Origin of the sequence: Brevundimonas nasdae (genome assembly GCF_019395145.1) — a bacterium.
Lineage (GTDB): Bacteria > Pseudomonadota > Alphaproteobacteria > Caulobacterales > Caulobacteraceae > Brevundimonas > Brevundimonas nasdae.
Window position 1 is genome coordinate 395403 of record NZ_CP080034.1, and the last position, 895648, is coordinate 1291050.

864 protein-coding genes, 17 tRNA genes, 1 other RNA gene, 6 pseudogenes and 2 riboswitches (1 of these 890 running past the window's edge) are annotated in these 895648 nt (G+C 65.2%); of the genes and pseudogenes, 469 read left to right on the forward strand and 419 right to left on the reverse strand.

Translation table 11 applies throughout. From position 1 onward, the window contains the following. Positions 1–130: 130 nt before the first annotated feature. The 7 genes from KWG56_RS01945 (at position 131) to KWG56_RS01975 (ending at position 7020) form a co-directional block, all read left to right on the forward strand. Positions 131–751, forward strand: coding sequence for a flagellar basal body-associated FliL family protein (locus KWG56_RS01945; RefSeq protein WP_219353526.1), 621 nt, complete (start codon positions 131–133; stop codon positions 749–751). Between the two features lie 2 nt (positions 752–753). Next, on the forward strand, positions 754–1800 hold the full coding sequence (gene fliM, locus KWG56_RS01950) for a flagellar motor switch protein FliM (protein WP_201097000.1): 1047 nt from the start codon (positions 754–756) through the stop codon (positions 1798–1800). After that, complete coding sequence (locus tag KWG56_RS01955; RefSeq protein WP_219353527.1) at positions 1800–2378, forward strand: DUF6468 domain-containing protein; 579 nt, start codon at positions 1800–1802, stop codon at positions 2376–2378. The genes fliM and KWG56_RS01955 overlap by 1 nt, the downstream gene beginning before the upstream one ends. Positions 2379–2395: 17 nt before the next feature. Continuing rightward, on the forward strand, positions 2396–3271 hold the full coding sequence (locus KWG56_RS01960) for a MotE family protein (protein WP_219353528.1): 876 nt from the start codon (positions 2396–2398) through the stop codon (positions 3269–3271). A gap of 90 nt (positions 3272–3361) precedes the next feature. Beyond that, positions 3362–3601, forward strand: a complete 240-nt coding sequence (locus tag KWG56_RS01965; RefSeq protein WP_201097005.1) for a DUF3297 family protein — start codon at positions 3362–3364, stop codon at positions 3599–3601. 90 nt (positions 3602–3691) lie between these two features. Further along, positions 3692–5131, forward strand: a complete 1440-nt coding sequence (locus KWG56_RS01970; RefSeq protein ID WP_219353529.1) for a M28 family peptidase — start codon at positions 3692–3694, stop codon at positions 5129–5131. Positions 5132–5736: 605 nt separating this feature from the next. Continuing rightward, entirely contained in the window at positions 5737–7020 is a 1284-nt protein-coding gene (locus KWG56_RS01975; protein WP_201097010.1) for a sugar MFS transporter, read from the forward strand. A gap of 84 nt (positions 7021–7104) precedes the next feature. Here KWG56_RS01975 and KWG56_RS01980 read toward each other — a convergent pair whose 3' ends face one another. Both KWG56_RS01980 and KWG56_RS01985 read right to left on the reverse strand, forming a co-directional pair. Next, positions 7105–8163, reverse strand: coding sequence for a LacI family DNA-binding transcriptional regulator (locus KWG56_RS01980; RefSeq protein WP_244999604.1), 1059 nt, complete (start codon positions 8161–8163; stop codon positions 7105–7107). Between the two features lie 79 nt (positions 8164–8242). Next, entirely contained in the window at positions 8243–9676 is a 1434-nt protein-coding gene (locus tag KWG56_RS01985; protein WP_219353530.1) for a sugar porter family MFS transporter, read from the reverse strand. Between the two features lie 199 nt (positions 9677–9875). Between KWG56_RS01985 and KWG56_RS01990 the strand changes: the two genes are divergently transcribed. Further along, positions 9876–11078: a winged helix-turn-helix domain-containing protein gene (locus KWG56_RS01990; protein ID WP_219353531.1), complete on the forward strand. Its 1203-nt coding sequence runs from the start codon at positions 9876–9878 to the stop codon at positions 11076–11078. Positions 11079–11108: 30 nt separating this feature from the next. On the opposite strand, the gene KWG56_RS18870 is transcribed toward KWG56_RS01990, so the two are convergent. The 4 genes from KWG56_RS18870 to KWG56_RS02010 all read right to left on the reverse strand — a co-directional run bounded on the left by KWG56_RS18870 (position 11109) and on the right by KWG56_RS02010 (position 15871). After that, positions 11109–12854 carry a M56 family metallopeptidase gene (locus KWG56_RS18870; RefSeq protein ID WP_219353532.1) on the reverse strand — a complete coding sequence of 582 codons (1746 nt, stop codon included), beginning with the start codon at positions 12852–12854 and terminating at the stop codon, positions 11109–11111. Beyond that, positions 12851–13225, reverse strand: a complete 375-nt coding sequence (locus KWG56_RS02000; RefSeq protein ID WP_219353533.1) for a BlaI/MecI/CopY family transcriptional regulator — start codon at positions 13223–13225, stop codon at positions 12851–12853. The genes KWG56_RS18870 and KWG56_RS02000 overlap by 4 nt, the downstream gene beginning before the upstream one ends. A 128-nt stretch (positions 13226–13353) precedes the next feature. Further along, positions 13354–14397, reverse strand: a complete 1044-nt coding sequence (locus KWG56_RS02005) for an oxidoreductase (protein WP_219353534.1) — start codon at positions 14395–14397, stop codon at positions 13354–13356. Between the two features lie 49 nt (positions 14398–14446). Further along, entirely contained in the window at positions 14447–15871 is a 1425-nt protein-coding gene (locus KWG56_RS02010) for a helix-turn-helix domain-containing protein (protein WP_219353535.1), read from the reverse strand. A 131-nt stretch (positions 15872–16002) separates the two neighbouring features. On the opposite strand from KWG56_RS02010, the gene KWG56_RS02015 reads away from it, so the two are divergent. The 9 genes from KWG56_RS02015 (at position 16003) to tdh (ending at position 27518) form a co-directional block, all read left to right on the forward strand. Beyond that, positions 16003–17538 carry an acyl-CoA carboxylase subunit beta gene (locus KWG56_RS02015; RefSeq protein ID WP_219353536.1) on the forward strand — a complete coding sequence of 512 codons (1536 nt, stop codon included), beginning with the start codon at positions 16003–16005 and terminating at the stop codon, positions 17536–17538. Positions 17539–17541: 3 nt separating this feature from the next. Further along, the gene (locus tag KWG56_RS02020) at positions 17542–17862 is read left to right on the forward strand and encodes a low molecular weight protein tyrosine phosphatase family protein (protein WP_219353537.1); all 321 of its coding nucleotides are present in this window, start codon (positions 17542–17544) and stop codon (positions 17860–17862) included. A 72-nt stretch (positions 17863–17934) separates the two neighbouring features. After that, on the forward strand, positions 17935–19926 hold the full coding sequence (locus KWG56_RS02025; protein WP_219353538.1) for an acetyl-CoA carboxylase biotin carboxylase subunit: 1992 nt from the start codon (positions 17935–17937) through the stop codon (positions 19924–19926). 166 nt (positions 19927–20092) lie between these two features. Further along, positions 20093–21547, forward strand: a complete 1455-nt coding sequence (locus KWG56_RS02030) for a methylmalonyl-CoA mutase family protein (RefSeq protein ID WP_219353539.1) — start codon at positions 20093–20095, stop codon at positions 21545–21547. Then, positions 21544–23703 carry a methylmalonyl-CoA mutase gene (gene scpA, locus KWG56_RS02035; protein ID WP_219353540.1) on the forward strand — a complete coding sequence of 720 codons (2160 nt, stop codon included), beginning with the start codon at positions 21544–21546 and terminating at the stop codon, positions 23701–23703. Before KWG56_RS02030 ends, scpA begins: the two co-directional genes overlap by 4 nt. After that, positions 23700–24122, forward strand: a complete 423-nt coding sequence (gene mce, locus KWG56_RS02040; protein ID WP_219353541.1) for a methylmalonyl-CoA epimerase — start codon at positions 23700–23702, stop codon at positions 24120–24122. Before scpA ends, mce begins: the two co-directional genes overlap by 4 nt. 53 nt (positions 24123–24175) lie before the next feature. Next, the gene (locus tag KWG56_RS02045; RefSeq protein ID WP_219353542.1) at positions 24176–25105 is read left to right on the forward strand and encodes a DUF4232 domain-containing protein; all 930 of its coding nucleotides are present in this window, start codon (positions 24176–24178) and stop codon (positions 25103–25105) included. A 43-nt stretch (positions 25106–25148) separates the two neighbouring features. Further along, positions 25149–26339, forward strand: a complete 1191-nt coding sequence (locus tag KWG56_RS02050; RefSeq protein WP_219353543.1) for a glycine C-acetyltransferase — start codon at positions 25149–25151, stop codon at positions 26337–26339. A 126-nt stretch (positions 26340–26465) separates the two neighbouring features. Further along, positions 26466–27518, forward strand: coding sequence for an L-threonine 3-dehydrogenase (gene tdh, locus KWG56_RS02055; protein WP_219353544.1), 1053 nt, complete (start codon positions 26466–26468; stop codon positions 27516–27518). Between the two features lie 60 nt (positions 27519–27578). On the opposite strand, the gene KWG56_RS02060 is transcribed toward tdh, so the two are convergent. Both KWG56_RS02060 and KWG56_RS02065 read right to left on the reverse strand, forming a co-directional pair. Beyond that, positions 27579–29960 (reverse strand): TonB-dependent receptor, encoded by a 2382-nt coding sequence (locus KWG56_RS02060; RefSeq protein WP_244999718.1) that lies wholly within the window; start codon positions 29958–29960, stop codon positions 27579–27581. 131 nt (positions 29961–30091) lie between these two features. Continuing rightward, a complete protein-coding gene (locus KWG56_RS02065; RefSeq protein WP_219353546.1) occupies positions 30092–31114 on the reverse strand; it encodes a DNA topoisomerase IB in 1023 nt (340 codons plus the stop codon). Positions 31115–31207: 93 nt separating this feature from the next. On the opposite strand from KWG56_RS02065, the gene rlmJ reads away from it, so the two are divergent. From rlmJ to KWG56_RS02080, 3 genes are read left to right on the forward strand one after another with little or no spacing between them, the layout of a single operon-like run. After that, positions 31208–32023, forward strand: coding sequence for a 23S rRNA (adenine(2030)-N(6))-methyltransferase RlmJ (rlmJ, locus tag KWG56_RS02070; protein WP_219353547.1), 816 nt, complete (start codon positions 31208–31210; stop codon positions 32021–32023). Between the two features lie 22 nt (positions 32024–32045). Further along, a complete protein-coding gene (locus KWG56_RS02075) occupies positions 32046–32777 on the forward strand; it encodes a type 1 glutamine amidotransferase (RefSeq protein WP_201097029.1) in 732 nt (243 codons plus the stop codon). A 1-nt stretch (position 32778) separates the two neighbouring features. Then, on the forward strand, positions 32779–33867 hold the full coding sequence (locus KWG56_RS02080) for an FUSC family protein (RefSeq protein ID WP_219353548.1): 1089 nt from the start codon (positions 32779–32781) through the stop codon (positions 33865–33867). Here the strand turns inward: KWG56_RS02080 and KWG56_RS02085 are convergent. Then, positions 33833–34945, reverse strand: a complete 1113-nt coding sequence (locus KWG56_RS02085; RefSeq protein WP_219353549.1) for a YeiH family protein — start codon at positions 34943–34945, stop codon at positions 33833–33835. The two genes, KWG56_RS02080 and KWG56_RS02085, sit on opposite strands and share 35 nt — an antisense overlap. A 24-nt stretch (positions 34946–34969) precedes the next feature. Here KWG56_RS02085 and KWG56_RS02090 point away from each other — a divergent pair, with 24 nt between their 5' ends. Continuing rightward, positions 34970–35845 carry a LysR family transcriptional regulator gene (locus KWG56_RS02090; RefSeq protein ID WP_219353550.1) on the forward strand — a complete coding sequence of 292 codons (876 nt, stop codon included), beginning with the start codon at positions 34970–34972 and terminating at the stop codon, positions 35843–35845. Here the strand turns inward: KWG56_RS02090 and hemF are convergent, their stop codons facing one another. After that, a complete protein-coding gene (hemF, locus tag KWG56_RS02095) occupies positions 35846–36727 on the reverse strand; it encodes an oxygen-dependent coproporphyrinogen oxidase (protein ID WP_219353551.1) in 882 nt (293 codons plus the stop codon). A 27-nt stretch (positions 36728–36754) separates the two neighbouring features. Then, a complete protein-coding gene (locus KWG56_RS02100; protein WP_219353552.1) occupies positions 36755–37204 on the reverse strand; it encodes a tRNA (cytidine(34)-2'-O)-methyltransferase in 450 nt (149 codons plus the stop codon). Positions 37205–37398: 194 nt separating this feature from the next. Between KWG56_RS02100 and petA the strand changes: the two genes are divergently transcribed. From petA to KWG56_RS02125, 5 genes are all read left to right on the forward strand, one after another. Continuing rightward, entirely contained in the window at positions 37399–37947 is a 549-nt protein-coding gene (petA, locus tag KWG56_RS02105) for a ubiquinol-cytochrome c reductase iron-sulfur subunit (protein WP_201097035.1), read from the forward strand. A gap of 16 nt (positions 37948–37963) precedes the next feature. Next, positions 37964–39268 (forward strand): cytochrome b, encoded by a 1305-nt coding sequence (locus KWG56_RS02110; RefSeq protein ID WP_219353553.1) that lies wholly within the window; start codon positions 37964–37966, stop codon positions 39266–39268. Between the two features lie 5 nt (positions 39269–39273). Further along, positions 39274–40146 carry a cytochrome c1 gene (locus tag KWG56_RS02115; protein ID WP_201097037.1) on the forward strand — a complete coding sequence of 291 codons (873 nt, stop codon included), beginning with the start codon at positions 39274–39276 and terminating at the stop codon, positions 40144–40146. A 146-nt stretch (positions 40147–40292) separates the two neighbouring features. After that, entirely contained in the window at positions 40293–41960 is a 1668-nt protein-coding gene (locus tag KWG56_RS02120) for a M28 family metallopeptidase (protein ID WP_219353554.1), read from the forward strand. 70 nt (positions 41961–42030) lie between these two features. Beyond that, positions 42031–43680 carry a M28 family peptidase gene (locus KWG56_RS02125; protein WP_219353555.1) on the forward strand — a complete coding sequence of 550 codons (1650 nt, stop codon included), beginning with the start codon at positions 42031–42033 and terminating at the stop codon, positions 43678–43680. 185 nt (positions 43681–43865) lie between these two features. Here KWG56_RS02125 and KWG56_RS02130 read toward each other — a convergent pair whose 3' ends face one another. Together KWG56_RS02130 and KWG56_RS02135 are read right to left on the reverse strand one after the other, a co-directional pair. Further along, a complete protein-coding gene (locus KWG56_RS02130) occupies positions 43866–44879 on the reverse strand; it encodes a DUF6607 family protein (protein ID WP_244999605.1) in 1014 nt (337 codons plus the stop codon). Between the two features lie 5 nt (positions 44880–44884). Beyond that, on the reverse strand, positions 44885–47092 hold the full coding sequence (locus KWG56_RS02135) for a TonB-dependent hemoglobin/transferrin/lactoferrin family receptor (RefSeq protein ID WP_219353556.1): 2208 nt from the start codon (positions 47090–47092) through the stop codon (positions 44885–44887). Positions 47093–47201: 109 nt separating this feature from the next. Between KWG56_RS02135 and KWG56_RS02140 the strand changes: the two genes are divergently transcribed. Further along, the gene (locus tag KWG56_RS02140) at positions 47202–47813 is read left to right on the forward strand and encodes a hypothetical protein (protein WP_219353557.1); all 612 of its coding nucleotides are present in this window, start codon (positions 47202–47204) and stop codon (positions 47811–47813) included. Here the strand turns inward: KWG56_RS02140 and KWG56_RS02145 are convergent. From KWG56_RS02145 to KWG56_RS02190, 11 genes and pseudogenes are all read right to left on the reverse strand, one after another. Then, complete coding sequence (locus KWG56_RS02145) at positions 47746–48777, reverse strand: immunoglobulin domain-containing protein (RefSeq protein ID WP_219353558.1); 1032 nt, start codon at positions 48775–48777, stop codon at positions 47746–47748. The genes KWG56_RS02140 and KWG56_RS02145 overlap by 68 nt on opposite strands. Positions 48778–48779: 2 nt before the next feature. Further along, positions 48780–49454: a hypothetical protein gene (locus tag KWG56_RS02150; RefSeq protein ID WP_201097044.1), complete on the reverse strand. Its 675-nt coding sequence runs from the start codon at positions 49452–49454 to the stop codon at positions 48780–48782. Between the two features lie 285 nt (positions 49455–49739). Further along, positions 49740–50834 carry a redox-regulated ATPase YchF gene (ychF, locus tag KWG56_RS02155; RefSeq protein ID WP_201097045.1) on the reverse strand — a complete coding sequence of 365 codons (1095 nt, stop codon included), beginning with the start codon at positions 50832–50834 and terminating at the stop codon, positions 49740–49742. A gap of 70 nt (positions 50835–50904) precedes the next feature. After that, on the reverse strand, positions 50905–51396 hold the full coding sequence (locus tag KWG56_RS02160; RefSeq protein WP_219353559.1) for a copper chaperone PCu(A)C: 492 nt from the start codon (positions 51394–51396) through the stop codon (positions 50905–50907). A 14-nt stretch (positions 51397–51410) separates the two neighbouring features. Next, on the reverse strand, positions 51411–52760 hold the full coding sequence (locus KWG56_RS02165) for a PepSY-associated TM helix domain-containing protein (protein ID WP_219353560.1): 1350 nt from the start codon (positions 52758–52760) through the stop codon (positions 51411–51413). Continuing rightward, entirely contained in the window at positions 52760–54823 is a 2064-nt protein-coding gene (locus KWG56_RS02170) for a TonB-dependent receptor family protein (protein ID WP_219353561.1), read from the reverse strand. The genes KWG56_RS02165 and KWG56_RS02170 overlap by 1 nt, the downstream gene beginning before the upstream one ends. An 81-nt stretch (positions 54824–54904) precedes the next feature. Then, positions 54905–55291: a hypothetical protein gene (locus KWG56_RS02175; RefSeq protein ID WP_219353562.1), complete on the reverse strand. Its 387-nt coding sequence runs from the start codon at positions 55289–55291 to the stop codon at positions 54905–54907. A gap of 126 nt (positions 55292–55417) precedes the next feature. Then, on the reverse strand, positions 55418–56026 hold the full coding sequence (gene pth, locus KWG56_RS02180; RefSeq protein ID WP_219353563.1) for an aminoacyl-tRNA hydrolase: 609 nt from the start codon (positions 56024–56026) through the stop codon (positions 55418–55420). A gap of 86 nt (positions 56027–56112) precedes the next feature. Further along, the gene (locus tag KWG56_RS02185; protein ID WP_201097053.1) at positions 56113–56730 is read right to left on the reverse strand and encodes a 50S ribosomal protein L25/general stress protein Ctc; all 618 of its coding nucleotides are present in this window, start codon (positions 56728–56730) and stop codon (positions 56113–56115) included. 137 nt (positions 56731–56867) lie between these two features. Then, positions 56868–57344, reverse strand: coding sequence for a response regulator (locus tag KWG56_RS18695; protein WP_244999719.1), 477 nt, complete (start codon positions 57342–57344; stop codon positions 56868–56870). Between the two features lie 3 nt (positions 57345–57347). Then, positions 57348–59018 (reverse strand): annotated as a pseudogene (locus KWG56_RS02190) (ATP-binding protein); the annotation flags it as partial. 302 nt (positions 59019–59320) lie between these two features. On the opposite strand from KWG56_RS02190, the gene KWG56_RS02195 reads away from it, so the two are divergent. From KWG56_RS02195 to KWG56_RS02225, 7 genes are all read left to right on the forward strand, one after another. Next, entirely contained in the window at positions 59321–60736 is a 1416-nt protein-coding gene (locus KWG56_RS02195) for a sensor histidine kinase (RefSeq protein WP_219353564.1), read from the forward strand. A gap of 149 nt (positions 60737–60885) precedes the next feature. After that, positions 60886–62316 (forward strand): phosphate ABC transporter permease subunit PstC, encoded by a 1431-nt coding sequence (gene pstC / locus KWG56_RS02200; RefSeq protein ID WP_219353565.1) that lies wholly within the window; start codon positions 60886–60888, stop codon positions 62314–62316. Continuing rightward, positions 62309–63610 carry a phosphate ABC transporter permease PstA gene (gene pstA / locus KWG56_RS02205; protein ID WP_219353566.1) on the forward strand — a complete coding sequence of 434 codons (1302 nt, stop codon included), beginning with the start codon at positions 62309–62311 and terminating at the stop codon, positions 63608–63610. Before pstC ends, pstA begins: the two co-directional genes overlap by 8 nt. A gap of 4 nt (positions 63611–63614) precedes the next feature. Then, positions 63615–64550: a phosphate ABC transporter ATP-binding protein PstB gene (gene pstB / locus KWG56_RS02210; RefSeq protein WP_201097057.1), complete on the forward strand. Its 936-nt coding sequence runs from the start codon at positions 63615–63617 to the stop codon at positions 64548–64550. Then, positions 64550–65281: a phosphate signaling complex protein PhoU gene (phoU, locus tag KWG56_RS02215; protein ID WP_201097058.1), complete on the forward strand. Its 732-nt coding sequence runs from the start codon at positions 64550–64552 to the stop codon at positions 65279–65281. Before pstB ends, phoU begins: the two co-directional genes overlap by 1 nt. Before the next feature lie 20 nt (positions 65282–65301). After that, positions 65302–65994 (forward strand): phosphate regulon transcriptional regulator PhoB, encoded by a 693-nt coding sequence (gene phoB, locus KWG56_RS02220; protein WP_201097060.1) that lies wholly within the window; start codon positions 65302–65304, stop codon positions 65992–65994. A 96-nt stretch (positions 65995–66090) separates the two neighbouring features. Beyond that, positions 66091–66810, forward strand: coding sequence for a CPBP family intramembrane glutamic endopeptidase, BDIM_20840 family (locus tag KWG56_RS02225; RefSeq protein ID WP_219353567.1), 720 nt, complete (start codon positions 66091–66093; stop codon positions 66808–66810). A gap of 33 nt (positions 66811–66843) precedes the next feature. On the opposite strand, the gene KWG56_RS02230 is transcribed toward KWG56_RS02225, so the two are convergent. Beyond that, entirely contained in the window at positions 66844–67767 is a 924-nt protein-coding gene (locus KWG56_RS02230) for an Hsp33 family molecular chaperone (RefSeq protein ID WP_244999720.1), read from the reverse strand. A gap of 185 nt (positions 67768–67952) precedes the next feature. On the opposite strand from KWG56_RS02230, the gene KWG56_RS02235 reads away from it, so the two are divergent. The 3 genes from KWG56_RS02235 (at position 67953) to KWG56_RS02245 (ending at position 73356) form a co-directional block, all read left to right on the forward strand. Then, positions 67953–69398, forward strand: coding sequence for an SDR family oxidoreductase (locus tag KWG56_RS02235; protein WP_219353569.1), 1446 nt, complete (start codon positions 67953–67955; stop codon positions 69396–69398). A gap of 118 nt (positions 69399–69516) precedes the next feature. Continuing rightward, positions 69517–71409, forward strand: coding sequence for a phosphoglycerate dehydrogenase (gene serA / locus KWG56_RS19015; protein WP_219353570.1), 1893 nt, complete (start codon positions 69517–69519; stop codon positions 71407–71409). 141 nt (positions 71410–71550) lie between these two features. Then, the gene (locus KWG56_RS02245) at positions 71551–73356 is read left to right on the forward strand and encodes an autotransporter domain-containing protein (protein WP_219353571.1); all 1806 of its coding nucleotides are present in this window, start codon (positions 71551–71553) and stop codon (positions 73354–73356) included. A 22-nt stretch (positions 73357–73378) separates the two neighbouring features. On the opposite strand, the gene KWG56_RS02250 is transcribed toward KWG56_RS02245, so the two are convergent. Then, complete coding sequence (locus tag KWG56_RS02250) at positions 73379–73933, reverse strand: GGDEF domain-containing protein (RefSeq protein ID WP_244999721.1); 555 nt, start codon at positions 73931–73933, stop codon at positions 73379–73381. Between the two features lie 212 nt (positions 73934–74145). On the opposite strand from KWG56_RS02250, the gene purE reads away from it, so the two are divergent. Together purE and KWG56_RS02260 are read left to right on the forward strand one after the other, a co-directional pair. Next, positions 74146–74637 carry a 5-(carboxyamino)imidazole ribonucleotide mutase gene (purE, locus tag KWG56_RS02255; protein ID WP_219353572.1) on the forward strand — a complete coding sequence of 164 codons (492 nt, stop codon included), beginning with the start codon at positions 74146–74148 and terminating at the stop codon, positions 74635–74637. A 1-nt stretch (position 74638) separates the two neighbouring features. Continuing rightward, the gene (locus KWG56_RS02260; protein ID WP_219353573.1) at positions 74639–75733 is read left to right on the forward strand and encodes a 5-(carboxyamino)imidazole ribonucleotide synthase; all 1095 of its coding nucleotides are present in this window, start codon (positions 74639–74641) and stop codon (positions 75731–75733) included. Positions 75734–75879: 146 nt separating this feature from the next. On the opposite strand, the gene KWG56_RS02265 is transcribed toward KWG56_RS02260, so the two are convergent. Next, entirely contained in the window at positions 75880–76527 is a 648-nt protein-coding gene (locus tag KWG56_RS02265; RefSeq protein ID WP_219353574.1) for a COQ9 family protein, read from the reverse strand. Positions 76528–76714: 187 nt separating this feature from the next. On the opposite strand from KWG56_RS02265, the gene rpsU reads away from it, so the two are divergent. Continuing rightward, positions 76715–76957, forward strand: coding sequence for a 30S ribosomal protein S21 (rpsU, locus tag KWG56_RS02270; RefSeq protein ID WP_087120183.1), 243 nt, complete (start codon positions 76715–76717; stop codon positions 76955–76957). Between the two features lie 109 nt (positions 76958–77066). On the opposite strand, the gene KWG56_RS02275 is transcribed toward rpsU, so the two are convergent. The 4 genes from KWG56_RS02275 to KWG56_RS02290 form a co-directional block, all read right to left on the reverse strand. Further along, positions 77067–77591 carry a hypothetical protein gene (locus tag KWG56_RS02275; RefSeq protein WP_219353575.1) on the reverse strand — a complete coding sequence of 175 codons (525 nt, stop codon included), beginning with the start codon at positions 77589–77591 and terminating at the stop codon, positions 77067–77069. A 6-nt stretch (positions 77592–77597) separates the two neighbouring features. Then, the gene (locus tag KWG56_RS02280; RefSeq protein ID WP_219353576.1) at positions 77598–78959 is read right to left on the reverse strand and encodes an ABC transporter permease; all 1362 of its coding nucleotides are present in this window, start codon (positions 78957–78959) and stop codon (positions 77598–77600) included. Further along, positions 78956–79891: an ABC transporter ATP-binding protein gene (locus KWG56_RS02285; RefSeq protein ID WP_219353577.1), complete on the reverse strand. Its 936-nt coding sequence runs from the start codon at positions 79889–79891 to the stop codon at positions 78956–78958. Before KWG56_RS02285 ends, KWG56_RS02280 begins: the two co-directional genes overlap by 4 nt. 66 nt (positions 79892–79957) lie before the next feature. Beyond that, positions 79958–80395 (reverse strand): VOC family protein, encoded by a 438-nt coding sequence (locus tag KWG56_RS02290; RefSeq protein ID WP_219353578.1) that lies wholly within the window; start codon positions 80393–80395, stop codon positions 79958–79960. 90 nt (positions 80396–80485) lie between these two features. On the opposite strand from KWG56_RS02290, the gene KWG56_RS02295 reads away from it, so the two are divergent. Then, positions 80486–81382 (forward strand): LysR substrate-binding domain-containing protein, encoded by an 897-nt coding sequence (locus tag KWG56_RS02295; protein WP_219353579.1) that lies wholly within the window; start codon positions 80486–80488, stop codon positions 81380–81382. Here the strand turns inward: KWG56_RS02295 and KWG56_RS02300 are convergent. The 4 genes from KWG56_RS02300 to KWG56_RS02315 all read right to left on the reverse strand — a co-directional run bounded on the left by KWG56_RS02300 (position 81379) and on the right by KWG56_RS02315 (position 83497). Next, positions 81379–82014 carry a M23 family metallopeptidase gene (locus KWG56_RS02300; protein WP_219353580.1) on the reverse strand — a complete coding sequence of 212 codons (636 nt, stop codon included), beginning with the start codon at positions 82012–82014 and terminating at the stop codon, positions 81379–81381. The two genes, KWG56_RS02295 and KWG56_RS02300, sit on opposite strands and share 4 nt — an antisense overlap. A gap of 159 nt (positions 82015–82173) precedes the next feature. Further along, positions 82174–82398: a YdcH family protein gene (locus tag KWG56_RS02305; protein ID WP_219353581.1), complete on the reverse strand. Its 225-nt coding sequence runs from the start codon at positions 82396–82398 to the stop codon at positions 82174–82176. 35 nt (positions 82399–82433) lie between these two features. After that, positions 82434–82898: a TIGR02444 family protein gene (locus KWG56_RS02310; RefSeq protein ID WP_219353582.1), complete on the reverse strand. Its 465-nt coding sequence runs from the start codon at positions 82896–82898 to the stop codon at positions 82434–82436. Beyond that, positions 82898–83497 carry a UbiX family flavin prenyltransferase gene (locus tag KWG56_RS02315; RefSeq protein WP_219353583.1) on the reverse strand — a complete coding sequence of 200 codons (600 nt, stop codon included), beginning with the start codon at positions 83495–83497 and terminating at the stop codon, positions 82898–82900. Before KWG56_RS02315 ends, KWG56_RS02310 begins: the two co-directional genes overlap by 1 nt. 116 nt (positions 83498–83613) lie before the next feature. Between KWG56_RS02315 and KWG56_RS02320 the strand changes: the two genes are divergently transcribed. After that, on the forward strand, positions 83614–83787 hold the full coding sequence (locus KWG56_RS02320) for a YdcH family protein (protein WP_201097088.1): 174 nt from the start codon (positions 83614–83616) through the stop codon (positions 83785–83787). A gap of 85 nt (positions 83788–83872) precedes the next feature. On the opposite strand, the gene KWG56_RS02325 is transcribed toward KWG56_RS02320, so the two are convergent. Then, positions 83873–84535: a DUF1013 domain-containing protein gene (locus tag KWG56_RS02325; RefSeq protein ID WP_219353584.1), complete on the reverse strand. Its 663-nt coding sequence runs from the start codon at positions 84533–84535 to the stop codon at positions 83873–83875. A 220-nt stretch (positions 84536–84755) separates the two neighbouring features. Here KWG56_RS02325 and KWG56_RS02330 point away from each other — a divergent pair, with 220 nt between their 5' ends. Continuing rightward, the gene (locus tag KWG56_RS02330; RefSeq protein WP_244999606.1) at positions 84756–85598 is read left to right on the forward strand and encodes a beta/gamma crystallin-related protein; all 843 of its coding nucleotides are present in this window, start codon (positions 84756–84758) and stop codon (positions 85596–85598) included. Positions 85599–85649: 51 nt separating this feature from the next. Here the strand turns inward: KWG56_RS02330 and KWG56_RS02335 are convergent, their stop codons facing one another. Further along, a complete protein-coding gene (locus tag KWG56_RS02335) occupies positions 85650–86621 on the reverse strand; it encodes an NAD(P)H-quinone oxidoreductase (protein ID WP_219353585.1) in 972 nt (323 codons plus the stop codon). A gap of 92 nt (positions 86622–86713) precedes the next feature. On the opposite strand from KWG56_RS02335, the gene KWG56_RS02340 reads away from it, so the two are divergent. Continuing rightward, positions 86714–86917: a DUF1192 domain-containing protein gene (locus tag KWG56_RS02340; RefSeq protein WP_109348180.1), complete on the forward strand. Its 204-nt coding sequence runs from the start codon at positions 86714–86716 to the stop codon at positions 86915–86917. A gap of 92 nt (positions 86918–87009) precedes the next feature. Beyond that, positions 87010–87540: a protease adaptor protein RcdA gene (rcdA, locus tag KWG56_RS02345; RefSeq protein WP_370874281.1), complete on the forward strand. Its 531-nt coding sequence runs from the start codon at positions 87010–87012 to the stop codon at positions 87538–87540. A 166-nt stretch (positions 87541–87706) separates the two neighbouring features. On the opposite strand, the gene KWG56_RS02350 is transcribed toward rcdA, so the two are convergent. Then, positions 87707–89272 (reverse strand): L,D-transpeptidase family protein, encoded by a 1566-nt coding sequence (locus KWG56_RS02350; protein WP_219353586.1) that lies wholly within the window; start codon positions 89270–89272, stop codon positions 87707–87709. 167 nt (positions 89273–89439) lie between these two features. Continuing rightward, a complete protein-coding gene (rpmE, locus tag KWG56_RS02355; RefSeq protein ID WP_201097096.1) occupies positions 89440–89664 on the reverse strand; it encodes a 50S ribosomal protein L31 in 225 nt (74 codons plus the stop codon). Positions 89665–89796: 132 nt separating this feature from the next. Here rpmE and KWG56_RS02360 point away from each other — a divergent pair, with 132 nt between their 5' ends. Beyond that, complete coding sequence (locus tag KWG56_RS02360; RefSeq protein WP_219353587.1) at positions 89797–91656, forward strand: ABC transporter transmembrane domain-containing protein; 1860 nt, start codon at positions 89797–89799, stop codon at positions 91654–91656. A 6-nt stretch (positions 91657–91662) separates the two neighbouring features. On the opposite strand, the gene KWG56_RS02365 is transcribed toward KWG56_RS02360, so the two are convergent. The 6 genes from KWG56_RS02365 to KWG56_RS18700 form a co-directional block, all read right to left on the reverse strand. Beyond that, positions 91663–92694, reverse strand: coding sequence for a glycerophosphodiester phosphodiesterase (locus tag KWG56_RS02365; protein WP_219353588.1), 1032 nt, complete (start codon positions 92692–92694; stop codon positions 91663–91665). Between the two features lie 90 nt (positions 92695–92784). Further along, positions 92785–93591, reverse strand: coding sequence for an inositol monophosphatase family protein (locus KWG56_RS02370; protein ID WP_201097103.1), 807 nt, complete (start codon positions 93589–93591; stop codon positions 92785–92787). A gap of 115 nt (positions 93592–93706) precedes the next feature. Next, a complete protein-coding gene (gene efp / locus KWG56_RS02375; RefSeq protein ID WP_201097105.1) occupies positions 93707–94273 on the reverse strand; it encodes an elongation factor P in 567 nt (188 codons plus the stop codon). Between the two features lie 103 nt (positions 94274–94376). Beyond that, the gene (locus tag KWG56_RS02380) at positions 94377–94940 is read right to left on the reverse strand and encodes a tryptophan-rich sensory protein (RefSeq protein ID WP_219353589.1); all 564 of its coding nucleotides are present in this window, start codon (positions 94938–94940) and stop codon (positions 94377–94379) included. 67 nt (positions 94941–95007) lie between these two features. After that, positions 95008–95508, reverse strand: coding sequence for a bacterioferritin (bfr, locus tag KWG56_RS02385; RefSeq protein ID WP_201097109.1), 501 nt, complete (start codon positions 95506–95508; stop codon positions 95008–95010). 144 nt (positions 95509–95652) lie between these two features. After that, a complete protein-coding gene (locus KWG56_RS18700; RefSeq protein WP_244999607.1) occupies positions 95653–95838 on the reverse strand; it encodes a (2Fe-2S)-binding protein in 186 nt (61 codons plus the stop codon). A 119-nt stretch (positions 95839–95957) separates the two neighbouring features. On the opposite strand from KWG56_RS18700, the gene thiE reads away from it, so the two are divergent. From thiE to KWG56_RS02400, 3 genes are all read left to right on the forward strand, one after another. Continuing rightward, positions 95958–96611: a thiamine phosphate synthase gene (gene thiE / locus KWG56_RS02390; RefSeq protein ID WP_219353590.1), complete on the forward strand. Its 654-nt coding sequence runs from the start codon at positions 95958–95960 to the stop codon at positions 96609–96611. A 65-nt stretch (positions 96612–96676) separates the two neighbouring features. Further along, positions 96677–98365, forward strand: coding sequence for a sensor histidine kinase (locus tag KWG56_RS02395; protein ID WP_219353591.1), 1689 nt, complete (start codon positions 96677–96679; stop codon positions 98363–98365). 42 nt (positions 98366–98407) lie between these two features. Continuing rightward, positions 98408–99418, forward strand: coding sequence for a hypothetical protein (locus KWG56_RS02400; protein WP_219353592.1), 1011 nt, complete (start codon positions 98408–98410; stop codon positions 99416–99418). A gap of 3 nt (positions 99419–99421) precedes the next feature. Here the strand turns inward: KWG56_RS02400 and KWG56_RS02405 are convergent, their stop codons facing one another. From KWG56_RS02405 to KWG56_RS02420, 4 genes are all read right to left on the reverse strand, one after another. Then, positions 99422–99760: a VOC family protein gene (locus KWG56_RS02405; protein WP_219353593.1), complete on the reverse strand. Its 339-nt coding sequence runs from the start codon at positions 99758–99760 to the stop codon at positions 99422–99424. Between the two features lie 188 nt (positions 99761–99948). Next, entirely contained in the window at positions 99949–100368 is a 420-nt protein-coding gene (locus tag KWG56_RS02410) for a GNAT family acetyltransferase (RefSeq protein ID WP_219353594.1), read from the reverse strand. After that, on the reverse strand, positions 100365–101450 hold the full coding sequence (gene aroC / locus KWG56_RS02415) for a chorismate synthase (protein ID WP_219353595.1): 1086 nt from the start codon (positions 101448–101450) through the stop codon (positions 100365–100367). Before aroC ends, KWG56_RS02410 begins: the two co-directional genes overlap by 4 nt. Before the next feature lie 80 nt (positions 101451–101530). Continuing rightward, a complete protein-coding gene (locus KWG56_RS02420) occupies positions 101531–102265 on the reverse strand; it encodes a DnaJ C-terminal domain-containing protein (RefSeq protein WP_219353596.1) in 735 nt (244 codons plus the stop codon). Positions 102266–102381: 116 nt separating this feature from the next. On the opposite strand from KWG56_RS02420, the gene pdxH reads away from it, so the two are divergent. Continuing rightward, on the forward strand, positions 102382–103056 hold the full coding sequence (gene pdxH / locus KWG56_RS02425; RefSeq protein ID WP_219353597.1) for a pyridoxamine 5'-phosphate oxidase: 675 nt from the start codon (positions 102382–102384) through the stop codon (positions 103054–103056). A gap of 223 nt (positions 103057–103279) precedes the next feature. Here pdxH and udk read toward each other — a convergent pair whose 3' ends face one another. Beyond that, positions 103280–103927 (reverse strand): uridine kinase, encoded by a 648-nt coding sequence (gene udk, locus KWG56_RS02430; RefSeq protein WP_219353598.1) that lies wholly within the window; start codon positions 103925–103927, stop codon positions 103280–103282. Positions 103928–104085: 158 nt separating this feature from the next. On the opposite strand from udk, the gene KWG56_RS02435 reads away from it, so the two are divergent. Then, a complete protein-coding gene (locus tag KWG56_RS02435; RefSeq protein ID WP_219353599.1) occupies positions 104086–105723 on the forward strand; it encodes a long-chain-fatty-acid--CoA ligase in 1638 nt (545 codons plus the stop codon). Positions 105724–105738: 15 nt separating this feature from the next. Continuing rightward, positions 105739–106419, forward strand: a complete 681-nt coding sequence (locus KWG56_RS02440; RefSeq protein WP_219353600.1) for a DUF1499 domain-containing protein — start codon at positions 105739–105741, stop codon at positions 106417–106419. Here KWG56_RS02440 and KWG56_RS02445 read toward each other — a convergent pair. Continuing rightward, the gene (locus KWG56_RS02445) at positions 106416–107318 is read right to left on the reverse strand and encodes an MBL fold metallo-hydrolase (protein WP_219353601.1); all 903 of its coding nucleotides are present in this window, start codon (positions 107316–107318) and stop codon (positions 106416–106418) included. The genes KWG56_RS02440 and KWG56_RS02445 overlap by 4 nt on opposite strands. Positions 107319–107538: 220 nt before the next feature. Continuing rightward, on the reverse strand, positions 107539–108069 hold the full coding sequence (locus tag KWG56_RS02450; RefSeq protein ID WP_219353602.1) for a hypothetical protein: 531 nt from the start codon (positions 108067–108069) through the stop codon (positions 107539–107541). Positions 108070–108344: 275 nt separating this feature from the next. Between KWG56_RS02450 and KWG56_RS02455 the strand changes: the two genes are divergently transcribed. Together KWG56_RS02455 and KWG56_RS02460 are read left to right on the forward strand one after the other, a co-directional pair. Then, positions 108345–111299: a TonB-dependent receptor plug domain-containing protein gene (locus tag KWG56_RS02455; RefSeq protein WP_201097130.1), complete on the forward strand. Its 2955-nt coding sequence runs from the start codon at positions 108345–108347 to the stop codon at positions 111297–111299. Between the two features lie 133 nt (positions 111300–111432). After that, on the forward strand, positions 111433–111999 hold the full coding sequence (locus KWG56_RS02460; protein WP_219353603.1) for a hypothetical protein: 567 nt from the start codon (positions 111433–111435) through the stop codon (positions 111997–111999). Positions 112000–112038: 39 nt separating this feature from the next. Here KWG56_RS02460 and metH read toward each other — a convergent pair whose 3' ends face one another. From metH to KWG56_RS02480, 4 genes are read right to left on the reverse strand one after another with little or no spacing between them, the layout of a single operon-like run. Next, on the reverse strand, positions 112039–114705 hold the full coding sequence (gene metH, locus KWG56_RS02465; protein ID WP_219353604.1) for a methionine synthase: 2667 nt from the start codon (positions 114703–114705) through the stop codon (positions 112039–112041). Continuing rightward, positions 114705–115799, reverse strand: coding sequence for a homocysteine S-methyltransferase family protein (locus KWG56_RS02470; RefSeq protein WP_219353605.1), 1095 nt, complete (start codon positions 115797–115799; stop codon positions 114705–114707). The genes metH and KWG56_RS02470 overlap by 1 nt, the downstream gene beginning before the upstream one ends. Then, entirely contained in the window at positions 115799–116755 is a 957-nt protein-coding gene (gene metF / locus KWG56_RS02475; RefSeq protein WP_219353606.1) for a methylenetetrahydrofolate reductase [NAD(P)H], read from the reverse strand. The genes KWG56_RS02470 and metF overlap by 1 nt, the downstream gene beginning before the upstream one ends. Next, the gene (locus KWG56_RS02480) at positions 116755–117714 is read right to left on the reverse strand and encodes an ArsR/SmtB family transcription factor (RefSeq protein WP_201097143.1); all 960 of its coding nucleotides are present in this window, start codon (positions 117712–117714) and stop codon (positions 116755–116757) included. Before KWG56_RS02480 ends, metF begins: the two co-directional genes overlap by 1 nt. Before the next feature lie 119 nt (positions 117715–117833). Here KWG56_RS02480 and KWG56_RS02485 point away from each other — a divergent pair, with 119 nt between their 5' ends. Then, positions 117834–118244 carry an EF-hand domain-containing protein gene (locus KWG56_RS02485; protein WP_219353607.1) on the forward strand — a complete coding sequence of 137 codons (411 nt, stop codon included), beginning with the start codon at positions 117834–117836 and terminating at the stop codon, positions 118242–118244. 2 nt (positions 118245–118246) lie between these two features. Here KWG56_RS02485 and KWG56_RS02490 read toward each other — a convergent pair whose 3' ends face one another. The 4 genes from KWG56_RS02490 to KWG56_RS02505 form a co-directional block, all read right to left on the reverse strand. Beyond that, positions 118247–119173: a 2-hydroxyacid dehydrogenase gene (locus KWG56_RS02490; RefSeq protein WP_219353608.1), complete on the reverse strand. Its 927-nt coding sequence runs from the start codon at positions 119171–119173 to the stop codon at positions 118247–118249. Positions 119174–119202: 29 nt separating this feature from the next. Beyond that, positions 119203–120870: an energy-dependent translational throttle protein EttA gene (gene ettA / locus KWG56_RS02495; protein ID WP_201097146.1), complete on the reverse strand. Its 1668-nt coding sequence runs from the start codon at positions 120868–120870 to the stop codon at positions 119203–119205. Positions 120871–121238: 368 nt separating this feature from the next. After that, positions 121239–122165, reverse strand: coding sequence for an alpha/beta hydrolase (locus KWG56_RS02500; protein WP_219353609.1), 927 nt, complete (start codon positions 122163–122165; stop codon positions 121239–121241). Positions 122166–122235: 70 nt separating this feature from the next. Then, entirely contained in the window at positions 122236–122847 is a 612-nt protein-coding gene (locus tag KWG56_RS02505) for a TIGR02466 family protein (RefSeq protein ID WP_219353610.1), read from the reverse strand. A gap of 116 nt (positions 122848–122963) precedes the next feature. On the opposite strand from KWG56_RS02505, the gene KWG56_RS02510 reads away from it, so the two are divergent. The 3 genes from KWG56_RS02510 to KWG56_RS02520 all read left to right on the forward strand — a co-directional run bounded on the left by KWG56_RS02510 (position 122964) and on the right by KWG56_RS02520 (position 126391). Then, positions 122964–124970, forward strand: a complete 2007-nt coding sequence (locus KWG56_RS02510; protein ID WP_219353611.1) for an ATP-binding protein — start codon at positions 122964–122966, stop codon at positions 124968–124970. Between the two features lie 102 nt (positions 124971–125072). Next, complete coding sequence (locus KWG56_RS02515) at positions 125073–125933, forward strand: DUF5694 domain-containing protein (protein WP_219353612.1); 861 nt, start codon at positions 125073–125075, stop codon at positions 125931–125933. A 59-nt stretch (positions 125934–125992) separates the two neighbouring features. Beyond that, complete coding sequence (locus KWG56_RS02520) at positions 125993–126391, forward strand: DUF1489 family protein (RefSeq protein ID WP_219353613.1); 399 nt, start codon at positions 125993–125995, stop codon at positions 126389–126391. A gap of 6 nt (positions 126392–126397) precedes the next feature. Here KWG56_RS02520 and KWG56_RS02525 read toward each other — a convergent pair whose 3' ends face one another. After that, on the reverse strand, positions 126398–127291 hold the full coding sequence (locus KWG56_RS02525) for a LysR family transcriptional regulator (protein ID WP_219353614.1): 894 nt from the start codon (positions 127289–127291) through the stop codon (positions 126398–126400). 105 nt (positions 127292–127396) lie between these two features. Between KWG56_RS02525 and KWG56_RS02530 the strand changes: the two genes are divergently transcribed. Both KWG56_RS02530 and KWG56_RS02535 read left to right on the forward strand, forming a co-directional pair. Then, positions 127397–128812: an aldehyde dehydrogenase family protein gene (locus KWG56_RS02530; RefSeq protein ID WP_219353615.1), complete on the forward strand. Its 1416-nt coding sequence runs from the start codon at positions 127397–127399 to the stop codon at positions 128810–128812. Positions 128813–128935: 123 nt separating this feature from the next. Next, entirely contained in the window at positions 128936–130291 is a 1356-nt protein-coding gene (locus KWG56_RS02535) for an MATE family efflux transporter (protein WP_219353616.1), read from the forward strand. Between the two features lie 68 nt (positions 130292–130359). Here the strand turns inward: KWG56_RS02535 and KWG56_RS02540 are convergent, their stop codons facing one another. Then, complete coding sequence (locus KWG56_RS02540; RefSeq protein ID WP_219353617.1) at positions 130360–131148, reverse strand: alpha/beta fold hydrolase; 789 nt, start codon at positions 131146–131148, stop codon at positions 130360–130362. Between the two features lie 231 nt (positions 131149–131379). Between KWG56_RS02540 and metG the strand changes: the two genes are divergently transcribed. Then, positions 131380–133086 carry a methionine--tRNA ligase gene (gene metG, locus KWG56_RS02545; protein WP_219353618.1) on the forward strand — a complete coding sequence of 569 codons (1707 nt, stop codon included), beginning with the start codon at positions 131380–131382 and terminating at the stop codon, positions 133084–133086. A 94-nt stretch (positions 133087–133180) separates the two neighbouring features. Here the strand turns inward: metG and KWG56_RS02550 are convergent, their stop codons facing one another. Genes KWG56_RS02550 through rlmB form a run of 3 tightly spaced genes read right to left on the reverse strand, consistent with a single transcriptional unit; the run spans position 133181 to position 135262 of the window. Beyond that, entirely contained in the window at positions 133181–133525 is a 345-nt protein-coding gene (locus tag KWG56_RS02550) for a rhodanese-like domain-containing protein (protein ID WP_201100561.1), read from the reverse strand. Further along, positions 133522–134346 carry a YjbE family putative metal transport protein gene (locus tag KWG56_RS02555; RefSeq protein ID WP_244999609.1) on the reverse strand — a complete coding sequence of 275 codons (825 nt, stop codon included), beginning with the start codon at positions 134344–134346 and terminating at the stop codon, positions 133522–133524. The genes KWG56_RS02550 and KWG56_RS02555 overlap by 4 nt, the downstream gene beginning before the upstream one ends. Positions 134347–134377: 31 nt before the next feature. Continuing rightward, the gene (gene rlmB / locus KWG56_RS02560) at positions 134378–135262 is read right to left on the reverse strand and encodes a 23S rRNA (guanosine(2251)-2'-O)-methyltransferase RlmB (RefSeq protein WP_219353619.1); all 885 of its coding nucleotides are present in this window, start codon (positions 135260–135262) and stop codon (positions 134378–134380) included. Between the two features lie 148 nt (positions 135263–135410). On the opposite strand from rlmB, the gene KWG56_RS02565 reads away from it, so the two are divergent. From KWG56_RS02565 to KWG56_RS02620, 13 genes are all read left to right on the forward strand, one after another. Beyond that, positions 135411–135494, forward strand: a tRNA-Tyr gene (locus KWG56_RS02565). A gap of 81 nt (positions 135495–135575) precedes the next feature. After that, positions 135576–135649 (forward strand) — tRNA-Gly (locus KWG56_RS02570). Positions 135650–135701: 52 nt separating this feature from the next. Next, positions 135702–136892 carry an elongation factor Tu gene (tuf, locus tag KWG56_RS02575; RefSeq protein ID WP_201100531.1) on the forward strand — a complete coding sequence of 397 codons (1191 nt, stop codon included), beginning with the start codon at positions 135702–135704 and terminating at the stop codon, positions 136890–136892. A 217-nt stretch (positions 136893–137109) separates the two neighbouring features. Further along, positions 137110–139131, forward strand: coding sequence for a DUF3857 domain-containing protein (locus KWG56_RS02580; RefSeq protein WP_219353620.1), 2022 nt, complete (start codon positions 137110–137112; stop codon positions 139129–139131). 122 nt (positions 139132–139253) lie between these two features. Next, positions 139254–140819, forward strand: a complete 1566-nt coding sequence (locus tag KWG56_RS02585; RefSeq protein WP_219353621.1) for a PAS domain-containing hybrid sensor histidine kinase/response regulator — start codon at positions 139254–139256, stop codon at positions 140817–140819. A gap of 94 nt (positions 140820–140913) precedes the next feature. Continuing rightward, positions 140914–141048 (forward strand): hypothetical protein, encoded by a 135-nt coding sequence (locus KWG56_RS18875; RefSeq protein ID WP_257903734.1) that lies wholly within the window; start codon positions 140914–140916, stop codon positions 141046–141048. A gap of 95 nt (positions 141049–141143) precedes the next feature. Further along, complete coding sequence (locus KWG56_RS02590; RefSeq protein WP_201100557.1) at positions 141144–142478, forward strand: hemolysin family protein; 1335 nt, start codon at positions 141144–141146, stop codon at positions 142476–142478. A 95-nt stretch (positions 142479–142573) separates the two neighbouring features. Further along, a tRNA-Trp gene (locus tag KWG56_RS02595) sits at positions 142574–142649 on the forward strand. Between the two features lie 70 nt (positions 142650–142719). Continuing rightward, on the forward strand, positions 142720–143037 hold the full coding sequence (gene secE / locus KWG56_RS02600; RefSeq protein ID WP_201100556.1) for a preprotein translocase subunit SecE: 318 nt from the start codon (positions 142720–142722) through the stop codon (positions 143035–143037). A gap of 31 nt (positions 143038–143068) precedes the next feature. Next, positions 143069–143644, forward strand: coding sequence for a transcription termination/antitermination protein NusG (gene nusG, locus KWG56_RS02605; protein WP_201100555.1), 576 nt, complete (start codon positions 143069–143071; stop codon positions 143642–143644). Positions 143645–144008: 364 nt separating this feature from the next. Then, positions 144009–144440: a 50S ribosomal protein L11 gene (gene rplK, locus KWG56_RS02610; RefSeq protein ID WP_054765996.1), complete on the forward strand. Its 432-nt coding sequence runs from the start codon at positions 144009–144011 to the stop codon at positions 144438–144440. A gap of 3 nt (positions 144441–144443) precedes the next feature. Continuing rightward, positions 144444–145133, forward strand: coding sequence for a 50S ribosomal protein L1 (gene rplA, locus KWG56_RS02615; protein WP_201100554.1), 690 nt, complete (start codon positions 144444–144446; stop codon positions 145131–145133). Positions 145134–145270: 137 nt separating this feature from the next. After that, positions 145271–145906, forward strand: coding sequence for a hypothetical protein (locus KWG56_RS02620; RefSeq protein WP_219353622.1), 636 nt, complete (start codon positions 145271–145273; stop codon positions 145904–145906). Positions 145907–145977: 71 nt separating this feature from the next. Here the strand turns inward: KWG56_RS02620 and KWG56_RS02625 are convergent, their stop codons facing one another. After that, a complete protein-coding gene (locus KWG56_RS02625) occupies positions 145978–146487 on the reverse strand; it encodes a nuclear transport factor 2 family protein (RefSeq protein WP_219353623.1) in 510 nt (169 codons plus the stop codon). Between the two features lie 12 nt (positions 146488–146499). Further along, positions 146500–147108, reverse strand: coding sequence for an NAD(P)-dependent oxidoreductase (locus KWG56_RS02630; RefSeq protein ID WP_201100551.1), 609 nt, complete (start codon positions 147106–147108; stop codon positions 146500–146502). Positions 147109–147220: 112 nt separating this feature from the next. Here KWG56_RS02630 and KWG56_RS02635 point away from each other — a divergent pair, with 112 nt between their 5' ends. The 6 genes from KWG56_RS02635 (at position 147221) to KWG56_RS02660 (ending at position 151518) form a co-directional block, all read left to right on the forward strand. Further along, complete coding sequence (locus KWG56_RS02635) at positions 147221–147574, forward strand: winged helix-turn-helix transcriptional regulator (RefSeq protein ID WP_244999610.1); 354 nt, start codon at positions 147221–147223, stop codon at positions 147572–147574. Positions 147575–147641: 67 nt separating this feature from the next. Further along, complete coding sequence (locus tag KWG56_RS02640; RefSeq protein ID WP_219353625.1) at positions 147642–148724, forward strand: AI-2E family transporter; 1083 nt, start codon at positions 147642–147644, stop codon at positions 148722–148724. Positions 148725–148823: 99 nt separating this feature from the next. Next, positions 148824–149468 (forward strand): DUF47 domain-containing protein, encoded by a 645-nt coding sequence (locus KWG56_RS02645; RefSeq protein ID WP_219353626.1) that lies wholly within the window; start codon positions 148824–148826, stop codon positions 149466–149468. 5 nt (positions 149469–149473) lie between these two features. After that, entirely contained in the window at positions 149474–150475 is a 1002-nt protein-coding gene (locus KWG56_RS02650) for an inorganic phosphate transporter (protein WP_219353627.1), read from the forward strand. After that, a complete protein-coding gene (locus KWG56_RS02655) occupies positions 150472–150924 on the forward strand; it encodes an NUDIX hydrolase (RefSeq protein WP_219353628.1) in 453 nt (150 codons plus the stop codon). Before KWG56_RS02650 ends, KWG56_RS02655 begins: the two co-directional genes overlap by 4 nt. A 69-nt stretch (positions 150925–150993) precedes the next feature. After that, positions 150994–151518, forward strand: a complete 525-nt coding sequence (locus tag KWG56_RS02660; protein ID WP_219353629.1) for a DUF2059 domain-containing protein — start codon at positions 150994–150996, stop codon at positions 151516–151518. Positions 151519–151521: 3 nt separating this feature from the next. Here KWG56_RS02660 and KWG56_RS02665 read toward each other — a convergent pair whose 3' ends face one another. Further along, the gene (locus tag KWG56_RS02665) at positions 151522–152229 is read right to left on the reverse strand and encodes a glutathione S-transferase (protein ID WP_219353630.1); all 708 of its coding nucleotides are present in this window, start codon (positions 152227–152229) and stop codon (positions 151522–151524) included. 319 nt (positions 152230–152548) lie between these two features. Between KWG56_RS02665 and rplJ the strand changes: the two genes are divergently transcribed. Together rplJ and rplL are read left to right on the forward strand one after the other, a co-directional pair. Continuing rightward, the gene (gene rplJ / locus KWG56_RS02670; protein ID WP_201100543.1) at positions 152549–153064 is read left to right on the forward strand and encodes a 50S ribosomal protein L10; all 516 of its coding nucleotides are present in this window, start codon (positions 152549–152551) and stop codon (positions 153062–153064) included. Between the two features lie 62 nt (positions 153065–153126). Next, positions 153127–153510, forward strand: a complete 384-nt coding sequence (rplL, locus tag KWG56_RS02675; protein WP_201100542.1) for a 50S ribosomal protein L7/L12 — start codon at positions 153127–153129, stop codon at positions 153508–153510. Positions 153511–153839: 329 nt separating this feature from the next. Here rplL and KWG56_RS02680 read toward each other — a convergent pair whose 3' ends face one another. The 5 genes from KWG56_RS02680 to KWG56_RS02700 form a co-directional block, all read right to left on the reverse strand. After that, complete coding sequence (locus KWG56_RS02680) at positions 153840–155816, reverse strand: M61 family metallopeptidase (protein ID WP_219353631.1); 1977 nt, start codon at positions 155814–155816, stop codon at positions 153840–153842. A gap of 273 nt (positions 155817–156089) precedes the next feature. Beyond that, complete coding sequence (locus KWG56_RS02685; RefSeq protein WP_244999611.1) at positions 156090–158063, reverse strand: M61 family metallopeptidase; 1974 nt, start codon at positions 158061–158063, stop codon at positions 156090–156092. Positions 158064–158130: 67 nt separating this feature from the next. Continuing rightward, on the reverse strand, positions 158131–158697 hold the full coding sequence (gene bamJ, locus KWG56_RS02690; protein WP_219353632.1) for a BamJ family beta-barrel-assembly machinery protein: 567 nt from the start codon (positions 158695–158697) through the stop codon (positions 158131–158133). Between the two features lie 37 nt (positions 158698–158734). Then, the gene (locus KWG56_RS02695; RefSeq protein WP_219353633.1) at positions 158735–159580 is read right to left on the reverse strand and encodes an alpha/beta hydrolase family protein; all 846 of its coding nucleotides are present in this window, start codon (positions 159578–159580) and stop codon (positions 158735–158737) included. Between the two features lie 68 nt (positions 159581–159648). After that, a complete protein-coding gene (locus tag KWG56_RS02700) occupies positions 159649–161205 on the reverse strand; it encodes a thioredoxin family protein (RefSeq protein ID WP_219353634.1) in 1557 nt (518 codons plus the stop codon). Between the two features lie 391 nt (positions 161206–161596). Between KWG56_RS02700 and rpoB the strand changes: the two genes are divergently transcribed. From rpoB to KWG56_RS02715, 3 genes are all read left to right on the forward strand, one after another. Next, a complete protein-coding gene (gene rpoB, locus KWG56_RS02705; RefSeq protein ID WP_201100537.1) occupies positions 161597–165712 on the forward strand; it encodes a DNA-directed RNA polymerase subunit beta in 4116 nt (1371 codons plus the stop codon). 104 nt (positions 165713–165816) lie between these two features. Beyond that, on the forward strand, positions 165817–170013 hold the full coding sequence (gene rpoC, locus KWG56_RS02710) for a DNA-directed RNA polymerase subunit beta' (RefSeq protein WP_201100536.1): 4197 nt from the start codon (positions 165817–165819) through the stop codon (positions 170011–170013). A 123-nt stretch (positions 170014–170136) separates the two neighbouring features. Continuing rightward, complete coding sequence (locus KWG56_RS02715; protein WP_219353635.1) at positions 170137–170277, forward strand: hypothetical protein; 141 nt, start codon at positions 170137–170139, stop codon at positions 170275–170277. 4 nt (positions 170278–170281) lie between these two features. On the opposite strand, the gene KWG56_RS02720 is transcribed toward KWG56_RS02715, so the two are convergent. Both KWG56_RS02720 and KWG56_RS02725 read right to left on the reverse strand, forming a co-directional pair. Next, positions 170282–171070 (reverse strand): hypothetical protein, encoded by a 789-nt coding sequence (locus KWG56_RS02720; protein WP_219353636.1) that lies wholly within the window; start codon positions 171068–171070, stop codon positions 170282–170284. 29 nt (positions 171071–171099) lie between these two features. Beyond that, positions 171100–171786, reverse strand: coding sequence for a hypothetical protein (locus tag KWG56_RS02725; protein WP_219373674.1), 687 nt, complete (start codon positions 171784–171786; stop codon positions 171100–171102). A gap of 452 nt (positions 171787–172238) precedes the next feature. Between KWG56_RS02725 and rpsL the strand changes: the two genes are divergently transcribed. The 5 genes from rpsL (at position 172239) to KWG56_RS02750 (ending at position 178485) form a co-directional block, all read left to right on the forward strand. Then, positions 172239–172613 carry a 30S ribosomal protein S12 gene (gene rpsL, locus KWG56_RS02730; RefSeq protein WP_021697983.1) on the forward strand — a complete coding sequence of 125 codons (375 nt, stop codon included), beginning with the start codon at positions 172239–172241 and terminating at the stop codon, positions 172611–172613. Between the two features lie 93 nt (positions 172614–172706). Further along, the gene (rpsG, locus tag KWG56_RS02735; RefSeq protein ID WP_201100533.1) at positions 172707–173180 is read left to right on the forward strand and encodes a 30S ribosomal protein S7; all 474 of its coding nucleotides are present in this window, start codon (positions 172707–172709) and stop codon (positions 173178–173180) included. A 151-nt stretch (positions 173181–173331) separates the two neighbouring features. After that, complete coding sequence (gene fusA / locus KWG56_RS02740; protein ID WP_219353637.1) at positions 173332–175410, forward strand: elongation factor G; 2079 nt, start codon at positions 173332–173334, stop codon at positions 175408–175410. Positions 175411–175520: 110 nt separating this feature from the next. Further along, positions 175521–176711: an elongation factor Tu gene (tuf, locus tag KWG56_RS02745; RefSeq protein ID WP_201100531.1), complete on the forward strand. Its 1191-nt coding sequence runs from the start codon at positions 175521–175523 to the stop codon at positions 176709–176711. Between the two features lie 178 nt (positions 176712–176889). Beyond that, a complete protein-coding gene (locus KWG56_RS02750; RefSeq protein WP_219353638.1) occupies positions 176890–178485 on the forward strand; it encodes a carboxylesterase/lipase family protein in 1596 nt (531 codons plus the stop codon). A 169-nt stretch (positions 178486–178654) separates the two neighbouring features. Here the strand turns inward: KWG56_RS02750 and KWG56_RS02755 are convergent, their stop codons facing one another. Both KWG56_RS02755 and KWG56_RS02760 read right to left on the reverse strand, forming a co-directional pair. Next, complete coding sequence (locus KWG56_RS02755) at positions 178655–179707, reverse strand: L,D-transpeptidase family protein (protein WP_219353639.1); 1053 nt, start codon at positions 179705–179707, stop codon at positions 178655–178657. Positions 179708–179753: 46 nt separating this feature from the next. After that, positions 179754–179915: a hypothetical protein gene (locus tag KWG56_RS02760; protein WP_219353640.1), complete on the reverse strand. Its 162-nt coding sequence runs from the start codon at positions 179913–179915 to the stop codon at positions 179754–179756. A 170-nt stretch (positions 179916–180085) separates the two neighbouring features. Between KWG56_RS02760 and KWG56_RS02765 the strand changes: the two genes are divergently transcribed. The 3 genes from KWG56_RS02765 (at position 180086) to KWG56_RS02775 (ending at position 183174) form a co-directional block, all read left to right on the forward strand. Continuing rightward, positions 180086–181246 (forward strand): GNAT family N-acetyltransferase, encoded by a 1161-nt coding sequence (locus tag KWG56_RS02765; protein WP_219353641.1) that lies wholly within the window; start codon positions 180086–180088, stop codon positions 181244–181246. Positions 181247–181259: 13 nt separating this feature from the next. Continuing rightward, a complete protein-coding gene (locus KWG56_RS02770; RefSeq protein ID WP_219353642.1) occupies positions 181260–182168 on the forward strand; it encodes a cupin-like domain-containing protein in 909 nt (302 codons plus the stop codon). Between the two features lie 112 nt (positions 182169–182280). Next, positions 182281–183174 carry a head GIN domain-containing protein gene (locus tag KWG56_RS02775; RefSeq protein WP_219353643.1) on the forward strand — a complete coding sequence of 298 codons (894 nt, stop codon included), beginning with the start codon at positions 182281–182283 and terminating at the stop codon, positions 183172–183174. A 148-nt stretch (positions 183175–183322) separates the two neighbouring features. On the opposite strand, the gene KWG56_RS02780 is transcribed toward KWG56_RS02775, so the two are convergent. Beyond that, positions 183323–184099: an outer membrane beta-barrel protein gene (locus KWG56_RS02780; RefSeq protein WP_201100524.1), complete on the reverse strand. Its 777-nt coding sequence runs from the start codon at positions 184097–184099 to the stop codon at positions 183323–183325. Positions 184100–184349: 250 nt separating this feature from the next. Further along, a riboswitch (cobalamin riboswitch) is annotated at positions 184350–184554 on the forward strand. 304 nt (positions 184555–184858) lie between these two features. On the opposite strand from KWG56_RS02780, the gene KWG56_RS02785 reads away from it, so the two are divergent. The 31 genes from KWG56_RS02785 to KWG56_RS02935 all read left to right on the forward strand — a co-directional run bounded on the left by KWG56_RS02785 (position 184859) and on the right by KWG56_RS02935 (position 202482). Next, positions 184859–185638: an acyl-CoA thioesterase gene (locus KWG56_RS02785; RefSeq protein ID WP_244999612.1), complete on the forward strand. Its 780-nt coding sequence runs from the start codon at positions 184859–184861 to the stop codon at positions 185636–185638. Positions 185639–185897: 259 nt separating this feature from the next. Then, positions 185898–186203 (forward strand): 30S ribosomal protein S10, encoded by a 306-nt coding sequence (gene rpsJ / locus KWG56_RS02790; protein ID WP_003164367.1) that lies wholly within the window; start codon positions 185898–185900, stop codon positions 186201–186203. Positions 186204–186224: 21 nt separating this feature from the next. Next, the gene (gene rplC, locus KWG56_RS02795; RefSeq protein ID WP_201100523.1) at positions 186225–186974 is read left to right on the forward strand and encodes a 50S ribosomal protein L3; all 750 of its coding nucleotides are present in this window, start codon (positions 186225–186227) and stop codon (positions 186972–186974) included. Then, positions 186974–187612, forward strand: a complete 639-nt coding sequence (rplD, locus tag KWG56_RS02800) for a 50S ribosomal protein L4 (RefSeq protein WP_201100522.1) — start codon at positions 186974–186976, stop codon at positions 187610–187612. The genes rplC and rplD overlap by 1 nt, the downstream gene beginning before the upstream one ends. Then, on the forward strand, positions 187612–187914 hold the full coding sequence (locus tag KWG56_RS02805) for a 50S ribosomal protein L23 (RefSeq protein ID WP_087119318.1): 303 nt from the start codon (positions 187612–187614) through the stop codon (positions 187912–187914). The genes rplD and KWG56_RS02805 overlap by 1 nt, the downstream gene beginning before the upstream one ends. Positions 187915–187918: 4 nt before the next feature. Then, positions 187919–188755 (forward strand): 50S ribosomal protein L2, encoded by an 837-nt coding sequence (gene rplB, locus KWG56_RS02810; RefSeq protein WP_201100521.1) that lies wholly within the window; start codon positions 187919–187921, stop codon positions 188753–188755. A 2-nt stretch (positions 188756–188757) separates the two neighbouring features. Further along, on the forward strand, positions 188758–189036 hold the full coding sequence (gene rpsS, locus KWG56_RS02815) for a 30S ribosomal protein S19 (RefSeq protein WP_007442184.1): 279 nt from the start codon (positions 188758–188760) through the stop codon (positions 189034–189036). A 3-nt stretch (positions 189037–189039) separates the two neighbouring features. Next, positions 189040–189420, forward strand: a complete 381-nt coding sequence (gene rplV, locus KWG56_RS02820) for a 50S ribosomal protein L22 (RefSeq protein WP_201100520.1) — start codon at positions 189040–189042, stop codon at positions 189418–189420. Continuing rightward, positions 189420–190175 (forward strand): 30S ribosomal protein S3, encoded by a 756-nt coding sequence (rpsC, locus tag KWG56_RS02825; RefSeq protein ID WP_201100519.1) that lies wholly within the window; start codon positions 189420–189422, stop codon positions 190173–190175. The genes rplV and rpsC overlap by 1 nt, the downstream gene beginning before the upstream one ends. Positions 190176–190178: 3 nt before the next feature. Continuing rightward, complete coding sequence (rplP, locus tag KWG56_RS02830) at positions 190179–190616, forward strand: 50S ribosomal protein L16 (protein ID WP_201100518.1); 438 nt, start codon at positions 190179–190181, stop codon at positions 190614–190616. Then, positions 190616–190813 carry a 50S ribosomal protein L29 gene (gene rpmC / locus KWG56_RS02835; RefSeq protein WP_201100517.1) on the forward strand — a complete coding sequence of 66 codons (198 nt, stop codon included), beginning with the start codon at positions 190616–190618 and terminating at the stop codon, positions 190811–190813. Before rplP ends, rpmC begins: the two co-directional genes overlap by 1 nt. A 10-nt stretch (positions 190814–190823) precedes the next feature. After that, positions 190824–191066: a 30S ribosomal protein S17 gene (rpsQ, locus tag KWG56_RS02840; protein WP_017506051.1), complete on the forward strand. Its 243-nt coding sequence runs from the start codon at positions 190824–190826 to the stop codon at positions 191064–191066. Positions 191067–191084: 18 nt separating this feature from the next. After that, positions 191085–191453, forward strand: coding sequence for a 50S ribosomal protein L14 (gene rplN, locus KWG56_RS02845; RefSeq protein ID WP_003164378.1), 369 nt, complete (start codon positions 191085–191087; stop codon positions 191451–191453). 1 nt (position 191454) lies between these two features. Further along, complete coding sequence (gene rplX / locus KWG56_RS02850; protein ID WP_201100516.1) at positions 191455–191763, forward strand: 50S ribosomal protein L24; 309 nt, start codon at positions 191455–191457, stop codon at positions 191761–191763. After that, on the forward strand, positions 191763–192323 hold the full coding sequence (rplE, locus tag KWG56_RS02855) for a 50S ribosomal protein L5 (protein WP_201100515.1): 561 nt from the start codon (positions 191763–191765) through the stop codon (positions 192321–192323). The genes rplX and rplE overlap by 1 nt, the downstream gene beginning before the upstream one ends. Before the next feature lie 19 nt (positions 192324–192342). Next, complete coding sequence (rpsN, locus tag KWG56_RS02860) at positions 192343–192648, forward strand: 30S ribosomal protein S14 (protein ID WP_201100514.1); 306 nt, start codon at positions 192343–192345, stop codon at positions 192646–192648. A gap of 15 nt (positions 192649–192663) precedes the next feature. Then, positions 192664–193062, forward strand: a complete 399-nt coding sequence (gene rpsH, locus KWG56_RS02865) for a 30S ribosomal protein S8 (protein WP_008262310.1) — start codon at positions 192664–192666, stop codon at positions 193060–193062. 1 nt (position 193063) lies between these two features. After that, the gene (rplF, locus tag KWG56_RS02870; protein ID WP_201100513.1) at positions 193064–193597 is read left to right on the forward strand and encodes a 50S ribosomal protein L6; all 534 of its coding nucleotides are present in this window, start codon (positions 193064–193066) and stop codon (positions 193595–193597) included. 3 nt (positions 193598–193600) lie between these two features. Then, a complete protein-coding gene (rplR, locus tag KWG56_RS02875; RefSeq protein ID WP_201100512.1) occupies positions 193601–193957 on the forward strand; it encodes a 50S ribosomal protein L18 in 357 nt (118 codons plus the stop codon). Positions 193958–193969: 12 nt separating this feature from the next. Next, positions 193970–194578 carry a 30S ribosomal protein S5 gene (gene rpsE / locus KWG56_RS02880; RefSeq protein ID WP_201100511.1) on the forward strand — a complete coding sequence of 203 codons (609 nt, stop codon included), beginning with the start codon at positions 193970–193972 and terminating at the stop codon, positions 194576–194578. A 2-nt stretch (positions 194579–194580) separates the two neighbouring features. Continuing rightward, a complete protein-coding gene (rpmD, locus tag KWG56_RS02885; RefSeq protein WP_201100510.1) occupies positions 194581–194769 on the forward strand; it encodes a 50S ribosomal protein L30 in 189 nt (62 codons plus the stop codon). 144 nt (positions 194770–194913) lie between these two features. After that, positions 194914–195507 (forward strand): 50S ribosomal protein L15, encoded by a 594-nt coding sequence (gene rplO, locus KWG56_RS02890; RefSeq protein ID WP_201100509.1) that lies wholly within the window; start codon positions 194914–194916, stop codon positions 195505–195507. Positions 195508–195637: 130 nt separating this feature from the next. Continuing rightward, a complete protein-coding gene (gene secY, locus KWG56_RS02895; protein WP_219353644.1) occupies positions 195638–197017 on the forward strand; it encodes a preprotein translocase subunit SecY in 1380 nt (459 codons plus the stop codon). Between the two features lie 41 nt (positions 197018–197058). Continuing rightward, a complete protein-coding gene (locus KWG56_RS02900; protein ID WP_219353645.1) occupies positions 197059–197619 on the forward strand; it encodes an adenylate kinase in 561 nt (186 codons plus the stop codon). Between the two features lie 51 nt (positions 197620–197670). Next, positions 197671–198402, forward strand: coding sequence for an energy transducer TonB (locus KWG56_RS02905; protein WP_219353646.1), 732 nt, complete (start codon positions 197671–197673; stop codon positions 198400–198402). Positions 198403–198530: 128 nt separating this feature from the next. Continuing rightward, the gene (rpsM, locus tag KWG56_RS02910; RefSeq protein ID WP_201100569.1) at positions 198531–198899 is read left to right on the forward strand and encodes a 30S ribosomal protein S13; all 369 of its coding nucleotides are present in this window, start codon (positions 198531–198533) and stop codon (positions 198897–198899) included. Positions 198900–198913: 14 nt separating this feature from the next. After that, positions 198914–199303 carry a 30S ribosomal protein S11 gene (gene rpsK / locus KWG56_RS02915; protein WP_201100505.1) on the forward strand — a complete coding sequence of 130 codons (390 nt, stop codon included), beginning with the start codon at positions 198914–198916 and terminating at the stop codon, positions 199301–199303. Positions 199304–199394: 91 nt separating this feature from the next. Continuing rightward, positions 199395–200414, forward strand: a complete 1020-nt coding sequence (locus KWG56_RS02920) for a DNA-directed RNA polymerase subunit alpha (protein ID WP_201100504.1) — start codon at positions 199395–199397, stop codon at positions 200412–200414. Positions 200415–200519: 105 nt separating this feature from the next. Then, a complete protein-coding gene (gene rplQ / locus KWG56_RS02925; protein ID WP_201100503.1) occupies positions 200520–200939 on the forward strand; it encodes a 50S ribosomal protein L17 in 420 nt (139 codons plus the stop codon). Between the two features lie 76 nt (positions 200940–201015). Then, the gene (locus tag KWG56_RS02930) at positions 201016–201381 is read left to right on the forward strand and encodes a DUF4180 domain-containing protein (RefSeq protein WP_244999613.1); all 366 of its coding nucleotides are present in this window, start codon (positions 201016–201018) and stop codon (positions 201379–201381) included. 183 nt (positions 201382–201564) lie between these two features. Then, positions 201565–202482 carry a LysR substrate-binding domain-containing protein gene (locus KWG56_RS02935; protein WP_219353647.1) on the forward strand — a complete coding sequence of 306 codons (918 nt, stop codon included), beginning with the start codon at positions 201565–201567 and terminating at the stop codon, positions 202480–202482. Here KWG56_RS02935 and KWG56_RS02940 read toward each other — a convergent pair. Continuing rightward, a complete protein-coding gene (locus tag KWG56_RS02940; protein WP_219353648.1) occupies positions 202454–203311 on the reverse strand; it encodes an ABC transporter permease subunit in 858 nt (285 codons plus the stop codon). The genes KWG56_RS02935 and KWG56_RS02940 overlap by 29 nt on opposite strands. Further along, complete coding sequence (locus KWG56_RS02945; RefSeq protein WP_219353649.1) at positions 203301–204212, reverse strand: ABC transporter ATP-binding protein; 912 nt, start codon at positions 204210–204212, stop codon at positions 203301–203303. Before KWG56_RS02945 ends, KWG56_RS02940 begins: the two co-directional genes overlap by 11 nt. Positions 204213–204310: 98 nt before the next feature. On the opposite strand from KWG56_RS02945, the gene KWG56_RS02950 reads away from it, so the two are divergent. From KWG56_RS02950 to bla, 4 genes are all read left to right on the forward strand, one after another. Further along, entirely contained in the window at positions 204311–205555 is a 1245-nt protein-coding gene (locus tag KWG56_RS02950; RefSeq protein WP_219353650.1) for an alkaline phosphatase family protein, read from the forward strand. Positions 205556–205631: 76 nt separating this feature from the next. Next, positions 205632–206942, forward strand: coding sequence for a TCR/Tet family MFS transporter (locus KWG56_RS02955; protein WP_219353651.1), 1311 nt, complete (start codon positions 205632–205634; stop codon positions 206940–206942). Between the two features lie 56 nt (positions 206943–206998). After that, positions 206999–208402 carry a Do family serine endopeptidase gene (locus tag KWG56_RS02960; protein ID WP_219355389.1) on the forward strand — a complete coding sequence of 468 codons (1404 nt, stop codon included), beginning with the start codon at positions 206999–207001 and terminating at the stop codon, positions 208400–208402. Positions 208403–208488: 86 nt separating this feature from the next. Then, positions 208489–209364 (forward strand): subclass B3 metallo-beta-lactamase, encoded by an 876-nt coding sequence (gene bla / locus KWG56_RS02965; protein ID WP_219353652.1) that lies wholly within the window; start codon positions 208489–208491, stop codon positions 209362–209364. Here the strand turns inward: bla and KWG56_RS02970 are convergent. Next, entirely contained in the window at positions 209361–209786 is a 426-nt protein-coding gene (locus KWG56_RS02970; protein ID WP_219353653.1) for a VOC family protein, read from the reverse strand. The two genes, bla and KWG56_RS02970, sit on opposite strands and share 4 nt — an antisense overlap. A gap of 72 nt (positions 209787–209858) precedes the next feature. Here KWG56_RS02970 and KWG56_RS02975 point away from each other — a divergent pair, with 72 nt between their 5' ends. Next, positions 209859–211178 carry a replication-associated recombination protein A gene (locus tag KWG56_RS02975; RefSeq protein WP_219353654.1) on the forward strand — a complete coding sequence of 440 codons (1320 nt, stop codon included), beginning with the start codon at positions 209859–209861 and terminating at the stop codon, positions 211176–211178. A gap of 64 nt (positions 211179–211242) precedes the next feature. Further along, positions 211243–211680: a hypothetical protein gene (locus tag KWG56_RS02980; protein ID WP_219353655.1), complete on the forward strand. Its 438-nt coding sequence runs from the start codon at positions 211243–211245 to the stop codon at positions 211678–211680. A 5-nt stretch (positions 211681–211685) separates the two neighbouring features. Here KWG56_RS02980 and dprA read toward each other — a convergent pair whose 3' ends face one another. Both dprA and plsY read right to left on the reverse strand, forming a co-directional pair. Next, positions 211686–212759, reverse strand: a complete 1074-nt coding sequence (dprA, locus tag KWG56_RS02985) for a DNA-processing protein DprA (protein ID WP_219353656.1) — start codon at positions 212757–212759, stop codon at positions 211686–211688. After that, positions 212756–213394, reverse strand: a complete 639-nt coding sequence (plsY, locus tag KWG56_RS02990) for a glycerol-3-phosphate 1-O-acyltransferase PlsY (protein WP_219353657.1) — start codon at positions 213392–213394, stop codon at positions 212756–212758. Before plsY ends, dprA begins: the two co-directional genes overlap by 4 nt. 127 nt (positions 213395–213521) lie before the next feature. Between plsY and KWG56_RS02995 the strand changes: the two genes are divergently transcribed. Then, a complete protein-coding gene (locus tag KWG56_RS02995) occupies positions 213522–214454 on the forward strand; it encodes a glycerophosphodiester phosphodiesterase family protein (RefSeq protein ID WP_219353658.1) in 933 nt (310 codons plus the stop codon). 6 nt (positions 214455–214460) lie between these two features. Here the strand turns inward: KWG56_RS02995 and pyrC are convergent, their stop codons facing one another. From pyrC to ruvX, 4 genes are all read right to left on the reverse strand, one after another. Next, positions 214461–215735, reverse strand: a complete 1275-nt coding sequence (gene pyrC / locus KWG56_RS03000; RefSeq protein WP_219353659.1) for a dihydroorotase — start codon at positions 215733–215735, stop codon at positions 214461–214463. After that, positions 215732–216715 carry an aspartate carbamoyltransferase catalytic subunit gene (locus KWG56_RS03005; protein ID WP_201100487.1) on the reverse strand — a complete coding sequence of 328 codons (984 nt, stop codon included), beginning with the start codon at positions 216713–216715 and terminating at the stop codon, positions 215732–215734. The genes pyrC and KWG56_RS03005 overlap by 4 nt, the downstream gene beginning before the upstream one ends. Positions 216716–216785: 70 nt before the next feature. Beyond that, positions 216786–217709: an AEC family transporter gene (locus KWG56_RS03010; RefSeq protein WP_219353660.1), complete on the reverse strand. Its 924-nt coding sequence runs from the start codon at positions 217707–217709 to the stop codon at positions 216786–216788. Further along, the gene (gene ruvX / locus KWG56_RS03015) at positions 217706–218185 is read right to left on the reverse strand and encodes a Holliday junction resolvase RuvX (protein WP_201100485.1); all 480 of its coding nucleotides are present in this window, start codon (positions 218183–218185) and stop codon (positions 217706–217708) included. Before ruvX ends, KWG56_RS03010 begins: the two co-directional genes overlap by 4 nt. A gap of 51 nt (positions 218186–218236) precedes the next feature. On the opposite strand from ruvX, the gene KWG56_RS03020 reads away from it, so the two are divergent. The 3 genes from KWG56_RS03020 (at position 218237) to gatA (ending at position 220586) form a co-directional block, all read left to right on the forward strand. Then, entirely contained in the window at positions 218237–218749 is a 513-nt protein-coding gene (locus KWG56_RS03020) for a hypothetical protein (RefSeq protein ID WP_219373675.1), read from the forward strand. A 69-nt stretch (positions 218750–218818) separates the two neighbouring features. Continuing rightward, positions 218819–219106 carry an Asp-tRNA(Asn)/Glu-tRNA(Gln) amidotransferase subunit GatC gene (gene gatC, locus KWG56_RS03025; protein ID WP_219353662.1) on the forward strand — a complete coding sequence of 96 codons (288 nt, stop codon included), beginning with the start codon at positions 218819–218821 and terminating at the stop codon, positions 219104–219106. 1 nt (position 219107) lies between these two features. Then, positions 219108–220586 carry an Asp-tRNA(Asn)/Glu-tRNA(Gln) amidotransferase subunit GatA gene (gene gatA / locus KWG56_RS03030; protein WP_201100482.1) on the forward strand — a complete coding sequence of 493 codons (1479 nt, stop codon included), beginning with the start codon at positions 219108–219110 and terminating at the stop codon, positions 220584–220586. A gap of 39 nt (positions 220587–220625) precedes the next feature. Here gatA and KWG56_RS03035 read toward each other — a convergent pair whose 3' ends face one another. Continuing rightward, positions 220626–220970, reverse strand: a complete 345-nt coding sequence (locus KWG56_RS03035) for a hypothetical protein (RefSeq protein ID WP_219353663.1) — start codon at positions 220968–220970, stop codon at positions 220626–220628. Between the two features lie 97 nt (positions 220971–221067). Here KWG56_RS03035 and gatB point away from each other — a divergent pair, with 97 nt between their 5' ends. Further along, on the forward strand, positions 221068–222570 hold the full coding sequence (gene gatB / locus KWG56_RS03040; protein WP_219353664.1) for an Asp-tRNA(Asn)/Glu-tRNA(Gln) amidotransferase subunit GatB: 1503 nt from the start codon (positions 221068–221070) through the stop codon (positions 222568–222570). Positions 222571–222738: 168 nt separating this feature from the next. Here gatB and KWG56_RS18880 read toward each other — a convergent pair whose 3' ends face one another. Next, positions 222739–223626 carry an RcnB family protein gene (locus tag KWG56_RS18880; protein ID WP_280638392.1) on the reverse strand — a complete coding sequence of 296 codons (888 nt, stop codon included), beginning with the start codon at positions 223624–223626 and terminating at the stop codon, positions 222739–222741. Between the two features lie 47 nt (positions 223627–223673). Here KWG56_RS18880 and KWG56_RS03055 point away from each other — a divergent pair. After that, a protein-coding gene (locus KWG56_RS03055; RefSeq protein ID WP_219352846.1) for an IS5 family transposase occupies positions 223674–224431 on the forward strand; the annotation gives its coding sequence in 2 pieces (ribosomal slippage) (positions 223674–223995 and positions 223995–224431; 759 coding nt in all). Between the two features lie 444 nt (positions 224432–224875). Here KWG56_RS03055 and KWG56_RS03060 read toward each other — a convergent pair. Then, positions 224876–225385, reverse strand: coding sequence for an RcnB family protein (locus KWG56_RS03060; protein ID WP_201100479.1), 510 nt, complete (start codon positions 225383–225385; stop codon positions 224876–224878). A 177-nt stretch (positions 225386–225562) separates the two neighbouring features. On the opposite strand from KWG56_RS03060, the gene KWG56_RS03065 reads away from it, so the two are divergent. Together KWG56_RS03065 and KWG56_RS03070 are read left to right on the forward strand one after the other, a co-directional pair. After that, complete coding sequence (locus KWG56_RS03065; RefSeq protein ID WP_219353665.1) at positions 225563–226288, forward strand: glutathione S-transferase family protein; 726 nt, start codon at positions 225563–225565, stop codon at positions 226286–226288. 173 nt (positions 226289–226461) lie between these two features. Further along, a complete protein-coding gene (locus tag KWG56_RS03070; RefSeq protein WP_219353666.1) occupies positions 226462–226773 on the forward strand; it encodes a sel1 repeat family protein in 312 nt (103 codons plus the stop codon). A 7-nt stretch (positions 226774–226780) separates the two neighbouring features. Here KWG56_RS03070 and KWG56_RS03075 read toward each other — a convergent pair whose 3' ends face one another. Further along, on the reverse strand, positions 226781–227566 hold the full coding sequence (locus KWG56_RS03075; protein WP_219353667.1) for a polysaccharide biosynthesis/export family protein: 786 nt from the start codon (positions 227564–227566) through the stop codon (positions 226781–226783). Positions 227567–227690: 124 nt separating this feature from the next. Between KWG56_RS03075 and KWG56_RS03080 the strand changes: the two genes are divergently transcribed. Together KWG56_RS03080 and KWG56_RS03085 are read left to right on the forward strand one after the other, a co-directional pair. Next, positions 227691–229133, forward strand: a complete 1443-nt coding sequence (locus tag KWG56_RS03080) for a GumC family protein (protein ID WP_219353668.1) — start codon at positions 227691–227693, stop codon at positions 229131–229133. A 39-nt stretch (positions 229134–229172) separates the two neighbouring features. Beyond that, the gene (locus KWG56_RS03085; protein WP_201100474.1) at positions 229173–229874 is read left to right on the forward strand and encodes a P-loop NTPase family protein; all 702 of its coding nucleotides are present in this window, start codon (positions 229173–229175) and stop codon (positions 229872–229874) included. Here KWG56_RS03085 and KWG56_RS03090 read toward each other — a convergent pair. From KWG56_RS03090 to KWG56_RS03105, 4 genes are read right to left on the reverse strand one after another with little or no spacing between them, the layout of a single operon-like run. Beyond that, entirely contained in the window at positions 229871–230815 is a 945-nt protein-coding gene (locus KWG56_RS03090) for a glycosyltransferase family 2 protein (RefSeq protein ID WP_219353669.1), read from the reverse strand. The two genes, KWG56_RS03085 and KWG56_RS03090, sit on opposite strands and share 4 nt — an antisense overlap. Position 230816: 1 nt before the next feature. Next, on the reverse strand, positions 230817–231749 hold the full coding sequence (locus tag KWG56_RS03095) for a glycosyltransferase family 2 protein (protein ID WP_219353670.1): 933 nt from the start codon (positions 231747–231749) through the stop codon (positions 230817–230819). Further along, a complete protein-coding gene (locus tag KWG56_RS03100) occupies positions 231746–233191 on the reverse strand; it encodes a lipopolysaccharide biosynthesis protein (protein WP_219353671.1) in 1446 nt (481 codons plus the stop codon). The genes KWG56_RS03095 and KWG56_RS03100 overlap by 4 nt, the downstream gene beginning before the upstream one ends. Before the next feature lie 11 nt (positions 233192–233202). Beyond that, positions 233203–234735 (reverse strand): exopolysaccharide biosynthesis polyprenyl glycosylphosphotransferase, encoded by a 1533-nt coding sequence (locus tag KWG56_RS03105; protein WP_308384586.1) that lies wholly within the window; start codon positions 234733–234735, stop codon positions 233203–233205. 87 nt (positions 234736–234822) lie between these two features. On the opposite strand from KWG56_RS03105, the gene KWG56_RS03110 reads away from it, so the two are divergent. From KWG56_RS03110 to KWG56_RS03120, 3 genes are all read left to right on the forward strand, one after another. Further along, a tRNA-Ser gene (locus tag KWG56_RS03110) sits at positions 234823–234914 on the forward strand. A gap of 198 nt (positions 234915–235112) precedes the next feature. Next, positions 235113–235718, forward strand: coding sequence for a DUF4102 domain-containing protein (locus KWG56_RS03115; protein ID WP_280638393.1), 606 nt, complete (start codon positions 235113–235115; stop codon positions 235716–235718). After that, positions 235719–236144, forward strand: coding sequence for a BLUF domain-containing protein (locus KWG56_RS03120; RefSeq protein WP_219353673.1), 426 nt, complete (start codon positions 235719–235721; stop codon positions 236142–236144). It abuts the gene before it with no gap. A gap of 88 nt (positions 236145–236232) precedes the next feature. On the opposite strand, the gene KWG56_RS03125 is transcribed toward KWG56_RS03120, so the two are convergent. From KWG56_RS03125 to KWG56_RS03140, 4 genes are all read right to left on the reverse strand, one after another. After that, positions 236233–236538, reverse strand: coding sequence for a hypothetical protein (locus tag KWG56_RS03125; RefSeq protein WP_219353674.1), 306 nt, complete (start codon positions 236536–236538; stop codon positions 236233–236235). Between the two features lie 493 nt (positions 236539–237031). Next, a complete protein-coding gene (locus KWG56_RS03130) occupies positions 237032–237241 on the reverse strand; it encodes a hypothetical protein (RefSeq protein ID WP_219353675.1) in 210 nt (69 codons plus the stop codon). A 193-nt stretch (positions 237242–237434) separates the two neighbouring features. Next, positions 237435–237764 carry a hypothetical protein gene (locus KWG56_RS03135; RefSeq protein WP_219353676.1) on the reverse strand — a complete coding sequence of 110 codons (330 nt, stop codon included), beginning with the start codon at positions 237762–237764 and terminating at the stop codon, positions 237435–237437. A 234-nt stretch (positions 237765–237998) separates the two neighbouring features. Continuing rightward, positions 237999–238586, reverse strand: coding sequence for a lysozyme (locus KWG56_RS03140; protein ID WP_219353677.1), 588 nt, complete (start codon positions 238584–238586; stop codon positions 237999–238001). Positions 238587–238854: 268 nt separating this feature from the next. Between KWG56_RS03140 and KWG56_RS03145 the strand changes: the two genes are divergently transcribed. Then, positions 238855–239097, forward strand: coding sequence for a hypothetical protein (locus KWG56_RS03145; RefSeq protein WP_219353678.1), 243 nt, complete (start codon positions 238855–238857; stop codon positions 239095–239097). Positions 239098–239168: 71 nt separating this feature from the next. After that, positions 239169–239300 (forward strand): hypothetical protein, encoded by a 132-nt coding sequence (locus KWG56_RS18885; protein WP_257903735.1) that lies wholly within the window; start codon positions 239169–239171, stop codon positions 239298–239300. Between the two features lie 67 nt (positions 239301–239367). Here KWG56_RS18885 and KWG56_RS03150 read toward each other — a convergent pair whose 3' ends face one another. From KWG56_RS03150 to KWG56_RS03205, 13 genes are all read right to left on the reverse strand, one after another. After that, positions 239368–239835, reverse strand: a complete 468-nt coding sequence (locus KWG56_RS03150) for a hypothetical protein (RefSeq protein WP_219353679.1) — start codon at positions 239833–239835, stop codon at positions 239368–239370. A 110-nt stretch (positions 239836–239945) separates the two neighbouring features. Continuing rightward, positions 239946–240323: a hypothetical protein gene (locus tag KWG56_RS03155; protein WP_219353680.1), complete on the reverse strand. Its 378-nt coding sequence runs from the start codon at positions 240321–240323 to the stop codon at positions 239946–239948. Beyond that, complete coding sequence (locus KWG56_RS03160) at positions 240316–240804, reverse strand: hypothetical protein (RefSeq protein WP_219353681.1); 489 nt, start codon at positions 240802–240804, stop codon at positions 240316–240318. The genes KWG56_RS03155 and KWG56_RS03160 overlap by 8 nt, the downstream gene beginning before the upstream one ends. A 56-nt stretch (positions 240805–240860) precedes the next feature. Next, positions 240861–241181: a hypothetical protein gene (locus KWG56_RS03165; RefSeq protein WP_219353682.1), complete on the reverse strand. Its 321-nt coding sequence runs from the start codon at positions 241179–241181 to the stop codon at positions 240861–240863. 11 nt (positions 241182–241192) lie between these two features. Continuing rightward, the gene (locus tag KWG56_RS18890) at positions 241193–241321 is read right to left on the reverse strand and encodes a hypothetical protein (RefSeq protein WP_257903736.1); all 129 of its coding nucleotides are present in this window, start codon (positions 241319–241321) and stop codon (positions 241193–241195) included. A 13-nt stretch (positions 241322–241334) separates the two neighbouring features. Then, positions 241335–242225 carry a hypothetical protein gene (locus KWG56_RS03170; protein ID WP_219373676.1) on the reverse strand — a complete coding sequence of 297 codons (891 nt, stop codon included), beginning with the start codon at positions 242223–242225 and terminating at the stop codon, positions 241335–241337. Between the two features lie 28 nt (positions 242226–242253). Beyond that, positions 242254–243564, reverse strand: a complete 1311-nt coding sequence (locus KWG56_RS03175; RefSeq protein WP_219353684.1) for a hypothetical protein — start codon at positions 243562–243564, stop codon at positions 242254–242256. Positions 243565–243566: 2 nt separating this feature from the next. Beyond that, a complete protein-coding gene (locus KWG56_RS03180; protein ID WP_219353685.1) occupies positions 243567–244061 on the reverse strand; it encodes a DUF6950 family protein in 495 nt (164 codons plus the stop codon). 1 nt (position 244062) lies between these two features. After that, positions 244063–244638 carry a hypothetical protein gene (locus KWG56_RS03185; RefSeq protein WP_219353686.1) on the reverse strand — a complete coding sequence of 192 codons (576 nt, stop codon included), beginning with the start codon at positions 244636–244638 and terminating at the stop codon, positions 244063–244065. 325 nt (positions 244639–244963) lie between these two features. Then, entirely contained in the window at positions 244964–245557 is a 594-nt protein-coding gene (locus KWG56_RS03190) for a hypothetical protein (RefSeq protein WP_219353687.1), read from the reverse strand. Next, a complete protein-coding gene (locus KWG56_RS03195) occupies positions 245557–247704 on the reverse strand; it encodes a hypothetical protein (protein ID WP_219353688.1) in 2148 nt (715 codons plus the stop codon). The genes KWG56_RS03190 and KWG56_RS03195 overlap by 1 nt, the downstream gene beginning before the upstream one ends. Continuing rightward, positions 247677–248072: a hypothetical protein gene (locus tag KWG56_RS03200; protein ID WP_219353689.1), complete on the reverse strand. Its 396-nt coding sequence runs from the start codon at positions 248070–248072 to the stop codon at positions 247677–247679. Before KWG56_RS03200 ends, KWG56_RS03195 begins: the two co-directional genes overlap by 28 nt. A gap of 60 nt (positions 248073–248132) precedes the next feature. Next, entirely contained in the window at positions 248133–248357 is a 225-nt protein-coding gene (locus KWG56_RS03205; protein WP_219353690.1) for a hypothetical protein, read from the reverse strand. A 132-nt stretch (positions 248358–248489) separates the two neighbouring features. Between KWG56_RS03205 and KWG56_RS03210 the strand changes: the two genes are divergently transcribed. From KWG56_RS03210 to KWG56_RS03235, 6 genes are all read left to right on the forward strand, one after another. Then, the gene (locus tag KWG56_RS03210; protein WP_219353691.1) at positions 248490–248900 is read left to right on the forward strand and encodes a hypothetical protein; all 411 of its coding nucleotides are present in this window, start codon (positions 248490–248492) and stop codon (positions 248898–248900) included. 1 nt (position 248901) lies between these two features. After that, complete coding sequence (locus KWG56_RS03215; protein WP_244999614.1) at positions 248902–249384, forward strand: hypothetical protein; 483 nt, start codon at positions 248902–248904, stop codon at positions 249382–249384. Then, complete coding sequence (locus KWG56_RS03220) at positions 249381–249800, forward strand: thermonuclease family protein (protein WP_219353692.1); 420 nt, start codon at positions 249381–249383, stop codon at positions 249798–249800. The genes KWG56_RS03215 and KWG56_RS03220 overlap by 4 nt, the downstream gene beginning before the upstream one ends. After that, positions 249797–249988: a helix-turn-helix domain-containing protein gene (locus tag KWG56_RS03225; protein ID WP_219353693.1), complete on the forward strand. Its 192-nt coding sequence runs from the start codon at positions 249797–249799 to the stop codon at positions 249986–249988. The genes KWG56_RS03220 and KWG56_RS03225 overlap by 4 nt, the downstream gene beginning before the upstream one ends. Positions 249989–250301: 313 nt before the next feature. Further along, entirely contained in the window at positions 250302–250736 is a 435-nt protein-coding gene (locus tag KWG56_RS03230; protein ID WP_219373677.1) for a hypothetical protein, read from the forward strand. Between the two features lies 1 nt (position 250737). Then, positions 250738–251268: an AprI/Inh family metalloprotease inhibitor gene (locus KWG56_RS03235; protein ID WP_219353696.1), complete on the forward strand. Its 531-nt coding sequence runs from the start codon at positions 250738–250740 to the stop codon at positions 251266–251268. A 66-nt stretch (positions 251269–251334) separates the two neighbouring features. On the opposite strand, the gene KWG56_RS03240 is transcribed toward KWG56_RS03235, so the two are convergent. Beyond that, complete coding sequence (locus KWG56_RS03240) at positions 251335–252756, reverse strand: YncE family protein (protein ID WP_219353697.1); 1422 nt, start codon at positions 252754–252756, stop codon at positions 251335–251337. A 17-nt stretch (positions 252757–252773) separates the two neighbouring features. Beyond that, on the reverse strand, positions 252774–254831 hold the full coding sequence (locus KWG56_RS03245; protein ID WP_244999615.1) for a TonB-dependent receptor domain-containing protein: 2058 nt from the start codon (positions 254829–254831) through the stop codon (positions 252774–252776). Positions 254832–255206: 375 nt separating this feature from the next. Here KWG56_RS03245 and KWG56_RS03250 point away from each other — a divergent pair, with 375 nt between their 5' ends. Then, positions 255207–256178: a LysR family transcriptional regulator gene (locus tag KWG56_RS03250; RefSeq protein ID WP_244999616.1), complete on the forward strand. Its 972-nt coding sequence runs from the start codon at positions 255207–255209 to the stop codon at positions 256176–256178. Here the strand turns inward: KWG56_RS03250 and KWG56_RS03255 are convergent. From KWG56_RS03255 to KWG56_RS03265, 3 genes are read right to left on the reverse strand one after another with little or no spacing between them, the layout of a single operon-like run. Next, positions 256091–257308, reverse strand: coding sequence for an MFS transporter (locus tag KWG56_RS03255; protein ID WP_219353700.1), 1218 nt, complete (start codon positions 257306–257308; stop codon positions 256091–256093). The two genes, KWG56_RS03250 and KWG56_RS03255, sit on opposite strands and share 88 nt — an antisense overlap. Positions 257309–257366: 58 nt before the next feature. Next, on the reverse strand, positions 257367–258761 hold the full coding sequence (locus KWG56_RS03260) for a sensor histidine kinase (RefSeq protein ID WP_219353701.1): 1395 nt from the start codon (positions 258759–258761) through the stop codon (positions 257367–257369). Further along, the gene (locus KWG56_RS03265; RefSeq protein WP_275945263.1) at positions 258739–259410 is read right to left on the reverse strand and encodes a response regulator transcription factor; all 672 of its coding nucleotides are present in this window, start codon (positions 259408–259410) and stop codon (positions 258739–258741) included. The genes KWG56_RS03260 and KWG56_RS03265 overlap by 23 nt, the downstream gene beginning before the upstream one ends. A 192-nt stretch (positions 259411–259602) precedes the next feature. Between KWG56_RS03265 and KWG56_RS03270 the strand changes: the two genes are divergently transcribed. From KWG56_RS03270 to KWG56_RS03325, 12 genes are all read left to right on the forward strand, one after another. Further along, positions 259603–260805: an isochorismate synthase gene (locus KWG56_RS03270; protein ID WP_244999617.1), complete on the forward strand. Its 1203-nt coding sequence runs from the start codon at positions 259603–259605 to the stop codon at positions 260803–260805. Beyond that, positions 260802–262436, forward strand: a complete 1635-nt coding sequence (locus KWG56_RS03275; protein WP_219353703.1) for a (2,3-dihydroxybenzoyl)adenylate synthase — start codon at positions 260802–260804, stop codon at positions 262434–262436. Before KWG56_RS03270 ends, KWG56_RS03275 begins: the two co-directional genes overlap by 4 nt. Continuing rightward, on the forward strand, positions 262433–263080 hold the full coding sequence (locus KWG56_RS03280; protein WP_219353704.1) for an isochorismatase family protein: 648 nt from the start codon (positions 262433–262435) through the stop codon (positions 263078–263080). Before KWG56_RS03275 ends, KWG56_RS03280 begins: the two co-directional genes overlap by 4 nt. Next, a complete protein-coding gene (locus KWG56_RS03285; protein WP_201100458.1) occupies positions 263077–263328 on the forward strand; it encodes a phosphopantetheine-binding protein in 252 nt (83 codons plus the stop codon). Before KWG56_RS03280 ends, KWG56_RS03285 begins: the two co-directional genes overlap by 4 nt. 3 nt (positions 263329–263331) lie before the next feature. Then, positions 263332–267237 (forward strand): non-ribosomal peptide synthetase, encoded by a 3906-nt coding sequence (locus KWG56_RS03290; protein WP_219353705.1) that lies wholly within the window; start codon positions 263332–263334, stop codon positions 267235–267237. Beyond that, positions 267234–268004 carry a 2,3-dihydro-2,3-dihydroxybenzoate dehydrogenase gene (locus tag KWG56_RS03295; protein WP_219353706.1) on the forward strand — a complete coding sequence of 257 codons (771 nt, stop codon included), beginning with the start codon at positions 267234–267236 and terminating at the stop codon, positions 268002–268004. The genes KWG56_RS03290 and KWG56_RS03295 overlap by 4 nt, the downstream gene beginning before the upstream one ends. Before the next feature lie 127 nt (positions 268005–268131). After that, positions 268132–269403 carry an O-acetylhomoserine aminocarboxypropyltransferase/cysteine synthase family protein gene (locus KWG56_RS03300; RefSeq protein ID WP_219353707.1) on the forward strand — a complete coding sequence of 424 codons (1272 nt, stop codon included), beginning with the start codon at positions 268132–268134 and terminating at the stop codon, positions 269401–269403. A 251-nt stretch (positions 269404–269654) separates the two neighbouring features. Next, on the forward strand, positions 269655–270956 hold the full coding sequence (locus KWG56_RS03305) for an efflux RND transporter periplasmic adaptor subunit (protein WP_219353708.1): 1302 nt from the start codon (positions 269655–269657) through the stop codon (positions 270954–270956). Then, a complete protein-coding gene (locus KWG56_RS03310) occupies positions 270859–274077 on the forward strand; it encodes an efflux RND transporter permease subunit (protein WP_280638394.1) in 3219 nt (1072 codons plus the stop codon). The genes KWG56_RS03305 and KWG56_RS03310 overlap by 98 nt, the downstream gene beginning before the upstream one ends. Continuing rightward, positions 274074–277262, forward strand: coding sequence for an efflux RND transporter permease subunit (locus KWG56_RS03315; RefSeq protein ID WP_219353709.1), 3189 nt, complete (start codon positions 274074–274076; stop codon positions 277260–277262). Before KWG56_RS03310 ends, KWG56_RS03315 begins: the two co-directional genes overlap by 4 nt. Next, entirely contained in the window at positions 277259–278647 is a 1389-nt protein-coding gene (locus KWG56_RS03320) for an efflux transporter outer membrane subunit (RefSeq protein ID WP_219353710.1), read from the forward strand. The genes KWG56_RS03315 and KWG56_RS03320 overlap by 4 nt, the downstream gene beginning before the upstream one ends. A 73-nt stretch (positions 278648–278720) precedes the next feature. After that, positions 278721–278879, forward strand: a complete 159-nt coding sequence (locus KWG56_RS03325; protein WP_201100450.1) for a hypothetical protein — start codon at positions 278721–278723, stop codon at positions 278877–278879. A gap of 11 nt (positions 278880–278890) precedes the next feature. Here KWG56_RS03325 and KWG56_RS03330 read toward each other — a convergent pair whose 3' ends face one another. From KWG56_RS03330 to KWG56_RS03375, 10 genes are all read right to left on the reverse strand, one after another. After that, the gene (locus KWG56_RS03330; protein WP_201100449.1) at positions 278891–279628 is read right to left on the reverse strand and encodes an energy transducer TonB; all 738 of its coding nucleotides are present in this window, start codon (positions 279626–279628) and stop codon (positions 278891–278893) included. After that, a complete protein-coding gene (locus tag KWG56_RS03335; RefSeq protein ID WP_219353711.1) occupies positions 279625–280233 on the reverse strand; it encodes a biliverdin-producing heme oxygenase in 609 nt (202 codons plus the stop codon). Before KWG56_RS03335 ends, KWG56_RS03330 begins: the two co-directional genes overlap by 4 nt. Before the next feature lie 8 nt (positions 280234–280241). After that, positions 280242–283166, reverse strand: coding sequence for a TonB-dependent receptor (locus KWG56_RS03340; RefSeq protein ID WP_244999618.1), 2925 nt, complete (start codon positions 283164–283166; stop codon positions 280242–280244). Positions 283167–283300: 134 nt separating this feature from the next. Beyond that, entirely contained in the window at positions 283301–284272 is a 972-nt protein-coding gene (locus KWG56_RS03345; protein ID WP_219353712.1) for a FecR family protein, read from the reverse strand. Continuing rightward, entirely contained in the window at positions 284272–284799 is a 528-nt protein-coding gene (locus tag KWG56_RS03350; RefSeq protein ID WP_219353713.1) for an RNA polymerase sigma factor, read from the reverse strand. Before KWG56_RS03350 ends, KWG56_RS03345 begins: the two co-directional genes overlap by 1 nt. A gap of 96 nt (positions 284800–284895) precedes the next feature. Next, the gene (locus tag KWG56_RS03355) at positions 284896–286158 is read right to left on the reverse strand and encodes a dicarboxylate/amino acid:cation symporter (RefSeq protein ID WP_219353714.1); all 1263 of its coding nucleotides are present in this window, start codon (positions 286156–286158) and stop codon (positions 284896–284898) included. A 140-nt stretch (positions 286159–286298) separates the two neighbouring features. Further along, positions 286299–288611, reverse strand: coding sequence for an ABC transporter permease (locus KWG56_RS03360; RefSeq protein WP_219353715.1), 2313 nt, complete (start codon positions 288609–288611; stop codon positions 286299–286301). Continuing rightward, complete coding sequence (locus tag KWG56_RS03365) at positions 288608–289630, reverse strand: HlyD family secretion protein (RefSeq protein ID WP_219353716.1); 1023 nt, start codon at positions 289628–289630, stop codon at positions 288608–288610. Before KWG56_RS03365 ends, KWG56_RS03360 begins: the two co-directional genes overlap by 4 nt. Further along, positions 289627–291111 carry a TolC family protein gene (locus KWG56_RS03370; RefSeq protein ID WP_219353717.1) on the reverse strand — a complete coding sequence of 495 codons (1485 nt, stop codon included), beginning with the start codon at positions 291109–291111 and terminating at the stop codon, positions 289627–289629. Before KWG56_RS03370 ends, KWG56_RS03365 begins: the two co-directional genes overlap by 4 nt. Before the next feature lie 161 nt (positions 291112–291272). Further along, positions 291273–292154: a hypothetical protein gene (locus tag KWG56_RS03375; protein WP_219353718.1), complete on the reverse strand. Its 882-nt coding sequence runs from the start codon at positions 292152–292154 to the stop codon at positions 291273–291275. Positions 292155–292492: 338 nt separating this feature from the next. Between KWG56_RS03375 and KWG56_RS03380 the strand changes: the two genes are divergently transcribed. From KWG56_RS03380 to KWG56_RS03405, 6 genes are read left to right on the forward strand one after another with little or no spacing between them, the layout of a single operon-like run. Then, a complete protein-coding gene (locus tag KWG56_RS03380) occupies positions 292493–293488 on the forward strand; it encodes a 3-oxoacyl-[acyl-carrier-protein] synthase III C-terminal domain-containing protein (protein WP_219353719.1) in 996 nt (331 codons plus the stop codon). Beyond that, positions 293488–294471 carry an NAD-dependent epimerase/dehydratase family protein gene (locus KWG56_RS03385; RefSeq protein ID WP_219353720.1) on the forward strand — a complete coding sequence of 328 codons (984 nt, stop codon included), beginning with the start codon at positions 293488–293490 and terminating at the stop codon, positions 294469–294471. The genes KWG56_RS03380 and KWG56_RS03385 overlap by 1 nt, the downstream gene beginning before the upstream one ends. Beyond that, on the forward strand, positions 294468–295313 hold the full coding sequence (locus KWG56_RS03390; protein WP_219353721.1) for an MBL fold metallo-hydrolase: 846 nt from the start codon (positions 294468–294470) through the stop codon (positions 295311–295313). The genes KWG56_RS03385 and KWG56_RS03390 overlap by 4 nt, the downstream gene beginning before the upstream one ends. Beyond that, positions 295303–296559: a cell division protein FtsA gene (locus tag KWG56_RS03395; protein ID WP_219353722.1), complete on the forward strand. Its 1257-nt coding sequence runs from the start codon at positions 295303–295305 to the stop codon at positions 296557–296559. The genes KWG56_RS03390 and KWG56_RS03395 overlap by 11 nt, the downstream gene beginning before the upstream one ends. After that, entirely contained in the window at positions 296549–297709 is a 1161-nt protein-coding gene (locus KWG56_RS03400) for an ATP-grasp domain-containing protein (RefSeq protein ID WP_219353723.1), read from the forward strand. The genes KWG56_RS03395 and KWG56_RS03400 overlap by 11 nt, the downstream gene beginning before the upstream one ends. Next, a complete protein-coding gene (locus KWG56_RS03405; protein WP_219353724.1) occupies positions 297706–298719 on the forward strand; it encodes an aromatic ring-hydroxylating oxygenase subunit alpha in 1014 nt (337 codons plus the stop codon). The genes KWG56_RS03400 and KWG56_RS03405 overlap by 4 nt, the downstream gene beginning before the upstream one ends. On the opposite strand, the gene KWG56_RS03410 is transcribed toward KWG56_RS03405, so the two are convergent. After that, the gene (locus KWG56_RS03410) at positions 298716–299144 is read right to left on the reverse strand and encodes a hypothetical protein (protein WP_219353725.1); all 429 of its coding nucleotides are present in this window, start codon (positions 299142–299144) and stop codon (positions 298716–298718) included. The two genes, KWG56_RS03405 and KWG56_RS03410, sit on opposite strands and share 4 nt — an antisense overlap. Positions 299145–299346: 202 nt before the next feature. Between KWG56_RS03410 and KWG56_RS03415 the strand changes: the two genes are divergently transcribed. The 4 genes from KWG56_RS03415 to KWG56_RS03430 all read left to right on the forward strand — a co-directional run bounded on the left by KWG56_RS03415 (position 299347) and on the right by KWG56_RS03430 (position 301347). Next, complete coding sequence (locus KWG56_RS03415) at positions 299347–299886, forward strand: TetR/AcrR family transcriptional regulator (protein ID WP_219353726.1); 540 nt, start codon at positions 299347–299349, stop codon at positions 299884–299886. A 110-nt stretch (positions 299887–299996) separates the two neighbouring features. After that, positions 299997–300464 (forward strand): hypothetical protein, encoded by a 468-nt coding sequence (locus tag KWG56_RS03420; RefSeq protein WP_219353727.1) that lies wholly within the window; start codon positions 299997–299999, stop codon positions 300462–300464. Then, positions 300461–301153, forward strand: coding sequence for a hypothetical protein (locus KWG56_RS03425; RefSeq protein WP_219353728.1), 693 nt, complete (start codon positions 300461–300463; stop codon positions 301151–301153). The genes KWG56_RS03420 and KWG56_RS03425 overlap by 4 nt, the downstream gene beginning before the upstream one ends. Then, a complete protein-coding gene (locus tag KWG56_RS03430; RefSeq protein WP_219353729.1) occupies positions 301150–301347 on the forward strand; it encodes a hypothetical protein in 198 nt (65 codons plus the stop codon). Before KWG56_RS03425 ends, KWG56_RS03430 begins: the two co-directional genes overlap by 4 nt. Before the next feature lie 166 nt (positions 301348–301513). Here KWG56_RS03430 and KWG56_RS03435 read toward each other — a convergent pair whose 3' ends face one another. Next, positions 301514–302221, reverse strand: a complete 708-nt coding sequence (locus tag KWG56_RS03435) for a lysozyme inhibitor LprI family protein (RefSeq protein ID WP_219353730.1) — start codon at positions 302219–302221, stop codon at positions 301514–301516. A gap of 9 nt (positions 302222–302230) precedes the next feature. Then, positions 302231–302494, reverse strand: coding sequence for a hypothetical protein (locus tag KWG56_RS03440; protein WP_219353731.1), 264 nt, complete (start codon positions 302492–302494; stop codon positions 302231–302233). A 219-nt stretch (positions 302495–302713) separates the two neighbouring features. Here KWG56_RS03440 and KWG56_RS03445 point away from each other — a divergent pair, with 219 nt between their 5' ends. The 4 genes from KWG56_RS03445 to KWG56_RS03460 all read left to right on the forward strand — a co-directional run bounded on the left by KWG56_RS03445 (position 302714) and on the right by KWG56_RS03460 (position 305094). Next, entirely contained in the window at positions 302714–303211 is a 498-nt protein-coding gene (locus tag KWG56_RS03445; protein ID WP_219353732.1) for a hypothetical protein, read from the forward strand. 16 nt (positions 303212–303227) lie between these two features. Beyond that, a complete protein-coding gene (locus KWG56_RS03450) occupies positions 303228–303923 on the forward strand; it encodes a hypothetical protein (protein ID WP_219353733.1) in 696 nt (231 codons plus the stop codon). 14 nt (positions 303924–303937) lie between these two features. Then, positions 303938–304432, forward strand: a complete 495-nt coding sequence (locus tag KWG56_RS03455) for a hypothetical protein (protein WP_219353734.1) — start codon at positions 303938–303940, stop codon at positions 304430–304432. A 65-nt stretch (positions 304433–304497) separates the two neighbouring features. Next, positions 304498–305094, forward strand: coding sequence for a hypothetical protein (locus KWG56_RS03460; protein WP_219353735.1), 597 nt, complete (start codon positions 304498–304500; stop codon positions 305092–305094). Positions 305095–305100: 6 nt separating this feature from the next. On the opposite strand, the gene KWG56_RS03465 is transcribed toward KWG56_RS03460, so the two are convergent. Beyond that, positions 305101–305343, reverse strand: a complete 243-nt coding sequence (locus KWG56_RS03465; RefSeq protein WP_219353736.1) for a DUF2164 domain-containing protein — start codon at positions 305341–305343, stop codon at positions 305101–305103. Then, positions 305340–307229 carry an ABC-F family ATP-binding cassette domain-containing protein gene (locus KWG56_RS03470; RefSeq protein WP_219353737.1) on the reverse strand — a complete coding sequence of 630 codons (1890 nt, stop codon included), beginning with the start codon at positions 307227–307229 and terminating at the stop codon, positions 305340–305342. The genes KWG56_RS03465 and KWG56_RS03470 overlap by 4 nt, the downstream gene beginning before the upstream one ends. A 147-nt stretch (positions 307230–307376) precedes the next feature. On the opposite strand from KWG56_RS03470, the gene ndk reads away from it, so the two are divergent. After that, positions 307377–307796, forward strand: a complete 420-nt coding sequence (ndk, locus tag KWG56_RS03475; protein WP_201100422.1) for a nucleoside-diphosphate kinase — start codon at positions 307377–307379, stop codon at positions 307794–307796. Between the two features lie 135 nt (positions 307797–307931). Here ndk and KWG56_RS03480 read toward each other — a convergent pair whose 3' ends face one another. From KWG56_RS03480 to purM, 3 genes are all read right to left on the reverse strand, one after another. Then, positions 307932–309986 carry a M13 family metallopeptidase gene (locus KWG56_RS03480; RefSeq protein WP_219353738.1) on the reverse strand — a complete coding sequence of 685 codons (2055 nt, stop codon included), beginning with the start codon at positions 309984–309986 and terminating at the stop codon, positions 307932–307934. An 87-nt stretch (positions 309987–310073) separates the two neighbouring features. Then, complete coding sequence (gene purN / locus KWG56_RS03485; protein WP_219353739.1) at positions 310074–310658, reverse strand: phosphoribosylglycinamide formyltransferase; 585 nt, start codon at positions 310656–310658, stop codon at positions 310074–310076. A 4-nt stretch (positions 310659–310662) separates the two neighbouring features. Next, positions 310663–311700 carry a phosphoribosylformylglycinamidine cyclo-ligase gene (purM, locus tag KWG56_RS03490; protein ID WP_201100419.1) on the reverse strand — a complete coding sequence of 346 codons (1038 nt, stop codon included), beginning with the start codon at positions 311698–311700 and terminating at the stop codon, positions 310663–310665. Positions 311701–311779: 79 nt separating this feature from the next. Between purM and rnd the strand changes: the two genes are divergently transcribed. Continuing rightward, the gene (gene rnd / locus KWG56_RS03495; RefSeq protein ID WP_219353740.1) at positions 311780–312931 is read left to right on the forward strand and encodes a ribonuclease D; all 1152 of its coding nucleotides are present in this window, start codon (positions 311780–311782) and stop codon (positions 312929–312931) included. Here the strand turns inward: rnd and KWG56_RS03500 are convergent. The 7 genes from KWG56_RS03500 to KWG56_RS03530 form a co-directional block, all read right to left on the reverse strand. After that, positions 312928–313293 (reverse strand): VOC family protein, encoded by a 366-nt coding sequence (locus KWG56_RS03500; RefSeq protein WP_219353741.1) that lies wholly within the window; start codon positions 313291–313293, stop codon positions 312928–312930. The two genes, rnd and KWG56_RS03500, sit on opposite strands and share 4 nt — an antisense overlap. A gap of 50 nt (positions 313294–313343) precedes the next feature. Next, a complete protein-coding gene (locus tag KWG56_RS03505) occupies positions 313344–314831 on the reverse strand; it encodes a Ppx/GppA phosphatase family protein (protein WP_219353742.1) in 1488 nt (495 codons plus the stop codon). Further along, the gene (locus KWG56_RS03510; RefSeq protein ID WP_201100415.1) at positions 314831–317047 is read right to left on the reverse strand and encodes an RNA degradosome polyphosphate kinase; all 2217 of its coding nucleotides are present in this window, start codon (positions 317045–317047) and stop codon (positions 314831–314833) included. Before KWG56_RS03510 ends, KWG56_RS03505 begins: the two co-directional genes overlap by 1 nt. Before the next feature lie 292 nt (positions 317048–317339). Then, on the reverse strand, positions 317340–317852 hold the full coding sequence (locus KWG56_RS03515; protein WP_201100414.1) for a DUF3617 domain-containing protein: 513 nt from the start codon (positions 317850–317852) through the stop codon (positions 317340–317342). Between the two features lie 128 nt (positions 317853–317980). Next, positions 317981–318676, reverse strand: coding sequence for a P-loop NTPase family protein (locus KWG56_RS03520; RefSeq protein ID WP_219353743.1), 696 nt, complete (start codon positions 318674–318676; stop codon positions 317981–317983). Between the two features lie 87 nt (positions 318677–318763). After that, entirely contained in the window at positions 318764–319051 is a 288-nt protein-coding gene (locus tag KWG56_RS03525) for a YciI family protein (RefSeq protein WP_219353744.1), read from the reverse strand. Positions 319052–319062: 11 nt separating this feature from the next. Next, positions 319063–320046, reverse strand: coding sequence for a hypothetical protein (locus KWG56_RS03530; RefSeq protein ID WP_219353745.1), 984 nt, complete (start codon positions 320044–320046; stop codon positions 319063–319065). 145 nt (positions 320047–320191) lie between these two features. On the opposite strand from KWG56_RS03530, the gene aspS reads away from it, so the two are divergent. Further along, complete coding sequence (aspS, locus tag KWG56_RS03535; protein WP_219353746.1) at positions 320192–322024, forward strand: aspartate--tRNA ligase; 1833 nt, start codon at positions 320192–320194, stop codon at positions 322022–322024. Between the two features lie 63 nt (positions 322025–322087). On the opposite strand, the gene KWG56_RS03540 is transcribed toward aspS, so the two are convergent. From KWG56_RS03540 to KWG56_RS03550, 3 genes are all read right to left on the reverse strand, one after another. After that, positions 322088–322963, reverse strand: a complete 876-nt coding sequence (locus KWG56_RS03540) for a pentapeptide repeat-containing protein (protein WP_244999619.1) — start codon at positions 322961–322963, stop codon at positions 322088–322090. 82 nt (positions 322964–323045) lie between these two features. Beyond that, a complete protein-coding gene (locus KWG56_RS03545; protein WP_219353747.1) occupies positions 323046–323540 on the reverse strand; it encodes a pentapeptide repeat-containing protein in 495 nt (164 codons plus the stop codon). A 57-nt stretch (positions 323541–323597) separates the two neighbouring features. Next, positions 323598–326147: a TSCPD domain-containing protein gene (locus KWG56_RS03550; RefSeq protein WP_219353748.1), complete on the reverse strand. Its 2550-nt coding sequence runs from the start codon at positions 326145–326147 to the stop codon at positions 323598–323600. 218 nt (positions 326148–326365) lie between these two features. Here KWG56_RS03550 and KWG56_RS03555 point away from each other — a divergent pair, with 218 nt between their 5' ends. Both KWG56_RS03555 and KWG56_RS03560 read left to right on the forward strand, forming a co-directional pair. Continuing rightward, positions 326366–326758 (forward strand): NADH:ubiquinone oxidoreductase subunit NDUFA12, encoded by a 393-nt coding sequence (locus KWG56_RS03555; protein WP_201100408.1) that lies wholly within the window; start codon positions 326366–326368, stop codon positions 326756–326758. Continuing rightward, positions 326755–327417, forward strand: coding sequence for a DUF2155 domain-containing protein (locus KWG56_RS03560; protein WP_219353749.1), 663 nt, complete (start codon positions 326755–326757; stop codon positions 327415–327417). Before KWG56_RS03555 ends, KWG56_RS03560 begins: the two co-directional genes overlap by 4 nt. Here the strand turns inward: KWG56_RS03560 and aat are convergent. From aat to aroQ, 4 genes are read right to left on the reverse strand one after another with little or no spacing between them, the layout of a single operon-like run. Next, positions 327414–328121 carry a leucyl/phenylalanyl-tRNA--protein transferase gene (gene aat / locus KWG56_RS03565; protein WP_219353750.1) on the reverse strand — a complete coding sequence of 236 codons (708 nt, stop codon included), beginning with the start codon at positions 328119–328121 and terminating at the stop codon, positions 327414–327416. The genes KWG56_RS03560 and aat overlap by 4 nt on opposite strands. After that, the gene (gene accC, locus KWG56_RS03570; RefSeq protein WP_219353751.1) at positions 328091–329443 is read right to left on the reverse strand and encodes an acetyl-CoA carboxylase biotin carboxylase subunit; all 1353 of its coding nucleotides are present in this window, start codon (positions 329441–329443) and stop codon (positions 328091–328093) included. Before accC ends, aat begins: the two co-directional genes overlap by 31 nt. Positions 329444–329452: 9 nt before the next feature. Beyond that, the gene (accB, locus tag KWG56_RS03575) at positions 329453–329941 is read right to left on the reverse strand and encodes an acetyl-CoA carboxylase biotin carboxyl carrier protein (protein WP_219353752.1); all 489 of its coding nucleotides are present in this window, start codon (positions 329939–329941) and stop codon (positions 329453–329455) included. 46 nt (positions 329942–329987) lie between these two features. Continuing rightward, positions 329988–330434 (reverse strand): type II 3-dehydroquinate dehydratase, encoded by a 447-nt coding sequence (gene aroQ / locus KWG56_RS03580; RefSeq protein ID WP_219353753.1) that lies wholly within the window; start codon positions 330432–330434, stop codon positions 329988–329990. 339 nt (positions 330435–330773) lie between these two features. On the opposite strand from aroQ, the gene thiS reads away from it, so the two are divergent. Together thiS and KWG56_RS03590 are read left to right on the forward strand one after the other, a co-directional pair. Beyond that, positions 330774–330974, forward strand: a complete 201-nt coding sequence (thiS, locus tag KWG56_RS03585; RefSeq protein WP_219353754.1) for a sulfur carrier protein ThiS — start codon at positions 330774–330776, stop codon at positions 330972–330974. 59 nt (positions 330975–331033) lie between these two features. Continuing rightward, a complete protein-coding gene (locus KWG56_RS03590; protein WP_219353755.1) occupies positions 331034–331816 on the forward strand; it encodes a thiazole synthase in 783 nt (260 codons plus the stop codon). Positions 331817–331922: 106 nt separating this feature from the next. On the opposite strand, the gene KWG56_RS03595 is transcribed toward KWG56_RS03590, so the two are convergent. Genes KWG56_RS03595 through KWG56_RS03605 form a run of 3 tightly spaced genes read right to left on the reverse strand, consistent with a single transcriptional unit; the run spans position 331923 to position 336940 of the window. Then, positions 331923–332702, reverse strand: a complete 780-nt coding sequence (locus tag KWG56_RS03595) for a DsbA family protein (RefSeq protein ID WP_201100400.1) — start codon at positions 332700–332702, stop codon at positions 331923–331925. A 31-nt stretch (positions 332703–332733) separates the two neighbouring features. Then, complete coding sequence (locus tag KWG56_RS03600; RefSeq protein WP_219353756.1) at positions 332734–334134, reverse strand: M48 family metalloprotease; 1401 nt, start codon at positions 334132–334134, stop codon at positions 332734–332736. Between the two features lie 58 nt (positions 334135–334192). Further along, positions 334193–336940, reverse strand: coding sequence for an Rne/Rng family ribonuclease (locus tag KWG56_RS03605; RefSeq protein ID WP_219353757.1), 2748 nt, complete (start codon positions 336938–336940; stop codon positions 334193–334195). 514 nt (positions 336941–337454) lie between these two features. Here KWG56_RS03605 and KWG56_RS03610 point away from each other — a divergent pair. After that, positions 337455–338624 (forward strand): N-acetylmuramoyl-L-alanine amidase family protein, encoded by a 1170-nt coding sequence (locus KWG56_RS03610; protein WP_219353758.1) that lies wholly within the window; start codon positions 337455–337457, stop codon positions 338622–338624. 10 nt (positions 338625–338634) lie between these two features. On the opposite strand, the gene KWG56_RS03615 is transcribed toward KWG56_RS03610, so the two are convergent. Continuing rightward, positions 338635–339303 carry a J domain-containing protein gene (locus KWG56_RS03615; RefSeq protein WP_219353759.1) on the reverse strand — a complete coding sequence of 223 codons (669 nt, stop codon included), beginning with the start codon at positions 339301–339303 and terminating at the stop codon, positions 338635–338637. A 45-nt stretch (positions 339304–339348) separates the two neighbouring features. Between KWG56_RS03615 and KWG56_RS03620 the strand changes: the two genes are divergently transcribed. From KWG56_RS03620 to KWG56_RS03650, 7 genes are all read left to right on the forward strand, one after another. Then, entirely contained in the window at positions 339349–339645 is a 297-nt protein-coding gene (locus KWG56_RS03620; protein ID WP_201100804.1) for a BolA family protein, read from the forward strand. 88 nt (positions 339646–339733) lie between these two features. Continuing rightward, positions 339734–341557, forward strand: a complete 1824-nt coding sequence (locus tag KWG56_RS03625; RefSeq protein ID WP_219353760.1) for a response regulator — start codon at positions 339734–339736, stop codon at positions 341555–341557. Positions 341558–341681: 124 nt separating this feature from the next. Continuing rightward, complete coding sequence (locus KWG56_RS03630; RefSeq protein ID WP_219353761.1) at positions 341682–342149, forward strand: RcnB family protein; 468 nt, start codon at positions 341682–341684, stop codon at positions 342147–342149. Positions 342150–342258: 109 nt separating this feature from the next. Continuing rightward, entirely contained in the window at positions 342259–343956 is a 1698-nt protein-coding gene (locus tag KWG56_RS03635; RefSeq protein WP_219353762.1) for a cisplatin damage response ATP-dependent DNA ligase, read from the forward strand. A gap of 45 nt (positions 343957–344001) precedes the next feature. Beyond that, positions 344002–344925, forward strand: a complete 924-nt coding sequence (locus tag KWG56_RS03640) for a mechanosensitive ion channel family protein (protein ID WP_219353763.1) — start codon at positions 344002–344004, stop codon at positions 344923–344925. After that, a complete protein-coding gene (locus KWG56_RS03645; RefSeq protein WP_219353764.1) occupies positions 344925–345941 on the forward strand; it encodes a threonine aldolase family protein in 1017 nt (338 codons plus the stop codon). The genes KWG56_RS03640 and KWG56_RS03645 overlap by 1 nt, the downstream gene beginning before the upstream one ends. 151 nt (positions 345942–346092) lie before the next feature. Next, positions 346093–347937, forward strand: a complete 1845-nt coding sequence (locus tag KWG56_RS03650) for an ABCB family ABC transporter ATP-binding protein/permease (RefSeq protein ID WP_244999723.1) — start codon at positions 346093–346095, stop codon at positions 347935–347937. On the opposite strand, the gene KWG56_RS03655 is transcribed toward KWG56_RS03650, so the two are convergent. The 4 genes from KWG56_RS03655 to KWG56_RS03670 form a co-directional block, all read right to left on the reverse strand. Further along, positions 347925–348401, reverse strand: a complete 477-nt coding sequence (locus tag KWG56_RS03655; RefSeq protein WP_219353766.1) for a chemotaxis protein CheE — start codon at positions 348399–348401, stop codon at positions 347925–347927. The genes KWG56_RS03650 and KWG56_RS03655 overlap by 13 nt on opposite strands. Further along, positions 348398–348952, reverse strand: a complete 555-nt coding sequence (locus KWG56_RS03660; RefSeq protein ID WP_219353767.1) for a response regulator — start codon at positions 348950–348952, stop codon at positions 348398–348400. Before KWG56_RS03660 ends, KWG56_RS03655 begins: the two co-directional genes overlap by 4 nt. Positions 348953–349031: 79 nt before the next feature. Continuing rightward, complete coding sequence (locus tag KWG56_RS03665) at positions 349032–349979, reverse strand: acetyl-CoA carboxylase carboxyltransferase subunit alpha (protein WP_219355396.1); 948 nt, start codon at positions 349977–349979, stop codon at positions 349032–349034. 88 nt (positions 349980–350067) lie between these two features. Next, the gene (locus KWG56_RS03670) at positions 350068–350970 is read right to left on the reverse strand and encodes a tyrosine recombinase (RefSeq protein WP_219353768.1); all 903 of its coding nucleotides are present in this window, start codon (positions 350968–350970) and stop codon (positions 350068–350070) included. Positions 350971–351095: 125 nt separating this feature from the next. On the opposite strand from KWG56_RS03670, the gene KWG56_RS03675 reads away from it, so the two are divergent. The 3 genes from KWG56_RS03675 (at position 351096) to KWG56_RS03685 (ending at position 353872) form a co-directional block, all read left to right on the forward strand. Beyond that, positions 351096–351662 carry a shikimate kinase gene (locus KWG56_RS03675; RefSeq protein WP_219353769.1) on the forward strand — a complete coding sequence of 189 codons (567 nt, stop codon included), beginning with the start codon at positions 351096–351098 and terminating at the stop codon, positions 351660–351662. Next, the gene (gene aroB / locus KWG56_RS03680) at positions 351659–352771 is read left to right on the forward strand and encodes a 3-dehydroquinate synthase (RefSeq protein ID WP_219353770.1); all 1113 of its coding nucleotides are present in this window, start codon (positions 351659–351661) and stop codon (positions 352769–352771) included. Before KWG56_RS03675 ends, aroB begins: the two co-directional genes overlap by 4 nt. 516 nt (positions 352772–353287) lie before the next feature. Further along, positions 353288–353872 (forward strand): GNAT family N-acetyltransferase, encoded by a 585-nt coding sequence (locus tag KWG56_RS03685; RefSeq protein WP_219353771.1) that lies wholly within the window; start codon positions 353288–353290, stop codon positions 353870–353872. A gap of 214 nt (positions 353873–354086) precedes the next feature. On the opposite strand, the gene KWG56_RS03690 is transcribed toward KWG56_RS03685, so the two are convergent. Together KWG56_RS03690 and tadA are read right to left on the reverse strand one after the other, a co-directional pair. After that, positions 354087–354512, reverse strand: coding sequence for an MliC family protein (locus KWG56_RS03690; protein ID WP_236261426.1), 426 nt, complete (start codon positions 354510–354512; stop codon positions 354087–354089). 41 nt (positions 354513–354553) lie between these two features. Continuing rightward, positions 354554–355012: a tRNA adenosine(34) deaminase TadA gene (gene tadA / locus KWG56_RS03695; RefSeq protein WP_219355397.1), complete on the reverse strand. Its 459-nt coding sequence runs from the start codon at positions 355010–355012 to the stop codon at positions 354554–354556. A 12-nt stretch (positions 355013–355024) separates the two neighbouring features. Here tadA and KWG56_RS03700 point away from each other — a divergent pair, with 12 nt between their 5' ends. The 3 genes from KWG56_RS03700 to rsmD are packed head-to-tail and all read left to right on the forward strand — an operon-like array spanning position 355025 to position 357665. Beyond that, positions 355025–356638, forward strand: coding sequence for a pseudouridine synthase (locus KWG56_RS03700; RefSeq protein WP_219353772.1), 1614 nt, complete (start codon positions 355025–355027; stop codon positions 356636–356638). A 22-nt stretch (positions 356639–356660) separates the two neighbouring features. Next, positions 356661–357086, forward strand: coding sequence for a GFA family protein (locus tag KWG56_RS03705; RefSeq protein WP_244999620.1), 426 nt, complete (start codon positions 356661–356663; stop codon positions 357084–357086). Positions 357087–357089: 3 nt separating this feature from the next. Next, on the forward strand, positions 357090–357665 hold the full coding sequence (rsmD, locus tag KWG56_RS03710) for a 16S rRNA (guanine(966)-N(2))-methyltransferase RsmD (RefSeq protein ID WP_219353773.1): 576 nt from the start codon (positions 357090–357092) through the stop codon (positions 357663–357665). On the opposite strand, the gene KWG56_RS03715 is transcribed toward rsmD, so the two are convergent. The 3 genes from KWG56_RS03715 to KWG56_RS03725 all read right to left on the reverse strand — a co-directional run bounded on the left by KWG56_RS03715 (position 357648) and on the right by KWG56_RS03725 (position 359195). Beyond that, the gene (locus KWG56_RS03715; protein ID WP_201100732.1) at positions 357648–357923 is read right to left on the reverse strand and encodes a YjhX family toxin; all 276 of its coding nucleotides are present in this window, start codon (positions 357921–357923) and stop codon (positions 357648–357650) included. The two genes, rsmD and KWG56_RS03715, sit on opposite strands and share 18 nt — an antisense overlap. A 175-nt stretch (positions 357924–358098) precedes the next feature. Further along, positions 358099–358680 (reverse strand): hypothetical protein, encoded by a 582-nt coding sequence (locus KWG56_RS03720; protein ID WP_219353774.1) that lies wholly within the window; start codon positions 358678–358680, stop codon positions 358099–358101. Next, positions 358677–359195 carry an RNA polymerase sigma factor gene (locus KWG56_RS03725; protein ID WP_219353775.1) on the reverse strand — a complete coding sequence of 173 codons (519 nt, stop codon included), beginning with the start codon at positions 359193–359195 and terminating at the stop codon, positions 358677–358679. Before KWG56_RS03725 ends, KWG56_RS03720 begins: the two co-directional genes overlap by 4 nt. Positions 359196–359306: 111 nt before the next feature. Between KWG56_RS03725 and KWG56_RS03730 the strand changes: the two genes are divergently transcribed. Next, a complete protein-coding gene (locus tag KWG56_RS03730) occupies positions 359307–359597 on the forward strand; it encodes a hypothetical protein (protein WP_219353776.1) in 291 nt (96 codons plus the stop codon). Here KWG56_RS03730 and KWG56_RS03735 read toward each other — a convergent pair. After that, on the reverse strand, positions 359578–360039 hold the full coding sequence (locus tag KWG56_RS03735) for a low molecular weight protein-tyrosine-phosphatase (protein WP_219353777.1): 462 nt from the start codon (positions 360037–360039) through the stop codon (positions 359578–359580). The genes KWG56_RS03730 and KWG56_RS03735 overlap by 20 nt on opposite strands. Before the next feature lie 73 nt (positions 360040–360112). Between KWG56_RS03735 and KWG56_RS03740 the strand changes: the two genes are divergently transcribed. After that, on the forward strand, positions 360113–361645 hold the full coding sequence (locus KWG56_RS03740; RefSeq protein WP_219353778.1) for a KAP family P-loop NTPase fold protein: 1533 nt from the start codon (positions 360113–360115) through the stop codon (positions 361643–361645). Between the two features lie 15 nt (positions 361646–361660). On the opposite strand, the gene mutL is transcribed toward KWG56_RS03740, so the two are convergent. Next, a complete protein-coding gene (mutL, locus tag KWG56_RS03745; protein WP_219355399.1) occupies positions 361661–363565 on the reverse strand; it encodes a DNA mismatch repair endonuclease MutL in 1905 nt (634 codons plus the stop codon). Between the two features lie 136 nt (positions 363566–363701). Between mutL and KWG56_RS03750 the strand changes: the two genes are divergently transcribed. The 9 genes from KWG56_RS03750 to gmk all read left to right on the forward strand — a co-directional run bounded on the left by KWG56_RS03750 (position 363702) and on the right by gmk (position 372132). Continuing rightward, positions 363702–364400 (forward strand): YceI family protein, encoded by a 699-nt coding sequence (locus KWG56_RS03750; RefSeq protein WP_201100738.1) that lies wholly within the window; start codon positions 363702–363704, stop codon positions 364398–364400. 69 nt (positions 364401–364469) lie between these two features. Beyond that, on the forward strand, positions 364470–365777 hold the full coding sequence (locus KWG56_RS03755) for a YceI family protein (RefSeq protein WP_219353779.1): 1308 nt from the start codon (positions 364470–364472) through the stop codon (positions 365775–365777). A gap of 82 nt (positions 365778–365859) precedes the next feature. Then, complete coding sequence (gene fabD, locus KWG56_RS03760) at positions 365860–366816, forward strand: ACP S-malonyltransferase (protein WP_219353780.1); 957 nt, start codon at positions 365860–365862, stop codon at positions 366814–366816. Between the two features lie 83 nt (positions 366817–366899). Beyond that, a complete protein-coding gene (gene fabG, locus KWG56_RS03765; protein WP_219353781.1) occupies positions 366900–367640 on the forward strand; it encodes a 3-oxoacyl-[acyl-carrier-protein] reductase in 741 nt (246 codons plus the stop codon). Between the two features lie 171 nt (positions 367641–367811). Beyond that, positions 367812–368051 (forward strand): acyl carrier protein, encoded by a 240-nt coding sequence (locus tag KWG56_RS03770; RefSeq protein ID WP_008264317.1) that lies wholly within the window; start codon positions 367812–367814, stop codon positions 368049–368051. Positions 368052–368189: 138 nt separating this feature from the next. Beyond that, positions 368190–369461 (forward strand): beta-ketoacyl-ACP synthase II, encoded by a 1272-nt coding sequence (gene fabF, locus KWG56_RS03775; protein ID WP_219353782.1) that lies wholly within the window; start codon positions 368190–368192, stop codon positions 369459–369461. A gap of 1 nt (position 369462) precedes the next feature. Beyond that, positions 369463–370620, forward strand: a complete 1158-nt coding sequence (gene mltG / locus KWG56_RS03780; RefSeq protein ID WP_201100743.1) for an endolytic transglycosylase MltG — start codon at positions 369463–369465, stop codon at positions 370618–370620. Then, positions 370617–371501: a YicC/YloC family endoribonuclease gene (locus KWG56_RS03785; RefSeq protein ID WP_219353783.1), complete on the forward strand. Its 885-nt coding sequence runs from the start codon at positions 370617–370619 to the stop codon at positions 371499–371501. Before mltG ends, KWG56_RS03785 begins: the two co-directional genes overlap by 4 nt. Continuing rightward, entirely contained in the window at positions 371491–372132 is a 642-nt protein-coding gene (gene gmk / locus KWG56_RS03790; RefSeq protein ID WP_201100745.1) for a guanylate kinase, read from the forward strand. The genes KWG56_RS03785 and gmk overlap by 11 nt, the downstream gene beginning before the upstream one ends. Before the next feature lie 12 nt (positions 372133–372144). Here gmk and KWG56_RS03795 read toward each other — a convergent pair whose 3' ends face one another. Together KWG56_RS03795 and tyrS are read right to left on the reverse strand one after the other, a co-directional pair. Beyond that, positions 372145–373278 (reverse strand): pyridoxal phosphate-dependent aminotransferase, encoded by a 1134-nt coding sequence (locus tag KWG56_RS03795; protein ID WP_373274040.1) that lies wholly within the window; start codon positions 373276–373278, stop codon positions 372145–372147. A gap of 64 nt (positions 373279–373342) precedes the next feature. Further along, positions 373343–374596 carry a tyrosine--tRNA ligase gene (tyrS, locus tag KWG56_RS03800; protein ID WP_219353785.1) on the reverse strand — a complete coding sequence of 418 codons (1254 nt, stop codon included), beginning with the start codon at positions 374594–374596 and terminating at the stop codon, positions 373343–373345. 63 nt (positions 374597–374659) lie between these two features. Between tyrS and KWG56_RS03805 the strand changes: the two genes are divergently transcribed. The 5 genes from KWG56_RS03805 to ahpF all read left to right on the forward strand — a co-directional run bounded on the left by KWG56_RS03805 (position 374660) and on the right by ahpF (position 379187). Continuing rightward, complete coding sequence (locus KWG56_RS03805; protein WP_219353786.1) at positions 374660–374953, forward strand: hypothetical protein; 294 nt, start codon at positions 374660–374662, stop codon at positions 374951–374953. 80 nt (positions 374954–375033) lie between these two features. Next, a complete protein-coding gene (locus KWG56_RS03810; protein ID WP_219353787.1) occupies positions 375034–375597 on the forward strand; it encodes a DOMON-like domain-containing protein in 564 nt (187 codons plus the stop codon). Continuing rightward, positions 375594–376796: an exo-beta-N-acetylmuramidase NamZ family protein gene (locus KWG56_RS03815; protein WP_219353788.1), complete on the forward strand. Its 1203-nt coding sequence runs from the start codon at positions 375594–375596 to the stop codon at positions 376794–376796. The genes KWG56_RS03810 and KWG56_RS03815 overlap by 4 nt, the downstream gene beginning before the upstream one ends. 105 nt (positions 376797–376901) lie before the next feature. Then, complete coding sequence (ahpC, locus tag KWG56_RS03820) at positions 376902–377465, forward strand: alkyl hydroperoxide reductase subunit C (RefSeq protein WP_201097979.1); 564 nt, start codon at positions 376902–376904, stop codon at positions 377463–377465. 135 nt (positions 377466–377600) lie between these two features. Then, the gene (ahpF, locus tag KWG56_RS03825) at positions 377601–379187 is read left to right on the forward strand and encodes an alkyl hydroperoxide reductase subunit F (protein ID WP_219353789.1); all 1587 of its coding nucleotides are present in this window, start codon (positions 377601–377603) and stop codon (positions 379185–379187) included. A gap of 3 nt (positions 379188–379190) precedes the next feature. On the opposite strand, the gene KWG56_RS03830 is transcribed toward ahpF, so the two are convergent. From KWG56_RS03830 to KWG56_RS03850, 5 genes are all read right to left on the reverse strand, one after another. After that, complete coding sequence (locus KWG56_RS03830) at positions 379191–379469, reverse strand: hypothetical protein (protein ID WP_219353790.1); 279 nt, start codon at positions 379467–379469, stop codon at positions 379191–379193. A gap of 163 nt (positions 379470–379632) precedes the next feature. Continuing rightward, positions 379633–379986: a GNAT family N-acetyltransferase gene (locus KWG56_RS03835; protein ID WP_219353791.1), complete on the reverse strand. Its 354-nt coding sequence runs from the start codon at positions 379984–379986 to the stop codon at positions 379633–379635. A gap of 73 nt (positions 379987–380059) precedes the next feature. Next, positions 380060–380797: a transporter gene (locus KWG56_RS03840; protein ID WP_219353792.1), complete on the reverse strand. Its 738-nt coding sequence runs from the start codon at positions 380795–380797 to the stop codon at positions 380060–380062. Between the two features lie 173 nt (positions 380798–380970). Continuing rightward, a complete protein-coding gene (locus KWG56_RS03845) occupies positions 380971–382245 on the reverse strand; it encodes an NAD(P)/FAD-dependent oxidoreductase (protein ID WP_219353793.1) in 1275 nt (424 codons plus the stop codon). A 34-nt stretch (positions 382246–382279) separates the two neighbouring features. Next, the gene (locus tag KWG56_RS03850; protein WP_201097968.1) at positions 382280–382930 is read right to left on the reverse strand and encodes an alpha/beta hydrolase; all 651 of its coding nucleotides are present in this window, start codon (positions 382928–382930) and stop codon (positions 382280–382282) included. 157 nt (positions 382931–383087) lie between these two features. Between KWG56_RS03850 and KWG56_RS03855 the strand changes: the two genes are divergently transcribed. From KWG56_RS03855 to KWG56_RS03895, 9 genes are read left to right on the forward strand one after another with little or no spacing between them, the layout of a single operon-like run. Further along, on the forward strand, positions 383088–383576 hold the full coding sequence (locus KWG56_RS03855) for an Rrf2 family transcriptional regulator (RefSeq protein WP_201097966.1): 489 nt from the start codon (positions 383088–383090) through the stop codon (positions 383574–383576). Then, positions 383573–384712 carry a cysteine desulfurase family protein gene (locus KWG56_RS03860; protein ID WP_219353794.1) on the forward strand — a complete coding sequence of 380 codons (1140 nt, stop codon included), beginning with the start codon at positions 383573–383575 and terminating at the stop codon, positions 384710–384712. The genes KWG56_RS03855 and KWG56_RS03860 overlap by 4 nt, the downstream gene beginning before the upstream one ends. Then, entirely contained in the window at positions 384712–386178 is a 1467-nt protein-coding gene (sufB, locus tag KWG56_RS03865; protein ID WP_219353795.1) for a Fe-S cluster assembly protein SufB, read from the forward strand. The genes KWG56_RS03860 and sufB overlap by 1 nt, the downstream gene beginning before the upstream one ends. A 9-nt stretch (positions 386179–386187) precedes the next feature. Next, the gene (gene sufC / locus KWG56_RS03870; RefSeq protein WP_219353796.1) at positions 386188–386937 is read left to right on the forward strand and encodes a Fe-S cluster assembly ATPase SufC; all 750 of its coding nucleotides are present in this window, start codon (positions 386188–386190) and stop codon (positions 386935–386937) included. Next, complete coding sequence (gene sufD, locus KWG56_RS03875; protein WP_219353797.1) at positions 386934–387956, forward strand: Fe-S cluster assembly protein SufD; 1023 nt, start codon at positions 386934–386936, stop codon at positions 387954–387956. The genes sufC and sufD overlap by 4 nt, the downstream gene beginning before the upstream one ends. Then, complete coding sequence (locus KWG56_RS03880; protein ID WP_219353798.1) at positions 387935–389173, forward strand: aminotransferase class V-fold PLP-dependent enzyme; 1239 nt, start codon at positions 387935–387937, stop codon at positions 389171–389173. The genes sufD and KWG56_RS03880 overlap by 22 nt, the downstream gene beginning before the upstream one ends. A gap of 4 nt (positions 389174–389177) precedes the next feature. Then, on the forward strand, positions 389178–389567 hold the full coding sequence (locus tag KWG56_RS03885; protein WP_219353799.1) for an SUF system Fe-S cluster assembly protein: 390 nt from the start codon (positions 389178–389180) through the stop codon (positions 389565–389567). Beyond that, the gene (locus KWG56_RS03890; RefSeq protein ID WP_219353800.1) at positions 389567–389956 is read left to right on the forward strand and encodes a HesB/IscA family protein; all 390 of its coding nucleotides are present in this window, start codon (positions 389567–389569) and stop codon (positions 389954–389956) included. The genes KWG56_RS03885 and KWG56_RS03890 overlap by 1 nt, the downstream gene beginning before the upstream one ends. A gap of 1 nt (position 389957) precedes the next feature. Beyond that, the gene (locus KWG56_RS03895) at positions 389958–390326 is read left to right on the forward strand and encodes a TfoX/Sxy family protein (RefSeq protein ID WP_219353801.1); all 369 of its coding nucleotides are present in this window, start codon (positions 389958–389960) and stop codon (positions 390324–390326) included. Between the two features lie 9 nt (positions 390327–390335). Here the strand turns inward: KWG56_RS03895 and KWG56_RS03900 are convergent, their stop codons facing one another. From KWG56_RS03900 to KWG56_RS03915, 4 genes are all read right to left on the reverse strand, one after another. Further along, positions 390336–391088 (reverse strand): lysophospholipid acyltransferase family protein, encoded by a 753-nt coding sequence (locus KWG56_RS03900; protein ID WP_219353802.1) that lies wholly within the window; start codon positions 391086–391088, stop codon positions 390336–390338. Between the two features lie 32 nt (positions 391089–391120). After that, complete coding sequence (locus KWG56_RS03905) at positions 391121–392170, reverse strand: GGDEF domain-containing protein (protein ID WP_219353803.1); 1050 nt, start codon at positions 392168–392170, stop codon at positions 391121–391123. A gap of 70 nt (positions 392171–392240) precedes the next feature. Continuing rightward, on the reverse strand, positions 392241–393809 hold the full coding sequence (locus KWG56_RS03910; protein WP_219353804.1) for a DEAD/DEAH box helicase: 1569 nt from the start codon (positions 393807–393809) through the stop codon (positions 392241–392243). A 210-nt stretch (positions 393810–394019) separates the two neighbouring features. After that, positions 394020–395189: an MFS transporter gene (locus KWG56_RS03915; RefSeq protein WP_219353805.1), complete on the reverse strand. Its 1170-nt coding sequence runs from the start codon at positions 395187–395189 to the stop codon at positions 394020–394022. Positions 395190–395307: 118 nt separating this feature from the next. Between KWG56_RS03915 and KWG56_RS03920 the strand changes: the two genes are divergently transcribed. Beyond that, complete coding sequence (locus tag KWG56_RS03920; RefSeq protein WP_219353806.1) at positions 395308–396204, forward strand: LysR family transcriptional regulator; 897 nt, start codon at positions 395308–395310, stop codon at positions 396202–396204. Here KWG56_RS03920 and KWG56_RS03925 read toward each other — a convergent pair whose 3' ends face one another. Next, entirely contained in the window at positions 396205–396387 is a 183-nt protein-coding gene (locus KWG56_RS03925; protein WP_047413801.1) for a DUF3606 domain-containing protein, read from the reverse strand. A 116-nt stretch (positions 396388–396503) separates the two neighbouring features. After that, the gene (locus tag KWG56_RS03930; RefSeq protein WP_219353807.1) at positions 396504–397043 is read right to left on the reverse strand and encodes a hypothetical protein; all 540 of its coding nucleotides are present in this window, start codon (positions 397041–397043) and stop codon (positions 396504–396506) included. Between the two features lie 187 nt (positions 397044–397230). Here KWG56_RS03930 and KWG56_RS03935 point away from each other — a divergent pair, with 187 nt between their 5' ends. Beyond that, positions 397231–398097 (forward strand): 50S ribosomal protein L11 methyltransferase, encoded by an 867-nt coding sequence (locus KWG56_RS03935; protein ID WP_219353808.1) that lies wholly within the window; start codon positions 397231–397233, stop codon positions 398095–398097. On the opposite strand, the gene budC is transcribed toward KWG56_RS03935, so the two are convergent. Beyond that, on the reverse strand, positions 398098–398856 hold the full coding sequence (gene budC / locus KWG56_RS03940; protein ID WP_219353809.1) for a meso-2,3-butanediol dehydrogenase: 759 nt from the start codon (positions 398854–398856) through the stop codon (positions 398098–398100). A gap of 116 nt (positions 398857–398972) precedes the next feature. On the opposite strand from budC, the gene KWG56_RS03945 reads away from it, so the two are divergent. Genes KWG56_RS03945 through KWG56_RS03955 form a run of 3 tightly spaced genes read left to right on the forward strand, consistent with a single transcriptional unit; the run spans position 398973 to position 401849 of the window. Further along, positions 398973–400778, forward strand: coding sequence for an aminopeptidase P family protein (locus tag KWG56_RS03945; RefSeq protein ID WP_219353810.1), 1806 nt, complete (start codon positions 398973–398975; stop codon positions 400776–400778). Positions 400779–400791: 13 nt separating this feature from the next. Further along, complete coding sequence (locus KWG56_RS03950) at positions 400792–401160, forward strand: CidA/LrgA family protein (RefSeq protein ID WP_236261117.1); 369 nt, start codon at positions 400792–400794, stop codon at positions 401158–401160. Continuing rightward, entirely contained in the window at positions 401157–401849 is a 693-nt protein-coding gene (locus KWG56_RS03955; RefSeq protein WP_219353811.1) for an LrgB family protein, read from the forward strand. Before KWG56_RS03950 ends, KWG56_RS03955 begins: the two co-directional genes overlap by 4 nt. Here KWG56_RS03955 and KWG56_RS03960 read toward each other — a convergent pair. Further along, positions 401815–403581 carry a patatin-like phospholipase family protein gene (locus tag KWG56_RS03960; protein ID WP_201097925.1) on the reverse strand — a complete coding sequence of 589 codons (1767 nt, stop codon included), beginning with the start codon at positions 403579–403581 and terminating at the stop codon, positions 401815–401817. The two genes, KWG56_RS03955 and KWG56_RS03960, sit on opposite strands and share 35 nt — an antisense overlap. Positions 403582–403628: 47 nt before the next feature. Then, entirely contained in the window at positions 403629–405101 is a 1473-nt protein-coding gene (locus tag KWG56_RS03965) for a D-alanyl-D-alanine carboxypeptidase (protein ID WP_219353812.1), read from the reverse strand. Positions 405102–405393: 292 nt separating this feature from the next. Here KWG56_RS03965 and KWG56_RS03970 point away from each other — a divergent pair, with 292 nt between their 5' ends. Next, entirely contained in the window at positions 405394–405888 is a 495-nt protein-coding gene (locus KWG56_RS03970; RefSeq protein ID WP_201097921.1) for a phasin family protein, read from the forward strand. A gap of 109 nt (positions 405889–405997) precedes the next feature. Here the strand turns inward: KWG56_RS03970 and KWG56_RS03975 are convergent, their stop codons facing one another. Continuing rightward, positions 405998–406510 (reverse strand): nuclear transport factor 2 family protein, encoded by a 513-nt coding sequence (locus KWG56_RS03975; protein WP_219353813.1) that lies wholly within the window; start codon positions 406508–406510, stop codon positions 405998–406000. Positions 406511–406685: 175 nt separating this feature from the next. Here KWG56_RS03975 and clpS point away from each other — a divergent pair, with 175 nt between their 5' ends. The 3 genes from clpS to KWG56_RS03990 all read left to right on the forward strand — a co-directional run bounded on the left by clpS (position 406686) and on the right by KWG56_RS03990 (position 411134). Further along, complete coding sequence (gene clpS / locus KWG56_RS03980) at positions 406686–407015, forward strand: ATP-dependent Clp protease adapter ClpS (protein ID WP_201097917.1); 330 nt, start codon at positions 406686–406688, stop codon at positions 407013–407015. Between the two features lie 13 nt (positions 407016–407028). After that, positions 407029–409335: an ATP-dependent Clp protease ATP-binding subunit ClpA gene (clpA, locus tag KWG56_RS03985; RefSeq protein WP_219353814.1), complete on the forward strand. Its 2307-nt coding sequence runs from the start codon at positions 407029–407031 to the stop codon at positions 409333–409335. A 101-nt stretch (positions 409336–409436) separates the two neighbouring features. Then, positions 409437–411134 carry a class I SAM-dependent methyltransferase gene (locus KWG56_RS03990; RefSeq protein WP_219353815.1) on the forward strand — a complete coding sequence of 566 codons (1698 nt, stop codon included), beginning with the start codon at positions 409437–409439 and terminating at the stop codon, positions 411132–411134. On the opposite strand, the gene KWG56_RS03995 is transcribed toward KWG56_RS03990, so the two are convergent. Both KWG56_RS03995 and KWG56_RS04000 read right to left on the reverse strand, forming a co-directional pair. Beyond that, positions 411131–412264, reverse strand: a complete 1134-nt coding sequence (locus KWG56_RS03995) for a GNAT family N-acetyltransferase (protein WP_373274068.1) — start codon at positions 412262–412264, stop codon at positions 411131–411133. The two genes, KWG56_RS03990 and KWG56_RS03995, sit on opposite strands and share 4 nt — an antisense overlap. Positions 412265–412272: 8 nt before the next feature. Further along, the gene (locus tag KWG56_RS04000) at positions 412273–412731 is read right to left on the reverse strand and encodes a RidA family protein (protein ID WP_219353816.1); all 459 of its coding nucleotides are present in this window, start codon (positions 412729–412731) and stop codon (positions 412273–412275) included. Between the two features lie 103 nt (positions 412732–412834). Between KWG56_RS04000 and KWG56_RS04005 the strand changes: the two genes are divergently transcribed. Beyond that, positions 412835–413731 carry a hypothetical protein gene (locus KWG56_RS04005; protein ID WP_219353817.1) on the forward strand — a complete coding sequence of 299 codons (897 nt, stop codon included), beginning with the start codon at positions 412835–412837 and terminating at the stop codon, positions 413729–413731. A 145-nt stretch (positions 413732–413876) separates the two neighbouring features. Here the strand turns inward: KWG56_RS04005 and KWG56_RS04010 are convergent, their stop codons facing one another. From KWG56_RS04010 to KWG56_RS04030, 5 genes are all read right to left on the reverse strand, one after another. Next, positions 413877–414620: a polysaccharide deacetylase family protein gene (locus KWG56_RS04010; RefSeq protein ID WP_219353818.1), complete on the reverse strand. Its 744-nt coding sequence runs from the start codon at positions 414618–414620 to the stop codon at positions 413877–413879. A gap of 36 nt (positions 414621–414656) precedes the next feature. After that, complete coding sequence (locus tag KWG56_RS04015) at positions 414657–416000, reverse strand: nicotinate phosphoribosyltransferase (protein ID WP_244999621.1); 1344 nt, start codon at positions 415998–416000, stop codon at positions 414657–414659. 62 nt (positions 416001–416062) lie between these two features. Next, complete coding sequence (locus tag KWG56_RS04020; protein WP_219353819.1) at positions 416063–416638, reverse strand: C15 family peptidase; 576 nt, start codon at positions 416636–416638, stop codon at positions 416063–416065. Positions 416639–416714: 76 nt separating this feature from the next. Next, entirely contained in the window at positions 416715–419351 is a 2637-nt protein-coding gene (locus KWG56_RS04025) for a coiled-coil domain-containing protein (RefSeq protein ID WP_219353820.1), read from the reverse strand. A 105-nt stretch (positions 419352–419456) separates the two neighbouring features. Next, positions 419457–419639 (reverse strand): hypothetical protein, encoded by a 183-nt coding sequence (locus KWG56_RS04030; RefSeq protein ID WP_201100762.1) that lies wholly within the window; start codon positions 419637–419639, stop codon positions 419457–419459. 164 nt (positions 419640–419803) lie between these two features. On the opposite strand from KWG56_RS04030, the gene KWG56_RS04035 reads away from it, so the two are divergent. Further along, on the forward strand, positions 419804–421279 hold the full coding sequence (locus KWG56_RS04035) for a phospholipase D-like domain-containing protein (protein ID WP_219353821.1): 1476 nt from the start codon (positions 419804–419806) through the stop codon (positions 421277–421279). Here KWG56_RS04035 and KWG56_RS04040 read toward each other — a convergent pair. From KWG56_RS04040 to KWG56_RS04060, 5 genes are all read right to left on the reverse strand, one after another. Continuing rightward, positions 421264–422001 carry an endonuclease/exonuclease/phosphatase family protein gene (locus KWG56_RS04040; protein WP_201100764.1) on the reverse strand — a complete coding sequence of 246 codons (738 nt, stop codon included), beginning with the start codon at positions 421999–422001 and terminating at the stop codon, positions 421264–421266. The two genes, KWG56_RS04035 and KWG56_RS04040, sit on opposite strands and share 16 nt — an antisense overlap. Positions 422002–422067: 66 nt before the next feature. Beyond that, positions 422068–422754, reverse strand: coding sequence for a TPM domain-containing protein (locus tag KWG56_RS04045; RefSeq protein WP_244999622.1), 687 nt, complete (start codon positions 422752–422754; stop codon positions 422068–422070). Further along, positions 422754–423602, reverse strand: a complete 849-nt coding sequence (locus KWG56_RS04050) for a TPM domain-containing protein (RefSeq protein WP_244999623.1) — start codon at positions 423600–423602, stop codon at positions 422754–422756. Before KWG56_RS04050 ends, KWG56_RS04045 begins: the two co-directional genes overlap by 1 nt. Positions 423603–423612: 10 nt before the next feature. Beyond that, the gene (locus KWG56_RS04055; RefSeq protein ID WP_219353823.1) at positions 423613–424299 is read right to left on the reverse strand and encodes a LemA family protein; all 687 of its coding nucleotides are present in this window, start codon (positions 424297–424299) and stop codon (positions 423613–423615) included. Positions 424300–424358: 59 nt separating this feature from the next. After that, positions 424359–425282, reverse strand: coding sequence for a bifunctional methylenetetrahydrofolate dehydrogenase/methenyltetrahydrofolate cyclohydrolase (locus KWG56_RS04060; RefSeq protein ID WP_219353824.1), 924 nt, complete (start codon positions 425280–425282; stop codon positions 424359–424361). Between the two features lie 94 nt (positions 425283–425376). Here KWG56_RS04060 and KWG56_RS04065 point away from each other — a divergent pair, with 94 nt between their 5' ends. The 4 genes from KWG56_RS04065 (at position 425377) to KWG56_RS04080 (ending at position 430515) form a co-directional block, all read left to right on the forward strand. Continuing rightward, positions 425377–427248 carry a PPC domain-containing protein gene (locus KWG56_RS04065; protein ID WP_219353825.1) on the forward strand — a complete coding sequence of 624 codons (1872 nt, stop codon included), beginning with the start codon at positions 425377–425379 and terminating at the stop codon, positions 427246–427248. Between the two features lie 20 nt (positions 427249–427268). Next, positions 427269–428300, forward strand: coding sequence for a type 2 isopentenyl-diphosphate Delta-isomerase (gene fni, locus KWG56_RS04070; RefSeq protein ID WP_219353826.1), 1032 nt, complete (start codon positions 427269–427271; stop codon positions 428298–428300). A gap of 113 nt (positions 428301–428413) precedes the next feature. Further along, on the forward strand, positions 428414–429721 hold the full coding sequence (locus KWG56_RS04075) for a cation:proton antiporter (RefSeq protein WP_244999624.1): 1308 nt from the start codon (positions 428414–428416) through the stop codon (positions 429719–429721). Between the two features lie 51 nt (positions 429722–429772). After that, positions 429773–429938, forward strand: a riboswitch (yybP-ykoY riboswitch). 4 nt (positions 429939–429942) lie between these two features. Beyond that, positions 429943–430515 (forward strand): manganese efflux pump MntP, encoded by a 573-nt coding sequence (locus KWG56_RS04080; RefSeq protein WP_219353827.1) that lies wholly within the window; start codon positions 429943–429945, stop codon positions 430513–430515. A gap of 8 nt (positions 430516–430523) precedes the next feature. On the opposite strand, the gene hutH is transcribed toward KWG56_RS04080, so the two are convergent. Together hutH and hutU are read right to left on the reverse strand one after the other, a co-directional pair. Further along, positions 430524–432056 carry a histidine ammonia-lyase gene (gene hutH / locus KWG56_RS04085; protein ID WP_219353828.1) on the reverse strand — a complete coding sequence of 511 codons (1533 nt, stop codon included), beginning with the start codon at positions 432054–432056 and terminating at the stop codon, positions 430524–430526. Positions 432057–432060: 4 nt separating this feature from the next. Next, on the reverse strand, positions 432061–433728 hold the full coding sequence (gene hutU / locus KWG56_RS04090) for a urocanate hydratase (protein ID WP_219353829.1): 1668 nt from the start codon (positions 433726–433728) through the stop codon (positions 432061–432063). 91 nt (positions 433729–433819) lie between these two features. On the opposite strand from hutU, the gene KWG56_RS04095 reads away from it, so the two are divergent. The 4 genes from KWG56_RS04095 to KWG56_RS04110 are packed head-to-tail and all read left to right on the forward strand — an operon-like array spanning position 433820 to position 439730. After that, a complete protein-coding gene (locus KWG56_RS04095; protein WP_201100773.1) occupies positions 433820–434545 on the forward strand; it encodes a histidine utilization transcriptional repressor HutC in 726 nt (241 codons plus the stop codon). Positions 434546–434547: 2 nt separating this feature from the next. Then, on the forward strand, positions 434548–435438 hold the full coding sequence (locus KWG56_RS04100) for an agmatinase family protein (protein WP_219353830.1): 891 nt from the start codon (positions 434548–434550) through the stop codon (positions 435436–435438). Continuing rightward, on the forward strand, positions 435438–436640 hold the full coding sequence (gene hutI / locus KWG56_RS04105; RefSeq protein WP_373274069.1) for an imidazolonepropionase: 1203 nt from the start codon (positions 435438–435440) through the stop codon (positions 436638–436640). The genes KWG56_RS04100 and hutI overlap by 1 nt, the downstream gene beginning before the upstream one ends. 54 nt (positions 436641–436694) lie before the next feature. Beyond that, on the forward strand, positions 436695–439730 hold the full coding sequence (locus tag KWG56_RS04110; protein ID WP_219353832.1) for a class I SAM-dependent DNA methyltransferase: 3036 nt from the start codon (positions 436695–436697) through the stop codon (positions 439728–439730). 67 nt (positions 439731–439797) lie between these two features. Here KWG56_RS04110 and KWG56_RS04115 read toward each other — a convergent pair whose 3' ends face one another. Further along, positions 439798–439944, reverse strand: a complete 147-nt coding sequence (locus KWG56_RS04115) for a hypothetical protein (RefSeq protein WP_219373678.1) — start codon at positions 439942–439944, stop codon at positions 439798–439800. Between KWG56_RS04115 and KWG56_RS04120 the strand changes: the two genes are divergently transcribed. Beyond that, a complete protein-coding gene (locus tag KWG56_RS04120) occupies positions 439943–440092 on the forward strand; it encodes a hypothetical protein (protein WP_219373679.1) in 150 nt (49 codons plus the stop codon). The two genes, KWG56_RS04115 and KWG56_RS04120, sit on opposite strands and share 2 nt — an antisense overlap. Positions 440093–440096: 4 nt before the next feature. Here KWG56_RS04120 and KWG56_RS04125 read toward each other — a convergent pair whose 3' ends face one another. Further along, on the reverse strand, positions 440097–440474 hold the full coding sequence (locus KWG56_RS04125; RefSeq protein ID WP_219353834.1) for a response regulator: 378 nt from the start codon (positions 440472–440474) through the stop codon (positions 440097–440099). 249 nt (positions 440475–440723) lie between these two features. On the opposite strand from KWG56_RS04125, the gene KWG56_RS04130 reads away from it, so the two are divergent. After that, a complete protein-coding gene (locus KWG56_RS04130) occupies positions 440724–442271 on the forward strand; it encodes a carboxylesterase/lipase family protein (protein WP_244999625.1) in 1548 nt (515 codons plus the stop codon). Positions 442272–442276: 5 nt separating this feature from the next. Here KWG56_RS04130 and gor read toward each other — a convergent pair whose 3' ends face one another. Together gor and rpiA are read right to left on the reverse strand one after the other, a co-directional pair. Then, positions 442277–443659, reverse strand: a complete 1383-nt coding sequence (gene gor / locus KWG56_RS04135) for a glutathione-disulfide reductase (RefSeq protein ID WP_219353835.1) — start codon at positions 443657–443659, stop codon at positions 442277–442279. 133 nt (positions 443660–443792) lie between these two features. After that, complete coding sequence (rpiA, locus tag KWG56_RS04140) at positions 443793–444479, reverse strand: ribose-5-phosphate isomerase RpiA (RefSeq protein WP_201100780.1); 687 nt, start codon at positions 444477–444479, stop codon at positions 443793–443795. 105 nt (positions 444480–444584) lie between these two features. On the opposite strand from rpiA, the gene KWG56_RS04145 reads away from it, so the two are divergent. Next, positions 444585–445280: an SseB family protein gene (locus KWG56_RS04145; RefSeq protein WP_219353836.1), complete on the forward strand. Its 696-nt coding sequence runs from the start codon at positions 444585–444587 to the stop codon at positions 445278–445280. Between the two features lie 6 nt (positions 445281–445286). Here the strand turns inward: KWG56_RS04145 and glmU are convergent, their stop codons facing one another. Beyond that, a complete protein-coding gene (gene glmU / locus KWG56_RS04150; protein ID WP_219353837.1) occupies positions 445287–446639 on the reverse strand; it encodes a bifunctional UDP-N-acetylglucosamine diphosphorylase/glucosamine-1-phosphate N-acetyltransferase GlmU in 1353 nt (450 codons plus the stop codon). 64 nt (positions 446640–446703) lie between these two features. Here glmU and KWG56_RS04155 point away from each other — a divergent pair, with 64 nt between their 5' ends. From KWG56_RS04155 to KWG56_RS04180, 6 genes are all read left to right on the forward strand, one after another. After that, complete coding sequence (locus KWG56_RS04155) at positions 446704–447417, forward strand: HAD-IA family hydrolase (RefSeq protein ID WP_219353838.1); 714 nt, start codon at positions 446704–446706, stop codon at positions 447415–447417. Between the two features lie 113 nt (positions 447418–447530). After that, a complete protein-coding gene (locus KWG56_RS04160; RefSeq protein ID WP_219353839.1) occupies positions 447531–448820 on the forward strand; it encodes a dicarboxylate/amino acid:cation symporter in 1290 nt (429 codons plus the stop codon). Positions 448821–448876: 56 nt separating this feature from the next. Then, positions 448877–448951: transfer RNA gene (locus KWG56_RS04165), tRNA-Val, on the forward strand. Positions 448952–449541: 590 nt separating this feature from the next. Then, the gene (locus KWG56_RS04170; protein WP_219353840.1) at positions 449542–450639 is read left to right on the forward strand and encodes a membrane dipeptidase; all 1098 of its coding nucleotides are present in this window, start codon (positions 449542–449544) and stop codon (positions 450637–450639) included. Between the two features lie 158 nt (positions 450640–450797). After that, positions 450798–453692: a TonB-dependent receptor gene (locus KWG56_RS04175; protein ID WP_219353841.1), complete on the forward strand. Its 2895-nt coding sequence runs from the start codon at positions 450798–450800 to the stop codon at positions 453690–453692. Positions 453693–453704: 12 nt separating this feature from the next. Then, complete coding sequence (locus KWG56_RS04180) at positions 453705–455072, forward strand: lanthionine synthetase LanC family protein (RefSeq protein WP_219353842.1); 1368 nt, start codon at positions 453705–453707, stop codon at positions 455070–455072. 29 nt (positions 455073–455101) lie between these two features. Here KWG56_RS04180 and KWG56_RS04185 read toward each other — a convergent pair whose 3' ends face one another. Continuing rightward, positions 455102–456619 carry an MFS transporter gene (locus KWG56_RS04185; protein ID WP_219353843.1) on the reverse strand — a complete coding sequence of 506 codons (1518 nt, stop codon included), beginning with the start codon at positions 456617–456619 and terminating at the stop codon, positions 455102–455104. Between the two features lie 125 nt (positions 456620–456744). On the opposite strand from KWG56_RS04185, the gene KWG56_RS04190 reads away from it, so the two are divergent. After that, a complete protein-coding gene (locus KWG56_RS04190; protein ID WP_219353844.1) occupies positions 456745–457593 on the forward strand; it encodes a LysR family transcriptional regulator in 849 nt (282 codons plus the stop codon). Between the two features lie 163 nt (positions 457594–457756). Here the strand turns inward: KWG56_RS04190 and KWG56_RS04195 are convergent, their stop codons facing one another. After that, on the reverse strand, positions 457757–458506 hold the full coding sequence (locus KWG56_RS04195) for a GntR family transcriptional regulator (RefSeq protein ID WP_219355405.1): 750 nt from the start codon (positions 458504–458506) through the stop codon (positions 457757–457759). A gap of 145 nt (positions 458507–458651) precedes the next feature. On the opposite strand from KWG56_RS04195, the gene KWG56_RS04200 reads away from it, so the two are divergent. The 11 genes from KWG56_RS04200 (at position 458652) to KWG56_RS04250 (ending at position 475401) form a co-directional block, all read left to right on the forward strand. Next, positions 458652–460799, forward strand: a complete 2148-nt coding sequence (locus KWG56_RS04200; RefSeq protein ID WP_219353845.1) for a beta-N-acetylhexosaminidase — start codon at positions 458652–458654, stop codon at positions 460797–460799. Continuing rightward, positions 460796–461665: a GDSL-type esterase/lipase family protein gene (locus KWG56_RS04205; protein WP_244999627.1), complete on the forward strand. Its 870-nt coding sequence runs from the start codon at positions 460796–460798 to the stop codon at positions 461663–461665. The genes KWG56_RS04200 and KWG56_RS04205 overlap by 4 nt, the downstream gene beginning before the upstream one ends. A 187-nt stretch (positions 461666–461852) precedes the next feature. Then, positions 461853–464141 carry a TonB-dependent receptor gene (locus KWG56_RS04210; protein ID WP_219353846.1) on the forward strand — a complete coding sequence of 763 codons (2289 nt, stop codon included), beginning with the start codon at positions 461853–461855 and terminating at the stop codon, positions 464139–464141. Positions 464142–464471: 330 nt separating this feature from the next. Continuing rightward, positions 464472–465728, forward strand: coding sequence for a glycoside hydrolase family 1 protein (locus KWG56_RS04215; protein ID WP_244999628.1), 1257 nt, complete (start codon positions 464472–464474; stop codon positions 465726–465728). Beyond that, positions 465725–466414 (forward strand): TetR/AcrR family transcriptional regulator, encoded by a 690-nt coding sequence (locus KWG56_RS04220; protein WP_219353847.1) that lies wholly within the window; start codon positions 465725–465727, stop codon positions 466412–466414. Before KWG56_RS04215 ends, KWG56_RS04220 begins: the two co-directional genes overlap by 4 nt. Then, the gene (locus tag KWG56_RS04225; protein WP_219353848.1) at positions 466411–468717 is read left to right on the forward strand and encodes a beta-glucosidase family protein; all 2307 of its coding nucleotides are present in this window, start codon (positions 466411–466413) and stop codon (positions 468715–468717) included. The genes KWG56_RS04220 and KWG56_RS04225 overlap by 4 nt, the downstream gene beginning before the upstream one ends. Positions 468718–468719: 2 nt before the next feature. After that, positions 468720–470321 (forward strand): carboxylesterase/lipase family protein, encoded by a 1602-nt coding sequence (locus tag KWG56_RS04230; RefSeq protein WP_219353849.1) that lies wholly within the window; start codon positions 468720–468722, stop codon positions 470319–470321. Positions 470322–470345: 24 nt separating this feature from the next. Then, positions 470346–471941 (forward strand): carboxylesterase/lipase family protein, encoded by a 1596-nt coding sequence (locus KWG56_RS04235; RefSeq protein WP_219353850.1) that lies wholly within the window; start codon positions 470346–470348, stop codon positions 471939–471941. A 55-nt stretch (positions 471942–471996) separates the two neighbouring features. Further along, positions 471997–472926, forward strand: a complete 930-nt coding sequence (locus KWG56_RS04240; protein ID WP_219353851.1) for a sugar phosphate isomerase/epimerase family protein — start codon at positions 471997–471999, stop codon at positions 472924–472926. Next, a complete protein-coding gene (locus tag KWG56_RS04245; RefSeq protein WP_219353852.1) occupies positions 472923–474425 on the forward strand; it encodes a M20 family peptidase in 1503 nt (500 codons plus the stop codon). Before KWG56_RS04240 ends, KWG56_RS04245 begins: the two co-directional genes overlap by 4 nt. After that, entirely contained in the window at positions 474415–475401 is a 987-nt protein-coding gene (locus tag KWG56_RS04250) for an alpha/beta hydrolase (RefSeq protein WP_219353853.1), read from the forward strand. The genes KWG56_RS04245 and KWG56_RS04250 overlap by 11 nt, the downstream gene beginning before the upstream one ends. Positions 475402–475459: 58 nt before the next feature. On the opposite strand, the gene KWG56_RS04255 is transcribed toward KWG56_RS04250, so the two are convergent. Continuing rightward, entirely contained in the window at positions 475460–477574 is a 2115-nt protein-coding gene (locus KWG56_RS04255) for a GumC family protein (protein WP_201096396.1), read from the reverse strand. A 174-nt stretch (positions 477575–477748) separates the two neighbouring features. Here KWG56_RS04255 and KWG56_RS04260 point away from each other — a divergent pair, with 174 nt between their 5' ends. Both KWG56_RS04260 and KWG56_RS04265 read left to right on the forward strand, forming a co-directional pair. Beyond that, on the forward strand, positions 477749–478447 hold the full coding sequence (locus tag KWG56_RS04260) for a polysaccharide biosynthesis/export family protein (protein ID WP_219353854.1): 699 nt from the start codon (positions 477749–477751) through the stop codon (positions 478445–478447). Further along, the gene (locus KWG56_RS04265) at positions 478444–479715 is read left to right on the forward strand and encodes an MATE family efflux transporter (protein ID WP_219353855.1); all 1272 of its coding nucleotides are present in this window, start codon (positions 478444–478446) and stop codon (positions 479713–479715) included. The genes KWG56_RS04260 and KWG56_RS04265 overlap by 4 nt, the downstream gene beginning before the upstream one ends. Here the strand turns inward: KWG56_RS04265 and KWG56_RS04270 are convergent. Next, the gene (locus KWG56_RS04270) at positions 479712–481058 is read right to left on the reverse strand and encodes an O-antigen ligase family protein (protein ID WP_219353856.1); all 1347 of its coding nucleotides are present in this window, start codon (positions 481056–481058) and stop codon (positions 479712–479714) included. The genes KWG56_RS04265 and KWG56_RS04270 overlap by 4 nt on opposite strands. Then, positions 481055–481858: a WecB/TagA/CpsF family glycosyltransferase gene (locus tag KWG56_RS04275; RefSeq protein ID WP_219353857.1), complete on the reverse strand. Its 804-nt coding sequence runs from the start codon at positions 481856–481858 to the stop codon at positions 481055–481057. The genes KWG56_RS04270 and KWG56_RS04275 overlap by 4 nt, the downstream gene beginning before the upstream one ends. 101 nt (positions 481859–481959) lie before the next feature. Between KWG56_RS04275 and KWG56_RS04280 the strand changes: the two genes are divergently transcribed. The 9 genes from KWG56_RS04280 to KWG56_RS04320 all read left to right on the forward strand — a co-directional run bounded on the left by KWG56_RS04280 (position 481960) and on the right by KWG56_RS04320 (position 489337). Next, entirely contained in the window at positions 481960–482634 is a 675-nt protein-coding gene (locus tag KWG56_RS04280) for a sugar transferase (RefSeq protein WP_244999629.1), read from the forward strand. Then, complete coding sequence (locus KWG56_RS04285; RefSeq protein WP_219353858.1) at positions 482631–483581, forward strand: glycosyltransferase family 2 protein; 951 nt, start codon at positions 482631–482633, stop codon at positions 483579–483581. The genes KWG56_RS04280 and KWG56_RS04285 overlap by 4 nt, the downstream gene beginning before the upstream one ends. Then, positions 483578–484546: a glycosyltransferase family 2 protein gene (locus tag KWG56_RS04290; protein ID WP_219353859.1), complete on the forward strand. Its 969-nt coding sequence runs from the start codon at positions 483578–483580 to the stop codon at positions 484544–484546. Before KWG56_RS04285 ends, KWG56_RS04290 begins: the two co-directional genes overlap by 4 nt. A 109-nt stretch (positions 484547–484655) precedes the next feature. Continuing rightward, the gene (locus KWG56_RS04295) at positions 484656–485411 is read left to right on the forward strand and encodes a transaldolase (protein ID WP_219353860.1); all 756 of its coding nucleotides are present in this window, start codon (positions 484656–484658) and stop codon (positions 485409–485411) included. Positions 485412–485413: 2 nt separating this feature from the next. Then, complete coding sequence (locus KWG56_RS04300) at positions 485414–485971, forward strand: D-glycero-alpha-D-manno-heptose-1,7-bisphosphate 7-phosphatase (RefSeq protein ID WP_219353861.1); 558 nt, start codon at positions 485414–485416, stop codon at positions 485969–485971. A 7-nt stretch (positions 485972–485978) separates the two neighbouring features. Further along, entirely contained in the window at positions 485979–486593 is a 615-nt protein-coding gene (locus KWG56_RS04305; protein WP_219353862.1) for an SIS domain-containing protein, read from the forward strand. 10 nt (positions 486594–486603) lie between these two features. After that, positions 486604–487611, forward strand: coding sequence for a GHMP family kinase ATP-binding protein (locus KWG56_RS04310; RefSeq protein WP_219353863.1), 1008 nt, complete (start codon positions 486604–486606; stop codon positions 487609–487611). Next, positions 487608–488669 carry a GHMP family kinase ATP-binding protein gene (locus KWG56_RS04315; RefSeq protein ID WP_219353864.1) on the forward strand — a complete coding sequence of 354 codons (1062 nt, stop codon included), beginning with the start codon at positions 487608–487610 and terminating at the stop codon, positions 488667–488669. Before KWG56_RS04310 ends, KWG56_RS04315 begins: the two co-directional genes overlap by 4 nt. Continuing rightward, positions 488666–489337 carry a sugar phosphate nucleotidyltransferase gene (locus tag KWG56_RS04320; RefSeq protein ID WP_219353865.1) on the forward strand — a complete coding sequence of 224 codons (672 nt, stop codon included), beginning with the start codon at positions 488666–488668 and terminating at the stop codon, positions 489335–489337. The genes KWG56_RS04315 and KWG56_RS04320 overlap by 4 nt, the downstream gene beginning before the upstream one ends. Positions 489338–489628: 291 nt before the next feature. On the opposite strand, the gene KWG56_RS19020 is transcribed toward KWG56_RS04320, so the two are convergent. Together KWG56_RS19020 and KWG56_RS04330 are read right to left on the reverse strand one after the other, a co-directional pair. Beyond that, positions 489629–489940 carry an excalibur calcium-binding domain-containing protein gene (locus KWG56_RS19020; protein WP_165116450.1) on the reverse strand — a complete coding sequence of 104 codons (312 nt, stop codon included), beginning with the start codon at positions 489938–489940 and terminating at the stop codon, positions 489629–489631. A gap of 66 nt (positions 489941–490006) precedes the next feature. After that, positions 490007–490315 carry a hypothetical protein gene (locus KWG56_RS04330; protein ID WP_165113659.1) on the reverse strand — a complete coding sequence of 103 codons (309 nt, stop codon included), beginning with the start codon at positions 490313–490315 and terminating at the stop codon, positions 490007–490009. 143 nt (positions 490316–490458) lie between these two features. Between KWG56_RS04330 and KWG56_RS04335 the strand changes: the two genes are divergently transcribed. From KWG56_RS04335 to KWG56_RS04355, 5 genes are read left to right on the forward strand one after another with little or no spacing between them, the layout of a single operon-like run. Then, positions 490459–492012, forward strand: coding sequence for a recombinase family protein (locus KWG56_RS04335; protein WP_244999630.1), 1554 nt, complete (start codon positions 490459–490461; stop codon positions 492010–492012). After that, entirely contained in the window at positions 492009–492887 is an 879-nt protein-coding gene (locus KWG56_RS04340) for a plasmid partitioning protein RepB C-terminal domain-containing protein (protein ID WP_165116454.1), read from the forward strand. Before KWG56_RS04335 ends, KWG56_RS04340 begins: the two co-directional genes overlap by 4 nt. Next, the gene (locus tag KWG56_RS04345) at positions 492887–493273 is read left to right on the forward strand and encodes a ParB N-terminal domain-containing protein (RefSeq protein ID WP_244999631.1); all 387 of its coding nucleotides are present in this window, start codon (positions 492887–492889) and stop codon (positions 493271–493273) included. The genes KWG56_RS04340 and KWG56_RS04345 overlap by 1 nt, the downstream gene beginning before the upstream one ends. Beyond that, positions 493221–493814: a hypothetical protein gene (locus tag KWG56_RS04350; RefSeq protein WP_219373680.1), complete on the forward strand. Its 594-nt coding sequence runs from the start codon at positions 493221–493223 to the stop codon at positions 493812–493814. The genes KWG56_RS04345 and KWG56_RS04350 overlap by 53 nt, the downstream gene beginning before the upstream one ends. Further along, positions 493780–494757 carry a hypothetical protein gene (locus KWG56_RS04355; protein ID WP_219353867.1) on the forward strand — a complete coding sequence of 326 codons (978 nt, stop codon included), beginning with the start codon at positions 493780–493782 and terminating at the stop codon, positions 494755–494757. The genes KWG56_RS04350 and KWG56_RS04355 overlap by 35 nt, the downstream gene beginning before the upstream one ends. Positions 494758–494806: 49 nt before the next feature. Here KWG56_RS04355 and KWG56_RS04360 read toward each other — a convergent pair. Next, a tRNA-Lys gene (locus KWG56_RS04360) sits at positions 494807–494882 on the reverse strand. 157 nt (positions 494883–495039) lie between these two features. Here KWG56_RS04360 and KWG56_RS04365 point away from each other — a divergent pair. Together KWG56_RS04365 and KWG56_RS04370 are read left to right on the forward strand one after the other, a co-directional pair. Beyond that, positions 495040–496455, forward strand: a complete 1416-nt coding sequence (locus KWG56_RS04365; protein WP_201100786.1) for an amino acid permease — start codon at positions 495040–495042, stop codon at positions 496453–496455. Beyond that, positions 496455–496808: an Hpt domain-containing protein gene (locus tag KWG56_RS04370; protein ID WP_219353868.1), complete on the forward strand. Its 354-nt coding sequence runs from the start codon at positions 496455–496457 to the stop codon at positions 496806–496808. The genes KWG56_RS04365 and KWG56_RS04370 overlap by 1 nt, the downstream gene beginning before the upstream one ends. On the opposite strand, the gene KWG56_RS04375 is transcribed toward KWG56_RS04370, so the two are convergent. Next, a complete protein-coding gene (locus KWG56_RS04375) occupies positions 496805–497137 on the reverse strand; it encodes a chorismate mutase (protein WP_219353869.1) in 333 nt (110 codons plus the stop codon). The genes KWG56_RS04370 and KWG56_RS04375 overlap by 4 nt on opposite strands. 40 nt (positions 497138–497177) lie before the next feature. Further along, a complete protein-coding gene (locus KWG56_RS04380) occupies positions 497178–498020 on the reverse strand; it encodes a ferredoxin--NADP reductase (RefSeq protein ID WP_219353870.1) in 843 nt (280 codons plus the stop codon). A gap of 106 nt (positions 498021–498126) precedes the next feature. Between KWG56_RS04380 and KWG56_RS04385 the strand changes: the two genes are divergently transcribed. Beyond that, positions 498127–500370, forward strand: a complete 2244-nt coding sequence (locus KWG56_RS04385) for a S9 family peptidase (protein WP_219353871.1) — start codon at positions 498127–498129, stop codon at positions 500368–500370. 73 nt (positions 500371–500443) lie between these two features. Here KWG56_RS04385 and KWG56_RS04390 read toward each other — a convergent pair whose 3' ends face one another. Together KWG56_RS04390 and KWG56_RS04395 are read right to left on the reverse strand one after the other, a co-directional pair. Further along, positions 500444–500839 (reverse strand): nuclear transport factor 2 family protein, encoded by a 396-nt coding sequence (locus KWG56_RS04390; RefSeq protein ID WP_219353872.1) that lies wholly within the window; start codon positions 500837–500839, stop codon positions 500444–500446. 32 nt (positions 500840–500871) lie between these two features. After that, on the reverse strand, positions 500872–501732 hold the full coding sequence (locus KWG56_RS04395; RefSeq protein ID WP_219353873.1) for an SDR family oxidoreductase: 861 nt from the start codon (positions 501730–501732) through the stop codon (positions 500872–500874). Between the two features lie 109 nt (positions 501733–501841). Between KWG56_RS04395 and KWG56_RS04400 the strand changes: the two genes are divergently transcribed. From KWG56_RS04400 to egtB, 4 genes are all read left to right on the forward strand, one after another. Then, a complete protein-coding gene (locus KWG56_RS04400; protein WP_219353874.1) occupies positions 501842–502261 on the forward strand; it encodes a winged helix-turn-helix transcriptional regulator in 420 nt (139 codons plus the stop codon). 252 nt (positions 502262–502513) lie between these two features. Next, positions 502514–502819, forward strand: a complete 306-nt coding sequence (locus KWG56_RS04405) for an SCP2 sterol-binding domain-containing protein (RefSeq protein WP_201100793.1) — start codon at positions 502514–502516, stop codon at positions 502817–502819. Positions 502820–502925: 106 nt separating this feature from the next. Then, positions 502926–504137: an acyl-CoA dehydrogenase family protein gene (locus tag KWG56_RS04410; protein WP_219353875.1), complete on the forward strand. Its 1212-nt coding sequence runs from the start codon at positions 502926–502928 to the stop codon at positions 504135–504137. Between the two features lie 137 nt (positions 504138–504274). Next, positions 504275–506413, forward strand: a complete 2139-nt coding sequence (egtB, locus tag KWG56_RS04415; RefSeq protein ID WP_219355410.1) for an ergothioneine biosynthesis protein EgtB — start codon at positions 504275–504277, stop codon at positions 506411–506413. Positions 506414–506495: 82 nt separating this feature from the next. Here the strand turns inward: egtB and KWG56_RS04420 are convergent, their stop codons facing one another. After that, positions 506496–506708: a con-10 family general stress protein gene (locus KWG56_RS04420; RefSeq protein WP_201100795.1), complete on the reverse strand. Its 213-nt coding sequence runs from the start codon at positions 506706–506708 to the stop codon at positions 506496–506498. Between the two features lie 143 nt (positions 506709–506851). Beyond that, complete coding sequence (locus KWG56_RS04425) at positions 506852–507004, reverse strand: hypothetical protein (protein WP_219353876.1); 153 nt, start codon at positions 507002–507004, stop codon at positions 506852–506854. A gap of 113 nt (positions 507005–507117) precedes the next feature. Here KWG56_RS04425 and KWG56_RS04430 point away from each other — a divergent pair, with 113 nt between their 5' ends. Further along, positions 507118–507408, forward strand: a complete 291-nt coding sequence (locus tag KWG56_RS04430) for an ElaB/YgaM/YqjD family protein (RefSeq protein WP_219353877.1) — start codon at positions 507118–507120, stop codon at positions 507406–507408. Here KWG56_RS04430 and KWG56_RS04435 read toward each other — a convergent pair. Further along, a complete protein-coding gene (locus tag KWG56_RS04435; protein WP_280638397.1) occupies positions 507405–508106 on the reverse strand; it encodes an MBL fold metallo-hydrolase in 702 nt (233 codons plus the stop codon). The two genes, KWG56_RS04430 and KWG56_RS04435, sit on opposite strands and share 4 nt — an antisense overlap. Positions 508107–508298: 192 nt before the next feature. Between KWG56_RS04435 and tig the strand changes: the two genes are divergently transcribed. The 4 genes from tig (at position 508299) to KWG56_RS04455 (ending at position 511813) form a co-directional block, all read left to right on the forward strand. Then, positions 508299–509645 (forward strand): trigger factor, encoded by a 1347-nt coding sequence (gene tig / locus KWG56_RS04440; RefSeq protein WP_219353878.1) that lies wholly within the window; start codon positions 508299–508301, stop codon positions 509643–509645. Positions 509646–509757: 112 nt separating this feature from the next. Further along, the gene (locus KWG56_RS04445; RefSeq protein WP_219353879.1) at positions 509758–510654 is read left to right on the forward strand and encodes a hypothetical protein; all 897 of its coding nucleotides are present in this window, start codon (positions 509758–509760) and stop codon (positions 510652–510654) included. A gap of 117 nt (positions 510655–510771) precedes the next feature. Beyond that, positions 510772–511419, forward strand: a complete 648-nt coding sequence (locus KWG56_RS04450; protein ID WP_201100799.1) for an ATP-dependent Clp protease proteolytic subunit — start codon at positions 510772–510774, stop codon at positions 511417–511419. A 73-nt stretch (positions 511420–511492) separates the two neighbouring features. Continuing rightward, positions 511493–511813 carry a hypothetical protein gene (locus tag KWG56_RS04455; RefSeq protein ID WP_201100800.1) on the forward strand — a complete coding sequence of 107 codons (321 nt, stop codon included), beginning with the start codon at positions 511493–511495 and terminating at the stop codon, positions 511811–511813. 4 nt (positions 511814–511817) lie between these two features. Here the strand turns inward: KWG56_RS04455 and KWG56_RS04460 are convergent, their stop codons facing one another. Next, the gene (locus KWG56_RS04460) at positions 511818–512465 is read right to left on the reverse strand and encodes an HAD-IB family hydrolase (RefSeq protein ID WP_219353880.1); all 648 of its coding nucleotides are present in this window, start codon (positions 512463–512465) and stop codon (positions 511818–511820) included. 194 nt (positions 512466–512659) lie between these two features. Here KWG56_RS04460 and clpX point away from each other — a divergent pair, with 194 nt between their 5' ends. The 6 genes from clpX to KWG56_RS04490 all read left to right on the forward strand — a co-directional run bounded on the left by clpX (position 512660) and on the right by KWG56_RS04490 (position 522116). Continuing rightward, the gene (clpX, locus tag KWG56_RS04465; protein WP_201100802.1) at positions 512660–513928 is read left to right on the forward strand and encodes an ATP-dependent Clp protease ATP-binding subunit ClpX; all 1269 of its coding nucleotides are present in this window, start codon (positions 512660–512662) and stop codon (positions 513926–513928) included. A 591-nt stretch (positions 513929–514519) separates the two neighbouring features. Then, complete coding sequence (gene lon / locus KWG56_RS04470; RefSeq protein WP_219353881.1) at positions 514520–516931, forward strand: endopeptidase La; 2412 nt, start codon at positions 514520–514522, stop codon at positions 516929–516931. Between the two features lie 117 nt (positions 516932–517048). Next, positions 517049–517125, forward strand: a tRNA-Val gene (locus tag KWG56_RS04475). A 600-nt stretch (positions 517126–517725) separates the two neighbouring features. Next, entirely contained in the window at positions 517726–520059 is a 2334-nt protein-coding gene (locus KWG56_RS04480; protein WP_244999633.1) for a glycoside hydrolase family 3 N-terminal domain-containing protein, read from the forward strand. Between the two features lie 79 nt (positions 520060–520138). Next, positions 520139–520888: an endonuclease/exonuclease/phosphatase family protein gene (locus tag KWG56_RS04485; RefSeq protein WP_219353882.1), complete on the forward strand. Its 750-nt coding sequence runs from the start codon at positions 520139–520141 to the stop codon at positions 520886–520888. Positions 520889–521027: 139 nt separating this feature from the next. Then, positions 521028–522116, forward strand: coding sequence for an ABC transporter ATP-binding protein (locus tag KWG56_RS04490; RefSeq protein ID WP_219353883.1), 1089 nt, complete (start codon positions 521028–521030; stop codon positions 522114–522116). 14 nt (positions 522117–522130) lie between these two features. Here KWG56_RS04490 and KWG56_RS04495 read toward each other — a convergent pair whose 3' ends face one another. The 13 genes and pseudogenes from KWG56_RS04495 to KWG56_RS19100 form a co-directional block, all read right to left on the reverse strand. Next, complete coding sequence (locus tag KWG56_RS04495; protein WP_219353884.1) at positions 522131–525337, reverse strand: discoidin domain-containing protein; 3207 nt, start codon at positions 525335–525337, stop codon at positions 522131–522133. Positions 525338–525355: 18 nt separating this feature from the next. Next, a complete protein-coding gene (locus tag KWG56_RS04500) occupies positions 525356–526138 on the reverse strand; it encodes a carbohydrate ABC transporter permease (RefSeq protein ID WP_244999634.1) in 783 nt (260 codons plus the stop codon). 29 nt (positions 526139–526167) lie between these two features. Beyond that, positions 526168–527100 carry a carbohydrate ABC transporter permease gene (locus KWG56_RS04505; protein ID WP_219353886.1) on the reverse strand — a complete coding sequence of 311 codons (933 nt, stop codon included), beginning with the start codon at positions 527098–527100 and terminating at the stop codon, positions 526168–526170. Then, the gene (locus tag KWG56_RS04510; RefSeq protein WP_244999635.1) at positions 527097–528275 is read right to left on the reverse strand and encodes a sugar ABC transporter substrate-binding protein; all 1179 of its coding nucleotides are present in this window, start codon (positions 528273–528275) and stop codon (positions 527097–527099) included. The genes KWG56_RS04505 and KWG56_RS04510 overlap by 4 nt, the downstream gene beginning before the upstream one ends. 101 nt (positions 528276–528376) lie before the next feature. Then, on the reverse strand, positions 528377–529819 hold the full coding sequence (locus KWG56_RS04515) for a glucoamylase family protein (RefSeq protein WP_244999636.1): 1443 nt from the start codon (positions 529817–529819) through the stop codon (positions 528377–528379). Positions 529820–529919: 100 nt separating this feature from the next. After that, positions 529920–533054, reverse strand: a complete 3135-nt coding sequence (locus KWG56_RS04520; RefSeq protein ID WP_244999637.1) for a TonB-dependent receptor — start codon at positions 533052–533054, stop codon at positions 529920–529922. Further along, the gene (locus KWG56_RS04525) at positions 532976–534049 is read right to left on the reverse strand and encodes a LacI family DNA-binding transcriptional regulator (protein WP_219353890.1); all 1074 of its coding nucleotides are present in this window, start codon (positions 534047–534049) and stop codon (positions 532976–532978) included. The genes KWG56_RS04520 and KWG56_RS04525 overlap by 79 nt, the downstream gene beginning before the upstream one ends. Positions 534050–534238: 189 nt before the next feature. Further along, on the reverse strand, positions 534239–534901 hold the full coding sequence (locus tag KWG56_RS04530; RefSeq protein ID WP_219353891.1) for a DsbA family protein: 663 nt from the start codon (positions 534899–534901) through the stop codon (positions 534239–534241). A 122-nt stretch (positions 534902–535023) separates the two neighbouring features. Further along, the gene (locus KWG56_RS04535) at positions 535024–535548 is read right to left on the reverse strand and encodes a TlpA family protein disulfide reductase (RefSeq protein WP_244999638.1); all 525 of its coding nucleotides are present in this window, start codon (positions 535546–535548) and stop codon (positions 535024–535026) included. Positions 535549–535599: 51 nt separating this feature from the next. After that, the gene (locus tag KWG56_RS18710) at positions 535600–535818 is read right to left on the reverse strand and encodes a hypothetical protein (RefSeq protein ID WP_244999639.1); all 219 of its coding nucleotides are present in this window, start codon (positions 535816–535818) and stop codon (positions 535600–535602) included. Beyond that, on the reverse strand, positions 535815–536435 hold the full coding sequence (locus KWG56_RS18715) for a thioredoxin family protein (RefSeq protein ID WP_244999640.1): 621 nt from the start codon (positions 536433–536435) through the stop codon (positions 535815–535817). The genes KWG56_RS18710 and KWG56_RS18715 overlap by 4 nt, the downstream gene beginning before the upstream one ends. A gap of 94 nt (positions 536436–536529) precedes the next feature. Then, positions 536530–536691: pseudogene (locus KWG56_RS19095) on the reverse strand (cytochrome c biogenesis protein CcdA); the annotation flags it as partial. Between the two features lie 76 nt (positions 536692–536767). Beyond that, a pseudogene (locus KWG56_RS19100) lies at positions 536768–537145 on the reverse strand (hypothetical protein); the annotation flags it as partial. On the opposite strand from KWG56_RS19100, the gene KWG56_RS19025 reads away from it, so the two are divergent. Continuing rightward, positions 537077–537310 (forward strand): hypothetical protein, encoded by a 234-nt coding sequence (locus tag KWG56_RS19025; protein ID WP_280638400.1) that lies wholly within the window; start codon positions 537077–537079, stop codon positions 537308–537310. The pseudogene KWG56_RS19100 and the gene KWG56_RS19025 sit on opposite strands and share 69 nt — an antisense overlap. A 56-nt stretch (positions 537311–537366) precedes the next feature. Then, positions 537367–537558, forward strand: a complete 192-nt coding sequence (locus KWG56_RS19030) for a histidine kinase dimerization/phospho-acceptor domain-containing protein (protein WP_219353892.1) — start codon at positions 537367–537369, stop codon at positions 537556–537558. 392 nt (positions 537559–537950) lie between these two features. Here the strand turns inward: KWG56_RS19030 and KWG56_RS04555 are convergent, their stop codons facing one another. Further along, a complete protein-coding gene (locus tag KWG56_RS04555) occupies positions 537951–541088 on the reverse strand; it encodes an autotransporter domain-containing protein (RefSeq protein WP_219353893.1) in 3138 nt (1045 codons plus the stop codon). 326 nt (positions 541089–541414) lie between these two features. On the opposite strand from KWG56_RS04555, the gene KWG56_RS04560 reads away from it, so the two are divergent. Then, complete coding sequence (locus tag KWG56_RS04560) at positions 541415–542665, forward strand: glycosyltransferase (protein ID WP_219353894.1); 1251 nt, start codon at positions 541415–541417, stop codon at positions 542663–542665. Positions 542666–542807: 142 nt separating this feature from the next. On the opposite strand, the gene KWG56_RS04565 is transcribed toward KWG56_RS04560, so the two are convergent. The 3 genes from KWG56_RS04565 to KWG56_RS04575 all read right to left on the reverse strand — a co-directional run bounded on the left by KWG56_RS04565 (position 542808) and on the right by KWG56_RS04575 (position 544771). Then, positions 542808–542884 (reverse strand) — tRNA-Asp (locus tag KWG56_RS04565). An 81-nt stretch (positions 542885–542965) separates the two neighbouring features. Next, positions 542966–543042, reverse strand: a tRNA-Asp gene (locus KWG56_RS04570). Between the two features lie 172 nt (positions 543043–543214). Then, a complete protein-coding gene (locus KWG56_RS04575; RefSeq protein WP_219353895.1) occupies positions 543215–544771 on the reverse strand; it encodes an AbgT family transporter in 1557 nt (518 codons plus the stop codon). 217 nt (positions 544772–544988) lie between these two features. On the opposite strand from KWG56_RS04575, the gene KWG56_RS04580 reads away from it, so the two are divergent. The 27 genes from KWG56_RS04580 (at position 544989) to KWG56_RS04710 (ending at position 568278) form a co-directional block, all read left to right on the forward strand. Further along, a complete protein-coding gene (locus KWG56_RS04580; RefSeq protein WP_201097652.1) occupies positions 544989–545366 on the forward strand; it encodes an NADH-quinone oxidoreductase subunit A in 378 nt (125 codons plus the stop codon). Beyond that, positions 545336–545980 (forward strand): NuoB/complex I 20 kDa subunit family protein, encoded by a 645-nt coding sequence (locus KWG56_RS04585; RefSeq protein ID WP_219353896.1) that lies wholly within the window; start codon positions 545336–545338, stop codon positions 545978–545980. The genes KWG56_RS04580 and KWG56_RS04585 overlap by 31 nt, the downstream gene beginning before the upstream one ends. Continuing rightward, positions 545977–546606, forward strand: coding sequence for an NADH-quinone oxidoreductase subunit C (locus tag KWG56_RS04590; protein ID WP_201097647.1), 630 nt, complete (start codon positions 545977–545979; stop codon positions 546604–546606). The genes KWG56_RS04585 and KWG56_RS04590 overlap by 4 nt, the downstream gene beginning before the upstream one ends. An 89-nt stretch (positions 546607–546695) precedes the next feature. Beyond that, complete coding sequence (locus tag KWG56_RS04595; RefSeq protein ID WP_219355412.1) at positions 546696–547874, forward strand: NADH-quinone oxidoreductase subunit D; 1179 nt, start codon at positions 546696–546698, stop codon at positions 547872–547874. Continuing rightward, complete coding sequence (locus tag KWG56_RS04600) at positions 547871–548206, forward strand: nuclear transport factor 2 family protein (RefSeq protein ID WP_201097646.1); 336 nt, start codon at positions 547871–547873, stop codon at positions 548204–548206. The genes KWG56_RS04595 and KWG56_RS04600 overlap by 4 nt, the downstream gene beginning before the upstream one ends. A 3-nt stretch (positions 548207–548209) precedes the next feature. Next, on the forward strand, positions 548210–548887 hold the full coding sequence (gene nuoE / locus KWG56_RS04605) for an NADH-quinone oxidoreductase subunit NuoE (protein WP_201097644.1): 678 nt from the start codon (positions 548210–548212) through the stop codon (positions 548885–548887). Then, positions 548887–549156, forward strand: coding sequence for a hypothetical protein (locus KWG56_RS04610; RefSeq protein WP_201097642.1), 270 nt, complete (start codon positions 548887–548889; stop codon positions 549154–549156). The genes nuoE and KWG56_RS04610 overlap by 1 nt, the downstream gene beginning before the upstream one ends. Positions 549157–549161: 5 nt before the next feature. Continuing rightward, entirely contained in the window at positions 549162–550475 is a 1314-nt protein-coding gene (nuoF, locus tag KWG56_RS04615) for an NADH-quinone oxidoreductase subunit NuoF (protein ID WP_219353897.1), read from the forward strand. A 2-nt stretch (positions 550476–550477) separates the two neighbouring features. After that, positions 550478–550963, forward strand: a complete 486-nt coding sequence (locus KWG56_RS04620; RefSeq protein ID WP_219353898.1) for a hypothetical protein — start codon at positions 550478–550480, stop codon at positions 550961–550963. Next, positions 550963–553008 (forward strand): NADH-quinone oxidoreductase subunit NuoG, encoded by a 2046-nt coding sequence (gene nuoG / locus KWG56_RS04625; protein ID WP_219353899.1) that lies wholly within the window; start codon positions 550963–550965, stop codon positions 553006–553008. The genes KWG56_RS04620 and nuoG overlap by 1 nt, the downstream gene beginning before the upstream one ends. 3 nt (positions 553009–553011) lie before the next feature. Next, a complete protein-coding gene (gene nuoH / locus KWG56_RS04630) occupies positions 553012–554088 on the forward strand; it encodes an NADH-quinone oxidoreductase subunit NuoH (RefSeq protein ID WP_201097634.1) in 1077 nt (358 codons plus the stop codon). Then, positions 554089–554307 carry a hypothetical protein gene (locus KWG56_RS04635; RefSeq protein ID WP_201097632.1) on the forward strand — a complete coding sequence of 73 codons (219 nt, stop codon included), beginning with the start codon at positions 554089–554091 and terminating at the stop codon, positions 554305–554307. It begins immediately after the preceding gene. Further along, positions 554304–554519 carry a hypothetical protein gene (locus KWG56_RS04640; RefSeq protein ID WP_201097630.1) on the forward strand — a complete coding sequence of 72 codons (216 nt, stop codon included), beginning with the start codon at positions 554304–554306 and terminating at the stop codon, positions 554517–554519. Before KWG56_RS04635 ends, KWG56_RS04640 begins: the two co-directional genes overlap by 4 nt. Continuing rightward, positions 554519–555010, forward strand: coding sequence for an NADH-quinone oxidoreductase subunit NuoI (gene nuoI / locus KWG56_RS04645; protein ID WP_201097627.1), 492 nt, complete (start codon positions 554519–554521; stop codon positions 555008–555010). Before KWG56_RS04640 ends, nuoI begins: the two co-directional genes overlap by 1 nt. A gap of 75 nt (positions 555011–555085) precedes the next feature. Then, positions 555086–555712 (forward strand): NADH-quinone oxidoreductase subunit J, encoded by a 627-nt coding sequence (locus KWG56_RS04650; protein WP_219353900.1) that lies wholly within the window; start codon positions 555086–555088, stop codon positions 555710–555712. Then, positions 555712–556020, forward strand: a complete 309-nt coding sequence (nuoK, locus tag KWG56_RS04655; RefSeq protein WP_201097624.1) for an NADH-quinone oxidoreductase subunit NuoK — start codon at positions 555712–555714, stop codon at positions 556018–556020. The genes KWG56_RS04650 and nuoK overlap by 1 nt, the downstream gene beginning before the upstream one ends. Before the next feature lie 8 nt (positions 556021–556028). Further along, positions 556029–558119, forward strand: a complete 2091-nt coding sequence (gene nuoL / locus KWG56_RS04660; protein WP_219355413.1) for an NADH-quinone oxidoreductase subunit L — start codon at positions 556029–556031, stop codon at positions 558117–558119. A gap of 4 nt (positions 558120–558123) precedes the next feature. Continuing rightward, complete coding sequence (locus KWG56_RS04665) at positions 558124–559608, forward strand: NADH-quinone oxidoreductase subunit M (RefSeq protein ID WP_219353901.1); 1485 nt, start codon at positions 558124–558126, stop codon at positions 559606–559608. Between the two features lie 9 nt (positions 559609–559617). Then, positions 559618–561060 (forward strand): NADH-quinone oxidoreductase subunit NuoN, encoded by a 1443-nt coding sequence (nuoN, locus tag KWG56_RS04670; protein ID WP_201097620.1) that lies wholly within the window; start codon positions 559618–559620, stop codon positions 561058–561060. Positions 561061–561064: 4 nt separating this feature from the next. Further along, positions 561065–561829: a biotin--[acetyl-CoA-carboxylase] ligase gene (locus KWG56_RS04675; protein WP_219353902.1), complete on the forward strand. Its 765-nt coding sequence runs from the start codon at positions 561065–561067 to the stop codon at positions 561827–561829. Then, positions 561826–562605, forward strand: coding sequence for a type III pantothenate kinase (locus KWG56_RS04680; protein WP_201098187.1), 780 nt, complete (start codon positions 561826–561828; stop codon positions 562603–562605). The genes KWG56_RS04675 and KWG56_RS04680 overlap by 4 nt, the downstream gene beginning before the upstream one ends. Then, positions 562606–564279, forward strand: a complete 1674-nt coding sequence (locus KWG56_RS04685; protein ID WP_219353903.1) for a ribonuclease J — start codon at positions 562606–562608, stop codon at positions 564277–564279. It begins immediately after the preceding gene. Between the two features lie 9 nt (positions 564280–564288). After that, positions 564289–564627: a DUF3088 family protein gene (locus KWG56_RS04690; RefSeq protein WP_201097613.1), complete on the forward strand. Its 339-nt coding sequence runs from the start codon at positions 564289–564291 to the stop codon at positions 564625–564627. A 9-nt stretch (positions 564628–564636) separates the two neighbouring features. Further along, positions 564637–564903, forward strand: a complete 267-nt coding sequence (locus tag KWG56_RS04695; protein WP_219353904.1) for a DUF1467 family protein — start codon at positions 564637–564639, stop codon at positions 564901–564903. A 78-nt stretch (positions 564904–564981) separates the two neighbouring features. Further along, complete coding sequence (gene proS, locus KWG56_RS04700; protein WP_219353905.1) at positions 564982–566298, forward strand: proline--tRNA ligase; 1317 nt, start codon at positions 564982–564984, stop codon at positions 566296–566298. Beyond that, complete coding sequence (locus KWG56_RS04705) at positions 566295–567581, forward strand: lipoprotein-releasing ABC transporter permease subunit (RefSeq protein ID WP_219353906.1); 1287 nt, start codon at positions 566295–566297, stop codon at positions 567579–567581. Before proS ends, KWG56_RS04705 begins: the two co-directional genes overlap by 4 nt. Then, on the forward strand, positions 567574–568278 hold the full coding sequence (locus tag KWG56_RS04710; RefSeq protein ID WP_219353907.1) for an ABC transporter ATP-binding protein: 705 nt from the start codon (positions 567574–567576) through the stop codon (positions 568276–568278). Before KWG56_RS04705 ends, KWG56_RS04710 begins: the two co-directional genes overlap by 8 nt. A 17-nt stretch (positions 568279–568295) precedes the next feature. Here KWG56_RS04710 and KWG56_RS04715 read toward each other — a convergent pair whose 3' ends face one another. Continuing rightward, a complete protein-coding gene (locus KWG56_RS04715) occupies positions 568296–568670 on the reverse strand; it encodes a hypothetical protein (protein ID WP_219353908.1) in 375 nt (124 codons plus the stop codon). A 343-nt stretch (positions 568671–569013) separates the two neighbouring features. On the opposite strand from KWG56_RS04715, the gene KWG56_RS04720 reads away from it, so the two are divergent. From KWG56_RS04720 to KWG56_RS04810, 19 genes are all read left to right on the forward strand, one after another. Next, positions 569014–569601: a response regulator transcription factor gene (locus tag KWG56_RS04720; protein ID WP_244999641.1), complete on the forward strand. Its 588-nt coding sequence runs from the start codon at positions 569014–569016 to the stop codon at positions 569599–569601. A gap of 270 nt (positions 569602–569871) precedes the next feature. Continuing rightward, positions 569872–573330: a DNA polymerase III subunit alpha gene (gene dnaE, locus KWG56_RS04725; protein ID WP_219353909.1), complete on the forward strand. Its 3459-nt coding sequence runs from the start codon at positions 569872–569874 to the stop codon at positions 573328–573330. A 79-nt stretch (positions 573331–573409) separates the two neighbouring features. Further along, positions 573410–574006 (forward strand): DUF4142 domain-containing protein, encoded by a 597-nt coding sequence (locus KWG56_RS04730; RefSeq protein WP_219353910.1) that lies wholly within the window; start codon positions 573410–573412, stop codon positions 574004–574006. A 226-nt stretch (positions 574007–574232) separates the two neighbouring features. Then, the gene (rpsB, locus tag KWG56_RS04735; protein WP_219353911.1) at positions 574233–575093 is read left to right on the forward strand and encodes a 30S ribosomal protein S2; all 861 of its coding nucleotides are present in this window, start codon (positions 574233–574235) and stop codon (positions 575091–575093) included. Positions 575094–575220: 127 nt separating this feature from the next. Then, positions 575221–576162 carry a translation elongation factor Ts gene (tsf, locus tag KWG56_RS04740; RefSeq protein WP_219353912.1) on the forward strand — a complete coding sequence of 314 codons (942 nt, stop codon included), beginning with the start codon at positions 575221–575223 and terminating at the stop codon, positions 576160–576162. A gap of 127 nt (positions 576163–576289) precedes the next feature. Beyond that, positions 576290–577024 (forward strand): UMP kinase, encoded by a 735-nt coding sequence (pyrH, locus tag KWG56_RS04745; RefSeq protein ID WP_201097593.1) that lies wholly within the window; start codon positions 576290–576292, stop codon positions 577022–577024. 41 nt (positions 577025–577065) lie between these two features. After that, complete coding sequence (gene frr, locus KWG56_RS04750) at positions 577066–577623, forward strand: ribosome recycling factor (protein WP_201097591.1); 558 nt, start codon at positions 577066–577068, stop codon at positions 577621–577623. A gap of 37 nt (positions 577624–577660) precedes the next feature. Next, a complete protein-coding gene (gene uppS, locus KWG56_RS04755) occupies positions 577661–578440 on the forward strand; it encodes a polyprenyl diphosphate synthase (RefSeq protein ID WP_219353913.1) in 780 nt (259 codons plus the stop codon). Further along, positions 578440–579258 (forward strand): phosphatidate cytidylyltransferase, encoded by an 819-nt coding sequence (locus KWG56_RS04760; RefSeq protein WP_201097587.1) that lies wholly within the window; start codon positions 578440–578442, stop codon positions 579256–579258. Before uppS ends, KWG56_RS04760 begins: the two co-directional genes overlap by 1 nt. Then, positions 579255–580451, forward strand: a complete 1197-nt coding sequence (gene dxr, locus KWG56_RS04765) for a 1-deoxy-D-xylulose-5-phosphate reductoisomerase (RefSeq protein WP_219353914.1) — start codon at positions 579255–579257, stop codon at positions 580449–580451. The genes KWG56_RS04760 and dxr overlap by 4 nt, the downstream gene beginning before the upstream one ends. Before the next feature lie 24 nt (positions 580452–580475). After that, positions 580476–581693 carry a M50 family metallopeptidase gene (locus KWG56_RS04770; protein WP_201097584.1) on the forward strand — a complete coding sequence of 406 codons (1218 nt, stop codon included), beginning with the start codon at positions 580476–580478 and terminating at the stop codon, positions 581691–581693. Between the two features lie 29 nt (positions 581694–581722). Next, positions 581723–584152, forward strand: coding sequence for an outer membrane protein assembly factor BamA (bamA, locus tag KWG56_RS04775; protein ID WP_219353915.1), 2430 nt, complete (start codon positions 581723–581725; stop codon positions 584150–584152). Positions 584153–584184: 32 nt separating this feature from the next. Continuing rightward, entirely contained in the window at positions 584185–584760 is a 576-nt protein-coding gene (locus KWG56_RS04780) for an OmpH/Skp family outer membrane protein (RefSeq protein ID WP_219353916.1), read from the forward strand. Positions 584761–584785: 25 nt separating this feature from the next. Further along, positions 584786–585799: a UDP-3-O-(3-hydroxymyristoyl)glucosamine N-acyltransferase gene (gene lpxD / locus KWG56_RS04785; protein WP_219353917.1), complete on the forward strand. Its 1014-nt coding sequence runs from the start codon at positions 584786–584788 to the stop codon at positions 585797–585799. 2 nt (positions 585800–585801) lie between these two features. Then, positions 585802–586266, forward strand: a complete 465-nt coding sequence (fabZ, locus tag KWG56_RS04790; RefSeq protein WP_201097577.1) for a 3-hydroxyacyl-ACP dehydratase FabZ — start codon at positions 585802–585804, stop codon at positions 586264–586266. Next, the gene (gene lpxA / locus KWG56_RS04795) at positions 586266–587054 is read left to right on the forward strand and encodes an acyl-ACP--UDP-N-acetylglucosamine O-acyltransferase (protein WP_219353918.1); all 789 of its coding nucleotides are present in this window, start codon (positions 586266–586268) and stop codon (positions 587052–587054) included. The genes fabZ and lpxA overlap by 1 nt, the downstream gene beginning before the upstream one ends. Continuing rightward, positions 587051–587890, forward strand: a complete 840-nt coding sequence (lpxI, locus tag KWG56_RS04800) for a UDP-2,3-diacylglucosamine diphosphatase (RefSeq protein ID WP_219353919.1) — start codon at positions 587051–587053, stop codon at positions 587888–587890. Before lpxA ends, lpxI begins: the two co-directional genes overlap by 4 nt. Beyond that, positions 587887–589065 (forward strand): lipid-A-disaccharide synthase, encoded by a 1179-nt coding sequence (gene lpxB / locus KWG56_RS04805; protein ID WP_219353920.1) that lies wholly within the window; start codon positions 587887–587889, stop codon positions 589063–589065. Before lpxI ends, lpxB begins: the two co-directional genes overlap by 4 nt. A 2-nt stretch (positions 589066–589067) precedes the next feature. Then, complete coding sequence (locus KWG56_RS04810; RefSeq protein WP_219353921.1) at positions 589068–590060, forward strand: FUSC family protein; 993 nt, start codon at positions 589068–589070, stop codon at positions 590058–590060. A 78-nt stretch (positions 590061–590138) separates the two neighbouring features. Here KWG56_RS04810 and gltA read toward each other — a convergent pair whose 3' ends face one another. Continuing rightward, on the reverse strand, positions 590139–591440 hold the full coding sequence (gene gltA, locus KWG56_RS04815) for a citrate synthase (protein ID WP_201097567.1): 1302 nt from the start codon (positions 591438–591440) through the stop codon (positions 590139–590141). 63 nt (positions 591441–591503) lie between these two features. Then, positions 591504–592919: a glutamate--tRNA ligase gene (gene gltX / locus KWG56_RS04820; RefSeq protein ID WP_219353922.1), complete on the reverse strand. Its 1416-nt coding sequence runs from the start codon at positions 592917–592919 to the stop codon at positions 591504–591506. Between the two features lie 193 nt (positions 592920–593112). On the opposite strand from gltX, the gene KWG56_RS04825 reads away from it, so the two are divergent. Next, positions 593113–595104 carry a ComEC/Rec2 family competence protein gene (locus tag KWG56_RS04825; protein WP_244999642.1) on the forward strand — a complete coding sequence of 664 codons (1992 nt, stop codon included), beginning with the start codon at positions 593113–593115 and terminating at the stop codon, positions 595102–595104. Here KWG56_RS04825 and lexA read toward each other — a convergent pair. From lexA to KWG56_RS04845, 4 genes are all read right to left on the reverse strand, one after another. After that, positions 595085–595786 (reverse strand): transcriptional repressor LexA, encoded by a 702-nt coding sequence (lexA, locus tag KWG56_RS04830; RefSeq protein WP_201097560.1) that lies wholly within the window; start codon positions 595784–595786, stop codon positions 595085–595087. The genes KWG56_RS04825 and lexA overlap by 20 nt on opposite strands. A gap of 123 nt (positions 595787–595909) precedes the next feature. Continuing rightward, positions 595910–596704: an indole-3-glycerol phosphate synthase TrpC gene (gene trpC, locus KWG56_RS04835; protein ID WP_219353924.1), complete on the reverse strand. Its 795-nt coding sequence runs from the start codon at positions 596702–596704 to the stop codon at positions 595910–595912. Next, on the reverse strand, positions 596701–597738 hold the full coding sequence (gene trpD / locus KWG56_RS04840; RefSeq protein WP_219353925.1) for an anthranilate phosphoribosyltransferase: 1038 nt from the start codon (positions 597736–597738) through the stop codon (positions 596701–596703). The genes trpC and trpD overlap by 4 nt, the downstream gene beginning before the upstream one ends. Before the next feature lie 2 nt (positions 597739–597740). After that, entirely contained in the window at positions 597741–598331 is a 591-nt protein-coding gene (locus KWG56_RS04845) for an anthranilate synthase component II (RefSeq protein WP_201097554.1), read from the reverse strand. A gap of 88 nt (positions 598332–598419) precedes the next feature. Here KWG56_RS04845 and KWG56_RS04850 point away from each other — a divergent pair, with 88 nt between their 5' ends. Beyond that, on the forward strand, positions 598420–598623 hold the full coding sequence (locus tag KWG56_RS04850; protein WP_244999643.1) for a peptidoglycan-binding protein: 204 nt from the start codon (positions 598420–598422) through the stop codon (positions 598621–598623). Here the strand turns inward: KWG56_RS04850 and trpE are convergent. Both trpE and KWG56_RS04860 read right to left on the reverse strand, forming a co-directional pair. Continuing rightward, entirely contained in the window at positions 598620–600137 is a 1518-nt protein-coding gene (gene trpE / locus KWG56_RS04855; protein ID WP_219353926.1) for an anthranilate synthase component I, read from the reverse strand. The genes KWG56_RS04850 and trpE overlap by 4 nt on opposite strands. Next, positions 600134–602047, reverse strand: a complete 1914-nt coding sequence (locus tag KWG56_RS04860) for a peptidylprolyl isomerase (RefSeq protein ID WP_219353927.1) — start codon at positions 602045–602047, stop codon at positions 600134–600136. The genes trpE and KWG56_RS04860 overlap by 4 nt, the downstream gene beginning before the upstream one ends. 139 nt (positions 602048–602186) lie before the next feature. Between KWG56_RS04860 and tpiA the strand changes: the two genes are divergently transcribed. The 4 genes from tpiA to KWG56_RS18900 all read left to right on the forward strand — a co-directional run bounded on the left by tpiA (position 602187) and on the right by KWG56_RS18900 (position 605443). Further along, complete coding sequence (gene tpiA, locus KWG56_RS04865) at positions 602187–602936, forward strand: triose-phosphate isomerase (protein ID WP_219353928.1); 750 nt, start codon at positions 602187–602189, stop codon at positions 602934–602936. A 76-nt stretch (positions 602937–603012) separates the two neighbouring features. After that, positions 603013–603438 (forward strand): preprotein translocase subunit SecG, encoded by a 426-nt coding sequence (gene secG, locus KWG56_RS04870; RefSeq protein ID WP_373274041.1) that lies wholly within the window; start codon positions 603013–603015, stop codon positions 603436–603438. A 123-nt stretch (positions 603439–603561) separates the two neighbouring features. Beyond that, entirely contained in the window at positions 603562–605214 is a 1653-nt protein-coding gene (locus KWG56_RS04875) for a CTP synthase (RefSeq protein WP_201097544.1), read from the forward strand. Positions 605215–605314: 100 nt separating this feature from the next. Further along, complete coding sequence (locus tag KWG56_RS18900; RefSeq protein WP_257903738.1) at positions 605315–605443, forward strand: hypothetical protein; 129 nt, start codon at positions 605315–605317, stop codon at positions 605441–605443. A gap of 26 nt (positions 605444–605469) precedes the next feature. Here the strand turns inward: KWG56_RS18900 and KWG56_RS04880 are convergent, their stop codons facing one another. Then, complete coding sequence (locus KWG56_RS04880) at positions 605470–606024, reverse strand: GNAT family N-acetyltransferase (protein WP_219355195.1); 555 nt, start codon at positions 606022–606024, stop codon at positions 605470–605472. Positions 606025–606029: 5 nt separating this feature from the next. Next, entirely contained in the window at positions 606030–608198 is a 2169-nt protein-coding gene (locus tag KWG56_RS04885; RefSeq protein WP_219353930.1) for a S9 family peptidase, read from the reverse strand. An 88-nt stretch (positions 608199–608286) separates the two neighbouring features. Between KWG56_RS04885 and KWG56_RS04890 the strand changes: the two genes are divergently transcribed. Then, positions 608287–609117 carry a trypsin-like serine peptidase gene (locus KWG56_RS04890; protein WP_219353931.1) on the forward strand — a complete coding sequence of 277 codons (831 nt, stop codon included), beginning with the start codon at positions 608287–608289 and terminating at the stop codon, positions 609115–609117. Between the two features lie 24 nt (positions 609118–609141). Here KWG56_RS04890 and KWG56_RS04895 read toward each other — a convergent pair whose 3' ends face one another. After that, positions 609142–610926, reverse strand: a complete 1785-nt coding sequence (locus KWG56_RS04895; protein ID WP_219353932.1) for an acyl-CoA dehydrogenase — start codon at positions 610924–610926, stop codon at positions 609142–609144. A gap of 119 nt (positions 610927–611045) precedes the next feature. Between KWG56_RS04895 and KWG56_RS04900 the strand changes: the two genes are divergently transcribed. Together KWG56_RS04900 and KWG56_RS04905 are read left to right on the forward strand one after the other, a co-directional pair. Beyond that, complete coding sequence (locus KWG56_RS04900) at positions 611046–611597, forward strand: cytochrome b (protein WP_219353933.1); 552 nt, start codon at positions 611046–611048, stop codon at positions 611595–611597. Then, positions 611594–612511, forward strand: coding sequence for an L-threonylcarbamoyladenylate synthase (locus tag KWG56_RS04905; RefSeq protein ID WP_219353934.1), 918 nt, complete (start codon positions 611594–611596; stop codon positions 612509–612511). Before KWG56_RS04900 ends, KWG56_RS04905 begins: the two co-directional genes overlap by 4 nt. Here the strand turns inward: KWG56_RS04905 and KWG56_RS04910 are convergent. From KWG56_RS04910 to KWG56_RS04950, 9 genes are all read right to left on the reverse strand, one after another. Next, a complete protein-coding gene (locus tag KWG56_RS04910) occupies positions 612508–613575 on the reverse strand; it encodes a patatin-like phospholipase family protein (RefSeq protein ID WP_219353935.1) in 1068 nt (355 codons plus the stop codon). The two genes, KWG56_RS04905 and KWG56_RS04910, sit on opposite strands and share 4 nt — an antisense overlap. 33 nt (positions 613576–613608) lie before the next feature. Next, a complete protein-coding gene (locus KWG56_RS04915; protein WP_236261109.1) occupies positions 613609–614466 on the reverse strand; it encodes a 3-hydroxybutyrate dehydrogenase in 858 nt (285 codons plus the stop codon). A gap of 54 nt (positions 614467–614520) precedes the next feature. Then, complete coding sequence (yaaA, locus tag KWG56_RS04920) at positions 614521–615291, reverse strand: peroxide stress protein YaaA (protein ID WP_219353936.1); 771 nt, start codon at positions 615289–615291, stop codon at positions 614521–614523. A 284-nt stretch (positions 615292–615575) separates the two neighbouring features. After that, positions 615576–616988: an FAD-binding oxidoreductase gene (locus KWG56_RS04925; protein ID WP_219353937.1), complete on the reverse strand. Its 1413-nt coding sequence runs from the start codon at positions 616986–616988 to the stop codon at positions 615576–615578. A 49-nt stretch (positions 616989–617037) separates the two neighbouring features. After that, positions 617038–619122, reverse strand: coding sequence for a DNA topoisomerase IV subunit B (locus tag KWG56_RS04930; RefSeq protein WP_219353938.1), 2085 nt, complete (start codon positions 619120–619122; stop codon positions 617038–617040). After that, positions 619097–620440, reverse strand: coding sequence for an O-antigen ligase family protein (locus KWG56_RS04935; RefSeq protein WP_219353939.1), 1344 nt, complete (start codon positions 620438–620440; stop codon positions 619097–619099). The genes KWG56_RS04930 and KWG56_RS04935 overlap by 26 nt, the downstream gene beginning before the upstream one ends. A 23-nt stretch (positions 620441–620463) precedes the next feature. Continuing rightward, entirely contained in the window at positions 620464–622899 is a 2436-nt protein-coding gene (locus KWG56_RS04940) for an ATP-binding protein (protein WP_219353940.1), read from the reverse strand. A 347-nt stretch (positions 622900–623246) separates the two neighbouring features. Continuing rightward, a complete protein-coding gene (locus KWG56_RS04945; protein WP_219353941.1) occupies positions 623247–623879 on the reverse strand; it encodes a LysE family translocator in 633 nt (210 codons plus the stop codon). 66 nt (positions 623880–623945) lie between these two features. Next, the gene (locus KWG56_RS04950; protein ID WP_219353942.1) at positions 623946–624776 is read right to left on the reverse strand and encodes an NAD(P)H-hydrate dehydratase; all 831 of its coding nucleotides are present in this window, start codon (positions 624774–624776) and stop codon (positions 623946–623948) included. A gap of 114 nt (positions 624777–624890) precedes the next feature. On the opposite strand from KWG56_RS04950, the gene KWG56_RS04955 reads away from it, so the two are divergent. Both KWG56_RS04955 and glnA read left to right on the forward strand, forming a co-directional pair. After that, entirely contained in the window at positions 624891–625229 is a 339-nt protein-coding gene (locus tag KWG56_RS04955; protein ID WP_054765773.1) for a P-II family nitrogen regulator, read from the forward strand. Between the two features lie 84 nt (positions 625230–625313). After that, a complete protein-coding gene (glnA, locus tag KWG56_RS04960) occupies positions 625314–626723 on the forward strand; it encodes a type I glutamate--ammonia ligase (protein WP_219353943.1) in 1410 nt (469 codons plus the stop codon). A 68-nt stretch (positions 626724–626791) separates the two neighbouring features. Here glnA and KWG56_RS04965 read toward each other — a convergent pair whose 3' ends face one another. The 4 genes from KWG56_RS04965 to KWG56_RS04980 all read right to left on the reverse strand — a co-directional run bounded on the left by KWG56_RS04965 (position 626792) and on the right by KWG56_RS04980 (position 628959). After that, on the reverse strand, positions 626792–627190 hold the full coding sequence (locus KWG56_RS04965; RefSeq protein ID WP_219353944.1) for a hypothetical protein: 399 nt from the start codon (positions 627188–627190) through the stop codon (positions 626792–626794). Positions 627191–627287: 97 nt separating this feature from the next. Then, positions 627288–628175: a twin-arginine translocase subunit TatC gene (tatC, locus tag KWG56_RS04970; protein ID WP_236261099.1), complete on the reverse strand. Its 888-nt coding sequence runs from the start codon at positions 628173–628175 to the stop codon at positions 627288–627290. Then, the gene (tatB, locus tag KWG56_RS04975) at positions 628172–628717 is read right to left on the reverse strand and encodes a Sec-independent protein translocase protein TatB (RefSeq protein WP_219353945.1); all 546 of its coding nucleotides are present in this window, start codon (positions 628715–628717) and stop codon (positions 628172–628174) included. Before tatB ends, tatC begins: the two co-directional genes overlap by 4 nt. A gap of 23 nt (positions 628718–628740) precedes the next feature. Beyond that, on the reverse strand, positions 628741–628959 hold the full coding sequence (locus tag KWG56_RS04980; RefSeq protein WP_201097354.1) for a twin-arginine translocase TatA/TatE family subunit: 219 nt from the start codon (positions 628957–628959) through the stop codon (positions 628741–628743). A gap of 111 nt (positions 628960–629070) precedes the next feature. Between KWG56_RS04980 and rnhA the strand changes: the two genes are divergently transcribed. Beyond that, the gene (rnhA, locus tag KWG56_RS04985) at positions 629071–629523 is read left to right on the forward strand and encodes a ribonuclease HI (protein WP_201097356.1); all 453 of its coding nucleotides are present in this window, start codon (positions 629071–629073) and stop codon (positions 629521–629523) included. Here rnhA and KWG56_RS04990 read toward each other — a convergent pair. The 7 genes from KWG56_RS04990 to kdsA form a co-directional block, all read right to left on the reverse strand. Further along, positions 629520–630929, reverse strand: a complete 1410-nt coding sequence (locus KWG56_RS04990) for an MFS transporter (protein ID WP_219353946.1) — start codon at positions 630927–630929, stop codon at positions 629520–629522. The two genes, rnhA and KWG56_RS04990, sit on opposite strands and share 4 nt — an antisense overlap. A 45-nt stretch (positions 630930–630974) precedes the next feature. Further along, on the reverse strand, positions 630975–631433 hold the full coding sequence (locus KWG56_RS04995) for an NfeD family protein (RefSeq protein ID WP_201097360.1): 459 nt from the start codon (positions 631431–631433) through the stop codon (positions 630975–630977). 15 nt (positions 631434–631448) lie between these two features. Further along, a complete protein-coding gene (locus tag KWG56_RS05000; RefSeq protein WP_201097362.1) occupies positions 631449–632447 on the reverse strand; it encodes an SPFH domain-containing protein in 999 nt (332 codons plus the stop codon). A gap of 71 nt (positions 632448–632518) precedes the next feature. Further along, on the reverse strand, positions 632519–633625 hold the full coding sequence (locus tag KWG56_RS05005; protein WP_219353947.1) for a DUF3089 domain-containing protein: 1107 nt from the start codon (positions 633623–633625) through the stop codon (positions 632519–632521). Further along, positions 633625–634626 carry an ADP-glyceromanno-heptose 6-epimerase gene (gene rfaD, locus KWG56_RS05010; RefSeq protein WP_244999645.1) on the reverse strand — a complete coding sequence of 334 codons (1002 nt, stop codon included), beginning with the start codon at positions 634624–634626 and terminating at the stop codon, positions 633625–633627. The genes KWG56_RS05005 and rfaD overlap by 1 nt, the downstream gene beginning before the upstream one ends. After that, complete coding sequence (gene rfaE2 / locus KWG56_RS05015; protein ID WP_219353948.1) at positions 634623–636077, reverse strand: D-glycero-beta-D-manno-heptose 1-phosphate adenylyltransferase; 1455 nt, start codon at positions 636075–636077, stop codon at positions 634623–634625. The genes rfaD and rfaE2 overlap by 4 nt, the downstream gene beginning before the upstream one ends. A gap of 18 nt (positions 636078–636095) precedes the next feature. Then, positions 636096–636974, reverse strand: coding sequence for a 3-deoxy-8-phosphooctulonate synthase (gene kdsA / locus KWG56_RS05020; protein WP_244999646.1), 879 nt, complete (start codon positions 636972–636974; stop codon positions 636096–636098). A 95-nt stretch (positions 636975–637069) separates the two neighbouring features. Between kdsA and KWG56_RS05025 the strand changes: the two genes are divergently transcribed. Together KWG56_RS05025 and sseA are read left to right on the forward strand one after the other, a co-directional pair. Beyond that, the gene (locus KWG56_RS05025) at positions 637070–638536 is read left to right on the forward strand and encodes a cryptochrome/photolyase family protein (RefSeq protein WP_219353949.1); all 1467 of its coding nucleotides are present in this window, start codon (positions 637070–637072) and stop codon (positions 638534–638536) included. A 90-nt stretch (positions 638537–638626) separates the two neighbouring features. After that, on the forward strand, positions 638627–639451 hold the full coding sequence (gene sseA / locus KWG56_RS05030) for a 3-mercaptopyruvate sulfurtransferase (protein WP_219353950.1): 825 nt from the start codon (positions 638627–638629) through the stop codon (positions 639449–639451). A gap of 2 nt (positions 639452–639453) precedes the next feature. On the opposite strand, the gene KWG56_RS05035 is transcribed toward sseA, so the two are convergent. Next, on the reverse strand, positions 639454–640782 hold the full coding sequence (locus tag KWG56_RS05035; protein WP_244999647.1) for a dicarboxylate/amino acid:cation symporter: 1329 nt from the start codon (positions 640780–640782) through the stop codon (positions 639454–639456). A gap of 35 nt (positions 640783–640817) precedes the next feature. Beyond that, a complete protein-coding gene (locus tag KWG56_RS05040) occupies positions 640818–641909 on the reverse strand; it encodes an amino acid ABC transporter substrate-binding protein (protein WP_244999648.1) in 1092 nt (363 codons plus the stop codon). A gap of 82 nt (positions 641910–641991) precedes the next feature. Between KWG56_RS05040 and metC the strand changes: the two genes are divergently transcribed. Next, the gene (gene metC, locus KWG56_RS05045; RefSeq protein WP_219353951.1) at positions 641992–643155 is read left to right on the forward strand and encodes a cystathionine beta-lyase; all 1164 of its coding nucleotides are present in this window, start codon (positions 641992–641994) and stop codon (positions 643153–643155) included. Here metC and KWG56_RS05050 read toward each other — a convergent pair whose 3' ends face one another. The 10 genes from KWG56_RS05050 to KWG56_RS05095 all read right to left on the reverse strand — a co-directional run bounded on the left by KWG56_RS05050 (position 643156) and on the right by KWG56_RS05095 (position 653069). Continuing rightward, positions 643156–644775 carry an acyl-CoA dehydrogenase family protein gene (locus KWG56_RS05050; protein WP_219353952.1) on the reverse strand — a complete coding sequence of 540 codons (1620 nt, stop codon included), beginning with the start codon at positions 644773–644775 and terminating at the stop codon, positions 643156–643158. 97 nt (positions 644776–644872) lie between these two features. Beyond that, the gene (locus tag KWG56_RS05055) at positions 644873–648226 is read right to left on the reverse strand and encodes an autotransporter domain-containing protein (protein WP_244999649.1); all 3354 of its coding nucleotides are present in this window, start codon (positions 648224–648226) and stop codon (positions 644873–644875) included. A 532-nt stretch (positions 648227–648758) separates the two neighbouring features. After that, positions 648759–648835: transfer RNA gene (locus KWG56_RS05060), tRNA-Arg, on the reverse strand. 21 nt (positions 648836–648856) lie between these two features. Beyond that, positions 648857–649162 carry an ETC complex I subunit gene (locus KWG56_RS05065; protein ID WP_219353953.1) on the reverse strand — a complete coding sequence of 102 codons (306 nt, stop codon included), beginning with the start codon at positions 649160–649162 and terminating at the stop codon, positions 648857–648859. Between the two features lie 75 nt (positions 649163–649237). Continuing rightward, positions 649238–649314 (reverse strand) — tRNA-Pro (locus KWG56_RS05070). 45 nt (positions 649315–649359) lie between these two features. Continuing rightward, complete coding sequence (locus tag KWG56_RS05075) at positions 649360–649839, reverse strand: DUF192 domain-containing protein (RefSeq protein ID WP_219353954.1); 480 nt, start codon at positions 649837–649839, stop codon at positions 649360–649362. A gap of 23 nt (positions 649840–649862) precedes the next feature. Further along, positions 649863–650384, reverse strand: coding sequence for a cold-shock protein (locus KWG56_RS05080; RefSeq protein WP_201098165.1), 522 nt, complete (start codon positions 650382–650384; stop codon positions 649863–649865). Positions 650385–650587: 203 nt separating this feature from the next. After that, positions 650588–650662, reverse strand: a tRNA-Glu gene (locus tag KWG56_RS05085). 89 nt (positions 650663–650751) lie between these two features. Further along, positions 650752–652569 carry a single-stranded-DNA-specific exonuclease RecJ gene (gene recJ / locus KWG56_RS05090; RefSeq protein ID WP_219353955.1) on the reverse strand — a complete coding sequence of 606 codons (1818 nt, stop codon included), beginning with the start codon at positions 652567–652569 and terminating at the stop codon, positions 650752–650754. Between the two features lie 38 nt (positions 652570–652607). Continuing rightward, positions 652608–653069 carry a hypothetical protein gene (locus KWG56_RS05095; RefSeq protein WP_244999650.1) on the reverse strand — a complete coding sequence of 154 codons (462 nt, stop codon included), beginning with the start codon at positions 653067–653069 and terminating at the stop codon, positions 652608–652610. Between the two features lie 83 nt (positions 653070–653152). Here KWG56_RS05095 and phaC point away from each other — a divergent pair, with 83 nt between their 5' ends. Next, on the forward strand, positions 653153–655117 hold the full coding sequence (gene phaC, locus KWG56_RS05100; RefSeq protein WP_219353956.1) for a class I poly(R)-hydroxyalkanoic acid synthase: 1965 nt from the start codon (positions 653153–653155) through the stop codon (positions 655115–655117). Then, complete coding sequence (locus KWG56_RS05105) at positions 655114–655494, forward strand: hypothetical protein (RefSeq protein ID WP_219353957.1); 381 nt, start codon at positions 655114–655116, stop codon at positions 655492–655494. Before phaC ends, KWG56_RS05105 begins: the two co-directional genes overlap by 4 nt. Here the strand turns inward: KWG56_RS05105 and msrB are convergent. The 5 genes from msrB to KWG56_RS05130 all read right to left on the reverse strand — a co-directional run bounded on the left by msrB (position 655491) and on the right by KWG56_RS05130 (position 659342). Continuing rightward, the gene (msrB, locus tag KWG56_RS05110; RefSeq protein ID WP_219353958.1) at positions 655491–655994 is read right to left on the reverse strand and encodes a peptide-methionine (R)-S-oxide reductase MsrB; all 504 of its coding nucleotides are present in this window, start codon (positions 655992–655994) and stop codon (positions 655491–655493) included. The two genes, KWG56_RS05105 and msrB, sit on opposite strands and share 4 nt — an antisense overlap. A gap of 53 nt (positions 655995–656047) precedes the next feature. Further along, entirely contained in the window at positions 656048–656983 is a 936-nt protein-coding gene (gene argC, locus KWG56_RS05115; protein ID WP_219353959.1) for an N-acetyl-gamma-glutamyl-phosphate reductase, read from the reverse strand. A gap of 100 nt (positions 656984–657083) precedes the next feature. Beyond that, a complete protein-coding gene (rpsI, locus tag KWG56_RS05120) occupies positions 657084–657575 on the reverse strand; it encodes a 30S ribosomal protein S9 (RefSeq protein WP_201097390.1) in 492 nt (163 codons plus the stop codon). Positions 657576–657577: 2 nt separating this feature from the next. After that, complete coding sequence (gene rplM / locus KWG56_RS05125) at positions 657578–658051, reverse strand: 50S ribosomal protein L13 (RefSeq protein WP_201098169.1); 474 nt, start codon at positions 658049–658051, stop codon at positions 657578–657580. A gap of 199 nt (positions 658052–658250) precedes the next feature. After that, positions 658251–659342: a COX15/CtaA family protein gene (locus tag KWG56_RS05130; protein ID WP_219353960.1), complete on the reverse strand. Its 1092-nt coding sequence runs from the start codon at positions 659340–659342 to the stop codon at positions 658251–658253. A gap of 146 nt (positions 659343–659488) precedes the next feature. On the opposite strand from KWG56_RS05130, the gene KWG56_RS05135 reads away from it, so the two are divergent. Beyond that, positions 659489–659740 (forward strand): transglycosylase, encoded by a 252-nt coding sequence (locus KWG56_RS05135; protein WP_201097394.1) that lies wholly within the window; start codon positions 659489–659491, stop codon positions 659738–659740. Further along, positions 659740–659934: a DUF2842 domain-containing protein gene (locus KWG56_RS05140; RefSeq protein WP_219353961.1), complete on the forward strand. Its 195-nt coding sequence runs from the start codon at positions 659740–659742 to the stop codon at positions 659932–659934. The genes KWG56_RS05135 and KWG56_RS05140 overlap by 1 nt, the downstream gene beginning before the upstream one ends. A 71-nt stretch (positions 659935–660005) precedes the next feature. Here KWG56_RS05140 and KWG56_RS05145 read toward each other — a convergent pair. The 7 genes from KWG56_RS05145 to KWG56_RS05175 all read right to left on the reverse strand — a co-directional run bounded on the left by KWG56_RS05145 (position 660006) and on the right by KWG56_RS05175 (position 664138). After that, positions 660006–660082, reverse strand: a tRNA-Pro gene (locus KWG56_RS05145). 60 nt (positions 660083–660142) lie between these two features. Then, on the reverse strand, positions 660143–660550 hold the full coding sequence (locus KWG56_RS05150) for a MerR family transcriptional regulator (RefSeq protein WP_219353962.1): 408 nt from the start codon (positions 660548–660550) through the stop codon (positions 660143–660145). Between the two features lie 2 nt (positions 660551–660552). Then, positions 660553–660861, reverse strand: a complete 309-nt coding sequence (locus KWG56_RS05155) for an integration host factor subunit alpha (protein ID WP_201097402.1) — start codon at positions 660859–660861, stop codon at positions 660553–660555. A gap of 73 nt (positions 660862–660934) precedes the next feature. Next, positions 660935–661912 carry a beta-ketoacyl-ACP synthase III gene (locus KWG56_RS05160; RefSeq protein WP_219353963.1) on the reverse strand — a complete coding sequence of 326 codons (978 nt, stop codon included), beginning with the start codon at positions 661910–661912 and terminating at the stop codon, positions 660935–660937. Further along, positions 661909–662985, reverse strand: a complete 1077-nt coding sequence (gene plsX, locus KWG56_RS05165) for a phosphate acyltransferase PlsX (RefSeq protein ID WP_219353964.1) — start codon at positions 662983–662985, stop codon at positions 661909–661911. Before plsX ends, KWG56_RS05160 begins: the two co-directional genes overlap by 4 nt. 106 nt (positions 662986–663091) lie before the next feature. Then, on the reverse strand, positions 663092–663610 hold the full coding sequence (locus KWG56_RS05170; RefSeq protein WP_219353965.1) for a YceD family protein: 519 nt from the start codon (positions 663608–663610) through the stop codon (positions 663092–663094). Between the two features lie 3 nt (positions 663611–663613). Next, positions 663614–664138, reverse strand: a complete 525-nt coding sequence (locus tag KWG56_RS05175) for a ubiquinol-cytochrome C chaperone family protein (RefSeq protein WP_219353966.1) — start codon at positions 664136–664138, stop codon at positions 663614–663616. 91 nt (positions 664139–664229) lie between these two features. Between KWG56_RS05175 and KWG56_RS05180 the strand changes: the two genes are divergently transcribed. After that, positions 664230–664709: an outer membrane protein assembly factor BamE gene (locus KWG56_RS05180; RefSeq protein WP_201097412.1), complete on the forward strand. Its 480-nt coding sequence runs from the start codon at positions 664230–664232 to the stop codon at positions 664707–664709. Positions 664710–664782: 73 nt separating this feature from the next. Here KWG56_RS05180 and KWG56_RS05185 read toward each other — a convergent pair whose 3' ends face one another. From KWG56_RS05185 to KWG56_RS05235, 11 genes are all read right to left on the reverse strand, one after another. After that, entirely contained in the window at positions 664783–666930 is a 2148-nt protein-coding gene (locus KWG56_RS05185) for a sodium-translocating pyrophosphatase (protein ID WP_219353967.1), read from the reverse strand. 185 nt (positions 666931–667115) lie between these two features. Beyond that, positions 667116–667547: a hypothetical protein gene (locus tag KWG56_RS05190; RefSeq protein ID WP_219353968.1), complete on the reverse strand. Its 432-nt coding sequence runs from the start codon at positions 667545–667547 to the stop codon at positions 667116–667118. Positions 667548–667589: 42 nt separating this feature from the next. After that, entirely contained in the window at positions 667590–668579 is a 990-nt protein-coding gene (gene thiL, locus KWG56_RS05195; RefSeq protein ID WP_219353969.1) for a thiamine-phosphate kinase, read from the reverse strand. Further along, positions 668579–669103, reverse strand: coding sequence for a transcription antitermination factor NusB (nusB, locus tag KWG56_RS05200; protein ID WP_201097423.1), 525 nt, complete (start codon positions 669101–669103; stop codon positions 668579–668581). Before nusB ends, thiL begins: the two co-directional genes overlap by 1 nt. Further along, positions 669100–669561 (reverse strand): 6,7-dimethyl-8-ribityllumazine synthase, encoded by a 462-nt coding sequence (gene ribH / locus KWG56_RS05205; protein ID WP_201097425.1) that lies wholly within the window; start codon positions 669559–669561, stop codon positions 669100–669102. Before ribH ends, nusB begins: the two co-directional genes overlap by 4 nt. Then, the gene (ribB, locus tag KWG56_RS05210) at positions 669558–670691 is read right to left on the reverse strand and encodes a 3,4-dihydroxy-2-butanone-4-phosphate synthase (protein WP_219353970.1); all 1134 of its coding nucleotides are present in this window, start codon (positions 670689–670691) and stop codon (positions 669558–669560) included. Before ribB ends, ribH begins: the two co-directional genes overlap by 4 nt. Beyond that, positions 670691–671281 (reverse strand): riboflavin synthase, encoded by a 591-nt coding sequence (locus KWG56_RS05215; RefSeq protein ID WP_219353971.1) that lies wholly within the window; start codon positions 671279–671281, stop codon positions 670691–670693. The genes ribB and KWG56_RS05215 overlap by 1 nt, the downstream gene beginning before the upstream one ends. 69 nt (positions 671282–671350) lie before the next feature. Continuing rightward, complete coding sequence (ribD, locus tag KWG56_RS05220) at positions 671351–671977, reverse strand: bifunctional diaminohydroxyphosphoribosylaminopyrimidine deaminase/5-amino-6-(5-phosphoribosylamino)uracil reductase RibD (RefSeq protein WP_219353972.1); 627 nt, start codon at positions 671975–671977, stop codon at positions 671351–671353. After that, positions 671977–672447, reverse strand: coding sequence for a transcriptional regulator NrdR (gene nrdR, locus KWG56_RS05225; protein WP_201097434.1), 471 nt, complete (start codon positions 672445–672447; stop codon positions 671977–671979). Before nrdR ends, ribD begins: the two co-directional genes overlap by 1 nt. 8 nt (positions 672448–672455) lie before the next feature. After that, entirely contained in the window at positions 672456–673739 is a 1284-nt protein-coding gene (glyA, locus tag KWG56_RS05230; RefSeq protein ID WP_201097436.1) for a serine hydroxymethyltransferase, read from the reverse strand. Between the two features lie 77 nt (positions 673740–673816). Beyond that, on the reverse strand, positions 673817–674224 hold the full coding sequence (locus KWG56_RS05235; RefSeq protein WP_219353973.1) for a hypothetical protein: 408 nt from the start codon (positions 674222–674224) through the stop codon (positions 673817–673819). A 146-nt stretch (positions 674225–674370) separates the two neighbouring features. On the opposite strand from KWG56_RS05235, the gene KWG56_RS05240 reads away from it, so the two are divergent. Both KWG56_RS05240 and KWG56_RS05245 read left to right on the forward strand, forming a co-directional pair. Beyond that, complete coding sequence (locus KWG56_RS05240; RefSeq protein ID WP_219353974.1) at positions 674371–675159, forward strand: hypothetical protein; 789 nt, start codon at positions 674371–674373, stop codon at positions 675157–675159. 21 nt (positions 675160–675180) lie between these two features. Next, positions 675181–676236 carry a linear amide C-N hydrolase gene (locus tag KWG56_RS05245; protein WP_244999651.1) on the forward strand — a complete coding sequence of 352 codons (1056 nt, stop codon included), beginning with the start codon at positions 675181–675183 and terminating at the stop codon, positions 676234–676236. Positions 676237–676290: 54 nt separating this feature from the next. Here the strand turns inward: KWG56_RS05245 and KWG56_RS05250 are convergent, their stop codons facing one another. The 3 genes from KWG56_RS05250 to KWG56_RS05260 form a co-directional block, all read right to left on the reverse strand. Further along, positions 676291–676488, reverse strand: coding sequence for a DUF6898 family protein (locus KWG56_RS05250; RefSeq protein WP_219353975.1), 198 nt, complete (start codon positions 676486–676488; stop codon positions 676291–676293). A gap of 9 nt (positions 676489–676497) precedes the next feature. Then, complete coding sequence (hemA, locus tag KWG56_RS05255; protein WP_219353976.1) at positions 676498–677724, reverse strand: 5-aminolevulinate synthase; 1227 nt, start codon at positions 677722–677724, stop codon at positions 676498–676500. 131 nt (positions 677725–677855) lie between these two features. Then, entirely contained in the window at positions 677856–678656 is an 801-nt protein-coding gene (locus KWG56_RS05260; RefSeq protein ID WP_244999652.1) for a class I SAM-dependent methyltransferase, read from the reverse strand. A gap of 148 nt (positions 678657–678804) precedes the next feature. On the opposite strand from KWG56_RS05260, the gene hemB reads away from it, so the two are divergent. Both hemB and KWG56_RS05270 read left to right on the forward strand, forming a co-directional pair. Continuing rightward, positions 678805–679806, forward strand: a complete 1002-nt coding sequence (gene hemB / locus KWG56_RS05265; RefSeq protein WP_219353977.1) for a porphobilinogen synthase — start codon at positions 678805–678807, stop codon at positions 679804–679806. 36 nt (positions 679807–679842) lie between these two features. After that, the gene (locus KWG56_RS05270) at positions 679843–680454 is read left to right on the forward strand and encodes a peptidylprolyl isomerase (RefSeq protein WP_219353978.1); all 612 of its coding nucleotides are present in this window, start codon (positions 679843–679845) and stop codon (positions 680452–680454) included. Here KWG56_RS05270 and KWG56_RS05275 read toward each other — a convergent pair. Then, positions 680451–681317: an NAD(P)-dependent oxidoreductase gene (locus tag KWG56_RS05275; RefSeq protein ID WP_219353979.1), complete on the reverse strand. Its 867-nt coding sequence runs from the start codon at positions 681315–681317 to the stop codon at positions 680451–680453. The two genes, KWG56_RS05270 and KWG56_RS05275, sit on opposite strands and share 4 nt — an antisense overlap. Positions 681318–681445: 128 nt before the next feature. Here KWG56_RS05275 and KWG56_RS05280 point away from each other — a divergent pair, with 128 nt between their 5' ends. Beyond that, positions 681446–682345, forward strand: coding sequence for a flagellar motor protein MotB (locus KWG56_RS05280; protein WP_201097515.1), 900 nt, complete (start codon positions 681446–681448; stop codon positions 682343–682345). Positions 682346–682459: 114 nt separating this feature from the next. Next, positions 682460–683194: an arginyltransferase gene (locus KWG56_RS05285; protein ID WP_219353980.1), complete on the forward strand. Its 735-nt coding sequence runs from the start codon at positions 682460–682462 to the stop codon at positions 683192–683194. Between the two features lies 1 nt (position 683195). On the opposite strand, the gene KWG56_RS05290 is transcribed toward KWG56_RS05285, so the two are convergent. The 3 genes from KWG56_RS05290 to parC form a co-directional block, all read right to left on the reverse strand. Beyond that, positions 683196–684242: a M48 family metallopeptidase gene (locus tag KWG56_RS05290; RefSeq protein WP_219353981.1), complete on the reverse strand. Its 1047-nt coding sequence runs from the start codon at positions 684240–684242 to the stop codon at positions 683196–683198. A gap of 6 nt (positions 684243–684248) precedes the next feature. Next, positions 684249–684818, reverse strand: coding sequence for a LemA family protein (locus KWG56_RS05295; protein WP_219353982.1), 570 nt, complete (start codon positions 684816–684818; stop codon positions 684249–684251). Positions 684819–684905: 87 nt separating this feature from the next. Beyond that, positions 684906–687110 (reverse strand): DNA topoisomerase IV subunit A, encoded by a 2205-nt coding sequence (gene parC, locus KWG56_RS05300; protein WP_219353983.1) that lies wholly within the window; start codon positions 687108–687110, stop codon positions 684906–684908. A gap of 145 nt (positions 687111–687255) precedes the next feature. Here parC and KWG56_RS05305 point away from each other — a divergent pair, with 145 nt between their 5' ends. Further along, positions 687256–688986 (forward strand): cytochrome c biogenesis protein DipZ, encoded by a 1731-nt coding sequence (locus tag KWG56_RS05305; protein ID WP_219353984.1) that lies wholly within the window; start codon positions 687256–687258, stop codon positions 688984–688986. 17 nt (positions 688987–689003) lie between these two features. Here KWG56_RS05305 and recO read toward each other — a convergent pair whose 3' ends face one another. Together recO and KWG56_RS05315 are read right to left on the reverse strand one after the other, a co-directional pair. Next, a complete protein-coding gene (recO, locus tag KWG56_RS05310; protein WP_219353985.1) occupies positions 689004–689735 on the reverse strand; it encodes a DNA repair protein RecO in 732 nt (243 codons plus the stop codon). Then, positions 689735–690211, reverse strand: a complete 477-nt coding sequence (locus tag KWG56_RS05315) for a nuclear transport factor 2 family protein (RefSeq protein ID WP_219353986.1) — start codon at positions 690209–690211, stop codon at positions 689735–689737. The genes recO and KWG56_RS05315 overlap by 1 nt, the downstream gene beginning before the upstream one ends. 144 nt (positions 690212–690355) lie before the next feature. Here KWG56_RS05315 and scpC point away from each other — a divergent pair, with 144 nt between their 5' ends. After that, on the forward strand, positions 690356–691867 hold the full coding sequence (gene scpC / locus KWG56_RS05320) for a succinyl-CoA:acetate CoA-transferase ScpC (RefSeq protein ID WP_219353987.1): 1512 nt from the start codon (positions 690356–690358) through the stop codon (positions 691865–691867). On the opposite strand, the gene KWG56_RS05325 is transcribed toward scpC, so the two are convergent. The 11 genes from KWG56_RS05325 to folK all read right to left on the reverse strand — a co-directional run bounded on the left by KWG56_RS05325 (position 691868) and on the right by folK (position 701576). After that, positions 691868–693004 carry a serine hydrolase domain-containing protein gene (locus KWG56_RS05325; RefSeq protein WP_244999653.1) on the reverse strand — a complete coding sequence of 379 codons (1137 nt, stop codon included), beginning with the start codon at positions 693002–693004 and terminating at the stop codon, positions 691868–691870. A 128-nt stretch (positions 693005–693132) separates the two neighbouring features. After that, positions 693133–694080, reverse strand: a complete 948-nt coding sequence (era, locus tag KWG56_RS05330) for a GTPase Era (protein WP_219353989.1) — start codon at positions 694078–694080, stop codon at positions 693133–693135. Beyond that, positions 694077–694787: a ribonuclease III gene (rnc, locus tag KWG56_RS05335; RefSeq protein WP_219353990.1), complete on the reverse strand. Its 711-nt coding sequence runs from the start codon at positions 694785–694787 to the stop codon at positions 694077–694079. Before rnc ends, era begins: the two co-directional genes overlap by 4 nt. After that, on the reverse strand, positions 694787–695626 hold the full coding sequence (lepB, locus tag KWG56_RS05340; protein ID WP_219353991.1) for a signal peptidase I: 840 nt from the start codon (positions 695624–695626) through the stop codon (positions 694787–694789). Before lepB ends, rnc begins: the two co-directional genes overlap by 1 nt. Positions 695627–695684: 58 nt before the next feature. Further along, positions 695685–696086 carry a holo-ACP synthase gene (acpS, locus tag KWG56_RS05345; RefSeq protein ID WP_219353992.1) on the reverse strand — a complete coding sequence of 134 codons (402 nt, stop codon included), beginning with the start codon at positions 696084–696086 and terminating at the stop codon, positions 695685–695687. After that, the gene (locus KWG56_RS05350; protein WP_201100922.1) at positions 696083–696826 is read right to left on the reverse strand and encodes a pyridoxine 5'-phosphate synthase; all 744 of its coding nucleotides are present in this window, start codon (positions 696824–696826) and stop codon (positions 696083–696085) included. The genes acpS and KWG56_RS05350 overlap by 4 nt, the downstream gene beginning before the upstream one ends. A 15-nt stretch (positions 696827–696841) precedes the next feature. Then, positions 696842–697426, reverse strand: a complete 585-nt coding sequence (pyrE, locus tag KWG56_RS05355) for an orotate phosphoribosyltransferase (RefSeq protein ID WP_219353993.1) — start codon at positions 697424–697426, stop codon at positions 696842–696844. A 52-nt stretch (positions 697427–697478) separates the two neighbouring features. Beyond that, complete coding sequence (locus KWG56_RS05360) at positions 697479–698237, reverse strand: LOG family protein (RefSeq protein ID WP_236261451.1); 759 nt, start codon at positions 698235–698237, stop codon at positions 697479–697481. Beyond that, positions 698237–700393 (reverse strand): RelA/SpoT family protein, encoded by a 2157-nt coding sequence (locus KWG56_RS05365; protein WP_219355204.1) that lies wholly within the window; start codon positions 700391–700393, stop codon positions 698237–698239. The genes KWG56_RS05360 and KWG56_RS05365 overlap by 1 nt, the downstream gene beginning before the upstream one ends. A 131-nt stretch (positions 700394–700524) precedes the next feature. Further along, positions 700525–700884, reverse strand: coding sequence for a DNA-directed RNA polymerase subunit omega (gene rpoZ / locus KWG56_RS05370; RefSeq protein ID WP_219353994.1), 360 nt, complete (start codon positions 700882–700884; stop codon positions 700525–700527). An 89-nt stretch (positions 700885–700973) separates the two neighbouring features. After that, entirely contained in the window at positions 700974–701576 is a 603-nt protein-coding gene (gene folK / locus KWG56_RS05375; RefSeq protein ID WP_219353995.1) for a 2-amino-4-hydroxy-6-hydroxymethyldihydropteridine diphosphokinase, read from the reverse strand. On the opposite strand from folK, the gene KWG56_RS05380 reads away from it, so the two are divergent. Both KWG56_RS05380 and KWG56_RS05385 read left to right on the forward strand, forming a co-directional pair. Continuing rightward, the gene (locus KWG56_RS05380; RefSeq protein ID WP_201100926.1) at positions 701575–702117 is read left to right on the forward strand and encodes a LabA-like NYN domain-containing protein; all 543 of its coding nucleotides are present in this window, start codon (positions 701575–701577) and stop codon (positions 702115–702117) included. The two genes, folK and KWG56_RS05380, sit on opposite strands and share 2 nt — an antisense overlap. Next, entirely contained in the window at positions 702114–702752 is a 639-nt protein-coding gene (locus KWG56_RS05385) for a uracil-DNA glycosylase (protein WP_201100927.1), read from the forward strand. Before KWG56_RS05380 ends, KWG56_RS05385 begins: the two co-directional genes overlap by 4 nt. Positions 702753–702775: 23 nt before the next feature. Here the strand turns inward: KWG56_RS05385 and smpB are convergent, their stop codons facing one another. Beyond that, positions 702776–703249, reverse strand: coding sequence for an SsrA-binding protein SmpB (smpB, locus tag KWG56_RS05390; RefSeq protein WP_201100928.1), 474 nt, complete (start codon positions 703247–703249; stop codon positions 702776–702778). Beyond that, positions 703249–704133 (reverse strand): 4-hydroxy-tetrahydrodipicolinate synthase, encoded by an 885-nt coding sequence (gene dapA, locus KWG56_RS05395; RefSeq protein WP_219353996.1) that lies wholly within the window; start codon positions 704131–704133, stop codon positions 703249–703251. The genes smpB and dapA overlap by 1 nt, the downstream gene beginning before the upstream one ends. Positions 704134–704254: 121 nt before the next feature. On the opposite strand from dapA, the gene KWG56_RS05400 reads away from it, so the two are divergent. Beyond that, positions 704255–706315 (forward strand): lytic transglycosylase domain-containing protein, encoded by a 2061-nt coding sequence (locus tag KWG56_RS05400; RefSeq protein WP_244999654.1) that lies wholly within the window; start codon positions 704255–704257, stop codon positions 706313–706315. A gap of 3 nt (positions 706316–706318) precedes the next feature. Here the strand turns inward: KWG56_RS05400 and KWG56_RS05405 are convergent, their stop codons facing one another. From KWG56_RS05405 to KWG56_RS18725, 5 genes are read right to left on the reverse strand one after another with little or no spacing between them, the layout of a single operon-like run. Continuing rightward, positions 706319–707071, reverse strand: a complete 753-nt coding sequence (locus KWG56_RS05405; protein ID WP_244999655.1) for an ABC transporter ATP-binding protein — start codon at positions 707069–707071, stop codon at positions 706319–706321. Next, a complete protein-coding gene (locus KWG56_RS05410) occupies positions 707068–708057 on the reverse strand; it encodes a FecCD family ABC transporter permease (RefSeq protein WP_219353998.1) in 990 nt (329 codons plus the stop codon). The genes KWG56_RS05405 and KWG56_RS05410 overlap by 4 nt, the downstream gene beginning before the upstream one ends. Beyond that, positions 708054–708860 carry an ABC transporter substrate-binding protein gene (locus KWG56_RS05415; protein WP_244999656.1) on the reverse strand — a complete coding sequence of 269 codons (807 nt, stop codon included), beginning with the start codon at positions 708858–708860 and terminating at the stop codon, positions 708054–708056. Before KWG56_RS05415 ends, KWG56_RS05410 begins: the two co-directional genes overlap by 4 nt. Then, the gene (locus tag KWG56_RS05420; RefSeq protein ID WP_244999730.1) at positions 708857–709477 is read right to left on the reverse strand and encodes a TetR/AcrR family transcriptional regulator; all 621 of its coding nucleotides are present in this window, start codon (positions 709475–709477) and stop codon (positions 708857–708859) included. The genes KWG56_RS05415 and KWG56_RS05420 overlap by 4 nt, the downstream gene beginning before the upstream one ends. 23 nt (positions 709478–709500) lie before the next feature. Continuing rightward, on the reverse strand, positions 709501–709824 hold the full coding sequence (locus KWG56_RS18725; RefSeq protein WP_244999657.1) for a hypothetical protein: 324 nt from the start codon (positions 709822–709824) through the stop codon (positions 709501–709503). Here KWG56_RS18725 and KWG56_RS05425 point away from each other — a divergent pair. The 3 genes from KWG56_RS05425 to KWG56_RS05435 are packed head-to-tail and all read left to right on the forward strand — an operon-like array spanning position 709795 to position 712715. Beyond that, positions 709795–710979 (forward strand): glycosyltransferase, encoded by a 1185-nt coding sequence (locus KWG56_RS05425; protein WP_244999658.1) that lies wholly within the window; start codon positions 709795–709797, stop codon positions 710977–710979. The genes KWG56_RS18725 and KWG56_RS05425 overlap by 30 nt on opposite strands. 18 nt (positions 710980–710997) lie before the next feature. Next, positions 710998–711909 (forward strand): class I SAM-dependent methyltransferase, encoded by a 912-nt coding sequence (locus KWG56_RS05430; RefSeq protein WP_219354001.1) that lies wholly within the window; start codon positions 710998–711000, stop codon positions 711907–711909. Then, positions 711906–712715 carry a TrmH family RNA methyltransferase gene (locus KWG56_RS05435; RefSeq protein ID WP_219354002.1) on the forward strand — a complete coding sequence of 270 codons (810 nt, stop codon included), beginning with the start codon at positions 711906–711908 and terminating at the stop codon, positions 712713–712715. The genes KWG56_RS05430 and KWG56_RS05435 overlap by 4 nt, the downstream gene beginning before the upstream one ends. On the opposite strand, the gene KWG56_RS05440 is transcribed toward KWG56_RS05435, so the two are convergent. Next, positions 712712–713998 (reverse strand): MFS transporter, encoded by a 1287-nt coding sequence (locus tag KWG56_RS05440; RefSeq protein ID WP_219354003.1) that lies wholly within the window; start codon positions 713996–713998, stop codon positions 712712–712714. The genes KWG56_RS05435 and KWG56_RS05440 overlap by 4 nt on opposite strands. A 61-nt stretch (positions 713999–714059) precedes the next feature. Continuing rightward, positions 714060–716495, reverse strand: coding sequence for an ATP-dependent helicase HrpB (gene hrpB / locus KWG56_RS05445; RefSeq protein WP_219354004.1), 2436 nt, complete (start codon positions 716493–716495; stop codon positions 714060–714062). 148 nt (positions 716496–716643) lie between these two features. On the opposite strand from hrpB, the gene KWG56_RS05450 reads away from it, so the two are divergent. Continuing rightward, on the forward strand, positions 716644–718188 hold the full coding sequence (locus tag KWG56_RS05450; RefSeq protein WP_219354005.1) for an amino acid permease: 1545 nt from the start codon (positions 716644–716646) through the stop codon (positions 718186–718188). A 63-nt stretch (positions 718189–718251) separates the two neighbouring features. Here the strand turns inward: KWG56_RS05450 and KWG56_RS05455 are convergent. Both KWG56_RS05455 and KWG56_RS05460 read right to left on the reverse strand, forming a co-directional pair. Beyond that, positions 718252–718336: transfer RNA gene (locus KWG56_RS05455), tRNA-Leu, on the reverse strand. Positions 718337–718647: 311 nt separating this feature from the next. Next, complete coding sequence (locus KWG56_RS05460; protein ID WP_219354006.1) at positions 718648–718818, reverse strand: hypothetical protein; 171 nt, start codon at positions 718816–718818, stop codon at positions 718648–718650. A 411-nt stretch (positions 718819–719229) separates the two neighbouring features. Between KWG56_RS05460 and KWG56_RS05465 the strand changes: the two genes are divergently transcribed. Next, a complete protein-coding gene (locus tag KWG56_RS05465) occupies positions 719230–720549 on the forward strand; it encodes an Hsp70 family protein (protein WP_219354007.1) in 1320 nt (439 codons plus the stop codon). Here KWG56_RS05465 and KWG56_RS05470 read toward each other — a convergent pair. From KWG56_RS05470 to KWG56_RS05490, 5 genes are all read right to left on the reverse strand, one after another. Then, positions 720546–721205, reverse strand: coding sequence for an OmpW/AlkL family protein (locus tag KWG56_RS05470; RefSeq protein WP_219355207.1), 660 nt, complete (start codon positions 721203–721205; stop codon positions 720546–720548). The genes KWG56_RS05465 and KWG56_RS05470 overlap by 4 nt on opposite strands. Positions 721206–721333: 128 nt before the next feature. Further along, the gene (gene hemN, locus KWG56_RS05475; protein WP_219354008.1) at positions 721334–722710 is read right to left on the reverse strand and encodes an oxygen-independent coproporphyrinogen III oxidase; all 1377 of its coding nucleotides are present in this window, start codon (positions 722708–722710) and stop codon (positions 721334–721336) included. Continuing rightward, positions 722697–722846 carry a cytochrome bd-I oxidase subunit CydX gene (cydX, locus tag KWG56_RS05480; RefSeq protein WP_017504187.1) on the reverse strand — a complete coding sequence of 50 codons (150 nt, stop codon included), beginning with the start codon at positions 722844–722846 and terminating at the stop codon, positions 722697–722699. Before cydX ends, hemN begins: the two co-directional genes overlap by 14 nt. 19 nt (positions 722847–722865) lie before the next feature. Then, entirely contained in the window at positions 722866–724014 is a 1149-nt protein-coding gene (gene cydB / locus KWG56_RS05485) for a cytochrome d ubiquinol oxidase subunit II (RefSeq protein WP_219354009.1), read from the reverse strand. A 26-nt stretch (positions 724015–724040) separates the two neighbouring features. Next, entirely contained in the window at positions 724041–725621 is a 1581-nt protein-coding gene (locus KWG56_RS05490) for a cytochrome ubiquinol oxidase subunit I (protein ID WP_201100984.1), read from the reverse strand. Between the two features lie 197 nt (positions 725622–725818). Here KWG56_RS05490 and cydD point away from each other — a divergent pair, with 197 nt between their 5' ends. Both cydD and KWG56_RS05500 read left to right on the forward strand, forming a co-directional pair. Next, positions 725819–727429, forward strand: a complete 1611-nt coding sequence (gene cydD, locus KWG56_RS05495) for a thiol reductant ABC exporter subunit CydD (protein ID WP_219354010.1) — start codon at positions 725819–725821, stop codon at positions 727427–727429. Next, positions 727429–729075, forward strand: coding sequence for an amino acid ABC transporter ATP-binding/permease protein (locus KWG56_RS05500; RefSeq protein WP_219354011.1), 1647 nt, complete (start codon positions 727429–727431; stop codon positions 729073–729075). Before cydD ends, KWG56_RS05500 begins: the two co-directional genes overlap by 1 nt. On the opposite strand, the gene KWG56_RS05505 is transcribed toward KWG56_RS05500, so the two are convergent. Continuing rightward, positions 729072–729809, reverse strand: a complete 738-nt coding sequence (locus KWG56_RS05505; RefSeq protein WP_219354012.1) for a cyclic nucleotide-binding domain-containing protein — start codon at positions 729807–729809, stop codon at positions 729072–729074. The two genes, KWG56_RS05500 and KWG56_RS05505, sit on opposite strands and share 4 nt — an antisense overlap. Positions 729810–729916: 107 nt before the next feature. On the opposite strand from KWG56_RS05505, the gene KWG56_RS05510 reads away from it, so the two are divergent. Continuing rightward, positions 729917–730327: a hypothetical protein gene (locus KWG56_RS05510; RefSeq protein WP_219354013.1), complete on the forward strand. Its 411-nt coding sequence runs from the start codon at positions 729917–729919 to the stop codon at positions 730325–730327. 4 nt (positions 730328–730331) lie between these two features. Here KWG56_RS05510 and KWG56_RS05515 read toward each other — a convergent pair whose 3' ends face one another. Together KWG56_RS05515 and KWG56_RS05520 are read right to left on the reverse strand one after the other, a co-directional pair. Then, positions 730332–730694, reverse strand: a complete 363-nt coding sequence (locus KWG56_RS05515) for a hypothetical protein (protein ID WP_244999659.1) — start codon at positions 730692–730694, stop codon at positions 730332–730334. Between the two features lie 78 nt (positions 730695–730772). Then, entirely contained in the window at positions 730773–731288 is a 516-nt protein-coding gene (locus tag KWG56_RS05520) for a Dps family protein (protein WP_244999660.1), read from the reverse strand. 507 nt (positions 731289–731795) lie between these two features. On the opposite strand from KWG56_RS05520, the gene KWG56_RS05525 reads away from it, so the two are divergent. Continuing rightward, entirely contained in the window at positions 731796–733424 is a 1629-nt protein-coding gene (locus tag KWG56_RS05525; RefSeq protein WP_219354015.1) for a hypothetical protein, read from the forward strand. Between the two features lie 203 nt (positions 733425–733627). Then, entirely contained in the window at positions 733628–734866 is a 1239-nt protein-coding gene (locus KWG56_RS05530; RefSeq protein ID WP_219354016.1) for a hypothetical protein, read from the forward strand. Between the two features lie 238 nt (positions 734867–735104). On the opposite strand, the gene KWG56_RS18730 is transcribed toward KWG56_RS05530, so the two are convergent. After that, a complete protein-coding gene (locus KWG56_RS18730) occupies positions 735105–736973 on the reverse strand; it encodes a hypothetical protein (RefSeq protein WP_244999661.1) in 1869 nt (622 codons plus the stop codon). 416 nt (positions 736974–737389) lie between these two features. On the opposite strand from KWG56_RS18730, the gene KWG56_RS05540 reads away from it, so the two are divergent. The 4 genes from KWG56_RS05540 (at position 737390) to KWG56_RS05555 (ending at position 740788) form a co-directional block, all read left to right on the forward strand. Beyond that, positions 737390–738742 carry a DNA sulfur modification protein DndB gene (locus tag KWG56_RS05540; protein ID WP_219354017.1) on the forward strand — a complete coding sequence of 451 codons (1353 nt, stop codon included), beginning with the start codon at positions 737390–737392 and terminating at the stop codon, positions 738740–738742. A 276-nt stretch (positions 738743–739018) separates the two neighbouring features. Then, entirely contained in the window at positions 739019–739204 is a 186-nt protein-coding gene (locus KWG56_RS05545) for a YjzC family protein (protein ID WP_219354018.1), read from the forward strand. 197 nt (positions 739205–739401) lie between these two features. Then, positions 739402–739668, forward strand: coding sequence for a DUF3892 domain-containing protein (locus KWG56_RS05550; protein ID WP_219354019.1), 267 nt, complete (start codon positions 739402–739404; stop codon positions 739666–739668). A gap of 136 nt (positions 739669–739804) precedes the next feature. After that, a complete protein-coding gene (locus tag KWG56_RS05555; protein WP_219354020.1) occupies positions 739805–740788 on the forward strand; it encodes a hypothetical protein in 984 nt (327 codons plus the stop codon). A 192-nt stretch (positions 740789–740980) separates the two neighbouring features. On the opposite strand, the gene KWG56_RS19035 is transcribed toward KWG56_RS05555, so the two are convergent. After that, positions 740981–741391: a nuclear transport factor 2 family protein gene (locus KWG56_RS19035; RefSeq protein ID WP_219354021.1), complete on the reverse strand. Its 411-nt coding sequence runs from the start codon at positions 741389–741391 to the stop codon at positions 740981–740983. A gap of 75 nt (positions 741392–741466) precedes the next feature. Continuing rightward, on the reverse strand, positions 741467–741694 hold the full coding sequence (locus tag KWG56_RS05565) for a response regulator transcription factor (RefSeq protein ID WP_219354022.1): 228 nt from the start codon (positions 741692–741694) through the stop codon (positions 741467–741469). A 461-nt stretch (positions 741695–742155) separates the two neighbouring features. Here KWG56_RS05565 and KWG56_RS05570 point away from each other — a divergent pair, with 461 nt between their 5' ends. The 4 genes from KWG56_RS05570 (at position 742156) to KWG56_RS05585 (ending at position 749138) form a co-directional block, all read left to right on the forward strand. Further along, positions 742156–742644 (forward strand): RNA polymerase sigma factor, encoded by a 489-nt coding sequence (locus KWG56_RS05570; RefSeq protein ID WP_219354023.1) that lies wholly within the window; start codon positions 742156–742158, stop codon positions 742642–742644. Positions 742645–742647: 3 nt separating this feature from the next. Beyond that, positions 742648–743649 (forward strand): FecR family protein, encoded by a 1002-nt coding sequence (locus KWG56_RS05575; RefSeq protein WP_219354024.1) that lies wholly within the window; start codon positions 742648–742650, stop codon positions 743647–743649. Positions 743650–743809: 160 nt separating this feature from the next. After that, the gene (locus KWG56_RS05580) at positions 743810–746677 is read left to right on the forward strand and encodes a TonB-dependent receptor (RefSeq protein WP_219354025.1); all 2868 of its coding nucleotides are present in this window, start codon (positions 743810–743812) and stop codon (positions 746675–746677) included. Positions 746678–747014: 337 nt separating this feature from the next. Next, positions 747015–749138: a S9 family peptidase gene (locus KWG56_RS05585; RefSeq protein ID WP_219354026.1), complete on the forward strand. Its 2124-nt coding sequence runs from the start codon at positions 747015–747017 to the stop codon at positions 749136–749138. Here the strand turns inward: KWG56_RS05585 and KWG56_RS05590 are convergent. From KWG56_RS05590 to KWG56_RS05600, 5 genes are all read right to left on the reverse strand, one after another. Continuing rightward, positions 749025–750578, reverse strand: a complete 1554-nt coding sequence (locus KWG56_RS05590) for an asparagine synthase-related protein (protein ID WP_219373682.1) — start codon at positions 750576–750578, stop codon at positions 749025–749027. The two genes, KWG56_RS05585 and KWG56_RS05590, sit on opposite strands and share 114 nt — an antisense overlap. Positions 750579–750742: 164 nt before the next feature. Continuing rightward, positions 750743–751375 (reverse strand): lasso peptide biosynthesis B2 protein, encoded by a 633-nt coding sequence (locus tag KWG56_RS05595; RefSeq protein WP_219354028.1) that lies wholly within the window; start codon positions 751373–751375, stop codon positions 750743–750745. A gap of 36 nt (positions 751376–751411) precedes the next feature. After that, positions 751412–751534, reverse strand: coding sequence for a hypothetical protein (locus KWG56_RS18905; RefSeq protein ID WP_257903739.1), 123 nt, complete (start codon positions 751532–751534; stop codon positions 751412–751414). 78 nt (positions 751535–751612) lie between these two features. After that, on the reverse strand, positions 751613–751747 hold the full coding sequence (locus KWG56_RS18910) for a hypothetical protein (protein ID WP_257903740.1): 135 nt from the start codon (positions 751745–751747) through the stop codon (positions 751613–751615). A gap of 73 nt (positions 751748–751820) precedes the next feature. Beyond that, positions 751821–752501, reverse strand: a complete 681-nt coding sequence (locus KWG56_RS05600) for a GntR family transcriptional regulator (RefSeq protein WP_219354029.1) — start codon at positions 752499–752501, stop codon at positions 751821–751823. A 200-nt stretch (positions 752502–752701) separates the two neighbouring features. On the opposite strand from KWG56_RS05600, the gene KWG56_RS05605 reads away from it, so the two are divergent. From KWG56_RS05605 to KWG56_RS05675, 15 genes and pseudogenes are all read left to right on the forward strand, one after another. Further along, the gene (locus KWG56_RS05605) at positions 752702–753184 is read left to right on the forward strand and encodes a helix-turn-helix domain-containing protein (RefSeq protein WP_219354030.1); all 483 of its coding nucleotides are present in this window, start codon (positions 752702–752704) and stop codon (positions 753182–753184) included. 81 nt (positions 753185–753265) lie between these two features. Further along, positions 753266–753577: a helix-turn-helix domain-containing protein gene (locus tag KWG56_RS05610; RefSeq protein WP_219354031.1), complete on the forward strand. Its 312-nt coding sequence runs from the start codon at positions 753266–753268 to the stop codon at positions 753575–753577. Positions 753578–753597: 20 nt separating this feature from the next. Next, positions 753598–754008, forward strand: a pseudogene (locus tag KWG56_RS18735) (lytic transglycosylase domain-containing protein); the annotation flags it as partial. Positions 754009–754213: 205 nt separating this feature from the next. Beyond that, on the forward strand, positions 754214–754513 hold the full coding sequence (locus tag KWG56_RS05620) for a TrbC/VirB2 family protein (protein ID WP_219354032.1): 300 nt from the start codon (positions 754214–754216) through the stop codon (positions 754511–754513). A 159-nt stretch (positions 754514–754672) separates the two neighbouring features. Further along, positions 754673–755008 (forward strand): VirB3 family type IV secretion system protein, encoded by a 336-nt coding sequence (locus tag KWG56_RS05625; protein ID WP_219354033.1) that lies wholly within the window; start codon positions 754673–754675, stop codon positions 755006–755008. Continuing rightward, positions 755001–757373 (forward strand): VirB4 family type IV secretion/conjugal transfer ATPase, encoded by a 2373-nt coding sequence (locus tag KWG56_RS05630; RefSeq protein WP_244999662.1) that lies wholly within the window; start codon positions 755001–755003, stop codon positions 757371–757373. The genes KWG56_RS05625 and KWG56_RS05630 overlap by 8 nt, the downstream gene beginning before the upstream one ends. Next, entirely contained in the window at positions 757370–758101 is a 732-nt protein-coding gene (locus tag KWG56_RS05635) for a type IV secretion system protein (protein WP_219354035.1), read from the forward strand. The genes KWG56_RS05630 and KWG56_RS05635 overlap by 4 nt, the downstream gene beginning before the upstream one ends. Before the next feature lie 54 nt (positions 758102–758155). Next, entirely contained in the window at positions 758156–759076 is a 921-nt protein-coding gene (locus tag KWG56_RS05640; protein WP_219354036.1) for a TrbL/VirB6 family protein, read from the forward strand. 1 nt (position 759077) lies between these two features. Then, a complete protein-coding gene (locus KWG56_RS05645; RefSeq protein ID WP_219354037.1) occupies positions 759078–759281 on the forward strand; it encodes a hypothetical protein in 204 nt (67 codons plus the stop codon). Continuing rightward, on the forward strand, positions 759278–759961 hold the full coding sequence (locus KWG56_RS05650) for a VirB8 family type IV secretion system protein (RefSeq protein WP_219354038.1): 684 nt from the start codon (positions 759278–759280) through the stop codon (positions 759959–759961). Before KWG56_RS05645 ends, KWG56_RS05650 begins: the two co-directional genes overlap by 4 nt. Beyond that, the gene (locus tag KWG56_RS05655) at positions 759958–760797 is read left to right on the forward strand and encodes a TrbG/VirB9 family P-type conjugative transfer protein (protein ID WP_219354039.1); all 840 of its coding nucleotides are present in this window, start codon (positions 759958–759960) and stop codon (positions 760795–760797) included. The genes KWG56_RS05650 and KWG56_RS05655 overlap by 4 nt, the downstream gene beginning before the upstream one ends. Beyond that, on the forward strand, positions 760794–761900 hold the full coding sequence (virB10, locus tag KWG56_RS05660) for a type IV secretion system protein VirB10 (RefSeq protein ID WP_219354040.1): 1107 nt from the start codon (positions 760794–760796) through the stop codon (positions 761898–761900). Before KWG56_RS05655 ends, virB10 begins: the two co-directional genes overlap by 4 nt. Continuing rightward, complete coding sequence (virB11, locus tag KWG56_RS05665) at positions 761897–762907, forward strand: P-type DNA transfer ATPase VirB11 (protein ID WP_219354041.1); 1011 nt, start codon at positions 761897–761899, stop codon at positions 762905–762907. Before virB10 ends, virB11 begins: the two co-directional genes overlap by 4 nt. Then, entirely contained in the window at positions 762873–764729 is a 1857-nt protein-coding gene (locus KWG56_RS05670; RefSeq protein WP_219354042.1) for a type IV secretory system conjugative DNA transfer family protein, read from the forward strand. The genes virB11 and KWG56_RS05670 overlap by 35 nt, the downstream gene beginning before the upstream one ends. Next, positions 764726–765337: an LPD7 domain-containing protein gene (locus KWG56_RS05675; protein ID WP_219354043.1), complete on the forward strand. Its 612-nt coding sequence runs from the start codon at positions 764726–764728 to the stop codon at positions 765335–765337. The genes KWG56_RS05670 and KWG56_RS05675 overlap by 4 nt, the downstream gene beginning before the upstream one ends. Here the strand turns inward: KWG56_RS05675 and KWG56_RS05680 are convergent, their stop codons facing one another. From KWG56_RS05680 to mobC, 5 genes are all read right to left on the reverse strand, one after another. Beyond that, positions 765338–766078 carry a DUF3307 domain-containing protein gene (locus KWG56_RS05680; RefSeq protein ID WP_219354044.1) on the reverse strand — a complete coding sequence of 247 codons (741 nt, stop codon included), beginning with the start codon at positions 766076–766078 and terminating at the stop codon, positions 765338–765340. Between the two features lie 86 nt (positions 766079–766164). After that, positions 766165–766833, reverse strand: coding sequence for a hypothetical protein (locus KWG56_RS05685; protein WP_219354045.1), 669 nt, complete (start codon positions 766831–766833; stop codon positions 766165–766167). Between the two features lie 2 nt (positions 766834–766835). After that, positions 766836–767207: a hypothetical protein gene (locus KWG56_RS05690; protein WP_219354046.1), complete on the reverse strand. Its 372-nt coding sequence runs from the start codon at positions 767205–767207 to the stop codon at positions 766836–766838. A gap of 97 nt (positions 767208–767304) precedes the next feature. Further along, on the reverse strand, positions 767305–768294 hold the full coding sequence (locus tag KWG56_RS05695; RefSeq protein WP_219354047.1) for a relaxase/mobilization nuclease domain-containing protein: 990 nt from the start codon (positions 768292–768294) through the stop codon (positions 767305–767307). Continuing rightward, a complete protein-coding gene (mobC, locus tag KWG56_RS05700; RefSeq protein ID WP_219354048.1) occupies positions 768291–768821 on the reverse strand; it encodes a plasmid mobilization relaxosome protein MobC in 531 nt (176 codons plus the stop codon). The genes KWG56_RS05695 and mobC overlap by 4 nt, the downstream gene beginning before the upstream one ends. 223 nt (positions 768822–769044) lie before the next feature. On the opposite strand from mobC, the gene KWG56_RS05705 reads away from it, so the two are divergent. Continuing rightward, positions 769045–769908 carry an SDR family NAD(P)-dependent oxidoreductase gene (locus KWG56_RS05705; protein WP_219354049.1) on the forward strand — a complete coding sequence of 288 codons (864 nt, stop codon included), beginning with the start codon at positions 769045–769047 and terminating at the stop codon, positions 769906–769908. 11 nt (positions 769909–769919) lie between these two features. Here the strand turns inward: KWG56_RS05705 and KWG56_RS05710 are convergent, their stop codons facing one another. The 6 genes from KWG56_RS05710 to KWG56_RS05735 all read right to left on the reverse strand — a co-directional run bounded on the left by KWG56_RS05710 (position 769920) and on the right by KWG56_RS05735 (position 772950). Continuing rightward, positions 769920–770093: a hypothetical protein gene (locus KWG56_RS05710; protein WP_219354050.1), complete on the reverse strand. Its 174-nt coding sequence runs from the start codon at positions 770091–770093 to the stop codon at positions 769920–769922. A gap of 76 nt (positions 770094–770169) precedes the next feature. After that, positions 770170–770373 carry a hypothetical protein gene (locus KWG56_RS05715; protein WP_219354051.1) on the reverse strand — a complete coding sequence of 68 codons (204 nt, stop codon included), beginning with the start codon at positions 770371–770373 and terminating at the stop codon, positions 770170–770172. Positions 770374–770485: 112 nt separating this feature from the next. Then, positions 770486–771379, reverse strand: a complete 894-nt coding sequence (locus KWG56_RS05720; protein ID WP_219354052.1) for an ArdC family protein — start codon at positions 771377–771379, stop codon at positions 770486–770488. 74 nt (positions 771380–771453) lie between these two features. After that, on the reverse strand, positions 771454–771747 hold the full coding sequence (locus tag KWG56_RS05725; RefSeq protein WP_219354053.1) for a DUF736 domain-containing protein: 294 nt from the start codon (positions 771745–771747) through the stop codon (positions 771454–771456). Positions 771748–772097: 350 nt separating this feature from the next. Further along, a complete protein-coding gene (locus tag KWG56_RS05730; protein ID WP_219354054.1) occupies positions 772098–772670 on the reverse strand; it encodes an SOS response-associated peptidase in 573 nt (190 codons plus the stop codon). Between the two features lie 58 nt (positions 772671–772728). Continuing rightward, on the reverse strand, positions 772729–772950 hold the full coding sequence (locus tag KWG56_RS05735; protein ID WP_219354055.1) for a hypothetical protein: 222 nt from the start codon (positions 772948–772950) through the stop codon (positions 772729–772731). A 242-nt stretch (positions 772951–773192) separates the two neighbouring features. Here KWG56_RS05735 and KWG56_RS05740 point away from each other — a divergent pair, with 242 nt between their 5' ends. Together KWG56_RS05740 and KWG56_RS05745 are read left to right on the forward strand one after the other, a co-directional pair. Then, entirely contained in the window at positions 773193–773948 is a 756-nt protein-coding gene (locus KWG56_RS05740) for an ImuA family protein (protein ID WP_219354056.1), read from the forward strand. Next, positions 773863–775380 carry a Y-family DNA polymerase gene (locus tag KWG56_RS05745; RefSeq protein WP_219354057.1) on the forward strand — a complete coding sequence of 506 codons (1518 nt, stop codon included), beginning with the start codon at positions 773863–773865 and terminating at the stop codon, positions 775378–775380. The genes KWG56_RS05740 and KWG56_RS05745 overlap by 86 nt, the downstream gene beginning before the upstream one ends. 13 nt (positions 775381–775393) lie before the next feature. Here KWG56_RS05745 and KWG56_RS05750 read toward each other — a convergent pair whose 3' ends face one another. The 4 genes from KWG56_RS05750 to KWG56_RS05765 form a co-directional block, all read right to left on the reverse strand. Beyond that, a complete protein-coding gene (locus KWG56_RS05750) occupies positions 775394–775852 on the reverse strand; it encodes a hypothetical protein (RefSeq protein WP_219354058.1) in 459 nt (152 codons plus the stop codon). A 75-nt stretch (positions 775853–775927) separates the two neighbouring features. Beyond that, positions 775928–776998 (reverse strand): DNA polymerase IV, encoded by a 1071-nt coding sequence (gene dinB / locus KWG56_RS05755; RefSeq protein ID WP_219354059.1) that lies wholly within the window; start codon positions 776996–776998, stop codon positions 775928–775930. 87 nt (positions 776999–777085) lie between these two features. Further along, positions 777086–777436: a hypothetical protein gene (locus KWG56_RS05760; RefSeq protein WP_219354060.1), complete on the reverse strand. Its 351-nt coding sequence runs from the start codon at positions 777434–777436 to the stop codon at positions 777086–777088. Positions 777437–777493: 57 nt separating this feature from the next. After that, the gene (locus tag KWG56_RS05765) at positions 777494–778168 is read right to left on the reverse strand and encodes a hypothetical protein (RefSeq protein ID WP_219354061.1); all 675 of its coding nucleotides are present in this window, start codon (positions 778166–778168) and stop codon (positions 777494–777496) included. 128 nt (positions 778169–778296) lie between these two features. Here KWG56_RS05765 and KWG56_RS05770 point away from each other — a divergent pair, with 128 nt between their 5' ends. Further along, positions 778297–778641, forward strand: coding sequence for a helix-turn-helix domain-containing protein (locus tag KWG56_RS05770; protein WP_219354062.1), 345 nt, complete (start codon positions 778297–778299; stop codon positions 778639–778641). A 139-nt stretch (positions 778642–778780) separates the two neighbouring features. Here the strand turns inward: KWG56_RS05770 and KWG56_RS05775 are convergent, their stop codons facing one another. Beyond that, a complete protein-coding gene (locus KWG56_RS05775; protein ID WP_219354063.1) occupies positions 778781–779128 on the reverse strand; it encodes a hypothetical protein in 348 nt (115 codons plus the stop codon). A gap of 394 nt (positions 779129–779522) precedes the next feature. On the opposite strand from KWG56_RS05775, the gene KWG56_RS05780 reads away from it, so the two are divergent. From KWG56_RS05780 to KWG56_RS05800, 5 genes are all read left to right on the forward strand, one after another. After that, positions 779523–782777, forward strand: coding sequence for an error-prone DNA polymerase (locus KWG56_RS05780; RefSeq protein ID WP_219354064.1), 3255 nt, complete (start codon positions 779523–779525; stop codon positions 782775–782777). A gap of 121 nt (positions 782778–782898) precedes the next feature. Continuing rightward, positions 782899–783993 carry a DUF4238 domain-containing protein gene (locus KWG56_RS05785; RefSeq protein WP_219354065.1) on the forward strand — a complete coding sequence of 365 codons (1095 nt, stop codon included), beginning with the start codon at positions 782899–782901 and terminating at the stop codon, positions 783991–783993. A gap of 371 nt (positions 783994–784364) precedes the next feature. Beyond that, positions 784365–785798 (forward strand): hypothetical protein, encoded by a 1434-nt coding sequence (locus KWG56_RS05790; RefSeq protein ID WP_219354066.1) that lies wholly within the window; start codon positions 784365–784367, stop codon positions 785796–785798. A 135-nt stretch (positions 785799–785933) separates the two neighbouring features. Next, entirely contained in the window at positions 785934–787325 is a 1392-nt protein-coding gene (locus KWG56_RS05795) for a toll/interleukin-1 receptor domain-containing protein (protein ID WP_219354067.1), read from the forward strand. Then, positions 787322–788836 (forward strand): argonaute/piwi family protein, encoded by a 1515-nt coding sequence (locus KWG56_RS05800; protein WP_219354068.1) that lies wholly within the window; start codon positions 787322–787324, stop codon positions 788834–788836. The genes KWG56_RS05795 and KWG56_RS05800 overlap by 4 nt, the downstream gene beginning before the upstream one ends. Before the next feature lie 81 nt (positions 788837–788917). Here KWG56_RS05800 and KWG56_RS05805 read toward each other — a convergent pair whose 3' ends face one another. Then, the gene (locus tag KWG56_RS05805; RefSeq protein ID WP_219354069.1) at positions 788918–789838 is read right to left on the reverse strand and encodes a HEPN domain-containing protein; all 921 of its coding nucleotides are present in this window, start codon (positions 789836–789838) and stop codon (positions 788918–788920) included. 202 nt (positions 789839–790040) lie between these two features. Between KWG56_RS05805 and KWG56_RS05810 the strand changes: the two genes are divergently transcribed. Further along, positions 790041–790235 (forward strand): hypothetical protein, encoded by a 195-nt coding sequence (locus KWG56_RS05810; RefSeq protein WP_219354070.1) that lies wholly within the window; start codon positions 790041–790043, stop codon positions 790233–790235. A gap of 144 nt (positions 790236–790379) precedes the next feature. Here KWG56_RS05810 and KWG56_RS05815 read toward each other — a convergent pair whose 3' ends face one another. The 3 genes from KWG56_RS05815 to KWG56_RS05825 are packed head-to-tail and all read right to left on the reverse strand — an operon-like array spanning position 790380 to position 793727. After that, entirely contained in the window at positions 790380–791240 is an 861-nt protein-coding gene (locus tag KWG56_RS05815) for a plasmid partitioning protein RepB C-terminal domain-containing protein (RefSeq protein ID WP_244999731.1), read from the reverse strand. A 40-nt stretch (positions 791241–791280) separates the two neighbouring features. Continuing rightward, positions 791281–792165: a plasmid partitioning protein RepB C-terminal domain-containing protein gene (locus KWG56_RS05820; RefSeq protein WP_219354072.1), complete on the reverse strand. Its 885-nt coding sequence runs from the start codon at positions 792163–792165 to the stop codon at positions 791281–791283. Beyond that, the gene (locus tag KWG56_RS05825) at positions 792162–793727 is read right to left on the reverse strand and encodes a recombinase family protein (protein ID WP_280638403.1); all 1566 of its coding nucleotides are present in this window, start codon (positions 793725–793727) and stop codon (positions 792162–792164) included. Before KWG56_RS05825 ends, KWG56_RS05820 begins: the two co-directional genes overlap by 4 nt. A gap of 76 nt (positions 793728–793803) precedes the next feature. On the opposite strand from KWG56_RS05825, the gene KWG56_RS05830 reads away from it, so the two are divergent. Then, the gene (locus KWG56_RS05830; protein WP_219354074.1) at positions 793804–794187 is read left to right on the forward strand and encodes a hypothetical protein; all 384 of its coding nucleotides are present in this window, start codon (positions 793804–793806) and stop codon (positions 794185–794187) included. 22 nt (positions 794188–794209) lie between these two features. Here KWG56_RS05830 and KWG56_RS05835 read toward each other — a convergent pair whose 3' ends face one another. Beyond that, positions 794210–795091, reverse strand: a complete 882-nt coding sequence (locus KWG56_RS05835; RefSeq protein WP_219354075.1) for a 3'-5' exonuclease — start codon at positions 795089–795091, stop codon at positions 794210–794212. Between the two features lie 347 nt (positions 795092–795438). On the opposite strand from KWG56_RS05835, the gene KWG56_RS05840 reads away from it, so the two are divergent. The 10 genes from KWG56_RS05840 to KWG56_RS05885 all read left to right on the forward strand — a co-directional run bounded on the left by KWG56_RS05840 (position 795439) and on the right by KWG56_RS05885 (position 808314). After that, positions 795439–796269 carry a hypothetical protein gene (locus KWG56_RS05840; RefSeq protein ID WP_219354076.1) on the forward strand — a complete coding sequence of 277 codons (831 nt, stop codon included), beginning with the start codon at positions 795439–795441 and terminating at the stop codon, positions 796267–796269. Continuing rightward, positions 796266–797360: a DGQHR domain-containing protein DpdB gene (gene dbpB, locus KWG56_RS05845; protein WP_219354077.1), complete on the forward strand. Its 1095-nt coding sequence runs from the start codon at positions 796266–796268 to the stop codon at positions 797358–797360. The genes KWG56_RS05840 and dbpB (KWG56_RS05845) overlap by 4 nt, the downstream gene beginning before the upstream one ends. Continuing rightward, complete coding sequence (gene dpdA / locus KWG56_RS05850; protein ID WP_219354078.1) at positions 797357–798643, forward strand: tRNA-guanine transglycosylase DpdA; 1287 nt, start codon at positions 797357–797359, stop codon at positions 798641–798643. Before dbpB (KWG56_RS05845) ends, dpdA begins: the two co-directional genes overlap by 4 nt. After that, positions 798640–799737, forward strand: a complete 1098-nt coding sequence (dbpB, locus tag KWG56_RS05855; RefSeq protein ID WP_219354079.1) for a DGQHR domain-containing protein DpdB — start codon at positions 798640–798642, stop codon at positions 799735–799737. The genes dpdA and dbpB (KWG56_RS05855) overlap by 4 nt, the downstream gene beginning before the upstream one ends. A gap of 47 nt (positions 799738–799784) precedes the next feature. Beyond that, complete coding sequence (locus tag KWG56_RS05860) at positions 799785–800153, forward strand: 6-pyruvoyl trahydropterin synthase family protein (RefSeq protein ID WP_219354080.1); 369 nt, start codon at positions 799785–799787, stop codon at positions 800151–800153. Then, entirely contained in the window at positions 800150–800848 is a 699-nt protein-coding gene (queC, locus tag KWG56_RS05865) for a 7-cyano-7-deazaguanine synthase QueC (RefSeq protein WP_219354081.1), read from the forward strand. Before KWG56_RS05860 ends, queC begins: the two co-directional genes overlap by 4 nt. A 144-nt stretch (positions 800849–800992) precedes the next feature. Then, positions 800993–803494 carry a DEAD/DEAH box helicase gene (locus KWG56_RS05870; RefSeq protein WP_219354082.1) on the forward strand — a complete coding sequence of 834 codons (2502 nt, stop codon included), beginning with the start codon at positions 800993–800995 and terminating at the stop codon, positions 803492–803494. A gap of 77 nt (positions 803495–803571) precedes the next feature. After that, positions 803572–804369, forward strand: coding sequence for a hypothetical protein (locus KWG56_RS05875; protein WP_219354083.1), 798 nt, complete (start codon positions 803572–803574; stop codon positions 804367–804369). Next, positions 804362–807622 carry a hypothetical protein gene (locus tag KWG56_RS05880; RefSeq protein WP_219354084.1) on the forward strand — a complete coding sequence of 1087 codons (3261 nt, stop codon included), beginning with the start codon at positions 804362–804364 and terminating at the stop codon, positions 807620–807622. The genes KWG56_RS05875 and KWG56_RS05880 overlap by 8 nt, the downstream gene beginning before the upstream one ends. Beyond that, positions 807619–808314, forward strand: coding sequence for a hypothetical protein (locus KWG56_RS05885; protein WP_219354085.1), 696 nt, complete (start codon positions 807619–807621; stop codon positions 808312–808314). Before KWG56_RS05880 ends, KWG56_RS05885 begins: the two co-directional genes overlap by 4 nt. Here the strand turns inward: KWG56_RS05885 and KWG56_RS05890 are convergent. Together KWG56_RS05890 and KWG56_RS05895 are read right to left on the reverse strand one after the other, a co-directional pair. Next, complete coding sequence (locus KWG56_RS05890) at positions 808311–814667, reverse strand: AAA domain-containing protein (RefSeq protein ID WP_219354086.1); 6357 nt, start codon at positions 814665–814667, stop codon at positions 808311–808313. The genes KWG56_RS05885 and KWG56_RS05890 overlap by 4 nt on opposite strands. Next, positions 814664–816946, reverse strand: a complete 2283-nt coding sequence (locus KWG56_RS05895) for a hypothetical protein (protein ID WP_219354087.1) — start codon at positions 816944–816946, stop codon at positions 814664–814666. The genes KWG56_RS05890 and KWG56_RS05895 overlap by 4 nt, the downstream gene beginning before the upstream one ends. 235 nt (positions 816947–817181) lie before the next feature. Here KWG56_RS05895 and queE point away from each other — a divergent pair, with 235 nt between their 5' ends. Continuing rightward, on the forward strand, positions 817182–817817 hold the full coding sequence (queE, locus tag KWG56_RS05900; protein ID WP_219355210.1) for a 7-carboxy-7-deazaguanine synthase: 636 nt from the start codon (positions 817182–817184) through the stop codon (positions 817815–817817). Here queE and KWG56_RS19040 read toward each other — a convergent pair. From KWG56_RS19040 to KWG56_RS05925, 5 genes are all read right to left on the reverse strand, one after another. Then, positions 817814–818239, reverse strand: a complete 426-nt coding sequence (locus KWG56_RS19040; RefSeq protein WP_219354088.1) for a thermonuclease family protein — start codon at positions 818237–818239, stop codon at positions 817814–817816. The two genes, queE and KWG56_RS19040, sit on opposite strands and share 4 nt — an antisense overlap. A gap of 58 nt (positions 818240–818297) precedes the next feature. Further along, the gene (locus KWG56_RS05910) at positions 818298–818873 is read right to left on the reverse strand and encodes a hypothetical protein (RefSeq protein WP_219354089.1); all 576 of its coding nucleotides are present in this window, start codon (positions 818871–818873) and stop codon (positions 818298–818300) included. Next, a complete protein-coding gene (locus tag KWG56_RS19105; RefSeq protein ID WP_219354090.1) occupies positions 818874–819311 on the reverse strand; it encodes a PD-(D/E)XK nuclease family protein in 438 nt (145 codons plus the stop codon). Between the two features lie 410 nt (positions 819312–819721). Continuing rightward, positions 819722–820198 carry a hypothetical protein gene (locus KWG56_RS05920; RefSeq protein WP_219354091.1) on the reverse strand — a complete coding sequence of 159 codons (477 nt, stop codon included), beginning with the start codon at positions 820196–820198 and terminating at the stop codon, positions 819722–819724. Beyond that, positions 820186–821382, reverse strand: coding sequence for a hypothetical protein (locus KWG56_RS05925; RefSeq protein WP_219354092.1), 1197 nt, complete (start codon positions 821380–821382; stop codon positions 820186–820188). The genes KWG56_RS05920 and KWG56_RS05925 overlap by 13 nt, the downstream gene beginning before the upstream one ends. Positions 821383–821807: 425 nt before the next feature. Between KWG56_RS05925 and KWG56_RS05930 the strand changes: the two genes are divergently transcribed. Further along, entirely contained in the window at positions 821808–823529 is a 1722-nt protein-coding gene (locus KWG56_RS05930; protein WP_219354093.1) for a hypothetical protein, read from the forward strand. A gap of 125 nt (positions 823530–823654) precedes the next feature. After that, positions 823655–823744, forward strand: a pseudogene (locus tag KWG56_RS19045) (hypothetical protein); the annotation flags it as partial. Between the two features lie 39 nt (positions 823745–823783). Here KWG56_RS19045 and KWG56_RS18740 read toward each other — a convergent pair. Next, positions 823784–823921 (reverse strand): hypothetical protein, encoded by a 138-nt coding sequence (locus KWG56_RS18740; protein WP_244999663.1) that lies wholly within the window; start codon positions 823919–823921, stop codon positions 823784–823786. Positions 823922–824129: 208 nt separating this feature from the next. Here KWG56_RS18740 and KWG56_RS19050 point away from each other — a divergent pair. Next, positions 824130–824885, forward strand: a pseudogene (locus tag KWG56_RS19050) (tyrosine-type recombinase/integrase); the annotation flags it as partial. 181 nt (positions 824886–825066) lie between these two features. Here the strand turns inward: KWG56_RS19050 and KWG56_RS05940 are convergent. Then, positions 825067–825140: transfer RNA gene (locus KWG56_RS05940), tRNA-Gln, on the reverse strand. A gap of 198 nt (positions 825141–825338) precedes the next feature. Between KWG56_RS05940 and KWG56_RS05945 the strand changes: the two genes are divergently transcribed. Then, a tRNA-Pro gene (locus KWG56_RS05945) sits at positions 825339–825415 on the forward strand. Between the two features lie 52 nt (positions 825416–825467). Here the strand turns inward: KWG56_RS05945 and ilvC are convergent. Beyond that, positions 825468–826487 carry a ketol-acid reductoisomerase gene (gene ilvC, locus KWG56_RS05950; RefSeq protein ID WP_219354094.1) on the reverse strand — a complete coding sequence of 340 codons (1020 nt, stop codon included), beginning with the start codon at positions 826485–826487 and terminating at the stop codon, positions 825468–825470. On the opposite strand from ilvC, the gene KWG56_RS05955 reads away from it, so the two are divergent. The 6 genes from KWG56_RS05955 to KWG56_RS05980 all read left to right on the forward strand — a co-directional run bounded on the left by KWG56_RS05955 (position 826486) and on the right by KWG56_RS05980 (position 831339). Further along, complete coding sequence (locus KWG56_RS05955; RefSeq protein WP_219354095.1) at positions 826486–827028, forward strand: DUF924 family protein; 543 nt, start codon at positions 826486–826488, stop codon at positions 827026–827028. The genes ilvC and KWG56_RS05955 overlap by 2 nt on opposite strands. Before the next feature lie 79 nt (positions 827029–827107). Further along, a complete protein-coding gene (locus KWG56_RS05960) occupies positions 827108–828421 on the forward strand; it encodes an SH3 domain-containing protein (protein ID WP_219354096.1) in 1314 nt (437 codons plus the stop codon). A 167-nt stretch (positions 828422–828588) separates the two neighbouring features. Then, entirely contained in the window at positions 828589–829446 is an 858-nt protein-coding gene (locus KWG56_RS05965) for a thymidylate synthase (protein ID WP_219354097.1), read from the forward strand. Next, positions 829443–830291 carry a nucleotide-binding protein gene (locus KWG56_RS05970; protein WP_219354098.1) on the forward strand — a complete coding sequence of 283 codons (849 nt, stop codon included), beginning with the start codon at positions 829443–829445 and terminating at the stop codon, positions 830289–830291. Before KWG56_RS05965 ends, KWG56_RS05970 begins: the two co-directional genes overlap by 4 nt. Next, positions 830288–830587 (forward strand): nucleoside triphosphate pyrophosphohydrolase family protein, encoded by a 300-nt coding sequence (locus tag KWG56_RS05975; RefSeq protein ID WP_236261456.1) that lies wholly within the window; start codon positions 830288–830290, stop codon positions 830585–830587. Before KWG56_RS05970 ends, KWG56_RS05975 begins: the two co-directional genes overlap by 4 nt. A gap of 80 nt (positions 830588–830667) precedes the next feature. Beyond that, positions 830668–831339, forward strand: coding sequence for an aquaporin (locus KWG56_RS05980; RefSeq protein ID WP_201100956.1), 672 nt, complete (start codon positions 830668–830670; stop codon positions 831337–831339). Positions 831340–831382: 43 nt separating this feature from the next. Here KWG56_RS05980 and KWG56_RS05985 read toward each other — a convergent pair whose 3' ends face one another. Then, positions 831383–831967: a DUF2846 domain-containing protein gene (locus KWG56_RS05985; RefSeq protein WP_219354099.1), complete on the reverse strand. Its 585-nt coding sequence runs from the start codon at positions 831965–831967 to the stop codon at positions 831383–831385. Positions 831968–832024: 57 nt separating this feature from the next. On the opposite strand from KWG56_RS05985, the gene KWG56_RS05990 reads away from it, so the two are divergent. Together KWG56_RS05990 and KWG56_RS05995 are read left to right on the forward strand one after the other, a co-directional pair. Further along, a complete protein-coding gene (locus KWG56_RS05990) occupies positions 832025–832552 on the forward strand; it encodes a dihydrofolate reductase (RefSeq protein WP_219354100.1) in 528 nt (175 codons plus the stop codon). 9 nt (positions 832553–832561) lie between these two features. Continuing rightward, entirely contained in the window at positions 832562–832882 is a 321-nt protein-coding gene (locus KWG56_RS05995; protein ID WP_219354101.1) for a YbjQ family protein, read from the forward strand. Positions 832883–832906: 24 nt separating this feature from the next. On the opposite strand, the gene KWG56_RS06000 is transcribed toward KWG56_RS05995, so the two are convergent. Continuing rightward, positions 832907–834004 carry an NADH:flavin oxidoreductase gene (locus tag KWG56_RS06000; protein ID WP_219354102.1) on the reverse strand — a complete coding sequence of 366 codons (1098 nt, stop codon included), beginning with the start codon at positions 834002–834004 and terminating at the stop codon, positions 832907–832909. An 81-nt stretch (positions 834005–834085) separates the two neighbouring features. Further along, on the reverse strand, positions 834086–835168 hold the full coding sequence (locus KWG56_RS06005; RefSeq protein ID WP_219354103.1) for an Mrp/NBP35 family ATP-binding protein: 1083 nt from the start codon (positions 835166–835168) through the stop codon (positions 834086–834088). An 84-nt stretch (positions 835169–835252) separates the two neighbouring features. On the opposite strand from KWG56_RS06005, the gene miaA reads away from it, so the two are divergent. The 3 genes from miaA (at position 835253) to KWG56_RS06020 (ending at position 837108) form a co-directional block, all read left to right on the forward strand. Next, a complete protein-coding gene (gene miaA, locus KWG56_RS06010) occupies positions 835253–836125 on the forward strand; it encodes a tRNA (adenosine(37)-N6)-dimethylallyltransferase MiaA (RefSeq protein ID WP_219354104.1) in 873 nt (290 codons plus the stop codon). A 26-nt stretch (positions 836126–836151) separates the two neighbouring features. Further along, positions 836152–836521, forward strand: a transfer-messenger RNA (tmRNA) gene (gene ssrA / locus KWG56_RS06015). Between the two features lie 113 nt (positions 836522–836634). Next, positions 836635–837108 carry an SspB family protein gene (locus tag KWG56_RS06020; RefSeq protein WP_201100963.1) on the forward strand — a complete coding sequence of 158 codons (474 nt, stop codon included), beginning with the start codon at positions 836635–836637 and terminating at the stop codon, positions 837106–837108. Between the two features lie 3 nt (positions 837109–837111). Here KWG56_RS06020 and KWG56_RS06025 read toward each other — a convergent pair whose 3' ends face one another. Continuing rightward, entirely contained in the window at positions 837112–837480 is a 369-nt protein-coding gene (locus tag KWG56_RS06025) for a RusA family crossover junction endodeoxyribonuclease (RefSeq protein WP_201100964.1), read from the reverse strand. 59 nt (positions 837481–837539) lie between these two features. Between KWG56_RS06025 and fumC the strand changes: the two genes are divergently transcribed. Then, positions 837540–838931 carry a class II fumarate hydratase gene (fumC, locus tag KWG56_RS06030; RefSeq protein ID WP_219354105.1) on the forward strand — a complete coding sequence of 464 codons (1392 nt, stop codon included), beginning with the start codon at positions 837540–837542 and terminating at the stop codon, positions 838929–838931. Positions 838932–839000: 69 nt separating this feature from the next. Here the strand turns inward: fumC and KWG56_RS06035 are convergent, their stop codons facing one another. Both KWG56_RS06035 and KWG56_RS06040 read right to left on the reverse strand, forming a co-directional pair. Beyond that, positions 839001–839387: a YccF domain-containing protein gene (locus KWG56_RS06035; RefSeq protein ID WP_219354106.1), complete on the reverse strand. Its 387-nt coding sequence runs from the start codon at positions 839385–839387 to the stop codon at positions 839001–839003. A gap of 101 nt (positions 839388–839488) precedes the next feature. After that, positions 839489–839728 (reverse strand): DUF2171 domain-containing protein, encoded by a 240-nt coding sequence (locus KWG56_RS06040; protein ID WP_201100967.1) that lies wholly within the window; start codon positions 839726–839728, stop codon positions 839489–839491. 167 nt (positions 839729–839895) lie between these two features. On the opposite strand from KWG56_RS06040, the gene KWG56_RS06045 reads away from it, so the two are divergent. Together KWG56_RS06045 and KWG56_RS06050 are read left to right on the forward strand one after the other, a co-directional pair. Continuing rightward, on the forward strand, positions 839896–841152 hold the full coding sequence (locus tag KWG56_RS06045) for a patatin-like phospholipase family protein (protein WP_219354107.1): 1257 nt from the start codon (positions 839896–839898) through the stop codon (positions 841150–841152). Between the two features lie 3 nt (positions 841153–841155). Then, positions 841156–841332: a DUF4169 family protein gene (locus KWG56_RS06050; protein WP_219354108.1), complete on the forward strand. Its 177-nt coding sequence runs from the start codon at positions 841156–841158 to the stop codon at positions 841330–841332. A 3-nt stretch (positions 841333–841335) separates the two neighbouring features. Here KWG56_RS06050 and KWG56_RS06055 read toward each other — a convergent pair whose 3' ends face one another. Next, positions 841336–842232: a DMT family transporter gene (locus tag KWG56_RS06055; protein WP_244999664.1), complete on the reverse strand. Its 897-nt coding sequence runs from the start codon at positions 842230–842232 to the stop codon at positions 841336–841338. Between the two features lie 105 nt (positions 842233–842337). Here KWG56_RS06055 and KWG56_RS06060 point away from each other — a divergent pair, with 105 nt between their 5' ends. From KWG56_RS06060 to KWG56_RS06075, 4 genes are all read left to right on the forward strand, one after another. Next, entirely contained in the window at positions 842338–842760 is a 423-nt protein-coding gene (locus tag KWG56_RS06060) for a YbaY family lipoprotein (protein WP_201100971.1), read from the forward strand. After that, on the forward strand, positions 842757–842981 hold the full coding sequence (locus tag KWG56_RS06065; RefSeq protein WP_201100972.1) for a ribbon-helix-helix domain-containing protein: 225 nt from the start codon (positions 842757–842759) through the stop codon (positions 842979–842981). The genes KWG56_RS06060 and KWG56_RS06065 overlap by 4 nt, the downstream gene beginning before the upstream one ends. 27 nt (positions 842982–843008) lie before the next feature. Beyond that, positions 843009–843725 carry an SIMPL domain-containing protein gene (locus tag KWG56_RS06070; protein ID WP_219354110.1) on the forward strand — a complete coding sequence of 239 codons (717 nt, stop codon included), beginning with the start codon at positions 843009–843011 and terminating at the stop codon, positions 843723–843725. 138 nt (positions 843726–843863) lie between these two features. Then, a complete protein-coding gene (locus tag KWG56_RS06075; RefSeq protein ID WP_373274042.1) occupies positions 843864–846215 on the forward strand; it encodes an ATP-dependent helicase in 2352 nt (783 codons plus the stop codon). Between the two features lie 3 nt (positions 846216–846218). On the opposite strand, the gene KWG56_RS06080 is transcribed toward KWG56_RS06075, so the two are convergent. The 14 genes from KWG56_RS06080 to lipA form a co-directional block, all read right to left on the reverse strand. Continuing rightward, a complete protein-coding gene (locus KWG56_RS06080; RefSeq protein WP_219354111.1) occupies positions 846219–847373 on the reverse strand; it encodes a low temperature requirement protein A in 1155 nt (384 codons plus the stop codon). Positions 847374–847456: 83 nt separating this feature from the next. After that, positions 847457–848875, reverse strand: coding sequence for a dihydrolipoyl dehydrogenase (gene lpdA / locus KWG56_RS06085; protein ID WP_219354112.1), 1419 nt, complete (start codon positions 848873–848875; stop codon positions 847457–847459). A 2-nt stretch (positions 848876–848877) separates the two neighbouring features. After that, positions 848878–849357 (reverse strand): glutathione peroxidase, encoded by a 480-nt coding sequence (locus tag KWG56_RS06090; protein ID WP_219354113.1) that lies wholly within the window; start codon positions 849355–849357, stop codon positions 848878–848880. Positions 849358–849372: 15 nt separating this feature from the next. Next, positions 849373–850671, reverse strand: a complete 1299-nt coding sequence (locus KWG56_RS06095) for a pyruvate dehydrogenase complex dihydrolipoamide acetyltransferase (protein ID WP_219354114.1) — start codon at positions 850669–850671, stop codon at positions 849373–849375. Then, entirely contained in the window at positions 850671–850988 is a 318-nt protein-coding gene (locus tag KWG56_RS06100) for a DUF5076 domain-containing protein (protein WP_219354115.1), read from the reverse strand. Before KWG56_RS06100 ends, KWG56_RS06095 begins: the two co-directional genes overlap by 1 nt. Next, positions 850985–852343, reverse strand: coding sequence for a pyruvate dehydrogenase complex E1 component subunit beta (locus KWG56_RS06105; RefSeq protein WP_201097459.1), 1359 nt, complete (start codon positions 852341–852343; stop codon positions 850985–850987). The genes KWG56_RS06100 and KWG56_RS06105 overlap by 4 nt, the downstream gene beginning before the upstream one ends. A gap of 3 nt (positions 852344–852346) precedes the next feature. Continuing rightward, entirely contained in the window at positions 852347–853375 is a 1029-nt protein-coding gene (gene pdhA / locus KWG56_RS06110) for a pyruvate dehydrogenase (acetyl-transferring) E1 component subunit alpha (RefSeq protein WP_201097461.1), read from the reverse strand. A gap of 134 nt (positions 853376–853509) precedes the next feature. Continuing rightward, on the reverse strand, positions 853510–853809 hold the full coding sequence (locus KWG56_RS06115) for an FtsB family cell division protein (RefSeq protein WP_201098172.1): 300 nt from the start codon (positions 853807–853809) through the stop codon (positions 853510–853512). Between the two features lie 138 nt (positions 853810–853947). Beyond that, on the reverse strand, positions 853948–855225 hold the full coding sequence (eno, locus tag KWG56_RS06120; protein WP_201097463.1) for a phosphopyruvate hydratase: 1278 nt from the start codon (positions 855223–855225) through the stop codon (positions 853948–853950). Between the two features lie 105 nt (positions 855226–855330). Then, positions 855331–855921 carry a hypothetical protein gene (locus KWG56_RS06125; RefSeq protein WP_219354116.1) on the reverse strand — a complete coding sequence of 197 codons (591 nt, stop codon included), beginning with the start codon at positions 855919–855921 and terminating at the stop codon, positions 855331–855333. 113 nt (positions 855922–856034) lie between these two features. Next, positions 856035–856217 carry a 50S ribosomal protein L32 gene (rpmF, locus tag KWG56_RS06130; protein ID WP_201097467.1) on the reverse strand — a complete coding sequence of 61 codons (183 nt, stop codon included), beginning with the start codon at positions 856215–856217 and terminating at the stop codon, positions 856035–856037. Between the two features lie 256 nt (positions 856218–856473). Continuing rightward, entirely contained in the window at positions 856474–857586 is a 1113-nt protein-coding gene (locus tag KWG56_RS06135) for an NAD(P)/FAD-dependent oxidoreductase (protein ID WP_219354117.1), read from the reverse strand. Then, the gene (locus KWG56_RS06140; RefSeq protein ID WP_201097471.1) at positions 857583–858035 is read right to left on the reverse strand and encodes a type II toxin-antitoxin system RatA family toxin; all 453 of its coding nucleotides are present in this window, start codon (positions 858033–858035) and stop codon (positions 857583–857585) included. Before KWG56_RS06140 ends, KWG56_RS06135 begins: the two co-directional genes overlap by 4 nt. Positions 858036–858042: 7 nt before the next feature. Continuing rightward, on the reverse strand, positions 858043–859005 hold the full coding sequence (lipA, locus tag KWG56_RS06145; RefSeq protein WP_219354118.1) for a lipoyl synthase: 963 nt from the start codon (positions 859003–859005) through the stop codon (positions 858043–858045). A 183-nt stretch (positions 859006–859188) separates the two neighbouring features. On the opposite strand from lipA, the gene KWG56_RS06150 reads away from it, so the two are divergent. Then, the gene (locus KWG56_RS06150) at positions 859189–860742 is read left to right on the forward strand and encodes an AMP-binding protein (protein ID WP_201097475.1); all 1554 of its coding nucleotides are present in this window, start codon (positions 859189–859191) and stop codon (positions 860740–860742) included. A gap of 18 nt (positions 860743–860760) precedes the next feature. Here the strand turns inward: KWG56_RS06150 and ygiD are convergent, their stop codons facing one another. The 3 genes from ygiD to KWG56_RS06165 all read right to left on the reverse strand — a co-directional run bounded on the left by ygiD (position 860761) and on the right by KWG56_RS06165 (position 862953). Further along, positions 860761–861564 (reverse strand): 4,5-DOPA-extradiol-dioxygenase, encoded by an 804-nt coding sequence (gene ygiD / locus KWG56_RS06155; protein WP_219354119.1) that lies wholly within the window; start codon positions 861562–861564, stop codon positions 860761–860763. A gap of 76 nt (positions 861565–861640) precedes the next feature. Then, positions 861641–862120 (reverse strand): hypothetical protein, encoded by a 480-nt coding sequence (locus KWG56_RS06160; protein ID WP_244999665.1) that lies wholly within the window; start codon positions 862118–862120, stop codon positions 861641–861643. Continuing rightward, on the reverse strand, positions 862096–862953 hold the full coding sequence (locus tag KWG56_RS06165; RefSeq protein WP_219354120.1) for a D-alanyl-D-alanine carboxypeptidase family protein: 858 nt from the start codon (positions 862951–862953) through the stop codon (positions 862096–862098). Before KWG56_RS06165 ends, KWG56_RS06160 begins: the two co-directional genes overlap by 25 nt. A gap of 140 nt (positions 862954–863093) precedes the next feature. Between KWG56_RS06165 and KWG56_RS06170 the strand changes: the two genes are divergently transcribed. Genes KWG56_RS06170 through KWG56_RS06180 form a run of 3 tightly spaced genes read left to right on the forward strand, consistent with a single transcriptional unit; the run spans position 863094 to position 865918 of the window. Then, positions 863094–864458, forward strand: coding sequence for an MFS transporter (locus KWG56_RS06170; protein ID WP_219354121.1), 1365 nt, complete (start codon positions 863094–863096; stop codon positions 864456–864458). Then, a complete protein-coding gene (gene mazG / locus KWG56_RS06175; protein WP_280638404.1) occupies positions 864455–865249 on the forward strand; it encodes a nucleoside triphosphate pyrophosphohydrolase in 795 nt (264 codons plus the stop codon). Before KWG56_RS06170 ends, mazG begins: the two co-directional genes overlap by 4 nt. A 9-nt stretch (positions 865250–865258) precedes the next feature. After that, positions 865259–865918 (forward strand): HAD family hydrolase, encoded by a 660-nt coding sequence (locus KWG56_RS06180; RefSeq protein ID WP_219354122.1) that lies wholly within the window; start codon positions 865259–865261, stop codon positions 865916–865918. Positions 865919–865921: 3 nt separating this feature from the next. On the opposite strand, the gene KWG56_RS06185 is transcribed toward KWG56_RS06180, so the two are convergent. From KWG56_RS06185 to dusB, 7 genes are all read right to left on the reverse strand, one after another. Then, positions 865922–867562, reverse strand: coding sequence for a Na+/H+ antiporter (locus KWG56_RS06185; RefSeq protein ID WP_219354123.1), 1641 nt, complete (start codon positions 867560–867562; stop codon positions 865922–865924). Between the two features lie 3 nt (positions 867563–867565). Beyond that, complete coding sequence (gene hflX, locus KWG56_RS06190; RefSeq protein WP_219354124.1) at positions 867566–868879, reverse strand: GTPase HflX; 1314 nt, start codon at positions 868877–868879, stop codon at positions 867566–867568. Then, entirely contained in the window at positions 868880–869125 is a 246-nt protein-coding gene (hfq, locus tag KWG56_RS06195; protein WP_003164861.1) for an RNA chaperone Hfq, read from the reverse strand. It abuts the gene before it with no gap. 103 nt (positions 869126–869228) lie between these two features. Then, positions 869229–870092, reverse strand: coding sequence for a D-amino-acid transaminase (locus tag KWG56_RS06200; protein WP_201097491.1), 864 nt, complete (start codon positions 870090–870092; stop codon positions 869229–869231). Further along, positions 870092–871498 carry a nitrogen assimilation response regulator NtrX gene (gene ntrX / locus KWG56_RS06205; protein ID WP_201097493.1) on the reverse strand — a complete coding sequence of 469 codons (1407 nt, stop codon included), beginning with the start codon at positions 871496–871498 and terminating at the stop codon, positions 870092–870094. The genes KWG56_RS06200 and ntrX overlap by 1 nt, the downstream gene beginning before the upstream one ends. A 9-nt stretch (positions 871499–871507) precedes the next feature. Further along, positions 871508–873757, reverse strand: coding sequence for a sensor histidine kinase NtrY-like (locus tag KWG56_RS06210; protein ID WP_244999666.1), 2250 nt, complete (start codon positions 873755–873757; stop codon positions 871508–871510). A gap of 17 nt (positions 873758–873774) precedes the next feature. Then, complete coding sequence (dusB, locus tag KWG56_RS06215) at positions 873775–874830, reverse strand: tRNA dihydrouridine synthase DusB (protein ID WP_219354126.1); 1056 nt, start codon at positions 874828–874830, stop codon at positions 873775–873777. Between the two features lie 110 nt (positions 874831–874940). Here dusB and KWG56_RS06220 point away from each other — a divergent pair, with 110 nt between their 5' ends. Continuing rightward, the gene (locus KWG56_RS06220) at positions 874941–876089 is read left to right on the forward strand and encodes a bifunctional 2-C-methyl-D-erythritol 4-phosphate cytidylyltransferase/2-C-methyl-D-erythritol 2,4-cyclodiphosphate synthase (protein WP_219354127.1); all 1149 of its coding nucleotides are present in this window, start codon (positions 874941–874943) and stop codon (positions 876087–876089) included. Here the strand turns inward: KWG56_RS06220 and KWG56_RS06225 are convergent. After that, positions 876086–878377, reverse strand: a complete 2292-nt coding sequence (locus KWG56_RS06225) for a fused MFS/spermidine synthase (RefSeq protein ID WP_219354128.1) — start codon at positions 878375–878377, stop codon at positions 876086–876088. The genes KWG56_RS06220 and KWG56_RS06225 overlap by 4 nt on opposite strands. On the opposite strand from KWG56_RS06225, the gene KWG56_RS06230 reads away from it, so the two are divergent. Together KWG56_RS06230 and KWG56_RS06235 are read left to right on the forward strand one after the other, a co-directional pair. Continuing rightward, on the forward strand, positions 878376–878906 hold the full coding sequence (locus KWG56_RS06230; RefSeq protein ID WP_373274043.1) for a CinA family protein: 531 nt from the start codon (positions 878376–878378) through the stop codon (positions 878904–878906). The genes KWG56_RS06225 and KWG56_RS06230 overlap by 2 nt on opposite strands. Then, positions 878903–879157 (forward strand): sulfurtransferase TusA family protein, encoded by a 255-nt coding sequence (locus KWG56_RS06235; RefSeq protein WP_219354129.1) that lies wholly within the window; start codon positions 878903–878905, stop codon positions 879155–879157. Before KWG56_RS06230 ends, KWG56_RS06235 begins: the two co-directional genes overlap by 4 nt. Here KWG56_RS06235 and KWG56_RS06240 read toward each other — a convergent pair. Next, a complete protein-coding gene (locus tag KWG56_RS06240; RefSeq protein WP_236261107.1) occupies positions 879111–880058 on the reverse strand; it encodes a YihY/virulence factor BrkB family protein in 948 nt (315 codons plus the stop codon). The two genes, KWG56_RS06235 and KWG56_RS06240, sit on opposite strands and share 47 nt — an antisense overlap. A gap of 200 nt (positions 880059–880258) precedes the next feature. Between KWG56_RS06240 and KWG56_RS06245 the strand changes: the two genes are divergently transcribed. Next, on the forward strand, positions 880259–881566 hold the full coding sequence (locus KWG56_RS06245) for a diguanylate cyclase domain-containing protein (RefSeq protein ID WP_219354130.1): 1308 nt from the start codon (positions 880259–880261) through the stop codon (positions 881564–881566). Positions 881567–881586: 20 nt separating this feature from the next. Here KWG56_RS06245 and mfd read toward each other — a convergent pair whose 3' ends face one another. Both mfd and KWG56_RS06255 read right to left on the reverse strand, forming a co-directional pair. Beyond that, the gene (gene mfd / locus KWG56_RS06250) at positions 881587–885033 is read right to left on the reverse strand and encodes a transcription-repair coupling factor (protein ID WP_219354131.1); all 3447 of its coding nucleotides are present in this window, start codon (positions 885031–885033) and stop codon (positions 881587–881589) included. Continuing rightward, positions 885033–885326: an FAD assembly factor SdhE gene (locus tag KWG56_RS06255; protein WP_219354132.1), complete on the reverse strand. Its 294-nt coding sequence runs from the start codon at positions 885324–885326 to the stop codon at positions 885033–885035. Before KWG56_RS06255 ends, mfd begins: the two co-directional genes overlap by 1 nt. A 143-nt stretch (positions 885327–885469) precedes the next feature. Between KWG56_RS06255 and recG the strand changes: the two genes are divergently transcribed. After that, complete coding sequence (gene recG / locus KWG56_RS06260) at positions 885470–887557, forward strand: ATP-dependent DNA helicase RecG (protein ID WP_219355215.1); 2088 nt, start codon at positions 885470–885472, stop codon at positions 887555–887557. Positions 887558–887813: 256 nt separating this feature from the next. Here recG and KWG56_RS06265 read toward each other — a convergent pair whose 3' ends face one another. Genes KWG56_RS06265 through KWG56_RS06285 form a run of 5 tightly spaced genes read right to left on the reverse strand, consistent with a single transcriptional unit; the run spans position 887814 to position 891883 of the window. Further along, the gene (locus KWG56_RS06265; protein WP_219354133.1) at positions 887814–888608 is read right to left on the reverse strand and encodes an MBL fold metallo-hydrolase; all 795 of its coding nucleotides are present in this window, start codon (positions 888606–888608) and stop codon (positions 887814–887816) included. Beyond that, positions 888605–889387, reverse strand: coding sequence for a TatD family hydrolase (locus KWG56_RS06270; protein ID WP_219354134.1), 783 nt, complete (start codon positions 889385–889387; stop codon positions 888605–888607). The genes KWG56_RS06265 and KWG56_RS06270 overlap by 4 nt, the downstream gene beginning before the upstream one ends. Further along, on the reverse strand, positions 889388–890380 hold the full coding sequence (locus tag KWG56_RS06275; protein WP_219354135.1) for a DNA polymerase III subunit delta': 993 nt from the start codon (positions 890378–890380) through the stop codon (positions 889388–889390). Continuing rightward, the gene (gene tmk / locus KWG56_RS06280) at positions 890377–891009 is read right to left on the reverse strand and encodes a dTMP kinase (RefSeq protein ID WP_219354136.1); all 633 of its coding nucleotides are present in this window, start codon (positions 891007–891009) and stop codon (positions 890377–890379) included. The genes KWG56_RS06275 and tmk overlap by 4 nt, the downstream gene beginning before the upstream one ends. Before the next feature lie 37 nt (positions 891010–891046). Further along, the gene (locus tag KWG56_RS06285) at positions 891047–891883 is read right to left on the reverse strand and encodes a septal ring lytic transglycosylase RlpA family protein (RefSeq protein WP_244999667.1); all 837 of its coding nucleotides are present in this window, start codon (positions 891881–891883) and stop codon (positions 891047–891049) included. A 128-nt stretch (positions 891884–892011) separates the two neighbouring features. Between KWG56_RS06285 and KWG56_RS06290 the strand changes: the two genes are divergently transcribed. Then, positions 892012–892101 (forward strand) — tRNA-Ser (locus tag KWG56_RS06290). Between the two features lie 22 nt (positions 892102–892123). Here the strand turns inward: KWG56_RS06290 and KWG56_RS06295 are convergent. Further along, positions 892124–892279 (reverse strand): hypothetical protein, encoded by a 156-nt coding sequence (locus tag KWG56_RS06295; protein WP_219354138.1) that lies wholly within the window; start codon positions 892277–892279, stop codon positions 892124–892126. Between the two features lie 190 nt (positions 892280–892469). Between KWG56_RS06295 and KWG56_RS06300 the strand changes: the two genes are divergently transcribed. The 4 genes in view from KWG56_RS06300 to KWG56_RS06315 are tightly spaced (each overlapping or abutting the next) and all read left to right on the forward strand, a layout consistent with a single transcriptional unit that may run on beyond the window. Further along, positions 892470–893096 (forward strand): DUF4129 domain-containing protein, encoded by a 627-nt coding sequence (locus tag KWG56_RS06300; RefSeq protein WP_219354139.1) that lies wholly within the window; start codon positions 892470–892472, stop codon positions 893094–893096. Next, the gene (locus KWG56_RS06305; RefSeq protein WP_244999668.1) at positions 893093–894319 is read left to right on the forward strand and encodes a DUF4350 domain-containing protein; all 1227 of its coding nucleotides are present in this window, start codon (positions 893093–893095) and stop codon (positions 894317–894319) included. Before KWG56_RS06300 ends, KWG56_RS06305 begins: the two co-directional genes overlap by 4 nt. Then, the gene (locus KWG56_RS06310) at positions 894306–895262 is read left to right on the forward strand and encodes an AAA family ATPase (RefSeq protein ID WP_219354140.1); all 957 of its coding nucleotides are present in this window, start codon (positions 894306–894308) and stop codon (positions 895260–895262) included. The genes KWG56_RS06305 and KWG56_RS06310 overlap by 14 nt, the downstream gene beginning before the upstream one ends. Beyond that, positions 895259–895648, forward strand: the 5' portion of a protein-coding gene (locus tag KWG56_RS06315) for a DUF58 domain-containing protein (protein WP_219354141.1). It continues 927 nt past the right edge of the window; only the first 390 of its 1317 coding nucleotides appear in the window; it begins with the start codon at positions 895259–895261; its stop codon lies off the right edge, out of view. The genes KWG56_RS06310 and KWG56_RS06315 overlap by 4 nt, the downstream gene beginning before the upstream one ends.

Genomic DNA, 895648 nt, shown 5'->3' on the forward strand with positions numbered 1-895648 from the left:
AATCCAGGCGGCATGGGGGTTTCAGCGGCGTTGCGGAGATAGGCGCCCGGCAAAACCTGCCCATTGTAAACGCGGCGTTAACCAAACTGGGCTGATCCTGACCGCCATATTCGTCGGGGCGATCAACCGCATGTTCAAGCTGGGCAAGAAGAAGGGCGACGCCGCCGGGGACGCCGCCAATCTGCCTGCGGTCGCGGAAGGCGAGGGCGTTGAAGGCGACGCCGCGCCCAAGAAAAAGAAGCCGCCCCTGCTGCTGATCATCATTCCGGCGGCGCTCGTGGTGCTGGGCGGCGGCGGGGCCGCCGCCTTCCTCATGATGAAGCCCAAATCCGCCGAGGCGCATGGCGAAGCGCCCGCAGCGCCGGCTGAAGGCGGCCATGGCAAATCCGACAAGAAGGGCGGCGAGATTGATCCGGCGCTGGGCAAGGTCGCCGCCGGGCCTGACGGGGTGACCTTCTACACCCTGCCGGACATGGTCATGAACATCCAGTCGGCGGATGGTCGTCCGACCTTCCTGAAGCTGAAGCTGACGCTGGAGATGAAGGACGCCCGCGTCGCCACCCGCCTGCAGTCTGAAATGCCCCGCCTGCAGGACATGTTCACCAGCTTCATGCGCGAACTGCGTCCCGAAGACCTGAGCGGGTCGGCGGGAACCTATCAGCTGCGCGCCGAGATCCTGCGCCGCGTCAACCTGATCGCCGCGCCCGGCAAGGTGGACGCCGTGCTGATCGAAGAAATGCTGGTGCAGTAGGCATGACCGACACCACGGCGGCCAATCCTTTCGGCGACCTGAGCGGCGGCATCGAAGAGCCCCTGTCCGAACGCGTCCTGAATCAGGATGAGATCGACAGCCTGCTGGGCTTTGACATGGGCGACGACGACGGCTCTGAGCGGTCGGGCATCCGCGCCATCATCAACTCGGCTTTGGTCAGCTATGAGCGGCTGCCGATGCTGGAGATCGTGTTCGACCGCCTGGTGCGGTTGATGACGACGTCTCTGCGCAACTTCACCTCGGACAACGTCGAAGTGTCGCTGGACAACATCTCGTCGATCCGGTTCGGCGATTATCTGAACTCGATCCCGCTGCCGGCGATCCTGGCTGTGTTTCGCGCTGAGGAGCTGGACAACTACGGCCTGCTGACGGTCGATTCCAACCTGATCTATTCGATCGTCGACGTGCTGCTGGGCGGGCGTCGCGGCACGGCGGCGCTGCGGATCGAGGGGCGGCCCTACACCACTATCGAACGGGCCCTGGTGCAGCGGATGGTCGAGGTGGTGCTGAACGATGCGCGCCAGGCGTTCGAGCCGCTGACGCCCGTGCATTTCAACCTGGACCGGCTGGAGACCAACCCCCGCTTCGCCGCCATCGCGCGCACGGCCAACGCCGCCATCCTGATCAAGCTGCGGATCGACATGGAGGATCGCGGCGGACGGATCGAGCTGCTGCTGCCCTATGCGACGCTGGAGCCGATCCGCAAGATGCTGCTGCAGCAGTTCATGGGCGAGAAGTTCGGGCGCGACAATATCTGGGAAGGCCACCTGGCCACCGAAATCTGGACCACCGACACCGAAGTCAGGGCGGTTCTGGACGAACAGCAGCTGCCCCTGTCGAAAGTGTTGGACCTGAAGGTCGGCGACACCATGATGCTTAATGCTACGCCTGACTCGGAGGTTTCGATTCGTGCGGGCTCCATCCCGCTGACCACCGGCCGCATGGGCCGTAAGGGCCAGCATATCGCCATTCGTATCGAGGCGCCGGTGAACCCAGAGGTCGCCGCCCGCATGAAAGGACCACGCTGATGACCGGCATGATCATGGACGCGGTGCTTATGCTGCTGCTGGTCGCGGCGATCGGCTATGGCGTCAAGCTAGAGCGCAAGCTGACGGCCCTGCGTGCGGGACAGCTGGCCTTCGCCAACGCCGTCAGCGAACTGAACTCCGCCGCAGGCCGTGCAGAGACGGCGCTGGCGACGTTGCGGGCCTCGGGGCAGGAGACGGATCTGCTGCACGACCGCATCATCAAGGCCCGCGAAGTGAAGGCGCAACTGGAATCCCTGATCGCACGCGCGCCCGTCGGCGTGCCGAAACGTGAAGAAGCGCCCCACCACGTCGAGCCGCTAACCCTTCGTCAGGTCGCGCCGCCGGTCGCCGAGCCGACCGAGGACGAAGCCCGCGCCCGTCGAATGGCCGCATTGGCTGAGCGTATTCAAGGGATTGCGTCCCCGTCCGCCACGCGCCACCCGGCGCCGTCTGCGGGGCGTGACAATGTCGCCGCCATCGTCCAGGCCTTGAGCGCGGGCAAGTCCGCTAACCAAGCCGCCAAACAAAGCCTCAATGCTGCGCGTCGTAATCTCGACGACGACCTGTTCGCCGCCTGATTTCCGGAACCTGCTGAATGGCCCGCATACCTCGCCTTCTGCCCCTCATCGCCGTCGCCATCGGCGGGGTGGTGGCCGTGCGCGCCGTCGGCGCGGCGCCGGAGCTTTTCCAGGGGGCCAAGGCCTGGGCTGAGGATTCCATGCCTGCCGCCTCAGTGGCCGATGTCGCGGGCAAGCCGGCGCTGTCCGGCGCCTGCGCCCTGTCGCCTGAACAACTGGCTCAGCAGGCGGGGATCTCTCCCGCCGAGTTGAAGATCATCCAGTCCCTGTCGCAACGGCGCACACAGCTGGATGCGCGTGATCAGGACTTCGCCACCACCTTGCCGCTGATGGTCGCCGCCGAACAGAAGCTGGACGCCAAGATCCAGGCCATGGAAGCCCTGAAGTCCGAGATGCGCCAGTTGGTGGGGCAGGTGGGCGAGCGCGAGAAGGAAGAAACCGACCGTCTGGTCCAGGTCTATTCCGCCATGCGTCCCAAGGACGCCGCCCCGGTCATGGCGTCGTTGGAGGACCGGGTGCGCCTGCCCGTCGCCGCCGCCATGCGCCCGCGCACCCTGGCCGCCGTCATGGCTCAGATGACCCCCGCCCAGGCCAAGGAGCTGACCGAGAAACTGGCCGCGCGCTTCCAGGCGCAGCAGATGGCCGCCCGCGCCGTCGCCGCCGAAGCCGCCACGCCTGCGCCCGCGCCGACGTCGGCGGTTCAGCCCGCCCCCGTCGCTCGCCCTGCCGCGACTCCCGCCGCCGCAGCCGGAGAGGCCAAGCCTGAAGCCACGTCCGAGGCGCCGCGCCCGGCGACGCGCGCGCCCGTGCGCCGTCCGGCGGCGCGCCCTGCCGCACCCGCCCCGCAGCCCGCTCCGGTTCCTGCTGCGACGCCCCGCCAGACGGTGCAGTAACGGCGTAGGGGCGGCGCCAATCCGTCGCGGCGGTTGGCAGATGGCGCGGGTGAGGCTATCACCGCGCCTTTCCAAGATCCGAGCCGCCTCATGTCCGACACGCCCCCCGACCGCCTTTCGGTTGACCCGTCCAGCCCGCACCACGATGCAGACGTGCTGCAGCGCGGCGTCGGCATCCGATTCAAGGGCGAAGAAAAGACCAACGTCGAAGAATACTGCGTTTCCGAAGGCTGGGTCCGTCTGGCGCTGGGCAACCGCGTGGACCGCAAGGGCAAGGCCCTGACCGTCAAGCTGCAGGGCGTGGTCGAGCCCTATTTTCAGAATAACTGATCTGCCGGCCTCATAACTGGCTTTCCGGGGACGGTGAGGCGGGACTAGGGTCAGGCCGGTTTTGAAACGGGTCTGATTCCGGAGCTGCTGATGTCCCTTCGTCTGTTGACCGTCAGCGCGCTGGCGCTTGGCCTTGTCGCCGCACCAGCCGTCGCCCAGGACGCCCGAACAGAGGCCCAAGCCGCCGTCATCCGCGATGCGGCGCTGAAGTCCAATGTGGCGCTGGATTACGTCACCCAGATCACCACCCGGTTCGGGCCGCGTCCGGCCGGGTCGCGTTCGGAGCAGCAGGCCGCCGCCTGGGCCGCCGACTATCTTCGCGCCCAGGGTTTCCAGAACGTCCGCATCGAAGAATTCCCGCTGGTCGGGTGGGAGCGGGGGGAAGATTCCGGCGCGATCATCGGCGCCCATCCCCAGCCGTTGGTTCTGGCCGCTCTGGGCCATTCGCCCGCCACGCCGCGCGGCGGGATCGAGGCCGATGTGGTCCGGTTCACCACTCTGGACGACCTGCGCGCCGCACCTGACGCCTCGGTGCGCGGCAAGATTGTCTATGTCGACCTGGGCCAGATGCATCCGATGCAGGACGGCTCCGGCTATGGCCCCCAGACGCGGGTGCGCGGCGCCGGGCCGGGGGTTGCGGCGGCCAAGGGGGCGGCGGCCTTCATCCTGCGCTCGGTCGGGTCCGACGAAAACCGCCTGCCGCACACCGGCACGACCCAGTATGTCGACGGCAAGGCCACTGTGCCGTCCTTCGCCCTGTCGGCGCCGGACGCCGATCAGGTCAGCCGCCTGATCGCCCTGGGCGAGCCGGTGCGTCTGCGGTTGTCGTCCACCGCCCGCACTTATCAGACCCACAGCCAGAATGTGATCGGCGACCTGCCCGGAGCGACGCGGCCGGATGAGATCATCGTCCTGGGCTCGCACATGGACAGCTGGGATCAGGGCACCGGCGCCATCGACGACGCAGCGGGCGGGGCCATCACCATCGCCGCCGCCAAGGCCATCGCCGCCAGCGGCCAGCGCGCCGCCCGCACGATCCGCGTCGTCCTGTACGGATCGGAAGAGGTGGCCCAGCCGACGCGTGAGACCGGCAACGGCGGCGGGGTTTACGCCCGCAATCAGGGCGCGGCGGTCGAGAAACACGTGATCGCCGGCGAAAGCGATTTCGGCGCTGACCGCGTCTATGCCCTGCGCCTGCCTGCGGGCGCGCAGGGGTCAGATTTCCAGAAGGCCGCGAACCGGGTCCTCTATCCGATCGGCGTCCTGTCCTCGTCGCAGGTGGAGACGGAGGGCGGCGTCGACGTCGGGCCTCTGGGGCCGCTGGGCGTGCCCTTCTTCGGGCTGGCGCAGGACGGGACGCGTTATTTCGACCTGCACCACACGGCCAACGACACCCTGGACAAGATCGATCCGGCGCAGCTGAGCCAGAACGTCGCCGCCTGGGCGGGACTGGTCTGGCTGATCGCCGATTCGGACGTTGATTTCCGGGCCCTGCGTCAGGCCGCCGCGGCGGCGCCCAGCGCCCGCTGACCGGTCGAATGCAAAGCCGACGGTTGCGGGATGGCGTGATTTCAGCCTTCGCTGTGGTTGTCGGCCATGCTTGGCATTGGCTCTCCGCGCAGGGGCCGCTATAGAGCCGGTTCGGCCTGCGGGCGTGGCGGAACTGGTAGACGCAACGGACTTAAGCTGAAGGATTGAGTGCGCCGGGGGAAATCCCGGACGTAGAACCGCTCAAATTCGGGGAACCCTGTAAAATGGCGATCCCGAGCCAAGCCCGTCCCTGTGACGGGAAGGTGTAGAGACTAGACGGGCGGCGCCTAAAGCCTTCGGGCCATGGCGAAGGGATAGTCCAGACCACGAACGTCCCATGGGCGGCGGCGAAAGCCGAAGTGGTATGAAAATCCGTCGGGCGTACGCCCGTGCCGGTTCGATTCCGGCCGCCCGCACCACAATACCAAATTCGGCTGATGTAACGGCGCAAGTCGTGACCGCTAACATCACGGTTTGCTACAGCGTTTAAAACAGCGCCGCCGCTGCGTTGTCTCTATGGATAATTTATGTTCAATGAAGTCGCCGTGGCTATGCGCCGGCGCAATGAAACTGCGCGTCACGATGCAGTTCGTAGGGGGACCATCATGAATACATCCGTCGGCGGCAAGGGCAACGGCCTTGCGTTCGCCTATGTCACCAGCCTTTTCTTCGCCTGGGGCTTCGTCACTTCGCTGATCGATCCGCTGATCGCCGCCGTGCGTCGCGTGTTCGACCTGAGCCTGGCGGAAGCCATGCTGACGGCCTCGGCCTGGTTCATCGCCTATGGCCTGGCCTCGCTGCCCGCGGCCTGGCTGCTGTCCAAGCTGGGCTACAGCCGCGCCATCATCGCGGCCCTGGGGACCATGGTTCTGGGTTGTTTGCTGGTGCCGGTGGCGACCATCGTCGACGTCTATCCACTGGTGCTGCTGTCGCTGTTCATCATCGCTTCGGGCGTGACTCTGCTGCAGGTTGCGGCCAACCCGCTGTCGGCCTCTCTGGGCGCGCCCAAGACGGCGCACCTGCGTCTGACCTTCTCGCAGGCCTTCAACTCTCTGGGCGCGACCCTGGGTCCGGTCATCGGTTCGACCATCCTGCTGACGGGCGGCGTCTTCGCCGCTGATGCGGTGGTGACGGCCTCGACGCGTGGGGAATCCCTGCGGTCGATCGACTTCGCCTTCCTGGCCGTGGGCGCCTTCTTCGCCCTGGTCGCCATCTTCATCTGGACCGCCCGCAAGCGCATCGACGCCGCTGTCGAGAGCAAACAGTCCACGGGCGTCGTTTCGCCTTTCACCGCCTTCAAATCGCGCTGGGCTGTGTTCGGCGCCGTGGCCATCTTCTTCTACGTCGGCGCAGAAGTGACCATCGGCACCCTGCTGATCCCCTTCCTGCATTCGGCCGAAGGTCTGGGACTGGCCGAGCATGAGGCCGGTCATATGGTCGGTTGGTACTACTGGGGCGCCGCCATGGTCGGCCGCTTTGTGGGCAGCGCGCTGCTGACGCGCGTCCGTGCGGGCGTCCTGCTGTCGATCTGCACCATCGTCGCCGCATCCCTGGCCGTCGTCGTCACCCAGACGGAAGGCGCGACCGCCGCCTACGCCGCCCTGGGCATCGGCTTCTTCAACTCGATCATGTTCCCGACCATCTTCAGCCTGACGCTGGAGCGGTCCAGCGCCTCGCCTTCGGCCACTTCGGGTCTGCTGGTCTTCGGCATCATCGGCGGCGCCATCCTGCCTCCGATCGCCGGTTTCATCGCCGACAAGGCGGGGGCTGTCAGCCCGGCCTTCTTCGTGCCGGTGGTCGGTTATCTGGTGCTGGTGGCCTTCGCCCTGGCCTGCGCCCGCACCCGCGCCCTGAACGCGGATGCGCCTGGGACTGCTGCAGGCCACTGATCGGGCTGCAACAAAGGCAAGCTTCATGAAGGCGGGGGAAACCCCGCCTTCAGTCGTTTCAGGGGTGTGAAAGCCGTGGGGCTGTCAGATGACAGGCGGCGGGCCGTCCGACTGGCGCTGGATCAGGGTGAAGTCCAGCAGTTCACGCGCGCCAGGCGACGGCTCGTCCGAGCGGCGGCGGATCAAGTCGATGAGGATCGAGACGGCCTGACGCGACATGTCCGACACCGGCTGGCGGATCGTGGTCAGGGGTGGCCAGACGGTGGTGGCCAGGGCCGTGTCGTCAAAGCCCACGACGGTCAGGTCGCGCGGCACGTCCAGGCCGCGCCTGTGGGCCACGGCGATGGCGGCGGCGGCCATGTCGTCGTTGCTGGCGAAGATGGCGGTGGGGGGCAGGGGCAGCGACAGAAGCTGATCCGCTGCATCAAGCCCGGAATGATAGGTGTAGCTGCCCTGAACGATCAGGCTGTCGTCCGTGGCGATGCCGCGCTCGGACAGGGCCTGCAGCCAGCCCTGGCGGCGCAGGGCGGCGGAGGCGTGATCCGAAGGTCCCTGCACGAAGCCGATGCGGCGGTGGCCCAGCTCCAGCAGATGCAGGGTCATGGCGCGGGCGGCGGCGGCGTCGTCGATGCCGATCGCCGACAGGCTGTCGTCCGGCTGGCTGGAAGCGATGGCCACGCCCGGAAGACCGGCTTCGTCCAGCCATTGCAGGATGGCGGCTGAATCACACAGGGGGGCGGGCAGAAGCACGCCGTCGACGCCGCTGGACAGCAGGCGGTCGAGAGCCTCGGCCTCGGCGTCCGGTTCGCACTTCTCGACCACCAGCTGGGCGCCGGCCTTGCTGGACTGATCCAGACCGCCCAGCAGCACCTCGCTGAGATAGGCGGCGGACGGGTTGTTGTAGAGCAGGCCGATCTTCAACGACTGGGCGCTGGCCAGACTGCGCGCGGCCTGATTGGGGGCGTAGTCCAGGACGCGGATCGCCTCGATCACGCGCTGGCGCGTCGCGTCGCGCACATTGGGGCCGTCGTTGATCACCCGTGAGACGGTCATGGCGGAAACGCCTGCGTGGCGGGCGACGTCGCCGATTGTGCTGGCTGCCCCTTTGCGTCGGGCCGGCCTGCGCTGCAGTCTGTCATTCATGTGGCGAGCCTTAGCCTCGTCTGGGGGCAAGCGTAAGTGCGGGGCGGCGATGAAACGCCGCCCCTTGGCGCCCGCAGGCTCAGTTCGTCATGTCTTCCAGTTCGCGCCCGCGCGTTTCCCTGATCCAGGCCTGGACCAGGAAGAAGGAGATCAGGGCGTTGACGGCGTAGAAGCCGTAGGTCGCGACCAGGCCCAGGTTCGCCGCCATCCAGGGGAAGCTGACCGAGATGGCGAAGTTGGCGATCCACTGGGCGAACCCGGCGACGGCCAGGGCCGAACCGCGCATCTGGTTGGGGAACATCTCGCCCAGCATGACCCACATGACCGGTCCCCAGCTGGCGTTGAAGAAGACCACATAGGCGTTGGCCGCAATCAGGGCGGTCAGGCCGGTCTGGTCGTCCAGATGCAGCGAGCCGTTGACCAGGGTCGCCTTGGAGAAGCACCAGGCGACGGTGGCCAGGGTCACGAACATGCCGCCTGAACCGACCAGAAGCAGGGGTTTGCGGCCAATCTTGTCGATGACCGAGATGGCCGCCAGACAGGCTGCGATCGACAGGACGCCGGACAAGATGTTGATCTTCAGCGCGTCGTTTTCAGAGAATCCGACCGTCTGCCACAGCACCGCGCCGTAGTAGAAGACGATGTTGATGCCGACCAGTTGCTGGAAGACGGCGATGATCAGACCGGCCCAGACGATGGGGCGGATGTTGCGGGTCACCGGGTCTAGCAGGTCCGAGAACTTGGGTTTGTGGTCTGCGGCCAGAGAGGCGCGGATTTCGGTGACCTTGCGCGCGCCGGCGTGGGCGCCGAACAGCTTGGTCAGCACGGCCTCGGCCTGGGCGTCCTTCTTCTTGACCACCAGGAAGCGCGGGCTTTCAGGGATGACCAGCAGGGCGATCAGATAGATGGCGGCGGGAATGACCTGCAGCCAGAACATCCAGCGCCAGGCGGGGAAGCCCATCCAGAACTCGGCCGTCGATCCGCCCGCCGTGCGGGCCAGCGCATAGTTGGCGACGAAGGCGCCGGTCAGGCCGATGATGATCATGATCTGCTGCACCGAGGTCAGGCGGCCGCGGATCGAGGCGGGGGTGACTTCGGAAATATAGGCGGGCGACAGGACCGAGGCCGCGCCGACGCCCAGACCGCCGATGAAGCGGGCGATGATGAAGTGAGCCGAACTGTCGGCGGCGCCCGCCCAGATGGCCGAGATGATGAACATGACGGCGGCGATCTGCATCACCGTGCGACGACCGATGGCGTCCGCCAGACGTCCGGCGATGAAGGCGCCGAAGGCGCAGCCCAGCAGAATGGCGCCGACGTTGAAGCCGGTGCCCAGCGCCGACAGGTTGAAGGCCTGCTCCAGTCCGTCCTGCGTGCCGTTGATGACGCCGGAATCATAGCCGAACATGAAGCCGCCGATGGTGGCGACCGCCACGATCAGGGCGATGAAGGCGAAGTTGACGCGGTCGTCGCCCGCGATGCCGGGACCGGAGTCCCCCGTTGGTCCTGCCATTTGGTTATTCCCTCCGATTCTCGTCTAGCGCGAGAGTGAACGTTCACAAAGCCCCATCACGAAGCAGTCTGCACCAATTTTCGACAGGCTGTAATCAAACGTGCGCAGGTTGTTGGGCGGGGCTGTGGCCTTGCCCGCTGCGGGCGGATGCCCAAGTGTGACGCTCGCGGCCCGAGCCGAGATTCCTGACGGAGCGTCCATGACCGAAACCCTTAGCGCCAATGCGGCGCGCCGCATCGCCCTGGCGGCGCAGGGGTTCGGAAGGCCGCATCCGGCGACGGCGGGACGTCGGCAGGTCAGGGATCTGGCGGGGCGGCTGGGCGTGATCCAGATCGACAGCGTCAATGTGGTCAGCCGCACCCACTATCTGCCGCTGTTCTCGCGGCTGGGCGACTATCCGCGCGAGCACCTGGAGGCGGAGGCATGGGGGGCGAAACGGTCGCTGTTCGAATACTGGGGTCATGAGGCGTCGCTGATGCCGATGGAGACCCAGCCGCTGTTGCGCTGGCGGATGGCGCGGGCGCGTGACGGCGAGTTGTGGACGGGTCTGGCCCGGTTCGGGCGCGAGCGGCGCGACTATATCGAACAGGTGCTGGCCGAGATCGAGCGGCGCGGGCCCGTGACAGGGGGTGACTTCGCTGAAGGGCCGCGCGGCGCACCCGGCTGGTGGTCCTGGTCGGACGGCAAGCGGGCGCTGGAATGGCTGTTCTGGTCCGGCTTCATCACGACGAAGACAAGGCGCAATTTCGAGCGGGTCTATGATCTGACGCAGCGGGCGCTGCCGGAAGCCGTGGTCAATGCGCCGACGCCGGATCACGACGAGGCGCAGCGGCGACTGATGATGATCGGCGCGCGGGCGATGGGCGTGGCGACGCTGGCGGATCTGCGCGACTATTTCCGCCTGCCTGCCGATGACGCCCGGGCGCGGCTTGGGGAATTGGTCGAGGCGGGCGAACTGACCCCGGTGACAATCAGGGACTGGCGACATCAGGCCTATCTGGTCCCGGATGCGCGTAGGCCCCGCAAGATCACGGCGCAGGCGCTGTTATCGCCATTCGATAATCTGATCTGGCATCGCGACCGGACGGAGCGGCTGTTCGGTCTGAAGGTGCGGCTGGAGATCTACACGCCTGCGCACAAGCGGCTGCACGGCTATTATGTGCTGCCCTTCCTGCAGGATGAGGCCCTGACGGCGCGGGTCGATCTGAAGTCGGATCGGCAGGCGGGCGAACTGCGGGTGCAGGCGGCGTGGCGCGAGCCGGAGGCGGACGCCGACACTCCAGCGCGGCTGGCGCATGAGCTGAAGCGGATGGCCGGATGGCTGGGCCTGTCGGGCGGAGTGACGGTCGCCGGACGCGGCGATCTGGCCGAGGCGCTGGAAGCCGAACTGCGCCGGGCCTGATCCGCGTGTTTCAGGCCCGGCGCGTCACGATCAGGCCGGGGTGCGGCCGCGCTGCTCCATCGTGTCGGCGTTGCGCTCCATTTCTGCGGCCCGGGCGGGCAGGGTGCGGGACAGTTCGATCAACTGGGCGTGGGTGACGATATTTCCGCGCGCGCGGTTTTCAACGATCTTCTCGGCGCGATAGGCCGGACTTTGCAGGCGCACCGCCTCGCGGCGCATTTCGGCGGCTCCGGTCCGCATCTGGACTGCGCCGTTGCGCATTTCGACGCGGGCCTGGACCATGTGGCGTTCAGCCTCGGCGCGGGCGCGTTCGCCCAAGGCCGCCGCCTGGGTCGCCGTGATGCGGGCAGCGGTGGCGAGACTGTGTTGGCGGGCGGCTTCGGCGCGGGCCCGCGCGGCCTCTTCACGGCGGGCCTGCGCTTCAATGCGCTGGACCTGAGCCTCCGCCCGGGCGGCGTCGGCGTCACGACGGGCCTGTTCAGCCTCACGGCGGGCCTGTGCGCGGGTCTCTGAAGGCTCGTCGATCGTCGCGTTATAGACGTACCTGTAGCTGTAGCCGGGCGCGCCGGGGGGCGGAGGGGCAGGCGGCGCCGGGGGAACAGGCGCCGCGGGCGGCGCAGGCGGGGCAGGCGGGGCGGGCAGGGCGGCCCATGTCATCGGGGCGGGCGGGGGCGCAGGCGGTGCGGGCGGTACGGGCGCTGACGGCGCCAGGGCGGCAAGTGTCAGATGAGCGGGCGGGGCGGGGGGCGTCTGCGGCGCAGGCGGAACTGGGGGAGCGGGAGGCGCGGGCGGTGCAGCCTCTACCCAGGTCTGACGACTGATCTCCAGCGCCGCCAGCGGTGTGGCGACGACGGCGAGGGCGGCGACCGTCAGCGCGACGGTCATCGGGCGGCGGCGAGCGGACGTGTCGGACATGATACAGGCGATCCTCTTTTTCAGGGACTTGGCGTCCGCCGCCATGGCTGTCGAAGCCTGGGCGGTCATGGCGCGGGGCGAAGGGTGGGCGGCCAGGCGAACCAGGGCCTTGGCGTAGAGATGACGATCCACGGTCTGAAGGGCGGCGGCGTCTGCGGCCTCTTCCGACCGGGCCGACAGGTCGGCGTGCAGACGCCAGACCAGCGGGTTGAACCAGAACAGGGCCAGGGTCAGGCGCGACAGGACCAGAAACACCCAGTCATGCCGCCGCAGGTGCGCCAGTTCGTGGGCCAGGATGGCGGGTGCGGCCTGACGCTCGACCAGACTGGCCGGGTCGATCAGGATGACGCCGGGCGCCGTGCCCCAGCTAAGCGGACTGGCGGCGTGGTCGGTCGAGACCAGCGTCGGTCTGGCGCCGCGCGTCAGGCGCTCCAGGTGTCTGAGCCAGGTGGGGCATTGGACGGCGCGGCCCTGGCGGGTCCAGCGGTCCAACGTCAACACGCCCAGCGCCAGCCGTCCCGCGATCAGCACCACGCCCAGCAGCCAGACGGCGGCGGCCAGATGCAGGGGCGAGGGCCAGGGCAGACTGCCGGACACCTCGACACCGGGCAGGGGCGTGACCTCGCCCTGCCACATGGGCAACGGCAGATTGGTTGTCGGCGCGACAGGCGGCAGAACCGCCAGATTCAACGCCGGGAACAGGGCGGTGATGACCGGCAAGGCCAGCAGCAGGCAGATCGTGGCGCGCAGAATGTCCACGCGCTCGGCCGGGCGGCGGGTCAGCAGGTGCGAACAGGCAAGGCCAGCGCCTGCGATCAGGCTGGACTTCACCAGCATGGAGATGAAGACGGTCCCGATCATGATTTGCGTCCCAGGGCTTCGTCGATGGCGCGTTCCAGCGCCTCGGCCTCGTCAGCGGTGATCTTGCCGCCCATGCCCAGCAGAGCGGTCGCGGCGTTGGCGGCGGACCCGGCGAAGAAGGTGTCGACCATCCGCTGCAGAGCGCCCGCCGCCACCGCCTCGGTGCGCGGGACGGGGCTGTAGTGGACGCCGTCGACGCCGTTGGCGCGTTCGACCAGCCCCTTGGTCTCCAGCCGGGCCAGCAGGGTTCGGATGGCGGAGTCGCTGAGCGTGTCGGACAGGGCGGCGCGGACGCCGGCTGTGGTCGCCGATTCCAGTCGGCACAGGGTCTCGAAGACTTCGCGTTCTCGTCGGGGCAGGGACTCGATCACGGCCTTCTCCATGTTCGCTACATTTGTAGCGCTACATGTGTAGCGGATTGAGGCGCGAATGAGGCGAAGACATGAACTCGCGGTAGGGTGGACGCCTCGATTCGCCTGAATGACGAAAGAACAGGCGGTTAGACCTCGATCCGCCGTCCCTCGGCCGTGCTGCGCTCACCCACGTCGATGATGCGCATGACGGTCAGGGCCTGATCCAGCGTCACCGGCGGCGGGGCGCCGGTGGTGATGGCGTCGCGGACGCCGGCGTAGAAGCGGACATAGTCGCCGCGCTCGGGCGTCACGGTCTGGCGCGTGGTTTCGCCGTCGATCTGGCGGATCAGTTCGCCGGGGTTGGGATCGACGCCCCAGTCGGCGTCGCCGGGGCGCAGCCCTGCCTTGGACTGGCCTTCCTGAGCATCCAGTCCGCGCTTGATGAAGCTGCCGCCCGTGCCGTGAACGGCGTAGCGCAGGGAAGCGTCGGCGGCGACATGCCCTGCCTGAACAATGACGCGCAGCCGCTCATACTGCAGCACGACGTGGAACCAGTCGGTGGCGTGGGCGCCGGGGCGCTGACGGGCCATGTCGGCCAGCACCGACTGCGGCGCGCCGAACAACTGAACCGCCTGATCGATCAGGTGCGGGCCGAGGTCGGCCCAGACGCCGCCGTCGCGCCGGTCCTTCCACCGGTCGGTCACCTGGGGGCGGAAGCGGTCATAGTGGCTTTCGAACACGGCGATCTCGCCCAGTTCGCCGTCGGCGATCAGCCGCTTCAGCGTCAGGAAATCCGCATCCCAGCGCCGGTTCTGGAACACGCTGATGACGCCCCGCGACCGGGCGGCGACGGCGGCGACCTGTTCGGCCTGCTCCAGCGTCTGGGCGAAGGGTTTGTCGACGACCACGTTGCGGCCCGCCTCAAGCGCGGCGATGGCCTGTCCGGCGTGCAGGGCGTCGGGCGTGGCGACGACGATCAGGCCGATGTCGTCGCGCGACAGGGCGGCGTCCAGATCAGGCAGGATCTCGACCTGGGGCCAATCAGCGTGCACCGCTGCGGGGCGGGACGAAACAACGGCGCGCAAAGCCAGGCCCGGCGTCGCGGAAATCAGGGGGGCGTGGAAGGTCTGGCCCGCCAGGCCATAGCCCACGACGGCGACGCCGATCGGATCGGAGGAGGGGGAGGTCATGACGCGATTTTCCCGCCGCCCGCGCGGCTTGTCGAGGCCGGATCGCCGGTCAGTAACGATCCGTGCGCGGGCCATCCAGCGTGTAGGGCACCACGCCGCGCTCGTTTTCCGGCACGTGCAGGGCGCGGTCGATGGGCGGGAAGGCGCGCTGGGTGCAGTCGGTGCGCTCGCAGATGCGGCAGCTGACGCCGATGCGTGTGGCGGGGCCGTTCAGGTCCAGACCCGCCGCATAGACCAGGGCCGAGGCGTGTTCGACCTCGCACCCCAGCGACAGGGCGTAGCGTCGGTCGTTGGCGAGGTATGAGCCGCTGGGCTTGGACACGCTGCGGGCGATGGAGATGTAGCGCGATCCGTCCGGCATTTCCGCCAACTGCACCCCGATCCGATCCGGCGCAGCGAAGGCCTCGTGCACGTTCCAAAGGGGGCAGGCGCCGCCGAAACGGGCGAACTGGAACCGCGTCGCGCTGTGGCGTTTGGTGATGTTGCCGGCCATGTCCACGCGGGCGAAATAGAAGGGCACGCCGCGCCAGCCCGGCTTCTGCAGGGTCGAGAGGCGGTGGCAGACCTGTTCGAAACTGACCTGGAAACGGGTCAGCAGCCGGTCGATGTCATGCTTCTCCTCACGCGCCGCCTCAAGGAAGGCGCGATAGGGCAACAGAAGCGCGCCCGCCGCATAGTTGGCCAGACCGACGCGCGCCACGTCGCGCGCCGCCTCGGTTCGGAAAGCAGCCTGATCCAGCTCGCTCTCAATCGTGTCGCGAAAGGACAGCAGGGACAACTGGTGCGCCAGTTGGAACGAGCGGGTCGCCCCCGGCAGCCAGGCGTCCAGCGTCAGTACGCGGCTGGCCGGATCATAGCGGCGCAGGGCCTTCTGGCCCGCCATATAGACGACGCGCACGCCATGGATGTCGGAAAGGGCCGTCTCCAGCGCCCGTTCGACCTGACCCTCCTGCGGCAGGGTCGCGGCAAGCGCCTCGGCCGCCGTGTCCAGCGCGTCGATGTAGTTGTCGCGGTAGTGGAAGAAGTCGCGCACTTCTTCATAGGGCAGCAGGGCCACGCTGGCCCCGTGTTCGTCACGGCCCAGGGTGTCGTCCAGCGCCTTCACCCGCTCGTCCAGACGGCGGAAAGTCTGGTGAAGGGCCAGGAACTGGCGCGCCAGACGCGGGGTGTTGGCGACGGCCTGTTTCAACTCGGCGGCGGTGGGCGGCTCGGCCTGACCGGCGATGTCGGTGGTGGCTTCGCGCAGGTCGGCGATCAGGCGAGCATCGCCCTCCAGATCAAACAGGCTGGCGTCGACATGGAAGGCGCGCGTCAGGGCGATCAGCACCCGCGCGGTGGCGGGGCGCTGGTTGGTTTCGATCTGCGAAAGATAGGACGGCGACAGGCCCAGACGCTCGGCGCAGGCCTCCAGAGTCCAGCCGCGCGCCTCGCGCAGTTTTCGCAGCTTGGCGCCAAGGAAAAGCTTCTCAGCCATTTGCAACTTTGCAGATCATCAAGACGTCCTTTGCAAGTCGGCGCAGTTCCACACTTTTTGCAAAGTTGCGTTTGCGTATTTGCGATGAAGCCGCCACTCCTTCCTCCACGAACAAGAGGCGTAAATCCATCATGACTCAAGCCATCCTTGAAGAACTGGAGCGTCGTCGCGCCGCCGCGAAACAGGGCGGCGGCGAAAAGCGTATCGCCGCACAGCACGCCAAGGGCAAGCTGACGGCGCGCGAACGCATCGACGTTCTGCTGGACGAGGGCTCTTTCGAAGAGACCGACATGTTCGTCGAGCACCGCAGCCACGACTTCGGAATGCAGGATCAGCGCATCCCCGGCGACGGCGTGGTGACGGGGCGCGGCACCATCGGCGGGCGTCTGGTCTATGTCTTCTCCAAGGACTTCACGGTGTTCGGCGGGTCGCTCTCGGGCGCCCATGCGGCCAAGATCGTCAAGCTGCAGAAGATGGCCCTGACGACAGGCGCGCCGATCATCGGCCTGTTCGACGCAGGCGGGGCGCGGATTCAGGAGGGCGTCGAGAGCCTGGCCGGATACGCCGACATCTTCCTGCAGAACACATTGGCCAGCGGCGTCATTCCCCAGATCAGCGTGATCATGGGGCCGTGCGCGGGCGGCGATGTCTATTCGCCCGCCATCACCGACTTCATCTTCATGGTGAAGGACACGAGCTACATGTACGTGACCGGCCCCGACGTGGTGAAGACCGTCACCAACGAGGTGGTCAGCCACGAGGACCTGGGCGGCGCCCGCGTCCATGCGGGCAAATCGGGCGTGGCGGACGGCGCGTTCGAGAATGATCTGGAGGCCCTGTCCGAGGTCCGCCGCCTGATTGGCTTCCTGCCCCTGTCGAACCGCGAAAAGCCGCCGGTGCGCGAGAGCTATGACGAGCCGGATCGCGACGAGCCGTCGCTGGACACCCTGATCCCGGCCAATCCGAACCAGCCCTATGACATGAAGGAGCTGATCCTGAAGACGGTCGATGAGGCCGATTTCTTCGAGATCGGCGCCGACTTCGCCAAGAACATCATCACCGGCTTCGGGCGGCTGGACGGCCAGACGGTCGGCATCGTCGCCAACCAGCCCCAGGTTTTGGCGGGCGTGCTGGACATCGATTCAAGCCGCAAGGCCGCGCGGTTCGTGCGCTTCTGCGACGCCTTCCACATCCCGCTGGTGACCCTGGTGGACGTGCCGGGCTTCATGCCGGGCACCAAGCAGGAGTACGGCGCCCTGATCAAACACGGGGCCAAACTGCTGTTCGCCTATGCCGAGGCGACGGTGCCGAAACTGACCCTGATCACGCGCAAGGCCTATGGCGGCGCCTATGACGTGATGTCGTCGAAACACCTGCGCGGCGACGTCAACTACGCCTGGCCCACCGCCGAGATCGCGGTCATGGGCGCCAAGGGCGCGGTCGAGATCATCTTCCGCAAGGAGGCCGGCGATCCGGCGGCGCTGGCCGCGCGCGAGGCCGAATACAAGGAACGGTTCGCCAACCCCTTCGTCGCGGCGGGCCTGGGCTACATCGACGACGTCATCATGCCGCACGGGACGCGGCGGCGGCTGGTGAAGGCCCTGCGGACGCTAAAGAACAAGGTCCAGGAGAACCCCTGGAAGAAGCACGACAACATCCCGCTTTAGGTGATGAAACACATCCTCTTCATCTGCTCGCGCAATCGTCTGCGCAGCCCCACAGCCGAACAGGTGTTCGCCAACTGGCCGAATGTCGAAGTGGCTTCTGCGGGGCTGGCGCCGGATGCTGAGGAGTTGCTGACGGGTGAGATGGTCGAGGACGCTGATCTCATCTTCGTGATGGAGAAGCAGCATCGGGCGAAGCTGGCGCGGCGGTTCAAGCCGCAACTCAAACACGCCCGCGTCGTCTGCCTCGATATTCCCGATGACTACGCCTTCATGCAGCCCGAACTCGTGGCCTTGCTGAAGACGAAGGTGACGCCGTTTCTATGAGTGGATTTCATAAAAGCGCCCGATGGGCGCAGCCGGAACCGCAGGGTTCTGGCGAAGGTTGCAGGGACTGAAATGTTCAAGAAAATCCTCATTGCCAACCGGGGCGAGATCGCGGTTCGGATCATCAAGACCTGCCGCAAGATGGGCATCAAAACCGTGCAGGTCTATTCGGAGGCTGACGCCGGGTCGCTGGCGGTCGAGATGGCCGACGAGGCGGTGCTGATCGGGCCGGCGCCGGCGGCGCAGTCCTATCTGCTGGCCGACAAGATCGTCGAGGCGGTGCGCCAGACGGGGGCGCAGGCCGTGCATCCCGGCTTTGGCTTCCTGTCCGAGAACGCCGGCTTTGCGCGGCGGTTGAAGGCCGAGGGCATCGCCTTCATCGGGCCGAACCCCGAAGCGATCGACGCCATGGGCGACAAGATCACGTCCAAGAAGTTCGCCGCCGAGGCGGGCGTCTCGACCGTGCCGGGCCACATGGGCCTGATCGAAACGCCGGACGAGGCGGTGAAGATCGCGCGCGAGATCGGCTATCCGGTCATGATCAAGGCGTCTGCGGGCGGCGGCGGCAAGGGCATCCGTGTGGCCCATTCCGACGAAGACATGGCCGAAGGGTTCGCGGCGGTGAAGGCTGAGGCGCTGAACGCGTTTGGCGACGACCGGGTCTTCCTGGAGAAGTTCATCATCGACCCACGCCACATCGAGATCCAGGTGCTGGGCGACAAGCACGGCCATGTAGTCCACCTTTTCGAGCGTGAATGTTCGATCCAGCGCCGAAACCAGAAGGTCATCGAAGAGGCGCCGTCGCCTCTGCTGGACGAAGCCACCCGCGCCGCCATGGGGGCGCAGGCCGTCGCCTTGGCACAGGCGGTGAACTATGATTCAGCGGGCACGGTCGAGTTCGTCGCGGGTCAGGACAAGAGCTTCTACTTCCTGGAGATGAACACCCGGCTGCAGGTCGAGCATCCGGTGACAGAGCTGATCACCGGCGTCGATCTGGTCGAACAGATGATCCGCTCGGCCTGGGGCGAGAAGCTGGTCTTCGAACAGAAGGACCTGTCGATCAACGGCTGGGCCATCGAGAGCCGCATCTATGCCGAAGACCCCTATCGCGGCTTCCTGCCTTCGATCGGACGCCTGGTCCGCTACGAGCAGCCGGAGGAGGGCGAGCACTTCGGCTCCGACGGCAGCTATATCGTCCGCAACGATTCCGGTGTCCGCGAGGGCGACGAGATCAGCATGTTCTACGACCCCATGATCGCCAAACTGTGCGCCTGGGGCGAGACGCGGGCGGATGCGGTCGAGGGCATGGCCCGCGCGCTGGAGGACACTCACCTGTCGGGCCTGGGCCACAATGTGCCCTTCCTGGCGGCGGTGATGGATCAGGATCGCTTCAAGTCGGGCAATCTGTCGACCAGCTATATCAAGGACGAGTTCCCGGACGGCTTCCACGGTCTGCGGCCCACGAAGACGCAGGAGCGCATCCTGATCGCCTCGGCCCTGGCGATGCATGAGGTGATCGCCGAACAGGACGGCGACCCGTCGGAGCGCACCGACTGGATCGTGATGATCGACAAGACTCCACACGGCGTCGGCCTGTCCTATGACGAGGACGAGGAGATGATCCTGACCCTGACGGGCGGGGGCGACATCCGCCTGTCGGATATCGACTGGCGGCCCGGTCTGGCCCAGTTCAAGGCCGATTTGGATGGCGAGGCATTTACGGCTGAGGTGAAGCGCGTCGCCGACGGCTTCGACATTCGCCACCGCGCGGTCAAGGCGCGGGTGCGGGTGCTGAGGCCCCACGTCGCCGAACTGTATGCGCGCCTGCCGGAGAAGGCGGTGGCGGACACGTCGAAACTGGTGCTGTCGCCGATGCCGGGGCTGGTGGTGTCGATCCCGGTGGTGGTGGGCCAGGAGGTCAAGACCGGCGAGACGGTGGCGATCATCGAGGCCATGAAGATGCAGAACATCCTGAAGGCCGAACGCGACGGCGTGGTGAAGGCCGTCGGCGCCAAGGACGGCGACCCGGTGGCGGCGGACGACGTGCTGGTGGAGTTCGGGTGATGGATGCGTTTTTCACTCCCGTCATCCTCGGGCTTGACCCGAGGACCGGGCGTCGGGCGGGCTCTGCGTCCCACTTCAACGCACAAGCGGCGGATCGTCCGATCCTCGGGTCAAGCCCGAGGATGACGCTGAGAGGGTGCGAGATGAAGGGGTTAGGGGGCGTCACATGAGTTTCCCCATTCCCACGCCGCTTGAATGGCGTGAGGCGGCCCAGAAGGCGCTGAAGGAGCGGCCGATTGAATCGCTGCTGCATCTGGACGCCGACCAGTTGGTGACGCGGCCGCTATATGCCGGGGCGACCGGGGTGCATCCGGTGTTCGCGCCCCGCCCATCGGACGCAGAAGGCCGGGCGTGGGATCTGCGGACGCAGGTCGAAGGCGACGACGCGGAAGCGGTGAACGACGCCATTCTGACCGACCTGCAGGAAGGCGCGGCCTCGGTGCTGCTCAGCGGCGGCGTGCTGGCGGACGCGGCGACGTTGGAGCGGGCGTTGGACGGCGTGGCGATGGAGCTGGCGCCGGTGGCGCTGGACGCCGGGTTCGCAGGCATCGAGGCGGCAGACGCCCTGGCGGCTGTGGCCAAGGGCTCGCCCCGCGCCATGCTGCGCTTCCATCTGGATCCGATCTCGGCCTTCGCCCAGGCGGGCGGATCGCCGCGTGGGATTGACGATGATCTGAACGCAGCGGCCAAGGCGGCCGTGCGCCATTCGGGGGTCTATCCCGACGCCAGCCTGTTCCTGGCCAGCGGGCGCGTGGCGCATGAGGCGGGCGGATCGGCGGCGCAGGAACTGGCTTTCGCGGCGTCCAGCGCGGTCGCCTATGTGAAGGCGGCGGTCGCGGCGGGTTTGTCGGTCGAGACGGCGCTGAAGGGCGTGGTCATCGGCCTGTCGGTCGATCAGGAATATTTCGATGCTCTGGCCAAGGTTCGCGCCATGCGGTTGATCTGGGCGAATCTGTCGCGTGCATTCGGCGTGGAGACGCAGGCGATCATCGAGGCGCGGTCGTCGCGACGGATGCTGTCGGCGCGCGACCCGTGGCCCAATCTGCTGCGTCTGACGGCGGCGGGATTTGCGGGCGCGGTCGGGGGCGCGGACGTGGTGGTGCTGGACGGCTTCACCCGCGCGACCGGGCGGCCCGACGCCTTTGCGCGCCGACAGGCGCGCAACACCCAGCTGGTTCTGATGGAAGAGGCGAACCTGGGCCGCGTCGATGATCCGGCGGCGGGCAGCTGGTATCTGGATGCGCGGACCCATGATCTGGCGCAGGCGGGCTGGGCCGAGTTCCAGACCATCGAAGCAGAGGGCGGGATCATCGAGGCGCTGAATGGCGGGGTGATCCAGCCGCGCATCGCCCGCGCGCGCGCCGTGCGTGAAGCGGCGCTGAAGAACGGTGCGGCCCAGATCATCGGCGTGACGAAGTTCGTCGATCCTGACCCGCGTCAGGCGCCGGTTGAATCTGATCGTCCTTCCGGGGCGCTTGAAGAGCGAACCCGAAACCCAGGACAGCATTTCGACCTCCTGGGTTCCGGGTTCTCCGCTGCGCCTAGCCCCGAAATGACGGATCGGGTGGAGCCGCTGACGCCGATCCGCTTCGCCGCAGCCTTCGAGGAGGCCGGGCAATGAGTTTCCCCAATTTCAGCAACATCGCCTTGGATTTGAATGCGACAGGGCAGGGACCGACGCGCGATCCGTGGCTGACGCCCGAGGGGCTGACGGTCGAGACGGCCTATGACGCACGCGCGCTGGAAGGGCTGGATCAGTTGCATGGCCTGCCGGGGTTCGCGCCCTTCATGCGCGGGCCGTATCCGACCATGTATGCGGGCAATCCGTGGACGATCCGCCAGTATGCGGGCTTCTCCACCGCCGAGGAATCCAACGCCTTCTATCGCCGCAACCTGGCGGCGGGGCAAAAGGGCCTGTCCATCGCCTTCGATCTGGCGACGCACCGGGGTTATGACTCGGACCACCCACGGGTGAAGGGTGACGTCGGCATGGCGGGCGTGGCCATCGACAGTATCTATGACATGCGCACACTGTTCGACGGCATTCCGCTGGACCAGATGTCGGTGTCGATGACGATGAACGGGGCGGTGCTGCCGATCCTGGCGCTCTATGTCGTCGCTGCCGAAGAACAGGGCGTGCCGCACGCCAAGCTGACCGGGACCATTCAGAACGACATTCTGAAGGAGTTCATGGTCCGCAACACCTACATCTATCCCCCCGAACCCTCGATGCGGATCATCGCCGACATCTTCGCCTGGACGGCGCAGGAGACGCCCAAGTTCAACAGCATCTCGATCTCCGGCTATCACATGCAGGAGGCGGGGGCGTCGGCGGATATCGAACTGGCCTACACCCTGGCGGACGGGATCGAATATCTGCGGGCGGGCGTGGCGGCGGGCATGCCGATCGACCGGTTCGCGCCGCGTCTGAGCTTCTTCTGGGCCATCGGCATGAACTATTTCATGGAGGTGGCCAAGATGCGGGCCGGGCGCCTGCTGTGGGCGGAGGCGGTGCGCAAGGAAGGCGGGGTCGATCCCAAGTCGTTGTCATTGCGCGCGCACTGCCAGACTTCCGGGTGGAGCCTCGCCGCGCAGGACGTCTTCAACAATGTGTCGCGCACCATGGTCGAGGCCATGGCGGCGGCGGGCGGCCAGACCCAGAGCCTGCACACCAACGCCCTGGACGAGGCCCTGGCCCTGCCGACCGATTTTTCGGCCCGGATCGCGCGTAATACCCAGATCCTGTTGCAGCAGGAGACGGGGCTGACGCGGGTGATCGACCCGTGGGGCGGCAGCTATTACGTCGAACGTCTGACCCACGAACTGGCCGAACGGGCGCGCGCCCACATGGCCGAGGTCGAGGCGTTGGGCGGCATGGCCAAGGCTATCGAGGCGGGCATTCCCAAGCTGCGGATCGAGGAATCCGCCGCCAAGACCCAGGCCCGGATCGACACTGGCCAGCAGACGGTGGTGGGGGTGAACAAATATCTGAACCCCGTCGTCGACGATATTCCGATGCTGAAGGTCGACAATGCGGCGGTTCTGGCCGCGCAGATCGACAAGCTAAAGCGCCTGCGGGCAGAGCGGGACCAGACGGCGACCGACGCGGCGCTGGAGGCCCTGACCCACGGCGCGCGGGGCGATGCGAACTTGCTGGAACTGGCCGTGCAGGCCGCCCGCGCCAAGGCGACGGTGGGTGAGATTTCTGATGCGCTGGAGGCCGCCTTCGGGCGTCATGTGGCCACGGTCCAGACGGTGTCGGGGGTTTACGCCAAGGAAGCGGGCAAGGATCCGCGCTTCGCCCGCGCGCGCGACATGGTGGCGGCCTTCGTGGAGAACGACGGCGGGCCGCCGCGCATCCTGATCGCCAAGCTGGGCCAGGACGGACACGACCGGGGCCAGAAGGTGGTCGCCACCGGCTACGGCGACCTGGGCTTCGAGGTCACGGCGGGCAGCCTGTTCCAGACGCCGTCGGAAGCCGCGCGCGATGCGGTCGAGAAGGGCGTTCATGCGGTGGGCGCCTCGTCGTTGGCGGCGGGGCATCTGACGCTGGTGCCAGAGCTTAAGGCCGAGTTGGAGCGGTTGGGCCGACCGGACATCATGATTGTGGTCGGCGGGGTGATCCCGCCGTCGGACGTGCAGCCCCTGTTGAATATGGGGGCCGCCGCCGTCTATCCGCCCGGCTCGGCCATTGCCGACACCGCCGTGGACCTGATCGAGAAGCTGAACCAGCGTCTGGGTTACGCCCAGCCTGCGCCCAACAAGGACAAGTCATGATCGGCGCACTGAACCATGTCGGCGTGGCGACGCCGTCCATCGCCGACTCGATCCGGCTGTACCGCGATGTGCTGGGCGCGACCCGGATCGGCGAGCCATTCGACCTGCCGGCGCAGGGGGTGAAGGTCTGTTTCGTCGACACCCCGACGGCTCAGATCGAACTGATCGAACCCTATGACGACACCAGCCCGATCACGGGTTTCCTGGCCAAGAATCCCAAGGGCGGCCAGCATCACGTCTGTTTCGAGGTCGCCGACATCCACGCCGCCATCACCGAGATGCGGGCCAAGGGGGTGACGATCCTGGGCACGGGCGAGCCGCGCATCGGGGCGCACGGGACGCCGGTGGTCTTCCTGCATCCGCGCGACATGGGCGGGGTGTTGATCGAACTGATGGAGACGCCGACCGGCGATCACTGAAGCGGAGCCTTTCGGCGGCGACGTCGTTAAGGGCCAAAGGGGAGAGCCTGACCATGCTGCATCGACTGACCGCCTTCGTCGCCGTTACCGCCCTGATCGGCGTCAGCGCCTGTCAGCAGGCAGCGCCAGACCAACCCACGGCGCCCGATGACGGGCAGGCGCAGGCGCCGTCCGAAGCTTTGGCCGTCAACTATGCCTGCGACAGCGGCGTGACCATCGAAGCGCGCTATCCCGACAAGACCTCGGCCCAGATGACCTACAAGGGGCAGGACTATGTGTTGCGCAACGTCCAGGCGGCCAGCGGGGCGCGCTACATCGGATCGGGGGTGGAATGGTGGACCACCAGCCGCGACGGGCGCGAGGTCGCGACCCTGAGCCTGTTGTCGCCCAATGAAGAGGTCGCCGTGTCGGTGCTGGAGCAATGCGCGCGCCCGCTGACCGCAGCAGCGCCTGATCTGACCAGCGGCATCACGCCGCCGCAGCCGATGCCTCAACCGACGCCCATTCCGGCTCAGGGCGGGGTGCTGCCTGCATCCGCGCCCTGCAAGGGGCCGCAGTTGAAGATGGCGGCGGAGGACGGGGATGCGGGGGCGGGGAACCGGGTGCGGAATTTCAGCCTGCAGAACGTGGGCGCCAGCGCCTGCACCCTGATCGGTTATCCGGGGGTGACGCTTCTGGATGGACGTGGACAGGCGGTGACGTCGGTGCGAGCGGACCAGAGCCCCGGCAGCTATTTCCGTCAGGGCCAGGCGCCGACGCCGGTCGATCTGGCGCCCCAGGCCAGGGCCTATTTCGAGGTGGCGTGGAACGTGGTGCCGAACGAGGCGGCGGGTCAGAAGACCTGTCCCGAGGTTGCGACCCTGCGCGCAACGGCGCCGGGCGACAGCGCCGCGATCGGCCTGGCCTTCGCCTTCCAGCCCTGCGGCGGCAAGATTCGCGTCAGTCCGATCCGAAGTGCGTCAGCCGTTCAACCTGCGACCTGATTGAAGGTGGAAACGTGCGTGATTTGGGCGTAGGGCGGACGTCATGACCCAATCCTTCTATGACCGCGTCGCCGGTGAATTGAACGACATCGACGCCCAGGGCCTGACCAAGCCTGAACGGGTGATCGCCTCGCGGCAGGGGCCGGTGATCCAGGTCGCCGGGCGCGATGTGCTGAACTTCTGCGCCAACAACTATCTGGGGCTGGCGGGCGACGAACGAGTCTCGCAAGCCGGGATCGCCGCGCAGCAGAAGTGGGGGGCGGGCACCGCCTCCGTGCGCTTCATCTGCGGCACGCTGGAGATTCACAAGGAGTTGGAAGCGGCCATCGCGGGCTATCTGGGTTTCGAGGACGCGATCCTGTTCGCCGCCGCGTTCGACGCCAACGGCGGCATCTTCGAGCCTCTGTTCGGTGAAAACGACGCCATTGTTTCGGACAGTCTGAACCACGCATCAATCATTGATGGCGTGCGCCTGTGCAAGGCCAAACGCTATCGGTTCGCCAACTCCGACATGGACGAACTGGAAAGCCGCCTGAAGGAAGCCCGCGAGGCTGGCGCGCGCGAGATCATCATCGCCACCGACGGCGCCTTCTCGATGGATGGCTATATCGCCAAACTGAATGAAATCCGTGTCTTGTCGGACAAATATAATGCTTTGATCATGGTGGACGACTGCCATGCGACAGGCTTCCTGGGGCCCAAGGGACGCGGATCGTTCGCCCATCACGGGGTCGAGGTCGACTTCGTCACCGGCACCTTCGGCAAGGCGCTGGGAGGGGCCATGGGCGGCTTCATCTGCGCGCGGAAATCGGTGGTCGAACTGCTGAAGCAACGGGCGCGCCCCTATCTGTTCTCCAACGCGCTTTCGCCCGCCGTCTGCGGCTCCAGCCTTGAGGCCATCCGCATCGCGCAAGGGTCTGAGGGCGACGCCCTGCGTACGCGCCTGTCGGCCAACGCCCATCGCTATCGCGGCGCGATGGCGGATGCGGGCTTCACCCTGCTGGACGGCGAACATCCGATTATTCCGGTCATGCTGGGCGACGCCAAGCTGGCGCAGGATTTCGCCGCACGGGCTCTGGAGCTGGGCGTCTATGTGATCGGGTTTAGCTTCCCCGTGGTGCCGCGCGGCCAGGCCCGCATCCGCACCCAGATGTCGGCGGCGCATACGTTTGACCAGATCGACCAGACGGTCGCGGCCTTCACCAAGGCCGGTCGCGAGTTGGGCGTCATCTAGCCGTCATTGGACGTCACCCTCGGGCCTGGCTCGAGGGTCATCGTTCCGTCGCGCGATGGCCGGATTAAAGCGACGGGAGTTTTTTCTGGCGAGCGGCGTGGGGCCTCTGCCACGAGGAGTGATCTGATGACCGATACGATGAAAGCCCTGGCCAAGACTGCGCCCGGCATCGGCCTTGAGCTGATCGATGCGCCGATCCCCGAGGCGGGGCCGGAGGATGTGCTGATCCGCGTGCACCGCACCGCCGTGTGCGGCACCGACATCCACATCTGGAACTGGGACGAGTGGTCCCAGAAGAATGTCCCGACCCCGATGATCACCGGCCACGAGTTCGCCGGCGAGATCGTGGCCATCGGCAAGGACGTGGATCGCCCGCTGAAGATTGGACAGCGTGTCTCGGCCGAAGGTCATGTCATCGACCTGAACTCCGAAGCCGCCCGCGCCGGGCATTTCCACCTGGACCCGCATACGCGCGGCATCGGCGTGAACCGTCAGGGCGCCTTCGCCGAGTTCGTGGTGGCCCCGGCCTTCAACGTGATCGAACTGCCTGACGACGTGCCCTATGAGATCGGCTCGATCCTGGACCCGTTCGGCAATGCGGTTCACACTGCGCAGCAGTTCGACCTGCTGGGCGAGGACGTGCTGGTCACGGGGGCTGGTCCCATCGGCATGATGGCGGCCGCCGTGGCGCGTCATGCGGGCGCGCGGACGGTGGTGCTGACCGACATCAACGATTTCCGCCTGGACCTGGCGCAGAAGGTGGCGCCGGGCGTCCGCACCGTGAACACGACCAAGGAAGACATCCACGATGTCATGAAGGAACTGGGCCTGAAGGTCGGCTTCGACGTGGCGCTGGAGATGTCGGGCTCGCCCGTGGCCTTCAAACAGTGTGTCGACACCCTGATCATGGGCGGCGGCATGGCCATGCTGGGCATTCCCGGTAAGCCGATGGAGACCGACTGGGGCGCGATCATCCTGAAGGCCCTGACGATCAAGGGCGTCTATGGGCGTGAGATGTTCACCACCTGGCGCAAGATGCTGGGCCTGCTGAAGGCCGGTCTGGACCTCAGCCCGCTGATCACCCACCGACTGGGCTATGCCGACTATCGCGAAGGCTTCGAGGCCATGAAGTCGGGTCAGTCAGGCAAGGTGGTTCTGGATTGGGACAGGGCGGCCTGAGCCCTATCAGCCATGGATTGGAAAAGGGCGGCCGAAGGGCCGCCCTTTTTGTTTGGCGGTTCAGTACCGCGCCCGCAGAGTGATCCCCACGGTGCGCGGATCGCCGGGGTTGCCGATGACCAGGCCCGAGTTGCCGGACTGGACGCTGACGAACTGGAGATAGTTCTCGTCCAGCGCATTCTTGACCCAGACGAAGGCCTCCCACCCGTTCTCGGCGCGGAAACCGGCGCGCAGGTTCAGGATCGTGTAGCTGTCGATCTGGGTGTAGCGCGAAACCGAGGCGTCGGAGTTGTAGGACGAGCGATAGCTGGCGTCGACGCCGCCATAGAGTTCGCCCGACTGGCCCAGGAAGCCGCCTTTGCCGTGCACTTCCGCCCCGACCGAGGCCGCCCAGGGCGAGACGCCGGGCAGCTTCTTTCCTGACAGGTCGCAGGCCACGGTGGAGGCGCCGATCAGCTCCAGCGGGCAGGGGCCGTTGGTGAAGGAATCATATTTGGCGTCCGTCCACGCCGCGTTGGCGTAGAGGTCGAGATTCCGGTTCGGACGGGCGAAGGCGTCCAGCTCGACGCCCTGAATGACCACCTGATCGGCATTGGCCAGATAGCCGCGCAGGGCGCCGGGGCCGCTGTCGACGACATTGGCCTGATAGTCCTTCACGTCGGTGCGGTAGGCGGCCAGGTTGGCGGTGACGCGCCGGTCGAACAACTGGGTCTTGAGGCCCAGTTCGTAGGTGGTGACCACCTCCGGCTTGACCACGGCGTTGGTCAGGGACGGCTGGCCGTTCGGCAGATTGGGGATGCCGGCCATGTTGATGCCGCCCGATTTGTAGCCCCGCGCGACGCTGGCGTAGGTCAGGACATCGTCGGTGACGTCATAGGCCAGGGACACCTGACCGGACAGGTCGTCGTCCGACAGGCTGGCGTCATAGGCCTGGGGCCGGGCGATGCCCAGGCGGCGGGTGATCAGGGCAGGGTCAGTGGTGACCAGACCTCCGGCCGTTGTGGCCTGATACCAGCCGGACTTGTCCTCCTTGGTGTAACGCAGGCCTGGCGTCAGGTGCAGCCGGTCGGTGATGTTCCAGGTCAGCTGGCCGAAGACGGCGTAGGAATCCGTCTCGATCCGGCTGTCGTTGAACACTTTGTATCCGTCCAGAAGGGCGTCGGGCACGTTCGGCAGATTGGGGCCGATCAGCCAATAGACCGCGTCCTTGCCGTACTCGGTGACGCCGTGCGTCTCGACCGCCTGATGGAAGGCGTACAGGCCCACGGTCCAGTCGATGCGGTTCGAACCGTTGGACGACAGGCGCAGTTCCTGGCTCCACTGATCCTGCCACGACGGGTTGGCCGACTGGCGGGTGATGTCCAGCGCGGTGTAGTCGCGGTCGTTCTTTGGTCCCCAGTCCCAGGCCCGCCAGGCCGAGACGGAGGTCAGGGTCGCCCAGCCGAAATCATAGTCGATGATGGCCGAGACGCCGCGATGGATCTGGTCGGCCTGAATGGCGCTGTCGACATCGGCGATGCGGGCGTAGGGATTGGTGCTGGCGGGGGTGTAGCCGCGACCGGCGGCCAGAGCAGGAAACTGCTGGGCCGCAGGCTTCAGCGTCTGGCCGACGGTGACATAGACCTGGGTGCAGCAGTCGGGCGTCAGGTCGGCGTAATCCGCGAACAGCCGAACCCGCAACTGGTCGTTCGGCTGGAACAGCAACTGCCCGCGCAGGCTGATCGCGTCCTGGGAGTTCTGCTTCCTGCCGACGGTCACATTGTCCAGCAAACCGTCGCGACGGGTCGAAACGACCGAGAAACGGGCCGCCAGTTTGTCGTCGATGATAGGGCCGGAGAAGGTGGCCTTTGCCTGCAGGAAGCCATAGTCGCCGAAGCTGAGTTCGGCCTGACCCTCTGGCGTGAAGGACGGCGTCCGGGTGGTGATGTTCAGGGCCCCGGCGGTGGTGTTCTTGCCGAACAGAGTGCCTTGCGGCCCGCGCAGGATCTCGATGCGGTCCAGATCGACGAAGTCCAGCGTCGCGGTGGCGGGGCGGCCGTAATAGACCTGATCGACATAGATGCCGACCCCCTGTTCCAGACCGTCATTGGCCAGACCATAGCTGGCGCCCAGTCCCCGGATGGTGATGGCGGTGTTGCGGGGGTTTGAGCTGAGCAACTGCACGCTGGGCGCCAGTTGGGTGATCTGACCGACATTATAGGCGCCGGTGCGGTCCAGAAGCTCCTCGTTCACGACGGTCAGGGCGATGGGCACGTCCTGGGCGCGTTCGTCGCGGCGGCGGGCGGTGACGACGATGTCGCCGACGCTGGCCACGCCCTGCGTGGCGTTTGAGCGTGAGGACTGGGATTGCGGGTCGTCCTCGGCATGGGCGAAGGTCGGCGTGGCGATGCAGGCCGCGATGGCGGTGGCGGATAAGAGGCGGCGTACTGTCGGCGTGGGCATGATGGTCAATGGATCCCCTCCAGCGCGAAACGGCGCGCTGTGAGATGGGGGGATTAATGCCTATCGCTCAAATGGGTTTTTCTGCGTTTTGTTGATAGAAACGCTGCAACTGAAGCGGGAATTGATCTGTCTCAGGGCCGGGATAGAACCCTGACCAGAGTGCGTTCAAAGGCTTGTGCGTTCGGACCGGGCAACTGCTCAGCCAATAGCCCCGCTTCAAACAGATCGAACACGCGCGGGTGGATGTATGAACTGCGGCAGACGGCGGGGGTGTTTCCCAGAAGGCCGGACACCGCCTTTATGCAGCGGGTGATGGTGCGCCGGGCGTCGGTGGGCGAGGTCGGGGGCGTCTCGACACGCAGCGCCCTGGCGGCGGAAACCGTTCCGGCCCAGGTGCGAAAGTCCTTGGCTGAGAACTGTTCGCCCATGGCGGCGTGGATATAGGCGTTCACATCGTCGGAGGTGATGGGGCACAGGTCGCCGTCCGCCGCGCGGTATTTGAACAGCTGCTGACCCGGCAGGTCCTCCAGCGCGCGCAGGATCCGGGCCAAGCGGCGGTCGTTGACGCTGACGCAGTGGTCCTTGCCGCTCTTGCCGCGAAACTCGAAGGTCAGGGCGGCGCCGTCCACATCCAGATGACGCTTGTGCAGGGTGGTCAGGCCATAGCTGCGGTTCTGACGGGCGTATTCGGCGTTGCCGACGCGGATCAGGGTGATCTCCAGCAGGCGCACCGCGGTGGCCAGCACCTTGGGCTTGCAGACGCCGCGCAGGCCCAGGTCGTGCTCGATCTGGGCATGGAGTTTGGGCAGGGCGCGGCAGAAGGCGGGCAGGCGGTCGAACTTGTTTTCGGACCGGGCCGTGCTCCAGTCGGCGTGATAACGGTACTGTTTGCGGCCCTTCACGTCGCGGCCCGTCGCCTGGATATGGCCGTTTGCCCTGGGGCAGATCCACACGTCGGTCCAGGCGGGCGGGATGGCCAGGGCGCGGATGCGCGCCAGGACGCGGGCGTCGTTCACGACCTGACCCTTGGCGTCGCGATAGGACCAGCCCTTGCCCGCGCGACGACGGCTGAGACCGGGGTTGTCGTCGCTGCACCAGCTGAGGCCGGGCGGAACCTCGACGGCGACATCGAACCTCTGTGATCCGTCGCCCATCGAAACCCTCCTTATGCCCAGACCAGCGACGAACGCGGCGTGTCGGCGGCGAGTTCCCCTTGACCCAGTGGGCCGGGCGGGAGACGAGGCAGGATGAATTATCGCCACAGCTTTCACGCCGGAAACTTTGCCGATCTGGTCAAGCACGCCCTGGTGCTGTGGCTGCTGAAGACGCGCCAGAAGGCGGGGCCGGTCACGGTGTTCGACACCCATGCCGGGGCGGGTCTGTATGACCTGTCGGGCGACGGGGCGCGGTCCAGGGAGGCCGAAGCCGGGGTCGCCAAACTGATGACGGCGGAGGGGCGCACCCCCTTGATGGATGCGCTGGCGGCGGAGGTGGAGAAGCTGAACCCGGATGGCGGCGTGCGCTTCTATCCGGGATCGCCCCTGCTGATCGCCGACGCCCTGAGCGAGGGCGGACGCTATGTCGGGTTCGAGCTGAACCCACCGGTGCGAGAGATGCTGGCCGAGGCGCTGACGGGGCGCGCGAACGCCCAGGCGCGTGAGGGCGACGGCTATGAGACTGTGACGACTGAGGCGGGCAGGGTGCGCGGGCCGCTGGTCCTGATCGACCCGCCGTTCGAAAAGCCTGACGACTATATCCGCTCGGCCGAGACGGCGGTCGCCATCGTGCGTCGCGACCCGTCGGCGACGGTGGCGATCTGGACCCCGCTGAAGGATCTGGAGACCTTCGACGCCTTCATCCGCAGGCTTCAGGGCAAGGCGGGACCGACGCTGGTGGCCGAGGCGCGGCTAAGGCCCCTGACCAATCCGATGAAGATGAACGGCTGCGCCATGGTGGTGGTCAATCCGCCAGCGGGCGCCGAGGCGGCGGCGGATGAAATCTGCGGCTGGGTGGCGAATGCGTTGGGCGACACGGGCGGGCGGTCTGAGGTCTGGACCTTCTGATGCGGCGCATTAGGGTGACGGCATGACCCGTATCGCGATCCTGGAAACCGGCCATCCGCCGGAACACCTCAAGGATGATTTCGACGACTATCCCGCACGTTTCCGCGCCCTGCTGGGCGAGGGGGTGCCGACGACGCGGTTCAATGTTCAGGCGGGTCATTTGCCGGATGATCCGTCCGCGTTTCAGGGAGCCATCGTCACCGGATCGGCGGCGGGGGTCTATGACGATCTGCCGTGGATTCCGCAGTTGGTGGACTGGCTGAAGGCGGCGCGGGGACAGACCCGTCTGGTGGGAATCTGCTTCGGCCATCAGGTGCTGGCCCATGCCTTCGGCGGGGTGGTCGAGAAATCGCACAAGGGTTGGGGCGTGGGCCTGCATCGCTACGACGTGCAGGCGACGGAGCCTTGGATGCACCCACGCGCGCGCACCATCGCCATTCCTGTCTCGCATCAGGATCAGGTGGTGGCGGTGTCGCCCGATGCACGGGTTCTGGCCTCCAGCGCCTTCACCCCCTACGCCGGACTGGCCTGGGGCGAGGACGCGATCTCGTTCCAGTGCCATCCCGAGTTCCAGCCCGAATACGCCGCCGCCCTGATCGAGGGACGGCGCGGCGAACGCATCCCGCATCCCATCGCGGACGAGGCGATCGACAGTCTGAAACGGCCCAACGACCGGGCTGTGCTGACGGCGTGGATCCGGGCTTTTCTGCTTCTGACCCCGCCGCCGGTCGAGGATCAGGGCAGCGGCATCTGACATGCGGATTTCGGCTGTCGCCAAGCGGACCTTGCGTCACTGGCGTCCCTTCTATTGGCGCGAGGCGGCCCTGTGCATGCCCGCCATGCCGATCCTGCTGGCGGGCGGCGTGTTGCTGGGTCTGCCGACCCAGGGGGCCATTGCGGCGGGGGCGGCGCTGGTCGTGGGGCTGGCGGCGTCGCGCGACCTGGTCGGGCGTCGCTGGGGCGCGATGATCGGCACGGCGCTGGGCCTGATGATCGCAGCCCTGGTCGGGACGCTGGCGGGGCAGGTTCCGTGGCTGCTGCTGACGCTGGGCTGCATAGGGGCGGCGGTCTGTGCGGCCATCGCCCTGTTCGAAGAAGACGTCTGGTGGGTGGTGCTGCAGGGCGTCACCGCCATGCTGATCGCGGGCTACTACGCCGGTCCGCTGGATCAGGCCCTGTTGCGCGGAGTCGGGGTGCTGGTCGGCAGCGCGGCGCAGATCGGTCTGGTCGTGTTGCTGGCGTGGATATTCCCCAAGGCTGCGGCGCGTCTGCCCAGCATGCCTGCTCCCCCGCCGCCCGGAAGCAAGCTGTTAATCAGCCACATGGCGCGGGCCGCCGCCGCCGTCGGCATCAGCATGGCTGTGGCCTGGGCGGTGGATCTGCAGAACTGGGCTTGGGCGCCGATGACGGCCATGATCGTGCTGAAGCCCGGTCTGATGGAGACCCAGACGCGCGGCGCCCAGCGGGTGCTGGGGACGCTGCTGGGCTGCGCCGCCGCCACCGTGTTCGCGATCCAGGTCGGATCGGCGCATCCGTGGCTGATCGCTGCGGCGGGGGTGACGGCCTTCGCCTCGTTCGCCCTGCAGCAGGCGCATTTCGCCACCCTGACGGCGGCCATTACCGCGACAGTGGTTCTGCTGGTGTCGCTGGGTTACGGCGGGGTGCTAGCCAATGCCGAGCATCGGCTGATCGCCACCATCATCGGCGGGCTGACGGCGCTGGTCGTGGCGCGGATTGCCCCGCACCGAGGCAGGCTGAACGGGGTGCAGGAGGACCGGGTGGGCGAGAACCCGCCGGTCGTCCCGCCGGTCAGAGCCCCAGCAGCCGGATCAGTCCCAGGCTGAGCAGGACCAGCGCCCCCAGCGACACGACGACGGCGGCAATGACCTTGCCGCCCGCGCGGGCCACGGCGCGAATGTCGGTCTGCAGGCCCAGCGCCGCCATGGCTACGACGGTCAGCAGACCAGACGCCGCCGACATAGGGGGCAGCGCCGCCTGCGGGATCAGGTCGAACGACCGCAGACCGATCATCGCCAGGAAGCCGATGATGAACCACGGCAGCAGGCGGTGCAGGCCGGGGCCTTTCGCATCCGGCGCCTTGCGGCCTGCGATCAGGGACAGGGCCAGAATGACCGGACCCAGCATCAGCACTCGCACCAGTTTGACCACGGTGCCGGTCTGGGTGGCGGCTGCGCCGAAGGGAGCAGCGGCGGCCAGCACCTGCGGCACGGCATAGACGGTCAGGCCCGCCAGCGCGCCGTACTGAAGTTCGCTCATATGGATCAGGCCGCCCAGCAGCGGCAGGGCCAGGACCACGATCACGCCCAGAACGGCGGTGAAGGCGATGGAGGCGGCGACCTCTTCGCCATCGGCGTTGATGACGGGGGCGACGGCGGCGATGGCCGAGTTGCCGCAGATGGCGTTGCCGCACGCGACCAGCAGGGCCATGCGCTGGTTCAGCCCCAGCACGCGCCCGACGCCGAAGCCGACGATGATGGCCAGCGCCACCAGGGCGAAGATGCCGAACACGAACGGCAGGCCCAGCGCCGACAGCGTCGCCGCGCTGACCGATGCGCCCAGCAGTACGACGGCGATCTCCAGCAGGGTCTTGGCGCTGAAATCGACGCCGGCCTTGAAGCGCGCGTCCGGCGTCCAGGCCGTGCGGACCGCCGCGCCCAGCAGGATGGCCAGCACCAGAGGCTCCAGCCAGACGTGACCGATCAGGTCGCGCTCGATGCTGGTCAGACCGATCGCCGCCAGCGTCACCAGCAGGCACAGCAGCAGGCCGGGCCGGATCGAACGCGCGAACGCCATCGCAGACTCGAAACGCGGCGTGGATTCAGGCGTGGGCAGGGCGGCGGACTTCATTCCCATGCTGATGCGCCCCGCATCGACAGCGGTCCAACGGATAGTTATGGTCATTTCAATCCGATTTGGAGATTAATCATGACCCTGGAACGCCTGCGGATCTTTGTCGCGGTGGCTGAGCGTGAGCATGTTACGGCGGCGGCGCGGGCGCTGAACCTGACGCAGTCGGCGGTGTCGAACGCCATCGCCGCGCTGGAGACCGAACATGACGTGCATCTGTTCGACCGGGTCGGGCGGGGCGTGGTGTTGAACCAGACGGGCCGCGCCTTCCTGCCGGAAGCCAAGGCGGTGCTGGCCCGTGCGGCGGCGGCTGAGGCGGCGCTGGCGGACATGAGCGCCCTGCGGCGCGGGCGCCTGACCATTTTCGCCAGCCAGACCATCGCTAGCGCCTGGTTGCCGCGCCGATTGGCGGCCTTTCATGCGGCCTATCCGGGCGTCGAACTGGACGTGGCCATCGGCAATACGCGCGAGGCGGCGCAGGCGGTGCTGAGCGGGGCGGCGGAACTGGGGTTGGTCGAGGGCGAGATCGACCAGCCGATGCTGGATCAGACGGTGGTGGGATCGGACCGGTTGGCGGTGCTGGTGACGCCGGACCATCCGTGGGCGGGCGTGCGGCGGCTGAACGCGGCGACGCTGGCGACCCAGGCCTGGGTTCTGCGTGAAGCCGGTTCCGGCACCCGCTCGACGCTGGAGGCCGCGCTGCGGCGGGCGGGCGTGGAGCCTGAGACCCTGTCCATCGCCATGACGCTGCCGTCGAACGAGGCGGTGCTGGCGGCGGCGGAGGCGGGGGCAGGGGCGACGGCCCTGTCCGAAAGCGTGGCCTATGCCTCCGTGGCGGCGGGACGGCTGGTGATGGCGGACTTCACCCTGCCGGAGCGGCCCTTCCGCCTGCTGCGGCACAGCGAGCGTTATCGCAGCAAGGCGGGCGATGCATTTGTGGAGGCGGTGGGGTGACTACGGCCACTTCACCACGGGGGGCATGGAGCTGAGGATCGACTCCACGTTTCCGCCCGTCTTCAGCCCGAACATGGTGCCGCGGTCGTAGAGCAGGTTGAACTCCACATAGCGGCCGCGACGGACCAACTGCTCCTCGCGCTCCTGCGGCGTCCAGGCCTCGCCCATCCGCCCGGCGACGATCTTGGGATAGATGCCCAGGAAGGCCAGGCCCACGTCGCGGGTGAAGGCGAAGTCCTTGTCGTAATCGCCGCTGTCGTGGTGGTCGTAGAAGATGCCGCCGGTGCCGCGCGGCTCCTTGCGATGCGGCAGATAGAAGTAGTCGTCGCACCAGGCCTTGTACTTGGCGTGCCAGTCGGGGTCGTGCGCGTCGCAGGCGGCCTTCATGGCGGCGTGAAAGGCCAGGGTGTCGGGGTGGTCCTGACGCCGATCCGCATCCAGCACCGGCGTCAGGTCGCCGCCGCCGCCGAACCAGGCCTTGGTCGTGGCGATGAAGCGGGTATTCATGTGAACAGCCGGAACGCGCGGGCTGACCGGGTGGCAGATCAGACTTATGCCTGTGGCGAAAAAGCGCGGGTCTTCGGCGGCGCCCGGCACTGACCTGGCGTAGTCGGCGGGGAAGGTTCCGTGAACCGTCGAAACATGGACCCCGACTTTTTCGAACAGTCGGCCGTGCATCATGCCCATGACGCCGCCGCCGCCCTCAGGACGATCCCATGCGGTGCGGACGAAACGACCGGGCTCGCCGGGGAACAGATCGGCGGGGGCTGCGTCCTCCAGCGCCTCGAAGGCGGCGTGGATCTGGTCACGCAGATGTTCGAACCAGGCGCGGGTCTCGACCTTTTTCAGGTCCAGCGGATCGGAGAAGGAAGCGTCGCTCATGACGCGCTCCTAGACCGACTGGGGCGTTCAGCCAACCTGCCCGGTCTGCCTGAGGCCTTCCCACAGGGCGATTCCGGCGGTGACCGACAGATTGAGCGACCGCGCCTCGGGCCGCAGCGGGATCACGACGCGCGCATCGGCGGCGGCGTGGACATAGTCGGGCGCGCCCGCACTCTCCTTGCCGAACAACAGAACGTCGTCGGGCCGGAAGACAAAGTCGGGCAGGGGCGTGGCACCCTTTGTCGTGAACAGCACCAGCCGTCCGGGCGCGCGATTCTGCTGGAAGGCCTCCCAGTCCGCATGGCGCGTCATGTGCGACAACGGACCATAGTCCAGCGCCGCCCGCTTCATGGCGCGGTCGTCGAAACGGAAACCCGTCGGCTCGATCACGTGCAGATCGACGCCGAAACAGGCCGACAATCGGATGCAGGCTCCGACGTTCTGAGGAATGTCAGGTTGAAAAAGGGCGAGACGCATTCTAAGGCCTGACATACGCGCGGCCAGGGGGTTTGTCGCGGTCTGTTTTGCGAGCGTTTCGCAAGAAACGTCAGCAGCTTGCGCCGAGGGGGCGTGGGTCGAACAGCCGTAGGGAATTCCCGGCTTCGTTCTTTGTTCGTGCCGTGGCGAGGGTGGGCCCCCAGGTCTGTTCAGCGGCGTTCGAGAGGTGAAACGTGGCCGAATCGGTCGTGCATACTGAAAGCCCAGAAGGCGGCGATCCTAACCGCCGTGACTTTATCCACATCGCTGCGGGCGCCGCTGCGGTGGGCGCTGGCGCGATGATCGCCTGGCCGTTGATCAACCAGATGAACCCGGCCGCCGACACCCTGGCTCTGGCGTCGATCGAATTTGATCTGACCAAGGTTCAGGAAGGTCAGCAGGTCGTCATCAAATGGCAGGGCAAGCCGGTGTTCGTGCGCTATCGCACCCCGGCCGAGCTGCAACGCGTCATCGCCGATGACCATGCGCCCGACCTGAAGGAACCCCAGACGGACGCCGAGCGCACCAAGCCGGGCCACGAGAAATATCTGGTGGTCGTCGGTTCCTGCACCCACCTGGGCTGCGTTCCGACCTTCGGCGCAGGCGACTACGGCGGCTGGTTCTGCCCCTGCCACGGCTCGCACTACGATGCGTCCGGCCGGATCCGGAAGGGGCCCGCGCCTCTGAACCTGGTCGTGCCGAACTACGATTATTTGTCCGACACCCGCGTAAAGATCGGTTGAGGGCCAGGGGAGGATCATGAGCGATCACGAGAGCACCTACGTCCCTAAAACGGGCGTTGAAAAGTGGCTGGACACCCGTCTGCCCATCATCCGCTTCGGCGCCGACTACATGTCGCTGCCGACGCCGCGCAACCTGAACTACTGGTGGACCTTCGGCGGCATTCTGGCGATCTGCCTGATGACGCAGATCATCACCGGCATCGTTCTGGCCATGCACTATACGCCGCACGTCGACCTTGCCTTCGCCTCGGTCGAGCGCATCATGCGCGACGTGAACGGCGGCTGGCTGATCCGTTATGTTCACGCCAACGGCGCGTCGATGTTCTTCATCGCCGTCTATCTGCACATGCTGCGGGGCCTGTACTACGGCTCCTACAAGGCGCCGCGCGAGATGATCTGGATCATCGGCTGCGTGATCTTCTTCCTGATGATCGCCACCGCCTTCCTGGGTTACGTCCTGCCCTGGGGCCAGATGTCCTTCTGGGGCGCTGAGGTCATCACCAACCTGATCGGCGCCATTCCCGGCGTCGGCGAGCCGATCCTGATCTGGCTGCGCGGCGGCCCGGCGATCGACAATGCGACGCTGAACCGCTTCTTCTCGCTGCACTATCTGCTGCCGTTCGCCATTCTCGGCTGCGTCGTGCTGCACCTGTGGGCGCTGCACGCTGCCGGTCAGAACAACCCGGTCGGCATCCTGATCCCGAAGGACCGCGCCAAGAAGGACCTGCTGCCCTTCCACCCGTACTTCACGGTCAAGGACGGGTTTGCGATCATCCTGTTCATGATCCTGTTTGCGATCTTCGTCTTCTATCAGCCGAACGCCTTGGGCCACGCCGACAACTACATCCCGGCCAACCCGCTGCAGACGCCCGCGCACATCGTGCCCGAGTGGTACATGCTGCCCTTCTACGCGATCCTGCGCGCCATCCCCGACAAGTTCGGCGGCGTGGTGGCCATGTTCGCCGCGATCGGCGTGCTGTTCGTCCTGCCCTGGCTGGATACGTCCAAGGTGCGCTCGATGCGCTACCGTCCGACGATGCGGACCTTCTTCATCATCTTCCTGGTGGTGGGCGTGGGTCTGGGCTGGTGCGGTGGTCAACTGCCGGATTCGCCTGTCATCGGTTCGTTCAAGACCTTCACGCTGTTTGACGGCGACCTGAACTCCTACCTGTGGCTGACGCGTCTGTTCACGGCCTACTACTTCGCGTTCTTCTTCATCATCATGCCTCTGGTGGGTCTGAAGGAAACGCCGTTGCCCATCCCCGCGACGATCTCCGAGCCGGTGTTGACCGGTGCGGACGCCGCCGAGCAGAAGGGCTGAGCGTCATGACGATTGGAATGAAGACCGTGTCGATCAAGACCATCATCGCCTCGGCCGCCGTTGCTGTCGGTCTGATGGCTGCGGCTCCGGCCCTGGCTTCCGGGGGCGCCGCCCATCCGCGCTCGGGCGGGTTCAGCTTCGACGGGCCGTTCGGAACCTATGATCAAGGCCAGCTGCAACGCGGCTATAAGGTCTATCACGAGGTCTGCGCCGCCTGTCACAGCATGAACCTGATGCACTACCGGAACCTGGGCGACGCCCATGGTCCGTTCTGGAACCCGAAGTATCCGAACCCGAACGACAACCCCGTCGTGAAGGCTCTGGCCAAGGAAATCCAGATCGCTGACATCGACAGCGAAACCGGCGAAGCCATCCAGCGCGACGGCACGCCTGCCGACAAGTTCCGCAACCCGTATCCGAACGCCACGGCGGCGGCGGCGGGCAACGGCGGCGCCGCGCCGCCCGACCTGTCGGTGATGGCCAAGGCCCGCCACGGCGGCGCCGACTACATCTACTCGCTGCTGTCGGGTTACAAGGATGCGCCTGCGGGCGTGACCATCCGTGACGGCCAGCACTACAACCCCTACATGGCCGGCGACCTGACGCCGTTCTGGACGGGCGATCCCAAGCATGTTCCGCCCGGCGGCTTCATCGCCATGCCGCCGCCGCTGCAGAACGGCCAGGTGACCTATGACGATGGTTCGCCCCAGACGGTCGACCAGTACGCCAAGGATGTAGCGGCCTTCATCGCCTGGACGTCCGAGCCGAAGATGGTCGAGCGCAAGCAGGCCGGTTTCGGCGTGATCATCTTCCTGCTGATCTTTGCGGGCATCACCTACGCCAGCTACCGCCGCATCTGGAAAGGCGTGGCCCACTAAGGTCCGCCGACAGACGAAATGCTCAAACCCGCTGGAGTTCGCTCCGGCGGGTTTTTGTTTACGTCGAAAGCTGCGCTGCGGAATCGACACGGCCGAACTCGACCCCTAGGGTTCACGCCTCGTTCATGGCTGTGGGGCCTGTCTTTATGCGTATCGCCACTTCTCTTGCTGTCGTCCTGATGGCGGGCGCGGCCTTGTCCGCCTGCGCTACGTCGCCCAATCCGGCGGCGGTGCATCGCCAGGCCGCCTTTGACGCCGCGCGCATCTCGGAGGACATTCGTGTCCTGTCCGACGACAGCTTTGAAGGGCGTGGCATCGCCACCCCGGCTGAAGCCAAGGTCATCGCCTATCTGAGCCAGCAGTATGAGGCTGCGGGCCTGCAGCCGGGCGGCCCGAACGGTCAGTGGACCCAGGACGTGATCCTGAACCGCTTCGTCCAGTCCAACATCCACGCCTCGCTGAAACTGGGCGACTGGACCCTGCCGTTGACGCAGGGGCGCGAGGTGGCGATCTCGACCCGCCGCCCTGCTGACCATGTCAGCCTGAAGGACGCGCCGCTGGTCTTCGTCGGCTATGGCATCAAGGCGCCCGAGCGGAACTGGGACGACTTCAAGGGCCAGGATCTGCGCGGCAAGATTCTGGTGGTGCTGGTCAATGACGCCGACTTCGAAGACCCGTCGCTGAACACCTTCGGCGGCAAGGCCATGACCTATTACGGGCGCTGGACCTACAAATACGAAGAGGCCGCGCGTCAGGGCGCGGCGGGCGTGTTGATCGTCCACGAAACCGCGCCTGCATCATACGGCTGGCAGACAGTGGCCAACTCGTGGGGCGTGCCGCAGTTCGACATCCTGCGCCAGAACGCCGCCGCAGAGCGGGTGTCGATGGAAGGCTGGATCCAGCGTGACGTGGCGGTCGACCTGTTCCGTCGCGCCGGTCTGGATTTCGAAGCCCTGAAGGTTCAGGCGCGCAGCCGTGACTTCCAGCCGGTGACCCTGCCGGGCGCCAGCTTCTCGACCGAGTTCGACGTCAAGACCGACCGGATCACCTCGCACAACGTCATCGCCCGCCTGCCGGGCACGACCCACCCGGATGAGACGGTCCTCTACACCGCCCACTGGGACCACATCGGCATGGGCGAACCTGACGCGACCGGCGACCGCATCTTCAACGGCGCCGTCGACAATGCATCCGGCACAGCGGGTCTGCTGGAACTGGCCCGGATGTTCGGCACCTCGCCGCCCACTGAACGCTCGGTCGTCATGATCAGCTTCACCGGCGAGGAAAGCGGCCTGCTGGGTTCCGAATACTACGCCGCCAATCCGGTCTATCCGCTGGCCAAGACTGTCGGCGGGTTCAACATGGACTCGATGAATGTCTATGGCCGGGTCACGGGCCTGGGCGTCACCGGCTATGGCCAATCGGACTTTGACGAGCGTCTGGCGGCGGCGATCCAGCCGCAGGGCCGCACCCTGATGCCTGACTATGAGAATGCGGCGGGCACATACTACCGCTCCGACCACTTCCCGTTGGCAAAGCGCGGCGTGCCGATGGCCTATGCCGGCAGCCGAGGGGACTTCCGTGATGAACCCATCGCCCAGCGTGAAGCGGCGCGCGCTGAATATGGCGCCAAACGCTATCACCAGGCGGCGGACGAATGGTCGCCGGATTGGGACTACAGCGGCATGATCGAGGACCTGCAGGTCTTCTATAATGTCGGTCGCGCCCTGGCGAATGACCGTGACTGGCCGAAGTGGAAGCCGGGTTCCGAGTTCGGGCCTGTGCGTTCGGAAACCGACGCCCAGCGTCGCTGACGCCGCCGCCAAACGAAGGGGCCGGGTCCGATCCGGCCCCTTTTTCCATCCTGCGTTTCGAGCCTGCTTCATGACCCTTCGTCGTTCGCCCCTTATCGCCATCGCCGCGCTGGTGCTGGCCGCCTGTGCGTCTGCCCCCGCGGTTGCGCCAGTCGCCCACACCGACGCCTTTGCGACGGCGTCAGCGGCCCGTCCGCAGTTCAGCGCGCAGAACTTGTCGGACCACATCAAATATCTGGCTTCGGATGAGTTGGAGGGGCGGTTCCCCGGCCTGATCGGCGAACGTCTGACCCTGGCCTATCTGCAACGCCAGTATGAGACCCTGGGGCTGGAGCCAGGCGGGCGGGACGGATCCTGGCTGCAGCCGGTCGATCTGGTGCGGTTCCGGCCTGAGCGCGCGCCGACGGCGACCTGGACAGGGGCGGACGGCGTCGCCCACCCCCTGGTGTCGGGTGAAGACATCACGCTGCGCGCGGGGCCTGCCGATCCTGTGTTCAAAATCGGGAATGCGCCGCTTGTCTTTGCCGGATACGGCGTCGTGGCGCCCGAGCGGGGCTGGGATGACTATGGTTCGACGGACCTGACCGGCAAGGTCGTGGTGGTGCTGCGCGGCCAGCCCGCCGTGATGGGGGAAGACCCGAACTTCTATGGCTCGTCCACGCACAAGACGCAGGAGGCGCTGGAGCGCGGGGCGGTCGGCGTGATCACCTTGCAGACCGATGACGGTCGCTGGCGGCGTTCTGTGGGCGGCGCAACCCGCGCGCAGATGACGATCAAGGGCGCCAAGGACGCGCGCTTCACTGGCGCGATCAACACACAGACGGCGACGGCCATAGCGGGCGCCGGTTTCGCCGATGTGCTGGCGCGGGCGCAGACGGCGGGGCTGGGCGGAGCCTTCGACATGAACGCCCGTCTCAGCGTCGACATCGCCGAGACGACCGAGGTGATCCATTCCAACAACCTGCTGGCCAAGATCCCCGGCACGCAGCGACCCGACGAATACGTCATCTATTCCGCCCACTGGGACCACGTCGGCAAGGCGTCCCAGCCGGATGCGAACGGCGACGACATCTACAACGGCGCCTGGGACAATGCGTCGGGCACCGCTGGCCTGATCGAGATGGCCCGCGCCTTCAAGACCGGCCCGGCGCCGGAACGCACCGTGGTCTTCCTGCATGTGACGGCGGAAGAGCAGGGCCTGCTGGGTTCAGAGGCCTATGCCGCCGATCCGGTCTATCCGCTGGCCAAGACGGCGGCGAACATCAACATCGACATGCTGCCCTTCACCCCTGCGACGCGGGACGTGGCCGTGTTCGGCGTCGGCAAGTCAGAGCTGGAGGATATTCTGGGCCGGTTCGCCGCCGTGCAGGGACGGGTGGTCACCGGCGACGGATACCCGGAAGAGGGGTTCTATTACCGTTCCGACCACTTCAACTTTGCAGCGGGCGGGGTTCCGGCCCTGATGCCCTGGACGGGCCGCGATTTCATCAAGGGCGGGATCGCGGAGGGCAAGCCTTACTACGAGGGGCAGATGGCGCGGTATTATCACCAGCTGTCGGACGAATGGCGCGCTGACTATGACTTCACAGCGGCCTTGCAGAACCTGGACCTGCTGTATCGGCTGGGGCTGACGGTGGCGGACAGCACGGACTGGCCTGCATGGAAACCGACGGCCGAGTTCAACGCCATCCGCAACGCCACGGCTGACCAAAGGCGCTGAATCAATCGATATTCAATTTAGAGCCGTCTTTCCGGGGCGTCCGAAGGACGAACCCGGAACCCAGGAGGCTCGCATCCGGCATCGACTGCGTTCAGCGGCGCGACCGTGGCCCTGGGTTCCGGGTTCTTCGCTCCGCTCAGCCCCGGAATGACGAGGCGATAGGTCGGGCAACCGAAAGCCGGAGCCTATCGAGCCGTGGCCTGGGCGATGATAGTACGGCCCTGGGCGATGGCGGCGGCCTCGGTCAGTTCGCCACTCGACACCTTGTCCGCCAGGGTCATCAGCGGGATGCCGGTGACCGACCCGGTGTCGCCGACCTCGGCCACATGGACGCCGTTGCCGGCGGCGATGGCGGCGTCCCAGGCATCGCGGATCGCGGCCCAGAAGCCTTGCGTCTTGGCCCAGTAGTCGTCGCCTGCCTTGGTCGAGAAGTTGGTCGACCGGTCATAGGTGTTGATGACGTCTTCCTGCACGATGGCGACGGGTTCGCCGCCGTTCCGGCCCGACATCTTCACATTGTCCTGGATGTGGACCCAGCCTGCGGGCGTCAGGGCGTGGCGGTTCGTGCCCAGATAGCGGTCATAGATCGGATTACGCACTGCGTCGCGGCGGGCCAGAGGCCGCCACGTCGCATTCGAGGTCCAGACCGATAGGCCGTTGTCATAGGTCCAGTGACCCACGCCGCCGTAACGGGGTGAATCGTCCGTCTGCCACACGGTCTGGGACCATGCGCCGGTGCGCTGGTCAGCCGGAACGGGCGTCAGAGTCCACTGGTTCGGCCCGGCGTAGGTCAGCACGGTCTGGGGCTGATAGACCCAGTCCTGGCGCCAGTGTTTGACGACGATGGACTGGCCTTCATGCTCCATGACCAGGATGTGCTGCAGGCTGATGCGGTCGCCGTGGTCGTACACCACGCGCACGATCTCGCTGCCGCCCGACAGCTTCTCCTCCAGCGGATCATAGTCGGCGTTGAAGCTGACATTTTCGCGCATGTCGAAGTGGACGCGGTACTGGCCCGCCTGAGCCAGGATCGACTGGCGATCCCGTTCGAAGGCGTTGGCGGGCGCGGGGGCGGCGGTTGCGACGGCGGGGACCGCAGCCTGCTGGGCCAGGGCGGCGGGCGCCGTCGTGGTCAGCAGGGCGGCGGCGATCAGGATGGCGCGCATGGGGCGGACCTTCTTGGGTGTGTTGGCGGCCATGAGGATCACAGACGCAGGGTCAGGGACAGGCCGAAGTTGCGGCCCGGCTGGGTGTAGGCGTCCTTGACGGTCGAGGCCGCGCCCAGACCGCGCACATCGCTCCACCAGCCATAGGTCTGGTCAAAGACGTTGAAGGCGCCGGCCCGCAGCGTGGCGCGCTCGGTCAGGTTCCAGTAGGCGGTGACGTCCAGAAGGGTGAAGCTCTCACCCAGATAGCAGGCCGTTCCGCACGACAGGTTGTAGGTTCCCGCGTCCTTCTTGCCCGACCAGGTGACCGTGGCCGAACCGCCCCAGACGCCTGACGGAGCAGCATAGTTCAGGCCCGCCACGATCTTGAGCGGATCGACGCTGCCCAGGTCGGTGCGACGGCCGTCGGTGGTCTGTTCACCCTCGGCATAGGCGGCCGAGCCGATCAGGCTGAAGCCGTTGTCCCAATAGATGTCGGCGCGGGCTTCCAGACCCTTGATGTCGACCTCGGTCAGGTTGACGTACTGATAGATCAGCGGATCGACGCCGGGGACGCCCGTGCCGCTGACGACGACCTGGTCGATGAAGTTGTCATAATGGGTGGCGAAGGCGGTCGTGTTCAGGCGAAGCTGCCCGCCCGCGAAGTCGATGTCGCGCAGCCGGAAGCCGGCCTCGAAGCTTTCGCTGGTTTCCGGCTTCAGGTTCGGGTTGGGGATCGACTCATAGCCGAAGACCGGGTTTTCGAAGAAGTTGTTCACCTGCATCGGCGACGGGGCGCGGAAGCCCAGGCCGTAGTTGGCGAAGACGCCCAGATGCTTGCCTGCCCAATAGACGACGCCCAGCTTGGGCGAGATGTGGTCATCGCTCTGGCCCGTCGCCGCTGCGGGGAACAGGGCGTCGACTTCCGGCGACAGGTCGTACCAGTCATAGCGGACGGCGGGGATGATGCTTAGCGCGCCGCCCAGCATTTCGATTTCGTCCTGAACAAAGACGCCCGCCAGTTGGTAGTCGGTCTTGGGGAAGGCGCGGGTGGGGAAGCTTTCGCCCACGGGCGGGGTCACGCCGTCGCGCACGCCTTCCTGAGTGGTTTTGGACCAGTCGGCGCCGAGGGTGACGCGGTGCTGCATCGCGCTGCCGGCGCCAAAGACGCGGGCCGCCTGGGCGGCGACGCCATAGACGGTGTTGTCGAAGGTGACGTCGCGGCTGCGGTCCACGGCGGGGATGCGGTCTTCAAAGGTGTACTGGCGAGTGGTCGAGTCCTGCCAGTAGGCGCTGATCGAACCGTCAGCGAAGCCAGCGAAGTCCGAGAAGCGCCATTCGCCGCTGACGCGGTCGCGCTGGGTCTCGTCGTGTGCGGTGACGGCCAGAACCGTGGCTGAGCGGCTGCTCAGCGCGTCGCCGTCCATTTCGGAATCGAGGTGATCATAGGCCAGGCGCAGGGTGTGGCCCGGCGCTACGTCCCAGACCACCTTGCCCAGGATGGCGTTCGACGAGAAGTCCTGAGGATTGGGCTCGGTGCGCGTCGCGCCGACGCCGCCGACATTGGCCTTGTTTTCGGTCTCCTGGTAATCGCGGCGCGTGTAGGCCAGCAGGCCCGAGACCGAGCCGGTGCGCCCAGCGAAGGCGACGCCCTCGGTCCAGCCCTCATCCGCGGACCCATAGGCCACACGGGCGCGTGCGCCGAAGTTTTGACCGCTGGACAAGAAGTCGGACGGGTCCTTGGAGGTGAAGGCCACGGCTCCGGCGATGCCGTCCGAGCCGTACAGGGCCGACGCCGGGCCACGCAGGATTTCGACCGACTTGATCAGGTCCAGATCGTTATAGCCGCCGCGCCCGACCGCCTGGGCGCCGAAGCTGAAGCCGCTGGGCAGACGCACGCCGTCGTTGATGATCAGCACACGGTCGCCGCCCATGCCGCGAATGGTGAAGCCGGAGTTGCCGTCACGGCCGGCGCCCGACAGGGCCAGGCTGAAGCGGGAAGGCGAGGTGGGAACGCTGACGCCTGGCTCGAACCGGATCAGGTCCTTGATGTCCGTGGCCAGATTGGCCTCGATCTGGTCGCTGGTGATGACGCTGACGGTGCCGGGGGTCTGGGACGCCAGGCGCGCCGAACGGGTGCCCAGGACAATGATGGGATCGACGTCGGTCGCGGCGACCTGGGTCGTGTCGTCGGCAAAGGCGGGCTGGGCGGCCAGGACGGCGCTGAAGGCGGTTGCGGCGGTGGTGAGGAGGAGGAGGTTACGCATTATGGCCCCGATGGGTGATTTGCGCGGTTGTTAGTGCGAACGATTATCAGAATCAACCGCACTTAGCGCATGGGTTTGAACCCAAGCTGGGCCTTGGCGTTCAGCCAGGATGAAAACTGCAATTTTCCCGCTACTTGCCGCCGCCGCTTTTTTGACGGCCTGCAGCAATGGCGACGTCAATCCGCCGACGGAACCGGCCGAGCCGCTGCGGACGCCTGAGGCGATGCAGCAGGTGCAGCCCAAGGGACCATCGTCGCTGGCGTCACGCGGGCCGAGAAGTTTCGTGGGAATCTGGGCCGCCAATCTGCGCTGGTGCGACCAGCCGCAGGGGGCCAACAGCCCCTACACCATCACGCCGCTGCGGTTCGACGGGCATGAACACAGCTGTGAGATCGCTTCGATCCGCGAGACCGGAAGCGGCTATGCCGCCAGCCTGTCGTGCATCGCGAACGGCCAGCCGCGCACCGAACGGGTGCATATGGCCGCGACCGGTGATGTGATGAACCTGACCTATGTGGAGCAGGACATGGCGACGGTGAAGCTGGTCCGTTGTCCCGGTTCGCCGCGCGCGCCCGATCCGGGAAATCCGCTGGAGAAGATGCTCAAGGGCGGTGGCGACACCGAAACGCCGCCGTCCGCCTCGCCGACAGAGCCTAGCGGGGCCCCCGCAACTGCATCGCCATCATCAGGGTCAGGAACTCCTCCCGCGTCGGGGGAGTGAGCAACAGGGTGCGACCGGCGGGAAGGGCGGAAACCAGTTTCGCGCGGGCCTTTCCGTCAATGCCGACACGGTCGACTTCGATAATGATCCCGCGCGCGTCCGAGTAGCGACCGCGACCTTCCTTATCCAGTTGGACCATCAAGGGCGCGACGATGTCCAAGCCGTCGCTGGGTTCGGTCTGAGCGGGCTGGACGAGAATATTGCCGGTCGGAGCGGGGCGCATGACGCCGGGGCCGGTCAACAACTGGAACTCGACCACACCGTCCACCAACTGGCCGTCTGAGCCGATCCGCGCGCTTCCAGGACCGTCGTAGCGGATCACGACCTTTTCCGCGAAATCCTCGTGTCCGCCAAGCCGATAGGAGATCGTGTCCGTAAGGCGTTCGTCGCGGCCAAGATCGGTGAACTGAAACCGGCTGAGACCCAGGCTGTCCTCTGGCGTATCGTTCCTTTTGGCGACATCGAAACGACCATCGTTGTCGGTGTCGCGGTAGCAGTAGATGTCTGACGGCGTCGTCCAGTTCGGATAGCGATCGCCATTGCGCCAGCACCACCAGTCGCCGTCGCCATTGATCCCGGCCCATAGAACGGCGCCTGCCGGTCCGTATTTGCGTATGTTGCGGGCGGGCGTTTCGATGGTCGCAAAGGCGGCAGGCCGCGCGACCTGTCGGCTGAGGACGTCGCCATGATCCAGGAGGCGGAAGTCAGTGTCGGCAGGCGCGGGCGCTTCAATGGTCAGAACCGCCTGCGGGGCGGGCTTGCTGAGGATTTCGTCAACCTGGGCCTTGGCTTCATCCGATAAACCGGCCCAGAGGCGCGCGCCGATGCTGCGCACTTCGGACGGGGCGACGTCTTGGGCGGCGTCTTGCTCGGCGGGTTCAGGCACCTCGGCAGGGGCGGAAGGCGGCGCGGCGGCCTGCAGGCTGAGCGCAGCGGCGAGGGCCGTGAAAAACATCAACGACATGATCAACCTGGAATGAAAATCGGCACGACGGTGGTGCGGGTCGTGACGCCCATGGTGATGCGCTGCACCTGGGCGGGCGTGGGCTTGAGGACCCGGAAGCGGATGGTGTTGTCTTCACTCACGTCGAGAATCTCGATCTCGGCGCCCATCAGATTGATGAGAGCGGTTTTGCCAGGCTCGAACTGCGCGCTCTGGCTCCAGCCGCCGATGGAGGTCGGCACGGAATTGATGTCCTGTCGAAAGCCGCCCTTCAGGGTGACGGCCGTGACAGCGGGCAGCGAGGCGTCGCGTGTCCGGGGACGCTGAACCGCGGCTGTGATGACATAATCCACCGCCGGGCCATCTTCTGGCGCTAGGATCGTGTAGGGGGCCGGTTGGGGCAGCGGCTGTTTGCGGCCCAACTGGAAGACAAACAACGGGACGCCCAGGAACGGTGCGCCGGAGTGCATGGCGGTTTCGAATTGACCGTCATTGTCGGCATCTTCGTAGCAGACGAACTCATCGCCCGCCCACCATGCCGCCGTCGTTTCAGCGACGGCGCAATAGGCCCAGCCCGTCGCCGAATAGACGCCGAACATCGACGATCCTGCCGCAAAGGTCTTGGTCTTGCGGAAACCGGCGAGGGAGGGGGTGTCCGCATCCAGCCGGGCCGCGCGGATCGAGGTGGCATGTTGCACGATCAAGGCCTGCCCACGAGGCGCAGTCGCTTCGACGCCGATCCCCGGACCGGCTGTAATCGCGTCATGGATTATGAAGGGGGTGGATTCACGCCGCTGAGTCTGGGCGGACGCCGCGTTCGGCAAGACGAAGAGCACCGCGATTGCAGCGCTCAGAATTCGCAAAGATGACATGCCCGATTTCACCCCCGTGCAGATCGCACGATGCACGCTTGTCGCCTATTGCGTGCAGGGTCAAGTGGGAGCTTGAGGCGTCGTCCCTTCCCGGACGACGCCTTGAGAAGGTCAGCTGAACAGGAAGTTCATCACGTCGCCGTCCTTGACGACGTAGGACTTGCCCTCGGCGCGCAGCTTGCCGGCTTCACGCGCCTTGGCTTCGCCGCGCAGGGCCACGAAGTCCTCGTAGGCGATGGTTTCGGCGCGGATGAAGCCCTTTTCGAAGTCGGTGTGGATCACGCCTGCGGCCTGGGGGCCGGTGGCGCCGACAGGGATGGTCCAGGCGCGGGCTTCTTTCGGGCCCACGGTGAAATAGGTCTGCAGCCCCAGCAGCTTGTAGGCTTCGCGGATCAGGCGGTTCAGGCCGGGCTCTTCGAGGCCGAGGGTCTCCAGGAACTCCTTCTGCTCCTCGTCGTCCAGGACGGCGATCTCGGATTCGATCTGGGCGGAGATGACGACCGAGTTGGCGTTGTCCTGGGCGGCGCGGGCGGCGACCTTGTCGGACAGCTCATTGCCCTTGTCGGCGTTGCCTTCCTCGACGTTGGAGACATAGAGGGCGGGCAGGGCCGTCAGCAGCTGCAGCATGTCCCAGGCCTTCTTGTCCTCCTTGGACACCTCGGCGGTGCGGGCGGGCTTGCCCGCGTGCAGTTGGGCCAGAGCCAGATCGACCAGCTTCAGCGTCAGGCCGGAGTCCTTGTCGCCGGTCTTGGCGCGCTTCTCCAACTGCGGGCGGCGGCGCTCCAGGCTTTCCATGTCGGCCAGCATCAGCTCCGTCTCGATGATCTCCAGATCAGCGATGGGGTCGATGCGGTTTTCGACGTGGGTGATGTCGTCGTCGACGAAGCAGCGGGCCACGAAGGCCACGGCGTCGCAGTCGCGGATGTTGGCCAGGAACTGGTTGCCCAGACCCTCGCCCTTGGAGGCGCCGCGCACCAGGCCGGCGACATCGACGAAGGTGATGCGGGCGGGAATGATTTCCTTGGACCCTGCAATCTCGGCCAGGGCGTTCAGGCGCGCCTCCGGCACGGCCACGTCGCCGGTGTTCGGCTCGATGGTGCAGAACGGATAGTTGGCGGCCTGGGCCGCCGCCGTCTTGGTCAGGGCGTTGAACAGGGTGGACTTGCCGACATTGGGCAGGCCGACGATCGCGACTTTAAGGGCCATGGGTATCCTCTTGAGGCGCGAGCCTTTACCCGGTTCGAACCGGTTTGTCAGGCTCGCGCTTCAATACGGCTTAATGAGCGCCGTGTCCGTCGTTGATGGAGGGGCGCTGACCCACGGTCGCCTCGACCGTCACGGCGGGAGCGGCGGCGAACTCCATCGTCAGGGGAACCGTCTCGCCGGCGACCAGAGGCGCCGTCAGGCCGATCAGCATCAGGTGGGCGCCGCCGGGCGCCAGCATGACCGCCTGACCCTGTTTCAGATCCATGCCGGTCATGATCTGGTTCATCTTCATGACGCCGTTTTCGGTCTTCATCTCGTGGACCTGAAGTTCGCTGGCGCGCGGGGTCTTGCCGCCCATCAACTTGTCATTCGCTTCCGAAATCAGGGTGACGTAGCAGGCGCCCGCCTGCGCGCCGTTCGGCGACGGGCGGCACCAGGCGTTCGAGACGGTGACCTCTGCGACGGGCTTGGCCTCGTCGGCGGTCGAGCGGGCGGGCTCCTGGCTGCAGGCGTTGATCAGCAGCAGGGCGGGCAGGGCGCTGAGGATTGCGATGCGTTTCATGTCGGAAGGTCCTTTCAGAAAGTCGCGGGTCGGGCCGCAGCAGCCAGCCTGCGCACGATCCAGTCGAGCAGCAGGGCGGCCAGGAGGCTCAGTCCCGTCAGGGGATAGAGGATGGAAAGGGGAATGACGATCCCCAGAACCGCGGTGCGGACGCGGGCGCCGGGCGGAGCGGTCGGCGCGCCCAGTCGTGCGGGCTTCAGTCCGGGCGGACGGCGTTTCCACCACATGACCAGACCGCTGATCGCCAGCACCCAGACGCCGATGCAGCCCGCCAGCATGATGATGCGGTTGACCTGGCCGTACTGCATCCCCTGATGGACGGCGATGCCCCATTCAAAGGCCTTGGCGCCGAGGCCGAACTGGCTCCAGCGGACGTCGGCCAGGACGGCGCCGGTCTGGCCGTCCACATACAGGCTGCGGGCGTCCTCGGCCTTTCGTGTCTGGCGGGCCACGGTCCAGGCCAGATCGGACGTGGAGGGAATGTTGACGACATAGGGACGCGCCAGTTTCTGCGCCTCGGCCGTGGCCATGACGCGCGCCAGACTAGGGTCATCGGCGGCATGGCCTTGCAGGACTGCGTTCTGCAGGGTCCAGCTGACGCCGACGGGCGCCTCGTTGTGTTTGGCGTGGCTCCACGGATTGGCGGCGGCGGGGGCAGGCGGGCGGCCCAGACCTGTCTCGCGCACCACAGTCATGAAGCGGTCGCCCCAGACGGCGGACCAGGGCATTCCCGTCACCGCCAGAAACAACACCACCCCGCCCACATAGAAGCCGGTCAGAGCGTGCAGGTCGCGCCAGAACGGAAGGCGCTGCACATCAACGGTCGTGGGCTTGAGCACCGCGACCGCCCGCCCGCGCGGCCACCATAGATAGATCCCCGTGGCGAACAGGATGATGGTCCAGCCCGCGACGATCTCGACCAGGATGTTCATGGCCCGTCCGAACAGGCTGAGGGAATGCAGGCCCTTGATCGTCTCCATCACGCCGCCATAGGCGGTGACGCCGGTGACCCGGGCCGTATGGGGATCGACGAAGACGGTTTTCTGCGAGCCGTCGGGACGATCGACGCGGACGCGAACCGCCTGATCCCCGCGAAGGGGGACCAGGACATTGGCTGCAAGGCCTTCACCCGCCCCTGCCGCCGCCGCCAGCCAGGCGTCGGGCGGGGCCTGACCGGGCCCATCCGCAACCTGGATCAATGGGCGGTAGACGGCCTGATCGATCTCGTCCTTGAACAGGTACAGAGCCCCCGTCAGGGCCAGCAGCATCAGGAAGGGCATGACCAGCACGCCCGCGTAGAAGTGCCAGCGCCAGACCGCGCGATAGGCCCCGGACAGCGGAGCGGGAGATGACCGCGTCACCATCAGTAAGCCATTCTCAGGCCGACGAAGAGGGCGCGCCCCTCGCCGGGGTAGAAGACGGCGGTGGAGGCGAGGCGGGCGTCGGTGATGGCCGAAAACTCGCCCACATACCGTTTGTCGGTCAGGTTGCGCGCATCGGCGAAGATGGTCAGGCCCCGGGCGACCTCCCATCCCGCATTCAGCCCGAAGACGGCGTAGTCAGGCGATTTCAGTGTGTTGGCGTAGTCGACGTAAGGTGCGCTGATGCGCCATTCGATGGACGGGGTCAGGAAGACGCCCGACGGATGCCGCCACGTCAGTTCGGCCCGATAGGCGTGCTCGGGCACGACCGGCAGGCGGTTGTCGCCCCAACGCGCGTCGCCGTCGAAGCGGAAATCGCTCCAGGCGTAGGTCTGGCGCAGCAGCAGGCCGCCGTCCGCCAGTTCGAACGGCAGGCGCCAGTCCAACCCCGCCTCTATTCCTTGATGAATGGTCTGGTCGGCGTTGAAGGTGGCGGCGGGGATGTCAGGGCCGGTGATGAAGTTCAGCATCTCGCCCTTGATGGCGCTGCGATAGGCGGCGATGTCCCAGGCTAGGGGACCTCGCCGCCCGCGTGCGCCGATTTCGCCGGTCCAGGCGTCCTGAACCTTCACGGGGGTGAAGCCGGTCAGCGGGGCCTGCACCAGCGCCCCGTAGGTCGGCGGTTCGACCGAGCGGGTGACATTGGCGTAGACCTGCGCGCCATCATCCGCCTGCCACAACAGGCCCAGACGCGGCGAGAACCAGTCATAGGTGCGGTCCGCGTCATTGGCGCCGTTCAAACGGTCCTGATAGTCGCGCGTCGCCCTTCCATAGGAACCGCCCGCCACCACGGCCAGATGGTCCTGCACCCACAGCCGTCCCTCAGCGAAAACGTCCAGCGCCGTGGCCTGCTGACGGCCGTTGGCGGTCAGGTCGCCGCGATAGCCGCGCACATTGACATAGCGCAGGGCGTCCAGATCCCCGTCGCGATAGCTGAAGCCATAGAAGGCGTCGGCCTTGAGACCCCATGCCGAACCATTCCAGTCGATGCGGCCAAAGGCGCCGCGTGTCTGGCTCTCCTGATCCACGACCTGGAAGATCGGGTGATACAGCGACTTCTCCCAGCCCCAGATCGCGCCTTCGAACAGGGTGGACTCGTTGAAGCGCCAGCGGGTCTGGAGCGTGACCCGCTTCAGCGTCTGGTCGCGGGCGTTGTCATTGGTGATGCTGCTGGCCGAGGTCAGGCGCGGGTTTTCCAGTGCGTCCTTCAGGGACAGGGCGCTGGGGACCGACTGCTGGATGTCGGCGGCCTGGAAGATCAGCCGCACTTCACGGTCCTGACCGAACGACCGGCCCAGGTTCAGGGTCAGGCGGCCCTGGCTCTGGTCGCTCTGCTGGCGATAGCCGTCGCTTTTCAGGCCGGTGACGGCGACGAACCCGTCCCAGTCGTCGTATTGGCGCGACAGTTCGACATGGCCCCGGACGGCGCCGAACGAACCGCCCTCCAGCTGATACAGGTTTTCGAAGGCGGCGGTGCGGCCGTTCGTGGTGGCCAGGTTGATCGCCCCGCCCAACTGGGCGCCGCCGAAGCGCAGGGTGTTGGCGCCCTTATAGACCTCGATGTAACGGGCGCTGAGCGCATCTATGCCCTGGAAGTCGGAGAAACCGTCCGCATCGGCGAAGGGCACGCCGTCCTGCGCGAACAGAACGCCGCGCTGGTGAAAGCTCTGGGCGATGCCCGAACCTCGGATCGACAGGCGGCTTTCCTCGCCGAAACGCTTCTGGGCCAGAACGCCCGGCACGTTGCGCAGGGTGTCGGAAAAGCCCTGAGCAAAGCGGTTCTCATAGCTTTCGGATGAGACGACGGCGACAGCGCCGGGGGTGCGGCTGAGCAGGGCGCGGGCGTCGGCGACGACGGCGGGGTCTTCGGGGTTGCGCCGTCCGGTGACGATGACGCTGTCCAGAACGACAGGGTCTGTTTCCGCCGGGGCGGCATAGGCGAAGGCGGGGCTGGCGACAGCGGCCAGCAGCAGGGCGCACGGCGCCGCAGCAGTGTTGAGAGACATGAATAGGGTCCTGAAATCAGAAGAATCGGACGCAGCCGGTCAGGCCGAAGCCTTGCGGGCCGACTGCGGGATGGTCTGGTTTCAGGCGATGGGCGGGGCGGTTGACGGCGGACGCGGCGGGGCGCGCGCCGGAGGCGGCGGGCTGACGCTTACCGGCGTGTAGCGGATCGTCTCGATCTTGCGGATGATCCGCGGAGGCTCAGGGACCGGCGGGCAGGGCAGGGCCGAGGCCAGGGGCATGACGCAGGCGGCGCATTTGGCCCCTACGTGCTTGCTGGCCGGGCCGTCCACGCCGCCGCTCTGGATCGTCTGCGGCCCCTCGGCCGAACAGATGACGATGGCATGGCCGGGCTGGACCGCCGCCAGGGCCGCAAACGGCAACAGCGTGCCGAGCGCCAGCGCAAACACCGCCGCCAGGAAGGCGAGGGATTTGGCAAGCGACCAATTGTCAGCCTGGGAACGGGTCACGGACCGCGTGTAGGCGGTTTTGCGAATGGGCGACAGTGGAACAGTTGCCGCGCTCTCTTATGTCGCGCGCCTGACGTCGCACCCTCTTCGTCATCCTCGGGCTCGGCCCGAGGATGACGGGGGGCGTTAAAGCTCCCCGCGCGCCGCCTGGCGGGGACTGAACTTGGGTGCGGGGGCCAGACGCATGACCTCGCCCTGATAGCGTTCGTCGTCGCCGGCGACGGCGAAGGGCAGGGCGTCGGCGCAGGCCTGGAGCAGGGCGTCCAGCCATGGCTGCTCCGCCTTGTGGAAGTCGCCCAGGACGTGCGGCATGACCAGTTCCTTTTCGCCCGGATGGCCGATGCCCATGCGCCCGCGACGGAAGTCGGCGCCCAGGTGGCTGATCAGCGAACGGATGCCGTTCTGGCCCGCCGCCCCGCCGCCGGTCTTCATGCGGAAACGGCCCGGCGCCAGGTCGATCTCGTCATGGAAGATGATGATTTCGCTGGGCTTGATCTTGTAGAAGCGCGCGGCCTCGCCGACGGCGCGACCGCTCTCGTTCATATAGGTCTGGGGCTTCATCAGCAGGACCTTGGTCCCGTCGACCTCGCCCTCGGAGATGATCGACTGGAACTTGGCGCGCTGGGGGCCGAAGCGCCAGCGGCGCGCGATCTCGTCTGCGGCCATGAAGCCGATGTTGTGACGGTTCTTTTCGTATCTTCCGCCCGGATTGCCGAGCCCCGCGATGATGATCATGGCGTCCTCATGCCGGTTGCAGCGGACAAAGAAAAGCCCCGCCAGGCAAACCGGGCGGGGCCAAATCCTGTCGATGACGCGAAGGCTTAGCCTTCAGCCTCAGCGGCGGCGGCTGCTTCATCAGCGGCTTCCGATTGGGCGGCCGACGAGACCTTGATCGTGGCGATCACGAAATCGCGGTCGGTGATCGTAGCCGAAGCGCCCTTGGGCAGCTTGATGTCCGACATGCGGATGGTGTCGCCGATTTGCGAAGCGGTCAGGTCCACAACCAGTTCTTCCGGGATCTTGTCGGCGCGAACGGCGATTTCGACTTCGTGGCGAACGACTTCAAGCGAACCGCCCTGACGCGAGAACGGCGCTTCGTCAGCGTTCTTGAAGTGAACCGGAACCGAGATCTTGATCTCGCCCTTGGCGTCGACGCGCATCAGGTCGAAGTGGACGGGACGGTCCGACACGGGGTCGAACTGGATGTCCTTGGCGATGACCGGCTGGGTCTCTTCGCCGTACTTCAGCGTGACCAGGTGGCCCAGCAGCTTGCCGGTGTAGAGCGACTTCTTGAAGTCCTTCTCGTTCACCGAAATAGCGACGGGGGCTTGCTCGCCGCCGTACAGGATGCCCGGCACGGCGCCTGCACGACGAACGGCGCGCGCGCCGCCGGTGCCGGTGCCTTGACGAACGTCAACGTTCAGAATGATCTCGGCCATCTGGCTGCCTCAACAAACAACGGAAACGCCGCGCTGACGAAAGGGCCCGCGCGGCGGGGGTCATGAACCCTCGAATTCAAGAGCGCGGGCTATTACACGCATCAGGCACGGGGCGCAACCGCATTAAGGCTCGGCTTTCAGGCTGCGGCGACCTGATCCTTGAGCAGGACGGAGGGATCAGCCGTCAAGGCCAGCAGTTCCGCCGCGTTGAAAGGCTTGGCCAGATGGTGGTCCACGCCAGCCGCGCGTCCTGCCGCGACATGCTCCGGCATGGCGTTGGCCGTCAACATGATGATGGGCGTGCGGGCGCGGCCCTCGGTCAGCTCCAGCAGGCGAATCTCCTGTGTGGCGGTCAGGCCGTCCATGACGGGCATCTGCATGTCCATCAGCACAAGGTCGAAATGTCCGGCGCGGAAGGCGTCCAGCGCCTCAACCCCGTTTTCGGCCATGATGGTCTCGACATCGGCCTGGGTCAGAATCAGTTCGATGACGCGGCGGTTGACCGGGTGGTCGTCCGCCACCAGCACCCGTCGGCGAAGGTGATCTGCGCCATCGACCGGAAGGGCGGGTTTGGGCTCCTTGTGAGCGGGCGCGTCGCATTGGATCAGGGGCATGGTCAGGATGAAGGCTGATCCGCCGCCGGGTTCGCTTTCGCAATCCAGCGCGCCGCCCATCATTTCGGCCAGATGGCGGCAGATGGACAGGCCCAGGCCCGATCCGCCGAAGCGTCACGTGATGGCGCCGTCCGCCTGTTCGAATCGCTGGAACAGGCGTGTGCGGGTCGCCGCGTCGAAGCCGATGCCGGTGTCCTCCACCGTGAAACGGACGGTCGGCACGCTGTTCTGGTCCGGCCCGTATTGAACCGTCAGGCTGACGAAGCCCTCGGCCGTGAACTTGACGGCGTTGGAGATCAGGTTGGTCAGCACCTGTTTCAGGCGCACGGCGTCGCCACGGACCCACAGCCCCTCTTCGATGTCGATGTCGACGTGGAAGCTCAGGGCCTTTTCACGGGCGATCTCGGCATAGAGTTGGGCGGCTTCACGCGCGGCGGCGGCCAGGTGGAAGGCGTCTTCAGTCAACTCCAGCTTGCCCGATTCGACCCGCGCCAAATCCAGGATGTCGCCCAGCAGGGTCTGCAGTGTCTGGCCCGACGACTGCATCAGATCCAGCATCTCGCGCTGAGTCGGCGTCAGTTCAGTTTTGGCCAGGGCCTGGGCCAGGCCGATCACCCCGTTAAGGGGGGTGCGAATCTCGTGGCTCATGTTGGCCAGGAAATGGCTCTTAGCGACATTGGCCTCTTCGGCGGCGTCGCGGGCCTCGGCCAGGGCTTGGGCGTCGCGTTTCAGAATGGTGATGTCGTTGCACACGGTGACGATGCCGCCTTCGGACGTGCGGCGGTCCTGAATCCGCAGCCAGCGGCCGTTCGACGTCTGCTCCTCGCTGCTGCTGGACAGTTGGCGGCGCGCGGTCAGGCGTTCAGTGATCCAGGCCTCCTCACGGCCCACCGCGTCGAGGTAGCGCCCCTCGTTGATGCCGACCATCAACAGGTCGCGATAGGGCGTTCCGACCTGAAGATAGGGTCCCATCTCCGGGTTCACCTCGGCATAGCGGGCGTTCCACAGCACCAGCCGGTCGTTGAGGTCGAAGAAGCTCAGCCCGTCCGGCATGGCGTCCACCGCCTCGCGGATGCGGCGCAGGGCTCCGGCACGCGACGAATAGGCCATATAGGCCAGGCTGGCTGCGATGCCGCCGACGGTGGCGGCGATGGCGGTGGCCACGGCCTGCATGGTGGCGGGCGAAAGGCCTCCATGCACGGTGTAGGTCGGGTCGGGCGTGATGTTGAGCGCCGCCATGCCGAAGAAATGCAGCACGATGATCGCCAGGGCCCCGCCGACGCCGGCGACGATCAGCCGGACCAGCCCTGCGCGCTTATAGAAGAAACCTGACAGTCCGGCGATCAGCAGGCTGCATCCGATGGAGGCCGCGACCAGCCAGGGCTCCCAACTGATATGGGCCGCAACCTTCAAGGCCGCCATGCCGGTATAATGCATGGCGCCGATGCCGGAGATGGCGATCAGCACCCCCATGGTGCGCCAAAGGCGGCTGAACCCGGCAATAAGGATACAGGACGCAAAGGTGACCGTGATCACGGCGACGCCAAGCGAGACGACCGTCAGCATGATGTCGTAGGTCAGGGGGACGCCTGCAATGAACCCCTGCATGGCGACGAAATGAGTGGCCCAGGCGGACAGGGCGGCGGTCAGGCCCGAAGCTATGGCCAGACGCATCCGGCGGGGGCCATCGGCGATGCGCGCCCGTTCGATCAGGCGAATGGCGCCGCTGATGCCCACTACGCAGATGATGGCGGCCAGGATGGTGATCCGCCAGTCGTGCGCATGAACGATGCAGTTGAATAACCGGTCCACGACACTCCCCTTTGAAGCGCAGCTTGCCGCCAACTTCTAAAGAAACCGTGGGTGAAGCGCTTTTCGCGTCAGGGTGTCATTCGGATCGGTCCACTGTCGGCACGCCGTCACAGAATCCGTGCAAGGATAGGATTCGAACGGCTTCCGCCGCAGATTGCTTCGACATGCCCTACGAAATCTCTCCGTCTCCGGTCGCGCCGACCTTCACGTCCCGCCTGTGGACGGTGGGAACCAGTGTGGCGATTTCGCTGGTGGTGATGATCGGTCTGGCCTTTGTTCACCCCGAACTGGCGGTCTGGCTGATCGGCGGAGCGGTGCTGATTGCTGGGTCAGCCTGGTTGCTGAATATGCCGTCGGCGCCCGAGCCGAGCGAGCCTGTGCTGGATGGCGGGCAGGTCGAGCTGCAGCCCAACCTGATCGGCGGCGACCTGCTGGACCGGGTGTTCGAGGCGCTGGATGATCCGGTCCTGATCATCAGTGGCGGCGAGCCGGATGACATCGCCGGGCGGCGTATCATCATGGCCAATCATGCGGCGCGCGAACTGATGCGGATTCAGCGTCAGGGGGCCCTGCTGGTGCAGGTGATCCGCGAACCCGGCGTGCTGGAGGCGGTGGATGAGGCGCTGTTCGGCGGCGTGTCGCGCACCACGGACTATACGACCGGCGGTCAGCGCGACCGGCGCTGGCGCGCCTGGACACGTCCGCTGGAACAGGCGTCGGGCAGCGATCCGCTGGCGCTGGTGATCCTGCGTGATGAGACGGATGCGCGGCGCACCGAGATGATGCGCGTGGATTTTCTGGCCAACGCCAGCCACGAACTGCGCACTCCGCTGGCGTCGCTGAGCGGCTTCATCGAGACGCTGAAGGGCCATGCGCGCGACGACGCCGTGGCGCGCGACCGGTTCCTGGACATCATGGCTGCCCAGGCGGACCGGATGACGCGGCTGGTGGCGGACCTTCTGTCGCTCAGCCGCATCGAACTGAACGAGCATATTCCGCCTTCGGGCCGGGTCGATCTGGATCGTGCGGCCGCTGACGTCGTCGATGCGGTCAGTGTTCTGGTCAAGGAAAAGGCCATCTCGGTCGTTCTGGATCAGGGGGAGGCGAGGGCCTCCATCAACGGCGACCGCGACGAAATCGTTCAGGTGGTTCAGAACCTGCTCGACAACGCCGTCAAATATTCGTCGCCGGGTGGCGTGGTCGAGATCACCGTCGTTTCGGACCTGGGGTTCGACGAGGCGGGCGCGGCCCGGATGGCGGGGGCCACGCGCCTGCCGCTGGTGTCGCCGGATCGCGCGTCAGGCGTCTTCTATGCGGCGGTCACTGTGCGCGACCACGGGCCGGGCATGGCGCGAGAGCATCTGCCGCGCCTGACTGAGCGATTCTATCGCGTTGAAGGTCAGAAAAGCGGCGAACGACTGGGCACCGGTCTGGGTTTGGCCATCGTCAAACATATCGTCAATCGTCACCAGGGCGGCCTGCTGGTCGAAAGCGCGCCCGGCATGGGGGCGGCCTTCACGGCCTGGTTCCCGATGGTGGTCGAACGTCGGGACGTTCGCACGACGCCGCTCGCCGACTGAGACTCCATTTCGCGGCGGGCCGTCGCTGTAATGGAACTGTCACGGACCCGTCGTAATCCGCTGACCATTAACGGGCAGAACTCGCGCCGCATCGCTCCCGCTGTTGCGGGCCGCTGTGCCGATTCGCCTTCGCTCCTTTCGGACACCGAATGATCTGGATCTATCTGCTCGTCATCTTCGCGCTTGGCGCGGGCGCCTATGTGGGCGGCCGTGAACTTGCGCGCCGTCGCGCAGTCGGCGCCCGTCCGCATTCGCGCCCCGGCCAGCATGGCGCCTACGCCCTGATCTGGGTTGCGGTTCCGGCTCTGGTGGTGGTCATCCTGTCCGGCGTCTTCTCGGGGCCGTTGGAGCGTCAGCTTATCGCGGTGGACACGCCCGATTCCGTCACCGCGCTTGAACCCTTCCGCCGCCAGGCCTTCTTCGCAGACGCGCAGCGCGTCGGCCACGGCCAGCCCGCCCTGCAGATCTGGGAGCGCCCGCTGGCCGAGCAACTGCCCATCGAGGCGCGCCGCATGGTCAGCATCGAGCGCACCCTGCAATGGGGTTCGGGTCTTGCGGCCCTGCTGGCGGCCATTCTGGGCGGCCTGTTCGTCTCCACGCAGATTCGCCCCAAGACCCGCGCTAGAAACCGCGTTGAGGGTTGGATCTGGGGTGCGCTGTTCGTCTGTTCGGTGGTCGCCATCCTGACGACGGTGGGCATCATCGCCTCCCTGGCCTTCGACAGCTTCCGGTTCTTTGAAAAGGTGCCGGTCTTTGACTTCCTGTTCGGGACCAAGTGGAGCCCGCAGATCGCCATTCGCGCCGATCAGGTCGGATCGTCGGGCGCCTTCGGGGCTGTGCCTCTGTTCGCAGGCACTTTCCTGATCATGATCATCGCCATGTGCGTGGCTGCGCCCATCGGCCTGATGTCGGCTATCTATCTGTCGGAATATGCGGGCCGGAACACCCGTTCGATCATCAAGCCGGTGCTGGAGATTCTGGCCGGGGTGCCGACCGTGGTTTACGGCTTCTTCGCCGCCCTGACCGTCGGGCCAGCTTTGCGCGTCTTCTTCAATGAGATCGGCCTGTTCCTGATGGGCGGGCCGCTGGACGGCCTGGGCCAATATCTGGCGCTGGTGCAGAACCAGATGGCTCTGACCGCCGGCGCCGTCATGGGGATCATGCTGATCCCGTTCGTTTCCTCCCTGTCCGACGACATCCTGAACGCCGTGCCGCAAAGCCTGCGTGACGGGTCGTTCGCCATGGGCGCCACCAAGTCGGAGACGGTGAAGCGGGTTCTGTTGCCTGCCGCCCTGCCGGGCATTGCGGGCGCACTGCTGCTGGCCGTGTCGCGCGCCATCGGCGAGACGATGATCGTGACCATGGCGGCGGGCCTGGCCGCCAATCTGACGCTTAATCCGCTGGATACGGTGACGACGGTGACCGTGCAGATCGTGACCCTGCTGACCGGCGACCAGGAGTTCAACAGCGCCAAGACCCTGTCGGCCTTTGGTCTGGGCCTGACCCTGTTCCTGGTCACCCTGCTGCTGAACATCATCGCCCAGCGCATCGTCCAGACCTACCGAGAGCAGTATGACTGACGCGACCCCCGAACAGATCGGCGCGGCCGCTGACGCTCGGCTGGAACGCCTGCGCGCAGGCCTGAAGCGCCGCCACGCCCGTGAGACCCGGTTCAAGCTGTACGGCCGTCTGGCGATCGGCGCGGCCGTGGTCTTCCTGGTGATCCTGCTGGCGCGCATCGTCGAGCAGGGGCACACGGCCTTCTACACCCACACCGTCACCGTGCCGGTCTATCTGGACCCGGCGCGCGTTGACCGCGCCTATCCGCAGGGAACGAATTTCGAGCAACTGGCCGCCGAGCAGCAGTTGGCGCGCTGGGGAATTCAGGACGACGAGGCGGGCAGCAAGGCTGCCCAGATGCGCCGCCTGTTCTCGTCGGAGCTCAAGTTCGTCGCCGCCGATCTGGTGGCCAAACGCTCTGACGTGATCGGCGAGACGGTGCCCATCGCGGCCCCCCTGTCGGATGACGCCGACCTTTATCTGAAGGGGGAAATCTCCAAGGAGACGCCCGAGGATCAACGCCGCCTGTCGAACCAGCAGATCGACTGGCTGGAGCGGATGCAGCGCGAAGGCGTCGTCGGCTCTCACTTCAACACGGCCCTGTTCACCAATGGCGACTCGACCCAGCCCGAGCTGGCGGGCGTGCTGGGCGCCGTGGTCGGTTCGGCCCTGATGCTGCTGGTCACCGCCCTGATCGCCATTCCGCTGGGCGTCGGGGCCGCCGTCTGGCTGGAGGAGTTCGCGCCCAAGAACCGCTGGACCGACATCATCGAGGTCAACATCAACAATCTGGCCGCCGTGCCGTCGATTGTTTACGGCCTGCTGGGTCTGGCGCTGTTCATAAACTGGATGCACCTGCCCCGGGCCAGTCCGATTGTCGGCGGTCTGGTTCTGGCCCTGATGGCCCTTCCGACCCTGATCATCGCCACGCGCTCGTCACTGAAGGCGGTGCCGCCGTCGATCCGCGAGGCCGCGCTGGCCATGGGGGCGTCACGGACCCAGACCGTGTTCAGCCACGTCCTGCCGTTGGCCATGCCCGGCGTCATGACCGGCGCCATCATCTCGATGGCCCACGCCCTGGGCGAGACCGCGCCCCTGCTGCTGATCGGCATGGTCAGCTTCGTGCCGGGCGTGCCGCACGCGATCGACGAACCCGTGGGGGCGCTGCCGTCGCTGATCTACATCTGGGAGAACGCCTCGGAGCGGGCGTTCCACGAACGTACCGCCGCCGCGATCATGGTGCTTCTGGCCTTCATGATCGTGATGAACGCGGCGGCCATCATCCTGAGGCGGCGCTTCGAGCGTCGGTGGTAAGAGAATGAAATTCCGTATTTTCCGCTCCGCCGAAGACCAGACAGGCGCAGGCCCGGCTGAGGCCGCCGAGACGCCGCGCATCCTGCCCCAGATCAAAATGGGCAAGGCCGACGTGTCCGAAGGCCGTCTGGAAGACGCCGAGCCGGTCACAGGTCCCGCCGTTGTCGACAGTCCGCCGGTCGGGCCGATCAAGATCGCCGCGCGCGATGTGGGCGTCTTCTACGGCGACAAACAGGCGCTGTTCGACGTGTCGCTGGACATCCCGGACAAGACCGTCACGGCCCTGATTGGCCCGTCGGGTTGCGGCAAGTCGACCTTCCTGCGGACCATGAACCGCATGAACGACACCATCGCCGGATGCCGGGTCACCGGCCGGATCGCGATGGACGACGAGGACATCAACGACCGGTCCATCGACCCGGTGCTGCTGCGCGCGCGCGTCGGCATGGTGTTCCAGCGTCCGAACCCCTTCCCGAAGTCGATTTACGAGAACGTCGCCTACGGCCCGAAAATCCACGGCCTGGTCAGCGCCAAGTCCGAGATGGACGGCGTGGTCGAAAGCGCCCTGAAGCGCGCGGGTCTGTGGGACGAGGTCGCCGACCGCCTGCAGTCGTCGGCCATGGGTCTGTCGGGTGGTCAGCAGCAGCGTCTGGTCATCGCGCGCGCCATCGCGGTGAACCCGGAAGTCATCCTGATGGACGAACCCTGCTCGGCGCTGGACCCCATCGCCACCGCGCGGATCGAGGAACTGATCGACGAACTGCGCGAGCGGTTCTGCATCGTCATCGTCACCCACTCGATGGCCCAGGCCGCGCGGGTGTCGCAACGCACCGCCTTCTTCCACATGGGCCGACTGGTCGAGACCGGGGATACGGAAGACATCTTCCAGAATCCGCGCGAACGCCGCACGCTGGACTACATCACGGGACGCTTCGGCTAATGAACCAGCATACGGTCAAGGCTTACGGCGACGAACTGAACCAGATCACGGCGGAGATCGCCCGCATGGGCGGCCTGGCCGAGGCCCAGGTCGCGGACGCCATCGATTCCGTCGCCCGCCGCGATGTGGCACTGGCCCGCGCGGTGGTCGAGCGTGACCTGAAGCTGGACGCGCTTCATCGCGACGTCGAGAAGAAGGCTATCCGCCTGATCGCCCTGCGCCAGCCGGTCGCCAGCGACCTGCGCCGCACCCTGGGGGCCATGAAGATCGCCACCGATCTGGAGCGCACCGGCGACCTGGCCAAGAATATCGCCAAGCGCGCCCTGATCCTGGCCGACAGCGAGCCGATGCAGCCCCTGACCCGCTCCATCGAGCGTATGGGACGGCTGGTCTCGACCCGCCTGCGTGACGTGCTGGACGCCTATACGGCCTCTGAACTGGATCGCGCCGTCGCCGTCTGGCAGACGGATGACGAGGTCGACGAGCACTACAACGCCTTGTTCCGCGAACTGCTGACCTACATGATGGGCGATCCGCGCACGATCGGCGCCTGCACCCATCTGCTGTTCATGGCCAAGAACCTGGAGCGGATCGGCGACCACGCGACCAATATCGCCGAGACCGTCCACTACGAGATCACGGGCGAGGACATTGTGGGCGAACGCCCGCGCGCCCAGCCGACGGCCGAGGACTCTGATCCGACGCCGAATATTTCGACCCACACGCACTGAGCCGAGACCGGAGACACGACGTGCAGCCCTATATCCTTGTGATGGAAGACGAGGACGCCCTGGCGACCCTTCTTCAGTACAATCTCGAGAAGGAAGGCTACGACGTCACCGTCGCCGCCGACGGCGAAGAGGGGATGCTCCAGATCGACGAGCGCCAGCCTGATCTGGTGTTGCTGGACTGGATGCTGCCCAAGCTGTCGGGCATCGAGGTCTGCCGCCGCATCCGGGGCAAGGCCGAAACGCGCAACCTGCCGATCATCATGCTGACGGCGCGCGGCGAGGAAAGCGATCGGGTGCGCGGCCTGGACACCGGCGCCGACGACTATCTGACCAAGCCTTTTTCGATGGTTGAACTGATCGCCCGCATCCGCGCGGTGCTGCGCCGTATCCGTCCGGGTCTGGCTGACGACCGCCTGAATCACGGCGACATCATCATCGACCGCGTCTCGCACCGGGTGAAGCGCGACGGCAAGGAGGTCCACCTGGGCCCGACTGAGTTCCGCCTGCTGGATCACTTCATGCAGCATCCGGGCCGGGTGTTCAGCCGTGAGCAACTGCTGGACGCCGTATGGGGCTCTGACGTCTATGTCGAAGCCCGCACCGTGGACGTCCACGTCGGCCGCCTTCGCAAGGCCCTGGCCATCGCCGACGAAAGCGCCAACCCGATCCGCACGGTGCGCTCAGCCGGCTATTCGCTGGACCTGGAAGGCTGATCCGGCGCTGATCAGCGCGAGTTTTCGTTAAATTTCAGCAATGTGCATCTGACCGGCGCGGTCGGGGCCTCCATGACACAGAATATGGAGGGGCATATGCCTGATGCGATAATTGCGACGCTGGCCTGGGTCGGCGCGGTTGGGGCCGTCGCTCTGGCGGGCGTGCTTCTGGCAAAAGGGCGGATCGGCTGGGGCTGGTTCGTCGCCGCCCTGGTGCTGATGGTCGTCTATGACGCCGTGCTGACGCGCGGATACGGCCACATCCCGTTGAGCTTCTGGCCGTCCAAGTGGAACTGGGAAGGCAAGACGCTGGCGGTCGTCCTGTCGCTGGCTGTCGCCAGCCTGCCGGTTCTGGGCTGGAAGCGGGTGGGCCTGACTCTGACACAGGACCGGAAGGGACTGCGGGGCGCGCTGATCCTGTCGGGGCTGTTGGCGGCGCTGTTTCTGGGACTGGCGCTGTATTTCCCCGGCGAGGGCTTCGACATCGACAGCCTGGCCTTCGAGATGACCATGCCGGGATTTGACGAGGAGTTGTTCTATCGCGGCGTGCTGCTGCTGATGTTGAACGAGGCGTTCGGCAAGCCGGTGCGGGTGTTGGGGGCGCAGATGGGCTGGGGCGCGGTGGTGTCGTCCGTGGCCTTCGGCCTGATGCATGCGCTGGGCTATTCGGACGGGGGCTTCAGCTTCGAACCGGTGTTGATGGCGACGACCGGCGTGTCGGCCCTGCTGCTGGTCTGGCTGAAGGAAAAGACCGGAAGCCTGCTGCTGCCGATCGTAATGCACAACTTCGGCAATGTGATCTTCATGCTGGTCTGACGTGTCGCCACGCCAAACCAGCACAGGAACGGCTCAGATCTGTTCCGCCACGACTTCGTCGGGCGTCAGTTCATAGACGGTGGCGCAGTATTCGCAGGTGACGCGGATCTGGCCGTCGTCCTCGACCATGTCGGCGCGCTCGGCCGGGTCGAACGAGGCCAGGACGGCGGCGATACGGTCCTTGGAGCAGCGGCAGACGGCGGTCAGGGCCTTGGCGTCTTCCAGCCGCACGCCGTCCTCGTGGAACAGGCGGAACAGCAGGGTTTCCGGCGAGATGGTCGGGTCGATCAACTCGTCGTCAGCCAGGGTGCCGAACAGGGCGCGGGTGCGGTCCCAGACCTCTTCGGTCGAGCCGCGGGTGGTGTCGCCGGCGATGATCTGGATCATGGCCCCGCCCGCACGCCATTGGGCGCCCGAAGCGGTCTGTACCGAACCGACCGCCAGACGCACCTTGGTCGGCACCTGTTCGGACTGTTCGAAATAGTGTTCGGCGCACAGCGACAGGCTTTCGCCCTCGATAGGGGTGATGCCCTGGGTGCGTTCGAAGTCGGCGCCGCGGTCCAGCGTCATGACGAAGACGCCCTTGCCCAGCAGGGTCTGGGCGCCGGGACGCGCAAACCCCTTGGACACCTCGGCGACTTCATCGGCGTCATAACGGCAATAGCCGCGCAGCGTCCCGTCGGTGCCGTAGTCGGCGACGACATAGCGCACGGGACCGTCGCCCTGGGCCTGAACCATCAGGCGTCCGTCGAACTTCAGGCTGGAGCCTATCAGGGCGGCCAGCGCGCAGGCTTCGCCCAGCAGGGCGGCGACCGGCTCGGGATAGGCGTGGGCCGCCAGGATCTTGTCGATGGCGGCGCCCAGGCGGACCAGACGGCCGCGCACGGGCCAGCCTTCGATCTGGAAGGCGGCGGCCAGGTCGTCTGAAACGGCGTTGTGAGGCGCGTGATCGGTCACGGCGGTGTCCTTGGGGTTCGTCATTTCGGGATCGGGGCTATGTAGGCGCCCGAGCGTCGGTTGATAAGGGGGTATGAACGGGCCGCAAATGGGGCGTCGCCTCGGCTTCACAAACCTGTAAGCTTGGCTGCAGAAACATCGACAATCGGCCCCCTGGATTCTCCAGGGATGTAAATGAGGCCCGCATGAGCGCGAAACCGACCCTGAAGCCGCTGGCCCAGCAATCCATCGTGGTCACGGGCGCCACGTCCGGCGTGGGTCTGGCGACGGCGCGGCGGGCGGCGCGGGCCGGGGCCAAGGTCTTCCTGATCGCGCGCGACGAAAAGGATCTGCGGGCCCTGTGCGAAGAGCTTCAGGCGCAAGGCGCGCGCGTCGCCTGGGCCGTGGCGGATGTCGCCAATCACGCCTCGCTGAAAGCGGCGGCTGAAAAGTGCCAGCGCCTGTTCGGCGGTTTTGACACCTGGGTCAACAATGCGGGCGTGGGCCTGTTCGGCGCCATCCGCGAGACGTCGTTGGAGGACCAGAGACGGCTGTTCGAGACCAACTACTGGGGCGTGGTCAACGGTTCGGTGGTGGCGGCCGAACATCTGCGCGAGCGTCCGGGCGGCGGGGCCATCGTCAATGTCGGTTCGATCCTGTCGGACCTGCCCCTGCCGGTTCAGGGCGTCTATGCGGCGTCCAAACATGCGGTGAAGGGGTTCACAAATGCGCTGCGCATCGAACTGCTGCGTGAAAAGGCGCCTGTGACGGTCAGTCTGGTGAAGCCGGGCGCGATCGACACCCCCTACAGCCGCCATGCCCGAAACCTGACGGGGCAGGCGGTCCACAATCCGCAGCCGGTCTATGCGACCCACGTCGTCGCCGACACCATCCTGTACTGCGCCACCCACCCGATCCGCGAGATCACGGTTGGCGGGACAGGGCGCGCGATTGCATCATTTTATGCAGCTTTGCCGGAGATTGCGGAACCACTTCTTGCGCGGTTCGCTCCTTCGCTGATGCGGGACCGCCGTTCCGCCTATCAGCCGTTCGACGATGGGCTCTATGACCCGACGGACGACGGCCTCGATGAAGAGGTTCACTATCCTATGGTTCGTAATTTCAGCGCCCTGGCCGAAGTCCGCAAACATCCCGGCGTCACCGCCGGCAGTCTGGCCCTGATCGTGATCGGCGCCGCAGCCGCCGTCTATCTGTCGCAACGCAGCGGCCCGACCCGTTATCAGCGCATCAAAACCCGCATCGATCCACGCGGTTGGGTCGATACGGACGCCCTGCGTCATCGGTTCGAGGACGCCGTCGACGCCTTCCGCCACGGCGCTGAGGATTTCGGCGGCCGGGCCAGCGAGTTTTCTCGCGACGCACGCGATCGCGCCTATGACGCCGTGGACGATGTGCGCGACCGGGCCGACGGCTGGTTCCGTTCGGCGCGCAAGGACGCCAGGAAGGCGGCCAAGAAACACGGCAAGACCGCGCGTCACTATGCCGATGAGGCCGTGGACTATGCGCGCGATCACCAACGTGAAGGCGGCGCGCTTCTGGCCGTCGCAACCCTGGCGGCGGTGATCGGGGCTGCGGTTCTGGAAAGCCGCCGTCCAGACAGTCACGTGCGCCGCATCGCCCGCTTCCGCTAAATTCTTGCCGCCCGTCCTGTGAAAACCGGGGCGGGTGGCAAGGTTTAAGCGCAACTGGCGGCGATCATCAGCACGACTTGTCTTTGCTGCGCCAGCGAAGGGGGCTAAGACGCCGCGCATGAGCGCGCGCCCCACACTGATCTTCGACTTCGATTCGACCCTGGTTGATTTCGAGACCCTTGAAGCCCTGGCCGACATCGCCTTGGCGGACTCGCCCGATGCGGCCAAGACGCGGGCCGAGATCGCCGCCCTGACCGATCAGGCGATGGGCGGTCAAATCGGTTTTGGCGAGGCGCTGCGCCAGCGTCTGGCCCTGCTGCCGCTGACGCGTGAACACATCGCGACCCTAGCGCAACGGGCGCCGGACCACCTGACCGCGTCGGTGCGGCGCAACCTGAACTTCTTCCAGCAGAACAAGGGCAAGGTGGTCATCCTGTCCGGCGGCTTCCGCGAGGTGATCGCGCCGGTGGCCGAAGATCTGGGCGTGTCGCCGGACCGGGTGCTGTGTAACGATCTGATCTATGACGAAACCGGGCGGGTGATCGGCGTCGATCAGACCAATCCCCTGGCCGAGGCGGGTGGAAAGCCAAAGGCCATCCATGATCTGAACCTGTCGGGCCGCGTGGTCATGATCGGCGACGGCTGGAACGACGCTGAGGTCAAGCTGGCCGGGGCCGCCGACGCCTTCTACGCCTTCACCGAGGTTGTGCGTCGCGCGCCGGTGGTCGAGGTCGCGGACGCCGAGGCCGCATCTCTGGACGAGGTGCTTCACGCCGAGGGACTGGTCGGGCGCTGGTCCTTCCCGCGCAGCCGGATGAAGATGCTGCTGCTCGAAAACATCCACCCCGCCGCCGTCGAGCGGCTGGAGGAGGCGGGCTATTCGGTCGAGACCCAGAAGGGCGCGCTGGACGAGGATGATCTGATCGCCGCGATCAAGGGCGTCCATGTGCTGGGCATCCGCTCCAAGACCACGGTGTCGCGGCGGGTGCTGGAAGAGGCGGACAAGCTGATGGCCGTCGCCGCCTTTTGCATCGGCACCAACCAGATCGATCTTGAGGCCGCCTCGGACCACGGGGTTGCGGTGTTCAACGCCCCCTATTCGAACACCCGTTCGGTGGTCGAACTGGCCATCGGCTTGATGATCGTGCTGATGCGCGACGTGACGGACAAGTCGGCGGCCATGCATGTGGGCCAGTGGAACAAGTCTGCGACGGGCTCCAAGGAACTGCGCGGCAAGACGCTGGGCATCGTCGGATACGGCGCCATCGGCAGTCAGTTGTCAGTACTGGCCGAGAACCTGGGGATGCGGGTCCTGTTCTATGACCTGTCGGAACGGCTGGCGCTGGGCAATGCGCGGCGGATGCGTTCGCTGGACGCCCTGCTGGCCGAAAGCGACGTGGTGACCCTGCACGTCGACGGCCGCAAGGAGAACAGCGCCATCTTCGGCGCGGCCCAGTTCTCCAAGATGAAGGAAGGGGCGCTGTTCCTGAACCTTTCGCGTGGCCATGTCGTCGATGTCGGCGCCCTGTCGCAGGCCATTGGCTCGGGGCGGGTCGCAGGCGCCGCCGTGGACGTCTTCCCCGAAGAACCGCGCACCAATTCTGATCCGTTCGAAAGCCCGCTGCAGGGGCTGAAGAACATGATCCTGACGCCCCACATCGGCGGTTCGACCGAAGAGGCGCAGGAAGCCATCGCCGAGTTCGCGGCCGAGCGGCTGCTGGGTTACCTGAACCGGGGCGACACGACCTTCAGCGTCAACCTGCCCAATGTTCAGTTGGCCGAGGTGTCGGCCTCGCACCGCATCCTGCACATCCACAGGAACCAGCCGGGGGTTCTGGCCGAACTGAACCGCGCGCTGGCGTCGGCGGGCCTGAACATCCTGGGCCAGCACCTGAAGACGGACGAACGCACCGGCTATGTCATCACCGACGTGGATCACGACTATGACCCCGAAGCCTTGCGGGAGCTGAAGTCGGTGCCGGGAACGCTGAAGTTCCGCACGCTGCATTAAACGGGGAAACGACGGCTGCGGTTGTGGTGTCACAGTCGTCGATATCTTCCGAATACTGACGTAACGGCATCTTGCGCTTGGCGCTGGCTGGCGCATCCTCCTGTTGAACGGTCGCAATCACGACGGCCGCGGGAGGAATCTATGTCGCGCTTTCTCACAGGCGGCGCCGTCGCCGCCCTTGCCCTGGCCGCCTGCGCATTCGCCGGTTCCGCCTCAGCCCAGACCTACAGCCGCCTGGTCGTGTTCGGCGACAGTCTGAGCGATAACGGCAATCTGTATTTGATTTCGGGCGGCACGCAGCCGCCGTCGCCGCCCTATTATCAGGGCCGGTTCTCCAGCGGTCAGGTCTGGACGGAACGGCTGGGCTTCAACGCCGCCAACTTCAACGGCTCGGTGACCGGCAGCATCAACTATGCGTTCGGCGGTTCACGCACCGACACCTCGGCCGGCGTGCCGTTCGGGATGCTGAATCAGTTGGCGCGCTATACGGCGGCTGGTGGCAAGTTCGGCGCGACCGATCTGGTGACCGTGTTGGGCGGGGCCAATGACATCTTCCAGGCCCTGCCGGCGGCGGGGGCTTCGGCCAGCCCGGTGGCGGCCATGACGCCGGTGGCGACCGGGGCTGCGGCCAACGTCAACAGCCTGGTCAACAGCGTGGCGGGCGCGGGCGCGGGCACGATCCTGGTGTCCAACCTGCCTAAGCTGAGCATCACGCCGCAGTTTAGGGGCACGCCCGCCGCGCCCCTGGCCGACTATTCGGCGACGACCTTCAACACCGCGCTGCAGACCGGCCTGAATGCGGTCGCCGCCGCGCGGCCGGGGTCGAACATCATCATGATGGACCTGTTCAAGATCGGGGACACCATCACCGCCAATCCAGGCCAGTTCGGCGTCAGCAATGTCACAGCGGCCTGTTTCAACGGCGTCAGCGTCTGCGCCGACCCGTCCAGCTACTTCTATTTCGACGGGGTTCACCCGACCGCCACCGGTCATATTCTGATCGCCAAGCTGGCGACGGACTACCTCTACTACGCCGACATCGGCGCCCAATCGACGCTGCAGGGCGAGACGACCTATCGCCACCGCGAAGAGGCGCTGGAGGCGGCCAGCGAAGCCCTGTCGGGACGCGCGGCTTGGGAGCAGGGCGTTTCGATCACCACCTCGGCCAACTACAACAACACCAAGACCGACGCGCGCGGTTCGGTGCGGTCATCGACCTCTGACGGATGGGGCGGGCGGATCGCGCTGGAGGCGGGGCCGTCGGCTTCGTGGCGGTTCGGCATGGCGGGTTCAGCCCAGAAGGCGGACGTCGACAGCGATGCGTTCAAGTTCTCGGTCGAAAGCTTCGGGCTGGATCTGTACGGCGGCTGGCGCGCGGACAATGTCTTCGTCAACGCGGCGGTCGGCGTGGCGCGCGATAACATCAACGACATCAAGCGCACCACCAGCCTGGCCCCGATCGTCCACACGGGCGACACGCGCGCGGTCAGCACCGGCGCCCGTCTGCAGGGTGGGATGTGGTTCGACATGGGCGGCTTCGCCCTGTCGCCGCGTGCAGCCCTGGCCTATGTCGCCAGCGACGTGGACGGCTACTACGAGCAGGGCGTCGCCGCCCAGTATCAGTACGGCGATCGCACGGTGAAGGCCCTGACCGGCGAAGTGTCCCTGCGCGCCGAGGCGGAAATGGGCGGGTTCGGGCTGTTCGCCGAGGGCGGCTATCGTGATGCGTTGGACGACAGTTCCGATCCGGTGCGCGTCGGCATCTTCAACAACCCGGCGCAGGTGTTGTCGCGCGAAATCGATGATCCGTTCGGCGGTCAGTTCCTGGCGTCTGCGGGCGTCGAGGGTCTGGTTGGGCCGGTGAAGGTGACCGTCGGCTATCGCGGCCGGTTCGGCGACCACGCCGACAGCCACACGGGCGGCATTCAACTGCGGTTGCCGCTGTAAGCGTGAAGCGCGGGGAGGGGGCTCAGCGCCCCTTCTTGCGCACCCACATGGCGGCGTCCGCCTCGGTCAGCCAGACTTCCGGGTCGGTATGACCGTCCAGTGCCCGAACGCCGAAGGAGCCGCCCAGTTCGGTCTTCTGGCCGTCCCAGACGAAGCCCTCTTCCTTCAGCGCCGCGTCCAGCTGGCGGGCCTTGGCGCGACCTTCCTCAAGCCCGGCGTGCAGCATCAGAAGCCCGAACTCGTCGCCGCCCAGGCGGCCGACGGAATCCGATTCGCGCAGGTTCCGCAGGAACAGCTTGGCCACCGCGATCAGGGCGGCGTCGCCCGCCGCATGGCCCAGGGTGTCGTTGACGCTCTTGAACCCGTCCATGTCCAGATAGAGCAGCACAGCGGGAACGTCGTGGCGCTGGCAATAGGCGATGGTGCGCGACATGGCGCCGATGAAGCCGCGCCGATTCAGCGCCGGGGTCAGGACGTCGTGGTCTGCCAGGGCCTCGGCCATTGCGGCGCGCTGCTTCCACGTCTCCAGTTCGGCGCGCAACCGGGCCAACTCGGCGTTCAGGTCGTGATCGGCCACGTCGGTCAAGGCGGCGGAAGGCTCCGGGGCGCGCGGCAGAATCGGGCGCGCAATCAGGCGATGTTAGAGCCTGATCTCACGACATTGAAGGTGGCGCGGCGCCGAAACCGGCGTGAGAACGGGCGGAAATGGCAGCTTGGCGCACCCTGTTCGGTTGCGGGCGTCGTCTGCGTGCTGTAACGGGCGGCCTTTCCGCGAGGGGCCTTACAGACATGGCGACTTCCGCAACGCCGGTGGCGATCATCATGGGCAGTCGATCCGACTGGCCGACGATGAAGCTGGCCGCCGACAAACTGGATCAACTGGGCGTGGCCTGGGAGGCCAAGGTCGTCAGCGCGCACCGCACGCCGGAGCGGCTGGTTCAGTTCGCCACGGGCGCCAAGGCCGCCGGATACAAGGTCATCATCGCAGGTGCGGGCGGCGCCGCCCATTTGCCGGGCATGGCCGCATCCATGACCGAACTGCCCGTGCTGGGCGTGCCGGTGAAGTCCAAGGCGCTGAAGGGCATGGATAGCCTGTTGTCCATCGTGCAGATGCCCGCGGGCGTGCCGGTTGCGACCCTGGCCATCGGCGAGGCGGGCGCCGCAAACGCCGGCATTCTGGCCGCGCAGATACTGGCCCTGTCGGACGAGGCCCTGGCGGAACGCCTGGCCGCCTTCCGCGTCGCCCAGACCGAATCCGTCGCAGAATCCGTCGAGGACTGACGTGCCCAGCCTTCCGCTTCCCCCCGGTTCGACCCTCGGCATCATTGGCGGAGGCCAACTGGGCCGGATGCTGAGCCAGGCCGCGTCGCGTCTGGGCTTTGACGTCGTCATTCTGGACCCTGAGGCCAACAGCCCGGCGGGCCGGGTGTCGGCGCGCCAGATCGTCGCCGCCTATGACGATCCCGAGGCGCTGACGGCGCTGGGCCGAGCCGCCGACGTGGTGACGTTCGAGTTTGAAAACGTGCCCGCCGCATCCATCGAACGTCTGGCCGAGGCCGGGGCTCTGGTCGCACCGGGACCGACGGCGCTGCGGGTGTCGCAGGACCGGGTGGATGAAAAGACCTTCCTGAACGCCGTGGGCGCGCCGACGGTGCAGTTCGCGGTGGTGGACACGCTGTCAGACCTGATCGACGGGCTGACGGTTCTGGGCGTTCCCGCCCTGCTGAAGACCCGCCGTGAGGGTTATGACGGCAAGGGCCAGGTCTGGATCCGCGACATCGCCGATGCGGCGGATGCGCTGGAAAGCCTGGGCGGCCGTCCGGCGATCCTGGAGGCCAAGGCCAGCTTCGTGCGCGAACTGTCGGTCATCGCCGCGCGCGACTGGGACGGCCATATGGCGGTCTATCCGCTGGGCGAGAACAGCCACGAGGGCGGGGTCCTGCGCACCACCCTGGCGCCTGCGACGGTGGACGAGAAAACTCAGGTCCGCGCTCGCGCCATCGCCGAGGCGATTCTGGACGGGCTGGATTATGTCGGGGTGCTGGGCGTCGAACTGTTCGACATTCCCGTTCCTGGGGGCGACGACGTCCTGCTGGTCAATGAGATCGCGCCGCGCGTCCACAACACCGGCCACTGGACCCAGGATGGCTGCGTCTGCGATCAGTTCGAACAGCATATCCGCGCCGTGACAGGCTGGCCCCTCGGCCCCACGACCGCCCACGCCCGCGTCGAGATGACCAATCTGCTGGGTGACGAGGTCGACCAGTGGCGCGATCTGGCCGGCAAGGCTGACGAACGCGTGCACCTGTACGGCAAGGCCGAGGCGCGCGCAGGCCGCAAGATGGCGCATGTGAATCGGGTGTTGGGAGCAGTTTAAGGCTTCTCCCTGTTGAATTCTTAGGCTTCGTCATCCTCGGGCTTGACCCGAGGATCGGACGTTGTGCTGACTGTGCGTGTATTCCCGCGCAATGCGGCGGATCATCTGATCCTCGGGTCAAGCCCGAGGATGACGAGGATAGGGCGTTAAGCCCGCGCCCCGTAACGCATCCGACTCAGCACGTCCGACACCTTCCTGAAGGGGGCGTCGAAATCCTTGCCGGCTTTCCATTTTTCGAAGGCCATGACGTTTTCGATGCGGCGGGCGACGAATTCTTCCGCCGCCTCACGACCGTCGAACCAGCGCATGGTCAGGGCGGGAATCAGGATGCCCGACAGGATGGTGCGCTTGGAATAGTGGTTCCAGTCGGTGGCCTCGTCCCCGGCCCAGCGCCACAGATGATCGGCGCTTTCCCAGGCCAGTTTCAGCCCCAGGTCGGCATTGACGGGCAGGGCCAGGAAGGCGGCGCAGCGGCGCGTGGCCTCAAGGTCGGCGGCGCCCGCCTCCATGCGCTCGGAGACGGCGCGGGCGATTCGTTCGCGAATCTTCAATGACTTGGCGTCGATCTGGCCCAGAGCGTCCAGAGCGCGGGCGTCATGACGGCGCGACAACAGGACGGCCAGATCGCGCGCGCCGTTGGGCAGCAGCAATTCTTCGTCGCCAACGGACAGGCTGCTGGCCTCGCACGCCTCGCGCACCAGGCGCGCGTTCCAGCCCAGGACGGGCGCACGGACAATGGCGGCGTCCAGCACGGTCTGCTCGGTGCGGTCGGCCCAATCAGGGTTCTGTGTCATGGGGGGAACATACGCCTGTCGCGCGGGGGTTTCGAGCCTTCAAGAATGGTCGCGTTGAACTGGACAGGGCAGGGTGGGTCGTGTATCAGCGCGCCTTCATCCGAGAGGCTCGCTTCCGGAAGACGATTTTATTTTGTTCGCCCGTCTCCCTCACAGGACGCGGCGGGCGGCCAAAGGAGAGTTTAACCTGGTTCAGATTTTCGTCCGCGACAACAACGTCGATCAGGCGCTGAAAGCCCTGAAGAAGAAGATGCAGCGCGAAGGCAGCTTCCGTGAAATGAAGCGCCACGTGCATTACGAAAAGCCGTCGGAAAAGCGCGCTCGCCAAAAGGCTGAAGCCGTCCGCCGCGCCCGTAAGCTGGCTCGCAAGCGCGCTCAACGCGAGGGCCTGCTGCCCGCGCCGAAGCCGCGCGTGCCCGGCGGTCGTTAAGACCCGCCCCGCAAGGGACCTGGCGAAAGCCAAAAGATTTGAGGCCGCTTCCGAAAGGAGGCGGCCTTTTTCTTAGTTCGCGTGTCGTCTTCTGGCGATGAGGGCTGGTCTAGCCAGGCATGCAGTAAATAGCGGCGCCGTCACCGTGCTCGGAAACGCCGATGTTGAGGCCCATAACGGCGCCCTCTCGGTATTCACTGCCGGATGGAGGAAGGCCGAAGCCGAGCCGGTTTGCCGTCGCCAGAACCTGTGCGCGATCTGCGTCAAACAAAAGTTCGAAGCCCTGTTCGCTTTCGACCCAACCGACGACCGCGACCGATCGGAGAGGCAGGTTGTGCCAGACGCCGTGAAGCGGAAGCGTCGCTCGGTATTCGTTCCCGTTGGTCTTCAAATGCGGGGTTCCGATCATGCCGCTGAATTCCGGGGGAATCTGAGGTGTTTTCAACGCCGGAGTGTAGCTGACGCCTGATGGCTCGAAACTGACCAGGCTGTTCAGGAGTGCGTCGAAGGTTTTGTCCGGTTCACAGCTCTTGGGATCGACAAAGCTAATCAGCCGATCAAACGAAGGGGAAGCTGATGTGCAACCCAACCCTAATGATACACATGCGACAGCGGCGATCTGACGATATGTCATGTCATCTCACCCCCGCCCGGTGATCGCCCGCCCGAACGACTTCCAACTCAGTTTCACATCCGACAGCGCGCCAGCCCGGAACGCTCGCCCGGCGATCCAGACCATCAGGGCTGCGGTGGCGAACATGCCGATCAGGGTCAGGATGATCTCGATCAGGGGCGGATCACTGGGCGCGCGGGCGCTCATCAGGAAGGGGGTGAAGAAGGGTATCCACGACAGGATCTTCACCACCGGGGCGTCCGGGCTGGTCAGGGCCATCTGCATGACCATGATCGGCACGATCAGCACCATCATGATCGGCCCCATCAGCGTCTGGGCGTCGCGGGGCGTCTCGCAGAAGGCGCCGATGGCGGCGAACAGCACGGCGTACATCAGGTATCCGCCAACCATATAGGCGATGAAATAGAAGACCAGACCCTGGTGCAGCAGCACCTGGCCCACCTGTACGGCGGTCTGGGGCGCAGCGGATAACAGGACGAAGGCGCCTAGCCCGCCCCAGGTCGCCAACACGGTCAAGGTCAGGAAGGCCACGCCCAGCACCTTGCCGGTCAGGATTTCGGTGGCCGAAGCCGAGGACAGCAGCACCTCAAGGATGCGGTTCGACTTTTCCTCCATCACGCTGTTCAGCAGGATGGAGGCGCCGGTCAGAACAAGCGACCACAGCAGGAACCCGGCGCCCAGGCCGATGAAGGAGGGCAGGCGGTCGCGCATCGACACCTCGCCCCCGCTGGCGGCGTTGGGCGAGAAGGCCTTCACGTCCGGGCGGAAGGATTCTATCTGCTCGACCAGGGCGGGCGCGACCCCGGCGGAGACCAGCATCTCCTCGCGATAGCCGGTGCGCAGGGCGCTGCGGACGAAGTCGCCGACGTCGGAATCATTGGCGCGTCCGGTCCAGACCTGGGCTGAGGGGCGGCCATCCTGGCGGGTCAGGAAGACGACGGCGTCCAGGCGTTGGTCGTCGGGCGTGCTCTTGTCCAGCGCATGACGAATCGCTTCGTCACGCGATGGTCCCGCCGATGCGTCAGCGATAGCGGCGGGGGCGGGAACCAGACGAATCTTTGGTCCGCCCAGAGAGGCGACGGCGCGTCCGGCGCCTGCCTGGCCCTTGGCGGCGGCGTCCTGCGCGCGCTGGTTGATGCGGTCCTGCTCGGCCTTGAGCGCGGACTGGACGACGGCGGCCAGGCCGGAGGCGTGTGGCCCTTCCTCGACGATGGCGACGGCTTTGATCGGTTCGGCGGAGCGGATCAGCAGGGGAATGCCCCCGCCCAGCACAGCGAACAGGGGAAAGGCCAGCAGCGACAGCCAGAAGCCGACGGTCTTGGCATAGGCGACATATTCGCGTCGGGCGATCAGCAGGGTGCGCTTCATTGGGCGATCTCCCGAATGGCGGGCTGGTCCGGGTGGTCGCCGGTCAGGCCGATGAAGGCGTCGTGCAGGGTCGGCTCCTTCAGGGCGAAGCGGCGCACGTCCAGGCCGCCCAGGAAGGCGGCCTTCAGCGTCTCCTGGCCTGCCGCGCCGGGCAGAAGGGCGACCTTCAGTCGGCCGTCAGCCAGGGTTTCGACGTTGGCCACGCCCGGCAAGGCGGCGGCGGCCTCTGCGGTGATGTCGCCTTCCAGATCCAAAAAGCGGGGCGAGGTGGAGCGGGCCTCGTCCACCGAACCTTCGAACGCCTTTCGCCCGCGCGCCAGCAGCACGACCTTGTCGCACAGGCGTTCGGCGTGCTGCATCACATGGGTGGAGAACAGGACCGTGGCGCCGTCGGCGGCCAGACCCCGGATCATCTCTTCCAGACCCTGCTGGTTCATGGGGTCCAGGCCCGAAAAGGGCTCGTCCAGAATGACGAACTCTGGCCGGTGCACGACCGAGGCGATCAACTGCACCTTCTGGGCCATGCCCTTGGACAGTTCCTTCATCTTCTTCTTTTGCGACGCGCCCAGGCCCTGCTGCTCCAGCATCACCTTCGCGCGCTTCTTGCCCTCAGCAATGGGCAGGCCCTTCAGGGCGCCGAAAAAGGCGATGGCCTCGACCGGGGTCATCTTCTTGTAGAGGCCGCGCTCTTCGGGAAGGAAGCCGATGCGGTCGCGCACCAAACGCCCGTCCGACGCGCCCAGAATGTCGATCCGCCCGCTGGTCGCCGGCTGCAGCCCCAGGATCATGCGCAGGGTCGAGGTCTTGCCCGCGCCATTGGGCCCCAGGAAGCCGCAAATGGACCCCTTGGAGACCGCGAAACTGAGGTCGCGAACAGCTTCGAAATCGCCGTATCGCTTGGTCACGCCCTCAAGCGTCAGTGCCGCTGTCATGCCGCCTCCCGTTTCTTGACCTTGAGCCTAGCAAGGGTTCGGGAGGCGGCGCCAGCGGGAAGGGAATCAGGCCTCTGGATTAAGGCGCTGGGCGTCCTCGATGGTGAAGGCAATGGCCTGACCATGCGACAACTCCAGCGTATTGCCGTCAGGATCGGCGATATAGGTCCAATAGCCGACGGGCGGACCGCTGTCGGTCGGGGCCTTGCGCAGTATGCCCTCGCGCGCGGCCTGTTGCGCCAGACGGTCCACGTCTTCGCGGCGGGCGCAGGCGACGCCCAGATGGCCGAACGGACCCAGCGGGGTGTCGTCCAGCGCCTCGGACTCCACCAGCACCAGGGCGAATGGGCGCGAGAAGTCGGTCAGCCAGGCGACGGCGCGGATGGCGCCGCCAGCCTCGCGGCGATGGATCACCGTCATGCCCGCATAATGTTCGTAGAAGCTGATGCTGCCCTCCAGGTCTTTGACCACGAAGGCGATGTGCGAAAGGCCGGTGTCGTTCATCGGTCATCTCCTTGCTGCGTTGCAGACGTGGAGGTGAGCCATAATTGTGAATGTTGGAAATCGTCATTTCTAACGACTAATATTCACCAGATGAATGATCTCGCTGCGCTGGACCTGAACCTTCTGGTCGTGTTGGAGGCCCTGTTCGCCGAGCGACATGTGTCACGCGCGGCGCTGCGGCTGAATAAAAGCCAGCCCGCCGTCAGCCAAGCGCTGGGGCGGCTGCGGCAGACATTCGACGATCCCTTGCTGATCCGTGGCGCGGACGGCTGGGAGCTGACGGCGCGGGCGCGCGAGATGGAGCCGATGCTGGCCGAAACCCTGGCCGCCGTGCGGGGGCTGGTGCGACCGGCGCCCTTTGATCCGGCGCAGACCCGCCGGACCTATCGCCTGACCATGTCAGACTATGCGTCGGCCATGCTGGCGCCGCGCCTGCTGCCGGTGCTGAGGAAGCAGGCGCCGGGGGTGCGGCTGTCGATCACGACCCGCAGTCGGGACGCAGCCATGGCGGCGTTGGTGGACGGCGACATCGATCTGGCGCTGGGGGTGTTCCCCGATCGCCCGGCCGAGGTGCGCGAGGGCCTGTTGCTGGAAGAGCGGTTTGTCTGCGTCATGGATCGCTCGACCCTGGAGCCGGGGTTTGATCTGGCGGCCTATCTGGCGCGGCCGCACGTATCGGTCGCTGTGCAGGACGGGCGCGTGGATGAGGTGGATGGGGCGCTGGCGCGTCTGGGCCAGTCGCGGGACGTCGTGGCGACCTTGCCGCACTGGAGCGTGGCGCAGGACCTGATTGCGGGGACGGATCTGGTGCTGACCATCGCCAGCCGAAGCCTGCGCGAACCGCTGGACCCGCGTCTGGCGGTCATGTCGCCGCCGTTCGCCCTGGCGCCGTTCCGCTTCGTCCAGACCTGGCACGCGCGGCGAGACGGTGATGTCGGGCTGCGCTGGCTGAGAGAGCGGCTCAACCACTGCGTGGTCGAGACCTAGGTGTTGGCCTTAACCGCAACTTCGAAATTGCGGCCGACAACGCGTGTGGGGTTCACCTGATCGCCGTTGCGGCGGACTTCAAAATGCAGATGGGGGCCGGTGGAATAGCCGGTGGAGCCGACCAGGCCGATGCGTTGCTCGGGCGTGACCCTGTCGCCCGTCGCCACGTCGATGCGGCTGAGGTGGCCGTAGATGGTGGTCATGCCGTTGGGGTGGGCCACTTCGATGAAGTTGCCGTATCCGCCCGCGTCATAGCCGGTGCGGATCACCTCGCCCTCAGCCGCGGTGAAGACCGAGGTTCCTTTGGGGGCGGCGATATCGACGCCCTTGTGGGCGCGGGCGCGGGCCTCGATGGCCAGCTTACGAATGCCGAAGTCGGAGTTGATGGCGTATCCGCGCACCGGCATCTGGAAGGCGATCTGGCGCATGACAGGACCGGCGGCTTCGACCTGGGCCTGAACGGGTGGTGCGACGGGGGCGGAGGTGGCGTCGATCAGGGTCGGGGAAGCCGTCACGGCGGGTGCGGCGGCGGCGGCCAGCACGGCGACCGTGACCAGGGCGGCGGTCTGACCCGAATGGATCAATACGGATTTCGCCCGCGACAGGGGGGCGATCGGAAGCAGGCGTCGCATTCGGCGGCGTCTCCGGCATCTGGCGCTCTTTGAGCGTTGTGTGGGGACGCGACGCGAGAGAACGCTGCGGACACCCGGCGGGGAGGCCGGGCTTATGCCTGCTGCATGGGGCGACTTTTGGACCCTGAAGGGGCGGCGCAGGGTCGCAAATGTCGCAGGTTAGGCGATGATGTCCGGCAGGATGCGGTCTTCGATCTTAACGATCTCGTCCTTCAGTGCCAGTTTCTTGCGCTTCAGACGGGCGATCATAAGCTGGTCGGGAATGGCCGCCTGGCCCAGGGCCTCGATGGAGGCGTCCAGGTCCGCGTGCTCCTGGCGCAGCAGTTTGACGCGGGCGTGCAGCGCCGCCTCTTCTTCGCTGATGTCTGGAATGTCGTCGTTCATCGCAGGGTCCCCACGGCCTTATACGCCAGCGAATTTCAGGCCGGAAGGGCGTCGGCCAGGCGGATCAGCGCCGGGCGCGGCGTGACGCGTGACCAAACCCGCGTCGTGGCCGCCAGTCCGTCGATGGCGGGGCGCGACGCGCCGGCGGGCGGCGGGGCCAGGGCCTCCAGCGCCTCAAGCAGATGTTTCTCGGCCTCCAGCTCCAGCGCCTTGATGCGGTTGCGCACGCTTTCGCGCGGACCGTCGTCGATGTCCGGCACAGGCGCCTTCAGGGTGCGGCGCACGGCGCGCAGGGGGGCGACCACCACCCCGTCCCAGGCGCGGGCGGTGTCGCAGGCGGCCTCTATCGTCTCCTCGTCAGGACGGCGACCGGTCTGGGCGACCCAGGCGGACCACAGCAGCAGGGGGACGTTCTGGTCGTGGTGATCCTGCAGCGACAGGCAGGCGTCGGCCACGTCCGGAGCGGCATAGGCGGCGACCGCCCAATCCCAAAGCGACATTATTTCATTCCATCCCAACGCTTCACCGCCGACCAGTCCAGACCGAACAGGTCCAGCGCCCGGCCGACCGATTGATCGACCATCTCCATGATGGAGGCGGGCCTGGCGTAGAGGGCGGGCAGGGGCGGGGCGATGACGGCGCCCATTTCGGTCAGGGCCGTCATGGTGCGCAGGTGACCAAGATGCAGCGGGGTCTCGCGCACCATCAGAACCAGCGGGCGGCGTTCTTTCAGTGTCACGTCTGCTGCGCGGGTCAGCAGGGAAGAGGTCACGCCGGTGGCGATCTCGCTCATCGTCTTCACGGAGCAGGGCGCGACGATCATGCCCAGGGTGCGGAAGGAGCCGGAGGCGATGGTCGCGCCGACGTCGCCCAGTTTGTAAACCACGTCCGCCTTGCCGGTCAGATCGTCGGGGGACATCTCCGTCTCCTGCGACAAAGTGAGCAGGGCGGCCTTTGTCACGACCAGATGGCTCTCAACGCCCAGGTCTTTCAGCGCGTCCAGCACGCGGGCGCCGTAGATGACGCCGGAAGCCCCTGAAATCCCGACCACTATTCGCGCGGGTGGGTTTCTTATGGCTCCGTTCACAACATCGACCATTTTGAGGGTCAGCCTCCGTGGGGTCCGGCGAGGCGGGCCGTCACTGGAATGTGATTCCACAGCCTGCCGATCCGGGCGCTCACTCTAGTGGTCCCTAACCAACGGAGGCGCAAGCCATGACCATCGAGGCTCGTATTCGCGAACTGGGTAATCGTCATCGCGTTCTGGATCAGACGATCCAAAAGGAGTTGACCCGCCCGTCCGTGGACCCGCTGCAGGTCAGGGAGCTGAAGCAGAAGAAGCTTAGGCTGAAGGAAGAAATCACCAGTCTGGAGGCGCGAGCGACCTAGCGCCGCTCACGACCTCCCGAAAATGACGACGGCCCCGGAGAGCGATCTCCGGGGCCGTTTAGCATCTGTGCGACGCGAAGCGAGATCAGTCGCGCTTGCCGAAGACCGACTCGGCGGTGGGTTCGGCGCTGGGGCGTTCGCGGGCCTCGGGAACGAACTCGGGCTCCGCCTCTTCAACGACGGCCTGGATGGTGCCGCCGCCGTTCTTGAGGTCGTCCTTGGCCTTCTTGTCAGCAGCCTTCTTGACAACTTCGTCCAGAACCAGCTGGCCGACCAGACCCAGGGTCACCGGATCGACCGGCTTGATGTTGGCCGAGTTCCAGTGAGTGCGGTTGCGCACGCTCTCGATCGTGGACTTGGTGGTGCCCAGCAGCTTGGCGATCTGGGCGTCGGCGACTTCCGGGTGGTTGCGCACGAACCAGGCGATGGCGTCCGGGCGGTCCTGGCGACGCGAAACAGGCGTGTATTTCGGCGCAGGCTTGGCGGATTTCAGCAGTTCGGCGTGACGGCTGACGATAGCCTTCATCCGATAGTTTTCGTTGGCCTGGGCCTTGTCCAGTTCTTCGCGGGTCAGTTGGCCGCCGGTGACGGGGTCCACGCCGCGAATGTCGCGCGCCACGTCGCCGTCCGCGATGCCGCGCACTTCCAGCGGGTGCAGGCCGCAGAAGTCCGCGATCTGCTCAAAGCTGAGGGAGGTGTTGTCGACCAGCCAGACCGCAGTGGCCTTGGGCATCAGAATGTCGCTCATGGGGCGTTCGTCCCGGTATGATTTTGCAGCCGAAGGGGCCTTCGGCAGGCGTTGGATACGACGGCGCCCGGCCTTTCGACCGGGCGCTTATGGTTTCGATATAGGCCTATTCGCGTGAAAAGAAAACGCTGACCGACAATGCTATACAGCGACGGTTCATGTTCGTCGGTCTAGTTCGGCCAACAAGAGGCGTCGCCTCGTTCTGGAGAGGAAGAACACAATGTCCATTCTGCTTGGCGCCGCCATGTTTGCGGCGATGGCTTCGGGTCAAGACTTTTCGGTGCAGCGTGTCGCGCCGCGCGGCAGCTACGCCCAGACCTGCGCGAACGCCTACACGAACCAGGGGCGCCTTTATGCCGACTGTCGCGACGAGCGGGGCCAGATTCGCGGCACCTCGATCGAACTGGCGCGGTGCAGCGGCGACGAAATCGTCAACAACAACGGCCTGCTGGTCTGCGGCCGCACCCGTGGCGACTATGAGGATCGTGGTCCGGGACGTCCCGGCCAGGGCGGCGCCAACGGCGGGGGCTGGGGCAATGGCGGCGGCTGGGGCAATGGCCGCACCCCGCAGGGCAGCTACACCGGCAGCTGCAACAATATCTCGGTGCGTGGCGATCAACTGACGGCGACCTGCCGTGACACGCGCCGCAACGAACGCACCAGCACCCTGAACATCAGTCGCTGCGGCCGTGCGGACATCAGCAATGACAACGGCCTGCTGGTCTGCGGACCGCAGCGCGGCCAATGGGTCGGCGGCGGCAACGGCGGCGGCTGGGGCGGCTGGGGCGGAAACAATGGCGGCGGCTGGGGGCAGACCTCGATCACCGTTTACGACAACGCCAACTTCCGCGGCTCTTCGCGCCAGTTTGTCGATGAAGACCGCAACCTGGGCCGCACGCCGTTCAATGACCGGATCGTTTCGATCCGCGTCCAGGGCCGTTGGGAAGTCTGCACGGACGCCGACTTCCGGGGCCGCTGCCGCATCATCGACCGCGACGTCAGCCGTCTGGACGGCGACTTCTACCGCAGCATCTCTTCGGTGCGCCCGGTCGGCCGTCGCTAGGCTGTAAGAAGGAGGATCCGGGGACGGCCTGCCGCCCCGGATCAGACGGCCTCAGGTCGTCAGCATGATCTTGCCCACATGATCCCCCGCTTCCAATGCGCGATGGGCGTCGGCGGCTTTCTCCAGCGGGAAGGTCGCGTGGATCGGCGGCCTGACCGCGCCGGATGCGATCCATGGCAGGGCGGTCGTTTCGACAGCCGCCGTCAGGCGGGCCTTCTCATCCGCATGGCGCGCGCGCAGGGTCGATCCCGTCAGGGTCAGGCGTTTGACCATGATCCGCATCAGGTCGACCTCGGCTAGCGATCCCGTCAGGGTGGCGATCACCACCCAGCGTCCGCCCGGCTTGAGGGCCTTCAGGTTCAGTTCGGCGTAGTCGCGTCCCACCATATCCAGAACCACGTCAGCGCCGCCGGCTTCGGCGATGGCGGCGGCCAGGTCATCGGTTTTGGCGTCCAGACTGATGTCGGCGCCCAAAGCCTTGGCGGCGGCGGCCTTTTCAGCCCCGCGCGAGGTGGCGATGACCTTTGCGCCCGCCGCCTTGGCCATCTGGATGGCCGTGACGCCGATGCCGCTGGTCGCGCCGTGGATCAGCAGGGTCTCGCCCGCCTTCAGACCGCCTGCCTCGAAGACATTGGTGAAGACGGTGAACACGGTCTCGGGCAGGGCGGCCGCCTGGACGAAATCAAGCCCCTCGGGGATCGGCAGGACGTGACGAGCATCCACAACCGCCTTGTCGGCATAGCCGCCGCCGCCCAGCAGGGCGAACACGCGGTCGCCGACCTGCCAGCGGCTGACGCCGTCGCCGACCGCTTCGATCTCGCCCGACACTTCCAGCCCCAGCACCTCTGACGCGCCGGGCGGCGGGGGATAGGCGCCGATGCGTTGCAGCAGATCAGGACGGTTCACCCCGGCGGCATGGACGCGGATCAGGACCTGGCCCGGTCCCGGCGTGGGATCAGGGCGTTCGGCCAGGGTCAGGGCTTCCGCCGGGCCTGAGCCGCCGTCGATGGTGATGATGCGCATGAGGGCTCCGCTTGCAATCGTCCGTGTCCGGGCGCTCTCATATGGGTTTGAGGCCGTGTCAGGCCAGTGCAACAGAGGCAGAAAGGGACGCCATGTTTGAGGACCTCGAACCCCGCCCCCAGCGCGGCGAGGCGCTGACCGCATTGTCGCGGGAAGATCTGGATCTGGTTTCGGTGGGTGATCTGCAGGAGCGGATTGAGGCGCTGGAGCGTGAAATCGCGCGCAGTCGTGCGGCCATAGAGGCCAAACAATCCAAAAAGAACGCAGCAGACGCCCTGTTCAACTTCGGATCGTGAATCGTCCGTTAAGGGAAATCATGGCATGACGGTTGCAGGCTTGACGCAACAGGCGCCGTCATGGGCCCATTTCAGGACCAATCCTAGATCCGATGATGATGTCTGATACGACCCCGCACTCGGCACAGACCTCGGCGGCCGCGCTGGAGCGTGGACGCACGGTGCGTGACTTCGCGCGTTCCGAACTGTTCGACCGCACCTTCCGCGAAGGCATGGAGTTGGTCGAGGAGACGGCCGCCTATCTGGACGGCGAGGGACGGCGCGATTCCAAGATCCTGTCGCGGGCTGCGGCCCTGGCCTATGCCGCCGAGAGCATGAAGCTGACGACGCGCCTGATGCAGATTGCGTCCTGGCTGCTGGTGCAGCGGGCCGTGCGCGAAGACGACATGACGCCTGAGGCCGCCTGCGCGCCGCGCTATCGTCTGAACGCCCGCAAGGTCGAGACGGAGCCCAGTCACGCCGAGCTGCCCATCGCCCTGATCGAATATGTGGTGCGTTCCGAAAAACTGTTCGACCGCGCCCTGTATCTGGACCGGCGCATGTATCTGGATGGTCAGGACGAGACGCCTGAGAACCCGGTGCTGAGCCAGTTGGGCATGTTGGAAGCGGCGTTCAGAGAGTAGAGGGCGCGATTTCCTTCTCCCGTTGGGAGAAGGTGGCCCGTGGGGTCGGATGAGGGTTCTGTTCGCCGAAGTGACGTCGCAGTCGTGACCCTCACCCTTTCACGCAAGAACGATCGCTGGCGCTCTCGTGCGTTCAAGCCCTCTCCCAATGGGAGAGGGTTGTCTTTTACGGTCCGACGTCGCTGGCGTCGCGGCGGCCGCCGTCGTCGATGGGCTTGGGCAGGTTGACGGCGATGCCCAGCGCCTGGGCCAGCTTGTCGTCGCGGCCATAGCCGTCCTCGCGGAACGCCACGCGCCCCTGACCGTCCACGAAGGCGGTCCAGTACAGCAGGCGCACCGAGATTTCGCGGCCTGTGGTGACACGGGTCGTCTCACGGCTGTCCTGGGCGGCGTCGAACTGGTTCAGCTTGGTCGGGTCGGGCGACAGCAGCAGGCGTGCGAACTCCACCGCATCCTGAACCCGGACGCAGCCGTGACTGCGCTGGCGCATGGACAGGTTGAATGCGCCCTTGGACGGCGTGTCATGCAGGAAGATGGCGTAGCTGTCGCGCAGTTCGAACTTCACATAGCCAAGGGCCGAGCGGGGGCCGGCGCGCTGAATGACCGTGCCGTTCTGAACATACATGTCGTTGGCGGCCAGATAGCCCGGACCCTTTGGCAGGATTTCGCGGCGCGCGATGCCGGCGGGCACATACCAGGGCGGATTGGCGACGACCGAGGCGAACGGTTTTTCCAGGCTGGGCGTCTGGTTGTCGGCGGATCCCACGACGACGCGGTTGGAGTGGACCGGTTTGCCGTCCTTCCAATAGACCATGATGGCGGCGGCGGTGTTGACCTCGATCCGCTCAGGCGCGACGTCGCGTTTCAACCAGCGTCGGCGCTCCAGGTTCAGGGCGATTTGGCGGGCGCGCGTCTCGGCCGTGGCCGACAGAGAACGCTGTGTGCCCGGGCCGACACGACCGTCTGCGCCCAGGCCGTGACGAACCTGGAAGCCCTCGACCGCCTTTTGCAGTTCGGAGCTGTAGGTCAGGCCCTGGGCCTTCAGGCGCGCGCCGTCAGCAGACGTCAGATCGCCCTCGGCGACCAGACGGTCGATCAGCGCGGGGATGCGACGGTCGCTGGCGTTCGGTTCGATGGTCGGCCCGGCGGGGAAGGCGGGCCAGCCGCCCTGCGCCGCGATCCGGCGATAGCGGACATAACCGGCGGACAGGTTCTGATAGCCGATGTCGGTCGGGGCCAGGCCTTCGAACCAGTCCAGCAGAATGTTGCGGCTCAGGGCGTCTGACAGGCCGCGCGGCAGGTCGACGCGGTTCTTCTGCATCTCCCACAGGTCTTCGACCGTTTCGGGACGAACCTTACCCAGAGCCAGCGCACGGCCATAGCCGAGGGCCGCCGCCGTCGTGCGCAGATCGGACGATGCCGGGTCGGCGGCAAGGCCGACGAAATCGAAGAAATCGTTGGACGCCAGGCCGTGACGTTCCGACCGTTGGGCGACGGCGTTCAGAGCCCGGATGCGTTCGGCGTTCCACACCGGACGCCAGCCGTTCATTTCATAGAAGGCCCGGACATCAGGCTGTTGCGCTTGCGGCAGGCGGCCGATCTGGTCGTTGAAACTGTTGTAGAAGGCGGTCGCCTCCGGGGTCCGCTGCACATAGACCTGTTGTGCGCGCGCCGTAGAGCCGAGGGCCATGGTCGCGGTCGCGACGCCCAGACCCAGTTCCCGTCTATTCATAACCAGTCTGCTTCTCGATCAGTTCGACCCCCGTGGATCGACGCCTTGCTTTGCCTTACCCCGAACGCCCGTATGTTATCGGCGTTCCAGACAAACAAAAAGCGCCGGTCCTGCGACCGACGCTCTTCGTGACCATAATGCTGCAGTATGCCGCAGCCTTAAGGGTCTTACTTCTTGATGAAGCCGGCGAACTTGTTGTTGAAGCGCGAAACGCGGCCGCCCCGGTCCAGCAGGTGGGCGTTGCCGCCGGTCCAGGCCGGGTGCGTCGACGGGTCGATGTCGAGCGCCAGCTTGTCGCCTTCCTTACCGTAGGTCGAACGGGTCTGGTAGGTGCTGCCATCGGTCATCACGACGGTGATGAAGTGGTAGTCGGGGTGCGTGTCGGGCTTCATGGTGGCGTCCGGTCTCTGGCGCGATGACGATGCCGACCGTCTGTGCGCATGAAATGAGAAACCCGCCGATGAGGGCGGGAATGAGCGGCGGCGTTTACACCGGGGGGCGTTCCGGGGCAAGAGGCAGGCGCAATGACTGATCTTCCTCCTGCCGCATCCCATCATTCCGCCCGGGCCGAGCTGGAGGGCCGCCCCAGCGCGGGCGCTCTGCTGGCCGAACAAATGTCCGAGGCGGGCGAGAAACGCGCCAAGCGCCGCGACATCCGTCCGCTGGCGCGACTGATTCCCTATGCGCTGCGTCACAAGGGCCATGCCCTGATGGCGGTGTTCTGGCTGCTGTTGTCGACCTCGGCGTCGCTGGGGCTGACGGCGCTGGCGCGCGGGGCCATCGACCATGGGTTCGAGGCAGGTGGCGCGAACCTGAACATCTGGTTCCTGCTGCTGGGCGCTAACGCCCTGTTCCTGGGGCTGGCCACCGCCGCCCGCTATTATTACGTCACCCGCACGGGCGAGCGCGTGATCGCGGATCTGCGCAAGGGTCTGTTTGGGCGCATCCTGACGCTGGACCCGTCCTTCTACGCCCATATGCGCACGGGCGAGGTGCTGTCGCGCCTGACCACGGACATCGCCTTGGTCGAGACGCTGATGACCACGTCGGTGTCCTATGCGCTGCGCAATTTCCTGACGCTGATCGGGGGCGTGGCCCTGTTGTTCTTCGTCAGTCCCAAACTGACCGGACTGGTGCTGCTGATCGTCCCGTTCTTGCTGGGGCCGATCTTCATCTTCGGGCGCCGGGTGCGCAAGCTGACCGTCACCTCGCAGGATCGGTTCGCCAACGCCGTCGGCTTTGCAGGCGAGAGCGTGGACGCCATCGAAACGGTGCAGGCATTTGGCCGCGAGCGCAGCGCCATCAACCGGTTCGGCGCAGCGGTGGAGGACGCCTTCAACGCGTCGCTGACCCGCATGGCCGCGCGGGCCTGGATGACGGCCCTGATCATCGTCGTCATGTTCGGCGGTGTGACCCTGGTGCTGTGGCTGGGCGCGCAGGATGTGGTCGCAGGCGTGATGTCGCCCGGCGCCCTGCTGCAGTTCGTGCTGCTGTCGGTGTTCGCGGCGGGCGCCGTGGGCGCGCTGGGCGAAAGCTGGGGCGACGTGCAGAAGGCCGCCGGCGCCATGGAGCGGATCGAAGAACTGATGCAGGCCGTGCCGGATATTTCGCCGCCTGCCCACGCCACCGCCCTGCCTCAGCCGCCGCGCGGCGAGGTGTCGATGTCGGCGGTCGGCTTCTCCTATCCGGGACGTCCTGACCTGCCCGCGCTGAAGGGCTTCAGCCTGACTGTGCGTCCGGGCGAGACGGTGGCTCTGGTCGGGCCGTCGGGCGCGGGCAAGTCGACGGTCTTCCGTCTGCTGTTGCGCTTCTACGATCCGCAGACGGGGCTGGTGTCGGTGGACGGGGTGGATGTGCGTGAGGCCGATCCGGTCGCTGTGCGCAACCGTTTCGCCTGGGTGTCGCAGGAGACGCCGCTGTTTTCGGGTTCGGCGCTGGAGAACATCCAGTTCGGGCGCGAGGAAACGACGCTGGACGAAGCGCGCATCGTCGCCGAGAAGGCCCAGGCGCTGGGCTTCATCGACGCCCTGCCGGAAGGCTTCAACACGCCTCTGGGCGAACGCGGCAAAAGCCTGTCGGGCGGTCAGCGTCAGCGTCTGGCCATCGCCCGCGCCTTGGTCCGCGACGCGCCGATCCTGTTGCTGGATGAGGCGACCAGCGCCCTGGACGCCGAGAGCGAACGTCTGGTGCAAGTCGCGCTGGATCAGGCGATGGAGGAGCGCACCACCCTGGTCATCGCCCACCGTCTGGCCACCGTGCTGCGCGCCGACCGCATCGTGGTGATGGACGACGGCCGCGTGGTCGAAGAGGGCACGCACGATCAACTGGTGGCGCAGGGCGGCCTGTATGCGCGTCTGGCGGAGCTGCAGTTCCGGGGGACGTAGGGGGCCTTAACGCAGCCCTTCGCGCGCTAGTCCGGGAAAGTCGCTGAAGATGGCGTCCACGCCTGTGTCCGCCAAATCGCGGACATAGCCCGCCATGTCGCCATGGACGGCGGGCAGGGCGCTGGAACGGTGCTCCAGCGGCAGGAAGATGTTTTCGGCGCGAACGGTCCAGACCACGATTTTCAGCCCGGCGGCGTGGGCGTCCGCCACCAGGGTGGAGGGCGCGGTGGAGCGGCCCTGGGCGTCGCGGGGCATGACCAGCGTCACATCGGGCGCGACCCAGGCGGCGTAGCGGGCGACAGCTTTCAGGCCTTCCGGCGTGATCATCCGGGCATAGGTCAGGTCGGGCCGGTCTTCGGGCGCGCCGCCCGCGCCGACCAGCTGCGCCAGCGGGGTCTTGATGCGGTGCGACAGCCGCTCCAGCGGGCCGACTTCGAAACACTGGATGATGATCGGCGCGTCGGCGCCTGTCAGGTCCAGCCGCTCCAGTTCGGCGACGAAGGCGTCCTCCATCGGCAGACCGATCCCGGCGAAATAGGTCGGGTGTTTCAGCTCGGGTGCGACGGCGATGGTGCGACCGGTGCGCGCTGAGGCCTCACGCGCGATGGTGACCACTTCATCGAAGGTCAGGATCGGATCGCGGCCGTCATAGGCGACATTGCCGGTGCGGACCTGGGGCAGGCGCTCGCGGGCGCGCAGGGTCTTCAGCTCGGCCAGGGTGAAGTCTTCGGTGAACCAGCCGACGGTCACGACGCCGTCGATGGTCTTGGTCGTCTTGCGGTCGGCGAATTCCGGGCGGCTGGCCACATCTGTCGTGCCGCCGATCTCGTTTTCATGCCGGTCGATGAAGACGCCGTCCTTGGACATGACCAGATCGGGCTCGATCACGTCCGCGCCCTGTTCGATGGCCAGCTCATAGGCTGAACGCGTGTGCTCGGGCCGTTCGCCGGACGCGCCGCGATGGGCGATGATCAGGGGCTGGGCCACGGCTGGGGCTCCCGTGAACAGGATCAGGGCGGTCAGGATGGCGCGGATCATGGCCGCTGGATAGGGCCGGGACGCGACGGGGGCGTGACAGTGCCGGATGCTCTCCCTCTCCACGCAGGAGAGGGAGAGGCTTTGTGCGTCTTACGCGCCCTGCAGCACCTTGCGCAGTTGCGGGTGCAGTTCGGTGTTGGAGGCCAGGATGGTCGAGCCGGTCTTGGGATCGCCGTCGTTGTCGATGGTGGTGACGCGGCCGCCCGCCTCGGTGACGAACAGGATGCCCGCCGCCACGTCCCAAGGCTTCAGGTTGCGTTCGTAATAGGCGTCATAGCGGCCTGCCGCGACCCAGGCGAAGTCCAGGGCGGCGGAGCCCAGGCGGCGGATGCCCGCAACGCGCTGGCCCACGGCGTGAATGTCCTTGATCGCCTGGGCGTGGCCCGACTTGCCGATGAAGGGCAGGCCGGTGGCGATCAGGCTTTCGGAGAGGTCGCGACGACCCGCAACACGGATGCGCTGGTCGTTGAGATAGCAGCCCTTGCCCTTTTCGGCCCAGAACAGCTCGTTCATGACGGGGTTGTAGGTGACGCCCGCGACGATCTCGCTGGAGCCGTCAGGCGCGCGGCGCTCCAGACCCACCGTGATGGCGAAGTGGGGCATGGCGTGCATGAAGTTGGTGGTGCCGTCGATGGGGTCGACGATCCAGGTGTGCGACTTGTCGGTGCCTTCGACCATGCCGCGCTCTTCGCCCAGGAAGCCATAGCCGGGGCGGGCCTTCATCAGCAGTTCGAACAGGGTGTCTTCGGCCCGCAGGTCGGCGGCGGTGACGAAATCACCGGGGCCTTTGCGGGAAACCTGAAGCTGGGAGACTTCGCCGAAGTCGCGCATCATCGGACGGGCGGTCTTGCGGACCGCATCGGTCATGACTTGAAGAAGGGCGGAGGCGAGAGCCATGGGGGAATCTCCTGGTCCGCATGTCCTGACAAGGCCCATTCTTTTTGGGATGGGGGCCCGGAGATGCGGAGAAGTTCAAGAAAGGAAACGGCCCCCGAAGGGGCCGTGGGACGTCTTAGTCTGCGCGGCGGACGTATTCGCCGGTCGCCGTATCGACGACGATCTTCTCACCCGCCGACATATAGGGCGGGATCATGATGCGCACGCCGTTGTTGGCGATGGCGGGCTTGTAGGACGACGAAGCCGTCTGGCCCTTAACGGTCGGCTCGGTTTCGGCGACTTCCAGAACCACCTGGTCCGGCAGCTCCAGGCCGATGGGGCGATCTTCATGCGACTCGATGATGACCTTCATGCCTTCCTGCAGGTAGGGGATGCGCTCTTCGCCCACCCACCCCTTTTGCAGTTCAATCTGCTCGTAGGACTCGTCGTCCATGAAGACCAGGCTGTCGCCGTTGTCGAACAGGTAGGAGTAGTCGCGCTGCTCAAGCGTGACGCGCTCGACCTTGTCTTCCGACCGGAAGCGCTCGTTCAGCTTGTTGCCGGTTTCGAGGTTCTTGGCCTCGACGTTGGCGAAGGCGCCGCCCTTGCCGGGCTTGACGTGGCTGGCCTTGGTCACGACCCACAGGCCGCCATTGTGCTGCAGGACCATGCCGGGCTTGATGGTGTTGCCGTTGATCTTCATGGGGTCACATCGGAATTGGGGTTGCGCTCACGCAGCCGGTCCGGAGCGTGGCGAAGGGCGCGACCCGTAAAGGAAGCCCCGCAAAAGCACAATACGGGCTGGCTTAATGCAGGGTGCGGAACCGTTCGCCGACCTGGCTGGCCTTGCGATGGATGTAGTTGCCGACGCGGACCCCGGCGCCTGTGGGCGCGGCCATCTTGCCGGCGCCCTCATTCAGCTTGCGGGCCTCATGGGCGAAGGCGGCGGCCAGACCGGCGGAGGACATGGCCGCGAACACCTGTTTCCACATCGATGCGGGACGCAGCCCCAGCCAGACCGCGTTCACCGTCTGGGCGGCGACCCACAAGCCAAGAGCGGCGGTGCGTTCGCGCGCGGGCGGCGCGTTCCAGACCCGAACCGCTGATAATGTGGTGGCGGAAAAGACGGCGGGCAGGATCAGGCTGAAGGCGCCCTGCGGTTTTTCGGTAATGGGCAGGTCGCGATTGCGGAAACGCTTCAGCGACCGCTTCGGCCTCAATGCGCCCGAGGCGATGCCGCTGGCCAGAAGGGCGAAGCCCGCCGTGATGATGATGCCCGCCACGACATGGCTGGCGCTGCGGCCCTCGCTGTTCAGAAAGTCCGTCGCCGCATCGCGCACGTCGTCGATGGCTTCGTCGATGTCAGTCATGGTCCGCTCCAGCTTAGCCCCAGGAATGTCCTGCAAAAGCAAATGGCCGGAGCGGATCAGGGTTCCCTCAGCCGCCGGTCGCGGCGCCGTCGGTGACGATTTCCTTCATGGCGGACTGCAGATAGTTCTGCGCGCCCATCAGTTCGATCAGCTTGTGCTGGTTCTCGAGGAAGTCGATGTGCTCCTCGGTGTCGTTGAGGATCTTCATCAGCAGATCACGGCTGACATAGTCGCGGGTCTCTTCACACTGGGTCACGGCGGCGGCGGTCGTGGCGCGGCTGTCGATCTCCAGCTGCAGGTCGGCGCCCAGGCATTCGATGGGGTCTTCGCCGACCTTCAGCTTGTGCAGGTCCTGCAGGTTGGGCAGGCCGTCCAGGAAGAGGATGCGTTTGATCAGCATGTCGGCGTGCTTCATCTCGCCGATCGATTCTTCGTAGATCACGTTGCCAAGGTGCGACAGGCCCCAGCTTTCGAACATGCGCGCATGCAGGAAATACTGGTTCACGGCCGTCAGTTCGTTGGTCAGCACTGCGTTCAGCGTGCGGATGATTGCGGGGTCGCCCTTCATGGCCATGGTCCTTGGTCTCGCCACGGCGTGTTCGCCGTTTGTTGAGCGATGCAATACCACAGTAAAACCCGCGTTGTTTATTTGCGAGTTTTTATCAGTACATTGATAGTGCGAGTGATTTTCGCCCGCGATGGGCGGCGCTGACTACTCGGCTGCGAGTGCGAATGCTTCGCGGCTGTCCTGGATCATCTGGCGCATTTCGCAGACGCACTTGGCGCACTGGGCCTGGCATTGGTGGCTGGCGAAAATATCGCGCGGGCGGCAGGCACCAGCCTCGATCGACTGGGCGACATCACGCTTGCGAAGGCCATTGCAGTTGCAGACGTACACGAGGGTTCTACGCGATCCACTGACTGAGAATGGTTCGCTATAGCATTCCTTGAGGCGATTGCAAGTCGTTCTCAGGCTTGGGCCGTTGACGGATCGTCGCGGGAGAGGGAAGGACGGGCATGGCCAGAACTCCCACCGTCCCCGACCGTCCGCCCTGCCGACTGTATCTGATCACGCCGCCGTCGATCCCCGATCTCGACGCCTTCGCTGCGACGCTGGACCAGGCATTGGCCGCCGGCGACGTGGCGGCGCTGCAGATCAGGCTGAAGCCCGCTGATGATGCGGCTATCCGCGCGGCGGTCGAGGTGCTGGCGCCCATCGCGCGACAGCATGACGTAGCCGTGCTGCTGAACGACCGGCCTGATTTGGCCAAGGCGACGGGCTGCGACGGGGTTCACATTGGTCAGGAAGACGGATCGCTGGCCGAGGCGCGACGCATTCTGGGGCCGGACGCCATGATCGGCGTCACCTGCCATGACGACCGCGACCTGGCCTGGGACGCGGCGGAAGGCGGGGCTGACTATGTGGCCTTTGGCGCCTTTTACCCGACCGACACCAAGGAGACGGTGCATCGTCCGCCTCTGGAGCTTCTGACTGTCTGGCAGGAGACGGTCGAGGTGCCTTGCGTCGCCATCGGCGGCATCACCATCGATAATGCGGCGGAGGTCGCCAGGGCGGGCGCGGACTTCATCGCCGTCAGCGCGGGCGTGTGGAGGCATCCCAAAGGCGCAGCCTTTGCGGTTGCAGCGTTCAACCTATTGGTGAATCCTTAGTTTCAGGGGATATTAGGAACCTCTCCTATAGTCTCGGCTGTCAGTTCCAGTCCGAGATTATCGCCATGAGCCGTGCGCTCGACATCGAAACGGGCGCCGCGCGAAAGTCTGATGCGCAGGCACAGCCGCGTCGGGCCGTCAGGGACGAGGGCCGCGACGCCGTCCGCGCCTTTGAACACCCGTTGACCTTGATCGCCACCGGGCTGATCGTCGCCATCCTGATCGTGCTGTCGATCATGTTCACGCGTTCGTCGGGACTGGTTGCGGGTCTTTGGGGCGGGGGCGGCGTCGCCATCGCCATCTGGCTGAGAAACAGCAGCAGCCGAAAGGAAGACGCCGCCTTCATCGCCGTCCTGACGATCAGCATGCTGATCGGCGAGATACTGGCCGGCAATGCGCCCGGTTACGCCCTGTTGTTCGCCTTCGCCAATATTCTGGAGATCACCGTCGCCGTCGTGCTGGCGCGTCGCATCGCGCCCGGTCAGAATATGTCGAGCGCCACCATGTCCGGGCGTTTCGTGTTTGCAGCGGCCCTGATCGCACCGATCCCGGCGGGAATCCTGATCTCCAGCGTCCTGACCCTGAGCGGGCAGGGTGGTTTCCTGGCCAACTTCCAGACGTGGTGGTTCGGCCATGCGATGGGGATCGCCATCCTGGGCTGTCTGGGGCTGGCGGTGACGCGCGCCAGCCTGGCGCGGTTGATGCGCCCGGTGCGCCTGATCGAGTTCTGCGCCCTGATGATGGCCATCGGCGTGGTCTATACCGCTATCTATGATGGGCGGCTGACGTTCGGTTTCGTGTTGCTGCCGCTGTTGATGCTGGCGTCGGCGCGACTGGGCGTGATCGGTGCGGCGACCAGCCTTTTGATCGTCGCCGTTCTGGCGGTCGGGTCAGCGATGAACGGCATGGGGCCCTATCTGCGGGATGAGCCGGTGGCGGAACAGGTCTTGGCCGCGCAGTTGCTGGTGCTGATCGGCTATGTGCCCATGATCCTGCTGGCCTCATTGCTGGAAGATCGCAATCGGCTGGCGGCGCGGGCGAAGGCGGGGCAGGCGCGGGCTGAGCGCGTATCGGAAGCCAAGTCACGCCTGCTGGCCAACGTTGCCCACGAGATCAAGAGCCCCGTCGCGGGCATCATCGGCATCGGCGATCTGTGGAAGAACGGGCAACTGGGCGCCATCACGCCGCAGCAGGCCGAGATGGCGGACATGCTGGTGCGCACGGCGCGCGAGGTAGAGGCTCTGGCGCATGACCTGCTGGATGTCGCCCGCGCCGAGGCAGGAGCGATCAAGGTGGACGTGCGGCCCACGGATGTTGCGGGCCTGCTGGAGGATACGCGCCGCGCAGCCCTGTTGCGTCCCGAGGCCCGCGATCTGGTCATTGATATTGAGGCCGAGGGCGAGGCGCTGACGGTGCTGGCGGATTCCCAGCGTCTGGCGCAGGTGATCGGAAATCTGACCTCCAATGCGCTGAAATACGGCGCATCGGGCGGGCGGGTCGTTCTGCGCGCCGCCCGGTCGGGCGAAGGCGTGAGGATCGAGGTGGTGGACTTCGGCCCGGGGCTTAGCGTCGAGAAACAGGCCCAATTGTTCGAACCCTTCAACCGCCTGGGGCTGGAGCGTTCCAGCATCGAAGGTCACGGCGTGGGCCTGGCCCTGGCCAAGCGTCTGGTCGAACTGCAGCAGGGAACAATCGGCGTCGTGTCCGAGCCCGGCAAGGGCGCGGCCTTCTGGGTGCTGATGCCCAAGGCCTGATACGGTCTTGCCGTCAGCGCGTGTGAGCGTAATGGTCGGCGCATGTCGATGATCGCACTCGCCGCCGCCGCCCTGTTGTCCGGGCAGACGACCCCGCCCGCCCAGCGTCCGGGATCGGATCTGACGCGCGATCTGAACAGTCTGCCGCCGTCGGCCTCGGCTGGCGCAGCGCCGGTGCCGGTGCTGCAGCCGACGCCTGCGCTTGCTGCACGTCCGGCGTCCGCACCCGCACCCGCTGCCGCCGCGCCGACATCTCGACCTGCGACGCCCGCGCCTCAGACGCCCAGGCCCGCCGCAGCGGCCGCACCAGCCTCATCCCTGACCCATGATCTGAACAGTTTGCCGCCGTCAGCGACGCGGCCAACCGCTGCAGCGCCGACTGCAGCGGCCCCGCCCGTCAGCACGCCCGCGACACCGGCGACTTCAGCGACGGCGACTCCTGCACAGGCCAGGCCTGCGGCCGCCCCGCCCCGTCAGGCTGCACCTGCGCCGACGCCAACCGTGACGCCGCCTGCAACTGCTCCGGCCACGCCTGCTGCGACAAGCCCCAATTTAAGGCCGTCGCCGCCCGCCGCTGTGCCGCCCCGTCCGGCGACGGCGCCGCCTGTTGCGACACCAGCGCCCGCTCAGAGCCCTGCATCGGTCGCACCTCAAGCGACGTCGCCAGCGACGAATCCGGCGACGGCGGCGCGCGCCCTGACGCCTGATGAGATTGCGGCCCTGCCGTTCTCGGTCGATCTGCAGAGCGGATTCAGCATCGTGCGCATGCCTGCCGGGACGGACGGGAACGTCTATTCCGTGCGGCGGGGCAGCCAGACTCTGCTGATGATCTATGCGGGACCAGCGTCGCAGTTTCCGATCTATGATGGCGAACAGGTCTATGCGGCCGGCCGCGCCTCCATCGTCGTGACAGAGGGCGGGCGGCGCCTGGCGCTGGAGCATCTGTTCCAACGCCAGACCGCCCCGCGTGAAATCCACGTCTGGGTCGCCAGCGTCGAGGTTGCGGACCGGGACCTGGCTGAACGGATCGGCCAGTCGGTCGACCTGCGCTAGAGGCTAGGTCTCGGACCAGACGGCCATTTCGGTTCCTGCCGGATCGGCGAAGTGGAAACGACGCCCGCCGGGGAAGCTGTAGATCGGCTTCAGCACCGTGCCGCCCGCTGCCTCGACCTTGGCCTGCATGGCTTCAAGATCGTGGGCGTAAAGGACGGGCAGGGGCGTCTTCGTGCGCTCGGCGTCCGCGTCGAAGCCGCCGTCCAGCCCCTGATCAAAGGCCGCGTAGGTCGGGCCGTAGTCCACGAAGGTCCAACCGAACGCCTTGGTGTAAAAGTCCTTGGTCTGGGCCATGTCGGTCGCGGGCAGTTCGAGATAGTCCAGCTTGCCGTCTTCACGCACGGTTGATCTCCTGAGGTTTACGCCACCGACCATCCCCTCTTGCATGCAGCCGAAACATGCGCAAACCTGCAAACGGTTCGCAGTTGCAGGAGTCGATCCATGATCGTGATGACGACGGGACTGTCGGGCCTGATGGCCCTGATGCGCCAGGATGAACGGCCCGTGGAGAGCCGGTCGGCGCCGGAAGCCTATCGCCCGTCCAGCCTGCGGCCCAGCACTACGACGTCCTGCCGCTCCAGGCCCAGCCGCTCGTAAAAGCCCAGCGCCGCGGCATTGTCCGCGCGCACCATCAGTTGAAGTTTCGGCGCACCCTGAGCTTTCAGCCAGGCTTCCGCCGCCGTCATCAGCAGGCGCCCCAGACCTGCGCCGCGATGCGCGGGATCGACCGCCAGATAATAGACCCAGCCCCGGTGTCCTTCGAACCCGGTCATGACCGTGCCGATGATCCGGTCGTCACCCGTCGCCACCAGAATGGTAGCGGTCGCGGTGTCGCGCGCCAGGCGCAGATCCTGCGCCGGATCATTCCACGGACGGGTCAGGCCGCAGGCGGACCACAGGGCGATGACGGCGGCTTCGTCGCCGTCGGCGATGGGGCGGATCAGGTTCATCCGACCTGGGCGCGGTGCCTCAGGAAGGCGTCGGCCAGGACACAGGCGGCCATGGCCTCGACCACCGGAACGGCGCGCAGGGCGACACAGGGGTCGTGGCGGCCCTTGGTGCGCAGATCGGTTTCCTCGCCGTCGCGGGTGATGGTCTGGCGCGTGGTCAGGATGGAGGAGGTCGGCTTGAAGGCCACCCGCGCCGTGACCGGCTGGCCCGTCGAGATGCCGCCCAGGACGCCGCCCGCCTTGTTGGACAGGAAGACCGGCTGCCTGTTCAGGTCCAGACGCATTTCGTCGGCGTTTTCTTCACCTGACAGTTCGGCGGCGCCGAAGCCCGCGCCGATCTCGACCCCCTTGGCCGCGTTGATCGACATCAGGGCGGCGGCCAGCTCAGAGTCCAGCTTGCCGTACAGCGGCGCGCCCCAGCCAGCGGGGACGCCCGTGACCTCCAGCGCGACGACGGCGCCGATGGATGAGCCAGCCTTGCGGACGCCGTCCAGATAGGCCTCCCACTCGGGCACGACGGCGGTCGATGCGGCGAACAGCGGATTGGTGTGAACGGCGTCGAAGTCGATCTGCTCGGCCTCAATCCGGTGCGGACCGATCTGGACCACGCCTGCGCGGATTTTGACGCCGTCGCCCAGAAGCTTGCGGGCCACGGCGCCGGCCGCGACGCGGCTGGCCGTCTCACGCGCCGAGGAGCGTCCGCCGCCGCGATAGTCGCGCACGCCGTATTTGGCCTGATAGGCGTAGTCGGCGTGGCCAGGGCGATAGGCGCGGGCGATCTCGCCATAATCCTTGGACCGCTGGTCCTCGTTCTGGATCATGATCGAGATGGGCGTCCCGGTGGTCACCGGGCCGTCGCCGTCATCAAACACGCCCGACAGGATGCGGGCCGTGTCGCTTTCCTGACGCTGGGTCACGAAGCGCGAGCCGCCGGGCTTGCGCTGGTCCAGCCAGGGCTGAAGGTCGGCTTCGGTCAGGGGGATCAGCGGCGGGCAGCCGTCGACGACGCAGCCGATGGCCGGGCCGTGGCTCTCGCCCCAGGTGGTCACGCGAAACAGATGGCCGAAGGTATTGTGCGACATGGGGCCGACTTAGAGCATGATCGTTTCAGACGGAACCGCTGATGGCGTTCCGGTGCGCGCGAAACATGCGGAACTGCGTCTCAGGCGGCCAGTCTTTGCGGCGTCCAGACGCGGTTGAAGCGCAGCAGCAGGTCTTCCGCCGCCGAGGGTGCGTCCTCACACGGCGTCAGGGTGACGAACAGGTGGCCTGCGGACCGGCTGCCGCGCGCCGGCAGGCCCAGGCCGCGCAGGCGCAGACGCACGGGCTCGGGCGCATCCGGCATGATCCACGCGGACCGGACGCCGATGTGGGTCTCGATCTCGACGCGCCCGCCTTCGCTCAGGGTGCGGGGGCTGGTGGATGCGGTCATGAACAGGTCGTCGCCCAGCACCGACAGGCCGCCTGCGGGCCGGATCAGCACGGGCAGGTACAGGTCCGCCCCGTCCTCGCCGCCGCCGCGCAGACGCAGGTGTTCGCCGGTGCGCAGACCGGCGGGGGCTTTGACCCGCATGGTGCGGGCGCCCAGCCGCAGGTCGATCTGGGCGCCGTTGATCGCCTGCATCGGGGTGATGGCCAGCACAGGTGCGGGAGCGGGCTTGATCTTGGGCGCCTCAAGCGCGGGCAGGGCGCCGCCGCTGGCCTGGATAAGGCGATAGGCGGCGATCACGCGGCGGAAACGGTCGTCATCGCCGCCCGGCTGATCTGGACGGGCCGACTTCACAGCAGCCCGGAAGGCGGCGCTCAGGGAGGCGGCGTCCACGGCGCCGTGCAGACCCAGAATCGACAGGGCCTCGCGAACGGAAACAGCATCAGAACGGGAACGGATGGCGCTCATGCCCCCTACCGTTCCCCAATCATGGTCAAGAGCGGGTTAACTGTGATTCGTTTTTTGCGGCCTGTGACTTGATCTCGATCATTTGCAGCGGCGCTTGCGGGGCGTAATCAGGCGGCATGACTGCTCCTGTGATCCCGCCCAGCCCGTCGCGTGAGGAATACGCCCGCGACTATGCCGCAGCCCTGGCCGCCAATGGCGACGAGAGCATCTTCGCCCGACCCGAGCCGATCAGCCTGTTCATCGAGTGGCTGGCCGATGCCGGCGCGCATGAGGTCAATGATTCCAATGCCATGACCCTGTCGACCGTGGATGCGGACGGATTGCCGGATGCGCGGATCGTGTTGCTGAAGGACGTGGATCAACGGGGTTTCACCTTCTACTCCAACCGCGAAAGCGCCAAGGGGCTGGAGCTTGCGGCGCGTCCGGTGGCGGCCCTGACCTTCCACTGGAAGTCGCTGCGTCGCCAGGTGCGGGTGCGCGGCGCCGTCGAGCCGGTGACGGTGGAGGAGGCGGACGCCTATTTCGCCAGCCGCGCCCGCGAAAGCCGGATCGGCGCCTGGGCCTCGGACCAGTCGCGGGTTTTGGATGCGCGCGAGACGCTGGAGGCCGCCGTGGCGCGCGAGACGGCGCGGTTCGACGGCCATGAGGTTGACCGGCCCGAGCGCTGGACCGGCTGGCGTGTCATGCCGCAGTCGGTGGAGTTCTGGCGGGATCGCCCGTTCCGCCTGCACGACCGGCTGCGTTTCCTGCGGGCAGGGGATGGCTGGGCGTCGGAGCGTCTGTGGCCCTAGACCAAATCGACAGTTAGCAAAAAGCCGTCATTCCGGGGCGTCCGCAGGACGAACCCGAAACCGAGGGGGCGGTATCAGGCGTCGAATGCGTCTAGCGGCATGACTGCGCACCTGGATTCCGGGTTCTTCACTTCGTTCAGCCCCGGAATGACGAGCCGAGAGATCGATCAACTAAATGTCGATTGGCTCTGAGCTTCCTTATTGCCTTTGCCGAAGGCGAGGCTCAGCGCCCCAGGAAGCCCTGCAACAGCGGGTGCGCCAGCACCGGCGCGGCGAGGCGCACCACGGCCTGCGGGTCTTCCAGACGCACAGCCGCCGTCGCATCGGCGACAACGAAATCGGCGTGGACGCGGGACGGTTCGGTCAGGCGCTCATGGCCGGGGCGCACGGTGGCCAGATATTGCGACACGATGGAATCAGCCGAGCGGCCGCGTTCGGCCTGATCGCGCAGCAGTCGGCGGATGAAGCGGATGTCGGCAGGCGTATCGACGAAGACGCGGATGTCGAACAACTGGGTCAGTTCGGGCGTGCAGAGCAGGTGAATGCCCTCGACCACCACCACCTCGGCGGCGGGGATCGGTTCGCCTTCAGGCTCTCGCCCGTGATGGATGAAGGAATAGACGGGAGCGGTGACGGCGCGGCCGTCCTTCAACGCTTTCAGGTCGGCGATCATCAGGTCGTGGTCGCGGGCGGCTACGTCATCGAAGTCGAAGGTGTCGGCGTCGAAATCCGGCACCGAGGCGGCGTCGCGGTAATAGGAGTCCTCGCGCACCAGAACCGCGCCTCCCTGCGGCAGGGATGAGACGAGGGCCTCAGCCAGGGTGGACTTGCCGGAGCCAGAGCCCCCCGTAATCGCGATCAGTATAGCCATGCGCGGCTTCTAGAGCGCGTCGCCGTTTTGCGCCACTGGAGACGATCCGCCGCGTCAAAGCTTACCTTTGGTCACGTTGCTTAACATTGATAACGAATATAGCGTCTTGCCAAGCGCCGCATGTAGAGCAGGCGCATCCAAGGGACAGGAACGATACGATGCTGGGCTTGATGCAGGACTGGCCGCTGACGGTCGACAAGATCATCGACCACGCCAAAAACTGGCATGGCGACCGCGAAGTGGTGACCCGTTCGGTCGAAGGGCCGATCACGCGCACCACCTATGGCCAGATCCACGACCGCGCCAAGCGCGTCTCCAACGCCCTGAAGGACTGGGGCGTCAAGCCGGGCGACCGCGTCGCCACCCTGGCCTGGAACAACGACCGTCATATCGAGACCTGGTATGGAGTCATGGGCATCGGCGCCGTGTGCCACACCCTGAACCCGCGTCTGTTCCCCGAGCAGCTGGTCTACATCATCAATCACGCCGAAGACCGCATCATCTTCGTCGACCTGACCTTCGTGCCGCTGCTCGAAGCCATCCTGCCGCATATTCCCAAGGTCGAGCGGGTGATCGTCATGACTGACGAGGCCCATATGCCTGCGACTAAACTGCCCAAGGCCGAAGCCTATGAGCGGGTCGTGGCGGGCCAGTCGGCGGATGTGGTCTGGGGCGATTTTGAGGAAAACACCGCCTGCGGCCTCTGCTACACTTCGGGCACGACGGGTAACCCCAAGGGGGTGCTGTATTCGCACCGCTCCAACTTCCTGCACACCTTTATGGCCATGCAGTCGACGGTGGTCGGGGCCAAGACGACCGAGGTGATCCTGCCAGTCGTGCCGATGTTCCACGCCAATGCCTGGGGCATCGCCTTCGTCGGCCCGGCGTCGGGCGCCAAACTGGTCATGCCAGGACCGAAGATGGACGGCGCATCCATCTATGAACTGCTGGAGACGGAGAAGGTCACCTTCTCCGCCGCGGTGCCGACCGTCTGGCAGGGCCTGCTGACCCATATGCGGGAGAACAACCTCAAACTTTCGAGCGTGACCCGTGTGCTGATCGGCGGCGCCGCCGTGCCGGAAAGCCTGATCCGCGCCTTCAACGACGAGTTCGGCATCGAGGTGCTGCAGGGTTGGGGCATGACCGAGACCTCGCCCATCGGCACCCTGTCCAACATGACGCCCGAGACGGCGAACATGCCCTATGACGAGCAGATCAAGTACCGCATCAAACAGGGCACGCCGCCGCTGGGTGTAGAACTGGAGCTGAAGAGCGACGCGGGCCAGATCCTGCCGCATGACGGCCGAACCTATGGGCACCTGCTGGTCAAGGGGCCGACCGTGGCGCGCGCCTATTTCCGTCAGGATGACGCCATTCTGGACCACGACGGCTTCTTCGACACTGGCGACGTGGCCACGGTCGACGAACTGGGCTTCATGCAGATCACCGACCGCTCCAAGGATGTGATCAAGTCAGGCGGCGAGTGGATCAGCTCTATCGAGATCGAGAACATCGCCGTCGGCCACCCCAAGGTCGAACTGGCCGCCGTCATCGGCGCCGCCCACAAGAAGTGGGATGAACGTCCGGTCCTGCTGCTGAAGCTGAAACAGGGCGAGACGCTGGACAAGCAGGAGCATCTCGACTTCCTGCAGGGCAAGATCGCCAAATGGTGGATGCCTGACGACGTGGTGGCGGTGGACGAAATCCCGCTGGGCGCCACCGGCAAGATCGACAAGAAGCTTCTGCGCGAGCGGATGAAGGACTACCGTCTGCCGGAAACCACGCCTTCCGCCTGATCCCCATAGGTCCAGATGCCGTCCAGAAAGCCTGTTCCCGCCGTTCTGCCCTGGCTGGCCGCCCTTGCGGCCGCGCCAGGGGTTCTGATCGTGGCGGCGATTGCGGCGACGCGGTTCGGCGGTCTGGACCTTTCGATCAGCTATGACCTGCTGACGTGGACCGTGGCGCGTGGGCTGGCTTGGATCGGTCTGGCAGGGGCGCTCGTCGCGGTGGTGCTGGCGCTGCGGGATCTGAAGGGCAGGGGCGTTTACGCCGCCATCGCCCTGATCCTGTCGGGCATGACGGTCGGCGGCTTCCTGTGGCAGCAGAATCAACTGTCGAAAGACACTCCGCGCGACGTCTCAACCAATGTGGAAGAACCGCCCGCGGCGCAGTTGGCCGATCTGAACCGCCATTCGACCTTCACCGACCCGGCCGCCTGTCCGGCAGCCCGGTCGATCCCCAGCCAGGTCCTGGCCCAACAAGCCAGTTCGGCCCTTGTTGATGCCGGCTTCCCCGTCACGCGCGCCACCACCTTCCAGGTCGAGGGTGTGCATGAGGGGGCCTGGTTCGGCTTCGCCTATGACGCCGTTATCCGCATCCGACCGGGCCGCACCGATATTCGTGTGGTCGCTCGGGATGCACGTCCGGACGGCGGCGCCACCTGCCGTCTGACAGCCAAGATCGTCGAGGCTCTGGAAGCCGAGGTTCGCTAGATCAGGCGAAACTCAGCCGATAGGGCAGGAGCCGGAGAAGCCGCGACCACCCCGTCCTCAACCAGCTTGATCAGATGCGCCAGAACCGACAGTGAAGCGGCGGGCCACAGCCGCTGATCCACGGCGGCGTAGAGCACCGGCACCATGTCGGCGATGGTGCGGTCGCCCGCCCTCAACCGCGCCAACACCTGCGCCTCGCGATCCAGTCGGTGCGCGCGATAGGCCTCCAGGAAGAGCCTGACCTCTGTGATCGGCGGACCATGTGTCGGCCAGAGGGTCGTGAACTCACGCGCGATGACCGTATCCAGGCTTCTCAAATAGTCGCGCATATTCCCGTCCGGCGGGGCCACCACAGTGGTTGACCAGCCCATGACGTGGTCGCCGCTGAACAGGGCGTTTTCCTCATGCAGCGCAAACGCCATGTGGTTGGACGCATGGCCGGGCGTGAAGACCGCCTCCATCGTCCAGCCGTCGCCCGCCATGACCTCTCCGCCGCTCAGGACGACATCGGGCGCGAAGTCGGCGTCGTCATCCTCATCCAGCGCGCCAGAGGCATGGGTGTCGCGCGCAGGCGGCTGGGCCGCCAGAATCGTCGCCCCCGTCGTAGCGGCGAAGGGGCGGGCCAACGGCGCGTGATCGCGGTGTGTGTGGGTGACCAGCACATGACTGACGGTGCGGCCCTCGACCGCCGCCAGCAGGGCCGCCAGATGGGCGTCGTCCAGCGGCCCCGGATCAATCACCGCCACGGCCGCACCAGCCTCCGGTTTGCCGACGATATAGGTCCCCGTGCCGGTGAAGGTGAAGGGGCCCGGATTATCCGCAATCACCCTCTGGATCAGCGGTGAAACCTGATCGCGCCGTCCATAGGCGAAGTCGAACTGGCGCACATAGGGAATCATAGCGGGGCGCTCCAATCGTGGCTCAGGCCTTGCGTTAAGGTCTCGGTAACCTGTCCCGGAGTGCTCATTGTGGCCCGCACGCTCACCTACGCTGTCTCAAATCGGCTGCAACCGATAGCCGCCGCCATAATCTGTCTCATGGCGGCGCAACTGATCACAGCCTCCTGCACGCCGGAACCTGCGCCTTACGCCAGTCGCGTGGCGGTTGAGCGATAGTCTATTACTGCCGACGAACCCGCACGGCCCGACTGTTGCCCGCGACAAGCTGATAGCTTCCAAGCGCAGCGCGTCGAATGCGAATTTGTATTCCCTCCTGATTGCGAAAACGCACGGGATCAGAGTCTATTTGGCGCCATTCCGAGCCATCGGCGAGCTTGAACACCCACTTTCCATCGCCCCCTTGGACTGCGGAAGTGAGCGACGTCTCAATGGCGTCAATTGGGGCCTCAGCTTGATGGCCCGCGAAAATGTCTGGCATGGAGCCAAGCTCGAATCCGAACAGCTGGCGTCTAGCCTGGCGGATTTGACTGCGATCAACGACAACCACGTCTCCGGTTCGTTGCGCCGTTTCGAATGTTGAAGCGCGCTGATCAAAGCAGGCGAGTCGTTCTGTGTCATTCGCTATCGTGCGACACGCTGCGAGCTGTTCAAATAACACAGATTTTTGATCTGAAGCTTGTCGCGCCGCAGAGGTAGCGATGGGCATGTTGATGCCTATCATCAGGGTTGCAGCCGCAATTGTGAACTTCATCTGGGCTCCATGGGTAAAAAAATGACCCTAATTTCGGGCGCTCATCATCAACTACATCAAAGCTTAGCGTTGGGGTAATGTGGCTAAGGAGTGACAGTGTGGTGCCATGATCGTGGCTAATATGTAATTTCCATGGCGAGTTTATGATGTGCGTGCCTAACCTGCCAGTGTGAATGCGCCATAAAAATCTGGCGGGCGCTTCAACTTAACAATAGCAGCTAAGCCTTAGTTATATGGTTGCTGGAATCTCAGGAGGGTGGGTTTTGAAGAATCGGATGAAACGCGAGTTCTTGCTCGCATCTACGATCATCGCGGGGATCACCCTCGTTGGTCTAGCTGCGCCAGCAATGGCGCAATCCACGACGGGTACTGCACAGGTCGAAGACATCGTCGTGACGGGGTCGCGTATTCCTCAAGCGAATCTGAAAACCACCAGCCCGGTGACCCAGGTTACCGGAGAGGATATCAATGTTCAGGGCGTTACCCGCGTTGAAGATCTGATCAACCAACTGCCCCAAGCGTTTGCTGCTCAAAACTCAACTGTCGCCAATGGCGCGTCGGGCACTGCTACGGTCGATCTCCGGGGGCTTGGCTCGGACCGTACGCTGGTTCTGATCGACGGTCGCCGCATGGGTTATGGTTCGCCTAATGATACGGCTGCCGACCTGAACCAGATTCCGGGTCAGTTGGTTGATCGTGTGGAAGTCCTGACGGGCGGCGCAGCAGCTGTTTATGGCTCTGACGCCATCGCCGGCGTGGTCAACTTCATCATGAAGAAAGACTTCGAAGGGCTGCGGATCGATGCCCAGTACGGCTTCTATCAGCATCACAACGACTATGACGGTCCAGGCAACCTGCGCAGTGTCATTGAAGGTCGTGCGGCTGGCAACCCTTCACAGTTCAAGCTGCCGGATGACAATGTGATGGACGGCTTTAGCCGTGAAGTCACCATTATCATGGGGGTGAACGCCCCGGATGGACGTGGCAACCTCACAGCTTACGCAGGCTATCGCAAGAACAACAAGATCCTGGGTCGTGATCGCGACTATTCCTCTTGTTCGCTGGGTGGCGAGAATGCAGGCAGCTTTGTATGCGGCGGCTCCAGCACCAATGCGACCGGGCGGTTCAACTCATTGGAGAATGGCGCCAACCTGACTGTCGCCAGTGGCGGTGGTTTCCGCAACTATACGGGTGACGACGCCTATAATTTTGGCCCGCTGAACCACTATCAGCGCCCTGATGAACGCTACACCCTGGGCGCCTACGGGACCTACAAGGTCAATGATAAGATTGAAGCCTTCACCAGCCTGAGCTTTAGCGATTACAGCACCGTCGCTCAGATCGCTCCTTCCGGTGTATTCTTCGGCGGCGGCACGTCGGCAAACGGCGGCTACAACATCAGCTGTGACAATCCTCTTCTGTCGGGCGCTCAGGCGACTGCGTTGGGTTGTGCTCCAGGTGTTGATACGGTTGAAGTGCTGATTGGTCGTCGTAACGTCGAAGGCGGCGGTCGTCAGGATTCCATTGGTTCCCAGAACTATCGCGGGGTCGTCGGCATCCGCGGTGATTTGAGCGACACTTGGAGCTACGATCTGGCCGCCAGTTATTCGAAGGTCAGCCTTAGCCGCACTTATCTGAACGATTTCTCGAACCAGCGTATTGGACGTGCGCTTGATGTGGCGATCGACCCCGCAACGGGCAAGGCTGCTTGCGTTTCGGCGATCGATCCCGACGGCCCAACCGGTCCGTTGGCTGCCGTTGATGCCGCCTGCGTTCCTTACAACATCTATTCGCCGGATGGCGTCACGCCGGAAGCCTTGGCCTATCTCCAGACCCCGGGCCTTCAGCGCGGGGCCACGGAACAGCAGGTTATCACGCTTGCTGTGACGGGCGATCTGAGTTCGTATGTCAGCAGCCCATGGGCTGATGGCGGCCTGCAAGTCGCTTTCGGCGCCGAATATCGTCGCGACAAGCTTGTCGCAACTTCGGACACCTCGTTTGAAACGGGTGATCTGGCCGGGCAAGGCGGACCCACGAAGAGCGTGGCTGGTTCTGTTCAGGTCTATGATCTGTTCGGCGAATTCCGTCTGCCGCTCATCGAGGGGCGTCCCTTTGCAGACCAGGTGTCGATCAACGGCTCGTACCGCCATTCGACCTACGACAAGTTCAAGTCTGACGCCTACGGGTTTGGCATCGACTGGGCCCCTGTCTCGGATCTTCGTTTCCGGGCCAGCTTGGCGCGAACGACGCGAGCGCCGAATGTTATCGAACTGTTCCGCCCGCAAGGCCTGAACCTGTTTGATGCGGATGGCGACCCTTGCGGGCCGAATCCGACAGCGACGCTTGCTCAGTGCGTAGCAACCGGCGTTCCGTCCGCTCAGTACGGCCTGGTCGGCGGTTTGTTGGAAAGCCCAGCCGGGCAGTACAATTACTTGCAGAGCGGTAACCCGGACCTCGCGCCTGAAACGGCGGACACCTACACGTTCGGGGCAGTGTTCGCTCCTTCGTTCGTGCGTGGCCTCAATATCTCCGTCGATTACTACAATATTGATCTGAAGAACCGGATCGACATCATTGATCCGTTGGTCACCCTCGATAACTGCTATGTTAACAACCAGGCGGATGCGTGTGCGCGTGTCGTTCGCAGCAACATTGGCACCCTCTGGACAACGGGTGGATATGTCGAGGCCTTCAACACCAATATTGGTGGTTTGAAGACTTCGGGCATCGATGTGAACGTCAACTACAACGTCGGCCTCGACCGCTTTGGTTTGGACACTTACGGCAGTCTGGCCTTCAACATGGTCGGTTCGTGGCTCGACAAGATGGAAACCGATCCGGGCGCGGGTGCTGCCGTATATGACTGTGTCGGTAAGTTTGCCGGTGAGTGCGGAACGCCCAAGAATGAGTGGCGTCACCGCGCGCGTGTGACCTGGCAGATGCCTTGGAACGCTGACCTGTCGGCTACGTGGCGTTACTACGGTGGCGTCGATAACGTCGCCGGTCCGGGACGTCTTGACAGCAGTTTCGATGCACAAAACTACTTCGATCTGGCTGCCAACGTGCAACTGCGTGACAATATGAAGCTGCGCGTCGGCATCAACAACGTCTTCGATCGCGATCCTCCGCTATCGTACAGCGTTGGCACCACCGGCAATAACAACACCTATCCACAAACCTACGATGCAATGGGTCGATTCATGTTCATCGGCATCACGGCTGACTTCTAAAAGTCATTCGATCTAGCACTGGGAGCGGCGAGCATTTTGCTCGCCGCTTTTTTTCGCCCCATTAAAACCATTTGCCTGGGTAAGCGTTGCTTTCGTTTGGGTTGCGCAGCCCATCCCTGGGTCGAGGAATTTCATGAATAAAAATAGCATCTTCATTGCCGTAGCGATTGCCGTCAGTTTGGGGGCTGCGGCTTTCGCGCAGGATCAGGATGGTCCGATCGTCACGAACCGTTCGAACGAAAGCGCGGATGCGTTGAGGACGCGGGAAGCCATCGCCTATTCGAACACGCTGCCGCGCGGGGCGCCGACGCAGGATTATCCATTGGTGGCCTGGTGCGATGCGTTGGTGACGGGTCATGCGGATTTGGGCGAGACGCTGACCAACCGTTCGCCTGAGGATACGGAACTGGTGCGTCTGGGCCGTCTGGAGGCACAGGATTTCCGCAGCGCCCTGGCGGCGGCTGAACCGCGTCAGACGGCGGCGTCGAAGGCCGCGGCGCAACAGGCGGCTGCTGCGGCCAAGGCGCAGTGGGCGCCGCTGCTGGCCAGTCAGGACGAGGCGGCGCGCAGCCAGTCGTTCGGCCTGTTCTATGGCCTGCCGGGTCGCTGCGAACACGCGGCGCGCCGCATTCGAAACAACATCACGACGCCGCCCGCGACGCCGGCGGACGTCGGTCTGGAAGAGCCCGCCGCCAACTGATCGACGCTGGTGATCTGTAACGGCGGTCTGAGCTGGCGCTCAGGCCGCCGTTTCGCGTGGTGCGGCGTAGGGATCGTAGTTCAGGATGGGGGAAAGCCAGCGTTCGACGACGGCGACCTCCATCCCCTTGCGGCGGGCGTAGTCCTCCACCTGATCGCGGTCGATCTTGCCGACGCCGAAATAGTGGCTGCCGGGATGGCCGAAATAGAGGCCCGAGACCGAGGCCGGGGGCGTCATGGCGAAGCTTTCGGTCAGGGCCATGCCTGCGTTCTCGCCCGCGTTCAGCAGGCGGAACAGGGTGGCCTTTTCCGTGTGGTCAGGCTGGGCTGGATAGCCCGGGGCGGGGCGGATGCCCTGATATTGCTCGGCGATCAGGTCATCGACGCTGGTGACCTCGTCCGGCATGTAGCCCCACAGCTGGGTGCGGACTTCCTTGTGCAGGCGTTCGGCGAAGGCCTCGGCAAGGCGGTCGGCCAGCGCCGTGGCCATGATGGACGAATAGTCGTCGCCTGCGTCCTTGAATCGTTTGGCGATTTCCAGTTCGCCGTGGCCAGCGGTGACGGCGAAGGCGCCGATGTAGTCATCGCCTTCCTCGGCGATGAAATCGGACAACGCCAGGTTCGGCTTGCCGTTCGACTTCTTGATCTGCTGGCGCAGCGTGTGGAAACGGGCGATCTCCTGTGACCGGGTTTCGTCCGAGAAGACAGCGATGTCGTCGCCGACAGCGCGGGCGGGCCAGAAGCCGACGACACCCTTTGCCGTGAACCATTTCTCTTCGACGATGCGCTTCAGCATGGTCTGGGCGTCATTGAACAGGTCGCGTGCGGCCTCGCCGACGATTTCGTCCTCAAGGATCAGCGGATAGCGGCCGATCAGCTCCCAACTGGCGAAGAAGGGGGTCCAGTCGATGTGGTCGGCCAGGTCCTGCAGGTCCCAGGCGTCGAACGCCTTCACCCCGATGAAGGACGGGGCGCCCGGCATGGGCTGGGACGGATCGGGGCGGAAGCGGTTCTCGCGCGCCTGGGCCAGGGTGGCGCGGGCCTTGATCTCCTGGCCGCGGGCGTACTGTTCGCGAATGCGGATGTATTCGTCGCGGGTGGCGGCTTCGTTCCTGGCCCGATCGGTCGGGGACAGCAGGCCTGCGACCACGCCGACGGCGCGGCTGGCGTCGATGACATAGGTGGTCGAGCCGCGACGATAGGCGGGTTCGATCTTGACCGCCGTATGGGTGCGGCTGGTGGTGGCGCCGCCGATCAGCAGGGGGATGTCGAACCCGCGACGCTCCATCTCGGCGCCGACGAAGACCATCTCGTCCAGCGACGGGGTGATCAGACCGGACAGGCCGATGATGTCCACCTTGTGCTCAATGGCGGCGTCCAGGATGCGGTCGGCCGGGACCATGACGCCCAGGTCGATGACCTCGTAGTTGTTACATTGCAGCACGACGCCGACGATATTCTTGCCGATGTCGTGGACGTCGCCCTTCACCGTCGCCATCAGGATCCGGCCTGCCTGTTCGCGGGGTTTACCGGCCTTTTCGGCCTCCATGAAGGGTTCGAGCCAGGCGACGGCCTGTTTCATCACGCGGGCGGATTTCACCACCTGCGGCAGGAACATCTTGCCCGATCCGAACAGGTCGCCGACCACGTTCATCCCGTCCATCAGCGGGCCTTCGATGACGTGCAGAGGGCGTTCGACCGAGAGGCGCGCCTCTTCGGTGTCGGCGTCGATATATTCGGTGATGCCGTTCACCAAAGCGTGCTCGATCCGCTTGCCGACCGGAGCGTCGCGCCATTTCAGATCGACGACGCGAGCCGCGCCCTTTTCGCCCTTGTAGGTGGGCGCCATGTCCACCAGCCGCTCGGTGTTGGACACATTGGTCCGCTGCGGGCGGTTCAGGATCACGTCCTCGACGGCCTCCCTCAACACCGGGTCGATGTCGTCATAGACGGGCAGGTCGCCCGCATTGACGATGCCCATGTCCATGCCCGCATTGATGGCGTGATACAGGAAGACGCTGTGGATCGCCCGGCGCACCGGCTCATTACCGCGGAAGCTGAACGAGACGTTCGACACGCCGCCCGAGACGCGGGCGTAGGGCAGGGTGGCCTTGATGACCTTGACCGCCTCGATGAAGTCGACGGCGTAGTTGTCGTGCTCCTCGATCCCCGTCGCCACGGCGAAGATATTGGGGTCAAAGATGATGTCCTCGGGCGGGAAGCCGACCTCGTTGACCAGGATGTTGTAGGCGCGGGTGCAGATCTCGATCTTGCGGGCGGCGGTGTCGGCCTGACCCACTTCGTCAAAGGCCATGACCACGACGGCGGCGCCGTAGCGCAGACATTTGATCGCGTGTTCGCGGAAGGCCTGTTCGCCCTCCTTCATGCTGATCGAGTTGACGATCGGCTTGCCCTGAACGCATTTCAGGCCTGCCTCGATGACCTCCCATTTGGATGAGTCGATCATGACCGGCACGCGGGCGATGTCGGGTTCGGCCGCGATCAGGTTCAGGAAGGTCCGCATGGCGACGACGCCGTCCAGCAGGCCCTCGTCCATGTTGATGTCGATGATCTGGGCGCCCGCCTCAACCTGCTGACGGGCGACGTCCAGGGCGGCGGAATAGTTCCCCTCGACCACCAGCTTGCGGAATTTGGCCGAGCCGGTGACGTTGGTCCGTTCGCCGACGTTGATGAAGACGGGACGCATCAGGAAGCCAGCTCGAACGGTTCAAGTCCCGACAGGCGCAGGGCCACCGGGCGTTCCGGGATGGCGCGGGGCTTCAGCGGAGCGACCTCTTCGGCAACATGCTTGATGTGGTCGGGCGTCGTGCCGCAGCAGCCGCCGACGATGTTGACCAGGCCGGAGGCGGCCCATTCCTCAATGAAGTGGGCGGTTTCGTGGGGCTGTTCGTCGTACTGGCCCATGGCGTTGGGCAGGCCCGCGTTGGGATAGGCGGCGACGAGCGTGTCGGCGACGCGGCTCAGTTCGGCGATGAAGGGGCGCATCAGGTCGGCGCCCAGGGCGCAGTTGAAGCCGACGGCGAACGGCTTGGCGTGGCGCACGCTGTTCCAGAAACCCTCGGCCGTCTGGCCCGACAGGGTGCGGCCCGAACGGTCGGTGATGGTGCCGGAAATCCAGATGGGCAGGGGATCAAGCCCCTCGTCCTCCAGATCCTTGATGGCCTTGATGCAGGCCTTGCAATTCAGCGTGTCGGTGATGGTTTCGATCAGATACAGGTCGACGCCGCCCTGGTTCAGGGCCTTCACCTGCTGGCGATAGGCTTCGTACACTTGGTCGAAGGTGACCAGCCGCGCGCCGGGGTCGTTCACGTCGGACGACATGGACAGCATCTTGTTCAGCGGGCCGATGGAGCCAGCGGCGAAACGGGGCTTGTGCGGCTCTTTCTCGGTCCAGCGGTCAGCGGCGGCGCGGGCCAGCTTGGCGCCTTCCAGATTGATGTCCCACACAGCCTGCGCGTCCAGGGCATAGTCATCCTGGGCGATGGTGGTCGCAGAGAAGGTGTTGGTCTCTGAAATATCGGCGCCCGCCGCGAAATACTGGTCGTGCAGGTCGGAGATGACGTCGGGGCGGGTGATGCAGAGGATGTCGTTGTTCCCCTTCATCTGGTCCTTTTCGTTGTAGCCGTTGGCGGTCACGAAGCGGTCGCCGCGGAAGTCGGCCTCGTTCAGCCCACGCCGCTGGATCATCACGCCCCATGATCCGTCGAGGACCAGAATGCGTTCCTTGGCCGCCGCGTGCAGGGCGGCGATCCGTTCCGGGCGGGTCAGGGGGGATGTCATTACGCGACGGCCTTGGTTTCACGCACGCCCAGCACGCGACAGATCGCATAGACCAGATCGGCGCGGTTCAGGGTGTAGAAGTGGAAGTCGCTGAAGCCCTCTTCCTGCAGACGGGCGCAGGTTTCGGCGGCGACGGAGGCGGCCAACAGCTTGCGGGTCTCGGGATCGTCGTCCAGCCCGTCGAAATGCCCGGCCAGCCAGTCCGGCACCGACGCGCCGCACGAGCCGCACATCCGCTTCAGGCCGTTGAAGTTGGACACCGGCATGACGCCGGGGATCAGCGGAATAGTCACGCCCGCCGCCCGCACCCGGTCGCGGAAGCGCAGGAAGGCGTCGATGTCGAAGAAGAACTGGCTGACGGCGCGGGTGGCGCCCGCATCCACCTTGGCCTTCAGCACATCAATGTCGTGGTCGATGGAGGGGCTTTCGGGGTGGCGTTCGGGATAGGCGCCGACCGTGATATCGAAGCCGCCGATGCGGCTGATGGCGGCGGTCAATTCGGTGGCGTTGGCGTAGCCGTCGGCGCGGGGCTGATAGGCGCCGCCGATGCCGGATGCGCCGGGCGGATCGCCGCGCAGGGCGACGATATGATCGACGCCGATGGTCTTGTAGCCCTCGATAACCTCATCGACCTCTTCGCGGCTGGCGTCGACGCAGGTCAGGTGGGCGGCGGGGCGCAGGGAGGTTTCGGTGATGATGCGCTGAACCGTCCGGTGGGTCCGTTCACGCGTTGAGCCGCCCGCCCCATAGGTGACGGAGACGAAGGCGGGGTTCAGCGGCTCCAGCCGCCGGATGGCCTTCCACAGATTGGCCTCGGCCTCGTCTGACTTGGGCGGGAAGAATTCGAACGAGACGCGCACCTCGTTACGGTTCGACCCCGCACGGGCGACGGGGCCGAGCGGCGACAGCAGCAGGGCGCGGGCTTCGGCCAGATTGAGCGGAGCGGGGGAGGCCATCAGGCGGTCTTTCTGTCCTGGAGGCGGCGTTCCGCCGTCCAGATGGTCACGGTCAGGCCCTCGGCGTCATGCGGCAGGGCGATAGGGGCGGACGGCGTCAGGCCGCCATCCTGCAGCCAGCCGTTGATCTCGCTGTCGGCGAAACCGAGACGGCGATGCTGATGGGCCTCGCGCATGTGTTCGAAGTCGTGCGGGGCGAAGTCGATGATGACCAGACGCCCGCCGGGGCTGACCAGGCGGCAGGCCTCGGCGACGGCGGCGGCGGGGTCGGAAAGGTAGTGCAGCACCTGGTGGACGATCACCAGATCGGCGCTGGCGGCGGGCAGGCGGGTGGCGAAGATGTCGCCGTGGCGCAGTTCGACCTGCTCAACGCCCGCCTTGGTGACATTGGTGCGGGCGATGTTGAGCATGTTCTGGCTGAGATCCAGCCCGACGGACATTTTCGCCTTCTTGCCGAACAGGGTCAGCATCCGGCCCGAGCCGGTGCCCAGATCGACGACGCGCTCGAACGGGCCGGGGCCGACGGCCTTCTCCAGCGCGGCTTCGACGGCGCTTTCGCTGACATAGAGGCTGCGCAGGCGGTCCCACTGGGGCGCGACCTGTTCGAAATAGCTGACAGCGGCTTCCTCGCGGTCCTTGCGGACTTCATCAAGGCGACGGTGATCGGCTTCACCGGCGTCTTCGGCCAGAATATCCAGCACTGTGTCGATCAGTCTGCGGGCCTGAGCGTCGTGCGACAGGCGGTAATAGACGCGGGCGCCGTCCGGGAAGCGTTCGATCAGACCGGCGTCGGTCATCAGCTTCAGATGGCGCGAGACGCGGGGTTGGCTCTGGTCCAGAATCCGCGACATCTCCATGACCGACAGCTCTTCTCCCGCCAGCAGCGAGAGGACGCGCAGGCGGGTCGGCTCGCCAGCGGCGCGCAGGGCTTCGACAGTCTGATCAGCGGACAGGCTCATGCGATCATATAAAGATATCCTTATATGATTTGGCAAGTGAAATCGCTTCTCAGATAAGGATGCGACGGGAAAACTTCGTGCGTGCGTTCAAGGTTTCGCAGCCCTTTTGGAGTGGTCCCATGCGTATCCTGCTGATTGCCGCCTTCGCACTTGCCGCCGCCGGCCCGGCCCTGGCCCAGAGTGATTTCCCCGAGCCGCCGCAGATGGCGGGACCGCCGATGGGTGGGGGGCAGGGCGGCGGCCAATGGGGCGGAATGCGACCGCCGGAACGTGAGACCCTGGCGCAGTTTCAGGCGCGGATGGGGCAGTTGTTCGAACGTCTGGACGCCAATCACGACGGCGTTGTCGATGCGACCGAGTTGGCCAACGGCCGCGGCGGGCGGATGCTGACACGGTTCGACGCGGACAACGACGGCCGGATCACGCGGGCCGAGTTCGATGCGGGCGTTCAGGCCGAGTTCAAGACGCTGGACAAGAACGGCGATGGCGTCGTGACGGCGGACGAACGGCCCCAGCGTCAGCAGCGCTGAGATCAGACGACGGGCGTCTTCAAGGGTTCGCCTGCGAAATGCGCCTGTAGGTTCTCGATCAGAAGCACGAGCATGCCTTGCACGCCGGCGGTCGTGGCGCCGCCGGTGTGGGGCGTCAGGACTGTGTTGGGCACATCGGCCCAACGTGTGGGATCGGTCGGCTCTTCGATGAAGACATCCAGTGCGGCCTGACCCAGGGCGCCCGATTTCAGCGCGGCGATCAGGGCGTCTTCGTCCACCACCTGCCCGCGCGAGACATTGACCAGCAGTCCGTCCGGGCCGAGGGCGTCGAGGATTTCGCGTGAGATCAGGCCGCGATTGGTCTCATCCGCCTTGCAGGCCACGACCAGGACGTCGCTGGACTTGGCCAGGGCCAGCAGGGATTCGGCGCGGGGCCATTGCGCCTCGTGTGGACGCGGGCCCCACCAACTGACCGCCATGCGGAAGGTTTCGGCGCGGCTGGCGACGGCCTTGCCGATATGGCCCAGGCCGACGACGCCCAGCTTCTGACCGCCAAGAGAGGCGGTGATGTTGCGGGTCTCGATCGTCCATTCGCCTGAGCGGACCTGGCGATCGCCGGATGCGATCTGGCGCCGCGCGGCTAGGATCAGGCCCAGCGCGTGATCGGCGACGTCTTCGTGATTGACGCCGGGCGCATGGGTGACCGGCAGGCCGCGCGCGCGGCACCATTCGATATCGATGCCGTCATAGCCCGAGGTGAAACAGGCGATCAGGCTGAGATTGGGAAGCTGTTCGATCAGCGCCTTGTCGAGCGGGTATTCCCCGGCGACGACCATGACGCGGATATCGTGGGCGGCCTCGACCGGCGGGCCTTCCCAGAAGCGGTAAACGTCGTAGGCGCTCTCGAGGAAGCCCGAGAGCGGGGCGAGATGCCGCTGCATGATGAGAACGGCGGGGCGTTGGGTCATGCAGCGGCTCCTCTTTATCGATCAGTCGATCAGCGACCGAACTTCTGGTGCTGGATGCGCTTGGGGATGATGCTGTCGGCGCCCAGGCGGCGCATCTTGTCCTGTTCGTAGGCTTCGAAGTTGCCCTCGAACCATTCCACATGACCGTCGCCTTCGAAAGCGAGGATGTGGGTGGCCAGACGGTCAAGGAACCAGCGGTCGTGGGAGATGACCACGGCGCAGCCGGCGAATTCCTCCAGAGCCTCTTCGAGGTTCTGCAGGGTTTCGATGTCCAGGTCGTTGGTCGGTTCGTCGAGCAGGATCAGGTTGCCGCCGGAGGCCAGGGTCTTGGCCAGGTGGACGCGGTTGCGCTCACCACCGGACAATTGGCCGACCTTCTTCTGCTGGTCGCCGCCCTTGAAGTTGAAGCTGCCGACATAGGCGCGGGTGTTGATCTCGCGCTTGCCGACCATCATCACGTCGGTGCCGCCCGAGATGGCCTGCCAGATGGTTTCATCCGGCTTCAGATCGTCGCGCGACTGGTCGACATAGGCCAGTTTGACGGTTTCGCCGACCTTGATCGTGCCGCCGTCGGGCTGTTCCTGGCCGGTGATCAGCTTGAACATGGTCGACTTGCCGGCGCCGTTGGGGCCGATGACTCCGACGATGCCGTTGGGCGGCAGCTTGAAGGTCAGGTTGTCGAACAGGGTCTTCTCGCCATACGACTTCTGCAGGCCTTCGACCTCCAGAACCACATTGCCCAGACGCGGGCCAGGCGGGATCTGGATGTGGGCGTGCGTTTGCGCGCCGCGCATCGATTCCTGTTCCTCGACCATCCGCTCGTAGGCGGCCAGACGGGCCTTGGACTTGGCCTGACGGGCCTTGGCGCCCGAACGGACCCATTCCAGTTCGCGGGTGAGGGCGCGCTGGCGGGCTTCGGATTCCGACTGTTCCTGCACCACGCGCTTGGTCTTGGCTTCCAGCCATGAGGAGTAGTTGCCCTCGTGCGGGTGGCCCTTGCCGCGGTCCAGCTCCAGCGTCCACTTGGTGACCTGGTCCAGGAAGTAGCGGTCGTGGGTGACCAGGATGACGCAGCCCGGGAAGTTCTCCAGGTGGTGCTGAAGCCAGGCGACGGATTCGGCGTCCAGGTGGTTGGTCGGTTCGTCCATCAGCAGCATGTCGGGCTTGGACAGCAGCAGGCGGGCCAGGGCCACGCGGCGCTTTTCACCGCCCGACAGGTTGGTGACTTCCCAGTCGTCCGGCGGGCAGCGCAGAGCGCCCATGGCCTGGTCGATGCGGCTGTCGATGTCCCAAACGTCGCCGGCGTCGATCTTCTCCTGGAGGCTGGTCATCTCCTCCATCAGTTCGTCGGTGTAGTTTTCGCCCAGTTCGGCGGCGACTTCATTGAAGCGGTTGACCCACTGCTTTTCTTCGCACCAGGCCTCGACGTTCTGGCGAACGTTCAGGGCGGGATCCAGCTGGGGCTCCTGCTCCAGATAACCGCGCTTGATGCCATCGGCGGCGCGGGCTTCACCCGTGAACTCGGTGTCCAGGCCGGCCATGATCTTCAGCAGGGTCGATTTACCCGAGCCGTTGACGCCGACGACGCCGATCTTGGCGTCGTTATAGAAGCTGAGCCAGATGTTTTCGAAAATCTTGCGGCCGCCAGGGAAGGTCTTGGTCAGACCCTGCATCTGGAAAATATATTGTTGCGCCATGAGGTGCGGTTTCGCCCTTCGGGTTCGTCTAGACGTGGGAGGTTCGGGCGGATGTAGCGACCCGGAGCGCGAAGGGCAAATAAGGCCGCGCACAAACGACTGTGGCATCGCGCCGTAGCTGCGATGTTGGGAGGCCTGAGTGGAGGGCAAGCCGGGGCGCCGGGCCTTCGCCCGGAGTGTGATTGTAGAATTACCGTTTCGACGAAGGTTTGACGCCGCGCGCGGGTGGCCGACCTGCAAGGTCGGGGCGCTGAATGGTGGCGGTCTTATCGCCTAACCCCATAAGCCTGCGGCGGGCTGGCGGGGTCTGCGAAACCCCGTCCAGGTGCAGCCATGACATTTCCCATGCAATGACGAAGGTGAGGCGCCTACTTCGCCGGCAGCACCGCCAGAAGCCCGCGGGTGAAGCCGACCGGGGCCACCGTCAGGTGGTCTTCGTCGGTCAGGACCAGGGATTGGACGCGCAGGTTCGGATAGTGATGGGACTTCAGCGTCGTCTCCATCGTCTGCATGTCGCGCACCAGATTGGCGCCGTTGGTGTTGCGGGGGTTGGGGCCGGGCACTTCCCAATCGCCGACATACATGAAGACATCAGCGGGCAGGTCGGTGTGGCTGCGAGCGTAGGCGGCCTCCATCGTCATGATGTGGCGCTTGTCGAACCAGAAGGACGGGCTGCCCAGCACATAGGCCTGGAACATCGACGGGTCGGTGAACAGGATCTGGGCGCCCAGCAGGCCGCCGTAGGAATGACCCAGCAGGACGCGGCGCGCGGGGTCGGCGCGGAAGCGGTTGTCGATGAAGGGCAGGACTTCGTTCTTCAGATAGGTCTGATAGGCCGCGCCCTGGCCATGGACGTTGCTGCTGGCGCTGCGCGGGCCGTTGGGCGTGGGGGTGTAGTCACGATTGCGGCTGACCACGCCGCTGTCGCCGCGCGAATAGGACAGACCGACCAGGATGAACTCCTCGAGGCGGGGGCCGTCCAGATTCACACGTCGGGCGACCTGACGGATGATGGGAAAGGCGTAGTCCGCGTCGGTGACGTACAGCACCGGATAACGTCGCTGGGGATTGGCCTCATAGCTGGCGGGCAGACTGACGAAGACCTCGTAGTCGCGGCCCGAAACCGGATCTGGCACGGTCCAGACCTGGGTGCCCTTCAGCACATAGGGGGCGCCCTCCGCCTGGGCGGCCTGGGCCTGGGGTGCGGTTTGCGGCGACGACTGGGCGTCTGCCTTGGGCGAGCAGGCGGCGGCGAGAACGGCCATCAGTGCAACGGCCGGGCCCGAGCGTTTCATTTGTGATTCCCCCTGAAGCGTTGCGGGGAGGCTAAGGTTGAATGTGGCGCTGAGGGGGCGGCCGCGTCGTTCAGGCGTAGTTGAAGCTGATGGAGATGCGGTCAGACTTGGCCTGATTGGTCGGGACTTCGTGGCGCAGCCAGCTTTCCCACATCAGCACCGTGCCCGCCTGAGGGCGCAGATATACGAAGGGGCGTTCGGCCTCGGTCGCGTCATCTGTGACGCCGGGGCGGGCCATCATGAAGGGCAGGCGAGGGTCTTCCAGCTTCAGCGACGAGGCGCCGTCGGGGATGTCGATATAGACGGTGCCAGACAGGAAGGCGTGCGGGTGGATATGGCCGGTGTGGCCGCCGCCGGGCTTCAGGATATTGACCCACAGATTGTCCAGCCGGGGCTTGCGCGCCAGGTCGAAGTTCAGGGCCTTGGCGTAGGCGACGGCGTGGCGATCCAGATGGCGTTTCAGCTCCGCGAACTCGGGGAAGCGATGCGGCAGGTCGTTCAGCGAGCCATAGGAGGTGTAGCCCCGATAGGCGTTGGCGCGGCACCAGCGGCGGCCGGCTTCATCCTCTTCCGCCATCATGCGGATAACGTCGATCAGTTGTTCGTTGAAGTCGGGCCAGCCCCGGCCGTCGGCGAGGGAGGCTTCATAGACCTGGGTGATGAACAGGGGGCGCAGGGACATGGCTGCGGGATAGCGGGTTCAGGACCGCACGGGAACTGGCGGCGCACATTTTGGGACGAGAGAACGATGGCGCCCGCCCTCTCGCCTGATGCGCATGATCTGGTTAAGGATGGGCTATGTTCAAGTCCGTCCTTGTCGCCAATCGCGGCGAAATCGCCTGCCGTGTCTTCCGCACCGCCAAGCGGATGGGGATACGCACCATCGCCGTCTATTCCGAGGCCGACGCCCATGCCCTGCATGTGCGAGAGGCAGATGAGGCGGTCCTGATCGGCCCGGCTGCGGCGCGGGAAAGCTATCTGGACGGCGCGAAAGTGCTGGCCGCGGCCAAGGCGACGGGGGCGGAGGCGATCCACCCCGGCTATGGCTTCCTGTCCGAAAACGCCGAGTTTGCGGAGGCCGTCGCGGCGGCGGGGCTGATCTGGATCGGGCCGGACCCGTCCTCGATCCGGGCCATGGGCCTGAAGGACGCAGCCAAGGATCTGATGATCAGGGCCGATGTGCCGGTGACGCCCGGCTATCAGGGCGCGGACCAGTCGGAAGAGACGCTGACCGCAGAGGCCGCGCGGATCGGCTATCCGGTGCTGATCAAGGCGGTTGCAGGCGGTGGCGGCAAGGGGATGAAACGGGTCGATGATCCGGCTGACTTCGCCGCCGGTCTGGCCAGCGCCAAGCGCGAGGGGGCCGCGGCCTTCGGCGACGACCGGGTGTTGATCGAACGTTACATCACCCGCCCGCGCCACATCGAGGTGCAGGTGTTCGGGGACAAGCACGGCAATGTCGTCCACTTGTATGAACGCGACTGTTCGCTGCAACGCCGCCACCAGAAGGTGATCGAAGAGGCGCCTGCGCCGGGCATGAGCGAGGCCGTGCGCGCCGCCGTAACCGGGGCCGCGATCAAGGCGGCCAAGGCGGTGAATTATGTGGGGGCGGGCACGATCGAGTTCATCGCCGACGCCTCTGACGGGCTGAAGGCGGACGGCGTCTGGTTCATGGAGATGAACACCCGACTGCAGGTCGAGCACCCGGTGACCGAGAGTGTGACCGGCGTCGATCTGGTCGAATGGCAGTTCCGCGTGGCTGCGGGCGAGCCGATCCCGCTGAAACAGGACGAGATCAAACTGAACGGCTGGGCGATGGAGGCGCGGCTGTATGCGGAAGACCCCGCCAACGGCTTCCTGCCCTCCATCGGCAAGCTGGAGCATTTCGTGATGCCTGACCGCATCCGCGTCGACACCGGCGTGGAGCAGGGCGGCGAGGTCAGCCAGTTCTATGACCCGATGATCGCCAAGCTGATCGTGCACGAAGACACGCGCGAAGCGGCGGCGGCGCGGCTGGCCGAGGCGGCGGGCGAGGTCGAGGTCTGGCCGGTCAAGGCCAATGCGGGCTTCCTGAAACGCTGTCTGGTCCATCCGCGGTTTGTGGCGGGCGACGTGGATACGGGCTTCATCGCGGAAGAAGAGGCGGCGCTGTTGGGAAGCGGGCCGTCGTCGGACGCCAGAGTCGCCGCGTTGAACCTGATCGCGGACCATCATCATTTGTCGCCGCAACTGGGCGAATATCTGTCGCCTTGGTCGTCGGATGCCGACAGCGCGGCCGTTGGCTTTCGTCTTAATGGCCCGTCGCGCGCGTTGTTTCAGACGCAGATCAATGGCGAGAGAGTCGAAGGATCGGCTCTGAGCAACGGACGTGGAGATTTCAGTTGGAAGATCGAAGTCGACGGTCGAGCGGTCGTTAGTCGCGCTGCTGGAGATCGGATCGTCGTCGGTGACGATGTGACGCTCGGCTATGTTGGAGCCATGGGCGGCGTCGAAGGAGTCATCTTCGAGCATGGCGACGCCTGGCCTGTTACAGCAATTAGCCATGTGCGGGGGCAGGGTGAAGGTTCCGCTTCAGACGGCAGCCTCCGCGCGCCCATGCCGGGCAAGATCGTCGCCACGCCGGCCAAGGCGGGTGATGTCGTGACCAAGGGACAGCCTGTCGTGGTGCTGGAGGCCATGAAGATGGAGCACGCCCTGACGGCGCCCTTCGACGGGGTGGTCGAGAGCGTCTCGTCCAGCGTCGGGGATCAGGTCACGGAAGCGACCGTGCTGGCGGTGGTGAAGGCATCAGCCGAGGCTGTCTGAACGACACTTTTACGGAGTTATCTGTCTGAGATTTAATGAGGACAGCTGCATCCGCTGACGTCGGTCAAAGTCTCTGACGCTGTAGAAGTGTTGGAGAAGCCTGTGTTCAGAATCCTTGTAGCCGCCTCGGCCCTCGCCGTGGCCTGTTTCGCCCCCGTCGCCGCATCGGCGCAGTCGGCGCCGCCCAGCGCCGCGCCGGAGCCGGTTCAGGTCATGATCGTGGGGGCGTTCCATTTCGACAATCCGGGACAGGACCTGAACAACGTTGTCGTTGATCCTGTGACGACGCCGCAGAAGCAGGCGGAACTGGAGGCGGTGGCTGAAGGACTGCGGCGGTTTCGCCCGACGGCGGTGGCGCTGGAGCGTGTGGCGGCGGACAAGACGACCCTGCTGGATCAGGTCTACCCCTCGTTCCAGCCGTCAATGCTGCTGACCCACGCCGACGAGCGTTATCAGATCGGCTATCGGCTGGCGAACCTGGAGGGGTTGAGCCGCGTTTACGCCATTGATGAACAGCCGGAGGAAGGCGGGCGAGATTATTTCCCGTTCGAAAAGGTGCAGGCCTGGTTCACAGCCCGTCACCGGGAAGCGGAGTTCGCGACCCTGAACGCCCCAGTCGCCGCCTATGCCGCCGAACTGTCGGAGCGCCAGAAGCATGAAACCCTGGGTCAGCTGCTGGCCGAGGACAGCAGCCCGGATCATCCGATCAGCGGCAACATGGACATCTACTACGGCCTGTTGAAGTTCGGTGACGGGGCGGAGCAACCGGGCGCCGAGCTGAACGCGGGCTGGTATGAGCGCAACGCCAAGATCTTCACCAAGCTGATGGCCGTGGCGCGGCCAGGCGATCGGATCGTGGTCGTGTTCGGTGCGGGACACGGCTACTGGCTGCGCCACTTCGTGCAGAACACGCCGGGCTACCAACTGGTCGAAGCCGTGCCGTATCTGAATCCTGCGCCGTAGAGGGGCGTCATGAGACGACGGGTCTGGTCATTCCGGGGCGGGGTGACTAGGTGGGCGCCATGTCGCTTCACATGATCAAGCTTTGCGTCGGGGTGTCCGATGTCGAATGGCTGGAGACACGGGCCGCCAGCGGCCAGCCTCTGGTGGTTCACACCCGGATGACGCCCAAGCGGGCGGCCGAGATCGAGGATGGCGGGTCGCTGTATTGGGTGATCAAGGGCAGCATCGCCTGCCGCCAGCCCATTGTGGACATCACGACCCTGGGCGAGGGCAAGGAAAGCCGCTGCGAGATCACGCTGGAGCCCAGGGTGATCCGCACCGCCCCGATGGCGCGCAGGCCGTTTCAGGGCTGGCGCTATTTCGAGCCCAAGGACGTGCCCGCCGACATCGATACCCTGGATGCGGGCGAGGCACCGGACGAACTGGTGCGGCAACTGCGCGAACTGGGCGCCTGGTGAGAGCGGTCAGCAGGCCTTTTCGCGCACCAGATCGATGAAGGCGCGCAGTTTCGCCGGGGCGTGGCGGCGGCCGGGGTAATATAGGCTAAGGCCCGGATAGGCCGGGGTCCAGTCGTCCAACACCTGAATAAGACGCCCGGCGGCCAGATCATCGGCGACCGTCTGTTCCGCGATCAGCAACAGGCCGACGCCCGCCAGCACGGCCTCGTGCATCAACGACATTTCGTCCAGAACCAGCGGGCCGGGGACGTCGATCTCGATCGCCTCGCCGCGTTTCTCGAACTCCCAGTGATAGATCGCTCCTGACGCCATCCGCATGCGGATGCAGTCGTGGCTCAGCAGGTCGTAGGGGACGCGCGGGCGCTCGCGCCCTTCGAAATAGGCCGGCGCGCCGACGACGATGGAGCGGATGGTGCGGCTGAAGGGAATGGCCACCATGTCGGCGGGCAGGCTTTCCTGCAGGCGGAAACCGGCGTCGAATCCGTCTTCGACCAGGTCGATGAACCGGCTTTCGGTAACCAGTTCGACCTTCATCTCGGGATAGCGGCGCAGATATTCCAGGATCAGCGGCTCGAATACCATGCGCGCGGCGCCGAGCGAGGTGTTCAGCCGCAGGGTGCCGGAGGGGCGGTCGCGGTGCTGGTCCACGTCTTCGATGGCGGTGTGGATCTGGGCCAGGGCCGGGCTGACCTGGGCCACGAACTGTTCGCCCGCCGCCGACAGGGCCACGCTGCGGGTGGTGCGGTCGAACAGGCGCACGCCCAGCCGCGCCTCCAGCGCCCCGACCGCGTGGCTGAGGGCCGATGACGACATGCCCAGATCACGCGCGGCGGCGCGGAAGCCGCCGCGTCGGGCCACGGCGACCACGGCTTCCAGTTCGATCAGGCCGCTGCGGTTCATTGTTCGGATTTCCGGGACAGTTCGTGTCGGTTTTGGTTGCTTATACAGGCAATGGCGCGGCGCTACATCCCGGCTCCAACATCGGCTCCAACAAGGAGAGCAACCATGCGCGACATCAATCAGGTCTATATCGACGGCGCCTTCGTCACCCCGCACGGTGAAGAGCGGTTCGAACTGTTCAATCCCTCGACCGAGGCCGTGATCGGCACGGTGCGTCTGGGCGACGCCGGGGATGCGCGGGCGGCTGTGGCGGCGGCGAAACGCGCCCTGCCGGCGTGGTCGCGCACGACGAAGGCGGAGCGGATCGCCCTGCTGCGCCGGTTCCACGCCGCCGTCGCCGCCCGTCGCGACGACCTGATCGCCGCCATTGTCGAGGAATATGGCGCGCCCAAGGGCCGGGTCGACTGGATGGCCGACATGGCCGCGACCAACTTCCTGGAAGCCGCAGAGGCGCTGCAATCCTACGACTTCGATCAGGTCATCGGCCATGCCGAGGTGCGGATGACGCCTCTGGGCGTGGTGGCGGGCATCACCCCGTGGAACAGCAACGCCAGCTTCATCACCGCCAAGATGTCGATGGCCCTGGCCGCAGGCTGCACCATCGTCATCAAGCCCAGTGAGATGAGCGCCATCCAGACCCAGGTGGTGATGGAGGCTCTGCACGAGGTCGGCGCGCCCAAGGGTCTGTTCAACATCGTCACCGGACGCGGCGACGTTGTGGGCGCCGAGTTCACGTCGAACCCCGATGTGGCCAAGGTGACCTTCACCGGCTCGACCGCCGTGGGCAAGTCGATCCTGCGCGCCGCCGCCGAGACGATGAAGCGGGTCACGCTGGAGCTGGGCGGCAAGGGGCCGCAGATCATTCTGGATGACGCCGATCTGGACGCGGTCATGCCCGCGATCGTGGGTTCGGGCTTCCTGAACAGCGGCCAGGCCTGCGTGGCGGGCACACGCATTCTGGTCCCCGAAAGCCGCAAGGCCGAGGCGTTGGAGAAGATCAAGGCCGCCGTCGCGGCGGTGAAGGCGGGCGATCCGCATGACCCGGAGGTCTCGGTCGGCCCGATGGTCAGCCGCAAGCAATGGGACCGGGTGCAGTCCTATCTGAAGCTGGGCCAGGAAGAGGGCGCGACCCTGCTGGTCGGCGGCGAAGGACGGCCCGAGGGTCAGGACGTCGGCTGGTTCGTGCGCCCCACCGTCTTCTCCGACGTGACCAACGACATGCGGATCGCGCGCGAGGAGATCTTCGGCCCGGTGTTGAGCATCATCACCTATGGGACCGAAGACGAGGCCGTCGCCATCGCCAATGACACCCACTACGGTCTGCAGTCCTATGTGCTGTCGTCCGACACGGACCGGGCGCGGCGGGTCGCGGCGCAACTGGAGGCCGGGCGGGTGATCATCAACGGCGCCCCGCATGAGCCGCAGGCCCCGTTCGGCGGCTTCAAACAGTCGGGCATCGGGCGCGAGAACGGTGTCGCCGGGCTGCTGGCCTATCTGGAGCCCAAGGCGGTTCTGGTCTGATCACGGATCAATCGGCCGCGATGCGCCCGTCCGCAGCGATGCGGGCGGGCGTTCGTCTGTCGAAAGACCACAATCCGATTGGGTGTTGACCCCGGCGTTCGCCCGTGGCCTGTGCCGCGTCCCATGTTTCGTCTCAGCGCTCCCACCCGATCCACGCTTAAAGAACTGACCACTCTGGCCTGGCCGGTGGTTCTGGCGCGGCTGGGCATCATGACCATGGGCCTGACCGACGCCATTGTGGTGGGGCACTACGCCAGCCGCGAACTGGCGTTTCACTCTCTGGCCTGGGCGCCGTCGTCGGTGGTGCTGACCACGGCGGTCGGGCTGATGATGGGGGTGCAGGTCATGACCGCCCGTCTGAGAGGCGAGGGGCGCGGCGACGAGGTCGGCGCCGTCCTGCGCCGGGGCATGGTCTATGCGCTGCAGATCGGGATTATTTCCATGATCGGCCTGATGCTGCTGGGGCCGTTCGGCCTGATGCACATGGGGCTGGAGGACGGGCTGGGCGAGGGCGCCTCGCCGGTGCTGATGGTCTTCGCCCTGTCGATGCCGGCTTATCTGATTTCGGTGGCGGCCCAGTTCTTCCTAGAGGGCCTGCACAGGCCCAAGGCGGGCATGGTCGCCATGTGGGTGGCCAATGCGGTCAACCTGGCGCTGAACATCGTGCTGGTGCCGGACATGCTGGGCATCGGCCTGCATGGCGCCATGGCCTCGGCCTGGGCGACGTTCGGAGCGCGGACGGCGCTGGCGATCTTCCTGGTCATCTTCATTCTGCGCCTGCCGGAGGCGCGGGCCTGGGGCCTGTTCGCCAAGCCTAAGCGCGACCGCTCGGTCGAGGTCGAACAGATCCGCGTCGGCATCGGCGCGGGATCGTCGAACTTCATCGAGGTCGGCGCCTTTGCGGCCATGACCCTGTTCGCCGGACAGCTGGGCGCGGCCGAGACGGCCAGCTGGGCCGTGGTCATCAATGTGTCCGCCATCGTCTTCATGGTGCCGATGGGCCTGTCGTCCGCGACGGCGGTGCTGGTCGGGCGGGCCTATGGCGCAGGTGACAGGGCGGGTGTGATGCGAAGCGGCCTGTTGGGCATCGGGGTGGTGACGGTTCTGGCCTTCATCATCGCCGTCGGCCTGTGGCTGGCCGCGCGGCCGGTGGTCAGCGCCTATACGACCGACCCCGCCATTCTGGCCATCGCTGCGCCCGCTCTGGTCCTGGCCACCCTGTTCTTCGTCGCCGACGCCCAGCAGGTGGTGGCCGCCCAGGCCAACCGCGCGGCGGGCGACGTCGTCTGGCCCACGCTGATGCACCTGCTGTCCTATGGCATCATCATGATCCCGCTGGGCTGGTGGCTGGCGCACCGGATGGGCGTCGATGGCCTGGTCTGGTCAGTGATCGTCGCCAGCCTGATCTCCGGCGTGCTGCTGACAGGACGATTCCTGCGCGTTGCGCGGCGGGCGCCGATGGTGAAGACGGCGGGGTGAGGGGGAGCGCTCCGACTTCCTGATGGAGAGGCGCGGCCGTGCCTGCTGGAAAGCTCGACAACGGCCTTTTATGAAGCGCGCTTCTGATCCCAGGTCTCTAGAAATCGCCTGACAACTGCCGCGAAATCCGCAGGGGCGTCGATGTGGACTGAGTGCCCGGCGGCCAGTTGCGAGAAGGCGGCGTTTTCTCGCCGTTCGGTCATGGCTCGTAGCTCGTCGGTGTTGGAGACACGGCTTTCACTTCCGGATATGACAAGCGCAGGACAACGACTTTGGAGCCAAATATTCCAATGGTCGCCGTTCGTAGCCTGTTCTGACGCCAAGAACTCCGTCGGCTCGAAATTGAGGCTCCAGCCACCTGCGACTCTGCGAATGGATTGTTGCAGATAGGGGGCAAGGCGAGGTCCAACTTGCCTTTCCAGGTCTTCGCGAAGGCGGTAGACGCCCGACCAGTTCGCGACGAAGGGCGAGGAATCGTCCTGAATATTGACGCCGATGTCTTCAATTATGATCGAGGACACCAAATCGGGGCGGGCCGCTGCGAGATGGTATGCCACAACGCCGCCGAAGGAATGGCCCAGAATTGGAACCGGCCCGACAAGGGAGAGATGGTCGAGCAGGGCGACAACGTCACTGACGTAGGCCGCCATGTTGTGCTCGGCCCCATGATCGGTTTCACCAAACCCGCGCTGATCGAGTGCGATCAGACGCCAAGTGGGGGCCAGAATCGCCGCAAGAGAATTGAAATCCGACGCGCCCATCCAGTGCCCATGAAGGGCGATCAGGGGGCTTCCACTTCCTCCTGCATCCAGGAAGGAGAAAACTATGCCGTCGTGTTCAAAACTGTGTCTGTGCACGAATTGTCCTTTCGTTTTTGCCTCCCTAGAAAGGGAAATTGACAGGGCAGTGGCGAGAACGTTTTGGGCCTGTTTTTCTCGAGACTATCGCTCGCCGGATAAAATGGCGTGCAAACGATATTCGGTCTCGAACTGAGAAAGCAGACCTCATGCTAGCCCTCGGCACGTCAAAGGTGACGTTTCGGATTCGTCGCACTATATCCGACGGCTTCCCCGAACGACTGGACGACCATGGCCCGCATCCTCATCACCTCGGCGCTGCCCTACATCAACGGCATCAAGCACCTTGGGAATCTGGCCGGGTCGATGTTGCCCGCCGACGTCTGGGCGCGGTTCAAGCGCGGGCAGGGGACCGAGGTCCTGTTCATCTGTGCGACGGACGAGCATGGCACCCCGGCCGAGCTGGCCGCCGCCGCCGCCGGTCAGGACGTGCGCACCTATTGCGACGAACAGCATGAGGTCCAGAAGAAGGCCGCCGAGGCGTTCGGCCTGAGCTTTGACCATTTCGGACGGTCGTCGAATGAGCCGAACAAGCGTCTGACCCAGCATTTCGCCAAGATTCTGGAGCAGAACGGCCTGATCGAGGAACGGGTCGATCGGATGATCTATTCGATCGACGACGCCCGCTTCCTGCCCGACCGCTATGTTGAGGGAACCTGCCCGCACTGCGGGTATGAGAAGGCGCGGGGCGACCAGTGCGACAACTGCGGGCGTCTGCTGGACCCGACCGACCTGCTGAATCCCTATTCGTCAGTATCGGGCTCGCGGAACCTGGAGGTGCGCGACACGCGCCACCTTTATCTGCTGCAGACCAAGATCGAGCCGGAAATCCGCGCCTGGGTGAACAGCCGCACGGACTGGCAGACCCTGGCCAAGTCCATCGCCCACAAGCATCTGGAAGAGGGTCTGATCGACCGGGGCATCACCCGCGACCTGTCGTGGGGCGTGCCGGTGGTCGGCCCTGACGGCGGGCCCCGTCCGGGCATGGAGGGCAAGGTCTTCTATGTCTGGTTCGACGCCCCCATCGAATATATCGGCGCCACCGAAGAATGGGCCCAGGCTAACGGCGGCGACTGGGAATCCTGGTGGCGGCTGGACAAGGGCGCTGAGGACGTCCGCTATGTCGAGGTCATGGGCAAGGACAATGTGGCCTTCCACTCGGTCAGCTTCCCCGCCACCATTCTGGGCTCCAAGGAGCCGTGGAAGACGGTCGACCAGATCAAGGCCTTCAACTGGCTGAACTGGTACGGCGGCAAGTTCTCGACCTCGATGAAGCGCGGGGTCTTCATGGATCAGGCGTTGGAACTGCTGCCCGCCGATTACTGGCGCTGGTATCTGACGGCCTATGGTCCCGAGCATTCGGACGCGGCCTTCACCTGGGAGCAGTTCCAGGGGGCGATCAACAAGGACCTGGCCGACGTGCTGGGCAATTTCGTCAACCGCATCGTCAAGTTCGCCGAATCCAAGTTCGACGGCGTCGTGCCGGAAGGGGGCGAGGCCGGGCCGCTGGAAGCCAAGCTGGAGGCCGACCTGCGTGCGGCCCTGGCCGAGGCGACCGAACAGTTCGAGGCGATGGAGTTCCGCAAGGCCGCGGCCGCCGTGCGCGCCGCCTGGGTGTTGGGCAATGAATACCTGCAGGAAGCCGCGCCGTGGACTGCGCTGAAGACCGACCGCGATCGGGCGGCGGTCGGCGTGCGCACCGGCCTGAATCTGGTGGCCCTGTTCGCGCGTCTGGCGGCGCCGATCCTGCCGTTCACCGCCCCGACCATTGCGGCCTCTGTCGGAGAGACGGACCTAAGCTGGCCCGTCGCCGACGCCGACCTGCTGAACACGCTGACGGTCGGCCAGAAGGTCGCGCCGCAGGGCGTGCTGTTCACCAAGATCGAGGACGCCCAGGTGGCGGAATGGTCCGAACGCTTCGGCGGCGCGGATAACTGATCGGCGGACTGACCGCCTGAATTGCGAGGGGCGCAGTCTGGTCCGCCAGACTGCGCCCCTTTTGCGTTTCAGGCCCGGATTGTCGGAGCGGTGTTCAGGCCCCGGTTTCTTCGGCGAAGATGATGGGCAGGCCGGCGGCGTGCCAGGCCTGGATGCCGCCGGTCAGGTTGAACAGGGGCTGACCGGCCGTCGCCGTTGGGCCGACGAAGGCGCAGACCTGATGGCTGCGGCCGCCCTTCAGGCACATGACGATGATCTTCTTGTCGGCGGGCAGGTCCAACGCTTCCCAGGCGGCGGGCATCTGGCTGAGCGGCGCCAGGACCGCGCCGTCGATGTGGGCGGCTACATATTCGTCGGGTTCACGCACATCGATCAGCACGGCTTGATTCGACTGCAGCCAGGCGGCGGCTTCTTCGGCGGTGACGGTGGCGACGGTCATGCGGTGGGCTCCGGTGCGGGGGGCGGGGGCAGGTCGACGGGCGGCGGGGCCGAATCAGGCGACGCCCCCTTGTGACGCATGTGCTTGGCGGCTTCTTCAGGGCTGATGTCGAGGAAGGCCGGGGCGGCGGCGTTGAACTGCTCCATATGGCCTGTGCGGACGATCACCTGACGCGCGCCGTCCCATATCATGTGCAGGGCCACATACAGGACCACGATCAGGCCGATGTAGCCGATCCAGTTGAAGCGATGCAGCAGCTTGGCGATGTAGGTGGCGGCGACGCCCATCAGGCCGATGGACAGAACCAGGCCGAAGACCATGATCCACGGGTGTTCGTGTGCGGCGCCCGCGACGGCCAGCACATTGTCCAGCGACATGGTGATGTCGGCGATCATGATCTGGAGCAGGGCGGCGCCGAAGGATTTGCGCTTCACGCCCAGCTCCTCGGGCGAGGGGCCGGTGCCGTGTTCGATGCTGAGCGCCAGCTGAAGCTCGGCCTCCGCCTCGGCCTGATCGTGGGTGGCCTGTTCGCGCAGCTCGCGCCACATCTTCCAGCAGACCCACAGCAGCAGCAGGCCGCCCGCCAGCAGCAGGCCGACAAGGGCCAGAAGCTGGACGGTGATCAGGGCGAACCCGATTCGCATGACCACGGCGGCGGCCAGGCCGATCAGAATCGCCTTCTTGCGCTGGTCCTGGGGCAGAGCGGCAGCGGCCAGGCCCACGGCGACGGCGTTGTCGCCCGCCAGGACCAGATCCATCAGGACGACCTGGCCCAGGGCCGTGGCCTGGCTGGCGAGTTCGGGAGAGGAGAGGAAATCCATGACCGCTCTCTACGCCCGGTGCGGCGTTCTGTCAGCTGCGTTGCGCGCGGGCCGCCTCATACAGGGCCACGGCGGCGGCGTTGGAGACGTTCAGGCTCTCGAATCCGCCCGGCATGGGGATTTTTGCCAGCACATCGCAGTGCTCGGCCACCAGACGACGGATGCCGTCGCCCTCGGACCCCATGACCAGAACGGTGGGCTGGCGGTCCAGCGCCTGCTCCAGCGTCTGCTCGCCCGACCCGTCCAGACCGACGGCGCGCCAACCCAGATCGGCCAGACGCTCTAGCGCGCGCGACAGATTCGTCACCCGCGCATGGGGCAGGCGTTCGGTCGCGCCGACGGCGGCCTTGGCCAGGGCGCCCGCCAGCGCCGGAGCGTGACGGTCCTGCACGATGATTCCCCGTGCGCCGAAGGCCAGGGCGGAGCGGAAGATGGCGCCGACGTTCTGGGGGTCAGTCAGCTGGTCCAGCATGACGATGACGCCTTCAGCTGGTTCGGCCAGATCTTCCAGCGACACGCCTTCCAGCGGCTGGACCTTGAACGCCAGGCCCTGATGGACGGCGCCGGCAGGCAAAATCCGGGTCAAGGTCTGGATATCGACGGTCTCGATCTTGTGGCCGTGCGCCAGTTTGCCGTCCTCGATCTCGGTGGCGCGCTCGGGCGTGGCCAGAAGACGACCTGTCCCGCGACGGGCGGGATTCGCCAAAGCGGCTAGAACCGGATGGCGGCCCCAAAGAAAATTATCGGCGTCCGCCCTACCGCGATCCCCTGAACGGGGCGGGCGGGGCGTGTCGGCACGCCCCTGAAACCCTTGAGTGGCGGGCTTTTCGCCCCTTTCGCGAGGGGCGGATATCCTCCCTGTGAAAGATTGTTTTTTACCGCTTTTACGGTCGTTGCGTTCTGATTTCGACGACACTATAAGACGCCCTCCGATTTGGAGCCCCACGGGCTTTCGGGTCTGGGCGCCCCCTCTACTGCAGAGGAGGCGACAAGCCGAAGGCTTTTGTTTCATCCCGCTTATTTTAGGGGTGGATCAAGGGTCCGGCGGTTCAACAAGGCGCGCTGGGGGAATGTCCCGAGTGGCAAAGGGGGGGGACTGTAAATCCCCTGCGAAAGCTTCGAAGGTTCGAGTCCTTCTTCCCCCACCACGCGCCTTTGAAGAACACGACGGATCACGGCGCCGGAGAGGTATCGGCTGCGGCGTTCCCCGGAACTTCCGCAGTCTCCGCGCGGGTATAGCACAATGGTAGTGCAGCAGCCTTCCAAGCTGAGGATGTCGGTTCGATCCCGTCTACCCGCTCCAGGTTTTTAGATCAGCATCGCGCCCCTCAACCCGGGCCATCAGGAGTTTGGCCATGGCCAAGGAAAAGTTCGAACGCACGAAGCCGCACTGCAACATCGGCACGATCGGCCACGTTGACCACGGCAAGACGACGCTGACGGCTGCGATCACGATGACGCTGGCGAAGGCCGGCGGCGGCAAGGCGATGAACTACGCCGACATCGACGCTGCGCCGGAAGAAAAGGCCCGCGGCATCACGATCAACACGTCGCACGTGGAATATGAGACGGCCAACCGTCACTATGCGCACGTCGACTGCCCCGGCCACGCCGACTATGTGAAGAACATGATCACGGGCGCGGCGCAGATGGACGGCGCGATCCTGGTGGTTTCGGCCGCTGACGGCCCGATGCCGCAGACCCGCGAGCACATCCTGCTGGCCCGTCAGGTCGGCGTGCCGGCCCTGGTTGTCTTCATGAACAAGGTCGACCTGGTCGACGACGAAGAGCTGCTTGAGCTGGTCGAGATGGAAGTGCGCGAGCTGCTGAGCTCGTACCAGTTCCCGGGCGACGACATTCCGGTCACCAAGGGTTCGGCCAAGGCTGCAACCGACGGCGTGAACCCGGAAATCGGCGAACAGCAAGTCATCAAGCTGATGGAGACGGTCGACGCCTATATCCCGCAGCCGGAACGTCCGGTGGACCTGCCGTTCCTGATGCCGGTGGAAGACGTGTTCTCGATCTCGGGCCGCGGCACCGTGGTCACGGGCCGCGTCGAGAAGGGCATCGTCAAGGTCGGTGAAGAAGTCGAGATCGTCGGCATCCGTCCGGTCCAGAAGACGACCTGCACGGGCGTTGAAATGTTCCGCAAGCTGCTGGACCAAGGTCAAGCGGGTGACAACGTCGGCGTTCTGCTGCGCGGCACCAAGCGTGAAGACGTCGAGCGCGGCCAGGTGCTTTGCAAGCCGGGCTCCATCACGCCGCACACCAAGTTCGTGGCTGAAGCCTACATCCTGACCAAGGAAGAAGGCGGCCGTCACACGCCGTTCTTCACGAACTACCGCCCGCAGTTCTACTTCCGCACGACGGACGTGACCGGCATCGTGCAGCTGAAGGAAGGCGTTGAGATGATCATGCCGGGCGACAACGCCGAGCTGAACGTCGAGCTGATCACGCCGATCGCGATGGACCAGGGCCTGCGCTTCGCCATCCGTGAAGGCGGCCGCACCGTCGGCGCCGGCGTCGTGGCCAAGATCGTCGAGTAATCGAAGATCCGGCCCCCGGGCCGAACAGTAGCGTAACAGAGCGGCTCCCGGAGAAATCCGGGGGCCGCTTTGCTGTGGGGGCTGGGTTCTAGCCGCAAGTCCCCGTCACCGCATAGATCGCTGGAATGACTGGCGTAACGGTTTGGCCATCGGCCAGATTTAGGACATTTTGCTTTGAATGAAAACACGCCATAGTTACCCTACAGGGGGATTGCAGGTGGCATTTGAGGGGGAAGGTGCGGGCGAGGCGAAGCTGAGTTTCGCGCCTGCGCCGATGGAGTTTGCGTCGCGCGACATAGACATGAGCGGGCGAGACGCCTTCGCCCTGACAGAGCGGGGCGTCTGCTACATCCTGTCAGAGACGCTGATTGATCTGAGCGAACCGGCGCAGGTGTATCGGACGCGGTTGGTGCAGCAGGTCACGGGCAGTGACGGTCTGCAGCCCACTGCCAGTTTCGAGATCGTCTTCGATCCGGCGCATGAGCGGTTGGTGATCCACACTGCCAGCGTCCTTCGGGATGGAGAGCGGCGGGAGGCGGCCAGCCCGGCGGCGTTCGAACTGCTGCGACGCGAACTGAACCTGGAACGGGCAATGTACGACGGTCGTCTGACCGCCCACATGATTATCCCGGATGTCCGGGTCGGCGACATTGTCGAGACGGCTTTCTCCATCATCGGCGCTAATCCGGCATTGGGCGGACGGTTCAGCCGCCGCCAGCAACTGCAATGGGCCGCTCATCTGATTGAGGCGGATTTCCGTGTGCGAGCGCCGCAAGACCGCGCACTGGTCTGGCGGACGCACGGGGCTGCGCCGTCTGTGGAGGAGACGCTGGAGGCCGGAGTTCGGCAATGGCGTTGGCGTCAGCAAGACATCCCGGCGCTGATCTACGACAACGATACTCCCGCCTGGTGGATCGCTCATTCCGAGATCCATATCGCTGATCGGATGTCATGGGACGAGGTCGCCGCCCTGTTCCGAGATCATTATCTGGCCCCGGCAGAACTGCCACAGGCTCTGACCGGTGAGATCGACCAACTGGCCGTAAGTTTCGCCACCGCAGGCGAGAGGGCGGCGGAGGCGCTGAGGTTCGTCCAGCGCCTGTTGCGGTATCACTCCGTCGGGATGGGGGCAGGCGGATTCAGGCCGCGCGCCATCAGGGAGATTTGGGACAGTCGGTACGGCGACTGCAAGGACGCGTCGCGGTTGCTGACTGTCGTGCTGCAGCGCCTTGGTCTGGAGGCGTGTCCGGCGCTGGTGAATACGGCGACAGGGGCGGGGCTGAATGAGGCCATGCCGCACGCAACAGCCTTTGATCACTGCGTCGTGCGGGCCGAGGCGGAGGGCAAAGTCTGGTGGCTGGACCCGACGATGGCGCCGCAGGCGGGCAGGCTGTCCCGCCTGACCCAGGCGCGGCCGGGGTGGGCCCTGCCGTTGCGGGTTGAGGCGCGTCTGGAGCAGATCAGGGAGGTGGAGCGGCAGATCGTATGCGAAACCTTCGAGGAGTGGACGTTCGGGCGTAACGCCGCCGATCCAGCGGAACTGAAGCTGCGGACCATCTATCGCAGTTGGCGCGCCGACGACATGCGTCGCTGGGGCGAGAACGAGGGCTTTCCCAGCGTCAGCCGACGGATGCGGGAGGGCCTGGAGCGCACCTACGGCGAAGTGTCGGAGGTGGAGCCGCTGACCTGGGCCGACGACACTGCAGCCAACGAGATCGCGCTGATCGAACACTACAGCGTCAGCAAGCCGTTCGCCGTGAATGAGGGCGGTGATGCAGGGGTGAAGTTCGAATCACTGGACGATGTAGTGGGACCGACCTTGGTGGGCAGCGAGCGACCGCGACGTGAGCAGCCGATTCACATAGGCACGCCGCGCATTGTGCGCGTCGAACGGGTGCTGAACTTCCCGATAAAACCGCAGATTACGCCGTGGAATCTGGCGTTGAGCGGACCGGGCGTCACAGGGCGTTCCCAGTTCGAGTGGCTGGACTCCAAGCGTGGGCGAAACATCGTCGAGGTCGATGTCGAACGCAGCATCGTCGCCGCCTCTGAGGTGAGGAGCTATTTCGCCTTCCAGCGTCGAATGCGAGCTAATAATGGCATCAGCTTCGTGCTGGACACGCGACGGGGAAGACTGACGGGTGACGCCAAGGGTCAGACGACATGGCGTAGCTGGGCCGTGGTCGGCGCCATTGTGTTGCTGTTGATTCTGTTGCGGGTGGCTGCGCCTGGCGCATGAGACGCGAGCTTCAGGAGCGACGTTCAGACGCGTGTTTTTAATTTTTTCACTATGTTCGTCCACAAGCTTGGCTTTAGCGGGTTGTCCGAATCGGCCCCTGTCTGCGTGGCTTGAGGTGAGTGATGAGTGATGTCGACTGGCCGGCTCGCGCGCGATTGTCTGCAGCGCTGGATCAGGCTGCGATTGTCGCCATCACGGATCGGGGCGGACGGATTGTTTACTGCAATCAGAAGTTTGTCGACGTCAGCGGATATTCGCAGGAAGAGTTGATCGGCAAGACCCACCGGGTCGTGAACGGCGGCCATCACCCGCGCAGCTTCTTTGAGGCCATGTTCAAGGTGGTCGGGGCAGGCGGGGTGTGGCGCGGGACCATCTGCAACCGCAACCGGAACGGCGAAGACTATTGGGTCGACACGACCATCATCCCGACGATGGACGCCAACGGCCTGCCGGAGTTCTACACCGCCATCCGCTTTGAGGTGACGGCCCATATCCAGGCGGTGAAAGATCTGGAGATCGCCAAGGTGCGGGTCGAGCAGGCCAGCGCGGCGCGGGATCTGTTCTACGCCAACATCAGTCATGAAATCCGCACGCCGCTGAACGCCGTGCTGGGTCTGGCGTCGGCGCTGGAGCAGACGGATCTGACGGCGCGTCAGGCCGAGATGCTGGAGGTCATTCGCCAGTCGGGCCTGACGCTGAGCCGCCAGCTGGAGGACATGCTGGACCTGTCCAAAATGCGCTCGGGCCAGTTCAGCCTGAGGTCCGCCCCCTATGATCTGCATGAGGCTGTCGAGGCCGCGATGGCGCCTCACAGGACGGCGGCTGAGGCCAAGGGGCTGGCGTTCGACCTGACGCTGGGCGCGGGTGTCGAGGGGCGGTTCGTCGGGGACGGCGCGCGCGTGGCCCAGATCGTGGAGACCCTGGCCTCGAATGCGGTGAAGTTCACTGATGCGGGCGCCGTCAGGGTCGAGATGGATGTGACGCGTGACGCAGACGGGGGCGAGACGCTGGCGATCAGCGTCAGCGACACCGGCATCGGGTTTGACGAGACGCTGGCCGCCGATCTGTTCGTGCCCTTTGTGCAGGTTCACGAGGAGATTTCGCGCCGATTTGGCGGAACGGGGCTGGGCCTGCCCATCTGCAAGACGCTGGCTGAACTGATGGGCGGCGAGATTGCGATGGATTCGACCCGAGGGCAGGGCAGCAGCTTCCGGGTGCGGCTGCCGGTCCGGCGGGTCCTGGCGGAACCGCCGGAGGTGGTTGATGTCGAGGCCGCAGACGCCGAGGCGCTGAGGGTGCTGGTGGTCGAGGACAATGTGCCGAACCAGATGGTGGTGCGCTGCCTGCTGGAGCCGCTGGGCGCTCAGATCGCCATCGCTAACGACGGGCGCGAGGGCGTCGAACGGTTTGAGGCCGAGGCGTTCGATGTGGTGCTGATGGACATGCAGATGCCGGTCATGGACGGGATCGCGGCGACCCGGGCGATCCGCGCCCTGGAGCGGACCCATCATCGCCGCCGCACGCCGGTCGTGATGGTGACGGCCAATACGACCGAGGCGCATCATCGGATGGCGGCGGAGGCGGGCTGCGATGGACTGGTGGTCAAGCCGGTGACGCTGCAGACGTTGCTGGATGGGCTGTCGACCGGCATGGCGCGGTCCGAGGCTGCGCTGGCCGAAGCGGTCTGAAGGCCACAAAAGTCGCTTTCTGCGCGAGTGATATTGCGCGGAACCGGGAACAGGTCCCTACATTCCACTGACGAATGTTAAGGATTTGGCAACCATGCGCCGCGCGGTTCACATCGGCCTGTTCATCGGCACTCTGCTGGGCATGAGCGCCTGCGCCAGCCAGCATGATGCGAACGGACGCCCCGTGTCCGGCGCCTATGGCTCGGTCGAGGTGGGGCGCACGGGGTAAGGCCGAAAGGAATTCGTGGCGTAAAACCCGTTCCTGCCCTAATATTGTTCTGCGGACGCCGTCTGTCGCGCCGCGTTGGTCCCCACACCCCTTAGATGTTACTCATCGCTATTGCCGTCGTTCTGCTCCTTGTGGTGCTCAACGGCCTGTTCGCCATGACCGAATTGGCGGTCGTCTCGTCGCGGAGGTCGAAGCTCCAGGCGAGGGCGGAAAGAGGGGATCGGGGCGCGCGGGCCGCCTTGAAACTGTCCGAAGAGCCCACGCAATTCCTGTCGGCGGTTCAGGTGGGCATCACCCTGATCGGCATTCTGGCGGGCGCCTATGGTCAGGCGACCATAGCGGGCGAACTGGACCGGATTCTAGAGCACGCCTTCCCCGCGCTGGCCGCCTACACCGAATTCTTCGCAACCGCCCTGGTGGTCGTGTGCATCACCTATGTGTCGCTGATCATCGGCGAACTGGTGCCCAAGCGCCTGGCGCTGATCTTCCCCGAGACGGTGGCGTCCAAGATGGCGGGACCGATCTCCAGCCTGGCGGTCGTGCTGAAGCCGTTCGTCATTCTGCTGACGGCCTCGACCTCGGGCATTCTGAAACTGCTGGGCGTCAAGGACCGCGACGGTTCGGACGTGACGCAGGAAGAGGTGGCGACGATTCTGGCCGAGGGCACATCTGCGGGTCTGATCGAGCCGGAAGAACAGGTGATGATCGAGGAGATCCTGCGTCTGGGCGACCGCCCCGTGCGGGTGGCCATGACGCCGCGCCATGACGTCTTCTGGATTGCGCTGGACGATCCCGAGGAAGTGCTGCGCGAGGAAATCCGCACCTGCCCCTATTCCCGCATCGTTGTGGCGCGTGAGAGCGACGTCGATAATCCGTTGGGCGTGGTCCACAAGAAGGATCTGCTGGACGCCCTGCTGACCGACGGCAGGTTCGATGTCGAGCCTCTGGTGCAGGAGCCGGCCTTCATCCCGCAGTCGACCTCGGTGTTGAAGGCGCTGGAGATCCTGAAGGGATCGAAGGTCCACATGGCCTTCCTGGTCGACGAGTTCGGGGCGTTTGAAGGCGTGGTCACCGCGACGGACCTGCTGGAGATGATCGCGGGCGACTTCAACGAAGGCCATGACGAAGAACAGGCCTGGATGCACCAGCGCGCCGACGGCAGCTGGCTGGTGGACGGCCAGACGGACCTGGACGACCTGGCCGACACCCTGGGCGAGGACTTCGGCGAGCATGAAGGCTTCCACACGGTCGCCGGACTGATTCTGCATCAGATCTCGCGCGTGCCGGATGAGGGCGAGATTCTTCAGGTCGGCCGATTCGAAGTCGAGGTCGTCGATATGGACGATCGACGCATCGACAAATTGATCTTCAAGGAACTGGTGAAAGCCCAGGATGAGAAGGCCGCCATAGCGGCGCATCTAGAAGAGTAGGGGATGAAGCCAGAACGCCCTTGAAATACCGGGCGGTGTCGGGCATACGCCCCCCTCTGACGAACGCGCGGACCGGAAGGTTGGTGCGGTTGTCTAGGAGTTTAGCTCAGCTGGTAGAGCACCGGTCTCCAAAACCGGGGGTCGTGGGTTCGAGTCCCCCAACTCCTGCCAATCACCCCTGTCGCTTCCGGGTGGGACTTCCCATCTGGGGCGACAGGAACAATTGTTTGAAGAGCAGCTGATGGCCAAGGCCAAATCCCCAGGCAAGCGGCCCCAGGCCAACGCGAAGCCCCAAGTCGGCGCCAAGGCTCAGGCTGGCGCTGCGGGCGCCGCGATCACGGTTGATTCACCCGAACCCAAGAAGCCGCGCCCGAGCGTGCCTCAGTTCATCGGTCAGGTGCGCGCCGAAGGTCGCAAGATCGTATGGCCCAGCCGCAAGGAGACCTGGATCACCTCGGTGATGGTCTTCATCATGGTCATCATTGCTGCGATCTTCTTCTGGATCGTCGACACCGGCCTTGGCTTCGCCTTCCGTTGGATCATCGGCCTCGGCTCGTAAGACGCCGCGTTCGTAAGGATAAAGAACCGTCATGACCGACGCAGCGCCCGCAAAACCGGCCAATCCGCGCCACAAGTGGTACATCGTCAACGCCTACTCGAACTTCGAAAAGAAGGTCGCCGAGCAGCTGCGTGATCAGGCCAAGCAACAGGGCCTGGAAGACGCCTTCTCCGAAATCCTGGTTCCGACCGAGGACGTCGTCGAGATCCGTCGCGGCCGCAAGGTAAACTCGGAACGCAAATTCTTCCCCGGCTATGTGCTGGTGAAGATGGAGATGACCGATCAGGCCTATCACCTGGTCAAGAACACGCCGAAGGTCACCGGCTTCCTGGGCGCGGCAGGCGGCACCAAGCCCCTGCCGGTCTCGGAACGTGAAGTTCAGAACATCATCGGTCAGGTGGAAGAGGGCGTCGAACGTCCGAAGCCCACGATCCGCTTCGACATCGGCGAGAAGGTCAAGGTCATCGACGGCCCGTTCGCCAGCTTCGACGGTTCGGTCGAGAGCGTGGACGAAGAACACGCCCGTCTGCGCGTCGCCGTTTCGATCTTCGGCCGCGCCACGCCGGTCGAACTGGAATACGGCCAGGTGGAGAAGGTCGCGGGCTAAACCCCACGCCCCTCAGAGATTTGAAGCCGCGCCTGGCAACGGGCGCGGCTTTTTCTTGCTCCGGGCGACGCCGGCCGTGCCGCCGTCATCCTCGGGCTTGACCCGAGGATCGGGTGGTCTGCAGCTTTGCGCTCTGGGCGATGCACAGCCCGATCCGCGTCCGGTCCTCGGGTCAAGCCCGAGGATGACGTAGTGGGGGAGTGAGCAACTCCCTGGTTTGCCTTTCCCGGCCCCCTCCGCTATACGCGCGCCTTCGCTCGGCGGGTCTTGGTCCGCGGAGCGGCAAATCCGTGGGAGGCAGCCATGCCGGACCACGGCTCACCGGCCCGTCGTTCGTTCGTCGGGTCATTCATAGGAGAGACCAATGGCCAAGAAGATTCTCGGCTATATCAAGCTGCAAGTGCCGGCCGGTTCGGCCACGCCTTCGCCCCCGATCGGCCCGGCTCTGGGTCAACGCGGCGTGAACATCATGGGCTTCTGCAAGGAGTTCAACGCACGCACTGAGAAGGAAGCCAAGGGCACCCCGCTTCCGACCGTCATCACCGTCTATCAGGACAAGTCGTTCACCTTCGTCACCAAGACGCCCCCGGCGACCTGGTACCTGAAGCAGGCCACCGGCCTGAAGTCGGGTTCGAAGCTGGTCGGCCGTGAAGTCGCCGGCAAGATCACCGTGGCCCAGCTGCGCGAGATCGCCGAAAAGAAGATGAAAGATCTGAACGCGAACGACCTGGACGCCGCGACCAAGATCATCGAAGGCTCCGCCCGCGCGATGGGCCTCGAAGTGGTGGAGGGCTAATCCATGGCTAAGCAAACCAAGGCTCAAAAAGCCCGCACCGGCGTCACGCAAGACCTGCTGCCGTTCTCCGACGCCATCAAGCTGGCCAAGGAAAACGCCAAGGCCAAGTTCGACGAATCCCTGGAAATCGCGATCAACCTGGGCGTTGACCCGCGTCACGCCGACCAACAGGTCCGTGGCGTTGTGAACCTGCCGTCGGGCACGGGCCGTGACGTTCGCGTCGCCGTCTTCGCCAAGGACGCCAAGGCCGCTGAAGCCACCGCTGCTGGCGCTGAACACGTCGGCGCCGAAGATCTGTACGAAAAGATCGCTGGCGGCTTCATGGAGTTCGACCGCGTGATCGCGTCGCCGGACATGATGGCCCTGGTCGGTCGTCTGGGTAAGGTGCTGGGCCCGCGCGGCCTGATGCCGAACCCGAAGGTCGGCACCGTGACCCCGAACGTCGCGCAAGCCGTCAAGGACGCCAAGGGCGGCGCCGTCGAGTTCCGCGTCGAGAAGGCGGGCATCGTCCACGCCGGCATCGGCAAGACCTCGTTCACGCAGGACGCGCTGGAAGCCAACGTCAAGGCTATCGTGGACGCTCTGGTCCGCGCCAAGCCGTCGGGCGCCAAGGGCACCTATGTGAAGCGCATCAGCCTGTCGACCACGATGGGCCCGGGCTTCAAGGTCGACCCGGCCTCGCTGGGCGCCTAAGCCTTAGCGACAAGCTGAACTGTTGAAACGGCGGGGAGAAATCCCCGCCGTTTTTTCATGTCCGGCTGTTTGTCTTGAGCCTGTCGCAGTTCGTGGGACATAAGGTCTGTCTGTCCAACTGAACGACGGGTGTCACGTTGAAGAAACTGAGCTCCACACTGGCCATGCTGGCTGTGCTCGGCCTGGCGGCCTGCGGCGACAAGCCGGCCAAGAACGAGGCTGAAGCCACGACGGACGGTGCCGCCATGCAGGCCGGTGCAGACGCCAAGACACCGAGCGCCGTCGCCGCCAATGTCGATCTGAGCCTGATCCCCGTTTCGACCGCGCCGCTGGGCGCCTTCCCCTATGTGGGCGCGCCTGCAGGCTATGGCGTGCGTGACGAGAAGACGATGGATCTGGCGGCCTATCCGATCTGGACCGGAACCGGGTTCCAGACGGTGGAGGGCAAGGTCCATATGGCCAGCTCCGCCACGCCGGAGGACAAGACCTTTTCGCGGCTCGAGGTCCAGCGCAGCCTGGACGAGGCCGTCAAGGCGCTGGGCGGCGTGCAGATCGCCAATAGCGAGGCGCCGAACCCAGCGATTGATGAACTGCCCCAGGCCCTGCGAAGCGACATGAACCTGGGTCTGATGATCATCTACGGCAATCCGATCAGCGCCTATGTGATCCGCCGCCCGGACAAGACCATCTGGGTGCAGGTCATCGCCGACGCCAGCCAGGTCATCTGGACGGTCGTTGAGGCCCCGCCGCCGCCCGCGCCCCCGGCGGCCTGATCCCAGGCTTGAATATGAAAACGGCCCCGGAGAGCGATCTCCGGGGCCGTTGTCCTTGGGGACGGACGAAGTCAGTCGGTTTTCGAGCCGTCAAACATGGTATTGCCGTTGGCGGTCGGGGTGCTGGGGACGGACTGGATGACGTCGAAATGTTCGACGATCTTGCCGTTTTCGACGCGGAAGATGTCGACGATGGCCCGACCCGGATCGCTGGGCGTCTCCTGCGAATGGACGTGCAGGGCGACCAGATCGCCGTCGGCGATGACCCGATGGATGGTGGCTCGCGACTGGGGATTGTCGCGGAAGAAGCCTTCGAAATAGCCGTAGAAGACCGCCGCGCCGTTCGGGACGCCCGGATTATGCTGGATGTAGCGGTCGCCGATATAGAGCCGCGCCGCCTCGGTCGGCTTATGCTGGTTGAAGGCCAGGTCGTAGAAGGCGGTGACGACGCGGGCGTTGGCCTCCTCCTGCGGGGTGCGGCTGCTGGAGGCGGCGGCCTGCTGGGCGGCGGCGGTCGAGGCGGGCAGGGCGGCCGCCGCCAGCCCGAAGGCGGCGACGGCGGCGATCAGCGGTCTCTTCATCGGGCGATCCCCTCAGTAGGCCGCGGTGAAGCGGGCGCGGCTGTGCTTGGGCTGCTCCAACTCATCGACCATGGCGATGGCGTAGTCAGCGAAGCTGATCCTGCTGTCGCCGTTGGCGTCGGTCAGCAATTGGTCGCCGCCAGTGCGGTAATGGCCCAGACGCGGCCCTTCCTCGATCAAGGCGGCGGGCGAGAAGAAGGTCCAGTCGATCTGGGTCTCGCCGCGCAGGGTCTTGAGGTAGTCGAGACCGCCGACAGCGATGGGCTTCCATTCCGCGGGGAAGGCCGGGGTGTCGATCAGCAGGACGCCGGGTGCGACCTCCAGGCTGGCGGCGCCGCCGGTGACCAGCAGGCGGGGCACGCCCGCCGTCTTCAGGGCCGCCAGGATGGCCTCGGCGGGAACGTCGAAATGCAGAGCGCTGATGACAGCGTCAGCGCCCTTGATCAGGCCGGGCAGGGCGGCGGCGTCAGAGGCGTCGCCTGCGACGGCGGTGACGCCGGATGCGGCGGGAATGGTTTCAGGTTTGCGGGCGATGGCGGTGACGGTGTGACCGCGCGCCGCCAGTTCCTTTGTGATCTCCGATCCGGCGCGACCGCTGGCGCCGAGGACTGCGACTTTCATGGAAGGCTCCTGTGGTATCCAATGGTGACTAGGTGTGCTACTGACTGCGACCATGCAAGACGGCACTTTCCACTCACCTGGTCACTCTGAAGAAACCTGGACGCGGGGCGACGTGTTCGCGTCCCAATGCCCAACGCGCCAGCTGCTGGATCGGATCGCTGATAAATGGAGCACCCTGATCCTGGTTGCGCTTGGGCGGGGGCCGATCCGGTTCAATGAGCTGAAGCGGCGCATCGAGGGGGTGTCGCAGAAGATGCTGAGCCAGACCCTGAAGTCGCTGGAGCGCGACGGGCTGGTGTCGCGGACCGTGGTGGCGACCGTGCCCGTAACGGTGACCTATGCGGTGACGCCGCTGGGCCGGGGCCTGATCGCATCCATGCAGGCGATGATCGACTGGGCCGAGACGCAGATGCTGCAAGTGGCCCAGGCCCAGGCAGACTATGACGGGCGCATTTCCGCCCCCTGATGATTTTTTCTCGGTGGCGGCGAACCGTGGGGCGGCGACGGCGTTCTGACCCCACCTTGAAGGGGGCATGATGTTCGGTTTGGGTAAATCAAAAGGCGGTTCGACCGCTGGCGGCCATGATCCGTGGAAGGGGCGGCTGGCGTTCGGCGCCATCGTTCTGGTGTCGGCCTATTTCGCCATTCAGCTGGTGGTGTCGCTGCAGACCCTGTGGCTGCTGATCTTCGGCGCCATTGTGGTGGCGGTGATCCTGCGGGCGCTGGCCGATCCGCTGGTGCGGTTCCTGAAGCTGCCCGATCCGTTGGCGGTTTTCCTGTCGATGCTGATCGTCATCGGGGTTCTGGCCGGGGTGCTGGCGCTGTTCGGGGCGCAGATCTCCGAGCAGGTCACGACCCTGATCGCCATTGTTCCGTTGGGCTGGGCGCAGGTGCAGACCTGGATCGAGGCGCAACCCTATGCCGCTCAGGTGTTCGAGCAACTTCAGAACCTGGGCAGCCGGGCGGGCGAGGCGCTGCAGTTCGCGCAGAAGTTCGCCATCGGCATGGCGGCGGGCATCACGACCATGGTTCTGGTGGTGGTGGCGGGCGTCTTTCTGGCCATCGAACCCGCCAAGTCGCGCGAAGGCCTGCTGTCGGTGTTTCCGATGGACCGACGCGACCGCCTGCGTGAAGTGCTGAACAGCTGCGGCAAGGCGCTGAAGGGCTGGCTGAAGGCGCAGCTGTTCTCGATGGTGCTGGTGGGCACCCTGACCGGCATCGGTCTGGCCATCATCGGCGTGCCGTCGGCGCTGGGTCTGGGGCTGCTGACGGGCCTGTCGCAGTTCGTGCCGATTGTCGGACCGATCGTGTCGACCATTCCGTCAGTCCTGGTGGGCGCGACGCAGGGCTGGCACACGGCGGTGCTGGCCGTGGTGGTCCACATCGTCATCTCGCAGCTGGAGAGCAACTTCATCACGCCCCTGGTGCAGAAGAACGTGGCCAATCTGCCGGTCGTGCTGGGAATCTTCGCCGTGGTGGGAATCGGCACATTGTTCGGGCCGTTGGGCGTGCTGTTCGCCACCCCGATCGCCCTGGTGCTGCACACGATTGTAACCATGCTTTACCGCCAGGATGTGCTTGGAGACCCTGATGCAAAGGCGCCGGGCGAACGATAAAGCGAACTGTCCGTAGTCTGAAAACTTGACGGCGCGCCCCGTATCCTTTTTTGGGGGCGCGCGGTCGCCTGAAGGCGTCGTCTGATCGGGGATTGTCGGATGCTGAGCTGGTTCCAGGCCTTGTTGCCCAAGGAAGATAACTTCTTCCGCCTGTTCGACGCCCATGCGGCGACCCTGACCAAGGGCGCCGAGGCCATGCGTCGGATGCTGGACGGCGGCGACGAAACCGAGAAGTGGCGTCAGGACATCATCACCTATGAGAACGAGGCCGATGATGTGGCGCGCGAAGTCCTGTTCGCCGTGCGCCGAAGCTTCATCACCCCGTTCGACCGTTCCGACATCCGCGGCCTGACCAACTCGCTGGACGACGCCATCGACCAGATGCAGAAGACGGCCAAGACCATCGGCCTGTACGAGCAACGCGAGTTCGAGCCGAAGATGCGCGAACTGGGCGACATCGCCCTGTTGTGCGCCGTCAAGACGGTGGAGGCGGTCAGCCTGCTGCCGGCCATGCGCAAGAACCACGACCGCCTGAACATCCTGACCGAGGAAATCGCCACGCTGGAGAGCGACAGCGACACTCTGTATGACGAGGGCATGAAGGCGCTGTACGCCAAACACCGCGAGGGCAACACCATGCCCTTCATCATCGGCGCCGAGATCTATGATCACCTGGAGAAGGTGGTCGACCGGTTCGAGGACGTGGCGAACCGCATCAACGGCGTGCTGGTCGAGCACCTCTGATCATCATGGATCACGCCCTCCTGATCCTGGTCTTCCTGATCGGCGTGGCCATCCTGTTCGATTTTCTGAACGGATTGCACGACGCGGCCAACTCCATCGCCACCATCGTCGCCACGCGGGTTCTGCCGCCGGTGTATGCGGTGGGCTGGGCGGCCTTCTTCAACTTCATCGCCTTCCTGTTCTTCGGGCTGCACGTCGCCGACACCATCGGGCGGGGCATCATCGATCCGGGCGTCATTTCGGATCAGGTGATCTTCGGCGCCCTGATGGGGGCCATCATCTGGAATGTCGTGACCTGGCTGCTGGGCATACCGTCCTCCAGCTCGCACGCCCTGGTGGGCGGTCTGCTGGGCGCAGGCATCGCCAAGGCAGGCACAAGCGCGGTCGTGATCGCAGGCGTGGCCAAGACGGTCGCGGCCATCTTCCTGTCGCCCGCCGTCGGCTTCGTGCTGGCCCTGATGCTGGTGCTGCTGGTGTCGTGGCTGTTCGTGAAGTCGAACCCGGCGTTCGCGGATCGGGTGTTCCGGGGGATGCAGTTCATCTCCGCCTCGGCCTATTCTCTGGGCCACGGGGGCAATGACGCCCAGAAGACCATGGGGATCATCGCCATACTGTTATATTCGCGCGGCATGCTGGGCGGCGAGTTCCACGTGCCGTTCTGGGTCGTGATCACCTGTCAGGCCGCCATCGCGCTGGGGACCCTGTTCGGAGGCTGGCGGATTGTTCACACCATGGGCTCGCGCATCACGCGCCTGTCGCCGCAGCAGGGCTTCTGCGCCGAGACGGGCGGGGCCATCACCCTGTTCGCCGCGACCAGCATGGGGATCCCGGTTTCGACGACCCACACCATCACCGGCGCCATCGTCGGCGTGGGCGCGGCCAAGCGGGTGTCGGCCGTGCGCTGGAACGTGGCGCGCAGCATCGTCACGGCCTGGTTCATCACCATGCCCGCCGCTGCCGCCATCGGCGCGATCTTCTACTTCGTCGGCGGACTGTTCCTGACGTGAGCGGGACCAATCCCAAGCGCACCGTGCGGTCAGAGACGCGCCAGGTCGCGGCCCTGCCGTGGCGGCTGGAGGACGGCGAGCGCCGCATCCTGATGATCACCTCGCGCGAGACGCGGCGCTGGGTCATCCCCAAGGGCGGTCGGATGGTCGGCAAGACCGATCCCGAAGCCGCCGCGCAAGAAGCGCTGGAGGAAGCCGGGGTGAAGGGCGAGATCGACGGGCACTCGGTCGGCGTCTTCCGCTACGCCAAGGGCATGAAGGACGGTCGCCAGCGTCAGTGCGTGGTCTCGGTATATCCGCTGGAAGTGTTGATCCAGTTGGGGGCCTGGCCGGAAGCGCACCAGCGCGAGCGCCGCTGGATGACGCCTGCCGAGGCGGCGGACGCCGTGCATGAGGCGGACCTGGCCGACCTGATCCGCGACTTCGCCGCCACGCCGCTGGCGTATTGAGCAACCTTAGGGCGATTTCGTCTGGTCACGCGCGCCGCCTCTGCCGATAGTCGGGCAGGGGAGAACCATATGCGCATCAGTCACGTCTTCATCGCCGTCGCAGCAGCCCTGTGTCTGGCTGTGCAGCCCGCAGCGGCTCAGGACGCTGGGCTGGCGCAGCGGACGGCGCTGGCGGAACGGTTGATACGGGCGACTGCGGGGCCCAACTTCACCAAGAGTCTGGAAAGTCTGATCGGCGAACAGGTGTCGGCTATCGAAGCGGCGGGGACGGCGGCTGGGGTGGGGCGGCAGGAGGCGGCCTGGATACGCGCCAATGCGCCGCGGATGCTGACGGCGATGACCAATCGGCTGTTGACCGATCTGGCGCCCCACTATGCCGAAATCTACACGTCCGAAGAATTGGAGGCGCAACTCGCCTTCTACGAATCTCCCATCGGCCGCCAGATCGCCGCCAAGAGCTTTCAACTGGGCATGGCCACACAGGAGGTGACGGAAGACAGCATGATCGCCTTCGTCACCGAGTTGCAGAGCAAATACTGCGCCCAGTTCAACTGTGACGTCGCCGCTTCGTCCGCATCCAAGGGGCGGCGCTGAGCGTCAACCGTCCAGTTCGGGGTAGCGACGGAAGATGCCGTCCTCGTTGAACGGGATGCGGCGCGGGCTGTCCAGATAGGCGCGGATGCGGGGCAGGGCGGCGACCCGATCGCTGAGCGCCGCCACCTTGGGCGTGGTCTTCAAGGTGCGCGCGGCCGCCTTGGGGAAGGCGTAGATCAGGCCCTCGACCACCTGGAACAGCGACAGGTCGGCGTAGGTCAGGCTTTCCCCGACCAACCACGTCGGGCCTGACGGATTGCGGGCCAGAACCTGTTCGGCCCAGCCGAGGAATTTGGGGATGCGATGATCGCGGAAGGCCCTGGCGCGGCGGGCGGCCTCGGGCTTCTGGTCGTCGTAATAGGCCGTCATGTCGACGGGGTGGTGGGTGTCATGCACCTCGGCCACCAGGTCGGCGAAGGTCAGCTGGATCTGGTCCAGCCAGGCGCGGTCGGCAGGGTCGTCGGGCGCCAGGCCCAGTCGCGGGCCGAGCCAGGCGAGAATGGCGGACACCTGGCCCACGGTGCGGTCGCCCAGACGGACGAAAGGCGGTGCGAAGGGCGGCATGGCCGCCTCCTGCATCAGCGCCATCATCGCCTCGCCGTCATCCTGACGCGAGATATCGACATAGTCGGCGCCCGCCGCCTCGAACGCCAGGCGCACGAACTCGCCGCGTCCCTGGATCGTGGGCCAGTAATAGAGTTCGTAGGCCATGGGCTGCGCGCCTTGATTTCCGTGATCGGTCCCTGTAAGAGCGCCGCTTCCCGTTAGAGGTTCATCTTCTGACGGTCCTGTCCGAGAACTTCGGGGCGTGGGGGTCACCCAGGCCGTAACTGTCAGAAAGCCTTCTGACGCCGTGGGGAGATGGGGACGCGACCTTGCCGCGCATCGGCCCGCATTCCGGGACGGACGCCGTCAGACGCATCCTTCGGACAATACGACCGGCCCGAACGCTTTGCAGCGATGCATGGCGCTTTGGCCAATCCGTCGTCGGGAATAAGCCCGTCGGCGAATACCAAGACTGGAGACCGCAATGGATCGCGCACAAAAAGCCGAGTCTATCGAATCGCTCAAGGGCGTGTTCGCCGACGCCGGCAGCGTGGTCGTGGCCCACAACCTGGGCCTGACCGTTGCGGAAATGGAAGATCTGCGTGGCCGTCTTCGTAAAGAAGGCGGCGCGTTCAAGGTGGTCAAGAACCGCCTGGCGCTGAAGGCGCTCGAAGCCGAAGAAGGCAGCGACTACCACGGCCTGTTCAAGGGTCCCGTGGGCATCGCATACGCCGAGAACCCCGGTACGGCCGCCAAGGTCGCCACCGAGTTCGCCAAAGCCAATGATCGCTTCAAGATCATCGGCGGCTTCATGGGCGAAACCGTCGTCGATACGAAGGGCGTCGAGGCACTCTCGAAGCTCCCGACCCTCGACGAGGTTCGTGGTCAACTCATCGGCCTGCTCAACGCGCCTGCGACCAAGATCGCCGGCGTGCTGCAAGCACCCGCCGGTCAGCTGGCTCGCGTGTTCAACGCCTACGCCACCAAGGAAGCCGCGTAAGCGGCCCAGCCTTTCATCTCTGCATCACTCTCTAAAACCAATCCTCCGAAGGAAAACTGACAATGGCCGACCTCGCCAAGATCGTCGAAGACCTGTCCGCACTGACCGTTCTGGAAGCTGCTGAACTGTCCAAGCTGCTGGAAGAAAAGTGGGGCGTTTCCGCTGCTGCTCCGGTTGCTTTCGCTGCCCCGGCCGCCGGTGGCGCTGCTCCGGCTGAAGCCGCTGAAGAGCAAACCGAGTTCACCGTTGTCCTGGTGGACGGCGGCGACAAGAAGATCAACGTCATCAAGGAAGTCCGTGGCGTGCGTTCGGACCTGGGTCTGAAGGAAGCCAAGGACCTGGTCGAAGGCGCTCCGCAGAACGTCGTCGAAAACGTTTCGAAGCAAACCGCCGACGAAATCGCCAAGAAGCTGACGGAAGCCGGCGCGAAGATCCAGATCAAGTAACCTGGTTCTCAGCATCTGCTGAAGATCGGAAAGGCCCCGAGGGAAACCTCGGGGCCTTTTCTTGTTTCGGGGCGGCTATGTGATCTTGGTCCAGTCGCCATTCAGACCAAAACTGTCCTTCCGGGGCGTCCGAAGGATGAACCCGGAACCCAGGAGGCGCATATCCGGTGTTGAATGTGTCCAACAATGCGGTCGCAGTCCTGGGTTCCGGGTTCTTCGCTTCGCTCAGCCCCGGAAGGACGATCTGAGAATTCAGCCGACCGAATGTCGATCGCCTTGAGTTTTCAGACTGGGCTCTGATCCGATTGGAGATGGGCTGCTGTTCGGCCTCAGCGGCTGCGCGGCGTCAGGATGGCGCCCAGACGGTCGGGGGTGCCCTCGATCCGCTCAAGGCGCGGGTAGCGCAGGCCGTCGTGATAGTCGAAGGCGACGGTGCGGAAGCGGTCGCCGGACTTGATCAGCAGTTCGATCTTGGCGTCCGTTCCCTTGGCGGCGGTGACGGCGTTGCGCAGGGCCTCGGCGGACCCGGCGACGCCGTTGACCGCGACCAGCTGCCAGCCCGCGCCGATGCGTTGTTCAAACGCGGGGCCGCCCCAACGGATATTGGTCAGGCGGTCGCCGCTCAGGGTGAAGCCCAGCGAATACTGGAAATCATTGGCCCAGCCGGTCTGGACTGCCTTTTCCGCCGCCGACGGCGTGTCGGTGTAGGTCAGCCGGTATCCGCCGCGGGTGATGCCCGCCAGCGGCGCGTGGGCGTCGGGGCCGACGGCGTCCAGCCGCCCGCGCAGGAAGCTGGTCCAGTCGTGCGGATAGACGGCGTTCAGGGTCGCGACCACCTGCTCGAACGTATAGCCCTGCGGCGCCCACTGGCCGTCGTCGTGGCCGAAGAAGGCGCGGGCGAAGTCGTCCAGGGATTTGCGGTTGTTGGTGCCCTCACGGATCAGGGTGTCGGCGTCCAGCCAGATCAGGGCGCTTTCGCGGTAATAGTCGCCGGTGCCGCGCATCCATGAGGTGAACTGGCCCGGCACGCGATAGCCCAGCAGATTGTGGTTGTTGACGTCCTGAAGCGCGCGCCATTCGCGGCCCGGCTGGTTGTCATAGAAGGCGGCGATGGCGGCCAGGGTGGCCAGCGCCACCTCGCGGCTGTGCAGGCCCGCGCGGGCGGCCAGGACATCGCCCCAGTATTCGGTCTGACCCTCATAGACCCACAGCAGGGTGTTCTGGGTCGGGACGTTGTGGTTGGCGGTCAGTTCGTCCGCCGGACGCATGAACTTGCCGTTCCACGAGTGGGTGTATTCGTGGGGCAGCAGGCCCCGGTCGCCCTCGCTCTTGGACCAGTTGGTGAAGAAGTCGGGGGCGCCGGTGTTTTCCGAACTGCGATGATGCTCCAGCCCGATGCCGCCCAGCTGGTTTGTCAGGGCGAACAGGAACTCGTAGCGGTCGAAGTGGCGGGCGCCGAACAGACGGTCGGCCTGCTGGACCATGTTCTCGAACAGCTTGATCTGCTCGTCAGTGGCGGCCAAGCCCTTGGCCTCGTCGGCAAGGATGTTCAGGTGGACGCGGTCCCCGGTCGGGTCGATGTCGACGCGGCGATAGTGGGCGCCTGCAAACACCGGGCTGTCGATCAGGGTGTAGAGGTCGGTCGTCTCGAACCGCGCCACATCGCCGTCACGCGCGGCGGTGGCCAGGGCGGTGCCGTACTGCCAACCAGAGGGCAGGACGATGGAGGGGGCGACCTGAATCTGGCGGCTGTAGTAGCCCGCCGGATAGAGGATGGCCTTCTCCCACTGCAGATTGACCAGGGCGGGGGTCATGGTGACACGCCAGTTGGAATTATCCGGCTGGGTCAGCCACTGGAACGCGACGTCGATGCTGGTTACGCCCGCCGGGATGTCCAGATGGAAGGCGTAAGGGTCCAAGGTGTCGCGCAGCCACTCGATCCGCTGGCCGTTGGCGGTCACGGTCAGGCCGGAGATCAGCTGGATCGGGCCGGTCGCAGCGTGGTTGCCGGGCAGGTATTTCGGATAGAGCAGGGTCAGCGGACCAGCCTGGGCGACCGGGATGGTCTGGGTCACATTGACGATGCGGCGGTCCACATCAGTGACGTCGGCGCGGTACTGGATGACGCCGGGATAGGGCGTGTCCTGCGGGACCGGAATGGCGGGCTGGGCGCGGGGCAGGGCCAGGGGCGCCTGGGCCGCATCGGCGATGATCGGGGTCGACTGGAAACTGTGCGCCAGGGCCGGGACGGCGGCGCCCGTCAGCAAAAGGGCGAGGCAGGCGGCGGGCAGGCGTGAACGCGACATCAGGTCATCCGGTATTGCAGCAGAGCTGTACCGTCGTGGGCGTCGGGGGCGGCGTCAAGGGACAGAAGGCCGCGAGGCCCTTGTCCGAAGTGTAAGCGACACTCAGCCCAAAACCGTCATTCCGGGGCTGAGCGAAGCGAAGACCCTGGAAGCCAGGGCTGCGATGCCGCCGCTGAATGCGTCCGCCGCTGGATGCTAAACGCCTGGGTTCCGGGTTCGTCCTTCGGACGCCCCGGAATGACGAGCCGTGAGGCCAGTCTGTGGCCATTGGACCTATCGCGTGCGCGGCGTCAGGATGTCGCCTAGACGGTCGGGCGTCCCGGGGATGCGCTCCAGCCGTGGGTAGCGCAGGCCGTCGTGGTAGTCGAAGCTGACGGTGCGATAGCGGTCGCCGTCCTTGACGATCAGGTCCACCGTCTTGGCCGGGTCTTTCGCGGCGGTGATGGCGGCGTTGATGCGATCCATATTGGCGGCCTCGCCATTGACGGCGACGATCTCCATGCCGACGGCCAGGCCAGCCTTGAAGGCGGGGCTATCCCATTGAAGCGCGTGAATGACATTGGTGCCGGTCGTCTGGATGCCCAGCGAGTAGGTGTAGTCGTTGCGCTTCAGCTCGGCGTACAGGGTCTTCTGATAGTCGGTCGGCGTGTCCGCATAGGTCAGCCGCCAGCCGCCGCGCACCAGGCCGTCCAGAGGTGCACCGGGGCCGTGGCCGTCCAGGCGCGTGCGCAGGAAGGTCGCCCAGTCGTTGGCGACAACGCCGTTCAGGGCCGCGACGACATCCTCGAACGTATAGGGCTTGGGATCATAGCTGCCGTCCTCGACCCCGTAGAAGGCCTTGGCGAAGTCATCCAGGGATTTGCGGCCGTTGGTCTTTTCCCGGATCGTGGTGTCGACATCCAGCCAGATCAGCTGGCCTTCCGAATAATAGTCCTCGTCCCGCTGCCATGACAGCCAGCCCTTGGGCTGGCGCTGGCTGATGATCGGGTCGTTGGTCGTGTCCTGCATGGCGCGCCATTCACGACCGACGCGGTTGTCGAAGGTGGCGGCGGTGATGGCGAGGGAGTCCATCGCCTGCTGCTTGGTCAAGAGGCCCGAACGGGCGGCGACGACCTGACCATAATACTGCGTCTGACCCTCATAGACCCACAGCAGGCTGTTCTGCAGCGGGCTGTTGAAGTTGGGGACGTACTGGTCGGCGGGGCGGCGCCATTTGCCGTCCCACGAGTGGTTCATCTCGTGGCTGAGCAGGTCGCGATCGCCCAGGTGGGTGGCCCAGCCGGTGAAGAAGGCGGGATCGACCGAGTTCTCGGAACTGCGGTGATGCTCAAGCCCGATGCCGCCCAGCTTGTCGGTCATGGCGATAAGGAAGTCGTAGTGATCGAAGTGGCGCGCGCCATACAGGCGGTCCATCTGAACCACCAGATTGCGCAGAATCTGGATCTGCTCGTCGGTGGCGGCCAGGCTGGCGGGATCGTCGGCGACGAAGTTGGCGCGGACGGGCGAGCGACCGCCGGGATCAAGGTCGATCTGGCGATAGTGGGCGCCGGCGAAGATCGGGCTGTCGATCAGGACTTCCAGATTGACGGGCTTGAAGCTCTGGACGTCGCCGTTCTTCTCCAGCGGCTCCAGCGCCGTGCCGAATCGCCAGCCGGTCGGCAGCTTGACCGTGGGCTGGAGCGTGATGTTCCGCGACCAGTGGCCTGCGGGATAGAGCAGCATCTTCTCCCACTGCACGTTCAGCATTTCCTGCGTCATGGTGATGCGGCCCTGATTGCCGGTCGTCGGCGACAGGTGCTGCATCTTCACGACGATCTCGGACGCGCCCGCCGGGACGTTCAGGTGGTAGGCGAGGGGGTGAAGCGTGTCGCGCACCCATTCCACGCGTTGACCGTTGGCGGTGATCTCGATGCCCGCCAACTGGGCGACCGGGCCGACGGGACCGTGATTGCCCGGCAGCCATTCCGGGAAGAATAGGGTCAGGGGACCGGCGTTGGCGACGGGGATCGTCTCGGTCACCGAGAAGATGCGCTGGTTCAGATTGGTGGCGTCCACGTCCAGCTTGATGACGCCGGGATAGGCGACATCGCGCACCGCCGGGATGGCGGGCTGGGGCGCGGGCAGGGCTGGCGGATAGGTCGATGCGTCCTGAGCCATGGCCGCAGAGGCGAAGGCGGCGGGAGCGGTTGTCGCCAGCAGAAGGGCGAAACCGGCGGCGCGCATGGCGGCGGGACGGATGATCTTCATTTCACGCTCTACGAATACTCAGGGGAAGGTGCGACCCTCTGCCGCAGGGGCGCCGTCGTCAAGTCCGTCAGGACGCGGGCTTCACTTCCAGCAGTTCGACGCTGAAACGCAGGGTGGAGTTGGGCGGAAGCTCGCCGTCGCCCACCCAGCGCGAGCCGTAGCCTAGCGAGGCGGGGATCACGAACTCATAGATTTCGCCGACGTGCATCAGGGCCACGCCCTCGGTCCAGCCCTTGATGACGCGGTTCAGCGGGAACTCGGCCGGTTCGTTGCGGGAGTAGGAGCTGTCGAACTCGCGTCCGTCGATGAAGGTCCCGCGATAGTGGACCTTGACCGTGTCGGTCGCGGTGGGCTGGGCGGCGTTCGGGTGCGCCTTGCCGACGCGACGGTACTGCAGGCCGCTCTCGGTCGTGGTCCAGCCGCGACGGGCGCCGTTCCAGTCCAGATAGGCGAGATTGCCCGTATCCCAGACCTCCTGCGGCGATAGCGACGCCTGACCTTCGACCTGAGCAGCGGCGCGCGCGGCGGCGGCGGCCGTCTCGGCATAGGTGACCGGCTCACGCTTGGTCGCGCAGGCGGACAGGGCGCCGGAAAGGGCGACGGCGGCGATCAGGGGCAGGGCGATGCGATTCATGGCGGTGACGCTAGGGCTGAGAGTGATGCGCGTCCAGTCAGTGAGCGGCGAGGGCTGCGGCCACACGGGACAGGAAGTCTGGCTGGGCGCCGACATCGCCGTGTCCGGCGTCCGGGAAGACCAGGCGATCGACGGTGACGCCCTCGGCCCTGAGATCGCGGACAAGCTTCTGGCTGAGCGCGGGGGGCAGGGTGGCGTCGTGGCTGGCCTCCAGCACCACGACCGGACCGGCGTAACCCTTTAACGCAATGGGCACATCTACGGCGGCCAGATTGGGGGCCAGGTTGATGCGGACGAACGGACGGGCCCAACCCGCTGCGTTTTCGACAACGGCGCGGGCGTTGGGGGTCGTGGTCTCCAGCACCACGGCGTCGGCGCGGACGTGCTGGACGATCTGGGGGCAGACGATACCGCCCAGCGAATGGCCCCAGGCGATCAGTTTGCGGCCTTCGGCGTCGGCCTGGGCGCGGGCGACATCGGCGACCGCCGTGGCGGTGGCGATAAAGGCTTCATATTCGGCCGGACCCGGCGTTTCGCCAGAGCCGGGATAGTCGAACATCAGCACGTCGCCGAAGGGCGTCAGCTTGGCGGCGGTCAGGCCTGCGGCGGCGCTGCGCCGGAACATGTTGCCGCCGCAGAACAGGATCAGGGGCGTGTCGGTCCGCCCGGTGCGCACCCGTGTCGCACCGATGGTTCCGCCCGCATAGGGAATGGTGAAGGTGTCGGCCTGGAAACGCATCGGCGCGTCTGGCGGCAGGACGATCCTCTCCGCCTGCATCCGAGTGTCGGGATAGAAGAAGGCGTCTTCGGGCACATTGACCGCCTTGCAGGCCGACAGAGCCACGGTTGAAACGGCGATCAGGCCAAGCCGGCGTGTGTTCATGCGAAGGCGTCTCCCTTGGCGCTCATGGAGGACGCCAAGGGCGGGACTGTCAATGCGGCGCCGTCAGGTCAGGCGGGCTTGAGCCAGGACTGGCAGGCGGCGCGGGCGTCGGCGTCTGTCTGGGCGACGCAGGCTTCGGCGATGCGTCCGCGCAGGCGCTCCAGCACGGTGGCGCCGTTGTTGGCGCGGCTCCAGTCGGTCAGGCTCTTGCCCAGGGTGTCGAACCGCTGGCGCGTGCGCTGGTGATAGCTGTCGGGCTGGCCGGACAGTTCGCCGATGACCTGACCGGCGGCGGTCTCGATGGCGGTCTTGTCGCGCGGGGTCAGGCGGATCAGGCCATCGACATAGAGGACGCCCCACTGGGCGCGGGTGGCGGGGCCTTCTGCGGTCTCATAACCCTTGCGCAGCCAGTCGACGGCGGCGGCCTTGTCCCCGCGCGCCTCGGCGAGATCCGCCAGTTCGGGCATATAATAATAGGGGGTCTTGGACTTCTGCAGTTCGGCGGTCAGCAGGGCCTCGGCGCCCGGCTTGTCGCCTGCTTCGGACAGCAGGTTGGCGGCGGTGCTGATGGTGGACTGACGCTCATAGGCGGTCTTGGCGGACTGGTCGGCCCAGGCCGCGCGCTGGCGCACCTTGTCGCGCAGAGCAGTGGGAACGGCGGCGTCCTTGCCTGCCTGGGCGCGGAAGACGGCGATGTCGGCATAGGTGGTCGAGAGCCGGTCCTGGGTTCCCAGAGTGGCGTCGTCATAAACGCGGTCCAGCGCCTGGATCAGGGCGGCGGACAGGCGGGCGCGTTCCGGTCCGGCGGGAGTTGCGGCCTTGATGACGTCGGCGCCGCTGTAGATCAGGGCGTCGCGATTGGCGCGGACCTCGGCGGGACTGGACAAGACGGCGTCCAGCAGGGCGCGGACCTCGGCCTGACGGGCGGCGGGCAGGGCAGGGGCGTCGTCAGGGCGGCGCGTCAGGGCGGCCAGCGCGAAACGGTGTTGCAGGGTCGGCGTGGGGGCAGCCTTGGCCAACCGCTCCAGCACGCCCGCCGCCTCATCCGGCTTGACCAAACGGCCCGCATCCACCGCCCAGCCGTATTCGGACAGCAGGGGCCAGTCGTCGGCGGACAGGCGGGCGGGATCGGCCAGAGCGCGTTGCAGCAGTTCGCTGGCGTTCGGACCGCCGCGCTGGGCGGCCTTCAGCACAGCCTCGACCTTTTCAGGATCGCCGCCGCCCGACAGACGGGTGATCTCGGTCCGATCGGGGCGCAGGACGATCAGGGTCGGATAGCCCTTGATGCCGAACCTCTGGCCCCAGGCCTGGGCGCCCTTGGAATCGCCGTCCAGATATACGGGAACGAAGTCGCGCGTGCGGGCGACAAACTCGGGATCCTGGAACAGGCCCGCCTTCAACTGGTTGCAGGGCGGGCACCAGACCGCGCCCCAGTACAGCAGCACCGGCTTGTTCGCTTCGGCCGCCTCGGCGAAGGCGTCTTCGACATCGCCCTCGCGCCAGTCGATCTTGTGCGCCTCTGCGCCCGCGTGGGCGGCGGCGGGATCGACGGGCTTGCCCTGCTGGCCGCAGGCGGCGACGGCGAGGACGGACAGGGCGGCGAGCGAGGCGAGGAGTGGGCGCATCTGTCTAGGGACGCGATACGCCGGGCCTGGAGCAAGCGAGAAAACCTGACGTTCCGGCCAAAGAAACTGACAAAAGAAATTGGGGATAGGCGCCAAGTTCGAATTTGACTTCTGCGAGGGTCTTTATTTTGCCGAAGAAGCGCGTATATGTGCGCCTTCCCGCAACACTCCAATTGAGTCTGCGCGTTCAGCGCCGAGGCCCGGTCCGTCGCCCTCCGACCGGAGCGAAGGCGCGGCTCCTTCCCAGGGAGCCGGTACATTTCAGGCGTCCTGGCCCGGCAGCGGGCCGAGGGTGGACGCCGAAAAAACTGGCTGCGGACGTGGAAACGCGTGCCGTGGCTGCTGCATTTCACGCATGGTTTTCCCGGACCGTGCGCATGGGAAACACTGAATGACCGACGCCTCCCACGATCTCGCCATCAACGGTCAGATCGCTTCCGCCACCTCGTTCACCGGCAAGAAGCGCATCCGCAAATCCTTCGGGCGTATTCCCGAAGCGGTGCAGATGCCGAACCTGATCGAGGTTCAGCGCGCCTCCTACGAACAGTTCCTGCAACGCGAGGTCCGTCCGGGCCAGCGCAAGGAGCAGGGCATCGAAGCGGTCTTCAAGTCGGTGTTCCCGATCAAGGACTTCAACGAACGCGCGATCCTGGAATACGTCTCGTACGAGTTCGAAGATCCCAAGTACGACGTTGAAGAGTGCATCCAGCGCGACATGACCTATGCCGCGCCGCTGAAGGTCAAGCTGCGCCTGATCGTGTTCGAAACCGACGAGGAAACGGGAGCCCGTTCGGTCAAGGACATCAAGGAGCAGGACGTCTACATGGGCGACATCCCGCTCATGACGGACAAGGGCACCTTCATCGTCAACGGCACCGAGCGCGTGATCGTCTCGCAGATGCACCGTTCGCCGGGCGTCTTCTTCGACCACGACAAGGGCAAGACCCACTCCTCGGGCAAGCTGCTGTTCGCCGCTCGCGTGATCCCGTACCGCGGTTCGTGGCTCGACTTCGAGTTCGACGCCAAGGATGTGGTCTATGTCCGCATCGATCGCCGCCGCAAGCTGCCCGCCACGACCTTCCTGATGGGTCTGGGCATGGACGGCGAAGAAATCCTGAAGACCTTCTATGAGACCGTGCCTTACGAGAAGCGCGGCGAGGGCTGGGTCACGCCGTACAAGGCCGAGCGCTGGCGCGGTGTGAAGCCGGAGTTCGATCTGGTCGACGCCGACACCGGCGAAGTGATCGCCCAGGCCGGTCAGAAGATCAGCGCACGCGCCGCCAAGAAGCTGGGTGAAACCACCACCTCGCTGTCGCTGGCCGCCGACGCCCTGGTCACCAAGTATCTGGCCAACGACGCCGTCAACTACGAAACCGGCGAAATCTACGCCGAGGCCGGCGACGAACTGGACGTTCCGACCATCGAAGTGCTGGAGCAAAACGGCTTCACCACCATCGAAGTGCTGGACATCGACCACGTCACGGTCGGCGCCTACATGCGCAACACCCTGCGCGTGGACAAGAACGACAACCGTGAAGACGCCCTGTTCGACGTCTATCGCGTGATGCGTCCGGGCGAGCCGCCCACCCCGGAAGCCGCCGAGGCCATGTTCAACTCGCTGTTCTTCGACAGCGAACGCTACGACCTGTCGGCCGTCGGTCGGGTCAAGATGAACATGCGTCTGGAAACCCCTGAGGTTTCGGACGAGATCCGCGTCCTGCGCAAGGACGACGTGCTGAAGGTGCTGCAGATTCTGGTCGGCCTGAAGGACGGCCGCGGCGAGATCGACGACATCGACAACCTGGGCAACCGTCGCGTCCGTTCGGTCGGCGAGCTGCTGGAAAACCAGTACCGCGTCGGTCTGCTGCGCATGGAGCGCGCCATCAAGGAGCGCATGTCCTCGGTCGATATCGACACGGTCATGCCGCACGACCTGATCAACGCCAAGCCGGCTGCTGCTGCAGTTCGCGAGTTCTTCGGTTCGTCGCAGCTGTCGCAGTTCATGGACCAGACGAATCCGCTGTCGGAAATCACCCACAAGCGTCGTCTTTCGGCGCTTGGCCCGGGCGGTCTGACGCGTGAGCGCGCTGGCTTCGAAGTCCGCGACGTTCACCCGACCCACTACGGCCGCATCTGCCCGATTGAAACGCCGGAAGGCCCGAACATCGGCCTGATCAACTCGCTGGCCACCCACGCGCGCGTCAACAAGTACGGCTTCATCGAGAGCCCGTATCGTCGCGTGAAGGACGGCCAGGCTCAGAACGAGGTGGTCTACATCTCGGCCATGGAAGAGTCGAAGTACACGATCGCTCAGGCCAACATCGAACTGAAGAACGGCCAGATCGTCGAAGAACTGGTCCCCGGCCGGATCAACGGTGAATCCCAGCTCCTGAACAAGGACGCCGTGGACATGATGGACGTGTCGCCGAAGCAGGTTGTTTCGGTCGCTGCGGCCCTGATCCCGTTCCTGGAAAACGATGACGCCAACCGCGCACTGATGGGCGCGAACATGCAACGTCAGGCCGTGCCTCTGGTGCAGTCGGACGCGCCGCTGGTCGGCACCGGCATGGAAGCGGTCGTGGCCGTGGACTCCGGCGCTGTCGTGGTCGCCCGTCGTGACGGCGTCGTCGAACAGATCGACGGCACGCGCATCGTCGTGCGCGCCACGGGCGACGTGGACGCCGCCCGTTCGGGCGTCGACATCTACCGCCTGTCGAAGTTCCAACGCTCCAACCAGTCGACCTGCATCAACCAGCGCCCGATCGTGCGCGTGGGCGACCAGGTGAAGTTCGGCGACGTCATTGCTGACGGTCCTTCGACGGACCTGGGCGAGCTGGCGCTGGGCCGCAACGCCCTGGTCGCCTTCATGCCCTGGAACGGCTACAACTTCGAAGACTCCATCCTGATCTCCGAGCGCATCGTGCGCGACGACGTCTTCACCTCCATCCACCTCGAGGAATTCGAAGTGATGGCGCGTGATACGAAGTTGGGCCCGGAAGAAATCACCCGCGACATCCCCAACGTCGGCGAGGAAGCCCTGCGCAACCTCGACGAAGCGGGCATCGTGGCCATCGGCGCCGAAGTCCAGCCGGGCGACATTCTGGTCGGCAAGGTGACGCCGAAGGGCGAAAGCCCGATGACCCCGGAAGAGAAGCTGCTGCGCGCCATCTTCGGCGAGAAGGCTTCGGACGTCCGTGACACCTCGCTGCGCCTGCCGCCCGGCGTCGCCGGCACGATCGTTGACGTTCGCGTCTTCAACCGTCACGGCGTGGACAAGGACGAACGCGCCCTGGCTATCGAACGCGCTGAAATCGAACGTCTCGGCAAGGACCGCGACGACGAGCTCAAGATCCTTGAGCGCAACGTCTATGGCCGCCTGAAGCCGCTGATCATCGGCAAGAACGCCGTGTCGGGTCCGAAGGGCATCGGCCGTGGCGAACTGACCGACGAGAAGCTGGCCGAAGTCAGCCGCGGCCTGTGGTGGCAGATCGCTCTGGACGACGAGAAGACCCAGGGCGAACTGGAAGCCATGAAGCGTCAGTTCGAAGACGCCCGCAAGCAACTGGACCGTCGTTTCGAAGACAAGGTCGAGAAGCTGCAACGCGGTGACGAGCTGCCGCCTGGCGTCATGAAGATGGTCAAGGTCTTCGTGGCCGTGAAGCGCAAGCTGCAGCCGGGCGACAAGATGGCCGGCCGTCACGGAAACAAGGGCGTCATCTCCAAGATCCTGCCGATCGAGGACATGCCGCACCTGGAAGACGGCACCCACGTCGACGTCGTTCTGAACCCGCTGGGCGTGCCTTCGCGCATGAACATCGGCCAGATCTTCGAAACCCACCTGGGTTGGGCCGCCGCTGGCCTGGGCAAGCAGATCTCCGGTCTGCTGGAAGCCTGGCAGCAGGGTGGTCAGAAGCAGGCCCTGATCGACCGCCTGACGCATATCTACGGCGAGGACACCCCTCTGCCGCAGGATGAGGAAGAACTGGTCGAGCTGGCTCGCAACCTGTCCAAGGGCGTGCCCTTCGCGACCCCGGTCTTCGACGGTGCGCACATCGGCGACATCGAACGCCTGCTGGAAGAAGCTGGTCTGAACAAGTCGGCCCAGTCGATCCTGTACGACGGCCAGACCGGCGAGCAGTTCAAGCGTCCGGTCACGGTCGGCTACATCTACATGCTGAAGCTGCACCACCTGGTCGACGACAAGATCCACGCCCGCTCCATTGGCCCGTACTCGCTCGTCACCCAGCAGCCGCTGGGCGGTAAGGCGCAGTTCGGCGGTCAGCGCTTCGGGGAAATGGAGGTCTGGGCTCTGGAAGCTTACGGCGCCGCCTACACCCTGCAGGAAATGCTGACGGTGAAGTCAGACGACGTCGCCGGCCGGACCAAGGTTTACGAGGCCATCGTCCGTGGCGACGATAGCTTCGAAGCCGGCATTCCCGAGAGCTTCAACGTGCTCATCAAGGAAATGCGTTCGCTGGGTCTGAACGTGGAGCTGGAGAACAGCTGAGCCGGATCAAAGCTCTCTCCCGCCAAGGCGGGGGAGGGCGGTTCCGCCGCCTGCCTCTCCGTTCTGAATAATTTTCGCGGGTCTTCCCCGCAGAAGGAATAAAGATGAACCAGGAAGTCCTGAACATCTTCAACCCGGTCCCGGTCGCGCCGACCTTCGACCAGATCAAGATCGCTCTGGCCTCGCCCGAGAAGATCCGGTCGTGGTCGTTCGGTGAGATCAAGAAGCCGGAAACCATCAACTACCGCACGTTCAAGCCCGAGCGTGACGGCCTGTTCTGCGCCCGTATCTTTGGCCCGACCAAGGACTACGAATGCCTGTGCGGCAAGTACAAGCGCATGAAGTACAAGGGCATAATCTGCGAGAAGTGCGGCGTTGAAGTTACGCTGGCGCGCGTTCGCCGTGAGCGCATGGGTCACATCGACCTGGCCGCCCCGGTCGCCCACATCTGGTTCCTGAAGTCGCTGCCGAGCCGCATCTCGTTGATGCTGGACATGGCGCTGAAGGACGTGGAACGCGTCCTGTACTTCGAAAACTACATCGTCACCGAGCCGGGCCTGACCCCGCTGAAGCAGAACCAACTGCTGACGGAAGACGAGTTCTATCGCTATCAGGAAGAGTTCGGCGACGACGGCTTCACGGCCGAGATCGGCGCTGAGGCCGTCCGCAACCTGCTGATGGGCATCGACCTGCACGCCGAGGCCGAAAAGCACCGCGGCGAACTGGCCGACAACCCCTCGGAAATGAAGGCCAAGAAGGCCTCCAAGCGCCTGAAGCTGATCGAGGCCTTCCTCGAGTCCGGCAACAAGCCCGAGTGGATGATCCTGACCATCGTGCCGGTCATCCCGCCGGAACTGCGTCCGCTGGTGCCCCTGGACGGCGGCCGTTTCGCGACCTCCGACCTGAACGACCTGTATCGCCGCGTCATCAACCGCAACAACCGCCTGAAGCGACTGATGGAGCTCCGCGCGCCGGACATCATCATCCGCAACGAAAAGCGGATGCTGCAGGAATCCGTCGACGCCCTGTTCGACAACGGCCGTCGCGGTCGCGTCATCACCGGCGCGAACAAGCGTCCGCTGAAGTCGCTGGCCGACATGCTGAAGGGCAAGCAAGGTCGCTTCCGTCAGAACCTGCTGGGCAAGCGCGTCGACTATTCGGGTCGTTCGGTCATCACCGTGGGACCGGAACTGAAGCTGCACGAGTGCGGCCTGCCCAAGAAGATGGCGCTGGAGCTGTTCAAGCCGTTCATCTACGCGCGTCTGGACGCCAAGGGCCTGTCGGGCACCGTCAAGCAATCCAAGCGCATGGTCGAGCGCGAGCAGCCGCAGGTCTGGGACATCCTGGACGAGGTCATCCGCGAGCACCCGGTTCTGCTGAACCGCGCGCCGACGCTTCACCGTCTGGGCATCCAGGCGTTTGAACCCAAGCTGATCGAGGGCAAGGCCATCCGCCTGCACCCGCTGGTCTGTACGGCGTTCAACGCGGACTTTGACGGCGACCAGATGGCTGTCCACGTGCCGCTGTCGCTGGAGGCGCAACTGGAAGCGCGCGTCCTGATGATGTCGACGAACAACATCCTGTCGCCCGCCAACGGCAAGCCGATCATCGTGCCGTCGCAGGACATCGTCCTGGGTCTGTACTACCTGTCGCTGGTCAAGGACGGCGAGCCGGGCGAAGGCAAGCTGTTCGCCAACATCGGCGAGATCGACGCGGCGCTGGACGCCAAGGTTGTCACCCTGCACACGCGCATCAAGGCGCGCTGGACGGAACAGGACGCCGAAGGCAATGAGGTGACCAAGGTCATCGACACAACGCCGGGCCGCATGAAGCTGGGCGCCCTGCTGCCGCGCAACCCGAACGTCGGCTACCGCCTGCTTGAGAAGAACCTGACCAAGAAGGAAATCGGCAACCTGATCGACGTGGTCTATCGCCACTGCGGTCAGAAGGCGACGGTGATCTTCGCCGACCAGATGATGGGCCTGGGCTTCCGTGAAGCCGCCAAGGCTGGCATCTCCTTCGGCAAGGACGACATCGTCATTCCGGCCAAGAAAGTTGAACTGGTTGCTGAAACCCGCACCCAGGTCGAGGAGTACGAACAACAGTACGCCGACGGCCTGATCACGCGCGGCGAGAAGTACAACAAGGTGGTTGACGCCTGGGCCAAGGCTACGGACCGGATCGCTGACGCCATGATGGCCGAGATCGCGCAACCGCGCGTTCTGATCGAGGGTGAAAACCCCGACATCAACTCGGTCTTCATGATGGCCAACTCCGGCGCCCGTGGTTCGCAGGCGCAGATGAAGCAGCTGGGCGGCATGCGCGGCCTGATGGCCAAGCCTTCCGGCGAGATCATCGAGACGCCGATCACCTCGAACTTCAAGGAAGGCCTGACCGTCCTTGAATACTTCAACTCCACCCACGGCGCCCGTAAGGGTCTGGCCGACACCGCGCTGAAGACCGCCAACTCGGGTTACCTGACCCGCCGTCTGGTGGATGTGGCGCAGGACAGCATCGTCACCGAACAGGACTGCGGCTCGACGCGCGGCATCACCCTGCGCGCGGTGATGGAGGGCGGCGACGTTCTGGTCTCGCTGGGTCAGCGCATCCTGGGTCGCTATGCGGCCGAGGACATCAAGGAGCCGGGCACCGATACGGTCCTGTTCCCTGCTGACACCTATCTGGTGGAAGAAGTGGTCGAGGCCGTCGACGCCGCTGGCGTTCAGTCGGTCAAGGTCCGTTCGGCCCTGACCTGTGAAGCCGACGCCGGCATCTGCGCCCACTGCTACGGCCGTGACCTGGCGCGCGGCACCAACGTCAACATCGGCGAAGCGGTCGGCGTCATCGCCGCCCAGTCGATCGGCGAACCGGGCACCCAGCTGACGATGCGGACCTTCCACATCGGCGGCACGGCCCAGGTTGCGGAAACCTCCTTCATGGAGGCGACCAACGCCGGTGTCGCCCGCATCGCCGGTCCGACCGTCGTCGCGGCCCACGGGGATCTGGTGGCCATGAGCCGCAACGTCACCGTGACGGTTGTTGTCGACGGCAAGGACCGCGAGACGCACAAGGCGCCTTACGGCGCTCGCATCCGCGTCAAGGACGGCGGCGAAGTGAAGCGCGGCCAACGTCTGGCCGAGTGGGACCCCTACACCACCCCGATCCTGACCGAGGTGGGCGGCGTCGTCCGCTTCGAGGACCTGGTGGAAGGCCTGTCCGTCAAGGAAGAGACCGACGAAGCGACGGGCATCGCCCAGCGCGTGGTTTCCGACTGGCGCGCCAGCCCGCGTGGTTCGGACCTGCGTCCGGCCATGGGCGTCACCCTGGGCGACGCCTACGCCAAGCTGTCGTCGGGCTCCGACGCCCGCTACCTGCTGCCGGTGGGCGCGGTTCTGTCCGTGTCGAACGGCGACGAGGTCAAGCCGGGTGAGATCATCGCCCGCGTTCCGACCGAAGGCGCCAAGACCCGCGACATCACCGGCGGTCTGCCGCGCGTCGCCGAACTGTTCGAAGCCCGTCGTCCGAAGGACTGCGCGGTCATCGCCGAAATGGATGGTCGTGTTGAGTTCGGCCGCGACTACAAGAACAAGCGCCGCATCAAGATCACGCCGGAAGTCAACGCCGACGGCGTGCAGGGCGAACCGGTCGAGTTCCTGATCCCGAAGGGCAAGCACATCTCCGTCCACGACGGCGATCTGATCCAGAAGGGCGACTACATCATCGACGGCAACCCCGATCCGCACGATCTGCTGCGTATTCAGGGCGTCGAGGCGCTGGCCGAGTATCTGGTGAACGAAGTGCAGGAGGTCTATCGACTGCAGGGCGTGCCGATCAACGACAAGCACATCGAAGTCATCGTGCGTCAGATGCTGCAGAAGGTTGAAGTGCTGGATTCGGGTGAAACCACCCTGATCCGCGGCGACACCGTCGAAGTGGCTGAAGCCGTGCTCGAGAACGCCAAGGTCGAGAAGCGCGGCGGCCGTCTGGCCACCACCCAGCCCGTCCTGCTGGGCATCACCAAGGCGTCGCTGCAGACCCGCAGCTTCATCTCGGCGGCGTCCTTCCAGGAGACCACCCGCGTCCTCACCGACGCCTCGGTCCACGGCAAGAAGGACATGCTGGAAGGCCTGAAGGAAAACGTCATCGTCGGCCGCCTGATCCCGGCCGGTACGGGCGCCTATCTGCGCAGCCTGCAGAAGATCGCCAACGAGCGTGATGCGGAACTGACCCAGGCCCGCGAAGACGCGATCGAGCCGCTGCCGGCCGATCTGCAACTGGAGCTGGAGAGCAGCGAAGGCTGATCTGCGGTTACGGAAGTGACGACATGAAGAGGGCGGCGCTGGTGACAGCGCCGCCCTTTTTCTTGGTGGTTGACTGCTTGTTAAAGTGAGGCCAACTTGAGATTGCGTCAGCTTGAGGGTGTCATGAACGCTAAAAACAAGTCAGATGCGGCCGTGTGGGGCGTAGTTGTGGCGGTCCTGTCAATCTGGATGCTGGTCGAAGTCTCTAACTACGTCGTTCATCTTGGCGAGGCCATGCACGACATCTACTGCCAGGATCACTGAGAGTTCAGTCCTTCCAGCGTTCCCGAGGGGCGGGCGCGCCGGGGGTGATCGGCACGCCGCCCGCACGGTGACCGTCGCGGCGGGTCTGGACGTTGGTGGAAGAGTCCGGGGCCAGGCTGGGGTCCAGTTGCGCGCCCGCGCAGCCCGTGCCGAAGTTCGAGCCCACACAGTCCGCCGGGCCGACGATGCCGACGCCGCCGGACAGGGGACGGCGGTCCGCCTCCCACTGGGCCAGTCTGCGCGCGCCTTCACGAGCAAAGGCGGCGTCGCGGGCTGGATTGCCGGTGCCGGTGATGGGGGCGGCGTTCCGCCCGATCTGGGCCCGCCTGTCCTCGCACTGTTGACGTTCTTCTCGACTGAGCATCTGGGGATTTGTGCAGCCTGACAGGCCCTGGCGCAGCGCACGGCCCATGGCGGTCGTGCGGTCGGAGCTGACCGTCCATTGGTTGTCGGGCGCGGGAACGCTTTGCGGCGCAGGTGCGGCGATACGCGGATTGATGGGGGAGGGACGGTCCTGCGGCGTTGTCGTCGGCGTGGACGTCGTAGGGCCGTGAACCAGAGCGCGGCTTGGGGTTTCAGATCGTGGGGTCTGCGCCTGCACCGGCGCGCTGACGGCCGGGCGCGGGCGCTCGTCAGGCAGCAGGGGGCGAGGCTCGATATCGAGATAGATGAGGGGCGGTTCGACAACCGGCGCACGGCCCTTGATGCCCAGTGTGGTGAAGGACAGGGCGGCGAGCAGGGCCAGGTTGATGCCCACTGAAGCCGTGCCCAGGCCGATCTTGCGCCAGTCCATTCTTGATGGTGCAGGATAGGTCGACACGCTCACTCACGACGCTTTCTGAGATTGGGCAGGAAGCCATCCCGACTGGAGAACAACTCGACCTGAATATTAACGTCGGCGCAACCGGCGACGGGACTGGGGCTTTCGCAGGTCGCTGCTACGCGTGAAGGATCGGCGCGCTGGGCCTCCCACGCGGCCAGGCGCCGGGCGCCTTGTCGGGCGAAAGCGGCATCACGTTCTGCTTCGCCTGTGCCGGTGATGGAGCGCGCGTCGGACGCCAGCCGCAGACGGCGGTCATCGCATTGCCGACGAAACTCGGGCGACAGGTGTTGAGGGGCGTCGCACGAGAGGATGCGTAAGGAAGGAGTGTCCGCGCGTGGCGCCACGCGCCATCGGTCTTCTATATCTGACGAAGCGGGAGCAGGGGGGCTGGGGGCGCTCGCGCTTGCGCTTGTGGTGGCCGGTGGGCTGGGCGCATCAGCGGGCCCGTTCCGCGCCGGGGCGTTGGCTGTTGCGCGCTCGAGCGTCGGGGTGCGTTCATAGGCAAGCAGCGGGCGTGGTTCGATCTCGACAAAGATCGTCGGCATTGGGCCGCCTCTCTGGGGCGGTCTTGCAGCATCAGTGAACGACAGGGCGGCGATCAATACGCCATTGAAGCCCGCCGACAGGCCTACGATCGCCGTCGTGCGCCAGTTCAGACCCGAAATGCCGCTGTCCCGCCCAGCCATTCATCCTCCCGTTCGATCAGGCTGGGCTGCAAGCATGGCTGGATTCAGGCGAGTCTGGGACTTATTCACGCGAGGGCTGTGGTCGCTGCCGCATGAGGCGATTCGGGCAGTGGCGGGCGAGCGCGTTCTGGGTCGGTCGTGCCGTCATTCCTTGCGCAAGTGGGCCCGGTTCCAGGGCGGTCGACGCATATTGACCTTTTGCCCCTTCAGGCGTAGAAGCCGCGCACTTTCGAGGCGTGGCCGGTTCGCTGGTTGCTGAGATCGTGACAATTGAACGGACGGCCTGTGCGCCGCCGGAACGCCCAAAGCGCGCGTTCCGGTTTTTCTGTTTGTCGTTACGACATCAGTCTCGATGACACCCGGGCGGGGGAATGGTCCCTCGTTCACAAGAAGGCGCGGGGCGCTTCGGTCGAAAGACACACGCCCCCCAATAGAAGTCGAGACCTGTCTCAATGCCTACGATCAACCAACTGATCCGCAAGCCGCGCAAGCCCAAGCCCGTCCGTAACAAGGTTCCGGCTCTGGAGGGTTCGCCCCAGCGTCGCGGCGTCTGCACCCGCGTTTACACCACGACCCCGAAGAAGCCGAACTCGGCTCTGCGTAAGGTCGCCAAGGTTCGTCTGGCCAAGAACGGCTACGAAGCCGTTTGCTACATCCCCGGCGAAGGCCACAACCTGCAAGAACACTCGGTTGTTCTGATCCGCGGCGGCCGCGTGAAGGACTTGCCCGGCGTTCGCTACCACATCCTGCGCGGCGTGCTCGACACGCAAGGCGTCAAGGACCGCAAGCAGCGCCGTTCGCACTACGGCGCCAAGCGTCCGAAGTAAGCCATTCGCGGCAATCATTCGCCTCTGGGCCATCGGGCCCGGAGGCCTTTCGAGATCTTCCCGGCCTAGGTCGGGCACTGCAAGGAATACTCCATGTCGCGTCGTCACCGCGCCCAGAAGCGTGAAGTTCTGCCGGATCCCAAGTTCGGGGACCTGATCGTCACCAAGTTCATGAACTACGTCATGTACGAAGGTAAGAAGGCCGTCGCCGAAAACATCGTTTACGGCGCCTTCGACATTCTGGCTGAGAAGAAGAAAGACCACACTGCGGTCGAAACCTTCCACACCGCCCTCGACAACGTCGCGCCTTCGGTCGAAGTCCGTTCGCGTCGCGTCGGCGGCGCCACCTACCAGGTGCCTGTCGAAGTCCGTCCGGACCGTCGTCGTGCCCTGGCCATCCGTTGGCTGGTGAACGCTGCGCGCAAGCGTGGTGAAAATACCATGACGGAAAAGCTGGCTGCTGAGCTGCTGGACGCCTCGAACAACCGCGGCACCGCGGTCAAGAAGCGCGAAGACACCCACAAGATGGCCGAAGCCAACCGCGCGTTCAGCCACTACCGCTGGTAAGTGTCTTAAAACCGTCCCTCTTTCGAAGGTATGGGACGGTTCCTATCTAAGACTATCCGGCGCGGGCGGTTTGAGCTAAATCGCCCGCGCCGTCTTATCCGACATTTCCGAGGGCGCTCCAGGGCGTCCTAAGCCCTCAAGGGACGCTCCTATGCCCCGCACGCATAAAATCGAAGACTACCGCAACTTCGGCATCATGGCCCACATCGACGCGGGCAAGACGACGACGACTGAGCGGATCCTGTTCTACACCGGCCGTAACCACAAAATGGGCGAGACGCACGATGGCGCGTCCACCATGGACTGGATGGACCAGGAACAAGAACGCGGCATCACCATCACGTCGGCCGCGACGACCGCCTTCTGGAAAGGCAAGCGCCTCAACATCATCGACACCCCCGGACACGTGGACTTCACCATTGAAGTCGAGCGTTCGCTGCGCGTGCTCGACGGCGCCGTGACGGTGCTGGACGGCAACGCCGGTGTTGAGCCGCAGACGGAAACCGTCTGGCGCCAGGCCGACAAGTACAAGGTTCCGCGCATCGTCTTCGTCAACAAGATGGACAAGATCGGCGCCGACTTTAACGCTTCGGTCGAATCGATCCGCGACCGTCTGGGCGCCAAGGCTGTGCCGATCCAACTGCCGATCGGCGCAGAAAACCTGCTGAAGGGCGTCATCGACCTGGTCGAGATGAAAGCCCTGGTCTGGGAAACCGACACCGTCGGCGCCGACGCTGACGTGCGCGAAATCCCGGCCGACATGGCTGACGAAGCCGCCGCCGCCCGCCAGTACCTGATCGACAACGCCGTCGAGCTCGACGACGAGGCGATGGAAGCCTACCTGGAAGGCAACGAGCCTTCGGTCGAAACCCTGAAGAAGTGCATCCGTAAAGCCGTTCTGACCGGCGCCTTCTACCCGATCCTGGGCGGTTCGGCGTTCAAGAACAAGGGCGTGCAGCCCCTGCTGGACGCGGTCATCGACTACCTGCCGTCGCCCGTCGACATCCCGGCGACCCCGGGCATCGACTTCAAGACGGAAGAGCCGGTCACCCGCAAGGCTTCGGACGATGAGCCCCTGTCGGTTCTGGCGTTCAAGATTATGGACGACCCTTTCGTCGGCTCGCTGACCTTCTGCCGCCTGTACTCGGGCAAGATGGAAACCGGCATGTCGCTGCTGAACTCGTCGCGTGACAAGAAAGAGCGCGTCGGACGCATGCTGCAGATGCACTCGAACAACCGCGAGGACATCAAGGAAGCCTACGCCGGCGACATCGTCGCTCTGGCCGGCCTGAAGGAAACCCGCACGGGCGACACCCTGTGCGATCCGATCAAGTCGCCCATCATCCTCGAGAAGATGGAATTCCCGGCGCCCGTGATCGAAATCTCGGTCGAGCCCAAGACCAAGGCTGACCAAGAGAAGCTGGGCATCGCTCTGGCGAAGCTGGCTTCGGAAGATCCGTCCTTCACCGTCTCGACCGACCACGAGTCGGGCCAGACGATCCTGAAGGGCATGGGTGAACTGCACCTGGACATCAAGATCGACATCCTGCGCCGCACCTACAAGGTCGACGCAACGATCGGCGCCCCGCAGGTCGCCTACCGTGAATCGCTGGGCCGCAAGGTCGACATCGACTACACGCACAAGAAGCAGACCGGCGGTACGGGTCAGTTCGCCCGCGTCATGATCACCTTCGAACCCGGCGAGCCGGGCTCGGGCTTCGTGTTCGAGAACTCGATCGTCGGCGGCGCCGTGCCCAAGGAATACATCCCGGGCGTCGAAAAGGGTCTGAACTCCATCAAGGATTCGGGTCTGCTGGCCGGCTTCCCGCTGATCGACTTCAAGGCGACCCTGACGGACGGCAAGTTCCACGACGTCGACTCCAGCGTGCTGGCGTTCGAAATCGCGGCCCGCGCCGCCTTCCGCGAACTGAAGGAAAAGGGCGCTCCCAAGCTGCTCGAGCCGATCATGGCGGTGGAGGTCGTGACCCCCGAAGACTATCTCGGTTCGGTCATCGGCGACCTGAACGGCCGTCGCGGCATGATCCAGGGCCAAGACATGCGTGGCAACGCCACGGTTGTTAACGCCTTCGTGCCCCTGGCCAACATGTTCGGCTATGTGAACACGCTGCGCGGCATGTCGCAGGGCCGCGCCCAGTTCACCATGCAATACGATCACTACGAGCCGGTGCCGCAACACGTCGCCGACGAAGTGATCAAGAAGTACGCCTAAGCTTTCCCTTTTCGGAAAGCGGACCTAAAAGCGCCCGGACCGTAAGGACCGGGCGTCCTTAACCCCCAAACTGCAGGAACCCCCGGTTCGGGGACCTTAGGAGCTAGAGAATGGCCAAGGAAAAGTTCGAACGCACGAAGCCGCACTGCAACATCGGCACGATCGGCCACGTTGACCACGGCAAGACGACGCTGACGGCTGCGATCACGATGACGCTGGCGAAGGCCGGCGGCGGCAAGGCGATGAACTATGCCGACATCGACGCTGCGCCGGAAGAAAAGGCCCGCGGCATCACGATCAACACGTCGCACGTGGAATATGAGACGGCCAACCGTCACTATGCGCACGTCGACTGCCCCGGCCACGCCGACTATGTGAAGAACATGATCACGGGCGCGGCGCAGATGGACGGCGCGATCCTGGTGGTTTCGGCCGCTGACGGCCCGATGCCGCAGACCCGCGAGCACATCCTGCTGGCCCGTCAGGTCGGCGTGCCGGCTCTGGTGGTCTTCATGAACAAGGTCGACCTGGTCGACGACGAAGAACTGCTTGAGCTGGTCGAGATGGAAGTGCGCGAGCTGCTGAGCTCGTACCAGTTCCCGGGCGACGACATTCCGGTCACCAAGGGTTCGGCCAAGGCTGCAACCGACGGCGTGAACCCGGAAATCGGCGAACAGCAAGTCATCAAGCTGATGGAGACGGTCGACGCCTACATCCCGCAGCCGGAACGTCCGGTGGACCTGCCGTTCCTGATGCCGGTGGAAGACGTGTTCTCGATCTCGGGCCGCGGCACCGTGGTTACGGGCCGCGTCGAGAAGGGCATCGTCAAGGTCGGTGAAGAAGTCGAGATCGTCGGCATCCGTCCGGTCCAGAAGACGACCTGCACGGGCGTTGAAATGTTCCGCAAGCTGCTGGACCAAGGTCAAGCGGGTGACAACGTCGGCGTTCTGCTGCGCGGCACCAAGCGTGAAGACGTCGAGCGCGGCCAGGTGCTTTGCAAGCCGGGCTCCATCACGCCGCACACCAAGTTCGTGGCTGAAGCCTACATCCTGACCAAGGAAGAAGGCGGCCGTCACACGCCGTTCTTCACGAACTACCGCCCGCAGTTCTACTTCCGCACGACGGACGTGACCGGCATCGTGCAGCTGAAGGAAGGCGTTGAGATGATCATGCCGGGCGACAACGCCGAGCTGAACGTCGAGCTGATCACGCCGATCGCGATGGACCAGGGCCTGCGCTTCGCCATCCGTGAAGGCGGCCGCACCGTCGGCGCCGGCGTCGTGGCCAAGATCGTCGAGTAATCGAAGATCCGGCCCCCGGGCCGAACAGTAGCGTAACAGAGCGGCCCCCGGAGAAATCCGGGGGCCGTTTTTGCTGTGGGGCGACCGTCATGGCTGCGTCATCGTGGGGCAAGCCCGAGGATGACGGGGAAGGGAGAGGCGGGCATTATCGCCTTCTCGCGAACAGTCTGTGTTTTTGATGCGTCTGATTTCACTGCTCGTCTGTCTTCTGGCGCTTGGCGCGTGCGCCACCCATCCGGGCAAGGTGGATCCTGTGCGTTACGCCAGCGACGCTAGGTCTGTGCTGGCCGCGACCGAGGCGGGGACGGTGCGGGGCGTCGAGGGGGCGGGCGTGCGGGCCTTTCTGGGGGTGCCGTTCGCCCAGCCGCCGGTCGGGGCCTTGCGCTGGCGAGCGCCGCATTCTGCCCAGGCGTGGAGCGGGGTCAGGGACGCGACGCGGCTGGGTTCGGACTGCACCCAGGCGATTGGTCGGCGAGCGATCCTGGGCGGGGGCGGCGGGATCGTCGTCGGGTCCGAGGACTGCCTGTATCTGAACATCTATGCGCCCGCTGGCGCGGACACGGCCAATCCGGTGATGGTCTATATCCCCGGCGGCGCCTTCACGATTGGATCTGGCGCCAACTATGACCCGTCGCTGCTGGCGCGTGAGCAGGGCCGGGTGGTGGTGACGCTGAACTACCGGCTGGGTGCGCTGGGCTGGCTGGCCCATCCGGGGTTTCAGGCGGACGGCGAGGGCTATGGCGGCAATTTCGGCCTGATGGATCAGTTGGCGGCCCTGCAGTGGGTGCATCGGAACATTGCGGCATTCGGCGGTGATCCAGGCAATGTGACCCTGTTCGCCGAAAGCGCGGGGGCGTGGAGCGCCTGTTACCTGATGACGTCGCCCGGTTCGGAAGGCCTGTTTCAGCGCGTCATCATGCAGAGCGGCGGGTGCCTGGAGCCGTCATCGCTAGTCAGCGCCGAGGCGACGGCCAGGGCGGGGCCGGAGTTCGCCAGAAGCCTGGGGTGCGAGGATGGACCTGGGCAGGCGGCCTGCTTGAAGGGTCTGCCGGCGTGGCGCGTGCAACGGGCGCCGTCGGTGCGCGAGGGACTGAACGGCCATGGCTCCTGGGGGCCGGTGCATACGGACGCCACCGTGCCCGAAAACCCCGCCATCGCCTTCCACGAAGGGCGGTTCACGCGCGTGCCTGTGATCATCGGCACGAACCGCGATGAGGGCCGGCTGTTCGCCAACGAGGTCAAGGACGTGGACCGCTATCAGAAGGAGACGATCTGGATGTATGGCGATGTCGGCGAACGAGTGCTGGCGCGGTATCCGGTCGGCCCGGACGGCCCCGCCTACGCCATCGCGGAACATTTCACCGATCAGAGGTTCGCCTGTCCGTCACAGGCCCTGCGGCGTCAGCTGGCGCGCTATGTGCCGGTGTGGGGCTATGAATTCGCGGACCGGAACGCGCCCTTCGTCCTGCCGAAGCGGATCGTGGGACTGGACCTGGGCGCCTATCACGCCAGCGAACTGGCCTATGTGTTCGGGACCAGTTGGATCTTCGCCGACGTGAAGCGGTTCACGCCGGAGCAGAAGGCGCTTTCGGTGCGGATGCGCGGCCTGTGGGCCGGGTTCGGCCAGAAGGACTTTGGCCCTGACTGGCCCCGCATCGAGGGGGCGGGCCCAGTGCGGGTGTTCCAGCCGCAGGGCGATCGGCTGGATGACGACTTCTTCGAACGGCGCCACTGCGACTTCTGGGACGGGACGCCGTTCGGGGCTGTTCACTAGGTACAACCGTCATTCCGGGGCTGAGCGGAGCGAAGAACCCGGAACCCAGAACCGCAATCTCACCGCTGTACGCATTCGATGCCGGATGCGGGCTTCCTGGGTTCCGGGTTCGTCCTTCGGACGCCCCGGAATGACGAGCCGGGGGCGTCAAACTGAATCGTGTTTGAAGCTAGATGAAGCGGACGGTCACGCCGGGCTTGACCTTGTCAGCCAGCTTCCAGACGTCCCAATTGGTCAGGCGCACACAGCCGTGCGAGGCCGTCTTGCCGACCAGATGCGGGTCGGGCGTGCCGTGAATGCCGTAGCTGGGCTTGTTCAGATCGATCCAGACCACGCCGACCGGGTTGTTCGGGCCGGGCTTGACCACGACCTTCCTGCCCACGCTGCCGTAGCTGAGTTTGGACGGGTCATAGGTGTAGTCGGGATTGCGGGCGACGCCGTTGACGCGCAGCGTGCCGCTGGGCGTCGGATTGTCGGTGCTGCCGATGGTGGCGGGGAAATAGGCCAGCAGGGCGCCGTCGGCGGCGAAGGCCTTCACCGAACCTTCGGCCTTGTTCACGTCGATGCGGGCGACATCGGCGGCCAGCGGGCGATTGTCGACGGCGGGAACCAGCAGGGTCTGGCCCGCGCGGTTGAAGTCGGCGCCTGGGTTCATGGCGCGCAGCAGGTCCTCGGTGACGTGGAACCTTTCGGCCAGGGCCTCGACGATGTCGCCATAGCTCATTGCGGCCGCCTGGCCCTGTTTCTCAAGGTCCGTAGGGACGACGCCCATATAGGGGCCGTCGATGTCCTGCTGGGTGATTTCGTAGGTGGTGGTGACGGCGCCGGAGCCCTCGGCCCGCAGGCGATCCATGACCTCGGGCGTCAGCTGGCCGTCGTCCTTCAATCCCTTGGCCTTCTGATAGGCGGCGATGGCCTGACGCATGTTGGAGCCCGCCAGACCATCGATGGCGCCGGGCGAGAAGCGGGCGCGCTCCAGCAGAACCTGCGCCCGGATCAGGGCCGGATCGGGTTGGGGCGTCGTCTGAGCGGCGCTGGGGGACTGAGGCTGGGCGTCCGGGGGGACAGGCGTATAGGCGGCGTTCTCGATGGCCTGGGCGGACAGCGGGCCGGCCGCGCCCGCCTGCTCAGTCTGGTTGCCCGACCGATTGTCGGGGGAGGGGCTGCAGGCGGCCAGAACGGCGAGGCTGGCGAGGGCGGCGGGCGTCAGGCGGCGGATCATCAAGTCACTCAGTCAGTCGGCAGGGAAGGGCGAAGGCAGGGGGCGGTCAGTTCTCTGACCCGGTCGCTGGATCGGTCGGGGTTACGCCGGAGTTGCTGGAGCCCTCGGAGCCCTTGGGTTCGGTGGCGGGTCGCGGGGGGCGGCCATTGTGGTCGGGGCGAAGATTTTCATCCTCGACGGCGTGGTCATCAGGGCGTTGATCGGTCATGACCGTGTCTCTCGGCGCGGAACTTGGATGTCCGCAGGATGCAAACGCCCCTGGCGCGCGCAGGCTCCCGTCAACACCTGTTCACCATGCCGATGAACCCTAGTGAAACAGGGTTCGGTGTAGAGGATGGGCTGAAACGGCCTCGGACACGGGGTTGCTGCGAGATGTTTATGACTGACGAACTGCTGGTCGAGATCGTGAAGGCGGAGGCGCTGGACGCCGCCGCCGTCGCGCTGTGGCGCACATGGTCCTCGACCAATCCTGCCCTAAGCAGCCCCTATTTCCGCTGGGATTACACCGAGATCGCCGCCAGGGTCTGCCCAGGCGCGGCGGTGGCTGTGTTCCGGCGCGGCGGACAGATCGTCGGCTTCTTCCCGCACCAGAGACGCGGCGGTTCGGTCCAACCGCTGGGCGCGCCGATGAATGATTATCACGGGGTGATCGCGCCGGTCGGATCGGACATCACGCTGGAGGATGTGGCGCGTCTGGTTAAGGGGCGTCGCCTGAATGTGCCGGGCTGGATCGGCGCGGGCGAGACGGGCGAGGAACGCGGCACGGTGCAGGTGGAGTTGCCTGCGGGCGGCTATGACGGCTGGTACGCCGAACGCCGCCAGGCCTATGGCAAGTATTTCAAGGACAAGGAGCGCGCGCGCCGCAGCCTGGCTGCCGAACTGGGCGAGACGCAGGTTCGGCGCAATGTGCGCGATCCCCTGCTGCTGGATCATCTGATCGACCTGAAGGCGGCGCAGTATCGCCGGTCGGGCCTGCACGACATCTTCGCCTGCGGCTGGACGCGCGATCTGCTGCACGCGCTGATGATGGATCAGCGGCCTGATTTCGGTGCGTCCCTGGCGGTCATGACGGCGGGCGACAAACGGGTGGCGATCGAGTTCTCGCTGCACGCGGGCGACCATTATCATTTCTGGTTCCCGGCCTATGAGCCGACGCTGGCCAGATGCTCGCCGGGCATTCTGCTGAGCATGGACACCATGCGGCTGGCTGGTGCCGAAGGGGTGCGGGTGTTCGACTTCGGTTTCGAGGGCGAGACCTACAAGAAGTATTTCGTCAATGCGCGCCGAACCGTGCGCGAGGCCGTGGTCATGCAGCCGGGGCTGAGCGCCGCGCTGAATGATGCAGCCGCCGCCGTGCTGGGCGCGGCAGGCGGCAGGGGCGAGGCGATCCGCGCCTCGCTGCGTCGTCGCTGGTCAACCATCGAAGCCTGCGAAGCCTCGCCTGCTGGCCGGTTGAGGGGGGCAGCCGCCGCCGCCCGTTCCGCCGTCGCCAAGCTGGCGTCACGCAAAAAGACGCCTGCGCGCGTCGCCCACGCCTGAGGGGAAACAGATCATGTCCGACCGTCGCACCCGGTATCCCGGCCCCATAGCCGAGGCGAAGATCCATCCGCACACCCTGGTGGAGCAGGGGTTCGCAGAGGATGCGGCCCTAGCCGCCATGCTGGACCGCTATCCGGCCGAGCATTTCGACATCAACCTGTACGACTATGATGACGAAGGTCAGGTCTCGCTGCGGACCGGCGCGCGCGGGCGGCTGTCGGGCGCGGAACTGCTGGAGGCGATCAAGCAGGGACGGCTGTGGGTCAACCTGCGCGAGGTCGAGACCGGCTGGCCTGAACTGTGGGCGGCGGCCATGGCGGACTTTCGCGCTATCCAGGCGACCTATCCGGGGATGCGGGCGGTCAAGAACGCAGGGCAGTTGATCCTGTCGTCGCCCAAGGCCCGGGTGCCCTATCATTTCGACGCGGCGGGGGTGGTGCTGTTCCACCTGCGGGGCAGGAAGCGCCTGTTCATCTATCCGGGCGACGAGCAGCACCTGTCCGAGAAGAACATGGAGCAGGTCGTCACGCGCCAGACGACCGAGGAACTGCCCTATAGGCTGGCGTTCGAGAACGACGCCCAGGTCATGGATCTGGAGCCGGGCGGCGCCCTGACGTGGCCGCTGTATGCGCCGCACCGGGTGGAGAATCTGGACCGGTTCTGCGTCAGCCTGTCGATGGACTTCCAGACCTGGCCGTCGCGCTTCCGCAAGGGGGCGCTGTTCACCAATGCGGTGATCCGCAGCCGGGGCGGTTCGCCCAGGTTCACGGACGGCATGTCGACGCCTGAACTGGCCGCGCGCTGGGCCGCGTCGCTGGCGCTGAAGAAGGTGGGGGCGATGAAGAGCCGGATCGCCCATTTCGAGCGGGACTTCGAGCCGGAAGTCGGCGTCGAGGACGGCGCAGGGGCCTTGCGCTCCTGAACCCGCGACGCCCGGCGTCCGCCAATGTTAAATTGGATTCATGACGCCGAGTTAAAATGACTTTCGGCGCCTGCTCGCGCACCTTCTCATCAGATCCGGGAAGGGAAAGTTCATGAAGTCAGCACTGTTCATCGCCGCCGCGACCGCCGCTCTGGCCGTCAGCGCCGCCGCCGCGCCTGCGTCCGCCGCCGATGTCGAGATTCGCAATGCGGTGGCCCGCGTCGTGGTGATCGTCGAGGATCGTAACGACATCGGCGTGGAGATCACCCAGGGCGCCTCCAACCTTCCCGCCGTCCAGGTGCGTCGCGAAGGGCGCAACGTCCGCATCGACGGCGGCCTGCGCCGCGGCGGCGTGTTCGGCAGCAGCGATGCGATCCGCTCCTGCAACAGCGGCCCGGCCAATGCACGGCAGCCGGGCGAAGGCGCCACGGTCAACGTCGGCGGGGGCGTGGGACGCATCCGACTGGAAGACGCGCCGCTGATCGTCGTGCGCAGCCCCCGAGACGTCGATCTGAGCGCCAGCGGGGCCGTCTATGGCGCCATCGGCCGTGGCGCGCGCTCGGTCGATCTGGGCGCAGGCGGCTGCGGCGACTGGACGGTGGCCAATGTCGACGGAAAGCTGGAAGTGGGCCTGGGCGGCTCCGGCACGATCCGCACGGGCACGTCGCAGGAACTGGAGGCCTCGGTCGGCGGATCGGGCTCGATCTACGCCGGCGCCACCAACAGGCTGAAATCCTCAGTCGGCGGATCGGGCAACATCACCGTGGCGCGCGTTGACGGGCGCGGCGAAGCGGCGGTCGGCGGTTCAGGCGGCATCGCCATCCGCGAGGGCCAGATGCCGCGCTTCTCGGTCGCCATCGGCGGTTCGGGCAACGTGCGGTTCGGTGGAACGACCGGCGATCTGGACGTCTCCATCGCAGGCTCGGGCAATGTGAATGTCGGCGCCGCGACGGGCCAGGTGAAACGCTCGGTCGTCGGCTCCGGGAATCTGAACATCGGGCGCTAAGACCCGAACTCTCCGCCGCGAGAGGAAGGCTCCCGGTCGTGGAACCCCGGGGGCCTTTTTCGCGCCCGCAGCCCAGCGGACGACGGGCATGAAAAAGCCCCGGCGGATCGCTCCGCCGGGGCCTTCTGCATTCGAAAACCCGAAGGTCTTACATCGAGACGTTCTTGGCCGGAGCCTTGAAGCCCGTCAGGACGCGCGTGATCGCGGGGACGCCCAGGTTGGCGCCAGCGCGGTCGCGAGCTTGCAGACCGCCGCCGAAGGCGTAACGGACGTTGAACGACCAGGTGTCGACGTCGACCGACTTGATGTCAGCGCGCGTGTAGGCGGCGCCGACCGAGAACGGCGTGTCCTTGATTTCGTACTCGGCGCCGACGCCGTAGGTCCAGGCGTCAACGCTACCGCCCGTGACGTCGACGTTGTTGTAGCTGACGCCAGCGTTCAGGCGCAGGTTCGGCAGGACGTAGTAGGCAGCGTCGCCGCCGACGGTCCAGACGTCGCCGATGCTGGTGTCGCTCCAGGCGACAGCGCCGGTCAGGGTTGCGTTGGCCAGGTACTTCTGGGCTTCAGCGCCGACGGTCCAGACGGTGTCGCCCGTGCCGATGGTGTTGGCGGCGACGAAGGCGCCGGCGCGGACGTCCGAGGTCCACAGCTTGGTGCCGTGAGCAGCCAGCATGGCCGAGGTGTCGTCGGCGCCCAGAGCCTTGGTGTAGTCGACAGCGCCGTTCAGGGTCACGGTCCAGTCCTTGACGGGCAGGGCGACGGTGCCGTCGACCGACCATACGTCAGCAGCGACCTTGTTGAAGCCGTCTGCGTCGACCGACGGGTTGGTGTAGGAGACAGCGACCGAACCGATGGCGTCTTGAGCGAAAGCCGGAGCGGCGATCATGGTGGCGGCGGCGGCCGTCGCGAGGAGGATCGTCTTCATTGTTCTTTTTCCTTAGCAGTCTGTGCCCCGGAGGGGAGCCGGGGAGGGGGCTGCTATCAGGACCCGGACGATTCCGGCATGAAACCGCCGTTAGATTAAGCACTTGCAACAGTACTGTGACGGTTCGGCCACGGGTTGTGTCTGCAATGTGTCACACTCGCGGAGGACTTGGGGCAAGGGGTTAACGGGCGGCAATTCCGTCATCAGATTAAGGGGGTGTCCGTGTGATTGACGGCGCAGCTGATCTCAGGTCATCTGAAGGCGTCGTGGTCTGCACGGGGTCTTCGGATTGCGTGGAGCTAAGAGGGAAGCCGGTGTGAAACCGGCGCTGCCCCCGCAACTGTAAGCGGCGAGTCGAGGGTCCATATCGTGTCACTGGCGTTCCGGCGCCGGGAAGGCCGGGTCCGAGATGTCGACCCGTGAGCCAGGAGACCTGCCCCGACAGATAACGTCCTCCGGCGGGGTGCCCGGTCAGGCCGCAAGTGCGCCGCCGGACCCGCATGTCCGCGCGGGCGTTCGCGCGTTCCTGCTCGAGACCTGGCCACAACACAGGTTTTCAGCCATGCCCCGCCCAGTCCTAAAGGTGGCGACCCCACGCCTTCCCAGCATCGGCCCGAGGTCTGAGCGGACGAACACGCGCGGCGCCCAGTGGGCCGTAAGGTTCAAGGCCGCTTCGCTGCTGTCCGCAGCGGCCGACCTGTGCGGCCTGATGAACATGACGCAAGTGGTCAGATCCCGGCGAGACGAGGGGGACCGGTCATGAGCGTCACCCTGATCGACATGGTGTTTCCCGGCGACGCCAATCACCACGGCACTCTGTTCGGCGGCGTCGGCCTGGCGCATCTGGACAAGGTGGCCTTCCTGGCGGCGGCGCGTCATGCGCGACGGCCGACGGTGACGGCCAGTTGCGAGCGGATCGACTTCGCTGCGCCAGCCCGAATCGGCGAGATGGTCGAGGCTACGGGCCGCGTCGTGCGCGTCGGGCGCACATCAATGGGCGTGGAGGTCGATCTGTGGGCCGAGGCGCCGGTCAGCGGCGAACGGCGGCTGTGCACGCGGGGCGTCTTTAATATGGTGGCTCCGCGCCAGGAGGGGCAGGGCGATCTGCCGCCGCTGCCCGCCAATGGTCAGAATGTCGGCGACGGCTGGCTGCGGGCGGTGGAGATGGTCTTCCCCGCCTGGACCAATCACTATGGCACCCTGTACGGCGGCGACGCCCTGAAGCTGATGGGCAAGGCCGCCTTTGTCTGCGCCACCAAGGAGGCGCGGGCGGTGATGGTCATGGCGGCGTCCAACCGCATCGACTTCTCCGAGTCTATAAGAGAGGGCGACATGATCGAACTGGCGTCACGCGCCACCAAGGTTGGCCGGTCCTCAATAACCATAGAGGTCGAGCTGTGGTCTGAGGCCCTGCTGACGGGCGAACGCCGCCGCTCCGCCGTGGCGGAATTCGTCATGGTCGCGGTCGATAAGGCGGGCCGATCCAGCCCGATTGCAAAACCCGAAAACAGCCCGCCAGGACACGGTTTCGCCGCTTGACGAAATCGGAATCGGCAGGCATAAGCCACCACTCTTGTTGGACCGGCTGTGCACTTCGGTGCAGACGCGGTTCGCAAGAACGACCTAAGTCACTGTTCTTTGCAGCTTCTTGGGATTTCACGGCCTTCGCGGGCAACTGCGTGGGCCGCTCGTTTTTGCGGATTTGCGTTTCCTGAGGGCTTTTTGCCCGAAGGCCTTCGGTCTTTGAAATAGTTCACAGGGACGCGGTCCTCCGACCGCATTGGAAGTTAGCACCGATATGGATCAAAGCATCCGCATCAGGCTCAAGGCCTTTGATCACCGCGTCCTCGATTTCTCGACGCGCGAAATCGTCAATACAGCCAAGCGCACCGGCGCGACCGTTCGCGGTCCGATTCCGTTGCCGACCCTGATCGAAAAGTTCACCGTGAACCGCTCGCCGCACGTCGATAAGAAGTCGCGTGAGCAGTTTGAAATCCGCACGCACAAACGCGTGCTCGACATCGTCGACCCCACCCCGCAGACCGTGGACGCGCTCATGAAGCTCGACCTGTCCGCCGGTGTGGACGTCGAGATCAAGATTTAAAGTAGAAAGAGGCGGGATCCGATGCGCACGGGCGTGATCGCCAAGAAGCTGGGCATGACCCGCGTGTTCGCCGAAGACGGCGCGCACGTACCGGTCACTGTGCTGCAGCTCGACGGCTGCCAAGTCGTCGGCCAACGTACCCAGGAGCGTGACGGCTACGTCGCTCTCCAGCTGGGCGCTGGCACCAAGAAGGCCAAGAACACGGCTAAGGCTCAACGCGAAACCTTCGCGAAGGCCCAGGTCGAACCCAAGGCCTATGTCACCGAGTTCCGCGTTGATGCGGACGGTCTGCTGGACGTGGGCGCCGAGATTTCGGCTGAACACTTCTTGGTCGGCCAGAAGGTGGACATCCAAGGTGAAACCATCGGTAAGGGGTTCGCCGGCGCGATGAAGCGCTGGAACTTCGGCGGCCTTCGCGCCACGCACGGTGTGTCGATTTCGCACCGCTCGCATGGTTCGACCGGTCAACGTCAAGATCCGGGCCGCACCTTCCGCGGCAAGAAGATGGCCGGCCACTACGGCGCCGAGACCGTCACCACCCAGAACCTGACCGTCGTCCGCGTGGACGCCGAGCGTGGCCTGATCCTGATCAAGGGCGCTGTCCCCGGTCATGACGGGAGCTACGTCAAGGTTCGTGACGCCATCAAGAAGGCCCGTCCGGCTGACGCCCCGTTCCCGGGCGCCGTCAAGTCGTCGAAGGCTGCTGCTCAACCCGCATCGACCCCGGCTGAAGAAGCCCCGGTGGAAGCGACCGAAGGCGGTGAAGCGTAATGAAACTCTCTGTCATCAAACTCGACGGCAAGGCTGCTGGCGACCTGGAGCTGTCGGACGCCGTTTTCGGCATCGCTGACATCCGCGGCGACATCCTGGCCCGCACCGTGAACTGGCAACTGGCCAAGCGCCGCGCCGGCACGCACAAGGTTCAAACCCGCAACGAGAACTCTCGTACGGGCAAGAAGATGTACAAGCAAAAGGGCACCGGCGGCGCTCGTCACGGTTCGCGCCGTGCACCGCAGTTCGTCGGCGGCTCGCGCGCCTTCGGTCCGGTCGTTCGCGACCACGGCTTCTCGCTGCCGAAGAAAATCCGCGCGCTTGCTCTGCGTCACGCCCTGTCCTCCAAGGCGAAGTCCGGCGACCTGATCGTCGTCGACAGCGTCTCGGTCAAGGAAGCCAAGACGGCCTCGCTGCGCGAGACCTTCGGCAAGCTGGGTTGGACCAAGGCTCTCATCATCGCGGGTCCGGAAGTCGACACGAACTTCGGCCTGGCCGCACGCAACATCCCGCACATCGACGTGCTGCCGAACGCCGGCCTGAACGTCTATGACATCCTGCGGGCTGAAAAGCTGGTGCTGACCAAGGCTGCTATCGAGGCGATCGAAGCCCGCTTCAGCGATAAGGAAGCCGCGTAATGGCTGCTCAACCTACCGCCAAGCACTACGACACCATCCTGGCTCCGGTGATCACCGAGAAGGCCACGATCCTGTCGGAGCAGAACAAGGTCGTCTTCCGCGTTGCGGACACGGCTTCCAAGGACGAGATCGCTGCTGCGGTCGAAAGCCTGTTCAAAGTCAACGTCGTCAAGGTCAACACCCTGGTTCAAAAGGGCAAGACCAAGCGCTTCCGGGGTATCCTCGGCCGTCGCGTCGACATCAAAAAAGCTATCGTGACGCTGGCCGAAGGCCAGTCGATCGACGTGACCACGGGGCTCTGATCAGATGGCCTTGAAAACCTACAATCCGACTTCGCCGGGCCGTCGCGCCCTCGTGCTGGTCGACCGTTCGGAGCTCCACAAGGGCCGTCCGGAAAAATCGCTGACCGAAGGCCTGACCAAGTCGGGCGGACGCGGGCAGGGCGGTCGCATCGCGGTCCGCTTCCGCGGCGGCGGCGCCAAGACCCTGTACCGCAAGATCGACTTCAAGCGTCGCAAGTGGGACGCGGTCGGCACGGTCGAGCGTCTGGAGTACGACCCCAACCGCACGGCTTTCATCGCCCTCGTGACCTACGAAGACGGTGAAAAGACCTACATCATCGCGCCGCAACGCCTTAAGGCTGGCGACACGATCATCGCGGGTGAAAAGACCGACGTGAAGCCTGGCAACGCCATGCCGCTGCGTTCGATGCCGGTGGGTACGATCATCCACAACATCGAAATGAAGCCCGGCAAGGGCGCTCAACTGGCCCGTTCGGCTGGCGCCTACGCCCAGCTGGTCGGTCGCGATCAGGGCTACGCCCAGATCCGTCTCGGCTCGGGCGAGCTGCGCATGGTCCTGGACGGCTGCATCGCCACTGTGGGCGCGGTTTCGAACCCCGACCACATGAACCAGAACCTGGGCAAGGCCGGTCGTAAGCGTCACATGGGCTGGCGTCCGCACGTTCGCGGCGTCGCCATGAACCCGATCGACCACCCGCATGGTGGTGGTGAAGGCCGGACCTCTGGTGGTCGCACCCCCGTCACGCCGTGGGGTAAGGACACCAAGGGCACTCGTACCCGCAAGAACAAGGCTACGGACAAGTACATCATCCGTACCCGCCACGTTAAGAAGGCTCGCTAAGAATGGCCCGCTCCTCCTGGAAAGGCCCGTTTGTCGACGGGTATCTGCTCAAGAAGGCCGACGCCGTTCAATCGTCGGGCCGCAAGGATGTGATCAAGACCTGGTCGCGTCGCTCCACCATCCTGCCGCAGTTCGTCGGTCTGACGTTCGGCGTCCATAACGGTCAGAAGCACGTTCCCGTGTCGGTCTCGGAAGAGATGGTCGGCATGAAGTTCGGCGAGTTCGCCCCGACCCGGAACTTCCCGGGTCACGCGGCGGACAAGAAGGCCAAAAGGAAGTAACCGATGGCCCAGACCAAGAACACCCGTCGGGTCGCCCCGACCGAGGCCCGCGCCAAGCTGGTCAACGTGCGCATCAGCCCGCAAAAGCTGAACCTGGTTGCTGCTTCGATCCGCGGCATGCCGGTCCAGAAGGCGCTGAACGAGCTGGAATTCAGCCGTAAGCGCATCGCTGGCGACGTCCGCAAGGTCCTGTATTCGGCCGTCTCCAACGCCGAAAACAACCACAACCTCGACATCGACAACCTGGTTGTCGCCGAGGCCTTCGTGGGCAAGAACCTGGTGATGAAGCGTTTCGCGAGCCGCGCTCGTGGTCGCTCGTCGCGCATCCTGAAACCGTTCAGCGAGATCACGATCGTGGTCCGTGAAGCCGGCGAGGCCGCCTGATGGGACAGAAAATCAATCCGGTCGGTCTGCGCCTCGGCGTAAACCGCACGTGGGACAGCCGCTGGTTCGCCGGCGGCGCCGACTACGCCCGCCTGCTGCACCAGGACCTGAAGCTGCGCGAGTGGCTGAAGGAACGTCTGGCCGCCGCCGGCGTGTCGCGCATCATCATCGAGCGCCCGCACAAGAAGTGCCGCATCACCATCTACGCCGCCCGTCCGGGTGTCGTGATCGGTAAGAAGGGCGCTGACATCGAGAAGCTCCGCAAGGACATCTCGGCGCGCACCGAAGGTGAAGTTCACCTGAACATCATCGAAGTCCGCAAGCCGGAAACCGATGCGCAGCTGATCGCTGAAAACATCGCGCAACAACTGGAACGCCGCGTGGCTTTCCGTCGCGCCATGAAGCGTTCGATGCAGTCGGCCATGCGTCTGGGCGCCAAGGGCATCCGGATGAACGTCTCGGGTCGCCTCGGCGGCGCCGAAATCGCTCGTATGGAATGGTACCGCGAAGGCCGCGTGCCGCTTCACACCCTGCGCGCTGACATCGACTACGGCTTCTATGAAGCCAAGACGACGTACGGCATCATCGGCGTGAAGGTCTGGGTGTTTAAGGGTGAAGTGCTCGAGCACGACCCGATGGCCCAGGACAAGCGTTGGGCCCAGGAAGCCTCGGGTCCGTCCTCGAACGAAGGCCGCGAACGCGGCGGCCCCCGTGGCGACCGCGGTCCGCGTCGCGACCGGGGACGTGAGAACTAAGTCATGTTGCAACCGAAGAAGACCAAGTACCGCAAGGCCTTCAAGGGCCGGATTCACGGCTCGGCCAAGGGCGGCTTCTCGCTGAACTTCGGCTCCTACGGCCTGAAGACCATGGAACCCGAGCGCATCACGGCGCGCCAGATCGAAGCGGCTCGCCGCGCGATCACCCGCCAGATGAAGCGTCAGGGCCGGGTCTGGATCCGCGTCTTCCCCGACCTGCCCGTCACGGGCAAGCCGGCCGAAGTCCGGATGGGTAAGGGCAAGGGCGCTGTGGACCACTGGGCCGCTCGCGTGGCTCCGGGCCGCATCATGTTCGAAATCGACGGCGTGCCGGACGATGTGGCTCGTGAAGCGCTGCGTCTCGGCGCCGCCAAGCTGCCGGTCCGCACCAAGGTTGTCACCCGCCTGGATGCCGGCATCGTCACGGAGCAAGCAGCCTAATGACCAAGATTGCTGATCTGCGGTCGCAAACCAACGACCAACTGGCCGACGAGCTTCTGAAGCTCAAGAAGGAACAGTTCAACCTGCGCTTCCAGGCGGCCACCGGCCAAATGGAGAAAACCCACCGCGTGGGTGAAGTGCGCAAAGACATCGCCCGCATCTCGACGCTTCTGCGCGAGAAGCGTGCGGCCTCGTAAGGAAACGAATATGCCCAAGCGAATTCTCGAAGGCGTGGTCGTGTCCGACAAGGGCGAAAAGACTGTCGTCGTGAAGGTGGAGCGCACGCTGCTCCACCCGCTTCTGAAGAAGACCGTCCGGTCCTCCAAGAAGTACCACGCGCACGACGAAGCCAACGCGCTCAAGGTCGGCGACATCGCTCGCATCGTCGAGTGCGCCCCCAAGTCCAAGCTGAAGCGTTGGGAAGTCCTTTCCAACGCCTCCGCATCGTAATCAGAAGGATCTGATCTTATGATCCAGATGCAAACTAACCTGGAAGTGGCCGATAACTCGGGCGCCCGCCGGGTCATGTGCATCAAGGTGTTGGGCGGCTCCAAGCGCCGCTACGCCTCGATCGGCGACACAATCGTCGCGTCCGTGAAGGAAGCCATCCCGCGTGGCCGCGTGAAGAAGGGCGACGTCGTTCGCGCCATCGTCGTGCGCACCGCCAAGGACATCCAACGCAAGGACGGCTCTGTCATCCGCTTCGACAAGTCGGCTGCGGTCATCGTCAACAAGCAAAACGAGCCGGTCGGCACGCGGATCTTCGGCCCTGTTCCTCGCGAACTGCGCGCCAAGAACCACATGAAGATCATCTCGCTGGCTCCGGAGGTCCTGTAATATGGCCGCCAAGATCAAAAAGGGCGACCGCGTCGTCGTCCTGACCGGCAAGGACAAGGGCCGCACGGGTTCCGTGCTGAAGGTCCTGCCCACCGAAAACCGCGTTCTCGTCCAGGGCGTCAACATGGTTCAGCGCCACACGCGCCCGAGCCAGGCTGACCCGCAAGGCGGCATCAAGAACAAGGAAGCCTCGCTTCACCTGTCGAACGTCGCGATCGCCGACGCCAACGGCAAGGCGACCCGCGTCGGCTTCAAGATCGATGGGGACAAGAAGGTCCGCATCGCCAAGACGACGGGAGACGTCATCTGATGGCTACCGAAAAGTACACCCCGCGCCTCAAGTCCGACTATCAGGCCCGTATCCGTGCGGAACTGAAGACGAAGTTCGGCTACACCAACGAGATGCAGATCCCCAAGCTGGACAAGATCGTCCTGAACATGGGCATCGGCGAAGCGGTTGCTGACTCCAAGAAGGCGAACGCCGCCCTCAAGGACCTGACGGCTATCGCTGGTCAGAAGGCCGTCGCCACCAAGGCTCGCAACTCGATCGCCGGCTTCAAGCTGCGTGAAGGCATGGTCATCGGCGGCAAGGTTACGCTGCGCGGCGACCAGATGTATGAGTTCCTGGACCGGTTCATCACGATCGCGCTGCCGCGCGTGAAGGATTTCCGCGGCCTGAAGGGCACTTCGTTTGACGGTCGCGGCAACTACGCCACGGGTCTGAAGGAGCACATCGTGTTCCCGGAGATCAACTACGACCAGATCGACCAGATGTGGGGCATGGACATTGTCGTTTGCACCACGGCCAAGACCGATGAGGAAGCCAAGGCTCTCCTCACCGAGTTCAAGTTCCCGTTCGTGAAGAACTGAGCGGGAAGGGAAGAGAACAATGGCTAAAAAGAGCGCCGTAAACCGCAACGAAGCCGTCAAGGCTCTGGTTGCGAAGTATGCCGCAAAGCGCGCCGCCCTCAAGGCGACCGCCAACGACGAGAGCCTGCCGCTTGAGGAGCGTTTCGACGCTCGCCTCAAGCTGGCGGAACTGCCGCGCAACTCCGCGCCGAGCCGCATTCGCAACCGTTGCGAAGTGACGGGTCGTCCGCGTGCGTTCTACCGCAAGCTCAAGATGAGCCGGATTGCGCTGCGTGAACTCGGCAACCAGGGCCAGATCCCTGGCCTGACCAAGTCCAGCTGGTAAGGGGAGCGAACAGACATGATGATCAACGATCCCCTGAGCGACATGATCGCTCGCATCAAGAACGCGGCGACCCGCAAGCGTTCCAAGGTGCTGACCCCCGCTTCCCGTCTGCGCCAGCGCGTCCTCGACGTGCTGCAGGACGAAGGCTACATCCGCGGCTACAACCTGGTTCAGAACCCGGGTGAGTTTCCGCAGTTCGAGATCGAGCTGAAGTACTTCGACGGACAGCCCGTCATCGCCGAGATCGCACGCGTGTCCAAGCCGGGCCGCCGCGTCTACTCCGCGATCGGCGATCTGAAGCCCGTCAAGAACGGCCTCGGCATCTCGATCCTCTCGACTTCGAAGGGCGTCATGTCTGACGCTTCTGCGCGCGACGCCAACGTCGGCGGCGAAGTCCTCTGCAGGGTCTACTGATATGTCCCGTATTGGCAAGAAAACCATCTCAGTGCCGAAGGGCGTGACCATCACGCTCGACGGCCAGAACGTCACCGTGAAGGGTCCGAAGGGCGAACGCTCCTGGACCGTCGCCGAAGAGATCGAGATCAAGCAGGAAGGCGACGAACTGTCGCTGACCCCGCGCTCGGACACCGCCCGCGCTCGCGCGATGTGGGGTCTGTCGCGCACGCTGGTCGACAACATGGTCGTCGGCGTCACTTCGGGCTTCGAGAAGTCGCTTGAACTGGTCGGGGTGGGTTACCGCGCTGCGATGAAGGGCAACGCCCTGTCGCTGCAGCTCGGCTTCTCGCACGACGTGGACATCGACCCGCCCGCAGGCGTCACCTTCGCCGTGCCGAAGCAGACTGAGATCAAGATCTCGGGCTCGGACAAGCAGGCTGTCGGTGAGATCGCCGCAGTCATCCGCAAGCTGCGTCCGCCTGAGCCTTACAAGGGCAAGGGCGTCCGTTACGCCGGCGAGACCGTGCGTCGCAAGGAAGGCAAGAAGAAGTAAGTCATGGCTCTTTCTCTTCGACAACAAGCCAAGCGCCGCTCGGAGCGCACTCGTCGCCGCCTGAAGGCCGTCGCCAACGGTCGTCTGCGTCTGTCGGTGTACCGTTCGGACAAGAACATCTCGGCCCAGATCATCGACGACGCCCAGGGCGTGACCGTCGCTTCTGCCTCGTCGCTGGAAGGCGGCCGCGGCAAGAAGGGTTCGGACACCGCTGCTGCCGCTGCAATCGGCAAGCTGATCGCCGAGCGCGCCATCGAGAAGGGCGTCAAGGACGTCGTCTTCGACCGTGGCGAGTACATCTATCATGGACGGGTGAAGGCGCTGGCGGAAGCCGCGCGCGAAGCCGGCCTGAACTTCTAAGGGACGCGAAGCATGGCGCATCAACCCCAGCGCGGCGGCGGCGGCAACGATCGCAACCGTCGTGACAATCGCAACGCTCCCGCTGTCGACGGTCCGGATTCGGACATCGTCGAGAAGCTGGTGCACATCAACCGCGTTGCGGCCACCGTTAAGGGCGGACGTCGTTTCTCGTTCGCCGCTCTGATGGTTGTCGGCGACGGCAAGGGTCGGGTCGGCTTCGGTCACGGCAAGGCGCGTGAAGTGCCGGAAGCCATCCGCAAGGCGACCGAAGAAGCCAAGAAGACGATGATCCGCGTTCCGCTTCGCGAGAACCGCACCCTGCACCACGACGGCAACGGCCGTTGGGGCGCCGGCAAGATCATGATGCGCGCTGCCCCTCCCGGCACCGGCGTCATCGCAGGCGGTCCGATGCGTGCGGTCCTCGAAACTCTCGGCGTTCAAGACGTCGTGGGCAAGTCGACCGGCTCGTCGAACCCCTACAACATGATCCGTGCTACGTTCGAAGCACTGAAGGTCCAGTCCTCGCCCCGTCAAGTCGCGTCCAAGCGCGGCAAGAAGGTCGCGGATCTGATGGGCCGTCGCAACGACGGCGCCTCGACGCCTGAAGCTGTGGAGTCCTGATCATGGCTGAGAAGAAGACTGTCACCATCAAGCAGACCGGTTCGCCGATCCGCCGCAAGAACGACCAGCGCGCCACCCTGGTGGGCCTGGGTCTGAACCGCCTGGGTCGTGAATCCACGCTGGAAGACACGCCTTCGGTTCGTGGGATGATCGCAAAGGTCGCCCACCTCACCGAGATCGTCGAAAAGTAAGCCGTTGCGCCCTCTCCTGAAACCGGGGGAGGGCGTTTCTGCACTTGCAGATACCCGAAGGGCCGCCTAGAAGCGGCCCTTCATTTTTTCACCGCCGAGTCCGGACGAATGTTCCGGGCGCTAGCACCCGAAAGGATCAGGCATATGAAACTGAACGAAATCCGCGACAATGAAGGCGCACACAAGAAGCGCATGCGCGTCGGCCGTGGCCCGGGCTCGGGCAAGGGCAAGACCGCTGGCCGTGGCGTCAAGGGTCAGAAGTCGCGTACGGGCGTCAGCCTGCTGGGCTTCGAAGGCGGTCAAATGCCGCTGTACATGCGTATGCCCAAGCGCGGCTTCAACAACCCGAACGCGCTGAAGCTGGCTGAAGTGAACCTGTGGCGCCTGCAAGACGCCATCGACGCCGGCAAGCTGGACGCCAAGTCGGAACTGAAGGGCGACGCCCTGGTCGCCGCCGGCGTGATCCGTCGCGTCAAGGACGGCGTGCGTCTGCTGGGCACCGGTGAGCTGAAGCAAGCCCTGAACCTGGTCGTGTGGTCGGCTACCTCGGGCGCCATCAAGGCGATCGAAGCCGCTGGCGGCACCGTGGTCCAGGAGCGCATCGCTGCAGAAGCCAAGGCTGCTGCCCGCGTCGAGAAGCGCAACGCCGCCAAGGGCAAGGCTCCGGCTCCCAAGGCGCCGCGTGGCGACGAGAACAAGATCTCGGCTCGCGCCAAGCGTACGGCCGCCAAGGCATAAGCAAACCCGTCGTTGCGGCGATTAGGTCGTGACCTGATTACACCTGCGACGACGAAAGAACGGAAGCGGCTCTCGCATGAGGGCCGCTTTCCGCCTATCTGACGACTCTCTCAGTCGTGGGGACGCATAAATGGCTTCGGCCGCAGAACAACTCGCCGCCAATATGAACATGGGCTCGTTCGCGAAAGCGACCGAGCTGCACAAGCGCCTGCTGTTTACCCTGGGCGCTCTGCTGGTTTATCGCATCGGCACCTACGTGCCGATCCCGGGCATCAATTCGCAGGCCTTCCTGCAGTTCTTCCAAGACCCCAGCGGTCAGCGCGGCATCCTGGACATGTTCAACATGTTCTCGGGCGGTGCGGTGGAGCGTATGGCCATCTTCGCACTGAACGTCATGCCGTACATTTCGGCGTCGATCATCGTGCAGCTGATGGGCACCGTGTACCCGCCCTGGGAGAAGCTGAAGAAGGAAGGCGGCGAAAGCGGCCGCAAGCAGCTGAACCAGTACACCCGTTACCTGACGGTGTTCCTGGCTCTGGCGCAGTCCTTCGGCATCGCGGCGGGCCTGAACGCCCAGGCCGGCCTGGTCGACAACCCCGGCATCTTCTTCATTGTTTCGACGGTCGTCACTCTGACCGGCGGCACCATGTTCCTGATGTGGCTGGGTGAGCAGGTCACGGCGCGCGGCGTCGGCAACGGCATCTCGCTGATCATCTTCGCAGGCATTGTGGCGGTTCTGCCGTCCACCATCGCCCGCCTGCTGGGCTTGGCTCAGCAAGGCCAGATGTCGGCCTTCGCCCTGCTGTTCATCGCCATTCTGGCCGTGGCCACCGTCGTCTTCATCGTCTTCATGGAACGCGCCCAGCGCCGTCTTCTGATCCAGTATCCGAAGCGCCAGGAAGGCAACCGCATGGCCGGGGGCGAGCGTTCGTTCCTGCCCCTGAAGGTCAACACCGCGGGCGTCATTCCGCCGATCTTCGCCTCATCGCTGCTGATGCTGCCGACGACGGTTGCGACCATGACCGCCAACGCCGACCTGCCCAGCTGGGCGAGCTGGCTGCCGCTGGTGACGGCGCAGCTGACGCACGGCCAGCCGCTGTTCATGGTGCTGTACGCCGCCCTGATCATCTTCTTCTGCTTCTTCTACACCTCGATCACCTTCAACCCTGAAGACACGGCCGAGAACCTGCGCAAGTACGGCGGCTTCCTGCCGGGCATCCGTCCGGGCAAGCGTACGGCGGAATATCTGGACTATGTCCTGACCCGCCTGACGGTGATCGGCGCCGCCTACATCACCGCAGTCTGCCTTCTGCCTGAGTTCATCGTCAGCCAGTTCGGCAACAGCCTGTACTTTGGCGGAACGTCTATCTTGATCGTCGTGTCGGTCACGATGGACACTGTGGCCCAGATTCAGTCTCAGCTGCTGGCGCACCAGTACGAAGGCCTGATCAAGAAGGCCAAGCTGCGTGGTCGCGGCGGTCGTGGCGCTCCCACGCCTGTCCGTCGCTAAGACTAAACTTTGAAGACCAAGCCTAGGGGAGGGCTTAAAGCGTGAACTTGATCCTGTTCGGACCGCCTGCGGCGGGCAAGGGCACTCAGGCCAAGCGGCTGGTGGAAGAGAAGGGCATGGTCCAGCTCTCCACCGGCGACATGCTTCGCGCGGCGATCGCGTCGGGCTCGGAACTGGGACTTAAGGTCAAGGACGTGCTGGCGCGGGGCGATCTGGTCACCGACGAGATCGTCATCGCCCTGATCGAAGATCGCCTGGACGAGGCTGAGGCCGCTGGCGGTGCCATCTTCGACGGCTTCCCCCGCACCGTGGCCCAGGCTGAGGCGCTGGACGCCATGCTGGCCAAGCGCGGCAAGCAGATCGACGCCGTGGTCCGCCTGAAGGTCGACGACGCCGCCCTGCTGGAACGTGTCGCCAAACGCTATGCCGAGCAGGGCCGCCCTGACGACAATCCCGAGTCCTTCGTGGTGCGTCTGGAAGCCTACAACCACAACACCGCCCCGCTGCTTCCCTACTATGAGAAGCAGGGCAAGCTGACCGAGGCCGACGGCATGGGCTCCATCGAGTCGGTGGCCAAGGCCATCGATGAGGCGCTGGCCTGACGTTCAGCCGCAGGTTTGGCGTGACGCGCGTTTTCGGGCATTGATCGTCCGATGACCGAACGCGCCGCCAGCCCTTCGGAAAAGTCCCGCCTGCGCCGGTGGCGCATGGCGGGCATTTTCACCGCCGTCGCCGTCGCCGAGATCGGCCTGTTCCTTCTGCTGGGACAGGTGAGGGGCCCCAGGCCCGCGCCGGTGATCGAGCCGCAGCCGTTTGAGGTCATCCTCTACGATCCCCCGCCGCCGATCTCTCGGGATCCGCCAGCACCCAAGGCTGGGGGAGGCGCGCCCGCTTCACCCGCCACCATTCACACACCGCCGCCACCGCCCAAGCCGCGCCCGCAGGAGCTGCCTGCGCCGCCGGTCAAGGCGCCTGAGCCTGCGCCCCTAGTCGGCATCGCCCCGGCACCGTCCGCCGAGCCCGGTTTCGGCCAGGGCGGGCAGGGGACGGGGAGCGGAAGCGGCACAGGCTCCGGATCTGGTCCCGGCAGCGGATCGACCGGACCGCGAATCGTGACCGGCCCGACCATCGGCCAGATCCGCGCCCTGCATCCCGCCAACGCCCGCAGCCGCTATGGCCGTGTGGAGCTGTCATGCATCATCCGGCTGGACAGCCGCCTTGACGCCTGCCGGGTGGTGGAGGAGACGCCTGCGGGCATGGGCTTCGGCGCGGCGGGGCTGCAGGTCTCGGGCTATTTCCGCTTCCAGCCGCCGACCGAGAACGGCCGTCCGGTCGAGGGACAGCGGGTCACGGTGGGGGTCGACTTCGGCCGTCCGCCGCGCTGACAAGCCCGAAGACGTTGACGCCCTGTGAATCATATGTATAAGGGCGGCTTCCCGCGAAGGGCGCCACGCTCCTGGTCTGTTGACCGGAGCGTTTGTTGCGTCTGACTAACGCGTATCTGGAGAATTTCGTGGCCCGTATTGCTGGCGTCAACATCCCGACCAACAAGCGCGTATTCATCGCGCTTCAGTACATCCATGGCATCGGCCCCGCCGCCGCCAAGGACATCACCGAGAAGGTGGGCATCGAGTCTGCCCGCCGCGTGAACCAGCTGACGGACGCCGAAGTGCTGTCGATCCGCGAAACGATCGACAAGGATCACACGGTTGAGGGCGACCTGCGCCGCGAGACCTCGATGAACATCAAGCGTCTGATGGACCTGGCCTGCTACCGCGGCCTGCGTCACCGCAAGGGCCTGCCGGTCCGCGGCCAGCGCACCCACACCAACGCTCGCACCCGCAAGGGTCCGGCCAAGCCGATCGCCGGCAAGAAGAAGTAAGAGAGAGCTGATCGATGGCCAAGGAACCGGGTCGCGTAAAGCGCCGCGAACGCAAGAACATCACGTCGGGCGTCGCCCACGTGAACGCCAGCTTCAACAACACCATGGTGACCATCACCGACGCACAAGGGAACGCGATTTCCTGGTCGTCGGCCGGTCACATGGGCTTCAAGGGTTCGCGTAAGTCGACCCCGTATGCGGCCCAGATGGCGGCTGAAGACGCAGGCAAGAAGGCTCAAGAGCACGGCGTGAAGACGCTGGAAGTGAACGTCTCGGGTCCGGGTTCCGGTCGTGAGTCGGCTCTGCGCGCTCTGCAGTCGGTCGGCCTGACGATCACCACGATCCGCGACGTCACCCCGATGCCGCACAATGGTTGCCGTCCGCCCAAGCGTCGTCGCGTCTAATCGACCCCGCTAAGAGCACCCCCATCTCCGTCGGCTCCACCATGGCCTCGTCGACAAGGCCGGAGCCGACGAAACCCGTTCGAGGGACAAAATGATCGAAAGAAACTGGCAAGAGCTGATCCGTCCCGAGAAGCCGCAGATCGAGATCGGTTCCGACGCCCAGCGCAAGGCGCGCCTGGTTGCCGAACCTCTCGAGCGTGGCTTCGGTGTGACGCTCGGCAACGCGCTCCGTCGCGTTCTGCTGTCCTCGCTGCAAGGCGCGGCAGTCACGGCCATCCAAATCGACGGCGTTGTTCATGAATTCTCGTCGCTGGAAGGCGTGCGCGAGGACGTGGTCGACATCGTTCTGAACATCAAGCAACTGGCGCTGCGCATGCACGCCGAAGGCCCCAAGCGCATGACCCTGCGCGCCACGGGCCCCGGCGCTGTCACCGCTGGCCAGATCGACGTGCCGGCTGACATCGAGGTTCTGAACCCCGATCACGTCATCTGCACGCTCGACGACGGCGCTTCGATCCGCATGGAGCTTACCGTGCAGAACGGCAAGGGCTATGTCGCCGCTGAGTTCAACCGTCCGGAAGACGCGCCGATCGGCCTGATCGCCGTCGACGCCCTGTACTCGCCGGTCAAGCGCGTCGCCTATCGCGTCGAGCCGACCCGCCAGGGCCAGTCGCTGGACTATGACAAGCTGCTGCTGGAAGTCGAAACCAACGGTGCGGTTACGCCGGTTGACGCTGTGGCTTACGCTGCGCGCATCCTGCAAGACCAACTGCAGATCTTCATCACCTTCGAAGAGCCCAAGAAGGCTGTCGAGCAGTCGGACGGCAAGCCCGACCTGCCCTTCAACCCGGCGCTGCTGAAGAAGGTGGACGAGCTGGAGCTGTCGGTTCGTTCTGCCAACTGCCTGAAGAACGACAACATCGTCTACATCGGCGACCTGATCCAGAAGACCGAGGGCGAAATGCTTCGCACCCCGAACTTCGGCCGCAAGTCGCTGAACGAGATCAAGGAAGTTCTCGCGACGATGGGCCTCAGCCTCGGCATGGATGTGCCGAACTGGCCGCCTGAAAACATCGAAGATCTGGCCAAGAAGTTCGACGACCAGATCTAAGTTCAACCCTCCGCCCGTCTCCCACTGGGAGAATGCCGGGGCGGTTAGAAGATTACGGCCCTAGGTCTCTGAGGAGATACCGGGACCGGAGTAGGAGAGACCCAGATGCGCCACGGCGCCGCCCACCGTAAACTCGGTCGTACGACCAGCCACCGCACCGCCATGTTCGCGAACATGGCCGCCTCGCTGATCAAGCACGAGCAGATCACCACGACCCTGCCCAAGGCGAAGGAACTGCGTCCCTTCGTCGAGAAGCTGGTCACCCTCGCCAAGAAGGGCGACCTGCACGCTCGCCGTCAGGCCATCAGCCAGGTCCGCGACGTTCCGCAGGTCGGCAAGCTGTTCGAAACGCTCGGCCCGCGCTACGCCGAACGTAACGGCGGTTACATCCGCATCATGAAGGCCGGCTTCCGTCACGGCGACAACGCCCCGATGGCCGTGATCGAGTTTGTCGATCGCGACGTGGAAGCCAAGGGCAAGGACTCCGGTCCGGTCCTGGTCTTCGAAGGCGACGACGAGGCTTAAGCCTTACGTCTCTTTCTGACTGAACGCTGAAAGGGCGGCCGGAGCGATCCGGTCGCCCTTTTGCTTGGAGACGATCATGGAAACGATGGTTGAAATTTGGGGCGGCGAGCGGGTCATGGTCTGCGCCGAGGATGGCCCGCTGCTGGCGGACGAGCGCGACATCAACGGTTTTGTGGGCGAGGCCCTGGGGCATGATGCGAAATGGCTAGCCCTGCCCGTGTCGCGGCTGGGCGGGGACTTTCTGAAACTGCGAACGCGTCTGGCGGGTGAGACGACACAGAAGTTCGTCAACTACCGCATCGGCTTGGCCGTCATTGGCGACATAAGTGATGCGGTCGCGGCCAGCGACGCCCTGCGCGACTATGTGCGGGAGTGCAATCGGGGGCGGCAGGTCTGGTTCCTGCCGGACCTGCCGGCGCTGCGAGCGGCGTTGGGAGCCTAGGCCCGAACCATCTCCATGACCGCCAGCATCCAAATGAGCAAAATACAGAGCCCATAAGCGATGTGGTCGGACCGGCGGGGCGGATCGGGTTTCTGCGGTTGGAGCGGCATCGGCCAGTCTGAAACCGATTTTACGCTTCGTCGAAATCGATTAAACGGGCATGGCCTTGTGAGGGGAGGTCACATGAAACGCGCCGCACCGCCGCCGCTGAATGCGCTTCGGACCTTTGAGGTCTTCGCGCGCCACCGCAGCATGACCCGCGCCGCCGACGAGTTGTGCGTGACCCACGGCGCGGTCAGCCGCCAGATCGCGGTCCTGCAGGCGTCATTGGGCGTGGTGCTGGTCAGCGGGCCGCGTCATGCTCTGACCCTGACCGAGGCCGGGCTGGCGCTGGCGGACCGGCTGACGCCTGCTTTCGGCGCCATTGAGGATGCGGTGCAGGCGACCCGTCAGGGGAGCGTGCGGGAGATCGAGATATCGTGCCTGGGCACGTTTGCGCTGAAATGGCTGATACCCCGGTTGCCGGGGTTTCTGGCGGCGCACCCGGAGGTTCGGGTGCGAATGTCGGAATCCTATGCCCCCGTCGATTTCAGGCGCGACCGCTTCGACGGCGCCATCCGCATCGTCGAGCCGAACGCCATTCACCCCCGAGCGGAGGCGAAGCGGTTTCTGGACCATCATCAGGGCGTGGTTGGCGCGCCTTCGCTGATGGCGGCCCTGCCTGACCTTGAGGCGGTGTCGGGCGCGACGCGGCTGCGGTCTGCGACATTTCGACAGGCCTGGGCTTCGTGGGCCGAACTTGCGGGGGTGGAGCTGACGCCCGCCGTGGAGGAGCGGGAGTTCGCGCACAATCATTCGCTGGTCGAAGCGGCCATATCCGGGATGGGTGTCGCTGTTGCGCCGTGGCTGTTTGTGGCGCCGGATGTGCTGGCGGGACGGCTGGCCGCGCCGTTCGGCTTTGTGAAGCGGCCGTCGTGGTTCGCCTTCCTGAGGCCTGAGGGGCGCAGGGACGCGGCGGTGGACGCCTTCCGCGACTGGCTGGTCGCAGAAGGCGAGCGAAGCCCGCCGCCGCCTATTCCTTCGACAGGTCCTGGCGGTTGAAGTAGGCGACCGCAGCCACAAACGGCCCCACGATCCAGAGCGCCAGTCCGGTCACGGCCTTGAGCGCAGCCTGCGGCGGCAGCCCGGCCGCCTCCATGCCGCCGTGAATGAGCGCCTTCAGAAGATCCGCGGCCAGGCCCGGCGAGAGCAGGGGCGCTACCCAGCCTTCCGGCGAGACGCCCATCTGCATCAGCATCTGCGGCAGGAAGAACTGGGCTACGCTGATGACCAAGGGAACGAACAGGGCCGCAAGAAGCGAGCGGGTGACGGTCGCCGCCAGCAGGGCCAGCATGGTGAACTGGATGATCCGCGCCCACGACAGCAGGGTCAGTTGCACGAAGTCGGTGAACGCCGCGCCGTCCATGGAGAAGCTGAGGCTGCGCGACAGGATGAGGGCCTGGACCAGGTGGGTGATGATGTCGGCCAACAGACCCGCCAGGGTCGCCAGAACCGTAAGGCCGATGACGACGACGACCTTGCCTGTCAGCAGGTTCGGCCGCGTGTTGCGGGCGCTGATCAGACGCCAGGTCTCCCAGCGGTAGTCGCCGGCATAGATGGTCGCCGCGCCGATCAGGATGAACAGCAGCACGATCGGATTGGCGAAATCGGCGGCGGATTTCACCAACGACTCGGCCAGATTGAGCGGGGCGCGCTGCAGCAGTTCAGGCGGCAGTTTGCCGGCCAGATCGGCCTCATGCGCCTTGGCCACGATGATGGCGATGACGCCCAGGACGACACTGATGATCGGGATGAACAGCACGCTCCAGAACAGGGCGGTGCGGTTCTTGGACAGGCGATAGGTTTCGGAGCGGATGGCGTCAGCCAGCATGGTTCAGCTCCTGCACGCCGGTCCAGCCGGTTTGGTTCATGAAGACGTCTTCCAGATCAGCGCCGATCCAGCGGGCCTCTTCGATATCGACGCCGCCCTCGACCAGGGCCTTGATGACGGCGGGGCCTTCGGCGCGCGGGACAGAGGCCAGAACGGCGTCTCCGTCCAGGCTGGCGCGGTCGCCCAGCACAGCCAGGGCGCGGGCCAGGGGCGTGACCGACAGGCGCAGACGCTCGCCCGCCGCCGTCAGGTCGGAGACGCGGCCTTCGGTGACGACCTTGCCCTTGTTGAAGATGGCCACGCGGTCGCAGACACGCTGGACCTCCTGAAGCTGGTGGCTGGCCAGGACAATGGTCACGCCGTCGTTGTCCGCCAGACTGCGGATCAGGGCGCGCATCTCCTGAATGCCGGGCGGATCCATGCCGCTGGTCGGTTCATCCAGAATGACGAGGTCCGGCTTGGTCATCAGCGCCGCCGCGACGCCCAGCCGCTGCAGCATTCCCACCGAGAACCCGCGCACCCGCCGGTCCGCTGCCTCGGCCAGGCCGACGCGTTGCAGCCAATGGTCGATCTCAGTCGATGTCACGCCGCCATGGGCGCGGCCCAGCCATTCCAGCACCTGGCGGGCGGTCAAGAAGGGCGGGAAACGCGGGGTTTCGATCATCGAGCCCATGCGCCGCATCGAGGCCGGGGCGCCGATGGGGCCGCCCATGATGGTGGCGTCGCCTGCTGTCGGACGAATCAGCCCCAGCAGGGTGCGGAACAGCGTGGACTTGCCCGCGCCGTTCGGTCCCAGAATGCCGTAAACCCCGCCGCGCGGGATCGACAGGGTCAGGCCGTCCAGCGCCCTGACTGTGCCATAGGTCTTGGTCAGACCGCGAATGTCGATGACGGTTTCCATGACCTGACCTTGGCGCGGGAACAGTGTTCCCACAAGGCGTCGTGCGTCTGTCGCGGATTAAGGTTAGGCAATCTTCGAATTCGTATTCGGAGCGTCCCATGAACCGCCTTCTGCCGCTGGCCTTCGCCCTTCTGGCCGCCGCCTGCACAACTGCGCCTTCTGCGCACCGCACGCCGATGGCCCCGCTGGTCCCGGCCAGCGTCGCGGCCCCGGCGGCCGCGCCCCAGCAGGTGATCCTGATCTCCATCGACGGCTTCCGACCGGACTATCTGGGCAAGGGCCAGACGCCGGTGATGGATGGTCTGGTTGCGGGTGGTGCGTTCGGGCCGATGCGTCCGTCCTTCCCCAGCGTGACCTTTCCCAACCACTATACGCTGGTGACCGGCCTGCACCCGGACCACCACGGCATTGTCGGCAACAAGTTCAACGACGCCGAACTGGGCGTCTTCACCATGGCCAGCAAGGAGCCCGGTTTCTGGGCGCAGGGCGAGCCGATCTGGATCACGGCGGAGCGTCAGGGCGTACGCACCGGCACCATGTTCTGGCCTGGATCGGAAACCGAGAACCATGGCCTGCGCCCCAGCCTGTGGCAGGCTTATGACAAGGACGTGCTGGGCGATGCGCGGGTGGACCGCATCCTGTGGTGGCTGGACCTGCCCGAGGGGCAGCGGCCCAAGCTGGAGACCCTGTATTTCGACATCGTCGATACGGCGGGGCACCACTACGGCCCCGACGCCGAAGAGACACGGGCGGCGGTCGCTTCGGTCGACGCCTCCATCGGACGGCTGGTTGAGGGGCTGAAGGCGCGGGGTCTGTACGACAAGACCCTGCTGGTGATCGTGTCCGACCACGGCATGGCCGCGACCTCGCCCGAGCGGGTGGTGTGGATCGACGACATCATTGATCCGGCGGCGCTGCAGATCACCTCGGCGGGCGCCTTCGTGTCGGCCGATCCGGCACCGGGGCGCGAGGCCGAGGTGGAGCAGAAGCTGGTGGGGCGGCATCCGCATCTGGAATGCTGGAACAAGGCGGATGTGCCCGCGCGCCTGGCCTATGGAACCAATCCGCGCGTGGCCCAGGTGGTGTGCCTGGTCGAGACGGGCTGGACAGTGACGTCGCGTGATCGCCCGGTCGAGAAGGACGGCGGGGCGCACGGCTATGACAATCAGGCGCCGGAGATGCAGGCTGTCTTCATCGCTCACGGACCGGGCGTGGTCGTCGGGCGGCGCCTGACAGATCTGCAGAGCGTGGATGTCCAGCCCTTCCTGGTGCGGGTTCTGGGCCTGACCGGACCGGTCGTGGACGGCAAGGCGGCGGACACCCTGGCGGTGACCCAACCCTGATGGAGGCCAAGGCGGGTGAGGGGAGACGCTGATTTCCCTGTCGCCCGCCGTCCGTCACGGCTAGGAAGCGCGCCTCATGTCGATCATTCCTGAAAAGCGGCTGAAGGCGGCCATCGGCTTCATCTTCGTGACGGCGGTGCTGGACATCGTCGCCATGGGCATCATCATTCCGGTGCTGCCGCAGCTGATTGAGGAATTCGTCGGGTCAAACGCGCGGGCGGGCATCATCAACGGCCTGTTCGTGGCGTTGTGGGCGGGGATGCAGTTCGTCGCCTCGCCGATCATCGGCTCGCTGTCGGACCAGTATGGCCGCCGCCCGGTGATCCTGATCAGCTGTGCAGGCCTGGCCATCGACTATGTGTTGATGGCGCTGGCGCCGAACCTGTGGTGGCTGGCGCTGGGGCGGATCGTGGCGGGGATCACCTCGTCCAGCTTCACCACCATCTACGCCTATATGGCCGACATCACCGCGCCCGAGAAACGCGCCCGGGCCTATGGTCTGATCGGCGCGGCCTTCTCCGGCGGGTTTGTGCTGGGGCCAGTGATCGGCGGTTTCCTGGGCGACTATGACCCGCGCGCGCCCTTCTGGGCCGCCGCCGCCATGTCGGGCATCGCCTTCTTCTATGGGCTGGTGATCCTGCCCGAGAGCCTGCCCCGCGAAAAGCGGATGAAGTTCAGCTGGCGGCGCGCCAATCCGGTCGGGGCGATGGTGCTGCTGGGGCGGCATCGCGAGCTGTCGGGTCTGGCGGGGGTGACCTTCCTGCTGCATTTCTCGCACCACGTCTTTTCTGCCGTCTTCGTCCTGTACGCCCAGTTCCGCTACGGCTGGGGACCCAAGGAGGTTGGGCTGCTGCTGGCCGTGGTCGGTCTGCTGGACATGGCGACGCAAGGGCTGGTCGTCGGGCCGGTGACCAAGGCGCTGGGCGACCGCAAGACCATGTTGCTGGGTCTGTTCGGCGGCACCATCGGCATGGCGCTGATGGGCTGGGCGCCGGTCGGCTGGGCCTTTGTCGCGGCCATGTTGCCGAACGCCCTTTGGGGGCTGGCCATGCCGACGCTGCAGTCATTGATGACGCGCCAGGTGTCCGAGAGCGAGCAGGGCCAGCTGCAAGGCGCGACCATGAGCGTCGCCTCCATCGCCGGCGTCGCCTCGCCCTTGTTCTTCGGCTGGATCTATTCGCTGTCGGTGGGCGGCGGGTTCGAGCCGCTGACCGACTGGTTGGGCGGGCATGGGCTGGGACTGATCGACGCATTTGTTCATGCACCGGGTCTGGCCTTCTATCTGTCCGCCATCGTGCTGGTGCTGGCTTTCGTGGCGGCCTTCATTACAGCGCGCCGGGCGGAACGGGCCGAAACCTCGTCCGTTGATGCCGCGCGCAGGCCTTGATCCAGCCCGAAATCGGGTGCGGAATGGCGATGCTTGAGATCAAACGCCGGATGAATATGCAGACCCGATCGATCGTGCTTGTCGCCGCCCTGGCCCTCACCGCCTGCGGCAATCCTCAACCTTCCAAGGCGCAGGAGGGCGAGTTCGCCCAGCCCACGCGCACGGCGCCCAATGATGCGGCGGGGATGAAGTCCAGCTTCGCCCCTGTGGTGCGGGCCGCCGCCCCCGCCGTGGTGAATATTTCGGCGCGCAGCGTCCAGCGGGTGCAGGCCGATCCCTTCTTCCAGTTCTTCGGCGGCGGCATTCCGCAGGCGCGGGTGGCCGAGTCCGTCGGGTCTGGCGTCATCGTCCGCTCGGACGGCATCGTCGTCACCAACAACCACGTCATCGACGGCGCCCAGCAGATCAAGGTCGTGCTGAACGACCGGCGTGAGTTCCCCGCCACCGTCATCCTGGCCGACGAGCGCAGCGACATCGCCGTGCTGCGGCTGGAGAATGTAGGCGACCGCCTGCCGGTCCTGGCCATCGAGGACAAGGAAGAACAGCAGGTTGGCGATCTGGTCCTGGCCATCGGCAACCCGTTCGGCGTGGGTCAGACGGTGACCAACGGCATCATCTCTGCCCTGAACAGGACCGAGACCGGCATTTCCGACAGCGGCTCCTTCATCCAGACCGATGCGGCCATCAATCCCGGCAACTCGGGCGGGGCGCTGGTGGACATGGACGGCAACCTGATCGGCATCAACACCGCCATCTTCTCGCGCTCGGGATCATCGGCGGGGGTCGGCTTCGCCGTGCCTGCGGTGATGGTCAAGCGGGTGGTCGATTCCGCCCTGGGCGGCGCGACCGCCGTGGTCCGGCCCTGGCTGGGCGTCAAGGGCAACACCGTCACCGGCGACATCGCCGGCAGCCTGGGGCTGAGCCGCCCGCAGGGGATCGTGGTGACCGACGTTTACGCCAACAGCCCAGCCGCCCGCGCGGGCGTGCGCCAGGGCGACGTGATCACCGCCGTTGATGGCCAGGAGGTCAATGATCAGGGCGGGCTGAACTACCGCGTCGGATCGCGCAATCCCAACGATCAGGTCCAGGTCGCCATCCTGCGTGACGGGCGCGCCCAGACCTTGAACGCCCGTGTCCAGCCTCTGCCGGGCGAGGCTGATCCCAAGCAGGGAACGACGATTGAGGCGGGGCCGTTCTCGGGCGCATCGGTCGTCGCCCTGAACCCGGCGTTGGCTGACCGTCTGGGCGGCGATCCCTTCACCACGGGCGTGATCATCACCGGCGTGTCTGGTCGGGGTTATGCGGCGCGCGCAGGGTTCCGCCAGAACGACCTGATCGTCAGCATCAACGGCCGCGCCATCAACACTGCCCGCGACGTGGAAGCCGCCAGCGCCGGTCGCGGCCCGTGGGATGTCGTGATCAATCGCGGCGGCCGTCAGATCCGCGGTGTCTTGAGATAGGTTTTCCACGGCCGCGTCGCTGTTGCATCCCCACGTCGGCTTGTGCTTCCACCGCCGATGTGGGGGATGGGCTCATGAAAGCTCTGATGCCTCTCGCGGTCGCGGCCGCCCTGATGTCCGGCGCCTGGACTGGTGTTCACGACGACCCGTTGACGAAGCCGCTGCCGGCGAACCCGGACTGGGTTAAGCCGCAGGCGCCGCTGAAACTGTACGCAAACACCTATTTCGTCGGCACGGGCGGGCTCAGCATCGTGCTGATCGACACGGGCGACGGCCTGATTTTGGTCGATGGCGCCTTGCCGCAGACCGTGGCGATGACCGAGGCGAATATTCGCAAACTGGGTTTCCGGGTTGAGGATATCCGTTTCATCCTGAACACCGAAGCCCACTTCGACCATGCGGGCGGACTGGCGGCTCTTGCGCGCGACAGCGGCGCCCAGGTGATCACCAGCCCAATTGGCGCGGCCGCGTTGCGGGCTGGACTTGTCGCCGCGGGCGACCCGCAGGAGAGCGACATCTCCAATTCGCCGCCTGTGCCCAATGCGCGGGGCATCGCGGATGGCGAAGTGCTGCGGCTGGGGAATACGGCGGTGACGGCGGTGTTCACCCCGGGCCACACGCCCGGCAGCGTCAGCTGGACGTGGAAATCCTGCGAGGGTGAAGCCTGCGTGGACGTCGTTTTCGCCTCCAGCCTGAATGCGGTGGCGGCAAGGCCTTTCACCTATACGGGGCATCCGGAGGTGACGGCAGGATTGCGCGCGTCAATCGACCGGATGGAGGGGCTGGACTGCGGCCTGCTGATTTCAGCGCATCCCGACAATTCGGGCGGCGACCGCAAGATCGCGGCGCTTGAGGCGGGCGCGACGCCCAACCCCTTCCTCGATCCAACGGCTTGCCGCGCCTATGCCGAACGGGCGAGGGGACGACTGCAAGCGCGACTGGACCGAGAGGCTGCGCCTTAAGCGTCCTTCTTTGGCCCGCCGATCGACCAGGTGTGGCCGAAGGGGTCGCGGAGCTGGCCGTAACGGTCGCCCCAGAACTGATCAGCCATGTCCATGACCGGCTCGGCGCCGCCGACGACCATGGCGCGGGTCCACCAGGCGTCAGGGTCTGTGACCTGCAGGTGCAGGGTGACGCCGACGGGGCGGATGTTGGCCTGACCTGTGTATTCCGGGAACTCGTCGTTCAGCATGACGCTGGCGCCGTTGATCTTCAGATGGGCGTGGATCAGGCGCTCGCCGTCGTCGGCCAGTCTGCGGTCCAGCACCTCTGCGCCGAAAGCGATGATGTAGAAGTCCACCGCCGCCGAGGCGCCGCGCGCCGGAATCGTCAGATGAGGGGTCACGCCGCTGGTCGGGCCCTGGTTCGGATTGGCGTCGGTCATTGGGCGATCTCCGTATTCGGCCCTTACTAACGCGTGAAATGGGTTTGGCGAACGACTACATAGTAGAAATCCATGACTGACCTGTTCGAAGCCTCCGGCATCCTGCCCCCCGACGCGCCCCTGGCCGACCGTCTTCGCCCGCGCAGGTTGGAGGAGGTGGTGGGACAGGACCACCTGCTTGGTCCCGGCGGGCCGATCCGGCGCATGATCGAGGCGGGGCGTCTGGGCTCGATGATCCTGTGGGGACCGCCAGGCACCGGCAAGACCACCATCGCCCGGCTGCTGGCCCAGGCGGCGGGCTATGAATACCAGTCGATCAGCGCCGTCTTCTCCGGCGTTGCGGACCTGAAGAAGGCGTTCGAGGCCGCGCGGATGCGGCGCGCGGCGGGGCAGTCGACCCTGTTGTTCGTCGATGAAATCCATCGCTTCAACCGCGCCCAGCAGGACGGATTCCTGCCCTTCGTCGAGGCCGGGGTGGTGACCCTGGTCGGCGCCACGACCGAGAACCCCAGTTTCGAACTGAACGGGGCGTTGCTGTCACGAAGCCAGGTCTATGTGCTGAAGCGGCTGGACGACGCGGCGCTGGGCCAACTGCTGACGCGGGCTGAGGCGCATATGGAAAAACCGCTGCCGCTGACGGCGGATGCGCGGCACGCCTTGCTGGCCCTGGCGGACGGCGATGGACGCTATCTGCTGACCATGTCCGAGGTTCTGTTCGACCTGCCGGAGGGCGAGGTGCTGGACGTGCAGGGGCTGGCGGGCGTGCTGCAACGCCGGGCGCCCGCCTATGACAAGTCGCGGGAAGAACACTACAACCTGATTTCCGCCCTGCATAAGTCGGTGCGCGGGTCGGACCCGGACGCCGCCCTGTACTGGCTGGCGCGGATGCTGAACGGGGGGGAAGACCCGCTTTATCTGGCCCGGCGCATCTTGCGGATGGCGGTCGAGGACATCGGCGAGGCGGATCCGCTGTCGATCCTGGTCGCCAATGCGGCCAAGGACACCTACGACTTCCTGGGCAGCCCGGAGGGCGAACTGGCGCTGGCGCAGGCGGTGGTCCATCTGGCGACAGCGCCCAAGTCTGTCGGCGTCTATGAAGCCTTCAAGGCGGCGAAGAAGGCGGCCTATGAGACGGGCTCGCTGATGCCGCCCGCCCATATCCGCAACGCCCCGACCAAGCTGATGAAGCAACTGGGGTACGGCAAGGGGTATCAGTACGACCCGGACACGCCCGAGGGATTCTCAGGCGCGAACTTCTTCCCCGACGAGATGGAGCGCCGCACCTTCTACAAGCCCAAGGGCGAGGGACATGAGGAGAAGGTCAAGCTGCGGCTGGAACGCTGGGCCGCGATGCGGGTGCAGATGCAGGCGGCCCCGGACGCGGCTGACTGATCGCTGTTCATTGTAGGGAACTTGCGACGGGCCTATCCTGGCTTCCAAGCTTTGGGAGCGGACGATGATCCAGACGGTGAAGACGCCCTGGCATCTGTGGCTGGTGGCGGGGCTGGCCCTGCTCTGGAACGGGTTTGGCGCATTCGATTCCTTCATGTCCCTGACGCAGGGCGATCCCTATCTGCGCTCCATGGGCATGACCGAGGCCCAGATCGCCTATTTCCATCGGTTTCCGGCCTGGATGTCCGTGGCCTGGGTGGTTGGAACCTGGGGCGGTCTGGCAGGGGCGATCCTGCTGTTGCTGAGACGCCGATGGGCGCTGTGGGCCTTTGGCGCTTCGTTCGTCGGGGTGCTGGCGACGATCTACTACACCTTCATCGGTTCGCCGGACGGAGCAGAGGTCATGGGCGGCAATACGGCCATGACCGGCGTGATCACGACAATCGCCGTGCTTCTGATCGGATATGCCCGGTTCATGACGCGGCGCGGCGTTCTGCGATGAGCGCCTCAGCTTGAGGCCAGGCCGCCGGGTAGAAGTTCGGCGCGGCCGGTCAGGCTGAGCTCCAACAGGGCCGATGCGACCTGGGCCATCGGCGCGTTCAGGGCGCGGGCGAGCTCGTCGCGCGGGGTCGGCGTAGGTGACAGCAGGGCGGCGACGCGGTCCAGGAAGGCGTCGTCGATCTCGTCGTCATAGCGCAGCGGCTCGGACGGCGGTTCGCGCAGGGTTCGCAGGGTGTTGAAGGCGCGATCAATGTCCTCAATGCCTTCGCACAGTATGGCGCCCTGACGCAGCAGTTCGTTGGGGCCGCGTGCGCGCGGGTCCAGCGGCGAACCCGGAACGGCGAAGACATCGCGTCCCTGTTCGGCGGCGAGGCGGGCGGTGATCAGGGAGCCAGAGCGGATTTCGGCCTCCACCACTACGACCCCGCGCGACAGGCCGGAGATGATGCGGTTCCGTCGGGGGAAGTCGCGGGCCTGGGCGCGGGCGCCGATGGGGCTTTCTGAAACGACGCAGGCCTGTTCGATCAGACGGGCGTAGAGGTCGGCGTGTTCGGGCGGATAGATGTCGTCCACGCCCCCGCCCAGCACGGCGACGGTTCCGGTCGGCAGGGCGCCTTCATGGGCGGCGGCGTCGATGCCCCGCGCCATACCCGTGACGACGACGTGGCCCGACTGACCCAACTGCTGGGCCAGACCGCGCGCGATGCGCTGGCCGCCTGCCGAGGCGATGCGGGCGCCGACGATGGCCACCGATGGACGGTTCAAAAGCTCGACGCGGCCCCGTGTCCACAGGATCGGCGGCGGCGGGTCCAGCGCGGCCAGCATCTCAGGATAGTCGGCGTCGCCCAGCACCAGCAGGCGCGCCCCGATCTGGCCGCCCCGATCCAGTTCACGCTGAACGGCCTCTTCGGGCGGGGGGATGGAGGCGGCGCCGGACTTGCGGACCAGCCCCGGCAGGGCGTCCAGCGCGCTGACGGCGGAACTGTATCGCAGGAGCAGTTGGGAGAAGGCGACGGGACCGATGCGGTCGGTGCGGGCGAGCCGCAGCCGGGCGAAACGTTCGGCTCCGCTCAGGCTCACGCCTTCTTGGCCCCGATGCGCGGTTCCTCGCCCTTCAGCAGTCGGGCGATGTTCTGGTGGTGGCGAATCCAGATCAGCACGGCGGCGAAGATCGTCAGGATCAGGATCGGCGCGCCGACCGGAAGGCCGACGGCGGCCAGCGGCAGCAGGGCCAGAAGGGGCGCAGTCGCCGCCGAGATCAGGGCGGCCAGCGACGAATAGCGGAAGGCGAAGGCGGCGATCAGCCAGACGGCGGCGGCCATCAGACCCAGCGGCCAGGCGGCGGCCAGCAGCAGGCCGTAGAAGGTGGCGACGCCCTTGCCGCCCTTGAAGCCCAGCCAGATGGGGAACAGGTGGCCCAGGAAGGCCGCGCCGCCCGCGATGGCGCCTGCGGCTTCGCTATGGAACAGGTGGCGTGCGATCAGCAGGGCGACCGCGCCCTTGCCCGCATCCAGCAGCAGGGTGGCCAGGGCCAGGTCCTTGCGGCCGGTGCGCAGGACATTGGTCGCGCCGATATTGCCCGAGCCGATGTTGCGCACATCGCCAGCGCCCGCCGCGCGGGTGATGATGACGCCGAACGGGATCGAGCCGAGCAGATAGCCGCCGAGCGCCGCCAGCGCCAAGGTCCCTACAGCGGGGCCGACCAGATCCTGCACGTTGATTCGCTCCCCGCGTGTTGTGGCGGCAAAATGCGTCGGCGCGCGGTCCGTAGCAAGCGCGATCCGACCTCTTGACCCCGCGATCGCCGCAGCGTCTGGTCCCGCGCCCCGCTGGAGATCGCCGATGACCCGAAACATGATGACCGCCGCCGTGGCGATCCTGTTGGCGACGACAGGTTGCGTCGAGGCCGAGCCAAAGGCGAATGCAGCGGCGGACGGCCCGGCGATGGCGGCCTATTTCGACTGCGTTCGGGACGGCGGCGTGGCGATCTCGGCGCACCGTGCGGTGTCGGCGATGGATCAGCCCGAGAACTCCGTATCGGCCATCGAGGCGACGGGGCGGGCGATCCCCAATGCGATCCTGGAGCTGGACGCGGCCCTGACGCGCGACGGCCATCTGGTTCTGATGCATGACGAGACGATGCGGCGGACCACGACCGGGCGTGGACGGGTCGGGGACCTGACGTTGGCCCAGATCAAGCGCGCGCGCCTGAAGGCGTCGAACGGCGCGCGGACCAATGAGGCCGTGCCGACCCTGGGCGAGGCGCTGGACGCCGCTGGACGGGTGGGGGCCATAGCCAGCATCGACCTGAAACCGGCCAAGGGCGGCAGCACCACCGAACTGGCGCGGGCGGTGATCGACCAGGTGCGGCGGTCAGGGGCGGCCAGCCGTGTGATCCTGATCACCTATACGCCGGAGGATGCGCGGGCCGTGGCGGCGATGGCGCCGGAGATGATGATCTCGGCAGGCGTGAACAGCGTGCGAGGACTGGAGGGGCTGAACACGGCGCAGATTCTGGCCTGGACCGGAACGCGCGAGGAACGTCCGGCCCTGTGGCGCGCCTTGAAGGCGCGCGGCGTAGAGGTGCAGTTCGGCACCCTGGGCGCCGAGGGCGTGCGGCGCGACGACCTCTACGCCGCAGATGGGGACGTGTCGGAATACCGCGACCTGTTCCGACAAGGCGTGACGGTGATCGCCACGGACACGCCGCTGGCGGTCAAGAGCGTGCTGGAAGCCGAAGTCGCCAAGGCGGCGACGTGTGCTAGGCCGCGGTAGCGCCCGTCAGTGAACCTTGCGGCCTGCGACCCATGTGCTGACGACCTTGCCTTGCAGACGGCGGCCGTCAAACGGTGAGTTCTTGGACTTGGAGTGCAGGGCGTCCGCATCGACGATGATGGGCGCGCCGGGGTCGAACAGGATCAGGTCGGCAGGAGCGCCTTCGGCCAGAACGCCTGCATCCAGCCCCAGCAGCGCGGCGGGGCCTTGCGTCAGGGGACGCAGCACATCCAGCAGGTCCAGACCGTCCTCGTGGTGCAGGGTCAGGGCGGCGGGCAGCAGGGTCTCCAGACCGATGGCGCCGGGTGCGGCCTCGGCGAAGGGACGGCGCTTGTCCTCGGCGGGGGCAGGGGTGTGGGCCGAGGTGATGACGTCGATCAGGCCTTCGCGCACAGCCTCGATCAAGGCCTGACGATCAGCCTCTGAACGCAGCGGCGGATCGATGCGGTAGAAGGTGCGATAGTCGCCGATGTCCACCTCATTGAAGCACAGGTGGTTGATCGAGACGCTGACGGCGACCTCCAGCCCCTTGGCGCGGGCCCTGGCCAGGGTCTCCAGCGCGCCTTCGGTCGAAATCTGGTCGACCAGGAACCGGGCGCCGGTCTGTTCGACCAGAGCCAGATCGCGCTCCAGACCGATCCGCTCGGCGATGGCGGGGCTGCCTGACAGGCCCAGACGTGTGGCCAGTTCGCCGGATGCGGCGACGGCGCCTTCAGTCAGCCAGGGGTCGGACGGACGACAGGCGATCAGGGCGTTGAAGGCGGCGGCGTAGCTCATCACCCGCTGCAGGGTGCGGCTGTTGACGATGACCTTGTCCACGTCGGTGAAATACAGGGCGCCCGCCTCGTCCATCAGGCCGATCTCGGCCATGCGCTGGCCGTCCAGCGCCTTGGTCGCGGCGCCTGCCGCACGGACATTGACCAGGTTCAGGGCTGCGCCGCGACGCTGGATGAACTCGATCACGGCCGGATCGTCGATGGCGGGATCGGTGTCGGGCTGGACCACGATGGTGGTCACGCCGCCGGCGGCTGCGGCCAGACTGGCGGACTTCAGCGTCTCGCGCGGCTCGGCGCCTGGCTCGCCGGTCTTGACGCGGATGTCGATCAGGCCGGGCGACAGGCACAGGCCATCAGCGTCGATGATCTGGTCGGCGGCCAGATCAGGGGCGGCGCCGTGGATGACGCGGACGATGCGGCCGTCCTCGATCAGGACCGAGCCCAGACCGTCGTAGTCGCTGGCGGGGTCGAGAAGGCGGGCGTTGACGATTGCCAGAGTGGTCATCGGGCGTCTCCCCAACGGGCGGAGAGGGAGGCCAGAACGGCCATGCGGGCGGCGACGCCCATCTCGACCTGATCCTGGATCAGGGAGACGTTCAGATCGTCGGCGACATCGGAATCGATCTCGACGCCGCGGTTCATCGGTCCGGGGTGCATGACCTTGGCGCCGGGATTGGCCCAGGCCAGTTTCTCGCGGTCCAGACCCCAGAAACGGAAATATTCGCGAGTGGAGGGGACCAGGGCCCCGGCCATCCGCTCCAACTGCAGGCGCAGCATCATGACGACGTCGCAGCCCTGCAGGCCCTCGCGCATGTCGTGGAAGACCTCGCAGCCCCAACGGTCGGCGTCCCCCGGCACCAGGGTTGGCGGGCCGATCAGGCGGACGCGGGCGCCCATCATCTGCAACAGGGCGACGTTGGAGCGGGCCACGCGGCTGTGGGTGATGTCGCCGCAGATGGCCACGGTCAGGCTGGTCACATCACCCAGCGCGCGGCGCATGGACAGCAGGTCCAGCAGGGCCTGGGTCGGGTGTTCGTGGCGGCCGTCGCCCGCGTTGACGACCGCGCAGCCGACCTTCTGGCTGAGCAGCTCAGCCGCGCCCGAGGCCGAGTGGCGGATGACCAGAATGTCGGGCTTCATGGCGTTCAGGGTGACCGCCGTGTCGATTAGGGTCTCGCCCTTCTTCACCGAAGACGAGGCGACCGGCATGGTGACCACGTCGGCGCCCAGACGCTTGGCCGCGATCTCGAACGAGGAGCTGGTGCGGGTCGAGTTCTCGAAGAACAGGTTCACGACCGTGCGGCCGTGCAGCACGTCCAGCGCCTTGGAGGATTGCCGATTGAAGTCGACGAAGGCGTCGGCCAGGTCCAGCAACTGCGGCGTCACGAACGGATTGAGGTCCGATGCGGCGAGGAAGTGGGATTTCGGGAACGGGATCAGCCGCTCCTGAATGGTCTGGTCGGTGACGAGGGAGGGCTGGGTCATCGAGACGCGGCTATAGGCGTGACTCGCCGCAAACGCCAGACTTTGGGCACCAGACTTGGGGGCGCGCCAGTCAGGTGAAGTGGAACAGGGCCAGCAGGATGGGGATGACCACGGCGCTGCCCACGGTGGTCAGGGCGATGACGCCCGCGATCAGGGGCGCGTCGCCGCCCATCTGACGCGCCAGAACATAGGAGGCCGCCGAGCCCGGCGCGGCGCCGCAAATCAGGGCGATGCCCTGCGCCAGACTATCGCCGCCCAAGGCCCAGGCGATGAACCACATCAGCGGCGGCATGACGCCCAGCTTGACCAGGGTGACGGCGGCGATGGTCTTTCGACGGCGTTTGACCTCGGCGAAGGACAGGCCGGCGCCGGCGACGATCAGGCCCAGCGGCAGGGCGGCGGCGCCCAGCAGATCCATCACTTCGGACAGGCCGGGGATCAGCGGAACACGCAGGAAGTTCAGCGCCAGACCGATCAGGCAGGCCAGGAGGATCGGGTTGGCGATCATCGACTTCAGCAGGCCCAGCACCGACGGCTCGCGGTGCAACGCCCCCCATCGGGCCAGAACCGCGACGCAGGCGATGTTGGTCACCGGAATGATGAAGGCGATGGCCACGGCGGCCAGAGCCGTGCCCTCTGAACCGTAGATCGACTGAATCACCGGCACGAAGACGAAGCTGTTCCAGCGGATCACGCCCTGGAAGACGCTGGTGTAGGCGGGGCCGTCCAGCATGATCAGCGGCTTGGCCGCCAGCGTCGCCGCCGCCACGATCAGGGTCGCGCCCACGGCGGCTGAGCCTGCAACTGTCGCGCCGCCGCCCGCCAGATCGGCGTACCAGATCGCGGGGATCAGGAAGCTGGGGTAGAAGATGTTGATCGACAGCTTCTCAATGGGCCGCCAGGCTTCGTCGGGCAGGAAGCCGGATTTACGCAGGCCGTAGCCCAGTGCGATCATCAGAAAGACGGGCAGGATGCCCGCGATCAGGGCTGTCAAATCCAGGTCGCCTGATCTCGCACCCGATCCAACGCCCCTTGCAGAATCCAGGCGGCGGCGGTGCGGTCCACGACCTGGGCGCGGCGCTTGCGGTTCAGGTCCAGGTCTTCAATCAGGAAGCGTTCGACGGCGCTGGTGGACAGGCGCTCGTCCCAGAAGGCGATATTGACGGGACGCAGCCGTTCCAGATTGCGGGCGAAGGCGCGGCAGGACTGGGCGCGCGGGCCTTCGGTGCCATCCATGTTGGCGGGCAGGCCTATGACCAGGGCCGACACCTTGCGGTGTGCCATCAGCTTGAACAGGTGTTCCGCCTCGATGGTAAACTTGGACTTGCGGATCAGCTCCAGCGGCGAGGCGATCAGGCGCGTGGAATCCGACACGGCGACGCCGATGGTCTTTTCGCCCAGGTCCAGCCCCATCCACGGGGTGTCGGGCGGGCAGGCGGCGGGCAGGTCGAGGAGGTCAAGAACGGGCACGGCCTGCGGTTAGGACTGGCGCGCGGCGAAGTCAAAGGCGATGGTGCGGGAATGACACGCATGATCCTGATCCTGTCTGTTGTTTTGGCCCTTGCCGCCTGCGGCGAGCCTGACGCGCCGAAAGGCCGCCCCAAGGCGTCGCCGCCGCCCACGCCCCTGTCCGTCGCCAAGGCTCCGGCGGCGCCTGCCGGACCGGGCGTGGCCATGCCCGCCCTTGTCGAGCCCGGTCTGCAGCAGGCGGCGGGCGTGTCGCAACTGGAGCTTCTGCCGCGCCTGAACGCCAAGGTTTTCAGCGTCTCGGGCGGTGATCCTGCGTTGAACGGGCTGGTGACCTATTTCGGGCTGTTCGCGGGGGCGGATGAGGGGTGGCGGGTCTATGCCATCGGCGATTTCAATGAATGGCGGGTGGTCGAATCCGCGCCGGGCAAGGTCGTGCTGGCGGTGCGTCAGGACGTGGCGTCAGAGGATGGCAGCGTCAAGAACAGCCCCCGGTTCATCCACGTCAGCTTCGACAATACGGGCGATACGCCACCCGATGCGATTTCAGTCGCTTCGTCGGACTGACCAAACCTTGTGAATCCGGGCACGGGCCGTTAGTCACCACGGCTCAATCTCGCATGACTGGAGGGCCGCATGGCCATCGACGCTGCGACGGTGCGCAAGGTTGCGCATCTCGCCCGCATCAAGACCCCCGAAGACCGGCTGGAGCCGCTGGCGCAGGAGCTGAACGGCATCCTGGCCTGGATCGAGCAGTTGGATCAGGTGGATGTCGAAGGCGTGGAGCCGATGACCTCGAACGTGGCCCAGCCGCTGCGCCTGCGCGACGACGTCGTCACCGACGGCGCCAAGCGCGACGCCGTTCTTTCCAATGCCCCGAAGTCGGCTGACGGCTTCTTTGTCGTGCCCAAGGTGGTCGAATAGTATGAGCGACCTGACCAATCTGACCCTGAAGGCGGCCGTCGACGGCCTGAAGGCCAAGGATTTCTCCTCGGCTGAAATCACCCAGGCCTTTCTGACCAAGATCGAAGCCGCCAATCCTACGCTGAACGCCTATGTCGAGGTGACGGCGGACAAGGCGCTGGAGATGGCCAAGGCGTCCGACGCGCGTCTGGCGGCAGGCGAGGGCGGCGTGCTGGAAGGCGCGCCTCTGGGCATCAAGGACCTGTTCTGCACCGAGGGCGTGCAGACGACGGCAGGATCCAACATGCTGCGCGGCTTTGTCCCGCCTTATGAATCGACCGTGACCGCCAATCTGTGGCGCGACGGTGCGGTCATGTTGGGCAAGCTGAACATGGACGAGTTCGCCATGGGCTCGTCCAACGAGACCTCGGCCTTTGGTCCGGTGAAGAACCCGTGGAAGTCGAACGGCTCCGACGCCGAATTGACGCCGGGCGGCTCGTCGGGCGGTTCGGCCTCGGCTGTGGCGGCCGATCTGTGTCTGGCCGCGACCGCATCCGACACCGGCGGTTCGATCCGCCAGCCCGCTGCCTTTACCGGCACTGTGGGCATCAAACCGACCTATGGCCGCGCCAGCCGTTTCGGCATGGTGGCGTTCGCCTCCTCGCTGGATCAGGCCGGACCGATCACCAAGACGGTCGAGGACGCGGCGCTGCTGCTGCAATCCATGTGCTCGTTCGACGTCAAGGATTCGACCAGCCTGGACATCCCGACGCCCGACTGGACCCAGTCGGTCGGCAAGTCGGTGAAGGGCCTGCGCATCGGCGTGCCGCGCGAATATGTCGTGGACGGGATGCCTGCTGAAATCCAGGCCCTGTGGGATCAGGGCGTGGCCTGGCTGAAGGACGCCGGCTGCGAGATCGTCGAGATCAGCCTGCCGCACACAAAATACGCCCTGCCGACCTATTATATCGTGGCGCCCGCCGAGGCGTCGTCGAATCTGGCCCGTTACGACGGGATGCGGTTCGGGCACCGTGCGGATGAGTTCAAGTCGCTGGACGACCTGTACGCCACCTCGCGCGCCGAGGGCTTCGGCAAGGAAGTGCAACGTCGCCTGACCATCGGCGCCTATGTGCTGTCGGCCGGTTTCTATGACGCCTATTACGTCAAGGCGCTGAAGGTGCGTCGCCGCATCGCCGAGGACTTCGACAACGTTTGGGGCCAGGTGGACGCCATCCTGACGCCGTCGACGCCGTCGGCTGCGTTCGCGCTGGGGGACAAGCAGATCGACCCGCTGACCATGTATCTGAACGACGTCTTCACCGTGACGACCAACCTGGCCGGCCTGCCGGGCATCTCGGTGCCTGCGGGCATGGATTCCGGTGGTCTTCCGCTGGGCCTTCAGGTCATCGGCAAGGCGCTGGACGAAGCGACCGTCTTCCAGGTCGGCGCGGCGCTGGAACGCGCGGCGGGCTTCACGGCCAAACCCGGCAAGTGGTGGTGAAATGAAAAGGGCCCGCAGATCGCGGGCCCTTTTTTTTGATTACTGCGCCGGAAGCGCCTTCAGGTCGGCGTCGATGGCGGCGATCTTCTCGTCGGTGATGTGGCCTTCGGAGAAGGGCGCGATCTGGGCCAGGGTCAAGGCCTTGAACTGGTCATAGGCCGGATGGCTGCTGATGCCCGGCAGGTGCTTGTCCAGCACCGCCTTGGTCGCGGGATTGGCGATCAGGTCTTCGATCGAGCTGTCGATGGTGGGGCGGGCGTGATGGGCGTGGTCCGACGCTGCGGGCGCTGCGGCCGGAGCAGCGGCGGGTTGCGCGGTCTGGGCGGAGGCGGCGCCTGCGATCAAAAGCGAGGCGGCGGCGGTGGCGAACAGGGTCTTGATCATCGAAAATCTCCGTTGAGAAGGTGAAGATGCACGCAGTTTCGCGTCATCATTACGACAGGCTCTTTCTCCGCGTCCATCGGGGCGCTAGGACGAACACATGACCGATACCGCTACGAACACCAAACTCATCCAGGGTCGGACCGGCCCATGGGAAATCGTCATGGGGCTGGAGATCCACGCCCAGGTGGCGTCCAAGGCCAAGCTGTTCTCGGGAGCCGCCGTCGGCTTCGGCGCTGGCCCCAATGAGCAGGTGTCGCTGGTGGACGCGGGCTTTCCCGGCATGCTGCCGACGCTGAACAAACACTGCGTCGAACAGGCCGTCCGCACCGGCCTGGGCCTGCGCGCGCAGATCAACAAGCGCAGCCAGTTCGACCGCAAGAACTACTTCTATCCCGACCTGCCGACCGGCTATCAGATCAGCCAGCTCTATTACCCCATCGTCGGCGAGGGCGTGGTCGAGGTTGAGGGTGAAGACGGCGTCTTCTTCGACGTCGGCATCGAGCGGCTGCACCTGGAGCAGGATGCGGGCAAGCTGATCCACGACCTGTCGCCCACCGAATCCTATGTCGACCTGAACCGGGCCGGCACGGCGCTGATGGAGATCGTCTCGCGCCCCGACCTGCGCACGCCCGACGAGGCTGTCGCCTACGTCAAGAAGATCCGCACCATCCTGATCTACCTGGGCACCTGCGACGGCGACATGGAGAAGGGCAACCTGCGCGCCGACGTGAACGTGTCGGTCTGCCGCGCCGGCAACTACGACAAGTTCAAGGAAACGGGCGACTTCAGCTTCCTGGGCACGCGCTGCGAGATCAAGAACGTCAACAGCTTCCGCTTCATTTCTCAGGCGATCCAGTACGAGGCGCGCCGCCAGATCGAGATTCTGGAGGACGGGGGTTCGATCACGCAGGAAACCCGCCTGTACGACCCGACCGCAGGCGAAACCCGTTCGATGCGCTCCAAGGAAGAGGCGCAGGACTATCGCTACTTCCCCGATCCCGACCTGCTGCCGCTGGATCTGGAACAGGCGTGGATCGACGACATCAAGGCGTCTCTGCCCGAACTGCCGGATGACAAGCGCAAGCGCCTGATGAGCGAGTACGGCCTGTCGCAATACGACGCCATCGTGCTGATCTCGGAACAGGCCAAGGCTGATTATTTCGAGACCGCGGCCAAGGGACGCGACGCCAAGCTGGTGTCGAACTGGGTCACCAACGAGGTCTCGGCGCGTCTGGCTGCTGACAACAAGGACTTCAGCGACAACCCGCTGCCCGCCGCCCATGTGGCGCAACTGGTCGAACTGATCGAGACGAACGTCATCTCGTCCAAGATCGCCAAGGAGGTGTTCGACTACGTCTGGAACGGCGAAGGCTCGCCCGCCGAAGTGGTTGAGAAGCACGGATTGAAACAGGTCACCGACACAGGCGCCATCGAGAAGGCTGTCGATGACATCATCGCCGCCAACCCGGACAAGGCCGCGGCGGTGGCTGAGAAGCCTCAGGCCATCGGCTGGTTCGTCGGTCAGGTGATGAAGGCCACGGGCGGCAAGGCCAACCCGGCCGCAGTCAACGAAATCTTGAAGGCCAAGCTGGAGCTTTGATGCTTGGGGGCTTCGGCCCCCAAGCCCCCGGCGGTCGCTAACGCTCGCGACGCGGTCGCTCGCTGCTTGAGCGACAGAGCGAGGGCGGGTAGTTCGAGAGGGCGGCGGTTTCTGAACGCTGACACAAAAAAGGCCCGGAGAGCGATCTCCGGGCCTTTGTCGTGTTCGTCACCAGCGCCAGGCGTCGCGGATGACGTCGATGATGTAACCGTCATAGTCGTCGATCAGATAGATGGTGTTATCGACCGAGACCCAGCGCGTGCCCTCGGGCGGATAGCCGAGGCCGTAGGTGCGCCAGTCGTTCAACTGGTAGCGCCAGAAGATGTCGGGCAGATGCTGACCCACCGACCAGTAGCGACCCCAATAGGAGCGGGGGACGCTGTAATAGCCCCATCCCGGTGCGAAATAGAAGCCGACGCGCACGCCGCTGTAGCCCCGGAAGCGGTTGTCATTGCGCCACCAGTTCGGGTTGCGGTCGCGATAGAAGTCGCGACGCCACTGGTTGCTGTTGAACCGCTGGCGGAACTCGCGCTGGATGCGGTCGCGATCACGACCGTTGTTCCAGTTGTTCCCGGGACGGTTGGGCTGGCCCGGACGGTTCCAGTTGTTGTCCGGACGTCCCGCACCAGGGCGATCCGGGCGGTTCCAGCCGTTGCCAGGGCGGTCGGGGCGATTGCCGCCGTTGTTCGGCCGATCTGGACGATTCCAGCCGTTGTCGGGGCGGTCGGGGCGATTGCCGCCGTTGTTGGGACGATCTGGGCGGTTCCAGCCGTTGTCGGGGCGGTCGGGGCGATTGCCGCCGTTGTTCGGCCGATCTGGACGGTTCCAGCCATTGTCAGGACGGTCGGGACGATTGCCGCCATTGTTGGGACGATCTGGACGGTTCCAACCGTTGTCAGGACGGTCAGGCCGCTGTCCGCCGCCATTGTCGGGGCGGCTGGGCTGGCCGGTTCCGGGACGGTCGGGACGGTTCCAGCCGCCTTCCGGACGATCCGGGCGGGCACCGCCGGTGTTCGGGCGATCAGGGCGATCGGGACGGCTAGGCTCAGGACCCATTGATGTGATGTGCTCGATCTGATTCAGGCTCTGTAAGGAGACTGGATATGAGCGACCTCTATTGGCTGACGGACGAGCAGATGGCGCGGCTGCAGCCGCACTTCCCCAAGAGCCACGGCAAGCCCAGGGTGGATGATCGTCGGGTGTTGAGCGGGATCATCTTCGTCAACCGCAACGGGCTTCGCTGGCGTGACGCGCCGCCGGTCTATGGCCCACACAAGACGCTGTACAACCGCTGGAAGCGTTGGAGCGAGGCCGGGGTCTTCATCCGGATGATGGAGGGACTGTCCGGCGCTCAGGCCGAACGGCGCACCCTCATGATCGACGCGACCTATCTCAAGGCGCACCGTACGGCTTCGAGCCTCGCGGTAAAAAAGGGGGTCTTGGGCGGCTCATCGGACGCACCAAAGGCGGCATGAACACCAAGCTTCACGCCGTAACCGATGCGAACGGACGCCCCATCAGCCTGTTCATGACGGCAGGCCAGGTCAGCGACTACACCGGTGCTGCGGCCCTGCTGGACAGCCTTCCCAAGGCCCAATGGCTGCTGGGCGACCGGGGCTATGACGCAGACTGGTTCAGGGACGCTTTGGAGGCCAAGGGCATCACGCCCTGCATCCCCGGTCGAAAATCCCGGACCGCGCCTATCCGTTACGACAAGCGCCGGTACAAAAGCCGAAACCGCATCGAAATCATGTTCGGCCGGCTCAAGGACTGGCGTCGCGTCGCCACCCGCTACGATCGGTGCCCGACCGTCTTCCTGTCCGCCATCGCCCTCGCCGCTACAGTGCTATTCTGGCTATGAGTCCTGAGCCTAGGACGCTCGCCGCCTGTGTTGGGCCTGTCAGGACGGGTCCAGCCGCCATCGGGTCGCGAGGGACGCGGCTGGCTGGTCTCTGGACGGCTGGGACGCTCGGACATTCCCGAGCGATCCGGGCGCATGGCGCGCGGGCCATCGCCGCCACGCGACGGGCGTTCGCGGCTGGGCTGGGGCTGATCCTGGGCCAGAGCCTGGATCGGCGCGGCGAGCGGACCGGCGAAGGCGGCGACGGCAGTGAAAGCCAACAAGAGGCGTTTCATGGTCTTTGGTTCCTGCACGCCGGTTCTCCAGCGGCTTGAGGTGATCTTCGTCTTTGTCGATGAACCCAGGCTGAACATTGTTAGCAATCAACAGACTGCTGGAAGCAGCCGATGAAAAAGCCCCGCGGGCCAGCGCCCGCGAGGCTGAAGAAGCGGCACCGCGTGGGCCTCAATAGACGCCCGAGATTACGCTGGCGATCAGGCCGGTGGCGACGGCCATCAGGACGATGTCGTTGCCGGCGTGAACATAGCGATAGCCGCGCGGCGCGGGCCGCAGATTGTAAACATACGGGTCGCGGACATAATAGCTGCGGTACTGCGGCGGCAGGTATCCGCCCGCGCGCCAGCGATAGCCCGAATAGCGGGGATCGACGCGGTAGTAGCCGTAGCTGGGCGCGTACCAATAGCCGCTGCGCGGGCCGTTGTAGCCCCGGAAGTCCGAGCGTCCGCGCCACCAGTCGCGGTTGTTCCGGTCCCAACGATCATTGCGATAGTCGTTGCGGTAGTCACGGCGATCCCGATTGTCGGGGCGGTAATCGGGGCGATAGTTGTGGCGATTGTCGTAGCGGCGATCATCGCGATATTCGCGTCGGTCGCGGCTTTGCGCCTCTGCGAGCAACGGCACAGCCGAGGTCGACAGGGCGAGGGCGACGACGGCGGCCTTGGTGAGGCGGTTCATCTTCGTGCTCCATTCTGGACCCGTCGACGGAAGCGCCGTCCTTTGGTCCGGTGATGAGACGAGGGTCGGATTGTGCGCCTGAACGCGTCCTGAACGACCGTGTCAGGATTGATATGGTGCATTTGCGCGGCGGCGTCAGTGCGCCAAAATGTCCCTGAACCTCAAGGAGAAGTGCAGATGAGCAGGCCGATTGAACTCTGGTACTGGCCCACGCCGAACGGCTGGAAAATCTCCATCGCGCTGGAGGAGATGGGCCTGCCCTATGTGGTCAGGCCGGTGAACATCGGCGCAGGCGAACAGTTCTCGCCAGAGTTCCAGGCCATCAGCCCCAACGGGCGTATGCCTGCCATCATCGACCCGGATGGGCCGGGGGGAGAGCCGCTGTCGATTTTTGAATCCGGCGCCATCCTGCAATATCTCGGGGTCAAGTCGGGCCAGTTCTATCCGTCCGATCCGCGCGGCAAAGTCGAGGTCGACCAATGGCTGTTCTGGCAGGTCGGCGGGCTGGGGCCGATGGCGGGCCAGACGCACCATTTCCGCCAGTACGCCCCTGCCATGATCCACGACCAGCGCCAGATCGCTTATGGGGTGCGGCGCTATACGAACGAGACGCACCGGCTGTATGGCGTGATGGAGCAGCGGTTGCGGGATCGCGACTATCTGGCGGGTGAATACTCCATCGCCGACATGACGGCCTGGCCGTGGGTTCTGCCCGGCCTGCAGGGGCAGAACATGGAGGACTTCCCCAAGCTGGCGGCCTGGCTGGAGCGTGTGGGCGCGCGACCGGCGGTCAGGAAAGGCAGGGCGTTGCTGGAGGAGTTGCGCGGCAATGCAGGCGGATCTGGCAAGGATGCAGAGGCGGCGCGCCGGATCCTGTTCGGTCAACGGGCGCACAAGACGTAAACAAGAGATTTCCGAAGTATTTCAGAGGTATGAATCGAGCGGGGAGTATTCGGACCTGCTTTACTGAAAAATTCGGTGCGGCCTTTCGCCGTTAACTTTAACTTCAAACCGTCGGTATTTGATCGCGTATCAGAAGGCAGGCTCAGAACGACGCCTGTTTGGGAGATACGGTGATGATAGTGCAAGAATTGGCGCACGATCTGCAGGCTGGATCGGATGATGAAGGCCTGCCGCTGCCGACCGTGGACATGTCCGGTGACGACCTGTTCAAGCTGGGCATGATGTATTCGGCCGGTTCGGGCGGCTGCCCGATGGACCGGGTCTCGGCCCATATGATCTTCAACCTGGCCGCCATGAAGGGCTCAGTCGAGGCGCGGGTCTATCGCCGCGAGATGAGCATGGAGATGGATCGGGAAGAGATTTCCGAGGCCCAGAAGGCCGCCCGCCGCTACATCGACCAGGGCGTCGTCAATCTGGTCGCCTGACCAAGCTCTAGAACTGCGCGTAGCCGTTGCCGTTCGATCCGTTGATCGAATAGCTGAAGCCGATCGGCATGGCGGCGCGAACCTGGGTGAAGAAGGCGGCCAGTTCACCCAGGGTTGAACGCGGCACGAAGATGATGTCGCCGCGACGCAGCATGACGGTCTCTGCGCGTCGGGGGCGCAGGTCGATCACCCGCATCATGCTGGTCCCGCCCGGCCCGCGCCGGATCAGGGCTGCACGATCAGGCTTACCCGTCGGCGCCAGACCGCCCGCCTGTATGACGGCCTGATAGGCCTCCAGTTCGCCGACAATCTCGATCACGCCCGGCGTGCGGACCTCGCCGTCGACCCACACGCGGATCGGCCCGGCCTGACGCAGGGTCACCTCGACCAGCGGACGCACCAACTGGGTCGAATAGGCGGCTGAGAGGGTCTGCTCCAGCTCCGGCAGGGTGCGGTCCGCCGCCATCACCTGGCCGATCAGGGGCAGGGCGATGCGTCCGTCAGGGCCGACCTTCAGGGTTCGCGTCAGCTCTGCCGCCGTCGGCGTGGCCACCTCGATCTCGTCGCCGGGATACAGCAGATATTCCGGCTCTGCGTCGGTCCAGCGGGCGAAGCTGAGGCCGCCTAGTTCACCGCGCGGGTCCCCGCCGCGTGCGACCGGGCCCTGAGGTGGGTGATTTCGGGGCGCGCCCACGCCGGGAGACGGCATCCGGGATGCGTTCGCGCCGCCGCCGCAACCCGCAAGCGCGGCTGAGCCAAGGGCCAGAAGGATCAGGCGGCGGTCTGGCGTCATGGAATCGGGCGGGTCCGATGAAAGGAGCGTTCTGCGCAGCTTCGTCACTTATGGGTAACCATAGGTTAACGCGGGTCGGCGAAGGGTGCATTCATAAGCCTGTTTCAAGGATTCGGTCCGCCCAATGCGCTCGACGGCCTACGTCACAACAAGACCGCGTTACGGCGTGCTGGACGTCGTGGGCATGCTGTTCCGCGAACTGCTGCTGATGATCGTGATCTTCCTGGTGATTTTCGCCATCGGGGCCTTTGCGGCGTTCGGTCTGAAGAAAAGCTACACCGCCACGGGCGCTGTCTTTGCGGGCATCGGCCAGGAATATGTCTATCAGCCGCGCGTGGGCACGGCGGAGCGGGGCGGGCAGGCGCCGCAGGGGGCGGAAGTCGCCAACTCCGAAGCCGCCATCATCGGCTCCAGCGCCGTGCGCGAACGTGTGGTCCTGGCCCTGGGCGCGCCTGCCGTGCTGGGCAAGGCGACCAAGGGCGATGTCGACAAGGCCAACGCCGCCGCGCGCAAGTCCATCGGCACCAGTCTGGGCGTGCTGACGGCGCCGGGCAGTTCAGTGGTCCGCCTGACCTACAAGGCCGATGATCCCGAACGCGCCGCGCGCATTCTGAACACGGTGATCGAACAGTATCTGGCCTATCGTCGCGAAGTTTTTCAGGACAAGACCCCGGCCATCGCCACCCAGCGGATGGCGTTCGAGGACGATCTGGCCAACGCCGATCAGGCCTATGAAAGCTTCCTGAGGACCAACGACATCGGCGATTTCACCGCCGCCAAGACGACGCTGGCGGCGACCTATCAGACGGTCTTCACCGACCGCATGTCCACGCAGAGCCAGCTGAACCAGACTAGCCAGCGCCTGAACACCCTGATGGCACAGCAGGCGTCGACCCCGCCCGAGATCGCCCTGCAGCAGGATTTGAACATCTCGGCCCAGGACCAGATCCTGCAACTGCGCACCGAGCGCGAGCAGCTTCTGTCGCGCTATACGCCCGACGCCCAGCCGGTTCGCGATATCGAAGCGCGGATCGTGCAACTGCAGTCCTATGTGTCGTCCGGCACGGCGGTGGGGCCCAAGGAGGTCCGCACCGGGCCGAACCCGATCTGGACCGAACTGGAGACGACGCGCATCAACACGCGAGCCGAGCGGGATTCGCTGGCGGCGCGTCTGTCGGCCCTGGATCGCCAGTTGAACGACATCCGCGCGCGTCAGGCGCGTCTGACGGCGCTTGAATCCGAGAATTCGACCCTGGCGGGCAATCGCGAGGTCTTGACGGCCAATATCCGCGAGTTCCAGCAGCGCGAAAGCCAGAGCCGCGCGGACAACGCCCTGGTCGCGGCGGGCGCCGACAATGTCACCGTGCTGGAGCGCGCCCAGCCGCCTTCAACGGCCAAAAGCCTGAAGATTCCGGCGCTGGCGGCGGTCTTCCTGTTCGCCGGATTCACCGCCCTGTGCGTCGGCCTGCTGCGGGTCTTCACCCGCAAGGGGTTCACCACCCCGGCTTCTGTCGCGCGGACATTGGATATGCCCGTTCTCGCTGTGGCGCCCGCCAAGGCCAGATAATGTTACGCTGCGGCGTGACGGAGAGCGCATAGCGATTCGATGGTCGATCTGACTTCGGAAATGGGCGGCCTGTGGGCGGCGCTGGGCCCAGCGCCGGCTCATCGTGCGCGCGTCATCCAGTTCGCCTCGGCCGCGTCCGGCGAGGGCGTGTCGACAGTGGCGCGCGAGTTCGCGCGGCTGGCCGCCGTGCGGGCCAGAAAGCCCGTCTGGCTGATCGATGGCGACCTGACCCAGCAGGGGCAGCTGGAAGCCATTGCTGGCGAACCGGACCGGTTCGGGCAGATCGGCAAGCCCGCACGCGCCTCGCCTGACGGTTCCAGCTTCTTCGTCGTGACGCCGCGTGTGACCGGGCGGGACGGCAAGCCTGTGCCGTCATCGCGCCTGCTGACGGCGCGGTCCTGTCTGGGCGGGCGGCTGTGGGTGACGCACTTCCACATGGAGGCCCTGCGCTCCGGCCACCGGGTCGAGACGGTGGGCGAGCCGCGCTATTGGGACGTGATGCGCCAGCACGCCGACACCATCGTCATCGACGCGCCAGCGGCGGATCGCAACGACATGTCGATCATCCTGGCACCCTTCGTCGATATGACGGTGCTCGTGGTGCGGGCTGAGAGCACGGCGGCGAATGAGCCGGTCATTCTGCGTGACGAGATCGAGGCCGTCGGCGGCCGGATCGCAGGCGTGGTGATGAACCGTTCGACCTATCGCGCGCCCGGCTTCCTGCAGCGGCTGACGGGTTAGACTGTCCGTTTCAGCATAGCGGCGCCATAGAGGCGCGGCTCGAAGCCCTTGGTCCAGAACACCTTGCCCAGACCGCGCGCCAGCCGGTCGTAAACGTCCGCGCGATTGGGGCGTCTGAGAATGGCGACGGCGATCGACGCCAGTCCCCAAAGGCCGCTCTGGACGGCGCCCACCAGCATCCATTTGACCACGCCCGCCCGGTCGCCGCGATCCGCCGCCATCTGGCTGGGGCTCTGGCCATAGGCAAAGGCGCGCAGAAGGGCGTAGCGCAGGGTGGCGCGGTCAGCAGGCGCGAACTCGTCCACCCAGGCGTCGGCGGCCCAGCCAAATGTTCCGCCGCGCGCCTGCAGGCCGGTGAACAGCCGATCGTCCTCGCCGCCCGTCTCATTCATGGCGGTGTCGAACGGCGCATCGTCGGGCAGGGCCGTGGCGCGGACCATCAGGCTGTTGCCGCAGCCGTGGATGTCGTTGGTCAGACCTGTCTCGGTGGGACCTGTGCGGCCGAAGAACCGCTCTAGATAGGCGGTGGTCCAGCCTGTACCCTTTGGCACACGTCCGCGAATAGGGCCGAACAGGACATCGGCGCCGGTCTTGGCCTGTGCGCTCAGCAAGGCGGCCAGCCATCCGGGCGAGGCGGCCTCGTCATCATCCAAAAAGGCGATCAGGGCGGCGTCGGTCGCGGCCAGACCGACATTGCGGGCTGTGGCGACGCCGGGAATGGGGGCGTGGGCATAGGTCAGAGGAACAGGCGCCTCATGCCGCAGCCGTTCGATCAGAGGCGCGGCGGAGCCGTCCGGGTCATTGTCCGCGACGACGACAGCGCGGACCCGGTCCAGAGCCTTCGTCTGGGCGAAGACCGATCGCAGGGCGCGTTCCAGACTTTCCGGGCGGCGCAAGGTCGGGATGATGACGGCGAGGTCTTTTGCAGGTTCAACGGCCATGTCAGACGGCGTCCGCATAGACGGCGGCGCGATACAGGCGCAGGGCGAAGGCGCGCGCCTTGGTCGGCAGTATGGGCGCCAGGGCCGCCTGTTTCACCAGCCCTCGGATCAGGGGCAGAGCGGGCAGGCGTTTCAACGCCCGCGCGGCCTTGTAGCTGGGGTAGGTCTGGACGATGGTCGGGTGCAGGGCGACGACGCGGGCGAAATTGCCTGCGCCCTGTTCGAACTTGCCCGCCAGGTCGGCGACGGTGTCCAGGCCCATGTGGGTGGCGGGATTGTCGATATGGATGACCGGAAATCGCTGCGACACGCGCATGGCCCATTCCACATCTTCCCAGCCCCAGCCGGTGAAGCCCGGGTCGAAAGTCTCCAGATCGAACACGTCGCGTCGGACCAGCAGATTGGAGGTGTAGACGTATTTCTCGGGCGTCCTGGCGCGTTCCGCGGCGGGCACACATTCGCTGGCGCCGGACAGGGCGCGGTGGACGGCGAAACGGGCGTCCGTCGGGGCCTGATCCAGCGAGAAGCCGCCAAAAGCCACCGCTGGCTCATCGGCGGCGACCAGATCGGTCCAGTTCTGCAGGAAATGCGGCGTGTCGGGCTTCATATCGCTGTCGAGAAACAGGAAGGCCGGCCCGCGCGCGGCTGTGGTCAGGCGGTTGCGGCCCTTGGCGCGTCCCTCGTTGGTTGTCAGCGTGATCAGGCGGGCAGGCAGGGACAGGCCGTCCAGCGTCGCCTTCAGTCGCTTGGTCAGGGCGGCGTCATTCGTACCGTCATCCATCAGCACCAGCTCTACACGGCCTCCCAGCAGCTCCGCCTCGGTGTCGAGCTGACGGATCAGGGCGTCGGGATCATCGCGCAGGAAGGGCGTCAGCACCGAGATGGTCGGCGCGGCCGCAGTCCATGCGGCGTTATCGTGGATGTCTGCCCTCATGCAGCGGCCCTCCGTCTGGCGGCGATCAGGCGGATCAACAGGTCGCGCACGCCTGCTGCATTCAGCGTCAGAGCCATGGCGGCATAGACCGCGCCGCCGACGCTGGCGTCCAGCACCAGTTCAGCCAGACCTCCTATCGGCGGCAACAGCGCCACGACCCCGGCCATGGCGGCGGAGGCGACGCCGCAGCGGATCAGACTGTCCCACGGGATCGGCAGGGCGATGGCTCGGCGGCTGATCAACAGGCAGGCGATCAGGCCTATGGCGAAGCTCAGCGCCGTGGCGACGGCGGCGCCCAGCACGCCCAGCCGTGGGATCAGCACAAGGTTCAGCACAATGTTGGACAGGGCCGGAATGGCCATGGTGACCAACAGCAGGCCGGTCTTCTTGCCCAGCGTAAATCCGAAGCCGAAATAATAGGCGATCATGCCGGACAGGAAGGCGGATGCGGCGATCCACGGCGTGACGATGGCGGCGGCGGCGCGCAGGTCCTGACCGATCATCAACTCCGCCATCGGTCGCGCGACCAGGGCCAGGCCGACGGCGGCGGGCAGGCCGATAAGGATCAGGGTCGATCCCTGCACCAGCGCCGTCTCCCGCAAAGCCTCGCGACCGCCGCGCTCCAGCGCCATGACCATAGCTGGCGCGCCCGCTGCGCCCAGCCAGATGAACATCACGTCCAGCGTCCGGTTCGCCAGACTATAGCTGGCGTGATAGGCGCCGACCGCCGCCGCATCCATGAAGGCCGCCAGCAGGAACCGGTCTGTCGAGGCCAGCACCAGCGCCAGTGTCAGGGACGCCGCGATGGGATAGCCATAGGCCGCATAGGCCTTCAGCCGCTCGCGATCCACGGTCCCGCCTGCCGACTGAGCCAGCTCGCCCGGCAGGATGAAGGGCAGGACGAACAGGGGGGCCAAAGCCAGACCCAGCAGCGGGGAGGCGGCGCCCGCGCCCGCCAGCGCGAACCCGGCCCCGACCAGGAAGCCGAAGATCGAGACGAACATATCGACATTGGCCGCCTTGGCGACCTCGCCCGCCGCGCGGTAACGCTCCTGCGCCAGCTTGGCCAGATTACGGATCGGCGCCCCGGCCAGGCCGAAGGCGACGGCGATCTTGAACCCAGGCGTCAGCGGCAGCAGCCACACCACCAGCGCCGCGATCGGGACGAAGACGGCGATGATAGCGAAGGATGTGCGGTACAGGCTGGCGAAATGGGTGCTCAGGCCCTCGGGCGTGCGCTCGGCCGCCCAGAACCGCGCCATCGACGCCTCCAGCCAGCTGAAGGTCGCCGTGTGGGCCAGAGTGGTGACCGAAAAAGCCAGCGCGTAGTGGCCGAAGTCTGCTGGGCTGAGCAGCCGGGTGAAGACGACGATGGTCAGGAAGCCGACCACCCCCTGCACGACCTGTGCAGGCAGATAGCCCCACACGCCCCGCCAGAACATGCGTTTCTCACTCACCGGACGGCAGACCTGTCGCCCAGCAGCACGGGAACAGTGACCAGGATCACCCACAGGTCCAGCCAGAAGGACTGGCGCTCGATATAGTCGATATCCAGCTGCACGCGGCGGCGGACCTCCTGCTCGGTGTTCACCGGACCGCGCGAGCCCTTGATGGCCGCCCAGCCGGTCATGCCCGGCTTGATGCGGTGGCGGTGGGCATATTCTGCGACCAGACGGGCGGATTCGGTGTCACCGGTCTTCATGCCGATGGCGTGAGGGCGGGGACCGACCAAGGACATCTCGCCGGTCAGGATGTTGAAGAGCTGCGGCAGTTCATCAAGGCTGGTCGCGCGGATGAAGCGGCCGACGCGGGTGACGCGGCAGTCGTTGGCGCTGACCTGTCTGCTGGCGGTGGCGTCGGCGTCGGCGTGGCGCATGGAACGGAACTTCCACACCACGATCTCTTCGTGATTGAAGCCATGGCGCCGCTGGCGGAAGAAGATGGGACCGGGACTGTCCAGGCGGATGGCCAGGGCGACCATAGCCATCACGGGCGTCGCCAAGATCAGGGCGACCAGGCCGACGACGACATCCAGCATACGCTTGTTGAAGGCCTTGCGGTCGGCGTGGGCCGGCCCGCCCAGCGGCGCCAGCGGGGCCGAAGCCAGACGATCCAGGGCCGCGTCGACGCACCCGCCCTCGACCAGAACGGTCAGGGGGTTCGGCAGGCCTTCCAGCCGTCGCGTCAGTTCACGCACCCGTTCTCCGCCCTTGGCGTCGATAGCCAGGACGATGCGGTCCACATAGGGCGTCATTCGGTGGCTCATCAGGGCGTTCGCATCCCCCAGAACCGGCACGCCGCCGATGTTTTCGGGAGAACGCTCCAGCCGGTCGTCGAATACGCCCAGCACATTCAGGTCGCGGCGCTCCAGCGCGCGCTGGATCAGGACCTCGGCGTTCCGGGTGGCGCCGACGATGACGATATTGGGCGACAGGACGCCCTGCCTGCGCCAGCGTGTGACGATGGCCAGCCAGAGGCTATGGAGCAGCAACAGCGTCGCCGTCGTCGCCAGAATGAAGACCTCAGCGATCGCCCGGCCCTCATGCCCGACGATCAAACTGACGATGAAGGCCGCACCCGCCGCCGCCAGCGACAGTCCGACGATGGACGCCAGATGGGCCAGAGGCCTGCGGCTTCGCCGGAAGCCATAGAGGTTCAACCCGCGCATCAAGCCCAGAATGACTACGCCCGCCGCCAGTCCAGGCGCGATCAGCGAGACGGTCAGGGCCCCCAGACCGTTCGGTGCAGCGGCCCAGGCGACGGCCAGCCCTATGATCAGGACGGCCAGAACGTCGGCGGCGCGGAAATAATGGGCTGCCAGACGCACGCCCGAACGCTGGCGCGCGCTCAGCCAGACCTCGGTCCTGAACGGCCCGCGCGCGGCGCGCCTGGCCGCCCGGTCTGTGGGCGCGGGCAGCGGATCCGCTAAATGAGAGGCGCAGTCGGTCATGTCGATCCGTGGTTGGCGAACGCCGACATTCACCACGACTTGCCTCTATGTCGCGTTAACATGAGGACTTTCGTTCGAAGCGGATTGCGCGACGCAGCGACCTCCGCTATCGACGCCTTCGCTGGAGACGTGGCCGAGTGGCTGAAGGCAACGGTTTGCTAAATCGTCGTACCCTGTAAGGGGTACCGAGGGTTCGAATCCCTCCGTCTCCGCCAGCACCCCGTCCGTAGGGGTCCATAGCAATCCACAGACAATCCGCTGAAGCCCTTCCAATCAGGGCTTTTCGTCCGTCGTAGTCCACATCAGTCCGCCGCAAGCCAGCGCCCCATATTAGGGCGCAACTTAGGGCGGGCTTAGGGTGGCGTCCGATCCAGTCGCTGCCCTATGTTCTCGTTCCGTTCACGGAGGCCGAGTTGGCGCGAACTACAAACAGACTCACAGCACGGGGCGTCATGGCCTTGAAGGAGCCAGGCCTATTTGCGGATGGGTCTGGCCTCTATCTGCGCGTTGATCAAACCGGCGCGCGTCGTTGGGTCTGGATTTTTCACTATCACAAGAAGCGGCGCGAGATGGGCCTCGGCAGTCTGGAGGTCGTCGGCCTTGCAGATGCTCGAGCAGCCGCAGATGTCGCCCGTCGCATCTTGGCTGATGGTCGTGATCCTATTGAAGAGCGGCGTCTGGCGCTGATGCCTTCAACGTCCCGTTTATTCTCAGCCGTTGCCAGTGACCTGATGGACGCCCTCGAGCCGAGCTGGAAGTCCCCGAAACAGAGGGGGCAATGGGAAGCATCGCTGATGCAGCACGCCGGTCAGATATGGAAAGCCGATGTTTCGGCTGTCGACACGGCAATGGTCTTGGAGGCGTTGAAACCGGTCGTCGTTCGATGCCGACGCTTTCCGCCAGTGGTTCATGGCCAACGCCTAGGTGCAGGCCGAACCGACTCCACAAACTGGCGCGACCATGAAACAATCACGACGTGTCGAGATGAGGCGTTCAGCCATCAGCGGGGGCGGGCTTGAATGAGCGGTGAACTGGAACGGTTGATCTATGCCAGCCAGGCCACACGGGACTATCCCAGCCTGGAGGCGATAGCAGGGATCGTCGAAGTGTCGGACCGCAACAACCGTCAGAACGGGGTGACCGGCGCTCTCGTGCTCGCCGACGGTGTCTTCCTTCAGGTGTTGGAGGGCGCCGCGCCGGATATCGAACTGACCCTATCACGACTGCTCCGCGACCCTCGGCATACGGACCTGCAGGTTCTCCAGAGACACCCGGTCGGATTCCGCCAGTTTGAAGGCTGGGGCTTGGTCGGCGCCGCGTTAGAACCGACACGTCAAAGCGTCATGGACGAACTGATCGGCTTCGCCCAGGCCGATCCTGACTACGTCGTTGACCGCGTCCGGACCCTGGTCGCGGATCAGGCCTCGCGAGATGCGGGCGGTTAGATCGACGGGGTCGTATCGCCCGGCATCGCCTCGGAGCGCAAACTCCGAGGCTTTGATCCATCAAGCACTGTGTGGTTCGGATTCGCCGTCACGCGGCTTTGGTGCGCGTGCCGTGAATGGAAGCCGCCGCCTTAATCCGCTGATCTGCATCCTGTTGCCGGAGCCAATAACCGATCCGGTTCACAGCTACGATATCCAGGCCGTCGCATCTGGCGCCTGCTTGAAGATTGAATGCGACCTCTTCGAGCATGATGGCCGCTTCTTCCCAATGACGTGGGGTGTGCCGAAGCACGATCTTTTCGAACTCGTCCGTATCCTGCGCTTCTTCTTCGGGAAGAAGTCTCGTCTCGCGAATGAACTCTACAGCTTCATCAAAGCCGATCTTCCGCGCCATATTTCCCTCCATAGGCTGGCACGTTAAGGCTGAGCTTGCTTCGTTAACTACGTCTGAATTCTGAATAAGTAGAACTACGGGCCTACGCGATGTTTCGCTGCGCAACTTTGCCGCACAAGAATGGCGTCCAGAAGGGGAGAACGGCCTGGCCTTCATTTTGGAGGGAAGTCAGGCCGTTCTTAAGCGCCGGAGCCACAAGAGGTTCGGCACTTGCCCCGCGCCCCCGAAGTAGCGCGGCGAAACCGTTATAGGGTTTTCCTATACAGTAAAGGTTGATTGCGAATAATTGTCCGCGCGGGGTGTAAATTAATGCAACGAGGGGTCTGCTTTAATTTTACTAAAAATCTCGTGAAATAGACTTAAACTATTGATTTTATGTCTCTGTTTATACGGAGCAGCGGCGCGGCCTAAGTCAAACTGACTAGGCCCTTTGAATGGCAAAAGGCCCGCCACCACGAAGGATGACGGGCCTAAAAAATGATGGGGTGGGCAGTTACTGGTTTATGAGCGCATCACGCTGCAGACAGTCTTGGAATGCAATGAGCGCCGCATTCATGCAGTTGCCGCCTTCGCTACCGCCCGTGCAATTCGATCGCGCGGCCTCATATTGTTGCATGCAGAGGAATGGACTGGCGTTGGCGGCGGGGACGCCAACGAGCATTGAGCCGGCCAGCGAGCCTGCGATGATGAGTTTCTTGATCATGTGGTTTCCTCCTGGGAGTTGAGCCTCCCTGGAGTGATTGAGACATCCGGCAATACGTTCGCGCAATCCTTGATTGGCGCACATTCTTTTGATGGTTGCTTGCTGTGGCAAAAGGCCGCGCTCCTGAACAGAGCTGCCTCGATTGCGGAGCCTGAGGCTCGACGCTGGGTATGGGATTTCTACAGGTCCAGCCCTAACCCGGCCACAGCTTGCGCCACCACGGTCGCTCTATCTGTCGGACGGCCTTCGCGTCCCGCGCCTCGCATGAGGTCACGATCTCCACCACGTCCGACGTGCGGCCGTTGGCACGGGCAAGCTGACCGGTCTGCTCGATGCCGAACACCTGCCAGTCGGCCTCAACGGCATCGCTCGACGGCAGGGCGGCGGACGGAACAGGCTCACTCCACCCGCGTGGGATCAGCGAGGAGCAACCGACAGTCGGGGCCAGCACTTGGGTTGATCCGGCACACGCCCCTACGAGCGGCAAGATTAGCAGCAGAGCGATCAGGGGCTTGGCGAACATCGGCGGTTCCTTCCTTCACGGCGTTAGAGATTTGGTCGTTGCGAGCGTCTGAGCGGTCACGGACGGCGCTGGCGTCCTGCGCGGCCCCTGTGCGCCCTTCGGCTAGGGTTTGGCCTGCACGGGCTTCCTGACGGCCCTGTGCGCCCCTGTATGAGCAAAAGGCTCCGAACAGCAGGAAGGCGGCGAGGACGGCGACGATCAGCCAGGCGGTCGGGGTGAGGGCGCGGATCAGGTTCATGCGATCACCACGTCCAGAGCCTTGCGGATATCGACCATGCGGACGTTGCGGAAGTCGGGCTGATAAGACGGCTTCCGAACCGAATAGACTTTGGCCAAGCCCTTCGCGGACCACTTACCGCTGAAGAACAGGTCGCGCTCTGCGGTGCGCCGCCCGATGATCTCAGGCGGGTTGCGCCAGTTCATGATCTCGGTGCGCGCCGTGGCGACCTTGCCAGCCTTCCACGACTTGACCCACTCGGCCCGACCGATCGCGCCGGTGTTGTAGTGGAAAGACAGGGCCGCCGCGAACTGCGCCTCCGTCAAGGTCGCGCCCTTGAAAGCTGCGACGACGGCTGGGACGTACTTCTCCGTCAGCAGCCAGACGAAGATCTCCAACGCCCGTTCCAGCGTGGCGGGCTTGTCGAGATAGCGGGGATGCACCTGATGGCCGCTGGCATTGGTCACGCCGACGCCCCAGGTCCAGACGTCGGCCGAGTCCTTGTAGGCCTCCAGCACGATAGCCTCGTGCTCGATCAGCTCCAGCGCAACACGCGCCGTGACCTTCGCCCACGCGGGCGTGCTGGCGGATTTGATGTCCGTCATCGTCAGTCTCCAGATTGTGAGATTAAAAGTCGGAGTTGCTAAGAGCGGCGCTTTCGGCAACTCTCACGTGTCGATGCGCTGCTACCCCGCACGACACGACGGCCCGCTCCTACCCCCCAACGGTTCAGCGGGCCGTCACCCTGAGTCAGCGCAGCGATTCTATTTCCGGTTGCTGTCGCGCAATCACTGAGAGGTTACTGGCCAGAACCAGATCAGCCTCCGATTGTGGGGCGGCCTTCGGGAGGAAGGCTAAAAGGAGTATAAGCACGTGGCTAAACTTGCACCCATCGCCTTGGCTGCAGCTCTGCTGACTTCGTCTGCGGTTGGCGGCTCAGCACTGTTTCCTACCGCCGCCGTCGCCCAGGAGCAGCCCTGGATGACCATCACCTACGTCCGCAATGGTCTTCCGGTCGGTAATACGCAGGTCTTCTGTGAAAGCCCGGCGATCACGTGGGGCGACACCACCAACTACGACTACATCCACTACGCCTACCACTTCATGTGCCCCTGACCATGACCGTGGCGGTCCGCACAACTCGTATCGTGCGGACCGTCGCAATCTTGACGGAAGAGGAACTTCCCATGGCTGATGATCGCACGCCGGTTAAGCGCTGGCCGCCCGCCGTTCGGCTTGCAGTTGCGGTCGGGATCAGTGCGGGGCTTTGGGTCGGGACCGTGGGGCTGGTCTATCTCGTCACAAGGCTGGCGACTTAAACGGCAAGGTCCGCTCTAGGACGAGGCGTCAACTTCGCAAATCGACCCGTTGCGGACGGTCACAACTTCAGATTCGCTGAGCTAGAATATTGATTTCTCGAAATCGAAGCAGCGTTCCCAAAAGCGAGACGAGTGGCAGCGCCGCTAGGCCGACAAAATATAGAGACGTGGCAATCGCTGTTCCGCCCCAGCCAAATCGGCCATCTGCTATCGGCGCGGCCAACATCAGCGCACCCGCCAAAAATAGAACGATCAACAGAGCAATCGACGGCCCCGTCACCTTAGAAAGTTCAGCCTTCTGACGCTCCGTAGCGGCTTTCCTTTCGGCTCTCGTAATACTGAGAAGGTCGATAAACCCAGATTTCAGAAGCAGAATAAGGCCGAGAACGAAAGCGCTGACCGGGATGACGAGGGCGTAGATGGCGACAGGTGGATAAGCCCCAACTGGCGCCAGCCGCCAAAAAATCGCACCGGCGATCATGACCAAGGCAATGCCGCCGATAACAGCTGCCCGCCGCCGTCTCTCTGTCTTCATGGGGTGTGGCGCCCAAGCCTTCCGTTCAATCTAGCCGGATTATGCCCCTACCAATGTCTGCCTTCCACCCTTAGCAGCCATTCCTGACGTCTGTTTGCGAACCGGGTTCGTCAGTCGCCGGTTTCGACTGTCAGTCCAGCGGGGCCGGCCTTTGCCTCGACGCGCTTCAGCCCGCCCGACGCCAACCGAAACACGACCACGCCCAGGATGGCGATCAGCGCTAGGCCAATCCCGGCAAGGGCCTCGACCCGCCGCTCCGCCACCACCTCGGGCCAGATCGGCAGCCCCAGCCAGCGCCAGGCGGGCGAGCCCCCGATCAGCATGATGATCCACGCCACCATCAAGGACAGGGCCGGGCCTGCCAGCGCCAGCGCCCAGACGGCCCAGGGGGCAGGGCGTGCGACCACAGTCGCAGCCTCAGGCGTATCCGGCCCCTTGGTCGCGGCGGCGACGGCGTTCATGGCTTCTGTGGCGGCAGGGTCAGTCACTTCGATCTCCAATGCGCACGCGGGCCTCGATCACGGCCTTTAGCTGCCGGATCTCGCCCTCCTGCTGGACAGTCTTCTCGTTGGCGGCGTCGCGCTCGCTGCGCAGGCGAACGACGTCGCGGTGAGCGATGTCGAGCTGGACCTTATGGTCCGCGATCAGACGGTCCTTGACCGCTTCACGGGCCACGGCGGCCCGCACCTCGGCCTCGGCCTCCGCCACGCGCTGACGAAACTCGTTCAAGGTGTCCTGCATCCGCTCGATCTCTTCGCGCAGCGAGGCGGTCGTTCCGGTGAAGGCGCTGGCGATGGAGGCGATGACCGCCGCTTCGCCCGTCGCTTCGTCCTTGGCGGCCGAGGCTGCGATAGCGCGGCGTGATGGCCGTTGGATCAGGGCGGACAACACTCCGCCCAGGCCCAACGCGCCGAGCAAGGCGATGATGCCCTCCCGCGTGAGCAGGGAGGTCGTTACTTCGTCAGGCATCCGCCCCTCCGAATGTCAGGCCGTGGTGGAACAGCCGTGTGGGCGGCTATGAAGTGTCAGGCTTCAGCAGGATCTGATGGCGCGGGCTGCAGGGTCGAAACCCGCGCTTGAGCCGAAGCAAGACCGGTTTCGAAAGATGTGACGATGCGCTGAAGCATCTGTTTCGTGCCCTCCGCGCCTTGAGTGCCGAGTGGTCTTGGCAAGTCGTCCACGCTGGCCAGGACAGCGGCTTTGAGAGCTGAAAGAAATCCCTGCGCCGCCTCGGTTGTCAGCAGGTCGACCGCTATCTGGGCGGATGGAAGGCGCGCGGCCTTGGCCTGGGCGGCGGCCTCAGACATCAGAGCCTCGGCTGCGGCCAGTTTTTCTGCGTCGGTCATTCTATCGGCCCTCAGTGCTTGCTGGCGCCAGGGCGACCGCCCGAGCCGCCACGAGTTTGGGTCGAACGGTTGCGCCCCAGACGCCAGGCCAAAAGGCCGATGATCGCCGCAAGAACGACGAGCGAAACCAGGATTTCCATTTCAGTCTCCAGTCTAAGTTGGTGAGTTGTCGAGAAGGATCGCGTTCACCACGACAGTCTGGGACTGACCGGAACCAAGATCAGTGACGCGACAGGCGAATGCGGCGCGCTTGGTCTGGCCAGCAGTGACGGAGCCGCTGAACCTCGTGGCGGCGCTGGTCGGCGCGGTGACCGTCATGAGATCGCCGGACAGGAAGTACCAGTTGTAGGTGACCGGTCCTGACGCGTTGACGACCGAGATCGTGATTATGTTGGTCTGGACGTTTCCCGGTCCAGTGCGTCCCCCGGCAACGCCGTTTTGATCCGGCGTCGCGCCAAAAACCTTGGCGATAGTGTTGTCGAAAACATACGGCGCATTGGACATCCGACCCTGAAGGCCGTTCGACGTTGTCATGGCGCCAAGGGCGATGGAGGCCGGACCCCACCACTCCAGAAGGTTGTTCGCTGCACCAAAAGCGGCGCCCAGACCCAGGACGCGAACATGATCCCCTACAACCGTTTGGAGCGTGTCGGTCGCATCGTCGAAGACCGTGTTGTCTCCAAAATAGATCTGCTCGGCGCCGAACGCGATGTAACCGCCAAGCGTCGAAGAAACCGCCTCAATGATCGCCGGGCGTCCACCCGCAGCCTCCGCCTTTACTCTCCAAGCAGCGATTGCCTGCTGGTTCTCCAGATCGATGATGGCGAGGGACTGCTCGGTGACAGAGGCCGACAGGGCGCGAGTCGAGGCGTCGTCTGACCAGGTGGTGCAGACCGGTCCAGGCTCCAGCTTCAGGCGACGCCAGCCCGCATAGCCGCCGGGCGAGAAGGACGCTCCGGAATAATCGATATTGACGACGCCGCGCACGGTTCCAGTCGGGGTGACGAAGTTCTCCGACGTGAGCCTGACGTAGCCGCTTGACACCGAAGCCGAGACGCCATGCGTGGTGAGACTATTTCCAGCTGCGTCTTCGTAGGTCACATAGGCGCGGACTGAGCCCGCTGTGATCAGGTAGGCCGAGAGTTCGGCTTGGAAACTGTAGGGGGCATTCGCGTCGATGTTGAACCGGACGGTTTGATACCGGCCCCCGGTAAGGCCCGAAGCACCAGAATCGAATGATAGACCAAAGGTCGGACTGGCGCCGCTGTTGGGGTAGGCCTCTGGTGTTGATGCGTTCCAGCAGCGACGTGGTGGTGTCGTATTCGATGGTGCCAGCGGTATCGTCCGTCGTGATGGTGACGATCGACGTGCGCGGCGCGGCGCGGTGCAAGCAGGAGATACGGCCCTGACGCTCGGCGTAGATCGCGCCGCTGGCCTGAAGGAAGCTGTCCAGCACCGACGCTTTGGATTGGTCCGCGTCCGGCCATGCCGCGCAGGCCCAGCGGTTCTCATCGAACACGTTGGCGGCTTCGACATAGGCGGCGAAGTCGATGCCCTCGGGGCTGGCGCCGATGCCGCCCACCTTCATGGAGGCGTAGGGCGCGCCCGCCGCACCTGGGGTCAGGCCCTCCCAGCGGCCGATTGCCCAGTTCAGGCCATGGATTGGCCCATTGGTCGAATAGACCCACGTCGCCGGGTTGTTCAGACGGCATGATCCGGAGCCGCCCGGATAGGTGCTGTCGTACCGGGGATCGTAGCAGTACAGGCCCTCGATCGTATTGATCGGGGTCGGCACCTTGCCGCCATAGGCAGATCGCTTGGAGTTCTCCGACAGGGTGTAGACGAACGCCGCCTTGCCGCTCAGTCGATAGCTGCTCCCCCAGCCAGGGAGAGTGGCGCCGTTCTTGAGCCCAGACGGTGACGACAGGGCCGAAGTCTCGGGCTGACGCCCCATCTGGCGGCTGAGCCACATGACGTTGGCGTACTGCGTCGAGTTGGCTTTTCCGCTGCCGTCGAACGAGACGGGCTGGTCGTCTGCCCTGAAACCCACCCATGACCGGATCGGGCCAGAGGAGCCCATGACGCCGACGAACGACACGAACATCTTGTCGGGGCCGTAGGTGGCGTTGTGGATGATGTTGCCCGCACCGCCGACCCGTCCGAACGGGAACCGATTTGGAGCGTTGGGGTCCGCATTCCACTCAATGGCCGTGCTGGACGACTTCACCTCTGGCTGGAGAACGCCGAAGGCCGCATTGGCCAACATGCCCGCGCCAATCACGTTGACGGTGTTGAACGCAGCCACAGCCAGCGGCCCAGCAGCCACGACTGCGCTGGTCACCGTCGTGATGGCGGTGACGACCAGAGGGACGATCTGAGGCATGGCTAGTCTTCAATCTCGTCTTCGGGGCTGACGAAGCGCGGGCCTGCGTAGGCGTCGCCGATGACCCGCCAGGCGGCGATGTAGGCCGATGGATCGTCAACCCGGCAGATCGCGCCGACGCCGTCGACGAAACCGATCACCCGGCCATTGTCGAAGGCGACCGTCAGCGCGCACCCGAATGCGTTGTCGTCCTCAGTCTTCAGGGCGATGATGTCGCCTGGGCGCGCTGCCGCTGGCGGGACGCGCTCAAACCCAGCGGCATCAACGGCATCCATCAGGGTCTTGAAGCCCAGTTTGCGCATGGCTTTCAGGCCGGCAGCCTCGGTCGAGTATCGCAGGCCCTTGGTCAGGCTGACGCGGCGGCCCAGCTTGTGCGCTGAGTGGCCGGCAAGCTTGATGCAGTCGCGGTTGGCCCTGGGATCGTAGGGCTTCCCGACAAAGCGGTCCCGGCACGCTGCAACAGCTGCAGCGCGGCGCTCTCCAACGGTCATCTTCATGTCAGGTGCGCCATTCCATGGTGCGGGTCGCCTGGACGGCATTGGCGACGTTGGCGTAGCCATTTTCGCCGGGCCAGACGCGGATGTGTGCGGCGTGGTTCTGTCGGTAGTCGGCGTTCGCTTCCTTCTGGAGCGCGCCGTCCGTGATCAGTTGCATGGTCATGCTGAACTGCGTCCCGGCACTGACGGCGGGCTGATCGACCTTGCCCGTGAACTCCAGCTTGGGAGCCCCGACGAGCCAGCCGGTCGCGCGATCAATTGCGCCCGACCAGATCTGGACCTTGGAGCCTTGGATCAACGGTGAGCCAAGGATTGCCGTCGCGGCTGGGTCTTTCGGCAGGATCGTCAGGCTAGGGCGGGTGGTCTGGTCGCCCATGCCATTGGTCAGCCCTCCGACTGATGACAGTAGGCCGTAGGTCGGATGCTCGCCCCAATAGACCTCAACCCCAGACCCGGAGTCGTATGGCGCAATTCCACCGTCCGTCCAGCAGATCGGGCCAGTCGGCGCGGCGATGCGGACCAGGATGCAACGGAGCGAGACAGCCTTGCGGCGTTCGGCGCTGAGGGCAGCGTCCATGCAGCCTCCATGAAAAAGGCCCGCCGAAGCGAGCCGTTCGAATTCTGTTCAGGGTGACGAACCGTAGCGCTCGGTGCATGGCTGCAACTGACGGTCGTTCTTGCCGTGAGGGGGAAGAGATGAAGTTTGGAGTGCGCAAGCCAAGCCTGCGGAAGAGCTTCGCCGCGAGGACGTCTGTAAAGCGGATGGTCCGCCACAACCTGGGCCTTAAAGCGCCGCGTGGCGCCGGATGGGTCACCAACCCTAAGCGTGCCGCATATAATCGGGTCTATAGCCGCTCAACCGTCAGCATCTGGACGCTGCTGGCTAAGCTGCTGAAGTAGCCTCAGCCGCGCTCTTCGATCACGAAAGACGGCTGGCAATAGCCATTGTCGTCCAGCTTGAAGGCGTCGTCGCTGAAGGTGGCGAACCCCTCGATTTCGGGCTCGGCAATCAGAACCACGTCGTTGTCGGCATGGAGAGTGCGGATCACCACCTCCAGCCTAACCGAGACCTGACCCGACGCATTGGCTGTGGCCTGGGCCTCGACGCCGTAGAGCCATTTCCGGCCAGACGTGACGATGGTGATCATCTGGCCTTTGCGCAGAACATAGCTGGGCGTCAGGCCTTTCAGGTTCAGGGTGTCGCCCAGTTGGCTGCCGCCATTGATGCGGGGCGATCCCGGCGTACCGGCGCCAACGCCGGGCTGGGGAACCTTCATCACGACAGTGTCGCCAGAGCTCATCAGGGATCGCCATTCCCGCGCGTCGTCGTGAGGCAGCGGCGGCAGCGTGAATTCGACGGCGTAGTGGTCGCCCTTGCGCCGGTTCTTCTGCCGGTTGCCGCCAATCAGGCTCGTCACATCATTGCTCAGGGCGACGACGCGGGGAGGGGTATAGGGCGCGCACGGCTCGGGGGAGGAGGGGAGTTGGATCGGCATCAGACCATTGCCCTCCGGTTACCGAGTTGCTGGTTCTTCAAGGTGTCCATCACGTCGCGCTTCGTCCCGGCAGCAGCGGCGGCGACCATGGGGGCGGCGACACCAACGGCTTCCTGCTGAACCCGCGCCTTGAACATCGAGTCGTTCAGTTCGATCTGGACCTTGACCTGAGTGGCCACCGCCTGCGCCGCACTGGCGCGGGCCTGATCGGCGGTCTCGGCGTAGCCCTGCACGGCGTTGACGGACTGATCGAGGTTGTCGTTGGCAGGACTGTAGCCCCCACCGCCGCCGCCCTTACCTTTGAGGCCCAGCGAAGCGAGAACCGCCACCATCGCCGCGACGGCCGGGAAGCCAAACGGCCCAAGGGCTGCGAACATCTTGGCGGCGCCTTCCGCCAGGTAGGCTCCGGCCCTGATGCCGCTCGTCGCCAGCGTTGAGCCGGTTTCAGAGGCGTTCAATGCCATCGCCTGAATGGCCATTGCGAACTGGAAGATGCGGTAGCCCTGCTCAGCGGCGCGCAGCAGTTCATAGCCGTCAGAGCCTTCGCGGAAGAAGGTCTTCGCCGCTCCGGCCATATCTCCATACGACTGGATCTGAGCCTGAGCCGCGTCACGGGCGAATGCAGCGATGCGCTCCTGATCGATACCGCCCTTGCCCACTGATAGGCGGTAGTCATCCTCCGCGCGCTTGATGTCTTCCAGTCGGGCTTGATAGCCGGTCAGGCTGTTGAGCACGCCGCCCAACGCCGCTCCACGCTGCCCGAAGGCTTCACCCATGCCTTGGGCCGCCGAGCGCATGTGATCGTCCAACTGGCGCGCCAGATCGACGGCCTTGGCCAGTTCCAGGTTGTAGGCATTCTGACCGTGGGCGAGGTCCACACCAGCGGCAGCAAGGTCTTTGGCCAGGGCAATAGCCTTGGCGTATTGCGCATCCTCCGGGGAGACGCCCTGACGGTTCAGTTCCTGTCGGCGGGCCAACTCTGCCATTGCGATGGCGCGGTCACGATCCGGCATCCTGACCATGCCGACTTGAGACTGTATGAAGGCGAGTTGGTCACGCTCCTGATCATTCTGTGCGATCAGGCGGGCAGCCCGGGCGGCGGCATTGTCGCGCTCGCGCGCCTCCTTAAGCCCGTCGATGATGCCTGTCAGGCGCAGCTTAGCGTCGCCCTCGATCAGGTTGGCGTAGGCCAGGAGTGGACGAAGTTCGGCTTCGATCTCCAACTGTTCGTTGGCGCGCTCGGAGGTGAGCGTTCCAGAGGCGACCAGAGCGTTCATGCGCTCTCGGCCCTCTGCGGTCTTTTTCAGATCAGCAACTGTGCGCGCCGCTTCGGCTCCCGCCTTCGATGCGTTCACCTGAAGCTGTGCCGCCACGAAAGCGTCGATGTCTCCCTGGCGCTTCACCGCACGGCCGACGATCTCGGCGCGAGCAGCGGCCTTCAGTCCAGCTTCATCCGACACGCCGTAGGCCGCCGCCAGATCGCGATTGGCCTGAGCTGTCAGCCGCATGGCCTCCAACTCTCGACCGATAGACGCTTCGCGGTTCGCCGCCGTGTTGTTGGTCCTCGGTTTGCGGGCTCCGTCGCGGCCGGCGGTCTCGTCGATCTGCTTCAACTGGACCTGGGCGGCCCTCAGCGCGGCGGCAAGTTGGGCGTCTGTCTGTCCAGTCGGGTTGGCAGCCTTCTGGGCATTGATGGCCTGCTGAATGGTGCTGATCTGGCCAAGCACGGTCGCGCGCCGACGCTCCCAAGGCATGAGGGCTTCGGCGGCGGCACGCCCGTCGCGCATGAGGCGATTGTACTCTTCTTGGTCAGCCCTTGCCTTGGCTTGTGCTTGACTGGTCGCGAGCTCAGCTCGGTCGGCTTCGAAACGAGGGTTGTAGCCAAACTGCGACCACATGGCGCCACGCTGGACGCGCCTCTCAAGGCTCTGGTCAGCATTGAAGAAATCACCAACGCCCTTACCGAACGCACCCCAGACGTTATTCCAAGTCGCGCCGGCTTCCTTAAGGGCCTTGTCGAAGGCGTTGATCTTGTCGGCAGCGCCAGAAAACGATCCCCCCACCGCATCCACGACGATCTTCTGGTACTCATGGAGGCGGTTTTGCTCGAGAAGCATCTTCAGGTGCTCGCGGGTTCTGTCATCCAAAACGCCGAGACGTCCCTCGAGGAGGGTGCCCGTCCACCCAGCCCCAGCAATGACCTGGCGGCGTTCATGCCGTTGGTGCTCAGGTTATCCACGCTGGCGCTGCCGGTCGCGACGTCGCTCCCCATGCGGCCCATCGCGGCGCCCAGGTCTTTTGCGTGCTTCACCAGCTCGCCGTGCGACTTGGTGAGCTTTTGAATTTCGGCCTCCATGTCGCGGGTGGCCGAGGTTGAACGCTTCTGGCTTGCGCTCAGGCTATCGACGGCCTTCTCGGCCCGCTCAGACTTGTTGGTCACATCGTCAAGCTGACGGTTCGCGGCTTCCGCGCCCTCAGTCTTAAAGATCATGCCCAAGACGGCCAGGTCGCCCATGGTGACCTCCAAAGAAAAAGGCCCGCCGAAGCGAGCCTTTAGTGAGTGTTCGTCGAAAGATTATTTCTGACTGGATGGTTTGTCGTAACTGACGCGCCCCTCCAGGAAGAACTCTAAAAGTCGTTTTCCTCTGCGGAAAACAGACAAGGTTACCTTTGCTGCAATTAAAGCGTTGCCGGCAGACATCTTGAGGATGCCCTCGTATGGGTAGGCGCGCTGCCAGACCGCAGCGTGCGACAGGCCCTCGTGATCGTCGGTCCGCCACCTGGCGACGAACCGCTGCATGGCATATTCCCGCGTGGGCGATACGCTATCGACTGCAGGCGCGCCCGGCGATGCGAACCCACGATCATGAGGGTATCGTCGTGGCTGGCGGCTTTCGCGTGTGTCGATCACTCCAGCCTTTGGAGCTGTCCAATGACCGACCCTATGGAACTGGTTGAGCGGCTGGAGAAGGACGTGCCGATCAATCTCGATTGGCCTGCTGCTGCTCGACTTGAGATCATCAAGGCAAATGTCGAGCGGTCAGAAGCCGCCGCCCGCATCCGCGAGTTGGTGGAGTGGCGGCCGATTGAAACATTCGACGGGTGCGGACAAGCCAGACCGGCGATTGTCGCCGTGCCGACGAAAGAAGGCGCATGGATCGTCGGCGAGGCCTGGCTTCGCGCGGAGGAAGAGGGCGCGACCTACGACAATGGTTGGTGGTGGGCTGGGACCGGGCCGGACGACTATCATGATAGCCCGATTTACGAGATGAGCCACCACAGGGGCGGACCCACCCACTGGCTCCCGCTCCCGTCCCCTCCCGCTGACAGAGGAGGGGTGTAGGATGGCCCGATACGCAGCAGACACGACCGTCAGCCAAGACCGCAGCCGGAACGAGATCGAGGCCACGCTGAAGCGCTACGGCGCCACCTCGTTCATGTATGCGACCGAGGAACAGGCCGCCATGATCGGGTTTCGGATCAGCGACCGCCTAGTGAAGTTCGTCTTGCCGATGCCAGACCCCAAGGCGCGTGAGTTCACGCATACGCCTGCAAAGGGACAGGTCCGCAGCCAGGCCGAGGCTACGAAGGCGTGGGAGCAGGCCGGACGCCAACGTTGGCGCGCGCTTGCTCTTGTGATCAAGGCGAAGCTGGAAGCCGTCGCGGCGGGCATTACGACCATCGAAGACGAGTTCCTGGCGCACACCGTCCTGCCTGACGGTTCGACTGTGGGCCAGTTCATGCAGCCCCAGCTCGCGATAGCCTATGAGCGCGGATCTATGCCGACGACCCTCATGCTCGCCAACCCAGACAGGAGCGAGCGATGATCTCCACCGTACTGATCTGCGTGACCCTCGCGATGTCAGATGGAGACAGTGGACGGTGCGTGACCTCGGACGGTGAGCGCCATCGCGTCCGTCTGGCAGGAATCGACGCCGGTGAGGTCGCGCCTTTCACCCGGTGCCGCCAGCGCCCCAACGTCTGGGCCTGCTCGCCGGTCGCCCGCGCGTCGGCGGATCAGGCAACCCAGCGCGCCCGCCGTCTCGCCGCCAACGGCGCCCGGTGCACCGTGACCTCGACCGATCGATACCGGCGCAACGTCGCGGTCTGCACGGTCAACGGTCGTGACCTGGGCCGAACCCTTGTGCGTGAAGGCCTGGCCATCAGCGAAACCAACTTCGGCGATCCTTACCGACGTGAAGAAGATCTGGCGCGTCGAGAGAGAAGGGGTGTTTGGGAATGAGCGCGGCGAACGACAACAAGCTGGCCTTCTCGGTGAAGGAGGCCGGGGAAGCGTTGGGCGTTGGGCGCTCGACCATCTTCGAGCTGCTGGCAGATGGCCGTCTTACACGAGTGAAGATCGGCGCGAAAACGGTTATCCCCAGATCATCTTTGCTGGCTCTGCTGGGTGAAACGCCTGACGCGGCTTAGGGCGCGGCTTAGGGCGGGCTTCGAAATCGGGGAGCAAAGCTATGCGTGGCGGAAAGGTTTGGCGGCCTCCGTCTCCGCCATTTTCCTGAAAATCTGTAGAAAAGACGGCTTGAGGTTGTGCTTCAGGTCGGGAACACGCCCAGGCGTGACGCGCCGCTGAATGCCGCTGGCGGGGGTACGGCCAGAATCATGCATGTGCGGCGCACGCGTTGGGGATCGCGGCGTAAACCGCGCCTTGAGTCCGTTTTGTTCAATACGCCGCTTACCGAACGCACGATCCTTGTTCTTTTCAGGGATCGTGGGGTGAGGCGTGATGCGGACGGTGGTGGGTTTATTGGGACTGGGCGCGGCGCTGGCGGCCTGTTCAGCATCGAGCGGTGATGCGTCATTGCGGGTGGCGTCGGTCGAGGAGGCCGCCGCCAGCATCGCTGGCCTGCCGCCGCCGACCTATTCGGTCAATGGACGCGAGGTGGTTGTGCGGCTGCCGTATCGGACGCGCGACGGCTATCTGTGGGTCGACGCCGACCCCAACGCCATGACCGGCCCCTTCATGTTCACGAACCTGGATGTCGAACCCAGAGGCGGGCCGGGCGGGACGGACGTGGCGGTCTTCACCTATTTGGCCGAAGGCCCGGGCCGGGCGACGCTGAGGTTCGCGCTGACGCCGGTCGCCAAGGGACCTGCGCCCGAACTGGTGCGGCGGGGGGATGTCGCCGCGCGATATGAAGCTGCGGTTACGGTGAACTGAAATGGCGCAGAGGTTCAAAACCGTACGTGCTGATGTCGCCCGTGCCTGGCTGGCGGCGGTGGTCCTGTGCGCGGTCGGGCTGGCGAATTGTTCGCCGTCCAAACAGGGAGAGGCCCAGGCCTCCGAGTCGACCAAGCCGCCGTTGGTGGAGGTTGCTGCGGCGCCTGTGGTTCAGGAAGCGCCCATCGCCGCCTGGGGCAATGATGATCCTGACCATCCCCAGCCTGATCCCTCGCCGCTGGGTGATTTTGTCCTGTGGGAGGATCGCGAAGGCGGGCGTGTCTGTCCTGTCGAACTGGAGAATGCGCGCACGATCGGGGGCTACAGTTTTGTCTATGACGAGGAGTGCCTGGACCGGCTGGGCATTGCAGATCCCTATGCCTGGTTCGCGGCGGATGATGGATCCATTGTTCTGATTGATGTCACGCGCCACGTCCTGCTGCGACTGACCCGGCACCGCAAGGACGAATATTACGCCGAGCGCCAGGCGATGGGATTGAGGCTGGAGAACCTCAACCTCACACGACCCTGAGGTCCGAAGGCGGGTGCAAAAAAGCCGCGCACCGGGGTGCGCGGCTTCCTGTGTTCTGTGGTGTCTTCAGCGACGGGGGCGGATCAGCTGGATGCTGTCGTCTCCGTCGCCAGCCCAGCCGGATTTGACGGCGGCGTAGACGTTGCCGCGGCCGTCGGCGGCGACGTGGTTGGCGGTCGGCGGGGCGGGCAGGTTGGCGACGATGCGGCCGTCGACGTCGACGACGGTGATGGTGCCGGCGCCGAAGTTGCTGACATAGGCGCGGCGGGCGACAGGCTCGAACGCGACGTTCAGGGCACCTGCGCCGACCGGCGTGTCGGCGATGACCGAGCCGTCCGCGCCGTTCAGAATCACCAGATTGTCGGTGCCCTGGGCGGCGGCGAAGATGCGGTTGGTGACAGGATCATGGGCCACACCGATCACGCCGCGCGCGCCCGCGACCTTGAAGACGTTCTCGACGGCGTCGGTCTGGGTGTTGATGACCGCGATCTCATTGGTCGAGTTCGAGGCCACGTACAGGCGGCGCGCCTGGGCGTCATAGGACAGGCTGGCGGCCGAGAAGGTTTCGCCGCGCACGGTCGAATCGATCTTGATGCGCTTGGACACCGCCAGGGCGTTGGTGTCGAAGACCACGATCTCGGGCTGGAAGGTGGCGCTGACATAGGCCTTGGACGCGGTCTCATCGATGACCACGTCGCGGGCGTGGTTGACCGTGCCCGGATCGAACTGGCGCACCAGCGACAGGTCGCTCTGGCGATAGACGGCGACCGTGTTCTGGCGGCTCTGGGTCACCCAGACGGTGTCGTGGGCGTCATCGACGCCGACGCCGTAAACCGCGAAGACGCCGCCGTCAGAGGTTTCACCCGCTGCATTGGTGCGGCCGGGCGCGGCGGCAGGCGTGATGCGGGCCTGCACCGCCAGGGTGTCGCCGTTCAGACGCAGCAACTCGGACTGACGCACAGGCGGGCGACCGACCGCCGAGGTGACGAAGACGGCGTTGCGCTTGGCGCTGTAGGCCGTCTGATACAGGCCGCGCGTCAGGCGCGAGTTGGTGATGCGGAAGTTGCTTTCGCCCGACAGCGGCACGTTGGGCGAAATCTTCAGATTGGCCAGCACAGCATTGTACGGCGCCTGCGACACCACCACGATCGGATGGTTTCCTGCGGCGGCGTCGGCGGGCAGGGTCAGGCGGGCCTCAAACCCACCCTCTGCATTGGCGACGATGGCGCCGGTCGACAGGGGCGTCTGGCCGTGCAGCAGGGTGACGGCTTGACCGGGACGGAAGCCCCGGCCTGTGGCGACGACCTGGCCGCCCGCCAGGACGGGCGCGCCGCGCTCGGCCGAGGCGAAGCTGACGGAGCCTTCCTGCAGGCGTTCCGGCGCGGTGAAGACCGATTGGGCCGCGGCGAGCGAGGGCAGGGCGACGGTCGACACCGCCAGAAGAGCGCCGAGGGCGACGCCGCGAAGGGAATTCTTGAGCATGGTCATGATCACGTCTTTCCAGATCAGAAGCGAGTGGTCAGGCCGACGAAGAAACGCCGACCGGGAGAATAGTAGCCGTCGCCCGAGGTGCCGCTGATCTTCTCGGCGAACAGGTTGGTGATGCCTGCGCGCAGGGTCACGGTGTCCGACGCCTCAAAGGCAGTGGTCAGGTCGAACTCGGTGTGGCTGTTGGTCAGGGTGGCACCGCCGCTGAGCTGTTCGCCGGTGTATTGGGCCGACAGCATCAAGCCGAGGCGCTCGGTCGCGCGCCAGTCCAGCGAGGCGAAGCCCGACCATTCCGGCGTGGTGATCAGGTTGGCGCCCGTATCCAGGTTCTTGGCCTCGATCATCCAGGTTGCGTTGCCGCGCAGCGTCAGATCGTAAGGCAGGCTGGCCTGACCGGTCAGCTCCAGGCCCTTGGTGCGGGCGCGCTGGATGTTCTCGTTCTTGGTCCACCAGCGACCTTCGTAATAGCCGAGCGGGGCGTACTGGATCTTGTTGTCGAAGTCGGTGAGGAAATAGGTGGCGCCGAAACGGTAGTTGGCGCCGTCATACGAGAAGCCGACCTCGTAGCTGGTGCTCTCCTCGGGCTTCAGGTCCGGGTTGCCGGTCATCCAGCATGAGCCGGAGGTGTAGGTGATCGGCTTGCCGGCGCCGTCCAGCAGCGGATTGCCGTTCTTGTCCCGGGCCACCATGCCGATCAGACCACGGCAGCCGTTGCCGCCCGAGTTGGTGGCGGCACCTGCGCTGTTTTCCTTCAGCGACGGGGCGCGGAAGCCCTTGGAGACGCCCCCGCGAATGGTCCAGGTTTCGGCCGGGTGCCAGACCAGATAGGCGCGCGGGCTGAAATGCTCGCCATAGCGGTGGTGGCTGTCCAGGCGCGCGCCCAGGGTCAGAAGCAGGGTCTCGCGCAGGGTGATCTGGTCTTCGGCGAAGATGGCTGCGGTGTCGCCCTTCAACGTCGCGCCGCTGACGACATTGCCGTTGAAGTCGACGGGGACCGTGCCGACGGTGTCGGTGTTGGTCAGCTGTTCTTCACGGTACTGGCCGCCGAGGGCGAACTTGTGCCGCCAGATGAAGTTCTTCTCGAAATTCAGCAGGCCGTCGACGATCCATTCCTCGAACTCGCCCGCGCCGCCGTATGCCCCCATCGCCTTGTTGGTGAAGGCGTTGCGATAGATATCCAGGCGCGTGTCGCCGAACGACCATTTGCCTTCATGGCTGGCGCGGAAGTTTGTGCGTTCTGTCTTGGAGCCGAAGGCGCCTTGCGGGACCAGGACGCCGTTGCGGTCTGGCACCAGGGTCTTGGGCGCAAGCGGCTCTTCAAGGCCGTAGCTGCCCTCGAACGAAAAGTTGTGGTTCTGGATCGGCGCCCAGTTCAGCACGCCGTTCAGGTTTTTGTTCACGACGCCGCCGGTGCCGTTGGAGCCGGAGATATTGACTTCATCGGCATTGGTGCGGGCGTAGGTGGCGCCCAGGCGCAGGCCCAGGGTGTCGGTGATCGGCCCGGCGACATTGACGCCCAGCTGATAGGCGTCGCCGCGCTGGCTGTCTTCGGCCCAGGTGTAGGAGGTGTTGGCTGAACCGCGCCACGTTGGGGCGATCTTGCGGGTGATGATGTTGATGACGCCGCCCATGGCGTCAGAACCGTAAAGGGATGACATCGGCCCGCGCACGACCTCGATCCGCTCGATCATGTCGGGCGAGATCCAGTTCAGATCCTGACGGCCCAGATCGGGGCGGTAGCTGATGTCGCGCGAATTGCCGACGCGGCGGCCGTCGACCAGCACCAGGGTGTAGTTGTCCGGCAGGCCGCGAATGGTGATCTTGGACATGGCGCCGGTCGGGCTGATGCCGCCGGTGACGCCGGGCAGGCGGCCCAGCAGTTCGGCCAGGCTCTGGACCGGCTGGCGCTCGATATCCTCGCGGGTGATGACGCTGATCGAAGCGGGGGCGTCGCGGACGTCGACGCCGGTGGCTGAGGCGGTCACGACGACGTCGTCCAGCCGGGCGACACGCGGGTCGGTTTGATCGTCGACGGACGCCAGGGCCGAGCCCGAGGCGAGAATGGTTGTGGTCATCAGGCACAGCCCGAGACCTCGCGAAACATAAGACATTGGCGCCCCCAAAGGCATTCGGAGAGGGACAGGCGTCGTCTTTGCGCGAGCGCCTGTGTGGGAAAGGAATCGGACTGCGGCGAGCAGTCGGCGCGGTTAATAATCATTCGCAATAAGCCATCAATGTCGCATTCGGCATTGGGCCTATTCGGAAAAATGCATGAGCGCTGGTTGGCGTGCCGAGCGCGGCCTTGTGTGCGAACGCGAAAGTCGTAGCTATGCGATATGTGTGCGAGTAAGAGTCGTTCGCATATACGATCTCGACGGTTTGGCCGGGCGGGAAGGGCGAACTCAAGAACGGGCATGGTCGGGCGTCTTCCGCAACACACTGATTTCACGTTGCTTCATCACCTGTTGGTGCTGATCGAGATGCGCAGCGTGTCGCGGGCGGCGGAGCGGCTGGGCATCGGGCAACCGGCGATGAGTCGGATCCTGGCGCGGTTGCGAGACCAGTTCGCGGACGCCCTGTTGGTGCGCGGTCCGCGCGGCATGACCCTGACCCCGCGCGCCGAGGCCTTGAGCGGGCCGCTTCGCAACTGGCTGCGGGATGGCGAGAACCTGCTGCGCGAGCCAGAGCTTAACCTGCAGCAGGTCCGGCGCAGCTTCCATCTGGCCTCGACCGACTATGGGGCGCTGACGGTGTTGGCGCCGACCCTGGCGCAGATCGAGCGTGAAGCCCTGGGAATCGGCCTGACGGTCGAACCGTTGTCGGACGCCAGCGTGCGTCGGTTGGAGGAGGGGCAGCTTGATCTGCTTCTGACCGGCTGGGACCCTCAGGGCACAGGCCTGCAGTCGCGCTGGCTGTTCCAGGAGGACTATCTGGGTCTGGCCCGCGCCGATCACCCGGTCCATGGCAACCGGCCGTCAGCGGATGACCTGCTGCGCTGGCCCCATGTCGCGACCTCGATCGGCGAAGGGTTCGGCGACTGGATCACGGATGAGAGGCCGGACATGGCCGACCGCCGCGTCCTGTGCCGATCAGAGAGTTTTTCGCTGACGCCCTATCTGCTGGCGGAAGGGCAGGCGGTGGCCATCCTGCCGCGACGCGCCGCCCGCCGTTTCGCTTCGGCGCACGGCCTGCGGACCTTTGCGGTGCCGCTGGGGCTGAAGCCCTTCGACTATTACCTGAGCTGGCATGAGCGGTCGCAGGATGATCCCGCGACCCACTGGATGGTGGCGACCCTGGCCGCCGCCTTCGAGGATGGCGACGGGACGGGTGACGTTCAGGAGACCGAGGCCGTCTGTTCCGGAGACGGACGACGCGACGGCCACAGTGCGGCCGCCAGGACCAGCGCCGCGCCGATCACATAGGGGGCGCCAGGCGAGGCCTGATAGGCCAGGGTTCCAGCGATAGGGCCGACAACCGCCGCCAGACCTTGCGCCGCGCCGACCGCGCCTGCGGCCGCTCCCTGTTCGTGCGCCTCGACCGAATTGGCCGCCAAGGCCGAGATCGCGGGATAGACCCAGCCCATGCCCGCCGCCGCCACGCCATAGGTCAGCCACAGCAGGGCGGAGGTGTCGGCGAAGTTGACGCAGGCGAAACCGGCCGCCGCCACGACCCCGCCGATGCGGATGAAGCGGATCGGCGACCAGTCCAGCCGACGCAGAACCATCTGCGACACGAACAAGGCCACGCCGACGACCGCCAGGGCCACGCCCGAAACGCGCGCGGCGTCGCTCGGCGCCAGCGCCAGCCGGTCCAGAGCGACGAAGCCTACCACGACCTGGGCCGCCACGACGCAGAACATGGCCGCGAAGGCGGTGAAGACGGCGCGGCGCAGGCGCGGGTCGGTCAGCTTCAGGGGTGAGGGCCTGCGGATCGCCTCATGTTCGTCGGCAGGCAGGAAGCGCCAGACAACCAACAGCGCCACCAGCGGCAGGGCGGCGATCACCAGCAGGGAGGCGCCGATATTCCATCCGGCCAGCAGCCCCGCTGCGCCCGGTCCGACCACCATGCCGACAGCGCTGGCGGCGCCGACTGCGCCCATGGCCTTGGCGCGCCCGGTGGGCGGGGTGTGGTCGGCGACCACGGCGGCGCAGACGGGCGGAACGGCGGCATAGAAGGCGCCTGCGGCTGTACGGGCCAGCGTCATGCCCAGGAAGGTTATGGCGGCGGCGGGAACCCAAAGCAGGGCGGCGTTCATGAACAGGGCCAGCACGGCATAGCTGATGGCGAACCCGACCAGGGCGGTCAGCAGGACGCGCCTGCGCCCCACGCGGTCGCTATAGGCGCCCCAGAAGCGCGCCATCAGCATCCAGGCGACGCCCGCCGCTGTCACGGCCATGCCGACATGCCAGGGTTCCAGGTCCAGCAGACGCGCCATCGGTCCCACCACGGCGACGAATGCCATCATCGCCATGCTGCCGATGCAGGCGGCGGCCAGCAGCGGCTTGAGGCTGAAGGCGGGGGGCTGATCGGCGGGCGAGGGGACAGAGGTCATGATCGGCTCCGAAGTGAACGGTGAAGCTCATGTCCAGCAATTGAGAATGAATTGCAAATTAGTCGTCGGTCGGCAGGATCAACTCCACCTTCAGGCCAGGCGTATTGTCAGACAGGCGGACGGCGCCGCCGTGGGCGCGGGCGACGGCGGCGACCATGGCCAGGCCCAGGCCGGAGCCGGATCGGTTGTTCGGCGACAGGCGATGGAAACGGCGCAGCACCTTGTCGTGTTGGTCGTCCGGTATGCCGGGGCCATTGTCGGACACGCTGAGGCGAACCGCCCCGTCGTCTTGCCAGACGGACACGGTGATCTGGACATCGCCGCCGCCGTGAAAGACCGCATTCTCGATCAGATTGGCCAGCGCCTGCTGCAGCAGGTGGGGATCGCCCTGGACCATGAGGGCGCCGTCGGGGGGAGCGTTCAGCGCGCCGCCACCTTCTTCGACGATAGGGCGATAGATGTCGCAGACCGTGCGAGCCAGGGCGGCAGCGTCGACCGGGACGGTTTTCAGTCCGTCGCCGCTGCTTTCCAGACGTGCCAGCGCCAGCAGGCCTTCGAACAGGCTGCTGAGCTGATCGGTCTCCTGCATGGCCAGGTCGAGGGCGTCTGCGGCGCGCTCTGGATCGTCGACGTTGGCGGCGGCCTCCTCCAGACGGTTGCGCACGCGGGTCAGCGGGGTGCGCAGTTCATGCGCCACGCCTTCCGACAGGGTTTTCAGCGCCGTGTGGGCGGCCTCCTGCCGGTCCAGCATCCGGTTCAGGTTCTGGGCCAGGTCATCGAATTCGCGGCCGAAGCCGATGGCGGGCAGGCGGGTCGCCTCCTGTCCGGCGATGATGCGGCCCACGGCGTTGTTTACCCCCTCCAGTCGCCGCAGGAACAGCCAGCCTGCCGTCAGCCCGCCGACGATGGCGAGCACGAACAGGACCAGTCCGCTCCAGAAGGCGAACTGGCGCACGCCGCTACGCAACTCGTCCAGATGCTGGGTGTCGCGCCCGACAGCCAGCAGGGCGCCGTCCTGGGCATGGCCGCTGAGCACCAGCATGTTGGGCGTCTGATCCGGCCAGCGGGTCTGGCGCATCTTGGTCGGCAGGTTGCGGCGGAAGCCCGTGTCATTGACCGCTTGCCGCGTCAGGCCGTTGGAAAAGGTCTGGCCGTCCGGGGCGACGACCAGCAGCAGGTAGCGGCGGGCGTCGCGGTTGCGGGCCTGGCTGTTCAACTCTCGCACCAGGGCAGCGCTGCCGTGACGGTCGGCGTCGGCGCGCATCACCTCCATCTGGTGGGTCAGGCCGTCGCGAACCTCGGCCTCGGCGAACCGCATCAGGCCATAGTCGACCGCCACGATCAGACCGGCGGCGCCGATGCCGAACAGCAGCGAAAAGGCCGCCGCGAACCGCAGGCTGGCGGTCGACCAGATCGAAGGGCGTCTGGCCTTAACGCGGGTCCTTGAGGACATAGCCGACCCCCCGGATCGTGTGGATCAGGTCCGTATCGAAGCCGCGGTCCACCTTGGCGCGCAGGCGGCTGATGTGGGCGTCGATCAGATTGGCGCGCGGGTCGAAGTGGAAACCCCACAGGCTTTCCAGCAGCATGGTGCGCGTCACCGTATGACCAGCGTTGCGCGCCAGCATCTCCAGCAGCTTGAACTCATGAGCGGTCAGCTCCAGCACCTCGCCGGAGCGGGTCGCGCGGTGGGCCGTGACGTCGATTTCCAGATCCGCGACGACATGGCGGGTCGGGCGCGCGGCCAGGGGCGGGCGTCGGATCAGGGCCTGAAGCCGAGCGCTGAGTTCGCTGAAGGCGAAGGGTTTGACCAGATAGTCGTCGGCTCCTGCGTTCAGCCCTTCGACCCGATCCTCCACCGAGCCCAGGGCGGTCAGCATGAGCACAGGCGTCCGCAGGTCCGCCGCCCGCATGGCGCGCACCATGTCCACGCCGGACGGACCGGGCATCATTCGGTCGGCGACGATGGCGTCATAGGCGCCGTCCAGCGCCATGTGCAGACCGCTTTCGCTCTCGGCGGCTTCGTCCACCGTATGCCCCTGTTGGCGCAGGCCTTCGGCGATGAAGGTGCGGGCGGGCAGGTCGTCGTCGATGATCAGCATCCGCATGGCGGTCGTGTCGTCTCGTTCAGCAGGGCCGACCGGCGGCGGATTTAATCTGCACGCAAGGTTCGGCGAAGGTCGCCGCTGTAATGCCCTGATTTGAGAATGATATGCAAATGCGTGGCCTGGCTTCAGGCGACCTGTTCCCCCGTGAGAGTCATGACCGCCGCTCAGCTTTGGAAAGTCCCTGATGTGCCTGTTCAGATCGGCGGCGGCCTGTCGGATGCGCCGCAGGCGTCGGCTGAGCAGCAGATGAACTGGGCTTTCGGCATTTCCACGCCGGAGTTGAAGCTGTTCACGACAGGGCTGGAAAAGCGCCTGAAACCAGGCCCAGCGGCGACGTTGGGCGAACGGGTGCAGGTCTTCTTCGACACGTTGGCGGGTGACGCTGTGCCGGGCGAACCTGCCCCGCGCCTGCTGGTCGGCGCCCTGCCGTTTGACCGCAACGCCGATGACTGTCTGTTCTTGCCGCAGCGTGCGGCCAATCGTCCCTGGCCTGTTCAATCTTCCGCCCCCCAGCGGTTGAACTGGCGCATGGAGCCCCAGCCCAACCGTGCGGCCTATCGTGCGGCTGTGGCTGGAGCCCTGGCGGAGATTCGGCGGGCGAGCGCCGAATCTCCGCTGGAGAAGGTCGTGCTGTCGCGCAGTCTGAAGCTGACGGCGGACGGTCGGATTGATCCGTTCGACCTATGGTCGGCGCTGAAGGCGGACCCGTCGGCGGCGCGGTTCATCACGCCGCTGGGCCAGGATGCAGGCGGCGCCATGCGGCGTCTGGTCGGCGCCTCGCCCGAACTGCTGATCTCCAAACAGGGCGCGCGCATCCTGTCCTATCCGCTGGCAGGGTCGGCGCGGCGCAGTCCTGATCTGGCTGAGGATGAGGCTGTGTCCAAGGCCCTGCTGCGGTCGGACAAGGATCGTCGCGAACACGCCGCCGTGGTTGAGGCCATTCTGGATGCGCTGACGCCCTATTGCAGCGAACTGCGCGCGCCGCCGGGACCAGCCTTGGTTTCGACCCGCACCATGTGGCACCTGGGCACGCGGATTGAGGGGCGGCTGCGGCATCCCGACCGAGTGTCTTCGGCTGAACTGGCCGCCGTGCTGCATCCGACCCCGGCGGTGGCGGGCGCGCCGCGTGAGCGGGCGGTCGAACTGATCCAGCAGTTGGAAGGCTATGATCGGGGCTTTTACGCGGGGGCCGTGGGCTGGACCAATGCGGTCGGCGACGGCGCCTGGCACGTCTCGCTGCGCTGCGCCGAAGTCGCGGGCGACACCGCGCGGCTCTATGCCGGGGCGGGCATTGTCGATGGGTCGGACCCCGAAGCCGAAGCCGACGAAACATCCGGCAAGTTCCAGGCGGTCCTGCGCGCCCTGGGCGTTGACGAGGCCGCAGCATGATCCCGCTTCAACAGGTCTGGCCTGACGATCTGGCCGCACATTATCGCGAAAAGGGCTATTGGCGGGGTGAGACCTTCTCGGACCTGCTGCGCAACTGCGCGGCGGACCAATCCGACAGGCTGGCCGTGGTGGGCGAGGACGCGCGCTGGACCTATGCCGAACTGCTTGAGCGTGCCGAAACCGCGGCGGCGGGGTTCCTGGCTCTGGGCCTGAAGCCCGGCGACCGGGTGGTGGTGCAACTGCCGAACCTTGCGGAGTTTCTCAGCGTCGTCTTCGGCCTGTTCCGCGCGCAGCTGATCCCTGTTTACGCCCTGCCGGCGCACCGCCTGACCGAGATCGTGCATTTCGCCAGAAAGTCCGAGGCGGCGGCCTATGTGATCGCTGACCGCCGCGAGGGCTTCGACTATCGCGCCCTGGCCCGTCAGGTGCAGGCCGAGGTCCCCGCCGTGCGCGACGTCGTGGTGGTGGGCGAGGCTGAGGAGTTTGTCGCCTTTGACAGCTTCCGCGCCGATCTGTCTCTGCTGCCGACGACCGACGCCGATCCGTCGAAGGTGGCCTTCCTGCAGATTTCGGGCGGATCGACGGGGCTATCCAAACTGATCCCGCGCACCCACGACGACTATCTGTACAGCGTGCGCGACAGTGCAGTGATCAGCGGGCTGAGCGCCGACAGCGTCTATCTGACGGCCCTGCCTGCCGCCCATAATTTCCCCATGAGTTCGCCGGGCTATCTGGGCGCCATCTGTGTCGGCGCAACGGTGGTGATGGCGCCGTCTCCATCGCCGGATGTCTGTTTCCCGCTGATCGCGCGTGAGGGCGTGACGATCACGGGTCTGGTGCCGCCGTTGGCCCTGTTGTGGATGCAGGCGGCGGCCAATACGGCGCATGACATCTCCAGCCTTGAGGTGCTGCTGGTCGGCGGCGCCAAGTTCCTGCCCGAAGCCGCCCGCCGCGTCCGGCGCGAGCTGAACTGCACCCTGCAACAGGTGTTCGGCATGGCCGAGGGGCTGGTCAACTACACCCGTCTGGATGATCCTGAGCACCTGATCGTGGAGACGCAGGGCCGTCCGATCAGCCCGGATGACGAGGTGCGGATCGTCGACGATCAGGACGTGCCGGTGGCCGAAGGCGAGATCGGCAATCTGCTGACGCGCGGCCCCTACACGATTCGGGCCTATCACAATGACGATGCGGCCAATGCACGGTCGTTTACAGACGACGGCTTCTATCGCACCGGCGATGTCGTGCGCCGGACCCCAGAGGGCTATCTGGTCGTGATGGGCCGGGCCACCGACCACATCAACCGTGCGGGCGAGAAGATTTCAGCCGAAGAGGTCGAGGATCATCTGCTGGCCCACCCGGCGGTGTTCGACGCGGCGGTGGTCTCCACGCCCGACGACTATCTGGGCGAACGCACCTGCGCCTTTATCATTCCGAACGGCCCTGCGCCGCGCGGCGTCGAGATCAAGGCCTGGATGCGCAAACGCGACATCGCCGAGTTCAAGGTGCCGGACCAGATCGTCTTCGTCGAGGACTTCGCCATCACCGCCGTGGGCAAGATCAGCCGTCGCGAGCTGCGCGCCGCCCTGCGCCAGCGGTTGCTGGGCGCGGCCAAGGGAGAAACAGCATGACCGTAAAGCCCGGCCTGCCGACCGTGCCCGCCTATGACCTGCCGACCGAGGATGAAATCCCGGCGTCGCGTGCGCCCTGGACGCTGGAGCCCAAGCGCGCGGCGCTGCTGGTGCATGACATGCAGCGGTATTTCATGCGGCCCTATGCAGTGGATGCTGAGCCTCTGACAGGTCTGGTCGCCAACATCGCCCGCCTGATCGAGGCGGCGCGGGCGGCAGGCGTTCCGGTCTTTTACACGGCCCAGCAAGGGGAGCAGGATCGTCGCGACCGTGGCCTTCAGGCTGATCTTTGGGGACCGGGCATGAGCCGCGCGCCCGAACATCAGGACATCCTGCCCGAACTGGCGCCGATCTCATCGGACTTCGTGCTGGTCAAGCATCGCTACAGCGCCTTCCAGCGCAGCAATTTGGAGACGTTGATGCGGGCGCGGGGGCGCGATCAACTGATCGTCTGCGGCGTCTATGCCCATATTGGTTGCCAACTGACGGCGGGCGAAGCGTTCCAGCGCGACATCGAACCCTTTTTCGTCGCGGACGCATTGGGCGACTTCTCGCGTGAAAAACACATGGCGGCGGTTCAATGGGCCGCCGCGACCTGCGCCGTCGCCCTGTCGACGCGGCGCGTTCTGGAACGACTGACATGAGCAACCCCCTGACCCTTGAGCGGATGCGCGCCGATATCGCCGCTGTGCTGCACGAGACGCCGGACGCCATCGCCGATGACGACAATCTGATGGACCTAGGCGTGGATTCGCTGCGGGCCCTGAACCTGTCCCTGCTGTGGAGCGAGAGCGTGCCGCTGGAGTTCAGCGAACTGGCCGAGCACGTGACCCTGGCCGGATGGTGGGGCGTGGTGCAGGCGCGCCAGAAGGCGCACGGGATCGAGGCCTGATCTATGGATGATGGACGCGCGGCCGCGACGGCCTGGACGCCGCTGACGGAGGCCCAGTCGGGCCTGTGGTTCGCCCAGCGCCTGGATCCCGCCAACCCGATCTTCAACACGGCCCACTATGTCGATTTTCGCGGGCCGCTGGACGTTGACGCCTTCCGCGCCGCCGTGGACCAGATGGCGGTCGAGGCAGAGATCCTGTCCGTCCGTTTTCGCGACCAGGATGGCGAAGTCGGTCAGGCGCTGGACCCGTCGCATCGTCCGTTGCTGAAGATCATCGATGTGTCGGGCGCGGTCGATCCGCTGGCCGAGGCCTTGGCCGCCATGCAGCGGGACCATGACACGCCGGTCGACCTGACCCGTGATCCTCTGGCCGCCAATCTGCTGTTCGTCGTCGGGCCGCAGCGGTTCCTGTGGAGCCTGCGGGTGCACCATCTGGCGACGGATGGCTTTGGCATGGGCTTGCTGGCGAACCGGGTGGCCGAAATCTATAATGCGGGCAGGGGCGGGCCTGCCGTGGGGCCGGGGTTTGCGCCCCTGTCGAACGTCTGGGGCGAAGACGCCGCCTATCGCACATCGGACAAGCGCGTCGCCGACGCCGCCTACTGGCGCGAAGTCATGGGCGATGCGCCCGAGGTGGCAACCCTGGCGCCCGGCAAGGCGGTCACCGCTCACAGTTTTCACCGCGCCGAACGGGTTCTGCCGCCCCAGGTGACCGCCTGTCTGAAGGCGCGGGCCGACGCCGGGCGCCTGTCGTGGCCCGATGTCGTAACGGTGCTGGGCGCGGCCTATGTGCGCCGGTTCGCCGGTGTCGAGGACGCCGTGATCGGCGTGCCCCACATGGCGCGGATGGGCAGCGCCTCGGCGCGTGTTCCGGCCATGGTGATGAACGTCCTGCCGCTGCGCCTGACGCTGGACGAAGACGCGCCTTTGGACGCGCAACTGATTGACGCCTCCAAGGCCCTGATCAAGGCGCGGCGTCATGGCCGTTACCGCAGCGAACAGTTGCGACGCGATCTGGGCCTGATCGGCGGGGCGAGGCGCCTGTACGGGCCGTTGATCAATGTCCTGCCGTTCGCACAGCCGCCGCGTTTCGAGGGGCTGGAGGCGACCCTGCACATCCTCGGCACGGGGCCGGTTGACGACATCAGCTTCACCTTCCGAGGGGACGCCGCGCCCGACCTGACGCTGGAGGTGGACGCCAACCCCGATCTCTATTCCGCCGAAGAGACCGCCGCCCATGGCGAGCGGCTGGCCGCCTTCATCGCGGCCGCGCTGGATGCGGAGGCACTGAGTCAGGTGCCCATTGCGACGCTGCAGGAGACACAGCGCGAGTTGGAGGCCTTCAACGTCACGGCCCACCCGGTTCCCGACGTCACCCTGACGGCTCTGCTGGAACAGGCGATGGCCGCGACGCCGAGTGCGCCCGCCGTCACCTTTGGTGATCAGACCCTGACCTATGCGGAGCTGGACCGGCGCACGGCGGCGCTGGCGGCTGTGCTGCGCGCGCGCGGCGTAACGCGCGAAAGCCTGGTCGCCGTCGCCCTGCCGCGTTCGCTGGAGCTGGTGGTGGGGCTGGTGGCGGTCCTGCGCGCGGGCGGGGCCTATCTGCCGCTTGATCTGGATCACCCGCTGGATCGGATCGCCGCCATTGTTCAGATGGCCCAGCCGACAGTGGCCCTGTCCCATCACGATCTGGGCGCGGCCTTCGGTTCGCGCCTGCTGCGCCCGGTCGATTGGCTCCAGACCGGTGATGCGCCATCTGACGCCTCGGATGGCGATGACGCCGCCCCCCAGAATGCCGCCTATGTCATCTACACCTCGGGTTCGACGGGCGAGCCGAAGGGCGTGCTGGTCGAGCACCGCGCCATCGTCAATCGCCTGTTGTGGATGCAGGATCAGTACGGGATCGGGCCGCACAGCCGCATCCTGCAGAAGACGCCCGCGACGTTCGACGTGTCTGTCTGGGAGTTCTTCCTCGCCCTGATCTCGGGCGGAGAACTGGTCGTGGCGCCGCCCGGCGCGCACCGTGATCCGTCAGCCATCGCCGCCTTGATCCGCCGCCATGCCATCACCGACCTGCATTTCGTGCCGTCGATGCTGTCGGCCTTCCTCGCCGACCCGGCGTCGAAGGGGATTGAGACGACGCATGTCTTCTGCAGCGGCGAGGAGTTGCCCGCCGACCTGCGCGATCGTTTCCACCAGACGGTGAAGGCTGAACTGCACAATCTGTACGGACCGACCGAGGCCGCCGTCGATGTCAGCTACTGGCCTGCCAGCGCCGATGACGCGTCGCAGCCGGTGCCGATTGGATGGCCCGTGTGGAACACGCGGTTGCTGGTTCTGGATGAGCGGTTGCGGCCAGTCGCGCCCGGCATGAGCGGGCATCTGCATCTGGGCGGCGTGCAACTGGCGCGGGGCTATCTGAACCGGCCTGACCTGACGGCGGATCGGTTCATTGCTGATCCGCACCGTCCGGGGCAGCGGCTGTATCGCACGGGCGATGTGGCGCGACGTCGTGCGGACGGGGCCGTGGTCTTTCTGGGTCGCAGCGACCATCAGGTGAAGATACGCGGCTTGCGCATTGAATTGGGCGAGATTGAAGCCGCAATCATCGCCTCCGGTCTGGTGCGCGAGACGGTGGTTCTGGCGCGCGAGGATCGTCCGGGAGAGCGGCGTCTGGCCGCCTATGTCGTGCCGGGCGCAGCCTATGATCCCGCCGTCCTGAAGGCGCGTCTGGGCGCGCGGCTGCCGGATTACATGATACCTGGCGCCATCGTCGCGCTGGACACCCTGCCGGTGACGGCGAACGGCAAGCTGGACCGCAAGGCCCTGCCTGCGCCCACGTTCGAAACGGCGGCAGGACGGGCGGCTGAAACTCCGACCGAGCGTACGCTGGCGGCCCTGTATGCCGATGCGCTGGGCCGCGCCGAGCCGGTCAGTGCGGACGATGACTTCTTCACCCTGGGCGGCGACTCCCTTCTGGCGGTGCATCTGTTGATCCTGGTGCGCGAGGCCTTTGGTCGTGATCCGGGGCTGGGCGCCCTGTTCGATCATCCGCGCGTGGCGGAACTGGCGGCCCTGATTGATGCGGAAGGGCAGGGCGTCGACAACGGCCTGGGGCCGCTGATCCGGCTGGCGGAGGGGGATCCGTCTCTGCCGCCCTTATTCCTGATCCACCCGGCGGGCGGACTGGCCTGGGGGTATCGGACGTTGGCGCGCAGCCTGTCGCCGCGCCGCACGGTCTGGGGCGTACAGTCCCCGGCGCTGGATCCGGCCAATCCCTTGCCGGACAGCATCGCTGCGCTCGGTGCGCTTTATGCTGAGCGGATTCTGGCGGCGGGCGCATCCGGTCCAATCCATCTGGCGGGCTGGTCTGTCGGCGGCATCATCGCCCAGGCGGCGGCGGTCGAACTGGAGGCGAGGGGGCATGTGGTCGGCCTGATGGCCATGCTGGATTCCTATCCCGCCGACTGCTGGCGCGCCGAGCCTGAACCGGACGAGATCGACGCCCTGCGTTCGCTGCTGGCCATCGCAGGTTATGATCCTGAAGCCTACCCGGACCTGCGCAGCCGCGCCGCCATCATCGACTTCCTGAAGGCGGGCGACAGCGCATTGGGCAACCTGCCCGAAGCGGCGCTGGACGGGGTGATCCGCGTGGTGCTCGACACCAACCGACTGGTCCGCCAGCATCATCATCAGGCCTTCGGCGGGATCACCACCCATGTCCGCGCGGGGCTAGACCATCAGGGCAAGCCGTTGAAGCCGGAGCTGTGGCTGGCCTATGCGGCTGAACTGGACGTGTTCCAGGTTCCCTTCCTGCACCCGCAACTGACAGGACCGGCGGCCAGCGCCCTGATCGGTCCCGCCCTATCCGCGCGGATGAGCGCCGCCGAGGAGACTTTGAAATGAAACCCTCTGGTCTTGCCGGACGCATCGCCCTGATCACCGGCGCAGCAGGCGGCATCGGCGCGGCGGTGGTGCGGCAACTGGTTGAGGAGGGCGCACGGGTCGTCGCCGCCGACCTGCCGTCCGACGCCCTGATGGCCTTGGCTCGGGACGACGCGGTTCGCGCCGAGCCGTTGGATGTGTCCGACAGCGTCGCTGTCGCTACCCTGTTTGATCGGGTCGAGGCGGAGTGGGGGCCAATCGACCTGATCGCCAGCGTCGCAGGCGTCCTGTCCAACGTCACCGTGGACCAGACCGAGGATGCGGAATGGCGGCGGGTCTTCGCCGTCAACACCGACGGGGTCTTTCATCTGGGGCGAGAGGCCGCGCGCCGTATGGGGCCGAGGAGGCAGGGCGCCTTCGTCACCGTCAGTTCGAACGCCGCAGGCGTGCCGCGTCACGCCATGGCCGCCTATGCAGCGTCAAAGGCGGCGGCGACCATGTTCACCCGCTGCCTGGGACTGGAGCTGGCGCCGATGGGCGTCCGCTGCAACATCGTCGCCCCGGGCTCGACCCTGACGCCGATGCAGACGGGCATGTGGGCAGATGAAAACGGCGCCGCGCGGGTGATCGCGGGATCGCCGCAAACCTTCAAGGCGGGCATCCCCCTGGCCAAGCTCGCCACGCCGGAAGACGTCGCCGAGGCCGTGGTCTTCTTGTTGTCCGACCGCGCGGGCCATATCACCATGACTGACCTCTACGTCGACGGGGGCGCCACCTTGCGGGGGTGAAGGCGTGGACGGAAGGCAGAAAACCTGATCCTGCACGACAGAAAATCTGAAATGCCCTTCCGTCCCGAACTTTGTTATTTCCCTAGCCTTAACAGGCGCAAGTGCGCCGAACCTGACGGGAAACGCCATGAAGTTCGACACGCTTGCCCTGCACGCTGGCTATAACCCTGACCCGACGACGCGGGCGGTGGCCGTGCCGATTTATCAGACGACCAGCTATGCGTTTGACGACACCCAGCATGGCGCCGACCTGTTCGATCTGAAGGTGGCGGGCAATATCTACACCCGCATCATGAACCCGACCTCGGACGTGCTGGAACAGCGCATCGCGGCGCTGGAGGGCGGCATTGCGGCTCTGACGGTGGCCTCGGGCCAGGCGGCCATCACCTATGCGATCCTGACGATTGCAGAGGCGGGCGACAACATCATCGCCACCTCGGCCTTGTACGGCGGCACCTACAACCTGTTCGCCCACACCCTGCCGCAGTACGGCATCACCGTCCGCTTCATCGACGCGGCCGACGTGGACGCCATCGCCGCCAATACGGACGCACGGACCAAGGCGGTCTTCTGCGAGTCCATCGGCAATCCGTTGGGCAATGTCGTCGACTTCGGCGCGCTGGCCGAGGCGGCGCACGCGCAGGGCCTGCCGCTGATTGTCGATAACACCGTGCCGACGCCATATCTGACACGCCCCATCGAGCATGGGGCCGACCTCGTCATCCATTCGCTGACCAAATACATTGGCGGTCACGGCACCTCGATCGGCGGGGCCATTGTGGACAGCGGCAACTTCCCGTGGGCCGATCACAAGGCGCGGTTCCGGCGTCTGAACGAGCCGGAAGTCAGCTATCACGGCGTGGTCTATACCGAGGCGCTTGGCCCGGCAGCCTTCATCGGGAGAGTGCGGACGGTTCTGCTGCGGAACACCGGCGCGGCCATTTCGCCGTTCAACAGCTTCCTGATCCTGCAGGGTCTTGAGACTCTGGCCCTGCGGATGGATCGCCATGTGGAGAACGCCACCGCCATCGCCAAATGGCTGAAGGCGCATCCGAAGGTGAAATGGGTCAACTACGCCGGTCTGGCTGATCACCCAGGTCACGCCCTGATCCAGAAATATTTCGGCGGCAAGGCGTCCGGCCTGCTGACCTTCGGCGTTGAAGGAGGACGCGAGGCGGGCGGACGCTTCCAGGATGCGGTCCAGTTGTTCACGCGTCTGGTCAACATCGGCGACGCCAAGTCGCTGGTCTGTCACCCGGCCTCGACCACGCACCGGCAGTTGTCGCCGGAGGAGTTGGCCAAGGCGGGCGTGACCGAGGACACGGTGCGTCTGTCGGTCGGCATCGAACATATCGACGACCTGATCGCCGATCTGGAACAGGCGCTGGCGGCGGTGTGACGTGCCCCTGACAGGACGGCCCGGACGGGCGGGTCGTCCTGTTTCTAACTGCTGAATTCAAAGACGATATTTTGAGATTGCAGGTGCTCGCTCCCGCGTCGCGGGCGGGCAATCAAACCCGTCTGCATGGACCGGTGTTCTGAAAATGAAGGATTTTTCTGTCGTGGGGTGCGACGGAATGGCTCAATCCGCTGACTTAAGCATTACGCGCATGGATCGGCGGCGGCCGGTCGGGACGTAGAGCGGATGCCATGAGCCCAGAGCCTTCTTCGACGCCTTCGCGGATGCGGCGTCTGACCCGACGCCAGAAGATCATCGGCGGGGTCGTCGCGGCCCTCGTGGTGGCGGCCCTGGCCCTGGTTGTCGTGCGATCTCTGGGAACCGAGACGGCGCCGGGCGCAGGCGGCCCTGGCGGTCCAGGCGGCGGACGAAGGGCGGCGGCGACCACCGTCGGCGTGGCCACGGCCGCCACCGCCGACGTCCCGGTCACGCTGGATGCGCTGGGCACGGTGACGCCCGCGGCGACCGTGACGGTGCGCCCTCAGGTGTCGGGCGTTCTGGCCAATGTCTATTTCAGCGAAGGCCAGATGGTCCAGAAGGGGCAGGTGCTGGCCCAGATCGACCCGCGCCCCTTCCAGGCGACTTTGACACAGGCCCAGGGCCAGCTTCAGCAGAACCAGGCGCAACTGGCGTCGGCGCGCGTGACCCTGACCCGCTATGAAACCCTGCAGCAGCAGGATTCGATCGCCGTCCAGCAGGTCGACACCCAGCGCGCCCTGGTGCAGCAGTTGGAAGGCGCCGTCACCGCCAATCGCGGGGCGGTGCAGGCGGCCCAGCTCAATCTCGGTTTCGCGCGCATCGTGGCGCCCGCCAGCGGCCGGATCGGCCTGCGGGTCGTGGATGCCGGCAACTATATCGCGGCGGGGGATGCGGGCGGCATCGCGGTCATCACGACCGTCACCCCGATCGACATCGAGTTCACCGTGCCCCAGGCCCAGATCGGACCGATCCAGCAGCGGGCCTATTCCGGCGAGCGTCTGCAGGTTCTGGCGCTGGATACGACGCGGACGCAGACGCTGGACACCGGCGTCTTCTCCACCCTGAACAACCAGATCGACGGCACGACCGGCACGGTGAAGGGCAAGGCGCGGTTCCCCAACGTGTCGGGTGCGCTGTTCCCCAGCCAGTTCGTCAATATCCGCATGACGCTGGAGACGCTGAAGGACGCCGTCACCGTGCCGTCGACGGCGGTCCGCCAGAACGCCAACTCGTCCTTTGTTTGGATCGTCGGCGACGACAGCAAGGTGTCGCAGCGCACAGTCGTGACCGGCGTGGCCACCACGACCACCGTGGTCGTCACCTCTGGTCTGAAGGCGGGCGAAAAGGTCATCACTGAGGGCGGCGACCGCCTGACGGAGGGCGCGCTGGTCACGGTGGCGGGGCAGGCCAGGCCGCATGGCCAAGGCGGCGGCCAGCGGGGGCAAGGACGCGCCGACGGGCGTGGACGAGGGCAGGGCCAGAACGCAGGACAGGCTCAAGGCCAGGGACGTTGATCCGATGAGCCCCTCGCGTCCGTTTATCCAACGGCCGGTCGCCACCTCGCTGTTCATGCTGGCCATTGTGCTGGCGGGACTGGTCGGGTTTCGCCTGCTGCCGCTGTCGGCCCTGCCGGAGGTCGATTACCCCACGATCCAGGTCCAGACCCTGTATCCGGGCGCCAGTCCCGAGGTGATGAGCCAGACGGTCACCGCGCCGCTGGAGAAACAGTTGGGCCAGATGGCCGGGCTGGACCGGATGACCTCGATCAGTTCGTCGGGCGCGTCGGTCATCACCCTGCAGTTCGGCCTGTCCGAGACGCTGGACGTGTCGGAGCAGGAGGTTCAGGCCGCGATCAACGCCGCGAGCGCCCTGTTGCCCGCCGACCTGCCAGCGCCGCCGATCTACGCCAAGATCAACCCGGCCGATGCGCCGGTCCTGACCATCGCCATAACCTCTGACACCTTGCCGCTGACGGAGGTGCAAAACCTGGTCAACACGCGGCTGGCGCAGAAGATCAGCCAGACATCGGGCGTCGGTCTGGTGAGCCTGAGCGGGGGACAGAAGCCGGCGATCCGCATTCAGGCCGATGTGCAGCGGCTGGCCTCCTACGGCATCACGCTGGACGCCATGCGCACCGCCATCGACAACGCGAACGCCAATGGCGCCAAGGGCAGTTTCGACGGCCCGACGCGGTCCTATACGATCAACGCCAATGATCAGCTGCTGACTGTTGCGGACTATGAGAACCTGATCGTCACATACCGCAACGGCGCGCCTGTGCGGCTGAGCGATGTGGCCAAGGTGGTGAACGGGGCCGAAAACTCTCGACTCGCCGCCTGGGCCAACGACAAGCCCGCCATCCTGCTGAGCGTGCAGCGTCAGCCGGGCGCGAACGTGATCTCGACCGTGGATGCGATCAAGCAGCGTCTGCCGGAGCTTCAGGCGCAACTGCCTGCGTCCCTGCAGATGACGGTGCTGACTGACCGGACGACCGGCATCCGGTCCTCGGTCCACCATGTCGAGATGGAGCTGGTGCTGGCCATCATCGGCGTGGTGCTGGTGATCTTCCTGTTCGTGCACAGCCTGCGGGCCACGCTGATCGCCAGTCTGGCGGTGCCGATCTCTCTGATCGGGTCGTGCGGGGCCATGTATCTGCTGGGCTACAGCCTGAACAACCTCAGCCTGATGGCCCTGACCATCGCGACCGGCTTCGTCGTCGATGACGCCATCGTCATGATCGAGAACATATCCCGCTATCTCGAAAAGGGCATGAAGCCGATGGAGGCGGCGCTGAAGGGCGCCAGCGAGATCGGGTTCACCATCATATCCCTGACGGTGTCGCTGGTGGCGGTGCTGATCCCGCTGCTGTTCATGGGGGACGTGGTCGGGCGTCTGTTCCGTGAGTTCGCCGTCACCCTGGCCATCACCATCCTGATCTCGGCGGTGGTGTCCCTGACGCTGACGCCGATGCTGTCGGCGCGTCTGCTGAAGACCCATCCCGAGGTTGGAAACAAGGGGATCGGCGCGCGGGCTCAGAAGGCGTTCGAATGGCTGGAAGGCCACTATGAAAACGCCCTGGTCTGGGTGCTGGGACGTCAGGTCCTGACCCTGCTGGTCGCGGTCGGCACCCTGGCGCTGACCTGCCTGTTGTTCGTTGTGATTCCCAAGGGGCTGTTCCCGACGCAAGATACCGGCCAGCTGATGGCGCGGGTGCAGGCGACAAGCTCTGTCTCGTTCGAGCGGATGAGCCAACTGCAGCAACAGGCGGCCAAGGTGGTTCTGGCGGACCCGGATGTTGAATCTCTGAGTTCGTCGGTCGGCGTCGACGGCGCCAACAGCGCCGCCCTGAACATCGGCCTGATGACCATAAATCTGAAGACCAACCGAACGACCGGCTCGCAGCAGGCGATCATGGACCGGCTGAAGTCCGAGGTGGATCAGATCGCGGGGCTGACCCTGTATCTCCAGCCGACGCAGGACCTGACCATCGACACCGAAACAGGGCCGACCCAGTATCGGCTGGCGGTCGAGGGCGCCAGCACCCAGAACGTCAACGAATGGGCCGACAAGATCTCGGCCGCGATGGCCAGACAGCCGAAGCTTCGTAATATCTACAATGATGTGACCGCGACCACGCCCGCGGCCCAGGTCTCGATTGATCGGGACACGGCGGCGCGGCTGTCGATCACGGCGGCGCAGGTGGACGACGCCCTTTACAGCGCCTTCGGCCAGCGGATCGTCTCGACCATCTTCACCGAGACCAACCAGTACCGCGTCATTCTGGAGGCGGACCCCGGCATACTGACCACGCCGCAGTCGCTGGGACAGTTGAACCTGCAGGCGACAGGCGGGGCGACCCCGCTCAGCGCCTTCGCCTCCATCACCGAAAAGGACGCCCCGACCCAGATCACTCGCGTGGCCCAGTTCCCGGCGGCGACCATCGGTTTCGACGCCGCGCCGGGCGTGTCACTGGGCGCAGCCGTCAGTCAGGTGCAGGAGGCGGTCAAGAGCGTGAAGGCCCCGGCCAGCGTCACCACCACCTTCCTGGGGGCGGCGGGGTCGTTCCAAACCTCGCTGTCGAACCAGCTTTGGCTGATCCTGGCGGCGGTGGTCTGCGTCTATATCGTGCTGGGGGTTCTGTATGAGAGCTATGTCCACCCGCTGACCATCCTGTCGACCCTGCCGTCGGCGGGCGTGGGAGCGTTGTTCGCCCTGTGGATCACCGGCAATGATCTGGGCGTCATCGGCATCATCGGCCTGATCTTGCTGATCGGCATCGTGAAGAAGAACGCGATCATGATGATCGACTTCGCCATCGCGGCTGAACGCAACGAGGACAAGTCGGCGCACGACGCCATCTTCCAGGCTGCGGTGCTGCGGTTCCGACCGATCATGATGACGACCTTTGCGGCCCTGCTGTCGGCGGTTCCGCTGATGCTGGGGTTTGGCGAGGGATCGGAACTGCGGCGTCCGTTGGGCATCGCCATCTTCGGCGGCCTGTTGGTCAGTCAGTTGCTGACTGTATTCACCACGCCGGTGATCTATCTGGCCTTTGATCGGCTGGCGCCCGCGAAACGTCGGGCCGGGCCGGATGAGGCCGCGCAGTCGGACGCTGAGCTGGAGCCGGTTCTGTGAACCTGTCCGAACCCTTCATCCGGCGACCCATCGCGACCGTTCTGCTGGCGGCGGGCATCGCGCTGGCCGGGATAGCGGCCTTCTTCGTCCTGCCGGTCGCGCCCTTGCCGCAGGTCGATTATCCGGCGATTTCGGTGCAGGCGCGGCTGCCGGGCGCCAGTCCCGACACCATGGCCTCCAGTGTGGCCACGCCGTTGGAGCGGCGGCTGGGCGTGATCTCTGACGTCAATGAGATGACATCGCAAAGTTCAACCGGATCAACGCGCATCAATCTGCAGTTCAACCTGAATCGCAACATCGATGGCGCCGCGCGTGAGGTTCAGGCCGCCATCAATGCGGCGCGCGCGGACCTGCCCACGACCCTGCGCAGCAACCCGACCTACACCAAGTCCAACCCGTCCAGCGCGCCGGTCATCATCATGGCCCTGACCTCGGACACCAAGACGCCGGGTCAGATCTATGACGCGGTGTCCAACATCGTCAGTCAGCGCGTGGCCCAGGTCGAGGGCGTGGGCGAGGTCGAGATCGGCGGCGGTTCGCTGCCGGCCGTGCGGGTGCAGGTCAATCCTTTCGCCCTGAACACCTATGGCATCAGCCTGGAAGATGTCCGCGCCGCCATTCAGGCCGCCAACGCCGACCGGCCAAAGGGCGCTGTCGAAGGGGAGGGACAGCGCTTCCAGATCTACACCGACGCGGCGGGCAAGAGCGCTGCCGACTACGCCAGTCTGATCGTCGCCTGGCGCAACAATGCGGGGGTGCGGTTGGCCGATGTGGCCTCGGTGACCGATGGGGTGGCCGACACCCGGACCCTGGGCCTGTTCAATGGCAAGCCCGCCATCATCGTCCTGATCTCCAGTCAGCCGGGCGCCAATATCATCAGCACCGTGGATGGGGTGCGGGCCGTGGTGCCAGAGCTTCAGGCGCAACTGCCCAGCGACATCAAGATTCAGGTCGCGTCCGACCGGACCAACTCGATCCGCGCCTCTCTGCATGAGATCGAACTGACGCTGGTGGTGTCGCTGATCCTGGTGGTGCTGGTGGTTTCGGCCTTCCTGCGCAGCGCGCGCGCGACCTTCATTCCAACCGTGGCGACCATCGTGTCCCTGCTGGGCACGTTTGGGGTCATGTATCTGCTGGGCTTTTCGCTGAACAACCTCAGCCTGATGGCGATCACGGTGGCGACGGGCTTTGTCGTCGATGACGCCATCGTGGTGCTGGAGAACACCCAGCGCCACATCGAGGCGGGGATGGAGCGGTTCAAGGCGGCCCTGCTGGGCGCGCGCGAGGTCGGCTTCACCGTCCTGTCGATCAGCATATCTCTGGTGGCGGTGTTCATCCCGCTGTTGTTCATGGGCGGGCAGACGGGGCGGTTGTTCCGCGAGTTTGCGGTCACCCTGTCGGCGGCGGTGATGATCTCGCTGGTCATCTCCCTGACCCTGACGCCGATGATGTGCGCCTATCTGCTGAAGCCGCGTCAGCATGGTCACCGTGAAGGACGGATCGGGCGAGCGTTTGAGGCGGCCTTCTCCAGGATCCAGAACGCCTATTCCTGGTGCCTGGACTGGGCGCTGCAGTCCAAGCCGATTGTGGTGCTGTCGCTGGCGGCGGTGATCGGCCTGACGGCCTATCTGTATGTGGTGGTGCCCAAGGGCTTCTTCCCGCAACAGGACAATGGGCAGCTGATGGCGGGCGTGCGCGCCGACCAAAGCGTGTCGTTCCAGGCCATGTCGGCCAAGCTGAAGCGAGTCGTGGATATCATCGACGCCGACCCAGCGGTCGATACGGTCGTCGGATTTACGGGCGGCGCGCGCGCGGGCGGCGCCTTCATGTTCGTCAATCTGAAGCCGCTGGATCAGCGTAACGGCGAAAAGAGCGCCGATGTGATCGCCCGCTTGCGGCCCAAGCTGGGGCGGGTCGAAGGGCTGAATGTCTTCCTGAACCCGGTGCAGGACCTGCGGATGGGCGGGCGTTCGTCCAACTCCACCTATCAGTACACCCTGATCAGCGATTCCAGCGCCGATCTGCGCACCTGGGGCCAAAAGCTGGAAGACGAGCTGAAGGCCCACCCGGAACTGACCGACGTGGACAGTGATCTGGCCCAGAACGGCGTCGAGACATACCTGACCATCGACCACGACACGGCGGCCCGCATGGGCGTCTCGCCCCGCGATATCGACAACAGCCTGTATGATTCATTCGGCCAGCGTCAGGTCGCGACCATCTATCAGGACATCAACCAGTATTCGGTCATCATGGAATGGATGCCGCAGTTCGCCAAAGGCCCCGAGGCCTTGGCCGATGTGCAGGTGCCCACGTCACCGGCCGGCGGCGCAGGCGCCGGTGGCCTGATCAATCCGGCGCTGAGAGACCCATCGACCGGATCGGCCCTGGTCACCACCACGACACCGCTGACGCCTCTGGCCGTGGTCGCCAGCGCGGCTGAACGCCCGGCCGCCACATCGGTCAATCACCAGAATGGAGAATTGGCCACGACCGTCTCGTTCAATCTGGCGGAAGGGGTGTCTTTGTCCCAAGGGCAGGCGATCGTGACGGATGCGGCGGCCTCGCTGGGGATGCCGATCAATGTGCGCGGCAGTTTCGCCGGGCAGGCGGCTCAGGCGCAGCAGCAGAACCAGGAACAGCCCATGCTGATCCTGGCCGCCCTGGTCGCCATCTATCTGGTGCTGGGCATCCTGTACGAAAGCACCGTCCATCCGATCACCGTCCTGTCGACCCTGCCCGCGGCGGGGGTGGGGGCGGTGCTGGCGCTGATGCTGTTCGGGATGGAGTTCTCGATCATCGCCCTGATCGGGGTCTTTCTGCTGCTGGGCATCGTCAAGAAGAACGCCATCCTGATCATCGACTTCGCGCTGGACGCCCAGAGGTCGCGCGGTCTGTCGGCGGTCGAGGCGGTGCGCGAGGCTTCACTGCTGCGGTTCCGGCCCATCCTGATGACGACGCTGGCGGCGGGGTTGGGCGTGCTGCCGCTGGCGATTGGATTTGGAGAGGGGGCGGAACTGCGTCGCCCCCTGGGCATCACCATCATCGGCGGCTTGATCGCCAGTCAGTTGCTGACCCTGATCACCACACCGGTGGTTTACGTCTATCTCGACAAGCTGCGGAGAAAGCGGGGCGACGAGCGCGCCCTGGCGCGTGGCATCGATACGGAGTCTTCCCCCGCATGAGACCGTTCGCCCCCCTTCTTCTGACCGCCGTTCTGATGACATCCGCCTGCGCCGTCGGGCCCGACTATGTGACGCCGACGGCCCCGACCGCCACAGGGTTCAAGGCGCCGGACGGCTGGCGAACGGCCCAGCCCTCCGACGCTCTGGCGCGCGGCGACTGGTGGACCCTGTTCGGGGACGACACTCTGAACAGCCTGGTCGCCCGCGCCGAGACCGCGAACCAGACCATCGCCGCCGCCGAGGCCGCCTACCGTCAGGCCCGCGCCCTGACGCGCGAGACACGGGCAGGCCTGTTTCCCACCGTGTCGCTGAACGGATCGGGCGCACAGTCGAAAACGACGACCTCGAACGACAACAAGAACTATCAGGTTGGGATCGGCGCGACGTGGGAGCCGGACTTCTGGGGCCGCATCCGACGTTCGGTCGAGGCCAACGACGCCACGGCCCAGGCCAGCGCCGCCGACCTGGCCAATGCCCATCTGTCGATCCAGGGCGAACTGGCCGCCAACTATCTGAACCTGCGCGAAGCCGATGCCGAGACGGCTCTGCTGGATCAGACGATCACCGGCTATGAGCGGGCGTTGCAGATCACCCGCAACCGCTACGAAGCCGGCATCGCGCCGCGCACCGACGTCCTGCAGGCCGAGACGACGCTGGCCAATGCGCGTTCGACGCGCATCGGGCTGGAGCGGAACCGCGCCACCTATGAGAACGCCATTGCGGTGTTGGTCGGTGAACCGGCCAGCAGCTTCACCCTGGCGCCTGCGCAGTGGACGCCGATCATTCCCGACGTGCCGGTGGGCGTGCCCTCGACCCTGCTGGAGCGTCGCCCCGACATCGCGTCGGCAGAGCGCGCGGTCGCCGCGGCCAACGCCCGCATCGGTGTTCAGCAGGCGGCCTTCTTCCCGAACCTGTCGCTGACGGGATCGTATGGTCAGACGACGTCGAACCTTGGCGATCTGTTCGCGAGTTCGGCCAACATCTGGTCGTTGGGCCTCGGATTGGCCGAAACCCTGTTCGACGCCGGGGCGCGAGGCGCGGCGGTGGAGCAGGCCCGAGCCAGCTATGACGCCTCTGTCGCCGCCTATCGCCAGACGGTGCTGACGGCGTTTCAGGACGTGGAGAACCAGCTGACCGCCACCGATGTGCTGCGCCGTCAGTATGCCGAACTCCAGACGGCGTCTCAGGCTGCGGACCAGACCGAAGCCATGATCCTGAACCAGAACCGGGCCGGGACGGTGGCCTATACGGATGTGGCGACTGCCCAGGCGACGGCCCTGACGGCGCGTCGCGCCCTGCTGCAGGGGGCCGTCAATCGCCAGACGACAGCGGTGGCCTTGATCCAGTCCATCGGCGGTGGCTGGCGCAACGATCAGGGCGACTGATCATTCAGACTAGCAATCAGGCACAACTATTGCGAGTGTTTTGTCCTAAGCTTCACAATGGGACAGATGCCTCATGGGAGAACAGTACAGGGAACTGGCGGCGATCTGGCTCAGCCGCTCCTTCGCCGCGCCGACGGTCGAAATCGCTGAGGCCTATGTCGAACTGGCCGCCATCTATGAGGCCCTGGCCAGTCTGGCGCTGAGGCTGGACGGACTGGCCCGCAGAGCGTGATGCGGCCCTGCCTAGCGGGGCAGGAAGAACTCTACCGGCGTAACCAGCTCCAGCGTCGCGCCGGGCACATCGTCGGGTGGTGGGGGCAGGGGTTGCGCGCGGTCCAGCATGGCCAGGGCTTCGCGGTCCAGCAGCGGACGGCCTGAACTGCGGTCTATGCGTGAGGACAGGACGCGGCCCGAGCGATCCATGGTGAACCGAACATAGGCGACGCCTTCCTGACGCAGGCGCTGGGCGGCGGGCGGATAGCGTTTCTTGGTGTCCAGATGCGCCAGAAGACGTGCGCGCCAGTCCTGGGGAGCCGTCGATGCGCGCGGGGCAGGCGGGGCGGGACGGGCGACGGGCGCGGTCGTCTCAGGCGCGGGTGTCTGGTTCTGTGCGGGGCGCGGCGCGGGCGGCGTCACAGGGACGGCCAAAGCCTCGGGCGCGTCCGCCTGAATGCGAGGATGGATCTGTTGCGGGGCGGCGCGGCTGGCGGCGGCCTGAACCTGTTTGGGGCCTTCGACCTGTTCGGACGGCGGCCGGGGCGGGGCGGCGTTGTTGCGGATCAACTCAACGGCGATCACCGGCGGCTCCTCCAGCGGGATCGGCGCGTGGGACACGAAGTTGATCAGGAACAGCAGCGGGGCGGCGTGGAGGGCGAGGGCGCCGCCAAGGGCGATCATCCCGCGCGCACGACCGGGCCCGCGCCGAGGTCTTTCGACCCCGACGTGACCCTGGACCGCGACGCGCGGGAGAACGGTCGTCATGCGGCGTCTGCGGCCCTGGTCTTGAAGCCGACATCCACCAGACCGCGAACGCGTGCGAAGGCGGCGGCGGTCCCGGCCTGGACGCGTGCCTCCTCTTCCTCGGTCATTTCGGGCGCATCGAGGGCGGCGGTGAAGCTGCGCCAGTGGTTGGCGCGGCCCTCAGGCGAGGCGGCCAGATGGCGTGCGCCGAACTCGGCCGACAGACCCAGAGACGCCGCCGCCTTGATCAGGAAGGCGGCGCCCAGGTTCGAGCCCTCAGCCACATACAGCCAGCCCAGCGCCGTCGGCACGTCCACCGGCTCGCCCGCGACAAAGCGGGGCGGGCCGTCGGCAGGCGCAGGTTCGGCGCCCAGATCGGCGAGATCGGTCAGCACCTCATTGATACGGCGACGCTCCAGCAGGTCCGGCACCAGAGCCGTCAATTCAGGCGTCTCGTACAGGGCGGCGATGTCGCGGTGGAACAACTGCTGAATCCGCAGGAACTCGGCATAGGTCTCGCGGCTGCTGAAGGGCTTGGCGGCCATGATGGCGTTGTCCAGACCTTCGTGCACGCCGTTGCTGGAGGATTTGAGCCGTTTGGCGCGGCTGGTTTCGAGCGGGGTCATCATCAGTCTCAATAGCGGTAGGTCAGGGCGAGACGGACGGTGCGGCCCGGCGCGGGCATGACGCCCAACGCAAGCGGGTCGAGGTAGTATTCGTCCATCACATTGTCGATGTTGAGGTCGAGCTTGGTCTGCTCTGTGACCTTCAGGCTGGCGAAGGCGTCATAGACAGTCGCCTCCTTGTACAGTTGCTGGATCGCCGACAAGCCGACGTTCCATTCCTGATCCAGCTTGCTGATCGGCCCGGCGTTGTGGACGGCTCGGCCGCCGATGGTCAGGCGATCATCGAACAGCCGGGCGCCCAGCGTCAGGTTGATGTTGTATCGCGGCGGGTTCTGGGTGTTGGTGTAGGAGCCTTCGAAACCGCCATCGACGCAGTTGGGCGTGTTCTTCAGTCCGTCGATGTCCCACTCTTCGCCATATTCGCGGCGTTCAGCGGCGATGTCGGGCGCGCAGGTCTTGGCCTCGAAATAATAGTGGGCCGACAGGTCGCCGAAGACGACGCCGTTGTCATAGCTGGACTGGAACTCGACGCCCGACACCTTGAACTGGTCGATGTTGCGGATCAGGCCCGCCGACAGGGTGCGGTAGTCGCGCGTGATCAGGTCGTCGATGCGCGTGTTGAAATAGGCCAGTTTGAAGCCCGCCCGGTCGCCGCCTGTGATCAGATCGCGGCGGATTGTGCTGGCCCCGACCTCCCAGGTCTTGGCGCGCTCAGGCTTCAGTTCACCGACCGGCTTGGCCGCCGTGAACAGACCCAGGGTCGTCTCGAACAGGCTGGGCAGCTTCACGCCCTCGGCGTATTTCACATACAGCAGCGTGTCTTCGTCGAAGCGATAGGTGACGCTGGCCGTCGGCATGAAGGCGTCGTCCGTGCGGCGGATCGGGTCGGACCATGTCCATTCGGTCGGAACGATCAGATCGCTGATGGCACCCGCGTCGTAGAAGTTCCAGCCCGTGATGTCCGCAGCCGTTCCGCGCTTGTAGGGCGAGGCCAGCAGAGACGCCTGGGTGAACTGTCCATTGGCGTCGGGGTACCAGTTCAGCGAGGCGATGCGCGTAGCGCGCCATGCTGGCAGGCTGGCGTCGCCGCTGAGCAACTGGATCGAGCGGTATTTGCCGATGGTTTCACGTTTGGACACGGTCGCCAGTCGATTGCGGTCGCGCACATCGACGTGGTTGTAGCGGCCGCCGACCATCAGCTCCCAATGCTCGTCCGGCTCCCATTTGGCGGAAGCGACGACGCTGTATTCCTTGCGCACGGCGCTGCGCAGGAAGCGGTTGTTGACCAGATCGTCCTGCATCAGCGGCGAGTTCGGGCCGGGGCCGACATCCTCGTGGCTGAACGACAAGCCGTAGTCGAAGGTGAACTTGCCCAGATCGGTGAACAGCAGCGAGGTGTTGGTGATGTCCCCGCCAAAACGCTCCTGCGTCAGCTCGTTGCGATAGGCGTCCTTGTAGCCGGGGTCGGTGTTGAAGGAAGGCGCGTCCCACCAGTCGGTGCGGCGGTCATAGTACCAGGGCGTGATGCCGGTCAGGCCGTTGTACATCAGGCTGTCGGAGTGAGTGTACCAGGCGTTGGCTCTCAGATCGACCAGGTCGCCCAGCTTGCCCTGCGGCTTGTAGCGATAGCGCAGATTGTAGGCGTCCATGTCCACGTTCCCCAGCGCCCATTGCGGCACGCGGTCACGATCAACGCGGATGATCTGCGAGGCCATGATCTCGCCCTGCTCGCCCTTGTAGCGGCGATAACCGGCTTCCAGGGTCTGCTCGTCGGTGATCCGCCAGGTGCCTTTCAGCAGCAGGGATTCAGACTGGGACGAGGTGTTGAAGACCTCGGTGTTCGTGGGGTTCAGCGTGGCCAGCACGCGGCGGCCCTGCGGGAAGTCGTTGTAGCCCCGGTGGCCCGAGAAATAGTTGCCCACATCGCGCCAGGCATAGGCGGCGACCAGGTCGAACCTGTCCCAACGGCCTGCGGCTGCCATGTTGAAGAACTGTCCGCCGGGGCGGGTCAGGTCGCCGCTGTCCTTGGACGGCACGCCGCTGTAGGCGGGCAGGCGGCGTGCGCTGGCGTCTGACACGCCGGTGCGGACGCGCAGTCCAAGATCGTGACCCTCGGTCAGGACGTCGTCGGCCTTCAGGGTCTCCATGACCACAACGCCGCCGATGCCGCCGGACGCATTGGCCTGCAGGCTGGGGCCTTTGGTGATGGTGATGTTGGAGATCAGGTCGGGGTCGAGATAGGTGCGCTGCGACTGACCGGCATAGCCGCGATAGGTGTCCATCGTGGACTGGCCGCCGTCGATGATGACCGGCACCCGGCTCTGGCCCTGGATGCCGCGGATGTTCACGTCCAGAGCATTGGCGGTCCGCGGATCGGCCGCTGTCACGCCCGCCACACCCTTGATGACGTCAGCGGTCGAGGTTCCCCGAAAACGTTCGATGGTGTCGTGGTCGATATAGGTGCTGGAGCCTGCGGAACGATAGGGCGCTTCCACCGGGTCGCCGTGTGCGTCGAAACTGTCGGCGCTCAGGCGTCCGGCGCCGCCTTCTGTCGCGCCCTGCACCCGCACGGGGCCAAGTGCGATGGCGTTTCCGACCGAGGGTGCGGCCGACAGGGTCACGACGCGGCCTGCCAGGCTGTAGGTCACGCCGCTTCCGGCCAGCAGGCGCGACAAGCCATCCGACACGCTGTAACGGCCTTGCAGACCGCGTGTGGAGGCGTTGCGCGTCAGGCTGGCGTCATAGGCCAGCTCAACATTGGCCTGTTGGGCGAAACGGATCAGGGCCGGAGTCAGGGGACCCGCCGGCACGTCAAAGCTGGGCTGGGCCTGAGCCGCTGCGGGCAGGGGCGCCAGCACGGCCGCCGAAGCGACAGCCGTCGTGGCCATCAGAAAGAGGCGCATGGCCCCGATATTGTGTCTCGCCTTGGTCAACTTCGCCTCTCATGGCGCGCACTGCGCCAGTCCATATGGGTTCGCATGGTGCGAATGAGAATGGTTCTCGCAAGATAGACGTGCGATGCGGCGAAACCGGGACTGTGGACTTCGAAAAAAGTTCAGAACGTCGTTCAGTCGTGAACGATGACGGCTCCGCCGAGCAGGTGGGTGGAGCGCAGGCCCAGGGTCTGTTCCAGACGTGTCACGGTCTGGTCGGGTTGGTCGATGCGGAAGGCGCCGCTGACGCGTCGATCGCGCGCCTTTCGTCCGATGACGGTCATCGGCAGGGTGGAATAGCGTCCGATCTCGCTCACGACCGCAGACAGGGGCTGGTCATCGAACACCAGCCAGCCGTCCTGCCAGGCGCCCACGCCGACGGACGATGCGACCGGCACCGACGGCGCCTGACGGGGACCATAGGTCGAGGTCTGGTCCTGCGCCACGACAACCGAAGCAGGGTTCGACGCCACCCTGACCGCGTGTTCGGTCACTGACACCCGGGTCTGCACGCCGTCACGCCGGACGATGAACCGGGTGCCAAGCGCCGTGGTCGAACCGCCGCCCGCCTCAACCGTGAAGGGCCTGTTCGGGTTCGGGGCGACAGTGAAGGCGGCCTCGCCGCGCAGCAGGCGCACGGTGCGACGGTCGGGGGCATAGGCCACCTGGACGGCGCTGTCGGTGTTCAGGCGCACGGTGGAGCCGTCCGCCAGCGTCAGCGTCCTTTGCTCGCCGGGGCGGGTGATGGCATCGGCGCGCAGTCGCGTGGGGCCATCCAGGGCGACGAAAGCGACGGCCAGAGCAGCCGCCACGCCGGTGGCTATGAGCGGCGCGCGTGAGCGGCGACCGTCGCGAGGTGAAGCACGGCGACGACGTGGGGGAGGGGCGGTTTGCGGCGCCGGTCGAACAGCGGCCTCGCCCATTTCCAACCAGAGGGCCTGCGCCCTTTCGAAGGCGGCGGCGTTCTCGGCGCTCTGCAGCCAGGCGTCCAGATGCGCCGAGCCTGCGTCATCCAGCAGGCCGCTCTGCTGGTCAGCAACCCAGCGCGCAGCTTCGCGATCCGCGCGGGACACGCGGTCGGGCTTTGAGGTCGTGACGGATGTCATCACAACGCCTCTTGCTCAGCCAAGCGCGTCTGGCAATGGCTGATTGCATGACGGACGTGTTTCGCGACTGCATTTGTCGTAATTCCCAGTCGTTCGGCAACTTGCGCGGGCGTCAGGCCCTCGACCCGACGCAAAAGAAACACCTCGCGACAGCGCGGAGGCAGTTCGTCGATGGCGGCGGACAGCAGGCTGAGTCGCTGCCGGTCGATGATACGGGTTTCAGTGGTCGGTGCGGCGTCCGCCATCCGCATATCATCCGCCTGGTCGTCGAACAGGGCCGCGCCCCGGGTGCGCTTCCTCATCTGATCCGACGTCAGATTCAGCATCAACCGATAGAGATAGGCGCGCTTGTCCTTGATGGTCTCGGGATCAGTGATGCGTTGAATGTTCAGCCACAGGGTCTGGGTGATGTCTTCCGCCAGACTGGCGTCGCCCAGTATCCGCCGCGCCATCCGCATCAATGACGTGCGCTCGGTCACCAGCAGCTGCGAGAAGGCCGCGCGATGTGAAAGATCGAAGGGGGACATTCGTGATGCGCGATAACGTGTCTGCGAGTGAATCGCAAACACGTTATGGTCTGGATCGGCGGCCTGATCGCGCGGTCAGGCCGCCTTTGGTTCAGATCAGGCGAGGGCCTTTGGCTCTGCGCCTTCTATTTCGTCGTCAGGGTCCAGTTCGCCTTCCCACTTGGCGACCACGGCGGCGGCGACCGAGTTGCCGACGACGTTGGTGGCGGAACGGCCCATGTCGAGCAGATGGTCGACGCCCAGCACGATTGCGATCCAGGCTTCGGGCAGGCCGAAGTAGGTCAGGGTGGCCATGATGACGACCAGCGAGGCGCGCGGAATGCCCGCGATCCCCTTGGACGTGACCATCAACAGCAGCAGCATGAAGATCTGCTGCGAGAGGCTGAGGTGCACGCCGTGCGCCTGCATGATGAACATGGTGGCGAAGGTGCAGTACAGCATCGAGCCGTCGAGATTGAACGAATAGCCCAGCGGCAGCACGAAGCTGACGATGCGTTTGCGCACGCCGATCTTGGGCAGGGCGTCCAGAATGCGCGGATAGGCGGCTTCCGAGCTGGCGGTCGAGAAGGCCAGCAGGGCGGGCGTGCGGATCGTACGGAACAGCGGGATCACGCGCTTGCCCAGCACCACGGCGCCGGCCAGGAACAGGATGCCCCACAGGGTCGCCATGGCGCCATAGAAGCCCAGAACGAACTTGGCGTAGGTGCCCAGCATATCCAGGCCCTGGGTGGCGATGGTCGAGGCCAGGGCGCCGAAGATGGCCAGCGGGGCCAGCTTCATCACGAACTCGGTCACCTTCAGCATGATGGAGGCGGCCTGTTCGACCAGGTGCATCACGGCGGGGGCCTTGTCGTCCAGCGCGGCGACGGCGGTGCCGACGAAGACGGCGAAGACGACGATCTGCAGGATTTCGTTGCGCGCCATGGCGTCAAAGATCGACGTCGGCACCAGGTGGGTGATGAAGCCATGCAGCGAGAAGGCGTCGGTCGATGCGGCGGGCGCGGTGGCCACGACGGCTTCCGGCAGGTGCAGGTTGGCGCCCGGCTGCAGGATCTGAACGATCACGAGGCCCAGCAGCAGCGAAACGGCGGAGGCAGAGATGAACCAGGCCATCGTCTTGACGCCGATGCGTCCGACGGAGGCGGCATCCTCCATGTGGGCGATGCCCGCGACCAGGGTCGTGAACACCAGAGGCGCAATGATCATCTTGATCAGGCGCAGGAAGACGTCGGTGATCAGGTTGAGGTTGGAGGCCGCCTTTGACGCCCCCTCAGCGTCGAGAAAATGGTTCAGGCCCCACCCGGTGAGGACCCCCAGGATCATCGCCCCGATGATGAGGTACGCAAAAGAACGTTTCATACAGATAGTCGCCCCAGTTGAGCGTGGGATCACATCGCCTAATCGTCGGTCAATGATTCCGGGCCGCCCTCGACAGATTCGACATGAATAACGGCAATCCTCCGCCTCGCCAGCGGAAAATCAGAATAGGCGGCCAAGGCTCAGCTTGAGGTTTGCTGGGCCGTGACCTGTCGTTGTCTGATGGTTCTCAGATCGGGCGCCAACAACCAAAGGCCGTAGATCACAACCAGGACAACCAACACCGTCGCTTCTGGCGCAACTTCGGAAAGACTGGCGCCGGTCGAGTTCATCTTCACAAAGGCCTGCACGCCTGCCGTGGAAGGAAACAGATTGGCCAGCCAGACCAAGGGCTGAGGCATCATGAAGTGCGGCCAGGCCGTGCCGCCCAGGAAGAACAGCGGCGCCGACGTGCCGACCAGCACCTGTAAAACGCGCTCATGCCGGTCGAACAAGCCGCCCAGACACAGACCCAGCGCCGACACAGCTGCCGAGAACAAGGGCGCCAGAAGGATGACCCCGATCAGATCGCCCGCACGCGGATAGTCCTGAACCCAGAAGACGAAGCCGAAATAGAACAGGCTGGACAAGGCGCCGATGACGGTCAGGGCCAGCCACAGGCCCAGACGACTTCTGAGCCGCAGGACCGGCGCCGCCGTCTCGCGTCGTATGGCGGCGATGACGCCCGCGCCCAGCAGAAGGGTCTGTTGCAGGATGACGATGCTGACCGCCGGAACCGCATAGTCGCCGTATCCCTCGGTGGGATTAAAGAGTGAGACCTGTTTCAGACTGGGCGTCAGGGACGCGGCGCGCGCGACCTCGGGCAGGCCGTTCAGGCGTTTGCGGATCACGTCCGCGACGGCGCCCGCCGCGGCCTTGCCGATGGCGGTGACGCGAACCAGATAGCCGCCGTTCAGATAGATGGCGACACCGTCCGGCGCGCCGCGCGCCAGACTGGTCTCGAACCCATCGGGCAGGACGATGATGCCGTCCACCACGCCGCGCTTCATCAGGTTCTGGGCTTCCTCGACAGAGGAGGCGACAGCGGCCACCTCGATGGCGTGGCTGGCGTTCAGATCCTCGACCAGGGTGCGCGTCGTCGCCGTCTGGCTGCTGGTCACCACTGCCAGAGGAAGGCCGGTTGCGGACTGGCCCGAATAGGCCGCCGGGTAATAGAAGGCGTACAACACCACGGCGAGCAGCAGCAGGCTGGCGACCGGGCGGGCCTTCACAATGCCGACGAAGGTGGCGGCGAAACTGCCGGTGACGCTGTCGGTCGGAAGCGGGAAGGTCAGGGCCTCGACCTTGGGCTCGCGGTTGGCGCGCCAGCGGATCGCCAGGGCGGCGATGACGAAGGCGCCCAGGGTCACCGCGCAGAGAATGAGCAGGTCATGGACGGCGGCGGGCTTTGCGCCATCGGTCACCATCTGGCTGGTCTGAAGTCGCAGATAGTGGGTGTAGGGCAGGACATCGCTCCAGAACTGGGCGAAGCGCGGACCGTGGTCCAGCGGCAGGGTCCCGTTGGAAAAGGCGATGGCGGCGCCCGAGTAGATGGCGGTGGCGGAGAAGGCCAGGTCGTTGTCGCCCGCCACCGCGACCAGCAGGGCCGACAGGGCGACGCTGACCGCCATCAAGGCCGCCATGCCCAGCATCAGCAGAGGCAGCGACCCGGCCACGCCCCAGCCCCGGAACCCGCACAGCCAGACGATCCAGGCCAGTCCCCACAGGGTGAAGATCAGGAAATGCGGCGTCAGATGGCCAGCCAGGGCCGCCGTCGTGCGGCCGCCGTGGGCGATCTTGAACGGACGAAACGACTTGCCCTGCATCAACCGCCCGACCGCCAGCACGGCGGAACAGGCGGCCAGCAGATGCAGGACGCCGGGGCCGAGCAGGCCGCCCAGGAACAGTTCAAAGTTCAGTTGCGGGTTGCCGATGATCGACACCTGCACATCCGGCGGGCTGAGCGCGGTTGCGGGCACGCCCATCTGCCGGGCGCGCTCCTCCAGCGCGGGCGCGGCGGCTGAGGCGATGGCGGCGGACTGGTTCAGGGCCGTTAGGGCGCCCGCCGTCTGGAAGGCCCCGTTGAAATAGACCGTCGCCTGTTCAGGCTGGCGGAAGGCCCCCGCAGTGAAGCCCGAGGGGAAATAGGCGAAGCTGAAAATCTTGCCCTGCCGCATCAGCGCCATCGCCTCGTCCAGAGTGGCGGGCGCATAGGCGACGTCCAGGCCGGAACTGGCCTGCATGTTTCGAACGGCGGCGCGGGTAAAGCTGGACCGATCATGGTCCACCACCGCCGCTGGCGATTGCCGGATCACGCCCGGCGCAAACATGGCGGCGATGACCACCAGCAGGATCAGCGGCAGGCCGAAGGCGACGAAGGCGTCCCACGGTCGGGTCAGCAGCAGGCGCGTCTCGTCGCGCACGGCCCGAGCGAAGGCCGCGCGATTGGACGTCATCGGCGCGACCAGTCGAACAGCACGCTCATGCCCGGACGCAGGTTGGCGATGGGTTGGACCGGCTTGGCCTTGATGGCGAAGCTGCGCACGTCATAGCCGCTGGACTGGCGGGTCGAGCGCCAGGTGGCGAACTCGCCCTGGGGGCTGATGGCGGTGACGCGGAAGGCGACGTTCTTGAGACCCAGCGCCGGTATGTCGCCGTGCAGCGTCGCACCCATCTTCAGGTCGCGATACTGGTCTTCGCGGACAGTGAAGGACACCCAGGGATCAGCGGTGTCGACCACGGTGTAAACCGGCACGCCGATCAGGACCAGTTCGCCGACATTGGCGAACCGCTGGGACACCTCGCCCGCGTGTGGCGCAACCAGTCGGGTTTCGGATTGCAGGCTGGTGGTCTCGGCGACGGCGGCCTGGGCGCCGCTGACCTGAGCATCGGCGACGGATCGTTCCTGCGGGCGCGTGCCCGTCTGGGCCTTCACATACTGCTGGCGGGCGGCCTCGGTCTGAGCGGCGGTGGCGGCGCGGGCGGCGACGGCTTCGTCGCGCCGCTGGGCCGAGATAACCCCCTCGGCGAACAAGGCCTCGGCGCGTCGTGCGGTCTGGTCGGCCAGACGTTCCGTGGCCTGGCTGGCGCGCCAGATGGATTCGACCGTGCGGATGTCTTCATGCCGGGCGCCCTCGCGGCTGAGGGATTGCAGCGCCTCGGCGGACTGCAGCAGGGCGCGCGCCTGCACGTCCTTGGCCTCGATTTCGGGGCTGCTCATGACCGCCAGCACTTGGCCCGCCGTGACGCGGTCGCCTTCGGAGACCAGAAGCTGCTCGACACGACTGGGCGCCTTGGTGGCGACGGTGAAGGTTTCGGCCTCGACCATGGCCTGGATCTGCTCCTTCGGCGGGCGGGCCGCCAGGAACAGGCCGATGATGATGAAACCCACCAGCAGGATCGCGCCTGCCGCGATGATCCAGACGCGCAGGGCGCCGCGCTTGCGCGAGGGGGGCGTGGCTGTCGTCTCGCTCATGGTGCGCTGATCCGGTCGTCGCGTTGCAGATAGTCGTTCAGGGTCTGGGGGCTGCTGGCCGCCGCCAAAAGCGCCGCCAGACTGAGATCATATTCATAGGCGGCGACCGCGCGCTGCAACCGTGCGGCGCCCAGCAGATTGCGGGCGTCCACAACGGCAGAGACAGGAGATTCCCCCTCCCGGAAGCCGATCTCCTGCACCCGCAGGTTCTCGGTCGCCGCCGTCAGGCTGGAGTCCATCGACAGGAACTGGCGTCGCGCCAGCTCCGCCTGATTATAGGCGCGGGTGACCAGCAGCCGGGCGTCGTCGCGCGCCTGGCGTTCCAGTTCGCCCGCCGCCTGCGCCTGTGATCGCGCCGCGCCCGCCATGCGGCGACGGTCGATCGACGACATCAGGGTGTAGCGCGCGCCGATGCCGACGGCCCAGTCAGGCTCTGTCGGCAGGGCGTTGTCGGGGTTCAGGTTGTAGGTCCCGAAGGCATAGACGGTGGGACGAAACCGCGATTCCGCCAGATCGACGCCGGCTTCGGCCAGATCACGTGTCGCCTGGGCCTGGGCGATGCGGGCGTTGGACTGCGACGCCTGGGCGATGAAGACATCCATCGGACCGACCGACGTGCGGTTGACGAACAGCGGCGTCGTCGGCGTCACCCCGTCATCTAGGTTCAGCACCCGGCCAAGCGACTGGACCGAGTTGTCGTATTCCAACTGCGCGCGGTCCAGTTGGCGCTGTGAAGCGTCGCGGGCCACCTGGACCTGCAACGTCTGGGCGTGGCTCAACACCCCTTCGCGCTCCATCCGCTGGGCGTTGCGCAGGTGAAGATCGAACCCGTCGCGGGTGTCGGTGGAGATGCGCACGGCCTCCGCCGCCAACACCTGCCCGAAATAGGCGCGGGCCAGATTGACGCCTTCAAGATCCATCGCCTCGCGACGGCGCGCCTGCGCCATGTCGACATTGGCGGCGGCGGCGCGTTGCAGGGCGGGGATGGCGCCGCCGCTGTAGATGGGCTGAAGCGCGGTCAGGGTCGGACGAAAGGCGGTGTCCTCGACCTCCAGCCGCACATCGGTCGGCAGGGCGGCGAAGATTTCGGGCAGGGCGGCCTGCAGCCGCTGTCCCACCGTCTGAAGAATGTCACCCGGTATGCCGGGAAGGTCCGAGATCAGGCCGGGAATGGCCGCCCCGAGTTCGGACTGGGCCTTGTCCAGCGCGCCGGTCAGGGAGATGTCGAAGGTCTTGCGATAGCGGATGGCCTGGGCGTCCAGCGACACCGTGGGTCGACGCAGGCCTGCAGCCGCCGCCGCCTGTTCGCTGGCGGCGTCCACGCCATAGCCCGCAGCGCGAGACAGGCTGGAGGAGGTGCGCAGCCGTGCAGAGGCTTCGGCATAGGTCAGCGGCGTCTGCTGCGGCGACGCCGTCTGGGCGGCCGCGACGCCCGCGACCAACAGCGCGAAGGGCAGTCCGATCCATGCTGAAACCATCATCGATCCTTGCAAAGCCTGGGTGACGATCCTGAAGCGGCGCCGTCGGGTCAAGCAAGTTCTCAGATGTCGCGAGGGTTCCGACGCCATATCCGCGCAGGCGTGTCATGCAGAGCGCCCATTCAGCCGATGAATGGGCGCCCGTTGATGCATGAAAACCGGTCTTAGCGGCGGACGCGCGTTTCCAGTTCGCCCAGTCGGCGCGTGAGATAAGCGGTCTCATCCGCCGACGGGTTGTAGCGGCCATAGGCGGCCTCCAGACGCGTCAGGTCGCCCAGTTGAACCCGAACATCGGCGGCGTCGGCGCGGGTGAGGGCGCCCGAGCGCTCGGCGGCGGTGACGGCGGTTTCCAGCGCGGCCAGCCGCACGCGCGGGGTCTGGGGCGCTACGGGCGGCTGCACGGCGGGACCGTCGCCGACGCGGACGTCCAGCGCATCCAGGCGGGTGTCCAGATCGTTCCGCTCAGCAGCGGTGATGGAGCCCTTGGCGGCGTAGCGGGTCTCAAGCTGGATCAGCGCCTGATAGTCGGTCTTGAGGCGGGTGGCCTCGGTGCGGGTGATGCGGCGCGCGTTGACGGAGGCGTCCACGCGGGCCTCGAATGCGGCGCGCCCCTGGGCGACCGAGTTCACATCGCCATAACCTGCCGCGCCGGATTCCAGCGTCTGCGTCAGGGCGTTGTAGCGGCTGTTCAGATCGGCGCGTTCCTCGTTGGTGAAGCGTCCATCGGCGGCGTAACGCGTTTCGAGATCGACAAGGGCCGTATAGTCGGCGCGCAGGCGCGTGGCGGCGGCGCTGGAGATCTGACCGACGCGCAGGCTGCTGTCGACGCGGGTGTTGAACTGGCTCTGACCGTCACGCAGGGGGCGGCCGCCGCGCAGCCAGGACTGATCCAGCGCCGAAATGCCGAGACGGTCGCCGAACAGCGCGCCGACGACGGCGCCCAGACGGTCCTGATTCGTCTGAGTGTTGGTCTGGGCATGAGCAGAGCCGACGCCCACAGCCAGGGCGGTGGCGGCGACAAGGGCGAGGCGGGTGCGGGGTGTCATGGGGAGGTCCTGTTGGCCTTTGATCGAGTGACGCAGAACGACGTGCGGCGAAGTTGGTTGCCGCGGGTCCAGCTTGACCGCTGGATGGCATGGCGCGGTTCAGGCGCAAAGTGCGACGATGTAAAATCGTGTCCAGGTCCGTGGTGCCTGCTGTTTTCGGCGATGTCGGATGATTGATTTTAAAACTGAGCGATGATCAATAATTTTATGGACAAGCCTTTTGCGAGGTGCTGCTGTTAGACCATGACCCCGAAACACGACGGTTCACCCATGCTGCGAAATGCCTTCAGGGATAAGAATACGGGCTTGACCGCCCGTCACGTGCAGGGTGCGTCGCGATGACGGGACTGGCCCTGGTTGGATATGGCGCGGCTCTGCCCGAAAGACGCAGGCCGTCGTCTGAACTGGACGCCGTGTTCGGCCAGCCGTCGGGATGGACGGAAGCACAGTTCGGCATCTCCAGTCGCGGGGTCGCGTCGCCGAAGGAGACGACCTCCGTGCTGGGCGCACGTGCGGCGAGGGCGGCGCTGGAGATGGCGGGGTGGGGCGAGGGCGAGTTCGACGTCCTGATCGGCGCCTGCGGGGTGATGGAGCAGCCGATCCCCGGCACGTCCGTCCTGATCCAGAATGAACTGGGGCTGGGGAAATCCGGCATCTGGGCGTTTGATGTGAACCAGACCTGTCTGTCCTTCCTGGCCGCGTTGGATATCGTCGCCATGGGGTTTGCGACCGGACGCTGGAAGCGGGCCTTGGTGGTTTCCAGCGACATTGCGTCGGCGGGATTGGATTGGGGCACGCCAGCCTCGGCGGCCATCTTCGGCGACGGCGCGGCGGCGGTCTGCATCGAGGCGCGGGCGGATGGCGAAGGCCCGGCGTTGATCAGCCGCCGCTTCGAAACCTATGGCGAGGGCAAGGATCTGGCGGTCCTGCGCTCTGGCGGCACGCGGATACGCGCGACAGAAGGCTATGAGGCGCTGCTCGAGGGCGCGCGGTTCCGCATGGACGCCTTTGGGGTGTTCAAGGCGGCGGCCAGGGTCTTGCCGCGCATGATCGACGGAGTGCTGCAGGAGGCCGGCCTGACGCGCGCGACCGTCGATCTGGTCATCTGCCATCAGGCCAGCCGACCGGGCGTCGAACATGTGCGGCGGTTGATGGGCGGTGACCCGGACCGGGTGATCGATATCTTTTCTGATCGCGGCAACCAGATCGCCGCCTCTTTGCCCAGCGGCCTGGTCGAGGCCCAATCGTTGGAGTTGTTGAAGCCGGGAACGACGGTTCTTCTTCTGGGCACCGCCGCCGGGATCAGCGCAGCGGCCATGGTGCTGCGGTTCTGATGCGTCGCGCACTGGTCACAGGCGCGACGGGCGGCTTGGGTCTGGCCCTGACCGAGGCCCTGATCGCCGCCGGATATGCCGTGCGCGCGACTGGACGGTCTGCGGCAGTGGTGCAACGGCTTGAGAAGATGGGCGCGGACGTGGTTCTGTGCGACCTGCTGCAGGCCGACCTGACCCGGCTCTGCGACGGCGTTGATGTCGTCTTTCATGCGGCGGCACTGTCCAGTCCCTGGGGGGCGGAGGCGGTGTTCCAGCGCATCAATGTCGATGTGACCGAGGTGCTGCTGGCGGCGGCGCAGGCGGCGGGGTGCGACGCCTTCGTCTTTGTGTCCTCGCCCTCGATCTACGCGGATTTCAAGGATCAGGAGGGGCTGACCGAGGACAGCCTGCCGAACCCGCGCCCGCTGAACGCCTATGCCCGCACCAAGCTGGCGGCGGAGCAACAGGTGCTGGCGGCGGACAGACCGGGCTTCCGAACGGTGTCGATCCGCCCCCGCGCCCTGATCGGACCGGATGACGCGGTTCTGCTGCCAAGAATTCTTGAGATGGTGCGGCGCGGCAGGCTGCCGGTTCTGCGCGGCGGCGTCGCCCGGATCGACCTGACAGACGTGCGTGATGCGGCCGCGGCCCTGGTGCTGGCCGACCAGCATAGAGAGACGGTGGGCGGGCGGGCGATCAACATCTCTGGCGGACAGCCGATCCGCATTCTTGAACTGGCGGAGCTGTTATGTGCGGTGTTGCAGGTGAAACCGCGACTGATCCCGGTTCCTATGGCGCCGATGCGGGTTCTGGCCTCGATGTCAGAAACGGTGTGCGGCGTCTGGCCGGGACGCCCCGAGCCGAAGATCACCCCCTATACGCTGGCGACTCTGGCCTATTCTCAGACCTTCGATCTGTCTCATGCGCGAACCGTTCTGGGCTATGCGCCCGCCCATGATGCGGTGGCGTCGGCGCTGGAGTTGGCGCCGAGGATGGCGGCATGACGCGGTGTCAGGTCCATGTGTTGAAGGCGGGGTCGTGCCGTCACCCTGAGGCGATGGCGCGGCGCGGCGCGGGATGGGCGCCGGTCGAGTTTCCGGCTCTGGCGGGTCTGATCCTGCATCCGACAGTGGGGCCGGTGCTGTTCGACACAGGCTATGATCCGGCGTTCTTCAAGGCGACCCAGTCGTTTCCAGAACGCTTCTATCGCTGGACGACGCCGGTCGATCTGCCGGACGGACAGGCCGTCATCGACCAGTTGAGCCGCTTCGGGTTGAGGGCGGAGGATGTGCGTGCGGTCGTGATTTCGCATTTCCACGGCGACCATATCGCCGGTCTGCACGCCTTTCCTCAGGCCACGCTGTTCTGCGCGCGGGCGGGGCTGGAGGATGTGCGCCGTCATGGGCGGTTGGCGCGGGTCCGGCGCGGCATTTTGGATGGGTTGCTGCCCGCCGACGTTGATGCCCGCGCGCGCTTTTTCGAGGATCTGCCGCGTGCGCCGCTGGGCGCGGACATGGCGCCGTTCAGCGATGGCGCGGACCTGTTCGGCGATGGTTCGATGCTGGCGGTTCCCCTGCCGGGGCATTGTCCGGGGCATTGGGGGCTGGTGCTGCGGGGGGAGGATGACCGGCGTCATTTTCTGATCGGAGACGCCGCCTGGTCGCGACGCGCCGTACGTGACGACGCCCCGCCGCCGCGTCTGACCACCAGCATCCTGGGCGAGACGGACGCCTATCGCAGAACCCTGCATGACCTGCACCGTCTCTGGGCGCGCAACACCGACTTGGTGGTGACCCCCTCGCATTGCGCCGAGGCGGCGGCGGAGATCGGCGTCGATGAGGCCTGACCGCCAACTCATAGCGCGCACCTGGATGGCGACGCAGTTCGACAGGTTGGGTTTGCGGACCCGCGCTGATGTCGAGCGCCGCCAGAACACCCTGTGGCGGCGGTTGCAGCCTGTGCTGGCGCGCACCCCGGCTTTGGCCGCCTATGCCGGGCGCCCGCTCGCTGGTTTTCCGATCTTCACGCCTGGGCAGGTGCGTTCCGCCTTTGCAGAATGGAACACGTTGAGCCTCGATGAAGCCTCGGCCATGGCGGCGGCGCAGGCGGCTGAAGAGGGGCGTGAGGGCGGTCTGGCGGGCGGTGTGACGGCGGGCTTTTCGACCGGGTCCAGCGGTTCGCGTGGTCTGTTTCTGGCCAGCCCGGCCGAGCGCGCCGCCTATGTCGGTCATGCGTTGGCGCGGTTGCTGCCGTTGAATGCGCCGTTGCAGCCGTGGCGTATCGCGCTTTGCCTGAGGGCGGACAGCGCCCTCTATCGCGATGTCGGCGGGGCAGGGCGCGTGTCGTTCGAGTTCATCGGCCTGGATACGCCTGCGGATCAGCGGATGGCGCGTCTGCACGCGTTTCAGCCCCATGTTCTGATCGCGCCGTCTCATGTGCTGGCGGATGTCGCGCGATGCATTGAGCAAGACGCAGCGTGGCCCTTGCGGCGTCTGTTCTATGGCGCCGAACCGATGGGTGAGGGCGAGCGCGACTGGATCGGCCAGCGGTTGGGCCTGAGGCCAGACCCGATCTATCAGGCGACTGAGGGGTTTCTGGGCGCGGCCTGCCAGTTTGGAACCCTTCATCTGAACGAGGACGTGCTGATCGTCGAGCGCGACCCCATCCCCGGCACGAACCGTTTTCGTCCCGTCGTCACCGACCTGAGGCGGGTCAGTCAGCCGGTGGTGCGGTTGCGGCTGGATGATCTTCTGGAGCCTGCTGGCCCATGCCGGTGCGGTTCGCCGCTGCTCGCGGTGCAGGGCGTGGAAGGGCGCTACGAAGACCTGTGGCGTTGGGGCGATCAGGTCATTCCACCGCGCGATGTGGAGAATGCGCTGGCTGACGCCATGGGGCCGCAGCAGGATTGGCGGGTCACGGCCAGCTCAGGCCGCGTGATGATCGAGGTTGATCCTGCGACGGCGCCGGTCGCCATCGGAGCGTTGGATCGGTTGCTGTCGAACGTCGAAAAACGGCCGACGATCGTCGTGGGTCCGCCGCCGATCTGGGACCAGCCCAAGCGTCGGCGCATCCGGTGGTCTGATGCCGGATAGGGTTCTGATCACGGGCGCGCGGGCGCCGGCCGCGCTTGATCTGGCGCGCAGTTTCGTCGCGGCGGGCTGGGAGGTTCATCTGGCCGACAGTTGTCCCTGTCGGATGGCGCAGGGGGCCGGCGTCGCCAAGGCCGTGCATCGGTATGCCTCGCCGCGGTTGGACGTTCAGGGTTTCAGAAATGACCTTCAGTTTCTGGTGCAGAGGCTTGAACCGGCGCTGATTATTCCTGTCTGCGAAGAGGTTTTCCTTCTGGCGGCGGCTACGGCTTCGCTGGATTTTGAAGCGCGCCTGTTCGCGCCGTCGCCACAAGTTCTGGACGAGCTACATTCCAAGCATCGCTTCGTTGAGGTGTGCCAACGGCTGCAAATATCGGTCCCGAGGACACGTCGGATCAGCGATCAAGCAGAGCTGGATCAGGTCTCGCCCGAGGCGGAACGTCTGGTGTTCAAGCCGGAGTATTCACGCTTCGGGTCCGAAACGCTGATCGGCCCATCCGCATCGCAACTGACGCAGATTTCACCTGCCGCCGACCGCGTCTGGGTGGCGCAGGATCGGGTCGTGGGAAATGAGGTCTGCTTCCACGCCGTCGCTGTGAACGGCGTGCTGACGGCCTTCGCCGCCTATCGTTCACCGTGGCGCAGGCCGGGCGGTGTTGGTTACGCCTTTGAACCGCTGGACGAGGTCGCCGCTTCGTCCTTGCTGGATGCAGCGCGTCGGCTGGCAGGCCTTGTCGGCGAGGGCCAGTTCGCCTGTGACGCCATCATTGATGCAGACGGCCGCCCTTGGCTGATCGAGTGCAATCCGCGCGGCACCAGCGGTCTGCACCTGTTCGGAGGGCGTCGCGAACTGGCCTTGGCGATAACCGGGCAGGCGGTCGGACTGGTCAGGGGACGTGAACGCGGGCATCTGGGATTGGCGATGTGGCTCTATGGTCTGCCGGAAGCGTTGAAACAGAACCGGCTGGCCAACTGGTCGCGCGAACGGCGTGAGGGGCAGGACGTGATCGCAAGGGGTGGCGGTATGGCGCCGGTCTTGGGCGCATTGATCGATAGCGTCGCCTTTTCAATCCGCGCCGCGCGCGCCGGATGCAGTCTGGAGCAGGCCATGACCCGCGATATCGAATGGAACGGTCCCGGAGGCGCGCAATGACGCCCTTGCCCGACAGCATCGCGCGGAGCTGGCAGTTGGTCGCCCTGTCGAAGGAGGTTCGGGGCAAGCCGTTGACGCGCAAGGTGGCGGACACGCCTGTCGTGCTGTTTCGCGGTGCAGACGGGCGGATCGCGGCCCTGTTGGATCGCTGCCCGCATCGGAACTTCCCTCTGTCTGACGGGCGGATGAAGAATGGCGCGGTCGTCTGTCCCTACCATGGCTGGCGGTTCGGGCCGGACGGCGATTGTCTGGAGGTTCCGGGGTGTGAACTGGCGTCCGGCGATGGCGCGCGACTGGCCGCCAGCCCCGTCGCGGTGATTGAGCGCAACGGCGGCGTCTTCGTCCGGCTGAAGGAGGGGCAGGCGGACCTGCCCGATCTCGGCGTCTGGGGCGACGATGATCATGACCATTTCTGGTGGGCGCAGGGCGTGTGGCGGGGCAGGGCGCTGGACGCGATCGAGAATGTGCTGGACGCCTTTCACACCAACTACATCCACGACGGCATCATCCGGCGCAGCAATCGGCGGATGCCCGTCCACCTCAGCACCAATGTTTTTGAGACCAGCATCGAGCAGGTGATCGAACAGCCGATCCCCGACCTGGGGTGGATGTCACGGATGCTGGAGCCGCCCCGCGACCGCAGCCGCACGCGCCTCTATGCCCCGACGACGGTGCAGGCGCGCTGGGAGGGGCCGAAGGGTCTGACCCTGTGCGTTTCCGCCTTCTTCACCCCGGTCGACGCGGGTTCGCTGCGCCCATTCGCACGGTTCACCACGCCCAAGGGACGCGGACCTAGCTGGTTGAAGGAGGCGGCGATCCGCCTGTTCCTGAATCCGGTGGTGGCGCAGGATCGCCGGGCTCTGGCGCGGCAACTGGATGGAATTGAAGCCTTCGGCGGGCCGCGATTCATTCAAGGGCCGGGGGATTTGCTGGGCGCGCGGGTGGCGCAACTCTATCAGGGGCAGGCGCTGGAGCCGGGCGTGGAAGGCCCTTTCATCCGCACGCTTTAGGTGTTTGCGCCGCCTGGGGCGTCAGGTGGCGGCCGCATGCGCGAAACGGCCAGGATGATCCAGAGCGTGATCGAAATCACGATGACCGGCGCTGTAAAAATCAGCAGAAACATGGACATGAATCCCGTGTAGAGGGCGTCGGATATGTCAGCCCCCATCACCATGCAGGGGCGGGCGTAGGCTTCATTGACCTCGCAGCCAAAGGCCGATGCGGCCGCCGCGCTGATCAGCCCTGCCAGCAGCGGCGCCCAGCCGATCAGGCTGGACATCAGCGCGCCCCAGAAGAGCAGCTTGTTGCGGCTGTGGTTTGCAGAGGCGTGGCGCGTCACGGTTTTTCTCCGAACTTCAGAACGGCAGGCTAGGCAAGGATCGGCGCCAGGTCCAGCATTATTTGAGCAGTGATCATTTATTTTGCCGTTCGTCATTCTAAGGGGCTCAGGAATGAACGGCGTCGGTTGGGACACATCGCCGCAAACTCCGGGATGGCTGGGCCTAAGCCCCGGCGGGGCCTGCCGTTTCTAAGTTTTATGACGACCCGATGCCTGCTATGTCGTGACGATGGGAAGGCGATCAGATCACACGCGTCAGGAGCTCGAACATCTGTTCGTTGTCGAAGGCCATAAACATATGGCCGAGGTCGGGTTTGCCCGCTTCTCTGCGCGGGAGGTGGCCAAACGCATCGGCTATTCCGTCGGCACGCTGTACAATGTGTTTGGAACCCTGGATCGGCTGCTGATCACGATCAATACGCGCACCTTCCAGCTTTGGGCCGAGTATGTGCGGCAGCGTCTGGAAACCAGCGGGGCCGACCGGATCCAGACTCTGGTCGAGGCCTATTTCGGCTTTGCACGCGACAACGCGAATAGCTGGACCGCCATCTACGACCATCATCTGCCGCCGGATGTCGTGATCCCCGACGAGCAGAACCTGCAGCGCGGCGCCCTGACGCAGATCATCGTGGACGAGGTGGCGGCTGTGCTGCCGACCCAGGCGCAGTCCGAGGCGCCCCGTCTGGCGCGTTCTTTGATCGCGGTGGTTCACGGCCATTGCGTCTTCGATCTGAATGGCAGTTTCGCCCTGATGAACATCTCCCAGCCGATGGAGCTGGCTCTTGATCGGGTTTGGGAGGCTTTGATCCACGCGGGTGCGGCGGCGCCATCGCGCTGACTTCAGTGTATTGAACAATGATCAAAACTGTTCGATGATCGCCTGACGGCGGTCCGCGTCGGGTCGCCGTGTCCGCATTCCGGGCCGCAGGAGGGATGATGCGAAAACAGTTGATCGCCAGTCTGGTGTTGGCCTGCACAGTGGGGCTGGCTGGCCCGCGCGTGGCGGCGGCGCAGGAAGCACGCGCCGATGCGACGCCGGACATGGCGGCGATGCAGCGGCAACTGTTCAGGGGGCATGCCGTGCTGGCCGTTCGGATTCAGCGCCTGGTCGGCATGGGGCTCTTGTGTCGGGTGCTGTCCGACGAGGATGCGCAACTGATCCAGACCAATGCCGACGAGAGGGCTGACTACGAGGGCAGCCGGTTGTCGCAAGAGGATCGTGAATGGGCCGAGGCCTATCTTGAGGGGCTGCAAGATGGCGCCTTCCGCGCGGCTGATCTCTCGCGTGAGATAAGCCCGGAGGCCTGTGAGAAATTTGCGGCTCCGGGCGGGGACCTGGTCAAGATTCTGACGTGGACGGATCGGCCGCAGGAAATCGCGCCAGGAATACGCGCCAGTCCGAGGACATTGCCATGAACCGCACTATGACCAAGGCCTGGGTGCTGGCGTCAGCCCTGGCGCTGACCGCGCAGGCAGGCGTCGTTAATGCGCGCCCATTGCCCGAAACGGCATGGATTCCAACCGATGCGACGGCCTGCGATCTGACGGCGTGGCCAAGCTACAGGCTCAACGCACCGGTTGTCGTGCGAAGCGCGCCGGACACGCAGGCTGCCGTGCTGGGCGTGCTCCCGACGCGATCAGACCAGATCGACTATCCCTACAGCGTCCGGTTCCAGGTTCGGGAGGCCAGGCCTGGTTGGTTGAAGATTGCGGATGGCAGCGATGCCTATAACCACGGCGAAACCGACGCAGATGACCGCCAGCTGCCGGTTCGAACCGTCTATTCGGGCGAGGGTTGGATCCCAGCTGACGCCGCGCAGTTCGCCATTCAGTCCGCCCGTGGTTTCGCCCGCCCTGATCGATCCAGCGAGCGCTTGCTGGACCTGGGCGATGACTGGGTGACGGACATGGGGCGTGTCGCGGCGATCCGCGCCTGTGGTCCGGGCGGCTGGGTTCTGGTGGACTATGTCGTCGTGCGCGAGAGCGTGGGCGGTGTTCCGCGCGAACTGGCTGCCGATCGGGTTCGGACTGGGACGGCCTGGTTCCAGGGCGTGTGCGAGGCGGAAGAAACGACCTGCGACATGGCCTCTGTCGACAGAGAATGATGCGTTTCAGAAATCTCTGCGCGGCTTTGGCGATGATGGCGGGTCTTGCGCCGTTGAGCGCCGCATGGGCCGCACAGCTTGAGATCGCGAACCGCTCGAGCGGACCTGGGCCGCAAGGCGCTGACTACGGCAAGGCGGGCGCCGGTCTGATGGCGGCGGAAGAGAGCTGGGGCGCCTTCATCCGCGCCAACTGAGACGTGGTCAGCTATGTATTCGGTCAGGGAGCAGCGCTGGCATGGCGGGTGAGACCTGCGTGGTCAGCCATTATGAAGTGCGTATCGCGGCGCTTCGCGCGTTGATGGCGAACGATCTGGATTGACGCCGTTCCCGCCTTCGTCTGGCGGAAACGGCATTTGGCCGTCAGTTCCTCTCCAGAGTGAGCGGGTCGACGCGGAAATAGGTCCCGGACAGGCCGCCGTTGAGGCCGCAGTAGGGGATGGAGCGGTCGCCGCTGACGTGGCGTTCCTGAACTTGCAGGGTGTCGCCCTTGCGGCTGATGACCAGCGACCAGCGTGAGGTGTCTTCGCCCGTCTTCACCTCCAGCGTGCCTTCGTTTTCTCCGGTCCATTCCCCATCGCCGTCCGCGTCACAGACCCAGCGGGCGCCCAGCGGGTCGACGGCGTTGGCGTTGAACGTCAACACGCCAGAGGCCCATTGCACCACGTCGATCTCGCCGTTGATATTGACCCAGTGGCCGACAAGACCGTCGTTAGGATTGGCCAGAAGGCTGTTTAGTGTTTTTGCGCGTTCGCCCAGCCATCCGCGCAGTTCGGTGATCAGTTCCGCGCCAGTGCGGCCCGCCGCCGCGCGATTGCGGGCATTGATGAAGACGCGTTGGTCGTCACGCAGGGCGGCGGCGCCATTGCGGTCCAGATCGGCGAGAAGTCGGCGGTAGGCGGTGGCGATGGATTGATCCAGCCGCCGCAGGTCCGGGGTCGTGCAGATGGCGCGGTCCATAGGCTGTGTGGCGCGGCTGCAATCAGCGGCCTGAGGTGCGGACTGCGCCGTGGCCATGCCGGCGGGAAGGGACAGGAGGGCGGCCAGCGCCAGTCTAGACATAAGGGACATTAGGGGATCTCAGCTAGGATGTTGGGTCAGGCGCCAGCAGCCAACTGCGGGCGTGAAAACATAGGCGGCGGGTCTGCCGGTTTTGCGCACCAGCGCCAGGCTGTCACCCTCGCCATCATCACGGAAGACGCCGGGCTGGTAACGAAATCTGACGCTGCTGTCCGCCTGTTCCATCCGGCCGCCCGGTTCGTCCGTCCTTGTGTCCTGCATCTTTGGAAGGGGTGAGGCGAGGGGCGTCGACATAATGGCTGCGAGCAGGACTGAACCGATCATGGATGTAACCGTTTGGGGACGTGAGCGGGGGCAAGGGCGGCTGGCAGGGGGCGGATGTCCAGGGCAGCCTATCAGAATATGAGCGATGCTCAATTGATAAATTGAAAACGCTTCAGGGGGGCTTGCGTCATATTGAGCGATGTATAATAAATCGATGCGTAAACGAAACCGCAGGCTGAAACAGCCTTCGCTGACGGAAATGAAGAGGGAGACGTGACGGTGTTGATGCGATCTTGTCTGATGGCGGCGGTGTTGGCCGTCAGCGCTCCGGCCCTTGCCGAACCCGCTACTCCGGCGTCTGTTGCGGCTCAGAGATCGCACGCCAGGTTCCAGACATTCTTCGAGGACTTCCGCGCCGCCGTCCTGGCCAATGACCGCGAGGCGGTGGCGTCCATGACCCAGTTCCCCTTCACCGACTATCGGCCCGGCAACTATTGCGAGGCAGGCCAGGCTTGCGAAATCTCAGCCGCTTCTGCGACCAGTCGCAACAAGGCCGAGTTCCTGGCGCGCTACGACCGTATCTTCACGCCTGCGGTCATCGCGGCCATCCGGGATCGCCGCCTGCGCGCCTTCCAGAGCGGGGTGGATGACGGCGAGCTCGGCGGACCCATCGTGCGCGGCGAACATATTCTGCAGCTTGATGACACCGGGGATCAGCGCGTCTTCTCGCTGCACGGCGGGGTGTACAAGCTGGACCGCATTCCCTTCTATTCCTGATCGAAAGGCCTGCCCCATGGGCTTCAAGGACCAAACCGCCGTTGTGGGTTTAGCTGCGGGACTGGCGGTGATGCTGGCGCCCGCGGCCCAGGCTTCGGCCCCAGCGCAGGCCAGGATGGCGTCCAAGATCGACCGTGTCTTCACCTCCGCCATGCTGGGCGCGGATGTGTCGGTGCTGGAGCGTGTGACAGGGCGTGCGGCCCAGAACGCCGCCTCAGTGCGCTATTACGAGGTCGAAGGATGCAGCGTCCAAGCCCTGGTGACGGGCGGCAAGGTGGAGGCCTTGGCGATGGAAACCTCGCCCCGCTGCACCTTCAATGTGGACGCCGTCGTCGGCGGCGACGCCATCGGCACGGCCAATATCATCCATTTCGCCGAGATCTTCGATAACTTTCAGGACGGCGTCCTGACCGCCGACTGTCTGATGATGTGCGGCAATGCGGTGGAGCCTTCGATCCAGTACACCTTCAACGTCGGACGTCGCGCCATGACGATCGAAACGGTCATGGTCAGCCAGCCTGATGCCGCCGAGCAGTGGCAGAAGGCTATGGTCGACGCCAAGGGGCGGGACTGGGTGATCAACGCCTCGTTCAACTGCGACCACAGCTTTGACAGGGTGGGCAAGGGGCTGTTCCGCCCGGCGCAGGCCACGCGCATCGTCGTCTGGGCCAGCCCGCCGCGCTTCGCCTGCGACGGCCCGCGCCCGATCTGATCAGGAAGACCTCGATGATCAAGACATCCGCCATCCTGACCGCCCTGGCCCTGACACTTGTGGCGCCGGGCGTTGCTTCGGCCTGTATCGCGCCCGCGGGACCACCGCCGACGCCAGAGCAGAGAGAGGCGAACATGCGTGAAATCCAGGCTTCATCCTGGGCCAATGCGGCGCTGGTTTATGAGGCCGAGATCGCCGAGAGCTTCATGGTGTTCTCTCAGGACGATCCGAGCCATCCCGGCATGGCCAGCGGCGCCTATGTTCGCGCCAAGCCTGTGCGGGTGCTGAAAGGCGAGGGCACGCCGCCCGAGGTGCAGTTCGCCTATGGCCTCGGCCCGGAATGCACGTTCGGACCCAGCTACAGCCCGCGCTCGCGGGGGGAAGGCAGCCGGTTCGTCTTCTACGCCGCGCGCCCGACCATCTCTTCGCAGAACGACATCTTCGCCACCATGCCGGTTGACGCCATGCTCGATGCAGATACGCGCGCCGCCCTGGCATCGGGGCGGTGAATCCCGCCTGAAAAGTCTGATTTCCAAAGTTCATCTCGGCCCATGCGGCCAAGGAAAAGCGTCCCATGAAGAACAGTAAACTGGGCATCGCCCTGACCGTCCTGGCCCTCAGCATCGGCGTCGTGGCCTGCGCCAAGGCCGACGACGACAGGTCTGACAAGAAGCCCGTCGAGTTCGCCGTTCAGGACCGAACGTCGACCGCCAAGATGGAGGCTGACAAGGTCGCTGCGCCCGCCGAGACCGCCGCTGCGCCGGGGATCATGGCCTATGCCGGCAAGGATCCGTTTGATCCGGTTCAGGGCGTGTCCTTCTTCCAGAACCGAGCGGTGCGCGCCGCCATCGTGGCCTCGGGCGCGCCGCGTGACGTGCAGCAGTTCGTGGTCTTCGACGGCAATGTCGTCGTGCCGATCCGCAGCACGATGGGACGATTGATGGCGTCGGGCTATGATCCGGCGGGCGCGGGCGTGACCAACTGGGCCCTCCTGATGACGCCCGCTGGCAAGGCCGCCGTCTGCTATTCCAGCGGCGAGAACCCGAATGCGATTACGGCGGACTGGTACTACGAGGGCGATATCGCCTTCACGCTGGAGGACCGCTGCCCCTCGCGACCCGAGGATATCGAAAGCTTCAGCAACTGGCCTATCGGCCCCATTCCGGGCTGATCGGACTCAGGAGCCGCGCTCCAGGCCGTAGAGGGCCTCGACAATGTCTTCGGCTTTCTTCTGCACCAGTTCCTGGGAGTCGTGGACGCCGCGATTGTAGAAGACGCCGCCGATTTCCTTGCCGATGAAGTCCAGCAGCATCTCGGCGGGCAACTGGCCGAGATCCTGATCCAGCTCCTGGCGGAAATAGTCGCGCAGCTTGCCGGTGGCGGCTGCGCGCGCGTCCTTGGACAGTTCGATCGGCTTCATCCGACGACCTCGGCCAGGGCTTCCTCCGCCGCCATCCACGCAGCCTCGGCCGCTTCCAGATCGGTCTGGGTCTTGGCGCGCGCGCGGGTCAGGCCTTCGATGGCCTTGGGGTTGGAGACCGAGGCGTTGGCGATGTCGTCGTCGATGCGGGCGATTTCCGCCGTCAGTTGCGTCATCCGCTCTTCAGCCTTCTTGACCGCGTGACGAAGGGTCGACGGCGACGGGCCTGACTTCTTGTCGTTCTTTCGGTTTTTGTTGTCCTGAACGGGCGCCTTGGCAGCCTCTTCCTTCTTGATCTGGCTCGGTTTGGACACAGCGGCCTTGGCGCGGTCGAGGACGAACTTGGCGTAGTCGTCCATGTCGCCGTCATAGGGCTTCACCGTGCCGTCGGCGGCCAGCCACAGCCTGTCGGCGACCATCTCCATCAACGAACGGTCGTGGGTGATCAGGATGACGGCGCCGGAATAGTCATTCAGCGCGTCCAGCAGGGCGCGGCGGCTGTCGATGTCCAGGTGGTTGGTCGGTTCGTCCAGGATCAGGACGTGGGGCGCATCCATCGCCACCATGTTCAGCAGCAGACGCGCGCGCTCGCCGCCCGACAGACTGTCGACGGTGGTTTCCTGCTTCTCATAGCCCAGTCCGAACTGCGCCAGTTTGGACCGGCGGGCGCTTTCCGGCGCATCCGGCATGGCGCGGCGGATGATTTCCAGCGGCGTGTCGGTGGGGTCCATCGCCTCGATCTGGTGCTGGTGGAACCAGCCCACGCGCATCTTCTTGTCGCGGTGTAGTTCGCCCTCGGACACGTTCAGAGCGCCGGCGATCATCTTGGCGAAGGTGGACTTGCCCGCGCCGTTGACGCCCAGCAGACCGATGCGGTCGTCCAGGTCCATGCGCAGGTTCAGATTGCGCAGGATGGGCTTGCCGGTCTCATAGCCGACATTGGCCCGCTCCAGCCGGATCAGCGGCGGGGCCAGCGGGCGCGGCGGCGAGGGCAGGGTGAAGGGGGCGACGCGCTCTTCGATGGTGGTGGCGACCGGCTGCATCTTCTCCAGCCGCTTCATGCGCGACTGGGCCTGGGCGGCCTTGGACGCCTTGGCCTTGAACCGGTCCACGAAGGCCTGAAGGTGAGCGCGTTCGGCGTCCTGCTTGGCCTTGGCGGACAACTGCAGACGGGCCTTCTCGGCGCGGGCCTTTTCAAAGGCGTCGTAGTTGCCGGTGTAGAGGGTCAGGGTGTGGTTCGCGAGGTGCAGGATGTGGGTGCAGACCTCGTTCAGCATTTCACGGTCGTGGGAGATGATCAGGGCCGTGTGCGGGTATTTCTTCAGCCGCGCCTCCAGCCACAGGGCGCCTTCCAGGTCGAGGTAGTTGGTCGGTTCGTCCAGCAGCAGCATGTCCGGCTCTGCGAACAGGGCGGCCGCCAGGGCCACGCGCATCCGCCAACCGCCCGAGAACTCGGACATTGGGCGGGCCTGATTCTCCTGATCGAAGCCCAGGCCGACCAGGATTTCGGCGGCGCGGGCCGGGGCGGCGTCGGCGTCGATCTCGATCAGACGCGACCAGATCTCGCCCATTTCTTCCGGCTCGGCTGTCTCAAGGCGGGCCAGCAGGGTGTGGCGTTCAACGTCTGCTTCCAGAATGGTGTCGATGACGCTGACGGGCGTGGCCGGGTGTTCCTGATCGACCGATCCGATGCGGGCGGTCTTGGGCAGGCTGATCTCGTCGCCATTGGCGTTGAGTTCGCCCAGGATCAGCTTGAACAGGGTGGACTTGCCGATGCCGTTGCGGCCCACCAGGCCGACTTTGGCGCCAGGCGGCAGGCTGACGGAGGCGTCGACAAGGAATTTGCGGCCCCAGGCGTTGAAGGTCAGGTCTGTGATCTGGAGCATGGAACAGTCGAAATCTAAAATCGTCCGGATGCCGCCAGTCGCAGGGCGAGGAGCGTCACGGACACGAAAAAGGGACAGTTGGAAACTAGGGAGGTCGTCGCTATAAGCCCGCGACCCTCAAACTCCCAAACAAGAAGTCACTTCACCATGACCGAACGCACTTTCTCGATCATCAAGCCTGACGCGACGCGCCGCAACCTGACCGGCGCGATCAACGCTGTCATCGAAACCGCTGGCCTGCGCATCGTCGCTCAGCGCCGCATCAAGCTGACCGAAGCCCAAGCCAAGAAATTCTACGAAGTGCACGCCGAGCGTCCCTTCTACGGCGAACTGGTCTCGCAAATGATCGCCGAGCCGGTCGTTGTGCAGGTTCTGGAAGCCGAAGGCGCCGTCGCCAAGTATCGTGAAGTCATGGGCGCCACCAACCCGAACGACGCTGCTGAAGGCACGATCCGCAAGCTGTTCGCCCTGTCGATCGGCGAAAACTCGGTCCACGGTTCGGACTCGCTGGAAAACGCCGGCATCGAAATCGCCCAGTTCTTCACTGACGACCAGATCGTCGGCTAAGCCCTGATCGGCTTGAACTGCTGAAACGGCTGGGCCAGCGATGGTCCGGCCGTTTTTCTTTGTGCTGCGCCAGCCAAAGAAAACGGCCCCGGAGATCGCTCTCCGGGGCCGCTGTCGTTTTGTGGCCGTATCGCCTTACCAGATGCGCGCGCGGGCCTCGGGAGCGATGAACTCCTTCTGATCCGGCGAGACGCCGAAGGCGGCGTACCAGGCGTCGATGTTGCGCGGCGAGGTGGCGGCACGCACGGCGCCCGGCGAGTGCGGGTCGGTGGTCAGCTGCTCCTTCAGCGCCGCCTCGCGCGATTTCTCGCGCCAGACCTGCGCCCAGCCCAGGAAGACGCGTTGATCGCCGGTCAGGCCATCGATCACGGGCGCGGGCTGGCCGTTCAGGGACTTGTGATAGGCGTCCAGCGCCAGCAGTAGTCCACCCAGGTCGGCGATGTTCTCGCCCATGGTCAGCTCGCCATTGACGTGCATGCCGGGCAGGGGCTCCAGCGAGTCATAGATGGCGCCCAGCACCTTGGCGCGTTCTTCGAAGCGGGCGGCGTCTTCCGGCGTCCACCAGTCGCGCAGCACGCCGTCGCCATCGGACTTGCGGCCCTGATCGTCGAAGCCGTGCGTGATCTCGTGGCCGATGACCGCGCCGATGCCGCCATAGTTGACCGCTGCGTCCGCGTTAGGATCGAAGAAGGGCGCCTGCAGGATGGCGGCCGGGAAGACGATCTCGTTGCGCGGCGGGTTGTAATAGGCGTTCACCGTCTGGGGCGTCATGCCCCATTCCAGCGGATCGACCGGCTTGCCGATCTTGGCGCGCTTGAAGGCCCATTCGAAGGCGCTGGAACGTTCGACATTGCCGTAGAGGTCGTTGGCGGTCAGCTCCAGACCGTCATAGCTGCGCCACTTGTCGGGATAGCCGATCTTCACGCCGAACTTGGACATCTTGTAGAGGGCTTGCTGGCGGGTGGCTTCGCTCATCCAGTCCAGGTTTTTCAGGCGCTCGGTCATGGCGGCGCTGATGTTGCCCACCAGCGTCTCCATCTGGGCCTTGGACGAGGCGGGGAAGTGCAGGCGCACATATTCCTGGGCCAGCACCTCGCCCAGCTGGCCGTCGACCAGGGCAACGCCGCGGTTCCAGCGTGGACGGTTCTCCGGCTGGCCGCGCAGGGTCTTGCCGCGGAACTCGAAGCGCGAATCCACGAAGGCCTTGGACAGATAGGGCGCGGCCTGATCTGCCAGCTGCGAGGCCTGCCACGCCTTCAGGGTTTCGACCGGCGTGTCGGCGAACACCTGGGCGATGCCCGGAATGGCGGTGTTCTCCATCACCACCAGGGTGTCGACGTTTGCGATCTGCGCGCCGTCCAGGAAGGCGGCCCAATCAAAGCCGGGGGCCTGGGTCGCCAGGTCTGCAACCTTGGTCGGGTTGTAGATCTTGTCGATCTGGCGACGTTCGACCGTGGTCCAGTGCTTCTCAGCGACCTTGGTTTCGAAGGCCAGGATGTCTGCGGCGGACTTGGCCGGATCGGTCCAGCCGATGGCGGTCAGGGTGCGGGTCAGATAGGCCAGATAGGCTTCGCGCTGGCTGGCGAAATCAGGCTTCAGATAATAGTCGCGGTCCGGCAGGCCCAGGCCGCCCTGACCCAGATAGGCCGAGTTCAGGTCCGGGTTCTGCAGGTCTTCGAACACATCGACGCCAAACAAAGAGCCGCCGAACTTCGAATGCGACTGGCCCATCAGGCGCGCGACGCCCGAACGATCGGTCACGGCCTTGATCGCCGCCAGATCAGCGGCCAGCGGCTGGGCGCCCAGTTGCTCGACGCGGGCCTCGTCCATGAAGCTGGCGTACAGGGCGCCGACCTTGCGGGCGTTGTCGTTCGTCGGATTGGCGGCGCTGGTCTCGATGATGGATTTCAGCTGCGACTGGGCGTTCTCATACAGGACGTCGAACGGGCCGAAGCGGGCCTTGTCGGCAGGGATTTCCGTCGTCCGCAGATAGGTCCCGTTCGCATATTCGTTGAAATCGTCGCCGGGCTTCACCGCCGTGTCGCGGCCCGCCAGGTCAAAGCCCCAGGCTCCGAAGGGCGAATGGGCGCCCGCGCCGCCGTGCGAATGTTCCTGAGCCGAAGCACCGCCGCCCGTCAGGGCGACCACGATGCAGGCCGAGCAGGCGGCCATCAGACGAATGCGATTCATTTAGGGACAGATCCTGTTTCTATTGGGCGGCACCTTCGCGCCGGTGCGACAGGCTGTCGCATTAAGATTTGGTAATATAGGGCGCGTTCAGGCGCGCTCCAGACCCCGGCAGAAAACGTCCAACTGTTGCGGATAAAGCCTGTGTTCGGCGGTCTTGACCCGCTCGGCCAGCAGGGCGGGCGTATCGCCCTGCTGGATCGGCACGCGCGCCTGACCCAGGATGGGGCCTTCGTCGACACCCTCGGTCACCAGATGCACGGTGCAGCCCGCTTCGGCGTCTCCAGCCGCGATGGCGCGCGCATGGGTGTCCAGGCCGGGGTATAGAGGCAGCAGGCTGGGGTGAATGTTCAGCATCCGCCCGCGCCACCCACCGACAAGCCAGGGCGTCAGCACGCGCATATAACCCGCCAGGGCGATCACCTCGACCCCGGCGTCGCGCAGCGCCTGATCCACCGCCTTCTCATGCGCCTCGCGGTCCTTGCCGAAGGGTTTGTGGGCGATGGTCGCCGTCCTGACGCCCGCCGCCTCTGCCAGTTTCAGCCCACCAGCGCCTTCGACATTCGACAGCACTAGCACGACTTCATAGGCGCAGTCGGGCGCGTTGGCGGCCTCGATCAGGGCCGCCATATTGGAGCCGGTCCCCGATATCAGGACGGCGACGCGTGTTTTCATCGGATCAGGCGGCTTCCAGTTGTCCGCAGACGAAGGCGACTTCGCCGGCGTTCAGCAGGGCTGCCAGAACGGGTTCTGCATTCTCGGGCGCGACGATCAGGATGAAGCCGACGCCGCAGTTGAAGGTGCGGCGCATTTCGTGGTCGCTGATGCCGCCGGTTTCGGCCAGCCACTGGAACACGGCGGGCATGGGCCACGAATCCCAGTCGAACGCCGCCTGCAGACCGTCGGCGATGCAGCGCGGCGGGTTTTCGATCAGGCCGCCGCCCGTGATGTGGGCTGCGCCCTTGACCAGACCGGCCTTCATCAGCGGCAGGACCGGCTTCACATAGATGCGGGTCGGCTCCATCAGGGCCTGCGCCAGCGAACGGTCTTTGGCGAAGGGCGCGTCATCGCCCCAGGCCAGGCCGGATTTCTCGACCACCTTGCGCACCAGCGAATAGCCGTTGGAGTGCGGGCCGGTGGAGGCCAGGCCGATGATCACGTCGCCTGCCGCCTGACGATCCAGATAGGGCAGGGCGTGACCGCGCTCGACGGCGCCCAGGCTGAAGCCCGCCAGGTCGTAGTCGCCTTCGGTGTACATGCCCGGCATTTCGGCGGTCTCGCCCCCGACCAGAGCCGCGCCAGCCTGACGGCAGCCCTCGGCGATGCCCGCGACCACGCGGCGGGCGGCGTCGATCTCGAGACGGCCCGTGGCGTAATAGTCGAGGAACAGCAGAGGCTCTGCGCCCTGGGCCAGCAGGTCGTTGACGCACATGGCGACCAGATCGACGCCGACGCCGTCATGGCGGCCCGTCTCGATGGCGATTTTCAGCTTGGTGCCGACGCCGTCCGTCGTGCTGACGATCAGCGGGTCTTCGAAACCGGCGGCCTTCAGGTCGAACAGGGCGCCGAAACCGCCCAGCGAGGGCTCCGATCCGGGGCGCGCCGTGGACTTGGCCAGGGGCTTGATATGTTCGACCAGCAACTCGCCTGCGTCGATGTCCACGCCCGCATCGGCGTAGGTCAGGCCGTTTTCGAGAGGCTTTTGGGTGTCGCTCATGGTTTTCAGGGCCTGAATCGGGGCGGAAATGCAGCGCGGCTCTTGCCACAGGTAGGTTGCGCGGGGCTATAGCACCGGAATGACGCCAATCACCACCAATGAGGCGCTGGCCGAGTTCTGCGCCCGCCTGTCCACCGCCCCGTTCATCACGGTCGACACCGAGTTCATGCGGGAGACGACCTATTGGCCGCGCCTGTGCCTGATTCAGGCGGCGTCCAGCGAACATGCCGGAATCATTGATCCGATGGCCGAGGGCCTGGACCTTGAGCCCTTCCTGAACCTGCTGCGTGACGAGAAGATCGTGAAGGTCTTTCACGCCTGCAGACAGGATGTTGAAATCTTCGTGCGTCTGGGCGCGATGCCCAAGCCGATGTTCGACACCCAGGTTGCGGCGATGGCGGCGGGCTTTGGCGAACAGGTGGCCTATGATTCGCTGGTTCGCCAGATGCTGCGCATCGAGGTGGACAAGGGCAGCCGCTTCACCGACTGGGGCCGTCGCCCGTTGTCGGAAAGCCAACTGGTCTATGCCCTGGGCGACGTGACCCATCTGGCAGCCCTTTATCCCAAGCTGCGCGACCGGCTGGCCAAGGAGGGGCGTCTGGACTGGGTGACGACCGAGATGGAAGGTCTGGTCGATCCGGCCATCTATGACACCAATCCCGAGAACGCGTGGAAGCGTCTGAAGCCCAAGAAGTTCTCGGCCAAGTATCTGGCTGCGTTCAAGGCTGTCGCTGTCTGGCGCGAACGCGCTGCACAGGAGCGTGACCAACCGCGCGGCCGCATCCTCAAGGACGAGGGCATCGACGAGATCGCCCAGCAGACGCCGACCGACACCGAGGCCTTCAACCGTCTGCGTTCGGTGCCGAAGGGTTTTGGCGGATCGCGCCTGGGCCTGGAGCTGGCCGAAGAGCTGAAGCGTGTCCTGGCTGATCCTGAGGCGCATGCCCCGGAAATGGAGCGCCCGGCCCACCGTCAGCCCGCGCCGCCGTCGGTGGTGGAACTGCTGAAGGTGTTGTTGAAGGCCAAGAGCGACAATGCGGGCGTGGCCTCCAAGTTGATCGCCACATCGGCCGATCTGGAGAAGATCGCCATCAGCGACGACGCCGATGTCGAGGCCATGAAGGGCTGGCGCCGTCAGTTGTTCGGTGAGGACGCCTTGAAGCTGAAGCGCGGCGAAATCGCCCTGGTCCTCAGCGGATCGCGCGTCGAGGTCGTGGAAATCGAAGGCTAGTTTTCGCGGGGCGGCTGCCACAGTTCGATGGGGTTGCCTTCCGGGTCATGGATGCGGGCGAAACGACCGATTTCGGGCGTGGCGTCCCATTCGTCCTTGGTGATGACCTCTATTCCAGCGGCTCTAAGCGCGGTCAGCAGGTCGTCCAGACCTTCGACGCGCAGGTTCAGCATCCAGCCCTTCTCGGCTGCGAAATAGTCGGTGGTCTGCGGGAAGGGCGAAAAGACGGTGGGGCCCGCCTGCTGGTCCCACAGGAATTGACCTTCGGGCGCGCCGACGCCCAGATGTTTCAGATACCAGGCGGCAAGGGCCTGCGGGTCCTGCGTGCGAAAAAAGAAGCCGCCGATTCCGGTCACGGGCATGATCGCCTCCCTGTTGTCCGAGACAGGCTGATCCTTGTCTGCGGGTCTGTCTAGATCGACAGACCCAGTCCCATGGCCTCGGCCAGGGCCTTGGCGCGCTTCTTCGTCTGTTCGCCCAGCAGCACGTCATCATAGCCGTGTTCCGCCGTCAGGCGCAGGTCGCCGCCCTTCACGCGCGCCGCCGCACTGTTCAGCAGCTGGGCGGAACGGCCCGACAGATCGCAGGCCAGCCGGATCGCCAGACCCAGCGCCCGTGCGCGGCGTCGGGCGTCATCGCTCAGCAGACGATTGACCGCATCGGGCTGGGGCGTGGCGGATCCGCCGCCATAGCGGGCGTTCATCACACTGGCCAGAAAGGCGCGTTCAGAGTGGCTGATGCCCGCGACGGGCGCACGCAGAACCTGGTCGAACACCAGCTCCAACCTGTGATCGGGATGCAGCCGGGCCCCCAGATCGGCCAGACGGCAGGCGGCGCGCGTCAGCACATCGTCGCGCGTCTCGCCGAAGGCTGTGGGCAGAGCGGCGACGATATCGGCGATCCAGCGGGTCAGGGCGCCGGGCAGCGCGGGGTCGATGCCCTGACGCCCGCCAAGCGCCGCACAGCCTGCCAGCAACGGGTCCGCCGTCCGCACGGTCTCATCCAGGGTCTCGAACAACAAACCTTCACGAACGCCCCAGGCGGACATCTCGATGGTCTTCAGGCCCAGATTGTTGATCAGCCCCTCCAGCACCAGACCGGCGTAGGGCAGGGTCTCGGCGCGTTTCTTGGAGACGCCGGGCAGTTTCGCCAGACCCGCCGCCGATTGTTGCGCGACCAGCCGCGCTGTCTCCAGGGCGTCTTCCGCCGACATTTCGTACTGATGCACGACTTTCAGCGGATAGGATTTCAGCGACATCTGCACCTGGGCCAGGGTGCGCCAGGCGCCGCCGACGGCGTAGAGTCGATCCGAGCGGAACTGGCCGGCGACCGGCCTAAGTCGTTCGTCGATCCGGGTCTTGATGCGTGCGGCGTCGAAACCCTTGCCCTCGGCCAGGGCGAACGGCCCCAGCGGCAGGGTCATGCCATGTTCGACGCCGTGGCCGTTCAGGTGCGTCAGTTCCAGACTGGTCCCGCCCATGTCGGCCGAGACGCCGTGCGCGCTGGGCGCCCCGGCCAGAACCCCCATGGCGGCGTATTTGGCCTCTTCCTCGCCGGATAGCACGCGGATGACCAGGCCGGTCTCCTCGGCTACGCGCCGACAGAAGTCTGGGCCGTCCTTGGCCTCTCGCACGGCGGCGGTGGCGGCGATCAGGGTGGTGTGGGGACGCACGCCCTCCAGCACGGCGGCGAAGCGGCGCAGGGCCGTCATCGCCATGCTCACGCCTTCGCGCGACAGCTTGCCCGTGGTCGGCAGGTCGCGGCCCAGACCGGCCAGAACCTTCTCGTTGAATACGGTCCAGATCGCCCGGCCTTCCAGCCGGTACAGCACCAGACGAACAGAGTTGGAGCCGATGTCGATGGCCGCGATCTCACGGCCTGGAAGTTCGATATCCGGCATCAGCGGCCCGGGCGCTCATAGCGAAGCACCGAAGGCAGGGTCTTCACCTTGCGGCCGCGGCCCGACAGGCTGGGATTGGTCATGAAATACTTGTGCGCCGAGAAGGGGCGCTCAGGATCGGCGGGTTGCACACGGGTGTAGCGGCCCTCGGCGTCCAGAACCCAGCTTTGTGCGTCGTCCTTCAGATTGGCGACCATGATCTGGTCCAGAACCTGATCATGGACGGTGGCGTTGCGGATGGGCGTCATCACCTCGACCCGACGGTCCAGATTACGCGTCATCCAGTCGGCGGACGAGATGAATACCTTGGCCTTGTCGTGCGGCAGGTCCTTGCCGTTGGCGAAACAGACGATCCGGCTATGCTCCAGGAACCGGCCGACGATCGACTTGACCCGGATGTTCTCCGAAAGCCCCGTAACGCCGGGCCGCAGACAGCAGATGCCGCGCACCACCAGGTCGATCCGCACGCCCCATTGGCTGGCGCGGTACAGGGCGTCGATGATTTCGGGGTCAACCAGCGAGTTCAGCTTGACCCAGATGGCGGCGGGCTTGCCCATCGCCGCTGCCGACATCTCCTTGCCGATCAGTTCGATCAGGGTGGATTTCATGTTCAGCGGTGAGACGACCAGCGCCTCCAGTTCGTCCGGCGTGGCGTAGCCGGTGATGTAGTTGAACACCCGGCTGGCGTCGCGGCTCAGAACAGGGTCGCAGCTGAACAGCGACAGGTCGGTGTAAATCTTGGCCGTGACCGGGTGGTAGTTGCCGGTGCCGAAGTGGCAATAGGTGCGAAGACCCTCGCCCTCGCGTCGCACCACCACGCTCAGCTTGGCGTGGGTCTTGTACTCCACGAAGCCGAAGACGACGTGGACGCCCGCCCGCTCCATCGCCCGTGCCCACCGCAGATTGGCTTCTTCGTCGAACCGCGCCTTCAGTTCGACCAGGGCGGTGACGTTCTTGCCGTTCTCGGCCGCTTCGATCAGGGCGGCGACGATGGGGCTGTCTTTCGATGTCCGATACAGGGTCTGTTTGATGGCCAGCACGTTCGGATCGCGGGCGGCTTGACGCAGGAACTGCACAACCACGTCGAAGCTTTCGAACGGGTGGTGGATCAGCATGTCCTTTTCACGGACCGCCGCGAAGATGTCGCCGCCGAAGTCGCGCACCCGCTCAGGATAGCGCGGCTCATAAGCCTTGAACTTCAGGTCCGGGTGTCCGGCGGGGATCAGGTCCGACAGCTGCGCCAGACCCAGCATCCCATCGACCAGAACCACGTCCTGCGGCGCGGCCTCCAGTTCGCCGACGATGAAGTCGCGAAGATCGCCCGGCATGGAGGCCTCGATCTTGACGCGCACGACCGATCCGAGACGCCGCTGTTTCAACGCCTCTTCGAACTCCAGAACCAGGTCCTCGGCCTCTTCCTCGATCTCGATATCGCTGTCGCGGATCAGGCGCAGCACACCCTTTTCCAGAACCTCGCAGCCCGGGAACAGGTGATCGATGAACAGCAGCAGCACGTTTTCCAGCGTGATGAACCGCTTGCGGCCCGGCGTGGAGCGGCCGTCGGTCGGCAATTCCCAGAAGCGGCGCACCTGGGTCGGCACCGGCACCAGCGCGTAGAAGGTCTTGGCCTCGCCCTTGCGCTTCAGCTTCAGCGCCAGCGAGAAACCTAGATTGGGCAGGAAGGGGAAAGGGTGCGCCGGGTCGATGGCCAGAGGCGTCAGAACCGCGAACAACTGGTTCAGGAACTCGGGCTCCAGCCGATCGCGCTCGGTCTTGGTGATCTGGTGGCGATCGACGACCTCGATCCCGGCGCCGATCAGCTCCTTCTTCAGCTGACGCCAGCGGACCTGCTGTTCGGCCATCAGCTCGCCGGCCGCGACATTGATTTGCTCCAGCTGTTCTGCAGGCGTCAGGCCGTCGGCGGACAGAACCCGCACGCGCTCGCGCAACTGCCCTTTCAGGCCCGCAACCCGGGTCATGAAGAACTCGTCCAGATTATTGGCCGAGATCGACAGGAAGCGCAGGCGCTCCAGCAGGGGGTGGTTCGGGTTCGCCGCTTCTTCCAGCACACGCTCATTGAACGCCAGCCAGGAAGTTTCGCGGTTGAAGAACCGCGTGGGCGAGTTGATCAGCTCTTCATTCAGCGCCAGTTGCGGGGCGCGCGAGGCGGGGACTTCCTCGCCACGGGTGGCGTCATGGATCGCTGCGTCAGTCATGTCGTGGTTGTCGCGCGCGACTATGACAGTCGCAAGTCGCCGCAGGCATTTTCATGATGGCGCAGCGTAAGATATCGGCGCTATCTTGCGCAGCCTTCTCCCCAAGGCGACCTGTTCAGGATTAAATCATGCTCGCGCTTGCGGCCCTCATCGTCGCCTTGTTGATACTCGCCTTTGTGTGGGATCTGCTGGGCCAACCCAGCCCCTATCGTCTATTGCGCCGCTGGAGACGCCGACAGCAGCGTTAGGCGGAAAGTCGGGACGGCCTTTCGACCGTCCCTTTTCAGCAGGCTTACTGGACGACGGCGCCGGGCGCCGTGCCCGCCGGGCAGTCGCCCAGACGCGTGGCGTCGATGGTCATCTTCATCTCGGCCATCTGCGGCGGAACATTAGGACCGGCGGTCTTGGTCGTGATGTCGATCTTGTAGGCGGAATCCATATTGCCGGAGACCTTGCCGTCCGAGGTGACGGTCATGCCTTGCGCATTGCAGACCGAGTGGAACTCGGCGCCGCCTGGTGCGGCCTTGACGCTGTTCTCGCTGCACGCCACGCCGGGTTGCGGGGCGCTGAAGGGATTTTCGCCTTCCACCGTCGGGCCGACGCACATCTTGACGGTCGTCGGGGCGGGCATGGCGCCGCCCGAAATCGTCTGCTGCCACAGACCGGGCTTGGGCGCAGGCATGGTCGCCGCAGCCGGGGCTGCAGGCGCAGCAGCGCCGTCGCCTTCCGTCTTGGTCTTGTTGTCAGGGTTGGAACATGCCGCCAGCAAAGCGACGGCGGAGATCAGAGCAATCTGAACGCGCATTTTAGACGTTTCCCTATCCGGAGCCTATCCCGCTCCAGCAGCCCAACGTCACGTCTTCGCCTTACGTTCAATATTTTCGGGTCGATTGTGTCGAAAACTGGTTCTTCTCAGAATGTGGAACAGACGCGTCAATCAGCGTCGTCGACGCTCTCAGGCTTTTGCATCTCGTCCAGCACCTGGCGCGCCAGAACGCGCGTGACCGGGCGGTGTAAAGCGTCCAGCCGCTCCACCACCGTCGCCGCCGATTCTGCAGAGCGATCGAGGCGACGCACCAGATAGTCAATCACCTCATCGGCGGGCGCGATGCTGCGTTCGGCGAAGCGCGCGCGCAGGATTACGGACAGAACCACATCGTCCGGCGCTTCGACGGCGACGGTGCGCAGGGCGTCCAGTCTGGAACGCAGGTCGGGCAGGGCGACGGTCCAGCTACGCGGCGCGTCGCGCGACACCAGCAACAGGGCGCCGCCCCCCGCATTTGCCAGATTGATCAGGTGAAACAGGCTCTCGTCGTCGGCGTCCGGCGCGCGATCCAGCAGAACGGGGCGGCCCTCCAATTCCAGCGGATCAATCAGGGCGGCTTCTGCGCCGTGCAGGGGCATGGCGCCGACCCGTTCCGCCCATTCGGCGGCGAGCCGGCTCTTGCCTGATCCCGGCGGGCCATAAAGCGACAGCACCGAACCGACGCCGTCCGGCCAGCGCGCCAGAACGCCGGCTGCGTCCGCATTGCTGTCAGACACGACAAACGCCTCGGCTTCGCCGTGTCGTTCCAACGGCAGCCGCAGCTGTTCTTCAGCGGATGGGGGCGGGGCGCTCTGCGCAGTCATGTGACTGTCATAGCAGACGCGGCCGCCGACTGCTCCGGCCCCACCCTGTTGGTCTTGGGGAGGGAAAGGGCCGTTTTGTGGATGAAATCAGGCGAATGGGGCCAGGGCGGGGTTCAACTTGCCCGCATTGAACTCGGTCACAGTGTAGGTGGCCAGGTCGGCGACCTGGAACGGGTCGTCTTTCAGCAGGGCGATCAGCTCTTCCTTCGTGCCGCCGCTGCGCACGATCAGGATGCCGCCGGTGCGTGGAACCATCGGGCCGGCCGCAATCACCAGACCGCTGGCGACATGCTGGTCCAGCCAGGCGCGGTGTTCGACCGTCTTGGCCTCGATCGCTTCAATCGGCTTGGTGTAGGTGAGGGTGACGACGAACATGGCTTGAGTCCTTACTGGCCGGTCGAGGGGCGGGTGTCGCGCTGTCTTCTATAGGATTCGGCCTGCGCGTCCTGCTCGGCAAGCGAGGGCACGCCAGCGGCGGCGCGGACGCTGTCCGAAATGAGATCACGGTCATAGGCGCCTTGGGTCACGTCGCCGCCGTCATGAGGAATCTGGAACTGTGTTCCGTAGATCTGGGGGCGGCCGATGTTCTGCAGATAGCGATCCAGCGTTGCGGCGGCGATCCACGACGCCTGGGTTTCATTCAAGGCGACCGCCGTCACGGCCAGCGCATGGGCCAGCAGATAGTCGTCCGGATTGTCGCCATGCTGGAAGATGAAGGCGGCGTGATAGTAGTCGCGCCCGCTGCGAACTTCGCCGGCGCTTATGAGTTCACGCACCCGCTCACGTCGTTGACGGTCCTGTTGCGCCACGTCCGAACCCAGGGTCATCGCGTTCTGGCGAACGGCTTGGTCGGCGTTGAACAGGGCCGCAAGCTCCGGGTTCGGTTCGATCTGATCTTGCGGCAGGACCATGCGGTCATAGGAACGGTCGCCGCCCCAGTCGGCGACCACGACATCGGGATCATATGGCCGGTATAGGACCAGTGGGGGAATGGGCGCGTCGCCCAGCGTCATCAGGGCCGAGCCTGGCGCCTTGAGGCGCAGATAATAGATGCGCCCGTCCGAGCGCCGCACCAGTTTCAACCGGTTGGAGGCTTCGACCGTCAACTCAAGCGGTTGGGCGGATACGGGGCCTTGAACGTCGCCGACCGTGCCGTCGCGCATCAGGGTGACCTGCTCCGGTCGGGTCAGGATGGCGCCGCTCGCCACGGTTTCATCGACGTCCAGTATGAAGGTGGGCCTGCCCTCGACAGACCAAATCCAACGGCCTGTCAGCTCGGATGGGACCTGACCCCGGGCGGTGGAGAAGACGCTGCCGAGCGTCAGAAGGACGACGGCTAGGACGATTGGAACCAGAGTGCGAGGCGACATTTTCAACCTGGGGTGCAATGTATGCTCTCAGGTGACGTGCCTGGAGCGCCTTGGCAAGCCTCAAACCTTGACTTTCAGGGGGGATGGTGCGCCCTACGCCGCTTCCGATTTTCGCCGCGCGCGCGGCCCAGTCCAGACGATTCTCATGCACGCCTATCGCTCCCATAACTGCGGCGCCCTCCGGTCGACGGATGCAGGCTCGAATGTCCGGCTGTCGGGCTGGGTTCACCGCAAGCGCGACCACGGCGGCCTGCTGTTCATCGACCTGCGCGACCACTACGGCCTGACGCAACTGGTCCTGCATCCGGAGACGCCGGGCTTTGCGGCGGTCGAACGCCTGCGCGCCGAAAGCGTCATCAAGATCGACGGCGAGGTCGTCGGGCGTGAGGACGGCACCGTCAACGCCAACCTGCCGACCGGCGAGATCGAAGTTCGCGTCAAGTCGGTCGAGGTCCTGTCGGAAGCCGCAGAGCTGCCGCTGCCGGTCTTTGGCGAGCCGGAATATCCGGAAGAAATCCGCCTGAAAAACCGCTTCCTGGATCTGCGCCGTGAGACGCTGCACAAGAACATCGTGCTGCGGTCCAAGGTGATCCAATCGATCCGCAACCGCATGTTCGGCCAGGGCTTCCTAGAATACCAAACCCCGATCCTGACGGCTTCGTCGCCGGAAGGCGCGCGTGACTTCCTGGTGCCGTCGCGTCTGCACCCCGAGAAATTCTATGCGCTGCCGCAGGCGCCTCAGCAGTTCAAGCAACTGCTGATGGTCTCTGGCTTTGACCGTTATTTCCAGATCGCGCCCTGCTTCCGCGACGAAGACCTGCGCGCCGACCGTTCGCTGGAATTCTACCAGCTCGACGTGGAGATGAGCTTCGTCACCCAGGAAGACGTCTTCGCCGCCATCGAACCCGTCATGCACGGCGTGTTCGAAGAGTTCAGCGACGGCAAGCCGGTCTCGCCGATCGACGGAGCCCACACCTTCACCAACGATTTCGGCGAGACGCTGGAGCACAAGGGCTTCGAGCGTCTGACCTATGCCCAGTCGATGGCCTGGTACGGTTCGGACAAGCCGGACCTGCGCAACCCGATCAAGATGCAGGTGGTGTCCGACCACTTCCGCGGCGGCGGCTTCGGTCTCTTCGCCAAGATCCTGGACGCCGATGAAAAGAACGCCGTCTGGGCCATTCCGGCGCCGACCGGCGGTTCGCGCGCCTTCTGCGACCGGATGAACTCGTGGGCGCAGGGCGAGGGCCAGCCGGGTCTGGGCTATATCTTCTGGTCCGACGACCAGGGCGCCTGGGGCGGCCCCATCGCCAAGAACCTGGGCCAGGAGCCGACCGAGGCCCTGATGGCCTCTCTGGGTCTGGGCAAGGGCGACGCCGCCTTCTTCACGGCGGGTCTGCCGTCGGTCTTTGCCAAGTTTGCAGGCCTGGCCCGCACCCGCGTCGGCACGGAGCTGAAGCTGGTCGACGAGGACCAGTTCAAGTTCTGCTGGATCGTCGACTTCCCGATGTTCGAATGGTCGGAAGAAGAGAAGAAGGTCGACTTCAGCCACAACCCGTTCTCGATGCCGCAGGGCGGTCTGGAGGCTCTGGAGACGCAGGATCCTCTGACCATCCGCGCCTATCAGTACGACATCGTCTGCAATGGCTATGAGCTGTGCTCGGGCGCGATCCGGAACCACAAGGCCGAGATCATGCTGAAGGCCTTCGACATCGCGGGCTACGACGCCTCGGTGGTCGAAGAACAGTTCGGCGGCATGTTGAACGCCTTCCGCTATGGCGCGCCGCCGCACGGCGGTCTGGCCCCCGGCATCGACCGCATCGTCATGCTGCTGGCCAACCAGACGGCCATCCGCGAAGTCATCGCCTTCCCGTTGAACCAGCAGGGCGAAGACCTGTTGATGAGCGCGCCGTCGCCGGTCGCGGACAAGCAACTGAAAGAACTGCACATCCGCACCGCCCCGCCGATCAAGGTCTGATCAGCGGTCGCGTCCGGAAATGATAAAGGGGACGCCTCGGCGTCCCCTTTTTATTGTTCGGAATCAGCGCCGAGGCGGAGTGGGGGGCGTTGGCGGCGTCGGCGGCGTTGACGACCGGATCACCCGCACCGATCCCCGGCAGGCCATGGCCGTCAGTCGGCCGGGCAGGCGTGTGGTCTCGTCGCCGCAGGCCTCTCCGACCTGATCCTGTGTCAGGCCGCGCGCTTCCGACAGGTCGGCACCGCGAATGTCCGCGCGCCGCATTGAGGCGTCTGTGAAGTCGGCTCTGGCGAAACGTCCATCTGACAGGCGCGCGCCGTCCAGGGTCGCCGAGACGAAACGGGCGTTGCTGAAATCGCCGCCTCTCAGGTTCGCCGCGTTCACTTCCGCGCCGCTGAAATCCGCACCCGTGGCCGTGACATTGGCCAGTGTCGCGCCGAACAACTCCGCGCCGACAAACTTGGTGTTCATCAGGGTGGCGTTACTGAAGTTCACGCCGTGCATTTCGCCGCCGGTCAGATCGGCTTGGGTCATGTTCGCCCGCACAAAGGATGACCCCTGCGCCTCGGCCCCTGTCAGCACAGCGCGGGTGAAGTTGGTTGAGGTGAAGTTGGCGCCGACAATCTGCACGCCTGACAGATTGGCCCGGCTGAAATCGCTGCCGGTGAAGTTGGAGCCGACCATTTCCGCGCCGCGCAGATTTGCGCCTACCAGGGTCGCGTTCATGAAGCTGGCGCCGGTGAAGGCGGCCCCGGACAGGTTGCGGCCAGACAGTTCGCAGCGGTTGCATGAACCGCCCAGCGACACCGAGCGGGCCACGTCACGGTCCTGAATAGTCACCGAAACTTCAGCCACCGCTGGCGAGGCGAGGAGCACGCCGCCGATGGCCAGAAGGGCGAATGCGGAGCCAGTCCGAAGATGTCGAGCGATCTGTTTCACAAGCCACTGAATGCCCCGAAACCCCCGGCGCACCTACTTAAATCGAGGTAACTTCGTTAAAACGCGGACAGGTCTCAGGCTTTCAGCAGGCGGGAATGCGCAGGCCGCCGGGCAGGATTGTGGAGCCGTCGCCGCAGGCGCGGTTCAACTGGCTCTGCGTCAGGCCGGTCGCGCGGTTCAGTTGTGCGCCGGACAGATTGGTCCCGGCCAGGGTCGCGCCTGAGAAGTTGGCGCCTTGCAGATAGGCGCCGACAAAGCTGGCGTTGGTCAGGTTGGCGCCGGAAAAGTTCGAACTGGAAAGCACCGCGCCATAGGCCTCCACATCACGCAGATCGGCGTTCGAGAAGCGCGTGCGGTTCATGACGCTGAGGCTGAGGTCCGCCTGACGCAGACGCGCGCCCGACAGGTTCAGGCCGCGCACCTCCAGACCCGAGAAATCACCCTGGAACAGGTTGCAGCCTGCACAGGATGCGCCGCGCCGCACGCTGGCGATCTGGCCCGCATTCTGGGCGAGGGCGGGCGTGGCTGCCGCCAGCAGAGCGGCGGCGATCAGGCCGAGACGGATTGTATTCTTCATGGACCGGGCTCCGACGTTTGATCGTCTTCCAGCAAAGCCTAGGCCAAATCCCTTAATTTACCCCTGATCGCCGCCCTTGAGCGCAGGCGCCGCTCCGCAGGTGTCGCAGACCCAGGCCGCGCCGCGTTGCTGCAGGCTGAAATCACCGCACGAAGGGCAGGCGACGGCCTCGGTGTTGGCGGCTGTTCTAGCTTCAGGATCAGCCTTCTTGCCAAACGGCAGCACGACCAGATTGTCCGGCGCCGAGCCGCGCGCGAACCCCTTGGAGATGAAACGGGCGGCGGGAACCGCCTCGCCCTGCGGCGGGGCTTCGCCCAGACCATCGGCGTTCAGCGCTTCGGGTTCGGCATTCGCCAGTTCGCCCCGGTCCAGATAGGAGACGCCGAGTTCGCGGAAGATATAGTCCAGGATCGAGGTGGCGGACTTGATCGAGTCATTGCCCGTGACCCGCCCCGCCGGCTCGAACCGGGTGAAGACAAACGCATCCACGAACTCATCCAGCGGCACGCCGTATTGCAGGCCTATCGAGATGGCGATGGCGAAATTGTTCATCAGGCTGCGGAAGGCGGCGCCTTCCTTGTGCATGTCGATGAAGATCTCGCCCAGTTCCCCGTCTTCGTATTCGCCGGTGTGGATATAGACCTTGTGCCCGCCGACAGCGGCCTTCTGGATATAGCCCTTGCGGCGGTCGGGCAGTTTGCGGCGCGCCCGCTGACGCTCGACCACGCGCTCCACGATCCGTTCGGGCGTCGGTTGTGGCGCTGGGCGGGGGGCTTCGGCGCGGACCGGTGCGTCGAGATTTGGCAGGTCCAGCAGCGGCCCGACCGGCGGGATGGCGCGTTGCAGGCGAATGGCGCGGCGGCCTTCCATTGCCGCCTGACTGATCAAACGGGCGGCCTGAGCCGCTGTCGCGCGCCACTCGATGGTTTCGGCGGTGACATCCGGTGTGTCGCTGAGCGAGGCGATTGCGCGCCGCAACTCCGCTTCTGCATGGGCGGGATCGGCCAGCAGTCCGGCAATGGCTTGAGGGGCGTCGGCCCAGCCCGCCAGATCGCCATGACCGAAGACCCAGCGTGCAGCTTCGGCCTCTGCTTCTTCAGATATGCCCAGCAGGTTCAACAGCGGGCCTTCGCCATCCTCCATGCCCAGCACGTCGCGGATGAAGCCGGGATCTAGAACGGGCGCGGCGAAGACGGTTTCGAACCCGTCAGCCCAGGCCAGACCCTGTTCGATGGCGGCCAGTTCAATGTCGGTGAAGCCGAGCGCGCGCAGGGCTGCGTGATCGACGCCCGGCGCTTCCGCCAGGGTGCGGCGGCCGAACAGATGGCGTTCCGCAGACTCCACGTCGCCGCTCTCGCGCTTGATGATCTGGGCCAGCGCCGGGTTCAGGCGCCTGCCGATCTCGCCGTCAGCGGTCTGGAAGACGTCAACAGGTTTTATGGCGCCAAGGCCCAGGCGCAGTCGGGCGGTGGCGTCGTCGACAAACAGGCCGATGGCGGCATGGCGGCGGGGCTGGGAGGCGGTCCGGGCGTCTGAAACCTCGCCCTTGAGGCTGTCCCAATCGGGCGTCGCGCCACGCACGGCGGCCAGTTCGACCGAGGCTTCTGCCGCGCTGGCGGCGACGATGGCGGCCAGAGCCTTCGCGTGCGTCGCTAAGTCGGGCTCGGATGCGGATGCTGCCAGCAGGCCTTCCAGGCCCAACGCAATCGAACGTGGCGTCGCGGTCTGCAGATCGAGCGCCACTGTCCAAAGTCGTGCCAGATGCGACAGCAGGGCAGGCGTGTCGCCTCCCAATGCTTCGACGGCGCCCAGGTTCAGCACCGCCCGTCCGATGCTCTGCCCGATCAGGGCTTCGGCGTCACGCGGATCGAATGTCAGGATCAGGCCGCCATCCAGCATGGTCTGGGCCGCCAGAAGGGCTTCTGGTGCTCCGGCCGCGATCTGGGTCCGGTCGGCAAGCGCGGCCAAGGGGGCGGTGTTCGGCGTTGCAGCCGTAAAGGCGGACGGCCGCTCGCCATCGGCGGCGCGCAGAATGTCGGCGTCGCTGGCGCCGCATCGACGCGCGGCGGCCCCGGCGCGGGCGAGGGCCGGATTACGCGCCGGGTTGGCGCAGTCGCCATGCGGCCCCTCGCAGCGGTCCACCGCGTCGGCGACGGCGCATAGAGCGTCGGACAAGGCTTCCGCCGCCTGCGCTCCCAGTCTGGCGCTGGTGCGGCGCGCGCGATGGTCCGCCAGTCGTGCGGGGGCGCTGGGATCGGACAGATCGATGATCTCTGCGGCGCTCGGGGCGCTGGACGCAGGCGACGCCAGCCCCAGGCGAATGGAGGCGGACAACTCCTCGGCGAACGCCTGTGCCTCGGCGGCATTGGTGAAGACGCCTTCCGACAACCCCGTCTGAACCAAAGGCGCGATCCAGGCCTCAACAGAGCCATTCAGCCAGTCGCCCGTTTCTTCGTCACCGTCAGCCCAATCCAGCCAGGCCTCGATCTGGGCGTCCGACCAGCCGGAGGGAGCGAGAACAGTCTCAATCGCTGCGGCCCGTTCGACCTCGCGCGTCTCCATCGCGACTCGGTCTGCGAGGACAGTGAGGTCGGTTTGAAAGCGCATTGGGCGAGGTCTCCCGAAAGCCTTCACTCAGATTACGGCGTGTCATGGGGCGTTGCCAATATATCTGGTGGTCGCAGCTCATGTTGCCCACAAGATATCGATTGGAACGGCGTCGTCGGAAGTCGACCTGAACTCTGGACGAAGGGGGCGCAGGTTTCTATGATCCCTCCCAGCCGCCGGACCTCCCGCCGCGGCTGCATGACCTGGATTTCTAAGACGTGTTGAGCAAGATTTTCGGTTGGTGGGAGGGCGCCACGATCGGCACCCGTTTCACCATCGCCAAGCGTGGCCGCTATGTCGGCGCGGACGAGAACGGCAATCGCTATTACGAGAGCCGCGACAACGTCAGCTATGACGGACGCAAGCGCCGCTGGGTCATTTATGACGGCTATGCCGAGGCCTCCAAGGTGTCTGCGGACTGGCACGGCTGGCTGCACTACACCTTCGACCTGCCGCCGACGGAAGAGCCGTTGCCGCGTCGGTCGTGGGAAAAGGATCACCTGCCGAACCTCAGCGGCACCCCGCTGGCCTGGCGTCCGCCCGGCTCGCTGGCCAATGACGCCAAGCGACCCGCTGCGACCGGCGACTATCAAGCCTGGACGCCTGAGTGAAAACGAACCGCCTCCTGATGGGCGCGGCGGCCGTCGTCGGCGTGTTGAGCGCTGGCGCAGTGACGGCCAGCGTGCTTCAGGACGCCCCACGGGATGCGCGGCCGGTTCAGTCCGACCCCATCGGCGACATTCTCAGGAAGACCCCGGCCCAGGCGCCGACCGTCGTGCCTACGGAAACGGCGCCGTCCGGTGCGCCTGCGCCCAAAAGCCCGGTCGCGGTGACCCCGCCGCCCGCAATCATCATCGCTGAAGACGAGGCGGTGGAGAAGGTGGCGGACGAGGTCGTCGCCGCGCCGGTTGAAAAGGCTATCGAACAACCGGCCACGCCCGCCCGGCGCCAGCGCCGCAAGTTCGCGGTCATCCAGGCCATCGACAAGACGACGGCAGAAAGCATGAAGTTCGAGGTCGAGGTCGGCGGCCGTCCCGTGCGCTTCAACCAGAACCTCATCTTCAACGTCCGCGCCTGCGAGGTTTCGACCCCGGACGAACTGACCGAAGACTCCATCGCCTATGTGGACGTGTCGGTGCAGCCGCGCGGCTCCACTCAGGGCGCCGAACCCCGCCAGATCTTCCGTGGCTGGATGTTCGCCTCGTCGCCTGCGGTCAGCGGGCTTCAGAACGTCAACTATGACGCCTGGGTCGTGGGCTGCAAAAACTAGGCTGTCGCCAGCGCGACGGCTTCAGTGCCATTCATTTGTCCGAGCAGTGCGGCCTGATCCGGCACAACCATCAACGCGGGTTTCAGGCGTCGCAGATAGGTCGCCTGCGGGGTTTCGACGGCGCCGAACTGGCTTAGATGCTCGGTCAGGAACTGGGCGTCCAGCAGCGTCCAGCCGCCTTTGCGCAGGCGCGCGACCAGATGGACCAAAGCCACTTTTGAGGCGTCCCGTTCGCGGCTGAACATGCTCTCGCCGAAGAAGGCGCCGCCCAGCGAGACGCCGTACAGGCCGCCAACCAGCCGCTCATCCTTCCAACATTCGATGGAATGGACGTGGCCCATGGCGAACAGGGCGGCGTAGAGGCGGCGGATCGGCGCATTGATCCAGGTGTCTTCCCGATCCGGCCCCTGGGCTGCGGCGCACCCGTCCAGGACGGCTTCGAAGGCGGTGTCGATCCGCACTTCGAACGGTTCGCTTCGCACGGTGCGGCGCAGGCGCGCGGGAATATGGAAAGCATCCAGCGGAATGACGCCGCGCTGGTCCGGCTCGATGATGAAGACGCGCGGATCATCACGCGCCTCGGCCATGGGAAACACGCCCCGGGCGTAACAGGCCAGCAGGTCCTCGGGGCCGAAGCCGCCGAAAGGCCCGCTGGCGCTGAAATCGGGGTCGGTCAGGCTTCGCCCTTCTGGCGGGCGGCCCATTTCTCCAGCCAGTGGATGTCGTAGTCGCCAGACAGAATATCCGGCTCCTGCAGCAACTTCTGGAACAGGGGAATGGTGGTGTCGACGCCGCCGATGACGATCTCGTTCAGCGAACGCTTCAGGCGCGCGATGGCCTCTTCGCGGTCGCGGCCGTGGACGATCAGCTTGCCGATCAGGCTGTCATAGTAGGGTGGGATCGAATAGCCGGCGTAGATGGCGCTATCCAGACGCACGCCCAGACCGCCCGGCGCGTGGAAGTCTGTAATCTTGCCCGGTGACGGGGTGAAGGTTTCCGGGTTCTCGGCGTTGATCCGCACCTCGATGGCGTGGCCTTCGAAGCTGATGTCGTCCTGGGTGAAGGACAGGGGCAGACCGGCGGCGATGCGGACCTGTTCACGCACCAGATCGACGCCCGTGATCATTTCCGTGACCGGGTGTTCGACCTGCAGGCGGGTGTTCATCTCGATGAAGAAGAACTCGCCGTCCTCCCACAGGAACTCGATGGTGCCGACGCCCAGATAGCCGATGGCGGCGATGGCCTTGTTGACCGTCTCGCCGATCTTCTTGCGACCCTCAGCCGACAATGCGGGCGAGGGGGCCTCCTCCAGCACCTTCTGGTGGCGGCGTTGCAGCGAGCAGTCGCGTTCGCCCAGGTGGACGACGTTGCCGTGGCTGTCGGCGATGACCTGGATCTCGATGTGGCGCGGCTTCTGGAGATAGCGCTCCATATAGACGGCGCCGTTGCCGAAGGCGGCCTTGGCTTCGGACTGGGCCGTCTGAACCGCCTCAATCAGATCGTCCGGCGTCATGGCGACCTTCATGCCGCGACCGCCGCCGCCAGCCGCCGCCTTGACGATCAGGGGGAAGCCGATGGCCTTGGACGCTTCGATTGCGGCCTCGACAGTCTCGACCTCGCCGTCAGAGCCGGGGACGACGGGGATGCCCGCATCCTTGACGGTCTGTTTGGCGCTGATCTTGTCGCCCATGACACGGATGTGCTCGGGCTTGGGGCCGATGAAGGTCAGGCCGTGGGCCTCGACGATCTCGGCGAAACGGGCGTTCTCGGACAGGAAGCCGTAGCCGGGGTGGATCGCCTGGGCGCCGGTGATTTCAGCCGCCGCGATGATCGAGGGGATGTTCAGATACGACTTTGCCGCCGAGGCGGGGCCGATGCAGACGCTTTCATCCGCCAGACGCACCCACATGGCGCCGCGATCGGCTTCCGAGTGCACGGCGACGGTCGAAATGCCCATCTCCTTGCACGCGCGGTGGATACGCAGCGCGATCTCGCCGCGGTTGGCGATGAGGACCTTGGTGAACATCAGGGCGCCTTAGGCTTCCAGCAGGACGAGCGGTTCGCCGAATTCGACCGGCTGGGCGTCGCCGACCAGAATTTCCGCCACGACGCCGTCGCGCGGGGCCTGGATCGGGTTCATCGTCTTCATGGCTTCGACGATCAGCAGGGTCTGGCCCTTCTTGACCTTGTCGCCCGGCTGGACGAACGCCGGGGCTTCCGGCGAGGCCTGCAGATAGGCGGTGCCGACCATCGGCGACTTCACCTCTTCACCCGTGCGGGCGACGATGGTGGCGGGGTCCGAAGGCATGGCGACCGGAGCAGCGGCGGCGGCAGGGGCTGCGACCGCAGCGGGGGCGGCGGCATACTGGACCGGAGCGGCGTTCACGGTGATCTCGCGGGCGACGCGGATGCGCAGGTCGCCGCGTTCGACTTCGACTTCCGTCAGGTCGGTTTCATTGAGGATGTCAGCCAACTGGCGAACCAGGGTCGCGTCGATCTCGGCGTGTTTCTTGTCATCGGCCATTGGAATTGCGCCTTGTCTTTCGTGTTCAGTGAGAACGGGTCGGCCCTCAGGCGCGTTCCCGGACCTTGGTGAGAGCCGCCTGGACGGCCAGTTCATAGCCGTGCGCGCCGAACCCGGCGATGACGCCGGTCGCCGCGGACGACACATAGGAGTGATGCCGGAAGGCTTCGCGCGCCGCCGGATTGGACAGATGCAGTTCGATCACCGGGATCGACAGCGTCTTCAGCGCATCGTGCAGCGCGACCGAGGTGTGGCTGTAGGCCGCCGGATTGATGATCAGGGCGTCCGCGCCTTCACGCGCTTCCTGAATCCAGTCGACCAGCACGCCCTCGTGATTGCTCTGGCGGAAGACGATCTGCGCCTCACCAGCCGCTTTCGCGCAGCGCTGCTCGATGTCCGCGAGGGTGTCGCGGCCATAGATTTCCGGTTCCCGAACCCCGAGCAGGTTCAGATTGGGGCCGTTGAGCACATGGATGACAGGCGTTTCGGCCATGGATTCCGGAATCGGACGCTTTCGCAGCACAAGAGGGGCCTTTTAGCCGAGGCTGGCCGTGGGTCAAACGGTCTAGCAGCAGGAACCTTACCCGACGTAAGGCGGATGGCGCAGATTTCGCACGGATTTGATCAATCGTCCGCTTTCGGGACGCCCGTCGAGGAGCGCGGAAGTATGCGCGAAGACGTCAAATTGATCGTTCGTTCCATCGTGGCGGCGGGTGCGGCCGTCGCCGTCGTGATCTGCGCCTATCTGTTCGAGGTCGGCTGAACGGCTGGCGAAACGCGTCGCTTGGCCCTATGTCCCCCGCTGACGCTGACCATCGTCGGGAGACACGCCGTGCACCAGATCCAATTGAATGGCGAACTGCGCCAGGTCCAGTCCGCCACCATTCTGGCGCTGGTCGAGGAATTGTCGCTGGACCCGCGCAAGGTGGCGGTCGAGCGCAATCTGGAAATCGTGCCCAAGTCCCTTCATGCAACAACGACGGTGGCCGAGGGCGACCGGATCGAACTGGTCCAGTTCGTCGGCGGCGGCTGATTTCATCAAATCCCGTGACCGCGCTTTGCTTCGCGCGCCTGGGGGACTAGGTCAGACCCATGACCGAGACAGCTACTGAAACCTGGTCCGTCGCGGGCCGCACCTTCACCTCGCGCCTGATCGTGGGCACCGGCAAATATGCCGACTACGCCCAGAACGCCGCCGCCGCCGAAGCTGCCGGCGCCGAGATGGTGACCGTCGCCATGCGCCGCGTGAACCTGTCGGACCCGACCCAGCCGATGCTGGTCGATTTTGTGAAGCCGGATCAGTACACATACCTGCCCAATACAGCAGGCTGTTTCACCGGCGAGGACGCGGTGCGGACCCTGCGTCTGGCGCGAGAGGCAGGCGACTGGAACCTGGTCAAGCTGGAAGTGCTGTCGGACCCGAACCTGCTGTATCCCGACATGGAAGAGACGCTGCGGTCGCTGAAGCTGCTGGTCGCCGATGGGTTCGACGTCATGGTCTATTGCACCGATGACCCCGTCTATTGCCGCAAGCTGGAGGACGCAGGGGCTGCGGCCATCATGCCCCTGGCGGCGCCCATCGGCTCGGGCCTGGGCCTGCTCAACCCTGTGAACATCAAGCTGATCGTTGATCAGACCAAGGTGCCCGTGGTGGTTGACGCTGGTCTGGGCACGGCGTCGGATGCGACGCTGGCGATGGAGCTGGGCTGCGACGCCGTTCTGATGAACACCGCCATCGCCGGAGCGAAAGACCCCATCCGCATGGCTCGCGCGATGAAGCACGCGGTCCTCGCAGGCCGCGATTCCTATCTGGCGGGCCGGATGCCCAAGCGGGTGTATGGCGACCCGTCGTCACCCACGACGGGATTGATCTGACGCGCTCTTCCTGCCTTTGCGGGAGAAGGCGGATCGTGAAGCGAGACGGATTAGGGGGCGGTCAAGGCATGACCGCCCCCTAATTACGCTTCAGAGAAGGAATAGATCAGCGTTTCGCCGCCTCGATCATCTTGCCGACTTCGGCGGGGTCGATGCTGGGGCTGGCCTTGCCGTTGACCAGGAAGGTGGGGGTGCCTTGCAGGCGCAGGGCGGCCGCCGTCGTATGGATGTCGGCGATGTGGCGGGTCGTCTCGGGCGAGGCGACGGCCGCCTTGGCGCGCGTCATGTCGACGCCGTGCTCGGCCAGGATGCGGTCGATGGCTTCGATGCTCAGCGCCCGCTCGGTCATCAGGGCGTCATAGACCTCCAGATACTTGCCCTGCTGATGCGCGGCCAAGGCGGCGCGGGCGGCGTACTGCGAGGTGACGTCCTCGCCCCGGTCCAGGATCGGCCAGTCCTTGAAGACGAAGCGGACCTCGGGGTGGGCGGCCATCAGGGCGCGGTAGTCGTGGGCCACGGCCTTGCAACCAGGGCAACGGAAGTCGAAGAATTCGATCACCGTCACCTTGGCGTCCGCCGGGCCGAAGCTGGGGTCGCGCGGATCGGGCTTCAGCAAGGCGGCGTTGGCGGCGGCGGCCTGGTTGGTTTCGTCCACGCGGGCCTGTTCACCCTTTTCCTGCAGCGCCTGGCTGGCCTCCTGAAGGACTTCGGGATGTTTCAGCAGATAGGCGCGCACATTCTCGCCGCCGCCGGTGAAATAGGGCGCGGCGGCCAGGCCCAGCGCCACGACCGACACGCCGAGGGCCAGATAGCCAGCGCGCGCGCCAGTCAGCCAGTTCGATGCGGGGGCGGCTTTGGTTTCGGGCGCGGGGGCGTCGTCGGTCATGAAGGCTCGTCAGTCGTCGGAGGAAGGGGGATCAGTTCAAGGTGGCCGGACGGCGCAGGGCGTCGCGCCGGTCCAGATCCTGAATGTCGGCGGGCGTGGCGCCTGAAGCCAGGACGATGTCCATGGCGCGGCGCCATTCGATAGAGGTCGGCTGCAGCATGCTGCGGGCGCGCAGGGCGAACTGCACGGCTTCCTTTTCGGCGCCGGCAGCGAAATAGAGTTCCGCTGAGGCCAGGCGCGCTTCGCCTTCCATCCCCTTGGACGCATAGGCCTGGGACAACAGGCGCCAGGCCATGGTGTTGTCCTTCTCGGCGACGGTGGCGTGTTTCAGCTGGCTGATGGCCTCGTCCAGATTGGCGGGGTCGTTGGTTTCGATCAGGGCGTGGGCCAGGTTGACGCGCAGCAGAGGGGCGTCAGGGGCCAGGCGCACAGCCTCGCGATGGGCCACGACGGCCTCGACCGGGCGGCCTTCCTCAAACAGGACCTGACCCTTCAATTCCTGGAAATACGGATTGGTTTCGTCGCCCGCGATCAGTTCATCCACCGCCATCAGGGCGCGGTCGGTCTGGCCGTCGCGATACCAGGCGATGGCGCGTGCATAACGGCCGGGCAGGGAGGTGTCTGTCGACGGGTAAGACCGCAGGGTCTGGTTCGGCGGATCCATGAAGGCATGGATCTTGGCCAGGATCAGGGCGTGCTGGGCCATGCGTTCGGAGCTGTCGCGGTGGCTGTAGTGCGGCTGCTCCTGCACGAAGCGGCGCATGGATTCGATCCGTTGCGATGACAGGGGGTGGCTGCGGAAATAGGGGTAGCGGCGTGCGTCGGAGAAGACTTCTTGCGAGCGGAAATTCTCGAAGAAGGACACAAGGCCTGCGCCGGTTTCTCCGGCCCTCTCCAGCGCGCGGGCGCCGGTCAGGTCGGCTTCGCCCTCCTGGCTCTGCATGTAGTGCAGGGCGCCCAGGGTTCCGAAATACTGGCTGGAGCCCAGCAGGGCCACGCCCGCGTCCGGCGCGCCTGCGGCGATGGCCAGCGCCCCCAGGGCCATGGTCATGAACATGGGCTGCTTGCCCGCGTTCTGGGCGCCGTCGCGCAGGGTGTGGCGGTTTTTGATATGGCCCGCTTCGTGGGCCATCACGCCCAGCAGTTCGCTGGGGTTCTTGGTGCGCAGGATCAGGCCGGTGTTGACGCCCATGATCCGTCCGCGGGTCGCAAAGGCGTTCAGATCGTTGTCGTTGACCAGCAGGACTTCGATGTCGGACGGGTTCAGCCCCATGGCCACGAAGACCGGATCAGCCCAGCCGCGAATGATTCCCTCGATCTCGGTGTCGCGGATCATGCTCTGGGCAGAGGCCTGGCCAGCGGCGACAAGGACCATCAGGCCCGTTGCCGCCGCCGCCAGAAGACGGGTTGCTGATCGAGGAAGCCACGTCATGGCGCACTCCGGTAACGATCGACCCCCGTCTGCATTCTGACAGTCTAATCGTGACCGATCAGCGGCGCCACCACCCCCGCTTGGGCTTTTCGGGAGGTGCGACGATCTGGTTCGGATCTTCGGCGATGATGGCCTGAACATCGACTTCGGGCTGAGGCGCGACGACGGGTTCGTTGACGACCACGGCTTCGACAGACGCCAGATCGACGAAAGCGGGCTGGGGTTCGTGAACAGCCTGAGCCAGCGCCTGTTCGACGGCGAAGGCTGTCTGGGGCGTGACGTCCAGCTGGACCGGCGTGCCTTCGACCGGCGCCTCGTTCGTCTCGATCGCAGTGTCGGGATGCGGTTCGACGTGGGGCTCTGCAGCCGTTTCCGGCTCGGCCTTGGCTTCGATCTCGACGGCGACCTGGGCTGCGGTTTCGGCGCTGGCCGACTTGCGGCGCACGCGGCGGCGTTGCGGCTCAGGCGCGATGGCGGGCGTATCGGCCTCAACCGTGTCTTCGGTCGGCGCGATCATGACGGCCATCGGCGTGTCGGGCGAACCGTCCGGCGCCATGCCTTCGTTGGTGGCGCGGTTCTCGACCTTCTGCTCGTGCGCTGCGTCTCCGCCGCGACCACGCCCGCGACGGCGACGACGGCGCGAACGACCGCCTTCTTCGCTCGCACCTTCCGAGGCGACGACATCCAGTCCTTCGACTTCCGCCTCAGCAGCGACGGGGCGTTCGGCGCGTTCCTGGCGCGGCTCGGCGCGGCTCGGGTTCAGCGGGTCGAACCAGACATAGGGATCGTCCAGCGACGGCGTGCGGCCGCGCACCCAGGTGTAGACGTCGCGCTCGCCGTCCTCACGGACGCGGCGACCGCCTCGACGGCCACGACGACGGCGGCGGCCGTTCTCGTCTTCCTCGTCGTCAGAGGCGTCTTCGACGGTCAGGGCTTCCGGCGCGTCCGTGGTTTCCTCGTCACGACGACCGCCGCGGCGGCGACGGTTGCGGCCGCGACCGCGACCACCGGATTCGGCGCGCTCGGCGCGTTCACGGGGTTCGTCGTCGTCGCTGTCCTCGCGTTCCAGCGAGTCTTCGTCCTCGTCGTCATCATCGCTGATGATTTCTTCGTCGTCGCCGTCCTCGTCCTCGTCTTCGTAGAGCGAGGCGTCGAAGTCGTCGTTCAGGTTGGGCAGTTCGATCTCGGGCGCGACGAAGTCCTCGTTCGTCTCGGTCCGTTCGATATTGTGCTCGCCCTGACCCAGGCTGTCGTCGATCTGGACGATGACGTTCAGCCCGCGACGCTCCAGCAGGTCCTGCAGATAGGCGCGCTTGTGGTTCAGGATATAGAGGCCGACGGCGGTGCAGACCTTCAGCACCACGACGCCTGCGCCGTTCTTGCCGGCCTCGATGTCGACGGCGCGCAGGGTCATCAGGGCGGCGGATTCCGCCGAACGGATGCGGCCCGAGCCCTGGCAGTGCGGGCAGGCCTCGGTCGCGCCCTCGATAACGCCCAGGCGGCGGCGCTGGCGGCTGATCTCCATCAGGCCGAAGGGCGAGATGCGGCCCATCTGGATGCGGGCGCGGTCGGCGGCCAGGGCCTCCTTCAGCACGCGCTCGACGGTGCGGTTGTTCTTGCCCTCATCCATGTCGATGAAGTCGATGACGACCAGACCCGCAAGGTCGCGCAGGCGCAGCTGGCGCGCGGCCTCGACGGCGGCTTCCATATTGGTCTTGAACGCCGTCTGCTCGACGTTGCGTTCCTTGGTGGCGCGGCCCGAGTTGACGTCGATGGCCACCAGGGCCTCGGTCTGGTTGATGACCAGATAGCCGCCCGACTTCAATGGTACGACCGGCTGGTGAATCTGTGTCAGCAGCTCTTCAATGCCGTTGGCGGCGAAGAGGGGCCGCGAGCCGCGATACAGGTGAACCTTCTTGGCCTGGGCGGGCATCAGCACGCGCATGAAGTCGCGCGCCTCCTTGAAGCCCTCGACGCCCTCGACCTGAATGCCGTCAAAGTCCTTGTCGAACATGTCGCGCACGGCGCGGCGGACGAGGTTTTCCTCTTCGTAGATCATCGACGGAGCGTTGGAGGCGAGGGTCGTCTCGCGGATCGTCTCCCACAGCCGCAGCAGATATTGATAGTCGCGCTTGATCTCGGCCTTGGTGCGCTTGGCGCCCGCCGTGCGGATGATCAGGCCCATGCCCTGCGGCACTTCCAGGGCGGCGACGGCGCTCTTCAGGCGACGGCGGTCGGAGGTGTTGGTGATCTTGCGCGAAATGCCGCCGCCCTTGCCGGTGTTCGGCATCAGGACGCAGTAGCGGCCCGCCAGCGACAGCCAGGTGGTCAGGGCCGCGCCCTTGGCGCCGCGCTCGTCCTTGACGACCTGCACCAGCAGGATCTGGCGACGCTTGATGACGTCCTGGATCTTGTAGCGACGCATCAGGCGGCGCTTCAGGCGCTCCTCATCCGCCAGGGCGGATTCAGGATCGACGTCGTCGCCCGTGGAATCGCGGTCAAGATCGTCGTCGTCCTCATCGTCGTGCGCTTCGGCCATGATGGCTTCGCGGTCGGCGACAGGGATCTGGTAATAGTCGGGGTGGATTTCGTTGAAGGCCAGGAAACCGTGGCGATTGCCGCCGTACTCGACGAAGGCGGCCTGAAGGCTGGGCTCTACGCGGGTGACCTTGGCGAGATAGATGTTGCCGCGAAGTTGGCGCTTCGCACGGGATTCGAAATCGAATTCCTCAATCTGCCGTCCATCCACGATGGCGACCCGGGTCTCCTCCGGATGCGCCGCATCGATCAGCATTGTCTTTGACATTGAAAGTCTCTCTCTGGCGCGCACAGGCCCGCCCTCCCAGGAAACTGGGCAGGGTCGTGGCGGCTCGCCGAACGGGGGAAGGGGCCAGGGCGCGCAGCATCCCCTCGCCGAGATCGGCGAAGCTGGCTTGAACAAGCCGTTGGGGGGTGCAGGCGTGTGGGCCCATGGAAGTCGTCGGTCCTGAACCAGGCGCGCCAATCTCGTGTAGGCACGAGAGGCCGCGTCCATGGTCCGCTCTTCGAACCATCGGCTATGCCGGGGCGGTTCTCGGATTGGTGAAAGTCAGCGCCGCGAGGAGGGCGCGCCGATCTTCACAACAGCGAAGAGGCGCGATCGGTTCGCGAGCGGTCACAGCATAGTCACGACAAATATGAATTAAAAGGCTTCCGCCTTAACCCCCTGAATACGAGACCCGATCAATATGGCGGCTGATTAGTTGTGTAGTGGGTTCGTCGTCGGGATGAGCGGTCGCTTTTTGTCAGACATTGCGCGTTGGCGCACGAAGGAATGGGCGATGACCGCTCTGGCCTTCGTGGTCATGTGCACGGTCGTCCTGTTCGCCACGCGCGGTCTTGCGTGGGGCTCAAGCGGGGAGGTGCTGGGCATAAGGTTCGGCGCCGACGGCGACCGCACGCGCGTTGTAATCGACCTTGAAAAGTCGGCGCAGGGCCGTGTCATCGACGCGGGCGCAGACGGCCGCGTCACTGTGGCGTTGTCGGGCGTCGCCACCGGCCGGGGGCTGGATGGCGGCGGTTCGGGCCTGGTTCGGTCATTCCGTGTCGACGCCAACGGCGGCGGCTCGCGCGTCCAACTGGAGCTGGCGCGCGGCAGCGAGATCGAGCGGCGTTTCCTGTTGCCGCCTGGCGATGGCGTGCCTCACTTTCGTTATGTCATCGACCTCAAGGCGACCGGCGCCGCGATCACGCCGACGCGTGCGGCGCCGCGTGCGACGGAACCTCGCCGCGCAGAAAAGCCTCTGATCGTGATCGACGCCGGCCACGGCGGACGCGACCCTGGCGCCGCGGGCGCCAATGTGCGCGAAAAGACCATCACTCTGGCCGCCGCCCTGGCTTTGAAGGCCGAGTTGGAGCGGACCGGCAAGTACCGCGTGCACATGACGCGTTCTGACGACAGCTATGTCGACCTGAACCGCCGCGTCACCATCGCGCGTCAGGCCAACGCCGACCTGTTCATCTCTCTGCACGCCGATGCGGGGTCGGACCCGGCGATCCGCGGCGCCAGCGTCTATACCCTGTCCGAGCAGGGCGCGGGTCGTGCGGTGCGTGAGTTCACGCGCGGCGATAACTGGCACCGCGATCTGCATCTGCCGGGCCGCGATCCGTCAGTGGACCGCATCCTGCTGGACATGACCCAGCGTGCGACCCAGAATCGCTCGGCCCAGTTCGCCCGGGTTCTGCTGACACATCTGGAGGCCACCGACCGCCCGCTGCTGCGTCGCAGCCATCGCGACGCCGGTCTGGCCGTCCTGCTGGCGCCAGACGTGCCTGCGGTTCTGCTGGAGATGGGCTTCATCACCAATGCCGAGGACGAACGCGCCCTGAGCGACGAACGCGTCCGCCGCCGCATGATGAAGGCCGTCGCCGACGGCATTGATCGCTATTTCAGCCAGCCGCAGGCGCCCCTGATGATGGCGTCCAGCGGCGGCGCGATGGGCCAGCCCTGAAACTCAGGGCCTAGGCCAGTCCGGCTTTCTTCAGGGTCTTGTAGGCCTTGATGACCCGCTGCAGCTTGGCTTCCGCGCCGCGATCACCGCCGTTGGTGTCGGGGTGAAAACGCTTCAGCATGTCATGGTACTGGGCCTTCACCTTTTCCTTGTCGGCGCCGGGCTCAAGGCCCAGGTCGGCCAAAGCCGTGCGTTCCAGCTTGCCGACGCGGCGATCTTCGGCCGGGGACTGCGGGGCCTGATCGCCGCGCCGTCCGAACAGGCCGAAGCTGTCCCGCCATGAGCCGGCGCCGGTGTTGTTGGCCGTGCCCATCTTGGCCGAGAAGGCGGCGGCTTCACGCGTGAACTTGCCCGCCTTCATCTCCCATGTCGGGCGACCGCCGGTCATGGCTTCGTTCTCCTGGGCGGCGCGGACTTCGCCTTCGCTCATCCCGGCGTAGAAGTTCCAGCCCTTGTTATATTCGCCCGCGTGCGCCTGGCAGAACTCATAGAAGTCGTTCAACCGCTCGCGCGATTTCGGCGCCTTGGCGGCAGCCGCCTTGCGGCAGTCCGGCCACTGGCACGGCTTCTCGCCCGGCTTGAGGTGAAGCACGTCAGCCTGGGCGGCCTCTTCCTCGGGCTTGGGCGGCTTCACGCGGATATCGGTGAAGCGTGGCTTGTATTGAAATGAAGCGGACATCACACGAAGTGTAGGGCCGAATTAGACGGCATCAAGGAAACGATCATGTCGGAAGGCCCCGTAGCGGCGATTATCCGTGAAAAACTCACCGCCGCGCTGTCGCCGCAACGGCTGGAGCTTGAAGATGACAGCTGGCGCCACGCCGGTCACCACCATGAAGGAGGCATGGACGCCAAGCCCGGCGGCGAGAGCCACTTCAATCTAGTGATCGTGTCGCCGGTTTTCGAGGGACAGTCACGGGTTGCACGTCAGCGGACGGTGAACGCCCTGTTGCGCCCTGAACTGGCTGGGCCGGTTCATGCCTTATCAATCAAAGCCTTAACGCCGTCTGAGGCCTCTTAAACCCCAGGTTTCAGGCGCGACTATTGTTCACTTCGTCTTAGAACCTTCGTTCTAGCGTTGCACCACCAACAGAAGGTGGGGCTGATCGATGGTGGAGACTGACGGCGTCGCAAGAGCGATTCCCGCAGAACAACGGGTCGGCGACGCAGCTCAGGCTCTGACCGCCATTCTGCAGACCCAATACCTTCGTTATCTGATCATCGCCTCCTGGGCACTGGGCCTTTTGGCGACGGTCGGTTGGTGGCAGGCGATTCTTTGGTTCATTCTGACGCTGGGCGCCGGTTCGTTCCGGGGCTGGGTCGAGCATCGCCTGCGCAATCAGGTGGACAATGGCGCGGGCTGGGGCCTGGTGTTCCCGGTGGTCGCCACGGCGACGACCGGCGCATGGGCGGTAGCCCCGTTGATGGCCTGGTTCTCTCCTTCCGGCTTTGGCCAGCCGCTGGCCCTTGCGCTGATCATCTCCGGCTATGTGCTGGTCTTTGCGCAACTGCGCAGTTCGCCACGACAGGCGGTGATCATATCGTCGCCCTATGGCGCGGCGGCGACCATCATCCTGTTGAGTCTGTGGGGCACGCCGGAATTCTGGTCGATGCTGGGTGTCCTGCCGTTCACGGCGGCCGGGCTGTTCGTGCTGGTGACCATGACCATGCTGCGCGAAGAGCGCATTTTGGCCTTCCAGACCCATCAGGCTCACCTGATTGCTGAACTTGAAGCGGCGCGGGACCGAGCCAATGCGGCCAATGACGCCAAGTCCAACTTCCTGGGCGTGATCTCACACGAGTTGCGTACGCCAATGAATGGCGTTCTGGGCGCGGCCCAATTGTTGAGCGCCACGCGGCTGGAAACGACCCAACGGGAATATCTGTCGATCATCCGCAACTCGGGCGACAATCTGCTCAACCTGCTGAACGACATCCTCGACATGACCAAGATCGAGGCGGGCAAGATGAATTTCGAGGTCGTCGATGTCGTCATGGAGGATTTGCAGAAGCGCATCACCGGCCCGTTCGAGGCGCAGGCTGAGGCCAAGGGGCTGAGTTTCGTCACCGTTCTGGAAGGCGAACTGCCCACCATCGTGCGGGGCGATCCCTTGCGTGTCTGCCAGGTGGTGCAAAACCTTCTGTCGAATGCGGTGAAGTTCACCGAATACGGCGAGGTGCGTTATCTGGTGCGGGGGGAGCGGATTTCGGCCCAGCGGGTGCGGTTCGATTTCTCCGTCACCGACAGCGGCGCCGGAATTTCGTCAGCGGATCTGGAGCGCCTGTTCCAACCCTTCACCCAGGTCGATGCCTCGTCCACGCGTCGTTTCGGCGGCACGGGGCTGGGCCTGACCATCGCGCGGCGCATGGCCAACATCATGGGCGGCGACATCGCCGTGACCTCAAAACTGGGCGAAGGCTCGACCTTCACCCTTTCCGTCGAGGCCGAGGTGGTGGAGTGGGCCAAGCCTGCCCCTGTCGAGAAGGCCAAAGACAAGGCCGGATCGGGCCAGGGCATGCGTGTTCTGGTGGTCGAGGATCACCCCGTGAACCGCATGATTCTGGAGGCGTGGATGAGCACGTCATCCCACATCACAGCCACCGCGGAAAACGGCGTTCTGGCCATCGAGGCGGCGAACGAACAACCGTTCGACCTGATCATCATGGATGTGAACATGCCCGTCATGGACGGGCTGACCGCCACGCGCAGCATACGCAACGGCGCAGGGCCCAATGCAGAGACGCCTATTGTCGTCCTGTCGGCCTCGGCCCGGAACGAAGATCATGAGGCGGGGCTGGAGGCTGGCGCCGACGCCTATCTGAACAAGCCTATCGATTTCGCCGCCCTGGCCGATCTGATGGGGCGGGCGTCGGGCGGTCGCGCCGTGGTCAGCGGCAAGGCCCCGATGACGGAACACTCCGCCGCCGCCTGATTAAGGCCGAAACGCGGTGGGCGCCTGAACGGGAGCCGACCAGAACGGTTCAGATGAGCCTCAGACGCCAGGGTCCATTCTGCGGGTCAGTCGAAATCGTTCGGCCGCAGATGGAGACATCGCCATGACCAAGTTTCTCACCGCCGCAGTGGCCGCTGTTCTGGCCACGACGTCCTTGGGCGCAGCAGGTGCAGCCTCGGCACAGTCGCGCAATGACCACCGCTATGAGCAGCGCCAGGATCATCGCAACTATCGCCCCAATCCGCATCAGAACCAGCGTCCCGCCCCGCGTCACGACCAACGCGACTATCGCCAGGATCAAAGGGACTATGCGCGCTGGCAGCAGGCGCAGCGCCGCTATAACGCCCCGCGTTATGTCGCGCCGCGCGGCTATGCCACCCGCAGCTGGAGCTATGGCCAGCGGATGCCGTCCTATTATCGCACCAGCAACTATGTGGTGCACGACTATGGCCGCTACGGCCTGCGCGCCCCGCCGCGCGGCTATCAATATGTCCGCAGCGGCAATGACGTGGTGCTTGCCGTCGTTGCAACGGGTCTGGTCACAGCCGTGATCGCCGGTCTGTTCAACTGACCCAGGTTTGGCCGCTGAACGCCCCGGAGGGAAACCTCCGGGGTGTTTTTCGTTGTGGTTTGACGGCGACGCGTCCGGCGCCCAGAATCGGCGCCCTGAATGGATCATCATGCGCGCCTTCGCCGAGCTTCTGGATCGTCTGTCGCTGACCGCGTCGCGCAACGCCAAGCTGGTTCTGGTGCGCGACTACCTGCGGGCGACGCCGGACCCTGATCGCGGCTGGGCGCTGGCGGCGTTGACGGGAGACCTGGGCTTTGATGCAGCCAAGCCCGCGATGATCCGCAAGGCGGTCGAGGCGCGGGTCGATCCGGTGCTTTTCGGCTGGTCCTATGACTATGTCGGCGATCTGGCGGAGACGGTTTCGCTGATCTGGCCCGCGCCGACCGATCACCGCCCCAATCGAGAGCCTGAACTGTCGGAGGTAGTGGATGCGCTGAGGCGCGCAGGCCGCAATGAGGTCCGCCCTCTGATCGAAGGCTGGCTGGATGCGCTGGAGCCGAAGGGGCGATGGGCCTTGCTGAAGCTGGTGACGGGCGCCCTGCGCATCGGCCTGTCCGCGCGTCTGGCCAAGACAGCGGCGGCCATGATCCGGCCCGATGCTGTGTCAGCGCCGCCAGACCCTGATGGAGATGAACGGACGCAGAGTCTCGCCCCTGTCGATGTTTCGGACATAGAGGAGGTCTGGCACGCCATCGACCCGCCCTATGTCGATCTGTTCGCCTGGCTGGAGGGCAGGGCGGAGCGGCCCAGTCCAGACGCGCCGGGGCGGTTCCGGCCGGTCATGTTGGCGGTGGCGCTGGATGAGGCGGCGGATTTCGCCAAGCTGTCGCCCGCCGACTACGCCGCTGAGTGGAAGTGGGACGGCATCCGTGTCCAAGCGGTGCGTGAGCAGGGCGTGGCCAAACTCTATTCACGCACGGGCGACGAGATTTCCGGTGCCTTTCCCGATGTGATGCAGGCCCTGACGTTCGAGGGGGCGATTGACGGCGAACTGCTGGTCATGCGCGAAGGTCAGCCTGCGCCCTTCGGCGACCTGCAGCAGCGGCTTAACCGCAAGACCGTGGACGCCAAGCTTATGGCGGCGCATCCGGCGGGCGTCATGGCCTACGACCTGCTGGCCGCGGACGGCGAGGATTTGCGGTCGCTGCCCCTGACCGAAAGACGGGCGCGGCTGGCGGCGGTGGTTGCGCAGCACGGCGGCGAGCGGCTGCAACTGTCGCCTCAGGTTGAGTATGCGGATTGGGACCAACTGGCCAGATTGCGCGCCGATCCGCCGGTCGGCGCGGCGGCGGAGGGGCTGATGCTGAAACGCTGGGACAGTTCCTATCTGGCGGGGCGTCCCAAGGGGCCATGGTTCAAATGGAAGCGTGATCCGCATGTCATTGACGCCGTTCTGATGTACGCCCAGCGCGGACACGGCAAACGCTCCAGCTTCTATTCCGACTACACCTTCGGCGTCTGGACCGATGAGGGCGCGCTGACGCCGGTGGGCAAGGCCTATTTCGGCTTCACCGACGAGGAGCTGAAACAGCTCGACAAGTTCGTGCGCGACCACACGGTCGAGCGTTTTGGACCCGTGAGGTCCGTTCGCGCCGAGCGGGACTTCGGTCTCGTGCTGGAGGTGGCGTTCGAGGGATTGCAACGGTCCAGTCGCCACAAGTCCGGCGTCGCCATGCGCTTCCCGCGCGTCAGCCGCATCCGCTGGGACAAGCCTGCGCGTGAGGCGAACACGATCACCGATGTGATGGCTTTGCTGGACGCCATCGAGGGCGGCGGCGGGCGGGTCGCAAAAAGCCTGAAAAACTGACTTCCCAGGGCTTCCAATCGCCTGCCGACGCGTTAGACCCGGCCTATGTTCACCAACGCCCCCCCGATAGCTGAGGTCGTCACGGAAGCGCGCCAGGCTTTCGCCGTCGACGCCGCCATTCTGGCCAAACTGACGGATGCGGCCGGCGATCTGGCCATCAATCTGAGTGTCGCGGCGCTGATTTTTGTCGCGACGATCTTTGCGTCGAAATGGGCCTCGGGCGCAGCGCGCCGGGCCTTGTCGCGCGTGCGCGGCTTCCGGCATGACCCCACCGTTCTGACCTTCGCCGTTCAGGTGGTGCGCGTTGTCGTCATCATCATCGGCATGATCGCGGTGCTGCAGCGTCTGGGCGTGCAGACGACCTCGATCATCGCCGTTCTGGGCGCAGCGTCTCTTGCGGTTGGTCTGGCCTTGCAGGGCACCCTGTCGAACGTGGCGTCGGGGATCATGCTGCTGGTTCTGCGGCCCTACCGCGTCGGGGACGTGGTCGATGTGGGCGGCATGTCGGGCACGGTGCAGCGTCTGGACCTGTTCACCACCCAGTTGTCGAACAGCAACAACCACAAGATCGTCATTCCGAACTCCAAGGTCCTGAGCGACCCTCTGACCAACATCACCGGCCAGAAGACCCGCCGGATCGAAATCAAGTTCGGCGTCGGCTATGGCGACGATCTGAACAAGGCGCGCAACGTGCTGGCGGGTGTCGCCAGCGCGCACCCAAAGATCCTGAAAGACCCCGAACCCTGGACCGGCGTCACCGCCTTGCTGGACAGTTCGGTGCAGATCACGCTTCACGCCTGGGTCAACGTCGGCGACTGGTGGCAGGCGCAGGCGGACATCATGCAGGGCGGCAAGGAAGCCTTGGATGCGGCGGGGATCGACATCCCGTACCCGCATCAGGTCGCCATACCCTATGAAAATGAAACCTCGGCGTCGCGTTCTGCGCCGACGGACGGAAAGACGGCCTGATGCGTTACGACTTTGGTTCTGACAACACCGCTGGCATGGTGCCGAGCGCGGTTGAGGGCCTGATCCGCGCCAACTCGGGGCATGTCCCCGCCTACGGCCGTGACGAGATCACCGAACGCGCCGCCGATCAGATCCGTCAGCGCGTGGACGCCGACGCCGAAGTGCGCTTTGTCTTCAGCGGCACGGCGGCCAACGCCATCGCCCTGTCGATGCTGGCCTTCCCATTCGAAGCAGTGCTGGCGCACAACGCAGCCCACGTCTGCACGGACGAGACGGGCGCGCCGGGCTTCTTTGGCCAGGGCGTGGGCCTGATCGGTCTGCCGGGTTTTTCGGGCCGGATTGATCCGTTGGCCTTGCGCGCGCAACTGGCCGAGCCTGAGGTCGCCCACCGCCAGCCGCCTGCGGCCCTGTCCGTCACCCAGGCCACGGAATACGGCACAGTCTATACCGAGGAAGAACTGCGTCAGTTGATCGAGCCCGTGAAGGCGCTGGGTTACGGCGTGCATATGGATGGCGCACGGCTGGCCAACGCGGCGGCGGCAGGGTTTGACCTGAAGGATATTCCGCGTCTGGGCGTCGACATCCTGGTGTTTGGCGGAGCCAAGGCGGGCGCGAACTGCGCCGAGGCCGTCGTTCTGTTCGACAAGTCACTGGCGCGGCGGTTCGACAACCGGCTGAAACAGGCGGGGCAGGTGGCGTCCAAGGCGCGTCTGCTGGCCGGGCCGATGCTGGGACTGCTGGAGAGCGGCGATTGGGAAAGCGGCGGCGCGCACGCCAACCTGATGGCGCGGCGCCTGGCGGATGGCATCGTGACACGGTCGCGGTTCGTCCTGGCGCATCCGGTCGAGTCCAATGCGGTCTTCGTGCGGATGTCGAACGACGCCCACGCCCGCCTGAACGCCGCCGGTTGGGCCTGTTATCAGTTCGACGATGGGTCGGTGCGTTTCGTCTGTTCGTGGGCGACGACTGAAGAGGTTGTCGATGAACTGCTTGAGGCGATTTCCGCGATTAGCTGACCGGGCGTGTCAGGCCGAGGGCGCAAGTCACTGTTTAGGCCGGATTTGTCGACCTGAAACCAGGCGTGGCCTTTCGGCGGCCCTATAGGGCGTCCATATGCGGATCATGGCGATACGCGGCGAACGCTCGGGAGGTCGGCGCGACCCCATGATGAAGGCTCAACAGGCCGGAACCCTTCAGGACAAGACTGATGGTCCGCCCATGCTGCAGGCGTTGGCCGATCTGTCGCGTCTGGTGGCGCGCTCGGGCGCGTCGCACCTGCGACTAAGGCTGGCGTTCGCCGTCATACTGACATTGGCGGGCAAGGGACTGGGCGTGCTGGCGCCCCTTGTGCTGGGTGCGGCGGTCAACAAACTGGCGGCCGGGCAGGGCGCAGCGGTCGCCATGGGCTGGGGTTTTGCCGCCTTCGCCATTGGCTGGACCCTCATTCGTTTTCTGTCGGCCAGCGCGCCGCTTGTGTCCGACGTCGTCTTCGCGCCGGTTCGCGCGGCGGCCCAGCGGGCGACGGCGGCGGAGGCCTTCGCCCATGCCCTGAGCCTTTCGCTGGACTTTCACCAGACCAAGCGGTCCGGCGCCCTGTCGCGGACAATGGACCGGGGTTCGCGCGCGGTGGACTTCCTGCTGCGGATTCTGGCCTTCAACCTTGTGCCCACGGCGGTCGAGTTGGCGCTGGCGGCGGCGGTGCTGGGCGGCAAATATGACTGGCGGTTCGGCGCCGTCGCCGTGGTTGTCGTCGTGATCTACACGGTGGCGACCTTCTCCATGTCCAACTGGCGGCTGGAGCACCGGCGCGTCATGAACGCCGCCGATTCCGAGGCGGCGGGCGTCTCGGTGGACGCCCTGCTGAACTATGAGACGGTCAAGTCGTTCGGCGCAGAGGCGCGGGCGGCTCAGACCTATGATCGGGCGCTGGGCGACTACACCCAGGCCTCGTTGAAGGCGAACACCTCGCTGAACCTGCTGAACGGCATGCAGGCCCTGATCATGAACCTGGGGCTCGGCGTCATGGCCGTGATGGCCGGGTTCGAGGCGGCGGCGGGGCGGATGGGGCCGGGGGATGTGACGGCTGCGGTGCTGATCATGATCTCGCTGTATGCGCCACTGAACATTTTGGGCTTCGCCTATCGCGAAATCCGTCAGTCCTTCATCGACATGGAGGAGATGCTGAAGGTCACGCGCCAGACGCCGCAGGTCGCCGATGCGCCGGACGCCGTGGATCTGCCCCGTCCAGTCGATGCGCGGGGCGCAGCCGTCGAGTTCGAACACGTCGGCTTCCGCCACGACGCCCGCGCAAACGGGCTGGAGGACGTCAGCTTCTACGCCGCGCCGGGCACGACGACGGCTCTGGTCGGCCCCTCAGGCGCGGGCAAATCCACCATCGTCAAGCTGGCGCTGCGTCTGCTGGACCCGCAGGACGGCCGCGTCCTGATCGACGGTCATGACGCGCGACAGGTGACCCAGGCCTCGCTGCGGGCCGCCGTCGCCCTGGTGCCGCAGGACGTGGCCCTGTTCAACGACAGCATCGCCGCCAACATCGCCTTTGCGCGTCCCACCGCCAGCGAGGCCGAGATCTGGGCGGCGGCGGAGGCGGCGGAGCTGTCGGACTTCATCCGTGGTCTGCCTGAAGGCATGGAGACTCGCGTGGGCGAGCGCGGGCTGAAACTGTCGGGCGGCGAGCGTCAGCGCGTCGGCATCGCCCGCGCCCTGTTGGCTGATCCCTGCATCCTGATCCTTGATGAGGCGACCAGCGCCCTGGACAGCCGCACGGAGGCGGCGATCCAGAAGACCCTTCGCCGTGCACGCTCGGGCCGTACGACCCTGGTGGTGGCCCACCGACTTTCCACCGTGGCGGATTCGGATCAGATTCTGGTGCTCAAGGCCGGTCGCATCGTCGAGCGCGGGGCGCACCATGAACTGGTCGCCCGCCAGGGCGGGGAATACGCCGCTCTGTGGCGCAAACAGACGCGCGGCGGAAAGTCGGCTCAGCCCGCCTGATCGCCTGACGACAGCTTGTGCTTCAGAACCTCATGCAGGTTGCTGAGGATGAGGGTGCGCGCCTCAGCGTCCTGCGGCGGCAGGGCCAGCAGCAGTTTCATCGCCTGGGCGTGGACGGTGACAATTCGCCAGTCGAAGCCGCCCTGGCGCGGGGCGGCGTCCAGAAGGTCGCACAAACCCTTGGCGGCTGTGCACAGGTCGTCCATCGCAAACGGGTTGGCCGCGTCGATGATCTGGCTCGATGCGGCGTAGGCCAGGTCCAGACGCACGGCCTCCGGCAGGTCGGGCGATTGGGGCGCCAGAAGCGTGGCGATGCCGTCACCGATGATCGCGCGGGCCTGATCTTTGTGGACCTCAAGATTGGCCGATGCCTTGGCTAGGGCCGAGCCGACGCTGACGCCGCCAGGACGATCGACCATTTCGGCCAGACGCGAGCGGCGTTGGGTATGGGTGATGACAGTCACAGGCTGATACTCCCGCCTTTTCTACCCGTGTTCTTCATGTTGGCGCGGCGTTCCTCGCCCTCCCAGATCTCGTTTCGGAACCGTCTGTCGGGGCCGAAATAGTCTCCGACCTCCAGGAACGGCCGATTGTCCCGAGCGATCCAAAGAATCCGCTCCAGCAACATGCCGGCGCTGAACGGCTTGGTGACGACGAAATTGGCGCCGCAGTCCCGCGCACGCTTCAACTGGGCGCGCTTGATATGGCTGGCTGTCATGATGACAGGGGCGAAGGCGTTGGGATTGGGCGCAGAGCGCCGCAGCCAGTGGACCAGTTCGAACCCGTCGATGTCCGGCATGGCGGTGTCGACGATCAACAGATCGATCGGCGTATCCTGCAGAATCTGCTTGGCTTCGAGGCCCGAGCCCAGGGTGAAGGCGGGGCGGATGCCGAAGCCGGACAAGGCGCTGGAGGTCAGGGTCATGGAGAAGGGCGAATCGTCCACCACCATGGTCACCGCGCCCTCAAGATTGAAGATCGCGCTTTCGCGAAGGGTGTCGCCCAGCATTGTCATGGCCGGTCGCCCGCCTTCATGTCCTCAACCTGCAAAGCTTGGCAGGTTGAGGTGGATAGTCAGTTAACGGTGTTCGTTTTTACAGGGCGCCGATGGCGTAATAGCGCTCGGCGCGCTGCTTCTTGATCTGTTTGGGCGACAGGCTTTCGAAGCTCTTCAATTCTTCCGCCAGCACATTGCCGACGTTGGTCAGGGCCGCCTTGCGGTCGGCGTGGGCGCCGCCCAGGGGTTCTTCGATCAGGCGGTCGACGATCTTCAGATTGATCAGGTCCGGGCCGGTGATCTTCATGGCCATGGCCGCGTCCTTGGCCCGCGTGCCGTCGCGCCACAGGATGCCGGCCGCGCCTTCCGGCGAGATGACCGAATAGATCGAATGCTCCAGCATCAGCACGCGGCTGGCGGCGGCGATGGCGATGGCGCCGCCCGAACCGCCTTCGCCGGTGATGGTGGCGATGGAGGGCACGCCCAGCGTCAGGCACCGCTCGGTCGAGCGGGCGATGGCTTCGGCCTGACCACGCTCTTCGGCACCCAGGCCCGGATAGGCGCCGGCGGTGTCCACGAAGCTGAGGACCGGCAGGCCGAACTGCTCGGCCATGTCCATCAGGCGCACGGCCTTTCGATAGCCTTCAGGCCGCGCCATGCCGAAGTTGTGGGTGATGCGGGTGGCTGTGTCGTGGCCCTTTTCATGACCCATAATCACGACCGGACGGCCCCTGAAACGAGCCAGGCCGCCCAGAATGGCCTGATCGTCGCCGAACTGACGGTCGCCGTGCAACTCGTTCCAGTCGGTGAACAGGGCCTCGACATAGTCGATGAAGTGCGGACGCTGCGGATGGCGCGCGACCTGGGTCTTCATCCAGGGGTCCAGCCCGGCGTAGGTCTTCTTGCGAAGCTGCTCCGCCTTTTTACGCAGGCCTGCGATTTCCGATTCGAACGAGCCCGAGGTTTCGGACAGGGCCGACAGTTCGTCGATCTTGGCTTCCAGATCGGCGATCGGCTTTTCGAAGTCGAGATAGTGCGTGGCCATAAAGGCGTCCGGGAACAGCGGGGCCACAAAGCGCCCCTAGGGAAGGCGGGGGAAACTAAAGAGGTCAGCGCCGCGCGGCAAGCGGGGTTCAGTCATCGCGCGCCAGAGGATGGTTTTGTTGCACGACCTGGGCCAGTCGGTCCGTCGCGACGTGGGTGTAGATTTGGGTGGTGGCGATATCGGCGTGACCCAGCAGGGTCTGGACGACACGCAGGTCGGCGCCGCCTTCCAGCAGATGGGTGGCGAAGGCGTGGCGCAGGACGTGGGGACTGACGCGCGACGGGTCGATTCCAGCGGTGACGGCGGCCTCATCCAGCAGTTGGGCGAAGCGGCGCGGCGTCAGATGGCCGGACCGCCCGGACGAGGGGAACAGCCACGGACTGTCCGGCGCCTCCGGTTTACGCTTGGCGTCGCGGGCGATCAGCCAGGCCTTGACGGCCTCACGCGCGGCGGTGTTCAGCGGGGCCAGCCGTTCCTTGCCGCCCTTGCCGCGCACGATTAGATAGGCGGGATCGCGCCGCACCGCCTCGACCTTCAGTCCCAGCAATTCCGACACGCGCAGCCCTGAGGCGTAGGCCATCTCGACCAGGGCGACAAGACGGAGACCCGCCGCTGCGTCACGGGCGGCGGAGGCGGTCAGCAGGCGGTCGATCTCGTCGCGGCTTAGAACCTTGGGAAGGGAGCGGCCTTGTTTGGGCGCATCCAGCCGACGTGACGGGTCGTCGGTGCGCCAACCCTCGGCCAGAGCGAATCGGTAGAACTGGCGTGCGGCCGACCGTCTGCGCGCGGCAGTGGCGGCGGACAGGCCGCGCCGCGACAGATCGGCGAACCACCCCTCAACCGCTTCAGCATCCGCCTTCATCAGTCCGCCCGCGTCGGACAGCGCCGTCTCCGCGTCGGAAAGGTCGCGATTATAGCCGGACAGGGTATGGGGCGAGGCGTCGCGTTCGACCGCCATCATTTCCAGAAAAGCTTCGATCTGCGGCGTCATTGCGCAATCCATGCCGTGAACGGATGGCGCATGGTCGGGCTTGGTGTAGAGGTTTTCCCGATCATGCCTGCCTGCGCCTTCGCCCTTGCCGTCCTATCGACCGACCGTTCCGCCGGAGCCGCCGGATGAGGCGGCGCGCGAATCCAGGGCCGAGCCGCACCATAGCCCTGGTCGGGCTGATGGGCGTGGGCAAATCGTCGGTGGGGCGCAGGCTGGCCAATCGACTGAAACTGCCCTTCGCCGACGGCGATGTCGAAATCGAATCGGCGGCCGGAATGACGGTGTCCGAGATTTTCGCCGCCCTGGGCGAGGAAGAGTTCCGGGCGGGCGAGGCGCGGGTCATGCGCCGCCTGCTGGAAGGCCCGCCCATCGTGCTGGCGACGGGCGGCGGAGCGATGATGAACGCCGAGACGCGGGCGCTGCTGAAAGAACGCGCCGACACCGTCTGGCTGCGCGCCGACCTGTTGGTCATCGCCGAGCGCGTGGCGCGGCGCGACACCCGCCCCCTGCTGCGGGACAAGGACCCGCTTCAGGTGCTGAGCGCCTTGGCCGAGGCGCGCTATCCCATCTATGGCGAGGCGGATGTGACCGTGGACGTGGGGCAGGGCTCTCACGGACAGGCGGTTGACGCCATTCACAAGCACCTGCGCCGGCACTGGCGGCAGAGGCGTCGTGCGGAGACGAGAAAATGACGACAATCCCGGTCAGCGGCGGGGCCTTTGCGGCCTATGACGTGGTGGTGGGGCGTGGGCTGCTGGCGGAGGTCGGCAAGCATGTCTCGCCTATCGCCAAGGGCCGCACAGTCATCATCACCGACCAGACGGTGGCGGCCATTCATGCCGAGGCGCTGACGGCGTCGCTGACGGCGGCGGGTGTTCGCAGCGAGGTCGTGGCGGTTCCGGCGGGTGAGGGATCGAAGTCTTTTGCTGAACTGGAACGCGTGCTGGATCGCCTGCTGGAGATCGGGCTGGACCGCAAGGATGTGGTCATCGCCCTGGGCGGGGGCGTCGTGGGCGATCTGGCCGGTCTGGCGGCGGCGCTCTACATGCGCGGCATCGATTTCGTGCAGATCCCGACGACCCTGTTGGCGCAGGTGGATTCGTCGGTTGGCGGCAAGACGGCCATCGACACGCCGCGCGGCAAGAATCTGGTCGGCGCCTTCCACCAGCCGCGTCTGGTGCTGGCTGACATCGACGTGCTGGCGACCCTGCCGGAGCGCCAGGTGCGCTCGGGCTGGGCCGAGGTGCTGAAGCACGGGCTGATCTGCGACGCCGACTTCTTCGACTGGCTGGCGGGCGAGGGCGCGGCGGGCGCGTCGGGTGATCCGGCCGCGCTGGAGCACGCGGTGATCCGCTCGGTCGAAATCAAGAGCGCCGTAGTCGGTGAGGACGAGAAGGAAGCCGGGCGTCGCGCCTTGCTGAACCTGGGCCACACCTTCGGCCACGCCGTCGAGACGGAAGTGGGCTTTGACGAAGGCGCGCTGGCGCACGGCGAGGCGGTGGCCCTGGGTTGCTGCATGGCCTTCCGCTATTCGGCGCGCGAGGGCCTGTGTTCGGCGGAGGATGTCGCGCGGGTGGAGGCGGTGATCGCGGCGGCGGGTCTGCCGACACGGCTGGCGCAGGCAGGGGCGTTCGAAGCGGACCGGTTGCTGGCCCTGATGGCGGGCGACAAGAAGGCCGAGGGTGGAGCGCTGACCCTGATCCTGGCGCGTGGAATCGGCGACGCCTTCGTCGCCAAGGGCGTCGACACGGCCAAGGTTCGAACCTTCCTGATCGAAGAAGGCGTGACGTCTTCATCTTGAGCGTTTTTCACGGGAGACTGGCCCATGGGCGTCGGTCGGGGGGCGATTACATGTTATCTGGCAAGCGTTTCGCGACTTACAGTCGGCTAAAAATCTGCGCGTGTACCTTATTTGTGTTGGCGATGCTGGTCGGATGCTGCTGGATGCTATTGGAGGTCGGTCAAGGAACCTATGGCGGACGACGCAGCCCGGCGACGGTGGTGCTCACATTGGTCCCGGCCATGCTAGGATGCGCGGTGTTGTGCGCTGTGGCCATACCCATCTGGTGAAAAGCCTTACCGAAGAGGCCGCCCTTTTCAGCGAGAATGGCGCGTTGCGAATCCGGGGGTTGAGGAATGTGGTCGTCCCGCTCGCTGAGATTGCTTCGGTCAGCAGAAGTTCGAGCGATCCCGGGCGCATCGTTATCGAGGGCGCGGGAGGACGGCGATATTTCTTTAGATCGTCCTTAATGAGAGAACGGTCGCAAGATATTGTGGCGGCGTTTTCGACCTTCCTGATCGAAGAAGGCGCATCCTGATGCAGATCGCCACGACGGTGCTGGAAGACCGATTCGTCCGGCTGGAGCCCTTCACCGACGCGCTGCGTGACGAGGTGCGTGTAGCGCTGGACTGCGACCCCGCCGCCTGGGAGATCATGGTCACGGCAGCGCACGGCGAGCATTTCGACGGCTGGTGGGCTTCGGCTCTCGCGGCCATGCGGGCCGGGACGCGGATCGCCTATGCGGTGCGGCGTTTGTCGGATGGCGTGATCGTCGGCACGACCAGCATCTATGAGATCAATCCCGCCTATCGCCGGTGCGAGATCGGCTCAACCTTCTATCGCCCTGAGGCGCGCGGCGGCCCGATCAACCCGGCCTGCAAATGCCTGCTGCTGGGTCACGCCTTCGGCTCAGGCGCGATCCGGGTCGAGATCATCACCGACGCCATCAACCCGCAGAGCCAGGCCGCGATCCTGAAATTGGGCGCAAAGGCCGAGGGCGTGCTGCGTCGGCACAAGATCACGTGGAAGGGCCGCGCGCGCGATACGGCGGTGTTCTCGATCCTGGATGACGAATGGCCGACCGCGCGGGATCGTTTGGATCACCGATTGGCAGGATTCTAGGTCCAATCGACATTCAGTGCGCCGCCCTCCTAATTCGTCATTCCGGGGCGAAGCGAAGCGAAGAACCCGGAACCCAGGGCCACAATCGCTTGGCTAAAGGCGTTCGACGTCAGATGCACGTCTCCTGGGTTGGCTGCTACGCGCCGCCCTTCGGGTCCGGGTTCGTCCTTTGGACGCCCCGGAATGACGGTTCGAGGCTAAATGTCGATTGGACCTAATCCACCGCGCGGCATTGGGTCGGCTGGCGTCCTTCGACGGACCAGGTGGCCAGAACGCCCTTGCCGCGCAGTTCGACGTTGGAGGCGCGGTACCAGATGCCGTCGGCGGCGCGTTCCTGGAACAGGTCGACCGCTTCGCCGGATGAGTTGCGGACGGTGGCCATCTGGCGCGGATTGTCGAAATCGACCGACAGACGTTCGCCGTTGTCGCACAGGTAAACCGTGTGGACGACGCGGTTCAGGGTGCGGTCCTGGATCTCGGCGCCCGTGCGCTGGCGGGCGGTCTGTGCGTCGATGGCGCGTTGCTTGACCTCGTCGCCGGTGCGCGGCGCCTGGTTCGGATTGGGGCCGCACGCCGCCAGAAGACTGAGAACGGCAAGGCCGCTGAGCGCGACTGACGATGGCAGGCCCGACTTCGACAAGGCGATCTCCTCATGGCGACGGCGCCGCTTGGCGCCGCGTCTTAACGTGCGCCCCTTGCAGCCGTTCCCCGCCTTTGACGGAAGAAGGCCTTGAGCAGGCTGGACGATTCCTCGCTCAGAAGACCTGAGTCCGTCGTGGGACGCCAGTGGCATGTGGGCTGTTCGAACAGGCGCGGGCCGTGGATGACAGCGCCGCCCTTGGGATCGTCGGCCGCCCAGACGACGCGGCCGATGCGGGCGTGGCTGATGGCGCCCGCACACATGGCGCACGGCTCCAGCGTCACATAGAGCGTCAGATTGGTGAGACGGTAGTTCTCCATCGCCGTCGCTGCGCGGCGCATGGCCACGATCTCTGCGTGTGCTGTGGGGTCGTGGGCTGCAATCGGACCATTGGCGCCGGTCGAAATTACCTCACCTGAGGCAGGATCGACAAGAATTGCACCTACTGGCACCTCTCCTGCGTCTGCCGCCGCTTGCGCTTGGTCCAGCGCCATGCGCATGAACCGCTCATCATGGTCCGCCATACAGACGACAACGACAAGAAGCCCCGCGCCCGTCAAGACGAACGGTCGCCTCGGCCCTTTAAATCCTCCGGTCCCCGCAAGAGCGGTGACGGGACGAAATCCTTTGGCGACAAGCCACGCAGCCCTCGCGACGACGGCCCAAAGCGTTTTGGCGACAAGCCGAACCGGGCAGGGGCGGGCGACCGTCCTCGCGCCGACAGGGGCGCAGGCCGGGACGGCAAGCCGTCCACGACGCCGGAAACCCCGCTGCGCGCCGAGCGAATCGCCAAGGCGATGGCCCGCGCCGGAATCGCCTCACGCCGTGAGGTCGAACGCCTGATTGGTCTGGGCAAGGTGGCGGTCAACGGCCGCATCCTGGACACGCCCGCGACCCTGGTGACACGCGATGACGTGATCACCGTGGACGGCAAGCCCATCGGCTCGACCCAATCCACCCGCGTGTGGCGCTATCACAAGCCTGCGGGCCTGCTGACCAGCCATAACGACCCGGCGGGACGTCCGACGGTGTTCGACGCCCTGCCTGCGGGTCTGCCGCGCGTGATCTCGGTCGGACGACTGGACCTCGCGACCGAAGGCCTGCTGCTGCTGACCAACGACGGCGAACTGAGCCGTGCGCTGGAGCTGCCTTCGACGGCGCTGGTGCGCCAGTACCGCGCCCGCGCGCGCGGCAAGATCACCCAGGCGCAGCTGGATGCGCTGAAGGAAGGCGTCGTCGTGGACGGCGTGTCCTATGGGCCAATCGAGGCCACACTGGACAAGGCCAAGGAAAGCAAGGCCGACGACGGTCGTGCGCCCGCCAACCTGTGGATCTCGGTCTCGATCACCGAGGGCAAGAACCGCGAAGTCCGCAAGGTGCTGGAATCGGTCGGCCTGACGGTCAATCGCCTGATCCGCCTGGCCTATGGCCCGTTCCGTCTGGACGTGCTGCCGATCGGCTCGGTCGAGGAAGTCGGCCCGCGCGTGATCCGCGAACTGCTGGGCGACTATATCCGCCCCGAGAACCTGCCGACCGGCAACACGGTCGAGACGCCTGCGCCCATCCCCGGTCGCCGGATCTCGACGCCTATCGTCAAGGGGCGCTCGGGCTCGGCCATGTCGGACCCGTCGCGTAAGCCCAGCCGCGTCCGCGCCGCCGAAACCGCCCAGGCTGATGCCGTCGAGCGCCGCGAGCGCCCGCCGAAGAAGGAAGGCTGGGCCAAGGCGGCGCCCAAGACCAGCCACCCCAAGCGCACCTTCAAGCCGCGCGAGGGCGCGCCGACCGACGGCGAACGTCCAGCGCGCAGCTTCCGCCCGCGCGAAGACGGCGACCGCCCCGCGCGCGCCTATGCGCCGCGTGAGGATGGCGACCGTCCGGCTCGCGCTTTCAAACCCCGTGAGGGCGCACCGTCGCGCGGCGGCGATGGTCCCAAGCGGGAATACAAGCCGCGCACGGCCGGGCCTGACGGCGGCAAGCGCGACTTCAAGCCACGCAGCGGCGGATTCGGCGCCGGCGCATCGAGCGGCCGCGACACCCGCCCCCCACGCAGCGGCGGCGGCAAGCCTGCAGGGCCTTCGGGGACCAGCGGGCGTGGACCGGGCGGCAAGCCCCGCACCCCGCGCTAAGGCCGGTCGGAGGATCTGACGGATGGATACGGCTTCTGACGCGTCGGTCGCTGGTCGCTGCCTGTGCGGCGGCGTGCGCTTCACCGCCACGCCCAAGGGCGGCATGCACGCCTGCCACTGCGAGGCCTGCCGCAAGATTTCCGGCGGGGTGTCGCTGAGCGTCGATTGCGGCGACAGCGTCGTCGTCGAGGGCGAGGTCGCATCCTATGCCTCGTCGGAATGGGCGGAGCGTCAGTTCTGCCCGACCTGCGGCTCGGGCCTGTTCTGGCGTCTGCGGGCCGGCGGCATGACCATGGTGTCGGTCCAGGCCTTCGACGACCCCGGCGCCTTCGTGTTCGAGGACGAGGTCTGCATCGACCGCAAGCCCGGCAACTATGCGATGGCGGGCGACCGTCCACGCATCACCGAGGCCCAACTGATGGCGATGTATGCGCCGTCGGACGTCTGATCCATGCGCATCGTCGCGGGATCGCTGAAGGGCCGGGCCATTGTCGCGCCGGAGGGGCGCAACACTCGCCCCACGTCCGACCGGGCGCGGCAGGCTGTGTTCAATGTGCTGGAACATGCGTCCTGGGCAGAGCCCCTGCGCGGCGCGCGGGTCATCGACCTGTACGCCGGTTCGGGCGCGCTGGGTTTCGAGGCCGTCAGCCGCGGCGCGGCCTTCTGCCTGTTTGTCGAGATTGAAGACGAGGCGCGCGGCGCCATTCGCGAGAACGCCGACGCCTATGGCCTGATGGGGCGCACGCGCGTGCATCGGCGCAGCGCCACGGACCTGGGCGTGCGTCCAGGCTCGGCGGGCGAGGCGTTCGACATCGCCTTCCTCGATCCACCCTACGCCAAGGGGCTGGGCGAACAGACGCTGCTGCGCCTGACCGAAGGCAATTGGCTGAAGCCCGGCGCCATCGTGGTGTTCGAGCGCGGCTCGGACGAGCCCGACATCGACACGCCCGGCTATGAGCGGTTGGACGCACGCGACTATGGCGCCGCGCGCGTCCTGTTCCTCAGGGCCCTAGAAGCCTCGCGCTGAGGTGCGGTTGTCCAGTTGGCTGCGCAGGCGGCTCAGGCCGTCGCGATTGACCACATAGGGACCGCCGCCGCGCGACATGATCACGCGTTTGCGTTTCAGGCTGCGCCACATGGTCAGATCACAGCCGTCCAGCACCCAGCCTTCGCGGGTGAAGCAGCGGGCGGCGATGATGCGGCCCTGATCGTCGCGCTCCAGCAGGATGCGTCCGCCCTGGGCCAGGGCGTGAAGCGTGCGTTGTTCCGCACGGGAGATGTTCATTTCAGTATTGTCCGGGACAGGCGTCGTCATGCGCCCGGCGTCGATCATTCAGACGCGGGGCGTAGCGTGCGGCCTCAGACGGTTTTCAGCGTCCGGGCCTCAGGCCGTGAACACATTCTCAGACATGAAAGTCCCAACAGGTGAGGGGCCAGCCTAGCCAGACGCGGCAAAGGTTTCAATCCGTGCGCGACGCATCGGACAGGGCGGACAGCGCCTCCTCATACGCCGCCATCCGCTGTCGGCAGCGCCGGGCGTGGCGCAGGTACAGACCGATGCAGATGACAAGAAAGACGCCAAAACCCAGCATCATTCCCGCATCGCCGCCTGGCGAGCCTGGCAGCAGGGTCTGGACCACCGCCAGGAAAACCATCGCCGCGATGCTGATCGCCACCCCCGCCCAGGCCCAGCGATAACCGGTGCGGGCCTGGGCGATGGCCGAGCGCAGGGCGGCCTGCGGTGTATCGGTCAGAAGGCCGGGATCGCCGCGCCGGGACCACAGGGTCATGGCCAGCGCGAATCCGATGAAGCCCAGCGCCACGAACGCCGCCGACCACGGCAGACCCCGCGCCCAGCTGCTCCAGATCACGACGGCGACCACCGCGACGCCGCCCGCGATTTCGCCTGCGAAGTTCAGCCGCGCAAGACGGTCGCGTCTTTGCAGATCGCGGATCAGGCCGGGGGCCAGCGCCGGTTCGTCGACGGCGGGCGCGGTCCAGGCCTGGGTCAGGTCGGACCAGTCGTCTTTGGGATCGGTCATGGGCGAACCTCCGGGGCGGGGGCGGCGGGATTGAGCGCCTCGCGCAGGGCGGCCTTGGCGCGGGTCAGGCGGATGGAGACGGCGTTGGCGTTCAGGTCCAGCATCTCGGCGATCTCTGCGGGGGCGAAACCCTCCAGCGTCAACAGGGCGGGTTGGCGCAGCGACAGGGGCAGGGCGCGCACCGCCTGCTCCAGCCGTTGGTGCATGTCGCGCGTCTCGGCGGCGTCATGGGGCGTGGGCTCGCTGCTGGGCGCACCCTCGTCCAGAGGCTGGCGGCGGGGTTCGGCCGCCTCGCGCGCCACATGGGTGACGGCGCGGTTATGGGCCACGCGGGCGATGAAGGCGCGCAGCGGCGCCTCGCCCCGGTGTTTGGGCACGGCGCGCCAGACGGCCAGCAGGATCTCCTGCTCCAGTTCGCGGCGGCGCTCGCGATCCGCCTCATAGCCGGACGCGATCCGGCGCAGCATGGCGCCGTGTTCGCTCAGCAGGGCCTCAAAACTCTGGTCGCGTCCCAAGCGCGGCGCTCTCCGTGAAATCGCTGGTGGGGAAATCGTCGGTCGGGATGAAAGACTCAGCAGATCGCCGAGACTTTCACCTCAGGCGTCGAAAAACCAAAGGAGTTCGCCATGACGATTGAAACCGGAACCTCAGGCAAGGCCAAATCCGGCGTGCTGACGCGCGGCAAGGGCTTCCTGAAGGTGCTGGCGGCGCTGCTGCTGGTCGCGGCGGTGTGCGCCTGGATCGCGCTGGGGATCGGGCTTTATCTGGACGTGGATCGCGGGGCGCGGATCACCCTGGCGATCGTGGCGGCGGTGTCGACCGAGGCGCTGCTCTGGACCGTGGCGGCCCTGCTGGGCGTGTCGGTGGTCGAGGCCCGCAAGCGCATCTGGCGGCGCATCACCGGCCGCGCAGCTTGAGCGCCAGGTTCCGGGCCGCCTGCGTGACCTCGTCCCAGGTGACGTCGAAACCGTCGTCGTCGCCAAAATAGGGGTCGGCCACCGCCTGACCCTCGCGGCCCGGCACATGGTCCAGCAGCAGGCTGAGTTCGGCGGTCGCATCTGCGGGCGCAATGCGGCGCAGATTGGCCAGATTGTCGCGGTCGAGGGCGATGATGTGGGTGAAGCGTCGGAAGTCCGCAGGCTTCACCTGCCGCCCCTGATAGCCGGAAATATCGACCCCATGCCTGTGCGCCACGGCCTGAGCGCGCGGATCGGGCGCCTCGCCGATGTGCCAGCCGCCCGTGCCTGCGGAATCCACGATCAGATCCATCCGCAACCGCTGCGCCTCAGCCCGCAGCGCCGCCTCCGCCAGAGGCGAGCGACAGATGTTGCCGAGACAGACGAAGAGGATGGAGGGCATGAGTTTCTCACCGAATGGTCTGCAGCATTGCTAGGAACTGACCGATGATACACCTGCTGATACAGCGGATGTCATGGTCCGTTCAGACGCGGCGGAAGTTGGCGTCAAGCGTTGCAATCCTCAGTGGCTCTTCGCACACTTTAGTATGCCTGATTCGCCGTCACCGACCTCTGATCCTTATGCTGACATTTGGGCAGATGACCTGTTTTCGCGCCGAGCCGATGCCGACATGCTTGCGGCCTATATAGAGAGCATTGCGGGGCGTCCCAGCCTTCGAGAGGATCACAAGGGTTTCACGATATCGGTCGACGCCGAATACGGCACTGGCAAGTCATTCTTCTTGAAGCGATTTGCTCGCCATCTCAGCGTAAATCATTCGGTGGCCTTTGTAGATGCTTGGTCTGATGACCTTGCCGATGATCCACTGACCGCGATAGCTGCAACGTTGAAGAAAGCCCTAGATCCACTGTCCAAGAAGGATAAAGTCGTTGCTGAAGCTATGCATTTGGTCACGAGCAAAGTTGGGGCTGTTGCAAAGATAGTCGGTAAGGGAATTGCCAAAAAAGTCATAGCATTGGCGATAACAGAGTCTGTGGCTGGCGAACTATTGGAATGTGTTGGCGTTGATGGTCAACGAGGTGCCGAAGATGACCTTAAGGACGTTGCATCAGTCCTTGGCGACGGGATCGTAGATGGTCTTTCTCAAAAATCACCGAAAAAACTCATGGCGGATAGAATCGCCAGTTTTGAGCTAGGTCAAACCGCAATCAGAGATCTCAAAGAAAGCTTGGCTCATTTGGTCAAGGTGTCAGGTAACTCGGAATTGCGTTCGCCTATCGTGGTAATTATCGATGAGTTGGATCGATGTAGGCCGCCGTACGCGATAAAACTTCTCGAAGAGCTAAAGCATCTATTCGACGTTCCTGGCGTAGTGTTTGTTCTTGGATTGAATTCGAGCCAGCTGTCGAAATCAATAAAAGCCGCGTACGGTTCGGAGTTTGATGGTGTATCTTATCTGCGTAGATTTATTGACAGGCAGTATACATTAAAAGCGCCAAATCTTAGGCCGCTAGTATCATATATCAACAGTAATATGTTGTTAGATCTATCTCGTCTGGAAATGCCCGATGTGAGAATCGATGGTGAATTAACTAGAAATGTAAACCCAGACGCTATTATCTCGCATTACATGGAATTATACGGATTGAGCGCAAGATCCGCATATTCTGTGGGGGATTTGCTTCAGACGTGCATGGCTGTTGTGAGGGGGCAGGCGTTGTTTGCTCCTGTGCTGCTTCCGTATGTGGTGGCAAAGGCTTTGCATGTGCCGGTTCACGCGTTGATGCCTCAAGTTTCGACTAAGTTGGAAATCGCGTTCTATTCTGGAGGATTCAATGGTACGTACGATTACATGTCAGCGAACGATTACTTTGTTCAGGTGAGCGATGTTCTACATTTAGATCATAACAAGTTGTTTGGTCTGGTGAATAGTGGAGATCGTATAGCTAGTAGTATAAGTAATTATTTGTTCAATAGGGATCGGAGTGACATGTCTAGTCCAGCAAACTATTCTCGCCTGATGGAGGTGGTGGGGCGATTTTCCTAGGCCGTTTGCGCCGTCTCACCGCCGTCCGAACAGCTTCTCCAGATCGTGCAGCTTCAGCTCCACGTACGTAGGCCGTCCGTGGTTGCATTGACCGGAATGCGGGGTGGCTTCCATCTGGCGGAGCAGGGCGTTCATTTCGGGGGCGGACAGGACGCGGCCTGAGCGGACGCTGCCGTGGCAGGCCATGGTGCCGCAGACCTCTGCCATCCGCTCCTTGAGGCTCAGGGCCGCGCCATGTTCGGCCAGATCATCGGCGATGTCGCGGATCAGCCCCTGAACATCTGTGTCGCCCAGCAGGGCCGGGGTCTCGCGCACCAGAACGGCGCCCGCGCCGAAGGCCTCTACGATCAGGCCCATCTCCGCCAGTTCATCGGCCTTTGCGGCGACGCGCTCGGCCTCGGCGGGGTCCAGATCGACCACCTCGGGCGTCAGCAGGGCCTGACGGGTCACCGCCCCCTGGGCCATCTGGGCCTTCATCCGCTCATAGACCAGACGCTCGTGCGCGGCGTGCTGGTCCACGATGACCAGGCCGTCGCGGGTCTGGGCGACGATATAGTTGGCGTGAAGCTGGCCTCGCGCGGCGCCCAACGGATAGTCGAGGGGGTCGACGACGGGCGCGGGATTGCCGAAATAGCCTGGCGCAGGCTGGCTGTCGGTCGGCTGGTGGGCGAAGGGCGCGGGCTGGGGCCAGGACGGCTGCTCCCATGTCGGCTCGACGCGGGCGCTGCGTTCGTTGAGGCCGGGGATGATCTGGGCGGCTGCGGCGGGCTGGGACCAGCCGGTCCAGCCGCTGAAGCCTTGGGCGGACGGTGAACTGGGGCTGTAGGCGGCGCCCGTGTTCAGGCCGGTGTGGGCCTGGAAGCCGGACAGGGCGTCGGCGGCGACGGTGGTTGAGGCGCGGTGTCCCGCCGCGTGCAGCGAATGACGCAGGGCGCCGACGATCAGGCCGCGCACCAGGGCCGGATCGCGGAACCGCACCTCGGCCTTCGCCGGGTGGACGTTGACGTCCACGAACAGCGGGTCGATCTCAAGGAACAGCACCGCGGCGGGATGCCGGTCGCGCGCCAGGAAGTCGGCGTAGGCGCCGCGCAGGGCGCCCTGCAGCAGCCGGTCCTTCACCGGGCGGCCGTTGACGAACAGGTACTGGTGCGCCGCATTGCCTCGCGAATAGGTGGGCAGGCCCGCATAGCCGGTCAGGCGCACGCCGTCCCGCTCCTGATCGATCAGCAGGGCGTTGGCCTCGAAATCGCGGCCCAGCAGGGCGGACAGGCGTTTCAGGCGGCCCTCGTCGCCCGGATGTTCGGCGGGCAGGCGCAGGGTGACCTTGCCGTCCAGCGACAGGGTGAAGGCGACGGCCTCGTGCGCCATGGCCTGGCGCTTGATCTCTTCCGAAATGGCCATGGCCTCGGCCCGTTCGGACTTCATGAACTTGAGCCGGGCGGGGGTGGCGTAGAACAGGTCGCGCACCTCGACCCGCGCGCCGTGCGGGCCGGGGAAGGCGGCGGGCGACAGGGCGCGCGTGTCGCCGCCCTCGACCTGAATGGCCCAGGCCTCTTTCTCGTCGCGGGATCGGGTGGTGATCGACAGGCGCGCGACCGAGCCGATGGAGGGCAGGGCCTCGCCCCGAAAGCCCAGCGTATGAATGCGCAGCAGGTCCACGTCGCCTGCGTCATCCGGCTCCAGCTTGGACGTGGCGTGGCGTTCGATGGCCAAGGGCAGTTCGGCCTTGGGAATTCCCTTGCCGTCGTCGGCGATCAGGATGCGCGACAGGCCCCCGCCGTCGGCCTGAATCTCGATATTGGAGCCGCCCGCGTCCAGGGCGTTTTCGACCAACTCCTTGATGGCGCTGGCGGGCCGTTCGACCACCTCGCCGGCGGCGATGCGGTTGACGGTTTCGGGGGAGAGGCGGCGAATGGGCATGTGGCCCGAAAGATAGGCGCGGCGACGGATTCGCGCCACGATCAATGATTATTCTGATCTGCAACATTCGCTGTTGCAAAACGCTCAGGCGTGACACTACATTGGCTGCACTAATCCGTTTGAAGGAACGCTCCATATGAAATTTGGTCATATCGCCGCCCTGTCGGCCCTGGCTCTGCTGGCGGCATGCAACCGTCCGGGCGAGGCGCCAGCCGCCGCGCCCGCCGCCACGGCAGAGGCGCCGGTCACGCTTAAGGCCCCGGCTGGCGACTATGCGCTGGACCCCACCCACGCCACGCTGCAGTGGTCGGTCCTGCACAACACGATTTCCCACTACACCGCGCGCTTCGACAAGCTTGAGGCGACGCTGACGCTGGACCCCGCCAACCTGGCCAACTCCAAGATCACGGCCAAGATCGACCCGGCCTCGGTCAGCGCCTCCTATCCGGCGGATTACAAGGCGTCGCACGCGGCGACCGGCTTCGCCAGCTGGAGCGATGACATCGCCAACAACGTCAAGTTCCTGAACGCCAAGGCCTTCCCGTCGATCACCTTCGTCTCGACGTCGGTGAAGCAGACCGGCGCGCGCACGGCCGATGTGACGGGCGACCTGACCTTCCTGGGCCAGACGCACCCGGTCACGCTGAAGACGACCTTCAACGGCGAGATCGAGCGTCATCCGTTCGCTCAGGTTCCGGCCGTCGGCTTTGCGGCTGAGGGCTCGTTCAAGCGTTCGGACTTCGGCATGGCGGTCGGCCCGGTCGGCGACGAAGTGACCATCCGCTTCGACGGCGAGTTCATCCAGAAGGCGGCGCCTGCCGCTCCGGCGAACTAAGACGACTATCGGGGCGGCGGGTCGGATGGCTCGCCGCCCCAGGCTTTTAGGCTTAATCTGAAGACGACCATGACCGCCGCCAGCCACCGCTATTCCTCCGTCGCCATCGCCCTGCACTGGGTGATCGCGCTGTGCATCCTGTCGATGATTCCGATGGGATTATGGATGACCTCGGCCATCGGACATCCCGACACCCAGGCGCTGGCCTATCGTATGTTCCAGATTCACAAGTCGATTGGCTTCCTGATTCTGGGGCTGACGGTGCTGCGGATCATCTGGCGTCTGACGCATCGTCCGCCTGCGTTGCCGGGCGGGATGAAGCGGTGGGAGGCCTTCGCCGCCAGCGCGACACATGTGGCCTTCTACGGACTGATGCTGGCCCTGCCGCTGACGGGTTGGCTGTATGTCTCTGCCGGCTGGGCCGTCTCGACCGATAAGGCGCTGGAGGTCGCGACCAGCTGGTTCGGCCTGTTCCCGATCCCGCATCTGCCGGGCGTCGCCGACCTGCCTGCGGGCGTGAAGCGGGCGCTGGCCTTCCAGGCCATGGGCGCGCACTCGCTGCTGGCCTGGGGCGCGGTGGTGCTGATCGTGCTGCACGTCGGGGCCGCGTTGAAGCATCAGTTCCTGGATCGTGACGGGGTGCTGTCCCACATGCTGCCCTGGCTGAAGTCGGGTCATGCCGGGCTGGGACATGCGCCGCGCTCGCCCTGGGCGGAGCGGGCCGTGGGTCTGGGCCTGATCGGCGTGATCGCCGCGGCCGGGGCCATCGCCGCGCGTCCCTATGCTCAGCCGGGCCTGCCGATGACGGCTGAGGCCAAGCCTGCTGCTGCGTCTGCGCCTGTTGCTCCGGCTGAGGCCGCCGTGACACCCGGAACCGCCGCCGCCTGGACCATCGACAGCGCAGCCTCCAGCATCGGCTTCACCGGAACTCACGCTGGCAAGGGCTTCAAGGGTCGGTTCGACCGCTGGCAGGGTCAGGTCTGGTTCGACCCGGCCGATCTGGCGGGCTCCAAGGCCGTGGTGACAGTCCATACCGCCAGCGCTCGCACCGGCGACCCGACGCAGGAAGGCTCTCTGCAGGGGGCGGAATGGTTTGATCCGGCCCAATACCCCGAGGCCCGGTTCGAGGCGTCCAGCTTCCATTCGCTGGGCGGCGATAAATATGAGGCGACCGGCACGCTGAAGATCAAGACGGTGACCGTGCCGGTTGTTCTGCCCTTCACCTTCACCGAAACCGGAGGCGTTGCGACCGTTGAAGGCAAGCTGGAGCTGGACCGCACGGCTCTGAACCTGGGCATGGAATCCGACGCTACAGCGGACTGGGTGTCCAAGATGATCGGCGTACAGATCAAGGTGTCGGCGAAGCGGGCGGGATAGGGTTCGCGCCTTCTGGCGCTTGCCCTTGCGGAAGTCAGGCCTTACGGCTCCGCGCCTTGATCAATGATTCAGGGATCGGTCGATGACCCTTGCGCTTCTTTTCCCCGGACAGGGTAGCCAGGCCGTTGGCATGGGCGCGGCCCTTGCTGACGCCTTCCAATCCGCCCGCGACGTCTTCGCCGAGGTGGACGAAGCCCTGGGGCAGAAACTGTCCGTCTTGATGCGCGAAGGGCCGGAAGACCAGCTGACCCTGACCGAGAACGCCCAACCGGCCCTGATGGCCGTGTCGGTCGCCGCGATCCGTGCGCTGAAGGCCGAGTTCGGTTTCGACGTGGCGGCGGCCGCCTATGTCGCCGGTCACTCGCTGGGCGAATATTCGGCCCTGGCGGCGGCAGGCGCGATCTCGCTGTCGGATACCGCACGCCTGTTGAAGCTGCGCGGCCAGGCCATGCAGCGCGCCGTGCCGGTCGGGCAGGGCGCAATGGCCTCCCTGATCGGCCCCAAGACCGATCTGGCCCTGGCCGAGGCCGCAGCGGCGGCGGGCGCCGAACTGGGCGTGTGCGTGGTCGCCAATGACAACAACGCGGGCAACATCGTCATCTCGGGCGAGAAGGCGGCTGTCGATCGCGCCATCGAGAAGGCCAAGGAGCTGGGCGCGCGGGCGATCCCGCTGAACGTCTCGGCGCCCTTCCACTGTCCGCTGATGCAGCCCGCCGCCGACGAAATGGCGCAGGCCCTGGCTTCGGCGACGATCCTGGCGCCGGTCGTGCCCGTGGTCGCCAATGTTCTGGCGCGCCCGGAAAGCGACCCGGAAGTCATCCGCCGCCTTCTGGTCGAACAGGTCACCGGCCGCGTGCGCTGGCGCGAGAGCATGGAGTGGATGGCAGGTGAGGGCGGCGTGACGCGCTTCGCCGAAATCGGGTCGGGCAAGGTGCTGACCGGCATGGCCAAGCGGATCGCCCCGGATGCCGAAGGCGTGGCGCTGAACACGCCGGAAGATCTGGAAGCCTTCGCCAAGGGAGTGACGAGTGGCGAGTGACGTGTGGCGAGCCTATCGCCGCGTCCCTTTGCACTTCCTCGCCACTCGACACTAATCACTCGCCACTTCTCGGAGAGACGTAAATGTTCAATCTTGCAGGCAAGACCGCGCTGGTGACCGGCGCGACGGGCGGCATCGGCGGGGCTGTGGCGCGGGCGCTGCACGCCCAGGGCGCGACTGTGGTGCTGTCGGGCACGCGTGAGGCGGTTCTGGCCGATCTGGCCAAGGAGCTGGGCGAGCGCGCCCATTTCGCCACCGCCAACCTGTCGGACCCGGAATCAGTCGATAATCTGGTCAACGCAGCCGAGACGGCGGCGGGTTCGCCGTTGGACATCCTGGTGGCCAACGCCGGCATCACCAAGGACGGCCTGCTGATGCGGATGAAGGACGACGACTTCCAGTCGGTCATCCAGATCAATCTTGAGAGCTATTTCCGCCTGACCCGCGCCGCGGTGAAGGGGATGATGAAGCGTCGCTCGGGTCGAATCATCGGCGTGACCTCGGTGGTCGGTGTGACCGGCAACCCCGGCCAGACCAACTATTCGGCGTCCAAGGCCGGCATGATCGGCTTCTCCAAATCGTTGGCGCAGGAAGTCGGTTCACGCGGCATCACGGTTAATTGCATCGCGCCGGGCTTCATCGCGTCGCCGATGACCGACGTGCTGAACGAGCAGCAGCGTGATGCGATTCTGGGTCGCATCCCGGCGGGCCGACTGGGCTCCGGCGACGAAATCGCTGCGGCTGCAGTCTATCTGTCCTCGGACGAAGCGGCTTATGTCACGGGGCAGACCCTGCACGTGAACGGCGGCATGGCGATGATCTGATCACGATCACGTAACGCAACAGACTATTTCCAGCCCCGAAGCCTGTGCTAAAGGGCGAGAATGCAACGGCGATAACAGCTTTCGGGCTTGCGTCGCCTTCGCTGCCGTGAGACGGCGATTTTTAAGCTACCACCGCCTCTACGGCGACTTTCAACAGGCAGAGAGACACTCATGTCCGACACCCTCGAGCGCGTTCGCAAGATCGTCATCGACCACCTGGACGCTGATCCGGACAAGGTCACGGAAAAGGCCAGCTTCATCGACGACCTGGGCGCTGACTCGCTCGACAACGTCGAGCTGGTGATGGCCTTCGAAGAAGAATTCGACATCGAAATCCCGGATGACGCTGCAGAGCACATCCAGACGGTCGGCGACGCCGTCAAGTTCATCGACGAGAAGTCGGCGGGCTGATTTCAGTCACTGACTGACAGTGATACAGGGCCGCCCGGCGCTCCTAGCGGAGATGCCCGGCGGCCCTTACTGTTTCTGATCTAGGCGAATCCCCGCGTGATTCCGGGGATGCGGGATTGAGATGAAGGAGCACGCACCATGCGCCGCGTTGTTGTTACGGGCATCGGTCTGCTGACCCCCCTGGGCTGGGGCGTCGAGAAGAGCTGGAAGAACATCGTCGAGGGCAAGTCGGGCATTCGTCCGATCACCGCTTTCGACACAGAAGGCTACGGCTGCACCATCGCGGGCGAAGTGCCCAGCGTGGACGGGCGCGGCGGAGGCGGCGAGGGCGACTTCGACCCCGACAAGATCATGTCCGCCAAGGACCGCAAGCGCGTCGACGACTTCATCCTGTACGCCATCGCAGCGGCGGATGAGGCGTTGGCTGACGCCAACTGGAAGCCCGAGACGGAAGAAGACAAGGAACGCACCGGCGTCATGGTCGGCTCCGGCATCGGCGGCCTTGGCCCCATCGCCGATACGGCCATCGTCTTGAAGGAACAGGGACCGCGCCGCGTCAGTCCCTTCTTCATCCCCAGCGCCCTGATCAATCTGGCTGGCGGTCAGATCTCGATCCGTCACGGCCTGAAGGGGCCGAACCACGCGGTCGTCACCGCCTGCGCCACCGGCGCCCACGCCATCGGCGATGCGGCCCGGATGATCGCGCTGGACGATGCGGACGTGATGGTGGCGGGCGGCGCCGAAAGCTCGGTCGTGCCCATTGGCATCGCCGGCTTCCTGGCCTGCAAGGCGCTGTGCACCGCGTATAACGACACGCCCGAAAAGGCCTCGCGCCCCTATGACAAGGACCATGCCGGCTTCGTCATGGGCGAGGGCGCCGGCATTCTGGTGCTGGAGGAATACGAACACGCCAAGGCGCGCGGCGCGAAAATCTACGCCGAAGTGGTCGGCTACGGCATGAGCGGCGACGCCTATCACATCACCGCCCCGTCCGAGGACGGCGAGGGGGGCGCGCGGGCCATGAAGATGGCGCTGAAGCGGGCCGGGATGCAGCCTTCCGACCTCGACTACGTCAACGCCCACGGCACCTCGACCATGGCGGACTGGATCGAACTGAAGGCCATCGAAGGTCTGGTCGGCGACCACGCCCAGAACCTGTCGGTCAGCTCCACCAAGTCGATGACCGGGCACCTGCTAGGGGCGGCGGGCGCTATCGAGGCGGCCTTCTGCGTGCTGGCGATCCGCGATCAGGTGGCGCCGCCGACGATCAACCTGGACAACCCCGAGATGGAGACCGCCATCGACCTGGTTCCCAACAAGGCCAAGCCGATGAAGATCGATGTGGCGATGTCCAACAGCTTCGGCTTCGGAGGCACCAACGCCTCGGTGATCTTCAAGAAAGTCGACTGAGATGTTCGGGCGGGGACGGGTTGAAAAGCCGCAGAAGCGGTCTGGTCTTGTCGTCGCCCTGCTGACGGCCTCGGCGACATTCAGCCTGTTCCTGCTCGCCGCCCTGGTGGTGACCTGGGGCGTCTATTACGGGCCGGGGCCGAAGGCGCGTCAGGGCGACCTGACCGTCGTCACCCTGCCCAGCGGTTCCGGCGTTTCGGCCATCGCCGCCCAGATGAAGGCGGCGGGCGTGATTCGTTCCGCCGACCTTTTCAAGGCGGCGATCACTCTGACGGGCGCGGACCGCCGCCTGCGGGCCGGCGAATATGAAATCCCGTCCGGCACATCGCTGGCGGGCGTGGTGCGCCTGATGGTTGAGGGGCGGGTGGTGCGCCATTTCGTGACCCTGCCGGAAGGCTGGTCGTCGGCGCAGGCCGTGGACATTCTGGACAAACAGCCTGTCCTGACCGGCGCGGTGGACGAAACCCCTGAAGAAGGCAGCCTGTGGCCCGACACCTATGAGGTGACGCGCGGCGAAACCCGCCAGTCCGTCATCAGCCGGATGCAGCGCGCCACCAACGAGAACATGCGCGTCCTGTGGGCGCAGCGTTCGCCTGGCACGATCGCCCGCACGCCCGAAGAGGCCATGATCCTGGCCTCCATCGTCGAAAAGGAGACGGGTCTGGCCGCGGAACGCCCGCGCGTCGCGGCGGTCTTCACCAATCGTCTGCGTCAGGGAATGCGGCTGGAGAGCGATCCGACCATCGTTTACGGCATCACCCAGGGCCGTCCGCTGGGACGCGGCATCCGGCGTTCGGAGCTGCAGGAGCGGACCCGCTGGAACACCTATCAGATCGACGGCCTGCCACCGACGCCCATCGCCAATCCGGGCAAAGAGGCGATCAAGGCCGTGCTGAACCCGCCAGCGGAGACGGCGCTGTTCTTCGTCGCCGACGGCACGGGCGGTCACGCCTTCGCCGCCACCTATGAAGAGCATCTGCGCAATGTCGCGCGGTGGCGCCAGATCGAGCGCCAGAAGGCGGGCCTGCCGCCGGAAGCCGAGGCGCCGGTCGCGCCCGGAACCAGCGCTGCGCCCATGACAGAGGCCGCATCGCCCGGCCCAATCACCGGACAAGCCACCATCACCCTGCCTGCCGGGGCTTCGCAGGGACCACGATGAGCAAACTTTCAGGCATGACCGGCTTCGGCCGGGCGGATGGCGCAGGCCAGGGCTGGACCTGGTCCATTGAGGCGCGCTCGGTCAATGGCCGCAATCTGGAGGTCCGTTTCCGTGGGCCGGGAGGGTTCGACAATCTGGAGCGGCTGGCCAAGGCGGCGGGGCAGGCGCGGTTCGCGCGCGGTCAGGTCAGCATCGGCGTGCAGGCTAAGCGGGTCGAGGCGGGCGAAGCCGCCGTCACCATCAACGCCGCCGTTCTGGCGCGTTATCTGACGCTGGCCAATGAACTGGCCGAAGACGGCGCCACGCCGCCGTCCGCCGATGGCTTGCTGGCCCTGCGCGGCGTGATCGAAGCGCCGGAAGAGGTCGATGACCCTGAGGCGCGCGCCGCGTTGGAGGTCGCGATGGCCGCAACTGTCGAACAGGCGCTGGACGCCCTGAAGACATCGCGGGAAGGCGAGGGCGCGCTGCTGAAACCGGTGCTGGCCGATTTCATCGCCCGAATCGAAGCTCTGGTGGCGTCAGCAGAAACCGAAGCCTCGGCCCAGGTCGACGCGATTCGCGAACGTTTCACCCGCCGCATCACCGAACTGGCTCCCGATGCGCCGGGGCTGGAAGACCGCATCTTCCTCGAAGCCGCCGCGCTTGCGACCAAGGCGGACGTGCGCGAGGAACTGGATCGGCTGACCGCGCATATCGCCGCCGCGCGTCAGCTTGTGGCCTCAGCGCCCGCTGGCCGGAAACTCGACTTTTTGATGCAGGAATTCATGAGAGAGGCGAACACTCTCTGCTCGAAATCCGCTACGACCGCGCTCACCGGAATCGGCCTGGAACTGAAGGCCGTCGTCGAACAGCTTCGAGAACAAGTCCAAAATGTCGAATGAACGCACGCCCCGCCGGGGTGTCCTCCTGATCGTCGCCAGCCCTTCGGGCGCAGGCAAGACGTCGCTGTGCCGTCGCCTGATGGCCGACCACGGCGGGCTGGAGTTGTCTGTCTCCATGACCACCCGCGACATTCGTCCGGGTGAAGTGCATGGCCGTGACTACAACTTCGTCAGCCATGAGGAATTCCAGCGCCTGATCGACGCCGACGCCTTCCTGGAATGGGCGGACGTGCATGGCAATCGCTACGGCAGCCCGCGCGGCCCCGTTGACCGGGCGCTGGCTGAGGGGCGCGACGTCCTGTTCGACATCGACTGGCAGGGCGCGCGTGACGTCGCCGAAAAATGTCCCGAGGACGCGGTGCGCGTCTTCATCCTGCCGCCCAGCCTGGAAGAACTGCGCCGCCGTCTGGTGACTCGTTCGCAGGACGCCGAAGACGTTATCGAGCGCCGCGTGGCTAACGCCAAGGGCGAGATCGAACATTGCGACATGTTCGACTACGTCATCGTCAATGAGGACTTCGACCGCTCGTACGCCGAGCTGGCGCACATCTATCACGCCGAACGCTCGCGCCGTTTCCGCAACCTGTGGGTCGGAAACTATCAGGCGGCCCTGCTGCGCGAAGTCGTCTGAGGGGCAGGCTGTTCAGGGGCGTACGGCGCGCGCGGCGAACCACGGCGTGATTCGCGTCAACGCCTCTTCGACTTCCGGCGTGGATACCGCAAAGCTGAAGCGGATGTAGCGATGACCCTCGACGGGGTCGAAATCGACGCCGGGCGCCGTGGCGACGCCGGTGTCGCGCAGCAGATCCTGGCAGAAGGCCATGCTGTCACTGGTCAGGTGGCCGATATCCGCCCAGATGTAGAAGGCCCCGTCCGGCGGAGCGATCTTCTTCAGGCCCAGCGCAGGCAGGGCCTCCAGCATCAGGGCGCGGTTGCGGGCATAGGTCTGGATATGACCTTCCAACTCGTCTGTCTGATCCATGGCGACCAGACCTGCGTGCTGGCTCAGCGACGGCGGGGTCAGGAACATATTGCCGATGCGGGCGCGGGCGGCGTCGATTTCAGCCTCCGGAACCAGCAGCCAGCCCAACCGCCAGCCCGCCATGCTCCAGTATTTGGAGAAGCTGTTGATGATGATCGCATCGGGCGCAAACTGCAGCATGGACGGCGTCGGACCGACGTAGCTGAGGCCGTGATAAATCTCGTCGGAGATGATGGCGATGTTGCGCGCGCGGCAGACGGCGGCGATGGCGGCCAATTCTTCATTGGGAATGATGGTGCCGGTCGGGTTGGCCGGGCTGGCGATGATCACGCCCGCTGGCGCAGGCTCCAGCGCCTCCAGTTGGGCGGCGGTCAGCTGGAACCGGGTCTCCGGCCCGCAGGCGATCTCCACCGGCTCCAGATGCAGGGCGCGCAGAGTGTTGCGATAGGCGACATAGCCGGGACGGGCCAGGGCGATGCGGTCGCCGGGCTGGAACCTCATGCTCAGGGCCAGAACCAGCGCGGGCGAGGCGCCGTTCGTCAGAACGATCTGCTCATGCGCCAATGCGACGCCGTACCGCTCGTCATAGAGACGGGCGATGCGGGCGCACAGGTCGGGGCTTTCCCAATAGCCCATGGCGTCCTGATCCAGCACCTGATGCGCGCGGGCGATGGCGGCGGCGGGCGCGCCGGTCGACGGCTGGCCGAACTCCATATGGATGATGGATCGGCCTTCGGATTTCAGCTGATGCGCCAGACGGCTGACGGAAATCGCGCGGAAAGGTTCGACAGTCATGTGGAGAGCTCCACCCATCCGCTCATCCCCGCCGAAACGAGGATGAGCGATTTGAAAACAGGGTTCAGACAGGGCGGACCAGAACGATCTTCTTCTTGCCTGCAGCCAGTTTGATGACCCCGTCCGTGACATCGGCTTCGGTCAGAAGCTGGGCGCCGTCAGCGATGGCGACGTCGTTCAGGCGAAGGCCGCCGCCTTGGGCCAGACGCCGGGCCTCGCCGTTGGAGGTGGTCAGGCCGGCCTTGGTGACGACCGCGGCGATCATGGCGCCGAAGACTTCGGACGCAGGCAGTTCGACGGTCGGCAGGTCGGCGGACAGCTTGCCCTGTTCGAAGGCGGTTTCAGCGGCGGCGCGCGCGGTGGCGGCGGCCTCTGCGCCGTGCAGCATGGTCGTCGCCGCGTCGGCCAGGGCCTTTTTGGCGTCGTTGATCTGGGCGCCTTCCAGCGCTTCGAAGACCGCGATCTCCTCCAGCGTCAGATCGGTGAACAGGCGCATGAAGCGGCCGACGTCGGCGTCCTCGGCGTTGCGCCAGAACTGCCAGTAGTCGTAGGGGCTGAGCTGTTCGGGGTTCAGCCAGATCGCCCCCTGCGCCGTCTTGCCCATCTTGCCGCCCGAGGCGGTGGTCAGCAGCGGGGTGGTCAGGCCGAAGGCGGCCTTCTGGTCCACGCGGCGCACCAGATCGACCCCAGAGGTGATGTTGCCCCACTGGTCCGATCCGCCCATCTGCAGGGTGACCTTCAGGCTGCGGTTCAGCTCCAGGAAGTCCACCGACTGCATCAGCATGTAGTTGAACTCGAGGAAGGTCATCGGCTGCTCGCGCTCGAGGCGCAGCTTGACCGAGTCGAAGCTCAGCATCCGGTTGACGGTGAAGTGCGTGCCAAAGTCGCGCAGGAACTGGACGTAACCGTATCCCGACAGCCAGTCGTCGTTGTTGACCATGACGGCATCGGTCGGGCCGTCGCCGAAGGTCAGGAACTTGGAGAAGACGGTCTTGATCGTGTCGATGTTCGACTGGATCGTTTCTTCGGTCAGTTGCGGGCGCGAGGCGTCCTTGCCGGTCGGGTCGCCGACCTTGGTCGTGCCGCCGCCCATCAGGACGATCGGCTTGCCGCCCGCCTGCTGAAGACGGCGCAGCATCATGATCTGGATCAGGCTGCCGACGTGCAGCGACGGCGCCGTCGCATCAAAGCCGATATAGCCCGCCACCACGCCGTTCGCCGCCGCTTCGTCGAGTTCGACGGGGTGGGTCACCTGGTGGATATACCCGCGCGCCTGGAGGGTGCGGAGGAATTCGGACTTGAAGGCAGGCTCGGTCATGGTCGATTACATGTAGGAGAGGGAGCGGTCGTGTAGCACGCTCGACGAGCGGAGCGAATGAAGATGGCCGGCCAAATCAGAAATCCCGCAGCCCTGCGCCTGTTGATCGGGTGGGCGGTGGTCGCGGTGGTGATCTTCGGCGGGCTGTCGGCGGCTGGGTTTTTGCCGCCTCACCCCGGGTTCGCGCAGGTGTTCATGCCGGCGGTCGCAGCAGTTCTGCTGCAGGGCGTCGTGGCCCTGATGGCGGCCAAACGCGGGAGGGCCAGACTGGGTTGGATCATCCTTCTGGCCCCGCCGCTGGCGATGCTGGTGATCGTGATTCTGTTCGTGGCCCTGTTCGCCTTCGGCGTCAGCTGAGGTTCTTGCCCCGGTCATGATGTCGCAGTCGGCGCACATCGGGGCTGGATAGGGGGCGGGCCGCGTGGCAGTCAGGCGGCATGAGCACAGCCGCCGCCACCCTGACGCCGCACGCCGCATCCCAGGCGAACGTGATCCGCAAGATCACAGTCGAACTGAACCGCACAGATCCCAAGCGTCTGCATCTGCGGTATCTGCTGGAGGGCGACATCGCGCGCCTGTTCGTGCCGCGGGACGATGAGCCGATCCGCACGGACGAGCTGTGGAGGCGGACCTGCTGCGAGGTCTTTCTGAGGGCCGAAACGGGCGAGCGGTATTACGAATACAATCTGGCGCCCTCGACGCGCTGGGCGGCCTATCGCTTCAACGGCTATCGCAACGAGATGGCCGATGCTGAGGTCGCAACGCCGCTGATCTCGACTGAGGTCGAGGACTGGCGGTTCGTGCTGAGCGCCGATCTGGACATGCACCAACTGCCCCATCTGCCCGGCGATGCGTCTTGGCTGGTCTCGCTGTCGGTGGTGGTCGAGGACCTGGACGGGAACGTGGCCTGGTGGGCGCTGACGCATCCGTCGCTTGAGCCGGATTTCCACAATCGCCGGTCGTTTGTCATGACCCTGCCAGAAGCCGGAGCATCGGCATGAATTTCGGCCTCGACCGCCTGCTGTCCGATCACGCCTTGCGCGCTGAGCTGAAGGGCCGGCGCGTGGCGCTGCTGGCCCATCCGGCGTCTGTGACAAAGGACCTGACCCACGCCATCGACGCCCTGGCCGCCTGTCCCGAGATCAGGCTGAGCGCCGCCTTCGGGCCTCAGCACGGCATGAAGGGCGACCTGCAGGACAATATGATGGAGAGCCCGGATTATCGCGATCCGGTCCACAACATTCCTGTGTTCAGCCTGTATGGCGAGGTGCGCAAGCCCCGCGACGAGTGGATGGAGACGTTCGACGTCATCCTGATCGATCTGCAGGACCTGGGCTGTCGCATCTACACCTTCATCACGACCCTGCTTTACGTGCTGGAGGCGGCCGAGAAGCACGGCAAGACGGTGTGGGTGCTGGACCGGCCCAATCCGGCAGGGCGTCCGGTCGAGGGGCTGACGTTGCTGCCCGGATACGAAAGCTTCGTCGGCGCGGGGCCTATGCCGATGCGGCATGGCATGACCATGGGCGAACTGGGCCTGTGGTTCGTCGATCACTTCAAACTGGACGTCGACTATCGCGTGATCGCAATGCAGGGCTGGACGCCGGAGCAGGGGCCGGGCTTCGGCTGGCCGCTGGGCGAACGGTCGTGGGTCAACCCCAGCCCCAATGCGCCGAACCTGTCGATGGCGCGAGCCTATGCCGGGACGGTGATGCTGGAGGGGGCGACCCTGTCGGAAGGGCGCGGCACGACGCGCCCTCTGGAGCTGTTCGGGGCGCCGGACATCGACGCGCGGGCGGTGATCGCGGAGATGCACTCGCTTGCGCCCGAATGGCTGGAGGGCTGCATACTGCGCGACATGTGGTTCGAGCCGACCTTCCATAAGCACGTCGGGAAACTGTGCAGCGGGGTGCAGATCCACGTCGATCAGCCGTCCTATGACCATGCCGCGTTCAAGCCGTGGCGGGTGCAGGCGCTGGGCTTCAAGGCGATCAGACGGCTGTATCCCGACTACGACCTGTGGCGGGATTTTCCGTATGAGTATGCGTTCGGCAAGCTGCCCATCGACGTCATCAATGGCGGGCCAGGCCTGCGGGAATGGGTGGACTCAGCGACGGCGACGCCTGCCGATCTGGATGCTGCGGCGCGGCCGGATGAGGCGGCGTGGAAAGAGACGCGCAGGCCGTACCTGCTGTACTAGGACTATAAGTAAAATCTATTGATCATTCGAAAATAAGTGATTGGGCTTATTTAATGCGGTGCGGTAGGTAGCGAGTCTCCTAACCACCCAGCCGATGGATTTCACATGGCCCTCATCAACACGACGATCAAACCCTTCGCGGCGACCGCTTACAAGGAAGGCAAGTTCGTCGACATCACCGACGCCGACGTAAAGGGCAAATGGGCCATTTTCTTCTTCTATCCGGCCGACTTCACCTTCGTGTGCCCGACCGAGCTGGAAGACCTGGCTGACTCCTATTCGACCCTGCAGGGCCTGGGCGTGGAAGTCTTCTCGGTCTCGACCGATACCCACTTCAGCCACAAGGCCTGGCACGACACCTCGCCCGCCATCGGCAAGATCAACTACTACATGGTCGGCGACCAGTCGGGCACGATCACCAACAACTTCGACGTCATGCGTCCGGGCGTCGGCCTGGCCGACCGCGCGACCTTCCTGGTCGATCCGGAAGGCGTGATCCAGTTCATGGAGATCACGTCGGAAGGCGTGGGCCGTAACGCCGCTGAACTGCTGCGTAAGGTCAAGGCTGCTCAGTACGTCGCCGCTCACCCCGGCGAAGTCTGCCCGGCCAAGTGGGAAGAAGGCGAAGCCACCCTGGCCCCGTCGCTCGACCTCGTCGGCAAGATCTAAGCACTACGCCTATCTGGGTCCGGCCTCGCGCCGGACCCAACCGGCCCGTGATCTGGGCCGTACGACCCCGCGACTGCCTCGCCGTGACGGCTTGCAGGCGTCGCATCCTTCCCAACCGATTTCGAGGAGCCCGCCATGCTGGACGCCAATCTGAAAACTCAGCTCGAGGGCTATCTCAAGAACATCGTCCACACGGTCGAACTGGTCGCCTCGCTGGGCACCGGGCCGAAGTCGCAGGAGTTGAAGGCTCTGCTGGAGGACATCGTCTCGGTCTCGCATGGCAAGGTCGAGATGGGCCGCGACTATGACGACGAGCGCCAGCCCAGCTTCCTGATCCGCCGCAAGGGCACGGACATCGGCGTGCGGTTCGCGGGCATACCGCTGGGCCACGAGTTCACCTCTCTGGTGCTGGCCCTGCTGCATGTCGGCGGCCACCCGTCCAAGGCCGCGCAGGATGTGATCCAGCAGGTCAAGGACCTGGAAGGCGACTATGTCTTCGAGACCTATTTCTCGCTGTCCTGCCAGAACTGCCCTGACGTGGTGCAGGCGCTGAACCTGATGAGCGTGCTGAACCCGCGCATCAAGCACGTCGCCATCGAAGGCGGCCTGTTCAAGGACGAGGTGGACGCGCGCAAGGTCATGGCCGTGCCGACCGTCTTCCTGAACGGCGAACTGTTCGGTCAGGGCCGGATGGAGCTGGAGCAGATCGTCGCCAAGATCGACAGCGGCGCTGAGAAGCGCGCGGCCGAGAAGATCAAGGCTAAGGACCCCTTCGACGTTCTGATTATCGGCGGCGGACCCGCTGGCGCCGCCGCGGCCATCTACACCGCGCGCAAGGGCATCCGCACCGGCATCGCCGCCGAGCGTTTCGGCGGCCAGGTGCTGGACACCATGGCGATCGAGAACTTCATCTCTGTGCCCCATACCGAAGGGCCGAAGCTGGCGGCTCATCTGGAACAGCATGTCCGCGAGTACGAGGTGGACATCATGAACCTGCAGAAGGCGGCCAAGCTGGTGCCGTCCAAGGTTCCGGGCGGCCTGCATGAGGTGGTGCTTGAGAACGGCGCGTCGCTGAAGTCGCGCACGGTGATCCTGTCGACCGGCGCGCGCTGGCGCCAGATGAACGTGCCGGGCGAGGACCAGTACAAGAACAAGGGCGTGGCCTATTGCCCGCACTGCGACGGGCCGCTGTTCAAGGGCAAGCGGGTTGCGGTGATCGGCGGCGGCAACTCCGGCGTCGAGGCGGCCATCGACCTGGCGGGCATCGTCGCCCATGTGACCCTGATCGAGTACGACAGCGAACTGCGGGCTGATGCGGTGCTGCAACGCAAGCTGGCGACCCTGCCGAACGTGCGGATCGTCACCTCGGCCCTGACGACCGAAGTGCACGGGGACGGCGAGAAGGTGACGGGCCTGTCCTACAAGGACCGTAACTCCGACGCCCAGCATGACGTCGACCTGGAAGGCGTCTTCGTGCAGATCGGCCTGGTGCCGAACACGGAATGGCTGCACGGCGCGGTCGCCCTGACCACGCGCGGCGAGATCGAGGTCGATCATCGCGGCGAAACCAGCCAGCCGGGCGTCTTCGCGGCGGGCGACGTGACGACTGTCCCTTACAAGCAGATCGTCATCGCCATGGGCGAGGGCTCCAAGGCGGGGCTGTCGGCCTTCGACTACATGATCCGCACCGAACCGGCCGTCGAGGCTGTCGAGGCGGCCTGAGGCCTAGTCGGGCCGTGCGAAACGGTTTCGCACGGTCCGAAAGATTTCGACCCCGATGGCCCAGGCCAGGGTGACGACGAAATAGACCCAGCGCAGCGTCAGTACGATCAACAGCGGCGCCGCCCACAGCACGGCCCAGATGTTGTAGGGCAGGACGGAGTGGGTGACGGCGGCCAGAATTAGCGCGATCACGAACATCGGCAGGGTCAGCAGCAGATAGTTGAAGACGGTGATCTTGCGCCGCAGCCAGCCCCATGGCCGGTTGGGTGTGGTTTCGGTCATCGCGCGGTCAGGCCGTCGGCTTGATGAGAGCATACATATGGCTGGGGCCCGCGACTTCGCCCAGTTGAGGGCGCGCCTCCCAGTTGGCCAGGGTGGCCTCATGGTGCAGCCCGGTTTTGCGCAGGACCGCCGCAGAACCGGTGTTTTCCGGATGGCATGTCGCTCAGACGCGATAGATGTCGGGCTGGGCGATGGTCCATGCGACGACAGCAGACGCCGCCTCTGAGGCGAAACCCTGGCCCCAGAAGGCGTCGCCGAAGATATAGCCGATGCTGGCCTGAGGCGGCGACAGCTTCAGCTCCACATTGTCCAGCATCCGCCCTGAGGCCGTCTCTATGACGGCCCACGGAAATGCGGCGCCGGATCGCCAGCAGTCCTGACAGCGCACGGCGAACGCCAGGCTGTCCGCGACGTGCTGATGCGTCTTGAAGGGCATGAAATGGGTTGCCCGCGCACTGCCCGCATAGGTGTGGAAAATCGCATCGGCGTCAGACCGAACAATGGGACGAAGCCGCAACCGCTCCGTATGGATTTCGTCTGGCGCTCGCATCCGATGATGATGCGCTTGGGAAGCGTCTGTCCGCAACGTCTCAGAAGCGCCGGGCGACCCCGACGCCGAACTCCACATCCGGGCTGTCGTTGTTCAGGCCGAAGTTGAGGCCGAAGTCGATCTGGGCGTCGGGCAGGGACGGGGGCGTCCAGACGGCGGTCAGGTCGAAGGTGGACTGGGTGACGGCGTCGATGGGATCGTCGTCATGGCTGAACCAGACCTCTGCGCCCAGGTTCCATTGGCCGAAGCCGCGCCCGACGCCCGCGACCATCGTATAGGCGGCGTGGCGGCCGTCACCGTCACTGTTGGAGACCCAGTCGAACTCTGGCGTCAGGCTGAGGCTCCAGTCGTCGTTCAGAGGGATGGAGACGGGCAGGAGGACTCCGCCCTCGAAGCCATCGGCGCGGATGGCGCGGGCCCCGGTCGGGGCGGTGACGAAGCCGGAGAGGGCGACCGACAGGCCAGAGCCGTCAGGGTTCTTCAGCGAATGACGCAGGCCGATGCTGAGGTCGCCGATGCCTTCCGCCGTATCGCGCGCGCCGGTCGCTCGGTCGGTGGTGCGCTCGCGGTTCCATGTCGTGACGCCCAGTTGCAGCTCGGTCAGGTTGGTCAGGCCATAGCGGATGAACAGGTCGCCGGCGTCCCAGGTTTCGGTCCTGGTCGTCGCATCGCTCTGGCGCGCGCCGTCGAACAGGCCCAGTTCGACCTGCCAGCGACCCTGATCGAGGACGCAACTCGGCGTGCCCTTGCCGGGACGGTCGGCGCAGAAATCGCGCAAAGGGGCGTCTTGTTGAGCCGATGCAGGCGAACTAGCCAGATTCAGCGCGGACGCCGCCAGAATCGAAACCAGGAGCAGGTGTGTCGCCATCGCGCAGCGTGATCACGTCGAACCCTGATATTGCAAGCGTCGCCATTTCAAAAATCAGGGCGGCCTTCGGGCGCCACTGACGATCAATGCAGCTTGAGGCGTCCCGAAACCCGACGGTGAAGCAGGCGCGACAGAGCCAGAATGGCGGTGCGGCTGACGCCCAGGATCGCCCGGTGGTGGTCCAGATGCAGCGCCATATAGGCCCATTTGGCGATCAGACCCTCGATCAGGAAGTTGGGACCGCCCAGTCCGCCCATCAATGAGCCGACGCCCTTGTCCCCGCCCAGGGACACCAGCGAGCCGCGATCCTGATAGACATAGGGACCGGGATCGCGCGACGGATTGGCCAGGGCCTTGGCCAGATAGGCCGCCTGCTGCGCCGCCGCCTGAGCGCGGGCGGGGACGGGCTTGCCGCCGGGGCCGGGCGCCTCGGCGCAGTCACCCATCGCATAGATGTCAGGCGCGGATGTGCGCAGGCGGTCGTCGACGATGAACTGGTTCAGGCGGCCGATGGTCAGGCCCAGGTCACGGTTATGATCCGACGCCTTCACGCCCGCCGCCCATACGATCAGGTCGGCCGGGACTTCGCCCTTTGAAGTGTCCAGACGGTCGGCGTGGACGGCGTTGACCTTGGCGTCGGTCAGAAGACGCACGCCCTTGGCCTCCAGCGCCTTGGCCGCCTTGGCCGAGACGCGTTCAGGCAGGCCGCCCAGAATGCGGGGCGCGGCCTCGATGATGGTGACGGCGAGATCGAACCTCTGGTCCGGCGTCAGGCCGGCGGACAGTTCGTCGTGGCCCTCGATCAGTTCCGTGGAAAGCTCCACCCCCGTCGCGCCTGCGCCGACGATGGCGATGTTCAGGGTCCGCTCGTCCGAATAGGCGGTGGACAGGAAGGCCGAGGTCAGGCGCTTGTTGAAGGCCTCGGCGTCCGCGACGTTTTCCAGCAGATGGGCGTGCTCGGCGGCGCCCGGCGTATTGAACAGGTTGGAGCCGCTGCCGATGGCCAGCACCAGCGTCTGGAAGGTCAGGGTGCGCGGCGCGACCAGCACAGCGCCGTCCTCGTCACGGATTTCGCCCAGCGTCAGGCTCTTTGCCGCAGGATCGAGGCCCGTAAGTTCGCCGAATGCAAAGCTGAAATGATTGCGGCGCGCCAGCACCGGATAGGACAGGCCTTCCTGGTGCGAATCCAGCGAACCTGCGGCGACTTCGTGCAGGCTGGGCTTCCACAGATGGAAGATCGAACGGTCGATCAGAAGGACGCGGCGGCGTCCCTCGCGCGGGCCGAACCTGCGGCCCAGGCGGGCGGCGAGCTCAAGCCCGCCAGCGCCGCCGCCGATAATGACGATGTCATGTTGCATCCGGGCCTCCTGAAGGGATGACCCGGATGTGGGGTCAGGCCGGGTTTTCTTCCAGCCGCTTGTCCAGATAGGCGCCGACGCGACGTTCGACGGCGCCCATGTGGTCCTGCCAGAAGTGGCTCGCGCCTTCTTCCAGTTCGTAGTCGATGACGATGCCCTTCTGGGTGCGCAGCTTGTTGACCACGCGCTCGACCTCGACCGGGGGGACGATGGTGTCGGCGGTGCCGTGCAGGAACAGGCCGGACGCCGGGCAGGGGGCCAGGAAGCTGAAGTCGTACATGTTCGACGGCGGCGAAACCGAGATGAAACCGTCCGTCTCCGGGCGGCGCATCAGAAGCTGCATGCCGATATAGGCGCCGAACTGATAGCCCGCGACCCAGGTTTGGCTGGCGGCCGGATTGTTGGCCTGCAGCCAGTCAAGGGCGGTGGCGGCGTCCGCCAGTTCGCCGATGCCGCTGTCGAACTCGCCCTGCGACTTGCCCACGCCGCGCGAGTTGTAGCGCAGGGTCGCAAAGCCGCGTTGCAGGAACAACTGGTGCAGCGTCACCGCGACCGGGTTGTTCATATGGCCGCCCGCCTTGGGGTGCGGGTGCAGAATCAGGGCGATAGGCGCGTTGGCGCGCTTGCCGGGGGAATAGCGGCCTTCGATGCGACCGGAGGCGCCGGGCAGGATGACTTCAGGCATTTTGGCTCTGGAATCCGTTCAACTGTCATTTCGCGGCTGCGCAATACTTGACTACTGGGGTAGGACTTTCTAGGTCCATCCGGCGCGCGCCGCCTTCGCGAAGGCGCGGGTTCTAGCACAAGAGCCCCGAAAAGCGCGTAATTTTTAAGGGTGCGATATGCGTCTGTCGACCAAGGGACGATACGCCGTAATGGCGATGGCCGATCTGGCGAAAAACGGGCGCGGCGAAAGCGGCGAAACCCGGGCTGTTTCGCTGGCCGAAATCGCCGCGCGCCAGGAGATTTCCCTGAGTTATCTGGAGCAGTTGTTCGCACGGCTGCGAAAGAGCGATCTGGTCAAGAGCGTGCGCGGACCGGGCGGCGGTTATCGTCTGGCCAAGGGCGCGCATGAGACGGTGGTGGCCGAAATCGTGCTGGCGGTCGATGAGCCGATCCGGGCGACGCGCTGCGTGGCGCATGGCTCGCCGAAGGGCTGCATGTTGGCCGGCGAACGCTGCATCACCCATAATCTGTGGGAAGACCTGGGCGACGAGATCCATCGCTATCTGGCGGGGGTGTCGCTGGAAGATGTGGTGATGAACCGCACGGGCCAGCGTCGCCGCAACGTCGAAGCCCCGACACCGGATGCTGTGAGCGTGGCGGCATGACCGGCGTCTATCTGGATTATAATGCGTCGGGACTGGTGCGGCCCGAGGTGCTGGACGCCATGACCAAGGCTCTGGCCGACAACGGCAATCCGTCGGCGGTCCATGCGGCGGGGCGACGCGCCCGTGCGCGGGTCGAGACGGCGCGGGCGCAGGTCGGCGAACTGGTCGGGGCGGACCCGACGGCGGTTGTCTTCAACTCTGGCGGCACCGAAGCCAATGCGCAGGGCATCGCCAGCGCTCTGGCGGCGGGTTGCGAGCGTCTGATCGTCAGTGCGACCGAACATCCGTGCGTGGCCGAGACGGCGGCCAATGCCGGGGCGCCGGTCGAGGTGCTGCCGGTTGATGAAAACGGCGTGATCGATCTGGACTGGCTGGCAGCGGCGCTGTCGCGCCCGGGCCGGGCCGTGGTCGCCATCCATCATGCGAACAATGAAAGCGGCGTGATCCAGCCAATCGCCGAAGCGGCGGCCCTGGTGCGGGCGGCGGGCGGCTGGCTGCACGTCGATGCCATCCAATCGGCGGGCAAGATCGCGGTCGACATCCGTGTGCTGGACGCCGACAGCCTGACGCTTTCGGCGCACAAGCTGGGCGGGCCGCAGGGCGTCGGCGCGCTGATCCTGAAGGAAGGCGTGTCGGGCGTTCGCATCCTGCACGGCGCCGGGCAGGAGCGTGGCCTGCGCGCCGGGACGGAGAACGTGCCGGGCATCGCAGGCTTTGGCGTCGCCGCCGACTGCGCTGCGCGTGATCTGGAGGCGATGGGATCACACATCGTCTGGCGCGACGATGCGCAGGCCAAGGTGATCGCGGCGGGCGCCGTCATCATTGGTGGCGGGGCGCCGCGTCTGCCCAATACATTATTCATGGCGGTCGAAGGCTGGGACAGCCCTCAACAGTTGATCACGCTGGACCTGACGGGTGTCATGGTGTCGGCGGGGTCGGCCTGTTCGTCGGGCAAGGTGAAACCGTCCAAGACCATCAGCGCCATGGGCCTGAACACCCTGGCAACCGGGGGCGTGCGCGTCTCTGGCGGCTGGGGAACAAGTGAAAACGACTGGGTGCGGTTCGCCGACGCCTGGGTCGCTGCGTACAACAAGCATAAGACACGCGCCGCCGAGCGCGTGAGAGAGGTCGCCTGATGGCCGCCGTCAAGGAAACCATCGACGCCGTCGCCGCACTGGAAAAGTACGAGCACGGCTTCACGTCGGACATCGAGACGGAATACGCGCCCAAGGGCCTGAACGCCGACATCGTGCGCTTCATCTCAGAGAAGAAGGGCGAGCCGGAGTGGATGCTGGAATGGCGTCTGGCCGCCTATGAGCGCTGGCTGGCGATGGAAGAGCCGACCTGGGCGGCGGTGAAGTATGAGCTGGTCGATTATCAGGACCTGTTCTACTATGCGGCGCCCAAGCAGAAGGAAGGGCCGAAGTCTCTGGACGAGGTCGATCCCGAGATCCTGGAAGTCTATAAGAAGCTGGGCATCCCGCTGAAGGAGCAGGAGGTGCTGGCGGGCGTGCAGGGCGCACCCAAGGTCGCCGTGGACGCCGTGTTCGACAGCGTGTCGGTGGTCACCACCTTCAAGGAGGAACTGGCCAAGGTTGGCGTGATTTTCATGCCGATTTCCGAGGCCTTGCGCGAATATCCTGACCTGGTGCGTCAATATCTGGGGTCGGTGGTGCCGGTCTCGGATAACTATTTCGCGGCCCTGAACAGCGCGGTCTTTTCCGACGGGTCGTTCGTCTACATCCCGCCGGGCGTGAAATGCCCGATGGAGCTGTCGACCTATTTCCGCATCAACGCCAGCCAGACGGGCCAGTTCGAACGCACCCTGATCATCGCCGACAAGGGCGCTTACGTCTCCTACCTTGAGGGCTGCACGGCGCCGATGCGCGACGAGAACCAGCTGCATGCGGCGGTCGTGGAGATCGTGGCGCTGGACGACGCCGAGGTGAAATATTCGACGGTCCAGAACTGGTACCCCGGCGACGCCGAGGGCAAGGGCGGCATCTACAACTTCGTCACCAAGCGCGCGGATTGCCGCGGGGACCGGTCCAAGGTGTCGTGGACGCAGGTGGAGACGGGTTCCGCCGTCACCTGGAAATATCCGTCCTGCATCCTGAAGGGCGAGGAAAGCTCGGGCGAATTCTACTCCATCGCCATCACCAACGGGCATCAGCAGGCCGACACCGGCACCAAGATGATCCACCTGGGCAAGAACTCGAAGAGCCGGATCATCGCCAAGGCGGTGTCGGCGGGCAAGTCGGACTCGACCTATCGCGGCCTGGTTTCGGTGCATCCCAAGGCCACGGGCGTGCGCAACTTCACCCAGTGCGATTCCTTGCTCATCGGCAAGGAGTGCGGTTCGCACACCATCCCCTATATCGAGGCCCGCAACGGCTCGGCCCAGCTGGAGCATGAGGCGACGACGACGCGCCTGAGCGACGACCAGTTGTTCTACGCCCAGCAGCGCGGCCTGTCGGAAGAGGAGGCGGTGGCCCTGCTGGTCAACGGCTTCGTCCGCGACGTGATGCAGAAGCTGCCGATGGAGTTCGCCGTCGAGGCGCAAAAACTAGTGGCGATCAGCCTTGAAGGCTCGGTCGGGTAAAGAAGAACCATGCTTAAGATCGACAACCTCCACGTCTCCGTCGGTGAAAAGCCGATCCTCAAGGGCCTGACGCTCGATGTTCCGGCGGGCGAGGTGCACGCCATCATGGGGCCGAACGGCGCGGGCAAGTCGACGCTGGGCTACGCCCTGTCGGGACGGCCCGGCTATGAGGCGACTGAGGGATCGGTCGAATGGGCGGGTGAAGACCTGCTGGAGCTGGACCCGGCTGAACGCGCGGCCAAGGGCGTCTTCCTGTCCTTCCAGTATCCGATAGAAATCCCCGGCGTCCCGGCCCTGACTTTCGTGCGCACGGCGTTGAACGCCCAGAGGCGCGCGCGGGGCGAGGACGAGGTGGCGGCCCCCGCCTTCCTGAAGCTGGTCCGCGAAGCGTCCAAGGCGCTGAAGATGGACTTCGACATGCTGAAGCGGCCGCTGAACGTCGGCTTCTCGGGCGGTGAGAAGAAGCGGATGGAGATCCTGCAGATGGCCCTGCTGGAGCCGTCGCTGCTGATCCTGGACGAGACGGATTCCGGCCTCGACATCGACGCCCTGCGCATCGTGTCGGAAGGCGTGAACGCCCTGCGGTCGCCCGACCGCGCCATGCTGGTCATCACCCACTATCAGCGCCTGCTGGACTATATCAAACCGGACCGGGTCCATGTGCTGGCCGGCGGCCGCATCGTGGCCTCGGGCGGACCGGAACTGGCGCTGCAACTGGAGGCGGAAGGGTACGACAAGTATCTGCCCGAAGCCGCATGACAGCCGTTTCCCGGATTGCCCTGACCGACGCCTCCACCTTCCCGACGCGGCGGGTTGAGGCATGGAAATACAGCGACCTTAAACGCTGGCTGCGAGAGGCGCCGCCGGCGTCGCCGCAAGCCGAAGTGTCGTCGTCTGGCGTGTTCGACGACCTGGGCGGCGAGGCGATCATCTTCGCCAACGGCCACGCTGTCGGCGTGACGGACTTCATCGCCTCGGGCGAACAGACGCTGCGCCTGCGTTATGTCAGCGACGCCGTCGGCACGGGCCACACCGCCAGCGCGCGGGTGTCGGCGCGGGCAGGGGCGCGGCTGCTGCTGCTGGAAACGCATGAGGGGGCGGGCTCGGCCTATGTGGCCCACAACCGGCTGGAGCTGGACGTGGCGGCGGGCGCGGAAGTGACCCGTGTGGTTCTGGTCGAGGAGCCGGAGGACGCCATCTCCATCACCGAGGCCGACGTGCGCGTGGAGGCGGGCGGCGTGTTCCGCCAGACGGTCGTCACGACCGGCGCCAAGTTGCAGCGGCTGGAAACCCGGGTGAAGCATTTCGCTCAAGGCGCCCACGCTCAGGTCGACGGCCTGTATCTGCTGAACGGATCGCGTCATGCAGACCTGACCTCGGTCGTCAGCCATCTGGCGGCGGACGGCACGACCAGCCAGTTGATCAAGGGCGTGGCGCGCGACACCGCGCGCGGCGTCTTCCAGGGCAAGATCGTGGTTGAACGCGGGGCCGACGGCACCGACGCCCGAATGGCGCACAATGCCCTGATCGCCTCTGAACGGGCCGAGATCGACGCCAAGCCGGAACTGATCATCTATGCCGACGACGTGCAGTGCGCGCACGGCAATACGGTGGGGACGCTGGACGAGAGCGCCCTGTTCTACATGCAGCAGCGCGGCATTCCGGCCGACGAGGCGCGCGCCCTGCTGACGCAGGCCTTCCTGATCGAGGTCATAGACCGCATCGACCACGAGGGCGCGAGAGAGGTGGCGAGGGAATGGCTGACGGCTCGCTTGTGACCAGCTTTGATCCCTACGCCGTCCGGGCGCAGTTCCCGATCCTGTCGCGACAGGTGAACGGCAAGCCGCTGGTCTATCTGGACAACGCCGCCTCGGCCCAGAAGCCGCGCGCGGTGATCGACGCCTTGGTGGCCTCGATGGAGGGCAGCTACGCCAACGTCCACCGCGGTCTGCACACCCTGTCGAACGAAGCGACCGAGGCCTTCGAGAAGGCGCGCGAGATTGTCGCGCGGTTCCTGAACGCCGAGACATCCGAGCAGGTCGTCTGGACCAAGGGCGGCACCGAGGCGATCAATCTGGTGGCCAATGGTCTGGGCCTGTCGATCCAGCCGGGCGACGAGATCGTCGTCACCGAGATGGAGCATCACTCCAACATCGTGCCGTGGCATTTCCTGCGCGAGCGGTACGGGGCAGTGCTGAAATGGGCCCCGATCAAGGATGACGGTTCACTGGACATGGCGGCCTATGCCGACCTGCTGGGGCCAAGGACGCGCATGGTCGCGGCCACCCACATGTCCAACGTCCTGGGCACCATCAATCCGGTCGCGGAGATCTCCCGTCTGGCCCATGCGGCGGGCGCGCAGGTGCTGATCGACGGCTGTCAGGGTGCGGTCCATGCGACGCCGGACGTGCAGGCCATCGGCTGCGACTTCTATGTGATCACGGGCCACAAGCTGTTCGGCCCTACCGGCATCGGCGCCCTGTATGGCAAGGCCGAGGCGCTGGAGGCCCTGCCGCCCTATCAGGGGGGCGGGGAGATGATCGAGCGGGTCGAGCAGGACCGGATCACCTACGCCAAGCCGCCACACCGGTTCGAGGCGGGGACGCCGCCGATCCTGGAGGCCATCGGCCTGGGCACGGCGCTGGACTGGCTGTCGCAATACGACCGCGCGGCGGTGCAGGCGCACGAACATGCCCTGTATCAACATGCGCTGGACCGGCTGCAAGGCCAGGACTGGTTGCGGATTCTGGGACAGGCCGAGGGCAAGGGCGCGCTTCTGACCTTCGCCATCGAGGGCGCGCACGCCCATGACGTGGCCCAGATCATGGACCGTTACGGCGTCGCCGTGCGGGCAGGGACCCACTGCGCCGAGCCGCTGGCGAAAAGATTGGGCGTGACCTCGAGCACACGCGCCTCCTTCGCCCTATATAACACCATGGAGGATACGGATGCCTTCGTGGACGCGCTGATCAAGGCGCGGAACTTCTTTGTGTAACGCCATGACCGATAACACCATTCAGGACAGCGACGCCTTTCAGGCCGCCTGGGATGAACCTCAGAAGAGCGCCCTGTCGCAGGCCGAACTCGACACCCTGACCGAGAACCTGATCGAAGCGTTGAAGTCCGTCTATGACCCGGAAATCCCGGTCGATATCTATGAGTTGGGCCTGATCTATCGCGTGGATGTGTCTGACGACCGCGACGTGGTGGTCGATATGACCCTGACGGCGCCGGGCTGCCCGGTGGCGGGCGAGATGCCGGGCTGGGTCGAAACGGCGGTGGAGAAGGTCGAGGGCGTGCGCAGCGCCAAGGCCAATCTGGTGTTCGACCCGCCGTGGGATTCCTCCAAGATGAGCGACGAGGCGAAACTCGCCTTGAACATGTTCTGATGACCGAACTTCAAGCCACATCCCGCCCGCGCCGTCCGCGCCCCAAGGCCGTCACCCTGACCGACGCCGCCGCCGACCGCGTGCGTGAAATCCTGGACAATGCCGAGAACGACCACATCGGTCTGCGGATCGGCGTCAAGAATGGCGGCTGCGCGGGGCAGGAATACACCTTCGCCTATGCTGACGAGATCGGGCCGCTGGATGAGGTGGTCGAGGACAAGGGCGTGACCATTCTGATCGAGCCCAAGGCGGTGCTGTTCCTGATCGGCACCGAAATCGATTACGAGACGACACGCTTGGCCTCCAAGTTCGTGTTCAATAATCCGAACCAGACCGACGCCTGCGGCTGCGGCGAGAGCGTGACGATCGTGCCGGTCGCCAGCTCCTGAGGTGGCGTTCGATCCCGACTTCAACGAATGGGTGCGCGAGCATTTTGACGCCCTCGGGCGGCTTGAGATCAAGCGGCTGTTCGGCGGGGCAGGCGTTTACGCCGGCGGCCTGATGTTCGCGCTACTGGATGATGGTGTCGTCTGGCTGAAGGCGGACTACGATCTGGCCGAAATGTTCGAGGCGGCGGGATCGCGTCTGTTCACCTATCCGGCCAAGGATGGACGCACGCTGTCGCTGGGCTACTGGAGCCTGCCGGAGACGGCGCTGGACGATCCCGAGGAGGCGGTGAGCTGGGCGCGGCGTTCGCTGGACGTGGCGCTGCGCAAGGCGGCGGGCAAGAAGCGGAAGACGACCCTGCCTGCTGACTGATCGACGGGGCTATTTCTGCGGCGCATCCATCAGAACGGCGGGCGTGACGGGGGCGCCCGTCGCCTGAGCGACCAGTTCGGCGGTGCGGGCCTCGACGACGGCTTCCAGACGTTCCAGGAACTCCTCCTTTTTCAGGCCGACCGGGATCGGGTCGAGGAATTCCAGCGTCGCCACGCCGGGGTGTTTCTCATACTTCTCCTCGGGCCAGAACAGGCCCAGGTTGGTGGCCAGCGGCACGACGGGCATGTCGAAGTCGCGGTACATGTGCCAGACGCCGGAGCGGTATTTGTACTTCTGGCCGATGGGGGCCAGATGGCCCTCGGGATAGATCAGGATTTTGCGGTTCTCGGCCTTGGCTTCGGCGGCGCGCATGGCCAGCGCCTTGCGGGCTTCGTGGCCGCCGCAGGAGTTGACGACGATGGCCCCCAGCTTCTTCAGCACGCCGCCCAGCAGAGGAAACTTCTCCAGATGGTCGCCGGTGACGAAGGCCAGGTCGTCGAACTGGTCATAGGTGGCGAAGCCGTCGCCCCAGCTCTGGTGTTTTGACGCGACGATGAAGGCGCCCTGCGGCAGACGCTCCTTGCCCCGCACGTCCAGCTTGATGCCGGCAAAGACCGACATCGCCTGCACCATCCGCTTCACATAGCGGCGGATGACCCAACTTGCGGGGCCGCGCCCTGGCGCAAGGGCCGCGAAGGCGGCGGTCAGCCCGTAGCTGATCGAGAGGATCCAATAGACGATGTTGAAGGCGAGGCTGCGCATAATTGAACTATGCTCAGAAAAATTCGCTTTTGTCAGGCGGCATCTTTCAGCGGCGGAGCGCTGCTGACCTTATTTCGTCCACCTCGCTTGGAGGCGTACAGGGCGGCGTCGGCCCGTTCCAGCAGGGAGGCGGCGCTTTCGCCCGCCTGTCGCTCTGCAAACCCTGCGGAAATGGTCACCGCGCCCAGATCATCATTGGTCGAGCGACGGCGTAGGCCGCGTGATGAGACCTCCTGGCGGATGCTTTCCAGGGCGGACATGACCGCACCGCTGCTTTCGCCTGGGAAGATGATGGCGAACTCTTCACCGCCGAAACGGGCGGCGAAGCGACGGCCGACGCAGATGCGCGACAGGACGGTGGAGACATAACGCAGCACCTGATCACCGGTCTGGTGGCCCCAAGTGTCGTTGAACCGTTTGAAATGGTCGATATCCAGAACGGCCAGACACAGCGGCGTCTTGGATTCCACCGCGCAGACGGCGGCCAGTTGCTCGTCGAAGGCCTTGCGGTTGGCCAGATTGGTCAGGGCGTCGGTCATGGCGTCGCGCCGCACCTGGTCCAGATGTTCGCGCAGACGGGCGACTTCCTGATTGGAGTTGGCCAGACGTTTTTCGAGAATGGCCGTTTCGCGGCGCACGCGGCGGGTCGCCGTGCTCAGGTCGCCGACAATATCTTTCAGCACCGTGACTTGATCAGCCGCCTCTAGCGTTTCAGATGCGCCAGCCAGGGTCTGACCATAGTCGAGTTGGGTCTTGTGCGCCTTGGTGATGGCCTCGGCGACGCTGGACAGTTCGCGGTCCAGCACGGCGCCGGCGTCGCGGATTTCTTCCGACAGCCGCCCGCGCGGCAGGAACTGCGCCGCCAGCATTTCGGATGTCTCGTCTGAAATAGGCGTCGCTTCGGCCAGCAGTTTCTGGATCGCCAGGCCCAGCGGCCCTTCGGGATCGCCCAGATAGTGCAGCCAGAGTTCGAAATTCAGCGGCGTCGGCCAGACGCCCGACTTTTCCATCTCGACGATGACGTTGCGCGCCAGAGCATAGGCCTCGGGCCCGCGCACAACAGTCTCGACCTGATTAGACATTCGTCTCTTCCCCACGGGCCCCATTCTGAGGCCCTTGGGAAAGTTCTAATCCGCGAAACGTAACGCCGGGTTAAGCGGGAATGACGACCGGGCGGCGCAGGAAGGCCGGGATGTCATCGCCGAAACCGCGGACGCCCTGGCGTTGGGCCTCGTCCTTGGCGGGCTTGCGGTCGCCGCGGCGGTCCGATTGCAGCAGTTGCGGTTCGCGGTCGGGACGGGGGGCGCGCGTCTCCACCGTTGCGACAGCCTCCGCGACGACCGCTTCCACGACGGCGGGGGTCTCGACCACGGCTACAGCAGTCACATCCGGCTTGGCCTTACGGCGGCTGCGGCTGCGGGGCGCTTCGGCGGCGGGAGCTTCAGCCTGGGCGGCGGCGACGGGTGCGACTTCGGCCTGAGCCGGTTCCGCAGCGCGCGAACGGCTGCGACCGCTGCGTTCGCCGGAGCGTTCGCGTCCGCCGGAGCGTTTGTCGTCGCGACGGTAGTTGTCCTTGATCGCGGCGAAGTCGATGCCGTCCAGAACCAGTTCTTCCGGGTCCTTCTTGATCAGCTTCAGCACCTTATCCAGCGACTTGTCGTCGGACGGGGTCACGATCATGAAGGCCTGACCTAGACGTCCTGCGCGGCCGGTGCGGCCGATGCGGTGGACGTAGTCGTCGGCGTGGTGCGAGACGTCGTAGTTGAAGACGTGGCTGACGTCGGGGATGTCCAGACCGCGTGCGGCGACGTCAGACGCGACCAGAATCTTCAGATTGCCGGCGCGGAAGTCAGCCAGGGTCTTCATCCGGTGCGCCTGGTCCAGGTCGCCGTGGATGGCGGCGGCGTCAAAACCGTGCGTCTGAAGGGACTTGGCGACGATATCGACTTCGGATTTGCGGTTGCAGAAGACGATGCCGTTCTTGACGTCAGAGCGTTCGATCAGGGCGCGCAGGGCGGTGCGCTTGGCCTTGGGATCGCTGGTCGGGATGCGGACCAGATACTGGGTGATGGTGTCGGCGGTCATCGCCGGACGCGAGGCCTCGATCCGGGTCGGATCCTTGAGGAAGGCGGTCGTAAGGCGGGTGATCTCCGGCGGCATGGTGGCCGAGAAGAACAGGGTCTGGCGACGCGGCGGCGTCAGTTTGAAGATGCGCTCGATGTCAGGGATGAAGCCCATGTCCAGCATGCGGTCGGCTTCGTCCACGACCATGATCTCAACGCCGGTCAGCAGCATCTTGCCGCGTTCGAACAGGTCCAACAGGCGGCCAGGCGTGGCGATCAGGACGTCCACGCCCTTGTTCAGCGCCGCAACCTGGTCGCCCATGGAGACGCCGCCGATCAGCAGCACCCAGGTCAGCTTGGTGCCCTTGGCGTATTTGGCGAAGCTTTCGGCCACCTGGTCGGCCAGTTCGCGGGTCGGGGCCAGAACGATGGCGCGCGGCATCCGGGCGCGGGCGCGGCCCGTCGACAGGCGGTCAACCAGCGGCAGGGTGAAGGCGGCGGTCTTGCCGGTGCCGGTCTGGGCGATGCCCAGGACGTCGCGGCCTGCCAGGGCGACCGGGATCGCCTGCTCTTGAATGGGGGTTGCGGTCGTATAGCCGGTATCGGCGACGGCCTGCAGCGTCGTGGGCGAAAGGCCCAGTTGGGTAAATTCGGTCATGAATCCTTAGGGAGAGAAAAGCGTCTGCGTGCATCAAGCAACGGAACCGCCCCTCTGTGGGCGAGCGGGCGGCGCGTATCGCAGACCTGTCCCGAGGCTGGGTGCGATATAGAAGTCCCTTCGCCAAAGTCAAGTATTCATGCGCTTTGCAGCCTGTTGGGCCACATGGAGAACCGCACGATCTGCGCAACAGACCGTGCGGAACCTGGATCAGCAGGCGGCGGAGGCCGCAACAGGCGCGCGTTTTCGGCTGAGGATCAGGACCAGCGCTAGGCCCAGTCCCGCCGAGACGGCTCCGGCGATGGCGACCGCCGGATAGCCCAGCCCGCCCGCGATCACCGCGCCGCCGACCGCTGCGCCGATGGCGTTGCCCAGATTGAAGGCGCCGATGTTGACCGAAGAGGCCAGATTGGGCGCGTCCGCAGCGGCGGCCATGACCCGAACCTGCAGCGGCGGCACCAGGGCGAAGCTGGCCACGCCCCAGATGAAGATGACCACCGAACTGGGCGCCGCGAACGGCATGATGAAGGCGAAGACGACCAGAATGGCGGCCAGCGAACTCAGGGTGATGATCAGGGTGCGGTCCACCGACTTGTCCGCGAACTTGCCCCCCAGCCAGTTCCCGACCGTCAGGCCCAGGCCATAGATCACCAGCATGGCGGTGATGAAGCCGATGGAGGCGTGGGTCACGTCCCGCAGGATCGGGGCGATATAGGTGAAGACAGTGAACATGGCGCTGGAGCCGATCACGGTCAGGACGAGCGCCGACAGCACGGGGCCGCGCCCCAGAACCTTCAGTTCCGCCAGCGGATTGCTGTCCGTCGGCGCCGGCAGTTTGGGCAGGGTCAGGCGAAGCGCGATCATGACGATCAGGCCGATGGCGGCGATGGCCCAGAAGGAGGCGCGCCAGCCCAGCACGTCACCGGCCCAGGTCGATAGCGGCACGCCCAGGACGGTGGCGATGGTCAGACCCATGAACATGGCGGCGACGGCGCCCGCCTGACGGTTCGGCGGTACGAGGCTGGCGGCGACGATGGAGCCGACGCCGAAGAAGGCGCCGTGGTTCAGCGAGGTGATGACCCGTGCGATCAGCAGGGTGTTGTAGTCGGTGGATATTGCGGACAGCAGATTGCCCAGGGTGAAGATGGCGACCAGCCCGATCAGCAGAGCACGGCGTGGCACGCGGCCCGTCGTCAGGGTCATCAGGGGCGCGCCCAGCATGACGCCCAACGCATAGGCGCTGATCAGCAGGCCTGCCGTAGGAATGGAGACGCCCAGATCGGTGGCGATCACGGGCAACAGGCCCATGGGCGCAAACTCGGTCACGCCGATGCCGAAGGCCCCGGCGGCGAGGGCGAGAAGGGGAGGGTTCAGCTTCATATGTGGCAACCTTGGCGCAGAGGCCGGGGAGGGGTTCATCTAGGCCGGACAGATGGACGCAGGGCCGCATCGGCGGTAGGTCATGATCAGGCCAAGGATTTTTGATCTGGACGCAAAGATGCAGACAAATGGAGCGGATCGGGCGCGGGAACTGGAGGTTTTTGCGGCCGTGGCGCAAAGCGGCAGCTTCTCCGCCGCCGGGCGCGCCCTGGGGCTGACGCCGTCAGCGGTCAGCCGGACGATCGACCGGATCGAGGCTCGGCTGGGCGTGCGGCTGATGTTGCGTACCACGCGGGTGCTGACCCTGACGGCGGAAGGCCAGGCCTATCAGAGCGCGGCGCGTCGAATTCTGGCGGATCTGGACGACGCGGAGCAGAGCATCGCTGATCAGGGGGCGCCGCGCGGCCGCATCCGGGTCAGCGCGGCCCTGGCGCACGGGCGTCTGGTGGTGGTGCCGCTGCTGGGCGAGTTCGTGCGGCGCTATCCGCACATTCTGGTCGACATCAACCTGACGGATGCGGTGGTCGATGTGGCGGCGGGGCAAGCGGATGTGGCGATCCGGTTCGGACCGCTGGCTGACAGTCCCCTGACCGCGCGGCGACTTGGGGAGACGGGGCGGATCATCGTCGCCTCGCCCGAATATCTGGCCCGACGCGGCGTGCCGCAGGTTCCGGAAGACCTGCTGGATCACGACTGTCTGAACTTCAACTTTCGCCGCACCGAACCCGTCTGGCCGTTCCGCAGAGAGGGGCGCGACTATGCCCTGACGGTCAGGGGATCGGTTGAGGCCAATAATGGCGAGACACTGACCCAACTGGCGATGGATGGCGTCGGGGTGACGCGCGTCGGCGCCTTCAGCGTGGGTGACGCGATCGAAAGCGGCCGTCTGGTTCCGTTGCTGGAGGATTTCAACCCCGGCGACCGCGAGCCGATCCACGCCGTCTTCGTTGGCGGCGCCAATATGCCGGCGCGGGTGCGGGTGTTTGTCGACTTCCTGGCCGAACGTCTGCGCTGATCAGCGCTTCTTGCCCAGTTCGGCGGCGATGTCCTTGGTCATGCGGCCGACCTTGCGGTGGGCGGCGGTGATCTGGTCGCGCGTCACGCCCCAGCGCTTCATCCAGTATTCGACGGCCTGACGCTCGGACAGGTCCAGGCGGTCCTTGTCGATGAAGCCGCGTTTGTCTTTCAGTCCCGCCATATGTCGTCTCCGTCTCAATCTGTCTTGCGGCCCATTGCAACGCCTGCGTGGACCTTAAACGCAAATCGCCGGACGGAGTGCTCCGCCCGGCGATCCGGTTCGTCGGTAATCTGAAATCAGCGCTTGCCGACGATCCAGTCGCCCAGTTTGGCGAAGAAGCCCTTGCTTTCGGTTTGGGGCGCAGGCGTCGCAGCGGCAGGGGCTGGCTTGGGTGTTTCGACGACTGGGGCGGGCGTCGGCGCGGCAGGCGCGGCTGCGGCGACGGCGGGCGTGACGACGGGCTTGGGCGCCTCGACAACCGGTTTGGGCGCAGCCGGGGCGGCGGGAGCAGCCTTGACGGCGGCCTTGGGCTTATCCGCCTTGGGTGCAGCGGCCTTTACAGGCTTGGGCGCGGCCGTTTTCGGCGCGGCTGGTTTTGCAGCAGGCTTGGCGGCGGTTTTCGCAGCGGCCGGTTTCGCAGCAGCCTTCGGCGCGGCGGTCTTGGCCTCAGCCTTGGGTTTGGCTGGTGCCTTCGCAGCGGCGGCCTTTGCAGGCGCGGCCTTGGCGGCGGTGGTCTTCGCAGCGGCGGGTTTGGCCGCAGCAGCCTTGGGCGCAGCCTTCGCAGCAGCCGGTTTCGCCGCCTTGGGCGCCGCAGTTTTCTCAACAGCAGCCTTCACAGCGCTCGACTTCGGCGCGGCTTTAGGCTTGGAAGCGGCAGGCGCCGCCTTAGGCGACGCAGGTTTAGACGTAGTTGGTGACTTAGCCATGTATTCCCCGACCCCTCGGTTTGATCAAAAACGCGGCGGCGACGGTAGGACCATGCGCCAGTTCGCAACGATTCGTCATATTAGCGGTGTTTGAGAAATGTCCGAGTCTGCAGTTCAGATAATCGCACGCGGTGCGCGAGCCGCGGCTGAAAGCGCCGCCGAGGCGGTTGACGCCGACGTGCTGCTGGAAGGGGCAACCTATTCCATCCTCGAGGAAGACGAGGACAAGGGAATCTGGCGCATCGACGGCTTCCCGACCACGAATGACGAGGCCGAACGTATGGCCGCCATCCTGCGGGAGCACGGGGGGCTTGAGGTTGTGGTCGAGAAGCTGGCCGACGCCGACTGGCTGGCCATGTCGCTGTCCGGCCTGCCGCCGGTCGAGGCCGGACGCTTCTTCGTCTATGGCGCTCACGATCAGGGCAAGGTGCCGGAAGGGCGCGTGAACCTGAAGATCGATGCGGGCGCCGCCTTCGGCACCGGCCATCACGGCACCACCGTCGGCTGCCTGGAGGCCTTTGACAATCTGTTGAAGACCGAGAGCTTCGAGAAGGTTCTGGACGTCGGCTGCGGCACGGGTGTTCTGGCCATCGCTGCGGCCAAGACGGGCACGCCGATCGCCGTCGGCACCGACATCGACGAACCCTCGGCACGCATCGCCAATGAGAACGCCGAGATCAACGACGCCAAGTGCGACTTCTATTTCGCCGACGGCCTGGGCGATCCGCGGATCGCCCAGCACCTGCCGTATGATCTGGTGTTCGCCAACATCCTGGCCGCCCCCCTGGTCGAACTGGCCCCCGAGATCGGCGCCGCGCTGAAGTCGGGCGGGGTCGCCATCCTGTCGGGCCTGCTGCGCACGCAGGAGGAGCGGGTGCTGGACGCCTACCTGCCGCTAGGCTTCGTGGTCGAACAGACCATCCACCATGACGCCTGGAGCGCCCTGCAACTGCGCAAGGGCTGATCAGAACTCGCTCGAGTCGGGTTGGCCGTTCGAGCCGTTCAGGCCGCCGTCCACGGGCATGACGTGTCCGTGGACGAAGCTGGCGTCGTCTGACGCCAGGAAGGCGATCACCGCAGCGATCTCCTCAGGCTGTGCGCCGCGCCCGAGAGGGATCGCCTTGGCGAAGGCGTCCATCAGCGGCTTGTCCTCGTTCATCTCGGCGGTCAGGTTGGTGTGGACCAGGGTCGGTGCCACGGCGTTGACGCGCACGCCGTCACGTCCGCTGTCGCGCGCCAGGGCCCGGGTCAGCTGGGTCACCGCGCCCTTGGACATGTTGTAGCCGACCATCGAACCATCGCCGCCCAGACCGGAGATGGAGCTGGTGTTGACGATGCAGCCCTTGGTCTTCTTCAGTTCGGGATAGGCGGCGCGACAGCCATAGAAGACGCCGTCGACATTGATGTTCATGACCTTGCGGTAGTCATCCAGAGACACCTCGGTCACCGTCCCCTCGCACAGGACGCCCGCGTTGTTCACGATCACGTCCAACTGACCGAACCGATCCACAGCGGCCTTCACCATGGCCTCGACCTGATCCAGTTTGGAGACATCGACCTGATGGGCGACGACTTTGTCGCCGTCGAAATCCTTCATGGCATCGGTGTTCAGATCAGCGGCCAGAACATTGGCGCCTTCTGACGCAAACCGCTCAACGGCGGCCTGGCCGATGCCTGAGCCAGCGCCAGTGACAATTACAGTTTTTCCGGTGAAGCGAGCCATCGCTTTGTCCTTTCGTGTTTTGGGATGCCCAAGGACAACAGGACGGGCGGCAGGCTGTTCCAAGACAAGTTGTCCCATGTCTTGAGCAGAAGGCGGCAGGGGCCTAGGGGATGGCCATGCGCCAGACCTTTGACGAAACCACCGATCCGTCCTTTGGAGCCAAGCACCTGCCTCTGCTGCGGGCCGAAATGGCCAAGCAGGGGCTGGATGGCTTCTTGATCCCCCACGAGGACGAGCATCAGAACGAATACCTGCCCGACGCCAACGAGCGTCTGGCCTGGGCGACGGGCTTCACCGGCTCTGCCGGGGCGGCGGTGGTGTTCCAGGATCGGGCCAGCATGTTCACCGATGGGCGCTACACCGTGCAGGTGAAGGCCCAGACCGATCCGGCCCTGCTTGAACGCCGCGACCTGAACGATGTCGCCGCCTATCTGGAGACGGCGGCCAAGGGGGCGGTGATCGGTTATGACCCGCGTCTGCACAGCCCGGACGCCCTGATCCCGCTGAAGCGCGCGGCGCAGAAAGCGGGTGCGGAACTGAAGGCCGTAACGGTCAATCCACTGGATCTGGCCTGGGGCGATGCGCGCCCGGCCCAGCCGACGGCCCCCGTCGTGCCGCATCCCGATGTCTATTCCGGCGAGAGCCACGCCTTGAAACGGGCGCGGATCGGCGAGGCTGTGGCGGATGCAGGAGCGGACGCAGTTCTGCTGACGGCGCCGTCATCGATTGCGTGGCTGTTCAATGTGCGCGGCGGCGACGTGATCCGTTCGCCGCTGCCGATCGGTCAGGCCCTGCTGGCGACGGATGGCACGGCGCGGCTGTTCCTCGACCCGGCCAAGGTGACCAATGAACTGCCGGAATGGCTGGGCGACGCGGTGCAGATCGTGGCGACCGAACGTCTGGCCAAGGCGTTGGAGGGTCTGAGCGGCCAGAAGGTGCTGGTTGATCCGGCCCTGTCGTCCGCCTGGTATTTCGACCGTCTGGAGCAGGCGGGGACGACGGTGGTGCGCGGGGCGGACCCCTGCGCCATTCCGCGCGCGTCCAAGAACGCCGTCGAGATCGAAGGCAGCCGCAAGGCCCATATCCGCGACGGTGCCGCCCTGACGCGGTTCCTGCACTGGGTCGATACGGTGGTGCAGGACACCCTGCCGGACGAGCGCACGGTGGTTGAGGCGCTGGAGCGGTTCCGCGAAGAGACCGGCGCGCTGAAGGACCTCAGCTTCGACACCATCGCGGGCGCAGGGCCGAACGGTGCCCTGCCGCACTACAAGCCCGTCGGCGGCACGATCCGCCATGTCGAAAAGGGCTCGCTGCTGTTGGTCGACGGCGGCGGTCAGTATCTGGACGGCACGACCGATGTGACCCGCACCATGGCTGTGGGAGAGCCGACGGCGGACCAGAAACGCATGTTCACCCTGGTGCTGAAGGCGCACATCGCCATGGCCACGATCCGCTTCCCCGCGGGGACCAGCGGCATGGCCCTGGACGCCATCGCTCGTGCGCCGATGTGGAACGCCGGGCTGGATTACGACCACGGCACCGGCCACGGCGTCGGCTCCTATCTGGGCGTCCATGAGGGGCCGCAGCGGATCGCGAAATGGGGCACGTCTCAGCCGCTGCTGGAAGGCATGATCCTGTCGAACGAGCCGGGCTATTACCGCGAAGGCCACTGGGGCATCCGCATCGAGACCCTGCAGGTGGTGACGCCCGCGACGGTTCCCGAAGGCGGCGAGCGGCCCATGCATGGCTTCGAGCAACTGACTTTCGCCCCGCATGACCGCCGCCTAATCGACGCCGACATGCTGACGGCGGACGAGCGGGCCTATGTCGACGCCTATCATGCCGAGACTCTGGCCAAGGTCGGGCCTCTGCTGGAAGGCGAGGTCCTGGCCTGGCTGACGCAGGCCTGCGCGCCGCTGTGACAGGCCTGACCGCATGACCATGATCGGCGCCATCGCCCTGCTGCTGGTGTGCCAGTTGGCGGGTGAGGCGATCCATCGGCTGACGGGTCTGCCCCTGCCGGGGGCGGTGATCGGCATGGTGCTGCTGGTCGGGTGGCTGGCGTTGGTGCGCAAGGAACGCCCGACGCTGGAGGCGGTCACCGGCTGGCTGACGGCGCATCTGTCGATCATGTTCGTGCCGGCGGCGGTCGGCCTGATCGACGAAGGTGCAGCTCTGTCGCGCTATGGCGTAGGCATTGTCGTGGCGACGGTGATTTCGGTTCTGCTGACCCTGTCCGTGACGGCGCTGGTGTTCCGCTGGGCCGTGCGGCGGTTTGGCCCTGACGAGCAAGAGCAGGCATGAGCGGCCCGATGTCCTCGCCGATCCTGTGGCTGACGGCGACCCTGATCGTGTTCGAGGGGGCGGACAGGCTGTCGCGGCGCAGCGGGCGGCATCCGCTGTGCCATCCGGTCCTGCTGGCGACGCCGGTGCTGATCGTGGTGCTGCTGCTGACCCGGACGCCCTATTCGACCTATTACAGCGCGACCCAGATGCTGGTCTTCCTGCTGGGACCGGCGGTGGTCGGGCTGGCGGTTCCGATATGGGCGCAGCGGGCCGTGATCCGGCGGCTGGCCGTGCCGATCGGACTGGCGCTGGCGGCCGGGGCGGTGACGGCTGTGGTCAGCGCGGTGGGCATACTGGCCCTGTTCGGCGCGCCGCGTGAAATCCTGGCCTCCATCGCCCCGCGCGCCACCACGACCCCGGTGGCGATGGAGATGGCGCAGCAGTTGGGCGGTGTACCGGCATTGGCGGCGGTGATCGTCCTGTTCGCCGGCGTGTTTGGCGCGATGGTCGCTACGCCCCTGCTCAACGCCCTGAAGATCGACGACTTCCGCGCGCGTGGGTTCGCCACCGGCGTTTCGGCGCACGGCATTGGCGCGGCGCGGGCGTTTCAGGTGGATGCGACGGCGGGCGCCTTCGCCAGTCTGGGCATGGCGCTGAACGCGGTGGCGACCGCTACGCTTCTGTCGGTTCTGGCGCTTCTGACCTGACCGTCTTGTTGTCGGCGCAGTGCCGTAGCTCCGTCACACGGCAGGGCAGGTCGGCCAGCGCCGCCTTGGTCGCCTCATAGCCCGACGCGACGGGCGCATCATAGGCCTTCCAGTCGCGGATGTCGGTCGTGCCGGTCTTGGGCAGGATCAGCACATCGGCGTCGGCGCGCGACTGCTCCATTTCGGTGTCGGTGGTGATGGTGGCTGACCGCATCAGGATCGAGACGATGGGCGGGCCGCGCTTCCAGGCGCCGGACGCGATCCATTTCCACCAGGATGGCGGGTTCTCCAGCGATTGGGGATCGACACCGCGCGTCTGGGACATGTCCACGCCGATGATCGGGCCGCTGTTCAGCTGGCGCATCACGCTGGTGGGGAAGTTCTTCAACACCGCCCCGTCCACCAGCACCTGTTCGTCGATGACGACCGGCGGCAGGACGCCGGGAATGGCGATGGAGGCGCGCATGGCCTTGCGCATCAGGCCGCTGCGGTGAACCACGATCCGACCTGAGGTCAGGTTGGACGATACGGCGAAGAAGGGCAGGGGCAGGTCGGCGATGTCCACGTCGCCATAGGCCCGCTCCAGCAGGCCCGCGACCTTGCGCGCCCGCGACATGGCGATCAGCGGCAGGGTGATGTCGGCCAGGGGGTCAGACTCAACAAAGGCCCGGCGGATTTCGTAGTCCAGCCGCTCGAACGACCAGCCCAGCGCCGGGCCCGCCGCCACCACGGCGCCCATGGACGAGCCGCCCAGAAAGTCGAGCGGCACCTTGGCCTCTTCCAGCGCCTTGACCGCGCCGATGTGGCAATAGGCGCGCGCGCCGCCGCCCGACAGGACCAGACCGACCGCCGTGCCGGTGACGACGCGGGCCATGCGTTCGGCGTCAGACGCCAGCCCTTCGACACAGTGGAACCAGCGATCCGGCTCCAGCGCGTTCAGCCAGACACGGGTGTTGGCCGGCTTGGTCATGCGCGGGTCGCGCAGCAGGATCAGGTCGGTCAGGCGGCGGTTGTCGCCAAACCCGACGCGGCGCGGCAGATTGGCGGGCGGGGCCATGAGGGCGCTGCCGACAATGAACAGCCGGTCCACCTGACGGGTGCACAGATTGGCCCAGGCGGGCTGATCCTGTTCGGCGACATAGAGGACATAGTCGTGGTCGTCCTCGACCCGGCTGAACCATTCGGAGGCCGAGGACAGGGCCGACTGGTCGATGACCTTGCAGGTGAAGCCCAGCGCCTGGATGGCGGCGGCGATCCGTTCGACGAAGGCGCGGATCGGCTGGGGGCGGGCGGAAACGAAACCGAAGACGCTGGGTTCGGTCGCGCCGCCTGCACGCTCGCGCGCGCGATGGATCATCAGGCGTGACAGTTCGACCATCAGGTCAGGTTCGCTGCGGGCCGCCTCGAAGAAGGCTTCGCGCGGCAGGGACAGGATTTCGGTGTCGCGCAGGGCCACGACGCTGGCCGTGTGGGGCGTTCCCGCCAGCATGGCCATTTCCCCAACCGGCTCGCCGGATCGCACCACGCCCAGGAACTGCCCCGGTTGGCCCTGCTCCATGCGGAAGACGCCAAGGCGTCCGCTGCGGACCAGATACAGGGTGTCGGACTCGTCGCCCTCGGCGAACAACTGCTCGCCGCCAGTCAGGGCGAACCAGCTGGCGCGCCCCATCATCTTGCCCTCGAATATGCGCGAGAGGGCGGCTTCCAGGGTGTCGGGACGAAGCGTGGCCATGCGCCTATCTAGGGCCGATTCCGCCGCCTCGCCACGACCTGCGCCAACTAATCGGGCCGCACGACCATGCAGGTGACGCGGCGTTCAGCCAGGGCCTCGCAAGCCGATTTGGCCGAGGCCTCGGTCAGGCCGGTGAAGCGCGAACGATACCAGTCGCCCGCCGTCTGGACCTTGCGCTCGGCGCCGGTGAACTGCGGGCGGAAGCGGCGGTTGATTTCGGTCAGCCAGTCCTGAGCCAGACGTTCTTCGCGGAAGGCGCCGACCTGCACGGACCAGCGACCGGCTGGCGCGGCGCGGGCTGCGGCCGCACGGGCTGGCTCGCGCGCAGGCGGCGGGGCCGCGCGGGCAGGGGCGCCGTTCAGGGCGGCGGTGACATTGGCGGGCGAACGGTTGGCCTGGGCCTGTCCCTGAGCCTGGGCGGTGGCGGCGTCGCGCTGGCGGGCGGCGGCCAGTTCGGACGGCGAGGGGCTGACGCGCGTCGGCAGATTGGCGGGCGCGGGCGCCGCCGTATAGGCCACGGCGTTGTAGGGAATGGCGTTGCTGGAGCTGTTGGAGCCGATGCCGTCTTCATCGTTGTTGTTCAGCGAGGCGTAGGCGATGGGAGCGTCGCCGGTCGTATCGTTGCTGATGCCGAAGCCGCGTTGTTCGAAGAAGGTCTGGGCGACCTGAATGGTCTCCCCCTGGGCGCGACGGCGCTCAACCTCAAAGCCGGTGTCCATCAGTTCGGCGACGTGGGCGTTGCGGCTGGCGGTCGAACGGCCGCCCATGACCACGGTGATGATGCGACGACCGTCGCGCACGGCGGTGGCGGCCAGATTATAGCCCGAGGCGTTGGTGTAGCCCGTCTTCAGTCCGTCATAGCCGCGGCCCGTCGCCAACAGGCCGTTGGTGTTGCGGTATTCGCGACCGTTGTAGGCCCAGTCATGCAGGCCGAAATAATGATAATACTGCGGATAGTCGCGCATCAGGGCGCGAGCCAGGATCGCCTGGTCGCGGGCCGAGGTCAGCTGGCGCGCATCGGGCAGGCCGTTGGCGGTGGCGTAGCGGGTCTGGGTCATGCCCAGCTGTTCGGCCTTCAGCGTCATCATGTTGGTGAAACGGGCTTCGGAGCCGCCGATGTGTTCGGCGATGGCCACGGCCATGTCGTTGGCGCTGCGCACGGCGGTGGCGCGCATGGCATTGTCCAGGGTGATCGTCTGGCCGGCAGGCAGGCCCAGTTTCGACGGCGGCTGCGAGGCGGCGCGCGACGAAACGGTCAGGACGTCGTCCGCCTTGACCCGGCCCTGCGACAGGGCCTCGAACGTCAGATACAGGGTCATCATCTTGGTCAAGGACGCCGGATAACGGCGGCTGTCAGCGTGGCGGGCGAACAGGACCTCGCCTGTCGTGGCGTCAAGAACGATGGCGGCGTAGCGCGCGCTCTCTCCAGATTGAGCCTCGATCGGTCGAACGTTCGTGCCGAATGCAATCAGGCTGAACGCCAGAACGGCGAAGAAACCACGACGGAGATAAGCAACCATGAGCGTGTACGACCCTCAATGAGCAGGGTTTGCGAAAAGGCCCCCAGCCCTACGCGAAGCAAACGCTAGCATAGGCTGTGCGGGTTTCGCGGTGGTTAACGGTCCGTCAACGGGAATTTGAACCAGCGAGCAGGGTTATCAATGATCATATTGTGCATTGCACAAACGACGATTGACCTTTCTTCGCACTTGCAGCATAAGGCCGGTGCGCGGGGCGTCGCCTCGCAAGAATTTCGTGACGATCCCTTCCGCAACGCCTGCCCCCGCAGGCATTCATACCGGAGAGACTTCCATGGCTGACACCGCCGCTGACACCGTGAAGAAGACCGCCGATCAAGCCGCCGCCGCTGCCGCATCTGTCGGCGCCAAGGTCAAGGCTCAGGCTGAAAGCGCTCAGGCCGCTGGCGCACAGGCCTTCCGTGAAGGCATCGACAAGTCGGTCGCCTCGCTGACGGAACTGAACGCCCACGGCAAGAAGAACCTGGACGCCCTGGTCGAGTCCGCGACTGTCGCCCAGAAGGGCGCCGAAGCCCTGTCGCAACAGGCGCTCGGCTTCGCCAAGACCGCCTGGGAAGAAAACCTGGCCGCTGGCAAGGAACTGTCGACCGCCCGTTCGGTGCAGGAGTTCTTCGAACTGCAATCCGCCTGGGCCAAGAAGTCGGTCGAGCGTTACGTCGCCGAACTGGCCAAGACCAACGAGATCGTGACCGCCACGGTCAAGGACAGCATCAAGCCGATCAACGAGCGCGTCACCGCCTCGGTCGAAACCTTCCAGGCTGCCCGCTAAGTTCTGATCTTTTGGGCCTGGATCGGTTTCGATCCACCCCAGTTGATCGACTGATTTAGTAGCGTACCAGAAGCCCCTCGGAGCAATCCGGGGGGCTTTTGTCTGGCCGCTATTCGCTGGCGGGCGCGTGGTCGATGCTGAAGGCGCGGGCCAATCGCCACTGATGGCCTTCCAGACGCCAAAGCACCGAGAAGCGGGCGCGGCCCACGAGTTGCTCGGGACCATCGCCCTGACGCTCATAGAAGACGTGACTGCCTTCCTCGACCGCGCCGACGCCGGGAATGGCGTAGACCCGCATCGTGCCGGGGACGAGTTCGCGGCGTGAGTGATAGGCGTCGGGCGCCTTGGCCGCTTCGCAGCCCCTGGCATAGCCGTCGACGAAGGTGGTGCGCGTGGCGGTCAGGCCGCCCCTGTCGTGATAGAATTCGAGATCGTCTGTGACCAGATCGGCCAGGGCTGCGGGGTCGCAAAGGTCGAACATGGTGGTGAACAGGGCCGTGTCGCGCGCGGCGATGATCGTGGTCAGTTCAGGCTGGTCGGGGATCCGGATCGCCTCAGTGGCGGCCGGAGTCTGTGCCCCGCTCAAGGACAGGGCGGTTGCGAACAGTGCGGCGACAAGCATCGGCGGTTCTCATAACAGCAGGGATCAGGCGCTTTTGGTGCGTCTGGAACGCGCGAAAGTCCCGTGAATCTTTGGTCACTTGAGCTCGTCACGAAAGCCGTGACTGGACGCCGCTTCAATTCAGTTCATCATTCCCTATCTGATAGCCAAGACGACTCCCCATTACGGAATACGAATGCCCATACAAAGGCCCGGTGAAACCGGGGGCGGTCAAGGAACCGCCACCGTCACCGAAACAAAGCCGAAGCTTCAGAAGCCCTCGCTATATCGAGTGCTGATCCTGAACGACGATTATTCGCCGATGGAATTCGTCGTCTATGTGCTGGAGCGGTTCTTTCAGAAGAGCCGAGAAGAGGCCACCCGCATCATGCTGCATGTGCATCAGCATGGCGTGGGGGTGTGCGGCGTCTTCACCTACGAGGTCGCCGAGACCAAGGTCGCGCAGGTCATAGAAACTGCGCGCCGCCACCAGCACCCTCTGCAATGCACGATGGAAAAGGACTGAGAGGAGCCTCCCAATGCCTTCATTTTCCCGTCCTCTCGAAGAAACCCTGCACCGCGCGGTGGGCTACGCCAACGAGCGCAGGCATGAGTATGCGACGCTGGAGCACCTGCTGCTCTCGCTGATCGACGATCCTGATGCGTCCGGCGTCATGCGCGCCTGCAACGTCGATCTGAACGCGCTCAAGGCTGCGCTGACCCTGTATGTCGACAATGATCTGGCCGCCCTGGCCACGGCTGACGGCGAAGACGCCAAGCCGACCGCGGGCTTCCAGCGCGTGATCCAGCGCGCCGTGATCCACGTCCAGTCGTCGGGCCGTGAAGAAGTTTCCGGCGCCAACGTGCTGGTCGCCATCTTCTCTGAGCGCGAAAGCCACGCCGCCTATTTCCTGCAAGAGCAGGACATGACGCGCTACGACGCGGTCAACTTCATCGCCCACGGCATCGCCAAGAAGGCGGGCGCCACAGAGGCCCGTCCCGCCAAGGGCTCTTCGCCTGAAGAGGCAGAGGATGCGTCCGCCGTCAAATCCGGCGGCGAAGCCCTGGAAGCCTATTGCGTCGACCTCAATGAGAAGTCGCGCCAGGGCAAGGTCGATCCGCTGATCGGTCGTCAGGCCGAGGTGGACCGCTCGATCCAGATCCTGTGCCGCCGGACCAAGAACAACCCCCTGCTGGTCGGCGATCCCGGCGTCGGCAAGACCGCCATCGCCGAAGGCCTGGCCCGCAAGATCGTCAATGGCGAGGTGCCTGACGTCCTGAAGGACGCCACCATCTACAGCCTGGACATGGGCGCGCTGCTGGCCGGCACCCGCTATCGCGGCGACTTCGAAGAACGCCTGAAACAGGTGGTCAAGGAGTTGGAGAACCACGAAAACGCGGTGCTGTTCATCGACGAGATCCACACGGTCATCGGCGCGGGCGCGACCAGCGGCGGGGCGATGGATGCGTCCAACCTGCTGAAGCCCGCCCTGGCTTCCGGCACCCTGCGCTGCATGGGTTCGACGACCTACAAGGAATATCGCCAGCACTTCGAGAAGGACCGCGCCCTGGTGCGTCGCTTCCAGAAGATCGACGTCAATGAGCCGACGGTCGAGGATACGGTGAAGATCCTGAAGGGTCTGAAGACCTATTACGAGCAGCACCACAAGGTTCGCTACACCGACAGCGCCATCCGCACGGCGGTCGAGCTTTCGGCCCGCTACATGACGGACCGCAAGTTGCCGGACAAGGCGATCGACGTGATCGACGAGGCCGGAGCGTCACAGATGCTGCTGACCGAATCCAAGCGGAAAAAGGTCATCGGCCAGAAGGAGGTCGAGGCCGTCATCGCCAAGATGGCCCGCATCCCGGCCAAGTCGGTGTCCAAGTCCGACACCGAGAGCCTGCGCGAACTGGAAACCGACCTGAAGCGCGCGGTCTTTGGTCAGGAGCAGGCCATCGAACAGGTGTCGGCGGCCATGAAGCTGGCGCGGGCGGGTCTGCGTGACCCGAACAAGCCGATCGGCAGCTTCCTGTTCAGCGGTCCGACCGGCGTGGGCAAGACCGAGGTGGCCAAGCAGCTTGCGGCCACCCTGGGCATCGAGATGCAGCGGTTCGACATGTCGGAATACATGGAGCGCCACACCGTCAGCCGCCTGATCGGGGCGCCTCCGGGCTATGTCGGCCATGATCAGGGCGGGCTTCTGACCGACGCCGTCGACCAGCACCCGCATTCGGTGGTGCTGCTGGACGAGATCGAGAAGGCGCACCCGGATGTGTACAACATCCTGCTGCAGGTGATGGACAACGGCATGCTGACCGACGCGGTCGGCAAGAAGGTCGACTTCAGGAACGTCATCCTGATCATGACCACCAACGCCGGGGCCGCCGACAACGCCCGCGCCTCCATCGGCTTCGGCCGGGGCAAGGTCGAGGGCGAGGACGACAAGGCCATCCAGCGCCTGTTCGCGCCCGAGTTCAGGAACCGCCTGGACGCCATCGTGGCGTTCAAGCCGCTGGGCGCCGAGACGATCCGCTCGGTGGTGACCAAGTTCGTGCTGCAGCTGGAAGCCCAGCTTGCGGACCGCAACATCACCATCGAACTGACCGACGAAGCCGCCGACTGGCTGGCCAAGAACGGCTTCGACGAACTGTACGGCGCGCGTCCTCTGGCGCGGGTCATCCAGGACTCGATCAAGAAACCGCTGGCCGACGACATCCTGTTCGGGCGTTTGACGCGCGGCGGACACGTCAAGGTGCAGTTGAATGACGGCAAGATCGACTTCGACATCTCCAGCGCCAACGGCGTTCCGGCCAAGTCGGAAGAGGAAGAAGAGACGGCCTGAGTTCGGCCTGATCCAACCTTCACGCAAAGAAATCAGGCCCGGGCGGAAACGTCCGGGCCTTTTTTCATGCGCGACGCGGCGGCGGGCGGCATAGTGGGCGGATGGGGGAGACGATCCAAAGAAATCAGGCCGCTGATGCGCTGGTCGCGACGGCGGAGCGGGCGCTGGCGGCGGGGGACCTGAACGGGGCCTTTGCGGCCTACAAGGCCTGTCTGGCGCAGCACCGGGACCATCCGGGGGCGGTGGCGGGCATGGGGCTGTTTCTGGCGCGGCATGGCGAGGCGGCGACGGCGACGCAGTTATTGAGCCGGGCGATGGAGCTGGCGGATGCGGATTTGCGGGCGCGGGTCGCGCCTGCGCTGGCGGGCCTGTTGGCGGAGTTGTCGCCGCGCGCCTGGCACCGGCAGTTGGACGCCGACCTGAACGCCTGTTTCGCCGCGACGACGGTGGAGCCGCAGGGACTGGCGCGGGTGACGGCAGAGACCCTGTTGCTGAAACAGGGCGGATTTGACGGATCGGCGGCGGCGCTGGAGGCGATGGGCGGCGATCCGCTTTGGCTGGCCTTCCTGTCGCGATGCGTGAACGTCAGTGCGGAAATGGAGGCGCGGCTGAATGCCGTGCGCGCGGCCCTGCTGGCGGTGGAGGATATGGAAGGCGAGACGCTGGGTGCCCTGGTCTGCGCGCTGGGGCTGAGCGGGTTTGCGTCGGAATATGCCGCTAGGACGCCGTCTGGGGCGCCGTCTGGCACGAGTGATGCGGTCGGCCTGATCGCCTCAATGTTCCGCCCTCTGACAGTGATTGAGGCCACGGCGCTGGGGCAGGATGGGCCGATGCAGGCTCAGTTGGTGCTGCGCACCGTCACCGAACCGGAGAGGGAGCGAACGCTGCGCGAAACCCTGCCGACCCTGACGCCGGAGGGGGAAGACGCCGTCTCCGTCGCCGTGCGCGAACAGTATGAGGCCAATCCCTATCCGCGATGGAGCGCGCCGCCCGCGCCATCGCTGCGCGCCCTGCGTGATGCGGTCTTCGCCTTGCCGGGGCTGGACCGGCGGGCGTTCGGCGAACAGGCGGAGCGCCTGCTGGTCGCGGGTTGCGGCACGGGGTTCGAGCCGATCGACCTGGCTCGCATGGACCGATCCCTGAACATCATGGCGATGGACCTGAGCCGCGCCAGTCTGGCCCACGGCGCGCGGGTGGCCGATGAACTGGGGCTGACGAATGTCCGCTTCGTGCAGGGGGACATTCTGGCCCTGGACCTGGTCGAGGAACGGTTCGACATCGTCACCTCAACCGGGGTGATCCATCACATGGCGCGGCCTCAGGATGGTCTGGCGAAGCTGGCGGGCGTAACGCGTCCGGGCGGGGTTATCCGTCTGGGTCTCTACAGCGAGCGGGCGAGGGCGCTGGTGCGGCTGGCCCATGATGTGATCGCGGAGAGGGGCTGGCGGGCGACGGATGAGGACATTCGCGCGTTCCGCGCCCATGTGCTGGCCCTGCCGGACGGTGAACCGCTGGCGGCGCTGAAACAGAGCGCGGACTTCTACAGCCTGAGCGGCTGTCGCGATCTGGTCTTTCATGTGCAGGAGCATCGCTACACTCCGCCGCAGTTGGCTGAACTGGTCGAAGGCGCAGGGCTGCGGCTGGTGGGGTTCGAGGCGCCGCCCGAGGCCATTGGGCGGTTCCGCGAAATGTTCGGGGCGGCGGATCCGCTGGATCTGAACCTGTGGGACCGGGTGGAGGCGCAGCATCCGACCCTGTTCGCCGGCATGTATCACCTGTGGGCGCAGAAGCCCGTTTAAGCGCGCTTATAGGGCGACAGGTCGTCGGTCATGGCCGCCATTTCCGCCTGCATCGCCGGGCGTTCGCCGTCCAGATAGCGGGCGACAGGATCGCGCAGCGCCGGGTCGGCGATGAAGTGGGCGGAATAGACGGGGGAGGGCAGATAGCCGCGTGCGATCTTGTGCTCGCCCTGCGCGCCCGCCTCGACGCGGGACAGGCCGCGTGAAATGGCGAACTCGATGGCCTGATAATAGCACAGCTCGAAATGCAGGAAGGGCACGTCCTCCAGCGTCCCCCACTGGCGGCCGTAGAGGGCGTCGCGGCCGATGAAGTTCAGTGCGCCCGCGATGGGCGTGTCGTCGCGGAAGGCCATGACCAGGGCGATCCGGTCGGCCATCGTCTGGCCCACGCGGGTGAAGAAGTCGCGCGTCAGATAGGGCTGGCCCCATTTGCGCGAGCCGGTGTCCATGTAGAAGGCGAAGAAGGCGTCCCAGTGCGCCTCGGTCAGGGCGTCGCCGGTCAGGACGCGGATATCTAGATCGGCCTGGGCGTCGCGGCGCTCGCGCTTGATGGTCTTGCGCCGGTTGGCCGAGAGGGCGGCCAGGAAGTCGTCGAAGGTCTGATAGCCGTCGTTGCGCCAGATGAACTGGATGTCCTGGCGCGGCAGCAGCCCGGCCTCGGTCATGACCGACCATTCCGTCTCCACCGGGAAGTTGACGTGCAGGGATGAGACGCCCAGCCGTTCGACTAATGTCAGTGCGCCCTGCAGCAGGGCCTGGCGGATGGTCGCGGCGTCGGTGTGGGGATGGTTCAGGAAGCGCGGGCCGGTCGCAGGCGTGAACGGAACGGCGCCCAGAAGCTTGGGATAATAACGCCCGCCCGCCCGTTCGTAGGCGTCGGCCCAGCTGTGGTCGAAGACGTATTCGCCCTGGCTGTTGCCCTTCAGATAAAGGGGCATGACGCCGAGCACGGCGTTGTCTTCGTCCCGCAGGGCCAGATGGCGCGGGGCCCAGCCCTGACGCGGGGCGGCGCTGCCGGACGCCTCGCAGGCGTGCAGGAAGTCGTAGGAGACGAAGGGATCGCCGGTGGGACGCGCGCACGCGTCCCAGGCCTCGCGGCCTATGTCGGCGATCTGGTCGTGAACCGAGATCTGAAAGATCAGCGGATCTCCACGATCGCGTCGATCTCGACGGCGAAGCCCAGCGGCAGCTTATAGACGCCGACGGCCGAACGGGCGTGCTTGCCCGCGTCGCCGAAGACCTGGACCATCAGGTCCGAGCAGCCGTTGATGACGGCGGGGATGGCTTCGAAATCAGGACCGGCCTGAACAAAGGCGCCCAATTTGACGATGCGGACCACGCGCTCCAGGTCGCCGTCCACCGCGGCCTTGATCTGGGCGATCAGGTTGATGCCGCACAGGCGGGCGGCCTCGGCGGCCTGCTCGGGGGTCACGTCGACGCCGACGGTGCCCTTGATCCCGCCATTGGCGTCGTTCGACAGCTGGCCCGAGATGGTGATCTGGTTGCCCGAATGGACGAAGGAAACATAGCTGGCGACCGGCTTGGCCGGTTCGGGAAGAGTGATGCCGAGTTCGGCGATGCGGGCTTCTACGGTCATGGGGGCTCCTTTTATCTGGTCGCGGTTTAGCGCGGGGCAAGGGCGGCGTCACCCGTTTGACGGGTTAAAGCTTCGCCAACCGTCATGTGCGATGTTGGCGAACATGGATATGCACCTGACGCCCGATATCGCCGCCTTCCAGGCCGTGCTGGACAGGCTCTCTCCTGACGATCGCGCCCGCGTGGACGCCGCTCTGGTCCCCGCCGCCGTAAAGGCCGTGGAGGCCGCGCCGCACTGGGATTTCGAACTGCCCGCCAAGGCCGTCGATCAGGTGCTGGGGGCGGATGCGTCCAATGACGTGCGACGAGGACTGGTGGCGGCGTGGACGCTGCAACTGCCTGACCGTGTGCGGGCCATGGCCCTGCCTGCCGAGGTGATGGCCCAGTATCCTTACTGGATCGAGCAACTGGCCGCCTTCCTGACCAAGGCCCAAGGGGACTATGACTTCGACCACTGGTCAAAGGATGTGCGCTTCTCCTTGGCCCTCAGCGTGCCTGCGGCCAAGAGCCAGGTGATCGACCTGAGCTCGCCGGTCGGACCGGGCCAGATCATCACCCATGTCCGTGAGGGCTGGGGCCTGAAGCCCCTGTTCCGTTATCTGGCGGCGGGCGCCAAGCGCGAGCCGTGGCTGGAGGTTCATACCGAAAGCCGGTGGCTGCGCGGCTTCAACGAGGACGGCTGGAACGAAGCCTGGGCCACGGCGGCGGAGCTGTGCCGCGGACGGCCTGAACTGGCCGGCATGATCGGCTCCAGCTGGTTCTATGATCCGCCATTGACCGCGATCAGTCCGCGCCTGGCCCACCTGCGCCTGAACCCGCTGAACGGCGGCGCCTTCATGGTGCATCAGGGGCCTGCGCCGATCCACACCGAACGTGCTGGCACGGCCTCGGCGTCGCGGAAGGCGCTGATCGACAGCGGCGAATACACCGCGCGGTCGTGGCTGATGGTCTGGCCAAGGAAGGAACTGATCGCCTGGGCGGACAGGCGCAAGGCGGTCTAACTCCTTGATCCAAACTGCGCTGCATCGTCATCCTCGGGCTTGACCCGAGGATCAGGCGTAGTTCGAATTCTGTGGGCCTCATGCGCAATGCGGCGGACGACCCGGCCCTCGGGTCAAGCCCGAGGGTGACGATGTTTTCGTGTGGTCAACCCGCCGTCGCCAACCGCCACGCCGCCGCAACAGGCTGGATGTCCAGATCAGCGGCCTTGGCCAACCGGATCAGACGGTTAAGGTCCTCAGGACGGCAGCCATACGGCGTCGGGGCGTCGCTGACGTCGTGGCCATAGGCGATCAGCCAGCCCTTTGACGCCGCCGTTTCCTCGACCAGCTTCTCCAGATCGTAGCCGGGCAGGCGGCGGCTCTCCAGGCCGACGGCCTGCAGCAGGTTGCGGTCCGCAGTCTTTACATTGACGCCGTCGCGCACCCCGCGTCCGCACAGGAAGCGGCTGTCTATGACCGGTTTGGCCGTTCGCGCACAGTCGCCGAACGGATAGGCGAAGGTCTGCATTTCATAGCCGTCCAGACGCTCGGCCACCCAGGCGGCGTTGCGGGCCAGACTGGCGTCCAATTCGACGGGCGACAGGGTCAGGGTCGAGACGTGCTCATAGGTGTGGCAGCCGACCTCGTGCCCGGCCTCATAGAGGTCTTGCAGGTGTTCGACCTCGAACTGCGGTAAGGCCATGTTGCGACCGCCTGCCAGACCGCCGCAGACATAGTAGGTTGCCAGCACCCCGTGCTCGGCCAGGATCGGCCCGGCCTCGGTCCAGGCGGAGGCAGGAATATCGTCGAACGACAGGCTGAGCACGCCGCGCGCAGGTCGGACGGTCATGGGCTGCACGTCGAGATAACGGCCTGCGCGACGACGCATCTTGTCGATAAAAGCGTTCATGACGCCCTTATGCACGGTTGAGCTTAAGGCCGGGTTTCAGACGGTGACGGGCTGCGCCGTCAGCCCCCGCACGCCGAAGACGCGGCGATAGCGTTCGATCTCGGCCGGATCGCCCACCGCTTTTTCCGGATTGTCCGACAGTTTGACGGCAGGGCGGCCGCCCGCCGCGACCACCTTGCAGACCAGGGAAATCGGCTCCAATTCGGGCGCGAAGGCTGGCGAGCAGTCGCGGAAGTCATTCGTCAGATTGGTGCCCCAGCCGAAGCTGAGACGCGCGCGGCCGTGGAAATGGGCGTGGGTCGCCTCGATGCCGTCGATATCCATGCCGTCCGAGAAGATCAGCAGCTTCTCCCGGGGATCACGGCCATGCGATTTCCACCAGTCGATCAGGCGCTCGCCCGCCGGGATGGGCGGGGCGGAATCGGGACGGAAGCCGGTCCAGTCGGCGACCCATTCCGGCGCCTGTTCCAAAAACGCCTCGGTGCCGAAGGCGTCTGGCAGGACGATCAGCAGATTGCCCGCATAATGCCTGCGCCACTCGTCCAGCACGGCATAGGGGGTTTGGGCCAGGGTGGCGTCGTCCGGGGCCAGAGCCGCCAGCACCATGGGCAGTTCATGTCCGTTGGTGCCGATGGCCTCCAGATCATTCTCCATTGCGTGCAGCACGTTCGAGGTGCCGATGAAGGACGATCCCAATCCTTCTTTCAGGGCCTGAATACACCAGCGTTGCCACAGGAAGCCGTGACGCCGCCGCGTGCCGAAATCCGACAGGGCCAGATCGGGCAAGAGCCGCAGCCGCTCGACCTTGGACCAAAGCCGGGTCTTGGCGCGCGAATAGAGGATGTCCAGTTCGAACCGGCCCAGACGCCGCATGCCGACCCGGCAGCGCAGTTCGTTAAGGATCGCCAGCGCAGGGATCTCCCACAGGGTCACGTCGGCCCAGGCGCCAGAGAAGGTCAGCACATACTGCCCATCCTCGACCGACAGGTCATACTCGGGCAGTTGATAGTCGGTCAGCCAGGCGATGAAGTCGGGCGAGAAGATCTGTTTCACGCCATAGAAGCTGTTGCCCGCCAGCCAGACCAGCTCCTTGTTGGTGAACCGCAGGGTGCGGGCGTGATCCAGATGGTCGCGCAAAACGCCGATGTCGATCTCTTCGGCCAGCCGAACGCGCTTGGTGCGGTTGATGACCTGAAAGGTGACCGGCACGTCGCGATGCTCGCGCCAGATCATCTGCAGCATCAGCAGCTTGTAGAAATCCGTGTCCAGCAGGCTGCGGACAATCGGGTCCAGGCGGAAGCCGTGGTCATAGGCGCGTTTGGCGAGGTCCATGCGGCCATTTGAGCGGATGGCGACGGCGCGCGCACCTGTTTTCGTCATCCGTGATGCGCATCCGTCTGTCCGTCCGGCGACGTCGCCCGGCGATGCGGGTCGGCGGGTCGCTACAGGTGGCTGGCGATGGCGTTGGCGGCGGCTTTGACGCCTTTGCGGATCAGGGCTTCGTCGGCGGGCAGGGGCGCGCGAAGCAGGCCGATGGCGGGGGTGTGGGGCCCCTCGGGCAGTTCCGACAGCACACGGTAAAGCAGGTACGAGCCGATGTCGTCCTCGGCTTCGGACGAAGCATCGACCGATAGGCCCGCCGCGTTCAGGGCGCGCACGATGTCGGCGACGGGGGCGGTGGTGCGGGCGACGCCGGGGCCGGTCAGGGTCTGGCGGTTCTTGTGGGTCAGGTCGCGGTTCTCAGCCCGCATCTGCACGCGAAAGCCGCCGGATTTGTGGTTGCGTCCGACCAGCAGAACTGCGCGGCAATCACCGCTCTGCAGATGAGCGCTCAGGGTCGAAGCCAGAGATTCTGGGTCTGCTGCTGTGACGGGAACCGTGCGGGCGCCGGTCGGGCTCCACGGCTGGCCGGAAAGGTCCTCGACCAGATCCCAGCCCTGATCATCGACATCATAGGCGCAGATGGCGATGCCGGGGCGTCGATCCGTGCGTCGGGCGCTGTCGCTGGAGGAGGTCATGCTGGCCATTCTAGCGTTACTCGTCACGGTTTCGTGACGACGTCAGGAGGAGGGAAGTTCGGCGTGACGTCAAGCTTTAACCCAGGTCGCCGACCGCCGCATCCAACAGCATGAAGGCGCGGCCGCCGTCGGAGGCCAGGCGGGTCTGCACCCCGGCGCCGTCCCCGGCGCGGGCCACAGCCGACAATTCCTTGCCGAAGCTGCGGACATAGTGTTCGGCGTCGCTGCGCAGTTCGGCGTCGTTCATCACGCGGCGCGACACGCTGCGGACAGCGGCGGGGGCTACGCGGCGAACGATATGGCGGGCGGCGTCGGCGTCGCCCTTGCTGATGGCGCGGGCCGCTTCCTCGACGCGCGAGCGGGGCAGAAGCGCGTTGGGATCGACGCCCATACGGCGGATGGCGGCGGTGACGCGGTCGGCCAGAGCGGCGGCGTCGGCGCGGGGCAGGGCGGGCGTGTCCAGGTCGAGCGGCGCCTCAGACGGCTCGTCGCGCGACACCAGGTCATTCCAGTCCAGACGTTCGGTGACGGGCGCGCGGACAGGCTCGGACGGCTCCAGCCGCAGACGGCCGCGCAGGGCGGTGCTGCGATCATCGGGGCGATCTTCGATGGGCGCGCGTTGCGGGCGGACGGCGTGGGCGTCCGGCTCAGGCGGGGCTTCACGGCGGCGAGGGGCGACCGGCGCATCGCCGGAGACGACGCCCATCAGGCGCACGGCCTCGGTCAGCATGTCGTAGTTGCGACGCACGCGTTCCTGGAAGCCGACATCCAGGGCCTCGGTGTCTTCGGCGGCCTTGCGCGAGGCGGCGGACAGAGAGGCCAGGCCTTCCTCGACCGAGGCGCGGACGGCCTCGACCCGGGCGCGGGCCAGTTCGGGCAGGCGGGCCGCGCGTTCGTCCACGTCGGCGACGGCTGTGTCGATCTCGGACAGGGCTGAGTTCAGTCGGGTAAGCAGGCCTTCCAGACGTTGAATGGCGCGGTCGCCGGTCTGTTCGACCAGTCCGGCGCTTTCGCTGACGATGCGGCGGGCGTCGTCGATGCGGGCGTCGGCGGCCTGATCGGCCTTCTGGGCCGCGTCGAACAGGGCCTCGCCCAGGCGGTCGGCCCGCAGACGGGCCTGTTCGGCCGCGTCGGCGGCGGCGGCGCGGGAATCCTCGGCTGTGGCGCGCATCTGCTCCAGGGCGCGGCGGGTTTCCTCCATCAGGGTGTCGCGGGCTTCGGCGGCCAGGGTTTCGAACCGATCCAGCGACACCTTGGTGGCGGCGTCGAAGCCGTCGGCCTCGCGCTGAGACATGTCCACCAGGGCGCGGAACTGGTCCGTGGCGGCCTCGACCAGATCGCGCAGGGTCTCGCTGGACGCCTGAGAGGCCTGACCCAGATCAGAGGCTGCGGTGCGAGTGGCCGACAACTGCTCCAGAATCTGGGCGCGCTGGCTTTCGACCTGGGCGGAGAAGTCTTCCTGATCGGTGCGCAGCTGATAGGCGGCGGTGACCAGGGCGGCGCGCTGCTGGCCCAGGCCTTCTTCGACCGACTGAATCTGTTCGGCGACGCCGGATCCGGCGTTTTCCAGCCGGATCGTCTGGCGGGCCAGGTCTTCGGCGGCGACGCGGGCGGCGTCCTGCGCCTCACCTGCAGCGGCGGCCAGATCAGCGGCGCGGGCGGCCAGGGCCGCCTCGGCTTCGCGCAACTGCGCCTGCGCCAGGTCGGAGGCGTCGGCGACCATGCGCGACTGGCGCTCGACCGCGACGATCACGCCTTCCGATTGGCTGTCCAGATGGACGCCCAGCTTGGTCATTTCCTCACGTTCGCGGCCCAGGCCTTCGGCCAGACGGCGGGCGGTGCGGCTAGCGTTCTCGGCGGCCTCGTTCAGGCGCGTGGTCTCCTGCGCCAGGGCTTCACGCAGCAGGGCCATGTCATTGCGCGCGCGCTCGGCGGCAAGCGCCGCATGGTCGATGTCGGCGCGCAGCGAATGCAGAACCTCGCCGGTCTGGCGGGCGGCCAGGGCGGTCGGGGCGACCAGGGCCTCGGCCAGGTCACGCGCGCGTTTGGTTTCGGCGGCCAGACCTGCGCCTTGACGTACGGCATGAGCCAGCATGATCGCCAGACCGGCCGGAGCCAGGGCGATCAGGGCGTAGATGGCGATGCGCAGGCCATCCAGCTCGGCTCCGCCTGCGCCGAACTCATAGGCGGCCCACGAGGCGACGCCGCCGATCCAGAGGGTCGAGGCGACCCCGGCGATCAGATAGGCGTGACGGCCCGACGGCATGTCCTGGCGCTGGGCTGCGGTCGTCTTCACAGCCGGGGCGGTGGATTTCTTGATCGGAGCGGGCGGGCCGCCGGCCGCCATGGCCATCTCGACGGCGGCGTTCGGCGCGGCGGCTGATTCTGCGGCTGCGACGGAATCGGAATGGGGGGCGATGTCGAAGCTTTGGTTTTCAGCCGTCTTGGCCGCCAAAGCCGCCGCCGCGCGTTCTTCGGCCTGGCGCTGTTCCTCCAGCAGGCGTCGGCGGCGACGTTCGGACATCGGGCGTTCCAAAACCGGCTCAGACGGGCGTTCAGCCTCTGTCACGGGCTCTTCGACGATGTCCGTGTCATGCTGGGTCGCAGCGTCGGTATTCTCTGCAGGCGTTTCGACAGCCTCAAGGGTCTCGACCGGCTCAACAGGCGCTTCGTCGTTGGTCAGTTTCAGAGGCGGCCTGTTCCGGGATTTCATCAGCGGTCGATCTCGATCCAAATCGCGTGGCGCGCGAAAACTCGCCGATTACCCTAGCGAGTCAAAGCCCAAGGTCAAAGCAATCCGCAGAGGAAGCGGTCGCGATCAACAGTCTCTTTTGGCGTCAACGACCAGGGCGCTGGACGGAGGGGCGACATTGCAGTCCGTGGTGCGGTGAACTTCGCGGTCGATCTGGCGCGGAGAATGGATCTCCACCCCGAATTGCGACAGGACGGCAGCGGCCAGGAACGCAATCAAGCCGGCGATAAGTTCGACCAGCGCCTGCATTTCCCGTGACCTCCCTAGCCTGAATGGCTGCCTTCATTATGCTTCATATCAACGAACGTCACAATCCCGTCCCCTAAAGATTGACCCGAGGCTGTCCGCATGAAAACGAAAGGGACAGACGCCGCCTCGCTAACGACGTCACGCGAATCAGACAGACAGGCTGCATGACCACCGACGGCCACAGCTATGAAGGCAGCCTGCTGACGCCGGGGCCGGGGATCTGGCGCACCGAGGTGGCGCATCGGTTTTCTGTCCTGATGGAGAACGAGGCCTATTTCGACGCCCTGGCGTCGTCGATTCACAAGGCCGAGCGGTCGATTGTCGTGCTGGGCTGGCAGTTCGACCCGCGCACTCATCTGGACCCCGAGACACGCCCTGGCGACAAGGCCGCCGAGATCGGACGGCAGCTGCGGATGCTGGTCAAGAAGAAGCCCGATCTGGACGTGCGCCTGCTGATCTGGAAATCGCCGTTGTTGATCGCCGCGTCGCAGGGTTTCTATCCGCATCGCGCGCAGCGCTGGTTCCGTAAGCGGATGGTCGAGTTCCGCATGGATTCGCCCGGTCCCATCGGCGCCTGCCACCACCAGAAGGTCATCGTCATCGACGACCGGATCGCCTTTGTCGGCGGCGGGGACATATCGACAGACCGCTGGGATTCAGAAGAGCATCTGGACCGCGACCCGCGCCGCGCCCTGCCGAACGGCACCATCTGCAAGGCGCGGCACGAGATGATGAGCGTGTTCGACGGGCCGGCCGCGCGGGTGCTGGGCGATCTGGCGCGCGAACGCTGGTTCCGAGCGACCTGGGAGCGGACGGTCGCCGACGATGTGGCCTCTGATCCGTGGCCGGACAATGTGCCCGTCCACATGACTGATGTGCCGGTCGGCGTCGCCCGCACCGAGCCTAAATGGGCCGGACGGCACGAGGTGCGCGAGAACGAAGCCCTGCACCTGGAGGCGATCCGTCGCGCCAAGCGTCTGATCTATATGGAGAACCAGTATTTCACCTCGCCCGTGATCGCCGCCGCCCTGGCTGCGCGTCTGGCTGAGGAGGACGGGCCGGAGGTGGTGTTGATCACGACCGCCAAGAGCCCCAGCTGGTTCGACAGCCTGACGATGGACACGGCGCGCGCCGAGGTCCTGTACCGGCTGGAAAGCGCCGACCGATATAATCGCTTCTTCGCCTTTGCCCCGCTGACAGAGAAGGGCGACCGGATCATTGTTCACGCCAAGTCGACCATCATCGACGACCGGCTGCTGCGTATCGGGTCGACCAACCTGAACAACCGCTCGATGGGGTTGGACACCGAGTGCGACATCGCCGTCGAGCCGACAGATGCGGCGGGCCTGGGCGTCATCACCGCCCACCGTCATCACACCATCAGCCACTGGATCGGCGTCGGCGCCGATGACTATGCAGCGGTCGAGGCGGTCATGGGCTCGGTCGGCGCCGCCATATCCAGCTTCAAAAGCCCCCGCCTGCATCTGCTGGGACATGACCAGCCCACGCGTCTGCAGCAATTGTTTGCGGAATGGCAGTTGGGGGACCCGATCTCTTCGTCGGATGCATGGCGGCCGTGGAAGCGGCTGGCCCATGCGCGACGGCCCGCACCCCTGCCTAGAACTCAGACGCCGGACTGAACCACGTCGAAATCAATGATCAGCGGCAGGTGGTCCGACGCCACGCGCGCCAGCGGCGAATAGTCGGCCCGCACCGAGCGGATACGGATTTCCGGGCTGACGAAACAGTGGTCGATGCGGATGGCGGGGAAGCCGGACGGGAAGGTCTTGATCGACGGCTTCAGCTTCAGCTGCCGCTGGCAGTCCTCCAGCTTGCGGCACAGGGTCTGATAGGGGCGGGTGATCGAGGTGGCGTTGAAGTCGCCCGCCAGCAGGGTCGGCCCCGTGCAGCCGCCCAGCCAGGTCGCGCTGGTCAGGGCGGCGGCCTGCAGCCTCTGCTCCTTGGGCACCAGGCCCAGGTGGGTGTTGAAGACATTGACCGCCACGCCGTCGATGGTGATCTGGGACCAGATGGCGCCGCGAGGCTCAAGCCCTGGAATGCCGCGAACCGAAGGCAGGGAGTCGGCGCGGATCAGTCTTTCCGGGTGCGGCGTCATGATGGCGTCGCCATACAGTTCGGCCTCGACCTGCATCGCCGGATGGAAGCGCGACGTCATGGACAGGCCCTCAGCGATCCGTTCGGCCTGATCCACCTTGCCGGTGCGGGCGCGGCCCACATCCAGTTCCTGCAGGCAGACGATGTCCGGCTCGTGCTCGCCGATCACCGCGACAATGCGGTCGACATCCAGCCGCTTGTCGGTGCCGACGCAGCGATGGACGTTGTAAGTCAGAAGACGAGGCATGAATTAGGTGAACCGAGCGGCGAAGAACTGGTCTTTTCGGCGCAGAATGCGACCGGGTTGCGACAGTCAGAGCAGGATCAGGTGATCCGGCAGTTCGTTGGGATTGTCCGGGCGCGGCGGGAAGTGCTGGGCCAGCACCTGTCCGCACAGGGCGATGGCCGCCTCGAACCCCGCGGCTGGGCGGCCTGCGCCGATCTCTCGCAACAGGGCGGCGACCGCGTCGGCCCAGTGGTCGGCGGCGACGACGGCGTGGATCGCCTCGTCTGCGATCAGTTCGACCTGATGCTCGTCCAGCGCGGCGAAGATCAGCACGCCGGTGCGCTCGCGGGTGACGTGGACGCCCTGGGCCAGGAACTGCTGCAGGGCGGCGCGGCGCACGCGGTCGCGGCGCACATTGCGCGGCGTGGCCCATCGCCGGATTGTCGGAATACGGGTCAGCAAAAAGACCAGAACGAACACCACAGCCTGAACCATGGCGTAGGCGCCCAGGGCATGGGCGACGTCCTGCGGCCCGCCGCTGACGTGCGCCGCCTCCCAGCCGCCGCCGAACTGCGGCAGCCAGCCGGGACCGAAGCCCAGCGGGATCAGCCCCATCGGCAGGATCAGCGCGGCGGCCGCCGCCCAGCCCAGGCTGACGTCGATGTAGGACGACACTCGCCGCGACACGACGCAGAAGATTTCGCCCGACGTGGCGGCTTCGGCCGCCGCGATGGCGCTGGCGATCCGGGTTTGGTCCTCAGCGGAGAAATGCATCACCATCCTCCTGAGGCGCCGCCGCCGCCGAATGAGCCGCCCCCGCCGCCAAATCCGCCGCCGCCTCCACCGAAGCCTCCGCCTCCGCCGCCCCAACCGCCGCCGCGATCATTGCGGTCAGAATTGCGCAGGGCCTCTGACGCCGCCCACAGGAGGATGGAGCCGAATCCGTCTCGGCCCGTGCGACGGCCACGTCCGGCGGCGCGAACGCCGTTGATGAAGATGAACAGGAAGATCAGCACGACAAAGATGATCGGCCCCACCGGCACGTCGACCTTGGCCTGCTCCTCGGCGATGGCGGCGGCCCGGGCCTGGGCTTCGGCGGGATCGAGCGACAGCTGGGCGATGATGGCGTCGACGCCCTTGGTGATCCCGGTCTGATAATCGCCGCTGCGGAACGACGGCAGGATGTCATTCTGGATGACCAAGGTGGAGAAGGCGTCCGTCAGGATAGGCTCAAGCCCATAGCCGACCTCGACCCGCACCTTCTTCTCATTCGGCGCGATGATCAGCAGGGCGCCGTTGTTGGTCTGTTTCTGACCGATGCCCCAGGCGCGGCCCAGCTGGTAGCCGTAGTCCTCGATCTCATAGCCTTGCAGGCTGTTGACCGTGACGACGACAAGCTGATCGCTGGACTTGGCCTCCAGCGTCGCCAGCTTCTCGGTCAGGGCCTGTTCGGTGGCGGGGTCCAGCAGATTGGCCTGATCCACCACCCGGCCTGTCAGGGCAGGGAAGGTCGGCGTGCTCTGCGCCATCGACGGCAGAGCGAACAACAGCGCCGCCATCAGGCCCAGAAGAAGGGCCGCGACGCCGGTCAGGCGTCGCGCCGGGGCGAGGGTTCGGGTCAAGCGCGTTGCATCACTGGGCCGGAGGCGTCGCGCCCGGCGTCACCGGTGCCGCGTTTCCGCCCGGCGCCGCAGAGGCGTTCGACGGCGGGGCGCCCAGGTTGAAGTTCACCGACGGCGCGGACTGGGCCTCTGCCGTGGCGGTGAACAACTGCATCGGCTTGGAGCCGGACTGGATGGTCTTGGCCCAGATCACGCTGGGGAAGGTCCGAAGGGTCGTGTTGTAGTCGCGGACCGCCTCGTTGTAGTCGCGCCGCGCGATCTGAATGCGGTTTTCGGTGCCTTCCAACTGCGACTGCAGCGTCAGGAAGTTCTGATTGGCCTGAAGCTGGGGATAGGCCTCCACCGTGACCAGCAGGCGCGACAGGGCACCCGACAACTGGCCCTGCGCCGCCTGATACTGCTGGAAGGCGGCGGGGTCGCTCAGGCTGTCCGCCGAGACATTGACCGATGTGGCGCGGGCGCGGGCGTTGATCACGTCCGTCAGGGTCGTGCGTTCCTGAATGGCGGCGCCCTGGACCGTGGCGACCAGGTTCGGAACCAGATCGGCGCGGCGCTGATACTGGCTCTGGACATCGGCCCAGGCGGCCTGGGCGCGCTCTTCCTTGGTCGGAATCGTATTGTAGCCGCAGCCGGCGACGACCGGCGTGATCAGGAGCGCCGTCGTGAACGTGAGCGCGCGGGCGTTGAGGCGGACCATGACATCTCCCTGTCGGCGCTATCGCCGTTGGGCGACTATTCACCCGCCGCCTTAATGCATCAAGCGTCCAGTGGCTCCGGTTGAATATTGTTCGCGCGGCAGGCGGCGGAATAGGTGTTGGCCAACAGGCAGGCGATGGTCATGGGGCCGACGCCGCCGGGGACGGGGGTGATGCGCCCGGCGACCTCGACGGCCTCCTTGAACGCCACGTCGCCGACCACGCGGGTCTTGCCCTCGGCGGCCTTGACCGGGTCGGCGGATGGCACGCGGTTGATGCCCACGTCGATGACGGTGGCGCCCGGCTTGATCCAGTCGCCCTTGATCATCTCCGGGCGGCCGACGGCGGCGACCAGAATGTCGGCGGTGCGGCACAGGCCGGGCAGGTCGCGGGTCTTGGAGTGGGCGACGGTCACGGTGCAGCTTTCGCCCAGCAGCAGTTGCGCCATCGGCTTGCCGACGATGTTTGATCGGCCGACGATGACGGCGTTCAGGCCGGTCAGGTCGCCCAACTGATCCTTCAGCATCATCAGCGAACCCAGTGGCGTGCAGGGGACCATGCCAGGCAGGCCGACCGCCAGGCGTCCCGCGTTCACGACGTGGAAGCCGTCCACATCCTTGTCCGGCGAGATGGCGTCCAGAACCGCCGCGGAATCGATGGCCTTGGGCAGGGGCAGTTGAACCAGAATGCCGTGGATGCCGTCGTCGGCGTTCAGGGTCGCGATCAGGGCCAGAAGCTCGTCCTGTGTCGTGGTGTCGGGCAGGCGGTGCGTGTCGGATCGCATCCCGGCCTTGACCGTCGTTTCGCCCTTGTTGCGCACATACAGCTGACTGGCCGGATCCTCGCCCACGATGACCACGGCCAGACCCGGTTTGACGCCGTGTTCGGCCTCAAGCCTGGCCGCAGCAGCGGCGACGCGATCCACCAGGGCGGCGGAAAAAGCTTTGCCGTCAATCAGGTGCGCGCTGGTGGGCTGTGCCGACATGAGATCACTACCGTGGGAGGAAATTCAGGATGGCGGCGATTTACAGGCGTCTCGGTTCGTCGTCTATGATCGGCCGAACCCTACGGAGGATTTCATGAAGCGTCCGAGCCTTGTTGCCGCTGTCAGCACGCTGGCCCTTGTATTGGCGGCGGGACCGTCACTGGCTCAGGAAGCAGCGTCGATACGGATCGGCGGCACGGTCGAAGGGGCGTTGACGTCCAGCGACCGCAAGGCCCCGCGCAACGCCTATGTCTATGACGACTATCGCTTCCAGGCCCGCGCGGGCCAGCCGCTGGAAGCCATTCTGCGCTCCAACGACTTTGACGCCTATCTGGCCCTCTATGCAGAAGGATCCACGACGGCCCTGGTCGAGGATGACGACGGACTGGGCGAAGGCACGGATGCGCGGCTGCGCTACACGCCCGAAACGGACGGCGTTTATATCCTGCGGGCCCGCACCTACAGCGGTCTGGACGGCGGGGATTACCGCCTGTCGCTGACGGAACGCCCGCGTGCGCCGCGCGGGCCGCGCCCCACGCCCATCCGACTGGGCGCGACCATCACGGGCGAACTGACGTCGCGGGATGCCGAGAGCGACGACGGCGGGCGCTACAAGGCCTATTCGTTCCGCGCCGCCGCTGGGGATCGGTTCACGATCACCCAGGATTCCGACGCCTTTGATTCGGTGGTTCTGGTCGGGCGGATGAACGGGCCTGACTTTGTCGAACTGGGCCGCAATGACGACGGCCCCGACGGCGGCCTGAACTCGCGCCTGACCTTCACCGCGCCGAACGCGGGCGAATACGTCATCCGCGCGACCTCGTTCTCCAGCGGCACGGGCCGGTTCACGGTCGGCCTGGCGGAAGCCCCGCCCGCGCCCCCGTCCAAGCCGATCGCTGTAGGCGACAAGGTCGACGGCACGCTGAACCGCTCCAGCCCGACCAACGACAATGGCCGACGCGTCGAGACCTACCGCTTCACCGGGACCAACGGCCAGCGCATCGCCGCCGACCTGAAATCCAGCGACTTCGACGCCTATCTGACGCTGCGACGCGCCTCCGACAACACAGTCCTGGCCGAGAATGACGATGGGGGCAGCGGCACGGATTCGCGCCTCGCTCATACGCTGGATGCAGACGGCGACTATATTCTCGAAGCGCGGGCGTTCAGCGCTGAAAGCGACGGCAAGTTCACGCTAGAGCTGACCGAAACTGCGCCGCCGCCACCCCCGACCGAGGCTGTCTTTGGCCAGACCGTCGAGGGCGAATTGAAGGAAGACGGTCCTCAAAGCGACAGCGGAAAGCGCTACACCGACTATGTCTTCACCGGCACGGAGGGCCAGCGCATTCAGGCCGTTCTGCGATCCGGCGACTTCGACGCCTATCTGGAGATCGGGTCAGCGGATGGCGAGTTCAGCGCCGAAGCCACGGACGACGACGGACTGGGCGAGGGGACGGACGCGCGCCTGATCTACACCCTGCCGTCGGACGGTCAGTACATCGTGCGCGCCACCTCCTATTCGTCGGACAGCAAGGGTCTGTATTCGCTGGAGCTGTCGGATCGCGGGCCGGAGCCCAAGCCCGGCAGCCTGCTGATCGGCGCCACGGTGCGCGGAACCCTGACGGACAAGGATGAACTGTCGGACGAGGGCGCCTATTACGACGCCTATCGTTTCCAGGCGAAGAAGGACGACAAGCTGCGGATCACCATGGTGTCCAACGCCTTTGATTCCTACATCGACCTGGGTGAGGACGGCGACAGCTTCTCCAGCATCGCCCACGACGACGACGGCCTGTCGGACATGCACGCCCGGCTGGACTGGACCGCCCCCAGCGATGGTTGGTACGTCATCCGCGCCCGCGCCTACGGCCCGAACCAGACGGGGGCCTACGCCCTGACGGTCGAACGCCAGCCGGCCAGTGCGACGCGGGTCGATCCGCCCGTCGTCGCCGTACGGGAGCCATGATCCACGCCTAAGCGGGCCGGATGAATGATCTTCCGTCATCCGGCCGCAAGGACCAGCACCTCGATGTCGTTCTGTCTGGGCGTGGGCGTCATGCGCGCGACGCGGGCTTCGACACCATCCGTTTCGTGCATGAAGCTCTGCCGGATCTGGACCACGACAAGATCGATCTGGGCGCGGATTTCCTGGGCCGACGTCTGAAAGCGCCGCTCCTGATCAGTTCGATGACGGGCGGGCCTTCGCGCGCCGAGGGGATCAACGCTCGACTGGCCGAGGCCGCCCAGCATCTGGGCATCGCCCTGGCTGTTGGATCGCAACGCACGGCCATCGAAGACGACGCGACGGGCGGACTGGGCATCAGCGTCCGTCACCGCGCGCCCGACACCTTCATCCTGTCCAATATCGGTGCACCGCAACTGACGCGCGGTTTTGGGGTCGACGAGGCGCGGCGGGCGGTTGAGATGATCGGTGCGGACGCCCTGATCGTGCATCTGAACCCGCTGCAGGAAGCCTGTCAGCCTGAGGGTGACCGTGACTGGTGGGGCGTTGGCGCGGCGCTGGAGGCCCTGATCCTGAAGCTGGAAGTGCCGGTGGTGGTCAAGGAGACAGGCGCGGGCCTGTCGGGCCGCACCGCGCGTCGTCTGATGGACATGGGTGCCGCTGCCGTGGACGTGGCGGGCGCAGGCGGTGCCAACTGGGGCCTGATCGAGGGCGAACGGGCGACCAATCCCGCCGACGCGGCCCACGCCGCCGCCTTCGCCGACTGGGGCGTTCCGACCGCTCACGCCATCGTCGATGTGCGCCGCGCCTGTCCAGAGGCGACGGTGATCGGCTCCGGCGGTATCCGTGACGGCCTGGATGTGGCCAAGGCCATTCGGGTCGGTGCGGACATTGTGGGACAGGCCAGCGGCGTCTTGCAGGCCGCGACGGTCTCGACAGAGGCGGTGGTCGAACATTTCCAGCTGATCATGCGCCAACTGCGGACGGCCTGCTTCTGCACCAACTCGGCCAATCTTGCGGCTCTGCGACGCGCGCCGCTTCAGCCATTCGACTGACGACCCCGTGAAGTTCCGGCAGCTGAACGCCTCTTGAGTTTGGCGTCAGTCGGGATAATGCTGGCGAAATGTGATCGTTCTCAAAAGAGCGGCGCGCCTCGGGGGAGGAACCAATGTCGAATGCTGAAATCAGCGTGGCCTTCTTTCTGCAGATGGCGGTCATCATCGCCGCCTGCCGGGCTGCCGGCTGGTTGGTGAAGACCTATCTGGGCCAGCCCCAGGTCGTCGGCGAAATGATTGCGGGCGTCATCTTGGGCCCGTCGCTGTTCGGCCTTCTGGCCCCCGATCTTCAGGCCATGATCTTCCCCAAGGAGACCAAGTCAGTCCTTTATGTCGGGGCACAACTGGGCATCGGGCTATATATGTTCATGGTCGGGCTGGGCTTCCGCGCCGACCATTTCCGCTCCAACGTCCGCAGCGCCGCCGCTGTGTCCTTCTCTGGCATGATCGCGCCCTTCCTTGTCGCCATCGCCCTATCGCCCTGGCTGATGCACATGGGCCTGTTCGGCAAGGGTGTGGACGCCATGCAGGCGACCCTGTTCCTGGGCGCGGCCATCTCCATCACAGCCTTCCCGGTCCTGGCCCGCATCATTCAGGAGCGTGGGCTGGCCAGGACGCCGCTGGGCACCATGACCCTGTCGGCGGGGGCCATCGACGACGCCTGCGCCTGGACGGTTCTGGCGCTGGTTCTGGCCAGCATGGGCGGCGGCTCCGCCGTTGCGGTTAAGGCCATCGTCGGCGGCGGCCTGTTCGCCGGCCTGATGCTGACAATGGGGCCGAAACTGTTGGCACCGCTGGCCCGCATGGCCGAGCGCGAGGGCAGGGTCAGCCCGGCGCTGCTGGGCGCCGTGCTGGTGCTGTTCATGCTTTGCGCCTGGGCCATGGATGCGGCGGGGCTGCATTCGGTGTTCGGCGGCTTCATCCTGGGCGCAGCGATGCCGCGTGGTGTCCTGACCCGCGAACTGAAGCGTCAACTGGAGCCGTTCGCCCTGGTCGTTCTGGTGCCGATGTTCTTCACCTTCTCGGGCTTGAATACGCAACTCACCATGGTCTCCAGCCTGTCGCTCCTGGGCGTGGCGATGGTCATTCTGATCGGCTCCATCCTGGCCAAGGCCGTGGCCTGCTGGGCGGCGGCGCGGGTGACCGGCCATGACAACCCCACCGCCATGGGGATCGGCGTCCTGATGAACGCGCGGGGGATGATGGAGCTGATCATCCTCAACATCGGCTTGCAGAAGGGCATCATCGGCCCGGCCCTGTTCTCGATGCTGGTGTTGATGGCCATTGTGACCACCCTGATGACCTCGCCGGTGTTTGAGTGGGTCTATGGCCGTCGGGCACGCGAGCGGGGCGAACTGGGCGCGCTGGAGGATGACAGCGAACCCGAAACCATCGGCCGCACGCCCGCCGCCGCCAATTAACCCCACGCCCGACGCGGTTGCCAACGCCCCGAGTCTGCGTGTAGGGGACCGCTTCCTGTTGGGGAGTAGCTTCCGGCGCGATTAAGCCGGGATCGGGTCAACACACTCGCGCTTCGGCGCGTGGCGCGATCAGCGGAACCACCGCCTAGCGAGACCAGCGCGTTCCACCGCCGCACCGGCCGGAGTGGAGTGCGTTGCTCTGCGTCCGGTGGAAGTTGCTTATGACCCCAGGAGCCATCGCGATCCTATCCCTCAGCATGTCGACGGACGCTTTCGCCGCCGCCATCGGACGTGGCGCGTCGCATCGCCCCAACTGGATCGATGCTGTGAAGACCGGCCTGGTGTTCGGCGTCATCGAGGGCATCACCCCGCTGATCGGCTGGGCTCTGGGCATTGTGGCGGCCGGGTTTGTCGAACAGATCGACCACTGGATCGCCTTTGGCCTGTTGGGCGCGGTGGGCGGCAAGATGCTCTGGGAGGCGTGCAAGCCGCGTGACGCCGAAGAGGACGCTGCACCGCGCCGCACGGGCCGCTGGGCCCTGATCGCCACCGCCGTCGGCACCAGCATCGACGCGGCCGCCGTCGGGGTTGGCCTGGCCTTCCTGGGCGCGAACATCTGGGTGATCGCCGCTGCAATCGGCTTCACGACCTTTGTTCTGACCACCATCGGCCTGCTGATCGGCCGGGCCGTGGGCGCCAAATTCGGCAAGGCCGCCGAGTTCGTCGGCGGCCTTGCTCTGATCGGTCTTGGAACCATGATCCTGCTGGAGCACCTGGGCGTTCTGGCAGGCTGATTTTTGGCCTAGGCCGAGGGCAGCAGACCCTCGGCGAAGGGCCGGTAGCGACCGGCCCGCACCCCGTCCGTCGCGCGGGCGATGTCGGGCGCGAAATAGTGGTCGGACGTATAGGGGGCGGCGGCTTCACGGACGATGGCGAACACCTGCTCCAGTGCGGGCGAACTGGTCAGCGGACGGTGGAACTCGATCCCCTGTGCGGCGGCCAGCAGTTCGATGCCGACCACGGTCGCCGTGTTCTCGGCCATATCCAGCAGGCGGCGCGCGCCGTGGGTGGCCATCGACACATGGTCTTCCTGATTGGCGCTGGTGGGCACGGTGTCGATGCTGCACGGATGGGCGACCATGCGGTTCTCGGCGATCAGGGCCGCCGCCGTCACCTGGGCGATCATGAAGCCGGAGTTCAGGCCGCTCTCCTTGACCAGGAAGGCGGGCAGTTCGCTCATCTTCGGATCGACCAGGATCGAGGTGCGGCGCTCGGAGATATTGCCGATCTCGCACAGGGCCATGGCGATCTGATCTGCTGCAAAAGCAACAGGTTCTGCGTGGAAGTTGCCGCCAGAAATCACGTCTCCGTCTTCGATGAAGACCAGCGGGTTGTCGGTCACCGCATTGGCCTCGCGCTCCAGCGTGGCGGCGGCGTTGTTCAGCACGTCCAGGATCGCGCCCATGACCTGGGGCTGGCAGCGCAGGGAATAGGGGTCCTGCACCTTGGCGCAGTCGTCGCGGTGGCTGTCGCGAATGGCCGAGCCGCTGATCAGTTCACGCAGGTGGGCGGCGACGGCGATCTGGCCCGGCTGTCCGCGCAGGACGTGGATGCGATGATCGAACGGGGCGTCGGACCCCTTCAGTGCGTCAACTGATAGGGCGCCGGCGGCGACGCCGGCGGCGTACACAGCCTCTGCTGCGAACAGTCCGGCCAGCGCCAGCGCGGTCGAGCACTGGGTCCCGTTCAGCAGGGCCAGACCTTCCTTCGGTCCCAGCGTCAGGGGCGTCAGGCCGATGCGCGACAGCGCCGTTTCCGCATCCAGCGTCTCACCGTTCAGCCGCGCTTCGCCCACGCCGATCAGGACGCAGGACATATGGGCCAGGGGCGCCAGATCGCCGGACGCCCCGACGGAACCCTTGGACGGGATGCAGGGCAGCACATCTGTATTGACCAGTGCGATCAATGTTTCCAATGTCTTGCGACGAATTCCTGATGCGCCGCGTGACAGCGATGCGATCTTCAGCACCATCAGCAGGCGCGTCACCGCATCCGGCAGCAGGGCGCCGACGCCGCAGGCGTGGCTGAGCACCAGATTGCGTTGCAGGGTCTCAAGATCTTCGGGCGCGATGGAGGTGTTGGCCAGTAGGCCGAAGCCCGTGTTCACGCCATAGACGGTGCGGCCTTCGGCGACGATGGCGGCGACGACCGCCGCGCCCTTGTCCACGTCGGCCCAGGCGGCGGGCGTCAGTTCGACCTTGACGGGACCGTCGAGAACGGCCCGCAGTTGGGCCAGGGTCAGTGGCGCGGCGCCGATGGTGAGTGTGTTGGTCATACGCTTACAGGTCCAGCGAGGGCAGGTTCAGGCCATTGGCGCGCGCGGCGTCCCTGGCGATGTCGTATCCGGCGTCGGCGTGGCGCATGACGCCGGTGGCCGGGTCGTTCCACAGCACGCGCTCCAGACGTCTGGCGGCTTCCGGCGTGCCATCGGCGACGATGACGACGCCCGAGTGCTGGGAATAGCCCATTCCGACCCCGCCGCCGTGGTGCAGCGACACCCAGCTGGCGCCCGAGGCTGTGTTCAGCAGAGCGTTCAGCAGCGGCCAGTCGGACACGGCGTCTGATCCGTCCATCATTGACTCGGTTTCGCGGTTGGGGCTGGCGACAGAGCCCGAATCCAGATGATCACGACCGATGACGATAGGGGCCGACAGTTCGCCAGACGCCACCATCTCATTGAACATCAATCCGGCGCGATGGCGGTCGCCCAGGCCGATCCAGCAGATGCGGGCGGGCAGCCCCTGGAAGGCGATCCGCTCGCCCGCCATGTCCAGCCAGCGATGCAGGCCTGCATTGTCGGGGAACAGCGTCTTCATCGCCGCATCCGTCTTCCTGATGTCTTCGGGATTGCCCGACAGAGCGGCCCAGCGGAACGGCCCGATCCCGCGGCAGAACAGCGGGCGGATATAGGCGGGCACGAAGCCGGGGAAGTCGAAGGCGTTCTCGACGCCCGCGTCAAAGGCGACCTGACGGATGTTGTTGCCATAGTCGGTCGTCGGAATGCCCATGGCCTGGAAGGCCAGCATCGCCTTGACGTGTTCGACGATGGACGTCTTCGCGGCGGCGGTGACGGCGGCGGGGTCGGACACGCGCTTGTCCTCCCATTCCGCCACGGTCCAGCCGGACGGCAGATAGCCGTTGATCAGGTCGTGGGCGCTGGTCTGGTCCGTGACCAGATCGGGCCGGACGCCGCGTTTGACCAGTTCAGGCAATACATCGGCTGCGTTGCCTAACAGACCGACAGATAGGGCCTTTCCGGTCGCCTGAGCGTCTTCGATCAGGGCCAGGGCTTCATCCAGTGTCTCGGCCATCACGTCCAGGTAGCGGGTGCGCAGGCGCATCTCGATCCGGCTGCGTTGGCATTCGACCGCTAGGCAGGATGCGCCCGCCATGGTCGCGGCCAGCGTCTGCGCGCCGCCCATGCCGCCCAGACCCGCTGTCAGGATCCATTTGCCCGACCAGTCGCCGCCGTAATGCTGGCGGCCCGCCTCCATGAAGGTCTCATAGGTGCCTTGCACGATGCCCTGGGTGCCGATGTAGATCCACGACCCGGCGGTCATCTGGCCGTACATGGCCAGACCCTTCTTATCGAGTTCGTTGAAATGCTCCCACGTCGCCCATTTCGGCACCAGGTTGGAGTTGGCGATCAGCACCCGCGGTGCGTCGGCATGGGTGCGGAAGACGCCGACCGGCTTGCCCGACTGGACCAGCAGGGTCTGGTCGGCCTCCAGCGCGCGCAACTCCTCGACGATGCGGTCGAAGGCCTGCCAGTTCCGCGCCGCCTTGCCGATGCCGCCATAGACCACGAGGTCTTCCGGGCGTTCGGCCACCCCGGGGTCGAGGTTGTTCATCAACATGCGAAGCGCGGCCTCGGCCGCCCAGGTCTTGGCGGTCATTTCCGGCCCACGCGGGCTGCGGATGACGCGGGTGTTGGGCGTGGTGGTCATCAATCCTCCATGCGACGGTCGTCCGTCGTCGTGCATTGTGGAGGCAGTCTAATGTCTAGACATTATTGCGCGCAAGAGGCAGGGTTCGACCATGGATATTGAGCCTCTGCATCGGCGGATCGCCAGCGACATTGAGCGTCGCATCGCTTCTGGCGAATGGCGGCCGGGCTTTCGCATCCCGACTGAGGCCGAACTGATGGCCGAATACGGCTGCGCCCGGATGACGGTGTCGCGGGCCATGACCGATCTGTCGGCGCGTGGGCTGGTGGTGCGTCGCAGGCGCGCTGGAACCGTGGTCGCCCACCCGCCCGTCCACTCATCGGCCCTGGTCGCCATTCCTGACATCCAGTCCGAGATCGAGGGCAGGGGGCTGGCCTATTCGCACCAACTGCTTTTGCGCATCGTACGCCCGAGCCGGGCGGACGAAGACGGAATGGGCGCACGGTTGATCGAACTGGAGACCCTGCATCTGGCCGATGCGATGCCGTTCACGCTGGAGCGGCGTCTGATTTCTCTGACGACGGCGCCGGAGGCGGAACACGCCGATTTCACCGCTGCGCCTCCGGGCGGCTGGCTGCTGGCGCACATGCCCTGGACCGAGGCCGAGCATCGCATTTCCGCCGTGGGCGCAGACGGGGAGACGGCGACGCGTCTGGGCCTGTCGGACGGCACGCCCTGCCTGCGGTTGGAACGGCGGACGTGGCGCGATGGCCTGGCGGTCACCTGGGCGTGGCAGACCTTCCCCGGCGCGGCCTATGATCTGGTTGCGCGATTTTCCCCGACCCAATCCCCGATGAAGACGCCGATCAAGGAATGAGCATGAGCGAACCGTCTGAAGCCCTGGGCTGGCGCTCGGTCGCCGATCTGGTCGGCGATCACCCCGACGCCCCCGTCGCCGTGATCGGCGCGCCGTTGAACGAGCGTTCCCTGACGCCCGGACGCTGTGATCTGGGACCGAAGGCGTTTCGGGCCGTCCTGCCGCGCCTGTCGACCTATGACGTCGAAACCGGGCTGGAACTGGCGGTGCAGGCGCATGACGCAGGCGACGTGGCCTTGAAGGCCGTCTCGCCCGCCGACGCCTTTGAACCTGTCCGCGATGCGGTGAAGGCGCAGGCCCACCGCGCCCTGACCATCCTGATCGGAGGCAACAACGCCATCACACGTCCGGGCGCCCACGCTCTGGGATTGGATCGCGTCGGCGTCCTGACCCTGGACGCCCATTTCGACCTGCGGGACACGGATCAAGGGCTGACCAACGGCAACCCCATACAGGCCCTGCTGAACGACGGTCTGGACGGCGCCCGCATCAGCCAGATCGGCCTGGCCCCTTTCGCCAACACCCGCCGCGCCTACGAAAAAGCCAAGGCTGCGGGCATCAGCGTCCGCATGGCGCGCGAATGCCGTGAGCGGGGTCTGGCGGTCGTCGTCGCCGAGGAGTTGGAGCGTCTGTCAGCCCTGTGCGAGGTCATCTACGTCGACTTCGACATCGACGTGATTGATCGCAGCCAATGGCCCGCCAGCCCTGGCGCCCGACCGGGCGGAGTGTCGGTGCATGACTTCTTCGACGCCGCCCGCGTCATCGGCGCCCATCCCAAGGTGCGCGCCGTTGACCTGGCCGAATATGATCCGTCGTTGGAGATCGGCGACCTCGGCTCCCTGACCGTCGGGCGCTGGTTCTGTGAAATCCTGAGCGGAGTCTCCAGCCGATGATCCAGGCCGACCGCCTTCTGACCGACTGTCACGTCGCCACCATGACCGAGGGCGGCGTCCCCTATGGCGCGATCGAGGATGCGGCCATCCTGATCAAGGACCGCCGCATCGCCTGGGTCGGCGCGCGGGCGGACCTGCCTGTGCATGAGGCTGTGGAAACCGATCGTCTGGAGGGGCGCTGGGTCACGCCGGGGCTGATCGACTGCCACACCCATCTGGTATTCGGCGGCGACCGTTCGGGCGAGTTCGAGAAACGTCTGGGCGGGGCGACCTATGAAGAGATTGCGCGTTCCGGCGGGGGCATCGTCTCTTCGGTAAAGGCCACGCGCGAAGCGTCTGAGGATGAACTGTTCGCCTCGGCCATGGCGCGTCTGGAGGGGCTGAAGGCCTCGGGCGTCAACACCATCGAGATCAAGTCCGGCTATGGTCTGGATCACGACAGCGAACTGAAGATGCTGCGTGTCGCGCGCCGCATCGGGCGCGAGGGCGGGGTCCGCGTCCGCACCTCCTATCTGGGCCTGCACGCCATTCCGCCTGAGCATCGGGCGGACCGCGCCGCCTATGTGGACAAGGCTGTGGATGACATCCTGCCCGCCGCCCATGCCGAGGGGCTGGTGGATGCGGTGGACGCCTATTGCGAGCCCATCGCCTTCACGCAGGACGAGGTGTCGCGCCTGTTCGAAAAGGCGCAGTCGCTGAACCTGCCGGTCAAGCTGCACGCCGACCAACTGTCGGATGGCGGAGGCGCGGCCCTGGCCGCGCGATATCGCGCCCTGTCCGCGGACCACATCGAACATTCGACCGAGGCAGGCGTCGCCGCCATGGCCAAGGCGGGCGTGGTCGCGGTCCTCTTGCCCGGCGCCTTCCTGATGCTGCGCGAGACCAAGCTTCCGCCGGTCGATCTGTTGCGCAAGCATGGCGTGCGCATGGCCATCGCTTCCGACTGCAATCCCGGCACATCGCCGGTGGCCTCGATGACGGCGGTGCTGAACCTGGCCTGCGTTCAGTTCCGCCTGACGCCCGAAGAAGCCCTGGCCGGAGCCACGCGCGAGGCGGCGAGGGCGCTGGGTGTTCTGAACGAGGTCGGAACCATCGAAACCGGCAAGGCTGCGGATCTGGCGGTGTGGAGCATCACCCGACCGGCCGAACTGGCTTATTGGCTGGGCAAGCCGATGTTGTATAAAAGGTATTCGCACGAATAGGTTGCATTTTAGATCTGGCAACTACAGATTGTTTTCATGTCGGGAAAGCAATCTATGGATGTCGAAGCCTTCATCGATCATTGGTCCGTCGCGCCCATCAGCGAGCGTGCGCACTATCAGACATTCATCATCCAGCTTTGTCGGTTGATCGGTGCGCCGGCGCCGGATGACGAGCGCGCCGGGGATCTGGACTACTGTTTCGAGCGGCCCGTTCGCTTTGAGCATGACGACGGATCCGCCCAGCCTGGCTATATCGATTGCGCCAAGCGCGGTTGCTTCGTGCTGGAGGCGAAACAGTCACGAAAGCGACGCGACGGCGGCCCTCTGGATCAGGTCGTCCAGCTTTCATTGATGTCCAAAAGAAAGCCAAAGCCTCAAAGTGAAACCACCGCAGAGGGTTTCATGCGGGCCGCTAAACGGCAGGCTGAAAACTACGCCAAGGCGCTGGATGAATGGCCGCCGTTTCTGGTGCTGGTAGATGTCGGGCGGTCGATTGAACTCTGGTCCGACTTCGCCAGACAGGGAAAGATCTACGCCCCGTTCCCCAGTCGGACGACTCATAAAATTACGCTGGACCAACTGCGGTCTGCGGAAGTGCGTGAACGGCTTCGCCGCGTGTGGACCGAGCCCATGTCCCTTGATCCGGCGGCGAAATCGCTTGAGGTTACGACGGCTATCGCCACCCGCCTGGCCTGGACCGTTCGTTCGATCAACACGCGACTTCAGGTCGGGCTCGACCGCGTTCAGAGCGCCGCGCAGTCGGACAAGACCGCGCTCTTTGTCATGCAATGCATCTTCGCCATGTTCGCGGACAGTGTCGAACTGATCGAACGGCGCAGTTTTCTTGAGCTGCTGAAAAGCTATCGGGGGCAGGCTGGTCGGTTTCATGAGGGGGCGAAGGCCCTATTCATGAACATGGACGCCGGCGGCTACTGCGTGGCCACGCAGCAGGCTGTGCGGCGATTCAACGGGGGGCTGTTTCACCGTGTCGAACCTATCGCTTTGAACGAGGCGGAACTGACAGCCCTGATCGAGGCGGCGCAGTGCGACTGGACCAATGTGGAGCCTGCGATTTTCGGCGCCTTGCTGGAACAGGCGCTCGATGAAGGCGAACGGGCGGAACTGGGCGCGCACTACACACCTCGCGCCTATGTCGAGCGATTGGTCGAGCCGACGATCATGGAGCCGCTGAGAACGGACTGGGAGGCGGTGGAGGTGGACGCCATCGGGCGTTATCTCAGTGGGGACGCAGTGGGTGCGCGTCGCATCGTTCGCAGTTTTCGCGAACAGCTATGCCGGGTCCGCGTGCTGGACCCCGCCTGCGGCACGGGCAACTTCCTGTACGTCGCGATGCGGATGATGAAGGAATTGGAGGAGGAGGTGCTGGGCGCCCTGGCGGATATGGGCGAACGGCAGGGGGTGCTGGGCCTGGACGGGCACGTAGTCAGCCCCGAACAATTCTACGGCCTGGAAAAGAACGCCAATGCGGCCTGGATCGCGGAAGTGGTCATGTGGATCGGCTATCTGCAATGGCATTTTCGGGTGTCCAAGGACACCATGCCCAGCGACCCCATCCTCAAGAATTTTCGACGGGTCGCCCATGCGGATGCTCTGCTGAGCTTCTCTGGCGTGGAGGTCGTTCAGGAGGAGCGATCCGCGAGCCTTGCGCGTTCTGAAGATCGAAAAGAGCGGCTGCGTTACGTCGATCCACGCCCGACCTCTTGGCCGTCGGTCCATTTCATCATCGGCAATCCGCCTTTCATCGGGGGCAAGGATCTGAGACGCGAATTGGGCGACGGCTATGTCGAGGCCTTGTCGGAAATCAGAGGCGGGCGATTCCAGTCGGCGGACCTTGTTACGGCCTGGTGGGACCGGGCCGCCGAGATTCTGACCGCCCCAGGTTCAGTGTTGCGGCGATTTGGCTTCATCACGACAAACTCGATCACCCAGACCTTTTCGCGGCGGGTGCTGGAACATCATCTGCAAAATCAGCCGCCTATTCGTCTGGTGTTTGCGATCGCCGACCATCCCTGGATCAGAGGCGTCGGCTGCGCGGATGTGCGGATCGCAATGTCGGTGGCGGAGCGTGGCGACCCTGACGGACAGGCGCGCTGGCTCAAGATCCGAAATGAAGCCGAACTGACGTTTGAGGAGCGCCACGGCGTGATTGGCGCCGATCTGAAGTTGGACAGCCGCCTGACTCGCCTCATCCCCCTGAAAGCAAATGCACTGCTGGCGCATAGAGGGGTTCAACTGATGGGCGGCGGGTTCCTGGTGACTGCGGAAAAGGCTCTGGCTCTTTCAGCCGGTTCCGAACCAGGTGCGCCGTCGCCTTTTCTGGACTATCGCAACGGTCGCGACTTGGCCGATCATTCGCGCGGACTGAAGGTGATTGACTTTTTCGGCTGGGAGGAGGGTGAGGTTCGACGCCAGCATCCGGTGATCTATCAGCATCTTCTGGAAACGGTGAAGCCGGAGCGTGATCGCAACAATCGCGCGACCTACCGCGACAACTGGTGGATTTTCGGGGAGCCACGGCGTGAACTGCGCGCGGCGGCCAAGGGCCTGGACCGATACATCGTCACGATCGAGACTGCGAAGCATCGTTGGTTCCGCTTCATGGACGGCGCGGTTGCGGCCGATAACAAACTGGTCGTCATCGCCAGCGACGACCCAATGCATCTGGGCGTCTTGTCATCCCGACAGCATCGCGCCTGGTTCGCCGCCAATGCAGGACGCATCGGCGAGTACGAGCGGGAAGCCGTCTATGTGAAGGGCAGTTGTTTCGACGCATTCCCGTTCCCAGACTTGAATGGCTGCAGGGCCGCTGAGATCGCAGCCCTGGCCGAAGAGGTTGATGAGTTGAGGGCGCGTGTTTTGGCCCGCCATCCTTCGCTGACAATGACAGGCCTGTACAATGCGCGAGCAAAGCTCAACCACGGCGTAGTTCTGACTGAAGCGGAGCAGGAGGTTCACGAAATGGGCTCATCGGCGTGTTGGACTATCTGCACCAACGCCTCGATCAGGCCGTGGCGGCGGCCTACGGCTGGCCGAACGACCTTAGCGATGCGCAAATCGTCGACCGCTTGATTGTGCTGAATCAGCATCGTGCTGAACAGGAGGCCTGTGGCGAAGTACGTTTCTTGAGGCCTGGCTATCAGGCCACACGCGTGACGATGACCGGACGCCCACGCACGGCCGAAATCAACCTGCCCAGCGCGCCCGTCAGGACCAACCTGTCGCTGGAGCCTGGTGAGATGGCGTCCAACCTTTTGACGATCATGCGGAAGGCGGGGGTTCCCATGCCTTCAAAGTTGCTGATTGACGAGTTCGATGGCGGTCGTGCGACTGTCCGCCGACAGGTCGAGCAGACCTTGGCCGTGCTGGCCGTGACCGGCGCGGTGCAGCGGTCGGACGCAGGCTGGTTCGCGCCTCGCAGAACGCCGCGCTGACGGATCAGACCTCGGCGACGCCAATGGCCTTCATCAGGGCGTCGCGGACGGCGGCCTCGGTGAAGGGTTTCTGGATGGTGGTGACGCCGCGCCATTCGTCGGGCAGGCCGCCTTCGCCGTATCCGGTGGAGAAGACGAAGGGCACGCCGCGTTCTTTCAGGGCGGCCGCGACGGGGAAGACCTGGCGACCGGCGACGTTCACGTCCAGCAGGGCGGCGTCCAGATCGACGGTGTCGCGGGCCATCGCCTCGCCGTCGTCGATGTTGGATGCGGGTCCGACAGGCGTGCAGCCCATGTCTTCAAGGATGGTTTCCAGCAGCATGGCGACGAGGGATTCGTCCTCCACCACCAGCACGCGTCGGCCATTCAGTGCTTGGGTCATTCGACGCCTGTTCTGTCGCGTGGAACAGTTCGCTCCACGACCAATCCGGTAGGGGGTAAACCAGAACGCTGAAATTCGCCAGCCAAGGGCGAAAGTTTCGGACGATCAAACTGTTCGATGGGCGGCATCCGCGTCGTTCAAGCCGTTCGCCCCATGCCGCTGCGGTCGACGCCGGTGTTCGGCTGCAAGAATTTTGAACTGCGCTCCTGCCAAGCTTGGCCTGCCGGCAGGATTTGCTAATCAGCGCGGATGACAATCGCCGGCATCTTCGCCACCCTCTCCCTCATGATGGCGCCCACAGCCGAGCAGCCCGTAGTTCAGATCCAGCAGGGCGCCCTCATGGGCCGTGCGGATGCTGAAGTGGCCAGTTTCAAGAACATTCCTTACGCCGCATCGCCTGCGGGGGCGCGTCGTTGGCGCCCGCCTGGTCCGGCACCCAGATGGCGGGGCGAGCGCGACGCCTCGACCTATGGTCCCCTGTGCATCCAGCCTCCGCCCAGCGGTGACCCGGGCGTCGGTCCTCTGCCGATGAGCGAGGACTGCCTGAACCTGAATGTTTGGCGGCCCGTGACAGCGACGGAGCCTGCGCCGGTCATGGTGTGGATCCACGGCGGCGCCCTGAACAATGGTTCGGGCACGGCGGCCCTGTATGACGGAACGCATCTGGCCCGCGACGGCGTCGTCGTGGTGACCTTGAACTATCGGCTGGGCCGACTGGGCTTCTTTGATCACCCTCTTTTGGCGGCGGAGCGCCCGGCGGGCGAGGCGGGTGGCAACTACGGCCTGATGGACGTCATCGCGGCCCTGAAGTGGGTGCGGGGCAATATCGCGGCCTTCGGCGGCGATCCGGCCAATGTGACCATCTTCGGCGAGTCGGCGGGCGGCGCCATCGTCACTCGCCTGATGATCTCGCCCCCCGCACGCGGCCTGTTTGACAAGGCCGTGATCCAGTCGGGACTGGGTCGCGAGCTCCAGACCCCATTGAACGCCAAGGACGTGCGCGGCCTGCCGTCCGCCCGTGAACGGGGCGAGGCCTGGGCGCTGGGCGCCGGACTTCGCACCGCCGCCGATCTGCGCGCCGCACCGGCCCAGGTCTTCCTGACCCCTTCACCCGTTTTCGCCAATGGCGACCTGACCCTGATCGACGGCAAGATCGTGCCCTCGACCATCGAGGCGGCGTTCAAGGCGGGGCGTCAGGCGCCTGTGCCCATGATGATCGGCTCCAACAGCGCCGAGTTCTGGTGGATGCGGCCTACGGACCGGAACGGCTATGGCATGATCGACGACGACACGACCTGGCTGGAGCGTGCCTCGCTGGTCGCCGCCTATGGCGGACAGGACGGGTTCGACAAGGGTTTCATCACCGACGCCGTCTTCTCCGAACCCGCGCGGATGCTGGCGCGGCTGCATTCGGCGGCGGGCAGGGAGGCCTATCTTTATCGTTTCGACGTCACCTCGCCGGACAATCCGGAACCCCACGGCGGCGCGTCGCACGCCATTGAGCGGCCCTATGTGTTCGGAACCCTGTCGAAGCTGCCCTATCCCGTCACGGAGGTGGACCGGAACGCGTCAGAGGCGATGATGGCCTATTGGACAGCCTTTGCGCGCTCGGGCGATCCCAATGGCGTCGGGCGGCCCGAGTGGCCCAGGGCGCGGGGCGGGGACACCCAGTTGATGATGTTCAGCAACGAGGGCCCAGAGGCCATGCCTGTGCCGGACACGGCCAAGCTGGACCTGATCGAACGCTTCCGCGAGCGGCCGCGCACGCCGCCGCCCGTGGTGACCATCCGGCGTTGAGGGGATCAGCCCGCCGACGTCGCGCCGGACTGTTTCTCCTTCAGGGTGACCAGTTCCTCGGCCATGGTCGGGTGGACGGCGCAGGTCGCGTCCCACTGGGCCTTGGTCAGGCCCGCCTTCACGGCGATGGCGGCCAGCTGGATCATCTCGGGGCTTTCCGGGCCGACGATATGAACACCGACGACGCGCTGGCTGTCGGCGTCGACCACCAGCTTCATCAGCACCCGCTCGTCCGAGCCGGTGAAGGCGTATTTCATCGGGCGGAAGCGGGTGACATAGACATCAACGCCGTTCGAGCAGGACCGGCGGGCCTCGGCCTCGGTCAGGCCGACCACGCCGACGGGGGGCTGGCTGAAGACGCCGGTGGCCACGGCCTCGTAGTCGAAGTGCTGGGGGTTGTCGCGGAAGACGGTCTGGTGGAAGGCGACGGCCTCGCGGATCGCCACGGGCGTCAGGTTCATCCGGTCCGTCACATCGCCGATGGCCCAGATGTTTTGCGCCGTCGTCTTTGAATAGGGATCGACCTTGATCGCGCCCTCATCGTTCAATTCGACCCCGGCCTGCTCCAGGCCCAGTTCTTTGACGTAGGGAATGCGGCCGGTGGCGAACATGACCACGTCCGCCTCCAGCTTCATGCCGTTTTCCAGGTGGTTCACCAGGCCGGTCTCGGTCTTTTCGATCGACTGGTGCTGGCAGCCCAGGATGACCTTGATGCCGCGTTTCTCGATTTCCGCCGCCAGATGGGCGCGCACGTCGTCGTCAAAGCCGCGCAGGATGTTGGGCCCGCGATAGATCAGGGTCGTCTCGACGCCCAGACCGGCGAAGATGCCGGCGAACTCCACCGCGATATAGCCGCCGCCCGCAATCAGGATGCGTTTGGGCAGTTCGGGCAGGTGGAAGGCTTCCTCGGACGTGATGGCGTGTTCGATGCCGGGCAGGTTTTCCGGCTTCCACGGGCGGCCGCCGGTGGCGATCAGGATTTTCTCGGCGGTGATGGTGCGGTTCTTGCCGATGATTTCGACGGTGTGGGCGTCCTTCAGCACCGCGCGGCCGTGGACCAGTTCGACGCCCGCCTTGCCCAGGTTGGCGGCGTAGATGCCGGACAGGCGGGCGATCTCGACATCCTTGGCCTCAAGGAATTTGGGCCAGTCGAACCGGGCGTTGTCGAACGACCAGCCGTAGCCCTCGGCGATCTCCAGCGCGTGGCTGACCTCGGAGGCCATGACCATGAACTTCTTGGGCACGCAGCCGCGGATCACGCATGTGCCGCCGACGCGGTATTCCTCGGCCACCGCCACCTTTTTGCCGTCCAGCGCCGTCAGCCGCGCCGCCCGCACCCCGCCCGAACCGGCGCCGATGACAAAGAGGTCGTAGTCGTAGGTGGTCATCGGGCGCTCCGGCATCGGACCCGAAAAAAGGAGTCCAATTCGTCTGAATAGTCTGAAATCCGCCGGGCCTGGCCGCAGCGCTGACCCGACTTAGGCGCCGAGGCCTGACCGGACAAGGACGACGCGGCAAGGTTCAGGGCGTGATGGTCTCCACGTCGTCGTCGTGGCCGATGATGGCCAGATCGGCCAGGTCCAGGAACAGGCCATGTTCGACGACGCCTGTGATCAGTTTCAGGTCGTCGGCCAGACGCGCCGGGTCGGTGATGGCCTTGCAGGCGGCGTCATAGATCAGGTTGCCGCCATCGGTGCGGACCAGTCCACGATCCGCCTGGCGCACGCGGGCCGGGGCGGCGATGTCGTGATCGGCCAGCACGTCGGCGATGCGGTTGCCGGTGGTCTTGTGCCCGAAGGCGACGACCTCGATCGGCAGGGGGAAGGTCCCCAGCACGGGCACCACCTTGGCGGCGTCAGCGATGACGATGCAGCGCGCCGACGCCTCCCACACCAGCTTCTCGCGCAGCAGGGCCGCACCGCCGCCCTTGATCAGGGCCAGGCCGGGGCCGATCTCGTCGGCGCCGTCGACGGTCAGGTCGATGCGCGGCGTATCCTCCAGCGTGGACAGGGTCAGGCCCAGTTCACGCGCCAGATCGGCCGTCTTTTCCGAGGTCGGCACGCAACGCAGGCCCGACAGGTTGCGCGCCGCCAGCGCCTTGACGAACCAGGCGGCGGTCGAGCCGGTGCCCAATCCCACGATCATGCCCGCTTCGACGTGCTGGGCGGCGGCTTCGCCGGCAAGGCGTTTTTGATCATCTGCGCTCATGTCCGCTCCATAGGGGCTGTGCGCAAAGGCGTGAAGGGGGCAGGGCTTGGGGCGGACGACATTCGTGCTATTCGCTCGCCGTTAGTTTCAGATCGAGGTGTGCCTGTGTCATCGAAGAACCTGTTGGAAGCCGCTCTGGACGCTGCCTTCACCGACCCATCGCGGCAGGGCGGTGTGGAGACGGCCCTGCTGGCCGCCGAACTCTATGTGTCTCCGACCGGCGGAAAACCGGCAGACGGCGTGGTTCTGGGACGTGATGCGCCGTTCCGCCTGAACGGCATCGTCCTGCAGGAAGGGCATCAGGCGACGGCCGCCTTCACCCGAACGGACTTCGCCACGGCCCTGTTCGGCGAACCCGCCAGCATGGCCATTCGCGGCCGCCATCTGCTCGAGGCCTTCGTCGGCGGGTGGATCGTGCTGAACCCCGGTCAGGAGAAGGGGCTGGTCCTGTCGCCCGCCGACATCGCGGCCATTCTGGCGAGCGCAGGCACTGCCCAGCCGACCGTGGAAGATCCCAATATCGAGTTGACGACGCCCGATCCCGTGCCATCGGCTCTGGTGGCCCGAATGAAAGACGCCCTTGACCATCCTTCGATCAGCTCAGCCTGGCTGGCCAGAACGCGTGACCGCACGACCGGCGAAACGGGCTGGCGGATGGAGGTTTACGGCGATCTCGAGATTCCCGCCGTACGCAAACGCGTCGAGGCGGGCGTCGAAGGTCTGAACTTCGACGGCGAGCATCTGGACCTGCTCATTGGTCCCGCGTCCGACGCGGTCGGCGCAGGCATCAGGATCATCTGATCCGGGTCAGTCTTTACCGGCCGCCTTCGCAGCCTTTGCCTTCTCGCGGAAGGCGGCGCCGGCGTCCGGCTTGAAGGCCTGACGGGCGCGGCCGAAGGCGAGGGCGTCTGCGGGCACGTCCTTGGTGATCACGGAGCCGGAGGCGACGATGGCCCCGGCGCCGATGGTGACCGGGGCGACCAGGCTGGAGTTCGAGCCGATGAAGGCGCCGTCTCCGACCTCGGTGCGGGCCTTGTTGAAGCCGTCGTAGTTGCAGAAGATCGTGCCTGCGCCGATGTTCGCGCCCGCGCCGACTGCGCCGTCGCCCAGATAGGCCAGATGGTTGGCCTTGGCGCCTTCGCCCAGCTTGACGTTCTTCACCTCGACGAAGTTGCCGACCTTGACCCCCGTGGACAGGTCTGCGCCGGGGCGCAGGCGGGCATAGGGGCCGACCTCGGCGCCGGATGCGACGCGGGCGCCCTCGATATGGCTGAAGCTGCGGATGCGGGCGCCGCCTTCGATGCGGGCGCCGGGGCCGAAGACGACGAACGGTTCGATCACCGTTCCGCCGCCGATCTCGGTGTCCCAGGCGAAGTAGACGGTGTCCGGCGCGCTCATGGTCACGCCCGCGGCCAGGAAGGTCTCGCGCTGCACCTTCTGGAACAGGGCTTCGGCCTGGGCCAGTTCGCCCTGGGCGTTGACGCCCATCACGGCGTCTTCGGCTGCGAAGACGGCGCGGGTCGGGTGGTCGGCTTTCCGGGCCAGTTCGACCACGTCGGTCAGATAGTATTCGCCCTTGGCGTTGTCGTTCCTGACCTCAGCCAGCAGCGAGAACAACAGCCTGGCAGGCGCAGCCATGACGCCGGAATTGCAGGCGGTGACGGCCAGAACCTCGGGAGACGCCTCCTTGGCCTCTGTGATGGCGGTCAGGGTTTCGCCGTCGATGATCAACCGCCCGTAGGCGCCGGGATCGCGCGCCTCAAAGCCGATGACGGTCACCCCGGCCGATCCGAAGACGGGTTCGATGTCGGCGGCCTTCAACAACGGCACGTCGCCATAGGTCACGACCACCTCGCCCTCGAAACCGGCCAGAGCCGGTTCCGCCGCGCGCACGGCGTGACCAGTGCCCAGCGGCGGGTCCTGAACCGCGATGGCGGCGTCGCCCAGCCGTTTGGCAACATGGGCGCGGACCTCTGGCGAATGCACGCCGACCACCACCACGATCCGTTCGCACCCCAGCGCCTCGGCGGCGTCGATGGCGTGGTCCAGAATTGCCCGGCCGCCGACCGGATGCAGCACCTTGGGCAGCGGCGATTTCATTCGCGTGCCTTGCCCGGCGGCGAGAATGATTGCGGCGCGAGCGCGTGTCTGGCTGGTCATGAATCGTCCCGGCGTCTAGTCGTGTCCCGATCTAGCCCATCATGCGGGCCAGCGGGAGATATGGATGACTGATCGCGACCTGGAAGGCTGGACCATCGCCTTTGATCTGGATGGGACGCTGGTCGATTCCGCGCCGGACCTGATCGGAACCCTGAACCGTCTGCTGGTCGAGGAAGGTCTTGCGCCCGTCGCGATGGAGGAGGCGCAAAAGCTGATCGGCTCCGGCGCGCGGGCCCTGCTGGTTCACGGCTTCGAGGCGGCAGGCGCATCGGTCGAGCGGGCGAAATCCGACGAACTGTTCCAGCGTTTCCTGACCGACTACTCCGCCCATATCGCCGACGGCAGCCAGCCGTTCGAAGGCGTGGTGGAAACGCTTGAGCGTCTGACCGAGCGCGGCGCCCTTCTGGTGGTGGCCACCAACAAGCGGTCGGACCTGTCCGAACTGCTGTTGCAGAAGCTGGACCTGGCCCGGCATTTCGCCGCCATCGTCGGCCCTGACCGTGTCAGCGCCCGCAAACCCTCCGGCGCGCATCTGAAAGAGGCCGTGGCCCAGGCGGGGGGCGATCCCGAGCGCGCCATCATGGTCGGTGACGCAGCCCCTGACGCCGGGGCCGCGCGGGACGCAGGCATGCCCTGCATCCTGACCACGTTCGGCTACACCCCCGTGCCGGTCGAGACCCTGGGGGGCGACGTCCTGATCGACGCCTTCGAGGACGTGGAGGAGGCCATCGACGGCATCCTGTCCGACTTCTACGTCCTGAAGGCGCTGAGGGGCTGATGTAGAAAAACTGAGGGTGGGTTGCAGAAAAACTGCGGCCCGAACCCGCGCCGTCGCGGTTGCGGATTGCGGGCGCAATCGACAGATTGGCGCACTGTTTTGAAAGTACGTCCATGCTCGCCCGCTTCTTCAAGATCCCCCTGTGGCAACGCACAGCCGCAGGTTTCGCCCTGGGCATCCTTGCTGGACTGATACTGCGAGAAAAGGCCGAGGTCTGGCTCCAGCCGATCGGCGACGTCTATCTGAACCTGATCCGCATGGTGGTCGCGCCCCTGGTGCTGTTCACCATCGCCAGCTCCATCGCCAAGCTGGGCGAGGGGGCGGGGGCCGTGCGGCTGGGCGTGCGCACCATCGTCTGGTTCGCCATCACATCTCTCTTGGCAGTTCTGGTCGGCTTTGCGTTCGGCCATGTCATCAATCCGGGCGTGGGCCTGTCCAACCTGCCGCTGGGCGAGGTTAAGGAGCGGGTTATCCCGACCCCGCTTGAGGTTCTGATCGGCGTGGTGCCGCGCAACCCGTTCGCGGCCCTGGCCGAGGGCAAGGTGCTGCAGATCATCTTCTTCTCGGCCCTGGTCGGCATGGCGCTGGTGGCCCTGGGCGACCGGGCGCAGGGCGTTCGGCGGCTGGTGGACGAAGGCGCGGCTGTCGTCTTCCGCATCACCCGCTGGGTGATCCAGCTGACGCCCATCGGCGTGTTCGGCCTGATCGGTTCGGTGGTCGGCGGTTACGGCTGGGAGGCCCTGCTGCCGCTGCTGAAGTTCATCGCCGCCATCTATGCGGCCTGTCTGTTCCACATCCTGATCGTCTATTCGGGCCTGCTGAAGCTGCACGGCCTGAAGGTCCGCAGCTTCTTCCGCGGCGCCTTCGCGGCCCAACAGACCGCCTTCGCCACCTCGTCGTCGCTGGGCACCCTGCCGATCACCCTGCGCCAGACGGTCGAGCGTCTGGGCGTGCCGCAAGCCTACGCCGCCTTCGCCGTGCCGCTGGGCGCCAATGTGAAGATGGACGGCTGCGGCGCCATCTATCCGGCCATCGCGGCGATCTTCATCGCCCAGTATTTCAAGATCGACCTGACGATCACCCAGTACGTCCTGATCGGCCTGACGGCGGTTCTGGGATCGCTGGGCACGGCGGGCGTGCCGGGCACCTCCATCGTCATGCTGACCCTGACCCTGTCCACTGCGGGCCTGCCGCTGGAAGGCATCGGCTATATCGTCGCCATCGACCGCATCATCGACATGATGCGCACCGCGACCAATGTGACCGGCCAGATGGTCGTGCCGGTCCTGGTGGCCAAGGAAGAGGGCATCCTGAACGAAGACATCTACAACGGCCACGTGGCCTGGCTGCCCGGCGATCCGGACGCGGACACCGCCGAAACGGTGAAAGCCGCAGGAATCTGAAACGGACGCTTGCGCGGCGCGGAGGAGCGGGCTACATCGCCGCCTCCGCAAGGCAAGGACGCGTAGCTCAGCGGGAGAGCACCTCGTTCACACCGAGGGGGTCACAGGTTCAATCCCTGTCGCGTCCACCACTTCCTTCCGAACCGTACCATTAGGTTGCAGTTTTCGCACACCGCGCAGGCGGGCTTTAACTGCGTGCGGCGAGTGAATGCGCCGCGGGGGCGGCATTGAGGCGGCCCTGATCTTTCCGCCATTTCGAAAACTGTTCAGGCGGCTTTTCCGATTCCGATGTGTTTCGTAACGGCGCATTGGATTTCGTGCGTTCTCGCAGCCTTGCGTCCGGCGCTGTGAGTCCAGTTTTCCCTGCTCAAAAATCCCCCTCATTTCGACCGTCTTTGATCAACCGTCGTCGTAAAAACGAGGCAGCCCGCTGAATCGAGGTTGGACATAATCCACCACTATGGCGTGTCTCCACGAGCCGGCGTTGATCATTCTCGGAGCATATCAAACATCTGGATGGAGCCCTTGTGAGGCGGTCTCCAACTCGTGATTGCGTCGGCAGCTAAGCTGTTTGAAGCGACAGAATTCCTAATTTGCGAAGTTTCGGCGGAAGGTGGATTTGCGGCCGCTTGTGGCGAAAACCGGGTGGTTTCGCCCTTGTTGAGGCGACAAAGCGTTGAGTACATCGAGTTCAGATTTTCTAGGGCGTCGACGGTTCCTGATGTCCGCCGCGGCACTGGCGGCAGGGGCGGCGGCTGGTCCGGCGATCGCGCGTCAGCAGGCCGAGACGCATCGCCACGCGACCTATATCGACGGCATGAGCTTCCTGCCGGATGATCCGAACGATGTCCGGCTGTCGGGCCTGGACGCCTTCATCTGCGACGTATCCCTGGGCGAGATGGACGTGGATGCGTCGGGCCTGCCCTTCTATCATCGCAAGTTCGAACTGTGCGACCGCAGCATCGATGCCGCGTCCCAGCGCATCAAGACCGACTTCCCCGGTCTGCGCGTCGCCCTGACGGCGGATGATCTGAAAGGCCCGGACAAGGCGGCTGTGTTCCAGTTCCAGGGCTGCGAACCGATCGGCACGGACCTGTCGCGTATCGGCTATTTCCGCGACAAGTCGCTGCGGATCCTGCAGTTGACGCATAACGAGAGCAACGCCTTCGCCACCTCCTATGTGGACGAGCGCACGGGGCGGGGCCTGTCGGATCTGGGCCGCGAAGGCGTGTCGGAGATGAACCGCATCGGCCTGATCCCGGACGTGTCGCACGCCTCCGAAGCGACGGCGCTGGAGACGATCCAGCGATCCAGCACGCCGGTGATCCTGTCGCACGGCGCCTGCCGCAGTCTGCTGGCGCACCCGCGCGCGGCGACCGACGCCATGATCCGCGCGGTCGCCGACAATGGCGGCGTGTTCGGCGTCTTCATGATGAGCTTCTGGCTGACCGAAGACCATGTCCCCACTACAGCCCACTATGTCGCCCACATCCGCCATGCGGTGAACATCGGGGGCATCGACGCCGTGGGGATCGCCAACGACTATGCGATGGCGGGGCTGAAGGGCGCGACGGGCAAGCCGTTCCAGAACTATTCCGAGGATATGGCCGGCTATCAGCGTTGGTGGCGGGGCAATAATGCGCGCGGCATTCCCGGCTTCGGGCCCGAGCCGCAGCACGCCGTCATTCCCGAACTGAACGTCATCGGCCGCATGGCCCTGATCCATCAGGCCCTGCTGGACGACGGCTTCGCCCCCGCCGACGCAGAAAAGATCGTCGGTGAAAACTGGCTCAGGTTCTTCAAGGACAACCTGAAATGACCTGAGCGTCACAACGAAACACGCAGCGCGGCGTCGCGGCCGGGCCAAGGCAAGACCTTTGAAAATCCAAGACGGCGTCGTGTCCGCACCGGCGCCCGAGCTGTGACGTCCTCTCCCGTCCCGGCGCTGAACAGATGCGGCCATCAACGGGGATAAGAATGAACTACGTTCGCCGTCGCCAAACCGCCTTGCTGGCGGGTGTTGCGACCCTGACCACCGCCTTTGCCATCAGCGGCGCCGCCTTCGCCCAATCGGCGGATGCAAACGAACCCGCCTCGGTCGACACCATCGTGGTCACCGGCTCGCGCATCGCCCGCCCTGACCTGGAAGCCGCCACGCCCATCGCCGTGGTGACCAGCGAAACCATCGCCCAGTCCGGCGCCTCCAACATTCAGGACGTGCTGCGCGAACTGCCGCAGGTGGGTGTCGGCACGACGCGCGCCAACTCCAACTTCAGCTCGTCGGGCAATGGCGGCGCGACGGTGGACCTGCGTAACCTGGGCCCCAGCCGCACCCTGGTTCTGGTGAACGGCCGCCGCTTCGTGCCAGGATTCGCCGGCACTTCGGCGGTGGACCTGAACAACATCCCGACCGACTTCATCGACCGGGTCGAGGTGGTGACTGGCGGCGCCTCGGCTGTCTATGGTTCGGACGCCATTTCGGGCGTGGTCAACTTCATCCTGAAGGACAAGTTCGAGGGTCTGACCGCCCGCGCCGAATACGGCATCAGCGATTACAAGGACAATGAACGCTATCTGTTCAGCGTCACCGGCGGCCATGCGTTCGGCCCGGATGATCGCGGTCACGTGGCCGTCAATGTCACTCACGATTCCGAAAAAGGTGTCCTTTCGCGCGACCGTGCTCTGTCGCGTGAAGATCGGTCGTGGGCGACCGTGGGCGTGCCCGCCTACAGCTCCTTCCCGGCGCAAGGCCGGTTCGACCTTCGCACCGCCAACGGCAGCGCCCAGGTCTTCACCTTCGACCACGACAATAATGTCGTCCTCGGCTTCCCGCAGGAGCTGGCCTACAACCGCAACTGGGATCGGCGCATCTCGCTGCCGGTGGAGCGGACGCTGGTCTCGGCCAATGCCAGCTATCGCCTGAACGACCACGCGACCTTCTTCTTCGAACCGACCTGGTCGAAGGTGACGTCCTCGGCGCTGCTGGAAGCCTATTCGTTCGACTGGAGCTTCATCTACAAGAACGGCCAGCCGGGGATGCCGATCACCAACGCCTATATCCCGGCGTCGATCCGCAGCATCATCGACGCGCGCAACAGCGACGCCAACCCCGCCAATGACATCACCGGCATCCAGTTCCGCCGCCGTCAGAACGAGGTCTATGACCGCAGCAACCAGGCTGAACGCGAGACCTATCGCATCGCCACCGGCGTGCGTGGCGACCTGCGCGGCGACTGGAGCTACGAGCTGTCCTACGTCTATGGCCGGATGCAGGATTCCACGCATTCCCAGGACATCGACGCCACCAAATATGTTCAGGCGCTGGATTCCATCGTCGATTCCGCGACGAACAAGATCGTCTGCCGTGACCCGGCGGCGCGTGCGGCCGGATGTGTGCCGATCAACCTGTTCGGCTTCGACACCGTCTCGGCCGAAAGCAGCGCCTATGTGATCGTGCCGCGCTGGGTCGAGATCGACAATGAGCAGCAGGTCTTCAGCGCCAGCGCCACGGGCGGTCTGTTCGACCTGCCTGCGGGTCGGGTGCAACTGGCCATCGGCGCCGAGCACCGCCGCGAGCGCAGCTCGACCGACTGGGACCCGATCACCAATGCGGGCAATGGCACCAGCGGCAAACAGGACGACCTGTTCGGACGCTTCACCGTTTCCGAAGTCTTCGGCGAGGTCCATGTGCCCCTGCTGGCGGGTGTTCGCTTCGCCGACTATCTGGGCTTCAACGCGGCGGCGCGTTACTCCGACTATTCGACGGTCGGCGGCACGCTGAGCTGGAACGCTGGTCTGGAATACACCCCGGTCAAGGGCGTCAAGCTGCGCGCCAACTATGCCGAGGCCAACCGCGCACCGAACATTTCGGAACTCTATGCGGCGGTGTCGGGCGGGGCCAATGGCTCGACCGTCATCGACCCCTGCAACGGCACATCGGCGACCAGCACCCGCCCGCAGGACGCGACCTGCCGCGCCATTCCCGGCTTGCTGGTCGAAGCTGCCGACAATGGCGGCACGCTGACCTACACCGCCTTCGACATCAACTGGATGAGCGTCCAGCAGGGCGGCAATCCCGACCTGCGCGAAGAAACCGCCAAGACCCTGACCATCGGCGGCGTCTATACGCCCAGCTACATCCCGGGCTTCCACTTCTCGGCCGACTATTTCGACATCAAGATCGACAACGCCATCGGCGCCCTGCCGGCGCAGATCGTCGTCGACCGCTGCATCTCCACTGCTGATCCCTTCTACTGCAATGCGGTTGAGCGGTTCCCGAACGGCAAGCTGCGCCGCATCAACACCCGTCTGGTCAATGTCGCCGAGATCGAGACCAGCGGCATCGACTTCAACCTGGGCTATCGCCATGAGGTGGGCCTTCTGGCGGGCGACAGCCTGAGCCTGAACGTGCTCTACACACGTCTGCTGTCGATGGAGAAGACCTCGTTCGAGGGCGCGCCGCTGGAGCAGAATCTGGGCCAGCTGTTTGCCGAAGGGCGTCTGGGCAGCGGTTACAAGAACCGCGGCAACGCCCGTCTGACCTATGATGCGGGCGCCTTCAGCGCCAGCTGGCAGGTCACATGGCTGGGCGCGATCCGCGACCGTCTGGACTGGACGCCGCCTGCAGGACCGGACCAGGCTTATCTGGCGCAGCTGAACACTGTGCCGAACGTGCTCTATCACGATCTGCAGGTCCGCTATGACCTGCAGGAAAGCGGCCTGGAGTTGTACGCAGGCATCAACAACCTGTTCAACAAGACGCCGCCGCTGCTGCCGACCGGCTTCGCCTCCAACGTCGTCGGCGTTGAGAGCGCCAAGGAATACGACCCCTATGGCCGCCGCTTCTTCGCCGGCGTCCGGTATCGGTTCTAAGGGATGACGGCGATGATCCTCACCAGACGCGGATTTGCAGGTCGGGCGGCGCTGGGGCTTGGCCTCAGTCTGTTGCCCGGCGTGGTGCTGGCGCAGGCTGTCGGGACGGGCGGAAAGCTGGATTATATTGATCTGGCCAAACGCAGCGCGCGCTGGATCGACGCCAGCGCGCAACAGGATGCAGCGGGCGCCGTGCGCTGGCCCGCTGATCCCCTGACGCCCGACGCGCTCAGCCCATCCCTCTATTCCGGGTCGGCGGGGATCGTCGCCTTCTTCACGGCCCTGGGCCGCTATTCCAGTGAGCCGGTCTGGCTGGACAAGGCGCGAAAAGGGGCCAGGGGACTGATTGCCGATGCAGCGGTCCCCGGCTCTGATCTGGACGCAGGCCTCTACACGGGACGCGCGGGGCTGGTTCATGTTCTGGCCGATCTGCACAAGGCGACGGGCGAGGCCGAATGGCTGGGCGCGGCCAAACAGATCGCCCACGACATTGTGCGGGGCGCCCAGGATGCGCCGGGCGGTGTCGAATGGTCAGATTCACCAGACATCGTCTCGGGCGGTTCAGGTGTGGGTCTGGTGCTGCTGCGCTATGGCCGGGAATGGAATGATCCGGTTCTGATCGAGGCCGCCGAAAAGACGGGGCGACGGTTGATCGCCTTGGGCGAGCCTGCGCCGGTCGGGGTGCTGTGGCGGGCCAGCCGTGAGAGCGGCCTGAACTTCCCAAACTTCTCTCATGGCACGGCGGGGGTGGCCTATTATCTGGCCGAACTGCATCAGGCGACGGGCAAGCCTGAATATCTGAAGGCCGCATTGGACGGCGCTGCCTATCTGGACAGCATCGCCGCGCGCAAGGATGGCGGCGCCCTGATCTTCCACCGCGAGGACGGGGGGCTGGACCGGTTCTATGTCGGCTGGTGTCACGGCCCGGCGGGCACGGCGCGTTTGTTCTACAAAATGCATCAGATCACGCGCGATCCGGCCCATGCCGCCTGGGTGGACGCCCTGACGACGGGGCTGAAGCACACCGGTGCGCCGCTCCAGCCCAGCGCGGGCTACTGGAACAATGTCAGCCAGTGCTGCGGCAACGCAGGCATCGCTCAGCACTACATCGACCTGACCCGTTACTGGCGAACCGAGGCGACGACCGGCGCCATCGAACCCATCATCGGCGACACCCTGCGCCGCGCCACACGAGATGGAGAGCGGCTGTCGTGGCTCCAGGCCGAACATCGCACCCAGCCTGAAAATCTGGTCGCCCAGACCGGACTTATGCAGGGCGCATCAGGCCTGGGTCTGCTGTTCCTGCAACTGCACGCGCTGGAGCAGGACAAGCCGTGGGAATTCCCCCTGCCGGACACGCCGTTCCGCACGCTGATTTAGGGGGAAGTCCATCTCTGATGCACGGGGTGCTATGATTGAGGTGTCGAGGGCTGGTTAGCGGCGGGGGTTATGCTGGCTCCAGCGCGAAACAGCACCCAGCTTCCTAGCGCGAGCAGCAAGCTTGCGAAGCCGCCATACAGCGTCACCCATCCGAAGCCTGCACCAAGCGCCTGCTGGGCCAAGCCCACGGGCAGTCCGGTTTCAAGGCTGCCGGCGGCGACGCGTTCCGCGACCTGATGCAGGACGGGGCCCATGTCTGGCGTCGCCTTCAGATGGGCCAAAACGCCATTGAACAGGATCGCGCCCATCACGGCGATGTTGATCGCGAGCGTGATCATGCGCGCGCTCATATCAAGTCCGGAGGCCATGCCTGCGCGGTCGCTGGAGACAGCGCCGCTGGCGGTGTTGCTCACTGGGGTATTGGTCAAACCCAGACCTACGCCGGCAAGGATCAGGCCTGGCGCTAGCAGGGGCCAGCCCGCGCCCGCCAGTTCCAGCGAAAGGCGGATCATCAGAAGGCCTGCGCCAATGACGAACAGGCCTGCGGGAATGACCAGGCCTGCACCGAGGCGGAGAGACAGTCGTTCGGCCACCGGCGGCACGACCAGCGTGGGCAGGGTATAGGCCAGCAGCGCCATGCCCACGCTGACCGAGGACAGGCCCAGACCGGCGTGGAACCAGATCGGCAGATAGATGATCAGCGGCCAAAAGCTAAGATTCATCCCCGCTGCGCCAACCAGCGCGCCCGAGAACGTGGGAATGCTGAAGACCCTGAAATCAAACATGGGATGGGACACGCGTCGTTCGACGATTGCGAAGGCGGTGAAGCTGGCAACGGAAACGAAGAGGATCGCAAGGGCGGGCGGGGAGGCAAGATCCAGTCGTGGAGCTTCGGTGATGAAGACAGTCAGGCTCAGGACAGCCACGGACAGGGTCAGTATGCCGGCGATGTCCAGGCGGCTGGCCTGCGGATCGCGGGATTCGCGGACACCGGACATCCCCGATGCGAACGTCAGGAGGGCCAGGGCGACGTGGATGAAGAAGACCCATTCCCAACCGGCTACAGCAAGGATCCCGCTGCCGATGATCGGGCCGAAACCCAGACCTAAGCCAAAGATGACGCCCCACCAGGCGTAGGCCACGCTGCGCGCCTGGGGGGCGCGGAACTGATGCGACAGGATGGCGACCTGACAGATCAGCATGCCGCCGCCCGCCAACCCCTGCAGAAATCGGGCGCCGATCAAGACATTGATGTTGTCAGTCACGCCGCAGGCGAACGACGTCAGACCAAAGACGGCGACCCCGATCAGGAACAGCCGTTTGCGGCCAAACCGGTCGGCGACTGCACCGGCGGCCATCAACACGCTGGCCACTGCGACCGTATAGGCGTTCATGACCCATTGAAGCTGGATGAAGTCGGCGCCCAGCGAGCGTTCGAGCGTCGGCAAGATCACTGGCACGCTCGAAATCTCGAGCCCGAACATCAGGGAAGAAAGGGCGACTGCGGCGAGCGCCTGCGTGCTTTGGGAGGGGCGGGACAGGATCATGAGGGGCAAGCTCGTTGAACGCTGGACAAGGACGCCATGTCCGGCGGAGGGGAGATAGTCTGGGCTTGACCACAACAAAACAGGATGTTTTGAGATTTCAGTGATGTTGAATTCGGATAGCTGAAATGAAGTCACTCGATGTTGAGGCGGTTAAGGCCTTCGTGGCGATCGCTGACCTGCAGAGCTTCACCCGGGCGGCCGAGGCTCTCGCGACGACACAGGGCGCAGTCAGCGTGAAATTGAAGCGGCTGGAGGACGGTCTGGGGCGTCGTTTGATCGAGCGCACGCCGCGCTCAGTCCGGCTTTCGGCTCATGGCGCGTTGTTCCTCGACGCGGCGCGGGCTTTTCTGAGCGCGCACGAACAGGCGCTGTCGTCTCTGTCCCATGAGCGTCGCCACTTCGTACTGGGCATCGCCGCCCATGTGGCCGGACCCGAAGTGCCGGTCTTGCTGGCGCGCCTCAATGCGCATGATCCTTGCCTGACGATAGAGGTCCGGCTGGAGAACTCGCGCGTCCTGCTGGACGCCTTTGATCGTGGGGAGTTGGACGCGGCGATCATCCGGCGCGAGGAGGACCGTCGCGACGGCGAAACCCTGGGGCCTGAGCATTTCGGTTGGTTCGCCGCTCCGCGATTTGAACACCGAAAGGGCGAGCCGCTGCGACTCGCCGCCTTGTCGCCCGCCTGCGGCGTTCGCGACCTGGCGACACGAGCCCTGGATCAGATTGGCATGACCTGGACCGAGGTGTTCCTCGGCGGCGGCTCATCCGCTGTCGATGCGGCAGTTGCGGCGGGATTGGCGACGTCGGTCTTCTCGCGTCGACTGGCGCCGGCCGGGACAGTGGATATAGGCGAGCGGTTCGGTCTGCCGCCGCTGCCGTCATCTGAGATCGTCTTGCACTCTACGCTGACGGACCCGAAGTCGAAGGCCGCACTGCGTACGATCGCCAGCGCCTTTCGAGAGCATCGGGCCTAGTTGCTTCAACACGAAGAGGCGATCGTGGCCGAATATCGAGCGTCTGCGCGAAAATCGTCAACAATCTCATCACCGTGTTTCCGGTGCTGGAGGGCGCCCACCGGTTATGAATTCGACGACCCGCTGTATCTGCTGCTTCATGATGTAGGCTTTATCGAAGTCATTACACGCCCAACTCGGCGACCATGTCGTAGGCATCGCCGCGGTAGAAGGAGCGCGTCAGCTCCACGGGCCGTCCATCGGCGAGGAAGGCGCGGCGTTCGATCAGCAGGCCTGCGTGACCCGCATCGACCTCCAGCAGCTTGGCGCGCTCTTCACCAGCGGTTTCGGCGCGCAGGCGTTGCAGGGCGCGCACGGGGCGGCAGCGGGTGACGCTGAGGGCGTCGTAGAGAGAGGCGCCGACCGCCTCGACCGAGGGCAGGGCGAACCCGGTTATGGTCGAAATCTCAATCGCCATTGGCGCACCGTCGGCCAGGCGGAGGCGCCGAAAGCGGTGCACGGGCGAGCCGGGGGACAGTCCGAACGACAGAGCTTCTTCGGGCGTGACAAAGCCTGACCCACGCGTCAGCCAGCGGCTGCCGGGGATGCGATCCCGCGCCTTCATGTCTTCGGAAAAGGACGACAGGGTCGAGAAGCTCTTTTCCACACGTTCGGTGCGCGGGGCGGTGTCGGAGACAAAAGTGCCGGAACCGCGCCGACGACTGAGGAAGCCGTCATCCACCAGTTCGTCGATGGCGCGGCGCACGGTCACGCGTGACAGGTTGTAAGCCTCGCTCAGGTCGCGTTCGCTGGGCAGGGCGGCGCCGATGACCAGCCGGTTGTCGTTGACGGCGGCGCGTATGAGCCGTTGCAGTCGGACGTACAGGGGCCCGCCTTCGCCCAGTTGCCCAAGGTCGGTCGAGGATCGGTAGATGACGGGTCTCTGGGCTGCTGATGTCAATGATCTAGACAATCCTGACTGGAAATGTAGAAATCCTTGTGTGGTCCACTTGGTGTTGGTGTCAATACCGCTGATGGATGGATTGGTATTGTCCAAGGGGAGAGCGATGATGCGGCATATGAATAGACTGGCAGGCTTGGCGACGCGTGCGAGCGGCGCGGCTATTCTGGCGGTTCTGTCCTTGGGGGGCGCTTCGGCGCACGCGAGCGAGGCGGCGCTTATGCCCTTGCCGGTGTCAGCGACGGTGAATGCGGCTGAGGGTCAGGCGCTGGCGATTACAGGGCGGTTCGCGGTTCGTTTCGAAGGCTTTTCGGATGCGCGGCTGCAGCGCGCCGTTTCGCGTTTCCAGACTGACATCAATGCGCTGACGGGCGCTGCCCCGACAAGCGACGGACCGGCCCTGGTGATTGCGGTGTCGGCGGATCCGGCGGCAGGCACGCTTGAGGCTAAGGAAGCCTATTCGCTGAAGGTCACGGAAGGCGGCGTGCATTTGACGGCTGCCGGGCAGGATGGTGTTCTGCGTGGCCTGGCGACGCTGCGCCAACTGGTTCAGCCGCAAGGTGCAGGTTTTGTCCTGCCTTACGCGCAGATCGAGGATTCGCCCCGTTTCCCCTGGCGCGGCCTGATGGTCGACACGGCCCGTCACTTTGTCGAGCTGGACACGTTGAAGCGCCAGATCGACGCCATGGAGCGCGTGAAGCTGAACGTGCTTCACTTCCACTTTAGCGACAACGAAGGCTTCCGCATCGAGAGCCTGCGCTATCCGCGTCTGACCGAGGTGGGCGCGCGTGGTCAGTACTATACGCAGGACCAGGTGCGGGAGCTGGTCGCCTATGCGGCGGATCGGGGGGTGCGCGTGGTGCCCGAGATCGACTTCCCGGCTCACACGGGGGCGATCATGATGTCCTATCCGGAACTGGCGGCCATGCCGGTGGATCCGAATAATCGTCTGGCCATGTTCGGTGCAGCGGTCGATCCGACCAAGCCGACGACATACGCCTTCATCAAGGGCCTGCTAGAAGAGATGTCGGCTCTTTTCCCTGACGTTTATTTCCATGTCGGCGGTGACGAGGTTGAGGCAACCGCCTGGAACAGAAACCCGGACATCGTCGCCTTCATGGCTGACAAGGGTTACGCCGACACGGTCGCTCTTCAGGATCACTTCTTCAAGGAAGTGAACGACATCGTGCGTGGGCTGGGCAAAACGACCATGGGTTGGGAGGAGGTGGCCGATCAGCCCATCGACGACAGTGTCGTAGTGCAGGCCTGGAGAAGTTCGGAAGCGGTGTCTCACATCACGGGCCAGAACAACCGTGCGGTCGTCTCCGCCGGTTATTATCTGGATCTGCTCTGGGCGGGGGTTGATCACTATTCGCGAGACCCCTTGGATGTGGATGCCACGCCCCCCGACAGCCCCGAAAAAATAATCGGTCCCAAGCCGGAGCACCCCCTGTCGGCGGATCAGAAAAATCTTGTGCTGGGGGCCGAGGCGGCGCTGTGGGCGGAAACCGTGACCGATGAGATGGTCGATCACCGTTTCTGGCCGCGTGCGGCGCTGCTGGCTGAGCGTTTCTGGTCGCCTCAAACCGTCACGAATCCGCAGGACGCCATGCGCCGCGCGGTCGTGGTGCAGGAGGGGCTGCGGGTTCAGGGACTGCAGGATCAGGCGCAACGCCAACGAATGGCTGCGCGTCTGGCGCCTCATGATGTGGAGGCCGTTCTGACCTTGGCGGATGCGACAGTTCCCGTGCGGAATATGGGGCGCCTGGCTGAGGTGTTCGCGGCTCTGCGCGAGCGGCGTCCGCTGCGTCTGCCCAGCCTGACGGCGCCCGTGGATATCGCCAATGCAGACAGCCTGGACGTCTATCGGATGTCGGTCTGGGCGGACGCCCTGGCGCGCGGCGACCCGTCGGCGGCGGCGCCGCTGCGGGCGGCTCTTGAGAAATACCGCGACAATCATCCGCGCTTCGTCGCCGCGGCCCAGGGCGTCGACAGTCTGGAGCAGGCCATTCCCATTTCCGAGGAGGTCGCTCGGTTCGCCGCGACCGCGCTGGAGGCGGTGGATCTGAAGGCGCGCGGGGTTCGTCCCGTTGGAGGCTGGACGGCGAACGCACGCACCATGCTGGCGAAACAGGCCGAGGTCGTCGCCGCTTCTTCGTCCTCGATGAAGATCATTACGGGCGTGCCCCAGCCGCCAGCCTTGCTTCTGATCGGTCTGGCGCCTGTGCTGGAGATACTGGTCGACAGCTTGGATCCCCGTCCGTGAAGGCGGGGAGCGTCGCCGCCGTTCTGGTCATGGCGGCGGGGATCGCGGCTCCCGTCCAGGGGCAGGCTCAGGATGTTCCGGCTGCGCCCGTGGTTGGCATGGTGGATGATCCCTGTCCCGCCATGCCGACGAAACCGAAGTCGGTCCTCGACCTGGAGGAGGCGATGATCCGGCCCGGGCCGGCGGATCTGGCGGCCCTGCTGGCTTTGGCGCAGACGCCGGACTATCAGGCCTATTCCGCAGCCAAGGCGGCGCGCGAGGCGGACGACTGGCCCGGCCTTTGCGTCTATCGCGCGGACAATGCCGCCCTGCATGACGCTGAACTGCGGCCTGATGTCGTCATGATTGGTGATTCCATCACCGAGAATTGGGCGAGGGCGGATGCATCCTTGTTTACGGCGCGGCGCATCGCCGGGCGCGGCATAGGGGGGCAGACCAGCGCGCAGATGCTCGTGCGTTTCCGTGCCGACGTTGTGGCCCTGCAGCCGCGTCTGGTTCACATTCTGGCGGGTACGAATGATGTTGCCGGCAACGGCGGGGCGACCAGTCCCGAAGCCTGGAAGAACAACATCATGGCCATGACCGAGCTGGCTCGGGCCAATGGGATTCAGGTTGTCCTGGGAGCCGTGCCGCCAGCGGATCGGTTCTTCTGGCGTCCCGGCGTCCGGCCTGCCGCCCAGATCGTGACGTTGAATAATTGGCTGCGGGACTATGCCGCCCGTGAGGGGCTTGGTTTCATCGACTATTACGCCGTCCTCGCCAATGAACAAGGGGGACTGGATCGCGCGCTGAGTCTGGATGGCGTTCATCCGAACAGGGATGCCTACGCCATCATGGATCGGCTGTTTTTGGCGGCGGTGAATTAATACCAATTGGTCTGTAATCGACCTTTTGCATACCGCTTTGGCGTTTTCCTTGTCACGCATCCGTAATCTGAACGTTCGACGCATTTTTCTGCTTGCAGCAACTTACAAGCAGTGCTGACTATAACAGGCATGGCGAGGTCGTGAACCTCGACCGGACAAAAGCAAAATAATGCGAGGGGAACGGACAATGCGTAAATCATACGGGCGCGCGGCCTGGTTGGCGGCGACGGGCGTGGCGACGGTTCTGGCCATGGCGATGCCGGCCAGCGCGCAGGACGCCGCCGGGGCCAATGCCACCCAGTTGGGCGAAGTCGTCGTCACGGCGACGCGGCGGGCGCAGCGCCTTCAGGACGTGCCGGTGTCGGTCACCGCCGTTTCTGGCGAGACGCTGGAGAAGTCGAACTTCCGCGAGGTGTCCGATCTCCAGTATCTGGCGCCGAACGTCACCTTCTCCTCGACCAACCCCGTTGCGAACGGCGGCGGCTATCAGGTCCGCGGTGTCGGGACCCAGACGTACGACAGCGGCGTTGAGCAGACGGTGGGCCTAGTTGTTGACGGCGTAGTGATCGGCCTGCCGCGTGATCCGGGCGCCACCGGGTTCGCCGATGTCGAGCGCGTTGAGGTTCTACGCGGCCCGCAGGGCACCCTGTTCGGCAAGAACGCTTCGGCAGGCGTGATCCAGATCATCAGCCGCAATCCGCGGCTCGACGAGTTCTCCGGGGACGCCAGTCTGTCCTACGGCGAGCGCAACGAGCAGATCGCGCGGGGCGTCGTCAATATGCCGCTGAGTTCGACCCTGGCAGCTCGCATTTCGGGCTTCTATACGGCCCAGGACGGCGCGATTCCCTATGTCAATCACGGCGGCCATGTTGGTGATCGCGATAACAAGGGTGTTCGTGGCAAGTTGCTGTGGCAGCCCACGGACGACCTGTCGTTCGTATTGACCGCTGACTATCAGGAAGGCTTCGCGCGCGACTCGCCGATCATCAAGAGCCTGGGCGTTAATCCGCGCTACAATGCGCTGTTCGACGCCTACGCCGTCAAGCCTGGCGAGAACACCTTCCTGGCCTATGACGATGGCGACTGGATCGCGAACACCAAGGTTCAGGGCATTTCGCTACAGGCCAACTACAGCCTCGGCGACTACACGCTGACGTCGATCACGGCTTACCGCAAGTCAGAGATGTCGCAGCTTTCCGACATCGACCACTCCCCTCTGAACATCTTCAATTTCAGCGACGGCGGGATGGACAATGACCAGTTCACCCAGGAGTTCCGGATTGCTTCGCCTTCGGGTCAGCGTCTCGAATACGTAGCGGGTCTGTTCTACTTCAAGACCAACATCAACGGCTGGACGACCCAGAAGGGCGATTTCCTGAAATTCGTCACGGGCAATCCCCTGGCGCCTCAGGCGGTTCTGTATGGCGAGCGCCTCCAGCATTCGGCGACAGAAAGCTATGCGGCCTATGGGCAGGCGACCTATGCCCTGAACGACCAGTTCAAGCTGATTGGCGGTCTGCGCTACACCAACGACACCACGTCCGGGTCGTTGAAGGTCAATCCGGTCGCGGGCTATTTCACCTATGGCACGCTGTTGCCGTATGATGGTGAAGTCAGCGCCGACAATGTGTCGGGCCGTGCAGGCGTTCAGTACACGCCCAACCGCAACCTGATGGTCTACGGCACCTATTCCACGGGTTATAAGGGGCCGGCGATCGATTCCGTCAGCGGCGTGGTTCAGCGAGTTAAGCCCGAAACGGTTGAAAGTTATGAGGTCGGCGTCAAATCGACTCTGCTGAATGGCCGCATGATTCTGAACGGTGCCCTCTACACGGCGGACTACACCGACTTCCAAGCCCAAGCTCTGGATCTGACGTCTGCGACGCCCCGACTGGGTCTGACGAACGCCGGCCTGATGCGCTCGCGCGGGGTGGAGTTGGAGGCCAGCTTCCGTCTGATCAAGGGGCTGACCTTCGGCGGCAGTGCAGCCTACAGCGATGCGACCTACAAGGACTATAGCGGTCCCTGTTATACGGGGCAGCCGGTTTCGACCGTCGTCGGCCAGGGCTGCTATAAAGTGCCGGGCTCAGCGGACACCTTCGTGGCCAACTATGCCGGCCAGCGTCTGGCTGGGGCCCCGGAGTGGAGCTATAATCTGAACATCGCCTATGAGCGTTCTGTCGGCGCCGGTCTTCAGATCGACGCCAGCGCGAACTGGGCGTGGCGTGACGACGCCTACGCGATCACGGCCGATCCGCGCTCCGTCACTGACGCCTACGGGATGCTGAACGCCAATATCGGCTTTGGCCGCGAGGACGGCTCGTGGCGCCTGAGTCTGTATGCCCGCAACCTGTTGGACCAGATGTTCTATGGCGCATACCCCTCGCTCAGCCTGTTCAATGCTGGTGGCTACGAACGGGTGATCAGTCCTGACGCCTTCCGTACGGTCGGCATGAACCTGACGGTGGCTTTCTGATCTTCTGAGCCTGCCCTTTCTGGGGCGCGGGCCGGACAGTGTCCGGCCCGTCTTTTCTTCTTCCCGCGTTCAGGATTTTCATTCTCGGCAGGGTGAGGGCGATTCTCGATGGATGGTCGATAATCGCTTCGCTGCGATCTCAATCTGGATCCTGATGACTGTTCATCCCGGTTCAAAACGACGCAGCATTAAAGTTACAATCAAGATTGACTGTTTTTGGTCTGCTTCTTAGGATTGCAGCAGGATTTGGGGCGTAGCGGAGGGGACGGCATGACTAGGGTGAGCCGTAGAGGATTGCTGGCGGTGGGTGCAGCCACAGGGGGCGCAGTGGTGGCAACTGGGACGGCAAGAGCCGATATTCCGGCCCGCTCAGGTTTTCTGTGGGGATCGGCGGGCGCCGCCTATCAGATCGAAGGGGGCAATGTCGCCAGCGACCTGTGGGTCGTGGAGCATGTCCAGCCGACCATCTTCCGTGAGGCCTCCGGCGATGCGGTCGATGCCTATCACCGTGTTTTCGATGACATCGCTCTGGCGGCGTCGCTGGGCTTCAACGCCCATCGTTTCTCCATCGAATGGTCGCGGATCGAGCCGGAAAAGGGCCAGATCTCCCTGGCCGCCATCGCCTACTACCGCCGCGTGCTGGAGGCGATCCGCAGTCACGGAATGACGCCGGTCGTCACCTTGCACCACTTCACATCGCCGCGCTGGTTCGCCGCTGCTGGCGGATTCGAGACGCGCGACGGGATCGAGCCTTTTGTTCGATACGCCGAAATCGTCAGCCGCCATCTGGGCGACCTGTTTGGTGTTGTGGCGACCTTCAACGAGCCGAACCTGGGCGGGTTGATGAGCTGGGGCTCGCTGTCCAAGCAGATCCGCCCCATCGTCCAGGCGTCGCGCGCGTCGGCGGCGCGGGCCGTCAACTCCGACAAGTTCGCGCCGCTTGTGCTGGGTGACTTCCGCATCCAGACCCCGATCATCATTGAGGCGCATGAGCGCGCCTATGACGTCATTCGCCGCGAGACGGGCGGCCGGACGCCGGTCGGCCTGACCATCGCCGTCAATGACGAACGGGCGGGAACGCCGGACGCCGGGCTGGACGCCAAGCTTGAAGATGCGGTCCTGCCGTGGGTGCGGGCGCGGGGCGACTTCATCGGGGTGCAGAATTACACCTACGCCCTGGTCGGCAAGGATGCTGATCTGCCGAATCCCGAAGGTGTCGAACTGACCCAGATGAACTATCCCTTCGCGCCCGAGGCGCTGGAAGGGGCGATCCGTCTGGTCGCGCGCCACACCGATAAGCCGATCTACGTCACCGAGAACGGGGTTGCGACCGAGGATGACGCGCGTCGTGTCGCCTTCATCGACAGGGCGGTTCCCGCTGTCTTCGCCTGTATGCGCGACGGCATCGATGTACGGGGTTACATCCACTGGTCGTTCCTGGATAACTGGGAGTGGTTCGCTGGTTTCGGACCGAAGTTCGGACTGGTTGCGGTCGACCGCACCACGTTCGAGCGCACGCCGAAGCCGAGCGCCGCCCATCTCGGGCGGTTGGCTCGGGGCGGCCTGCCGGGAGATCTCCGACCTTGACCGAAACCAAGCCGCCGCGCCGAACTCAGGAAAGCCGCAGCGCAGAAACGCGCGCGCGTCTGCTTGAGGCCGCGATCCTGTCTCTGTATTCCCGAGGCTACGCCGCCACCACGACCATGGCGGTCGCCGCCGACGCCAAGGTCAGCCGGGGCGCCATGCTGCATCAGTTTCCCACCAAGGTGGATTTGATGCTGTTCGTGGTCGAGAGCGTCTATGCCGAGGAAATGGATCTCTATCTCGCCAAGCTGGGCGGGATCGAAGATGCGAAAGAGCGGTTGATGGCCCTGCCCGAAGTCGCCTGGGAGGTGTTGTCCCGTCCCAGCGGCGTGGCGGTGCTGGAAATCCTGCAGGGCGCGCGGAGTGACGATGAACTGGCCCGACGGCTGAAGCCGCTGCAGATCACCATCGAAAAAGATTCATTCCTGGCCATAGACCGCGTCGCCGATGCGGCCGGCGTGCCCGTGTCTCCGGTCGTCAAACGCCTGATGGTGTGGGCAGTGCGGGGCCTGTCGATCGCCGAACTGCTGGCTGAAGAACCGGGCGAAATGATCAAGTCGGTGCGGCTGTTGAGCCGGCTGCTGTCCTACGGGGTCGAAGCAGGCGGCGCAGAACTGATCGAGCCCAGCTCCGCGCAGGGCGTCTTCCGCGTACGCGGACGAGTAAAACCAAAGGAAACAAGTTCATGAAGTTGATGGGAATCCTGCTGGCGTCCACGGTCCTTGTCTCGGCGTCGCCGGTGCTGGCTCAGGCCACGGCCCGGGCCTCAGCCCAGCCGACGCAGGCCGCCGCTGCGCGCCCGTGGGCCAACACCGCCCTGTCGCCCGATGAGCGGGCGCGACTGGCGGTCGCCGCCATGACGTTGGATGAGCAGATTCAACTGCTGCGGACTCAGTCGGGCTTCGGTCTGTTGTCGCTGGGCGTGCCTCTGCCGGCTTCGATTCCCGAAAACATGCGTAAGGAAACCCCGCCCGGCGCCCTGGGTTCTGCGGGTTATGTGGCCGGTGTCGATCGCCTGGGCATTCCCGCGCAACAGATGTCGGACGCCAGCCTGGGCGTCGCCAATCTGGGCGGCATCCTGCGTCGCGGCGACGAGGCGACGGCGCTGCCCGCCAGCCTGGCCCTGGCCTCGACCTTCAACACCGAACTGGCGCGTGAGGCGGGCCGCGTCGTCGGCGCCGAGGCCTTCGCCAAGGGGTTCAACATCCAGCTGGCCGGGGGCGTCAACCTGGCGCGCGAACCGCGCAACGGCCGCAACTTCGAATATGCCGGCGAAGACCCGCTGCTGAGCGGCCTGATCATTGGCGAGACCATCGCCGGGATCCAGGACAAGCACGTCGTCTCGACCATCAAACATTACGCCCTGAACAATCAGGAGACGGGCCGTTTCGTCCACGACGCCCGCATCGAAGAGGGGGCGCTGCGCGAATCCGACCTTTTGGCCTTCGAGATCGCCAATGCGCGCGGACGGCCCGGATCGGTCATGTGCGCCTATAACAAGATCAACGGCGTCTATGCCTGCGAACACCCGTTCCTGCTGAACGATGTCCTGCGCAACGAGTGGAGCTATGCCGGTTGGGTCATGTCCGACTGGGGCGCGGTCCACAGCATGAAGACGGCGCTTGAGGCCGGTCTGGATCAGGAATCCCCGCAGGACGAAAACTATTTCGCGGGGCTGAAGGCCGCCGTCGAGTCCGGTGAGATTTCGGCCGATCGCGTGGCCCTGTCGGCGCATCGCATCCTGCGCAGCCTGTTCGCCGTCGGCGCCATCGACAATGTCGCGGTAAAGGGCGGCGCCATTGATCAGGCCGCCAATGCGGCAGTCGCCGAGCAGGTGGCCCTGCAGGGCATTGTTCTGCTGAAGAACGAGGGCGGATTGCTGCCTCTGGCGGCGACGGCCAAGAAGATCGTGGTGATCGGCGGCTTCGCGGATCGCGGCGTGCTGGCGGGCGGCGGCGGTTCGTCCCAGGTCATGCCCTATGGCGGCAGCTTCCGCGACGGACGCGGGCGTGAAGGCATCTCGGCCCTGCTGGCGCCGGTCTATGGCCTGTCGTCGCCGCTGAAGGCGTTGCAGGCGCTGCGCCCCGACGCCGACATTCAGTTCGACGACGGTTCCGACCCGGCCCGCGCGGCGGCGCTCGCCCGCGCCGCCGATGTCGCCATCGTCTTCGCCACCCGTCCCGAAGAAGAAGGGATGGACGCCGAGAACCTGCTGTTCCCGTTCGGTCAGGATGATCTGATCGCGGCCGTCGCCGGGGCCAACCCGCGCACCGTCGCCGTGCTGGAAAGCGGCAATCCGACCGCCATGCCGTGGTTGTCCAAGGTCGGGGCAGTGCTTCAGGCCTGGTATCCCGGCCAGCGCGGAGGCGAGGCCATCGCCAAGCTGCTGACCGGCGAGGTGTCGCCCTCGGGCCGTCTGCCGATGACCTTCCCCGCTTCGGTTGAACAACTGCCGCGCCCGGAAATCCCCGGCTTTGATCCGACCCAGCGCACGCCCTTTGGTCTGGGCAAGCCGGTCGCGCCGTTCGGTTTCGACATGCAGGAAGGTTCGGACGTCGGTTATCGCTGGTTCGAACGAACGGGCGCCAAGCCGCTGTTCGCCTTTGGCCACGGTCTGACCTACACCAGCTTCCGTTACGCCAATGCACGGTTCAACGGCGGCGCAGACCTCAGCGCCACCGTCACCCTGACCAATACAGGCGCCCGTGCGGGAACCGAAGTGGCCCAGCTTTATGCGGCGCCTCCCGGACGCACGCATCGTCTGGTCGGCTGGGCGCGGGTCGAGCTTCAGCCCGGCGAAAGCCGCACGGTCACAGTGTCCGCAGACCCCCGTCTGTTGGCCTCGTGGTACACGGCGGCCAGCGGCTGGCGCCGCGCAGGTGGTGAGTATCAGGTCTATATCGGCCGCGCCGCCGATGCGCCGGAAGGCCGGGCGAACGTCCGTCTGAACGCGACCAGCCAGATCGCCCGCACCGTCGCCGGAGACCAATAAGAATGAAACCGGCGCTCGTTCTGGCCCTTGTCGGCGTTCTGGGCGCCGGTCTTCCTGCCCTGGCCCATGCTGGTCAGTCGCAGCCGGTCGCCCAGGTCCAGAACGGCGCTGTGCGCGGCGTGGTTCAGGACGGCGTCGCGGCCTGGCGCGGCGTGCCCTATGCGGCGGCGCCCGTCGGTGATCTGCGTTGGCGCCCGCCCCAGCCCGTCGCGGCCTGGGCGGGGGTGCGCGACGCGGGTGCGCTTAGCCCGGACTGTATGCAGGGGCGGATGCCGAACCTGCCAGGGGTGAAGGTCACGCCGCCCGCGCCTCTGTCCGAGGACTGCCTGTATCTGAATGTCTGGCGGCCTGAACGTGTGTCGGCCCGTCAGAAACTGCCGGTTCTGGTCTGGATCCACGGCGGCGGCTTCGTGAACGGCGGGTCGTCTTCACCGGAAACCTATGGCGATCAGCTGGCCAAGCGCGGCCTGGTGGTCGTCACCTTCAACTACCGGCTGGGGCGGCTGGGCTTCTTCGGCCACCCTGGCCTGACGGCGGAACACCCTGACGAGCCCAAGGGCGATTACGGCCTGATGGATCAGATTGCGGCCCTGCGCTGGGTTCGGGCCAATATCTCAGCCTTCGGCGGCGACCCCGCCAATGTCACGGTGATGGGCGAATCTGCAGGCGGCATCTCCATCAATCTGCTGCTCGGTTCGCCGATGGGGGAGGGGCTGTTCGACCGCGCCATCATCCAGTCCGGCGCCGGGCGTGATTTCCTGGGGCGCGAACGCCGCCTGTCCGAAGACCTGGAGGGCGCGCCTTCCGCTGACAGCCTGGGCGCAGCCTTTGCAGAGCGGCTCGGCGTCACGTCCACGGGCGCCGAGGCGGTCGCAGCCCTGCGCGACCTTCCTGCCGAACGGATCAATGGCGACCTGAACATGATGACCCTGGTCGTCGCGGGCCCCCGCGCCCTCTATGCCGGGCCGGTGGTCGACGGCCGCGTCGTCGCCATGACGCCGCAGGCCCAATATCGTCAGGGGCGTCAGCGGTCGGTTCCGGTCCTGATCGGCGCCACCACGGCGGATCTCAGTCTGGAGTTCGCCAACAACAAGGACGCGACCTTCGCCAAGTTCGGCGCCGATGAAGCCGCCGCCCGCCATCTGTATGATCCCGATGGTCAGACCCCGGTCGAAGGCGTCAACCGGGCGGTAGGCAGCGACAAGAACATGGTCGAGCCAGCGCGTTTCGTGGCCCGCGCCTTCGCCGCTCAAGGCGCACCCGTCTATCAGTACCGCTTCGGCTATGTGGCCGAGGAGAAGCGGGCAGGTGCGCCCTGGGGTGCGGATCACGCCTCTGACGTGGCCTTCGCCTTTGACCGTCTGAGCGGGGTGCTGGAGCATCCGACCGCTCAGGATCAGGCGGTGGCGACGCGTCTGGCCGACTATTGGACCAACTTCGCCCGCAACGGCGATCCAAACGGTCGGGGGCTGCCGAACTGGCCGCAGTTCGAGGTCGAAACCGATCAACTGTTGTCTGTGACGCCTCGGGGCGATTTCGTCGGAGAGGCTGATCCGCTGAAAGCCCGGCTGGATTTCATGCAGGGTCGCACGGACAGCCATTGAGTTGAGGCGAGGGGAGACGCCGATATGGTCTTGAGTGTTTCGTCCAGGCGGCGGGTTCTGCAGTCCTGCGCGGCTGCCTTGTTCGTCGGGGTTCTGGCCGCGCCTGTCGCGGCGGGCGCCGAGCCGGTAGTCCGCACCCAGACGGGCCGGGTGTCCGGCGTGGTCGACGCTCAGGGCGTCGCTTCGTTCAAGGGCATTCCCTATGCGCGTCCGCCGGTCGGAGATCTGCGCTGGCGGGCGCCCCAGACGCCAGAGCACTGGCGCGGGGTGCGCAATGGCTCGCGCATGGGCGCAATCTGCATGCAGCCGGACAGCCCATCGCTGGCCGTCCAGCCGCCGATGTCGGAAGACTGTCTGACCATCAATGTCTGGCGACCTGAAAGCGCGTCGAGTGCGCGGCTGCCGGTGCTGGTGTGGATCCACGGCGGCGGTTGGGTCACTGGCAGTTCGGCGGAGCCGGAGTATGACGGTTCGGCCTTGGCAGGGCGCGGCGTGATCGTGGTGTCCTTCAATTATCGTCTTGGGCGTTTCGGCTTCTTCGCTCATCCCGAGCTCAGTCGGGCGGACGCGGATCATGGTCTGTTGGGCAACTACGGCTATATGGACCAGTTGGCGGCCCTGCGCTGGGTGCGCGACAATGTCGGCGTCTTCGGCGGCGATCCGACGCGAGTGACCCTGTTTGGGTCTTCGGCGGGCGGGGCCAGTGTTGAGGCGATGATGATGGCGCCGGAGGCGCGCGATCTGTTCTCGGCCGTGATCATTTCGTCTTCGGCTGACCCAGACATGCCGCATCTGACGCAGAAATCGGCGGGCGGCCTGCCGTCGGGCGAGGCGGCGGGGACGGGTTTTGCGCGTCTGGTTCAGGCGGAAAATCTGGCGCAACTACGCCGCCTGCCTGCCGCGCGACTGCTGGAGCAGGCGGCTTTTCCGAACATGCGGCCTGACTTGTTTTCCGGGCCCATGATAGACGGCCGTCTAGTGACCGAGGCTCCCGGCTCTGCCTTCGCTGCAGGACGCGTCGCCCGCGTGCCGCTGTTGGGCGGGGCGCAGGATGGCGAGTTGCTGGGCGTGCTTCAGTCGCCCAACGCCGACGCCATGTCCGCCCTTCTGGCCAGCCGCCTGCCCGCTGGAACCTTTGACCGGCTGCGGCCTCTGTATGATCCGCAAGGGACGGCTCGGGTTGCGCGCGTGCGGTTGGACATGCTTGGGGACCGGCTGTTCGTCGCCCATGGCCGCGAGACGGTGCGGGCCATGCAGCGGCTGGGCCTGCCGGCTTGGGAGTATCGCTTCGCCCATGTGGCCGAGGCGCATCGCGGTGACTGGATCGGGGCGGGACATGGTTCCAACGGGGGTTATGCCTTTGATCGTCTGGACGCCATGCCCAAGGATGCTGGACCGTTCTCGGCTGCTGATCACAGGATCGCCCGAGCCTATGCGGACGTCATCGTCAACTTCGTCAAGCGCCACGATCCGAACGGGCCGACGACGCCGACATGGCCTCAACAACAGCCGAACGATCAGATCATGTGGATCGGCGAGGACGGGCTGAAACTGATGGTCGACCCGTGGCGCAGCCGTCTGGACGCCATGGGCAGCGTCACCGGCGTTCGCGCGAATTGAAACGGGCGGATCGTTGGGACGATCATCGCCAGAGGGATTGAGGGGAAGGCGCAAAATGCTGTCACGGCGTGGATTACTGGCGATGGCGGGGGCCGCGCCCCTGGTCTGGTCCTTGAGTGAAGGCGGATCGGCGTCAGCGGCTGTCGCCCCGCCTGCGGATCTGGGCGTCCAGTTGTGGATGGTGCGCCAGTCGATGGCGCAGGATTTTCCCGGCACGCTGAAGGCCCTGGCCGATCTGGGGGTCCGCAAGGTGGAGCTGGCGGGCGCGCCCGACCTGTCCGGCGCCGAACTGAGGGCGGCCTTTGATGCGGCGGGCCTGGCCTGCGTCAGCGGTCACCTGCCCATCCTGCAGATGACCGATGCGGAGCTGGACCACCGGCTGGCCTATGCGCGTGAGATCGGCATGACCACGGTGGCGGCTCCCATGCCCGGCTTCGCCGGTCTGCTGGAGGTTGCGCCTGCAGATCGTTTTGCGGCCCTGCTGGCGCATCCTCTGACGGCGGACGACTGGCGCTGGAATGCGGATCGCCTGAACCAGATCGGGGACAAGGCGCGCTCGGCCGGCGTTGCGATCGCCTACCACAACCACAATGTCGAGTTCGCCGATGTCGGCGGACAGACGGCCATGGACCTGTTGCTGGAGCGGGTCGATCCCGCGCAGGCGCATTTCCAGTTCGATGTCGGCAACGCCGTTCTGGGCGGGGCCGATCCGTTCGACCTTCTGGCCCGTCATCCGGGGCGGTTCCGCTCGGCCCACCTGAAGGATTGGCGCGCGCCGTTGCAGCCCACGACGCGGCTTGCATCGCCCGCGTCCGCCGCTTTCGGCCAAGGGGTGATCGACTGGGCGCGCTGGCGCCGCGCCTCCGCCGAGGCCGGGATCGCCATCTCCTTCATCGAGCGTGAGAACATGCCGGTTGGCGAGGAAGTCGCCGCCGCCGGTCAGGCGCTGCAATACTTCACCACACTGCAAGGAAACCGGGCATGAGGCGCAAGGGTTGGGCGGGGCGGCTGCTGACCGTCTTCGGTATCGCCATCGCCGCATTGGTTCTGTTGGTCGCCGTCTTGGTGGTCCGCACCCTGATGTTGAAACCGACCGCACTGGCGACGGATCAAGCGCCTGCTGTCGTGGCGTTCGACCTCAATCAGGCGGCGGACCGGCTGGGTCAGGCGATCCGCTTCGAAACCGTGTCGCATCAGGACAAGGCCGAGAATGACCTGAGCCAATGGTCCGCCTTCCATGACTGGATGGCCCAGACCTATCCCGCCTTCCACGCCGCCGCCAAACGCGAAACCGTCGGCGAGGGTGCCCTGATCTGGACGTGGACGGGGCGCAATCCGGCGCTTCAGCCGATCATCCTGATGGCGCACCAGGACGTGGTCCCCGCCTCGCCCGAAACCCTGAACGAATGGAAGACGCCGCCCTTCTCCGGCCTGGTGGCGGATGGCGCGGTCTGGGGGCGCGGCGCCATTGACGACAAGGGCTCGCTGATCGCCCTGCTGGAGGCGGGCGAGGCCCTGGCCAAGGCCGGCCGCCAGCCGGAACGCACCATCATCGTCGTCTCCGGCCATGACGAAGAGGTTCAGGGCAACGGCGCCAAGGCCGTCGCAGAGGTGCTGAAGGCGCGCAACATTCGCGCCTGGTTCGTGCTGGACGAAGGCTCGGCCATCATCGAAGACCACCCCGCCGTCAAAGGGCCCGCCGCCCTGATCGCCGTGGCGGAAAAGGGCTATGTCACCTTGAAGATCACGGCCAAGGGGCAGGGCGGTCACGCCTCGGCCCCGCCCAGCCAGACCGCCGTGTCGATTCTGGCCCGCGCCATCACCGCCATCGAGGGCAAGGCCTGGCCGCTGCGTTACGACGGCGCCACGCGTGAGGGGCTGCGCGAACTGGCGCCCTATGCGCCCTTCTCGACGCGGCTGTTCCTGGCCAACGACTGGCTGTTTGGCGGTCTGCTGGCCAAGCAGATGGCGGCCAACCCCGCCGCCGCCGCCGGAATGCACACCACCATCGCCCCGACCATGCTGAGCGGATCGCCCAAGGAAAATGTCCTGCCCCAGACCGCCAGCGTCTGGATCAACTACCGCATCGCGCCGGGCGCCTCGGTTCAGGATGTCGTGGACCGCGCGCGTGCGGCGACCAAGGGGCTGCCGGTCGACGTCGAGATCGAGGGGATGGGGCGTGAGCCGACGCCGGTCTCGTCGTCTCGGTCCGACGCCTATCGCTATCTGGCCAGCGCGCTGGGTGATGAGGCGCCCGCCACCCCGATCGCGCCCTCGCTGATGATCGCGGGTTCGGATTCCCGCTATCTGACGCCTGTGGCGCAGGACGTGTACCGGTTCGCGCCCAACCGTTTTCACCTGTCGGAACTGGGCATGATCCACGGCGTCAACGAACATATGACGCTGGATAATCTGGAGCGGAATATTCGCTTCTACGCCCGGCTGATGGCCGGCGAAGCCGGAACGGCCACCCATGCGAACTGATCGCCGTAATCTGCTGGGCGCGGCTCTGCTGGGGGCGGTCTGTTTCAGTGCGGGCGCGTCGCTGGCTCAGACCACGCCGCTGAAGCCGCGTGCGCCGGAGATGACCCGACCCGCCGCCTGGGACGCCGCCGAGCAGATCATGCTGTGGCCTGCCGACGCGCCGGGACGCGAAAGCTACAGGCCCCTTGCGGACTTTCCCAACTGGCCCGGCTCCTTCCTGAAGTCGACGCCGGCGCCGTCGATGCGGATCTGGCGTCCGGCCCAGCCAAACGGCCGTGCGTTGCTGGTCATTCCGGGCGGCGGCTATATGTTCGTCTCCATCGCCAATGAAGGCGTCGAGGTCGCGGAATATTTCGCCGCAAAGGGCTATCTGGTCGCGGTGCTGAATTACCGCCTGCCGGGCGAGGGATGGCCCAATCGCGCCGATGTGCCCCTGCAGGACGCCCAGCGCGCCATCCGCCTGCTGCGTCAGCGCGCGCAGACCCTATCCATCCAGCCGGATCATGTGGCGGTGGTCGGGTTCTCGGCGGGCGGGCATCTGGCGGGCAGTCTGGCGACCGGTTGGACAGAGGCCGTCTATGCGCCCGTCGACGCCGCCGACGCGCTCAACGCCCGCCCTGACGCAGTCGGCCTGATCTATCCGGTTCTGTCGCTTGAGGCGCCGCTGGTCCACACTGGCTCGCGCGGTCTGCTTCTGGGCGCCAACGCCCCCGCCGAACTGGTCAAGAAACGCTCGCCCGTTTTGCATGTCGGCGCCGAAACCCCGCCCAGCTTCCTGGTCCACGCCTGGGACGACACGACCGTATCCGCCGACAACAGCCTGGCCTGGATCGCCGCCGCCCGCGCCGCCCACCGCCCTGTCGAGGCCCACCTCTATCAAGAAGGCGGCCACGGCTTCGGCCTTGGCGTTCCGGTTTCTCCGTCAACCAGTTGGCCCGACCTGTTCGCCAACTGGCTGGACCGGGTTCTGAATTAATAGGAAATCAGTCAGGTCGATTGACGGCGATCGCTCCCTTGAAGCTCGCGCCCCACGCTTAAATCCGCGAATAGATGAACCGCGGAATGTGGAAGCTGCGCATGTTCAGGATCACGCCGGCGACCTTGCCTCCGGCGGATGTGATGCGTTCGATCAGGTTGGCGGCGACGGCGGTGCGGGTTTCCTCGGCCTCCACCACGATCACCGAGGCTTCGGCCAGGGGCGCCAGCAGAAGGGCGACGGTCGAGCGGTGCAGGGCGGGCGCGTCGATGATGATGACGGGATAAAGCGGACGCAGGCCGTCGATGAAGGTCCGCCAGCGCGCCTCAGATATATTGGAGCCCGCGCGGGCCATCGGCGTGGTGACGTGCAGATTGCTGTTCTCCACCTGCAGCACATAGGGGCTGCTGGCGATCTTGGTCAGTTGGGCGCCTGCCGAATGCAGGCCCAGGGCGATCCCGTCCGAGGCGATGGGTTCGGCGTCGATCAACAGGGTCGGCACGCCGGAGCGGAAGGCCGAGGCGATAGCCAGGTCCAGGGCGATGCTGGTCACGCCCACGCCGTCTTCGGGACCGGCGACCACCATGACGCCTGATCCGCTGGGCGTCTCACGCAGTCGGCGCAGCACCAGGGCGGCGTCGTCGCCGGTCAGGCGTTGCGGCAAGGGCCGCCAGCGCGGCATCAGCGTCTGGTTTTCGTCGTCCATCAGCGGCACGGCGGCCAGCACAGGATTGCGCAGTCGGCTCTCCACGTCGCGCGGCGTGACCATGACCGGCGAGGCGGCGGCGGAGACGATGATCACGGCCAGCGCCGCCAGAATCCCGACCAGCAGACCGGCGGCCAGGATCAGCATACGCCCGGTGCGGGCCTTGGTCGGGATCTGGGCGGCCTCGATGACGCGGACGTTGGCGTTGGCTCCGGCGATGCTGTTCTGCAGGCGGGTGTCCTCGGCGTTTCCGGCGACGCTGCGATAGGCGGTTTCGGTCAGGGTGCGCTGGCGCACCAGTTCGCGATAGCGCGGGCCGATCTCGACCAGTTGGGCCAGGCGCGTGCGTGAGTTGGACAGGGCCTGATCGACCTGAGCCTTGCCCGCGCGCAGGCCGGCCAGTTCGCCGCGCGTGGTGGCCAGCTGGGTCTCGATCTGCTGACGGACAGGATTGGGGCCGCTGCGGACCAGATCGGTCTGGGACTGAGGCGCGGCGGCGATCTGGGCCTCCAGATCGGCGATCTGACGGTTCAGCTCGACCACCAGCGGATAATCTGCGGCATAGCGGGCGGCGGCGACGCGCTGGCGCTCGCGCAGCAGCATCAGATTCTGGGTCAGGGCGGTGACCTGCTGGGACCGGGTCTGGTCCGTGTTCAGCGGAATCTCGGGATTGGCCGCGCGCAACTGGTCCGACAGGCGGTCGGCGCGGGCGGCGGCGGTGGCGATCAACTGCGACTGCGCCGCCACCTGGGCCGTCAGGGCCGTCTGCTGTTGCTGAACGGCCTGAACCTCCTGGTCGAAGTCGCCGATGGCGTAGCGGTTGGACAGGTCGGCGATCTGGCTTTCGGTCGCCGCCAGCTGATCGGCCAGTTCGCGCTGCTGGTCGGTGACGGCGGCGCTGTCGGAGCGCTGGAAGATCTCACGCCGGTTGGCGATGTAGCTGCGCACCAGGCGATTGACGAAATCGGCGGCGACCTGCGGATCGCCGTGACGCAGCCGCACCTCGATCGTGTTCGACTGCGGCACGTTCTGGATGCTGAGGTCGCGGTCCAACTGCTCCAGGGCGCGGTTCATGCCCACGGCGCCATCGCCGATCTTGGGATAGACGCGGGCCAGGCCGATGTCCGTCAGGGTCTTTTCGCGCAGCTCACGCGAGCCGAGAATCTCCATTTCCGCATGGACGATCTGGGCGCGGTCAAAGGTCGGCAGACCGCCGTTCGGATCATCGCCGACCGAGCGGCGGAACACATATTCGTCGCCCAGCAGGATCAGCAGGCGCGACTGGGCTGTATAGACCGGCTTGGCGAAGGTCGCGGCCGCCAGGGCCAGCAGCACAGGGATCAGCAGGGCGATCAGCGCCTTGCGCCAGTGGTAGAAAACCGGCGTCGCCAGATCGCGGATCGTCACCGTCAGACCCTGGTGGGAAGGACGTCGTTCACGCACATCTGTCGGGGTTTGATCGGTCAATACGCGGGCTCTGGGCGGACGGATCCCGGCGGCCGGGCCGAGGCTGTCACTCCAGCCCATCCTATATGTCTCTGAGTCGCATGATAAAGGCCAGCGCGGCATTGGCTTTCTTCGCGAAAGTACAGAAAGATGCGCTATGCGGCCGCACGCGAGTCGGTCGGAGATGGAGAGCCGATGTCCCCCTGGCGACTATGTGTGATCGCTCTGGCGTTGCTGGCCTCCGCCTGCGCCTCCACTGGCGGGCGAGACAGCGCGCAACCCTATGATTTCGCGCCCTGGGGGCAGGACGACTACCAGTACCGGCTGGGGGCGGGCGATGCGCTGCGTCTGTCGTTCATCGTCGAGGACGGGCTGGACAAGGATGTGACCCTGGGCCCGGACGGGCAGGGGGCGTTTCCGGTCGTCGGGCCCATTCCGGTCGGCGGCCTGACCGTGCGCGACGCCAGCCAGCGGCTGACCGAGGCCTATGCGCCGGTGCTGCGCAATCCCCAGGTCCAGATCAGCGTCGTCACCTATGGCGCGTCCCAGATCTATGTCGGCGGCGAGGTCAAGACGCCGGGCGTGGTGCAGATCAGGGGCGAGATGAACACCGCCCAGGCCATCCTGGCGGCGGGCGGCTTCGCCGAGACGGCGGGCACGGGCAAGGTCGTCATCCTGCGTCGCGTCGCAGACGGACGCCTGGCCTCGCGCATCGTGGACGCCGGGGCCCTGATCAACGCCGACCAGCGTCAGGACTTTCTGCTGCATCCTGGCGATCTGGTCTTCGTGCCGCGCAGCCGGATCGCCGAGGTCAATCTGTTCGTGCGCCAGTATCTGAACGGCATCCTGCCCTTCAACTTCGGCTTCAGCTACGACCTGAACCGCTTCCGATGAGCGGGCTGTCCCGGCTGGCCGGCGCGTCGCGCTATCTGACGGCCATCGTCGAGCAGGGACTGTTCTCGCTGCTGAACCTGGGCGTCGTCCTAATGCTGGGTCGGCTGATGACGCCGGAGCAGTTCGGCGCCTGCATCTTCTGGTTCGCGGTCGCCTATGTGCTGGCCAGCGTCCAGAACGCGGTCAGCGTGGCGCATCTGCAGGTCCTGCCTGCCGCAAAGGGCCATGATCCGCTGCGGGTGGAGACAGAGCGGGTGATGCTGGCCGCGACCGGCGTGTTTCTGCTGCTGGCCGCGATCGGCACGGCGCTGGGCGCCGGTTTCGCCAGTCGCGCCGGGGCGTTCGGCGTCTGGACCGCCGTCCTGTTCGTGCCCGCCTATCTGCTGCAGCAATATGTCCGCCTGACCTGTTTCAGCCGGGGCGAGGGGCTGACGGCGACGGTTCAGACCGGCGCGGTTCTGGTGGTCGCGGTGATCCTGTTGGGGGGGGGCGCCTTCGTCTTCAGGCCTTTGACCGCCGAGCATGTGCTGGGCCTGATGGGCGCAGCCTACGCCCTGGTCGGACTGGCGGGGCTGTGGCGGGCCAGCGCGGGGCTGCGGCATGGCCTGTCCGGCGCCTTGGGCGGTTATCTGGCCTATGTGCGACAGTCCGGCTGGCTGTTCCTGGGCGTGTCGAGCACGGAAATCCTGGCGCGTTTCTATGTCTTCGCCGTGGGCGCCGCCTATGGGCCGGGCGTTCTGGCGGCCTTGTCGTTCAGTCAGACCTTCCTGCGTCCCGCACCCCTGCTGGCCTCGTCATGGAGCATGGCGGCGCGCAGCGATCTGGTGGCGAAACGCGAGGCCAGGAACTGGCGCGGTTATGTCGGCCTGCTCGGCGTGTCAGCCCTGGCGGGCGTGGTGTTCTCGATCCTGTGGGCGGGCGTGATCTGGGCGGCGTGGCCGATGATCACCGCCTTCCTGTTCGATGACAAATACGCCGACGCCCGCTGGATGTTGCCGCTGTGGGGGATCAGCGCGGCCTTCGGCTTCATGCAGGTGGTGGTGTCGACGGGGCTGCAGATACTGAAGGCGTTCAAGGCTCTGGCCCTGGCCAACGCCGCCGCCTCCGCCGTCGCCGCCGTCGGCGTGCTGTGGGGCATTCATCACTTGGGGGCAGGCGGGGCGATCCTGGGCACGGCGACCGGGCAGGCGCTGGAGGCGGCGGCCATGCTGGCGGTTCTTGTCGTGCTGATCCGGCGGCTGTCGTCCGAAGCCAGGCCCCGAACCTAGGCGCGGATGAACCGACGCTCGATCTCGATGCCCAGCAGCAGAAGCACCGTGCCGAAGATCGAGTTGGCGGTGAAATAGCTGCTTTCCATGAAGTTGTGGCCGAACACCATCAAGGGAAACACGCCCAGGACCAGCGCTGCGCCGAAGGCCTGATGCTGCGGTCCGCCGACCGTCTGGCCGATCAGCGCCAGACCGCCGCCCAGCCAGCGGAAAAGGATGACGACCGACCCGACCAACCCGACCAGACCCGTCGTCACCGCCAGATCCAGAAACCCGTTGTGCGCCTCGTTGGTGAAGGCGTCAGGCTGGGCGAACCAGGCGTCGGTCTGCAGGCTGGGCTGGACGCCGGGGTCAATGTCCCAGAAGCCGCCGAAGCCCCAGCCGCGGATGGGACGCTTGACGAACTCGTCCCAGACAAACGCCCAGACGTCGGTGCGCTGGGTGAAGGTGATCCCCGCAAACGGCGCCCATGGATCAGCCGCCGTCATGTAGCAGAAGGCCAGCCAGCCGAACACGAGGCTGGCCGCAATCAGCGCGCCCAGCACCATCAGGCCGTAACGGATGATCCTTCTCTGGGCCATGATGACGACAATGACGGGTGTGGCGCTGACCAGGGCGGCGAACAGGCCAAGGCTGGTCTTCGATTGGCTGGCGACCAGAAGCACGACCGACAGGAACGTCACCGCCCACCAGAACAGCCGCGCCTTCCACGTCTCACGCGACCAGGCATAGGCGCCGCAGACGAAGCCCGACAGCAGCATCACCGCGCCCAGGGTGTTCTTGTGCGAATGGATGGCGGCCAGACCCAGGTCGGTCATCGAGATTCCGGGCATGACCGCCCATGACGCCAGATCGATAGCCACCAGAATGGCGCATCCGACAGCCAGGGCCAGATGCAGGCGGCGGCTGTCCTTCAGTCCGATCGTGATGGCGATGCAGATCAGCAGATTGACCACATAGAGGATCAGGCGCCGGGTCGAGACGGCGGGGTCCAGCGCCCATCGCGTCGTCAGGGCGAACCAGCCGAACAGGATCAGCAGGGGCAGCAGCCGCAGCGCCATCCCCGGCAGGTCCGCGCGCCTGAACCACAGGATCGGCGCCGACAGTCCCAGCAGCCCCAGCCAGATCAGCCGGTTGATCGGCGAGGTTTCGGCGCCCCCGGTCAGCGGATCCAGCGTGATGTCGTGCTGATACGGATTGGGGCCGATGCAGATATAGAGCAGCATCAGCACCAGAACGGCTCCCGCCCACAGGGCCAGGACTTGATCCGCCTGACGACCGCGCGCCTCCTGCACGGCGTCGATGCGGCCAAGCCAGTCTTCCTTGACGGAGGTTCCGGTCACGTGTTCGGGCGGTCAGGCGTCTTGAGCCGGAGGCGGAACGACAGGGCGTCGAGCAGGCCCAGCCCCAGACCATAGAAACCGCGCAGCAGATAGCGCCTCCACAACCGCTCCGGCTCGCGCGCCAGCCGGTAAAGCCAGACCAGACCGCGATCCTCCATCCACTGCGGCGCGGGGGGCGTGCGGCCGATGATGGTGCTGATCGAACTGCCGATGCACAGGCCCAGGCCCGTGGCGCGACCGTCTTCGATCAACCGCTGGCAGAATTTTTCCGACTGGGGCGGACCCATGGCGACGAAGACGAACCGGGCCGGGTGGGCGGCGACGAAGTCGATGGCGGCGGCGACGGCCTCGGGCTTGTTGATGAAGCCCATCGGCGGATTGTGGTGGGCGATGTTGGTCAGGCCGAACTGGCGGGCCAGATCGGCGATCACTTCGTCCTCGCCGCCGATGATGGTGATGGCCTCGCTCGGGGCGATAACGCGTTGAAACAGGATATCAACGATATGGGCGCCGGGTGCGAATCCCAGATCGACACCGCCGAACCGCGCGGCCTGTTTCAGGACGCGGCTGTCATTGGTGCTCAGCCAGGCGTTGGCGCTGATGCGGTTGAACTCGTCATCCTTGCGGCGCAGCCAGGCGTGCTCGGCGTTTGGCGTGATCAGAATATCAAAGGGCAGGCTGGCCGGGCGGGCGGCGACCGCAGCCACCGCCTCGTCCAGAGACAGGGCATGGAAACGCAGGCCCGCGAAATGGACCTCTGGCCAGGAGACAAGGGTGCGGCTGGTGGGAAGACTGTTCATTGATGCGACTGCTGTGCTCTACGCGCAGCATGAATGCAATTTGCTTGCCGGGATCGTGGTGACGCAGGTGGCGTGGCCTGGTTCTTGATAAGATGCCGCACATGATCGACGCCGCCTTTCCCATGCCCCACGACAAATTGACGCCGCCGCGACTGGCGGGCGGACGCGATGTGCGCGGGGGGCTGGCGCTGAAACGGGCCATGGATGTGGCGATCTCCGGCGCGCTTCTGGTCGTCCTGTCGCCCTTCCTGGCCGCGATCGGTCTGGCGGTGAAGGCGACGTCGCCGGGTCCGGCCTTCTACGGCGTGGACTGGGTGGGGCAGGGCGGACGCCGCTTCCGGGGCTACAAGTTCCGCACCATGGGCGTCGGCGCCGACCAGCAGGAAGCGGCCCTGCAGGCCCAGAACGAGATGAACGGTCCGGCCTTCAAGATGGAGAACGACCCACGCATCACGCCGTTGGGCCGGTTCCTGCGCCGCTACAGCCTGGATGAACTGCCCCAACTCTGGAGCGTGCTGAAGGGCGATCTCAGCCTGGTCGGGCCGCGTCCGCCGCGCACCCATGAGTACGCCCAGTTCACGCCATTCCAGATGGGAAAGATGGCGGTAAAGCCAGGCATCACCTGTCTGTGGCAGGTCGAGGGCCGCCACCGGATCAGCGACTTCGACGACTGGGTGCGGCTGGACGTGCGCTATATTGAGACATGGTCGTTGTGGCTGGACGTGAAGATCCTGTTCCGCACGGCAGGCGTGGTGCTGCGGGGGACGGGCGTATGAGCGTGGACATCAGCGTCGTCATCCTCAGCTATGACCGGGTGCATCTGCTGGAGCGGACGCTGCGCGGCTGCGCAACGCAGGGCGGCGACTGGGGCGGGTTCGAGATCATCGTCGTCGACAACCACCCCGACGAACTGGCGCGGTCTCTGGTCGAGGGGCTGGCGGTCGAGACGGCCGTGGCCATGACCTATCTGGCCGACCCGCGCCGCAACATCTCCATCGTCCGCAACAAGGGGATCGCAGCGGCCCAGGGGCGCTACGTCGCCTTCATCGACGATGATGAAGAGCCGCAGCAAAACTGGCTGGCCGAACTGACCGCCTGTCTGGACCGCACCGGCGCCGACGCGGCGTTCGGGCCGAAGCTGCCGGAGTTCGAGGGTGGGCGCGCGCCCGACTGGGACCCGCACGGCTGGCGCTACACGCTCGACTTCCAGATGCCGGCGGACGAGGAGATCCACATGTTCGGGCGGCTGCGCAAGCGCGGCAAGGGTCTGGGCAGCGGCAACGCCGCCTTCCGGGTCGCCACCTGCCTGTCCGGGCCTGAACCGTTCAGCGTCGCCTTCGGCAACGCCAATGGCGAGGACACCCAACTGCTGTTCCGGCTGGCGATGGCGGGCAAACGCTTTGTCTGGTGCCCCGGCGCCGTGGTGCATGAATTCATCGAACAGAGCCGCGCGCGTCCCGACTATATGGTCACGCGGATGAAGCGGGGATCGCAGCACTATGCCGTGTGCCGGATCGACACCAGCGCCAACAAACCCCTGACCACGGCCAAGGTGGCGCTGCTTGGATTGGCCCAGATGACGGTCCACGCCGGTCTCTATGTGGCCAGCGGCGAGTTTCTGGACCGCCAACACCGCTATGATCACCGCATCGGCATGGCCAAGGGGCTGGGCAAGCTGACCTGGACAGCACCGATCGGCTTCATCGAGGAGAAGGCGGCGTGAGCGGGGCGTCCCCCGACCTGACCCTGGCCATCCTGACCTATGACCGGCCCGCAGGGCTAGAGGCGACGCTGATGTCGTGTCTGGCCCAGCAGAATCGCCTGAATCTCAGCATCGAGATCGTCGTGGTCGACAATCACCCCAGCGGCAGCGGCCGGGCGGTGGTGGAGGCCATTTCGTCCCAGACCCAATGGCCCATCCGCTATGTGTCTGACCTGACGCGCAACATGGCGACCCTGCGCAACCGGGGCTTCGCCGAGGCGCGCGGGCGCTGGCTGGCGGTCATTGATGATGACGAGACGGCGGCCGACGACTGGACCGACGCCCTGGTCGGCGCCCTTCAGGCCACCGACGCCGACATCGCCGTGGGCCCGCGTTTCGCCGTGTTCGAGGCGGGCGCGCCGCCTGCCTATGATCCGCAGGGGCGCCAGTTCGTGCGCGACCTGCACCTGCCCGATCTGGCCGAGGTCGAACTGACCGGCCCAACCGGCAGGCCGCGTTATGGTCTGGGCACCGGCAACTCCATCTTCGACATGGCGCGCTGTTTCCCGAATGGAGAGGCGGCGATGCGAGAGGCGTTCGGCGATGCGGGCGGCGAGGATGCGGAACTGTTCGTGCGCCTGCACCGGCAGGGGCGACGCATCGTCTGGGCGGCGCGCGCCAGAGTGACTGAAGTCGTGTCCCGGAACAGGACAGAAATCCCTTACCGCCTGATCCGCACCCGTCGCGAAACGCAACACTATGTCTCGATCTACGTCGATGGCGCGGCCAATCCGACCCTGGCCAGGGTGGAGCTTTTCGTAAAAGGGTTAATACAGACCGTTGTCGGCGGCGTGCTGGCCTTCATCACCCTGGAGAGCCGGTCCGCCCATCGTCTGCGCTGGCGCATCCTTTTGGAACATGGACTTGGCAAGCTGACGTGGCGTCAGCCCATCGGCTACATCAACGAAGGCGCCCCGCTGTCCTGAAGGCTTGCGACGGTTTTTCGCCCCTGCCGCGTTAACGAATTCAAAGAACAATGCTCGTGCGGCACGTATCTTGGACATGAGAGAGCGCACGTTATTTCTAGGAACACCCATGCTCACCCAGGTCGATCAATCCGCTCTCGCTAAAGCGGCCCGCACGCCGTCGTTCGACGGGCTGAAGCTGTTCGGCGACGGCGCCAGCCTCGCGGACTTTTCGCGTCTGTATGATCAGGGGCATGTGACGGGTTTCACCACCAATCCGACCCTGATGTTCAAGGCCGGGATCACCGACTACGCCGATTTCGCGCGTCAGCTGATCACCCTGATCCCCGACATGCCGCTGTCGTTCGAGGTCTTCTCCGATGACTTCGCCGAGATGGAGCGTCAGGCCCGACTGATCGCCAGCTGGGGCGACAATGTCTATGTGAAGATCCCGATCACCAACACCAAGGGCCAGTCCAGCCTGCCGATGGCCAAGGCTCTGGCCGCTGACGGGGTCAAGCTGAACATCACCGCCATGCTGACGCTGGAGCAGGTCGCTGAGGCGATCGAGGTTCTGGCCGACGACACCCCCGCCATCCTGTCGGTCTTCGCAGGCCGCATCGCCGACACCGGCGTCGACCCCGTGCCGGTCATGCGGGCCGCCGTCGCCATGGCGGCGCGCAAGCCCCTGGCCGAGGTGCTGTGGGCCTCGACCCGCGAGGTGCTGAACGTCTTCCAGGCCGCCGAATGCGGCTGCCACATCATCACCGCCACGCCGGACATCCTCAAGAAGCTGGACATGGCGGGCAAGGATCTGGCCGATCTGTCGCTGGACACCGTGGCCATGTTCCGCGCCGACGCCGTCGCCGCCGGGTTCAGCCTGTAATCATGTCCGGGCGCCCCGCCATATTTCTGGACCGCGACGGCGTGCTGAACGACGTCGTCTGGCGGGACGGCAAGCCTGCCTCGCCGCGAACCGTGGACGAACTGCGGATCGCGGACGGAGCGGCGGAGGCGGTGCGCGCCATGCGGGCGGCGGGTTATCTGACCTTCGTCGTCACCAACCAGCCCGACGTACGGCGCGGCAAGATGACGGCCCAGGCGCTGGACGCCATCCACGCCGCCCTGATCCAGACGGTTCCGGTGGACGAGGTGCGGGCCTGCCTGCACGACAACATCGACGCCTGCGACTGCCGCAAGCCCAAGGCCGGAATGCTGCTGGATCTGGCGGCGCGCTGGAACATCGACCTGTCCGCCAGCTGGATGGTCGGCGACATGGACCGCGATGTTCAGTGCGGTAAGGCGGCAGGCGCCCATACGGTTCTTCTGGGCCGTGACTACAACAGCGGGAGCGGCGCGGACGTCGTGGTTCCCGATCTCCGTCAGGCCGCGGCCTGGATTCTTCACACTTCGCTGGCGGCCTTGACGCCAGAACTTCAGGACTAAACAGCTCATGTTCGCTGATCATTTCTTCGCCGCCGCTGAAAAGGCGATGGCCGCCATCGACCGCAACGCCGTTGAGGCCATGGCCCAGCGCCTGGCCGAGGTGCGCGAGCGCGGCGGGCGCCTGTTCCTGATCGGCGTCGGCGGCAGCGCCGGCCACGCCAGCCACGCCACCAACGACTTCCGCAAGATCTGCGGCTTCGAGGCCTATTGCCCGACCGACAACGTCTCTGAGCTGACGGCCCGCATCAATGACGAGGGCTGGGAAGGCACCTTCTCGACCTGGCTGGAGACCAGCCGCCTGAAGCCTGAAGACGGCCTGCTGATCTTCTCGGTCGGCGGCGGCAGCATCGAACCGCCCGTCAGCGCCAACATCGTGCGCGCCATTCAGCTGGCCAAGTCGCGCGGCGCGACCGTGACTGGCATCGTCGGCCGCAACGGCGGCTATACGGCCCAGGCGGCGGACGCCTGCGTCGTCGTGCCGACCGTCGATCCCGAACTGATCACGCCGCTGGTCGAAGGTCTGGCCGCCGTGGTCTGGCACCTGCTGGTGTCCCACCCCGCTCTGGCCCTGCACAAGGGGCACTGGGAGCAGATCGCGCCCGTCGCCGCTCCCGCCGCCTGAGGCCCGCGTCATGATCACGACCCGTACGCCGCTGCGCGTCACCCTGGGGGGCGGCGGCACGGACCTGGAAAGCTATTACCGCCACGACGGCGGCTTCATCTTCGCGATGGCGCTGGACAAATACATCCGCGTCGTCGCCCACCGTCCGGCTTTCGACGACCGGGTCGTGGTCTATGGGCCCCAGCCGGAGGTGTCGCACCGCGCCACCGAGGTGCAGCACGAACTGGTGCGCGCCGCCCTGATGGCGCACGGCTTTGATGACCGGGTCGAGACGGCGTCTCTGGCCGATATCGCGGGCGGCACGGGGCTGGGCTCCTCGTCCAGCTTTCTGGTCGGCTTCCTGAACGCCCTGCACGGGCTGAAGGGGCGCAAACCTTCGCCTCAGGCCCTGGCCGAGGAAGCCTGCGATCTTGAGATCCGCGTCCTGAACAAGGGCATCGGCAAGCAGGATCAGTATATGGCGGCCTTCGGCGGCCTGACCACGCTGGACATCGCGCCGGACGGTCAGGTGGTGGTCAAGCGCGTCGATCTGGATGCGGCGGTCGAGGCCGAGTTCATTGAACACACCCACATCTATTACACCGGCCTGCGCCGCGACGCCGCCGTGGTCCTGGCCGACCAGCACACGGCCATGCTGTCAGAGGCCGCGCCCCGCCGCGAGACGGTCAGCGACAGCCTGGGCTTCATCAAGGACCTGGGCTACCGCATCCGCGACGCCTGGACGGCGGGCGATCTGGACGGCTGGGGGCGGATGCTGGACGAGCACTGGACCCAGAAAAAGAAGCTGTCGGGCAAGATCAGCTGGTCCGCCGTCGACGACCTCTATGACCATGTGAAGCGCGACATGGGCGTGACCGGCGGCAAGGTGATCGGGGCGGGCGGCGGCGGTTTCCTGATGCTGTTCCAGCCCGGCGACGGCGCCGAGCTTGAGGCCTATATGGCCGCCCAGAACATGCCGCGCCTGCGCTACGGCATCGACCGCACCGGCTCCAGCCAGATGGCGGAAGCGCCGCGATGATGGTGCGGGCGGGGCAGACGCCGAACTGGGGCGTGCGCGCGCGTGCGCCCCTGCGGCTGGGTCTGGCAGGGGGCGGCACGGACCTGTCGCCCTATTGCGACCAGTTCGGCGGCGCCGTGCTGAACGCCACCATCGACCGTTTCGCCTTCGCCCATATCGACATCAATGCCGATGGACGCTTGGCCTTCCGCGCCCGCGATATCGGCGTCGAAGAGGTGATGGACCCTGTGCTGCCCGTGCCCGATCACGGCGAACTGGCCTTGCACCGTGCCGTCTATCGCCATGTGTCCCAGACCTGGCTGGGCGGCCAGACCCCGGCCCTGACCGTCTCCACCACCTCGGATGCGCCTGCGGGGTCGGGCCTGGGCTCCTCGTCGGCGCTCGTCGTCGCCCTGGTCGAGGCGTTCCGCGTCGCACTGGACCTGCCGCTTGGACCCTATGACGTGGCGCGGCTGGCCTATCAGATCGAACGCATCGACCTAGGCCTGTCGGGCGGGCGTCAGGACCAGTATGCGGCCGCTTTCGGCGGTGTGAACTATATCGAGTTTCTGGCTGACGACCGCGTGGTGGTGAACCCGCTGCGGGTCCGCCGCGCCTATCTGGCCGAGCTGGAATCCTCGCTGGTGATCTGCTTCACCGGCCAGTCGCGCCAGTCCGAAACCATCATCAACGAACAGGTGAAGGGGCTGACCGATCTGGACCCTTCGGTGCTCGATGGCATGCACCGGCTGAAGCAGGATGCGACGGCGATGAAGGATGCGGTGCTGGAGGGCGACATGCGCCGCATCGCCCGCGTCCTGATGCGATCCTGGGAAGCCAAGAAGATGACGGCGACGGGCATCGCCACGCCTCTGGTGGATCAGTTGTTCGATCTGGCGATGCGTGAAGGCGCCTGGGGTGGCAAGGTGTCGGGCGCGGGCGGCGGGGGCTTCCTGATGTTCTGCACCGATCCCGAAAACCGCTATCGCTTGACCTCGGCCCTGAACGAGGCGGGCGGCGTCGCCAGCGCGGTCAAATTCACCCTCGAAGGCGCCGAAGCCTGGAGCGTGCCGCGATGAATGCGGGGCAGGCGGTCTTTCTGGTCGGCGGGCGCGGCTCGCGCTTGGGTGATCTGACGACGGACACGCCCAAGCCGCTTCTGCCGGTCGCGGGCAGGCCCTTCATCGAACACCTGCTGGACAAGGCCGTGCGTGACGGCTTCACTGATCTGGTCCTTCTGGCCGGTTACCGCCATGAGGCGGTTCAGGCCTATGCGGGAAACTGGAAGGGCGCGCCGCTGCGCATCTCGGTTGAGCCCCAGCCGCTGGACACCGCAGGCGCTATCGCCCACGCCCGCGACTTGCTGGATGAGCAGTTTCTGGTTGTCAACGGCGACACCTGGTTCGATTTCGACTGGTCCGCGCTGAAACTGGGGGCAGGGGACCTCGGCGCCATCGCCGCCCGCAGCGTCAGCCCCGCAGATCGTTATGAGACTCTGGATGTTCGCGCCGGACGGGTGCTGCAGATCATCCCGCGCAAGTCTGCCAAAGTCGGCGTCATCAACGGGGGCGTCTATCGCCTGAAGCGCGACGCCTTCTCAGAAATCCGCGGCGCCCGCTCGCTCGAACGCGACCTGCTGCCCCAACTGTGCCGGACGGGACACCTGTCAGCGACTGTCTTCGATGGTCGATTCGTCGACATCGGCGTGCCCGAGAGCCTGTCGGCGGCCGAGAACATCGTGGGCTGAGTTACGGACGCTTCCGTGACAGGCGTCGAGTCTGACGGCTTCCCCTTGAAGGGATGCTTTGTGCCGCTAAGTGCCTGATCCCATTGGAAAGACGATGGTGGGTGATCACAGGTTCGAACTGTGGACCCGCTGATTAAGAGACGCTGTAAGTACATTGAAATGAAAGAAGAAAGCCTCCAAACAGGATCAAGCTGATACGAGCAAATTCAATGGGTTACAGCGGGTTTTCCAAATGGAATTCGCGTTGCTGCCGGTTTGATAACTCATTGAAACCATTCAGTTTGGTCATGCTCATTCGCAGCCGACGCCGTCACCATCTCGATCTAAGTGCCGTCCATAACCGGGATCGCCCCTACGCACGGGAGCCGCACCTGCCGCACGGGCCGCAGTGCAGTTCGCAAACGCGCCGCTAGACGGGGGAGACGACCTCAAGCCCCGTGGACGAGAGGGCGACGAAGAGCCTCCGCCCGCACGATGGCAGTGGTAACCGCCTCGCTTGCGATCGTTGTGGCACCCCTCTGCGTTCAGTCCGCCGGAATGCGCAGCTACAGCTATCGGTACCGCCGAGGCCGCAATGATGACGAACGCAATAATGAACTTCATGTCGGTGCCCCGTGCCAGGGCTTCATAGCTCGCAACTTTTGCGCGCGTCCAGCTCGCGTGGTTCGGTCACCGGCTAGGAAAAGCTTCGTCGAGACTATCGATTGCCATTTGAAGCGAAGCTTTAAGGCGCATCAGCGCCACGGCAGGTAGGAGCTGATCTCGTCGCGAAGCTCGTAGCACCGCTGATAAAACGGCGTCTGAGTGCTGGATCAGGCGCACCAGATTTTCGCCGCTGGGCCCGTTACGGCCATCAAACCAGTTTCGCACAGCACGTTCATTTGCATTGGTGATGAGGCCGACCGCCTTGCGCGCAGAGGGACTCTCGCCCCATTCCTCGCGAAGTGCTCCAGCAATCATCTGCGGGAAGGCCTGCATCGACGCCTCCTGATGGAGAAGTTTTCCGATTTTGGGCTGAAGTTTTCAGACCATCTTTTGAAACGACATCCGGTCGGACTGCCGCTACGGCTCGATTCTCACCGCCATTCGGACGGGTGTAACTGGCGTGCATTATGGACCCAATGGGCGTTCAGCACGAGATGGGGGCCGCGAAATCAGTGCGGGCGGCTCAGTACGTCCGTATGTCGACGGAGCACCAAAAGTACTCAACCGAAAACCAGTCTGAGGCGATCGCGGCCTACGCGGCTCGACGTGGGTTTGATGTCGTTCGGACCTACACAGACGCGGGAAAGAGCGGACTGAGGCTTGATGGGCGAGCGGCTTTACAGGAGCTGATCGCCGACGTTCGCAACGGCGCTCCGGGATTTGAGGCTATCCTCGTTTATGATGTGAGCCGTTGGGGTCGTTTCCAGGATGCTGACGAGAGCGCTTATTACGAGTTCATCTGCCGTGAGGCTGGGCTGTCGGTGCATTACTGTGCTGAGCAGTTTGAGAACGACGGGAGCCTAAGCGCGACAATCATAAAGAGCATGAAGCGCGCGATGGCGGGGGAGTATAGTCGCGAGCTCTCGGCCAAGGTCTTTGCTGGTCAGTGTCGCCTCATCACGCTGGGTTTTCGGCAAGGTGGCGCGGCTGGATATGGTCTGCGTCGGCAACTGGTTGATGAGCATTTGTCGCCGAAAGGTCTGCTTGAGCGAGGCGAGCAAAAGAGCATTCAAACCGATCGTGTGGTGCTCACCCCCGGGCCGCCCGAGGAAGTCGAAGTCGTTCGACGTCTCTATCGGATGTTCGTCGTTCAGCGTCGCTCAGAAAGCGAAATTGCTACGGTGCTGAACGGGGAGGGCCGGCTTACGGATTTGGGACGTCCCTGGACCCGCGGCACGGTCCACCAGGTTCTTACGAACGAAAAGTACATCGGCAACAATGTGTACAATCGCTCTTCCTTCAAGTTGAAGGCAAAGCGCGTGGTGAACGATCCAGACAACTGGGTGCGTCGCGACGGTGCGTTCGAAGGGATCGTTGAACCGGACTTTTTCGAGGCTGCACAGCGCATCATCCAGGCCAGGTGCGTGCGATACAGTGACGAAGAGCTGCTGGCTCGGTTGTCTGACCTGCTGGCGAAAAAGGGATGGCTATCGGGGCTCGTGATCGACGAAGTCGATGACATGCCGTCAAGCTCGGCATTTCGCCACCGGTTCGGGAGCCTCGTTCGTGCTTACCAACTGATCGGCTATTCGCCAGCTCGCGACTATCGCTACATCGAAATCAATCAGGCTCTCCGGGCGATACATCCGGATGTCGTCGCCCAGGTCGTTGGTGGAATCGAGCGGGGCGGAGCGGTTGTTTCAGAAGACCCGTGCAACGGACTGCTGACCATCAATGACGAGTTCACTGCATCGGTCGTGATCGTACGCTGCCTAGAAACGCCGGCGGGCGGATTGCGGTGGAAAATTCGGCTAGATCAGGGTCTGCGCCCCGACATCACCATCGCAGTGCGGATGGAGGTCGGGAACGCTGAAATCCGCGACTACTACCTGCTCCCCTGGTTCGAGTGTGGCGCGGATCCAAGCATGAGGTTGGCGCCCGACAATGGCGTGCTGCTGGACTCGTTTCGCTTCGACACACTCGACGCGTTCTTCGATCTCACGCAGCGGGTGGAGGTCCATGCAGCATGACCGACGTCGCTGAAATTCGTCTCATCCCGGTCAATGACATCACGGTGCTGAACCCTCGCGCTCGAAACAAGAGAGTGTTTCAAGAGCTGGTGACCAGCATCGAGCATCTCGGGCTGAAAAAGCCGATCACCGTCAGTCAGCGGCCCGGTCGATCGCGATACGATCTGGTCTGCGGTCAAGGGCGGCTAGAGGCGTTCATCGCGCTTGGGCAAGAGCAGATCCCGGCGGTGTTGATCGATGCCGCCGAGGAAGACTGTTTTGTGATGAGCTTGGTCGAAAACCTCGCTCGTCGACAGCACACACCGCTCGAGCTGGTTCGAGCCATCGGATCGCTTCGAGAGCGTGGGTACAGCCATAGCGAAATCGCTGCGAAGGTTGACTACAGTACGGAATATGTTGGGGCGATCTGCCATCTTTTGGAGAACGGCGAAGAAAAACTGATCTCAGCGGTCGAGCGCGGCGTGATCCCTCACACTGTCGCTATGGAGATCGCGCATTCCAAGGAAGGGGAGGTGCAGCGTGCTCTGGCTCAGGCCTTCGAAGAAAAGGCCATTCCGGGCAATCAGGTTTTGGCCATTCGCCACATTATCGAGCAACGCAGCACAAGCGGCAAAGGGATCCACAATCGCAATCGTGGCGTCCGCAATCAAAAACCGATCACGGCCGACACGCTTGTTCGGTCGCTACAACGCGAGACGGAACGTCGCGAGACCTTTGTCAGACGGGCCTCTCTGACGCGCACGCGTCTCGTTTTTGTCGTCAACGCACTGAAGCATCTGCTTGCCGATGATCATTTCGCTGCGCTTATGCGCGCTGAAGGGATCACCAATCTTCCGTCCGCGCTCGCGGCGCGCGTCGGTTTGGAGCATCCGTGATGGCCTCCGTCAAAATCGCCTTCCAGCAACGCGTTCGATCTATCTCTTTCGACCGCATTCTGCCCTCCAAGATGCTGTCGGCGGCGGTCACCGAAAGCGCAAAGTACAAGCGCATCGCCGCATCGATCTTAGAAGTGGGTTTGGTCGAGCCGCTGATCCTCGCCCAAGCCCGGTCAGGCGATGCCTTCACTCTTCTCGACGGCCACGTGCGATTGGCCGTGTTGAAGGAGCAGGGCGCAGTGGAAGCGCGATGCATCGTCGCTAAGGACGATGAGGCCTTTACCTACAACAAGCGCGTCAATCGGCTTCAACCGATTCAAGAGCACTACATGATTGTTCGCGCCATTGAGCGAGGGGTATCGGTCCGGCAAGCTGATTGCCCTTGAGGGCGGTCGATACGCTCTCATCTCTGGCGGGCAGGGCGGAGAGGGACACGTCAGTTCGGGCTCGCTCTCCATCCACTATTTGCAGCGTACCGGAGACAGTTTCACGCGCATCGGCAGCTGGCCTGGATTTCTCGTTTCGGGGACGTGGGGAGCCCCGCCAGAATGGAAGATCCGGACTGACCTTACCCCGTCACCGACACTGGTCGCAGAGGCAGGCGGGACCTGGCAGGGCTACACCTGCACCTGGGCACACGTCATCGAACTCACCCCAGACAAGCCCATCGTTCGGATCGATCAGATCCCGACTTCCTACAGCGACGGCGGGGCGCGCGAAGAGGGGGACACCAAGAGCATGGAGGGGGTCTTGATCCCCGGTCAGAAGGGCAAGTCGATGCGGGTTCGCTACACGGGCGACGTGGATGCGACGGTCGTCTACGCCAAGGTTGGAGAGAGCTATGACCCGGTCAATCTTCCTCGTTGTGATAGACCGAGCGAAGGCCGCGATAATGTCGACCGAAAAAGCGCTTCCGCTTCTGGATGACAGGACGATCGTCTGGCCGAAGTCTGGTTCGGGCGCTGGCGCAGAGTTGGCAGCGCAGATCGCCCCCTACGTCCAAACTCACATTGTCGAATACGAGATCGCTCACGACGAAGACGCGTTCATCAGGGCGATTAAGGACGCTATCCGCGAACATCGGATCATCCGAACGTCGATCACGCCCGACAACCTTCGCCAGGTGTTCGACCGTTGGGTCGATTTGATCGGCAATGAACTCGGCGTAGCAAACCCAAGCGACCTAGCCGTCCTGTTTTTCGCCGACATCATGCACGACGGCGATCGGGAGGCGATGAACAACCTACCGGCGCGCCTTTTGATGACGGCGTCGGGTCCAACCTTCTTGCTGAATGGCCAGACCTACGAGCTGGCTAGCAAGCGGGGCTACAATAACTTCTGGGCAATCTATCACCGTCCGCCGGAACAGAAGCACCGTCACTACCTTCTCGAACGCCGCGACAGCCTGCTTCCTGTCGATGAGCAGAAGTTCAAGGGGGCTTATTATACCCCACTTCACATCGTCGATAAGGCTTATGACCAGATCCTGGCGACCTTGGGACCAAACTGGCAGGACCGCTATTTGGTGTGGGACATGTGCGCTGGCGTCGGCAACCTCGAAGCCAAGCACAGCAACCTCCGCAACGTGTTCATGTCGACGCTCGACCAAGCCGATGTGACGATCATGAAATCTAACCCTGCTTTCGCTGGCGCTGAGATATTCCAGTACGACTATCTCAACGACGACGTCACCGATTGCAACGAAGCTGAGATCGCTACGATCACGGGCCATAGCCTGCGAGACGTCGGTGCGATCCTCGATGGCCACTATCTCAAGCGCGATCATTCGCTCGCTGTGTCTGCGATCAAGAAGCTCGAAGCGAGAGCTGGCTTTCCAACTTTTTTCCCAACTAAGGCTGAGCGCACATAGTCGCTTCCCAATGGTGGGGGATTTTCTCTAGCAAAAACAAGGGGGACGATGGTGGGTGATGTAGGGTTCGAACCTACGACCCGCTGATTAAGAGTCAGCTGCTCTACCGACTGAGCTAATCACCCACACCGATCGTCATGTCTTCGGCGGCGGTTGTCCGTGCCGAAGGGCGCTCCTACTACCCAGTCGTTTCGGGGTTGGCAAGCGCTTTCGCAAACTTTCTTCGACAGTTTATGCTGATAGCGGAATCAGCCGCACCAAGGCGGCGGGGGAAACAGGCACATGGCATTCTGGAACCGGCGTCGATCGATCGACGCCATGCTCAGGCCGCACGACGGGCCCGGTCTGAAGCCGACCTTGAGCTGGCCGCATCTGTTGGCTCTGGGCGTCGGCGCCATCGTCGGCACGGGCATCCTGACGCTGATCGGCGTGGGGGCCGGTCTGGCGGGGCCTGCGGTTCTGATCAGCTTTGGTCTGGCCGGTCTGGTGTGCGCCTGTGCGGCCCTGGCTTATGCCGAATTGTCGACGATCATGCCTGCCTCGGGCAGCGCCTACACCTATTCATACGCGGCGCTGGGCGAGATCTTCGCCTGGGTCGTGGGATGGAGCCTGATCCTGGAATATTCGCTGGTCGTGTCGACGGTCGCCGTCGGATGGTCCGGCTACGCCGTGCCGTTCCTGGCGGGCCTGGGTCTGGACCTGCCGCTGGCGCTTTCGGTGGGGCCGCACGTCGAGGGCGGGCTGATCAACCTGCCGGCCATCTTCATCATCGCCGTGGTCACGGGTCTGCTGCTGCTGGGCACGCGTGAGAGCGCGACGGTCAACGCCGTGCTGGTCTTTGTGAAGATCGCCGCCCTGGTGGCGTTTGTAGCCATCGCCATGCCGCACTTCGATGCGGCCAACTTCACGCCCTTCATGCCGAACGGCTTCGGTGCGCCCTTCGTGCAGACGGGGGTGATGGCGGCTGCGGCCATCATCTTCTTCGCCTTCTACGGGTTTGACGCCATCGCCACGGCGGCGGAAGAAACCAAGAAGCCGGAACGCGATCTGGCCATCGGCATCGTCGGTTCGATGGTGGTCTGCACCATCCTGTATATCGCCGTCGCCGCTGCGGCCATCGGCGCCGCGCCGACCGCCAGCTTCTCTGACAGCCCCGAGCCGCTGGCCCACATCATGCGCGGTCTGGGTCAGGGCGTCGCCGCCCAGTGGATCGCCGCGGCCGCCGTGATCGCCCTGCCGACGGTTCTGCTGGCCTTCCTGTTCGGTCAGAGCCGCATCTTCCTGGGCATGGCCCGCGACGGCCTGCTGCCCAATCGTCTGGCCAGGATCTCCAAGCGGGGCGTTCCGGCGGTCGTGACCATCTTCACGGCCATTGTGGTGGCCTTCCTGGCGGGCATCATGCGTCTGGACGAACTGGCGTCGCTGGCCAACGCAGGCACCCTGATGGCCTTCATGGCCGTGGGCGTCAGCCTGATCGTGCTGCGGGTGCGTGAGCCGAACCGGGTGCGCAAGTTCAAGGCGCCGCTGTGGCCCCTGGTCGGTGGCATCGCCATCATCGGCTGCATCACCTTCTTCTTCAGCCTGAAGAGCTCGACCCAGCTCTACTTCCTGCTGTGGAACCTGTTCGGTCTGGCCGTCTATCTGCTCTGGTCCTCGCGCAACTCGCGTCTGGCCAAGGGCGAGGAGAACGCGGCCTGATGGCGCGGCGGGATCTGACAGGGGCTGTCGACTTCTCCGTACTGGAGGCGATGACCGGCGACGATGACGCCATCAACGAGGAGGTGCTGGGCTTGTTCACCGAACAGGCAGCCCTCTGGACGCCTCTGTTGGATCCCAAGGTCGATGGATGGCGCGACGCCGTCCACACCATCCGGGGCGCGGCGGCGGGCATCGGCGCCCATGATCTGGTCGCCGCATGTGCGGATGCGGAGCTGTCCGAGGATGCATTGGCCGCGCCCGCGATGGAGCGGGTGCGTTCCGCCCTGTCAGAGGCGCTGGGTGACGTCGCGGCTTACCGTCACGAACTGATGCTCAAGGGCCTGCGGGGTTAGCCGCGCGTCTGGTCCCAGGTCGCGAACTCATGCGCGATGCAGCGGTCGATCAGCAGGCGCCAGACTGGCTCGGCTATATCTGCTGACAGGCCCTTGGCCTCTGCCGTCACCAGCACCTTGGCCACCACGTCGTCGATGCGGGCCTGGTCGAACACGGCGTCGCGGTTCGGCTTGATGCGGGCGGCGGCGTCCATATAGCGCTGACGCTCGGCCAGCAGCGTGACCAGCGCACGGTCCAGGGCGTCGACGCCCTGACGGACCTCGGCCATGGACTGGCAATCGGCGGGATCGACCCGGGAATCTACGGCGACGGGAGCAGACTTCGACATGGCGGCGGGGTTAGCCCGTCAGACGCGCGAAGCCAAGGGTTCAGCCGACGAAGGCGCGTTCCAGCACATAGTCGGCGGGTTCGGCGTTGGAGCCTTCCTTCAGGCCGAAGGTTTCCAGCAGCTCGCCGGCTTCCTTGATCATCGCCATCGAGCCGCACAGCATGGCCCGGTCGCGCGCCGGGTCGAAGCCTTCAGGCAGGCCCAGGTCGCGGAAGAAGTCGCCCGACTTGATCCGGTCGGTGATCCGGCCCTTTTTCAGGGGGCTGGGGGTCTCGAATTCCTCACGCGTCACGGTCGGATAATAGGTCAGCTGCGCCTTGGCCTCGTCGCCGATCAGCGGATCGTCGTGGATTTCGCGGCTGAAGAAGTCGCGATAGGCCAGGTCCGCCACGCCGCGCACCGTGTGGATCACATAGACATGGCCAAAGCGGGAATAGGTTTCGGGATCGCGCGCCACGCTCAGCCAGGGCGCCAGGCCGGTGCCGGTGCCGATCAGGAACAGGCGCTCGCCGCCGGTCAGGGCGTCCAGCACCAGCGTCCCGGTCGGCTTCTTGCCCATCAGCACCGTGTCCCCCGCCTGGATCTTCTGCAGACGCGAGGTCAGTGGACCGTCGGCGACCTTGATCGAAAAGAACTCCAACTCTTCGGCCCAGTTGGGGCTGGCGATGGAATAGGCGCGCAGAACAGGCTTGCCGCCGTCTTCGTCCGGCAGGCCGATCATCACGAACTCGCCCGAGCGGAAGCGGAAATCCTCCGGCCGCCTGATGCCGAAGCTGAACAGGCTGTCGGTCCAGTGGCGCACCCACAGGACTTCCAGCTCATGGAACGGGCTGGCCTTCACGGGTGCGGGCGCCGGGGCGGGGGAGAGGGCTGCGTCAGTCATCGCGCGCTATTTAGTGTGAGAACCGCTCGCAGGGAAGGAAAAGGCGCGTCCCGCATGGCGAGATTTCCTCGTGACGGCTTGCAGCCGCGCCGTTAGCTTCGTCGCCATGCGCAACATCCTGCTTATGTCCGCCGCCGCTGTCGCCCTCGCCGGGCCAGTCTTCGCTCAAACCCCGTCGAACATTCTGACGCCGGAACGGGTCTTCGCTGACCCGGCGCTGGGCGGTCCGGTGGCCAAGGGCGTCAGCCTGTCGCCGGACGGCGAACTGGTCGCCTTCCTGCGCTCGCGCGACGATGATGTCAGCGTGCAGGACCTGTGGGCGGCCCCGACGGGACCCGGCGAACCCTATAAGCTGATCGACGCCCGCGCCCTGGTCCCAGACGCCGGCGAACTGTCGGAGGCTGAGAAGGCGCGACGCGAGCGCCAGCGTATCTCGGCGCGTGGCGTGGTCGATTATTCGTGGGACGAACAGGGCCGCTACATCCTGGCCCCGCTGGAAGGCGACGTCTTTCTGGCCAACCGCGCCGACGGCTCGGTGCGCCGCCTGACCCAGACCCCCGGCGACGAGATCGACGCCAAGGTCTCGCCGCTGGGCAATTTCGTCTCCTACGTCCGCGACCAGAATCTTTTCGTCTTCAACCTGACGACCAACCGTGAACGCGCCCTGACCACCGACGGCGCGGGTCTGGTCACCTGGGCCACGGCCGAGTTCATCGCTCAGGAAGAGCTGGATCGCGACACCGGCTATTGGTGGAGCCCGGACGAGAAGCGCATCGCCCTGGAACGCTATGACGAAAGCCCCGTCGATGTGATCCCGCGCCTGGACATCACGGGCGGCGGTGCCAGCGTGGTCGAGCAGCGCTACCCCCGCGCCGGTCGTCCCAACGCCATCGTCGAACTGTATGTGCAGGACCTGACGTCCAATCGCCGCATCAAGGTCGATCTGGGTGCCAACCCCGACATCTATCTGGCCCGCGTCGCCTGGTCGTCGGACGCCTCGATCCTGTATGTGCAGCGCCTGTCACGTGATCAGAAGACGCTGGACCTTCTGGCGGTGAACCCGGCCACCGGCGCCTCGCGCGTGATCGTCACCCAGAAGGGCGACGCCTGGGTCGGCCTCAGCAACGACTTCAAGCCCCTGCGCGACGGCCGCTTCATCTGGTCGAACGAAGACAGCGGCTGGCGCCACCTCTATCTGTATGACCGCGACGGCAAGCTGATCCGCCCGATCACCGAGGGCCAGTATCCGGTGCTGGACCTGGAAGGCGTCAACCAGCAGACGGGAGAGGTCTTCTTCACCGCCTCGATGCGCGACGGCCAGGAGCTGCCGATCGAGAAGCAGCTGTTCCGCGCCAGCCTGAACGAGACGGCGACGCCGGTCGCCATCACCCCCGCAGGCGGCTGGTGGAATGTGTCGGTCAACGGCACCGGCACCGCCTATGTGGGCAACTATTCTGACCCGAAGACGCCCCAGCAGTCGGGCCTCTATAATATCGACGGCACGCGCATTCGCTGGATCGAGGAGAACCCCCTCAACGCCCAGCATCCCTTCTACCCTTATGTGTCGCGTCTGCGCGAACCGACCTTCGGCACGCTGCAGAGCCACGGCGAGACCCTGGTCTGGCAGATGAAGACGCCTCCGGGCTTTGATCCGTCCAAGACCTATCCGGTCGTGATGCAGGTGTACGGCGGCCCGTCGGGCGGCGGGGTCAAGCGCGGCTGGGCGCCCGCCACCGACCAGCTTCTGACCGAGGCGGGCTATATCGTCTTCCGCATGGACAACCGGGGCGAGGGCTTCCGCAGCCGCGCCTTCAAGAACGCCCTGTACCGCCACATGGGCACGGTCGAGGTCGAGGATCAGGTTCTGGCCGCCGACTATCTGCGCAGTCTGCCTTATGTCGACGACGCCCGCATCGCCGTGATGGGCTGGAGCTATGGCGGCTTCATGAGCCTGTCCATGCTGGCCGAGCCCAAGATGGGCCTGGCCGCCGCCCTGGCGGGCGCCCCGCCGACGGAATGGAGCCTGTACGACACAGCCTACACCGAACGCTACATGTCCACGCCGCAGGATAACCCCGAGGGCTACGCCGCCTCCGACATCATCCCAAAGCTGGATAATCTGACGGGGCGTCTGCTGCTGCTGCACGGCATGGCCGACGACAATGTCATCTTCCAGAACACCACCCGCGTCCTGAACGCGATGCAGGAGAAGAGCATCCCGTTCGAGACCATGCTCTATCCGGGCCAGCGCCACGGCGTGCGCGGCAATCCGCGCATGCTGCACCTGTGGCGCACCTACCTGGACTTCCTGGACCGCACCATCGGCACGCGGGCGCCCAAGGCGGACTAAGCGCGCGGATCAAAAAGCAAAGGGCCTGACGAGCATCTCGCCAGGCCCCTTTTATTCAGCGGAATCCGTTGGCTCAGTCGATGACAATATAGTCTTCGGCGGATGCGGAGGTCGCATATTCATCCATCTGGGCGATCAGGCCATCGCGGATGGTGTAAACCTGCACCCACCTGTTGGTCACCTTGGGCTGGCCTTCGGGCGTGAAGCTTTCCTCGCCCAGCACGGCGATGGTGTCGCCCTGCTCGATGAAGGTCAGCGGACGGAAATAGTCGAAGACGATGGTGTTGAAGGCGGTGCTGAAGAACTTTTCAGTCCCGGATTTACCGACGAAGCGCAGGGCGGGCATCTTCTGAGAGCCGTTATGAACCCACAGGGTGTCTTCGGTCACGGTGGACTGGGCCGTCTCCAGGTCCTTGGCCAGGAAGGCCTCGAACATCTTGTCGACGACAGCGCGGGCAGGGGAGGTCATGAGGGTGTCTTTCCAGGTGTGAGAGGGAGGCGTTAGTTGGGAAAGAGGTCCGGCAGCAGGGCGGGCAGGGGCGTGGGGGCGCGGCCCAGCAGTCGCTGCAGATCATCGCTGGCGATGTCATACTGACCCTTCCGGATATCCTCGACCGTGCCGATGGTCAGGTCGATCAGGAACGGAGGCAGATTCAGCGACTCCAGCACCCTGCGATGGGTGTCGGGAGCGATGTCCTGATAGGTGAAGTTTCGGCCCTTGGCGGCCGTCAGGGCCATGGCGACTTCACCATAGGACCAGGCTTGGGCGCCCGTGATTTCGTAGGTCTTGCCCTCATGCCCCGTCTGCAACAGCACATTGGCGGTGGCCTCGCCCATTTCGGCACGCGACGCATAGGGAACCTGCCCGTCGCCGCCTGACAGGATGATCGCGCCCCCAGCGGCCGGGGCGCCGACGATCACAGGCAGGGCCTCGGCGTACATGGTGTTGCGAAGAAGGGTCCACGCGACACCGCTGTTCCGGATGTGGTTCTCCGTTTCGAAGTGACTGATCATCAGATCGCGCACGGCCGAGGTCTCGATGTCGCGGATCGCCAGTCCCGTATAGAGAATGTGGCCGACCCCGGCGGCGACGGCGGCATCCACCACGCGTTTCTGCTGTTCGGCGCGGTTCATCGACATGGTCGAGATCAGCAGCAGCTTGCTGACCCCGGCGAAGGCTTGCGGCAGGGTGTCGGGCTGGTCGTAGTCCGCGATACGGACCGGGATGCCTAGTCGGGCGTAGTGTTCCGCCTTGGCGGTGTCGCGCGCCAGGATGCTGACCTCATGATCGGCTCCATATCCGGTCAGGTGTTTCATGACCTCGCGACCAAGGTTGCCTGTCGCTCCGGCGACTAAAATCAAAACACGCTCCTGTCGTCGCTAAGATCTTGCCGCTAGTTAGGGCGGTGACAGGGGCTTGAAACTGTCAAACTGTATAGCAACCTCAAGCCTAAGCTTGACCGGAGACATGATGAGCCACGCTCTGAACGGCGACGCTGACGAAGATCAGGTCGACGACCTGTGCAAGAAGGCCTTTGTTCTGGCGATCAAGGATGCGCTGAATGTGGTCAGCGGCAAATGGAAGCTGGCTATCGTCTGCACTCTGTTGAGCGGCCCCAAGGGCTTCGCGGAGATGGAGCGCCTGCTGGACGCCATCACGCCCCGGATGCTGTCGCGTGAACTGCGCGAGCTGGAGGTCAACGGCGTCATCGCGCGTGAAAACGAGGTGGTGTCCGCGCCGCGCTTTCGGAAATATGCGCTGACGCCGTCAGGCCGAAAGCTGGAAGCCGTGATCTTCGCCTTCGCGACCTGGGGACAGGAGCACAGGGCGGTGTCGACGGGGGATCTGACCGCGCCATCGAATTCTCATTCGGAAAAAAACGCGGTTTGATCCGGATCAAGGCGTTCGTCGTCTGACCGACGGACGATGCGGCAAAGGAGATTTCCGATGCCAGCAGACGCCATTCCCGTTGTCGCCGCCATTGTTGCGGCCTTTGTCTTCTTCATGGGCGCGCTGGGCGCCGCCGCCCTTTGGTCGGGCTCGCCCAAGCAGAAGTGACCCGAGCTTTACCCAAGGTGATCTTGGCGCCCCCGCCGATGCGGTCTACGGCGTGTGTTCCAAACGTCCAAGGGAGACGCCCCAATGTCTGATATCGCAACCGCCACCGACAAAATCCGCGAAGCCGTCGGCGAGAACTCCGGTCTGGGCAAGACCGTCAAGCTCGACCTCGGCGACGCTGGCAAGATCTACATCGACGGCGCCTCGGTGCCGAACACCGTCACCAACGAAGACAAGCCCGCCGACGCCACCGTGACCATCAGCTGGGACGACTTCGTCGCCCTGTCGGAAGGCCGCCTGGACGGCATGATGGCCTTCATGCAAGGCAAGCTGAAGATCGCTGGCGACATGATGATCGCCCAGAAGCTGCCGGCTCTGCTGAAGCGCTGATGCGCGGCTGACCGCCACCAGGACGACGGCGCGGCCCCATTCGGAGCCGCGCCGTTTTCATGTCAGCGCCCGCCAGAGGCGCGATTTGCCTAAACGAGGAAACGACATGGACTTCAAACATTCCGACCGCGCGCTGGACTGGCACGCCCGCGTCCGTCGCTTCCTCGATGAGCAGGTCATCCCGCGTGAGGCCGAGTATTTCGCTCAGGTGCGCGAGGACGCCACCCGCCAGCCGCCCGCCATGGAATCCATGAAGGCCGCAGCGCGCGAGGCCGGTCTGTGGAACATGTTCCTGCCCGGCGAACACGGCGCGGGCCTGACCAATCTGGAATATGCGCCGCTGGCGGAACTGATGGGCCGCCACCTGTGGTCGGCGGAGGTGTTCAACTGCAACGCCCCCGACACCGGCAATATGGAAGTGCTGCACATGTACGGCGACGCGGCCCAGCAGGAGCGCTGGCTGAAGCCGCTGATGGCCGGTGAAATCCGCTCCGCCTTCCTGATGACCGAGCCAGAGGTCGCCTCGTCCGACGCCACCAACATCCAGACCCGGATCGAGCGGGACGGCGACCATTACGTCATCAACGGCCGCAAGTGGTGGTCGACCAACATGGCCCACCCGAACATCGCGATGACCATCGTCATGGGGAAGACCGATTTCGAGGCCGCGACCCACGCCCAGCAGTCGCAGGTCATCGTGCCCGTCGACACCCCCGGTTTCCGCGTCGAGCGGATGCTGTCGGTGTTCGGCTATGACGAAAAGCCCATCGGTCATGCCGAGGTGGTGCTGGAGAATGTCCGTGTGCCCGTCGAGAATCTGATCGCGGGCGAGGGCCGAGGCTTCGAGATTGCTCAAGGCCGCCTTGGCCCTGGCCGCATCCACCACTGCATGCGCGTGATCGGCGCCGCCGAACGGGCGCTGGAGCTGATGGTTACGCGCCTTCTGAACCGCACCGCCTTCCGCAAGCAGCTGGCCGAACATTCGGTGTGGGAGCAGCGCGTCGCCGACGCCCGCACCAATATCGAGATGTGCCGCCTGCTGGTGCTGAAGGCCGCCTGGATGATGGACGAGGCGGGCGCCAAGAACGCTCGTTCCGAAATCGCCCAGATCAAGGTCGCCGCGCCCAGGATGGCGCTTCAGGTCATCGACGACGCCATCCAGGCCTTCGGCGGCGCGGGTGTTTCAGGCGATACGCCCCTGGCTGAACTGTACGCAGGCGTGCGCACCCTGCGCATCGCCGACGGCCCGGACGAGGTGCACAACCGCACCATCGCCCGTCTGGAATACGCCAAGCACGGGGGCAAGCCGGTTCGCTGATCCTGGCCCGCGCCCGGCCTTATCGGGAACCCTGACCTTGGCGTGACGTTCGGTCTGCATGAACGACCACACGCCCGGTCAGGGTCAGGGGACCGTCCTTGGACGGTGAATCTGACATCAACGCCCGCCTGCAGCCGATGGCGTTGGCGGGTGCGGCGGGCGCGCGTTTCCGTCAGGTCCGAGGGGCCATGCCTGCGCTTGCGGCGGGCCTCTCGGTCGAAGATCTCGCCGCCCAGTCCATGCCCGAGGCCAGCCCTGGCAAATGGCACCTGGGTCACACCAGCTGGTTCTTCGAGGCCATGATCCTGGCCAACGAGCCGGGTTATCAGCCTGTCGATCCGCGCTTCCAACAGCTGTTCAACTCCTATTATGAGGCCCTGGGCCAGCGCGTGGCGCGCGATAAACGCGGCCTCCTGACCCGCCCCTCGGTCGAGGAGGTGCTGACCTATCGGCGCGAGATCGACCGCCGCATGATCCGCTGGCTGGCCAAGGGGCCGCCCGAAGGCCTGTCGCACTATCTGTTCGAACTGGGCCTGAACCACGACCAGCAGCATCAGGAGCTGTTCCTGATGGACCTGCTGCACCTGATGTCCTGTTCCCCGCTGGACCCGGCCGCCTATGGGAGTGAGCCGCGCGCACGTCCGCTGGAACCGGCCAGGGGCGGAATGACTCTGTTCGACGGCGGCCTGGTCTCCATCGGTCACGATGGGGCCGGTTTCGCCTTTGACAACGAGGGGCCGCGTCACAAGGTCTGGCTGGAGCCCTTCGCCCTGGCCAATGATCTGGTCACCAACGCCGAATGGATCGCCTTCATCGATGACGGCGGTTATCAGCAGGCCGACCTGTGGCTGGCCGACGGCTGGGCCACGGTGCAGACTGAGGGCTGGACCGCCCCCCTTTACTGGCGTCGCGACCAGAACGGCTGGACGACCCTGTCCCTGACCGGGCGTCATCCGGTCGATCCGTCCGCCCCGGTGCGGCACATCAGCCTGTATGAGGCCGACGCCTACGCCCACTGGGTGGGCAAGCGCCTGCCGACCGAAGCCGAGTGGGAGCACGCGGCGACCGCCGATCCCGAAGCCTTCTCCAACCTGTCGGGCGAGGTGTGGCAGTGGACCTCCAGCGCCTATGCCCCATACCCCGGTTTCCGGCCGACGCCCGGAACGGCCGCCGAGTACAACGGCAAGTTCATGGCCAATCAGAATGTGCTCCGCGGCGGGGCCTTCGCCACGCCGCCGGGCCATGCCCGCACGACCTATCGGAACTTCTATTACCCCCAGCAGAGGTGGGCGTTCATGGGCTTGAGACTGGCTGAAGACGCGCCGCGCCGGCGTAGCGGCGACACCGAAGACGCCCAGACCGCCGCCTTCCGGCATGATCTGGTTGAGGGCCTGTCGAGGGATCAGAAGGCGGTCCCGCCCAAATGGTTCTACGACGCTGAGGGTTCGCGCCTGTTCGAGGTCATCACCACCCTGCCGGAATATTATCCGACCCGGCAGGAGACGGCTCTGTTGCGCGATCGCGCCGCCGCCCTGACCGCCGATTTCGGCCCTGACGCCGTGCTGGTCGAGTTCGGATCGGGCGCCAGCGAGAAGACCCGCATCCTGCTGGACGCCGCGCCGGACCTGGGCGCCTATGTTCCGCTGGACATCAGCGAGGCGGCCCTGCTGGACGCGGTGGCGCGCCTGAAGGCCGACTATCCCAAACTGCGCGTCCGCCCCGTGCTGGGTGATTTCGAGCATCTGGCACTCTTGCCGGATGATCTGCCGACGGGCCGTCGCATCGGCTTCTTCCCCGGATCGACCATCGGCAATCTTCAGCCCGCCGACGCCGAGCGTTTCCTGACCGCCGCGCGCCGGATGCTGGGCGAGGGGGCGCTGTTCATTCTGGGCGTCGATCTGGTCAAGGAGGCTGAAGCCCTGGTCGCCGCCTATGACGACGCCCAGGGCGTGACCGCCGCGTTCAACCGCAATCTGCTGGTCCGCGCCAATGCGGAGCTGGACGCCGATTTCGACCTGAACGCCTTCGTGCACCGCGCGGTGTGGAACAGCGACAAGGCCCAGATGGAGATGCATCTGGAAGCCGCCGAACCCATGACGGTCCACATCGGCACGCGCCGCTTTGACTTTGCTGCGGGGGAGACAATCCACACCGAAAGCTCGCGCAAGTTCACTGAAGCCTCTGTCGCCAGCATGGCGGCCGCCTCCGGCTGGCGGCTGGTGCATTTTGACGTGTCGCCTGCGCCCAGTGTCGCCCTGGCGGTGCTTGGCGCCTGATTCTGGCGTCCGAATCGGCAAAGGAAAAGGGCGGCGAACCATTCGGTTCGCCGCCCTTTATCGTGTGATTACAATGATCGCCCTATTCGGGCTGGTCATCCTTCTTGGCGCCGTGAGATGCCTCGCCGCCTTTTCTTCCGGCCTGAGCCGCAAGACCGCGGTCCTGAGAGAAACTGCGCTTCTCGCTGGGCACGCTTGCTCCACCCTTACGGGCGATTTCACGTTGGCGTTCGGGATCCATAGAGGCGAATCCTCTTTTGGAAACGCCTGAGGGTCGAGTGGGCTGGCTTTCCATTTTGGGTCCTTTCAGGTGTTGCCGTTCCGCTTGCGCAAACAACCCGGTGCAGCGGTGACGGTTCCGTATCGAACAGCGTTTTTACTATCCGAGGTCTGAGCACTGCGCGCTGTGAACTTGGCGTCGTTCAAAATCCGACCACATCACCTTGTGATTTCGCCGGGTGTTAATGGCGGCAGTTCATCGGGCGCGCCTGACGGGTCGATTTCCGGAGCCGGGGCGGGGTCCGGCTGGATCTCCGGCTGTATTTCCGGCTCTGGATTTTCGGGCTGTATTTCGGGGGGCACGTCGGTCATGGGGACTCTCCTTCTGCAGGGAGAGAACGCGCCCATGTGCGCGATGTTCAGTCCCATGTTTCGGGGAACCTTCGCGACGCGCCCTGGGTTGATCGACAGAACTGGAGAAGATCATGGCCAAGACCCCCGTTTCATCAGCCGTCGATGACATCGTCACAGAGGGCGAAGACCTGACCCACAAGCTCGGCCGCCAGGCTGACGACATCATCGCCAGCGCCAAGGATGGTGCGGATCGCACGGTCTCATCTTTGCGTCAGGCGGTGCGTGAGGACGTCGGCCATGTGCGTGACAAGGCCGTCGAGCGCGCCGAAGAGGCGATCGACTCCATCCGTGACGCCCCGATCAAGTCGGTCCTTTACGCCGCAGGCATCGGCGTCATCATCGGCCTTCTGCTGAGCCGTTAGGCCGGGCCCGACGCCGGGCGCTGGATCGGCGCCCGCTGCAGGGCGGCGTCGGACACATAGGGGTTGGTCCGGCGCTCCTGCCCGAAGGTTGATATCGGCCCATGCCCCGGAACAAAGGTCACGTCGTCGCCCAGCGGCCACAGCTTCTCGACGATGGCGCGGATCAGGGCGGGCGGGTCGCTCATCGGGAAGTCGGTGCGTCCGACCGACCCCTGGAACAGCACGTCCCCGACCTGGGCGAAGCGCGCCGCCCGGTTGAAGAAGATGACATGACCCGGCGTATGACCCGGACAATGGCGCACCTCCCATGTCGTCTGGCCCAGCGACACGGTGTCGCCGTCCTCCAGCCAGCGGTCGGGCGTGAAGGGACGGGCGTCGGGCAGGCCGTACATCCGACCGCTCTCGACGATTCGGTCGATCCAGAACTGGTCGGCCTTTTGCGGGCCAGTGATCTGAACGCCGGACTTCTCCTGCATCTCCGCCGCCCCGCCTGCGTGATCCAGATGCCCGTGGGTGATCCATATCTGGTCCAGCGTCAGGCCGCGCCGTTCGACCTCGGCCAGAATCGCATCCACCGAACCGCCCGGATCAATGACCGCCGCCTTGTTCGTGGCGGTGCACCAGACGGTGGTGCAGTTCTGCTGAAGCGGCGTAACGGGCGTGACAAAGACGCCGATAGGGGAGGCTGACTGGCTCATTTCCTCTAGATAGCGAGGCTGAGCGGCCCTTGAAACCGTCGAATGGACACGCCCGCGTTGACCTTTTCGGCCCTTCTCGACATAAGGGCGGGCTTCGAGGCGCCGCTCCTGACAGGGGCGGCCTTCTTGCTTTATCCATTCCGCGCTGGGCCCTCCGAGGTTCACGCGCCACAGAGCGTCAGAATCCCGACCATGCAAGTCGTCGAAAAGTCGAACGAAGGCCTCAGCCGCGTGATCGCGGTGACCATTCCCGTCGCGGAGCTGAACGAGAAGCTCGAAGCCCGCGTCAAGGAAGTCGCCCCGCAAGTGAAGCTGAAGGGTTTCCGTCCGGGCAAGGTGCCGGTCGCGCACGTCAAGAAGACCTTCGGCCGTGAGTTCATGGGCGAAATCATCAACGCCGAGCTGAACGAAACCAGCCAGAAGGCCCTGGACGAAGCCAAGATCCGTCCGGCCGCGCCCGCCGAGATGAAGCTGACGTCCGACATGGACAAGGTCATCAAGGGCGAGGAAGACCTGGCCTATGAAATGTCGCTGGAAGTCATGCCCGACTTCACCCCGGTCGATCCCAAGACGCTGAAGCTGGAACGCCCGACCTATGAAGCGTCGGACGCCGATCTGGACGAAGCCCTGACGGAACTGGCCGGTCAGGCCAAGACCTACGAAGACAAGAAGGGCAAGACCGTCAAGGCCGCCGAAGGCGACCAGCTGACGATCGACTTCCTGGGCAAGCTGGACGGCGAGCCTTTCGAAGGCGGCGCTGCTGAAGACGCTGACCTGGTGATCGGCTCGGGCCGCTTCATCCCCGGCTTCGAAGAGCAGCTGACGGGCGCCAAGGTCGGCGAGGAAAAGACCATCGAGGTCACCTTCCCCGAGAACTACCAGGCCGCCAATCTGGCCGGCAAACTGGCCACCTTCGACATCAAGGTGAAGGCCATCAAGGCTGAAGCCGAAGCCAAGATCGACGACGAGTTCGCCACCCGCATCGGTCTGGAATCGCTGGACAAGCTGAAGGAGCTGCTGAGCCAGAACCTGAACCAGCAATACGCCGGCGCCGCCCGCTTCAAGCTGAAGCGCGCCCTGCTGGACCAACTGGACGAAGCCCACGACTTCCCGCTGCCGCCGAAGATGGTGGAAGCCGAGTTCGACGGCATCTGGCAACAGGTCGAGGCCGACAAGGCCGCTGGCCGTCTGCCGGAAGAAGACGCCGCCAAGTCCGACGAAGACCTGAAGGCCGAGTACAAGAAGATCGCCGAGCGCCGCGTGCGCCTGGGTCTGGTGCTGGCTGAAATCGGCCGCGCCAACAACGTTCAGGTCACCGACCAGGAGTTGAACGCCGCCATCCTGCAGGAAGCCCGCAACTATCCGGGCCAGGAACAGGCCGTCCTGAACTTCTACCGCCAGAACCCGAACGCCGCCGCCCAGATGCGCGCGCCAATCTACGAAGAGAAGGTCGTCGACCTGATCGTCGGCGTCGCCGACGTCACCGACAAGCCGATCACCAAGGAAGAACTGCTCAAGGAAGACGACGAAGAGGCGTAATCTTTTGAGATTACCTGTTCGTAACTGGTAGAGGCGCTCTCTGCCTGCGAGTGTAAAAGGGGTCCGCTGTGCGGGCCCCTTTTTTCTGGCTGTTTATTAGTGTGAGCCGAAGATGACCCTTGCAGTGGCCGCTTTAGCGCTCGCTCTTTCTGGCTCGGGCCAAATTGGGGATGCGCCACAGACAGCGCCGGCGCCAATTGAACTGGATGACGTCTCTGTCGAAGGGCGCAGGCTGCGCGATGCGGCACGACAGTTTGTGGACACGATCGCCGTTGCACCTGCGGGGGCCCGACTCGGCCGTTGGAACACACCGCTTTGTGTAAGCGTGGCCAATCTGAGCCCGCCTTACGGGCAGATGATGGCGGACCGCATTGGCGATATCGCGCGCGATCTTGGCATAACGGTGAGCGAGCCAGGTTGCACGTCCAACGTGCTTGTCATCGGCACGGACAACGGAGCGGCGACTGCCGAAGCCTTGGTCGAAGGTTGGAGGACGCGGTTCAGGCCGCCGATCGACAACACCAACATGGGCCTGAACGCTCTGCAACGGTTCCGTACGAGCGACGCTGCCGTTCGTTGGTGGCATGTCTCTCTGCCGGTTTCGGCTGATACAGGCAAGCTGGCGGCCCGAATTGGTGGAAGTCCTCCGCCCCGGATCAGTAGTCGAAACGTCAGTCGGCTGCATTCGCCGCTGCGGTACGATCTCTATTCGGCAACCGTGGTGATCGACATGTCCAAAGTTGGAAACGTGCTTCTGCCTGCCCTGATTGATTACACCGCAATGGTCGTTCTAGCTCAGGTTGACCCTCGCGCCGACTACTCTGGCCAGAACACCATACTGAATCTCTTCGGAGAGCCCGACGGCCTGGCCGGAATGAGCGATTGGGATCTCGCCTATTTGAAGGCCCTCTATCAGGCTGAGGCGGATCGTCCCACGGCCCATGCCCAGGAGGCGGCTGTGGCGAATGAACTCGAAAGGAATCGCCGTCGTGCCCAACCAGTTGACTAGGGCTGCTCATTCAAAGTGGGCGGGGTGCTTGCATCCGGTCCGGCTGAACGCGATATGCTGGAAACAGAATTGGCTGCTCTCGACTGCTAAGGGCGGCGGAACATCGAAAAGGCCTTCATGCGCGATCCGATCGAACTGATGAATATGAACCTGGTGCCGATGGTGGTGGAGCAATCCAGCCGCGGCGAGCGCTCCTTCGACATCTTCTCGCGCCTGCTGCGTGAGCGGATCATCTTCCTGACCGGTCCGTTCGAAGACGGCATGGCGTCGCTGATCTGCGCCCAACTGCTGTTCCTGGAATCGGAAAACCCGAAGAAGGAAATCAGCATGTACATCAACAGCCCCGGCGGTCAGGTGACCTCGGCGCTCGCGATCTACGACACCATGCAATACATCAAGAGCCCGGTTTCGACCGTGGTCATGGGCATGGCCGCTTCTGCCGGCTCGCTGATTCTGACGGCCGGTGAGGCGGGGCAGCGCATCGCCCTGCCGAACGCCCGCGTCATGGTGCACCAGCCCTCGGGCGGTTTCCGGGGCCAGGCTTCGGACATCGAACTGCACGCCGCCGACATCCGCTACACCAAGAAGCGCCTCAACGAGATCTACGTCCACCACACGGGCCGGACCTATGAGGAAGTCGAAAAGACGCTGGACCGCGACCACTTCATGTCGGCGGAAGAAGCCAAGGCCTGGGGAATCGTCGACCACGTCTATGATCGCCGCGAACAGGCTGACGCCGACGGCGTGAAGACGCCCGGAAACTGATCCGGTTCGATCATTGAACGGAAAAGGCGCGCCAGCCCGGTGCGCCTTTTTCTTTGTGTGCTATCAGGCGGCCATGCAGTTCACGAGAGATCAGAGCGGCGTCGTCGAAGTCGATGGCGAAAACTACGAGTGGGAGCTTCGCCGCCAGCCCCAGCCCAAGGGCGGCGGCGCCTGGGACGGCATGGCCGTGTCCCTGCGCCACCAGGACTACAAGCGCGAAGCCATCGTCCAATTCCCCATGCCCCTGCGCGCCAATGGCCGCCCGGACGTGGAGAAGCAGCGGGTCAATGTCGACGCTGTCCGCAACGCCGTCACCGCCGCCATCGAGGCGGGCTGGAACCCGGCCTCGCGCGGCAAGCCCGTCGTCTTCGACGTGGATGCCGACGGGCGCTGATCGTTCAGGGTTTCTGGGTGAAGACCCTGAAGCCCGGCTCCTGCGCCATGGCCAGCATTTCGGTGTCGCCCGAGGTGTCGCCATAGGCGGCGGTCAGCACCATGTCCTGTCCATAGGCGGCCTTCAGGCGGCGCACCTTCTCCTCGGCGCGGCAGTTGGGACCGGCGAACTCGCCCGTTATCCGGTCGTCGGCGTCAAACACGAACTCGGTGCCCAGAAGGGCCTCGGCGCCCAGTTTGCGGGCGAAAGGGGCGACAGTTGAGGTGGGGGAGGCGGTCACGATCACGCGATGAGCGCCGCGTTCGCCCCACTCATTCCACGTCTTCATCGCATCCGGCCGCATGAAACGGGGCCAGATCTGGTCGGCGAAGCGGGCGGCGTCGGCCTCCAGCGTGGCGCGGTCAACGCCCAGCAGAAACTCGCGCACCGAGGCGGCCTTGATCCGTCCCCGGTCACGATCCCGCGCATAGGCCGCCACGGCGGGCGCCAGCCTGACCAGCCCCAGCATCCAGCCGCCCGGACCCGCACGCCAGCGCAGGAATTCGGTGAAACTGTCGCGAATCGTCAGGGTGCCGTCGAAATCGAACGCCACGATAGGCTGTCCTTCGCTGACGGACTGGCGAAAATCTTGCACGCTGCCCATGTCAGACATTCGCCTTGATCCCCAGCGAGACTGACCGATCCACGCGCTGCAACATTTCCCTCCTGCCTTCGGGGTTGTCGCGGAACGATGGATGGGTGATTGTCATTTTTTGAAGACCTTCGCGTCCAGAGTGCTGGAATCAATGTGAGGGAAGCGCGTTTCGGGCCATTTCGGTCCGCGCCGCGGGAGTGAGATAAGGGTCTATGACCAAAGCAGCCGGCTCTGACGCCAAAAGCACCCTCTACTGCTCGTTCTGCGGAAAGAGCCAGCATGAGGTGCGTAAACTCATCGCAGGCCCGACCGTGTTCATCTGCGATGAATGCGTCGAACTCTGCATGGACATCATCCGCGAAGAGCACAAGATCGGCTTCAAGAAGACCTCTGACGGGGTTCCGACGCCGAAAGAGATTCGCGACGTCCTGGACGATTACGTCATCGGCCAGTCGCACGCCAAGAAGGTGCTCTCGGTCGCCGTCCACAACCATTACAAGCGCCTGAACCACGCGACGAAGAATAACGACGTCGAACTGGCCAAGTCGAACATCATGCTGATCGGGCCGACCGGCTCGGGCAAGACGCTGCTGGCCCAGACGCTGGCGCGCATCATCGACGTGCCCTTCACCATGGCTGACGCCACGACCCTGACCGAAGCCGGTTATGTCGGCGAAGATGTCGAGAACATCATCCTGAAGCTGCTTCAGGCCTCCGACTACAATGTCGAACGGGCCCAGCGCGGCATCGTCTATATCGACGAAATCGACAAGATTTCGCGCAAGTCCGACAACCCCTCGATCACCCGCGATGTCTCGGGCGAGGGCGTGCAGCAGGCTCTGCTGAAGATCATGGAAGGCACCGTCGCCTCCGTGCCGCCGCAGGGCGGCCGCAAGCACCCGCAGCAGGAGTTCCTGCAGGTCGACACCGCCAACATCCTGTTCATCGTCGGCGGCGCCTTCGCGGGTCTGGAGAAGGTGATCTCGGCGCGCGGCGAGGGGGCCTCCATCGGCTTCGGCGCCAAGGTCAAGGAAATCGACGAACGCCGCACGGGCGACATCCTCAAGAATGTCGAGCCTGACGACCTGATGCGTTTCGGCCTGATTCCCGAGTTCATCGGCCGTCTGCCGGTCCTGGCGACGCTGGAGGATCTGGACGAGGCGGCCCTGGTCACCATCCTGACCGAGCCGAAGAACGCCCTGGTCAAACAGTACAAGCGTCTGTTCGAAATGGAGAATGTCGAACTGACTTTCACCGACGACGCTCTGATCGCCGTCGCCAAGAAGGCCATCACCCGCAAGACCGGCGCGCGCGGTCTGCGTTCGATCCTGGAAGGCATCCTGCTGGAGACCATGTTCGAACTGCCGACCTTCGAAGGCGTCGAAGAGGTCGTGGTCAATGCCGAAGTCATCGACGGCAAGGCCCAGCCCCTGCTGATCTATTCGGAAGCCTCCAAGAAAAAGGCTGACGGCGCCGCCTGATCGGGCGGAAGACTGAGATGCGAAAGGCCGGTGCAGGCGACTGCACCGGCCTTTTTCATGGGGCGCGGCGACTTCGCCCCCCTTCGGATCCGGGTCTTTAGGCCAAGCGGCCCTACGCCCGGAATGACGAAAGAAAGCAACACACACCCCAAACCGTCATCCTTGGGACAAGCCCAAGGATGACGAAGTGAGAGGAAGCGACTGCTGCGCGCCGAGCTGATCGGCAATCACGCACGTCTCGACGCCAACCTTTTAGAAAAAATCGCCGAGACTGACGAGCGGAAGCGGATTCGCGAGGCGCGGCTTCAGGCGCCTGCGGACTGAAGCCCCTCCAGACAAGGGGTTTTCCGTCCCGCCCGGCTGCATAAGCCGCCCGCGCACCGCGCACCGCGCACAGAACCGCTGATTTTGCGGCAATGCAGCACACAGATGTGGGCTGTTGCGCGGTTGCGCTTGAACCACGTCGCGCACAAACCACATACTCATTCGAACGCCGTCGGAATCGACGGGTCGTCACGCGCTGGTCGGGCCTCTTGCCCGGGCGACCGTGGCGGCGGGCCGGAGATCATCAATGGCCCAGGAGTATGCATCATGACTGATACCCAGAGCACTGGCTCCGTGACACTGCCCGTCCTGCCGTTGAGAGACATCGTCGTCTTTCCGCACATGGTCGTGCCGCTCTTCGTTGGCCGCGAAAAGTCCGTGAAGGCGCTCGACGAAATCATGAAGGGCGAAAAGCAGATCCTGCTGGCCACCCAGAAGAATTCCGTCGACGACGATCCGTCGCCCGACGCCATCTATCCCATCGGCGTGCTGGCCTCGGTGCTGCAGCTGCTGAAACTGCCCGACGGCACCGTCAAGGTGCTGGTCGAGGGCAAGGGCCGTGCGCGTCTGACCCGCTTCACCGACCGTGAAGAGTATTTCGAGGCCGAGGCCGTCGAGATCGAGGATGAGCCGGGCGAAACCTCCCAGGCTGAGGCCATGCTGCGCGCCGTGGTCGAGCAGTTCGAATCCTATGTGAAGCTGAACAAGAAGGTCCCGCCCGAGGCCCTCAGCTCCATCCCCCAGATCACCGACGCCTCCAAGCTGGCGGATTCGGTCGCCGCCCACCTGTCGGTCAAGATCGCCGACAAGCAGGGCCTGCTGGAAACCTTCGACGTGCCCAAGCGGCTGGAGAAGGTTTATGGCCTGATGGAGGGTGAAATCTCGGTCCTGCAGGTCGAGAAGAAGATCCGCTCGCGCGTGAAGCGCCAGATGGAGAAGACCCAGCGCGAATATTATCTCAACGAGCAGATGAAGGCGATCCAGCGCGAGCTGGGCGAGACCGACGACGCCCGTGACGAGATCATGGACCTGGAGAAGCGCATCCGTAAGACGCGCCTGTCCAAAGAAGCTCGCACCAAGGCCGAGGCCGAGGTCAAGAAGCTGCGCAACATGTCGCCGATGTCGGCGGAATCGACCGTGGTCCGCAACTATCTCGACTGGCTGCTGTCCGTGCCGTGGGGCAAGGCCAAGCAGAAGCCGATCGACCTGGCCAAGGCCGAGGACATCCTTGAAGAGGATCACTTCGGTCTGGAGAAGGTCAAGGAACGGATCATCGAGTATCTGGCTGTTCAGGCCCGCACCGGCAGTCTGAAAGGCCCGATTCTGTGCCTCGTCGGCCCTCCCGGCGTCGGCAAGACCTCGCTGGCCAAGTCCATCGCCAAGGCGACGGGGCGTGAATATGTCCGCATGTCGCTGGGCGGCGTTAGAGATGAGTCCGAGATCCGCGGTCACCGCCGGACCTACATCGGCTCCATGCCTGGCAAGATCATCCAGTCGATGAAGAAGGCCAAGACGACCAACGCCTTCGTCCTGCTGGATGAAATCGACAAGCTGGGCGCCGACTGGCGCGGCGATCCGTCCTCGGCTCTGCTGGAGGTGCTGGATCCCGCACAGAATTCGACCTTCGGCGACCATTATCTGGAAGTGGACTACGACCTGTCCCAGGTCATGTTCGTGACGACGGCGAACAGCCTGAACATGCCGCAGCCGCTGATGGATCGGATGGAGATCATCCGCGTCTCTGGCTACACCGAGGACGAAAAGGTCGAGATCGCCAAGCGCCACGTCCTGCCCAAGCAGTTGGCGGACCACGGCCTGAAAGACGGCGAACTGATCGTGCCGGAAGACACCATCCGCGACCTGATCCGCTATTACACCCGCGAGGCCGGGGTTCGTTCGCTTGAACGCGCCCTGGGCGGATTGGCCCGCAAGGCCGTTCGCGAAATGGCCAAGACCGGCGCCAAGTCGATCACTGTCGATGAGGCCAAGCTGGCCGACTACGCAGGCGTGAAGAAGTTCCGCTACGGCGAGACGGATGAAGAGGATCAGGTCGGCATCGTCACCGGTCTGGCCTGGACCGAGTTCGGCGGCGACATATTGACGATCGAAGCCATCAAGATGCCAGGCCGCGGTCGCATGACCGTCACCGGCAATCTGAAAGAGGTCATGAAGGAATCGATCTCGGCGGCGGCGTCCTACGTCCGCGCTCGCTCGCTGGCCTTCGGCGTCAAGCCGCCGGTCTTTGAGAAGACCGACATCCACGTCCACGTGCCGGACGGCGCCACGCCCAAGGACGGTCCCTCCGCCGGCGTCGCCATGACCGTGGCCATGGTCTCGGTCCTGACCGGCATCCCGATCCGCAAGGACATCGCCATGACCGGCGAAATCACCCTGCGCGGACGCGTCACCGCCATCGGCGGCCTGAAGGAGAAGCTGCTCGCGGCCCTGCGCTCCGGCGTGAAGACCGTGCTGATCCCGCAGGAGAACGAGAAGGACCTGGCCGATGTGCCGGATAATGTGAAGTCGGCGCTCGAGATCGTGCCGATCTCCACGGCGGACGAGGCGCTGAAGTGGGCGTTGACCGGCACGCTTACGCCGGTGGAGTGGGACGAGGCTTCCGAGCCGCTTCCGGCTCCGGTCCCGGCGGTCGAAGGACCGGCTGCCGCCGTCAGCCATTGATATGACTGAATGAGAATGCCGCCGACATCACTGTCGGCGGCTTTTTCGTGCGGGGAGGGGGCTCGAATCGGCTTGAACCATCCGCCTGTCGCAGGCATAAGCCCTGCTTCTCTTTCAGGGCGGCTAGCTCAGCTGGTCAGAGCATCTCGTTTACACCGAGAGGGTCGGCGGTTCGAACCCGTCGCCGCCTACCAAGGTTTCCGGGGGTTTCAGGGGCGGCCGATGCGTTTGGTCCCCGTTTTGGTCCCCGTATTTGGCTTTGCCAAAGCCGCGTAGAGCACACTCTTGATAGTCCGGACGCAGGTTGCCGTAGTGCTCCAGCAGCGCGACGACAGACATGCCCAAGAAACCTGCCGCCGTCCATGGATCGACACCCCCTGTGCATCAGCCAAGTCGCGGTTGTGTGTTCGATCTCGTGCGGTGATGCGTTTCGATCCAGACCTGCATCTGCGACACAGCTAGGTTTGCCCGTATCATGACCGGCCAAGAGACTACTGGCAGCAAACGCCCATTCGGTTTTTGGGAATAGTTACTGCACACCTCGCCTACGAAAGCGTACGCGGCTTCGATTAGTGATCTGGAACGCACCCATCTAGTGCAGCTCATAAGAGCGAACATTCCATTCGTCTGATGGGATATCGATGCAAAATGATCGGAGCAAAAATATTGTGTTTCGAGATCCCCCCCCCAACCACGATCTGGTTTGAAACGATTTACATGGGGCCGAGGGGTTGAACAGGGGCAGGACGGAGGGGTAGGCCTCTGGCTGCCTTGTCTCAGATCTTCGGAGCGCCATGCTACAGACGCGACCCCTCAGGACTGCGGCTTCTCGTAGAAATTTCCTTTCTGGCCTGGGCCTTCTGGCCCTGATGGGCGCCGGAGCCTTCCCTATGCCTGCTTCCGCCAAAACCACGAACGCCGTGCAGCGCCACCGCCAGAGGATCGAAGATCTGATCGCGGCGATGACGATCGAGGAAAAGGCGGGCCAAGTGAATCTGCTGGCCGATCCTTTCCGTTGGATGCCCAAGGCCGTGAATCCCCTGGACGGTACAGGCAGTCCCGCACGCGTCACCGCCCTGATCCGTGAGGGCAAGGTCGGGGCGCTGTTCAACGGCATCGGCGCTGAGGCGGGACGACGCATCCAGCGCGTCGCCATGGAGGAAACCCGTCTGAAGATCCCGCTGCTGTTCGCGGCAGACGTGATCCATGGTCTTTCGACCATATTTCCTGTGCCTCTGGCTGAGGCAGCAGCTTTCGACACTGATCTGGCCTACCGCACCGCGCGAGCGGCTGCGATTGAGACGGCGGCGTCCGCCGTGCACCAGACATATGCGCCGATGGTGGACGTTGCGCGCGACCAGCGATGGGGCCGAAACGTTGAGGGCGCGGGCGAGGATGTGCTGTTGAACAACCTGTTGGCCGCCGCTCGCGTGCGCGGCTTCCAGGGTGAAAAGGGATTGGACGACCGCGACGCCGTCCTGGCCACAGCCAAGCATATGGCCGCCTATTCCGCCGCTCTTGGTGGGGTGGACTACAATACGACGGACATGAGCGAGCAGACGCTGCGTGGCGTCTTCTTGCCTCCATTCAAAGCTTCGGTTGACGCAGGCGCGCTGTCGATCATGAGCGCTTTCAATGATCTGAATGGCGTGCCGACATCGGGCAATTACAAGCTGCTGACTGAGATCCTACGCGGCGAATGGGGTTTTGAAGGGTTTGTGCTCTCCGACTACACGTCCGAGCAGGAACTGATCGCCCACGGTTTCGCCGAGGACGGCCGCGACGCCGCGCGCATCGCGTTTAATGCGGGCGTGGACGTGTCGATGGTGTCGGGGCTCTACCTGGAGCATCTGCCCGACTTAGTGCGGTCTGGCGAGGTGTCCATGGGACGGCTGGACGAGGCGGTCCGTCGCGTCCTGACCACCAAGGCGGCTTTGGGGCTGTTCGATGATCCCTATCGCGGCACGGACCCGGAGCGTGAAAAGGCGGTTGTCGGCGCGCGCAAACATATTGAACTGGCCCGCGAAGCCGGGCGAAAGTCCGTCGTTTTGCTCAAAAACCAGGGAAATCTGCTGCCGCTCGACAAGAACCAGAAGATCGCTCTGATCGGTCCTTTTGCTGACGATGTGGACAATGTTTGGGGACCTTGGACGATCTGGGGCGACCCGGAGCGCCGTGTGTCGCTGGAGGCCGGTTTCCGCGCTGCCATGAACAATCCGCAGGGCCTAAGCCTGGCGCGCGGATCGGATGTCGAGACGTCGTTGCCGGGTGGGATTGATGAGGCCGTTCGGGTCGCTAACACCGCGGACGTGGTGGTTCTGGCCATCGGTGAAAGCCAACGCATGTCGGGTGAGGCCCAGTCGCGCACCGAGATCGTGGTTCCCTCCGCCCAGCAGGCTCTCGTTGACGCGATCGCCGCTACGGGCAAGCCGTTCGTCATCCTGCTGCGGAACGGACGAGGACTAGCGCTGGAAGGCGGCATCAAGAATGCTCCGGCCATCGTCGTAACCTGGTTCCTGGGCGAGCAGATGGGTCACTCAGTCGCGGATGTAATCTTTGGCGATCACAGTCCCACGGCGCGTCTGCCTGTCAGTTTCCCGCACAGGTCGGGTCAGCAGCCTTATTCCTATGATCGCAAGAACACCGGCCGCCCCGCCAATCCCGACCTGGCGGAGCAAGAATTCACAGCACGCTATCGCGAGACGCCCAACACCGCGCTCTATCCTTTTGGCTTCGGCCTGACTTACGGCGACATCGTCTATGGACCGATCGAGATGGAGACGAACCAGCTTCCATGGGCAGGCTCCATCTCGGTCAGCGCCTCCGTCACCAATCAAGGGCGGCGTGAGGCCGAAGAACTGGTTCAGCTCTATATCCACGACCGAGTGGCCAGTTTGACCCAGCCTGGACGATTGTTGAAGGATTTCAAGCGGATAAGTCTGCGCCCCGGTCAAACGGAGAAGGTGACCTTCACTTTGAATCCGCGCCAGCTTGGCTTCATCGGTGCGGATGAGGCTTATCGAATCGAGCCCGGCCTTTTCGATGTCTGGATCGCGCCGCACGCCCAGGGGGGAGTGACGTCGACGTTCCACCTCGTTGGCCCGACCGCCGTCGCTGATGGGGGTTGATCTCAGACCGCGAGGCGTAACGTCCCGCCGTGTCCTGTTGGGCATGGCGGCGGCCCTGCCGCTAGCTGGCTGCGCCTCCATGCGTGCAGACAAGCGTGATTGTGCGGCGTTAAAGCTGGTCACCTTCAATATCTGGCACAATCAGGGTGACTGGAACGCACGTCGGCCCTTGCTGGTCGCGGCGCTCAGGGCGCAGGACGCCGATATCATAGCCCTGCAAGAAGTTCTCGAGGATGCTGACGTCGGGTTAGAGAACCAGGCGCAGATGTTGGCCCGCGAACTGGGCGGTTATCACGTCGCCTTTGTCTCGACCGATCCCAAAGGCGGCGCGCGACGCTATGGCAACGCACTCCTGACGCGGCTGCCGATTCTGGCTGAAGATTCGGTCAAGCTGGAGCCACTTGACGATTTCCGCACGGCCCTGCGTCTTCGTGTGGAAGTTCAGGGGCGTCCCGTTGACGTGGTCGCGACTCACTTGGCCTGGCAGGATGACGCCGGGCCGGTTCGAGCGCAGCAGATCGCAAGCCTTCTCGACTGGCTACCGCAGGATGTGACGCCTTTGGTCGTAATGGGGGACTTTAACGCCGACCAACAGGATCCGGGGTTGGCGACAATGACAGGTCCCAGATTCTTCAGCGCCTTGCCTCGAAGTTCCGCCGTCACGACCTTGAACCCGGCCAAAGGCCATCCGAACCGCGTCATCGATCACATATTCGCGGAGACGACCTCCTTCGCACCGGAGGAAGCTCGCATCTTCGGAGATGTGCCGATCAAAGGCGAATATCCCTCTGATCATTTCGGCGTGGCGGCGACCATCAAACTGAAATGAAGGATGGGCGGGTTGGTCGTCTTCGCTCGATATTCAGCAGCCCCGTTGGATCAAAAGCGAAGCGTCGTCCAATCATTGATCCATCTCTGTAACCGGTTACGGTGATTGAAAGCAGAAATGCTCCGGGAAGGCGGGAAACATGGCCAACGTCAGTCTGAGCGGCGTGAAGAAAGCGTTCGTCGCCGTTGAAGTTCTGAAAGGCGTCGATCTGGATATTGCCGACGGCGAGTTCATCGTCTTTGTGGGGCCTTCGGGCTGCGGCAAATCCACCCTGTTGCGCACAATTGCGGGTCTGGAAGAGGTGACCGGAGGCCAGATTTCGATAGGCGATCGCGTAGTGAATGACCTGTCGCCGTCTGACCGCGGCATAGCCATGGTATTTCAGTCTTACGCCCTTTATCCGCACATGACGGCGTACGAGAACATGGCGTTCGGCCTGACACTGGCCAAGACTGACAAGGCTGAAATTGATTGCCGCGTTCGTGCCGCGGCCGAGGCGCTTAGCATCACTGACTATCTGGAGCGCAAACCCAAGGCCATGTCTGGCGGTCAGCGCCAGCGTGTCGCCATCGGTCGCGCCATTGTTCGAAAACCCCAGGTCTTTCTGTTTGACGAGCCTTTGTCCAACTTGGACGCGGCCCTGCGCGTTCGCATGCGCTACGAGTTTGCCCGGCTGCACGCCGAACTGAAGACGACCATGATCTACGTCACCCACGATCAGGTCGAGGCGATGACCTTGGCTGATCGGATCGTGGTGTTGAACAGCGGGCGGGTCGAACAAGTCGGCGCGCCGATGGAGTTGTATGAACGTCCGGCCAATCTGTTCGTCGCGGGTTTCATCGGCAGCCCGAAGATGAACCTGCTGGCGGTGGAGATTAGCGAGGCCTCTGCAGCAGGGGCGGTGGTGAAAACAACGACCGGTGAATCAATCCGCATCGCGGTCGACGCCAGCGCTGCAAGGCCGGGCGACAGGGCGACGCTGGGAGTCCGGCCTGAGCATCTGGTGATCAACGGCGGCGGTGACGCCCTAAATGCCGAAGTCATCTTCGTTGAAACTCTCGGGGCCGCGACTATGGCGCACCTGACGCATCCATCGTCGGATGAGACGTTGACGGTGCAGTTGCCCGGAGATGTGGGGGCCAATGCGGGCGAATGCCTGATACTGCATGTCACTGCACATCAGGCGCATCTCTTTGACACAGAGGGACGGGCGTTCCGCCGATTATGATCTGGCAAAATAGATCAGTTCAGAATGATCTTTTTCGCGCCCACAGTAATATGAAGTTCATCACCTGACCACTCGGCAGTGCGCCCGTCTATACGCACTCGTGCGGGCCGATCGTCGCCCGCCGACCATTGTAGGATGAAGCCTCCCGGCGGCGACGCGCCCGGTGATAACCTTAAGACATAGCCATTCCGTTCCTTGCGATAGGCGTAGGTCAGCGGGCCATAGGCCGTGCGCAGATTACGAACACCGACGCCTTCTGTGGTGTCCAGCCAAGCTTGAGGCGCGCCCGCCGCTAGCACCAGGGCGTGGTCGCGGTCCCGTTCGTAGGCCAACAGATCCAAGGCGGAACGGATATAGTCTGAACTGATCCAGGCGTGCGGCATGTCGCCGATGAACCGGGGTTGCCGTTTCTCGTGTCCCACCACCTCGGCCCAGCCGTTCCAGGCCTCGGGACGACGGTCAGCCATCAGGAAGTTCAGAACCGCCAACGCACGATCCTTCTGACCCAGTCGCACGAAAGCGCCGACCAGCCGCCATTCATAGGGGGTGTAGTCCGTCCATGCCGTGCGATTTGTGAGCCGGTTCTGGAAATTCGCCCAGTAGAGATCGAAGGTTCGCGCCATCAGGGCGGCCGGCAGATTGTCCTGCACGCCCGCAGGTGACAGGGCGATGGTGGTCGAGGTGGCGTCAAAGTCGCCTCGGTCGGCCGCTCCCGCGATCCAGTCTATCCCGTGGTGTTCAGCGGTCGCGATGATCGAAGCGCGAATATCGACGGCGAATTGATCGCGCGCGGCGGCGTAACGCGCGGCGGCATCGGCGTCGCCCAGTGTCTGGGCGATGAAGACCGCATCCTTGTAGCCCAACAGACCCCAGAAATCATCCCAGTAGGAATAGGCGGCCTTATCGGAATAACCCTCGTGGCTGATCGTTGGCGGGAGCAGGCCATAGAGGTGACGTTGCTCGGATGTTTGGACGCCCGCCATGCGCGTCGAGGCGCGCAGCCCGTCCATATAGGCGATGGCCTTCTGAACCTGAGGCCAGACTTGACGCAGCAGAGCTTCGTCCTTGGTGTAGCGATAGGTTTCGGCGGCAAGGAAGATGAACTCGCCATGGCTGTCGTTCTCGGGCACAGGATCGGCACCGCGCGCATCGACGCAGCACGGCACCTTGCCGTTCTCAAACACATAGGGAGCATACCAGCGCAAATAGTCCGCCGAGTGTTCGGCCATGCCCAGTCGGTTCAGACCCTCGGCCATCATGGCGCCGTCGCGAATCCAAGAGCGGTTGTAGCTGCGCGTGCCGGGCTGCAGGATCGGTCCCTGACGGGACATCAACACGTGGGCCAATGACGATTTCAACGCATCTTCAATGCGTTGGGCGGCTGGCGGCAGGGTCAGGTCCACCCTGTCCAGCTTCTCTCTCCATTCGGCCGTCAGATTACGCTCTACTTGGTCAATTACAGCCAAATCGGACGCCGTCCGCGTTGTCCCAGCCAGCGGTGACATGAAGCCGAAAGTTCGGGTTTCGCCAGGTTGCAACGTGATGTCGTAGAGCAAGGCGGCTGCTGGCAGTTCAGTCGCATCGACCACCGTCAGCGGCTGTTCCGGCGCGTGGCGCGCCGACGGCAGGATCAGGGATTGCGGATCAGCGCCCGCATCGAAGGTTGCGGCCGCCACTGCATCCGGCGCCGACAGGGGTTGCACGCGCACCGTGTCGTTCAGCGTCAGGCCGGCGCCATCCCAGTTCATCCGTGCAATGGGAGCCACACCGCCCGGAATGGCCAGAAACTGCATCGGTCCATTCACCTGGAAGGCGCGCGCCGTAAGCACCAACGTCAGGCTTCGCAGGCGGTTCGAGGTGTTGGTCAGGTCATAGCGGCCCCACAGCCGTGCTTGCTCTGGCACGCCGTCGGCGAAACTTGTGATCTTCAGCGTCCAGCCGTCTGCGACCCAGGTTACGGACGGGATGGGCAGGTCGCCGTCCTTCAGGACTTGTTCGATATTGACGTCGGCCCAGGTGATCAGCCGTCCGTTGTCGATCACGAAGGGTTCGATGCTGGGACCGGCGCGCTTCAGTTCGATGGCGCCGTCCTCGCTGATCAGACCGCTTTCGCCGCCGCCGTCGACGCCGACGAGTGTCCAGTAGGCCTGTTCCCCAAAGAGGCCGCGCGGGTACAGGCCCCGGCGATTTTCCTTGGCCACAGCCTCGGCGAAGGCTGTGGCGTCCGCACCAAAGGCCAGGGGTTCGACCTCGGTGGCGTTCAGGACGTAGTTCTTGGCCTGCATAGCGCCTAGGCGTTGCCCCGCGCCCGATGAGCTGAGGACGTCGGACGCCGACACAGGCCGCAACGGCTCCAGCCTCAGCCAGCGCGCTGTGGCCTCTGGTGTTCTTAGCCAATCGACGCCGCCGTTTCCGCCCTGGACAGAAATCAACTCCCTCCAGTCGTGCCCGTCGGACGAGATCGACACACGGTAGTCCGCGGCCGCGCCGCGTTCGCTCCAGAGCAGGGTCAGGCCGCCGAACTCGCGCTCATAACCGAGGTCCAGTGTCAGCGCGGGCGCGTCCTCAATCGGTGGCGTCCAAGCGGTTCTCGGGTCCAGATCGACGGCGTTGGCGGCGGTTGAATCCTCGCGACCGTCGCTGGCGATGGGTTGAGGTGGAACAGCGGGGGCGACGGGCAGGGAGCGAAGGCTGAGTTGGTCGATATCGACAGACCCCCTGCCGCCGTCGGCCGCGACCACGACGAACTCGACCCGTTCGGCGCGGCGCAGCACGGTCTCGGGGCTGGGGCCCCATGCCTTGGACACTTGGCGACGTTTAATGACGAACCGTGCCCAGCCGTCGGGGAAATCGTACCGAGCAGTCTGCTTCCACCAGACGTTGTCCGCAGAGGCGTCTGTCAGTTTGACCTCGAAAGTGTTGGTCGGTCCAGCACCGCGCACCCAGAAGCTGATCTCGTAGTTTTCAGGCAGGTCAAACGGCAAGGGACGGCTAAGCACGGCATATCCCGCCTTGCCGTCGAAGTCGTAGTCCAGCCGCACGGCCTGTCCCTCATGCCCCGCCACAGCAGAGACGGCGGCGCGAACATCCGTTGAAGCGCTGGCCTCCCAGCGTGAAGCATCGTCCATGCTGTCGAGCACACGCGCCTCCTGCGCGACGGCGGGGGGGGGCGCCAGGGCGAGGGTCAAGACGGAGGCGGCGGCCAGCAGGAAATTACGCATGCGAACTCGCAGTTCTGGTCAGCCCTTCACGCTGCCCGCGAGCATGCCGCGGATGTAGTAGCGTTGCAGAGCGAGAAAGAGGATCAGCACGGGCGCGACCGTGATGACGGCGCCGGCCATCATCAGCTCGACATCTTGCACGTGCTCGCGCGACAGAGCCGCCAGAGCGACTGGAAGGGTGTAATTCGACTGGTCCGTCAGAATGATCAGAGGCCAGAGGAAGTCGTTCCAACTGCCTAGGAAGACGAACAGGCCCAGGGTGACGATGATCGGCTGCAGCGTCGGCAGGACCACGCGACGGAAGATCTGGCCCTCGCTGGCGCCGTCGATACGCGCGGCCTCCAACATTTCGTCGGGAATGCTCAAGGCGTACTGGCGCACCAGAAACAGGCCGAAGATAGAGGCCAGCCACGGCGCCAGGGCTCCGGCGTAGGTGTTCACCAGGCCCATGCCTTTCAGCATCAGGAACAAGGGCAAGGTCCCGATTTGGGCGGGCACCACCAGGGCGCCGACCAGTAGTTGGAACAGGCGCTCACGGCCTGCGAACTTCAGCTTGGCGAAAGCGTAGCCCGCTGGGACAGTGAAGCTGAGCGCCAATAGGGTCGCCAGGGTCGCCAGGGCGAAACTGTTCCACATGTAGCGCCCCATCCCCTGGTTCAGAAATAGGTCGCGATAGTGCTCCAGCGTCCAGTGCGATGGGACCAGCGGCGGCGGGAAGGTCGCTGCCTCTCCGGTGGCCATAAAGCTGACCGACAGCATCCAGACCAGCGGGAACAGAACGATTAGACCGATGAGCGCCACTGCCAAATTCAACAATATCGTGCGGATATTCATTGATAGGCCCCCACGCGTTTGGCGACCGCCAGTTGAACCAGGGTGATCGCCAGGATGCACACGAACAGGATGAAGGCCACAGCGCTGGCAGATCCAAGGTTCCACCATTTGAAGCCCTCCTCGTACATGAAGTAGAGCACAGTTACCGTGCTCTGGGCCGGGCCGCCCTGGGTCATCACATAGGGTTCGGCGAACAGTTGGAAGAAGCTGGCGACCGAGATGATCGAAACCAGCAGCATGGTCGGCGCGATGGCGGGCAGGGTGACATGGCGAAACTGCTTCCACGGCCCAGCGCCGTCGATGCGTGCTGCCTCATACAGATCGTCGGGAACGGTCTGCAGGACCGCCAAGAAGATCAGCATAGTGTAGCCGAAAATCTTCCAGACCACGAACATCAGGATAGCCGGGATCGATGTCTCGGGTTGGCCCAGCCAGTCGACAGCAGGCAGACCTACGCCTTGCAGCGCCCAGTTGATGACCCCGTAACGGGTATGCAGCAGATAGCGCCAGACAACGGCCGTCGCGACCAGTGTCGTGACATAGGGGGCGAAGAACATCACTCGCCAGATCGGCCGCCACTTCACGACGCGCGCATTTAGAATGACGGCCGCGGCCAACGACGCGGCGATGGACAGGGGGACGCCTAGCACTGCGAACGTCAGGGTGTTCTTCATCGCCCCCCAGAACAGGGGGTTTGACATCAACCGCTCATAATTCTGCAGCCCGACGAAACGCAGGTTGTCCAGGTTCGCCAGGGCGTAGATGTCAAAGTCGGTCAGGCTGAGCAGAAGCGCCGCAGCCACCGGAATGGCGAAGAACAGGCCGATGGCGATCAAGGCTGGGGCGACGAAGGCCCAGGCCGTCCGTTCGCGAGAACCGTAGCCACGCGCTGGTTTTGCGTGGGCTGATATCGGATTGGCGGTGGTCATATGGCCTTGCCTTGGTCCAGCATCCAGCGACGCTTTTCCAACAGGCGGTCGACCCGACGGTCAATCTCGGCGGCCGCGCTTTCAGGCGTGTATTCACCGCGCACCATTCGTTCGGCGACGATCTGCATCTCGGTGACGATTCGCTCCCACTCGGGCGCTTTGGGCACGGCCTTGGCGCGGGACAACTGCTCCCGGAAGGGCGCCAGCATAGGGTCGCGCTCCACGCCAGCCCTGCTCCAGGCGCTCTGACGCGCCGGAAGATCGCCGGTGAGGGCGTTGAACTGCGCTTGAACGGCGGGCTCCGACAAATAGCGGACTAGGGACCAAGCGGCATCTTGGTGCGGTGAAGATTTGAACACCGCAAGGCTGGATCCGCCTGGCGCCGAGGCGCCCAACCCGGTCGGCCCGGGTACGCCAGCCGTAGCCCAGCTCGGTTGGAACGATTCTGGCAACCGGGTGCGGAAATCGCCTACGCTCCACGGCCCGGAGAAATAGAAACTGAAATAGCCCCGTGCGAACTCGGTCCAGACGTTTGATATCTGCGTCGCAGAAGCCCGGGGCGCCAGCTGCTCGTCGAACAGACTCTTGTAGAAGGCCAAGGCCGCGACGAACCCGGGGCTCGAGAAATTGCCCTGTGTGTCTCGGTCGCGCAGCAGCGGCTCATCGATCTGCAGGCCGAATGTGAGCAGTTGCTCGAACTCGTTAAGGGGCAGCAGGATGGCGAAATTGTCGCGCCCTGCCGCGCGCTTGACGCCGTGCATGGCGCGCCTCCAGTCGATCCAGTTCTCGGGCGGCGTCTCAAACCCCGCCCGTCGCAGCAGGTCAGTGCGATAGAACAGCAGCCGGGTGTCCACATACCAGGGCGTGGTCATCGCCCGTCCGCCAATCTCGTTCGTCTCGAGCACAGCAGGAAATTGGTCAGTCAACAGGCCTGCAGCCTCTGGCGGAGTAGGCGAGAGCGCGCCAATGGCGGTCAGTTCTCCCACCCAGGTGTTGCCGATCTGGCTGACGTCAGGCAGCGAGGCCCCAGCATATGCGGTCAACAGTTTCTCGTGCGCCGCTGTCCAGGGCAGGGGCTGAACCTCGACCCGGACGCCGGGGTTGCGTCGCTCAAATTCCGGCATCAATCGACCGACGCTGCCACCCTCGTTGCCCATCGCCCAGAAGCGCAACACCGTCTCGCCTGACCAACGCGGCGAGCAGGCCGACACGGCTCCTCCTGCCGCCAGGGCCAGCGCGGCGCGCCTGTTTGTATTGGGCCAGGGGCCAGTCTGCGTCATCCGTTCAGCCAGCCTCCGGTGAAGCCTGCAATCTCAAGCGCGCGACGGATGTTGGGCTCGTCACGCATGTGACCCCAGACCAGTTCGGAGCGGTGGTTCTCGGTCATAATAACGATAGGTCCCTGGTCGATGCCCAGATAATCGCCGTCCACCCAACCCACGCCATCCATGATCTTGCCGTGCTGCAACTCTCCGTCGTGGGTGGTCAGTGTCGGGTTGAAACTGTCGAGGAAGCCCCACTCGGTATAGATGGCGGCTCCGTACTTCTGCTTCATCGCCTTGATGCAGGGGACGACGATCTCGGGTGCGAAGGCGATGGAACTGGCCGCCGCCGTGGGTGCGATTGTGCCGTCGTCCCGGTCGCCCGGCCCGCGAGCCGAGTAGCTGAAGAACTCACGCTCTACACCATTGAGGGTCTGCTTGAAATCGCCGGGCCCGTCACAGGCCGTCAGACCCCATATCTCGGATGAATAGCCCGCCCATCCGCCGGGATTGTCGTGGCCGTATTTCTGCTGGGCGTACACGGCGCGGCGGCTGTTCTCGAAATAGTCGAGCGCTTCACCGGTTTGAGCTGACTGGCCTCGCATCCAAGCATCCTGAATGCCTCGGAAGTCGACGAACATATGGCTGTACTGGTGTCCGAAAATGGGGGCGAAGTTCAGGTGCCAACTGCCCCAGCGGTCAGTCCAGCTCTCGTCATAACTCGCCGCCCATTCGTGCCAGACATTGACAGAAACTGGGTAGGTCGGGCTGCCGACGGCAAGCAAAAGAACCAGCATGCCTTCGTTATAGATGTGCCAGTCCGAGGGTATGAACCCCGTCTCAGGGTGCCAGCCCATGGTGATGCGATTGTCACGGATGACGGTCCAGGGCCATTCGATACGTTCATAGATGGCCTGAGCCTTGGCGCGGATTTCAGCCTCGTCAGCATGACGACCCTTGAAGTAGCGGGCGGCGAACAACATCCCGCCGATCAGCAGGGCTGTATCGACTGTCGACAACTCATTGGTTCCGAAACGATGGCCCGTTTCCATGCTCAGAAAATGATAGAAGAAGCCCTTGTAGCCAGCGGTGCCGGTCGCCTCGGGGCCTTGGGGCAAGTCGTAGAAGAAGCGCAGCGTCGCCAGGGTGCGTTCTCGGGCTTCAGTTCGGCTCATCCATCCACGCTCAACCCCGACCGGCCAGCACGTCAGCGCAAATCCGACAGCGGCGATCGAACAGAATGAGGGTGTCGGCCAGCGGTCAGGTGTCAAACCGGTGCGCCGATCCGTGACCTTCTCAAACCAGCGGAAGGTGCGCAGTTGCAGTTCCTCGACCTCTTGATCCAACCGCAAAGGGCGGCGTTCGGTGCCATTCAACGCGCCAGATATGGTCTGCTGCGCCATCGCCGCTGCCGGGAAACCGGCCACCAGAGCGCTCGCGCCGACCGTCGTTCGCATCAGAAAGTTCCGGCGGTTCATCGGCACGCTCACTTTTTACGGAATTCAAAAAGAAAGGCCGTCTTCCAGCAAGCGGAAGACGGCCCAGGGCCCAGGTTGTTTAGAAGGAATAGCGCAGGCCGACCTGGAAGCTTTGAGTGGGCATGAACACCTCAGTTCCTGCGCCATAACGCGGACTATTGTAACCAGCGTCGAACGATTTGTAGTTAGTGAAGTTGAAGATGTTGATCGCATCCGCGATCAACTCGACGCGCTGTCCGCCGAAGACTTCGAACGCCTTGGTCAGGCGCAGATCGACCTGACGATAGGCAAAGTTCATCCCTGGGAAGAAGGCGTGTTTTTCGGGGTTGCCGCCGTTCCAGCAAATGTTGGGGCCACCGGCTGGCGCGTTCGGGCAGTCGTAGATGTTGTAGGGCAGGCCCGATCCCAACGTGACAATGCCTGAGAGCAGGAAGTCGGCTGGCAGGCCCAATGTGCCGGACGCGACGATGCGGTGGCGCTCGTCTGTCGATGAGCGGTATTTCGGCGATTGGCCCGGCGTGTTGTAGTCGAAGTCGAACGCGCCATAGCCGTTGTCGCGGCTGCCGTTCTGGGTCGCATCCATGTAGGTGTAGGCTAGGTTGAAGCCCCAGCGATCTTCGCGGTTGTAGGGCTTATCGGCTGTGAAATATATCGCCTTGTAGTCGCGTTCCTTGTCCGTGTTCTGGAAGAAGATGGCGTTGCGGAACTGCGAGAAACCGACAGAGGTGGGGGACGGGCCATCGAAGCGGCCGCCCGTCTCGGTCAGGGCATTGGCGATGTACCAGGCGGATTCACCCTCAGTATGCCCTGCGGCGAATGTCAGCGCGGTTTGCCAGCGTCCGAACTTCTGACGCACGCCGATGTTGAACTGATCCGTGCGTGGCGGCTCGAAGTTGTTCTTGACCAAGAAGACCTCGCCTGCGCCGGGGCTGGCGGCCAGCAGGGGGTCGAGACCGGCCGGCGTCAGATATTTCGGATCCCAGGCGATCGTATCCTGGCCGCCGTAAGGACCGCCGGCATTGGAGAAGTAGATGGTCTTGTTGAACTGGAAGGGCTTGAAGCGTTCGTCGAAAGCGAAGTTGAAGCCGATCCGATCATAATACCGCCCAGCGCCGCCGAAGATTACGGTCTGTTCGTCGCCAAACACATCATACGAGAAGCCGAAGCGAGGCTGGAAGGCGCCCTTGAACGCCTTGCGATCGCCGTCAGAGATGTAGTCGGATGGATTGAAGTAGGATGGGAAATTATAGTTCGGCAGATTCTGGATCGCCATCAGCATGTTTCGGATGGAATCCGGCGTTCGGTAGTCGTTGTTGACGGCATTGTCTTCGTAGTCCCACCGGATGCCGAGATTGATCTCCAGCTTGTCGGTGATCTGCCAGTCATCCTGAATGTACAGACCGATGACGTTGTTATCGACATCAGCAGGAGGCACGGCGACGCCTAGGTTCACAGCGACAGGGATCGTACGGCTGCCGTTGATTTCGGGGCGTGCTTCAATATCGTATACGAACGTCGGATTTCGCCCAAAATCTTTCTGCACGAAATAGTTCTGCATTGAATATTTCGCACCCATCTTGATGGTGTGCGTGCCCATCCAAGACAGGTCTGGAATGGTCAGGTCGTTGCGGATCGTCGTGCTCTTCTGCTCAAGGAACTGAGCATCGGCTCGTCCGCCAGCAGTGAACACCGTCGAGTCACGGTTGTTGATATTGTACTGGAAACCTGGGGCGTCAGCGTCATTGTCACGGAAGATGACGTACTGACGCCCATAGTCCGAACCGTTGATCACTGATTGCTCGTAGCTCGATTTCAGATAATCGATCGAGAACTCGTTCAGGAAGTGCTGGGCCTGGAACTGGTGACGAAGATTGAAGGCCAGGGTCTCGCCGTTGTTGCGGGCGGCGCGGCTGGGCGCGTTCTGGCCGCTGGCTCCGCGGATGTCCTCTTCCTTTTTGTATTCGGTGCTGAACTCAAGACGCTGGCGGTCGTCGATCTGCCACGACAGCTTGCCGAAGAAGACGTCCTGTTCGTAAGGCGTCGAGGTGGTGCCGAGATCTCCTACAAAGAAGTCATTGTACTCGGTACGGTTCAGGAAGGATTGGGAAATCCGGTCCTCGTCCTTGCGCTCATAAGCTCCAAAGAAGTGCAGGCGGTCTTGGAGGATCGGTCCGCCCAGGCTGGCGCCGTACTGCAGGCGCTTTAGCGGGGCTTTTTCTGAACCTCGTCGCCGCGAGATTTCATCCTGCGCGATCCAGGATGGATCTTGATAGAAGGCGAAGACGTCGCCGTGAAATTCATTAGTGCCGGAACGGGTCACCGCTGTGATGATGGCCGAGCCAGCCTGTTCGTATTCGGCCTTGAAATTCTGGCTGATGACACGGAATTCCTGGACGGCGCCCTGCGGGAAGGGTGTGCCCCGACTATCATCCTGGCCGGCAACGCCTCCATCATTGATCAGCGACTTTCGGTTCTGGCCGTCGATGAAGACGTTGATGGCCTGGGCGGTCTGGCCGCCGGCCGAGATCGTCCGTTCCGTGTCGTCCTCGGTGACGCGCATGCCGGGGGCCAGGGCGGCGAAGTTAAGGAAGTTGCGGCTGATTTGGGGCAGGTTATTGATCTGCTGCTGGGTCACATTGGTGGCGACTTCAGGCGTGCGAACTTCGAAGACGCGACGTCCGGTGACGACAACGTCGCCCAGGTCGGTTGCGTTGGTCGTTGAGCCGTTTGTTGCGGCGGTCGAGCCGACGTCGAGATTCAGGGTGCCCACCTGGCCGAGCGACAGGGTGACCGTCTGCTCCGCAGTCTGACCATTGGCGCTGGTCACCTGAACGCGATAGGTGCCGGGGCGCAGGCCGGACAGAACGTAGCGGCCATCGCTGCCGACGCGTGAACGTGTGGCGTATCCCGTTGAGACTTCAGTCGCGACAACTGTTGCGCCGGGTTCTGCCGTTTGGCCTTGAGATACAGAGCCGCGCAGGGTCGTCGTGGCATTCTGCGCCGCAGCGGCTCCTGCCACCGCCATGCTAATGGCGATCGCCGATGCGGCGGCCAGGGCGGCTTTACGCGTATTGAACTGTTTCATCCTGAACTCTCCCCTCCTGATGGGTTCGGTTTGCAGCGATGTGGCTGGACCTACCCTTTGTTGACCGCGGCGGTTGAAGCTGCCGCAGTGGATTGGCGTTCGACCAGAACTGGCCGTACAACTTCGCAAAAGGTGTCCGCAGGCTGGGCGTTCTGACCCGCCTGAACCATCCGGATCAGGCGTTCGACGCCTCTTCGCCCGATTTCCGCAATATTGACCCGCATCGTTGTCAGGGCCGGGCGCACCAGGGCGGCTATCGGCACATCGTCGAAGCCAACGACTGCGATATCCTGTGGACAGCGCACGCCTGCTTCTTGGAAGGCCAAAAGCGCACCCACCGCCATCATGTCATTGGCGGCGAAAACGGCGTCCGGCGGCTCCGGTAATGCCATGAGCTGTGTCGCGGCGCGATGGCCGGAAGCCTGCGAAAAATCACCCTCCACCAGAACGGGTTCCTGTCCGCCCAGTGCTGCGAGATAACCGGCGGCGCGTGTATCCGCTTCAGTATTGCCGGCCGCGCCGCGAATGTGGGCGATCCGGCGGCGGCCGGTGGCGATCAGATGTTGAACGGCTTCAACTGCACCACCATGGTTGTCGATGACGATGGCGGGGCGTCCCGCGTCGGCTGCGCCTGCATTCATTAGAAGGACGGGCATCCGGCCAGCAAACTCCGTTGCGAGGTTCGCCGCCGCGACGTGAGGTGACAGAAAGATTACTCCATCGACACGGCCGCTCATTGAGCGGACCGCCGCCAGGGTGTCCTTGGCGTCGTCGTGAGAGCTGGAAATGATGAGGTGTTGGCCATGCCCTCGCGCCGCCAGGTCCATGCCTCGGATCAACTCCGAGAAGAACTCGCCGAACAGATCCGGCAAGATGACGCCGATTGTGTCAATTCGGCTGGTCGACAGACTTCGCGCGCCGAAATGCGGGACGTAGCGAAGTTGATCGACGGCATCCATCACACGCTGACGCGTCGCATCAGACGTAACGCCCAATCCATTCAAGACTCTGGACACCGACGCGATCGACACCTGCGCGAGTTCTGCGACATCACGCATTGTGGCGGCTCTGGTGAGGGGCGCCGCATCAAATTGAGCAGAAGGCGTGGCGGTATCCGCAGCCATATCCGATCGTCCCTCCCTCAGCCAACCACCCCAGCCTCCTTGTCGAAGGTCTGTCGATAAGCTGTGTAAGCGCTTACATGACACGTCCGTAATTTGTATTGCAAGCGTTACTGTGGGTGAACACGCCTGGAGGATGTTTTGCCACAGGCTCGGCTCCTTCCGGCTAAGCTCCGAAAGAGCCGACGTGGCTCAGCGTAGAGGCTGGCCTGAGCGGATGCGGAATATCACGGCCTGGAGTTGTTGCTGGGACATGCCGCCGGGGATCAGGTTGCCGTTGATGACGAAGGCCGGGGTGCCGTTCAACGCCAGGGCGGCGGCTTCGCGACGGTTGCGTAGGATGACCGCGTCGATAGCGGCGCGGTGGGTGGTCAGGTCACGGTCCAACTGGGCCATGTCGATCCCAGCCGCTTGGGCCAGGCGTCGGGCTTCCTGCTCGTTCTGGATACGGCCGGGCGTGGCCATGAGGGCGTTGTGGACCGTGTGGTACTTGCCCTGATAACCGGCGGCCAGGGCGATGCGGGCGATACTGTCCGACAAGGCGCCGAAGATCGGCCATTCCTTGTAGAGGACTCGAACCTTGGGATCGGACCGCATCAGACCCTCCAGTTCGGGGATCATCTTTTTGCAGTAGGGGCAGTTGTAATCCATGAAGCCGATGATCGTGATGTCGGCGTTTTCGGCCCCGAGGAATGGCGTGGCGGGGTTGCGAAGAAGGTCGTTGAATCCGATCTGGGCAACCAGCGGCCTCTCCTGAGCGGCCGTGGCGGTCATACCGTTTTCAGCGCTCGCCGGGTCGCAGGCGCCCACCGTAAGTGCGGCGGCGAACATCAGTAGTGGCGCTGAGCTTTTCATGGGGTTTCCTGCGTGATCGGCGCGTCAACAAGTGTCCGGGCCTTGATGGGAGACAATGTCAGACGACGTCGGCAGGCATACACCTCCGTCAACGGTCAAGCTTAAGTCTGGCTTAAGATGTGCTATTTCAGGCGTGCGATTTCGGCGGCGATCCGTTCGGGCGCGATTTCTCCCAGATGCGCCTTAGCCAGGCGTCCATCAGCATAAAGGAAAAGGGTCACGGGTATCCCCGAAGTCCGATAGTGGCGCGGCAAGGCCATAATGGGGTCCAGCAGCACGTGCGTCAGGGACAGGCTCTCGCGGTCCAGATAGCTGCGCACCGTCGTCTCCGCCTCGCCCTGATTGACGTACAGAAAGCGCACGTTCGGATGAGACTGTTCGGCCTGGGCCAGGGCGGGCATTTCGCGGCGGCAGGGCGGGCACCAGGTGGCCCAGATGTTGATCACGCTGGGTTTGTCGGCGGGGGCCGAAAGCGTCAGGGGAGGGCCATCGAGTTGGGCCAGGGTCATCTCCGGCGGAGGCAGGGGTTCGGTTGCATACGCCAGTTGGTGCGCGACGATCCACACCAGGGTGCTGGCGGTGACTGGGGCTAAGGCCCACCAGCGTTCGCGCGTTGTCTTCAGGATTAACGCGCTGGCTATGGCCACGACCGGCAGAACCCACAGCCAGCCGAATCCGCCCTGCCAGACGGCGAAGGCTCATACCGGATTGCCGCTGAAATACTCCCAATGGCCCAGCACATGGGCTGCGCGGGCCGCAAGCACACCGCCAATGGCGACAATGGTGCTCCACAGGTTGAATCGACCGCTGACGCGGCTGGCCAACAGGCCTGATCCGATCATGAAGACGAACACGCCCGCGATGATGGCGAAACGCTCGCCCGACAGCAGCAGAGGTCCCAGTGCGATGCTGTTCATGCCTTGTCTCCCACGCGTTCCAGCGACGCCAACAGCTTGCGCGCCGAGACCTCGCCGATAAGCCGGGTCTTGGGCATCTCGCCGACATCGGAAGCAAAGAAGGCCAGGGTCGGCGGCCCAATGACGCCGTAGCGTTCCATTAGCGCACGCGCATCCGGCGTGCTGCGCGTCACATCGACCTTGATCAGATCGACGCCGTTGAAGGCGGCCCGAACCGCATCATTCTCGAACATCTCGTGTTCGATCACCCGGCAACTGACGCACCAGTCTGCGGTGAAATAGACCAGGGCCGGGCGGTTGCGCTCGGTCGCGCGTGCCAGCGCCTGGGTCAGGGCGACGTTGTCAGTGACGATGGCGGCAGGCGATGTGGTAGCCGTGACGGTCAGGCCCGTTGTGCGCGTCAGCGGGGTGAGCGGACGCCACGGGCTGCTGGCGTCAAGGCTCAGGCCGATCAGCAACAGCACGCCCCACACCGCCAGCGCCAGACCGGCGGCGCGGGCCAGCCCTGACAGTGCGCCGGATGTCAAAGGCCGGAACAGACACAGGGCGGCGGTGGCGCTCAGGCACAGGACGCCTGCCAGCGGCGCTATCACGTAAGGACCGACGGTCAGCGCCAAACAATCCCAGGTCCGCCGCCGAGGTTACAGACCGGCGGCCTGCACCGTTGTCGCGCGACAGTCGGCTGGTCCAGGCGGACGGTGACTGCAGTTCGAATTCGCCGAACATTGACGCGGCCAGGACGAGGAAGATGAGGGAAAGCACGCCCACGGCCCAGACGGATTGTAGCGCCATCTGCAGGTTCTGGTCCGACCACGCGCTCCTGAGCAGGGCGAAGGCTGCGGCCAGCTCCAGAACATAGGCGCTGGGCAACAATAAGCCGCGCCATCTGCCCCGACCATCGACATCGCGGCCGATCGCCTGCCACGATCGGATCCATGGGAAAGACGCACGGCGTGAAGGCTAGCAGCAGGCCAAATCCGAGGAAGGCCAGCCGCCCTTGTCGGACAACCCGGCTACAAAGCCTTGATCGCGTGTCAGGGCGCGGGGTGATGGGGAGGCCGCAGCCGCAGCAGGCATTACACCTTCTTCGGTCTGTGATGTACCGACCTCTGGTTCCCTGTCGCACGCGGGGGCACGCTGGACCCGAAATCACGACTGGCCTGACGCGGCGAGGGGATCTGCATCTGTAGCGTCGTGAGTTCGCGATCCTAGAGACCCTGATTGAACGACCGAGACCCACATTCTGTCGCGCAGCCAGTTGGAAGAGCGTCTCTATGGCTGGCGGGAGGACATCGGGTCCAACGCGGTCGAGGTTCATATCCACCATCTTCGCGCCAAGCTGGGAACGGCTTCATCCGCACGCTACGCGGCCTGGGATATCCGCTCCAATGATGTTCCTCGAATACGGCTGTTCGCCATTCTTGCCCTGGTCACGGCCCTGGTGTGGGGCGGCTCGTCAAGGGCCTGCTGGGACCGGCGGTTCTGGGTCTGATGGCCTTGCGTCCTGATCTGGTGGTCCGTCGGTGCAGGCCTGAAGCGATCCGGCAGATGACCCGCGCTTTTGCTGCTCGCAGCGCCGCAGACATGACGCCTGTGAATGTCGCGTCTGGCGCCCAGAAAAAGCAGAGCGAGTTCACTACAGCCGCCGCACATGAGTTTCGCACCCCTCTGGCCGGGCTGCGCATTCAGGTCCAGATCGCCGCCAATACGACCGACGCCGCCATACGCACGCGCGCTTGAACAGATACAACGCCGCCTCAGTTTTAGTCATCGAAGACGAAGGCCCAGGCGTCAGGCCGAACGATATCGAACGATATCGAACGTCTCGGCAGCCGTTTTTTCCGCCACGCCGACAGTCTCCCCAGTGATAGCGAACTGGGCCTCTCCATCGTCGTCTCGGCCCTGCAGATGCACGGCGGGACGGTCCGATTTGCGCCATCCTCTTTGGGTGGGCTGCGGATCGAGTTGTATGGGTTGTCGGTGAGGAACCACTTGACGTCGGTCGCTTGAGCGTGCCGGCATTTCAGCCAAAGTGTCGAAGTGCTTTGGAAGTAAGATCGTCCAATCGCGGCAAACGAAAAGGCCGCCGGATATTTCCGACGGCCTTTGGTTTTTTGAAATGGCTAATCCAGTCAGAATCGGAAGCTGGCCCGCAGAAGAAGCGAGTAGCGGACGTAGTCTTCGAGCAGTTCGGCGTCGCCTGTCAGCGACAACATGCCGAGTTCGTTGCCGAAGTTCACGCGGAAGCCCAGGATCAGACCACCGCCCTCAATGGCGTCAGGCGTGAGGGTGAAGGACTGGCCGCCGCTGGCGAAGCGGGCGATGGTTTCACCGGCGTCGACCGAGATGTTTTGACGATAGCCGATGCGCAGTTCTGGGCGCAGCCAGCCGTTCTGGCCGAAGCCATAGCCGATGTTCATTGCCGCAACAGCCGAGAAGATGTGGCTGTCACGCGAGTCGATGTCGAGGTCGAAGCCGTCGCCGCCGCCTTGCTCGGTGCGGCCATCCTCGGACAGGCGGAAATACTCGGCATAGACTTCGGGACGCACGTTCAGGCGGCCGAAGTTGCGCTCATACGAGGCGCCGCCAGCCGCAGCCGCGGTCCAGCCGTGCCAGTCGGACTTGTTGTTCAGATAGAGGCCTTCGGCCACCAGCGAACGCTTGGCGTTGAAGCTGGCGTAGCCGCCGGCGACGCGAGCCCAGGTCGTCCAGTATTGACCCTGCGCGCGCCAATAGAGGCCCAGTTCCAACAGGCTGGCGGATAGGGTTTCCTCGGCCTTGGACTCCGGCTCCTTGATGTCGGAGGAGGTGAAGGCCGCCGAGATCCCGAAGGCGCCGAGATTGGTGCCCTTTTCGACGCCGCCTGCGATGCCAAAACCTTCCGAACGGAAGCCGTAGCTGTCGGTCTTGTCCTTGTCGGCGTAGAAGTTGATTTCCTGCACCCAGGCGCTGGTCTCGCCTGGGGCGGCTGTGGCGTTGCGGCCTGTCAGCGCGCGCGTGACTGCATCTACGCCAGCGGACAGAGACATCAGCGGGCCGCCCGAATGGTCGGGAAGCATTTGCTGATAGACGTCCATGAAGTCGTCGCGATTGGTGCGCGAAAGGAAGAGGTTCTTCAGCGCCTCGTTCGAGCCGAGCGCGCCATAGACGGCGTCGAAGGCTGAGGCTTCCACGGGGATGAGGTTGGCTTCGGCTGCGGTGCGGCGACGAGCGTCGACATACAGCTGACCGGCGGCCTGATCCACGCCAGCGTTGACGACATAGAGGTATGGCGAATTCGAGTTGAGAAGGGTCTGGTCGATGGTGCCGACGTTGATCGACCCGGCTTCGATTATCGTGAAACGTTCTGGTGCGGCGAGAAGAGAGTTGAACCGCACGCCAAGCGCCGCGCCGTCAGCCAAGGTGGCGTTGCCGCTGACGTTGAAGCCGCCGGTCTTGTTTGCGGCCGGGTCGAGCATGACGACCAAGGTGCCGTCGGCGCCGATGTTCAGATTCGAAATCGATGATGCTGTTGTCTGGGTGGCGTTCAGCGTGCCCTTGGACACGTTGATGTCGAGTTGACCGTCGCTGGCCGTGATTGCGCCGCTGACCGTCGAGCCGCCCGAGATGTTGAGCCGGTCCGCGCCAGCACCGAAGGCGATATCGCCGACAACTGTGCCGTTCTCGATGCTGACGAGGTCGGCGCCGTCGCCCAGCTTGATATTGCCGATAATGGAAGCGAACTTCTTGTCTTCTTCCTTGGTGTCGGCCGGTTGCTCGGGAGCGATCTGGCGGATCGTCACGCCTGTAGTATTGGCAGACAAATCTATGGCGGTGGCCTGGCGGTCCGCCGCTGTGCCGTTATCTGCTTCCGACACGAAGCCGACGATCACGCTGCCCTTGTTGGTGAATTCGGTCAGCGACCCGGAGAGATCATGGATGCCGTAAACTGTGCCCTTGTCGCCGTTGATTGCGGAACTGATGGTGCCGGAGTTGGTGAACGAGGGCAGGTTGGCGCCAACGCCGATCTGTACAGCTGTGGCGGTGTATGCGCCGGAACCAACCACGCCAGCCTGGATCATGTTGGTGTTGTTCAGGGTGGGCGTCGTGACGCCGGAATTGATCCAAATGGTTGTCGCGTCGGCGTCCTTAGCTGAGGCTATGATCGTGCCTTCGTTGCGGACGCCGCCATCGACGGTGACGGACTGGCCACTGGCAGTGCCGAGTTGCAGGCCCCTGGCGCTAAATCCTGCATAGACGCCGCTGCCAGTCACTGTGCCGCGGTTGACAAAGCCATAAGCATCATTGCCGGTCCCGGCGACGCCGAGGGTGATCGCCTGGGTGTCAGAGCCAATCTGGATGGCCGGAGCGCTGCCGAATGAGACGATTGATGGGCTGGTTTGACCCGCGACGGGCACCCCCTTGTCATCATAATCGACGGCCAAAAGGACGCCTTTGGCGACATTCGCCGCGATAGTCAAAGCGGGGCCGCCCTGTAGTAGGTCGTTGGCGTCTAGATCGCCCAGATAGATGTTTTTGTCGTCTGGCGAGCGGTTCTCTGGCTGTGCCGGAGGAGGGGTGGTGTAGCGATAACCTGTCGTGGCGATGGATGAGCGAACCTTCACGCCGCCACTGATGTCGCCTTCCAGCGATGCGCCACGGGCGTTTAGTCCTGTCGCTGAGATGCTGCCTGCAAGCGTGACGTTTCCGTCGATGGCCCCGGTCGTGCGCAGGCCGTAGGTATTGTCACCCACGACAGAAAGGCCGCCCAGCATCGACAGATTGCCGTTCAGGGCGGATTCGATCGACATGGCGTAGCTGTTATTGCCCTCGACCTTGATTGCCCCGCCTGCGCCAACCTCGACGTTGCCGATGAAGGCGCCTGGGCCGGTGACGCGGACGCCGTAGCGATCGGTTCCCGTGGCGAAGGGCTTGTGCAACTCGCTGGTTTCAAGCGTGTCGGTGATGTTGATGGCGCCATCTAGCTTGATGCCGCCTGTGCGTCCGCCCTGGGCCAGGATGGCGGTTGAGCCGTCATCGGACTTGAGCATAGAGATCGAACCGCCTGCATCGACGGTGACCGTATTGTTCGAATCCAGAGTGACGGCCGTGCCGCTGGTCAGGGTGATGCTGCCGCCGCTGGCGATTCGGACGTTGTCGGCCGCGCTGCCGGTGGCGTTGGATGTGCGGATCGGCGTGGTGCGGTCAGACGAGATGACGATCTCGGCCTGAGCGCCAGCAGCAGCCAACAGGGGGGCGATCGCTACGGCGGTCGCAAGCAGAATACGCATTCGAAAGAAAACCCCTGGTGGTCACACGATCACAAGATGGGCGACCCTTTAGCAGGGTATGCGCCAGCCTTCCTCAAGTTTATCGAATTTGAGGCGAATGCAAGGCCATAGGATTTTCAACGCGGACCGACATGCCGTCGAAAGCGGTCTTCCAGCGCATTTACGCCTATGATCTTGCGTCGGGATCGGACGGATTTCTCGTTGCTCCTATTGAGCTTTGCAACGCGTGGGTTTACGGGCGGCGAAATGGTCAAGCGCATATCCGCGCCACGCATCCAAACGACGCCTCTGGCGTTCGGCAGGCCCGACCAGGCGAGACGATTTTCATGAGCATGACCGACCTTGAAGTTCAGGAAAGCGAGCTGCGGCTTATTCCTGGGCTGGATGTAGAGGTCGCTGAGACGCTGAGGGCGTTGAAGATTGCGTCTCATGATGACCGTCCCCGCTTGGTGGACACGACCATGCTGTTCGCGCCGCGTTCCGGCGGCGTGAAGCGTTACCTGCTGTCGAAGAAGGCGTGGCTGGCGGAAAACCGTCCGGGCGTCGCCCATTCACTGATCGTCCCCGGAGCGCGCCACAGGGCGGCGGCCGATGGGATCGTGCGGTTGCGGGCGGCCAAGCTGCCGTTCGGGGACGGCTATCGTTGGCCCAGCTCTGTCCGGCGCTGGAGCGCCTGGGTGGCGGCGAGCAAGCCGTCGATCATCGAGGCGGGCGATCCCTATACAGCAGGGCAGGGCGCGCTGGAGGCCGGGCAACGTGTCGGCTGCCCGGTTGTCGGTTTCTGCCACTCGGATCCCGCAGGCCTGGCCGCGCTGCATTTCGGCGAATGGGCCAAGAAGCCCGTTCAGAAACGCTGGGCCAAGCTGTTCTCTCAATTCGACCGCGTCGTGTCGCCCAGCCGCTTCATTGCAAGACGGCTGGAAGAGGCGGGCGTAGGCAATATCGTCATTCGTCCGCTGGGCGTTGAAATCGACACCTTCCGTCCCGAACGCAGAGACCGCCAGTGGCTTCTGAACGAGCTGGGCCTGAGCGCCGATGCGCGCCTGCTGTGCTTCGCCGGGCGGCCCGCCAAGGAAAAGAATGTCGATGTCCTGATCGAGGCTGTCCAGAAGCTGGGCGCGCCCTATCATCTGGTGCTGGTCGGCGCGGGTTCAGGAATGCCGGCGGAAGATCGTGTGATCTCGATGCCCTATGAGACGGACCCCAAGGCGGTCGCCAAGATCATCGCCAGCTGTGACGCCTTCGTTCATGCGAATGACAAGGAGCCGTTCGGCCTTATCGTGCTGGAGGCCATGGCCTGTGGGCGTCCGGTTGTCGGCGTGAATGCCGGCGGCGTGGCTGAAACGGTGGATGATTCAGTCGGGCAACTGGCGACGCGTGCAGACGCCGACGCCTATGCCCAGGCGATCGAGGCCTTGTTTGAGCGGGACATCGAAGCCATCGGCCGCGCGGCGCGTGAGAAGGCCGTCAGTCAGTTTGCATGGAATCGCGTCTTTGAAGACCTGTGCATGGTCTATGGCGATCTGACCGGCGACGCAGCCTTCGTCAGGTCTGGTGACGCCCACGCCACCCACTGAGGTGGCTGCTGCAAACCTGCGCGATGCCGCGCAGCCTTTTAGCTTGCCTTTGATTCTGATTGGGCGCGGCGCACGATAAGGGGCTGCGATCTCCGCTCAGGCGGGGCGCGCCACTTCTTTATCTTGTTGAACTGAAAAGAAGTGGCGCGAGTGACGGGGCTCGAACCCGCGACCTCCGGCGTGACAGGCCGGCACTCTAACCAACTGAGCTACACCCGCGTACAGGTCGAAACTTTTGAGCTGTTTCGAAAGCTATGATGGGAAGGCGGTGTGCGCCACTCTTTCTATTTCTAGAGAGAGTGGCGCGAGTGACGGGGCTCGAACCCGCGACCTCCGGCGTGACAGGCCGGCACTCTAACCAACTGAGCTACACCCGCGTTTCCCTGCCGAAGCAGCAGTGCGCCCCGGCGAGGGGCGTCGTTTAGGCGGGCTGACCCATCGCGTCAAGCGACCTTTTTCGAGAAAGATGCGGCATGGTCGAAAGGCTGTTGAAACAGAGGCTTCGGGGCGGTCCCAGGTTCAGGTTTGCGCATCGGTTTGCGGCGCGGCTCAAGGTGCGGGCGAGGCCACGATATGGGCGGGCAGTTCGTAGTGAACGCCCACGCCTGGCCCAAGCGGCAGATCGAACGCCACCCATCCTGCGACCATGATCAGGCCCGCGATCAGGAAGGCGCCGGCATAGGGCAGCATGGTCGCCATTAGCGAGCCCAGGCCGAACTTCGGGTCCCAACGCTGGGCGAAGGTCAGAATCAGCGGGAAGTAGCTCATCAGCGGCGTGGCGATGTTGGTGACGGAATCGCCCATCCGGTAGGCGGCGGTCGTCATCTCAGGCGAAATGCCCAGCAACATGAACATCGGCACCACGACCGGGGCCAGCGCCGACCACTTGGCCGAGGCCGAGCCGATGAACAGGTCGAAGAAGCAGGAAATCAGAACGACGCAGATCAGCAGAAGCGGGGCGGGCAGGGACAGGGTCTGGAAACCAGCCGCTGCATTGACCGCCAGAATCGGTCCCAGGCCAGACCAGTTGAACATGGCTACGAAGTGGGCGGCGAAAAAGGCCAGAACGATATAGGGGGCCAACTGCTCGATGCCCTCACGCATCATCCGCACCAGGTCGTGGTGCGACTGGATGGATCGTGAACCAACGCCATAGGCTCCGCCCGTGATGAAGAAGGTGGCGGCGAAGAAGGCGACCAGCGAGCGATAGAGCGGATTGAAGCGCTGCTCAGGCTCGGCGGCCGGATCAACGAAGGGCGAGTTCGGCAGCAAGGTGATCAACGTCCACAGGGCGATCATGCCGAGCAGGGCAAGGCCTGCGAACTTCAGGCCCCGCTTCTCGTCGACCGTAAGAAGCTGCTTTTCCGAAGTGGCGGGGGCTGCAACCCCGGCCGACGGCGTCCATTTGCCCAGGCGCGGCTCGATGACGCGGTCAGTCAGGAACCAGACGATGGGAGTGAAGACAAAGACGACCCCGACGATGAAGAACCAGTTGCCCGCAATATTCACCGAATAGGACGGGTCGATCAGCTGCGCGGCAGGCTCGGTGATGCCGAGAATCAGCGCGTCGCTGGCGCCAGGGAACAGGTTGCCTGCATAACCGCCCGACACGGCGGCGAAGCCTGCGGCCAGACCGGCCAGCGGATGCCGCCCCGCTGCGGCGAAGATGACGGCGGCCAGTGGGATGACGACCACATAAGAGGCGTCCGACGCGTGGTGCGACACCATGCCCGTGATGACGATGACGGGCGTCAGGATCGACTTCGGCGCGTTCAGCAGCGCCCCACGGATGGCTGTGGCGAACATGCCGGTCCGCTCAGCAACCGACGCGCCATAAATGATGGTGATCACGATGCCGAGGGGAGGGAAGTCCGCCAACGTCCTGGGCATGCCGATGATCAGCCGTTCCAGGTTTGCGGGCGATATCAGGCTCTCCGCCGTCAACTGCTCGCCAGTCACCGGATTTATGGCCGACCAGCCCAGTCCGGCCCCCACCATGCTCAGAACGATCAGGCCCAGGATAAGCCACAGGAACAGAAAGACAGGGTCGGGCAGTTTATTCCCGATGCGTTCAACCGCATTCAGGGCCCGGCTCGCGACGCTCATTAAGATGACTTTCTGTTACAGATCGGGGCCTTCAGTAGGACTTGGAGAGGGGCGAAGGCGCAACCATTGCGGCTGCGACAAATGGCGCTGCGGCCGCGCTTGGTATTTGCGAGCCATTCTCAATAGAAAAGCAAGTGGTTACGGGGTTTGAACCCCGGCGACGATGGGTCTAAGAAGCGCCGAATCCGCCTCTCCCCGGCGGACGAGGTTCTTTCGCATGAACGCATTTTTGCTCGAATATCTGCCCGTGCTGATCTTCGCCGCCATCGCAGCGGTAATCGGCATCCTCTTCATCGCCCTGCCATTGCTGCTGGCGCCGAAGAGCCCCGATAGTGAAAAGCTGTCGGCCTATGAGTGCGGCTTCAACGCATTCGACGACGCCCGCATGAAGTTCGACGTGCGATTCTATCTGGTGTCGATCCTGTTCATCATCTTCGACCTGGAAGTCGCCTTCCTGTTCCCGTGGGCGGTGTCGATGTTCGACCTGTCGCACGCTGGAATGGTCTTCGCCTTCTGGTCGATGATGGCCTTCCTGGGCGTCCTGACCATCGGCTTCATCTACGAATGGAAGAAGGGAGCCCTGGAATGGGAGTAGTCACCACTTCCGTGGCTTCGGGGGCGGGCACGCCGTCGCTGGTCACCGCTTCTGGCGCGCCGCTGGTCGCTGCCGGATCGGCCGCGCGTTCGACCGTCGAGGGCTATGATCCCAAGGTTCACGACAAGTTCTTTGAAGCTGTGAACATGGAGTTGGGCGAGCGCGGCTATCTGGTCGCCGCTGCTGACGATGTGATCAACTGGGCGCGCACTGGCTCGCTGATGTGGATGACCTTTGGTCTTGCCTGCTGCGCCGTCGAGATGATCCAGATGTCGATGCCGCGTTTCGACGTCGAGCGTTTCGGCATGGCGCCTCGCGCCAGCCCGCGTCAGTCGGACCTGATGATCGTCGCCGGCACCCTGACCAACAAGATGGCTCCCGCCATCCGTAAGGTTTACGACCAGATGCCTGATCCGCGCTATGTCGTGTCGATGGGCAGCTGCGCAAACGGCGGCGGCTATTATCATTACAGCTACAGCGTCGTGCGCGGTTGCGACCGCGTGGTGCCGGTGGATGTCTATGTGCCGGGCTGCCCGCCGACGGCTGAGGCTCTGCTGTACGGCCTGCTGCAGCTGCAGAAGAAGATTCGTCGCACGGGGACCATCGACCGATGAGCTCTTTGGTTGTTCAGGCCCAGCATGAGGCCGCTCTGACGCCGCTGGGCGCGGAGATGGTCGGCGCGCTGGGCGTTGAGGCCCAGGTCGCGTTCGGCGAGCTGACGCTGGTCGCCCCGCGCGAGCGGATCGTCGAAGTGATGACGGCGCTGCGGGACCAGTTCGGTTTCCAGCAGCTGCTGGACGTGTGCGGCGTCGACTATCCGGATCGCGAGGAGCGTTTTGAGGTTGTCTATCATCTGCTGTCGCTGACCCGGAACGCGCGCGTGCGCGTCAAGGTGGCGACCGATGAGGTTCAGCCGGTTCCGACGGTGGTCGAAGTCTATCCGTCCGCCAACTGGTTCGAACGGGAAACCTTCGACATGTACGGCGTGCTGTTCTCGGGCCACCCGGACATGCGCCGTCTGCTGACGGACTATGGTTTCGAAGGGCACCCCCTTCGCAAGGACTTCCCCATGACGGGTTACGTCGAAGTCCGCTATGATGAGGAGCAGCGCCGCGTGGTCTATGAACCCGTCAAGCTGACCCAGGAATTCCGCACGTTCGACTTCCTGTCGCCGTGGGAAGGCGCTGAATACCCCGCTCCGGTTCTGCCGGGCGATGAGAAGGCCGGAGGCAATGTCTGATGGCTGACGGAGCCCACACCCCCGCATCGCTTGGCGGCACCGACGTGTTCGACGACGTCGTCGATACCCGCACGGCCCACGCCCGCGAGATGGAAGACCGCAAGTTCACCATCAATTTCGGCCCGCAACACCCGGCTGCGCACGGCGTGCTGCGCCTGGTGCTGGAGCTGGACGGTGAAATCGTCGAGCGCGTCGATCCGCATATCGGCCTGCTGCACCGCGGCACCGAGAAGCTGATGGAGGCGCGGACCTATCTGCAGAACGTGCCGTATCTGGATCGCCTCGACTACGTCGCGCCGATGAACCAGGAACACGCCTTCTGCCTGGCCATCGAAAAGCTGCTCGGCATCGAGGTTCCGTATCGCGCCCAGCTGATCCGGGTGCTGTATTCGGAAATCGGCCGCATCGGGAACCACCTGCTGAACGCGACCATGCAGGCCATGGACGTCGGCGCCCTGACCCCGCCGCTGTGGGGGCACGAAGAGCGCGAAAAGCTGATGGTGTTTTACGAGCGCGCCTGCGGCGCCCGTCTGCACGCCAACTATTTCCGTCCGGGCGGCGTCCACCAGGACCTGCCGATGGATCTGGTCGACGACATCGGCCGCTGGTGCCACGAGTTCCCCAAGGCCCTGGCCGACATTGAAAGCCTGGTCACCGAGAACCGCATCTTCAAGCAGCGCAACGTCGACATCGGCATTGTGTCCAAGGAGGAGGCCCTGGCCTGGGGCTTCACCGGCGTGATGCTGCGCGGCTCCGACATAGCCTGGGATCTGCGCAAGTCGCAGCCGTACGAGTGCTATGCCGAGCTCGATTTCGACATCGCAGTCGGCAAGAACGGCGACTGCTGGGACCGCTATCTGGTCCGCGTCGAAGAGATGAAGCAGTCCGTGCGGATCATGGAGCAGTGCATCCACAAGCTGCGCAACTGCCCCGGCGAGCCGGTCATGATCGAGGACAACAAGATCGTTCCGCCGCGCCGCGGTGAGATGAAGCGGTCGATGGAATCCCTGATCCACCACTTCAAGCTCTACACCGAAGGTTTCAAGACGCCGGAAGGCGAGGTTTACGCCTCGGTCGAAGCGCCCAAGGGCGAGTTCGGCATCTATCTGGTCTCGGACGGCACCAACAAGCCGTACCGGGTGAAGATCTCGGCGCCGGGCTTCCGTCACCTGGCGCAGATGGACCCGATCAACCGCGGCCACCAGCTGGCTGACGTTTCGGCCATCCTGGGTTCGCTCGACATTGTGTTCGGCGAGGTCGACCGATGAGCCGCGAAGCCGTGGTGCAGGGCCAGCTCGACGCCTACAACGCCCAGGATCTGGCGACCTTCGTCACCTTCTTCGACGACGGCATCACCATTTCCGATCTGAACGGCGAGCCGAACCTGAAGGGGCTGGACGCCTATCGTGAGCGTCACGAAGGTCTGTTCGCCCAGTTCCCGCAAAACCGTGCGGAACTGCTGTCGCGGATCGTCGTCGGAAACACTGTGATCGACCACGAGCGTGTGTTCCGGTCGCCCGATGCGACGCCTTTCGAGGTCGCCGCAATCTATTCGTTCGCTGGCGACAAGATCGCCCGCGTTGATTTTGTGAAGGCCTAGCGGATGTCCGTTCGTCGTCTCGCCAAGGAACAGCCTGCCTCATTCGCCTTCTCCAAGGCGACGATGGAAAAGGCCGAGTGGTGGATCAAGAAATACCCGGAATCGCGCCGTCAGTCGGCGGTGATCCCGATCCTGTGGCTGGTTCAGAAGCAGGAAGGCTGGGTCTCGGAACCCGCCATCCGCGCCATCGCCGAGCTGCTGGACATGGCTTTCATCCGGGTGCTGGAGGTCGCGACCTTCTACACCATGTTCATGCTGGAGCCGGTCGGCAAGACTGCGCTGATCCAGGTGTGCGGCACCACGCCGTGCATGCTGCGCGGCGCCAATGAACTGATGAAGGTCTGCAAGGAGAAGATCGGTCCCAAGGATCATCTGTCCGCTGACGGTCGCTTCACCTGGCAGGAAGTCGAATGCCTGGGCGCCTGCTCGAACGCGCCGATGGCCCAGATCAACGACTATTATTATGAAGATTTGACGCCTGAGACGATGGCCCAGATCATCGACGACTTCGCCGCCGGCAAGTCGCCGAAGCCGGGTTCGTATGCAGGGCGCCATACGTCGGCGCCGACGGGCGGGGCCAAGACCCTGCTTGATCCGAAGCTGTACGACGGCTCGGCCGCTAAGCCGATCAAGAAGCTGCCGAACAGCGACCCGGCGCCGGTCGAGAAGGCGCCTGCCTGATGGCTCGTCCTGATCTCTCAACCGAGGAAGGCCGCGCGGCCTACCGCAAGGAACTGCGCGGCGTTGGTCGCCCGCTGCGTCTTGGCGGCCTGGGTCTGGTCGTCGCCGCCGCTCTGCTGATTCTGGCGTCTCGCAAGGAGATGTTCGGCATCGGCGAGTGGGGCATCACTGTTTCATACGGAATGCTGGCCGCAGGCTGGGCGTTGGTTATCGCCGCCGTGTTCATGCGCACCCGTCATCACAGACGTCGTCTGGTGGAAGGACTCTGAGGACTATGGTCGGAATCCTCGAAGATAAAGATCGCATCTTCACCAACCTGTATGGCTTCCATGATTGGGGCGTAGAGGGGGCGAAGCAGCGCGGCGCGTGGAACGCCACCAAGGACATGCTGGACCTTGGCCGCGACTGGATCATCAACAACGTCAAGGCCTCGGGCCTGCGCGGCCGTGGCGGCGCCGGTTTCTCGACCGGCCTGAAGTGGTCGTTCATGCCCAAGGAAGTGAAGGATCGCCCTCACTACCTGGTCATCAACGCCGATGAGTCAGAGCCCGCGACCTGCAAGGACCGCGAGATCATGCGTCATGATCCGCACCTGCTGATCGAAGGCGCGCTGATCGCCAGCTTCGCGATGCAGGCCCACGCCTGCTACATCTATCTGCGCGGCGAGTACGTGCTGGAGCGCGAGCGGATGGAAGCCGCCGTCAAGCAGGCCTATGAGGCCAAGCTGATCGGCAAGGACAACGTCCACGGCTGGGACTTCGACGTCTATATCCACCACGGGGCAGGGGCCTACATCTGCGGTGAAGAGACGGCGCTGCTGGAATCGCTGGAAGGCAAGAAGGGCCAACCGCGCCTGAAGCCGCCGTTCCCGGCGGGCGCGGGCCTCTATGGCTGCCCGACCACGGTGAACAACGTCGAGTCGATCGCGGTTGTCGGCACCATCCTGCGCCGCGGCGCGGACTGGTTCGCCAGCTTCGGTCGTCTGAACAACACCGGCACCAAGCTGATGTCCTTGTCGGGGCACGTGAACACGCCGTGCGTCGTCGAAGAAGCCATGTCGATCCCGCTGCGCCAACTGATCGAAGATCACGGCGGCGGCGTTCGCGGCGGCTGGAGCAATCTGAAGGCCGTCATTCCCGGCGGCGCGTCCTGCCCGGTCATCACGCGCGAACAGGCGGAGACGGTCCTGATGGACTTCGACTCCATGCGTGAAATGCGTTCGTCCCTGGGGACCGCCGGCGTGACGGTGATGGACCAGTCCACCGACATCGTTAAGGCGATCGCCCGCATCAGCTACTTCTTCAAGCATGAGAGCTGCGGCCAGTGCACGCCGTGCCGTGAAGGCACCGGCTGGATGTGGCGGGTTCTGGAGCGCATGGCCGTGGGCGAAGCCGATCCGTCGGAAATCGACCTGCTGCTGGATGTCGCCGGTCAGGTTGAAGGTCACACGATCTGCGCTCTGGGCGACGCCGCCGCATGGCCAGTTCAGGGCCTGATCCGTCACTTCCGTCACGAGATCGAAGAGCGCATCGCCAACTACCGCAGCCGCCGTGCGAACTTCGCCGGCCACGCCATCGCTGCGGAGTAGTCATGCGTCTTTCGCCCGCCATCGTCATCGGAGCCCTCGCTCTCGCCGCCTGCGGTGAGCGCGCGGCTGCGCCGAAGCCGGCGGAAACGGCGCCGGTCGAGGTGAAGGCGCCTGAGGCCGTCGCGCCGACCGTGCTGACGGAGGCTGATCTGCGTGGCGTCTGCCGCGCCGGACTGGCGGCCGTCCACGGACAGCAGCCGCTGGCGATCGACGTCGACGGCGTCGAGGGCGGCGTGGTCCACGCTTCGTGGCGCGCCCCGGTCGACGGCGGTCGGATGCGCGCCGACTGCCGCGTGCAGAATGATCTGGTCGAGTGGAAGCCGCTCGACCTTCCAGATGAAACGCTCGTCCGCTGGATGAACCAGCCGGGCGATCCGGTGATCCGCTACGTCATCAAGGGCGCGGCGATCACCATCACACAGACGCTCCCTGATGGGACGACGGAACAGGCCGATCTGGCCGTTCCCGCTGAAGAAGAGGCCCGCTGATGCCAGTCGCCAAGGTCAACGGCGTCGAAACCGAGTTCGAGCCCGGCATGACCGTGCTCCAGGTCGCCGAACGCGCGGGGCAGGAAATCCCGCGCTTCTGCTACCACGAACGCCTGTCCATCGCCGGAAACTGCCGGATGTGCCTGGTCGAGGTGAAGCCTGGACCGCCGAAGCCTCAGGCTTCGTGTGCGCTTCCGGCCGCCGACGGCCAGGAGATCTTCACCGATACGCCTATGGTGAAGAAGGCCCGCGAAGGGGTGATGGAGTTCCTGCTCATCAACCACCCGCTGGATTGCCCGATCTGCGACCAGGGCGGCGAATGCGACCTGCAGGACCAGTCCATGGGCTATGGCCGCGACGGTTCCCGCTATGCCGAGAACAAGCGCGCGGTCGAAGAAAAGCACATGGGGCCGACGATCAAGACCTTCATGACGCGCTGCATCCAGTGCACGCGTTGCGTCCGCTTCATCACCGAAGTCGCCGGCGTGCCGGACATCGGCATGATCTCGCGCGGTGAAGACGCTGAAATCACGACCTATCTGGAGAAGTCGGTCGCCTCGGAACTGTCGGGCAACGTCAATGACCTGTGCCCGGTCGGCGCCCTGACGCACCGCCCGTGGCAGTACCACTATCGTCCGTGGGAACTGAAGAAGACCGAAACCATCGACGTCATGGACGCCCTGGGTTCGAACATTCGCGCCGACTACCGCGGTTCGGAAGTCATGCGCGTACTGCCGCGCGTGAACGAGGGCATCAACGAAGAGTGGCTGTCGGATAAGAGCCGCTATGTCGTGGACGGCCTGACCGCACGTCGTCTGGACCGTCCGTGGATCCGCGAGAACGGCAAGCTGCGCGCCGCGACCTGGAACGAGGCGCTGGACGCTGTCGCCGCCAAGCTGAAGGCCGCATCGGCTGACCGCATCGGCGTCATCGCGGGCGACCTGCAGGACGCCGAGTCGATGAAGGCGACGCTGGACCTGTTCCGCGCCCTGGGATCGAAGAACACCGACAGCCGCCAGGACGGCGCCGCCTTGGGTTATGGCCCGCGTGAAGGCTGGCTGTTCAACACCGGCCTGGAAGGCATTGAAAAGGCTGACGCTGTCCTGATCGTGGGTGTGAACCCGCGCGTCGAGGCGCCGCTGCTGAACGCCCGCCTGCGCAAGAGCTGGATCAAGGGCGGGGTCGAGATCGCCGTGATCGGCGAACAGGCTGACCTGACGTTCGACTACGCCTATCTGGGCGCCGGTTCGAAGACCCTGGCCAAGCTGCCCAAGGCGGCGACGGACCTGCTGAGCAAGGCCGAGCGTCCGGCGATCATCGTGGGCTCCGGCGCGCTGGCCGGGGAGGGCGGCGCCGCTGTCCTGAACGCTCTGGGCGCGCTGGCGAAGAAGACCGGCGTCGTCACCGACAGCTGGAACGGCTTCAACGTCCTGCACCACGCCGCCGCACGCGTCGCCGGTCTGGACATGGGCTTCGTGCCTGCCGAGGGCGGCCTGACGGTCGCCGAAATGCTGAAGCCGGGCGCGCTGGACGTGCTGTTCCTGCTGGGCGCCGACGAGGTTGATCCGACCGGCTCGAACGCCTTCCGCGTCTATCTGGGCAGCCACGGCGACCGCGGCGCGCACGGCGCCGACGTCATCCTGCCGGGCGCCGCCTACACCGAGAAGTCGGGCATCTACGTCAACACCGAAGGCCGGGTGCAACTGGCTGAACGCGTCGTCTTCCCGAAGGGCGAAGCCAAGGAAGACTGGGCCATCATCCGCGCCCTGTCGGCCCGCGTCGATCAGACCCTGCCTTACGACACGCTGGAGCAACTGCGCGCCAAGCTGATGGGCGACCATCCGACCTTCGGCCGGATCGACTATCTGCCCGCGCCGGTTTCGTTCGACGTGGCCTCGCTGGGCGCCAAGGGCGACCTGGGCGACACCGTCTTCACCTCGGTCGTCACCGACCCTTATCTTTCCAACCCGATTGCGCGCGCCAGCGCGACGATGGCCGAACTGTCCGCTCTGCGGATCGCCCCGGTCGCGATGGCAGCGGAGTAAACCATGGACCCCGTTTCTTTCTGGGCCACGCCCGTCGGCTGGACGCTGATCACCGTCGGCCAGATCCTTCTGATCACCGTCGGCGTTCTGGTTGGCGTCGCCTTCCTGCTGCTGGCCGACCGCAAGGTCTGGGCATCAGTGCAGATGCGCAAAGGCCCGAATGTCGTCGGTCCTTTCGGCCTGCTGCAATCCTTTGCGGACATGATCAAGTTCGTGCTGAAGGAGGTCGTGATCCCGGCCGGCGCGGACAAGGCGGTATTCATCATCGCCCCGATCATCACCGTCATCCTGGCCTTCATGGCCTGGGCGGTCATTCCGTTCGCCCCCGGTTGGGTGGTGTCGGATCTGAACGTCGGCATCCTGTACATCTTCGCGGTTTCGTCGCTGGGCGTGTACGGCATCATCATGGGCGGCTGGGCTTCGAACTCGAAGTATCCGTTCCTGGGTTCGCTGCGGTCTGCGGCCCAGATGGTGTCTTATGAAGTCTCGCTGGGCCTGATCATCATCAATGTGATCCTGCTGGCGGGCACGATGAACCTGTCCAAGATCGTGGAAGCCCAGAGCGGCTATTTCTGGAACTGGTTCGCCTTTGGCGGCGGCGCTGGAACCTGGCCGCTGGTGGTCATCCTGTTCCCGATGTCGATTATCTTCTTCATCTCGGCCCTGGCCGAGACGAACCGCCCGCCGTTCGACCTGCCGGAAGCGGAGTCGGAACTGGTCGCCGGTTATCAGGTGGAATACAGCTCGACCCCGTATCTGCTGTTCATGATGGGCGAGTACGTCAACATCGTCTTCATGTCGGCGATGATCACCCTGCTGTTCTTCGGCGGGTGGAACCCGGGCTTCCTGTCGCAGTCCTTCCTGGAGGGCCTGCCGGCCTGGATCGCCTATACGATCTATCTGCTGACCTTCGTCACCAAGACCGTGTTCTGGTTCCTGTGCATCTCGCTGGTGAAGGCCTTCGTGCCGCGCTACCGCTATGATCAGCTGATGCGCCTGGGCTGGAAGGTCTTCCTGCCGACGTCACTGGTCGCGGTCGTGATCGTGTCGGCCTGGCGCGTGTTCGTAGTGGGGGCGTAGATGGCCATACGTTCGATCCTGACCGGACTGATCGCGGTTGCGGCGCTGGGCGCCTGCGGGCCGGTGAAATGGGTGAAGGCCGAAACGCCGTCAGCCGATCAGCAGGCCATTGATCGCCGTCATGATAATGAACTCGCCCGCTTGTGCCAGATCATGAGCCGGGACGACCCGCGCTATAAAAGCGCCGACTGCGATGATAGAAGGCCAGGTGGGCGATGAGCCGTCTCCTGCTTCCATTGCTGATTACGGCGCCGATGCTTCTGGCCTGCGCGGCTGATCCGCGTCTGCCTGAGTCCAGTTATCAGTGGGAACGCCGCCAGAACCGCATCGAGCGGGACTGGCGGGCTGAACAGGCCTCGGCTGCGACGCCGAAGGCCGTTCCCGCCCAGACTTCAACCAACGGCGCCCCGACGCCAGAGGATCGTTTCTGATGTTTTCCCGTATCGCACAGGCTGCGAAGGGCGCGATGATGCTAGACGCCATCGGCGCCATCGGCCTTTCGCTGAAGTATATGGCGCGGCCCAAGATGACCGTGAACTATCCGTTCGAGCGGAATCCGCAGTCGCCGCGCTTCCGTGGCGAACACGCGCTGCGCCGCTACGCCAATGGTGAAGAACGCTGCATCGCCTGCAAGCTGTGCGAAGCCATCTGCCCGGCCCAGGCCATCACCATCGAGGCCGAACCCCGTGCTGACGGCAGCCGCCGCACCACGCGCTACGACATCGACATGGTCAAATGCATCTACTGCGGCCTGTGCCAGGAGGCCTGCCCGGTGGACGCGATTGTCGAAGGGCCCAACTCCGAATTCGCCGTCGAAACGCGCGAAGAGCTGCTCTACGACAAGCAACGCCTGCTTGATAACGGTGACCGCTGGGAACGGCAGATCGCCAAGAATCTGGAACTCGACGCGCCTTACCGCTAAGGCGCTCATCGCTAAACGGGTCGGCGATTCCTCGAACGGGGGTCGCGGCCGATACGAAAGGGGCTTCGTCCCGACATGCTGCAAAGCATAGCCTTCTTCCTGCTGGCGGCGGTCGCCACGGTTTCCGGCCTTCTGGTCGTGACCGCGCGCAACCCCGTGCACAGCGTGCTCTGGCTGATCCTGGCCTTCTTCTCGTCGGCGGGACTGTTCGTCCTGCTAGGCGCAGAGTTCCTGGCGATGCTGCTGGTCGTCGTTTACGTCGGCGCGGTGGCGGTCCTGTTCCTGTTCGTCGTCATGATGCTGGACGTCGACTTCGTGAAGCTGCGCGAGGGATACGCCCGTTATCTGCCGTTCGGCGCGATCATCTCGGGTGTGCTGCTGGCCGAAATGATCATGGTCTCGGTGGCCGTGGTTCAGGGCGGCGCAACGAACGGGCGCACGGGGCCGGTCGAGCCTTCGCTGGACGTGACAAACGTGCAGGCCATCGGGCGGGTGCTCTATACGGACTACATCTACTTCTTCCAGGCTGCGGGCATCGTGCTGCTGATCGCCATGATCGGCGCCATCACCCTGACCCTGCGCCACAAGCCGCATATCAAGCGCCAGAACATCACCGACCAGGTCAACCGCGATCGCAACAAGTCGGTTGAGGTCAAGTCCGCCCAGTCGGGGCAGGGCGTCAGCGCCGAGGAGCTTCTCTGATGGTCATCGGATTGACCCATTATCTGACGGTCGCCGCCATCCTGTTCACGATCGGGGTGTTCGGCATCTTCGTGAACCGCAAGAACGTCATCATCATCCTGATGTCGATCGAGCTGATCTTGCTGGCCGTGAACATCAACTTCGTCGCCTTCTCGACCTATCTGAACGACATCAGCGGACAGATCATGGCGATGTTCGTCCTGACCGTCGCTGCGGCTGAAGCCGCCGTTGGTCTGGCGATCCTGGTGACCTTCTTCCGTAACCGCGGCGACATCGCGGTTGACGACGCTTCTGTGATGAAGGGCTAAGCGTGACTATTCAGACCCTCGTCATCCTGGGCGTCTTCGCCCCGCTGCTGGGTGCGGCCATCGCCGGCTTCTTCGGCCGCCGGATCGGCAACATCCCCTCGCAGGCCGTAACGACCGGCCTGCTGTTCTTCTCGTGCGCCGTCGCCTGGACGGTGTTCGGACAATGGACCTGGGGCCACCTTGAGCCCTTCACCGTCCGTCTGGCGCCCTTCATCAATGTGGGCGACTTCCAGTCGGCCTGGTCGATCCGCATCGACGCCCTGTCGGCGACCATGCTGATCGTGGTCACCAGCGTTTCGTCGCTGGTCCACCTGTATTCCTGGGGCTACATGGCCGAGGACGACAGCCGACCGCGCTTCTTCGCCTATCTGTCGCTGTTCACCTTCATGATGCTTGCGCTGGTGACGGCGGCCGACTTCATGCAGATCTTCTTCGGCTGGGAAGGCGTGGGCCTGGCGTCCTATCTGCTGATCGGCTTCTGGTTCAAGAAGCCGACGGCCAGCGCCGCCGCCATCAAGGCCTTCGTCGTCAACCGCGTCGGCGACTTCGGCTTCGTCCTGGGGATCATGACGATCTACTGGATGTACGGCACGATCAACTTCGCCGAACTGTTCCCTCTGATCGGAACCAAGGCTGGCACGACGTGGGAGTTCCTGGGCGTCCATTGGTCCGCGCTGGATTTGGCTGGCTTCCTGCTGTTCATCGGCGCCATGGGCAAGTCGGCGCAGTTCTTCCTGCACACCTGGCTGCCGGACGCGATGGAAGGCCCGACGCCTGTGTCGGCCCTGATCCACGCCGCCACCATGGTCACCGCCGGCGTCTATATGGTCTGCCTGCTGTCGCCGATCTATGAGTATGCGCCGGGCGCGTCGCAGATCATCGCCATCATCGGCGCGATCACGGCCCTGTTCGCCGCAACCGTCGGTCTGACGCAGAACGACATCAAGCGCGTCATCGCCTATTCGACCTGTTCGCAGCTGGGCTATATGTTCTTTGCGGCAGGCGTCGGCGCCTATCAGGCCGCCATGTTCCACCTGTTCACGCACGCCTTCTTCAAGGCCCTGCTGTTCCTGGGCGCCGGTTCGGTGATCCATGGCATGCACCACGAGCAGGACATGCGTAAGATGGGCGGTCTGTGGAAGCTGCTGCCGGTCACCTATGCGGTCATGACCATCGGCACCATCGCCATCACTGGCCTAGGCATCCCCGGCGTCGGCGGTTTCGCGGGCTTCTACTCCAAGGACTCCATCATCGAGAGCGCCTACGCCTCAGCGGCTTCGGGTCACTCGGCTATCGGCATGTTCGCCTTCTTCGTCGGCATCATCGCCGCCGGTCTGACGGCCTACTACTCGTGGCGTCTGGTCTTCATGACCTTCCACAACAAGCCTGTCTGGAAGGAAGGGGAGGTCCACGCCCATCACGCGGATGACCACGCCTCGCACGCTCAACTGGAAACCCATTCCGAGCCTGTCGCCGATGCTCATGCGCATGATGACCACGCCCATGACGACCACGGTCACCATGGCCCGCTGAAGCCGCACGAAAGCCCGTGGGTGATGCTGGTTCCGCTGATCCTGCTGTCGGTCGGCGCCGTGGCTGCTGGTTTCGTGTTCGCGCCGCACTTCATCGGCCATCACGAGCATGAGTTCTGGCGCGGCGCGATCTTCGTCGGCGAGCACAACCATGTGCTTCACGAAAGCCACGAAGTCCCGACCTGGGTGAAGTGGTCGCCGCTGATCCTGACGCTGATCGGCACCGCCTTCGCCTACTGGATCTATGTCGCTCGCGAGGGCATGGGCCGCCGCATGGCTGAACGGAACGGCGTCGTGTACCGCTTCCTCTACAACAAGTGGTATTTCGACGAGCTGTATGACTTCGTCTTCGTGCGCGGCTTCCGCGCCATAGGGAACTTCTTCTGGAAGATCTGCGACGTGAAGATCATCGACGGTCTCGGCCCGAACGGCGCTGCCTGGGCGTCTCTCAAATCCGCCGCACGACTGGGCAAGATCCAGTCCGGCTATGTCTATCACTATGCCTTCGTGATGCTGCTCGGGGTGGCTGGTTTGCTCACCTTCGCCATCCTCGCGTGGGGAGCCTGAGCCCGTGCCCTACATCCTGAGCCTCGTCACATTCCTGCCGCTGGTCGGCGCACTGGTCATCCTCGGCGCCAGACTGGCGTCGAAGAACCAGGAAGCCGCCGCGCCTGCGGCCCGCTGGATCGCCCTGATCACGACCCTGGTCGTGCTGGGCGTGTCCGTTGTGCTGGTCGCCGGGTTCGATCCGTCGAACACCAACTATCAGTTCGTCGAGTTCGCGCCCTGGTTCGCAGGCGCCAGCTATCATCTGGGCGTGGACGGGGTTTCGATCCTGTTCGTCCTGCTGACGGCCTTCCTGATGCCGATCTGCATCCTGGCCAGCTGGAAGTCGGTTTCGACGCGCGTCGTCGAATATATGGCCGCCTTCCTGATCCTGGAGACGCTGGTCATCGGCGTCTTCACCTCGCTGGACCTGTTCCTGTTCTACATCTTCTTCGAAGGCACTCTGGTGCCGATGTTCCTGATCATCGGCATCTGGGGCGGTCAGAACCGGATCTACGCGGCCTACAAGTTCTTCCTCTACACCCTGCTGGGGTCGGTGCTGATGCTGCTGGCCATGCTGTGGATGGCGCACACCGCCGGAACCACCAGCATCCCGGAACTGAAGAAGTTCGCCTTCAGCCCCGCTGTTCAGCCGATCCTTTGGCTGGCCTTCTTCGCCTCGTTCGCTGTGAAGATGCCGATGTGGCCGGTCCACACCTGGCTGCCTGACGCCCACGTGCAGGCGCCGACGGCGGGTTCGGTCATCCTGGCCGGCATCCTGCTGAAGCTGGGCGGTTACGGCTTCATCCTGTTCAACGTGCCGATGTTCCCGCAGGCGTCGGAAATGTTCCGTCCGCTGGTCTTCACCCTGTCGGTGATCGCCATCGTCTATACGTCGCTGGTCGCCTGGCGTCAGACGGACATCAAGAAGCTGATCGCCTATTCGTCGGTCGCCCACATGGGCTTTGTGACCCTGGGCATCTTCTCGGGCAACGACGTGGGCATGCAGGGCGCCATCTTCCAGATGATCAGCCATGGTCTGATCTCGGGCGCGCTCTTCCTCTGCGTCGGCGTGGTCTATGATCGGATGCACACGCGTGAGATCGCCTTCTATGGCGGCCTGACGTCGCGGATGCCGTGGTTCGCCGCCATCTTCCTGATGTTCACCATGGCCAACGTCGGCCTGCCGGGCACCTCGGGCTTCATCGGTGAAATCCTGACGATGACGGGGACCTATCACGCCTCCACCTGGGCGGCCCTGGTTGCGGCCTCGGGCGTGATCTTCTCGGCGGTCTATGCTCTGACGCTGTACCGCGCGGTCATGTTCGGCGAGATCACCAATCCGAAGCTGCAGACCATCACCGATATCGACAAGCGCGAACTGCTTCTGTTCGTGCCGCTGATCATCGGCACCATCTGGCTGGGGGTCTATCCGGCCGCCGTCCTCGATTACACCGGGCCTGCCGTTGAGGCCCTGACCAGCGCCTATCGCGTCGCGATCGGCGGGTGAGACTTAAAGATGCCTGATCTGTCCTCCGCCCTGCATCTCGCCGCCTCGGAGCTGACCCTTGCGGTCGGCGCCCTGGTCCTGCTGATGGTCGGCGCCTTCATCGGCGACAAGAGCGCCCGGTTGGTGTCGATCCTGTCGACCCTGCTGCTGATCGCCGCCGCCGTCATCGCCGTCACCGGCCCCTGGGGTTCGGCCTTCAACGGCGCCTATATTGCTGACCCCCTGGCCATCTATGGCAAGAGCGTCATCTATCTGTCGGCCGCCGTGGCCATCATCCTCGGCGACGGCTGGATGAAGCGTACGCGCATCGCCAAGTTCGAATATCCGGTCCTGATCGTGCTGGCCTCGGTCGGCATGGGCATGATGGCCTCGTCGGGCGACCTGATCTCGATGTACGTCGGGATCGAACTGCACTCGCTGGCCCTGTACGTCCTGGCCGCCTATCACCGCGATGACGTCAAGGCGTCGGAAGCCGGCCTGAAGTATTTCGTCCTGGGCGCGCTGTCGTCGGGTCTGCTGCTGTACGGCGCCAGCCTGATCTACGGGTTCGCCGGTTCGATGCGGTTCGAAGACATCGCCGCATTCGCCGTGGACCATCCCTCGACGGGCCTGCTGTTCGGTCTGGTCTTCCTGATCTGCGGTCTGGCGTTCAAGGTTTCGGCGGCGCCGTTCCACATGTGGACGCCTGACGTTTACGAAGGCGCGCCAACCCCGGTCGTCGCCCTGTTCTCGACGGCGCCCAAGGTTGCGGCCATGGTGCTGATCGCGCGCGCTCTGGAAGGCGGGTTCGGTGAATCCCACGCCCAGTGGTCGCAGGTTCTGATCGCCATCTCGCTGATCAGTTTCGTCGTCGGCGCGTTCGGCGGTCTGGCGCAAAAGGACATCCAGCGTCTGCTGGCCTATTCGTCCATCGCCAACATCGGTTACGCCCTGCTGGGCATCGCGGCGGGCACCAGTCAGGGCCTGCAGGCCATGCTGATGTTCATGACGCTGTATGTCATCGACCAACTGGGCTTCTTCGCCATCCTGCTGTCGCTGTCCAAGTCGGGCCGTCCGATCCGCCGCATCGCCGATCTGGCGGGTTTGAAGAAGGATCGTCCGCTGACGGCTGTGGCCCTGACCATCCTGTCGCTGTCGGTTCTGGGGATGCCGCCGTTCTCAGGCTTCTGGGGCAAGTACTATGTGTTCGGCGCCGCTGCGAACGCGGGCCTGTGGCCTGTCGCCGCCGCTGGTCTGGTCGCATCGGTCGTCGCCGCCTTCTATTATCTGCGGATCATCAAGCTGATGTGGTTCGATGCGCCGGTGGATGACGTGCCGACGGACAAGGCACCGGTGGAGGCCAAGTGGATCGGCTGGGCCTGTGCGGCCTTCTCCTTCCCGCTGGTGATCCTGGGTCTGACCTGGCTGGAGCCGCTGACCAAGGCCGCGAGCGCCGGTTTCGGGAACGGGTAGGGCGTTGACGCCCGCCCCCCTGGTCATCCACGACGAGATCGACTCGACCAACGCCGAGGCGCGCCGCCTTGCCGAGGCCGGAGAGACCGGGCCGCGCTGGATCGTGGCGCGCCGCCAGACCGCAGGTCGTGGGCGGCGTGGCCGCAAGTGGGACACGGAACAGGGCAACCTGGCGGCCACCTTGCTGATCACAACGCCCAAGTCGGCGGCGGAGGCGGCTCAGGCCACCTTCGTTGCGGCTCTGGCGGTGGCGGACCTGCTGGACGTCTTTGTGTCGCCGGCTCTGGTCACGATCAAATGGCCCAATGACGTCCTGCTGGGCGGGGTTAAGGCGTCGGGCATTCTGGTTGAATCCGGTGCCCATGCGAACGGCGACCTGTGGCTGGCCGTCGGGATCGGCGTGAACCTGGCCCATGCGCCCCAAGGCACGGAACGGGGTGCCGCGGCGGTCGCCGACAGCCTGCGCGCCGACCTGACCTATGTGCCGCCCATTGAAGCCGCGGCCGAGATTCTGGCCGAGACCTTCGCTGTCTGGTGGGGCCGCTGGCAGACGCTGGGCTTTGAGCCGGTGCTGGACGCCTGGACCAGTCGACTGACGGGGCTGAACGGGCCGTGCGTGGCGCGCCTGGACAATGAAACGCTCGAAGGTGTGGCCGAAGGCGTTGAGCCGGACGGCGCGCTGCGGCTGCGCCTGGCCGATGGATCGGTGCGTCTGATCTCGGCGGGGGACGTGTTCTTCGGTTCAGCCTCCAAGATCGTGACCGCCTGATGCTGCTGGCGATTGAACAGGGCAACACCAATACGCTGTTTGCGGTCCATGACGGGTCCGAATGGATCGCTCAATGGCGCGCCGCAACCGAGGCCACGCGGACGGCGGATGAATATGCTGTCTGGCTCAACCAACTGATGCTGATGAAGGGGCTGAAGGTCGCTGGCCTGACGGGCTGCATCATCTCCAGCGTCGTGCCGCAGTCGATCTTCAACCTGCGCAATCTGGCGCGGCGTTATCTGAATATCGAGCCGCTGGTGATTGGTGAGAACGTCAATCTCGGCATCGACGTGCGGATCGCCAAGCCCAGTGAGGCCGGGGCGGACCGTCTGGTCAACGCCATTGGCGCCAAGCTGCTGTATCCCGGCGACCTGATCGTCATCGACAGCGGCACCGCCACCACCTTCGACATTGTCGGCGCCGACGGCGCGTTTGAGGGCGGCCTGATCGCGCCCGGCATCAATCTATCGCTGCAGGCCCTGCACGAGGCGGCGGCCAAGCTGCCGCGCATCGCCATCCAGCGCCCGGAACATGTCATCGGCAAGGGCACGGTCGAGGCCATGCAGTCCGGCGTCTTCTGGGGCTACACCTCCCTGATTGAGGGACTGGTCGCGCGCATCAAGGCGGAGTGGGGCAAGCCCATGACCGTCATCGGAACCGGCGGCGTGGCCAGCCTGTTCGAGGGTGCGACCAACAGCATTGATCATTTTGATCCTGACCTGACCATCCGTGGTCTTCTCGAAATCTGGCGTCGCAACGCCCATTTGACTGACTGAATGAAAAAGCAAACCCAAGACGAACTCGTTTTCCTGCCGCTAGGCGGCTCGGACGAGGTCGGTATGAACCTGAACGCCTACGGCTATGGGCCTGAGAACAATCGCGAATGGTTGATCGTCGATGTCGGCGTCACCTTTGGCGATCTGTCGACGCCCGGCGTGGACGTGATCGTGCCCGATCCCACCTATCTGGAAGGTGAGAATATTCGCGGCATCGTGCTGACCCATGCGCACGAAGACCATATCGGCGCGCTGGGCTGGCTGTGGCCGCGCATCAAGGCGCCGGTGTACGCCACGCCCTTCACCGCCTATCTGATCCGCGACAAGCTGCGCGAGCGGGGCATCCTCGATGAGGTCGAACTGATCGAGATCCCGCTGGGCGGTTCGGTCCAGTTGGGCCCGTTCGGCGTGACCTTCGTCACCATGACCCACTCGATCGCCGAGCCGAACGGCCTGGCCATCGACACGCCGCTGGGCCTGGTGTTCCACACCGGCGACTGGAAGATCGACGACCAGCCGGTCATCGGCTCCAAGACCGACGCTCCCGCCATCCGCGCCCTGGGCGACAAGGGCGTGCTGGCGATGGTCTGCGACTCGACCAATGTCTTCGTGCCGGGCGTCGCCGGGTCCGAAGGCGATGTGGCGGTGGCGATCACCAAGCTGATCTCGACCCTGAAGGGCAGGGTGGCGGTTGGCTGCTTCGCCTCCAACGTCGCGCGCATGGACAGCGTCATCCGCGCCGCCGAGGCCAATGGCCGCCGCGTCGCTCTGGCCGGTCGGTCGATGCACCGCATCACGGCGGCGGCGAAGCACGTCGGCATGTTGCAGGACGTGAAGCCTTTCCTGTCCGACGAAGAAGCCCGCGTCTGGCCCGCCGATCAGATCTTGTATCTGTGCACCGGCAGCCAAGGCGAGGCGCGCGCGGCTCTGTCGCGTGTGGCGGACGGCACCCATCCGACGGTCAAGCTGGGCCTGGGCGACCACTGCATCTTCTCGTCGCGCCAGATTCCCGGCAACGAACTGGCCATCGGTCGTCTGCAGGACCGTCTCGCGGACCGTGGCGTGCGCCTGTACACTGAGAAGGACAGCCCCGGCATCCACGTCTCCGGCCACCCTTGCCGCGACGAGCTGAAGCAGATGTACGAATGGGCGCGGCCGCAGATCGCGGTGCCGACCCATGGCGTGCGCCGCTTCCTGCTGGAACACGCAAACCTGGCCAAGGACATGGGCGTCAAGGAGGCCGTGACGCCGCGCAATGGCGACATGGTGCGCCTGGCGCCTGGCCCCGCGGCCATCATCGACGAAGTGCCGAACGGCCGCCTCTATGTCGACGGCGGCATGCTCGTGACGGAACAGGGCGAGGCTCTGAAAGAGCGCCGTCACGCCTCGACCAACGGGGTGCTGATCGTCAGCTTCTGCCTGGACAAGCGCGGACGGATCGTCAGCGACATCGACATTCGCAGCGTGGGTCTGCCCGGCGATCTGGAGAAGCCGCTGGGTGATGTCTTGGACGATCTTGCCGAGCGCGTCGAACAGGTGGTCACCAGCCTGAAGGGCGAGGCGCTGGAAGATGAAATGGTCATCGAACAGGCGGTTGGTCGTGTGTTGAAGAAGGCCAGCCAACGCATCTGGGATCGTCGCCCGATCGTGGAAACCATCGTCCTTCGTCTGTAGAGCATCGTCATGGCTGAGCCGCTTTTCCTCATCAAACCCGACTGGCACGACGCGCACGGCGGACCCTGGTACTGCCCGCCTGGCGCGGTGATCGAGGGCGTGCTCAGCTTCTATCCGAAGCTGCGCGAACTGCTGGATGTGGTCTATGTGGACTTCCCGCGCCCGCGCCCGGCTGTGCTGGAGTGGGTCGGGGAGGCGGATCAGAGCTGTCCGCTGCTGGTGCTGGACGGCCAGTTCGACTGGCCTGACGCCCAGGTCAGTGCGACGACTGGCCGCCTGTTCCTGCAGGACGAGGCGATTATTCCCTATCTGGCCGCCCGTTACGGGATCGGTCTGCCGCACCCCTAGAGGTCAGTCATGCCCATCGGCATCTTCACCATGATCGGTATCTACGTCGTCGTCTGGTGGACGGTGCTGTTCGGCATTCTGCCGCTGGGCATGTCGCAGGAATCGCCTGAACCGCCGAAGGACGGCGCCCAGTGGGGCGCGCCCAAGACGCCGAATCTGAAGAAGAAGTTCATCACCACGACCTGGGTGGCGGTGCTGGTCTGGATCTTCATCATGGTGCTGATCTTCACCGGCTGGCTGCCTCTGCCTGATTTCTCGCGGGCGCCAGCCGTCTAAACGATAAGGCGGCCTAGCTTTCGCCCTGGTCCAACGGCTAAAGCCTTAAGACTGTTTCGACGCCTAGGATTCCTGATCATGCGCCTGTCGCGCTTTTTCCTGCCCACGCTGAAGGAAGCCCCTTCGGACGCCCAGATTGTTTCGCACCAGCTGATGCTGCGCGCGGGCATGATCAAACAGGAGGCCGCCGGCATCTACGCCTGGCTGCCATTGGGTCTGCGGGTGCTGCGCAAGATCGAGCAGATCGTGCGTGAAGAACAGCAGCGGGCAGGGGCGGTCGAACTGCTGATGCCCACGCTGCAACTGGCCGATCTGTGGCGCGAGTCGGGTCGTTACGACGCCTACGGCCCCGAAATGCTGCGCATCACGGACCGCCATGAGCGCGAACTGCTGTACGGACCCACCAACGAGGAGATGATCACCGACATCTTCCGGGCCTATGTGAAGTCCTACAAGTCCCTGCCGCTGAACCTGTTTCACATTCAGTGGAAGTTCCGCGACGAGCGCCGCCCGCGCTTTGGCGTGATGCGCGGCCGTGAGTTCTTGATGAAGGACGCCTATTCGTTCGACGTGGACGAGGCGGCCGCCCGCATCGCCTACAAGCGCATGTTCGCCGCCTATCTGAACACCTTCTCGCGGCTGGGCCTGAAAGCCGTGCCGATGCGCGCCGACACCGGCCCCATCGGCGGCGACCTGAGCCACGAATTCATCGTTCTGGCCGAGACCGGCGAGAGCGAGGTCTTCTGCGACCGCAAGCTGGTCGAGATGGATGCGCCGGGCCACAACCTCGGCGTCGAGCAACTGGAAGACGTCTTCAAGGAACGCACGGTCCTGTACGCCGCCACCGAAGAAATGCACGACGTCGCGCGTTTCGAGAGCGAGACGGCGGAGGGCGACCGCCTGTCCGCGCGCGGCATCGAGGTCGGTCACATCTTCTATTTCGGCACGAAATATTCGGCGCCGATGAAGGCCAAGGTTGCTGGTCCTGACGGTCAGGACGCCGAGGTCCATATGGGCAGCTACGGCGTCGGCGTGTCGCGCCTGCTGGGCGCCATCATCGAGGCCAGCCACGACGAAGGCGGCATCATCTGGCCGGATTCGGTCGCGCCGTTCGACGTGGTCGTCATCAATCTGCGCGCCAATGACGAAGCCGTTTCGGCGGCCTGTGAAGACGCAGTGGCTCAGTTGGAGAAGCTGGGTAAGGACGTGCTGTATGACGACACCGACGAACGCCCCGGCGGCAAGTTCGCCACCGCTGATCTGATCGGCGTGCCGTGGCAGCTGACCATCGGTCCCAAGGGACTGGCTGACGGCGTGGTCGAGCTGAAGCGCCGTGCGACCGGCGAAAAACTGTCTGTGCCGCTGGCTGAAGCCCTCGAAAGGTTGACTGCTTGAACCTGCCGTCTCGTCCTTCCGGTCCATTCTCCTCGTGGGAGATCGGTCTCGCCCTCCGTTATCTGCGCGCCAAGCGCAAGGAGGGCGGGGTCGCCCTGATCGCCATCATCAGCTTCATCGGCATTCTGCTGGCCGTGATGGCGCTGATCGTGGTGCTGAGCATCATGTCGGGCTTCAGGAACGAACTGCTGGGACGGATGCTGTCCTTCAACGGACATATGTATGTCCAGGGCAGCGTCCTGACCTCACTGGATCGAGACGAGGCGTTGAAGCGGATTGCAGCCGTGCCGGGCGTCGTCAGCGTGGCGCCGCTGAACGAGGCGCAGAGCCTGGTTCGCGTCGGCAGCTATACGACCGGCGCTGTCGTGCGCGGTGTGCGGCCCGAAGACCTGGCGGACACCAAGTTCGTCTTTGACAGTCTGACGCCTGCCGAACGGGACAGTTTCGGCAAGGGCGCCTATGGCGGCGACCGCATTCTGATGGGGGCGACGCTCGCCAACTCCATGGGGGTGCGTGTCGGTGATCCCATCACCCTGTTTTCGCCCACGGGTGCCGACAGCGCCTTCGGCAATCTGGGCGGGCTGGAAAAAACCTACTACATCGGCGGCCTGTTCCGCTCCGGCGCGGCGGATTACGACCGCGCCTTCATGTTCATGCCGTTGGAGCAGCAGCAGCTGTTCTTCGGCAAGGAAGGCGTCTGGGAGGTCATCGAGATTAAGGTCGCGAACGCCGACAAGGTGGGCGACATGACCGCAGCGGTGCGTGACGCCGCCGGGCCAGGGGCCATCGTCACCGACTGGCGCGAACGTCAAGCCGCATTCTACGGCGCGCTGAAGGTTGAGCGCGTGGCCATGAGCATTATCCTGGGCATGGTGGTCGCCATCGCCGCGCTGAACATCATCTCCGGCATAGTCATGCTGGTGAAGAACAAGACCAAGGACATCGCGATCCTGCGCACCATCGGGGCCAGCCCGTCGTCCATCCTGCGCGTTTTCTTCATGGCGGGGTCCATGATCGGCATCGCGGGGACCATCGCAGGGCTGATCCTGGGGCTGTTGTTCTGTCTGAACATCGGCGCGATCCAGCACGCGTTGGAGTGGGTGTTCCAGACCAAGCTGTTCAACTCCGACGTCTATATGCTGGACGCCATTCCGGCGGAGGTCGATCCGGTTGACGTTATCTGGATCACCGTCTGGGCCACCTTCATGTCCTGCATCGCCAGTCTGATTCCGTCGTGGGTCGCCACCCGGATCGATCCGATCGAGGCGCTGCGTTATGAGTAAGGCTCCCATCCTGTCTGTGCGCGGTCTGACGCGCACCTATGAGACGGCGCTCGGCGGTTTGACCGTGCTGAAAGGCGTCGATCTGGACGTGTTTCCCGGTGAGATCGTGGGGCTGATCGGTCCATCCGGCTCGGGCAAGTCGTCGCTGCTGCACGCGGCTGGTCTGCTGGAGCGGCCTACGGTGGGCACGGTGACGATTGACGGCGAGGCTGTCGGAAATCTGGACGAGCGGGCGCGTACGCGCCTGCGCCTCAGCCGGATCGGCTTCGTCTATCAGTTCCACCACCTGCTGCCCGAGTTCGATGCGCGCGATAATGTCGCGCTGCCCATGAGGATCGCGGGTGTCACGCAGGCGGAGGCCCGCAAGCGCGCCGAAGAGACGCTGACGGTGCTTGGCCTCGGCGAGCGGATGACGCACCAGCCGGCGCAGCTTTCAGGCGGCGAGCAGCAGCGTGTGGCCATCGGCCGCGCATTGGCGAATGGGCCACGTCTGCTGCTGGCGGATGAACCGACGGGCAATCTGGATCCGACGACCAGCCAGTCCGTCTTCGAGTCCCTGCGCAGTCTGGCGAAGACCACGGGCGTCGCCGCCCTGATCGCCACCCACAACATGGAGCTGGCCGGCCATATGGACCGGGTGTTCGCCCTGAAGGACGGCCACCTGGAAGAGCGCGCCGCCGAGAGCCACGCCTACTGATTTTCAGGTTACGCGGCTCAGTGCCGGGTTGTGTGCGAACGGGTGGACGGGAAGCTGTCGGCGGGGGCCATCAGCCCGTCGCCGTACCCTCCGACAATGGTTTCCGCCTGACGCAACGCCAGCCAGGTCAGGAAGGTGGGCAGGGTGGTGAGGTCCGAGGCGGTGTCGTCCAGTTCCTCTCGCAGCCAGGTCCGTTCCTCCTTGGCCAGGGTCGGCGCCAGGAGAGCAGGGGCCCGATAGGTTCGCTGGGCGATGGGGCGGCGCAACAGCAGCTGGACGTCGACCTCGCAAGGGCTGTCCTCCAGCATCTGAGTAAAGCGGTCCAGATACTGTCCGATGCCTTCAAGACCATACATGACGCGATTGGCGTCGCAGAGGATGACGCCGGCCAATCCCAAGGTTCTGGCATGGCCTTTGCGTAGATCCCTGAGAGCGGGCCAAAGACGACCCGTTTCGAAATCCTGCTCTACGCTAGTGACAAGGATTGCGGCTTCCAGCATGCCGACACGGCGCTCATTCAGTGATTTCATCATCACCTGATGGCTGGACCAACTGCGCTGCTTGATCAATTGCGTGGGACTACGAGGTTTCGCAGATCAACCGGCCTTGTATTTTGTGCGCATGGAAAGTTTGGGACTCTCGACGTTTGATCCTGCAGCATCGAACGACCGCCTTCGCAAGTCGGGAGGCATGGGCGATGAGCAATCGACGGAGCGCGTTGCTCAGGGAACTGATGTGACCCAGGAAATCCTGGTGATCGACGACGACCCTGCGATCCTGGGCATGACGCTGCTCACATTCCGCGAGGCCGGATTTCAGGCGGTGGGTTTCACCGACCCGCTGGACGCCCTGATGTGGGCGTCGGATGCTGACCCGACCTGCATCGTCGTTGATCTGAAGCTGCCGGGCATCGAAGGGTTGGATCTGGTCGGCGCCTTCTGCGCCTTCGGGCGGCACGCGGTCATTCTGGTCAGCGCCTATGTCGATGTGCTGACGACCGTCGACGCCATGCGCCTGGGCGTCGACAATGTCCTGACCAAGCCCACCACCCCAGAACAACTGCTGGGCGCGGCGCGGCGGGCGCTGGATATCCTGGCCTCCATCCCACGGCAGGACACGCTGACATTCACGCGGCGCGAGCGGCAGGTGGCCGAGTATCTGGTGGCGGGCCGCACCACCAAACAGATCGCACAGGCATTGTCGCTCAGTCCGCGGACTGTCGAGTTCTTCCGCGCCAGCCTGTTGCGCAAAACCCAGTCGCCGAACTCGGCGGCCCTGGCCTCGGCCTTGACGCGCATAGGGTTCACAGCGTCCGACGCTTGACGGGAACAAAATCGGAACATAGAACATTCCCGGAACACAGAAGTTGATCTGGGGATAAGCTGATGCCGCGTTTGATGAGGGATATGCTGTCGCTTGCGTCGTGCGGCGGCTTCGTCTGGATGGTCTGGCAGGCGGCTCTGATGGCTACGTCCGTCTGACGCTCCGACAGTCTGACCGTTTGACGCTCGCTTCTGCGACGCCATATCGGCCAAGCCGTTGGCGTAAGCGCCGAGTCGGCGTCTGATCCGGCCACAGACGAAGGAGCGAACAGTGAGTGCAGCAGAGGGTCAGGGTTTCGTCCATCTGCGCGTGCGCTCGGCCTATTCGCTGCTGGAAGGCGCGATCAAGGCGGGCAAGATCGGCAAGATGGCGGCGGACGCCGGCATGCCGGCTGTCGCGGTCGCGGACCGGGCCAATCTGTTCGGTGCGCTGGAGTTCAGTCAGGCCACAAAGGATTCCGGGGTTCAGCCCATTGTCGCCTGCGCCCTGCCTGTGTTCGGCATCGGAGGGCAGCTCAACGCCCGCTGGGCCAAGATGTCCACCGTCGTCCTATTGGCCCAGAACGAGGCGGGCTGGCTGAATCTGTGCGCCCTGTCGTCGTCCGCCTATCTCGACTCCGGCGAAATGCCCGAACCGGGCGTCGATTGGCGTCAGGTCGTGGAGCGGTCCGAAGGTCTGCTGCTGCTGTCGGGCGGGCCGGACGGTCCGGTCGATCCGCTGCTCGCGCAGGGAAAGAAAGCCGAGGCGGTCGAGGCGCTGGAGGCCATGAAGGCGGCGTTTGGCGACCGTTTCTACGTCGAACTGCAACGCCACGGGCTCGACGATGAACGACGCGCCGAGCCGGGATTGGTCGAATGGGCCTACGCCAATGACGTGCCGCTGGTCGCGACCAACGACGTCTATTACGCCAAGGCGTCGCAGGCGAAGTCGCACGACGCCCTGTTGTGCATCGCCGACGGCGCCTTCACAGGTCAGGAAGATCGGCGCCGGATCACGGGCGAGCACTGGTTCAAGTCCGCCGAGGCGATGCGCGAACTGTTCGCGGACCTGCCCGAGGCCTGCGACAACACCATCGACATCGCCCGGCGTTGCGCCTTCCTGGTCAAGACGCATGCGCCGATCCTGCCCCGCTTCGATACGGGGGCAGGGCGCTCAGAAGCTGATGAACTGGCGCATCAGGCGCGCGAGGGCCTGAAGGTCCGTCTGACCGAGGTCGAGGCCGCCGTTCCCGAAGAGGAATACTGGACCCGCCTGGAGTGGGAGGTCGGGATCATCCAGCAGATGGGTTTCCCCGGCTACTTCCTGATCGTGTCGGACTTCATCAAATGGGCCAAGGAACATGGCATCCCGGTGGGGCCGGGGCGGGGCTCTGGCGCCGGTTCGCTGGTCGCCTGGTCGCTGACCATCACCGATCTTGACCCCCTGCGGTTCGGCCTGCTGTTCGAGCGCTTCCTGAACCCGGAACGGGTCTCCATGCCCGACTTCGATATCGACTTCTGCCAGGAGCGGCGAGAAGAGGTGATCGACTATGTGCAGGCCCACTACGGCAAGGACCGGGTCGCGCAGATCATCACCTTCGGCACCCTGCAGGCACGGGCCGTGCTGCGTGATGTGGGGCGGGTGCTGCAGATGCCGCTGGGACAGGTGGACCGGCTCTGCAAGATGGTGCCGAACAACCCGGCCAATCCGGTAACCCTGGCCCAGGCCATTGAGCTGGAGCCGCGCCTGAAAGAGGCGCGCGACGCCGAGGCTGCGGTGAAGACCCTGCTGGAGACGGCGCTGGAGCTTGAGGGCCTGTACCGCAACGCCTCGACTCACGCGGCGGGCATTGTCATCGGCGACCGGCCCCTGACGGAACTGGTGCCGCTGTACCAAGACCCGCGCTCCACCATTCCGGCCAGCCAGTTCAATATGAAGTGGGTGGAGCCTGCGGGGCTGGTGAAGTTCGACTTCCTGGGCCTGAAGACCCTGACGACCCTGGACCGCGCGCACGGCTATCTGTCGCGTCGCGGATTGGCGCCGACCTGGAATCAACTGCCGCTGAATGACGCCAAAACCTACGAACTGATGGCCTCCGGCCAGACGGTCGGCGTGTTCCAGCTGGAATCTCAAGGCATGCGCGACACCCTGCGCAAGATGCGATGCAGCTCGATCGAGGAGATCACCGCGCTGATCTCCCTGTATCGGCCGGGCCCGATGGAGATGATCGACACCTATATCGACCGGAAATTCGGTCGGGCCGAGGTCGACTATCTGCATCCGTCGCTGACCGAGGTGCTGACCGAGACCTATGGCGTCATCATCTACCAGGAGCAGGTGATGAAGATCGCCCAAATCCTGGCGGGCTACAGCCTGGGTGAAGCCGACCTTCTGCGCCGCGCGATGGGCAAGAAGAAGAAGGAGGAGATGGACTTCCAGCGCCTTCGCTTCGTCAAGGGCGCGCTGGAGAAGGGTGTCCCCGAGGCCCAGTCAGGCTCCATCTTCGATTTGGTGGCCAAGTTTGCGGGCTACGGCTTCAACAAGTCGCACGCCGCCGCCTATGCGTTGATTTCGTTCCAGACGGGCTGGTTGAAGGCCAATCATCCGGTCGAGTTCTTCGCCGCGTCGATGAGCCTCGATCTCTCGAACACCGACAAGCTGGCGGTCTTCTATCAGGATGCGCGGCGGTTCGAGGTGCCGGTCCTGGCGCCGGACATCAACCGCTCGTCCGCCGACTTCGACGTGGCCTGGGACGATGACAAAGGATCGGTACTTTATGCGCTGGGCGCGATCCGCAACGTGGGCCTTGAGGCCATGAAGCACGTCATCGAGGTGCGCGAGACGGGCGGGCGTTTCCCCGACATCTTCGACTTCCTTGAGCGGGTCGATCCGCGCAGCGTCAACAAGCGGGCGCTGGAAGGCCTGGCCAAGGCGGGCGCGTTCGACAGCATCCATCCCAACCGCCGCCAGCTGGTGGAGCAGGCCGACATCCTGATGGCCTATTGCCAGAGTGTGGCGGCGGAGCGTGCGTCGTCGCAGGTGTCGCTTTTCGGCGGCGACCAGGCGCACGCTGCACGACCGCGCCTGAAGAATGTAGACCCTTGGGTCGGGCCGGAACGTCTGGATCACGAACTGGCTGCGGTTGGCTTCTATCTGTCGGGGCACCCGTTGGACGAGATGACGACGGCGCTGAAGCGCAAGCGCGTCACCTTTGTCGCCGAAGCGATTCCGCTGGCGGAATCCGGTCACGAAGCTTTCCAGATGGCGGGCATGGTGCGGCGCAGGCAGGAACGCGCCAGCGCGCGCACCGGCGAGAAGTTCGCCTTCGTCACCTTCTCGGACCCCACCGGCGAGTTTGAATGCCTGTTCCCGCCGGAGCAGTTGCGCAAATGCCGTGAGGTGCTGGAGCTGGGGGCGTCCGTCATGGTGCGTGTGCGCGCCAAGTCGTCAGACGGGGAGGTGCGCTTCTTCGGTGATGACGCATCACGAATGGACAACCTGCTGGATGACGCCAACATCGGTCTGCGCATCCATGTGTCGGCCCGAACCGCGGACGCCGAGGCCTTGCGGTCGCGGTTGGAGAAGGCCCGATCCGGCGCGATCGGAAAGGGCGGGGAAGTGTCTCTGGTCGCCTCTCTGGATGGTCGTCAGGAGGTCGAGCTGAAACTGCCCGGACGCTATCGACTGGATGGCGCTTTGCGGGGCGCGCTGAAGTCGGCGCCCGGCGTCGTCATGCTGGAAGAAGCCTGAGGCGCCGGCTCAATCGGTTGAATTTGGGAACTTCGCGGGGCGCTGAGAGGTTTGGGGAGTCCACAGGGAGACTACTCCAATGAAATATATCGCCATCGCCAGCGTCGCATCGCTGGCCCTGCTCGCCGCCTGCAGCCAGGGCGGAGACAGCGCAAAACAGAATGCAGCCGAGGCCGTGAACGCCACGCAGGACGCCACATCGGGCGTTGTCGGCCAGACCTCGGCCGCCACAGTTGGCGCCAATACGGTGGGCGGTTTCGTCACCGGCCTGGCCACCGGCAATCTGTATGAGCTGGAGGCCGCCAAGGTGGCGGCTGCCAAATCCACCAGCGCTGACGTCAAGGCTTTGGCCGCCATGATCACCAAGGACCATACGGCCGCGGGCCACAAGCTGGCCGAGGTTGCGCCGACGGCCGCGCCGGATGTGACTATTCCCACCGCCCTGGACGCACGTCGTCAGGGGCTGATCGACAATCTGAACGCCGCCACGCCTGGCGATTTCAATAAGGTCTATCTGGACCAGCAGATCGCCGCTCATAACGAGACGCTGACCCTGCTGAACGGGTTTGAGGGCAATACGGATGCGCCAGCCCTGTCCGCCCTGGCTCGTGAACTGATTCCGACGGTCACGGCGCACCGGGATCGCGCCCAGACTCTGCGGGATGCAATCCGATAGGGACGGCTCAACGTCTTGGTGGAAAAGGCGGTCCAGAAATGGGCCGCCTTTTTCGTTGCGGACGAGCGGCGCTTGCCTTTCCGGCCGATCCCGCCTACATCGCGCGGGCATTTCGCAACGCGGGTGAGGCGCGCTTCGGGGAGACATCCCGATACGCACCATTCCGAGGGTCATCTGACCTTTAATCCCCCGCGCCACGTTTGATCGGAAAAAGGACTGAACGATCATGGCTTTGCCAGAATTCTCGATGCGCACCCTGCTGGAAGCAGGCGCTCACTTCGGCCACCAGACGCACCGCTGGAACCCGAAGATGGACCGCTACATCTTCGGCTCGCGCTCGAACATCCACATCATCGACCTGTCGCAGACGATGCCGCTGTTCCACCAGGCTCTGGTGGCCGTGCGTGAAGTCGCCGCCAAGGGCGGTCGCGTTCTGTTCGTCGGCACCAAGCGCCAGGCCTCGGAGCCGGTTGCTGAAGCCGCCAAGCGCTGCGCCCAGTACTACATGAACAACCGTTGGCTCGGCGGCACGCTGACCAACTGGCGTACGGTTTCGGGCTCGATCGCTCGCCTGCGTGAACTGGAAGGCATCCTCGAGAACGGTGGCGAAGGCCGCGTCAAGAAGGAACTGCTGACGCTGCAACGCGAGAAGGACAAGCTGGAACTGTCGCTGGGCGGTATCAAGGACATGGGTTCGATCCCGGACATCATGTTCGTGATCGACACCAACAAGGAAGCGATCGCGATCCAGGAAGCCCGCAAGCTGAACATCCCGATCATCGCCATCCTGGACACCAATTCGGATCCGGACGGCATCACCTATCCGGTCCCGGGCAACGACGACGCCGCGCGCGCCATCCAGACCTACTGCGACCTGATCGCCGACGCCGTCCTGGACGGTCTGGCGGCTGGCGCTTCGGCCTCGGGCATCGACCTGGGCGCTTCGGAAGCCCCGGTTGAGCCGATGCTGCGCGAAGCCTCGGCTCCGGTTGCTGCTGAAGCTGCACCGGCCGGCACGGAAGGCGCTGCTGCTGAACTGGAAGCGGCTGCTGAACCGACCGTCGAAGCTGAGAAGGCTGAGGGCTGATCGCCCTACGGTCTTCTGAGGTGCTAAAGCCTAGCGCCAGGAAAGAAGGCCGTGCGTTGAACTGACACACGGCCGGGCTAAAGCAGCCCGGCCGTTCCCACATCGAAATCCCCCCAAGGAGAAGAACATGGCCGAGATCACTGCCGCCCTCGTGAAGGAACTTCGCGAGCGTTCGGGCGTCGGCATGATGGACTGCAAGAAGGCGCTGGTCGAAAACGACGGCAACATCGATGCAGCAATCGACTGGCTGCGCGCCAAGGGCCTGTCCAAGGCCGCCAAGAAGGCTGACCGCGTCGCCGCTGAAGGCCTGGTCGCTGTCGCGTCGAAGGAAGACGGCAAGGGCGAAGTCGCCGCCGCCATCGAATTCAACGCCGAAACCGACTTCGTCGCCCGTAACGAACTGTTCCAGAACGCCGCCAAGTCGTTCGCCCAACTGGGGCTGGAGCACCACACGGTCGAAGCCCTGCACGGCGCTGAACTGGAAGCTGGCAAGACGGTCCAGGACGAAGTGACGAACATGATCGCCACCATCGGCGAGAACATGCAACTGCGCCGCGCCGCCCGCCTGTCGGTGGAAGAAGGCGTGGTTTCAACCTACGTCCACAATGCTGTCTCGCCGGGCGTTGGCCGCATCGGCGTGTTGGTCGCCCTGGAAGGCGAGGGCGACAAGACCGCTCTGCGCGAACTGGGCCGCAAGATCGCCATGCACGTCGCCGCGACTGCTCCGCTGTCGTTGAACACGGACGATCTGGATCCGGCTGCGATCGAGAAGGAACGCACCGTCCTGACCGAGAAGGCCAAGGAAGAAGGCCGTCCGGAAAACATGATCGCCAAGATCGTCGAAGGTCAGATCAACAAGTTCCAGAAGGACGTGGTGCTGTCCAAGCAACCGTTCGTCATGGATCCGGACGTGACCATCGAACAGCTGGTCGCCAACTCGGCCAAGGAACTGGGCTCCTCCAACCTGCGCCTGGCCGGCTTCGTCCGTCTGGCGCTGGGCGAAGGCGTCGAGAAGGTTGAAGGCCCCGACTTCGCGTCGGAAGTCGCCTCCATGATGGGCGGCAACTAAGCTCCTATCCCCTCATTCGTGAGGGATTTGCATCAGAAGGGCGCGTTCGGCTTTGATGGCTGACGCGCCCTTCGTCTATAAGAAGTCGCCTGATTCAATGGCGCCGCAGTAAAACGGAACCCCCCGCATGCCCGACGCCCCCGCCAACTTCCGCTACAAACGCGTGCTGCTGAAGGTTTCTGGTGAAGTCCTGATGGGCGACCAATCCTTCGGCGTCGACATGGCGACCGTGGATACGGTGGCCAAGGCCGTGGCGCAGGTGGCGGCAGAGGGCGTTGAAATCTGCCTGGTGATCGGCGGCGGCAACATCTTCCGAGGCCTGTCCAAGGCGGCGGCGGGCATGGAACGCGCCCAGGCAGACTATATGGGCATGCTGGCGACCATCATGAACGCCCTGGCGATGCAGTCGGCGCTCGAGAAGATCGGCGTGTCGACCCGCGTGCAGAGCGCCATTCCCATGGCCGCCATCGCTGAACCCTACATTCGCCGCCGCGCCCTGCGTCACCTGGAAAAGGGACGCGTGGTGATTTTCGCCGCAGGCGTGGGCGCCCCCTTCTTCACGACCGACTCGGGCGCAGCCTTGCGCGCGGCTGAGATGGGCTGCGACGCCCTGCTGAAGGGCACCAGCGTCGACGGCGTCTATACCGCCGATCCCAAGAAGGATCCGACCGCGACCCGCTATGAAACCCTGACCTATCAGGATGTGCTGGCCAAGGATCTGCGCGTCATGGACGCCTCGGCCATCGCCATGATGCGCGACACGGGCATTCCGATCGTGGTCTTCTCGATCCGGGAAGACGATTCACTTCGCCGGACCCTGACGGGCGAAGGCACGTTCACGGTGATCAAGGACGCTGCCTGAGCAGCCCGAGAGACCTGACAGAGACAAGAGAGACCTAGACGATGGCCAAGCCTGAACTGAAAACCTACCGCGACCGCATGGACAAGTCGGTCGCCGCCCTGAAGGAAGAATTCAGCGGTCTGCGCACCGGCCGCGCCAATGCCGGGCTGCTGGAGCCGGTACGTGTCGAGGCCTATGGCTCGGCTTCGCCGCTGACGGCGGTCGCCGCAGTCAGCGTGCCGGAACCGCGCATGATCTCGGTCAACGTCTGGGACAAGTCGATGGTGGTCGCCGTCGAAAAGGCCATCCGCAACGCCAACCTGGGCCTGAACCCTATCGTCGATGGCCAGACGCTGCGCATCCCGGTTCCTCCTCTGACGGAAGAGCGCCGCAAGGACCTGGTCAAGCTGGCCGGCAAATATGCCGAACAGCAGAAGATCGCCGTGCGCAACGTCCGTCGCGACGCCAACGACGACTTCAAGAAGGCTGAGAAGGGCGGCGAAATCAGCCAGGACGAACAAAAGAAGCTGGAAACCGATGTCCAGAAGGAAACGGACGCGGCTATCAAGCGCATCGACGAAGCCTTGAAGACCAAGGAACAAGAGATCATGCAGGTCTGAGGCGAACCGACTTGGCGCGGAAGGAAACTCACAGCAGATGACGGCCGCGCCTACAGGTTCGGAGACCGCAGTGATCGGTGTCGATGGCGCACGCCCGCATGGTCCGCGCCATGTCGCGATCATCATGGACGGCAACGGCCGCTGGGCGAAGGCGCGCGGTCTGCCGCGTGCAATCGGCCATCGTGAAGGCGTCCAGGCGCTGAAACGCACCATCCAGGCTGCGCCCGACTATGGCATTGAATGCCTGACGGTGTTCGGCTTCTCGACCGAGAACTGGAGCCGTCCAGAGGACGAGGTGTCGGATCTGATGGGTCTGGTCCGCACCTATCTGGCCAGCGATCTGACGCGGCTGGAGAAGGCGGGGGTGCGTCTGCGCATTCTGGGGCGCCGCACGGGCCTGCCATCCGACATCGTTGCGATCATCGACAAGGCCGAGGCCCAGACGGCGCACAACACCCGCTTCCTGTTGCAGGTCGCCTTCAACTATGGCGGGCGGGCCGATCTGGTGGACGCGGCGCGTCGCCACGCGGAAAAATTGTTGGCCGGTGAAACGATCGAGCCGATCAGTGAACAGACGTTCGAGACGGGATTGGCGACCGCGGGCTCGCCTCCGCTCGATCTGATCGTGCGGACGTCAGGTGAAAAACGCCTGTCGAACTTCCTGTTGTGGGAAGCCGCCTATGCCGAACTGGTGTTCCAGGAGGTGCTGTGGCCCGATTATGGACCCAAGGCGCTGGCAGAGGCGGTCGCCGCCTTTGGCGAACGTGATCGCCGCTACGGCGGACGTGACGTCGTTCCTGCGCGGGCGGCGGGCTGATGGCGGTCAAGGGGCGTGACATTGCGTTGCGGGCGGCTTCCGCCGTCGTGCTCGCGCCTGCGGCGGTGGCGGCGACCTGGGCGGGGGGCGTCTGGTTCCTGGGCCTGATGGTCGCAGCCTGCATCGTTCTGGCCTTTGAATGGGCGGCGATGAGTGCGCCGCACGCGCGTCGCGTGATGGGCGGCGCTGTGTCGTTCGGCGTCGTGGCAGCAGTGATCAGCGCGCATTTCGGGGCCATGTCCGTCGCCTTTGTCATGCTGGTGTTCGGCGCAGTTGCAGCGGGCGTCTATGCGCGCAGCCGGGGGCAGCAGGCGCTGGATGCGTCCTACGGGGTTCTCTACCTCGGCTGGCCTGCGGTTCTGCTGATCTGGCTGCGGGCCGTCGACAGCCCGGTTGGCCTGCACTGGACGGTGCTGGTGTTCGCGGTGGCCTGGTCTGCCGATATTCTGGCCTATCTGGCGGGTTCGACCCTTGGCGGACCGAAGCTTTGGCCGCGTTTTTCGCCCAACAAGACGTGGTCAGGCTTCATCGGGGGGCTGGTCGCCGGGACGATCGCAGGCGCGGTCATGACGGCCTGGGTCGATATGGGGCGTCTGACGATCTTCTGGGGCGCTGCGCTGGGTCTGGCCGCCGCGCTGGCGACCATGGGCGGCGACCTATGGGAATCGGCGCTGAAGCGGCGGTTTGGCGTCAAGGATGCGGGCAATACCATTCCGGGACACGGCGGATTGCTGGATCGGGTTGACGGGCTGATGTTCGCTGTCGTCGTGGTCGCGGCCGGGCGTCTGGTCGTGCTGATGCTTGAGCGTGCGGCATGATCCGTCGTCGTGTCACGGTTCTGGGTTCGACAGGCTCTGTCGGATCGTCGACGCTGGACCTGATGGAGCAGGCGGAGGCCACGGGCACGGGGGCTTTTGAGGTTGAGGCGTTGACGGGCGGCGCCAACATCGGCCGTCTGGCCGAACAGGCGCAGCGCTGGAAGCCAAGGCTGGCGGTGACGGCGGACCCAGCCAGACTGAACGATCTGCGCGACGCCCTGGCCGGAACCGGGATTGAGGTCGCGGCGGGCGAGGCCGCCATCGTCGAAGCAGCCACGCGCCCCAGCGACTGGATCATGGCGTCCATCGTTGGCGCCGCTGGTCTGAAATCGGCCTGGGCGGCGGCGGACACCGGCGCGATCCTCGCCTTGGCCAATAAGGAGAGCCTGGTCTGCTGCGGCCCGGCCCTTATCGAGCGCGTCGGACGGGCAGGGGGCAAGCTGATCCCCGTCGATTCCGAACATTCGGCCATTTTCCAGGTCTTCCCCGCAGACGCGCCGGAGCGCGTGTCGAAACTGGTGCTGACGGCATCGGGCGGACCCTTCCGTCAGGTTTCGCGTGAGCGGATGGCGTCGGCGACGCCGGAACAGGCGGTTGCGCATCCGAACTGGAGCATGGGGGCCAAGATTTCGGTCGACAGCGCCACCATGGCCAATAAAGGCCTGGAGATGATCGAGGCGGCCTATCTGTTCGGCATGACCGAAGATCGGATCGACGTGGTGGTCCACCCGGAATCAATCATCCACAGCCTTGTGGAATATGTGGATGGTTCGACCTTGGCCCAAATGGGCGCGCCGGACATGCGCACGCCCATCGCCTGCGCCCTGGCCTGGCCCGAGCGGATCGCCTGGCCCGCGCCCAGGCTGGACCTGCCTGCGCTGGGTCGGCTGACGTTCGAGGCGCCGGATGTGGAGCGCTTCCCGGCGCTGGATCTGGCCCGTCAGGCGCTGAAATCGGGCGGGGCGGCGCCTGCCGTTTTCAACGCCGCCAACGAGGTGGCGGCCTTCGCCTTCCTTGACCGGAAGCTGGCGTTTCTCAATATTGCCGCAGTCGTCGCCGAAACCCTTGAACGTGCGACAAAAGCGGGGATGGTCTTCGGCTCTGGAGACGCCTGCGGCGCGGCCCTCTCGGTCGATGCCGAGGCGCGTCAGATGGCCAGGTCCATCATCGCCGGACTTGCGAATGCGGCCTGATCGGCCGGGGGAGACGATTTTCGAATGCTAGGCGCCCTGGGTCAGGTTCTGATCTATATTGTACCATTCCTGCTGGTGCTGACGTTCATCGTCACCATCCATGAACTGGGGCATTTCCTGGTGGCCCGCGCCTTTGGCGTGAAGGTTGACCGTTTCGCTGTCGGCTTCGGCAAGGCGATCTTCAGCCGCGTGGATCGGCACGGCATCGAATGGCGGCTGGGTTGGATCCCGGCGGGCGGCTATGTGAAATTCTCGGGTGATCTGGATGCGGCCAGCGTGCCGGATCAGGCGGGTCTTGCCGAACTGCGTCAGCGGCTGATCGCCGAGAAGGGGCCGGGCGCAGAGCGCGACTATTTCCATTTCAAGCCGGTCTGGCAGCGTGCGCTGATCACCGTCGCAGGACCGGTCGCCAATTTCATTCTGGCCATCGTCATCTTCGCCGCCACCTTCATGGCGCTGGGCGATGTCATCATGCCCGCGCGTGTGGCCCAGGTTCAGGAAGGATCGCCGGCGGCTCTGGCGGGCTTCCAGCCGGGCGACCTGATCACGGGCGTGAACGGACGCACGATCCAGAGCGGATCCGATGTGACCCAGACCGTGATGCTGAGCGCCGGTGATCCGGTTCGTTTTACCGTCGAGCGCGGCGCCCAGACGCTGGAGCTTGTCGCGACGCCGGAACGTCGCACGGAAGATGACGCGGTTGCAGGCCGCATTAAGGTCGCGCGCATCGGCCTGGGCCTGGGCGCCAGCCGCGCGGACATCCGCTATATCCGCTATGGCCCGATTGAAGCGGTCGGGGCGGGCGTGCGCCAGGTCGGCAGTGTTCTGAGTTCGACCCTGACCTATCTGGGGCGCATGGTGACCGGACGTGAATCCGGCGACCAGTTCAGCGGACCGCTGGGAATCGCCAAGGTCAGCGGCTCTCTGACCAACGAAGTCGTCAAGGCCAGCCCGGATCCCAAGGCGGCCGCAATCAACCTTTCGCTGACTCTGGTTCGCCTCGCTGCCATACTTTCGATCGGAATCGGCTTTCTAAACCTATTGCCCATCCCTGTGCTGGACGGCGGCCATCTGCTTTTCTACGGCTATGAAGCTGTGGCGCGCAGACCGGTGTCGGCGCGGTATCAGGAGATTGGCTATCGCGCAGGCCTTGCGCTTCTGGCGGGATTTATGTTGTTCGCGACGTGGAACGACCTACAGAAGCTCAACATCTTTCAATTCCTCGGCGGGCTCGTCTCGTGAGCCGACGCCAGCCCCCGATGGTTTCACGAATGAACGACATGACCTCTCGCGCCGCCGTCCGAATGGGCGCCCGCTCCAGCCTTCTGGCATTGACTGTGGCCGCCGGCCTCGGCGCACCCGCATTCGCCCAGTCTGCGCCCGCCCAGCCAGCCCCTGCGCCCCCTCAGGCCGCGCCTGCTGACGGTGCGACGCCGACAGTGCAGATGGCCGCGCCGACAGGCGTGCAGATCAACCGGATCGTGGTTCAGGGCGCACAGCGCATCGACCAGACGACGGTGCTGTCCTATCTGCCGATCCGTCCAGGCGACACGGTCGACGCGGGCGTGCTGGACGTCGCCGTCCGCACCCTGTCACGCACAGGTCTGTTCGCCGATGTTCAGCTAGGCGTCCAGAATGGCGATCTGGTCGTGCAGATCGTCGAGAACCCGATCATCAACCAGGTGGTGTTCGAGGGGAACAAGGCGGTCTCGCTCGACAAACTGACCAAGGAAGTGACGCTGAGCCCGCGCGGCATCTACACGCGCGCCAAGGTTCAGGAAGACGTCGGCGCCATTGTCGAACTGTACCGCCTGCAGGGTCGTATCTCGGCGACGGTCACGCCCAAGCTGGTCCAACTGGAGCAGAACCGCGTCGATGTGATCTTCGAAATCGACGAAGGTCCCAAGACCGGCATCAGCGCCATCAACATCCTGGGCAACCATGCCTATTCCGACCGCGATGTGCGCGGCGTGATGGTGACCCAGCGCACCCAATGGTGGAAATTCTTCTCCAGCAACGACAACTTCGACCCGAACCGACTGGAGTATGATCAGGAGCAGCTGCGGAAATTCTATACGAACCGCGGCTATTACGATTTCCGCATCGTGTCGTCGGTCGCTGAACTGCAGCCGGACAACCAGGCGTTCCAACTGACCCTGACGCTGGACGAAGGTCACAAATACACCTTCGGCGAAGTGAAGGTCGTCACCGAGAATGATCGCCTGAACGCCGCCTTCCTGGAGCGCTTGATCCCGATCCGCTCGGGCGCCCTGTACGAAAGCGACAAGATTGAGAGCGCCGTTGACGCCCTGACGTTCGCGGCGGGTTCGGCCGGTTACGCCTTCGTCGACATCAATCCGACCTATCGCGCCAATCCTGAAACGGACAAGGTCGACGTGACCTTCAACGTGTCGGAAGGCCAGCGCGTTTACATCGACCGTATCAATGTGGTCGGCAACACCCGCACCATCGATCCGGTCATCCGCCGCGAACTGATGCTGACGGAAGGCGACGCCTTCAACCGCGCCCTGATGGAGCGCTCGCGCAACAATCTGCGCGCGCTGGGCTTCTTCAAGGACGTGACAATCCAGGAAGAGCGCGGCAGCGCGCCTGACCGTTCGGTCATCAATGTCGCCGTGCAGGAACAGCCGACCGGCGAACTGTCCGTCGGCGCGGGCTTCAGCTCGGTCGACTCCTTCACGGTCAACCTGGGCATCTCGGAACGCAACTTCCGTGGACGCGGCCAGAACGTGGTGTCGCGTCTGGAATGGGGTTCGCTGCGCCAGCAGATCGACTTCCGCTTCACCGAACCGAAATTCCTGGGTCGTGACCTGCGCGCCGGCTTCGACCTGTTCCACTCGCGCTACGATCTCAGCAAGTATTCGTCGTATGACTACCGCTCGACCGGCGGCGGCGTGCGCCTGTCCTATCCGCTGAACGGCAACATGCTGCTCAGCACCCGCTACTTCCTGAAGAGCGATGAGATCATCGTGCCCTACAATTATTGCGGCACGGCTGGCCTTGGCTCGTCGGCGCTGTGCGATCAGATCGGCAGCTATCTGAACTCGTCCGCAGGCTACACCCTGCAGGTCAACTACACGAACGATCCGGTCCGTCCGACGCGCGGCTGGGCTGGCTCGCTGCGTCAGGATTTCGCCGGCATCGGCGGCGACGTGAACTACGTCAAGACCGAAGCAGACGCCTCCTGGTACTATGGCATCACGCCCAAGTGGATCGTCAGCGTCATGGGGCAGGCGGGCTATGTCACGGGCTGGAACGGCGATCCGATCCGCATCAACGACCGCTTCTTCAAGGGCGGCAACAGCTTCCGCGGCTTCGAAACCGCCGGCATGGGGCCGCGCGATCTGACCACGCGTGACGCACTGGGCGGCAACTTCTACGCCATCGGCACGGTCGAAGTGACCCTGCCGAACTATCTGCCCGAACAGTACGGCATCAAGACCTCGCTCTTTGCTGACGTGGGTACGCTGGGCGGTCTGGATGATCGCTACAAGCTGACCTCGACGGGTACGACGAACGCGAATATCGTTGACGAAATGGCGCTGCGGGCATCGGCTGGCGTCAGCATCCACTGGAAGTCGCCGATGGGTCCGATCCGCTTCGACATCTCCAAGGTCCTGGCCAAGGAAGACTACGACAAGACCGAATCCTTCCGCTTCTCGACCTCCACTCAGTTCTAAACAGCGGCGAAATCCGTCCGCACGAGGGTAAAATGAAAGCTCTGATCATCGCCGCTACGGCTGCGGCATCGCTTGTTTCCACTGCTGCTCTTGCCCAGCAGGCCGCGCCGCAAAACCCGGGTCCGGTCATTCCGGGCGTCTGCACCTATTACAACGCCCGTCTGCTGGCGCAGTCGTCGGCTGGTCAGGCTGTCGAAACCCGCATGCAGCAGCTGGCGCAGGAAGTTCAAGGTGAACTGCAGCCGTACGCCACTGCGATCCAGACCGAAGCAACGGCCCTGCAAAGCGGCGGCGCCAGCATCCCGGCTGACCAACTGAACCAGCGCCGTCAGGCCCTGCAGCAGCGCGCTCAAGAAGCCCAGCAACTGGAAGCCACGCGCGAAAACGAACTGCGCTATACCCTGGGTACTCAACGCCAGAAGATCACGGAAGCCGTTTCGCCGATCCTGACGGCCCTGTACCAGGAGAAGGGCTGCGGCCTGCTGCTGGACCGTGAAAGCGTCTTCATGATGAACCCGGCCATGGACCTGACGGACGTCGCGATCCAGCGTCTGAACGCCGCCCTGCCGACCCTGACGTTCAACCGCATGCCGGTGCCGGCTCAGTAAGCTTCTGGCTGCTGAAAAGGAAACAATGCCCGATACTCGCTTCTTTCAGACCCTGCCGTCCCTGACCGTCGCCGAACTGGCGGCGCAGATCGGAGGCGCGGTCGAGAGGGGCGGGGATCGGTCCATCGCCTCGGTCGCGCCTCTGTCATCCGCTGACAGGGGCGCGATTGCGTTTCTGGGTGATCGCAAGTTCGCCAATGCCCTGGCGCAAACCCAGGCGGGATGTGTGATCGTGCCGCCAGAAGCGGTTGAGGCCGCACCCGCCGAGGCCTCGGTCATCGTCTCACGCACGCCTCAGGCGTCATGGGCCAAGGCCTCGTTGCTGCTGCATCGCGCCATCACGCTCGACACCGCAATCACACCGCAGGATGCGGCCGAAGACGACAGCGTCGTCATCGAGCCGGGCGTGGTCCTGGGGACGGGCGTGCGCATCGGCCGTGGCTCGCGCATCTGCGCCAATACGGTGATCGGCCCAGGCGTGCAGATCGGGCGCGACTGCGTGATCGGTTCGAACGTCACCGTCAGCTTCGCCCTGATCGGGGATCGGGTGAAGCTGTATGCGGGGGCACGCATCGGCGAGGCGGGGTTCGGCGCGACCGGCACGGCTGCCGGTGTCATGGATATTCCGCAACTGGGCCGCGTCATCCTGCAGGACGGGGTGACGGTCGGCGCCAACAGCTGCATCGACCGCGGCGCCTATGACGACACGGTCATCGGCGAGAACACCAAGATCGATAATCTGGTCATGGTGGGCCACAACTGCGTCATCGGCCGCAACTGCCTGCTGGTCGCCAACACCGGGATATCCGGCTCCGTGACCGTGGGCGACAACGTCATATTCGGCGGCAAGGCCGGGATCGGCGACCACATCACCATCGGCGAAGGCGCGCGGGTCGCAGCGGGCGCTGGCGTGCTGGCCGACATTCCGGCGGGAGAAACCTGGTCTGGTTATCCCGCGCGGCCGATCCGTCAGTTCTTGCGCGAAACCGTCTGGCTCGCCAAACAGGCCTCTGCAAAGAAGGCTCCAAAGGAATCATAGGGATGAGTGACGACGGCAAGATCGACTACGCCGAGGTTATGCGGCGGCTGCCGCATCGCTATCCTTTCCTGCTGGTGGACAAGGCTGAGGACTTCACGCCCGCGACCTCCATCGTCGGCATCAAGAACGTCACGCATAACGAGCCGTTCTTCCCCGGCCATTTCCCGATCGATCCGGTGATGCCGGGCGTCCTGATCGTCGAAGCCATGGCCCAGACCGGCGCGCTTCTGATGTCCAAGACTCTGGACGTGGCGGTGGCCGACAAGGTCATCATGTTCATGTCCATTGACGGCGTTCGCTTCCGCAAGCCTGCGCGTCCGGGTGACCAACTGCGCATGGAGGTCAAGGTGATCCGCGCGCGTGGCGACGCCTACAAATTCCGTGGCGAAACCTTCATCGACGGCAAGCTGGCCGCAGAAGCCGAATTCATGGCCATGGTCGTGACCGTGCCGGAGCCCGCCGCCTGATGGCCATTCACCCGACCGCCATCATCGACGCCTCCGCCCGTCTTGCCGACGGCGTCGTTGTCGGGCCGTGGAGCACGGTCGGGCCGAATGTCGTCCTGTCGGCAGGCGTGCGGCTGGTCAGCCATGTCGTGGTCCAACAGGATACGACCGTCGGCGAAGGCACGATCATCCATCCGTTCGCCGTCATTGGCGGCGATCCCCAGCATAATGGCTACAGGGGCGAGCCGGTGCGGCTTGAGATCGGCGCCAACAACCAGATCCGCGAGCACTGCACTTTCAATCGGGGCACGCCGCAAGGAACCGGGGTGACGGTGATCGGCTCGAACAATCTGTTCATGACCGGCGCCCACGTCGGCCATGACTGCGTGGTCGGCGATAATGTCGTCATGGCCAACAACGCCACGCTGGGCGGTCATGCGCACATTGGCGACAAGGTTTTCCTGGGCGGTCTGTGCGCCGTGCACCAGAACGGCCGCGTGGGGCAGGGGGCCATCATTGGCGGTCTTGCCGCCGTAACGCGCGACGTCATCCCCTACGGCTCGGCCTGGGGCAATCATGCGCGCCTGCGAGGGCTGAACCTGATCGGGCTGAAGCGCAAAGGCTATGGCAAGGATCAGGTTCGCCGACTGCTGGCCGCCTACCGCGACCTGTTCGAAGGTCAGGGCGAGTTCGCCGGGCGCATCGAGGGCGTGGCCGAAAGCTATGCCGACCTGCCCGAGATCATGGAGATCATCGCCTTCATCCGTGACGGCGGGCGACGTCCGTTGTGCTTGCCGAACGCGGAATGAACGTCAGCGGAAAGCTGGGCCTGATTGCCGGCGGCGGCGACCTGCCCGCAGCGGTGGCGGCACGGTGTGATGCGGAAGGCCGCGCGGTGTTCGTGGTGCGGTTGGCGGGATTCGCTGACCCGCACCTGATACGTTGGCCCGGCGATGAGTTCGGCATGGCGCAGATCGGGGCCATTCTGAAGTCGTTGAAATCGGAAGGCTGCACATCCGTCTGTCTGGCGGGCATCGTCAATCGCCCTGACTTCAAGACGTTGAAGCCCGATCTTAAGGGCGCGTCTCTGTTGCCCGGCATCATTGCGGCGGCGACGAAAGGCGACGACGCCCTGTTGCGCAAAATCCTGTCGGTGTTCGAGGCCGAAGGCTTCGCCGTCGAGGGGGCTGACGACATTCTGGGAGGCGAGACCCTGCCGTCGGGAGCCTTGGGGCGCATCAGTCCGACAGCCGAGCAACTATTGGACCTGAAAAAGGCGCTTCATATCGCTGAAAAATCAGGTGAACTGGATATTGGGCAAGGCGCGGTTGTCGTTGACGGCCTGGTGCTGGCCGTTGAAGCCCAAGAGGGCACCGACGCCATGCTGGGGCGCGCGGCCGGACTGCCTGCCGATCTGCGCGGCAGTTCTGCCGACCGGAAGGGGGCGCTGGGCAAGGCGCCCAAGCCGATCCAGGATCTGCGCGTGGACATGCCGGTCATAGGCCCCCGGACGGTCGAACTTGCTGCAGCGGCGGGCCTTGCAGGCATCGGCGGTCTGTCTGGTCATTTGATCCTGATTGACCGCGCCGCCATCATCGAGACGGCGGATCGGCTCGGGCTGTTCGTTTGGGGGGAAGTTCGATGAGCCGTCCTCTGAAAGTGATGCTGGTCGCAGCTGAAGCCTCCGGCGACGCACTTGGGGCGGGTCTGGCGAAGGCGTTGAAGTCGCGTCTGGGACCGGACGTCGCCTTCGTCGGCGTGGGCGGGCCCAAGATGGCGGAACAGGGCGTCGCCAGCCCGTTCGACATCGCCGAACTGTCCATCCTTGGCTGGATCGAGGGTTTGCGCGCCTATGGCAAGGTCAAGGCGCGCGTGGCGGAGACCGCGGCGCTGGCTGCGCGTGAAAAGCCCGACGCCGTGGTGCTGATCGACAGCTGGGGTTTCACCATCCGCGTGGCCAAGGCGATCCGGGCGGCGCAGCCGAACGTGCCTTTGATCAAATACGTCGGACCTCAGGTCTGGGCGTCACGACCGGGGCGGGCCAAGACGCTGGCGGGGGCGGTGGACCACCTGCTGGCCCTCTATGGCTTCGACGCCCCCTGGTTTGAGCGAGAGGGTCTGCCGACAACGGTTGTCGGGTCGTCCGCGCTTCATGTCGATATGAGCCACGCCGATGGCCCGGCGTTTCGGGCACCGCGCGGCATTGGGCCAGAGGCTTCGCTGCTGCTGGTCCTGCCCGGCAGTCGTCCCAGCGAAATCAACCGCATGACGCCTGTATTCGAAGCGACCATCGCAAGGCTGAAGAGCGCCGATCCCGGTCTGGAAGTGGCCGTGGTCGCAGCCGGAACCGTGGCCCAGGACGTCGCGGCCCGCGTCGCCGCCTGGCCCTTCCGGGTCCATCTGGTCGATGAGGCCGAGAAATACGACGCCATGCGCGCCGCCAATGCGGCCTTGGCCACCAGCGGAACGGTTTCGACTGAACTGGCCCTTGCTGGCGCGCCGATGGTGATCGCCTATCGGATCGACGGCCTCAGCTATCTTCTGATGAAGCGGTTGGTGACGGCCAAGCACATCACCCTGTTCAACATCGCCGCCGACCGACGGATCGCGCCGGAGTTCATTCAGGACGAGGCGACGCCTGATGCACTGGCCAAGGCGGTGGGCAGGCTGTTGACTGATCCGTTCGCGGCTTCGGAGCAGGCGGCGCAGCAGACGGCGGCGCTGGACCTGATGGGGCGGGGCGGTCCGGATCCCTCTGATCTGGCGGCAGACGCTGTCCTGCGGGTGATCGCCGCCAAGGCGCAGGTGGCGCGGGGCTGACGATGGCGCGGCTGCTCAGTCCCCGTCATGCTTCGGAGGTCCGTGCGGCCCTGCAGATGGCGGTCGGCGCGACAGTCTCCCTCTATCTGGCGACGTTTCTGCAGTTGCCGCATCCGTACTGGAGCGTGATCTCAACCATCGTCGTCATCCAGGCCAGCATCGGCGGCGGCGTGCTGACTGTCGCGCGTGACAGGGCGCTGGGCACTGTAACCGGCGCCTTTGTCGGCGCGGCAGTGGCCTTTGTCCGGCCGGCAGGCATGGAGGGGCTGGCCGGCGCCATAGCCGTATCAACGGCCGCTCTGGCCTTTCTGGGCGCAGGACGACCCTGGCTGAAAATCGCGCCTGTGACTGCGGCAATCGTGATCGCAGGCGGCAGCGGCGTCGACGGCCCGGCCTCGCTGGCCCTGGATCGCGTCATGGAGATTCTGGTCGGCAGCGGTGTCGGCGTGGTGTCCATTCTGGCGCTGTTTCCCAGACATGCGCGGCAACATTTCCGTCTTCAGGCGCGCGACGCAGCAGGAGAGGCGGCTGCGCTTCTAGCGCTGGTGCTCAAAGCAGATGATCTTGATCGGGTCGAAATCCGCAAGCGTCACGCCGATCTGAAGCGGCGCTTGGACAAGCTGGATACGGCGGCCAAGAATGTGATCGACCTGCCTGGACCACAACGCGAGACGGCCGACCGCGCGGCTCTGGCGCGGGCATTCTGGCGGGTTCGAAGCGACATCGTGATCCTCGGGCGCGGCTTCCAGGCCGACGGAGCGTCTGGTCGTCTCGGCCCCTGGTCCAAGGATGCAAATCGAGCGGTCGAGCGGCTGCAGGCCTTATCGGTCGGCAAAGCGGCCGATCCCATGGGCCCGCTGGATGCGACCCTGGCCCTGTCGGTCGCGGTGGAGGGCGATGACATGGTTCTGGGCGCTGCGGCCATCGGACTGGCGCACATGCACCGCGATCTGGATGACCTGGCAGAGCGGTTCAAGGATTTGCGGCTGGTCTGACCCGCGCTGCATGATGAGCATAGAAAAACGCCGGGGCGACTGCCCCGGCGTTTTGCATTTCTGACCCTGATGGGTCGATCAGCCGCGCTGATCGATGGCCACGTAGTCGCGCTCGGTCGGGCCGGTGTACAGCTGACGCGGGCGGCCGATCTTCTGCGACGGATCCGCCATCATTTCCTGCCACTGAGCGATCCAGCCCACGGTGCGGGCCAGGGCGAACAGGACGGTGAACATGGTGGTCGGGAAGCCCATCGCCGACAGGGTGATGCCCGAGTAGAAGTCGACATTCGGGAACAGCTTGCGCGAGGTGAAGTATTCGTCCGACAGGGCGACCTTCTCCAGCTCCTTGGCGACCAGGAACAGCGGATCGTTTTCACGGCCCGTGGCGGCCAGCACTTCATAGGCCGACTGCTGCATGACCTTGGCGCGCGGGTCGTAGTTCTTATAGACGCGGTGACCGAAGCCCATCAGCTTGAACTTGCGATCCTTAACGCCCTGGATGAACTCAGGAATCTTATCGGGCGTGCCGATTTCCTTGAGCATGTTCAGCGCTTCTTCGTTGGCGCCGCCGTGCGACGGGCCCCACAGGCAGGCGATGCCGGCGGCGATACAGGCGAACGGGTTGGCGCCCGACGAACCGGCCAGACGAACGGTCGAGGTCGAGGCGTTCTGCTCGTGGTCGGCGTGCAGGGTGAAGATGCGGTCCATGGCGCGAACCAGGGCCGGATCGACGTGATAGTCCTCGGCCGGCACGGCGAAGCACATGCGCAGGAAGTTTTCGGCGTACGACAGGTCGTTGCGCGGCGAGATGAAGGGCTGGCCGACGTGGTACTTGTAGGCGCGGGCCGCAATTGTCGGCATCTTGGCGATCAGGCGGATGGCCGAGATGTCGCGCTGCACCGGATCATGGATGTCCAGGCTGTCGTGATAGAAGGCTGACAGGGCGCCGACGGTGCCGACCATGATCGACATCGGGTGAGCGTCGCGGCGGAAGCCCTCGAAGAAGCGGTCGAACTGGGCGTGCAGCATCGTGTGGGTGGTGATGCTGTTTTCGAACTTTTCGAACTCTGCGGCGGTCGGCAGTTCGCCGTGCAGCAGCAGGTGGCAGACTTCCAGGAAGTTCGATTTCGACGCCAGTTGGTCGATCGGATAGCCGCGGTGCAGCAGCACGCCTGCGTCGCCGTCGATGTAGGTCAGCGCCGATTCGCACGCCGCCGTCGAGGTGAAGCCGGGATCGAAGGTGAAGGCGCCCGTACCCGCATAAAGCTTGCGGATGTCGATGACGTCCGGGCCGGTGGAGCCCGAAAGGACCGGAAGCTCGATGGTCTTGTCCTCGAAGGACAGGGTCGCCGAGCCGGCGGTTTTGGCTTGTTCAGTCATGAATGCCCCTTTGCATCATACGTCCAGGCGCGGGGAGGCGTCGGGCGCTTTGGTTTGTGGGTGTCACTTAGTCTGTTGCAGCGCATCATCCAAGCGCCCGAGACTTTCGTCGCGGCCAAGAGCGGATAAAGTTCTTGCGATATCAGGCGAAGTTGCCCCTGCGGTAAGAGCCGCGCGCATGGGCGGCCCGATCTTTCCGAAGCCGACATTTTCGGATTCGGCGAAGCTTTTGAGTTCGGCTTCCAGTGCGAAAACGTCCCACGACTGGAACAGCGCCAGACGGTCGCGCAGGCGGCCCAGACGCTCCAGCGTCTCGCCCGCCAACAGGCCGCGCGCCTTGTCGTCCAGCGCCAGAGGACGGGCCTTGAGAACAAATTCCGTCTGCTCGGCCAGTTCCAGCGTCGTTTTGGCGCGGTCCTTCACGAATGGCATCGCGCGTTGCAGCCTGGCCTCGTCGTCATCGGCGATTTCACGCCCGCGCTGAAGGTGGGCGTCCAGGGTCAGCTTGGCCAGTCGTTCGTCATCAGCCAGACGCAGCCAGTGGGCGTTGACATGGGCCAGCTTGTCGAAGTCCAGACGGGCGGGCGCCTTGCCGATGCCGTCGAAACCGAACCATTCGACAGCCTGGGCGTCGCTGAACAGCTCGTCGTCGCCGTGCGCCCAGCCCAGGCGCGCCAGATAGTTGCGCATGGCCTCAGGCAGGTAGCCCATCTCGGCGTATTCGTGCACCGCCTGGGCGCCGTGACGCTTGGACAGCTTGGCGCCGTCCGGGCCGTGAATCAGCGGGATGTGGGCGAAGCTTGGACGGGTCCAGCCCAGCGCATCATAGATCAGGCTCTGACGGGCGGCGTTGTTCAGGTGGTCATCGCCGCGAATGACGTGGGTCACGCCCATGTCGTGGTCATCGACGACAACAGCCAGATTATAGGTCGGCGCACCATCGGAGCGCAGCAGAACCAGATCGTCGAGGTCGTTCGTCGACCAGCTGACTGCGCCCTGGACTTCGTCATTCACGGTGACCGTCGCGGCCTGCGGCCTGCGGAAACGCACGACGTGGGGCAGGGCCAGACCGTCGACGGTCGGTTCGCGGTCGCGCCAGGGCGATTCGAAGGTCCGTTTCTCGGCCTTGGCTTCGTCACGCAGTCGTCCGGTTTCTTCAGCGGAGGTGAAGTCCCGATAGGCGTGGCCGGTTTCCAGCAAGGCGTTGACCACCTCGCGATGCCGATCAGCGCGGCTGAACTGGAACACCGGTTCTTCGTTGGCGAACAGCTCCAGCCAGCTCAGCCCGTCGAAGATCGCCTTCACCGCTTCGTCGGTGGACCGTTCACGGTCCGTATCCTCGATACGGATCAGGAAACGTCCAGCGTGTCTCTTGGCGTACAACCAGTTGAATAATGCTGTTCTCGCACCGCCAATATGGAGATAGCCTGTCGGCGAGGGGGCGAAGCGGGTGACAACTGTCGAGGAAGGTGAGGTCATTGGGGGAGGGTCCGTAAGCGACGCCCTTATACGCCCCGATGCAGCAAAGCCTACCCCCGCCGCACGATTGCGCGTTTGGTTGCGCTACCAAATCGAGGCTCAGGCCCTCCGCTGGCGGCTATGGGGCCCGGTCGCCTTTGGGTGCGGCAGCGGGATCTATTTTTCGCTCCGAACCGAACCGGCGCTTTGGATCTTGATCCTGTTCAGCGGGGCAGCGGTGGGGACCTGGTTTGCAGCCCGGCGACGCGGATGGTCGCGTCGGATCACCTGGCCCCTGATGATTCTGGCCTGCCTGTGCGGCGGCGTCACGGCGGCCAAGCTGCGCACGGACATGGTCACAGCGCCCATTGCGCCTGCCTTGAGCCGACCGACCTCCATCGAGGCCTGGGTGGTCGATGTCGACAGTCCGGGGCAGCGCGGCGCCCGAGTCGTGATCGCCCCCGTCTGGATACGCGGCGTGGCGCCGCAGGACACGCCTGTGCGTCTTCGCGCCACGGTGCGCGGCGAACCGCCACGGCCGGGAGAGGCGATCCGCCTGTTCGCCATCCTCAACCCGCCGCCGGCGCCCGCCAGTCCCGGCGCCTATGATTTTGGACGAAACGCCTTCTTTCAGGGCATGGGCGGGGTGGCGTTCGGCCTTGGCGAGACGCGACGCATCGACCTGGCGCCTCCGTCCTGGCGGCTGCGGCTGGAGATGGCGGTGAATGGCGCGCGCTATGGCCTGTCCGAAAGGATCGTCGCGCGTCTGGGGCAACGAACGGGCGGGATCGCCGCCGCCATGACCACCAGCCATGAAACCTGGATCAGCCAGGACGACATCAACATCATGCGGGATTCGGGGCTCGCGCACATCCTGTCGGTCTCCGGACTGCACATGGCCATTGTGGGCGGTTTCGTCTTCTTTGCGGTGCGGCTGCTGGTGGCGGCCGTACCCTGGCTGGCGCTGCGGACGCCGGGCAAGAAGATCGCCGCCGTCGCCGGTTTGATCGCGGTCGGCGCCTATCTGGTCGTGTCGGGCGCGCCGGCGCCGGCCGAGCGCGCCGCCGTCACCGCCTCTATCGCCTTTCTGGCCATCCTACTGAACCGACAGGCGGTGACGATGCATGGGTTGGCGGTCGCCGCCTTTATCGTGTTGCTGGTGCAGCCGGAAGCGGTCGTCACGCCCGGCTTTCAGATGTCGTTTGCGGCGACGGCGGCCCTGGTCGCTCTGGTCGAGGCCTGGCCCAAAAGGACGCGGGAGATATCCGTGCCTTGGCCCATCGCGGCGGTTCAGCGGTTCGGCGGTTGGCTGTTCGCGGCGGTCGCGGCCAGCCTGGTGGCGGGGATGGCGACGGGACCATTCGCCATGCAGCATTTCAACCGCACGGCTGTGTACGGGTTGCTGGCTAATCTGGGCACGTCGCCTGTCGCCGATTTCATCCTGATGCCTGCGCTTGCGCTGGGGGCAGCGCTGGAACCGCTCGGCCTGGGCGGTCCGTTTCTGGCGGTGGCCGGATGGGGCGTCGACATCATGCTGGCGATTGGAAGCTGGACGGCCGGACTGCCCGGCGCGGTGCAGACGATCCCCAGTGCGCCGGATTATGTCCTGCCCATCGCCTTTCTGGGCATTCTCTTCGTCTGCCTGTGGCGCGGGCGGGTCAGGTGGCTGGGACTGCCGCTCGCGGCGGCGGTGATGATCTGGCCGCGTGCGCCGGTCCCCGATCTGTGGATCGGGGATGGAGGAACCAATGCCGCCTTTCACCGCGGCGTTGAGGCTGTCGTCGTCAGACCTGGCGTGCGGGAATTCGCCGCCGACCTGTGGTCACGTCGGCGGGGGCTGGAGATGGTCGGGCGGGATATCGAGGGATGGTCCTGCGATCGTTTCTCCTGCCGCCCGCACACCCCGGATGCCGGACCCGTCGCCCTGTGGTGGGGCAAGCGCGCACCCAACGTCGAACAACTGGATGGTCTTTGTCAGTCAGCCGAGGTGATCAGCATCCGGGCTGCGGTGCCAGATCTGCCTTCGTCCTGTCAGGGAAGGTTGATCCTGGACGGTGTCGACTTTGCGCGCGGCGGCGCTGTTGAGCTGTGGCGTACGAAAAATGAAAACGGCCCGCGCTGGCGGGCCGTCTGGACGTCGGATGTGAGAGGTGAACGGCCTTGGTCGCGTCAACCTGATCCCGATGTCAGTGATAACGCCGCATGAGGCCGACCAGCTTGCCCTGAACCTCGACCTGATCCGGGCCGAAGATGCGGGTCTCATAGTTGCGGTTGGCCGGCTCCAGCGCGATGGAGGCGCCCTTGCGGCGCAGGCGTTTCAGCGTGGCTTCCTCGCCCTCGACCAGGGCCACGACGATCTCGCCGTTGTTGGCGGTGTCGCCGCGACGGATCACGACCAGATCGCCATTCAGGATGCCCGCTTCGATCATCGAATCGCCCTCGATCTCCAGCAGATAGTGATCACCTTTGCCCAGCATGGATTCCGGCACCGGCAGGCGTTCCTGTTCGTGCTGGATGGCCGCAATGGGCGTGCCGGCGGCGATCTTGCCCAGCAGCGGCAGTTCGCGGGTGTCGTTGGCGACGGCGGCAACGACGGGGCGAGGCGTATTGGCGCCGCCCTCGATGACGTCGGGCTTGAACCCCGCACGTCCACGCGGCGCGCCGGCGGTGGCCTGTTCAGGCAGTTTGGTCACCTCCAGCGCGCGGGCGCGGTGTGCCAGGCGGCGAATGAACCCACGTTCCTCCAGCGCCGTGATCAGTCGGTGAATGCCCGATTTGGACGCCAGATCCAGCGCCTCCTTCATCTCGTCGAACGAAGGAGAGACGCCCGTCTCCTGAATCCGTTCGTGGATGAACATCAGCAGTTCGTGCTGCTTACGCGTGAGCATCGCCAGGCCCTCATGCGCCCCTTCCTCGAATCGGAACGGGCCGTGAACATTGGCGATGTTCTGTAAGTGTTCCGTCCTAATGTCAACTTAACGGCGCCGTTAGCGCTGCGTGACAAACAGCGATCAGGCGGCCAGCAGTTGCCGTGTCGCCGTCTCGACATCCGCCTGCCGCATCAGGCTTTCCCCGACCAGGATGGCCTGGGCGTGGGCGGCGGAGACGCGGGCCACGTCGTCCGGCGTGAAAATGCCGCTCTCGGCGACCAGCAGGGCGCGGACGGGGCTGAGCATGGACAGGCGCTCCGTCGTCTCCAGATCGACCTCAAAGGTCCGCAGCGAGCGGTTGTTGACCCCGACCAGATCCCCGCCCAGCGCGCAGGCGCGGGCCATTTCGGCCTCATCGTGGGTCTCGATCAGGGCGTCCATGCCGAAACGCTCCGCCTCTGACAGCAACTCCGCCGCAAGGGTGTCGTCAATCATCGCTAGAATGATCAGAATACAGTCCGCGCCCAGCGCCCGGCTTTCCGCCACCTGCCATGGATCGACCAGGAAGTCCTTGCGCAGGCAGGGCAGGGACGTAGCGTCGCGCGCCAGCCCGAGATAGGCGTCGTCGCCCTGGAAACTGGGACCGTCGGTCAGCACTGACAGACAGGCGGCGCCGCCCGCTTCGTAGGCGCGGGCCAATACGGGCGGATCGAAGTCAGGGCGAATCAGGCCCTTGGACGGGCTGGCTTTTTTGATTTCAGCGATCAGGGCGGGACGTCCCGTCTCCTCACCCACACGCTCCAACGCCGCCCGAAAGCCGCGAGGCGCAGAAGCGGTCGCCGCCAGGGCCTCAATCGCGGTCTGCGATGTCGCAGTCTTACGCGCAGCGACATCCTCGCGCTTATAGGCGGCGATGCGGTCCAGAACGTCGGTCATGCGGCTTCTTCGGTGTCCAGCGGCGTGGAGGTGATCTGGGCCAGTCGCTGCAGAGCTTCGGCGGCGCGGCCTTCGTCAATGGAGGCCGCGGCTATGACGGCGCCCTCGGCCAGGGTTTCGGCGCGATCGGATACGACCAGGGCGGCGGCGGCGTTCAGCAGGACGATGTCGCGATAGGCGCCGGTTGCGCCCGCCAGCAGGGCGCGCAGAGCAGCGGCGTTTTCTTCGCTGTCCCCGCCACGGATGGCCTCAATCGAAACGCGGGGCAGGCCTGCGTCTTCGGGCGTGACCTGGAAGCGGCGGACGACGCCGTCCTTCCATTCCGCGACCTCGGTGGAGCCGGAAGTCGCCAGCTCGTCCAGACCTTGGCCATGAACGGTCCAGGCGCGCGTGGCGCCCAGTCGACCCAACACCTCGGCCAGCGGCTCCAGGAGGCGCGGGTCATAGACGCCCATGACCTGGCGCTTTGCAGACGCTGGGTTCGAAAGCGGGCCGAGCAGATTGAAAACGGTGCGAAAACCAATCTCGGCGCGCACAGGTCCGACATGGCGCGTCGCACCGTGGTAGGCGGGGGCGAACAGGAAGCAGATGCCTGCCTCATCCAGCGCCTTACGCTGGCGGGCCTGTGGCGCCATCAGGTTGACGCCCAGAACTGAAAGCACGTCCGATGAGCCGGACTTTGATGAAATCGCCCGGTTTCCGTGTTTGGCGACCTTCAAGCCCGCACCCGCCAGCACCAGGGCCGCTGCGGTCGAGATGTTGAAGGTGTGCTGGCCGTCGCCGCCTGTGCCGCAGGTGTCGATGACCTCATAGGGGTGATCGAGCGTCAGGGCCGCTTCACGCATCGCCAGGGCGAAGGCGGCGATTTCATCCACCGTCTCACCGCGCATCCGCAGGGCTGTGAGAGCGGCGGCGACCTGAGCGGGGGTCGGTTCGCCACGCAGACAGGCGGCGAAGAAGTCGTGCGCTTGTTCTGACGTCAACGGCTGCCCATCGACCAGCTGCGCCAGCAGCGGCTTGAAACCGTCCGCCATGATCAGGCGGCCGCGAGGCGCTTGACGCCGGCGATCTCAAGGAAGTTGGCCAGCATGTCGTGGCCGTGTTCGGTGGCGATGGATTCCGGATGGAATTGGACGCCGTGGATCGGGCGGGTGCGGTGCTGCAGGCCCATGATCTCTCCATCCGCCGTCCAGGCCGTGACTTCCAGGTCGTCCGGCAGGGTCTCGCGCTTGACGGCCAACGAGTGATAGCGCGTCGCCGTGAACGGCGAAGGCAGACCCGCAAAGACGCTTTTCCCCTCGTGCAGGATCGGCGAGGTCTTGCCGTGCATCAGGGTCTTGGCGCGGATCACGTCTCCGCCGAACGCCTGACCGATGGCCTGATGGCCCAGGCAGACGCCCAGAATAGGCATGGATGCAGGCGCCGTCTGGATCAGCGACAGGCAGATGCCGGCCTGATCAGGTGCGCAGGGGCCGGGCGACAGCAGCACGGCGGCGGGGTTCAGCGCCCACGCCTCATCCACCGTCAGGTCGTCATTGCGCACCACATGCGTCGGCGCGCCCAACTCCGCGAGGTAGTGGACGAGATTGTAGGTGAAGCTGTCGTAGTTATCGACGACGAGGATCATGACTTGGCTTCTAGGCGTGACAGGCCGTCTCGCCAAGCATGCGTCGCGTTAAAGCGCATCTTAACCGATGGCGGCGTCTGATGGGGCCGTGAAACTGACCGCTGAAAAAGACATCGCCGACAAGATCGCCGCCGCCAGGGACCGGCTGGTCGTGGATGAGCCGAAGCCCAGCGCGCTGGCGGCGCTGACCGCAGCCGCATTCGCCGCAACGGCTGCGGTCGTCATGGCGGGGGTCGTCGTCCTGGGGCCTGGCGTCCAGATCGATAACCCGAACGCCAGCTACACCCGTTAGCGATTGCCGGCGCGAAAGCGCCAGGCGTCGTCCGCCGCCCGCATGGGGGCCCGCGCCTTGTGCTGGGTTTCGGCGTATTCGGCGGCGGGATCGCTGTCCGCCACGACGCCCGCGCCCGCCTGCACAAAGATTCGGTTGTCCGCGAACAGGGCGGTTCGCAGGGTGATGCAGATATCCGCTTCACCGCCGGCCGAGATATAGCCCACGCCGCCGCCGTATCCGACGCCGCGCTTTTCGCTTTCCAGTTCGTCGATGACTTCCATCGCTCGGACCTTGGGCGCGCCGGACAGGGTGCCGGCGGGCAGGGCGGCCAGAAGCGTGTCGACCGCATCCAGTTTTGGATCGGCCTTGCCGCGCACGTTGGAGACGATGTGCATGACCTGGCTGTAGCGTTCGACGACGAAGCTTTCCGTGACTTCGACAGTGCCCGGGGCTGCGACGCGGCCCACATCATTGCGGCCCAGGTCCAGCAGCATCAGATGCTCGGACAGTTCCTTCGGATCGGCCAGAAGTTCAGCTTCCAGCGCCTTATCCGCCTCTGGCGTGGCGCCGCGTGCGCGGGTTCCGGCCAGCGGGCGGATAGTGACTTCGCCATCCTTCAAGCGAACCAGAATCTCCGGGCTGGATCCGGCCAGCTGGAAGCCTTCGAAGTTCAGATAGAACAGATAGGGCGAGGGGTTCTGGCGTCGCAGGGACCGATAGAAGGCGAACGGATCATCCGACCAGGGCGCCGAGAAACGGTGGCTGAGCACGACCTGGAAAATGTCGCCTGCGCTGATGTAGTCCTTGGCGCGCGCCACCATCTCGGCGAAACCTTCGCCATCGACGGGTGATTGGAACACTGTGGCCGGTGCAGGCTGCGGCGCCGCGCGGACGGGCAGAGGCTCACGCAGGGCGTTCTCGAAGGCGTCCAGACACGACAGGGCCGAATCGAACGCCGATTGCGCCGACACGCCAGCGTCAGGATAGGCGGCCGAAACCAATACGATCTCATGGCGAACCGAATCGAAGATCGCCACCAGAGACGGGCGCGTCAGCACCGCGTCGGGCAGGTCCAGCGGATCGGGATTCGGTGCGCCCAGCGGCTCCAGCAGACGCACCATGTCATAGCCGAACACGCCGAACAGACCGGCGGCCATCGGGGGCAGGTCGGCGGGCAGGTCGAACTTGGATGCAGCGATAAGGGAGCGAAGCGATTTCAGCGTGGGTTCGGCTTCGGCGATGAACCTGCCATTGGCGATGTCGCCGCCGCGCGCCAGCTCGGCCTGATCGCCACGGCAGCGCCAGACGACATCCGGGTCCAGCGTCAGGATCGAATAACGACCCTTCACCGCACCGCCTTCGACCGACTCGAGCAGACAGGCGTAAGGGCGATCGCGCCCCAGTTTCAGATAGGCTGAAACCGGGGTTTCCAGGTCGTCGATGATCCGTCGAACCACCACCTGCGGCCGACCGGTCGAAAGACCGGCGGCGAAGGTTTCGAAATCGGGGCGGTCTGCGTCTTCTGCGGTCATTGCGCCGGGGCTGCGGGAGCGGAGCCGGTGGCGGACAGGCCCAGGGCCGTGCGCGCCAGCGCGGGGTCGTTCTTGGCCTTGGAGCGTTGAGCGCCAGCGGAGAAGGAGGCCTGAACCATGGCCTGGATCAGTTCCTGCGTCATGCGCGGGCGGGCTTGTTCGGCCAGCGGACCAGCGACAGCCGGATCAGCGGCGTGGATGTTGTCCACGCGACCGACGACATAGGCGTTTTCAGAGGCGGGCTGAGCGAAGACCTGACCCTTGGACTGACCAAACAGGCCTTGAACAATGCCCTGACCCAGCGACTGAACCGTGGCCTGATCGCGCACGACGTTGGTGCGGGTGATCAGCGGCGCGTTGACCGAACGGGCGACGGCGGCGACGTCCTGACCAGCGCGAATCTGGCCTGCCAGTTCATCGGCCTTGGCCGACAGGCGGCGCATGCCTTCACGACGGGTCCATTCGACGGCCAGAGGCTCGCGAACCTCAGCCAGGGTCGGCAGGGCCGATGGGCGGATGTCGTTCAGACGCACGGCGAAATACTGGCCTTGACCCGCGTCGATCACATCGCTTTCGCCGCCCTTGGCCAGGGTCCAGGCGGTCTGGAAGATTTGCGGCGGCGCATTCAGGCCCTGGCCGTTCGGCAGTTTGCCGTCCTGGGTGAAGGGCGGCAGGTCAACGATGCGAGCGCCGGCTTCACGTGCAGCGTCCGCCAGACCCTTGCCGGCCTGGTGGGCGGCTTCGTACTTCTCGACCTTGGCGTAGGTCTGGGTCTTGGCGTCTTCAGCACGCAGTTCTGCGATGATCTCCTGACGGGCGCTTTCAAGCGTTGCGGCTTGACCGGCCTTGATGCTGGTCACCTTGGCGACAGCGAAGCCGACGCCAGCCCGGATCGGTGCAGACACCTGATCTGCTTGCAGACCGAACACAGCCGCCGCAACAGCCTGGTCGCCCAGGGCGCTGCGCGGTTGATCGGTGAAGGTGGCGGGCGTGACGTTGTTTTCACGTCCGGCATCGACGGGTGACTTACCGGCGCGCAGGGCGGCGGCGATCTTGTCGGCCGTCTCGCGGTTCGGTGCGGTCAGGGTGACGAAGGTGCGGGTCTCGGGCTGACCCAGGCTGTCCTTCTTGAAGTTGAAACGCTCAACGATGCGCGCTTCCGGGATCGGGGCGTTGGCGGCGGCGGGATCGGGCGAGAACAGCACGACCGAAACCGTGCGAAACTCCGGCGCGCGAAGGCGGGCGGCGTTTTCCTGAATGAAGGCGTTCAGTTGCGCGTCGGTGGGCGCAGCGACCTGACCCGCCATGGCCTGGGTGACTTCGAACCAGCGGCCGTCGCGGCGTTCAAACGCCTGCCCCGCCAGAAGCGCGCCATAGATGCGCGGCACGCGGGCGCCGGCATAGACGGCGGCGCCGAAGTGTTCGGTGGCGTACTGGTCGCGCAGGTCCTGCTCCAGCATGGCCGGGGTCAGGTTCTGTTGGGCCAGAGCGGCCTGGTAGGCCTGCTGATCGAACTGGCCGGTGACCGAGTTGAAGAAGGCGGGGATCTGGCGGATCTGCTTGACGATCAGCTCCTTGCCGGGACGCAGACCGGCCTTCCAGGCCCAGTTCAGGAAGCCAAGCTGCTCGGTCTGGCTGTCCAGGAAGCGGACGTGGATATTTTCCGCCACCAGGTCGGCGTTCGTCAGCGGACGACCGGCCTGCTCCTGCACGCGCTCACGCACGCGGTCGAAGGCTGTGCGGAACTCGACTTCGCTCATCGAGCGATCGCCCGCGCTGATGACGTGCTTGGGCCCAAGGTTGTCGAAGACATCCATGCGCGCGCCGACGATCACGAAACTGACCGCAATCAGGACGAGCAGGCCGGCGGCCCATTTGGATCGGGAAAAGGCGCGGAAGGCGGTGATCATTCGAAAACCCGGGACTGGCCGACAGTGGCGTCACTTCGGCGTATAGTCGGGCGACACGCGCCCCCGCAAGGACGGCATGATGTTCAGATTGCGGCGACGGGTCTTGGCTTACCTGTTTTGGGTGCCTAGACAGGGCCGCATGAAACAATCCGTGAAGTTGATCGCTGGCAATTGGAAGATGCACGGCCTGACGGCCTCTCTGGCCGAAGCCCAAGCGTTGCAGGACGCAATCAAGGCCCAATCCGTCACCTGCCGCGTGGCCCTGTGCCCCCCCGCCACCTTGCTGGATCGGATGCGGAGCACGCTGGTCGGCGGCAAGGTCGAACTGGGCGGGCAGGACTGTCACGACAAGCCGCAGGGCGCATTCACCGGCTCGGTGTCGGCGGAAATGCTGACCGATGCGGGCGCTACGCTGGTGATTCTGGGGCATTCGGAACGTCGTGCTGGTTTTGGCGAGACGGATGCGGATGTGGCGGCCAAGGTCGAGGCGGCCATCGCCGCCGGGCTGGAGCCGATTGTCTGCGTCGGCGAAACTCTTGAGCAGCGCGAGGCGGGCGATGCGGTCGCCGTGGTGTCGGCCCAGGTCGCCGGTTCGTTGCCGGATAGTCTGTCGGAACGTGATTTCGCCGTGGCCTATGAGCCGGTGTGGGCCATCGGCACCGGCCTGACCCCGACGCTGGAGCAGATCGCCGAGGTGCACGCCGCGATTCGGTCGGCGATCATTGCGCGGCTGGGGCAGGGGACGGCGAAGACGCCTATTCTCTATGGCGGCTCGGTCAAACCCGACAATGCAGCCGACATTCTGGCCACGGCCGAGGTCGGCGGCGCGTTGGTTGGCGGCGCTTCCCTGAAGGCGGATGATTTTCTCAAGATCATCAGGGCCGCATGATGTTTGCCCCGCGCGGGCTTCAATGATAGAGGCCGCCGCTTGATCGGCGCACATCCGCGCCCACATGAATGACGCCATGCTCCAGACCATCCTGCTCGTCGCCATCATCATCGTCGCCATCTCCCTGACGGGCGTTGTGCTGCTGCAGCGCTCCGAAGGCGGCGCGCTCGGCATGGGCGGCGGTCCGTCGGGCTTCATGACGGCGCGGGGCGCTGGCAATCTGTTGACCGTCGTCACCTGGTGGCTGGCAGCTATTTTGTTCGCCCTGACCATCGGTCTGACCGTTGTCGGCAATATGGATCGTGCATCGGTCTCGATGATTGACGCCAATGCCGTTGGTTCGCTGGCGACCCAGCCGCAGACGCAACAGCAGCAACCGGCCCAGCCTCAGCCTGCGGCTCCAGCCCGTCCTTCGGCTCCGTCGCTGGATGATCTGGAGGCCAGCCTCCCGTCTGCTGCAACGACGCACTCGGCGGCTCCGGCTCCGCAACCCGCCCAGTAAGCCGGACGGCCACAATCGACTTCCCGAAAGCGCGCCGCAGGGCGCGCTTTCTTCTTTTGATCAACAGTTCGATTTGCTCCGGGCCGTACGCCGGGAGCGAATCATGGAGTAAGGTGTCCCCCCATGGCTCGCTATGTGTTCATCACCGGCGGCGTGGTTTCCTCGCTAGGAAAAGGCCTCGCCTCCGCCGCTCTCGGCGCTCTTCTGCAGGCTCGCGGCTATAAGGTCCGCCTGCGCAAGCTCGACCCCTATCTGAACGTCGATCCGGGCACCATGAGCCCGTATCAGCACGGCGAGGTCTTCGTGACCGATGACGGCGCCGAGACGGACCTGGATCTGGGCCACTACGAGCGGTTCACCGGCGTGTCGGCGGCCAAGTCTGACAACATCACGACTGGCCGCATCTATTCGACCATCCTGGAGAAGGAGCGTCGCGGCGACTATCTGGGCGCGACGGTGCAGGTGATTCCGCACGTCACCGATCAGATCAAATCCTTCTGCCTGACGCCTGCTGTGACCGACGCGGGCGAAGACGTGGACTTCGTGCTGGTCGAAATCGGCGGCACGGTTGGCGACATCGAAGGCCTGCCGTTCTTTGAAGCCATCCGCCAGCTGGGCCAGGACCTGCCGCGCGGCCAGTCGTGCTTCGTCCACCTGACCCTGCTGCCCTTCATCAAAACCGCTGGCGAGATGAAGACCAAGCCGACGCAGCACTCGGTCAAGGAGCTCCGCTCGATCGGCATTCAGCCCGACATCCTGCTGTGCCGCTGCGAACAGCCGATCCCGGCTGAGGAAAAACGCAAGATCGGCCAGTTCTGCAACGTGCGGGAAAGCGGCGTCATCCAGGCGATGGATTCGGCCGACATCTACGCCGTGCCGCTGGATTATCACCGCGAAGGCCTGGACCGCGAAGTTCTGGCCCATTTCGGCATCACCGATGCGCCCGAGCCCGACCTGACCCTGTGGCAGGAAATCGCGCGCCGCCGCCTGCATCCTGACGGCGAAGTCACCATCGCCGTGGTCGGCAAGTACACCGTCCTGAAAGACGCCTATAAGTCGCTGATCGAGGCGCTTCATCACGGCGGCGTGGCCAACAACGTCAAGGTCAATATTGATTGGGTCGAGGCCGACACCTTCGAAGGCGATCCGGAGGCCTGCGAAGAGCGTCTGCAGGGCGCCCACGCGGTTCTGGTGCCCGGCGGCTTTGGCGAGCGCGGCTCGGAAGGCAAGATCGAGGCGGCCCGCTTCGCCCGTGAGCGCAACATCCCTTATTTCGGCATCTGCTTCGGCATGCAGATGGCGGTGATTGAGGCGGCGCGGAACCTTGCGGGGTATCCCAAGGCGTCCTCAACCGAATTCGGTCCGACCGAAGAGCCGGTCGTCGGCCTGATGACCGAATGGACCCAGGGCAATCAGCGCGTTCTGCGTCAGCAGGGCGGTGATCTGGGCGGCACCATGCGTCTGGGCGCCTATGAGTCCACGCTGAAGGCTGGATCCAAGATCGCGGAGATCTACGGCTCGACCGACATCAGTGAGCGACACCGTCATCGCTACGAAGTGAACATCAACTATCGCGAAGCCATCGAACAGAAGGCCGGGCTGGTCTTTGCTGGCCTGTCGCCTGATGGCGTGCTGCCTGAGACCGTCGAGCGCCCGGACCATCCGTGGTTCATCGGCGTTCAGTATCACCCCGAACTGAAGAGCCGCCCGTTCGCACCGCACCCGCTGTTCGCCAGCTTCATCGGCGCTGCTGTGGTCCAAAGCCGCCTAGTTTGATATAACCCTGTTCACAAGGCCGCGATTTAGCTTAACGTCGGCCTTGCGATATCAAGGTTAGGGCGGACTGGCCTGTTCAGTCCGCCAACTGGGGCGGTCGATGATTGGCGAACTGCTTTACCATCTGCACCGGCATATCCGGCTGGTGCTGCTCGTCTGCGGCGTTGGCGCGCTGACGACGGCGGCCGTCGTCGCCTATGCGACGGCCAAGCATTTCGCGATCCTGTAGCCGAGACGGCTGACAACAGGTCCGCCTTAAACCGACTTTTTGTCCACCAGTGGCAAGCCCGGCGCGTCGGGCGCTGTCTCGGCGCCCGAGTTCAGAGGCAGTTGCATGAAGATGACGTCGCGCCAGTCATCGTGCTTCCAGCCCGCGGCCTTGAAGACGCCTGCGTCGGAGAAGCCCCGGGTGCGGTGCAGGGCGATGGAGCCTGTGTTCTCCGCATCCCCGATCACCGCCACCATCTGACGCAGGCCCATCGCCTCGCATCGCACGATCAACGCGTCGAGCAGCGCCCCGGCGACGCCGCGCCCCCGAGCCTGTGGCGCGACGTAGATCGAATCCTCGACCATGTAGCGATAGGCCTGACGCGTGCGAAACGGCCCCGCATAGGCATAACCGACCACCGCGCCGTCGATCTCCACCACGAGGCGAGGCAGGCCCAACGCCTCGACAGCCGCAAAGCGCGACCGCATTTCCGCCTCGTCTGGGGGCTCCAGCTCGAAAGTGCCGCGACCGTTGGCGACACTCTCGGCGTAGATGGCGGTTATGGCGGGGAAGTCGTCGGACCGAACGTCGCGCAGCAACAGTTCGCTCACGCCTTCTCCCAGCCCTTGTCGATGGCCCAGATGGCGAAGGCGTAGTCGTGGGCGACCTCCTTCAAGTAGTCGAATCGGCCCGCCGCGCCGCCATGCCCGGCCTCCATGTTGATCTTCAGCAGCACCGGCTTGCCGGAGGTGGTGGCGGGACGCAGCTTGGCGACCCATTTTTCCGGCTCCCAATAGGTGACGCGCGGGTCCGACAGGCCGCCGGTCGCCAGCACCGCCGGATAGGCCTTGGCCTCGACCTGATCATAGGGGCTGTAGCTGTACATGTAGTCGTAGGCGGCGGCGTCCTCGATGGGATTGCCCCACTCGGGCCATTCCGGCGGCGTCAGGGGCAGCGAGGTGTCGCTCATGGTGTTGATCACGTCGACGAAGGGCACCTGGCCGATCACGCCCGCCCACAGGTCGGGCCGCATGTTGTTGACCGCGCCCATCAGCATCCCGCCGGCCGATCCGCCCTGGGCGACGATGTTTCCAGCGGCGGCGTATTGGCGGTCGATCAGGTGTTCGGCGGCGGCGATGAAGTCGGTGAAGGTGTTCTTCTTGGTCATGCGCCGGGCGCCCAGGAACCAGCCCCAGCCCTTGTCCGAACCGCCGCGGATATGGGCGATGGCGTAGATCCAGCCCCGGTTCACCAGCGACAGTCGGTTGGCCGAGAAACTCGCGGGCATGGGAATGCCGTACGAGCCATAGCCGTAAAGCAGCAGGGGCGCCGAGCCGTCGACCGGGGTGTCCTTGCGCCGCAGCAGCGTCACCGGCACCAGCTGCCCGTCGGATGCGGGGGCGTTCAGCCGCTCGACGACATAGTCGGCGATGTTGTGGCCCGAAGGGATTTCCTGCGTCTTGCGCAGCGTCCGCTCACGCGTCGCCATGTCGTAGTCGAACGTCTGGGTCGGCGTCGACGGCGAGTTGTAGGCGTAGCGGGTCTTGACCGTGTTGAACTCCGACGCACCCGCCAGCGACAGGGCGAAGGCGGGTTCATCCACGGCGATCTCGTGCTCAGCGCCGGCGCGGTCGCGGATGATGATGCGTGTGTTGGCGTCCGCGCGCTCCTGACGGGCCAGGTGGTCCCTGGTCAGGTCCAGGCCTTCAATGAAGCGACCCGGCGTATGGGCGACCAGATCCTTCCAGTTCGCCTTGGCGGGCGATGCGGTCGGGGCCTCGACAATCTTGAAGTCCACAGCGTCGTGGGCGTTGGTGCGGATCACCCAGCGATCGCCCCAGTGATCGGCATCGTAACGGATCGCCACCACACGCGGCTCCAGCACGACAGGCTCAGCTGTCGGGTTGGCGCCGGGAATATAGCGCGCCTCTGAGGTTTCCTGGTTCTGGATGCTGATGACGATGAACTTGTCGTCGGAGGTGCGGCCCACGCCGATGAACATGCCGTCGTCGGCCTCGTCATAGACCAGGGTGGTTTCGCCGCCGCGCACTGGGCGACGGAAGATCTTGTCCGGGCGGCCGTTGTCGTCGCGGTTGGTCCAGAAGATCCACTGGCTGTCCGGTGAGAAGGTGAAGTCGCCGGTGGCGCTTTCGATAACTGCGGGCAGGACTTCACCCGAGGCGACGTCCTTGACGTAGATCTTGTGGACCTCGGAGCCCTGGGCGTCCTCAGCATAGGCGAACAGGGCGTGGTCGGGACTGTGGGAAGCCGCCGAGATTTCCGAATAGGCCTTGCCCTCAGCCAGGATATTGGCGTCCAGCAGAATGGTCTCGGCGCCGCCGTCACGCGGCTTGCGGCAATAGAGCGGATGCTGGTCGCCGGTGTTGTAGCGGACGTAATATTCCCATGGGCCGTCGGGGGCGGGAACCGAGGAATCATCTTCCTTGATGCGCCCGCGCATCTCCGCGAACATCGTCTCCTGCAGCTGCACGGTCGAGGCCATCATGGCTTCACGATAGGCGTTCTCGGCGGTCAGGTGTTCCTTGACCTCGGCCTTGATCAGGGTCGGATCACGCAGGACGGCCTGCCAGTTGTCGTCCTTCATCCACTGATAGTCGTCGGTCCGGGTGCGGCCCAGTTGTTCGATGACGACAGGGATTTTCTTGGCGACAGGAGGTTGGGGCATCGAGGGTCCGGTAGGCTGGCGGGCGAGGGCGGGCGTGGCGACTGCGGCGGCGGTCATCGCCGTAGATAGGATCATTTCGCGTCGATTCATGTCGTGCCCCCTAGTTTGAGTGACGGACCTTGTGCGTCGCCGGGGGGCGGCGTCAAATGGAGAAAAGCCAGACAAGCCGGTTCGATTGATGTTCGCCGATCAGATTTCAGCCCCTGCGCCTGTCCAAGCGGGTTTTGCAGCGGCAAGGGCGGCCGAGCCGCGGCGCGACGCTGCGGCGGCGGTCATCGACGCCACGGTCCAGATCGACCAGCCCTCGGGCGAGGGGTTGCGAACCGTGGCGACGGCCTTTCTGGTCAGTGCGCCACGCCCGGACGGTGCGCCGCGAACCGTGCTGGTCACCGCCCGCCATGTGCTTGAGCAGATGCCGGAGCGGTCCGCGAGGGTCGGATGGCGGCTCCAGGAGCCGGATGGGGGATGGCGTTTCAGCCCTCAGCCGCTCGAGATCCGAGATGCTGCCCTGGGCCCGCTGTGGACCGCGCCGCCCGACCGCGACATTGCGGTGATGGAGGTCACGGCGCCGGAGGCCTTTGCACGGGCCGCGATTCCCCTGGCCTGGCTGGCGGAAGCCGAGGATTTCGAGACTGCGGGCGCAGCAGCGGGGGACGAGTTGTTCGCCCTGGGCTTTCCGGGCGGCCTGTCGTCAAATCGTGCGGGCTTTCCGATCCTGCGGGTCGGACGGATCGCATCGTGGCCGTTGACCCCGATCAGGGCGTTCCCAACCTTCCTTTTGGACTTCCGCGTGTTTCCCGGCGATTCCGGCGGCCCGGTGTTCAGGCCAGGCGGCGGCGCAGCGGGGCAGCCGCCCGTCATCGTCGGCGTGGTCATCAAGGAGGTCGTGGCCCCAGGTCCGGTGGGCCAGCCCCAGGGGCAAGGGCAGGGCATCGGGCTGGGCGTCATCGCTCATGCCGCCTATGTGCGGCAAGCCATCGCGCTGTTGGATGCGCCGGGTCGGCCTTGACCCGGCGCTCCGTGCGATCCCCGATCAGCCGGCAAGCACGTCAGCGCTGATCCGGCGCAGCAGGTCGCCGCCCTGGCCGACGGCGGCCAGACGGCTCGACACATGGCCCAGCACATTGGCGGCATAGACTTCGTACAGGTCCAGCTTGCCCTGCAGCCAGACCGGATCGCCGTCGTTGGCGTCCAGCTTCGCCTTGGCCGCCAGCGCGCCCTTGGCCAGCATCCAGCCGCCGACCACGTCGCCCAGCAGTTTCAGATAGGCGTCGGCGGCGGCCAGCACGTCGGCGGCGGCGTCCGGGTTGGTCTTCTGGTCCAGCAGCCACAGGGTGGCGTCCTCAACCGCTTCGATGGCCGTGTCGAAACGCTCGACCGGCTTGCCCGAATAGAGGCGCGACAGGTCCGCGAGCGTGGCCTTCATGTCAGCGATCAGGATCTTGGCCGACTCGCCGCCGTCCATCGATAGCTTGCGCCCGACAAGATCCATGGCCTGGATGCCGTTGGTGCCTTCGTAGATCGGGGCGATGCGGGCGTCGCGGTAGTATTGGGCCGCGCCGGTTTCCTCGATGAAGCCCATGCCGCCGTGAACCTGAACGCCCAGCGAGGCGACCTCGCAGCCGACATCGGTTGACCAGGCCTTGGCGATGGGGGTGAACAGGTCTTCGCGGGCCTTCCACTTCTTGCGGTCGGCCTCGCTCGCGGCGTGGCGGGCCAGATCGGCGGCGACGCCGGTGGACAGGCAGATGGCGCGGGCGGCGGCGGTCTTGGCCTTCATCACCGCCAGCATGCGGCGCACATCGGGATGGTCGATGATCGGGGCGTTGGCCTCGCCGGTCCAGACGGAGCGACCCTGACGGCGTTCCAGCGCGTAGTTCAGGGCGTGCTGATAGGCGCGCTCGGCGATGCCGACGCCTTCGACGCCGACGGCCAGACGCGCGGCGTTCATCATGACGAACATATGGGCCAGGCCCTGGTTAGGCTGACCGACCAGTTCGGCGCGGGCGCCTTCATAGCTCATGACGCAGGTGGGCGAGGCGTGGATGCCCAGCTTGTGTTCGACCCCGACCGGGCGGAAGGCGTTGCGGTCGCCCAGGCTGCCGTCATCCTTGACCGTAAACTTGGGCGTCAGGAACAGGCTGATGCCCTTCGGTCCCTTGGGTGCGTCCGGCAGGCGGGCCAGCACCAGATGGACGATGTTGTCGGTGGCGTCGTGGTCGCCCCAGGTGATGAAGATCTTCTGGCCGTTCAGCGCATAGGTGCCGTCGCCGTTCGGGGTGGCGGTGGCGGTCAGCGCGCCGAGGTCGGAACCGGCGCCCGGCTCGGTCAGGACCATGGCCCCGGTCCATTCACCACTGATCAGCTTGGTCAGATATTTCGATTTCTGGTCTTCGGTTCCGACCTGCTCCAGCGCCTCAATGGCGGCCAGCGACAGCATGGGACACAGGCCGAAGGCCATGTTGGCGGCGTGGACGGTTTCATAGGACGCTAGTTCCAGCGCCTTGGGCAGAGCCTGACCGCCATGCTCGGCCGAGGCCGACAGGCTGGTCCAGCCGCCTTGCGCGAACTGGCGATAGGCGTCGGCGAAGCCGGGCGCGGCGGTGACGGCGCCATTGGCGTAGAGCGAACCCTTCTGATCACCGATGCGGTTCAGCGGCGCCAGGACCTCTTCCGAAAACTGACCTGCGGCCTCCAGCACGGCGCCCGCGACATCCACGTCGTAGTCGGGGAAGGCGCCGGTGGCCGCCAGATCAGGCATTCCGGCGATGGCTTCCAGCGTGAAGGCCAGGTCACGGACGGGGGCGCGATAGCTCATGGGTTTCCTCGGTATTCTTTACGGCCTAAGTGCCCCGTCTCCATCGTTCGCCGCAAGCGGCTTGGCGCGTGGACCTTAGTCGAGGCACAGTGACGCCATGCCGTCACGGAAGGGAAGTCATGGCCGAACCGCGAAACCGCTATTCGATCGTGTCGCTGATCATGCACTGGACGATTGCGGCGGCCGTGCTGGCGCAAGTCCTGCTGGTGACGGCGCATGAGGCGACCGAGGGGCCGATTTCGCGTGAGTTCATCAGCCTGCACAAGTCGGTCGGCCTGACCATTCTGGTGCTGACCCTGGCGAGAATCGGCTGGCGTCTGGCCAATCCGGCCATTGCTTTGCCGGGCGATATGTCGCGCTGGGAGAAGGCTCTGGCGCGCGCCGTTCACGTGCTTTTCTACGCGGCCTTGATCGTTATTCCCCTGACGGGCTGGATGGCGTCATCGGCGGCTGGGCGGGAGATTCTGTGGTTCGGTCTGTTCGACTGGCCGCTGCTGCCGATTTCCGGCGGCCGTGATGCGGCGCGCGGCTTCATGACGGTGCATGGTCTGGTGGTGAAGGGGCTGTATGTCCTGATCGCCCTGCATGTGCTGGGGGCGCTGAAGCATCAGTTCGTGGACCGCGATAATGTGCTTCACCGCATGATCCCCCTGATCCCGCGCCGACCATGAGCGATACCATCGAACAGGCCGCGACCTGCCTGCGCCGCGGCGAGCTGATTCTGCTGGCGACCGAGACCGTCTATGGTCTGGGCGCCGACGCCGGCAATCCCGATGCGGTGGCGGCCATATTCGAGGCGAAGGGAAGACCGCGCTTCAACCCGCTGATCTCCCATGTGTCCGATGCGGCGGCGGCCGAGGAGATCGGCGTTTTCGGACCGCAGGCGCGGGCCTTGGCCGAAGCCTTCTGGCCGGGACCGCTGACCTTGGTGACCCCTTTGCGGGACGCCGAGCGCGTGTGCGATCTGGCGCGGGCCGGACTGGACAGCGTGGCGATCCGTGTGCCGGGCCATGCAAAGGCCAGGGCGGTTCTGGCCGCGTTCGGCGGTCCGGTGGTGGCGCCTTCCGCCAATCGTTCGGGCCGCCCAAGCCCCACGACCTTCGCCGATGCGGTGGAGGAGACGGGATTCGCCGTCGGCGCGGCGATCGACGGCGGTCCCTGCATCGTCGGGCTGGAAAGCACGGTGGTCTCGGTGCTGGGCGGGCAGGTGTCGCTGCTGCGTCCCGGATCGGTGACGCGAGCCGAGATCGAGGCGGTGGTCGGGCCGCTGGCCGACAGCGGCGAGGGGCATCGGTCGCCCGGTCGGCTGACGCTGCATTATGCGCCGGATGCTCCGGTGCGGATCGAGGCGGATCAGGCACGCGATGGCGAGATCCTGCTGGGGTTCGGCGCGGGCGTCGGCGATGCGCGCTGGAGCCTGAGCCCGACCGGCGATCTGCGTGAGGCGGCCGCCAACCTGTTCCGACTTCTGCGTGAGGCGGACCGGACCCATCCGGCAGGCATCGCCGTGTCACCCATTCCAGCCGAGGGATTGGGCGAGGCCATCAACGACCGTCTCAGGCGCGCTGCGGGCCACGTCGGTTAGGCGAAGCGGGCCTGAAGGTCGACACTGGCGCGCAGGCCCACAGTTGGGCGGCAGGTGTTGAGCCAGTCATCGGCGGCCGCACGTCCTCGCGCCTTCAGGTCGTTGAGGAAGGTCCATTCGGTGTTGAACTTGGTGCGCAGCGCAAGATCGTTGAGCCAGCCGTCCGCCTCGATGGCGTGAAGGCGAACGGTGCGGAAAGCGCCGGGCTTCAGGCTGCCCTCAGCCGCCAGTTCCTCGGCCATCGCCAGGGCGCGCAGTTCGGCGACCAGCGGGGCGTTGAAGACGATTTCGTTCAGGCGGTCGACGATATCACCCGAGCTTTTGGGCGTTTCGTCCCGCAGCATCGGGTTCAGGGTGACCAGCAGCACGTCGTCGGGCGTGTCCTCACCCGTCAGGGGCCATAGCGGGGGATTGGTCAGATAGCCGCCGTCCCAGTAGGGCTCTCCGTCGATCTCAACAGCCTGGAACAGATGCGGCAGACAGGCGCTGGCCATCAGCACGTCGGCCGAGATTTCCGACGAGGTGAACAGGCGCGTCTTGGCCTGACGCACGGCGGTGGCGGCGACGAACAGGCGGATGTCCGATCCGCGCACCGCCTCGAAATCCACCGACGCCTTCAGAACCCGGTTCATAGGATTGTGGTTCAGCGGATTGAATTCGTAGGGAGACATAGTCATGGCCAAGGTCTCGCCTGCGCGCCAGAAGGGATTGTCCTTCAGCCATTCAGGCGGGCTGGCCGCGTTCCAGATGGCGCTGTCGCCGAATACGTTGCGGCCCCCGGACTGATTGACCTCGCGCCACAGCTTGTCCAGGGCGGCGCGACCGCCTTCCGAACCGCCCGTCGTCAGGCCGGACACCAAGGCGGCGCCGTTCATGGCCCCCGCCGAGACGCCTGAAACGGCCTTTATATCAAGTGTGTCGTCCTCAAGCAGTCGATCCAGAACGCCCCACTGGAAGGCGCCGTGCGCGCCGCCGCCCTGCAGCGCCAGACTGATCGACCGTCTGGACGACGAAGGGGCGGCGAGGTCGGCTGGTCCAGCGGCCTTGCGTTTGAAAATCGCCACCTTGCCCTCCTGGCCGCTGTCCGTTTCAGATGATTATTGCGCGGTCCAGCCGCCGTCGATGGAGAAGCTGGCCCCGTTGGCCGAGGCTCCGAGGTCCGAAACCAGATAGAGGAAGATGCCCGCCAGCTGGTCCGTGGTGACGAACTGTTTTGTCGGTTGGGCGGCCAGGATCACATCAGTCAGCACCTGTTCCTTGGTCAGGCCGCGCGTGCGGGCCTGATCGGCGATCTGCTTCTCCACGATCGGCGTTTCGACGAAGCCGGGGCAGATGGCGTTGCAGGTGATGTTGTCGCGCGCGACTTCCAGGGCGACCGTCTTGGTGAAGCCGATCACGCCGTGCTTGGCCGCGACATAGGCCGACTTGAACGGACTGGCGACCAGACCGTGGGCCGAGGCCATGTTGATGATCCGGCCGCGGCCTTGCGCCTTCATGATCGGAATCGCCGCGCGCGTGGCGTAGAAGGCCGAGGACAGGTTGATGGCGATGATCTGCTCCCACTTGTCGGTGGGGAATTTCTCGACAGCCTCGACGTGCTGGATGCCGGCGTTATTGACCAGGATGTCCAGGCGGCCCAGCTCGTGCTTGGCGAAGGCGACCATGTCGGCGATCTCCTCGCCGCGCGTCATGTCCGCGCCGTGATAGCGGATGCGTGCGCCGGACGAGGCCTCAAGCTCGGCGCGGGTGCGTTCGATCTCGGCCGGGTCGCCCAGGCCATTCAGCACCACGTCGCCGCCCCGCGCCGCAACCGCTCGCGCCAGCGCCAGACCGATGCCCGAGGTGGAGCCGGAAATCACGGCCACCTGGCCCTTGAGATCACCGATGTCGCGAAACTCGGGGGTTTCGCCGTGCGCAGCAGCGCCGCCGTTCGATGATTTGGACCGCTGGAACATGGGCTCGCCTTCTGGTTCTTGTGGAGTGAGATTAGCGGCAGTCACCCCTCGCGATCAAGAATTTCCCGATCTGGTGAATATCCACTCGCTTTCAGTCGATGCGGCCTTGTTGAAACGATAACCGTCGCGGTCGAAAGCCTTGAGGTCCTCGGTCCGTTCCACACGTTCGTCGATGGCGTAGCGCGCCATGGCGCCGCGCGCCTTTTTGGCGAAGAAGGAGATGATGCGGCTCTCGCCGTTCTTTTCCTCACGGAACTGGGGCGTCACGACCGGCAGCTTCAGCGCCTTGGCGTCGACGGCGCCGAAATATTCCTGGCTGGCCAGATTCACCAGGGTCGGATCGGCTTGACCCTCGGCGTCTGCATTCAGCTGTTTGGAGATGCGGTCGCCCCAGAAGTCATAGAGGCTGGCGCCGCGCCTGGTCTCAAGGCGCGTGCCCATTTCCAGACGATAGGGCTGGATGCGGTCCAGCGGACGCAGCAGGCCGTAGAAGCCGGACAGGATGCGTAGGTGGTCCTGCGCGAAGTTCAGGGCCGCTTCATCCAGTTCACGCGCCTTCAGGCCCTCATAGACGTCACCGGCGAAGGCGAAGGCGGCCTGGATCCCGTCCAACGATTCGGGATCAAAGGCCTTGAAACGTTCGACGTTCAACTGGGCCAGATCGTCGGAAATCTTCATCAGGCGGCGCAGATCCGCCTTGGTCTGGCGCTTGGCGGTTTTGGAAAGTGCAGTGGTGTCGTCCAGCATCCGACGTTCGGACGCAGGCAGGGTCGACACGGGCTCGGTGAAGTCGAGCCGCTTTGCGGGAGAAAGTATGATCAGCAAAACCAGGCTCCTTGTCGAAGGCGCCGACATAGGCCGCTTCGGTGACGATTTGAACCGGGCTTGAGGTCTCACTACGCGCACGGCTCGTCGCTCCGACCGTTTTTGACGGAGGGAGTGAGGCCCGAGTGGAGAGCAAGGCGAGGCGCCGGGCCTTCGCCCGGAGTTTGGTTTGAGAGTTACCGTTTCGACGAAGGTTTGACGCCCCGCGCGGGTGGTTGAATCCTCGCCACAAGGGCGAGGATGACGGCTTTGCGTCGTGTGCTAACGAAACGGCTGTACCGCGGCTAGAATAGTACAGCCGGGTTCATGATCCGCTTGGGATCAATGGCGTGGCGGATGGCGGCCATGGTCTCGATCTCGAGGGCGGACTTGTAGCGTTTGACCTCTTCGGTCTTGAGCCGTCCCAGACCGTGTTCCGCTGAGATGGAGCCATCGTAGCCGCCGACGACGTCGTGGACGACTTGTGAGCCCTGTTTCCAGCGGCCGATGAAGGCGGGAATGTCCTCGCCCACGCCGGGCAGGATGTCGTAGTGCAGATTGCCGTCGCCGACATGGCCGAAGACCGAGACGCGGGCGCCGGGGTGGAAGCGTTCGACGGCGGCGGTGGCCTCGTCGATGAATTCGGCGATGCGGCTGATGGGGACCGAGACATCGTGCTTCCAGCCGCCGCCTTCGGGTTTCAGAGCCGCAGAATGTTCTTCGCGCAGACGCCAGAAGGATGCGCGCTGGGCGTCGTTCTGGGCGATGGCGGCGTCGTTGATCAGGCCTTCCTCGAAAGCGACCTCCAGCAGGCGTTCAAGCTGGGCTTCGGCACCGCCCGGCGTGCCGGACGTGATCTCGATCAGAACGTACCAGTCGGGCGTCGAGTCCAGCGGTTCGCGGGTGTCGGGGATGTTCTTGAGCACCAACTCCATGCCCAGACGCTTCATCAGTTCAAAGGCCTCGACGCCGCCGCCCGTTTCGGCCTTGGCGCGGGCCAGAAGTTCGACCGAGGCGGCAGCGGTCTCAAGCCCGACGATGGCGACGGCGCGCGAACGCATGATCGGGAACAGCTTCAGGGTGGCGGCGGTGACGACGCCCAGGGTGCCCTCGGCGCCGATCAACAGCTGCTTGAGGTCGTAGCCGGTGTTGTCCTTGCGCAGCCGCTTCAGACCATTGAAGATTTCGCCATTGGGCATGACGGCCTCGATGCCCAGCACCAGATCGCGCATCATGCCGTAGCGCAGAACCTGGGTGCCGCCAGCGTTCGTCGAGATGACGCCGCCGATGGTGGCCGAACCTTCTGCAGCCAGGCTGAGCGGGAAATAACGGCCCGCCGCCGTCGCCGCCTGCTGCGCCTCCAGCAGGGTCAGACCGGCCTCGACCGTCATGGCGTCGTCCAGCGGGGTGACATCACGGACGGCGCGCATCTTGCGCGTCGACAGCAGGACCTCGCCAAAGGGAATCTGGCCGCCGACCAGGCCGGTGCCGCCGCCGTGGGGCGTGATGGCCACGCCTTCACGCGCGCAGATGGTCACGGCCCTGGCCGTTTCCTCGACCGAGCGCGGTGTCAGCAGGATCGGCGTATTGCCAGTCCACCGATTGCGCCATTCCGTCAGCGACGGGGCGATGACGTCGGCGTCCTGGGTCCAGCCGCCGGGACCCAGTGCGGCCTTCAATTCGTCGAGAACAGCGGAGGAGGGGGCGGTCGTGCTCATGGCCCCCTTTTGTCAGGCGTCGCCGTTCGTTGGAAGGGCCAGATGGGCCTCAGACGTCCAGTTCTTCTTTCACGAACTGCGCATTTTCCTGAATGAACTGGAAGCGCGCCTCGGCCCGCTTGCCCATCAGGCGTTCGACCAGATCCTCGACGCTGGATTCGGCGTCGGGGACGGTGATGCGCGCAAGGGTGCGCTTCTTGGGATCCATGGTGGTTTCCTTCAGCTGGGAAGCCATCATTTCGCCCAGGCCCTTGAAGCGGCCGATCTCGGTCTTCTTGCCCTTGAAGGTCGTGGCCAGCAGTTCGTCGCGGTGGGCGTCGTCGCGGGCATATTCGCTGAGCGGGCCAGCAGAGATCCGGTACAGCGGCGGCAGGGCCATGAAGACCCGGCCCTGACGAATCGTCTCGGGCATGACGCGGTAGAAGAAGGTTATCAGCAGCGCCGCGATGTGCGCCCCGTCCACGTCAGCGTCGGTCATGATGACGATCCGCTCGTAGCGCAGGTCGTCGATGTTGAAGCGGTTGCCGGGCTGGACGCCCAGGGCCAGGGCCAGGTCCGACAGCTCCACATTCTGGCGCAGCTTGTCGGCGGTGGCGGACGCGACGTTCAGGATCTTTCCGCGCAGGGGCAGGATGGCCTGGGTCGTACGGTCGCGCGCCTGTTTGGCGGAGCCGCCAGCCGAGTCGCCTTCGACAATGAACAGTTCAGTGCCCTCGGCGGCCTGACGGCTGCAGTCCGACAGCTTGCCCGGCAGGCGCAGTTTGCGGGTGGCGGCGGCGCGCTGGACTTCCTTGTCCTTGCGGCGGCGCAGGCGGTCCTCGGCGCGGTCGACCACGAAGCCCAGCAGGGCGTTCGCCTGTTTGGGGCTTTCGGTCAGCCAGTGGTCCAGCGGGTCGCGCAGAAGCTGTTCGACCAGACGGGCCCCTTCCGGCGAGGACAGGCGGTCCTTGGTCTGGCCCTGGAACTCGGGATTGCGGATGAAGACGCTGATCAGGGCGCCGGCGTTGGCGATGACGTCTTCCGCCGTGATGATGCCCGCGCGCTTTTCGTTGGTCAGTTCGCCGTAAGCCTTCAGCCCCTTGACCAGGGCGGCCCGGAACCCCGCCTCGTGCGTGCCGCCGTCGGGGGTCGAGACCGTATTACAATAGGACTGGATGAAGCCGTCGGACTCGCCAAAGCCGATGGGCGACCAGGTGACGGCCCATTCGAAGGCACCCGCCTCGCCCTGACGCTCTGCGCGGCCGGCGAAGGTGGGGGTGACGGTCTCAAGCGGGCCGATGCGGTCGGACAGGGCGTCGGCCAGACCCCCTGGGAAGTGCAGCAGGGCCTGGGCCGGTGTGGCGTCAGTGATCCGGTCGGGCGCACAGGTCCATTTGATCTCGACGCCGCGGAACAGGTAGGCCTTGGACCGGGCCATGCGGAACAGGCGCGCAGGCTTGAAAGCCGCGCCCATGCCGAAGATTTCATCGTCCGGCTTGAACCGGATCAGGGTGCCCTTTTTCTTGGAGGGGCCGACCTGCTGGATCGGCCCAAGGACGTGGCCGCGGCTGAACGACTGGCGCCATTCAAAGCCGTCGCGCCAGACCGTGACGTCCAGATGTTCCGACAGGGCGTTGACGACCGACACGCCTACGCCGTGCAAACCGCCAGAGGTTTCATAGGCTTTGCCCGAGAACTTGCCGCCTGAGTGGAGGACGGTCATGACCACCTCCAGCGCCGACTTGCCGGGATGTTTCGGGTGCGGATCAACCGGAATGCCGCGTCCGTCGTCGCGGACGGACAGATAGCCTTCGGCGTCCAGATCGACAGTGATCAGCTTGGCGTGGCGGGCAACGGCCTCGTCCATCGCGTTGTCGAGGACTTCGGCGAACAGGTGGTGCAGGGCGCGTTCGTCGGTGCCGCCGATATACATGCCGGGGCGTTTGCGGACGGGCTCCAGCCCTTCCAGCACTTCGATCGAAGACGCGGAATAGCCCGTGGCGTTCGCCGCATTTGTCGCGGCCTGCACGGACGCGGGCGTCGGTGTCGGGACAGCAGAGGGCGTCACCTGGGGCGCGGGCGCCGCAGCAGGCTTGGGAGGCTCGGGTTTGCGAGCTTCGGGTTCGTCGTCAAAAGCGAAGAGGTCGGCGGCCATTCACATAGTCTGAGGCGATTCGGGACCGGTTCTGGTAGGCCCGTGCCGCCGGTCGAGCAAGCGGCGCGCGCACCGGGATCGGATCATAGGTCATTGCGCGGGACATAATCGCCAGCATCAGGATCCAGGGCAGGTTGGCGTGGGTCAAAAGAACGCTCTCCGACAGGCTCAGCGCCGTGAAGACGGTCAGATAGGCGATGCTCCAATAGCCTTCGCGCGCGCCCATGCCGTTCAGGCGCACGATCACCAGAATGGCCGACACCAGCATGACTGCGCCGACGAAGATGGCGCCGGGCCAGCCCAACTGGACCAGAAGGTCGATCCAGCCGTTGTGCGCCGAGGGAACGGGCCACTGTGTCTCCAGCCGGATTTCGCGGGCCGGGATGGAATCCACGCCCCAGAAGGCGCTGAAGCCGTATCCGGTCATCGGCCGTTCGGCGACGCGGCGCATCAGGGCCTCCCAGATCAGGGTGCGCCCGGTCAGCGAGGGGTCCTTGCCCAGGGCCTGCAGGATGGCGGCGGAATCCGTGTTCCACAGCCAGGCCGCCAAGCTGGAGGTGACGACCGCAAACCAGACCGCAACGATGGTGATGGCCGCGCCGCCTTGTTTCAACAGCCACCAGAAGCCGATCATGCCGACGCCCAGCAGCCAGCAGAGCAGGGACGTCTTGGACTGGGTCGCCATGACCAGCAGGGTCGTCAGGCCGAACGCCATCAACGGAACCCAGGGCTTGCGTCCATTCCCGGCCAGATGATCAGCGGCCAGGACGGCGGCGGACGAGACCGCGCCGACCACCATGACCAGGCCCATCTGGTTCTTTTCGTACCATAGGCCGCGCCACAGACCGGCGTTGTCCATCTGGTGCACGCCGATGCGCGGGAAGGCGAAGACCATGATCAGGCTGCCGATCGCCATGACCAGACAGGTGTTCATCAACATGCGGGGCAGGGGGGCGCCTCTGAAGACGCACCCGACATAGACGGCGAAGGCGCTGTTGATCGCCATGGCGATGACCCGCCGACTGGTCACTTCAGGGTCGATCGACCAGTATTTGGACACATAGGCCAAGGCGATCAGGCCGAACAGGATCAGCCAGGCGGGCCAGGCGCGTATGATCTTCTCGAAGCGAAAGGCGATCAGGCCCGCTGTCACCGCATAGACCGGCAGCCAGACCATGCGCAGGATCGGGGTTTCCGCCTGATCCGGCGCCAGAACCGGCGCGATCAGGGCGCCGGTCATCATGAAGATGACAAAGCCAGCCGCCCACTGCTCCCACAGAGGCGGCGAATCATCAATCTGTTCAGGCGATGCGCGCACGTCCGAACATTGGCCGCGCCCGCTTAAGGAAGAGTGAGCGCAGGGGCAGGGCGCGCCTGCGCCGCCTGGGCGTCGGTGTTGCGCTGCATGGCGATATTGATGCCTTCCAGAAGCCGCTCCAGCACGACAGGCTTGGCAATGTGGCCGTTGGCGCCAGCATCCGTCCCCTGTTTCTGGGAGTCTGGATCGGCGTTGGCCGACAGCATGATGATGGTCGCCGGGCGCCTGGCCGTCTGATGCTCAAAGGCGCGGATGGCGCGGGTGGCGTCCAGCCCGCCCATGACCGGCATCTGCATGTCCATCAGGATCACGTCGAACTCGGTTTCCTGCACGGCGTCGAGAGCCTGCCGCCCGTCGTCGGCGTAGCGCAACTCCATCGTCTCATCGTCAAGCAGCAGGCCCAGAATGGTGCGGTTCGATGCGTGGTCGTCGACGACAAGAATCTTGAGCGATTGCATGGCTTCCAGTTCCGGTTCAGCGACAGGCTTGACGGAGTCGGCGGGGAGGGCGCGCGGCAGTTCGATCTCGAACCAGAAACGCGATCCTGCACCCGGAGTGCTGTCGCAATCCAATTCTCCGCCCATCAGTTCGACCAGTTGACGGCAGATCGACAGACCCAGGCCCGTACCACCGAAGCGGCGCGTGATCGTACCATCCGCCTGTTGGAAACGCTCGAAAATTTTCGACTTTTGTTCGGCGTCGAAACCGACGCCGGTGTCGGCGACAATGAAACGCACGCGGTCACCCGTGGTCGCCTGGGCGGACAGGCTAACCTGGCCCTCATCAGTGAATTTCAGCGCATTGCTGATCAGATTATTCAGCACCTGACTGAGGCGGACGTGATCGCCAATAGCCCAACGTGAGATGTCCGGATCAGCCTCGATCTCGATTACAACCCCCTTCGCCGCCGCCTTCTGTGACCACAGGGCCTGAATGTCTGTGATCGTCTCGCCCAGATTGAAGGGGAGGGGTTCTATTGCGATTTGACCAGCCTCCATCTTCGCGTTGTCGAGAATATCCGACAGAAGACGTTCCAGCGTAGTGCTCGACGAGCCTATGATTCGGACCATATGCGCCGCTTCATCGCTCAGGTCAGCCTTGCCCAGCGCATCGGCCATCGCGACCACGCCGTTCAACGGCGTGCGGATTTCATGGCTCATATTGGCGAAGAAAGCCGCCTGGGCTTCGTGGACCTGGCGCTCACGGCGATTGGCGGCGGACAGTTTCTTGGACAGCCGGACCTGTCTCCAGAACATGGCGGCGATGCCGACGCCGACGATGGCCAGGATGGCGACCAGCCAGCGCTGAGCGTTGATCACCTGAAGTCTGAGACGGTTCTGAGTGGTGGCGGCCTGAAGCTGTTCATCAATCCCGACCACGATCTGTTCGGTGGCGGAGGCGGCGGATTTCGTGGCTCTGGCGAAACGATCAAGATGATAGTCGCGCAGCGCCGGGACGCCCCGCGCATAGTCGCCTTCGGCGATCATCAGTTCGGCTTCGGACCGTCGCACGGCGGGCATGCGCGTCATCTGACCATTTTCGATAAGCCGGTGGATTTCGGCCACGTCGCGTTTAGCCAGCTCGACCTGACCGGTGCGCGCATAAGCCGTGGCGCGGATCGGCAGCATCGCAACGACCGTCGATCTGGGCGGATTCAGGTCCGACCCGAACGGCGCCAGGCATTTCAGGGCTGCCGGCCAATCCTCGCGCGCAACCGCAGCATAGCCGCACAATGTGCCAGCATAGGCGGCGGCCTCCGGCGTATTCGTCTTTTCCGCCAGCCGCCTATAGGTCTCGACCAACGCCAGAGCGTCGTCATGCCGCGAGAGAAAGCCCAAGGACTGGGCCAGATTATAGAGGCTGTCGTAGCCCGGATTGGGGTAGCCCGAATCCGCCATATAGGTTTCGGCCCGATCAATGGCGCGCAGATAGCCGGGCACGTCGTCGATCATCATGTGAGCGAGCGACACCGTGGTCCAGACTGAGGCGCCGACGCTGCCCACGCTGGCCTGATCCGCAGGGATCATCGGCGCCACGCGGGCCAGCAGGCGCAGGGCGTCGGCGATCCTCTGTTTGTCGATAAGCATGCGGGCCACAACGCTTTCGGCCGCAATCCTTGTCAGCCAGTCCGTCTGGATCGCTGTGAAGGCCTGCATTTCGTCCAAGCTTACAGCATCATCACGCAAGTAACGGATATGCATGGCGTTAACCATGGCGACGCCCCGATAACGCGCATCGTTCTGGCGTTCGGCGGAGCGGCGCATTATCGCGTTCCAGCGCTCTGCGGCGATGTAATCGTCCTGATTGATCAGAACCCAGATGACGTGTTGCAGGCGGCTGAGACCTTCATCGCCAGGGCGTCCAGCTGCGGCGCGGCCAAAGGCTTCGAGATCTTCGAACGATGTTTTCGAGGCTCGACGTTCAACCCGTTGAGCATGGGCGACGACGGGGCTGCTCACAGCGGTCTTCGACGTATCAGACGCCGCTAGGCTTTGGCTTGAGACAGCGGAGCAGCCGAAAACCAGAAACAGGAACGCTGGAAAGATCGCGAAACGAGCTGCCATAATCTTCTCCCGATTACGCAACTGTAGCTCGCAAACATAACTCAAAGCTTAGCTGGCTGTCTTGCGGCCCGCTCAAACCCACGTCGCTGGCTTGAGCTCACGCTGCAACGGAAATGAACTTGGTCGGCCTTCGCATAATGAATATTAGGCGAAGAACGCGTCGCGACGCAGTTGCTGACTGATCGGCCTTTGCGGCTTCTGCTTCATCAGTCTGGTTCAGACTGTCGCTCATGGCGTGAGCGTCAACTGGGTTTGATCTTCAACAGGGCCAGTCCGAAGGCGACGAAGATGCCGCCGGCGATGCGGTTGAAGATGCGGCGCAGTTTGGGAATGGCCAGGTAGCGCGACAACGAGTGGCCGCCGAAGGCGTAGGCCAGGTACCAGAAGGCTTCGACCAGGGCGAAGGTGATGACCAGAATGGCGAACTGCGGCGCCTTGGGCGCACCGGCATGAACGAACTGCGGCAGGAAGGCTGCGGCGAAGAGGATCAGTTTGGGGTTGCTGACGCCGATGGTGAAGCCGCCGCGAAACAGGCGCCCGACGGACTGGCGCGGGCTCAGGACGCCCTCGCCGCCGACATCGACGGGCGCGGCGTCGCTGCGCCACGCCTTGACGCCGAGATAGATCAGATAGGCCACGCCCAGGTAACGCAGCACCTCGAATACGCCCGGCAGCGCCAGCAACAGCGTGGTCAGACCCGCGGCCGAGGCCGTCAGCACCAGAACCAGCGCCGTCAGACAACCCGCCATGGCGAAGAAGCTGCGCTTCAGCCCCATCTCCACGCTGCGCGACAGGATGTGCAGCATGTTCGGCCCCGGCGTGCCGCACAGCAGGAAGACGGCGACCACAAACAGCCACCAGGTTTGGAAGGTCACGACGTCGGCCCCGCACGATCAACAGGCTGTCAGAATATCGCCGTCAGACCACGGGTTCCAGTCCGATCATTCGGCGGCGGACCACAGATCGCGCAGCACCGCAGGCAGTATTTCCGAGAGGTCTTCGGCGATCAGACCCGGACCGAAACGGTTGGCCGCGTCGGCGTGCATCCAGACGGCGGCGCAGGCGGCGTCGAAACTGTCCATGCGCTGGGCCAGAAGTCCGCCGATGACGCCCGCCAGCACGTCGCCGCTGCCTGCCGTCGCCAGCCACGGCGAGTCGTTGATGTTGATGCGGGCGCGGCCGTCAGGTGAAGCGATCACAGTCTGGGCGCCCTTGAGCACGACCACGGCCTGGGCGCGTCTGGCGGCGTCCTGAGCGGCCTCGACGCGGCCCTTGGCCAGATAGCCGGGAAACAGGCGTTCGAACTCGCCCTCATGCGGCGTCAGGATGTCGTCACGGTCCAGAATGGCGAACAGTTCGGCGGCCCGGCCTTTGAAGATCGTCAGACCATCGGCGTCGATGACCAGGGCCGCGCCGCTTTGGGCCAGCACATGGATGTTGCCGATGGTGGCGTCGTCCAGACCGGCGGCGGGGCCGATGATCATGGCGTCCATCCCCTCGACCTCTCGCGCCAGGGATTCTGCGCTGGCGAAGGGCGTCAGCATGACCGCCTGTATGGATGGAGCGATGACCGAAGCGGCGTCCGGCGGGCAGAAAATCCGCACTAGTCCAGCCCCTGCCCTCAATCCGGCGCGTGCGGCCAGCCGTGCGGCGCCTGTTTGGTTGGCGCGACCGGACACGACGCCTAATCGGCCCCGCGTATGCTTGTGCGTCTGGGCGTCCGGCCAGGGCAGAAAATTGCGCCATAACGCAGGGTCGTTGGTTTCAATCATCCGGGCTCCGATTATCCGTGACTTTTCTGCGAAAACCGCTTGCTTTCAGTCGCCTTGGTGTGTCCCATTCAAGCCCGAGCGCCGCTGCATTCCGTGCGCCGCTCAGGGGTCGCCATGAAGAAAATCGAAGCCATCATCAAGCCATTCAAGCTGGATGACGTCAAAGAGGCGCTCCAGGACGTGGGCGTGCAAGGCATGACTGTGCTGGAGGCCAAGGGATATGGCCGCCAGAAGGGTCATTCGGAGCTCTATCGGGGCGCCGAATACGTCATCGACTTCCTGCCCAAAATAAAGATCGAGGTCGTCGTCGCTGACGACCTCGCGCCTGCCGTTGTCGAGGCCATCCAGACCTCGGCGCGCACAGGCAAGATCGGCGACGGCAAGATCTTCGTGTCCGACGTGGCGGATGTGATCCGCATCCGCACCGGCGAGACCGGCGCTCAAGCCGTCTGAAACTGAACGACCCTCCCCGGCCCTCGGCCTTCGGGTCGGTGACCGGTTTCCTCCCCAACGACCAAAAAAATAGGACTTCCGAGAATGAGCGCCGCCGCCAAGATCCTCAAAGAGATCGAGGAAAAGGACGTCAAATACGTCGACGTTCGCTTCACCGACACCCAAGGCCGCCTGCAGCACGTCACCTTCGACATTGATCTGGTCGACGAGGACTTCCTGAACGAAGGCACCATGTTCGACGGTTCGTCGATCGCGGGCTGGAAGGCCATCAACGAGTCCGACATGCTGCTGAAGCCGGACCTGACCACGGCCTACATCGACCCGTTCTACCAGCAGACGACGATGTTCCTGTTCTGCGACGTGCTGAACCCGGACACTAACGAGCCGTACAACCGCGACAGCCGCTCGATGGCCAAGAAGGCCCTGGCCTATGTGCAGTCGTCGGGCGTGGGCGACATCGTCTATTTCGGCCCGGAAGCCGAGTTCTTCGTGTTCGACGACGTGCGCTGGTCGACCCAGGCGCACAACACCTCGTACTCGTATGATTCGACCGAACTGCCCGCCAACACCAACGCCGAATACACCGAAGGCAATATGGGCCACCGCCCGCAGACGAAGGGCGGCTATTTCCCCGTCAATCCGGTCGACAGCGGCCAGGACCTGCGCGGCGAAATGCTGGGCGTGATGCGCGACATGGGCCTGGAGCCCGAGAAGCACCACCACGAAGTGGCGCCGGCCCAGCACGAACTGGGTCTGAAGTTCTCGGACCTGCTGACCATGGCTGACCGCCTGCAGCTCTATAAGTACATCATCCACAATGTGGCCGCCGCCTACGGCAAGTCGGCGACCTTCATGGCCAAGCCCATGTTCGGCGACAACGGCTCGGGCATGCACGTCCACATGTCGATCTGGAAGGACGGCAAGCCCCAGTTCGCCGGCGACAAGTACGCCGGCCTGAGCCAGGAATGCCTGTGGTACATCGGCGGCATCATCAAGCACGCCAAGGCCATCAACGCCTTCTCGAACTCCACCACCAACAGCTACAAGCGCCTGGTGCCCGGCTATGAAGCTCCGGTGAAGCTGGCCTATTCGGCCCGCAACCGCTCGGCCTCGATCCGCATCCCGCACGTCTCGTCGCCCAAGGCCAAGCGTCTGGAAGCCCGCTTCCCCGACCCGATGGGCAACCCCTATCTGACCTTCGTGGCCCTGCTGATGGCCGGTCTGGACGGGATCGAAAACCGCATCGATCCGGGCGCACCCGCCGACAAGAACCTCTACGACCTGCCGCCGGAAGAGCGCGGCTCGATCCCCGAGGTCTGCGGCTCGCTGAAGGAAGCTCTGGAAAGCCTCGACGCCGACCGCGCCTTCCTCAAGAAGGGCGGCGTGATGGATGACGACTTCATCGACGCCTACATCGAGCTGAAGCAACACGAAGTCGCCCGCCTGCAACTGCACCCGCACCCGGTCGAATTCGACATGTACTACAGCTGCTGATCGTCAGATCACGCTGAAAAACAGAGGCGCTGACGGTCTCCCGTCAGCGCCTTTTCTTTGAGCCGGTTCTACTGGCCCGGGCGAATGGTCAGGGTGGGTTTGTCGCCGTAGGAATCTGTGATGGTCCAGCTTTGGCCGATGGTGTGACCGTCCGTAGTGTTGGCTTCGCACCGGACATTCCGTCCAGGCGGCTCGTCCAGCGGGGCCTTTACGATCCAGCAGACATAGCGACTGTCTGCCACGTAGTCGCCGTGGCCTTGCACCCCGCCCGGAAAGACGGCGGTAAAGGTCCCGTCAGGCTTGAAGGCAAAGGTCACTGTCGGGCCGCCATCCGGATAGACAGCGGTCAGGGTGTTGCCGATTGCGAGTTGAACCAGTGTGGGGCCGGCTGTCGGCGTCGTCTGCGCGATGGCGCTGGCTGGAAGCGCGAGCGCTAGACCACCCCCAATGATGGCGAAGATATTCATGTCATCCCTCCAGTGCGAACGTCGTTGTCCGAGCTGGGGAAGGTCTCATGCGATCAGGCGGGCGGATATCACCTACATTGGGGATGGCCTAACGCGCTCAGGCCAGTTCCGCTTCCAGGTCGTCGGCCTTCTTGCGGCGCAGTTCGATCAAACGGACGCACCAGATGGAGACCTCGTAGAGCAGCACCATCGGCACGGCGAGCATCAACTGGCTGATGGGGTCCGGCGGGGTGACGACGGCGGCGACCACGACCACGGCAACGATGGCGTAGCGGCGGCCCGTGGCCATCAGCTTGGAATTGATCAGCCCGGCCATGCCCAGCAGGGTCATGACGACCGGCAGCTGGAAACACAGGCCGAAGGCCAGCAGCAGCGCCGTGACCAGGTTCAGATAGTCCGACACCTTGGGCAGCAGATTGGCCTGCACCCCATCGCCGATGATCTGCTGGCTCAGCGAGAACCACATCACGAACGGCAGCATGACGAAATAGACCAGGGCCGCGCCCAGCAGGAACAGCAGGGGCGCAGCGACCAGGAACGGCAGGAAGGCGCCGCGCTCATTGCGGTACAGACCCGGCGCGACGAAGCGATAGAGCTGCCAGGCCAGGACCGGGAAGGCCACGAAGACAGCGCCGAAACCAGCCAGCTTCATCTTGGTGAACAGGATCTCCAGCGGCGCCGTGTAGATCAGATTGACCGTATGGCCATCGACATGAGGCAGGGGCTTCAGCCCCGCCGTGCCCAGGATCAGGTCCAGCGGCGAGACATGGCCGTGCGGCCCGACGGACGAATAGAAGGCCTGAGCCGCGGCGAACGGCTTGACCAGGAACAGATAGATCGGTTCAGAAAAGGCGAAACAGCCGATGAAGCCGACCGCAAAGGCGATCACGCAGATCAGCAGCCGCTTACGCAGCTCAATCAGGTGGTCCATCAAGGGCGCACGCGACGCCTCGATCTCGGCCTCGTCACGGTCTGGGGTGGTCAAAGGTCGACGGCCTTCTTGCGGACTGTCTTGGGCTTGGCGGCCGCAGTCTTGGAAGCAGTTTTGGGTTTGGCTTTAGCGGCGGTCGCCGTCTTCGGCTTGGCAACGGTCTTGGGCGCGGCCTTCTTGGGCGCAGCCTTGGCCTTAGGCGCAGTGATGACGGTTTCTTGCACCGGCGTCTTGTCCGGCCACTCATCCGGCGCAGGCTGCATGGCCGGAAGCTCCGGCTCTGGCGAAGGCAAGGACGGTGTCACCAGTCCTGCGTTGATTTCCTTGAAAGCGGCTTCCGCCTCGGCCCCGAGGGGATACATCCCCTGCCCGCTGCGCAGCGCTTCGACTTCCTTGCGCAGGTCGTCCAGTTCGGACTGGCGCGCCATTTCGTCGAAACTGGTGCGGAACTCGTTGGCCATGGCGCGCGCTTTCGCAACCATCTGACCAACGCGACGCATCAGAATAGGCAGATCCTTGGGCCCCACCACAAGCAGGGCCACAATGCCGATCACCACTAATTCGAAACCCCCCACTCCGGGGGCGAGCCCGCCCATGCGTCAGCCCTTACAGACGACGACTAGCGCTTCAGCTCTTCCTTTTCCGCCTCGGTGCGCGGCAGCGAGCTGACCCCCTCGCTGGGGCCGTCCTTCTTGTCTTCGTCTTTGAGGCCGTCCTTGAAGGCGCGGATGCCCTTGGCGGCGTCGCCCATGATGCCCGAAAGCTTGCCGCGGCCGCCGAACAGCAGCGCGACAACGACGATGACGATGGCCCAATGCCAGATGCTCATGGAGCCCATGGCGTAATCTCCTCGCGTGGAACCGATGATCGATCCCATCCACTATTCTTCGACGTGCATATAGGCGCAGTGATGGCCCCGCGCCAAGGGACGCTGTAGGTCTGCGCGACCATGAGTCCCTCCGATCACGTAATCATCCACACTGACGGCGCCTGCAAGGGCAATCCTGGCCCTGGCGGCTGGGGCGCCGTGCTTCAGGCCGGCGGCGGTCACGAGAAGGAATTGTGGGGCGGCGAAGCCAATACGACCAACAATCGCATGGAGTTGATGGCCGCGATCATGGCGCTGGAAGCGCTGAAACGGCCCTGCAAGGTCGAGCTTCACACCGACAGCAAATATGTGATGCAGGGAATCACCGAGTGGATGCGCGGCTGGAAGGCGCGCGGCTGGCTGACCGCCGACAAGAAGCCGGTCAAGAACGCCGACCTGTGGCAGCGCCTGGACGCGGCCCGCCTGCGCCACGACGTCAAATGGCGCTGGGTGAAGGGTCACGCGGGGCACGAACTGAACGAGCGGGCCGACCAGTTGGCGAATCGGGGCGTCGCCGAGTTGAAGCGGCGCTAGACGGCTTCGATTTCTTTCTCCGGCTCGGCCTTGCGGCGACGCACGCGCGATCCGCTCATGACGGCGCCGAAAAGGGCGGCGACGGCCGCGATCTGGAAGCCGTGACGAACGCCCGCGACAGGCGCAGATGACAGCAGGAAGGCGACGACCACCGCGCCCATCGACTGGCCCAGGACGCGGGCTGTGCCCAGACTGCCGCCCGCCGCCCCTGCCCGCTCACGCGGGGCTTCGGACAGCATGGCGCGGTTGTTTGGCGACTGGAAGAAGCCGAAGCCCGCACCGCAGACGGCCATGCGCCAGATGATGTCGAACTTGGTCGCATCGGCGTCGAGGAAGCTGAGCGCCATCAGACCGCAGGCGAAGACGGTCAAACCGATCGCCCCCAGGACCCCCGCCGAGTAACGGTCAGAAAGCCATCCGGCGAATGGAGCGGCGAACATGGTGGCCAGCGGCCAGGGCGTCATCAATAGGCCCGTCTCAACCGCGCTGAGATGCAGCGAACCTTGCAGGAAAAAGGGCAAGGCCACGAAGGCCATCATCTGGGCGGTGAAGGAGATGATGGAGGTCCCGACCGACAGGGCGAACATCGGCCGCGCCAGCAGGTCCAGGGGAATCAGGGGCGCGGCGCGCGGTTTCTCGTGTCGGAACAGCAGCACGGCGGCGGCCAGCCCCGCGCCCGTCATGCCAAAGCCCAGTATGGCGGCCTCGCCGTGCGCCAGTGACTGCAGGCCGGTGATCAGCAGGCCGAAGGCGGCGGCGCTGAGTGCGGCGCCGGTCCAGTTCAGCTTGCGCTTCTGCAGCGGATTGTGCGGCAGTGTGAACCCGGCCATCGACACGGCCAGCAGGCCGATGGGGATGTTCAGGGCGAACAGCCAGCGCCACTCGCCGACCGCCAGGATCGCGCTGGCTATGGTCGGCCCGGCGGCGGCGGCGATGGAGACGATCACCGCATTGATGCCGACCGCGCGTCCCAGGAATTTCTGCGGATAGGTGAAGCGCACCAGCGCGCCGTTCACGCTCATGATGCCCGCAGCGCCGAAGCCCTGCAGCACCCGCGCCAGGCTCAAGGTGACGATGGAATCAGACAGGGTGCAGGCGATGGAGGCCAGTGTGAAAACCGCCAGCCCCGCCTGCGACACCCGGCGATAGCCGACGATCTCGCCCAGCGAGGCCAGGGGCAGCAGCGAGACGACAATGGCGATCTGATAGGCGTTGACGATCCAGATCGACGCCGCCTCGGACGCCTGAAGATCGTGGGCGATGGACGGAAGCGCTACATTGGCGATGGCCCCGTCCAGCACGGCCAGGGTGATGCCAAGGCCGATGGAGACAATGGCCCAATATCGTCGAGGGACCGGCAAGCCATCCTGAAAGGCGGGCGTTGGAGCGGTCTGGGCGTCTGACATCAACGCCCAACGCCCATTTACCGCGAAGGTTGCCGCGAATGCCGCCTAGTGCGAGGCGGTGACCTTCAGCAGCGAACCGCTGACGCCGTGGACCAGAACATCGGCGCCGGTTTCAGGTCCTTCTCCCTCGATCTCCGCAGGCCACTCGGCGCCCGAGATGAAGACCCGGCCGCGGCCGTCGACGAAGGGCTGGACGACCCGGGCGTGCTGGCCGATCAGGCGGCTGTCACGGTCGTTGATGTCCGGGCCGCTGGGGTTGGCCTTGGACACCAGACGACGCGACAGGACAGTGGCGATCACGGTCAGCAATGCGAAGACTGCGACCTCGCCGGGCAGTCCCAGGTGAAGCCCGACCGCCGTCAGCACCGCCACGACGCCTGCCGCAACGGCGGGCCACAGCAGCCATTCCGTCGAGGCCATCGATTCGATGGCCAGCAACAGAACGCCGATAGCCAGCCAGATCCAGAAAGGCTGGGCGGCGTACAGATTGAGGACGGCGGTCATGGCTCAGAGGTCCTGTCAGGCCGAAGGCGGAACGCTGCCGCCCGCTGGGCGGCGCGGGGCGGACGGGCGCGGCGGCTGGGGCGCGCGGGCGCTGTCCTGGCTCTGGTCCTGCGCAAGGCCGACCAGTTGGCCGATGCCGGCGATGGTGCCGACCAGGGCGCCCATTTCGGCGGGCACGATGACGGTGCGCTGCTGCGGGCTGCGCGCCAACTCGGCGAAGGCTTCGACATACTTCTGGGCGACGAAGTAGTTGATGGCGTTCACGTCACCGCGCGCGATGGCTTCCGACACCATGGCGGTGGCGCGGGCCTCGGCCTCGGCTTCACGTTCGCGGGCCTCGGCGTCGCGGAAGGCGGCTTCCTTGCGGCCTTCAGCCTGAAGGATGGCGGCCTGTTTGGCGCCCTCGGCGCGGGCGATGGCGGCGGACTTTTCGCCGTCAGCCTCGGTGATGACGGCGCGGCGTTCACGCTCGGCCTTCATCTGACGGGCCATGGCGTTGGTGATGTCGGTCGGCGGGGTCAGGTCCTTGATTTCGATGCGGTTGACCTTGACGCCCCAGGGCTCAGTCGCCGCGTCGATGACGTGCAGCAGGCGGGTGTTGATGCTGTCGCGCTGGCTCAGCACCTCGTCCAGCTCCATCGAGCCGACGACGGTCCGCAGGTTGGTCATGCAAAGCTGCGAGATGGCGTAGGGCAGGTCGTCGACGCGATAGGCGGCGCGCGCCGAATCCATCACCTGAATGAAGACGATGCCGTCGACCTTCACCATGGCGTTGTCCTTGGTGATGACCTCCTGCGTCGGGACGTCCAGCACCTGCTCCATCATGTTCATGCGACGACCGACGCGTTCCACGAAGGGCGTCAGGAAGCCGATGCCGGGGCTAAGGGTCTTGGTGTATTTGCCGAAACGCTCAACCGTGAACTCACGTCCTTGCGGTACAATCTTGATTACGCTGAACAACAGCGCGATCGCGAGCAGAAGCACGACCCCGGCGAAAATGGTGGCTACGTCCATATGGAAACTCCCTTTGACGCAAGGTTACGCATCTCCATCGCACGGCGCTACCTAAACTGAACGGGCCTCGCTCAAGGCTTCACCGATTCAAGCCTATAGGTGGTGAGCCGGTCCGCAATGTCAGCTTCAAGGTCGCCGTAGAACAGATTGTATGGTCTGGCTTTTCTCCTGTCCGACCAACTGCCTCCATCGCGGAAAGACTCCAGGTTCGGCCAACTGTGACGCAGCAATCCCTCGCGGCACTGGGTCTTCACTTCACGCGTCATCAAGGCGGGCCGCGCGCCCCATTCCAGGCCCGTCGCATTGGTGGCGCCGCGATGCATCCGTTCCGGAACCGGGGCCACGTCTGTCGTGCCGGTGATGGGGTTGACGCACAGGCCTGCGCGACCGTTCAACTCGACCAACCGCCCCTTGTCGTCCCAGATCAGGGCCCGACGGAAACGCCTGCGACCGGCTGAATCGTCATTGTCGCCGACCTGGGACCAGGCGACGATGCAGTGCAACTCCCGGCGCGTGGTGCAGGCGGGGATGTTCGCCGGCACGCGATCTGCGGCGATGATCACGTCCATCAGATAGGCGGCGACGAGACGGTCACGGACCGCCGGATCTGGTGAAATCCGTTCACGCAGCAGCCGGTCCAGCAGTTCAGCCCCCTGCTCCACACCCGCCACCACGATGGGGCCGTCAGGGTGGCGGGTCAGCCAGTTGTCGAAGGCGGCCAGAACATCCTGATAGGCGAAGGCCCGGGCCTCTCGCGCATCATCGCGCAGCGTCAGGCGGGAATAGAGGCTGGCCTGCCGGTACAGCGGCGCGCTGACGGCGCCCGCCCGCGCGAACGGCCCGGCGTAGTTCGGCAGGACGACGCGGCGCAGATAGGCGTCGGAAGCGGGGTCGCCGATGGGGCCGTTCCATTCCCTGCCCCCGTCGAAGGTGGTGGAATGGACGAAGAAGACCGCTGCCTCGCCCGCCCCGGCGACGCGCGCCTCGTACAGGGCCCAGGGCTTGCGCGTGGTGTAATCAGGCGCGGGCGGCGGGACATAGGTCTGGAACGGAACCTGCGGATCGAGTCCTGCGCGCAGGATGTCGCCGCGCCAGACGGCGACGGCCGCCGTGAGGATGAACACCACGGCGAAACCCGCATAGCCGACCCATTGGCGGAAGGTCAGCTTGGGCAGCATCAGCGATACGGGTCCGATGTGGCCAGGAAGTCCTGAACGTAGCGACGCACGCCCTCTTCCAGCGGTGTGGCCTGGCCTTCGAAACCGGCGGCGCGGATGCGGTCCATGCGGGCCTGAGTGAAATACTGATACCGGTCGCGGATCACCTCGGGCATGTCGACATAGGCGATGGAGGCGTCCTTGCCCGCCGCAGCAAAGGTGGCGCGCGCCAGATCCTCGAACGAACGCGCCTGTCCCGAACCGACGTTGAAGACGCCCGAAACCTCAGGTGACTGCAGCAGGAACTCGATGATGTCGACCGCGTCATCGACATAGACGAAGTCGCGCAGTTGACCGCCGTCGGCGTAGTTGGGGTTGTGCGACTTGAACAGACTGACAGTCTCGCCCGCCGCCACCTTAGGCCAGATCTGGGCCACGACCGACTTCATCGTTCCCTTGTGGCCTTCGTTGGGGCCATAGACGTTGAAGAACTTCAGACCCGCCCACTGACGCGGCGCCTGTCCGCGATTCGCCTGGCGTACGGCGTGCTGATCGAACAGCATTTTTGAGTACCCATAGGCGTTTAGCGGGCGAAGTTTGGACAAGGACTCAGCGTCGTCGTCGTCATCGAAACCTGTTGCGCCATCGCCGTAGGTCGCCGCCGACGAGGCGTAGATCAGACGGGCATCGCGGATCGTGCACCAGTCCCACAGGTCGCGCGACAGGGTGAAGTTGGTGCGCAGGATCAGATCGGCGTCCGGCTCGGTCGTTGAGGAAATGGCGCCCATATGGACCACGGCCTCGATGCGTTCGGCGTGACGCTCCAGTTGTTCGAACAGCTCTTCCGGCGACCAGAAGTCCGCGATGGGGTGTTTGGCCAGATTCTTCCACTTGGCCAGATCGGCCGTTTCCAGCCGGTCGCAGACCACGACGTCATAGGCCGTCTCAGCCGTCAGCCGCGCCACGATGTTGGAGCCGATGAAGCCGGCGCCGCCGGTCACCACGATCATTCTGGGCGTCATTGTGCCGAGCCAGTCATTTTTTCGATTGTGCGGGTGGTGGAGAACCCGTCCTTGAAATCCGCCAGACGGACGACGCCGCCCCAGCTTTCCACCAGATCGCCGCCGACGACGCCCTCGCGTGTATAGTCCGACCCCTTGATCAGCACATCAGGCCGCAGCCGTTCGATCAGGGCGATGGGGGTCGGGTCGCCGAAACTGGTCACCCGATCCACGCTGCTTAAGGCCCCGATCACCACGGCGCGACTGTCCAGATCATTGACCGGCCTGCCCTCGCCCTTCAGCGCCTTGACCGAGGCGTCGGTGTTCAGCGCCACGACCAGTCTGTCGCACCAACTGCGCGCCTGAGCCAGATAGGCGACGTGGCCGCGGTGCAGGATGTCGAAACAGCCGTTGGTGAAGCCGACCTTCAGGCCCTGACGGCGCCAGGCCTCGACCTCGGCGGCCAGTTCGTCCAGCGGCGTGACCTTGGCCTGGGCCGCGACAGCGTGCTGGCTCAGCTCCGCGTCGATCAGTTCGGTCGGGGTGACGACAGCGGTGCCTGATTTGCCCACCACGACGCCGGAAGCCAGAATGGCGAACTGAACCGCCGTCTCCAGGGAGACGCCAGCGCCCAGCGCCAGCCCCAGCGACGCCAGAACCGTGTCGCCTGCCCCTGACACGTCGAAGACTTCCCGCGCACGACCGGGGAAATGCTGAACTGGCCCGTCGCGACGAGCCAGGCTCATGCCCTTGCCGGCGCGGGTGACGATGATGGCGCGCGCCGTGGTCTGGGCCAACAGGGCGGCCAGCGCCGCCTCGATCTCTGCATCGGTTTCGACCGGCAGGCCGGTGGCCCCGGCCAGCTCGGAGGCGTTGGGCTTGATCACATCGACCGCGCCATAGCGGGCGAAGTCGCGGCCCTTGGGGTCCACGATGACCGGCGCGCCGTTGGACTGGGCGGCGGCAAGTGCGGCCCGGATCAGGTCGTCGCTGACAACGCCCTTGGCGTAATCAGATAAAAGAATAGCCGAAGCTTCTGAAAACGCGCTTGAATCAGAAATCGACACGGGCGCCGCGTCGTCATCGAGACGCAGAAGCTGCTGGCCTGCCGCGACAAAGCGCGTCTTGACGATGGTGGCGGCGCCAGGCGGTCGGCTGATGAAGTCGGCGATCCGATCCTCTGCCGCGATCAGGTCCCGCAGTTCGGCGCCCGCGGCGTCATCGCCTGCGACCGCGCCCAGCTGAGCCAGACCGCCCAGAGCGGCCACGTTGCGGGCGACATTGCCCACGCCGCCCGGCATGGCGGTCGTGCGACGCGCGCGCAGGACCGGGATCGGCGCCTCAGGCGAAATGCGGCTGACCTCGCCATAGACATACCGATCCAGCATCAGATCGCCGACGCAGGCGATCTTCAGGTCACGCACGCGCTCCAGCAGGTTTTGCAGGGCGCCCAGATCGAGGGTGTCAGACATGCGCCCGACCTAGAGGATTCAAGCCGCTGACGCCACCGGCGCCTTGACGCCGATCTTGATGGCCAGGTCGTCGAAGGCGATCAGTTGCGCGGCCAGTTCCTCGAACTTGTCCAGCGGCACCATATTGGGGCCGTCCGACGGGGCGTTGTCGGGGTCTTCGTGTGTCTCCAAGAAGACGGCGTCGACGCCGACAGAGACGGCGGCGCGGGCCAGAACCGGCACGAACTCACGCTGGCCGCCCGAGGAGGTGCCCTGCCCGCCCGGCTGTTGCACGCTGTGGGTCGCGTCGAACACGACCGGGCAGCCGATGTCGCGCAGCACCGGCAGGGCGCGCATGTCGCTGATCAGGGTGTTGTAGCCGAAGCTGGCGCCGCGCTCGCAGGCCATGACGTTGGGATTGCCCGCGCCGACCACCTTGGCGATGACGTTCTTCATGTCCCAGGGGGCCAGGAACTGACCCTTCTTGATATTGATGGCCTTGCCGGTCGCGGCGGCGGCCAGCAGCAGATCTGTCTGGCGGCTGAGGAAGGCGGGAATCTGCAGCACGTCGACGACTTCGCCCACCGGACCGCACTGGGCCTCGGAGTGAACGTCGGTCAGAGTCGGCAGGCCGGTGACCTGGCGGATTTCAGCGAAGATCGGCAGGGCGTCTTTCAGGCCGATGCCGCGCGCCGCGCTGGCGCTGGTGCGGTTGGCCTTGTCGAAGCTGGTCTTGTAGATGATGCCGGCGTTCAGTCGTTCGCCGATCTCCTTGAGCCTGTGGGCCGTCTCCAGCGCGTGCTGGCGGCTTTCCATCTGGCAGGGACCGGCGATAAAGACGATTCTTGCACCGCCGCCGATGACGACAGGCGTCCGAAGACCTTCGGACAACGTAATGACGGCGTTGGGTCGGCTCACGAGGCGGCTCTCTTGCGAATGACGTTATGAATGCGGCCTGTGCCGCAAGGATGAGGCCATCAGGTGGCGCTCTTGAAGGAAGAGTTCAAGTTATCATGCAGTCGCCCCACGTGACCACCAGGCCAGTCATTCTCTGGTTCCGTCGCGATCTGCGGCTGCAGGATAATCCCGCCTTGAACCGTGCGATTGAAGCTGAACGCCCCGTTCTGCCGGTCTTTATCCTGGATGAGGGGGCGGAACGGCTTCTGGGCGGGGCGGCGCGCTGGTGGCTGGACAAGTCGTTGAGAGCGCTGGCGAGCAATCTTGAGGCGCGGGGTTCGCGACTGATCCTGCGGCGCGGCGATTCGCTGTCGGTGTTGCAGGGGCTGATCACGGAAACCGGCGCCGAGGCCCTGTTTCTGAACCGCAGTTTCGAACCCGCGGGCTTCGAGCGCGACGCTGACATCGCCTATGCGCTGCAGGCGGACGGCGTGTCCTGTCACGGCTTCAACGGCTCGCTGTTGTGCCCGCCGGGATCGGTGCTGAACGGGTCTGGCCAGCCGTACAAGGTGTTCACGCCCTTCATGAAGGCGCTGCTCGGCAAGTTCGAACCGCCCGCAGGATTGGAGCCGCCTGCACGGATCGTCACTCCGCAAATCGCCAGCGATGGGTTGGACGAGTGGGGCCTGCATCCCCGGCGCCCCGATTGGTCGGGCGGGTTCGACTGGACGCCGGGTGAAGCAGGGGCGCTGGACAATCTGTCGGCCTTCATCAACGGCGGGCTGAAGACCTACAGTCACGGGCGGGATATTCCGGGCCGTGCAAACACAAGCCGCTTGTCCCCCCACCTGCACTGGGGCGAGATCAGTCCCTGGCGGGCGGTGCGTGAGGCGCGCGAAGCCGCCGTTCAGGGGCGCGTTCCGGCCGCAGAGGCGGAGAAGTTCGTCGCCGAGATCGTGTGGCGCGATTTCTCGACGCACCTGCTGCACCATTTCCCCTTCATCGAAAGCCGGGCCTTCCGAGCGGAATATGACGCCATGCCATGGCGGGATGATCCGGCGGCGCTGGAGGCCTGGCGACGGGGGCAGACCGGCTATCCTCTGGTCGACGCCGGTATGCGGCAGTTGTGGGCGACGGGATGGATGCACAATCGGGTGCGGATGGTCGTCGCCTCCTTCCTGGTCAAACACCTGATGATCGACTGGCGTGAGGGCGAGGCCTGGTTCTGGGACACGCTGGTCGACGCCGACCTGGCTAGCAATGTGCAGAACTGGCAGTGGGTGGCGGGTTCCGGCGCTGACGCCGCTCCCTATTTCCGCATCTTCAATCCGACGGCGCAGGGACAGAAGTTCGATGGCGACGGCGCCTATGTGCGGCGTTGGGTTCCCGAACTGTGCCGCCTGCCCGATAAGTGGATTCAGGCCCCGTGGACGGCGCCGACCGAGATCCTGCGGGATGCCGGGGTGCGATTGGGCGACACCTATCCCAGGCCTGTCGTGGATCATGACGTGGCGCGCGCGCGGGCGCTGAATGCGCTGAAGGCCGTCTCAGGACGGGGCGACGACCACAGCGACCGCGATTGACCCTATGGCGTTTTAAAGGGACACCTTCTGCCACAGGTCGCCTCAGCCGACTGGCGATACAGATGATGTGCAACTGGCGTTGAGCAGACCATGAACCCTTTGATCTCGACCGATGAACTGGCGGCTGTGCTGGGCGCGCCGGACCTGCGTTTGATCGACGGCAGCTGGCATCTGGATGGCCGCGACGCCGCCGCCCAGTTCGCCGAGGGGCATATTCCGGGGGCGGTCTTTTTTGATCTGGAGGCCGTGTCGGACGCCGACAGCCCCCTGCCCCACATGCTGCCGACACCGGAAGCCTTCGCCGCGTCGATCGGGGCGCTGGGCGTCAGTGCGGACGATCATATCGTCGTCTATGACACGGCGGGTCTGTTTTCGGCGGCGCGCGTCTGGTGGATGTTCAGAACCATGGGCGCCAGCCGGGTTCAGGTGCTGGACGGCGGCCTGCCCAAATGGCTGTCCGAAGGGCGCCGTGTGACGTCGGATGCAGAGCAATCTGACGCCGCGGTCTTCCAACCCGATTTCAAACCTGATGCGGTCGTGGACGCCGAACAGGTGCGTGCCGCTTTGGCCGCCCAGGCTCAGGTCGTCGATGCGCGCGGCGCGGCGCGGTTTCGGGGTGACGCCGCTGAGCCGCGTCCCGGCGCAAGGGCCGGTCACATGCCCGGGGCGCTCAACCTGCCCTATAATCGTCTGCTGAACGACGACGGCACAATGAAGCGCGGCCAGGCCCTGGCGCAGGTGTTCGCCGATGCGGGCGTCGATGTCGCCAGGCCGGTGACCACCACCTGCGGGTCAGGCGTCACCGCCGCCATCCTCAGCCTTGGGCTGGCTGAACTGGGCAAGCCGTCGCAACTTTATGACGGCTCCTGGGCCGAATGGGGCGGCCGCGCCGACACGCCGGTGATGACGGGCTGAGATCAGGCCGGAACGGGCGCCGCCGCCGTGCTGTCGGCGCCCTCGTCCTCGGGATCATTGTCTTCGCCACGTGAGACGATGGTGGCCAACGCCAGGTCGCCGGTCACGTTCAGCGTCGTGCGACACATGTCCAGGAAGCGATCGACGCCCAGGATCAGGCCGATCCCTTCTGGCGGCACCCCGACCATGACCAGGATCATCGCCACGACGGGCAGAGAGCCCGCCGGCACGCCCGCCGTGCCGACGCCGCCTAGTATGCAGACCAGCATGACGATGAACTGCTGCATCAGGGTCAGTTCGATGCCGAAGAACTGGGCCAGGAACAACACGGTCACACCCTCGAACAGGGCTGTGCCGTTCTGATTGGCGGTGGCGCCGACCGTCAGGACGAAGCGGGCGATCTTGCGCGGCAGGTGAAGCTGCTGCTCGGCCGCGCGCAGGGCAAACGTCAGGGAGGCGTTGGACGAGGCGGTCGAGAAGGCCACGATCATCGGCTCGCGAACGCCCCGGAAGAAGGCGACGGGCGACATGCCGCCCAGGAACCAGACGGCCAGCGGATAGACGACGAACATGTGGATCGCCATCGCGCCCACGGCGACCGCCACATAGGCCGCCAGGCGGATCAACAGCTCGAAACCGAACAGGGCCGCCAGATTGAACATCAGGCAGGCGATGGCCAGAGGGGCCAGTTTGATGAAGAGGTTGATCAGCTTCATCGTGATCTCGAACAGGCCCTGAACCACCTCCTGCAGCCGATCCGTCGCCGGGCTCTTAGCCATGACCAGGCCGACGCCGAAGAACAGGGCGAAGACCATAACCGGCAGGATCGCGTTTTCGGCGGCGGCGGTGAATACGTTGGACGGCACCAGCTCAAGGAAGAAATCGCCCAGGGAAATGCTGGTCGGGGCGCTGTTCACGATGCTGGCGGCGCCCGCCTTGCCCTGATCCAGCAGGGACTGGGCCAGAACCGGATCGACGCCGCGTCCGGGCTGGAACAGATTGACCATGCCCATGCCGATGACGACCGCAATGCCTGAAATCACGATGGTCAGAAGCAGGGTCTTCAGGCCCGTTCGACCCAGCGAGGCCAGATCGCCCATCTCGGCGACCCCCATGACCAGGGCCGAGAACAGCAGCGGGATCACCATCATGAACAGCAGGCGCAGGAAGACCTGGCCAATCGGCCCGGTGACGTTCGCGGTCAGCCACTGCACCCAGCCCACATCCCCGCCGACGGCAAGGTGAACCAGAAGGCCGGTGCTGAGACCCAGGCTGAAGCCGATCAGCATCTGCCAGTGAAGCGGAAGCTTTCCGCGTTTCGTCTCCGTCATCTTTCCTCCTGAGGAAAAGGTGCGCGTGTCAGCGGTTACCGGATCGGCAACCCGTAAATCAGGCCCGGCGGCTGGGCGTTCCATTGGGCGTTCAGGCCGCGCTCCAGCTTCAGCGGGGACTGCGGACCCAGATTGCGGTCGAAGATCTGACCGTAGTTGCCGGTGGCGCGCACTGCGTTCGCGCCCCAGGTCTTGGGCAGGCCCAGCATGGCGCCATAGTCGCCCTCGACACCCAGCAGACGACGGACACGGGGATCGCGTGAATCCTTGGCCTGAGCTTCGGCATTTTCGCGGGTTACGCCCAGTTCTTCAGCCAGGATCACAGCGTTCAGGGTCCAGCGCACGACCGAGGCCCAGCGTTCGTCGCCCGCCTTGACCACCGGTCCCAGCGGCTCTTTGGACGCCACGTCGGACAGGATGGCGTGCTCCTGCGGATTGGTCAGGGTGGTGCGAGCGGCGGCCAGGGCCGAGATGTCGGCGCTGAAGGCGTCGCAGTCTTCGCGGGCATAGGCGTCGCGGGCAGCCTCCTCGGTGGTCAGGACGACCGGGCGATAGTCCACGCCGCGCGAGCGGAAGAAGTCGTCGGCGTTCGCCTCTGCGGTCGAGTTGGACTGCACGCAGACGCGGGCGCCGTTCAGTTCGGTCGCGCTGGACAGGTTCAGCGACCGCCGCACCAGGAAGCCCTGACCGTCGTAATAGTTGATGCCCGCGAAGATGAAGCCTTCGCCCGCGTCGCGCGTCATGGTCCAGGACGAGTTGCGCCACAGGACGTCGATCCGCCCATCATTCAGCGCCTTGAAACGATCCCCGGCCGACACGGGTACGAAACGCACCGCATCCCCGTCGCCCAGAATGGCGGCGGCCAGAGCGCGGCAGAAGTCGGCGTCGAACCCGCGCCACTGTCCGCGATTGTCCGTATAGGCGAAACCGACCAGCCCCTGATGCACGCCGCAGTTCAGGCGACCACGCTGTTTCACCGCGCGCAGGATCGGGCTTTGCGGCAGATGGCCCGCCTCGGTCGTTGCGGCTTCGGGCGCTGGAGTTTCCGGCGCAGGGGCAGCCGCTTGTCGGCTGCAGGCTCCCGCCAGCAGCAGCGCCGCCATGGCTCCGATTGTCCAGCACCGCATCGCGTAAACTCTCCCTCCGCCGCTTGCGCCCGGCAGAGTTTAGAGGCCTTTAGGCCCTGATCCGCAACCCATCGGAGAGGTCATGTCGCCGCACTCAGATCGCACCCGCCTGATCGCCTCCGCAACCCGCCGGGGTCAGGGGCGACGGCCCGTGAACCCGCCGATTGAGCGCGCCTCGACCATGCTCAGCGACACGGCGGGCGCCATGCGCGATGGGGCCGCCGGCCCGGTCTATGGGCTGGAGGGGACCACGGCGGCGCGAGAACTGCGCGCAGCCCTGGCCGATCTGGAGGGCGGCGGCCAGGCGTTCCTGGTTCCTTCGGGTCTGGCGTCGGTGACGGTTCCAGTTCTGGCCCTGACGCGTCCGGGCGACGAGATCGTCACGACCGACGCCGTCTATGGCCCCACGCGACGCTTCCTTAGCCGCTATCTGGCGAGCCGCGGCGTGACGACCCGGTTCCTGCCTGCGGGCGCGGATGCCGATGCGATCATCGCCGCCATCGGGGAGAAGACGCGGTTGGTGCTGATGGAATCGCCTGCATCCCTGACCTTCGAAATGGTCGATGTGGCCAAGGTCGCGGCCGCCTGTCGGTCGCGCGACGTCCTGACGGTGCTGGACAACACCTGGGCGGCGGGACTGGCGTTCAAGCCGCTGGCGCATGGCGTGGATGTCAGCGTCCAGGCCCTGACCAAATACGCCGCCGGTCATTCCGACGTGCTGATCGGCGGCATCGTCGCCAATGAGGCGCGACTGATCCGGGCCATCGGCGACGCCATTGAGGACATGGGCTGGCATGTGTCGCCGGACGACGCCTGGCTGACCCTGCGAGGCCTGCGGACCCTGCCGCTGCGCTACGCCGAACAGGGGCGGTCGGGGTTGCGGGTGGCCCAGTGGCTGCAGGCGCGGCCTGAGGTGGCGCGGGTGCTGTATCCGCCCCTCCCCGGCTCGGTCGGCCATGATCTGTGGGCGCGCGACTTCACCGGCGCCGCCTCGCTGATGGGCGTGGTGATGAAGGGCGGCGACGCAGCGGCGGGGCGACGTTTCCTCGACGCCCTCAGCCTGTTCGGTCTGGGCTATTCATGGGGCGGGTTCGAAAGCCTGGCCACGCATGAAACGCACCAGATGGCCTATCGCGACCATCCCACGCCGCTAGAGGGGGAGTTGATCCGTTTCAACATCGGGCTGGAAGACCCCGCCGATCTGATCGCCGATCTGGAGCGGGGTCTGGCGGCCTTTGCGGGCTGATCAGGCGGGCATGGTGCGATCCAGAATGGCGGCGGTGTCGATCACTGCATCATGGGCGCCGTAGGCTGATCCCCGGTCCGTCAGCCGCAGGCGGCAGAAGGCTTCGGCCGACGGATTGTCCCACGCCAGCAGGATCGCGGCCTGAGCAGCCAGCGCCAACCGCTCGACCACCAGACGCGCGCCCGCCTCATGCGCCGTCTCGAATGACAGGCCGTCCAGCCAGGCGTCATAGGCGCCGTCGCGTCCGCGCTGCTGCTCAACGAAACCGCGCAGGGCTTCGACTGATTGCGGCTCACGCCCCATGGCGCGCAGGACGTCCAGGGCGATGACATTGCCCGACCCTTCCCAGATGGCGTTCAGCGGGGACTGGCGGAACAGGCGCGGCATGGGGCCTGTCTCGACATAGCCCGCACCGCCCAGGCTCTCCATCGCCTCATAGACGAAGCCGGGCGCCCGCTTGCACACCCAGTATTTGGCGATGGGCGTCAGCAGGCGGCCCAGGGCGTCGTCCTCGTCGAAGGTCTGGGCCAGCCGCAGCCCCATGGCCGTGGCCGCCTCGCTGTCAACCGCCAGATCGGCCAGAACCGCCGCCATCATCGGCTGATCAATCAGCCGCTTTTGGAAGACCGAGCGATGCGCCGCGTGCCAGACCGCCTGCGCCATGGCGCCGCGCATCTGCTGGGCCGATCCCAGCACGCAGTCCAGCCGAGTATGCTGGACCATGCGGATGATGGTGGCCACGCCGCGTCCCTCCGGCCCGATCCGCTGGGCCAGGGCGCCGTGGTATTCGATCTCGGACGAGGCGTTGGACTTGTCGCCCATCTTGTCCTTCAGCCGCATGACGCGGAACCCGGCGTTGCGTTGACCGTCCGGCGTCCAGCGCGGGACCAGGAAACAGGTCAACCCGCCCTCGGCATAGGCCAGCGTCAGGAAGGCGTCCGACATGGGCGCCGAGCAGAACCATTTGTGGCCGGTCAGTGCATACCAGCCCGCCTCCGCCGTCGGTTCGGCCCGCGTGGTGTTGGCGCGCACGTCCGAACCGCCCTGTTTTTCGGTCATGGCCATGCCGATGGTGACGCCCGCCTTTTCAGCCGCCGGACGCACGGCGGGGTCATAGCGGCCGGATTGAACGCGTGGCGTCCATTCGGCGGCGACCGAAGGCTCCACCTCCAGCGCGGCGACCGAGGCATAGGTCATGGTCATCGGGCAGGTCGTGCCCGAATCCGCCTGCCCCGTCATGAACAGGGTCGCGGCGTGCGCCACGTGCCCCGCAGGCGTCCCGTCCCACGCGACAGAGGCGAAGCCGGAATCCAGGCCCAGGCGCATCAACTGATGATAGGCCGGGTGAAACGTCACCTCGTCGATACGGCGGCCATAGTGGTCGAAACTGTCCAGAACCGGCGGATTGCGGTTGGCCTGAACGCCCCAGCCGATCACCTCGGCCGACCCGCAACGTGCGCCCAGTTGGTCCAGGCGCGCGGCGTGTTGACCGCCGCCTGCCTTGTCGACTGCATCCTTCAACGCTTGATCGCCCGAGAACAGGTTGACGTCCTCCAGCGGCGGCGGCTGGTTCAGGACCTCATGCGTATCCAGATGGTCGATGGGGCGAAGGGCGGACATGGGCGTCTCCGTCTGCGAAGCGCCAACGATAGGCCATGAAAAAGGGCCGCGCCAATCGGCGCGGCCCAAGGTTTAGGTTGAGAGGATGTGACGCGGTTCAGAACTTCACGTTCAGGCGCGCGAACAGCTTGTTGTCGTTGTAGTCGTCCTGATAGACGCCCGCATATCCGACCTCGACGTTGGTGCGGTCGTTGGCCTGGATGTTGACGCCCAGACCGGTGAGCAGCGCGTCCTGACCGATGTTGGCGCCTGCGACCTGGAAGATCGGACCATCAGCGAATTTGGCGCGGAATTCCGGGCCGTCGTCGTTGAAGTCATGGCTCCAGGCCAGGTGGGTGACCGCGGTCAGCGTCGGACGACCCGCGCCTTGCGACAGGATGGTCTCGGTGCGGAAACCGGCGGTGACCAGATCCGCGACCTGCTCGACGCGACCCGACAGGGCCGCATCGCCGCCCACCTCAGCCACATCCGCATGATAGTCGACGCGGGTGTAGTTGGCGTAGGGCTCGATGGTGCTGGCGCCGAATGAGGCGCGCCAGGCGATCTCGCCATAAGCCTGCCAGCCCTTGCCGTCGTAGTGACCGGTCAGCTGGTTGCTGAACTGGTTCAACGCGGCCGTGCGGTTGGTGCGCAGATTGGCGTCGATCCACGATCCGCCGACGCGCAAGGCGAAGGCCCCGGCGTTCATGCCGCCATAAAGGCCGATGTGCTGGTTACGTGCGGTGCCGCTGGAACGCAGGCTGTTGGCCGTGATCTCCGTGCGGGTTTCACCGACGGCCAGACCCAGGTGGGCGCGGCCGGACCATGCCTTCTCCAGACCGGCCAGATAGCCGGTAGAGTCGGCGCGGTAGCCTGCCAGTTCGTTGTCGCCATCAAACTCGCCGTTGCCGAAGACGCCGGAAGCCCAGGCGTTGACGCCCCGGCCTTCGGTTTCATTGGCGGCGGCGCCGCGTCCGCGTTGCAGCATGGCGTCGCGGATATAACGGCTGTCCGACACCGCAACGCCGCCCAGAGAGGCGTGAACCTCGCCGGTCAGGCTGCTGAGCGCCGCCGTGACGTTGGCCACACTGCCGTCCAGGATCGCGTTTTCCAGCGCCAGATCGCCAGTCGTGTTCTGAACCGTCATCACGTCCAGCGCACCGCCGACAGCCCTTTCATTAGGCGTTTTGCCGACCGAGGCGATCAGCACATCGTTACGCAGCAGGGTCAGCACGACGGTGTTGTTGGTGTAGGTCAGGGTCGGTTTCAGGAAGCCCAGATCACTGGTGGAGCCGTCAAACTTGCCCGTCACCCCACCCGTCGCATTCACGATGTTGAGGCGTGTGCGCAGGTTCCAAGTGCCTTGGTCCGCCTTCAGAATGACGTTGCCGCCGTTCAGAATGGCTTTTCCGCCGACCTGAAGCTTCGAATAGGCCGTGCCGTTGACGGCCGAACGAACCCACAGGAACGAACCGGGGTTGAACGTGGCGTCGCCTGTCACCGTAAGCGTGCCGAACGGGTTGGCGGCGGTGCCGGGCGCTACGACGCCGCCTGCATCCGCAGTCAGATTCGCCAGGGTTCCGGTGCCGCCGATGATGCCGACATCCGCCACCGTCGTGTTCGAACGAAGGATCGCGCCGTTGACGGTCAGCAGACCGCCCTCGACCCGCGTCACGCCTGTGTAGTCGATGTTGCCGGTCAGAACGAGTTCACCCCCGCCCTTCTTGACCAGGCCGCCGATGTCGTCCGGGAAATCCGCCAGGACTTCAGCCGAATACCGATCGCGTGCATCGCCGATGTTGTTGGTCCAGACATCCACCGTGCCGACATTGACGGTTACGTCGCGAACGTCACGCAAAGCCGTCGGCCCGCCCAGCGCCACGTCCATCTGCGGCGCGCCCCAACCGGACTTCAAGTCCACGCCGGGCGTATCCAGATCTTTCGAGCTGGACAGCAGAATGTCGGTGATCAGCGCCGTACTATACTCGGGGAAGGCTTCCATGAGCACCGCGGCGAAGCCGGAGATGTTCGGCGCCGCCATCGAGGTGCCCGTATAGACTTCGTAACCTGGGCCCGTGAACTTGACGATGGTGTCCAGCCGGCGAAGGAACTCGTCGTTAGCCTTGGTCAGAACATCTCGCGAGAAATCTTCGCTCAGCAAGGCGACGTTGTTGGCGTTCGAAAGAATATTCCCCATCAGCGAGGTCACGCCGTCTGGCGTATTGATCAGGGCGCCGGCGACGAAAGTCACGGCCACCAGTTCGTCCACCACCCGTTTACGCGCCGCCTGTTCATCAAACGGCTGTCCCAACCGCGCCGCGAGCGCCTTCTGGTTGAGGTAGTTATTCAGGGCGTTCAATACACGAGTCTGCGCCGCCGCATTCAATTGAGCGACAGTGCGTGCGTTATAGAGTGTGGAGAAAGAGGCTACCGGGAAGGCCGCCAGTAGAGCGGGAATATTGTATTCATATCCTGGCACGGAGGAAATGATGTCCGCGCCAGGCCCGGCGACACAGTACGTCGCGGTGCGGCCGCACAGGCTGGATGATGGGTCCGGCAGCAGGCTTTCGTTATAATTGACGACCGAGAGCCAGTTCGACCTTAGTTCCGGCGCGGCCAGGGGAATCACTGCCGTAGCCCCCGCGTGCACGCCGCCGCCATTGCCCGCCGAGAATACGACCAGGACATCATTCTTCAGAATCGGATCGAAAAAGTCTTCGTAGTCGTCGCCGAGATTAGCTAGGACCGTCTGAAGCGACGCATCGAATCGAACGCTGGTCTGCGACCCCCAGCTATTGTTGATGATCCGTACCTTGCCGGTTTCCGCCAGGTCGATGATATTGTCATACGACGTCTGAATGTATTTTCCGTCGATGATGGCGTCACGCCACCAGAGGAAGTCACCTGCCGCGAAGTTGGCGGTGGCGGCATAAATATTGGCGCCATACGCGTTGCCGAACATCAGGCCATCGGTTGTCCGGTTCCCTGCGGCGGTGCCGGCGACGTGAGTTCCATGCCCTTCCCACGGGCGGCGCGGGTTGATGGCGCCGTCGTTGCCGTAGTCGGATGGAACTTCAGTATGCAGCCCGGTAATCTTCCCCGCCGTCTGGAACAGCGGGTGATTCATGTAGATCCCGGCGTCGTTAATGCCGATCGTCTGGCCCTTGCCGCTCAGGCCGCGTGCATAGGCATGCTCCAAACCCAGGAAGCGTTTGGAATAGTCAACGGAGAACTGGGCGTCCGCGCGCCAGGACTCAATAGCAGCCGTATAGTCAGCGGTGCGGCTGCCATCCGCCATATAGTAAAGCTCGCCAGTCGGCGTCGGCACCGGTGTTGACTGGGCGTGAGCGTTACCCGCCCCTGCGCCAAGCAGCACTGTAGTCGCTGCTGCCGCTAGTAGCAGAGTTCTGGTGGTGTACGTCATAGCCCCTCGCAAACAATGTAATGCCAAATGCGTCAGCCTTGGGAACAAGTGCGACGCAAATGTGTCTGATCAAAGTGAAATTACGTAAAGGCGCCTGTCAACCCTAACCTAAGTATGATGGCATTATGCGATAGACTTGTTTCGTTAATGCAGGGTCGCTTGCAATAGCTACGCTGCGCCGATTTGCGTATTTTTACTGGGTAGCCATGCCGCAGCTATGCCATTTCGGGGTAAAAATTACCCCAATGACGCCTTGTGAAGCTCGCTTCTGAGCAAATATATTCGGCAGAGGAACGGTTCACTAAGTGTTCGGGCTAGAGGCACGAAATTTCGCCGCACTCATCCAGTTGTCACCTGTCAGGCGCCTGGCCTAGAAATGTCGGAGACGTCTGATCGCAAACTCAGACTGTATCGCCTGTGACATATTGCCCAAGCAAACCAAAACCAAGGCGCAGGAGCCCTCTCCTACAGCGCTGGCTCAGCTTCAGAAGGGATGCCTATGAAGCTTTGCAGGGCTTGTCGGCTGGTCACTAGGTGCGACGTGCATCTCGATTGTTGCAATCTTATCCGGCTAAAGCCGTGGCGCGCCCTGCAGGACTCGAACCTGCAACATCCCGCTTAGAAGGCGGGTGCTCTATCCGGTTGAGCTAAGGGCGCCTGACGCGGAGTGCCGGGCGTTTAGTGCGTCCAGGACTGCTTGCGGTTGGTGGCGAAGTTGTCGGCGTAAGCCTTGATGATCAGCGGCGGCTCGTTCGGCTCGTGCAGGCGGAACGGGATGCCGTGGCGTTCGGCGTAGGCGACGGCCTCTTCTTTCGAATCGAAGCTGAGGCGAACCTGGCCCTTCATGTCGCTGGAGCTGGTCCAGCCCATCAGGGGGTCGATCGTGCGGGCCGAGGCGGGCTCGAAGTCCAGACGCCAGTCGCGGCTCTTGGCCTTGCCGGACTGCATTGCGGTCTTGGCAGGGCGATAGATGCGAGCGAGCATGGAGAAATCCTCAGCAAAGGCGGTCTTGCGACCTGCCATAACGCGCGCTGGATGGATAATCCAGCGGCCTTCCGTTGGTCGGGGCGAGAGGATTCGAACCTCCGACCCTCTGGTCCCAAACCAGATGCGCTACCAGGCTGCGCTACACCCCGGACCGAACGGAGCGCTCTATTGGCACTTCGCGACGTGATCCGCAATCAGGGTTTGAAATAAGAATGCACGACCTTGTCGCCCGGCTTGGCGCCGATTTCGTCGGCGCGCCCCGCCCGCAGCTCCAGCACCCCGTTCGCAGGCCCGTTTGACGGGATGGGCGCCTCAGAAAACGGCGTGGCGTGGGCCGCAATCGAGACGATTTTCCCCTGTGGATCAATATAGATGATGTCCAGCGAACTGGGCGTATTGCGCATCCAGAAGCTTTGCTCGCGCGCCGGTTCGCCCGGCCATTCGAACAACATGCCCCGGTCGTCCTCAAGCGGAGGGCGGAACATCAGGCCCCGCTGACGCTTGGGTTCGGTGTCGGCGATCTCGACCCAGAAGTGATGCTCGCCGCTGGCCGTGAAGATCGACAGGCGTTCAGTGGGATCGCCATTCGGCCCCACGGGCCCCTTGGCCGCACAGCCCATCAGGCCCAGCGCCAGAACGCCGGTGAGCAGGAAACGTCTTGTTGCGCCGATCATGCGCCCTCCCAAGGGCGGTGAAATCAGCCGCCCGTTCTGATGTCCGCGACCACCAGCCCCTTGGGGCCATCGGCGAATCGCACCTGAACCGTGTCGCCGGGAACCAGTTCGTCCAGACCGCAGCGACGCAGGGTTTCGATGTGGACGAAGATATCGCCCGCCTCGCCGTTGCGCACGACGAATCCGTACCCCTTGGTGCGATTGAACCATTTGACGACCGCAGGCTCCAGCGAGCCGCCGACCGGCGGAGCGGAATCGGCGACAGCCGCGGGTGCAGGTTTTCGGGCAGCGACGAGCGGCGCGCCCTCCCCCAGGTGGTGGATCTCCACCGCCTGCCAGCCTTTAAGCCGTTTGACGCAGTCGCAGGTGATCGGCGCGCCCTCATCGGCGTTTTCGCGACCGCTGTCCCGCAGGCTGCTGACATGAAGGAGCACATCGCGCAGTTCGGTCAGCGTCGGATCGTCCGGCACGATGAAGCCGTAGCCCTTCGTGGGATCAAACCATTTTACGCGCCCGACGACACGAACGGTCTCCGCCGTTTCCATCACTGGGTATTCAGACAAGATATTAGCCCCCGCCCGTTCCTCTTACGGGTTCGCGGCCATTTAACACCGTTCCGCGAATCTTTGAAAAGCCGAAAATGCGTCTAATCCGTGTGTCCGCACACGGAATACGCGCAACCGTTGTGAAGGAATGAGGTTTTGCGTGGAAATACAGTGGCCTGGAGGCGCAACTGAAACCGCCCGCGTGGCAGTCCCTAGGGGAGTCGAACCCCTCTTTTCAGGTTGAAAACCTGACGTCCTAACCGATAGACGAAGGGACCGCTGCGCGGGAGAGCGGGCGATATAGCCGCGCCTTCCGGATGGCGCAAGCATGTTTTCCAGTTTTTTCGAAGCCAGCGGTTTCCGAGGCTTAGCCCTGGATCATGCGCGGATCGGACACGTCCTCAATCTCGAACTGAACACCGCGCCGACCATTCCAGTCGTCGGCTTTCAGCCGCCCGACAATGCTCAAGCCCCCCTGCCCTGACAGCAGCGCCTGTCCGCCCGGTAGATCGGCGCAGCGCCAGGCGATGGCGCGTACAGAACTGCCGTCGGGGCCGACCAGACGGCACCGGACATGGCCGCCGTTCATCTGCACGGGTTCACGCGCCTGCACCCCGGTCAGGGCGAAGACGGGTTCAGGGTTGGCGGGACCGAAGGGCGCCAACTGTTCGAAGGATTCGAACAGGGCCCGGTTTGCGCCCGCCGGTTCGATCAGGGCGTCTATCTCCAGCCAGTCCTGCGCCACCGCCTCGATCCGCTCATGGGCAAGCCGATCGTTGAGGAAGGCGGTCAGTTCCCCCAGACGCGCACTGTCGACCGTCAGACCGGCCGCCATGGCGTGACCGCCGCCCGCCAGAAGGATGCCCTCCTCCCAGGCCGCCTGAATGGCCCGGCCCAGGTTCATGCCCGGCTGCGAACGGCCCGAGCCCTTGCCCAGGCCCGTTACAGGATCGACGCCGACGACGATGACGGGCTTGCGCCAGCGTTCGCGCAGGCGTCCGGCGACGATGCCGACCACGCCGGGATGCCAGTCGTCGCCCGCCACGACGACCACAGCCGATTCGTCGGCATGGGCGCCGGTCGCCTCGACCTTGCGCACGGCGGCGTCGGTGACCGCCTTCTCCACATCGCGGCGTGACAGGTTCAGCGCGTCCAATTCGATGGCCAGACGTTCGGCCTCGACTGGATCATCGGTGGACAGCAGCCGCGCGCCCAGATCAGAGCGCCCGATGCGTCCGCCCGCATTGATGCGCGGCCCCAGGATGAAGCCCGCGTGATTGCTCTTGGCTGGCCCCTGCTCCGCGCCGGCTGCCGCCAGCAGGGCGCGCAGTCCAGGGTTCTTCCAGTCGCTCATGACCTTCAGGCCCAGACCGGTCAGGGCGCGGTTGAAACCGGTCAGGCCGGTCACGTCGCAGATGGCGCCCAGCGCAGCCAGATCCAGCCACTGACGGATGTCGGGCTCAGGCTGATTGGCGAAGAGGCCGCGCTTGCGGCCTTCGCGGTTCAGGGCGGCCAGCAGGACGAAGACCACGCCCGCCGCCGCCAGATTGCCCTGGCCCGAGTTGCAGCCGGGGCGGTTCGGGTTGACGACCGCCAGCGCCTTGGGCGGTTCGTGGCGCATCAGGTGGTGGTCGATGACCACGACATTCAGGCCGATGCTGTGGGCGTGAGCCAAGGCCTCATTCGCCGCCGCGCCGCAGTCGACCGTGACGACCAGATCAGCGCCCGACGCCTTCAGTGTGTCGAAGGCCGCAGCACTGGGGCCATAACCTTCCTTGATCCGGTCAGGGACATAGATGGGCAGTTCCGCGCCGACTGAACGGAACCAGCGCACCAGCAGGGCTGCGCTGGAGGCGCCGTCCACATCATAGTCGGCGAAGACGTGGATGCTGGCCTTGGCTTGCAGCGCATCCAGAATGGCGTCGGCGGCGGCGTCCATGTCCATGAAGCTGGAGGGATCGGGAAACAGGGCGCGCAGGGTCGGGGCCAGAAAGTCGGTGCCCTGGTCGGCGCGAACGCCGCGTGAGGCCAGGGCGCGGGCCAGCGGCTCTTCCAGTCCCAGGCCCTGCATATGGGCGCGGGTGGTCGCGGCGTCAGCCGGTCGCTGTCGCCAGGCACGACCCGAAAGGGAGCGCGAGACGCCCAGAAATGCGTTCAGGGTTTGAGAGCCGCTATCGTCCGCCATCAGCGCATCATCGCGGGATTCTGCGTTCCCGGCGAGATTTATGGGTTCGGGCGACGGTCGATGGGCGGCGGCGCCTTGGCCCGGTCGCGCAGGGATTGGGCCAGGGCCTCGATGTCATCAGCGGTCTGAAGCGAATCAGGCGAGGTCGGAACCGCTCCGACCTGGGCGCGCGTGCGGGCGGCCAGAGCCTCGGCGTCGTCCAGCGTCCATTCGATCCGCGACACTTCGCCGCCAAGAGCCGCGCCCTTGCCTTCCAGAGAACGTACGTTCGCTGCGATCTGGGTCGGCGGCGGCAGGTCCTGCGGCGCGGTCGGGAAGTCGGTCCAGCGGGGATAGTGACGGTTGGCGTCAACCAGGGCGGCGATGCGCGGAGCCAGCGGGCCGTTCGGATCCGTTTTCGCGCTGAAGGCGGCGCCACAGCCGCTCAGGGCCAACCCGCCGCCCAGAACCGTCAGGGCGACAAGGTGAAGCTTGGTCTTTTTGCAAAACAGCGCGTTCATGTCAGGACAGGTCTTATGCCATCATCGCCTTGGGCGGAAGGGCGACGACCTTGAACCGCCGACAGGAAACGCGAAGGGCATCCATGGCCAAGTCCCCGCAGACGCCGACTGAACCCCCGGCACGCGCCCCCAGAAAGGCGGGGCGGCCTACATCGGCCAAGCCACGCCCGCCCAAAACGCCAAAGCCCGCGCCGGTCGAAGAACCCGTCGCCGCAACGCCTGAACCCAATACGGCACCCAAGCCTGAACCTGCACCTGAACCGGCCATCGCAGCCTTCCCCGGCACCGAGCAGGCGCAGCTGATTGAAACCCTGTCGATGAACCTGGCCAAGGCGGCGATGATGGCCCAGAGCGCCATCGCAGAGGCTGCGCTGAGCCAGGCCGACCGCCCCGCCGCCCTGTCCGCCGACCCGTTCAATGTCGCCCCGGCCATGAGTTCGGTCATGACCAGTCTGGCGGCCCGGCCGGAAAAGCTGTTCCACGCCCAGGCCGATCTGTTCGGCCGCTATATGGAGTTGTGGGCCTCAACCGCGCGTCAGGCAGGCGGTGAGGCGCCGACGCCCGCCCCCGCCGACAAACGGTTCAGAGACCCCGCCTGGTCCGAGAACCCCATGTTCGACATGATGCGTCGGTCCTACCTGCTGACCTCGGACTGGATGAACAGTCTGATCGCGGGCGTGGAGGATATTGATCCCACCCTGAAACGCCGCGCCCAGTTCTTCACCCGCCTGCTGACCGACGCCTTCTCGCCATCGAACTTCCTGGCCTCCAACCCGGTCGCGCTGAAGGCGCTGGCGGAGACCAGCGGCGAATCCCTGGTGAAGGGAATGCAGAACTTCGCCGCCGACCTGGAGCGCGGCGGCGGCTCGCTGCGGATCAGTCAGGCCGACTATGGCAAGTTCGTCGTGGGCGAGAATGTCGCCACGGCCCCCGGTCAGGTGGTCTGGCGCGATGAACTGTTCGAACTGATCCAGTATGCGCCGCAAGGCGAGACGCAGCACGCGATTCCGTTGCTGATCTTCCCGCCGTGGATCAACAAGTTCTACATCATGGACCTGCAGCCGGGGAATTCGCTGATCCGCTGGCTGTCGGCGCAGGGGTTCACGGTCTTCGTCTGCTCGTGGGTCAATCCCGATCTGGATAAGGCCGGGTTCGGCTTTGACGACTATCTGCAAAAAGGCATCTACCGCGCCGTCGAAAAGACGCTTGAGCAGGCAGGCGCGGAACAGCTGAACGCCGTCGGATACTGCATCGGCGGCACCCTGTTGGGCGCCGCGCTGGCGCATATGGCGGCCAAGGGTGACAAACGTGTCGCCGCCGCCACCTTCTTCGCCGCCCAGCATGACTTCAAGGAGGCGGGCGACCTGCTGCTGTTCACCGACGAGCATTGGCTGAACGAGATCGAACGCCAGATGGATGCGGCGGGCGGCGTCCTGCCCGGCGCCGTCATGGCCGAGACCTTCAACGCCCTGCGGTCCAACGACCTGATCTGGTCCTTCTTCATCAGCAACTATCTGCTGGGCAAGGACCCGCCCGCCTTCGACCTGCTGTTCTGGAATGCGGACCAGACCCGGATGCCCAAGGCGCTGCACATGGCCTATCTGCGCCAGATGTACGGGGCCAACGCTCTGGCCCAGGGCGCCTTCCAGATCGGCGGGCTGACGGCGGACCTGTCGCAGGTGTCGATCCCGCTCTATTTCCAGGCCAGCCGCGAGGATCATATCGCGCCGATGAACTCGGTCTATCGCTCGGCCCGGCTGTTCGGCGGCCAGGACGTGACCTTCACCCTGGCCGGGTCAGGCCATATCGCCGGGGTCATCAACGCCCCTGTCGCCAGGAAATACCAGCACTGGATCAACGACCAACTGCCGGAAACTCTGGCCGAATGGCAGGCGGGCGCCGTAGAGCATCCGGGCAGCTGGTGGGAACACTGGGCCGGTTGGCTGCATGAACGCTCTGGTCCGCAGATTCCGGCGCGCGATCCCGCCAAGGGACCGCTGAAGCCCATCGAACCGGCGCCGGGCAGCTATGTGAAAGTGAAGTCTTGAATCGTCTAGAACCGAACACCCTGCTGGCGATCAGCACCGCCGTCGCCCTCGCCCTTCTGATCATGACCGCCAGCGTTTTCGGCGTGCCGGGCACCGCGCTGAAATACGTCATCATCGCCGTGATCTGTTCAGTTCTGTTCGTGTCCCTGAACGGCTGGATGGCCCGGCTGATGAAGCGCCCGCCTCCCTTGCCGCTGATCCTCGCCGACGCGCCGTCGACGGCGGCCTGGGCCAGCCTGTTTCCGCTTCTGGTCATCATCGCCGCCGCGATTCCGGTCTTCTTCTCCGGCCACGATTACGGTCTGCTGATCCTTTTCGCCTCGATCTGGTTTGCGGTGACGGTCGATTCCGCCATCCGCGCCAACCGCCGTGGCTAGGCGGCCATGAATTTCAACGCCACGCCGTTGTTGCAGTAGCGCAGGCCGGTCGGCCGGGGGCCGTCGTCGAAGACGTGCCCCTGATGGCCCAGACAGCGGGCGCAGTGGTATTCGGTGCGTGGAATGCCGATGGCCAGATCGCCCTGTCGCCCGATATTGGCGGCGATGACGTCATAGAAACTGGGCCAGCCGGTGTGGGAATCGAACTTCCACGTCGAACGGAACAGCGGCAGGTCGCAGCCTTTGCAGACGAATGTTCCGGGCCGATGCTCGTCGTTCAGCGGGCTGGTGAAGGGCGTTTCGGTCCCTTGATGCCGCATCACCCGCCAAGAGGCGTCGCCCAGTCGCCGTCGCCAGTCCGCGTCCGACACGCGGCGATACGGAGAGGCGGCGTATTCCCCCTGCCCGGCCTCCGAGGTTTCGGGAGCGCAGGAGGACAGGGCGAGCGCGCCGGCGCCCATCAGAAGGCCCCGGCGATGCAGGATCAGGGACTGGGTCATGACTCCCATACGACGGGCGCCATGAAATGGTTTCAGGCCGTCCGATCACATGATCAGATCAGGCCGGTCGCCTCATCCAGACCCAGCATGATGTTCAGGTTCTGCACCGCAGCGCCCGACGCGCCCTTGCCTAGATTGTCCAGCAGGGCGACCAGCCGCGCCTGTTCGCCGTCACGGGCGCCGAAGACGTGCAGACGCAGGCGGTTCGTGCCGTTCAGGGCCTCTGGCTCAATGCCTGTCATGGCTTCGGTCTCGTCCAGATCGGCGACTTCGACGAACTGCTGGCCCTCATAGGCTTCGACCAAGGCGCCGTGGATGCGTTCGACCGACGGGGTTTCCGGCAAAGCGCCCAGATGCAGCGGCACCTCGACCAACATGCCCTGGCGATAGTTTCCGACCGCAGGGGTGAACAGCACGTCGTGGCTCAGGCCCGTGTGCCTGGTCATCTCCGGCACATGCTTGTGTTTCAGCGACAGGCCATAGGCGCGATAGGCGGTGGCGGCGCCGAGGGCTTCGAACTCGGCGATCATGGCCTTGCCGCCGCCGGAATAGCCCGACACCGCATTGACCGTGACCGGATAGTTGGCAGGCAGCAGCCCCGCCTTCACCAGCGGACGCACCAGGCCGATGAAGCCGGTCGGATAGCAGCCGGGGTTCGACACGAACTGCGAACGCGCGATCAGGTCGCGCTGGCCCGCGTCCATTTCAGGAAAGCCGTACGCCCAGCCCGGCGCGACCCGATAGGCGGTCGAGGCGTCGATCACCTTGACCGACGGGTTCTCGACCATGGCCACGGCCTCGCGCGCCGCATCGTCGGGCAGGCAAAGGATCACCGCGTCAGCGCTGTTCAAGGCTTCGCGGCGTGCATCGACATCGCGGCGTCGGTCGCCCAGCAACAGCAGCTCCAGATCCGGGCGGGCTTCCAGCCGCTCACGGATTTCCAGGCCTGTCGTTCCGGCTTCGCCGTCGATGAAGATGGTGTGGGTCATCTGAAACTCCTGCCTTTCTTCCCGTACGGGAGAAAGACGCAAGAAAAAGGGCGCTCCGGGTCTCCCCGAAGCGCCCCAAATCCAAACCGCGTGAACGCGATTAGCGCTTCGAGAACTGGAAGCTGCGGCGTGCCTTGGCGCGGCCGTACTTCTTACGCTCGACGACGCGGCTGTCGCGGGTCAGGAAGCCGTGCGGCTTCAGAACCTTGCGCAGTTCCGGTTCGAAATGCGTCAGGGCGTGCGACAGGCCGTGGCGGATAGCGCCAGCCTGGCCCGACAGGCCCGAACCTTCGACGGTGCAGACCACGTCGTATTGCGTGGCGCGGTCCGAGACGGTCAGCGGTTGAGCGATCATCATGCGCAGCACGGGACGAGCGAAATACTGCTCCTGGTCTTTGCCGTTGATGGTGATCTTGCCGGTGCCGGGTTTAACCCAGACGCGGGCGATGGCGTTCTTACGCTTGCCGGTCGAATAGGCGCGGCCCTGTGCGTCCAGCTTCTGAACGTAAACGGGAGCGTCGTTCTCGACCGAAGAGCTCAGGCCCTTCAGGGCGTCGAAGCCGGTGGCGGTGTCTTGCGTCGCGTCAGTCATGCTCAGGCGCTCCGGGTGTTCTTGGCGGACGCCGACTTGAAGTCGATCGTTTCCGGTTGCTGGGCTTCATGCTCGTGTTGGCTGCCTGCGAACAGACGCAGGTGCGTCAGTTGCTTGCGGGCCAGCGGGCTTTCCTTGGGCAGCATGCGCTCAACAGCCTTTTCGAGCACGCGCTCGGGGAAGCGGCCGTTCAGGACCTTCTCGGGGGTCGTCGACTTGACGCCGCCCGGGTGACCGGTGTGGCGATAGTAAACCTTGTCGGTGTTCTTCTTGCCGGTGAACACCACCTTGTCGACGTTGGTGACGACGACATAGTCGCCGCAGTCAACGTGCGGGGTGTAGTCGCCGCGGTGCTTGCCGCGCAGACGGTTGGCGATGAAGGTCGCGAGACGGCCCACGACGACGCCTTCGGCGTCGATGTGGATCCATTTCTTCTCGACCTCGGCCGGCTTCAACGAAGCCGTAGTGCTCTTCAGCATGAGGGGGTTCCTGGAGACGAAAATCGGGTCCGGCCCCCGAAGGAACCGAATGAAGGCGCGCTGATACAGGAGGCGTTCAGCAGCGTCAACGTCGGCGTGCGCGGCTATTTCATGTTATCGTATTGAAAATACGTAATATTTCTAATGTGGTATTAAAATACCCGACAGTTCAGCATCTAAATGAACCCTCAAGCGCCTAAAGACGCGGGCCCGAAATGAAGATGCGGGCCTGTGCGCGCAGCACCAGCCACAGGTTCGCTGTCGCCACGCCCAGCACCACAGCGGCGCCGCCTTGGTGCAGCACGCCCAGCCAGACTGGCACCGCGTTCATCAATGTGGCGATGCCCAGCAGGGCCTGCAGCCAGATCACGCCCGCCAGCGTGAACGCGGCCAGCCCCATGCCTTCGGCGACGCGCCAGCGCCACGCCTGGAAGGCGTAGATGGTCGCCACGATCAGCAGCACATAGGCCACGACGCGGTGATTGAACTGGGTCAGGGCCTGATCATGCAGGAAGGCGCCCGCGCCCTGGCTCCAGTCGGCAGGCGGCAGGACCGCGCCGTTCATCAGCGGCCAGTCGGTATAGACCAGCCCGGCATGACCGCCGGCCACCAGGGCGCCCAGCAGGCACTGCATGAAGACCAGGCCGAGCAGGACCACAGCCCCCCTCGCCCATCCCGCAGGCGGACGCCCGTGATCCTCGCCGTTCCAGGCCTCAAGCCCGGTCCAGATCAGGGCGGCGAACAAAACGAAGGCCAGACCCAGGTGGGTCGCCAGACGCTCCGGCGCGACGCTGACGCGTTCCGACAGACCGCTGGACACCATCCACCAGCCGATCAGGCCTTGCAGTCCGCCCAGCCCCAGAAGGACCACGCAGCGCCAGACCAGACGATCCGGCATGGCCCAACGACGGAACACCGACCGCTGCGGGAACAGGCGGCAAACCAGGAAAAAGACCAGCGGCAGGGCGAAGACGACGCCGATCAGGCGTCCGATCAGGCGATGCAGCCATTCCCACCAGAAGATGCCCTGAAACTCACCCAAGCTCATGCCCGCATTGATCTGGGCGTACTGGGGGATCTGCTTGTACTTCTCGAAGGCGTCGGCCCATTGGGCGTCGGTGATCGGCGGGATGGCGCCCATGATGGGCTTCCACTCCGTGATCGACAGGCCAGAGCCGGTCAGGCGGGTGATCCCGCCGATGACCACCATCAGAAAGACGATGGCCGCACTCGCAAACAGCCAGATGGCGACGGCCTGATTGCGATCTGTATTTCCGAAACGGTTCATTCGACGCCCGACACTGACCCGGATATGCTGTCGCGCTTGACCGTGACCAAATCGCGACCGTGGCGGTATGCCCGCCCCGGCCGCAGAGCGCGAGTCGGAATAGACATACGGCGTCGTTCGGACACGGCGGCGATAAGGAGATCAGGGTGCAATACGCCGAAATCGTCGCCGCCGTTCTGGGCGGACTAGCACTGGCCTGGATCGCCGATCTGGCGACGGGGCGCCGCGGCCTTGGCGCCACCGTGCTGGTGTCCGGCGTGGGCCTAGCCTGCGGCTGGTTCCTGGCCGTGCGGGTCTTCGGCGTCAGCACGATGACGGAGTGGCTGTGGACCCTGTGGGCCCTGATCGGCTCGGCCTTCTGCCTGGTCGCCTTCTTCCTGTTCCGGAGCAAGCGCTGATGCCGCCGCGCGCGCGTCGATTCGTCGCCGCCATCGCAGTGCTGGCTTTTCTGGCTTTCTGGATCTGGGGCCTGATCGCCCTGCGCGGGATGCTGCCTGCGTCGCAGTGGATCGACTTCCTGTTCTTCGGCGTCGGGGGCACCGCCTGGGGCTTGCCGCTGATTCCGCTGCTGAAATGGGCCGAGCGGGGCTGACTTAGAGCCAGATACGGCGATGGGGCCGTCCGTAAGGACGACCCCACCATCATCATTCTATTTTTCAAGAATGGTCGGAGCGACAGGATTCGAACCTGCGACCCCTTGACCCCCAGTCAAGTGCGCTACCAGGCTGCGCCACGCTCCGAAGCCGCTCCCTATAGACAAGGGTTTCGTCAGCCGCAAACCCTAAAAGCAGGTTTTCCACCTAGGTTGAAAGAACGGCGTCCAATCGACGCTTCGCCTGCTCCAGATCTTCAAGCACAGCTTGAAGACGGGGTGTTTCATACGGGTTGAAATAGTTGCGTTCGTCGTGCGCGACGGAGGCGGCTTCGTCGATCAGATCGGCGGCGTCGGCGCCCAGAAGCTTCTGAAGCCCCTGATCTTTATGCAAACGCTGCACGCCGCGAATCGTCAGACCCTCGTCATGCAGCAGGCGTTTGACCGCCTTCAGCACCGCAATGTCCTGGGCGCGATAGAATCGCCGCCCGCCCGCACGTTTCAACGGCGCGACGAATGTGAACTTGGTCTCCCAAAAGCGCAGCACATGCTGCGGCGTCCCGACCTCTTCGGCCGCCTCGGAAATAGTCCGAAAGGCGTCGGCGCTTTTGGCCACCCTTAGTCCTCGACGACGGCGTCGTGGACCCGGCTCTTCATGATCTGGGAGGCGCGGAAGCTGATGACGCGGCGCGGGCTGATGGCCGCTGGTTCGCCGGTCTTGGGGTTGCGCCCCATCCGGGCGCGCTTTTCACGAACCTGGAAGACGCCAAAGCCCGAAAGCTTCACCGTATCACCGTGTTCCAAAGATTCGACGATCAGCTCCAGAGTTCGCTCGACAAGTGACGAGCATTCCTGGCGTGAAAGTCCCACCTCATCATGAACCGCTTCGCACAAATCCGCGCGGGTGAGCGTTTCCTGGCCTGTCATACTCGGCTCCCAGTCGTTCTAAGGGCCACATATGTTAGGCAAAATCTCTGGAAATCAATGGGCCTCAGACGACTTACAGCCGCAGAGCGCAGGCGCCCCAGGTCAGGCCGCCGCCCATGGCTTCCAGAAGCACCAGATCGCCCTTCTTGATTCGTCCGTCCTGGATGGCCGCGTCGAGGGCCAGGGGGATCGAAGCCGCCGAGGTGTTGGCGTGCATGGCGACGGTTGAGATCACCTTTTCCTCGTCCAGGCCCAGTCGGTCGCCGACGCCCTTGATGATGCGCTGGTTGGCTTGGTGGGGCACGAACCAGTCCACGTCCGAAACCTGAATGTCGGACGCGGCGCAGGCGGCGGTGATGGCTTCCGAGATATTGACCACGGCGTGGCGGAAGACTTGATTGCCGGCCATGCGCAGATGGCCGACCGTGCCGGTCGAACCGGGGCCGCCGTCGACATAGAGCAGATCGGTCTTGGTTCCATCAGCGCGCAAGGCGAACCCGAGCATGCCCTGATCCTGGGACGTCCCCTGCCCTTCGCGCGGCTCCAGCACCACGGCGCCCGCGCCGTCTCCGAACAGCACGCAGGTGGTGCGGTCCTCCCAATCCATCAGGCGGGTCATTTCTTCGGCCCCGATGACCAGGGCGCATTTCGACAGGCCGCGCGCGACGAAGCCGTCCGCGACGCTGAGTGCATAGACAAAGCCGGAGCAGACCGCCTGAACGTCGAAGGCGATGCCGACGCCTGCGCCCAGCTTGCGCTGCACGATGGCGGCGACGGCGGGGAAGGTCATGTCGGGCGTCGTTGTGGCGACAATGATCAGATCGACGTCGGCCGCCTGCTTGCCTGCGTCCGCCAGAGCCTTTCGGGCCGCCTCGACCGCCAGATCGCTGGTCGGCTGATCGTCGCGCGCCTTGTGGCGCTGTTTGATGCCGGTGCGTTCCTGAATCCATTCATCGGATGTGTCGACGAACTTGGCCAGGTCGGCGTTGGTGACGATCTGTTCCGGCAGATAGGAGCCGACGCCGGTGACGGCGCTGCGGGTGACGCTCACTGAAGGGGTTCTCCGGCAGGGGCGGACGTGGGGCTGGAGTGGTCGAACACCGTGTCCAGCTTGCCCAGATTGGCGCCCACCTTGGTCATATAGTCGCTACGGGCCAGATCCACAGCGATGCGGATGGCGTTGCCGAAGCCCTTGGCGTCTGCGCCGCCGTGGCTTTTCACAACAATGCCGTTCAGGCCCAACAGAGGTCCGCCGTTGATGGCGCTGGGGTCGATCTTCTGCCGCATCTGCTTCAGGGCGGGCATGGCGATCACTGCGCCCAGCTTGGATTGCAGGTTGGACGTCAGGGCCTCGCGCAGCAGGGCCGAGATGTAACGCGCCGTGCCTTCGGCGGTCTTCAGCGCGATATTGCCGGTGAAGCCGTCGGTCACGACCACGTCCACCGTGCCCTTGGCGATGTCGTCGCCCTCAACGAAGCCGAAATAGTTCAGGTCGAACGGACCGTCGCGCAGAATGGCGTGCGCCTCGCGGACCTGTTCATTGCCCTTCATCTCCTCTGAGCCGACGTTCAGAAGGCCGATGGTCGGGCGTGCAACGCCGCGCACCGCGGCCTGGAAGGCCTCGCCCATGATGGCGAACTCGACCAGTTGTTCGGCGTCGCTGCCGATATTGGCGCCCACGTCCAGAACCGCCGTATGACCCTTGAAGGTCGGCCAGCTGGCGACGATGGCCGGACGCTCCAGGCCCGGCGCCTGCATGCGCAGGATCAGCTTGGAGATCGCCATCAGGGCGCCGGTGTTGCCGGCTGAGACAACGCCGCCCGCCTCGCCCGACTTCACGGATTCGATGGCGTTCCACAGGCTGGAGCCCTTGCCGCGACGCATGGCCTGGGCAGGCTTCTCGTCCATGGCCACGACCTTTTCGGTGTGCCGGATTTCGCAGATGTCGCCGGACAGGGCGTATTTGGTCAGCTCAGCCGTGATCTTCGCCTCGTCGCCATGCAGCAGGAAGCGAACCCCCTCCCCGCGATGGGCGCGAAGGTAGCTGCGGATGCCGGGCACGATGACGGAGGGGCCGTGATCGCCGCCCATGGCGTCAAGCGAGATCGTAACTGGGGCTGGCAAATGGACCTCTTATTGTCGCGTCGTCTTGTCGCGCGACACTTATAGGGTTGCGCAAGAACGATAGCGTGAAGTCGGGGGATGCAACCAGCCAGCCCCTACGTCAACCTCAGCCTTGATCGTCTTGTGATTTAAGCGCCTTCAGCGCGGCGAAAGGCGAGATCTCCTTGGGCTCTTCCGGCTGCACGAATTCGGCCCCCGGCTTGCGCGGGAACGGGTCGAGCGACAGGGCCAGCTGTTCAACGGCGTACTGGCCCAGGTCGATCTTGCCGTCCTCGATCAGGTCGGCGTCTTCCTCGTCCAGGGTGACTTCGATTTCGTCGGTTTCCTGCGGCGCGGCCTCGACCAGCTGGATCGAGAATCGCCGATCCACGTCCACCGGCAGCGGCTCCAGCGTCAGGCCGCAGGTCTGGACGGCGTGGGCGGTGACCCGGCCCTTCAGGGTCCATTCGCTGGTCGAGGGCGTGGGGGTGACGCTGATGTCCACTACGAAATCCTCAAGCCCCTGCAGGTCCAGGGCGCGGGCGATTCGCTTGCGCGCGTCCGCATCCGGCTCCAGCGTGCGGCTGAGACCCGCGCCGATCTGATTGACCCGCACCGTTTCGCTATAAGGCAGAGCTGCGCTCATCTCTTAAACTTCCGACCAGGCTGGCCGCGCCAGCACATCATTGAATCTCTGCGTCGCCAGAGCGGCGCGCGTCGTCAGGGCGTAACGCGCCAGATCGGGCGCGTGTTCAGCCACAGCCTCGGCATAGACGTTGCGCGCCAGGGCCTCGACCAGTCCGCCCTCATCCGCATCGCGCAATGGCTTTTCATAGGCGGCCATGCGGCCATACAGGGCCTCGCCCAGTTTGCGCATCTTCTTGCCCACTGCGACGTCGCCCACGCCCTCTTCGCGCAGGGCGTGATCCAACGCCGAGACATAGACGTCGAACAGGGCCTGCGCCGTATCCTGGCCCTGCGGCGTGTTTTCATCGCGCAGGCGCAGAACCAGCAAAAGAACGTGAAGCGTGTAAAGTTCGAATCGCGCGTCGATCCGGTCAGCTACGCCCAACCGCGTGTAAAAGCCCACATTCCGGGCCTGATTGACCGCCAGGGCGTAGAGTTCGTCGCCGATCCGGGCGCCGGGACGGGGTTTGAATAGGTTTTTCAGCATGGATTCCTATGGCCCCTTTTCCGCCGCGCCGTTGAACTAGGACGCAGGTCCGTCTAGGTCAAAGACCTTGTTCTCTCGCAGGCGCCCGACCATGTCCCGTTTAGCCCCGCTTTTCGTCGCTGTTTCGCTGGCCGGTCTGTCCGCCGCCTGCGCCCCTGTGATCGGTTCCAACGGCTTCCAGGCCATCGACGCCAAGCCCCAGGACATCGTCGCCGGCACCGACACCAAGGAAACCATCCTGGCGCGCCTGGGTTCGCCCTCGACCACATCGACCTTCGAGCCGGATCAGGTCTGGTACTACATCAGCCAGACGACCGAGAAATACACCTACAACCGCCCGGTGATCTCGAACCGCACCGTGACCGAGGTGACCTTCGAAAAGGGCACGGACAAGGTGGCGGCTGTGCGCACCCTGGGTCTGAACGACGGCGAACAGATCGCCATGAACCGCAACGAGACCCCGACCCGCGGCCGCGCCCTGACGGTTCTGGAGCAGTTGCTGGGCAACGTCGGCCGTGGCCAGCTGCCGCGCACCGAAGACAATACGCCGGGCCAGCGCCGCCCCGACTGATCGGCATGGCCGACCAAGAAAAAACGCCCCAGAGATCGCTCTCTGGGGCGTTTCCAATTCAGGCTAGCTCGTCCTAGCCGATGTTGCCGCTCGCCAGCACTGCCAGCAGCAGAAGCGCCACGATGTTGGTGATCTTGATCATCGGGTTCACCGCCGGGCCAGAGGTGTCCTTGTAGGGATCGCCGACCGTGTCGCCGGTCACCGCCGCCTTGTGGGCCTCAGAGCCCTTGCCGTGGACGACGCCGTTCTTGTCGGTGAAGCCTTCCTCGATCACCTTCTTGGCGTTGTCCCAGGCGCCGCCGCCGGACGTCATCGAGATGGCCACGAACAGGCCCGTCACGATCACGCCCATCAGCATGGCGCCCAGGGCGGCGAAGGCGTTGGCCTTGTCCGAGATGTTCAGCACCACGACGAACAGCACGATAGGCGACAACACCGGCAGCAGGGACGGCACGATCATTTCGCGGATCGCCGCCTTGGTCAGGATGTCGACGGCCCGGCCATACTCCGGCTTGACCTGATAGGTCATGATGCCGGGGTTCTCGCGGAACTGACGACGCACCTCGGCGACGACCGCCTCGGCCGCGCGTCCGACCGCCATCATCGACATGCCGCCGAACAGGAAGGGCAACAGCCCGCCGAACAAAAGCCCGACGACGACGTAGGGGTTGGTCAGGTCAAAAGTGATCCCGCCCATGTCGGCGAAGAACGGGTAGTCCGCCGGATTGGCCGAGAAATACTGCAGATCCGACGTATAGGCCGCAAACAGCACCAACGCCCCCAGGCCCGCCGAACCGATGGCGTATCCCTTGGTGACGGCCTTGGTGGTGTTGCCCACCGCATCCAGAGCATCGGTCGAATGACGCACTTCGCTGGGCAGGCCCGCCATTTCCGCGATGCCGCCTGCGTTGTCCGTCACCGGACCAAAGGCGTCCAGCGCCACGATCATGCCCGCCACACCCAGCATGGTGGTGGTGGCGATGGCGATGCCGAACAGGCCCGCCAACTGGAAGCTGGCGACGATGCCGACGATGATGGTCAGGGCAGGAAGCGCCGTGGACTCCAGCGACACCGCCAGACCCTGGATCACGTTTGTGCCGTGACCCGACACTGAGGCATTGGCCACAGAACGCACCGGACGGAAGTTCGAGCCTGTATAATATTCAGTGATGACCACGATGGCCGCCGTGACGCCCAGCCCGACCATGCCGGACCAGAACAGGGCCATCGGCTGGATCTCCAGCCCGCCGACTGTCGTGATCGGCCCTGTCACCATCTGATTGATGATCCACCAGACGGCGACGATGGACAGGATGCCCGTAACGATCAGGCCCTGGTACAAGGCGCCCATGATGTTCTTCGACTTGCCCAGACGCACGAAGAAGCTGCCGATGATCGAGGTCACGACGCAGACGCCGCAGATCGCCAGCGGCAAGGCCATGATGACGTCGACATAGGGCTGGTCGCGGAAGAAGATCGCCGCCAGCACCATGGTGGCGACCGTGGTCACCGCATAGGTCTCGAACAGGTCGGCCGCCATGCCCGCACAGTCGCCGACGTTGTCACCCACATTGTCCGCAATGGTCGCGGCGTTGCGAGGGTCGTCCTCGGGGATGCCTGCTTCGACCTTGCCCACCATATCGCCGCCCACGTCCGCACCCTTGGTGAAGATGCCGCCACCCAGGCGTGCGAAGATGGAGATTAGCGACGCACCGAAGCCCAGCGCCACCAGACCGTCGATCACCTCGCGGCTGGTCGAGGCCAGCCCCAGATGCTGGGTCAGGACGATGTAATAGCCCGACACCCCGATCAGGGCGCCGCCTGCCACGAACATGCCCGTGATGGCGCCCGAGCGGAACGCCAGGTTCAGCCCCTTGGCCAGGCTTTCAGAGGCGGCCTGCGCCGTACGCACATTGGCCCGCACCGAGATCAGCATCCCGGCATAGCCTGCTGCGCCCGACAGGACGGCGCCGATCAGAAAACCGACCGCCGCATAGATACCGATCAGGAAATAGGCGGCGATCAGGATGACCACCCCCACCATGCCGATGGTCAGATACTGCCGCTTCAAATAGGCGGACGCCCCTTCTTGGATGGCGGCCGCGATTTCACGCATCTTGTCGTTACCGGCGCTGGCCTTCATCAGCACGCCGGTCTGGACGGCGCCGTACAGCACCCCCAGAACGCCCGCCGCGAAGGCTAGCGAAAGATAGATTGTCATGAGCGTTTCCATGCCCTTGCAAAGAAGCGCGCGGCCCCTTGGCGCGGCGGGCGTTATCGCCTCTGTCCGCCTTCCGGTCCCCCCGCACGCGGCAGGCGCGTCAGTGCGCCCCTTGGGATCTGCAAGGGCAGCCTGTCATGAGGATTCAAATCACGCAACGGGGGTCGGTGAAGCTTTGCCTTGGCTCAGGACGCCTGCATCCCTGAATGACGACGCGGCGTCTGGGCCACGATCTCGACCCGTGTGATCGAGCCGGGGCCGCTTATGCTGTTGGCGGCGGACACCAGAGCGGACGACAGACGCGCCTCGTCCAGTCGTGTCCAGTCGCCCGCCACGCTGAAGGGCGTGCGGTGCGCGGCCTTGACCAGGGCGTCGCGAAAATAGGCTTCCTTGGGCCGCATCTGCTCGATTGTCTTGCCGCGACCCAGCTCAAGGCGCAGCGACACGAAGACATAGTTGCGCAGCCGTCCGTCAGCGATGACGGGCAAGCCCAGGCCCGCGATGCTGAGGGCCGGACCGCTGGATCGAGACGGCTTCGGATTTGATGCGGCGGCGGGCTGTGCGACGACCGAGGTCAGTGCGACGGTCCCTGCGGCGATGAGCGATCTGCGATCCATGCCGCGACCCTGACAGATCGACGTTAGGATTCCCTTGCCAACCTAGCCGTGCGTCCAGCCGGTTCGCGCCAGCTGGATCGGTTGGTCGTCATAGAGGACGGTCAAGCCCGTGCCGGCCGTGACCTCGCCGATCCGCGTCAGGCGCAGGAAGCGGCTTTCGGCCAGATGGCGCAGGGCTTCTTCATGCCGTGGATGGGCGGTGAAGGCGATTTCGTAGTCATCGCCGCCGGTCGCCAGCTCCTCCAGCGACAACTGCGGATCGACCCGGTCCGCGAACCAGGCCTGGGCCGCCGTCGACAGGGGCAGGACGTTCAGGTTCATCGTCAAGCCCACGCCGCTGGCCGTGGCTATGTGGGTCAGGTCGGCCGCCAGGCCATCCGACACATCGACAGATGCGCTGGCGAAGTCGCGCACCACGTCGGCGAAATCCACGCGCGGCATCGGCATTCTGTAATGGGCGGCCAGGGCCTCGATCCGCTCAGGCTCCAGCGACAGTTCGCCCCGCGCCGCGCGCAGACCCAGCCGTCCGTCGCCGATCTGGCCAGTGACGAAAACCAGATCTCCGACCTGCGCCCCCGCGCGTGAAATAGCCCGGTCCTTGGGAACCCAGCCCAGCCCCGTCAGGGAGAAGGACGCCGGCCCCGACGTCTTGACCGTGTCGCCGCCCAGCAGAAGGACGCTGAACTGCACCTGGTCCTGGGCCAGGCCTGCAGCGAACGCCTTGCGCTCTGGCCAGCCGCACCGTTCCGACCAGGCGCAGGCCAGCAGATAGCCGAAGGGCTCGGCCCCCTTGGCCGCCAGATCGGACAGGTTCACGCGCAGCAGCTTTCTGGCCACGGTGTCCATGGGGTCCTCGGGCAGAAAATGCACGCCCTCGACCAGCATGTCCTTGGTCAGGACCAGATCGTAACCGGGGCGTGACGGCAGCACCGCCACATCATCGGCCAGACCCCTGCCCCATTCAGGATGGGCCAGGGGCTTGAGCAGCCTGTCGATCGTCTCGAATTCCCCCGCGACGTCGAGGGCGGGCATTATTTGCGCGTGTCTTTCGCCACGCCGTCCAGCGCCGCATTGACGAAGCGCGCCTCGGAGTCGTCGAAGAAGGCCTTGGCCAGTTCGACATATTCGTCGATCACCACTTCACGCGGCGTCTCGGGATGTTTGATCAGCTCCCAGGCGCCGGAGCGCAGCAGGGCGCGCAGGGTCGCGTCGATCCGCTCCAGACGCCAGTTGGACGCCAGTCGGGCCTTGATGGCCGTGTCGATGTCGCGCTGGCTTTCGATCACGCCGCGCACGATGTCGCCGAAATAGGCTTCGTCAGCCTCGGCCAGGGCCTCGCCCTCGATATCGGCGTCGAAACGGAAGTTGGAGAATTCGGTGATCACCGTCTCCACGCCCTCGCCCGCCAGCTCCATCTGATAGAGGGCCTGGACGGCGGCGAGACGCGACACGGTGCGGGCGCGGCGCTGCTTGGAGCTCAGGTTCGGCTCGGCACGCTGCTTTTCGGCCTCGGCGAGTTGCTCAAGGACGGCTTTTACGCTGTTCGGTTCAGTCATGCGCCGACGCCTACGCGCAACCGCTTCTTCAATGCAATGAGGTCGAGGCAAGCTTTTGCGGCGCCGCCGCCCTTATCCCCTTCTGAAAGCCGGGCGCGAGACCAGGCCTGGTCTTCATCCTCGGTCGTCAGGATGCCGTTGCCGATGGCCACGCCCTTGACGCCCAGCGCCATGATGCCCGCCGCCGACTGATCCGAGACGATCTCGAAATGATAGGTTTCGCCGCGGATCACCGTGCCCAGGGCGACATAGCCGTCATAGCGGGGCGCGGTCGGGAAACGACCGGCTTCTTCGGCCATGGCGATGGCGGGCGGCACTTCCAGCGCGCCCGGCACGGTGATGACGTCGAAATCGACGCCGCGCGCCTTTAGGGTTTCCTTGGCGCCTTCCAGCAGGGCGTCGGCCAGGTCGTCGTAGAAACGCGCCTCAACAATCAGAATACGGGGTGCGTCGGTCACGACTTGTCTTCTCCATTCATGTCGCGCCAGCCGACGATGCGCAGGCCGTAGCCCTCCAGCGCCGTCGGTTCAGGTCGCGTCGAACTCATAACGATCATATCGCGCACGCCCAGATCCAGCAGGATCTGCGCCCCGACGCCATAGGCCCGCAGCGAGCGGTCCACCGCCGTCGGCTTGTCCGCTCCGGCCAGCCGCTCGGCCAGTGAGTTCAGCGAGGGGTCGCGCAGGAAGACGACCACGCCGGGGCCATCATGTTCGGTGATCTGTTTCAGGGCGTTGGGCACATAGTCCTGACGCGCCTCGACATGGCCCAGCAGGTCGCAGGCGAAGTCCACCTGATGCATCCGCACCAGCGTGGGCTTGTTGGGATCAATCCGCCCGTGGACCAGGGCGACGTGCTCGGCGCCCTCGATGGTGTTCTTGTACAGCATCAGGCGGAACGGGCCGCCGTGGACGCTTTCGAACGGCGTATCCATGACGCGTTCGACGAACCGCTCGGTCCGGCGGCGATAGGCGATCAGGTCGGCGATGGTGCCGATCTTCAGGCCGTGCAGTTGGGCGAAGGAGATCAGGTCCGGCATCCGGGCCATTTCGCCGTCGTCCTTGATGATCTCGCAGATCACGCCCGCAGGGGTCAGGCCCGCCATGCGGCTGATGTCGACGGCGGCCTCGGTGTGGCCTGCACGGACCAGCACGCCGCCGTCGCGCGCCACCAACGGGAAGATGTGGCCCGGCGACACGATATCGTCGACGCTGCTGGTCGGGTCGCTGGCCACATGAATGGTGCGGGCGCGATCCGCCGCGGAAATGCCGGTCGTGACGCCTTCCTTGGCCTCGATCGAGACGGTGAAGGCGGTCTTCATGCTTTCGCGGTTGTCGGCGGCCATCGGCGGCAGGCGCAGTTGGCGCGCCCGGTCGGCGGTTATGGCCAGACAGACCAGGCCGCGCGCCTGGCGGATCATGAAGTTGATCTGATCCGGCGTCGCGAACTGGGCGGGGATGATGATGTCCCCCTCATTCTCGCGGTCCTCGGCGTCCACCAGAATGTAGGGACGGCCGTTGCGGGCGTCCTCCAGAATGTCCTCGATGGGGCTGATCGGGCTGTCGTTCATGTTCGCGGCCAATTGCATTACGCCGTCTCCTGCCACCGCGCGAGGTATCGCGCCAGCATGTCGATTTCGAGATTGACCGGATCACCGGCCTGCAGCCGCCCCAGCGTCGTCGCATCCCACGTATGCGGAATGATGTTCAGCGAGAAAATCCGATCCGTGACGCTGTTGACCGTCAGGGACACGCCATCGACCGTGATCGAGCCCTTGGCGGCGACATAGCGGTGCAGCGGCGCGGGCGCCTCGACCTCGATCCGGTGCGAGCCGCCCTCCGGCGTGATCGAGACGATCCGGCCCAGGCCGTCGACATGGCCCGAGACCACGTGCCCGCCCATTTCGTCGCCCAGACGGGCCGCACGTTCCAGATTGACGCCGTCGCCGGCCTTCCAGGCGCCCAGCGTCGTCTTGGACAGAGTTTCGCCCGACACCTCGACCGCGAACCAGCCGGGGCCCTTTTCGACGACCGTCAGGCAGCAGCCCGCATGGCTGATCGAGGCGCCCAGGTCGATGCCGTCCGTGTCCCAGACCGTTTCGATCTCGTAGCGGCGGTCGCGATTGGTCTCGCGAACGTCGCGAACCCGCCCGATGTCGGTGACGATGCCGGTGAACATTTACGCACGATCCCCTTCGGGGCCAAAAAAAACATAGTCTGAATCGTCTGAAATCGAGGGCGGCGGGCCTCATGCCCGCACGTAGCGTTCCCACAGATCGTCGCCGACGGGCTCGACGCCCAGACGCCGGAACTTGGGGGCGTCCGCCAGGTTTGCAAGCGCAAGCGTGGCGATACAGGGCCTGCCCTCGCCGCCCAGCAGGATCGGCGCGCGGAACCACTCCAGGCGATCGACCGCGTCGGCGCGCAGAAACGACGCCGCCACCTGCCCCCCACCCTCGATCAGAAGCGAGGCCACGCCCGCATCGGACAGGGCCGTAAGCACGGCGGAAATGGCCAGACGGCCCTCCTCCATCACGATCCGGCGCACTCTGGCCCGGCCGACGGCGCGGGGTTCCGCCGCCGTCAGGATGAGGGTGTTCTCGCCCGCGAGCCGAGCGGTCGGCGGCGTGCGCAGGCGGCTGTCCAGAACCACGCGCAACGGCTGATCGACAGTGCGACCCGGCAGGCGCGCGGTCAGTTCGGGATCATCCTTCAGGACCGTCTCGACTCCGACCAGTATGGCGTCATGCGCGGCGCGCAGGCGGTGACCCTCCAGCCTCGCGTCCTCGCCCGTGATCCACTGGCTTTCGCCGGACGCCGTTGCGATGCGCCCGTCCAGAGACGTCGCCAGCTTCAGGGTGATCCGGGGCCGCATCAGGCCTTGCCGGTCGGTTCGTCAAACCCCTCGTCGCCCAGGAATTTGGCGAAGTCGCCGGTGTGGCGGAAGTCTTTGTAAACCGAGGCGTAGCGGACATAGGCGACCTCATCGACGCCCTTCAGCGCCTTCATGATGAAGTCGCCGACCGTGCTGGACGGGATTTCCGTCTCGCCCAGGCTTTCCAACTGACGCACGATCCGGTTGACCAGTTGCTCGACTTGATCCGGCTGGACCGGGCGTTTGCGCAAGGCCACGCCCAGCGACCGTTCCAGCTTGTCACGTTCAAACGGCGTGCGCCGTCCGTTGCGCTTCAGGATCACCAGTTCGCGCAGCTGCACCCGCTCGAAGGTGGTGAAGCGCCCGTTGCAGGCCGGGCAGGACCGACGGCGTCGGATGGCCGAGCCGTCGTCCGACGGCCGGCTGTCCTTAACCTGGGTGTCCTGATGACCGCAAAAGGGGCACTTCATGCGTCATCTCATCCGTAGATGGGGAAGCGGTTGGTCAGTTCGCGCACCTGGGCCGCGACGCCCGCGACCACAGCCGGATCGGCTTCGTCGCCGCCGTTCATCGACGAGACGACATCGGCGATCCAGTGACCGATCTGCTTGAACTCTTCCTCGCCGAAGCCGCGGGTCGTGCCTGCGGGCGTGCCCAGGCGTACGCCCGAGGTGACGGTGAAGGGCGCAGTGTCGAACGGCACGCCGTTCTTGTTGCAGGTCATCAGCGCCTTTTCCAGCTCGTGCTCGGTCGCCTTGCCGGTCACGCCCTTGGGACGCAGATCGACCAGGGCCAGGTGGCTGTCGGTGCCGCCCGAGACGATGGCCAGACCGCGCTCGATCAGCACGCCGGACAGGGCCTGGGCGTTCTTGACGACCTGTTGGGCGTACAGCTTGAACTCGGGCTTCAGCGCCTCGCCGAAGGCCACGGCCTTGCCGGCGATGACGTGTTCCAGCGGACCGCCCTGCAGGCCGGGGAAGACCGCCGAGTTGATCTTCTTGCCCAGGTCCACGTCGTTCGACAGGATCATGCCGCCGCGCGGGCCGCGCAGGGTCTTGTGCGTCGTCGTGGTGACGACGTGGGCGTGCGGCAGCGGATCGGGATAGGCGCCGCCCGCGATCAGGCCGGCGTAGTGGGCCATGTCCACCATCAGATAGGCGCCGACGCTGTCTGCGATCTCGCGGAAGCGCTTGAAGTCGATGTGACGGCTGTAGGCCGATGCGCCCGCCAGGATCAGCTTGGGCTTCTCACGCTCGGCCATTTCGGCGACGTGGTCATAGTCGATCAGGTGGGTGTCTTCGCGCACCTTGTAGGTCACCGGACGGAACCACTTGCCCGACTGGTTGGCGGGCGAACCGTGCGTCAGGTGTCCGCCGCAGGCCAGATCCATGCCCAGGAAGGTGTCCCCCGGCTGCAGCAGGGTGAAGAACACCGCCTGGTTGGCTTGCGCGCCAGAATGCGGCTGGACGTTGGCGAAGGCGGCGCCGAACAGTTTCTTGGCCCGCTCGCGCGCCAGATCCTCGGTGATGTCCACGAACTCGCAGCCGCCGTAGTAGCGACGACCGGGATAGCCCTCGGCGTATTTGTTCGTCAGCACGGACCCTTGCGCATCCAGCACCGCCTGCGAGACGATGTTCTCGGATGCGATCAGCTCGATCTGCTCGCGCTGGCGACCCAGTTCGCCCTGAATGCCCTTGAAGATGTCCGGATCGGCATCGGCGAGCGTCTTGGTGAAATAGGCGTCGTGGGTGAAGGCAGTCACGCTGAAGTCCCCGCAAATCAGAAGGTGGCCTATCTAGTCCCCAGCGCGTCTGACCACAACATCTTGTGTCGGTCGCCTCAGGAAAGCCCTCCGACGGCTGATGGCGGAAATCGCGTGAAGCGCTTCGCCGCGTCGTCGCCAATCGATGTGCGAACCTCCACCTTGCAAGGTCGGCAGCTTTTCCTGTCGATCAACATAGCCGGCCCCTCGAACAACGACCGATCCCCATCGGGAAGATACTGCTGAACACGGACAGATGACCCCATTTCAATGACCTCAAAGCCTAGATCAGATCGGAAATGGCGGTCGGGATGGCTCTCCATGGCCGATTTGGCGGCCTCGACATAGTCGCATCGCTTGACTTCTGGCCCTGTGCAGCCCGGGGCGGCGTGGTCTGCGCCCACCAGCAGCACAAGACCGCCGAGAACAGCGAACAGAGAAAATGCTCCAAAACCAAGGACCGCCGGAGCATCCGGTTGCAACATGACTTCTCGCCGCCCCTCAGGGATCCTCGACGCTTGGGATCGCCGGGATGAGAACAACCTCACTCATTAATCCTGTCAATCCATGATTGCTTAGGCTTGACTATTCTACCCCGAGATCCTCTCTGGTTGTCGCGAGTAGATTTCTGATGAAGTTCCTCCGCCCCTCAGCCCTGATCCTTGGTATGGCGACGATGGCCTCGACCGGCAGCGTCCAGGCCCAGAGCGGCGCCGACAGATGGCGCGTCACCGTCAGCCCCTACGTCTGGGCGACCTCGCTGGATGGAAATGTCACGCTGGCGGGGCGCTATGCGCCGGTCGATGTGCCCTTCTCCGACGCCTTCGAGCATCTGGAAGCGGCAGTCATGGGCGATGTCGAGGTCCGCAAAGGCCGCTGGGGCGGATTTGTCGACTATCAATACGCCCGAACCCATGAGGGCGTTTCGCTTGCGGGCTTGCCCGCCGAACTGGGCACGCGTGCGACGACGGTGTCAGGCGGGCTGCTGTACCGACTTGTCGATGTTCCCCTGAGCGGACGTACGACCTTCGGCGATCAACGCAGCTTCCGCGTCGAGCCGATTGCGGGCGCGCGCTGGAGCAAGCTAAGGGCCGAACTGGACACGCCGCTGGGCGCCACCAGCAAGGGCGCGGACTGGACCGATCTGTTGCTGGGCCTGCGTGTCGAGGCCGACGCGACCGAACACTGGACCCTGCGCGGCCAGGTTGACGCAGGCGGGCTGGGCGACAGCGACCGTCGCAGCCGATCATGGCAGGTTCTGGCCTCATACCGCACCCCGGCGGCAGGCGGCGCCGTTTCGTTCAATCTGGGCTACCGCCTGCTTGAGCAGAACTATCAGCAGGATGATTTCACAGGCCGGAATTTCAACTGGAACGTGTCGCGCCACGGCCCGGTCATCGGCCTTTCGCTGACCTACTGACTTCCCACCCAAGGAGACGACATGCGTATTGGAATGAAGAAGGGCGTCGCCGCCCTGACCGCCGCCTTCATGCTCGCGGTTCCAGCGGCGGAAGCCTGCACTCGCCTTGTCTATCATGGCCATGAAGGCACGGTGATCACGGCGCGGTCCATGGACTGGAAGGACGAAATCCTGACCAACCTCTGGATCTTCCCGCGCGGCATGGCGCGGGATGGCGCAGGCGGTCCGAACTCGCTGAAATGGACGTCGAAATACGGCAGCGTCATCGCCAGCGGCTATGATGTCTCGACCGTGGATGGGGTGAACGAAGTCGGTCTGGCCGCCAATGTCCTGTGGCTGGTGGAGTCCGAATATCCGACCTATGACCCGAACAAGCCCGCCCTGAGCATCGCCGCCTGGGCCCAGTATGTGCTGGACAACTACGCCACCGTCGCCGAGGCGGTGGACGCCCTGAAGGATGAGCCCTTCGTCCTGATCACCGACAATGTGCCCGGCCAGCAGCGGCTGACCACCCTGCACCTGTCCCTGTCGGACGCCAGCGGCGACAGCGCCATCTTCGAATACATCGACGGCAAGCTGGTCGTGCATCACAGCCGCGACTATCAGGTGATGACCAACTCGCCCACCTTCGATCAGCAGCTGGCCCTGAACAGCTATTGGCAGGACATCGGCGGCACGGTCTTCCTGCCCGGGACCAATCGCGCGGCGGACCGCTTCGCCCGCGCCTCCTTCTACGTCAACGCCGTGCCCAAGTTCGAAGACCCGAACCTGGCGCTGGCCAGCGTGTTCAGCGTGATCCGCAATGCGTCCGTGCCCTTCGGCATCTCGACGCCGGATCAGCCCAACATCTCTTCGACCCGCTGGCGCACCGTCGTGGACCACAAGCGCAAGCTCTACTTCTTCGAATCCGCCCTGACGCCCAACACATTCTGGGTGGATCTGAAAAAGATCGATTTCTCACCGCGCGCGCGGGTCAAGCGGCTGGTGCTGGGCGAGAACCAGATCAACACCCATGCGGGCGACGCCACCGCCAGCTTCAGCGACGCCGCGCCCTTCCACTTCCTGGGACCGCAATAAGGACTGCGCGCCTGTCGGTCGCTGAACGCCCGTTCGGCGGCCGACACAGCGGTGTCAGGCAGGCAGGTCCAGCGCCCGCCTCAGCTTGGCGATCGCCACGCGTTCGACGGCTTTCGGCTCATGCACAGGCCCCATGGCGCTGACCTCGCGGCCCGTGGCGACGTGGATGGCGGAGCATTTGACGTAGGGGCCGTTGCGGGTGAACTCGACGATCACCTCGCCCAGTTCTGAGCGGGGGGCATCGGTCGCCACGCTTGAACCTCAGGCCGCGACGGGGCGGCGCGCCACGTTGCAGTGGGCGAACAGCTTGTCCATCGCCTGGACCAGATGATCCATCATGGCGTCGGTGTGGTTCGGCGAAGGGGTGAAGCGCAGGCGCTCGGTCCCCTTGGGCACGGTCGGATAGTTGATCGGCTGAACATAGACGCCGTATTCGTCCAGCAGCATGTCCGAGATCATCTTGCAGTGGACCGGATCGCCGACGTGCACCGGCACGATGTGGCTCTCGCTCTCCATCACCGGAATGCCGGCGGCGGCGAAACGGGCCTTCAGGGTGGCGGCGCGCTCCTGATGCTGCGCGCGCAGTTCGGGGTGAACCTTCAGGTGGCGCACCGAGGCCAGCGCACCCGCCGTCAGAGCAGGCGGAAGCGAGGTCGTGAAGATAAAGCCCGAGGCCCAGCTGCGCACCGCGTCGATGATGACTGCATCACCGGCGATATAGCCGCCCATGACGCCGACAGCCTTGCCCAGGGTGCATTCGATGATGTCGATGCGGTCCAGAACGCCGTCGCGTTCCGCCACGCCTGCGCCGGTTTCGCCGTACAGGCCGACCGCATGGACCTCGTCCAGATAGGTCATGGCGCCGTATTTTTCGGCCAGGGCGATCGTGCCCGCCAGATCGGCGATGTCGCCGTCCATCGAATAGACGCTCTCAAAGGCGATCAGCTTGGGCGCATCCGCAGGGGCTGCGGCCAGCAGGCTTTCCAGATGCTCCAGATCATTGTGTCTGAACACATGACGGGGGCCGCCTCCGTGGCGGATGCCCTCGATCATCGAGGCATGGTTCAGCGCATCGGAGAAGATGATCAGGCCGGGCAGAATCTTCTGCAGGGTCGACAGCGTCGCTTCGTTGCCGACGTAGCCCGAGGTGAACAGAAGCGCCGCTTCCTTCTGGTGCCAGCTGGCCAGCTCGGCTTCCAGATCAACGGCCGAGCGCGTGGTGCCCGAGATGTTGCGCGTGCCGCCAGCGCCCGCACCGACCGCGTCGATCTCTTCGTGCATCGCGTCCAGCACAACGGGATGCTGGCCCATGCCGAGGTAGTCGTTGGAGCACCAGATCACGACGTCCTGTTCAGACCCGTCCACGCGGCGGCGCACGGCCTGTGGGAACTGTCCACGGACACGTTTCAGGTCGGCGAAGACGCGGTAGCGACCCTCGCTGCGGACCTGCTCTACGGAGCTCTTAAAGGCGGCCTTATAGTCGAACAAACTACGCGTTCTTTCGCTTATGGCGACGTATTGGCGTTATTTGCTCCACCCCTGACGGCTTGTCCATGTCCCCGACATGGACAAAACGCCCAAACCCTTAATTGATAACGGTTCTCACAACAGGGTCGTGATCAGCCCGGCTTGCGGAAACGATAGACGAACTGGTCGGTCCTGCCCCGGATGGCGGCGTCGAAGACATTCAGGCTGTGGTCGTCGGCGGGATTGGCCACGACCTTGCTCTCGCCCTCGAAAACAAAGCCCGCCGCCTCGACTTCGCGCCTCAGATAGTCGCCTTCGATCCGGTGCAGGGTTCCAACGACCGAGATCCCCGTCCCCGGCGCCGCCTGATGGTCGATGACCACATACCGCCCGCCCGGCTTCAGCGCTGCAAACACCGCAGCATTCATCTTCGCCACATCGGTGTTGAAGCTGGGAATGTGGAAGTCGTGGTATTCCTGGCTCATGAAGATCAGGTCCAGCGGCTCGGCATAGGTCATCGAATCCAGCAGACCGTTGACCCGCGTGATGTTCGGATAGGCTGCGGCCAGTGCGTCCGCCGTGGGGTTCTCACGCTCCGCCGTCCGGTTCGGCACGAAGGCGTAGATCCGTCCCGTCGGCCCCGCCACGTCCGAGAAGAGACGGCTGAAATAGCCTGCGCCCGGGCGGATGTCGGCGATCTTGTCCCCCGGCGCGACCTGGGCGAAGGCCAGAATATCCGCCGGATGGCGCAGCGGATCGCGGGCGACCTCTTCCGCCGGCCGCTTCGGATCGGCGACCGCCTCGGCGTACAGGTCGGCGTAGGACGAAGACTGGGCGGACGCCGTATTGGTCACGACCGTTTTCTGACCGCCGCTGGATGACACGACGATGCAGCCGGATAAGCCCGCCACCAGAGCCAGAACCGCCGCGCCCGCCGCCAATCGCTTGATCATCGCCATCTCCATGAGTTGCGGCGATAGGCCCGCATTTCTGCGCTCCGTGCAAGCGGCGTCTGCGTCGAACACGATCCGACACATGACGGGATTTGCGCCGCGACGCCCACGGCGCTAGTCCCGCGTCAGGTTTCCAAGGTTCCGGTCAATGCTTCCCTATCAGCCCGCCCCCTTCCCGCTCGCCCGCCCGCGCCGCCTGCGCGCCAGTCCGTGGGTGCGCCGTCTGGTCGCCGAGACGACCCTGACGCCTGCGGATCTGATCTGGCCGCTGATCGTCCATGACGGCGCCGAGGACCGTCAGCCGGTCGCCTCCATGCCCGGCGTCTTCCGCCTGTCGCCCAAGGAGGCCGCCAAGGCCGCCGTCGAGGCGCGCGATCTGGGCATTCCGCTGATCGCCCTGTTCCCCAATGTCGATGGCGCGATCAAGGATGCGGTCGGCACCGGCGCGACCGACCCGGACGGCCTGATCCCTGACTGCATCAAGGCCATCAAGGACGCCGCCCCCGAGATCGGCGTCATGACCGACGTGGCGCTGGACTGCTACACCGACCACGGCCACGACGGGGTGATGGAGGGCGACCGCATCGCCAACGACGCCTCGCTGGATCGTCTGGCCGAGCAGGCCTTCATCCACGCCCACGCCGGCGCCGATGTTGTTGCGCCTTCGGACATGATGGACGGCCGTATTCAGGCGGTGCGTGAGGCGCTGGAGGCCAACGGTTTCCAGGACACCATGATCCTGTCCTACGCCGCCAAGTTCGCCTCAGCCTTCTACGGCCCGTACCGCGACGCCGTCGGCTCGTCCAAGATGTTGACGGGCGACAAGAAGACCTATCAGATGGATTACGCCAACTCGGACGAGGCGCTGAAGGAGGTGGCGATGGACCTGTCGGAAGGCGCCGACGCCGTCATGGTCAAGCCGGGAATGCCCTATCTGGACATCGTGCGCCGCGTCTCCGAGACCTTCCGCGTGCCGACCTTCGCCTATCAGGTGTCCGGTGAGTACGCGATGATGCACGCCTCCATCGCCAACGGCTGGCTGGACGAGGATCGCGCCATTCTGGAGACCCTGCACGGGTTCAAGCGTGCGGGCTGTGCGGGCGTCCTGACCTATTTCGCGCCCAAGGCGGCGCGGCTGCTGGGCGCATAGCTTGCTGGAGACGGCGGCGGATCATAGGGTGACCTCATGCTGAGACGCACCCTCATCGGTCTGACCGCCGCCCTGCTGTGGCCCGCCCTGGCCCTTGCGCAGGAGGCCGCCCCTGCGCCCCTGCCCCGTGTCGTGCTGGAGACGACCGCAGGCCGCATCGTGATCGAGGTCAACGACCGGGCCGCGCCGATCACCGGGGCCAACTTCCTGGCCTATGTGGATCAGCACCGCTTCGACGGAGCCAGCTTCTATCGCGCCATGAAGTCCGGGCCCGAAAACGGGTTGGTGCAGGGTGGTGCGAACAATGACCCGGCCCGCCTGCTGGCGCCCATCGCCCACGAGCCGACGACCGAGACGGGCCTCAGCCATGTGGACGGCGCCGTTTCGATGGCGCGCTATGATCCCGGCACGGCGACCGGCGACTTCTTCATTTCGGTCGGCGCCACGCCCTCCTACGACGCCGGGCGGCCCTTTTCGATCGACGCCTATGGCTTCGCCGTCTTCGGCAAGGTGGTCGAGGGCATGGACGTGGCCCGCGCCATGCTGAACGCCCCCACCTCTCCGACCGAGGGGGAAGGCTTCATGCGCGGCCAGATGCTGGAGCCGCGCATCACCATCGTCTCAGCCAAACGCGAAACCGCGCCCTAAGCCTTCTTGCGGTCCTGCAAGCGGGCCGCCAGGCTGGAGGTGTCCCAGCGGGCGCCACCCATGGCTTGGACCTCGGCGTAGAACTGATCGACCAGCGCGGTCTGGCTGAGGATGGCGCCGTTCGTGCGGGCTTCGTCCAGCACCAGACCCAGATCCTTGCGCATCCAGTCGACGGCGAAGCCGAACTCGAACTCGCCCTTGACTGCGGTCTTCCAGCGATTGTCCATCTGCCAGCTTTGCGCCGCGCCCTTGGACACGGCCTCATAGACGGCGTCGGTGTCCAGGCCGGCGACCTGGGCGAAATGCACCGCCTCGGCCAGGCCCTGCACCACGCCGGCGATGGCGATCTGGTTGACCATCTTGGTCAGTTGGCCGGAGCCCGCCGGTCCCATGTGCTTGATCGCCTTGGAATAGGTGTTCAGCGCCGGTTCCGCCCTGGCCAGAGCGTCTGCATCGCCGCCCGCCATGACGCTGAGCTGGCCGTTCTCGGCTCCCGCCTGACCGCCTGACACCGGGGCGTCGATGAACCTGCGTCCCTGCGCCTGGGCCATTTCCGCCATTTCGCGTGCCACCTTGGCCGAGGTCGTGGTGTGGTCGACGATGACGGCGCCCGCCGCCAGATGCGGCAGGGCCTCGGTCACGACAGCGCGCACGTCGTCGTCATTGCCGACGCACAGGATGAACAGTTCGACGCCCTGGGCCGCCTGGGCCACCGTCGGTGCGAACCGCGCGCCCGTCGCCGTCGCCCAGGCCTGGGCCTTGGCCGTCGTGCGGTTGAAACCGGTCACATCGTGCCCCGCATTGACCAGATGTCGCGCCATCGGGGCGCCCATGACGCCCAGGCCGGCGAATGCGATCTTCATGACAGGCTCCTTTGTCCTAGCGTCCGACTAGGCCGCGTCGTCGCAGGGTTCAAGCGACAGATGAAGTGCAACGCGCGGTTAACCTTGGGCGGGTCAGAATGGGACACCAGCCGTCGAGATGCCCAGCCATGCCCGCGAGTGATCGCCCGATCCTCATCAAAAAGGTCAAGAAGGTCTCCGGCGGAGGCCACCACGGCGGCGCGTGGAAGGTGGCCTATGCCGACTTCGTCACCGCCATGATGGCCTTCTTCCTCTTGATGTGGCTGATCAATGCGACCGACCCGGAGCAGAAGCGCGGCATCGCCGAGTATTTCGCCCCCGCCAATGTCTCCACGGCCACGTCCGGGTCTGGCGGGATATTGGGCGGCACGGCGCTGGGCGACGACGGGTCCAAGAGTTCCGGCTCAATGTCCGTGATCGAGCAGCTAGCGCTTGAGGCGCCCGCCGATGCGACCAGCCCCGGCGCCAGCGCCAACCTGTCCTCCGCCAGCGACGCCGCGCTGCAGGCCGAGATCGAACGTCGTGAAGCCGCCCAGTTCGCCAGCGCCGCCGAATCCCTGCGCCAGGCCATGCAGTCGATGCCGGAACTGGCCGAACTGTCGAAACAGCTGATCGTCGACCAGACGCCCGAGGGGCTGCGCATTCAGTTGGTCGATCAGGAAGGCCGCTCGATGTTCGACAATAACTCGGGGCGGCCTAACGCCCGCGCTCAGGTGCTGCTGCGCGCCATCGCCAAGGTCATCAACCAACTGCCCAACCGCATTTCGATCACCGGCCACACCAGCGCCGCCGCCGGATCGAACCGGGCCAGCGCGCCGGGCGACTGGACCCTGTCGTCGGAACGGGCCAACGGATCGCGTCTGGTGCTGCAGAACGCCGGGGTCGACCCGGATCGCATCTATTCGGTGTCGGGCAAGGCGGGGTCCGATCCCCTGTATCCCGACGACCCGTCGCTGGCCGGCAACCGCCGCATCGCCATCGTCCTGCTGCGCGAAGCGCCGGTCCTGCCGATGGACACCTCGCTGTGACCCGGTTCGGCTGCAACGCGAAGCCGCTTGCAGCCCGGCGCCGAATGGCGGAAAATTGTCTCCACGCGACGGACCTGTCGCAATATTGGCAAGATCGGATGCGGACCTAAGGCCGTGACGCAGCACGTACCGACAAGACAGCTCCGGTTCTACATGACCTCGGTCGCGCCCTGCCCCTATCTGCCGGGCAAGACGGAGCGGAAGGTCTTCGCCAACCTGCCTTTCACCGACGGCGCCCACGTCAATGACGAACTGACCATCGCCGGGTTCCGCCGCAGCCAGAACATCGCCTATCGCCCCGCGTGCGAGGCCTGCGACGCCTGTGTGTCGGTGCGGCTGCCCGTGGCGGACTTCACCTTCAGCCGCTCGCAGCGCCGCATTCTGGCGCGCAACAACGACCTGTCGCGCAGTCTGGTCGAGGCCGAGGCCACGACCGAACAGTTCCAGCTTCTGCGCCGCTATCTGACCACACGCCACCCGACCGGCGGCATGAGCGACATGGGCTGGCTGGACTATGTGGCCATGGTCGAGGACACGGCCGTCCGCACCCATCTGATCGAGTATCGCCTGCCCTCGACCGACGCCGGGCCGGGCGATCTGGTTGCGGTTAGTCTGACCGACCTGCTGAACGACGGCCTGTCGATGGTTTACAGCTTCTATGACCCGACCATGCTGCGCCGCAGCCTGGGCCGGTTCGCCATTCTGGATCACGTTCGACAGGCCGAGATCGTCGGCCTGCCGTTCGTCTATCTGGGCTATTGGGTCCAGGGCTCCGAGAAGATGGACTACAAGGCCGACTTCCGCCCGATGGAGGCGCTTAGGCCGCTGGGCTGGGAACGCCTGCCTTAAATCAAGTCGTCGGCACTGAGGTGCTGGCGCGCGGCGGCGTCACCGGCACGGATGAAACCGCGCCCCACGGCCCCTCGTCCCGACCGCCTGCAAACTTGATCAAAGCCTCGATCCGCTTTTCGATGGGCGGGTGCGTGGCGAACAGGCCCGAGAACTCCGACTTGTTGGCCGTGTTGTCCAGGAACATGCCGCGCAGTTCGTCCGGCGCTTCCAGCTTCGACTGACCCGACACCTTGCGCAGGGCCGAGATCATGGCGTCCGGGTTCTTGGTCAGTTCGACCGCGCCCGCATCAGCCACATATTCACGCGTCCGCGACAGGGTCATGCGGATCACCGCCGCCAGGCCAAAGCCGATGGCCCCGACCGCCAGACCGATCAGGATTAGCGGCATGGCGTTCTTGTTGTCGCGGTCGCGCCCGCTGCGCATGTAGAACAGGCCCCGGAAGATCAGTTCCGCGATCACGCTGATGATGCCCGCGAAGATCGAGGCGATCACCATGGTCCGCACGTCCTTGTTGATGACGTGGGTCAGTTCATGCGCCAGCACGCATTCCAGTTCGTCGCGGTTCAGGGTCTGCATCAGACCGCGCGTGACCGTGACGCTGTAGTTGCCCTCGTGCAGACCGGACGCATAGGCGTTCAGCGCCGGGCTTTCGATGATGCGCAGCGTCGGCGTCTTCATGCCACGCGAGATCGCCAGGTTTTCCAGCAGATTATAGAGCTCTGGCTCGACGCGGCGCTCGACGGCACGCGCGCCGGTCATGGCGTCGATCATCATCTGGTTGCCAAAATAGGCGATCACGAACCAGATGGCGGCGGCGATGGCGGCGAAGGGAACGGTCCAGCCCAGCATGGACGCCGCCAGCGCCAGATCCTGGCCCAAACTGCCGCCGGAATTCGGCAATATGCCGAAGCCCATCATCAGCACCTGGACGGCGAACAGGATGCCGACCAGCAGAACCGGGAACCCGGCCAGCAGGATTACTGACCGGGTGTTGTTTTGCCAGATGTGGGTCTGCAGGCCGACGGCCTGACCGAAGACAGCCATTGACGCTTAGAACTTCACCGTCGGCGGGGCGGCGTTCAGGGCCGCGCGTTCGCCATCGCCCACGTCGAAGAAGGGTTTGTCCGAACCGAAGCCGAACAAACCGGCGAACAGAACGGTCGGGAACTGGCGGCGCACGGCGTTGAACTCGCTGACCGCATTGTTGAAGAAGCGGCGGGCGGCGGCCAGCTTGTTCTCGATGTCCGACAGGTCCATCTGCAACTGCTGGAAGTTGGTGTTGGCCTTCAGGTCCGGATAGGCCTCGGACACGGCGAACAGGCGGCCAAGGGCGCCCGTCAGCATGTTCTCGGCCTGAACCTTGTCGTCCACGGTGCGGGCCCCGGCGGCGGCGGCGCGCGCCTGAGTGACGGCGTCCAGCGTGCCGCGCTCATGCGTGGCGTAGCCCTTCACCGTCTCGACCAGATTGGGGATCAGGTCCTGACGCTGCTTCAGCTGCACGTCGATGTCGGCGAACGACTGGTTGGCCGACTGGTCCAGCTTCACCAGGCGGTTGTAAGCGCCCACAACGGCGAACAGCACTACAGCGACGACAACGCCGATGATGATCAAGGTGATCATTGGGTCTCCCTCCAGAATTCAATGCGGAATATGGAGAGCCGCAGCCCCCCTTCCTAGTGAAAATCGTGACAGGTCAGCTGCGACAAATCATGCGCGGAACTTGCGCATGCCGCGCGGCCCCTGGCGTCCGGCCCCGGCGCGCTTGCCCAGCCAGTCCTTCCAGTCGGGCCAGTTGCGGCGACGCCCGCCGCCGTCCGCCCATTCCGGCCCCGTTTCGGCGTTGAACACCGCGACGTCGGCCAGACCGCCCTGCTTGAAGTTCTGCAGTTTGACGCCCTTGCCGCGCCCCATTTCGGGCAGTTCGGCCAGGGGGAAGATCAGCGTCTTGATGTTCTCGCCGATGGTGGCGATGTGATCGCCATTCACCCGCAGCATGGCCAGAAGCTCGCCGTTCAGCACCTGTTTGCCGCCCCGCTTCTGGGCCAGGGTGTCGTCTTCCGGCGCGATGAAGCCGTAACCGGCCTTTGACGCGATCAGCAGCTTGCCGCCCGGCTGGTGCGCCAGCAGATTGATGATCTGGGCGTTTTCATCCAGGTCGATCATCAGGCGCAAGGGTTCGCCGTGCCCGCGCCCGGACGCCAGCTTGTCCGCACCGATGGTGAAGATCCGTCCGTCCGACGCCCCGACCAGCAGTTTGTCAGTCGTATAGGCCGGGACCAGATAGGCCAGTTGGTCGCCTTCCTTGAACTTCAGCTCCGACGGGTCCTCGACCTTGCCCTTGGCGGCGCGGATCCAGCCGCGTTCCGACAAGATGACGGTGATGGCTTCGCGCGGAATGAAGGCCTCGGGCGCGACGAAGGCCGAGGCATCCACGGCGTCGGCGATGGTGGTCCGGCGCGGCGAGATCAGGGCCTTGCGAACGGCTTCCAGTTCCTTGGAGATCGCCTTCCATTGCTTGCCTTCCGACGACGTCAGCGCCTTCAGGTTGGCAAGTTCTTCAGACAGCTCCTTGAATTCCTTCTCGATCGTCATCTCTTCCAGACGCGCCAACTGGCGCAGCCGGGTGTCGAGGATGAAGTCGGCCTGGACTTCGGTCAGGCCGAACCGCGCGATCAGGACGGCCTTGGGCTGTTCCTCCTCGCGGACGATGCGGATGACCTCGTCCAGATTCAGGAAGACGATCCGCAGACCTTCCAACAGGTGCAGCCGCTTCTCAACCCGCGCGATCCGCCATTCCGACCGGCGATTCAGCACTTCGCGACGGTGATCCAGGAAGGCCCGCAGGCAGTCCTTCAGGCCCATGACGCGCGGCGTGCCGCTGGCGTCCAGCACGTTCATGTTGATCGGGAAGCGGACCTCCAGGTCAGACAGTTTGAACAGGCTTTCCATCAGCATCTCAGGCTCGATGGTGCGGTTCTTCGGCTCCAGGATCAGGCGGATGTCTTCCGCCGACTCGTCGCGCACGTCGCCCAGCAGCGGCGCCTTCTTGTTCTCGATCAGGTCCGCCAGCGCCTCGATCAGACGCGACTTCTGCACCTGATACGGCATCTCGGTGATGATGATCTGATAGGCGCCGCGATCAAGCTTCTCCTCGACCCATTTGGCGCGCAGGCGCACGCCGCCCCGGCCCGTCTCATAGGCGTCCAGGATCGAAGCCGCGCCCTCGACCGACACGCCGCCGGTGGGGAAGTCCGGTCCCGGCACGATCTGCACCAGTTCCGCCGTGGTCGCCTCGGGCCGTTCCAGCAGCAACTGGCAGGCGTCGATCAGTTCGCCAACATTGTGAGGCGGGATCGAGGTGGCCATGCCGACCGCGATGCCGGACGAGCCGTTGGCCAGCAGGTTCGGGAACCCGGCGGGCAGGACGACCGGCTCTTCGTCCTGATCGTCATAGGTGGGGCGGAAATCGACGGCGTCCTGATCAATTCCGTCCAGCAGCAGCACGGCGGCGGGCGTCAGCTTGCACTCGGTGTAGCGCATGGCTGCGGCGCTATCGCCGTCGATGTTGCCGAAATTGCCCTGCCCGTCGACCAGCGGATAGCGCTGGGCGAAGTCCTGGGCCAGACGGACCAGGGCCTCATAGATGGAGGCGTCGCCGTGCGGGTGATAGCCACCCATGACTTCACCGACGACCTTGGCGCACTTGCGCGCCGCCGCCTGCGGGTTCAGCCGCATCTGATGCATCGCGTACAGGATGCGCCGGTGCACGGGCTTGAACCCGTCGCGCACGTCGGGCAGCGCGCGGTTGGTGATGGTCGACAGGGCGTAGGCCAGATAGCGGCGGCTGAGCGCCGTCTCCATCGGCTCGTCGATGATGCGGCCGCCTTCCGGCGGCGGGGCGTGGATCGTCATGGCTCTGCGAATCGGGGATCGGAAGCCGGAAGTCTAGCCCGTCCGTCCCCTGTTCGCGCTTCTATCTGGGAATAAGCGCGCCCAAGAGTAACCAAATGGCTCCGGCGTTCGTATCTGAGGAGCGACTTCGCATCAGGCGGCCCCAATGATCCTGTTCCTGCTGTCCTACCTCGCCGGCGCCCTGACCATCGTCAGCCCCTGCATATTGCCCGTCCTGCCGTTCGTCTTCGCGCGGGCGGACAAGCCGTTCGTCAGGAACGGCTTCCCGTTGTTGATCGGCATGGCCGTGACCTTCGCAGGGGTCGCCAGTCTGGCGGCGCTGGGCGGCGGCTGGGCGGTGCGGGCCAATGAGGCCGGACGCTGGATCGCGCTGGCCTTCATGGCGGTGCTGGGCCTCAGCCTGCTGCTGCCCTCCGTCGGCGACCGGCTGATGCGGCCCTTCGTGGCGATGGGGTCATGGCTGACAGAGCGGGCCGAGCGCCATTCCGGCGATCACGGCGATGTCCGCGCCTCTCTGCTGCTGGGGGTCGCGACGGGACTGCTGTGGGCGCCGTGCGCCGGGCCGATCCTGGGGGTCATCCTGACCGGCGCGGCGCTGCAGGGCGCAGGCGTGGGAACCACCATCCTGTTGCTGGCCTATGCGGGCGGGGCCGCCACGTCTCTGGCCCTGGCGTTGCTGGTCGGCGGGCGGGTGTTCAAGGCGATGAAGGGGGCGCTGGGCGCGGGCGAATGGATCAGGCGGGGGCTGGGCGTTCTGGTCCTGATCGGCGTCGCCGCCATCGCCCTGGGTTTGGACACCGGACTGCTGACCCGTGTGTCGGCGGGCAGCACGGGCCGGATCGAGCAGACGCTGCTGGCCACCATCGGCCGCGGCGCGCCGGTGAACCAGGTGCCGACCGATCTGGCCAATCTGCCGGTCGAGGGCGTCATGCCGCCGCTGACCGGGGCGGTCGCCTGGATCAACTCCCCGCCCCTGACGGCCGAGCAGCTGCGCGGCAAGGTCGTGGTCGTGGATTTCTGGACCTACTCCTGCATCAACTGCCTGCGCTCCATCCCCTATGTCCGGGCCTGGGCCGAGAAATACAAGGATCAGGGTCTGGTCGTGATCGGCGTCCACACGCCCGAGTTCGCCTTCGAGAAGTCAGAGGCCAATGTCCGTCAGGCGGTCGAACGTCTGGGCGTCACCTACCCTGTCGCCATGGACATTGATTTCGCCATCTGGCGCGCCTTCAGGAACAACTACTGGCCCGCCCACTATTTCATCGACGCCAAGGGCCAGATCCGCCACCACCATTTCGGCGAAGGCGACTACGACGGCTCTGAACGGGTCATCCAGCAACTGCTGCGAGAGGCCGGCGCGGCCAATGTCGCCAGCGGCGTGGTGCAGGTCCAGGCCAGGGGCGCCGAAGCCGCCGCCGACATGGACCAGATCGCCTCGCCCGAAACCTATGTCGGCTATGCCCGCGCCGAGAATTTCCGCTCGCCGGGCGGTCTGGCCGCCGATGCGGTCAAGGATTACGTCGCCAGCCCGTTGAACCTCAATGACTGGAGCCTGCTGGGCCGTTGGCGCGTGACCCGTGAGCACGCGGACCTGCAAACCGCAGGCGGACGTCTGTCCTTCCGCTTCAAGGCTCGCGACCTGCATCTGGTCATGGGTCCGAACCAGAGCGACGCCAAGGTGCGGTTCCGCGTCCTGATCGACGGTGTTGCGCCCGGCCCTAACGCAGGCGTCGACATCGACGCCCAAGGCGACGGCCTGATCGACAGCGAACGCCTGTATCAACTGATCCGCGAGGCAGGTCCCGTCGGAGAGCACACGTTCGAGATTCAGTTCCTCGACCCCGGCGTCCAGGTCTTCGCCTTCACCTTCGGCTAGAGCATGATCGTTTCAATCTACAGCCGTCCTGCTTCCGCCAGCTTGTCCAGCATCCAGACCCGCGCGGGCGGCAGGGGCTTGTTCTGGGGGTGGAAGACGAACTGTTCGAGGAAATGGCCGGTCAGGTCGAACCCGGCCTTCACATCGCCCTCGATCAGCCCCGCCTGTGCGCCCAGCATGAAGGGCGGCAGGGTCAGCATCTTGTCGGCATAGGGGGCGCCCGCCTCGCGGCTGACGGCCCGGCCTGTGCGGGGGCTGACATAGATCAGATCGTCGGCCGTGCCCGTCGCCGCGCACCGGGACAGGTCCAGCCCGAAGCCCAGATCGTCCAGCAGCCCCGCCTCGAACCGCACGAAGATGGCGGGCCAGACGCTGGGCAGGGCGAAGGCGGCCATCAGGGCCTCGAACGCCAGGAAGACACCGGGATGCGGTTCTCGCTCAGGCAGCGCGCCCTGGGCCACGCCCGCCGCCGCCGCCAGCCCGGTCAGGGCCAGGGCGTCGTCGAACAAGGCGCTTGGCCCTTCGCCGATAGGCTCCAGCCGCGCCGCGCCCAGATGGTCGGATGTCCGCGCCCGATAGTCCGCCGCCACCCGTGCGCCCGGCTGCAGGAAGGGCCGCATCTTCCTGGACGCGCCGCCCGCCACATAGGCCGAGCGCCGCCCATTGGTTTCGGTCAGCAGGTCCACGACCGCGCCGGTGTCGCCATGCGCGCGCGCCGACAGGACAAAGGCTTCTTCGTGAAAATCCATCAGTCGGCGGGCTCTGCGGCGATCAGAGCCACGATCGCCTTGGCCTTGTCGTTCGGCACCGGCAGGCTGAGGACATATTGTTCGATCTTCCAGCCCGCCTCGGTCAGGCGCACCACGCCCGATCCGCGCACCAGGCCATAGGCGTCATTGTCCAGCAGTTCGTCGAACCAGACGATGCAGCGGCAGTCGCCCGGCGCCAGGGTCGTCACCCGATCATGGGGCCGATAGGTCCAGCCCTTGCCCTGCGAGAAATAGGGCGTGGCATAGGCGCGGAACTGCGCCAGGGTCCAACGCTCGGTCGCATCCGTGCCGATGAACCGGGCGTCGGGCGTGAATGTCTCGAAATAGGCGGGGCCGTCGGCGCGCGCGGCCGCCTGATGCATCTGGTCCACGACCAGGCCCGCTGCGCGGGTCGGATCATCCGCCTGTTGCGGGGCGGCGGCCAGCAGGGCCAAGGCGGCGAGAGCGGAAATCATGATCGTGTTCTACTCCTGTTCTCAGGCAACAGGAAAGGCCTGCGGATAGAACAAGTTCGACCAAAGGCGTATGGATCACCCAGGCCGTGCGACCTAAGCACAGCCGCTTCCGAGGCCCTCCCCGGCCGCAGCCCAAAGCCCTACATGTCATCGCGTATCCGCAGCCAGGCCCTGAAATCCAAGGTCATGTCCGCCCAGGACGCCGCCGCCCTGATTCCGGCGGGCTCCACGGTCGGGATGAGCGGGTTCACCGGATCCGGCTATCCCAAGGCCGTGCCGCCCGAACTGGCGACGCGAATCGAGGCGGCGCATGATGCGGGCGACAGCTTCCGGCTGAACGTCTGGACGGGCGCCTCCACAGGGCCGGAACTGGACGGCGCCCTGGCCAAGGCAGACGGCATCGAACTGCGCCTGCCGTACAACTCCGACCCCATTGCGCGCGAGAAGATCAACTCGGGCCAGATGGAATATCTGGACATGCACCTAAGCCAGCTGGCGCCCGCCGTCTGGCAGGGGGTGCTGGGCCCGCTGGACACGGCGGTGATCGAGGTCTCGGCCATCAACGCCGACGGCTCGCTGGTGCCGTCGTCGTCCATCGGCAACAACAAGACCTGGCTGGACCGTGCCGAGCGCGTGATCCTGGAGGTCAACAGCTGGCAGAATGCGGCCCTGGAGGGCATGCACGACATCTATTACGGCACGGCCCTGCCGCCGAACCGGGTGCCGATCCCGCTGACCCGCGCCGACCAGATGATTGGTCAGCCGACCTTGCGCTGTGACCCCGACAAGATCGTCGCCATCGTCGAGACCGCCGCACCCGACCGCAACCTGCCCTTCGCCGCGCCCGACGCCACGGCCCTGGCCATCGCCGGACACCTGATCGAGTTCCTGAAGCATGAGGTGAAGGTCGGCCGTCTGCCCGCCGCCCTGCTGCCGTTGCAGTCCGGCGTCGGCAATGTCGCCAACGCCGTCCTGGCGGGTCTGCTGGACAGCCCGTTCGAGCGCATGGCCGCCTATACCGAAGTCATTCAGGACGGGATGCTGGACCTGCTGGACGCAGGCAAGCTGACGGTCGCCTCGGCCACCGCCTTCTCCCTCAGCCCCGAGGCCGCCGCCGATCTGAACAGCCGCATGGAGCAGTTCAGAGGCAAGATCATCCTGCGCCCGCAGGAAATCTCGAACCACCCCGAGCTGATCCGCCGCCTGGGCTGCATCGCCATGAACGGTCTGATCGAGGCGGACATCTACGGCAACGTCAACTCGACCCAGGTGATGGGTTCGCGCATCCAGAACGGCATCGGCGGCTCCGGCGACTTCGCTCGCAACGCCTTCATCTCCTGCTTCGTCACGCCCTCGACGGCCAAGGGCGGCAATATCTCGGCCATTGTCCCGATGGCCAGCCATGTCGACCACATCACCCAGGACGTGCAGGTCATCGTCACGGAACAGGGTCTGGCTGACCTGCGCGGCCTGTCGCCGAAACAGCGGGCCAAGGTCATCATCGCCAACTGCGCCCACCCCGACTATCGCGACGCCCTGGCCGATTATTATGCGCGGGCGCTGAAGGGGTCGTACGGCCTGCAGTCGCCGCATCTGCTGGACGAGGCCCTGTCCTGGCACCAACGCTTCATAGAGACCGGCTCGATGAAGCCCTGATCATCGCGCCAGGGTCGTGGGGAAATCCCGACCCAGCGCCTCGGCCATCGCCTGTTGCGTGATCAGGAACACCTGGTCACGCAGATGGTAGTTGTTCGACAGGACGATCACCGTCACGTCGGCGTCGGGCTGATAGGTCATCAGGTTGCGGAACCCGCCCCAGCTGCCGGTGTGATAGATCTGGCGGTCGTGGAAGGCGGGGCTGACCCGGTCGCCCAGGCTGTTGGCGAAGATGCCGTAGCCCCAGTCGCGACGCGCATGGCCGCGCTCGGTCGGCGCCATGTCGGCGGGGGCATGGTCGGTCAGCATCTCCTGATAGCTGAGCGGCTTCAACAGATGCCCGCGATGCAGGGCGCGCTGCCAGACCAGCAGGTCGTCCAGCGTCGAATAGACCGCACCCGCGCCTGCCACGATGGAGGTGTTGGCGTTCGGCTGGGCCGCCAGACCGCCCGGCAGATTGGCGTACCCCATGATGACGCCGTGATCCCCGCCATCCAGATCAAGGCCGGTGTCGCCCATGCCCAGCTTCTGGAAAAAGGTGTCGCGCATATAGTCGTCGAACGGCTTGCCGCTGGCCTTCTCGACGATGGCGGCGGCCAGATTGAAGGCCGCGTTATTGTAGCGGACCTTGGTTCCAGGCTCGAACTGCAACGGGTATTTCTTGGAGTCTTCGGTCAGCTCCGCGATCGTCGCATGGGTCACGCGACGCAGGCCCCAGGCCGGGCGCGCCATCAGATCGGGAATGCCCGAGTCATGCGACAGCAGTTGCCCGATGCGGATGTCGGCCCAGGCCGCCGGGCACGGATCAATCCATTTGCAGACAGGGTCAGAGGTCTTCAGCTTGCCCTCGTCCTGAAGCTTCAGGATCGCGACCGCCGTGAACTGTTTCGAGATTGAGGCCAGGCGGAAGCGGGAATCCAGCTTCATCGCGTTGCCCTGCTCGTAGTTAGCCTTGCCATAGACCTGGCGGAACAGAACCTGATCGCCCTTGGCCACCAGCACGGCGCCAGTGAAACGCCCTGCCGCCGCCTCTGCGTCCAGACGCGCCGCAAGCTTGGGCAGCGTCTCCACCACGACCGCCTCCGGGCGCGGCGGCATGTCAGGGCGCAGCGAAGCCATCAGGGCGTCGCGGGGCATCTTCGTCGCCGTGGCCACGCCCGTCCAGACAGCCCCGGCCAGGAACAGCGTCGCCAGGACGCCTATGACAAGCCGGGGATGTCCCCCTGCGGTACGCGGTACTTCAAACACAGGAACTCAGGGCAAAATCAGACGTCGAAATCCAGGCCGAACTGGGCGTAAAGGGCGCGGCTGTCCTGCCATTTCGGATCAACCTTGACGGTCAGGAACAGGTGGACCTGACGGCCCAGGATTTCGTTCAACTCCTCGCGCGCCTTCTGGCCGATCCATTTCAGGGTCTGGCCGCCCTTGCCCAGAACGATGGGGCGCTGGCTTTCACGCTCGACGTAGATGGTCTGCTCGATCCGGGCCGAGCCGTCGGCGCGATCTTCGAAGCTAGTCGTCTCCACCGCCGCCGAATAGGGCAGCTCCTCGTGGACACGCAGATAGACCTTCTCTCGGGTGATCTCGGCGGCCAGCACGCGCACAGGCACGTCGGCGGCCTGATCGTCGGGATAGAGCCAAGGCCCCTTGGGCATCGAGCGCGCCAGACGCTGCTTCAGGTCTTCGACACCGTCCCCGTTGGCGGCCGAGATCATATAGACCTCTTCATAGACGCCGCTTTCGAACAACTTCTGCGACAGGGCCAGCAGGGTGTCGCGGCGCATGCCGTCGATCTTGTTCAGCGCCAGGATCACCTTGGTTCCGGTGGACTGCAGGTTGGCGATGATGGTTTCGGTGTCTTCGGCCGAGCGTCGGTCGGCGGCCGTGCCGTCACGCCCTTCGGCGTTGATATGCGACTGGGCGTCGATCAGATGGACCACGACGTCAGCGTCCTGCGCGCCGCCCCAGGCCGAAGCGACCATGGCCCTGTCCAGACGACGGCGCGGGGTGAAGATGCCAGGCGTGTCAACCAGCACGATCTGGGCGTCGCCTTCCATGGCGATGCCGCGCACGGGAAACCGCGTCGTCTGCACCTTCTGTGTGACGATCGAGACCTTGGATCCGGTCAGCCGGTTGACCAGCGTGGACTTGCCGGCGTTCGGCGCGCCAATGATGGCGGCAAAGCCCGCCCGCTGGTTTTCGATATCGGTCAAATTACGCCTTCACGTTTTAAAAGAGCCGTTGCGGCCGCCTTTTCCGCCTCCTGACGCGAACGCCCCTGCGCGGTCAAGGGTTCGACGCCCTGCACAGAGACCTCCACGGTGAAGGTCGGTGCGTGATCCGAACCGGTGCGTTCGGCCACGCGATAGGTCGGCAGGGGTCGTCCCTGCCCTTGCGCCCATTCCTGCAGCGCGGATTTGGGATTGGTCACGGTGCGCGACGGCGGCGCGGCCAGCTCAGCCGCCCAGGCCGTCTCGAAAAAGCGACGCGCCGCATCCAGCCCGCCGTCCAGATAGACCGCAGCCAGAATGGCCTCGACCGCATCGGCGATCACACCCGCCTTGCGACGGCCCCCAGTCTTGGTCTCGCCCGGCGACAGGCGCATGGCCGGGCCGACGCCCAAGGCCTCGCCCACACGTGCGCAGGCGGTCTTGTCGACCAGGGCGTGCAGGCTGGAGGACAGCTGACCTTCATCAGCGGTCGGATACTCTTTCGACAGCCGCTCTGCCACCAGCAGCCCCAGCACCCGGTCGCCCAGAAACTCCAGCCGCTCGTTGTCGCGCGGTCCGTGAATGCCCACGGGCGCGCCCTCGCCGACGCTGGCGTGGGTCAGGGCGCGCTCCAGCAGCGCCTTGTCCTTGAATGTGTGACCAAGGCGCGTCTCAAGCGCCACGACGGCCTCGGCCCTCAGATTCGCCATCAGTGAAGAACGTTGAAGAACCGGTCCAGACGGACGTTGAACCAGGTCGTCGGGTTCAGCAGCGATGCGCCCGGCTTCCACGAGAACAGGATGATCTGCGCCTTGCCGACCAGGTTCTCGGCCGGGACCATGCCCACGCCGCTGGACTGTTCGACACGGCTGTCGATCGAGTTGTCGCGGTTGTCGCCCATCATGAAGTAATGGCCGACCGGCACCTCATAGACCGGGGTGTCGTCCAGATCATTTCCGGGACCAAAGTCCTGGGTCATGAAGCTCTTGCCGTTCGGCAGGGTCTCACGCGCCTGGATCACGGGGTGCGAACCGAACATGTCCTGCACTTCCTGGGTGCTGACCACGACGTCCTGAACCGGCTTGTCGTTGATATACAGCTTGTTCGAAATCATCTGCACCCGGTCGCCCGGCAGGCCGATGACGCGCTTGATGAAGTCGGTCTTGTTGTCACGCGGCAGCTTGAACACCACGATGTCGCCGCGCTTCGGCGCCGAGCCCATGATCCGTCCGTTGAACAGCGGCGGGCTGAACGGGATCGAGTGTTTCGAAATGCCGTACGACCACTTCGACACGATGATGTAGTCGCCCTCGTACAGGTTCGGCTCCATCGAGGCCGACGGAATGGTGAAGGGCTGGAACAGGAATATCCGCAGCACCATGGCGATCAGCAGGGCGAAGACGATGGTCTTGAAGATTTCGCCAGTCTCGCTGGCCGCCGACGGCTTTTCCTTGCCGCCCGGCTTGTCCGTATAGACGGTGCTGTTCGCGGTCGTCGCTTCATTCTCTAGAGAAACGGAAGCGTCGTTGGGCTTTTGGTCTTCGCTCATGCGATTAAGGCATCCCTTGCCGCGTCTGCGCGGTCGTCTGCTGACGGGTATAACGCGATTAAGACAGCGGCAAGGCTTCGATCACCACGAAGGCGAGTGCGTAAGGGTGCTCGTCACTGAGGGTCAGGTGGATTTTCGCCTCATGACCCGGCGGCGTCAGACGCTTCAGATGTTCGGCGGCATGGCCGGTCAGGGCCATGGTCGGCTGGCCGGAACGCAGGTTCACCACCCCCATGTCGCGCCAATAGACATCGGCCCGCATCCCTGTCCCCAACGCCTTGGCGCAGGCTTCCTTGGCGGCGAAACGCTTGGCGTAGCTCCATGAGGCGTCAGGTTTGCGATCCGAACGCTCACGTTCCAGGTCGGTGAAGCAGCGCTGCTTGAACCGCTCGCCGAACCGCTCCAGCGACGCCTGGATGCGCCGGATGTCAGACAGGTCCGCGCCAACGCCGATGATCATTTTGCCGCATCCATCGCCGCCCGCATCCGACGGATCGCGCCGTCCAGGCCGATGAAGATCGAATCGCCGATCAGGAAATGTCCGATGTTCAGCTCTCGGATTTCCGGGATCGCCAGCATCCGCGGCGCCGTGTCGTAGTCCAGACCGTGTCCGGCATGGACCTCAAGCCCCAGGATGTCGGCCTGGGCGGCGGCGGCGGCCAGACGCTCGAACTCGATCTCGCGCTCGGCCGGATCGGTCAGGTGGCAGTAGCGGCCGGTGTGGAACTCCACCACCTGCGCGCCGACGGCGGCGGCGGCCTCCACCTGTTTCTCGGACGGTTCGATGAACAGGGACACGCGGATGCCGGCCTCGGCCAGGGTCTTCACAACCGGCGCGATCCGCGCCTCATGACCTGCGACCGCCAGCCCGCCTTCGGTCGTCACTTCCTCGCGACGCTCCGGCACCAGACAGGCGGCGTGCGGGCGGTGGCGCAGGGCGATGGCCAGCATCTCGTCGGTGACCGCCATCTCAAAGTTCAGCGGCTTTCCGGCCCGCGCGCAAAGGGCGCTGAGCACGTCGATGTCGGCGTCGGTGATGTGGCGGCGGTCTTCGCGCAGGTGGGCGGTGATGCCGTCTGCGCCTGCGGCCAGCGCCGCCTCCGCCGCCCGCGCCGGATCGGGATGAATGCCGCCGCGCGCGTTCCGCACGGTCGCGACGTGGTCGATGTTGACGCCCAGACGAACCCGCTCACGCTTCATCCCGATAGTCCCTTTCTACTTGGACAGCCGACGGCTGCCCGGATCCTCGACCGGCAGGGCCGCCAGTTCCGGCGGCAGGGCGTCGGCCGGATAGGCCGGCACTTCCAGAGACGCCAGGGCGATCAAGGGCACGCCGACGTCCACCTTGCCGCCCGAACGGTCGACGATGCAGGCGGCGGCGACGACTTCACCGCCCGCAGCCTGAATGGCGGCGATGCATTCGCGCGACGAGAGGCCCGTGGTGACGATGTCCTCGACCATGACGATCTTCTCGCCCGGCTCGACCGAGAAGCCGCGACGCAGCTTGAACTCGCCGCTCTCGCGCTCGACGTACATCGAACGGACGTTCAGGTGCTTGGCGGTTTCGTATCCGGGGATGATGCCCCCGACGGCGGGCGAGATGGCGGCGTCCACAGGCCCGACCGTGGCGACGATCTTGTCCGCCAGCGCCTTGCACAGACGCGCGCAGCGGGCGCCGTCCATGAAGACCAGGTTCTTCTGCAGGAAGACCGGGCTGTGCAGTCCGGAGGACAGGACGAAATGGCCTTCGCGCAGGGCGCCAGCGTCGCGGAATTCGTTGAGTACGTCTTCGGTGTTCATAAAAGCCGTCCTTAGACCCTGACCGCCCGCGAATGAACCCTCTAGCGTCGCCTCACTCGATGTTTTCGTGTGGGCGCAGGCCGCGCGACAGCAGTTCGGCCCAGATGCCTTCGGCGTCCTCGGCAAAACCAATCAGGTCCAGGTCCGCGCGCGCGATCATCCCATGCTCGACCAAGGCTTCGAAACCGATGACCGAGGTCCAATAGGCCTTGTCCACCAGCACGATCGGCACGGCGGGCGCCTTGTTGGTCTGGCGCAAGGTCAGGATTTCAAACAGTTCGTCGAAGGTGCCGAACCCGCCTGGGAAGACCACCAGGGCGTTGGCGCGCATCGCCAGATGCATCTTCCGCATCGCGAAATAGTGGAACAGGAAGGTCAGTTCCGGCGTCGAATAGGCGTTCGGCGCCTGCTCGTGCGGTAGGGTGACATTGAAACCGACGGACGGCGCGCCGATGTCGGTCGCACCGCGATTGGCGGCCTCCATGATGCCGGGCCCGCCGCCGGTGGCGATGACATTGTCTCGCGGCTCGCCGACATTGCCGCGCAGCGCGCCGCCGCGCTCCGACGCCAGTCGCCCAAAGGCCCGCGCGGTCTGGTACCAGGGCTGGTCCTCACGGATGCGCGCGCTGCCGAACACAACAATGGTCGAACGCACGCCCCAGGCCCGCAGGGCCTCTTCCGCCTTGGCGTACTCCATCAGGAACCGCACGCCGCGCATGGAATCGCTCAGCACGAAGTCCTGATCCACAGCAGCCATGCGATAGGATGGCGACGCCATCTGGGCGGTGTTCGGCGTGAAGTCTTGCGTCATTAGCCCCGTGCGCGGTCTACTGAATCAACGGATGGATTGGCCCGCAGCGCCGCCATGATCATGGTGGCGTGTTTGGCGTCCTCGACCTCGACGTCGACGTCGACATCGAAAAAGTCCTGCTGGCGGTGCGCCATCGACAGGTTGATGATGTTGCCGCCCGCCTCGCCGATCAGGGTCGTCACCTGTCCCAGCACTCCGGGGGCATTGCGGATGGTGGCGCGAATGCGGGCGGCGGCGACGGCGTCCGTCTCGGCCTGTGGCGTCCATTGCAGATCGTGCCAGACGGAATCGTCGTCGGCGAAATCGGCCAGGGTCTGGCAGTCAATGGTGTGCACCGTCAGCCCCTTCTCGGGCTCCAGAATGCCGACGATCCGGTCGCCGGGCACGGGGGTGCAGCACTGGCCGAAATGCACGGTGACGCCGGGCGTCAGCCCTCCGCCACGCACGAACAGACGCGCCGTTCCGCCTTCGATCCGCTGCTTCTCGGGCCCGGCCATCAGCCGCCCCTTCAGCGAGGGGAACAGGGTTTCGGCGACCGAACTGGGCGACAGGCGCCCCCGGCCCAGCTCCTCGAACAGGTCGTCTTCCGCCGTCAGCGCCAGGTTCTCCAGAACCGGCTTCAGCGACACCTCGGCCAGGGTCTTCTCGACCCGGCTCAGCGTCTGTTGCAGGGCGACGCGGCCCAGTTTGACGAACTCATCGCGCTCTGACGTGCGGATATGGCGGCGGATGGCCGAACGCGCACGGCCCGTGACCGTCAGACTGCGCCAGTCGGCAGGCACTTCGCGCTTGGCGCCGCGGATGATCTCCACCACGTCACCGTTCTGCAGCGAGGTGCGCATCGGCTTCAGTTCGCCGTTCACCTTGACCCCGACCGCCGTGTCCCCGACCTCGGTATGAACGGCATAGGCGAAGTCCAGCGGCATCCCCCCGCGCGGCAGGGTCACCAGCTTGCCCTTGGGCGTGAAGACGAAGACCTGGTCCAGGTACATCTCCAGCTTGGCGTGTTCGACCCAGTCCTCGCCGCCTTCGCCGTGCTCGATGACCTGAACCAGATGGCGCAGGTTCTGCAGCGGGTCGCGCCCCCCGCCCTTCTCCATCGCTTCACGGTCAAAGCCATAGGACTGGTTCTTGTAGCGCCAGTGGGCCGCAACCCCGTCCTCGGCGACCCGGTCCATCGACTCGGTGCGGATCTGCATTTCGATCCGCAGGCCGCGCGGGCCGACGACCGTGGTGTGCAGCGAGCGATAGTTGTTCGACTTGGGCGTCGAAATGAAGTCCTTGAACCGCTCGGGCACCATCGGCCATTCGCGGTGGATCACGCCCATGGCGCGGTAACAGTCATCCTCGGCGTCAACGATGACGCGGAACCCGTAGATGTCCGACAGCGACGAGAAGCCGACCGATTTGCGCTGCAGTTTGCGCCAGATCGAATAGGGCGTCTTCTGACGACCGAAGACCCGCGCCTTGACGCCCGCCTCTGACAGGACGCGTTCGACCTCGCCCGAGACACCTTCGATGGCCTGGCCATGCTCTAGCTTCAGCGCCTCCAGACGCCGCTCGATGGCGGTCTTGGCGGTGGGGTTCAGATGAGTGAAGGCCAGTTCTTCCAGCTCGGACGCGATCGAGTGGATGCCGATGGAGCGGCCCAGCGGCGCATAGACCTCCAGCGTCTCGCGGCTGATCCGCTCGCGCTTCTCCGGCTTCACATACTGAAGCGTGCGCATGTTGTGCAGGCGGTCGGCCAGCTTGACCAGCAGCACCCGCACGTCCCGGCTGATGGCCAGGATGAATTTGCGCAGGTTCTCGGCCTGGCGCGTATGTTCGGCCTGCAGCTCCAGCCGCGACAGCTTGGTCACGCCCTCGACCAGCACGGCGATCTCTTCGCCGAACATCTCCGCAATGTCGTCGCGCGTCGCAGACGTATCCTCGACCACGTCATGCAGCAGGGCCGTGACGATGGTGGCGGTGTCGAGCTTGTAGTCGGTCAGTATGCCCGCGACCTGGATCGGGTGGGCGAAATAGGGATCGCCCGAGGCCCGCAGCTGCGAGCCGTGCATCTTCATCGCATAGACGTAGGCGCGGTTCAGCAGCGCTTCGTCGGCGGTGGGGTCATAGGCCTTAACGGCCTCGATCAACTCGAACTGGCGCAGGATCGGTGCGCGTTTGACCGCCGGAGTTTCCTCGCCAGCGGTCTTTGATTCGCTTTTGTTCGCACCTTGGTGCGCCGGCGGAACCGTCTCGGTCCGCGCCGGCAGGATAGTGACGCCTGAGGATGCCTCTTGCGTCAGTAGCGCTCCTCCTGACCGCCGTCGCGGTCGCTTTGCAGCGCGCGGATCAGCTCGGCCTCGGCCATGTTCATGTGTTGCGGCTCAGCCAGCAGGGCGACGACTTCAGCTTCGTCCTCGGCTTCAGTCCGCTCATCGACGCGTTGCAGCGTGGTGATGATGGTTTCGCGCAGTTCGTCAGGCACCACAGTGTCGTCTGCGATTTCGCGCAGGGCGACGACCGGGTTCTTGTCGTTATCGCGGTCGATGGTCAGGGCGGCGCCGTTGGCGATGCTGCGGGCGCGGTGACCGGCCAGCAGAACCAGACCAAAGCGGTTCGGAACCTTCTCGATGCAGTCTTCGACGGTGACGCGGGCCATGAAATTCCTCGAACGCGGGGGAGAACCGCGTCAAATACAGATAGGGGCTATGTTTTGCAACGCCAGAGGGGCGGAAGTTGGGCGTTGCCTCAGTCGGCTTGCCCGGGCTCAGCACGAATGGGGCGCGCATCCCGCCCCACTGACGCCGTCTGCGCCAGATTCGCCGCCGTCTGGCCATTGACCGGATGCACCCACTCCGGCGCGATCTGCGCAACCGGCCCCATGACGAACAGGCGGTCCGCCGCGCGCGGATGCGGCAGGATCAGCCCGTCCAGATCGCCGCTCAGCCGCCCATAGGCCACCAAGTCCAGGTCCAGGGTGCGCGGCGCGTTGCGGGTGGAGCGTTCACGTCCGAAGGCGTCCTCGATCCGGCCCAGCGTCGCCATCAATGCGTGGGGATCGTGCTCCGTGCGGACAATCACCACGCCGTTCAGAAAGGGCGGGTCCTGCGGATCGGGCCAGGCCATCGAACGCCACCAGGACGACCGCGCCAACACATCGACGCCCTCGCTGCGGAATCTGGCCAGTGAAGCTTCCAGCACAGCTTCATTTGACGGCCACACCCCCTTGTCATTGCAGCCCAGCGCCACGATGACTGCGTCGTTCAGGTTCAGCGTCTCATCGATTCCCACGTCGATCCGAGCGTCGGCGCGGACGCCATTTTCTTCATTCCTATTGACGGCTTCGACCATGTTTCATTCCACCGACCGGCTGGCGATCTTCATCGACGGCTCGAACCTCTATTCCGCCGCCCGCGCCCTGCAGCACGATCTGGACTTCAAGCGGATGCTGGACTGGTTCCGGGCCAAGTCCATTCTGACACGCGCCTATTATTACACGGCCATCGTCGAGGGCGAAGAATTCTCGCCGGTCAAGCCGCTGATCGACTGGCTCGACTACAACGGCTTCTCGGTCGTCACCAAGCCGGTGAAACGTTTCACCGATGGCCAGGGCCACAGCCGCATCAAGGGCAATATGGACATCGAGATCGCGGTGGACATGATGGAGCTGGCGCCCGCGCTGGACCACATCGTCCTCTTCTCCGGGGATGGGGATTTCCGCCGCGCGGTCCAGTCGATCCAGGCCAAGGGCGTGCGCGTCACCGTCATCTCGACCCAAAAGACCCAGCCGCCGCACATCGCTGACGAACTGCGCCGTCAGGCCGACGCCTTCCTGGACCTCAATGACCTGATGAGCGAGTTCGGACGCCCCAAGAGCGGCGGCGGACAATGAGCCTGACGCCGGAGCCTGCGCGCGACTGTCCGCTGTGCCCGCGCCTGGTTGAATACCGCCACGAGAATGCGCGCAAGGATCCCGACTGGTGGAACGGCCCTGCCCCGTCGTTCGGCGATCCCAACGCACGGCTGCTGATCGCGGGTCTGGCGCCGGGCCGCACAGGCGCGAACCGCACAGGCCGTCCCTTCACCGGCGACCACGCAGGCTGGCTGCTGTATGACACATTGAAGAAGACCGGCTTCGCGCACGGGACCTATGACCCGGACGGCCATGACGACCTGACGCTGACGGACTGCATGATCACCAATGCGGTCCGCTGCGCACCGCCCGGCAACAAGCCCCTGCCCATCGAAGAAACGACCTGTCGGCCCTTCCTGATCGACCGGCTGAAGCTGTTGCCCAATCTGAAGGTCATCGTGACCCTGGGCGACGTTTCCCGTCGAAACATCCTAAAGGCCTTCGGACGCCCCGGCACGGCCATGCCCGCCGGTCACGGCGCGGAGGGGCAAGCGGGCGGCTATGTGATCCTGAATTCCTATCACTGCTCGCGCCTGAACACGAACACAGGCCGCCTGACGCCCGAGATGTTCGAAGCCATCTTCGAACGCGCCAAGGCTTTGATCGCCGCCTAGGGCCGACGGCGCGGGCGAAGGCGTCAGCCCTTGTCCCGCATCAGGCGCGCCTTGTCGCGCTGCCAGTCGCGTTCGGCGGAGGCTTCACGCTTGTCGTGCAGTTTCTTGCCCTTGGCCAGGGCGATCTCCAGCTTCGCCTTGCCCGCATCGTTCAGGTAGAGCTTCAGCGGAATGATCGTCTGGCCGTCGCGCTGGACGGCGCCGATCAGCCGGTCGATCTGCTTTCTGTGCAGCAGCAGCTTACGCGGGCGGCGCGGCTCGTGGTTGAAGCGATAAGCCTGTTTGTACGGCGGGATGTCGGCGTTGATCAGCACGATCTCGCGCCCCTCCACCGCCGCATAGCTCTCGGCGATATTGGCCCGGCCGTCGCGCAGCGCCTTGATCTCGGTGCCCAGCAACTGAATGCCGGCCTCGATATTGTCCTCAAGGAAATAGTCGAACCGCGCGCGGCGGTTCTCGGCGATCAGCTTGGATTTGGACTGGGGTTTCGGCGCCATTAGGTCACGCCCGCTTCCGCCATGGCTCGGTCGATGATCGGCTTGACGGCGTCCGATGTCGGCGACAGCGGCAGGCGCGCCTCCTCATTGCACAGGCCCAGCTTGGCCAGGGCGTACTTGGTCGGCGCGGGCGAATTGTCCAGGAACAGCGCCTTGCCCAGTCCTATCAGCCGGTCCTGCCAGGTGCGGGCCGTGGCGTAGTCGCCCGCCGCAGCGGCATTGTGCAGGGCGACCATGGCTTCGGGCGCAACATTTGACGCCACCGAGATCAGACCGACCCCGCCCGTGGCGTGATAGCCCAGATAGCTCAGGTCATCGCCCGAGATCAGGTCGAACTGGCCATCGATGTTTGTGCGCATCCAGCTGACGCGGCTCATGTCGCCGGTGGCGTCCTTGATGCCGACGATATTCGGATGTTCGGCTAGGCGGGCCACGGTTTCGTTGGCCAGATCAACCCCCGTCCGTCCCGGCACGTTATAGAGCAGGATCGGCAGTTGGACGGCGTCGGCGATGGCCTCGAAATGCGCAGCCATGCCCGCCTGCGACGGGCGGATGTAATAGGGCGTGACCACCAACGCCCCGTCCGCGCCCACAGTCTTGGCATGGCGGGTCAAGTCAATGGCTTCCTTGGTGTAGGGCGAACCCGTCCCGGCGATGACGCTGACGCGCCCCGCCGCCAGCCGCACGCACAGTTCGATGACATGCTTGTGCTCGTCCAGATCCATGCTGGCGCCCTCGCCCGTCGTGCCCATCGGCACGACGCCGTGCACCCCTGCGGCGATCTGGCGCTCAAGAAGTTTGGCGAATGCGGCCTCGTCCACGTTTCCGTCACGAAGAGGTGTGATCAGGGCGGTGATCACGCCCTTGAACAAGGGGGCGTTCATGGAACTAAGCTAGCCTGCGTGGGAGCGGCGAAGGACACATGTCCAAAGCCTTTTCAGAGCGCGGGAAGTTATGTCGCCAGCGGCTTCGCCGCAACCGGATTGAATGAGAACAGGACAGATCATGATTGCGACAAGTCTGGCGGCCGCCCTGGCAGTGCTCGCACCCAACCCGCAGGACGTGTCCTCCGGCCCGGTGCCCTACTCGTCCGTGCAGCCTGTCAGCGTGCCTCAGTCGACCTATCATGGCCGTCGCGTCCTGAACGATCAGGACACAGCCTATTTCCGCCAGGGTCTGGCGGCGGCCCGCGCGCGAAACATCGGCGCGACCCAGGCGGCCATGTCCCAGATCAGCGACCCCGCCGCCCGAAAGCTGGTTCAATGGGCGCTGATCGACACGACCGGCGAACAGCTGTCTTATTCGGAACTGGCGCAGACCCAGACGACCATGGCCGGATGGCCGCGCGCCGAATCACGCCGTATCGCCACGGAAAAGGCGCTGGATCGTTCCGGCGCCGGTCCGGACGCGGCCCTGGCCCTGTTCGCCGACAGCCCGCCGACAACCGTAGAGGGCGCCATCGCCTATGCTTCGGCGCTGGAGCAGCGCGGACGCCAGAGCCAGGCGCGGGATCTGATTCGCGACTGGTGGCGCACCCAGTCCTTCGACGACGCCCCCCAAAGCCGCATCCTGTCGCGCTGGAGCTCTTGGCTGTCCCCTGCGGACCACGAGACGCGCCTGAACATGCTGCTGCTTGGCCCGCACGGCCCTGCGACACGTTCGATGGTCGCGCTGGTGTCGCCGGAGCGGGCTTTCATCGCCAATACAGTCATGAACCTGCGCAGCGCCTACAGCCCCGACGCCGTGGTCGCCGGCCTGTCGCCCGCCCAGGCGAATGATCCCGCCGTGGTGCTGGAGCGGGTTCGCATCCTGCGTTCGCAGAACCGCCAGCTGGAGGCCTTCCCCCTGCTGGCCAGCCTACCGCCTGCGCCGGCCCACACGACGGGCGACAACACCCTGTGGACCGAGCGGCGCAACTATTTCCTCGACGCCCTGCAACGGAACAACTGGCAGGCCGCCTATGACGCCATGAACGGCCACGGCTTCACCTCGGGCGACCGGATGGTGGACGCCGAGTTCTTCGCCGGTTGGGTCGCGCTGACCAAGCTGAACCGGCCCGAGGTGGCGGCCCGTCATTTCGAGGCCCTGCGCAGCGCCTCTTCGACTCCCATCACACAGGGTCGCGCCTTCTACTGGCTGGGCCGGGCCGCAGAGGCGCGCGGCGAGCGTCAGGCCGCCCAGAACTATTACCGCAGCGGCGCCCAGCACTGGCAGACCTTCTATGGCCAGCTGGCGGCTGAAAAGGCCGGTCTGACCACGCTGCAACTGCCCGGAGAACCGGCTCCGACCCAGGCCGACATCGCTGCGTTCGAAGGCAATGAGGTCGTGCGCGCGACCCGCATTCTGGGCGAAACGGGCGAAACCACCCTGCTGCGGGTCTTCGCCTACAAGCTGGATGACGACCTGCCGACTATCGAGGGCCTGGCCCAGCTGATGGACCTGTCGCGCAGCTATGGCGAAGACTTCACCGCCATGATGGTGGGCCGCGCGGCCAGCCAGCGCGGCTTCGTCATGCCCGAACGCATGTACCCCGTCCGCATCCCGCCCCAGGTCGCAGGCGCCGCGCCGCTGGAATTCACCCAGGCCATCACGCGCCAGGAATCCAGCTTCGACCCGCGCGCCCGCTCTCACGCCGATGCGCGCGGCATGATGCAGTTCCTGCCCGCCACGGCGGCCGGGGTCGCCCGCCGTCTGGGCATGGGCTATTCGCCCGACCGCCTGTGGGATCCCGACTACAACATGACCCTGGGCAGCTATCACCTTGGCGAGCTGATGGCGTCGAACAACGGCTCCATGCTGCTGGCGACGGTGGGCTACAACGCCGGTCCGGCCCGTCCGAGCCAGTGGATTGCGCGCTGCGGTGATCCCCGCGGCGACGTCAACGCCACCATCGACTTCATCGAATGCGCGCCCTTCACCGAGACGCGCAACTACATGATGCGGGTGATGGAGAATATGGCGGTGTACAAGGCCCGCCTGAACGGCGGCACGGCCCCCCTGACGCCGTCCGCTGACATCGCGCGCGGCACCGCCGCCGGTCCGCGCCCCTACGCAGGCAGCAACTAAGACCTAAGCCCGGCGGGCCGCCAGCAGCGGCCCGTTGGGCGCCTCGATCCATTCCCCGTCCAGCCCGAACACCGAACGCAGGACGGTGGGGGACAGGGCCTCTATCGGCGCGCCCTGCGCGATCACCCGGCCTTGATCCAGCACCACGACGCGATCCGCGAACCCCGCCGCCAGCGTCAGGTCGTGCAGGCTGACCAGAACGCCCGCCCCCGCATCGGCCCGGGCCCTCAGCCGTTCCAGAACCAGCCGTTGTGCATCCGGGTCCAGACCTGCAATCGGTTCATCAGCCAGCAGCAACGGCGCACCGACGACCAGAGCCCGCGCCAGCAGCACCCGCGCCCGCTCGCCCCCCGACATATCCGCCACGCCCCGGTCGATCAGATGCCCCGCCCCGACCTCGATCAGAGCGGCCTCGGCACGAGCCATGGCGTCACCGCCCGACAGGAAGGGCGCGCCCAGCGCCGCCACCTCGAACGCAGGCAGGTTCCAGGCGATCCGCCGCTCCTGCGGCAGATAGGCGACCCGCTCGGCGCGCTGGCGATGCGACAGTCCACGCAGATCATCACCGTCCAGCCGCACCGCGCCGCCCGTCAGCGGCGCCAGCCCGACCGCCGCGCGGATGGCGCTGCTCTTGCCCGCGCCATTGGGTCCGCAAAGGGCCACCACCTCGCCCGCCCCGACCGTCAGGTCGACGCCGCTCAGCACTGCCTGTTTGCCCAGACGTGCGCTCACCTTCTCCAGCGACAGCAGGTTCACAGCCGCCACTCCCGCGCGGCGCGCCAAGCAATCAACGCAAACAGAGGCGCGCCGATCAGGGCGGTGAAGACGCCCAGCTTCAGTTCCTGATCCGTCGGCGTCAGCCGCGCCAACAGGTCTGCGATCACCAGCATCAGCCCACCCGCCAGGGCCGACGGCGCCAATATCCGGCCCGCATCGCCTCGCACCGCCGCCCGCACCAGATGGGGCGCCGCCAGACCCACGAACCCGATCACCCCCGCCACAGCCACCGCCGCCCCGGTCGCCAGCGCCGCCGCGATCAGTGCGAACGCCCGCAACCGCCCCATCGACAGGCCCGACGCTGCCGCCCCTTCTTCGCCGAGGGTCAGCATCTTCAGGCCCGGCGAGGCCAGAACGGAGAACACCGCCGACACCAGAACGGCAGGCGTCACCCAGGCCAGATCGACCCAGCTGCGGTTCTGCACCGATCCCAGCAGCCACGACATCACCTCTGCCTGCGCAATCGGCGACGGCGACAGGTTGAAGATCAGCGCCGTCAATGCGCCTGCGAAACTGGACAGGGCCACCCCGAACAGGATCAGGGCTTCCGGCGCGCGCATGGCGCTGGAGGCGGCGATCAGCATGGCCCCGGCCAGTCCTGCGCCGATCAGGGCCGAAACCTCGACCAGCCCGGGAACCGCAGCCGCCCCCATGACAATAGCAAGGGCTGCGCCCAGCGCCGCCGTCGCCGACACGCCCAGCACGCCGGGGTCCGCCAGCGGATTGCGCAACAGCCCCTGCATCACCGCGCCCGCCAGACCCAACGCCGCCCCGACGGCCAGGGCGCAGACCGCCCTCGGCGCTCGCACCTGCCACAGGACCTCCCACGGCCCGGACGTCGGATCACCAAAGCCCGCCGCATATTGCGCCCGATCAAAGCCGGTTTCGCCAATCAGGATCGCCAGCGCCAGGGCGGCGATCACGCACAGCCCCAGGCCAAGACACAGCCGCACCGTCCGGCTCATGACCGCCCCTTCGCCATGATCGCCACGCCGTCCGCTGCAAACCACGCCGGACAGGTCAGCACCGCCGCAGGCAGCTGCGCCGCCGTCTTGCCCTGGGCCGCGCGCCACACCACCGGATGACGCCCCGGCCCGCGCCAGTCGGATCGCAGCATGTCAAAGAAGCCCAGCACGAACCGCATCGGCGGATGCATGGCGATCCGCTCGACGCTGTATGCGCCGAAACCCGGCTTTTCGGTCAGATTGTCGAACCCCGCCGCCCGCATCATGGCGTCGACCAGAGTGCCCGCGCCCGCCGTGAACCCGCCCGCTGTCAGATAGACCGCGCCCGGACGCGTCGCCGCGGCCTGGGGCACCGCCGCCGCCAGCTTGTCCCGCATCGCCTGCTCCAGACGACGCCCGCGCTCGACCTGGCCCAAACCGGCGGCGACGTTGCGGATATCGGCGCTGATCCCGTCAAAGTCGGTGGCGTCTTCGATGTTCAGAACCCGTGTCCCGCGCTTTTCCAGTGCGGCCAGCAGACGCGGCTCCCCGCCCCAGTAGCGCACCACCACATCGGGCTGGAACCCGATGGCGGCCTCCAGCGTCGGGCGCACCTGGAGATGGCCCGCGGCCTGACGCCTCATCCAGGAATCGGGATCGTCGGCGCGCGGCGACAGGGCCAGTTCGGCGTCCGGCGCCAAAGCCAGAACATATTGATCCGCGCACTGATCAAGCGCCATGATCCGCAATGGACGGGCATTCGCCTGCCCCGCCGCCAAAACCGCCAAACCCGTGGCCAAGCCGGCGGCCAGCAGCCGTCTCACGGTTTCAGCAGCCCAGTGAACACGGCGTCCAGGGTCGTATCGACCACCAGCTGACGATCCGCCCATGGAAAATAGGTCTTGGTGATAATCAACGACACCACCCCGTGCGCGGCGGCCCAGATCGACTGGGCGATGGCGCGCGGTTCGCCGCTCATCCGACCAGACGCCACCGTTTCCGCCACGACGGCTTCGAAGGCGACGAAGACGTTGAAGCCCAGTTCCTGCGCCAGGGTCTGTGCGCCGTCGCGCGCCTCAACCGGACGCGTTAGATAGATCAGGCGATAGGCGTTGGGATTGGCGAATCCGAAATCGACATAGGCGTCGATCATCCCGCGCAGACGCACTTCCGGCGGCCCGTCCTCCGACGCCAGGTTTTCGGTGGAGGCGATCAGCTCCTCAAAGGCGACGCGGCAGATTTCCTGCAGGATTTCGCCCTTGTCGGCGAAATGCATGTAGAGCGCGGTCGAGGACAGGCCGACTTCCTCCGCGATCTTGCGGATGGTGGCGCCCTCATAGCCGAACTCGACAAAGATGCGTTCGGCGGCGGCCAGGATCTCGCCACGGCGGGAATGGCCCTCCCCCTTGGGCTTTCGATTTGAGCGCGAAGAGGTCGACACGGCGGACAAACGAAGACTCCGGTTCAGCAACGTCCTGCATAGCGACAATCGCGACGCGGCGCCAACAGCAGCGACGCATCCGGTTGACGGACGCGCGCTTTGAGGTTGTATGCGAACTGGAGGGCGGAATAATGGACGCGACCAGCGAAGGACGCCAATGCGCCGACAGGATCGGGCCGACGCGCGCCCAGTGGCTCCTCATCGCCTTGATAGCGGGGGTTGTGGCCCTCGGCCTTGTTCTCCGTCCCGCCCTGACGCTTTTCTGTCTTTCCTGTGTCATTGCCGTCGGGTTTCTGATTGCGGCGGCGTGGCGCTTCGTGCTCGTCGTCGCCAGCCTTGCGCCGCACCACAGGGCTCCCACGCCTGCTCGGTGGCCGCGCTATACGATCCTGGCGGCCTTGCATGATGAGGCGGCGGTGACGCCGCGCCTGATCTCGAACCTGTCGCGCATCGACTATCCCCGTAATCGACTGGAAGGCTTCCTGGTGTTGGAAGCCCACGATCAGGCGACCATCGACGTCGCCATGGCCACACCTAAACCGTCATGGCTGAAGATCATCATTGTCCCGCCCGGATCGCCCCAGACCAAGCCGCGCGCGCTGAACCACGCCCTGTCCCAGGCGAAGGGCGAATTGCTGACCATCTATGACGCCGAGGACGAACCCGATCCTCAGCAGCTCCGTCAGTCAGCAGCCCGGTTCGCCGCCGACCCCAAACTGGGTTGTCTGCAGGCCCCTCTTCGCATCCGCCGCATAGATAAAGCGCCCAGCCCCTCACGCTTCCTGGACCGGCAGTTCGCCTTTGAATACGCCGCCCTGTTTGAGGTGACCCTGCCCGGCATGGCGCGGCTTGGCCTGCCCTTCCCCCTGGGCGGCACCAGCAATCATGTCCGCACCTCCGCTCTGCGCGGTGTCGGCGGGTGGGACGCGCATAATGTCACCGAGGACGCCGATCTCGGGTTCCGGCTCTGGTCGGCGGGCTGGGGGATGGGGGTGATCGACGCCCCGACATGGGAGACGCCGCCGGGCGCGCTGGAGCGTTGGCTGCCGCAACGCACCCGCTGGCTGAAGGGCTACTGGGGCGTCCACACCCGTTCGCCTCTGCAGTTGGGACGACGCGGGCTGGTGTCCCTGCTGATGACGCTCGGCGCCGCAATCGTCTCGGCCGGCGCCCATGCCCCGACCCTGGCCTGGCTGGCGTCCGCCGTCCTGATCGGGGTTCATGCCGGGATCACGCCCGCCACGCCGATTGTCGTCATCAGCGTGCTGAGCCTGGGCGTCATCGCCGCCATGATGACCTGTGCGGTCGGCGCCCGGCGTGCAGGCTTGCGATACGGGCTGACGGACATGCTGTCGGCGCCCGCCTACTGGTCCCTGCTCAGCCTCGCCTTCGTGCACGCCTTCTGGCGGCTGATTGTCGAACCCTATGTCTGGGACAAGACCCAGCACGACGCCGAACACGGCGCCTCTGATGCGATGGACGCTGGACGCGAGGCGGCCTGAGCGCCTATCAGCCCGACGATGGCTCCCGTCCTTTCCAAGACCCCCGAAACGCTCGTGACCCGCGGCTGGTCCGACTACGCCCTGCTGGACAGCGGCGACGGCAAGAAGCTGGAACGCTATGGCCGCTACACCGTCGTTCGGCCCGAGCCGCAGTGTTTCTGGTCGCCGCGCGATCCCGCCGCCTTTGAGGCCGCCACCGCCCTCTTCGATCCGCAGCAGGAAGAAGAGGATTCCGGCCGCTGGAAGTTCGACAAGCATGGCCCTGTCGACGCCTTCCCCCTGAAATGGCGAGACGTGAAGTTCACGGGCCGCTTCACTCCCTTCCGTCACCTGGCCTTCTTCCCTGAACAGGCCGCCAACTGGGAGTGGCTGGATGCGCGGGTGCGCAGCTTCTCGCAATCGCAGGGCCGCGCGCCCAAACTGCTGAACCTGTTCGGCTATACCGGCGTGGCCAGCCTGGCCGCCGCTGCGGCTGGCGCCGAGGTCACCCACGTCGACGCCTCCAAGAAGTCCGTCAACTACGCCCGCGAGAACGCCGAACAGTCCGGCCTGGCCCAACATCCGATCCGCTGGATCGTCGAGGACGCCCGCAAATATGCGGCGCGCGAGGTTCGTCGAGGCTCCAAATACGACGGCGTCATCCTGGACCCGCCCAAATACGGCCGCGGGCCGACGGGCGAGGTCTGGCGCCTGTTCGAGGACATGCCCGTCCTGCTGAAGGACTGCGCCGCGCTTCTGGCCGACGATGCCGACTTCCTGTTGCTGAACGCCTACGCCGCCCGCGTGTCCGGTCTGTCGCTGGCGCACCTGATGGCCGAGGCGACCCAGGATCGCGGCGGGCGCATCGACTGGGGCGAACTGGCCCTGTCCGAAGACGGCCCGGACGCCCGCGCCATCGGCCTGTCCTTCTTTGCGCGGTGGAGCAAATGAGCGTTCGCGAAGAATACCGCGTCATCACCTCGCTGACGAACGACACCATCAAGTCCGTCCGGGCGCTGCACATGCGCAAGGAACGCGACCTGACCGGGACCTTCCTGGCCGAGGGTCTAAAGTTCATCGGCGAGGCGCTGGATCAGGGTCGCGCGCCGAAAATGCTGCTGGTCGGCGAAGACGCACGCCCGCATCCGTTGCTGGATCGCGCCAAGACCGAAACCCGCAAGGCGGGCGGCGACATCATCATCGTCACCCACGCCATCCTGGAAAAGATCAGCCGCCGCGACAATCCGCAGACGGTGCTGGGCGTGTTCGAACAGGCCTATGCGCCCCTGGACAGCCTGAACCCCGCCTCGGCCCCCTGCTGGGTCGCGCTGGAGCAGGTGCGTGATCCGGGCAATCTGGGCACCATCATCCGCACGGCGGACGCTGCGGGCTGCGGCGGGGTCATCCTGATCGGGGATTGCGTCGATCCCTATTCGGTCGAGGCCGTGCGCGCGACCATGGGCTCGGTCTTCGCCGTGTCGATCACCAAGACAACGCCGGAAGCCTTTGTGGCGTGGCGCCAGTCCTGGCCCGGCAGCGTCGTCGGCACGCGCCTGGACGCCACGGTCAGCCATCGCTCGGCGGTGATGCAGAAGCCGTCGCTCATCCTGATGGGCAACGAACAGGCCGGCCTGACCGACCAACTGGCCGCCGCCTGTGACGTCAACGTCAAGATCCCGATGCGCGGCCGGGCCGACAGCCTGAACCTGGCCATCGCCACCGGGATCATGGTCTATGCGGCGACCGACGAAGCCTAAAGCTCCGTCTCCGGCGCCACCCGGCCCAGCATCCACAGGGCCAGAATGCTGATCACGGCGGAGCCGGCCAGATAACCGCCGACCGCCACCGGCCCGAACGTCGTCGCCAGCTTCATGGCGATGAAGGGCGCCAGCGACGCACCGATGATGCCCGCCAGGTTGAAGGCCATCGACGCGCCCGTATAGCGGACCGTCGTCGGGAACGGCCGCGCCATCGCGGCTCCAATCGGTCCGTAGGTGCAGCCCATCAGGCCGAAACCCAGGGCGAAGAAGATCAGCAGGCCCGTCAGGCCCAGGCCGAACAGCGGGGCGAACAGCATCCCGAACAGGCCGATCCCGACCGACGACCAGATCAGCACCTTCACCTGTCCGTACCTGTCAGCCAGCAGCGCGGTCACGGGGATGAAGGCGGCGAAGAACAGCACCCCGATCAACTGGATCGGCAGCACGTCGGCCCGCGCCAGACCCATGCCCGTCGTCGCCCAGCCCAGGGCGAAGACCGTCATCAGATAGAAGAGCGTAAAGGTCGTTACGCCGCTGAACGTGCCCAGCACCAGCGCCGCCTTGTGGTTGGCGAACAGGGTCACGGCGGGCGCCTTCACCCGCTCATGCCGGTCGACGACCTTCTGGAACTCCGGCGTCTCGGTGATCTTCAGTCGGACCCACAAGCCGACGAACACCAGAAGCGCGCTGGCGATGAACGGAATGCGCCAGCCCCAGGTCTCGAACGCGCCCTCGCTCATAGTCGAGGTCAGAATGATGAAGGAGGCGGTCGACAGGATGAAGCCGATGGGCGCGCCCAACTGCGGGAACATGCCGAACCAGGCCTTCTTGCCCGGAGGTGCGTTCTCGGTGGCCAGCAGCACCGCTCCGCCCCACTCGCCGCCCAGACCCAGACCCTGACCGAACCGGCACAGCGCCAGCAGCAGCGGCGCGACGATGCCGACCGACTCGTGGGTCGGCAGAACCCCGATGGCGACCGTCGACAGGCCCATGGTCATCAGAGCCGCGACCAGCGTGGCCTTGCGTCCCACCTTGTCGCCGAAATGGCCGAACGCCAACGCACCGATGGGCCGCGCGAAGAAGGCGATGGAGAAGGTCGCGAACGACGACAGCATGGCCGTGGTCGGGTCGCCGCCGGGGAAGAACAGGCGCGGAAACACCAGCACCGCCGCCGTGGCGTAGATGTAGAAGTCGTAGAACTCGATCGTCGTGCCGATCAGGCTGGCGAAAAGAACGCGCCCATTCCGGGCGGTTGGCGAAACTTTCTTGGCGTCTGACACGGGCTTGTCCTGATTCAACGCAACGGCAATGCTGCGATCCCCGGTTCGCGTCAACCCGCCATCAGGTTCCGCACGGCTTGGCCCGGTTGGTCGCCTGGGCCTCAGCCGGATTTTCCGGCCACGGATGGCGCGGATAGCGGCCCCGCATATCCGCCCGCACGCCCGCCCATGATCCAGCCCAGAACCCCGGCAGGTCCTTGGTCACCTGCACCGGCCGCCGCGCGGGCGACAACAGCGACAGGGTCAGCGCCACCCGCCCGCCGCCCACAGTCGGATGGGTGGTCACGCCGAACAGCTCCTGCACCCGGATCTCGACGCGCGGCCCGCCCTCGGCGCCATAGTCGATGCCCGCCGATCCCAACGGCGTCGTCAACCGTGTCGGGGCCAGTTCATCCAGCTTCCGCTGCAAATCCCAAGGGATCAGTCCGCGCAGGGCGTCGGCCAGCCGCCCGTCGCCGATGGCCTCCAGCGACTTGGCGCCCTCCAGCAGCGGCCACAGCCATTCATCCGCCGCCGCCAGCAGGGCCGCATCCGACATGTCCGGCCAGGCGGCGTCCAGCCCATGCAGGAACGCCAGCCGCGCGCGCAGCCCTCCCGCCTGCTCGCCCCATTTCAGAACGCCCAGACCCAACGCCTCGACCTCGGCGCGCAAGGCGCCGGCCATCGCCTTGGCGTCCGGGGCGCCGACCACTTTTTCATCGAGAACGATGGCGCCGATCTTGCGCGCACGGCGGATAACCATTCGCCCCGACGGCTCTTTGACCAGTCGGTCCTCGACCTCGATCAACCGACCCAGGTCCGCCTCGATCCTCGATCCGTCCAGCGCCGCCGCCAGCCGCACCCGATCGCGCGCGTCCCCGCCGCCCAGTTCCGCCACCGCCAGCCAGGTTTCACGCGCCAGATGATCCGTGGGCTCCAGCATGGCCCCGCGCCCGCTGGCCAGCAGCAGTTCGCCCGTCTTGCCGCGCGCCTTGGCGATCCGTTCGGGGAAGGCTTCGGCCAGCAACAACCCCGGCTCGACCGCCTTGCCCGACCCGCCGCCCGCCGCCCTGGCCCAGCGATCCGCCAGCTTCATCGCATCACGCGCGCGCGGCGACCGATCCCGCTCCAGCCCGACCAGACGGTCCGCCAGATCAACACCCGCTCCGCCTAGGCCCGGCTCGCTCAGCACCGCTGCAATCTGCGCGCCCGTCATGGCGTCGCCAGCATCGGACGCCACCGCGACCATGTGCGCCAGGCGTGGCGACAGCGGTATCCGCGTCAGCCGCCGCCCATGCGCCGACAGGCCGCCCTCAGCGTCCAGCGCACCCAGCCGCGTCAGCACCTTCCGCGCCTCGGCCATCGCCCCCATTGGCGGCGGGTCCAGCAGGGCCAGCCCCTCGACCGACCGCGCGCCCCACCGCGCCAGATCCAGCGCCAGACTGGTCAGGTCGGCCTCTTGGATCTCAGGCCGCTGATGCGGGACCAGACCCCGCGTCTGTTCCTCGTCCCACAGGCGATAGCAGACGCCCGGCTCGGTCCGACCGGCGCGCCCGCGCCTCTGTTCCGCCGACGACCGGCTGACCTTGACCGTCGCCAGCCGGGTCAAGCCGCTGGACGGCTCGAAACGCGGCACGCGCGACAGGCCGCCGTCCACCACGACCCGCACGCCTTCAATCGTCAGGCTGGTTTCCGCCACCGAGGTCGCCAGCACCAGCTTGCGCCGCCCCGGTTCCGCTGGTTCGATGGCCCGGTCCTGCTCCACCCGATCCAGACCGCCGTACAGCGGAACCACATCGACGTTCGGCAGCCGCAGCCGCTCCTTCACCAGGCGCGCGACACGGTGGATTTCGCCCTGCCCTGGCAGGAAGCCCAACACCGAGCCTGTCTCCTCCCCCAGCGCCGTCAGACAGGCCCGCGCCATCGCCTCGTCGAAGCGCTCGGCTGCATTGCGCCCCAGGTATCGGGTCTCGACCGGAAACGCCCGGCCTTCAGCCTCGATCACCGGCGCGCCGTCCAGCAGCCGCGACACCCCGAGCACGTCCAGCGTCGCAGACATGACCAACAGCCGCAGGTCGTCACGAAGCACCCCTTGCGTCTCACGCGCCAACGCCAGCCCCAGGTCGGCGTCCAGACTGCGTTCGTGGAATTCATCGAACAGCACCGCGCCCACGCCTTCCAGCGAGGGATCATCCAGGATCATCCGTGTGAAGACGCCTTCGGTGATGACCTCGATTCGCGTCTTCGGGCCGATCCGGCTTTGCAGGCGTGTGCGATAGCCGACAGTGCCGCCTGCCTGTTCGCCCCGGGTCTGAGCCATGCGGTCCGCTGCGGCGCGTGCGGCAATCCGGCGCGGCTCCAGCACCAGCACCTTGCCGTCGCCCAGCCAGGGCTGATCCAGCAAGGCCAGAGGCACGACCGTGGTCTTTCCCGCCCCCGGCGGGGCCGCCAGCACGGCTGTATTCCCGTCGGCAAGGGCGGCTTTCAGCGGTTCGAGCACGGCGTGGATCGGCAACATCAGGCGGCTCTAGCGCGACGCGGTGCGATCACGAAAGCGTCGTCTCGCCTTAACCACCTCGTCATGCGCGTTGCGCGCGGCCCTTTCCATCGCTAGCGTCCGCCCCAAAGCAGTCGAGGGGCTGCCAGTAATCGTGGGGAATATCTAAATGTGGCGCGTTAAATCGTTGGATGCGATCCTCGCATCCGCGGAGAAAAAATCGCTAACCCGGAGCCTCGGCCCCGTTCAGCTGACCTTGCTGGGCGTGGGCGCGATCATCGGCACCGGGATCTTCGTATTGACGTCGGAAGCGGCCCAGAAGGCCGGACCCGGCATGATGTGGAGCTTCGTCATCGCCGCTGCGGTCTGTGCCGTGGCGGCGCTTTGCTATTCAGAGATCGCTTCGATGGTGCCGGTTTCCGGCTCCGCCTACACCTACACCTATGCGGTAATGGGTGAGTTGCTGGCCTGGATGGTCGGCTGGGCGCTGATCCTAGAATACGCCGTGGCGGCCTCGGCGGTGTCCGTCGGCTGGTCCGGCTATTTCATCGGCCTATTGCAGAGTTGGGGCATATCACTGCCCCATGCCTTATCCGTCGGCCCCTACGCCGGCGGCGTCGTAAACCTGCCCGCCCTGCTGATCGCCCTGCTGATCACCGGCCTGCTGATGATCGGCACCAGCGAGAGCGCGCGCGTCAACGCCGTTCTGGTCGCCATCAAGGTCACCGCCCTGACGGTCTTCATCGTTCTGACCCTGCCGGTCCTGAAAGGCGCCAACTTCACGCCCTTCACGCCGAACGGCTGGTTCGGCGATGGTCATGGGGCCGGACTGGGCGTCGTCGGAGCCGCGGCCTCGATCTTCTTCGCCTATGTCGGCTTCGACGCCGTCTCGACGGCGGCGGAAGAGACCAAGAACCCGCAACGCAACGTGCCCATCGGTCTGATCGCTTCGCTGGGCATCTGCACCATCTTCTACCTGCTGGTCGCAGCGGGTGCGATCGGCGCCATCGGCGCCCAGCCCCTGGTCGGCGCTGGCGGCGAGGTTCTGCACGCCGGTTCGTCGGCCCTGGCCGCTCAGTGCGCGACCTATTCGTCGCTGCAGGAGCCGCTGGTCTGCTCGCGCGAAGCCCTGGCCCACGTCCTGCGCGTCGTCGGTCATGAGCGTATCGGCGACTTCATCGGCATCGCCGCCTTCCTGGCCCTGCCTTCGGTCATCCTGATCATGCTGTTCGGTCAGACCCGCATCTTCTTCGTGATGGCGCGCGACGGCCTGCTGCCTGGCTTCCTGGCGACCATCCACCCCAAGTGGAAGACGCCGCATATCGTGACGATGATCACCGGCGTCGCGGTGGCCATCTTCGCCGCCTTCCTGCCGGTGGGTAAGCTGGCCGACATCTCCAACTCCGGCACCCTGTTCGCCTTCTTCATGGTGGCGATCGCGGTGATGATCCTGCGCGTGACGCAGCCTGAGCGTCACCGCCCGTTCCGGACGCCGCTGATCTGGGTCATCGCGCCTTTGGCGGTGATCGGCACCCTGGGCCTGTTCTTCAACCTGCCGACGGAATCACAGCTGGTTCTGCCGATCTGGGGCGCCATCGGCCTGCTGGTCTATTTCGCCTATGGCTATCGCAAGAGCCACGTCGGACGCGGTCTGACCGAGATTCACGAAACGGACGACGACGCGCCTCCGCCGCCCGTCCCTCCGATCCGCTAAAAGCAGAAAGGCCCCGGATCGCTCCGGGGCCTTTTTTCTTTGGGTCCATGGTCTGAAAGACCTTGGTGCGGATGAGAGGACTCGAACCTCCACGCCTCTCGGCGCCAGAACCTAAATCTGGTGCGTCTACCAGTTCCGCCACATCCGCCAACCGGCAGGACGGGCCTTCTAGGTGGAATTTCCTGAGACCGCAATCGTCTCTGTTGATGCCGCTGTATGCGGAGCCGTCGGACAGGCATTGGCCTAAAATGGACCGAGAGCGGCCTGATCCGCTGCGTTGGGGTGGAGAGATCAGACCGCCCCAGACGTGCAGGACGCGCCGGGCGCCGGTTTTTGTGGGACCGACGCAGCCATGCGCTTAAGGCGCGTCGCCAACCGTCGACACTCGGTGAAACCACCAAGGTCCGCGCATCAGTTCGAACGCGGCTGTCGCCAGCGGGGCCGCCAGGGCCGAAATCCCTACTGAAGCTTCTTTTCGCGCTTGATGGCCTGATCGATTTCAACGTCGGTGACGCCTTCCTTCTTCAGGATGCTGCGCACGACCGGGCCGGCGCCGATCAGAGGCAGAGGCTGGTCGAACAACTCGCGCCACAGGCGATCAAGCACGGTGTCTTCAACTGAAAGTTCCATCTTTGGAATTCTCTCACTGGGTCCGAGACGCAATTCACGCTTACAGATCCGACGCTCCGCGGCCCGCCAGTCACCAGCGTGGCAGGCCCCAAGCGCGGCCTGACCCAAGTCTTTGGAGGGAACGGGTCAGGCCGCCCGAACATCCCGGAGCCAGAAAGGTTCGGAATGTTCAGTGCGCCGTGCCGTCGGGGGGGACGACGCCTACCAAAGCTACGTCAGCGCCCCCTACGGCAATAGTTGGTGAAAATACGGGGTTTTGCGCAATCGTCGCCCCAAGGTTGTGTCGAGGCCCGGCGCAAGCGCCTCATCCAGCCGGGCGAGCCAGGTTTTTCGTGACGGGCGCAGACTGGCCCTTGCCTTCACGCGCCGGGGCTTTAGGAACCCGGCTCCCCTCTCCCCAGGACGCCAGACATGACCGTGCAGCCGCCGAACACGATCGGCATCGACTTCGGCACGACCAACACCGTTGTCGCCCTGACCGATGCCAACGGACACGCCCGCCTGGTCACCTTCAACACCAGCGAAGGTCAAAGCGCGACCTTCCGTTCGGCGCTCAGCTTCCAGTTTCACGCCAGCATCGACGGCGAGCCGCCCGAACGCGTGGTCGAGGCCGGGCCCTGGGCCATCGACGCCTTCGTCGAAGACCCGCTGGAGACGCGCTTCATCCAGTCGTTCAAGACCTTTGCCGCCAGCGCCGCCTTCACCGAGACCCGGATCGACAACAAGCGCTATCGGTTCGAGGATCTGCTGGCCGCCTTCCTGCTGCGCCTCAGCCACCATGCGGGGGACGGCATGGCCAACCTGCCGCCGCGCGTGGTCGTTGGCCGCCCCGTCACCTTTGCGGGCGGCAACCCGGACGAGGCCCTGGCTCTGCAACGCTATCAGGAGGCGTTCGGCCGCCTGGGCTTCACAGACATCCGCTATGCGCATGAACCGGTCGGCGCCGCCTTCTATTTCGCGCGCCTACTGAAAGAGGACGCCACGGTTCTGGTCGCGGACTTCGGCGGCGGCACCAGCGACTTCTCCATCATCCGGTTCGAGCGCACCGGAGACGCCCTTCGCTCCACGCCCCTGGCTCGTTCGGGTGTCGGCGTTGCGGGCGACGCCTTTGACTATCGGATCATTGACCAGCTGGTGTCGCCCGAACTGGGCAAGGGTGGTCAGTACCAGGCGCTGAACAAACACCTGCCGATCCCGCAGCGCTATTATTCCGCCTTCGCCCGCTGGGACCAGTTGGCCCTGCTGCGCGCCTCTCGCGACATGCGCGACATCCGCGCCCTGGCCCGCACCGCGCTGGAGCCGGAGAAGATCGAACGCCTGATCGAGATCCTGGACGACAACCACGGTCACGCCCTTTACCGCGCCGTCTCCGCGCTGAAGATGGCCCTGTCGAAGGATGAGACGGCGGACTTCGTCTTTGCGGCAGGCGACGTGCGGATCGAAAAGCCGGTGGCCCGGTCGGATTTCGAGGGCTGGATCGCGCCCGAACTGGCCGCCATCGAGGGGGCTGTAGACGAAGCTCTGGCCAAGGCCGATCTGGCGCCCGACGCCATCGACCGTGTCTTCCTGACGGGCGGCACCTCCTTCGTGCCTGCGGTGCGCGCCATCTTCCAGCGCCGATTCCAGGCGGACCGCATCGAAACCGGCGGCGAGTTCGAATCCATCGCCGCCGGCCTGGCCCTGATCGGGCTGGAGCCCGACCTGGACCTCTGGAGTGAAAAGGCCGTCTAGAACTTGCGGCCCACGCCTATGGACACGACCCACGGGTCCAGATCGACGTCGCTCTTCAGCGCGCCGTCGTTGATGTTGGCGTCGGTGTTGAACCAGACCTTCTTGACGTCGACATTCAGGCTCCACGGCCCCTGAATGCCGATGTCGGCGCCCGCCTGCAGCGCGTAACCGAAGCCATTGCCCAGATCGACGGTGAAGCCGTTCTTGTCCTTGCCGCTGTAGAACAGCATGTAGTTCACGCCTGCGCCGACATAGGGGCTGACGCGGCCGCTGTTCAGCGGGCGGTACTGCAGGGTCACGACCGGCGGCAGGACCCAGGTTTCATGCACCAGCGCATCCGTGGCTCCGCCCTGCGCGCGGATATCGTGCTTGGTCGTGCCCAGGATCGCCTCGACGGCCAGGTGGTCGGTCAGGAAATAGGTGAAGCCCAGCGTCGGCATCACGCTGGCGCCCACATCCACCTTCAGGCCCGTATCCGCACCCGCCGCCGTGGTGATGGCGTTGTTCGCCTGAGAGAAGACATCGGTGACGCGCCCGGTGACGATGAAGTCGCCCTTCTTCGGCATTTCCCAAGCGGTCGTAGTTTGCGCCATCGCAGGCGCGGCGAAGGCTGCGACAGCAGCGGCGGTCAGGATCAGGGTCTTCAGTTTCATCATCGTCATCCCGACGCCCGGGGCCGCCTCATGCGGCCGGTGTCTCAGGCGTCGGACAGGGTGATGCGCCACCTCGCCCACTCCGACTTTGATCCAGCGCAATCATCGACGGGGTTGGACAATCTGTCCCCTCAGACCACCCGCCCATGCTTCTGCTGCAGGCCGACCGCATTGGGATCAAAGACTGCACAGACGGCGCGCACGAAGGGCCGTCCCAACGGCGTCACCGTCACCAGATTGTCCTGAACCCCGATCAGGCGGTCACGGACGAAGCGGTCCAACAGCGGCCAGGCCCCTGCGACCTCGTCCAGGTCGCGCCGATGACGCCCAGCGACCGCAGCCACATCGACGACGAAGTCGCACATCAGCCGTTCGATGATCTCGCCGACGAAAGCGTCCCGCGGCGTCAGTTCGACCCCGCGCGCCAAGGGCAATTCGCCCGCCTCAACCGCCATCCGCCAGTCCCGCTCCTTGGCGTGGTTCTGGACGAAGCCGCGCGGCGTGCGGCTGATCGATGAGGCGCCCAGCCCGATCAGCACCGGGGCCTCGTCGGTCGTATAGCCCTGGAAGTTGCGACGCAGCCGCCCCGCCCGATGGGCCTGGGCCATGGTGTCATGCGGCAGGGCGAAATGGTCCAGACCGATCGGACGCCAGCCGTTGCAGGCCAGATAATGCGCCGCAGTCTGGCTCTGTTCGAACCGGGTTTCGGCGTCGGGCAAATCGGCGTCGTTGATCAGCTTCTGATGCGGCTTCATCCACGGCACATGGGCATAGCCGAACAGGGCGATCCGCTCGGGCCTCAGCGTCGTCACCTGTTCCAGCGTGGCGACCACGTCCGCCGTCGTCTGCAGCGGCAGTCCATACATCAGGTCCAGGTTCAGCGAGGTCACGCCCTGCGCCCTCAGCCCCTCTGCCGCCGCACGGATCGTATCAAAAGACTCGGGCCGGTTGACCGCCGCCTGCACGCGGAGCGACAGGTCCTGCACGCCCAGGCTGGCGCGGGTCAGACCGATCCGCCCTGCCGCCTCGATCCATTCCGGCGTCAGGACCTCCGGGTCCAGTTCGGCCGCGATTTCCGAACAGTCGCTCAGATCGAACCGCGCCGACAGGCCGTCGAACAGCCACTCCAGATCATCGGGCGACAGCATATTGGGCGTGCCGCCGCCCAGGTGGATCGACCCGACGCTCACCGGCCGACCGATCTTCGCCAGCACCAGGTCGGCCTCTGCCAGCAGCAGATCGACATAGCCGGAGATCACGCCCGCCCGGTTCATCGCCCGGGTGTTGCACCCGCAGTACCAGCACAGCCGCTTGCAGAACGGGATGTGCAGATACAGCGACACGGGCTGGTCCAGCGGCGCACTGCTCAGCCAGCCCGCCCAGTCGCCCGCACCGACAGCGGGCGTGAACTGCGCCGCCGTCGGATAGGAGGTGTAGCGCGGCGCGTGAGCATCATAGCGTTCGATCAGCTCACGCGTCGTCAGCACGGGGACGCTACAGAGGGACATCGCCCTCTTTCGACGCATCCGGGGTCGACAGGCCCGCGTCGCCTTCGTCGAACAGGTGGAACTCGTGCCACAGGCCGTTCAGCACGCCGAAGCCGACCGCAAGTCCAAGGCCCAGAATCCAGGAGAAATACCACATCGCTTTTGGCTCCTATGGCTCAGTAGAGGTCGGGGTTGGTCTTGAGGGCGGCGGTCGAGGTCCGCCCCCACAGCACGCGGTAAACCCAGGTGGTGTAGATCAGGATCAGCGGCAGGAAGATCACCGTCACGATCAGCATGATGAACAGGGTCAGGTGGCTGGACGAGGCGTTCCACACCGTCAGGCTGGACTGCGGGTCAATCGAGCTGGGCAGAATGAACGGGAACATCGACAGGCCGGCTGTGGAGATGATGCCCACGGTCGACAGGGACGATCCACCGAACGCCAGAGGCGCAGACCGACGCCACATGCCGATCAGACCGGCCAGAGCCCCCAGGAAGCCCAGAGCGGGTGCGATCAGCATCCACGGATAGCGACCGTAGTTGTCCAGCCAGGCACCCGGCGCCGCTTCAACCGTTGTACGCAGCGGGTTGGAGAAGCCGTTGATGTCCAGCGCGCCCGTGATCCGGTAGCCCAGACCGCCATAGGCGACATACAGACCGCCCGCCGCGAACAGCACAAGGGCCAGAACGCCAGCGACGGTGCCGAACAGACGGGCGCGATCCAGCACCGGCCCCTTCTCGGCCTTGACCGACAACCAGGCCGCGCCGTGCAGCACCAGCATGGCCGCCGACAACAGGCCTGCGATCAGGCTGAAGGGCGTGAACAGGCCCAGCAGGCTGCCGTCGTAGAAGGAACGCAGATCGCCATCCAGATGGAAGGGCGCGCCCAGCAGGACGTTGCCGACCGCAACCCCGAACACCAGCGCAGGCACAAAGCCGCCGATAAACAGGCACCAGTCCCAGAACGACCGCCACTTCGGCGACGGGCGCTTGGAGCGGTACTTGAACGAGACGGGCCGCAGGATCAGCGCCGACAGCACCAGGAACATGGCCAGGTAGAAGCCGGAGAAGCTGACGGCGTACACGAAGGGCCAGGCGGCGAAGATCGCGCCGCCGCCCAGGATGAACCACACCTGGTTGCCCTCCCAGGTGGCGCCGACGGTGTTGATCACCATGCGGCGCTCCTCATCCGTCCTGGCGACGAAGGGCAGCAGGGCGCCGACGCCCAGGTCGAAACCGTCGGTCAGGGCGAAGGCGATCAGCAGCACGCCCAGCAGTCCCCACCAGATCAGGCGAAGCGTGGCGAAGTCGAGGGGAAGATCCATTGTCGGATATCCTTACAAGGTCTGTGTCAGGCCACGGCCGGCGCGGCGGGGCGCTCAAGCGGGGCTTCGGGGCTGGGTTCGCCGAACGTCTCCTGTTCGTGGAACGGGCCCTTCTTGATGGTGTGCAGGATCAGGCGGACCTCGACGACGGCCAGCGATCCGTACAGCAGGGTGAAGCCGATGATCGTCGCCCACAGCTGCGGCACAGTCAGCGAAGACGCGCCCAGGAAGGTCGGAAGCACGCCGTCCACCGCCCAGGGCTGGCGCCCGAACTCGGCCAGGATCCACCCGAACTCGATGGCGATCCAGGGCAGCGGAATGGCCAGCACCGCGACCCGCAGGAACCATTTCGTATGATGCTTGCGCAGGGTGCACAGAACAAAGGCCGTGCCGAACAGGGCGATCATGAACATGCCCACGCCCGCCATGATGCGGAAGCTCCAGAACAGAGCCGGCACGTTCGGCACCGTGTCCCACGCGGTCTGCTTGATCAGTTCGGGCGAGGCCTGACGCGGATCAGCCACGTGGCGCTTCAGCAGCAGGGCGTAGCCCAGGTCGCGGCGGTGGGTTTCGAACACAGCGCGCGCGGCCATGTCGGCCGGATCGGCCTTGATCTTCTCCAGGGCGTCAAAGGCGATCACGCCGGATTCGATGCGGTCCTCCGCCGTCGCCACCAGTTCGAAGATGCCTTCGACCGGCTTGTCGATGGTGCGGGTGGCGATCAGACCCATGACCCACGGCACATGGACGCCATAGTGGGTCTCGCGGTCCTTCATGCTGGGAATGCCGATCAGGGTCAGGCCAGCAGGCGCGGGCTCGGTGTGCCACATGGCCTCCAAGGCGGCCAGCTTCATCTTCTGGTTGTCGGTCAGGGCATAGCCGGACTGGTCACCCAGCACGACGACCGACAGCGACGCCGCCAGACCAAAGGCCGAGGCCACGGTCATCGACCGCTTGGCGAAGCCGACATGCTTGCCGCGCAGCAGATAGAAGGCCGACACGCCCAGAACGAAGACCGAGGCGCAGACGTAGCCGGCGCTGACGGTGTGAACGAACTTGGCCTGCGCCACCGGATTGAACAGCACGGCCATAAAGTCCGTGACCTCCATCCGCATGGTGTCCGGATTGAAGGCGGCGCCGACCGGGTTCTGCATCCAGCCGTTGGCGATCAGGATCCACAGGGCCGACAGATTGGTGCCCAGGGCGACCATGAAGGTGACGAACAAGTGGGCGTGGGGCTTCAGCTTGTCCCAGCCGAAGAACATCAGCCCGACGAAGGTCGCCTCAAGGAAGAAGGCCATCAGCCCTTCGATGGCCAGCGGCGCACCGAAGATGTCGCCGACATAATGGCTGTAGTAGCTCCAGTTCATGCCGAACTGGAACTCCATGGTGATGCCGGTCGCGACGCCCAGCACGAAGTTGATGCCGAACAGCACGCCCCAGAAACGGGTGATCGTCCGCCAGATCGGACGGCGGGTCATGACATAGATCGACTCCATGATGACCAGCATGAAGGACAGCCCCAGCGTCAGGGGCACGAACAGGAAGTGGTAAAGGGCTGTCAGCGCGAACTGCAGCCTGGACAGGTCGACGACCGCAAGGTCGATCATGGCTATGCTCCGAGGGGCCGGCCACGACGACCGACGTTTCCTTCGCCCTAGAGATTCGGCGGGGCGCGCGCCTTGATCTCGATCAAAGCCCCCGGCGGCGGCCTCATCTACTGGACGGTTCGCCCTTGGACGTTCGGTCCAACGGTGTTTTGTCCAATGGCGCGCGGCGATGCCGGCGTGCTGGAGTTTCGTGTATGACCGCCGCGTCGCCCCCCGTCCCCCCTGCCGCCGTTCCCCCCGGCGTCTGGCTGAAACAGGCTGGCGCGCCGTGGCGGCGGCTGACCGTGCTGGCGGGGCTGCTGACCATCGCCGACGTGGTCCCCGCCATCGGCTTCGCCGCTGGTCTGGCCATGACGATCTCCAACTTCGCCACGCCTGGCGCCGCCGCACCCTGGTTGGTGCTGGCGGTGATCAGCCTGATCGTGCGCGGTCTGATCGGTCAGGCGGCCACGGTGGTCGGCGCCCGGCTGGGCCGCGCGGTCAAGACCGACGTGCGCCGCAGCCTGCTGACCGACCTGTTCGGGCGCGGCGGGCGCTCCAACGACCGTCTGACCGCCCTCGTCGAGGGTGTCGGCGCGCTGGACGGCTATTTCTCCCGTTTCGCGCCCCTGCGCATGGCGGCGGGCCTGTCGCCCCTGCTGATCATCGCCGCCGCCGCTTTCGCGAGCCCTGTTGCGGCGGGCGTGCTGCTGTTCACGCTGTTTCCCTTCATCGCGGGCATGGCTCTGGCCGGAACTGCAGCAGCGGGCGAGAGCCGTCGCCAGTTTCAGGCGCTGGACCGGCTGTCGGGCCTGTTCATCGACCGCGTCCGCGTCCTGCCCGCCATTCTAGCCTTCGACGCCGTAGGCCGCACCACGACCGAGATCGCCGCCGCCTCGGACGAGCTGGAGAAGCGCACCGCCCGCGTCATGCGCATCGCCTTCCTCTCATCCGGCGTGTTGGAGTTCTTTTCGGCCCTGTCGGTGGCGCTGATCGCCGTCTATTGCGGCTTCAACCTGCTGAAGCTGCTGCCTTTCCCGGTTCCCGAGACGCTGGACCTGTCGCGCGCCTTCTTCGTCCTGGCCCTGGCGCCGGAGGTCTATCAGCCGCTGCGCCGCCTCGCCGCCGCCTATCATGATCGTCAGGCCGCCGAAGCCGCAGCGCCCTCTCTGGTCGTCATAGAAACACAGCCGGTCCGCCCGGTTCAGTTAGGCGCCGCCCCACGCGCCATTCGGTTCCGCGACGTGACCATCGCCTATGGCCCCGCCCCGGTCGTCGCCGACTTCAATCTGGAGATCCGCCCCGGACAGATCGTCGCCCTGGTCGGCGCCAGCGGTGCAGGCAAGTCCAGTCTGCTGCACCTGCTGCTCGGCCTTGCGCCCCTGTCCGGGGGCGATGTCGAGATCGACGGCGCATCGCTCAGCCAGACAGGCGGTTTCGCCGGTCAGGTCGCCTGGGCCAGCCAGAACCCGGTGGTCATTCCCGGCACGCTGCACGAAAACATAGCCATCGCCGATCCATCGGCCTGCGTCACCCGCATTCTGGCCGCCGCCAGCCGCGCCGGCCTGCACGGAGATCTAGACCGCCTGATCGACGAGCGGGGTGGCGGCCTGTCCGGGGGCGAGCGCCGCCGTCTGGGCCTGTCGCGCGCCCTGCTGAAACGCGCCCCGATCCTGTTGCTGGACGAACCCACGGCCAATCTCGACCCAGCCTCTGAACAGGCCATGCTGGACCTGATCCGCGAGGCCGCCGCGGGCCGCACCACCCTGATCGCCACCCACTCCGCCGCCATTGCGGCCCTTGCCGACCGCGTGGTGCAACTGTGATGCACGATCCGAATCGCATCGCTGGCCTGATCGCCGCCCAGGCCCACGCCCAGCGCCAACGCCTGCAGATCGCCGCCGCGGCCGGCGCCGTCGTCTCCGTCGCCGCCGTTTGCCTGCTGGGCCTGTCCGGCTGGTTCATCACCGGCGCCGCCCTGGCGGGTATGGCGGGAATGGCTGCGGTCCAGGCCTTCAACTACATGATGCCCAGCGCCATCATCCGCCTGCTGGCCATCCTGCGCACCGGCGCGCGCTATATCGAGCGGGTTGCGGGACATGAGGCGGCGTTGAAGGCGCTGGCCCGCTTGCGTCCACAGCTGTTCGACGCCCTGGCCTCGGCCCCGCCCGAACGCGCGCTTAGTCTGTCATCCGGCGAAGCCTCTGCCCGCCTGGTGCAGGATGTGGACGCTGTCCAGACCCTGTTCGTGCGCAAGTCCGCACCCTGGGCCCTGGGCGCAGGCGCTGCGTCCAGCGCCCTGCTGGCTGGTCTGGCGTCACCCCTCGCAGGAGGATTGCTGCTCGCCGCCATGACAGTGTCCTGCCTTGGCGTCATGGTCATCGCGCGTCGCCTGTCTGATCCCGCAGGCAAGGAGGCCCAGATCGCCGTGGGCGCCTTGAAGGACCGCCTCGCCGCGCTCGAAGCCGTGGCGCCTGAGCTGAAAGCCTACGACCTCAATGACTGGGCCGTGCAGCAGGCCGCCAGCGCCGCCGATAGGCATGACAGCGCACAGATCGCCCTGACGACATCGGCAGGCTGGATGACGGTGTCGCAGGCGGTCGTGACCGCCGCCGCCCTGGCCGTCGTGGTCTTCGCCACCCTCGGCGCGCCCCTGTCCCTGACCGCGCTCGCCGCCCTGGCGACCATCATGGGCATGGAGTCCGCCGCAGGCCTTGTGGGCGCCCTGCACCAGAACGGCGCAGCGAAGGCAGCCATCGCCCGTCTGGACCAGGCCGCGCCCCAGGTTCTGCCGCATGACGGCACGCGCCCGCCGCCGCCGTCCTTGACCCTCATCGCCGCCAACGCAAATCTGCGCCCGCCCCATCGACTGGGCCTATCGGGGCCGTCCGGCGCCGGCAAGACCACCTTTATCGAACGTCTGATCGGGTTGCGCGACGCTCACCCCGGAGAGGTCGTCATGGGCGGTCTCGACATCGCCTCCCTCAGCCCCGCCACCCGTCGCGCCCGCTTCGCCTACGCCGCCCAGGACGTGCGGCTGTTGAACGGCACGGTGCGCGACAACCTGCTGCTGGCGGGTCCTGGCGGCGATGACACCCTGTGGCGCGTGCTGGAGGACGCGGCTCTGGCCGAGCGCATCCGCGCCGAACCTCTGGGCCTGGATATGCCTGTCGGCGTGAATGGAGAGCGTCTGTCCGGCGGCGAACGTCGCCGTCTCGGCCTCGCCCGCGCCTATCTGCGCACGGCGCCCTGGCTGGTGCTGGATGAACCGACGGAGGGGCTGGACGCCGCGACGGAAGCCCAGGTGCTCAAGGCCCTGGAGCGCCGCTTGGTCGAAAACAAACAGGGGCTGATCCTGGTCAGCCACCGCACGGCGCCGATTCAGATCTGCCAGACCCGTCTGCGGATTGAAGGCATGGCCCAGGACGGGCGTGTTCTGGTGACGCCCGAGCGTCAGACAGCTGTCGTTTAAGCTTCGCCCTCGGCGATGGCCCGCAGGCGTTCCGGCCGGTCCACCAGCATCTCATTCAGCGACAGCAGGCGGATCACCCCCGCAGTCTTCAGCTTGGTCAGGCCCCGGCTGACTGTCTCGATGGTCAGGCCCAGATAGTCGGCCATTTCCGCCCGGGTCATTGGCACGCGGATGTGGCCTGCCTCGGTCGGACGGATCGGATCGCGTTCGGGCAGATCCAGCAGGAAGGAGGCGATCCGTTCCTGCGCCGTCTTGCGCCCCAGCAGCAGCATCTGGTTCTGCGCCGCCGCCAACTCGTGCGTCGCCCGCTCCAGCAGCGCCGTCTCCAGCGCAGGCCGCTCACGGATCAGGGCGCGGTAATCGGCCTTCCTGAACCGGCACAGGGTCGCGTCTTCGATGGCCTCGGCGGAAAACGCATAGTCCTGCCCCGTCGCCAGACCGACGAAATCACCGGCGAACAGGAAGCCTGTGATCTGGCGCCGCCCATCCGGCAGCAGCTTATAGACCCGCACCGAGCCCGAGGTGATGTTGAACAGGTGAACCGCAGACTCGCCCTGGCGAATCAACGCCTCACCGGACTTCAGCGACACCCGCTCGGCGATCGCATCCAGCCCCGCCAGATCGTCGACGCCCAGACTGCTGCACACGCTGAAGGCCCGCGCGCCGCAGGTGGCGCAGACGGAATCGCTCCGGCGGGCGGCGCAGTCGGTCGGCAGTGAGCGGAGTTCCAGCATTTCAGCCTCGCTTAGGGCGCAAGGGTAGGTTGTCGCAACCTTCAGTGCAACGGCTCCGCTTGATTGAGATCAATGCGTCCTCGCGCCCGACGCCTCAAGGTGGCGGCATGAGCAACCTGCAAATCCGCCGTCTGGACGTCCACGACGCTGATGACTCATTCGCCCTGGCACAACTCAGCGACCCGGCGCTGACGCCCGATGCGTGGCGCAGCATCACAGCCGCCGCTGCGGATCAGGCTGGGGTCATCGGCGCCTTCTCAAATCGAACGGTGCGGGCGATCCTGCAATATTCCATCGTCGTCAACGGCGGTGGAGAAAGACTGTTCGTGATCGATGGTCTGGCGGCCTTTGACCTTTTCGATCCCACCACGACGGCGGACGCCCTGCTGGCCGAGGCCCGGCGCCAGGCGGACATCAGTTGCAGCGGCCTGGCCCTTTCGGCCCGCCTGGACGGCGCCCGCATCAATGATGTGCTGCGCTGCGCCGCCGACACGGCGGTTCTGCACCGCGTCTTTTAGGCGTCTAGCGCCGACCGGCGACCAGTTCGTTGCGGACAGACCGGCCCAGCGGGTCACGCGACGGCCAGATGTCGCCGACCGAGGCCTGAACCATCGGCGTGCAGAATCGCGAAATCAGCTGGCGCGGCCGCAATTCGATCAGGCAGACCTTCTGCCCCTCAATGACCCAGCGCCCTGACAGCCGCCGTCCGTCAGACCAGGCGGCGGCATAGGTTCCGTCCGGCTCGAAATAGTGTTTCACCCACTCGCCGCGCGGATAGTGGGAAATGATGGTGTTGCCGAACGCGTCCGACACCCCCGCCTGCGCCGGCGCCGCCATCACGACGGCGCCCAGCAGGGCCAGACAACCCATGTTTGCGATTCGCATCGCCGCCCTCTCCCTCGCCGTCCCTGTCGACCGGTTATTCCCGATCCATAAGTCTTGGCAAGCGAGAGGGTTGCGCGATCAGCCGTTGCCGCGACGGCCGGTTTCAAACAGGAACCAGACGCGACGCTCGGTCTCGTCCGCCCAGTTCTCCAGCAGGCTGGCGGTGGCGATGTCGCCATGCTCGTCGCAGAGGTCGTGGACCTCGCGCATGCGCCCGACCAGGTCATTATTGTCATCACGAAGCTCGGCCAGCATGTCCAGCGGATCAACATAGTCTGCGTCGTTGTCGCTCACCCGCGACTCCTTGGCGATCTGGCCGATCGACCGCAGCGTGGTCCCGCCGATCTTGCGCGCCCGCTCGGCGATCGGATCAGTCATGGCGAACAGCTCAGCCGACTGTTCGTCCAGCAGCAGATGATAGTCGCGGAAGTGCGGACCCGACACATGCCAGTGGAAATTCTTGGTCTTCAGGTAGATGGCGAACACATCGGCCAACAGCCCTGTCAAAGCGGCGGAAATGTCCCGCGTGGCGTCCTCGGACAGGCTGGTGGGCGTTCTCAACGGCGCCAGGCGCTTTTCGCGGGCGGTGACCATGATCATTCTCCTCGGCTTAGAACCTATGGCCTAGCTAAGAACCACGACAGCCGAACGAAAGCCCTGACCTGGGTCAATTCTTCTTATGGATATTATCGAGGGAGACTTTGCCCGCCCCTTCGTGGGGGCGGCGGATGGCTGGGGAACTAGGACTCGAACCTAGAATGACGGTACCAAAATCTGAAATTTCCGACGACAATTCCGACACTTAGACTGGAAAACCCTCAGATATTAAACCACGCAAAGTCAATACCTTAGAACTCGGATGTAAAACTATTGAAGTCCGTGGTCGGCATCTTCGACCGCCACCCGCCACGGTGCCATGCCGCAGCAGTTCAGGCGATCCATCGGTCACATCATGCCGCCGTGGCCGGGGCGGCGACCGAGGCTCGCGCCGCTTGTTCGGACGGGCGCAAGACTCAGAGGGCACCTCGCCGACCCATGACGACTGCTCCTGGAATATCCTCGCCTTCGGCGACGGTTGGCTTGCCGAGCAGGGAACACTATGTGAACATCTCCGGTCGTGTGAAGGTCAGCCTGATGTCAGCCAACGCTTCTGCACCCCGCTATTCCAAGCTCGCCGAGACCGCCTTCGAAGATCATTGCCACGCAGTCGGCGCGATCTGTAACCGGGTTTCGGACGACCAGACCGGCTGGGACTATCTCGTTGAGTTCCAGCCCATGGATGACCCGGACACGCCGCATGACCTACGCCCAGCGCCGCAAAAGGTCTTCGTGCAGGTCAAACACTCGACCCGGGAGCCGCGAGAGACGGAGCTCAAACTCTCCAATGCGCTGCGTTACTGCGAAGGCGCGGATGCGTGGTTCGTGATGTTCTTCGCTTACCGGGCCGGCGCAACGAGGCCCTACGCCGCCTATCTCCATCACGTCTGGAAGCCCTTGATGGCAGAGACACTTCGCGCGAGCCGCCAAGCCCATGTCACAGGAAAGAAGTTGAACAGGGTCAGGTTGCCGTTGCGTTTTAATGCCGCCGAGAAATGCTCCGGCAATCCGCTGGACGACATCCTGTCCACCCTCCGCACGATCGGACCGGCTTACGGCCAACAGAAGAAGCAGGTTGCCGCGGGACTCGGTTATGAGGACGGTCCGGCAGCGACCGGATCGATCACTCTGGCGGAGGGCGTGACTGAATCCGAGCTAGTCGACCTGATGCTGGGTATCCGCGACAGCATCCCGCTCGACGGTTTCAAGATCGTCGATCAGCGCTTCGGCATTCCCTTCAGCCGCACGCTCAAAGGTCCGGCGACGCTGTCGGTCACGCCTCAATCATCGAAGACCTGCTTAGTCACCTTGCGCAGGACCAGCAGCAACGAGGAAGTGTCCTGGCCGGGACAGATCCTCGTCCCCGGCATCCCGGACCTGGCGAGGGAACATCAGCGGATGCGTATCCTCGCTGGCGCGATCGAAATCCTGCTGCAACCCGATGGCACGGCTAATTTCAACTGGTCGATGCCGATTGAACGGCGCCAGCCGATCGCCGAGCTCAGCCGCCAACTCGCCTTTCGCAGTTGGGCGGATGAAGGCGACCTAGAATTGGAGATCTGGGCCGACGGTCGCTGCCTGACCGTCGCCAACATGACGCTGAACGAGGCGGAGCCAGAAAGAGCGCCGTTCTGGGCAGATGTGCAGCGCGCCTTCGCCACGCTGATGTCGATCGCGCCAATGGAGCGCGTGCCGCCCAGCCTCGAGATTTCGCTCGGCGAACTGGTCGATGAGCTGGACGAGATGCTTGAGTTTTCGCAGCATCTCGACGGTGCGCCGGGCGACATGACAATCAAGATGAGTGGCCCGCCGCTGCACGACATTGGCAACACCCGGCGCCTGATCATGCCGCTCTGCTACGAACTGGCCGATCACGCCTTCATCGCCGTGGTTGAACGAACTGTGGCCGGGGTCCGCCAAGAGGACATGACGATCATGCTTGAAGTGCGAGAGTCGCGCACGCTTCGCGGCGCGATCATGCCCGGACGCGCCGAGGATCACCGCCTCTTCATTTCCCAGCAAGTGGAATGGGCGGAGAAGCGGGCCAGCGGCGGCGACGGTCAAGTGATGTCCGTGCGCATGTCCCTTTCGGACTCCGGTACTCGGTCGCAGGCACGTGGTGCTGCCGCCTAAAGTAGCGCGGCCCGTCGGGATCGGACGCATCGATCTTGCGTCGGGCCGGCGACTCGGTAAATTCGCTTCGCTCTCGGCAGGAGTTCGCCGCCCGCGTGGCGAAGCTTAACCGCACTGTCTTAGACGTTGCTGCACCATGCCCTTTTCGTGGCCATGGGAAGCGTTAGCGGGCGACGCTTCTTTCATGGCCATCGGAGAAGGTCATGACTACCCACTATCCCACCCTGAAAAGCCTCAAGCGAGCTGCAATCAAGCTGAAGCGCGAGAGCGGCCTCACACATAGCGCAGCGCTCGAACGGATCGCGAGGACAGCAGGATTCGGAGACTTCCATGCGGCGACGCAGTGGTTCGCCCCTCCCTCAAAACCCGGCCCCGCGGGGCACGTCGTCACGATTGTAGAGACCTGGCGGAGCCCCTCCACAGGCACCGGGGGCACGCTCACGCGGACCGTCACATTGACGGTTGCGCTCGGAGACCTCGTCAAGCCGCATCAACTCGCCGGCTATCTCGGCGGCTGCAAGCTGAGAGGGCTGAACACGCTCGTCGGCTTCGGCGACTCGCCTGATGCCGAGGAGGCGTTGCTCGCGATCGAACGGTTGGGTCGAACCCTGCAGTTCATGGCAGCGACCGGCCTCAAACCCACGGAAAGCCTACGTCGTTACCCGGGCGGTCGGTGGGCAAACCGCCCGCCTGGGACGGATCATGACAAGGGGTGGTATCATCCCGAGACTGGCAGCTATGTCCTCACCGAAGAGCCTTATCCCGGTCGGCTCGAGAGCCATCGACGCGAGCGTGCAGCCTGGGCGCAAAACCATGGCTGGCGTACCGTTCGGGCGCCGGGGCCGAGCCTGCTGGGCCGGGGGACTGAACTCTATCTGAACGCGCCGACTGCGGGCGGGGTCGATGTCATCGCCTTGGCTACGCTGATCGGCGGGACGGGCCAGGTCGCCGACGCCGACACACCGCCCAAATGCGGACTGGGTGAGGCCCAGGTTCGCGGCGAATTTGGCCGCCCACCCCTGCCCACCTTGCCCGGCATCGAGACGTTCGAAATGTCGCCCGAACTTGCCGCGGCACTTGAGCGACAATATGCGCTCGACCGCGCTGAGGCCGGACCTCGCGCCCCCGAACCGTCGATCCTTCACCGGGGCGTGGAGGTCGCCAGCCGATGGTCGATCGCGCGAGAGCTAGAGACGATGATGCAGATCGTCGACGCGGTTCCCGGCCGGGTCCGCCCTCGGATCTTGTCGATCTGGTGCGATTCAAAGGCTCCGGCCTACTATGTCGTGACGATGCGGCCGGATCTCTGGACCGAGGGACTGGAGGAGGCTGTGTTAACGGCGACACTCGCGGTCACGAAGGGCTTCAACGGTCTCGACATCGACACAGGCGCCCGCACGATCGCCCTTGGCGCGGAGTGGCCGGGCGAGGAAGGCATCTAGTCTGTTCGGACGGCGGCGGCGGAGCTAACCCACCAGATCCGCCACACCTGTTTCGTGACGAAGGTGCCGCCCTGATCGGCAGCACTGTAACCTGCTACGCGTGGCGCCGCCGAAACGGCACCAGAACGTGACCCAAAAGGACACCACGGTCTTTCAGTTGATAGAACACGTCGCGTTGGGCTCCGGCGGGATTTTCACTCACGTCGTCGGAGCCGCGCAGACCGACGATTGCTTCGACTCACGCGGCCCAGACCTCATTGAGAAGCTTTGCCGCAAGCGCAGCTTTATCCTGCGGCAGGAAGCGACCGTAGTGGGCAGCGACCGTCGCAGGTGTGTCCTGGATGGCGTAGCTCGCCTGCTCGTACGAACCCGTCAACTTGAGCACGTGGGTCGCGAGGACATCACGCACGCTGTGCGGACCGTGTGAAAGAAGCCCACTGATCGCCCCTCTCTCGGTCCAAGGGTTGAAGATCCCATAGCGTTGGATCGTGATCCGCCAGGCCTCATAGAACCCTGACTGGCTAAACTCTGCGCTGCGGCTGGTGACTTTGACCGTTTTGACGAAAAAGGTTTCGGGGTCGGCGGCGCCTTTGAGAAGCGCGGGACGATGGTTGGCGAGGTAGTCCTCGATCCAACCGTAAAGGCCACCCAGGTCGGGGAGGACGAGACGATAGGGCCGCTTCGAAAAATACGCTGAGCCAGCATTCTTGAAAGCGACGTAAGGGATGAAAACCTCCCATCCATCATCACGCTCCGACCAGCGGAGTTCGCCGCGCTTTCGCCGCTCCAATTCGCGCTCGCTTCGGGGTTTGGCGCCCCCGAGACAGACCAGCAACTCTCGAAGGTTCTTCTGCCGAAGACCGAGGTGAAGACCGAAGCGGATCATCAGGAACGACCGGATGGCCTCCGCCGCCTGCCTCGGGTGCCGGCGACGGTCCGGAACTCTCGCGAGAATTTCTTCAGCGATCTTTCGGTACTCGCCGACGGGAGATTGCGCCTCTAAGATGGGTAGGATGGGCTCGAAGGGATCCCGATGTATCCGCGCAACTCTAGAGATCTCCTTGTATCGCGCGAGTGTGTGGCGGTGTGCTCTTTCGCAAGCGGCCGGCCAATCGGCTTGGGCGCGTTCCACATCTCCCGATGTGATGAGGCCTTCGATCGGCTCGACGGCCTCAATCAACGACGGTCGCTGTCGGATCCATCCAGTCCGCTCGCGGGTGAACGCCGCGCCGAGCAGAAGCATCTCAGCCTCCCATCCCGCGAAAAAGCCCCTCCTCTGCTCTCGCCACTGGACGTACCAATCCCAAACAGTCGGGAAAACAAGAAGCCCAAGTGTGAGGCGTCCACGCGCCAATCCGAAGCCTTTGACCGGACCGTCTACGGGAGCGGCCAGCGCCCCCAGCATCAAGGCGAGATGCTCTGTTCGCTGAACCGCCGTCGCCTCGCCCCAAACGCCGGACCGCTCTGAGCCGATTTCGGTCAGGGTGTTAGATTTAAAGCGGACGAGGTCCGCCATCTCCGTCTTCAATCGTGCGGGTGCCTGAAGCCAGCAAGGGCCGTTTCCATCGAACCGGAGCCCGAACTTGTGACGGGACATTTCGGACTGGTAGCGACGGAACTCGGTCCCCCCGCTCAAAACGCGCGTCCGAACCCAATCGAGGATCTTGGCCTGTTCCAAAGGACTACGGGCCTGAAAATCATCCGGCAAATGCCAGGCAAGGCGCCGAGATTCTGCCGAGCCAACATGCTTTGGGGCATGGCCGACCAACGCCCGCCACCGCCCCATGCGCCGGTCGAAGTATCCGGGATCAAGCCGATAGCGGCGCTCAATTGCCGCCAGCACCGCGAGGCTATTCGGCGTCTGCGGAGTCTTGGCCCCTGTTCGCCACGCGGTGATCGCATGGGGATCGATCTCTAAGCCGCAGGCGAGGATCGCCTTTCTGAGCCGATAGGTCGTGTCGCCGTGACGCCGCATCTGAACATCAAGGGCGTGGTGAAAGTCCCCAGGATCGGCGGTGACCTCCCAAAGAGGAACAGGATGAAGAACCACGGGATCGGGACGACGACCGCGACGTGGTGGCGACAGAGGGACTTGAACGGCAGACAAGTGGAACTCCCGTGGCGGCATCGCCGCACATCAAACGTCAAGAGACGCGCGCCGCCGCCAAAACCCCTCAATGCGGCACTGATGTGGAGTTGGGCGAGCCCGCGCCCGCCTCTCTTGATCCGGAACTTCTGCGAGACCGCCCCCATCCAGCGCCTGCTCGGGATACAGGATATTCGGGACGATCGGTCCATCACACCGCAACGTGGCAGAGCCTGGACGGCCGCGCCACCCAGGCCGAGGGCTGCTGCAGACAATGGCTCACACCAACTGCATTACGGCCCGCTTCACGCAACCGCATGATTCCGTTACGAATTAAAACAGACTTCGCGAACCTACATCTACGAAGTTGCAACGAAGTTCGTTTCGCGGTAGAGACTGACCGTCCCCCCTGATTTGGGCGGGAGCGAGAGGCGCGGATGGCAAAATTTACCAAGAATGTTGTGATCGGGGAAGTTCACCGCGTGAAGCGTCCCTTCATCGGTCCCGTGTATGTCGGCCGCATCACGATCGGCGACTTGGCCGACGCGCTGATCGGCGGCGACGTCAAGTACGCTCCCAAATACCAGCGTGGGCTGAAAGGCTCAGACGATAACGTTTATGACTCCGAAACGCTCGTCGACATCCACTCCGACACCTTGCTGATCGAATCCAAGCGAGCCCAAGCCATGGCCGCAAAGTATCTGATCGCTCTAGCAGGCGACGGCAGCCGGATGCTGTTCAACCCCGACATCATCTGGAACGCCCGCCTCGAGCCGAACCGCCCGCCGGCCGAATATGACAAGGGCAAGCGCACTTTGACTCTCCACTCGAGCATCACCGTGCCCGACAGCGCCCACCGCCACTACGCCTACTATTTACTGAAGCAGTGGTCGGACAACCCAGACACAGTGCCGGACGAGGTTGTCATTGCCGAAGACGGCGAAGCCGTCGATCACGACGATCTGGTGAAATATCTGGAGGGCTTCGATCCGTATGACGACGAAGAAAGCTCGGTCTTGGTCGAGATCTTCAATGTCCCTCGTGACCTCGAAGGCAAGCTGTTCGACGAGTACAATGTCGAGGGCAAGAAGCCCTCGAACTCCGCCTCCATCGACATGTTCTCCGACAAAACCGCCAGTCGCCGCTTTGTGGCCGAGATGCAGAAAAAGTGCGACATCTTCGGCCCCAGCGAGATCGAAACCCGCGCTAACACCATCGCTGCGGGGTCGCGGAAAATCACAACGGTCTCGACCCTCGATGTCGCCATCAAGCCCTTCAACAAAAAGCTGCTCGGCCTCGAGAAGCAGCGTGACGCATACGCCAACCTGACGTCATTCTTCTGCGAGTTCTACCAGGAGTGGGCCAAGCACTATCCAGAGTTCCTTCCCACCGCCTCGGGTAAGGTCCGGCAGGACTTGCGCAAGACCTCGTTCGCCATGTCGAACATCATGTTTTTCCCGATGTTTCGCCTGGCTTTTGAGATTTGGGAAAGCCACCGCATGCGTCAACTGGACTGGCGCGAGACGACCGATTGGCGCGATGGCTTGAAGCGCTTGGCCGGAGACGTCGAAGTCCTGCGTGCTGACGGGCCAATCAAGGTGCCCTTCATGGCTCGCGACAGCGACGATCCCTATCAAGTTGGCAATCCGGGTTGGCAGGGCAAGATTCTGGTTCAGAAGTTCGATGGCCAGGGCAAGGCTCAGGGCTGGAGCCTCAGCAGCACCCGCCAGACCCGCGACACCGCCTACCACTATCTGGTCGAGACCGCAGGCATCGCCCTGCCGAAATGACCCCACCTCGCCAGATCCTCGCCATCCCCTTGAAAGGAGCCCACACGACCCGGACATGACCGAAACGATCTTCATCTCCCCAGACCCGCATGATGCGGGCGCCGGAGATGGCTGGAGAGGAGACGGACCCAAGTTTTCTGAGGACCGGACCGCCTTCCCCTCCCAACGACGCTGACGCGACGCTGCGGAAATTTTCCTAGCAGGCCCTGCACACCGCGCAAAGGCCGCGCCCCGTAGCGCCCTCAGCTTTCTGCAACGACAGCTTAGGAGGGCATCATGCCCAAGCAACTCCCGCCGGGTTCGAACACCGGCCCCAACGGCGGCATCTATCAGGAACGCGGACCGCGCGGGGGCCCGCGCCCCAACTATGCGACGGTGCCGGACAACACTCGGCTCCCGCCGACCTCGCAACCGGGGTCGACCTGGTCGCCGACCCACCGCACGCCCAATAGCAAGCGCTAGGGGGCGACGATGTACGAACGCCCCGACCGCCCGCACTTCCCGGCGCACCCGACCCGCCCCGAGACGCCGCCCTTCCGGCCGACGTTCCCGGACCGGCCGTCCACGCCGACGATCCCGCGCCCGCGCTGACGCCTCCGGCGACGCCGGTCCGCCGGCGTCGCCGCCCTTCTTTCAAATCGCATGAAGTGAGACAAACAATGACAGACATTCGCGTCACCTGCATCACCAAGCCCGCTCGCGACAGCAAGCACGACGCCATCACCCACCTCGGCGGGGCCGGATGGAAATGGACCAAGGCTCAGGTCATTGCCTCGATCGAGGCCAAGGCAAACACCTTCCACACCTTGGTCAATGGCAATCGCGGTGACATTGGCGTCGTCAATGGAGCGACCGGCAAATACCTGCGCACCTACGCCGATGGCCAGTGGAACGACAACCTGCTGTCCCTCCCCGAATGCCCCTAACGCTCGAGGCGACGCGGACTGCGGTCCGCGTCGCCTCCCCTTTCGCAACCGGACAACCTCAAACCGCCGGCGACTAAGACCGGAACCCGTGCCCAGTCGCCCACCGAGGGCGCCGCCTGTTACAGTGGAGCGTAGCGTGCTGCCTCTTTCGAAAATCGACGAAGCTAGACTCGCCGCTGTCGTCGACGCCGCCGTCGCCACAGGCCTTGCCCACAGCATTGTGCTTGGACGCCGCCCCAATGATGAGCCCGAAGCCGTTCTCGCCGTTTTCTCGAACCTGGTCACGGCCCAACCGGCCTGGACGGCGATCTTGGCGCCGCTCGGCCTGAGGGTCGAGATGCATGGCGCCTTCATCCACGGAACACCCCAGGTAACCTTCCATCCGCACAAAACCCCGAACGACCGGTGTGAACTCGGCGACCTGATGATCGTGATCGACGACCGTCGCCACGGCCACGACGACCGGCGCGCGCTCATTATCCAGGCGAAACTGGCCTCGGGGCCAAGCCTTTCCCTGACCAGTCCCGGCGACCTGAAGCAACTCGACCTCAACATGAACTGGCCACCGTTTGAGTTCGTGCCGTCGGCCTACAGCATCCCGCCCCACCCCTCGCCCTGGGATTTCCGTGATCGGAATGCGCCCGGACACGTCCATGAAAGCAGCGCCTACGGAGCTGTTGATCTCGCCGGCCGAACCTGGGAGCAGCATGTCCCATCCACGCCGATGACCATGGGAACAGGAGAGAGCCTCGGCGTCACCGCCGGCAAGATGTTGGTCGGCGTGGGAGGTCGGAAGGCCGAGATCCCGAGCGCCTCCGGTGCAACTTGCGCTGACGACTGGTCCGAAACCGTCGAACGCGTGCTGCGCAAGTCCGCCAGCGCGATCACCAGCAAGCGCCTTGGCGGCACGGCGCGCGCGTGGAGCCTCTGGGTGGACACCGGACCGGCCAGCGGCTTCGTCGTCGCAGAAGACTACGCGCGCCACGTGATCGGACGCTATCTGCCGCCCCCGGACTCCACAGAGGAAGACGACGGAGACGGCGGCATGTCCACCTTCCACGTCGTCATTTCCTCGGCTGACGATCGCCCCGATCGCGGCACTGGTACGCTCCGCGACTGAACCCGACCCCCGCAGACGCCTGCAGCGCGCCGATCACCGTTGCTGACGGGTATAGGGACCAACCTCAACATCTGATCAGGACCACTTGTCCAGCCAAGCAGGACGTCCTCATTTTCATTGTTGCTTTGGCTCGCATAAATGCGTGCAGAGATACTCAGGGCACAGTCGAGCGAACGCCACTCAATCCGGGCGTTACCAACGACCAGCCCGTAAACGGCTACACAGCGCCCGGTCCGCCTCTGACGTCGCCCTTAAATCGAGATAGGTTCGCCACTCCGCGATAAGGTCGTCTCTGAATTGGTAGACCGTCATACCATCCAACCGCACCGGGGGACCGCCGGGCCGACCGAGCTCCCAGTTCTGATGAGCGATCACAATCGATCCTGTCGACACACATTTAATCAGGCCGATTCCTAAGCGCTCGTAGGTGGCGAACATCCGGCGCCACAGGCTACTAACGACACCCCGCCCTGAGATCTCGAACGATCCCTCAACGGCGTAGAGCACGTCGTCAGCGAGCCAAGTTGGCAGCTTCGCCTGATCATGGGCGTTCACATCCGCGAGAAGCGCGCGGAGACGATGCGAGGACGGGCCGTCTGGCATGCAAAAACGCTACCACAGCGCGACAGCTCCAGTCTTGATTAATGAGAGAACTGATACGTGCTCGGATTATCTCGTTCATTGTAAGGGATCGATCAGGCCACACCGCACCGCTGCGGCGACAGCCTCAATTCGGGTCCGAACATGCAACTTGGCGCAGGCTTTCGAGAGGTAGCTTTCGACAGTCCGACCAGACAGTCCGAGGATGGCGCCGACATCAGACGCGCTCTTTCCTCGACTGACCCACTCGAGGCATTCACGTTCGCGCCCCGAAAGACTTTTTCCGCTAGGGACCTGACAGCTCATCGGATTCTCCTTTCGTCACCAAGAGAGTACCGATTGGAAACCGCCCGTCCAACGCAGGTAGTTTGCGGTAGGGGCGCTGAATTCTTGCGGGTTGAGACAACTTGACACCAGCTTGCGACCAGCCTCCTTGGCGCCTAAAACGACACCGTCGGGCGCCGCGATATAGGATCTACCTGGGAGCCGGGAGCCATGCGAATGGCGGCGGCGGGTGGATCTGAAGCAGCGGGTCTCTTCGCAGAGATTCCAACGCCCGACTCCCACGCTTGCACCTGACCCCGAGTTGATTCATGCTTCGGTCGTCGGCCTTCGGCCGATGGGGCGTGGAATCCCCTTCTGCGATGTCATTTAAAATGCTGACAGGACGCGCCTCGGCGCGCCCAAGGCGATTCGTCCGGCCGCATGCGCGCCGCTGGCGCCCGCCGTCGCCTGGATTCCCGTCCGATACAGTCGGGAGAGCAGCAGTGACGGATGCGAAGGAGTTGGATGCGGCGACCACGCGAAGCCTCAATGGCCTTTATCGCGGCCACGCGGCCTGGCTCGCCCGCGCGTTGCGGCAGCGACTGGGCGCTGAAGACGCCGGGGATCTCGTCCACGATACCTATCTGCAGATCCGCCCATATCTGCGCGACGAGATCCGCCATCCCAAGGCGCTGCTATGGCGCATCGCACTCAATCTGCTGCGCGACCGAAAGCGTCGAGAGGCTGTTCGGCTGACCCATGCGAAAGGTGTTAGCGAGATCGGATCGGTTGCTGCGCCGCAGTTCGACACGCTCCTTCTAAAGGAGCTCATCAAGTCCATGCCTGAAGCTGCGCGAGATGTCTTCGTCCTCGCCCGATTTGAAGGTATGACTCAACCGCAGATCGCGCAGGCGCTCGGGATCAGTCTGGCCACCGTCGAACGTCGCATGGCCATGGCGCTCCAGCACTGTTCGGCGGCATTGAACGACTAGGCCATGCACATGACGTCCGAAACGGAGATCGAAGCCCGGCGACGGGAGGCTGCACATTGGTTCGCGAAGCTGAACAGCACGCGGATCGAGACTCGCGACGTTCACGCCTTCAGCGCCTGGAGGCATAACCCGCTCAACGCGCAAGCCTATGACGATCTTGAAGCCCTCTGGTCGGCGACAGGCGCCCTGTCGGGGGACAAGGACGTCCGGGCGATCAGGCGCGAGACCCTCGGTCGAGTGCCGCGTGGACCGTCACGCTGGACCACACGACGTAAGTGGGGACCGCCACTCGTCGGCCTCGCCTGCATCGGTCTGGCCGCGACCCTACTCACCCTCCACTTCTCAGGCCGTGCGGAGCATTACTCGACGGTGGTCGGAGATCGCCGGGAGGTGCGGCTCGCTGACGGATCCGACCTAACCCTGGATACAGCCTCGACGGTCACCGCGAAGCTGACGGGGCGAGAACGCGTGATCCATCTCGAGACGGGCCAAGCCTATTTCGCCGTGCAACGTGACGCCACGCGACCCTTCCGGGTCGTCGCCGGCGACGTTGAGGTGATCGCTATCGGGACGGCGTTCGAGGTTCGCCGCCTCGGGCCGGATGTGGAGGTCGTGCTCGCCGAGGGGCGGGTTCGGGTGGTGGATCGCGCCCGTCGACGCGAGTGGTCCCTCTCGCCCGGCCAGAAGTTGAACACCCGTTCCGCCCGTCCAACGCCCGTCCAGGCCGACGTGATCGCGGAAACCAGCTGGCGCGAAGGACGACTGATCTTCCATCACAAACCTCTGGCGGCGGCGATCGCAGAGGTGAATCGGTACAGCACGCGTCACATCATCCTTGAAGCGTCCGCGCTGTCCTCTTCCCCGTTGAGCGGAGCGTTCGACGTTGGCGATCTCGATGGGTTCGCGGCAGCCCTGGGGGAGATCTATCCCGTCGTGATCGAGACGCGTGGAGCCGACCTGATTGTCGTCACGGCGCCTCGCGCTGAAAAATCGTCTCTCCCCTGAGGGGTTATTCCACCTCGGTGCGTCTCCCCTCAATCCCGCCAACGCGCGGGATCTCGAACGAGGGGGAAAGAACTTGAGGATTTCAGAGTTTCAAGCGACCGCCGTCGCCACCTTAATGGTCGCAGTGGCGGGCCCGGTGGCTGCGCAGGAAAGCACCGATGTGCGCGCCTACGATATTCCCACCGGGGGACTCGCGGATGGATTGGCGGCCTTCACCGCTGCGAGCGGCGCCAAAATCCTGTACGGCGCCGAGGTGACGACGGGCCGTCGGACGCAGGGGCTTCGCGGCCGATACACGGTCGATAACGGGTTGGTCGAACTTCTCCGCGGAACGGGGCTTTCCGTTCGCCGCGCGAGGCCGGACGTCTGGGTCGTCGTCGATCCCCACCAAACCCGTACTTCCGCCGAAGCGCCGACCTTGGAAGAGGTGGTGGTGACGGGCTCGCTGATCCGCGGCGCAGGCGACGGCCCCTCCCCTGTGACCGTAATCCGTCGAGACGACATGGAGCGTGCGGGACATGGCACCGTCGCCCAAGCCCTTGCGGCCTTGCCGCAAAATTTCGGAGGCACGGGCAACGAGGGCGCCTTGGGCAATGGCGGCGATCGCTCGGGGTCGAATGGAAACTTCGCCTCCGGCGTCAATCTTAGGGGACTAGGCAGCGACGCCACTCTCGTCCTAATCAACGGACGTCGGATGGGCGGCAGCGGCGCCTTCGGCGATTTCGCCGACATCTCGACCATTCCGACCATCGCAATCAGTCGGATCGACGTCCTGTTGGACGGCGCGTCCGCCCTCTACGGCTCCGACGCCATTGGCGGCGTGGTCAATGTGATCCTACGCCGCGACTATGAGGGTGCGGAGACACGGGTTCGCGTCGGCCGCACGTGGGACGGCCCGAGCGGTGAGCACCAGTTCGGTCAGAGCCTCGGCGCGCGCTGGACATCGGGATCGATCCTAGCGGCTTACGAGTACAATGACCGTGAAGCCTTGCCCGCGTCGGACCGACGCCTGGCCGGCGACGCGGACCTGCGCTGGCGCGGCGGTTCGGATCGCCGTCTCTATTACGCGGCGCCTGGCAATATCGTCCTCCTCGACCCGGCGGTCGGCTATCTTCCAGCCTATGCGATTCCAGGCGGCCAAGACGGCACGGCGCTTCAACCGTCCGACTTCATCGCCGGCGCCGTCAACTACGGCAACCAACGCGCGGGCCTGAACGTGCTGCCGCGCCAGACGCGACACAGCGGTTTCCTTGCACTGAACCAAGCGCTCGGCGACCGCCTGCATTCCAACGCCGACGCCCGTTTCGGCCGGCGGGATTATGAGACGATCTCGGCGCCTCTGATCACGGTTCTGAATGTCACGCGAGCCAACCCCTATTTCGTGTCCCCGGTGGGCGCTTCGGCCCATACCATCGCCTATTCTTTCGCCAATGAACTCCCCAATCCGGTGACGAACGGCCACGTCGAAAGCCTTGGGCTCAGCCTAGGACTGGACGGCGACCTTTTCTCCGACTGGCGGCTCTCAACCTACGTCGCCTATGCCTCGGAGACCGGCGACAATCTGGCCACAGGGCAACTCAACAGCCTGTTTCTGCGCGAGGCGCTGGGCGCGACGCCGGACAATCCCGCGACGACCTACAGCGCCGCTCGGGACGGTTACCTCAATCCTTTTGCCGGCATCCCGGTCAATGACCCGGCGACCCTGGCCTTCATCAGCCAGGGATGGGCGCGCTCAGAGTTTGAGACCACGACCACCACCTATAATCTGCAGGTGGACGGTTCCTTGTTCGACCTACCGGCGGGCCCGCTTCGATTGGCCCTCGGCGGCGGATACCGGCAAGAGACCTTCTGGCGGCGGATCTCCAACTTCTCGAGCGCCGCAACGCCGACAATAGGGGCTCCGGCTGATTTCGATCGAGACGTCGCCTTCGGGTTCGCCGAACTGCGCGCGCCCTTGTTCGGTCCCGACAACGCTCGCCCGGGCTTGCGGCGCCTCGAGTTGTCGGCGGCGCTCCGGTTCGAGGACTATGGCGACATCGGCTCGACAACCAACCCTAAGCTGGGGCTGATCTGGGCCCCGGCCCAAGACTGGATTGTCAGGGCCAACTACGGCTCCTCCTTCCGTGCGCCCAACCTGCGTGAACTCCACGACCCCGCGCGGCAGAGCCCGACTTTCATCGCCTCAGGTGGACAAGCCACAACCCTGTCCATGATCCTCTACGGCGGCAATCCCGACCTCAAACCCGAGGAAGCGGACACCTGGACGGCGGGCGCCGAATATCGTCCAGCGGAGCTGGAAGGCCTCACGCTGACCGCCAACTGGTTTCGGACGACTTTCGACAGTCGGATCGGACAACCGACTTCCGAGAACACTGCGCTCGCGCTTTCCGACCCGTCCTACACGGCTTTCGTGCGTCGGGTCGATCCGGCCAACAATGCTGCGGATCGAGACGCCGTTCAGGAGATCCTGGACCGCCCATCGACGAGCCTCGGCAGTCAGTATCCAGCGACGGCTTATGGCGCCATCGTCGACGCGCGCTGGGTGAATACGTCGCAGGTCGACGTCGAGGGGCTGGATCTGGGCGTGCGCCACGCGGTCGCCTACGGCTCTGACCGCCTCGAGACCACCCTGAACCTCACCTACCTTACCCGTTACGATGTTCAGACGACGCCGACCTCGCCGGTGGTCAGTCGACTCGATCAACCCGCCTATCCGCTCAGTCTGAGAGGCCGAGGCGGTCTGACTTGGAGCCGCGACGCCTGGTCCGCATCGGGCCACCTCAACTATGTCGGCGACTACGCCGATCTGACTGGGCGGCGTATCGGCGCGTGGCTGACGGCCGACGCCCATCTTCGTTACGCCCCGACGAACGGGCCGCTGGCTGGCGCGACCGTCTCCCTCACCGTCCAGAATCTCACGGATCAGGATCCGCCCTTCTACGACGCTATCGAGGGCGTGGGATATGACGCCGCCAACGCCGACGTCCGCGGCCGATTCATCGCGGTCCAACTCAAGCGGGCCTGGTGAGATGTGGCTACCCGCTCTCTCCGTCACAGGTCTCCTGGCCCTGTCGCCGACCGGTCCTACCGGACCGGTACATCACACCGACTTCGGGGTGGATGATCTCTTAGCGCAGGAGGCCTTAGGCGACGTCCGCACGAGCCCAGATGGGCGTTGGGTCGCCATCGAGCGCCAGGGTCCATGGAACGCCGCCGCGACCTATGCCCTCGGGAGCGCGACGACGGACCTGCTCACTCAACTCGAGGTCTATGACCGAGATGGAGTTCGACCGCCCTCGCGATTGGCCTCCCCTGACCACGCGACAGGCTATCTCGCTGGGCCCTTCTCCCCAGACGGCCGTCGCATGGTGGTCTACCGCGTCACCTCCGAAGGCTGGGCGTTGGGCGTGCTCGAACCCTCAACCGGGCGAACGATTTGGTTCGACATTTCCCCGGAGACGGCGAACCTCGGACGCGCGTTGGCTTGGCGCACCGACACGGAACTTCTCGTGGTCGCCCGGTCCACGGAGAATCCGCCATTCAAGTACCGGGCGGCGACGCAGCATCAGGCGAGAGCGCGTCATCTGTGGGCCGAAGCGGCTGCAGGACGGACGCCGTCGGTCGTTGTTCAAAGGAGCGGATCCGACCGCAACGCCCGCCCACGTTGGCCGGCTCGCCGCCTGGTGTCTCTCGACGTAACGCAAGGGATACAACGCGTCCTGGCCACCGGCGAGTTTGTCGATCTCGAACTCGCGCCGAACGGCGACCACCTCGCGCTTCTCGAAGACGCCGAGGACATTCAGCCCGACCCAGACCAACTTGCCGCGATCGGCGAGCCCATGCGGCGGCGACGATTGGTTCTGATCGACCTCGTCGCTTGTGAAGTCCGCCGCAACCCAGACCTCGACCTCATCCCCTATCTTCTGAGTTGGAACCCAGCGGGAGACCAACTGCTGGTCTTTGCACGCCCGGGCGGCAAGACCTGGGACGGCGGCAGCTTCCGGCTCGTCACCCCTAACGGAGATGTCCGCTCTCCGACAACGATCGGCCGCCCTGCCCTGCTCGAGGGCGTCGGCCGAGCGCCCTATGTTCGCGCCGCCTGGGACGGCGCGGACGCGATCGGCCTCTTCAAAGACGGCGACGGCCTGGTCTGGCGCGCTCTCGATGAAGTTGGACCGGCGGCGCCCGGGACCGGCCAGGATCGACTGATCACCGTTGGAGGTCGCCTCTATCGCCGCGACAACGCCATCTGGTTTCCTCTAAGGGGCGATGGCGTCGCCTTCTCAGGGGAAGCGACCCCATCCTCGTCGGCGAGCGACGGCGGTGGCCGCGCGGCAGTCAATCCTGGCCGTCTGGACGTCCAACCCTTGATGATGCGGACTTCAACCGGATGCCTGGTCGCGTTCGGCTCCGACGTATCCTCATCATGCCAACCCTTAGCCACGACCGGCCGTCTCATCGCCGCAGCGAAGGGCTACGCGGTGACGCTGTCGCGATCGCCCGCAGGCGTCCAGACCCTTAGGCTGGAAGGCGAGGACGGCGACCGAACCCTGGCCGTCGTCAACGCCGGCCTTGCTGAGCGCCGCTTCGGCGAGATCCGGCCGATCCCACATGCAGCGATCGATGGGACGCCTCTAACGAGTTGGCTCTTGTCTCCGCCTCACCCTACGGGACCGCCGCCTCCAGTCGTCGCACTCATCTATCCTGGCCGCGCCTATGGCGCCGCCCCAGCCTGGCTCGCGCCCGGCGGCGGCAACCGGGTGCTGAACCCTCAGGTGCTGGCGGCCGCCGGCTACGCCGTCCTGGTGATCAGCCTCCCTGACGCCTCACCGTCCGATCTCTCCCGCCTGGCTGGAGCGATCGAGGAGGTGCTTGAGGCGGCGGCTCGCGTCGCGCCCATCGACTTGGACCGGGTCGCACTCGCAGGACACAGTTTCGGTGGGTACGGCGCACTTCTCGCCGCCACCCAGACCACACGGTTCAGAGCGATCGTCGCCTCATCCGGCAAGGACGAATTCTCAGACAATTTCGATCTATCCGGCCCCTATCGCCTGCATCCGGAGGATGGCGTCCCTCTTACAGCGATGGCCGGATGGGCCGAGACCGGCCAGGCCGATCTTCAGGCCTTTATCGCAGACGATCCGGAAGCCTATCTTCGCGCCAGCCCGCTTTATGCAGCCCGCCGCATCGTCTCGCCGGTGATGATCTTCGACTACGATCTGGATTTCACCCACGCGGACTCCCTCTTCGGCGCCCTCTACCGGCTCGACCGCGACGCGGTATTGGTGACCTATCTCGGCGAGAACCACGGCCTGGTCAGTCCGGCCAATGTGAGAGACGCCCACGCCCGGGTGATCGATTGGCTGGACCGCCACCTAGGCATGGCGACGGCCGAGGCGGTCGACCCAGGCCTGAGCCCAGACCTCCAGCAGCGCCAGGAGGACCACGCGGCCGTAGTCACCGTCCCAGACCAACCGCTCTGGCGTTAGTTCAGCCTCAAGCCGCGCGGCGTCCAGCACCCCGTTGCGCGCGAGCAGACCTTCGATCAGCAGGGGGCGGAGCAAGGGCAGGCTCAGGCGATTGATCTCTCCATAATGGCGGGTGAGATCGCCCTTGTTGCGGCGTTGGCGGACAATGTCTGGCAGAATGGCGGCGAAGGCGGCGCGGGCGAAGGCGCGGTCCTGACCGCCTGCGGCGAGCACATCGGCTGGTAAGGCGATGCAATGCTCCATCACGGGTTGACTGAGGAAAGGATGTAGCAAGGCGCCCACTCGCGCCCGCCGGCAGTCTCCCCAGTAGATCTGAGCGTTGGCGAGTTGGCGGATCTGGCGTCGCTTGCCGGGCGGCAAGGCCGCAGACGCCGCTAGCCAGGGATGACGGGATGTGGATTGGATCTCGGCGCGATGAGGTCGCAAGCCGATCCTGGCGACCGCCCAGGCTGACCGACGGGTCCACTGCGCTGTGTCGGAGAGGAACCGGGGCGACAGGCCCATGAGCCCCAATCTGTCGCGGCGGTCCGCCGCAAGGTCTGGGAAGGCCGCCTGATAGAAGACCGCATCGCCGCCCTGCCCGGTAAATGAGGCCGTCGCTCCGTCGCGCACCATACGATCGGCAAGAGCCGCGTCATAGGTTGCGTCGACAGCCTGCATCGCGGGCCGCAATCCGGCGCCGAGCGAAGCGAAATCCTCAAGCCTGATGGGCTGGACGGGCTTCTCGATACAGTTCAGGTCAAGATGATGCCGCTCAGCGACCGCGTGGGCATAGGTCCGCTCATCCCCTTCCGGCCAGCGCCCATGGAAGTTGCAAGCGGCGATGAGCCGGTCGCGCGGACCGCCAGCTAAAAGTCCCGCCACGACGGCGGAGTCGAAGCCGCCCGAGATCTCGGTGACGAACCGATCATGATCCGACGCCAGGGCGTCGACCACGCCGCGAACCGTTTCAAGGAGATCGGTCCCGGCGGATATCGACCCCCGGCGGTCGTAGAAGGCGGCGGGATCCCAGATCAAGGCCTGCTCGAGGCCGCTTCGCGTCAGACGCGCCAGACACCCGGGATGAACGGTTTCGATGTCGGTTAGCGCCAACTGAGAGACGACGCGTTCAGGCGCAGCGACGTAGTCGGCGATGCTGCTCCAGTCGATCCTCAATCCGGCCGGCAACAGACTGTCGGCAACGTCCGGGAGATCGTCGGCGATGAACCTTAGCGGGTCCGACCGCCAAACAGCACAATCTAGGCTGCCGGTCGGATCTCTCAGGACGCTGACGTCGCCAGTCGAATCGCGGTGCACGGCGACATAGCGGCCCCATCCATGACGTACGAGATGTTCGGCGCAGGCTTTGCCGCTCTCGGCCCCCTCGACCACCTGCGCAATCTCCGCGCCGCTCGGACGCCACTCGCCGATAACAAGAAGATCGGGCCGAGGACGTCGCACCGGCAATGTCGCGCCATTCGCCAGATAGAGATCAATCCCCTCCAACGCCTCATGTCGACGCCACCCTTTCGCCTCGAGCTCGGAGGCGAGCCATCCCAACCGCGGGTCTTCGGGCCAGAGGCTTCGGTCGACGAGAAGAAACCGTCCCCGCGGCGCGGCCCCGGTCATCGGACATAGATCGGCGTAAAGGCCGCCAGACGCTCATAGTCGTCGTTCAAACAGATGTCGCCGCATTGGAGCCAACAGTGGGCGCGAAACGGCCAGAGCCGAACAGCGACAACCCAGTCCGCCTTTAAGCCCCGCCGCCGTAGGAAGGCGGCGAGAACGGCCGATCTCTGAACGCACTCGCCGTCGATCGGCAGCCACGGCAGCAGTTTCCAGAATGCCCGCGCCTCCTCGACGATCGCAGAGGCGCTGCCGGCGATTCCATCGCCGGAAACCGCTAACTGGCTCGCAAGGCCAGGTCGACGTGACGCCTTCAGAGTCTTCAGCGAGGACGCCGCACCGGCGGTGAAAGCCTGGGGGGAGATCCGCGCGCTGCCGGTCTCGTGGATAATCGTCGAGGTCGGGCGTGTCGGTAAAGGGCGACGCCCAGGGGCTGCGGCGCCTGCGGTCAAGCCCGCCGGTCCGAGGAGAGTTTCAGCTTCCGCCGTCAGCAGGCCCGACCAAGCGGGTCCCGCCAAGAGCGGCGCACCATCGACGAGACAGTGATAGGCGTCATGGCGAAGGTCGAGCAGGACCAGTTCCCTGTCGACATCGACCGCGAAAACACCCTCGGCAAGATGGAGTTCGGTCATCTGAAAAAGGAGGCGCCCTAAGACGCCTCCTCACGATCAGCTTCGCGCGCCGGGGGTTTCCCAGCGCAGGATGTTGATCTGTTCGTCGTCACCCTGGACGAAGTCGGCGCGGGTCAGGCGCTTGGCCGAACCCAGGGCGATCAGAGCGGTCTTGGTCATCGTATTAGTCCTCTAGTGTGAGCGGCGCGGATTGCGCCGAGGGCGCCGCGAAACTGCGGCGCGTTGGACGATACGGGCTCAGCCGGCGCTCACGCCGGCGGGCTCGTAGAGAAAGACGGGCACCTGTTCCATCAGGCCGGTGTCCGAAACGGCGCGCGTCTGCGCCTTGGCGGAGCCCAAGCTCAACAGCTTGGGCCTTGTCTCGATCGACATGGTCGTCTCCTTGCTGGCGCCGGTCGGAATGGCCGGCCCGCGAACGACGCGCGCCGAGGCCTCCATTTTCAAACTATATTTGGAGAATACTTTCACCTCGAGACCGCAGCACTTCCTCAACGATAGCTGCATCGGCCATTCGACTGGTGTGGTAAGCGTGCGAAGCCCGAACTGCTGCGAGATCATCGCCGGTGCGAACGCCCCGCTCAATCGCCATCGCCAACGGCAGATCAAGTCGACCGAGGCTCGCCTCGACGACACGTATGGGGCGCAGGCGGGCGGCGCACCGCCTCAGTTCCGTTGCGAATCCGTCCCCGGCGCGCTGGCGAACGATCAGTCCAAACAGGCGCTCGAGTTGTAGGATTTCACCGCCCCCCTCGTAGGCCTCGACTGCCCCCGACGGGCGGATCTCCAGCGACTGCGCACCGACCAAATGAGCATGCAGTTGATAAAGGTTTGAAATATCGGTCCGGGTCAGACTGGGCGCGTAGTAACCTCGCCCTCGGCGATGTTCGATCACGCCCTCGCCAGCGAGACGGGCCAAGGCTTCGCGGACCGGGGTGGGACTAAGGCCAAGGGCGGCGGCGATGTCGGTGGTCGCGAGCGGTTGCCCCCAACCGAGGCTGCCGCTGCCGGCCCAGTCAGAGAGGGCGGCAAGTGCATCGCCATAGGGGTCCCGCCGCCTCACGGCGCGATCCAGAATGACAAGCGAGAGATCGACACGACGTCGCCGACGCGATTCGCTTTCAGGCAACGACGCCTGTGATATTTAGTAAAACCACTCATGCTGGATACCCCTGCGATATAGCGCAGGTTTTTTGCGTCAAACCCGCAATCTTACGGTCGCGATTACTTCGCCCCCCTTTTCTTTCTCATGTAAGTCGCGCACCTTTCAACCAGTAGGCGTGCGCGCAGGTGTTCTCGCCAAGGTCTGGTCGCTGAAAGGAGACCTTGATGAGCGAACCGCCTCCCCGCCTCCATGCCGAAACCCTGTCGACGGCGCTCAAGGAGATACGCGCCCGCCGGCGACTGAAGAGCCTCGATGTCGCCGACGCCATGCAGATGAAGCCGAGAACCTTCGAGCATTTCGAATCCGGCGCCGGACGCCTCAATCCTGGACGGATCCATCGCTTCGCCGAGGCGACATCGAGCGACCCCTACGCCATCATGGCGGCCCTGGCCTTGGGTTCGCCGAAATTCGCGGTGCGCTGCGCCGACAATAAGCTGATGACGATCCTGATGGTGGCCTTGCAGGAATTCGACAACGAGGTCGGCGACGCCATCGCGGACCTCGATGGCCGGACAATCATCAACACCTTCACCCGTGCTCTACGGGATCTCGCGCTCCAGTCCGTCAAAGGCGACGCGGCCGCGCGGGCGTGGCTCGAGGCGCGATTATCGCGCCTCGCGCCGCCTACGGACGGCGACGACGACTAGGAGTCGACCCCAGGCGTCGTAGGCGTCCGACCGAGAACTTGCGGAGTTTACGCAAAGGCTAGGCGGCCGGACCGTTAGCCTATGTCCCAATCCCCCCAAACACCGCCCCAACCGCGTTCTCGGACGCCGATCCTCCAGGCGTTGTCTGAGCGCCAGCGCGCCTGCCTCGACCTCGCCGCGCAAGGCCTGAACTCCGCGGCGATCGGCACGCGTCTCGGACTTTCAGCCCGCACGGTCGATGAACACCTCTCTAACGCCTGCGACCGCCTTGGCGTGCGCACGCGAATCCAGGCCGTGGCCTTGGGCGCGCTCGCCGAGCGCCGCGCCGTTGAACCGCGCGGCTTCGTCCGCAGGCCTGCGGGTCGCGGGCGGGACGGGATTGGGAGAGCGTAAGGCGTCACGGAGGATCTGACATGCTCGCTCCCGCCGCCATTCTGGACCTGGCCTCGCAGTGTGCGCCCGGCGTGGCGCCCGCCACGATCGCCGCCATCGTCGAGGTCGAGAGCCGCGGCGACCCTCTGGCGATCGGCGTGAACACCGCACACAGGGCGCCGGCGCCGCGCAACCGCGCCGAAGCGGTCCACGTCGCCGCGACCCTGCTGCGCGATGGAGCCAATCTCGATCTCGGCCTGGCGCAGATCAATAGCGCCAATCTCCGCTGGCTCGGCCTGTCTCTCGACGAGGCCTTTGATCCCTGCCGCAACCTGTCAGCCGCCGCGCGTGTGCTCCGAGAGGGCTTCTACGGCAGCAGCGATCCGCAAGTCGCGCTGCGCCAAGCCCTGTCCCGCTATAACACCGGCCACCCCCAGCGCGGCTTCGACAATGGTTACGTCGCCAAGGTCGAACGAGCGGCCCTTCGCCTAGGCCTGGCCAATCTGCCTTCATCGCCGGCCGACCGTGCGAGCGCATCCGCCGCTCTCGACGCCCGCGCCCTGCCCCCATCCGCCGCCCCGCCTCCTGCTTGGGATGTCTTCGGCCGCGCCGGATCCGCCCTCGTCTTTGCGCCCCAACCTCCACGGAGTGATGTCGATGACCTTTCTCGCCCACTGTCGTCGGATCGGCGCCAGCCTGTCGATCTCCGCCGTCGCCAGCCTGAGCGCCGCCCGTCCAGCCTCCGCCTCGGCGAACGTCGAGGGTCTTCTTCAGAACGTCGTGGACATGCTGACAGGCAATACGGCGCGACTTCTCGCCGTCCTGGCCGTGGTCGTCGTCGGCGTCCTTTGGATGTTCGGACTCTTCGACCTGCGCCGCGCGGCGATCGTGGTGCTGGGGATCATCGTGGTGTTCGGCGCCACCGAAATCGTCGGCTTGATCACCGGTGGGGCGTGACCCATCTCGGCGTCGCGATCGCGGTCGCCGCGTGGACCACTGCAATGGCAGTGACAGGACGCCTCGCCTCGCGCGGCCTAGTCTCCGCGCGTCACTTTGGTCTGATCTGGATCGGACTCGCTAGCGGGATCGTGGCTGCGCTCGCTTTGGGAGGCTCCCATGACTGAGGAGCGCCTGACCGAGGACACTCTGTTTCTGGCCTGCACCCGCCCCGCGATGGTCTTAGGCGTGCCGATGGAAGCGGTGGGTGTGAACCTTATCGTCTCCGGCCTGATCTTTCTGATCGGCGGAAGCCTGGTCTATCTCCTCGCAGCGCCCGCCCTTCACCTCGTCTTCCAGGCTATCTGCAAGTCCGACCATAACGCCTTCCGACTGCTGTTCGCCTATGTCGAGACCAAGGGCCGCTGCCGCAACGGCGCGCTGTGGGGCGGCAGTTCGATCACGCCTCTGCCGCTGGTGCGGCGCTACAGTCACGCGGAGGTGTGCCGTGGCTGAAGGCGTCACCCTGACCCAACGCCGTCGCGAACCAGACGTCCGCAGACGCCTGCCCTATAGCCGACACGTCGACGACCACATCATTGCGCTCGATACCGGCGCCTTGATGATCGGCCTGCGCTTGGACGGCGCCGCCTTCGAGACCGCCGATGTACGAGACATCAACGACCGTCATGCCAAGCTGAACCTCATCTGGCGCAACCTCGCCGATGAACGTCTGGCCATCTGGCATCACCTCGTGCGCCACCCCGTCCTCGCGCCCGCCCAGTCGGGCTTCCAATCCACGTTCGCTAGAGAGCTGAATCGAGGCTACGAGGCGACGCTAGAGTCCCAGCGCCTTTGGTCGAACAGTCAGTTCGTCTTCCTGGTCCTGCATCCAGGCCGCGCGCCGCGCGAGCAGGCGGGGCGCGCCCTATCGCGATTGAAGACGGCGCGCTCCGGCCAGAAGGAAATCGACGCAGCGGCGCTGAACCGGCTTGAAGAGGTTGCGCGCGACGCCGTCCAGCATCTCGGCCGCTATCGACCCCACCGTCTTGGCCTTCGCGAGGCGAACGGCGTCTGGTTCTCTGAACCAATGGAGGCGCTTGGATTGGTCCTGACGGGACGCCCTCGCCCGGCTCCCTTGGTGCGAGGCCACCTCGGCGAGGCCCTCTATCTCGATCGCGCGATCTTCGGTCGCGAGACCCTTGAGATCAGGAGCGCCGTCACTGCGCGCTTCTCAGGCCTCCTGGCGATCAAGGAGTATCCCGCCTCGACACGACCTGGCCTGTGGGACGATCTGCTCAGCGCGCCGTTCGGCTATGTCCTGACCCAATCCTTCGCCTTTCTGTCGAAGACAGCAGCGCGCGCCGTCATGGAGCGTAAGCAGAACCAGATGGTCTCCGCGCGTGACCGCGCCGCCTCTCAAGTCGACGGCCTGAACGCCGCCCTCGACGACCTCGTCTCCAATCGCTTCGCCATGGGCGAACACCAGGCAAGCCTGGCGATTTTCGGCGAGACCCCGACCGAGTTGTCGGATCACCTCTCAAAGGCCCGAGCCATGCTCGCCAGTTCAGGACTTGTGGTCGCGCGAGAGGATCTAGGCCTTGAGAGTTCATTCTGGGCGCAATTTCCTGGAAACTTCGCGCAGCGCACGCGCCCAGCCGCAATCACCTCGCGCAACTTCGCCGCCTTCGCGCCCTTCCACACCCATCCTCAAGGCCAGGCGATAGCGAACCATTGGGGCGACGCCGTCAGCCTGCTGCGCACCACGGCAGGATCGCCCTTCTGGTTCAACTTCCACGTCGGCGACCTCGGACACACATTCATCTGCGGCCCGTCTGGATCTGGAAAAACGGTCGTGCAGAACTTCATGCTCGCCCAGCTCGAACGGTTCGGGACAGAGCGCCTCTTCATCGACAAGGACCGTGGCGCGGAGATCTTCATTCGCGCCTCGGGCGGCGCCTATTTCGCTCTGCGTGATGGCGAACCCACGGGGTTCGCGCCGTTCAAGGCCCTGACGCCGTCCCCTCACAACCGGACCTTTTTAACGAAGCTTGTTCGCCACCTCGTTGAAATGCCGGAAGAACCCCTCACCCCAGCAGGCCTCAGAGCCATTGATCAAGGGGTCGTCGCATTGGAGCGACTACCGCCTGTTCAGCGCTCGATCTCAGCCCTGCGGAGCCTTCTCGGCCAAGGTGAGGCGGCCGGGATCGGCGCACGTCTTGATAGGTGGCGCCGCGAAGGCGCTTTGGGTTGGGTTCTCGACAATGACGACGACCACCTGTCCCTCGAGAACGGCCTGACCGGGGTCGACATCACCCAGATCCTGGCCAATGGCGAGGCCCGCACGCCGGCCATGCTCTACCTGTTTCACCGCATGGCTTCACGCGTCGACGGGCGACGCCTCGTCCTTGACATTGACGAGTTCTGGAAGGTTCTCGACGACCCGGCCTTCACCGATCTAGCACGCGACGGCCTCAAGACCTGGCGCAAGCAGAACGCCTTCATGGTGTTCGGCACCCAGTCGCCCGCCGACGCACTGCGTTCGCCGATCGCCCACGCCATTCTCGAACAATGCGCGACCAAGATCTTCCTGCCCAACCCGCACGGACAGGCGAAGGATTATGTCGATGGGTTCGGATTGAGCGGCGAGGAATTCCGTCTCGTCCGCGACGTGCTCACGGCTGAGTCCCGTCGCTTCCTGGTCAAACAGGGCCACGACAGCGTCGTCGTCGAGCTCGATTTGGCAGGCGTGCCGGACGCCGTCGCCGTCCTCTCCGGACGGAGCGAGACCGTCGCCCTGCTGGACCGACTGCGTCAGATCCACGGCGACGACTATGCGGATTGGCGCAGCGATTTTCATCATCAAAGGAGAGGAACATGATCCGGGTCATCGGCGCGGCGTTCGCCGCAACCTGCCTATTCGGTCTGGCCTTGGCCCACCCAAGCCAGGCGCAGCACATCGTCTATGATCCGCGCGCCTATGCCCAGATGGCGCAGGAGGCTCGAACGACTTTGGAGCAACTCCGCGCGCTCCAGGCACAGGTCGAACAGGGACAGCGGCTTTTCGACAGTCTCAACGCCGTCTCAGACGTCAACACCCTCGCTCGGGAACTCGGACTGCCCGAAGTCCGATCCCCCTTGCCGGACCTCGACCAGATCCGCAAAGCCGCGAACGGCGACCTGTCGGCGCTCGGCGACCTAGCCGAACGTGCGACCGAGATCCGTGATGAAACCCGGATCTATACGCCAATCGGGCCAGGCCTCAGCCCGGCGGAAACCTATTATCGCGACAGCCTCGAACGCAGCGGGGCGCGAACCGCCCGCGACCTGGCGCTCGCTGATGCGATCGGTCAAGGCGCGGACCGACGGCGCGATGGGCTTGAAACCTTGCGCCAGGCGCTTGATGGGGCCCCGAACGCCCGAGCAGTCCTCGATCTCGAGGCGCGCCTCGCCGCCGAACAGGCGCTGATCCAGAACGAACAGGTGCGACTGCAAGGCCTCGCCCTTGCTCAGGCTGCCGAAGATCGTCTCGCCACCCAACAGGAGCGCGAACGCGCCGAGGCTGCACGCGCCAAAAGGATGCAGGCCTGGGCCGCGACGTTCCAATAGCCCCGCCGCGCCCAAGAACCCCGCAAGCACCGTATAGCGTAGATTGGATTACTGATGCCTATCCGTATCTTCGAGCCCGCTTATAACTTCATAGATGAACGCCTGACCGTCTTTCTGGATGACCGCCTCGGGGCCGTGATCGCAGAGGTGACGGGTCCGCTCCGCCTTGCGCTTGTCCTCTATGTCGTCCTCTACGGCATAGCGATCCTACGAGGCGCGATCAGCGAACCGGTCATGGATTTCGCTGTACGCTCGATCAAACTGGCCTTGCTCTACCTGCTGGCGACGACAACGGCCTATGGCGACTTCGTCTCCGAACCCCTGTTCAATGACCTCCCCAACGCCCTGACGCGCGCGGTCAGCGGTCAGGACGCTGCAAACGTCGGGTCGGCTTTCGATCGCTTCTTCGGCTACGCCGCCTGGCTGGCGGAGGACATCTCCCGGCATGCGACGCCGGTCACGCCCGCCCCCTATGCAATCGCTCTGCTTGTCGTCCTGATCGGCGCCTTAGCCGCGGCCCTCGGCTTCGGCGTGGTGCTGGTGGCCAAGATCGCCTTGGCCCTGCTGGTCACTCTGGGTCCGATCTTCATCGGCTGCGCCCTGTACGACGCCACGCGGCGCTTCTTCTTCGGCTGGCTTTCGCAGGCGGTGAACTACCTCGTCCTCTTCGCCCTGATGATCGTCATCTTCCAACTGGTCCTCGCCCTGGTGCGCGATCAATGGGGCGCGATCCAGGGCGCGGACCCGATGATCGGCGGCCTGATCTTCATCGCCCTCAGCCTGCTCGGCGCGATCTTCTTCCTGCAGACTCCGGCCATCGCCGCCGGCGTGGCGGGGGGCGCCAGCGCCGGCCTGGCCGACTTCGCCAATGCCGCCGCGCTCGGCGCAAGCGGGTCCGGCCGCGCGCGAGGACCGCTCGAATCCGCTCGCCAGTCCCCTCGGGGCGGCGGCTCAATCCGCCCAGGAGGCGCCTGACATGTCGTCCGCCCTATTCAAGCTTACGCCGATCCTGTTCCTCGCCGCCTGCATTCATCACCCTGCCGACCTGCCCGTCTGCAACGGAGAGGCCCGCCGCCCAGCCAACCCCCATGGATCCATTCTGGCGCCAGCGACCGAGGCGGCTGCCTTGCCCAGCGCCGTCGCCATCCAAGGCGACCACACCGTGGGAGGCTGCCGATGACCCGCGCGATCACCGACGACCTCGACCGCTACTTCGCCGAAGCCCGGCAATGGGATCAGGACCGCCTCGGCGACGCGCTTCGGTCGCGTCGCCTGGCCTGGATCGCCGCTGGCGTCGCCACAGGGCTTGCGATCACCGCGACCAGTGCGGTTGCCCTTCTCGCACCATTGAAGACGGTCGAGCCATTCGTCGTGCGGGTAGACCGCTCAACAGGCGCCGTAGAGGTCATGCGCGGCCTGTCCGACGACGACGGCCCTCTCCACTACGACGAGGTTGTCAGTAAATACTTCCTCGCTCAGTACGTCCGAACGCGCGAGGCCTATCTGGCCCCCGCCGCCGAAGACGGATTCCGGCTTGTGGCCCTGCTGTCGACGCCCGCCGAACAAGGTCGATGGGCGACCTTCTTTCGCGGCTCCAATCCCGACAGCCCGCAAAACCAGTATGGCGCCTCAGGCGAGGCGATCATCGCGATCCGCGCGATCGCCATGATCGGCGACGGCGTCGCCAATGTTCGGTTCCACCGTACGGAGCGCCGCGGTCAGGCCTTGGTGGAAAGCGACTGGATCGCCACGGTGGCCTTTCGCTACAGCCGCGCGCCCCTGACCGAGAGCGACCGACTGCGCAATCCACTCGGCTTCCAGGTGTCCTCCTACCGCGCTGATCCAGAGGTGATCCGATGACCGTTAAACGCCTCATCGCTCTTATGGCGCCCTTGGTCTTCGGCCTTGGTCTAATCGCCTTCGGCGGCGGCGCTCAGGCCGCGGCGCGCGACGAGCGTATCCACGAGATCGATTATGATCCCGACGCCGTCTATTCAGTCACCGGCGCCTTTCGGACCGCGACCCAGATCATCTTCTCGCCGCAGGAGACGATCCGACATGCGGCCGTCGGCGACAGCGTCGCCTGGGAAGTCGCCGCCGAAGGCTCCGTCCTCTTCCTGAAGCCCCGCGAGCGTCACCAACCGACCAATCTCCTCGTGGTCACGGAGCGCGGCGGTGAAATCCGCCACTACGCCTTCGCCCTGTCAGCACGGTCCGATCGCGCGGATGCCGCGGCCTTCCAACTTCGGTTTCGCTATCCGGATGACCAACGTCATGAGCGGGCGCAAGCGGCCGCATCTGAGGCCATGCACGTCGAGCGGAGGCTGATCGGCCTCGAACTCGACCGCGCAGCCCTGGACGGCCCCCGTAATCTCGCCTGGTCCGTCCAAGGCGCTGTCGCCCTGCAACCGAGCGAGGTGACGGACAACGGGCGTTTCACGGTGCTGCGGTTTCCCCAAGGCCGAAGCCTGCCCGCCCTCTACGAGGTGGGCGACGACGGCGAGGAGCGCCTCATTCCCTATGATGTGCGCGGAGAATTCGTCGTCATCCACGGCGCGCCGACCCGTCTGAGGCTGAGACAGGGACGCAAGGTCCTCTGCCTCTACAACGACGCTCCTGCCCGGTCTGTGAGCGGAACCGGCACCGGCACGGCCTCTCCGACAGTCGATCGTCGTCCGGTCGGAGGCCTGTCATGACCCTCGATCCAGCCGCCGGCGAATCCGCCAATGAAGCGGATACGGTCGGCCATGATCGTGGAATCTCGCCGATCGGCGGCCGCTTCGGCGCGAAACGCGCGAAACTTGTCACCATAGTCGGACTGGCCGTGGGGTGCGGGGCCTTCCTCGCCGCCACCTGGGATCGCGGCGCGGCGCCGACGAAAGACGATCAGGAAACACCCCCTCGCCAACTGGCTGCTTTCGAACCGGCGTCGCCCCGCCCGGCCTTGGCCGACGTCGCGATCGATCCCGACGCGCCGCCCCTCTCGGAAGGCGAGGATATCCCCGCAATCGAAGCCGGGCCCGCGCCTCCTCCATCCGCGTCTTCTGCACGCGGCGACAGCCTCCAGGACAGCGCCCGTCGCGCGCCTGTCCTGGCCTACAGCCGCCGGAGTTCCGACGTAGACGACGCCTTCATGCAGTCGGAACTGGCTGCAGAGCCTGTGACTGCCCTCAACGCCGAGCCGACGGCCCTCGATCAGCTTCGCCGACAGGGCGCGATCAACCAGGCCCGAGCCGGACGGTTGCCAGACCGCAATCTGATCATCACGGCCGGGGCGGTCCTGCCCTGTGTGCTGCAGACCGCGCTGGACAGTTCAACGCCGGGCTACGCCGCCTGCGTTCTCTCGCGCGACGTCTATTCCGAGAGCGGCGCGGTCGTGCTCATGGAGCGGGGCACCCGCGTCTTGGGCGAGTACCGAGGCGGCGTCCAACAGGGCCAGGCTCGATTGTTCGTCCTCTGGACCCGCGCGGTGACGCCGACCGGCGTCACGGTCGCACTTGCGTCTCCCGCCGCTGACGCCCTGGGACGCGCCGGCCTTGACGGAGAGATAGATCGTCACTTCTGGGACCGCTTCGGCGGAGCAATCCTTCTGTCGTTGATCGACGAGAGCGCGGCAGTACTCAGCGAATCCGGGGCCGGTCGCACAACGATCCGTCTGCCGTCTGACGTCGCCTCGACCGCCTTGGCAGGGACGATCAACATCGCGCCGACGCTGAGACGAGCTCAGGGCGCCGAAGTGTCCATCTTCGTGGCGCAAGATCTCGATTTCCGCAGCGTCTACCGACTGAGGGCGCGATGACGCCCGACACGACCGTCCTCGAACACTTCATGGCGCCGCTGCGCCCGCTGCTCGAGCCAGAGGGCGTGACCGAGGTGGTGATCAACCGGCCGGGCGAAGCCGGCGTCGAGACCGAAGGGCGCTGGACCTGGCATAAGGCCCCGGAACTGACCGAGGACTGGTTGCGGACCCTGGCCGTGGCGGGCGCCGCCTATACTCAGCAGGATGTCGGCTCCGATCACCCGATCTGCTCGACTGCTCTGCCCGGAGACATCCGCTGCCAGATCGTGCTCCCGCCTGTTGCGCCACCTGGGACCGTGTCCCTGACCCTGCGAAAGCCCTCGCGACGCCAACTCACGCTTGATGATTTCGCGACATCCGGCCTCTTCGCGACCGTGGCGGCGGCCGAACAAGGGCGAAGCGACCCGGTCGACACGGACCTGGCCCTGCTGCGCGACGCGGGAGATTGGTCGGGCTTCTTCAAGCTTGCGGTCGCAGCCAGACGCAACATTCTCGTGTCCGGCGCGACCGGGTCGGGCAAGACCACCTTCGCCAAGGGCCTGGTCGATCTGATTCCGCGGAGCGAACGGATCGTCACGATCGAGGACACACGCGAGTTCGTCGTGCCACACCGGAATGTGGTCCACCTCCTCTATGCGAAGGACAGCCGAGCATCGCCAAGGATCGGGCCGAAGCAACTGCTCGAGAGCAGTCTGCGCATGCGGCCAGACCGCGTTCTTCTTCAAGAACTTAGAGACGAAAGCGCATTCTTTTATTTGAGAAATGTCAACTCCGGCCACCCCGGTTCGATCACCACTATCCACGCCGACAGCGCCGCTTTGGCCTTCGAGCAACTCACCCTTCTGGTCCGTGAATCCGAGGCCGGGCGAGACCTGCCCAGGGCGGACGTCCGCGCCCTTCTCCACCTGCTGATCGACATCGTGGTTCAGATGCGAAAGGTCGACGGCCGCTTTCGCGTGACGGAGGTCTGGCATGAACCGTCTGCAAAGCCTCGCACCGGCGACTAGGGCCGCGCTCATTACGGTCGGCTTAGCGGCGACCCTCTCTCTATGGGCTTGTCTTTCCGTTGGGATCGCCCTGGTCGGTTTGGGTCAATGGAGGCCGGACCTCGAATGGCCGCAGGTCCCAGCCTGGTTCTGGTACTATCGTTTCGACGCCGACGTCCGGCGCTGGCTCGGCATCGGGACCGCAGTCGCTGGACTGATCCTATGCGCCCTTGGAGCCGCCGCCTTCGTCGCACGGCGTCGCCCTCTCCATGGCGCAGCGCGTTGGGCCTCAGATGCCGAAACGACGCGCGCAGGCCTCAGGGCCAGATCAGGCGTCCTCTTGGGGCGGACAGGCGGCGACTTCCTAATCGCGGATGGTCCGGATCACATCATGCTCTATGCCCCGACCCGAACCGGCAAAGGGGTTGGCGTGGTCATCCCCAACCTCCTCGCCTGGCCAGACGCGGTCGTCGTCCTCGACATCAAGCGCGAAAACTTCTTGGCGACAGCGGGATATCGCGCCCGGGCCGGTCAAGCTGTCCACCTCTTCGATCCCCTGGCGCCAGACGGCGAGACGTCCCGCTTCAATCCTCTGGGGCACGTCGACCGAAACGACGACTATGCTGTTCTGGACGAACTGCAGCGCATGGCGGCCATGATCTTTCCAGGCAGCGACCACGCCGATCCCTTCTGGTCGGAGGCGGCGCGAACCGGGTTCATCGGGGTTGGAGGCTATGTCGCGGCCACGCCTGACCTGCCCTTCACCTTGGGGGAGATCTTCCGGCAACTCACCGCTTCCAAACCCCAGTCCCGGTGGGAAACCATTTTAGCCGACCGAGCAAGCGGGGCGCATCCCCTCCCCGCAGCAGCGGCCGCCGCTATCCGGGACTTCATCGCCGCCAGCGAGAACACCTTCTCGTCGGTGCGCCAGTCGATCACGACCCGCATGGGGCTCTGGTTGAATGATCGCGTTGATGCAGCCACCTCGACCTCCGACTTCGACCTCCGAACGCTGCGGGAAGGCCGACTGTCGCTTTACCTCGGCGCGACGCCCGACAATCTTCTACGGGTTCAACCCCTCTACGCCCTACTGTTTCAGCAGTTGATCGACCTCAACAGCCGCAGTCTGCCGGGCCCTGAGGACCGTCCGGTCCTGGTCATCCTCGACGAGTTCGCGCGTCTCGGCGCCGCGCCTGTCCTCGCCCATGGCTTTTCCTGGGTGGCGGGCTATGGGCTAAGACTGCTGGCGGTCTTGCAGAGCCCGGCGCAACTTAGAGCGACCTACGGGCCGGAACTGACCGAAGACATTCTATCCAACTGCGGCATCGAGATCGTCTTCGCCCCCCGCGCGCTTAAGGTGGCGCAGGAGCTGAGCGACAGGCTCGGGTACTACACCACGCCCGGGCGCAGCCGCAGCAGTCCGGTTGGGTTGGGCCGAGGACGTCGCAGCACCACAGTGTCGGATCAACGCCGCGCGCTGATGCTGCCTCAGGAACTGATGCAACTGCCCAGCGACGCCTTGATCGTCTTGAAGGCGGGATCATTGCCGGTGCGCGGTCGTAAGATCGTCTACTGGCGCGAACGCGCTTTCAAACGCCGTTTGCGTCCGCCGCCGCCAGTGTTGCGGTCCCATCCGACGCCTCTGTTCCCGCTTCGCGCAGAAGGATCGCCTCCTCCCCTGGGGCCCAACGCAGTGGAGGCCGATCCCATGGACTTCGACTTGATCGCCCAGGCCTTTGTCCGCGACGGCCTCGCGCCGCCGGCGATCGGCGCTTCCGAGGCCGAGGTCAGCGCCTGGCTCGACCGGGTGGTCGATGACAGCCTAGCGGAACGCTGCCCATGAGCGCCGAACGTACCAGCGCGGGGAGCGGCCGAGGCGATGGACCGACCAATCGGATTACGCCTCAGCGTTCGGAGCGGGCGGATCTGCCGGCGTCGCGCTCGCTCGCCAGGGGCGATGTCCCCGAGGCGATCCTCGACCGCTACCTGATCGAGCGCGACCGGAAGGGACGTCCCGAGCGCTTCTTCCGCGACCACAGGAGTGAAGATCCGCATTTTCAGGATCGCGGTCGCGCCCTGGTCGCCGCGCATGCCTATCCGGACGCGGTCGTCGACATGTTGAAAATCGCCCGACACCGCAACTGGTCGCAGGTGCGCGTCGCGGGCGACGACGCCTTCAAACGTGAGGTCTGGATCCAAGCCCAGGCGCTCGGCCTGGAGGTGAAGGGCTATCGTCCACGCGAGCGCGATCGTGAAGCCGCCGGTTTGCCGCCCCAGGACCGCCGAGAGGTCGGACGGCAGCGCCTCGACCAGGCGGCGGCGATCGTGCGTGGTCTTATACCCGACGCCGAGGTCCAGGCCCGCCTGTTAGCGCACGCCTGGTCGCGTCTTCGCGAAGGCGAACAGCGCCGCGATCTGGACACCCGGCGCGATCGGGCGCGCGAGCGCTAATCACCCCCAGTGGACTACGGCCGCCTGGGTCAGCACCCCGCTCACCAGCGCCCACCCGAAGCTGAGCATGGTGCCGATGATCACATATTCGGTGTGGGCGCGCGCATTGCGGTCGGAAAACCGCAGGACCGACTTGGCCGCCAGCATCAACCCTATGCCTTCAGGCTGGCCGATCAGTAGGAAAAGCAGGATCAGCGCCCGTTCCAAGGCGCCGATCGTTTCGCCTCCGCCTGGGAGGCCTAGGGTCTCTGTCTCCGCCCGGATCTGCAGATCGGGTCGCGACACCGTCGGCGCGGCGATCGTCTCCAACGCCTTGGCGACGACGACCCCGCCGGCCCGGACCGAAAGCACCGCGCCCCCGATCACGGCGAGACCCTGGTAGAGGAACAACTGGACCTCCGTGTCCAAGTCGCCGATCCAACCGTTCGCAACCGTGTCGGGTCGCCATACTGCAACCACCGCAATGACGCCGAGATGGAAGACTTGATCGATGAAGAAGGGTCTCAAGCCGTCGCCGAGCCAACGAATCTTGATGTAGTCCATCGCGGCATGGGTGACGCCGATCACGAGCCAGACACGAGGATCCAAGGATCCGCTGAGCGCCAGGGTCAGACCGGCGACGATGGCGATATGGGCGGCGAACCAGAGCGGTTTGCGCTTATTGGCCACCATCCGCGCAGACTGGAATAGGAAGTCCGCAAGAAGGTGCGCGACGACCAAGGCGAGCAAGGTTTCCAACATGGCGGTCGCTCCCTCTCAAAACGTTGTATCGGCACGAACAACGCAATTGAGATGTTTTTACCTAAACAACGCAATTTCGTTGCAATTCACGTTGCGGATCCAGCACCTAGCCTGTCGAACGGCAGGGCTTCGACCAGAGCCAACACTTCGAGCAAGGCATAGAGACCGGCGTCGCGATAAACACGGCTGATCGACTGGGGATGCCGGTCCAGGGCCTCCGCCGCCTCGGCCTGCGTGGGAGCATCGGGACGCAACAGAGGCAAGGCCACCTCCGCCTGGCTCCGCGTCCAACGCGAGACGATGTAATCACAAACGGTCACTTGAGCCGGCAACCAATCGAATTGCCCCAGAGCTGCGGGGAGCACGAACCCCATGTCGCGCCGCTTGCCCATCGCATCCAAGGTCCGGCCGGATTGGGTGAAGGCCTCGCCAAGCGACCGCGAGACCATGTCCTGATCGATCGCCTCAGCGGCGCCGATCCCGATGGCGATCCGGGTCTGCGCCTTCAGGTCGGAGGCGATCAGAGAGGCCTTGAGCCAGACCGCCGTGCGCAAGAACAGGTGCGGATCCTCCAGCACCAACTGCCAGGCGTCTCCGCGATAAAAGTCGGGCCCATGGGTCGGACGATGCGACCAACCGCCCGCATCCGTCGCGGCCCGCTCCAGAACGCCGCGCACGGAAACCAGATCTTCCGCACTCATCTTGGTGGAGTTGACGATATCGCCCGTGAGGACCGCCACGATCGGAGGCGTCATGATCAGACCTTTGTCTTCAGGGGTTGGGCGGTGCAGTTCAACCGCGTGCGACGATTGCCGGCCTTGAGCGGCCCGGATGCGAAGAACGGCGCGACGCCAGCTTCGACCTCCATCGCGCCGTCGTAACGATTGACGCGCGCCTCGACGGCAGGCCGCCCCGGCGTCGCCGAGAAAACCATGCGATGACTGTAGTCGCTCGTCTCCAACCGCCCTTCGGGCGCGTCGGGTCCATTGGCCCAGACCGCCAGGTCGCGGCCGGTGTCGAGGACAAAGACCATGACCACCGCGCCGCTGCTGCAGGCGATCTGATTGCGGGTCGGCGGATCCAGATCCGGCGACCACGGCTTGCATCCCGACAAGGCCAGCAGGGCCATGCCGGCCGCTGCGCCGACTCGATGTTTTGCGCCCCACGTCATCGCCAGACCCTAGCCCGGGCGGCGTGCGCGGCAAACCGTCGAGATCGCCGCGCGCTCATCGTTCGGCCTCCGGACCGTCTCGCCTTCGCTCGAGACCTCGCCGGATCAAATCCGCCTGGGTCTCCACCCCAGGAAGGCTTCGAACGAAACCCTCCACCTCACGAGCGAGACGCGGATCCGGATTCGCCGCGTCAACGGAAAGCGCCATCGCCTCGCCGAGCAAGGCCCGGCGGATCTGTCTTTGCCGATCGACAAGGGCAGCCCGCCACGGCGCGGGCGTCTTCGACCCTGCCGTGGCCTCGCGTGTCGCCTCGACGATCAGACGCGGCGCCGGGCCGCCAGCCATGGATCGCTCGCGTAGTTTGCGCACCGGCATCCGTTCGGCCTTGCGCGTCACCCCTCGCGCGCGACGCGGCGTGGCCTCCGCCTCTATTCCGCGGGCCCGCAGCGCCATAGCGAACCCCTCTCGCCAGACCTGCAGATCCGCCTTGCGGGGATCGAGACGCACGCCGTCACGCCCCAAGGCCTGAACGGAAAGATGCACGTGAGGATGACGCCCCTCGTCATGCAGGGCGAAGACATAATCGAACCGTCCCCCGAAAACATCCGTCGCAAAGGCGCGCGCCGCATCCTCGAGGCGCCACGCCGACGTGCCGGCCGGCATGCTTAGGACGATCGATAGCGAGAGGGGCGCATCGCGTCTGCGACGCGGCGCCGCCTCCGCGTCAGACGCCCAGGCGTCCGCCAGTTCGCGCGCCCGGCGTGGGTCGGCCAGCCGTTCCCCCTCTCCCCCTTCGAGCGCGAGCTTTCCATTGCGACTGATATAGACGAGATGGGCGCGCAGGTGGGCCGCGTCGCGCGTCCGGCCTGTAATCTTGACCATGACCTCGGGCGTCCGCCGAACAACCCGGCGAACCTGATCCCGCAGCGACGACCGCCCCTCTCGGACGACACGCAGGACGCCCGGCGTCAACCGGGCGCGGCGCACATCGATCGGCGGGCGCAAAGCCTCCTCGAAGCCTCGCACATCGGCGAAGGCGCTCATCGCTCGCTCCAATAGTCGAGATTGCCCTCGAACCCCTGGCCTAAGGCGGTGATCCATGCACCGATCTCGGCCTGGAACGCGGCGAGTTGGGCGATCTCCAGGGCCAGCACCTGCCCCTCGAGCACGGCCGTGTTCAACGCCCTGACGATCTGATTGATGTTGACGCCGATTCGGCGCAACTCGCGACGACACTCGATGAAGCTCGTCTGTTCGAGCGGGACCAACTGAGGCCGTCCGTGTAGACGGCGCCGGATCAAGCCGACGCTCCACTGGGTCCGGGAAAGGCCCACCGCTGCAGATTCTTCCGCCAGGCGTGCCCCATCGAGGGGCGAGAGGCGAAGGGTCAGCTTCAATGACGCCCCTTGCGTCAACCCGGTCAGGGGCGCGTCCAGGGGCGCCGGAAAGGGCGCCTGCGCGGCCCGATCCATCAACCGTCGAAGGAGACGCGAGCGTCCGCCCTGGCCGACCGCCACCCGGTCGAAACGGCGGATCAGATCGGACGGGAGACGGACGGTGATGCGGTTCATTGGCGGAGGACCTCGTCAGACATTGCCAGCGCAATCCCTATCCTGCCCTAGACCCTCACCCTCTTCGCCCCGTAGGCCTACGAGGCTGCCCGCCCTCCCCTCGGCGTCCGTTCCGTCCGCTCGCCCGCCGCCCTGAAGGGCGCCCCAACCGGGCGGGACAACAGCCCTTGCTCCGCCTCAGCCCCTGGTTCATTCAAGGCCTCTCCCCAACCTTGGAGCCGACATGCCGCACGCCGCACTCACGCCTGGCGCCGTCGCCGTCATCACCGGCGGCGCGTCCGGCATCGGTCTTGCCGCCGCCCGCCGTTTCGCCGCTCTCGGCCTGACCGTCTGCATTGCGGATCTTGGCAAGGACCGTCTGAGCGAGGCCGTCCGCCTCATTCGCGCGGAGGCTGTCATGGGCGCAGACGTCGCCGCCTACGAAACGGACGTCGCCGATCGAACGGGCCTGGAAGCGCTCGAAGCGGCGGTCACGACGCGGTTCGGCGGCACGGACGTCCTGATGAACAATGCGGCGATCCAGACGCCCACCGACGCGTTCGGACCGACCGCCGATTGGCGCCGACTGCTAGAGGTCAATCTCTGGGGCGTGATCGACGGAAGCCAGGCCTTCGCACCGAACATGGTCAAGCGAGGTCGCCCGGGCCTGATCATCAACACCGGATCCAAACAGGGGATCACCACCCCGCCCGGAAACCCCGCCTACAATGTCTCCAAGTCCGGGGTGAAGACCTACACCGAAGCGCTCCAACACCAGTTGCGCAATACCCCGGGCCATGCGGTTTCCGCCCACCTCCTGATCCCAGGCTATGTCTTCACGCCCCTCGCGGCAGGCGACCGTCCGGACAAGCCGGCCGGCGCATGGACGGCGGACCAAACGATCGACTTCATGCTCGAGCGACTGACGCTGGGCGACTTCTACATCCTGTGCCCGGACGAGGACGTCGATCGCGCCCTCGACGAGAAGCGGATCGCCTGGGCGGCCGGCGATCTGATCAATAATCGACCGCCCTTGTCTCGGTGGCATCCCGAGTACGCTCCCCTGTTCGACGCCTTCATCGCCGGTCCGGGCGGTCCTAAAACCTGATCGAGATTTGGTCAGGCTTCAAGAATGCGGTCGCGCTGCTCGGTCCAGATCTGACGCCCCCGTCGGCGCCCCCGTCGGCGTTCGATCTCACGCATCGCGCCCTCCAGACGACGGGCGTCCGAGAGGTCGCGAACGAGGGCGTGATGGGTCTCAGGGATATCGGCGGCGGGATCGACGGGCGGCATGACGGCCTCCGGTGTGAGCGCTGAAGCCGAGCAAACGCGTCAAGATCCCAGACGTTCGCGCTCAGCTTGAGGCGGACTAGGCGCCGATCAGAGCAGCGTACCGCGCTCGGGCCTTGTCCTCATCGTAGAAGATCTCCGACTGGCGCGGCGGGACGATTACATAATACATGGTCACAGGCGCGAAGGTCATCCGCTCGCGCCGCCACAGCGCCGCCCCCTCGCGCCCTTCCAGCCGCGTCCAAGCGCCATCGTCATTCGGGTGATCGGGGATGGCGGCCATATTGTCTCCTCATAGGTCTTGCGTCCACCTAGGCGCCCCTCGCGGCCAGATTAGGGTCGCAGCCTAAATCTCCCGTCGCGCGCCGGACAGACGCGCGACGGGATCTCGAACCTCACCCGTCGTCCGGTTGCAGGCCATGAAGTAAGGCGACAGCACGTTGAGCATGGGCGGCGGCCGAGACGATGAAACGGGTGTCGTTGCGCAACACCTCGAGCCATGAGGCCAGATAGGCGGCATGGTCCTCTCGGGGCTCCAGCGTCAGTCCGAGATCAGCGCAGAGGAAGGCTGATCCAATCTCAGCGACCATCTCTTCGCGGGCGTAGCCGGCGTCCCCATGACGGCGACGACCGAAGTCCCGATCCAGCCGCGTCGCATGCCGGGTCCAGTGGGTCATCTCATGGCCCAGGGTGGCGTAATAGGCTTCGGCGCTTTCGAAACACTCGAACAGCGGCATCTGCACATAGTCCGGTTCCGGCGCATAATAGGCGCATCCACCGCCATGCCGGATCTCGGCTGAGCACTGGGTGAAGAAGGTCTCGGCTCTAGCGATCCGATGGTCTGGATTGATCGCAGGCGGCGCGACCGCCGCATAGGTTTCGGGCAGACCCTCGATCTGGTCGAGGTTGAACACCGTGTAGGCTTTCAGGAAGGGAATACGCTGTTCGTTCTCCTCGCCAGCCTCGTCGGTCTCCTGGCGAACGATCTGGTTGGCGTAGACGACTGTTGCGCCTCGCTCGCCCTTGCGGACATGACCGCCCAAGGCCAGAGCCTGGCGAAAGGTCATCCAGGTGGCTGCGCCATAGCCGCGTGCGGCGGCCTCGGCCCAGAGAAGCAGAATATTGACGCCGCTGTAGGGCGTGCCGTCGTGACGGAGAGGACGGCTGACGGAGGTCTGGCTCTTCCAAGGTTGGGTCCAGGGCCGCACGCCGGCCTCCAACTGGACGATGATCTGTTGAGTGATCCGGCTGTAGATGTCCGGACGAGCGGGATCGGCGGGGCGCGTCATGGCGGCCTCCTCGAAACGGATGGTGGAAAAAGGGAGCGGCGGCGCGTCGCCCGCGCCGCCGCGGCTTGCTGGTCTCAGCGGGACCAGATCAGGCTGTGTCCGCCCTCGACCTCGACCAGGGAGGCGTAGATCGGGGCCGGGAAGCTGGGGTCGTCGAGCTTGACCGAGAGGTATTCGCGGTTCTGCTGGCTCGTCTTCTTCCAGGCGGCGCCGAACTCGATCTGACCCGCGAAGATGCGGTAGTCCGGAGCCTTGTCGTCGCTCTTCTCATTGGGCCGCAGAACCGCCTGCCGAACGTTGAGGGTGAGGGTCTTGATCGAACCGGTGAAGCCGTCGCCTTGGGCGGTGAAGGTTCCGATGGCAGCCATGTCAGTCTCTCCTGTGCTTCGGGCCACGCCAGTCGCGGCCTCGATGGCGATCGGAGGACCGGGGCCCGGATCGGCGCGCAGGGAGAGCGCAGCGAGCCCCCGCAGCATGGCGAAGGACCGCTGGAGCGTCTTTCTTGTCGCGCGAGGAGGCCGCAAGGCCGGGGAAGAAAGTCGTGAAAGCGGTTGCGCAAGCCGGCCGGGCTTCGGTCAGATCCGCCCCTTCGAGCGGCCGCGCCGTTTGGCACGATAAAGGAAACGAAATACGCTGAGGCGCCGTCTCAACCGGTCTACCGCCTTGGCGGCCACAAGGGCGAACACCCTGCCCTCACCCTCGCTCCGGCGTCAGGACGTCAGCCCGGGAAGACCTTTTCGACATTGAGACTGCCGGCCGGCAGGGGCCGCAACAGATCGCGTTCGGAGCCCCGGAGATCGAGCCAGGCCGCGCCCTCTTCGGGTCGCAGCACGACGATCTGTCGGTCATGATAGGGAGCGATATCCGCACCCGGTTCGGTGGTCAGCATGGCGAAGGCGTCCTGTCGGACCAGGCCTGCGATCCAGAACAGCGGCGCGTCGGCGAGGCTGAAGCGCCACTTGGTCTTTCTTTTCTGCCCCGGTTCAGCGGCCGTAAACTCGAAAAACCCATCCGCCGGGATCAAGCACCGCTGCACGTCGGCAAAGGATCGATCGTCAGATCTGAAGTTGAACACCGGCCGCCCCTGCGGCGATCGCCAGGACCAGGGCAGAAGCCGCAACTCAGCGCCCGCCTCGCTCGTCCTGATCACGGGCGCCCGATCACCAATCCGGATGGACTCCTGAGGCTCGAGATTAGGCCGGCCCTCGGGGAAGGCCGCCGCTACGCCGTCCTCGACCAGGGTTGCGACAATGTCGGCGATCGGCAGCTTGAGCTGGTATTCGTTGCACACAGCCTGGCCTCTTACAGGTCGATGACGGATCGCGTGGAACCGGGCCCCGCATCTAACCCTAGGCGAAGGGCTCGCGCATCATCCACTCCCGAAAGGCGTCGGCGTCCGCCTGGGCGCCGAAGTGGAAATTGTCCGACATGGCGTAGAACCAGCCCGTTCCCGGCCGCGCCGTCAGCCACTCCACCATGCGCGCGCGGACGACTGGACCACGATCAATGAGGCTCAGGGTGGTGATCCGGTCGCGCATGCGCGCCCATTCGGCAGGGGTCAGTTGTCTCATGGGCGCGCCTAGGAGACCGCTTCGCCAGACTTGTCGATGCGCCTTCGACGATTATCGACAGTTCCCAGCGTTCGTCCACGATTGACGACTGGGTCCAGCATCTTCGTTGGAGGCGTGAAGCTCGATCAGTTCGTCGCCACCCACAGTTCGCCGCACGACGCTTCGGCGAAGCGGCTTGACTCCCGGACCGTTCGATAAGAACAAATGCGGAACATCAATCCCCCTTCGAAGTTCAGGAGATCATGACCGTCCCCCCGTCCGCCTTCCAAGCCTTGCGCACCGAGATCGCCCGGATCGAGGCTGGTCGGCGCGTGCCCAGCGGGGTTCTACCCTTCGGCCTGGAGCCTATGGACCGCAGACTGCCCTGCGGCGGACTGACCCTCGGCGCACTGCACGAGGTTGCGGGCGGCGGGGACGGCGCGGTGAACGGCGCGGCCGCCGCGCTGTTCGCGGCGGGGATCGCAGCGCGCACGCCGGGGCCCGTTCTATGGTGCGTCACCCGGCCGGACCTGTTCGCCCCGGCGCTCGAACAGGCGGGGCTCTCCTCCAACAGGGTCATCTATGCGGAAGCCGGCGACGAGGCCGGACTTCTGGCCGCCTTCGAAGACGGCCTACGCCACGGCGGTTTCGGCGCCGTCGTCGGCGAGGTGGCGCGGCTGTCGATGACGGCCTCGCGTCGCCTCCAACTCGTCGCCGAGGAATCCGGGTCCATGGGCCTGGCCGTCAGACGATGGCGACGCCAGGCGGAGGCGGCCGAGTTCGGCCAACCCACGGCGGCAGCGACGAGGTGGCGGGTCACCGCCCTGCCCTCCGCCCCTCTGCCGGTCGCCGGCGTCGGTCGCCCCCGCTGGTTCGTCGAACTGATCCGCTGCCGCGCCGGAGACTGCGCGGATTTCGAACTGGAAGCCTGCGATGAGACGGGTCGTCTCGCTCTACCTGCCCACCTGGTCGACCGACCGATTGAGACGCCGGCTTGGGCCGGACTCGCCGTCGCCTGAGACGCCACTCGTCCTGGTCGGCCGTCAGGGGCGAAAACGCCTCGTCCTGGCCGCCGACCCCGCCGCCCTAGCGCACCGTCTCCACCCCGGGATGGCGGCAACCCAGGCCCGCGCCCTTGTCGGCGACCTGGTCGTCCACGACTTCGATCCCGCCGGCGACGCCAGCGCCCTGGATCAGTTGGCGCTCTGGGCTCTGCGGCGCTACGCCCCGATCGTCGCCGCAGATCCTCCGGACGGCCTAGTGCTCGATGTCACGGGCGCGACCCACCGATACGGCGGCGACCAGGCCCTGCTCGACGACTTGATCGCCCAAACGACAAGCGTGGGCCTGAACGCCCGCGCCGCCTTGGCCGACACCTGGGCTAGCGCCCACGCCCTGGCCCGCCATCTTGCTCTACCGAGCCTTACGGTCGAACGCGGCGGCCCGGCCCTCTCCGACCTGCCGCCCCGCGCCCTTCGTCTCCCCCCCGACATGGTCGAGGGTCTGGGCCGTCTCGGCGTCGATACGATCGGCGAACTCGAGGCGCGGCCGCGCGCGCCTCTGGCGCTGCGCTTCGGCCCCGAACTGACCAGACGCCTTGACCAGGCCTATGGGCGCGCGGCCGAGCCGATCACGCCGATCGATACGCCCGATCTCGTCCAGGTTCGCCGTGTTTTCGCCGAACCGATCGGCGCGCCCGAGACCCTGGCCCGCTATACGCTCAAACTGGTTGAGGCCCTGTGCGTAGACCTCGAAGCCAAGGGGTTGGGCGCCACGCGCCTCGACCTACGCTTCGAACGCGTCGACAACCGGACCGAGGCGATCCGCGTCGGCACGGCCCGACCGGTCCGGGACGTCAAACGTCTCACCCGCCTGTTGTGCGACAAGATCGAGACCGTCGATCCCGGCCTGGGCGTCGAGGCGATGAGCCTGGCCGCGCCGATCGCCCTGCCCCTCGACTGGGCGCCGATCGCTGGTGATCTGACCGGCCCGGCGGCGCCCGAGATCGGCGACCTGGTCGATCTCCTCGCCAATCGCCTGGGGCCACAACGGCTTTATCGCCTGGCTCCGGCCCAGAGCGACGTGCCCGAGCGTTCGACCCGCAAACTTCCTCCCACCGCCCCGCCGGTGACCGAGACCTGGCCGAGACGTTGGCCGCGCCCCTCGCGGCTCCTGGACCGCCCGGAGGCGATCGAAGCGGTCGCCCTCCTCCCGGACCAGCCGCCTGTGGCCTTCACCTGGCGCCGGATCCGTCACCGGGTCCGCCGTGCGGACGGCCCCGAACGCATCTTCGGCGAATGGTGGCGGCGCGACGGCGAGCGCGACGCCGTGCGTGACTATTTCCAACTCGAGGACGAGGCGGGCGCCCGCTTCTGGGTCTATCGCCGCGGCGATGGCGAACAGGCCCACACCGGCGACCTCACCTGGTGGCTGCATGGTTTGTTCGGCTAGGCAGACAAAGCGCTCATTGCCGCGACTGACTGGCCGCAGCCTTACGTAGCGCTTGGTCCGACCGTTCGGCCAACACGCGATCTCCAACCTCAAGATCCGTGATCGCGCCAGGCCACACGTCGTTCACGCTATGACAATAGGCGCGAACATCATCGCTTAAGCCGGTCGCGGCATCGATGAGCTCATCCGCCGGCAGGTCGTAGAGCGGTTCAGAAAACGGGATCGTCGACCGTTCGCGCGCCACGCCGGCTTCAATGATGCGGGACACAGTCTCACGGCTCCAACCGGCCTCAACGGCACGCGCCGCAAACCGATTGGCCAGGTCCTCGGCGACCAGTTCGTCGACGGGATAGCCCTGCCGGCCGCAAACCGCGAGGGCCTCGCCTAGACGCCCGGCGTCATGGCCCTCGCGCACAAGATCGGCCTTCGGCAAGGTCTGCAGCAACGTCATGAGGAGAAGAGGAATGACCAAGACGGCTCCCGATGGTGATCCCGGCCGTGCGTCGGTCCAGCCTTTGAAAGCCCCGCCGGACCGCCGGTTCCGCGTTCACGAGAGGACGAGGGCCTCTGACTGCGCCACCTTCTCCAGGTTGGAGACGCTGACCCCGACCAACCGCACCCCCTTGGGCAAGGGATAGAGGGCGCGCATCAGAAGACGGGCCGCATCCTGCAACTGGGCCAGCGACGTCACCGGTTCGCGAAAGGAGCGGCTGCGCGTCGATTGCTGGAAGTCGGCCCATTTCACCTTGACGGTGACGGTGCGGCCAAAGCTCCCCGCCTTTTCGCACCAGGTCCAGACATCGTCCGCCATCTCCGCCACGCCCGCCTCAACGGCGGCGGGATCCGTCAGGTCCGACGCAAAGGTGGTTTCCGATCCGCTCGACTTACGGGTCCGATCCGGATTGACCGGTCGGTCGTCCTGGCCGCGCGCGATGGCGTAGTACCAGGGTCCTGACTTGCCGAAATGGTGCTGCAGAAAGGCCAGGGACTGGCGACGCAAATCGGCGCCGGTCTTCAGACCGAGCCGTTCCATCTTCGCGCCGGTCACCGGCCCCACGCCATGGAACCGTTGGACCGGCAGATCCTCGACAAAGGCCTCGCCGCGCCCAGGCGCCACGACGAACTGTCCGTTGGGCTTTCTCGGGTCTGAGGCGAGCTTGGCCAGGAACTTATTGTAGGAGATGCCTGCCGAGGCGGTCAGGCCAGTCTCTTTGAGGATCCGCGCTCGTATTTCCTCGGCCGTCGCGGAGGCCGTCCCCAGACCGCGTCGATCCGCCGTAACATCCAGATAAGCCTCGTCCAGCGACAGGGGTTCGATCAGGTCGGTGTAGTCGGCGAAGATGGCATGGATCTGCGCCGATACGGCGCGATAGACCTCAAAGCGCGGCGGCGCGAAGATCAGGTCCGGGCATTTGCGCAAGGCCGTGGTCGACGGCATGGCCGAGCGGACGCCGAACCGGCGCGCCTCGTAACTGGCCGCGGCCACGACGCCGCGCGAAGCGGCGTGTCCGACGGCGACCGGACGGCCGCGAAGGCTCGCATCGTCCCGCTGCTCCACGGACGCAAAGAAGGCGTCCATGTCCACATGGACGATCTTGCGGATGGGTCGATCCTGCATGAGCGTTCAATAGCGACAAAAGAACGAATGAGGAACAACATCTTCGCAAACCCATCTCAGACAGACGCACGGCGCCGCCGAAAGCGCTCAAACGATGATCGTATCCAACACCGCTCTCGTTTCGCGAAGAGCGATCAGGTCCGGCGTCCCATCCGCTTGGACGTCGATCGCGCGACAGAAGGTCAGTTGGGACGACTGGGGCGGCCTGGGATTGAAACCGGCCTGGACCAGGCGTGAACCAAGGCGCTCCGCGTCCGACAATCCGTCTGCGAGAAACTGCACGCCGAAGAGATCCTGCCCTCTTGCATGGCCCGCCCAATACCGGATGCCAGAGCGCAAGGGTTCGGACCGGAGGTAGCGACCGCTGGCCGCTCGCGTCGCCGGCGCGATGCCAAGATCTTCAAAAAGTCTTTGGGTACGAACACCAGGATTCGGCATGACGCGGCCTCCCTTCACAAACATCTCAATGACGCTTCCTAACCTAGCCGCGATCGGTCAAGGCTGTTCCAGCGCCACGCTCCGCCCACCCCAGATCAGAAAATCCAGCTTGCGGTGAATGTGGAGTGCGGACGCGCCCGGCACATCGGCGAAGGTCAGATCAAATACGTGGCCCCACTCGAGAGCTTCAGGCGTCTCCGCCAAAGCTTCGAAGACCGCAAGCAGCCACCGATAATAGGCCATCGCCTGGTCCTGCCCGCCGCCGAACGCCGGCGCGTCCATAAGAGCTGCGAGCCGCAGGCGGATAACGCTGTCGATGATCGGCCCTTCCGACCTGACAGCGGACACCGCCTTGCTGACAAAGGACGCTTCGACCCGTCCGGTTCGCTCCGACACCGCCCCCAAGAGGGTATCGAATAGATCCGAGGTCGAACCCGCGCCGGCCTTGTTCTCCTCGAAAGCGGTATAGAAGGCGTCTCGCCAAGCCGCGTTGCGGCGGACGCCATAAAAACCATTGAACCGGCGGCGATAGTGTTCGGCGCCCTCACCCCTGAGATCGATCTTACCTACCTCGTCTCGAAGCATGCAGCAGACCGCCACGGGCGAGACCTTGCGGGCCTTGATGAGGGTGATTGCGGCGCCGTGGAGGCCCGGCAGGCGTCGGGCGAGCCTCGTGATTTCCTCACCCGACGGACGCAACGGTAGGTTTGGAACGGGCGGCAGGACGAGCATGAAGCAAGCTGTCCGCGATTTGCCCAGAGATGTCGATGATCGCCAAGCGGAGATAAGGGCCCACGCGTTCGGCCCGCCAAGCCGCACACGGTTTGCTAGACTTGAACGAAGCCGAATATGGTTAAGCCATGAGCGAAGATCCTGATCCCGTCGACGTCCAGTTGGGCGGCGCCATCCGCATGCGACGTGAGGCGTTAAATCTGAGCCAGGCGGCGCTGGGCGGCCAGATCGGCGTCACCTTCCAACAGGTTCAGAAATACGAGCGCGGCGTGAATAGGGTCTCCGCCTCTCGCCTGCTGCAGATCGCCGCCGTCCTGGAGATTCCCGCCAGTGAACTGCTCGGCGAACGCTCAGATGACAACAAGCCCGGCGCAGCAACCTTGCTCGCCTGGTACAATCAGATCGAAACTGAGGAGCACCGTGCGGCGCTCTTGGCGCTCGCAAAGGCGTTGCGCCCTGTTACGGCGGCCTGACGCGGGGTGGCTTTTCGCGTCTAACCAACCATAAACCGCGCGCCAAACCAGGCAGCCAGAGCCGCCAAGCTCCATCCGCATAGGCCAAAGACGATTCAGGCGGTCACCCGGACTGCGCCGCTCCCCTTCGGCTCGCCGATCACGCCACTGTCCTGCGAATGCCTAGGATGGCGCGAGCCATCACCCGATTGATGACCGCCAGGATCAGGCCGCCGCGACGGATTTCGAGATTGTAGAGCAGATCGCGACCGATGCGGATCAAGGTCATCGGATCATGATCGATGTCCAGGCGGCAGGCCGCCTCGATCAGGCCGGGATCCAGGGGCGCAATCTCGTGCTCGTCGCGAACGCTTGCCCATTCGAGATTGGCCGACCGGAGCCGTGCTGCGAAGTCTGCGGCGGAAACGCTCGGCGGCAACAGTCGCTGTCGAAAGGCGAAGATCGCGAACTGGCTCAATCGATTGTTCGGCACCACCATGACAGACACAGGCGCCCACTCCTCTCAACCAGATGCATAACAAGACACATTGCATACTTAGGGTTGTCAACTGGAGGATCAGAGGCCTTTTGAGAATGACGGCCCAAGGATCACTTTTGTGGTCCCCAACACCCACGGCCTGAAACTCTGGCGCCCCTGGCCGCGGACCTGCCGGTTCGCCCTGGTCCCGGACGACCTCAACCCCTTTCATTGCAACCGTTTTCCCTGCGGCGGTCTGTGGTCCCGCCCGGACCGTGTCGCCTGCCTGCACCTCAAGGCTCCGGCCAAACCCTGGCCGCCGGCCTCCCCCAACGCCTCCGCGTCTCTCAAAGAATTCTAACGGCGACGCTTGCCAGAGCCTGAGTTTTTGGCGCACGGCGAAATGAGAACAAACAATGAACTTATGTCCTACGTCGAACTCCAGGCCACGTCCCATTTCTCCTTCCTGCGCGGCGCCAGTTCTTGCGAACTGCTGTTCGAACAGGCGCGCCTATGCGGCCTGGAGGCCTTGGCCATCGTCGACCGCAACTCCCTGGCCGGGATCGTCCGCGCTCATGAAGCGGCCAAGGCCTCTGGCGTCCGCCTGATCGTGGGCTGCCGTCTCGACCTTGCCGATGGCGCCGGCGTTCTGGTCTATCCGACCGACCGCCCCGCCTATTCCCGACTGACGCGACTGCTGTCGCTCGGCAAGCGCCGCGCCGGCAAGGCCAAATGCCATCTCGAGTGGGCCGATCTGAAGGACTGGTCCGAAGGTCTGATCGCCATCCTCGTCCCCGACGAGGCGGACGAGACCTGCGCCGCCAATCTACGTCGGCTCAAGGCGACGTTCCCGGCCGGGGCCTATCTGGCCCTGACCCTCCGACGGCGCCCTGGGGATGCGCTGCGTCTGCACGACCTGGCCAATCTGGCGGCCCAGGCCGACGTGCCGACCGTGGTGACCAACGACGCCCTCTTCCATCATCCCGATCAAAGACTGCTGCAAGACGTGGTCACCTGCGTCCGCCATGGCTGCACCATCGACGAACTGGGCTTCCGCCGCGAACGCCACGCCGACCGCTACCTCAAGCCGCCGGCCGAGATGCACCGGCTGTTCAAAGCCTATCCCGAAGCGCTGGCGCGCTCCGTCGAAATCGCCGACCGTTGCCGCTTCTCGCTCGACGAACTGGCCTATCAGTATCCCGACGAGGTCTCGACGCCCGGCATGACGCCGCAACAGACTCTGGAGCAACTGACCTGGGCCGGCGCCGCCGACCGCTATCCCGAAGGCCTGCCCGACAAGGTGGTCGCCGCCCTGCGTCACGAGCTCGATCTGATCGGCAAGCTCGACTACGCCCCCTATTTCCTGACGGTGAACTCCATCGTCCGCTTCGCCCGCAGCCGGGACATCCTGTGCCAGGGGCGCGGCTCGGCCGCCAACTCGGCGGTCTGTTTCGTACTGGGCATCACCTCCATCGATCCGGGCCGTAACGACCTGCTGTTCGAGCGGTTCGTCAGCCAGGAGCGCAAGGAACCGCCGGACATCGACGTCGACTTTGAGCACGAGCGGCGCGAGACGGTGATGCAGTGGATCTTCGAGACCTATGGCCGGAACCACGCTGCCCTCTGTTCGGTCGTGACCCGCTATCGCTCCAGGGGCGCGCTCAGAGACGTCGGCAAGGCGCTCGGCCTCAGCGAGGACCTGATCAAGACCCTGTCCTCCCAGGTCTGGAGCTATTCCAGCGAGGGCGTCGAGGACCGGCATGCCGAGGAACTGAACCTCAGCCTCAAGGACCGCCGATTAAGACTCGCGCTCGACCTGTCGCGGCAACTGATCGGCGCCCCGCGCCATCTCAGCCAGCACCCTGGCGGCTTCGTCCTAACCCATGACCGCCTGGACGACCTCGTGCCGATCGAACCGGCGGCGATGAAGGACCGCCAGGTGATCGAGTGGGACAAGGACGACATTGATGTTCTGAAGTTCATGAAGGTCGATGTCCTGGCGCTGGGCATGCTCAGTTGCATGAAGCGCGGCTTCGACCTCTTGGCTGAGTACAAGGGGACCAACCTCGACCTAGCGACCATCCCCGCTGAGGATCCCAAGACCTATGCGATGATCAGGAAGGCCGACACCCTGGGCGTCTTTCAGATCGAGAGCCGGGCCCAGATGGCCATGCTGCCTCGGATCAAGCCCAGAACCTTCTACGACCTAGTAATTGAGGTCGCTATCGTCCGTCCCGGCCCGATCCAGGGCGACATGGTCCACCCCTATCTGCGGCGCCGCGAAGGCAAGGAGGAGGTCGACTATCCAAAGCCCGAACTGGAGAAGGTTCTGGGCAAGACGCTTGGGGTGCCGCTTTTCCAGGAACAAGCCATGCGGGTCGCCATCGAATGCGCCGGATTTACGGCCTCAGAGGCCGACCAACTCCGTCGCGCCATGGCGACCTTCAAGTTCACGGGCGGCGTCAGCCACTTCAAGGACAAGCTGGTCAACGGCATGGTCGAGCGCGGCTATACGAGCGCGTTCGCCGAGAAGACCTTCAGCCAACTCGAAGGCTTCGGCTCCTACGGATTCCCAGAGAGCCACGCGGCCTCCTTCGCCCTGATCGCCTACGCCTCCTCCTGGCTCAAATGTCATCACCCGGACGTCTTCTGCGCCGCCCTGCTGAACGCCCAACCCATGGGCTTCTATGCGCCGGCTCAGATCGTCCGCGACGCCCAGCAGCACCAGGTCGAGGTCCGACCGGTCTGCATCAACGCGAGTCGCTGGGACTGCACGCTCGAACCCGCCGACGCGGGCAATCCTCTCGCCGTCCGCCTAGGCTTAAGAATGGTGCGCGGCCTCTCCAACGCCGATGCGGCCCGGATCCTCGCCGCCCGTGAAACTCGCCCGTTCACCACAGTCGACGACCTCTGGCGCCGCGCCGGCGCCCAGATCGCCAGCCTGGTCAAACTGGCTGAGGCCGACGCCTTTCGCCCGAACCTGAAGCTCGAGCGCCGTGATGCGCTCTGGGCCATCAAGGCGCTACGCGACGAACCGCTTCCCCTCTTCGCCGCCGCCGACGCCCGGGACCGCCAACCCGAGATCCTCGAGCCCGAGCCCAACCTCAAACCCATGACGCCGGGCCGCGAAGTGGTCGAAGACTATGGTCACGTCGGCCTGACGCTGCGCGACCATCCCCTCGCCTTCCTGCGTGGTGATCTGCAATCCCGACACGTCATGACCTGCGCCGACGGCACGGCCATGCGCGACCGTCGCCAGACCCGCGTCGCCGGACTGGTTCTGGTTCGCCAGAAACCCGGCAGCGCCAAGGGTGTGATGTTCATCACCATTGAGGACGAGACTGGGGTCGCCAATCTGGTGATCTGGCCGAGCCTCTACGAAGAACAGCGGCGCATAGTTCTGTCCGCCACAATGCTTGTGGTCGACGGCCAGGTTCAGCGTGAAGGCGAGGTCGTCCATATCGTCGCGACCAGACTTCACGACGCCTCAAGCCTGCTCGCCTCGGTCGGCGACCGACAATCTCCCTTCCCCCTGCCCCACGGCCGCGGCGACGAGTTCCATCATGCCAGCCCGCCCGATCCTCGCGGCGCCGCCCCGCGAACAATCAGGCCCCGCGACATCTACATCCCCGACCTGCATCTCGACACGATCCGGCCAAAGACCAGGGACTTCCGGTAAGCGCTATCGCCAGTTCAGGCGCCGAGGGCGGTCCGTCGACTTCCCGCCCGACACGTAGGAGCATGCCCAGTTCGGGAATTGCTCGTCAAAACTCCAAGAACCGATTCTGGGGACGCGAGAGATGTCAGGTAAGAAGCAGCACTTCATTCCCCAGTCGCTCCTTCGCGGATTCGCGACCGAGACCCGAAAAGGACATCGGCTCTGGGTCCACCACCGTGAACGCGGGGTGTTTGAGGCCAATGTCCAGGACGCCGCCGCAGCCCGCTTCTTTTATTCGGAACTCCGGACAGAGGGGGCGCCCGCGACGCTCGACGATCGGATAACGGCCTACGAAAGCCGACTGGCCGAACATCTAAAAATGCTCACAGCGTCTCCCGAGGGGATGATCGCCGATGATGAAGTCGCCAGGGAAGTTGTGGCGCACCTGGCCTTTCGAACCGAGGCGACCAGAGACCTCGTCGGCGAAGCCATGATCACCACCCAGCGACTGAAGGCATGGATGGCGACTCCAGCCGTGATGCTGGCCTACGTCGGTGCAGATCGAGACAAGCCGGGACCGCGGATCGAGAGCTTCCTCGAAATCCTGCGTGCTGACCCGCGATGGACGAGGACCTTTGGCGCCGTGAAGTCCCGCCACATCCGAAAGGTTCTGTTCGCGGAGGTACGACGCGACCCGATGCGCTTTGTGGGCGGAATGATGGAGGAAACCCGGCGTGAGACCGAATTTCTCCTTCGCGAACATCGAGCGCTCGCCAGAGAGGTGCATACCGACGCCCTTAGCGCGGACGTCGTATCAACGGCGTCGATGCGGCGACTAGAGGGCCTCACCTGGTCGGTCGCAGACTACGACAATCTTCCCCTACCCGACACGGTCGTGCTCGCTTCACGGGACAGTTTGAACTTTCGCGGTCTATCCTGGATAGAGGCTGCTGAGCAGCGCGACGTTGTCATGCCACTATCCCGAGGACGGTTGCTTCAAGGCCAGCGAGACGGGCCACGACATTACGATCCCGGGACCTTGCGCTACGCCTTGATGCGGGGCGCAGACGCGTTCGTGATCAACTGCACCCAGATCGCCACCTTCGATCCCTCGATCATCGGCGCGTCGAACGCCGAGGCTTTCGACGAACTTATCACGAGCCTGACGTCCAACATTCTCACAGAACCACTCCGGCGATCTCGCCCTAGTGACACGCCCGCCCTGACCAGGCGCTAAATCATGCCAGGGAAAAGGCACCAGCATTCTATGCGTCAGTCCATTTCAGCGAATACCGATTAGCGCAAAACGCTTTGCTCTTCCTCGCACACCCAGGTCGCCTACACGCAATGGCGACTGCGAGGCGCCGGACGTCTGACAGGCGCCACAAGCGGAAATTCAGATCCTGCCCAGATGCCGACATTCATCCGCGCCCGCAGTAGTTTTGATCCCCGAACGCTGATTGCACTGCGGCGTCTCCGAAGGTCCGCCGGCAACGCAAAGCCGCTCCGTTGCGATGCATTAGTCGTTGAAGATCGGTCGGCGATCACCGACATTAAGGCCAAGATCAACCTCGGGTTGGTCAAGCGAACCAGAAAACAGGAAATCCTATGGCCGGTCTGGTCCCCATTAGATCCAACGAACTCATCGATCCGCAGGCCCAACTGCTGGTTAGTTTCCTCGAGCAAATGGGACTGCCGTCCGAAAACATCATCGCCGATCAAAGTCAGCGCGCCATCATTGGGACCAATCTTGGCGAACTCATCGCCTCGATTCCGGCCGAGCATCGCAAGGATGCGCGGTATCTTTCCAAGTTCGTGATCGGTGCCGGCTTCGGTCTATTCGACTACTCGCTCAACGCCATCTGGAACGAGGTCGTTCTTAAGCTGCGCGCAAAAGCGGTCATGTATGGGCTGGACATCTTCTTCGATGCGGCCGTTGGCGGCAGCAAGGCCCGCGAACTGTATTCGACCGAGGAACATCTTTCAGCGCTCAAGGACTCGGTCCTGCTCGATAGCTGCCGCAAACTCGAACTGATTTCCGATACCACCTACAAGAAGCTCAAACACATCCTCGACATGCGGAATGACAACGGCATTTCGCACCCTACGACCTACTCGATCAACGCATTTGAGTTGCTCGGCTACCTGCAGAACTGCGTCCAGGATGTCCTGAACGAAAATCCAACGGCCGCGGCGCTCCAACTGCAGAGCTTCGTCGCCAATCTAAAGACCTTGAACGGCCCGCTCGACCCGACTGCGAAGGCTTCGATCGAGGCCAAGATCATCGAACTGCCGACCCATCTGTGCGGAAACCTCATCCGCACGGTGTTCGGCCTGTACGTCGCGCCTGAAACAGACCCGGCAGTCCGCAAGAACATCACGCTGTTTGCGCCCAAGCTTTGGGCTGCGTGCGATGACGACACCAAGTTCAAACTCGGGATCGTGCTCGAGGGCTACAACGTCAATCTGTACAAGGACAAGCATGCGCTTGGCGCACAGTTCTTCGAGGTGGTCGGCGGTCAGGCGTTCCGCTCGCCCTCCGAACGCGCCATCATTATCGATGGGTTGATCACTAATCTGCTCAATACTCATAATGCCTGGGATAACTTCCATCACGAACCGTCGGTGGCGCTCGAACTCGCCTCCTACGTTCCAGACCAAGGGGCGGTTATCGAGCACCTGGCCAACCGGATGTTCACGGTCGTGATGACCTGTCGTCTCGGCAACGGCGTGGCCTACAATTCAGGCGTTTCGCCCGGCGCGAAGGGGTTCTACGACCAGATTCTCGCTATCGCGGGAGATAAGTACGCCCCGCATGTAATGGCTTCGCTGTCGTCGTCCTACGAAATCAAGGCGCGACTGAGCAATGAGCGATGCCGTGCGCAAGCTCACAAAGCTCTCCAGGTTGTTCGAGGCGTTGTCATCAATCAGCGGATCGCCGAATGCCTTGATTACCTGATCGCCCGGATCGAAACGGATTCTTGCTGTGTGAATTCGATCGAGTTCCAGAAGCTCTCCGCCGGCTACATCAAGTGGGGATAGGAGCGGGTTTAAGCGGTCCGACAGTTCGAGTTGGTCCGCCGGAGAGTGATCTGTCCAAAAGCGGCGGCTGTGAACCCAACTGGCGGTTCGCGGTCTAGACCTGGCTAGACTAGGTTGAACTGATTCGGCGGTGACATGTATCGGGACACCATCTTCATCTGCCACGCTACTCCGGACGATAACGATTTCGTCCGGTGGCTCGGCGCGAGGCTCACAGGCCACGGCTATAAGGTGTGGGCCGACATGTTCGGCTTGAAGGGGGGAACGCCGTTCTGGAACACCATCGAGGAAGCGCTTCGAGAACACGCCTGCAAGGTCATCTTCGTGGCGTCGCAGGCCAGCGTCGATCCCCAACGTCAGGGTGTGAGAAACGAGCTCTCCGTGGCCGACGCGGTTCGTAAGGCGCTCGCTGATCCCGCCTTCATCATCCCTGTTCGGATCGACGACGTCGGTTTCGCCGATTTCCCCATCCTCGTGCATCAGCTCAACGCGATCGACTTCAGCAAAGGCTGGGGCCCAAAGCTCGTTGAGCTGCTCGACACGCTCGAAACCGCCAACGTGCCGCGCATTGAGCACGACCAGACCGCCGAGTTCGAACTATGGCGGCAGGATGCTGCCAAGACCTCGGCCCTAGTCAACGTCGAGCCGGAGCCCGTGCTGACCAGCCTGTCTCCTGTAAGCGCTCTGCCCTCGACCCTGCGCTACCTGAAGGTCAACGCGGACGCCGCTGTCGTCGCGCAGTCGCTGCGCACGAGCGGGATCCCGTTTTCGGTCTTCTACCAACTGCTTCTGACCTTCGCCGATCTGGATGAGGTCAATTCGGCCTTGCCGACCCCGTTTGTCGCCGAGCCCCGAGCCGAGCGTCCGTTGCAGGATTTTCTGAAAGGCCCTTCAGCCGACGTCACGAGCCCTAAGCGCGGCGACGCCCACAATATCGCCACGGCTCTTCTCCGGCAGCATGTGGAGCGGCATCTGTTGAACCGAGGCCTCAAGGCTCTGGAGCAGCGGGCCGGATCGGCCTTCTATTTCCCGGCCGATCTCCTCGCCAGCAACAAAGTCACCTACACGGCCGCGTCCGGGAAACGGACCTACAAAAAGGTCGTCGGTCGCAGCGAGCGGAACCGTGTCTTTTGGCATCTGGCGATGAAGGTCACCGTCGTCCTCGGGCCGACGACGTTCGTTCGGTTCAAGCCCTATGTCGCCTTCTCCGACGACGGGCAGGTTGCGATCTCGGACCCGAAGCGAACCACGCCGATACGCCGTCGCTTCTGCAAAAACTGGTGGAACCAGCACTGGCGCCAGCTGCAGGAGGCATTTGTCGCGTGGCTTGCGGAAGGACAGATGGACTGCGTCATCCCATTGGACGGCGACCAGAAATTGATCCTCGCCGGCCGGCTGTTGCAGTTGACCGCTCAGAGACACATCGTCGGGGATCTGCAGTTCCAAGACGACGCCGACGATCCGGACGAGCCGGAGGATGATGAGGACGACGGCGTATTCGACGCCGACGCGGAGGGCGAAGAATGAGCGATTGGACGGTGACCCACATCGACGAACCGCTGCTCAGCTTCGGATTCAACCAGAAGACCGAGCATCCAAAGGATGGTCTGTTTCTGTTCGGCCCGCCGGCGTCCAACCAGAACCCCGCGCGCATGGATGTCGGCGTGATAGGGACATCGGACGGCATCAGGAGGTACGAAACCTGGGTCAGGGCCTTGGCTGCGACGATCGCGGCTCCGGGCAGCGGCCGCGAAGAAAACAAGACGATGTGGCCAGGGTTTCAGGCCGCGTTCGGCGTGCCCTGGCCCGCGACGCCCTTCGCCAAGATCACGATCGACGGCGACCTTCTGAGCCGCAGTATCCGCAGCGAGGATCGGCATGACGGGATTTTCCGGGCGGTCGATGTCTACGGCGACGCCTTGCGGAAGTATCTGCGCGAGCAGGAAGGCCGACCGCAGTTCTGGTTCGCGGTCATACCCGAAGAGGTGCATCGCTATGGTCGTCCAAAATCCGTCGTGCCCCGCGATCAGAGGGAGAAGGCGTCAGGCACCATCGGTCGTCGCGCGGCGAAATCCATCCTGTCCGCAGGCTCGCTGTTCATCGAAGAGATGGAGGCCGCCGCGCTCTATGAGTACGAGCTCAACTTCCACAACCAACTGAAGGCTCGTCTGCTCGACACGGGACAGGTATTGCAGGTGGTTCGGGAAACGACCCTGACGCCGTCCGAGTTCGAAGAGGGGGCCCGCAGGTCGCTGCAAGATCCGGCCTCGGTGGCCTGGAACCTCGCCACCACCAGCTTTTACAAGGCGGGGGGCCGTCCGTGGCGGGTAGCGGGAGTCCGAGAGGGGGTTTGCTATGTCGGGCTGGTGTTCAAGCACATCGAGAGCGCCAAGGGCCGCGACAACGCCTGTTGCGGAGCTCAGATGTTTCTAGATTCCGGCGAAGGCGTGGTTTTCAAGGGCGCCGTCGGGCCCTGGTTCTCGTCCACCGATCACAGCTTCCACCTGAGCCGCGAGAAGGCCGCGGAACTGATGGGCATGGTGATTGCCTCCTACATCGAGATGCACGGCCGCCCGCCATCCGAATTGTTCATTCACGGCAAGACTTGGTTCGAGACGGCGGAATGGGAGGGTTTCCAATCAACGGTGCCGCCGGAGACCAAACTGATCGGCATACGCATCCGCCGTCAGAATGAGCTGAAGCTGTTTCGCTACGGCAGTCGGCCGGTCTTGAGGGGGACCGCCATCCTCGCTTCGGATCGTCGCGCCTATCTCTGGACCACCGGCTTCACGCCTCGGCTTAACACCTATCCTGGCCGGGAGGTGCCGAACCCCATCACGGTGGACATCGTCCATGGCGAGGCGGACATCCGCCAAGTGCTCACTGACCTGATGGCGCTGACCAAGCTAAATTTCAACAACGCCAGTTTCGCGGATGGATTGCCGGTAACGCTGCGTTTTGCCGACCTAACGGGTGAGATCCTCACGGCCGGGCCGGCAGACGCCACCGCTCCATTGCCATTCCGATTTTATATCTGATGGAGATCACGCCCGGGGAGTCGCGGGCCCGCATGCGCCAGAGGCCGCCCGAAAGCAGAGCTTCCAAAGTTCGCCTTTGAGTTATTGGCGGCTATTGCTCGCTGCCGCCTGCGCACCAAGACGATCAAGGTGCTCGCGACAGACTTGATCGACAACGACTCGAAGAGCCTCGACCCGCTCTCCCAGCCAGGCCAGTTCCTCGGGCGTAATCTTGTAATGCTTCGAGTATCGCGCCTTTACGTAAGCCGCCCGCAAAAGCTCGAAACAACGCCGCTCAAACTTGGTGTCGTGCGGCCATGCCTCTGCCAATCGCAAGTCTAACGGCTCGCACCGGCGCCGCAGAAAGACAAGATTATGGGACTTTGGACTGTACTGCGTGAACACAAGAAGGATACAATGATAGAGACGCTCTGCAGCCTGGTGAAGAAGGAATGCTGCATCGTTTGGCTCCCCCTTCTCAATAAAGAACTCCGCACCCATCAGTGCACTTGAGGCGCGAGGAATCCACTCTTCAAATGAGATGCGAGCCTCCTCCAGGGCCACCCTCGGTGCTAACTCACTAGGCGTCACGAACTCCACTCCTGGCGTATCCTCCAGCACGACCCCCTCGCGTAGAATATCCGCAAAGAACGACCGCCCGCGCGCCAACTGGTGGTTCACGTCATCCAGACTGTGCACAATGAAGCTGATCGGGGTCCGTAAACGCGATACACCCGGCGTCGTCCGCCACAGTGCGGCATCCCAAAACTCACTGTCGGTCAGATCTTCATGATCGACCACGATCAGTATGTCGAAGTCCGAGAAATACCGCCCGACAGGGTCATGCACCCAGTCGCCGCGCGCATATGATCCGTAGAGGATGATCTTCAGGATCCGACCATTCTTCAACCGCTCGGCGTTTCGCGTCGAAATCGCTTCGGCGAACGAGGCCTTCAGCACCTCGACCACGCGAAGCAGCTCCGCCCGCTTCAAGGGCGGCAGATGATCGAGATTGAAATTCATCTCAGGAGTCTCACCGATGGCGAACGTCGCCGCAAGTGCGATGATCTATCGCCCAACCGCACTACGCGTCCGGTCAACCGGATTCGTAACCACAGAATCCAGTTCGCAAGACGCTCAAACCCCTTGACGGACATTTCGGAATCACGGCCTCCAATAATTCTTCCTTGCTTCCCAGCAGATTTCTTTCAATGGAGATTTGCGGGTGAAGCTCATCAAGCCGAAACACATCGAACCGCAGCGGTCGCCGAACCGGGTGTCCGTTCGCAGCGGCCGCTTCAATCTAGACGGTGATGGTGCGCACGGAGTCTGGGCTGTCGTCGCCATCTTGACCGGCCTCTTCGTGCTGATCGCCCTAGCGCCCGCCGCCGTGGCGACCGTCATTCGGCTGATAAGATGAACTCGGCCAACCGCATATCACCTCGCATTTCGCCTCGGGCACATCGACTGGTCCGGCAGCGCATCCGCTTCACCCCGGCCTGGGTAAGGCCGGAGTCCTAGCCCGAAGACATCAAATGCCTTCGCCCTCAGTTTAGCGTCAAACTCACGGTTCTGGACGGTCTGCCTCGTCCAGCGACGATGCGCTGATGATTGCCCGGAATTCCTCAACCAGTTCAGGATGTCGCGTCGTCAGATAGCGTTCGATGAGGGTATTGCCCAACAAGCGGTTCAGATAGCCGCTGGCGAGGACCAGATGGAGCACGTCGTCGCCGTAGGACGCCTCGAGCGCCCTGAAATCCTTGGTCAGAGAGGCCATCTCCCGCTCCATCCGGGCCATCTGGTCCGAGGTCATGCCGCCGACCCGCTTAGGCTTGTCCGGCCGGATCAGATCCGTCTGACGAGTCGCGGCCAGCAGAGCCTTGGCATAGGCCGAGGTGAAGTTGTTCGCCGACAGCATCAACTCGGCCGCCTCAACCTGACGCATGGGACGCATCTTGCGCAACACGTCGAAGGTGACCGGATTGACCGAATGCGTCTTCAAAAGATCGACCACCTCGGGCGCCACGCCCTCGAGGAGACTACGGCGGCGCTGAATTGCTTTGACGTCGACGTCCAGCGCCCGCGCCAACTTCTCTTCCGAGACGCCACGCTCCAGGGCGCGAACGATCATGTAATGCTCCTGAATCGTCGCCAGTCGATTGACCCGACGATTGTAGGTGAAGGCCTCGTCGTCGTCCGCGACCAGGCAGCGGGTTTCGACGGCGCCGAGGCCTCTTAGGATCGCAAGGCGGACATGGCCGTCCAACAGCATCCAGGCGCCGGGCGTTCTCGGTCGCGCCACCACGAGGGGCTCGATAACCCCCACCTCCTCGACAGAGCGAGAGATCCGCCGATACTTGACCGACTTCAACGCCTGGTCGGTGAGCCGCCGCATCGGCAAGATGTCGTCGAGCGCCAAGGTCACCAGACGGTCTTCGAAGGCTGCCTTCACGTCCTTGCTCATGTCAGCGTCCCGACGCACCCAGGCGTTCAGCCAGCGGACGCGGGAGGGTGTGCATAGACTCAGCGCGCAGCAGGGTGACGAAATGATCGTCGTCGAGCAGTCGCCGTAAAGCGTTGACGACGAAGACGAGGCGGCTCTGGGTCAAGGCCGCTTTCTTGACCAGGAGCTTTTGCCGGTCGGTCTCCTTGCGGTAGGCTCGCACGAGGACGTCGGCGGTCACTCTAGTACGCGGCCCTCCCCCGCCCTCGCGGGCGCCGGAGCGGCCAGCTTTCCCGCTGGTCCGGCGCTGTTCGATGATCCTCCGGATCGCCAAGACCTGGTTGCCGGGCAAGGCCTTGCGCTCATAGGCGTCCGCCAGCGCGCCCTGAACCTCCCGGTCGTCGGCCTTGGCGATCTCCATCGCCACCGAATGCGGGATGACGCCGCGCTCTACAGCGGCGATGAGGCGTTCCTCGCCATTGTCGAGCAAGAAGCAGATCGCCCAGATGTATTCGGCGCTGAAGTCCGTCTTGATGGCGATCTCCTGGGTCGAGTAGCCCCGCGCCTTCAAGGCCCCGATCTCTTTGACCAGTTCGACGGGCCGGTGCTGACGTCGAGCCAGGTTCTCGACCAGGCTCATGACAAAGCAATCCTCCTCGGACGCCTCCGTCACGAGCGCCGGGATTTCGGATTGTCCCAAGGCCATGAAGGCCTCCAGTCGCCCCTGCCCGCAGATCAGATCATAACCGCCGTCTGCCCGCGCGCTCACCGTGATCGGCCGCTTCAGCCCGAGGTTGGCGATGCTGGCCACCAATTCCTGAAACACCTTCTTGTTGCGCGAGCGAGGGTTGAGCACCGTGATCTCAGCGACGGGGATGGACCGGACGTCAGAGATGAGATCGGTCATGCCGCAATCCTGATCGACGTGCGTCGCGTAAGTTCGAAGAAGGCATCCAGATCGTCAAAGCGGAAGGCGTCGAGGAAGATGCCGTTCGCCTCGGCCATGCGGACCCGGCCCATTGGCCCGACGTCGAGCCAAGGCAGGAGGTAATAGTCTCTCGCGACGGTGTTCGTGGCGTCCATCCGCACGGCTATCGTGATGTCCGGCTTCAGTCCGGCGTCCAGGCGCAGCTTCCACCGCAGTCCGCCAGCAGCGGTCTGCGAACACCGGACGACCGTGACCGAAACCGTGATCTCATCATTGACGGTCAGGAGGTCCGTCACCGGGTCGACCCGGATCGCGCCGCCCAGTCGCTCGACCTCCGCAACCGTGCGGGAGACCACGTCTGGATGGAGGGCCCGCAGCACCCGATTGGTCTCGAGGTAGCGGTAATCCCGCCCGGTGTCGTAGCCCACCAGTTGGTAGGCCCGAAGCAGTGTGCCGAACCTCTGCCGATAGGTCGAACTCGACGGCATGTCTTCGACCTCGTCGATGAGCAGACCTGAGAGGCAGCCCTTGCGCCCCAGCAACTCGGTCAGTCGCTCGAGGAGTTCCTCGTCAGTGAAGCGCCGCGTGCGATCGCTGATGATTCTCTGCGCAGCCGCGAAGAACTCGGGATCGACGATTCCCTGGAAAGCGCCGTCGGCGCGGACCCAAGCGTCGGGCGCATTGAGCACGCGCTTCTTCTTCAGCTTAAAGGAGACGCGGTTGTAGACGTTGTTGCCAATGTATTTCTCGTTGGTCAGGACCTGGTGCACCGTCCCACGCGTCCAAGGCCTGTCGAGGTCGGTGGCGATCCCCTCGGCGTTCAAGCGGACCGCTATCTCACGCTCCGAACGCCGTTGCAGCACGAACATCCTGTAGATCCGCTGGACGACATCAATCTCATCTTGGGGTCCTGCCGTCAGGATTACCCGATCCGTCTGCAGGCTCTTGTGCTCGCCCCGATCCAGAAGCGCTTTGGGACGCCGCTGCTCATCGACGAGTTGGCGCCGCAGACCAAAGCCTGCCGGTCCGCCCTGCCGGTAGCCCAGTCCGATCAGGCGACATTGGCCCGTAAAGACCTTGGCGGAGAGTTCACGGCTATACTCGCCGGCCATGGCCCGCTTCATGCCCTTGATGATGGTGGCCGTTAGGCTCCCGTCATTCTCGAACTGTTCGGCGCAGTAGTGGACGCTGATCCCTGCCTCGCGACACAGGTACTCGTAATAGGCGCTCTCGTCGGCGTCCTGGAACCGCCCCCAACGGCTCACGTCATAGACCAGGATGACATCATAATCGGCGCGCCCGGCCTGGACGTCCGCGAGCAGACGTTTGAGGGCTTCACGGCCGTCGATCCGCAAGCCGCTCTTGCCCTGGTCGGCGTAGGTCTTGACGATCTCGAAGCCTCGTCGCTCCGCGTAACCCGCGATGATGTCGGCCTGGTTCTCCGTCGAATATTTCTGATGTTCGGTCGACATGCGAACGTATTGAGCGGCGCGTAAACGCACGCTGTGGGATACGGCCGGGTTGTTCTCCCAAGCGCGCATAAGGGGTTCGGCTCCCTTCAAACGTCTCACTCCTGCTGGCGGCGACGTCGGGACATCTACGAGGGGGGAGCGCTGTATGTCGCCTACGCAGAAGGACCGAAAACTTCGGTCGAATTCCGGAAGAAGTCTTCTTCGGCCGCCGCAACCGGATCAGCAACCCAGCTTCGCCGAGGCCGTCGCAGACGCCATTCGTAGGGAGTTCGGCGGCACGCCGGGATCGGTGAAGCGCGTGGTTCGACTGACCCGCGCGAACGAGCGCGCGGTGCGCAACTGGTTCGAGGCCAAGAACGCGCCGAGCGGTGAGAACCTCGTCGTTCTTATGCGCCACTCCGACGAGGTCCTAGAGACCGTCCTCGCGCTAGCGGATCGCCAGGATCTGGTTGCGGCGCGCAAGCTCGCGGCGGCCCGCGAGAAACTGGAGGAGATGCTCGCCATGATCGACGAGCTTCAGACAGGGTGAGACGCCGCCAGTCTGCCCGCCGCTAGATCCGCGCTGAAAACCGGTCGGAGGCGTCGATCCGGCGCGGCGCGAAATCGACGTCCCGCTGGTAGATCTCCGCCCGTAGGAAGGCGATTTCGGCCTCCAACGCCTCCTCGCCGACATCGACCCACCAGGCACGAGGCGCACCGCGCGAACCATCGTCCCAACGATAGCCGCGCCCCTTGAGCGCATCCTTCATTTCAAAAGGCGCCCCCTCGGCCCGCAGTCGCCAGGTCGCTCGTCGGGCGGCGGACAAGAGACGCGCTAATCCGAAATCACCGCTGACGGGCAGACGCCGACGCAAGAGTTCGATCGCCGCCGCACAGTCGTTGGCCGCCCGGTGTCCGTCGTAGAAGAAGCCGGCCTGCGCAGCGAGGTGCACGAGTTTGAGGCCGTCCGCGCCTTCGCTTGCCCAATCGATCTGGGTCATCGAACATCCCCAAGGCCGCGTGACGAAGACTTCGCTAAACCGCTCGAGCATGGGGCGGTCGAAAGCGGCGTTGTGGGCGATCACTATGGCCGCCGAGGCGGCGAAGTCCCTCACCGCGTCCGGATCGATGACCTGGCCGCGCACAATCGCCTCATCGATGCCGGTCAGGGCCGTGATCTCCGGGGTGATCGGTCGGGATGGTTCGCGGAAGCCCTGGAAGGTCTCGCCTATGCCCAACACCTGACCATCCAGCCCGTAGTAGAACCGTACCATGGCCAGTTCGATGATCTCGTCGTGCACGAGATCCAGGCCCGTCGTCTCGACATCGACGAACAGACCCATGCGCCAGTCGCCGCCGCTCGGCGGCGGCGTGGCTGCCGATGGCTCGAGTTTGGTCAGCACCCGGTAGCGGCCGCTCGCGGTCAGGGCCGCCGCCATCGCCTCAAGATCCATGCGCACACCCTTCCCCGTCGCTCTCCATCCTAGCCAACGAGCCGCCAAGGTCCACGCCCCAAGCGGCGCTATTCGCTCGAGAGACGGCGCACACCAACGACGAATCCGCTAAGTGGTTGGACCAGCTCGCTTTCGTCGTGTCGCACCGGACCAAATGTCCGATGGCTGCGTTTTTCCCTGGATTTCGCGCGTTGCGCGTGAAAAACTACACGCCTCAATGAATCCCCTTCGCGCGAAAACTGCACGCTGGAAAACGGATCTTAGGCCGCGAAACCGTGACTCTCGTTCTCACCCTTTGCACCAAACGCAAGCGCGCCCCGGCCTCGGCCGAGTTGCATGCGCGCGCCTTGGCGCAGGGAACGGCGTCTGACGTCGCGACGTCCTGGTCCGAACGGCTAGCCGTCGCGCCTGCGGCTCAGACCGTCGGCGACCTATATGGCGGCAGGGGGTTCACCGAGGCTCGGCGCGCGGCCGATCACGTCTCGGGGCGACTGGCCATCATCTCAGCCGGGCTAGGACTGGTCGACAGCGAGACCAAGGCGCCGGCCTATAGTTTGACCACCGCGCGGGGAGACGCGGACGACATTCGCCTGAAGACCGGCGGGGGACGAAGCGAATGGTGGGCGGCGATCCAAGCCGCGTCGCCCTTTGCTGCCCAAGCGCCAATGCTCGGCGATGGTTTGATCCTGGCGGCGGTCTCTTCGGCCTATTTGGAGATGGTGGCCGCCGAGTGGTCGGCTTGGCCGGCTTCGGATCGGGCCCGCCTTCGCTTGTTCAGCAAGGAGGCTCCACAAGGCGCCGGGGCGATCTTGAGCGACGCCTGGATGCCCTATGACGACCGCCTCGACGCGGTCCGCGGGGATCTCGCCGGGACCCAAGGCGACTTCGCCCAACGGGCGCTTCGCCACTTCGCCACCGAAATCGCCCAGACGGGTTCGCCATACGAGGACGCGGCCCAGGTGTCGAAGGCCCTGCACGGTTTGAGTGCCCGCGAGGTTCCCGTGCGCCGGCGCATGACCGATGACGAGTTGAAGCAGGTGATCCGCGAGAACTGGGCGGCGGCGAACGGTCAGTCGACCATCATGCTCCGACGCCTGCGCGACACCTTGGGCCTCGCCTGCGAGCAGGGCCGTTTTCAAGGCCTGTTCCACGCGGTCAAGGCGGAGAGGGTCCAATGAGCAAGGTCGTGGTCCGTGCGCTGAAGACGCACCAGGGTTCGGATGTCGCTGTCTACGCCTTCTTCGTTCCTGGCGACCAGGTCGCCGAACTGGCCGACATCAGCCGCCTCAAGCGCGCCGATGGCGAACTGGAGGGTTTCCAGCGCCGCGAGATCAAAACCCATGTGGCGGAGATCGCCGAGTTTCTGAAGCAGGGGCAGGTCCTCTTCCCCAACGCCATCATCCTCGCCCTCTCCTCAGACGTGCGGTTTAAGTCCTCGCGCGGTCCTTCCGGCGAGGACGGTCAGGTGCGCAGCGGCGAACTGACCTTGCCGCTCAGGCCAGCCGGCCAACGCGCCGCCTGGGTGGTCGACGGTCAACAGCGATCCCTCGCCCTGGCCAAGGCCGGCCGCGCCGACCTCCTCGTGCCGGTCATCGCCTTCCAGTCCGACGACGTCACGGCCCGGCGCGAGCAGTTCATCCTCGTCAACAAGGCCAAGCCTCTGTCGCCGCGCCTCATCGACGAACTGCTGCCGGAGATGGGCGTGAACCTGCCTCGGTCGCTGAAGCCCCGTCAGGCGCCAAGTGAACTCTGCACGGCCTTGAATGACGACCCCGCCTCCCCGTTCTTCGGCCTGGTCAAACGGGAATCTCAACCGAACTCGCCGACCGGTGTCGTCACCGACAGCGCTCTGGCCAAGGCGATCCGCCTTAACCTGCGTCCCGGCGGAGCCTTGGGCGCGTACGACGGGGACGGCGGCCTGGAAGCCGCCTACCAAGCCCTGGTCGACTATTGGAGCGCGGTCCGCGACGCCTTTCCTGAGGCTTGGGGCAAGCCCTCGACGGAGAGCCGCTTGATGCATGCTGCCGGCATCCAGGTCATGGGGGCGTTGATGGACCCTATCTGGACACGCGCTGACGCCACTTCCGACCCCAAGGCCGCGGTCGCCGCCGCCCTCGCCCGCCTCGCGCCCCGCTGTTGCTGGGTCGACGGGGTCTGGGAAGACCTGAACTGGCCCTGGAACGAGGTCCAGGCCACCACCCGCCACATCAAGGGTTTGAGCGACCTGCTGCTCAAGCTTGACCGAGACCTATCGCGACCCGCCCGATGAAGTTCATATTCGCCGACAGTTTGGACTTCGTGGACCCTGGCTACGATTTCCTCAACGACCGCAACGCCCCGGGGCGCAAACCCTACTGGGACGATGCCTATCCGCACGAGATCCTGGGCTATCCGCCCTATCACGGCATGCTGGTCTCGCGCGGCATCGTCGGCGACGGCCCGGTCGCGGGCAAATACACCGACGCCCAGGCCATGCGGTTTCGGCGGGTCGGCGCGCGGGAGTTTCTGCGCCTGAACAAGCCAGAGTTCGCCGACCTGGCCCTCTTCGGCGACTGCGGCGCCTTCACCTACGTCAAGGAAGCCGTCCCCCCTTATACGCCGGCCGATACGGCGGAGTTCTACCACGACTGCGGCTTCACCCATGGCTGCTCGGTCGACCATATCATCTTCGATTTCGACGAGACCGTGCGCGGCATGGAAGGCGGCAGCGCCGAAGCGCATCGGCGGTTCGACCTGACGCTCGAGAACGCCGAGGCCTTCCATCGCGAGGCGGATCAAAGCGGCGGCTTCACCCCCATGGGCGTGGTCCAAGGCTGGTCGCCGCAAAGCATGGCCGAGGCGGCCCGCCGTCTGGTGGCCATGGGCTACGACTATCTGGCGATCGGCGGCATGGTCCCCCTGAAGTCCGTCCAGATCAAAGCTTGCTTGGCCGCCATTCGCGACGCGGTCCCGGCATCGACCCGGATCCACATCCTCGGCTTCGCCAAGGCCAATGACATCCACGAGTTCGCCCCGTTCCACATCACCAGCATCGACACGACCTCGCCGCTGCTGCGGGCGTTCAAGGACGACAAGCAAAACTACTGGCTGAGAGAGAACGGCGGTCTGGAATATTACACCGCCGTGCGCATCCCCCAGGCGCTCGAAAACCCTCGCCTGCAACGCCATGTGCGCCAAGGCGACGTCCGCGCCGAGGATCTCAGCGCCATGGAGGCAGCGGCGCTCAAGGCGCTACGCGCCTATGACCACGACGACCTCGACCTCGAGGGCGTGCTGGAGACGGTCCTGACCTACAATGCCGTCTTGGCCATGGGCCGGCCCTACGACGAGGTTCGCCATGCGCCGACGATGGAGAAACTCCGCGCCCGCTACCGGACGACCCTGGCGGCCAAGCCGTGGCGTCGATGCGGTTGCCCCATCTGCCGCGACGTCGGCATCGAAGTGATCATCTTCCGCGCCAGCAATCGCAACAAACGCCGGGGCATCCATAATCTCGGCGCCTTCAAATCCGTGGTGGACGCCCTGTCCACACCCGCAGACCTGATGCCATGACCCAGTCCACCCTGACCTTCCTAGCGGCCCGCGCACGTCAGAGCGCAAACCACGATGTCCTCACCTTCGCGGCTACGGCCGACCAGGTCCTGGCCTTCTCCGAGATCGAGCGGGTCGGACGCGACCAGGACGGCGCCTTGAGCGGCTTCCAACGTCCGCAGATCGCCGGCCATATCCGCGAGATCCGCGACTACCTCGAGACGGATCAAGCCGTTCTGCCCAATGCCATCGTCGTCGCCTTCACCGGCGGCGTGACGCTTGAAGACCTCGACGGCGGCATCTGCCGGATCACCATCCCTACGGGCGACGACGCCCCCAAAGGACTGGTCGTCGACGGCCAACAGCGCCTGACCGCCTTGAGCACTTCGCACCGACGCGATTTTCAACTGTTTGTCTCGCTTCTGGTCTGCCGAGACGAGGAAGAACTGCGTCGCCAGTTCGTGTTGATCAACAACACCAGACCACTGCCGAAGTCGCTGATCTACGAACTGCTGCCCGGGGTCGACGGCCTTCCGGACCGCATGCAGAGTCGACAACTGGCGGCGCGCCTCACCGAGCGCCTCAACTTCAACGCCTCGTCGGCGCTGCGCGGCCAGATCTACCAGCACACCAATCCGACCGGCGTGATCAAGGACACGGCGATCCAGAAGGTGCTGATGAACTCGCTGAGTGATGGGGTGATGCGCCTGATGGTGCAGGAGCCCAATGGCGAGCGTCAGTGTTTTGACCTGATCAGCGAGTTCTACAAGGCCGTGCAGATGGCCTTCCCCGAGGCTTGGTGGGGCCACAAACCGTCATCTTCGCGTCTGATCGGCGGCGCCGGGATTCAGGCCATGGGCTATGTGATGGAGACCCTGGCCCAACTGGACGACGCTCGGTCGTGGAGCGACTTCATGCGCGGTCTCTCCGCCCTTGAAGGCAAGACGGCCTGGACGGAAGGGTCGTGGGACTTCGGCAATGGGGATGTCCGCCACTGGAAGGCGCTCAATGTGACCCCGACCGATGTCTCCTTACTCGCGCGCTATCTCGAAGGCATCGTTCGCAAAGACATCCGGTCCCGCCGGGCCGCTCGCCACGAAGCCGTCGACGCCTAACCGCCTCCCCTTCCGCCCCCGACTCATGATCCTCTGACAACCACGCCATGTATGAACTGACCAAACAATTCCGCTTCGATTGCGCCCACACCCTCGAACGGGTCATCGAGACCGAGGGCAGCCGGCGGATTCATGGACATTCGTACCGCGCTCTGGTGACGCTTCGGGGCAAGCCAGATCCGGTCAGCGGGATGATCATCGACACCTCCCTGTTGGCCCTCAAGCTAGCCCAGGCTCGCGACGCCTTGGACCATCGTTTTCTCGACGAGATCAATGATCTCGGTCCGGGCACGATGGAGAACCTGTGCGCCTACATCTGGCGCAAACTCGAGGACGACGTGCCGACCCTGTTCAGCGTCTCGGTTCTGCGTGATTCCACCGAGGACCAGGTCACCTACTTCGGTGAAGCCGCGTGAGCGGCGCCCTGGTTCTCTTCTCGGGCGGCCAGGATTCCGCCACCTGCCTGGCCTGGGCGCTGGATCGGTTTGACCGGGTCGAAACCATCGGCTTCGACTACGGCCAACGCCACAAGGTCGAACTCGACGCCCGTCAAACCGTCTTCAGCGCCCTGAAGGCGCAGTTTCCGCAGTGGGCCTCCAAACTCGGCGAGGACCGCATCCTCGATCTGAGCGCCCTGGGGGCGATCAGCGCCACGGCCCTGACCCAGGACATGGCGATCACCACAGCAGCCTCCGGTCTGCCCAACACCTTCGTGCCGGGCCGCAACCTCCTCTTTCTGACCTTCGCCGCCGCCGTCGCCTACCGCCGCGGCTTGAAGCATATCGTCACCGGCGTCTGCGAGACCGACTACTCGGGCTATCCAGACTGCCGCGACGACACGATCAAATCGCTGCAGGTGACGCTGAACCTCGGCATGGAGACACGTCTGGTGCTCGAGACGCCGCTGATGTGGATCGACAAGGCCCAAACCTGGGAACTGGCGGACGAACTCGGCGGCGCAGACCTGGTCGAGCTGATCCGGGCTGAAACCCTAACCTGCTACAACGGCGACGTCAGAACCCAGAACCTTTGGGGCCGCGGATGCGGCCAATGCCCCGCCTGCGAACTCAGGCAGAGCGGGTTCGAACGCTGGCGTTCGACGCAGTCCTAATTTCTTAGTGACTGCGGCACCTTAGCAATTGCCAACGTCCGGTTGCTGCGCTTGACTACCCCTAGGGGGAAGCGTGCCGAATCCAAAGAGAGAGACCGAATACCGGTCCAGACCACCAATCCAGACAGGGCCCGGGGCGCCTTGATGGGTGGGACCGAATCTGAGGCCTGGCTGGCCAAAACCCAAGGCAAGGCAAGCAACGCCTTCTGCGCGGCCGAAACAACCGCCGACCGATTGGCGATGCTGCGAGAACTCGCAAGGCTCAGCGGCGGCCGAGCCTATCCCCCGATCCCAATCGCCGACGAGGACATCGCCGCGCTTGGACGCTTCGGCCTGGCCCTCGCCCACGACGGCGCCGTGCGGATCCTCGACGAGAACCTAGATGATATTGCGCTCGGATTGGACCGGGCGATGCGGGTCGATCCAGACCCACGCGGCGTCGCGGCAACCGCAGAGCCTGATGCCGCCCTCCTGCGACTGACAACGCACCGCCGATATCGGAGCCGAACCCAGAAGTCTGCGATCCAGGCTATTCTCACGTCGCCGGATGGCGCGAGCCTAATGGCGTCGATGCCGACCGGCGCCGGCAAAAGCCTGCTGTTTCAACTGCCGACCCTCTGGTGGCGGGAAGCGACGCCGGGAGCCTGCGCGGTCGTTGTTGTCCCCACCGTCGCCCTCGCCGAGGATCACCAACGGACGCTGCAGACGATGCCCGGCCTTGAGGCGTCGCGTGCGCTCAGTGGATCGACCTCACTCACGGAGCGACAAGACGTCCTTGCGCGCTTCCGGAATGGAGAAATCCCGATTCTGCTCTTGTCGCCTGAAGCCGCTTTTGGTTTTGCGCGACAAGATTTGCTGCAGACCGCCCTCCCTCTGGACGCCGCTGAAAAATATGGCCTTCAGGGAATCCTCGCCGGCGTATTCATTGATGAAGCCCATATCGTTGAGAGTTGGGGCCGAAGCTTCCGACCGGACTTCCAACGCCTTCCAGCGCTCATCAGCGAACTCCGCCGTCAGAACCCCGCGCTTCGCACAGTTCTTCTGTCAGCGACTTTGAACCCATCGGCCCTAAACGTTCTGCGCAATGACTATGGGTCGGGCGACTGGAGCGAAATCCACGCGCGCAGTCCCCGTTATCAGTTCGACCTTGCCGCCGCAGACTTTGAGACCCACGAGGCGCGCAACGACGCCCTCCTTCGCCTGATCGACCGCGCGCCCCGCCCGGCTGTCGTTTACACGACCCGGGTCGACCATGCCGAGGCTTTACACACCCGTCTCGTCAGAGACGGCGGGTATCGCCGCATCGCCTTGTTCACCGGGGCAGTCGCCGACGGCGATGTCCGCCGCCGTATCGTCTCACAATGGGCCGACGGCGATCTCGACCTCGTTGTCGCGACCTCCGCCTTCGGCCTTGGCGTCGACAAGAGCGATGTCCGCACGGTGATCCACGCCTGCCTCCCCGAAGGCGCCGCGCGCTGGTATCAAGAGGTTGGGCGGGCGTCTCGGGATGGCCACCAAGGTTTGGGCGTGACCCTTTGGGTTCCGAAGGGCGAGACCTCAAAGCCGCAGGGAAGACGCGCGACCGAGGAGGACAGCTTCCAGTCGGATGAGGACGACGCGGGCTCCATGGCCGGCGGCGGGTGGCTCTCCCGCGACATAGCGGAAGCGCGCTGGCGGGCCCTTTTGGCCGCGGCCAACGTCGACGGCCGTGATCCCCAGACAGCGGCGACGCGTCTGACCCTTCCCCTTGATGCGGCGCGGGAGGGCATGGATCCACGTTACACTGGCGAGCGCAATCGCGGTTGGAACCGCAGCCTACTCAATCTGCTGCAACGACAGGGCGTTCTGACTGTCGACGCCGACGCTCCCCAGAAGGACGACATCCCTGTCCACTGGCGCGTGTCCGTCGACCGCGATGACCTGCTGAACCTGACAGATCAGATCCGATGGGACCAAATCTGGACAGAAATCTTTGAGGGCCGAGACCGCGAAGTGTTGGAAGCGCGAGCGGAGTTGCGGGCCTTTGTGAAGGCTATGCGCCGCCAGGCCACGGATTGCCTCTTGAGAAGCACCTATCGTCTCATTGAACCCGAAGCCGCGCCGGAGGCTTGCGGCCGCTGCACCGCGTGTCGCGCCCAATCCGTCTCGCCGCCCGAGACGCCCACCCCGGCAACGGCCCCGCGGCCATGGGGTGGCTACGCCCCGCGCCAAGGCCTTATGCCCCGCGGCGTCCTCTTGGTCGCCCCTGAGGCGTCCGACACTCATCTGATCGAGCGCCTTGTGGGCGTCGGCGTCGAACAAGTCGTCGCGCCTGAGCGCGACGCTGAAGACGTTGCTCGCAGATTGTCATCGCTCGGCGCCCGTTTCGGCTTCGTGCGCGGCGCGGCGAACTGGCTCCGACGAGACGCTCGATTGCTCAATCTTCCGACGGCCCTCCTCCCACCGTCATCAGAGCGACTGGGACCCTGGCTGCGTGAAGCCGAGCGCTTCATTGCCGACTACCCCGACCAGTCCGTAATTCTGATCGCGGATCCGAACCAGCGAATCGATGGACGTCCCTTGCATCAGATCACCTCGCAGCACGCCCCGTATGACGAGGCCGTGCTCGACGCCTTCATCCAAGATTTCCGAGAACCTGCGCAATGAGCCTCCTAAGCAGTACTCAAGGCACGCCAGAGTCCGTTTGGTCCGCCATTAGGATCGTTGCGGCCGAAGGCGGGCAAATGCCCAGAGAAGAGCTCTGGACCTGGCTTAATCCGCCCTACAAAGAGAACGGCGGCGAACGTCCCCGCGGTTCGGCGGATAAGCAGACCGTCAGCGCCGCCTCCAGTTTGGACCTCCTCGTCCAGGACGGATCGATCTACCGCCTAGGCGCGAACGTGCTCGACAGTTACGCCGCCTATGCGGACGAGGTCCACGATCGCCTCGTCGACCTCGCCCCCGACCATGCCGACTACATCGTCCTGGAGACCTTCGCCTGGCTCGGCCTAACCGCCGACGGATCAAGCTCTGAGTGGGCGGCGGCTGGCGATTTTGCCGATCGCGTCGAAGAGGCGCTGGGGGATCCCACCGCAGGCGATGCGCGGCGTTTCAACAGCACCAAACAGGCCTCGTGGCGACGGTGGATCAGCTTTCTTGGATTGGGGTCAAACCTCCCCTTGAACCAACTCAGCTTCCAACCAGGCGTTACCCGGCGCCTTGAGATCGAACTGCGACGAGCCGAGCTTCCCTATGACACCCCGCTGGAAATTGATGGAGTGCTCAACACCCTAGGACAGCGGATGCCCTATCTCGACCGTGGGCGCCTCCGGTCCGCCGTCGCCAAGCGGTGCGGGCTGATGGATGATCCCGCTCGCCTTTCTTATGTCATGAGCGCGGCTCTGCGAGACCTGCATGATGAGGGGATTATCGAACTCGAGCGGCGCGGGGACGCCATCGGATATGTCGACCTCACCCATGACCCATTCCACAAGATCCAGTCTGTGCTTACCCTCACGCTGAAGGATCAGGCCAATGGCTGATGGCTTCGCCGTACCGTGCTGGACGCGTGAAAACGCCGACGCCATTCTTCAGACACAGGCTTTGGCGGCTCAAGACGCCATCTTCCTGGCGACCCACTCGCCGGTCCGAGACTTCGATGGCGCATCTGAGAAGTTCGACCTTCAGTCGCCTACCCAGGAAGGGCTGCTTGAGACCTTGGCGAGCCCAACCCGTCGCCACGCCTTCTGCGTCGTCCAGGGTGAACCAGGGTCAGGCAAGTCGCACCTTATCAGATGGCTTCAGGTCAACTGGCCGAACCCAAACGATTTCGTACTGCTGATCCAACGCGCCGACGGCTCGCTCCTTGGCGCCCTCAACCAACTTCGCAACAAACTGCCGAGGGAACTCGGGCACCTGTTCGACCGCCTCGGCCAGCGACATGCGGCAGGCCTCGAAGGACGGGCGTTCCAGTTTCTGACCAATCTCGGCGCCATGTTGACGGTCAACTACTTTGACGATCCGCCTGAGGACATTGAATGGTGTCGTGAGTTTGAGCCCGACAAGCTGATCCTCGCCGCCCAGGTGCGTGAGAACTGGCAAGGTCCCGCGCGGGTGCTCGGTATTATGAATGGCGGCGAAGACCGCAACTCAGCCTCCGCGACCTTCGATATTCCTGACGTCCTGGAAATTGCCGAAATCTGGCACACCCACTCCGCCGGAGATTCAGAGAAAGCCCAACGACTGGGCCGCAAACTCTCAACAGAGAGCAGTCACATCGAGGAGGCTCGCAACGCAGGCCGCAGTTTCGATGAGATCCGCACCGAATGTGCGGAGAAGATCCCAAACACGCTGCAGATGGTGCAGGCTCTAAACGCGCGGCGGAACCAAGCGGTCCAGGATGTGCTCGGGGTCTCAGCCGACGCATTGAAGCAGTTGTTCATGGACCTCAGGCTGGAACTTGCCCGACAGGACGAAGCCAAGCCCCTCGAGGAGCGTCGTCGCCTCGTGCTTCTGCTCGAAGACGTGACGATGTGGGAGGGGTTGGACGACAGCCTGATCGACGCTTTGGTCGCCGACGCCACCCTACGCGACGGCGATGTCTGCCCGTTGATCTCCGTGATCGGTTTGACGACTGAATACTACCGCCAACTCAAGAACAACTATCAGCAGCGGATCACCCATTCGATCCGCCTCGGCGTCAGTTCCGAGGGACAGGTCAAGCAGATTGCGACCTTGGGGACGGGGGACCGCACCCGCTTCGTCAGCCGATACCTCTCTGCTGTCCGCGCGGGCGTCGACCAACTGCAGGACTGGCGCGATGCCTATCGGACGGATCAGAACCTTGCGCCGCCAAATCCCTGCGAAACCTGCCCCCGGCTTAATCCGTGCTTCAATGCCTTTGGGGACATCGACGGGGTCGGGCTGTTTCCCTTCACGGCCGAGGCGATCGATGGCTTCTATGAAGCCCTGAAACCGGACGATCACGGTCAAACCCACCGTACGCCCCGCGGTATGCTTCAAGGCGTTCTCAATCCTACCCTCCTTACGCCGGAACGAATGACGGCCGGCGCCTACCCCGGCCCGGAGATCGAGTCCCGCTACCTCGAGCAACCGCTGCTGGACGCGTCTTTGAGGATGGTGATCCAGAACCACGCCGAGGACCCTCAGACCGAAGTTCGTTTGACCCGCTTAATGCGGTACTGGGGAGACAGACGGCCACACCTGACCTCGGAGGACGGCTTCGAGCGCTATGCTGGCGTGCCGCGTGAGGTTCTCGAAGCCTTCGCCCTGCCTTGGCTCGGCGCGGGCCAATCTGCGACTACAGTCGCTCCGGAGAGGCCTATCGCTCCCTCGATTGGCAAGCCGGAAGCCGGTCCCGACCGACCGGCGGAAACCGCCGAAACGCCGACCCGTCCGCTCGCTCCGCCACGCCCACGACCAGTTACTCCCGTTCGGCCGACGAATGAGCCGAAGGCCGCAACCAAAAAAGACCTTCAGCGCATGCTCGATCAGATCGAGACTCTGCGCAGTGACGGCATCCTTCCGAGTTCGTCAGAGTGGAACGGCATAGTCTACGCCGCCCTCAAAGAGATCGATCCGCGGCGACTGGACACGGACCGCCGCACGTTCGAGCAGGTGTTCACAGGCGAGAACGTCAAGATCGCGGGGACCGGACTCGCCCGGGCCACACATTTTGTCGTCCCGCGCGAGACCTGGCTCATCGATGGCCTAGAGGCCTATGTACGCCTGCGCGCCGACGACGATCTGACGAGCAATCAAATAGAGTTCCACCGACGACGCTTGGCGACGCTGGGGAGGAGATTGGAGCAAGGGGCCGGCGCGCATCTCGACCGCGTGTTGCCGAGAACAGCGGACGGGCGGCGATGGTCTCCGGCGGCGGCGGCGACCCAGGCCTTGGCGGCCCGGGCCTGGCTTCGGGGCGGCGCTCTCCCGACAGCGACGAGTGCGGCGCAATGGACTGCGCTCCTGAGCGACGAGGACGAACCAACCACGACGCCAAGCGTGCGGACCTCCGCTTGGCAGGATGCACTCAATGCGAGCGACAGGCGCCACGCTGAAGTCCGCAACGCCCTCCGACTGATGATCAGCCTGCCGCAGGGAAACGCTCAGGGCCGTGGCTTGGCGGACGCAAGCATGGCGGCCCAGGCGCTTGCAGATCTGCGCCGAACTCTCAAGTTTTCACCCGGCGTCGAGGCGTCAACTCAGGACCTCCTGTTCGCCGACTGGCGCGGCGCACGAGCGATCTTCGACCAGATGGCGCCGCACCTGCCCCGTATTCCAAAGGCGGAAGCGGACATGATGCGAGATCGCGCCACACGGTTGTTCGCCTTGTTGCGCGGCCGGGCGCCCCGTGACCATGACACCCGCCTCAGCGACCTAATCGACAGGGTCAGCCGGCAGATGCTCGGCAAGGCGAGCACCGAAGTTCGCGCCTGGGACGACGAGCATCGCAAGCAAGCACGATTGTTTGACGGGTCCGCGCACGACCGGTTGATCGACGTGCTTTGGCGGTTATCTCCAGACGGTGGCGATCTGCCAGTGGACGCCGCCGGCCTCGCGTGGCTGATCGAGGCGCCCGCGGGCGATCTATCGAGCGCTCTGGACCTCTTCAATCGCGGCGAAACCGCAGTGAAGGCGCTTCTGCCTCACGTCCAGGACCTGGTCGCAGACGCTGCAAAATCCGTCGATATCGACGACATTCACAAGGCGGGCAAAGATTTGGCCGACGCCGCTCAAACAGCGCGTGCAAAGCTCCAAGGTGCGGATCAATGACCGACGTTCTCGACCTATTGGAGGATCTCGAGCCCCGCATCGCCTCGGCGAAGAAGAGCATCGCTTTCGGCGACGCCGCCGAACGCGCGCGTAGGCCCGTCGAACAGGCGCCCCGTCACGCAGCGCTGCTCCTGCGTCTCGTCCAGTGCGTCGAGGATTTAGATGGCTTCGCCGACGCCGCCCTTCGGCAGAGAATTGGGAAGGCCATCGCGGTCGCTGACGACCTTGGCGGCAGCCTGGGAACTGCAGCTAACGCTGATGACCTCGACGGCGTTGCCATCGACTACGCTCAGATGAACCAAGCGCTTTCGGGGCTGACTGACCGGATCAAGGACCACTGGTCAAACCTTGTGAACAGCGACTTTAATGGCCTGATTGCGGTCGGAGAACTCCTTGGGAAGATATCTGGCGCCGAGGCCATCGGGGCGGAACTGGTCAAGATCGGCCAGGAGGCGCGAGCGCTCACTGAGCCGAACACGAGTCAGGACCGTCTGATCGACTGGGCTCCGGCGCTTAGGACCCGCCGCTCTAGCACTCTGGAGGCGATGCGGGCCTTCACCGGCCAGGCGGAGGTCGACGACTTCCTCGCCGCTGTCGTGATGCAGACCGCCACACTCAGCTTGGTGACGCCGACCGTTCTAAGTTGGCTGAACGACCGGAACGCCCTCAGCGCGTTCAATGTGCGTGGCTAAGAGGCCTCGCACAAGAAGCGCGCCACGAGGGTCCGGCTCGTCGACGCCTCCATCAGACCTTCGCTCATGATGTCGCTTGGTCGATGGACGCAGGCCGGGCAACCGTCGACGCAAAGGCGAGCGCTCAAGCGATACACCTGATCCGCCAAACGACCGCGAGGGCTAAGGCCTTCGACCTGTAGCCCCTCCTCTACGGCGCCATAGGCGGCCAACAGTCGCCCAAGCACCGCCCCTTCATTCTGCTCAGCGGCGTTCACCGCAGCACTGGTGACTTCCCAAGCGCTAGGCGCTCGTCCCAAGCGCGTGTGAAGTTCCTCGCTCGCGGAGCGAACGGCGCCAGCCACATCATAGAGATCGAACCGCTCCGCCCCGATCGCCTCGACCCCGTACAGAATGCGGAGGAGACCGGCCGGCAAAGGCGCGTCGGCATCCAGCCCCAACGGCTCGGCAATGGTCCGCAACTGGTCTAGGTCATTGGGATTTAGGCCACGCCAGAGGGTATGGCATTCCTCCATCGCAAAGAAACGAGTCAACGCCGCGTCCTCACGGGCATTGGGGCAGTCTGTGAGGAAGCCGTCGCGCCAGTGTTGAGCGGCCTGCGCGCTGCGATCTAGGAAGGCTCGGGTCGTACCGTCGCCGTTATTGCCGACCTCGCAGACTGTGATGTCGTCGTTGCTCTCCGGGTCCGTGCCGAACTGGATCGGCAAGGTGACATGGGCAAGGACCTTGCGGTCGTCACCGTGACCAAGGAGCACGAAGCTGTCTTTCAGCCTTAGCGCGAGGCTATGCAGCAGGGTGGAGCGCACCCAATCGCCAAGTTTAGCCTCGTCGTCGGCGTCACGCAGGGCTGACGAGAGGACGGGGTGCATGCGCGCATCACCAAAGGCCTCCGCGACCTTCTCTACCCGATCAGCCGACAGGAGTGGATGGCAGGTCAACAGATCTGCGCGAACAGCCTCGAAAAGGGCGGCGATATCGCCGGCGTTCCAAAGGAAGGCCGCCCGACGAAGACGGTCGGCATAGGCGGGTACGGCCAAGGCGCTGACAATGATCTCGCCTGCACGGCGCATCTGGAACATGTTCAGTCCCAGCGCCTGGGCGCCGCTTTCGACCTTCCACCGAACGAAGAGCCCCAACAGGCGCTTCTTGGCCTGCGGATCTCCTGACAGACGCGCCAGTTCGGCGGCGACGAAAGCGTCGATCCGATCCTTATTCAGACGGAACCGCACGCCTTCAGTCTGAACATGATAGCCATGCAGCGTTGGGCCGGCGCCGGGCGATGTGAACACCTGCGAGACGGGGACCACCTCCCGTGGCGGGCCTGACAGCACGAGCTCCGCGTCGGCGCCCCAAAAGACCCGTGCGAGGCCAAGGCCTGTCGTTTTCCCGCCGATCCCATCCCCCAGGAAGCCATCCAACCGGTCAACCCAAGCCGCCAGACCGGAAACGTTGGAGGGTCGGGCCGCCTCATCGCTCGGCTTGACGATTGGGAAGCCGCGCAGGTGGCTATGGGACTGATGGCTGACCTGCCGGTTGGTCGGTCCCCCCGAGGCTGGGCTCAGTTGATCGGCGCTGTTTAGCTCCCAGTCCGCCACCCAGGTCGCGCCGTGCATCTGCCCCAAGCGCTGAAGCGTGATCTGACGAGGCCGGACATAGAAACTTGAGAGCCCTGGCAGTAATGGTCGCGCTTCAATCGGCAACCGGTCCAGCCAGCCGTTGGCGTCGGCGCCGAATGGCTCCGGCTTCTGAGCGGCTTCGTAGTCTTCCGGTGCGAACCAAGGCGCCAGGCCGGCGGTAGGCGGCCTCCAATCGACCTCCACCGGATGATAGCGACGCGTCGCCGCGCCCGGCGAAAGCGAAGCTGCGGCCAGCGACACATCCTCAGGCCGCGCCGTGGCGTCGTTCGGACGGCGAATATCGAGTTGCGGAAGATTGATGGAATCGAACAGGAGATTAGGCGCCCAGTCGAGTTCGCTCCGCAGTTCTGCGAGCCCACGCGGCGCGCCTGTCCCTCGTCGCTGAGATACAGCGCTGCCCCAAAACTCGCCAATCGTCTGCCCCTGCTCCGCCCAAGCGTCACGCCCGAACACACCCCGCACCATTCCAGCGGCAACATCCAACGCCGCCTTTGGCGGAGAGATCAGATTGAAGGCTCCAAAGCGCCGTTCATGCCGGGCGAAGCCGTCAAGCATGGCCGAGACGATCTGCCCCCTGCGCACAAAATAGTTGTCCGGATTGAGCGGACTGTCGAAGCCGACCGGTTCAAGCATCGTCCACGGCCGACGGAACCACCAACTGTCTCTGCTCGAATAGATTGAAAGCGTGACCGCCGTTATGGGCCGGTCGTCGCTGCCCCGACCTCCCCGCCCCTTTCGCTGGACGAAGCTTGCCAGGTTCTGAGGCGCGTAGTGCTGGTAGACCAGGGTGATGTCCGGGTCGTCGTATCCCACCTCCAGGGATGAGGTCGCGAACACAACATCTGAGGCCTTGATGGCGTCCTCAACCCGCCCCGTCGAGGCTGAGGTCACAGGCCGATCGATAACGCTGAGCGACTGGCCAGGGCGACGAAGGCCGCTCGCCCCGACCTGGGCTGGATCGGTCGCTGCGAAAATCCAGCACTCCCCGCCCTGGAACCGGTCGCAACCGTGTGGTTCACCGCAGCATTCAGACGGCAACTCGCCTGTCGCGGGATCCTCCGGATACTGGCGGGTTCGATAGGCCGCCAGTTTCCGTCCATCCTCGGCATCGGTGTAATCGCCGTGCAATCGACGAACCTTGTCGATGGAGTCCAGGAAGACGACGCTACGGAATCCGCCCTCGTCGTCAGTTCGTCGGCGCATCCCGTGAGCCAAACACATCAGGCTTTGGATGGTCGTCGAAGCCCCTGCGATGTCGGCGCCCCGCGACTCGACCTCAGGCTGGATGAAGTAGAAGTATTCACGCCCGCGCGGATTGGTCTGTTTCTCTTCAGGGCGCGCGGCGAGCGAAAGCACTTGGCTGCGCCCGCAGAGCCGCCCCCACGTCAGAGCGGGGTCGCCAAGGGTGGCGCTCATTCCCACCATAAGCATCGGCGGCGCATCCGGCGCATTGATCGCAACCCGGGCCGCTAGCCGCTGCAGCGCCAGCGCGACCTGGGCCCCATGCACATGGGAGTAGAGGTGGATCTCATCCGCCATAAGCGCCCGAGGCGGCGCAAACTCGGGGTCGTCACCAAATAGCCGACCGGCCTGTGGGTTGTGGAGCCATTGGTGGAGCGAGTCCGTCGTGATGATGAAGAGCGCTGGCGGGGTCGTTCTCAGCCCCCGCTTGCTCCCGATCCATCCACCGAACGTCCAGTCGCAGGCGACGCAGGACAACCGGTCGGCGCCGTCCACGCCGCCTTCGCAATAGAGATGAAGATCCTTCTCGCAACTCGGGCAACCGAACAGCGGGAAGATCAGTTCGCCGTCGCCTAGGGCGCGCCAACCCTCCTCGAGATCCCAGGCCTTCAAACCGTCGAGTTGACTGGGCGTACCCTTGAACTGGATTCCCACGGTGACGATCGGAACCCCCGGTTGGGCCTCCAACATCGCCGCATAGCGTACCAGGCGTTGGGCTTGGTTTGTCGCCAGACGGATCCGGGGATAGGCGAGAATGGCGCGAACGCCGTTCACACCCGCCAGCCGGTCAGCCGCGGCCCCGGCGATCAGCGGCAGAACCGCGGCCTCTGTCTTCCCGGAGCCGGTGTCCGCCGAAATGACCGCCGCCTCGGGACCATCACCGTTCCAAGCGCGCGTCAGCGCTTCCAAGCTCCGACTTTGGAACCCGGCGATCGCCGCGTCGTCTCCCCATAGGGTTTGCAAGCCCCGTCCTAGGGCCCGTAACGCTTGTGCGTGCTCTGCTGTCGCGGTTGCAGCCAGGGCCTCAATCACGTCGGCCAGAGGTTCGCTGCGGACCGGCTTATCTCGATCTCGTAGTTCGACCTTTAAGCTTCTCACGAGGAAAGGCCGCTCATCGGCGTCGTCGCGTGCAAACCTCTGTTTGACGTAGCGAACCTCGCGCGCGAGTTCCGCCATCCGACTACGGATGCGTCCATCCCCCGCCATCAGGACCCATCCGGCCGCCTCGAGGCGTCCGAGCGCCTGCTGGACGGCTGATCGCGAGAAGGGCGATCCATCAGCCAAGCTGGCGGTCGACGTCCACCCTTCAAATACTCCGAAGTTGATCCGCTTCGCCTCGATATCCTCCAGCAGGTTCAGCACCTGGAAGTCGGCGTCTGAAAGCTCCGGCGCGGGCGGCGGCGCAGGCGGCGGCTCGGCCGTTTCACTCCCGATCCACTCCAGCCGTAGCTTGTCCCCTTCGCTGGTGTATCGAACCAGGGCATCGTCACGGAGACGATCAAACACGGGTCGTGCCAAATCGCGCCCCTCAGGGCTCACCCAAGCGAACTGGCGACGCACGTCCTCATAGAGCGAGGGCTTCTTGCCACGTCGCGCCTGATTGATGACTTCCTCGGCCCGGCCTCGGACTGTGTCGAAATCGACTGGGAATATCCGGCGCGCCGGTTCGAGCGGCCTGGCGACCCAAAAACCGCCGCGAGCGCTGGCCTGATGACGGAGCTCCACCAATCCGTTGGCTTGGAGCCGCGCCAATCCAGGCAAGACCGGCTTACGCCCCAATCGCGCCTCGAGTTGGAAGTCAGAGGCGGTGCCATAGGCGCTCGCCAGAGCCAAATCGCGGACCGCTTGCAGCAGATGACGATCCGCATCGGTCAGAGCCTGAGCCTCCTGCCGAACTTCGATCAACTCCCTTACAGGCGGGTCGAGGAGTTCGGACGAGTCGTCAAAGCCAGCCAATCGCACCTGAACCTTGATCTGAGCCCCGGTGCTATCGACGACGACGACCTCCCGGGTCACATCCGCGCCGAAGACGAATTCACGGAGCAGTTCCGCCTTGTTCATCTGTTCCTGATCGACCGGCGCGGCGTCCAATAGGCGGCGGCTGATCAGAACGATCAGTTTGTGCCTTGCACGTGTGATCGCGACATTGAGGCGTTCTGGCGCGAAGATGAAGTCAGCCTCAGCGAGCGCGAACTCCGTATCGGCGACGGCATAGGAGAAGACGACGGCGTCCCGCTCCTTCCCCTGGATCCGGTCCACAGTTTCGACAAAGGCGTTTGGGCGCAGCGCCGTCGCAAGCGCCGCTCTGATGGCCCCGTTTTGAGCGCGGTGCGGGCTGACTGCAGCCATGCGCTCGCGCCACAACTCCGGTCGGAAGGCGCCCTCGGCGTCCCGAACGTCAGCCATCCGCTCGGCGAGTTTCTCGAGCAACCGAGCGCTTGCCCAGGCTTCGAACGGATTATTGCTCGCCGCAGGCGGGCCGTCATGGACAAGGATTGCGACGGGCCAGTCGGGATCCAAGACGTAGGACTCCCACGGGTCTAGCCCCTCTCGCCAATCAGGCCGTAGGGCGAGCCTGGATTCGCGAACGGCGTCCGCAGATCGGTACTGGCCTGTGTAGAAGGATTTCTCCGGGAAAGCCGTCAGCGGTCCATTGAGGCGGAAGGTCTCATCTAGCGCAAACTCAGGGGCGCCGGCAGACTTCATAAAGGCGTAGAGCGATCCCCCCAACTGGCGTCCCGCCACATCGACGTCGCGTCCTGCGCGGATCGGCGGGAGTTGGCGGTCATCACCTGCGACGACGATCCGACCGTCGGGCTTCAAGCCGGCCAGCGCCATAAGCCCCTGGCTCAAAACGACTTGCGACGCCTCATCGATGCACACGAGGTCGAAGATCGGCGCGACATGGCCATCGCCAGGAGCGTTCTTGTGAGACAACAGCTTGTGGAGTTGCCAAACCGAGGCGCCGACCACCACCGCCTCCGCGGAGAGGTCGCGAAACGCTGCATCGCCCTCCGCTTTGGCAACGGATTCCCTGTGTTTGATCTGGTCAGACAGGCCTGCTGGCGGCTTCGCCCCAAGAAAATGGGTGTCGAGTTCATCGGGGGCGACGATGGCGGCCCGCGAAGCGATACTGTCGAGCAGATTGCCGATAGCGTTTCGGGTGAAGGCGCTGACGAAGACACGCGCTGGCAATCCAGCGGCCCGCCGCGCGAGGATGTAGCCAACGATCTGCCAGGCCAGCAGGTGGGTCTTGCCCGTTCCCGGAGGGCCCAGCACCAAGCCCGCACGGGCCGGCGCGAGTCCACGCCATGCTGCGATCTGAGCGTCGCGGAGAGGGGGGCCGGCCCCTTCGGCGAGGAGAGGCACAGTGATCCCGTCGAGCGCATCCAACCAAATCTGCGGATCAGTCGCGCCCGCCGCGAAGCTCTCGGGGTCGGTGAGAAAACGAAGGATGTAGTCGCGTGTCGTCATGCCGCTTGGCCTGCTGCTAGATGGCGCAGGAAGCGCTCGGACTTGATCGTATTCACATCAAAGAACGGCCGATCGAGGTGCCAACCGTTCATCGGCGTCGTTCTCAGCAGATCCTGGAAGACCGCGCCTTCATAGACGTGACGTCGCACAACGACCTTGACGATATAGGGGAAGGCCAGATCTGTTTCGCTTGGCGCTAGAATTCGCGCCTCGACTAGGGGCCAGGACGAGACATCAAGGCGGTGATCCGGCGCATCGTCGGTTAGGATCAGCTTGAAGTCGTTTGGCCCAAGATCCGTTTCCTGACTGACAGGCGGAATTCGGAACACCATCAGCTTGTCCTGCCCGAAAGGCGTGGTCCGCATCAGTTCCAGGCCCGCCATACACCGTCCCGCGTCGCGCCGCCGGCTGGCCGGTTGCGCAAGGCCCACGAGCGTCTCCAGCAGCTTGGCTCGGTTCTCGAGGAGCTCGCAGGCGAGAAGGACATCGAGATCCGCTGCGTCCAGGGGATCGAAGGTCTCGTGGAATATGAAGGGTCGCTTGCTCAAACGAAGTAGCGGCCGTCCCTCTGCAGCAGATCGATCATGTTCGGCGTAGAGCCAGCCGATAACCCCTTGAAGCGCGTCGAGACGGGCGCCGACATCGTGGGTGATCGCACCGATCGAAGGCGCGTTTGTTGCAGCCTCGCGCAGGCCTCGGATGACATCGATCGACAGCAGTGAAGAGAAGGGGCGCTCAAACGCGGTCACAGGGATGTAGGGCGTCTGCGCCCCCTTCACCGCCAAGGCCTGACTCACCTGTTTCAGGTCATAGGCGACGGCGACCGGAAGAGCGTACAACTGCTCGACGACGCTGCGTACAGCGGTCGCGGGCAAATGGTGCGCGCCTTTGAATTCGGGCTCCGGGACAACGTCCTCAGGCGGGAACAATCGGACCAGGTGCAAGAGACCGGTTCGGATCCGCGGATCTTGGAGATGGCGGCCAACCGCCTTCTCCAGGCTCATCGCTTCAGAGGGTTCATAGAAGAAGATGTGGGCATACAACATCGAGGCTTCGTCGCCTCGATCAAGGGCATCGCGATTGACCCGGTCGATCTCCGTCAGGTCTGCGATCAACCTGCCGAGCACGTCCACAAGTGCATCCGCTTCATCGCGAAGGGACGCGGTAGCGGGAATGCGAACCACCTCCCCCGGAGCCGCCCCAGCCTCGACCCTGCGATATCCCAGCGCCGCGATCCGATCGTCGATAGGATCATAGTCGAGCGACAAGAGCAGCTTCACGTCGGTGCGCGGCGGCATCAGGAAGCTGTGCTCGTCCTCGGTCCTTAAGACCTCGCCATCGCTCAAGGCCTTGGCCCTTGCGATCAATCTCGGCGCATTCCGGGTCAGCGACCAACCGGCGCCGGGAGCCTTCGCGAGGCCATGCGCAGTTGCGAGCGCGCCGACTGTGTCTATTCCCATGCGCGTCAGTGCGCGTTTGGCTTCGTGGCTGACGCCTGGAACTGCCGAAACGTCCCGCGCTCCCCCAAGGCTCGGTTCGATTGTCTGAACACAATGGTCCAGAAAGGCGCACTGCTCGCACTTGAAATAGAGGTGATGGAAGGTTTGATCGGATCGGCCGATCCCAATCCGCTTCTCGGCGATTTTCGGCAGCATCTGCGCGCAAAACTCGTCGACCTGTCGAAGATAGGGTCGAAGGTGAAAGACCTCAGCCTGCCATCGATCGCCATCGGCGGTCCCATCGTCGGGAATCCGCCAGACCTCGCCCTCGCGATCGAGAACGACACGGCCAGTCACGCCGATTTCGGCGAGGCGTTCTTCAAGGACGCGCACATAGAACGCGACCTGGCTCTTATGAAACAAGGTCGCGCGCCGCGTCGCCTTGACGTCGATCACCGTAAATCGGACCCGCCCATCCGGTAGAACGTCTCGTCGCAGGAGGTCAGCGATATTGCGGTTGAGGTTTAGCCCCGTTCCCTCCAGGAATCTGGGAATGCGGCCTGGTTTGAGATTGATCTGCGCCGCATAGGTTTCGGACCGTTCGCCCCGAAGGAAGGCAAGCGTCAGACGCTCGGATAGGCTTTCATTAGGATTGGCGGGGCGCAGAACTGACGCCTCTGACGCCAACCGTGCGACGACGCGCTCTTCAAACTGGTTGCCGAGCGTCGCCCAACGGGCCTCGCGCACATCCTTGACGACGGGAACAGCTGCAAGTTCCGCGTCAGTCGAAAGTTCGTACCGGACCTTTCGCTCGCAGCGATACTGGAACCACGACTTCACCGTGGATGCGCTAAAATTTTTCAAAGCCTTGGCCGCTCCCCAACAGCCGATTCTTGGCTGCCCTACCCCAAGCTGTCGCCAGCCCCACGGCCCGTCAAGCGCTAGCCTGCCGCTCGCGGCACGAGTGTTCGATCACGACCTCAAAAGCGCCACCGCTGTTCGATCAGCGCCCACCGACGGTCCGACGCCAAGCTACCGATTGACCACCGCTCCGAAGCAGCGGAATCCCCTTATGATGACCTACGCCGTCAAAGAAGCCTTCCTGACGATCCAGGGCGAGGGCGGGCAAGCCGGCCGCCCGGCTGTCTTCCTCCGCTTCGCCGGTTGCAACCTCTGGAACGGCCTAGAGCGGGATCGCGCATCGGCGGTCTGCACCTTTTGCGACACAGATTTCGTCGGCACGAATGGCGACGGTGGCGGAAAATTCTCGACCCCAAATCAGGTCGCTGATCACGTCGCCGCATTTTGGCGGACAGACGCCGCTGACCACCGGCTTGTGGTCTGCACCGGCGGAGAGCCCCTCCTCCAACTCGATCCTCCGTTGATCGCAGCCTTGAAAGCCAGGGGCTTCTCTATCGCCGTCGAGACCAACGGCACCTTGAGCGCTCCAGCGGGGATCGACTGGATCTGCGTTAGTCCGAAGGCCGCAGCGCCCGTCGTTCAACTCACTGGCGCGGAGATGAAGCTTGTCTTCCCCCAACCTCTGGCGATGCCGGAGCGGTTCGAACATCTGGAGTTTGAGCGATTTTGGCTCCAGCCGATGGACGGTCCGGATCAGGCCGCCAACACGGCCGCCGCGATCGAGTACTGCCTCGCTCATCCGCAGTGGCGCCTCAGCGTGCAGACCCACAAGTACATCGGGGTCCGTTAGCGGGAAGCCCAGTATCCGCGTCGGCGCCGCTGCGCCTCGGCCTGCTCGTCCCCGTAGGGATTGGCATAGCCCGGATCTGAGATAGCCAGACCCTCACGAACCAAGATCCCCCCCAGATCCCCGGCGGACACCCTGCAGGTCGCGACGTGACGTCCGTATCGGTCAGTATCCAGAACGGTGCAGACTGCGCCCTGCGAAGCGAGTTCGCGGGCCCGAACGGTAGCGCGCGGCCCCCAAGGGCGGGCTGCCGCCGAACAAGCCCATATGGTCGGCCTTTGACGGCAGCGGGTGTAGGGCGAAACTTCGGCTGCATCGATACCCTGCAGCCTTACACGTTGGGTCTCGCCGCTCTGGAGGCGGCAGCGACCGCTGTCGCCATCGGACATCAAGAGAGAGGTGCAGACGAGAACGGCGGCGATCATGACGCCGCCATGCCGCGATTCTCATTAGTCTGTACGCAAGCGCCGGTGCGTCGCCGTTCTATAACGCGCCCAGGCTGCTCAATAGACGGGTGAAGTCCGGAACTGCCGCCTTAGTGCGCTCAAGGGCGGAAGTGATTTTTACCGTCATGGGTGCGTAGTCGGCGGTTTCGACACTATCGATCATCTCCGCATAGACGGGCGTACAATCGGTTTGAAAATGGGCGGAGGCCGTCCAGATGAACCCGTAACCGGCGAGAGTTTCAGCCTCCTGCCTCGCCGCGATTTTCCAGGGAGGCCGCGGTCCCTTGTACTGAAACCAAAGAGCGGTTCGCGCGCCGCCGGCGCCCAACAAACCCAGGAGTTCAAAATAGTGACCGAGGTCGACGTTGTCAGGCCCTGCAGCGAGGGAAAACGCCGCTTTAGGCACGCCGTCGCCATCCCACGGCTTGGGCCAAACCCGAAGATCGCCCTTCGGATCAAACTCTCCAAGCCAGCCATTAGATGCCGCCCAAGCTCGCAGCGTCGTCGCTTGCGCATCCCACAACAAGGACTGCAACTGATCCATCCGCGTCGCCGCAGCGTCGAGGTCGACGACGCTCTCGACGATCAACCGATCGAGGTCAGGATTGTTCATCTAGGCCTTCTCAAAGCGAGTGATGTACTCGGCGAACTGGATCGCCGATTGTCGATCGTAGGCATTGGGCACTGCGTCAGAGGCCGCCATCAAGGCGCCGGCCGTCCGGCGCCAATCGATCCAGACGCAGGTGTCAGGCAGCAAGGTCAATGACGGCGCAAGATAGATCACCGCATGCCGCAGCTTGCTTCTAAGGGAGGCCGAACGCCTGGCCGCTTCAGCATAGCGTCCCAACTGGTCCGGTTGCAGATTGGCATCCACCTTGACCTCGATGAAGAGCACGAAGTCATCCCCCTCAAGGGATATGTCCACCCGGTCCGCCTGATCCGCCAATGGGCACACCTCGACCGCACTACGCCGGAGTAGGCGAAGATCAAACTCCGTCGCGGTTTCGCCGGCGGCCTCTCGCCAGAGCGCCGCAGCGAACGGGATGGCCATTCCGTGCGATGCGAGCGGATTGAGCCACCACCCAGCACCTTGGAGATCCGCACTTCGTCGCGACCGAGTCCCGCGGTCTCCCAGACATTCCCGGCCGGAGAACGGGACCGTTGCTCGTTCAACCGACTGGCAAGCGTGCTGACGACCACGCTCATCCGGTCGGTCGTCACAGATGGCTGCTGGACCCCGGGCCCCGGCCGATTGACGTCGCGAAAAGCCCCAAGAAACGTGCGCAGTCGCTCGACTTCGGATCGCTCACGCATGGCCAACGACTGGCCAGCTCCTGTCAACCGTTCTGTCTCTTGGGACTGCAATCGAAGGCTTTCAGTGCGTGGGGGAGCGGGACTGTCGCACCGTGTCGCCGTCACGCGCAAGCTTGGTGACTGACCTAGACTTTCCCGGCGGCGAAATCAGTTCGACAGCGCCGCGGCGACCTTCTCGGAAATATCGCGGAGGTCATTCCTCATCCCGGGCAGGCTGATAGGTCTGACACCAGCGCCGCCCAACCCCATGTCCCACGCCATCAAGGGCGCTAGAGTCGCTCGTTTCCCTTCGAGTCGCAGGGCGTAATGGACGGCGAGGGTTTTTCCGCCAGGACGAAGCACGATCACACGCGGTCCGGGATAGTATACAGGCTCAAAACCGGCGTCCCGCAAACGGCTAGTGACGAGGTCAGTCCGGTTTTCCGCCTCGTCGGGACCTGCCTCCCGAAGCAACACCGAGATTGCCGCCGCATCATAGAGCATAGGGTTGCCCACGCTGCCTACTCCGCCCGTGTAACCGCCAAGGTAGGCGTTAGTGTACTTTGCGGAGGCGCATCCGCTTGCTGACAGCCCCAGACACCCAACCGCAGCAAGTAAGGAGGCCTGTCGCTTCATATCCAGCATGGCGCACCATCCGTACCCTTCACGGCCTTGTCGACGACAAAGCGTGCGCTCTCCTCATTGAACGCCGCCGCTGCCGAACAACGCGTCAGCCAAGCCGCATAGCCGTCTGCGTCAACCTGTGAACTCCCGGTCGTTTGATAGAAGGCGTCGAGCAGAAAACCCGCTTCCACCGCATCAAGGTCAGGCATGAGGCGGCCCACCCTCTCGACGAGGATCTTAAACGCCTCTTTTGACGGCCTGCGCCGGAATGCCTCGCGCTCGCTGAGGGCGCCCAACGCATTCACAAGTTTGGCTGCGTCCTGTTGCGCCTCGCCGAGTTCGCTCTGCACGACTTGAGGGTCGGTGAGACGACGGACGATTTCGTTAGAGCGCGTCCTCACGATCTGCGGCACCGCAAGATCCGCTGTTAGAACCGTAGTCAGGATGAAGGGGGAACTCTGAACCACGCCCGCGTCGTTCAGAACGCGATTCAGGCGATGGTCATACTGATACGAATGCGACCAGTAGTCGTTCGTCTCACCGCAAGGCGGAGCAGTGATCAGCATGCCGCCCGTCTGCAACACCCCGAGAGGCATGCCGCCGGCTTCGCCCAGAAGGTGGGCGCCGTAGAGTTGGAAGGTGAAATCCACCAGCGAACGGTTGTGGTCATTGGCAAGCACCTGGTCGGCTGCGAGCGCGCCGATGCTGACGATCGGTGCGGCGCCGGCAGCGCCGATCATGCTCGTGATCGTGTCAGACGATGAGCGGATTTGGCCGAGCAGCGCCCCGACGGCAGTATTCCGCTCGGCGGAGACATCGACTAACCGCAACCTAAAGTAGGGTGGGTATTTCGCATCCCAGGCGTCGCTGCTGTAGACGAGCAAGTCCTGGAAAGTGAGCAATTCGCCAGGCGATACATCCCGCTGGTACCAGACCGCGATAAAATCCTGCTTCTCCGCCGAGGTCGACACGTCGAGAAGCACGGCGACGTCTCGGCCTCGCGGAAACAGGATGTCGCTCGCCCGAGGTGAACAAGTTCGCAGGTCGGCGGGTATGAAGGCCCGCGACGCTACGATGGCGACCGGCTGTCGGTTGCGTACCGATCGGCGGACCCCAGGCGTCGTGGCATCCGCACCCGCGGACGCTGCCATCTCATAGCCCTCCTTGAGGGCTGCGAAGCGCGCCTCGTCGGGCACCGGCTCCATAAAAAGAACCTTGTTTGCGCTGTACACAGGCGTCTGGACTGCGCTTGTGTTTGTCCAAGGCAGGTCGCTTCGAAGTGATCCGCAGGCGCCAAGCGCTAACGTCGCCGCGATGCACGCGGCCGCCGCTCCCAATCTAGCAAACACCACCACCCCCGCAGCGAACGTTGTTATCTGCAACCAAGCATATCACGCCCTCGCGTTGCAACCCCGCCCTCTTAAACAACCCCACATTGTCATTCGCACCGAGGTTGGCGCATCACTTTCACAAACCGTTGGTCTTCAGGTCGTCCAACTGACGGAATTTGGGTCCGATGCACGCCGAACCGCAGCGCGATACGCACTAGCGCCTCAACTGCCGACGTCATCGCCGGTGTCGATCCCGTCGATACCGTTTGCCGGAGCTGGTGTCATATCGGGGGCTTGAGATGGCTGATCACGCAAGGCGCGTTGCACTATGGGTTGCTGCGCTAATCGTCATCGCGCCACTGATCGCAACGGCGCAAACTTGGTGCCCCAAGCCCAGCGCTGCGGCAGCGCGGGAGATCCTTTTTCAATCAACTGAGGCTCTGAGACCAGCGGTCGATAAAATAGTCGGCGGCCGTCGATATCTTCTCATCCGCAAGCCCTCTGGAGAGAACATCCGCGATGAAGCGGCGTACCAGCGCACTTACGTCGATACGGTGATCCAGACTCACTCGGATCCCCGGCGCGGAGAGCCGCAGTATGAGGAAGAACTGAGGACTGTGGCGTCTCAGGCGGCGATCGAAGACTTCGAAAACGCCATTGCCGGAAATGTTGGCAAGGCTGAAGACGGACAGACCGTCGAGATGGTCTACTTCTACTCGAACGCACCCCGGTTTCGCGAGGACGTCGACATTCCAGGCGTCGAACATGGCGCCGTTATGGAAGGCTGGGCCGGCGAGTTCGACGCACTGTTCAAATCAGGCGACAAACCAGCGCGCCTTCCAGAACTCTTACGGAAGTGGCGGATCGAGCACATCGTCGTCGATGACGTCGAGATAGATCCGCTCCTGTTGAACAGGCTGCCAAAGGCCACGACGATCATCAAACTGCCTCGCGACGCAGAGGCGATGGAACCGCTCATTAGCCTAGCTCAGGGTCGCATCGGCGATGATCGCGCCGTGATCTTCGCCTTACCCACAACTATCGCTCAAGGCCTGCAATGGGGCATGACCCAGCACCGTGCAGAGCAGTTCGCCCACCATGGCGCCCGGATCAAATCAACGCTTCTTCGCCAAGGCGTTCGAATGATCGATCTCACCGGCAAGTCGCCGGCGGAGGTGGAAGGTGAACTCATTAGCCTGCGATCTAGCGGCTTGAAGCTCGCCGTGATCGGCGAGGCGGCGAATGGGGGTGCCGGCTTTCGCATCCCCGGTCAGGCCGCCCCAGTCGAGGTGTCTGGCTCAGTCGCAAAGGCTCTCAACGGCGCGTTGCTGCTCTACTGCAACTCCAGCGCCGCCCAATCCAATGGCGTTAGCGTCGTCGGCAGGGTGTACAGCGCTCAGTCCCAGAACTTCATTCTTGCGATGTTCGGCGCCGACGACGGCGGCGTTCCCGAGCATGCATCCAATCAGCCGAGTGGGCCTGACGGATGGCCATCTCCATGGCCTGCGCCCACCACACTCAACCTGGCTGCGACCTGGGTGATGCAGATGAACGACCCAACTAGTAACTGGATGCTAGACCTTGCGACCTTGGCTGATGGAAAGCTCGTAGTCGGGGAGTTCAACTATGTCGCCCCCCCGCCCCCATCGCCCCCGCCCCCACCGCCGCCACTCGAACTTCCCCCTTGGATTGGGTTGGCCTTGGTTGGTGCGGTTGGCGGCGCGGCCAAGGAGTTCTTCCGCTGGAGAACGCTCGTGTTACGGGCCCGCGCGTCAAAGTTCCTACGCCCTGAGTATCTCGCTACGAGCGCCGGCTTCATCGTACTGGCCGGATTCGTGGGCGCGCTATTCGGAAGCCTATTCCAGGAACTGGCTGGTCTAGTCGTGGCGTTCACGGCGGGCGTCGGACTTGAGGAAATCATCGCGCGCGGCAGTCGTTTGGAAATCTGGAACCCGCAGGGCGTCGACCTCAATGATCAGGCCGATGAGGAACCAAGCCCTCAGGAATTTCTGAAGCGATAGCGTGACTAGCGCGAGCCAGTCTCGCCGTCATGCTGGGTCGTCTGCCTACAGCGCCCTTACGGGTGTAAAATCGGCGAAACCTCGTTGATCCTGCCGTCCAAAGGAGACAGACGGGAGAGTGCGCGGTGACTGAACCCCGGCTGCTGACCGAAAGTGAAGCTGCGGCCTATCTGGGCCTACCGCTTGCGTCAGTTCGCAGGCTGACATTCGGCCACGTCCGCCTCGGCACACGCCGTCGGTACGATCGAAAGGCGCTAGACGCCCATCTTGACCAACTGGCCGGTCTGGATTCTGATCAGGAACCGAACGTGAACAGGGCCGATGTCGAACTCGCTCGATTCATTGCCGATCACCCGGATCTTGCCCGGCGTCCATAGGATCAGGCGCGCCAAAGGCAATCGGGTGTTTGAATACTGGTACGCCTGGCGGGGCGGACCGCAAATCCTTGCGGCCTCGGCCTCTAATCCACGCAGCCTAGCGCGTTTGGTCGCCCGCAAGGCGCCCGCAGCCATGGAAGCCTATCGCACCCAGGATCGCTCCATCGAGCGCCCCGTTGACGCCCTGACGCTGTTCGGCCTGATCACGCGCTACCTTGAACTGATGAACAAGGACAAGTCGCTCGCACCTCGGACGAAGACCGACCGTCGCAAACACTTGGACATTGTGCGCAAGGAGTTGGGCGACCTTACCCTGACCGCCCTCACCGCCCCGAAGGCGCGCTCATTCCTTCTCAACTGGCGAGACAGGCGAGCGAACACGCCCAAGACCGCCGACGAATTGCTGGGCGCGCTTTCTCTGGTTCTAAACTGGGCCGTCAACCGCGGAGACCTGCAGACCAATCCCGTCGCCAACTTCCCTCGGATCTACAGGGTCAATCGAGCAGACATTATCTGGGAACCGCACCACCTCGAGACGATCCTGCGTTATGCCGATCCGCAGGTCGCCGCCGCCATCCGCCTGGCGTCTGTCACAGGCCTGCGCAAAAACGACCTGTTGGCCCTGCCTTGGTCGACCGTGAAGGAACACGCGATCGTCTGGCAGACGGGCAAGAGCCGCGGACGCAAGAGCGTCGTCCTACCGATCACAGACGCCGCGCGTGAAGTCTTAGACTCGCTCGAACGCGGGTCGTGCCCAACGATTCTGGCGACATCTGACGGAACGCCTTGGACGCCTCCTGGACGCGGCTTGGATAGCGGCGTCCAAAGAGCCCGTGACGAGGCTGACGCGGAGGCCCGCAAGGCCGGCGGCCCCCAAGCCACGGCCGGCCTTGAGGGCCTCCGATTCCACGATCTTAGAGGCACCGCGGCGACCAATTACATTTTGGCCGGCTTGCCGCTCGACGACGTCGCCACGATCCTGGGGTGGGAACTCCAACGGGTGAAGGAGATCGCCCGCCGCTACGTCACAGGCGAGGCCATCGGATTGGGAATGATCACGAGGCTCCGGGAGACCCAGAACAAAACGCCAACTGTAAAACCCAGTGTAAAACCCACATCCCTGAGGAGGGGTCAAAAGGGCTCAAATGCAGTGAGGGCGGTGGCTGGGGAACTAGGACTCGAACCTAGAATGACGGTACCAAAAACCGGAGTGTTACCATTACACCATTCCCCAGCAGGTCCGGCGTTTCCGCCACGTCTCTGCGGCGGAGGCGGTCAGATAGGCCAAACCGTTTTGGGATGCAACACCCTCTTTCAAGACAATTTTCGACCGCTGCAAAAAGGGTGAAATGGGTGCTTGCGAGGTCGGAATCCCATAGCTATAAGCCGCGTCCTCACTTCGGGGCGACGCCGCAAGGCCCGCTCCCACGGTCGGAGTGTGGCTCAGCCTGGTAGAGCACTGCGTTCGGGACGCAGGGGTCGGAGGTTCGAATCCTCTCACTCCGACCATCTTCTCTTCATTGAAATCAATGTGTTGAGCCAGCCCCTTCGGGGCCAGCCTTCATGCGTCGTTCGCCGCCTTGGCGACCAGATTCAGGTGCGCGCCGACCTGTTCAATGGTGCGCAGGCCCAGCGCCTTGCGACGCGCCAGGAGGTCAGGCGATCCCGCGTCATAGTCCGCTATCAGCCGTTTCACGAAGCCGCCGCTCTGAACCTCGGCCAGAACCTCGTCCATCGCCGCCTGTGACGCGGCATTGATCACGCGCGGCCCAGTCAGATAGGCGCCGTACTCCGCCGTGTTGGATATCTTGGCGAAGGCGCCGGCGATTCCCCGTTCGTACATCAGGTCTGTGACCAGCTTGGTTTCATAGAAACATTCGAACCAGGCGACTTCGGGCGGATATCCCGCGTCGACCAGCTTCATAAAAGCCGAATCGATCAGTTCGGCGATTCCTCCGCACAGAACCACCTGCTCCCCGAACAGATCGCTCTCACATTCATCGCGCATGGTGGTTTCCAGAATCCCCTTGCGCCCGCAGCCCAGCGCCGCCGCATAGGAAAGGCCCAGCGCGTGCGCCCCGCCCGTGGCGTCCTGATTCACGCCAAACAGGCAGAAGACGCCCTCCCCGGCCTCGTACAGATCACGGATGCGCGGCCCGATTCCCTTGGGCGAGGCCAGAATCACATCCAGATCGGCGCGCGGGGACACCAGTCCGAATCGCACCGACAGGCCGTGGGCGAAGATCAGGGCCGCGCCAGACTTGATGTTCGGCTCCAGTTCGTCGCGCCACAGGTCGCGATGCGCCTCGTCCGAGGTCATCACCGCAACCACATCGGCGCCCGTCGTCGCTTCGCCTGCCGTCATGACGACGAATCCGTCCGCCCGCGCCAGCGCCCGCGTCTTCGAATCGGCCTTCAGCCCGATCACGATGTCCGACACGCCGGAATCACGCAGGTTCAAGGCATGGGTGCGGCCCTGGCTGCCGTAACCGATCACGGCGACGCGCTTGCCGCGTATGATCGACAGGTCGCAATCGCGGTCATGGAAGACAGGCAGAGGATTGGGTAGGGTCTGGGTCATGACCGTTCTCATAACCCCATCCGCCGTCGTCGCCTTCTGGAAAGACGCCGGCCCCGCCAAGTGGTTCGCCAAGGACGAGGCCTTCGACACCGTCTTCCGCGACAGCTGCCGCGCCGCACACTGGACCGCCGCCCGTCGCGGTCTGGACGACTGGATGCAGACGGCTGAGGGGGCGCTGGCCCTGTTGATCCTGCTGGACCAATATCCCCGCAACAGCTTCCGCGGCACGGCGCATCAGTTCGCCACCGATCCTCTGGCCCTGATGTTCGCCAAACAGGCGGTCGAGCGCGGATTCCATCTGCAGGTCGAACCGGACCTGATGAACTTCCTCCTTCTGCCGTTCGAACATTCAGAACGGATCGAAGATCAGGACCGCTATATGGAGCTGGTCGCCGGGGACGCCGAGCTGGAGAAATGGGGCGGCGTTCACCGCGACATCATCGTCCGCTTCGGCAGGTTCCCGCACCGCAACGCCTGTCTGGGCCGTGAGACGACGCCAGACGAGCAAGCGTTCCTGGACGAAGGCGGCTTTGGCGGGTGACAGCGGCAAACTGAACAGTTGTCATTCAGCCGCAGCAAGGCTAAGTGCCGCCGTTTTTTGACAACTGTTCGCTGGAATCATGCCACATTTTGCTTGCGGTCTAAGCGCCGCTGTCGCGCTGACGTTCACATTCACGACTGCCGCTGACGCGCAAATTCTGGGCCGCCGCAACAACAACGCGCCCGCAACCGTCATCAATGAAACCCCGCGCTGCACTCAGAACCTGGGGACGGTGGCCATCGCCGAAACCCAGGGTGTCCTCTTCAGCCAGATGGGCATGGGCGCCCCCACCGAGCTGCTGCGCACGCTCATTCGCGACTCCGGCTGCTTCACCCTGATCGAGCGTGGTCCCGGCCTCAATGTCGTTGAGCGTGAACGCGAAATGAGCGGCGCCGGACGCGCCCGAACGGCGGACTTCGTCCTGGTCGCTGAACTGGCCAATCCAATCGACGCGGCGGCGGAAGCTCAACGTTCCGGCATGCTGAGAGGTCTGGCGTCAGCGGGCGGCCGCGCCCTGCTCAACGTCGGCGTCGCGGCGGCGGCGAGCACCCTGACAGGAGACGGCGGCGGTTTCGGCGGCGGCGGCCTGGGAGGGCTCGGCGGCTTGGGCGGGCTGGCCGGACTGGGGGGCGGCGATGCTGCCGGCCTCAACCCCATGCAGATGCAGGCCCTCAGCATGGCCGCCAACGCCGTCGGCGGCATGACCGGCCAGGGCGCGCAGCAACAGCAGGCGGCTCAGTTGAACGCCAGCACGGTCAACCGCATTCGCGACATCAAGAAGGATATCGGCCGCGGCAAGGAAGACGCCCAGATCGTCTTCTCCCTGACCAGCGTGCCTTTGGCGGAAACCGTCGGCCACGCCCGTTCGACGGCCAATAAGGATGATGTCCGCCGTCTGCGGATCCGCGACAACCACTTCGGCGGTCGCGTCGGCGCCGGGTATGAGAAAGAAGACGAAGGCAAGATCATCGCCCTGGCCCTTGTTCGCGGCTATGCCGACATGGTGACCCAGTTGGGCGGCATGGGCTCGTCCACCCCCGAAGTCACGCGCGCCAACCGCGAAGCCATCCGCGCCGAAGCTGAACAGCGCGAGCAGACCGAACGTCGCGAGCAGGAGCGTGTGGAGCGCGAACGCGAGGCAGAGCGTCGCCGCATCCGCGATGAAGTCCGTCGCGAAGAAGAAATGCGCCGCGCGGCCGCCGCACCGTCGATGGCCACCCGCCGCCTCCAGGCGCCCGCCGTCCTGAGATCGGCTCCGGATGGCGCCGTGATCCGCCCCCTGGCCGCCGAAACCGTCGTCTTCCCAACGGGAAAGGTCGAAGGCGATTGGGTCGAGGTGCTGGACGCCGACGACAACATCGGCTGGCTTCAGGGTGAACGCCTGAGCCGCTGATCCAGTGAAAGCCCGCCGCATGTCGGCGGGCTTTATTGTCATTCAGACTGAGCTGAGCCGCGGATGACGATCATTCTCTAGTCCGCTGATTCGATTTCTTGTGGACGCCCATCCAGGCGACGGAATTATCGGGGGCCACGAATCATTTTCTGAGGCACGCTCAACCCATGAACGCTCAGGTCGCCCCCGCTGATCTTCAGGCCCGCACGGACGCCGCGCCGACGGATCACCCCGAATGGCAGTATCTGAACCTGCTGCGGGACATCCTCGACAATGGCGTGCGCCGCGACGACCGCACCGGCACCGGCACCCTTGGCGTCTTCGGTCGCCAGATTCGCTTTGATCTGGCCAAGGGCTTCCCCGTCCTGACGACCAAGAAGCTGCACCTGCGTTCGATCATCATCGAACTGCTGTGGTTCCTGCGCGGCGAGACCAACATCGGCTGGCTCAAGGAGAACGGCGTCCGCATCTGGGACGAATGGGCAGACGCCGAGGGCGAGCTTGGCCCCGTCTATGGCAAGCAGTGGCGCTCGTGGACGGCGCCGGACGGCCGCGTCATCGACCAGATTGAGAAACTGGTTCACGGGCTCAAGACCAATCCGAACGGGCGGCGCCACATCGTCAGCGCCTGGAACCCGGCGGACGTGGACGACATGGCCCTGCCGCCGTGCCACTGCCTGTTCCAGTTCTTCGTCGCAGACGGAAAACTCAGCTGCCAGCTGTATCAGCGCAGCGCCGACATCTTCTTGGGCGTGCCGTTCAACATCGCCTCCTACGCCCTGCTGACCCTGATGGTGGCCCAGGTCGTGGGTCTGGAGCCAGGCGAGTTCGTCCACACCTTCGGCGACGCCCACCTGTATCTGAACCATCTGGAACAGGCCGAGCTTCAGCTGACGCGCGAGCCCCTGCCCCTGCCGACCATGAGCCTGACGCCCAAGGCCGACCTGTTCGCCTACGAACTGTCCGATTTCATCCTGAACGACTATCAGGCCTGGCCGCATATCAAGGCCCTGGTCTCCAAGTGAGCGTCAGGCCGCCGGTCTTCATCGGCTCCTCGGTCGAGGGGCTGGAGGTGGCCTATGCGATCCAGGAAAATCTTGAGTTCGACTGCGAGCCGACCGTCTGGCCGCAGGGTGTATTCCAGCCGTCCAGCGCGGCCCTGGTCGACCTGTACGCCTTCACGCGCCAGGCCAAGTTCGCCATCTTCGTCTTCACGCCCGACGACGTCCTGCATATGCGCGGCTCGGCCCTGCCTGTGGTGCGCGACAATGTGATCTTTGAACTGGGCCTGTTCGTCGGCGCGCTGGGACCGCGGCGATGTTTCTTCGTCGTGCCGTTTGAGCATGAAATGCATCTGCCGTCCGATCTGGTCGGGGTGGAGCCGCTCCGGTACGTCGCCGACCGGCGCGACGGGAATCTCCGCGCGGCGCTGGGCCCCGCCTGCAACCGGGTGCGGCACGCTCTGCGCGCAGAACCGGCCACCCTGCCTACGGCCAGCACATCGCCCATGATGGCGCAGACGCCGCTGCAACTGACCCAGAGCCTGGTCGCGACCTGGAACTCAGAAGCTCTGATCGCCGTTCGCGCCGTGCTGCGCGCGGGCATCCCCTTCCATATCTCCGACGATCCCGACGGCGTGGCCACCGAAGCCCTGACCCAGGCCTTCAACTTCCTGAACAGCGTCGCCGACGGCGTCCTGTCCGGCCAGGTCAATGAGCATCTGGCCACCGTCACCTTCAGACAACCGATGATCGAGGTCTGGACCCGCGCTTTCGGCTATTTCGTCCCTCAGGGCGGCGATCCTGAAGAAGCCTGGACCCCCATGCCGCCGATCGGCCAGCTTGCGACACGATGGACGACCGTTTCTTGACCCTATCCGACCTGACCGCCTCAGTCTTACGCATTTCCGACATCTACGCCGCCGAACACAGCATCGACCGCGACCGCGACTGGGCGCTGCTGAAGCTGCAGGAGGAACTGGGCGAACTGACCGCCGAGCATCTGCGACTGTCCAGCCGCGCACGCGGGACGCCGGACGCCCAGGCCCTGGGCGATGAGGCGGCGGATGTGCTGGGCATGCTGCTGATCTACTGCGCCAGAGCGGGAATCGACCTGGATCAGGCGATGCAGCGGAAATGGCTCAAGTGGCTGGAACACAAGTCGTAACGACAGGTGGTCAACCGGTGGTTTTCAGAGCAACCTCTGCTCATCCGCGATGGTGCGGGTGAAGAACGGGGGAAACTCTCATGTTGAAGAAGTTCACGGCCGAATTGGTCGGAACCGCAGTTCTCGTGCTTTTCGGTTGCGGCGCCGCCGTCCTGGGCGGTTTTGACCATGTCGGTCAGTTGGGCATCGCCCTGGCGTTCGGCTTCGCCATCATCGCCATGGCCTATGGCATCGGCCCGGTCTCAGGCTGCCACGTCAATCCGGCGGTCAGCCTGGGCGCCTTCGTCGCCGGACGGATCAGCGCCAAGGACATGCTGGTCTATTGGGTCGCCCAGTTCATCGGCGCCGTCATCGGCGCAGCCATCCTGGGTCTGATCGCCAAGACCGGTTTCGCCAATCTGGGCCAGAACGGCTTCGACGCCGGATCGCCCGGCGGTTACGGGCTTCACGCGGCCCTGATCTTTGAAATCGTGGCGACCGCCATCTTCGTCATCGCCATTCTGGGCGTAACCGGTGCCAAGGGGCATGGCGCCTTCGCCGGCGTCTCCATCGGCATCACCCTGGCGGTGATCCACATCGTCGGCATCCAAGTGACCGGCGTGTCGGTCAATCCGGCGCGCAGCTTCGGCCCTGCCCTTCTGGCGGGCGGTCAGGCGTTGTCGCAGGTCTGGGTCTTCTTCGTCGCCCCCGCCATCGGCGCGGTCATCGGCGCGGCCTTCTTCCGCCTGAAGCTGCTCGAGCCAGACGCCTGACGCCGCAAGGTCGGGGATGGCCTGTCGCCATCCCCGACCGCTTTCATACTGACGGCGCGATCATCGTCATCGGCTTCAGACGCAGGGTCAGGGTGTCGCGGCTCTCGATCCGCTCCAGCAGGATGCGGTTCTTCAACGCACCCATCGCCATAGTGGCACGAAAGGCGATGATCTCACCCGGCGCGGCGATGAAGCCTTCCAGCGTCGGCTTGTTCTGTTTGCCCGCCAGACCGCCGAAGGCCATCGAAATCTGATGCCCGCCGGGCTCGACGGAAATCGCGGTGAACCGTGGGCTTTTAAGCTGCGCGACGAACTGGTCGTCAATCAGCAGGTCCATGCCCGCCGCCATGCCGACGAAGCCTTCGCGAAAGACGATCAGCATCGCCTTTCCGGGCTCAGGGCGGAAATCCAGCACGGCCTGCTTCTGCTCCGCCGTCGCCGCCTTGCCCCGCTTCGTCCCGGCCAGGTTGGCCATGATGTAGGCGGTGAACACGCCCAGGAAGCCGCCAATGAACATGGGCGTCATGCCGGGCGACACGCCTGCGGATCGCAACAGCATCGAGAACCCGGCCGACACCACGAAGGCGACCAGGAAACCGACGACGATGGCGGGGACGTACTTGCTCACAGGCGGGCTCGCGTTCATTGAATGGCCTCCTCCAACGCACGGATACGGTGACGGTTCTTGTCCCAGCCCAAGATTTCTCTCGTCGTCGCTCGTGGGCGAAACGGCGTCATCGGCCGTGACGGCGACCTGCCCTGGCGGCTGCGCTCTGACCTTCAGCGCTTCAAGGCGATCACGGTCGGAAAGCCCTGCCTGATGGGCCGCAAGACCTGGGAGAGTCTGCCGCTGAAACCCCTGCCCGGCCGCCTGAACATCGTGCTGACCAAGGACGAATCCTACGAAGCCGACGGCAGGGCCAAGGGCGCCCTGGTCTGCTTCACGCTGGATGAGGCCATCGAAATCGCCCGCGAGACGGCGCAAGACGATGGTGTCGAGGAGATCTGCATCATCGGCGGCACGGCCCTGTTCGAGGCCGCCCTGCCCCGCGCGAAACGCCTCTACATCACCGAGGTGGACGCCAGCCCGGAAGGCGACGCCGTATTTCCGCCGTTTGATCAGACAGACTGGATCGAGGCATCGGCCGAATCTCATCCAGCGGGTGAGAAGGACGATCACGCTTTCACATTCCGCGTTCTTGAGCGCCGCTAGGAGACCTTGATGTACGTCACCACCACCAACGACCTGCCCGGCTTTCGCGTCACCCGCCACATCGGCCTGGTGCGCGGCGTGACCGTGCGCTCGCGCAACGCCATCTCCGACGCCATCGGCGGCGTCCAGTCGATGCTGGGCGGGCGGGTCGGCGCCTATGTCAAGCTGGCTGAAGCCGGTCGCCAGGAAGCCTTTGACGAACTGGTCAAACATGCCGAGGCCCACGGCGCCAACGCCATCATCGCTGTACGCTATGACGCCACCGAGATCATGCCGGGCGTGACCGAAGTCCTCTGCTACGGCACGGGCGTGATCGTCGAGCCGGTGTGACCAGACCGGCCCGACGCCGCAGTCCTACGACAGTGTCGCAAGCGCCTCACGTTCGAAGTTCTGCAGTTCGCTGGTGCGGCCGTCCCTGATCTTGTTGACCCATTGCGGATCAGCCAGCAGGGCGCGGCCCACGGCGACCAGATCGAACTCTTCATTTTCAAGGCGGCGGATCAGACCGTCCAGCGACGCCGGACGCGACCCTTCCCCGCCAAACGCCGCGATGAACTCGCCGTCCAGCCCAACCGAGCCAACCGTGATGGTCGGCTTGCCGATCAGCTTCTTGGTCCAACCTGCGAAGTTGAGGTCCGAGCCTTCAAACTCCGGCTCCCAGAAACGGCGCTGCGAGCAGTGGAAGACATCGACGCCCGCGTCTGACAGCGGCGCCAGCCACTCGACCAGTTGATCCGGCGTCTCGGCGATGCGCGCTGCGTAATCCTGCTGCTTCCATTGCGACAGCCGCAGAATGACGGGAAGGTCGTCGCCCACGCCCTCGCGGATCGCCTTGACCACCTCGACGCCGAAGCGGGTGCGATCTGCGATGGTCGGGCCGCCCCAGCGGTCTTCGCGGGCGTTCAACCCGCCCCAGAAGAACTGGTCGATCAGATAGCCGTGGGCGCCATGGATCTCTACGGCGTCGAAGCCGACGTCTCGCGCCGCCCGCGCCGATTTGCCGAAGGCGGCGATCGTGTCGGCCACGTCCTCCTCGGTCATCGGCTCATACTTGGCCTTGCCCGGCAGGGTGAAGCCGGAAGGGCTGTCCACCTTGCCCAGCGGCGTCCAGTCCGCGCCTTGGCCACGGGCTGATCCGACGTGCCAGATCTGCGGCGCGATCAGACCACCCGCCGCGTGAACCTCATCCACGACCGACTTCCACTGCGGCAGGGCTTCACCATGGAAGACCGGCACATTGACGTCGTTTCGGGCGGCAGGACGTTCGATCACCGTGCCCTCGGTGACAATCAGGCCCACCCCGCCCTCGGCACGCCGGCGATAATAGCCCGCGACGTCCGACGTCGGGATGCCGTTCGGTGAAAAGGACCGGGTCATGGGGGCCATGACGATCCGGTTGGGCAGTGTCAGGTTCTTGATCTTGAACGGCTGGAAAAGGGCGTCGACGCTCATAAAGCGCTCCATTGGCGATTGGTAATGACCAAGGTGGCGGTTAGGGTTGCGTTTGAAAACCCTTCCGGCCGACTATTTTTCCTAAAGGTTCAGACCGGAAATTACGCGCTCGGCGACAGTTGCGAACCGGGCCGCAACATCCCCATCTGGATCGACCGCGACAGGCGGGCGTCCGGCGTCCCCGCCCTCCCTCAACGCCGCATCCAACGGCAGGTCACCCAGGAACGGAATGGACAGACGCTCCGCCTCGGCCTTCGCGCCGCCCTGCCCGAACACGGGACCGCTCATGTTCTCGATCAGACCCAAGGTCGGAACATTGACCCGCTGGAACAGGGTGTGAGCGCGTCGCGCGTCCGCCAACGCCACTTCCTGCGGGGTGGAGACGATGACCGCGCCGTCCAACGGCGTCTTCTGGATCAGGGTCAATTGCACGTCGCCGGTGCCGGGCGGCAGATCGACCACCAGGACGTCCAGCGGGGCCTCCGCCGTGCCCCAGCGCGTCTGGGTCAGCATCTGGGTGATCGCCTGGGACGCCATTGGCCCGCGCCAGATCATGGCGTCATCCATCTTGGTCAGCAGTCCCACCGACATGGCCTTCAGGCCGTGCGCGACATGGGGAACGATAGCCCCGTCCTCATAGGCAGGCTGGCCGCTGATCCCCAGCATGGTCGGCAGTGACGGGCCATATACATCGGCGTCCAGGATGCCGACCGACAGGCCGCGCGCCGCCAGCGCCGCCGCCAGATTGACCGCAACCGTGGACTTGCCCACGCCGCCCTTGCCGCTGGCGACCGCCAGAACCCGGCGGACATGGGCCGGACGATCCGTCGCCACCGGCGCCTTGGCCCGCCCCTGATCGACGGCGGCCTTGGACAGACCGGCGGTGCGCGGGGTGCCTGCTGGCTTGCTCAGGCCCGGCTTGGCTTCCGCCGTCAGGATGACCGACACTCGCGCCATGCCTGGAATGGCTTTCAACGCCGTCTCAGCCGCGTCGCGAACCGGCGCATAGGCGGCGGCCTGACTGCGGTCGACCTCTAACGCGAAACCGGCCCGGTCGTCGGCCACCACCAGTCCCTGAACCAGACCAGCGGCGACCAGCCCCTGCCCCGAAACCGGATCAATGACAGTGTCGAGTGCGGCGATGACGGCGGAACGTTCGACCAAGGCGGTCTCCCAAAAACATGCGGGCGCTTGCAGGCGATAAGCCGGGCGTTCTATCGCCGTCAGACACGACCTGCGAGCCTCCATTTGTCCCAACCGCCATTAGTCACCCTGATCGCCGGGCCAACCGCCTCGGGCAAGTCCGCGCTGGCGCTGAAGATGGCGCGCGAAACCGGCGCCGTGATCATCAACGCCGACAGTCAGCAACTGTACGCCGATCTGCGCATTCTGACGGCGCGTCCCTCGGTCCAAGAAGAGGCGCAGGCCGATCACAGACTGTATGGCGTGGCGGATGCGGCAGACGCATGGTCGGTTGGGCGATGGAGCCGGGCGGCGCTCGATCTGGTGAACGCACTGACCGCTGAGCGACGCCCCGTCATTCTGGTTGGCGGGACTGGACTTTACTTCACCGCCCTGACGCGCGGCCTGGCGGACATTCCCGCCGTGCCGAATGAGGTGCGTGATCAGGTCGAGGCTGAGTATCTCGCGGTGGGCGAAGCCTCGTTTCGCGCCCGTCTTGCCGAAGTGGATGGCCCCGCAGCACGCAGTATTGAACGCGGAGATCGCCAGCGCCTGATCCGGGCGATGAGCGTTCACGCCGCCAGCGGTCAGGCCCTTAGCCAATGGCAGGCCGAAACCACCCCCCTGCTGCCGCCCGGCAGCTGGACCGGTCTGGTGATCGAACCGGATCGCCAGCGTCTTTATGACAACTGCGACCAGCGCGTGGATCTGATGATGGAACACGGCGCCCTGGATGAGGTTCGAGCTCTCGTTTCCCGCAACCTATCGCCCGCGCTTCCCGCCATGAAGGCGGTCGGTGTGCGTGAACTGTCCGCTCTCATCAAGGGTGAGCTCTCTCGTGGTCAGGCCGTCGATGCTCTCAAACAGACGACAAGGAACTACGCCAAACGGCAACTGACCTGGTTCCGCAATCAGACGCCCGGATGGCGTAGGGTCTAAAGGGAAAATCCCAATCCAAACAGGCGGCGCTTGGAATGCGCCCGCACAAGCCCTATATTGGGTTTGTCCGGTTTCGGCCGGACTATGGCGATAAACGCGCTTGTAATAAGCGGACCGGACCCGGGTGCGATTCCCGGCGGCTCCACCAACTTTCTCCCCGCGTTATCGGCGGAGGCAGCATGGGGCCGACTAGCATCGACGGACGTGTAAAGAGGATTGCTTTCGCTCGTCCTGGCCCACCGTATCGGGCCATTTTCTAACTGCGAACGATAACTTCGCTGGAGAAGTCGCTCTCGCCGCGTAATGCGGTTCGGGTGATTTCGAATCTTAAGTCCTAGGGGTTCAGATCCTTGGGCGGGGCCCGTCGGGGGGCCTGGCAACAGAACCCCCGGCACTTTCCAAAATATGATCAGGGGTCTGTCGCCATAAATCGCGATGGTTCACCTTAATGATCCCTTTCGCGCGAGGCCCGTCGCCGCTATCAGTCGCGCTCAGGTTATGAGGTGACGATGAGCGACCAAGCCCCTCCGGTCGATGAGATGCAGTACGAGCGTCTGGCGCACGAGGCCCTGAGAGGCGTCGTCAGATCGGCGCTGGAACACGTGCTGGCCGAAGGTCTGCCCGGCGCCCATCACTTCTACATCACGTTCAAGACCCGCGCCGCAGGGGTCAGCGTTCCGCCGGACATCCTCGCCAAATATCCCGAGGAAATGACGGTGGTGCTGCAACACCAGTACGAGGATCTGGCCGTCGACGCCGACCAGTTTTCGGTCAAGCTGCGGTTCGGCGGACTGCCCAAGCATCTGGTCATGCCCTACTCGGCCATCACGCGTTTCTATGATCCCAGCGTGCAGTTTCTGCTGCAGTTCGAGGAGCCGGAAATCGTCGAACCGATCGAGGAAGAACCGACCCCGCCCAAGGACACGCCGCCGATCTCTGACGGCCCCAAGGTCGTCTCGCTGGATCAGTTCCGCAAAAAATAGGCCTCAGCGCACCCGTGGATAGGAGCGGATCGTGATCCGCTCCTTTTCGCCCTCATTGCGCTCGACCACCAACCGCGCGACCTGGCTGTCGTCGTGGAACAGATAGCCCTTGATCGAATCCAGCAGGGCCTTGGCCAGGTTATCCAGGTCCATCCACGGCGGATCACCGACGTGCTCCATGCGGATTTCAACGACATGGTCGCCCCAGGATGGGCGTGACGACCATTCCTTGCGCATGAACTCATAGACCAACGGCTTGTAGTATTTGGCCTGGGTCGTCAGGCCGTCGATGACGATCTCGACAGCATCGCCGTCTTCCCGTGCGCGGACCTTTCCGGTCCCGATCCAATCGCCGTTCGTCTTGCCCTGCATGACTTGCGTGCTACACCGCCGCGCAACCAATCGCCACGCCTGAGAGACGAGTCCCGCGCATGAGCAACGTCCGCATCGAAACCGACACCTTCGGCCCCATCGAGGTCGCCGCCGATCGCTACTGGGGCGCCCAGGCGCAGCGGTCGCTGGGCAACTTCAAGATCGGCTGGGAGAAGCAACCCCTGCCCGTCGTGCGCGCCCTGGGCATCGTCAAGCGCGCCGCGGCCGAAACCAACCGTGATCTGGGCAAGCTGGACCCCGCTCTGGCCGACGCCATCGTCAAGGCCGCCAACGAAGTGATTGAAGGCAAGCTGAACGACCATTTCCCGCTGGTCGTCTGGCAGACCGGCTCCGGCACCCAGTCGAATATGAACGCCAACGAGGTGATCTCGAACCGCGCCATCGAGATTCTGGGCGGCGAGATGGGCTCCAAGAAGCCGGTCCACCCGAACGACCACGTGAACATGAGCCAGTCGTCCAACGACACCTATCCCACGGCCATGCATGTCGCCTGCGCCGAACAGGTGGTCAACGACCTGCTGCCCGCGCTGAAGCACCTGCACGCCGCGCTGAAGGCCAAGTCGGACGCCTGGGCGCACATCATCAAGATCGGCCGCACGCATACGCAAGACGCCACCCCCCTGACCCTGGGCCAGGAGTTCGGCGGTTACGCCCAGCAGGTCGAGAACGGCATCAAACGCATTGAGCAGACCCTGCCCGCGCTGATGGAGCTGGCGCAAGGCGGCACCGCCGTCGGCACCGGCCTGAACGCCCCCATTGGTTTTGCAGAGAAGGTCGCGGCCCAGATCGCCGAGATCACCGGCCTGCCCTTCACCACGGCGCCGAACAAGTTCGAGGCCCTGGCGGCGCACGACGCCATGGTCTTCAGCCACGGCGCCATCAACACGGTCGCCGCATCTCTGTTCAAGATCGCCAACGACATCCGCTTCCTGGGCTCCGGCCCGCGGTCGGGCCTGGGCGAACTGGCCCTGCCGGAGAACGAGCCGGGCTCGTCGATCATGCCGGGCAAGGTCAACCCGACCCAGTGCGAAGCCCTGACCCAGGTTTGCGTCCAGGTATTCGGCAACAACGCCGCCCTGACCTTCGCCGGTTCGCAGGGGCATTTCGAGCTGAACGTCTATAACCCGGTTATGGCCTATAACTTCCTGCAGTCGGTGCGCCTGATCGCCGATGCGGCCATCAGCTTCACTGACAACTGCGTCGTCGGCATCGAGGCTCGCGAGGACAATATCGCGCGCGGCCTGAACAACTCGCTGATGCTGGTGACGGCGCTGAACGGCAAGTTGGGCTACGACATCTGCGCCAAGATCGCCAAGACCGCGCACAAGAACGGCACCACCCTGCGCGAAGAGGCTGTCGGCGGAGGCTATCTGACCGACGCCGAGTTCGACGAAGCCGTGCGTCCCGAGAAGATGATTTCGCCGGGCTGAGCCTGACACAGATCACCCAAGGATGGCTGGTTCTCCTGCGAGAACCGGCCATTTTCGTTTTTGCAGCCTCTATCGCTTGTCGCGGATCGTGCGCCCGACCGGCGCCAGGGCCAGCTTGGCCAGTTCAAGGTGTTTCAGCGCGAACGGAATGCCGATGATCGAAACGAACTCAGCCACCGCGATCATCAGGTGCGACAGGGCGATGTACCAGCCCGCGACCACGAACCAGACGATGTTCAGCACGACGCCCAGGCAACCGGCGACCGGGTGCGCCTCTTGCCAGACGATCTCGCGCCCAAACGGCCAGAACGAGTAGCTGGCGATGCGCCATGCCGCAAAGGTCCATGGCAGGCCGACGATGGTCAGGCCCAGGATCGCGCCGCCCAACAGCCACAACAGCCCGGACAGCCAGCCGCCAAGGACAAACCACAGCAGATTCAGGATCAGACGGATCAAGGATGTCGCTCCAACGTCGCGCCATTCACGACACCCGCACAGATACGCGAAAGGCCCCGCTGGCGACAGCGGGGCCTTTTTCAGTCAGGCGATGACGAAGACTAGTGCGGCTTTTCCGTCCAGCGCGCCTTGGCTTCATCCTTGGTCAGGTTGAGGTGGACATGCTTGTCATCCACGCGGTCAACCCAGCTGGTCGGGATCATGTGGTGCTTGAATCCGCCAGCCAGATCCATCTTGGCCAGTTCGATCTGGTCGCCGAGCAGATGGTCGACACGGCCGACATGGCCGCCGTCCGAACCGACGACTTCGAGGTGTTCCTTGATCTGAGAGGAATTAAACATGAGCTTCTCCTTTCGGGCAGGATTGTCCTGGCTTTGGAAACGCGATGGCGCGTAGCGAGTTTCAAACTGCGGCGCTTGCAGGTCGGCGGCTTCGTCTTCCTGTGATGACAGAAGGCTCCTGCGGATTGTACAACGCTGGCGCGCGAAACAGGGTTGGAACATAGCGAATGCCACGGATCGGTGCTGGCCTGCTGGGCCTTGTCATGGCGTTGGCCCTGTCTGCATGCGGCACCCTGGACCGGCCGGTCGGGCCGCTCAGAATCACCGACGGCACGCTGATCAAGGCGGCGGACCCGCGCATCCGCGCCAACGACAGCGCCCGCCTTCAGGCCTTCACCCAGGAGATCGGCGGACGCCTGCGCAGCGATCATCCGACCACCATGCTGGCCCTGTCAGGCGGCGGCGCCAACGGCGCCTATGGCGCAGGCGTTCTGGTGGGCTGGAGCGATCATGGCGACCGCCCGCGCTTCGACGTGGTCACCGGCGTCAGCACCGGCGCCCTGGCCGCCCCGTTCGCCTACCTCGGCCCGGAGTGGGATGACGAACTCCAGCAGGCCTACACCAGCGGGGCCGCCGACAATATTCTGAGCTGGCGCAGTTTCGCCGCCTTCCTGAACCCCAGCCTGTTCTCGTCCAAGGTTCTGCGCGATCTGGTCGATCAGAACGTCACGCCCGAGTTGATGGCCGCTGTCGCCCGTGAAAACGCTACGGGGCGCAAGCTGCTGGTCGCCACTACGGACCTGGACAGCGAAGAGACCGTCATCTGGGACATGGGGCTTCTGGCGGCTCAGGGTGACGACAACGCCCGCGAACTATTCAAAGAGGTGCTGGTCGCCTCCGCCAGCATCCCGGGGGTCTTCCCGCCCGTGCTGATCGCAGGGCTTCAGTCGAACAATGAAGTCGCGCTGGAAATGCACGTCGACGGCGGGGTGAACACCCCCTTCCTGGCGATCCCGGAAGACCTGATGCTGTGGACACGGCCCGATAACCAAGGTCGCGTCGGCGCCCTGTACGTCATCGTCAACGGACAGGTCGGCCGCAATGACGGCGTAACACCGGGCCGCATCTCGGGCATCCTGGCCCGCACCTATGACAGCATGAGCAAGGCCTCGCTGCGCATCCACCTGGCCGTCACCGCCGCCTTCGCCCAGCGCAACGGTCTGGACATGTCCCTGTCCGCCATCCCCGACAACGTCTCGGCCTCCAGTCTCAAGTTCGATCAGGAGACTATGACGGCGATGTTCGATCTGGGCCGCCAGCGCGGTCGAACCGCTGACGCCTGGACCCGACTGGATCAGCAATCGGTCGGACGACCCTTGATCACTGGCGCAACGATCCCGGACGCTGAGGTGCCCACGGCTCTGGCCCTGCCGCCGGAATCCGATCCCGCAAAATCGGCCCAACCCGCCCAGCCCAAGGAATAGTCCATGGGCGAGATCGTGAACTTGAATCGGGCTCGCAAAGACCGAGCAAAGGCTGAAGACCGCTCGCGCGCCTCGGCCAACCGCGTGGCCCACGGTCGCACCAAGGCCGAGAAACAGGCGTCGGCGAAGGAAAGCGAACGCGCATCCCGGCTGCTCGACGGGAAAAAGCTGGACGACTGAGGCTCAGGCCTTGGGCGCGCGGATCAGCAGGACCTGTCCGACCAGCACCAGCCCCAGACCGATCAAGGCCGACCACCCGAAGCGGGCGCCCTCGAAAAATACGGACACCAGCATGGCGATGGGCGGCGTCAGCGCCGAGATATAGCTGGCCAGCGCATAGCCCCGCTGACGTGCGATGCTGAAATACAGGCCGAACGCGATCACCGATCCAAACAGCGACAGATAGAGCAGCGACAGCACATAGGCGGGCGTCAGTTCGATCCGCCAGGTGACGCCCGTTAAGACGCCATAGATGGCCAGCATGGCCGTGCCATAGGCCATGGCCCAGGCCGTGGCGGTCAGCACCGGCGCACCCGCCTGCTGGCCCTTCCAGGCGAACCAGTTGCCAAGCGCCGAAGCCAACACCGCCGTGATGGCGAAAATCACGCCCAGTCCGGGGTCCAGCCCCGCCCCCGCCCCCGCCCCCGCCCCCGACAACTGACCAAAGGACAGGACGCCGACCCCCACGACGCCCAGCGCCGCGCCGCACCAGGCGGCGGATGAGGCTTTTTGGCCGCCCAGAACCCGGAACAGGACCAGGTTCACAAACGCCAGCGCGGCGAAGATGACGGCGACAACCGCCGAGGCGACCTGCGCCTCCGCTGCATAGACAAAGGCGTAGCTGATCGCGAAGACGAACGCCCCCTGCCCTATGGCCGCCAGATGCTGGCTGCGCGTCAGGCGCAAGGGCCGGCGGCTCACGGCGCAAAATCCGAACAGAACCGCAGCCGCAAGGCCAAAACGCCACACGACCGAAACGATGGGCTCCACCGACCCCAGCTGCAATGTGATCGCAAACCAGGTCGTGCCCCAGATCAGGGCGCAGATCGTGACAGCGACGGCGACGAATGACCTGTTCAAAACGCGGGCTCCAGCGAGGGAACCGTCCCTTATCATGGGTATTCAGAAAGCGTCGCTCCCCCGCAAAGCTTCGGTGTGGCATACTGGACCAAAAGGAGTTTCTCCATGCGCTTCGCCCCGATCATCCTGCCTGCCGCCTTGACGTTGGCCGCCTGCGCAACGCCTGCGCCCGTGGCCCCGCCCGATGTCACCACGGGAACCACGGTCGTGCACGTCACCGCCTTCTATCGCGAGCGCATCATGCTGCCGCCCGGCCACGTGCTGAACGTCCGTGTCGAGGATGTCAGTCTGGCCGACGCGCCTGCGCGGGTTCTGGCCGAAGCCAATGAGCCCATTGCCGGCGGCCCGCCCTATCGCCTGACCCTGGCCTTCTCCAGCGCCGAGATTGATCCGCGTCACACCTATGCGGTGCGCGCCGACATCCGCGATCCGTCCGGCGCCCTGGTGTTTGTGACCGACACCCACACGCCCATCCTGACCAACGGCGCACCGACGTCTGCAGAGATTGTGCTGAAGTCCATCCGTTGAGCGGGTTGAGCAAACGCTCGGTCGTTCTGGCCGGACATGCGACCTCGGTCGCGCTGGAACCTGAATTCTGGGCGGTTCTGGACCGCATCGCTCAGACGCGCGCGCTCAGCAAGGCGCAGTTGCTGGCCGATGTCGACGCCAACCGCGGACGACGCCCGCTGGCCTCGGCCTGTCGTCTTCTGGCGCTGGATTGGGTGGCGGAACACGGCAAGCCGTCGTAGCGTCCGCGAACCCAAAGGAACCAAATCATGGACAACGCCCGCCTGATCCCCGCAGCCGTCGTCGGCGGATTGCTCGCCATCGGTCTGGTCGGCGGCGGCGCCCTGATTGGTCAGGGCGTGGTCAACGCGCGGGCGGGCGACCGATCCGTCACCGTGCGCGGTCTGGCGGAAAAGGACGTTGAGGCCGATCTGGCGGTGCTGCCGATCCGCTTTACGGCCTCCGGCGATGTCCTGTCCGAGGTTCAGGCCCGCATCGACGGTGACCTGGCCACTGTGCGGCAGTTCCTGAAGGCGCAGGCCTATCCTGATGCGTCCGTCGATCTGGGACGTCTGGAGGTCACCGACACCCGTTCACGCGAATACGCCAGCCAGACCGGTGGCCCACGCTTCATCCTGGCCCAGACCGTCATCGTCCGCACCAATGACGTGGACCGCGTCCAGACCACGACCCGCAGCCTGAATGACCTGGTCCGTCAGGGCGTGGTGCTCCAGGATTTCCAGGGCCCGTCCTACATCTTCACCAAGCTCAACGACGTACGTCCGGCCATGATCGCCGAAGCCACCGCCGCCGCCCGCACGGGCGCGGAACAGTTCGCCAAGGATTCCGGGGCGCCTCTGGGCCCCATCAAGTCCGCCGGACAGGGATCGTTCGAGATTCTGCCGCGCGACGGATCAGGCGATGAGTCCTCGGCGCTGAACAAGAAGATCAGGGTCGTCACGACCATCAGCTACCGCCTGCGCTGACCGACAGACGCTAGTCGACGGGGCGTCTCGCCCGCGTGCAGACGTGCAGACAAGGGACTGACTTTGTCCTCTGTGCTGCTTATGTTCTCCTGATCAGATTCTGACGGCCTGGTTCCGTCCAGCCACAAGACCCATTCAGTGACCGATTTCCCCGCCCCCCGCATTTCCGACCTCGCGCGCGCCCAGCCGCCGCATGAGGCCGTCGACTATCTGAAGGGCCTGAACCCCGAACAACGTCTGGCGGTCGAGACGACCGAAGGTCCGGTGCTGGTTCTGGCGGGCGCCGGCACCGGCAAGACGCGGGTTCTGACCACCCGGCTGGCCCATATCCTGGCGACCGGGCGGGCCAAGCCATGGGAGCTTTTGGCCGTCACCTTCACCAACAAGGCCGCGCGCGAGATGCGCGAGCGGATCACCCACCTGATCGGGCCATCGGCCGAGGGGCTGCGCTGGCTGGGCACATTCCACTCCATCGCCGCCCAGATTCTGCGTCGCCACGCCGAACTGGTCGGCTTGAAATCCAGCTTCACCATCCTGGACACCGACGATCAGGAACGGGTGCTGAAGCAGCTTCTGGAAGCCGCCAACATCGACACCAAACGCTGGACGCCAAAGTCGCTCAGCGGCCTGATCGATCACTGGAAGAACCGCGGCTGGACGCCGGACAAGCTGCCGCCGGGCGAAGACTTCGCCAATGGCAAGGGCCAGGGCCTGTACGCCGCCTATCAGGCGCGCCTGCGGTCCTTGAACGCCTGCGACTTCGGCGACCTGCTGCTGCACAACATCACCATATTGTCGCAACACGCGGACCTGGCTGAAGAATATCGCCGCCGTTTCCGCTATATTCTGGTGGACGAATATCAGGACACCAACGTCGCCCAGTATCTGTGGCTGCGGCTGCTGACCTCCTCCACCGGCAATGTCTGCTGCGTCGGCGATGACGACCAGTCGATCTATGGCTGGCGCGGCGCCGAGGTGGACAACATCCTGCGCTTCGAACGCGACTTCCCCGGCGCCAGGATCGTCAAGCTGGAGCGGAACTATCGTTCAACCAGCCATATCCTGGGCGCCGCATCCGGTCTGATCGCAGGCAACCGCGATCGTCTGGGCAAGACCCTGTGGACCGAGGACGACAGCGGCGACAAGGTTCGCGTGCGCGGCGTCTGGGATGGCGAGGCCGAGGCCCGACTGATCGCCGACGAGATCGAAACCGCGCGCAGGCCCCACGCGGGCCAGCCGGGACTGAAATACAAGGACATGGCCATCCTGGTCCGCGCCTCGTTCCAGATGCGTGCGTTTGAAGAACGTCTGGTCATGCTGGCCATCCCCTATACGGTCATCGGCGGCCCGCGTTTCTTCGAGCGCGCCGAAATCCGCGACGCCCACGCCTATCTGCGCCTGATCCTGTCCGAAGACGACGACCTGGCCTTCGAACGGATCGTCAATGTGCCCAAGCGCGGTATCGGCGACACCTCAGTGCAGAAGATCCTGCAGATCGCCCGGCAACATGATCTATCGGCGCTGACGGCTGTGCGCGGCCTGATTAACACCGACGAGCTTCAGGCCCGCACACGCACGGCCCTGTCCAACTTCGTGCGTGATCTGGACCGCTGGCTCGCCCTGGCGGACGACACCCCGCACTGGCAGGTCATGGAGACCGTGCTGGAGGAAAGCGGCTACACCGACATGCAGAAGGCCGACCGCACCAGCGGCCAGACGCGGCTGGAGAACCTGAAGGAACTGGTCCAGTCGATGCAGCAGTTCGAGACGCTTCAAGCCTATCTGGAGCACGTCTCGCTGGTCATGGACCTGGATCGGGGCGCCAATGACGACCCCAACGGCGACGGCGCGGTGCAGATCATGACCCTGCACGGCGCCAAGGGGCTGGAGTTCCCGCTGGTCTTCCTGCCGGGCTGGGAGGAAGGCGTCTTCCCCAGCCAGCGCAGCATCGATGAGAAGGGCGAAAAGGGCCTGGAGGAAGAACGCCGCCTGGCCTATGTCGGCGTCACCCGCGCCAAGAAGGATGCGCGGATTTCGTTCGCCGCCAACCGTCTGGTCTATGGCCGCTGGACCTCGCAACTGCCCAGCCGCTTCGTCGACGAACTGCCCATCGCCCATGTCGATCCACAGTCCGACACCGGCTACTACGGCGCCTCGACCGGCATGAAGGAGGCCAAGAGCCGGTGGGACGAAAGCCCGTCCTTCGGCAGCGGCTATTCCTCGCCCGGCTGGAAACGCGCCCAATCCTACACCGCCGCCCAGACGCCCGCGCGCATCCCTGCCCGCAAGGCCGTGATCGAAGGCGATGGACGCCTGATCGCAACCGCCGCCAAGTCCAGTTCGAAATGGGCCAAGGGCGAGCGCGTCTTCCACCAGAAGTTCGGCTACGGCTCCGTCCGCGTCATCGAAGGCAACAAGCTGCTGGTCGACTTCGACAAGGCCGGCGAAAAGCGCGTGATCGACAGCTTCGTGGAGAAGGCGGACACCTGATCTTCAGACCTGTGGCGGCCGCAGACTTTCCCACACGCCTATGGCCATCAGGACGATGGTTGTTGCGATGCTGAGGGTCAGAGGCGTCGTCCACGGGACCACCAGCCACCCAGTCGCCAGCACGGCGCAGCCGACCAGCCGCGTCCAGTTGACGTGCCGCCAGATCGCCCAGCCCGCCACCGCCGTTCCCAGAAGGAACAGGATCGGCCCGCCCAGCAGCGTCAGGGCTGTGGCCATTGAGACATGACCGCTGGGATGAGCCAGCACCAGTTCATCGCTGACCGCCACCACGATGATCCCGGCGATGACCAGAATGGGCGAATAGGTATAGGCCCGTCGCGCCACACGCCCGGGATCCGCAGCGTGCATGATGGCCTCAGACGCAGATTCGTGCGCCTGGCTGAAGAACAGCCGCCACATGGCCACGGTCGACAGAATGGCCGAGATGAAGGCGGCCCAGACCTTGGCCGACGACCAGTCCAGTTCCCCGAAAGTCGCGCCGGACACCAGCAGGGTCTCGCCCAGACAGATGATGACGAACAGGCCGACGCGTTCGGCCATATGCCCGCCTTCGATGGTCCAGTCCTCGGTGCGGGACCGCCCCAGACCGGGCACGAAGAAATACAGGGCCGGAGACGCATATTCGACCGCCAGCGCCGCCAGCCAGAACCAGAGGCGCTGTTCGGGCGCAGCCAGACCGCCCGCGATCCACAGAACGGCCGATGCCGTCAGCCAGATCAGAATACGGACGGCGTTACGCCTCAGGCCCTCGTCCGCACGCATCGCCCAGACCATGAAGGCGGTGCGGCCCACCTGTATGCCGACGAAGGCGAGTGCGAACGAAAGCCCCGTCTCCTGGAAGGCGTGCGGCAGCGAGGCCGACATCACCAGCCCGATCCCCATCAGGACGAACAGCGCGGCCTGCACCGGCACAGTCTCGGGATCGAGCCAGTTGGTCATCCATGAGGTGAAGATCCAGGCCCACCACACGGCGGCCAGCAGCATCGCCGCCTGAACGGCGCCGAGCGGCGTCAGATGCGCCAGCAGTCCGTGGCTGACCTGGGTGATGGCGAAGACGAAGACCAGGTCGAAGAACAGTTCGACAAAGCCCACACGGGCATGTTCGCCCTTCACCCGTTTTCGCAACAACGACGCCATGCTCGCTCTCCCGCTTTGGAGAGCAAGGTTAGCGCGACATTCTGTCGCTGTCCCGCCGGATCAACGTCGGGACAGCAGCAGGATCAGAGGTGCAGCATGCGTCCGTAGGCGTCCAGCGCGGCTTCGTGCATGGCTTCCGACATGGTCGGGTGCGGATAGACGATGCCGTGGATGTCTTCTTCCGTCGCTTCCATGGTGATGGCGGTGACGTAGCCCTGGATCATCTCGGTGACTTCGTGGCCGATCATGTGGGCGCCGATCAGGGCGCCGGTCTTGGCGTCGAAGATGACCTTGACGAAGCCGTCGACTTCGCCTGCCGCCACGGCCTTGCCGTTCACGCGGAACGGGAAGCGGCCGATCTTGACCTCGCGGTTCTCGGCGCGGGCGGCCTGTTCGGTCACGCCGACCGAGGCGACCTGCGGCTGGGCGTAGGTGCAGCCCGCGATGGGCGAATGGACGTTCGGCGTCTTGTAGCCGGCGATGTGTTCGGCGGCGTGAATGCCTTCGTGGGACGCCTTGTGCGCCAGCCAGGGCGCGCCGGCGCAGTCGCCGATGGCGTACAGGCCCTTCACATTGGTCTGGCAATGGCTGTCGGTCTTGATGTGGCCGCGGTCCAGTTCGACGCCCAGCGCCTCCAGGCCGATGCCGTCGGTGTTGGCGGTGATGCCCACGGCCGAGATGCAGACTTCGGCCTCCAGGGTTTCGGCCTTGCCGCCGATCTCGACAGCCACGGACACGCCCTTGGCCGACTTGGTCACCTTGGTGACCTTGGCGCCGACTTTGAACTTGATGCCGCGCTTCTCGAACGACTTCTGGGCGGCCTTGGAGACCTCTTCGTCCTCCATCGGCATGATGCGGTCCACCGCCTCGACGACCGTCACCTCGGCGCCCAAGGCGCGATAGAAGCTGGCGAACTCGATGCCGATGGCGCCCGAGCCGATGACGACGAAGGTCTTGGGCAACTTCTTCGGCGCGAGGGCGTCGCGATAGGCCCAGATCCTGTCGCCATCGGCCTCCAGGCCGATCTGCGGCAAGGATCGCGCGCGTGCGCCGACCGCCAGCATGACCGTCTTGGCTTCAATGGCGCGCGTTCCGCCTGCCTTGAGCGCGACGACGACCTTGGGCGCACCAGAAGCTCCATTTGGGCCTTTTTCGAGCGTGGCCGATCCCTCGATCACCTCGATCTTGTTCTTCTTCATCAGGAAGCCGATGCCCTTGTTCATCGTCGCCGCGACACCGCGCGAGCGTTGGATGATGGCGTCGAAATCGAACGAAGCGCCCGATGCGGACAGGCCGTATTCCTTCAGGTGCGACAGGCTCTCGAACTTCTCGCCGGACTTCAGCAGGGCCTTCGTCGGGATGCAGCCCCAGTTCAGGCAGATGCCGCCCAGATTCTCGCGCTCGACGATGGCGACCTTCTGGCCAAGCTGGCTGGCGCGGATGGCGGCGACGTAACCGCCGGGGCCCGAGCCGATGACGACGAGATCGAATTCAGCAGCCATGATCAGATCAACTTCTCGATGTCGGCCTTGATGGCCGAGGGTTCAGTCTGAGGCGAATAGCGCGCGACGACGCGGCCTTCGCGGTCGGTCAGGAACTTGGTGAAGTTCCACTTGATGGCCTGAGAGCCCAGGAAGCCACGCTTCTGTCGGGTCAGCCAGGCATAGAGGGGGTGACGGTGCGGTCCGTTGACCTCCACCTTGTCGAACAGGGGGAAGGTCACATCGAAGCTGGTCGCGCAGAAGGCGGCGATCTCCGCCGCCCTGCCCGGCTCCTGGTTGCCGAACTGGTTGCAGGGGAAGCCCAGCACCTCGAACGGCGCATCCGCAAAGTCCCGGTGCAGTTTCTCCAGACCCTCATACTGGCCGGTGAAACCGCACTTGGACGCCGTATTGACGATCAGCAGCGCCTGACCGCGAAAGCGGTCCAGCGATACGTCCGTGCCGTCGATGGCGCGGGCGGAGAAGTCATAGACCGAGGTCATGACCTCACCCTCCCCTTAGGCCAGCATCGCGACGGGATCTTCGATCAACGGCTTGAACGCCTGCAGGAAGCGGGCGCCGGTCGCGCCGTCCACCACGCGGTGATCGCAGGTCAGGGTCACGGTCATGACGGTGGCCGCAACAACCTGGCCGTCCTTGATGACCGCGCGCTGTTCGCCCGCGCCTACGCTCATGATGCAGCCCTGCGGCTCATTGATGATCGAGGTGAACTGCTTGATGCCGAACATGCCCAGATTGGACACCGAGAAGGTGCCGCCCTGGAACTCTTCAGGCTTCAGCTTGCGCTCGCGGGCGCGCTTGGCCAGGTCCTTGGACTCGGTCGCGATCTGCGCCAGGCCCTTGGTTTCGGCCTTCTTGATGATCGGGGTGATCAGGCCGCCGTCGATGGCCACGGCCATGGAGACGTCGGCGTTGTGGTGCATAGCGATGCCTTCAGGCGTATAGGAAGCGTTCGCCTCCGGCACGGCCTTCAGGGCCAGAGCAGCCGCCTTGATGACGAAGTCGTTGACGGAGACCTTGATCCCCTGCGGCTCCAGCATCTTGTTGACCTTGGCGCGCACGGCCATCAGCTGATCGATTTCGACATCGATGAACAGCGGGAAGTGCGGCACGTTCTGGATGCTGTCGACCATGCGGCGGGCCACAGCCTTGCGCATGCCATCCAGCGGGATCAGGTCGTAGCTGCCGTCCGGAATGCCCATTTGCGCCAGCGATTGCGCCTTGCGGGGCTCGATGCCCGAGGTGGCGGCGGCAGCCGGGGCCGTCGACGCCACAGCAGGCTGAGCAGTCCCCTTGCCAGCGGTTTGGGGCGCGCCCTCAACGTCACGCTTGACGATGCGGCCATGCGGGCCGGTGCCCTTGATCGACTTCAGGTCAACGCCGTTCTGCGCGGCGATGCGACGGGCCAGGGGCGAGGCGAAGATGCGTTCGCCGTTCTCGGACTTCGGCGCCGCGGGCGCAGGCGCGGCGGCCTTTGTCGCCTCAGCCTTTGCCGGAGCGGCCTCAGCCTTGGGGGCGTCCTCCGTCTTGGCGGCGGGCTTGGGCGCGGCGGCCCCGCCCTCATCCTTGAGGCGCGCGATCGGCGTATTGACCTTCACATTCTCCGTGCCTTCCGGCACCAGAATGTCCGTGACTTCGCCCTCGTCCACGGCCTCGACTTCCATCGTGGCCTTGTCGGTCTCGATTTCAGCGATCACGTCGCCGGCGGAGACGACGTCGCCCACCTTCACGTGCCACTTGGCCAGAACGCCCTCCTCCATCGTCGGAGACAGAGCAGGCATCAGGATGTCGGTCATCAGGCGTTTCCTGGGGCTGGTGCAGTCGGCTCGACAATGGTGCTGACATTATCCGATTTTACGACTTCGGAGAGGCCTTCGAGAATTCTATGGTAGGCAGCCTTTTCGTCGTGGCCATGACGAACGGCGTAGCCATGCGCCATATGACGTGCAGCATAAGCCAGCAGACGACCGAAATGAATCGGATCATCAAAAGCGGGCTTGACCGCCATTACCGGCTCTTCTTTTGACCACCACATCCTCAGCAATTCTATAGCTTGAGGATCCGCTGCGACGCTGTCAGGCACCGTTAGAGTGAACTCTGCGGGGTCCGTCATGCCACCACCTGCTTAACGGCCGCGATGATCTTGTCCACGCCCGGCAGCGACAGGGCTTCCAGGTTGGCGGCGTAGGGCAGCGGCACGTCTTCCTGGTGCACACGCAGCGGCGGGGCGTCCAGATAGTCGAAGGCGTGTTCGATCACGCGGGCCACAACCTCGGCGCCCACGCCCATCGGACCCCAGCCCTCTTCGGCCGAGACCAGACGGTTGGTCTTCTTGACGCTTTCGACGATGGTTTCATGGTCCAGCGGACGCAGGGTGCGCAGGTCGATGACCTCGGCCTCGATGCCCTCTTCGGCCAGCTTCTCAGCGGCCTGCAGGGCAAAGCCGACCATGCGGGCGTGCGCCGTGATGGTGACGTCCTTGCCTTCGCGACGGACCTTGGCCTTGCCGATGGGCAGGACGTAGTCGTCGACTTCCGGCACGTCGAACTCGGTGCCGTACAGCATCTCGTGTTCGAGGAAGACGATCGGGTTCGGATCGCGGATGGCGGCTTTCAGCAGGCCCTTGGCGTCAGCGGCGTCATAGGGCGCGATGACCTTCAGGCCCGGAACCTGGGCGTACCAGGCGGAATAGTCCTGGCTGTGCTGGGCGCCGACGCGGCTGGCCGCGCCGTTCGGGCCGCGGAAGACGATGTCCGCGCGGATCTGGCCGCCCGACATATACAGGGTCTTGGCCGCCGAGTTGATGATGTGGTCAATCGCCTGCATGGCGAAGTTGAACGTCATGAACTCGACGATGGGCTTCAGGCCCGACATGGCGGCGCCGACGCCCAGACCGGCAAAGCCGTGCTCGGTGATCGGCGTGTCCACGACGCGGCGTTCGCCGAATTCCTGCAGCAGTTCGCGGCTGACCTTGTAGGCGCCCTGATACTGGGCGACTTCCTCGCCGATCAGGAAGACGCGGTCATCACGACGCATTTCCTCGGCCATGGCGTCGCGCAGGGCGTCGCGCACGGTCGTCTTGACCAGCTTGGCGTCGGCCGGGATTTCCGGATCGCGCAGTTCGACCTTAGGCGTCGAGGTCTGCTGAGGCGCCTTTTCGGGATCGCCCGTCTTTCCTTCAGCCGTCGCCGCCGGGACGTCAGCCTTGGGTGCAGGCGCCGCAGCGCCGTCCTCACCGGCCAGACGCGCGATCGGCGTGTTGACCTTCACGTTCTCAGAACCCTCGGGGACGAGGATTTCCAGAACTTCGCCTTCATCGACGGCTTCGACTTCCATCGTCGCCTTGTCGGTTTCAATCTCGGCGATCACCTGGCCAGCCGATACGCTGTCGCCGGCCTTGATGTGCCATTTGGTCAGCGTGCCCTCTTCCATCGTGGGGGACAGCGCCGGCATCAGAATGTCGGTCACGGATCAGGCCTCCACGTAGACGTCAGTATAGAGCTCGGACGGATCCGGCTCAGGGCTTTCCTGTGCGAACTGCACAGACTCGGCGACAATCGCCTTGATCTCGTTGTCGATGACCTTCAGCTCTTCCTCGGTCGCGTTGGCGGCGGCGAGCAGCAGCTTGATGTGATCGATGGGATCGCGGGTCTTCTTGACCTCGTCCACCTCTTCCTTGGTGCGATATTTCGCCGGGTCGGACATCGAGTGGCCGCGATAGCGGTAGGTCTTCACTTCCAGAATATAGGGTCCGCCGCCTTCGCGGGCGCGCTTCACAGCGCGCGCGGTGGCGTCACGCACGGCCAGCACGTCCATGCCGTCGACCTGCTCGCCCGGGATGCCGAAGCTGGCGCCGCGCATATAGAGCTCGGTCGTGGACGACGAGCGGTCGATGCTCGTGCCCATGGCGTACTGGTTGTTCTCGATGATGTAGATGGCCGGCAGCTTCCACAGCTGCGCCATGTTGAAGCTTTCGTACACCTGACCCTGGTTCGAAGCGCCGTCGCCGAAATAGACGAAGGCGACCGAGTCATCGCCGCGGTACTTGCCCGCGAACGCCAAGCCAGTGCCCAGCGCGACCTGGGCGCCGACGATGCCGTGACCGCCGTAGAAGCCGGTCGGCACGTCGAACATGTGCATCGAACCGCCCTTGCCCTTCGACGAGCCGCCGATGCGGCCGGTCAGTTCGGCCATGACTTCCTTCGGGTCCATGCCGGCAGCCAGCATGTGGCCGTGGTCACGGTAGCCCGTGATGATCTTGTCGTGGCCCTGTTTGACGCTTTCCTGAACGCCCACAGCGACCGCTTCCTGGCCGATGTACAGGTGGCAGAAGCCGCCGATCAGACCCATGCCGTACAGTTGGCCTGCACGTTCCTCGAAACGGCGGATCAGCACCATTTCGCGGTAGAAACGAAGGAGGTCTTCCTTCGACGCCGTCGGCGTATTTGGTATTTTGTCAGGCGCGTTGGTCTGAGCGTTCTTGGCAGGGGCTTTCGCCATCCGGCATCTCCCGGCTAGGCGCCAGTGGCGACGCCTTACTTATCGTTACGGAAGGGGGCTTTAGCAGCCTTCCTTCCCGGAACGCAAAGGGGTGCGATGCCGCCTGTAACAATAGTTCAAGTATTGACTGACGATCAGCCTTGGACGGTTTGCGCCGGAATGCGGATCACATAGTCGCGCGGATCGGAAAAACCGATCACAGCGCGCGCGCGCTCTTCAAGAAGATCTTTTGAAAGACTGTCGGTCCGCAGGTAGCGGACGCGCGTCTCCAGGTCGCGACGCTGCTCAGTCAGATGCGCCAGTTGTTCAGCGCGCTGGGTCAGCAACGCATCCCGCGAGGCGCCGCTCAACAGGCCGCGCTCCCCCGTGAGGGCCTGCACGCCGAGATACGCGAACAGAAGCAGCAGGACGATGGAGGTACGGTACGGTTTCATCCGTTCAGGCACAGCAGACGCTCCTTCTGAGCGCGAAAACACAGTTCACGAACTGTGGCTGACAATGCCTAACAAATTGTAGCTTGACGGTAAGAAGGTCGGTGGAGAACGCTGATTCTCCACCGACAATTCAAAGACCTATTTCAGCAGCATGCCGTCGCCGAAATAGACGGCCTGGTCGCCCAGCATTTCCTCCAGGCGCAGCAGCTGGTTGTATTTGGCCACCCGGTCCGAGCGGGCCAGCGAACCGGTCTTGATCTGTCCGCAGTTGGTGGCGACGGCCAGATCGGCGATGGTGGAGTCTTCAGTCTCGCCCGAGCGATGGCTCATCACGGCGGTGTAGCCCGCGCGCTGCGCCATATCGACGGCGTCTAGCGTCTCGGACAGGGTGCCGATCTGGTTGACCTTGATCAGGATCGAGTTGGCCAGGCCTTCGCCGATGCCCGCAGCCAGACGCGCCGGGTTGGTCACGAACAGGTCGTCGCCGACCAGTTGGACGCGATCGCCCAGACGCTCCGTCAGCAGGCGCCAGCCGTCAAAGTCGTCTTCGGCCATGCCGTCCTCGATCGAGACGATCGGGAAACGCTCGCACAGGTCGACCAGATAGGCGGCCATGCCCTCGGCGTCGACGGTCTTGCCCTCGCCCGCCATGATGTATTTGCCGTCCTTGAAGAACTCGGTCGAGGCGACATCCAGACCCAGGTGGAAGTCTTCACCGGCCAGATAGCCAGCCGCCTGGCCAGCCTTGGTGATGAAGCTCAGCGCCTCATCGGCCGAAGCCAGATTGGGGGCGAAGCCGCCTTCGTCGCCGACGTTGGTGTTGTGGCCCGCGTCCTTCAGCTGCTTCTTCAGCGCGTGGAAGATCTCCGTGCCCATGCGCAGGGCTTCCGAGAAGGTTTCCGCGCCGGTCGGCAGGATCATGAACTCCTGAATGTCGATCGGATTGTCGGCATGGGCGCCGCCGTTGATGATGTTCATCATCGGGGTCGGCAGGACGCGGGCCGAGACGCCGCCGATATAGCGGTGCAGCGGCAGGCCGGCCGAGATGGCGCTGGCCTTGGCCGCGGCGAGCGACACGCCCAGGATGGCGTTGGCGCCCAGACGACCCTTGTTGGCCGTGCCGTCCAGATTGATCATCGCCTCGTCCAGACGGCGTTGGTCCTCGGCGTCCATGCCTGACAGGGCGTCGAAGATTTCGCCGTTAACGGCATCGACCGCCTTCTGGACGCCCTTGCCGCCCCAGACGTCCTTGTCGCCGTCGCGCAGTTCAACCGCCTCGTGCGCGCCAGTCGAGGCGCCCGACGGCACGGCGGCACGGCCGAAGGAGCCGTCATCCAGGATCACATCGACCTCGACCGTCGGATTGCCCCGGCTATCGAGGATCTGGCGGGCGACGATGTCGGCGATATCAGTCATGGCTCGGTTCTTTGGCTCAGGGCGGATGAAAGTTGCGAGGGGTTTAGCCGCCTACCTGCGAAACGCCAATGGCTGCACCCGCCTGGGCCGGTAACAGGTTGCTACCTAACCGCAGTTTTCGACCAGTTGGATCGACGGATCGCCTGCATGAACCCGCGAGACGAGGCCGTCCTTGCCCACCTCGTAGCGAATTCCGCGCGCCGCCGGATCGACGACGTAGGCGGTCGAACGTCCCCTGGCCCAGGCGAACAGGTCCTCGGCCGGCGCCGGGTCATATTTGGCGGGCTGGGCGAAGACGGCGCCGCCGTAGGCCTGTTTGATCGCGATGCCGCTGTCGCCGACGCCAAAGCCGCGATCCGTCTTCACGGACGAGCCCTGGCCCAAGGTGATTCGCGTCAGGCGGCCGTCCTGCAGCATTACGTCCACGCCATCAGGCGCCTTGTCGAGGTGATAGACCTGGCAAGTCATCGGCTCGCTGACGACGGCGTTTGCGCCCCAGACTGTCGCGACCTCAGCCGCCGTCATGCCGATTCGCACCGCGCCCAGTCCATCGGCTGTCAGGGCCGTTCCAACGGCAGGCGCCGTTGCAGGCGCGCTGGCGGCGCCGGACGAAACCGCTTCGCCGGGCTTCTCTCCACGGTCGCAGGCGGCAAGGGTGAGAAGCGCCACAGCGCTGACAGCAGCGAAACGAATCATCAGGCGACGTCTCCGAAAAAAGCTTCGCCGTGCAGAACGCACGAAAACGGCGCGCGGATCACCGCGCGCCGTTAAAATCGTCATCCGATCATGATCGGAAGGCCGTGAAAGACCTAGTCTTCCTTCGGCGTCAGAACCTGACGACCGCGGTACGTGCCGCTTTTCAGGTCGATGTGGTGCGGGCGCTTCAGCTCGCCGGTGTCCTTGTCCTCAACGTACACGTTGGAGGTCAGGGCATCGTGGGCGCGGCGCATGTTGCGACGCGAGGGAGATACTTTGCGCTTCGGAACGGCCATGTCCGTCTCAATCTTCTAAGTCGGGCGCCGCCCAGAGCCGAAGCCTGTCTAGCGCGAAAACAATAGCGGCGGCTCCAACCCTTCGTAGTGAAGAACGGGGGACCGCCACGCGAGGCGCGGCTTATGCATGAAGTGGCGGGCGATTTCAAGGCGTATAAGCAGCTCAAGATCAGGGAAGCTTCAGCAGGCGATCATCGCCGTCTCAGCCACCTCAAATCCTGCCGCCCGACCCTTGGCCGTCGCCCGCTTTTGTCCGTCAACTGACCTGCAAGGCGTCCGCCACCGCCTCCCCGATCGCCAGCGAACTGGTCAGGCCGGGGCTCTCAATGCCGAACAAAGCCATCAGGCCGTCGATGCCGTGATGCTCGCGCCCATGAAGCTGGAAATCCGGCTGCGGCTCGCCCGGCCCATGCAGCTTAGGCCGAATGCCTGCATAGTCGGGCGTCAGGGCGCCTTCGGGCAGAGCAGGCCAGAAGCGGCGTATATAGGCGGCGAACTCATCGGCCTTCGCCGGATCGACCGAATAATCCTCAGTCTTGACATAGACGAGGTCGGGGCCGAACACGGCCTGCCCGCCCAGATCCTTGCGGTAATGGGTGCCCAGCGCGCCGGGAATCGGCGGCGGATAGATCAGGCGATTGAACGGCGCCTTGCCGACCAGTCGGAAATAGACGCCCTTGCCCAGATGGCGCGGCGGAATGTCGACGGCGGGATAGCCCGCGATGCTGGCGGCGACCGCCTGTGATGACAGGCCGGGCGCTGTGACCAGAAGGCGGCTGGACACCTCCATCGCCCCCTCCCCGCCGACATGGACCTTGAAGCCGCCGCCCGCCAACGGCTCGGCACCCTCGAACGGGGCGGAGATCACGACCGATCCGCCTGCATCCTCGATCTCGCCCTGCAGGGCCAGCATATAGCCGTGACTGTCGAACAGGCCGCTCTCGGGCGACAGGATGGCGGCGTGGGCGTTCAGTTCAGGCTCCAGCGCCCGCGCCTGGGCGCCGGTCAGATGCTCCAGCCCCTCGACGCCGTTGGCTGTCGCCTGTTCGAAGATGGCTTCGATCCGCGCGACCTCCGATTCCTGCGTCGCCACGACCAGCTTGCCGCATTTCCAGTGATCGATCTTGTGGCTGGCCAGGAACGCATAAAGAGCCCGCCGCCCTTCGACGCAGAACTGCGCCTTCAGCGAGCCGGTCGGATAATAGAGGCCGCCGTGGATGACCTCGGAATTGCGCGAAGAAACGCCCTGGCCGATATGGCCGTCCTTCTCCAGCACCAGAACCGTCAGGCCTCGTTTCGATAAGGCGCGTCCGCAAGCCAGGCCCACCGCGCCTGCGCCCACAACGACCGCATCGAAATCAAAGCTCATTTCGGCCCGTACCTCCGCTTCGCCTCAGCCTCGAAACAGCCGATCAGCTTGCTGACCGCCAGATCGAAGTTCGCCTGGAGCATGACATCCAGCATCTTCGATTTGAAGGCGAAGTCGATCATGAACTCCAACCGCGTTCCGTCTGGATGCGGAAAGAACTCCCAGCGGTTCTTCAGATGCTTGAACGGCCCGCGCAGCAGGCCGACCTCGACCTTGGGCGCATTACGGTCATGCCGAACCCAGGTGGAGAAGCGCTCCTTCAGGAAGGCGAAGCCGACGCCCGCCTCGGCGTCGACGATCGTAACGCCCTCGCCCTCTGCCCGGTCGTTCCAGACGCGCATGGACGTCACCCACGGCACAAAGTCCGGATAGGCGCGAATGTCGGCGACCAGATCGGCAAGCTGATCCGGCGCATACGGAAGGATGCGCGTGACGCGATGGACAGCCATTCCGGGTTTAGCGCTTCAGTTGCGCCTCGCGCGCAGACTTCAACCGGGCGAAGTCGTCGCCGGCGTGGTGCGACGAACGCGTCAGCGGGCTGGACGACACCATCAGGAAGCCCTTGGCGCGTGCAATCGCCTCATAGGCCTTGAACTCTTCGGGCGTGACGAAGCGGTCGATGGCGGCGTGCTTTCGGGTTGGCTGCAGGTACTGGCCGATGGTGATGAAGTCGACGCCGGCGGACCGCATATCGTCCATCACCTGCATGACCTCTTCCTTGGTCTCGCCCAGGCCGACCATGATGCCGGACTTGGTGAACTGGTTGGGGTCGCGCTCCTTGACCATCTGCAGCAGGCGCAGGGAGTGGAAGTAGCGGGCGCCGGGCCTGATTTTCAGATACAGGCGCGGAACGGTTTCAAGGTTGTGGTTGAAGACGTCCGGCTTGGCGTCGATCATCACTTCGGCCGCGCCATCTTTGCGCAGGAAGTCCGGCGTCAGAATCTCGATTGTGGTGCCCGGCGCCTGGATGCGAATCTGGCGCACTACCTCGGCGAAGTGGGCGGCGCCGCCGTCCGCCACATCGTCGCGGTCGACCGACGTGATGACGACGTGGTTCAGCCCCATCTGCTGCACGGCCAGACCGACCTTGCCCGGTTCTTCCGGGTCCAGCGGCTGAGGCAGGCCCGTCTTGACGTTGCAGAAGGCGCAGGCCCGCGTGCAGGTGTCACCCATGATCATCAGGGTGGCGTGCTTCTGGCTCCAGCACTCGCCGATGTTCGGGCAGGCCGCCTCTTCACAGACCGTCACCAGGCCCTTGGAGCGGACGATGTCCTTGGTGGCGTTGTACTGGCCCGAGCCGGGCGCCTTCACGCGCAGCCAGTCGGGTTTCTTCAGAACCACCGTCTCCGGACGGTTCTGCTTCTCCGGGTGACGGAGTTCGGAGGGCTTGCGCTGCAAGGTGTCGATCAGGGTGACCATGGCCGGTATTTCGGACTTCAAAGCCGTTTAGGCAAGCCAAACCCGGTTACAGATATGCCGCAGGCGTGATCTGGCCTTGGAACTCACGGCGCGTAACATATCTTTTCAACATGACGCGGCGTCATTAATGACAGATGCCCGAACAACAGAGAGGGCCGGTGGCGCCCTCCGTAGGAGACGCGTTTGCGCCAGGCTCTGGATCCCTCGCTGTACGAAGCCTCTTTGATCGACGCCCTGATCGAGGCCCGCTCAAGGTTCGGCGACAAGGAAATCCTTGAAGATCAGGACAGGCACCCCCTCACCTACACCGGCCTTATCCGCGCCGCCTTCGTCCTGGGACGCAAGATCGCCAACATGACGGAAAAGGGGGATCGGGTCGCGATCCTGCTGCCGTCGTCGATGGGCGTGGTCGTCACCTTCTTCGGCCTGCACGCCCATGGACGCGTGCCGGTGATGCTGAACTTCACGGCGGGCGAGACCAATCTGAAGGCCGCCATCAAGGCGTCAGGCGTCAAGAAGGTGCTGACGGCCAAGCGCTTCATCGAACAGGCCAAGCTGGACGATCTGGTCAAGGAGCTTTCGACCGTCGCAGAGGTCGTCTGGCTGGACGATGTGCGCAAGACCATTGGTCTGGCCGACAAGCTCTATGGCCTGGCCGCAGGCGCGGCGCCCAAGCGGTTCCGCGTCAAGACCGACCCGGATGCGCCGGGCGTTGTGCTGTTCACCTCCGGCAGTTTCGGCACGCCCAAGGGCGTGGTGCTGAGCCAGAAGAACCTGGTCGCCAATGCACGCCAGGTCGCCGCCCACATCGACCTGAAGCCGGACTGGGTGATGTTCAACCCGCTGCCGACCTTCCACTGTTTCGGCCTGACCGGCGGGGTCATCCTGCCCCTGCTGCAAGGGTTGAAGGCCTTCCAGTATCCGTCGCCGCTGCACGCCAAGCAGATCACTGACCTGTTGCCCAAGGTGAAGGCGTCGATCCTGTTCGCGACCGACACCTTCCTCAGCCAATACGCCCGCGTCGCCGAACCCGACGACTTCGCCACCTTGAAGTTCGCCGTCGCCGGGGCGGAGAAGGTGCGCGAGGAGACGCGCAACCTGTTCAACACCAAGTTCGGCGGCGTCGAGCTGCTGGAAGGCTATGGCGCGACCGAAGCTTCACCCGTCATCGCCGTGAACCATCCCGACTATAATGCGCCGGGCACCGTGGGTCAGATCCTGCCGGGCATTGAGTGGAAACTGGAGACGGTGGACGGCATCAATGCGGGCGGCCGCCTGCTGCTCAAGGGGCCCAATGTCATGAGCGGCTATGTCACCCAGGCCGAGCCTTTGGCCTGGGATCCGGTCGGCGACGAATGGCTGGACACCGGCGACATCGTCGATGTCGATGAAGAGGGCTATGTCACCATCAAGGGCCGCGCCAAGCGTTTCGCCAAGATCGGCGGCGAGATGGTGTCCCTGACGGCAGTGGAGGGCATCGCCGGGGCCGTCTGGCCGGAACAACGCCACGCCGTCATCTCCATCCCCGACAGCCGCAAGGGCGAGAAACTGGTTCTGGTCACCGACCATGCCGAAGCCGAGGTCGCCCCGCTGGCCGAATGGGCGCGCAACAACGGCGCGCCCGAACTGATCGTGCCCAAGAAGATCGTCAAGGTCGCCGAGGTGCCGGTCCTGGGCACCGGCAAGACGGACTATGTCGCCATCCAGAAAATGGTCGAGACCGACAAGGCGGCCTGAGCCGTCTGCGCGTGCGGATCAGCCGATCCGCACGCCCGTCATCGAAATCGACCCGCCGTCGATGCTGTCGTTGAAGAAGGCCACGGGCTCGCCCGGTTCCTGCTGCGCGGCGACATAGAGGACCGGCAGATAGTGTTCGTCCGTCGGCACGCTCATTTGCGCGTCTTCCGCCAGGCCGACCCAGTTGATCAGGGCCTCATGGTCACCGCGTTCGAAGGCGTGCTTCACCGCCTCGTTGAAGCTGGTCGCCCAGCCATAGGGTTCGGCGCCCGGCTCGCGTTTCCAGGTCCGCAGATTGTGAACGAAGTCGCCCGATCCGGCGATGACGACGCCTTCATCGCGCAACGGTCTCAGCGCCCTGGCCAGTTCGTAATGCTGGCGCGCCGTCAGGTCGCGATTCAGCGACAGTTGAACGACCGGCACGTCCGCCTCTGGCCAAACGTGAACCAGCACGGACCATGTCCCGTGATCCAGTCCCCATTGCTGAGTCTGAACGGCGCCCGTCAGTTGCGCCACCCGCGCCGCCAGCTGTGGCGACCCCGGCGCTGGATACTGCACATCATGAAGCGCCTGCGGGAAGCCGCCGAAATCATGGATGGTCTCAGGCCGTTCCTGCGCAGTGACGCCCAGACCGCGCGTCTCCCAGTGAGCGGACACCATGACCACGCCAGTCGGCTTTCCAACGGACAGGCCCAGTTCGCGCCACGCATCTGCAAATGGCCCGCCCAGCGCATTCATCGGCGAACCATGGCCGAAGAAGACAGCCGGTTGACGCGTCGCCCCGCCGTTCGAAGCTGCGCTATGGACTTGCCCGGCAGTCATGGTTTGAAACTCCATCCAATGCAGTGACTATTAGTCACCACTACAGTTCCAGATTTGGGAGCTGATGCATCGCAGATCAAGAGCTCTCTTGCCGATCCGAAACTTCAAATGGACACACCGCGTCATAGAAGCCCAGGCTCGCAGGCGCCGTCAGCCCGCGTCGTGCGTGGAATCGATGCTCGACCAACATGGCCTGCTGTTCGATGTTCAAGCCCTCCCACCGGCAGGTGTCGTCGGCGGCATAGGTGTAGCTGGCGATGCTGTCGCCCGCCTTAAGCTTGGCGAACAGCAGGTTCACCCCCTGCTGCGCCTGCCAGACATGGGTCAGTTCGTGCACCAGCACCCCCTGCACGCCCAGGGCCGCCGATGCGAAATCCTCAACCAAAGCCCGCGCAGGCCAGACGATCCAGTCCCGCCCAAACCAGCGTCCGGCGACGAACGCCCGCGCGAACGGCCAGCCGATCAGCCGCACGGTGTCCAGACGGACGGCGTCGCCGAACGCCTCACGCGCCAGCGCGGCCTCGCCATCGGTCAGGGCGCGAACGTGTCGTCCCACGGTTTCACATACTCCCAGTGCCAGGGTTCAAAGACATAGGGCACGAAACCGAAACGCCCCGCATTGGCGACCAGCCAGCGATAGGTGGCTGTGCGGCTCATGTGCTGACGGCTGGCGACGGCGGTGGAATCGACGCCCATGCCTTGAAACTGCCCCACATACAGATCGACCGCCGTGCCTGTGCGGTGCGGCGAACAGACGGCGCGGCGCAGGCCGTCGCAGTTCCGATCCTGTGCGCACCGCGCAGCGTCCGCCTCCGGGTCGCGGAAGCCGGAGAAGATCTGCAGCAGCTCCGGATCGGCCGCTGCCTCTGGAACCTCCGTCCGCGCCGCTGCGGCCAGTCGGCGATAGGCGTCCAGGACATCACGCCTCAACAGCCGCGTCAGACGGTCCGCATGTTCCTCCGACGCCACCAGATAGCCCAGTTGATTGATCGGCGGCGGCTCGGGACATTCCTGACGCAGGCGCGCCATCACGAAGGGGCGGCGTTCCTGCCATACGCCGCGGAACACCTGGAAGGTCGCGGCGTCGAACACGCCCGTGGGCGGCAAGCCGTAGGTCTGCTGGAAGGCGGCCAGCCGCGTGGCGAAGATTGGCGTGCCCGGGCCGCAATCCGTGCCGATCTCCTGCTGGATCAGCGGCAGATAGGTCTCCCATCCCCACTCAGCGGCGCCGAACGGCGCCCATTCCAGCGTGTAGAAGGAGGCGGCGTTGGCCAGTCCCTGCTCGTTCCAGTCGCCGGTGTCGGCGTGGCAGGGACCAGAGGCCCGCGCGCCGCCCGCCGCCGTCAGCGCAAGCCCAAGGATCAGAAACGCAATCAGACTTCGCAACATGGTCTAAGGAAGCCTCAAGCCGCTGGTTCCGACAAGTCCGAATGCCTGACCTGTGATCGCACAAGTCCCGGTGCAAGCTTCATCAATCGCTGGCATGGTGACGCGCGGCCGACTCGCGCCGCGCCGTTTCGGAACGACGCATGTCGACCGCCCCTGCGACGACCGCCCCCCGGCGCTCCAACGCCGTGCTGGCCGCCTTTTCCGGCCCCTGCCTGCCATTGGCGGCGTTCGGCGTCGCCCTGCCCGTCACCCTGCCCGAGTTCTACGCCACCCATGTCGGGTTGGAGCTGGGCGTCGTCGCCGCCGTCTTCATGGCCGTGCGCCTGATCGACATCGTGTTCGACCCCTTCATCGGCTGGGGCATGGACAGGACCAAGACCCGCTTCGGCCGCTATCGCCCGTGGATGGCGATTTCGACGCCCATTCTAATGCTGTCGGCCTTCATGATGTTTGTCGTGGTTCAGCCCGGCGCAGGCCCGGCCTATCTGTTTGGCTGGCTGTTGGTCCTGTACCTCGGCTTTTCCATCGGCACCCTGGGCCAACTGGGTTGGGCGGCGGTTTTGGCGCCCCAGTATGATCAGCGCAGCCGCGTCTATGGCTGGTGGCAGGTGTTCAACATCATCGGCGTCATCCTGATCCTGGTCCTGCCGACAGTCGTGGTTCAGACCGGCATCGGCGACTATGCCGACGGCGTGCGGATCATGGGTTGGGCCATTCTGATCGCCCTGCCCCTGACCGTCGGCCTGGCCATGTTCGCTGTGCCTGAGCCGGTCAATGCAGGCCAGCAGCCGCATGGCGGCGCCAGCGCCTATCTGAACCTTCTGACGATGCCGACCGTGCGCAAGCTGCTGATCGCAGATCTGCTGCTGGGCGTGGCGCCGGGCATCACCGGCTCGCTGCTGTTCTTCTTCTTCGGCCAGATCAAGGGCTATGACCACAGCCAGGCCGGCCTGTTCATGCTGTGCTATTTCATCGCCGGCCTGTGCGGCGCGCCCATCTGGGCCTGGCTGGCCACCAAGGTCGGCAAGGACAAGGCCCTGGCCATCGCCAGCCTGATCTTCGCAGTCCTCTACATCGGCGCGACGCTTGTGCCCGGCGGCAATTTCGTTGTGACCGCCATCGTCATGTTCATCGCGGGCCTGCCCTATGCAGCGGGCCTGTTCCTGCTGCGCGCCATGATGGCGGACGCGGGCGACGAGGTGCGGCTGGAGACCGGCGTGGACCGCACCGGCCTGATGTTCTCGGTCCTGTCCGCGACGACCAAGATCGGGCACGTCGTGGCCCTGATCCCCTACCTCATCCTTCAATGGGTTGGGTTCAAGGCGCTGCCGGGACCAGAGGGCAACAGCGAGTTCTCGCTTGTGACCCTGCAGATACTGTTCATTCTGGTTCCCGGCCTGCTGCTGGCCGCCGCCGCACTGGTGCTGAAGGGCTATCCGTTGACGCCCAAGCGTCACGATGAAATCCGACTCGCCCTGGAAGCCCGTGATGGAGCGCAGTCTTGAGGCCTATCGACCGCCTGCTGGGCATCATGGAGACCCTGCGCGACCCGGACGGCGGCTGCCCCTGGGACATTGAGCAGACCTTCGCCACCATCGCCCCCTACACCATCGAAGAAGCCTATGAGGTCGCCGACGCCATCGAGCGCAACGACCTGACAGAGTTGAAAGGCGAACTGGGCGACCTGCTGTTCCAGGTCGTGTTTCACGCCCGCATGGCCGAGGAACAGGGGCTGTTCGCCTTTGACGACGTGGTGACCGCGATTTCCGAAAAGCTGGAACGTCGCCACCCTCATGTCTTCGGCGAAGAGGCTCAACGATCCTCGAAAGAACAGACCGTCGCCTGGGAGGTCATAAAGGCCGCCGAGCGAAAGGACCGCCAGAAGCCCGGCGTGCTGGACGACGTGCCTGTGGGCCTGCCCGCCCTGACCCGCGCGGCCAAGCTGACGAAACGCGCGGGCCGTGTCGGCTTCGACTGGCCCTCGACCGACGAGGTGTTCGACAAGCTGGCGGAAGAGGTCGAGGAACTGCGCGTCGAGATCGCGGCTGGCGACAAGGCCAAGGCGCGCGAGGAATTGGGCGACCTGCTGTTCGTCGTCGCCAATCTGGCCCGCAAGCTGGATGTGGAGCCCGAAGACGCCCTGCGCGCCGCCAACGCCAAGTTCGTCCGCCGTTTCGGCTTCATCGAGACGGAACTGGCCAGGGATGGGCGCACGCCCGACCAATCGACACTGGAAGAAATGGATCGCCTCTGGGACGCCGCAAAGGTCGCAGAGAAGACCGCCGCAAAGAACTGAGCGCCGCGCGTGACCTACGACCTTATCATTTTCGACTATGACGGCGTCGTCGCCGACAGCGAGCTTCTGACCAGCACCATCATGGCGGAACAGCTCACCGCGCTGGGACTGCCGACCACGCTGGACGAGGTGTTGAGCGAATATGTCGGGCGGCGCTGGCGCGACAACCGCGCCCTGGTCGAGGCGCGGCACGGACGGCCCTGCCCGGATGAGTTCCATGTCAACTATTCGCGTATTTCCCGAGCGCGCGCCCAGTCTGAAATGGAGCCGGTGCCCGGCCTCATCGACTTTCTGAACAGCCGGACCGAAACCCGCTGCATCGCCTCATCCAGCGGACCGGACTGGCTTTCGCTGGGGCTGGACCGGTTCGGCCTGTCCGAGATGTTCGCCGACCGGGTCTATAGCGCCGCCCTGCACGTCGATCGCGGCAAACCCCACCCCGACGTCTTCCTCTATGCGGCCAAAGCGCTGGGTGTCGATCCGGCGCGGACGCTTGTGATCGAGGACAGCGAGGCGGGGGTGCAGGCGGCCCTGTCCGCCGGCATGACGGTCGTCGGGCTGACGGCGGGCGGCCATGTGCGCGAGGGTCTGGCCCAACGACTGACGGCCAAGGGCGCGCACCATGTGGCCGACAGCTATGACGCCGTCGCCGCCTTCATGGATCGCTGATCCTCACAGATAGCGGATTTCCTGCAGGTCCACTTCACGGATCATGCGACGTGCGGTGACTTCGTCGATCTGACGCAGGCGCATCAGGCGGCCCAGCTCCGACCGTTCCGCCGCCAGCCCCGCCAGCCACAGTTCACGCTCGACCCGGTCGATCTTGCGCGTCACGGCGGCGTCGTCCTCCGCGCCATGCGTGTGGGTCTCGATGCGGCGGCGATAGACCTCCATGATCCGGCTGGCGACCTCGGCATAGAGGTCAGGATCGGGCTTGCTCTCGGCCATGGCGTGTGAGGCGTCTTCGATGGCGCGCAGAGCGGCGGATGCGGCGGCGACCCTGCACCGGTCCTCCTCCACCTCATGGGACGGTTCAGGCGGCAGTTCGACATTCTGCAGCAGACGCGGCAGAGCGATGGTCGCCACCAGCAGCGAGACGATGATCACGCCGGCCGCAAGAAAGATCGCCAGATTGCGCGATGGCAGCAACGTGCCGTCCGCCACGAAGAACGGCAGGGTCAGTATGCCCGCCAGCGTGATCGCGCCGCGCACGCCCGCCAACGACATCACCATGGTCAGACGCAGGCCCACCTTGGGTTGCGGGCCTCTGTGTCGACGGCGAAACAGCGTCAGCTTCAGCGACGTCCACACCCAGATGAAGCGAAGCGCCGCCAGCGCGGCCACGATGGCGAAGACATAGACCGCCAGCCACCAGATTTCAGGACGGCTGGTCCCGGCCACCACCTCCGCCGCACGCGCCATGATCGACGGCATCTGCTCGCCCAGGATCACGAAGATGAAGCCGTTGGCGACAAACTGAACCGTGTCCCAGACAACGCCGCGCCGGATGCGGGTCATGGCCAGCGACTGGTTTCCGCCCACACCGCCGCGCTCGGTGAAGCTCATGGTGATCCCGGCGGCCACAGCGGCCAGAATGCCCGAAGCATTCAGCTCTTCCGCCACCAGATAGGCCGCGAACGGAATAAGCAGGCTGATCAGAACCTGGGCGCCCGCATCCTCGCCCCAGCGCTTGTTGACCCAGTTCTTGGCCCAGCTGATCGCCATGGTGACCAGAACGCCGACCGCGACGCCCGCCACCGCCAGCCAGGCGAAAGTCCCGATCGCGTGACCGATGGAGAAGGCGCCCGTCGTCGCCGCGATCACCGCAATCCGCATGCAGGTCAGGCCGCTCGCGTCGTTCAGCAGCGACTCGCCCTCCAGAATATGCATCAGCCGCTTGGGGATGGGCGCCCGCGCGGCGATGGCCTTCACTGCGATAGGGTCGGTCGGCGACAGGATGGCGGCCAGGGCGAAGGCCACCGGCAGCGGCATCTCCGGGATCATCCACCAGATCAGGAAGCCCAGGCCAACGACCGTGAACAGCACCAGCCCCAGCGCCAGCTCCAGGATCACCGCCCGGTCCCGGAACAGCGCCTCCTTGGGAATGCGCCAGCCATCCAGAAACAGCAGCGGCGGCAGGAAAAGCAGGAAGAAGACATCCGGCTCCAGATCCACCGTGCTGCCGGTGATCAGCACCAGCGACGCGCCCAGACCGATCTGCACCAGAGGCAGGGCGATCCGTGTGATCTTGGCGATCGAGCCCGACACCACAACGGCCAGAAGCAGCAGCAGCACAGTCTCGATCAGATGCATGTGTCAGTCGACCAGGTCGGGATAAAGCCGCTCGAAACGCCCGAGCGCCGCAGGGTGCAGCCGCACCGTGACATGAGTGCGGCCATCGTCGTCGGTATCGCGGAACGTCACCCGCCCATGCTCATACAGCCAGGCCAACGCCTCGCCCTGTTCAGGGGCCAGAATCATCCGCGTCTCGGGGTCGTCGTCGATCAGTCCCGCGATGGTTTCGCGCAGAGGCTCGAGCCCTTCGCCCGTCCAGGCGGACACGGCGACCGCCTCGCCTTCCTTCGCCAGACGTTCGGCCTGACCGAGAACGGCCTCGCGCGCCTCCTCGTCCAGCAGATCGATCTTGTTCCAGACCTCCAGCACGCGGCGGGTCTTGCCCTCCGGCGTCTCGATCTGTTTCAGCACCGCTTCGACATCCTTGGCCTGGGCGTCGCTGTCGGCGGAGGCGATGTCGCGGACATGCAGGATCAGATCGGCCTCACCGACCTCTTCCAGCGTGGCGCGGAAGCTTTCGACCAGTTCGTGCGGCAGATCGGAGATGAAGCCGACGGTGTCCGCCACAATGGCCGGTCGGCCCTGCGGCAGCCGGATCGTGCGCTGGGTCGTGTCCAGCGTGGCGAACAACAGATCCTTGGCGAAGACCTCTGATCCCGTCAGCCTGTTGAACAGGGTCGACTTGCCCGCATTGGTGTAGCCCACCAGGGCGATGGTCGGGAACGGGACCTTCTGGCGCTGCTTGCGGTGCAGGCCACGCGTGCGGCGCACCTCTTCCAGTTCAGCCTTCAGTTTGACGATACGGTCGGCGATCAGGCGTCGGTCCAGCTCGATCTGGGTTTCGCCTGGCCCCCCGGTCGATCCGGTGCCGCCGCGCTGGCGCTCAAGGTGGGTCCAGGTCCGCACCAGACGCGAACGCTCGTAGTCCAGCCGCGCCAGTTCGACCTGCAGGCGGCCTTCCTTGGTCCGCGCGCGGCGGCCGAAGATTTCCAGGATCAGGCCGGTGCGGTCGATGACCTTCACCTCCCACGCCTTTTCCAGATTGCGTTGCTGCACCGGGGTCAGGGCGTCATCGATGATGGCCACATCGGCCTCGGCGGCGCGCATCAGGGCGGCCAGTTCCTCGACCTTGCCGGTTCCGAACAGGGTGGCGGGCGTCACCTTGCGCACGCGCACGATCTCCTCGCCCTGGATGTCCAGATCGAGGGCGCGGGCAAGGCCGGTTGCCTCCTCCAGCCGTTCTTCGGCCAGACGAGGCGATTCCGACCGTCCGTCGGGGTGGATGACGACCGCCCGCTGAACGGGGGCGGCGTGATCAATAAGCTTTTGGGTCAATCAGTCTTCTTCGGCGTCGGGCTCGTACAGTTGCACGGGCGCGGACGGCATGATGGTGGAGATGGCGTGCTTGTACACCAACTGGGACTGGCCATCGCGGCGCAGCAGCACACAGAAGTTGTCGAACCAGGTCACGATGCCCTGCAACTTGACTCCATTGACCAGGAAGATGGTCAGCGGCGTCTTGGTCTTGCGGACCGAGTTGAGGAAGGTGTCCTGAAGGTTCTGACGTTTGTCTTGCGACATGGCAGGTTGTTCCTGTTCTTTGTTGTTCGTCGCCGGTTAGCCGGCGCGAGGCCGGAACGGCCGAAGGCGACCTTAAACGCCGTCTCCCCGCTCGGGCAACGGCCTAAATGGCGTCTCTTCGCGCCTGTTCAAGATAAAGGGCGCGCAGGCGGGTCGTGATCGGCCCGGGCTTGCCGTCCCCGATCCTGGCCCCGTCAATCGATATGGCGGGCGTGACGAAGGCGCCTGCGGCGGTGAAGAAGGCCTCGCGGGCGCGCTTTGCCTCATCGACGCTGAAGGCGCGTTCGTCCAGTTCGACGCCATGTTCGGCGATCAGCGCCATCAGGCTGGTGCGGGTGCAGCCCTTCAGGATGTTGGCCTGTACATCGCGCGTACGCAGCTTGCCGTGTTCATCGACGATCCAGGCGTTGGTCGAGGCCCCCTCGGTCACCAGCCCCATGTCATCGACCATCCACGCCTCATAGGCGCCCGCCTCCCGCGCCGCCTGTTTGGCCAGGACGTTGGGCAGCAGCCCCACCGTCTTGATGTCGCAACGCCCCCAGCGGATGTCCGGCTGCGTCAGGACGGCGACGCCCTTCAGCGCCTGGGCCTCGCCGCGTGACAGATTGACCGACTTGGCGGTGACGATGACGCTGGGCGGCGTGTCGGCGGCCGGAAACGGGTGGTCGCGCCGCGCCGTGCCGCGCGTGACCTGCAGATAGACCAGGCCGTTGCGCACGCGGTTGCGCCGGATCGTCTCACGCAGCACCTGCGTCAGGGCTGCGACCGACATGGGGATGGCGATCCGCAGTGCAGTCAGGCTGCGATGCAGCCGTGTCATATGTCCGTCGAAATCCGCCAGCCTGCCGTCGAACACCGCCCAGACCTCATAGACGCCGTCGGCGAACTGGAAGCCGCGATCCTCGATGTGGACCACGGCCTCCCCATGTGGGCTGTAGCTGCCGTTCACATAGGCGACGCGTGACATCAGGCCGGTTCGTCCTCTTCACCGCCCCGTGCAGGCGACACGCCCAGCGACTTCAGCTTGCGGTGCAGGGCGGACCGCTCCATGCCGATGAAGGCGGCGGTGCGCGAGATATTGCCGCCGAAACGCATGATCTGGGCCGCCAGATACTCCCGCTCGAACACCTCGCGCGCCTCACGCAACGGCAGGGCGATGGTGCGTTCCGCGCCCAGCGACGGCGTGGCACCGTTCGAGGTGGCCACCTCCTGCGGCAGCATGTCGGCGGTGATCGTTTCGTTGGGATCGCCGGTCGCCAGGATCAGCAGGCGTTCGATGTTGTTGCGCAGTTGGCGGATGTTGCCCGGCCAGGGGTGAACCTGCAGGACCGCCACGGCGTCGTCGCCGACGACCCGCTTGGGCAGGCCTTGCGCCGCGCTGATGGTGTCCACGAAATATTCGACCAGTTCAGCAATATCCTCGCGGCGCTCCGACAGGGCCGGAACCCGGATCGGCACAACGTTCAGGCGGTGGAACAGGTCTTCGCGGAACTTGCCCTCGGCGATTTCGGCCTTCAGGTCGCGCGAGGTCGAGGTGACCACACGCACATCGACCTGGACATCCTGCTCGCCGCCGACGCGCCGGAACCGCTGATCGACCAGAACCCGCAGGATGCGGCTCTGGCTTTCGCGCGGCATGTCGCTGATCTCGTCCAGATACAGGGTGCCGTTATGGGCGCGCTCGAACACGCCGATCTTGCTGGGGCGGCCGTCCTGGCCTTCCTCGCCGAACAGTTCGAGATCCAGACGTTCCGGCGTCATTCCGGCGGCGGAAATGGCCACGAACTCGGCGCGGGCACGGGGGCTGCCCTCGTGAATCTGGCGCGCTACAAGCTCCTTGCCCGAACCTGCCGGACCGGAGATCAGAACCCGGCTGTTGGCCTGGGCCACTTTTGCGATCGTGCTGCGCAGAGCCTGAGCCGCCTGAGAGCGCCCGATCAGGCCCGACGGCGTCATGGTTGCGGCGCGCAGACGCCGGTTCTCACGACGCAGGCTGGCGGCCTCGATGGCGCGTTCGACCACCACGACCAGCCGATCCGACTTGAAGGGCTTTTCGATGAAGTCATAGGCGCCACGCTTCAGCGCCGTCACCGCCGTCTCGATATTACCGTGACCAGAGATCATCACGACCGGCAGATCAGGGTCGATCTCCTTGACGACTTCAAGCAACTCCAGCCCGTCAAGGCCGCCGCCCTGCATCCAGATGTCCAGAATGGCCAGCGAAGGCTTGCGCGCTCGAATGGCCGCCAGGGCCTCGTCGGAGTTGGCGGCCACGCGCACGGCGTGCCCCTCGTCCTCCAGAAGGCCGGACACCAGATCGCGGATGTCAGCCTCATCATCGACGACCAGAATGTCGGAACCAGTAGGTCGCATCTTGCCTCGCTATTCGGCGGCGACGTTCAGAAGCTTGCGCTCCGATGCGTCACCGTTCTTGCCGGGTGGGTTCAATGGGAAAATCAGACATACGCGCGCGCCGCGCAGGGTTTCCGCGTCCGCGAGCTTCAACTCGCCGCCGTGGTCCTCGCAGATGCGCTTTACTATGGCCAGGCCTAGCCCCGTGCCCTTTTCGCGCGTGGTCACATAGGGTTCGGTCAGGCGGTCGCGGTCGCGCGCAGGCAGGCCTACGCCATCGTCCTCGACCGCAAAGGTGGCGATGCCGTCGGTGATCGTCAGCGACGTGATCACGCCCGGCAGATCCGAGGCCGCCGGATCGCCGTCGGCCAGTCGGCGCGCAGCGACAGCTTCCCCGGCGTTCTTCAGGATATTCAGCAGCGCCTGCCCCACCATTCGGCCGTCGCACGTCTGCGTCGCCATGGGCAGAGGTTCGACCATGCTGACGACAATATCGGGCGCAGCGACGCGCTGTGCGAACACCGCCTCACGCAGCATCTCGGCCGGATTCGCCTGGGCGAAGCGCGGCGCGGGCATCCGGGCGAAGGACGAGAACTCGTCCACCATCCGGCCGATATCGCCGACCTGACGGATGATGGTGTCGGTGCAGCGGTCGAAGATCTCCACGTCCTCGCCGATGCGAGAGCGATATTTCCGCTTCAACCGTTCCGCTGACAGCTGGATCGGCGTCAGCGGGTTCTTGATCTCATGGGCGATGCGGCGCGCCACGTCGCGCCAGGCGGCGTTGCGCTGCGCCGTCACCAGACGCGTGATGTCGTCGAAGGTCAGCACCATCTCGCCGCCCAAACCGCCCTCGATCCGCACCCGCAGGCGCAAGGTCTCGCCAGCGCGGCTGACGTCGATGTCTTCTTCGATATGGGCCTCTGCGCGGCGCACCAGGTCGCTGAGTTCAGGCGACAGGCCGCCAAGCTCATGACCCAGCACCTCGGCCTCTTCGATGTGCAGCAGTTGCAGAGCGCTTTCGTTGATGGCGGATACGCGCCCCAGCCGATCCAGACCGATCACCCCCGCGCTGACGCCGGACAGAACGGTTTCAATGAACTTGCTTCGATCCTGCGCCTCTTCGCTGGCGTCCTTCAGCGCCGTCTGCTGGGCCTGCAGATCGCTGGTCATGCGGTTGAAGGCTTCAGACAGGGTCGCCACCTCGGCAGGCGCGCCATGACTGTCGACCCGCGCGGTGAAGTCGCCGCCCGCCACCTGGCCCGCCGCCTTCACCAGACGCCCGATCGGCGCCGATATGCTGCTGGCCGCCGACATGCCCAGCCAGACCGCCCCCACCAGCACCAGCAGCGCCGTCTCCAGATAGCTGAGGATGAAGGCCGACTGAATCCGCGCCCGGCTTTCCTGCGCCTCACGATAGGCGACGATGGACTGGCTTGACGCATTCATCCGCGCCACCAACCCCTCCTGCAGGGGCCTCACCAAATAGAGATAGGCGTCGCCATAGGCAGGCAGGGCGATGATCGAGCGCACAGCGTCCGGATGCTCCGTGACCTGCTGCGGCGGCTTGCCGCCCTCGGCTGCGGCTTCCAGCTCGGAGCGCGGGGGGGCCAGATAGGGCGGCGCCTTGGCGGACTCGCCGCGCGCCAGAACCTCGCCCTTGCTGTTGAGAATATAGACCGCCGGATAGCCGAAGATGTCGCCGATCTGCTGCAGCGCGTCGTTGAAGCGGATGCGGTTGTCGAACAGGCTGCGGGCGCCGGTCAGTTGGTCGGCGATGATCACCAGGTCGGAGTCCATAGTCCCCGACACGTCGTCGATATAGGCCCGCCCGACGATGGCGCCGTTTTCGACCGAGGCCTGGACGTTCTGGCTGAACCACTGATCGACGCCGCGCGTCACCAGCATGCCGAAGACCAGGGCGATCAGCACCGACGGGATCACCGCCACCATCGAGAACAGCGTGACGAACCTGAGGTGCAGACGCGAGCCCGCCTCATTGGTGCTTCGGGCCAGGGCGAAGACACGTCGTCCGACCAGAAAGGCCAGACCGGATATCAGGAACAGGTTGCCGATCAGGACATACAGCACCAGTTGGCTGCCGATCGAACCTTCACCGCCCGAAATCGCACTGGGCGCCACCGCCACCAGCCAGATGGTCGCTGCGGTGATGACGACGGCGATGACATAGGCCAGCCCAAACAGGGCCCGCGCACGTTCACCCTGCAACCGCCCCCAGAACGACTCATCGTCCGACACCAGGTCGGGCAAGGAGCTCACAGGGGGAGGCGTATCCGTCATGCCACAGCAGTTTCCCCCACCTGTGTCGCGCTTTCAACAACAGAGTTGCCGGATTTCAGCAAATTTCGCCGCCAAAGCTGAGCAATCTCTCGCTCAACAGCCTCTGGATCATCAAGGCGGCAAATTCTTGCCTTTGCCTCGCGACGGTGTTGCGGATCGGTCGGCCATGGCGCCTGCTCGATGTACCAACCCAGGTGCTTGCGGAACATGCGAAGTCCCAGCGGCATCCCATAGAAGGCGACCGACGCCCGCAGATGCTCGATCACGATCTGCAACCGCTCATCCACGTCAGGTTCGGCCAAGGCGACGCCGTCGATCAGCGCCCGCTCCAGGTGGGCCGCCAGCCATGGGCGGCCATAGACCCCGCGCCCCAACATCAGGCCGTCCGCGCCAGAACGGTCCAGGGCTTCACGCGCCTCTTCCGCCGTAATGATGTCGCCGTTGACGATGACGGGGATTTCGACCGCCGACTTGACCGCGCCGACAGCGTCCCAATCCGCCCGACCCGTATAGAACTGCTTGCGCGTGCGGCCGTGGACCGTCACCGCCTTGACGCCGATGTCCTGGGCGCGTCTGGCAAGTTCGGCGGCGTTCTTGCTGTCGTCATCCCAGCCCAGGCGCATCTTGACCGTCACCGGACGGCTGGTCGCCGCAACCGCCGCCGCCATGATCCGGCACGCCAGATCGGGGGTCCGCATCAGGGCCGAGCCTGCGGCCGATCCCGTGACCTCCTTTGCCGGACAGCCGAAGTTCAGGTCGATGATGTCGGCGCCCGCCTTTTCGGCCATCCGCGCCCCCTCGCCCATCTGATCCGGGTCACGTCCGACCAGCTGGATGACCGTCAGCGGCAGACCTGCGCCGACAGCCGCCCGACGCACCACGTCAGGCCGTGCGCGCGCCAACTCCTTGGCCGCCACCATTTCGGTCGCGACATAGGCGGCGCCCAGCTTCGAGGCCAGGACACGGAACGGCAGATCTGTGATGCCGGTCATGGGCGCCATCAGCACCTGTCCGGGCACCGTCACATCGCCGATCTGTAGGGTCTTCGCCATTTCCGCCTTTCGCCGCATTGGGACCGGGTTCGTCAAGCCTGACAGCGGCGGTTTGATGGTTTCGCTGAAAAGCGCTGACCTTTTCAGCATCGCGCATTAGTAAGGCCGCCATGAGGTTTTCAGGCATTATCGTTGCGGCTGGTTCCGGCTCGCGCGCGGGCGGCGACAAGCAGTGGCGCGCACTGGGCGGCAAGCCTGTCCTGCGCTGGTCGGTCGAGGCCCTGCTGAACGCCGGCGCTGATGAGGTCGTGATCGTGGTCGCCCCCGGCGAAGACGCGCGCGCCGCCGATGTTCTGGCCGGATTGTCCAACTGGCGAAGCGTGGACGGCGGGGCTGCACGGGCCGATTCTGTTCGTGCCGGCCTGGCCGCCCTGACCTGCCCGGCCGACCAGCCGGTCCTGATCCACGACGCCGCGCGCCCCCTGTTGTCCCAGGCCGTCATAGAGCGTCTGGTGGGCGCCCTGAATGAAGCCGACGGCGCCCTGCCCGCCCTGCCCGTGGCCGACAGCCTGCGCCGTGGCGAAAACGGCCGGATGGCGGGCGTGGTCGAACGCGAGGGCCTGTGGCGCGCCCAGACGCCGCAAGCCTTCCGCCGACAGACCATCGAGGCCGCCTACGCCGCCTGGACCGGCGCAGATGCGCCAACCGACGAAGCCGTCGTCGTCGAACGCAACGGCGGACGCGTCGTCCTGATCGAGGGCGACCAGCGGCTGATGAAACTGACCTACCCTGAGGATTTCGCCATGGCCGAGGCCCTGCTGCCCCGTCAGACCCGCATCGGCTCCGGCTATGATGTTCACCGCTGGGGGCCCGGCGGCTCGGTCTGGCTCTGCGGCGTCGAAGTTGCGCATGACCAGACCCTGATCGGCCATTCCGATGCGGATGTGGGTCTGCACGCTCTGACCGACGCCCTGCTCGGCGCCATCGCCGAGGGCGACATCGGTGATCATTTCCCGCCCAGCGATCCGAAGTGGAAGGGCGCAGCGTCCGACCGCTTCCTGCAACACGCCGCCGAACTGGTGACGGCGCGCGGCGGCCGCATCATCAATGTCGACGTCACCCTGATCTGCGAACAGCCCAAGGTGAAGCCGCATCGTCAGGCCATGCGTGAGCGGATCGCCGCCATTCTGGCCCTGCCGCTCGACGCCGTCAGCGTCAAGGCGACCACGACCGAGGGCCTGGGCTTCACCGGACGCGGCGAAGGCATGGCGGCGCAGGCCGTCGCGACTGTCGACATGCCCGCGCCGCAGGCGCTTTAACGCGCCGCCATCTTCCATTGCCGGAGCAATGAACCGAACAGATTGACGTAGTCGTCCGTCCACGGACGAACGTCTGTCCGCTCCAGCGTCCGCCAGCGCCCATCCGCGCGATAGGGGGCAAGTGCGGCTTCAGATTTGCCGATGATCAGCGCTTCGGTCGAGGCCTCGGACATGCCTGGCCCGTCCTTACGTTCGAAATAGATCTGATGCAGGTTCGGGACGTTCAGCGCCTGGGCCGCCGCCTCTGCGGGCAGAGTGATCTCAAGGTTCCGGTTCGACAGGTGCAGCACCACGACCCCGTCGGGTTTAAGCAGACGCAGATAGCCCTTGATCGCCTCGACCGTCAGCAGGTGTGTCGGCACGGCGTCAGACGTGAAGGCGTCGATGACCAGCAGGTCATAGGTTCCCGCGGGCTCCCGCTCCATCGTCAGACGGGCGTCGCCCAGAACCGTGCGAACGGGACCATCGGCGCAGCCATTGATGAAGCTGAACCACTTGGGATCCCGTGACAGGCGGTCCACCATCGGGTCGATTTCGAAGAAGGTCAGCCGGTCCTCGGCCCGTTTATAGGCGGCCATGGCGCCCGATCCCTGCCCCACAACGCCGATCACGGCGCCCTCGGGATGGCGTTCCTGGGTCTTGAGCGCCGACTGCCCCAGAGGCGTGCTTTTGGCGTAGTAGAGGGTGGGCGCGCACCGGTGCGAAGCCTCCATCGACTGGGCGCCATGCAGGGTCGTGCCGTGCATCAGCACATGGATCCGTCCGCCCAGAGCCTGATCCTGCGTCGTCGCCACGCGCATCACGCCAAAGAAGCTGCGCTCCGTCAGATCCCAGTCATAGCCGCGCGCGATATGCAGCCCCGACCAGACCATGGTCGCCAGCGCAATGGCGAACAGCAGCGCCCGATCCCGCACAAGAAACGCGATGACGGCAGCGATGCCCAGAATGCCCTGCGCAATCCGGGGCGTCTCGCCCGCGGGGACCATGGCCCTGAAATCGGGATTGTAGCGCATGATCTCCAGCAGAATCGGCGGCGCCAGTGCGATGGCCAGCGCGCCGAGGAAACAGATGATCTGCCACGGCTTGAAGGCGTCGCGTCCCCACGGGCGCAACAGGACCGCTGCGACCAGGACGATCGGATACTCCCAGACCATGTTGAAGATGACGGGCGCGATCAGGGCGTTGAACACGCCCCCGACGACGCCGCCGAACGACAGCAGCAGATAGAATTCGGTCAGGCGATCGGGGGCTGGCCGTCGCGCCGCCAGACGCTGGTGGCACATCAGGGCTGTGAAGAAGAAGGCCGCCAGATTGACGAAGAACACCAGCGCCCACTCGCCGGTGCGAAACGCGATCATCGCCGCGCACAGGGCCGCCGCCGCCCCGTGGAACGCCAGACCTATGTGCGGCGGGATGAATGGCCGCGACTGGAAGGCGATGACAAAGGTCAGCAGATACAGCGCCAATGGGATGACCCAAAGGAAGGGCGCCGAGGCCACATCGGTCGACAGGTGCGCGGTCACGCCCAGCATCAGGCTGGACGGCGCTGCCGCCAGCAGGACCAGCATACCCTTCTCCCGCCATGAGATCGGCGGGCTGACGGCCAACCTGGCGGGTTCGGGCGCCGCCTCCGCACGCCGCCGCCACACCACCAGCGACAAGCCGATCACCATCAGCAGGAACAGGGCGTAGCCGCCGCTCCACCCCCAGCGCTGTCCCGACAGGCTGGCCAGCGGCTCGATCAGCACCGGATAGGCCAGCAAGGCCAGGAAGCTGCCCAGATTGGACGCCGCATAGAGGACATACGGGTTTTTGCCGTCGGCGTGGGCCGCCCGCACCCGCGCATACCAGGCCTGCAACAGGGGCGCGGTCGCCGACAGGATGGCGAACGGGGCTCCGATCGACAGGGCCAGCGTGCCCAGCAGCCAGGCCACGGGCGCCGCCGGGTCAGGATCGCCCAACAGGCCGTTGATCTTCAGCGGCAGGAACAGGGCCGCCAGCAACAGCAGGCCCACATGCACCATGACCTGGGTTCGGATCGACCCGATCCGCTGCAGCAGGTGGGCATAGCCATATCCCGCCAGCAATGCGGTCTGGAAGAAGACCATCGACGCGTTCCACACCGACGGCGAACCGCCCAGCGTCGGCAGCACCAGCTTGGTCACCATGGGCTGAACCACGAAGACCAGACAGGCCGAGGTGAAGATGGCGACGGCGAACAGGATCGGTGTCGACCGGTCCCGTTTCATTTCCGAGACTGGCGTTGGAGCGTCCACGAAATCGGTCATGCCTCTGGTTAGAACCCGGTTCGGCGATTATGAAAAGCACATGTTCCCCGATGACATTCAGCAACTGGCGCAACAGATTGTCGCGGCGTCAACCGCGCGAGGATTGATGCTGGCCACAGCCGAGAGCTGTACGGGCGGTCTGGTCGCCTCGGCCCTTACCGCCGTTCCCGGCTCCTCTTCTGCGCTCGACCGGGGCTTCGTCACCTACAGCAATGAGGCCAAGAGCCAGATGCTGGACGTCCGCCAGACCACGCTGATGGCCCACGGCGCGGTGTCGGAAGAAACCGCGCGAGCCATGGCCGAAGGCGCCGTCTCCAACTCCCGCGCAGAAATCAGCGTCTCGGTCACCGGCATCGCGGGGCCCGGCGGCGGTTCGGACGACAAGCCGGTCGGGCTGGTTCATTTCGCGTCTCAGGGTCCAAAGGGCCTGACGCACGTCCAGAAACGGTTCGGCGAGATTGGTCGTGACGCCATTCGCATGGCCAGCGTCCGCACCGCCCTGTCGATGCTGGCGGATCAACTGGGGTGAGCCAACCCATCATCGTCGACGCGCGCGGTCACCGCTGCCCGACGCCCAGCCTGAAATTGCAGAAGGCCATGGCCGATGCTGCGCCGGGCGTGCGTTTCGTCCTGCTGGCGACCGACCCGATGGCGCGCATCGATGTGCCGTTCATGATGAGCCAGAAGAACGGACGCCTTGTCGAAATCCAGGACATCGACGGCGTCCTGCACCTCACCGTCGAGAGCGGACCCGCGACGCCCGACGCTCGGACAGATTGACGACCTCTGCGGGCGCTTCTTCGGGCACGCGCCGGGCCTTGTCGGCGATCTCCATTTCGGTGGCGAATGCGCCGCCATAGAAGATGGCGTTCACGTTCCACGACAGCCAGATCAGCAGGACCACCACGGCGCCCACCGATCCATAGGTGGCGCCCAGCGGCGCGATCTGCTCGACATAGATGGCGCACAGCCATGACGACACGACCGACATGCAGGTTGCGACCACGCCGCCCGTGATGGCCGGAACCCAGGCCACCGGCGTCGTATGGCTCATGGCATAGCGATAAAGCATGGTCAGCCCGATCACGAGGCCGATGGCCGGCAAGGCCGAATCGAACGGCATGAACCGCCCCTGTTCGGCGACCGCGCCCGTTGCATTTGCGGCATGGGCCATGATCCGAACCGTCACGACGGCGCCCGACACCACGGTGAACAGCGCAAAGGCGAAGACGGCGACGAAAAACGCCAGCAGGTTGAACTTGAAGAACCCATGCGGCTCTGTCTCGTCGTGGATCAGGTTCAGCCCGGCCAGCAGAGCCTTGAAACCCCGGTGCGCCGCATAGGCGCCGACGAACAGGGCGAACGCGCTTTGGGCCGACACCGTCCGCGCTGAGGCGTTGCTCAGCCGCGTGATCTCGCTCTGGAAAATGTTCTGCGCAGCGCTGGGCAGCAGATCCGACAGAGCCGTCGCCTGGGCGCTGACTTCATTGATCGACAGGCCCAGCTTGTAGAAACCGATCAGGATGGCGATGGCGGGAAACACGGCCAGCAGCGCAAAGAACGACACCCCGCCCGTGTAGAGCATCACGTCCCGGCCCCAGCTGCGCGTGAAGGCCCGGACCGCAAGGCCGCCCCAGAATCTGGGTGCCTTCAGCACCGAACGGGTCAGATTGTCACTCAAGCCGGTCCCCACAACCGTTACGCCAAGCGGCGGAACCTAGCGGATTCCCGCGCTCAAGGAAGTCGCAACCGCGTGAATGTTCCCGTATTGGGACGTTCGTCCACGACATAACTTCCTTAAGCATAGCATCCCTATGGTCCGCGCGCGGTCCAGGCGGTATGGGCGCGTTGGGACGGGGGCGTCCCCTGGAGACGATCTGCTTGGCTTTCGACGCGCGTGTATTGATCCTGGCGGCCGATGACGGTCGGATCGGGCCGCTGGCCGAGGGACTGGATGCGCTGGGCTGGCGCACCGTGACCGCCCGCGATCTGGCTTCCGCCGCCGCCACGCTGCAGGACTTCCCCCTGGAAGCGGCCATCATCGACATCGCTTCTTTTGCGCCTGACGCGGCCCTGCGCCTGCGCGCCGCCGCCGAACCGCGCCGCCTTCCGGTTCTGGTCGTCGGTGCAAGACCTGACACCATCGAAGGCGCTGATCTGGTCATGTCCGCGCCGCCGCACCCAGCTCAGGCCGCCCTGCGGCTGGAGCAGCTGGTCCGCGCCTCCATCGCCGAAGAGGAATATCACCTCCGCACCACGACCTTCTCCCTGCGCGGCGTCGATCTGACCGCCCGCCCGGACGACGAGGCCCCCTTGCGCATCCTGGCGGCCGGGTCGGCGGACCGGCGCTTCCTGGCCCTGTCCAATCTTCTGACCGCCCAGGGGGTCGAGGTGATCGCTGCGCCGACGCCTTACACCGCCTTCGACTATCTGCACGAAAGTCCGTTCGACGCCGCCGTCCTGTGGGGGGCGGAGGATCACGCCCCTGCCCTATCCATCGCCTCGGGCATGAAGCGGAACACCCGCCTCTATCACATTCCCCTGATGCTCTATCTGCGGGGCCAGACCGAGATGGGGTTGTCGGAGCTGTTCAATCGCGGGTTCGCCGATGTCTCAGCCGCCGACACGCCCGAGGATGAGACGGCCGAGCGTCTTCTGGCGCTGGCGGCGGCCCACCGTCGCCACCTGTCGATCCGCCGGGCGCTGGATTCGGTGCGAAGCCTGGATGTGATGGACCCGACGACGGGCCTGTTCACGCCTGAGCTGTTCGCCGCCCACCTGGGCCGCATCGCCGAAGGCGCCCGCGCGCGCCGCCGTCCCCTGTCGGTCTGCGTCCTGCGTGTTCGAGAAACCGAGGCCGTCGCCTGGGCGCGCCAGGGCAGTTGGCTGGATCGGGCCATGCCGCAGATCGGGGCGATGGTGTCGCGTCTGGTCCGCATAGAGGACACGCCCGCGCGTCTGGCCAAGGAAGTGTTCGCCCTGGCTCTGCCCGCCACCCATGCCGCCCAGGCCCGGCTGGCCGCTGAACGGATCGCCGCCGTCATCGGCTGCACCGCTTTCGACGCCGGCTCCGAGCGCTCGCCCTTCGTGGCCGAGTTCGATGTGGGCGTCGCTGAAATGCGCGAAGGCGAAGCCCCCGGCGCCCTGCTGGAACGCGCGTCCGCCGATCTGTTCGAACAGACGCGCTAGATCAACCGCAGGCGGGGCGCCTACGCCCCCGCCACCCGGGCCAGGTCGGCCGTGATCCGTTCCGCCACCTTCAGCCGGTCCTCTGCCGTCGGCCAGTCGCCTGACACCACGATCTTCTGATCCGGCCTGATCTTCCAGAACGCCTGGTTCTTCTGGATCAGCCCCACCAGCCCGACGGGGTTGGGGAAACTGTTGTCACGCAGGGTCAGCACGGCGCCGCGCGGGCCGATGTCGATTTTCTCGATGCAGGCCTTGCGGCAGTTCGCCTTGATGCCGACGATCTTCAGCAGTTGCTGCGCCTCGTCCGGCAGCGGGCCGAACCTGTCGATCAGTTCAGCAGCCAGGGCTTCGCGATCCTCGGCCTGCTCGGCGTCGGACAGGCGTCGATAAAGGCTTAGACGCACATTCAGGTCTGGGACGTAGTTCTCTGGAATCAGAACAGAAGCGCCGACGTTGATCGACGGCGACCAGCCACGATCCACTGAACCCGGCTCGCCGTTCTCGCGCAGTTCGGCGACTGCGTCCTCCAGCATCTGCTGGTACAGTTCGACGCCGACCTCGCGGATATGGCCCGACTGTTCATCGCCCAGCAGATTGCCCCCGCCGCGCTGATCCAGATCGTGGCTGGCCAGTTGGAACCCGGCCCCCAGATTATCCAGCGACTGCAGCACCTGCAGCCGCCGCTCGGCCGACAGGGTCATCGGCTTGACCGCATCGGTGGTCAGATAGGCGAAGGCGCGCGCCTTGGAACGCCCGACCCGTCCGCGGATCTGATAAAGCTGGGCCAGGCCGAACATGTCGGCGCGGTGCACCACCAGCGTGTTGGCCGTGGGAATATCCAGCCCGCTCTCCACGATGGTGGTCGAGACCAGCACGTCATATTCGCCGTCGTAGAAGGCGCTCATGACCTCCTCCAGTTGGGTCGCGCTCATCTGGCCGTGGCCCACGACGAACTTCACCTCCGGCACCTGTTCGCGCAGGAACTTCTCGATGTCCGGCAGGTCCTTCAGGCGCGGCGCGACATAATAGGCCTGACCGCCGCGGTATTTTTCTCGCAGCAGGGCCTCGCGCACCAGCACAGGGTCCCACGGCGTGACGTAGGTCCGCACCGCCAGACGGTCGACCGGCGGCGTGGCGATGATCGACATCTCGCGGATGCCCGACAGCGCCATCTGCAGCGTGCGCGGGATCGGCGTCGCGGTCAGGGTCAGCAGGTGCACGTCGGCGCGCAGGGTCTTCAGCTTCTCCTTGTGCTTGACGCCGAAGTGCTGCTCTTCGTCCACGATCACCAGACCCAGATCGCGGAAGCCGACCTGTTCCGACAGCACCGCATGGGTGCCGACGACGATCTCGACCGAACCGTCTTTCAGCCCCTGCCGCGTCGCCGACGCCTCCTTCGATCCCACCATCCGCGACAGCTGCCGCACCTTCACCGGCCACCCGGCGAAGCGTTCGGTGAAGGTCTTGAAGTGCTGGCGCGCCAGCAGGGTCGTGGGCGCGACAATGGCCACCTGCTGGCCCGTCATGGCCACGACGAAGGCCGCCCGCAGCGCCACCTCGGTCTTGCCGAAGCCGACATCGCCGCAGATCAGGCGATCCATCGGCGTGCCCTTGCCCAGGTCTTCCAGCACATCGCCGATGGCGTTCAACTGGTCGTCCGTCTCCTCGTAGGGGAAGCGGGCGCAGAACTCGGCGAACAGGCCGGATGGCGGAACCACGGCTTCGGTTTCACGCAGCGCACGTTTGGCCGCCAGCGCGATAAGCCCCTCGGCCATCGCCCGCAGGCGTTCCTTGGCCTTGGCCTTGCGCGCCTGCCAGCCAGCGCCGCCCAGCCGGTCCAGCTGCGCGCCTTCCGAGTCCGAGCCGTATCGGGTCAGAAGATCAATGTTTTCAACCGGCAGATAGAGCTTACTCTCACCGGCGTACAACAGCTCCAGGCAGTCGTGCGGCGCCTGCTGGATGTCCAGCGTCTTCAGCCCCTCATACCGCCCGATGCCGTGATCCAGGTGCACGACCAGATCGCCGGTCGTCAGAGCGGAAGCCTCGGCCAGGAAGTTCGACGCCCGCCGCTTCTTCCTTGGCCGCGCCAGACGATCGCCCAGGATGTCCGTCTCACAGATCACCGCCACGTCGTCGGTGACGAACCCATGCTCCACCGGCAGCACGCCGCGCAGATAGATGTCCTTGGGCGCGTTCTGGACGTCGTCCCAGTCGCGCACGGCGACGATGTGATCCAGCCCGTGGTCCGCCAGCATGGTCGCCAGACGGTCGGACGAGCCCTCTGTCCACGACGCGAACAGAACCCGCTTGCCCTCGCTTTTCAGCGCCTGGGCATGGGCAGCGACGGCCTCGAACAGATTGACGCTGTCCTGGGCCCGCTCCGCGCCGAACGTGCGACCCAGCCGTCCGCCTGCATCCTCTCCACCGCTGGAGAAGGGCGTGAAGCGCCGCACAGCACGACCGGCCAGGGCCTGGTTCCAGTCGCCTTCGTCCAGATACAGCCGTTTTGGCGGCAGGGCGCGATTGGCGCTGGCCCCGCCCTTGGTCTTGGCGGCCTCAGCCCGCGCCTCATAGGCGTCAGCGACCAGATCCCAGCGCTCGCTGCGCGCCGTCTCGACCTGATTGTCCAAGAAGACCTGCGCCTGATCCGGCAGGTAGTCGAACAGGGTGTCCAGCCCGTCGTAGAACAGCGGCAGCCACTGCTCCATGCCCTGGCGTCGCGCCCCTTCGCTGATGGTGGCGTACAGCGGGTCATCGCCCGGCGCCCCGAACAGGTTCAGGTATCCTGTGCGGAACCGCGAGATGGCTTCCTTGTCCAGCAGGGCCTCGGACACAGGCGCCAGGGCGACCGCCTTCATCTGTCCGGTCGAACGCTGGGTTTCAGGATCAAAGGTGCGGATCGATTCCAGCTCGGAGCCGAACATGTCCAGACGCACCGGCTCGGCGAAGCCGGGCGGGAAGACATCCACCACCCCGCCGCGCACCGCGAATTCGCCGCGCTCGGATACGGTCGAGGCGCGGACATAGCCATTGGCGGCGAAGTACCGCTCCAGCGCCTGGATATCCAGATCACGCCCGACCTTGGCGTCGAAACCCGCCAGCGTCGTCACCGACCGGGGCGGCGTGCGTTGCATGGCCGCCGACACCGTGGTGACCACCAGAACCGGCGCATCGTCTGGCTTGCGCTGGGCCAGCCGCGTCAGGGTCGCCATGCGTTGGGCGGCGATCCCGGCTGTTGGGCTAAGCCGGTCGTAAGGCAGGCAATCCCATGCCGGATAGTCCAGCACTTCAATATCTTGCGTGAAGAACTGAAACGCCTGAACGAATGCCCCGGACCGCTGATAATCGCGTGCGACGAACAGGCCGACGCCACCCGACTCCTTGACCCGTTCGGCGACGATCAGGGCGTCCAGACCTTCCGGCGCGCCGCCCAGCTCCGCGTCGGTCCGATGCACCTGCGCATCCATCAGCCGATCCCCTTGCTGACCTCGGCGGCCACATGCGCACGCATGAAGGCCCGCACCTTGGCCATCACCGGCGTCTCGAACTCGGGCGGTGTGGGATCACGTTCGATGATCCAGCCGTAAAGCCACTGATCCTCTTCATTGATCAGCCGCTCATACTCATCCAGTTCGGCGTCGCTCAGGGTCGGCGCCACCTGATCCGAGAACGGGCCCAGCACCATGTCGGCCTCACGGAAGCCCCGCCGCCACGAGCGGAACTGAATGCGGCCCAGCCGCTGCCGGCGTTCGGGGGTCATTTCGTCGCCACTTTCGCTTGGGGGACGCGCGTCGATTTCGGCCACAAGAATCCTTGCCCGGTCCAGACTTTCAAACAGGTTGGGTCAAATAGCGTCCCCGGAGCCACTTCGCCACCCGTGATGGTCACGCTATGTTCACGGCGATGCGTCCGCAGATTCTCTTTCCCCTGTTCGCCGAGGTCTCCACACTGAAGGGCGTGGGTCCTCGCGTCCTGCCGCTGGTGCAAAAGGTCGCGGGGCCCTTGGTGCGTGACCTTGCCTTCCTGAGCCCCTCTGGCGTCATCGTGCGCCGTCCGATGCAGGCCGCGACCGCCGTCGATGGCGAGGTCGGCGTCTTCGAAGTGACCATCGACCGGATGTTCGTCCCCAGCCGCCCCGGCGCGCCTTTGAAGGTGCGGGCCAGTGATCCGACCGGCTTCGTCCACATGGTCTGGTTCGGGGGCTCGGCCCAGCATGTCGACCGCCTTTTGCCGCGCGGCGAGACACGACTGGTCTCCGGCAAGGTCGAACGCTTCAACGGCGAGGTCCAGATCGTCCACCCCGACATCGTAACGGTGGAAAAGGCGACGGACATCCCATCGTCAGAGCCGGTCTATCCCGCGACACAGGGCCTGACCTCCCGCCAGCTGCGCAAACTGGTTCAGACCGCCCTGCCCGCCGCCCCCGACCTGCCGGAATGGCAGGACGCCGCCTGGCTGAAGAAGCAGAACTGGCTGGGCTGGCGCGCCGCGCTTGACGCCCTTCATGCGCCGACTGGCGAACTGGACCTGACGCCCGACGCGCCGGTGCGCCAACGTCTGGCCTATGACGAGTTTCTGGCTCACCAACTGGCCCTGGCCCGCCGCCGTCGCGCGCGTGAAATCAAACAGGCCCCGGTCATCGCACCGGGCGCAGCGTCCGAGCATCTGCTTCAGGCCCTGCCCTTCCAGCTGACCAATGCCCAGGCCCAGGCGGTCGCGGAAATCCGCCGCGATCTGGCGTCCGGCCAGCAGATGGGGCGGCTACTGCAGGGCGACGTCGGCTCGGGCAAGACCGCCGTCGCCGCGCTCGCCCTGGTCGATGCGGCCTCCAGCGGCTTCCAGTCCGCCCTGATGGCCCCGACCGAAATCCTCGCGCGCCAGCACTATGAAAAACTCGGCCCGATGCTGGCGGCGGCTGGCGTCACCGCCGTGCTGCTGACCGGGCGCGACACCAATGGCCAAAGGCGCGAGAAGCTGGCGGCCCTGGTCTCGGGTCAGGCCCAGATCGCCATCGGCACCCACGCCCTGTTTCAGGACGCCGTTCGTTTCGACCAGCTGGCCCTGGCCGTCATCGACGAACAGCACCGTTTCGGCGTCAACGAACGCCAGCGGCTTCAGGCCAAGGGCGACCCCCGCATCGGCGCCGTCCACCTGCTGACCATGTCGGCGACCCCCATCCCGCGCACGCTGGAGCTGACCCAGTACGGCGAACTGGAGGTCAGCCGCCTGACCGAGAAACCGCCCGGCCGCACGCCCGTCACGACCGCTGTCCTGCCGCTTGCCCGCATCGGCGAAGTCGCCGCCCGGCTGAAGACCGCCGTCGAAAGCGGGGCGCAGGCTTACTGGATCTGTCCGCTGGTCGCCGAATCCGAAGCCATCGACCTGGCCGCCGCCGTGGACCGCGCCGATGACCTGCGTCGTCTGCTGAATGTCGAGGTGGGACTGGCCCACGGCCAGATGCCCGGCGCCGAGCGCGAGGCCGTCATGGCCGACTTTGCGGACGGGCGGATTCCCGTGCTGGTCGCCACAACCGTCGTGGAGGTGGGCGTGGACGTGCCCAACGCCTCGATCATGGTCATCGAACACGCCGACCGCTTCGGCCTGGCCCAGCTGCACCAGTTGCGAGGCCGCGTGGGCCGGGGCGCCAAGGCCAGTTCCTGCATCCTGCTGTACGGCGGTCAGGACGGCGCGCTCGGGGAAACGGCCAAGGAACGTCTGGAGACCCTTCGCCGCACCGAGGACGGCTTCGAGATCGCCGAGGAAGACTTCCGCCTGCGGGGCGGCGGCGATCCTCTGGGCCTGAAACAGAGCGGCTTCCCCGCCTATCGTTTCGCCGATCCGATCCGGCACCGCAGTCTGATGCTGGCCGCCGCCGACGACGCCCGCCTGATCATGAACCGCGACCCGGACCTGACCTCAGAACGCGGCCAGGCCATTCAGGTGCTGGAAGAACTGTTCGACTGGAAGGCACACAAGGCAGGAGCGGACTGAATACGGCTCCGACCTCATCTTCGGGTCAAGCCCGAGGGTGACGGAACGAGGGAGAGGGCCACACCGACCGAAACCCGCCAACTCTCCTAATTCGCCACCCGAAGTCATTAAGATTCCACGAATTATTCCAACACATCGCCAATCATCCTCGCATCGCTTCAGGCCGTGTTAGGCTGATGCTCCGGTCTTTGAAATCCTCGGCCAATAGACTCATTAAACTCATTGGACTGCTTTTTTTCGCCGCCAGGTCGACGCCCTACCCGACCCGTCGGCTCCAGCCGTCGAAAGCAACCTCGACATTCGGTGGAACAATTGCCGACAGTTGCTTGTAATCCATGTCGATATGCAGGTTCGTCAGCACGGCGCGCTCGACATCTGCGGCGGCAATCCACTCCAACGCGCGGTCCAGATGGGCATGGGTCGGATGCGGCGTGTAGCGCAGCGCGTCCACGATCCAGACCTGGCATCCCGCCACCGCCTTGATCGCCGCATCATCCAGGTCGGACACGTCGCTGGAATAGGCCACGTCGCCCAATCGATAACCGACTGAACGAATCGGCCCATGCGCCTGATCGAAGGTGACGACCGGCACAGCCCCGCCCGCCCCGTCGACAGACCAGGGCGTGCCGTGAGGCGGAATGATCTGGCCGTCCAGAAGCGGCGGATAGCCAAACTTGGTCTCGAAGATGTAGTCGAACCGATAGGTCAGCGACGCATGGGTCACGGCATCCATCCACGCCGGTATCCGCTTGCGCGCCCGCGCCGCGAAGGTGCGCAGGTCATCGATCCCGTGCGTCTGGTCGGCGTGGTCGTGGGTGTAAAGAACCGCGTCAACGTGGCGGGTTCCGCTGGCCAGCATCTGCTCCCGCAGGTCTGGCGAGGTGTCGATCAGCACATTGGTCACGCCGTCCGGCCCGGTCTTTCTCGCCAGCATGGAACAGCGCGTGCGCCGGTTCTTCGGCTCGGCAGGATCACAAGCGCCCCAGTCTCCGTCGCCACGCGGCACGCCGCCCGATGATCCGCTGCCCAGAATGACGACTTCAAAGCTCATGCCGGTCTAGGTATCCGGTCAAAAAGGCTGAAAAATGCATCGGTCGTGCGCTGGTCGGCGTCTTTAGGGCTCCAGCCTCTGATTTCAGCCAGTTTGTCCAGCACATGACCGACATAGGCCGGCTCGTTCCGACGGCCGCGATGCGGGATCGGCGCCAGATAGGGGCAGTCCGTCTCCACGATGATCCGATCAGCCGGCATGTCGCGGATGACCGCCCGCACATCCTCAGCCGCCTTGAAGGTGGCAATGCCGGAGACCGAAAACCAGGCGCCCAGCTCAGCCGCCGTCTTCGCCAGTTCCGCGCCGCTGGTGTAGCAGTGCATCAGCATCCGAAACGGCCCAGCGGCATGTTCCTCGCGCAGGATTTCCGTCATCACCTCATCGGCCTCACGCGTGTGGATGACCAGCGGCAGGCCGGTTTCTCGCGCCGCCTTCACATGCTGGCGGAACACCGCCGCCTGAATGTCGCGCGGGCTGAAGTCGTAGTGAAAATCCAGGCCGCACTCGCCAATGCCCACGACCTTGGGCCGGTCGGCCAGTTCGATCAGGGTCTGCGCCGTCAGGTCCGCGGCATCCTTGGCCTCATGCGGATGGACGCCGACCGTGCACCAGATGTCGTCGTGCGCCAGGGCGATGCCGTGGGTCGCCTCGAAGGTCGTCAGCTTGTCGGAGATCTCGACCATAAGCTGCACGCCCGCCGCCCGCGCGCGTTCTATGACCGCATCGCGATCCTCGTCGAACTGGGGCGCGTGCAGGTTCACATGGCTGTCGATCAGCATTCAGCCCAGTCTTTCTTCTTGCGCCCGCGTCCGCCGCAGGTCCGCCAGCGCCCCCGCCAGCACATCGCCCCGGTCCAGGTTCAACCCCGCCGCCCGGTCCGGCAGCGGCTGCAGCCGCTCCCACAGCTCGGCCCAGCGATTGCCGCGTCCCGGCCCGCTGTTCAGCGCCCGCATCCGCACCGCCGCGATCAGCCGACCCATCAGGACCTCGAACCGATCCTGCCCCTCGGCGCCGCGGAACTTGTCTGCGATGGACAAGGCTTCGGTGCGATCGATGTCGCCCGCCACCCACTGGCGCGCCAGTTGGTCCATCTCGAATGTGGTTCCAGCGGCCAGAGCCAGGGCGGCGCCGGGAGATCCGCCCGCCATGGCGGCGGCATGTTCAGCGTCTTCGATATCGGCGCCCGTGCGGTTGCGCACCAGGGTCTCCAGACGCTCAGGCGTCCAGATCGGAAAGCTCAGACGACGGCAGCGAGACCGGATGGTCGCCAGCAGACGCCCCGGCGCATGGGTCACCAGGAACAGCACGCCACTCTCAGGCGGTTCCTCAAGAACCTTCAACAAGGCGTTGGCTGCGTTGATATTCAAGTCATCGGCGGCATCAATGATGGCCACCCGGTGCTGGGCCTGGGACGGGCTCTTGGAGAAGAATTCCGGCAGTTCGCGCGACTGGTCGACCGAGATCGACTTCTTGACCTTGCCGCCCTCGACCAGGCGTTCCAGCACCAGCAGATCGGGATGCGCCTGGGCCGAGATCAACCGGCTGACCGGATCATCGCGCCGTGCGCCCAAGGGTCCGCGCGCAGGATCAGGCGCCGCGCCCAACAGTCGCCTGGCCGCCCGATAGGCGAAGGTCGCCTTCCCGGTTCCCTCGACCCCGCACAACAGCCAGGCGTGATGCAGACGCCCCCGCTGCAAGGCGTCCAGAAACGCCTCTTCCGCCGCCGCGTCGGGGATCAGATCGAACCGGTCGCGGGGATGTTCGTCGCTCACAGCAGCCGATCCTCAACCGCGCGCCAGACCCGTTCCTCGACCTCCTCCAGCGTGCCGACGGCGTCTATCAGAACACACCGCTGGGGATTGGCTTCAACAATCCGCAGGAAGCCCTCGCGCAGACGCTGATGGAACTCCAGCCCCTTGGATTCAAACCGCGTTTCGAACAAACCGCGCCCAAACGCCCGTTCCAGACCGACCTCCACAGGCAGGTCGAACACCAGCGTCAGGTCGGGTTGGTCCGCGCCCACCACGCCCGCATCAATCTGCTCGATGAAGCTCTGGGCCACGCCGCCGCCTGCGCCTTGATAGGCGCGGCTGGAATCGGCGAACCGGTCACAGATCACCCAGTCGCCGGCCGCCAGTGCAGGCCGGATGGTCTGCTCCAGATGGTCAGACCGCGAGGCGTACATCAGCAAGGTCTCTGTCATGGCGGACCAGGGCTCGGCGTCGGTGGCCACGACCAGATTGCGGATCACCTCCGCGCCTTTGGAGCCGCCGGGCTCGCGGGTCCGCACCACATTGCGCTCGCCTAGCACAGCCTGCAGGCGCGTCATCAGGCGTCCGACCTGCGTCGACTTGCCGGCGCCTTCGCCGCCTTCAAAGCTTATGAATTTTCCACGGGTCACGCGCGCACAATGGCGACCCCGGCGCGGGAGGCAAGCCTTAGCGGCTGGATATCAACAGGGCGTCTGCATATCCCCGCGCCACAACGGCCTGACGGGCGCTTTCGGCGGCGGTTGCATCCTCCCAGGGGCCGACAACGACACGGTACAGCTCTCGCCCGCCGCTGTTCGTCGGCTGAACCGTCGCGCGATCACCCAAGCGCTGAGCGATTCGGCGGGCAGCCCGCGGATCAGCGAAGGCCCCGGCCTGCACCCACACGCCCCCAGTTTGCGCCATAGGCGGCGGCGCGACAATGGGCGGAGACGCAGCAGCGATGGCCGTATAGGGCACAGGTTGGGACGCAGGCGGCGTCCGTGCAGGGCGCACCTCAGCCTGCTGCAACACCACGCCGCCGCCCAGCCGCGGCGCCTGGCCCAGATAGCGAACCCGAACACGTCCGACGCCCTGGGAAATCATGCCCAATTCCTGAGCCGCGCCGCGCGACAGGTCGATGATCCGGCCATCCACGAACGGCCCCCGATCATTGATGCGCACGACGACCCGGCGCCCGTTCTCCAGATTGGTCACCTCGACCAACCCCGGCAAAGGCAGGGTTTTATGGGCGGCGGTCAGCTCATGCATGTTGAAGCGTTCGCCGGTCGAGGTTGGCCGCCCGTTGAAGGCGTCGCCGTACCAGGAGGCCATGCCGACCTCTTCATAGTTGGGCTGTTCCTTCGGCGTGTACCACCGCCCGCGCACCTGATAGGGCCGCATGGTGCCGGAAACGATCGGCGCGGGGTCGTTAACGACGGGAATAGTCCCGCCCCCGGGTCCGCCGCCAAAGGTGGAGCACGCGGCCAACAGCGAAAACAGCCCCAAAATCAGGGCGCTGCGCATCAATCTCACCGCTGTCATCCGTACGCCTCGTCACAATCGTGGAAAACAGCGTGACAGAAGACATTTCCGCTTTGGTTAATGAGGGGTTCGCCTGCTATGGTGTTCGCCCGACCGAGCGCAGCCGGTAAGGAAGTGTGGCCGAGTGGTTTAAGGCACTGGTCTTGAAAACCAGCGACGGTGAGAGCCGTCCGTGGGTTCGAATCCCACCGCTTCCGCCAGCGCCCTCGCAGCGTTTCCCATTTACGACGGCGTGGTGAAATGCTGCGCCAGATGTGTGTGGCGCGCTGCAAACAGCCCCAGGGTAACGATCATGGCTGTCAGTGAGGACAAAATGATCAGGCGCCGACACCGATGCGCCCAGTAAACGGTTTCGCCCAAGGCGATCACCAGCAACATGTTCGCCCCCCCGAACGCGTTAATCCTATGAACTAGGACGGCGCCCGGATGAAAAGACCGCATTATTATCCGCCGTCATGCGGTCCCTGCGCCTCCCTTACGGAATAAATGGCGCGCTACGCTACGCACGGTTGACTGTACGGCCACCGCCGTTATGGCTGCATCATCTTCATGCACGCCGCGTTCAATCATGCAGGATAGGGCAAGGCCCTCTGACGACGCCCTGCAGCAGGCGCACGATCGGCTGCTGCGTGACGATTCGTTCCAGTTCGACCGCACCGGCTATCAGCCGCCGAAGATGCCGCAGTGGCCCAAGTGGATAGGCGACATGCTGGAGGCCGTCGCCCCGGCCCTCAAATGGGTGCTGTGGATCGGTCTGGCCCTGCTGGCCGCCGCGATCCTTTACCTCATCATCCGTGAAATCCTGCAACTGCGTGGGCCGCGCGCCAAGCCTGACAAGCCCAAGGCGGCGGTTGATGCAGAGTGGCGGCCTGACGCACAGGCGGCGCGCGACCTACTGGCAGGCGCGGACGCCCTCGCCGCCGAAGGCCGCTATGCCGAGGCTGCACACCTGCTTCTGCTGCGCAGCGTCGAGGATATCGACAAGCACCAACCGCGCGCCCTGCGCATCTCCCTGACAACGCGCGAGATCGCAGGGATGGCCTCCCTGCCAGAGGCGGCGCGCCCGGCCTTCATGAAGATTGGTCGCGTCGTGGAGCGCAGCCTGTTTGGCGGCGCACCCGTTGACGCTGAGGATTTCGCCGACTGCCGCGACGCCTATGAAGCCTTCGCTCTTCCAGAAGGCTGGCGCGCATGAGCCGGACATCCCGGGCGGCCAGCGGCGCCTTTTCACCTGTCACCATGATCGTCGTCCTGGTTGTCGGCGTGCTGGCTCTGGCTGGCGTCGGCATCCTGTCGGCCTATTCGCCAGAGCTTAAGTCCGGCAACGACGGCGGCGGCCATGTCCTGTCAAAGGCTTCCACCGGCTTTGGCGCCCTGCCCGTTCTATTGCGCAGCCTTGGCGTCCCGGTCGTTCTGAATCGCGGCGTTTTGACCGACGCTTCGGATGACAGCCTTCTGGTTCTGACACCTGCGGTTCAGACCAAGCCGGAGCAGATCGACGACATCATTCACTATGGCCCGACCTTGATCATCCTGCCGAAATGGGTGGCGGCGCCGGACGCCAATCATGAAGGATGGGTCCGGACGCTGAACGCCTACAGCGGCAAGAGCAGTTTGGAGGTTCTGCCGGAAGGCCTGCTCAAGGATACGACCCTGATCGAGCGAGAGGGTCGCGCGACCGTGTCTTTGCGTCGCCCAAACGGAACGTCTTTCGGCAAGCCGATACAGATCGAGGCGCTGCGGACCATCGGCGGCGATGCCTGGATTCCGGTCGTGGTGACACAACAGGGTGACGCCATCCTGGCCATGCACCGTGAAACCCGCACCTATGTGCTGGCCGATTCCGACTTCCTGGACACTTCTGCACTCAAGAGCTTGGCCGGCGCCCGCACGGCGGTCGATCTGATCGAGATATTGCGGCCCGATGGTTCTCCCGTGGTGTTCGACCTGACCCTGCATGGGTTCCAGCGCACGCGCAGCCTGTTGCGGCTGATGCTTGAGCCGCCTTTGCTGGGCCTGACCCTGGTCCTGGCGGCGCTGGCTGTGCTGGCGGGGTTCCAGGCGGCGGTGCGGTTCGGTCCGGCGCGCGACCACGCCCGCATCATCGCGCTGGGCAAGCGCGGGCTGGCCGACAACACAGCGGCGCTGGTGCGGCTGGCCAAACGCGAACACCATATGGCCGCCCCCTACGCCCTGCTGGTCCGGGCCGCGGTCGCGCGCGTCATTGGGGCCCCGCGCAGCCTGAGCGACGATGAGTTGAACGCCTTCCTCGACCGCGTCAGCCGCACGACCGGCGCACATTCGACCTATTCCGCCTTGGCCGAGCGCGCCAAGGCGGCCAAGACACCCGGCGACCTGATGCAGGTGGCCGGCGACCTCTATCGCTGGAACCAGGAGCTGACCCGTGCACGTCAATGAGGTGAAGGCGGTCGCCGATCGCATCCGCACCGAAATCGCCAAGGCGGTCGTCGGTCAGGACGGCGCCGTCGATCTGTTGCTGACCGCCCTGTTCGCTGGCGGCCACGTTCTGTTGGAAGGTCCGCCCGGAACCGCAAAGACCCTGTTGGCCCAGGCCTTCGCGCGGGCCGTCGGCCTGGATTACGGACGGATCCAGTTCACCCCGGACCTGATGCCGGGCGATATCATCGGATCGAACCTGTTCAACTTCCAGACCTCGGCCTTCACCCTGACGCGCGGGCCGATCTTCTGCGAACTGCTGCTGGCGGACGAGATCAACCGTACTCCGCCCAAGACACAGGCTGCCCTGCTGGAAGCCATGCAGGAGCGGCACATCACCATCGACGGTCAGGCGCACGCCCTCAGCAAACGGTTCACCGTCGTCGCCACCCAGAACCCCATCGAGCAGCAGGGCACCTATCCCCTGCCCGAGGCCCAGCTTGACCGCTTTCTGTTCAAGCACGTCCTGGCCTATCCGTCGCTGGAGCAGGAACGCGCCATCATCGCCGCCTACGGATCGCGCACCGGCCAGATGGACCCCATCGCCTTGGGCGTTGAAGTCGTCACAGACGCCCCGACGATCGACGCCGCCGTGAACGCTGTCGCTGACGTGCGCCTGACGGACGAGGTCATCGGCTATGTCGCCGATCTGGTCCGCGCCACACGGGACTCGGCCGATGTGGACACTGGCGCATCGCCCCGCGCCGCCGCCATGCTGGCCGTCGCCGCCCGCGCCCGCGCGGCGCTGGAAGGACGTGACTATGTCATCCCTGACGACGTGAAGCTGCTGGCCCTGCCTGCCCTGCGCCACCGCCTGGTCCTGTCACCTGCCGCAGAGATCGAAGGCCGTCGCGTGGATCAGGTTCTGGCCGGTCTGGTCGAGCGGGTCGCGGCGCCCCGGTGATCTATCCCACGCGGCGAGCGGTGATGGTCATGGGCGTCGGCGCGCCTGTCGCGCTGCTGGCCGGCGTGCTGACGCCTGCGGGCTGGCTGGCTGGCCCCATCTGGATTCTCGCCGTCTTCGCCTTGATTGCGATCGACGCCGTGCGCGCCGGATCACGCACAGGGCTAAGCCTCGACGCGCCGGAGCCAGTGCGCGCAGCGGTGGGCCGCCCCGGCGTGACGGGCTTCATTGTTCGGTTCGCAAGCAAGGGTCCGGCGCCGCAGACGGTGGAGGCCGCCGCCTCCGCCGACGCGCGCCTGGGCCTGACCACAGCATCCCGACAGGCGAAGGTTGAAGATCGTTCCGCCATCCTGACCTTCCCCTTCACGCCGGAACGACGCGGAACG

Excerpts from the sequence above, each read along its gene's own strand:
- KWG56_RS02715 (WP_219353635.1), top strand. The coding sequence starts at position 170,137 with ATGAACGCTAAAAACAAGTCAGATGCGGCCGTGTGGGGCGTAGTTGTG.
- KWG56_RS02335 (WP_219353585.1), bottom strand. The coding sequence starts at position 86,621 with ATGCGCATCATCACCATCGACGGCGGCTCAGGCCCGGCGGAAGCCCTG.
- KWG56_RS04355 (WP_219353867.1), top strand. The coding sequence starts at position 493,780 with ATGTCGACCGAAAAAGCGCTTCCGCTTCTGGATGACAGGACGATCGTC.
- ntrX (WP_201097493.1), bottom strand. The coding sequence starts at position 871,498 with ATGCGACCTACTGGTTCCGACATTCTGGTCGTCGATGATGAGGCTGAC.
- KWG56_RS05170 (WP_219353965.1), bottom strand. The coding sequence starts at position 663,610 with ATGAGCGCAGCTCTGCCTTATAGCGAAACGGTGCGGGTCAATCAGATC.
- KWG56_RS06115 (WP_201098172.1), bottom strand. The coding sequence starts at position 853,809 with ATGAAACCGTACCGTACCTCCATCGTCCTGCTGCTTCTGTTCGCGTAT.
- KWG56_RS02760 (WP_219353640.1), bottom strand. The coding sequence starts at position 179,915 with ATGACCGATCAACGCCCTGATGACCACGCCGTCGAGGATGAAAATCTT.
- KWG56_RS02980 (WP_219353655.1), top strand. The coding sequence starts at position 211,243 with ATGATCCAGACGGTGAAGACGCCCTGGCATCTGTGGCTGGTGGCGGGG.
- ribD (WP_219353972.1), bottom strand. The coding sequence starts at position 671,977 with ATGCGGCCCCGGATCACCCTGAAGCTGGCGACGTCTCTGGACGGGCGC.
- KWG56_RS05260 (WP_244999652.1), bottom strand. The coding sequence starts at position 678,656 with ATGATCAAGCGATTGGCGGCGGGCGCGGCGGTTCTGGCTCTGGTGGCG.
- tdh (WP_219353544.1), top strand. The coding sequence starts at position 26,466 with ATGACCGATACGATGAAAGCCCTGGCCAAGACTGCGCCCGGCATCGGC.
- KWG56_RS03610 (WP_219353758.1), top strand. The coding sequence starts at position 337,455 with ATGACCGCTCTGGCCTTCGTGGTCATGTGCACGGTCGTCCTGTTCGCC.
- rpoC (WP_201100536.1), top strand. The coding sequence starts at position 165,817 with ATGAACCAGGAAGTCCTGAACATCTTCAACCCGGTCCCGGTCGCGCCG.
- rpsC (WP_201100519.1), top strand. The coding sequence starts at position 189,420 with ATGGGACAGAAAATCAATCCGGTCGGTCTGCGCCTCGGCGTAAACCGC.
- KWG56_RS02295 (WP_219353579.1), top strand. The coding sequence starts at position 80,486 with ATGAATGATCTCGCTGCGCTGGACCTGAACCTTCTGGTCGTGTTGGAG.
- KWG56_RS05725 (WP_219354053.1), bottom strand. The coding sequence starts at position 771,747 with ATGGCTGCCATCGGAACCTTCACCGCCCAAGGCGACGGCTTCACCGGT.
- hutU (WP_219353829.1), bottom strand. The coding sequence starts at position 433,728 with ATGACCACCACGCCCAACACCCGCGTCATCCGCAGCCCGCGTGGGCCG.
- KWG56_RS04905 (WP_219353934.1), top strand. The coding sequence starts at position 611,594 with ATGAGCGATACCATCGAACAGGCCGCGACCTGCCTGCGCCGCGGCGAG.
- KWG56_RS02630 (WP_201100551.1), bottom strand. The coding sequence starts at position 147,108 with ATGAAAGTCGCAGTCCTCGGCGCCAGCGGTCGCGCCGGATCGGAGATC.
- KWG56_RS02480 (WP_201097143.1), bottom strand. The coding sequence starts at position 117,714 with ATGAGCCTGTCCGCTGATCAGACTGTCGAAGCCCTGCGCGCCGCTGGC.
- KWG56_RS06225 (WP_219354128.1), bottom strand. The coding sequence starts at position 878,377 with ATGACCGATTTCGTGGACGCTCCAACGCCAGTCTCGGAAATGAAACGG.
- KWG56_RS03230 (WP_219373677.1), top strand. The coding sequence starts at position 250,302 with ATGCGGACGGTGGTGGGTTTATTGGGACTGGGCGCGGCGCTGGCGGCC.
- KWG56_RS02320 (WP_201097088.1), top strand. The coding sequence starts at position 83,614 with ATGACCATCGAGGCTCGTATTCGCGAACTGGGTAATCGTCATCGCGTT.
- KWG56_RS03925 (WP_047413801.1), bottom strand. The coding sequence starts at position 396,387 with ATGGCGGGACTGAAAGACAAACGCGGCTTCATCGACAAGGACCGCCTG.
- thiE (WP_219353590.1), top strand. The coding sequence starts at position 95,958 with ATGGCCAGAACTCCCACCGTCCCCGACCGTCCGCCCTGCCGACTGTAT.
- KWG56_RS03065 (WP_219353665.1), top strand. The coding sequence starts at position 225,563 with ATGAGCAGGCCGATTGAACTCTGGTACTGGCCCACGCCGAACGGCTGG.
- KWG56_RS05025 (WP_219353949.1), top strand. The coding sequence starts at position 637,070 with ATGCAGTCGCCCCACGTGACCACCAGGCCAGTCATTCTCTGGTTCCGT.
- KWG56_RS05820 (WP_219354072.1), bottom strand. The coding sequence starts at position 792,165 with ATGACCGATCTCATCTCTGACGTCCGGTCCATCCCCGTCGCTGAGATC.
- KWG56_RS04445 (WP_219353879.1), top strand. The coding sequence starts at position 509,758 with ATGACCCTTGCAGTGGCCGCTTTAGCGCTCGCTCTTTCTGGCTCGGGC.
- KWG56_RS05690 (WP_219354046.1), bottom strand. The coding sequence starts at position 767,207 with ATGGCCCTGCTGGCCTTGTCGGGATGCAAGCCGTGGTCGCCGGATCTG.
- rpsG (WP_201100533.1), top strand. The coding sequence starts at position 172,707 with ATGTCGCGTCGTCACCGCGCCCAGAAGCGTGAAGTTCTGCCGGATCCC.
- KWG56_RS05610 (WP_219354031.1), top strand. The coding sequence starts at position 753,266 with ATGTCCCAATCCCCCCAAACACCGCCCCAACCGCGTTCTCGGACGCCG.
- KWG56_RS03915 (WP_219353805.1), bottom strand. The coding sequence starts at position 395,189 with ATGAAGCTGAACCCTCCCCTTCTCGCCCTCGCCGCCGGGGCCTTCGGC.
- KWG56_RS06220 (WP_219354127.1), top strand. The coding sequence starts at position 874,941 with ATGAGGTTTTCAGGCATTATCGTTGCGGCTGGTTCCGGCTCGCGCGCG.
- KWG56_RS03430 (WP_219353729.1), top strand. The coding sequence starts at position 301,150 with ATGATGCGTTTCAGAAATCTCTGCGCGGCTTTGGCGATGATGGCGGGT.
- KWG56_RS04895 (WP_219353932.1), bottom strand. The coding sequence starts at position 610,926 with ATGAGCTATCGCGCCCCCGTCCGTGACCTGGCCTTCACGCTGGAAGCC.
- KWG56_RS05955 (WP_219354095.1), top strand. The coding sequence starts at position 826,486 with ATGACCGTTCTCATAACCCCATCCGCCGTCGTCGCCTTCTGGAAAGAC.
- KWG56_RS04965 (WP_219353944.1), bottom strand. The coding sequence starts at position 627,190 with ATGAATATCTTCGCCATCATTGGGGGTGGTCTAGCGCTCGCGCTTCCA.
- phoU (WP_201097058.1), top strand. The coding sequence starts at position 64,550 with ATGAACCAGCATACGGTCAAGGCTTACGGCGACGAACTGAACCAGATC.
- KWG56_RS02930 (WP_244999613.1), top strand. The coding sequence starts at position 201,016 with ATGGAAACGATGGTTGAAATTTGGGGCGGCGAGCGGGTCATGGTCTGC.
- KWG56_RS04485 (WP_219353882.1), top strand. The coding sequence starts at position 520,139 with ATGCGTGCAGACAAGCGTGATTGTGCGGCGTTAAAGCTGGTCACCTTC.
- bla (WP_219353652.1), top strand. The coding sequence starts at position 208,489 with ATGCCTCTCGCGGTCGCGGCCGCCCTGATGTCCGGCGCCTGGACTGGT.
- KWG56_RS04065 (WP_219353825.1), top strand. The coding sequence starts at position 425,377 with ATGAAGCGTCCGAGCCTTGTTGCCGCTGTCAGCACGCTGGCCCTTGTA.
- KWG56_RS03140 (WP_219353677.1), bottom strand. The coding sequence starts at position 238,586 with ATGACGGACATCAAATCCGCCAGCACGCCCGCGTGGGCGAAGGTCACG.
- KWG56_RS04600 (WP_201097646.1), top strand. The coding sequence starts at position 547,871 with ATGAGCCGCGAAGCCGTGGTGCAGGGCCAGCTCGACGCCTACAACGCC.
- sseA (WP_219353950.1), top strand. The coding sequence starts at position 638,627 with ATGAACCCTTTGATCTCGACCGATGAACTGGCGGCTGTGCTGGGCGCG.
- gltA (WP_201097567.1), bottom strand. The coding sequence starts at position 591,440 with ATGACTGAACAAGCCAAAACCGCCGGCTCGGCGACCCTGTCCTTCGAG.
- KWG56_RS02365 (WP_219353588.1), bottom strand. The coding sequence starts at position 92,694 with ATGATCCGCGCCATCCTGACCGCCCTGATCCTGTTCACGGGAGCCCCA.
- KWG56_RS05180 (WP_201097412.1), top strand. The coding sequence starts at position 664,230 with ATGTCCCGTTTAGCCCCGCTTTTCGTCGCTGTTTCGCTGGCCGGTCTG.
- KWG56_RS03750 (WP_201100738.1), top strand. The coding sequence starts at position 363,702 with ATGAAATTTGGTCATATCGCCGCCCTGTCGGCCCTGGCTCTGCTGGCG.
- ilvC (WP_219354094.1), bottom strand. The coding sequence starts at position 826,487 with ATGACCCAGACCCTACCCAATCCTCTGCCTGTCTTCCATGACCGCGAT.
- KWG56_RS06100 (WP_219354115.1), bottom strand. The coding sequence starts at position 850,988 with ATGACGGACCCCGCAGAGTTCACTCTAACGGTGCCTGACAGCGTCGCA.
- KWG56_RS04695 (WP_219353904.1), top strand. The coding sequence starts at position 564,637 with ATGCCCATCGGCATCTTCACCATGATCGGTATCTACGTCGTCGTCTGG.
- KWG56_RS04210 (WP_219353846.1), top strand. The coding sequence starts at position 461,853 with ATGCGTAAATCATACGGGCGCGCGGCCTGGTTGGCGGCGACGGGCGTG.
- KWG56_RS04460 (WP_219353880.1), bottom strand. The coding sequence starts at position 512,465 with ATGTCTGACATGGGCAGCGTGCAAGATTTTCGCCAGTCCGTCAGCGAA.
- rpsS (WP_007442184.1), top strand. The coding sequence starts at position 188,758 with ATGGCCCGCTCCTCCTGGAAAGGCCCGTTTGTCGACGGGTATCTGCTC.
- KWG56_RS05795 (WP_219354067.1), top strand. The coding sequence starts at position 785,934 with ATGTATCGGGACACCATCTTCATCTGCCACGCTACTCCGGACGATAAC.
- purE (WP_219353572.1), top strand. The coding sequence starts at position 74,146 with ATGGCGACTTCCGCAACGCCGGTGGCGATCATCATGGGCAGTCGATCC.
- KWG56_RS04995 (WP_201097360.1), bottom strand. The coding sequence starts at position 631,433 with ATGACCGCCGTCCTCAATCTGTACGCCGCCCAGCCTTTCTGGATCTGG.
- KWG56_RS05465 (WP_219354007.1), top strand. The coding sequence starts at position 719,230 with ATGACCGTGCAGCCGCCGAACACGATCGGCATCGACTTCGGCACGACC.
- KWG56_RS04020 (WP_219353819.1), bottom strand. The coding sequence starts at position 416,638 with ATGACCTCCTCCAGCGACAGCGCCCGACGCACGGATCGACGCCCCGGC.
- KWG56_RS06050 (WP_219354108.1), top strand. The coding sequence starts at position 841,156 with ATGGGCGAGATCGTGAACTTGAATCGGGCTCGCAAAGACCGAGCAAAG.
- aspS (WP_219353746.1), top strand. The coding sequence starts at position 320,192 with ATGCACGCCTATCGCTCCCATAACTGCGGCGCCCTCCGGTCGACGGAT.
- KWG56_RS04505 (WP_219353886.1), bottom strand. The coding sequence starts at position 527,100 with ATGACCACCGCCAATCCGATATCAGCCCACGCAAAACCAGCGCGTGGC.
- KWG56_RS04160 (WP_219353839.1), top strand. The coding sequence starts at position 447,531 with ATGCTCGCCCGCTTCTTCAAGATCCCCCTGTGGCAACGCACAGCCGCA.
- KWG56_RS03855 (WP_201097966.1), top strand. The coding sequence starts at position 383,088 with ATGCGTCTGTCGACCAAGGGACGATACGCCGTAATGGCGATGGCCGAT.
- KWG56_RS04490 (WP_219353883.1), top strand. The coding sequence starts at position 521,028 with ATGGCCAACGTCAGTCTGAGCGGCGTGAAGAAAGCGTTCGTCGCCGTT.
- KWG56_RS03200 (WP_219353689.1), bottom strand. The coding sequence starts at position 248,072 with ATGGGCGACCTGGCCGTCTTGGGCATGATCTTTAAGACTGAGGGCGCG.
- KWG56_RS03950 (WP_236261117.1), top strand. The coding sequence starts at position 400,792 with ATGACCATGATCGGCGCCATCGCCCTGCTGCTGGTGTGCCAGTTGGCG.
- KWG56_RS03375 (WP_219353718.1), bottom strand. The coding sequence starts at position 292,154 with ATGACACCCCGCACCCGCCTCGCCCTTGTCGCCGCCACCGCCCTGGCT.
- rpoB (WP_201100537.1), top strand. The coding sequence starts at position 161,597 with ATGACCGACGCCTCCCACGATCTCGCCATCAACGGTCAGATCGCTTCC.
- KWG56_RS03385 (WP_219353720.1), top strand. The coding sequence starts at position 293,488 with ATGCGTCGCGCACTGGTCACAGGCGCGACGGGCGGCTTGGGTCTGGCC.
- KWG56_RS03600 (WP_219353756.1), bottom strand. The coding sequence starts at position 334,134 with ATGACGTGGCTTCCTCGATCAGCAACCCGTCTTCTGGCGGCGGCGGCA.
- KWG56_RS19035 (WP_219354021.1), bottom strand. The coding sequence starts at position 741,391 with ATGCCAGACGGCCCGTCCTCGCATCGTCTCCGCGCGCTTCTCGCGGAT.
- KWG56_RS03700 (WP_219353772.1), top strand. The coding sequence starts at position 355,025 with ATGGTCCGCCATACAGACGACAACGACAAGAAGCCCCGCGCCCGTCAA.
- rpsL (WP_021697983.1), top strand. The coding sequence starts at position 172,239 with ATGCCTACGATCAACCAACTGATCCGCAAGCCGCGCAAGCCCAAGCCC.
- KWG56_RS04455 (WP_201100800.1), top strand. The coding sequence starts at position 511,493 with ATGCAGTTCACGAGAGATCAGAGCGGCGTCGTCGAAGTCGATGGCGAA.
- KWG56_RS03910 (WP_219353804.1), bottom strand. The coding sequence starts at position 393,809 with ATGACCGAATTTACCCAACTGGGCCTTTCGCCCACGACGCTGCAGGCC.
- KWG56_RS05685 (WP_219354045.1), bottom strand. The coding sequence starts at position 766,833 with ATGACGCCTCCGATCGTGGCGGTCCTCACGGGCGATATCGTCAACTCC.
- aroC (WP_219353595.1), bottom strand. The coding sequence starts at position 101,450 with ATGTCGCACAATACCTTCGGCCATCTGTTTCGCGTGACCACCTGGGGC.
- bamA (WP_219353915.1), top strand. The coding sequence starts at position 581,723 with ATGAACGACATGACCTCTCGCGCCGCCGTCCGAATGGGCGCCCGCTCC.
- KWG56_RS03060 (WP_201100479.1), bottom strand. The coding sequence starts at position 225,385 with ATGAACCGCCTCACCAAGGCCGCCGTCGTCGCCCTCGCCCTGTCGACC.
- accB (WP_219353752.1), bottom strand. The coding sequence starts at position 329,941 with ATGGCCGATGACAAGAAACACGCCGAGATCGACGCGACCCTGGTTCGC.
- KWG56_RS02470 (WP_219353605.1), bottom strand. The coding sequence starts at position 115,799 with ATGACATCCCCCCTGACCCGCCCGGAACGGATCGCCGCCCTGCACGCG.
- nuoF (WP_219353897.1), top strand. The coding sequence starts at position 549,162 with ATGGTCGGAATCCTCGAAGATAAAGATCGCATCTTCACCAACCTGTAT.
- KWG56_RS04730 (WP_219353910.1), top strand. The coding sequence starts at position 573,410 with ATGAAATATATCGCCATCGCCAGCGTCGCATCGCTGGCCCTGCTCGCC.
- KWG56_RS04080 (WP_219353827.1), top strand. The coding sequence starts at position 429,943 with ATGACCCCAGGAGCCATCGCGATCCTATCCCTCAGCATGTCGACGGAC.
- KWG56_RS05785 (WP_219354065.1), top strand. The coding sequence starts at position 782,899 with ATGTCAGGTAAGAAGCAGCACTTCATTCCCCAGTCGCTCCTTCGCGGA.
- KWG56_RS04075 (WP_244999624.1), top strand. The coding sequence starts at position 428,414 with ATGTCGAATGCTGAAATCAGCGTGGCCTTCTTTCTGCAGATGGCGGTC.
- KWG56_RS04590 (WP_201097647.1), top strand. The coding sequence starts at position 545,977 with ATGAGCTCTTTGGTTGTTCAGGCCCAGCATGAGGCCGCTCTGACGCCG.
- KWG56_RS03650 (WP_244999723.1), top strand. The coding sequence starts at position 346,093 with ATGAAGGCTCAACAGGCCGGAACCCTTCAGGACAAGACTGATGGTCCG.
- KWG56_RS04310 (WP_219353863.1), top strand. The coding sequence starts at position 486,604 with ATGATCACGACCCGTACGCCGCTGCGCGTCACCCTGGGGGGCGGCGGC.
- KWG56_RS04925 (WP_219353937.1), bottom strand. The coding sequence starts at position 616,988 with ATGAGCACGACCGCCCCCTCCTCCGCTGTTCTCGACGAATTGAAGGCC.
- KWG56_RS05595 (WP_219354028.1), bottom strand. The coding sequence starts at position 751,375 with ATGACCGAACTCCATCTTGCCGAGGGTGTTTTCGCGGTCGATGTCGAC.
- KWG56_RS06230 (WP_373274043.1), top strand. The coding sequence starts at position 878,376 with ATGCCTCTGGTTAGAACCCGGTTCGGCGATTATGAAAAGCACATGTTC.
- KWG56_RS03305 (WP_219353708.1), top strand. The coding sequence starts at position 269,655 with ATGAGCCCAGAGCCTTCTTCGACGCCTTCGCGGATGCGGCGTCTGACC.
- KWG56_RS04250 (WP_219353853.1), top strand. The coding sequence starts at position 474,415 with ATGCGAACTGATCGCCGTAATCTGCTGGGCGCGGCTCTGCTGGGGGCG.
- metF (WP_219353606.1), bottom strand. The coding sequence starts at position 116,755 with ATGGCCTCCCCCGCTCCGCTCAATCTGGCCGAAGCCCGCGCCCTGCTG.
- sufC (WP_219353796.1), top strand. The coding sequence starts at position 386,188 with ATGCTTAAGATCGACAACCTCCACGTCTCCGTCGGTGAAAAGCCGATC.
- KWG56_RS04155 (WP_219353838.1), top strand. The coding sequence starts at position 446,704 with ATGACTGATCGCGACCTGGAAGGCTGGACCATCGCCTTTGATCTGGAT.
- scpA (WP_219353540.1), top strand. The coding sequence starts at position 21,544 with ATGAGTTTCCCCAATTTCAGCAACATCGCCTTGGATTTGAATGCGACA.
- KWG56_RS04385 (WP_219353871.1), top strand. The coding sequence starts at position 498,127 with ATGCGCAACATCCTGCTTATGTCCGCCGCCGCTGTCGCCCTCGCCGGG.
- ndk (WP_201100422.1), top strand. The coding sequence starts at position 307,377 with ATGACCGAACGCACTTTCTCGATCATCAAGCCTGACGCGACGCGCCGC.
- KWG56_RS18885 (WP_257903735.1), top strand. The coding sequence starts at position 239,169 with ATGGCTGATGATCGCACGCCGGTTAAGCGCTGGCCGCCCGCCGTTCGG.
- KWG56_RS02485 (WP_219353607.1), top strand. The coding sequence starts at position 117,834 with ATGCGTATCCTGCTGATTGCCGCCTTCGCACTTGCCGCCGCCGGCCCG.
- lon (WP_219353881.1), top strand. The coding sequence starts at position 514,520 with ATGACTGATACCCAGAGCACTGGCTCCGTGACACTGCCCGTCCTGCCG.
- KWG56_RS03785 (WP_219353783.1), top strand. The coding sequence starts at position 370,617 with ATGAGCAAACTTTCAGGCATGACCGGCTTCGGCCGGGCGGATGGCGCA.
- KWG56_RS03675 (WP_219353769.1), top strand. The coding sequence starts at position 351,096 with ATGAGGCGGCGCGCGAATCCAGGGCCGAGCCGCACCATAGCCCTGGTC.
- KWG56_RS02160 (WP_219353559.1), bottom strand. The coding sequence starts at position 51,396 with ATGAAACGCATCGCAATCCTCAGCGCCCTGCCCGCCCTGCTGCTGATC.
- KWG56_RS02490 (WP_219353608.1), bottom strand. The coding sequence starts at position 119,173 with ATGACCCAACGCCCCGCCGTTCTCATCATGCAGCGGCATCTCGCCCCG.
- KWG56_RS05245 (WP_244999651.1), top strand. The coding sequence starts at position 675,181 with ATGCGTATTGGAATGAAGAAGGGCGTCGCCGCCCTGACCGCCGCCTTC.
- KWG56_RS05360 (WP_236261451.1), bottom strand. The coding sequence starts at position 698,237 with ATGACGCAAGACTTCACGCCGAACACCGCCCAGATGGCGTCGCCATCC.
- KWG56_RS02460 (WP_219353603.1), top strand. The coding sequence starts at position 111,433 with ATGAATAAAAATAGCATCTTCATTGCCGTAGCGATTGCCGTCAGTTTG.
- KWG56_RS03625 (WP_219353760.1), top strand. The coding sequence starts at position 339,734 with ATGGTGGAGACTGACGGCGTCGCAAGAGCGATTCCCGCAGAACAACGG.
- cydB (WP_219354009.1), bottom strand. The coding sequence starts at position 724,014 with ATGGATCTTCCCCTCGACTTCGCCACGCTTCGCCTGATCTGGTGGGGA.
- KWG56_RS02550 (WP_201100561.1), bottom strand. The coding sequence starts at position 133,525 with ATGACCGTCGCCACCGTCACCGCCGAAGAAGCCGCCGCCTGGCTGCAG.
- rsmD (WP_219353773.1), top strand. The coding sequence starts at position 357,090 with ATGCGCATCGTCGCGGGATCGCTGAAGGGCCGGGCCATTGTCGCGCCG.
- purN (WP_219353739.1), bottom strand. The coding sequence starts at position 310,658 with ATGAAAACACGCGTCGCCGTCCTGATATCGGGGACCGGCTCCAATATG.
- KWG56_RS03945 (WP_219353810.1), top strand. The coding sequence starts at position 398,973 with ATGCGCCAGACCTTTGACGAAACCACCGATCCGTCCTTTGGAGCCAAG.
- clpX (WP_201100802.1), top strand. The coding sequence starts at position 512,660 with ATGACCAAAGCAGCCGGCTCTGACGCCAAAAGCACCCTCTACTGCTCG.
- KWG56_RS04040 (WP_201100764.1), bottom strand. The coding sequence starts at position 422,001 with ATGCCTCGTCTTCTGACTTACAACGTCCATCGCTGCGTCGGCACCGAC.
- KWG56_RS03415 (WP_219353726.1), top strand. The coding sequence starts at position 299,347 with ATGGCCGAGGTCGGGTTTGCCCGCTTCTCTGCGCGGGAGGTGGCCAAA.
- KWG56_RS04875 (WP_201097544.1), top strand. The coding sequence starts at position 603,562 with ATGGCTCGCTATGTGTTCATCACCGGCGGCGTGGTTTCCTCGCTAGGA.
- KWG56_RS18875 (WP_257903734.1), top strand. The coding sequence starts at position 140,914 with ATGCGCCGCGCGGTTCACATCGGCCTGTTCATCGGCACTCTGCTGGGC.
- KWG56_RS05275 (WP_219353979.1), bottom strand. The coding sequence starts at position 681,317 with ATGAAGATCGCATTCGCCGGCCTGGGCGTCATGGGCGCCCCGATGGCG.
- KWG56_RS05930 (WP_219354093.1), top strand. The coding sequence starts at position 821,808 with ATGGCTGATCACGCAAGGCGCGTTGCACTATGGGTTGCTGCGCTAATC.
- KWG56_RS03150 (WP_219353679.1), bottom strand. The coding sequence starts at position 239,835 with ATGAAGACAGAGAGACGGCGGCGGGCAGCTGTTATCGGCGGCATTGCC.
- KWG56_RS02290 (WP_219353578.1), bottom strand. The coding sequence starts at position 80,395 with ATGAACGACACCGGCCTTTCGCACATCGCCTTCGTGGTCAAAGACCTG.
- KWG56_RS19030 (WP_219353892.1), top strand. The coding sequence starts at position 537,367 with ATGACCCGCGCTTTTGCTGCTCGCAGCGCCGCAGACATGACGCCTGTG.
- KWG56_RS02940 (WP_219353648.1), bottom strand. The coding sequence starts at position 203,311 with ATGCTGGCTGACGCCATCCGCTCCGAAACCTATCGCCTGTCCAAGAAC.
- nuoI (WP_201097627.1), top strand. The coding sequence starts at position 554,519 with ATGTTTTCCCGTATCGCACAGGCTGCGAAGGGCGCGATGATGCTAGAC.
- KWG56_RS03620 (WP_201100804.1), top strand. The coding sequence starts at position 339,349 with ATGTCGGAAGGCCCCGTAGCGGCGATTATCCGTGAAAAACTCACCGCC.
- KWG56_RS04295 (WP_219353860.1), top strand. The coding sequence starts at position 484,656 with ATGCTCACCCAGGTCGATCAATCCGCTCTCGCTAAAGCGGCCCGCACG.
- KWG56_RS03425 (WP_219353728.1), top strand. The coding sequence starts at position 300,461 with ATGAACCGCACTATGACCAAGGCCTGGGTGCTGGCGTCAGCCCTGGCG.
- KWG56_RS04620 (WP_219353898.1), top strand. The coding sequence starts at position 550,478 with ATGCGTCTTTCGCCCGCCATCGTCATCGGAGCCCTCGCTCTCGCCGCC.
- KWG56_RS03435 (WP_219353730.1), bottom strand. The coding sequence starts at position 302,221 with ATGTCCCTTATGTCTAGACTGGCGCTGGCCGCCCTCCTGTCCCTTCCC.
- KWG56_RS05325 (WP_244999653.1), bottom strand. The coding sequence starts at position 693,004 with ATGCCCCGCGACGCCCTGATGGCTTCGCTGCGCCCTGACATGCCGCCG.
- KWG56_RS03890 (WP_219353800.1), top strand. The coding sequence starts at position 389,567 with ATGACCGAACTTCAAGCCACATCCCGCCCGCGCCGTCCGCGCCCCAAG.
- KWG56_RS02410 (WP_219353594.1), bottom strand. The coding sequence starts at position 100,368 with ATGAACCTGATCCGCCCCATCGCCGACGGCGACGAAGCCGCCGTCATC.
- pstC (WP_219353565.1), top strand. The coding sequence starts at position 60,886 with ATGATCTGGATCTATCTGCTCGTCATCTTCGCGCTTGGCGCGGGCGCC.
- KWG56_RS02455 (WP_201097130.1), top strand. The coding sequence starts at position 108,345 with ATGAAACGCGAGTTCTTGCTCGCATCTACGATCATCGCGGGGATCACC.
- KWG56_RS05620 (WP_219354032.1), top strand. The coding sequence starts at position 754,214 with ATGACCTTTCTCGCCCACTGTCGTCGGATCGGCGCCAGCCTGTCGATC.
- KWG56_RS05510 (WP_219354013.1), top strand. The coding sequence starts at position 729,917 with ATGAGCAACCTGCAAATCCGCCGTCTGGACGTCCACGACGCTGATGAC.
- KWG56_RS03630 (WP_219353761.1), top strand. The coding sequence starts at position 341,682 with ATGACCAAGTTTCTCACCGCCGCAGTGGCCGCTGTTCTGGCCACGACG.
- KWG56_RS03035 (WP_219353663.1), bottom strand. The coding sequence starts at position 220,970 with ATGATCAAGACCCTGTTCGCCACCGCCGCCGCCTCGCTTTTGATCGCA.
- fabD (WP_219353780.1), top strand. The coding sequence starts at position 365,860 with ATGACCCTTGCGCTTCTTTTCCCCGGACAGGGTAGCCAGGCCGTTGGC.
- KWG56_RS03595 (WP_201100400.1), bottom strand. The coding sequence starts at position 332,702 with ATGACCGACGACGCCCCCGCGCCCGAAACCAAAGCCGCCCCCGCATCG.
- fumC (WP_219354105.1), top strand. The coding sequence starts at position 837,540 with ATGAGCAACGTCCGCATCGAAACCGACACCTTCGGCCCCATCGAGGTC.
- eno (WP_201097463.1), bottom strand. The coding sequence starts at position 855,225 with ATGACTGATATCGCCGACATCGTCGCCCGCCAGATCCTCGATAGCCGG.
- KWG56_RS05385 (WP_201100927.1), top strand. The coding sequence starts at position 702,114 with ATGAGCCTGACGCCGGAGCCTGCGCGCGACTGTCCGCTGTGCCCGCGC.
- KWG56_RS02995 (WP_219353658.1), top strand. The coding sequence starts at position 213,522 with ATGACCCGAAACATGATGACCGCCGCCGTGGCGATCCTGTTGGCGACG.
- KWG56_RS04245 (WP_219353852.1), top strand. The coding sequence starts at position 472,923 with ATGAGGCGCAAGGGTTGGGCGGGGCGGCTGCTGACCGTCTTCGGTATC.
- pyrE (WP_219353993.1), bottom strand. The coding sequence starts at position 697,426 with ATGAACACCGAAGACGTACTCAACGAATTCCGCGACGCTGGCGCCCTG.
- rcdA (WP_370874281.1), top strand. The coding sequence starts at position 87,010 with ATGATGATGTCTGATACGACCCCGCACTCGGCACAGACCTCGGCGGCC.
- KWG56_RS04495 (WP_219353884.1), bottom strand. The coding sequence starts at position 525,337 with ATGCGTAATTTCCTGCTGGCCGCCGCCTCCGTCTTGACCCTCGCCCTG.
- KWG56_RS02770 (WP_219353642.1), top strand. The coding sequence starts at position 181,260 with ATGTCCGACCGTCGCACCCGGTATCCCGGCCCCATAGCCGAGGCGAAG.
- KWG56_RS05540 (WP_219354017.1), top strand. The coding sequence starts at position 737,390 with ATGGCAAAATTTACCAAGAATGTTGTGATCGGGGAAGTTCACCGCGTG.
- KWG56_RS05190 (WP_219353968.1), bottom strand. The coding sequence starts at position 667,547 with ATGGATCGCAGATCGCTCATCGCCGCAGGGACCGTCGCACTGACCTCG.
- lpxA (WP_219353918.1), top strand. The coding sequence starts at position 586,266 with ATGGCCATTCACCCGACCGCCATCATCGACGCCTCCGCCCGTCTTGCC.
- mobC (WP_219354048.1), bottom strand. The coding sequence starts at position 768,821 with ATGAACCGCATCACCGTCCGTCTCCCGTCCGATCTGATCCGCCGTTTC.
- KWG56_RS02370 (WP_201097103.1), bottom strand. The coding sequence starts at position 93,591 with ATGGCTCTCGCCTCCGCCCTTCTTCAAGTCATGACCGATGCGGTCCGC.
- KWG56_RS05635 (WP_219354035.1), top strand. The coding sequence starts at position 757,370 with ATGATCCGGGTCATCGGCGCGGCGTTCGCCGCAACCTGCCTATTCGGT.
- KWG56_RS04845 (WP_201097554.1), bottom strand. The coding sequence starts at position 598,331 with ATGATCCTCGTCGTCGATAACTACGACAGCTTCACCTACAATCTCGTC.
- KWG56_RS03255 (WP_219353700.1), bottom strand. The coding sequence starts at position 257,308 with ATGACCTCTGTCCCCTCGCCCGCCGATCAGCCCCCCGCCTTCAGCCTC.
- KWG56_RS05270 (WP_219353978.1), top strand. The coding sequence starts at position 679,843 with ATGCTGAGACGCACCCTCATCGGTCTGACCGCCGCCCTGCTGTGGCCC.
- KWG56_RS01960 (WP_219353528.1), top strand. The coding sequence starts at position 2,396 with ATGGCCCGCATACCTCGCCTTCTGCCCCTCATCGCCGTCGCCATCGGC.
- KWG56_RS04885 (WP_219353930.1), bottom strand. The coding sequence starts at position 608,198 with ATGAATCGACGCGAAATGATCCTATCTACGGCGATGACCGCCGCCGCA.
- KWG56_RS02525 (WP_219353614.1), bottom strand. The coding sequence starts at position 127,291 with ATGAACCGCAGCGGCCTGATCGAACTGGAAGCCGTGGTCGCCGTGGCC.
- KWG56_RS04710 (WP_219353907.1), top strand. The coding sequence starts at position 567,574 with ATGAGTAAGGCTCCCATCCTGTCTGTGCGCGGTCTGACGCGCACCTAT.
- KWG56_RS02125 (WP_219353555.1), top strand. The coding sequence starts at position 42,031 with ATGACCCTTCGTCGTTCGCCCCTTATCGCCATCGCCGCGCTGGTGCTG.
- thiL (WP_219353969.1), bottom strand. The coding sequence starts at position 668,579 with ATGCCCGCCCTCGACGTCGCGGGGGAATTCGAGACGATCGACAGGCTG.
- KWG56_RS03510 (WP_201100415.1), bottom strand. The coding sequence starts at position 317,047 with ATGACTGACGCAGCGATCCATGACGCCACCCGTGGCGAGGAAGTCCCC.
- recO (WP_219353985.1), bottom strand. The coding sequence starts at position 689,735 with ATGGATTTTCACGAAGAAGCCTTTGTCCTGTCGGCGCGCGCGCATGGC.
- KWG56_RS02280 (WP_219353576.1), bottom strand. The coding sequence starts at position 78,959 with ATGAAGCGCACCCTGCTGATCGCCCGACGCGAATATGTCGCCTATGCC.
- KWG56_RS02085 (WP_219353549.1), bottom strand. The coding sequence starts at position 34,945 with ATGACCATAACTATCCGTTGGACCGCTGTCGATGCGGGGCGCATCAGC.
- KWG56_RS18900 (WP_257903738.1), top strand. The coding sequence starts at position 605,315 with ATGATTGGCGAACTGCTTTACCATCTGCACCGGCATATCCGGCTGGTG.
- KWG56_RS04285 (WP_219353858.1), top strand. The coding sequence starts at position 482,631 with ATGAGCGTGGACATCAGCGTCGTCATCCTCAGCTATGACCGGGTGCAT.
- KWG56_RS04810 (WP_219353921.1), top strand. The coding sequence starts at position 589,068 with ATGGCGCGGCTGCTCAGTCCCCGTCATGCTTCGGAGGTCCGTGCGGCC.
- KWG56_RS03330 (WP_201100449.1), bottom strand. The coding sequence starts at position 279,628 with ATGACGACCGTTCTCCCGCGCGTCGCGGTCCAGGGTCACGTCGGGGTC.
- glmU (WP_219353837.1), bottom strand. The coding sequence starts at position 446,639 with ATGACCAGCCAGACACGCGCTCGCGCCGCAATCATTCTCGCCGCCGGG.
- gatC (WP_219353662.1), top strand. The coding sequence starts at position 218,819 with ATGGCCATCGACGCTGCGACGGTGCGCAAGGTTGCGCATCTCGCCCGC.
- KWG56_RS02340 (WP_109348180.1), top strand. The coding sequence starts at position 86,714 with ATGTTTGAGGACCTCGAACCCCGCCCCCAGCGCGGCGAGGCGCTGACC.
- pdhA (WP_201097461.1), bottom strand. The coding sequence starts at position 853,375 with ATGGCGAAAGCCCCTGCCAAGAACGCTCAGACCAACGCGCCTGACAAA.
- KWG56_RS04300 (WP_219353861.1), top strand. The coding sequence starts at position 485,414 with ATGTCCGGGCGCCCCGCCATATTTCTGGACCGCGACGGCGTGCTGAAC.
- budC (WP_219353809.1), bottom strand. The coding sequence starts at position 398,856 with ATGGCTCGCTTCACCGGAAAAACTGTAATTGTCACTGGCGCTGGCTCA.
- KWG56_RS03990 (WP_219353815.1), top strand. The coding sequence starts at position 409,437 with ATGGGGGAGACGATCCAAAGAAATCAGGCCGCTGATGCGCTGGTCGCG.
- nuoH (WP_201097634.1), top strand. The coding sequence starts at position 553,012 with ATGGACCCCGTTTCTTTCTGGGCCACGCCCGTCGGCTGGACGCTGATC.
- proS (WP_219353905.1), top strand. The coding sequence starts at position 564,982 with ATGCGCCTGTCGCGCTTTTTCCTGCCCACGCTGAAGGAAGCCCCTTCG.
- KWG56_RS05290 (WP_219353981.1), bottom strand. The coding sequence starts at position 684,242 with ATGGCTGTCTTCGGTCAGGCCGTCGGCCTGCAGACCCACATCTGGCAA.
- KWG56_RS03545 (WP_219353747.1), bottom strand. The coding sequence starts at position 323,540 with ATGAAGAATACAATCCGTCTCGGCCTGATCGCCGCCGCTCTGCTGGCG.
- KWG56_RS03320 (WP_219353710.1), top strand. The coding sequence starts at position 277,259 with ATGAGACCGTTCGCCCCCCTTCTTCTGACCGCCGTTCTGATGACATCC.
- KWG56_RS02300 (WP_219353580.1), bottom strand. The coding sequence starts at position 82,014 with ATGCGACGCCTGCTTCCGATCGCCCCCCTGTCGCGGGCGAAATCCGTA.
- KWG56_RS03685 (WP_219353771.1), top strand. The coding sequence starts at position 353,288 with ATGCAGATCGCCACGACGGTGCTGGAAGACCGATTCGTCCGGCTGGAG.
- KWG56_RS03505 (WP_219353742.1), bottom strand. The coding sequence starts at position 314,831 with ATGCCGGATATCGAACTTCCAGGCCGTGAGATCGCGGCCATCGACATC.
- KWG56_RS04035 (WP_219353821.1), top strand. The coding sequence starts at position 419,804 with ATGACCACCGACGGCCACAGCTATGAAGGCAGCCTGCTGACGCCGGGG.
- KWG56_RS02505 (WP_219353610.1), bottom strand. The coding sequence starts at position 122,847 with ATGTCCCTGCGCCCCCTGTTCATCACCCAGGTCTATGAAGCCTCCCTC.
- KWG56_RS05705 (WP_219354049.1), top strand. The coding sequence starts at position 769,045 with ATGCCGCACGCCGCACTCACGCCTGGCGCCGTCGCCGTCATCACCGGC.
- clpA (WP_219353814.1), top strand. The coding sequence starts at position 407,029 with ATGCCTTCATTTTCCCGTCCTCTCGAAGAAACCCTGCACCGCGCGGTG.
- KWG56_RS02590 (WP_201100557.1), top strand. The coding sequence starts at position 141,144 with ATGTTACTCATCGCTATTGCCGTCGTTCTGCTCCTTGTGGTGCTCAAC.
- rplR (WP_201100512.1), top strand. The coding sequence starts at position 193,601 with ATGGCTCTTTCTCTTCGACAACAAGCCAAGCGCCGCTCGGAGCGCACT.
- ychF (WP_201097045.1), bottom strand. The coding sequence starts at position 50,834 with ATGGCCCTTAAAGTCGCGATCGTCGGCCTGCCCAATGTCGGCAAGTCC.
- uppS (WP_219353913.1), top strand. The coding sequence starts at position 577,661 with ATGACGGCCGCGCCTACAGGTTCGGAGACCGCAGTGATCGGTGTCGAT.
- KWG56_RS03280 (WP_219353704.1), top strand. The coding sequence starts at position 262,433 with ATGACCGTAAAGCCCGGCCTGCCGACCGTGCCCGCCTATGACCTGCCG.
- KWG56_RS03635 (WP_219353762.1), top strand. The coding sequence starts at position 342,259 with ATGCGCGCCTTCGCCGAGCTTCTGGATCGTCTGTCGCTGACCGCGTCG.
- rplQ (WP_201100503.1), top strand. The coding sequence starts at position 200,520 with ATGCGCCACGGCGCCGCCCACCGTAAACTCGGTCGTACGACCAGCCAC.
- nuoG (WP_219353899.1), top strand. The coding sequence starts at position 550,963 with ATGCCAGTCGCCAAGGTCAACGGCGTCGAAACCGAGTTCGAGCCCGGC.
- KWG56_RS04275 (WP_219353857.1), bottom strand. The coding sequence starts at position 481,858 with ATGAACAGTCTTCCCACCAGCCGCACCCTTGTCTCCTGGCCAGAGGTC.
- folK (WP_219353995.1), bottom strand. The coding sequence starts at position 701,576 with ATGGTCGAAGCCGTCAATAGGAATGAAGAAAATGGCGTCCGCGCCGAC.
- nusB (WP_201097423.1), bottom strand. The coding sequence starts at position 669,103 with ATGACTGAACCGAACAGCGTAAAAGCCGTCCTTGAGCAACTCGCCGAG.
- KWG56_RS04330 (WP_165113659.1), bottom strand. The coding sequence starts at position 490,315 with ATGCAGGCCTTCCCGCAGATGATTGCTGGAGCACTTCGCGAGGAATGG.
- KWG56_RS04435 (WP_280638397.1), bottom strand. The coding sequence starts at position 508,106 with ATGAGCCAGTCAGCCTCCCCTATCGGCGTCTTTGTCACGCCCGTTACG.
- msrB (WP_219353958.1), bottom strand. The coding sequence starts at position 655,994 with ATGACCCAGTCCCTGATCCTGCATCGCCGGGGCCTTCTGATGGGCGCC.
- KWG56_RS05080 (WP_201098165.1), bottom strand. The coding sequence starts at position 650,384 with ATGGAAACGGCGGAGACCGTTCGTGTCGTCGGGCGCGTAAAATGGTTT.
- KWG56_RS04530 (WP_219353891.1), bottom strand. The coding sequence starts at position 534,901 with ATGAAAAGCTCAGCGCCACTACTGATGTTCGCCGCCGCACTTACGGTG.
- KWG56_RS05710 (WP_219354050.1), bottom strand. The coding sequence starts at position 770,093 with ATGCCGCCCGTCGATCCCGCCGCCGATATCCCTGAGACCCATCACGCC.
- nuoK (WP_201097624.1), top strand. The coding sequence starts at position 555,712 with ATGGTCATCGGATTGACCCATTATCTGACGGTCGCCGCCATCCTGTTC.
- KWG56_RS05890 (WP_219354086.1), bottom strand. The coding sequence starts at position 814,667 with ATGACGACACGCGACTACATCCTTCGTTTTCTCACCGACCCCGAGAGC.
- aroB (WP_219353770.1), top strand. The coding sequence starts at position 351,659 with ATGACGACAATCCCGGTCAGCGGCGGGGCCTTTGCGGCCTATGACGTG.
- KWG56_RS02330 (WP_244999606.1), top strand. The coding sequence starts at position 84,756 with ATGTCCATTCTGCTTGGCGCCGCCATGTTTGCGGCGATGGCTTCGGGT.
- egtB (WP_219355410.1), top strand. The coding sequence starts at position 504,275 with ATGGCGTTGGCGGGTGCGGCGGGCGCGCGTTTCCGTCAGGTCCGAGGG.
- KWG56_RS02395 (WP_219353591.1), top strand. The coding sequence starts at position 96,677 with ATGAGCCGTGCGCTCGACATCGAAACGGGCGCCGCGCGAAAGTCTGAT.
- rplL (WP_201100542.1), top strand. The coding sequence starts at position 153,127 with ATGGCCGACCTCGCCAAGATCGTCGAAGACCTGTCCGCACTGACCGTT.
- KWG56_RS04915 (WP_236261109.1), bottom strand. The coding sequence starts at position 614,466 with ATGTTCCAGCGGTCCAAATCATCGAACGGCGGCGCTGCTGCGCACGGC.
- KWG56_RS05280 (WP_201097515.1), top strand. The coding sequence starts at position 681,446 with ATGCCCGCGAGTGATCGCCCGATCCTCATCAAAAAGGTCAAGAAGGTC.
- pyrH (WP_201097593.1), top strand. The coding sequence starts at position 576,290 with ATGCCCGACGCCCCCGCCAACTTCCGCTACAAACGCGTGCTGCTGAAG.
- KWG56_RS02090 (WP_219353550.1), top strand. The coding sequence starts at position 34,970 with ATGACCCTGGAACGCCTGCGGATCTTTGTCGCGGTGGCTGAGCGTGAG.
- rpsJ (WP_003164367.1), top strand. The coding sequence starts at position 185,898 with ATGGATCAAAGCATCCGCATCAGGCTCAAGGCCTTTGATCACCGCGTC.
- KWG56_RS03185 (WP_219353686.1), bottom strand. The coding sequence starts at position 244,638 with ATGGACGCTGCCCTCAGCGCCGAACGCCGCAAGGCTGTCTCGCTCCGT.
- KWG56_RS02325 (WP_219353584.1), bottom strand. The coding sequence starts at position 84,535 with ATGAGCGACATTCTGATGCCCAAGGCCACTGCGGTCTGGCTGGTCGAC.
- ahpF (WP_219353789.1), top strand. The coding sequence starts at position 377,601 with ATGCTGGACGCCAATCTGAAAACTCAGCTCGAGGGCTATCTCAAGAAC.
- KWG56_RS03210 (WP_219353691.1), top strand. The coding sequence starts at position 248,490 with ATGACCGACCCTATGGAACTGGTTGAGCGGCTGGAGAAGGACGTGCCG.
- KWG56_RS02360 (WP_219353587.1), top strand. The coding sequence starts at position 89,797 with ATGACTGATCTTCCTCCTGCCGCATCCCATCATTCCGCCCGGGCCGAG.
- KWG56_RS04950 (WP_219353942.1), bottom strand. The coding sequence starts at position 624,776 with ATGATTGAAACCAACGACCCTGCGTTATGGCGCAATTTTCTGCCCTGG.
- KWG56_RS04640 (WP_201097630.1), top strand. The coding sequence starts at position 554,304 with ATGAGCCGTCTCCTGCTTCCATTGCTGATTACGGCGCCGATGCTTCTG.
- rpmE (WP_201097096.1), bottom strand. The coding sequence starts at position 89,664 with ATGAAGCCCGACACGCACCCCGACTACCACTTCATCACCGTCGTGATG.
- KWG56_RS05530 (WP_219354016.1), top strand. The coding sequence starts at position 733,628 with ATGACTACCCACTATCCCACCCTGAAAAGCCTCAAGCGAGCTGCAATC.
- KWG56_RS05430 (WP_219354001.1), top strand. The coding sequence starts at position 710,998 with ATGGCTCCCGTCCTTTCCAAGACCCCCGAAACGCTCGTGACCCGCGGC.
- KWG56_RS04450 (WP_201100799.1), top strand. The coding sequence starts at position 510,772 with ATGCGCGATCCGATCGAACTGATGAATATGAACCTGGTGCCGATGGTG.
- KWG56_RS06255 (WP_219354132.1), bottom strand. The coding sequence starts at position 885,326 with ATGACCCCCGAACGCCGGCAGCGGCTGGGCCGCATTCAGTTCCGCTCG.
- fabF (WP_219353782.1), top strand. The coding sequence starts at position 368,190 with ATGCGCCGCGTTGTTGTTACGGGCATCGGTCTGCTGACCCCCCTGGGC.
- KWG56_RS03275 (WP_219353703.1), top strand. The coding sequence starts at position 260,802 with ATGATCCCGCTTCAACAGGTCTGGCCTGACGATCTGGCCGCACATTAT.
- KWG56_RS03345 (WP_219353712.1), bottom strand. The coding sequence starts at position 284,272 with ATGACATCCGTCACGACCTCAAAGCCCGACCGCGTGTCCCGCGCGGAT.
- KWG56_RS19040 (WP_219354088.1), bottom strand. The coding sequence starts at position 818,239 with ATGATCGCCGCCGTTCTCGTCTGCACCTCTCTCTTGATGTCCGATGGC.
- KWG56_RS04060 (WP_219353824.1), bottom strand. The coding sequence starts at position 425,282 with ATGTCGGCACAGCCCACCAGCGCGCACCTGATTGACGGCAAAGCTTTT.
- KWG56_RS05740 (WP_219354056.1), top strand. The coding sequence starts at position 773,193 with ATGACCGTCCCCCCGTCCGCCTTCCAAGCCTTGCGCACCGAGATCGCC.
- KWG56_RS04405 (WP_201100793.1), top strand. The coding sequence starts at position 502,514 with ATGTCTGATATCGCAACCGCCACCGACAAAATCCGCGAAGCCGTCGGC.
- KWG56_RS05910 (WP_219354089.1), bottom strand. The coding sequence starts at position 818,873 with ATGAACAATCCTGACCTCGATCGGTTGATCGTCGAGAGCGTCGTCGAC.
- rplF (WP_201100513.1), top strand. The coding sequence starts at position 193,064 with ATGTCCCGTATTGGCAAGAAAACCATCTCAGTGCCGAAGGGCGTGACC.
- KWG56_RS02750 (WP_219353638.1), top strand. The coding sequence starts at position 176,890 with ATGCGTCTGATTTCACTGCTCGTCTGTCTTCTGGCGCTTGGCGCGTGC.
- KWG56_RS04055 (WP_219353823.1), bottom strand. The coding sequence starts at position 424,299 with ATGGTCCGCCTCAACGCCCGCGCGCTCACGTTCACGACGGCGCTCCTG.
- KWG56_RS04225 (WP_219353848.1), top strand. The coding sequence starts at position 466,411 with ATGAAGTTGATGGGAATCCTGCTGGCGTCCACGGTCCTTGTCTCGGCG.
- KWG56_RS18870 (WP_219353532.1), bottom strand. The coding sequence starts at position 12,854 with ATGATCGGGACCGTCTTCATCTCCATGCTGGTGAAGTCCAGCCTGATC.
- KWG56_RS03900 (WP_219353802.1), bottom strand. The coding sequence starts at position 391,088 with ATGCGCAGCCTCGCCTTCAACATCGTCTATTGGATCCTCTCGATCAGC.
- lpxD (WP_219353917.1), top strand. The coding sequence starts at position 584,786 with ATGCCCGATACTCGCTTCTTTCAGACCCTGCCGTCCCTGACCGTCGCC.
- sufB (WP_219353795.1), top strand. The coding sequence starts at position 384,712 with ATGGCCGCCGTCAAGGAAACCATCGACGCCGTCGCCGCACTGGAAAAG.
- trpD (WP_219353925.1), bottom strand. The coding sequence starts at position 597,738 with ATGGCGGACGGTTTCAAGCCGCTGCTGGCGCAGCTGGTCGATGGGCAG.
- KWG56_RS04185 (WP_219353843.1), bottom strand. The coding sequence starts at position 456,619 with ATGATCCTGTCCCGCCCCTCCCAAAGCACGCAGGCGCTCGCCGCAGTC.
- KWG56_RS05790 (WP_219354066.1), top strand. The coding sequence starts at position 784,365 with ATGGCCGGTCTGGTCCCCATTAGATCCAACGAACTCATCGATCCGCAG.
- KWG56_RS02235 (WP_219353569.1), top strand. The coding sequence starts at position 67,953 with ATGAGCGCGAAACCGACCCTGAAGCCGCTGGCCCAGCAATCCATCGTG.
- KWG56_RS02645 (WP_219353626.1), top strand. The coding sequence starts at position 148,824 with ATGCTGAGCTGGTTCCAGGCCTTGTTGCCCAAGGAAGATAACTTCTTC.
- KWG56_RS18695 (WP_244999719.1), bottom strand. The coding sequence starts at position 57,344 with ATGCCCCTGATCCAATGCGACGCGCCCGCTCACAAGGAGCCCAAACCC.
- tuf (WP_201100531.1), top strand. The coding sequence starts at position 135,702 with ATGGCCAAGGAAAAGTTCGAACGCACGAAGCCGCACTGCAACATCGGC.
- KWG56_RS05500 (WP_219354011.1), top strand. The coding sequence starts at position 727,429 with ATGCACGATCCGAATCGCATCGCTGGCCTGATCGCCGCCCAGGCCCAC.
- KWG56_RS02975 (WP_219353654.1), top strand. The coding sequence starts at position 209,859 with ATGACTGACCTGTTCGAAGCCTCCGGCATCCTGCCCCCCGACGCGCCC.
- KWG56_RS05155 (WP_201097402.1), bottom strand. The coding sequence starts at position 660,861 with ATGACAGGCCAGGAAACGCTCACCCGCGCGGATTTGTGCGAAGCGGTT.
- KWG56_RS04430 (WP_219353877.1), top strand. The coding sequence starts at position 507,118 with ATGGCCAAGACCCCCGTTTCATCAGCCGTCGATGACATCGTCACAGAG.
- KWG56_RS02720 (WP_219353636.1), bottom strand. The coding sequence starts at position 171,070 with ATGGACTGGCGCAAGATCGGCCTGGGCACGGCTTCAGTGGGCATCAAC.
- KWG56_RS18910 (WP_257903740.1), bottom strand. The coding sequence starts at position 751,747 with ATGTCGATCGAGACAAGGCCCAAGCTGTTGAGCTTGGGCTCCGCCAAG.
- KWG56_RS05235 (WP_219353973.1), bottom strand. The coding sequence starts at position 674,224 with ATGTTGCAACCGGATGCTCCGGCGGTCCTTGGTTTTGGAGCATTTTCT.
- KWG56_RS02185 (WP_201097053.1), bottom strand. The coding sequence starts at position 56,730 with ATGGCCGAGATCATTCTGAACGTTGACGTTCGTCAAGGCACCGGCACC.
- KWG56_RS02110 (WP_219353553.1), top strand. The coding sequence starts at position 37,964 with ATGAGCGATCACGAGAGCACCTACGTCCCTAAAACGGGCGTTGAAAAG.
- KWG56_RS04685 (WP_219353903.1), top strand. The coding sequence starts at position 562,606 with ATGAAAAAGCAAACCCAAGACGAACTCGTTTTCCTGCCGCTAGGCGGC.
- KWG56_RS02520 (WP_219353613.1), top strand. The coding sequence starts at position 125,993 with ATGTCGCTTCACATGATCAAGCTTTGCGTCGGGGTGTCCGATGTCGAA.
- KWG56_RS04930 (WP_219353938.1), bottom strand. The coding sequence starts at position 619,122 with ATGGCCGCCGACCTCTTCGCTTTTGACGACGAACCCGAAGCTCGCAAA.
- KWG56_RS04365 (WP_201100786.1), top strand. The coding sequence starts at position 495,040 with ATGGCATTCTGGAACCGGCGTCGATCGATCGACGCCATGCTCAGGCCG.
- KWG56_RS03075 (WP_219353667.1), bottom strand. The coding sequence starts at position 227,566 with ATGACGCCAGACCGCCGCCTGATCCTTCTGGCCCTTGGCTCAGCCGCG.
- KWG56_RS03935 (WP_219353808.1), top strand. The coding sequence starts at position 397,231 with ATGTCCGAGTCTGCAGTTCAGATAATCGCACGCGGTGCGCGAGCCGCG.
- KWG56_RS03465 (WP_219353736.1), bottom strand. The coding sequence starts at position 305,343 with ATGAAGCCGATCGAACTGTCCAAGGACGCGCGCGCAGCCGCCACCGGC.
- KWG56_RS02660 (WP_219353629.1), top strand. The coding sequence starts at position 150,994 with ATGCGCATCAGTCACGTCTTCATCGCCGTCGCAGCAGCCCTGTGTCTG.
- KWG56_RS04400 (WP_219353874.1), top strand. The coding sequence starts at position 501,842 with ATGAGCCACGCTCTGAACGGCGACGCTGACGAAGATCAGGTCGACGAC.
- KWG56_RS04125 (WP_219353834.1), bottom strand. The coding sequence starts at position 440,474 with ATGACCCAAGCACTGAATGGCCGACGCGTGCTGGTGGTGGAGGACGAA.
- rnd (WP_219353740.1), top strand. The coding sequence starts at position 311,780 with ATGACGCCAATCACCACCAATGAGGCGCTGGCCGAGTTCTGCGCCCGC.
- tsf (WP_219353912.1), top strand. The coding sequence starts at position 575,221 with ATGGCCGAGATCACTGCCGCCCTCGTGAAGGAACTTCGCGAGCGTTCG.
- fabG (WP_219353781.1), top strand. The coding sequence starts at position 366,900 with ATGTTCAATCTTGCAGGCAAGACCGCGCTGGTGACCGGCGCGACGGGC.
- dbpB (WP_219354079.1), top strand. The coding sequence starts at position 798,640 with ATGACCCAGTCCACCCTGACCTTCCTAGCGGCCCGCGCACGTCAGAGC.
- KWG56_RS05745 (WP_219354057.1), top strand. The coding sequence starts at position 773,863 with ATGAGACGGGTCGTCTCGCTCTACCTGCCCACCTGGTCGACCGACCGA.
- KWG56_RS06045 (WP_219354107.1), top strand. The coding sequence starts at position 839,896 with ATGCCACGGATCGGTGCTGGCCTGCTGGGCCTTGTCATGGCGTTGGCC.
- rplE (WP_201100515.1), top strand. The coding sequence starts at position 191,763 with ATGGCTACCGAAAAGTACACCCCGCGCCTCAAGTCCGACTATCAGGCC.
- KWG56_RS02275 (WP_219353575.1), bottom strand. The coding sequence starts at position 77,591 with ATGACATATCGTCAGATCGCCGCTGTCGCATGTGTATCATTAGGGTTG.
- lpxB (WP_219353920.1), top strand. The coding sequence starts at position 587,887 with ATGAGCCGTCCTCTGAAAGTGATGCTGGTCGCAGCTGAAGCCTCCGGC.
- accC (WP_219353751.1), bottom strand. The coding sequence starts at position 329,443 with ATGTTCACCAAGGTCCTCATCGCCAACCGCGGCGAGATCGCGCTGCGT.
- KWG56_RS19105 (WP_219354090.1), bottom strand. The coding sequence starts at position 819,311 with ATGGCCATCCCGTTCGCTGCGGCGCTCTGGCGAGAGGCCGCCGGCGAA.
- KWG56_RS02115 (WP_201097037.1), top strand. The coding sequence starts at position 39,274 with ATGACGATTGGAATGAAGACCGTGTCGATCAAGACCATCATCGCCTCG.
- KWG56_RS02935 (WP_219353647.1), top strand. The coding sequence starts at position 201,565 with ATGAAACGCGCCGCACCGCCGCCGCTGAATGCGCTTCGGACCTTTGAG.
- KWG56_RS02640 (WP_219353625.1), top strand. The coding sequence starts at position 147,642 with ATGATGTTCGGTTTGGGTAAATCAAAAGGCGGTTCGACCGCTGGCGGC.
- KWG56_RS02075 (WP_201097029.1), top strand. The coding sequence starts at position 32,046 with ATGACCCGTATCGCGATCCTGGAAACCGGCCATCCGCCGGAACACCTC.
- gor (WP_219353835.1), bottom strand. The coding sequence starts at position 443,659 with ATGACCACCTACGACTACGACCTCTTTGTCATCGGCGCCGGTTCGGGC.
- KWG56_RS05875 (WP_219354083.1), top strand. The coding sequence starts at position 803,572 with ATGCCCAGAGAAGAGCTCTGGACCTGGCTTAATCCGCCCTACAAAGAG.
- KWG56_RS04760 (WP_201097587.1), top strand. The coding sequence starts at position 578,440 with ATGGCGGTCAAGGGGCGTGACATTGCGTTGCGGGCGGCTTCCGCCGTC.
- KWG56_RS01990 (WP_219353531.1), top strand. The coding sequence starts at position 9,876 with ATGACCGAAACCCTTAGCGCCAATGCGGCGCGCCGCATCGCCCTGGCG.
- KWG56_RS05050 (WP_219353952.1), bottom strand. The coding sequence starts at position 644,775 with ATGTCCGCCCTTCGCCCCATCGACCATCTGGATACGCATGAGGTCCTG.
- virB10 (WP_219354040.1), top strand. The coding sequence starts at position 760,794 with ATGACCCTCGATCCAGCCGCCGGCGAATCCGCCAATGAAGCGGATACG.
- KWG56_RS04480 (WP_244999633.1), top strand. The coding sequence starts at position 517,726 with ATGCTACAGACGCGACCCCTCAGGACTGCGGCTTCTCGTAGAAATTTC.
- KWG56_RS05995 (WP_219354101.1), top strand. The coding sequence starts at position 832,562 with ATGTACGTCACCACCACCAACGACCTGCCCGGCTTTCGCGTCACCCGC.
- rlmJ (WP_219353547.1), top strand. The coding sequence starts at position 31,208 with ATGAATTATCGCCACAGCTTTCACGCCGGAAACTTTGCCGATCTGGTC.
- KWG56_RS06265 (WP_219354133.1), bottom strand. The coding sequence starts at position 888,608 with ATGAGCTTTGAAGTCGTCATTCTGGGCAGCGGATCATCGGGCGGCGTG.
- KWG56_RS03905 (WP_219353803.1), bottom strand. The coding sequence starts at position 392,170 with ATGTCTAATCAGGTCGAGACTGTTGTGCGCGGGCCCGAGGCCTATGCT.
- KWG56_RS03520 (WP_219353743.1), bottom strand. The coding sequence starts at position 318,676 with ATGACTGCGCAGAGCGCCCCGCCCCCATCCGCTGAAGAACAGCTGCGG.
- tpiA (WP_219353928.1), top strand. The coding sequence starts at position 602,187 with ATGAAACAATCCGTGAAGTTGATCGCTGGCAATTGGAAGATGCACGGC.
- KWG56_RS03070 (WP_219353666.1), top strand. The coding sequence starts at position 226,462 with ATGATAGTGCAAGAATTGGCGCACGATCTGCAGGCTGGATCGGATGAT.
- rplX (WP_201100516.1), top strand. The coding sequence starts at position 191,455 with ATGGCCGCCAAGATCAAAAAGGGCGACCGCGTCGTCGTCCTGACCGGC.
- KWG56_RS05880 (WP_219354084.1), top strand. The coding sequence starts at position 804,362 with ATGGCTGATGGCTTCGCCGTACCGTGCTGGACGCGTGAAAACGCCGAC.
- KWG56_RS02245 (WP_219353571.1), top strand. The coding sequence starts at position 71,551 with ATGTCGCGCTTTCTCACAGGCGGCGCCGTCGCCGCCCTTGCCCTGGCC.
- mltG (WP_201100743.1), top strand. The coding sequence starts at position 369,463 with ATGTTCGGGCGGGGACGGGTTGAAAAGCCGCAGAAGCGGTCTGGTCTT.
- KWG56_RS05350 (WP_201100922.1), bottom strand. The coding sequence starts at position 696,826 with ATGAAGCGTGAGCGGGTTCGTCTGGGCGTCAACATCGACCACGTCGCG.
- KWG56_RS04425 (WP_219353876.1), bottom strand. The coding sequence starts at position 507,004 with ATGACCGACGTGCCCCCCGAAATACAGCCCGAAAATCCAGAGCCGGAA.
- cydX (WP_017504187.1), bottom strand. The coding sequence starts at position 722,846 with ATGTGGTATTTCTCCTGGATTCTGGGCCTTGGACTTGCGGTCGGCTTC.
- KWG56_RS02060 (WP_244999718.1), bottom strand. The coding sequence starts at position 29,960 with ATGCCCACGCCGACAGTACGCCGCCTCTTATCCGCCACCGCCATCGCG.
- KWG56_RS05035 (WP_244999647.1), bottom strand. The coding sequence starts at position 640,782 with ATGACGGAGACGAAACGCGGAAAGCTTCCGCTTCACTGGCAGATGCTG.
- KWG56_RS03190 (WP_219353687.1), bottom strand. The coding sequence starts at position 245,557 with ATGCCGATCCAACTCCCCTCCTCCCCCGAGCCGTGCGCGCCCTATACC.
- KWG56_RS03360 (WP_219353715.1), bottom strand. The coding sequence starts at position 288,611 with ATGACGTCCAATCGCGCGGCCTTCGCTCGGGCCGTGCGCGACGAGACG.
- KWG56_RS02080 (WP_219353548.1), top strand. The coding sequence starts at position 32,779 with ATGCGGATTTCGGCTGTCGCCAAGCGGACCTTGCGTCACTGGCGTCCC.
- KWG56_RS04780 (WP_219353916.1), top strand. The coding sequence starts at position 584,185 with ATGAAAGCTCTGATCATCGCCGCTACGGCTGCGGCATCGCTTGTTTCC.
- trpC (WP_219353924.1), bottom strand. The coding sequence starts at position 596,704 with ATGACCGACGTTCTGGACCGCATCGCCGCCTATAAGCGCGAGGATGTC.
- KWG56_RS05295 (WP_219353982.1), bottom strand. The coding sequence starts at position 684,818 with ATGATCACCTTGATCATCATCGGCGTTGTCGTCGCTGTAGTGCTGTTC.
- KWG56_RS03450 (WP_219353733.1), top strand. The coding sequence starts at position 303,228 with ATGGGCTTCAAGGACCAAACCGCCGTTGTGGGTTTAGCTGCGGGACTG.
- KWG56_RS03755 (WP_219353779.1), top strand. The coding sequence starts at position 364,470 with ATGACCGCCGCCAGCCACCGCTATTCCTCCGTCGCCATCGCCCTGCAC.
- KWG56_RS04380 (WP_219353870.1), bottom strand. The coding sequence starts at position 498,020 with ATGACTGACGCAGCCCTCTCCCCCGCCCCGGCGCCCGCACCCGTGAAG.
- KWG56_RS05720 (WP_219354052.1), bottom strand. The coding sequence starts at position 771,379 with ATGACGCGCCCCGCCGATCCCGCTCGTCCGGACATCTACAGCCGGATC.
- KWG56_RS05655 (WP_219354039.1), top strand. The coding sequence starts at position 759,958 with ATGACCGTTAAACGCCTCATCGCTCTTATGGCGCCCTTGGTCTTCGGC.
- KWG56_RS06200 (WP_201097491.1), bottom strand. The coding sequence starts at position 870,092 with ATGTCACGCGTCGCCTATGTGAACGGCAGCTACAGCCCACATGGGGAG.
- KWG56_RS04525 (WP_219353890.1), bottom strand. The coding sequence starts at position 534,049 with ATGGCTGCGGATACCGCCACGCCTTCTGCTCAATTTGATGCGGCGCCC.
- KWG56_RS05040 (WP_244999648.1), bottom strand. The coding sequence starts at position 641,909 with ATGCGGTGCTGGACAATCGGAGCCATGGCGGCGCTGCTGCTGGCGGGA.
- ahpC (WP_201097979.1), top strand. The coding sequence starts at position 376,902 with ATGGCCCTCATCAACACGACGATCAAACCCTTCGCGGCGACCGCTTAC.
- KWG56_RS03455 (WP_219353734.1), top strand. The coding sequence starts at position 303,938 with ATGATCAAGACATCCGCCATCCTGACCGCCCTGGCCCTGACACTTGTG.
- rnhA (WP_201097356.1), top strand. The coding sequence starts at position 629,071 with ATGAGTCCCTCCGATCACGTAATCATCCACACTGACGGCGCCTGCAAG.
- KWG56_RS01980 (WP_244999604.1), bottom strand. The coding sequence starts at position 8,163 with ATGAATGACAGACTGCAGCGCAGGCCGGCCCGACGCAAAGGGGCAGCC.
- KWG56_RS05640 (WP_219354036.1), top strand. The coding sequence starts at position 758,156 with ATGCCTATCCGTATCTTCGAGCCCGCTTATAACTTCATAGATGAACGC.
- KWG56_RS04235 (WP_219353850.1), top strand. The coding sequence starts at position 470,346 with ATGGTCTTGAGTGTTTCGTCCAGGCGGCGGGTTCTGCAGTCCTGCGCG.
- KWG56_RS02725 (WP_219373674.1), bottom strand. The coding sequence starts at position 171,786 with ATGGCTGGGCGGGACAGCGGCATTTCGGGTCTGAACTGGCGCACGACG.
- KWG56_RS04580 (WP_201097652.1), top strand. The coding sequence starts at position 544,989 with ATGAACGCATTTTTGCTCGAATATCTGCCCGTGCTGATCTTCGCCGCC.
- rplC (WP_201100523.1), top strand. The coding sequence starts at position 186,225 with ATGCGCACGGGCGTGATCGCCAAGAAGCTGGGCATGACCCGCGTGTTC.
- KWG56_RS05565 (WP_219354022.1), bottom strand. The coding sequence starts at position 741,694 with ATGAGCTGTCAGGTCCCTAGCGGAAAAAGTCTTTCGGGGCGCGAACGT.
- hemB (WP_219353977.1), top strand. The coding sequence starts at position 678,805 with ATGCTTCCCTATCAGCCCGCCCCCTTCCCGCTCGCCCGCCCGCGCCGC.
- KWG56_RS03640 (WP_219353763.1), top strand. The coding sequence starts at position 344,002 with ATGTTCACCAACGCCCCCCCGATAGCTGAGGTCGTCACGGAAGCGCGC.
- KWG56_RS02960 (WP_219355389.1), top strand. The coding sequence starts at position 206,999 with ATGCAGACCCGATCGATCGTGCTTGTCGCCGCCCTGGCCCTCACCGCC.
- KWG56_RS03285 (WP_201100458.1), top strand. The coding sequence starts at position 263,077 with ATGAGCAACCCCCTGACCCTTGAGCGGATGCGCGCCGATATCGCCGCT.
- parC (WP_219353983.1), bottom strand. The coding sequence starts at position 687,110 with ATGACGATCCACGCCCCGCCGCCGGAAGGCGGCCGCATCATCGACGAG.
- KWG56_RS03005 (WP_201100487.1), bottom strand. The coding sequence starts at position 216,715 with ATGACCCAGCCCTCCCTCGTCACCGACCAGACCATTCAGGAGCGGCTG.
- KWG56_RS04900 (WP_219353933.1), top strand. The coding sequence starts at position 611,046 with ATGGCCGAACCGCGAAACCGCTATTCGATCGTGTCGCTGATCATGCAC.
- KWG56_RS02285 (WP_219353577.1), bottom strand. The coding sequence starts at position 79,891 with ATGACAGCGGCACTGACGCTTGAGGGCGTGACCAAGCGATACGGCGAT.
- KWG56_RS03125 (WP_219353674.1), bottom strand. The coding sequence starts at position 236,538 with ATGGCGCGGAAGATCGGCTTTGATGAAGCTGTAGAGTTCATTCGCGAG.
- lpxI (WP_219353919.1), top strand. The coding sequence starts at position 587,051 with ATGAACGTCAGCGGAAAGCTGGGCCTGATTGCCGGCGGCGGCGACCTG.
- KWG56_RS03410 (WP_219353725.1), bottom strand. The coding sequence starts at position 299,144 with ATGACGAACGGCAAAATAAATGATCACTGCTCAAATAATGCTGGACCT.
- KWG56_RS05675 (WP_219354043.1), top strand. The coding sequence starts at position 764,726 with ATGAGCGCCGAACGTACCAGCGCGGGGAGCGGCCGAGGCGATGGACCG.
- KWG56_RS01945 (WP_219353526.1), top strand. The coding sequence starts at position 131 with ATGTTCAAGCTGGGCAAGAAGAAGGGCGACGCCGCCGGGGACGCCGCC.
- mce (WP_219353541.1), top strand. The coding sequence starts at position 23,700 with ATGATCGGCGCACTGAACCATGTCGGCGTGGCGACGCCGTCCATCGCC.
- KWG56_RS03705 (WP_244999620.1), top strand. The coding sequence starts at position 356,661 with ATGGATACGGCTTCTGACGCGTCGGTCGCTGGTCGCTGCCTGTGCGGC.
- KWG56_RS03325 (WP_201100450.1), top strand. The coding sequence starts at position 278,721 with ATGGGAGAACAGTACAGGGAACTGGCGGCGATCTGGCTCAGCCGCTCC.
- rfaE2 (WP_219353948.1), bottom strand. The coding sequence starts at position 636,077 with ATGTCTGACACCCTCGATCTGGGCGCCCTGCAAAACCTGCTGGAGCGC.
- recG (WP_219355215.1), top strand. The coding sequence starts at position 885,470 with ATGCGTCCGCAGATTCTCTTTCCCCTGTTCGCCGAGGTCTCCACACTG.
- KWG56_RS06090 (WP_219354113.1), bottom strand. The coding sequence starts at position 849,357 with ATGACCTCGGTCTATGACTTCTCCGCCCGCGCCATCGACGGCACGGAC.
- rplN (WP_003164378.1), top strand. The coding sequence starts at position 191,085 with ATGATCCAGATGCAAACTAACCTGGAAGTGGCCGATAACTCGGGCGCC.
- fliM (WP_201097000.1), top strand. The coding sequence starts at position 754 with ATGACCGACACCACGGCGGCCAATCCTTTCGGCGACCTGAGCGGCGGC.
- KWG56_RS05585 (WP_219354026.1), top strand. The coding sequence starts at position 747,015 with ATGGTGGTCTACCGCGTCACCTCCGAAGGCTGGGCGTTGGGCGTGCTC.
- ettA (WP_201097146.1), bottom strand. The coding sequence starts at position 120,870 with ATGGCGCAACAATATATTTTCCAGATGCAGGGTCTGACCAAGACCTTC.
- rplB (WP_201100521.1), top strand. The coding sequence starts at position 187,919 with ATGGCCTTGAAAACCTACAATCCGACTTCGCCGGGCCGTCGCGCCCTC.
- tatB (WP_219353945.1), bottom strand. The coding sequence starts at position 628,717 with ATGGGCGGGCTCGCCCCCGGAGTGGGGGGTTTCGAATTAGTGGTGATC.
- rfaD (WP_244999645.1), bottom strand. The coding sequence starts at position 634,626 with ATGACGCCCAGAATGATCGTGGTGACCGGCGGCGCCGGCTTCATCGGC.
- KWG56_RS02625 (WP_219353623.1), bottom strand. The coding sequence starts at position 146,487 with ATGAAGAGACCGCTGATCGCCGCCGTCGCCGCCTTCGGGCTGGCGGCG.
- KWG56_RS02510 (WP_219353611.1), top strand. The coding sequence starts at position 122,964 with ATGTTCAAGTCCGTCCTTGTCGCCAATCGCGGCGAAATCGCCTGCCGT.
- KWG56_RS03975 (WP_219353813.1), bottom strand. The coding sequence starts at position 406,510 with ATGCTTGTCGCCGCACTGTTCGCAACCGCCCTGTCCTTGAGCGGGGCA.
- KWG56_RS04515 (WP_244999636.1), bottom strand. The coding sequence starts at position 529,819 with ATGCGAACGACGGTCGGCGCGAGCGCTCTGGTGGCCGGTTTCCCGGCA.
- KWG56_RS04260 (WP_219353854.1), top strand. The coding sequence starts at position 477,749 with ATGTCCCCCTGGCGACTATGTGTGATCGCTCTGGCGTTGCTGGCCTCC.
- recJ (WP_219353955.1), bottom strand. The coding sequence starts at position 652,569 with ATGGCGGACGATAGCGGCTCTCAAACCCTGAACGCATTTCTGGGCGTC.
- KWG56_RS05770 (WP_219354062.1), top strand. The coding sequence starts at position 778,297 with ATGAGCGAAGATCCTGATCCCGTCGACGTCCAGTTGGGCGGCGCCATC.
- secY (WP_219353644.1), top strand. The coding sequence starts at position 195,638 with ATGGCTTCGGCCGCAGAACAACTCGCCGCCAATATGAACATGGGCTCG.
- tadA (WP_219355397.1), bottom strand. The coding sequence starts at position 355,012 with ATGCGCATGGCGCTGGACCAAGCGCAAGCGGCGGCAGACGCAGGAGAG.
- KWG56_RS02135 (WP_219353556.1), bottom strand. The coding sequence starts at position 47,092 with ATGCGTAACCTCCTCCTCCTCACCACCGCCGCAACCGCCTTCAGCGCC.
- KWG56_RS03970 (WP_201097921.1), top strand. The coding sequence starts at position 405,394 with ATGGCTGACACCGCCGCTGACACCGTGAAGAAGACCGCCGATCAAGCC.
- KWG56_RS05065 (WP_219353953.1), bottom strand. The coding sequence starts at position 649,162 with ATGCTCGCTCGCATCTATCGCCCTGCCAAGACCGCAATGCAGTCCGGC.
- KWG56_RS03365 (WP_219353716.1), bottom strand. The coding sequence starts at position 289,630 with ATGAGCGAGACGACAGCCACGCCCCCCTCGCGCAAGCGCGGCGCCCTG.
- KWG56_RS05435 (WP_219354002.1), top strand. The coding sequence starts at position 711,906 with ATGAGCGTTCGCGAAGAATACCGCGTCATCACCTCGCTGACGAACGAC.
- KWG56_RS03355 (WP_219353714.1), bottom strand. The coding sequence starts at position 286,158 with ATGAAACGTTCTTTTGCGTACCTCATCATCGGGGCGATGATCCTGGGG.
- KWG56_RS04095 (WP_201100773.1), top strand. The coding sequence starts at position 433,820 with ATGGATATTGAGCCTCTGCATCGGCGGATCGCCAGCGACATTGAGCGT.
- KWG56_RS04370 (WP_219353868.1), top strand. The coding sequence starts at position 496,455 with ATGGCGCGGCGGGATCTGACAGGGGCTGTCGACTTCTCCGTACTGGAG.
- pstB (WP_201097057.1), top strand. The coding sequence starts at position 63,615 with ATGAAATTCCGTATTTTCCGCTCCGCCGAAGACCAGACAGGCGCAGGC.
- KWG56_RS05605 (WP_219354030.1), top strand. The coding sequence starts at position 752,702 with ATGAGCGAACCGCCTCCCCGCCTCCATGCCGAAACCCTGTCGACGGCG.
- KWG56_RS05575 (WP_219354024.1), top strand. The coding sequence starts at position 742,648 with ATGCACATGACGTCCGAAACGGAGATCGAAGCCCGGCGACGGGAGGCT.
- KWG56_RS03470 (WP_219353737.1), bottom strand. The coding sequence starts at position 307,229 with ATGCTCCAGATCACAGACCTGACCTTCAACGCCTGGGGCCGCAAATTC.
- dapA (WP_219353996.1), bottom strand. The coding sequence starts at position 704,133 with ATGAACGCCCCCTTGTTCAAGGGCGTGATCACCGCCCTGATCACACCT.
- KWG56_RS03730 (WP_219353776.1), top strand. The coding sequence starts at position 359,307 with ATGACGATTGAAACCGGAACCTCAGGCAAGGCCAAATCCGGCGTGCTG.
- KWG56_RS05920 (WP_219354091.1), bottom strand. The coding sequence starts at position 820,198 with ATGCTGGATATGAAGCGACAGGCCTCCTTACTTGCTGCGGTTGGGTGT.
- KWG56_RS04860 (WP_219353927.1), bottom strand. The coding sequence starts at position 602,047 with ATGATCACCGCCTTCCGCGCCTTTTCCCGATCCAAATGGGCCGCCGGC.
- KWG56_RS06040 (WP_201100967.1), bottom strand. The coding sequence starts at position 839,728 with ATGTTTAATTCCTCTCAGATCAAGGAACACCTCGAAGTCGTCGGTTCG.
- rpsB (WP_219353911.1), top strand. The coding sequence starts at position 574,233 with ATGGCTTTGCCAGAATTCTCGATGCGCACCCTGCTGGAAGCAGGCGCT.
- KWG56_RS03515 (WP_201100414.1), bottom strand. The coding sequence starts at position 317,852 with ATGCGCGTTCAGATTGCTCTGATCTCCGCCGTCGCTTTGCTGGCGGCA.
- rpsI (WP_201097390.1), bottom strand. The coding sequence starts at position 657,575 with ATGACTGACGCGACGCAAGACACCGCCACCGGCTTCGACGCCCTGAAG.
- KWG56_RS05380 (WP_201100926.1), top strand. The coding sequence starts at position 701,575 with ATGTTTCATTCCACCGACCGGCTGGCGATCTTCATCGACGGCTCGAAC.
- KWG56_RS03240 (WP_219353697.1), bottom strand. The coding sequence starts at position 252,756 with ATGACCATGCTCAAGAATTCCCTTCGCGGCGTCGCCCTCGGCGCTCTT.
- hfq (WP_003164861.1), bottom strand. The coding sequence starts at position 869,125 with ATGTCGCAAGACAAACGTCAGAACCTTCAGGACACCTTCCTCAACTCG.
- KWG56_RS02685 (WP_244999611.1), bottom strand. The coding sequence starts at position 158,063 with ATGAAGATCATCCGTCCCGCCGCCATGCGCGCCGCCGGTTTCGCCCTT.
- KWG56_RS03135 (WP_219353676.1), bottom strand. The coding sequence starts at position 237,764 with ATGTTCGCCAAGCCCCTGATCGCTCTGCTGCTAATCTTGCCGCTCGTA.
- pdxH (WP_219353597.1), top strand. The coding sequence starts at position 102,382 with ATGACTGCTCCTGTGATCCCGCCCAGCCCGTCGCGTGAGGAATACGCC.
- KWG56_RS19020 (WP_165116450.1), bottom strand. The coding sequence starts at position 489,940 with ATGAAGTTCATTATTGCGTTCGTCATCATTGCGGCCTCGGCGGTACCG.
- KWG56_RS05860 (WP_219354080.1), top strand. The coding sequence starts at position 799,785 with ATGTATGAACTGACCAAACAATTCCGCTTCGATTGCGCCCACACCCTC.
- KWG56_RS04120 (WP_219373679.1), top strand. The coding sequence starts at position 439,943 with ATGCCTTCAAAGTTGCTGATTGACGAGTTCGATGGCGGTCGTGCGACT.
- KWG56_RS04650 (WP_219353900.1), top strand. The coding sequence starts at position 555,086 with ATGCTGCAAAGCATAGCCTTCTTCCTGCTGGCGGCGGTCGCCACGGTT.
- KWG56_RS03160 (WP_219353681.1), bottom strand. The coding sequence starts at position 240,804 with ATGCCTGACGAAGTAACGACCTCCCTGCTCACGCGGGAGGGCATCATC.
- queE (WP_219355210.1), top strand. The coding sequence starts at position 817,182 with ATGACCTACGCCGTCAAAGAAGCCTTCCTGACGATCCAGGGCGAGGGC.
- KWG56_RS02005 (WP_219353534.1), bottom strand. The coding sequence starts at position 14,397 with ATGACCTCCCCCTCCTCCGATCCGATCGGCGTCGCCGTCGTGGGCTAT.
- dusB (WP_219354126.1), bottom strand. The coding sequence starts at position 874,830 with ATGGCGAAGACCCTACAGATCGGCGATGTGACGGTGCCCGGACAGGTG.
- KWG56_RS05650 (WP_219354038.1), top strand. The coding sequence starts at position 759,278 with ATGACCCGCGCGATCACCGACGACCTCGACCGCTACTTCGCCGAAGCC.
- lpdA (WP_219354112.1), bottom strand. The coding sequence starts at position 848,875 with ATGGCTGCTGAATTCGATCTCGTCGTCATCGGCTCGGGCCCCGGCGGT.
- KWG56_RS05240 (WP_219353974.1), top strand. The coding sequence starts at position 674,371 with ATGAAGTTCCTCCGCCCCTCAGCCCTGATCCTTGGTATGGCGACGATG.
- KWG56_RS05965 (WP_219354097.1), top strand. The coding sequence starts at position 828,589 with ATGAACGCTCAGGTCGCCCCCGCTGATCTTCAGGCCCGCACGGACGCC.
- KWG56_RS04110 (WP_219353832.1), top strand. The coding sequence starts at position 436,695 with ATGGATGTCGAAGCCTTCATCGATCATTGGTCCGTCGCGCCCATCAGC.
- KWG56_RS04575 (WP_219353895.1), bottom strand. The coding sequence starts at position 544,771 with ATGAGCGTCGCGAGCCGGGCCCTGAATGCGGTTGAACGCATCGGGAAT.
- smpB (WP_201100928.1), bottom strand. The coding sequence starts at position 703,249 with ATGGCGCCGAAACCCCAGTCCAAATCCAAGCTGATCGCCGAGAACCGC.
- KWG56_RS01965 (WP_201097005.1), top strand. The coding sequence starts at position 3,362 with ATGTCCGACACGCCCCCCGACCGCCTTTCGGTTGACCCGTCCAGCCCG.
- KWG56_RS04955 (WP_054765773.1), top strand. The coding sequence starts at position 624,891 with ATGAAGAAAATCGAAGCCATCATCAAGCCATTCAAGCTGGATGACGTC.
- KWG56_RS03300 (WP_219353707.1), top strand. The coding sequence starts at position 268,132 with ATGAAGTTCGACACGCTTGCCCTGCACGCTGGCTATAACCCTGACCCG.
- gmk (WP_201100745.1), top strand. The coding sequence starts at position 371,491 with ATGTCGAATGAACGCACGCCCCGCCGGGGTGTCCTCCTGATCGTCGCC.
- KWG56_RS06170 (WP_219354121.1), top strand. The coding sequence starts at position 863,094 with ATGTCGACCGCCCCTGCGACGACCGCCCCCCGGCGCTCCAACGCCGTG.
- KWG56_RS02120 (WP_219353554.1), top strand. The coding sequence starts at position 40,293 with ATGCGTATCGCCACTTCTCTTGCTGTCGTCCTGATGGCGGGCGCGGCC.
- rplP (WP_201100518.1), top strand. The coding sequence starts at position 190,179 with ATGTTGCAACCGAAGAAGACCAAGTACCGCAAGGCCTTCAAGGGCCGG.
- KWG56_RS06140 (WP_201097471.1), bottom strand. The coding sequence starts at position 858,035 with ATGGCTGTCCATCGCGTCACGCGCATCCTTCCGTATGCGCCGGATCAG.
- KWG56_RS06135 (WP_219354117.1), bottom strand. The coding sequence starts at position 857,586 with ATGAGCTTTGATTTCGATGCGGTCGTTGTGGGCGCAGGCGCGGTGGGC.
- lipA (WP_219354118.1), bottom strand. The coding sequence starts at position 859,005 with ATGGTCACCCTGATCGACACCTTGCAGCGCAAGCCCTCCGAACTCCGT.
- KWG56_RS02535 (WP_219353616.1), top strand. The coding sequence starts at position 128,936 with ATGTTTCGTCTCAGCGCTCCCACCCGATCCACGCTTAAAGAACTGACC.
- KWG56_RS03235 (WP_219353696.1), top strand. The coding sequence starts at position 250,738 with ATGGCGCAGAGGTTCAAAACCGTACGTGCTGATGTCGCCCGTGCCTGG.
- KWG56_RS03500 (WP_219353741.1), bottom strand. The coding sequence starts at position 313,293 with ATGCCCGTGACCGGAATCGGCGGCTTCTTTTTTCGCACGCAGGACCCG.
- KWG56_RS01955 (WP_219353527.1), top strand. The coding sequence starts at position 1,800 with ATGACCGGCATGATCATGGACGCGGTGCTTATGCTGCTGCTGGTCGCG.
- hrpB (WP_219354004.1), bottom strand. The coding sequence starts at position 716,495 with ATGTTGCCGATCCACGCCGTGCTCGAACCGCTGAAAGCCGCCCTTGCC.
- KWG56_RS02945 (WP_219353649.1), bottom strand. The coding sequence starts at position 204,212 with ATGGAAACCGTCATCGACATTCGCGGTCTGACCAAGACCTATGGCACA.
- KWG56_RS03605 (WP_219353757.1), bottom strand. The coding sequence starts at position 336,940 with ATGTCAAAGACAATGCTGATCGATGCGGCGCATCCGGAGGAGACCCGG.
- rpsQ (WP_017506051.1), top strand. The coding sequence starts at position 190,824 with ATGCCCAAGCGAATTCTCGAAGGCGTGGTCGTGTCCGACAAGGGCGAA.
- trpE (WP_219353926.1), bottom strand. The coding sequence starts at position 600,137 with ATGACCGCAGAAGACGCAGACCGCCCCGATTTCGAAACCTTCGCCGCC.
- sufD (WP_219353797.1), top strand. The coding sequence starts at position 386,934 with ATGACAGCCGTTTCCCGGATTGCCCTGACCGACGCCTCCACCTTCCCG.
- KWG56_RS02765 (WP_219353641.1), top strand. The coding sequence starts at position 180,086 with ATGACTGACGAACTGCTGGTCGAGATCGTGAAGGCGGAGGCGCTGGAC.
- KWG56_RS05680 (WP_219354044.1), bottom strand. The coding sequence starts at position 766,078 with ATGTTGGAAACCTTGCTCGCCTTGGTCGTCGCGCACCTTCTTGCGGAC.
- argC (WP_219353959.1), bottom strand. The coding sequence starts at position 656,983 with ATGACCCACACCATCTTCATCGACGGCGAAGCCGGAACGACAGGCCTG.
- rpoZ (WP_219353994.1), bottom strand. The coding sequence starts at position 700,884 with ATGGCCCGCGTCACCGTCGAAGACTGCATCGAGAAGGTTCCGAACCGC.
- dinB (WP_219354059.1), bottom strand. The coding sequence starts at position 776,998 with ATGCAGGATCGACCCATCCGCAAGATCGTCCATGTGGACATGGACGCC.
- KWG56_RS05760 (WP_219354060.1), bottom strand. The coding sequence starts at position 777,436 with ATGCCGAATCCTGGTGTTCGTACCCAAAGACTTTTTGAAGATCTTGGC.
- KWG56_RS04265 (WP_219353855.1), top strand. The coding sequence starts at position 478,444 with ATGAGCGGGCTGTCCCGGCTGGCCGGCGCGTCGCGCTATCTGACGGCC.
- KWG56_RS03245 (WP_244999615.1), bottom strand. The coding sequence starts at position 254,831 with ATGACCACAACCATTCTCGCCTCGGGCTCGGCCCTGGCGTCCGTCGAC.
- KWG56_RS03550 (WP_219353748.1), bottom strand. The coding sequence starts at position 326,147 with ATGCGCTTTCAAACCGACCTCACTGTCCTCGCAGACCGAGTCGCGATG.
- KWG56_RS04770 (WP_201097584.1), top strand. The coding sequence starts at position 580,476 with ATGCTAGGCGCCCTGGGTCAGGTTCTGATCTATATTGTACCATTCCTG.
- KWG56_RS03290 (WP_219353705.1), top strand. The coding sequence starts at position 263,332 with ATGGATGATGGACGCGCGGCCGCGACGGCCTGGACGCCGCTGACGGAG.
- KWG56_RS03670 (WP_219353768.1), bottom strand. The coding sequence starts at position 350,970 with ATGACGCCGCAGATCGAAGCTTTTCTGGAAATGATGGCGGTCGAACGC.
- KWG56_RS03390 (WP_219353721.1), top strand. The coding sequence starts at position 294,468 with ATGACGCGGTGTCAGGTCCATGTGTTGAAGGCGGGGTCGTGCCGTCAC.
- KWG56_RS05980 (WP_201100956.1), top strand. The coding sequence starts at position 830,668 with ATGTTGAAGAAGTTCACGGCCGAATTGGTCGGAACCGCAGTTCTCGTG.
- KWG56_RS01985 (WP_219353530.1), bottom strand. The coding sequence starts at position 9,676 with ATGGCAGGACCAACGGGGGACTCCGGTCCCGGCATCGCGGGCGACGAC.
- rplK (WP_054765996.1), top strand. The coding sequence starts at position 144,009 with ATGGCCAAGAAGATTCTCGGCTATATCAAGCTGCAAGTGCCGGCCGGT.
- KWG56_RS04305 (WP_219353862.1), top strand. The coding sequence starts at position 485,979 with ATGTTCGCTGATCATTTCTTCGCCGCCGCTGAAAAGGCGATGGCCGCC.
- KWG56_RS06080 (WP_219354111.1), bottom strand. The coding sequence starts at position 847,373 with ATGGCGTCGTTGTTGCGAAAACGGGTGAAGGGCGAACATGCCCGTGTG.
- KWG56_RS05075 (WP_219353954.1), bottom strand. The coding sequence starts at position 649,839 with ATGATCGGCGCAACAAGACGTTTCCTGCTCACCGGCGTTCTGGCGCTG.
- KWG56_RS06060 (WP_201100971.1), top strand. The coding sequence starts at position 842,338 with ATGCGCTTCGCCCCGATCATCCTGCCTGCCGCCTTGACGTTGGCCGCC.
- rplO (WP_201100509.1), top strand. The coding sequence starts at position 194,914 with ATGAAACTGAACGAAATCCGCGACAATGAAGGCGCACACAAGAAGCGC.
- tuf (WP_201100531.1), top strand. The coding sequence starts at position 175,521 with ATGGCCAAGGAAAAGTTCGAACGCACGAAGCCGCACTGCAACATCGGC.
- aat (WP_219353750.1), bottom strand. The coding sequence starts at position 328,121 with ATGGGCCGCCCGCCAGAAGGGCGAAGCCTGACCGACCCCGATTTCAGC.
- KWG56_RS06070 (WP_219354110.1), top strand. The coding sequence starts at position 843,009 with ATGGACAACGCCCGCCTGATCCCCGCAGCCGTCGTCGGCGGATTGCTC.
- KWG56_RS03810 (WP_219353787.1), top strand. The coding sequence starts at position 375,034 with ATGAGCACAGCCGCCGCCACCCTGACGCCGCACGCCGCATCCCAGGCG.
- purM (WP_201100419.1), bottom strand. The coding sequence starts at position 311,700 with ATGAGCGACACCCAAAAGCCTCTCGAAAACGGCCTGACCTACGCCGAT.
- KWG56_RS05095 (WP_244999650.1), bottom strand. The coding sequence starts at position 653,069 with ATGAACGCGCTGTTTTGCAAAAAGACCAAGCTTCACCTTGTCGCCCTG.
- KWG56_RS05925 (WP_219354092.1), bottom strand. The coding sequence starts at position 821,382 with ATGGAGCCGGTGCCCGACGAGGCGCGCTTCGCAGCCCTCAAGGAGGGC.
- KWG56_RS03885 (WP_219353799.1), top strand. The coding sequence starts at position 389,178 with ATGACCGATAACACCATTCAGGACAGCGACGCCTTTCAGGCCGCCTGG.
- udk (WP_219353598.1), bottom strand. The coding sequence starts at position 103,927 with ATGGCTATACTGATCGCGATTACGGGGGGCTCTGGCTCCGGCAAGTCC.
- KWG56_RS05765 (WP_219354061.1), bottom strand. The coding sequence starts at position 778,168 with ATGCTCGTCCTGCCGCCCGTTCCAAACCTACCGTTGCGTCCGTCGGGT.
- serA (WP_219353570.1), top strand. The coding sequence starts at position 69,517 with ATGAGCGCGCGCCCCACACTGATCTTCGACTTCGATTCGACCCTGGTT.
- KWG56_RS18710 (WP_244999639.1), bottom strand. The coding sequence starts at position 535,818 with ATGAACAGCATCGCACTGGGACCTCTGCTGCTGTCGGGCGAGCGTTTC.
- rpsN (WP_201100514.1), top strand. The coding sequence starts at position 192,343 with ATGGCTAAAAAGAGCGCCGTAAACCGCAACGAAGCCGTCAAGGCTCTG.
- KWG56_RS04175 (WP_219353841.1), top strand. The coding sequence starts at position 450,798 with ATGAACTACGTTCGCCGTCGCCAAACCGCCTTGCTGGCGGGTGTTGCG.
- KWG56_RS04130 (WP_244999625.1), top strand. The coding sequence starts at position 440,724 with ATGACAATCGCCGGCATCTTCGCCACCCTCTCCCTCATGATGGCGCCC.
- KWG56_RS03960 (WP_201097925.1), bottom strand. The coding sequence starts at position 403,581 with ATGGCCACGCTTCGTCCCGACACCCTGGAAGCCGCCCTCTCGCGCATA.
- KWG56_RS03260 (WP_219353701.1), bottom strand. The coding sequence starts at position 258,761 with ATGTCCTCAAGGACCCGCGTTAAGGCCAGACGCCCTTCGATCTGGTCG.
- KWG56_RS02440 (WP_219353600.1), top strand. The coding sequence starts at position 105,739 with ATGCCGTCCAGAAAGCCTGTTCCCGCCGTTCTGCCCTGGCTGGCCGCC.
- KWG56_RS03165 (WP_219353682.1), bottom strand. The coding sequence starts at position 241,181 with ATGACCGACGCAGAAAAACTGGCCGCAGCCGAGGCTCTGATGTCTGAG.
- KWG56_RS03080 (WP_219353668.1), top strand. The coding sequence starts at position 227,691 with ATGCGCTCGACGGCCTACGTCACAACAAGACCGCGTTACGGCGTGCTG.
- KWG56_RS05460 (WP_219354006.1), bottom strand. The coding sequence starts at position 718,818 with ATGGAACTTTCAGTTGAAGACACCGTGCTTGATCGCCTGTGGCGCGAG.
- KWG56_RS05885 (WP_219354085.1), top strand. The coding sequence starts at position 807,619 with ATGACCGACGTTCTCGACCTATTGGAGGATCTCGAGCCCCGCATCGCC.
- KWG56_RS02780 (WP_201100524.1), bottom strand. The coding sequence starts at position 184,099 with ATGAAGACGATCCTCCTCGCGACGGCCGCCGCCGCCACCATGATCGCC.
- KWG56_RS04410 (WP_219353875.1), top strand. The coding sequence starts at position 502,926 with ATGGACTTCAAACATTCCGACCGCGCGCTGGACTGGCACGCCCGCGTC.
- ribB (WP_219353970.1), bottom strand. The coding sequence starts at position 670,691 with ATGCAATTGGCCGCGAACATGAACGACAGCCCGATCAGCCCCATCGAG.
- KWG56_RS02970 (WP_219353653.1), bottom strand. The coding sequence starts at position 209,786 with ATGACCGACGCCAATCCGAACCAGGGCCCGACCAGCGGCGTGACCCCT.
- KWG56_RS02305 (WP_219353581.1), bottom strand. The coding sequence starts at position 82,398 with ATGAACGACGACATTCCAGACATCAGCGAAGAAGAGGCGGCGCTGCAC.
- acpS (WP_219353992.1), bottom strand. The coding sequence starts at position 696,086 with ATGATCATCGGCGTTGGCGCGGACCTGTCTGACATCCGGCGCATCCAG.
- KWG56_RS03440 (WP_219353731.1), bottom strand. The coding sequence starts at position 302,494 with ATGATCGGTTCAGTCCTGCTCGCAGCCATTATGTCGACGCCCCTCGCC.
- nusG (WP_201100555.1), top strand. The coding sequence starts at position 143,069 with ATGACCGACGCAGCGCCCGCAAAACCGGCCAATCCGCGCCACAAGTGG.
- KWG56_RS02785 (WP_244999612.1), top strand. The coding sequence starts at position 184,859 with ATGAGCGTCACCCTGATCGACATGGTGTTTCCCGGCGACGCCAATCAC.
- KWG56_RS05625 (WP_219354033.1), top strand. The coding sequence starts at position 754,673 with ATGACTGAGGAGCGCCTGACCGAGGACACTCTGTTTCTGGCCTGCACC.
- KWG56_RS03350 (WP_219353713.1), bottom strand. The coding sequence starts at position 284,799 with ATGTCCCCCTTCGATCTTTCACATCGCGCGGCCTTCTCGCAGCTGCTG.
- KWG56_RS04170 (WP_219353840.1), top strand. The coding sequence starts at position 449,542 with ATGTCCGCCGCGGCACTGGCGGCAGGGGCGGCGGCTGGTCCGGCGATC.
- KWG56_RS05695 (WP_219354047.1), bottom strand. The coding sequence starts at position 768,294 with ATGAGCGCCTTCGCCGATGTGCGAGGCTTCGAGGAGGCTTTGCGCCCG.
- KWG56_RS03090 (WP_219353669.1), bottom strand. The coding sequence starts at position 230,815 with ATGGCCGTTGAACCTGCAAAAGACCTCGCCGTCATCATCCCGACCTTG.
- rplJ (WP_201100543.1), top strand. The coding sequence starts at position 152,549 with ATGGATCGCGCACAAAAAGCCGAGTCTATCGAATCGCTCAAGGGCGTG.
- bfr (WP_201097109.1), bottom strand. The coding sequence starts at position 95,508 with ATGAAGGGCGACCCCGCAATCATCCGCACGCTGAACGCAGTGCTGACC.
- KWG56_RS04025 (WP_219353820.1), bottom strand. The coding sequence starts at position 419,351 with ATGAAATCCCGGAACAGGCCGCCTCTGAAACTGACCAACGACGAAGCG.
- KWG56_RS04030 (WP_201100762.1), bottom strand. The coding sequence starts at position 419,639 with ATGCAGGCGCTGGTCGAACTTATCGCCGGCTTGATTGCGTTCCTGGCC.
- rpmC (WP_201100517.1), top strand. The coding sequence starts at position 190,616 with ATGACCAAGATTGCTGATCTGCGGTCGCAAACCAACGACCAACTGGCC.
- KWG56_RS02350 (WP_219353586.1), bottom strand. The coding sequence starts at position 89,272 with ATGAATAGACGGGAACTGGGTCTGGGCGTCGCGACCGCGACCATGGCC.
- KWG56_RS02775 (WP_219353643.1), top strand. The coding sequence starts at position 182,281 with ATGAAGTCAGCACTGTTCATCGCCGCCGCGACCGCCGCTCTGGCCGTC.
- KWG56_RS03095 (WP_219353670.1), bottom strand. The coding sequence starts at position 231,749 with ATGAGGGCAGACATCCACGATAACGCCGCATGGACTGCGGCCGCGCCG.
- KWG56_RS02065 (WP_219353546.1), bottom strand. The coding sequence starts at position 31,114 with ATGGGCGACGGATCACAGAGGTTCGATGTCGCCGTCGAGGTTCCGCCC.
- pstA (WP_219353566.1), top strand. The coding sequence starts at position 62,309 with ATGACTGACGCGACCCCCGAACAGATCGGCGCGGCCGCTGACGCTCGG.
- nuoE (WP_201097644.1), top strand. The coding sequence starts at position 548,210 with ATGTCCGTTCGTCGTCTCGCCAAGGAACAGCCTGCCTCATTCGCCTTC.
- KWG56_RS05670 (WP_219354042.1), top strand. The coding sequence starts at position 762,873 with ATGAACCGTCTGCAAAGCCTCGCACCGGCGACTAGGGCCGCGCTCATT.
- KWG56_RS02755 (WP_219353639.1), bottom strand. The coding sequence starts at position 179,707 with ATGATCCGCCGCCTGACGCCCGCCGCCCTCGCCAGCCTCGCCGTTCTG.
- rnc (WP_219353990.1), bottom strand. The coding sequence starts at position 694,787 with ATGGCGAATCTGAGGGCCGAGGCCGTCGTGGCGCTTGAGACGCGCCTT.
- KWG56_RS02145 (WP_219353558.1), bottom strand. The coding sequence starts at position 48,777 with ATGTCGTTGATGTTTTTCACGGCCCTCGCCGCTGCGCTCAGCCTGCAG.
- KWG56_RS04015 (WP_244999621.1), bottom strand. The coding sequence starts at position 416,000 with ATGACGAAAACAGGTGCGCGCGCCGTCGCCATCCGCTCAAATGGCCGC.
- KWG56_RS02045 (WP_219353542.1), top strand. The coding sequence starts at position 24,176 with ATGCTGCATCGACTGACCGCCTTCGTCGCCGTTACCGCCCTGATCGGC.
- KWG56_RS05515 (WP_244999659.1), bottom strand. The coding sequence starts at position 730,694 with ATGCGAATCGCAAACATGGGTTGTCTGGCCCTGCTGGGCGCCGTCGTG.
- KWG56_RS06270 (WP_219354134.1), bottom strand. The coding sequence starts at position 889,387 with ATGCTGATCGACAGCCATGTGAACCTGCACGCGCCCCAGTTCGACGAG.
- ygiD (WP_219354119.1), bottom strand. The coding sequence starts at position 861,564 with ATGACTGCCGGGCAAGTCCATAGCGCAGCTTCGAACGGCGGGGCGACG.
- KWG56_RS02400 (WP_219353592.1), top strand. The coding sequence starts at position 98,408 with ATGTCGATGATCGCACTCGCCGCCGCCGCCCTGTTGTCCGGGCAGACG.
- KWG56_RS01975 (WP_201097010.1), top strand. The coding sequence starts at position 5,737 with ATGAATACATCCGTCGGCGGCAAGGGCAACGGCCTTGCGTTCGCCTAT.
- lepB (WP_219353991.1), bottom strand. The coding sequence starts at position 695,626 with ATGAGCGAAGACCAAAAGCCCAACGACGCTTCCGTTTCTCTAGAGAAT.
- KWG56_RS02050 (WP_219353543.1), top strand. The coding sequence starts at position 25,149 with ATGACCCAATCCTTCTATGACCGCGTCGCCGGTGAATTGAACGACATC.
- KWG56_RS05780 (WP_219354064.1), top strand. The coding sequence starts at position 779,523 with ATGTCCTACGTCGAACTCCAGGCCACGTCCCATTTCTCCTTCCTGCGC.
- KWG56_RS03665 (WP_219355396.1), bottom strand. The coding sequence starts at position 349,979 with ATGGCCACGCACTATCTCGACTTCGAAAAGCCGATCGCCGATCTGGAA.
- KWG56_RS03225 (WP_219353693.1), top strand. The coding sequence starts at position 249,797 with ATGAGCGCGGCGAACGACAACAAGCTGGCCTTCTCGGTGAAGGAGGCC.
- KWG56_RS03720 (WP_219353774.1), bottom strand. The coding sequence starts at position 358,680 with ATGACCGATCCCAAAGACGACTGGTCCGACCTGACCCAGGCCTGGACC.
- KWG56_RS03920 (WP_219353806.1), top strand. The coding sequence starts at position 395,308 with ATGCAGACAAATGGAGCGGATCGGGCGCGGGAACTGGAGGTTTTTGCG.
- virB11 (WP_219354041.1), top strand. The coding sequence starts at position 761,897 with ATGACGCCCGACACGACCGTCCTCGAACACTTCATGGCGCCGCTGCGC.
- KWG56_RS04560 (WP_219353894.1), top strand. The coding sequence starts at position 541,415 with ATGAGCATGACCGACCTTGAAGTTCAGGAAAGCGAGCTGCGGCTTATT.
- KWG56_RS02020 (WP_219353537.1), top strand. The coding sequence starts at position 17,542 with ATGAAACACATCCTCTTCATCTGCTCGCGCAATCGTCTGCGCAGCCCC.
- KWG56_RS03405 (WP_219353724.1), top strand. The coding sequence starts at position 297,706 with ATGACGCCCTTGCCCGACAGCATCGCGCGGAGCTGGCAGTTGGTCGCC.
- pyrC (WP_219353659.1), bottom strand. The coding sequence starts at position 215,735 with ATGACCACTCTGGCAATCGTCAACGCCCGCCTTCTCGACCCCGCCAGC.
- KWG56_RS03525 (WP_219353744.1), bottom strand. The coding sequence starts at position 319,051 with ATGTTCGTCGTCACCCTCACCTACACCAAGCCGATTGAAGCGATCGAG.
- KWG56_RS04045 (WP_244999622.1), bottom strand. The coding sequence starts at position 422,754 with ATGCATTTCTCCGCTGAGGACCAAACCCGGATCGCCAGCGCCATCGCG.
- tig (WP_219353878.1), top strand. The coding sequence starts at position 508,299 with ATGCAAGTCGTCGAAAAGTCGAACGAAGGCCTCAGCCGCGTGATCGCG.
- KWG56_RS02955 (WP_219353651.1), top strand. The coding sequence starts at position 205,632 with ATGTCGATCATTCCTGAAAAGCGGCTGAAGGCGGCCATCGGCTTCATC.
- fabZ (WP_201097577.1), top strand. The coding sequence starts at position 585,802 with ATGAGTGACGACGGCAAGATCGACTACGCCGAGGTTATGCGGCGGCTG.
- KWG56_RS02195 (WP_219353564.1), top strand. The coding sequence starts at position 59,321 with ATGCCCTACGAAATCTCTCCGTCTCCGGTCGCGCCGACCTTCACGTCC.
- mutL (WP_219355399.1), bottom strand. The coding sequence starts at position 363,565 with ATGCCCATTCGCCGCCTCTCCCCCGAAACCGTCAACCGCATCGCCGCC.
- KWG56_RS06305 (WP_244999668.1), top strand. The coding sequence starts at position 893,093 with ATGAGCCGGACATCCCGGGCGGCCAGCGGCGCCTTTTCACCTGTCACC.
- metH (WP_219353604.1), bottom strand. The coding sequence starts at position 114,705 with ATGCGTCCCGTCTTCATCAACGTCGGCGAACGGACCAACGTCACCGGC.
- KWG56_RS05215 (WP_219353971.1), bottom strand. The coding sequence starts at position 671,281 with ATGTTCACCGGCATCGTCACCGACATCGGGCGGGTTCGCGACGTTCGC.
- fni (WP_219353826.1), top strand. The coding sequence starts at position 427,269 with ATGAATGATCTTCCGTCATCCGGCCGCAAGGACCAGCACCTCGATGTC.
- rpsH (WP_008262310.1), top strand. The coding sequence starts at position 192,664 with ATGATGATCAACGATCCCCTGAGCGACATGATCGCTCGCATCAAGAAC.
- KWG56_RS06020 (WP_201100963.1), top strand. The coding sequence starts at position 836,635 with ATGAGCGACCAAGCCCCTCCGGTCGATGAGATGCAGTACGAGCGTCTG.
- KWG56_RS04010 (WP_219353818.1), bottom strand. The coding sequence starts at position 414,620 with ATGAACGCTTTTATCGACAAGATGCGTCGTCGCGCAGGCCGTTATCTC.
- KWG56_RS03815 (WP_219353788.1), top strand. The coding sequence starts at position 375,594 with ATGAATTTCGGCCTCGACCGCCTGCTGTCCGATCACGCCTTGCGCGCT.
- KWG56_RS03370 (WP_219353717.1), bottom strand. The coding sequence starts at position 291,111 with ATGATGGTTTCAGCATGGATCGGACTGCCCTTCGCGCTGTTGGTCGCG.
- cydD (WP_219354010.1), top strand. The coding sequence starts at position 725,819 with ATGACCGCCGCGTCGCCCCCCGTCCCCCCTGCCGCCGTTCCCCCCGGC.
- KWG56_RS05550 (WP_219354019.1), top strand. The coding sequence starts at position 739,402 with ATGACAGACATTCGCGTCACCTGCATCACCAAGCCCGCTCGCGACAGC.
- rplA (WP_201100554.1), top strand. The coding sequence starts at position 144,444 with ATGGCTAAGCAAACCAAGGCTCAAAAAGCCCGCACCGGCGTCACGCAA.
- frr (WP_201097591.1), top strand. The coding sequence starts at position 577,066 with ATGGCCAAGCCTGAACTGAAAACCTACCGCGACCGCATGGACAAGTCG.
- KWG56_RS06095 (WP_219354114.1), bottom strand. The coding sequence starts at position 850,671 with ATGACCGACATCCTGATGCCTGCTCTGTCTCCGACGATGGAGGAGGGC.
- KWG56_RS03880 (WP_219353798.1), top strand. The coding sequence starts at position 387,935 with ATGGCTGACGGCTCGCTTGTGACCAGCTTTGATCCCTACGCCGTCCGG.
- KWG56_RS04240 (WP_219353851.1), top strand. The coding sequence starts at position 471,997 with ATGCTGTCACGGCGTGGATTACTGGCGATGGCGGGGGCCGCGCCCCTG.
- KWG56_RS03180 (WP_219353685.1), bottom strand. The coding sequence starts at position 244,061 with ATGAAGATGACCGTTGGAGAGCGCCGCGCTGCAGCTGTTGCAGCGTGC.
- KWG56_RS04610 (WP_201097642.1), top strand. The coding sequence starts at position 548,887 with ATGGCTCGTCCTGATCTCTCAACCGAGGAAGGCCGCGCGGCCTACCGC.
- KWG56_RS03400 (WP_219353723.1), top strand. The coding sequence starts at position 296,549 with ATGCCGGATAGGGTTCTGATCACGGGCGCGCGGGCGCCGGCCGCGCTT.
- KWG56_RS04890 (WP_219353931.1), top strand. The coding sequence starts at position 608,287 with ATGTTCGCCGATCAGATTTCAGCCCCTGCGCCTGTCCAAGCGGGTTTT.
- KWG56_RS02170 (WP_219353561.1), bottom strand. The coding sequence starts at position 54,823 with ATGTCTCTCAACACTGCTGCGGCGCCGTGCGCCCTGCTGCTGGCCGCT.
- KWG56_RS05450 (WP_219354005.1), top strand. The coding sequence starts at position 716,644 with ATGTGGCGCGTTAAATCGTTGGATGCGATCCTCGCATCCGCGGAGAAA.
- KWG56_RS02445 (WP_219353601.1), bottom strand. The coding sequence starts at position 107,318 with ATGATTCCCTATGTGCGCCAGTTCGACTTCGCCTATGGACGGCGCGAT.
- KWG56_RS05000 (WP_201097362.1), bottom strand. The coding sequence starts at position 632,447 with ATGGACGTAGCCACCATTTTCGCCGGGGTCGTGCTTCTGCTCGCGATC.
- KWG56_RS03660 (WP_219353767.1), bottom strand. The coding sequence starts at position 348,952 with ATGACAATGCTGGGCGACACCCTTCGCGAAAGCGCGATCTTCAATCTT.
- KWG56_RS06300 (WP_219354139.1), top strand. The coding sequence starts at position 892,470 with ATGCAGGATAGGGCAAGGCCCTCTGACGACGCCCTGCAGCAGGCGCAC.
- KWG56_RS02025 (WP_219353538.1), top strand. The coding sequence starts at position 17,935 with ATGTTCAAGAAAATCCTCATTGCCAACCGGGGCGAGATCGCGGTTCGG.
- KWG56_RS02100 (WP_219353552.1), bottom strand. The coding sequence starts at position 37,204 with ATGCGTCTCGCCCTTTTTCAACCTGACATTCCTCAGAACGTCGGAGCC.
- KWG56_RS05410 (WP_219353998.1), bottom strand. The coding sequence starts at position 708,057 with ATGAGCCGGACGGTGCGGCTGTGTCTTGGCCTGGGGCTGTGCGTGATC.
- KWG56_RS05805 (WP_219354069.1), bottom strand. The coding sequence starts at position 789,838 with ATGAATTTCAATCTCGATCATCTGCCGCCCTTGAAGCGGGCGGAGCTG.
- KWG56_RS02585 (WP_219353621.1), top strand. The coding sequence starts at position 139,254 with ATGAGTGATGTCGACTGGCCGGCTCGCGCGCGATTGTCTGCAGCGCTG.
- KWG56_RS02165 (WP_219353560.1), bottom strand. The coding sequence starts at position 52,760 with ATGGTGACGCGGTCATCTCCCGCTCCGCTGTCCGGGGCCTATCGCGCG.
- KWG56_RS04000 (WP_219353816.1), bottom strand. The coding sequence starts at position 412,731 with ATGACCGTAGAAGCCCGCATCGCCGAACTCGGCATCACTCTTCCCGAA.
- mfd (WP_219354131.1), bottom strand. The coding sequence starts at position 885,033 with ATGGATGCGCAGGTGCATCGGACCGACGCGGAGCTGGGCGGCGCGCCG.
- scpC (WP_219353987.1), top strand. The coding sequence starts at position 690,356 with ATGTCATCGCGTATCCGCAGCCAGGCCCTGAAATCCAAGGTCATGTCC.
- KWG56_RS04690 (WP_201097613.1), top strand. The coding sequence starts at position 564,289 with ATGGCTGAGCCGCTTTTCCTCATCAAACCCGACTGGCACGACGCGCAC.
- KWG56_RS03735 (WP_219353777.1), bottom strand. The coding sequence starts at position 360,039 with ATGCCCTCCATCCTCTTCGTCTGTCTCGGCAACATCTGTCGCTCGCCT.
- aroQ (WP_219353753.1), bottom strand. The coding sequence starts at position 330,434 with ATGGCCGAAACGCCTGTCATCCATGTGCTCAACGGCCCCAATCTGAAC.
- metG (WP_219353618.1), top strand. The coding sequence starts at position 131,380 with ATGGCCCGCATCCTCATCACCTCGGCGCTGCCCTACATCAACGGCATC.
- KWG56_RS03795 (WP_373274040.1), bottom strand. The coding sequence starts at position 373,278 with ATGACTGTCGAACCTTTCCGCGCGATTTCCGTCAGCCGTCTGGCGCAT.
- KWG56_RS04315 (WP_219353864.1), top strand. The coding sequence starts at position 487,608 with ATGATGGTGCGGGCGGGGCAGACGCCGAACTGGGGCGTGCGCGCGCGT.
- KWG56_RS03020 (WP_219373675.1), top strand. The coding sequence starts at position 218,237 with ATGACACGCATGATCCTGATCCTGTCTGTTGTTTTGGCCCTTGCCGCC.
- KWG56_RS03740 (WP_219353778.1), top strand. The coding sequence starts at position 360,113 with ATGGTCCGTTCAGACGCGGCGGAAGTTGGCGTCAAGCGTTGCAATCCT.
- KWG56_RS03175 (WP_219353684.1), bottom strand. The coding sequence starts at position 243,564 with ATGCCTCAGATCGTCCCTCTGGTCGTCACCGCCATCACGACGGTGACC.
- KWG56_RS02315 (WP_219353583.1), bottom strand. The coding sequence starts at position 83,497 with ATGGTCGATGTTGTGAACGGAGCCATAAGAAACCCACCCGCGCGAATA.
- KWG56_RS05470 (WP_219355207.1), bottom strand. The coding sequence starts at position 721,205 with ATGATGAAACTGAAGACCCTGATCCTGACCGCCGCTGCTGTCGCAGCC.
- KWG56_RS02450 (WP_219353602.1), bottom strand. The coding sequence starts at position 108,069 with ATGAAGTTCACAATTGCGGCTGCAACCCTGATGATAGGCATCAACATG.
- dxr (WP_219353914.1), top strand. The coding sequence starts at position 579,255 with ATGATCCGTCGTCGTGTCACGGTTCTGGGTTCGACAGGCTCTGTCGGA.
- KWG56_RS03805 (WP_219353786.1), top strand. The coding sequence starts at position 374,660 with ATGGCCGGCCAAATCAGAAATCCCGCAGCCCTGCGCCTGTTGATCGGG.
- KWG56_RS02010 (WP_219353535.1), bottom strand. The coding sequence starts at position 15,871 with ATGGCTGAGAAGCTTTTCCTTGGCGCCAAGCTGCGAAAACTGCGCGAG.
- KWG56_RS02225 (WP_219353567.1), top strand. The coding sequence starts at position 66,091 with ATGCCTGATGCGATAATTGCGACGCTGGCCTGGGTCGGCGCGGTTGGG.
- KWG56_RS04005 (WP_219353817.1), top strand. The coding sequence starts at position 412,835 with ATGGATATGCACCTGACGCCCGATATCGCCGCCTTCCAGGCCGTGCTG.
- KWG56_RS02420 (WP_219353596.1), bottom strand. The coding sequence starts at position 102,265 with ATGAGCGCCATCCGTTCCCGTTCTGATGCTGTTTCCGTTCGCGAGGCC.
- nuoN (WP_201097620.1), top strand. The coding sequence starts at position 559,618 with ATGCCTGATCTGTCCTCCGCCCTGCATCTCGCCGCCTCGGAGCTGACC.
- KWG56_RS02380 (WP_219353589.1), bottom strand. The coding sequence starts at position 94,940 with ATGACTGACATCGACGAAGCCATCGACGACGTGCGCGATGCGGCGACG.
- KWG56_RS02130 (WP_244999605.1), bottom strand. The coding sequence starts at position 44,879 with ATGGCCGCCAACACACCCAAGAAGGTCCGCCCCATGCGCGCCATCCTG.
- KWG56_RS18905 (WP_257903739.1), bottom strand. The coding sequence starts at position 751,534 with ATGACCAAGACCGCTCTGATCGCCCTGGGTTCGGCCAAGCGCCTGACC.
- KWG56_RS03830 (WP_219353790.1), bottom strand. The coding sequence starts at position 379,469 with ATGACCGAAACCACACCCAACCGGCCATGGGGCTGGCTGCGGCGCAAG.
- KWG56_RS03615 (WP_219353759.1), bottom strand. The coding sequence starts at position 339,303 with ATGTCCGCTTCATTTCAATACAAGCCACGCTTCACCGATATCCGCGTG.
- KWG56_RS05800 (WP_219354068.1), top strand. The coding sequence starts at position 787,322 with ATGAGCGATTGGACGGTGACCCACATCGACGAACCGCTGCTCAGCTTC.
- KWG56_RS02310 (WP_219353582.1), bottom strand. The coding sequence starts at position 82,898 with ATGTCGCTTTGGGATTGGGCGGTCGCCGCCTATGCCGCTCCGGACGTG.
- KWG56_RS05305 (WP_219353984.1), top strand. The coding sequence starts at position 687,256 with ATGATCCTGTTCCTGCTGTCCTACCTCGCCGGCGCCCTGACCATCGTC.
- KWG56_RS03265 (WP_275945263.1), bottom strand. The coding sequence starts at position 259,410 with ATGCTGATCATCGACGACGACCTGCCCGCCCGCACCTTCATCGCCGAA.
- KWG56_RS03645 (WP_219353764.1), top strand. The coding sequence starts at position 344,925 with ATGCGTTACGACTTTGGTTCTGACAACACCGCTGGCATGGTGCCGAGC.
- KWG56_RS03480 (WP_219353738.1), bottom strand. The coding sequence starts at position 309,986 with ATGAATCGCATTCGTCTGATGGCCGCCTGCTCGGCCTGCATCGTGGTC.
- KWG56_RS03845 (WP_219353793.1), bottom strand. The coding sequence starts at position 382,245 with ATGCAACATGACATCGTCATTATCGGCGGCGGCGCTGGCGGGCTTGAG.
- KWG56_RS02530 (WP_219353615.1), top strand. The coding sequence starts at position 127,397 with ATGCGCGACATCAATCAGGTCTATATCGACGGCGCCTTCGTCACCCCG.
- KWG56_RS05645 (WP_219354037.1), top strand. The coding sequence starts at position 759,078 with ATGTCGTCCGCCCTATTCAAGCTTACGCCGATCCTGTTCCTCGCCGCC.
- nrdR (WP_201097434.1), bottom strand. The coding sequence starts at position 672,447 with ATGAAGTGCCCCTTTTGCGGTCATCAGGACACCCAGGTTAAGGACAGC.
- KWG56_RS04990 (WP_219353946.1), bottom strand. The coding sequence starts at position 630,929 with ATGTCAGACGCCCAGACCGCTCCAACGCCCGCCTTTCAGGATGGCTTG.
- KWG56_RS05825 (WP_280638403.1), bottom strand. The coding sequence starts at position 793,727 with ATGCGCGCTTGGGAGAACAACCCGGCCGTATCCCACAGCGTGCGTTTA.
- KWG56_RS04190 (WP_219353844.1), top strand. The coding sequence starts at position 456,745 with ATGAAGTCACTCGATGTTGAGGCGGTTAAGGCCTTCGTGGCGATCGCT.
- pth (WP_219353563.1), bottom strand. The coding sequence starts at position 56,026 with ATGATCATCATCGCGGGGCTCGGCAATCCGGGCGGAAGATACGAAAAG.
- rplD (WP_201100522.1), top strand. The coding sequence starts at position 186,974 with ATGAAACTCTCTGTCATCAAACTCGACGGCAAGGCTGCTGGCGACCTG.
- KWG56_RS05505 (WP_219354012.1), bottom strand. The coding sequence starts at position 729,809 with ATGCTGGAACTCCGCTCACTGCCGACCGACTGCGCCGCCCGCCGGAGC.
- KWG56_RS18890 (WP_257903736.1), bottom strand. The coding sequence starts at position 241,321 with ATGGAAATCCTGGTTTCGCTCGTCGTTCTTGCGGCGATCATCGGCCTT.
- KWG56_RS05520 (WP_244999660.1), bottom strand. The coding sequence starts at position 731,288 with ATGGTCACCGCCCGCGAAAAGCGCCTGGCGCCGTTGAGAACGCCCACC.
- rpiA (WP_201100780.1), bottom strand. The coding sequence starts at position 444,479 with ATGAGCGCAGATGATCAAAAACGCCTTGCCGGCGAAGCCGCCGCCCAG.
- secG (WP_373274041.1), top strand. The coding sequence starts at position 603,013 with ATGCTCCAGACCATCCTGCTCGTCGCCATCATCATCGTCGCCATCTCC.
- KWG56_RS05735 (WP_219354055.1), bottom strand. The coding sequence starts at position 772,950 with ATGAGACAACTGACCCCTGCCGAATGGGCGCGCATGCGCGACCGGATC.
- KWG56_RS04585 (WP_219353896.1), top strand. The coding sequence starts at position 545,336 with ATGGAAGAAGGGAGCCCTGGAATGGGAGTAGTCACCACTTCCGTGGCT.
- KWG56_RS04390 (WP_219353872.1), bottom strand. The coding sequence starts at position 500,839 with ATGACCTCCCCTGCCCGCGCTGTCGTCGACAAGATGTTCGAGGCCTTC.
- KWG56_RS05835 (WP_219354075.1), bottom strand. The coding sequence starts at position 795,091 with ATGGATCTTGAGGCGATGGCGGCGGCCCTGACCGCGAGCGGCCGCTAC.
- KWG56_RS02435 (WP_219353599.1), top strand. The coding sequence starts at position 104,086 with ATGCTGGGCTTGATGCAGGACTGGCCGCTGACGGTCGACAAGATCATC.
- KWG56_RS06285 (WP_244999667.1), bottom strand. The coding sequence starts at position 891,883 with ATGCGCAGCGCCCTGATTTTGGGGCTGTTTTCGCTGTTGGCCGCGTGC.
- KWG56_RS02030 (WP_219353539.1), top strand. The coding sequence starts at position 20,093 with ATGAGTTTCCCCATTCCCACGCCGCTTGAATGGCGTGAGGCGGCCCAG.
- KWG56_RS06185 (WP_219354123.1), bottom strand. The coding sequence starts at position 867,562 with ATGCATCTGATCGAGACTGTGCTGCTGCTGCTTCTGGCCGTTGTGGTG.
- KWG56_RS05005 (WP_219353947.1), bottom strand. The coding sequence starts at position 633,625 with ATGCTGCCCAAGCTGACCTTCCGCCAATGGGTCGGCTATGCGGGTTTC.
- KWG56_RS02015 (WP_219353536.1), top strand. The coding sequence starts at position 16,003 with ATGACTCAAGCCATCCTTGAAGAACTGGAGCGTCGTCGCGCCGCCGCG.
- KWG56_RS05175 (WP_219353966.1), bottom strand. The coding sequence starts at position 664,138 with ATGCTGAAAAACCTATTCAAACCCCGTCCCGGCGCCCGGATCGGCGAC.
- metC (WP_219353951.1), top strand. The coding sequence starts at position 641,992 with ATGTCGCCGCACTCAGATCGCACCCGCCTGATCGCCTCCGCAACCCGC.
- hutH (WP_219353828.1), bottom strand. The coding sequence starts at position 432,056 with ATGACCAACACACTCACCATCGGCGCCGCGCCACTGACCCTGGCCCAA.
- KWG56_RS02555 (WP_244999609.1), bottom strand. The coding sequence starts at position 134,346 with ATGGATTTCCTCTCCTCTCCCGAACTCGCCAGCCAGGCCACGGCCCTG.
- fusA (WP_219353637.1), top strand. The coding sequence starts at position 173,332 with ATGCCCCGCACGCATAAAATCGAAGACTACCGCAACTTCGGCATCATG.
- KWG56_RS02650 (WP_219353627.1), top strand. The coding sequence starts at position 149,474 with ATGGATCACGCCCTCCTGATCCTGGTCTTCCTGATCGGCGTGGCCATC.
- KWG56_RS04375 (WP_219353869.1), bottom strand. The coding sequence starts at position 497,137 with ATGTCGAAGTCTGCTCCCGTCGCCGTAGATTCCCGGGTCGATCCCGCC.
- KWG56_RS03085 (WP_201100474.1), top strand. The coding sequence starts at position 229,173 with ATGGTCGATCTGACTTCGGAAATGGGCGGCCTGTGGGCGGCGCTGGGC.
- KWG56_RS02140 (WP_219353557.1), top strand. The coding sequence starts at position 47,202 with ATGAAAACTGCAATTTTCCCGCTACTTGCCGCCGCCGCTTTTTTGACG.
- hemN (WP_219354008.1), bottom strand. The coding sequence starts at position 722,710 with ATGTCCCTCTGTAGCGTCCCCGTGCTGACGACGCGTGAGCTGATCGAA.
- KWG56_RS04335 (WP_244999630.1), top strand. The coding sequence starts at position 490,459 with ATGGGCGTTCAGCACGAGATGGGGGCCGCGAAATCAGTGCGGGCGGCT.
- KWG56_RS03850 (WP_201097968.1), bottom strand. The coding sequence starts at position 382,930 with ATGCCTGAAGTCATCCTGCCCGGCGCCTCCGGTCGCATCGAAGGCCGC.
- KWG56_RS02805 (WP_087119318.1), top strand. The coding sequence starts at position 187,612 with ATGGCTGCTCAACCTACCGCCAAGCACTACGACACCATCCTGGCTCCG.
- KWG56_RS18880 (WP_280638392.1), bottom strand. The coding sequence starts at position 223,626 with ATGGGTCCTGAGCCTAGCCGTCCCGATCGCCCTGATCGCCCGAACACC.
- KWG56_RS03205 (WP_219353690.1), bottom strand. The coding sequence starts at position 248,357 with ATGCAGCGGTTCGTCGCCAGGTGGCGGACCGACGATCACGAGGGCCTG.
- KWG56_RS05870 (WP_219354082.1), top strand. The coding sequence starts at position 800,993 with ATGGGTGGGACCGAATCTGAGGCCTGGCTGGCCAAAACCCAAGGCAAG.
- KWG56_RS02500 (WP_219353609.1), bottom strand. The coding sequence starts at position 122,165 with ATGAAACGCTCGGGCCCGGCCGTTGCACTGATGGCCGTTCTCGCCGCC.
- KWG56_RS02680 (WP_219353631.1), bottom strand. The coding sequence starts at position 155,816 with ATGTCGCGTTCACGCCTGCCCGCCGCCTGCCTCGCCCTTTTGCTGACG.
- KWG56_RS03215 (WP_244999614.1), top strand. The coding sequence starts at position 248,902 with ATGGCCCGATACGCAGCAGACACGACCGTCAGCCAAGACCGCAGCCGG.
- KWG56_RS03335 (WP_219353711.1), bottom strand. The coding sequence starts at position 280,233 with ATGACCCCGCTCGAAACCAGCCGCGCCAAACGGCTCAAATCCTCCAGC.
- KWG56_RS03460 (WP_219353735.1), top strand. The coding sequence starts at position 304,498 with ATGAAGAACAGTAAACTGGGCATCGCCCTGACCGTCCTGGCCCTCAGC.
- KWG56_RS04345 (WP_244999631.1), top strand. The coding sequence starts at position 492,887 with ATGGCCTCCGTCAAAATCGCCTTCCAGCAACGCGTTCGATCTATCTCT.
- clpS (WP_201097917.1), top strand. The coding sequence starts at position 406,686 with ATGCCCATACAAAGGCCCGGTGAAACCGGGGGCGGTCAAGGAACCGCC.
- lexA (WP_201097560.1), bottom strand. The coding sequence starts at position 595,786 with ATGCTCACGCGTAAGCAGCACGAACTGCTGATGTTCATCCACGAACGG.
- KWG56_RS03380 (WP_219353719.1), top strand. The coding sequence starts at position 292,493 with ATGACGGGACTGGCCCTGGTTGGATATGGCGCGGCTCTGCCCGAAAGA.
- KWG56_RS04420 (WP_201100795.1), bottom strand. The coding sequence starts at position 506,708 with ATGGAAAGCCAGCCCACTCGACCCTCAGGCGTTTCCAAAAGAGGATTC.
- KWG56_RS06125 (WP_219354116.1), bottom strand. The coding sequence starts at position 855,921 with ATGATTCGTTTCGCTGCTGTCAGCGCTGTGGCGCTTCTCACCCTTGCC.
- rplV (WP_201100520.1), top strand. The coding sequence starts at position 189,040 with ATGGCCCAGACCAAGAACACCCGTCGGGTCGCCCCGACCGAGGCCCGC.
- KWG56_RS05400 (WP_244999654.1), top strand. The coding sequence starts at position 704,255 with ATGATTGCGACAAGTCTGGCGGCCGCCCTGGCAGTGCTCGCACCCAAC.
- KWG56_RS03965 (WP_219353812.1), bottom strand. The coding sequence starts at position 405,101 with ATGGTTGCTTATCTCCGTCGTGGTTTCTTCGCCGTTCTGGCGTTCAGC.
- KWG56_RS02700 (WP_219353634.1), bottom strand. The coding sequence starts at position 161,205 with ATGCGCCCACTCCTCGCCTCGCTCGCCGCCCTGTCCGTCCTCGCCGTC.
- KWG56_RS06000 (WP_219354102.1), bottom strand. The coding sequence starts at position 834,004 with ATGAGCGTCGACGCCCTTTTCCAGCCGTTCAAGATCAAGAACCTGACA.
- KWG56_RS04980 (WP_201097354.1), bottom strand. The coding sequence starts at position 628,959 with ATGGGCTCCATGAGCATCTGGCATTGGGCCATCGTCATCGTCGTTGTC.
- gatB (WP_219353664.1), top strand. The coding sequence starts at position 221,068 with ATGACCGATACCGCTACGAACACCAAACTCATCCAGGGTCGGACCGGC.
- KWG56_RS05140 (WP_219353961.1), top strand. The coding sequence starts at position 659,740 with ATGCCGCCGCGCGCGCGTCGATTCGTCGCCGCCATCGCAGTGCTGGCT.
- efp (WP_201097105.1), bottom strand. The coding sequence starts at position 94,273 with ATGAAGATCAACGGCAACACCATCAAGCCCGGCATGGTCCTGCAGCAC.
- KWG56_RS01970 (WP_219353529.1), top strand. The coding sequence starts at position 3,692 with ATGTCCCTTCGTCTGTTGACCGTCAGCGCGCTGGCGCTTGGCCTTGTC.
- KWG56_RS06165 (WP_219354120.1), bottom strand. The coding sequence starts at position 862,953 with ATGTTGCGAAGTCTGATTGCGTTTCTGATCCTTGGGCTTGCGCTGACG.
- KWG56_RS05830 (WP_219354074.1), top strand. The coding sequence starts at position 793,804 with ATGTCGCCTACGCAGAAGGACCGAAAACTTCGGTCGAATTCCGGAAGA.
- tyrS (WP_219353785.1), bottom strand. The coding sequence starts at position 374,596 with ATGACCGAGCCTGCCTTCAAGTCCGAATTCCTCCGCACCCTCCAGGCG.
- rpsK (WP_201100505.1), top strand. The coding sequence starts at position 198,914 with ATGGCCAAGGAACCGGGTCGCGTAAAGCGCCGCGAACGCAAGAACATC.
- KWG56_RS03860 (WP_219353794.1), top strand. The coding sequence starts at position 383,573 with ATGACCGGCGTCTATCTGGATTATAATGCGTCGGGACTGGTGCGGCCC.
- KWG56_RS05315 (WP_219353986.1), bottom strand. The coding sequence starts at position 690,211 with ATGATTTCCGCTCTCGCCGCCTTGGCCCTGCTGGCCGCCGCCCCGCAA.
- KWG56_RS04280 (WP_244999629.1), top strand. The coding sequence starts at position 481,960 with ATGATCGACGCCGCCTTTCCCATGCCCCACGACAAATTGACGCCGCCG.
- gatA (WP_201100482.1), top strand. The coding sequence starts at position 219,108 with ATGAGCGACCTGACCAATCTGACCCTGAAGGCGGCCGTCGACGGCCTG.
- KWG56_RS03395 (WP_219353722.1), top strand. The coding sequence starts at position 295,303 with ATGAGGCCTGACCGCCAACTCATAGCGCGCACCTGGATGGCGACGCAG.
- KWG56_RS05185 (WP_219353967.1), bottom strand. The coding sequence starts at position 666,930 with ATGACAATCTATCTTTCGCTAGCCTTCGCGGCGGGCGTTCTGGGGGTG.
- KWG56_RS02920 (WP_201100504.1), top strand. The coding sequence starts at position 199,395 with ATGATCGAAAGAAACTGGCAAGAGCTGATCCGTCCCGAGAAGCCGCAG.
- glnA (WP_219353943.1), top strand. The coding sequence starts at position 625,314 with ATGAGCGCCGCCGCCAAGATCCTCAAAGAGATCGAGGAAAAGGACGTC.
- KWG56_RS03310 (WP_280638394.1), top strand. The coding sequence starts at position 270,859 with ATGGCCAAGGCGGCGGCCAGCGGGGGCAAGGACGCGCCGACGGGCGTG.
- KWG56_RS05545 (WP_219354018.1), top strand. The coding sequence starts at position 739,019 with ATGCCCAAGCAACTCCCGCCGGGTTCGAACACCGGCCCCAACGGCGGC.
- KWG56_RS03120 (WP_219353673.1), top strand. The coding sequence starts at position 235,719 with ATGAGCGGTGAACTGGAACGGTTGATCTATGCCAGCCAGGCCACACGG.
- KWG56_RS03100 (WP_219353671.1), bottom strand. The coding sequence starts at position 233,191 with ATGTTCTGGCGGGGCGTGTGGGGCTATCTGCCTGCACAGGTCGTGCAG.
- KWG56_RS04180 (WP_219353842.1), top strand. The coding sequence starts at position 453,705 with ATGATCCTCACCAGACGCGGATTTGCAGGTCGGGCGGCGCTGGGGCTT.
- KWG56_RS04200 (WP_219353845.1), top strand. The coding sequence starts at position 458,652 with ATGAATAGACTGGCAGGCTTGGCGACGCGTGCGAGCGGCGCGGCTATT.
- KWG56_RS04595 (WP_219355412.1), top strand. The coding sequence starts at position 546,696 with ATGGAAGACCGCAAGTTCACCATCAATTTCGGCCCGCAACACCCGGCT.
- KWG56_RS03590 (WP_219353755.1), top strand. The coding sequence starts at position 331,034 with ATGACCGAGACAGCTACTGAAACCTGGTCCGTCGCGGGCCGCACCTTC.
- KWG56_RS03295 (WP_219353706.1), top strand. The coding sequence starts at position 267,234 with ATGAAACCCTCTGGTCTTGCCGGACGCATCGCCCTGATCACCGGCGCA.
- KWG56_RS03770 (WP_008264317.1), top strand. The coding sequence starts at position 367,812 with ATGTCCGACACCCTCGAGCGCGTTCGCAAGATCGTCATCGACCACCTG.
- KWG56_RS05960 (WP_219354096.1), top strand. The coding sequence starts at position 827,108 with ATGCCACATTTTGCTTGCGGTCTAAGCGCCGCTGTCGCGCTGACGTTC.
- KWG56_RS04320 (WP_219353865.1), top strand. The coding sequence starts at position 488,666 with ATGAATGCGGGGCAGGCGGTCTTTCTGGTCGGCGGGCGCGGCTCGCGC.
- bamJ (WP_219353632.1), bottom strand. The coding sequence starts at position 158,697 with ATGAATCGCATCGCCCTGCCCCTGATCGCCGCCGTCGCCCTTTCCGGC.
- KWG56_RS05130 (WP_219353960.1), bottom strand. The coding sequence starts at position 659,342 with ATGAACCGTTTCGGAAATACAGATCGCAATCAGGCCGTCGCCATCTGG.
- KWG56_RS04340 (WP_165116454.1), top strand. The coding sequence starts at position 492,009 with ATGACCGACGTCGCTGAAATTCGTCTCATCCCGGTCAATGACATCACG.
- rpsE (WP_201100511.1), top strand. The coding sequence starts at position 193,970 with ATGGCGCATCAACCCCAGCGCGGCGGCGGCGGCAACGATCGCAACCGT.
- gltX (WP_219353922.1), bottom strand. The coding sequence starts at position 592,919 with ATGACCTCACCTTCCTCGACAGTTGTCACCCGCTTCGCCCCCTCGCCG.
- KWG56_RS04635 (WP_201097632.1), top strand. The coding sequence starts at position 554,089 with ATGGCCATACGTTCGATCCTGACCGGACTGATCGCGGTTGCGGCGCTG.
- KWG56_RS04115 (WP_219373678.1), bottom strand. The coding sequence starts at position 439,944 with ATGGGAACCCCCGCCTTCCGCATGATCGTCAAAAGGTTGGACGCCATC.
- KWG56_RS03220 (WP_219353692.1), top strand. The coding sequence starts at position 249,381 with ATGATCTCCACCGTACTGATCTGCGTGACCCTCGCGATGTCAGATGGA.
- KWG56_RS05715 (WP_219354051.1), bottom strand. The coding sequence starts at position 770,373 with ATGGCCGCCATCCCCGATCACCCGAATGACGATGGCGCTTGGACGCGG.
- KWG56_RS06295 (WP_219354138.1), bottom strand. The coding sequence starts at position 892,279 with ATGTTGCTGGTGATCGCCTTGGGCGAAACCGTTTACTGGGCGCATCGG.
- KWG56_RS04230 (WP_219353849.1), top strand. The coding sequence starts at position 468,720 with ATGAAACCGGCGCTCGTTCTGGCCCTTGTCGGCGTTCTGGGCGCCGGT.
- dpdA (WP_219354078.1), top strand. The coding sequence starts at position 797,357 with ATGAAGTTCATATTCGCCGACAGTTTGGACTTCGTGGACCCTGGCTAC.
- KWG56_RS03955 (WP_219353811.1), top strand. The coding sequence starts at position 401,157 with ATGAGCGGCCCGATGTCCTCGCCGATCCTGTGGCTGACGGCGACCCTG.
- secE (WP_201100556.1), top strand. The coding sequence starts at position 142,720 with ATGGCCAAGGCCAAATCCCCAGGCAAGCGGCCCCAGGCCAACGCGAAG.
- KWG56_RS04555 (WP_219353893.1), bottom strand. The coding sequence starts at position 541,088 with ATGCGTATTCTGCTTGCGACCGCCGTAGCGATCGCCCCCCTGTTGGCT.
- KWG56_RS02695 (WP_219353633.1), bottom strand. The coding sequence starts at position 159,580 with ATGAACACACGCCGGCTTGGCCTGATCGCCGTTTCAACCGTGGCTCTG.
- rpmD (WP_201100510.1), top strand. The coding sequence starts at position 194,581 with ATGGCTGAGAAGAAGACTGTCACCATCAAGCAGACCGGTTCGCCGATC.
- phaC (WP_219353956.1), top strand. The coding sequence starts at position 653,153 with ATGGCCAAGTCCCCGCAGACGCCGACTGAACCCCCGGCACGCGCCCCC.
- KWG56_RS03130 (WP_219353675.1), bottom strand. The coding sequence starts at position 237,241 with ATGATCAAGAAACTCATCATCGCAGGCTCGCTGGCCGGCTCAATGCTC.
- rpmF (WP_201097467.1), bottom strand. The coding sequence starts at position 856,217 with ATGGCCGTTCCGAAGCGCAAAGTATCTCCCTCGCGTCGCAACATGCGC.
- KWG56_RS04100 (WP_219353830.1), top strand. The coding sequence starts at position 434,548 with ATGAGCGAACCGTCTGAAGCCCTGGGCTGGCGCTCGGTCGCCGATCTG.
- KWG56_RS02265 (WP_219353574.1), bottom strand. The coding sequence starts at position 76,527 with ATGACACAGAACCCTGATTGGGCCGACCGCACCGAGCAGACCGTGCTG.
- hemF (WP_219353551.1), bottom strand. The coding sequence starts at position 36,727 with ATGAGCGACGCTTCCTTCTCCGATCCGCTGGACCTGAAAAAGGTCGAG.
- KWG56_RS02950 (WP_219353650.1), top strand. The coding sequence starts at position 204,311 with ATGAACCGCCTTCTGCCGCTGGCCTTCGCCCTTCTGGCCGCCGCCTGC.
- KWG56_RS02905 (WP_219353646.1), top strand. The coding sequence starts at position 197,671 with ATGACCGAACGCGCCGCCAGCCCTTCGGAAAAGTCCCGCCTGCGCCGG.
- dbpB (WP_219354077.1), top strand. The coding sequence starts at position 796,266 with ATGAGCAAGGTCGTGGTCCGTGCGCTGAAGACGCACCAGGGTTCGGAT.
- KWG56_RS06025 (WP_201100964.1), bottom strand. The coding sequence starts at position 837,480 with ATGCAGGGCAAGACGAACGGCGATTGGATCGGGACCGGAAAGGTCCGC.
- KWG56_RS03715 (WP_201100732.1), bottom strand. The coding sequence starts at position 357,923 with ATGAACATCTCCCGTGCGGAACAACGCACGCTTCACGCCCTGGCCCAG.
- KWG56_RS02665 (WP_219353630.1), bottom strand. The coding sequence starts at position 152,229 with ATGGCCTACGAACTCTATTACTGGCCCACGATCCAGGGACGCGGCGAG.
- KWG56_RS03530 (WP_219353745.1), bottom strand. The coding sequence starts at position 320,046 with ATGTCGCCTCGCACTCTGGTTCCAATCGTCCTAGCCGTCGTCCTTCTG.